A 922,746-nucleotide genomic window follows, 5' to 3' on the forward strand; every position below is an offset into this window, starting at 1 on the left:
GACCACCCGAAGCCCTACAGCGTCGTCGGAGAGGATGGGATTCCCCAGGCCAAGCACCAGTGTCCGTTTCATGGTGGGTGGCAGTTTTCAAAGGTGATGGAGGTCGGCAAGCCAGAGCCGAATTTCTGTGGCGTACTCGGAGGCCAGATCCCCCTTGACCAGTTGTCGCAGAAATTCTGAGGCTCCGTTCCTGTCCAGGTCGGCGGCCTCGGCGTTGTCAAAGCGTCTTGCCGGATCAGGCGCGATCAAAAGACGACAGAAATTGACCAGGGCCTCACTCTTCAGGCATTCCGGAGGCAGGATCGTATGCAATCGCTGCGGCAAGAGCCGTTTGGCCTCCAGCAATTCCGCCCGCTGCAGATTCGGTGGAAAAACCGGCTGACCGGACAGCATCTCGATGAGGACATAGCCCAAGCTGGCCAGGTCCGAACGAGGCGAAATATCCGCGCCGTCGCTGTCCAGGACCTCGGGTGCCGCGTAAAGGGGGGTGCAACTTCTTCGGGACGGGGGCATATCCAGATCGACGGCCGAGCCCACATCCACCAGCTTGGCCGTCCCTGTCTTCTTCAGCATGATGTTGGAGGGCTTGATGTCCCCGTGGACAATACGCCCTCTGTGGAGGGCGGCCAGTCCGGCGAGACAGTCCCGCACGATGGCCACCGCGACTCCTGGTTTCAGCCGCGGCTGAACCGGCCCGGCTGTCACCACAACCTCGTTCAGATACTGCCAGCGGATCGGCTTGACCCGTTGCTCCAGGAGTTGGTACATGCGGTTGGTCAGGAGCCGGGCCAGATCGTACCCGTCCACCCATTCCATCTCCATAATGCGGATACCGTCGCGCTCCAGCCAGTTGTGCACATCCAGGAGGTTGTCGTGCGCGATCTGGGCCACGCGGCTGGAAACCCAACCGATCCGCTGCATCGCCTCTTCATAGGCGGCTTCACTGGGATACGGATCAGGGGCGAAGAATTTGAGGGCCACCGGCAAGGTGAAGCCGTCGGCTCCCCGCCGCTGACTGAGGTACACAACACCCTGGCCCCCATGCCCCAGTTTGCGAATCAGTTGAAGATGCTCCGTCCAGTTGAGACGGCGTCTCTGTTCGATGAGGTCATGATAGGCCTCCACGAGAGCCTGGAGCCGCTCCCGATTTTGCAAACCGCCCCACGTTCGCGTCAGGCCGATATCGTCTATCGTGGTCGATGTTTCCATAGCCAAGCTGGTTCCTTTCCCCACAGCACCCCACATCCCTGTGACACCAATTCCCTAATCATAAGTTCATCGCGGGCCAAGAGCAAACGCATTTCTGCCCTGGCCTGGCGAGATTACCGGTGCGGTGTTTCATTGAAGCACTCTGAAGATGGGTACCCCTTCGGGCAGATGCGTGAAGAAATGGAGGAACCCAACGAACTCACACCCAGACCGAGAAACTTCCTTGGCATGAGGATCGCGACCCTTAATGCGTCCCTACGACGCGACCCGACTCCATTTTGTGGCAAGGGATGAGATGCCACGGGGGCCGTGTGTGGTAGGGGCAATTCATGAATTGCCCTTACCGGAATTGCGCCTATCGGTTCATGGTCAATCCACCCGAATAGTCGGAGCGCAAACGGTGAAATGGATTAGAACGTGCCGTCAGAAGGAGGCTCGTTGGGAAAATCCTTCAGAGGGGCACGCTCGTTGTGCCCAGTGAAAGGGATGGATGATCAAACCTACAACGGCGGACCTTACAAGCAGGTCCCTCCAAAAGCGGACCTGACAAGCAGGTCCCTCCGAATATGGACGTGACGAGCAGGTCTCGCCGGGCTGGGGCTTGCTCCCGCGCGAACCCGTGTGGACGTCTGCGTTCCTGTCGGCAGAGAAAAAGTGAGGATGTGTCCGCCCTCCAATTTGTGGACGCCCGTTGACTTGTGGACGCCCGTTAATTTTGGTGTTACAATAAGCCGGTGCGTAACACGATATCCCTTGCCCGGCCCGCTTGTGCCGCGTGAGGCAATGTTTTGTGCACCGCGTTTCAAGGCACTCAGCTCTATCGCTTGCTGCCATGATCAATGTTCGCCGCCCTCACCTTCTTCGCAGTTGGATGATCATCGCCTGCGCGATCGCGGGATTCTCGTGTAACTCGCGGGCTGATGCCCATTTTCTGGTTCTGATCCCCAACCACGATGTGGTGGAAGAACCTTCCCAGACGAAGCTGGTGTTCGATATCCAGTTCACCCATCCGATGGAGCAAGGGCCGATCATGCCCATGGCCGACCCGGTCCGGTTTTTCGTCGTTCACAACGGTCGGGGTGAGGATCTGAAATCCGCACTCCAACCGAGAACCCTGGAAGGTCAGCCGGCCTATACAGCGCAGTTTCAGTTGAAGCAACCCGGCGATCATGTTTTCGCGATTGAGCCAGCGCCTTACTGGGAGAAGTTGGAAAAGAAGTGGATTATTCATTACACCAAGGTGGTGGTGAATTTTCTGGGTGACGACGGGCAGTGGGAGCGTCCCATCGGATTGCCGGTGGAAATCCAGCCTCTGACGCGGCCGTACGGTCTCTGGGCGGGAAACACGTTCCGCGGGATCGTGCTGCACGACGGAAAGCCCGTGCCGTTTGCCCGGGTGGAAGTGGAATACTGGAACCAGGATCGCCGCGTTCAGCCGCCCAACGGAAGCCTGGTCACGCAGGTCGTCAAGACCGACGGCCAGGGCGTTTTCTGTTACACCGTGCCCTGGGCCGGGTGGTGGGGCTTCGCGGCACTGATTGAAGGAGAACAGCGCCCAGGCCCCGACGGGCAACCCGCCGAGGTGGAATTGGGAGGCCTCATTTGGGTGCGGGCTGAGGATCCGGTTTCGGTTAGCTCAGCCAAAAAGGCCCCCGCACCATAAGCGCGTGGTGCATCGGAAGCTCGACCGGTGGAAACACCTGGAGAACCCTGTTTTCCGTTTTCGGCATCCGTTTTGAAGGCGCCAAGCCATGCATATTCCGGACGGAATTCTGACCGCAACGACCGCGGGAACACTGGTGACGGCCGCGGGCTGGGTGGGGACTTTCGCGGGAATCGGTCTGGGGCTGGCCAGGCTGGAACCGGACGAGATTCCCCGAGCGGGACTACTCACCAGTCTGTTCTTTGTTGTGTCGCTCATCCAAATTCCCATGGGCCCGGTTGCTTTTCACCTGGTGCTTACAGGGCTTATGGGGCTCGTGCTGGGATGGACGGCCTTCGTCGCGGTCTTTGTGGCGACCGGGCTTCAATGGCTTTTTTTTGGGGCGGGCGGATTGACAACACTGGGCATCAACACGTCCAACATGGCGTTTCCCGGGGTGCTGTGCGGGTATCTGTTCCGGGGATTCGTTCGCTCCTCGAAACCCTTTCTGGTCACGGCGGGTGGATTTGCCGCGGGAGCAACGGCCGTGCTCCTCAGCGCGTTTCTGACCGCTTTGTGCGTGTCGCTGGCCGGACAACAGTTTCATGTCCTCTCCTGGATCGTGTTTGCCAGTGACGGCGTCCTCGCTTTGGGAGAAGGTTTCATCACCGCGGCGGCCACTTTTTTTCTTCGACGCGTCCAGCCCGAGGTGTTCGGTGCACCACTTCTGACGCCTGAATCAGGATGACTCGTAAAAAGAATTTCCCGCATCGACGACGGCACTCTTGTCCAGGAGGGTGATCGAAGTGTTGCGACAGTCCTTCACGGTGAAATGGGCATTGCTTCTCTCAATGGCCTGCTGGGCGCTCAGCCCAGGAAAAGCCACGGCCCATACGCTCTACCTGTTTGCCTCCGGCGAAGGGAAATCGATTAAGGGCCAGGTGTTTTTACCGGGCGGAACAGGCGTGCCGGACGCCGAAATCAGCTTGACCACCCCGGATGGGAAGATTGTCGCCAAAACGAAGTCCGATGCAGAGGGAAAGTTCACGCTGGACGCCCCTTTCCGCAGTGATTTCAAAGTCGTCGCCATAACCGCTGATGGCCACCAGGCTCAGTGGAACGTTTCCGCCGCGGAACTGGCCGAGTTGCCAGGTCCACCCAGTTCATTGAGTGGTAAGCCCGAGGGGAACTCCTCGGACGTTGCGGATCATTCTCCGCCTACCACCCCAGTTTCCTCCGGTAGTCACAGTCAGCAGGAATCGCCAGCGACGGGAATCGCCGCTCCTCTCGCCGATTTAAGGTCAGAAATGAACACGCTCAAAGCGCAACTTGTCAAACTCCGCGAAGAATGGCAGGAGTTTCGCGCGACCACCCAGTTGCGTGACGTGCTGGGCGGATTGGGCTATATCCTTGGCATCGCAGGGATTGCGTTCTATATTCTGGCGCGAAAGCGAGAGCGCTGGTGAATCTTCGAACAGGGTGTGCCATTTCGCATCAGATTGCCGACAAATCGGGCTGCTCTGATGAATCGCCAGTGGGATGAATTCGAACTAGCGGCGGCTCCCGGCCCGCGGATCATCGACGCGTTTGATCCGCGGCTGCGGGTGATCGCGCTCCTCCTTTTCGCCACGGCGACTGTTTTCGCCAGGCAGGCACTGACCCTTGCTGGACTCGGTGTGTTGAGTGGCATTCTTCTGGCTCTTGCCCGTTTTTCTATGCGCCGCACGTTGCGGCGGATTCTTCCCGTGGTGGGGTTTGGAGTGATTCTGGCCGGTGTTTTGCCCTGGACGGTTCCCGGCCAACCGCTGGGCCCCGGCTGGCTCGCCCACGCAAGCTGGGATGGTCTGTATCAGGCTCTGATGATCTGGGCCAAAGCCACCATCGTTCTGGGCGGTGCCGCCGGCTTGGTGGGCACGCTGGAAATTCCTGTACTGGGGCACGTGCTCGCCCATTTGCGTCTTCCCCGCAGGCTGGTGCAAATCGTCCTGCTGAGCATTCGCTATTTGAAAGTTCTGGAAGACGAATACCATCGCCTCCACACGGCGGCGAGAATGCGGGGGTTTCGTCCCCGGTGGAACCGGTGGACTTTTCACACCTACGGCCAGATGGTTGGCATGCTCATCGTCCGCAGTCTTGCTCGATCGGACCGCATTCTGGCAGCCATGAAGTGTCGCGGATTCAAGGGGTATTTCTATCTGTGGCGGCATTTCCATTTCAGTTGGCGCGATGTTTGGTTCGTGGCGGCCCTTTCTCTGGCAGGATTGGCCTATTTGCGACTGGAGCGTCTGCTGTGACGGTGCCAGGCAACTTGCATAAGACGCCCACTGAACCCGGGGATTCCCCGCTCACCGAGCCCCCCGAGAACTCCCTTCCCGCGCCGCCTGCCGTCGCCAATCACCCAGCCGTCCAAAGCAGCGCGCAACCCGATCCTGTCGGGTGCGAGCCCTCGTCGCCGCTCATCCGACTGGAAGACATTCATTTCCAGTATGAAGGGCAGCCCCCTCTGTTTCAGGGGCTTGCGTTTCAGCTCCGCGCCGGAGAGAAGCTCGGGATCATCGGGGCCAACGGAAGCGGTAAGACCACGTTTCTCCTCATGCTCATGGGCTTGGTGCAACCCCAGAGAGGAATGATCGAGATTTTCGGACGGGTTCGCAGCCGGCCCGGTGATTTCGACGATCTGCCGGGAAAAATCGGCCTGCTCTTCCAAGACAGTGATGATCAGCTCTTCTGTCCCACAGTGGCCGAGGATGTCGCGTTTGGGCCATTCAATCAGGGAAAGAGCGTTGTCGAAGTGCGCCAGATCGTTCGTCGCACACTGGCAGAACTGGGACTGGAGGGCTGGGAGAATCGCATCACGTACCGACTCTCGGGCGGAGAGAAAAGACTCGTCGCGCTGGCCACTGTCCTGGCGATGGATCCGCAAGTTCTTCTTCTGGACGAACCCACCGCGGGTCTGGATCCCACGGCGTCAGCCCGGGTGGAAAGCATTTTGGCGAGTCTGCCGCAGGCGATGATTATCGTCTCCCACGATCGGGATTTTCTGGAGCGGCTGTGCCATCGCATCCTCATTTTGCGGGAAGGGATTTTTTTCCCTTACCCGAAACAGGACGCGCGGAGCTGACGCTTTTCCTGGTCATCATGCTTCCCACGATTGCAACCCGGGCCATCCCCCTGCTTGATGCTGCTGCCACGCCCGCGCTCTCGCTGGTTATGCCCGCGGTTGACTCCGGCATTGTGACGCACCCAATTCACTGGTTGGGTACAAGTTCCCTTCCTGCCCGAGTTGCCAGGGCCCGCCAGACGGGCAGCTCAATGGTCTGTGCGTAGAACCGTGCGGAACCATCGACGTGGACGGCATTGACGCCGCCCGGGTGAAAACTGCGGGCGGTCACAATCGCGTAGGTGGGAGCCCCGTTGATTCCGTTCTTCCCTTCCTGCCACGAGTTGTAGTCGCAATCTTCCGTTCTTCCGCCGATGTCACATGGCACACGGGTATTGGGAGGCAAACACGCGGTGAAGCCGGTATGGTGGACACGCCCGTCCGGCCATTCGGTGTGCCCGGTGGTCTTCGCTTCTCCCGCCGATGCGACAACAGTCGAGGCCTCGGCTGCGGAAGCCGGAATGTTGGTGGACGGCGGCCCGCCGTTCCGCCGATACGGCTGCCAGGCTTTGACTTCCGACGCCAGCAGTGTGTGGCTCGTGCCATCGATGACCCCCGCCCAGGTCACCGCCGAGTTGGGAAAGGCGATGCCGTCGCCGCCTCTTCCGGTAACGGGGTCGTACACGAAGTACACACCGAGATTGAACCCGTAGGTTGTCGGATACAGACGTGGCTTTCCGGCCCCTGTATCCCGTATTTCCGAAGACTTGGGATCGCTGGGACAGGCAAACACGGGAATCCGGACGCCATCAATCACGAGTTGTGAATCCCAGGCTTCCACCAGGTTCACCTGCGAGCCGAGCGGCACCTGCTCTATAAAAGGCAAAATCCGCCCGTGCACTCCCCATGACACGTTATTGCCCGTCGCCTGGACGTTCCGGTCCACAATCGCGCTCGAGGGAAAACACCCCCAGTTGCTGGCGTAATTATGAACCGCCAGCCCGAGTTGCTTGAGGTTGTTGAGACATTGAGCTCGCCGAGCCGCTTCCCGTGCTGCCTGCACGGCCGGCAGCAAAAGCGCGACGAGCAGTCCGATAATCGCAATGACCACCAGAAGCTCAACGAGGGTGAATGCCGAACGCCCATCATCCATGGGTCGCAACGTCTTCATGTCACGTCACTCCGTAGTTCCCAGTTCTGTAAGAAAACCTTGCCAGCCAAATTCGCGGGATTGTCAGTGTCTCCATCGACCGCCCGACAGGACTGGCCCGCGACCGCGGCCCAATTCCCGACAACCCGCTCTTCCCGTCGGTGTGGAATCTCCCATTTCGGGAAAAGGACGCTGCGCGATCGCAAACGCCATTCCAACTTGCCTCATAGCAGAGGGAAAACGGGCAGGCACGTGAAAATCCTCCAAAAACGCATCGAAGCCCAGGACGAACGTCCTACGTGCCAGCCAAACAGCACCGTTCGGTGTCGCGCCGGTCGACACCGTGTCGCACGGATCGACACCCTTCCGGGAAACTTCCCAAAGGTTCACAATGAAAAATGTGGCAACAGCGCGTTTGTAAACTCCGTCCTCGGGCAAGTGATCGCTAATCCGGCCAGAAGGCCGTCGTCTTCCAGGAGCGAAACAGTGGTTCTCCACCAGACGGAACCGAATTACGTGAAACTCCACTCCAGTGGTGAACTAAAAAAGCGCGCGGAAACGGCCATTGCTCGGCTGGCAGAATGCACTCTGTGCCCCCGGCAATGTGGAGCCGATCGGTCACACGATGAGCCGCGGGGCTCGTTTTGCGGCATTGGTCGGTATGCCTGGGTCTCCAGTGCTTTCCCCCACCACGGCGAGGAACCCTGCCTTCGCGGTTGGAACGGTTCGGGGACGATCTTCTTCTCCGGGTGCAATCTCCGCTGTGTATTCTGTCAGAACAACGACATCAGTTGGTACCGCACGGGCTCCCCCTGCGATGCCCAGCGCTTGGCACGACTGATGATCCGTCTTCAGGAGTTGGGGTGCCATAACATCAATTTCGTTACGCCCAGCCATGTGGTCGCGCAAATACTGGAGGCCCTTCCCATCGCCGTGGAAGAGGGGCTGCGAATTCCCCTTGTTTACAACTCGGGCGGTTATGATTCGGTGGAAACACTGCACCTCCTCGACGGAGTGATCGATATTTATATGCCGGATATCAAGTTTACCGATCCCGCGGTTGCGGAACGCTTCGCGCATGCCCCCGACTACTGGGAAGTTTGTCAGGCCGCCATTCGCGAAATGCATCGGCAGGTCGGAGATCTCATCCTCGATGAGCGCGGCCTTGCCGTGAGAGGACTTCTCGTCCGCCACCTGGTGATGCCCAACGGCCTTGCTGGTACCGAAAAAGCCATGCGATTCCTTGCCGAGGAAATTTCACCGCACACCTATGTGAACATCATGGCACAGTATCGTCCGGAGGGCCGGGCGTGGGATTTTCCCGAAATTGCGCGGCGGTGCACTCCCCAGGAATATCAAGAAGCCGTGGCGATCGCACGGCGGTTGGGCATCTACCGGCTGTGCCGCGACTGATGGATGACAGTCGTTCCGCAGCAGAAAAATTCGGCCAATTGGTGAGCCTTTTTGGGGTGAGAATTTAGTAAACCTCTTCAACATTAGCGGTGGCGATCAGGAAGCATCTCGATGTCCAGAAGGAAACCGTTGGGACTTTTCATTACTGGGACCGACACAGGGGTGGGAAAAACCTACGTCGGGGCGCTCATTGCCCGAGAGCTCGTCCGAGCCGGGCTCCATGTGGGCGTTTACAAACCCGCGGCCAGCGGTTGTGTCCGGCAGAAAGGGGAGCTCATTTCGGAAGATGCGTTGACCCTGTGGGAAGCCGCTGGAAGACCGCTCTCGCTGGCGGAAGTGTGTCCTCAGCGTTTCGAGGCCCCGCTGGCCCCCCACCTTGCAGCGCGGCTGGAAGGAAAAGCCGTTGATCCCCGGCTTCTGCGTGAGGGCCTTCGCCCGTGGCAGCAGTGGGCGGACGTGGTACTCATCGAGGGTGCCGGCGGGCTGATGTCGCCCATCAGTGACGAAGATTATGTGGCCGATCTGGCTTATGAGTTTGGCTATCCTCTGCTGGTGGTGAGTAAGAATGTTCTGGGAACGATCAATCACACACTCCTGACACTCATCGCTGCCACCACATTTCGCGAGGGGCTGGAAATCGCGGGGATTGTTCTCAACGAACCCCATCCTCGCGATCCCCAGGACATCAGCGTCGAGAGCAACCTCGCCGAGCTCGCCGCCCGCTGCGTACCGCCCGTCCTCGCCCAGCTGAAACATGGGGAAAACCGATTTGAGCCTGCGGTGGAGTGGAGCGCGATCGTGCAAAAGGCCCGGCCGAAAAAGTTGCCGGATTGGTAAAATCGTACCCCGTGTGGCGGCGTTGACTGCTGATACGGTGTGAATACGGTGTCATCCGGCCAGGATGGTATAACTGCTCAGTGCGGGCACCGGTTTCTACTTACCTGTCCTGGTTCATCATGAAGACGATCCGTGAATTGCTACCGAAGTCGGGTCTGGCAAGCCTGGATGAGTTCCTCGGTGATTCGTCAATCGGCCTACCAAAACCTAATTCACGTGACCACGTAGGGGCAATTCATGAATTGCCCTTACCGGAGTCGATCGGTTGACCGGCGTTTTTCCTGGGCGTATGACCGAGGTTTTGTGCTTCCAAAACCCAGATTCTCGGCCAATGCCTCCCCTGAAAGTGAGTGAGCTTCGGCATCAACGGGCTTTTGTGAAGGTCCAGTCGGGGTGACTAAAATAAAAGAGTATGAGCACGGCAAGTACGATCACCCGGTATTACGGTCCGGCCTGGGAAGAAGATCCGCCGCTTCTCGAATGGGATGATTGGCCGGTTCGCGACCACCCTGCGACGGCGGTCCTGCTGTTACTGACGTTGGCCTGTGCATCGGCCGGGGTTTTTTTCGTGACCGGGAGACTTTTCTGGACGGTCTTCGCGGACCTGTTTCTGGTCGCGTCGTTCGCCAGGGCGCTCCTTAAGGCAACATACCGCCTGGGACCGTACGGCGTGGAACGGATCGTCTTCGGCAGGCTGCAGCGGATTCCCTGGCGGGCCATCCGCGCTGTTCGCATCGTCGATCAGGGGGTGTTTCTCTTCGACACGCGGGAACCAACTCCGGTGGATGTCCTCCGCGCGGTTTTCGTGCCGTTCGGTCCCCACCGGGAGGGAGTGCTGGCGCGGCTGGAGTTTTATCTCGCCTCCCGCCGCGCAGTATCCGAAGCCGTCAGTCGTCGGCAGACACTGGCCTGAAGAGAGCTTGTTGACTTGCCTCAGATCTGAGCCTGCGCACCTAGTTTGAATGGCAAGTTTCCCACTGCGAGGAGTGTTTCAACTTTCTCTTTCCGGTTACGCATCATGGGTGTAAACATAAGTCGAAGGGGCAAACAAAAACCGGCCTGGGCATCAACGCCTCAGACCGGTCAATTGATTCGATTACAGCCCTGACGGAACAATTCCGAGTTGGTTACCCACCCGAACTGGCCGGAAGGAGCAAGTGCTCCTCAGTTTATGATCGCCAGCGCATGCTGTTTTCGATCAGGGATCACAACAGGCGACCGCACGACGGGCCAGCAGTCGATGGTGCACATGGCATGGCCGAACCGGAACGTTGACCACGGTGGGCACCAGCTTGCACACCTTCACCGGGACTTCCTTTTCCACGACCTGCGGCACGAGCACCGTGCATTTCTTGACGACCGGTTCGCAGACTTTCTTCCAGGTCGTGACGCAGACCGGCTTCGTCACCGTGTGGGGAACGCACTCGTAATAGCAAACCTTTTTGGTGTACTCATAGCGTTCCCATTCGCACCATTTGCGGATCCCCTGCCGCTTTTGAGGCTCCCAGACACACTTGGTGATTTCGCAGGGTTCCTCAACAATTTGGGGCTTCCACACTTTGACTGTGATTTCCTTCACCACCGGATTGGGCACCCAAACTTTGCACACGCAGACGGGCTTGGGCGGGCAGCAGGCGCCGTCGCTGGGCGGATCAACGATCACCCGTCGATGGCAATGCCGGCAGATTCCGCGTACCGGCTCACACGGTCGCTCTTCCCAGTGGCCTTCATCCACGCAAATCTTCCGGGGTTCCTCAACCTGCACCCACTTGCAGACCTTGCGCGTCCCGGGCTCCTTTACGATTTTGGGTACGTAAACCGTGTATTCATACGGTTCACTCTTCCACACCGGGCGATAGCCCACGCACTTGATTTCCTTTACCCGGGGCTCGAGTTTCCACTCGGTGAAGGTCTTCTCAATGACCTGCGTTTCCTTCACCCAGTTCACCCGATAGGTCGTGTACTCGCGTTGCTGGGGGACATACTCGACACAGCGGACCTTGCGCATTTCCGTGACCCACTGCCGGGTGAGCACCGTCTTCTGAACGCAGGTCACCTCCGGTGCGCACGCCGGCTGACAGGCCGGCTGACAGGCCGACTCGCTGGCCGACTGGGCCCAAACCGCCAGTGGCACAAGGAGAAATCCCAGCGCCAACAACCCTCCAACGGCTTTCCTGACCATAACTCCCTCCTCCATTTCATAGAGACAGCGGGAACCATCCTCGACCGGTCGGGAACAACTCCCAGCGCGGACCGGTTATACCTTGCCATCACTTTCGGGACTTGTAGGTGCTGACCCCCCTCCCGGAAATCCCATGAGATTAAGAACCAAGATGCGGTCCTTTCGCGATCGACCGCTTACTATCCCCCACTCGCAGAACCCGCAAATTCGTTGCAGGCATTAAAGACTTCCTCGTTTTTCCAGCTTGATAGTACGACCTTGCCATTTGTCCGTCAAGTACCCACCCGATGATTTCCATGATTTTTCCATCATCATTGCTCAAAATACACCGGGGCGGTTCCATCACCCCAAAAAACCCCACGTGCCGTGCGCCTGCTGTAACCACGCTGATCAGAAGGAAACCGGTCCAACCGCTTCAGCTTTCCGATTAGAAAGGGCGTGCGGAGAATTCGCCGTGAACACCCGACGTACCTCGTGTCAATAACCCAAGTGGTGGGGTCACCCCATCCAGCATTTCCACTATAACCGGCACAATCCGGAAAATCGTTGACAAACGAACTCGGGGTGACTATAAATCTATCCAGCTTAGCCAATCGGGCAAATTTGGCGATTTTGACACGTGGCCAGCACAAGCAGGGAGCAAGCGCGTTCTGTTGTTTGAATCTCTTCCGTCATCGAACGAACCGCGCATTTGTGAGTGTGCCGAAACACCGCGGTTGAGTTTCGTGTCGGCCGTACCGGGTATTACAGAGGAGTGACAGCTATGCGACTTGGCAACATCTTCCGCAATCGAACAGTTCGTTCCGCTCGGAAACCCGGCCGTCCCGTTCGCGGCAAGGCACGTTCGGCCCGGCGGCAACTCGTTTTGGAATCTTTGGAGCAACGCCATCTTCTCAGCGTGGTCACCATCACCGCGGATGATCTCGGAGGCAACGGAAGCAACAACTCCCTGGCCGACGAGTTTCGGTTGCTCCGCAACGGCACCGACCTTGAAGTGTACATCAATGGAAACCTGTCCAGCACAACTCCCCTGGCAGGCCTCACCGGGATCAACGTGCTGGGCTCCTCCGACTCCGACACGTTGATCATCGATCTGGCCGGCGGAACGTTCGCCGTGCCCATCTATTTTGATGGAGAAGCCCTCGGCTCAAGCCTTGTGGATTTGGACCAGCTTGTGCTGGTAGGCAATCCCGGCAGCCCAATCGGTCGAATGAGTTACTTTGCCGGAGCCCTTTTCGGAGGCGGTGCTGATGATGGTCAGATCGTCATCGACCCGGACGACAATGCGGGCCCGGGTGCCGGTTATCCCGGCCACCCAGGAGCGTGGAACGGCGACGAGATGTTCATCACGTTCCAGAATCTGTCTCCTGTTATCGACACGGTTTCTGCGGCACAGCTCGATATCTTCGCCACCAATGCCTCGGAGATCATTTCGATTGTCGATGGTCCCGTCGTCGGCACCGATCAAACGATTACAGTCCGCTCGGATAGCGGCACGTTCGAGGCGTACAGCTTCGCCAATAAAACGCGGGTGACGGTTAACAGCCTCGACGGCAGCGACGTTTTCAACCTGAATTACCACGTGGCCGTGCCAGGGCTCCAGTTCCTCGACATGTATGGCAATGAATTCACGGGAGGTACCCTGGAATCGGACGACGCCAAGGGAGAGACGTTCAATATTCTGGCTACCGGTCCCGGCCCCCAGAGCAACCGAATGTACGGCCAGAATGGATCGGAACTTTACACGAACGCGGCCACCAAGTACCTGGACGCCATTCAGAGTAACGTGCAGATGCATGGGCAGGCCGGGCTGTCTGTGATTGATCTCTCCGACATCAACGACCCAACCGGCGACAATATTCAGTTCTTCGGTGATCGGATCATCGGAGCATCGCCGGGCACCATTGAGCTTTATTTTGCGACCATCGAAGACATCCGCTTCGAGGCCACTTCGGGCGACGACGTCATCACCATTCTGTCCACCTTCGCTCCGTTCCAGTATCGCATTTCGGGCGGTCCTGGCTCTGATGTATTTCGGGTGGGATCTTACGGTCCGCCAACGGCTCTCAACTGGGCACCGTTTGGAACGGGGGTGAATACCATCGGTCAAATCAAAGGTCCGCTCACGATCATTCCCGGCCCGGCGAGTGATACAGGGGTGGATTCGCTCTACGTGGATGATTCCGGAGGATTGCTGGGCTATACGACTGCTCAGATCAATGATGCGGCGGGCGGGAATGTCCTCTCGCGAACGACCACGCTGCTCAACTTTGATGCAGCCGCCCCCATCCGATATGAATACACTCCCGGCGGATCGACGCTGGAAAATCTGTACCTTCACACATCTCAATCCGCCGACACGCTCACCGTCAACGCCACGACGGCGGACCACACGGAGATCAATCTGGGGCCCGGCAACGACGCATCCACGCTGATCATTAATGGTGACAGCCTCGGCGGGGATAACGTCTTTCTGGGTGGCACGGGAACAGATCGATTCGTCCTCAATATTACTTCCGACCTTGGTAGCTCAGCGGTCATACCGCTGACCGGCCTGCGTATCGAAGGAAATGACCCGGCCGGAAACAGCTCGCTTCGCGATGTGCTGGAAATCGTCGATATCGGTGGAGGTGCGAGGAATATTGACTTCGCTTACCAGGCGGGTGGGGGCTTGCTTGTTTCCGGTTTCGCTGTTCCCGTCGATGTCAGAACCATGGAGACCGTCATCTATGCTGGTGACGGTTGGAGCGACGACTCCATCTCCGTGACGGGAACCAGCGGCGATGATGCCGTCACTGTGGCTCCCACTGGCTTGGATTCAGCGCTGGTCTTCTTTGGCGGCGACCCATGGGATGGCCCCAGTGAAGGTGATTTCTTCGATCAATTCCCGGGGTTGGCAGGAGGGGGAACCGGTCCTGACCTGGTGATCTCCGGTGCTGCAAATCTCACGGTGGAAACCGCTGGTGGCGGTGGAGACCGACTCTATGTCTATGCTCCCAGCGAGGATGATCTGGTTGATCCCGCCACAACCATTGACCCCTTCGGATTTGGAACCGGGGTGATCGTACCGGGACTCGGCAGCGGAAATGCTTACGATTGGATTTCTGTGTCGGACAGCGGGGTTACCATTTACAACAGCGCGACGGGCGCTCTCCTGCCCATCTCCATCGTTGGGGGATCGCTGATCCAAACCGATCCCAACGCTTTTGGTCTCATCGTCAACGCCGGTTTTGAAGCCATTCCTCAGCCGTGGGGAACGGCCGACGAGATCAGTGTTGATCCCTCCGCGAATTTTGCGATCCTCATTAACGGTGGCGATCCGATTCCAGCATTCGCTCCTGCTGGGGATTCGCTCAATCTGTTCTTCTCAGGTCCCATCGACATCTGGGCAGACAAGAGCACGCCAACCCAGGTCTGGATTGGCACATCTGGTTCCAAGGGCGTGGCGTTCAGTTCGATTGAGAATCTGATGCTTTCATCCGCTACCGGGATTCTCAATCTGTATGGCGATGCGAACGACCCGGCGATTGATCAGAACGATGTGTTCGACATCGTCGGCACCGGGTACCAGTCACTCACTGTTTCCATCAACGGCAGCGCGCCCATCCATCTCACCAATGTGACCCAGCTCAATGTCTTTGGGGATGACGCGTTGGGAACTCCCAGCGTTGGTCCCAACGACGTGGACACGCTCAACGTCACGCCCTACGCGGACAACACCCCACAGGGCTGGGGGGTGCAGATTTTCTTCGATGAAGGGAACCCTGATGGAGATGCGAGCCCCGCTCCTGATCCCATCGTCTACAACGCGCTTCCCGGTATTTCGGAAAACATCGCCATTGTCCCCACCGGCCCGGGCACCGGACAGCTCCGGGTAACGAACGCAGCCGACGGTTCGCTAATCAGTGTTATCAACTTTGTCGGTAACACCGGTTTCATTATTAACGGCAACGATGGTTCCGCGGGCGACACGGATTCTCTGACGCTGGCCGGTACGACCGGCGACGATACGTTCATTGTGGTGGACGACCAGAACGTTAACGTCGTCGGCCTCTATTCGGTGCAGTTCACCAATTTCGCGGTCATCCGATTGGAAGGTGGAGATGGTTACGACGAATTCCACGTCAATCCCTCCGCGCTCCAGGTGGTTGTCGACGGCGGCACTCCCGATGGAGCCATCCAGTCGGATGGGGATGTCATCTACGTCTGGCCGGGACTTGCGCCTTTCCATCTCATTTTGGGTCCAGACGGCGATAATGGGACCCTCCAGGTAACCGGAGCCGGGGCAATCACTTTCGATCGGATTGAAGGTCTCGGAATTCAGGGCGTCCTTTATACTTTGCCTGATCTCAAGGAGCCCAACGACTCGTTGGCAAATGCCACGATCTTGGGTTCCATTCCGCACCTGACGATTCAGGACCTCACCATCCACAGCGAACAGTTGGGTACGACCAATGATGACTATTTCCAGGTGACGGCCCGGGATAGCGGCGGCCTCATTGTGAATGTCGTCTTCAGCGGCGACAACATCATCGGCAACCAATTAGGAGGTCAGCTTTCTGCGGAACTGCTGGATGGTCTCGGAAATGTCATCGCGACGGGGACTATGACGCCGACAGGCGTGCGGATTGCCGCACCAGTTGTATCCCAGCAGCGTTACTACATCCGCGTTTTCAGCACGGATGGCGACCCCAACACCTACACTTTGGAGGTGGAGAATTTCGCTGCTCCCACGCCGACGGCGGTGGTCATGCATCCCGCCTACGATAGCGGTCGCAGCGGCTCCGATTCCATCACGAACATGGACAATCCTGTGGTGCTCATCCAGGCGTGGCTCTCCGATCTGGCAGCCAAGGGAATTCCCGTTCTTACGGCAGTTCAGGCCGCCGCGGGACTACCCGGTTTGGCCGTTGAAGTGTTCGTCAACGGCGTAAGCGCGGGCTACGCTGATCCGTTCGGTCCCAGCAATAATGTCTTCGCTTTCGCTCTGCCGAGTGGATTGTTGTCCGCAGGTTTGGCTGGGGGATATCCGGGAGATCCGACGGCGTTCGGGTGGCTGAACTTCATCAGTGCCGCCGTGCGCGTCATCGACGCCCAAACCCTCCCGGCGTCGGCAACGCGAGAACTGGGGACGCCTCTGGCACTCACCTACGATCCGAATACTCCGGGGCTGGGATCCGTGACCTTCGCGCTGGCGGCTTCCAGCGATAGTGGAGTCGTTGGCGATAACATCACCAATCTCAGCCAACTGACGTTCCAGGGAAAGGCCGAAATCAACGCCATCGTCCGCATCTATGCCAACGGCAGTGATCTTGTTGGCGTGGCGGTTACGGGATCTGATCAGAGCGATGGAATCCTTGGCAATGGTCTGGGTGTGTATTCTGTGACAACCGCGCCACTTGCTCCTGGCGTGTACACGATGTATCTGAGCCTGGAGGATGTGGCCGGTAACGTTACGGATGTACTGCAGGGACCGCAATTGGTTGTCACGATCGACAATGTGCCGCCGCAGCGGCCAACCATCGATCTGCAGGACGCGGACGACACCGGCTGGTCCGACCTGGATAACGTGACAATCGGCGATCCCACTCAGGGACCTGGCATCGTGGATGTCCGCATCACGGGAGAGCCGGGCACGTCAGCCGTTATCAAGGACGGTGAAGTCGTCATTGATTCCTTCACGCTGGTAGGGCCTGTTACCATTCGCACTCTTACTCTGGCTGAGGGACCCCATCCACTCACTGCGGAAGTGACGGATGTCGCGGGTAATCGCACGCAGTCTGAGCAACTCCTCGTGTTGATCGATTACACGGCCCCTGGGCCAACCAGTATCAGTCTGGCACCGTATAGTGATTCGGGAACACCCGGCGACGGGATCACCAATGTATCGGCCCCCGCGTTCACCGGCCTCGCCGAAGCCAATGCCAGGGTCAGACTGTACGTTGATGATGGCTCCGGCCCGGTCTTGGCTGGCTGGACGATCGTGCAATCCGACGAGAGTGACGGCGATCCCACGAACGGCCTGGGGATTTGGGAGATCACGGTGGAACCCCTCGCCGATGGCGAATACACCGTTTGGGCTGAAGTCGAAGATCAGGCTGGCAACATCAGCATCGCTTCAGATCCCGTCAGTTTCACGATTGACACGAGGGCACCGCAGCGGCCAACCATCGATCTGCAGGACGCGGACGACACCGGCTGGTCCGACCTGGATAATGTGACCATCGGCGATCCCACCCAGTTGCCCAGCATGGGCATCGTCGATGTCCGCGTGTCGGCAGACTTGGGTAACACCTTCGTCATCAAGGATGGGAACACCGTCATTGCCGGTCCGCTGGTATTTGACGCGACATTCGACCTGGGCAGCGACGGAATCCTGGATGGGTTCGGACTGGTTACGATCGACTTCAATTTTGTGGAATCGAACTTCGGCATCCTGGCCGAGGGTCCTCACCCATTGACCGTCGAGGCCATGGATGGGGCGGGCAATGTCGCGCAATCTGAAGAGTTGCTCATCACCCTGGACTATACACCACCGGCCGCCAGCACGCCGGTTCTGGCGAGCTATGCCGACACAGGCATACCGGGGGACAACGTGACGGCGATCTCTTCGCCCGCCTTCACCGGCCGTGCCGAAGCCAATGCCCGCGTGCGGCTCTACGTGGACAATGGCAGCGGTCCCGTTCTGGCAGGACAAACCTACGTCCACAGTGACGAGAGCGACGGGAACCCCAACGACGGGCTGGGTGTCTGGGAGATTACGGTCGAGCCCCTTGCCGACGGTACCTACACCGTGTGGACCGAGGTGGAAGACTTGGCAGGCAACGTGAGTGATGCTCAGGACAACCTGGCCCTGGCCACCGAAATCGTCGTCGATACGACACCGCCGCAGATTCCCACCATTGACCTTCAGGACAGTGATGACACCGGCTGGTCCGACAAGGACAACGTGACCATTGGCGATCCGCTGGCCGGTGCCGGCATCGTCGATGTTCGCATCTCCGCGGAATACAACACCACGGTACTCATCAAGGATGGTGAGGTCGTCATTGACAGTTTCGTGTTTGATGCCGCCTTCGACGCCACGGATGGAGTTCCCAACGACAACTTCGGTCTGCGGAGAATCGATTTCAATGCCAATCAACTTGTGTACTTCATTCCGGCGGAAGGACCGCACCCGTTGACGGTGGAAGCCATCGACGCGGCCGGTAACGTACGGCAGTCGGAGCAGCTTCTGGTGACCATTGACTTCACGTCCCCGGCGGCATCATCCCTGCCCGACATGCTGCCGGACAGTGATACCGGCGCATTCAGTGACGACAATGTGACGAGGATCAACAATCCTGCCTTCCGGGGAACGGCAGAAGCCAACTCTCTTGTGCGATTGTATGTGGTCAATGGGGCGGGCCAGACGCAGCTTGTGGGCCAGGTCGTTGCCGGCTCTGATGAAAGCGACGGGGATCCCACCGACGGCCGCGGGATCTGGGAAATCACCATCGAGCCGCTCGACGATGGTGTCTATACCATTTACGCCGTGGTGGAAGACCAGGCCGGCAACCTCAGTCTGGTTTCGCCTGTCGGTCAGTTCGAGATCGACACCTACGCGCCGAACACGCCGTATCTCGACCTGGTCACAGTGAGCGATTCCGGCCGCAGCAATGTAGATAACATCACCAACGATACAACCCCGGTATTCACCGCAGGCACAAGCGATCCCAACGCACTCCTGCATATCTTCCCAACCAATCTGCGGTACCGGATCTACGATCGAACGGAAGGCAGTGGGGATGTGCTCATCTACGACAGCGGCGCACTCCTGGCGACGGACTCGATCACCACGCCGCCGCTCGGTCCACTCGCCGAAGGCGTGCACAATCTCAAGTTGGAGGTGGAAGACCGTGCGGGAAATATCAGCGCCGACTTCCTGCTGACAGTCGTGGTGGATGTGACACCGCCGCCGGTCTTTTTCGGTGAATCGGCTTCCGCGACCGATGGCCTCGCTGCCGACAGTGATACCGGTCTGGCCGGGTTGCCCGCTCTGGCGGGTGACCGCATCACGAGCGACACAACGCCGACTTTGTGGGGCCGCGCTGAAGCCGACAGCATCATCCGGCTGTACGCTGATGTCAACGGAAACAACGTGATCGATGCCGCGGATGCCTTCCTGGGTCAAACGACGGCGGTGCCGCTCGACGGCAATCAGGCCGAGCCGAACGGTTACTGGGAAATCACTTCGGCAATCGACCTGAATGATCCGCTCCTGTTCCCGCGGGATGGGCGTCGAACCCTGCTCGTACAGGCAACGGATGTGCCCGGTAACCAGTCCACGGTGGAGCGGTTAAACATCTGGATAGATACGCAGGGTCCTCGGGTGGAAAGCGTGTACATCACTTCCGCACCGGCTTTCGATCTCTTCAATCCCAAGCCCACCAGCGGTCCCACCCCACTTGTGACGTCGCTCTCCATCGTGATTTCTGATCTTCCCGCGCGGGCAGCCGGTTGGCTGTACGAGGCGCTCGCCCGGGATGGGACGCAGCCGGAGTTTGCCCTGGATCCCGGTCATTTCAGCCTGGTCGGCGATGCTAACGGTGTCATCCCGATTGCCGGAGTCACCCTGGTTCCTGATCCGGTTGTGCCGGGCCAGCCCGCACGGGCTACCATTATTCTGAGCTTCGCCGAACCACTGCCCGATGACCGCTTCACGCTCACCATTTCCGATGAGCTGCGTGATCCCGCCGGAAACCAACTGGACGGCGAGTCGAATGCGGTCCAGCCGCTGGAAACCCCGCTGTTCCCAAGTGGTGATGGGACGCCGGGCGGCAGCTTCGTGGCACGGTTCACGGTAGACAGCCGTCCCGAGGTGGGTGTCTGGGGGGCAGGATCGGTCTGGGTCGATACCAACGGTAACGGTGTCTTCGATCCCGACAATCCCGACTACGTCAACCGCGACCTGGTCTACACGATCGGCTTCACCAGCGATGACGTTTTCGCCGGAAACTTTACCCGCAATCCGGGCGATGTGGCCGACGGCTTCGATAAACTGGCCGCTTACGGCCGCGTCAATGGCCAGTTCCGATGGATCATCGACGTGACCAATGACGGCGTGCCTGACATCAACCTCGTTGAACCGGCCGCTGTCAATGGCCTCCCCATCGCCGGTCGCTTCGATGACAACGACGCCAATGGCGATGAGGTGGGCGTCGTGACGGCCTTCCCGCCCAACGGCCAGCCCTCGTACTGGTACTTTGACACGAACCACGATTACCAGGTCGATTACACCCTCACCAGCCAGCTCCGCGGCTATCCGATCGTGGGTGATTTCGACGGCGATGGCTTCGACGACCTGGCAACTTTCATGGACGACGTTTTCTACGTCGATCTGGCGAACGGCGTCCGTCGTGGCTGGGACGGCGTGGCCGATTACAACTTCCGCTTCGGGTTCATTGGAATCCTCGAACGGCCAGCGGCCGCCGACATGGATCAGGACGGTTTTGATGACATCGGTCTCTGGGTTCCCACAGGCACCGGACAAACGCCCACGGAAGGTGGCGAGTGGTACTTCCTCATCTCGAACGGTCAGTCGGTTCTCAATCGAATCGTGACCGATCCGATCAAAGGCTATCAGAAGATCGACTTCAGCCCCAAACCACTCGGGCAGGACCTCTATCTGCGATTCGGTAACCAGTACGCCCTGCCAGTGGTCGGGAATTTCGACCCGCCGGTCGTGCCCAAGTCCGTCAGTGGGCCCACCATCCTGGGAACCGACGGCGATGACGTGCTGGAGATCTATGCCGGTGACACGGCCGCCAACTGGACGGTGAAACTCAACAATGTCGTTCAGTCTATTGATCCGTCCGTCACCGAACTGCTGGTCGATCTGGGAGCCGGCAACGATCAGGTGGTCTTTGTCGGCACCTCCGGAGATGATACGCTGGACCTCGCGCCGGGTTCCTTTGTGTTCTCCGGAACAGGTTACACGATCACGGTAGTTCAAGCTGAAACGGTTCAGGCCGATCTGGGCGACGGCAACGACGCGGCGACACTCACCGGAACCGCCGGTGATGACATCCTCACGGCATCGCCTGGTACGGCGCACCTTGTTAGTTCGGGCGTTGATGCCCTCGTTACCAGTGCCGAATCCATCACGGCTTCCGCGGGATCTGGTGGATCACTGGATGTCGCCATGATTTACGACTCCGCTGGGGATGACACTGCCGCAATCACGGCAGGCGGCGCGGTCCTCAGTGGCGCCGGTTACCGCATCGAGGTCAACGGCTTCGACTTCACCCATCTGATCGCCAAGAATGGAGGTCAGGATAGCGCGACGTTCACCGGAACCACCGGGCAGGATGCGTTTGTCGGCCGGCCGGATTACAGCACCATGACGCTCTCTGACGGCACGTTCTACCGTGCCAAGGGCTTCGATCAGGTGGAAGTCCTGGTACCGGCCGGTAACGAAAGCTGGATCAAATTCGTCGATGGTTCGGGTGACGACACGTTCGTCGCCAGGCCGACGGTGGCCACCCTGAGTGGTTCCGACTACCAGATCACCGCCCGCCGAGTCGCCTACGTCCACGCTTATGCCCGGTACGGCGGTGTGGATACAGCCAACCTGACCGGCTCGGAGTTCGACGACCGCGTGGTTATTGACGACACGTTCGTCAAGGTGTTCGGGGAAGGTTATTTCCTCCGCGCCAAGGGCTTCGAGGTCGCCACGGTGGACACGCTGACCGGGAACGATTCCATCAAGCTTCTGGACACCCCCGGCGACGACAATCTCGTGGCGGAGCCAGGCCAACTCACCTACCGCACGCGGAAGCAGGAATTCCGTGTGCAGAATGTGGCCACCATGGACATCCGCAGCACACGTGGCGGGACCGATACCGCAGCGCTGTACGATTCGCCCTACAATGACACGTTCACCGCGCGACCCAATCTGGCCACATTGACCGGAGAGGGTTACAGCATCTCGGTGACCGCGTTCGATTACGTCCTGGCCTATTCGCGGGGCGGTCGGGATACGGCTAATCTCACCGGAAGCCCGGGAGACGACCAACTTGTCGGAGATCCCACGAATGTGCGACTCCTTGGCAATGGCTTCGTGATCCGCGCGAAGAACTTTGCCAACGTGTTCGTGAGTACGGGCGGCGGTCGCGATCAGGCGAACGTGAAACTGTCCTCCGCGGTGGATTCCATCTTCGCCAACGGGGTGGACACCGTCATCCAGCAGGGTCTCGCCCAGCAGTGGACACTTCGCTCCTTTGCCCGGGTTCAAGCCCAGGGAGTGAACTCCAACGACGTGGCGGAGGTTTGGAACGGGCAATTGCTCCACCAGGAGCTCGACCTCAATGGTAACCCGCTCCCCGAACCGGATGCCACCGCCCTCCTGGTTCTGGACAACGTTAGCCAGATTCGTGTCCAAAGCGATGTCCCGCCACAGAATGACACCGTGGACGGCCTCGGCAAGGTGTTCAAGTTTTACTGGTGATCAGGCTGTGAGTTGCCCCCCGGTCAAACCCCTCCCCCGACCCTCACGGGGTGATGTGACATCTTTGGTCAACTATCCGAGACATTACGCCCTTCGCGCTGCTCCAGAGTTAAGGTGCGGCCCTGACAAGTAGGTCTCCGCAAAAATCCGGAAGGGCGCGCTTCACGTGCCCGGTGAAAGAAATGGTCTTTCTCGGGTTAAGCGGAAAACCTAACAAGCGTGTCTTACCAGTCTGTTTCTCACTCCCGCGTGTGCCCCTGCCAAGGCCCCGGGTCTTTTCTGGGAGAAAATGGGCGTGCGTCAGGTCGAAGGGCGCTGCTCCGTTTCGGATGAATGGGACCTTCCTCCGGAAGCTCTCTGGAGAGCTTCTTCAAAAGTTTGTTCCAGTTCGTACCGGGCGAAGCTTATCTCCATGCAGAGATCGGCCACAGACTCGCTCAAATCCAGGCATTGTTCGAACAGGCCCAGGAACAGATCTCGAGTTTGCTGGGCCAGTGACAAGAAGTAGGCGCGCTCAGGTTCAGGTAAACTGAGCAACTTCTGTTGAAGTGAATCGATATACCCTGTGTACTTTTCCAAGCTGGGTGGAAATCTTCCGGACGGCATTTCAACAAACCTCCCGAATCAAGGATGTCTCGCTGGTCGCTCGCCATCGTCCGATTTTACATTGCCTAAGCCAACCCTCGCCTCTCACTCAGGAAGCACAGGATGACTTAAGGAAACGACAACGGGCATCCGTGCCCGTCAAACGGGGGTTAGGTAAATAGGTTGGCATTGGGCCTGCTGAATCTCACGCCATGGGGGCTAACACGTCGCAACGGGTGGCCGTCTCCCTGTTGACCACCGCAGAGAGGTCTTCGTCCGAGAGTATTCGCGCCATATCGATGATCATGATGAGTTTACCGTTGAGTTCGGAAAGCCCGGTGAGAAACCGACAATCGATTTCCCGAAGTACTGGCGGGGGAGTAATTTCGTCGTGCGGAATGCGAAGGACTTCGCAAACCGCGTCCACCAAGACCCCCACCAGGAGGCTCCCCACCTGAACCACGAGGATTCTCGTGGAGTCGTCGATCTCAATCTCGGGCAGACCGAAGACCACGCGGAGATCGATCACCGGGATAACTTGTTTACGGAGATTGATCACTCCGCGGAGTTGCGGCGGCGAACGGGGAATCCGCGTGATGTTTCCCACCAAGATGATCTCGCGGACCTGAGTGATAGGAATCCCGTAGATCTCACCGGCCAGGCGAAAATTGACCACCTGGAGGACGCGTTCGTTGCCTTGTCGAAGTTGCTCGGTGAAGGCACTGCTGGTGGCTGCTGTCATGATTAATACTCCTCATTCCTTTCCATAGTCCATGCGGAAAACCCAGACCATGGTGCAGTGACGGTGCGACGATGCGTTCACTCAGTGCGGAAAGAACTGACCAATCCGCGGAGGGCGGCTGCCTGAGCACCGAGCTCCTCACTGCTGGAAGCCAGCTCTTCGCTGGCCGCCGCATTCTGCTCCGTAATGTGGGAGATCTGTTGAATCGCTCGTGACACTTCTTCGGCACTGCTGGCCTGCTGAGTCATAGCGGCGGCGATCTCAGCCACCCGGCTTGCACTCATTTCTACACCCTGGATGATCTTTCGCAGGGCTTCGGCAGTCCGTTCACTGAGAGCCACGCCCTGTTGGACGCGGTTGCTGGACTCGCGGATCAGAGCGGAAATCTCACGGGCCGCCTGGTTGGAACGTTCCGCCAGCTTGCGGACTTCATCGGCCACTACAGCAAAGCCCAACCCGTGTTCCCCTGCCCGAGCCGCCTCGATCGCAGCGTTAAGGGCCAACAAATTGGTCTGGCTGGCGATTTCCGAGATCACCTGGATGATCTCGCTGATTCGATCGGAGCTGGCCTTGATGAGCTCCATCCCTTCCAAGGATTCCCGAACTGCCTGAGCTCCTTCGTTAGCCAGTTCGTTGGTCTGCTTGGCGACCTGGTCGGCCTGCGCGGCTGCCTCCTTGACTGTTTGCACAGAACGGGCCAACTCTTCCACAGAGGCCGTCACCTCCTCCACGTTGGTGGCCTGGACCTGTGACCCCTGCGCCAGACTTTGGGAGCTCTCTGCGATGAGACGTGCGCCTTCCGCAAACTGATTGGCCGAGGCAATCAGTTCCTGCAATGCCTCCCGCATGTTGGTAACGACCAGGTTGACGTTCTCTTTGAGCACATTGAACTTGCCTACAAACTCCGCAGTCACCAGACGCGAGAAGTCCTTTCGGGCCATGGCATGCAGGACGGCGGCCGGTCCATTTTCATCCACGACCAGCCTGGTCATAACCATTACGAGTTGGTTAACAGCTCTTTTCAGCTCTTCGAAGTCTCCACTGTATTGCGTCTCAATCTGGGGTGGGATGTCCCCATCGGCCAGCTTCTTCATATATTCCTGGAACACCCGGAATGGCTCTGTGAAGGCATCCAGGATGGCGTTTGTTCGTTCCACCATGCCGGCGATATCTCCGCGGAATCGGCTGGCATCCCCGCGATGCGCAAGACGGCCGACCCGCACATTCTTTTCGACGTCGTAGAGAACCTCCATAACTCCCTGAAGCTGCTCACCCAGTGCGTTGCAGGATAGTACAAGCTTCTGGTAGTCGCCCGTATACTCGGCTGTGACCCGCGCGTGAAGATCTCCCGCCGCCAGTCGATCGAGTACTTTTCCCACATCGCGGAGTGGCGTGACCATGGCCTGTGCTGTGCGGTTGAGGCCGGCCACAATTTCCCGCCAGCTTCCGGAGTACTTCGTCTCATCGAGGCGGTGATCCAGGTTTCCCTCGGCAGCCGCCTTTGCCATTGTGGCCGCGCCACCAATGAGATCGTTCAGACGATCTATGAGTTCGTTGATTGCTTGTATGACCGTCTCCTCTTCAGCTGTCCCGCGAACCCGGAGCTTCTCCGGGATTTCTCCTTTGGCTATGTCGTGCAGACACTCGGCAACAATGGCCATGAGTTGCGAGTTGCTGAATTCAGTCTTCGGCTGGTCCAGTGTCGTGGTCGTCATGGTCGTTCCTCCACATCGACTTCTGTTTCCCTGAACGTTTCTCGTGCGATCCCGTGTCGCACGCCTCGTCAAAACTCTGGAATACGCGCCCTCGCTCCGCAAGGTGAAAAATTCACCTGCAGTGCGAATAAAACTCGCAAGTTGGGCGTTCCTGTTGAGGAAAACAACACGGTCCAGCCTTACCAGGTGCGACCGAGTACAGCCCCGCCAACTTTGGTTAGAAGAGGAGGCTCTGTCGGAACGCTCGATCAAAGCGAATGCTGCGGCGGGGGATAACCAGTCGCAGAGTTCTTCCCACTCTTGAGTACGACAAATTCGAGAGAGGAACTATCAGATCAATTGCGAGCGCAGAAGGGACTATCGTGCAGAGTTTTTCGGAAAGGCTTGGTCGTCCCAGTGCAGCATCTCGAGGACGTCATTCCAGCCCGCCTGGTGTGCCATTTGGACGAGTCTGACGACATTGGAAACCTGGAACTTTTCCAACAATTGCGCTCGATAACGGAGAACGCTCTTGGCAGTGATTCCCAACTGAGCGGCAATCCGCTTGGCCTCTTTGCCTGCCAGGACCTCCCGTAAGACCTGTTTTTCACGAAGATTCAGTCCCCGGATCACTTCCTGGAAGAATCCTTTCATTCGAATTCGCTCGGCCCAGGCCTGAGCCCGCCCAAGGGCCTCGTCAATCCGCTCCAATAGCTTGTGGGTGGTGAACGGCTTGACGAGGAGATCCACAGCGCCCTCCCGCATGGCCTCCACCGCTGTCTCTGTTTCTGGAAATCCAGTAATGAAAATGACGGGCAGCTCGTAACCCTGGGCCTTGAGCCGACGGTAAAGCGTAATCCCGCTGCAACCGGGCAGCCGAATATCTACCAGAAGGCAAGCAGGCTTTAAACGGCATTCGAATTCTGCTAAGAAACGTTCGACGCAGGAGTACGCTTGAACATCCAGTCCTGCACTCCTGAGTGCGAGGACCAGCGAGTCACACATCTGGGGGTCGTCATCGACGACGTACACGACAGCGTCGTTCCACTCCATCTTTCTGCTACCTTCAAAAGTCAATTGGGCAGTAACTCTTTCACAATGTCGAGCAGCGCATTAAGACGGAATGGCTTTCTCAGGAAGGCATCGACATCAGGATAACGCCCCTGAATGGGGCTGCCAAGCCAAAGGTACCCGCTTATGAGGACAATCCGCAGGCCCGGGGCGAACCGCTTCAACGCATCGAGCTCCGCGTGCCGAACAGGTTCGGGCCCCAACATGACATCCACGAAGGCAATCAGGGGAATACTGCCTTTGCTCTTTTCGATGGCCTCTTCCATCGTTCCCGCAACACAGGTTGCGTAACCCGCAGTTTCCAGGGCCAGAGACATCGCTTCCCGGAATCCCGGATCATCTTCCACGATCAAAATGGTCGGCCTCATACAGCGATCTCTCCCCGCTGCCCCAGCTCAGCGGAGTTCTGTTCCAACGGGAGAAAGACACGCACTGTGGTCCCTTCTCCTGGCGAGCTGTCCACCTCAACGTGCCCACCATGATCCTGAATGATGAGGAAGGCCAGACTGGCCCCCAGTCCCGTTCCGCCCTCACTGGACCGGCGGGTGAAAAACGGGTCGAACATACGGTTGGCCTCCTGGGATGTCATCCCTCTCCCGTTATCAACTATGTCCACCTCTGCTAAGTGACCTTTGGGGGCAGCCTTCACGCGAACTCGCACCCCACTCGGGCGTGATTCTATGGCATTGCGGAGGAGGTTGGTGAAAGCCAATTCCAGTTCGAGAACGCACGCCTGAATGGGCAATAATCCATTGGCAGGCGAAAAAGACAGGGTCGCCTGACGCTGTTCCAAGAATGGATGGACCATCTCACAACATCGACTGATGACCGCATTGAGGTCGCAACTCTCTCGAGTCCCCGGCTGGTGTCGCGAGAAACGCAGTATAGCCGTGACAATTCGCGAACAGCGATCGAGAGAAGCCACTATATTTTGCAGACATTTTTCCACGCTCTCCGGACTCATCGCCTGACGAAAGAGGGAAAGGGCCGTTTCCGCCGAGAGCATCGCAGCGCCTAAAGGGTTGTTGATCTCGTGAGCGATGCCCGCCGCCAGCGTCCCCAGAGCAGCAATACGCTCCACCTGTCTGGTCGCCTGTTCCGCCTGTTTCACAGCAGTAATGTCCATCATGACACCTAAAGCCTTGGTGACCTTACCCCGTCGCCACCCAAGCGCGACATCCTGTCGCACATAGCGGACTTCATCGTTTCGGAGCCGGAATTCGAGCTGAGGCGGCTTTTTGCCGCCGAGGATCTCCGCGAAAGCGCTGTCCACAGCCTGCCGATCGTCGGGATGAACCCATGCCAGAAAATCCTCGATGGAGCGAATGGCCTGAGGTTCGGTGCCTGACCTGCGAAGGAATTTGGCGAGCCCATGCCACTCCAACATGCCTTCAGGAATGTGCAAGATCCAAAACCCCAAATTCGCCAAATCCTGCGCCCGCTGCAGCCAGGTCTTCACATCTTGAAGCCGTTTTTCCAGCTTTCGCCGACGAAACACCTCTTTGAGGAGAAGGCGATTGCTACGGGTAAGCTGCCGGAGTCTACTACGTGCCGTGCGGCGGGCCATTTGCAGAGAGTTTTCGGCAGCCGCCAGCGATTCACGGAGACGGGTCTGTACTGATTGGCACTCGTTTTGCCAGCCTTGTAAGAGCGTTTCCAGTAGCTGTTTTATCTTTTCCTCGCGGCCGGGTTCAAGAAGGTCCGCTTCCGAAGCCCGAAGGAGGGCCACCGCCCTTTCATGAACCTTCAGAACGTCGGTCGAACTGGCTCCCGCTGAATACAGCTCGCGGCCTACTTCTTCAGCAACTTCAAGAAAAGAAGCACAGGGTTCGCGGAGCACAATTCGCAGGATCGCCGCGTACCGATGAGCAAAATCGTCGAAGATCATAATAGACGCCCCCCAACCGCAGAAATCGGTTGTTCGTTTAACCTCCAATTCGACACGCCCGTTATCAGTTTTAGCTTATCTCTCCAGCCTGTCACCTTACCAGAACCGTCTTCTCGCCGGTTGCCGTTGCGAGAGGGGGCTTCTACAATAAAGCCCGACTTCTGGAAGGAGTGGAATGAATTGTCGGGCAATGGGGAAACCAGCCAAGCCGCTCCGCGCTGGGTTTATAAAGGCTCCAGCACAAAGGGTGATACACATGGCCACTCGAGATTCGCAGCTTCAAAAATGCTCGTCCGGCGGTGAATGTGGTCCGTCCTGCGTGACCCGTCGTGATTTTCTGACGATCGCGGGTGCCGCGACAGTGGGCACCGTCATCCCTTGGAGAGTGCCCGTGGTTGCCGGACCGTTTGAGCCTTCCGACACAGCGGACCATTTCGTTCCTGCCGATAAGAAGCTCCGTCCCGAATGGATTGCCCAACTCTTCGCTCGGGGAGAGCAGACGTGGTATTCGGGCGAGGACCTGGACAAAATTGGCATGCCGGTAGGAGGCATCTGTGCAGGGCAGCTCTATCTGGGAGGAGATGGCCGCCTGTTCCATTGGGACATTTTCAATCGGCACAACTTCTCCGGCTATGGGGCGACGAACTATCAGAACATGCCCAAGCCGGACTATCCCGTGGAGCAGGGATTCGCGATGGCCGTGGAGGTCGATGGGCAGGTGCTGCGGCGGACGCTGGACCGCAACGGGTTTCCCAAGGTCCGATTTTGTGGGGAATACCCCATCGGTTTTGTTGACTATCATGACCCCGATTGGCCCTTGAAAATCCGCCTGGAAGCGTATTCCCCGTTTATTCCGCTGAATGAAGAGGATTCCGCCCTGCCCATCACGGTGCTCGATTTCTTTGTGGAGAATCCGGGCCCAACTCCCCGGACGGTCACCCTGGCCGGCTGGCTGCAAAATGCCGTGGCCTGCCACACGGGAAGCAGCTTTTGGGGAGAACGCCGCACCGATCTGCGGAAAACGGCGCGGTCGTTCGCCGTTGTCCACTCGGTTCGGTCTCTGCCACCTCCCGGCGAGCCCCGTCCGCCGAAGGTCCTCGCTGATTTCGAGGGTCAGGATTACGGTGACTGGAAAGTGGAAGGAGAGGCCTTCGGCAGCGGTCCAGCCCACGGAACGCTCCCCAACCAACAGGAGGTCAGCGGTTTCCAGGGAAAAGGTCTGGTCAACACCTACCTGGGAGGCGATCGCCCGCACGGCCGTCTTGTTTCCCCGCCGTTCGTCATCGATCGGCGTTACATCAGTTTTCTTATCGGGGGAGGTAATCACGCGGGCAAAACATGCATGAATCTCCTGGTGGACGGCCAGATCGTGAGAACGGCCACCGGCAACAATAACGAGCGCCTCCAGTGGCAGAACTGGGATGTCCAGGAATTTTTCGGCAAAACCGCGCAGATTGAGATCGTCGATGCTGAGTCGGGAGGCTGGGGTCACATCAATGTGGACCAGATCGAACTCCGGGATACCCCCCGTCCCAGTCCGGAAGGCCCGCTCGAAAAGCAGTACGACTTTGGCGAGATGTCGCTGCAGATATTCCTCCCCGAGCTGGACGACGCTTCTTCTCCCGGTGAAATCCTGGCCGCAACTGACTGGAAAGGCGCGATCGACGTGAGTCAGTTGTGGGAACACCTCAAACCGGTGGAGGGCGGAATCGCGTCCGGCCAGACGGCTCTTCACGAGCAACTTCGGGGTGCGCTGGGATATCGAACGACAATTGGCCCCGGCAAAACGATCCGCCTGTCCTTCGCCGTGCTCTGGCACTTTCCGAACCGTCCGGAACGCGGCAATTACTACGCTGTTCGATTCCCCACCCTCGGCGACCTGCTCTCTTATATTGAAGAGCATCTGCCCCGACTGCGGCAACAAACCCATCTGTGGCACGACACATGGTACGGTGCTACCCTGCCCCATTGGTTGTTGGACCGGCTCTTCTCCACGGTGGCCAATCTGGCTACGGGTACGTGCCAGTGGTGGGCCAATGGTCGATTCTGGGCATGGGAAGGCGTGGGCTGCTGCCACGGCACTTGTGCCCACGTGTGGAATTACGAGCACGCCCTGGCCCGTCTTTTCCCTCGATTAGAACGCTCCGTGCGCGAGATGCAGGATTTCAATCCCGAGGCTGGCTTCGACGAACAAACGGGCGCGATCCGGTTTCGCGGAGAAGGCTGGAAGCTGTGGGCGGGCGACTCCCAGGGCGGAACCATCCTCAAGGCCTACCGCGAGCACCAGTGCTCTGCCGACGATTCCTTCCTCCGCCGCAACTGGCCCCGCATCAAAAAGGCCCTGGAGTTCCTTTTCGTCCAGGATGGCGATCTCAATGGCCTGATTGAGGGAGAGCAACACAACACATACGACATTAACTTCTACGGGCCGAATACGATGGTCGGCTCACTCTATCTGGCGGCCTGTCGCGCTGGGGAAGAAATGGCCAAAGAACTGGGCGATGACGAATTCGCCGCCCGCTGCCGCAAGGTTTTTGAAGCGGGACGCGACGCCACCATGAAGGAACTGTTTAACGGCGAGTATTTTATTCAAAAAGTTGATCTCAAAGAACATCCAAAACACCAATATGCCGATGGCTGTTTGTCCGACCAACTCTTTGGTCAGGGTTGGGCGCACCAGGTCGGGCTGGGCTACATCTATCCTGTGGAGGCTGTTCGCTCGGCCCTGAAAGCCATTTGGGTGTATAATTGGGCGCCGGATGTGGGACCGCAAAACGCGGCCCATCCCCCGCAGCGGTGGTTTGCCCGACCGGGCCAGGCCGGTCTCTTCACCTGTACGTGGCCCAAATCCAAGCATCTCGGCCCCGACAGCGTGCTCTACCGCGACGAAGTCTGGACCGGCATTGAATATCAGGTGGCCGGCCATATGGTGTGGGAAGGCATGCTCCTGGAAGCCCTCGCCATCTGCCGCGGCGTCCACGAGCGCTACCATCCCCGCAGCCACAATCCCTGGAATGAAGTGGAGTGTGGCGACCATTACGCCCGGGCACTTGCCAGTTACGGCGTGTTCCTCGCGCTGTGCGGTTTTGAATACCACGGTCCTCGCGGCCATATCGGCTTCGCCCCACGCCTCAACGCCGATGATTTCGCCGCAGCATTCACCGGTGCCGAGGGCTGGGGCCGATTCACGCAGAAACGCCAGGGCGGCGGTCAGAAGAACACCCTCGAGCTCCTCTGGGGTCGGTTGCGGGTGCGGAGCATCGCCCTGGAAGTGCCTTCCGACGTCCCACAGCGTGCCCGCGCCGTCATCCAAACTGCTGAAGGCGAAAAGACTCTGGACATCGCTGCCGTGGAACAGAATGGCCGCCGCGTCATTGTCCAGATGAAAGAACCTCTCACTGTTGAGGCTGGCCAGACCCTTCAGGTCGAGCTACGAGGCTGACGGGTGAACGCCCGGTGATCCATGCCCCGTGCTGAAATCCAGTTTCGGGGCCCACAGAAGGCGGCCACAGGCGGCGTTGCTGCCCCATGATGGGTCATAAACGGTCGGTAATGCTGGAAATCGGTAATCGTCACAGTATGGAGTAAGCGATGTCGTTCTGCACCGTGATCAGTTGCATGGATGGCCGGATTCAGCTTCCCGTCATCACTTATCTGAAGGCGCGCTTTCAGGTGGATTATGTGGACAACGTCACAGAGCCGGGACCGGACGGGATCCTCGCCAGGGGAGATGACCACGTGCTCCTCGCATCGATTTTGCGACGTGTTCAAATCTCCCTTGAAAAACACCAGTCCCAGGGGCTTGCCGTGGCCGGACACGCCGACTGTGCCGGCCACCCTGTTTCCCGCGAGGATCACCTGCGCGACATCCGATCGGCGTGCAGGTGGTTGAAGGCGAGATTCCCTCACGTCCCGGTCATCGGCCTGTGGGTCAACGAACGGTGGGAAGTGGAAGAGGTCGCCCAAGAGTAACCGGCCCGTTCATGGCGCACGCATCCCATTGGTGGAGACCACAGTGCACCCAGAAACCCCGCAAGGTTCGTCCGTTTCGCGGGAAATGACGGGGTTTGTAACACGCGCTGTTGATTGTGGCTGTCGGGCTGCTTGAACAGGCCGCTGTCGCTGGAAGGGGTGTACAGGTCCATACTGCGGATTGTACACCCCACACCGGTCAAAGTTGGGACAAGTTGTCAGCTGGCGAGACGAGAAGCAACGCAGGACACTTACAGAATGAGGTCCTTGATCGCTTCCCACTCATTGTCCCAATAAGGTTCACGAAATTGATAAAGAGGATTGTCCTTGTAATTGGCCCCGTAGATCGACTCTGTCAACCATTGCTTCATCTTCTGTTCGTATTCCGCCTCGGCCTTCTTGTATTCCTCGGGAGGAAGGTCTTCAGGCGGCGGTTTTGGTTCCGTGAGTTTGGTCGGAATTTTTTTGAATCCGATCGCCTTTGCCATCTCAATGGCTTCTGCGCGGCTACGTGGACGACGTCGATTCGGCTCTTCTGTCATGGCGACGGCTCCTCGTAACCCTCTGGGTATTGCTCAGCATCGAACTCCCCATAATATCCACTTTCCACCCGTCGTCGAATCTCGTCCGGGTCTCGGGTATCTCCCACGTACCGCATGAAATAAATCGGCGGCCGGTCGTTTTTTTCGTAGTCCCAACTCCGGCGACATTAAGAAACGGTGGTCGTTGAACTACAGGATGATGGTCCCGTTGGCGGTTTTGTCCTCGTCGGAAGGTGGCGATTGACCGGAACTGGAAGACTGGGCCTTTTTCCGCTCTTCGAGGGCCTTGAGGGTGTAGGGACCAAGCATCCCTTCTTTGCGCCATTTCTCCTGTATTTCTCGGACTTTCTCCAGTTTTTTTCGTTTTTCCTCTTCCGACATGTGTTCCCACTCCCACTGGGAACGGGCATATTTGGCAAGGATCTTCATTTTGTCGGAAGCGGTGCGAAGGTATTCCTCATCCAGGAACCAGGGTTTCTTTTCCTCGGCCATCTTTTCCCTCCTCCCCGTTCGCCGGAGATACTCGTCGTACCGATCGCGAGAAACAGATTAAACCGGCCACGCTCCAAAGCATTTGACACAACAACTGGAGACAAGGCCCTGCTTATTTCTCGCACGTGCCGACCAATATTCGCGTCGTCCGTACAATGAAGGACTATCATCGGTCTGCACGTTCAACGATCGTCCTGAATACGATTCCATGGTCCTCCAGCACCCGGAGAACGGTCTCGGTAGGGGCATGAAATTGCCCAATCCAACGCGGCTCTAGTCCTCGAGGATCCACCACAAACGTCGCTACGGCCTCTTGATCATACTCCTTGCCCAAGCGGGCGGCAATTCGCTGAAAGAGCTTTTCTGGGATGGTGTTGCATTCCAGACCGTTCCCTGGAAATGGGCTGGAGTGGCGGGCGCCGCCCCCAGGCTCTCTTGCTCCAGGCTGCGGTAGGCCGGATTCTGGAGGAATTCCTCCTCCGGTCCGGGATCGGAGATGTCCAGGAGCTCGCGGAGCCCCCTCTCCAGTCGATGTAAAACTCACCGAGCGCTGCTCACAACGAAAAGAACAGTCTCCAAAGAGTGAGTCCGCCGGTTTGGTTGCACTTATTGTTTCACTTCTTGGGTACTCTATGTGCTTTTTTGTCTCTAACTGACATGTACGGTTTTTCTGCCAGAACATTGTGGCGCAAGCAAAAACCCCGTGAAATTCAGCAGTTACGCGGAAAATCACGGGGTTTTCTGGTTTACTGTGTCAGTGCCGGCGCAGGGACTCGAACCCCGGACACGCGGATTATGATTCCGCTGCCCGCTTACGCAAGTGACGTTAGACAAAGATTTTGCAACGAATCCTCGGCTTGGTTGCACTCATGGTTGCACTACTTTTTCCGCGGGGTGAATGTCGCCGACGGTGACTGTGGCGATAACTCCGGGAGTTTGTAGCCCCTTTGAAAAAGAGAGGCTGAGGGTCACAATCCGGTAGGACCGCTGGAAAACATCCCCAGTTGCCTCCAGAACGCGGGGGGGACTGTGGCCCACTGTGTAGAGATGCGTTGCGTCAAAAGGTGCGTAACGCCAACCCGCGTAATTCGACACTTTTCGACACCTAACGAGGGGTGTCGAAAAAAGGGAGAGTGACTTAAAGGGACGGAAGCGGTCCACTATATCTTGTAGGGACACGAACACCCCGTAAGATGAAGGTAAGGGCGGCTAGGGTTGACGTCCCCGAAAGCCCGCCGCCACACGGGTTGCCGCCCTTTTCTTTGTTGTGGTGTCTTTTCACGTGGGAGTGGTACACGTGTCTCACGATCTTTCCGAGCGTTTTCGAGATCTGGCTGAACAATACAGCGCCGTACTGGAACACTGGCGGGGCTTTTGGGAGTTGATCAACAGTAACATCCTTCGGCGATGGAAAGCCGCAGAGGCATGGGATGGCTTCGAACGAGCTTTTCTGACGGCTGCCAGCACGTTGGCCGAGTTAAGGGGCGATGTTCCGCCGGAAGTGGCCAACTTATGGATTGGCCCGACTGCATGGGTACCGGTGTACTCTGGTGCGCTCCGAGTGGGGGAGTCGCTTGACTTGCAAGTAAGGTTCTTCCAGGCCTGGTTGCCGCGGGTGAGTGGGGCAGTAGATTTCGGTTGGGTGTGGCGCGCGGACTTTTACCGGGACGTAGAGCAGCTGGAGTGGTACAAGCGTGAACTGGAGGAATGCGCCCGGGTGTGCGAAAGTTGGAACCGGAAACAGGAAGCGCAAAAGATCGTTAAGGCACTTCAACAACCCAACCCGTTGAAGAACTGTGACCAGGCCGAAGCGGTCACCACCAGACCGGAGAATCCCTCGGCAACACGAGAGGACACAGCCCAAACCGCGGTGGCAGGCGATGTGCCCGGCAACCAATCGAACCGCAAAGGAAGGAAGCGGGGGGATTGGGTGATAAAGGCACTGGAGCTACTGGAAGACAACCCACAATTAAGTGACAGGCAAATAGCTCAGATAATCGGGGTGAACCCCTCAACCCTTTGCAAAAACGAAAAGTATTCGCGGGGCGCTCAATGTATTCGGGGCGAGGGCCGCGTCTCACAGGGCTTCAAGACCCGTGAGGGTAAGACGGATGCTATCGCACCACCCGACGAAGACGACTGATTCTCACTATCTCTTCCCGCACTGATCTAACCCGGTTTCACGCCGGGTTTTTTGTTGCGCTCACCGGAAGGTGTTCTATCAATTCAGCGCGCAATTCAGCGCTGAAAAGGAAATAATTCCTTTTCCCAACATCACTTACGCAAAAGTGTTCAGCGCGGAATTCAGCGCGCCGGGGATAGGTAGAGACACTTGTTGCAATTCGGAGGTGAATCATGCAACGACAGATTTTGGAATTCCTTTCCCCGGCTGAGCTGGCGAAACGCTTGAACGTTTCCCGTCGCACAGTGTTTCGTTTTGTCAGCGCCGGCAAACTGCCCCAACCGCTCCGGCTGAGCAAGCGCACCGTCCGGTGGCGGTGGGCCGACGTCGAAGAGTTTCTTGCTAAACATGAGCGGCCCAAGCGGGGGGGAGGGCGGCGATGACAAGTGAACCGATTACAGCCGTTCTCAACGCCCTGGAACGCATCGGTGCCCGCGGGCTGATGACAAAGCCAAATGAGCGTTGGCAGTTTCACTGTCCAGCCCACGAAGATAGGCAGCCGTCTTTGACTGTCTCTCGCAAGCCGGATGGGACGGTTTTGCTTCACTGTCACGCGGGATGTAGCACCGAGGCTGTTCTAGCCGCCCTTGGGTTAACCGTGAAGGACTTGTTTCCTAACGTCCAGGAAATTCACCCTAGGGCACAGAAGAACACGTCAGGAAAAAAACCCACCCCCGGAAAAAACATCAGTGAACAGCAGAACGCCAACGGGAAGGTGTATCCGACGGCCCGGGATGCACTGAAAAGCTACGGCTTGGGAAAGCCCGCGAAGTGGTGGGCATACCGGAACGCCAACGGTGACGCGGTGATGGTGGTGGCCCGCTGGAATACGCCCGACGGGAAGGAAATCCGGCCGGTATACAAAACTCCATCCGGTTGGAAGCCGGGGGCCTTTCCCCCACCGAGGCTGTTGTATCGGTTGCCCGAACTACTTCAAGCCCACTCGGGGACGCCGATTATCGTGGTGGAAGGTGAAAAGTGCGTTGACGCAATGACAGAACTTGGCTTCGTAGCAACCACGTCCCCCAACGGTGCCAACGGTGCCAAACACGCGGACTGGACCCCGCTGGCAGGCCGGGAGGCGTGGATAATCCCCGATTTTGATGACGCGGGGGAAAAATATGCCCGGGACGTTACGGAGCTGGCTTACCAGGCCGGCGCGAAGGCGGTCAAGATTATCCCACTGGATGCGTTGTTTCCGCAATCAAAGGCGACGTTTCCGGAGGGGATTGATATTGCCGATGTTGTCCAGGGGTTCCGTGAAGACGCGAACGCGGAGAGCTTGCTTGCGGATTTGGGGGAACGTATTCGCAACGTTGCGGCGAACACCCCACCCGAACCCCGCCCCGGGGACGCACCGGCCGGGAAGATATTACGCGTGGAAGCCCCCCTTCAGGAAGCGACTGAACCAACCCCAGTCGATGATAGGGCGGAATTAGCAGAATTGCCGTCAAGCCGATGGATGCCGTTTCCTGTAGAAACGTTCCCCCCAACCGTGCAACGTGTTGTTCAGGAAATCGCTGGGGCCACCAACACCGATTCAGCCATAGCAGCGGCTTTCGCACTTGGTACGTTGGCCGGTGCGATTGGAAACAGCAGGGCCTTGCAACTCAACGAGAGCTGGTTGGTACCGTCCATTCTGTGGGTTGGTGTAATCGCAACATCGGGAAGCGGGAAAAGTCCAGTGTTAGATTTTCTGACGAAACCTATCGAAGAGGCCGAGGCACAGTTGGCCGAGCACAACAAACGCCGAAAGCAGGAATACGAAGAAGCTATGCTACGGTACGAAGCGGAGTTGCGTGAATGGCGAAATAACCGTAGTGGAAGCCCACCCGAAAAGCCGACTCCGCCCCCGCAACCCCGATTACTCACCATGGATACGACACTCGAGGCCGTCGGTGTATTGCTGAGTCAGTCGCCCCGTGGACTTCTGATGGCACGCGATGAATTAGCTGAGTGGTTGGACTGCACCCGCTACAAAAACAGTCACGCCGACGCGGCAGGCTGGAACCGGTGTTATGATGGGCTTCCGTTATTCGTTGACAGAATCAACCGCGAACGGTTGGCCATCCCGCGGGCGTCCGTTTCCGTGGTGGGGGGTATCCAGCCGGCTGTCTTACGACAATTCGTGGGCAACGTTTATGTGTCCGATGGTGGTACCCTTCCGCGGATGTTGCTTCTCGCCCCGCCGATGCGTCCACGCCGCTGGAACTCGGGCGTTAGCAAAAGCGTCCAGGCCAAGTGGGCAACCTTCGTTGAGAGTTTACTGGCATTGCAAATGCGTGAGGGCGAAAACGCCCCCTCCCCGGTTGTTCTTACCATGTCGGCGGAAGCGGAAAAGCTGTGGGCTGAGTGGTACAACACAATGGGCGACGCCATCGAAGCGGCTAATCTTACTCACGATTTCAAGCTTGCGTCTTTTTTGTCCAAGTTACAGGGCACCGCCGCAAGAATCGCCCTCGTACTACACTTGGCCCGATGGGTGGATGGCGTGGATGGCGATGCTTCCATCGTCAGTGCGGAGAGCATGAGGAACGCCCTCAAAATCGCATATTGGTGGCGTAACGAATTGTCTCGCGTACTTGAGTGGTTGCTGACGGACGAGATGCGTTCGGCCGAGTTGGCGGTGCTGGAGTGGGCACGCAAGCGTGGCGGATTGGTGACAGTACGTGAGCTGTACTCCCAAGGCCCCCGGCAATTCCGGGGCAAGCCCGAAGAGGCGGAAGCGGTTCTTTCAAAGCTGGCCAGACTTGGTTACGGAACGTTAGAAACAGAACTCGCTTCCCAAAAGGGGGGAAGGCCAAAACGCGTGTTTCGGCTGGCTGCATCGCTGGATGCGGAAGCGAAACCTCACGAAAAGGCCGTTTTACGAGGTTTTGCATCCGCTTCCAGTGCTTCCACCCACAAAACGGAAGAATTGTCAACAGCCAACCGCAACCATACACCCCCCGAAAGTGGCGGGACGGATTCCGGCCAACCTGGACAACCCCAACGTCCCGAAGTGGACCTTGACGAACTGAACCGACGGCTGATGGAAGTCGCGGAACAGGACGCCGATGCGTGGGTGGAATTCTCATAACCGGAGGGCGGCAATGGACGTGAGGGAAACGAACACCCTGGACACTGGCAAGCCCGAAACCAGGCCCGAAAGTGCCCCGTACTTCCTTCACTGGCTGAACCGGCCCGGTGTCAAGGTGGTATGGGAAAACGGCAAACTCCGGCTTGGCATGAAGACCAGGGCGTTGACGGCTGACGAAGTGGCCATCTTGCTTCAGCACAAAGAGGAAGTGGGCGGCTGGCTGTTACTCCACAAACTCTGGGAGGCGGGGTATTCCCTCCGGTTGCAACCGAGCGAATATGGCCCGGGATACGTCCTGATTCCCACGGGAAAGCCGGCGCGGCCCGTGGGTGATTTTCCAGCCCTCTTCGAGCTGTACGACACTTTCCATGACTCCGCGGTGGCCCTGCTACTGGATGCATGCCGGTTACTCAAGATCGATCCCGTGGACTGGCCCAAGACCGCGGAGCGGTTCGTTAGGGAAGCGATCCTGTATGCCCAAGAGAGGGAGTTGGCTTAAGCATCACGGAAAGGGTGTGACATGGCAAAATCCGACAAAACCCGACAGTTGCGGCTGGCACAGAGGAACGCGATTGAGCTTCTCTTGGCCGGTAAGACCGATCAGGAAGTGGCTGAGGCGGTGGGCGTTAGTCGCCAAACAATAAACTCGTGGCGAAACAAGGACGAACTCTTCCGGGCGGCCCTGGATGCCCGCCGACAAGAACTCTGGGGGGCCTACGTGGAGCGGTTACGACAATTGATAGGCCGCGCCCTTCAGGTGTTGGAGGCTGACTTGCTTCAAGATGACGACCGACGGCTACGGCAATCAGCGGCGGTGCATGTCCTCAAGTGCGTGGGACTTTACGGAGCGAACCTGGAACCCACGAATCCCACGGAGCGGTGGCTCTTTGACGACTGGACCGACGCGCGGTTGGAAAGGGCGTTGAAGCGCTTTTGGGATGATGGCTTTACAGAAAGTTGACACCATGAGAATATCCTCACAGAAAGACACTTCCCGGCTAACGTTCAAAGACTTCCAGGAAGCGGTGAGCTGGATACTCCGGGGCGGCTACCGGCTTCAGCTTCGCTCGGATGGCGTGGTGGAAGTGTGCCATTCACTTCCCGGGGGAAGGTTGGTCACCCAAGACATTCTGGACGCCCTAACTCCCTTCTACCGGGAATTCAAGCGCCGGCTGAAAAAGCCCCGTGGTTGGCCCCGTAACGTGGAGCTGCCCAAGTGGTGGTCAGACATAGCCCTCGGCTTCACGATCACGCGGGCAAGGGCGTCAGAGTGCCCGGAATGCGGCTTCCCCGTGGCCATCCTGGTGGACTTCGACATGTGGAATGAATGGCGCTGCCCACAATGTGGGGTGATTGCTGAACCTTGCTTGCCTAACATCAAAACGGTATCATGACGCCACAACACGGGCGGGATAGGGGACGCCCGACAAGCCGAACCCCCCGGCTTCCCGCCCGCATCTTTTTCTGGGGGTTAGCTTTATCACGGGGGAGTGTGATATGGCCTACATCTTCAAGAAGGTAACCACTCGGTGGCTTCACGAAGGGAAGCAAGTTTCCGCGGCCAAGGCTAAGCGACTCATCAAGCAAGGGAAGCCCGTCGAAAAGGTGAAAGAGCAATCCCGCAAGTGGTACATCCGGCTTCGACTTCCCAACGGCCAAGTGAAAGAGTTTCCCGGCTTCACGGACAAAAAGGCAACCCTAGCCTACGCGGCGGAGTTGGAGCGGGACGCGGAGCGGCTGGCTGCCGGGGTGATTCGCCCCGCGGATAGGTTTCTTCGTGAACCGGTGGAAAACCACCTGGCCGACTTCCAGCGTGACTTGCAGGCCCGGGGTAGAACCCCCAAGCATATCACGCTCACGCTCTCCCGCATCCGCAAGGTGTTTTCAGTGGCTAACGTCGAAACTCTCGGCGATATTCGCCCGCAAGCCATCCGGGACGCGATTCTTTCCCTGGACGTGAGCACCGAAACCCGCAACCATCATCTTGTTGCATGCAAGGCGTTGTCCCGGTGGTTATGGAAACACGGCAAGCTGCCCGATGATCCACTGGCTGGACTCTCCCGCTGGAACGCTGAAGTGGACCGCCGGGTGAAACGAAGAGCACTGACTGCTGATGAATTGCGCCGGCTGATCGAAGCGACAGAACGAAGCCCACGTGTTTTCCGAGGTCTAACGGGGCGGGATAGGGCGGCCCTCTATCTGTTGGCCAGTTACTCTGGCTTTCGGGCGTCGGAGCTGGCCAGTGCTCCGTCAAAGGATAATTTTGGGATAGACGGACTTCAGTTTGCAACGGGCATCGGCTGCGGTCATTTGCCAGGCGACGCCCCGCCACACACTGCCGGGTCAAATAGCCGAGCTCGCACTCCGCGTAACGCCCGTCCAAAAGCGCCGCCACCTTCGTCGTCCAGTCACTCTTCGTCCTAAAAATGCTGACGAAGCTTCTTCGCCGTCTCGCGCCGACGCCCGAACGCTTCGGCAATCCGTTGGTCCGTCCAAGCTGGACCATTCGCGTCCGCCTTCAGCAGAATCTGAACGCGACGGACCTTCTGGCTCGTCCCCTTCAGCTTGCGAATGACCTCCCGACACTTCTGACGTTCTTCCTGGGTCAGCCGGACAATATACTTCTTTCGCATGGCAACCCTCCTTGGCGAAACGGAACGGAAACAACCTGGATCCTATCCCATCCCACCCACCACAATCCCAATATGTTCCTTTGACGCAGCAGTAGACTGACGGGGCTTAATGGCAGCCTGCTGGCCGCAGAACCTCTCTCGCAAAGCCTGAGTAATGGGGCGTGGTCGCAGCTTGCCCAGAGTCCCTTCGCGAGGCGGGGCCATCGCCAAAAGGGTCGCAAACGAGGATTTCTTGTCACTTCTGCTGGAGACGACTCCGTGGCGGTATACGCCAGGGCGATTTTCAACAGCACAACTCCCTGCATGGTTCGCGGTTCGTGAGGTGGTCAAAAAATCGTGAAAAATTCAGCCTGACCAGATGAGACCCCTGGATTTTTCCGCACCTCCTGCAGGGAAAGCGTTTTTTAGCCTCCGCAAAAGTCCGCTAAATTCCGGGATGCGAGAGCAATGCAAGGGGCTCTTGACAAGGGAATGCCTTGAGGTAAACTGAACACGGCCTCGGTAGAAGCGGGGACGATCCACATTGGCGGCGTAGGGCCCTAGGGGAGCGGAGTGCCAGGAGGCAGGTCTATGGCTAATGTGGGGGAAGCCGGGTTGTGAGGGGGCTAGGCGGCCAGTGGGACTTAGCCTTTGCGGGTTGGGTATTGTCTTTTATCTACTCTTGAGGGCTGACGAATCGGTTGGGAGAGGGAGCCGGGATGCGCAAGCATTCTGCACGTTGGTGGGGATTCTTTCGGCGTTGGGGTCGTGGCCCAAAGGGGCGTAAGCCGGTGCGATTGAAGCCTCGAAGCTTGCGGATGGAGCCCTTGGCCCCTCGTGAGATGCTGGCCGGTGGCGTGTTGTTGACGCGGTTCTATGGGGATGGTGCCCACTTGGTTGTCAACTATGACGTGGTGGGCGAAGATGTGCAACCGTTTGAAGTGGGCATCTATTGCTCCGCCGGCACTGCGGCCAGCGAGACGTTGGTGGCCAGTGCGCGGGTAAGCAAGCCGGCAGAGCTTGCGGCCGGCACAGGCCATAGTCTTGCGATCAAGGCGACGTTCGACGATCTTGAAGACGACTACGTGCTGGTGGCCAAGATCGAGGCCGGCTCCAAACCAAGTCCCTCGGCAGGCGACGAGCCGAGCCAAGCGAAAGACTCGCGGGTGTTCGGTGGCGGGGTATTCGTGGCCCGCGATGGCACGTTGCACGTGCATGGGACGCCCGGGGACGACCAGGTGTCCGTCGCGGTGGCCGACAACGGCGGGGTGCGGGTTCGGCTGAATGATACCTGGTATTCGTACAAGCCTCACGAAGTCTCTAGCGTTCACATCCGCACCCACGCCGGGGACGACGTTGTGGCCACCAGCGCCCTGGTGAGCGTGCCTGTGTGGGTTTTCGGGGGCTCGGGCAGTGACTATGTGCTTGGAGGTAGCGGGGACGACCTTGTGGTGGGCGGGACTGGCGATAACCGTCTGTACGGCGGCCCGGGCAATGACATATTAGTCGGGGGTGAAGGGAACGATTATCTCCACGGGGGCGAGGGGGAGGACATCCTTCACGGCGGTGGGGGAGAGAATACGCTGGTGGCGGCACAGGGGGAGGACGTGGTTGGGAGTGGGGCTGGACAGCGGCTCTTGGACGCTCGCTCGGCAACGACTTTGGATGCCGTGGGGGATGCGGACGGTCTGGTTGAAGCGCTCCAGGTGGCCAGTGGCGACCATTCCGGATTCTGGTTGCCAAGCGAGACGTCCTCCGGGTCGCGCCGGTCCTCTGGCCGTTTGGTGTGGGTGGACGAGGCGCTTGCCGGGACGAGCGGTGTTGGGGTGGCGGTTGATCAACAGCAGGGTGGTCTGCCGCTGAAGCGTGAATTGCCGGTAAGCGGAGCGGCCGCGGCGGCTGCGGGCAGCCACGGAGTGGGTGTGGCTGGCGACCACATCGGCGGCGGTCCAGTGCTGAAGCGAGACACAACGGTTGAGGAAGAAGAATTCGCCCGGCTGCCGGCCACTCGGGGCGGAGTGGCACGCCCTGAGGGCGCGGCCGCAGGCAATCCGGTCGGCCGCCTGATCTCCCTCGGGTCGTTGACCGCTCCAGGAGCAGCGGTCGACCGTGACCCAGCTCGGCAGGGCAGGTCTGTGGGAACCAGCCGAAAAGAATGGGGCGGGAAGGAGTCCCGCAACTACGGGGCGGGCTTTGCCGCGGCTCAGCCGGGGTTGTCCGACCGTCACGGGTTTGGTCTCGTTACTCCGAGTGCATTTGAGCCCGCAGCAGCCGATCTACGAGCCCACACGCGGGCCGGGAGTGGCTTGATAACCCTGTCTTCTGGCACCGGGAGTGGCAGCGCGTCCGGGTCCGGCGGCAGTGGGTTCGCCTCGGGTTCGAGCTCAGCCTCGGGGGGCAGCGGTTCGGCTTCAGGCTCCGGTTCGGCCAGCGGCGGCGCCGGCTCGGCTTCCGGGGAGATCGCACAGCCGGTCTTCCAACCGCCGCGCCACGTGCTCCACACGGGCTATGTGGTCGATCCGGCCGTGCCGTTTATTCCGGCCGAAATCGGCAACTACAGCTCTACCACCGAGGAAACCACCACTACCGAGGAAACCTGGCAAGAGGGCGGTATCACCTACACGGCCACGATCGTCAAGGACTCTACGCTTTCCATCACGGCCACCTTCGGGGCGGGCAACGCTTGGACCTATGTCGAATCGCTCGTGTCCAGCTACACAGTGACCACCACTGGCAGCGACGGTTCCACCGCCTACGAGTCAGGCACCTACCAGTACACCTTCATCGCCTCGGGCACGACCGACAGTTCTGGCATCGTGGAAACCACGAGCTACACTTTCACCGCCAGCGGCTCAAGCAGTGCCAGCGGCTCAGTCACCCAGAGCTACAGTTCCGGCGCCTGGAGCGACACCACCACCTACCGCTGGAGGTGGTCGGGCGGCTTCCAGGATACCGTGAGCAACACGACAGACCTGGCCGCCGGCAGCGGTTCGGGCAGCGCCTCGGGCAGCGGCTGGGCCAGTTTCTCCTACTCGGCCAGCGGCTCCTATTTCTACACGTTTGATGGCGGCTCGGCCGGCGGCACCCTGATCGCTTCCGGGAGCGAGGGCATGTCGTATGGTTATGCGATCACGGCCGCCTCCTCCGACGGCCAATGGAGCAAGGCCGGCAATGCCACAGTCAACGAGAACGGCTCGGCCGACTACTCCCATACCGGTACCGGCTCCTATGCTGCCTCGGGCACCGGTGCGATGTCCTCGTCGGGCAGCGGCAGTGCCAGTGGCGTGCCCTTCGAGTTTGAGTGGAGTTACAACGGTTCATTGAGCGAGACGGCCATCCACACTTCTTCTTACCAAGGCACAACGCAGTTTTCCTTGGCGACCGGGGGCACCTGGCAAGCCACCGCCGGCAGCCTCACCGGGACCGGCTCGGTCACGTGGTCCTACTCGGCCGGCGGTTCCTACTCCTATCAATTCGACGGGGGCTCGGTCAGCGGGCTCTTTTCCGCCTCCGGCTCGGAGAGGTTTTCTTATCATTACTCCGTTAGTGCGAGCAACTTCAACGGCCAGTGGACCGAAAGCGGCACCGCCTCGCTCACCCAAACCGGGTCGGCAACTGCCACCTACAGCGGGTCGGGAAGCTTTGCCATGTCCGGCCAAGCCAGCGCCTCCGGTGGAGGTTCCGGCTATAGCTGGAGCTATAGCGGCACCATCTCCGAAAACGGCAGCGATCGCTCTTCGTATACCGCCACAACCCAATTGGTACTCGACGGCCAAGGCGCCTGGCAGCCCACCACGGGCAGCGCGTCGGGAAGCGGCACCAACCAATGGTCCTACACCTGGCAGGGCTCATATTCCTATGGCGGCGATGGCGTCTCCATAAGCGGCAGCTTCACTGACAGTGGCAACGACGCCTTCTCTTACGGATACAGCGTTACCGGTGACTACGCCGACGGCCAGTGGGACGAAACCGGCACGGCCACCGTCACCCTCAGCGGGCAGAACAGCTTCTCCTATTCGGAGACCGGCACCCTACCCTTGGCAGGCGAAGGCTGGAGCCTGACTGGCACCCTCTCTAGTAGCGGCAGTCAGGACAGCTCCTGGTCCTACGGACTGGACTTGGCCCTGGACACACAAGGCACTTGGCAAGCCACGAGTGGCTCCGGCGGCTCTTCGGGCCTGGGCGAGGTGCACCAGTCGTTCACCGGCAATGGCAACTACTCCTATGCTCTGGGCAACGGCACGATCAGCGGCGTTTTCAATCTCACGGTCAGCGAGCACGTGGCCCCCTATATGTTTTCCACTTCCGCCACCTATGCTGGTGGCCAGTGGAGCGAGACCGGCAATGCCACGGCCATCATCGCCGGCCAGGGCAATTCCAGCTACACCGGTACTGGCACCGTGGGCATGTCGGGAAACCAGTGGAACGCCTCGATAACCATCAGCGAAAACGGCAGCGACGGTTACCTATATCAGTACACCCTGGGCTACCTCTTGGATGACCAGGCCACCTGGACCCTTAATACCGCCAGCGGCGGCATTGATGGCAGTGGCCTGGCCAACCGGTTTTACTCGGCCGATGGCTCCTACTGGTACGATGTGGGCCTGAGCACCATTACCGGCGACTTCTCGGAGTACGCCGAAGACCACTTGGCCTACTCCTACACCACCACCGACACCGCCGCCGGCGGGGTGTGGGTCCACTCGGGCTTCGGCACCTGGAACGACCACGGCCGGGGCAACCGCTCTTTCTCGGCGAATAGTCCTTACGTCACGGCCGACGGCTACAGCGGTACCATCCACGAAAGCGGCTACGAGTCATTCAACTACAACTACATGGGGAATCCCGCGCTGGATACCGAAGGAAATTGGTATTGGGCGACTGGCAGCGGCCAGGCTAGCGGCAATGGCCACTGGACATTCAACCGCACCGGCAGCAAGCCCTACAGCCGCACCGACGGCGAAACCTATTCTGTAACCGGCACCAAGAGCGAAAACATTACCGACCAAATCTCCTATTCGTATAGCACGCTGGCGGCGGTCAACGGCCAAGGCTCCTGGGTTCTCAACGGCGGGGCCACTGCCCAGGCCGAGGGCCAAGCCACCTGGAGCTATTCGGCCAGCGGCTCATTCTCCTCCAGTTCCAGTGCCTCTGGCTACAGCACCAGCTACAATGCGACCACCAGCGAAAACGGCTCCACTGGATCGGGCTACAACTTCTCGCTCAATTTCGAGCTGGTCGATGTGAACTGGATGCCGACCACTGGGCAAGGCACGGTCACCGCCACCCGCGAAGAACATTTCTCCCACACTGGTACCCGGCAGACCGAGGAGCGGGTGAACTGGAGCAGCTTGGGTGGCGGCGGGAACCGGACCGAGTCCCGCACCCTCACGCAAGGCCAGACCAAGGACCTGACCTACCAACGGACCGACCACTACATTTGGGCCCCGGGCTCGGCGTCCGCAAGCGGTTCCGGATCGGCAAGCGGATCGGCTGCCAGCCCGTGGCGCCTGACCCAAATTGAAGAGTGGGGCAGTGGCATTGCCACACGCCAACTCGATTACGACTATAGCGGCAGCGGCAGTTCCTGGGCCCAGTGGGGCGATGCCAACGAGGGGGGCTCCGGCAGCGGCTCCTGGTACGCCGTGCGCTCCATCTACCAGGAGAGCCATTCCACCGAAAGTCTCAACCGCACGATCACCTTTAACGCCTCTGGGCAGGCCAGCAGTAGCGGCACGAACGTCCGCTCGGCCTCGGCCAGTGGGCAGGCGGACTCGTTCTACCACTCCGAGTGGGCGGATTACTGGTGGAGTGGGCCGGAGACCTGGGCCAACGGCGGGAGCTACCAGAACGCCACCTACGACGACTACACTTATCAGTACCAGTGGACGAAGACTTGGCAGGGCCAGGGGGATGGCACCGTGGCAAGTTCGGCCACCAACCACGTCACCGGCATGGAAAACGGCGCTGCTACCGGCTGGTCGTTCTGGTCTATCACTTGGGGCAGCGGCTCAGGGAGCGGTAGCGGCTCGGGTCCCGGCTCCGGGAGCGGCAGTGGCAGTGGTTCCGGAAGTGGTCCCGGCAGCGGCAGCGGTACTTCGTCCAGTACCAGTTGGAGCACAAGTTGGAACCACTCCTATGACCAGACGGTCACGTATCCCGGCTTTTATGAGTATCGCTATTACGGCCAGGACTACGGCGGCTGCGGCGAAGAGGACTACATCGCCTACATGGGCGACGCTTTCTACGATAATCCCGGCTCCGACACCGGCTTCTTCCCGTTTGCGTATAGCGAGCAGGAGTACCTGTTTGCCACACAACCGGATGGCGCGAGCTCGCAAGGCCTTAGCAGCCCACACCGCCCGCAGCGGTTGGGGTCCCCTGGGCGCACGCTCCACTCGGCTGGCCGGGCCAATGCAGTTCGCCAGGCTTTGCTGAAAGAATCTCCCCAACTGTCTTGTCGGGAAAGTAGTCAGTACTACGAGAATCAGCAGAACGCCCCATCGTTGTCCAGCGGCAGCGGGTCAGCTACGGTCCTCGGCCAAGGCACAGCCAATGGCGGGGAGGCGCGGGACTTTTGGGCTGCAGCGCGAGAGTTTTTCAGTCTTTACGGGTACTACTTCGGGAAGAAGCTTGACTATTACCAAGCGGGGCTGGATGTAGCTGGGTGCATCCCTGGCGTGGGTGAACCGTTCGACGCATTGAACGCGAGCATTTCTGCTGCTCGCGGGGACTGGACGGGGGCGGGGCTGTCCGCGGCATCGATGATTCCCGTATGGGGCGATGCCATCGGCAAGGGTGGCAAGCTTGGCCGGTACCTTGCAAAATACGGTGATGAGGCTGCGGCTGTTCTCAAAAGTCTGGACAAAGCTAACGATGCCCGCCGTGCGGCGGAGGCCGCTCGGGTCATCGAAAAGCATCACTTGCTCCCAAGGGAATTCGCGGATAGGTTTGCAAAAGCAGGGCTCAATATTGAAGACTACGTGATAGAGCTGGAGCGTGGCAAACACAGGCTAAAGCCGGACGGAATCCATACCGGACCTGACAACTGGAACAAACGCTGGCGCGAATTCTTTAGGAAATACCCGGAGGCGAAGAGAGAACAAATCCTCGAGTTTCTCCAGCATCTGCGGGCCGAGTTTGGAATTTGAGGGGATGTGACCATGCCCAAAAGCGACGTTAAGTTTTGGCACCTTGATGCGCCCGAGTCAACCAAACGGCTTGCGGAGTGGGCAGAGGACATGGGTTCCGAGTCCGCGGTGATCTGTCCGCTTCACGAAGGGCATCGCCGGGCAGGAAAACGGCAACCGAACCTGAAGATTGTTTTACCGGGCAAGACCGTTGACGACGTGGACGACTTTGTGTGGACTTGGTATTCGGAATGTCTTGTACAAGATCACGTATTGGAGTTGTTTAGACGAGCTGGTCTCACGGGCTACGAGGTGAAACCTGTCACAGCCAAGTTCAAACGGACTACGGAACCTCCGCCGAGGTTGTGGGAGTTGGTGGTGACCGGCTGGGCGGGTATGGCGCCGCCCGAGTCGGGAATCAGGCTTATTGAGAAATGCGAAGGATGTGGATACCTGGGATACTCTGGTTGCGACAATCCGGAGCGGCTCATTGATCCTTCGCAGTGGGACGGGAGCGATTTTTTCATTGTGTGGCCTCTGCCCAAGTTCATCTTCGTCACGGACCGCGTGGCCAAGCTCATTCGCGAGAACGGGTTAACCGGAGTGAGGCTGAAAGATCCAAGAAGGTTAGACTTGTCTGGAGGCTTTGGTCCGGGCCGGTTGTCGTATTGGATGCCGGAGGCTCGGGCCCGCGAGTTGGGGGGCCCTCTGGGTATCGACTGATTCCGAGTTGCCCGAGACCTGGGCCAACGGCGGGAGCTACCAGAACGCCACCTACGACGACTACACTTATCAGTACCAGTGGACGAAGACTTGGCAGGGCCAGGGGGATGGCACCGTGGCAAGTTCGGCCACCAACCACGTCACCGGCATGGAAAACGGCGCTGCTACCGGCTGGTCGTTCTGGTCTATCACTTGGGGCAGCGGCTCAGGGAGCGGTAGCGGCTCGGGTCCCGGCTCCGGGAGCGGCAGTGGCAGTGGTTCCGGAAGTGGTCCCGGCAGCGGCAGCGGTACTTCGTCCAGTACCAGTTGGAGCACAAGTTGGAACCACTCCTATGACCAGACGGTCACGTATCCCGGCTTTTATGAGTATCGCTATTACGGCCAGGACTACGGTGGCTCCGGCGAAGAGGACTATATCGCCTACATGGGCGACGCTTTCTACGATAATCCCGGCTCCGACACCGGCTTCTTCCCGTTTGCGTACAGCGACGAGGGGGGCACGTACAGTATGATGCTCCTGGCCAGTCAGCACACAGACGCCGGCGGGTCATTCGAGGAACGTTTGGCTGGGGCCGGCGGCTACGGCGTCTCCGTGGTCCCGCCCGCCGGCGCCGCCAATCGCCAGGTCCCTGTGGCGAACGACGGGGGTCTTGAGCCGTTGCAGGATGGCGTTGCCCAGTCTGTGGATGGCAGCCCTTCGGGGCCGTCGATCGAAATCGGCAAAGCGACCGTGGCCGCGGGGACAGAGGCGGAAGGGAGCCGACCGCTGAGCCTTCAGGAGCGAAGATTCCTCGAGTACCTGTTCACGCAGATAATGCCAAGGCTGAAACAGGACGAGCTGTACGCGAAACTCGTCGGTACGCTCAAGCGGATAAGATTGTACGATGCGGGCTTGCGCACCGAATGGTACTGGATTAAGAACATACTGGCGCAGGCTATTCTGGCTTCTGATCCACAGGTCGGCGCGGTCACGTTAGGCTCGGACCAGTTCTACCGCGATGGGGAGTACCCTTCGCAGCCCGGGCCTAGGAGTATAGCCTTGATTGCCCACGAGACATTTCACTCTCTACACGCGCAGGACCTGGGCACCGGGCTATTCCTGATGGCCTACGGCATCGACAGCCTGGCCGCGTGGTGGTACGAGGGGGACGCGTACCGGAAGAATCTCTCGGAGATTCTTGGTTACGCGGTTCAAGACACGGTTGAGGACATTTTGGGTAAATACCCAAATGCACTGGATTGGTTTGACCAGAACTCGCCTCGATATGGGCAGATTCCGGCTGGTTTTGGTGATTGGGTTAGGCAGCGGTTTCGAGAGAATCTCAACCGGCATCTCCAGAAAACGCCATAGGTGCCATCGTGTGCTGCTTAAATGATAGCGGATATCGTGTTGGGGTGAGTTGGGTCTCCTTAGCTGGTCTTCTTTTGATCGCAGGTTGCTTGTTTGTCCCACGTGACAGCTGGACCGCCGTGGAAGGCGTGGTCGTTGACGACGCCGGCGCCCCGGTGCCTGGAGCCACCGTGACGTTGCGACCTCAGCCGGGCCAAGAGAAGGTCGCGTTTCCCCGCTCGGTGAGCACGGATGAAAAGGGATGTTTTCGCGTCTCCCAGGGCCACGCGCCGGTTCGCTGCAATTTTATTGTCGAAGCGAAGAACGAGGGATATCGGCCAACGACCATCATTGTGGAGGGGTGTAGGGTTCACCGCGGAGTTCGCATTGTGCTGATGCCCGAGCGCGGTGAGCCAAGGGTGACGCCCGGCAGAACCAAACACTGAGTAATTGTGGAGCGCCACCTTGCCACTGACACACTGCGATGCCACCGGCAACCGAATCAATCCCCGCTACGTGACCGGAAAGTACAACCGGCTGTTGTCCGAGGCCACGTACAACTACGAGTATGACGCGGAGGGCAATCACCCCAAACGCACGGGGATCGCGACGCGAGCGGTGACCGAGTACGTCTGCGACCATCGCAAGCGGGTCGTGGCGGTGGTGGAGCGGGCAACCGAGGGTGGGGCGGCGATGCAGCCGGGGACGGGGCGAGCGCTTCCACGTGGCGCTGGTGGAACCCGTTCACATGGTTCGATTGGGGGATCGACTGGAGCGAGGCGGTCGATGAGGAGCTTGCGATTGTCCGCCAATTGAATCAGACTTTTGGCACCAGGCATACGCGCCTTGACCAGTTTACTGCCGAAGAGCGGGCGAGGATCGAGCAAGCCCTGGGTCAGAAGTTCAACTGGGAAGCCGCCAGTGCGATCCGGGCCTCGGACCAAGAACTGCGCGTCCGTGATAAGGTGCTGCTCGGCTCGCAGGTCTCTTTGGTAGCGGCTGGTGTGGCCGACGCCGCGGCGGGTGGCGTAGCTCTTTACGAAGCTGCGACCGGTACAACACTCCTAGTAGAAGGGGCATCCGTTGGCGGCCGCATAGGCAGCGGCGATATTTTCCAGATTCGCCCTGTGGGTAGGCCCCCTCTCATACGATTGGATTACCACGCTATCCGGCCCGGTGGTGCCAAGGTTCCGCTCATCGACTCGCCGCCACTCGGATGGCACCATTGGCCCTGGGAATGAACTTGACGGGAACCGGAAAATATGTGTCTGTACGACGAGATTATGGTGCAAATTGACACTGAGAGCGCGCTTTTCGTAGCCAAAGACTATCTATTGGACGCCCTCATCCCGTTAAATTCGGTCACATTCGATGAGTCGCAAGCCCACTGTGAGATACTACTGCTTTTGCCAGACAAAAGTATGTCGCGGTACAAAAGGATTTTGCCCTTTGTCTACTGGCGAACAGTGCCTTTTCGGCGATGGAAACTCGTTTTTCGCGAAGTAACGTCCGTTGAGTACAAGTACGACGCGGGGGCGATGCGAACGGGTTATTTTTCGGTTGGCGACATCAGCTTCAGCGCAGCGTCAGGCGTGTCTATCGTTACCCACGAGGGTTTGACTATCCACGTTGCAATGGCTCGCCTAGTGGGTCAATTGATACGCACGACAGAGGTTGAGAACTCACACACTCTACAAACGATAGTTCTTCGCCTGTGCAGGCCGCGCGGGCAAGCAGCTAGTTCGTGTTGTAGCTGGGCGAGTAACGGGTGTCTACTGGCGGGAGCTACCAGAACGCCACCTATGACGGCTACACTTATCAGTACCAGTGGACAGAGACTTGGCAGGGCCAGGGGGATGGCACCGTGGCAAGTTCGGCCACCAACCACGTCACCGGCATGGAAAACGGCGCTGCTACCGGCTGGTCGTTCTGGTCTATCACTTGGGGCATCGGCTCAGGGAGCGGTAGCGGCTCGGGTCCCGGCTCCGGGAGCGGCAGTGGCAGTGGTTCCGGAAGTGGTCCCGGCAGCGGCAGCGGTACTTCGTCCAGTACCAGTTGGAGCACAAGTTGGAACCACTCCTATGACCAGACGGTCACGTATCCCGGCTTTTATGAGTATCGCTATTACGGCCAGGACTACGGTGGCTCCGGCGAAGAGGACTATATCGCCTACATGGGCGACGCTTTCTACGATAATCCCGGCTCCGACACCGGCTTCTTCCCGTTTGCGTATAGCGACGAAGAAATCTTGTTTGGTCAGGGGCAAAGTGGCGCTCAGCAAGCGACAAGGGCAGAGGGGGCCGCAGTCGCTCGTAAACTTCTTTTTGCCGAGCTAGGCCATGCAGATAAAAATACCGGCGTTCTGTCGGCAGCATCCAGCACCACCGATGGAATCTCGGGGCAAACCGCACCTCTGCGTGCCGGACGAGCCTTGGCACCCGATTGTCGATTTAGCACACAGGGAACGCACCCGGCTTCCTATGCCACTGGCCGTGTTCGGGAACGAGTGGGACAGTCGGGTCAGGCTCAAGTCACGACAACGCCTGGGGACGAGGAGGAGCCGCCCAGCCTATGGGAAGGATTCAAGTGGTTTGCGAAGAACTTCTGGGGTGGGGCCTGGATATGGAAGGCCATTGGCGGCGCCCCAGGCGTAGCCCGGCAAATTGGCGAGGATTTGGGGAGCCTCTACGGCTCGGCCAAGAGTGCGGAACTCGACCGCCAAATCCTGGAGCGCAGACTGCGGGACCTCAAAAGCCCCGAGGATTACAAGCGGGTCTTCGGCGATCAATGGCGGGAGGCGATGGACCAGACCGCCAGGCTCGCCAGGATTGGAGTCCAGGCAAACGCGGCGATTCTGGGCGGGGCCTTTATTCGGCCAACCCAACCAGTTTACGAGGGCACGGTGGTGCCCCGTTCCTTTGAACTCCACACGAGTGCGGGCAAGGTTTGGGTGCATCCGAAGGCCACAAAGCACCTGGCTGAACGAGCGGCATCCGGGTTGCGAGCAGGCCGCTCACCAGACCTTGTGAACCTCGGCACGCAGATTCAAATGACGAGTCTGGCTGTTGCTGTAGAGAAGGCACTCGCACAAGGCATTCGATACGGAGAGAAGGTCGTTGTGGCGGGGTGGGAATTGGTGTTCGAGGCCCCGCGTCAGGCGGGGCAACTGCCTGTGCTCATCCACGCCCTTCCCAGGTAGAATTGGGCTTCAGAGCGCGAATGACGGTTGTGGCGGTGCAATGCGGCAACGATTCTTCGGAAGGAGGGCGGATATGCTCAGGATCAACGGAGCCTTGTTGGTTGATTATCCATGTGTTGTCGAGGTTGATCCCTATGTTCCCCTGGCATTTGAAGCATATAACGACGTACTCCCAGGGCCGCGGTTGTTTCTCATGGGAGACTCCAGGTCCTTATTGAAAATCAGAGTTGATGCTGACTCTTTTCTGCTCCGAGGGGTCGAGCTTGTGATTTTTGATCGGGTGCTATCACCCGAGGAGGTCGGAGTCGCAACATGGGAGGAGGAACGAGAGGGGCTTCCGTTGGTTGATCCTGCGTCGGTTCCGGGAGAAGTGACCGAGGAGCACGTCGACTTCGGGATCGCGCTGGTGGGCGAGACCCTGGTGATCGATTGGAGCGGTTGCACACGCTTCGACAAATTGATTCGATTCCATACAGTGGGCTTTTACACTGCCAAAGATGAGCTTCGACGAGTGGCGTTCTCCGGGCTGAGTACGTCACAGCAAACCATCTTGGCAGAGCATATTAGCCGGCACATGCCTCAGCACGGGCCTATGCGCCAACACGTGCAACACCGGCCGTTCAAAGGATAGTGAAGCTCCGCCCGGTTCCATAATCCCTGACCGTGTGTGCCTACCGCCAGCGGCGGGAGCTACCAGAACGCCACCTATGACGGCTACACTTATCAGTACCAGTGGACAGAGACTTGGCAGGGCCAGGGGGATGGGACCGTGGCAAGTTCGGCCACCAACCACGTCACCGGCATCGAGAACGGTTCCGAAAGCGGCTGGTCGACACACACCGTGTCGGAGGGCAACGGTTCAAGCTCTGGCAGCGGTTCGGGTTCTGGCTCCGGGAGCGGCAGTGGCAGTGTTTCCGGAAGTGGTCCCGGCAGCGGCAGCGGTACTTCGTCCAGCAGCAGTTGGAGCACAAGCTGGAACCACTCCTATGACGAAACGGTGACGTATCCCGGCTTTTACGACTATCGCTATTACGGCCGGGACTACGGCGGTGGCTCCGGCGAAGAGAACTACATCGCCTATGTGGGCGACGTTTTCTACGACAATCCCGGCTCCGACACCGGCTTCTTCCCGTTTGCGTACAGCGACGAAGAAATCTTGTTTGGTCAGGGGCAAAGTGGCCAGAAAGGGATGCTCCTTGGCGCGGACGCGAACTCGACCGTAGGGGTACAACACTCTCTACCGAACCCCTCGCGCATCTCGGTTGCGAATCCACGGGCTCTTGCCCTCCGCAACTCGGGGCGATTTGCAACCGAGCAGGCTCTTGCCGGAGACCCATCGCCCCGCAGGCTGGGGGCTGACGAGTCAGGGGAAACGGTTGCGACCGCCACAGTTGATGAGGGCGAGGAGGAAGCTAGCGGGTTTTGGCTTTTTGGTGAAGAGTGGGTTTGGCCGTGGACAGAGAATGCGGCGGGGTTCTGGGATAGCCTTGGCGCCTACGGTCGCGCGGCGAGCCGAGCAGCCGCCGGCACGGCATCGGGCGCGATCGCAGGGGCGGGTACAGGGGCGCTGGCGGGTGGGGCCACGGGACTTGTCGTGAGTGGCGGACCCGGGGTAGTACCGGGTGCGGCAGCCGGGGCGGCTGGCGGCGCGATATGGGGCGGTGTGAGCGGGCTGCTGCGTGCCGCCGTGGCCTCTGATGCCAAGGACGCCGCCATAGGGGGAGCCAAGGCTGGGGCCATAGGGGGCGCTTTGGGCGGCGCCGGTCGCGCCTACGGGACCGTGCGCGGCCTAAGATCAGCGGCGGGAGCTGTCAGAGCAACCGCCCACGGCTATCAGCGGCTCTTGGAACGGAGTTGGACGCTTGCCGAATACAACGCCGTAAAGGCAGGAGGCCGTATGCTAACGCAAGCTGACGGGGCTACAGTGTATATTTTGGAGGTTGCGCCCGGTAAGTTCAACGTTCTTATCGAAAACCCGGCTACGGGAAAAGTTATCAGCGCGTTTAAGCACATCAGCAAGAAATCACTAGATGGATTGGCAAGAAACTATGGCTGGCATTAAGGCGAAACAGGAGCACATTGGCTGCATGTGTGCATTTTGCGGTCAGGACATATCTTATATGGGGCCCGACCCCTGCCAATTGGTCTTTGTGACGAGCCTGCTTGGGCCACCTGAATCGGAGATCGAACAGGCGGTTTTCTGTCACCAGTCGTGCTTTGATCGGCTCGTTCATCCGAGCATTTCTCGTATCGCGACCCCCAAACAGTACTTCTGCGCTTTTTGTGGGAGGCCGATCGCCGCCGCGGGGTTTGACCCATGCGGCCTCAAGCTGATAACTAATTGGACCGCGCCCCGCGAAAATCAAAGACACCGGATGTTGTTCTGCCACGCGGAATGCTTTCGCGGCCGTATTCGGCCGGGGATACCACTAGGGTTCACTGCGCTGGAGCAAGGCTTCTCCGACCCCCCAGGGAATCCATCTCAGTAAGCGTGTCCTGGCCGGATTGGCGTTTGCCAAGCAAGGTGACCGATCCCCGTAAAAGTCGGCTGGACGCGAACAGGGCATACCACTCAGGGCGACCCGCTGAGTCCGGCGGGTGGCACGCGCAGACCGCAGCGATCAGCGTGGCGAGTCCGGCATAGTCCCCGCGACGCGTGCGGGCGTTGGGGGCTTCGAGTAAACTGGTTGCATCGGCCGAGGACCTGGCAAACCTCAACAAGATCGGTGACGTGTTCGGCCAAAGCAAGGACGTATTGTGGCAACTCGGCTCCAAGTATGGTTCCGAACGGGCCGCCTACAAGGCCTTGCAGGATGCGGTGGTAAGAGAGTTGAGCCGTCGGGGTATCACCTCAGGCATGTTCAAGGACCTTGAGATTGTGCTGCGCGGTCAGAGAATTCTTGTAAGGGGCTGGATTGACCCTTCGGGAGTAGTTCGAATTGGAACTGCGTTCACTCCGCGTGGCATGCCTTAAGATGCTCTGGATGAATAAGACCATGGGTATTACCGATTTAGAGCGAAGGGTAGTGGAGATGCTCCTCTCGGGCAACCACCCTACTCTGGAAACGCTTCGTGCACAGTTCGCCGTCAGTGAGGTCAGCCAACGCGAGTTCACCGGGGTGGGGTTTTTGCCCATTTCGCGATTCCTCCGGACGCACCCCGGGCTCCAGGAAAAAGGTCGTTCCAACTCGGGGATGTTCACGCGGACATCCCGGGGCTTCGGCTTGGAGCCGATTTCATATTGTTCATTACGGAGGGAGCCATTGATTTCCTTGAGGCGTTTACGCACGGGGACGACCAGTGGCCGGAGACGGTCGATACCTTCCGCTTAACGTACGTGCACGCGGTGGGTGCCGTCGTGCGGGATACGTCGCGTGAGCGCGACTGGGAAGCCCTGTGGGGCGTGCTTGGGCCATAGAGAGAGACGATTCAAGCCTACTATCTCAGTGGGATTGGGGGCCAGCCGAGCTGTAACTTTGAAGCGCCGCGTCGGTTGGAGGTAACGGATCCCTTTGGCAGGTTGGGGATTCTCAACCCGGAGGACCCCATTCGGCTTCCCTATATTCCTTCCCCGGACTGGAGCAGGGGCTTGATTACCCACGAGGCTGGTCAACCGGGCAGTTGGACAGACACCCACGGCTGGAGTAAATTCTTTGGGGCCACGGGGGTCGAATTTGCCGCAGGAGCCTGGGCCGCGAAAGCGGCAAAGGCGAAGCGTTTAACGCAAGCGAAGGAGGCCGCTGTGCGCTTCCTTCGAGAAAATTACCGCATGATTGTGAATGATGCGGGTGACCGTATTTTCTTGTGAGAGGACGGACTACGAAGGCTGCGATTTGACTTGCACAGGCCCTATCCCCATGAAAACCCGCACATTCACGTGGAAGAATGTATCGACGGAGTGTGGCGGGGTATGCGAATTTGGCCAAAAGATGTTCCGCCGAGGTGAAACAATGAGAATGCTAGATATGGCGACCCAGCAGCCATTGCGAAACGTCATAGTGTACCTGACACGCGAAGAAGCTATTCAGGTTCGCTCAGCCCTTGATCAACTGTTGGCGATCACCGATGACGCAGTTGCGGAACACATTCACATAAACGATTCCGAATACAGGCACGAGCTTACGTTGACGATCTACACCAAGGCCAACATTGACAAGTTTGACGCCAGATCGCGTCAGCTACTTCTCGAAGAGTCATGAGGTCGGCAAAATTTCAGCAAACAACGGGGCAAAATCCATGCTGCGTTATTACCACAGCGCAGGATTATGGGAGCGGTACAGCATCTTGCGGCCACATCACTCATGTCAACACAACATGTGGTGGGTGTCTTGTGGCGTCTAGGTAAATCTGCGCTGTAGTATTAGTTGCGGGACTGGCTCCGGAAGTGGGTCAGGCAGCGGCAGCCATTGTGGCTTTTTGAAAACTGCATTTTACTCATAGGGCCAACGCAGTCATGCAGCAAGCGATCGTCTTGGGCATAGGGAGTGGACGGTGCGGGACGTTATCGCTGGCCCAGTTGCTGAGCCGGCAGCCAGGCGTAATGGTTTCACATGAGGACCCGCCGCTCTTGCCCTGGGATCGGCAAGCGGGCGACCGTGTCATTCGAGAGCGGTTTGCCCGCTGGCGCCGCACGCGGCAGGCGACCATCGTGGGCGACGTAGCCTCGTTCTATCTGCCGTACGTGGAAGACGCCATTGCGCTGGAACCGGCGATCCGCGTCGTGTGTCTCAAGCGGCCGCGGGAAGAAGTGGTACGCAGCTTCTGCCAGTGGCTCGATCGGGTGCAGCCGCTGCCCACGAACCACTGGGCCGTGGAGCCAGCCGAGGGGTGGTATCACGATCCGATCTGGACCCGCATCTTTCCGCAGTATAACATCCAGGACCGCAAGGAGGGCATTCGTCGCTACTGGGAGGAGTATTACGCGAAGGTGGACGAACTGGTGCGGCGGTATCCGAAACACATGCGGGTGTTCGACACTGATTGGGCGCTCAACACGGCGGATGGTCTGCGGGAGCTGTTGACGTTTGTGGGCATTCCGCCCGAGCAACAGGTGGTAGCGGCCGGTCTGCGGGTGAACAAGGTGCCAAGTCGGCCCGGGCCGGGAGCGTTTGAACGGGCGTCGTGGGCTGCTTTAGACCCGCGTCGGTGCGTGATTCTGGTGCCCTTTGCCGGGCACATTCTCCCGCACTGCGAGCGCGCCTTGAAGGAGTTGGAGCGCCGGGGGTATGCGGTGTGGCGCGTGGGAGGCTATGCGGCTATCGACCAGGGACGAAACCAGATGGCCACTGACGCCCTGCGGGCCGGTTTCGAGGAGACGATGTGGATCGACGCCGACATTGATTTTCATCCCGATGCCGTGGAGCAATTACGGTCGCACCGGCTGCCGATCGTCTGCGGCATCTATCCGCAGAAGGGCAAGCGGGCGCTGGCCTGCCACATCCTTCCGGGCACGCGTGCGATAGTCTTCGGGGAAGGGGGCGGGCTGGTCGAACTGTTGTATGGGGCGACGGGGTTCATGCTGGTGCACCGACGGGTATACGAGCGGATGCAGCACAGGTTGCGGCTGCCGGTTTGCAACGAGCGATTCGGCTCTCCGATGGTACCTTTTTTCCAGCCGTTGGTCCATCCGTGGGAGGACGGGCACTGGTATCTGGCCGAGGATTATGCGTTTTGTCAGCGGGCGCGGCAATGCGGATTCCGCATCATGGCCGACACTACGGTGCGGCTGTGGCACATTGGCAGCTATGCTTTCGGCTGGGAGGATGCGGGGATGGAACGACCGCGGTTGGCAAGCTTCACGTTGCATTTTCCCGACCAGTAGTAAGGCAATCCGCTGTGAAGTTCCGGATTTGCGGCGAGCTTCGCACAGGGCTCGTGCGATCGTTACGTTCGCGGCAGAAGCAATGCCACAATGGAGAGCCCGTTGGCTACAAAGCCTGACCAGTGAGTCAAACCATGCATTATGAGGGACCTGTTGCAAGACAAAGCGGGAATCAGTTGAGTGAGTGGTTCAATAGGCTCCTCCCCCGCGCTTGGCTGTAGAACTTGCGCAAGCCGCAGGGCGGACTCGCTCACCGCGGTAATCGGAGGAACGTTTTTCGGAGGGACCCGCTTGTCGCGTCCGCTTTTCCCGCCGGGACCTGCTCGTTACGTCCTTTCCGCAAACCTGTGGGATCCATCCCGTTTCATCGAACTTTGGACTACTCACAGCGGCATTGAAACTTTGGTAGAATGACGGACTCGGGTGGGCTAGGGAAGCTAGCACCGAAATCCCGACGCCACACGAGTCGCGCGCCCGTTTTTTGCGTTGTGGTGCCCTTTCACGTGGGGAGTGGCACACGTGGCTAATCAATCATCTTGGCTCTCTCTGGCGGAAGATTCGAATAAATTAGGACCACCGCCAGAGCTGACAGTGACCATCACGCGCTTACAGTGACAATCCGTCACACTGAGGATGCTCTGAGCGTTGCTCATCATGAACGATTCGCAACGTTCCTCATGGATCTACCAGAACACCTCTTCGGTCTTGATCATCAAGAAGATATGCCCGCCGGCGTTCTAGTGACCGCCACGTTGGTGGAGGATTTTGAAATCCTAGCAAAGCTTGCTGGTGGCTTGGTTAAAGAGCACGCGGAGGGCACAGACACAACACTACCTAACTATGAGGCTTGGTTGGCCACGCTTGTACGGGCGGCACTACTATCCCATCACTTCTTAATTTGCAGGTAGAGATACTCCAGTTTGATGCGGGCGTCCGCGGTGGTAAATTGCCAGGCAATCCCGGTCTGGCTGGCGTTCCGCCGACTGGCCCAGGCAATGCAGCGAGCTTGCACGGCCTCCTGTGAATCGGCTGGCTCGGCAAACGCCTGGCGGGTAAGAACGCTCAGTTCCACTTCCGCCATGTTCACCAGCTCCCATGTTTCGGCGTGTGAACGATTTCCAGCTTCTCCGCCAGCCGCGCCGCTTCCTGAGGGTCAAATGCTTCGTACAACGAACCGATGTCGTGCGTGTTCAAGTTGTCGCGCACCAGGGTGATTCGCTCCACATCGGCATAACGCGGATCATCGACCAGGGCCCGAACCTGATGGGCCCAGTCGATAGCTGTCTTCTGCACACTGACACGGACATCACGCCAGCAGCCCAGCGGTTCGACAAACATCCACACCGTGCACGTCCCTCGACGCACATACTCGTAGTCGATCCGCTTGGCACGGCCACGGCTCATGGGTACCGGCTGCCGTGACCAACTGACCAACTGCACCGCCTGCTCGTCCATGCACACCACCGGCCGACGCGGATCGTAGGGGCGGCAATAAACCTGCAACACCCGCTCCATCCGCGCCACAAACTGCCCGTTCTGCTGTGGCGGAATGCACCACATCTTCTTCTGCCACGGCTTCAGTTCGTTTTTTTTAGCGTCCGCCGCACCGTTTCGTAGCTGATCGAGTCCACCACTTCCAGTTCCACCAGACGGGCTGCCAGCAGCCGCAACGTCCAGCGGGAATGGCCCTCCGGCGGTGCCGAACAAGCCAGTTGCACCAGCTTCGCTTCACCCTCTCCGTCGAGCTTCCGCGGAGTCGGTGGCCGGGACCGTTCCTTCCGCTGAAGCACCGATAGCGGTCCTTCCAGCACGGCCTGCTTCCGCCAGTTCTGGATCGAGCGCTCCGTCGCCTCCACAGCCGCCGCCACCCGATGGTCCGGCCATCCCGGCCCGTGCTCGCCCTGGTCGCATTTCAGCAGCGCCCTGGCCCGCTGGACCTTCCAGGCGGCGATCGACTGGCGGCCTCGAGTTCCCTTGGCAATCCCTTCCAGTTCGGCACGTTCTTCCCCAGTGAGTTTCAACACATACTTGTGAGCCATTTCCTCCTCCCTGAGCTGATCCTCCCACCCAACTGCCAATCAAACCACCACACGCCCCCTTTATACACGAAAACCAAGCGGTGATGGGATACTATGGCGATTCCGTGGAAAGCGAGTGGAAGCTGAAGAGGCACTCAATGATCTGGTCAAAGCCGGCCTAGGACACTGGGAAGAGTTACCCGCTGACAAAAGGGGGGTAGGCCAAAAACCATATTTCGACTCCACCGACACACCGACACACCGACAAAACTTCACAAAAGCCGTGTTTCAGAGGGTTTTGTCGGTGTCGGTATCGTCAGTGCGCCGAAAAACGGGATTGATCACCAGGACACCCCAAACCCCACACCCCCCGAAAGTGGCGGGACGGATTCCGGCCAACCTGGACAACCCCAACGTTCCGAAGTGGACCTTGACGAACTGAACTGACGGCTGGCGGAGGCCGCGGAACATGACGCCGATGCTTGGTTGGATTTCTCATGAACCGGAGGGCGGCAATGGACTTACGGCACACCCACACCTTGGACACTGGCACTGACCCCGAAACCAGGCCGGAAAGCGCCACGTACTTCCTTCACTGGCTCAATCGCCCTGGTGTCAAGGTGGTATGGGAAAACGGCAAACTTCGGCTTGGCGTGAAGCCCGGGGCGTTGACGGCTGACGAAGTGGCGGTGTTGCTTCAACACAAAGAGGAAGTGGGTGGCTGGCTGTTACTCCACACACTTTGGGAGGCGGGGTATTCCCTCCGGTTGCAACCGAGCGAATATGGCCCGGGGTATGTCCTGATGCCCACGGGAAAGCCGGCGCGGCCCGTGGGTGATTTTCCAGCCCTCTTCGAGCTGTACGACAATTTCCATGACTCGGCGGTGGCCCTGCTACTGGATGCATGCCGGTTGCTCAAGATTGATCCCGTGGACTGGCCCAAGACCGCGGAGCGGTGGGTGAGGGAAGCGGTTCGATACGCTCGTGACGGAGAGCTAACGCCATGAGAATATCCTCACAGAAAGACACTTCCCCGCTCACGTTCAAAGACTTCCAGGAAGCGGTGAGCTGGATACTCCGGGAGGGCTTTCGGCTTCGGCTTCGCTCGGATGGCGTGGTGGAAGTGTGCCATTCACTCCCGGGGGAAGGCCGGTCACCCAAGACATTCTGGACGCCCTTGTACCCTTCTACCGGGAGCTGAAGCGCCGGCTGAAAAAGCCCTGTGGTTGGCCCCGTAACGTGGAGCTGCCCAAGTGGTGGTCAGACATAGCCCTCGGCTTCACGATCACGCGGGCAAGGGCGTCGGAGTGCCCGGAATGCGGGTTTCCCGTGGTCATCCTGGTGGACTTGGACCTTTGGAATGAGTGGCGGTGCCCGCAATGTGGGGTGATTGCTGAACCTTGCTTGCCTAACGTCAAAACGGTATCATGACGCCACAACACGGGCGGGATAGGGGACGCCCGACAAGCCGAACCCCCCGGCTTCCCGCCCGCATCTTTTTCTGGGGGTTAGCTTTATCACGGGGGAGTGTGATATGGCCTACATCTTCAAGAAGGTAATTACCCGGTGGCTATACCAGGGGGAGCGGGTGACGGCGGCCAAGGCCAAGCGACTCATCAAGCAAGGAAAGCCCGTTGAAAAGGTCCAAGAGCAATCCCGCAAGTGGTACATCCGGCTTCGACTCCCCAACGGCCAAGTGAAGGAATACCCCGGCTACACGGACAAGAAGGCCACACTGGCCTATGCCGCGGAGCTGGAGCGGGACGCGGAGCGGCTGGCTGCCGGGGTGATTCGCCCCACGGATAGGTTTCTTCGTGAACCGGTGGAAAACCACCTGGCCGACTTCCAGCGTGACTTGCAGGCCCGGGGTAGAACCCCCAAGCATATCACGCTCACGCTCTCCCGCATCCGCAAGGTGTTTTCGGTGGCTAACGTCGAAACTCTCGGCGATATTCGCCCGCAAGCCATCCGGGACGCGATTCTTTCCCTGGACGTGAGCACCGAAACCCGCAACCATCATCTTGTTGCATGCAAGGCGTTGTCCCGGTGGTTATGGAAACACGGCAAGCTGCCCGATGATCCACTGGCTGGACTCTCCCGCTGGAACGCTGAAGTGGATAGGCGGGTGAAACGAAGAGCACTGACCGCTGATGAATTGCGACGGCTGATCGAAGCGACAGAACGAAGCCCACGTGTTTTCCGAGGTCTAACGGGGCGGGATAGGGCGGCCCTCTATCTGTTGGCCAGTTACTCTGGCTTTCGGGCGTCGGAGTTAGCCAGTTTGACGCGGGGGGCGTTAGCCCTGGATAGCAATCCGCCGACAGTTACCGTGGAAGCGGCTTACGCCAAGAACAAGCGACAGGATACCATCCCGCTTCCCGCTGACGTTGCGGGGTATCTTCGCCACTGGCTGAGCGCTCGGCCAACGATTCCTGCCCCGGCTACCAAGCTTTGGCCGGGAACGTGGAATGAGCGGGCAGCCAAGATGATTGCCCTGGACTTAGAGGAAGCGGGAATCCCCGTAGAAACCGAAAGCGGACGGCTGGACTTCCATTCGCTTCGTGGAACCTACGCCACACTGTTGGCCCGGGTGGGCGTCAATCTTCAAACAGCCCAAGCCCTCATGCGACACAGTGACCCGAAGTTGACGGCCAGAACCTACACCAAGTTGGGCATCACTGACCTTGGGGAAACGGTGCGCCGGCTGGATGTAGCCCTACCCGCCCGGAGCGGTGATGACCAGGCGAACATCACCCACCAAGAGGGATGACGTTGCTTTTCTGACCCCCACCCCGTGACCCCGTTACGTAGGGGCTGGTGATACTCCGCCGTGGTCATGACCAAAAGGACACTGTACGCTTGAGCAGTGTACAAAGGGGTAGTTCTGGTTGCACTTATGGTTGCACTTCTTGGGTACTCTACGTGGTTTTTTCTGTCTCTAACTGACATGTACGTTTTTTCTGCCGAAACATTGTGGCGCAATCAAAAACCCCGTGAAATCCATCACTTACGCGGGAAATCACGGGGTTTTTTGGCTTACTGTGTCAGTGCCGGCGCAGGGACTCGAACCCCGGACACGCGGATTATGATTCCGCTGCTCTAACCAACTGAGCTACGCCGGCTTATTGTGGCGGCTGCCGCATCCTTTATCTGAAAAATAGCGTCTCCCCCTACCACAGGCAAGGGGGCCGAGACTTGACTCATCCCCACGTTCTTTCTATTGGAGACGCGGATTTCCAAATGGGTTCGGGTGGGAGCGAGATCCAACCCGGAAAGACATGCTCGTCACGTCCGCTTTTCCACATAACGGATCGTCTATCGGCCCTCACTGCGCACGCCAGGCGTGCCCCTCCACATCGCGTTTTTTCTTAGACGGGCACGACAAGGATTCACCGGTAGGGACGATTCATGAATCGCCCCTACCGTCTGATGGCCAACTGTGCCGAGTCGTCAAAGCCCAGTCGGCAAGATGGGTGGTGCGCACGATGGAATGTGGATCTGATAAGCACGTTCCTCTGCGCTGAATCTTACTTTCCGTAAGCCCTTGCCAAGGTCCGCGCTTTTTTCCCGTCACAGGAAACAAAGGTGGATATGAGTCGGACGCGAGGGGGATAGCTCTCTCGCGGGTGGGGTTCCCCGCTCATTCGGAGGTCTCCGCTCGATTTCTCGCGGGGGCCCAACGAACAACAAATCGCACGTCTCCTTCAAACACGCCTTTGGTAGCATCGAACTTCAGCGGGCGTCCGCCGTCATCCTTAACATCGGGTCCAAGGCTGTAAAGGATAAGCTCATCCTTACTAGCCAATCGGGCTCGCAGGGGATGCCCATCCGCAGGATCCATCGGCACGAATGGCAGTTCATCCGGTACAAGTTCGTCCAATGTTTTTGGAAGTCGGTTGTGACGGAGGGCGTAACGATAGACGGCCAGCCCGGCCTCCGCCACATGCCGACGCGCTTCGGCCCTTGCAAGCGCGAGGTAGACACCGCGGTAGGAGGGCCAAGTGGCGCTGGTCAGGGGGGCTCTCCATCGGGCATTCTCAACCTTCTGGTCCAAAGATGCCACCGATTCCAGTCTTTGAGTCAGGGGGAAAAGCTGCAGGCTCGCGAAGGATTCAACGTGGCTCATGAGTTCTCGGAACAGTGTCAAATCATCCACAAGCCATGGAGAGCTAAAGGTTGAAAATTGACTCACCAGCGGCGGTTCGCCTCCCCGGCTCAGTGCGACCACCGTCGTTATCGGTAACTCGCCGGTGGCAACAGAGCAAAATGTTAAAAGACCCGTGGCTTCCTCCATTCGAACGGAACGGCTGAATACTTCCTGCAGGGAAGAGGTCCATTCGAGCCGGATCCGGGCCAGCATTTCCTGGCTGAGTTCCGCATGCATCAGGAGATTTTCGAGCTCTCTTACGGCTGAAGCCTCGAGGCTTATCGAGACCAGCATGCCGACAAGAAAAGGTTCCTTGGAATGGCGGGCGAGACCAAAAAGGGCGTTGATGTCGTCAATGGCTTGGGAAAAATGACCATGCGCCAGAGAATACCGGGCATCCAGGGCGAGGAGCCGACCCGCTGTGCGGAAGTCGGATAGTTGGGGCAGGAGCATGTTGAAGCTGGGGCGAAAATAATCCCGTTCAAAATGACACGCGGGCAGGGCTGCAGCCCGACGGAGCAGGGCCAGCTCGCCTGCTCGCTGACGGAGGAATTCCCCCAGCTCAGGGTTCCCGAAATCAAAAGCCTCGTGTTCGAAATTCTGGGAATCGGCTTGCGAGGTCGTCCCGTCTTCCATCTCCCGGGTTAAGGCCTCGCTGGCTTGCACGTACACTTCGGGCCAGTGCTTTTGGGTCACGTGCCAGTGGGAAAAGAGGAGATCATAGAGCATGGCGGCGTTTTCGCTTTCTGGCGGACGTTCAGGAGCCACCGAGGCTGCCAGCGTATAGGCTTCCACCCGTACCGCTGCCATGGTTTGGCGTACCGTCAAATCAATCATTATGAGCGTTAATAGCTCGAGCATGATCGCGGCGAGGAAAAGGGCGGTCAATCCCATCCGGGACCACGCTGCCGCCCGTGGCAAGAGCGTTTTGTCAGCCCTGTCGCGTTGCCAACCTTTGAGTAACAACAGCACTCCCAGGACGTAGGGGGCGATAATAGGAATGGCTAGCGCGAGCAATCGCAGAGGACTTTTGCCGACCCAGCTTCCAAACAGGGTGAACGAAAGCGAAAGGATCCACGCCGTCAGGGCCACGCCGATCCCAGCGATGATGATGAGAACTCCTCCTCGCACCAGCCGTGATGCGGAACTACTTAGCGCTACGAGGATAGCGACCAGGAGCAGGGAAACCACTAGACTTTCAAGAGCAATAAGAATCAGGTACGCCATAGCAAAGCTCCCAGCGAACCGCCGCCAAGTGCGGCGCCCTTGTGACTGTCCCCTAATACGGGTACGAAGGTCTCACAAACTCCTCATCCCGCACTGTGTCCGTGAACAGAGCGTCCATGCGTCCATTGGCCTGCAGGAACCGAAGTTGTTGTTGCCAGATTTGCATTTCGACTAAATCGCGGGGAGCGGGTGCTGGAACCAGCACCTTCAATCTCATGCCCTGGGTCCATGTGAGAAGGAGGCATGCCAGGAACATGCAGGCTGCAGCAATGCTCATCCAAAACATTTGACCACGCCGTTTTTCCTTCTCAAGGTATTCCCTGGCCTGCGTCAGGATCCTCTCGCGAAGCTCCCCACGGGGAGAGATGCGAGGCAGGATTGCGAGCATGTGCTCGATGGAACTCACATCTTCAGCTCTCAGATTGTCCGGCGAGGCCATGGTTACGCTCTTCTCCCTGAGAACACAGGTATTGACGAAGTTTTTGCAGAGCGTAGCGATAGCGACTGGCTGCCGTATTCGGGCTGATTCCCAGTACCGTCGCGATTTCGGCAAACGTCAGTTCGCCATCGATTTTCAGCAGAACGACCTCTTGCTGTTCCGATGGCAGGCGATGGATCGCCTGAAGCACCGTTTCCGACCAGATCGTTTCCCCGTGTTGCCCTTCCGGCGTGCAAGTCGCCGAGTTGTGGAAGCGATCACATTCCGCTTGTTGATCGCGGTGTCGAACGGCCTGGAGTCTTGCCACCGCCCTCCGTAGGCAACAAAACAGGTAGGCGGAGAGATCTTCCACCGTGCCCAGGCGATAACGCACCTTCAAAACCCCCAGAAAGACCTCCTGCACGGCGTCCTCGGCCAGGGCATGTTCCCCGAGCATCCTGAACGCTACGCGGTACAAACGCCCCGCAAAGCGATCGTACAACTCGGCCAGGGCTGTCGGATCGCCGTCGCGGAATCTTTCGAGGAGGTTGGCATACTCATCATGGGGCATCACGCCTCGTCGTCCTTATGGCTCCCTGATAGTAAGAGAAGTTTCAAACCCGGATTTGTCTAACCGATTTGTTAGAAAAGGGCAACTGTTCCGAAATCCACTCCATTTCCAGTTTTATTAACGCGGGGCCAGTTCTGCCTGTTGACACGACCGTGTCGCCTTGCTAGCATGATGGCGTTGGGCGTTGGTGTCCGGCCGGACGGCTTGTCTGGTCGGGTAACAGGGAATCCGGTGCAAATCCGGAACGGTCCCCGCCGCTGTGACCGGACGTTACCAGACCCGCCCAGTCTCCTTGGCCATTGTCGCGGCCTAAAGCCCTTGGCGGTCTTGATCGCCGAGGGCGATTGCGACGAGAAGGCCGGGTTGGGTCGAGTCCGGAAGTCAGAAGACCTACCAACGCAGGACTGTCGGTCCTCTGCGTGGGACGGAGGCCGCAGATAGCACGGCTTTTTCAGGGGTGTGCCTTATTCATGGAATATTGCACGATTCCGCAGCACGGCGCTTCCGGTGCGCGCCGGGCCGCCTTCACCCTGGTGGAATTGTTGGTTGTTATCGCCATTGTGGGGCTGCTGGTGGGGCTCCTTTTGCCGGCTGTGCAGGCAGCTCGCGAGGCCGCACGCCGCGCCTCCTGCACCAACAATCTCCGCCAAATGGGGCTGGGCCTGCACAATTACCATCAGGCGATGGGCTGCTTCCCGCCTGGAGGCATAGAACATCGCGCGATGATCAATCCCAAAACCGGCAGACCCTACGGTCCTGCCGGACGGCAGCTTGCATGGTCTGTTTTTCTCCTTCCGTATGTGGAGCAGAAACCTCTCTATGATCGCATCGACACGGGTAAACCGTTCGATGCACCGGAGAATGCCGAAGCGGCTGCCACTATCTTGCCGCTTTATATCTGCCCCAGCGCGACCAACCAGCGTGAATTGCGACAGGGACGTGGTCCATGCGATTACGGGGGTATCTACGGGGAACGCATCACCAGCCCCAACAATCCGCCCAAGGGGATGATGCTCTATGACTGCGCACTGACGGTGGCCGACTGCACGGACGGGACATCCTGCACGCTGATCATTTCGGAGGACTCGGGATTCCGCGACGGTCAGTGGATCAACGGTCTGAACGTGTTTGATCAGGCTTTCGCCATCAACAAAGCCCCGGCTTTCGAGAACGACATCCGGAGCAAACACCCGGGCGGTGCGAACGCACTTTTTACGGACGGATCGGTGCACTTTCTTAAGGAAACGATGGATCTGAAAGTCCTGGCGGCCCTTTGCACCCGCGCGGGTGGAGAGGTTGTCGGTGAATGGTGATCGGATATCGCGCTGGCGGTCAGCGCGGCGCTCGGAGGGGTTGGTGTGAGTTCCGAGGGGAAAAGACTTAACAGAAAGGAGCCATTGATGCGCAGACGTGTAAGCCTTTTCCTCCTGACCCCCGTCGTGCTGATGGCAGTTAAAGCAAAAGTTGATGCCGGCCCGTATGATCCCGCTGCGGGTCAACCGGGTTCCCTGGCGGTTCATATGTCCGATCCCGCATTTGTAGGATGGGCAAGCGGCTGGCGGGATTATCAGCCGGGAGCGAATGTTTCCATCACCTGGCAAACCCCAAACAAGGCCCTGGGACCGGCGGTGGGTAATTCGTTCGATGTTGTCAGTCTGGGAGAAGGGGGAAGCATCGTCCTGACATTCGATCGGCCAATTTTCGACGGACCCGGTTGGGACTTCGCCGTGTTTGAAAACAGCTTTAGCGATACCTTTCTGGAACTTGCGTACGTGGAAGTTTCCAGTGATGGAGTCAATTACTTCCGGTTTCCCAACGATTCCCTCACACCCGGCCCTGTGGGGCCATATGGCGCCGTGGACCCGACAAATATCACCGGTTTGGCTGGTAAATACCGGCAGGGTTGGGGAACCCCGTTCGACCTAGCCGTTTTGGTCGGAATATCGCCCCTATTAGATTTCAGCAACATTCAATTTGTTCGCATTTTGGACATCATTGGAGACGGGACCTATCGGGACACGTCGGGAGACCCGATTTACGACCCTTACCCGACCACGGGTTCCGCAGGATTTGACCTCGACGCCGTGGGAGTTCGGTATTTTGCTCCGGAAGCGCACATTGTTCCCGAGCCATCCGCGCTCGCCATCCTGTTAACGGCAATCCCGTTTATAGGAGTCAAGCTTGGCCGAAAATTTTGGAATGCAAAATCGGCCGGTGTGATTCAGAGGACTGAATCAGTTGGTGACCAGGTTACTCTTTCCTAAGTCGTCACATTTCTGCTGAGGAGGTGCATCCATGAGAAGCAAGCTGCGAAACGCTGTGTGGAAAACGACGCTCGCTGCGGTGGGCGTTTTGATCTGTCTCCCGGTACGGGCGGGGGTGGTTGATTTTGAGGACGTGGGGGCCACGCTGCCACCCAATTCCTACTGGAACGGTTCGCCGAATGACGGCCATAACACGTTCACTTCCAACGGGTTTGTGTTCCACAACAATTACACCCAGGCCTGGGATGTATGGGATGGATTTGCTTACTCGAATAAAACGGATACGACCACGCCCGGCTACACCAATCAGTATTCCGCGATTACCGGAAGCGGTGCCAGCGGTTCGCCCACGTATGGAGTCTCATTCGTCAATCTGTGGGGGGATCTCCCGAAGATCGACGTGCCCGCGGGGGTCGCTCTCCAATCGATGCAGGTGACGAATACGACCTACGCCTATCTCTCCATGCGCGATGGGGATGCTTTCGCCAAGAAGTTTGGCGGTTCATCGGGAAATGATCCCGACTGGTTTAAACTCATTATTTACGGGAAAGACCTGGCCAATCAGTTGCTGGGCACCGTGGAGTTCTATCTGGCTGATTTCCGCTTTGCGGACAACACGCTTGATTACATTGTTAACTGGTGGGCCACGGTGGATCTCACTCCGATCAGTTCCGCGCGGATTCTCGAATTTTCGCTGCATTCTTCTGACGTGGGACCGTGGGGCATGAACACTCCGGCCTATTTCGCGCTGGACAATATCGTTTTCCAAACGCTCGGCGGCGGGGCGGAAGTCGTCCCGGAACCGGCGAGCCTCGCCCTTCTGGCCAGCGGACTCGCCGCGGCAGGGGCTGGCGCATGGCTGCGGCGCCGCAGACGTGCTGGGACGGAGCATCATGCCGGCACCCGAAAACCAGCCATGGGAATCGCTGAAACAGCCGTGTGAAACTCGGCGATGACTTGATGTTCAGCCCGTGGACCGGGAAGCAAGGCACAAGCCCCGACTCCGCGGCACCATGGAAAAACCCCTCCGAGGACGTCGTCTCATCACGGCGTCTCAGGGCCCCGGGCTCCCCTCCCCGGGGCCTTCTCTTTTCTCCGGGAGCAAGGAACTGCCATCAATCGAGAGGCACGACGTCGGTGCCGCGGGAATCCACCGAAATGAACCGTTGCCCGTCCACAACAATTTGGTAGCGCGTGCCCGCCTGGGCGTGGATGACCGCCTGGTGTCCTTCCAGTTTAACAGGGAACGGCGAAACCACGCGGTGGGCCTCGTTGGCCGCGACTTCCAGTCGGTGCGGTTTCCCGTCCAGGGCCAGACGTAAATTCACGAGGGCGCACGGGTTGATGAAAGGCCCCTGGCGGCGTTGGAGTCGGATGTGGAAGGAGTCAGGCAGCAGTCCGGCGTAATCTCCTTCTTCGCGGGGAACCTGCATCTGTTCTCCTGCAATGAGGATTCCCTCCGCCAGGTGGTGCCAGTCGAGGGTATTGTCATAAGGGGCGAGCAGCGTCAGGGAATACGCATAAACCAGGCCGCACCACTGCACGGGCAACCCGATCCAGTTGGGTGCCCGCCAGTTGGTCGCCCCGTACACTGGAACGGTCGCATAGAGCATCACCGGGTATTCACCCCACAGATAAACAAAGGGGATGCCCGTGAGAGCCCAGCGGCGAGCCAGTTCCAGGTACTCCTTGTTGCCGGTGAGCTGGTAGCCTCGCACATAGGCGTGGACCAGATGGGCGGAAGCCAGAATGTCGGGAGTGTGCAAGGATAATTCCCAGGTCTGCGCCCCGCGGGGAGTACGAAACCGCTTCATGTATTCCAGGGTTTTGATACCTGCCTCCAGCGCCCGTCTGTTCCCTGTGAAGTAGGCGGCATCAAGGAGAAGCACCGCAAACCGCCCGCAATAGCCGCTGGCCGTGTCTTCAAAATGCCCCTTTTGGTAGGGCCCCTGATAACGAAATGAACCGTCCTCCCGCTGCTGCCGCAGAATGCTCTCCACCTGGTTTTGCGTCATCTGGAGCCACTGTTCCGCCCGACCAGTCAAGAACCAGGCGGCTTCATCCGGCAAATGCGCCCCACCAGGGACCAGTTCCGGAACCTCCGGCAACTTGCCGGAAAGTCGCCAGATTGTGGACACCATATCCACGTGAAATCTTCGCACCCAGTTGGGCTCCACGCAGTGTCCCCAACCGTTTTCATTGTGGATGGGTCCCTCTGTCAGGGCCCACAGGCACAGGTCCCTTTGGGCGTCCCGACCGCGAGGCGGTTCCGGAAGGTCGGGCAACCCCTTACGCGCAACAGCCCAAAGGATTTGCTCTTCCAGCCGGGCGTCTCCCACGCGCAGAACGGCATTGATGCGGTGGCCGCGCAATGCCATCCGGTGGTCCGTCGTGCCATCGAAAACGTTGGGAGTGGCGTAGACGGGCTGCAAATGCATGTCGTCCCACGAGAGGGCAACTCCCGTTCGATCTGTGACGAAGGCCATCAGGGGCATCGTCACTTTGATTGGATCCGGGGCAAAACGCACATGTTCTTCTGTCTCGATATCCAGCGTGGAAGAGCTCCGTTCCCCCTTGCCCAGATATTCCAGGCCAGCAAACAGTCCCTGCTGCAGAAGTCCCACGGGGCGCACCACGGGCCCCTCCACTTCATCCCCGGCCGATCCAGTTGCTTCCAAATTGAAGGCGATTTCGCCATTGTGGATGTGGATTTGGACGCGGACGCCCTCTCCCACCAGGGCGACATTATCTCCCTGATTGCTGATGGAAAGTTTGGGAACCCGAGTGATGAAGCCTGGGCCTTCCACAGCGGCGGGTGCGACGATCGGGGCTATCGCCACCACGGTTTCCTGCCCCCGACGAATGCGTGCCGCGTTATCCGGGGGTGATATCTCAAGCTGGTAGCCTCCAGGCAGGTCGCCCGGCACCGTGGTCCAGTCGGCTGAGAGCGAATCCTCGTAAATCCACACCACCCGCTGCAGGCTTTGCCCTGGCTCCGGCAACTGTATCTCAATTGCGACACCTTCGAGCACCCGGTCGCGCCGGCGGGGAACCTCGACAACTCTTTGATCCTTCGCGGGGATCTGAACCTTTCCATTTCCAGTGATCACCCAGACCAGTGTTGGTGTCTTGTTGATGAGATTGAAGCGGACGCTCTTCTCAGTAACAGTGATCTCTCCCACGGCGACGTCCAATATTTTCATCGTGGTGACACGAACACGACGAATCTCGTAAACACCGGGGGCCACCCCGGGATCGAGCCGTAATTGCTTCAGGCCACCCGGGGTGACAATTTCCACCCGATACTCGTGCCACAGTCCGTCCGCCTGGAGTGGAAAATGGCGGACCTTATCTTCACCCCATTGCGAAGATCGGCCGCAGGTCCAGTACACAGCCCCGCCTGTGGCCACCGTGGTCCGCAGCTCAACGATCACCTCGCAGGCGTCGGCGGGAATCGAAAGCGGCCGGGCCAGATACGGATCTTCCCCAAAACTCTCCACGACGAGAACGCCATCCCGGACGGACAAACGGCACTGGTTGATCGCTTGAAACCCGCCCGTGTCTGCGTCAAACGTGATGTCGATGGTCTCTCCGCGAATTCTTGGGACGGGAAGGCTGGGCCAGGTCGGGGGCGATGGCTCGCCGCAAACGCAGATCGGCAGACCCACCATCAGGAGCAGTGCGGCCAAAAAAGGACTCTTCATGAGAGGCTCCTTTCGCTGGAGGTTCAAGTGACTGCTCCGATTCAGCGTCCGATTGGGCAGGGGAATTTGTCAAGGTGTTTCAACGTCACAACATGACTTTTGGAGGCTCTTGGGCCGAGTGTTTCAAGCTTTGAACAAAGTTCTGCCCGGACAAAGTTCCGGAAAAGCCAATCATCCACAAACTGCCCCTGTTACCCCGCGAATTTTCGCGTGATGGACGGGATTTTTGACGGTTTGGCCACTTTTTCTTGGAATTTGGCATGGACCCTGCTTAAGTCTATCGGGCAAGACGTCATCCCATCGATGGGACACAGGATGAAAACTTGTCAGGTCGGTCTGCGGTGGACCGACAGCTTGTTGGTTCCTCTGGTCCTTAGTATAAGGAGCGACAGGGTGAAGCGCGTGTTGTCTCGTATCTGGCGGGAGGAAGAAGGCGTTTTGACCTTCGAATGGATCCTCCTCATCACGGTCCTCGTGATCGGTGTGGTCGGCGGTCTCAGTGCGGTCCGCGATGCCGTGATCACGGAATTGGGCGATGTGGTCGAGGCCGTCATTTCGCTCGACCAGTCCTATTACATCGCCCATCCGTGGGATGTGCAAGTGCCTGACTGTGTCGTCGATGGCGCGTCCGACTCGTCCTACACCGATTCCGCTGGTATGGATCAGGGTCGCCTGAGCACCGGTGACCTCACTCAGGATCAGCCCGCCATCGGTGATTGCGGCGACGACGTCGAAGATCCGAGCCTGTGATGCAGCCATGAGCTGAAGTCTTCGACAGCTTTGTCGGACTTCCCGTCGTCATCTGAACAACCGGCTCCGCGTGGTGTGATCGCCCCGGAGCCGGTTTTCATTTACGGCGTAGGCACGTTCCCTGACACATCCATTATCCCACCTTTGCCGCGGAACGAAATTTTTCGTCTGTCGTACCGACAATCGTGGAATGAAAATTGCGTAGGAAAGTTTGAGGGATTGAGACCGCGTACAGGTAGCTTATCTTGGGAGAACAAGTATGAAGGCGATTCGATTGATCTGGCGCCATGTGCGGCGAAGCGAGGGAGTTTTGACCTTCGAGTGGATACTGCTCATCACGCTCATTGTGATTGGGATCGTGGGCGGACTGTCAGCCACTCGGGATGCGGTCATCAGCGAACTGGGCGACGTTGTGGGCGCCCTGGTCCACATTGACCAGTCCTACACGGTATCGGCGGATGACACCGGTTGGGGCAACGCCTTCAGTTTCACAGACTCCTTGCCCGAATGTGCCGGCGAACAAAATCGCCCCACAACCGGCCGACCCGACCAGGGGCCTGTGGGCACGTGCTCCAACCCGTGACCAGCGGCCACCTGTTGCCCGGAATCAACACCCACCGGCCACACGTTTTTCTGAAGTAGCTCATGGAACCATAGTTTCGACACGTCTTTGGTTGATAACCGGAGGCTTTACGGCGATGGCCATCTCACAGCTCTGGCAACAGTCCTGGCGACGCCCTGTGGAAGTCGGTCGGTCCGCACGACCGAGGAAGCCGCGGCAATCCTTTCGAGATCGGGAGGCGCGGCGAGGTGTTCTCACTTTTGAATGGGTAATCCTCATCACACTCCTTGTGCTGGGAATTGTAGGGGCTTACACGGCGTTTCGGGACGGGGTGATCGACGAACTCGGCGATATCTGTGGCGCCGTCTTATCGGTGGACCAGTCGTTCGAAACCCACGCTCCGGACGACCTTCCCTGCGCGGGCAGTTGGGGGAGCTGGCAGGACGACGATGCCGGCCAGAACATTGAACGCGGCAGGAACTTATGACAAAAACCTTGGCCGCGGAAGACGCTACCAACGGCCCTGAAAACTTTTCCCTGGAACCAACGACTCATCCGAGTTTTGGGAGGTCTCTTCCTTGAGCATGCTGGATTCTCTCACTGTGGCGGTCGCAGTTCTCGTGATAACTCTGGGGGCGGCCATAACTGACCTGCGGGAACGGCGGATCCCCAACGTCCTGACGGTTCCCGCCATGGCGGCCGGATTGCTTTTTCACGGTCTTCTGCCATGGGGACAAGGGTGGCTGTTCGCTCTGACGGGCTTTGCGCTGGGGGCCGGACTCCTCCTGTTGCCGTACATTCTTGGCGGCGGAGGGATGGGCGACATCAAGCTGCTTGCGGCTTTGGGGACCTGGCTCGGCCCGCGGGGTCTGCTCATCGCCTTTGCTTGTGGTGTCATCGTGGGGGCAGCTTTCACCCTTGTCTGCCTGGTGACCGGAAAGTCGCTGGAAGAACTCGTCCGTCCCATGGCACGAGCCAGCCAACCTCACGACGCCGGCTCGGGTGTGGCCTCCCGAGCGAAGAGGTTCACAACGTCCAGCCGCAAGGCCCTGCCGTTTGCTGTGCCCCTGGCGGTGGGAACCTGGTTGATGGTTGCGATGGCGCTGGTGCGGGGCGGTTGGTACTGAGGCTTCCCGTCAGCAGCGAGGCGCACTTCATTTGTCATTCAATGTTTCGTTCAACTATCGGCACTGAAATTGCACAACGATTTTCACAACCGATGACAGAACCGCGAATAAGAGACCTGAGACAGGAAAGAGGACTTTTCTTCAGTCAGCAAGAGTTTGAACTTTTAGGAGGTTGTCCGTTCTCGTCTGATATCGCGTGCTGTTGTTGATTAAAAGAAACAGTCCCTGTGCTGTGTTGCTCATTTGTAACAAAGGAGACGTGGCTCAATGAAACGTATCAGTCCCGCGGGTGTGACATTTATCGTGGTGGCCATTATGGTGGGATTGGGGGCGGCCTACGCGGTTCGGCATCTCTCCCGACCTGCCGAGCAGCAGGCTAAAGCCGCCGGTCGCAAGATGGCCAAAATCGTGGTCGCCAAGTACAACCTCGGCCAGTACACACGGATTATCGACGACTACGTGGAAGAGGTGGCTGTGCCCGCCGACAAAGTCCCGGAAGGGGCGGTGACGCTGAAGTCTCGGGCACTCTACCGCCTGGCCAAGGTGACAATTCCTGCCGGCCAACCGATTCGGGAACAGGATCTTTACGAAGTGGGGGAAGTCCCCTTACTGTCCGAACGATTGCCGCCGGGTTATCGTGCCGTGACCCTGGCCGTGGATGCCAAGGCGGCGGTCAACGGCATGATTCAGCCGGAAAGCCTTGTGGACATCACGCTCACGGTGAAGAACGATCGCCCGGAATTTGGTGGGATGGCCACTCTGACACTTCTGCGGCGGGTTCGTGTGCTGGCGACCAGTCGGAACCGCTTCCCGGCCGCCGAAGACCGTCCCACTGATCTCCGTAACATCACCGTGGCGGTGACCCCCGAGCAGGCCAACAAGCTCATTTTAGCAGAAAAGTACGGTACGCTGAGCGTGGTTCTGTGCAGCCAGCAGGAGGACGGCGCGGTTCCCACAGACCATCCGGAAAACAGCGCGATTGCGGCGATTCCGACCGCCACCACCTCACCTCAGCCGGAAGCAGCGAATCAGCTCGCGGGTTCCAACCTGGTCAATATTTACACGCTCCTGGGGATCTCCCCGCTTCAGCCGCAACCCGAGACTCTCAAACCCGAGACCAAGACCGCCCAGATTTGGAGGGGAAGTGAAGTCCAGGAGGTGACGTTTGCCAGCTGGCAAATTCGGGAAGCGGAAAACGCGACCTTGGTCGCTCAGGGTCGGGAACCGCAACCGTTCACGCCGGGCGCACTGAACGGCAATGCCTCCGCGCCTAAGGCGAACAGCGAGGAGGACTGCCCGGAATGTGCTGCCAAGCGGGCGAAAGAGGCGGCCCGGGCTAGCGCCGGGAGTGCTTCGCCGACGCCGGCTCCGCATCCTGCCGTGCTCCCCGGACAGGCAAATACCGGAACGAGTGGCTACGGCCGGGTGGTGACTGTCCCGGTGGCTCGGACATCCGCCGCCAGGCCGTGATGGCGACGCAAGGTGATTTGCTTGTTGCTGACCTGCCAGACCGACGGACGCACGAAGGAACACACCAGGGCATGCTGAAGAGAGTGGAAACCGACCCATGATGAACCTGTTCTACCGACAGAGCGACACACCCGGGAATGGCCGAGGCCAGGTCTCCGCCACCTCCGACCCGCGCGAGAAATGGGAAGCCGAATTCCAGAAGCTGAAAACCCGGCTCCATCGCGAGGTGATCGAGTCGCTGGACCTTTCCCGGTTGGCCAAAATGGACGAAACACAACTCCGCCGTCATCTGCGGAACCTCACAGAGGCCGTCCTCCGCAGCCGACCGGAACTCCTCGGCAATATCGACGAGGAACGCCTGGTTGACGAGTTGATGGCGGAGTCGTTCGGCTTGGGACCACTTGAACCCTACATGCAGGATCCGGACGTCACGGACATCCTCGTCAATGGTCCCTACGAAGTGTATGTGGAGAGGTGCGGACGCCTCCAGGCAACGAACACTGTCTTTGCCGACGAGGAACACCTCCTCCAGATTATTCAGCGGATCGTTTCTCGCGTGGGACGCCGCATCGACGAGCAGAACCCGATGGTGGATGCCCGGCTGCCCGACGGTTCCCGCGTCAACGCCGTGATTCCTCCACTTTCCTTGCGTGGACCGGTCCTCTCCATCCGCCGCTTTGGGCACGAACGGCTCAAGATGGACGATCTGCTCCGTCTGGGTTCGATCTGTCCAGAAATGGTGACACTCCTTCAGGCGGCTGTGGAGGGACGGATCAACATTCTCATCAGCGGGGGAGCCGGCTCGGGAAAGACCACCCTTCTCAACAATCTCTCGGCGTTCATTCCAGAAGACGAACGTTTGGTGACGATTGAGGATTCGGCCGAGTTACGCCTCCAACGAAAACACGTGGTGAGTCTGGAAACACGCATCGCCAACGCGGAAGGCCGGGGCGAGGTGACACCCCGCGATCTGGTCCGCAACGCCCTGCGAATGCGGCCGGACAGAATTATCCTCGGCGAGGTCCGCGGCGCGGAAGCCCTCGATATGCTCCAGGCCATGAACACGGGGCACGAAGGATCCCTCACCACCATCCACGCCAACGATACCCGCGACGCTCTCTCACGCCTGGAAGTGATGGTGGGAATGGCGGGATTCGAGCTGCCAGTACCGATTGTGCGTCAGTACATCGCTTCCGCCATCACACTCGTTGTACATCTGGCGAGATTAAAAGGCGGTGTACGAAAGGTGATGCGGATCTCGGAAATTGTGGGCTTCACCAATGGGGATTATGAACTTCAGGAACTGTTTGGTTTCCGTCAGGAAGGTGTGGACGAAGAAGGGGTGGCCAAGGGACATTTCTACGCTACCGGCAACGTCCCCCGCTTTCTGACTCGCCTGGAAGAGCAGGGCATCTTCCTTCCCGAGTCGCTCTTCACAAAACGCCTCATCGAAACCACGAGCAATCGCTCTTGAAAAGGAGGTTTCCATCGATGCCATGGCATGAATGGCTGTATCCTGTTCTGACATTCACCACCGTCAGCGGACTTCTGCTTTTGATCGCACTACGCTTTCTGGGGAAACAGGCGTCCGGGCAGAAGGACCGGGAGGATTTCGATCCGGCGGACCTTGTGTATGTGTCGCCGGAAAAAGCTGCCCGAACTCGTCTGGACCGGTGGTTTTATGAACTTTTGGAAGCCGCGGGAAGCACCCTGGACCGCACCACGGCCAGCATGATCCCCGCAGCGACGGCGGTTCTGGGGGCTGCCGTGTGCCTGGTTCTCTTTGATGATTTCCTCCTGGCCATGCTCGGGACGTTGGTCGGGGCCGTGATTCCTCTGGCGTGGTGGAAGTTCCGAGCGTGGCGACGCATCACCGCGATGCGCAAGGAGCTACCCTCCACGCTGGAGCTGTTTGCTGATGCCGTGCGGAGTGGGCTGTCGCTGGAACGTGCCGCGGTCCTCGCCGCTGAAGAAAGCAAAGGCCCGCTTCAAAACGAATTCCGTTGGTGTGCCGCCCAGCTCGAACTGGGACATTCTCCCCAGCGCGTTATGGAACGCATGTCTTACCGGATTCCGCTGCCGGAATTTCGGATTTTTGCCACCGCAGTCCTGGTTCATCGCCGAACCGGAGGCGATCTCGCCAATCTCGCCAGTCGGCTCGCCCGATCGGCGCGGGAACGCTCGGAATTTCGTGGACATATGAAGGCGGTCACCGCGGGCAGTCGGCTTTCCGTCCTCGGATTGACTGTGGGGATTCTCATCGCGGTGGCGGTGCTGGGCTGGTCCCGGCCGGAATACATCCAGCAGTTCCTAACCCATCCCCGCGGGCCAACCTTACTTGGTATCGCAGGATGCCTGCAACTGGTGGGGCTGCTGTGGGTGTGGCGCATTCTCCAGGTGAAATACTGAACTCCAGGGCTTGTCATCCGAACAGCTTTTCGGCTTGTGGATTGTCGGATTAAGAAAACTCGTCGACTCATCATATTCGCTGAGGTATCCACTCTATGACGCCGATCGATCTGGGAGCCTTGAACGAGATTATCGCCTTCTGGAACGACTGGGGACTTTCCCTGTTGACCTTTCTGAGCGTCGTCGTCATCGCCCTGCTGGCGCGAAGAATCTGGCTGTGGGCACGGACGAAGAACCCCACGGATAGCGCCTCCATAAAGCCCCCAATTCTTGACCCCGAACTGGAAGATGAGGGCGCTTTCGGGGCTTTAACACCGGCATTGGCTGCCCAGATTCCGGAATCCGCCAAGGAAACAAGGGATTTTCAGCTTCTCTTAAAGCAGGCAGGATTTTACCATCCCGCAGCGCGCAACACGATCTACGCTTTTCGATTCCTGCTGCTGGTCACGCCGCTTATCATCGCCGGGGTGTGTGCCGTTCTGGCCGATCCCCAGTGGACCTGGCACATTCTCGGGGTGGGACTTTTCAGCGGCGTGGTGCTGTCGATTATTCCCAGGCTTTATGTGTACTTCCGGCGGAAGACGCGGTACGAGGAGATTCGCAGCGGCCTGGCCGACACGGTTGACATGCTCAGCATGTGTTTGACGGGCGGCCTCAATCTCCTGGATAGTCTGGAACATGTGGCTGGCCAGATGGGGGCCTACCCTGCACTTGCTGAGGAACTCAGGCTCGTCAAACGGCAGGCCGAGGTGAGCAGCCTCAAGCTGGCCCTCGAGGACCTCACCCGGCGGGTGGATCTGCCCGAGATGCGTCAGCTCGCCGCCGTACTTGCCCGGGGAACCCAATTGGGCAGCCAGCTCGCCAGCTCGCTTCACGATCACGCGGATCATCTCCGCGTCTCGTTGCGGCAAGCGGCACTTGCGCGAGCCAACAAGGCCCCGGTCAAGCTCGTGCTCCCGATTTTGTTCTGCCTGGCGCCGGCCGCTCTGATTATCCTCACAGCTCCGGCTATACTGGAGTTGCGGAATTTCTTTGTGGCGGATACCCAGACCAGTCCGGCTGCGCAGGGTGTAACGTTCGGAACCAATACCGTCATCGAAGCGATGAAACAGCTTGATCAAAAGGTGAATGTGGCTGTGCCTGTTGTTTCCGGGCAAGCGCCGTTGCCGGAGTGATGTCCGCTCTGGATGGGCAAATTCGCCAAATTCGACAAAACCGACAGAGAAGCACCGCCCCAGTATGTGGGGCGGTTTTGTTTTCTGGAGCCCCGAGTTTCCTCGCCACAAGCCTTCCATCCCTCACGAAGCCAATCCCCTGGCGGGTAAGCTGCCTTCCCAGCGGATCGTATCCGCCGGACCGTAAAACCGCCAAACCCCGCCCCTTTCACGCGACTCTCACTGCCAAATATAAGCTAAGTTTTTTTGTGGAAGGAAGAAATTCTTCTCGCCATCCGCAATTTTGACGCACCTCAGGTGGCGATCATTGGCTTCGGCCTCTGAGGTGAAGTTTTCGGCAAGGGCTTGTGTTGGTTCAGTGGGGTGGAATGCGGAATGCCACCCTGGGTATCTGAAAAAGTTGGCTTCAAGAGGTTGTAAGGAGTTAACCGGCGAATGGGTCAGCTTCCGACTATGCGACCGATGGCTCCAACGGCGAGGACGTCGGAAACGCGCCTCTCGTTTGATGAACTCAAGCAGCGAATCCACAGCAAGCTGGTGGATAAACTCGATCTTTCCAAAATCGGCCAGCTTGAAGGCGAGGTGCTCCGCCGGGAAATCCGCCTTCTGGTGGAGCATCTCTGCGACAGCGAAAACACAATGCTTAACCGCTCCGAGCGAGAGCGGCTGATCGACGAGGTGCTGGATGAAACCTTCGGCCTGGGACCGCTCGAATCGCTGCTCAAGGATCCCACGATCAGCGACATCCTCATTAACGGTCCCAAAAACGTGTATGTGGAACGTCGCGGAAAGCTGGAAAAAACGAACGTCACATTCCGCGACAACGAGCATCTCCTCCAGATCATTGACCGCATCATATCCAAAGTGGGCCGGCGTGTGGATGAGACCTGTCCCATGGTCGATGCCCGCATGCCGGACGGCTCTCGTTTCAACGCCATCATTCCGCCACTGGCGCTTGATGGACCGGCGGTGTCCATCCGTCGGTTTGGTCGGAATCCTCTCAAGCTGGAGGATTTGCTCAACCTGAAGGCCCTCACCCCGGAAATGGTGATGCTGCTGGAAGGCGCTATCAAAGCCCGGCTGAATATCATCATCGCCGGTGGTACAGGTTCCGGTAAAACGACGCTGCTCAATGTTCTCTCCAGTTTTATTCCCAATAACGAACGTATTGTGACGATCGAAGACGCCGCGGAATTGCAGCTCCAGCAGGAACACGTCGTACGGTTGGAGACGCGGCCTCCCAATATTGAAGGGAAGGGGGCGATTACGGCCACCGACCTGGTCCGCAACGCCCTGCGTATGCGGCCGGAGCGGATCATCATCGGTGAGTGCCGTGGTCCCGAAGCCCTCGACATGCTCCAGGCCATGAATACCGGTCACGAGGGTTCGATGACCACGCTCCACGCGAACTCGCCGCGGGATGCCCTCGCCCGGCTGGAAACCATGATCATGATGGCCGGTTTTGAACTGCCACTTAAGGCCATGCGGACACAGATTGCCAGCGCGGTGAATTTGCTCATTCAGGCCAACCGACTCCAGGGGGGTGTGCGGCGCGTCACGCACATCACGGAAGTGGTGGGTATGGAGCAGGATACGATCATCACCCAGGACATTTTCCGATTTGAGCAGGATGGCGTGGATGAAAAAGGTCGGGCCTATGGAAAATTCGTGGCCACCGGTGTGCGTCCGACCTTCATGCCGCGTCTGGAGGCGCGGGGAATTCGGCTGCCGCCCACCATCTTCCGGCAGCGAGTCATGATGGAGGCCTGACCGTCCTCGCACGACCTGCGGCAGTTGCAGGGACCCAAACAACAACTCAGCATGTTTTGCCAGAAATCCAAGGCCCAGGTGAGTTGAAATATGGTGCATCCAACCTTGCTGATCGGGATCGCCGTTTTTGTGGCGGTGTCGGCTCTCATTCTGGGAGCCGCTACGCTCTTTGGCCATCGCTCCGAGGATCGCCTGCAAACGCGTTTGGAGACGTTCACCCGCCGCCCCCAGCGCGGTCAGGAAGGCGCGGCTAGCCAGAAAATCCTCGCGGAAAGCATCCATCAAAAAGAGAATTTCTTGGATCAGCTTCTGGAACGCTTTCCCAGTGTTTACCGCCTCGTCGAACAGGCAGACGTGCCGATTTCTCCAGGCCGACTGCTCCTGGTCAGTCTCGCGTTGATGGCCGGCGCCGTGGTCGCCACGGTTGTCTTTCGACTACCCTGGACCGTGGGGGCGATCATGGTGCCCGGTCTGGGATGCCTGCCCCTTCTCTGGCTTTTGTGGCGGCGCAAGCGCCGCTTGAAGGCCTTTGCTGCCCAACTTCCGGAGGCACTCGATATGCTGGCCCGTTCCCTGCGGGCAGGGCAGAGCCTGGCATCTGGTTTCGGGCTTGTCGCGAAAGAAGTGCCAGCACCTCTGGGAAAAGAGTTCGGACGGGTTTTCGATGAACAAAACCTTGGTGTCCCCCTGGAGGAGTCGCTGCGTGATCTCGCTGACCGAATTCCCAACATGGACCTGAAATTCTTCGCCACGGCGGTGGTGCTCCAGCGGCAGACCGGCGGTGACCTCGCTGAAATCCTCGATCGAATCAGCAGCCTCATCCGCGAAAGGTTTAACATCTGGGGGCAGGTTCAGGCCCTGACCGGCGAAGGCCGGTTATCGGGAATCGTCCTCATGGCTTTGCCGGTGGTTATATTCCTGGCCGTTTATTATCTCAATCGCGACTATGTGATGATGTTATTCACCGATCCACTGGGCAAGAAAATGCTGGCCACGGCGATTGTCATGCAGGTTATTGGGGCGCTGGTGATTCGCAAGATTGTCAATATTAAAGTATGAGTATTTTGGATATACATTTTCGTTGCGATTGGTAGAGACATATGTGAAAAGTTTATGGATTTCATGCCATGACGGATAATCTGATAATCATTGCCCAGAGTCTGGATTTTGCCGTGCTGCTGCCCTACGCGGTCTTCGGGATGTTCGCTGCACTGGCGTTCTGGGTACTGGAGTTCCTCACCGGTCGCCAGCCGCGAAGGGTCGAAAGGATCCAGGAGCTAGCGCGGACACCCCGTCAGCGGATGACATCCGATGAACTGGCCCAGCGACCTGCGAGTAAACTGACCGAGGTTTTGGAAAAAGCGACGCCCGCGCTGGCAAAGCCGCTGGAACCTAAATCCGAAGTGGAACGTAGCCGCCTGAAACAGCGTCTCGCGGAAGCCGGATTCCGTGGCGACAAAGCTGTTCAAATCTTTCTGGGCCTCAAATTCGCAGCACTCCTGGGTGGATTTTTGCTGGGCGGTTCGGTGAGCCTGGGGTTGTGGGGTTTGTCGAGAAGCACGACCACGTCCGCCGTGATCATCGGAGGACTGGCCTTTTATGTGCCGGATCTCGTATTGTGGTTCATTGGAAAAAAACGCAAGGAGGCCATTTTTCTCGGGCTGCCGGATGCCCTTGACCTGCTCGTGGTTTGTGTGGAGGCGGGGCTGGGCCTGGATCAGGCCATGCGAAAGGTCACGGAAGAATTGGCCAGTTCACATCCGGTGATCGCCAAGGAATTCGCGCTGGCCAACCTCCAGTTGCAGATGGGGCGTCCCCGCGCGGAGGTCCTCCACGAGATGGGAGTCCGCACAGGCGTACAGGACATGCGCGCTCTGGCGGCCGTTATCATCCAGGCGGAAAAATTTGGCTCGAGTATCGCTCAGGCCCTTCGCGCTCAAAGTGAATCAATGCGGACACGCCGTCGCCAGATGGCGGAGGAGCGGGCTCAGAAAACCGCCGTCAAATTGATTTTCCCCCTTGTGCTGTTCATTTTCCCAGGGATCTTCGTGGTGCTTGTGGGACCGGCGGCCATCACGATGATCCGCGAACTCTTCCCGATGATGGCCGGTCGATGAGTGGCGCCTCGTCTCGGAGTTTGCCAGGCTCGACCCATCGGAAGTGGCGATAGGCGCACGATAGGTCACGACGGCGGCAACCTCCCAGCAACCCGGCGCTGCCTGAGAGCAAAACACAAAACCGCACTCGGCCGGCAACTCTCGATATGCTGTCGGGGCGTTTCATGAATTTCCTCGACCGCAATCGGATCGATTTGGCCATGCTGCCATGTATTGCCGGGGCGATTAATGAATCGCCCCTACCGGTGAATCCGCCTCGTGCCCGAGGCAAAACGCAGGATCTCGCCCGCGGACGTGACGAGCACGTCCCTCCGACGTTGTCGGGGCCATTCATGAATTGCCCCTACCAGTGCACAGCCTCTCGTGGCCGCAGCAAAACGCAGTGCCATTTGACGCGGTGGAACGCATCCCTGCAAAGGACGCCGTGGAAGGCGTCTCTTCAAGGGACGCGGTGGCGCGCGTCCCTCGAAAGATTGGGTTGCAGGGTCGGGTTCCACCTGAGCCCACCTGCCTGCTCACGGGACGGATTGGAGGGCGCGGTTTCACCCGGGTTATGGAAATCCTGCGGGGAAGGCCTTTTTCAATCGCTTGGTCGGTGCTACTGTCCGCGCGATCTGGGACCAGCCCAACGGGTGGTTTGCCACCGCATGGGTGGTGCCGTTCCAACTGGAAAGGTGTTATAATGGTCCGCGTGGAGGGACGCGATGTGGGGCACCGCACCCGGGAGGAAGTGCCCGTCTCGCACGATTGGGCTCTCGTTTTTGTGAAACAATCTGCTCGAAAGGAGCCGGACCATGGTCTCGCCCGAAATGTTGCGCCGCTATCCGTACTTCGCCAAAATCAGCGAAGAATCCCTCAAGGAAATCGCCATGATGGCCGAGGAGCGGTCTTATCCCGCCGGACTTCAACTTTTTAATGAGGGCGATCCGGCCGACTATCTCAACATCATTGTCGAGGGCGAGGTGCAGATTCAGTATCAGCTCGGCAATGGGGAGAAGCGGACGGTGGATACGCTGGTCCCCGGCGACATCCTGGTATGGTCGGCCCTTATCGAACCTTACCGGACGACCGCGATCGGAACGACTTCCAAACCGACGAAAGTCATCGCCATCAAGGCCAAGCCGTTACGGGAACTCTGCGATCGTGATCCAATGGTCGGTTACCAGTTGACACGCGAAATCGCCAAGCTCCTGGCCCATCGCCTGGAGAGCGCACGCGTTCAGTTGGCGGCCGCTTGAGAGGTTTGCAAACTGGAATGGGCGCATGCACGAAGTGGCCCTCGTCGAGTCCCTCCTTCAATCGGTTCAGGAGCACATTCACGACAGCGGTGTGACTGGGCAAGTTCGCCGGGTGGAGGTGGTCATTGGAAGGCTTTCCGGCGTGGTGCCCGAGGCGTTCCGTTTTGCCTTCGAGGTGCTCAGTCCGGATGTCCTGGGGCCCGGGTGCGAACTTGTTATCCGCGAGATACCGGCGGTCTGCCGGTGCCGTCAATGCGGAGCCGTCTCCGAATTGAGCGAAATGATCCTCTATTGTCCGCGGTGTCAAAGTGATGACGTTCTCATCGAAGGGGGACGCGATTTGTTGCTCCAGTCGATAGAATTGGACGAAGAGGCAGAGTCCGGAGATCCTCGGCCCGGGGAACCCGATTAAAGTGGCGGTTGTTCCGCCGGTGAGGGTTCGCGGTCGTCCATCGAGATTGGGACCAACCTCAGAAGGTGCGTCCCCGGCCGTGCGGACTTTCGATAACAGGCGGAGTTCCACGTCTCGATCGATGCCGTCACACCATGACGGCGGCAGGTTTGCCCGGACGTGCTCAAATGCTCATTGGGTCAGGCGCCGGGGGCCGGCCCCTGCCATTCCCTGCTGAAAACAACCCGGTTAGGATCGTGGCTCTATGAAAATCGTAGCGGCGAAGAAAATCTTAAAGGCGAACGATCAGTTGGCGGCCGCCAACCGAAGATTCTTCCACCAATCGGGAGTGTTTGTGGTCAACATTTTGGGTTCACCGGGTGGTGGGAAAACCTCGCTCATTGAAGCGCTCGCCGCCACGCTCAACGGCAAAGGACCCCTTGCGGTGATCGAGGGCGATCTGGCCGGGACGGTGGACGCAGAGCGGCTTTCCGCCCGAGGGTTGCCCGTCGTCCAGATCACCACAGAGGGAGCCTGCCATCTGGACGCCAATATGGTGGCAGCAGCGGTGGACGGCCTGCCACTGTCCCGGGGTGGTTGGTTGTTCATTGAGAACGTGGGCAACCTCGTCTGTCCCGCTGGGTTCGACCTGGGAGAGGATCTACGGATCGTGATCCTGAGCGTCCCGGAAGGCGACGACAAAGTCATCAAATATCCCACCATTTTTCAATCCACGCAGGCAGTGGTTATCAGCAAAATAGATCTGCTTCCTTATTTCGAGTTTCAGCCGCAGCGGGTCAGGGAGACGCTTTGCCGATTGAATCCTGACGCCGCCGTGTTTGAAGTCTCTGCAAAAACCGGACAGGGCATGGGGGAACTTGCGGAATGGCTGGTCGCGCGGCGGACGGCGGCCGAATCTAAAGCGGGCGGTTGATGTCTCATCCCCGAAAGATGATGGAGGGCTACAGGGAGATCGACAGTGGCGCGGAGTCAACCCAACTCCAAGTTGCGGATTCTTTTTCTTTGCACGGGCAATTCGTGTCGCAGTCAGATGGCCGAGGGCTGGGCAAGGCACCTGAAAGGTGACGTCATCGAAGCCCACTCGGCGGGCGTTCAACCTCATGGCCTGAACCCGTGGGCGGTCCGCGTCATGGCAGAAGCCGGGGTGGATATTTCCGGCCATCGCAGCAAACACCTGGACGAGGTTCTCCATATTCCCTTCGATTATGTGATTACCGTGTGCGACGACGCCGCGGAAAACTGCCCCGTTTTTCCCGGTACAACCACGCGCCTCCACGTGGGATTTCCCGATCCCCCGCGTCTTGCTCGCGGATTGACTGACGATGAAGCGATTCTGAGGATCTATCGCCAGGTGCGAGATGCCATCCGGCGGTTTGTGGAGACGCTGCCAGAATCCCTTCCCCCGCGGCAGGCATGATTCGGGCAAGCGCGGTTTAGAGTGAGGCAGCAGGGAAACCCACGCAGGCCAACGTAAGTTGTCTGCCGGCTTAACAGTCAGGACACGGCGTCGTGATCAGGCCGCGTCACTGGTGGTGGATTCTTTCCAGAAGAATCCGATTCGGCTGGGGCGGTAGGTGCGAACGTCCCATTGTTCGGGAAGGGGAAGCTGCGAGAAATCATAGCGGTCGTGGGCCTCGACCACGACAACACTGTCGGATGGCAATTCTCGCATCAATCCGGTGATCAGCTCCTTCATTGCGTCCCCGGCCTCAGTGTACAGTTCATACGGTGGGCAGCAGAAAGCGACATGGGGTTGCCTGGAGAACGAGGGGTGGTGCTTCCACCAAAGAAAAACGTCAGCCGGGATGATTTCGGCACGCTCGTTCACTCCCAGGTGAGTCACGTTCTTGCGGAGAAACTGGCAGGCGACAGGGTCTTTCTCAATGAAGTAAGCGAAGGAAGCCCCGCGGCTGAGGGCCTCCAGGCCCATGGCACCTGTCCCCGCGAAGATATCGAGCACCACGCTCCCGGGAATGGCCTCGCGGAGGATGTTGAAAACGGCCTCGCGAACCCTGTCGCGCATTGGCCGCACGGACCAATCCCCACTGTACTGGAGACGCCGCCCCTTGAATTCCCCCCCGATGATGCGCAATCCGAGGGGGCGGCGAAACCGCCGCTTTCCGGAGGGTGATACGTCCTCGCTGCGTCCACCCATCGTTTGTTCTCCTTCGGCGGCTGCTGTCTCCAGCGTGCGCTTTAGAGTGTCACTCCTCGTCCCCCGGTTGGCTGGTTTATCCTATTGAACCGAGTGAACCGGGCCACGCGATTTTTTCGCGGGAGACTTACAGTTTGAATGGCTCCGGTGTAAATCCCACGATGATGAAGGCCAGCACCAACCACCCCAGGATCGCGCGTCCCCAGCCCAGCGGTGCTTCGTCATTGGCAGTTGGTGGATGTTCTGGTCCCAGGAGCCCCAGCAGGAAGATCATCAAAAGCCATCCCCAGTAACCGAAGATGACCACCGCGGCAATCGCTGCCAGAAGCAGGAACATCCCCAGGGCATTCGCCCGCTTCCCCAATAAGGCATAGAGAATGTGGCCCCCGTCGAGTTGGCCAATGGGGATTAAATTGAGGGCCGTGATCAGCATGCCGACCCACCCGGCAAACGCCATCGGCCCAACGAGGAGGGTATAACCATCCGGGAGAGGACCTTTGATCCACTGCGTCAGATAGGTGAAAAGAAGAGGTTCTCCCAGTTCCATGAAGGCCGGTCCACGAACAACTGGAACTACCTGGGACTGCTGAATTCCCACAATGGTGAAAACGAGTGTGGGAATAAGCCCAGCCAGCGGTCCGGTGATGCCAATGTCAAACAGCGCCCGGCGATCGAGACGGCGGGTATCCATGGCAATGACCGCCCCGAATGTGCCGATCGGCGAGAACGGCATGGGCAAAAAGAACGGCAGTGTGGCCGGTGCGCCGTAGCGAAGCGCCTGGAGGAAATGCCCCATCTCGTGGGAAAGAAGCACGGCCATGATGCACACCGCGTATTTCAAACCTTCCAGCGGTCTCTGAAATCCCTGCGCCGCCGCGAACGTGCTCAGACAGGTGAGCAGGAAAAGAACGAGAGGGACGACCCATCTGGCCCGGGAAGGCTGTCGCGGCCGCGGGGCAAACTCGGCCCGAGTGACTTCCGGCGCGGGTGGGACCCCCGCCTCGCGGTAAACAGCATCGTCAGAGCGCGATAGATTGTCCCCCGGTTCGTCCTCAAACCAGGACGACCGCCGGTCCTCGGGATAACGCTCGTCGGGGTAGCGAGTCCAATAATCACTCATGGATGCAAAACTCACCAAAAGTTACTGTCGGGTAAAATTTGCCCGAGTAAAGCACCTGGGCAAAACGCCGGGCCGGTGGGCCTGATCAACTCACCATCCGGGGGCGAAACTCGACCGCACAACCCAGGTGGTCGGGCAAAATTGCCACGCCCCAGCTTTACCGTTAGTGTACCATTTCGATGGAGCAGGAAAACCAAGCGAACAATCTGGAACGGCCCGGATTCAGTTACCGACCATCCCGAGCCATGATTTGATTACCCCCTCTTTCAGTATCCCCACTGCGGAGGGATTGCCTCACCCGCGGCGGAAGGCCTCTTCCACGGCGGCCGCCTGCTCCGCTGCGGTTATCGAGGCCGAGACCTGGTAAGTCTGCTCCTCCACGCGGAGATTGGGCGGAACCACCGGGGCAGCTGATTGGCCGTTGTGAACAAACGTTCGATTACCTCCCGCCCGCTTGGCCTCCCTGAGCGTCTCCAACAACCGGAGGAACATGGCCGTGGGGGTGTCGTCGCTGCGTAATTCGGTCACTGCGGCAGACAGCGTGAGATGGACTGTATCCCCACCGATCGCAAATTGGGCCACTTCGAATTGTTGCCGGAAATGCTCCGCTTGTTGGACACCTTGCCGGACATCGGTTTCCCGCAACAGGAGGAGAAATTGATCGCCACCATAACGCACCCACGTGGCGTGGCGAAGGGAAGTCTGTTGGAAAACCTTCGCCACAGCGGCCAGAGTCTGGTCACCCAGGCGATGACCAAATCGTTGATTGATCCTGGCAAATTGGTCGAGATCGAACAGGACGGCCGTCAACCTCTCTCGGGCCAGCCTGCCGAGCGTGTGCGTTTGCAGAAACCGTTCTAGGCCAACCCGATTGAAAACACCAGTCAGCCGGTCGTAACAGAGCGGGGACGTCAACGCAGGCGGGGAATCGCTGTTGGCCGTCTCGTGGGCATAAACTGCTTCCAGCGCATCGCGGAATCCATGCGCAGATCCCATGAGATGGCTGCACTCTGCCTGTATCTCTTTTACTGTGGCATTGAAGTCTCCACGCAAATCGATGCTCGTGAGCCGGATTTCCGCCTGTTGCAGCGCGAGCACCTGTTGATGGAGGTGCGAGAGTATTTCTTCGGGAGGGGAGCTGGAGCTCGCACTGACAATGTTGGGAAGGACCTGATGGTACTGCCCGACCAACTCTTCGACCGTCGGTTCGACCCCGCTCAGCAGCGCTGCCAGCGCTTCGCGATCGGTGGGCGAATGACTGAAGAGTTGGTCGTGCAGTTGCCGCAGTTGATCGATCACCCTGTCGGTCTGTTGCAGAAGCTTAAGGACCGGGGACGAAGACGGTTCGCTTCCCGGCGGAATGTCGGTTTCCCGCTCGGAGCTTGCGACTCTCTCTGCACTAGGTGCAACCGATGACAGATCTGCCTCCTCTGTTTCCGTTGTGCCGTTTGGGGGGACACCGTCTTCGGTTTCTGGAGTGTCCGAAGTATCGGGCACATCGTTCGTGACGCTTCGTGAAGTGGCTTGTCTTGTGGGCGTTTCATCGTCTGCGACCGGCTCCTCTTCTGGAGAAGTTTCGGGAATCTCGCTGTCCTGAGTCTCCCGGTCGGTCTTGCCACGATTTGTGGCCGGGATGCCGCCGTCCTCAGGCTGGCCGGGGAAAGTTTCTGCGGCACTCTCGACAGGCGGTTTTTTCTCAGTCGCCGACGAGGGATCGCCAGGATCGGCCGGCTTTGGGGTGAGCCCGTCTCTGGTAGTTTGGGTCTCAGACGCGAGCCTGCCGTTATCGGAGTTTTTTGCGGCAGCTCGCACAACGTCAATGTAACGGCGGAAATAAATAGCCGTCGCCACGCCCAGGGCGAGGTTCAGTGCCGCCATGACGATGAAGCTCAGCCACAGGCTCATCATTTTGCTGCAACCCGGTCCTCGGATCGCCGGGAGTTCACGACGTCTCTTGCTTCTTCGAGCCACGCGTGGGAGGGGAATGCCGCCGCTTGATCATCACAATGGCCGCCACACCCTTACTGATAGTTGCCCGTTCTTCCAGGATATTCTGGGCCTTTTCGATGAGTGTTTTGACGGGCTGATGGAGGTGGCTGCTGATCATCGGCAGAAGCCGCGTTTCCCAAAGAGGACGCTGCTGGGCATCTTTCGCCTGACGCGCGGCGGCTGTCGCCACAACGAGAACGGAGTCCTCAGGCGCCGACCAGCGATGGGCCACATATTCGGATTCGGGATCCACCCCGAGCAGCGCACCGCTGGGGGGCACAATGCGATGACGCTTGGGAGTGATCAGAACGGCGTGGATTTCCCCGGCCGACGCCATGCGGAGATTGGAGCCGCAGGGATCTATCAGTCCGCAGAAAATCGCGGCAGCCTGGTCGCCGGCTGAGCCCGTCCAGAGTGTCAGGTTGAGTTGCTCCACAAGTTTCCCGGGGTCCTTTGCATACTGGCACAGCGATCGCCACGCGCTCCGCACGGATGTCATAACGAGGGTACTGCGGACGGAATCGTCAGGCATTTCGCCCATTGCGAAGTGGATTCGGCCGTCCCGGCCACAGCACCAGTCGTAAAAGGCGCCACCCAGTCGATCGGTTTCGAGCCAGCCGGCGAACTCCCATCCCTCAACAAGTGGTGAAATGACCGGCAACTGGCTGCGGAGAAGGCGCTGAGCTGTGTCGAGCTGCCGCCGCAAATCAGTGGCCTGGAGAGCCGTCTGGAGGGCCGCTTCCCGCTCCAGTTCCGCTGCCACCCGGCCGGCCGTCACTTCCAATAGATCGATGTCTCTTTCGGAGAAAGAGCGTTCCTCCTGGGCGAAGACCCACAGTGTTCCCAGAATCGTGGTCGGGGTCGAGATCGGCAGGCACACCGCGGAGGCACACGGTTCCGGGGGACGCCAGTGGGCGATCTGCGCGGCGGTTTCCAGGGCCACCGCGTGACCCAGCATGGCTTCCAGGTCGGCGAGGGACTCTTTGAGTATCCGGGGCGGAGCGAGGAGCCGGTTGAGGGGCAGTCCCCAGACTGCTCGAACTTTAAGGTAACTCGTGCTTTCGTCGAGGATGTACACCGCCGCCGCCTGCGCTCTCACCGCTGTGGCCGCCGCGCGGAGGACTTCTTCCAGCCGTCGGGCAAGGTGCTGGGCCTCTTCTGGATGAGGAATCAGGGGAATGCCCGCTGCCAGTTCGGCTTCGCGCTCCCACAGCGCAGTCCGGGTGGCGAGGATTTCTCCCAGCATGCCTGCCACACTGCGGGCAATTTCCACGGCAGGATGGGCGGGCGAGAGCTTTTCCCTCACACGATCGGTTGGATCAATTCGGAGGTGACCAAACGGACGACGGTTGCGGTCAGGCTGGCCGCCATCCGCTTGCGGCGCGACCACGGGAACATCCTGGGGGCTCGTGGGCTCAGCTCCAGGAATGAAACGAAGAAGACAGCCCGTCGCTTCCAGGTAGGAACGACAGAACTGCCGCCATCCGGCAACAGTGCTGACGTCAGCAGCAGGCGGGGGGGTGAACTCTTCTGCGATGATGCGCAAGGATCGGGGGGACATCTCTTCCACGGCCCTTGAAGTTGTGCGGATGTGATCCATGGCGGTCATCCCTGACAATGACTTCTCCATAACATGCATTTACTGTGAACTACGCTACATTCCTAGATTGCACACATGGCGTAGAATGACGTTGTCTTTTATTAACTCTAGATTGTGTTAAGTCGTTAGCTTTCCACAAATGTGCAGAATGCGCATTAGCTACAGATTCACATCGGAGACGAACAGGGAAAAGTCAAATGCCGCAAGCAAATGAATTGTCTGTAAAGGCTGGGAAAGATGTATAGGCGCTTAGCGAAAAGCTGTAGTTTATCGAAAGAGCCATCTACGTCGTTCTAGGAGGCTGATGGCATCCTGGTGAGATAGGTATTCTTGCTTACTCACAGCAATCTAATCAAAAAATGTGGAATGTGTAAAGAATAGGGAATATAGCGGATATAGCCGCAGTACTGACCGTGCCGGAAACATCGATTTTAGCGATTATTTCTGTTTTTCTGGCAGGCTTTGGCCGATGAGCAAAATGCAGTATCGGCTCTGAACAGCCAGCCGGGCTTGGTCTATCGGCGGCAAGAGGATTGACACGGAGGCGCACGCGTGAGACGAGTGCTTTGGCGAGCAGTCACGGGCGGGATGTTGTGGGCCCTGTGCCTGGTTTTGGGAATTCGCCTTGGACCAGCGGCCGAACCGCAAACCGGCAAAAGTCTGGCCTGGATGGCGGAAGAGGGAACGAACCAGAACGCCGACCAGGAATGGCCTCTCGGTACGTGGGACAGGGCGGCCTCGCAGGGTGAGCCGATCCCCACCCAAGGCACTGCTCCCTGCTGTGAAATCTGCGGCGCCGGCTACGACTGCCCTCATCTGTGGTCATGGTACAACGGCGCGAAGATTCTCAATCGCGGTCGGGCAAGACCCAAGCTTCTTTCTGTGGACGCCCTCGGCAACGGGAGGCTCAACACCAGCGACGCCAATTTCGATGTGGCCGGCGGATATGAAACCCGCGTCCTCTACTATCTGGGCAATGATCGCGAGAACCGCGACCAGTTCATCGAGTTCGTCTACTGGGGGCTCAACGAGTGGAAGGATACGCAGGCGGTTCGTGGCGAGCGCGTCACCTACAATTCCGACTTATTTGGTGGCACTCAGTTCACCGCGGGTGACCTGTTCTCTTTCTACGGTCTGCTGGATTTCAACTACGCGGACACACATCAGATTCGTTATGAGTCGGAAATCAACAATTTCGAGTTGAACTGGTGGTTCAAGCCAAGGCCGCGACCCGACCGACTCGCCCTGCTACCGAACGGCCGGTGGCAGCGGCAATGCCAGCCGGGCATGTATTTCAACTACGCCGTGGGTTTTCGCAGCCTCTCCTTCGACGAAGGTTTCACCTTTGACAGTCGGGGAATAGTGATCACCGACAGTGGACCCGAATCGCTTTATGCCCGGCAAACAATTTGGACCCAGAACGACACGTTTGGAATTCAACTGGCGGGCGAAATCATGTTCCGGCGACACCGCTTTGAATGGGGAGCCCGGGTCAAAGCGGCCCCCATGTTTAACTGGGCGGAACAATTCACGGACTTCGCCCTGGCCCATCCTCCCAATCACATCACCCGTTATGCAAAAGACGACGACGTGTCCTTTATGGGGGAGGTCAGTATTGTGGCCAATTATCGCCTTTGGGATCGCGTGCGCGTGTTCGGGGCTTATGACATGATGTGGCTGGACGGAGTGGCCCTGGCACCGGAACAGGTCGATTTCACCCTGCTCAGCCCTGGGCGGATTAACGACAACGGGACCGTGTTCTTCCAGGGCGTTTCTCTTGGATTCGATGTCGTCTGGTGACAGCGCGGCCACTTTGGGCAGAAACCGAGGGAAAGCCCCTGGTGATTGACCGGGGGCTGCTTTATTCTAATTTTTCATGATCACGCGCTGGCCGGATGGAATCTTTGCCGAACGTCGTTCGTCCGCTATGGGGCGGCTTCTCATTGCCTCCGCGCTGGCCGTCCTGGCCGGACGGCTGGCAGTGCTCCTTGTCCCGGGAGCTTTGACGACCGACCCTGACAGCTATCAGCACGTTGCCCGGCAGTTGGTCACGCGGGGAAGCTTCAGTCTCGACGGCCGTCCCACGGCCTATCGCCCGCCGCTTTACCCGCTAGTCCTGGCAGGGGTTCAAGCATTCTGGGGCGAGCGGTGGCGGATTGGCGTGGCGGGCCTGCACCTACTGATGGGTTGGGCGACCGCGCTGTGTACGGGGATTCTCGCGGGCCGAGTAGGTGGACTTCGCGCGGCCGCACTCGCAGTGTTGCTGGCCGGGTTCGATCCCCTTCTCTTGCATTCCAGCCGACTCGTGATGACGGAGACGCAAAGTGCATTTCTCGCGGTGCTCGTCGTGTGGTTGGCGAGCCGGGTAGCCAACCGCACGTCAGGACCGACTTGGTTGGCCCTGGGACTCCTTTTAGGCGCGTGCGCACTGACGAGACCCACCTTCCTCTTATGGCCTGTTGCTCCCGGATGCCTTGCGCTCCTATTCTCGGTGACGGGGAAAGGCCGCGAAACGCTTCACGAACGAATGGCCTCTTCATCACCGGAAGGACCGTTTCCGCAACAGAAGGCCACAGTTTCCCCGCGGAGATCGTGGCGCGCCTCTGTTGAGGACGCACTTCATCGGACGGGACGGCCAATCCTGTGGCTGGGGCTGGGATTGGTTTTGGCGCTTTCACCGTGGGGACTGCGGAATCTCTTGGTGTTTGGAAAAGTCATCATCGGGACCACTCACGGGGGATATACGTTCTATCTCGCGAATAATGAAGATTTTTATCAGTTTTTGCGCAACCCCGAGGACCGTCTGGTTTGGGATGCCACTGAGTTTAATCGCCGTTGGGAAACTACGGTGGCCACCCACGCTGGCGGGAACGAGCTGGTGGCCGATCAATTGGCGTATCGTCGGGCCTGGCAGACCATCCGCGGGCAGCCAGGAATGTTTCTTTACGCTTGTGCGTACCGGCTGCTTCAGTTATGGCGGCCGGTCCCCCATCAGCTTGACCCTCACGAGCCGATTTCGGTGCAACTGGCTCGGTGGGCAGTGGGGGTGTTCTACCTGGCGGAATATCTTTTCGGACTGCTCGGGCTATTGGTTGTGATCAGCGAGGCTCGACCGGCGAAGAATCCGTCTGCGTGGTCCCTCGCCGTGTGGGGATTGGGCCTCGCAATAACCCTCAGCTTGGCTCACATCTTTTACTGGACCAATATTCGCATGAGGGCACCGCTTGTTCCTGTCTTGGCAGTGTGGGCAGCCGTGGGAATTGAACGGTTCCTCCAACCAAGCGGTTGGGGAGAGGCAAAGCGGTTTCAGGGGATCTATCGCCGCTGATTTCCGCGGGGAAGATGTTTCACAAAAGACGCCCTGGCCACCTGCCAGAGACGGCAGCTGCAACGCCCAAGGGGGCATCGCGAACCCGGCCGGTTTCATGGTAACGATGTCATCGATCGGTCAGCCGATGAAGACCTGACGCATCTGTACTTTTGGTAATGATTTGTGATGACGTCAAAATCCCGAAGCGTTGTAGGGGCAATTCATGAATTGCCCTACATCTGCACTTGGGATTTGACTAAACAAGTGCAGCCCGGTCGGTGAGGCGGATCATCCAACATCGGAATGTGGACGTGACAGGCAGCTCCCTCCAGGCTGAATCTCACTCGCGTGCAGGGCCTTCTGAACGTTGCCTGCTGTCGCATCAGCGGAGGAAAGGCGGCGAGGGCTCAGTGTGAAGACATGTCTGAAAACGCCGTTTCTCCACTTTTTCCGATCTTAAGGTAGGGGAACTTTTGCCTGGGATGACGGCTCAGTGGCCTCATTCTTTCCGGCGGCCATTTGGGACTGCAGTCCTCGACGCGCCCGCTCGACGTACGGTTGGGCCCATTCCTTTTGACCGTAGAGTGTAATCACCGCCTCGCGGATGTTTCGTGCCAGTTCGGGCTGAATCTTTTCGATGCGGTCAGCCTCGTGCAGTCGCCACTCCAGGAAATCCCGCTGATTGCTGATGGCAGGCTCGAGTTCACGTTTCAGGCGTTCCAGGCGGCGCCGGACCAACTCCAGGCATTCTTCGGTGTGCCCCACAGGCCGGCGTGGGCTGTTCCCTGCGAGGTTGCGTTGATCGGGTCGTTCGCTGGAGCGATCGGAAGCCGTTTGATGACCATACAGGGCGAGAATGGCCTCCAGTTTTTCCATGGCAATGGTCGGATCAATTTGCAGATAGCGGAGCGCTTCCAGGTAATCCTGTTCGATGGGAATGGCGGTCCGTGCCGCGGCCCGTTGTCGGGCCTGCAGTTCGAATTTTCTTTCCATCCGCAGCAGGTCGATCTCCTGTTGATAATCGCGGATTTGCGCTGCCCGGGAATCGTCGGAATACCGCGACAGGAAGGCCTCGATATCCGCGGCGGCTGCGAGGAGGGCATCGGTGTCGGAGCCATCGCCGACACGGCGTGTGATGCGGCGATAGAGTTGGTCCGCGGAGGGTGGCTGAAGCAGGTACCAGATTGTGCCGGCCAGCAAAACGAGAGCTCCGAGCAACACAGCCGTCTGAAGGGAAAAAATCGGTTGTCGCGCACTGGGCGGTGGTTCGATGCGATCGAGGTCCTCCGGTCGAACCTGGACAAAGCGACCGGAGGTGGCCGCCCCGGCGGTGGCTTCGGTGTTCTCCGTTTTCGGGGAGGTAGCCGGCGGAGGCTCCGCCGCGGTTTTCGCGGCTATGTCCGGCGGTTCCCGCACCGCGGTGGCCTCCACGGTGGGTTGCCACTGGGAAGGGGTGCCGATCAGGTGCTCCCGATCCGGTGAGCCAAGGATCTCGTCTGGTTCGGCGGCACGGGTGGGAGCAAGCTGGGACGAATCCACACCGGAAGATGCGCCCGCTTCGTTGACTGGTGCGTCAGAGGCCTTTTGGGCGGGGAGCGTCACCGTGGGCGTCATCGAGGAGATCCCGGGCTTCTCCTCCGGGGTGCCGATACCGAAATCCACCGGCTGGGACTGGGGCAGGACGAGAGTGTTGGAAGGTGCGGGAGACGTGACGCCTTCGCGACCAAGGGCGTGGAGCATCGCCTGAAGTCGTCTCGCGGCTAACGAGGCATTCGTGATCCGCTTGTCGGGATCGCGTTGCAAAAGCTCCTGGATGATGCGGTCCAGCTCTTCGGGACAGTCCGGGACATACACCCGAACCGGATCCGGCCGCGAGGTCCGATGAAGTTGGAGAATCTGTGCAAATGATGTCACCTTGAATGGTGGCCGACCGACTAACAGGGCATAAAGGACGGCTCCCAAACTGTAGAGGTCCGCTTTGGGACCAATCGGCTGCGCTTCTGCCTGCTCGGGCGCCATGTACTCGATCGTTCCCAGTACACTGCCCACTCCTGTGTGACTGGGGGCTCCAAACAGTCGCGCGATCCCGAAATCGGAAAGCTTGATGGTTCCGTCCTCGGCACGGAGCAGATTGGCCGGTTTTAAATCCCGATGGATGATGCCCCGATCGTGGGCGTGCTTGAGCGCATGGCACACCTGGATGCCGATGTGAGCGACTTCGCGCCAGGTGAATTTGCGACCGGCCTTGAGTTCCTGATCCAGACTCGGACCGCGGACAAGCTCCATCACGTAAAAAAGAACCCCGTTTTCCTCTCCAAATCCCAGCAACCGCACGATGTTGGGATGGTTGAGCTTTCGGAGGGTTTCGATTTCCAATTCGAATCGGGCGCGGAAGTCGGGTTCCTCGAGGAGGGTCTCGGAAAGGGTTTTGATAGCCGCCGACTCGCCGGTTTCGACGTGCACCCCCTCATAAACCGCACCCATGCCCCCACGCCCAAGTCGCCTGATGATGCGATAAGGTCCCAACTGTTGGGGGTCCATTGCTGATCACTTTCCGTGGCAGGCTTGGAGCCACCTCGACCAGGGTGTCGCGAATAATGCCAACGATCGTGTGTCAATTTTTAGTGTACCAGGACCGCGCAAAAAGGCCAGCAATCAGCGTCAACCCAAAGGGCATCGAAGACAGTTGAAGAATCGTCGTTCACGAATCACGGGTCATGTCAATGCGGTCGCGGAGTGACCCGTCCACATTAAGAATCTATGAGAGAGATTGAATGCTCCATGTGTGGTAGGGGCAATTCATGAATTGCCCCTACGATTAACCGGGAGCTGATCCAACCAAAGAGAGCCTATCCGGTGAAACGGATTATTCAGAGTCGCAATGGGATCGTGACAACCGATTTCTTCAGTCTGAAACTTGATCTCGCATCCAGGTCTTATCAAGGTTCCCGTGCCTTTCGAGCGGCAGGGAAGAACTCTTAGATCGCAGATGGATCAACGCACCATGCGAAGCCCCCAACTGCTCACCATCCGCGCGAAGGTTCTTTCTGTTACGCCGACACATGGCGCGGAAGAAGCAAAATCCGAAATGCTGTAGGTGCTGGGGTCCCCTTGCGGCTACTCTCAGAGACTGAAAAACCCCGGGATGGCTACCTCCCGGGGTTTCATGGGGTAAATGGTGGACGCTGGGGTCCATGGACCTGCCAGACCGATGATTAGTTCTCCAAAACTTTGATCTTGATGTTGCGGAACCAGATGGGGGCGTCGCCATGCTTTCCCTGCAGGCCGATATGACCGGTAAGGGAAAGCTCAGCGACCGGTCGGCTCAGCCAGGGTGGAATCTCGCTGCCGTCGGGATTGGTCTTTGCGGAGGTCCATTTTCGCATATCCATCTGGGTGACGAGCTCGCCGTTGAGCACGACGTACACCATCGGGCCACGGCACGTGATGGTCATCCGGTTCCACTCGCCCGGCTTTTTGACCATTGACTTGGTCGGGGCCAAGTGCCCGAAGATGGCACCGCAGTGCCACGTTTTCGGCATTTTGGCCCATTTTTCGGCGAAGTCGTCGCAGATCTGGATTTCGATGGAATTGGGGATCCAGTTCTTGATATCGCTGCACCGCACGACAACCCCGCTGTTGGTGCCTTCCGCATTTTTAAATTCCAAATCGAGCACAAAGTTGGTATACTGGTCTTTGGTCCAAATACACTGATCTTCCGTGGCCGTGAGAACGCCATCCTGCCAGGACCAGACGCCTGCGGGAAAGATGGCATTGGAGAGGTCAGGGGTGAACAGATCCGCCCACTGGCTCGAGTCGGGATGTCCCTTGGGAGGCTCAGCGTTATCCTCGGCGGATACGTTTTTCAGCGACCACAACGTGAGGGCAGCGGCGAGCATTGCCCAGATACACAGTTTCGCAAGACGCAACATGGGGAAACCTCCGCACAGCAAAAAGCGTCAAAGTGAAAGATCCAACCATCCGGATCCTTCGTAACGACATTGGCGCTATCCTACAGCGAAAGACGGCCGGGAACAAGGGAAGCAGAATAAGCCAGTGAGATGGTCTTGAAGAATGATGCTTTCGTGTAACATGCGGCAAACTGGCAAGTGAAGTTCGGCAGAGGGCGTGTTGACGGCGTAAAACTCTTGGCAAAATAGCTCATCCGACAAAAAATAGTTATAAAGAGGGTCGAACAACTATAACGGTGTCGAGGGACGGGCCGGGCTACCGAGGAGGTACCATACCGTGGAGCATATTCTGGACTATTCCTGGCGACAGTTGAGGGATTGGTTCATCAGCAAGGGACAGCCGGGTTATCGCGTCGCCCAGGTTCTTCGCTGGGTTTATGATTCGCCCAAGGTTCCCTTCGACGAGATGACCGATGTCCCCAAAGTGGTGCGGAAGGACCTGCGGAAGGCCTTCAAAGTCTTCACAATGCAGGTCGTTTCGCATCGAAAAGCTTCCGATGGCACGGAGAAGCTTCTTCTGCGGACCCACGATGGCGAATATGTTGAGTGCGTCCTACTCCGCGATGATAAAGGCAATCGTACTGTGTGCATAAGCACGCAGGTTGGCTGCGGAATGGGATGCGTCTTTTGTGCCAGCGGTCTGGATGGTGTCGTCCGCAACCTCACCAGCGGGGAAATCCTTGAACAGATCCTCCATCTCAAGTGCCTGCTCGAGCCCGAGGAACGGCTCAGCCATATCGTCGTGATGGGGATGGGAGAGCCGCTGGCCAATCTGGGGCGATTGCTGGGGGCCCTGTATCGCGCCACCCACAAAGACGGCCTGGGCATCAGCGCCAGGCATGTCACCATTTCCACCGTGGGATTACCACACGCTATTCGTCGGCTGGCTGAGCTCGACCTCCAGTATCACCTGGCGGTGTCCCTGCACGCTCCAAACGATGAGTTGCGGAACAAGCTGGTGCCGGCCAACCGACGGATCGGTATTCAGGCGATCCTGTCCGCGGCCGACGAATACTTTGCCAAGACCGGCCGTCGTGTGACTTACGAGTACGTCCTCTTGAGGGAGATCAACGATCGGCCGCAACACGCCCAGGAACTCGCACAACTCCTGAAGGGCAGAAACGCCCTTGTCAATCTCATCCCTTACAACCCCATCCAGGGATTGCCCTACGAGCCGCCGGAGCGACGGGATGTTGCCCGGTTTGTGGATGTCCTCACTCGGGCGGGTATCCAGGTCACGGTCCGCTATCGAAAAGGGGCCGAGATTGAGGCGGCCTGCGGTCAGCTTCGGCGCCTCCATCCGGAAATTGCAAGCAAGTCCAAGAAAAAAAAGAAAAAGAAAAGCAAAGCTGCGGATGAAAATGCTGTCCAGACTGGGGAAACGGTCTCCGTGGTGAGCGGCGAGGGGGGCAACGGAAAGCCGGAAGCGGCGTTAACCGACTCGGTGGTGATGTCTGGCGATCCGACCGTGGTCGTCACCGATGTCGAAATCATGAATTTTGAAGAGATCGCGGAGCCGGAAACAAGCGAATCCAAACGGGATTCAGAATAAAAACCCCTGTTCTGGCTGAGGAGTACGCAACCCTGTCAGGCCCAGGTGCTCATACGCCTTGGGGGTGATCTTTCTGCCCCGCGGCGTTCGAATCAACAGCTCGCAACGCAGAAGAAAGGGTTCGACCTCGTCCACAAGGGTATCGGGTGACAGGTTAAGGGTGTGGGCGACGGCTTCCACGCCCACAGGGCCGCCGTTGAACACTCTCGCTATCGTCTCCAGGTATTTGCGGTCCTGGGGATCCAACCCGAGGGAATCAACTCCCTGCATCTCCAGGGCGTCCTCGGCAACGCTTCGTGTGATTCGGCCCCGGGCCTTGCTGGTGGCATAGTCCCTCACCCAGCGAAGGCGGTTGTTGGCGATCCGCGGTGTTCCGCGGCTGCGGCGTGCGATCTCTTCCGCCGCGTCATCTTCGATGGGCACATTCAGCTTGCGGGCGTTGCGGCGAACGATCTCGGCAAGCTCTTCGACGGTGTAAAAATCCAAGTGTTCCCGCATGTGAAAGCGGTCCCGAAGCGGGGCGGAAAGCAAACCGGAACGCGTGGTGGCACCGATCAGCGTGAATGGTTTGAGTCGAATGTTGAGCGTGCGAGCATTCACGCCTTCTCCCAGCGTGATGTCAATCCGGAAATCCTCCATGGCGGGATAAAGGAATTCCTCCACCGCTTTCTGCATCCGGTGGATTTCGTCGATGAAGAGAACCGAGCGTTCCTCCGCATTGGTGAGGTAAGGGATCAGGTCCTTGGGAGCTTTCAACGTGGCCCCGCTGGCGATTTGGACGCTGACCCCGAGGTGTCGGGGAATACACAGCGCAAAGGTAGTTTTGCCCAGTCCCGGTGGTCCGTCAAAAAGGATGTGCCCGAGCGGCTCATTGCGTTTAAGCGCCGCGTCGATGGCGATCTTGAGGCGTTCATAGACAGCGCGCTGGCCGACCATCTCCTCCATTCGCTGGGGACGGAGAAGGCGATCCTCATCGTCGCGGATCTTTGTCGGTCTAAGGACCGGTTCGCGTGCCATTCTCGGGGACTGCCGAAAAAGGGGTGATATATTCCAACCGTATTTCCCAGCCTGCCCAATTGATCGCAATATACCAGAGAATGTCACCGGGCGCAAAGATCAACCAAAAGTTGCCCATTTTTTGGAAAATGATGGGGCTCAAGTCGGGACGGTTATCACTGCAAAACCGCGGAGAGAAGGGCGACGATTCCCAGAATAACGGCGCCGACGATCAGGCAAGCCAGTGCGATCTTCCAGGGCGACAGCGGCAACTGGCCGAAAGGACAGCCGCTCTGACCGTTGATCACAAACCGGTACACTCGGCCTCTGTATCGATAAGCCAGAATCCACACGGGCAAGAGGACCGGCTCTCCCGCGAGTTTGCTAACCTTCACGTTGACGTGCACATTTCGGGCAGTTCCCGGGATGTAGCGCCGGATGCTTTCGGCGGTCTCCAGCTCCTCGATCATGCGCTGGGCAAGCGGGCGGGCGTATTTACGGGGGACACGAAATTGCTCCACTGTGACGTTTTCCAGGTCTACTGCGTTCGCCGGGACTGCGCGAGAGAAGTCATAGCCGCCCAGCCCGCGGGTTTCTTCATACGTTAGCACACTGCTGGCGGGGATGAGGATCGACTCATAGGAGTTGCGCAGTTCCCCGAAGAGCGGCCGCCAGTTCCCCCGGGCCGTGAGCGGTACCTGGTTGGTGTCCGCCGTCCAGTACGTGTGGGTTTCGGCAGAAAAGCACCAGAAAGGCACAAAGACCGGCACAATCTGGGTGATGGCGGCCTCCTGGGCAAGATCAGTTGGCAGAAAAAATCCGGATTTCATTTGCACCCGGAGGATCTGCAAGGCCTTTTCGCGATTGATGGCGAACGGAACGACCTTCGACGGCAGGACCGTTTGCCCGTCCGGCTGAGGCCGTAACTCCACGGAGCCACAAAACGGACACCGCAGAGCACGGGCCGAGGCATCGTAGCTCATGGCGGCTCCACAGCCGGCGCACGTGAAGCGATTCTTGAAGACGAGCGCCTGCGTCCTCGGCGCCCCCTGCTCCCCGGTAGAGACGGGCGCCTCTCGCCCACAGTTGGGGCAAAACAGGTCTTCCTCATCGAGGACACTGGCACATACGGGACAGCGCTTTGCGAGCATGGCGGAGAAAATTTCCGGAGCAACCTGATAAATCGTGTGATCGCTGCAATGTGTATCATACTGCATGAGCGTCGGGCGCCGTAACCTGCTTTGACGCAAGGACGAGCCACATCAGGTCCGACTGACGCGCTTTTCCACCGCGTGGACGTTGCGCACTGCGATGTCGAAGGTAAGGCTCATTCCTGGAAAACCCGTTCAAAACATCGTGCGTGACCGAAGTCCGCGGATGTCGGTAAGGGCAATTGATGAATTGCCCGGAGTTCGATTTCGTGCGGTTTATGAAGCCCTAGCACAACAATGAAGCAAGGCAAAAGTTCTCAACTCTCATAGAAGCAACTCATGAAGCGTCCCGTTCGCCTGATTCAGGCTGGTCCGATTCGCCCCTTGTCAACGAGCCTGCCAAGCGTGTTCTTTCCGGCAACCATTTTTCTGTGCTTGACCGGCAGTTAGAATAAACCAGGGTCCAGCATTGATGCCGAACTGCGTCGTGTAGCTTGGTGGCGGGCGACGCGACAGCGTAAAAATGTTGTCCGGCCCATTTTCCATGGGTGACGTGGTACGCTAAGGTGATTTAACCGCTTATGACAAGGTTGACGCGCGATCAGGTGGTGAATCAGTCGTTTCTGGAAATGCGATCCTACCTGTTGGAGATTGCGGCCACACTGGATCGGTATGATCGGGCCGAGACTCGCAACGGTGAGCAGGAGGATGTTCGCTGGACGAAGATTCGGCAGGCTCTCGACATACTGGCCAAGAAACGTGAGCAACCGGATCGCACAGAGGCGCTTCTTATGCTGTTCTCGGACCTCACACCGCTGGAGAAATAGGTACCAGATGTGGTTTTCGGGGAGTGGAATCAATGGCCCAATGGTCGAGACTTTGGTCCCAGAACTGGTCGCAGCATCTTTGGAAGCGAGCGATCCAGGCGGGCGGTCATGTGGGAAAATGATCCGGGGGCGTGACAGCGTTGGTCGGCAAGTTTTGTAAGGGTGTGCAAATTATGCTGATTATCCAACCGCATTACCATGCCATTGCGAGAACCACCCAGGATTACGAGCGGATGGCTGCGGCGGGGGTGGTGGCCGTGGCCGAACCGGCCTTTTGGGCGGGATTTGATCGTCGCTATCCCGAGACGTTTTTGGATTATTTCCGGCAAATCAGTGAGTTTGAACCCACCCGGGCAGCACAGTATGGCATTCGACACTTCTGCTGGGTGGCCGTGAATCCAAAGGAAGCCGAAAACCTGGAACTCAGCCGCGCCGTGCTTGCGCAGATGCCGGAGTTCTTCCGCAAGCCAACGGTGCTTGGGGTAGGTGAGACGGGCTTGCACAAATCCACCAAAAACGAGTGTGAAGTTTTTGAGGCGCAAATCGAACTGGCCCTCCGATACGATCAGTTGCTCCTGGTCCACACGCCTCACCTGGAAGACAAATACTATGGCACAAAAAGAATTCTGGAGATTTTGAGGGGCTTTTCCATTGATCCCGGTCGGGTCTGGATTGACCACGTGGAAGAGCACACGATCAAGATGGTGAAAGAGGCGGGCTACTGGGTGGGGTTCACGCTTTACCCGATCACCAAGTGCTCTCCCAAGCGAGCTGTGGATATGCTCGAGCGTTACGGTTGGGAACGAACGCTCATCAACTCCTCCGCGGACTGGGGGCCGAGCGATCCCGCCACACTCCACGAGTGCATCTTCGAGTTTCGCCGTCGCGGCTATGGCCTGGAAGAAGCACTTGAGGTGTTCTACAACAACCCGGTGCGGTACCTCTCCCAGAATCCCAAATTCGATTTGCCGCTCGTAAAAATGGAAATGCTCGCTCCCACCGGAGCGGTCTCCATGGCGTGACCGTCGTCGCCGCTTGTACCGAGCAATCTCCTCAGCGTGCCCAACGGGTGCGTGAGGCGCATTGATTGAGAGCGGGCGGAAGCATCAGAGGGCGGAGCGCATCAAAGTCCGCCCGTGGCCGGATGAATTAACACCGTCTCGCGTTGCGCCGGGCCGCGACGTGAACAGCCCCTGGATCACGGAGTTTTCGTTGTCGCAGCTCCCGACGGTGAAGCAGGAGCTGGTGGCTTAGGCTCAGCCGGTCCGAGAAGTTCCTCCAGCCTCTTGCCCAACTCTTCTCCGCGGACATCCATCGCGAGGACCGTTCCGTCTTTTCCAACCAGCATGGTGGTCGGCACGGCGACGATGCCGTAATACCGGGCGGGATCGGCGGGGCCCTTGGCGTTGGGGTCCTGAACATGAATGATGGTCCAGGGGATTTTTTCGCTTTCGATGTATTTGTCGAGGGCGGAGCGGTCATCGTCGATGCTCACCCCCACCACGTCGAAGCCCTTGTCGTGATAGCGTTCGTAATTCGCTTTAATGTTCGGCATTTCCGCTCGACAGGGACCACACCACGTGGCGAAGAAATCCACCAGCACAATTTTGCCCCGGTACTGGGCCCAGTTAAAATCTTTGCCGTCTGTCGTTTTACCCGCCAGTTCCATTTTCTTGCCGGGAAGCTCCAGTCGCCGACCAACGCCCTGAAGCTGCTCGCCGGCCTCGGCAATGGCGGGATTACCGTTTTTTGCCAGCAGTTCACCAAACTTCCGACAATACTCACCAGCCGGGACGTCGAGTTCGGCATACTCCAGCTGAGAAAGGATCTGCATCAGCACAGCGATGTCGGCTTCGTCGGGGCTGGCTTTCTGGGTGAGCGAGTTGAGCATCTCGTCGAGATACTTTTTGAGTTCACCGACAAGAGCGGCCTTCTCTTCCCCGGAATGCATCTGGAGCCTGACGGCCAGAACTCCGCCCCGCGCCCTCGTCGCCAACTCTTTGAAACCGAGCTGTTCAATTTTTTCGGGGATCTTCATGACGTCGGCCAAAAGTTCGGGACCGCCAAGTCGGGGCCCCATCAAGGCCCATTGGGCGGCCGCCTGCACATCCTCGGGCTTGACAGGCGGTTTGCTCTCGAGAACGCGGTTGGCCAGAGAGACAAGTTGCTTGCCCATCTCGGGGACCAGTTTTCGGGCGTCGGGATCCTGCATCCGCAAAAGTTGCAGGACGGCCTGGAATTTCCAGTGAAGGGCCGTGTCGATCGTGGGAACGTCGGTACCGGCCTGCGAGATGATTTTCTCAGCCGCGGTGATGATGGCCCGGGCCTGTTTCTGCCGAAACGCCATCAGCCCCTGCGTGTCCGGGGGACCCAGTTCCTTGCTCAGTTTCTCGATAAACTGGAACAGTTGCTCAGGCGTGCCTTCGGGGACGGTGATGTCCTGGGAAGCCTGCGGCGGGGAACTTTCGGTGGCAGGGGCTGCTGGACCGGACGAAGTGCCCGATTCCGCCCACACAGCGAAGGTTCCTATTCTCGCCAGAATTCCCGCCGCCAGGGAACATCCCACCAGCACACTCATTTTCAACCATTTGCACTTGCACATACCGGCCAGCCTTTCCACCGAATCGCACCATACCATGAACTGAACACGGAGCTAAACACACTCCCGCTTGACCCGGGCGACCAGATTCTGCCCAGGCTCCTATAACCGTATGAAGTTTTGGGACGAAAAGCAAGCAAGAGAGGCGCAAAGACGCCTGAACGCAGACGCAACGCGATCGTTTGCCAGGCCTCGGCGAGCGAGCCTCAATGGGCAATTCCGCCGCCGTTTTCCCAGTGAACAGGGACGGCGTGCAGGGCGGTGAGATGATGGAAGCGGCAGATCTTGTCCCAGGCCTCTTCGGCTGTCTCAGCAAACTCGAAAAGATTGAGGTCTTCGTCGTCAATTACGCCTTCATCGGCGAGAAATTGAAAATCGATCACACGTTCCCAGTACTCCCGCCCAAAGATGATGATGGGAATGGGTTGCATCCTGCCGGTCTGTCGAAGTGTGAGGGCGTCCGTCAGCTCATCCAGGGTTCCGAAACCGCCTGGGAATACGACGAGGGCCTTGGCTCGCAGAAGGAAATGGAATTTCCGCAGCGCAAAATAACGGAATTGGAAACAAAGCTCGGGCGTGATGTAGGGATTCGGGATTTGCTCGAGTGGCAGCCGGATATTGAGACCGATTGATTTCGCCCCCGCCTCGTAAGCCCCCCGATTGGCGGCCTCCATGATGCCGGGACCTCCCCCGGTGCAGATTACGTAGTCGCACTGTCCATCCTGTTTGCAGGATTGGGATACGAGATAGGCGAACTGTCGGGCAAGCTCGTAGTACCGACTCTTGGCAAGAAGCCGCTGCGCCCGGGAAACCGCCCGCTTGAGCTTGGGGTTTTCCGGATCGGCTCGGAGGGCCGCCTCGGCTTCTTCCAGCAATCGGCGGGCTTCCGGCTCATCGACGATCCGCGTGCTTCCAAAAACCACGACCGTCGAATTGATTTTCGCCCGCTCAAAGGCCAGCTCGGGCTTCAGCAACTCCAGCTCCATCCGGGTGGGGCGGAGCTTCGGGTCGGCAAGAAAGTCCAAATCCTGGTACGCCACCCGATAGCTGGGAGACTTCAGGATCCGTTCAATAGCGGCCTGCCGTTCCTGGGGGTCCATGTCGTGCCTCAGTCGTCAAGCGGGAAAATTGAGATGGTTTTGCGTATCTCCTGATACCCTCCCGACTCTTGCAGATTACCCAGAAGCTCGAATTTCTCCAAGGTCAATCCGTCCTGATCGCGGCCTATCTGAAAATGGGACACGCGGACTATTCCGATTGTTCGGAAAGCCCGATCCGGCGGACGCCTCATTTCTATACCAGGAAGAGAAGCCCCCAGTTGGCGATGCCCCAGAGAGCCAGAACGGCCCCGCGGTTCCGGTGCAAACGTTTCACGCCCGAAAAAGTATTTTTGCCGCTTGCTCGGAATTTTCCCAGGGACATTCCGCCCTGTAAAAGGAGGGCCAGAGTTCCCAGAATAATCCCCACCGGTGCCGGCCAGAGAAGGGCCCCAACCCCTGTCGCGGCAGTCCAATCCCAAGAATCCACCTCGACGCGCTTTGCACGATTGAGCCGCTGGAGGGCGTGGCGATTCAGCATGTCCGCCCCCCATCCGAGAGCCGTGCCCACGATCAAATCGACCCAAAATGCTACGCCGAGCGGACTTTCACTCAGGAGGGGAAGATCTCGCTCGGCACGCCAAAACGACATCAGCCCATACGCCAGAACCGTCATGCCGATGCAGGGCCCCCACACCGCAGTCGGAGCCGGTTCACCGTCCCAGTGGATGGCCGCAACCACAAAAACGGTCAGCAAGAACCCCGCAAAACAGGCCACCTGCAGGAGCATGGTTGTGGCGGCACGATCCATCCCGGCCATTGCCGCCAACCACTTGCTCCATTCGCCCGCACTGACCATCCACGCCGTGGAGCCCACAATCGCGCTGGAAATGGCTTCCACGAGCGGATAGCGCACTGAAATGGGAGCACTACAATCGCGGCATCGGCCCCGTAAAATCAGCCAACTGAGGACGGGGAGATTGTCAAACCAGCGGATGGAATGCCCGCAATAAGGGCAGTGTGAGCCTGGCCAGACCAGACTTTCGCCTCGCGGCAGCCGGTGGATGACGACGTTGAGAAAGCTTCCCACCACGGCGCCCAATACGAACCACCAAACTTGAATGACGGTATCGAGTGCGTTCAAGGTGGAGCCTCAAACCGGAGGGGACGGGACCAAAATCTCGCACGACTTACTTTGATCATAGGACACATGGCCGCGGCGTGATATAATGGCGGCGGCTGGTAATCGTTGATTGCTCGGAGGCTTAACTCCGCTTTGCCGGGCTTCTTGGGCAAGGGAGATACGACAAGGCGGCCTGAAGTGAAATGGCCGAATGCACCGCAAAACGAGGAGACCGCGTTATGAATTCCGATCGCACGCACTTGAGTCGTCGCGCGTTCATTCAGGAGAGCATTCTTGCTTCGCTGGCAGCGGGAGTACTTCCAGCGATGCCCCTTCGCGGAAGTGAGACTACGGCTCCTCAACCAGCAGCCAACCCGGGACCGAACGGAAAACTTCAGGTGGCGGTTTTAGGGGTGCGCGGTCGGGGGCAGGACCACGCCGCCGCGTACGCCTCGCGCTCTGACTGTCACGTTCTCTACCTCTGTGATGCCGATCGGGATGTGGGGCAGGCGTACCTCGAGCGGTTTGCCAGCCGATTTGGATATCGCCCGAAATTTGTCCAGGACCTCCGCGAGGTGATGGCCGATCCTGCCGTGGACATCGTTTCCATCGCCACGCCCAACCACTGGCACGCGCTGGCCTCAATTTGGGCAATTCAGGCGGGGAAGCATGTCTATGTGGAGAAACCCGTGAGCCACAATATCAGTGAGGGACGCCGCATCGTTCAGGCTGCCCGAAAATATCAGAAGCTTTGCCAGGGGGGAACCCAGCGGCGCTCCGAGGGACGCTACCGGGCGGCGGCCGAAGCCATCAAAGCCGGAAAAATCGGTAAAGTGACCCTCATCCGATGCGTCATGTACCGGCCGCGGAGTCCCATTGGGCCACCGGGTGATTACCCCATTCCGCCGGGGGTGGACTACAACCTCTGGGCCGGCCCGGCACCGATGGCCAAGGTCACACGCAAGTCTTTCCATTACGACTGGCACTGGTTCTGGGATTACGGCAATGGCGAAATCGGCAATAACTGCATCCATTGTGTGGACACGGCCCGGATTCTCGTGCCGTTCCGCACTCTTGGGCGGTGGGTTGTTAGTTACGGCGGGCGACTCGGCTTCCACGACGCTGGGGAAACCCCCAACACTCAGGTGGCGATCCACGACCTGGGGGATGGCGTGACGCTTGTCCAGGAAGTTCGCAATCACAAAACGGACAAGCCGTTTCTCAATGGCGCGGTGCTCATCGCGGGAGAGGAAGGATACATCGCGTGTGACCTGGGCGCCAACGTGGTCCTCTACGATCGAGCGGGAAATCCCAAGGAGAAACTTCCAAGTTCCGGCGGAGATCACTTCGCCAATTTTGTGGAGGCAGTCAAAGCTGGCCGTCAGGACATGCTCAACGCGGATGTCGAGGAGACGCATATTTCCACGGCTCTCACGCATCTGGCCAACATTTCGTATCTGCTCGGGCATCAGGCCGGTCATGACGAACTCGTCGCTGCGCTGAAGCCGCTCCAGGTCAACGAGGACTGCCTGGCCACTCTGAATGCCATTGAGGCCCATTTGAAAGAAAACGGCATCGACTTGCAAAAGGAACCGCTCACTTTGGGACCTCGGCTCGCGATTGATGCCGAGCACGAGAAGTTCATCGACAACCCGGATGCCGATCGGCTTCTCACGCGCGAGTACCGCGAGCCGTTCGTGGTGCCTCCGCCTGAAAAGCTGTGAACGGCAAATCTCCGTCCCAGCAATGCAATTGGCTCGCCCGAACAGCGGCTGCGAGTCGTCTTTGGCGGCCGATGAGCGAAATTTCTGACGGGTAGCGAAAAGCTGACCTTTTCCTAACCGTCGGTGCCGGCGTCACCGCCGCCACCACGTCTCGTGGCCACGGCTCCGCTTTGCCGACTCATTCGCATTTTTTACTGCGGACGGGGACCTTCATAGGTGTGCGTGTGGGAGCGAGATTCAATCCCGATGGCCTGCTGGTCAGCTCCGCTTTTGGAGCGACGTGCTTGTCACGTCCACGTTCCAACGTTTGGATCATTCAATTGACCCACCGTATTCCAACTTGGTTGAGTTGCTGGTTAAGCGGTAGGGGCAATTCATGAATTGTCGCTATGGCACGTTGTACTCGCGGCGTGTAGTAGGTTCTTGCAAAAGTGGGGATGGGTCAGCTCCGTTTTGAACGCCGCGTTAGTTGTGTCCGTGGCATTATGGCATCATGGCTAAAGCCAACGGTCGCACTTGTCTTGACGACAGCAATCTCGTAATTTAACGCCAATATCCTGGAGGACTCATCGGAGAACAGAAGTATGATGACGAAGCATGATCCGGCCTATTTCAATGAGCGGCGAGAGAAACTACGGCGCCGCATGAAACGCGAGCAACTGGTGGGCTTTCTGGTCAGCAAGCCCGAGAATGTCACCTATCTAACCGGCTTTAGCGGTGAGGACAGCTACCTGCTGGTCACGCTGGACCACGCCATTCTGATCAGCGACTCTCGATTCACGGAACAGATTCGCGAGGAGTGCCCGGGGCTGGAAGCCTATATCCGGCCGGGGGGCGTATCCCTTGTCCAGGCAGCCGCGCGACTGATCAAGAAAACCAAACTCAGCACAGTCGGAGTGGAGGCCGGCTCTCTTTCGGTGGCGTCGTTTGGCAAACTGCAGGATGCGGTTAACCGTGTGGAATTCGCTAAGACGGAAAACTGGATCGAAGAGCACCGGGCGATTAAGGACAAGGAAGAACTGCAAAGAATTCGCACGGCAGTGACGATTGCCCAACGGGCTTTCCAAGCCGTGAGGGCGACCCTTCGTCCCGATCAGTCGGAGAAGGAGGTGGCCGACTTGCTCGACCATCAGATGCGCTTGCTGGGGGCACGAAGGTCGGCGTTCCCCACGATTGTGGGGGTTGGTCCTCGGGCAGCGCTGCCGCATGTGATACCGACCTCAAAGAAAATTGGTGAAGATGTATTTGTTTTGGTAGATTGGGGGGCTGATGAAGGATGGTACAAGAGCGACTTGACCCGCGTCATCCCAACTGGTAGAATCGCCCCAAAGTTCGCGAAAGTCTATACCACCGTTCTCAAGGCCCAAAAAGCGGCGATTGATGCGATCCGGCCGGGGGTCACGGCGGAGGACGTGGATCGCGCCGCTCGGCAGGTCATTGAGGAAGCGGGGCTCGGCCGCCTCTTTGGGCACGGTCTGGGACACGGGGTGGGGCTCGAAATCCACGAACTCCCACGCCTGGGGCCCAAGGTGCAGACCGTTCTACGGCCGGGGATGGTGGTAACCGTCGAGCCGGGTATCTACATCCCAAACTGGGGTGGGGTCCGGCTCGAGGACGACGTTCTGGTCACCCGGGATGGACACGAGGTCCTTACCAGCCTTCCCAAAGAGTTGGACGAGGTGAGTACACTCTGACGACGCCTGACAGGTCTCTGAGGATAATCGAGGAAAGTTCACTTCCAGCTATAGAATGACTCGCCTATGGGTTCAAACGCTCCCGACGCTCAAAAGCAAGAACCGCCCCAGCCGGATGTGTTTGATGTGGCCCGTGTTCGGGAACTCATTGAGTTGATGCGGGCACACGACCTCAGCGAGATTGACCTGAGGTCCGGGGAGAAGCGAATTCGCCTCCGCCGCGGGCCGGAAGTCGTGCCCACTCCAGCGGGTGCCCCGATACCGATGTGGATGCCCTCGCTGCCTCCTGGAGTTGCCCCATCGGTCGCGGCACCGGCGGCACAGCCCCCGGCTCCTTCGGAGCCGCCGGTTCGGGAGACTGAGACGCCGCCTCCTCCCAAGGAAGAAAACATCGCCTACATCCGCAGTCCGATGGTGGGAACCTTTTATTCGGCCCCGGACCCCGATTCTCCCCCCTATGTGAAGGTGGGCGACCACGTCAATCCGGAAACCATTGTGGGTATTGTGGAGGCCATGAAGGTCTTCAACGAGTTGCCGGCAGAAATTTCTGGAAAAATTGTGGCCGTTCTGGTCGAAAATGGCGAGCCGGTGGAGTACGGGCAGCCCCTGTTCAAGGTGGATACGCAGGGCTGAGGGAGGGGCTCGCTAACCGCGTCGCTCGGCGTTCTCGGGAAGAAGTCTGCCACCGCCTCACACGCTCAATCGCTTATGTTCAAACGGATTCTGATTGCCAATCGAGGAGAAATCGCCCTTCGGGTGCTACGAGCCTGTCGCGAGATGGGCATCGAAACGGTAGCCGTCTTCAGCGAAGCGGATCGCGGGTCGGCTTATCTGGAGCTTGCGAACGAGGCGTACTGCATCGGACCGGCCAAGGCTTCTGAAAGTTATCTCCGTTACGATCGCGTGATCAGCGCCGCCGAGATCGGGAATGCTCAGGCGATTCATCCCGGGTACGGGTTTCTCTCCGAGAATGCTCACTTTGCGGAAGTCTGCCGTAGTTGCCAGATTGAGTTTATCGGTCCTCCGCACGAGGCGATGGCACTGTTAGGGGATAAAAACGCGGCGCGGGCCCTGGCCAAGAAGGTCGGGGTGCCGGTGGTACCGGGAAGCGAGGGCACAGTAGAGACGGAGGCAGAGGCCCTCCGGGTTGCCCGGGAGATCGGTTATCCGGTCCTCATCAAGGCGGCGGCCGGAGGCGGTGGCAAGGGAATGCGCATTGCCGTCAACGAACATTCTCTCAAGTCCGCTCTCCAGCAAGCGCAGCAGGAGGCTGAAGCCGCCTTTGGGAATGGTGCCGTTTATCTGGAAAAATACATCGAGCATCCCCGGCATGTGGAGGTCCAGGCCATCGGGGATCACTACGGCAATGTCGTCCATCTCTGGGAGCGGGACTGCACGATCCAACGCCGTCATCAAAAGTTGATTGAGGAAAGTCCCGCCCCCAATCTGCCTCGCGAAGTCCGCCAGGCGATTTGTGAGTCGGCTGTGAAACTCCTGAAAGCCGCGAATTATTACAACGCGGGGACTGTCGAGTTCCTGGTGGATCGGCAATTCAACTTCTATTTCATCGAGGTCAATGCCCGGATTCAGGTGGAACATCCCGTCACGGAGATGGTGACCGGGCTGGATCTCATCAAGCTCCAGATCAAGGTGGCAGCGGGAGAGCCGTTGCCATTCAAACAGGAAGACGTGGAGCACCGCGGGGTGGCCATCGAATGCCGGATCAACGCGGAAGATCCCGAGCGGGGATTTCGGCCGTCGCCGGGTCGAATCGAACGGATTTTTGTACCAGGAGGCCCCGGGGTTCGGTTCGATTCCCACGTGTATCCTGGATATGTGGTGTCGCCGCATTATGATTCAATGATTGGCAAGCTGATTGTGCACCGGCCCACAAGGGCCGAGGCGATCGCGGCGATGAAAAGCGCCCTGGAGGAGTTGCGGATCGAAGGGATCAAAACAACGGTTGAGCTGAGCAAGGCGATCCTCTCTCACCCGACGTTTGTCGACGCGCGGGCGGACACCACCTTCGTGGAGCGAACATTTCTCCCCAGCCAGCAGCAGGAGGAGAAAAAGTAACGCCACGTGCGGCGACAGGGGGACAGAAAAACCGGACATCGCGCCGGGCGTAATAAATAGAGAACGGGGCAGATTCTGGTCCACGTGGGGCTTTCCGTGAGGGACTGTCGTCATTCGGGGAATGAAGAGTCGTTCGGTTCTGTGACAAAGAGGTGAATTGGGTATGAGTCAGGCCTTGAAAAGTCCGGACAAGGTAGAATCGCCGATCAAGCGTGTGGCCATCTTGTTCTCCGGTGGGCCGGCGCCCGCCGCCAATGCGGTGATCGCCAGTGCCGCGATTGCGTTTTCTCGGATGGGGATTGAGGTGCTGGGCATTCGCCAGGGCTACACGCATCTGATGGAATATACGCCTGACAAGCCTCTCCAGGAGGGTAAGCACTTCATTCGTCTGCGCCACGAGGATCTGGAGTTGGTGCGAAGTCAGCAGGGGATTATTATCGGGACTGCCCGCGCGAACCCTGGAAAAGGGGTCCATACGTACGAAGACCTGGACGACCCCGCGAAGACCGCCCCGCTGAAAACGGTCCATGAGGCGCTGTCATCGCTGGGCGTAGATGCTCTCATTTCCATCGGTGGTGATGATACATTGACCACCGCGGCAAAGTTCAAACTCTTTCAGGATCGCCATCCCAACTTGGGACGCAGAATTGCCGTGGTGCATCTCCCCAAAACCATTGACAACGACTACGAGGGGATCGATTTCACATTCGGATATTTCACCGCGGTGGATATGCTCGCCACCCAGGTTCGCAATCTGCTCGCCGATGCCCGGGCGGCCGGGGCCTACTTCTTTGTTCAAGTCATGGGACGCAAGGCTGGTTGGCTGGCCTACGGAGCAGGAATCGCTGGGGAGGCGTCTCTTATCATCAGTTTGGAAGATATTCCGCCGGAATGGTGGACCACGGAAGAGACCATCAACCCGAAAACAGGGCAAAAGGTGATCGATCCCGAGACAGGAAAACCCCAAATACGGGAAATCATCAACCTTAAGGCCCTGGCCAACCGCGTCGTGGACACGATCATCGCGCGGGAGAAGGAGGGCAAGTCTTACGGCGTGGTGGTGTTTGCCGAAGGCATGGGCGAATACTTCCCGCTGGAGGAGCTCCGCAAGTGCGTTTCGGAAGAGGAGTTTGCCCAGCTCGAACCGGACCCGTTCGGACATTTCCCCGTTTCTCAAATCAAGTTCACGGGCCGTATCGCGCGGCTTGTCAACGATCTTTACGTGGAACGCACAGGCAAGAAGAAAAAACGGATCAACAGTTTGCAGTTCGGCTACGAAGTCCGTTGCCATCGCCCCACGGCGTTTGACATCATTCTCGGCAGCCAGCTCGGGGTAGGTGCGTATCGGGCTCTCATTGAACGGAAACTCGACGGCGTGATGGTTAGCGTCAGCGGTCAGTTGCAGTTGCTCTATCCGCGGTTTGAAGAACTCATGCAGACCGGCAAATTGCGGGCAAAGGAGCGTCTCATCCGTCCCGACGAGGATTTCCATCAACTGCCGCGGTACCTGGAGACCCGCGTCGACTGAGTGCCTCAGCCAGGGATCCGGCCCCCGGATGCGTCCAAATCCCAGGCCATCCCGACAGTCGCCCAATTAAGGCGGGATTGTGCCTGTTGATGGCTTGCTGTTGAGTCATCCTGGCGAAAGCGGACTGGATCTCTCAAAAGGCAGTCCGCTGGCTGATTGGTTGGACATTGCTTACTCCCCATGGCGGCGATTGGTCGCCGCTTTTTTGTTTGTAGCCGGGGCCGCAGGAACGGAGCCGGTCGGCCGATACCGCGGGAGCGGGTGCAACAGACGCAAAAATCGATGTTTTCGACCAGCAAGGTGCGACGCTATATTAAAAAATCGCCGTTGTTTTGATAGCAACCGTCTCCTATGGGAAAGGATTCCCTATGGCCACTTCAGGGGTTTCAAAACCGGAAGTCTTATCGTCTGTTTGTTGTAACGAGCAGGCAAGGAGGCCATGCCGCGAGGCCGACGAATCTTTGGAAAGTTTCCCTCGGAGGGCGACGGGAACACTCGCCGCCGTAAAGGGCGATTCCTCGGAGAAGGTGGCATTTCGGAAATTATCGGTCTTGATTCCCGTATACAACGAAAGGTGGACGCTTGCGGAAGTCGTTCGCCGGGTCCTGGCGGCTCCCGTATCTCTTGGCATGGAAATCGTCATCGTGGATGACGGCTCCACGGATGGATCGTACGAACTGGCTCTGCGATTGGCCGAACAGGATTCGCGGATCAAAGTGATTCGCCACCGCAGAAACATGGGGAAAGGGGCGGCCATTCGCACAGCTATTTCTCACCTTTCCGGAGACATTGCCGTCATTCAGGATGCCGATTTCGAGTATGATCCCCAGGATTTTCCGGCTCTTCTTGCGCCGATTCTCAAAGGGCAGGCCGACGCGGTTTTCGGTTCCCGGTTTATCGGTCACACCCGTCGGGTGCTCTTCTTCTGGCACACGCTGGTGAACAAGTTTCTCACGCTGGTTTCCAACATGGTCAACGATCTGAATCTGACCGACATGGAGACCGGCTACAAGGCCATTCGCACCGACGTACTTAAGCGCTTGCGTCTCAATGCCCGCACCTTCACGATCGAGCCTGAGCTTACCTGCCGCCTGGCACAGTGGGGGGCACGGATTTACGAAGTGCCGGTTTCCTATTTTGGCCGAACATACGCCGAAGGTAAGAAAATCAACGCTTGGGATGGCATCAAGGCGCTGGGCGCAATCCTTTACTACCGTTTTATCGACACACAATTTACCCACGACGAGGGATTTGCCACGCTGCGCTCGTGCCAGCGTGCGGCCGCCTATTCCAAGTGGATTGTGGACCAGGCACGACCGTACCTCGGGCGAAGAATTCTCGAAGCGGGAGCAGGAATTGGCAATATTTCGCCATTCTTCCTCCATGCCGAGCGCCTGGTCCTTGCCGACTGCAACCCCGCCTATTGCCGCATGTTGCGATATCGGTTTGAAGGCCGGGAAAACGTCCGCGTGGACGAAGCCGATCTGACCGCCCCCGACAGCTATCAACAGTGGCGAGAGGACAAGCTCGATACGGTGTTTTGCAGCAATGTGCTGGAACACCTCCCAAACGACGCGGATGTCTTGAAGCAATTCTATCAAATCCTGGAAGAAGGAGGGCACTGCATCATCATCGTTCCTGCGGAGCCTCGCCTGTTCGGCGAAATAGATCAGGCGGTCGGGCACTATCGGCGCTACACCGTGGCGGATCTGGTCGCCAAGATGGAGGCCGCTGGCTTTCAGGTAGTTTTCACCCGGCAGTTCAATCGCCTGGGCGCGGCAGGCTGGTTTGTAAGTTCAAAAGTTCTGCGTCGTCGCCAGCTCGACCCAAGAAGCATGCGGTGGTTTGGAAGGATCACCCCGTTGGCAAAATTGCTGGACTATTTCCTTCCCTGGCCGGGAATGTCACTGATCGTGGTGGGACGTAAACCTCAAAGACAGCTTTTGCGAGCGGCTGCTTGATGATGAGTGAAAACATCCCGCTGGGCACTTCAGGTGTTAAGAGCAGTGAGTCTCCCTCGGCTGGTGGGGGAAACCGAGAAAACGGCCGTTCGGCGGCACCACCGTGGAAAGGCTGGCTATTAACGTGTGTTTGCGGGCTTCTCGCACTCCTGGGAATGGGGGCCGCCGTTCAGGCAGCTTGTGTTATCCTGGGCATTTACCCGAGCGGGAAGCCGGTGCTGGTGAAACACGTCGGCTGGCCGCTCTTGGTTGCCCTTTTCGGTCTGGCGGGCGTGCTGGCGATGTGGCCGAGACCCGCGTGGAACTGGGTCCAGAGGTGGCAGGCCACGATGCGTTGGGCGATTGATTTTTGGTGGGCCCAGCCCTGGTGGGGACGCGTTTTGATCATCGCCGCAACAGGGCATGGGCTGATCTCGGTAGGATACTTCCTGAATTGTCCTGAGGATTTACTTCGACAGTACCAAGAAATAAAGCAATTTGCGTCTGCTCCTTCCAGGCTCTTCGCCGGCCAGCGGGTGGCGAATCTGGAATACCACATCCAGCAATACCGCCGGGCCATCCCTCCAGATGGTCAGATAGCCTACCGGGGTTCCTGGGAAGCCATGATCGTGGCCTATCAGCTTTATCCCCGCCGTCTGTTCTTGCTCCCAGAGGATGCGCAACGCCTGGCGCGGGCGTGGGGAGACCACCGCTGGCTGGAGATCAAGACCAAAGGGGCGTCCCGTGCTGATACCTGGACAGAAGAATACTGGGCTGCACGCCGTCCACCAGTCGAGATTCCCCCGCTTCATCAATTTCTCGCGGCTCGCGACATTCAATACATGATCATCTTTAGCGAGAATCATCCCGAGTTGTGCCGAGTTCTCCGCCTCAATCCTGACACCGGGTTAGCTCGCGGCCACATTTTCCAGGAGGACGCCCCTCGATGAGCGGTCCGTGTGGAATGATCGTCTTGACCTGGCTTTGGTTGGCTGGAGTGTGGTTGTCAGGCTGGGCCAGCATCTCGCTCTTGGCACGGTTTGGGACACGACACTCTCTTTCCACGAAGGAGAGGGGGAAGTTGGCCGGCGATCTTGCCACGGCCTTTCTCACCGGCGTGCTCGTGTGTGTGCTGCCCCTATACGTGATCCTCGCGGTTGTAGGACGGCTGAGTGCGGTCGCTTTTGTCACGGTCCTCTGCGTTCAACTCGGTTTGGCGTGTCTGGGAGCGCGTTCGCTCTTCCGAGAACTTCGCCATCATGCCGGTCGGCTCCAGGATTGGTGGGGTCTCGTGGGTTGGGCGTTGGTCGTTGGGCTGCTGGCTTCTGCCGCTGCGCTCTGGGGCTATGATGCGCAGGCCATTTACGGATTGAAGGCCAAGATCCTTGCCGACGGCCTCAGTATTTATGGGCCGGACTTCATGGATCCTTATCGGGTCCACTACTGGAACAACTATCCGCTTCTCGTTCCCCTGTTGGAAGCCCAAGTTTTTTTCTGGCGAAATCAGTGGGTTCTGCTGACGGGGGAGGAATTGTGGAACGACCTCGGTATGCCCGTGCTTCTCTGGGGTTTCATCATCGCCCTGGTGCTTCAGGTGGCGGCCGCCACAGAACGTCGCTGGGCAGGCTGCGGACCGTGGATGGGACTGCTCTTTGCGATAACGCCCATGCTGTGGCGATGGACCGAGGGAGCTGGCCTTTCTGGCTCGGTTGACGTTGTATTCGCAGGCTTTGTTCTCAGCGCCGTGCTTGAGCTTTGCCAGCTTGCAGAGAGGACGCAACTGCAGTGGGGACCGCTGATTCGGGGAGCACTCTTTCTCACCGGCGCATGCCTGACGAAACAGGAAGGCGCGATCGCGACGGGGGCAATTCTGGGGGCATTTGTGGCGACCACAGTTTGGAAACTCTGGCGGGGACGGGATTCTCTCGCGCCTTTGGCGGTTCGCCGTGTCATCCTCTCGGGTGCGCGCTGTCTGCTGCTCGTCGGCCTTCTTGTGCTGCCGACGTTCGTTTTTCTGCGTGTGGTCCACGGATGCATGCCCGCTCCACCCTACTCCCGCCCCTATCTGGCGGCTTTCAACTTCGACTGGCTGTCGCGGATAAGCGACCGGCCGTTGACCGTGGGGACCTTCGCCGTCAATGAATTTTTCAACAATCGGTGGGGACTCCTCTGGTTGCTGGGCGCTTTGAGTTTGTTCCTGCCGCGACGCCAACCGATCGACGTGGCCACGGTATTTTGTCGGGCCTTTCTTGTTCTGGTGTTGGCAGCGTACCTGGCAATCTTCGTTGTCACGCCCTATCCTTTGCACTTTCATCTCCACACGGCGTTCGCACGGCTGATGTTCCACATCTTTCCGGTTTTCGTGGTTGTAGCGATCGAACAGATCGCATCTCTCCCGTGGAAACGACCGGCGCTCCCAGCGGAACCGATCGCAGGATAGGAAGCGTCCAAGAAAGCGATTACGATAAATAAAGGGGGCCCACGTCTCCCCCGAGGCGGTATGGAATGGGGCGGACCAAGACCGGAACAGGAGAGGTGCGATGGGTGCGGGTTTCGACCCTTATTATCTCTGGCTGGGAATCCCACCCGAGGAGCAGCCACCCGATCATTACCGTTTGCTTGGTATCGGACGTTTCGAGGACGATCCGGAAGTCATCGAGCGCGCGGCCGATCGCCAGATTCAATTTCTGCGGCAGATGCTCAATACGCCGCATGGCGAGCTTGCGCGAAAGCTAATCTCCGAAATCAATGGCGCGCGAGTGGTCCTCCTGGATCCGGCAAAGAAGAGCGCGTATGACGCTCAACTTCGGGGAACATCTGTTACTGGAGGCGCGTTGGATGTCGGGTGGATGGGTGTTTCCTCCGAAGCAGCAGTCCGTGCCCGCCGTCGGAAAGGTGGCCGGAAACGCCTTCTGACGCCAATCCGCTTTTTATGGGATCATCCCGGAGTCACGGTCTTTCTGGCGTTGGTGTTGTTGTTGATTTCAGCGATGGTCAGTCGGTTTGTGCCGCCCGTGCCTCCGGGACCATCCGAACTGTCAGCGGCCGCGGCCCCTTCTTCGGCGGAGGAATCGTCGCACCCATCGACGTCATCAGCTTCAGCGACTGGACCGGCCATCTCGAAAACGCCTCCAGACATGACCGGCGGCCAGGCAGCACCACCGGCAGTTGCCGGCGGCGATTCGTTAGGTAAAACCCAGGGAGCTTCCGTTAACCCTGCCGCACAAGGGATGGTGCGGGAACCCTCAGCTCCTTCGTACCCGGCGCTGTCCATTGGGGCCCGTTCCACGCCTTCGTCCCCCGTGGATGCGCCGCTGCGCCCCGGTTTGCTGGGGCGTGTCACGGTCGGTGGGGAAGACCTTGGAGTGATTGTCCGCTATTTGCCGGGCGACGCCGTCGCGGAAGCTGATCTGGATCGTTTGGCGACCCAGTACGGGCTGCAACCTGGAGAGAAGACCGTTCGCCTGATCGGGGTGATTCGCGTGAAAACCGAGGCCACCTCCGGCGTGCCCGTGCATCTTCAGGTCACCTGGGAGGGCGCATCCTGGGAGGGTGTCACGGTCAGCGTGGATGGCCGGGCGATTCCTATCCCCAAAGAATCGCAGGAAACGGTGTGGAACACATCGCTTGTCCTCCCTCCCGGAGATCATTCTGTGGAGTGCTCCCTTACGGGGCAACCTTGGGCCAAATCGTTCAAGCTGGCGGTCAGTTCCCTGGCCGCACAACCGGCAGGCGGGAACGTGGCCCCTACCGAGGACACTTCCGGTTCCTTGGTCCAGGTGGGCTATACCGAAGCCATCCTGGCGCAGGTGAGTCAGCTTCCGACATTGGCCCGACATACACTCAACAGCGAACTGGCTTCTCTCTCTTCAGCGGAACTGGCGTTCGCTTCACCTGACGAGTCGCCAGGGCCTTCTGCAACGCCGTCGGCCGTGTCCGGAAGCACGCCCCCTGCTCAGCGAGTCCCCGTTCCATCCGCGCAGGATGAAAAGCTGGCCCGGGATCAGATACGCCAGGAATTTCGGAAAGACTATCAGGAGGCCACGGCACCAGCGGCCAAAGTTTTGCTCGCACGCATGCTCCTCAAACAGGGAAATCAGGAAACCGATCCCGTTCGGCGATTCGCCTTCTACCAGGAGGCCCGCGAGTTGGCTTTGAGTGGCGGGGATTTCGATTTGGCTATCCAGGCGGGCGAGGCGTTGGGGCTGAGCTTCGAACTGGACCCCTGGTCGCTCCATCTGGAGGCCGCTCAGACCCTCGTACGGAATGCGAGGTCCACCGAGCAGCGAGAGAAACTGCTTGCCCAACTGGAAACGCTGGCAGAATCCGCCGTTGAGGAAGACCGCTATCAGGAGGCTGAGGGTTTGCTTGAAACGGCCGCCACCCTAGCTGGTCAACTTCGCGACAACGTCCGGAAGGATCAGTTCCTGCGGCGGAAGGACGACGTTCGCCGGATTGCGGCAGCCTTTGAGTCGATCCGCGAACATCTGGCCACCCTGCAAACGGCGCCCGACGATCCCGCAGCCAATGAAGCCGTCGGCCGATTCTACTGTTTCGTCAAACAGGCGTGGCAGAAGGGACTGCCCTATTTGGCAAAAGGGGAGACCGCGCTCATTCGGACGGTGGCTCAGGCTGATCTGCAAAAACCGGTGCAACCGGCTGCCCAAGCGCAGCTCGGCGATGACTGGTGGGCGATTGCAGAGACACTTTCGGATCAGGAAAAGGCGGCTGTCAAACGACACGCTGGTTACTGGTATCTTCAGTGTGAAGCCAGGTTGACAGGTGAAGCGGCGCAGCGGGTGCGAACTCGATTGGCGGAATCCGGTCGATTGATTAATCTCCTGGGACTCGCGGCGGCACGTCGGATCACCCTCCAGGGAACCTGGCAGATTGGACCAAAGGCGATTATTTCTGCCCCGGAGCCGGTCACCCAGATCATCTTTCATGTGATCCCACCCCAGGAATACGATTTGGTGGTGGACATCCAGCCGCTTCCACTCCCACCGCCCCCGCGGGGTGCGGCCCAGGGACAGCGTCCCAACCCTTTGCTCGATGTCGGTCGAGGAGCCTTTGCCGCGGGTTTGGTTCAGGGACAGCATCAGTTTCTCGCCGTGGTCGATTGGACCGTGCCCAATCAGGGAGTTTATTGTTTCCTCGCCAATTGCAACGGTCGTGGGCCTGATCCAGCCAATCCCACTTTTCAGCAGGTTCAGGCCCTGCGAGGCCAAAGATTGAACACCCTGGTGTACAGTGTGCGGAAGACGGACGTCACGGTGACGGCCAACGGCGTCCCCATCATCCGTTACACGGGTGACTTTGCGTCGCTTACCCTGCCGCAGGGTTGGGGCACCATTACGGCCTCTCGCATCTTTTTCGCCACCCGCGGGGCGATGTATCAAATCACCCGGGCGGAACTCCGCGATCTGGGACCGTAAAGACGCCGGAGTGTCTACCAAAATTGAGCGTTTGATACATCCCCACTTTTCCTGTGGTGATAGCGTTGCGAACGTCCCACGCATTGGCATGAGGGCGAGATTCAGCCCGGGGACCTGCTTGTCAGCCCCACGTTTCAACGTTCGGGTAATCCACCTTGCCCACCAGGCTCCAACTGCTTGGTTGAACGGCGGGGCGATTCATGAATTTCCCCTGCTAACGCATTGCGCCGTGATCTCTTCAATAGGTTTTAACAAAAGCGGGGATGGGGCAGATGGGACGCGTGTTGACAAACATCGTACCCGCGGGTATAAGTGTACATTTGAACACTATCACGACCCAGCGCCGGCCTGTCTCTAAGAAGGGGAAGATCGCATGCTTCGGGAGTTCACGCCGCTTGCCGCTCAATTTCTCGATGAGTTTTGCCAGCAGCAACTGGAGGCCGCCGGCCTGGCTTTTCCGCCGGTGGATGCGTTCCGGCTTGCGGCTCTGCTCAGGTTCGAAGTTGTGTTCGACGCTGCGCATCCCCAGCGGGCAAGTTGCGTCACACTGCGACACGGGCCGGGCGGACAGCGACTCATTATCGTGCGACCCGAGGAGCGCGTAGAACGCCTCCACTGGGCTGTTGCCCATGAGGTGGGGGAATTCCTCGTGGCGGAAGTCATTCGAACCTGGGGAACTCCCGTGGACGACGTGGAACCGCCACACCGGGAATGGCTCGCCAATCAACTGGCCAGGCGTCTGCTTGTTCCCCACCGTCCGTTCTTCGCCGACCTGCAGCGATTGGATGGCGATTTGATCGCTCTCAAGAGTCGTTTCGGCACCGCCAGTTACGAAGTGCTCGCCAGACGGATGCTGGATGCCCCTGATCCATCCGTGATTACCGTCGTGGATCAGGGAAGAATCACGTTCCGTAGAAGTAACGTCCTCGAGCGAGTACCTGGGCTGACCGAGCTGGAAGAGGCGGTCTGGCTTCGCGCTCACCAAACGGGGCTACACCAGCGCGGGGAAAGCGGCAACCAGGACGTACAAGTTTGGGCCATCCATGAGCCGGGCTGGAAGAGGGAAATCCTGCGCACCAGAGCAGCTTGGATGAATTGGTAGTAGGCAGGCGAGGATTCTCTCGCCCCGCGTGGCATGACGCTATTTCTGGGAGTCTTCGTGAGGAACAGTCCCGATGACAAGTTCTCCTTTGTGAACGCCTTTCAGTCCGCGGAGCCGGGCCGCAATTTCGCGGAGTTGCCGCGCTGGTCCCCGCAGCAGGATGACCTCCAAGCACAGGTCATGCGTCAGGTGCGCATGCACCACCGAGATAATCAGATTATGATGGTCGTGCTGGAGCTTCATGAGCTGGTCGCGGAGTTGACTCCGATGATGATCATACACCAGCGTCAATGTCCCCGCGACATCTTCCGCATCTTCGATCCATGCCCGTCGGGCCAGCGAGTCGTGGATGAGCTGGCGAATCGCCTCGCTGCGGGTGGCAAAACGCTCTTCGCGGCAGTATCGCTGAAACCGCTTCAAAAGGTCTCGCTCCAGCGAAACGGAAAAGCGGACGATCTTTGACACACGATCCCCCTGTTTCGTCGCTCAGGTCAAAAAACTATCCCGGTTAGGACTGCCCAAGCTCCGCCATCACCTCATCGGGAATGTTGAAGTTTGCCGACACGTTTTGGACATCGTCGTGTTCGTCAAGCTCTTCCATGAGTTTCAACACTTTCCTCGCCGTGTCTGCATCCAGGTCCACGTAATCTTTGGGAATGCGGGTCACTTCCCGAGAATCACAGGGGATGCCGGCCCGGTCCAGCGCCTCACTTACATCCGAGAACTTGCTTGGATCACAGGTGACCTCGAACTTGTCTCCCACCTGTTTAATGTCTTCCGCCCCGGCCTCTAATGCCACCTCCATTAACCGCTCCTCAGAGACCTGGTTCGCAGGCACAAGGAACAGCCCCTTGGTCTCGAACATCCAGGCCACGCATCCGGTGCTTCCCAGCTTTCCATTGTGAAGCTCAAAGCACTTACGGATTTCCGCGGCGGTCCGATTGCGATTATCGGTGAGGACGTCGCACATGATTGCCACACCGCCGGGTCCATAACCTTCGTAGGTGACTTCTTCCAGAGCCGCGCCCTCGATTTCGCCCGTGCCGCGTTTAATCGCCCGCTGGATGTTATCCTTGGGCATGCCGACGGCCTTGGCGGCTTCAATAGCAGCCCGCAATCGAGGATTCATTTTCGGATCTCCACCCCCGATTCGGGCCGCAATAATGATCGCCTTGGACACCTTGCTCCAGATCTTTCCCCGCTTGGCGTCCACGGTAGCCTTTTTATGTTTGATGCTTGCCCAGTGCGAATGCCCGGCCATAAAAAGTCCTTCCTTTTGCTTCTTTCTACAAGTTTGCTCGCCGTGTCAAATACAGTGCGCTCAGCTTCCCGCTCCCCTTAACTCAGTATATCACCCGGCCATTTCCGGCCACAAGAACCGAGACGTTCTTCACAGCGACATGCCTGTCAAGTCCGCGGCCGGAGGGATCCGTTCCTGCCTGTTAGCATTTGATAATCCGAACTACTTACCAGGGCACCACCAGCGTGCTTCACTGAAAAGATTTCTTCGGAGAAAACTGCTTGTCCGATCACGTTCCCATCTTCGCAGAATCCATTTCACCGGTCGGTCTCTGGGCGCTCGGTTCAGTGCCTGGTTAGAACGGGAGGGACTATTCATGCATGGCCCCTCCAGCCAAATTTGCCCGTGGTGTGTCGGGGGCTTTTGCAAAATGGGCGATGGGGCGCCTTTTCAGGTTGTTGCGGTCCTCTGCACGATCGGTTACACTGACTAACAGGGATGGTCTGTGCAGACGGAGAAGTTCGGCACGGCATCAGGGAGAGACCGCCCGTGTGGGGTTGGTCAGGTAACGGCCGAACAAACAACCGTCCCGAGGACGCCCGTGGGGCTCCCTTAGGGGCGCAAATGTCTGCTTCTTTCGACCGCCCATGGTATAAGGTGCCGCTGTGGCTGCCGGTGTACTTCAACGGCCGACGCTCGTGCTCAATCGACATTGGCAACCGATCCACGTGGCGACGGTTGCGCGGGCCCTGGTTATGGTTTACCAGGGGACGGCCCTCATCGTCGATCCTGAGGACTTCAGCACGTACACGTGGTCGGACTGGACTCAATTGACCCCTGCTGAGGGTGAGAGTTTTATTCAGGGGGTTTCCTTTCGCCTCCGCGTGCCGGAAGTGATCACGTTGCGAGAATATGATGGCGTGCCGCATTCCGGCGTGCCGTTCAGTCGGCGGAACCTCTTCAAGCGAGACCACAACACCTGCCAGTACTGTGGCAAGCAGTGTCCACCGGATCAGCTCACGATCGATCACGTGATTCCCCGGGCGAGGGGTGGCGAATCCACCTGGGAGAACTGTGTTCTGGCCTGCGTGGACTGCAACCGAAAGAAGGGCAACCGAACCCCTGAAGAGGCGGGAATGAAACTCCGCCGCAAGCCCACCCGGCCGAAATGGCGCCCCATCTATGCCGCCCGTGAGATTCGCATCGAAAGCTGGAATCGCTTCATCAGCGAGGCCTACTGGAACGTCACTCTCGAACGGTAGCCGGAATCCCCTGGTCGTTTTCCGTCGCGCTTTTTTATGAAGTTGGACCGGTCTTGTCGCCGATATTAATGGAGACTATACTTGCACATGTGTGCAATTGTCAAACAAACCGAACCGGCCCCGCGTAGTACAAACAGGCATGCAGGAGTGTTTCCCGGCCATGACCAGTAAACTTGACCCCAAGGTGCGTGCTCGGTGCGAAAGCCGGGCACAGGTGATCAAAGCCCTGGCCCATCCCTCGCGGTTGGTGATCGTTGAGGAGCTGGGGAGGGCCGGCGAAAAGTGTGTGTGCGAGCTGGCGGACCTCCTGGGCCTGGACATGTCCACGACTTCCCGCCATCTGAGCCAGATGAAGGAGGCCGGTATCCTGCAGGATGAAAAAAGGGGACAGATGACGTTTTACCGGCTGAGGGCACCCTGCATCCTCCAGTTTCTCGACTGCATTGATGGGGTCATCCAGCAGGGGCTGGAGAGCAGGTTGAAGCTGCTCCGGTAGGTTTCCTGGGCCGTGACAAATCCGGTAGTCCGGGACGCCCTTTCCGAGGAGTCGCTCAGTTTTTTTAGGGAAGTAATATTGCACATTTTGCCAAATACGCATAAACATGTAGAAAAGGAGTCCGCTCACCATGACGCGAAAAGACTGGGGAATTCTGGCCGCTTTGGTGATCGTGTTCCTCCTGGCGTACTTTCTCAACTTCAGTTCGCCGAGGATTCAGAACGCGGTCATGGAAGCCTTTCTCATGTTGCAGTGGTATGCGAGAAACCACACCCTCGCGTGTGTGGTGCCAGCGATGTTCATCGCGGGGGGAATCGCCACGTTTCTATCCAAAGAAGGCGTTCTGCGGCACCTTGGACCGCAGGCCAACAAGATCGAGGCCTATGCGGTGGCATCGGTTGCGGGCACTGTCCTGGCCGTCTGCTCGTGCAGCGTGCTTCCCATGTTCGCGGGAATCTACCGGGTAGGCGCCGGACTGGGGCCCGCGGCGGCTTTTCTCTATTCCGGCCCGGCCATCAATGTGATGGCCATCTTCCTCACAGCTCGGGTACTGGGTTGGGACCTGGGAATTGCCCGGGTAGTAGGCGCGGTTGTTTTCGCCGTGGTCATCGGTCTACTCATGGCCTGGATCTTCCGCAAAGAAGAAACAGAGCGAGTCAAGGCATTCATGGCCCTTCCCCAATCCTCCCCACCGAAGCGGAAACTGTGGCAAAACGCGGCGTTTCTCGGCGCGATGATCCTTTTTCTGGTGTTTTCCGACTGGAGCGACCCGAGTCGTACCCGCGTGGAGTTCAATCCTGACACCCAGGTGACCCTTATGGACGGTTCCGTCCGCTCACTCAAGACAACAGGACCGATCAGTGTGGCGGTGCTTCAGGAAACCACGACAGCTTACCGCCTGCAGATGGAGGAAAGCATCCCCGAGCTTTCCAAGGGCATGAAGTTCAATGTGGACAAGAAGTACATCCGCAGCATGACTCAGGATACCCCATCGGGTTACGAATTCGCCGCCTGGGTGTATCGCAATCGCTGGTACTTTGCCGGCCTGTTCCTGTTGCTGACGGTGATCATGGCTTTCTCCTGGTTCGAAAAAGCGGAACTGGGAGCCTGGCTTGGTGAGACCTGGTCATTCGCCAAACAGATCATTCCGCTCTTGTTCCTCGGGGTGTTTGTGACAGGTTTCGTGGGGGCTCTGCTTCCTGAAAAGCTGGTGGGAGCCCTTGTGGGAGGAGACAGCTTTCGCGCGAACTTCGTGGCGTCGGTCATCGGCGCAGCATGGTATTTCGCCACACTCACCGAAATCCCGATTCTGGAAGCGTTGATCGGTTTGGGGATGGGGAAAGGACCGGCACTGGCACTGTTGCTGGCTGGGCCCGCTCTTTCCCTTCCCAGTATCGCGGTCATCTACAGTGTGTGGGGATTTAAGAAAACAGCCACCTTCGTGGTACTCGTGGTGATCATGAGTACTGTCGTGGGTATGATCTTTGGAGCGTTTTTCGTCTGATTTCGTTGACCTCGCTTATGGAAAGGAGGCGTTGCGATGAAACTCATTCAGGTTCTGGGTCCAGGATGTGCCAAGTGTCAGGCCCTTCTCAAAAATGCTGAGGAGGCCGTCAAGCAACTGGGAATGGATGCGCACATTGAGAAGGTATCCGACATTAACATGATCACAAGTTTTGGCGTGATGATGACACCGGCTCTCGTGGTGGACGGCGAATTAAAGCTGCAGGGCAAGGTCGCCACTGTTGACGAGATCAAGCGAATCCTGGCGAGCTGAAGGGCACTGAAGTAGCCGTCATTCGCTTGCCAACTCAACCTGCGCGGGGAATCGACAAAATGACCGAAGAGACCAGTGCACGGCCGTGTGCTTGTTGCGGCACGGAGGTCGCCGTTCTTGCCTGTTCGGGGGCCTCCAACCTGGGGCACCTGGCAGACCTTGCTGCCCGCGAACTGAGCCGCCGCGGCTCTGCCCGCATGGGCTGCCTGGCGGGAATTGGGGCAGGAGCCGCGGGCAGCATCAACGCCGTCCGCAACGCCCGCCGTGTGGTGGTCATCGACGGTTGCCCCACCCAATGCGGACGCCGTGCCCTGGAGCGGGCGGGCCTTACGGAGTTTGTTTCTGTCCGGGTGGACCAACTCGGTTTTAAACGCGGCCAGTCGCCTGTCACTCAGGAGAATGTGCAGCGGATTGCCGACGAGGTGTGCCGCATTCTATCGGAGGGGCCACCCTCAGCAGGCATGAAAGATTCCGCCTGTTGTGAATAATGGACATTTTGCGGGCGTGCATTGTCCGGTAAGCACGTTGCAAATTACTCGGAGCCAGTTTCGCGACATCGTTCGGGAGGGTTAAGTATGAATCAGGGAGCGCATTGGCGGAATGTCTTTACTGGCGTGATGTTGCTGTTAGCTGGCGCGGCCCTAGGGGCGGCGTTAGTGAAAATAGCGGGAAACGGAAACCCGCCCTCGCGGACGGTGGCGGCTTCCCCGACTGCGGCCACCAGTACTACCCAGGAGCCAGCACCGCAAACCATAAAGGACGGCGTACTCGTCTATTTATTCCACGGCAATGTGCGGTGTCCCACATGCCTGGCCATCGAAGCAAGCACCAAGGAAGTACTCGAGGCAAACTTCGCTCAGGAATTAAACTCGCGCAGGATCATCATCCGTGAGTTAAACTATGAAAAGCCGGAAAATAAACCTTATATCGAAAAATATAAACTGATTGCCCCGACAGTCGTGATGGTCCGTATTCACGACGGGGAAGAAAAAGAATTTGTCAACATCATGGAAGTTTGGCAGTGCGTGGGCGATAAAGATGCATTCACACGCCTGATTTCCGATAACATGCAAAAGATGCTCCAGGACACAACAGGTTGACTGGGTGCGGAGTGGTTCCGTCTGGCACACCTGATAGAAAGTCTTAAAAGCACAAGGAGGGGAACAATGTTAGCGAAAGGATGGTTGACCGGCGTTCTCGTTTTGGCAGTCACTTTTTCGCAATGGAGTGCTGCCGCCCCCGGCGCTGAACCATCAACACAGCCTGCTCTTCAGCCTGATCGGGTGGTGGCGATCTACTTTCACCGAACCCAGCGGTGTCCGACCTGCCGATTGGTGGAAAAAACGATCGGGGAAGTCCTGCAAAAGTACTTTGTGCAGGAACTGAGGTCGGGGCGTCTCCAGTGGGCTTCCATCGATTTCCAGGATCCGCGAAATGCCCAGTTTGCCCGCGCCTATCAGGTAACGATGCCGGAACTGGTACTCGTGCTGGTTCACGATAACAGGGTCGTGCAGTGGCAACCTTTCCCTCGCGTGTTCGGGCTTCTTGGCAAACCGCAAGATTTTGAGAACTACGTGCGCGAAGGCGTCGAGGAGTACCTCAGGCAACTTCTGAGTGTTCGGAAGTAAACAGTAAGAAAGTGTTAGTGAGTATACCGGAAAAAAAGCGGACTTTAGCCAATAACATTTAAAAGGACGAGCCGATATGGCCCTCGAGAGTTCTGCCCCACTGGTGGGGGTGACGCTCCTCGGTCTCGCGACTGCTGTGGCGCCGTGTCCGTTGGCCACGAATATCGCGGCGGTCACCTACATTGCGCGAAAGCTGACAGACCGGCGCTGGGTAGTGACAAGCGGAATCCTCTATACTCTGGGACGTTCCGTCACCTACGCCGCGCTCGCGGGCATTTTGAGCGCAGGCCTGACGAGTCTGCCGGGCCTTTCCACCAGCCTGCAAAAGTACGGACATTTATTTCTCGGGCCACTTCTCATTCTGGTTGGGATGCTGCTTCTGAACTTGATTTCGATTCCTCTACCGCAGGCGCAGGCCGGGCACGCACAGAAGATCGCCGATCGATTTGGCGTTTTGGGAGCGTTTCTCCTTGGCGTGCTTTTTGCGCTGGCTTTTTGCCCAACGTCGGCGGCGTATTTTGGAACTGTGGTCACGCTGCTCGCTACCCGCTCGGTGGGATCGCTGGGGCTCGCCTTCTTGTATGGCGTGGCCACAGGAGTGCCCGTTCTCGTGTTCGCTCTGCTCGTGGTCTTCGCCGCCAGTTGGGTTGGCCGGGCCTTCGCCGCTGTAACCGTTATTGACCGGGTGGTGCGAACTGTCACGGGGATTGTCTTTCTTCTTATTGGGATCTACTTTGTTCTTCTCTATAACTTCGATCTTCCCGTGAACATCTTTGATATTCTCTCGTAACGAATATTGCTCCGGGAAAAGAACCGGCCGATTAAGGGTTTTCGCCTTGCGGTGAGGCCTTTTTGAGCGGCGGCGGAGACAGGGGCCAAATAACCAGCACGTCAGATTCCGGGAACGCGGAATTCCAGGAGGTTCTTCTGGCTTGAGCGCGGCGATCGGCCTCCGTCGGCCAGCCATCGCGAGCTACTCCGAGAAGTCCTGGAATCGCCAGACAGGGGCCTGTCAGTTCCGGGTGCACACGCGCGGATGCCTCCGTATCAGCCGGGAAGTAAATAAACGCGTCCTGCGTGCCGGGAACGCTCGGTATTACGAGAAGATAATCGGGGACCAGATCGGCCAGTTGATCGGGCAAATGTCCGTGGTCTATCTCGTATGCCCGCAAGGCCATCCGCAGGAGCGTCGCGCGGACTGTCACATCGATCGTCCGCTGATTGAGAAATTCATAATAGATATACGATTTGACCCAGGCCGGACTATCGCTGAGAAATTGCCCGATCCACATAGCGAGACTGCTGTCAGAAATCTCGGGCTGGGTGCCGGGCAAAATATCGTCGGCTTCATATTGCCGAGCAAAAGTGAGCCACTCAGAAAAAATCCGATCGATGCGCTTCTGGTAGGCTGCTTTTTCTCCGGGAAGATAAACAGCCCACTTCGGCCAGTGGGGTAAGCAAAACTCGTCCTGTGAGGACCGTTCTCTGAAAATAAGATCGCGCCAATAGCGATACATGAAGAGTATTCGCTCATCAAAGGGGATCCGCTCATTTTTCCATGTATCGTAAATTTCCCGTAAAGTCTGCCGAATATCGTGGGACGTTTGCCCCGGGGCATGGCACCATGCCCACACGGCGTCGGCCCACGCTCTCCAATCCCTTTGGGTTGCGGGACTGTAGCCAGTGAAGTCTGCCGCAAAAATCAGGGGCCGCGTCCGATGTCCCCGCAGCCGCAGGCACAGATCGGCCGTGAAGAAAATCCGCGCATACTCCAGATGATGATGCTCGATTGCCTGGTAGATCAGGCGTTCGAAGAAGGCATTGTGGAAAAAGCGGGAAGAGACCAGCTTGTCGTCCGCACTGAGGAGATTCTGGGTCGCTGAATCCTCAAACAGACACGCGACAAACGGGTCTGAATAAGGCGTCTTTGTGAGGTCCGCAAGCTGTTGCATAAAAGCCGAATTGTGCGAGACACGTGTCCATAGCTGCCGACTGTAGTCATCATCGGGACGTATATGATCGACGAATAACGAAGGGTTATACTCGGCGTCAAGCCGCTCGATTGTTGCCAGCACGGACATTGTGTGGAGCACGCCGGCCATTTGCGTATCGGCCTTGGCTGCCGAAGGTGATCCCTGTATGACCGTCATCGAGACCCGCAGCGCCTCGAATTTCGAACTTTGGGGACCTTGAATCAAGTACACGCGAAGTGCAGGCAGGAGAAACCACATCACTACGAGGGTCCACAAGATAGGACTGCGCACAATCGCGAACCAGCGGTTGTCGAGATGCCGTCGAAGCCACGGACGAAGGGATACCGTCGTTTGCGCCAGAACTCCAGCCGAAAACACCAGGAAGCGGATCACGAACGCCAGCCCCGGCCAGAGTTCGTCCCGGCCAACCGGAAAGAACTCGCCGGGAAGATACAGTCCCAAAAACAGCAAAAACCAGGCCACCACAAAGGCCTGAATAATATTGGGAGATGCCATGCCCGCGAGTTGCCCGGCTGCGTACCAGCCAATCGCAGAGATGACGTACGCCAGCCAGTCTGGAGACGGCCGAATATCTCGCGCCAGGAAAATGGATTGCCGGAAGCCTGAAAAGACCAAGTCGCAGAGTATCCCGGCGACACACCAGGCAATCAGCCATGGAAACGCCCATCGCTGCCGTGACCACCAGATCACGCGTGGCGGAATTGGTAATGCTGCGAGGAAGTTACGAGTCGAACCACCGCGATCGAAAATAAAAGTAGAAATGCCTGTCACCGCAATGGCCATCGGGGGAACGAGGATCAGGGCATACAGCGCGTACTTTTCGCACCATTCCCTGAAGGCATCAGGTGATAGCCACTGGGTACTCAGGGCGCTGATACATGTCAGAAGGAGTATGTACAGAAAGAGGATCATTTTAAGAAAATGCGCCCATCCGCCCAGGTGTCGCTCATGAAGCCACACCAGGTATCTCATGGGCGCGGCACTTAAATTCGGTATTGCAGGAGTTGACAAACGGGAGACGATCTGGCGAACCCGCAGGGGTGCCGAAAACCCTCCCAATCGAAGGAACAGAAGGCGGCTTTTCAGCCAGCGAAGCGGTTCGTCGGAACTTTTCAGCCACTTTCCCACGAGAATCGCATCAATCGTTAAAACACTGGCCACGGCAAGAAGACGGACCGGCAGCAACTGGCCCGACGACTCCCAGGTAAAAGTGCCGAACTTGGGTATAAACTGATCGGGAAAGAATACTTGCTCCAAGTTGTAAAAACCGGTGACAATAAAGATGTCAAGAACGTAGGCCACCGCCGCCCCCATCACAGCGGACCAGATCACACGCTGTACAAAGATCGAAAAAAGGAGCCCCCATACGAAGAACTCTCCCGCCAACCCCACCCAGAAAAGCACACTCAGGGAAATATCCCACTGCCATCGCTGAAACAGCGAAGAGTCGTTAGTCAGCGTTCCTGCGGCAGTAAGAATCACAAAGCCCATTAACAAGCAGACGGTCACTCCCCATAGAGCGACGATACTCACGGCAAGCACAATGCGCGAAGTTTTCACAGGGAGGGCACGGAGTAACGTGTCCGTCTTTCGTTCGGTTTCGCCTGCAAAGGCCATGGCGCCGAACGCCAGCGCGAATAAGGCGGCGCCCACAAACGGCACGACAGTTAGCGATTGGGTGGGGCGAGTATTTGCGGCGAAGAAAACGGCCAGCACGGAGGGAATTATTCCCAGGGCCAGCATGAGAAGCTGCGTCTCACGCCAGTATTTCCATGCCAGGGCAAGAGTTTCAAAGAGGAACTCATGTTGAAAGGCACCGGTGCCTTGACCAGAAGGGGCCTTCATGACACTTCCTCCGTCTGCTGAGAACTGATCGGTTGCGTTTCTCGGTTCATGTAGGCTGTGAAGATCTCTTCCAGCGAGCATGGGAAAGCATCGATTGAGCGAAGGCCGGAAATGGCTACCTGACGGATGGGTTCCGAGTCGCCTGGACTCCGCGCGATGATATGACACTCCAGTCCTTCGCGTGTCTGTTGTATGATTTCTAACGGAAAAGAGGTAAGAGTATTCAGAAAAGCGTTTAAAGATTGAGGATTGTCAAATATCAGCACCCACCGTCGGATTTCACGCTTGAGTTTCTCCACCTCGTCCACGAGAATCAACCGACCCTCCTTGAGAAAGCCCACAATATCGGTGACGCGCTCCACCTCGTGGACCTGGTGGCTGGCGAGAAATACGGTTTTTCCAGTGGCCGCGCGATCCACCATACTTTCCAGAAACTGCCGTCGGACAATCACGTCCAGGCCGGAAGTGGGCTCGTCGAGGATGAGGAGATCGGGATCGTGGCTGATGGCCAGGGCCAGCAGGACCATTGCCCGCATGCCTTTGGAGAGCTCTTTTATTTTCTTTTGGGGATCCAGTCCAAATTTTTTGATATGCTCCAGATAGGCAGTAAAATATCCCGCCGGATAAAACGCAGCACAGAACTGGCCGATTTCGTCCACACGCATCCACTCGTACAGGCCGGGCTGTTCAGGAACATAACCGACACGGCGACGGATCTCGAGCGACTCACGCTGGCAATCATATCCCAGAACTTCCGCTTTGCCGTCATCCGGGTCGAGCAGCCCCAGCAGAATCTTGATGAGCGTGGTCTTCCCGGCACCGTTCCTCCCCAGGAGTGCCCACACCACGCCGCGAGGAATCTCCAGCGACACCCCGCGGAGGGCTTCCACTTTTCTGAATCTCTTGGAAATGTTTTCCACGCGAATGACGGGATTCATGGCGTGTTCTCCTGCTGTGGCAGCGAGCGGAGCAGATCGCGCAGCATCCGCTCAAGTTGCCGGGGGGTGATTTGGGCCCGCAACGCCTCATCCACGACCTGCTTGAGGCGCTCATACACCCATCGTTCCCTCTCCTTGCGACAGCGCTCTGGGGCATCCTTCGCGACCGTCAGCCCCACGCCCCGCTGGGCGGTCAGGATTCCTTCGTCCTGAAGTTCACGATAAGCACGGGCTACGGTGTTCGGGTTGACGGCGAGCTGGCGGGCCATCTCGCGGACGGAAGGCGTCAGCTCTCCCGGCTGAAGTGCGCCCGACGCCACGGCAAATTTGATCTGTCGGGCAATCTGTTCGTAAATCGGGGTGGCGTCAGCCGGGTCCACGCGGACGTACATGTGTTTGTCTCCTGTACTAGCTCACTAGTACAGTATATCGCTCGGCCGCGGCTTGTCAAGTGCTTTGCGGCCAAAAATGCGAGGCGAGTTTCGACGGTTCCCGCCGGCTGGTGGCTGACGATTCATTCGGTCACAATATCACCTGTGACTTTCGTCCCTGCCAGCAAATGGAGACGGTCTACCATGTTCAATCAGACACCGCGTCATTGTTGCGGCAGATCGCTCGGGTTAGTATTGCTTGCGGGAATTTTGACACTCACAAGCGGCACAGGCTGGACGCTTACACTGGCCGCTGAAGAGGAGTTTGTCGGGCCGTGCCCAAGTTGGCTGGATGTACGCCGGGACTTCGGAGCGGTGGGTGACGGAATCGCCGATGACACAGCGGCCATCCAGCAGGCGCTGGATGCGATCCGCAGCCACCAGCAGGCGTCCGTGCTGTATTTCCCCGCGGGGACTTACCGTTTGACTCGCCCCCTCAAAACTGTTCGCCAGGCCCACACGGATAATATGGTCTCCCTGGTCGGCGAGACTCCCGAGAAAACGGTTCTTTTGTGGGACGGGCCCGAAGGCGAGACGATGCTCCAATGGGACGCATGGTATTCAAAGATTTCGCGGATGACGTTCGATGGCCGTGGTCGGGCCGGCGTTTGTTTGTTTTACGGGCCTTCTTTCTCCACATATAACGAAACAAGCGACCTTATATTCCGCGATGCCCAAAATGGACTTGTATTTGGTGGCCCGCAAACCGCCGGCCAGGCCGAAAATGAAGTCCTCCGCTGCCGGTTTCTGCGATGTGAAACGGGTATTCAGGCAGTCAACTGGAATTCGATGGATATTTGGGTGTGGTACTGCTGGTTCGAAGATTGTGGGCGATCCATCCATAACGTGATGGGTAACTGGCATGCGTGGCACAATGTTTTTATTCGCTCTCGTGTATCGGACGTCAGTATCGCTAATCTCATGGTCTTTTCGGTAGTGAATAACGTAAGTGTAGGATCGCGTTGTTTTCTGGATTTTTCCAGTGGACACACCTGGGGGTCGCCTACCAGTATCACCGGCAACAGGATTGTCGATCCAACAGGTGACTGCGCCATGGTGTTGGACAACGCCGGACCGTATTTGGTGGTGGATAATCAATTTCGAATTCGGCCGAATACTCGCGCGATCAGAATGACCTGGGCTGACCAAACCTTGGTTGGAAACGCGTACACACAGGACGACGCCGTCGAGGAACGCGGACGCTTCCGGCGGATCGCCGAACGGGTTGTCTCGCCCGATCAGATTTCGGATGCTCTACCAGAACTTCCATCGGTCCCACCAAGGAAGACTCGCCGAATCATCGAAGTGCCGCCCAACGCCAGTGCGGAAGATATCCAAAAGGCCATTGATCAAGCGGCACAGATGGTCGGGGAACGGCCCGTGGTTCATATTCCCATGGGAGTTTATCAGATTGACCGCACCCTGGTTATTCCCCCTGGGGCCGACCTCCAGTTAGTCGGTGATGGTGCCAGTGAGGTTGCCACACGGTTGGTGTGGACTGGGTCGCCGGATGGTTGTCTTGTCCACATCGCGGGGCCCGGACAGGTGTCGCTGCAGGATCTTCACTTAAATGGTGGCCGGGCCTCAGCGCTGCTTGTAGAGTTGCCGGATGACGCCAATTCTCGCCTGCTGGCCGATCAGCTTAACGTGACCGGTTCATCGTCCATCCACGAGGACGATCTACCCGTGGCCCTGCGTGTGGAAGGGGTGGGCGAGGCCACAGTTCAGTTCCGCGCGTTCCAGGGCAGCGGTCAGGCGGGTCGGTGGGTTCAGGTGATTGGCAACAATCGGGAGCCACGTGTTCCGGTCGCCATTTTCACGGGTGCCACCGGGTCCGCAGTTGGACAGTACGAGGTCCGCAACGGAGGTGCGCTCGTTGTGCGAAGTATTTATCATGAGCGAAGTTCCGACGCCCTTTGTGGGCTCCATCTTTCCGAAAGCGGTAACCTCTCCATCGACGCCACCCGGTTTTCTTATGCGACGAGTCCAAGTGCACCGACCGTCCTGGCGGAAAATTTTCGCGGGCTGTGCACGCTGGCAACCTGTCTTTTCATGCCGGTTGCAACTGAAGACCCCTGTCGCATCGAGATCCGGGGCGACGGGAGCCACACGAGCGTGCTGGCATTGAATAATCAGTTTTGGGTGATCAAACCGCCGGCAACCAGCGAGACGATCTGGCTCAATCGCGCTCAGCCGCCGGCACAGGGCGGCCTGGTGGGATGCAATATCAATACCAACAACAAAACAGTGGCTGCCAAAGGCTTCGAATTTCTCCGGAATTTGCCGGACCATCCCGATCCTGCCCGCTCACCCCGCGGCGCATCTCCCCTCCAGGACCGTGGCGCTGTGAGTGACGAAACGATTGTGCGGCACCTTCGGTTGCTCCGCGAAACGGTCCCCGTTTATCCGGAAAAGGTGAGCGAGGGCACAGAGATCGTCATTCGCCGGGTGATCGCCACCAGTCAGGGAAAGCTGACGGTATGGATCCGCGGCAAAAAATAAATACTGACCGGCAGTGTATTCAAAAATCGAATAACGTCCCCGAAGTATTTCTATGCCATGTATCCGTTTGTCAATTTTTGTTGTTGGGGAAAGTAAAATAATGCGATATTCTGTGAAAAACCATCATCGGCGGCGCGAGGGGATTGCCGGGGTAAGCTGCCGGGATTCTTGCAGGTCCCTGATCCACTGCTCGACGAGCGACACGGCACGTTCATCCGTTCGGTTGGTAGCCAGCGGTGGCATTTGACGGGGGCCCCGCAGCCGGAGACGGTGCCACAGTTCGCTGGCCTCAGGGTTGCCCGGTCGAACGATTTTGCTTCCCTGCGGTCCCACCTGACCCTGTCCAGGATTCACACCAATCAGTTGCGCCTTTTCCAGCGGTGTGTGATAGCGGAAGTCAGGACGGTTGACGATACCGTCCGGGACGTGGCACATGGCGCAGTTAGCATCAAGGTACGCCCGAACAAGCTCCTGACGCTGTCCGGCTTTGGCCGTTGAAGCCGTGAACCAGTCCGGATAAGCATCCCACGACTCCGGCGCACCTTGTGGTGGGTTGGCAAAAACACCCAGCGCTCGCCACAGGGCGATCTGGTTGGGGCGTTCCCGACCTTCTACGAGCGCTTCCATCTTCCCATGATCGGCTTCATTGGACGATGAAACGCTCTCGCTCGTCGCCTTTACCGAAGAATAGGAATATGAACCCGGAATAACTGGCCGATTGAGCTGCCGGGTGTTTAGGCCCAGCACAAATCCCGCGGCGGGAGTATGACAGGCCATGCAATCCGAGCGACTTGGGAAATACCATGAGAATGTTTCCCGGCCAGTTGGCGTTGCCGCGGAAACCTCCACTGTTTTTGCACCGTCTAAAAGCTCGGCATCTGTTTGAGCATCGTTCCAAACATAGGTGTATCCCTGCCAGCCCTCGGGACTGCGGACCAACAGGCGGGTTTCCAGACGCCGCCACTGCCGGGGGTCAGCCAGCTCTGCCGCTGAGATCTCTCGCGGTGAGCGACTGGCGGCGGTAGCACTGGCGGGAAGAAAGAATGTCTTCACCAGCACTGTGCCCTCGGGAAATTGCCAGTGACCTTTTTCACTAAAAGTAACGCTTTGACCTCGCGGCAGCGCAAGAAAGCGCTGTTTCATCGCGCCGTCGGACCACAGCGGTACGTTGACATCGTACGGCAGCAGCCCTTCGGAGGGTACCAAACCTGCTGGGTCGGTGAACAGTCCCGTCTCTGACAGCTTTTTGGGAAAGGCCGCGGCGATGGCCGAGAGGTTGCCCGACCGCTTTCGGAATCGATACACATAGCCGTCAAACGCCGTAAAGTACAATTCCCCTTCCGCGTCCTCACCGAAAGAGCTGATATTGAGGCCCGTCCGTGCGACCTTGCGGTTTTCGATGACTCGCTTGTTTTCATCCAGCCGAAGAATCCAGACATTTCCTGTAACATAGTCCCCGTAAAAATATGCGCCGTAAAACTCCGGAAGACGCTGCCCACGATAGACACGGCCACCTGTTACCGACATCCCCTCGTGGCGGAAATACTCCACAAGCGGATCGATGAGAACATCGCCGGTTTGAGGAGCGTTCGGCTCAAACGGGTGGAACCCCTCGCGGATTTTCCACCCGTAGTTACCGCCACGCACGATGAGGTCCACCTCTTCATACCGGTTCTGTCCCACATCACCGGCAAAGAGGTCGCCGGTGACCCGGTCAAAGGCCAGCCGCCACACATTGCGTAAACCATAAGCCCAAATCTCTCCCCGGGTGCCATCGGTTCGTCCGGCAAACGGGTTGTCTTTAGGGATGGCGTAAGCCAGGCCGGGGTCGCGTCGGTCCACATCGATGCGGAGGATTTTCCCCAGCAAGGTTTTCAAATCCTGGCCGGCGCCAAGCGGATCATTCGCCGAGCCCCCGTCGCCCATTCCGATATACAGATATCCATCCGGTCCGAATTCAATGCTGCCCCCATTGTGGTTGCCGAAAGGTTGCGGAATGTGCATGAGAACTTCTTCAGAGGAACGGTCCGCTCGATTGGGATCATCTCGCGAGACACGGAAGCGGGACACAATCGAGGCCCGAGGACGCGTCGAGTAATAAACGAAGAATTCTCCATTCTCTTTGAATCGTGGATGGAAGGCCAACCCGAGGAGGCCCTCCTCGTTGTGGTCACGCGAAACCACATCTCGGATATCCAGAAAGACGGTGGTGTGATCCACATCGGGCCGATTGGGAAAAACGTGAATCAGACCGGCCTGTTCCACAACGAACAGGCGACCGGACCCATCCCCGGCATATGTCACCTGTACAGGGCGATCAAAGCGCAGGCGGGGAAACGCGCGTTCGGGCTCCAGGGGCAATGGATCCGGCGAGCCCATCAACCGGCTTGTATCGATGCCCTTGAAAACCACAGGCTGGACAGGCAAAGGATTAACCTCTGTAGAATTCACCGAACTGGAAAGACAGCCTCCGATCACAAGAGTAAGATAGAAATATCGCCTTGAGGCAATAGAAATCATCTGTACTATCCTAGGGAAAACCGTGCGACTGATCATTCCAACCTCCACGCCTTGTCTCGGGAAAACGAAGCAACTATTACGCGACCGGCCGTCGGCTTGGAGATCACTCCAAAATGCAGTGAACCCCAGCGCCGAGTACCGTCATTGTACAGAGGTAGGTCAAGCAGCAATTGCGCGGAATGTTTAGCGATACGTTCGAATCGCTCGATGGGGTGGGGCGTGGTCGCAGCGAAATTCGATTGGTCAAACGGTCACAAGGAAAAGAACGTTTCGGCTTCGCTCGTGGCGACGCCGCACAACGGCGAAGCGGGGACAATTTTTTAGTACCAACCCCCTACATCGAATGGTGGCCACGCCATATATCCTGGACCATCCTCGTCCGGGCGCCTGAGGTTTGCTGATTTTTAAGGAAGGCATAAGGCGGGCATTAGCGTTTTGTTCAAAGCCGGAAGGAAGTTCTCTCGAATTGCCGAATTGATCGTCCCATCTGCCCCGCTGGTTGAGCCTGCCTGGGGAGTAGCTCATAATGTGTCTCGCGAGGATTGTGTTGCGCGTGGGGGGCAGAGAGAAGGCGCTCCGGGTGTCCGACGTGCAACTTCTGGTTTGGATGCCGTTCAGTCCGATCGCGCCAGTGGGAAGTCGTCCAGGTTTTTCGGAGCAAGGAACCATCATGAAAAGACTGCGCTGGTGCCTCTTTTGGGGTGTCGTTTTCTCGGTTTTCGCGACAGTGCTTGCACAGTCGCGAACGCTTGAGGAGGGTTGGGAATCGCCGCCGCGCGAAGCCCGTCTGCGGGCTTACTGGTGGTGGCTCAACGGATGTGTCACCCGCGAGGCAATCACGCGCGATCTGGAGGAGATGAAGGCCAAGGGTTTCGGTGGGGCGCTCGTTTGCGATGCGGATGGCTCGAGTCAGGACGGCAACGAGCGAGCCCCCCACGGTCCCGACTTTTTCTCGCCCGAGTGGCGAGAATTATTCAGGCACACCTTACGGGAAGCCGATCGGCTGGGGCTGGAAATAAGCCTCAATATTCAGAGTGGCTGGAACCTTGGCGGACCCGTGGTGCCTGCCGAGGACGCAACCAAGAAACTCGTCTGGTCAGAGTTGCGTGTTTCCGGACCCGCAATTTTCCGGCAAAAACTCCCACAGCCGGCTTCGCGTGACGGCTACTATCGCGACGCCATCGTCGTTGCCTACCCTGTGAAACCCCCAGCCAACAATACGATCGACGTGCGGATCTCGGCGTCGTCAGCTCAACCAAGCCATCCGGTGGAAGATCTTGTCGATAATAACCCTGAGACGTTTTGGGTTTCTGCGGGTAACCAGCCTGGAAAGGGGCCGTCACCGGATCACCCGGAGTGGATTGAATTCAGATTCACCAGTCCGGTGAAGATCGAGAGGTTGCTTCTCCGACCGCGGCCGATGTATGGGCCCCATGCGTGTCGGCTGGATGTATCGCGAGATGGCCGTGAGTTTCGGCCTGTGGGCGAATTTACGCTCGAGAATCCGCGGGAGGATTTCACATGGTCCACTGAGCCGGTGGAGGGACTGGTTTTTCGGCTCGTCATTCTGGGAGCGTATGATCGGGGATCCCTCGAGAAACCGCGGAATGTGCAGATTTGTGAACTGCGGCTTTCGGGTGCAGGGCAGCAATGGCCGCAACAGTCAACCCGTCGCCCCATTCGCAATTGGGCCGAGAAGGCCGGTTACAGACCACTCCATTTTTCCGCCCCGGATACCACACCACTTTTGGAGGAGGACGAGCCCATCCCCGGGGAAGAAGATACAACGCCGGACCAAGTCCTCGACCTGACGGACAAGCTGGCCGAGGATGGCACCCTGACCTGGCAGGTTCCGGAGGGCACGTGGGAGATCCTGCGTTTTGGGTATACCATTGGAGATCGCGCCTATGTGTCCACGTGCAGTGAGGGATGGGAAGGTTATGCCTTGGATGTGCTGGATGCCGGGGCTTTTCAACGTTACTGGGATCGAGTTGTGGAGGTCCTGCTGGCCGACGCAGGTCCGTATAAAGGCAGAACGCTGAAGTATCTTCACACCGATAGCTGGGAGATTGAACCATTCAACTGGACGCCCACGCTGCCCGAAGAGTTTGAGCGACGACGGGGATATTCGATCACGCCCTGGATGCCCGTCCTGGCAGGTCGGATTGTGGGAGACCGTCGCGCCAGTCATCGTTTTCTCTATGATTTTCGCCGCACAGTGGGTGATCTGGTGATTGACCATCATTATCGGCCGTTCCGAGACAATGCCCATAAGCATGGCCTGGAAATCCATCCCGAATCCGGTGGCCCTCACGCCGTGCCCATCGATGCCCAGCAATGTTTGGGGTTCAACGACGTACCGATGTCCGAGTTCTGGGCATGGTCATGGCGTCACCGAATCGGGGATGCCAACCGTTTCTTCGTCAAACAACCGGCCTCGGCCGCGCACACCTACGGACGGCGTCTCGTGGCGGCCGAAGGATTCACGACCATCGGCCCACACTGGCAGGAGACGCTCTGGGATAATCTCAAACCCTCGTTTGACAAGGCCTGCTGCGAGGGATTCAACCTGCTCTTCTGGCATGCGTTTGTGTGTTCACCCCAGGAGCACGGATTGCCGGGACTTCAATATTTTGCCGGGACGCACCTCAACCCGAACGTCACCTGGTGGGCAAAGTCCAAACCCTTCTTCGACTACATCAATCGCTGCCAGTTCATGCTTCAGCAGGGGCTGTTTGTGGCAGATGTTTGTTACTATTACGGCGATCACGTGCCCAACTTTGCCCAGCACAAGCGATCAGATCCGGCCAGAATCTTGCCCGGGTATGATTACGATGTCATCACGGCAGAAGCGCTGCTGACACGGGCGAGAGTAGAGGCAGGCCGCATCGTCCTTCCTGACGGGATGAGCTATCGGCTGCTGGTTTTACCCTCACACGGTGTGATTTCTCTCCCTGTACTCCGCAAAGTGGCGGATTTGGCGCAGGCCGGTGCTGTGATCGTGGGACCCAGGCCGAAAGAATCTCCCAGTCTCAGCGATGATGAATCGGAGCACCGGCGGCTGGTGGCCGAACTCTGGGATAAAGGAAAAGTCATTTCCGACCGGACGGCACGCGAGGTTCTTCAGACCCTCGGCATACCCCCAGACTGTGAGTTTGTGGGGGGAGATCCGGAGTCGGATCTGGACTACATCCATCGCCGGGCCGGGGAAGTGGATATCTATTTCGTGGCGAACCGCAATCCGCGTCCGGAGCAGGTTACCGCCATATTCCGGGTGAGCGGAAAAGCCCCCGAATTGTGGAACGCGGTCACCGGGGAACGGCAATTCGCGCGAGTGTACACGGAGCATGAAGGCCGCACATCCGTTCCGCTAAATTTTGGACCCTGCGGCTCCTGGTTCGTCATCTTTCGCGAGCCGACTTCCCGCCATCCGGCGGAGAGAGGTCCGGCTTTTCCGCAGTGGAACGCACTCGCCAAGATCGCCGGGCCCTGGCGGGTGAGCTTCGATCCCAAATGGGGCGGTCCCGGCACGGTGATTTTTGAAAAGCTCGACAGTTGGACGGAGCACTCGGAACCGGGCATCCGTTATTACTCGGGCACGGCCATATATGAGAACGAGTTCGAGGTCCCGGAGTCCTGGATGACGACGGAGGCATGCCAGCTCTGGCTTGATCTGGGATCGGTCCGCGAGCTTGCGGAGGTTTTCGTCAATGGTCGCTCCTGTGGGGTTGTGTGGGCGCCGCCTTTCCGTGTGGATATTGGCGGGGCGATCCGGGCGGGAAAGAATCGCTTGCGCATCGAGGTTGTGAACTTCTGGCCGAACCGGATTATCGGAGATGCTTCCCTGCCCGCGGAAAAACGCCTGACTCGCACGAATATCCGAAAATTGACGGCGGACACCAAGTTGATGCCTTCGGGGCTTTTCGGCCCGGTGCAAATCGGACGGTTGCAGTAGCCGTGCGGCTTGAAGGCAATCCCCACATACCGATACAAATTCCCATCGCCGCCGTTAAAGCCGATCGGGTCTTCGCTCAGCCAGCGGCCGACCGAAGCATCGTACCAGCGGTTGAGGTTGTTCTGAAGTCGCGTGTCACTATCAAATGGTCTACCCGTGAATAAGAAGAGACTATCGATCGTCGGATTACTCTCCGACGTGACCCGGCCGAAGGCGTCGTAGATGAGGTGGTTGACCACGGTGGTCATGTCGCTGCCCGGATCATACTTGGCGATGTCCCGGACCGTGTTCAGGTGGTCCGTCAAAGTCCACTGTACGGTTTCGTCAGCCCCGTTGTCAACATTTTCCTCGGCTAAAATCTGATCCACCGCCGGGCCCCAGACGTAACGCTCGCGCAGCTGGCCTACCTGCATGTCGCCCGAGTTGGTACGCCAGAAATCCATGACGATCTGGTTGCCATCATAGATGAAGATCCGCCGCTGCTCGGCGTGGCCGTCACCGTCGTCGTCGAGCCGCTTGTAAACCCAGCGGTTGGCATAGTCGTAGGCGTACTCAATCACATGATCGACCGCCGCAGCGTAGCTGGATCGGTGCTCCACCTTGGTGAGCCGGTTGCGGTGGTCCCAGGTGTACTGGGTGATGTCGGTGTCACCCGCGTCGAGCTGGCCATTGGCGTCGGCGTCGATGAAGCGGTGCGTGCGGTTGCCTACGGCGAAAACACAATACTAGCACCATTCTGAACTAAAGGCGGCTCGCTGCGCACACGTCCAGTGGTCGAGTAACTCAACAATTGTCACTTCCTCGGCTACCGGCTTCTTATTCTACTGACTTGGAGCAACCATACCAAGAAATAGGGAGCGCCCGCAGTCAGTCCAGCAATGCCACCCACGGCAAGATGATACAGTAATGCATATGAACGGTCGAGCGGGTGAATGCCTATGAAGTTGAGCCAAAGCACGTACGACAGAGCACCAACAACGGGTCCAGCCAGGGAGGCCCCAAGTGCGATCCTAAGATACGCTCCAGTGTACGCTTTTCTCATATTGCCATGTGAGGCTGCTTCATTGTCAGCAATGCTCTTACCGTTCAACATACCACTTGGCCGGGCACACAGGACAATAACCCACACACCGCCCCCGCAAACTGCGCCGGAAAACGCTGCGAGAGGACCGGCTTTGACATTCAGTTTGGCTAAGTAACACCCAATAATCGCACTAATGACGCCACATCCAATGCATACTGCCCCAAGTAGTGCTCCTCTGGCACGCAGAACCGACGCCCAGATTGAAGTCACCAGCAGAGAGCAGATCACTGCCAAGCCGATGGCGATTAGTGCCGATGCTCCATACGATTGAACAAGGATGGCCACAACGGCGATCAAGGCCCCAGCCGCCAAAATTGTTGAAAGGGCGCGGGAACTTCCTGGGCTCATCCTGTTGACTCCTATTCGGGTTGTACACCGTCGGGAATGTCTTCGGGGAAGAATATGTGGTCATCACCTCCCCATGCACCGTTATCGGCGTAGATCACTGTCCCATCAGCAAGTTCGATCATGTAGGTGCAATGCCTCGAAGACAATATGCCGCCTTCTAGCCTAAAGGTTTGCAGCCTCGCGTTCTGGATGCACGGATTCGCCAGCCCAAAGTTATCGAGCCGGCGTTCCAAATCGAAGACCCACCGCTGACAAGTATCGGGCCCCAAAGGATACCCAAAGATATTCAGGAGCCAAACATCGTGAACAGCATTCAGAAATTTAGCCATTGTCTGTTCACAGCATCGAGCAGAACATTCTTTCGCCTTGGCCTGAATAGATGAGCAGATACTGCGGATCTTGGCCTGGTCAGACGAAACGCTGAGCACACGGTATAAACGACCCAATTTAATAGCACACGGATCGCCGCCCCTCCATGTGTCGGGAACGTGTATCCACTTGTCGAGACCAAGTGCTTTGTTGCCACAATGAACGAGCTTGAGTGCGTTTGGATCAGCGGCCTCAGTCGGCGCATTCCCCACGTAGCGGTAGAGGCTTGCGTCGCCGCCGCTAAAGCCGATCGGGTCCTCGCTCAGCCAGCGGCCGACACGAGCATCGTACCAGCGGTTGAGGTTGTTTTGAAGTTGCGTGTCACTATCGAAGGGTCGGGCCGTGAATAAAAAGAGACTATCCACCGCGGAGTTACTCTCCGACGTCACCTTGCCGAAGGCGTCGTGGATGAGATGGTTGACCACGGTGGTCGCCCCCGTTTGCGGGGGAACTCGGCAATATCCTAAAGCGTGTTCAAGTAAGCAGTCAACCCCTGATGGATATGTTCGTCCAACGGTTATAATCCAAATCCCTACCATCCGCTGAAGTGCATCCTTGTGGACGCACGTTACGGCGCATTCGATCTCGATCTCAATGTGTGACTAACGCGCTCGAGGTGAAGGTCTTTTAAGTAAACATCCGCTGCCTATAACTATTCCCAGGAAAAACACAAAGCCGAAGGCCAGCGCGAACAGGACCATGTTCGCAACCATCACCAGGATAACCATACCCAGGGGCGCTGAATAGCAGATCCACTCTCCCTGCTCAAGGGACCAGGCCCCTACCGGAAATGGAAATCCTATTACGCGCAGTTTGGCGAAAGGCTGATACTCCCACTGGGTAGTAATGTATCCAACCGCGAGTCCAGTTAGCGCGATGGCGTAGTAAGATACTAACAGAATACGTAAAGAAATCTTTCTCGCCATTCGAAAAAACAGGAAACAACCAAGCAGAACAACTGATACAAGGATAACCACTCCCATTTGCACCATTCTCCATTTGTGAAATCCTGGTTTGGGGTTACGCCTCAATTTGTAGACCGCAGCCATGGACTGCATCGTAGGCCCAAGCGCAGCAATTGTAGCCTATCGAGGAGTAAGGCTTTCGCATCGGGGTCTGAGCGATGCACGCCCGAATATCATCATCCGATACCGACAACGCCACCTTCCCGGCTGCGGGGCCATAAGAAAGGATTCCATTGGATTTCACTAACTTTTTGCACCCATCTGGCCGAAAGGCCATCTCTTTGGAAGGAAGTGTGCCCGGACCTCCCCCGGCAATCCCCCACCCTTGTGTACCGGGTAGCGGATGCCCAGCCTCGTCCACGCCGCCCGCCTGTATATAGCAATGGGCCGAGAATATCGCGTTGATGATGCCAATAAAGAAGTCGATACAGCAGTCGCCTGAGTTTTGGATCTTGCGCCAGCAAAGATAAAAATCGGGTTTCCTACCAGGAGGTTCAAATGGCTTTCCAAGGTTTGGATTGTAACCTTGCCCATTCTCTCCAATTGGGTCACGGCGTGAGACAGGGGAGTTCCCCACATACCGGTACAAATTCCCATCGCCGCCCGCGAAGCCGATGGGGTCCTCGCTCAGCCAGCGGCCGACAGAAGCTTCATACCAGCGGTTGAGATTGTTTTGAAGTTGGGTGTCACTATCGAAGGGTCGGGCTGTGAATAAAAAGAGACTATCAATCGCCGGATGACTCTCCGGCGTCACCTTACCGAAGGCGTCGTAGATGAGGTGATTGACCACGGTGGTCATGTCGCTGCCCGAATCGTACTTGGCAATGTCCCGAACCGTGTTCAAGTGGTCCGTCAAGGTCCACTGTACGGTTTCGTCAGCCCCGTTGTCAACATTTTCCTCAGCCAAAATCTGGTCCACCGCTGGACCCCAGAGATAACGCCATTCCAGATCACCTGTTTGAACCAGCCCGGAGCCCGTCCACCGAAAGTCCATCACCACCTGGTTGCCATCATAGGCCAGGTTCTGTTTCTGTTCGTAGTCGCCGTCCCCGTTGAGGTCGGCCAGCTTCCGGACCATACGGTTCTGGAAGTCGTACCAGTAACGCACCACCCAATCCACGGCCGCCCCATAGCTGGGCCGATGCGACACCTTCGTCAGCCGGTTGCGGTGGTCCCAGGTGTACTGGGTGATGTCGGTGTCGCCCGCATCGAGCTGCCCATTGGCGTTGGCGTCGATGAACCGGTGCGTGCGGTTCCCCTCGGCATCGTAGAGATAGCGGTAGGTGCCGTCGGAAAGAAGCCGGTTGTTGGTGCCGGTGGTGTAAGTGCTGCCATTGGCGGTGACGCGGTTGCCGTTGGCGTCGTACTGGTAGCTTTCGTCGCTCTGATAGTCGTAGTCGGCGGCGGTGAGCTGGCCTCGACGATGGGCAGCAAGGGCCGCCTCGAAGAGTTTTTCCGTGTCGGCCGACGGCCAGGGACTCCCCGCTGCGCCCTCGCCGCACCCCCATTCTGCCCTCAACCGCGTCCCTTTTTGCCCACCAACCATTGAACCCCGCTCCGATTTTAGAAAGGTGCCCGTTAGGGCCAGAAATTCGTCAGCAAGCTTAAATGTGTGTGTTGTCAAGCCCCTCCAAGGAGTTATGTCGGTGTTCCATCTGGGGGATCAGGTTGCCCTCAGCCAACGCTGAACAGAGTTGAGGCTGGAGAAAGTTTCTTTTAAGGTGCCCGGCCGGTCGGTCTGGAAATCCCTTGACAGTCTTGAGATGCCCCTCCGCGCTGGCCTGCCGGCTCATTCCACGCGATTGCCGAATAAATTACGGTCCTGCTAGGGCAGGGTTGGAAAGCGAACCTCGGCCCACGCAAAACCCTTGCCCCTGACCCTCTTCGCACGGCGATCGCCGGTATTGCATGTCGGGGGGCAAGTCATGGACAGCGCCCTGGGAGCAAAAAGCGTAAGTGCCATAAGTTGTTAAATCAGAGCGAGATACATCGCAATTTCCTTGCCTTCTTGGCAAATCCCGGCCACCCCAGTGACTGACAACGCAAGCGAAAGCATGAAGCGCTGTAAAACTGTCCCAAGCCTGGAGGGACCTGCCTGTCAGGTCCGCTTAACAACGTTCGATCATGAATTCCGTTTCAGCGGGGACTGAAGTCCCGCGCTGAAAGCGGTGCTAAAGCCCCGCACTCCATGGAGTGCGGCGATTCATCGCCGCTTTTCGGTGAAGGCTTTAGCCTTCACAAACTTGGCATTTGCCGTGTTTTCCCGCGACCACGAAATCTGCCCACCGGTAGGGGCAATTCACGAATTGCCCCTACGTGGCCCCTTTGGGCTCTCACAGCTTCAAACGAAAACTAAGGATAAGCCAGACGGATGGCCAGTTGCTTGGAGGTACCCTGGCAAGTCAAATGACGGTTGTCGCACTATGACGTAGCAAGGGAGCGTCCCATGGCAAGCGTGGCAAAAGACGGCAAAGGCTGGCGAATCCTGTTTGTGGCCCCTGATGGCAAGCGAAAAACTCTTCGCCTTGGCCGTGTGGACAAAAAGACGGCGGAGAGTATCCGCGTCGACGTGGAGTCGCTGCTGGCTTCGCGCATCACCGGCTTACCTGTCCAGCCAGCCACCGCCGCTTGGCTGAATGCCACCGGTGAGGCCTTCAAAGAGAAATTGGCCAAAGCGGTATGGAGTCCTGACCCCGGCTTTGGCATAACCTGCGGGCATCCTGCGAAAGCGACCTCGCCCAAGCGTTCCCGCTGGCCGTGGTCACCAAGTGGTTGGGCAATACCCCCTCCATTGCGTTACGCCACTACGTGGACCCGACGGATGCGGCATACCAGGTCGCCCTGCAGTGGAGGCCCAAAACCAAAGCGGACTCGAAGCGTGTTCAACCGGACACGACTGGTGTCCAAGCGAACACTGGCACAGATTCCGGCACACGGGTGGCACACAATGCGGCTCAGCAGATTTCCCGCAAGAGATGGCAAGATAAAGAACTTTTCGTCCCAAGTATCGATGAATAGCTATGTTTTGCAACGGGATGTGAAACGTAACTTATGGTTGTAAGATGACTTAGCGCGCCTCGCAGGACTCGAACCTGCAACCTTCGGTTCCGTAGACCGATGCTCTATCCAATTGAGCTAGAGGCGCCCAGAACAAGATAAACTGCCACATTTCCCGCTTGGCCGTCCATTCGCGAGATCGGCCGCTGGAACCACCGTCATTGGTATTTTAGCGCCGTGGCACGGCCAATCAAAGGGGGAGCCCTTCTCGAGGGGGTGACCCGGCTGCCCTATGACCGGTTTTTTCACATCTTTTGCCGCGATCCGATTGAGGCTTGCACTCAGGCTTGTGGCTCACAGCGGCACCGTGCTAGATGCAGCTATCGTGGGGCATTAGACCACCTACGAGATGCAGATTGCAGATCTGCCGATGTTCGGCCACCATGGTGACGGCAGAGTATCGCTTTGCTGTGGTGTCGAGCTTCGGCAACCTGTCCCGCGCTTACTACTGGCTCAATGAGGAGAGGAAAAATGGACCCATTCAAATCCGGAAATCTGGAACCGCGTCGCACAGTGTGCATTTTTGCATGCGGAGTCCTGTGGCTCGTCGCCGTGACGGTTGCCTCTGGAGAAACGCCCTGGCGGCAGGTTCCGTTGCAGGACGTTCAGATTAAGGGCGAAATGGGTCGGCGGATTGACGTGACCATTGAAAACAACATCCTTCAGATCGACATATCCCGGGACTTCCTCGCACCATTTCAAAGCCGCAACCAAAAAGGGGGCTACGTGGGACTGGGGAAGTTACTCGATAGTATTGTCCGACTGGCTGTTCATACCGGCGATCCACGTTTGCGCGAATTAAAAGACCAAATTATTCGCGAGATACTCGCCACGCAGGAGGAAGACGGATATATCGGGATAATGGAACCTTCGTCGCGAATGTGGAGTTTGTGGGACATTCACGAGATGTCGTATCTGGTCTATGCCCTCGCCACGGATCACCATTTTTTCGGCACGGAAGATTCCCTCCAGGCTGCGCGTCGGCTGGCGGATTACATCATCAGTAATTGGGAGGCTCATCCTGACAACCAGCCGGGCGGGGGTTCCATCACCGTCTATATGGCCGTGACGGGATTGGAAAACGCTTTTCTGCTGTTGTCCGAAGAAGCGAATGATTCCCGTTATAAAGACTTTGTCGTCAATTTCAGAAAACTTCCCGAATGGCAGGCCCGAATCGTTGTGGGACGGCACGGTCAGATTGAAGGTCACATTTATGCCTATCTCTGCCGCTCCATCGCGCAGCTTCGGCTGGATGATCAGCAATTTGATCCGCGGCTCTGGCAGGCGAGCCGACAGGCGTTGGATTTTCTGCTCCATCGCGAGGGTATGGTCATCACCGGCGAATGTGGCGATCATGAATGCTGGCACGACAGTCAGTCGGGGACGATCAATCTGGGTGAAACATGCGCTACGGCGTATCTCATCCGCTGGCTGGATGAGCTTTTACGCCGTGAAAAAAAGAGCCTCTATGGGGATATTATGGAGCGAGTTATTTATAACGGATTATTCGCTGCTCAGTCTCCCGATGGTCGGCGCATACGGTACTACCCACCCTTTGATGGGCCGCGATCGTATTTTTCAAGCGATACATATTGCTGTCCCAATAACTATCGTCGGATCGTTGCCGAGTTGGCGGGGATGGTTGGCTATCAAACGGAACAGGGGGTTGCGATCAATCTCTACACTGCGGGCCAGCTTAAGCTGCGGCTTCCAGGTGGCCAGGTTGCCACGATCACACAGCGAACTGACTATCCTCACGACGGGGTCATAACCCTCACGGTCAGTCTCGCGCAGCCAGAGGCGTTCGAACTTCGCCTGCGAATTCCTCGCTATTGCGAAGAAGCCTCGGTGAAACTCCCAGACCAAAGCGAGGCCGTGGTTGTCAAAGGCGGAGATTGGGCCATTTTCAGCAGGACCTGGAAAGATGGTGACGAAGTGGTGCTGACAATCCCGATGAAATTGCGACTCGTGCGGGGACGGCGGGCTCAATCTGGCCGGGTTGCCGTGATGTATGGACCACTGGTGTTCTGCTTGAGCCGCCAGGCGCATGCGGACCTGAAAGACGTCGATCTCCGCCTGATCACCCTCAATCCGGAAACGCTGGAAGGGCCATTCCGCGATGAAGCTGTTCACCCTGGGGGACTGGCCTGCCGCGTGAAAGCATGGGCCCCAGGAGCATGGTATCCTCACGCTCCGACCAATTACACGCTGAAGCTCACCGAGTTCGCCGATCCCACGGGGGAAGCAACCTACTTTCATGTGCCCAACCCGTACGATCCGGCGTTCGTGGAGGACGAGTTGATCGTACCCACAAAGGATGGATCACCCTGAGGGGCCGAGCAATCGTGGCGACCGTGGTGCGGGTTTGAGTTGCGCGATACAGGGCGGATGAACATTTATAACTATTAAGATGCGGGGTTACATTTTTACTCTTTGGCAAATTCCGCCCGGTAAATGGTGCCTCCCTGGAGGCGAACCCGTCGCTCAAAATGGGTGCGGTAGTCCATGTCATGCTGGGGAGTGTGCTCGGGGACAGGGAAGGGGCCAGTCAATCGTGTATTCGCTTTGAGCAATTCAAGTGTCGTTTGAAAATACTCTTCCACGTCAGTCCAAAAATGAAGGCGTCCGCCTGGCGTCAATACGCGCTCGACATCCCGCAGGAAGCTTTCCTTCATGACTCGCCGTTTTTTATGTCGTTTTTTCCACCAGGGATCGGGAAAATAAACGTGCACGGCCTCAACCGAACAATCCGGTAGCCACTCGGCGAAAAAACGCAGGGCGTCGCCGTGGATCACAATCGCATTCCGGACCCCCAACTTGGCCAGACCAGCGGCGGAAAACCGGGCGTATTTCTGCGACACTTCCAAACCGATGAAGTCACGCTCTGGATGAGCCACGGAGACCTGTCGAAGGAACAGGCCCTTTCCACTGCCCACTTCAACCTCCAGAGGTGCGACGCGCCCGAAAATCTGGTCACTCTGCCACGGCTTGGGTATCGCCTCTAGCTCGCGGTAGTGGAAGGAGAGATCCAGGTTGGGATCTATCTTGCGCAAAGCACGTCGTCCCATTGTCACTATTCCGTATTAACATCTCGAATACAGTATAAAAAGTACTCGTCTACCACGTGACAAATGAAAGCGTAAAACGCGCTACCAGTTGTTGAAAATACGGCCGTGTTTTTCCGACAACCAATTTGCGCTAGACTTTCACCTCTCGCGAGACACGACGCGAGTTCCGATGGGGTCCTCCCTCATCTTTGGGGGCAGCGCGTGCGTTCCGCCCGGACTTGACAGGTCAGAACGACAGGAAGTCCGCAAACGGTTGGATACCCCGATCTCGTGTTTCCGCGCCCTTTTTCCTTTATCATCTTATCCCGAAGCGGTACCGCCATCGAAGGGGTTACCCCGGTCGGCTGATGGGTGAAAACACAGACGGGATCATCTCCGTGGGCAACTTTCGTCCGGCGATGGGACAAGGCTAACCACAAGCCGGATTTGCCTGGGCCGAGTATCCGCCAAGACCGGATGGGAAACTCGAACCAAGGGAGGAATTCTGCACAGAACTGCCTGGCTTTTCCAGACTGCTTGATTTTCCAGTTTGAGATTGACTGCTGACGGCCTTTTCTGTAAATACCTCCTTCCCAGTATCGGGGTGGACCGGGTGGACAGGCTGAATCCCTGTCCGCGTGTGGATGGTTGTTCTATTACCTTGCTGGGACAGCCCAGAAAAGGCCCACTCGATATGCCGGAACCACAGGACCAGGTCCCGCAAGCCACTGTCGAAAAATCTCCGGAGAGAGCGGAACGCCGCATGCCCGAGGCCGTCCGCCAGAAGGGCATCCGTGCGCTCTTCGGTTCCAAATGGGGTTTGCTGGCACTGGTGATCGGTTCGGTCGTGGTGGTTGCCGGCCTGGGCGGTCTCGCATGGTGGTGGTTGACAGGCAAGCCAGAAGACGGTGCCACGGCACTTTTTGAGGCGGTCGATGCTCAGGATTGGCCCACTGTCCACGAAATGGCGGCAAAAGCTCTGGCAGATAAGCGGGCAGATCCAGAGTTACTTAGGGCGGCCTTGTTCGCGCAGCTTGTGGCCTATACTGCGGAAGCCGACCGTCAAACGGGCACGGAGCGCCACCGCATGCTCCTTCTGGCAGCTCAATTTGGAGATCAGGCAACGATTGTGGGACTTCCCCCCGGCCGTGAAGCTGATGGGCTGTTCACCCTGGGACGAACGCTTCACTATCTTTCCCGATTTGCCGAAAGCCGGAAATACCTCCGAGAAGCCGCCAAACTCGATTCCCAAAAGCAGCCGCGTGTGAACTGGCTGATGGCCGAGTCCCATCTTTTGGATCCAGAGGGAAACCGGCAGGAAGCGCTCCGCTTCAATCAGGCCTTCCTCTTGACGCCGGGACTTGACGCGCTTTCCCAAAATGCGGGATGGTTGCAGCAGGCACGAATTCATCTTGCCCTGGGCAGTCCTGATGCGGCCGAAGAGAGCCTGAAGCATCTCACTCCTAAAGGGGTCAACTCTTCGGAAGCGTATTTGGTTCGGGGACAGATTGCCCTCTTGCGCGCTCAGAAACTGGTCCAAAATAAAGAGTCAAATAGAAAAGAAGAATTCCTCAAATATATCAACGAGGCGCGAGCGTCCTTTGAGCGTGTGAAGTCGGATGCGCTTGGTGACGAGAGCGCGCGGGCCAAAGCGGCGTATTTACTCGGGGTGATCCTGAATCTGGGGGAAGACTATGACGGAGCCATGGCAGCTTGGGAACGCTGCTGTTCAGAGTTTCCGGATTATCCGGAGAGTTGGGCTGCCCGGTTCCAGATCGCCCGACTTAACCACCGCCTTGGTCGTCACGACCGCACCGTGGACGAGCTGGCCAATTGTATCCAGAAGATGGTTGACGCGGAGCGGTTTCTCAATCCCTGGATATCGAAGGAAGATATTCGTCAAACCGTTGACCAAGTATGGTTGGACTGCCTTGATAAAAAACTTTTCTCCTTGTGCCTGAAACTCGCCAACGGTATGGAGGGCGTTTTTACGCCGGAGCTTGTATACAGCCTTCGCGCAAAGACCTACATCGCCTGGGGGGAATATCTGGAAAGCTCAAAACCGGAAGATGGAACCACTGAAGATAACAAGGCCCTGGCACGACGTTATTTTCGACTGGCCGGGGATGACCTGACGCGACTGGCACGATTCCGAGCAGCAACGCGTTTCTACACCGAGGACCTTTGGCAAGCTGCAGATTATTACTATCGAGGTGGATCGTACACGCGGGCATCCCGTGTATTGCGCGAGTATCTGCGAAATGAAGCCCGCCGCAGAAATCCCCAGGCCCTTCTGCGATTGGGAGAATGTCTTCTCGCCATGGGCAAGCCAGACGACGCCCTGCGCGTGCTCTATGAGTGCATTGAATTCCACTCTAAAGACGCCGCGTCCTACAAAGCACGACTTTGGGCAGCGTATGCCCACATGGAAAAAGGGGAATACGACAAAGCAGAGGCTGTTCTGGTTGAAAATCTTGCCGGAGAGCTGGCTCCCACCAGCCTTGAATGGCGGGATTCGCTCTTCACTGTGGGGACGCTCTATTTTCGCCTCGGGCGGGATCGTGAAGCGTTGGAAAAGCTGGAAGAAGCCGTGCGACGTTATCCCCAGGACCGTCGCGTTCCGGAGGCTCGATATTTCCTGGCGGAACTTTATCTTCGCGCCGCGGTGGCGAAGGCCTCAAGTCAACCAAACATTCCCGCGATGCAGTCCGCTTTGACTCGCGATCTGCTTCAAAGCGCCCTCGAAGAACTTCAGGTTATTCAAAAGGAATTGGATTCCCAATGGGACAGGGGGGGCACAACTCCCGCGACGCAAAAACTCCTCCGCAACGTGTATTTCGCATTGGGTGACGTGCTTTATCGCCTTGGACGCTTCGGAGATGCCATCAACACCTACGTGACGCTCACCAATCGGTTGCAATCGGAACCAGAAGTCCTTGATGCGTATATGCAGATGGCCCGCTGCTATCGTGCCATGGGACGCACCAGAGAAGCGCAAACCACGCTCCAGCAGGCCAAAATCATGCTCAATCGACTTCCTCCGGATGTTGCGTTGGAAAAATCAACTCCTTTTTCCCGAGAGGAATGGCAGGCCCGTCTGGCATGGTTAGAACGCCATTTATAAATCGCGCCGATTCACGCCCGATTGTTGGTGTGTATCGCGATGGATGTAAATATCGCTCTATCTGGTATCACTGTAAGTGCACATAGTCGTATTCAACAATATGTAAAGATGCAGGACGAGATCACCAAGACGACTTGCATTGAGACTTTTATGGATAGGGTGTGATATGCCCGAGTTCATAACAGAATTGTGGTTAGAAAAACATGCGATTCTGACGGATATTTATGAATTAACGCAGCATCAATACACCTATGTGGAAAACAACCAGATAGACGGGGTGCTGGATATTCTGGCACAAAAACAACGTTTACTTGCAAGGCTCCAGCAGGTGGATAGCCGGCTGACGCGTTCAGGGGATCAAAAAGGCGGATCGGCGGAAGACACCCGGAACATTGCTTCGGGACTTCCGGAAGTTGTCAAAGCGTGCCGCGAACTCCTGGAAAAGATCGTGCAAGTGGAACAGGAGTGCCACGCACGTCTGGAAAAACGGCGGGATGCCATCGCCGCCGAATTGGGGCAGCTTCATGAAGTCTCACGGGCACGGGCGGCTTACATGGGAGGAAACGCCATTCCAGGCGGAGAACTCGATCTGACCCTGTGAATGCAGTTTCCTACCGATTAAGGCCTGCAAAGACCCGGTTTCAGGGAATAGTCCGACAGACGTTATGAACGAGCACGACCGAGCTGAACACACGGAAAACAGCACGCCACGGGTACCGAGCCAGGTGGGCCCAGCCACCGAAGGCACAGACCTGGCGGCCATTCTGGAGGCCTGGCACGCGGCGACGGTGCGCCTGGAACAGACTCACGAGGCCCTCCAGGCGGAAGTCAGGCGATTGACGGCAGAGCTTGAAAAGAAAAACCGCGAGCTTGCCCGTAAAGACCGTCTCGCTGACCTGGGTCGAATGGCTGCTCACATCGCCCATGAACTGCGAAACAGCCTTGTGCCGGTATCCCTCTATGTGAGTCTTTTGAAACGGCGAGTTACAAATGCAGAATCTCGCGAAATAATCGGAAAAATAGAGCAAGCCGTGCAGGCTGCGCAAAGCGTTTTAAACGACATCCTGCAATTCGCCGCTGATCGAGAACTTCAAGAAACCCTTTTTGAACTGAAACCATGGCTGATTGATATTACAAAGGAAATAGAATTGCAAGCGGTATCGCAGAAAGTGCATATAAAAGTGGAAGTGCCCGAGTTACTTTTGGCCTGGGCCGATCGCGATCTCTTGCGCCGTGTGATCATCAACCTCCTGCTCAATGCTCTCGATGCCATGCCTGGAGGAGGCGAGTTAACTGTCCGCGCGGCAGCCGCCGGTCGGGATCTTTTGATCTCGGTGGCGGATACCGGTCCTGGGCTCAGTGAGGAGGCCCTTCAGCACGCGTTTGAGCCGTTCTTCACGACCAAAGCGAATGGCACTGGGCTGGGACTGGCGATAGTCGAACACCTTATTCAACTACATGGCGGCACGATAACCGTGCAAAACGGAACGCACGGTGGCGCCGTATTTGATATTCATCTTCCCAATCGCTGTATCGTCCCCACGCAGATGGGCAAACGAGCCGCGTAAACGCGCCGTTTATAAGCGAATATAACGGAAATGGAGTCGCCACAATATGACTGATCTTAGAACTCCTAAAAGACAGGAAACAGCCCACACGCATCTTCGCAGGTCTGGCAGAATCCTTGTGGTGGACGACCATGCCGCGTCCCGCGAGGCGATGGCCGATATATTGCGTCGGGCAGGCCATGACGTGCAGGCCTGCGGAAGTGCAGCCGAGGCCATCGACTTACTTGCCCGGTCTTTCTGGGACGTAGTTGTCACCGACCTCAATATGCCGGGAATGTCGGGACTCGACCTCGTACGGCACATTGAGAAGCGACAGATCCCGACACGAGTGATCATGGTCACGGCGTACGCCACGGTTGCTTCGGCGGTCGAGGCGATGCGCCATGGCGCCTTCGACTATATCGAAAAGCCTTTTGATGCGGGGCAGCTCGAGCGCCTCGTGGCGGAGGCACTTCGGCACAATCAGGTCCTTCGCCCAGCAGAAACTGCTGCTCCGGCGGGAGCGGAACAGAACATGCCTGTTCTGGTGGGATCGAGCCGCCCCATGCAGGAGCTTCGCCGTCGCATCGAACAGGTGGCCGCCACCAGTGAGACAGTGCTCATTCTTGGAGAAAGTGGTACGGGAAAGGAGCTTGTCGCCAGGCTTATTCACTATCTTAGTCCTCGGGCTGCCGGACCCTTTATCAGCGTTAATTGCCCGGCGCTTTCGGCACATCTCATGGAAAGTGAACTATTTGGCCACGAGAAGGGGGCATTTACGGGAGCGGATTCAGACCGGGTGGGTCGTTTTGAACTGGCGCATAGAGGCTCCCTCCTGCTTGACGAAATCACGGAAATTGACACCGCGTTACAGGCCAAACTTCTACGTGTTCTGCAGGAGCGAGCATTTGAGCGGGTTGGGTCCAGCCGCACATTACATGTGGACGTTCGCGTTTTGGCCACAACAAACCGAGACCTGGAAAAAGAAATTGCCGGGGGCCGCTTCCGCCAGGACCTCTATTATCGTCTGGCAGTATTGCCCATTCATATTCCGCCCCTGCGAGAAAGAAAAGAAGATATTCCTGAATTAATTGCCCATTTTCAAAAGCGTTGTGCAGAACGGCTGGGACGGCCGGTGCCAGAGCTGGACGATTCGGCCGTAAACAGACTGATGGAGCACGATTGGCCAGGCAACGTTCGGGAGCTTGAAAACCTTGTCACGCGGGTATGTGTTTTGACGACGGAAGATCGCGTTACGGCAGAGCAGATCGGGCGGTGGCTTCCGGCATCCCCGGCAAACCCGCGTCCGATCGATATTCCGGTTGGCATCAGTCTTCAGGATATGGAGCGCTACCTGATTGAAGCCACATTGGAGAAATATGACGGACACCGGGAGAAAACGGCAAAGGCTCTGGGAATCGGGGTCCGCACGCTCACGGAGAAACTGCGCCAATATGGTTATCCTCCGCGAGCAAAGCGATTTTCACGGACAGGGTGATCGGCAAAATCTGCTGAATCGTTCCGGCAAAAGTTGCCATGATCACGGCGACGTGAGGAACCGGTGGGGATGAAAAGAGGCCAAAAGGCCCGGCAAAGTCCAGTAAATTTAATCGCCACTATTGGCATGACGGTTGCATCCATCCATATCAGATGTTGATCAGGAAAAACGTATGTGGAACGGAATCTTCACCGGCACCAGCATTCCTCTGTTGGCCAGTGTGGCCGATTTCACCGAGGTCAGGCATACCGTCCTGGCTGGTAACCTGGCCAATTTGGATACGCCTGGTTATCAGGCGATGGACTTGCCGGTGGAGGATTTCCGTGCCCATTTGCGAAAGGCCCTGGCGGAAAGGAACACGGTGCCCTTCAGCTCCCCGGGCGATCGAGCTTACTACCTGGGGGCGAGACCGCCCGATTGGTCGTCACACAAGCGACCGTTCGTCCGCCACGACGGTAACGATGTGTCCGTCGAGGAACAAGTCAGTGAAATGGTCAAAAACCAGATGCTTCACAATACGGCGCTGACCATCATGGCGAGCCAATTTCGGTTACTCTTGACCGCGATCAGCGAACGCGTGTAATAATACAGCCCGGCCTTTTGCAGAAGATGGGAGCCAGTTGCTAATTGGAGAAAATGAATAAAACGGAAGAAAATAGTAAGCAGGAAATTTTCGTGTGATTTATAACGAAAAGGATAGTGGCGATGTTTTCTGCTCTGGATATTAGTACCAGTGCACTGGTGGCCCAGCGAATTCGCATCACAGCAATTGCGGGAAACATTGCCAACATTTCCACAACTCACAATGAGCGGGGTGAGCCACATCCCTATCAGCCTCGCTACGTGACGTTTCAGGCCGATCCCGCCGTGGGGGCCTTTGGAGCAAAGGGGGTCCGTGTCTCGGGCGTCCGCGTCGAGGACCGTCCGCCGCGGTATAAGTACGAGCCCGGGCATCCTGATGCCATCCAGCAGGGTCCCATGCGTGGATATGTCGCCTATCCCAACATCAACCTGATGACGGAATTCACTGATGCTCTGGAAGCCGCCCGGGCCTACGAGGCCAATTTGGGAGCCATCGAGATCACGAAAGACATGACCCAGCAAACGTTGAGGATTCTGGCCTGATGGATGCGATTCGCGGGATCAATCCAGGTTCTTTGCCCATGGGCAGCCCACAGCAGGTGGGCTCCACGCAGCAAACCGATTTTCGTGATTTTCTCCTGCGCTCCATCCGCGAAGTGAATTCTATGCAGCAGGAGGCGGACCGGGCGGTGGAGCGACTTATGCTGGGGGAGGAGGTCACGCCGGCGGAAGTTCTCACGGCCGTCCAGAAAGCCGATATCGCCTTTAAATTGATGATGCAAATCAGAAATAAACTAATTCAGGCATACCAGGAAATCCAAAATATTCGTGTTTAGGGTTCTTTGGTCAGGTTAGTGGCACTTTGGAGAGGTCGCCGGTATTACGCACGAAGTAACTCGTGTGATTTTCTGATATCAGGTGTCCAGGGATGGACTTTCTGAACGCGACATGGCAGCAATTGCGGGATCTTTTCCTCGGCATGACGCCGAGTATGCGAATCACCACAGCGCTGCTTTTCGCTGCGGTGGTCGTCAGCCTGGGCTTTCTCGTGTCATATTCACACACGGGTGGCTCTGTATACTTGATGAATGGGGCTCACTTTTCGCCGAACGATTTGCCGGCAATGGAGGCTGCATTCGCCGCCAAGGGGCTCAATGACTATCGCATCGAAGGTACTCGCATCAGGGTTCCGCAGGGTAAACAGGATAAATATATGGCCGCCCTGGCGGAGGGCAATGCTCTGCCTTATAACTATCTGGATATTCTCGAAAAAACTATCAAGGAATCTTCCACCTTTGAGCCGCGTTACAAATTAGAAGAACGAACGAAAATCGCCCTGCAAAAGGAGCTTTCGCGCGTCATCAGCCAAATGGCCGGCGTCCAGGATGCCGTGGTGATGTTCTCTCGCACCAACCAAGGGGGCCTGCGTCGGGAGACGGTGACCACGGCCTCTGTCGCGATTAAGCCCATTGGGGGACAGGAGCTTTCCGATCAGGTTATTCGATCTATTCGATACTATGTGGCTAAAAGTATAGGCGGTCTGAAACCGGAAGACGTTGTTGTCACCAATATGGACACAGGGGCGAATTATTATGCCCTGGACGACCAACCTCTGCAGGCCGCAGAAGGAACTTATGCCCTGAAGCGATCCTGGGAACAGTACTTTGCGGAAAAGGTGAAAACGGCTCTGGGATATGTCCCGGGGGTTCTTGTGAGCTGCAACGTGGAACTTGATCCCACGAAATACCAGCGGCAAGAGCAGGTAAAACTCGATCCCAAGGCAGTTGCTCTCGACGTGACAGAGACCACAAAAACACGTCAGGCAACTTCGGACGCGGGAGGCCGCGTCGGTTACGTGGCGCAGGGCAACACGCCGCGATCGCTCAATTCGGCATCCACCGGACCAAGCGAGACAGAGGAAGAAACCCAACGAACCGAGCGAAACTCAGTTGGCCAGACAGTGATCCAGCAGGAGACCGCAGGACTGCTTCCGAAACGCGTGACAGTCTCAGTCGCAATTCCTGCCAGTTATTTTAGACGAATTTGGGAGCAGCAGCAAACCGGTTCTAATCCGAGCAATCAGCAAGGCCCGACAGCGCAGAACCTCGACAAAATTAGAACAGAAGAACTCAATAAAATTCGAACGCATATTGCGGCTCTTCTGCCGCCAGCGGAGGGGGTGAATGATCCGACACAGTTGGTTACCGTCACCGATTTTGTCGACATGCCCTCCAGCCCGCCACCGGAACCGTCAATCACCCAGCAGAGCCTCGAGTTTGTTCGCCAGTACTGGCCGACACTCGGGCTGATGGCTCTGGCCCTCGTCAGCCTGATTGTCTTGCGCTCCACCGTGCGGCAGACGGCGCAGCCTGTTACGGGCAGCCCGGTTGTCATTCCCGAAGCACCGACAAGCACGCCGGCAAACGAAGCCAGTGAAACCCAGACAGAGACTCGAACGAAACGTCGGGCGGCGACCGGCACGCGGTCACTCCGTGAAGAGGTCGCTGAACTTGTTGCGGAGGATCCTGAAACGGCTGCCAATATTCTCAAAGCATGGATTGGAAATCCAGTGTAGGTTAATATTTACAAATCCCATCCATGATTAACGCAAAAGGTATTCGTAAGGCCGCGATTTTCATTGACTGCCTGGAACCAGAGGCCGCCGACCGCCTCTTGGAACGCTTGCCTCCAGAATATGCCCAGCAGGTGCGTAATACCTGGATGGCGCTGGGAAGAATATCTGCGGAAGAAAGAGACCAGGTTATTCGAGAGTTTCTCAATCAGGCGGATGATTCACACTTGTCAATACAAAAATTAACGGAGCATAAGCCCCAAGAAATCGAAAAACCAGTTCTGGCCAATGTTGGCTCGGAGAACAGCCGGGCAGATACACCGTTTCGAATACTGCAAGATGCCGAAGCCGACAAATTGGCCAGTGTACTTGCCGGGGAGCGTGCTCCCACGATAGCCCTGGTCCTTGCTCATCTTGCGCCGGCGCAGGCCGGAGCCGTCCTTGTGCGGTTTCCGCGGGAAAGACAGGTGGAGATCATTCGCTGCCTCCTGGAGTTGGAAGAGACTGATCCGGATATTTTGCGAGAGATAGATAAGGCGCTTCAGGAAAAGCTGACGCAGATTAGTAATATATCGCGTCGCCGTGTTGCTGGATTAACGACCATCACCGGGATGGTTGAACACTGTGGAGAGGGAATTGCCGATCAGGTACTTCAGACGCTGTACACGGTAGCCCCGGAAGTGGCCGAACAACTCGCACCGCTACCGCCTGTCGATTTTAATCAGTTTATTCGTTTTGATGATGTATCTCTGGGAATAATATTTGAACAGGTATCTCCGGAGGTGGCGGTGCTGGCACTTTGGGGTGCGCCCCTTGGCTTACTGGAACGCGTTCTTAAGGAGATTTCTCCGTGGAAAGCAAGGGTGCTTCAATCGCAACTGGCCGAGTTAGGACCGGTGCGACTTCGCGATGTGGAGGAGGCTCGGAAGAGACTGGGGGAATTGGCCCGGAGACTCGCGATTGCTGGCAAAATCCGGCTGCCTGAAGAAATTGTGCAGTGGAAAAGAGAGTCCGGAACGTCACGCACAGGCGACGCTGTAGCCGACAGTTCGGGCCACTTTGTAAGAGTGGTCGGGTGATATTTCAACAGAGAATCGGGAATACATTTGTCATCGGGCAACAAAAATGCTGAGTATGTAGCATGAGCGCACGTGGTTCGACGGTGATTAAAATCGAGAATGCCAAGTTGGCCGCTCGGGCGACCCCGTTTAACTTTGAGGATATGGCCGAGCGTGCCAAACGTTACTTGGAGGAGGTACGTCGGCAGGCGACTCAGATTGTGATGGAGGCCAAGCGGGAGGCGGAGAGCATCAAAATAAAAGCCGAAGAAGAGGGAAAGAAAAAGGGGTTCCAGAATACAGAGCAGATTATTCGCCAGGAGTTGCAAAGAAATCTGGCCAGCCTGATGCCCGCACTGAAGGCGGCGGTGACTCAGATCAGCGAGGCACGCCACGAGTTGCTGCGTGAATGGGAACATAATCTGCTTGCCCTGGCGGCGGCGATTGCAGGACGAATGGCTCGTCAGACGATAGAGAAGACACCGCAGGTGATGCTGCCTCTGGTGAAAGAGGCCGTTCAGCTTGCAGCGGCATCGCCAACCTTGCGAATCCGATTGAATCCCAATGATTGGGAGGCATTAAAGCCGGAAATAGAGAGCCTTGTGCGGGAGCTGGTCCCCGTCGCGCACGCGGAGATAACGGCGGATGCCTCGATAACGCGGGGCGGATGCCGGGTTGAGACACAGTTTGGCGTGATTGATGAGCAGCTAGAAATTCAGGCAAAACGAATTATTGAGGAGCTGGCAGGTAACAAATGATCAATTGGTAACGTGAGCGGAAGCACTTTCTGCATGAAGAACATAGTCGCCTACTTAGACAGGATACTGCCCGCGGAAATACAGGGAACGGTGGTGCAAAGCGTAGGGGTCAGCATCACCGCGCAGGGGTTCCCGGTGCCCGTCGGATCGCTTGCAGAAATCGAGGTGGACCATGGCCGAAAGGTGATGGCAGAGGTCATCGGATTCAAGAACGATGCCACAATTTTATTTCCGCTGGGGCAAAAGGAGGGAATCCGGCGGGGAGCGGTGGTTCGCCTGTGCCGGACGGTGAGATGGTTACCGGTTGGTGAGGAATTACTCGGGCGAGTAGTCGATGCTCAGGGACACCCGATCGACGGCAAACCGAAGCCTCTTTTGAGGGATCGTGTCCTTTACGAGCAGGCACCTCCGCACCCATGCGAACGGCCCAGGATCAACGAAGTCCTCAGCACAGGCGTGAGAGCCATCGACGGGCTGTTGACGTGTGGAAAGGGGCAGCGTCTTGGGATTTTCTCGGCAGCAGGGGTGGGGAAAAGTGTGCTGCTCGGCATGATGGCTCGGTATACGGCGGCCGACGTGATTGTCGTCGGGCTTGTGGGCGAACGGGGGAGAGAAGTTAACGATTTTATTGAGCGCGATCTGGGTGTAGAAGGACTAAAAAAGAGTATCGTAGTCGTAGCAACCAGTGCTGAACCCGCTATTTTGAGAGTCCAGGCCGCGTACACGGCCTCAGCGATCGCCGAATATTTTCGCGACCAGGGTAAAGATGTCCTTCTTCTTATAGACTCACTGACACGTTTTGCTCTGGCCCAGCGCGAAATTGGACTGGCCGCCGGGGAACCTCCTACCACCCGTGGCTATCCCCCCAGCGTTTTTGCATTGTTGCCGAGACTCGTGGAGCGAGCAGGCCGAAGTGCTCGTGGGACGATCACGGCATTTTATACGGTTCTTGTAGAGGGCGATGATCTTGATGAACCCGTTGCCGATACTGTCCGCGGTTTACTGGATGGACATATTGTGCTTTCTCGGCGGCTTGCCGGTCGCGGGCATTTTCCGGCGATTGATATTCTCCAGAGCCTTAGTCGGCTCATGCCGGATATCGTGGATCCGGCTCACAATCGCGCGGCCATGCGCATACGGGAACTTTTGGGACTTTATCGCGACCATGAAGACGTGATCACCCTGGGCGTTTATCGGCGGGGCAGTCATCCGGGCGTGGACAGGGCCATTCAATTTCGCGATAACATCGACGCTTTCCTACGGCAGGATGTCAATCAGCGGGCGACTTATGAGGAAGCCCGGGGAGCGCTGCTGAGTTTGGCGGAACAGATTGAAAATTGGAAACCCGACCAGCAGACAGCCGGGACCCAGCGTCGGGACATGGAACGACCAGCCGTGGGAACCACACCACGACGTTCGTGAATATTTCGAGTATAGACTTCTATGGCCCAGTTTCGATTTGGTCTTGATAGTGTACTGAAACTTCGCGAGCAAGAGCGTGATAATCGACGCTTAGAATTGCTTCAGGCAATTTCGGCGGAGGAGATTCTCCTTGAACGCGCAAAGTTACTTGATATGCAGCAGATGCAACTTCAGGAGGATTTGCGCGCTGCGACGTGCCGGGGTGTTCTGGATGTCGATCAGGTCCTGGGATATCGTCGCTATGAATTGATCCTCGCAGCACAGCGGGAGGAACTCAATCGCCAGTTAGAAGCGGTACGAGAGGAAATTGAAAAACGACGTGCGGCGCTGCTGGAGGCAAATCGCGCACTGCGCGTGCTGGAACTGCTTCGGGACAAGCAACGTGAACGGTTTCTCAAAGGCACAATGAAAAAGGAGTTAAAGCAAATAGACGAGCTGGCCAGCCGACAGTCATCTGTCGAGGGTGATGCATGGGCAGAGTGTTAGAAGGACTATTGTCGGCAGCTCTGTATTTCTTCGCCGCGATGGCCATTGGTGCCCTGTGTATCGCCGGGCACCTCTGGTTCGCATGGGGATTGACCCCGGCGAAGGTTCGCCGCGGCCTGGCCGTCATGCGGGGTGAGCAGCAGACTGCCGAGAGTTCCAGCCTGAAAATCCAGGAGAAATCCGAGCCGCAGGAGGAGCCATCCTACGAGGCAATCCTCCAGCAGAGAACGTTGGAGTATCGCGATATTGAACTGAAAAACAAAATGTTGATGTCCTACAAGGATGAAATAGAAAATATCAGGCAACAGGTCGATTATAAAGAAAAGATCATCGCTGAAAAAGAGAAGAAACTGGAGACCCTGATTGCGCAGACAAGGCAGGAGGCCGAAGACGCCGGGCTCGAGACCGTTCGTCGGACCCTGGAGTCGTTGCGACCGGCGCAGGCAAAGGAGTTGATTAGTGAGATGTTGAACCGCAACGAACTGGACGATGTGGTTCGCTTGTTGCAGGGGATGAACGATTCCAAACGAGCTCGAATTATTGGTGAATTCCGCACGCCACAGGAGGCGGAACAAATAGCGGAAGTCCTTCGGCGATTACGGGAGGGGGGAGTGATCGGGGAAAGCATGGCCACGCCCAATCGGTTGCCGGCCGTCGCAGGCACAGCTCCAGCAGGGACACAGTAATAAATGACCGCGACATGTGCACGCGGATGCACAGTGCGGCTGTTGGTTTAGGCGCCAGCACGGCGCAGCAAGATTGTATTGTCCAATAACGTTTTGTTATAAGTTCGACGCCAACAATTGAAAGATAACAATGGCGACGGGAATCGACAACCCCGATATTTTGACTGCGCTGGGACGAACGGGAAGCCCCCGGGATTACGCGGGCTTGGACATAGGGTCAAAACCAGCAGGGAGCTCATTTCAGGATATACTCAATCGACAGACAGTAAAACAGTCGAGCGAAAATACGTCGAGCCAAGATGCGGAGGCGGCGGGCAGGAGAAAACCAATAGTGACGGCGAAAGCTTCGAGCGGTGAGCGAGGTTCCGCGGAACAGTCGGGGCAAGCAGAGTCGCCGTCGTCTGAGGTGAATCAAGGCGATTCCGGCTTCAAAAAAGACTTACTCTGCGGTCAGAGCAAAAAAATCCATAACACAAGTTTGAATCGAGTAAGCGCTTCTAAACGGAAGAGTAAAGATACGGCCGAAAAGAAAGAAAATGAACTAAGTGCGGCGACAGGCAAAGAACAGGTCGGGCAGAAAGCCGCTCCGCCACAATGTGCGGAATGTGCCATGCAAATCTCGAATGTGTTCCAGGAGGTAAGTGGTAACGCGCTCGACGTCGCAACAATCGAGGACGTGGAGGCGGGCAACGGGCAAGGGGACACGCCCTTATTGTCCGAGGTTGACGAGTCGCCAGGGACAACTCAGGCAAAGCCGATAATCGTTGGCAGCAACCAAAAATGGATCCACACGCTATCCACGAAACTGGAACAGAGAGACCCAGGAGCAGGTCCTCAGGGAGGAGAGCCGGAATCGACATCGAGTGTAAGTATCCATCACAAGTCTCTAGAAAATAACACAATACCAAAAGAGGTCAATACAGAGCGGGTAGCGACGATTAGCACGAAAAAGAAACTCCATTCAACTGCCGAGTTAAGTCAGAGACAAGATTCCGTGCAGACAAGGTCGGTCACCGAGGAAGCAGATTCGGTCGAAGGGAGAAAATTGCTGGTTGCCTCCCCATTTGAAGCAAAATCCATAGACCAGGAAAAAACGCACAAGATAGTCCAGAAAGAAAGTGAAGCAAAAGACGTGGTGGAAAAGCTAAGGGCGTTGGGGCGCGAAGCTGATGCACCACCAAGCGTGAGAAGCCGCCCTGCGTCATCGTCCATGTCCGGACGAATTTCATCAACTTCGGGGGAAGAGGCTCCCCACCTCTCCCAGCAGGACAAAGTAGAACTGGTTCAGCGAGTTTTTCATGCCGTGCGACTTGCCCGGCTTCGGGACGGCGAATTGCGGCTGCGGCTCCATCCACCGGAACTGGGAGCGCTTCGAGTGGAGCTCCGCGTGGAGGGCGGTGCACTCATGGCGCGACTGGAAGCGGAATCGCCTGCAGCCCGGGATTTGTTGATGGACAATTTGCCCGATCTGCGCCAGAGGTTGGCAGAGCACCGTCTGAAAATTGAACGCTTCGACGTGACACTGATGTCGCAATCGAACTCCGGAGGAGGGAGCCAGCAGCACACAGCGTCTTTCCACGCCCCGCGACCCTCTGGAATGCGGTGGAACGACCAGGGAAGTGTCATCACAGAAGAGCAGGATCATCCTGTGCTGGGTACACGATCCATCAGTAGTCTTTTTGATGTCATTGCATGAATATAACCGGCAATAACGCGAATGATAGTGTTTAAATATAGAAAACAAGGGTAGTACCGATGATAACAACACCGACTACGATTAAAGGTCAGGTGGGACCGCAGAACCCAAATGGGAAAGATGCGTTCAAAAATCTTGATCTAAGCGCGTTTCTGGCAATGATGATTGCTGAGCTTCAGAATCAGGACCCCATGAATCCCATGGATAATGCTCAGCTTTTGCAGCAGGTCAGTCAAATTCGGGAAATTGAATCCAACATGCGGCTGGTGAACACGCTGGAATCACTGGCAAAAGCCCAGAATATCACGGGGGGTGCGCTCCTGATAGGAAAGCAGATCAAAGGTCTGGACGCACAGGGAAACTCTGTATCGGGCAAAGTGGATAAGGTAGCCATGGAGGGGCAGGATCTGTTTCTCTATATTGGTGACAGTAAAATTCCCATAAAAAACATAACCGAAGTAAGTCAAGAAGGAAATACTACAGATATACACTGAGGGCTTCGTAACTGGTTGTGAGCACAAGCGTCCTAAAAATTTGAGAGTGTCCTTCCGATATGGGAAGCCAGAGGGAAGGCACTGAACGCGCTGACAGGAATCAGGCTTTATAAAGAAGGGTGATACGGCTATGGGTCTGGCGTCCGCTTTGACAACAGCATTAACCGGCCTCACGGCAGCCGAAACAACGATCGATGTGGTCGGCAACAACTTGGCCAATGCCAACACGGTCGGCTTCAAGGCCTCCTCTGCATCGTTCGCGACACAATTCCTTCAGACCCTCGCACTGGGTGCGATGCCAACGGCGGACTCCGGCGGCACGAATCCGCGGCAGATCGGCCTGGGGACAATGGTGGCCGATATTACCCCAAACTTCAATCAGGGAACCATCGAAGTCAGCTCCAATCCGACTGACATCGCAATCCAGGGAGATGGGTTTTTTATCGTAGAAGGTCCGCAAAACGAGCGGCTCTATACACGCAACGGTATATTCAAGCTTAACTCGCAGAATCAACTGATCACGATTACGGGCAATCGTGTTCTGGGATACGGAATCGATGAGAATTTCCAGGTTCAGGAAACCGATCTCCAACCGATCACAATTCCGATCGGTTCGGAGGCTGTGGCGAAAGCGACGGAGAATGTCTATTTGGAGGGAACGCTTTCGCCCACTGGGGATATTGCCACCACTGCATCGCGGATCCAAACGCCGATTCTGGGGGACGGAAGATACAGCCGACCGGAAGACCGCCTGACACCCGGTTATTCACCGGAACCGAATGTCAGCAGTGTGATTCCCAACAGTCAGAGTGTAGGAGGAGGACTGGTCGCTGGAACAACGTATGAATATCGCATTGTTTTTGCCCACGGCCAGTATATTCCGGGACCACCGCAGCAGCCGCCCGCCATGAGCGAGGGAATGTATTCGAGTATCATCTCAGCCACGGTAGGAGCGGGTAATGACGCGCTCGAGCTGACCAATCTGCCAACTGATCCGACGGGGAAATACGACTATATCCGGATCTACCGACGAACAGCCGGTGATACTGATTTTAAATACGTGGATGAGATTCCCATGGGGACCACCACGTATCTGGACACAAAGGCCGACGCAGCCCTCGGCCCGGCCATGAACACAACCCTTCTAAGTGGAAACTTTACTTACTATGTGGCCTTTGAAAAAGACGGACGAATCAGCCGACCAGGACCGATCAGTGACCCAATAAATGTTCTTAATGGCCGTGTCGTATTAAGTAACCTACCGACGGGCAATCCTGCCGAGTGGAACAATCGATATATCTATCGCTATTCACCAACAGATACTCAGTATCATCTTGTGGCGATTGTCAACGGTGTCACCGATCCGAACGTGGTGTTGACAGACTCCATGTCGGATGCGGAGCTGCTCACAAAGCCTGTTCTCGACATGGACGGGCCGAAGATTATACCCTCCACGAAGTTGGTGGACGTCCTGCGACGGGACGGCTCAACCTACGAACATGTATTTCAGGAGGGGGTTCTCGAATTTTCGGGCATTAAAGGTGGCCGGACCCTTGATAAAAAACAGTTGACGATTACCAACTCCACAACCGTGCAGGACCTCATTGATTTCATGGTCCAGGCGATGGGCATCCAGGTGCCCACCGATGACCCATCGAATCCCATTCCCAAGTCGCCTCCGCCGGATCCGCCGGCCGAGCCACAAACGAGCCCGGGCGGGCTGGTCAGCACGGATGGACGGATCATTCTTACCGGAAACAATGGAAAAGACAATGCCATTGATATCGGCATGTCGGGAATGCTGTTACGGTTTCCCGATGGTGTCACGACGACGGTCAGTCTTCCCTGGACAACCATCCAGCAGGCGGTGGGAGAAAGTGCGGTGACCGACTTTCTCGTCTATGATTCGCTGGGAATTCCCATTCGGGTTCGATTGACCGCGGTATTAGAGGCCCGGGATAGTACCAAAACCGTCTATCGCTGGTTTGCCGATTCTCCGGATAATGACCCGGTATCGGGTGCCGATATTTCCGTGGGAACCGGATTAATCTATTTTGACGGTGAGGGCAATTTTATTTCCGCAACCAACAATAAGATTTCTATCGAGCGGCGGCATGTGTCGGCACGCTCACCGCTGGAGTTTACGCTGGATTTCAGCAAAATCTCCGGTTTGGCTGCGAAAAACAGCACGTTGATGGTATCCCGCCAGGATGGGTCGGCGCCCGGCGTGCTGACGAGCTTCATCATCGGCGAGGACGGGCTGATCCGGGGTGTTTTCTCCAACGGTGTGACGCGAGATCTCGGTCAGATTCGCCTGGCACGGTTTGCAAACCCGGCTGGACTGGTTCAACGGGGTCAAAACCTGTATGCGGAAGGGGTGAATTCGGGGCTTCCCGTGCTGGGCAACCCCGGCGAGCAGGGCATCGGAACGCTGGTGGCGGGGGCTGTGGAGCTTTCCAACACGGACATCGGCGCAAGCCTGATCGACCTCATACTGGCCTCCAGCATGTATCGGGGAAACACCCGGGTGATCAGTACAGTTCAGCAAATGCTGGACGAGTTACTGTCGCTGCGACGTTGATTTTGGCAGGAGATGAGCTATGGTATGTCGAGCGGCTGGGGTCTCAATCGGGTGACCCCGGCCGTTCCTGGCATTTGCTAATCGCTTAAAAAGCTTTTAGGGCAGAGGGACCAAACTTCGGCTGTGCAAATTGGCTTTCAAGAAAACACTTCCGCTTGCCAGCAGGTGGACGGCAAGGAGTCAGGATGGCATGCGTCAAGGTGGAAATGCAGGAGCCAATGCGAACGGAAAGTCACTATGATTCGTTTAACCCGATTAAGTGGCGAGCCTTTTATTCTCAATGCAGACCTTATCTGCTATGTTGAGGAAAGGCCGGATACATATATCACTTTGACGACGGGCGAACGCGTGGTGGTACGGGAATCGATGGACGAGGTCCTGCGGCGCGCAGTCGCCTATCAGCAGGCCAAATATTGGCTCCCTCCGCACAGGCCCGCGCATGGCCATTCCGGTGACACCGCGAAGGAGGCTTCCTGAATATGGATATTGCGTCCGTCATCGGAATTCTGGGTGGTTTTCTGTTGATTGTGGTGTCGATCGCAATAGCACCCGGCGCCTCGGCCAAGGCGTTTATCGATTATCCTTCCATTGTGATGGTGCTGGGCGGTGCGATCGCAGCCTTACTCACTTCTATGCCGTTGCGGGATGTATTGAAAATCGGGGGAGTTATAAAAAAAGTTTTTTTCAATAAAAGTGATGATGTATCGGCACTCATCCAGCAGATAGTCTCTCTCGCAGAGACAGCGCGCCGCGATGGACTTCTAGCGCTGGAGAACCGTTTGCCGGAGATCTCTGACCCATTTATTGTGCTCGGGGTGCAGATGGCGGTGGATGGGACCAGGCCGGAAGTTATGGAGGATATTCTCCGCACTGAAATGGACGCCGTGGCGGCACGGCACCAGACTGGAAAGCTGATATTCGACCAGATCGGTAAGTTCTCGCCCGCTTTTGGAATGATCGGAACGCTAGTCGGGCTGATCATCATGCTGGGGAACATGAGCGACCCCAACGCGATCGGTCCGGGGATGGCGGTGGCCCTCCTCACAACGCTTTACGGGGCGATTGTGGCCAATGTGGTGGCTCTTCCTATGGCGGAGAAACTTGCACATCTTTCCCGTGAGGAACAAATACGCATGGAAATCGTCGTCCGCGGAATTATGGCGATCCAGGCCGGCGAGAATCCGCGGGTTATCGAGCAGAAGCTCCGGACATTCGTGCCGCCCAAGGCCAGGAAACAGCAGGAACAGAAAAAGGCGGCATGATCTGGCCGTGGCAGATCGGTTGAAACCTGAAGGTAGCCAGCATGGGACGATTGAAGCAGGAGTCCTCAGGTGGAGGCGGTGGGGCACCGGAGTGGGTGCTCACCTACGGTGATATGATGTCGCTCCTGCTGACGTTCTTCATCATGCTGGCGGCCTTGAGCGAGGTAAAAAAAGAGGATCAATTCGAGGCCCTCGCGGAAGCACTTCGGCGACGGTTCGGGAAATATGTGTCTCTCGATGAGCTGGCTCTCTACTACAAGCCGACGGTGGCCACTCCTCTTAAATCGGTGAGTGAAGGCCGGGAAAAGCTGGCCAAGACTTTGGAAGGGGCGAGTAAAGTGAAAGGACCTCGTGGCCGGGAGGCAAAGGTCCGGGCGATTCGGCCGGGGGATGAAGCGACGACGGGTGGGGTCGTGTTCTTTGAGGAAGGCACCGATCAGCCGCTTCCGGGATTCGACGAGGCGCTCAAAAAGATTGCCGAATCCCTGGCGGGAAAACCCCAAAAGATCGAGATACGCGGGCATACCTCGGCCAGGCCGCTGCCCCCGGGATCTCCTTTCCGCACGCATTGGGACCTTGCTTATGCCGAATGTCTTCGCGTGATGGAAAAACTCGTGGAACTGGGGATCGAACCGGAACGGATTCGGATTTCCGTTGCTGCGGCCAACGAACCGCTTTACACGGATCCAGATCCGGAAAAGCGGAAGCAAAATGCCCGGGCAGAAATAGCCCTCCTCAACGAGCTTACCACAAGTGGCAGCATTTTCCCATCGAAAGGGGGGTAGTTTAGCATAATCTGGTTCTTTCACCGAGTTGCCCATTCCTCTTGTCTTGCTAATTCATCTCGTCTCATCCAGGCTGTTCTTGTTCTATAGTTTCATTAAGGAGCGAGTCTTCTCCAGTGGATCTCAGTGGGATAGGTACGGTGTCTTGTCGAGCGCGTCTGATTTGATTCCCGGAGTTTTCAGCCGTTAAGGATGGGAGACTTTGCAATGGCAAGCGCTGCCGAGAATGCTGGAAAGAAAGAGCAAACCGATCAACAAACTGCTGGTCATTCCACGCATCATGGGGCGATTCGGCTCAAATTGGCCGGTTTCATCGTAGGCCTGGTGGCGGTGGAAGCCCTTGCCGCGTACTTCATCCTGCCCGGTTCCACAAACGCGGGGCCCCCATCTCAGGAAAGTGAGAAAGCAGCGGCGAGTGCTGACACCCCGCACCAAACGGCGGCACCGGTTTCTGTGCCGGAAACGCAGATCGATCCGACGCAGGGGTTGGGAACCCCTGGGTCGGGCACGGAAGTTGAAGTGGACCTTGGGGAGTTCAGTGTCACTTCTTACCAACCCACCACACAGACGACGCTGAGAATTGACTTCCACCTGTGGGGGACAGTGGACCAGTCGCTGGAGAAGGATTTTCAAGCGGCATGGGCCAAAGCAAACAATCGGGTGAGGGACCAGATTTTGGTGATTGTCCGCAGCGCCGAACTGTCAGAGTTGACCGACGCCGGATTGGGGTTGATCAAAAGAAAGATTTTAGAGAAAGTTAACCACGCACTGGGCAAGCCCTACCTGAAGAGCGTCGTCTTCAGCGAGTTTTCGTTCCTTGAGCAATAAGGTCGAGGCTCGATCGGTGGCTGCGGCTGCCGAAGTGCCCAGCCCTTTCGCGCCAGGTTGATCACGGAAGTCCCCGGACAAGGAAGGGATTCCCATGGCGGGCGACGAACAACTCAGCCAAGAAGAAATCGAAAAGCTGCTACAATCGGCGAAGCGGCAACCAGCAGGCAACTCTTCCGCTGCTTTGGACGGAACGGCCGCGAATGCGGCCGACGATGCCAACCGACCGCTTTCTCAGGATGAGATAGAAAAGCTTCTGCAACAGGCGGGACGATCGCCGGCAACACCACCCCCCGCGGCGAAACCGGCTCCCTCCGCCAGCACAACCTCGGAGGGTGCAGAGGCCCAAATTCATCCGGCCGATCTTGATTATCTATTTCGGCAGGCGGAGCAAGCACTGGCCTCGCTGGAGTCTGACCAAGCGGGAAATCTGCCGCCGGGGTTGGCCCCCTTCGAGTTCACGGAGTTTTCTGGTGCCCCTCCCTCAACCCAGGCGGCAACGCTCGACCTCCTGAAGGAAGTTGAACTGGACGTTCAGATCGAGCTTGGCCGCACGCGGTTGTACCTCGAGGATGTGCTTCGCCTCCGCAAGGGAGCGGTGGTCACCCTCGACAAACTCGCTGGCGATCCCGTCGATATCTATGTGAACGGACGGTTGATCGCGCGGGGAGAAGTGCTCGTTTTGAACGATAACTTTTGCATTCGAGTCGCGGAGCTCGTGGCGGGGCGGCAACCACAGGCGGATGCCGAAAATTAATCTGGGCGGCCGGACAATAATTTCATCGATAGAGGGATTGATTTTAGAGGAATGAATAAATAATCAGGGCAACGAATCAATTGGAAAGCGCGCCTGGAAAGGAGTCCCAGTGTGGCGCGAAGACTGTCTAATAAAGATGGCAATATTCGTCCTTTAGTCCTCGCGCTGTATTATAACGCGGGGGCGGTTGTGCCTTCACTTCTTTTTCCACCGGCGTACCATCTCAGCAGGCACCTTATTCCCTATCCATGCCAGGGGGTGCGAACCGGTTCGATTCTCGTTCTCTTACTCTGTCTTTGTCTGGTGCTTTCTCCACGGGTAGGACAGGGGCAGGCGAGTCAGGGTTTTCCGGATCAATGGCCGACCAATCCGGGCGGCGTTTCCCCCGGATTTGACGCCCCAGCGCATAGCAGTCAATTCTCGCCTAATGTGGTGGAACCTTCTCGCTTGGACAATGCCTGGGCTGTCGGTCCAAGTGCCGCTCCGGAAGTGCGGATGAAAACGCTAAACCCAGGTGAAAGCGCTGCGTCAGGCTTTTCTGCGGGACAGGGGACCTCCGTGGTCGCAGGACGCAACAGCGTGAGGGAAGCACCGCCGGGTGGCGGGGAAGGAATCCGCATTTCCCGGCGTGATCCCGAAAGGCGGGGGCCGACCTCGACACCGAGCCCTGTCCAGCGTTTCGCGCCGTGGGTTACCACGATCGGCGCGCTGGCGGTGGTCGTGGGTGCTTTCTTCGTATTCGTCTGGGCGCTCCGTCGCATCAACCCGCAGGGCCACCAGGTCCTACCTCGTGAGGTGGTCGAAGTGCTGGGCCACACGTCGCTTTCCGCGCGGCAGCGCCTCTGCCTGATTCGCCTGGGACGGAAGGTCATCCTTGTGGCGATGAGTACCGAAGCTGTCGAGCCGATTGCCGAGATCGATGATCCAGTTGAGGTGGACCGGCTTGTGGGTTTGTGCGCGTCACAACGGCCGCACAGCTCCACCCAGGCCTTTCGTCAGCTTTTCAACAACTATGTCAACGGACACGAAATTGTAGAAAGATAGTGCATTTTTGAATAACAGGGGAAATGACCGCTATATTCCGCCATGGCCGAAATAACTTTGACCGTGAGAGACCCTTCGGGCGATCCGCGATGCTATTTGCCCGTCTTCGGTCTGTCGTGCGGCGTTGCCCGATGGTGTGTGTCTGTACATTCCTTCTGGCAGCGGTAACGGCACTCTGTGGACCGCGGGCCCTTGCGGATATTCCGGCTTCCAATCGGCCGCTGTCGCTGGAATTTCCTTCCACCTCGACCAATTCGGGAAGTCTTTCGCTGCTCGATCCGCAGAACTGGACCAGTCCGGAGGGACTCTCCAGTGCCCTCAAAATCATGCTTCTTCTTACGGTGCTGAGCCTGGCGCCGGCAATTATTCTCATGACGACTTCTTTTATTCGCGTTATTGTTGTTCTAAGTCTTCTCCGCCAGGCCCTGGGTACTCAAAACCTGCCACCGAGTCAGGTGATTACCGGTCTATCCCTGTTCATTACCCTGTTTGTCATGGCCCCAGTATGGCAGGAGGTTTACCAGCAGGCAATTGTTCCCTACCAGCAGCGTCAGATCAGTCTGGAGGAGGCATGGGAACGCGGGCAAAAGCCAATTCGCCGGTTCATGTCGTTGCAGATTGAACGGTGCGACAACGCCGAGGACGTGTGGCTGTTTTTGCGGTACGCGCACCTCGAAAAAGAACCGGAAACCTACGACGATGTGCCCCTTCAGGTCCTGGTGCCCGCGTTCATGCTCAGTGAATTGAAAACTGCTTTTTTAATTGGTTTTCAGATATTCCTGCCGTTTTTGATTATCGACATGGTTGTTTCCACGGTGTTGGTGTCCATGGGCATGCTCATGATGCCGCCTGTGCTGGTATCGCTCCCGTTCAAGTTGCTCCTGTTTGTGCTGCTGGACGGCTGGCATCTGGTGGTGGGCATGCTGATGGAAAGCTTTCAGCCGATCACCTGAGCTTTGCTCCGGCGGGCTTCAAAGAGGAACTAATTCTTTCAAAAGGACAATTTTACGTTGAGTAAATCGCCAATCAAAGAGATTAAGGAGTTTGCCATGGATACACAGGCTGCGGTGGACTTATTCAGGACAGCGATTTGGGTGGGATTTCTCATAAGTGCTCCCGTTCTTCTAGCAGGAATGGCCGTCGGACTGGTCCTGGGGCTGCTCCAGGCGGTGACGCAGATTCAGGAGCAAAGCCTGGTGTTTGTTCCCAAGGTTGCCGTGATGGTTATTGTCTTTTTACTCACATTGCCGTGGATGCTGGTACAAATGATTGAATATTCGCAGGAGTTGCTGAAAAGCATGTCGGGTATTATTTATTAACAGGAATGGTCATTCGAGCCACCAAAATCTGGGGGATACTAAAAAAGTGACTGTTTATTTCGGGCTGGATACCCATCGGATACGGAAGTGCGCGAGGGAAACAGCGAAGGGATAAATGGTAATTTCAGCGTGGACGGTTGGCTATCCACGTCCAATGCGGTGGGAACGATGCACGAAGCGACGCGGTCGGAATTGCAAACGGTGAGATGGTCGCTTACTTGCTGAATCAGTTTATCGCGCTGATGCTCGTCTTTATCCGCATGACGGGCCTGGTTCTTTCCGCGCCGGTACTTTCCCATCGTCTTGTGCCGATGCAAATTCGCGTTCTCCTGGCACTGGGCCTGGCCGTGCTGATTTTACCCGTGGTGACCGTTCCCCTGCCGCAGGTGACTAATATTCTGGAATTTACTGTGATGGTAGCGTCGGAACTGGCCGTGGGGTTTGTCCTGGGGTTGGGGGTGATGTTGATGATCCAGGGGATGCAGTTGGCGGGGGAGATCGTCTCGCGAATGGCGGGGTTGGGAATCGGCGACATTTACGATCCAACAAGCGATAGCGAGCTATCCGGCTTCAGTCAGTTCCTCTTCATCGTGGGATTGATGGTATTCCTGGTGACGGGTGGAGAAAAGGCCCTGTTGAGCGGGATTCTGGAAAGCTACGCGGTTCTTAAACCCGGTGTCGTGCTTTCGGTTCATGATGCGGCCACACTTCTTCTGGATTGTGTGACGCTCAGTTTCGTTTTGGCGGTTCGGGTGGCCGCTCCCGCCATGGCGGCCCTGCTCACCGTGACGCTCGTTCTGGGGCTGATTAGTCGAACCCTGCCTCAGCTCAATCTTCTCATGCTGGGTTTTGGGCTGAATGGCATGGTGGCGCTGGGGACGCTCCTTCTTTCGATAGGATTCATTGTGATGATCTTTGAGCAGGACCTGGCCAACACGTTTCAGCGGGTGTTTCCCTGGACGGCCGGATCCTAACGGGAGTGATCGTCCCGACCGCAAGCCATGCCGGACGATGCTGGTGAAAGAACGATCGAGCCAACGCAGCACCGGCGACAGAAGGCCCGCGAGGAAGGGCATGTCGCGCGGAGCTCGGACCTCGTCTCGGCGCTGGTTTTACTGGCAGGAACAGGTGCGCTCTTGGTCAGCGGAAGGGCCCTTGTGGAAACGGTGGTCGGCTTGACGGAGCGTCATCTTGGTGGCGAAGCCTGGCTAACAACCGACGTGAACACGGCCAGCGCCATGTTCCTTGAGGTAACCCAGGAGATCGGACAGGCACTGGCGCCGCTTCTGTTGGCTGTGGTGATTGCCGCAGTGGTGGGACATTTTATTCAGTTCGGTTTCCTGTTTTTGCCCCAGAAGGCTGCCCCCGATTTGACACGGATTGATCCGCTCAAAGGCTTCGGGCGAATTTTTTCCCTGGCGAATATTGTGCGCCTATTATTCGGTATATTCAAGATTTTAGTCGTGGGAGCTGTGGCGGCTGTCTATCTGGCATCGAAAGTCGATTCGATATTTCTTCTGGGAGCATTGTTGCCCGGGGAGATTGCCAGTTTCCTCGCGGAGTTACTCGTCTGGACAACGCTCCGGCTGGGGATCGCGCTGTTGATTCTGGCGATTCTTGATTTTGGATTCCAGTACTGGAAGCGCGAGCAGGACTTGAAAATGACCCCTCAGGAATTACGCGAAGAGCTGAAAAACCTTGAGGGTGATCCCCAAATTGCGGCGAGACGCAAAGTCGTTCAGCGGCAACTGATGCTCAATCGGGTCAACCAGGCGGTGCCCAAGGCGGACGTTGTGGTGACCAACCCCACGGAGTTGGCGGTGGCGCTCAAGTATGATCCCGAGACGATGGCGGCCCCGGTGGTGGTAGCCAAAGGAGCGGGCCTTGTCGCACAGCGAATCCGCAAACTGGCCGAAGAGCATGGTGTGCCCATTATTGAGAAGAAACCCCTGGCCCAGGCGCTCTATCGCACTGTGGAGGTCAATCAGCCCATTCCGGAAGACCTTTACGCAGCCGTTGCCGAAGTGCTGGCGTATGTCTATCACCTGAAAGGCAAAAAGGTGCCGCCGCCGAGGGCTGCATGATCGATGCACGAATTTGCAGAAGGAGTATCCACGACTTTCCCCGCGTCAGAACATCATTTGTCGCGCATTCAGGCGGGACGGGATGACGAGGTTCGCGAGGGTGTGGGAGCGCTGGCCAGATCGTGAGACTCCGGAAGGGGGTACCCGTACTTTTCGAAGAAAAATCGCCACCGGTGGGCAATTTCTCGCTGAACGGCCGGATCCAGCTCAAATTTATTCCGCTTGTAGTTGGACCGTTCGGCGATGAATTCTCGGAGGCGTGGCCGGATTGTCTCGAAATCGCCAAGATCGAGCTCTCGGTAGAGCCTTTCCATTTCCCGCTCAGGATCGGCGACGAGAGCTTCATAACTGACCTCGGCCAGTTGGCCGGTCGGGACCAACGGCCGTGCCCGTTCAAAGGCCTCGTACATCCGGCAGAAAGTTGTCAATACCCGTTCTTCCAGCCCCTGATAGTGGGGAACTTGCAGGGCTTCGTCCTTGGAAAGCCGTTTCCAAAGGTTGATCGTCGAAGGATAAACGGCCAGCGGATCGCGGTAGATGTGAACGAATTTCGCTCGGGGAAACATCTCCAGAAGGACCTTGATCCGGCAGGTGTGCGGGGGTGATTTGAGGACAATCCGTTTTCCGCTCTGGATCGTCACCGCTTTCAGGAAGGTCAAGAACGCTTTTTTCCACCGCTCGAGTTCGCGCTGGGGCACATTTTCGAGGGTCAAATAGGCATCATAACGAGGCGGTTCGTTGGGGAAAATCAAACTCAAATAGGGCGAGGGCACGCCCATGTTGCACAGAGCGAACTCATCTTCCTGAGGGCGGTTCCAATCGAACGGCATGTTATCGATCGGCCGCATTTTGGGCATGAGCAGCCCCACCAGCGGAGCCAAAAACCAGCGAGACACAAGAAAGTGGTTGGGGGCGAAACACGCGTAGCTGTCAGGAAATCCAAATCGCGGGTCGAGGATGAACATCTCGTGAAGGAGCGTTGTTCCCGATCGCCAGTGCCCGATGATGAAGATCGGGTCATCGACCAGAGCTGTGCGTGCGATCTTCCTTCCGTAGACGAGTTTCTGGATGAGGGCCAAAAAGGAGTTAAAAAGTCCAATCAGCGTGATGAGGATGGCCATGCCGAGACGGCGTGGGGCGATCTTGAAGCGATGGTCGGCCATCACCTTAACCCAACCCCAGAATGTAATACCATCCCAAAATCGAGGGATCCAGGGCCGATCGCGATAGCCGCCGACTTCTTTTGCCTTGACGCCGTTTTTTGACATGCTTGCCTCGTGCGTGAAGTTGGACGGATGGTCAACACGGAAGATTCTGGAAAGGCGAGAAGCGGAGTGGCGGGGACGGACTTCTGACATATTCTTAGCAACCTATCCAGAATTCTCATTTTACCACATCCGTATCGGCGTGGCGACTGGCCTGCGTCTTTTGGTTTGGAAAACATTTCCCTCATCGGCATTGTGGCAAGTCAGAATCCAGCCCGGCCCCGGATTGGCTTTTGTCATGCGGGTGCGAAGCGAAAACAATCTGGACCTTTCAGGCCGTTTTCGTTATCGTTGGCCCCCTGCGTAGGACCCATCTGGGCGAACGCCGCAAAGGGTGTGGGAGTGGAATCTGGGAGACCGGAGTGGCTGGGAATCCAGGTGTTCTTCAAACCCGGTTGAGCATCGTCAAACCACAGGAACTTATTTTTCCTGTGGCGATCATTGCCAGCGTCATTGTACTTCTGATTCCGCTGCCGGTGTGGCTGCTCGACTTTCTCTTAGCCACCAACATCACCGTGGCCATTATCATGCTTCTGACGACCATCTATGTGGCCACACCTCTGGAGTTTAATATTTTTCCCTCACTTCTCCTGGCTACCACGTTGATGCGGCTGGTTCTCAATGTAGCGACGACCCGCCTGATCTTGACACGAGCCGGGGAGGCCGGTTTGGAAGCGGCAGGGAGCGTCATTCGATCGTTCGGGGAATTTGTGGCGGGCGACCAAATCGTTGTCGGTCTGATTATTTTCGTAATCATCGTCGTCATTCAGTTTGTTGTGATCACCAAGGGTGCCACCCGTATCAGCGAAGTGGCTGCCCGATTCACTCTCGACGGCATGCCCGGGCGACAAATGGCTATCGACGCCGATTTGAACGCCGGGATCATCGATGAGAAAGAGGCCCAGCGGCGGCGGGAGGAAATCACACGGCAAGCGGACTTCTTCGGGGCAATGGACGGTGCCAGCAAGTTTGTACGCGGCGACGCCATCGCCGGCATTATTATTACGTTAGTGAATATAATCGGTGGTTTATTTATTGGGATGGTTCAGTTGGGGATGCCGTTCTCTCAGGCGGCGGCCCTGTACACGAAATTGACCATCGGCGATGGTCTGGTGAGCCAGGTTCCGGCATTTCTGATCTCTCTCGCTGCCGGTTTGCTTGTGACGCGGAGCAGCAGTCAGGTCAATTTGCCGGTGGAATTTCTTCGGCAGATGTTCGGCCGTCCGCAGACCCTCGCCGTGGCAGGGGGCTTTCTGGGAATTCTGGTGTTTACGCAACTGCCGACGCTGCCTCTTCTGACGATCGGTGGGGCATGTGTGGCCTCGGCCATTTTGCTGTCTCAGAAGGCCAAGAAAAAGAAGCTTACTGAAGAGGCCAAAAAACAGGCAGAAACCGCCAAACCTCAGGAAGAGCGTATCGAGGATTATCTGCTGGTGGACCCGATGGAACTGGAGATCGGTGTCGGGCTGATTCGCCTGGCCGATCCTAAGCGCGGAGGCGATTTACTCGAGCGCATTCACCGCATCCGTAAGAACATTGCCGCGGACATCGGGATCATTCTACCGAAGGTTCGGATTCGCGATAACTTCCAACTCGATCAGCATCAATACCGAATCAAAATCGCCGGCGCACCGGTTGCCACGGGGACTGTTTATCCGCAGTTGCTCCTGGCGATGGACTCCGGGATGACGACGGGAAAGGTTCAGGGGATTGAAACCCGTGATCCAGCTTTTGGTGCACCCGCGTTATGGATTGAGCCCTCGCTCAAGGAGAAGGCAGAGATGTACGGCTATACGGTGGTGGAACCGGCGGCCGTGATCGCCACGCATCTTACAGAAACCATTCGGCGGCATGCGGACGAAATCCTTACCCGCGATGCTACCAAGCATCTCATCGAAGAGTTGAAAAAGACTTCACCCGCCGTTGTGGAGGATCTTATTCCCAACGTGATGCGTTTGGCGGAGGTGCAGCAAATTCTGCAGAATCTGCTGCGCGAAGGTGTGTCGATTCGGCAGCTTGGATTGATTCTGGAGACACTGGGCGACTACGCACCGCGGACGAAGGATCCCATTTTGTTGACCGAATTCGTCCGTGCCCGATTGGCCCGTGCGATTTCCACACGCTATCGCGATGCCGAGGGGCGGATGATGGTGGTCACGCTCGATCCTGTCCTGGAGGATCGGATTCGTGCCGGATTCGATCACACGGAGCGGGGCCTGTTTATCAGAATGTCACCCCAGAGCATCGAGGCCCTTTGCCGAGCGATCGGCAAGGAAATTTCCAAATTGACCACGCAGCACAGGCCACCCGTCCTGCTGGTCAGTCCGCAGATTCGGGCTGCCTTGAAGGAGATGACAGCCCCCTATTTACCCCAGCTTGTGGTGCTCAGCTATAACGAGATCACGCGGGACACGAAGATCGAGGCCGTTGGAATGGTGACGGACACCACGTGATGAAGAGTGTCAATGAACGTGCGGATGGAAAACACGCAATCTGACACGGGGCGCATAACGGGAAAAGCGAGGTTAGCGACAAGAGATCAGGCCAAGAAAGTAAACGTTGATCACACCGTCGGTGTTACGGGAAAGGAAAAGCACATAAAGGACATAGCGACAGGCAATTTTTCCATTGTCCAGTGGGGAGCTTTCGGTTGGGGAACTTGATTATGGACAACGTGGAAATTCGGACATTTCGGGCCAGCACAATGCATGAAGCGTTGGCGCTGGTGCGACGGGAGATGGGGCCCGACGCGGCCATTCTGCGAACGCGCGAAGTCCGCGCGCGTCGCTGGTTTGGGCTGTTGCCCGGACGACCGGAAATTGAAGTGGTCGCCTCATTTGGTGTGAATGTTCCGAGCCGTTTGCCTGCGGAGACGGGCACGTCTTCGCCATCCCGCCGCCCGCCCGCGGAAGGTGGTCTATCACTGGAACAGCCGGCGCCGGAAACCCGCGCGCTGATTCTCCGCGCAGCCCACGCGGGCATGGAGGTCCAGCAAAAGCTGGAAAACATGGAGCACATGCTGCGCAGCCTGTGCCGCCGAGCCGGCTCTTCCGGGCTGTACGATTGGCCGGAGCCCCTGTTTCGGGTGTATGCCGATCTTATCGACGCGGACCTCAGCGAGGAGGATGCGCGAGAACTGCTGGAACGCGTTCGAGGAGAATCCCTGCGAGACCGAATGGACGAGCCGATGCTCATTAAGGCTCGGCTGGCAAGAATTCTGGAAAGCGAGCTGGCGGCCACTCAGCCGATTAGGTTGACTCCCGGGCGATGTCGGGTGTGTGCCCTGGTTGGACCCACCGGCGTCGGAAAAACGACCACCATCGCGAAACTCGCCGCCAATTTTCGGCTGCGGGAGAACCGCCGGGTGGGGCTCATCACCATGGATACCTACCGCATCGCCGCCGTCGAGCAACTTCGCACCTATGCGGACATCATCGATCTGCCCATGCGCGTGGTATCAACGCCTCGCGAAATGCAGGAAGCCGTTAGGAGTTTTGAAACGCTGGACCTTGTCCTCATCGACACGGCAGGACGAAGTCCCAAAGATGACATCAAAATCCGTGAGCTGCGCACACTCCTCACGGAAGCTGCGGCGGACGAAATCCACCTGGTGCTGAGTAGCGTGGCGGGAACAAAGGCCCTCCTGCAGACCCTTGAGCGGTTCCGGACGGTACGGCCAACGGCGCTCATACTCACCAAGCTCGATGAATCGCCCTCTTTTGGCGGACTGCTACCGGTGTTACGGGCTGCCGGGCTGCCCCTCAGCTATCTCACAAACGGTCAAAATGTCCCCGATGACATCGAGACGGCTCAACCCGCCCGAGTAGCACGGCTGATTCTGGGGATGGAAGGTCTCGTGAAGGAGCCGCACGCGTAATCACTGCAAAACGTTCGGAAACACGAACAACAAATCGTGGCATCGAGCTTCGGCGCTTTGGGTCAACAGGGCCACGTGACCCGCAGGTAAAATCGTGAAACAACGGCATTCGGTCAGTGCATGAGAAGGAAGGAGGCTGAAGCGTAACCCGCAAGAAACAGGCTGTTGCACCCCAAAAAAGCGGCAGTGTCGTACTGCGAGTAAAGAATGGACGTTCGTTGCACACGACATACGTTGACCATGCAAGACCAGGCGTTTCGGCTGAGACAACTGGTTGTGGAAAGACGCCAGGGCAAGTTCCCATGGCCGAGCATTTTTCGCGTCGGTGTGTGGGGGGTGCAGGTGGGTGTGGGCGCGACGACGGTGGCTAAAGCTCTTCACGCATCTTTACGGCTACGGGGACTTAAGGCCCAGTACGTAGGTTCGCGAATCGGTAACACCCGCGTGCGTGAGGCGATGGAGTCGGACGGTTTCCTCCCCGCTTCGGAGGGACCGGATCTGAACACTGAGGCAATCCGAGCGGAGCATGGTCCGCTTGGCCATACCGGGCGAGAGTTACTGGCTGGCGACGGATTATTCACGCGGGAAGTTGATCTCTCCCAGGTGGCGACAACACCAATTTTTAAAGAGGAAGGGGGAATAAGTTCCATTTGCTGGATTGTGACGGATTGCGAATCGGGCGAAGGCGAAGCTCCCAATGCCGATTGGAGTTGTTTCGAGGCGGTCGTGCTTGTCACCACTGCGGAACCCCTCGCTGTGATGACGGCCTACAAGTGGCTCAAGCGTTTTCGCGATCACGGAGTTCCCCAGCGGAGTATCGTGGTGGTCAATCGCACGTGTGATCTGACCGTTGGCACGGAAATGGGGCATCGACTCCAGGTTGCCTGCGAGCGGTTCATGGCCGTCAGTCCCCCGATTGCCGTACTTCCGGAGGTGTCCAGCTTGCGAGAAACGACCGTAAGGTTGCGGTCCTCGGAAAACGGGGGGAACCATCACCAGGTGGTTGACAGCGCCGTGGCAGAGCACGCAGAAGGATGGCAATCCGAGAAGACGTGGTGGAAAGCGATCAATGGATTGACGGAGTGCCTCTTCCGGCTGGTTTTGCCCGGGAATCCGTTTGCGGTTGGCCTTGCCCACCGGACAGGGCAGGACGAAGGTAGGGATCTGGCAAACTATACCGAGGAAAATGTTTATACAGGCTCAGTGGAAGATTTCGGTGGAGGAAAACAGCCTAAAGATCAAGAAAACCTCTGAATGTTGAACGCCACTTTAGCCGATAAAAATGGAGCACTCGAAGAATGTCTGGAATAAACCACAAGGCCCCTGATTACCTATCTCGGCCAATAAAGCTACAAAACTTGGGCAAGATTCGGTTTTTCCGCCAGAAAGTGGATCACCACCGTGGGTCGGATTTGTGCCGGAATCTTGGGACCTTTGGCGATGGTCGGTGCCATCGTTCATGGTTTGATCCACGGCGCGGATGTCAATGAAATCCTCTGGCGAAGTTGGGTGTGCCTTGTGGTTTTTTCCATTGTGGGAGGCGTTCTGGGGATCATTGCGGAGTCGGTTATCAGGGAGTCCATTCAACAGCGGTTGAAAGAAGAGCTGGCAAGCCGGGCTCAATCCTCTCAAGCTGCAGGGACGACCTGAAGAATTCCCATGGGGGGTGAAATCTGCGGGCGGGAATCGGGGAACCTGAGGGAATCATTGCAATATCGGTAGTGGCATCACGATCCAGGCACGGGGGAGACGCAAGGATGAGTCGCCCGAGAGCCACAAAGGCAGCGGCATCATCGACCGCGGTTCGATCTCGGCAGAAAACAGTCACACAACAGAAAACGGCGGATTCAAAGAGTTCATCTGGAGAGCGCACCATCAGGGAGGATTCTATGCCCACCACTGTCGCTCCGGAGGATGTGGAGCAGCTTTGGATCGAGTTCAAGAAAAACCCTCAAAATCAGGAATTGCGCAATCGTCTTATTGAAATCTACCTGCCCCTGGTGAAATACAACGCCGAACGAATCTGGGCGAGACTGCCTGAAGGCGTCGAGCTGGACGATCTCATTTCGGCGGGTGTTTTCGGCTTGATGGACGCCATTGACGCCTTCGATCTTTCCCGGGGTGTCAAGTTTGAAACATATTGTGTTCCCCGGATTCGTGGGGCGATGCTGGACGAACTTCGCACCATGGACTGGGTTCCGCGGTTGGTGCGATCGAAGGCCAGCAAGCTCAACGAGGCGTGCAAAGCGCTGGAAGCCAAATTGGGGCGTCAGCCGAGTGACTCCGAATTGGCCGAAGAGCTGGGCATGACGATCGAAGAGCTGGAAAAGATGAAGATGGAGGCCAGTGCCGTCAACCTCATCAGCCTCAACAAGAAGTGGTACGAAACGGACAGCTACAAAGACGTCCGGGAAATCGACATCCTGGAGGATAAAAAGGGTGAAGACCCCACCCGCCGGATTGAAAAAAGCGATCTCATGCGCTTGATCACCAAGGGACTCAGTCGGAACGAGCGACTCATCCTCATCCTGTATTACTATGAAGAGCTGACAATGAAAGAAATTGGCGCGACGCTCGATCTCTCGGAAAGCCGCGTCAGCCAGATGCACAGCGCCATTGTCCAGAGGCTACAGCAGCAACTCACACGTCGCCGTGCCGAACTGGGCACGTAATTCAGCAGCGATTTCCCTGAGCTGTTCTCCCCGCAATTGTGCGTAGGCCCTACGATACGTCCCTTCGGGTGTCTCCTGATAGGGACGCATTTTTTCCCTCCTGCACCTCTGCCAAAATAGTTGGCGCACTGACCTACCCCACGTTGTTTCCGCACCAGGAAAGGCGTGTGAACCCCGGCAACGTCTTGAGAAACGTAAGATTTAGCCCGGAGGAACCAGCTTGTCGGGTCCGTTTTTCCCGGAGGGACGTGCTTGTCACGTCCACCGTCGAACGTTCGATCCTCCATTCCCTGTCACCGGGCACGACAAGCGTGCCCCTCCGAAAGATTCCTCGGAGGGACCTGCTCCTCGGAGGGACCTGCTTGTCAGGTCTGCCATTGAACGTTCGATTCTCCATTGCCTCTCACCGGGCACGACGAGCGTGCCCCTCCGAAGGACTCCTCGGAGGGACGCGCTTGTCAGGTCCATGTCCCGCCGGTTAAACGGTAGGGGCAATTCATGAGTTGCCCCTACAACACATTCAGGCTTTGACTGCTCCCAGGTCCCAACGAAAAGTGGGGATGAGTCCGAGTTGCTGGCTGCTTGCATCGCTGCCGCCAATTGTTATAACACCTGGTGGACCTTTGGACGCGATCTGGTGAATCTGTGGAGCTGTTTAGTCCTACAGGAGACGAGGGTGAATTCCATGAAGCGACCGACGCTCTTGGTGGCAACGATTGCTTTGCTAGCGGTGGCCGGGCGGACTGCCATCGCCGTTGATAACAAAGTGCTTCCCCCCGACTATCGTCTGGACGACGCACGCTTTGGAAAACTGAAGACGCTCGACGATTACTTTCCTTTTCATCCGCCTCAGGATTTGAAGACCTGGGAAGCACGGCGGGAGCGCGTGCAAAGACAGGTTCTCGTGGCTGCCGGGCTTTGGCCCATGCCAGAGCGACCACCCATCCATGCCGTGATCCACGGGCTTGTGGATCGCGGCGATTATACGGTCGAAAGGGTCTATTTCGAGAGTTATCCGGGCTTCTACGTGACCGGCAATCTGTACCGTCCTAAGAATGGGAAGAAGCCCTATCCCGCGGTGCTCAGCCCTCACGGTCACTGGCAAAATGGCCGTTTTTATGATGCCGGCCCGGAAAAGGTCCTCTGGGACATTGTGAATGGAGCCGAGCGTTTCGAACGCGGTGGACGCTATCCACTCCAAGCCCGGTGCGTTCAGCTTGCCCGGATGGGCTGCATAGTCTTTCACTACGACATGGTGGGCTATGCCGACAGCGTGCAACTTCCCCATCGGCCTGGTGTGCGGGCACACATGAACACACCCACGCGCTGGGGTTATTTCAGCCCTCAGGCCGAGCTTCATCTGCAGAACATGCTCGGTTTGCAGACGTTCAATTCCATCCGGGCACTGGATTTTTTGTGCAGCTTGCCGGACGTGGACACCAAACGGATTGGGGTCACCGGGGCGAGCGGTGGGGGAACCCAAACTTTTCTTCTATGTGCGGTCGATCCCCGTCCCGCGGTGTCGTTCCCCGCGGTGATGGTCTCCACGGCGATGCAGGGCGGATGCACCTGTGAGAATGCATGTTATTTGCGGATAGACACCGGAAATGTGGAGTTTGCCGCCCTGTTTGCCCCCAAACCGCTGGGGATGACGGCGGCGGACGACTGGACCAAGGAAATCGCCACCAAAGGTCTGCCCGAACTCAAGCAACTTTACAGCCTCTATGGCGTTCCCGACAACGTGATGGCCAAGCCGCTGCTCCAATTTCCCCATAATTACAACTATGTTTCCCGAGAGGTCATGTACCACTGGATGAACAAGCATCTCCACCTGGGTCTGAAGGAACCTGTGGTGGAGGAAGACTTCGAGCCGCTTTCACGGGAAGAGATGACGGTTTGGGATGACCAGCATCCGCGTCCCGAGGGCGGTGAAGAATGGGAGCGGCGGTTCCTGGAAAACCTGACCACGCTCACGCAAAAACAGCTCGAATCCCTCATTCCGCAGGACGCGTCGGGTTGGGCGGAATTCCGCCGGATTATCGGTGGTGCCTACGACGTGATGATTGGGCGGCCGGTCCCGTCAGCGGAGGAAGTCAAGGTCGAGACCCTTCGCTCCGAAAAGCGGGAAGATGGTGAATGGCGGGCGATCGTGATTCGTCAAACCGCACGTCAGGAGAGTGTCCCCGCGTGGCTCATTCTTCCTCCAGGTAATGTGAAGGCCACCGTCATCTGGGTGGCGGAGAATGGGAAACAGGATCTCCTGGGCGAAGAAGGTCAGCTCCACCCGGCCGCCGCCCGGTTGTTGCGTCAAGGGGCGGCGCTTCTCCTGCCGGATCTTCTGGGACAGGGGGAGGCCACCCCCGATGGAACACCGATCGTCAAAGCCCGCCTTGTCCGAGAGGATTACGCGGGTTACACGTTCGGCTATAATCCGCCAATGTTTGCCCAGCGAGTCCACGATATTCTGCTGGCTGTCCGCGCCGTGAAGACGCTCCCTCCGTTGGCGGAGCGGCGGCTCGTACTTATAGGCCTCAAAGGGGCGGGGCACTGGGTGGCCGGTGCTCGCTGCCAGGCCGGCGAACTCGTTGATCTTGCCATCATCGACACGGGCGGCTTCCGCTTCGCATCGGTCAATGCCTTTGACGACCCCCATTTCTTCCCTGGCGCTGCGAAATACTTTGATCTCCCGGGCCTCCTCGCCCTGTCGGCGCCGCATGCGTTGTGGTTGGCGGGGGAAAGTAGTGAAAAAGCAGGACTGGTGGGCCAGGTTTATCGCGCGGCCGGATCGGAAGAAAAACTCAGGGTTTTCCCGAGCTTTGCACTCCAGGTTGACGCCGAGTGGCTTAACGAATTGGCCAACTGGATGGAGAAGTGAGGAGGGTTAGGTAAAGCTGTGATAATTTAGCGAACATAAACCTGGGCCGCATTGGGTCAACTCACTCACCGTCACGGCAGCCGGCTTCGTCCGCGGAGCGTTGTTGCCATTGTCGGCGCTCGATCCGGAATCGGCGGGGAGACCCGTGTTCCGCGATCACCTTTTCCCAGTAGGCTTCCATTTCCTGCTGGAATCGACGAAAAGCCTCCAACGAAACCCGGATGGGAACGGGGGTGTTTTCGTGAGCGTGACGGCTCTTTCGGCTGCAATCGAACTGGGCGCCGTTCATAACCATCCCCCTGTTGCGTGACTGGGTCTGGGAGCCACCCGCCGATCTTCCCTTTTGACGTATCGGCCGGTGGAAGGTCCCTACTGAGCCCAGGTTTTGGTCACCGTCTCTTCGTTCTCTATTTTACCAACGCCGGTTGGCGTTGTCTTTCTATTTGCTTCGACGGTTTTGGAACGGTTTGGGTTCGCAGGGTGTTTCTGGTTTTTTGATTCGGGATTTCACCTGGCTAGTCGCGGCCATTCCCACCAACTTGAATCTCGGGTGCACCACATCGGGGTTTGAGGACACTTTCTCAACACAAGCCAAGCCAAGGCAAAGTGGTGCAAAAGCCGTGCCTTTCCTGCTTTCCTCTGTGGGAGATGCGGGGGGAGCCAACGTAACGGGAAACGGGCCAACTCGCTGCCCAGCGTGATGTCGAGACACTGGAAACAGAGAATGGTTGCTCCTTGTCAAGCTTGTCTGGGAAAATGTACAGAAAACGGGTCAAAAAAAGTGCCCGGCGGAGAAAGGAATCCCCACCGGGCAGTCACCACGGGCTGGTGGTGTTTCCTTACTTTTTAACGCCGGAAGAAAGCTAAAGTTCCGAGGAATAGCTGGAACCTCAAGGCCGGAGTGCACCGCGGAGCGCGGAACGGTGTGCTTCTCAATTTCCGCCATGAAGGTTGGAGCAGCAGTTCCTTGAGAACCGGCGTGACAAGCGAGCCTCCGACTTATCGGCGATTCCCCGCAGTGAGGTCCGTATTTTGCGGGCCGGGCCTGTCACATCGGTTCTTCAAAGGAAGGGTCATCCATTTCCGTTGATTGAGCCAGGCAAGTGTTGGCTCTGCGATTCTTGGGAGGCACCAGGTTCTCTGGCCCGCTTAGGAAGTTGACGGAAGTCAACCAGTGCACGGAAGGCCCGAGCCGGGCGGGGGATATGCTGGTCGCCGACAAGCCATTTCAATGGAGAGTGTAAGTCGGCGGGGACCATATGTTTGTGTTTGGCGTCGCTGGCGCTGTTGACGGTAGGCAACACGAAGGTGTTCCAATCGCTACGCGTGGAAAGAGATCGCCAGAGAGCCCTGGTTTACCCGGCGGGATCATGCGATACCACCGGCACGACGCAGCGCACAAGGGCTTTTCAAAGGACCGGGACGGGGTCTGTCCGAAACAACTAGTGTGGGGCGGCACGCAGGGCAGAAAGGGCGAAGGGCCTGCCACGGAACGGCTTTTCATTCAGGTTCGCAACGAGAACGGTCTCTCACCTCTCGCACACGGTTGAAAACAGATAGCGCAGGAAAACTGCGAAAACACGCTTGTGGTGCGGGATTCTATTTGCTATGGCACGGACCCTGGCGGTAGGATATACTTTGCCAGGGAGAGACCATAAGCACATTGCTAATGAGGATGTGGTCTGGCCGGGGAAGCCGGTCAGGTCTGAGGTGGCGGACTATCAAAGGGAAGAGTAAAATCAGGTTCGGCGGCTGTTTGACGAGAAGACCAGGGAACGACATCAGGGGAGTTGTGCAATGCAGATTCATGGACCCAGCCATATTCATGGAGCTCAAGCGTTGAGTGGTCCGCATTTAAACCGGGCCAATCAAGTTTCGAGCTTCCAGGCGAGCACGCCCATCCAAGACGAAGTGCAAATCTCGGAATTGGGCCAGTTGCTGGATAAAGTCCATGAGCTGCCCGACATTCGGGCCGATCTTGTCGCCCGAATTCGACAGGAGATCGCGGCAGGGACGTATGAAACCGAAGAAAAATTGAGCATTGCCCTGGATCGCCTGCTGGATGAAATCGGTTGAACGTGGCGGACTATCGCGTTTCTCCCATCGAACCGCCGGAGCCTCCTCTTGTTCGCTTTGAGCGATTCCTGCGTGCGCGGGGCAGGCGGATGACCTCTCAGCGGCGCATCATTGTCACGGAAGTCTTCAGCCATCACGATCATTTCGACGCCGAAGACTTAATGGAGCACCTGCGGGAACGGATGAACTCGCGGGAGGTGAGCCGGCCCACGGTCTACAGGACTCTCAGCGAACTCGTCGAAGCGGGGCTGCTGAAACGGATGGTCATCCGGGATCGATATGTCTACGAGCATGAGTACGGATATCCCGAGCACGACCATCTCTACTGTCAGGGATGCCACCAGCTTTTTGAATTTCGGAGCGAAGCCCTCCGGCATATTCGGGAAAGCGTGGCGCGGGAATATGACTTCGAGGCCGTCACGCACCGGATGATGATCATTGGCTGGTGTTCTCAATGCCGAGCCAAGCGCGACTCTGGACAAATGCCCGAGGCGGACAATCCGCCCCGGGCACAGATGTGACAGCCTCGGAGCGGAGAGAAATTACCTCCGGTTATTTTTTCGGAGCCAGGAATTCTGCCAGGATGTCAATCTCTTCTTTGGTCAGCAAATTCTTGCCTGGTGTCTCTGGGAAAGCGTGGTAAGACGGCATGCCGTCATTGGTTTTGGGATAGAACCGCTTGGACTTGGGATCGGCCACAAACGCGGCAATCCATTTCTTTGACCCATAACCTGTCAGATCAGGGCCGGATCCTCCACCCACGCTGTAGAACTTGTGGCAATCGGCGCACGTAAAGTCCTCGAAAAGGTGGAGGGTGTCCTCATCGGGTTCGGGTGGTTCCTCGCCGTCCGGCCAGTCTTTCTTGGCTTCCGCGGCGAGGGCATCGATGAGTTTGTCAAACTCTTCTTTTCCGATATCACTGATCAGTTCGCGAAGGTTCCCTTTGACAAACTCGACCATGTCGCCCTTGGCAAAGGCTGTCTTGCCAAAGTATTTGTCAGAATCCACTTGTTTCGGATCCAGAAGACCGGCAATCCACTCGCGGGTGGCGAAGCCCCCCAGGTCGGGCGCAGCGGTCGAGACGGCCGGAATCCCGTTTTCCGGCAGCGACAAACCGTGGCAGAGTGAGCACTGAGCGAATTCCCACAGCCACCGTGCTTCCGCCTGACGGTCACCTGTTGGTCGCGCGGGGAGATCTCGCTTGCGGGCCTCCCACTGGCCCAACACGAACGTCGCCGGCGGGGGAGCCCCTTCTTCTTTTTCCCCCTCCTGCCCGTCGAGCGATTTTTCCGGCCAGTCTCCCCGGAGGAAGTTGGCAAGAATGCTCACCTGGGTAGGTGAGAATCGATTTTTCTCTGGCCGTGCAGCATCTTCGATAAACTGCGGCATTCGGTCGTTGCGAAGACTATAAAAATGCACATGCTGCGGGGAGGCGATGATTCCAATGAGCCATTCGCGCGACCCATATCCTGTCAAATCGGGTGCCTGGCCCACGGGACCGGCATCGTAGAATCGGTGGCATCGCGCGCATTCCTGGCTGGCGATGATTTGACGTCCTCGGGCGATCAATGCCACATCGCGACGATCGATTTCCCGCTGCGAGGGCAAACGTGCCTCCGCGGACAGCGCAGCGATCACTGCTTCCTGATCCTCGGGCGGGAGCTTGGTGAAGCGTTCCTCGACATAGCGAACCATCACCCCCGCGGCAAAGCGCGTATTGCCGAAGTACTTCTCGCTGGCGATCTGCTTCGGATCGAAAAACCCTTTCAGCCACTCCCGAGTGGCAAAACCGTAAAGATCTGGTGCGCTGGGATTGTCGCCGATCATCTTCAAGGATTCAGGGCCCGAGTAGTTGTGACAGCTCAAGCATTGCTGCTCATACAGGCGGGGGCCCTCTACCTTGGGGTCCTCACGGAGCAAAGTCAGTGCTCCGGCCGGTGGAATTCCTCCTCGCAAGGCAATGAGTTCCACGGTCCGTTTGGCTTCTTCTTCTCCGGCTGCCCGAGCTTTCTGAAAATCGGCATCCAGCCAATCATGTCGATACGAGGCATACGTGAAATACGCCAGACCTCCCACGATGACCAGCGTCACAAGGATGTTCCAAATGTGGCCCAGTTGCCACCGTCCCAGAATGGGCATGAGGATCACGAGAATGGCGATCAAGCCGGGAATCACGAAGATCGGCAGGATTTTCAATTCACCAGGGAAAATGTTAGAGAAGCCATACAGTCCGCGGAACGACCATTCAGGGCGAGCTGCCGCATAGAAGTGGGCGGGATCGGTATCGGCGGGAGCGCCCAACGGTGCGCCCATGTGTTCTGCTGGAGATTGCCACGCGGCCAGCGAACCAAGACCGGGAAGTCCCTGCTGACATGTGAACAGGAAGACCACGATCAGCGTCACGAGGCACGCCACGCCTTGAATGACAACAGGAAACCGCGGGTCGGGCCGGGCCAGCGGATAATCCTGGGGACGCTCTTCCACGGCCCGCGCAGCTCGACGGGAAAGAGCAGCATGGGCTAGGGCCAAAAGCCAGATCCCGATGCCGAATATCGCCACATGCAAGGCAAAGAAGCGAGTGAGGGTGAGGTGCCCAAATTCAGCCCCGCCTACTGCCAGCCGATAGAGCGCTCCACCGATTTGGGGCAGAAGCATGAGGAAACTCACACGTGTTTGCGTCGCGGCATAGCCTTCCTGGTCCCATCGGAGGAGGTCGCCCGTCAAACACGCGCCGAGGGCAAACGCCAGAAGAAGCAGGCGGGTCCAGAACACCCACTCCCGGGGCGCTGTATAAAACCTCGTGAAGATGCGGATGAGAATCGTCAAACCCAGAAAACCTACCAGAACCTGGGCACCCCAGTAATGCAGGCCGCGCAGCAACCAGCCCAGCGGGATTTGGTATTGAATGAAGTACACGCTCTCCCAGGCGGTCTGCGAGGAGGGACTGTAGTGCGTCCAGAGGAAAAACCCTGTGATGGCCTGCTGGACAAGGAGGAAGAAAATGACGGATAGGCAAATGGGCCACCAACAGCGGCCGAAAGCGTCGCAGCCCCCACCGCAGCTTGCCCGCCAGATCGAACGCCAGCCAATCCGGTCATCCAACCAATCGACGAAACTCATCGATTCACCTTTATAAGCAGTCAAAGGGTTGAGGTTGCTGTTTCTTCCTGAAGACCCCGGTTATAGCGGAGCCTAAATCTTGACAGATGGAAGGCCCCCGTGATTCGCACGTGTGTTTTCTCGTCCTTTTTTCCCACCGGCCACGGCGGTTGAATAAGGGCTTATCTCAGGCCACGGGAATTTTTTGAGCGGTTCCGACTTGAAAGTTTTGGAATTCTACCCAAATCTCCTGCCCGTTGCGAATTTCCACCGAGAGTGTATCCATGTCACGCGGGCTGGGGGAGACGGCGTCCAGACGTTTGCCGTCAAGATCGAAGCGCGCCAGGTGACAGGGACAGAAAAACTCGCCGGCATTGCCCTGACCCTGCGCCGCGCGGTACTCGATAGCACAGCCGGCGTGGGGGCACACCACGTGGAGGGCCTGGACTGTGCCATCGGGGAGTAGCCGCAAATACACGGCTCCCACTGGCTCCCGAGAAAGGGTCCAGCCGTTACGTTTCTCCGCCACAATTGGGAACTTTCTCGGTGAGCCGTCTTTCGGCAGGTTGTCGAGAGTGGTCAGCCGAACGAGAAGTCCGCCTTTGCGACCACTCCGCAGCGGTGCCAGGAAAGCAGCCAGGCCAGTAACCAGCGATGGGGCCAGCGCAATCAGTCCCAGGATCCAGGCTATCAGGCTGCCCAGCACGCCGCGGCGGTTCGGGGCAGAAGAAGGCACATTTGCCGCGCCACAACAGGGGGGCAAAGAACCGGACTGCGAAGTTCCCCGAGATTGCCCCGGCATTTCATTCTGTTGCATGGCTCAGCTCCGGTAACGCGCCGATGAATTCTCCGGCTCCTTGAGCTTCAGGTTAACACCCGCCAGTTTATAGCAAGCACAATCAAGCGTTTCCTTTTACGATGCCGGTCCGGCATTGGTTTGACCGGCCATCCTGCCCCGTTCCGGTCTTGCCCTCGTCGCGTGGTCGTTCCAGATGCCTTATTCGCCCGCATGCGCCCTCAGGCGCAGCAGATGCGGCATCTTGTTGGTGGGTTGCCCGGGATTTGGGCATCCCGAAACGTTGGCCTGCCCATCCTGTGAATACTCCATCCCGGCTGCGGCAGGCATGATTATTGTTGCATGGCTCGACGGGCAGCGTCAAGCACGCGGGCACGGGCAACCTCAAGGGGGCCGGGGACGGTGGCACCGGCAGCCGATCTGTGGCCTCCGCCCCCAAACACCGCTGCCAGGCGGCTGCAATCGACGTGGCACCGGCTGCGAAAGCTCACCTTGAACTGTCCCGGCACGTGTTCGATGAACATGAGCGCCAGTTCCGTCCCTGCCACAGTGAGCGTTGTGTTGATGATGTCTTCAGTGTCGGAGGACAAGGCCCCGGTCTCGGCGAAATCGGTGTTCAAAATGTACGAGTGAATGATGCGCCCACCGAGCTCTGTCTCCGCCCGCGCCATCGCCCGTCCCATAAGGCGGAACCTTCCCAGACGTTCGTTTTCAAAGAGTTGGCGATACAGTTTGTCCGGAACCACACCGGCCCTGGTCAGTTCCCCCGCTAATTCAAATGTTTCTGCTCGGACAGAATTGAATCGGAACCATCCCGTATCGGTGGCGATGGCTGCAAACAGAAGTTTTCCCAATCGGGGAGTGAAGGAAAACCCTAAGCGTCGCACCAACTCGGCAATGATTCGGCCGGTGGCCTCGGCCTGGGTGTCCTTGAAAAGTTCCGCCCCCAAATCATCGCCGCTCACGTGATGGTCGATGACGATTTTCTTACGGGGAAATCCCTTGATGACGGGGCCCATATCTCCCAGTTGTGCCCAGGCCGTTGTGTCGAGGACAACGAGAATATCTGCCCGCTCGATTTCCTCTTTTGCCCGAAGATCGCGCAGTTCGATGAGTTCCTGGTTTTCGTCAAGAAACTGCAGGGCAGGGGGGACGCTAAAGGCGTTGACACAGGCCACCTGCCGCCCCATTTGACGCAGAACATCTGCCAGGGCAAGCTCGCTGCCTATCGCATCGCAGTCGGGTCGAATATGTGTGGTCAGCAGAAACCTCTGATGCTCTTGTAAAACCTCTAAAAGGCGGGGCCAATCGACAACCAGCGGCGTGGTTGCGATTTTGGGGGCTTGTTCACACGACACGAGGACTCTCCCTATTTCGTGTTCCAATCTTCTTTCGACGTAAATTGAGGTCGTTGCTGTTTCCGTACAACCGCACCGACGCAGGTTGCCGCCCCTCGAACCGCAATTCTTCCTTGTGGAACGCTTCAACCCAACGTGCTCTTAAATCCGCACTTGTGCGGCAGGATGCCGGTTTTTGCTTTAAAAATTGTAGCTCACGTAGACTACTGCCAAGGAGCGTCGTTTGACGCTGGGTTTGGGTGTCGCCAATCCTATTTTCAGCTCCGGCGGACTATCAACACGGATCACGCGGCGTGATCGCTCTTCGCTTGGGCTACATACCGCTCGAAGATTGTCCGCACCTGAGATACGTCGTCGTTCATCTGCGCAATGAGCGCATCGACCGATTCGTAACGGCGGATCTCCCTCAGGTACTCAATAAATTCCACCTCCAGGAGATGTCCATAAAGATTACCCGTAAAGTCAAGAATATACACTTCGAATTTGCGTTGGCACTCTTCGAAAGTGGGATTGCCTCCAAGGCTGATTGCCGCAGGATACAGTCGTCCCTGGAGCGGAACGATCCCCGCGTAGATACCCTCCCTGGGCAAGAGGGTGGGGACGTCGTTGAGGTTGGCCGTCGGGAATCCCAGGTGACTGCCGCGACCGGCCCCCCGTACCACCCTACCGACTGTGCGGAAAGGACGGCCCAGCATTGCCGTCGCGTCCCTGAGTTTACCATCCAGCAGGCACTGGCGAATCCGCGAACTGGACACCGGTTCTTCGTTGAACAGGACAGGCGGCACAACGTGGCAATCGATCCCCTGGCGAGAACACATCAACTTTAACAAGCTGATGTCCCCGGCGCGATCCTTGCCAAAACGGAAATCGGCCCCCTCCACAATTGCCCGAGCCTTCAACCGTGTCACCAGGATCTCCTGGAAAAACTGTTCTGGCGACATTTCCAGAAGCTGCTGATTGGTGGGATAGACCAGGGTTCGATCAACGCCGGCATGAGAGAGCAGCGTGAGTTTCCGATCAAGCCAGGTGAGCGGCGGCGGTGCGCGATCCGGACTAAGGAGAAACGCCGGGTGGGGGTGAAACGTCACCACCAGTGAGGGCACACCAAGTTTCTGAGCTGTTTGGCAAAGCACGTCAAGCAGACGGGCATGCCCTCGGTGAACGCCGTCGAAGTTGCCGACGCTTACCACGCAGCCTTTCAGGTCTTGGATCTCATCCAGTTCGCGGTAGATGATCACCGGTGCGGACCTTTCGGGAATGACGGCTCCCGATGGAGTGTCTTGGCCAAGTACGCAGGGACTCCAGCCGGAAGGGGCGAACTCGGAGAATTCCAAATTATAAACCGGAATGAGCGAAGAAAGGGAGGCGAACTATTCCAGGTTCAGGGAATCAAGTGTGTGGACACGACGAAAAACTCTGGCCAAATGGCGACGGAACTGCCGAATCGCCCCGGAGTAAAAGCACGGCCGTGACGAGGATTTGCTGAGGAAGCCGGAGGCCGACGCGTCGGAAGGTTCCATGGGACTCGGTTCCCGGCTGACACATCCCCACTTTTCCTATAGCGACAGGGGCCCGGACGTCCCCGCTGGTTCGCGTCAGTCCGACGGACGCCATCGAGAACGTGCCTCCAATAGGCAGGGATTCCACGCCGAGTGCGCGTCCCGCCAGCGTCCGAATCATGCGAGGGACGGGAGGGTCAGTTCCCACCGGGTCATGTAACTGTTTCCAGAATATAACGGCGGCTCAGACAGCCGGTTCGTGATCCTTGTGAAGGGGCTCCATCACCTTCGTGTTTCGTTCGACGGCCAAAACGACTGTCCGCTGCTCCGTTCCATCGGGACTCTGTCCTACGATGGGCAGCACGTGTCGTCGGTCGGGAAGCGGTAATCGGATGGAGAACGTGCCGTCGGCGCACACGGTAACGGGTTCTCCGCGGATGGAAACATGGTATCCCGGCTGAATCTGACCGAAGACGACGAGCTCTGCGTCCACAAAGAAGCGGAAGTTGCTCCGGGGTTCAGCCTGACCTTCCACGCCGGCCCCGAGCCGCTGGATGACCGACCCGCCAAGTGGTCGTCGCAGGCGATCCTCAAGGACCTCACGCAACTCGCTCGTGTCGGTGGTGTCGTCATACCCACCGCTAAGGGCATAGATCCGTTCGAATTCGTCCGCCAGAGCACTCCAGTCCAATTCGCTGCCGGTACTCGCAGCGTGGGGGGTGCTCACGATGTTGCTCCGCGCCAGACAGAAGAACTTTCGGTCGGGCGTGGCATATCCAATGTCCACCTCGAACGACCGTGGTGGGTTGTCCACATTGATATACCAGTTATTGACACGCCCGTGAATTTCGATATCCTTCACAAACACCCGCTCGGAATGGCTGATGCCATCCCGACGCACTTCCCAGAGCCTGAGGAGAGGTCTGGCAAGGTACCAGTTCTGGGAAAGCGCGACACGTGCCCGTTCCACGCTTTGCCGGGAGATTTCCCAGTAGGCCTGGAGCCAGTAGGGATCACGAACCATCAAAATAAGACGGTCTTTAGCGGGGGTTATGTCGCCATTTGAGGTGGCCGCCAGATCCTTGCTGTCGATGAGTTCATCCTTCCATTCGTGAAGGGTTTTCTGTAACTCTGGTGATGGCGGTGCCGTGGCCACCGTTTTTTTGACAACACTGGTTTTTTCAGAGGCTTTTGAAGATCCTTTGGAACGGTTGGAGGTGGAAGAGGATTCGGCTTTGACCGTTGTTTTGCGGCTGGAACTTTTTTGAGGCTTACCGTTGGACCCGGACGTTTTGGCGGAAGAACTCGTTTTGCTGGTGGATCGACGTTGATTGGAGGTGGTGGCCTTTTTTAAGCGATTTTTCTTTTGGCGGGCTTCCTTGCGAGCGGCTTCCACGAGGGCCTGGATGAGTTCCTGTTTCCGCATGGCATGCCAACGAGGGATGCCTTTTTTCCTGGCCATTTCAGCCAGGTCCTTGACCGTGTGAAGGCTGAGTTCCGCAACGGTGATCACTGTTCGACCTCCGGCAACCGAAGCACGCCCGGTCGGGCAGGGACTGCCACGAAATCTGATCCGCGCTGGTTGCCCTTCTGTGGGCAGCAGTGCAAGGCTTTTGGCTGACGCCCGAGATGCCTTCCGGGGCCGCGGGAACGTCACACTCATAGCGAGGTCGTCCATGCCCTCGTTCGCTCGCGACGGTGGTCCAGGGGATGGTTTTCCAGTTTGTTAGGGCCCCTCTTGAGCCACAGGAGTCGAGCGGCTCCCGTTGTCGAAATGTCAATCCCATTTGCCCATTGTACACTGAGTGTGTCGAAGTCGCAACCGTGGCATATCCAGCCTTGGTGGATGACCACAGTGCGTCCAGCGGGATAAGAATCGTGGCGCGATGCACAAACCCGGCTTGCGCGGGGGAGCAGCTATTATTGGGCGTTAGTTTTTGTCTTGTGGCCAGGACTAATGTATCCTCAATGTGGGTGCATCATGAATAATACCGATAGGGGGTTTATCGTCCCCAAATGCAGACCACGCACCTTTTTGCCAGCCGAGTGAAGGGCCGCAAGCCGGAGAAGCGAGATAGGAGGAAATCGCTTGGGTGAGCCGTCACGCAATCCTCGTGACGAGGGGGATACCAGGGCGTCCTGGGCGAGGGGATACGCCATTGGGATGCAGATCGTGGGAATTGCGATGGAGTTGGTGATCCCCAGCATTGCGGGTTTTTATCTCGACCGGCGGGTGGGGACGCTACCGCTCTTTACCCTTTTGGGCACAGCTTTGGGGATCGCAGTCGGGACGATGAGCTTTGTTCAGTTTTTCTACAAGAATCTGTCCCAATCGAGTAGAGATAATCGTCGAGAACTGGATCGATCAGACCGGCGTTAGTTGGGAGTGCCCACGCACGTTGGTTTGCGATAAAGGAAGCCCAATGAACGACGCTGCGAAAGCTAATGAGGGACCTATCCTCCCCACCCGGGCAGTCTTAGGCTCGCCGATCGTCCGGTGGGGGGTTCTGGCCGTTGCCCTCGGGGTGGGAGGACTTCTGCCTGTGGCGGCGATTGTCGGGGAATTTGGAAAAGAGGTCATTCGACTTTCGGTGGCAGGAGCCGCTTGCCTCGCGGGGGCGGTTCTGGCGGGGGTGTGGGCGGAGGTGGGCGGTCAGCCAGGTACTCAGGGATGGCTCGTGCTTATCGGCGGGAGCTTGCGGATTGTTGTGCCGCTGTTTCTGCTCACCGTCGGGGCAATTTGCGCGGGATGGCTGGTCAGCGTGAGCACTTTGCTGTATTCTGTAGTGATCTATACCCTAATAGTGGGCCTGCAAACCTGGGCTGTTGCGTCGCAACTGGGCAAGAAGGCCTCAGGATCAAAGCAGCCCGAGCGATGACCTCACCGAATGCGTACATGAAAATGTTGCCGCTCGGCGAATGAGAGTCGTCGCAATTGTCCCCGTCGAGAGTTCCGTCGCAATCCTCTTTTTGCGAGTGGTGATACGATGGGCATGGATATTGCGGTAGCCGGGGAACATGTAAAGGACGCCACGTCCTTTCACTTTCCTTTCGGCTATCATGTCGAATTGCCGCTGCTGGATTTTGGCACCCTGCGATTGGGTGCGCTTGATTTGCCGGTGCTGGGTCACATTCCGGCAGTGGAGATCCCCCTTCGGCTTCAGCTCACAAAGTTCATGGTGCTGGAGCTGATTGTGGCGGTGCTTATGGTCCTTATATTTGTTCCGCTCGCCTGGCGGTTGCGCGGGGGAAGACCACCGCGAGGCCGCTTTGTGACGTTTTTTGATGTCATTTTGTGCTACATTCGTGACCAGGTGGCCCGACCCGCCATCGGTAAGCACGAGGCGGACCGATACCTGCCATTTCTGTGGAATCTGTTCTTTTTCATTCTGTTTTGCAATTTGATGGGTTTGTTGCCTTGGGCGGGGTCACCGACCGGCACCCTCAGTGTCACAGGGGCCCTAGCGGTGCTGACTTTCGCGATGGTCGTTGGGGCGGGCATTCAGGAACACGGGCTGGCGGGATATGTGAAAAGCCTCGTGCCGCACATGGAGCTGAAAGGGGTTCTGGGGATTATCCTCAAGCTCATGCTCTGGGTGATTGAGTTTGCTGGTCTGTGTATCAAGCATGCTGTGTTGGCCGTGCGTCTCATGGCCAACATGTTCGCCGGTCATTTGGTGCTGGCGGTGATCCTGAGTTTCATTGCGGCGGTGGCCAACTTTTGGCTGATTCTTTGGTTCGGAGTGACGATTGCCAGCGTCGCTGGGCAGATTGCATTGATGATGCTGGAGCTGTTCGTGGCGTTCCTTCAGGCGTACATTTTTACCTTCCTGGCAGCCCTGTTTATTGGGATGTCGATACATGCCCATTGAGATGCAGTGAGGTGACCGAGTTCCAGTCAGGTGTTGTGACTGGGAAGGTTTGTGAAGAACTGTGGGAAAGCGCGGTTCAGGAAAGGGTACCGCGAACGAATTGGGTCCTCAGCAGAGAAAGGAGACTGGCTCCGTGAACAAGTGGCTGATTGCAATCGCATTGGGGTTAATGATGTGGTCCGGTGGGACGATGGCGATGGCGGAAGAGGCCGCCGCGCCGGCTCAGGAGCAGACAGCTCAGGCCCAGCAGGTTCAGGAAGCCAAAGGCGCGAACCGGTTTTCCATCTTCTTCGGGGGGGCCTTCGGTGCGGGATTGATTATCCTGGGAGCGGGTTTCGGCATTGGTAAGATTGGTGCCGCGGCAGTCGAATCGATGTCTCGTCAACCCGAAGTGGCGGGGAACATCCAGACCGCGATGATTGTTTCCGCGGCGCTCATTGAAGGTGTGACATTCTTTGCATTGATTGTGTGTTTGATTGCCCTGTTCTTCACAGGGTGAAGGACAAGGCCGCCGATTTTGCCAGCGAGCTTTCGACGGATTGCGCCGTCTTGGCGTGGCCGAGCCCGCTGGATCTTTCCGGAAGTCCTCGACGCAGAATGGAGCAAATGGAAAGCCCAGGGATGGGCGAGACCCTCCATTGGTTGGGAGTTTCCTATGGTCAAACAGATGAGCAAATGGGCCGCACTGGCGATGATTGCTCTCGCCCTGGGTTTGGGGATGAAGAGTGCCCCGATGGCCTGGGGGGCAGAGGCAGGCGGTCACGGCGGAGAGTCCTCGGTTGCGGAAGCCGTCAATCCGCTTGACTTTCGGCAGGATCTGGCGCTTTGGACGGCGGTGGTCTTTGTGGGGGTTCTGGTGGTGCTGCGGACATTCGCATGGAAGCCGATTGCCCGGGCCCTCGATCAGCGCGAAGACCACATCCGCCGGGAAATTGAGGATGCCGAACGGGCAAATGCCGAGGCGAAACGCTTGCTGAGCGAATACCAGGCCAAGCTGGGGCAGGCGGAAAACGAAATTCGCGCGATGATCGAGAAGGCCAAACAGGAAGCCCAGCAGGTTGGTCAGTCGCTCATCGATAAGGCCAGGCAGGAGGCGGAAGAAGAGTATCGGCGCAAGCTGGAGGAGATTGAGCGGGCGACGGAGCGTGCCTTGCAGGAATTGGCCCAGCGTGGGGCGGCGTTGGCCGTGGATTTGGCGGGGAAGCTGGTGGCCGCTCGGCTCGATCCCACCGCTCACGCTCGAATGATTGAGCAGGCCATGGAAGCCATCAGCCGTCAGCGGCCTCCGGGATTGAATTGAGCGGGGCAGCTTCGGTCAATGACCCACGCGATGAGTTGGGGTGGAATGGCCAAGCAATGAGCGAACCGCGTAACGGATAGAGCAATGGCACAGGACCTGGAAGCTCGAGATGCCCGTTTTGCCGCCGAATTCGCCGGCGACGTAACGGTGGAGAAAATCGCCGCCGTATACACCGAGGCTTTTCTTAATGCCGCGGAAAAAACCGGTCAGGTCGAGGAGTTGGTGGCGGAACTGCGGGCGGTCGAGGAGGAGGTGCTCAAGCCTTTTCCCCGGTTCGCGGAATTGCTTGGCTCAGCCATCATCAATCACGAGGAAAAGCTGGGGATTCTGAATCGCGTTTTTGAAGCCCGCGTGTCCCCTCTGGTCATGAATTTCCTGCGGGTTCTCAATCGCCGTGATCGGCTGGATATTTTAGGGCCCATCGTTCGGGCGGTCCAGGAAGAATGGGACCGACGCCGAGGTCTGGTCCATTTGAAGGTCATTACCGCGACCCCGCTCGAAAAAGACCTGAAAGAGCGGCTGGAAGGTCAGCTTCGGGAGTTGGTGGGCGGGGTCCCGGTGGTCCAGTGGCAGGTGGACCCGGGGGTTATCGGCGGAATTGTGGTTCAGGTCGGTGACAAGATTCTGGATGCTTCCGTAGAGACGCAGTTGCGGAAGATCAGACAGCAGATAATCGACAGGAGTGCCCATGAGATTCAAAGCCGACGAGATCGCTTCTGTGATCCAGCAGGAGATTGAGCGGTACGAAGCGCAAATTGACGTCCGTGAGGTCGGCCGCGTGCTGGAGGTGGGTGACGGTATCGCGCGTGTCTATGGGCTCTCTGGCGTGATGGCCGGCGAAATGGTGGAATTCCCCACCGGGGTTCGTGGATTGGCGTTTAACTTGGAAGAAAACTCGGTAGGGGTGATTATTCTCGGGGACTATCTGGGGATCAAAGAAGGCGACGAGGTTCGCAGCACGGGCCAGTTGCTCAGTGTCCCGGTGGGAGAGGCTTTATTAGGGAGAGTCGTCGACCCGCTGGGGAATCCGCTCGATGGGAAAGGGCCGATTGTGACGCAGGAGCGCCGGCCGGTGGAAAGCCCGGCCCCGGGCGTTGCCCACCGTCAGCCGGTGAAGGAGCCGCTGCAAACCGGTATTAAAGCGATCGACTCCATGACCCCGATTGGACGGGGGCAGCGCGAGCTGATTATTGGCGACCGCAAAACGGGGAAAACCGCCATCTGCATTGACACAATCATCAACCAGAAGGGGACGGGCGTCAAATGTTTTTACGTGGCCATCGGCCAGAAGGAATCGAGCGTTGCCCAGATCATCGATGTGCTCCATCGCTTCGGCGCAATGGAATACACCACTGTAGTGGTGGCGGGGGCCAGTGATCCCGCGCCTCTGCAGTATGTAGCGCCATATGCGGGATGCGCCATGGCGGAGTACTTCATGTACAAAGGGGAGCACGCCCTGGTGATCTACGACGACCTGACGCGACAGGCCCAGGCGTATCGACAGCTCTCCCTTCTCATGCGTCGGCCGCCCGGTCGTGAGGCCTATCCCGGGGATATTTTCTATTGCCACAGCCGTCTTCTGGAAAGGGCTGCCAAATTAAGCGATGAACGCGGAGGTGGTTCACTGACGGCCCTTCCCATCGTGGAAACCCTCGAGGGAGAGGTTTCGGCTTATATTCCGACCAATGTGATTTCCATTACGGACGGACAGATTTATCTCCAGCCGGATTTGTTCTTTGCGGGTCAGAGACCGGCGATGAATGTCGGTATTTCGGTTTCCCGGGTGGGTGGAAAGGCACAGATTCCAGCCATGAAAAAGGTGGCGGGTGGTTTGCGGCTGGACCTGGCGGCCTTCCGCGAGTTGGAAGCTTTCGCGCAACTGGGGACCGAGCTCGATCCCGCAACCCAGGCCCGGCTGGACCGCGGTTATCGTATGACCGAACTGCTGAAGCAGGGGCAGTACCAGCCGATGCATGTGACCGATCAGGTGCTGGTCATTTATGCGGGCACCAAGGGATATCTTGACCCCATTCCGGTCGCTGAGGTGCGGACATGGGAAAAGAAATTTCTGGAACACATCCACACCAACCATAAGGCTGTCTGGCAGCGAATCACGGACACGAAAGACCTGGACGCTGAGACGGAAGAAAAGCTGGTGGCAATCCTGGACGACTTTAACCGTCAGTATCTCCAGAAGAAGGAATCCGCCGTGGCCACGGCGGCCTGAGGGTTGAAATCAACTGCAGGGGTAGGGCGGTGGCGGGTTGAAGCCATACAAATCACGGTAGTAGGGTGTTGCGATGGTAAAAGCGAGGACACTTGAACGACGTCGCCGCTCCGTCCGCAATATTCGGAAGATCACGCGGACGATGGAGCTGATTTCAACGGCACGGTTCAAGCGGGCCATGGATCGCGCCCTCGCCGCGTCGGCGTACACCCGTCGGCTGACCACGGTGCTGGGGCATCTGGTGGCGGCCGGTGCCGAGATCACGCATTCCCTCATGCAGCCGCATAATGCGGTGAAAAAAGTTGTGCTCCTTGTTCTCACCAGCAATCGGGGGCTGTGTGGGGGGTTCAACTCGTCGATTCTTCGCCTGGCCGTGGGTCGCTTGCGGTACTGGCGCGACAAAGCCGAATCCGTGCGACTGGAAGTTTCCGGAAAAAGAGGAATATCGGGGCTGAAATATCGAGGGATTGAGGTACACGAGAAATACACGCACTTCGATGCCCGACCTCGATTTGAAGACGTCAACACACTGGCCGAGCGCTATGCCCGCGAGTTTCTGACCGGCCAGATTGACCAGGTGGAAGTGGTCTACACCAAGTTCGAGTCCGCCAGTCGGCAGTATCCCGTGGTGGAAACATTATTGCCGCTGAGCGACTTCGATATTGGAGATGAAAACGGGGTATTCCACCGGGTGGAATACGAGTTTTTGCCGTCGCCGGAGAGCGTTGTGGAGGAGATTGTCCCCACTGCGTACAAAATGCGGCTTTTCAAGTGTTTTCTGGATTCGGCAGCAGCAGAACAGATTGCACGTATGGTCGCGATGAAGACGGCCACTGAGAACGCCGACCAGATGCTGGCAAACCTGAGCGTGGCGTACAATCGGGCAAGACAGACCCAGATCACGTCGGAAATCCTCGAGGTGGTCAGCGGAGCAGAGGCCCTGGAAAAACAAGGTGGGTGATCCCGGCCGAGCCGTCCAGTATGACGGGCGAAGAAAAAACGTACAGCGGCATATTTAACTGACACCGAGATAGCAAGGTAGCTGAGAACTTCGCAAATAAGAAGGGAAATCGAGGCACGTCATGACCAGTCCTAGCGTTGAAACAAAGCCAACCCGAGTGGATGTTGTTCGGGAGCCCAACTATGGGCGGATCACGCAGGTGATCGGTTCCACTTTCGATGCGGAGTTTCCCGAACATCGACTGCCGGCTATTTACAACGCGGTGAAAGTCGAGGAGGAAGTCAAGGGAATCCGCATCAATCTGACTGGTGAAGTGCAGCAGCACCTTGGTGGAGGCCGTGTCCGCTGCGTGGCCCTGGGAACCACCGATGGTCTGGTACGGGGAATGAAGTGCCTGGATACCGGGGGACCGGTGAAGGTTCCCGTGGGAAAAGGGATTCTCGGTCGGGTTTTCAACCTACTGGGAGAGCCGATCGATGATCGCGGACCGGTCGAGGCCGAAGATTGGTGGCCCATTCATCGCGAAGCGCCGCCGGTCACCGAGCTGTCCACGAAGGTGGAGGTTTTCGAGACGGGAATCAAGGTGATCGACCTTTTGACCCCGTTCGTTCGGGGTGGGAAGGCGGGATTGTTCGGTGGGGCGGGACTGGGAAAAACCGTGATCCTCACCGAGCTTATCGCCCGAATCGCCACCTCGCACGGTGGTTATTCGGTGTTCGCCGGGGTGGGGGAGCGGACCCGTGAGGGAAATGACCTCTGGCTGGAGATGCAGGAAACGAAAATCGGTTCCACGGGGCGACGCGTCATCGAGCAAACGTGCATGGTGTTCGGCCAGATGAACGAGCCGCCTGGGGCTCGCTTGCGGGTGGCGCTTTCCGCCCTCACCATGGCGGAATATTTCCGCGACACCACCGGAGCGGACGTGCTCCTGTTCATTGACAACATATTCCGTTTCTCTCAGGCAGGAAGCGAGGTTTCCGCGCTACTTGGACGGATGCCGTCCGCGGTGGGTTACCAACCCACGCTGGCCACGGAGATGGGGGCCCTTCAGGAACGGATCACATCCACGTCCCGCGGGGCCATTACCTCGGTGCAGGCGGTATACGTGCCTGCCGACGACCCCACGGACCCTGCCCCGGCCACGGCATTTGGTCAGTTGGATGCGTTTATCTACCTGGAACGCTCGATCGCAGAGAAGGGGATCTATCCCGCTGTGGACCCGCTTGCCTCGTCCAGTCGGCTACTGGATCCCCAGTATGTGGGTGAGCGGCATTACAACATCGCCCGGCGGGTGCAGAGAATCCTCCAGCGTTACCGCGAGTTGCAGGACATCATCGCGATCCTGGGTGTGGAAGAATTGAGTGAAGAGGACAAGCTGATCGTTCACCGAGCACGGCGGATCGAGCGATTCCTGTCTCAGCCGTTCCTGGTAGCCGAGGCCTTCACCGGCAGGCCGGGCGAAATCACGCCGCTCTCCGAAACCATCCGTAGCTTCGAGGAACTGGTGGACGGAAAGTGGGATCATCTGCCTGAGCAGGCGTTCATGTACGTGGGATCCATCGAGCAGGCCGCCGAGCAGGCCGAGCGGATGAAATTTGAAGCCAAGAAGAAATAACCGGGGCTGGGCCTTTGACCCGGCAGTCCGTGGTCTTGAGGAAGTGAGTCTAAAGAATGGCTGGGCTCCGCTGCATCGTTGTCACGCCCGAGCGAAAAGTGCTGGAAGAAACAGCCGATGCCGTAACCGTCCCCCTGCCGGATGGAGAGCTGGGGATTTATCCCCTCCATGCGCCGCTTATTGGCCGGCTGGGCGCAGGCGAGCTGCGCGTGCGACAGGGGGAGAAACTCCGTCGGTTTTATGTGGAAGGCGGCTTCGTGGAAGTCCTGAATGATGTCGTGTCCGTTGTGACGACGAGGGCCCTCACCGTTCGGGAACTGGCCCCCGATGTACTCCATCAGCAATTGGAGCAGGTCATCCAGACCCGTGCTGCCGGTGATGAAGCCATCGCCGAGCGGAATGCCCAGGCGGCTCGGTTGCGGGCCATGCTCCGCATCGCGCGACGGGGAGAGTGAATTCGCGTCTCACCCTGCCGAGGATAACCCTTTCCTATTCCGCGGGCCGGTTGGTCAAGAAACGGGTAGGAGGATCTGGCCTGGGAAAAACGGGGAACTGGGAAGAGTGGTTCTTTCCCACGGAGTCCAGACGACCAGCGCGTGGGCACTTTGCGGAAAAGCCACACAAGCCGCGACGGCATCAGGCGGGGTAAAGTTGATGGGGCATTCGAAGAGCCTTGTCCACTCGGGGATATCGCCTGCTTGAATGAGCTCCACCCATCGGCAACGTGCGCGAAGGTTGGGTCTGGCCGCCTTGGGCATCCTGGGCTGGTTGAGCGTTTGGGTAACCTTCTTTCGAAAAAGCGTCTTTTCCGATTCACTTCCACTCTTTCGGGATGGGGCTAATCTCTACTATCCGCTTTGGCTTTTGATCCGGGATCAGGTTCACGCGGGTGGGTGGCCCTGGTGGAATCCTTACTTAGTTCTCGGCACTCCCCTGGCGGCCGAAGGCATTGCCGGACTCTTTTACCCTGGCATTGTGATTTTTTTGCTCCCTCTGCCCTACCGATGGTGCTATTTGCTTTTCCTGTTGGGACACATGGCTCTGGCCGGCTGGGGTGCGTTTAAGTTGGCCCGGCGGATCGGTGTTTCACCCCTGGCGGCCTGCTGGGCGGCGTTAGCTTACCCTTTTTCGGGCTATCTGCTGTTTCAAATCTATAATCCAATTTACCTGATCAGTGGGGCCTGGCTCCCCTTCGCATTGGCGGGCTTATTTGAGCTGTTGTTTGTACGTCAGCCAAATGTTCCTGACCCACGCGGAAGCGCCAGTCCACGGTCCGAGCTGTTGTGGTCGGCCGGGATGACAGCGCGTGATCTTCGCCGCGCCACGCGTCCGCTGCTCGAAAGTGCCGTGTCTCTGGCGATGATGTGTCTGGGAGGCGACCCACAAACCGCCTACCACTGTGGACTCGTGGCACTTGTTACTTGGCTGGTGCGGGGCGCGATCGACCTGAGGAACTTGCGGGCCCACGGCATGGAGATGAAAGTCGCCTGGATGGCTTGCATCTGCTCTGCAGGCGTGAAGCTCTTGCTGATGTCTGTGTTGGCTTTCCTGTTGGCTGCGGTACAGCTTGTACCCACGGCGCTCTATGCCAGCCGTAGTGATCGCGCTCTCCTGGCCGGTGGGACAAACCAGATCGAAGAGCCCACCATCGATCCTGTTGGTTGCCCGAATTTTGAACCCTCCTCGCAGGACACCCGCTGGTGGCAAAAGGTAGCAGAACGAGAAATGCACTCTTATTACCGATCGATTTACGATTTTTCAACGCCTTTATATCGCTGGATCGAGTATCTCTGGCCGAATTTTGGGGGGCGTCCTTTTCCATACCATACGCGGTGGATGACGGCCGTGGTTGAGGAAGGCCGGTGGTGGGTACCGACGCTCTATCAGGGAATCATGACGGCTTTTCTGGCGATACTGGCAGCCAAAATGTTTTTCCAGAGTAAAGCTGCGAACAGGCTCCGATCGCACCGCGCGACAGGCAACCAACTGCCGCCCAGCAGCTTCACCTGCTCCACACCGGACGAGCTTCCCTCCGTTACGGATTCTCCTCGTGCAATAGGGCGGGTGTGGCTGACGTGGATGGGCGGGCTAGCGGCGGTGGCGGCGCTGGGATGGTATGGACCGGCAGGCGTGCTCACGGAAGTGGTGCGGATGTCAACCGGCTGTGATTTAAGCCAAGCAGGACTCCTACCGCCTGCGGGAGGGGTGTATTGGTTGCTCGTTCACTGTTTGCCGCGTTATGCCCTCTTTCGGTATCCTTCCAAGTGGCTGGTGTTTTCCGCCCTGGCTTTGGCTATTCTGGCGGCCCTCGGGCTAGACGAGATTCAACGAGATCGCGGCCTTGCGAAGAGGCTTGTCCGCCACTTGCTCGTCGCCGGAGGAATTGTGACTTTGGCCGGTGTGGTGCTCGTGGCCGCATTCCACCAGGGACAGTGGTGGTCCGGCGCGGCCGATGACGTGCTTTTTGGACCATTTCAGAGAGAGCTCGCGGCACGCGAAACGGTTGCCACCGCTATTTCTCTGCTGGCGGTGATCGCGGCAGTGGCGGTTGCAGTCCGGTGGTTTCCCGCCTCTTTCTGGCCGATTGCGTTTCTGGCTGTGCTTGCGGTTGATTTGGTGCTTCACAATGGCTGGCTCGTGGTGGCGGTGCGTCCGCCGGAAGTCTCGCGTCTGCCGACATCGTCGAGGATTCCGCGACGCTTCTGGGAGCCGTGGTGCGTTTACCCTTCTCAGTGGAGTACCCATGCCTCGCCCAATCGGCTGCAGGAGATTTGCGATTGGGAATACGCGACGGGCGCCTTTCGCTGGGGGATGCTGCGCGGTGAAGCGCCGCTTGAAAACTACGGCACGTTCCTCCCCGCCGAGCAGGCGGTTCTCCTGTCGCTTCTTCGCGCGTGGCGATTTCAATCAGGCGAGGCGACCCCACCGCCATCGTGGCTTGCGCAATTAGGGGTGGGCCTGGGCGCGCCGACTTCGCCACACCATGACGGTTCACCCACCTCAAGCGGTTTCGCCGCGACTGCTGACGAGACCTCATGGGTGGAAGTCACGCACGACTGGGAGCCTTTCCCGGCCCAGCACGCGAGTCTTGCCGACACGTGGGAGCGGATCGCCACCATTCAATTTCCCGGCGGACAGCCAAGGGCACAAAACGATACCCACAGAGTGGAATGGCATGGGCTGGACACGAAAGAGATTCCTATCAATCGACCAAGACTCGGCCATCTTTCTCAGACGGAATCGAGTGAATTTGCCAACATCCTTCGCTATCAACCGGGAAAAATTGAAATGCGGGTGCGACTTCTCCATGCGGGGCTTGTCATTCTGCGCGAGGGCGCCGACCCGGGCTGGCGTGTGGCGGTCAGGTCTGGGGAGGGAAGGGATGCATTCGCCTGCCACCCGCTCCGAGTGGATGGCGTGTTCATGGGGCTGTTTTTATCACCGGGAGATTGGCTCCTTACCTGGACGTATCATCCCCCGGGACTTGCTTTCGGGGCGGCCCTCTCCGTGTGTGGGTGGAGCCTGGTGTGGGGAATGGCCTTGTTCAGTCCAATTGCCCGCGTTGTGTCACGCCGAACCAGAAAAAACCTTGCGCCCGGGACTGAATCCCCCGGGACGCTGAAAAGAGCGGGAGAGTGAAGGGCAACCTATTCAAGCGGCGTCCTGGGCGGCTTTGCCATTGGCCAGGCTATCCTCCGGCCGGAGTTCCTCGCACTTTTCGCGGATGCGAAGATTGGGGCGCTCGAGCAGGACCGTCGAATGCGGGGGAACGGAGCGGGTCAGCCAGACGCTGGAACCAATCACTGAGTCGTGCCCCACGACAGTTCGACCGCCCAGGACAGTGGCATTCGCGTAGATGACCACGCGATCCTCGATGGTGGGGTGACGTTTGGTCCCGCGGACGAGCCGACCTTCCGAGTCTGTGGGAAAACTGAGCGCTCCCAGTGTGACGCCCTGATACAGCTTGACGTGGTGGCCGATCTCGCACGTCTCCCCAATGACCACGCCCGTGCCGTGATCAATGAAAAAGTACGTGCCGATTTTGGCTCCGGGATGAATATCAATGCCCGTGCGGCTGTGGGCCCATTCTGTCATCATCCGTGGGATGAGAGGAACCTCGAGTTCGTGGAGGAGATGGGCAAGACGATACACCGTGACCGCCTCAAAACCGGGATAGCAGAGGATGACCTCGTCGAGGGACTTACACGCGGGATCACCCTCGTAGGCAGCCTGAACATCCAGCGCCAGGATCTTTCGCAATTCGGGCAGTTGCTCAAGAAAGGCCAGTGTCTTGGCCTGTCCCAGGGCCTCAAAGTCGGCCAGCCTCATCGGGTCGCACTCGGCGGCGTGATTGGCCTCGTGACGCAAAGCGCGAGCAATCTGCTGCGTCAAAAGGTCGTGCAATTTATCCACCAAGTCACCCACGTAGTAGACCACATTTCCCATGTGGAGGCCGTCGCGTCGGCGGTAACCGGGGAACAAGATTTCCTTCATCCACTCGGTGGCTTGAATGACGGCCTCGTAGTTGGGGAGCGGACAATGGCCGAGATGGCTTGTGCTACCATGGGTGCGGTACGTTTCCACCAGTCGGTTAGTGATTTCGGGCAACTTTTCCTTTAGGCGGAAATCTGAAGCCATGGCCTTGTCTCCGGTAATCGGGGCGATCTGATTGACTGCGGTGCGACTTTTCGATCAAAGGTATCAGAACGTGTTATCAATTCGTGGGCGCTAAACGGAAACGAATCGGGCTTTATCAGAAATTGACCCATCGGGGGGTGGACTGAGGGAAGAAGACCAAAACAACGACTTTTTCGGTAAAGATTGTGTCGCTTCTGTCCGGTTTACGCCGGACAGCGACACCCTTTCAGACATGAGCCCGCCACGATTTGGAGGATCACAGCCAGACCTTCCTCCCGTGTAGACCAAGAGTTCCCCTCTTGAATTATGGTAGCAAGGCCTGTCACAAAAACAAGGCTTGGCAAGTCGCCGACGAATAATATCGTTTTTCCTGATATTCGGCTCCTTTCAACAGCGGGAACCGACGGATGTTATACCATCGTTATACTTTTTCTATGCTGTTTAGATTTTCATAAGTCGCCAACCACCATCGTGGCCGTTTCTTCCCTCAGCCCGTAAACTAACCAGAACGGCAAAGATAACGCTTCAACCGAACCATTCGAAAATACACCATTTATGATCGAACTTGATCGCTTTACCAAAAAATACGGGAGTTTTTGCGCGGTCGACCGCGTGAGTTTTCAGGTGACGCCTGGTGAAGTCTTTGGTTTCATCGGCCGAAACGGGGCCGGTAAAACGACCACGATTCGCTTCCTGGCCACGTTGATTCGGGCGACGGCTGGCGACGGCATGATCGCCGGCTACAGTGTCACACGGCAGCCGCGCGAGGTTCGCCGCCACCTGGGTTATGTCCCAGATACTTTTGCCGAATTCCCCAGTTTTCGGGTAAAGGGCTTTCTCGATTTTTTTGCCCGTGCTTACGGAGTGCCCCGGCAAATCAGGCGACGTCGGGTGGAGGACCTGCTGGAGCGGCTCGGCCTGGCCGCCTACGCGAAAACCGATGTGCGAAAGCTTTCCCGCGGGTTGAAGCAGCGACTCTATCTGGCGCGGGCACTGGTCCATGATCCCCCTGTTCTCATTCTCGATGAACCGACGGCGGGACTCGATCCAGTTGCCCGAATGGAGTTCAAATCCCTTCTCAAGGAATGGGCTGCCGAGGGAAAGGCTATCCTTCTTTCCAGCCATAACCTGGCTGAGCTGGCGGACATGGTCACCCATGTGGGCATCATCGAGCGGGGGCGCATGGTTGTTTCGGGGACACTGCGAGAAGTTTTAACAAAAACAGATCGGCGGCCCCGCGTCCGTGTGCACTACCTGGGGGCGCCCGATCGATTGGAGACCACCCTGAGAAATTTACCCCAGGTCCGGTGGAGTAGAACTGAAAACGGGCAGGTGATTTTGGAACTTGTGGAATCGTCCCAGAAGGGAGAGGTGGTTTTTGCCCAGGTTCTGCGAACGCTCGTCATGGCCGGGATTGACGTTGTCGAGTATCAGCCGCTTTTGCCCACGCTGGAAGAATTGTTTATGCAGGCGACGGCCGGGAACGCCCTAGAGGAAAGTCAACGCGTGTGATGGCTCGAGTCCCTGTGCTTGTTGTCGGCTAAACCGCCCGTCATGTCCGCTCATCGGTGCCCGGCAGATTCCGCATTTCAAGCTCAGGGGAATCGGCAAACAATGTTCCCGCCCAGGGATTTAGCGCGGCGCAGGGCCTGATCGGCCTGCTGGATCATTTCTTCCGCTATTTTTGCGACGGGCTTGCCGGACGTTGACAAAGGATACGGGGAGATGACCGTCACTCCGGCGCTGGCTGTGAGGACCTTGTCGTCGAGATCGACAATCTTGATGGCGAGCTGTTCACGCACACGGTCCGCGATCGGTTCCGCCGGCACGTTGGGGTCGATGATGCAGACCAGCGCGATTTCGTCTCCGCCCCAGCGAAAAAGATAATCGCTTCGCCGGCATGCCTGCCGGGCGGCCAGTCCAACATTCCGCAAAAGTTCGTCCCCTCGGCGATGCCCCAGGATGTCATTGACTGATTTGAAGTTGTCCAGGTCAAACAGCGCCACCACCATTTGCTGATGTGTTCTTTTGGCCTGTTGCCATACGGAGCGAAACACCCTGGGCCAGGCCCTGCGGTTGAGCAGACCCGTTAAGGGGTCGCGGAAGGCCGCGCGTTTCAGCCTTCGCACCAGGTGTTGCCGCCGACCGAGCATGAATCGCAACCGTGCGAGCTTTGCGAGCAGTCGCAGGACCTCTCCCACGGCCTCGGGGGGAGTGTCTTCCGGAAGAGCAACATCCCCTGGCAAGTCACAGCCCAAGGAGACGATGTGCACGGGAACTGGTTTTCGCCGATCGCTGTCGCCGGAATGAAGCAGTTGGCCAAGCTCTTCCGCGGAGACCGCGCGATCCGTGAGCAAAATGACACCTGGCCGGGGAGTAAAGGGAGGTTTTTCGGGCTGGGAAACGCCGGGAGCGACATGCTCAGCGCTAAACTTGGACGGTTGGGAAACATTGGCCGATAGCACAAAGATGTCGCCCAGCTCACCGGGAATGAGATGGTCCACCGCCTCGCGGAGTCTGTTCCACTGCGTCGGTTCCAGAAGTACCACCAGTGAGGGGCGAAATAAGCGGGCCATGGACGGAATCTGTAGACACCTCGTCCGTTGAAATTGAAAGTCCATATCCGTGATGGGCTAGACGTCCTTGCGGGGCGAAAGTCCGCGCCTTAGAATCGGCCAAATGATGCATCGCCGGAAACAGCCGATTGCCCATACGCGCGTTCTATTGTGCGTGTTTGGCTTCGGGCTGAAAAGGTCACGAACTGGGAGGTTGATCAAACGGGCAGGTTTGGGGGATGGTGACCGTCGGGCGTAGGTGATTCGCTCAAAGAGAGTGCTCGTCAGATGGACGAATTTCAATCCCAGCTTCTGGAACTGCGTGCAGGTTGGTCCCGCCGCGACCTGCTTGGCCTGGAAGAACTCTCGGCGGAAGAGATTGTTTGCATCCTGGATACGGCGGAAGTATTTCGCCGGGCGTTTGACCAGGGGATCAAAAAGTGGTCGCTTTTAACGGGCAAGACGTGCGTCAATTTATTCTTCGAAAATTCCACGCGAACCCGCAACAGCTTTTCCCTGGCTGCGCGTCGATTGGGGGCTGATGTGGTGGATTTCTCCGCGGCCACAAGCAGCCTCTCCAAAGGCGAAACGGTGGTGGACACGGCGCGGAATCTCGAGGCCATGGGGATCGACGCGGTGGTCGTGCGGCACAGCACTCCTGGGACGCCCCATTTGCTGGCCAAATCACTGCGTTGCTCGGTCATTAACGCAGGAGACGGAGCCCACGAACATCCCACCCAGGGGCTTTTGGATATCCTGACCATTCGGCGGCGGCTGGGAAGAGTCGAGGGCCTTACCGTGGCGCTGGTCGGTGATATCGCCCACAGTCGGACAGCCCGGTCCAATATCTGGGGCCTGAAAAAGCTGGGCGCGCACGTCATTGTTTGTGGGCCATCGACCCTCGTCTCACGGGATTGGGAGAAGTTGGGGGTTGAGTACTCTTACAGCCTGGATGAGATTCTGCCCCGGGTGGACGTGCTGAATTTGTTGCGTATCCAGTTTGAGCGACAGACACGACGGCCATTCCCCTCTGTCCGCGAATATGCCCTGCTATACGCCATGAATGCGGAGCGCCTGGCCCGAACAAAGCCAGGTATCCTGATCATCGCCCCTGGGCCAATCAATCGCGGTGTGGAAGTTACCGCCGACGTGGCTGACGGCGAGCATTCGGCGATTCTGGATCAGGTGACAAACGGTGTGGCCGTCCGAATGGCCGTCCTCTGGTTGCTGACGAGCGCACCAGATCAGAAGCGATCACCAGTCAAAGCGTGCCTGTAGCACGGCGGCTTTAACGTGTGGTCGGCGGTGTCAGACGTGATGGTCGGGAAAGCACATCGCCGAAGGGAAAAAGTAGAAAACGTGGTCGTGCGGGAGTCGCCGTGCAGTAAATGGCGAGGAATGAAACATGGAGCGGATTCTGATTCGCGGTGGACGGGTCATCGATCCCAGTCAAGGACTGGATGATAACATTGACATCCTTATCGAGGACGGAAAGATTGCTGCGTACAATCCGACGGCGAGAGGTGACGAGCGGGTGATCGACGCCCGGGGAAAAATTGTCTCGCCGGGTTTGATCGATATGCACGTTCATCTCCGTGAGCCCGGCCATGAAGATGATGAGACGATTGCCACGGGAACCCGGGCGGCGGTCGCGGGAGGATTTACCTCCATCGCCTGCTGCCCCAACACCGATCCCCCCATTGACACTCCGGCGACTGTGGAATTTGTCCGTCAGAAAGCGGCACGCGACGGGCACTGCAATGTTTACGTGATCGCCTGCGTCAGCAAGGACCGCAAGGGAGAGGAACTTGCGGAAATCGGCCAACTCGTGGCGGTAGGAGCGGTTGCCTTCAGCGATGATGGGGCGCCGGTTTACGACCCGGAATTGATGCGGCGAGCGTTTGAGTACTGTCTGATGTTCGACAAGCCGGTGTGTAATCATTGTGAGATTCCCGAGCTTACTCGCAATGGGGTAATGCACGAGGGGCTGGTGTCATTAATCCTGGGTTTGCCGGGAATTCCCGCGGCGGCAGAGTCGGTCATGGTAGCCCGCGATATTGCCCTGGCGGAAGCCACGGGCGGACGCCTCCATGTGATGCACGTTTCCACTCTGGGGAGTGTGGAGGCCATTCGCCGGGCGAAAGCCCGCGGAGTCCGCGTGACCGCGGAGGTGACACCTCATCATTTCACGCTCACCGATGAGTCGCTCCGTGCGTTTGACTCGAACTTCAAAATGAATCCCCCTCTGCGTTCCGAAGAACACGTCAAGGCGTGCCTGGAAGGCCTGCGCGACGGCACAATCGACGTTATCGCCACCGATCACGCTCCTCACGCCAAGGAAAAGAAGATGCAGGAGCTGGACCGGGCACCGTTTGGTGTGGTGGGGCTGGAGACGGCCCTCCCTCTTGTCATCATGCGGCTCATCAAGCCCGGTATTCTCTCGTGGTCCGAGGCGCTCGCCAAACTGACCATCAATCCCGCCCGCATTCTTGGAATTCCCAAGGGAACCCTGCAAATTGGTGCGGACGCCGATGTCACGGTCATCGATCCCGATGTGAGGTGGATGGTCGAGCCGGAGCAGCTCCATTCCAAGTCGAAGAACACGCCGTTTGCCGGCTGGGCGTTGGAAGGTCGCGCGACAGTTGTCATTGTCGGCGGGGTGATAAAATACCAATTGGGTGAGCAGGCTTAACGGCGTGTCGGCCGCAAGGTGCGGGGCAGGCTCCTCTTAGATGTCGGCTGAGGATGGGAGACCCGGGTAGGTGATCCGATATTTGATCGATGGCTACAACTTTCTCAACTGCTCGGGGATCGAAGTGAAGGATTCCGGGGCGGCGGGTATCACCCCCCTGGGGTTGGCGCGTCAGGCGCTCCTGAATTTTCTCGTAGAACATCTCACTCCCGAAGAAGCCCGGGAAACCCTTGTGGTCTTCGATGCTCACAGCCCTCCGCGACCGCTCCCCACCGAGTTTGAATACTGCGGCATTTCGGTGAAGTTTGCCGTGCGGTATCCCGATGCCGATTCGCTCCTTGAGCGACTCATCAACGAGCATACTTCGCCGCGGAAGCTGACGGTCATCTCCAGCGATCACCGTATTCAGCGGGCGGCACGTCGCCGTCGGGCCAAATTCGTGGATAGCGAGAAGTGGTATCGCGAATTGCTCATTCGGGCGTCTTATCGCGGGCCGACGTCCCCTCGCTCGAGTGACGCTGCATCCAAGTTGCCCGATGTTTCCAACATGAATACCGAGGACTGGCTCCGACTGCTCGGAGTATCCGAAGACGCCACCAGCGAGGACCCGGAAGCCATTCCTCAAGCGCAATCCCGGCAGGATTCAGAGGCGAGAACTCCTGGCGAGGCTCAGCCGACCCCGGAAGTGCCCAAGCAGGGCGCGGCAGCCAGCAGCGAAGAACAGATTCAGGAATCGCTTCCCGAACTGTTGCCGGCAGTGGATTTCGGTTTCACTCCGGATGAGCTGGAGCAACCGATCGACGCGTTGGATGAACGGGATCTTGCGCGAATGCGGCGCCCTCGCCACCGTCGGCCACCCCGTCGCCAGGGTTAGTTTGCACGATTGCTGTTAGGAGGGTACGCGGTCAGGCGGCTAGACGTTCTGCTGGGTCAACCGGCGGATCGCTTTGTCGGCAATGTCTTTTCGGCACCACGCCCCCTGCCAGCGGATGCATTTGACGGCCGCGTAGGCCTGGTATTTCGCCCGGGCGATATTCTCGCCGAGGGCCGTCACCCCCAACACCCGGCCGCCCGCCGTCACAATTTCCCCGTCTTTCAGCGCTGTTCCTGCGTGGAAAACCTTGACATCCGGCAAGCGAGCGGCTTCGTCCAGACCGCGGATGGGAAAGCCTTTCTGATAGGAGCCGGGGTATCCCTCGCTGGCCATCACGACGCACACAGCGGGACGTGGATCCCACTCCAGCGATTCAAGCTGGTCGAGCTGCCCATCCACAGCCAGATTAAGGATTTCCAGCAGGTCTGACTTGAGCCGCATCATGAGAGGCTGGCACTCCGGATCGCCAAACCGCACGTTAAATTCCAGGACCCGCGGACCAAGCGGCGTCATCATCAAACCAGCGTAGAGCACCCCGGTGAAAGGCCGGCCGGCCTTCCGCATGGCGTGGACGGTGGGAACGAGAATATTGGCCTCGATCCAGTGTAGGGCCTCGTCGCTCACCACCGGAGCAGGGGAATAGGCCCCCATGCCGCCTGTATTGGGGCCCGTGTCCCCGTCGTATGCAGGCTTGTGGTCCTGGGCCGGCTGAAGCGTGACGATCGTTTTCCCGTCCGTGATCGCCAGGACGCTGGCCTCCTCTCCGTGGAGCCGCTCCTCGATGACCAGTCGGTCGCCTGCCGAGCCGAACGCTTTTTCCTCGGCGATCAGCCGAATGGCCTGAAGGGCCTGCTCGCGATTGTCGCAGACAATCACGCCTTTGCCGGCGGCGAGGCCGTCGGCCTTCACAACCAGCGGCATGTCCTCCTTTTCCATGAGGTACCGCCGGGCAGAGGCCGGGTCCGAAAAAATCTGGAAGTCGGCTGTTGGTACATCAGCCGAACGCAGGAGCTGCTTGCAAAAAACTTTACTGGCCTCTAGTTCCGCGGCGGCCTTGGTGGGGCCGAAAATCCGCAATTTCTCCGCACGGAAGGCATCCACGATCCCCTCGGCGAGCGGGGCTTCTGGTCCAACCACCGTGAGGCCGACCCGGTTGGCCTTGGCAAAGCGGATCAACCCCGCAAAGTCTTTTTCAGAAATGGGAACATTTTCGGCATCCTGGGCTGTACCGGCGTTGCCGGGAGCTACAAACACGCGGTCGGCGAGCGGGCTCTGTTTCAATTTCCAGGCCAGGGCGTGTTCCCGGCCGCCACTTCCAATCACCAAAACGTTCATTGCATCGGACCTTTTCCAAATCGCGTGGCACTTCACCAACTTGCTTTAGACCCTGATTTTAGGTCAGGAGGCGGAGCGTGAGAAGGATTGCCGTTCTTCTGGTTGTTTTCATTCGGTATGGGACCAGATCCAAGGAAGAGCAGTAAACTGCGGGATAGCCGGGATCGATAGAAATGCGAACCTGACAGGCGGGTCCCTCCGACGCGGAGGGGTGTGCTTGTCGTGCCCGGCGAGACCCGTTTTCGAGCAAACTTTTTTAGGTCCGAAGATACACCATACCTATGCGCCCTGTCGGGAGGGAACCGAACGGCCGTCGGTGTGCGTAAAGAGCAGGGGACGAAAAATCGGTCCGTAAATCACAGCCCGAGCTTGGGCGAGCAAGGTAGAAGCGTGAGTCCGCCGGGTGATCCAGGGCGCCTGTCCGTGCGTTCGACTCGCCCGGGGCGATAAGACACAATAGGAGAATTGGAAGGGGACGACTCGCCGATGAAGGTCCAAGCGAAATGTTTCCGGGAGGGCGCCGACTCCCCGCCATGAACGCCAAGGGCTTGTTCGAGTCGCCACCCGGCTTTCCTCGAAAAAAGAACGAGTTTTTTACAGCGGTTTTCGTTGCAGATGGACGCAAAATTTCCGACACATTCATCGCCCTCGAAAACTCTGCCAAGCGGCGATGAATTTCCGCCGTCTGTGCCACCGGCACGCCACGATCCGGAACTTCCGTCGCCGGCACGCCGCGAGTTCTTTGGAAGATTAGCTGGAACCATTGCCGCAGCGGGGGGGTGGAATCGTCTGCTCGTGCGGTTGCTCACGGGGCTCGGGAGTGTGCTTAGCGTTGCGGCAGGGTACGCGGGCGTGAGATTTCTTTGGCCGAGAAACCCACGGAGGCCGGGCGATTGGATCCCCATCGCACCCATCGGTCGAATTGTTCCGGATACCGTGCACACAGCGTGGTTGAATACCCTGGGCGTTTACGTAGTTCGGCAATCCGGCGAGCAGGGAGAACAGATCGTGGTGCTGAAAGCCTCGTGCACCCATCTGGGTTGCATGACGCAATGGGACGCAGGCTTGCGGCAGTTTGTCTGCCCATGTCACGGGAGTGCGTTTGACAAGGAGGGCCAGCGGCTCCGCGGTCCGGCACGGCGCGCTCTGGAACGGTGTGCTGTTAATCTGGCGGACGGAGTCCTCCTGGTGAACACAGGGCTTACTTTCCGCAAGGAAAACGGCGGCTGGGACGATCCAAGAAGTTTCGTGATGCTCGAACACGGTGTGGGTTGAGGGGATCAGGGATGGGTGTGTGGAGTCGAATAAGACAGTCGCGCTTTTACCGGAGTATTTTCCGGGTTCCGCTTCCCCGAACGACCCGGGAAAAAGTCCTCATGATTTTTAACACGTTTGTCCTGCACGTTCATCCGGTGGGGGTGCCCCGGTATGCCGTGCGGCTTCGCTACACATGGTGCATGGGCGGGCTGGCATTTTTTCTTTTTTTGGTGGAGATTGTCACGGGAGTGGCCTTGATGTTCTATTATCGGCCTGTCCCGGAGTATGCCTACGCCGATATTCTCGATCTCCGATATTCCGTCTATTTCGGCATTATGCGCGAGCTCCACCGGTGGGCAGGACACGCGATGGTGGTGGTCGTGATGCTCCACATGCTGCGAGTTTTTTTAACTGGGAGCTATCGCCCTCCACGCGAGTTTAACTGGGTGATAGGTGTCAGTCTTCTTATTCTTACACTTCTGCTTTCTTTTACCGGCTATCTCTTACCGTGGGACCAACTGGCCTACTGGGCGACCACGGTGGGGACGAATATGGTGGCCGCGGCACCGTTTGTCGGGTATGAAGGGCCGGGAAGCGAGCTTCTCACACTGCACGGCGAGCCGCTGATCACACCCACTTCCGACCTGCGTTATTTCTTGCTGGGCAGCGACAGGATCGGCCCCGCGGCTCTCAACAGGTTTTATATCTGGCATTGTGTGGCCCTCCCGCTGGCCATGACGTTTCTCTGCGGACTTCACTTCTGGCGCGTGCGAAAGGATGGTGGCATCAGTGGGCCACTTTGAGCGATTTATGTAGAGAGGATAGAAAAGCTGCAACCCTGATATGCGGCGGACATAAAAACATGGAATTATACACTGCATTACAATTATTACGAGTTGGATGAAAGATCAATCATTAGCCATTCTCTATTTTGGCTCAGTTTTAGTTATCGCTGCTTGGGCGGCCATTCGGCTGGTCGGCCGTGGCGCGCGGAAATCGCAGGCGATCGAGCCGACCGTGTACGCTTTGCTGTTCCTGGCGGGTGGCATTTTTGCGAGCATGGGGCGTGCCTGGGGGCTCCCCAACTGGGCCAAACAGGTGATTGATCACTTCGTTACTCCTCCCGTTTTGACGCTTCTGGTATTTACCGGAGCTTTTGTTTTTCTGAAGGGACTCCAATCGAGATGGACGCCGCGGCTGGCCGTCCACATGGTGATCGGCCTGTGGTTGTGGTTTTTGCTTTCGCTGGAAGACAGGAACTTTGCGGCTTTGGTACTTGCTCCCGATCATGTGGCGGTGCTGCTGTTTATTGCGGCCTCTCTGGCGGGCGTTGTTTACGGATTGGGACTGGCTGCGGAAAATGATCGCCGCAGGCAGCAGAACCAACCAGTGATGGAGGCCGAGCCTTACGAAAGGGAACGCATCTTCGTCTGGCCGGACCTGGTGTACATAGAACTTCTCGCCATGCTGGCAATGTTGGGAGTGTTGCTGGTGTGGTCGTTGCTCATGCCAGCGCCTTTGGAGTCGCCGGCCGATCCGACGTGGACGCCCAATCCCGCCAAGGCACCATGGTATTTTGTGGGGTTGCAGGAACTCCTTGTGTACTTTGATCCGTGGCTGGCGGGTGTCATGATTCCGGTGTTCATTATTCTTGGTCTGTGTTTAATTCCTTATGCGGACACCCGCCCGAAAGAAACGGGATTCTATGGATTCCGCCAGCGGCAGTTCGCGACGAGCGTCTTTCTAAGTGGCTATATCCTATGGACAATTCTGATCGTTATAGGCACGTTCTATCGGGGGCCGGACTGGCAGTTCTATGGTCTCTATGAATCCCGGTCCATTAAAAAACCGAGCGTCCTCGAAACACGTCCGCTTTCTCACGTCATATGGAATGTAAACGTTGGCGCACATGAGGCGAAGAGCATGAATCCGTGGAGGGTTCTCCGCCGGGAAAGCCCTGGCGTGGTCCTGCTGGGAATGCTGTTTGGTGGCGTGCCGCTGATTCTGCGGATGAAATCCATTCGGCAATATGTACCGCAGTGGTCAAGGCCCACGCACTGGACCATGAGTGTGTTGCTGGCGTTTATGATTTTAATTCCTGTGAAGATGTATCTTAATTGGCTCATGGATATCAATTACATACTATGGCTACCAGAGATTGGGATTAACTTATGACAGTGAGTGAGCGAGCCGTGTCTCCATAGTTAATTGATGGCAAGCCAATGGCAAATCCATTAAAGCACCATTATCCCTTGGTTTATTTGCACGTTCTCTGCGTGATCTTTTGCGGAGTATTGCTTGGGCTGGTGGTTTGGGTACTCTATCGAGAACACCATCGTGAGTGGCTGCGATACCAGCGGTTGGGACAAACTGTGGCTGAGGTCGTCCATTCGGAATCGCAGCGGCTCAACCAGCAAGAGGGGAAAAACGAGTGGCTGATCCTTCCGCCGCTATCGACAAGTGGCGAAAAGGAGAGCATCCCTGGGGGAACAGGGCGTTTCAGCCTGGAACTCCGCGAGATTGTCCTCCCGGGGCTGGAGGAGAAGTTCTCGGAAAGAGCAGTCGTACGTCGCGATCGCTGCACAACTTGCCACCTGTTTGTGGATTGGACAACTCAGGAAGGCCCAGCAATATCGGAGCTAAAGGAGGTTTCAAGAGCGGGCGGCTCGGGGAATGGTTTTCCGTGGGCCCAGCCGACCGAGTATCATGCCGCCACCCGTCCCGTGATGGAGAAAGAAAACACGATCACCCTCGCCTTGCCACTTATTCTCAAAGAAAGACATAGTGTGGATGAAATAAAACACAACGAAAAGAGATTCTCAACAATTGCGGAAAAGCTGGGGATCCAATGGATGTCTCTTGGGCTGCTTGGCAGCGCGGAGGCTCGAGTGGCAACGATCAAACGGGGCAGCCCCGCGGAAGTGGCTGGTCTTCGGCCAGGCGATCGAATCGTCGGAGTCGGATCACGGCATGTCGCGTCGCCTCAGGAAGTGGAAGCCGAAGTGGGACGCTGCTTGGAGCTGCTTTCGCGTGATGAAAAGGCATTTTCTAACTCAACAAAATATATTTACTATCCCTCAAACTTTGGCAGCGATAGTACAAAAGTCCCCGCTGTCAGTGTTACCATTCTCCGCGGCCTTGCGGAACCGTTTACCGGACATCCCCACCCGGATTTGTATGTCGCTGAAAACAGTTCGCATCCAGCTTCGCGATTTGGCTGCACGATTTGTCACGGAGGCGTTGGGCTGGCCACGGATGTGGTGGGGGCGGAGCATTTTCAACAGCCGGCTGAAGTTGAAAAAATCCCCGCGTCTTTCGTCGCGTCTATTGATCCCATGCTACCTACTGTGCTCGTCGAAAGCCGATGCTTGCGGTGTCATGAAAGGGTCTTCGACCTTATCGAAACACCTCGAGAGCAGGATTCGGTGGCTTCCCAACTGGTGACAGGCCGCCGACTTGTCGAACGCTACGGATGCTATGCCTGTCACCAGTTCGGCAGTGATGGGGTTGGGACGGAGCGATTGGGGGCCGATTTGCAGCCCCCCGGTCCGGCCACGGAAGTGGCTGAGGAAATCCTTGCCTGGGAGCCGCCGCAAAATGTGGCGACAGCCGCCCGCCAGGTCCTGCAATCGGCCAGTAATTCCACGGGTGTCGAGGCGTTAAAAAAAGAACTGGAGTCCTGGCTTTCCGAGCTGTCCCGGGTCCCGGTCCTATCTCTTGACGAGCGCATCCGCCAACTGGAAATTCGCCGGCTCGCGGGAGTGCTTCGCTCTTCCCAGGCAGGGCCAGGTGGCCTGGGGAAACCCGGCCCCAGTTTGCGGTCTGTGGGCGATCGTCTTGCACGGCAGCAGTTGGAAGCCATCATCGCGGATCCCCAGGGTGTTCTGCCATCGGCAAGGATGCCCCGTTTTTTCGGCGTCAATCCATCCTTCTCCAGTGGCGAGCCTGATCAGGATGGAGTTGCGGCTGCGGAAATAGCCGGCATCGCGGAATACCTTCTGACGCGGACTCGATCGAGTGGGACGCCGACACAGGCCGGTTCTGCCGCCACGACAGGCGCAGAGAACGGCACGCCGAACGATGCAGATTGGGGAAGGATTGTGTTCGAAACTCAGGGCTGCCTGGCCTGTCACACCCATCGAGAATTTCCCGCCGCTTCGGTGGGACCGACTCTCGGACCGGATTTGTCCGACTTAGGGAATCGCTGGACTGGGCCGCGGGCGAGGGAATGGCTGGAGCGCTGGCTGGAGGATCCGCGGTCGCTCAATCCCGATACGCGAATGCCTCGTCCCCAATGGCGTGAAGATTCCTGGCTGTCCATGCTAGTGCCTTCAGAATCGGGAACCGGTGAATCGCCTGGTAGCGAGGATGCGTCCGCGCGCGCCCGGCACTGGACACCCCGGTCTTTGATCCGGGCGCTGGCGAGCTTCCTGTTACAAAAAACAGAACGAGACGTTCACCCTGCCCCGCTGAATGTAGACGAAAAGCAGATCGACGCGGCAGTGACCGCTTATCTGGCGGAAGAATTCGGCCTCCCGCGGGCCCGGTTGTACAGTCAGCATGGTATTTCCGGAAAGGAATTCGAGCGGCTCAGTCCCGGATTGGCCGTGGAATTGGCTGATTTGGTGACGCCTCTATCGCGTGAGAAAAAGCTGCGTTATTTGGGACGTAAGGCCATTGCTCGATACGGCTGCTACGCGTGTCACAGTATTTCTGGGTTTGAGGGGCAATCGCCAATTGGTCCGGATCTCTCCACATTTGCCCGAAAGCCCTTGGCACTCCTGGACTTCGGTCATAGCGAGCAATTTCTGCGGCAGACGGCAGCCGGGAGCGCTCTCTATCGCGAGGCGAGCTTTCGGCCCGAACTGGCGGCACTGTTGGGGACCCGTCGCCGGGAAGGCTGGTTGTGGCTGAAACTGACGCAACCCCGGGTTTTCGATTACGGGCTGACCTTCCAAAGCCCGCTCCACCGTCTGCGGATGCCCCGGTTTCCCCTCACGCGTGACGAGCGCTGGGCCATTATGACATTCGTGCTCGGATTGGACGGATTTCAGACGCCCCCGGAGTATTCCCCCTATCAGGATCGGCGAAGGGCGGCCCTCGCCGTCGGCAGGATGGTCATCGAACGTCACGGTTGCGACCGGTGCCACATGCTGCATCCGGAAAGGTGGACTTTGCGCTATCTTACGGAAGAACCGCCTGAGCCGCCGATTGCTCCGCAGCCGGAATTGCAAGTTCAAGCACAAAACACCGTGGGCTTCAATCAAGCGGGACGAGAGCCAGTTTCATCGCCTGTCTCCGTGTTCAGTTTTGCCGTGGTCGTGGGGCGTGCGCAGCGTGATATGACAGGCCGGCTTCTGGAAGATATCGATGACTGCGATAATCCGCTCTACTTTTTTGAACCGTGGCGACCTGTGCGAATTGGGAATTACATTTGGCCTGTGGGCCAGGCCGCCCTCCCGATCGCAAAACCGCAAATCGTTGGCATCAGACCGCAGGAGGGAGGCGAATGGGCTGCCCAGCTCTATGGTCGGCTGGCGGAGTACGTGCAGCGACTGGTGCTCAACGTGGGGCCTTCCGAGTTATGGGGGGCCGTCCCGCCGCCGCTCTGTTATGAAGGGGTGGCCGTTCAGGAAGCGTGGCTACGGGAGTTCCTCCACACGCCGGTTTCCATTCGCCCGGCTGTCCCCCTGGCGATGCCCATGTACAACTTGAATCCCCAGGAGATCGACCGTCTGGTGGGGTATTTTCAGGCTTTGCACTCTGCGGCACCGGCAGCAGAGGACTGGGGAAGGGCACGCCAGCCGCAATCCTCGGCGCAGGACCAGGCGCGGTTCCATCAACTCGAATTGGCGGAGAAACTGGTCCACGACACGAAAACGTACTGTGGTAAGTGTCATCGCCTTGCTGCTGCGGACCCGGCAAAACTCGCCATGCCAAACGAAGCCCCCGCCCTCGATGAGGTGTATCGCCGATTCCAGGTAACTTACCTCAGCGAGTGGGTGAAGAATCCCCGGGCCATCCTCCCGTACACCGCTATGCCGATCAACTTTCCGCCTGGCGGAGAACCACTTGACCGAAGTGTCTTCGATGCGTCCGCCGACCAGCAGCGCCAGGCTGTGGTGGAGCTCCTTCAGAGCTACGATCGGTATTTGCGGCAAAAACGTATTGCTTCACCGGATGGTTCGGGCAAAGGGACCGTTGACTCGCCGCCGTGACGGGTGCTGGCCGAAGTCAGAAACAACCAGCATTTGGCCTGAAAGCCCCTGGGACCATAGAATGGGAAGATACCATCCGGCCTACGGCAGAACCGCAACGGGGGCAGCGACGTTGTTCCTCGATAATGGACCTCGACCAGCGGGTTTTACTGTTTGAAATTTCTCGGCGGGAGATTGTCAGAACCGAGGACCTGTGGATGGCACATGCTTCCGGACAGGCAGCGCGAAGGGTTCGGCGAAGGTCGCAGCGGAACGGTGAAAGGCGATGCCATGAGGAGTGAATCGCGGCGAACAGCGGCAAAACGTACCGTCGATGCGCGGAAGTTGATTTCCCGGTCGAGATATCGGCGAGAATTCCTGAAAAAGCTAGCGGCCCTGGGTACGCTCTTAAGCGTTCCACGACCCCTCGTTTCTTCCCTTGTGCTGAGCGAGGAAGGCGGGCAACTGGGGGAGTTGACCGGAAGATTCATCTACGTGGGAACACCCCCGGAACGAAAGAAACTCAAAGTCGATAAAGACGTGGACTGTTGCGGCAAGTACGACATCCGGGACGAATCGCTGTTGGTCGGGCCAGACGGTGAGCTGGCCAACGTTTATGTATATCTGCGCAGCCGTGGCGTTCCTGTGCCTCCCGGACTGGCAGAAAAGTTTCCCAAACGCGTCACTTTGGATAATCGGGACTGCATTTTCAAACCGCATTGTTTGGCAATTTGGTATACAGTTCAGGAATTCTATATTGTCAATTCCGATCCAATCGCGCAAAACGTAGCGTTCACCCCGTTGGGAGACCTGCCGGCGAACATCATTCTGGCCCCAGCCCCTGGCGAAAAGACCGACGCCACGTGGCGATTTCACCGCACCCAAACAGAGCCCGTCCACATCGTGTGCAATTATCATCCCTGGGAAAGTGCCTATATTCTTCCCCGCGACAACCCCTATTTTGCCATCAGCGGAAGCGACGGAACATTTCGCATTCCGTACCTTCCACCGGGCGAATGGGAATTTCAGCTTTGGCAGGAACGTGTCCGGCAGCTGGAATTACCCGGCTATCCGCGGGGGCGCTTCACGGTGACGGTCAAGCCCGGCCTGAACGACCTGGGAACAATTCGCGTCAGCCCCGCATCGCTCAAGGTAACCTGACCTGTCCTGCGTGGACTAACTAATTGCGTGAATTTGTTAACTTCTACGACATGAGATTGGCACGACATGTTCTAACCTTATTCAATATGATGTTCGTTGACCCCGCAGTACCTCAGACCATAGCACCGCATCGCACAGCGGCGATTGACCGGAAGCCCGGTGCCGTCGTGGTGTTACTTATAGTATTACTGAGCTTGGCGGGCTGTGGTAAGTCGCGACCCGTGGAGTTCCGCTTAAATACCGAGGGGCGTGATCCTGCCTCTATCTCACCCGCCCAGCGCGAGGCGATTGTCGGCATGCTCACGGATCTTTTCGGAACGCCTGATGATCCGCGTGTTCCACCGGGTGTCAATCTCGATTTGGAGCTTCTGCGGCGTGCTGCGGGACCAACCCGTCGCGATTTCAGTGGCGTGGAACGAGGACTCTATCGCAAGCATTGTGCCGTGTGTCACGGAATTTCTGGAGACGGAGCAGGGCCGATCGCGGCAATGCTCAATCCCTATCCCCGCGACTACCGCTATGGCGTTTTCAAGTACACATCCACTGTGCTGGGGGCCAAGCCTACTCGTCAGGACCTCGAGCGGACCATCCGCCGTGGAATTCCTGGGACGGGAATGCCATCGTTTGCTCCTCTTCCCGATGAAGATATTCAGGCACTTATTGAATATGTCCAGTATCTTTCTATCCGCGGAGAAACTGAGCTCTACCTGCTGCGATTGGTTGTGGATGAGAACGAATTGCTCCCGCTCAGCAAGCAAAGTGTCATCGATGAAGGGGTGCTCCCGGTGGCCGAAGCATGGGAAGCACCCGAAAAAGATCCTGAGCATTGGGTGGTCCGGCCACAACGGCCTCAGCTCGACGAGGCTCAGCTCAAGGCGGCTATTGAGCGCGGAAAGCTCGTTTATCAGGAGCCACGCTCCCAGTGCGTCAAGTGCCATGGCCCGGAGGGTCGCGGCGATGGTGAACAGACCGATCTGTACGACGATTGGAACAAACCGAAAAAGGGTGTCACCGAGGAGCAAACGCGGCAACTGTCACGCTGGTTTTCTCTGCCGTTGCAGCAACTGAAGCCTCGCAATTTTCAGGAGGGGATTTTCCACGGAGGTGGCCGTCCCGAGGATATCTATCTCAGAATCTATGTAGGAATCAAAGGCACGCCGATGCCTGCCATGGGGCCGTCCCCCGGACAGCCCGGCATTCTTACGCCCGAAGAAATCTGGGACCTTACCTTCTATGTTCTTTCTTTAGCGCGAAAGAATGACATTAAAAAATAGACCCCCATCGTGAAAATAAATTTGGATAGTTGTATGGAGCGTGGTGGTTCGGGTGACAGAGCGACTGAAAGAGGAACTCGCTGGGCCCACCGGCTGGCCTGGGTCTTGTGGGCTGTTACCTTTCCGCTGATCTGGATGGGCGGATTCGTCACCACATACGACGCCGGTATGGCGGTTCCCGACTGGCCAAATACCTACGGATATAACCTTTTCCTCTATCCCATAGAAAGCTGGCTGAAAACCTGGGATATCTTCCTGGAACACAGTCATCGTCTGATTGCCTCCGCGGCCGGGTTTGTGTCCATCGCGCTGATGGTTGCGCTGTGGAGGACGGGCTCCGCACGCTTCCGGCGACTGGGTGTCGTGGTCTTCATCCTGGTGTGCATGCAGGGAGTAATAGGGGGCCTCCGGGTGCTGGGACAGGAGCTTCTTCTGGCAAATCTGCACGGATGTATCGCGCCACTTTTTTTCGGCCTTGTCACGGGAGTGGTGGTCATCACGGGGCGTGCGATCGTAGGGTCAGATCAAGCGATACGGTACGCCCAACAGTCACTTTTTCGTAGTGTGGCAGGGTGGCGATTCGTCCTCGTGGCGACTATATATACCCAGATCGTCGTTGGTGCCCAACTCCGCCACCTTCCTCCCACTCTGTCGCCAGGTTGGGCATTTTTGTGGACGATTGTTCATTTAATCGTGGCCGGTCTTATTGGTGTGTTCCTTGGCATCGTATGGTGGCGCGAATGTCGTGAGCACCCCTCCCAGTTATTCTGGCTGAAGATTTTAAGTGGAATTTACGCAATACAGCTTACGCTTGGCTTATTCACATGGGTGGTCAATTATAATTTCCCCATCTGGTTTCTCGATTATTTTCTCGCTATTTCCTATACCGTCGTGAAAGGAGGAGCGGCACAGGCTCTCGTCACAACAGCACACACCGCGACGGGATCCCTGTTGCTGGCCGCCGGAGTGGCCAGCTGGCTGACAGCCGCCATGAATCCAGGCTCGCAGAACCTGCGAATGCATCAACCGGCGTGAGATCACAATCGAGGCAGACTTGGGTGACAATGAGTTTGTCGAATGTGAGAGATAATACAATGAGTAAAAAGAGCCAATCACACTTCATACAGGTAACACATCCACAATAAGTGGTGAGTAACATGAGTAATCCTGGAGAACGACTAGCAAATACCGTTGTCGCAATGGGGGACAAAAGCCGGGAGCTTGCCCGGCAGAACTCCGCTTCGGAAGTGAGCATCGTGGGGTGGCTGCGGGAATGGGGAGCTTTCCTGCGGGTCCGCATCCTTTTCAGCATCGTGGCCACCATGGTCACAGGAGCTGCGCTGGCCGCGGAGTCCGCTGCAGTTGATGGAACAATTGCGGCCAAGCTGGTGTTTTTGATTGGCATCATCGTTGGGGCCGTCATTTTAAACCAGGTCATCGAAAGCGAGTCAGACCGATTGATGCCCCGCACCTCCCGCCGACCTATTCCTGCGGGAAGAATGAGGCGAAGCTGGGCCGCGGTTGCGGGAGCCGTGCTGACGCTGGCGGGCACATTGGGGTTGTTGGCTTCAGGCGATATTATGCTGACTGTGCTTGGTCTGGCCGCCTGGGCACTCTATGTGGCTATTTACACGCCTCTCAAAAAGAAAACGAGCTGGCAAACACCGATTGGAGCGGTCGTGGGAGCGGCGCCGGTCGTTTTGGGGGCGGGCTTGGTGGATGGCTATCACGTCCCCCAGGTGTGGACACTCTTTACACTCATTTTTTTCTGGCAGTTTCCCCACGCGATGGCGATTGCCACACTGTATCGGGATCAATTCTCGCAGGCCGGTATTCAGGTCGCTCCGGTTGCCGATCCCAGTGGTCGCCTGATGCGTCTTTATACCCTCGCCGGCCTGGCAGGATTACAACTGTGCGTCATTGGATCGGTGATTTGGGGAGGAATCAACCCGCTGATGGCTGGCCTTCTGACTATCGGGACAGTCTATTTAACTTTGCCGACCCTGACGTTTCTCCGAGACCCAAACCAGTCCAGCGGTCGTCGGCTTATGCGGCACACGCTTGTCTACCTGTTCCTTTTAATCCTCGCTTTCGCCGTATTTCGGTGGTTCCATTAAATCGACCACTGGCACTGTCGCCACGATTGGCTTGAGGGTTCGTGTCAGGGGCGCGCAAGACGACGCCCGCGATTCTTTCCGATACCGGGACGTGGTACGATAAGTTACAGGGAAGACACGACACGTGCCCTGGGGGAGTCGGACCATGCGCGATGATCAATGGCAACAGTTACAACGCCTGATCGCCGGCGAGAGTACGGAGCCAGCGGTGGGGTTCATTATTGACTCGCCCTGGCTGCCAGGATGGTGCGGCATGACAATCCGCGAGTACCTGTGCAGTGAAAAGAAATGGTTGGAAGCGAACCTGCGGGCGGTCCAGACGTTCCCGGACGTCTGGTTCATCCCCGGGTTTTGGGCGGAATTTGGGATGTGCACGGAACCCTCCGCGTTCGGGGGCCGGTGCCGGTTCCCGATCAATGAGTTTCCCCATATCGAGCCGGTTTTGCGAAGCTGGAGCGACGTGGACGCATTGACCTTGCCGGACTGCGGACGCGATGGCCTGCTGCCATTCGTGCTGGAGCGCCTGCACCAGACGGAACCGCTGATCCGCGAGGCAGGACACCGTATCCGGTTTGCTGTCAGTCGCGGCCCCTTGAATATTGCGTCCTACCTGCTGGGGCAAACAGAATTTCTTTTGGGCCTTAAAACCGAGCCCGATCGGGCGCATCGGCTTATCGCGCTGATAACGACGTTCATCAAAAACTGGCTAAAGTGCCAAAAAACACATTTTCCTGATATCGATGGCATACTTATTTTGGACGATCTGATTGGTTTTATCGGCAAAAAAGATTTTGAAGAATTTGTTGTCCCCTATTTTCGGGATATATTCGCAACGTTGGATGTCAGCGTTAAGATGCTCCACAATGATGCCCACGGTCTGATCACGGCCCAGTATTTGCAGTCGATGGGTGTCAATGTTTTCAATTTTTCGCATGAACACGGTATGAAGGATGTAAGAAACTTGGCGGGCCCGGAGATTGTGCTGATGGGCAATATCGCTCCCCGTGACGTTCTGGCAGCGGGAACGCCGGAGGATTGTCGCCGAGAAGTTCAGCGGATCTGGGAATCGCTTGCGGATCGACGGCGCGTCCTCTGGTCGGCGGGAGGCGGTATGCCGCCCGGTGTCAGTTCAGAAAATATTCAGGCCATTGTATCAGAGATTAGAAAACTTGCGGCCGAGGCAGAAGAACCAAATGCTCCGACCAGCACCGTCCGCGCGGAGACCAATTGAGGGCTCTTAGCGTTTCCTTGGGACGTGGCTCGAAAAAGAGTGAACACTGAAACGGCTTGCCAAACCCAAACCGCTATGACACATCCAAATCAATAGCGCGAGTGATACCATTGCGACGAGCAGTAATCGTAAAGCTTTATCGTGATATGTGGACTATTGTACAGGTTGCTCACAGCAAATCGTTGAGATGCCGCCGGGGCAGTGAGATTCCTCCGCGACGGTGCTGTGACCGTTTTGTCTTTTTGTTGTCTACGATGGTTCTTGCGCTGATATGCACCGTCAGGCAGGCGGATGCACAAATTATCGGACTGTCGCTGACGCCGGAATATCAGCTTTCCAATGATATTCGGGTCAATGAGGCAGACGGAACCGTGCGGACACGGTTGGCTGAGATCGAAGAAGCGATCAGGGGGCAGCACTGGGACGAGGTGGTGGCGGGCATCAGGGAGGTTGTCACCAAAGCCGGGGATGATCTCGTTAATGTTACGGCCAGATTGAAGGGTGTCCCACCGCGCTATATTCCCGTTCGGGAGTATTGTCAGCTTCTATTGACTCATTTGCCTCAGGAGGGATTGGAAAAATATCGGCAATTGGTGGATCCCAATTGTCGAATATGGTTGGAAAAGGGGTTGCAAGCGGAAGACGAAGCGTTACTGCGCCGCATTTGTGAGAGTGAATTGGCAAGCCATTACGCCGACATAGCACTGTGGTACCTGGGGGAGTGGTCATTGCAGGCCGGTCTGCCCGATCAGGCCCAATTCTTTTGGCGACAGCTTTTGCCGGTTGATCGGCGGGCGGACGAACTGTTCACGTGGCGGTCGGTTGCGACATGTCGCTATTCGGCGGCGGCCGTCCGTGCCCGGTTGATTCTGGCCACCATTCTGGCAGGCAGACTTTCCCAGGCTAGTCGAGAACTCGCGGAATTTTCAACGGTTCATTCTGGTGAGCGCGGTCGAATGGCCGGGCGGGAGGCGGAGTTTACAGCGACTCTGACGAGCCTCCTGGCAGATGCTGAGCATTGGCCGCGGCGGCCGGGCGTTGGATATTGGACCACGTTCGCGCAAAACGAAGAGCGATTGCCTCAGATAGAAAAGGAGTTTGAGATTATCGGTCTGGCTTGGCGGGCAAAATTGCCCCCGTTGCCGCGAGCGGTCATCACCCAGTGGTCGGAGGTTCCTTCGGTCCGGCTGACGGCGGAAGATCAACACCCGCTGGCCTTTTTTCCCGTAATTGCCAGGGACGCTGTGTTTATCGCGGGATTAGATCGAATATATGCTTTCGCCCTGGAAAGCGGCCAGCCGTTGTGGGGGCTGAAAGCACCAGAGATATTCTCAATAAATTCTAACGATCGAGAACAACTTATTCCCGTCAATACCATTGGAGTAAGAAGAACGACAATCACCGTGGATCGAAATGAGCTATTCGCGCGGCTTGGCTCGCCGGTGACCGTTCAGCCCGCCCTCCTCTCGGAGGCGATACGACAAAAGAATGTGTTGGTGGCTGTTGACCTGGAGCAGGAGGGAAAACTGCTGTGGTCCCGGGAGCCGCCTGATGAGGGGTGGTCATTCGAAAGTGCACCGCTGGCCATCGGCGACAATGTCTATGTGGTCATGCGGCGGACAGACGTGCCCTCTCATATCTACCTCGCTTGCCTCAATCGGGAAACCGGTGATAGAAAATGGCTTCAATTTATTTGTGCGGCGGATACTCCGGGACGATCTATGCTTTATGAGATGACCCATCTATTGCCGACGGTCGCTCAGGACTCAGTTTTCCTGACAACGAATGCAGGCGCGGTTGCCGCGGTTTCGCGGGAGACCGGAAACATTCGTTGGATTACCTGCTATCCGCGCGTCCAGCGGGGAGACCTTTCCGTTTGGGAGCCTTTTCGCTTCCGCGAGCCGAATCCCGCTGTCTATTGTAACGGCGAACTTTATGTGGCGCCTACGGATACAACAAATGTATTGGGAATAGATGCATTTACTGGAGCAATCTTATGGAGTACAGGATCAGACGGGGAAAGGATCGAATATCTGCTGGGCATCGTCGATGACCATCTCATCGCCGCAGGGGATCGCCTGTATTGGATCGCGCTCCGCGGCAACCAGGCCGGAAGAATTGTGGCACGCTGGCCGATCGGAGCAGAATATCTCGGACACGGGCGAGGCCTGATCGCGGGAGGATCCGTCTATTGGCCGACGCGCGATGCCATTTATGTCGTCGATGGACGGACGGCTGAACCGAAGCGCGTTATTCCACTGAGCCCATGGCAGGTGGAAGGGGGAAATCTCGTTTACGCGGAGAATTATCTGCTGGTCGCTTCGTCACGGGAGATCGTCGCATTCCGGACTGCACCTACCGCGCAGTATGCGGTCGAGTCTAATTCATCAGCCAGAAGGGGTCAATAATGGGAGGGTGTTTGTGGAATATTTTCGCGATTATGAGTATTGCCGTTGCCTGTGCGGCAGCATGTGCTCAGGAACCTGTCACTGTTCTGCGCTGGGATTTTGAAGAGATTGTCGGTGAACAAAATGTCCAGGCGTTACCGGCTGAATGGATTGCGTCTTCAAAGGAGGGGATTGCGGTAGAACGAACTGAACAGGGCGGCAGGTGCCTGCACGTGTGGGTTGACGCGGCAACGGGGCCGGGAAGCCGCAATATTCGATATCGGTTGCCGGTTGACAAGCTCCGTGGCCAGCGTGTTCGGGTGAATGCACTTGTTCGCGCGAAAGGAGTTTCTCAACCGCCGAAGCCCTGGAACGGCATTAAGTGCATGTTGCGCATCGAATCGGGAGGGGAAATCCAGTGGCCGCAGCAGAATCTTCCGGGCGGAGATTTCGACTGGCGTCCCATACAATTTGTCGTCGCTGTGCCTGATGATTGCCAGCAGGTAGATCTCATCGTGGGCCTGGAGAATGTGACGGGCGACGCGTGGTTCGACAATATTGCCGTAGAGGTTATTCCAAAAAAGAAACTCAGTTCTAACCACAAGGAAGTATTTAAAGGGCACAATTTGCCTCGCTTGCGGGGCGCGATGATTGGTCCCCATGTGACCAACGCCGACCTGCTGGAATTCGGGAACGTTTGGAAGGCCAACCACATCCGCTGGCAGCTCATTTGGAATGGATTTCCGCATAGTCCAGCCGATAGTGCAACATTGGACGAATATCGCCAATGGCTCGATGGGGCGTTGAAGCGGCTTGAAGCCGCTTTGCCGGTTTGTCGCGAGGCCGGCATTCTTGTGACTGTGGACCTTCATACTCCTCCCGGCGGCAGAAATGAAGCGTCCGAGTGCCGTATATTCCACGACCGCGAGTTTCAAAAAGCATTCATCGATATCTGGGAAGATATCGCTCGGCGGTTCGCGGACAGCGACGTGGTCTGGGGGTATGATTTGGTCAACGAGCCGGTAGAAGGAATGGTCCCCGATGGATTGATGAATTGGCAGCGCCTCGCTGAGGAGACGGCACGCCGCGTCCGGGCAATTGACCAAAAGCACGCGATTATCATTGAGCCAGCCCCTTGGGGCAGTCCGTCGTCCATCGCGCTTCTTGACCCAATCGACGTACCGGGCGTGGTGTACAGCGTCCATATGTACGTGCCGCACGCATTCACACATCAGGGAGTCTATGATAATCCGGTCGGTATCGTCTATCCCGGGACTATCGACGGAAAATGGTACGATCGGAATACATTGCGCAAGGTGCTCGAACCTGTTCGGCGGTTCCAGGAAGAAAACGGGGTCCATATTTATATCGGTGAATTCAGTGCGATACGTTGGGCGCCGGCTGATAGCGCCTGCCAGTATCTTAAAGATTGTATTGAAATTTTCGAGGAATACGGCTGGGATTGGGCGTACCACGCTTTTCGGGAGTGGGATGGGTGGAGTGTCGAGCACGGTCCCGACCGCAATGACAGAAATCGAACAGCCACACCGACCGATCGCGCTTTACTCCTTCGATCGTGGTATGCCGAGAATGTCAAGCCGCAGTTTTCTGATAAGAAAAAGGACTGATGCCGACGTCACAGCGGCCAGCGCAATACGGTGGATTAAACGCGAATCATCGTCTAAATGGAAGGATAACTGCATGAGTGAACAAAAAGCTCTTGAACAGCTTACGGACGCATATATTAAGATCACAAACGAGCTCTCCAAGGTGATTGTCGGGCAGAAAGACGTTATTGAACAGCTCATTATCGGTCTGTTTTCTCGAGGTCACTGCCTTTTAGTGGGGGTTCCGGGGCTGGCAAAAACGTTGATGATTCGGACGCTAGCTTCGTGTTTGTCACTGAAATTCAGCAGAATTCAGTTTACACCCGACTTAATGCCCGCCGATATTACGGGAACCGAGGTGATTCAGGAAGATAAAGCGACCGGGCGACGTGAATTGCGATTTCTGCCCGGTCCTATCTTCGCGAATATTGTGCTGGCCGATGAGATCAATCGCACGCCCCCGAAAACGCAGGCCGCCTTGCTGGAAGCCATGCAGGAACAGCAGGTCACCGTGGGTGGACAGCGGCACGTTCTGGATCCGCCGTTTTACGTGCTGGCCACTCAAAATCCAATTGAACAGGAAGGGACGTATCCCCTTCCAGAAGCGCAATTGGATCGTTTTATGTTAGAAATACTTATTGATTATCCTGACGAAAACGAAGAGTTGGATATTGTATTGAGAACGACGAGTGACACAGAGACGCGTGTGGAGCCAGTACTCGATGCCCGACAGGTTTTAGAAATTCAGCGATTGGTGCGGCGGGTGGCGATTCCAGAGCACGTTGCTCGATATGCCGTGCGGCTGGCACGGTGGACGAGGCCGTCATTTGAGGAGGCCCCCGAGTTCATCAGAGATTACGTGACGTGGGGGGCCGGTCCGCGGGCGGCGCAGTGCCTTGTGATGGCCGGAAAGGCGCGTGCGGCACTGCACGGACGGGCCGCGGTATCGCTGGAGGATGTGGAGGCGGTGGCCCCTCCGGTTCTGCGACATCGGTTGGTGCTTAACTTTAATGCTGAGGCGGACGGGATTAAGTCTGACGACTTAATCAAGCGTCTGCTGCGTTCTGTTCCACGCCCTGAAGATGAATTGGTGAATCGTGGCATACTCCCCAAAGTTTCTTGACCCGCAGGTGCTGTCGAGTATAAGCGGATTGTCCCTGCGCGCCCGCGCGGTGGTGGAGGGAACGGTGACGGGCATGCATCGCAGTCCGTTTCATGGTTTTTCGGTGGAATTTGCAGAACATCGGGAATATAGCCCTGGGGACGACCTGCGTTATTTGGACTGGAAAGTATTTGGAAAGACAGACAGGTTTTACATCAAGCGCTTTGAACAGGAAACCAATTTATCCTGCATGATTTTAGTTGATGCGAGCGCAAGCATGGGTTTTAAGAGCCATGAGGCCCCGCTCAGCAAGTGGGAGTATGCCCAGTGCACTGCGGCAGCGCTAGCCTACGTCGTGCTTGCCCAGCAGGACCGCGTGGGTCTCGGGGTCTTTGCAGAGGAGTATCGAGTATTCGCACGGCCAGAGGCAGGTGGGGGACAATGGCAGCAGCTCGTTCAACTCTTGGAGAAAGAATCGCCGGCCGGTACGACGGCGATCGGAACAGTCCTTCATGAGGCGGCCGAACGCCTGACGCGACGGGGTGTCATTGTCATCGTGGGCGATTTTCTCGTGGATTTGAATCAGTTGGAACGGGGCTTGAAATATATCAGTTACGCGAATCACGAGGCTATTGTGTTCCATATCCTTGATGATCAGGAAATCTCCTTCGATCTGCAACATCCGGTGTTACTGCGCGGGTTGGAGATTTCTAAGAGTGTGGCGGTCGATCCGCGTCTCCTTCGTCACGCATACCGGCGGTGCCTGGAGCAATATTTGCGGAATATCCAAAGGATTTGCCATGGTCTAAAAGTGGACTATGTGAGGGCAACGACTCGGGAAAAACTTGATCATGTGCTACGAGAGTATCTGGCCTTCCGAAGGAAAATCAAGATCATTTAACGAACATGCGATTGTGTCGCGGGAATTGCAGCAATCACCGTGATGGATAAAGCGGAACTGTTCGTCCTCAGCCTTTCATTCCTGGATCCAGCAATTTTGCTGGGATTGCCCGCCGTCATTATTCCGATTGTCATCCATCTGTGGAATCGCCGAAAACATGTGGAGATGAACTGGGCGGCCATGGAATTCGTGCTGGCCGCTCTGGCTATCGAAAGACGGCGGATATTGTTGAGGGAGTATTTATTGCTTTTACTGCGGATGGTCGCCATTGCGCTGCTCATTGTGGCGGCTGCCCGGCCCATTGTGGAGTCTCCGGCTGTGGCCATGGGATATCGGGCGGCCACAGGCTGGATATTTGTCGTCGATGACTCGCTGTCTATGTGCCAGTCGAGTCAAGGGAAGTCGTGTTTCGACCGGGCCAAGGATGTGATCACCAGTATCGTTAAGAACGCCGGACCAGCGGATGCGTTCTGCTTGTTAAAGGCAGCCCAACCTCCGACATGGGAGGTGGAGCTGGCAATCAGTGACCGACAATCCTTCCTGCAAATTGTCGATCAACTAAAGTGCCGGCATACTCGCAATGATTGGCTGGCGTGTTTGGAAACGGTTCTCGTTCGAACGCAGCGTCTCCGCGAGGAATATCCGCAGCTTACGCGTTGCGTGGTTGTGATTATTACAGATGGTCAGCGAGAGCCCTGGGATGAGGCAATTGGGCGTCAGGGATCAGCGCTTTCCAGCACCGCCGAGGAACTGGTTCGGCAGGCGGAACTCGTTGTCTGTCGTGTTGCGGGGGATCAGGGAAGTAATGCGGCGATCACGCGGCTGGAGGCTTCACCGCTGGTATGCTCGCGGAATGAAGAGACGGTCATTGCAGGACAAGTCACTATTTTTGGGAGTATAAAGGAAATACCGGCAACAGTAGAATGGTTCATAGATGGTGTTAAAATTGGCGAATCACGGGTGGAATGGAACTCTCCCGATAATGGGATGTTTATTTGGTCCTACCGGGCGTCCAGACCCGGGGATCATGTGATTGAGGCAGTTATTCCTGACGATCAGCTTGCGATTGATAATCGTCGGGGCGTGGTTGTTTCGGTCCGCAATCAGGTGCGGGTGTTGTGTATTGATGGTCGATATTCCCCAATACCCTTCCAGGGAGCAAGTGATTATGTTCGGCTTGCACTGACCCCGGAATCATCGGCCCAAGAAACCGGGCCGATAGAAGTTCACGTAATTCCTGAATCGCGGCTTCTTGAGTCAGATATTACTCGTTTTGACATGGTCGTCCTGTGCGATGTAGCTCAGATAACACCGGGTGAGATCGAGCTCCTCGCGGATTTTCTCCGCCTCGGCGGTGGATTGGTGGTTTTTACCGGCCCGCGGGTTCAAACAGCCGCGTACAACCGGACGGGCGAATTAGAGCACACAAAAGAACCGTTCCTCCCGGGGCGATTGGAAGAAATAGTCAATAAGCCGAATATAACAACTGGTCCCATAGATGCTCGTCATGCCATCACGCGGATTTTCGCAGGATGGGAAGGGAGCGGACTGACACGGATTCCCGTGCGGAATTACTTGCGGTTTCAGCCGACCAATTCCATTCCATGCCAAATAGTAGCGCGATATTCCAGCGAGGATCCATTCATTATTGCGTGGGAATATGGCATGGGTCGGGGAGTTCTGATTACCACCTCAGCCGATACGAGCTGGACGTCGCTCCCACTCTGGCCGATCTGGGTACCTCTTATTCAAGAGATAAAAGCATGGACTTTATCGGGCGGACTTTCCGGAAGAACTTTGGTCTGCGGCCAACCGCTGAGCTTGTCCATGGCGATGCGGAGTGCACGCGAGGCGCCGCGCATCCGGCTCACTGACTCACAGGGAAAGACCTGGCGCGAGCCGGCTGAGCTTGTCGACGGGACCTGGCAATGGAAATACACACAGACCGACTGGTCGGGTGTCTATAAGGCCGAAATTGATAGTGGTAGCCAGGAGTCACGTGGGGTGGCTTTATTCTCTGTAAATAGCCCTTTGGAGGAGTCCGACCTCAGGTGGGAGGGTTGGGAGGAGGCGCTGAAGGACGGCCTTCGTGGGGCACATACGATCTCTGCGGAGCTTGTAAGTCAAATCCTCGAAAGCCCGAGTCAGGCCGGTGGTACGTCGGGTAACACGCTTTCCCGGTTGCTTTTGCTCTGCCTTCTTGCGCTTATACTGGTAGAAATAGTCATCGCTCATATAGGGAAACAGTAGTATGGCGAAGAAAATAATAGACGAATGTACAAATATCTGTATGTATCACACACATCGAGGCGAGATTGGTGGGGTTCACAATGCGACTGGGCTGCGAGTCAAGGCTGGTGGGGAGATGGGGCATGTGCCAAACGATAATTGAGACTCCAGCAACGACATGACGCACACAGGTCGCGGATATTATAGTCGTGAACGATGAGGCAACTAATCCAGTGGATGATCGGTGAAAAAGTTGTCCGTGACGACGGGTACGTGTACGAGATCGCCGGAGGGTGGCCGTGGCCGGTCTGGGTGACCGTAATTGTCGTGGTGTTATGTTTGGCCTTTTTCTGGGGATGGTACTATCGGCGTACTATCGATCTTGCGAAATATCAAAGAATTATTCTCGTTTTACTTCGCGCAGGCGTTACTCTTGCAATCATAGCAATGCTCGCGCAGTGGGTTGTTATTCCCCAGCGGACGAGTCGGCCGCTCATTGGGATCGTTCTCGATGATTCGATGAGCATGTCTGTGGAAGACGAAACGGTCGGGACAACCGCGGCTGCGGCGAAGTCGGCATCCGATAGAGAAAAAAGCACGCGATCCCGCTGGGCGGCTGCTATCGATGCCGTGACAAGCAGGGAACGCGGCCTTTTACACCGTCTGGCCGACCAATATCGTGTGCGAGTGTATTTCCTTAATGATGTACCAATTGATGGAAAGAGTGCTGATGAGGTGGCGAACCGATTAAAAGACGCGCGCCCGCAGCGACTTTCAACTCCCCTGGGCCGGAGTATTCTTCAGGTCTTGGATAGGCTACGGGGGGCGCCGCCCGCAGCGTTGGTTGTGTTTACAGACGGCGTGAATAACGAGGGGCCATCGCTAGCTGACGCTGCCGAAGAAGCAGCCCGGCAGTTTATTCCGGTCTTTTTCGTGGCTTTAGGGGCAGAGGGGCGACGGCCGGATGTGTTGATCGAAAATTGGCTGATGGAAGAACGGGTATTTGCTGGGGACAAGGTAGTATTGCGGGCGGACATTGTAACAAAACACGTGCGGGACAAGCAGGTGTATGTTCGCCTGGTGGATGAATCGAATAAAAATGTGTTTATGGAGAAAAAAGTGGATGTCACCGAAACCGGGCGCCAGGAGGTGACTATGGCATTTCAGCCACCAAGAGTGGGCGAAATCGTGTTGCGACTGGAATGTCAGCCGGTCAGTGGTGAGGTGGCACTGGAAAATAACTCTCAAACGAAGATACTGTGGGTGGAAAAACGTGCGATCAGAGTGTTACTCATTGGCAATACACCGGGATTTGAATATCGCTTTTTGCAGAATTGTCTGGGCCGGGAAAGCAGTATCACGCTGCGATCGGTTCTTCTCTCGGCCGATCCGGAGTTGGAGGAAGACTTGGACAATGGACTATGGCTTATTCGCGGGGCGCGGGAGGAAGTGTGGACCCAGGACGTGATCATTTTAGTGGACCTGCCCGCGGCAGTTTTTCCGCCGCGGGTTTGGGAGGATTTGGCGGGGTTTGTGGACCGGAATGAGAAACCGGGCGGGCTCGTGGTGATTGCCGGCCCGAATTGGCGATGGGAAGCATCGGCGTCGACGCCGCTCGCCCGAGTTCTGCCGATTAGCTCGGGAAGCTCGGTCGTGGACATTGTCGCGGATTCGGCAAGTCGCGTGATGCCTACGGATGATGGTTGGCGAGTCCCGTGGTTTCTTCTGGGGACGACACTGGAGGACTCGCGGCAGATATGGTCACGCTTGCCCGGGATTTATTGCTTTCACGACATTAAAGATATAAAACCAGGGGCGAGAATCCTCGCGACAGTGGAGAAAAACCAAAGGCAGTACCCTGTGTGTATTTTTTCGTATGTGGGTAGAGGACGAGTGCTTTTTCACGCAATGGATGAAACCTGGCGGTGGCGAAAAGTTAATAATTTGATGTGGTATCGCCAGTTCTGGATAGAATTAATACGGTGTATGGCACGATCGAAACTGGAGACAGGCGGAGGAGCAATTTTAAGCACGGATCGAAAAACGTACTCACCGGGTGATCCGGTGTGGATCACGTTACAAGGAGTAATCGGTCAGAGTGACCTTGGTGGAGAGGTCACGGTGTGGCTGGGACAGGATGGAAGATCGCGGCGCCAAATAACACTTCAACGCCGATCTCCGGAGGCAAATACGTTTCAAACGGTCCTGCATGATCTGACGCCCGGGCAGTATGTGGCGTGGTTGGCTGGGGAACGGGAGTCGGTGCGGACAAGCTTTACAGTGTTGCCCCCAAAAAAAGAGATGCAACAGACCGATGTCGCCTGGGAAGAAATGGCAGCCGCAGCCAAGCGGACCGGCGGCGCCGTGTATCGAGTCGGGCAGATCGATCGTCTGATACATAGTTTGCCTGCGGGCAAAGCCAGCCCCGTGGAGATTCTGCCGCCGATCACTTTATGGAATCAGCCGCTGATACTCGCTTTTATAGTCGGAATGCTCACGATAGAGTGGGCTTTACGCAAAATGTGGGGCCTGATGTAAATGTCATTTATAACATTCATGTTCGTTGGTCTTTCAAAGTGTTTGACAGAACGTGTCTCATAGGCAGGGTAAATCAGGAGGTGTGGTGAGGTCACAACACGATGGGGAATTTAATGGAAAGCATTGAAGGGCCTCGGCGTGCCGCTCGCGATTGCGAGATCCGTGCCGTGGAGAAAAAGCAGTTGAATTATGAAGTACGGATTTATTCAAGTTATTAACGATCTTGAAAATCGGTTGTACCGGCGGCTGTCACTGGCGGCTGTTGGCCGGGCAGGGCTCGTCGTCTGCGTAGCTGTCATAGTGTTATGCGGGATGGATTATGTTCTGCGAATAAATGATAAGGGGCTGCGTGTCATCATCACTGGGGTGACGGGGCTGGTCATAGTTGCTAGTTATTTTAGATTTATTCATCCTGTTTTCCGCCTGCGGATTAATGGTGTGATGGTCGCGCGTTGGCTGGAGCAGGTGGACGAGCGGTGGCGGGGGCGTCTGGCTGCGGCCTGGGAGTTCGCTCACCTCCCCGGTGATGATCCACGATGGGGTTCGCCAGAATTACGATCCCGCCTGATGAGTGAAGTAGAGACTTATTCCACGGAAATTAGCTCTCTCTGCCGTCGTTTAAAGGGGCCAGGTTTGGTCGCCTTCTATTTGTGGTTAGTGACATTAGGCGGGATTGGTTGTGGTCTGATCGTTCAGCCGGTGGTGTTTGCCACGGCACTTATTCGACTGTTCAATCCATTTTCTGATCTCACGTGGCCACAGAGAACATATCTCAAAGTCCTCAACTATCCGGAGGTCGTCTCCCGGGGAGGGCAGTTTGTGATAGAAGTGGCCACAGAACGTGGGCTGACGCCCGAAGATGTGTGGATTGCATTTCGCGACGCCGAAGGTACCGAGCGAGCGGCTGTCATCCGGTTCCCCATGGTGCGTCGAGGCAATCGCTTTTATTTTCAGCGCGACCAGGTGCGATCGGATTTTGAGTTTCGGATCTGGGGTGGGGATGATTCCTCGCACCCGTGGCGGCTTGTGCGAGTCGTTGAGCCACCGCGTTTGACTTCACTGGCGGTGGAGTTGGAACCGCCGGCCTACACCGGTTGGAAAGCGGAGGTGAGTGATGGGCCGATCCGAGCCGTGGCCGGTACGCGAGTCAGTCTGCGTGGCATGGCAGATCGGGCGTTGCGACGGGTGTGGATCGTGCAGGAGCCAGGCGGAAAGTTGGCTGCTGAACTTGCCGATGATCGTCGCACCTTCCGGTTTCCTCCTAGATCCAGCACGGCCCAATCTCAGATCATCGAGTGGAAGCTAGAAACTTCGGGCCGGTACAGCGTTCATCTCCAAGCCGAAGATGGCACGCTGTCGGTCGGTGACCCCGAATGGGAGATTCGCGTTATTCCTGACCTTCCCCCGGTCGTGGCAGTGCAACCACAGGTGCCTTTTCTGCTGGCGACACGGGCTGGCCGGTTGCCTTTGCGAATTTCTGCCAGAGATGACCTGGCGCTGAAACGGGTGACGATCGACCTCCGCAACGACTCGTGGCATCACAGCGTGGCGGTACTCGAAGGGCCGGAACCCTCTCCCAAGCCCCGAGGAAGAATGTCCGACGTGGAATCCTGGGGGGAGATCATCGATCGCGATTTGTGGCTGGATCTGGCACAAATGGAAGGAATATCAGAAGGGACGCTGACGGCCACGGCCGTTGCCGAGGATTATCATCAGCAAACATCCTCAAGTAGTCCGCTCACTATTGAGGTAGTTACTCAGGATATATTCAGGGATCGTATGCTCACGGAGTGTGAGAAACTCTATGATCGGATAAGCGATATCTACAATATTCAGTCTCGTATCAATCAAGAGTGGCGCGATTTATGGGCATCTGTTATCAAGAATAACGATATTCGTCAGAATTTTGGCGAACGCATCTATGCGCTTGACCTTCTGCAAACGCAGGTGTGCCAGGATATTGGCAATCAGCCGAATGGAGTGTTGCCGCGGTTACGGGGGATTATAATCCTGCTTCGTAGTAATTATTCCGATCTGGGCGAATGGTCAGGCCTTGTGGAAGCAGAAAACCGACTTCGTACAAGTTTTGAAAAAGAGGCAATTTCCCTGCAGGCCGACTGTGGGACTGTTGCCCGATGGGCGCAGCAAATGAGTGGTAAGCAGGATGCCGGTGCGAGTGTGGCGAATGACATAGAACGAATAAGAAACGTTGCAGAGAAAGTTAAGCAGGAGCAGATAGGCTGGCAAAACGCGCTGCAGGACGTTCTCGAACTATTGGCCAGGTTTAAAGGGCGAAATTCGTTGCGGAGACAGTTGGAAGTCATACTGCTGAGACAAAAAGCACTCAATGAGAATACTCAAAAAGTGGGTGGTGAGACCGTGGGCAAGTCGCTGCAGGAACTGCCGCTGGACGCGCGCCAACGGTTGGAAGAACTGGCTCGCGAGGAAAGTTTTGTCGCCGCGGATCTGGAGACGCTGCTGGCTCGGTTCAGTCGAAACAACGGCGCATCACTTCAAAAGACTGAGACCGGCGGGGAAGATAAGAGGGCAGATCAAAATGGAGCGGCGGGAGGGGAGGAGTTGACATCGGCCCATGAAATGGTGGTTACACCCGAAGACAGTGTGGTCGCGCGGGCGGTGGCTTTGGCGGTTCAGAGCGGACTCGTGGGATTGGTACGCGATTCGGCCGAGGCGATCGGGCAAAACCGGGTCAGCGAGGCGGTCGAATATCAAAAAAGGGTGATCACTATCTTAGAAGAGATGCTCAAGATTCTGCAGGGGAATAAAGATGAGCAGCACATAAATATTGAAAGGTGGCAGGAATTGGCTCAGGCAATTGAAGGATTGAAGGACGGTCAGCGCTTACTGGTTGAGGAATTCGAGCGGCGGTGGCAGGAGATTGCCCAGCCAGACGGAGAGGCGGAGTTTGCCGAGAGACAGGCAAAGGTTCTTTCTGCAATGGAAGAGCTCATCCAGCAAATTCCTTCGCCGGAGGGAGATTCTCTCCGCAATATGCTCGCGAAAGGAGCAAGAGAGATGAAAGCCGCACAGGAGGCGGCTTCGGCCAGGGATCGAAAAAGCTCCCTGGAGCACGGAAGGAATGCGCTGACGGAGTTGGACCGGGCGCTTCGAGAGTTAAGCGAACGGCGATTATCCGAGGCTGCCGAGGGAGCTTCCCGGCTGCTTGCCGAGCAGGCTCAGAAACTGGCTGAGGCGATTACGCGACAGGCGCAGCTTTTGGAAAAGACCAGAATTATGGACGAGGAAAAGACGCGAGCCACAACGCCCGAGCAACGTTCTGTGTGGCAGAAAGAAGTCAGTCGTCTAGCACGTGACCAGGAGGCATTACAATCGCAAATAAGAGAGTGGAAAGAAAAACTTCCCGGTTGGGCGGTGTGGGAATCAGTATTGGGAGAAGTGGAAGCGGCGATGGGGACAGCAAGTGAACGCCTTCAGGCCGGCGACACCGGCGAGTTGACCCAGGCCGTTCAGCGAGAGGCGATGGAGTCGCTCAACACACTGGCGGAAGGGATACGGTTTGAAGGCAGGACCATGGAAAATCAGGATGGAGGGCCCGGTTCCGGTGCGATGGCTCCCGATTCAGAGAATCCTGGCGGGTCGCTTTCCTGGGAGGTTGTTCTTCAATTACAAACACTGCGAGCGTTGCAGGATTCCATCCGCCAGCGAACCGACCGGATAGCGCAGGAAATTGAGCAACGTGGGAGTTCTGCCGCAGTCGGTTATATTCTAGATAAACTGAGTAATGAACAAGCCCGCGTCGTCCAACTGATGCAACGACTGAAAGAACAGATGACCGAGCAGATGTCCACGCCGGATGGGACGTTTGGTCAGCCAATTGGTCCTCAAGAGAATCGTCCCGTGCTGAAGCCGGAAAGTCCATCATCTCGGCCAGGCCAGCCGGGCACAGTCGACGATCTGTTAAAGCCATAATAAATTTTGCATGGTTATTGAAGCACTTTTGCGGATTTGAACTATGTTGAGAATACATAAAAGTCGATATAGTAATTGCACAGCGATTTGTATTATATCACTGGTTTTGCTGGCTGCGATTGATCAGACGGCGTATACTCAGGAGGTTTTGAAGCGAAACTCGTCGCCGAATCAAAGTCAGCTCGAGGGATTGCAGGAGGACAACCGCCGTGGTCTGGGGGCCCAGTGGATGAATGAAGCGGATGTGATGTCACACATTCTAGCCCTGGCGAGCGAAGCCGCGCAACGCCTGCAAAAGCGTGATGTAAGCCTATCAACGCGTGAACTGCAACGACAGATTGTGGCAGAGCTGGACAAGCTTCTGGCTTCTGCCGGGGCTGCGTCAGCGCAGCCGAATGCACAGCCCATGCCTGCTCCGGCGTCGCCCTCGCAGCAGGCAGCGACGGAGCGTCAGGAAACCGCCGCGGAGAAGCCAGGGACGGCCCGGGCCGGCGCACAGCGGCGTGACCGCTCTATCGGGGAGGGGACGACGGACGATTGGCGATCAAATTTGGAAGCTATTTGGGGACGTCTCCCACCTCGCGAGCGACCGCCGCTCACGCAGCAGACCTTTGAAACCTTTATCCCCAAGTATCGTGCCCTGATAGAATCGTATTACAGAGAACTATCTCGGGCACAGAAATCCACGGTTATTCCAGGCCAACCTCCGGGGACCAGCGATCGGATGGAGTGAACGAGTATGATATTGCATGAAGTCCGAAGCGATCAACTGTATCGTACAGAGCTAGCGTGCTGAGAATGGGAAATAATCGCTGGGATAAAAAGGATTCTACGTGGGATGATCCAACATGCAACGTTCTACCACGAGTATTGAGTGGAGCATCAGTGCCACTGGCGGTCCTGCAAAGCAGTCGAAAACGGCCGTGTGGGGGTTGCGGTTAAATATTGGATTGCTGTTCTGGGCGTTACTTGCGGGGAGCAACCTGAGAGGTTTTCCGAGTACGGCCTGGGGGGAGACCATAGGAAGGGTGGACTGGCTCACCCCGGATGCCGAGAAGAGTATTGAAAAAGGTCTGGCTTACCTCGCTGGTCATCAACATCCGGATGGTTCGTTCGGATCTGGGGCTTATCGGGGCAATGTGGCGGTGACTTCGCTTGCGGGAATGGCTTTTCTGGCGGAGGGAAGTCTGCCCGGCCGGGGACGGTTTGGCAAAGAACTCAGCCGAGCGCTGGATTATGTACTGGGGCAATGCCGAGAGAATGGTCTGATTCTCAATGTCGGAGCAGCCAGTCGCGGGCCGATGTACGAGCATGGGTTCGCCACGTTGTTTCTGGCGGAATGCTGGGGATCGGTCTCCCGCCCCGATCTTAAGGACAAGCTGACACGGGCTGTGCGGTTAATTGTGAACACGCAAAATGACGAAGGTGGGTGGCGGTATCAACCTCAGAAACTGGACGCGGATATTTCTGTAACGGTGTGTCAGATCATGGCCCTGCGAGCCGCCAGAAACGCAGGTATCTATGTTCCCAAGAATACCGTGGAGCGCTGCGTGGCTTATGTGCGACGGTGCCAGAATCCAGATGGTGGCTTCCGTTATATGAGCGTACCGGGAGAAAGCGCTTTCGCAAGGTCCGCTGCGGCGCTGGTCGCGTTATTCAGTGCTGGGATTTATGAGGGAGAAGAGATAGATCGTGGTATTAACTATCTGTTGCGCTTTGTTCCGGAACCCGGTGTTATCAGACAGGAACCGTACTACTATTATGGTCACTATTATTGTGTACAAGCTATGTGGCAGAAGGGAGGAGCCGCCTGGCACCGGTATTTCCCTGCGATTCGGGATGACCTCGTGGCGCGGCAGCAACCTGACGGTTCGTGGAGCGACCCGATCTCACCCGAGCTCGGAACCGCCATGGCCCTTCTGGTGCTGCAACTTCCCTACCAGTATTTACCTATTTTTGAGCGATGACTGGCAGCGAGGCTTCGGCATCCGAAGGGTTTACACAGGACGGCACGTGCAGTCAATAATATGTGTTCCATAGAAAAGGAAAACGGCTTACGATCCCTGCGAATGTGTCATCTGGAGCAATATGTATACAGAATTTAAACATGTGCTTTTTTTAAATAAAAACCATCGCCTTCTCCGAAGGTGGTCTCGATTGCTTTGCCCGCTTTTGTGGTGTGTTCTTTGGTGGCACGCGCTTCTGGCTACAGGTCTGTGTGAAGAAGGGAAGAGTTATCCGGTGGCGCGGCTGCTCAGCGGAGAAAACAGGCAAGGCGTGTTGGTCGGCTGGGAGCAAGGCCAATTACTCTTTCGTGCTGGAGATAGCCTGTGGAAGTGCCCAATTGAGGAACTGGTTTACTGGGGAGAACTCTCGGATGTCCAGGGCCCAAGCTGTCTCTTCTTGCAAGATGGGTCAGCGCTGGCCGGTCGGTTGACCGCCGTCACAACAGACGAGTTAGGCTGGGTCCATCCCGAACTGGGGGAACTTCGCCTTCCCCGAGTTGTATGCGCCGGGGTAGTTCTGAAGAATCCGCGGGACCCGACCTTGAAGGATCGATTGATGGGCACCCTGCTGGAAGAGGGGGAGGGCGTGCTTTTTCTAAATGGTGATCAACTGGCCGGAGAACTAAGGAACTGGGCGGGCGGCGAAACTCTGACAGTCAGCAGTGTTTTGGGGGAGCAATCCTTTCCGCTTGTCAATCTGAGAGCATTGCGGTTTCGTAAATCGGGAACAACCGCCGTTATTCCCGCGGCTCAGAGCGAGACACGCGTTTGGATTGGCCTGGAAGATGGCAGTCGGATTCTGATTCGCATTGACTCGCGGGGAGATGAAAAGCAGCATGATGCGGAAGCAGGCGGATCACGACCATCTCCGTATGGTGATCAGGTGCTGAGAGCAAGCTTGGCAGGAAAGATTGTGACTATTCCGTTAAAGGCCGTCTGTTTTGTACAGGTGCTCAATAAAAACATCGTCTATCTCTCGGATTTAGAACCGGATCGCTATTTGTTCGTCCCGTTTCTTGAGTATGTGAGGCCGTATTATCGGGATCGAAACAATCGAGGGGGGCTGTTGCGGGTGAATCGACGGGTGTACATCAAGGGTCTGGGAGTCTATAGTGCCAGTCGGCTCACTTATAGTTTGAAAAAGCAATTTGAGAGGTTTGAATCTGAGTTAGCGCTCGATGATCTATCACAGGGGGCAGGAAGTGTGGTCTTTCGCGTCCTTGTGGATGGACAGTCGCGAAGCGTCGTGGGGCCGGTTCGCGGCAACGAGAACCCCCGGCCGATCCAGGTGGATGTACGGGGAGCGGAACGAATCGATCTTGTAGTCGAATTTAGTGAGCGAGCTGACGAACTGGACTATGCGGATTGGCTGAACGCGCGACTCATCCGGTCGGTATCCAGCCAGCCGTAATTCACCCGCCGCAATTCAGGTGAGTGGTGGCATTCGGTCGAGTCACCTACCGGTGCCGGAATCTCAGGCGCCAAACTTGGCGAGTCGGCCTGCATGGGCGAGCGCGAGGGGCATGAGGTACATGGCCTCGAAGTGGCCCAGGCCCCCGTGGAGACACGCTCGTTCGCTGAATTCCGTGGCCCCATCCGGACGGCAGGTATCTGCCACCAGCAGCGTGGGCACAGGATGCCAACTATGGCTCTTCAACTTGGCCGGAGTGCTGTGATCGCCGGTGACGATGAGGACGTCGGGGCGAAGGGCCTCGACTCTGGGGATGACGGAGTCGAACTGCTCGATCATCTTGACTTTGGCGTCGAAATCACCATCTTCCCCCCGAGAATCCGTGTATTTGAAGTGAACGAAAAAGAAATCGTAGTCGGTTTCTTTCCAGGCCTTTTCTAGCACGTCTATCTCTTCATCGAGAGTGGAGGGCTGGCCCAGCAGATCCATTCCGACCAGGCTTGCCAGCCCCTTGTACATCGGATAGACGGCAATGGCGGCAGCTTTCAGGCCATAGGCTTCCCGATACGAGGGAAGGTCCGGGCGTTTGGAAAATCCGCGCATGGTCAGCCCATTGGCTTTGGGGTGCTGACCGATGATTTTTCGAGCCTCGGTGATGAACTGACGGGCGATTTGGGCGGTTCTCTGGCTGGGTTCGTCGTGGGCCTGAGGATCAAGCGGAGGGACGCCAACCTGTTGGGGATCGGTGTCGGCTACATTGGCTCCCAGACCCGGGGCCCGAAACACGACCACAAAACGGTGTTCTTTCACCGGTTCCACGAACACTTCCACCCCGGGGATACGGATGGCCTTGAGCTTTTGAACCAGGGCGGCGCTTTCTTCGGTAGGAATGCGGCCTGCCCGCCGATCGATAATCCGGCCTTCGCCGTCCAGGGTGCAGAAATTGCAACGGATAGCGATATCATCCGGGCCAACGGCAAAGCCGATGCCTGTGGCTTCCAGGACGCCACGACCGATCACGTATTTGAGTGGATCGTAACCGAAAAGCCCCAGATGTCCCGGGCCACTCCCAGGTGTGATTCCCGGCTTGATGGGCGTCATAAGTCCACAAACGCCCCGGCTCGCCAGGCGGTCGAGATTGGGTGTTTTGGCGGCTTCCAGCTCGGTTGGTCCGCCGGGCTGGAGGGGAAGACCGCCCAGTCCATCGGCCACCATGAGAATGATCCGGCCGCCTTTGTCCTCCTTAAGCTCCGCAACGACTTTTTGAATATCCATGTCGGCTACCTCGAATGTTCTTTTTGTCCAGTGAAATGGCAACGCCACAGGCCAGCACTTTGTCGCTTCCGAGATGAAACCTCTACAAACAGTTTTAACTACCACGTTTGACCGCCGTCCGCAAGGGGCTTGGCGTCTGGACCAGCCGCACTTTTGTGAAAACTACAAGATATCGCGGGCACAAGATGTGGTAGGGGCAATTCATGAATTGCCCCTACCGTTTAACCAGTAACGGGACCCGGCAGTGGGGGCGCGGCCGACGACATGGATCATCCAAACGTTGGGAATTGGCCCTGGCAAGGAGGTTCCTTTGAACCGAATTCCGCTCCCACACAAGCCCGTGTGGTGTTCGCGTTTCGATTGGCGGAGGAAAAGTGGCGATGTGTCTGGCTTGGCGGTTCTCCGCGAAGGGTTACAATCATGGGGGCAACTTGTGACATTGCCGAGCCGCTAACCGGCAAAATTTGTAAAGATGGCGTGAACTCGCAAATTGCAGACACTTGACGCCCTGCGAACAATTTTGAGTTCCTTTGGCAAGGCATGGCATAAAGGCCAGGTGGTGTGTTCATGTGCCATCTGTCCCGATCGGCCCGAGTGAATGAGGAGTGAATGTGATGAGACGTGCAAAGATCAGCATTATTGGAGCGGGGAATGTGGGAGCCACAACGGCTCACTGGTGTGCGGCGGCTGAGCTGGGCGACATCGTTCTGCTGGATATTCCCGAGGTGGGTGATATGCCGAAGGGAAAGGCCCTCGACCTGATGCAGGCCGGGCCAATTATGGGTTTCGATGCCAAGATCACGGGCACGAGCAATTACTGGGACACGGCGGACAGTGATGTGGTGGTGATTACTGCTGGCATTCCGCGAAAGCCGGGAATGAGCCGGGATGACTTGCTTGCCACCAATGCCAAAATTGTGGGGAGTGTGGCAGAGCAGGTCAAAAAGACAAGTCCAAACGCCATCGTGATTGTGGTCAGTAATCCACTCGACGCGATGGTTCAAAGAACGTGGCAGGTGACCGGGTTTCCGCCATATCGCGTGATGGGTCAGGCGGGTGTGCTCGACACGGCGCGGTTTCGCACTTTTGTGGCGATGGAGCTGGGTGTGAGCGTGGAGGACGTGTCCGCGATGCTCCTGGGCGGGCACGGGGATACAATGGTCCCGCTTGCCAGTTGCAGCTCGGTAAGCGGCATTCCGTTGACCCAGCTTCTGCCCAAAGAAAGGATCGATGCCATCGTGCAGCGGACGCGGGACGGCGGTGCTGAAATTGTGCAACTCCTTCAAAAAGGGAGTGCGTATTATGCCCCGGCGGCGGCCACGGCACAGATGATTGAGGCAATCATCAAGGATAAAAAGCGACTTTTGCCCTGTGCGGCCTATTGTGATCGTGAATACGGTGTAGGGGGCTACTACATCGGGGTGCCGGTGATTCTTGGCAAGGATGGAGTGGAGAAAATCATCGAACTTCAGCTCACGCCGGAAGAAAAGGCGGCCTTTGAAAAGAGTGTCCAGGCGGTCAAGAATCTGGTGGAGACGATGAACAGGCTCCTGCGGGGTTGATCGCAAGGGGTTGGGGGCCCTTTTGCGGCATCGTCGGGGTAATGCCGGCTCAAGAGGGAACGGCAATGCCCGTGGCGATCGAATTTTGTCTCTCCGTTGCTGACCGATGCCATGTTGGTGTTGTTAATAGCGCTACATTGGCGTCTCGGATAACGATGTGATGGGAAAGACGCGTTGACAGGGCGGCATCGCTGCGGTAAAACCCTTGTTTACTTACCGCGTGTGGGGATGCCGGGTCGGGCGAAAAACATCGTGGAGTACGTCACTTTGGGGGAGTTTTTGTTTTTCGCCAGACTCGGTGGGTTTGCCGTCGCGGGAGCACTGTCAGCCGGCAAAGCCAGCGGGGAAAGTTTTTCACGTCTTTGACGTTTTTGACGTTAGGGTAACTGCTGGCCCAATGGCTGATGGGGACTCTTTTTGGCACGCGAAACAGTGACTTCTTCAACCACCGGGAGTCTCGTGATGGAAGATCGCAACTCTTTCGCGGAGGGAATGTTTGCCGAAGGATCAACTCTGGCAGGCAGCGAACGCAAAGAGATCACCCGTCGACGTCACAGTTTACCTCGTGCGATTGTTGCGCCTCTTCATTACGAGCCCAACTATGAATATCCGCTCCTGGTGTGGCTTCACGGCACGACGGGAGATCACGAGAACGAACTCCTCCATGTCATGCCCCAAATCGATTTGCGGAATTATGTGGCCATTGCTCCACGAGGAGTTGAAGTGGGGGCAGATGATAAGGCGTGGGGCTGGCCGCAAACACCTGAAGGCATCGCTGAGGCGGAAGCAAGGGTGTTTGAGCTTATCGAGACGGCGGCCAAACGTTTTTGTATCGCCCGACGCAAGATTTTTCTGGTGGGACACAGCACGGGCGGGACGATGGCGCTGAGGCTCGCATGGCGTTGGCCGGAGGTTTTTGCGGGTGTGGTTTCCCTGGGTGGACCTGTACCGTGTGGGGAGAGACCACTAGCACGCTATCGCGAAGCGCGCCGCCTGCCGATTTTACTCGTTGTGGCGGGGGAAAGTCCGACGTATTCACCGGCATCTGCAGCGTGTGATCTTAAGCGGCTCCACATGGCGGGAATGAATGCGGTGTTGCGTCAGTATCCGGGATCGAGCGAACTGAGCCCGCTTGTTTTGGCGGATGTGAATCGTTGGCTCATGGAACTAGTCCTCACTTTGTAGCCTGCGCATGTTGGAGAGCTCGATGCCTGGCGCGTCGCGCCGGGTGCGAGCTTCGGTTCTCGCCTGGGCATTGAGCATCGCTTCTCACAGCCGCACGGTCGCAGACCCGCCCAATTGCACGGCTGACCAATTGGTCTAGACTCCATTCACGAAATTTGGTACAGCTTGGTGTCCCGGAGGTTGTGATGAATCGGTCGGAACAAGCAGGAGGATCTCCACTGCCGACGGAGGGGAGTTATGTCTCGACGTGAATGGAAGATGGCCGTAATCATCGGGCTGGTAGGATGTCTGGTTTCACTTGCGGGGATGGCATGGGCAGCGACTTCGGCACCTTCCAGCCAGCCGGCGAGTTCCTCTGGGCTGAGTCTCCCCAAGTTGCCCAACCCGTTTGCGGCAATCGGTCAGGGTTTGAAGAAGGTTGGTGACGGCTTGGCCTCGCTCGTTCCGCACAAATCGCCTCCGCCTCAGCGGTCACAGTTCTATCCTCCCGGAGCGGTCAAGAAGCAGGAAGAGAAAAAGTCGTTTTTCGACCGCCTTTTCAAACCGAAGGAACAGCCAAAGAAAATCGATTCGGTTTATGATTGGATGGGGCAGGAGCAGGTGTTGCCGTAGGGGACATTTTCGTCGTCGGATGGTTAGGGCCAGGAACCGGCCATGGATGGTATTTCCAAAGCAATGTGGCAAGTGATCCTTGTGCTTCTGGTTTGTCTGATAACGAGCTCATGGGGCGCTGGGTGTGCAGCCCTGCCGTCCGACGGAAAAGCCTTTACCGGGCGAACCGATACCCAATTTAAGCAGCGGGTGGCTTCCGATCCTTTTCCTACCGCCCAGCAGGCCGGGGTCCTCTAAGTGACAGTCCAGCCGGCGAACCGGTGGAGTGCCCATGCCTTTTTTACGCAATCGCACCATGAGAAAATTGGTGTGACGACTGGGTTTGTCCTGCCCGCCGTGGGAAAAGGGTGGGATTTTCGGGAAGCCCTTGCCCACGAGTGAGATTCACCGCGGAAGGACCTGCTTGTCAGCCCCGGATTCTGATATTTCACAGTGCCCTTCCCCAGTCGGGCTCCGTCTGCATGGTTCAATCTTGTTCAAATTGAGGGGCAATTCACAAGTTGTCCCCTACCGGGTATTGGGCCCTGGGCTTGTTGCAGATCCTACCGAAAAGCGGGACTGAGTCCAGGTGATGGCTTCCTGCGTCCCGTCTTTTCTGCCCGTTTTCCCGACCAACCGGCTCATTGGCCATGACCGTTTGCTGGTCGTCATCGTGTGTTCGCAAGCAGGCGGGCAAATTTATTGCTCTTTTCTGGCAGTGTAGCCAATAATAAAGGACAGAATTGGTAAAAAGCATGCCGTGCTGCCTACCGTTGCGGTTTCGATAAGCGATGCCTGACCGTCTGGTCCAAAAATTCGGTGGGTTTTTCATTCCGTTTGGAGTGTTGTTTCTCCTGCTTTGCGGGAATGCCCTGTATTTAGCGGGGATTTCCTGGACGGAGCGCGTGACGGGCTGGAGCCTTCAAAACTATGCTTATCAGTATGCTTTTCTACTCCACCTTGTGGGGGGATTTCTCTTTGTCGGGTTGTTTATCGCATTTGCGGTTAGCCACGTGCTCCCAAGGTGGCGGTGGCGCCGTAAGCGGGTGGGAATCTGGGGACTGGTCCTGCTTCTGGTGCTCACGGTCTTATGTTTGACCGGCGTTCTTCTCAGCCGAATCGGTCCGTTTGTCGTGAAAGCACCACTCCTGCGGAGTACCCTCTACTGGGCACATCTCGTCGCACCGCTGCTGGCCGTCGGGATTTACGTGGGCCACCGTTGGGCAGGCGGGGCTTTTTCCTGGCGAAGGCTCGTCCAAGGTGGGGTTGCCGCTCTGCTCATAGGGATGTTGTTCTTCGGATTTCACTGGTTTGATCCCCGCTTTTTGAGGACAAGGCGTCCTCAGGAAGGGACACGGTATTTTGAGCCGTCCCTAGCTCGGACGGCATCGGGAGGGTTCATCCCTGCCGGGGTACTGATGGACGAGCACTACTGCAAGGATTGCCATCCTGATGTCCACAAACAGTGGGCGGAGAGTGCGCACCGCTTCAGTTCCTTCAACAACCCCGTCTATCTGGCGTCGGTTCGGGAGACCCGGCAGTTTTCCTTGTCGCGGGAAGGAACAGTTCGGCGTGCCCGGTGGTGTGCCGGTTGTCACGATCCGGTGCCGTTTTTCTCTGGGGCATTTGACGATCCGAACTTCGACGACGTGCACGATCCGCTGGGGCAGGCCGGTCTGACCTGCACGAGCTGCCACGGCATCGTGGAAATCAACTCGGTGCGGGGAAACGCTGATTACGTGATCGAAGAGCCTCTCCATTACCCATTCGCGTTCAGTACCAATCCCGTTCTTCGGTGGATCAATCATCAGCTTATCCTGGCCAAGCCGGAATTTCACAAGCGGACGTTCCTCAAGCCGTTTCACCGCACAGCCGAGTTTTGCTCCGTGTGCCACAAGGTTCACATTCCAGAGGCCCTGAATGATTACAAGTTCTTGCGGGGCCAGAATCATTACGACTCATTTTTGCTCAGTGGGGTATCGGGTCATAGCGTGAGAAGTTTCTATTATCCCCCGGTGGCCAAAGAAAACTGTGCGGAATGTCATATGCCACCGGTGGCGTCGCAGGATTTCGGAGCGAAAACCTACGCGGGAGTAGCGGGATTGGCGGTTAAAAGTCATCTGTTTCCGGGGGCCAACACCGCGCTACCTTATTTGCGGGGACGGGACGATGTGGTGGCTGAACACCAGGCCTTTTTGAAAGACGTTCTGCGGATTGATCTGTTTGGCCTGCGTTGGGGAGCGACCGTGGACGGGCCGCAGGCCGCCCCCTTGCGACCTCGGGTGCCACTTCTTGTGCCGGGGCAACCGTATGTGCTGGAGGTTGTCGTGCGGAATCTGAAGACCGGCCACGCCTTCACCCAGGGGACAACGGATTCCAATGAAGTTTGGATCAATCTCCGGGTGGAAGTGAATGGCCAACTGATGGCGGAAAGCGGTGCACTGGACGCCAAAGGTGAGGTCGATCGGGACAGCTATTTCCTCAACGTGTTCATGCTCGATAGAAACGGAAATCGGATCGCACGGCGAAATCCCCAGGACATCTTCGTTCCGTTGTACGACCATCAGATTCCTCCCGGTGCCGCGGCCGTGGTGCACTATTTGTTGGATGTCCCCCGTGAGTGGGCGGGAAAGGAAATCCGTGTGGAGGCGAGGGTCCTTTACCGAAAATTCGACTGGGAGCTGATGCACTTCGTGGTGAGCCAGCGAAAACCGGATGAGCCGCCGATACGTGGCGAGACACCGCAGGGCTACATCAATACGTTACCCATCACAGAAATTTGCCGGGACGTGGTGACGTTGCCCGTTGCGGAGCAAGTCCCCGCGACGGAAGATGCCAAAAACAGCATCGCCTGGCAGGATTCCCGGGAACCGGCTCCGGCGGTGGCGGTTTGGGAACGCTGGAACGATTATGGAATCGGCCTGCTGTTAAAAGGCAAGTCTCAGTTGCGGCAGGCGCGGGAAGCCTTCGAAGAGGTGGAAAAGTTGGGGGTGGTTCATGGGCCGATCAACCTGGCCCGGGCCTATCAGGTAGAAGGGGAACTGGATGCGGCCACCGCGGCTTTACAACGGACAGCACGCTGGCCAGCGGACGAGGTACCGTGGTGGACCGTCAACTGGTTGAGCGCAGTCATTAACCGACAGCAAGGCCACATTAAAGAGGCGGCGGATACGTTGCGGCAGCTTGTCCTGCAGGAACCGCGGGGCGAACTTATCCGTCGCCGATTCGATTTTCGCTGGGATTACGAGGTGATTAACCTTCTCGGCGAAACGCTCTTCGACCTGGCGCGGCGCAATCGAAGTCCGGCGCAGCGTGAGCAAAGGGACGAGTTGCTGCGGGAGGCGGTGGGTGTATTCAAAAGGACCCTCGCGCTGGATCCTGAGAATGTCACCGCGCATTACAATCTGGCGCTCCTCTACCAGATGTTGGGCCAAAATGAGCTGGCCAGCGCTCATCGAGAGGCTCATCAACGTTACAAACCCGACGACAATGCACGCGATTTCGCGGTGGCCGCGGCCCGGGCCAGGTACCCCTGGGCAAATCGGGCGGCAGAGGCCGTGGCGGTTTATCGACTGAAATCGCCGCTGGAGCGAAAAACCAGCACCGCCGTGGCAGCCGCGATGAACGATTCTTCCCCCATGGAACGTGCCGGCGAAAAACAGCCGATTCCAGGAGGGAATCTGCCGTGAGGGTAGCCTTATTAGCCGGCCGGAAGATGCCGGTGTTTGCAACAGGTTGGGGAAGGCAAGGGGAGCATGGCGCTGATCCATCCCCACTTTTGCAAAGACCCCCTGAGACGGCATGGACGCAATTTGCTTCAGGGGCAATTCACGAATTGTCCCTACCGTCAGGTGCCGCCGGGTTGAATTCCACTCCCGCGCGAGCCCGCGTGAACGTCCACGTCCCCATCGGCGGAGAAAAGTGGGGATGCGTCAGGAGGATCGCGTGGCGGGATAAGTGGGTTGGTTTCCATCCCGACGATGGAGTGTGGTGCGTCAGGATTTATGGATCAAAAGCGACGAGCGCTGAAGAAACCACATAAGCAGCTAGCGGGTGAGCAATCTCCTGCAGAGCGATAGATGTTTGTTAAATATCTGTGGCTTATGGTCAATGATCAGGTAAATCGGAAACTATGGCGAAGTGTACCCTGGGTGAGCAGTGCGATGGCCGCTGGCGGCCTGGTGCTGGCCGTCGTGCTTTCTCTCTGGAACCCCTTCAGCAAGCCCCCGGAGACGAAACCGCTGGTGAGTATTCCTCAATTTCGTCCCGCGCCGCCCCGAGAACCACCGGTTGTCATCTTTCATGATGTGACGCAAAAGACCGGTGTGGATTACGTTCACGTAAGCGGGGCATACGGGGAAAAACTTCTACCGGAAACGATGGGTGGTGGATGTGCGGCCTTTGATTACGATAACGACGGACTTTGCGACATTTTATTCGTGAGTGGGATGCCTTGGCCCTGGAAACCGGTGCCATCGGCCTATCGGGGCAGCCTCCGCTTATATAAGAATCTGGGAAATTGGCGTTTTCGCGAGGCGACCGAGGAAGCAGGGTTAGGCGGTGTGCACATCTACGGAATGGGAGTGGCGGTTGGTGATGTGGACAATGATGGTTGGCCCGACCTTTTCATCAGTGCGGTGGGTTCAAACAGGTTCTACCGGAACAAAAAGGGACACTTCGTCGATGCGACCGAGGAAGCCGGTCTGGCGGGTACGGACGATGCCTGGAGCACAGCCGCCACTTTTTTCGACTACGATCGCGACGGCTATCTGGACCTGTTTGTGGGTAACTACGTCAAGTGGTCGCGGGAACTGGATCTCCAGCAGGGATTCCAACTGGTAGGACTAGGCCGGGCCTATGGTCCACCGCTCTCTTTCGGCGCGACTTTTCCCTATCTCTACCATAACCGGGGAGACGGAACCTTCGAGGATGTTTCCGCAAAGGCCGGGATGCACGTCAGGAATCCCGCAACGGGCGGCCCATTGGCGAAGACGCTCGGAGTGCGGGTCGTGGATGTTAATGACGACGGCTATCCTGACCTCGTGGTGGCCAACGATACGGTGCAGAACCTCCTTTTTCTGAATCAACGGGATGGGACTTTCGCCGAGATGGGGCTGGAAAAAGGGATTGCCTTCGATAGCGATGGTCGTGCGAGAGGGGCGATGGGGATCGACGCTGCCTTTTACCGCAATGATCCCTGTTTGGGAGTGGTCATCGGCAACTTTGCCAATGAGATGTCGGCCCTCTATGTGCTGGATCCTCAGGTGGCACTTTTCACTGACGAGGCCGTTGCGAGTGGAATCGGTCCGTTGACCCGACCCGATCTGACTTTTGCTACGTTCTTCTGGGATTACGACCTGGACGGGCGTCTCGACATCCTTTCGGTGAATGGGCACGTGGAGCCTGAGATTTCCCGCGTACAAAGCACGCAACATTTTGCCCAGCCGATGCGGCTCTTCTGGAATGCAGGGCCAGAGGCGGCAGAAGAGTTTATTCCGGTCACGGCCAGTCAGGTGGGCAAAGATTTTTTGGAACCCCTGGTGGGACGCGGCGCGGCGTACGCCGATTTCGATAACGACGGAGATCTCGACCTGGTGGTTACCCAAATTGACCGTCCCGCCAGGATTTTTGAAAACTCCCTGGCTTCCAAGCGTTTTTTGCGACTTCAGCTTGTTGGCACAAAGAGTAATCGTGAGGGCATCGGGGCGTGGGTGGAAGTGCATACGGAGAAAGCCGTTCTCCGCCGAGATGTCACTCGAACACGGGGGTATCTCTCGCAGGTGGAGCCGGTAGTTACGGTCGGCTTGAATGGATTGGGGAAGGTGGAGAAGATTTTGATCCTTTGGCCAAGCGGCGTCGTACAGACACTGTCCCACTGGCGCGAAAATGAACCTCTGACCGTTGAGGAACCTTCAGATTCCCAGTGAAGCACATCTCACAGATTGGTGAGACCGGTCCCCCCAAAGGGCTTGTTTGCCGGGTTCTGAAATCGTATAAATGACAGGTGGGGCAGCTTGGAATTCCGGCACGGACGAGAAGGGTGGGCCAGATTAGTCTGGCCTGATCCTGTTCTGCACAGTGTTGTTCCCGCCTCCCACTTCCATGGCTTGCCAAATTCCCTCCCTAATGGTCGCCCATTGTTACCTTCCCGCTTGTGGTCTCCGTTGCCTTAATATCAACCCCCGTTCTCGCGAGTTGTATGCCGTTAAACCCGGATTGCCGATGGTGAGTGGGTGGCTGCCGCTGATTCTCGTACTGGCCATAGTGTGGGGCGTGGTAACGGCGGCCGTGGCGGAGCAGCCCTCAGCCGCGCCACCTGTCCCGAATGTGCCCCGCCAGATTCATCCCTGGGGGAAGTTCGAAGTAGGGGCGTGGAAAGTGCTCCGCGCCACCACCGAGAGCATGGAGGATGGCGGACGAACGGTCAGCGTGACCGAGACCCGCTTCACCCTGACAGAAGTGACTGACACCTCGCTGGCCATTCGGGTGGAAGTGCTCGTGGAGATGGCGGGCAAACGTTTTCGGACGGAACCCCACGTGGTCCGCCAGGGATTTCATGGCGAACCCCTCGGCGGCGCATTGCAGGTCAGAGATCTGGGAAGTGCGGAACTCGCCATTGATGGACGCACGATTGAGTGCCGGGTCATGGAAGTCAATAACCTGGTTTCCACGGTGCGGACGGTCAGCAAAATCTGGTATTCCACAGTCGTCCCACCCTATGTGGTGAAAAAGGAAGCAACGGCTACGGATACCGCCACCGGCAGAATTCTTGAACAAGCCACCACAGAGATTACAGTGCTGGATGTTCCCTGTCGGGTAGGACGTCAATTGTTGAGCACTTCTCAGATGAAGACGGTGCAACGGTATGACCGCGGCACGGTGACGACATTGTCGCTGGTTTCGCCGGAAGTGCCGGGAGCAATCGTGTGTCAGACTTCGCGGGAGGTAGATCGTGAAGGCCGATTGGTACGCCGCACGACCGTGGAGCTTATTGACTATGGTTTGCAGCCGACCCTGCGGCATCCCGGCGGACTGCGCTGGCATTTCCTTCCCCGTCGAGTCTCTGAACTCCCTCCGGAATGGATCAGGCCGGGACTTCTCCCCGAGCTTCAGGGGCTGCAGTGGTCCACCACAGAAGACTCCTCTGACCGATGAATCGCCTTTTGGCTGATCCTTGCCATCCTGCTTCTCATCCCGGATACTAATACAATTCTCACCCTGAATGTCGTTTTGTGCTTTTCCGGAGAGCCTCGCGATGCAGAACCATCCCAAAGTAATCGGTCACGCCATCACTTTTGACGACGTCCTGTTGTTGCCAGCGTACAGTGATGTTGTGCCTGCTGAAGTGGATGTGAGCACCCGGCTGACAGCCCGCATCCGGTTGAGAATTCCGATTCTCAGCTCGCCGATGGACACCGTAACGGAAAGCGCGATGGCAATTGCCCTCGCCCAGGAAGGCGGTTTGGGCGTCATTCACAAGAATATGTCCATTGCCCGGCAAACAGCGGAAGTGGAAAAAGTTAAGCGGACGGCGAACGGAATTATCGATAATCCCGCCACGCTTCCCCCAACGGCTTCTGCCCGGCAAGCCCGGGAATTGATGGACCAGCTCAACGTTTCGGGAATTCCGATTGTTTTGCCTGACCGAAAACTCGTGGGCATCGTGACGCGACGAGACCTGCGGTTTCTGGGGAATCTCGATGTCTCCGTGGCTGAGGTGATGACGAAAGAGAATCTTGTAACGGCCACGGGGACTATAACGCTCAGCGAGGCTGAGAAGATTCTCATGGAAAAAAAGGTCGAGAAACTTTTGCTGGTTGACGAAGAATTTAGACTGACGGGGCTTATAACGATCAAGGATATCGATAACCAGCGGCGGTTCCCCAATGCCTGCAAGGACGAGTTGGGACGCCTTCGGGTGGGGGCAGCCATCGGCGTCCACGATTACGAGCGGGCGGAAAAGTTGATCGAAAAAGGAGTAGATGTCATCTGCGTGGACAGCGCGCACGGACATTCCGCCAACGTCATCGAAACGGTGCGAGAATTGAAACGCCAGTGGCGGAACCGCGACGTGGATATCATCGCGGGAAACGTGGCAACCTACGAAGGGGCGAAAGCTCTGATCGAGGCGGGGGCCGACGCAGTTAAAGTGGGGATTGGACCGGGATCAATTTGCACCACCCGCGTGGTCACCGGCGTGGGGGTGCCCCAGATTTCGGCGATCATGGCGGCCGTGGAAGCGGCCAAGGAAACCGGAACCCCCATCATCGCCGACGGAGGAATTCGGTATTCGGGCGACATTACAAAGGCCATCGCGGCGGGTGCGCACGCGGTGATGCTCGGTGGTTTGCTGGCCGGATTGGATGAAAGCCCCGGGCAACGCATCCTGTATCGCGGACGCGTGTACAAGGCATACCGGGGAATGGGGTCCCTCGGGGCGATGATTCAAGGTTCCAGCGAGCGCTACCGCCAAGGAGAGCAGCATCAGCCGGAAAAGCTGGTACCAGAAGGGGTGGAGGGGAGAGTGCCATATCGTGGGCCACTAGGGCCCTTTGTCTATCAGCTTGTGGGTGGACTGAAGGCCGGAATGGGGTACTGCGGGGCCCGAAACATCGAGGAGCTGCGGGAAAAAGCCCGTTTCATTCAGGTGACGGTGGCAGGGGTGAGGGAGAGCCATCCTCATGACATCACCATCACGCAGGAGTCACCCAATTACTCCGTGGACTACGAGAGTGAAGAATCCTGAGGTTTGCCGGGCATGGAGGCCTCCGATGACTGCCCGTTCTGCGTTACGTCTGCTGCTCGTCGTACCTGCATTTCTGGGAATTGCCGTTGCGGGCGTTTCGCCATCGGGTTGTTTTGCTGGTGAATGGCGGAACTCTCGGCCGGTTTATGTGAGCAACCCCACCCGTGGTGAGAACGAACCGGGGCAGAATGCAACGTCAACGGCAGTCTCGAAAGTGGTGGAGTTACGGTGGCTTCCCCCCGATCGGGGCATGCCCTCGTCGGGCCCTACCGATGACCGCGAAGTGAACAAGGCTTTTTCTCCAGAAGAGGGGCGAAGTCACCTCGCGAAGGACGCGACGGATTCCGGCACACAAACCGATCGGGCTCTGGCGGTTGCTCTGGAAGTTCCGGTGATCGGGGATGCTGAACCGACGGATGATCCGCTGGCAGACCCGTTTGGTGATCGGCAAGGCTCTCAATCGGCCAAAACTCCCGCCAACGTCGCCGGGCAGGTCGCACAGGTTCAACCGCCTCGACCGCTGCAAACTCCGGCGGAATTGATTCCCCCGCCGTTGCCGGCAGGAGGTAATCAGCCGGAATCGCGCTCCCAGAATCCGTCCCAGAGTAGTGGCGAAACGGGACGAACGCCCGCCCCTGCCGCGCCGCCGGGTCAGCTCTTGGAGACCCTGCCTCAGGGACCGACCGATCAGCGTCCGATGGAAGAACAGCTTGCGCAGGTGCCGGGCGTGGGCAAAGACGAATGTCCGCCGCCCGATCGGCTTCGGAAAATCACGGAGATCACCAACAATATTGCCCCTCAACCGGGAAAGTTCCCCGTCGAATGTCCACTTCAGGGCGGTGAGTTTGTGGAGAGAAACTGGCAGCCGATCGTCTTCACCTGGACGGCCTCTGCCCTGTGCCACAAACCCCTGTACTTTGAGCAGGTGGCCGTGGAACGCTACGGCCATAACCTGGGACCGATCGTCCAGCCCTTCGCGTCAGCGGCGCACTTCTTCCTGACGGTTCCCATGCTGCCGTATAAAATGGGGCTGAATCCCCCGAATGAGTGCATCTATCCACTCGGGTACTACCGGCCTGGGAGTTGTGCGCCGTGGATTCTCGATCCTTTCCCGCTCAGTGTGAGAGCGGCACTGGCTGAAGGTGGCTACTGGACAGCCCTTGCTTTCGCGATACCGTAGCAGCCTGTGTCGGGCGGAGATCGGGCTCAGCTACGTGGAAGCGGGCTAATTCTAACTAATTCTGATCAAAGAGGTTGCAATTTCCGCCGCAGCAGCCGGGCGGCGCGCCACACGGCGGAGTGCTTTCAGCGGAAGAGCCGCCCATGCTGATTGAGATGGCAGGTTTACTCAATTGCTTCAGCACATCCGTGGTGCCACACTGGGGACACCGTGGCTGTTCGTTGTTCCGAATGAGAAGTTCGAAGTGAGCGCCGCATTTCTCGCAGGTGTACTCGTAGATGGGCATCGCTTCTAAACCCTCCCAAAGACATCAGACTCTGTGAAATTGCCATCCATTTTGGAATTGCTGTCGTTCAGCCTTCGCCAGTAGTCAAAAGACACGCTCCTTCCAGCGGATTCAACGCCATTATAACGGCTGATGGCCCTATTTGGGTCCAACCGCAAGGCGGTAAACCGCCTTAGGAAAACGTGCAGGGCGGTGTTGGGGCGGCAGTCCCCTCGGGGGACGGCCGGAGTGCCCGGTTCCCTTACAGGGTAGCATTCTTGTTACGATGCGCCATGACTACGATAGGTGACACGGCTAATCCTGATCCGATCTATCAATCGACGTCTCCAAATACATCGTCTTCGCCGTCATCTAATTGATTCGCCGGGGTCTGATGACCCGCAGGCCGGGTCAAAATGAGGTGATTTCCTGAAACGTGGATTTCCACTCCCCCGGGGAAGTGCTGGCAACTGGTCGGACTCCCTTGACGAACCAGATCTGCCAGTTGAACGAGGTGCTGGCGAGTCAATTTGCGGAGTGGCCATCGTTGCTGTCGCCAGAGTTCGAGGACCATCTGTTGCACCAAAAACGGATGCCGGCAGGTGAGAGTATCCCTTCGGATAACAACTTCCGTGGGGGATTGTGATACCAAACAGGCGGAGATAGCATCATTGACGGCGGTTTCCAGAAAGGCCCAGGCCTCCTGCGCATTGAGCCCCACGCGGAGAACGCCCTTTACGGCGGCCGGGTGAACGCCGCGGACGGCTTCGGGAAGGATCACGTGGCGAATGCAGTTACGGGCAAAATCTGTGGATTCGTTGGTCCTGTCGGAGCGGTAATTCCAGTTGTGGTCGCGCAGATATTGAAGCAACTCTTCACGATGGATGCCGAGAAGAGGGCGGACAAGCGCGGCGGGACCAAACGGCCGGGAACGCGGAATACCGCACAGGCCGCGCAATCCGGTGCCCCGGAAGACGCGGTACAGAATTGTCTCCGCCTGATCGTTGGCAGTGTGGCCGGTTAGGACGTACCGGGCGCCAACATGTTCTGCCGCTTCTCGCAGGGCGTGATAACGCGAGCGACGGGCAGCCGCTTCCAAGCCCAGGCCGGGGGTGTCTTCTGCTTTGACGGGACATACAAAAAGGCGAAACGCCACCCCTGTCTCACGCGCGAGTTCCTCGCAAAAACGGGCATCTTCCTCTGATTCTGCACCTCGTAACTGATGATTGACATGGACCAGGACGAGGGGACCGGCTGTCGAGGGGTGTGTTCGACGGACAAGATGGAAAAGCGCAACACTATCCGAGCCGCCGGAGACCGCGATCACAATGGGCCAGCTCGCACGGCGCTCGGCGGGAAAGGCTTCCAGAAATTTTTTCTCAAGCGGATGAAGGGACATGGGAAATTCTGCGGTGATGATTGCGTTTACAGAAAATTGACAGCAGGTTGGAACTGGAGTTGCGGAGTGGCCGAACCTCGTATATGATATCAATGAGTTAAAAGAGCGGTCACAGCCCCGAAGAGGGGTGGGTGAATTGCTCCAGGAGTGGATGGTAAAAGCAGATCGTCGTAAACCTAGACGGGATGCGAAGGCCTTAGATTTCCTGAGGGTGAGCAAAGGCCGAGAAGACGCCATCCTCTGGGATTTCCCCTGGAGGAATCAGTTGAGTAACCTTTGACCGGAGTTCCGGTCGTGCAGCGACCGGGGCTTTTTGACGCACAGGTTATGGTCGGTATTCTCCTGCTGGTAGTCGTCGTCATTGCGTGGATCGCCTGGGAAGTCCAGGTGGGCGGTGCGGGAGTGTTGCCTGGCGGACGGGCCGCGCAACTCGGTGCTTGCCCAACTCGGATTCTACCGCACTGCGAAGTTCCCGGCTTGCTTCCCGTGAAGGAAGAACAGCGGGTCTCGGATTCGCAGCGCCAGGCACAATCTGCTCCCAGCGCCATCGATTCGGCTGTATGGCGAACGGGCGTACTTTATGACGAAGGCGAGTTGAGTCACAGATGGGCTGTTCCTCCGCTGGGGTCAGCCGGGAGTGGAGTGGCTCGTCTGCGAATTCAGACAGGACCGGCCGGGCAGTCTTCTCGCCTTTTCTCTGTGTGGTTCCTTCGGTGCAGGAAAGAGGGACCCGGCTGCATGCCTTGTGCAGGACTGGGGAAATTTCTCTTGAGTTTTGCTCTTCCTGCCCTCAAGTAAGGTTTCGCCACCTCGCTCGGAGTCTCAGGTGATCAAGGCCCTCGCCCCGAAAGAAAGTGAGGGCGTTGGCCGTGTTCGAACCAAACCAGCTTATCTTTCTGGCAGTCGTTTGTGTCCTTGTAGCGGGGTTGACGTTCACTGTCACCAAATTAATCGATTATCTGCGGCGCAAAGACGCTGAGTCTGAGGCCAAGCGGATTGTCGAGCAGGCCCAGCGAGAGGCGGAGGATCTCAAGCGGCGGACGGAGCTGGAACTCAAGGAGCGGGATCTTCAGGAGCGGGCGGCGCGGGAAGCGGAATTTCAGAAAATCCGCGAAGAACTCCATCAACGAGAGCGGGCCCTCGAGAAGCGGGAAGATGCCGTCGAGGAGCAGGCCGCCCAGCTTCGCCGTCAGGAACAAATCGTGGAGACCACGCAGCGCCGCCTCACAGAGCGGTTGGAGGAGGTCAACCGGCGCAAAGAGGAGCTTCAGAAGTTGCTTGATCTGCAAAGGCAGGTCCTCCATGAGGTGAGCGGCCTGAGCCGGGAAGAGGCCACCAAGCGACTCCTTGAGCTTCTCGAATCGCAACTCCAGCAAGAAGTGGGTGCGCTCGTTCTCAAATACGAGCAAAAGTTGCACGAGATGTGTCAACAGAAAAGCCGAGATATTCTTCTGACGGCCATCCAGCGCTACGCGGCGGCCCACACTGCGGAGACGACAACCAGCACGGTCGATATTCCCAACGATGAGATGAAGGGGCGGATTATCGGTCGGGAGGGCCGCAACATTCGTACATTCGAAAAGCTCACAGGCGTGGATGTCATCATCGATGACACCCCCGGTGTGGTGATTGTCAGCGCATTCGACGCTGTTCGGCGGGAAATTGCACGAATTGCCCTCAATAAACTGATTGCGGATGGACGGATTCATCCCTCCCGAATCGAGGAAGTGGTGGCAGAGACCCAGCAAGAGATGGACGAGTTCATTCGCCAGATGGGGCAGGCGGCGTGTCAGGAAGTCGATATTCGTGGGCTCCATGAGCGTCTTATTTACATGTTAGGAAGGCTCCACTTCCGCACGAGTTACAGCCAGAATGTGCTTCGCCACTCCATCGAGGTTGCTTTCCTCGCCGGGATGATTGCGGACGAGCTCGGTCTTGACGGAGCCCTGGCCCGGCGGTGCGGTTTGCTGCACGACATTGGCAAGGCCGCGGACCATGAGGCGGAAGGTGGACATCCGAAAATCGGTGCGGATCTTCTCCGCCGCTATGGCGAACCGCCGGAAGTCATCCATGCTGCAGCGGCCCACCATGAGGATTTGCGGGTGGAAAATCCTTACACCGTCATTGTGGCGGCGGCGGATGCCTGCAGCGCTTCCCGACCGGGAGCCCGTCGAGAAACGCTGGAACGCTACATCAAACGCATGGAAGAGCTGGAGAGCATCGCATCGAGCTTCCCGGGCGTGGAGCAGGCCTACGCCATTCAGGCTGGGCGAGAGCTCCGTGTCATGGTGAATGCGAAGGAAACCACGGACGAAATTGCGGCGAAAATCTGCCGGGACATTGCCCGGGCCTTCGAGGAAAGACTCAATTACCCCGGGGAGATCAAAGTCACGGTACTTCGGGAAACTCGCTGTACAGAAATCGCGCGTTGAGAATAGGGCCGCCAAAGGCGGGAGATTTGTGGGTCAGATCGGGAGAGTGGAGCAAGGGTTTGCCAGAGCCTCGTGATCGTCTGCAACGAAAGGCGCTTCCGTGCGATTGATGCTGATCGGTGACGTGGTGGGAAAACCGGGCCGGCGAATCACATGCCGGGCCCTGCCGCTCCTGCTGCGAATTTTTCGGCTCGATTTCATCGTCGTTAACGCCGAAAATGCCGCCGGCGGATCCGGATTGACCCCCGAACTTTTTTACGAACTGGTGGAAGCCGGAGCCCATTGCATCACGATGGGCGACCATATTTACGCACGGCGTCAACTGGAACCTGTTCTGCGGTCGGATTCCCGGATCGTCCGGCCTGCGAATTACCCAGCAGAAGCACCTGGTCGGGAATACACCATTCTATCAGCGGTTAACGGGGAGCCTGTGGCGGTCATCAGTCTTCTGGGGCGGGTGTTCATGCGCCCGGTGGACTGTTACCTGGCGGCTGCCGACCGGGTCCTCAGTCGCTTGTCCAGTTCGGTCAAGGTGATTTTGGTGGATTTTCACGCTGAGGCCACCAGCGACAAGCAGACGCTGGCCCGGTATCTGGATGGGCGGGTCTCCGCCGTGCTGGGAACCCACACCCATGTTCCCACGGCCGATGAACAGATCCTTCCCGGCGGGACGGCCTTTCAGTGCGATGTGGGCATGACGGGGCCTCACGAGAGTATCATTGGACGGCGGATTGACCGGGTGCTCCACACCACCCGAACGTTTGAGCCGACGCCGTTCGACGTGGCCACGGATGACGTCCGCCTCAATGGCGCTATCGTGGAAGTGGACCCGACCACCGGTAAGGCGCAGGCAATTTGGCGCGTTTGTTTGCGTGAGGACGATCTAAGGGAACCGACCTTGTCTCAAATCGCTTCTCGCGTTATGCTTCGCCCCAGCCAACAGTTGTCATGACCGAGTTACTGAAAACCGGTAACGGATGCAATCCGTCAACAGCAAAGTGTCGTAACCGTCGTGATGACCGGCGGCTGAGACCCCTGGAGCGGATAGCTCGTTTAACGTTTGGCTTTGTGGTGCTGGGAGTTTTGGGGACGGCCTGGCCCCTACAGCCCTCCCCCAGCGGCTTTGGAACGCATGAGCAACTGGGATTACCCCCGTGCGCGATGGTGCGGTGGTTCGGATTGCGGTGTCCGACTTGCGGGATGACCACGGCGTGGTCGCACTGCGTGCGGGGTCAGTGGCGACAGGCGCTGCGGGCCAGTGTCAGCGGCACGATGTTGGCGGTGGCGGCGGCTGTCGTGGGGCTGGCGGCTGTGGTTTCCGGCTTGACCGGCATCAGCGGACCGAAAATCTCAATGGCAGCTTTCAATCAAACCCTCCTCACTGTACTGGGGGTGATTGTGGGGGAATGGGTGATCCGGATGGTGTTCCGGTTGTGGTAACGTGGTGAGGGTACCAAGCGCAACCGCCGGCGGCAGGTTTGATCTTTCCTCGTTGTGCAAAGGATGGCCATGAACAGGTTGGGTTGGATTGGTAATCGGCAAGCCGCATGGATGACGGTTTGTCTTGTGGTGATACTGGCGAGTGGTGGTTGCAGTGCCCTGGCAACCGCACTTTGGGTCACAGGTCAATCCGATGTGAAGCCGGAGTTCGCAGGACTGAAGGACAAGAAAGTGGCCATCGTGGCCCGACCGGTGATCAGCCTCAGTTATCGGGACGCCCATGTGGATAAGGCGCTGGCCCGGCGGATCCACGCCATTCTGGTGCAGCGAGTCCCGAAGGCCCAGTGGATCGATCCACAGAAGGTCGAGCAGTGGATGGACGAACACGACTGGGAGAGCTATGTCGAGGTGGGACGCGGGGTCGGGGCGGATATGGTGATCGGAGTCGATATCGAGGCCTTCAGCCTGTACAAAGGACAGACGGTCTACCAGGGGACGGCAACCCTCCGGGTGACTGTCCACGATTGTGCCACCAATCAGCAGGTCTTTGAGAAGACACTTGACCAGATCAATTATCCCCCCAACAGCGTCATACCAACCTCTGAACTGCCGGAATCGGATTTTCGCAAAGAGTTTGTCTCTGTGCTGGCAACTGCTGTCGCGCGGCTGTTCCACTCTTACGATCCCCGCGAGTTCTGGGCACTGGACGCCAAGGCGATTCGTTAGATCTCTTGGGTCGCTTTGCCCAGAGAGGGCAGGTCTGAGTCATACCCGCTTTGGCTCGCCCGCCAGCCAGTAGCCCGAACCTCGCCGAAGCCTTCCGCGGGAGCGAAAATCGCCTCGGAGGGACCTGCTTGTTAGGTCCGTCGCTCGATGTCGGATCATCCATTCCTTTTCCCCGGGCACGACAAGCGTGCCCCTCCGAAAAGATTTTGGAGGGATGCGCCTGTTGGGTCGGCGATGTGAGGTTCGATGATGGATCGGTGTTTACCGGGGACTGAAGTCCCGCGATGAAAGCGGGGCTAAAGCCCCGCACTCCATGGAGTGCGGCGATTCATCGCCGCTTTTCGGTGAAGGCTTCAGCCTTCACCCACCTTGGCGATTTCAGATGTTTTGCCGGGAGCACGACAAGCGTGCGCCTGCGAACGATTTCTCGGAGGGACCCGCTTGTCAGGTCCGTCGCTCGATGTCGGATCATCCATTCCTTTTCCCCGGGCACGACAAGCGTGCCCCTCCGATTTCTTTTTTGCTGGAGGGATGCGCCTGTCGGGTCCGCCGTTCAGGCTTCGATCGTCCATTCCGCCTCCGGGGGCACGACAAGCGTGCCCCTCCGATCCGAAGGTAGGGGCAAATCATGAATTGCCCTTACGAGACGCGGCGCCCGTTTTATCGCATCGATTTTTTCGAAACTGGCGATGCTTCAAACAGTCGGCGCGTTGACGGTTTCCCCTCAAACTGGGTACGATTGGGGAAGGATCTAAGGGCTCTGGAACAAGGGAAATGCACGATTCGTCCAAGATAGGGCAGGGTACGTGGAATAGCCCGGCGTAAAGCCTGGCGTGCGAGCACGGGGAGATCGTCTGATGCGCCGAAAAAGAGTTGTCGCGGCAGTGGTTTGGGCGTCGGTGCTGGTTTGGTTGATGGGCACATGCGGACTGAATACATGTGCAATTGCGCAGGTTCGCCCTCAGGCACCTGCAGCGAACCAGGCTCCTCGCCAGGTGCAACCGCCTGCTCCGCCCTCACAACCGGCGCCGCAACGGCCGGTTCCACCGGCTGCGGCGCCTGCTCCCAAGCCGCCAGCTCCTCCCACCACATCGCAGCGACTTCCCGCTCCGGTGGAGGTGAGCGGGACGGACCTCTTGACCAAGGATGGGGTGCAGCTTCAGGCGACATATTACCCCAGCAATAAAGGAAAGGATGCCGCGGTTGTGATGCTCATCCACGGCTGGAAAGGGAGCCGGAGAGATTTCGATCGGCTGGCGCCGTTCCTCCAGCAGCAGGGTTATGCGGTGTTTGTGCCCGATTTGCGTGGTCACGGTGCTAGCACGCAGCGGCTTCTGCCCACGCCGACCACAATCACCGTGGACAAGATGCCGCCCACGGAAGTTGCCCGGATGGTGGATATGGACCTCGAGACGTGCAAGCGGTTTTTGCTCCAGAAGAATAATGCGGGGGAACTCAATATTGAAAAGCTTTGTCTTTTAGGACTGGACGTGGGCGCGACTGTGGCCTTGGATTGGGCTCGCCTGGATTGGAGCTGGCCGGTGTACCCCGGACTCAAACAGGGCCAGGATGTGAAGGCGCTGATTCTCGTTTCTCCGAAGTGGTCGGTGCCCGGTCTGAATGTCCAGGCCGCCATGTCACATCCAGGTGTAACCAAGGCCCTCTCGATCTTCCTGATTGTGGGAAAGGACTCGAGCAAAGATTTGGCTGACGCCCAGCGGATGTACAACATTTTTTCGCGATTTCATCCGACCCCAAAAGAGGAGAACCCGGAACTGCAGGATCTCTACTTTGCAAAGCTTCCAAGCACGGCGCAGGGGAAGGATCTCTTACTCCGCTTTGAACAGCCGCTCTTTCAATCGATTGCCTACTTCGTCGAGCACCGGGTAGCTAAGCAGCCATTCCCGTGGCAGGACCGGTCTAAGCGAAAAGACCAGTGATCAAGCCGTTGAGTCCATCGGCCATGATCGTTCTGCCATAGTGCTGACTCGTTTCCACTTTTCCTCTGCCGATAGAGAACGGGCGTCCACAGGGGGTTGCGACGGAGCGAGATCCAGCCCGGAGGGGCCTATTGTCACGTCCGTTTCCCAACGGCAGAGCAAACTTGCCTTGCGGTGGGCACGACAAGCGTGCCGCTGCGATTTGACGGTAGGGGCAATTCGTGAATTGCCCCTACATTGTCGGAGGGACCTGTTTGTCAGGTCCGTCGCTCGATGTTGGATCATCCATTTCTTTTCACCGGGCACGACAAGCGTGCCGCTCCGATCTGAAGGTGAGGGCAATTCGTGAATTGCCCCTACCCCTGTACACAGCGGCCCGGTTCCACCCGGGGCCCGTCGCTGAATCTGACTAATCTGTGCTCTGAGGTTGGAGGGCCGGTAGAACGATTTCCGTGCCGATGGGGAGCAGGTCCGGGTCTGGGATTATTGACCGGTTTGCTTCGAAGATGACCCGCCATCGGCCTGGGTCGCCGTAGAATCGCCGGGCAAGGTCCGGGAGGGTATCGCCGTCCTGAATGCGGTAGCGGAGGGTCTCTCGCCCGACCGTCTTGCGACTTTCAGACGTTTGCAGAGATTCTCGTGAACTCCCCAGCAACCGTGAATCGTTGGCAGAGGGAACCTGTTTTCCACTTCCATCATGGAGAGTATTCTCGGCGAGAGACTCGCGGCCGGTTCCGTTTCTCTCGTTGTGAGCCACGAATTGACCGGCAGGATACCGCTCGGGAATCGCCGGGGGCTTTTGATTGCTGAGTGACAACAGAAGGTGGGTTTCCGGAGCCGCTATGATCTCCGGTGGAATGGACGTATCGGCATCGGAAGAGGGGAGCGTTTGGCTGGTTGTGCTGAGCGGCGAATTCGGGGGGGAGGGGAACGGCGTCGATGTCAGGGAGGGGGGTGCGGAGCTGTTAAACGTTGCGGAAAAAGAGTGGGCCCGTGGTGGGCGGGAAAGCAATCCCCACACAGCACCCACCGAGAGCGCTGCAAGGAGGATAAAAACAACGAGTCCGCGGTCCACTCCCATGTTGCGTGAACGCCATGGCTACTCTGGACCTCCCTGTCTGGGGCGTGAACCTCCCTGGTGCGATTCAAAAAAGCGCCTCTCTTGCGCGAGGCAATCCTGTTAGCAAAGATCGGCCGGTGGGCGAGTGTTCTGTGAGCTGGGAAGTGAGAAGACGTTCTGTCGGTACAATGGGTGCAATCAGAAAAAAATGCCCAGGAGCGGACATCCGTTATCCCCCTGGGCATGGGTTTCTTAAACCTGATCGATTATCACAATCCTATGAAACGTACTGAAGAGATCGGACCTGCGAGGCAGGGCCGGTGGGACGCGGCGACAGCCACAAAAGTATCGGCGAGGCGATGAATATTGAGCTGTAGGTCCCGGTAATCACGCCTACCAAGAGCGTAAAGCTGAAGGCGTGAATTCCTGCCCCGCCCCCAATGTACAGGACGACGATGACGAAAAGCGTGGTGAGCGAAGTGATGAGCGTTCGGCTCAGCGTTTGGTTGACGCTTGTGTTGATGATTTGCGGGGTCAAGAAGGGTGTCTTTCCTTTCACCTCGCGAATCCGGTCAAAGATGATGATCGTGTCATTGACAGAATACCCGATGATCGTGAGCAAGGCCGCAAGCACGGCGAGACCGATCTTGAATTCGTCGATGAGGAGGAAACTCAGCAGGTTGGCCACGTAAGCACTGAGCGCAATCATGCCCACTGTGATGAGGACGTCGTGAACGAGGGCGATAGCGGCCGCCACGCCGAAGCTCACCCGGGTGAACCGTACCCAAAGGTAGATAATCATACCGGCCACCGAAAGTACTAGGGCATAAAGAGCGCGGATTCTGGTGCTTCCGGCGACCTTTCCTCCGATCGTGTTGGAAGACGGGAAGTAAACCGTCTTTTCCAGTTCGGCTTTGACCTGTTGGGCTACCTGCATTCCTTTTTCTGGCGGAAGTGTCAGCCGCAGTTCCCACTGGTTGTAGCCGGTGGTGTCGCCCCGGCGGTAATGTTCGTTGTACAGCTCGAAGTCCGCATCGCGATCAGGCTCTGGTAACTTTGCAAGAACATTCTTGACCAGTCCTTCAAGCGTTTCGTAATTGAGCTTGTGCTCGAATTTCAAAAGAACCCTGGTGGGGAAACGCTGGGCGCCTGTTTTCGCAGGCGTTGACGACTTTTCTCCGTGGTCAGCCGTTGTTCCAGGGGCACCGGTCGATTCACTGGGCTGGCTCGGTGCCGACGAAGTGGCTGGTGCGGACGGTGGAGCGGCAGTCTCCTGGGCAGAAGAAGCCGGTGCATTGCCAGTTTGGGGGGGAGCTTGCGAGGGTGCATTTTCACCCCAGAGGAGCCCCGCAATCGCCGATGGCCAGCCGGACAATGGACCAGCAGCCAGATGTGTGCCCGGAGTATCTCGCCAGAAGCTGGTTTGTGTGATCGGCTCGATGTCCACCCTGTAATGGACGAGCTCGTCGCCGAATACTTGCGTGATTTTCTGTTTGACCTGCTTGAGATATTCTTCCGCTTCCATGCCGGGCGGGCTCGACGTGTTGATCATATAGCGCCGTCCTGGCTCTTCGCCTTCGATGCGGACGTCACTCACCGCTAGGTCCCGGAGTTCGCTCAGTCGATTCCGCACTTCAGCGATATCCTTGGGTTTGTTGAACAGAACCTCCACCGCCACCCCGCCCGTGAAATCGATATCCAGCACGCCCTGGCCACGCATGCCCAGGGCCACAAGCCCCAGCAGAATGAGGGCGGCGCTGCCAGCGATGCAGTAGTTTTTAACGCCCATGAAGTCAAAGTTGGTAGCGCCAATGACCTGCATCATGGAAAGCTTCTTGATCCACCGGCGACGCTCGCCGATTTCAAAGATCACGCGGGCGATAAACACGGCCGTGTAGAGGTTCAAAACGAGCCCCAGAAACAGCGTCACCGCGAAACCCCGTACCTGGTCGGTTCCCACGAAGTAAAGGACGACGGCCGTAAGTATCGTGGTCAGGTTGGAGTCGATGATCGCGCTCATCGCCTTTTCGAAGCCGTTACGAATGGCCATCCGCAACGTCGCTTTGCGGGAGAGTTCCTCGCGGATACGCTCGTAGATGAGGACGTTGGCGTCCACGGCCATACCGACTGTCAACGTCAAACCTGCCAGGCCGGGCAGGGTGAACGCCGCCTTAAGTAAAATCATCAAAGCCACCAGCATGAGAAGGTTGAGGATCACAGCCAGGCAGGCCACCACACCGGCGAACCGATAATAGGCGATCATGAAAGCAAACACGATGATGGCCGCCAGAATCATGGCGATAACGCTCTGGCGGATTATATCTCGGCCAAGTTGGGGGCCGGTGACAAGTCGGCTGACGGGAGTGGGGCTGAGGACGGCGGGCAGGCTTCCCGCCTGCAGCACCTGAATGAGGGCCTGCACCTCTTCCCGCGAGGGTATTCCCGTGATCTGACCACGGTCGAAAATGGGGCTTCTGATCTGCGGGGCCGAATAGAGGTAACCATCAAGGATGATGCCCAGCCGGCGAGTGAAACCGGTGGTGGGATCCGGGCGATTGTCGCTCGTCAAAGCGCCGAACCGCTGCTGCGCACTCCCTGCCTTGAGAATGAATTCCACACAGGGTTGCATCTGTTCGTCCACCCCTTCCCGCACCCGGAATAGGTCGGCGCCGGTGACGTTGTAGCGATCCTTGACGACGAGAATCTCCAGCCAATCCTCGTTTCGATACCGGCCTTTCCGGACGGCGATTTCGCCGAAGTTACCGATGGCCTCTTCCTGGCCCTTGGCGACCGGAACCCACCATGCCAAGAGATTCCCACGGTCGTCGTAGAGTTCGTGTTCGTCGGGGGGAAGGGTCAGAGCCCGCTCGATGAGCCGCCGGTGGTCCCGCATATTGGCCAGGATGCGGAACTCCAGCGTACCGACGCTGCTGATGACGCGTTCCAGCTGGGCGACTTCTTCCTCGTCCACCTCGGGGACAATAATTTCGATCTGTTGCGGACCAAACCGGCGAATCGTCACTTCCTTTACACCGCTGGGGTTAACCCGGCGGTTGAGGGCTGCGATGAGCTGATCCATATCAATCTGATCGGTAGCCCCTTGTGCCCGTGCTCCCGGTTGCCGTACCGCACCTTCGATTTCGTACACCATGATGACACCGCCGCTGAGGTCGATTCCCAGCTTCGGCGGCCAGCGCGTCAAGAGAATGACAACCGCAAGCACGATGGTGAACAGAATAAAGGAAATTCGGCCAAAATATTCTCGCGCCCGCCACCATTCGCAAAGGAAGTAGGCAACAATGACCGGCACGCCAAAGATGATGAAGAGAAACACCAGATAAGTGACGATGTTGAGAACGCGGGAGAGGAATGTGGGGCTGGCCGCTTTGGGTTGTTGGGAAGGAGGCTGCCCAGGTTGAGATTCTTTCCCTTCAGCGGGGGCCTTTGTCGCCTGTTGAGGGCTCGCTGGAGCGGGGGGAGCCGTTTCGGCCTGACCGGTCGCCTGGGGTTGGGTGCCTGCACCCGCCGTAGCGGGCGGGGCGTTTGGCTGTTCCTGGTCCGGTTTGGCGACCGGAGCAGGGGCCTGTGACGTGGCCTTTTCTGATTGAGCCGGAGCTTCGGTCTTCGGCGGAGCTGCTTGTGCCACGGGCGACGGCTGGCTGGCCGAATCAGCGACTGCTTCCACGGCCATCGCCAGGGGCGTTATGGCGGTAAAACTCCCACCGCCCACCACTGCGGCAAAGACCAGAGCCGAGGCAATTCCGACTATCCAACCAAAACGGCAACGAGTAGAACGGCGTTCCATCGTTAAAGATCTCGCACCTGAGAATCCCTGAAGTGACTCGACTTGAGATTGATCTTTCAGGACCTGGCTCAACCTTCTTTTTGCTTTTCAGAGGGTGTTTCTTCACCCAGAACCTGAGCGATAGCGCTCAGCGTGCAGCGAATTCGCGTGTTGTTCGCGTCGTCGACACGAATGGTTACCTCGTTGGCTTCTCGGTGGACGTTTGTCACCACCCCGTAGATTCCGCCAATCGTAAGGACTCGGTCGTTTTTCTTCAAGGCGTTGAGCATGGCCTGGCGTCGGGCACGCTCCTTCCGCTCCGGACGGATGAGCAGGAAGTAAAACACGATGATCAGCGGGATCCAGAGCGTCAACATCATGATGAGACCGCCCGAGGAACCACCAGCGTTCCCGGCACCGGCTTCGGCCAAGAGAGGCATGAACGAGATCAACATGGAATGGACCTTTTTAATCTTCCGTAGTCCAGAAAACAACAATCGCATTTCGCGACGGCCCGCCGGATCCGCGATGAGTTGTCTCCACAACCGCGAATCCTTACGCGAGCAAGCCGCCTGGAAAGAAACGGCTGAAACCAGATGGGCTTCCGCTTTGCCACGGGCATTGATCACCAGCAACTCGCCCGGTATTCCTGCCAAGCCCATGCAGGATGTCTGAATTAAGCATCTTAAAGCGCCGTGCGGGTGGCTACAAGGGGCAAAACGGCGGGAAGCCGGTGAGATGGGCTTGCGATATCGCGTGCCTGAATCGGACAGGTCTCGCCTGGAGTGCTGTCTTCTCCTTGTGGAGGGCAGCGTGATTGTGATTGATTGTGCCGCAAAGCTCTATTTTGGGTAAAATAGAAAAGGAAGCGGGATAAAAAGCCTGCGTTGACAGCCACGGCGGCGCGGCAAGGTTGGGTGAGGCAACATCGGGCGGTGATTGAAAATGACCGCGGGAAAGTTCGACCTTATCCGATCGAAGCACCTGTTGAGGGAGGCCGAGGGTTACCTTGAGCTGGGGCTCGCCCAGCAAGCCTTGGAGACGCTGGAGCGGCTCCCGGATCCATATTGCGACAATCCAGTGGCGCTGCTACTCCGCGCGGAGGCCCTCCGCGAGCTGGAGCGATACGAGGAGGCGCTCGGTGTCTTCCAACGCTTGGAAGAGCTCGACCCGGATGATGTGCGTGTTTATCTTGCCAAGGGCTGGTGTCACAAGCGGGTGGGGCGCATTGATCTGGCGTGTGCCGATTTGGAGAAAGCCGCTGAGCTGGAACCCGACAATCCGCTCGTCTGTTACAACCTCGCGTGTTACTACAGTCTCGCCGGGAACAAGGATAAGGCCCTGTCTCTTCTCAAAAAGGCACTCACGTTGGAGCCAGACTACCGGAAGCTGGTTCCCGCCGAAACCGATTTTGATCCCATTCGTTCCGATCCCGAATTCAACCGCCTGCTTGAAGCCGCCGGGGAAACCGCGTAAACTCGCGGGCGGTTGATGGAGAATGGGAACCGGCCCATCCCGCGGGCGCTCGTTCCTCCCGGGCTGATACTGGACTCTGACGGTAGAGCGAGCCTTTTTCGAAATGCGGTCGGGACCAGATAGATCGACCGAATGGGGAGATTGTCGATTCGAGTGGTTCCATATCCCCCAAAGGTGCAATTTAGCGGTTCTTTGCAGTTCAGAAGTTTGATTTGACAGGAGCCTGGCATGTCTTCGACGATTTGTCCGCAGCGGGGTGGTCGATCTGCCCTTCGTGATAATTCGAAGGGGGCCCGGGTAAATCGGCGACAATTGCTTCTCGCCTTGGCGGGGACGATGGCCGTGCCCGCCGTCGTTCGAGCAGCACGCCTTTTTGGAAGTGAGACGCCCCGTTTCGAGGTTCAGGAAGTGAAAACGATCAGCCGGCTTCCCCACCGTTATCACGGTTGGCCTACAGTGACGCGACGAAAGAACGGCCAGCTTGTCCTGGTGTATTCGGGCGGGCGCGAGGCCCACGTGTGTCCATTTGGCCGGGTGGAAATGATGACCTCCAACAACGACGGCCACTGGTGGACTTACCCGCGGGTTTTGTGGGATAGTGCGATCGACGATCGTGATTCTGGCGTCCTTGAGACAGTGCGGGGGACTCTCCTTGTGACCACGTTCACCTCGCTGGCGTACGTTCCCCTGTTGACACGAGCCCTGGGGGCGGAAGGGAAAGGAAGTGATTGGCCTGCCGAAAAACTGGACCGCTGGCGGGCGGCCCACGAGCGCCTCTCCGAAGATGAGCGTCAAAAGCAGCTGGGCGTGTGGATGATGCGCTCGGAGGATGGGGGTGTCACCTGGTCAGCCCCGTACGATTGCCTGGTGAACAGTCCTCATGGTCCGATTCAGCTTCAGGATGGACGGCTGCTCTATGCCGGCAAGGACCTCTGGCGAACAAAGAGAGTCGGCGTGTGTGTTTCGCAGGATGACGGTCGAACCTGGGAGTGGCTGGCCACGCTGCCGGTCCGACAGGGCGATGATCCGAATCAATACCACGAACTGCATGCTGTGGAGACGACCGAGGGCCGATTGGTGCTACAGCTCCGGAATCACAATCCCCAGAATGCGGGAGAGACGTTGCAGTGCGAGTCCGATGATGGGGGAAAAACCTGGTCAACTCCACATTCCATCGGGGTGTGGGGATTGCCCTCTCATCTTATTCGACTGCGGGACGGACGGCTGCTGATGAGCTACGGCCATCGCCGTGAACCTTTTGGGTGTCAGGCCCGATTGAGCAGCGACGGTGGCCGAACGTGGTCCGAGCCGCTCGTGATCTATGGAGAGGGAGCGGGCGGCGATTTGGGTTATCCTTCCACTGTAGAACTGGCTGACGGCGGCCTGCTGACGATCTGGTACGAACTGCTCCGCGAGTCTCCCTACGCTGTGTTGCGGCAGGCCCGCTGGCGGCTCCTCTGATTTGTTCAGATCGTCTCTCTGTTGGCGGAAAAGCGACTACATGGTGGGGACGAGGAGCGTGTTTTGCCATCTTGAGGGGGATCCTCCCGGAAGATGGTGCCTGTCAGGTCCGTATCGGCGGAAGCCCATGCTTGCGAGAACCGCTTTTTGACCGCGGATGCACTTATGAAGGTCTATTTCCGATATGGGGACAGTATTTTCAAGAATTCGTCAAAAGAACTGTGCGCGGCGCAGCCGAACGAATAAAACTTGGTACGCGAGGAATTGTTGCTGTGAAAAATGGCACAAATAAGCAGACCTTACAACTACCCTTTTTAGACAAAGCTTTCTGTTAATACACATGTTGGATTTTTTGATAAAGAACTCGCTGGCAAGGTTCAAATGTTTTTGCTTTAGTTTTTCATGTATCGCAAGCCATTCAGGAAAAAACTCCGTCTGAACTGTGCGTTTTAGGTGAACTGAACTATACTAAGAGATAGAGAAGGGCCACGGGCCAATCAATCTGTTACCCGCCAGCTTAAAGACTGCCCGCAGAATACGATCCGTTTCAAACAGTCGCCATTCGTTATCGTTGAGGTTCTCGCAAGATCTCTTTGTGAGAGGGAGTTTGCTATGCACGTCTACTGCTCCGTCACAGGATAATTTTGGGATAAACAGACTTCAGTTTGCAGCGGGCATCTTCCGCGGTCATTTGCCAGTCGACACCCCGCTGCCGAGCGTTTAGGTCTCCCGACCACGCCGCAATTTCCTCCTGAAGAAGACGTAACTCTCCCACACGACGCCCCGCTAGACACTGCCGGGTCAAACAGCTCAACTCGCACTCCGCCACGTTCAGCCAACTGCCGTGTTTCGGCGTGTAAACAAACTCAATGCGACGAACGTACTGACGAGCCCGCTCCGCTGGGAACACCTCGTAAAACGCCCCTTTCGTGTGCGTGTTCAGGTTGTCGCAGATCAGCGTGATCCGCTCACAGTCCGCGTAACGCCCGTCCAAAAGCGCCGCCACCTCCGTGGCCCAGTCACTCTTCGTCCGACGTTCCCGCGCCGTTGCCTGACGCCAACCGACCAAGGGCTCGCAAAACAGGAAGATCGCCGCCGTCCCCGCTCGTTCATACTCGTAATCCACTCGCCGGGGATGCCCTCTCGTCGCCGGAATCGGACGCCGCACTTCCTTCACCAACTGCACCGGCTGCTCATCCATGCAAACGACCGGATGCAACGGATCATATGGCCGACAATACACCTCCAGCACCTCTTCCATCTGAGCGGCAAACTCCGCATCCGCCTCCGGCGGTATCACCCAGTACTGAATCTTCCGCGCCGTGATCTCGTTTTTTTTAGCGCCCGGCGTACTGTCTCGTGGCTGATCGATTCCACCACTTTCAGCTCCACCAACCGACGGGCCAGGAGGCGAAGCGTCCACTGACCGTAACCCGCAGGCGGCGGCCCCAAACGGGTGGCAATGATTTTCGCTTCCACCTCCCCATCCAGAATCTTGTTCGCTGGTGGCCCCGACCGGCTCTTCCCTTCCAGCGTCTCCTCAAAACCCCGTTCCACAAAACGCTGACGAATCTTCTCCACCGTCTGTCGCCGACACCCGAACGCTTCGGCAATCTGTTGGTCCGTCCAGGCCGGACCGTCCGCGTCCGCCTTCAGCAGAATCTGAGCGCGACGGACCTTCTGGCTGGTCCCCTTCAGCTTGCGAATGACCTCCTGGCATTTCTGACGTTCTTCCTCGGTCAGCCGGACAATATACTTCTTTCGCATGGCAACCCTCCTTGGCAAAAGGGAACGGAAACGACCACCCATCCTATCCCATCCCACCCACCCAAGACAATCCCAAAATTTTCCTGTGACGGAGCACTACGCCAGGTTCAATCGCAGTAGTATTAGAAGCCTTATTAGGGGTTTCACACTAGTGGAACTTCTTGTGGTCATTGCCATTATTGGGATCCTTATTGCTTTGTTGCTCCCCGCTGTACAGGCGGCGCGGGAAGCCGCTCGACGGAGCCAGTGCACCAACAACCTCAAGCAGCTTGCTCTGGCCATGCACAACTACCACGATGTGTATAACACACTTCCGCGGTCGGGGTATGGCGGGAACGATGCGGGGCGGCCATGGAACAACTGGGAGCGATTCGGGGTCAATGTGTGCCTCCTGCCATTCATTGAGCAGAAGGCCCTGGCGGACCAGTTCGTGTATGTGTCGGGAACTCCCTTCGGGACGTATTTCAATGGACCGATGCAGGTGAAGGTTCCGGCCTTCCTGTGCCCCTCTGCACGACCCTATCGCAATGCCAATAATACGGCGGGTTGGAATGGGCCGGGCTGCAATTATGCATGGTGTTCAGGGAGCACAACCTACACCGCATGGGGCGCCAACGTGAATTCGTTCAATGGCATGTTTCAGGTACGCATTGAAAAGCCTTTTGCGGCGGTGACGGACGGCCTTTCGCAGACCGCGATGGTGTCAGAAATCCTTTCCGGCGATGGGGATAGCTCGAAGGCCACGTACCCGTTTGACATTTTCTATCCGCAGGGCGGCGATAGCGTGTACAACAATATTGCCAACCAGGATTTCCCCACTCCCGCGGAGTTGCAAACGATTGGTGTGGCGTGCCAAAATCCAGCCGGTGAACGGAGCAACAATGGGACTCTCTGGGCGTGGTATCCGCACGCTCAGGTGCTGTTCAACACGGCGGCTCCCCCCAACTGGCAATACCCCAGTTGCGGTGGCAACTGCTGCCCGGGTGGCGCGCACGACTGGGGCCGGGGTATCATTCCCCCGCGAAGCCTTCATCCTGGTGGGGTGAACGTGGGACTGGGAGACGGTTCTGTCCGCTTTATCACGAGCACAATCGACACACTGACCTTCCAGCGGTTGGGACACGCTTCAGACGGCCAGCCAATCCCCGAGTTCTGATGTCGCTGGACCGGCGCTCGTAGCCACTTAGTGCGAACAACCGGGCTTTTTGGGTGATGGGGGCGGCCCAGAGTCGGTCTGAAGTTTTTGGTTCCCCGTGGAAGTCTAAAAAACTGGTGAGGGTTACGCCAATGAATATTCGAAAACTCCAACAGATGATTGCGTGCCTGATGGTGGCAGTAGCGGTTGTTGTGCTGGGAGGTTGTGGCAAGAGCGGTGTGCCTGCTCCCAAGACGTATCAGATACCGATGAAAGGACCGCTCGACGAGGCGAAATCCCTGCTTGAAAACTATGCGAGCGGTGCGCCCTTGGGAAGTGAGGCCTCTCGATTCCAGGACCTCGTCGATGCCGTCCGGAAGACGGACCCCGCCAAGGCCGACATTTTGGAAAAAGGTTTTGCCGAACTCCAGAAAACGCCTCCGCAAGGTTTGGCTGGGAAGGCCAAAGAGATTTTGAACGCTCTCAACAAGTAACCGCGATATTGGGAACACAGGGGCTTTGCCGGCTTTTGCCAGCCAGTCCTTGCTGACCTCCAGAGCGAGATTTTCGTCGGGCCTGCCAGACTGACAGGCCTTTTTTGTTGCGCGCGACAAGCGCAAGTTATTTTCTGTTAACAAGTTAGAATGTTATTTTGCTGGCGGGCATGATATTTGCAACCATTGGCGGGTGTGGTGGTTTTCCCGGCGTGTTCGACCCGCCGGGTGGGAGTTCGGATCGGTTGGCTGAACAGGCACAAGCAGAAAGGAGACAGGTCATGGCAGTCCCTCCCTTTGGTCCGCAATCTCTGGAACAACTCCGTCGTGAGATGGATCGGTTGTTTAACAGCTTTCTCGGTGAGTTGCCGGAAGCTCCCTGGCCGTTGCAAGGGCGAGAACGCCTGCCGGTGAACATGTGGGAAACGTCGGATGCCTTTTATGTGGAGGCGGAAGTTCCCGGCGTGACACAGGATCAAATTGACATCTCCGTGACCGGCAACGAGCTGACCATCAAGGTGCGGCGGCCGCAACCTGCCGAGGAAGGTGTCACCTACCATCGACGGGAGCGCGCGACAGGGGAAGCCACGCGGGTGATCCGGTTGCCCGGTGAGGTGGATCACGACCGAGTTCAGGCTGATCTCCAGCTCGGTGTGCTGACGATCACGCTGCCGAAGGCCGAAGCAACCCGGCCAAGGAAGATCCCCGTGAACGTGCGCACCGGCTGAGTCGAACGGTGGAACCTCTTTTCTGCAAGGCTTTGAGGGCAGCAAATCCAAGTGATCAGGATGACTCTTCGTAAATAGGAAAGGAGGGTGAACCATGAGACATCAACACGGTGGGAAACGCGCAGCCCAGGCGGCTCCGGAACATCTTCGAGGAGATCGGTTTTACAGCCCTGCCGTCGATATCGTGGAAAAGTCCGATGAGATTCTCCTTATCGCCGATGTGCCGGGGGCTAAACCAGAAGATATTGATGTTCAATTCGAGGATGGCACGCTGACGCTGCATGCCCGGGTAGCGCCGCGATATGGCGAGGGAGTGGAATTTCTGCGGCAAGAATACGGTGTGGGCGATTTTCTGCGGGTGTTCCATGTGAGTGAAGCCATTGACGCGGCCAAGATCTCGGCAGAATATGCCAATGGGGTTCTCACGCTTCATTTGCCGAAATCTGCGGGTCTGCGTCCGCGGAAGATCGAGGTTGCCGTCAAGAGTTGAGCGGAATCGCGCCATCCCGCCAATGGCAGACGCAACGGGCGTCGAGCCTCCGGTGTTTGGGCGGCTGCGACCGCCCATGATTCTTTATCGTGGCGGCAATTGAAATTCAGTCTGCAAGAATGAGTGTTTGGTAAGGGGCCAGCTCCAGGTTGAGCGCGTTGTTCTGCGGTGTCACCGTCTGTTTGTCGCCTGTGGCGGGATCGAGTTGCGTCCAGGCATGCCCGGCGACTCCCCGGAGGCTGCCGTGATAGGTCTCTTGGCCGACATTCACCAGCACCAGGATCGTGTGATCGTCGCGTGAAAAGCGGCCTAAAACGATGCGGTCGTTGGGCGGTTGGATCGACAAATCGGGCTGAATCCAGGCCACGGCATTATTGACGTTGAGGGTCTTTTCCGGACTGTCGTAGATCACGCGCCCTTTTTGATTGGCGAATTGCTCGACGACTTTCCGCGCTTCCGGGGGTAGCTCAACTCCCATTGGAAATACAAGTGTAGCGATTTCCGCGTTCCCTGCGCGAAGCGTGCCGTTGGGGGTGACCGCTGCCTGGGCGAGATGTTCGTGGTCGATCAGGATGAACGGGATCTGCCTGCGCTGGAGTGTCTGGCCGATCCGCACGAAGGAGGAAATGATCTGCTGGGCCCGCGGCGGGGCGGGCGATTGATGAAGCGGCCCGGCAACCGGACGATACTCGGCCCACAAATCGTAAATGGGATAATACAGGGCCACCTGCGGTCGGGGCATGGCAGGTTTGAGGAGCGTATTCAAACGTCCAACAAATTGCCCGTACTGCCAGTTTTCGTCGGGCGTTCTGTCTTCCGGGCTGTAATACAGTGTGAATTCCGTGACCCCCCAGGCGGCCTGCCAACCGGCGGTGGCCTGCATCTGCTGAAGGTTTACAGGCCCGGCGCCGGACATCTTCTGGGCAAAGTCGCTCACTTCTGTCATGACCCGGCGATGACCTTCCAAAAGAGCACCGGACAAAGGCATCGCTGCCGTCATCCAGCCCATGTGAATGACCGACTCCGGATTCGAAGTGAGCATGTCCAGGCCGGGAATATCCATCCGTGAAATAGCCTTCAACCCATTTCCGTACAGGGGAACATGATGGTAGATGGATTCTTCATGGAGATTGTGACCGGAAGAGGCCACCCCGTGCGCCTGGCACCATCGCTGAATCTGTCCGAAGTACCGATCGGCTACCAGATCAGCCACAGTGCTCCAGAATTGGCGTCGGATGCGGTGGTCTTCTGACGAATCGCCCTCGAAAAGGCTCTTCCACTGCGACTGGATGTCCTCGCCCCAGCGGCGCCGGTAAACCTCGGCGAAATCGTGGCACCACGGTAGGGTGGGAAGCGGTTTGACGTTCGGATCAACCGGGTCTTCGACGGGGACTTTGCTGCGGGCGGGTTCAGGGATCGGCCCTAAATCCACCGCCATCAGGGATGGTTCATCGGTGAAGAAAGCGACAATGGTTTTTCCAAAGTATTGGCCCACCCTCTGGTGGTAGGCTTCATGGGTTACCTCGATGAAGCGTGCGGTCGCACGTTCGTCCATGAGATTGATATATCGCCGCAGCGCATGATAGTTGTTTGAAGCATGTGTGTGCTCGTAAGCCCGACGGAAGAAGTATTCAGGATTCCCCTGCGGATCACGCGCCAGAACGAGGGCTTCCAATTCAGGATGCCCATGTAGAACAAGCCCGCCGGCGGTGCCGCTGGGATAACCTTTCTCGTCGTAAATCCACACGGGCATACCCAGTTGCGCACACATCTGGACGCCGACCACAAAGGATTTCCAGTGCTCTTCCGATTCCAGGTAGCGATCAAACATCACATTGCACACGATGCCACCACGGCCGCGTCGCAGATAATAGGCCAGGCCTTCGTCCGATTGGGGCTGGGCTGCAGGCTGCTGGAGGATCTGTGCCACGGCGTCGGCCACAAGCATTCGGGGCGAAAGTCCGTGAACAATCTGCAGAGGTCTGTCGGCGAGAGTTGGCGTTTGCCAGTGGACAAGCCATTCGGATGGCACTTCACCATGGATCCGCGCTGCTGTCGCGGCAAAAGCCAGAAGGACTGCGACACAGGTGAGAAGCAAAACTCGTAAGGCTTGCATCCTTCCCCAAGCGCGATGTAAGCGTTGGCACATGAGAACAACCCTTTGCTCATCAAGATTGTGTTTGATTGCTGAAGGTCCCCGTGAAGAAGCCCTGAACTGTTGGGAGGTTTTTCCGCTCCGCCCAAAGCTGTGCAGCGCGGTTGCCCTCCAAGGATACGGTGTTCGGGCGCAAAAATCGAGCGCCCCCAGCGGGGATGGGGGCGCTCATGAAAGGGGAGGGGAAGGGGGCGACTTCTCCAAATCAGGCACCCTGGGCTACATGCCAGGGCCTCCATCGTTTACAACTCGGCCTTCCGGCCGGAACTATTCCATCAATATTCCGGAGGCGAGTGGCTACCGCCTTTTTCCTCCTTGGGCTTTTCGGCCACCAGCGCGTCACTGGTGAGCATGAGGACGGCAACGCTGGCCGCATTCTGAAGGGCGGTCCGAACCACCTTGGTCGGGTCGATGACACCCGCCTTGACCAGGTCCTCAAATTGTCCGGTAAGGGCGTTGTAGCCCATGTTGCCCTTCATTTCGGCGACTTTTTCGCACACAATGCTGCCATCCTGGCCGGCGTTGGCCGCGATCTGAGTGATCGGTGCACGGCACGCCCGGAGGACGATCTCGTAACCAACCTTTTCGTCAGTGGAGAGACCCTCGGGCGAGCACTGCGCCGCTGCACGCAGGAGCGCCACTCCGCCACCGGGGAGGATCCCCTCTTCCACAGCCGCCCGAGTGGCATGGAGTGCGTCCTCCACGCGGGCCTTCTTCTCCTTCATCTCGGCCTCGGTCGCCGCACCGACGCTCAGTTTAGCCACACCACCGGCGAGCTTCGCCAGCCGCTCTTCCAGTTTTTCACGGTCGTAGTCACTGGTGGTCTTTTCGATTTCGCGCCGGATCTGTTCGATACGTCCTTTGATCTCCTCGGTCTTGCCAGCGCCCTCGATAATCGTCGTGTTGTCTTTGTCCACCACAACCTTCTTAGCGCGACCGAGCTCGGCAAGGGTGACGTGCTCGAGCTTCCGGCCGAGGCTTTCGAACAGTGCCACGCCACCGGTCAGAATGGCGATGTCTTCCAGCATGGCCTTGCGGCGATCGCCATAACCCGGCGCCTTGACCGCACAGCAGCGGAGGGTCCCGCGGATTCGGTTGACGACCAGGGTCGCCAGGGCGTCGCCATCCACATCCTCGGCGATGATGAGTAGCGGCTTGTTGGAGTTGACAACCGCTTCAAGGAGCGGCACAAGCTCCCGGGCGTTGGAAATCTTCTTTTCGTGAATGAGGATGTAACAATCCTCAAGCACGCATTCCATCTTTTGAGGATCGGTCACAAAGTACGGCGACAGATAACCACGGTCGAACTGCATTCCCTCCACAAATTCGACCTTGGTTTCCATGGTCTTGCTTTCTTCGACCGTGATCACGCCGTCTTTGCCGACCTTGTCCATCGCCTGAGCAAGGAGCTCACCGATCGCCATATCGTTGTTCGCGGCGATCGCGGCCACCTGGGCCATCTCCTTGGTGGTCTTGATGGGGATCGACATCTTGCGGAGTTTATCGACAATGTCTTCCACCGCCTTTTCGATCCCCTGCTTCAGGCCGATGGGATTAATTCCCGAGACGACGGCCTTGAGACCTTCCGTGAAGATCGCTTCCGCAAGGATGGTAGCGGTCGTGGTACCGTCGCCTGCCACGTCACTTGTCTTCGAGGCGACTTCCCGGACCATCCGGGCGCCCAAATTTTCGTAAACGTCTTCCAGGTCAATTTCCTTGGCCACCGTCACGCCATCTTTGGTCACGGTGGGAGAACCAAAGCTTTTCTGAATGATCACATTCCGACCACGAGGGCCCAGCGTGACTTTCACAGCCTGGGCCAGCTTGGAGACGCCACGTCGAAGGGCATCCCGGGCTTCCTGATCAAAGGCAATTAACTTTGCCATGGTTCGAACGCTCCTTTCCCTCTACGTGTTTCTTCAATTCCCTGCGGCGAGAATGTGGTGTCACTCGATAACCGCCAAAATGTCCTCTTCCCGCAACAGCACGTATTCCTGTTCTCCCATCCGAAATTCATCACCGGCATAGGAGCTGAACAGGACACGATCACCAACCTTCACCTGAAGGGGTGCCCGTGTCCCATCATCCAGCAAACGTCCTGGTCCCACGCTCACGACAACTCCCCGTGAGGGCTTCTTTTTGGCGGTGTCCGGCAACAGGATGCCACCGGGTGTCTTTTCCTCGGACTCCTCGCGCTCGACCACGACCCGATCTGCCAGTGGCTGCAACTGGAGCTTGCTGTCTCCCTGTTCGGTTTTCTTCTTGGCCATTTGTTCAATACCCTCCTCGAGTGAGTTGCAAAATCCACACGAAACGATCAACGGCACACCAAGACGCAGCTCAAAAGCGACCTGCCGCAGACGCCCGACCAGGTCACCGGAGAGCAAACAATAAATTGGGCTGGCATGCCAGAATGCAATTAGCGCGCCAAATTCCGGCTGACATCAGAAAGTAGTGGCGGCAACGTCACTTACAAATCGTTGGCGAATCCTCCTCGGACACGCGGCGGCCAGCACGTGTGCCAAAAGGTGATGTCCCACAAACCGGATCGCTGCCAATTTGGCAGAGTTATTTCCCGGATTTACCACCGGCAAACGATCCCTCTTATGTGGGGGGTCGCTCATGTTCACCGTTTGCCGCTGGCGCTGGGCTGGTCACAATAAAGACAAATCGCTGACCTGTGGACTCTCTGCCTGTGTCGATTGACGTCTCCACGGATCGCGGGTGGCCGCACGGATGACGTTCCTGCATTGAGCTCGAGGAATGAGGGATCTTTCCGATGTTGCCCTGTTCGCGTTTTTGGTCGTGCTGGCAACTCCTGGATGTTTCGCTGCGTGGGCGTGGAATGCGCCTTTGGGCGGTCTTCTTTGCCGTGTCATTCGTCGTTCTTTGCAACGAAATCCGTTATGGCCCCCTGGCCGCGGAGCAGGATCTCCGCGAGCAAATTGCCCGGCTCGTGGCAGCTCTGGATGCCCCTCAGCGCTCAGTCCGGGACTCGGCAGAAAAAGAGTTGGAGGCACTGGGGTGGCGGATTCTTCCGGAGTTGTCGGAGGTGGTTCCGAGCTCGCCGGAAGTTGCGCAGCGATTGGCACGGATTCGAGAGCGGCTCATTGCCCAGCGGGTTCATCAGGAAGCCATGGAATCCCGTGTCACGTTACAGGTTGAACAGACATCGCTGGAAGCAATCCTGAGTGCCATTCAGTCACAAACAGGCAACACCGTGACAGCGCGGGGCGAACTGGCGCGAGAGCGAATCTCGGTAAGTTATCACGACGCACCATTTTGGAAAGTCATTGACGGCCTTGCCGAGCAAACCCGCGCGGAAGTGACACTGGAAAGCGACGGAGGCGTGGAACTCCTCAGAAATGAGAATTCGGGTAAGTTTTTCACCCAGCGGCAGGTGACTTACGCGGGGCCCGTTCGTATAACCGTGGAAAAGGCGTCCAATGAGCAGCAGAACCAGACGCTGGCACCGCGCTCCGCGGAACGGATGGTGCTGAACGTCACTTTGGCGTGGGAGCCGCGACTGCGGCCTGCCGTGCTGTGGTGGGGCCCGGTAGAGCTTGTGACCGCGAGTGAAGTCCACCACGTGTTGCTGCCGTCCCGGCGAGAGATTCCCATCATGGGACCGCGCTGCGGGGTTGAAACGGCGGTGGTTGTGGACGGTGAGTTGGGCAAAGGACAGGGGGCGACGATCCGAGGGGCTTTCGAGCTGGTTCTTCCGGTTTGTTCGGAAACGTTCCGTTTTGCGAGGCCCGGTGAAAAATCGATTCCGGCGAGGAAGCGGGTCGGGGATGTGACCGTCACACTCACCTCGTGGAGTGAAAAACCTGGGATGGTAGCGGTGGGATTACGAGCTCAATATGGAGAGCCTCACGATGCCTTTGCTTCCCACCGGGGATGGTTCTACCGATGGCAGGCCGAAATCGAGGGCAACGGCTACCGGAAGACGTTCGATCGACTGGAAGCCTTGTGGCTGGGTGATGACGGTGTTGAGTTGGTGTATCGGTTCTCGGGCCTGCCAGGGCCCGCCACCGCCGTTCGGTGGACAGTGCCCCTGGCCATAGTGAAAATTCCCGCGGAATTTGATATTGCGCTGGAAAAACTTATCCAATGAAATTGCAGAGCGTGCCGGTGGAAACGGTAGCGGATGACATACTTCAGATATAACGAACACCGAAGGAACGTCTATGCCGAAAAAGTATCACGCTGACGAGAGCGGGAATGGTCCGGGCTCGGAAAGGCACCGGGCGGAGGATGGGCAGGCGGAGAATCGTTGTGAGAAAAGATTCCGTGGAAAAAAGCGGGGCAGTCAACGCACTCGCAATTTGAAATTACCTGGCCAGAGAATCAGTGTCCGCGAAATCTCGCCAGGGATCTTCGAATTGGTTTATCCTCCGCGAATTCGTCAGTTCAAAGAGGATATTGAGGAAGTCTACGACATCATCGCCCATGAGGAATGGGATCTGGCGGTTGACGAGCTCTTATGGCTCCTTCAGCAATGTCGAGATCTGCTGGAAGCCCATCAGCTTCTGGGCCGAATTGCCCTTTATCGCAATAAGCTCGAGCTTGCGCGTGGCCATTTGGGATACGCCTTTGAATTGGGATTGAAAGCGTTGGGAAAGAATTTTAAGGGGCGTTTGCCGCTCAATCGACCGACCAACCAACCGTTTCTTCAGGCGGGACGCGATCTGGTGGAATGCCTTGCTCGACTGGGAGAACGGGCCCTTGCTCAATCGGTGGCGGAGCAACTCCTCACATGGACGCCGGAGGATCCTCTGGGAGTGCGGAAGATCCTGGAGCGGTTGCAAGGTGAAGCGATTGAAGAAAAACAAATTGAAGAAAAGGAAATTGCTGACCGGGAATTGAACCAGGCGGCGGAATCTGACCTTGCGCGTGATGAGGAGTCCAGTGGATCGTCGTCGAATGCTTTATTACCCGGGTCTGCGCAGGAGAGTGAGAATCCGCCGGGAAATTGTGGCGGAAAGGATGGGAAGGCATGAGTCGGGAAGAATCGGCGTTTGAGATCTGGGATGTGCATGTGCACCTTGCCGGTATAGCAGGCCAGACACCGGCGGATCGTCTGGAGAAATTACTGGAGTATGCAGACCGCCTGGGAATCCGCCGCGTGTGCGTTTTTATGGGGACGACTTTTCAGTATGACCCCAGCCCAGAAGAGATGGCCCAGGCCAACCGGGAAGTGCGGCAAGCCATTGAGCGGTTTCCCGATCGTGCGTTCGGCTTTGTCTATTTGAATCCCAATCATCTTTCGGCCAGCCTGGACGAATTGAATCGCCACGTCGCCGACGGACCGATGGTGGGCGTGAAGCTTTGGGTGGCGAAGCGATGCGCCGACCCGGCTCTGGATCCTCTGGTGGAGCGCGCCACGGAGCTGAAAGCGGTAGTCCTTCAGCACACCTGGCTGAAAACGACGGGCAATCTTCCCGGGGAATCGACACCACAGGATCTCGCCGTTCTGGCCGGACGGCATCCTGAGACGACATTTATCGCAGCCCATAGCGGTGGCAATTGGGAGTACGGTCTTCGGGCAGTTCGCCCGTATGGGAATATCCTGGTGGATCTGTGTGGGTTTGATCCCACAGCGGGTGTAACGGAGATGGCGGTGCGGACGCTCGGCGCCGAACGCGTCCTTTTCGGCAGCGACGCACCCGGCAGAAGTTTCGCCACTCAACTGGGCAAAGTGCTGGGGGCCGATATTCCCGCGGACGCCAAACGTCTGATCCTCGGCGAGAATCTGCGGCGTATTCTTCGACCGATCTTGCAGCAGAAGGGTATCCGCCTATGACTGGCAGTGAGAACACATGGACACTGGATCGCCGGGCGTTTCTCATTTCAACCGGAATCATGGGTTTAGCCCAAGGTGGAATTGCTCTTGCGAATATGTGCCAGGAGCAGGAAACCTGTGTCGGAGGCCTTGAAGCAGGTGGTATTCAGTCCATCGTGGACACCAATGTTTATTTATTCAGATGGCCCTTTCGCCGGGTCTCCGACGACTCGACAGAAAAACTCGTGGCCAGGCTGAGGCGTTATGGAGTCGTCGAGGCCTGGGCGGGAAGTTTGGAGGGGGTGTTTCACGCGGATATGAGAGGTGTCAATCAGCGGCTGGTGGAGGAGTGTGCCCGCTGGTCTGACCTGTTGCGTCCCTGTGGTACGATCCATCCCGGGTTGCCCGATTGGGAGGAGGATTTTCGTCACTGCGTGGACGACTGCGGAATGAAGGTTCTGCGTTTGTTTCCCAATTATCACGGATATTCGCTGGACAGCCCGGAAGTGGAAGCCTTGCTGCTTATGGCGGCCAAGCGGGGAGTGCTCATCCAAATTGTGGTGGAGATGGAAGATTCGCGGACGCAGCCGTACTTGTTCCGCGTGCCACCGGTGGATCTGGCTCCTTTGGAACGACTTCTCAAGAGAATCCCAGATGTCACCATCATGCTGCTCAACGCTCACCGGACGTGCTCGCCGACACAACTGAGGCGATGGATGGAAAGCGGACGCGTGTTTGTGGACCTGAACATGCTGGAAGGTGTAGGTGGGATCGAACGGCTTGTGGAGACTGTTCCTGTCGAGCGGGTGTGTTTCGGGTCATTCATACCGTTGTTCTATTTCGCGGCAGCATGGCTGAAAATGAGGGAGTCGCGGCTGGCACCTGAGGTCCAACAGGCCATCGCCACTGATAACGCACGGCATTTGTTGGAAGGCGTGCTTACTGGCTGATCCTGGCTCGGGGAATCTCCCCTGCAGCCGGCTTTGGGGCATGGGTCTGGTTGTTGAAACACCCCAGGATCTGCAAGACTCTTTGACCAGCCGAAGGCTCGACTGATAGGAGGGGCAATTCAGGCGTTGTCCCTAAAGAAGATTACGCCCGTGGTATCTTTCTGGTCATTGCAAAAGTGGGGGTAGAACGGGTTTGAGGCTCCTCATGATCGTTCCTCAATTGTCATTCATTCAGTAGAGAAAACGGCTCGGTGGAATTAATGTTTGCGCACCTGCTCGGTAATGGATCGGCGGGCTGAAAGAATGTTACGGCTTTTCGTCAGGCTTTTCGTAAGAGTCTGCGGTGAATTGTAAATTCACGGTTGTGGCACTGTTATTAGGGGGCCACGGGTCGAAGGGAATCACGTGCGGTGGACCGGCCACGAAACTCAAGCAGAACTGATAACGAGCAAGGACAAACCGCCGATTCACCGGAAGAGCCAGCGGCCGCTCGCGCGTGAATTCCAATCAATTGCTCGCGTTGTTTCTTCACTCCAAAGTCGCATCCCTCAGGAGGGTGGCGCGCAAGTGAGTGCACCCGATCGGGTGGATCGTTTCCGTTTATCCGTTCTCGACGTAAACTGAAATTGTGGTGGAGAAAAGGAGGCCTAAGTTGGTTGTTTTTTTAAAAGAAGACAAGACATATACCTGCGCAGGCGTTGCCCGGCGGGCGCTGGCGCCATGCTCGGCTCTCGGGAAGCAGCGGGTCGGCTTGGCGGCCGTTGAATAGAGCCTTTGGAAACGGGGGTGGATATGGCAGGCACCATTGAGTTTTTGTGTCCCAACGGTCACCGCATCCGGTGTGGAGAAGATAGGGCAGGCAAGCCGGCCAAGTGTCCCAAGTGCAATGTGAAATTCCTCATCCCGACGCTGGAAGAAATTCGCGCTGCGCAGGGGGGCGAAAACAGCGGGGCAGCCACGTACTCACGGGACCGCACGCGGATTCAATTCCTTTGCCCCAACGGGCACCGCCTGTTTGGCTCGGCGGATTTGCAGGGTCGGCCGGGACAGTGTCCCGAATGCGGCGCCCGCTTCCGTATTCCAGTGGTGGAGGAACTTTCGGGGAACGAAGCGGAGGAAGCGATCCCGCTCAGTCTCGCGCCGGAGCCTTCACCGCATCTTGTGACGGGAACGGGATTGGGCGATTCCGCAGTTGTTCCCGACAGCGGTATTCATCTCGAGTTGTTTCCCAGTCGGTCGCCCGGGGACAGTCGATTGGAAATGCGGGGTGACTCTTCCCGTGGCGATCAACTTGCCGGGCAGAGTTTTGGCGAGCTATTTCAGAAGGTGTGGGCCAGTCGACCCATTGCCAGCACCGTGCAAATCAGGCTGGAAGATGGGCAGATCATGACGGTGCTGAAATTCCGGCCGTTCGGTCGCAATGGCGAGTATGCAGCCTTCATCGTGGAGGATTCAGCTCTTGGAGCAGGATTGGTTGTGATCCCCTGGCAGGCCGTGCGGATGATTCACATCAGCGGTCTGAAGGAGTTCCCCTCCCAAATCTTCGGCTGAGGCCAATCATATCGGGCAATTCCGTAATTTCTCAGAGGGAATTGGCCTGAAAAGCCGTGTTTCCTGCTTGGGACTTCCGCTATTTCCAGACGCGATGTGGGGAGCGCTGGAGAGATTGTTTTCCCTCGTCTGAAAGCGGCTTCCCATTTGGCCCGAACCTCTCCGCACATTTCCGCGCCGAACGCCGCTCAAAACGCTCATTCCCGCTACTTGGATCAGACCAGGCGAGCGTCTTGGGTGTCAACAAAAAAGAGGTTTTCGAGCTGACCGGGCCGTGCTCCACCCATCACCGCTTCTTGCAAGCACCTGTGAGAGTGCAAAAGCGCAATGTGGTGGAGGGGCAATTCATGAATTGCCCCTACGTGCAAAGGGGAGATGAACAAAGCAGGCAGAGCCCGGTCAATCAATTGGATTGCCGAATGTCGGGACGTGGATCCGACGCACAGGTCACTCCGGGCTGGATTGCCCTGCTGTGGAAGGGCTTGTCGAGGTTCTCGCCCCATTCCAGCATCGGACGAAAAGTGGCAATGAGTGGGGTCCACAGTTGTGGAATTTGCTGGTGCGCGAGGTCAAAATAAAAGGCTGGGCCTAAACGGTTTGCCGTTGTCGCGGGCTTGCCCGAGATATGAGGATGGGAAAGGCGACGGGTGGAGAAAAGGGAGTTTTCTGAACGTAATGAATGCGCAATTGGGAGGTCCAAAATCTTACGCGACTTGGTATGATGGGCCTGAGCATTTAATCCTTTGAGTGGCCAATATGTCCGATCTTGTGCGGGTACTGGGAACATCCCCTCCATCAACGCTCGCCTCGGGAAATTCCGTGGCGCCGACTCCCCTTCAACGGGAAACACTCCACGGGCCGCCGAAACCCTCGGACGTTCTGCACGCGGTGCGGCGGCGATGGTGGCTGATCCTGATTATGGGAGTGCTGGCGAGCGCGGGGGTCATGGTCTTCGCCTGGCGGACAATTCCCGTTGAATACACGGCCACGGCGTGGTTGCAGGTTTCCCTCGAGAGGCCGCGCGTCCTTTTTGACACGAAAGATGATGATCCGCTGCTTCGGAACCGTCAAACGCAGACAACGCTTGTCACGAGCAATCGGGTGCTCACGGCGGCACTGCAGAGGCCGGGCATCAGTCAGCTCCCCTATATTCGCAACCAGGTCGATCCCATCATGTGGTTGCGACGCAATCTGCGGGTACGATTTGCCGATCAGGCGGAGATTCTGGAAATTAGCATGACGGGCGGTGATCCGGAGCAAATCGCGGCGATCGTCAACGCCGTAAAAGACGCTTACATGAGCGAAGTGGGAGACGTCAGTCGTAACTATGCCTTGGAGCGGAAAAAATTGCTGGAGGCCAATTACGCACAGACTCTCGAACTCGTCAAAAAACGGGACCAGCGCTACCGCGAACTGGCCAATGCAGTGGGAAGCGCCGATTCGGAGGTTGCCCGCAAGAAAGCTCTCACCGCGCTGGAGACGCTGGCGGACCATCGTAAACATGTCAACGAATTACGGCAGCAAATCAGTGGTTTGGAACGGCGGATTGCCATTTTGCAGAGTCGGCTCCGTTATATGGAAGAACACCGGCCACAGACTTCGGAAGAAGAGCGGCGTCAGCGGGATGAGGCAGTCATTCAGCAGATCGTGGAAAACGCCCTGCGAGCGGATCCCTGGATAGCAGCGGCGCAGGCCCGTTTGAGTTATCTGGAGACACGCTGGTTTGAAGAGCGGCAAAGGGCGGCGCAGGGGGAAAAAGCCCCCAGTGCGCAGCGAATCCAGGAAGAAATGGAGACCCTGCGAAAAGGTCTCGAGCAGCGTCGGGCGGAATTGACGCCGCAACTCGTGGAATTTGCGCGAGAGCAACTGGCCAAAGGGCGGGCGGTGGCGCCGCCGACCGAAACGGAACAGATTCAGGCCGAGATTGCCCAGGCAGAATTGGAAAAAGCGGTCCTCGAAGACGAGCTGAAGGTGGCCCTGGAGCAGTTTGAAAAGGAAGCGGCGGAGGCCGAGCAACTCGGCAAGTACTCTGCCGATCTGGAGGCGGAACGGGCGGAAGTGGAGCGACTCAAAGCCATTGCTGCCCGCATGGGGGACGAGCTGGAGCGCTGGAATATCGAACTGGCGGCCCCTCCGCGGGTAAGGGTTTTGGAGGAAGCCAGCACGCCCCGGATCAGTAACATCAACGACAAGTATCGGTTGGTGTCATTCCTGGGACTGATGGCATTTCTCGGAACCGGGGCCGCCGTGGTGCTTCTCGATTTTTTCCTCAGACCGGTGAGCTCAGCCTATCAGATTTCCTACGGTTTGGGATTACCGGTGCTTGGAGACTTGCCGCTCATTGAACGGCCTATCATGCGGTGGATGAGCCGCAACGGGCACATGCCCGAGACGATGCGGTCTGTCCTGATTGAGTCAGTGGACCAGTTGCGGACGATTCTGCTCCATCGCGCGGAGCGTCAGGGGCTAAAGGTGGTGCTGGTGACAAGTGCGCTGGCGCGGGAGGGAAAGACGACGTTGGTCGCGCAGCTTGCGACGAGTCTGGCGCGGGCGGGACGCCGCGTGGTGGTGGTGGATGGGGATCTCCGCCGCCCACGGCTCCACCGACTGTTTCGCTGTCCGCTCTCGCCCGGCTTGAGTGAATTGGCGAAAAATCTGGCCCGGCCGGAGGAGATTGTTCGGAACGCAGAAATTGAAAATCTGTACGTTGTGACGGCCGGACACTGCGACGGTGAGGTCCTGGAAGCGGTGTCGCAGGGGAAGCTGGACCGCTTTTTGCAGTCGCTCCGCGATCAATGCGACCTCGTGCTGGTGGATTCCAGCCCGATTTTGACCACCGCTGACGCCCTCATTCTGGCCCATGTGGCGGACAGTGTGGTCCTCTCGGTTATTCAGGATAAGAGCCGGCTCCCGCGGGTATTCGAGGCCGTGCAGCGATTGCGCAGCGTCGATCTTCCCCTTTTGGGAATCGTTCTCCACGGGACGGCTCCCAGCAGATATCGCAGCTACTACCGTTCCTACACGATCGACGTAGAATCACGGGCGGCCGAGTGATCTCGCGGGCGGATTTTGGATACTGCGTTGTTCCGGCAGCGTTCGAATCAATGGGCGTTGAGCGAGATCGTTTGAAACACCAGCCGAAGTGATGGTCTCGGTCAGGAAAAAGAGAGAATCACTAGCGCGACGGTAGGGGAGGCGCCTTATGATGCGGAATTGGTCCATCCTGGTGGGATCGTTGCTCGCCCTGGTGTGCGGGGGGAATGCGTACCTGGCTAACGCAGGGGAGGATGCTCGCTGGAATGTCGTGCTCTTTGTGGTGGACGATCTGGGTTGGGCCGATTTGGGCTGTTACGGCAGCCAGTTTTACGAAACGCCTCACGTGGATCGACTGGCAGCGGAAGGCATGCGGTTTCTCGATGCCTACGCCGCGTGCCAGGTGTGCTCGCCGACCCGGGCGGCGATCATGACCGGCAAATGGCCGCAGCGCGTGGGAATCACGGATTACATCGGCGCTCCACAGCCGGAGGCCTGGAAACGGAACACGCGGCTTTTGCCCGCGCCCTACGAAACAGCGCTGGCCCTGGAAGAAGTGACATTTGCGGAGGTCCTTAAACAGCGAGGATATGCCACTTTTTTTGCAGGTAAGTGGCATCTTGGGCCGGAAGGTTACTGGCCGGAAAATCAGGGTTTCGACATCAACATGGGTGGCACGGGGCAGGGCGGGCCATATGGCGGAAACAAATACTTTTCCCCTTATGGCAATCCGCGGCTCCCCGATGGCCCACCGGGAGAGCATTTGCCGGATCGGCTGGCCACCGAAACGGCGAAGTTCATTGAGCAGCATAAAGAGGGGCCATTTCTGGCAGTCCTCTGCTTTTACTCGGTGCACACGCCGTTGATGGCGCGGGAGGACCTCCGCCAAAAGTATGAAGAGAAAAGAAAGCGGCTCGGGCTCGTGGAAAAATTCGGGCAGGAAGGCCCACGCGAAGTACGACTGGTCCAGGAACATCCTGTTTATGCCGCGATGGTGGAGGCCATGGACCAGGCGGTGGGGAAGGTCCTCCGGAAGCTCGACGAACTTGGGCTGGCGGAAAAGACGGTTGTTATGTTCACCAGCGATAACGGAGGGCTTTCCACCAGCGAGGGGTGGCCAACATCCAATCTTCCCTTGCGGGCAGGCAAAGGATGGATCTACGAAGGGGGGATTCGCGTTCCTTTCATTGTGCGGTGGCCAGGGGTGGTTCCCGCCGGCACGATTTGCACCACTCCCGTGTGCAGCGTGGATATTTTCCCGACGATTGTTGAGCTTTCCGGGGAAGATCCCGCCAGGTATAAGGTGGATGGTCTGAGCTTGGTGCCTCTTTTCCGCAATCGGACGTTTCCTGCGGACCGGCCGCTGTTCTGGCACTATCCCCATTATGGCAATCAGGGCGGAGCCCCCAGCGCGGCGGTGCGGAGGGGTCCCTGGAAGCTCATTCACTGGTATGAAGACGATTCCTGGGAACTGTATAACTTGGAAGACGATATCGGGGAGAATCGCAATCTGGCCGGTCAGTATCCAGAAAAAGTCGCAGAACTGAAAAAGCTCCTGCAAGACTGGCTGGTCGATGTGGGAGCGCGATATCCCACGGCCAATCCGAATTATGATCCCACAAAACCCGACGGGCGGGTGGCCCACCGTCGCTGATGGGAATCGCCGGATATGCCTCGACTGACCAAGTCTCAAGCTGATGAAAAAATGATGATGCCCGACTGGGGAATAACACGGGGATATAAGGTCCTTTCCATACTGCGTGGCCTGGGTGGTTTTTGGATTGCCGCCTTTATTGTGGTGGTAGGGGCCATTGTCGAGGGGTACTGGAGTTTTCGATGGCAATCCAGCGATGCCGAACTGGCCCTCAATCCCCTGGCCCAGGCTGTGGAACAGGTTCCCCTATCCATCGACGTCTGGAAGGCCAGCGAATTGGTTCCGCCAGACCCGCGGGTGGTCGAAATCAGCGGAGCCCGAGCGCTATTCAACACCACCTATCGCGATCAAACGCAGGGGGATTCCGTGACCGTCTATCTCCTTGCGGGGTGGTCTCGGGATATTGCGGTCCACACTCCGGACGCGTGTTATCCCGGCGCCGGGTTCGTAATGGAAACATCTCCCCAGCCATTCACGATCACCTATTCCGCGCAAGAGTCCGGGGGGGCAACTCACCAGGCTGAATTCATGACCGCGGTTTTCACCAAAAGCGAGCCCACCGGGGTGACGCGGTTGCGGGTGTTCTGGAGCTGGAATGATGGGCGTGGTTGGCGGGCGCCCCGTTTTCCGCGATGGACTTACGGCGGACGCCGTCCGCTCGTCAAGCTCTACCTGGTGGCGGAATCGCCACTGGGGCGATTACCCCATGAGAGTCCGGCCCTGCGATTTGGTGCGGTCCTGTTACCGGTTCTCGATGCCCGACTGCAGGCGGCCTTTTCCAGCGGGATGCTCGCGCACAACGTTGGCAACGCCAAACCACAATAATTGGCAGAGTTCCGCCGCGGGATCCCGTTGCTTGCGGACAGCTCAAAAGTCGAAGCGCTTTTTCTGACCTTGCCAGGTGAGTTCGATCCAGTCCACCTCGGCTTCTCGACAGCCCTCCGGCAGGTAGATTCGCACAATACCGATGAATTGTGTCCAGGGAACTTCCGCGACCACAGTTTGCGGTCCCGCGGAGGTCATCTCATATGGCACGGGAGCCGGCCGTTCTCCGGAGGGAGGAAGCCACTCCACTTTGCCCGCACTTTTATCCTGGTGGGTGCCGTCGGTTCGCAGGACTTTGAGGTGAAACGCGACCTGCAATGGGCCATGCTGCCGCCCGACCGAGAATCCCAGAAACGGTGAACCGGCCGTGGCAGACAAATGGAGCTTTCCATCACGGATTTCCGCCTGGCAGTTGCGGGCCTTCCAGCCGAGGAGCGGGTCCTGGGTGGGCACGTCTCCGCGATAGTCCGGGTTCTGGCGCGGAATAACCGCCTCGGTATCCGCCAGGTACTTTTCGAGTTTGACGCGGAGAGCGGCAACGCGTTCCGGATACTTGTCGGCCAGATTGTGACTTTCCCCAATATCGTCGGCCAGATTGTACAGCTCAAATCGATCGGTTCCGTCAGAATTTGCGGCAAAGAACCGAATGAGTTTCCAATCCCCCTCTCTCAGATAGGCGGATGGCAGAAAACCGGGGATGTTTCGGGCCTGATTTTCACTGCCATGGGGAAAGTGGCAAAAGACTTCCTTGCGCGGGGAGCCTTTACCCTCCAGAGCGGCAACCTGCGAGATTCCATCCACGCGGTAACCGGAGTGATCAATACCACACATTTCCAGGATGGTGGGGAAGAAATCGACGCTGCTGAAGAGACTGTCGGTGACGGTGCCGGGTTGGGTGTGGCCGGGCCAGATTACAATGAGTGGTACGCGGGTGCCGCCTTCATAAATGGAGGCTTTTCCGCTTCGCAGCGGCAGGTTGCTGGTTGCCGGGATATCAGCGTATCCCGGTGGTTGGGTTTCCACACCACGGTTGTTCTCCCGACGCGGAGGATAGGCGAAGCGGCCGTTATCGGAGAAGAATATGACGATCGTTTGGTCGGCCAGCCCGCATTCGTCAATGGCTGCCACAATCCGTCCCACTGCATCATCGAGACTCTTCACCATCGCCGCATACACCGGATTGCGCTGGGAAGAATTGGGATCGGCTTTCTGCCGAAAATATTCCACAAGTTCTGGTTTGGCGCTCCAGGGACTGTGGACGGAGAAACACCAGTAATTGAGGTAAAACGGGCGGTCTTTGTTGTTGCGGATGAATCGGGCGGCTTCTGTGGACATGCGATCCTCGATGTGTTCTCCAGGCGCGCCCTGAATAGTGGGGTCTTTGATGAATTTCCACGGGGCGAGATAACCACCACCCGGGCCGGGAACCTGCGGCGTATGCGGAAAATCAAATTGAAACCCCTGATCCTTGGGCTCGTATGGTCCGCTGTGGCCAAGATGCCATTTGCCAAAATGCGCCGTCACGTAGCCAGCGTCGCGAAGCACCTCTGCCAGGGTGGTGTACTCCGGCTTCAGCCGGGTGAGGCTGTTTGCCACCTGCACACGAACATGGGGTTGTGGTGCAGTGAGACCTTTCTCAAGAATCTCTTGGGGCAGGTGGCACACCGGTGCCGTGATCCCGATTCGGGCGGGGTAGAGACCGGTAAGAATGCTGGCGCGAGTGGGCGAACAGAGCGGGTTGGCAGCATACGCCTGGGTGAAACGCAGTCCCCGCGCAGCCAGACGGTCGACGTTCGGCGTTTCGTGGTAGGTGCTCCCATAAACCCCGAGATCACGCCAGCCCAGATCATCGGCGAGAATGAACACCACGTTGGGACGACGAGAACTGGGCGGTGGTGTTGGGCTTTCAGCACTTGCCGCCAGTAAGTGGCTAATGCTCAACAGGGTCACAGAAAAAATCAGTATGCGATTCATAATGGTGCCTCCCCAAGATGGACGTTGCCTTCCAATTGCCCTCGGCGAGAGGTCCTGTGCATCTCCCCCGGTAAAATACTTTAAACCGACGTGCGTTGCCAGCAGGCGTGACCGATTTCCACTTTCTGGATGGGCCTGTTAGAAGCCAAACGGTCGATGCGTGGTAGGGGCAATTCACGAATTGCCCCAAGGTTAAACGGGAATTGGACCGAGCAAACCAAGATCGGTCCGTGAATTGGACTACCCAACGTGGGAATGCGGACCTGACAGGCAGGTCGCTCCGAGCTGAATTTGACTTCCGCCGAAGGTCGCGGCGAGGTCCGAGGGCCTCACTCGCGGCAAAGCAAAAGCGGGGATGACTCAGCCGGGAGCGCGCTGTCGAATGGTTCTTCGCATTTCCATCAATGAGCAGAAGGGAACCCATGTTATCATCTTACGATGCCATTTTGCTCGTCTCTTTTGGCGGGCCGGAACGTGCTGAGGACGTGATGCCGTTTTTAAGAAACGTCGCCCAGGGAAGGAACATTCCCGAGGCCCGTTTGCAAGAGGTTGCCGAGCATTATTATCACTTTGGCGGCCGAAGTCCCATCAACGACCATTGTCGGGCCCTCAAGAAGGCCCTGGAGGACGAACTCAGTCGGCGGGGTTATCGGCTGCCGGTTTACTGGGGCAACCGGAACTGGCATCCGTTTTTGAAGGATGTGATCGATGAGATGGTAAGAAACGGCGTCCGGCGGGCCCTGGCGGTGGTTACCTCGGTATTTGGTTCATACTCCAGTTGTCGGCGATACCTGGAGGATCTGACTAAAGCGCGGGAAGCCTGTGGCGCTGCCACGCTAGAAATTGATCGCCTGCGGTTGCCGTTCAATCATCCTGGCTTTGTGGCGGCGATGACGGATCGAGTTCAGGAGGCACGCGAAGCGGCGAAAAACGCGGGATTTGCATCAGTCCGCCTCGTTTTTACTGCCCACAGTATCCCGATGGCGATGGCCGCCGGGGCCCCTTACGTCACGCAATTTGAGGAAGCGAGCCGTCTGGTGGCCGAGGCCGCCGGCTTCACCACTTGGCAGCTTGCGTACCAGAGTCGGAGTGGACCGCCGCACGTTCCCTGGTTGGAGCCTGATATCCTCGATGTGCTTCGTTCGATGGCTAAGACGGAGCGAGATGGCGCCGTCCTGGTGGCCCCCATCGGATTTCTTTCCGATCATGTGGAGGTGCTGTACGACCTCGATGTGGAGGCAGCCGCCCTGGCCAGGGAATTGGGGATCGGTTTTTTCCGTGCTGGAACGGTGGGAACCCATCCCGCTTTTGTGGCCGGTCTTTGCGAGATGATTGAAGAGCGTTTGAACGGACGGCCGGAAAGGCGGGCTATCGGGCGATTGCCTGCCTGTGCGGATGTGTGTCCGGTGGACTGTTGCCCTCCAAGTTGAAGCGTCAGGAACGCCATCACCCGTGCATGGGGCTGGGAATTATCGCTTGATGAGCTCAGGGTGTTCGCGGTAGAACGCCAGCACCTCTCTTCGCACATCGGCAAGATAGCGTGCATTCTTCTCCATGAGCGCGGCAATGAATTGTCGGAAAAGTTCAAAAACAGGGCTGGCGAACCAGGCGGCAAGATTGTCACTGGTAGTCGCCTGAGTTTCGGTGCCGTTTTCGGGCGAACGCACGAGGAACTTGTCTGCCAGGGGGTCCCACTCGAAACGGAAACTCTTCGGGACAAACGGAGCGCGACATTCAAGCCTGGCCACCCGGCGACGGACGCGGTAACCCCTGTGCGCGCTGAAATCCACGTGGATGAATGCCAGAAGTCCCACCCGATCGAGATCATCCCGGGCGACACCCAGCGGTGGGTGCAAGAGGATTTCTGTCAGTTCTTGAAGTGTATCCGCGTGAAGGCAGGAAGCGATTCTGCGCTGGCTGCCGATGAGCCGGAAATAATCGGCCACAGGTCGCCCCCAAAGATAGCCGTACCAATTTCCGTCGCCGATCTCGTGGACGAGAAAGCACTCGGGCGTTGCGGGAGAGACCTGGAGGGCCTGCCGAACGACGCTCGGGCTGTCAACGGTGATAATCTTTACCCCCGGGGGCAGAAGATTGAGAAAGGCGGCCAAGAGCGTGGTTTTCCCCGCACCGCCAGGTCGGGCTGCCGTCAGTAGCGAGGCCCCCTGTGCCAGCGCGTACATGACGGTGGCCGCCATATCCGCGGACAGCGTTTCCGCCTCAATCAAATCGACCACGGTGAGCATCCGCCCACCCCGCTGATTGAGGTCCTCAAGTTGCTGGACGTTCCGTTGTTCCAGGTCCGGGAGCATCGAATCGTGCGTTGGTGAGATCCTCCGTGCCAGTCGAGCCAGGGGCCCGGAATGCGGGCCGTGTGGTTTTACTTTCCATTATCGGCCGAAGGTAGCCTGCTGGTTCGATGGGGAGGTGGGGGTGGGTGCGCCCTGGGCCTTGTTGGTGTCTCTTTTCCCCTCTTCTTTTTTGAGAGCGGCAGCAACAAAATTGATCACCGCCTGTCGGGAAGGATACCCCACCATCCTCTGCCCCTGAAAGCCATTTTCCGTGGGATGGAACACAAAAAGCTGCGGAATGGGCCCGCCTTCAGTAAGTTTCTGCGCAAGCTCTGGCTCTTCGTCATAGTCAACAAGGGCCAGCACGGCCTTTTTGAAAATTCCCGCCTGCTGTAAACCGGGAACGCCCTCTTTTTCCAACCTCTGGCAGGCCGGGCACCACTTGGCTCCCACCACGACGACAAGAGGTCGGTTGGATTGCCGAGCCTCGTGGTACGCGGTGGCGTAGGCCTGCGGCTGGACGCTATTCTGAGTGGCTGGAGAAGTGGCGTCGGAAGCCAACACGGCAAGCGTCAGCAGGCAGAACAGGTAGGAAATCGCCATGGGTCACTCCTTCCCTAGCTGAAAAAACGGAAACGGTTGTCCTCGGGGCGACAAAGGCATGGCACAATGCGCCTTCACGCCCGCGTGCCGATAGAACCCCTCCCGGAGAATGGCCCCGAGGGGGCGGAAAGCCTCAGCACGGGAGAAATCCGTTTCGGAGGGAAATGGTCAGGTGGGCTCCTTGCCTTTCCGCGTGCCCGCGGCCTTGACCCGGGCAAAGATTGCGAAAGTCGTCAGTGTAATCGCTAAAGCTTGTGCAACAAGTAGACCCTTCGTGATTTAGCTAAATTTTTAAAATTTTTCCGCTCTCGAGCGGGGGTCAATGGTGATCAGAAGGGGAGACAGAGAAACGGCAAAAGGAGTGGCCCAAATCTTTTCCGGAGAGAGCCCAGGCGTTTGACAAAGCCGGGTAAGGCTGCCTCGTCGCGGGGTTGTGCACAGTGCTGTCAGGGAGGCCAGCGAAAGCAAGAGCGTGGTCGTGCCGACGCGGCGTAATCCTGGCTTGCGTGTTGTTTCGGTCTGGCTGCGTTCCGGGTAAAATAAAAGTGGGGTGAAAGAGTATCCGAAAGGAGGAATAGTTCCGGAGGATAGCCCCATGAACCGCGCTGCCCAGTTGCGAGAAAGACTTTTTATGCGCCGACTTCGGCGCGGGGCGGCTGCTACTTTGGACTATGTCCTTCTCATAGGGGTGATTTTGCCGGCGGCGGCATTTACAATGTGGGCAGGACCGCGGATCATTCGGCTGGCCTACGAAATGGTCTATGTCCTCCTTGTGTGGCCTTTCATGTGACTTGTCGATACGGGGATGGTAGCGCCTCACGGCGTTTTCGGTAACAGAGAAGAGTTGAGTAAGGGAGAGGTGACGAGATGAGCAAGGCGAGCCTGTGGCAACTGCTGAAACGGATCCACTCCGATGATCGCGGAGCGGTGAGCCTGGAGACCATCTTAATCATCGGCGCGATCGCTCTGCCGATCCTGATCTTCCTGATTCGAGTGGGTTGGCCGAGAATCAAGGGCTACTTCAATCAGGGACTTCAGGACCTTGAGGCGGAGCGGGCAAATGCGATCCAGTGAGGCGTTTGCCGGAGTTGCGAGGACTGCCTGCCGCGGGTGAGTGAGGGACGCTGAGAGTGGTGTATATCCTTTTACTGTTCCTCACGGCGGCGGTTGTCTCAGACGTCCGGACGAGAAGGATTTTCAACTGGATCACGTACCCCGGCATATTGGCAGGGTTGCTTTTGAACGGCCTGGGCGATCTGGCCGTGATGGCCGGTTGGGCGAGTTCGAGCTGGATGCAAACGTGGGGCGTGATCGGGCTGGGGCAGGCCGTGACAGGATTTTTGGCCTGTGGCCTGGTGATGGTGGCCTGCTACGTCTTCTTCCGAATCGGCGGGGGAGACGTCAAGCTGATAGCGATGATCGGGGCTTATTTGGGACCCGAGGACGGGATCATCGCCATGCTTTGGACGTTTGTGCTTGGTGCGTGTGTCGCGCTGAGTGTCCTGGTGTGGCGGGTCGGGCCCGTCCGATTTGTGATGCACCTGGGACGCAGGCTGATGGGATGGTTGCGGGTGGGGTATTGGGGGGCATTGACGCCGGAAGAGCAGAAGGCCTTAGAACCCACTCTGTTTTTGGCCCCAAACGCCTGGTTGGCCGTCGTCATCGTGCATTTCAGGGTGGTGGAGCGGCTGCTTGGCCAGCCATGACATAAAAGGACGAAACAAACGGCGGGCGGTCGCTTCTTCCCCCGTGGAACAGAGAGAGGCGCACCATGTGGCGTGCGGTTGTGCTTGCGTCCTGGCCGTGGGCGCTGACGCTGGTCGGAGCGATCTTGGCGGCGGTTGTGCTGCTCCGCTGGAGCGGATCCGGCAGGATCTCCTTTCGCTGGACCCGATTTGCTGACCTTGTCCGCGATGATGCGGGCGCCGTGCAGAGCCTCAGTTTTGTGCTCACTCTGCCGATTTTTGTTCTCCTCATGCTTTTTATCGTGCAGGTGAGCCAGATCATGATCGGGACCGTCGTCGTCCATTATGCGGCGTTTGCCGCGGCGCGGGCGGCGCAGGTCTGGATTCCAGCTCGGGTGGGCGATATCGAGTTGGAAAACTGCATTGGACCGGGCTATTACCCAGATCCCACGGCAGAACAGATTTTGCCTATTGTAGATCCTTCTGACCCCAACTATGGGCCGACGTCGGGAGGCATGACGTTCATCATCCCGTACGATCCTGACAGTCCCAAGTGGCAGAAGATCGTGACCGCCGCGGTCCTCGCATTAATGCCCATCTGCCCCTCCCGGGACCTTGGGCTCTCCGTGCCGCCCTCTACCGCTGCCGCGGCACAACTGGTGCGGCAGGCGTATTTGCAGAATGTTCCCAGCGCCAGCGGTATTCCCCGGGTTCCGCAACGGCTGGAAAACAAGCTCGCCTATGCGCTCATCGCCACTGAAATCGAGTTGCGATTCTTCCACTCCAATCAGGAACCGCCGCTCGTTCCCTATTTTTTGGAAGATGATATTTACCAGTTTCGGCCCAACGAACTGGGATTTCAGGATACAGTTACCGTGACGGTCACGCACCACATGGCACTGCTCCCTGGACCGGGCAAGTTTTTGGCCCGGGCGGTGCGGCGTTCCGACGGCTTGCCTGACAAAGTGGCTCAGGAGATCGAGGTGCGCAATGGCATTGCCACCTATCCGCTGCGGGCGTCAATCACCCTGGGACATGAAGGCGAAAAATCGGTCGTTCCTTACACATATTGGCTTTCGAGCATATTTTGAAAAGATTCTCCAGGCTGTTTGATGCTCCGATTGATTTGAGAGTACGAAACCCCGGGCAGGAGGACAGAAAAATCGGTGCTTGCGGACTGAGGAGGGAGTTTCGCGGCGGGGGCGTGAGTCGGGGGAGAGGCCAGCTATGCGAGTGATTGCGGAGAGATTGAGGCGAATTCCGAGTGACGACTCCGGCGCGATGAGCGTCGTGGCCGTCTTTGCGGTTCTTCTGTTGACCATTCTGCTGGGAATGGTCATGAACGTGGGGCGGGCAGTGGATCACAAGGTGCGGCTGCAAAATGCAGCGGATGCTGTGGCCTATGCGGGGGGAGTGGTTATTGCCCGGGGAATGAATGCGCTCGCCTTTAGTAATCATCTCCTGTGTGATGTGTTTGCCTTGACCGCATTCATGCGGGAGGCTCGCGATCGCAATGCGGAACAGTTTGTACCTGCCATTCTCGAGACGTGGAATCAGGAAGCCCCGGTTTTTGCTCAGTCGAATTTTCCCAAGTTCGTACCCCTGGCGACGGCCATCCCCGCGAAAACGCCATTGGAGCAGGCCCTTGTGACGGCCTACAGCGAATGGGCTGCCGCTGCCAGCCAGCAGATTCTGCCCACCCTGGAATTCATTCTCAGTCAGGAACTCATTCCGGAGTATGAGCGAGCCGTTGTGGCCGCGTTCCCAGATATCGCCCAGCAGGCCGCCATGGAGGTGGCGCGGCGCAACGGCCGGCCGGACTTTGGTCGGGGTGAAATGCTGGGTGTCCTCTGGCGGACAAATGTGACTCCCGTGGGCGGGGCGGGTGAGCTTTATGAGCGAACGCTACCGGTCGTGGATCCGGTCATGGACCAGTATCCCAACCAGGCTGATTACTTCAATACGGCGCGAAATCAGCGGCAGCGACTCGCTCGGCACTATCTGGACATGTGGAACGATCGAGCAATGCTGTTTTTCGACCGAGAAGCCAAGATGAGCCAGTTTAGTAGGCTCTGGCGCAACTTCACATGTGGGCAGTTGGAACGGCTGCTGGCCGAGTATCCTGCCAGCAATCTGCCGTTTGTGATTCGCACACCCGGTGATGAAATTGTGGATCCAAACGCCCATTTGGATCAGTACTTCACGTTCGTGGGGGTGGCCTACTGGCGCCCCATGCGTTCCCTCCTGCCGGGGCTGTTTGGTCATCCCCTGAGCAGCGACACGATCGCGTTTGCTCAGGTGCGGGTGTTTGTTCCCCGGCCGCGGTTGGTGTGGGAGTATTTCGTTCCGGGAAGGGACACCGATCCCCTGGGAGGTGTGCCGGGCGATTTTGCCGAATTGCCGGTGGAGGATACTCCCTCACCTGGGGAAGAGGGTAATGTTGCGGGAACCTGGCAGGTCGTCCGCGAGGATGTGCCCACCCACTGGGACCTTCTCAATCAACACTGGACGTGTACCTTGCAGCCGGCGACGGTGTGGAGTCTGCCGGCCATTTTGCAGACGCGCCCTCCTTTACCTGAATTTGCCGGCTGGAATGTGCGCCTGCCTTCGCTGCCGGGTTGGACCGCCGCTGATATCCAAAGGATTAGTCCGCACTGAGAAGTAGCCGCTGGTTCATGCTTTTTGCCCCTGGACAATACGGTACGCGTATGCGAGACGATTCAAGAAAGCCCCGAACACAAGCCGGGAACGGTTCTTGGCCCGATGCCTCGCTGATCTCGCGCCGTCTGTCAAGGATGAAGCGGTTTGGGTCAGACCGGCCTGGGCTGGCCCCGCTGGAGCTGGTGATCGCAGTTCCCCTTTTTCTCTTCATTATGGCTTTAATGATCAATTTTGGGACGGTGGCGGCATGGCGGGTACGGGCTTTGGCCGTGGCTCGGCATACCGTATGGGCGAGCCGTCATCCACGTAATCTCGCACTTGCGCCGCGGCCGGAGTACTGGCCCGCAAACGCCGGTCTGGGGAGTGGAGGGGACGCCGATGCTCCGATCCTGGACGATCCGCGTGTCGATCTTCCGGTGGCGCGGGGTCCCAGATTGGGCAGTTTCGTGGTGAATTCCGAGCTTCTCGACCCTGCACGGGGTTTTCGCCGGGGATCTTCCGAGTTAACACGGGATTTTCCGCTGCTTCCCACACTCGGGCCTTACGAGCTTCGGTCCAGGGCTCCGTTGCTGGACAATTGCTGGCAGTACCATCAGATGTCGCTTCCCCGGTACTGGCACGACCGCTGGGCCCACCGCGTGACGGCCCTCTATCAGTTGCCCACGGCAGGGGGAAACTATCTGGCGATGTACGTTCAGGCGGCCCTGGCGATTCTCAACATGCCGGAACGTCCCGCCCTATTGATTCTTGACCGAGATCCGGAATTTCCCGCTTATGCCCAGAGATTTGGTTGGCGGGGAGGTGGCTCGCCCGACTTCCACCCCAGTTTGACTTCTTTCTGTACCACTGATCTTTCCGTGGCCCACGATGAGGTGGAAAGGCTCCTGGATCGCATCGGAGGTGTCCGTCCCCAGCAGGGGCCACCTCGTGTCAACCATGTGCCTTCCCTGGCCGAGCGGATGGCCTCCGCATATATCAACCTTTACCAGAGTGTCATTCAGGAATTGAACAGCCAGCTCAATGCCGTTCCTCCGCCTCCCCCCGGTCAGATCGCGGCCATCCAGGCGGAGATAGCTCAATTGCAGCAGTGGGTCGGCATTCTCAGTAACTTTCGTCAGAGTTTGCAGAACCATGGCCGCCGATGATCCCCGGGCTGGACTTCCTGCTGAATCGACTGCCGGTCGGGATGCCGGGCAGGGGGAGCGAAAGCAAACTTCGTTTGGCGGGGGATCATCGAAGTCGCGTCGGATCAAAACATTTGGCGAGCTGGCGCGGCAGATCACCGATTGGACTTCGCGGCTCCTGGTGACTTTGCTAATCCTGGCTGCCGGGTTGAGTTTCGGTCTGCAAGTATTGCAATGGTGGAGGGAGTCGCCCTCACCGGCACCTTCCGCGACAACCGGTGACTTCGCAATAACGCCGGAGGCAATGTCTATCGGACAGGACGGCGAAGGCCTCCGGGTGAGCACGGAGCAGGGTCATCTGTCGGTCATCACCATTACGGGAAGCGAGCCGGAAGCCTGCCGAAAAGCGGAAGAGTTCTGTCTTGCCGCGGCGGAAAAGCTCGCGCTGCCCCAGACGTCGCTCAGTATCGAAGAACAGCGCCTTCTGGACCGGCTGGCCACTGCAGTGCCGGTGCGGTCGCTGCCCGACGGCACGCGCGTTTTCCGCTACCCGGGTGATTTTCCCATGTGGGCAATCATAAAGCCGGCAACTTCGCCGAAGCCAGGGCCGGTGGAGAATCATAAGGACACGCCGCGGGAGGCGCACCACGGGAATTCCACAGCGGGAATTAATTCCGTTTTCACGAGTGGCACAGGTCGTTCGCATGTGTCCCAGCGCGTGATCGGGTGGGCGGTGCTGATGCGGGCGGGTGGAAATCTCTGGTCGCTGTACGTTCTTACTCCAGAACAATCCAAGAAAATTTCGGACACTGCTAAAAGAACGTCTTCCGGAGAAGGCGTTGAGCGGGGACCTTTGAAAGAGCCTCCCTTGGGGGCCCGGTGGGTGGCCCGGTTTGCATTTTCTTCGGAAAACTGGGTGGGAATTTTCGAGGAGACGGTTTCCGGGAATGCAGCCGCCTGGCCCCTGTGGATTGATCAACAGTTATCGCGCGATGGGTGGAAAGCAGTCGGCGGTTGGAACAGCTCCAGCCATGAGAGTTGGAAGAGGTACGTGCGAAGCGGTGATGTTTCGGGAGGGGAACATTTAACGGTACGGCTTCGCACCATCCCTGGGGAAAAGCCTCGTGGAGTGGTGGTTTACCTGCGCCACATTGCTACACCACCGGACGGCGACTGAACAGATTTTTTGAGAACTCTCTAGTGAAAGATTCTTTGAAAAGAAAACCGGCGCAACGAACCTTTGTGGCTGGGCGTCATAGCGGGTGGAGCCGACATCAAACGGGGCATTACAATAAAGTGGCAGGGCCGTGTCCATCGTCAGGATTTGTGGTGCGAGGACTCCCGGAGAAAGACGCGCTTCCATGAAAGGTATCCAAGGACTCATTCTCGGTTTGGGTGTTGGGTTGGCTGCGGCTCTTTTCAACTGGGCGTATATGACCCGGGCAACGGGTGATATCGAGGCTGTCGCTTTTGTTGGAATTGCCCCCAACAAGGACCTGGATATTGGCCATGTCCTGGCCGAGGAGGACCTGGTACCGGTCGCGATTCCTCCTCTTCCCGCGCGACGGCTCAAGGATTTTGCTTATCTTTACGCGGACCGGGCAAGTATCATCGGGCTGCGTGTGACACGTCCCGTGCCCGGCGGGTCGCTTTTGCTTCAGGATGACCTTCGCCCTCCGCCACCCCGTCTTCGGTTCGGCGGTCAGCCCGCCGGGAACACCGAAGAGATTGCGATGTTCATTCCCATCGATACCCGGACAATTGTGCCGAGTTTGATCGAGCCGGGGGATACGGTGTCTTTCATCGTTTCGGCACCCACCCCTGTTCCTGGTGGGAATCCCCTTTCCGGTGAAAATCCCACAGCACCGGCGAGCGATGGAGCGGGCGGCCCGCAGGTCATTGGCAAATTCAAAGTGCTGGCAGTGGGTAATCGGCTGACGAGCGTGGAAGCCCATCGGGCCTATCAACTCCCGCAATCCCAGGAAAACATTTTGACCATCAGTGTTAAGCTCGAAAATGGGCGTCTTGAACCCAAGGCGGAGCGTCTGTGGAAAATGCTTGAGGCTACGAATTTTCGGCAGGTGGGGGTGATTCTCCATTCACGGGATACTTCCCAGAACTGAACGTTCGCTGAGGAAAATCACAGTGGGGGACACATGAAGATCTGGTACAACCGCATCAATGAAAGCCGACGGACCATGATCGAGGTCGATGCCACGGAAGTGTGGATCGGCCGGGACAGCTCCAACACGGTGGTGCTTCCCAGTCCCCTGGTGTCGCGACGGCATGCGGTGGTGCGGCTGCTGGAGGATGGGCGTTTGCAGTTGGAAAACCTCGGGCTCAACAGTTGCCTGGTGGGGGAGGAGGAGGTCCTGGGTGGGCAAACGGTCGTTTTCACGCCAGGGACGAAGGTGCGGATCTGGCCTTTCACCCTGACCTTTGAAGCCGAAAAGGCCGTTACCGTCTCGCGGCAGGAACTGGAGGCCCACCTCCGGTCGCTGATTGCCGATCTGGAATTGCGGATTCACCGCAAGCTGCTGGAACGGCTCGACCTTTACGAATTTGAAAACCGTCGGACGAATGATCCTCAGAGCATCCTCCTCCTGGAGAACAACATTGAGGATATTTGTCGTGATCTGCGGGTGTTTGAGCCAGAGAATGAGCCGGTTCTGGAAGAAATCACGGGGCTCGTGCTCCGTGATTACCTGGTCAATAGTTTGATCATGGAGTCGGGGAGCCAGTCGTTTTATGAAATGACGGGATTGAGTGCCAACGAGTTTGATATTCCCGCCACACTGGTGCCCGAGCGGGAAGCGGAACTCGCGGGGATTCTCAATTTCATCCGAGAACGGCTCCGGCTTTCGGAATGTCGGGACACCACCGAGCAGGTCCAGCGGATTGAGGAGCATTTCAGTGAAGCGTTCCAGCTTGTCCGTCCCCACCTTCACAGCGAGTTGCGGAAATACCTGATTCTGCGAACCCTCAAGAAGGATTTGAAGGACACGATCTTCGGATTTGGGCCGCTGCAGGATCTTCTCCGAGCGGATTCCATCACGGAAATCATGGTGGTGGGTAAGGATCAGATCTACGTGGAACGCAACGGGGTCATTGAAAAGTCGGGACGGCGTTTCATCTCGGACAAGGTCACGGAAGCGATCATCGAGCGAATCGTGGCCCAGGTGGGACGGCGGATCGACAAGAGTCAGCCGCTTGTCGATGCTCGCCTGCCCGACGGTTCCCGCGTCAATGCCATCATCCCGCCGCTCGCTGTGAAAGGCCCGTGCCTGACGATCCGGAAATTCCCGTTGCAGCGGATGACGATGGACGACCTCATTGAGCTGGGGTCGATCACCAAAGCTGCTGCGACGTTTCTCCGGGCGGCGGTCATCGATCGAAAGAACATCCTTGTCAGCGGGGGCACAGGGGCAGGAAAAACCACGCTGCTCAACGTCCTGAGCAGCTTCATCCCGTTCAAAGAACGGATCATCACCATCGAGGATACTGTTGAACTTCGCCTCCATCAGGAGCATGTCGTCACACTCGAAGCTAAGCCGCCCAACGTGGAAGGGCAGGGAGCCTACACCATCCGCGACCTGGTCCGGAACGCACTCCGGATGCGGCCAGACCGGATCATCGTGGGTGAATGCCGTGGGCCGGAAGCCCTGGACATGATTCAGGCAATGAATACCGGCCACGATGGGTCACTGACGACGCTCCACGCTAACACCGCGCGAGAGGTTATCGAACGGCTGGAGGTGCTCATCCTCATGGCGGCCGATTTGCCGATTTACTCCATTCACCGGCAAATTGCCTCGGCGATCGATCTGATCGTCCACATCTCGCGGCTGCCGGGCGGAAGGAGGGTGATCACGGAAATCACCGAGGTCGTGGGCGTCGATCCCGAAACGAAAAACGTGATCATGCACGACATCTTCAACTTCCGGAATGGCCAGTCCCTGGAGCCGACCGGCTATCTTCCCACCTTCATCGACTCACTGGTGGAAAAGGACCTGCTGGACCTCAACTTTCTTTATGGGGAAGGCTATCAATCCGTGCAGGCTGCTCCCGGGGGTACGGGCCCTCAGCACGAAGCCGTCGGGGAGGACCGGAGGGTTCGGGTATGACGGGAAACCAGGATTTACTCCTGCTGGGCTGTCTGTGCTCGGGAATCGCGGCTGCGATCCTGGTGTACAGCGGTCGTGATTGGCTTGCCCAGGCATTCGCCTGGATGGAAGCCGACGTCACCGACAAGCTGCGGCGTTTGCGAGTGAGGACCACACGGGTAAGGTTCTGGCTGGTTCTCTGGCTGGTCGGCATCGCCGTAGCTTTTTTTGGCTTCTGGCTGCTGGTGGACAGCCTCATCTTCGCGATTTTGGCGGCTGTGTTGCTCCTGGCAGCGCCGTGGTACCTTCTGCGACGGATGGCCGAGTTCTATCGGCGAAAAATCGAGGATCAACTCGCTGATGCGATGGTGACCCTTGCCAACGCGGTGAGAGCCGGTTTGTCACTGGCCCAGTCGCTGGAGATTCTGGCGGCCCAGTGCCCCCGGCCTATCAACGCGGAATTTCGCCAGATTGTGGCGGAATACAACCTCGGCAAGCCCCTCGATCGGACACTCATCGAGGCCAAACAGCGACTCAAAAGCGAAAATTTCGCGCTGTTTGCGGCGGCCTTGCTGGCCAGCCACGAACACGGTGGGCGACTGAACGAAACGGTGGAACGAATCGCGGGGTCCGTCCTGGAGCTTCAGCGGCTGGAGCGTAAAGTCCTTTCAGAAACGGCCCAGGCCCGCAAATCGGCGGTGTACATGGCCATTGCCCCGGTGATCTTTCTCATTGGCTTTTACATCATGGATCCCGCCAACACGATGCTTTTGTTCACACAGCCGTTGGGACACCTCCTGTTGGGGATGGCCGTCATGTTGGATGTGATCGCCTATCTCTGGGCCCGCGCTTTATTAAGACCTGACATCTAATACCGAAAAACCGAAAACGGGTGCGCACGCCGTGAGCGTCAGCAAAAAGAATCGCAAACCACCCCATCCTGAAAAGGGATGAGTTGCCTATGGAGACCTGGCAAGCTGGACAGCAACATGCATTTCTGCTGGTTGTTTCCTCGGCGCTGTGGGCAGCAGCCGGCTTTTTTGTGACCCAGTGGCTGTGGCAGATCGTTCATACGGAAGATCTACCCCAGGGTGCCGAGTGGCGCTATGACGTGAGTCGAATCAATGAACTGCGTCGGGCGGACCGCTTTTTCCGGCTGTTTCAGCCGCTTATTCAACTTTTAGCGCGATTCAATCGGGCGGCGTTTCGCGATGCACTTCCCGAGATCCAGCGGCACATTCACTGTGCTGGGTTGCCACGATTCTGGCTGGCGGAGGAATACCTGGCGAAGCTCGAACTCATCGCGGTGATGCTTTTCCCGCTGTATACCTATGTCGCGGTGCGGGCAGTGGGAGCCGCGGGAGTTCTCCTCGCTGTGATTTTCTCGGGGCTCACTGTATGGCTGTTGCGATTGCGGCTGGCTGACCGGGCAGCCCGACGGCTGCAGGCCATTAAACGTCGGCTCCCGTTTCTTCTGGACTTGCTGACCCTTTTGATGGAAGCGGGCTCCACGTTTCTTAACGCCCTGGCGCAGGCTGTGGAAGAGTATCGCGGGCATCCCATTGCCGAGGAATTTGGCCGGGTTCTCGCCGACATCCGAATGGGAAAAACACGGTATGAGGCCTTCCACGCCATGCGAGAACGCTTGGCCGATGACGAAATCACAAGCATCATCGGCTCCATCTTGCAGGGAGAAACCCTGGGAACACCGTTGGCCTCCATCTTCCGCACCCAGGCCGACGTGCTCCGCATCAAGCGATCCCAGCGAGCCGAGATGATCGCCGGAGAGGCGGGGGTCAACATGCTTTTGCCGGGAATCCTGGTCATGGCGGCAGCCGTGCTCATCCTGGTGGGGCCGTTTCTCATGAACTATCTTTACTTCGGTTTGTCGCTGTGAGGCAAAGAAGTTTTCAGAAAGCATGCACTTTAAAGAGCCAGAAGTGAATACCTGGCGGAAGAATCCCGGTCGAACAACCTGAAAGTCTGGGTTGGCAGAGAACGGATTGGTGGCATGCCCGTTAAGATTCAATGTCCATTGTGCGGCACGGAAATGACCGTGAGCGACGCAGCGATGCAGAGCAAGGTGGCCTGCCCCTGGTGCCGCCATCGCTTCCGCCCGGAGTCCGTTCTCGCACAGCAGCCGGAATCAAAAGCCAGTCCGGCGGAACCACCGGTGGCAAGTCCCCCCGTTGCTTCGGCCGCTTCCGACGTGGCGAGAGATGAGGCGAAAAAAGAAAGCAAAAAAGTCCCGGAAATCTCCCCAGCCAAAGCGGAGCGTCCAGGAGTGAAAGACACGGGGACGCCACCCGCAACTCATGAAAGACCGGGCCTCGAACAGGCCCGGCGGGAGGTGGCGCCCGAAAAGAACAGGCCACGCGGCGATGGCGCCGGGGCGGCTCGGGTTGAAAAAGCGGCTAAAGTCGATACGCCCGTCGGAACGGGGAAGGTCGCCACTGCCGCTGCAGGAAAAAAGGTGGCTCGACTGATCCTCACCCAGACAGCGGAGCCCGCGTGGAAACTGGCTCCAGACGGAAGTCTGCCCAGTCTGCACCTGGAAGAAGATTCCTCCGACGAGAAGAAACGCGAGGTCAAGCGGTCCAGCAATCCTGTTCTCCTTGCGGTTGTGTTGGCTGCCAGTCTTTTGACCTCGTTAGCGCTCCTTTTTGTGGAACCTGTTCCGACCACCCGGAGTAATCTGGAAGAGCTTGAACGCGCAAGGGAAGAACTGGCCGCTGAGTACTATTCCAATCTCAATCCGAACACCCCGTTGGCCGAGTATCAGAGACTGCTCCGCGAGGCTCACTGGGCCCACAGCCGCGGTGATCATCAGCGAGAGCGGCAACTCTACCGCCAGGTTCTCCTCTTGCTCTACGCAGAAAAAGGTCGAAACTCTTATACTGGATTGACGGGAAGTCGCTCGCGGGATGAGCGGCTGGAGGAGCTTTTGCGAATCCTCCTCAAAGAATAATCTTTCAACATGCACAGGATTTGAGAAGATAGGTCGGAAACAAACACGCAGGCCACGCCGTCGCGGTTCGGTGTGAGGTTGGGAATGGGCCAAGCATCCCGTTATGATATTGTGGGCACGATCGCTACCGGGGACTTTGCCACGGTCTATCGGGGTCGAGACCGCGAACTGGGCCGCGATGTGGCAATTAAGGAGATCCATCCTCATTTTCGACGGGATCCCAAGCAACTCGAGCGCTACTGGAAGGAAGCGCAGCTTCTAGCCACCCTCCAGCATCCCAACATCATCACCATCTACGATGTGGTGCGGCCCCGCGGGTGGCTGATTCTGGAGTTGATGCGAGGCAGCCTGCAGGCCAGTGCGCAAAAGGGGCCGATCGACCTGGATTTCCTCCGCGAAATTCTCATCGATTCTCTTCAGGCCCTGGATTTCCTCCACACCAACGGCATCATTCACGGCGATATTAAACCGAGTAATCTGCTGTTGGATTCCCGTGGACGGGTAAAGCTGGGAGACTTTGGTCTGGCACGCAGGGCCACGGATGAGCATGGAAGTCTTTTGAAGGGCACCACCAAGTACATGGCCCCAGAGCTCATCAGCGCGCAGTTTGGCCCCGTCGGACCCGCCAGCGATTTGTATTCCCTGGGGTTTACGGCCTACGAACTGATGTGTGGCCCGGATTTCGAGTTGCTCTTCCCGACGCTCAGCACATTTGGTCGGGATCGCCAGATCGCGTGGATGATGTGGCATGCGTCACCCGATCAAAAGTTGCCCCCCATCCATCGCGTCCTGGAGGGTGTGCCCGAGGACCTAGCCCAGGTGGTGGACCGTCTGGTCGTTAAGGATCAGCAGCAGCGCTTGGGTTCTGCTCGGGAGGCCCTTGCGCTCTTAAAAGCGCCGCAGGTGAGTGTGCCCGCAAGCATCTCGGGGGAGCGAGCGGAGCCCAGCGAAGAAGAGCTCAAGCAGCAGCGGCAAAAAAGGCTGATGCGGATCATAGCGGGTGTGGCCGTTGCGTGCTCACTTCTGGTGTCGATTCTCATGCTTCTTCCCGAACGGTCTCCACCTCCGGCGCCGCCCCCGGCGGTGGCCCCGGTCCAGGGACGCCTGGAGGCCGTTCTTTTGGATGCTCGGCGGTTGATCATCGACCACGATGGTCAGGGCAAAGAAGAGCGTGAAATCCGTTCATGGGATGAAGTCATCATCAATGACAAAAAGTCGTTGTTGCGCGACCTTCAACCGGGCGATCTCATCACGATTACAGTCTACCGAGATGAACAGGGCCGTCAGGTTCAGCGAATCGAGGCCATTCGCCCAGAGCGGCTGATCGGCCAGATAGAGGCCGTCTCTCCCGAGCAGGGGACGATCACCGTCGCCAGGGAACCGGAGGGGGAAAAAGTGGTTCTACGCGTGCCACGGGGAACCCCTGTGACGCTGAACGGCCAGCCCACTTTTCAGGGACAAAAGCTGGAGTACACGCAGCTCAGAAGTGGGGATCGGGTGGAATTGTATTATCAGCGCGAAGGGCCTGAGTTCGTTGTGAGGGAGGTGGCCGCCTTTCGGGTTGTCCAGATGAAAGGAATCGTGCGGGAAGTGGACGTCAAAAACGCCCGCTTAACTGTGGAATCGGACGCGGCGGGACAGGTGGTCACACTCCCCTGGTCGGAGAACTGTGTGGTTACGCTCAATGGTCAGGCCAATGTGGGGGGGCAGATTCTGCGGCCTGCTGACCTCCGGGTGAATGACCAGGTTGAAATTGAGCACGACACCCGCATCCGGCGGGTGGACGCCTATCGAGTTCTCGGCGTGGCTGGGGTAATCGAACGCGTTCATTTCGATGCGGGATCGATTGACGTGATCCTGAGTCAGGATCAGAAGTCCATGCAGTTCCTGGTGCCCCCGACTTGTGAAATCACGCTGGCCGGCGAACCCGCCCAGCTTGCGGATTTGCGGGCCGGCGACAAAGTGGACATCCAGCATGACACGCCCGATGGTCGCATCGCGCGGGCTCTTAAAATCACGGTCGTGCGGCCCGAGGATCGCAGGCGGTTTGCGCTTCTGGTGGCTGTCGGTGAGTTCGATGATGAATCGCTGCCCGACGTACCTGTTTTGTCCACGGGCATCCAGAAGTTTGCCGACGTGCTCATTCGACGAGGGGCTTTCCCACGCAACCAGACCCTGGTGCTGAGCAACCCCAGTCGGGTGCGATGGGAGCAGGCCCTAACGGCTTTTTTAAAGGATGTGCCCTCGGAGGGTGAGGTGGTCGTGTGCTATTCGGGCATAGCGATCCGAGATGCGAGCAAACGTGTGTATTTGCTCTGTCGCGACAGCAGCGTCAATCGGCTGGCGGAAACAGCGCTTCCGATTCAAACACTCGCCGATGCTCTGGAAAAATGCTCGGCTTCCAAAAAGCTGTTGATCCTGGATGTTTCTCCCGCGGGAGTTCAGATCTCTGGTGATGTGGTGTCTGCGGAGGAGGCGCTTCAGGCTGTTCAGGGGCCGCCCGGTCGAGCGGCATTCCGCACCGTCACGGCGGTTGCCGCAACTGCTTCCGGTCAGGGGGTTGTCACCAACCAGGAAGGGTCGGCCACGGTGGCGGCGCTTATGGAAGCCTATCGAGGAGCAGCCGACGAAAATCGGGATGGGCACATCGACGCAGGCGAACTTTACGCCTTTCTCACGCGCCAGTTACCTCAGATTGCCGGGACGTCGCAGTCGCCGCGGCTGCTTTTGCCGGATAATCGTCCTTCCCGTCTGACAGAAGAGGCCAAGAATGCCCTGCGGAGCCTCGGCGCGATGCTCCTGCAGGACAATCTGGATGCGAGAGTGGTGAATGACACTTATCGCACGGCCCTGAAACTGGCAGGCAAGGAGCCGGAACCTGCCCTTTTGTACGGGCTGTTGCAGATCAAAATGGCGCAATTCAGCGAAGCGGAGCGGGTATTCGAACCGCTGAAACTGGAACGTCCCGAAGAATTGGTGAGTTATCTGGCTCTCGCGTGGACGAAACTCTTCCGCCGCGACTACAACGGCGGGGTGGGAGAAATGCTGGCGCTTGCTTCGCACTGGGAAAGTTCCCAGGTGAAGCCGAAACCTGGCTTGATCGTCACGGTTCTGAATGGGCCGGAAGTATTCCATTTTCTGGGTCAGCTCCGCGAATATGCAGCCCGAGTGGGCGAGGGAAGTGAACGCCCGCCGGATTCTCTCTTTCAGAAACTGGACGACAAGGTCCAGGAATTGGGCGAACCTTTGACGTCGGCGTATCAACAGGGGCGAGAGCAGAGTCGCCAGATCCTGGATCGGTTCGACGAGCAGTTGGCCCGAGCACCGGACCCGGCGACTCAGGTTAAAATCCGTTACGAGAGAAGGCAACTGGGACGATACGCGTCATTTCCGTTCGAGTCACTCTCGCGGCAGATTCTCAGCGGTTTGGACCGGTAGCACGAAGATTGTGCCGAGGTTTCCGGTGCTGCAGAGAGGCCGCTGGGAAGACTGTCGCTGGTGAAGAGTCGCGCCGCTGGTAGAACGGGCTGGGTATAAAAAAAGTGGGCTTCCGGCGTGCCACCTCCGCAGTGGCGAAATCATGCGGTAGGGCAAGGTACCCGCATGACGACCGCTGCGCCGGAAACCCCACGGGCCAGCCTGATTTACTGAAAGGTGATTGAGCACAATTTGTGCCAATCAGTGGGGTAAACTCTATTTCTTAAGGTATGTTCGGAAAAAGACTTAGGAACGACGTTTCGGAATAGCCAAAATGTGCCCCAGGTTCCGGATAGGGTACGGTGCAGTGATTTGCAACACCCTGGTCAATCTAGCAACACGGGTCTCGTGAGTTAAAATCGCCGTCAAAATCACTGTTGCATTGTGCTACACTCCCGAGGTGGGTATCATCATACAAGTTGGACGGGGTTACGGTGGATATTGGGAAGGGGCTCTGTTAGGTATCATGGTGTTTTCGAGCGGTTCGCCGCAGTTTCCCCTGACCAATTGATACGGCCCGATATGACACCGCAGAGGAGCGACTGCAACTGTATTGTGATACTGCATAACCCAAAAGCGGGGAGATGGCCCTCCGATAAGAAAGTCGGTCGCCTCGTGAGCGCGCTCACTGACCAGGGTTACTCGGTACGGGTCAGTCAAAATCTGGGAGAAGCTGTGGAGTTGGCGAATGCGGCGTTCGAGACCGGGCGGCTGAAATGTTTGATCGGTGCGGGGGGAGATGGAACCGCCGGGGAGTTGATCAATCGCGTGGTGCCGGGCTTGCCGCTGTCTTTCTTTCCCACTGGAACATCCAACCTGGTGGCAAGTTATTTTGGATTTTCTCGCAAGCCGCGTAAAACAGTGGAAACACTGATGAACGGCGAGCCAGTCGCCATCGACGCGGGTATAGCCAACGGTAGGTTGTTCCTGGTGATGCTCAGTTGCGGGTTTGATGCTGCCGCCGTGGAGATGGTCCACCGGAAACGGATGGAAGGTCATCGGGGGGGCCGAGGTGGATTTGCCACTTTCATCGGCCCAATTTGCCATCTCATTGGGACTTATCCTTTTCCTCAAATGGCGGTGGAAGTTCTGGATGGAAACGGGGGTGCGGGCACCTCTTTGATGCGTCCACAGGAGGGCTCGGCGGCCACTCTCGCAGCCAAGTGGGTATTTGTATTCAATTTACCCCGATATGGGTGGGGGCTGCCGATCTCACCCGAGGCCAACGGTACGGACGGACTTCTTGATCTGTGCACATATCGAGGGGGTGGGTTCTGGAAGGGGCTGTGGTACACGCTCACAACCCAGCTCCAGCTCCATCGGCGTTTGCGGGATTTTCAGCATCTCCGCGGTCGGCGTTTTCGGATAACGGCCGACGCCCCAGTCCCTTATCAGCTTGACGGCGATCCGGCCGGATACCTTCCTGTGGAAGTCGAGGTCGCGCCACGGCGTGTTCACCTCGTCGTGCCCAAATGGGTAGCGCGACGGTTGGTATCGACTGCACCGGGAAGCTGAGTTCGATCAAACTGGGTAGGGAGAACGTGCAGTGGCTGAAGGAAAGGCCCAGGTTGCTGGTTATGCATGCGGACCAGGGGAGCCGCTCCTGTTTATTGCCGGTCCCTGCGTGATTGAAAACGAGTCAATCACACGGGAAATCGCGGAGTTTTTGGCGGAGTTCGCTCGCTCTCACCAAATTCGCCTTATTTTCAAGGCATCCTTTGACAAGGCTAACCGTACCAGCCTGCATTCATTTCGCGGACCCGGACTGGCCGAGGGCCTGCGGATTCTCAGCAGAATCAAAGAGAGCACGGGGCTGCCTGTCACGACGGATATTCACGAGCCAGCACAGGCCCTTCCGGTGGGGGAAGTGTGCGACCTCATTCAGATTCCAGCATTTTTGTGCCGGCAGACGGACCTACTGGTGGCTGCCGCTCAAACGGGGAAACCGGTCCATGTCAAAAAGGGCCAGTTTCTGGCTCCCTGGGATATGCGGTACGTGGTGGAGAAGCTCCGGTCCGCCGGATGTCAGAACGTTCTCGTGGGGGAACGTGGAACCTTCTTTGGATATGGGCGCCTGGTCAACGACATGCAGGCCATCCCCATCCTCCACGAAGTTGGTGTCCCGGTGATCTTTGACGCCACCCACAGCGTACAGCAACCGGGGGCCCAGGGAGGACGTTCCGGGGGCAACCGCCAGATGGTCGCGCCGCTTGCCCGGGCCGCCGTGGCGGCCGGCGCCGACGGGGTCTTCTTCGAAACTCACCCCCGACCTGACGAGGCCCTCAGTGATGGTCCCAACATGGTACCTCTGTCGGAATTGCCCGCTTTGATCCAAACCCTTGTGGAATTACGACAATGGGTTCTGTCACATCCCTGATTTCGAGTGGAAAAAGCAACACCTTACGATTCAATCTTACTACGCGCCCTTTTTTGGCCCGCCTCGGTGCGATGATATTAATTGTTTTCATATCGCTTTGCTTGACGGCGGTGGGATGCCGTCCAGGCATGCAGGCCGGCTCCGCAGGCAAGTCTCAGGCCTCCACTGACACCGCTGGTCAAACGGCTACCCTTCATCGCGATGAGCTATTCGAAATTGCCATCAGCAATCTCAATCGGCTTTATCAGTTCGAAGGCACCGAAATGGCTCTCCAAGTGGCCGATCGGCTTGACCAGTGGATCAAAACCCAGCCCCCGTTGACTGATTGGACACCTGATCCGCTCCTCCAGAAGCTACCGCCCGATCTCGCACAACTCAAGGCGGTGAAAGAACTTGGGGAACTCAGGTTCACTCGGGATGACGGGATCTTTCTGCAGACTGCCGTATGGCTTCGCGACATCGCTGGTTGGGCCCGTGGGGAACAACCCGATGAATTAAGCCGCGCCATCGAATTGTTCGATTGGGTGGTGATCAACGTTCAGTTGGATTCGCAGGAGCGGATGATCCGGCTTCCCTCCGGGCAGTTGCTCATCCACACTCCGTGGGAAACTCTGCTATTGGGGCACGGGACGGTCTTTGATCGGGCCTGGGTCTATCTCCTGCTGTGTCGGCAGGAAGGGTTGGATGCAGCGGTGGTGGCTGTCAATCGTGCGGCGGCAGGGGCTCCGCCGCTTTGGGAAGTCTTCGCTGTGGGGGTTCTCATCAACGGGGAGTTGTACCTGTTCGAGCCGGCACTGGGAGTTCCGATTCCCGCGAAGGACGGCCTGAAGGTGGAAAAAGGAAAAGGGCTCGTCATTCGACCGGCCACACTCAGGGAATTGGCAGCGGATGATTCCCTTCTCCGCCGATTGGATGCGGATCCCCGCAATCCTTATCGTGTCAAAGCGGAAGACCTTCGGGAAGTCATGCTGTACGTGGAAGGTTCTCCCCCGTATTTGTCTCGGCGCATGGAAATGGTGCAGAAGATGCTCGCCGGGACGGAGTCCCTCGTCATAACAACTCATCCCAGCGAAATTGCCGAGCGGCTTCGCCAGACGCGGCATGTAAAGGATGTGGAGCTTTGGGTGGTGCCCTACGAAGCGGAACAGCAGCGGGAGACATTCGGACAGCAGATTGGACAGCATATTTTGCGGGAAGTGATGCCCTATCTGGCGCCCGTTGGGGAAGTGGTGCCTTTATGGCGGGGGAGAGTTCTCCACTTTCGTGGGGATCTCGTCGGGGAGGAGAGCGCCGCATATTACTACCAACTCGCCAGACCACCGGAAAGGCTTCTGGCGTCGGGAAACCTGGCGCCCGATCAGGAGGCTATCCTCAACCGGGCCAAAATCAACGCCAGCTACTGGCTGGGAATTCTTGCTTTGTATCAGGGAAACCGCAAGAGCGCCGAAGACTACTTTATCAAGCGGACCGCCTTATCCGAACCCGATTCTCCGTGGGAGTCGGGGGTCCTCTATGCACTGGGCCGGCTCAACGAGAAGCTGGGGGACTACTCCCGGGCGATTACAGCATACCGCTCTGAGATGCACCTGCCGAACCGGTATGGCAATTTAGTTCGGGCAAAATGGCTGGAGGAGTTGACAGGCGCCAAGCCGCTCGAGATTAAGGAGAGGCCCCAAGAGTGATCGGTGGGACCTGGCGGAAAGGGCCGGGTAGCTTCGAGAATACCTCGTCCACCGCCCGGCAAGGCGGGAAGCATGCCGCAAAGCCCTCCAATTCGGTACCTGATCCATCGCGTCTTCTGGCAACTCCGCTGGGATGACGTTGCCGCAACGTGTTGTTGCGGCCATTCACGAATGGCCCCACGGTGCAGCCAAAAGACTGAACCCAGCAGTCAGGGCGCGGCTGATAGAATGCATCATGCAAACGCTGGAATGTCGAGCCGGCAAGGAGGTCTCTCCGTGTTGAATGGAGCCCCCCGCGAGCCAGTGTGGACCTCTGCGTCCAGGGATAGGGGGATGGGGAGTTGGCTCAGATTCTCGGTACCAATTGAGGGTTTCGGCATTCTGCAGTACACTGAAAAAGAGGGAACGGTTGGCCTCCGCATGTCCTGGGCGTTTCCCTTCTGTGGTGGGGTTTTTACGCGGCGACATGGAGTTTTGGACAAGCCTGGAATGCCGGCCAAATTGGCAGGTTTTCTCAGGCGATCCCTCATTTCGCAAGCCCGGGTCGATTACGTGGATATACCGAGAATGTATGCGAGGACTGGCTTATGAAAGAAGGTATTCACCCCAAGTATGTGGACTGTAAGGTCACCTGCGGGTGTGGTAACACATTCATGACCCGCAGCGTGAAGCCCGAGCTGAGAATCGACATTTGCAACATGTGTCACCCCTTTTTTACCGGTAAGCTCAAATACGTTGACACCACGGGACGGATCGAGAAGTTCCGCTCGAAGTTCTCTGGGGGTTACGCGGGCGGGAAGAATAAGAGCTGAGGACATTCTCTGGCCTCGCTCAGCCTTGTCGAGCGTTACAATAACTGGCGAGAAGTGACGAGGGATCGCGAACGCCGATAATGGGACACTCCGCCAGCCTGGGGAATCCTGTGGCGAAGCCGGTGGCGTATCTGTTTATGCGCAGAGAATATGCGCAAGGAACTGGACGAAAAACTCGCGCGGTTTGAAGAGCTGGAGCGGCAGCTTCATGATCCGGACGTGCTCGCCGATTCGGCACGTCTGGCGGCGGTCATGCGCGAGCATGGGGCGCTGGCCAAAGTTGCCGTCAAATACCGCAAATTCAAGGAAGTGAACCAGCAGATCCTGGAATTGCGGAATCTGCTGGAGGGTGATGATCCGGAATTACGCGAGCTGGCGGAAGAGGAACTGCCTCGGCTTCGTCGCGAGCGAGAAGCGCTTTGGGACGAGCTGCTGGATTTGACCATCGGGGGAGAGGACGCGAATCGCACCCGGTGTATCCTGGAGATTCGGGCGGGAACAGGGGGAGAAGAGGCCGCTCTTTTTGCCCGCGATCTTTTCGAAATGTATCGCCGGTATGCTGAATCCAAGGGTTGGAAAGTTGAAATCCTCGGGATGAACCCAACCGAATTGGGGGGCTTTAAGGAAATCAGCGTGGGGCTGGAAGGTGAAGAGGTTTACCGGCGGCTTCAGTACGAAAGCGGTGGTCATCGGGTGCAGCGGGTGCCGGAAACCGAGGCCAAAGGCCGGATTCATACCTCCCTGGCCACCGTGGCGGTGCTCCCTGAGCCTGAAGACGTCGAAATAGAGATCAAGCCGGAGGATTATCGCCGGGATACTTTTCACGCCAGTGGCCCTGGGGGACAGCACGTCAACAAGACTTCCTCGGCTGTTCGCCTGACCCACTACGCCACGGGGATCGTTGTCCAGTGCCAGGACGAAAAGAGTCAGCACAAGAATTTTGCCAAGGCCCTGCGGGTGCTCAAAACCCGGGTGTATGAATACTATCGGCGTGCGAAGGAGGCCGAACGGGCTCAGGAGCGTCGCAGCAAGATTGGTTCGGGAGATCGCAGCGAGCGAATTCGCACTTATAATTTTCCCGAAAATCGGGTGACGGATCACCGCATTAACTTGACGCTCTATCAGCTCGACAGCATTTTGGAAGGCAATCTCGATCCGATCATCGAGGCCCTTCTCGATTACGAACGGAATGAACTCCGCGCGACGTTTGGGGCACTCGATTGAGCGACGGGGCCTTGGTTGTTTTTGCAATGTCGGTGCATTCCACACGACCCGGGCGGGAAAAAAGGCGCGCAAAACGGCGTGGGAACCGCGTGATAAGAAGGATCGCTTCCCGATGACCCAGGCCGATGTCTGGACGGTAGGCCGACTTCTCAACTGGACCACGGAATATCTCCGCCGACACGGTTCGGACAGCCCGCGTTTAGACGCCGAGGTCCTGCTCGCCTCTGCGCGCGGCTGCCAGCGGATCGATCTGTACACTCGCTTTGACGACATCCCTTCGGAGGAGGAAAAGGCGCGGTTCCGCGAGATGATCAAGCGTCGGGCGGAAGGCGTGCCGGTGGCCTATCTGGTGGGAGAACGGGAGTTTTTCTCGCTCAAATTCCGTGTCACGCCCGATGTGCTGATCCCTCGCCCGGAGACCGAGTTTGTGATGGTCACTCTTTTGGAATGGGCCCGCAAACAGGGAGCGGATCGCCCCTGGCTGATCTGTGATGTCGGGACGGGCTCGGGGATCCTCGCCATTTGCGCAGCCAAACACCTGCCGCATGCCCGCGTGACGGCCGTGGACATCAGCTCCGCAGCCCTGGCAGTTGCCCGGGAGAATGCTGAGCGGCACGGCGTGGCGGACCGCATCCAATTCCTTGAAAGTGACCTTTTGCAAGGCGTGCCGAACGAGTTGCGATTCGATTTCATCGTGTCCAACCCTCCCTACGTGAGTGAGGCGGAGTACGAACAGCTTTCCCCGGACGTCAGGAAGTACGAACCCTACCAGGCGCTTGTGGCTGGGCCACGCGGGACGGAAATCATCGAGCGGCTCGTTCCGCAGGCTGCCGAAAGGCTTGTCCCAGGAGGAGGATTGATCTTTGAGATTTCGCCCATGATTCACGACGCCGCTCGCCAAATAGTGGCCGATGATCCACGCTTTGAATTGGGTCCCACCGTTCGCGATTTGGCGCGATTACCCCGTGTCATTCAGGCTCGTCGCAGGGAAACAGTTTGAGTCATCCGATTTTCTACCAGCCTTCATCTGCTTGGCGGAGAGCTGGACTGTGAGGAAGGTGGCAGGTGCCGGAAGAGCCGTTGCCGCAGGATGTTGCGGTCCGAAGTGAGCGACTCGTCCCCAGAATCGGTGAAGAGAATCTGGTAATAGATGTGGAACTTGGCATCCAAGTCGTCAGCATAGTGAACGATGAGGGCTTCCGGCGTCATGGGCGGTTTGGGAGATCCCCATTCAGGCAGTCGCTGATGGGCAATGATCAGGTGTTCCAGGCGAAGCTGAGTCTCCGGGCAAAGCGGAACACGGCTGGCGAATTCACGGACAATGTCCCGGCCGAGTAAGAGGTGTCCCAAAAGGGCCCCCTCCTCCGAATACTCTGTGGTAATGGTGGAGAAACGTAACTCGCGGAGTTTGCCAATGTCATGGAGGATTCCCCCCGCAATGACCAAATCGCGGTCGAGGGGGGGACGCAAATCGGGATAGAGCTGCCGGTATTTATCGGCGAGAAAGACGCACGTTCGCGCCACCGAGAGGGTGTGCTCCAGCCAACCGCCCACATAGGCGTGATGGTGGGTACGGGCGGCAGGTAAGGTCAGAAGCGATTCGCGAAACTCCTCAAGGATTGTCGTGACAAAAGTTCGCAGGCTTTCATTCGCGAGTTCTTTCCGCGTAAGCTCAAGCAATTCCCGATAAAGCTCTTCAGGAGGGTATCGCGATTGGGGAAGACACATGAGAGGGTCAAAGCCATCCTGGCGGTCTTGTTCGACAACCTCTCGAATCCGACGGATTTCAAGTTGCGGGCCAAAGCGTGTGTCGCGGCGGACTGCCCGCAGCTTGTAAAACACGCCCACCGCCCACTCGTCTCGGCATACGGCGGCCAGGGGAGAATCACACCAGATAGGAAATGTGAACTCCATGGTGGCATCCCGGAAGGTGACCATCCAATAAGGTTTGCCATCGCGGGTGGTGGATTCTTCTTTTCGGCTGAGGAGGGCGAAGGTGTCGCATTCCTGATCGCACGGTAATTCACTGAGAGCTCGCAAGGGAACCTTGGTGGCCATCGTTCGTATTGTCGATTGAAAGGCAATTGGCCCGACTGATTGGCAACGTGTTTAACGACGCTCAAGCTGCGATGGAATCAGCGCCCGGGTTGGGTTAAGACGACATCTCACGAATGAGTTGCAGCGAATTGTAACAGGGACCGCTGGGCTTTGCCAGTTGGACAAAAAACCCCCAGTGTGGCGAGCACTGGGGACGCAGCCAGTTATCTCCGCTGCCGGTTTGGGGAAAAAGGGGAAATCTACGGCTCGATCAGGTAGGCCTGGCCCTCGATATTCAGCAGGACAGGTTCGTCGAAGACGACATACGGGGCAATCTGGCGTCCGTATTTTCGCAGCAGTTCGAAATACTCGTCGCTTAACTGCTTGATGCGTCGTGGGGATTTTTGCTGTTCAGGGGTGAGGGTGCTGTCAATCCACTGGCCCTGACGGCGATAGAACACCCGATTGCCGACGTACCGTACTGTTTGGCCCGCGGTGGCCTGTGCGATTTCTCGATCGGCGTCGCGGAGCGGAGCCGGGGCCGCGGCTGCCAGGCCGGCCTGGCCTGGTGCTCCGGCAGCGCCGTAGCCACCGAACGAGCGGAGCTCTCTCGTTGCGGCCTCTGGGCTGGTGGCCGACTGGATCCGACCTTTAAAAGCCCGCTGGGCAAATCCTGCAATTCCCTCCGTAGCCTGGAGTGCATCCAGTCGGATGCTGGCCTGCCGCCGGGCCTCGGTGAGTTCGTGAAGAGGCACGTTTTCATCGGCGAAAAACGATGTGTATGGCGTGAGGATACCATGCTTGAGTGCAAGCTGGGTCAACTCGTCGATAAGCTCCTGATTCTTCCCGTGCAAGTCAATCTCATCCAGAATATCCCCGACTCGTCGCACCGCCCACAACTTTTCCACAAAGGCTTTTGATTCGTCACCTGCACGAGCGGTGAATTCCACTGGAAATTTGAAGGTCTTGGTCTGGTCGCCCATTTTTCCTCGCAGGACAAGCTGAGCCGCACCTGAGCGCCGATACCGGCCCACCATCGCGAGCTGTTCTCCCGCGAAAAGATCGAACGGGGGCTGTGGACTCAGCCGGTAAACGGGCGCAACACTCTCACTGTCATCGAAGTTGAACTCTACCTCCACGTCAGTGAGCACCGGCGCTTCGATGCGACGATAAAAGCGACTGATGCGATCTTCGAGGTTCTCATCCGGCCGGACATATTCGGTGTAACCGCGGCTGGATCGCGCCAGCTTGTCCAGCAGCCGGCTATTCACGTCGTAGCCCACGCCAAAACAGAAGATCCGGGCGCGGACCGTGTTGGCCTTGCGGGCATTCTCCACGATTTGCATTTCGCTGGTGACGCCTGTCGTGGGTAAGCCGTCGGTCATGAAGACGACGTAGTTGGGGCGACTTTCATCCTGTAGCTGGGCGAGAGCAGTTCTTAAAGCGGCGTCGATGTTGGTACTCCCTCCCGCCACCAGGCCTTCCACAAACGCCAGGGCCTGCTGGCGGGTTTTGTCATTGTAGCGCTGAAGTTCCGGGCGAAATGTTTCCACATCGCTATCGTAAGCGATGATGTTGAAAAGGTCACCTTCGCGGAGATTGTTGATGACAAACCGCATCGCTTCGCGGAGCTGTTCGATTTTCTTGCCGCTCATGCTGCCGGAGCGGTCCAGGACAAAAATGACCGTTTTGGGTAACGGTTTGGTGTGGTCCTCTGCGATTTGCGGGGTGGCCAAAAGCAGGAAAAATCCATCTTTCTCATCGAGAGATTTGTAACTGATGAGTTTGGCTGCCACAGGACCTGGAGCCACATCGTACATGAGGCGAAAATCACTCATCGGCACGATATCCCGCGCCGAGTAAGTAACTGTCACGGTGTTTTCATCGAGACGTTTGACTTCGACTTCCTGGGTGGGGGAGTAAACATTCTTGATGGGCTCATCTTCCCGAAGGTTGAGACGAATACTGAGCCGATCGAGCGGTTTCGACGTGTACTTGGCCGTGCTAAGCGGGAAAAGAAAATCCACCATCCCATCGGATTGCCGGCACAACTGGGTGTAGCGCAGCGACACGGTTCGCTTTTGTCCGGGCGGAATGGGAAAGACGCTTGTTTTGAACATGCCCGTTCCAACCCATTCCAGAAGCGCGGGATCACGATTCCGGCGGACGATCTCCTCGTAATGCCTCCGGGCCTCATCGGCCTTGAGAAGCCGCGCGGGAATCTCCTTGCCGTCCACAAGCAGCGTCATGCGGTCGATGGCTCCGTCGTAAGGGAGTGGAAACACAAACGAGGCCTCCAGAGTACGGCTCCCGGTGTTAACGAATGTCTGCGAGACTTCCACCTGGGCGACGCGATTGCTGATGCGACCATTCACTTCCAGTGAGTCGACCGCATAGCTGATAGCCGGAGGCGGGGGAACAGGACGAGGCGGAGGAACGGGAGGATGAGGTGGGATCGGTGGCCAAATGATGATCGGTGGCCTGGGCAATCGGAAGCCCTCGGTCTCAACAACAAGGATTCCCTGTGCCTGGGCCGCAGTTGTCGCAACAAGGCCCAAAACTGCAGCCATCACGACAACCAGGCTGTGTCGAAAGTGGGGGAATTGAGAATAGATCGCCATTTCTCGAACCTCCTGCTATCGTGACCCCACGACCCTGTCGAATCGGAGCTTAGCACAGCGTACCTCCCCTTCAACCAGACCGCTCTACGGAGAAGCAAACACCATGCTGGTTGGCGGTTTCATTAGGTCCGACGTGTTTTGCCGGGAAAAAGTTCCGCATCGGGATCATATTTCGGTCGAAACGTGAGGGTCCCGCCGCCCCATCTTTATGGTTGACTCGCCTGTTGGGGGAACGTATCCTTTTGTCAGGACCGCTCGGGAAGGCGACTCGCCTGAGTAGGTCCACGGGGGAGGAGGCACTGCTCGTCTCGCTGGAGGAAATGCGGTTCTGGCCACGTCTTACTTGCACGAAAGGGAGACGCTATGGAAACGGCCAAACAGGTCTCTGTCAAGCTCGTCAACAAGCCCGGTCGGCTTGCCCAGCTCCTGGATGCTTTAGCCAAGGCTAAAGTGCGGTGCCGGGCACTCGTGGTGATGGACTCGGGAGATCGGGGCACAGTACGGTTTGTGCCGACAGAGAGTGATCGGGCTGTCAAGGTGGTGGAACAATTGAATCTCCCCTATGAGGTAGCCGACGTCCTGCTCGTGGATGTACCCAAGCAGCCCGGGGGATTTCGCAAGATCTGCGAGCGGCTGGCTGAACATCATCTCAATATCGATTACGCTTATCACTCATTCGGTACGGAGTTAGGGGCCAAAGGTGGGGGCGTGGCCGTCGTCAAAGTCAACGATCTCAGCAAGGCGCAGCGGGTACTGTCCAACAATGAATCGGCGGGGAAACAACGGGCATCGGTGAGGCGTCCGGTGTACGCCCGGTAATCTTTCCCGTTAGGTTGGTCTTCCCACCACCTAAACCGGAAGCTGCAGTGAAGGCCACTGATCAGTACCGGGGAGGCTGGCCGATTTGGCTGCAGACGCGGTCTGCGCGCTGCGAAGTGCAAAATTTGGTCTTGCCTGAATAGCCTTCCCGTGCGACACTAATCCGCCTTCCAGCGGAGCCGGGGCTGCATTGGTTCGGGCGGGAGGTCGTTCTCAGGGAAGGAATCCTGCACGGGTGATTGACCAAAAGGTAACAACGACTGGAATTCTGGCTGGTCTGTTACTGATAGGGGGGTGCTTCCGGCCGTTTTTTTTGACACCCAGCCCGGTCCTGAACGTCTACTATCCGAATCCCATTTTCGTGGCGGCGAAGGATCCTCAGGTCCTCTGGGAGACGCTGGTTGACGTGGTGGATGATTACTTCGAGATTGAACGCGAAGAGCCCATTCGCCAGTTTGACACAGTTCTTACCTCTGGCCGAATCGATACCTTGCCCAAAATAGGGGCCACCATTCTGGAGCCGTGGCACAAAGATTCGGTGGATCGCTACGCGCGCTGGGAGGCCACCCTCCAAAGTATTCGGCGGCGAGCGGAAATTCGGGTGGATCCACGTGACGGCGGTTACTGGATTACCGTGCTCGTTTTCAAGGAGCTGGAGGATGTTGGCCAGCCCCTTGCCGCCACGACATCCTCGGCAACTTTCCGAAACGATAGTTCTCTCACGCGGGTCGTCTCGCCCATCGGAGAACAGCAAACCCACGCGGGTTGGATTCCCATGGGGCGGGACACCGCGCTCGAGCAGCGAATCATCGAGGCGATTGGGACTCGGTTCGGTCTGCTCCCTGTTCCTACCGCTTCGACACCACCCATGGAAAGTATCAACGTCCCTGGTGCGGGCGGCAATGGCACTCAGCAGAATCCCTTACCGCCATTGGAAACAATTTCCACGAGAGGCTCCTGAGTCGCCATAGCGCCCGGTCTTCGATGCGAACGCCGGCCAAAAAACGGGTTGGCGTCGCTTTTCACTGGCGTTTTGCTGATCAGGATCCGGAAGAGACGTTGTCCATCGGTCGCTCGTGGCTTGATGGAAGCTGTTCGAGTGCGAAGTCGCCGTTGGCAAGCTGGGCGAACGTGGGAGCCGCCGGCGCGGACTGCACGCGTGAAGTCCCCAAGGGTGTGGATTCACTGGAAGGAGATGATGTGGATGTCGCCGCGCAGGGCAACCGAACGGTGAAACAGGTCCCTTTGCCCACCGCACTTTCCACCCGAATGCGCCCTCGGTGCGCCTCGATAATCTCCTTGCAGGCAGAGAGTCCCAGTCCCGTTCCGCCCTTGCCAGTCGCATCCGGGCCCGTCTTGGTTGTAAAGAAGGGATCGAAGATTTTGGGCAGGATTTCTGGCGGAATACCTGTGCCGTAATCGCGAATTTGAAGATCCACGAACTCCGAGCCGGGGTCGTGGTGGAGTCGGATGACCAGGCGTCCACCCCGCGGCATGGCCTGTCGGGCATTGGTCAAGAGGTTGAGGAGCACCTGCTGGATCTGGCCCGGGTTGGCCATCACGGGAGGCACTTCTTCCATGGCCACCTCCACTCGAATGTGGTATTTGTTCATTTCCCGTTCCAGAAGCAGCAGTGTATCGGCAAGGAGTTGGCGGAGGTCGGTCGGCTCCATGGCATTGGAACGTCGCCGTGCCATTCCCAAAATCGTCTGCGTGATCCGCGATCCGCGCGTGGCAGCGGCGAGTATTGCGTCAAAGGCTTTGTCGCGCGTGGCATCATCGCGATGCCGCAGGCCGTGCCGTGCCCAGTTGATGATGGTGGTGAGGACGTTGTTGAACTCGTGGGTCGTGGTGCCCACAAGCTCGCCGAGGGCGGTGTAACGCTGGGTTTGCAGAAGTTGTTCTTTGAGAAACGCGATTTGTTGCTCGGGTGGAAGTGATTGCAGGGTGTTTTCGTCCACGGAAGTGCCCTTGCAACAAGAGTATCACGATGACTATAGACTGCCTTCAGGCCGTGTTTTTGCGGGTGTTCCTGGTGAGCAAGCACCCGATTCCACGCCAGTTCTCTGGAACTTCGCCGCGTGGGAACACGGCTTCCCCACCGAACGCATGAGACATTGCTATAGAGTTCATCGGCTGGACCATACCTGTTTCACAGGAACAGTTTGCAGCACGCAAACAGACCCGCCAGGTTTTGCAATTTTTCGGAAGCGGGGACGCGAAAGCATGGATGGAAGCGATATTCTGCATAGCTTGGATGAATTGAGGAGAAAATTAATCGGCAAAGGATGGGCAATAAGAGAAGAATGGCTTAATGGGGGAGGGTGCCATATGTGCGAAGTCCGCGGACAAAAGGTTGTCTTCGTCGATATCAGCCTCACCCCCCGAGAGCAATTGGCCCAACTCCAGGGGCTGTGCTCAGCCCTGGAATCACGCGTCAATTCGGCCGAGGAGTTCGCCACACCAGCTTGAATCAGCCTCAGCAGACCTGGCTTTGCTTTATGACCGGCCCGTTGGCGGGAGCGTCTTTGTATAGTCCGTGGTGCAGGATGTACATTTCCACGGCCTTGGGGACACGGAACCGAATGCTTTTACCGGACGCCACACGAGCACGGATCTCTGAAGCGGATAGCTCGATTTGTGGCATATCAACCTGAAGTCGGGAAAGCGTTTCGAAGCGGCTGGGCTCCATTATCGCGCGGAGGCTCTCCAGACACGGTGGTGGCGTTCCCGCCCGGCGGACCCCTACAGGGATGGCCAGGCGGCAGATTTCGGCGGCCTCGCGCCAGTTGGGAAGGTCATTGAGCATGTCCGCGCCAACCAGGAGGAAGAGTTCTGCCTGCGGGAACTGACCTTTCAAAAAGCGAAGCGTCTCAACCGTGTAACTGACTTCTCGCCGCTCGATTTCGTACCGGCAGATTTCGAAACCCGGCTCCCCCCCGATTGCCAGCTCCAGCATGGCCAGACGGTGTGCTGCTGGAGTGAGTTGCCGCTGGCGTTTGTGGGGCGGTTGCCCAGCCGGCACGAAGAGAACTTTCTCCAGGCAGAGCTGCTCCCGGCAGCTTTCTGCCATCAGGAGATGTCCGTAGTGCACCGGATCGAAACTACCGCCAAAGACTCCCAATCGCATCTGAACCCAGCGGCCCTTGGTAGACAAATGGACATTCATTCGTCCACGAACAACAAAAACACACCCCGTTCCCGGTGCAAGCGTTCGGGAAAGCGAGGATTCGCTTCATTCTATCGTGGTCAGCAAGGCAGCGTCAGGGCAGCGTCCAGAGGCTGAGAGATTCGGCGTCTTTGATGTAAATGCGTTTTCCGGCCACGACAGGGGTGGCATAAACTGGCGTTGAAGACACCTCGTAACGTGCGACGGGACGCAGACCCTCGCCGCTGGGTGGGAACACAACCAGACCCGCGCGCTCCGTCATGGCCAGGAGGACGGGACCCGCGTCGAGGAGAGCGCCAAATGCCGTATAGGAGTTGTCATCCATCCAAAGTGTCTTTCCAGTTTGGGCATCGAGGCAATAGAAGTTGCCCCGTTGCGAAAGCCCAAACAGTTTACCATCCTTGAGAATCGGCGAGTTGAATTGGGGAGCGACGTCGGGGTTGGTCCACAGATCGCGGATCACATACTCGGCGCCACTTTTTTCCACGCGAATGGCCCGGCTTCCACGACCCGCGCCGGCAAAGTAGATCGTCTGGCCATCCGCGATTGGCGTGGCAGCGTTGTAATTGCGACTGGAAGCCGGGAAGGAAACTTTCCAGAGGAGTTTCCCGTCTTTAGCCGACAGGCCGACCAAACTCTGCTCGGTGAATGTGACGATCTGTTTTTCATCACCGACCGTGACAAGGATGGGCGAGGCGTAGGATGGAGCTTCGCCCTCCCATTTCCAGCGGACCTCTCCAGTGGAGAGATCGAAGGCCACGGCCGTGCCCGAATCAGGCCCACCCAGTTGAAGGACAGCGAGGCCATCCACGATGATCGGTGACATGGCGGTGAAAAAGCGGGGAGTGCCTTTGAAATCCTTGTTCTGCCACAGCAGCTTGCCCGATGCTGCGTCCACGCACGAAACGATCCCTGCCACTCCCAGCGTGACCACTTTGCCCTCGGCCACCGCAGGAGAACTTCGTGGCCCTGGATGTCGGGATGCGGGGCCGGTAACAGGGGGACTGGGATACTTTGTCGCCCAGATTTGTTCTCCCGATTCTGCATCCAGACAGAGGATCACTTCCTCATCGCCCTGCCGGGTGTGCAGATAAAGGCGGCCTTCCACAAGCGCGGGAGTCGCGTCTCCCGCCCCGACAGCGACTTCCCATTTTTTGTTGAGGGAAGCGGGCCAACTTTCCGGGGCCTGAAAAACGGGAATTTTGCCGTCGCGGTTGGGGCCTCGCCATTGTGGCCAGTCTTCCCGCGCGAAATCACCGGCCAGCCCCAGCGGTCCGAAGAGTAATAGGGCGCTTGCGACAATCCAGCCAAGTCTGCGCATGATCGTGTCCCTCCCGTCGTGTTGTGCTGAGAACGCGCTCCAAACCCACAAGGAAATCTGCCACCGTCAGTGTATCGAGCGGAATTTCGCCGTCAATCGCCGGGCGTGGGGCAGAATTAGCGTAGATTTTCCCAAAGGGTTGCATCCGCGGGGGGATTGCTCGTACAATGCCAGTGGACGGTTGGTTGGGGAAAGTGGGGCCCTATCATGGCGGACGAGCTTTCGCTCATTCTGATTCCTCTCGCTGCGGCGGCGATCCTAGCGGCGCTATGGCGACCCCTCCGCAGGCTGCAAGATCGGGCCGTGTTTGAAAAGGCACGCCGCCAGTTCCATCGCCAGCGCGAAAGCCTGGAGGCAAGGCTTGTCCGCCAAATTGCCGTTCCCGTGGTGGCGGGCGAGCTCGAGTGGGTGGATTGCGAGTTTGATGATGAAGTTCTTTATCTGCGGGAACGTCACGGCCACCGGCTCGCTGCAGTTGTGCTGGTCACCCTGGGAACGGACTCCGATTGGCTGCCCGCCACAGAGGAGTCTCAGCGGTGTGGCGTGGCCATTTTCCGCTTCGACAAGGATCACTGGACCGTTGATCCCAAGGTGTATATGAATCTCACCCCGGAAGATGTCGTGCGCCAGTTTTCGGGCACGATGGAAGTACTGTATCGCGAATCAACACGCAGGCATTAGGACGCTCGATGTGGAATCAGGGCGTATCACTTCGCCGGGGTGCCTTCATGGCGATCTCCTTGACAAGCTCCTCGACTTCCCGTGGATTGAGGTAAAGATTGACCAGCCGGCGGGTTTCTTCGAACATTTTGTCGATCTGCTTTTGCCCCACCGGATCGGGACAAAGCAGTCGCTGTTGTTGCTGCGTCAACTCGCTGGAAAAGATTTCTCTGGATTTGAGCTGCAAAAGCTGGTCTCGCAATCGGATGGCCTGGTCCCAGTCTCCGTTGGCAATGCGGGCACGGAGGCGCGCGATGAGCACACTCCGCAAGGTGACGAGATCCACCAGTTGGTCCTGGACGCTCATGAGGTATCCCTCGGCCAGAAGCCGGGGATCATCGTCAGGAAGGGCGAGTTCAGTGAACTCATTTGATCCATCCACCAGGGGCACTTTGGCAAGGACCCGGCGGCCGTGTCTGACCCAGAGGAGTTTCCATCCTGGTGGGGCCTGGGCGGGTACTTCAACCTGGCCGGCAAAATCTGTGCGACCCAGGACTTGAGGCGAGCCCTCGCCGCCGGGCTGAGCCAGAACTTCGTAACCCACCAGCGGGTTTTGCGGTGCCTGACGATTCTTGAGCGAGATAGTCACTGGACGTACCTGGGGTGTCACCGCCCAGGCCAGAAGCTGCACCCTCCCGCGGCGGCGGGCGCTGAGGGGATTTTTCAGGCCGGAAATAACCTGGCAACTTACGCTTCCGTCTTCGGCAGGGGGACCTTCCGGCGATTGCAAGATGGTCCACGGGAGGGGAACCACCGCCCGAGCATTTCCGTCGCGATCTTCATACCGCGCGAGTGTAAGAAACAGCCGGCCGGGCAACGTGGGACGTTCCGCCATCAAAAGACTTCCCTGGAGATCCAGGCGGACAGCCTGTTGTTCCACCAGGCGGATCCGTGCCACCGGAACGAGAGCCTGGCGTACTGACTCTGCCGCGGCCTCCGGCACGTCGGACCAGGTTGGAACGGTTTTTTCCACAAGCGGGCCCAGGCGTTCGACCCTCACATCCCAATCCCGCGCCAGAATGTGCCAACCGAGCCCGCTTCTCCTCACCGCAACAACCGCCACTTTGTCGCGAAGGGCCAGCTTTCGCCAGGATGTCGGCGGATCAAAATTCAGATCTCGGCGGAGTGCGGCGCGGAGAATTGCCCGGTCTTGAAAAGAAGGTGGTGCCACCGAGACACGCCAAGCGGGACCCTGTTCGCTGGCGAGCCTCTCAGCAAGTTGGTCGCAGAACTCATGCTCCAGGTCATTGGAAGTATCGAACTCTGGAGGGAGCAGGCAGATCACCTCCAGCCGGCACGGTACCAGCGTGAAAAAGCTCTGGCCGGAAACCCTTTGAAAAGCACCCAGCCAAATAAGAACCGTTGCGCCAAGAAGTATTTCCCACGGCAGATGTGTTTTGCCGGTCGATCGCCGCCTCATCGTCCTTCGTGTCAGCATGGGAAGATGGAACTTCATTCTTCGCCGCATTGCAACCGATCTTGGCTTCGGCACATGTTTCTCCATCGCCCGCTGCCCAGTTACCAAACTGCTCCGGATTGCGCGAGACGTGATGGGCTTCTGTAAAAAAGCGTCGGTGCAAAGATATTGGCCAACCCGGCGGCAAATTGCCTGCCCATTGAGGGACCTCCTCACTCTCCGGGACACAACTTGTCTTGGTTGTGCGTCGGCCATCAAACTATTTTGCGGTGAACTGCCAGGTTTCGACATTCTGGTAAAGGGAGACGCACGGCTCGTCCAGTCCTCTGATTCCGGAACGGTATGCGTAAAAATCCACAAGTTGCCACAGCGGCAGGACCGTTAGATCGTCATACACCCAGCGATGAAGCTCGCGGAGCCGCTGTCCCAGTGTGGGCCAGTCTGCGGAACTACCGAGCCCTGCAAGGACGAGCTCCACCTGGGGTGAAAGAAACTGTCGCTCGGTGATCAGGTTGGCGATCAACCGGAGGAGATCGATTTCCGGCTCCCATATGGCGGCCTCCACATAGAGGAAATCGTAATCTGGCGGTGGGGGCCGATCGGGCGACACTTCCACCAATTTCACCGTCCATCCAATTAACCGCCACTGCTCCTGGATCTGTCGGCAGGCTTCCCGAGCGATTTCGTGGGGGGGATGGACGACTACCACTTCCCGAGATTCCAGCGGTGTTAGCCCCCGCTGTTTCGCCGCTTCCTGAGCCTGACGGAAGGCGATCTCGCTGAGGGCCAGGGCAAGGGACGGTTGATAGTCGCGGGGTTTGATCTGCGCGTCATAGGCATAGCCGAGCGGGTCGCCGAAAGACATGCCCGCCGGGAAAGGACCGCTGATGACCCGACTTCCCGGCTGAGTTTTGCCTCCCAGCAACGATTGCAGGATGCGTTCCCGATCGATGGCGTACAGCATGGCGCGGCGAAAATCACGGTTGCCGGGCAACGGTTTGGCGAGGTTCGGAACGAGCATGTGGACAAGCGGTGTCCGGTACGGCCGCACCGTGACGTCGCGGGCTTCGGCGAGCAGAGGTAATTCCCATGGATTGACGCGATCCACGATGTCGATTTCTCCGCCACGCAGGGCGTTCAAAGCGTCCCGGCATCGGGGAAAGGCAATCTCCTCAATCTCGGCTGGACCACCGGAAATCGAGTTGCCTTGGTTTGAAGCGGCCGCCCCGTCGGTCCTGCGAAGGAAAACCCACCGCGATGAGGAAGATTCTTCTGTGGAAAGTACAAACGGCCCGATGTCGGGCTTGTGATCATTGCCGGAAGCCAGAATAACCGCGGGCACCGGCACGCACTGTAAGAGTGACTCAGGTTTAAGCGGCGCAAATCGCAGGTTGACGGTCACCTCCTCGGGCGAGGAAACCCGGATACCCGCTGCGACTTCCGCCCACGGTGGGAAGTATGCCTCGTGATGCCGGTCTGCCCGATTGGCCAGTTGCTGGGCGAGATCGTATGCGGTGTAGGATCGGCCATTCGCAAATTGGGGGCGGTCCGGCCGAAGCCGAAGCCTCAGCGTCTGCTTTTCAGTATCGAGCTGCCATATCAGGAATGCGGATTGATACTCGCCGCCCTCCGGACCGGGGCCCGTGTATTCTACCAGGGCTTTGCGGATGAGTCGCCCACAGCGTCGGCTTCCCCAGTCGATTAAAGAAGTGGGATCAGCCTGGGCACCTGGTTGGGTGATCCCCACCTGGAATCGGGGATATGCCTTCCGAACCTCCGCGATCAATTGATCAAGGCCTGGTTGCTGGGGCCAAACCTGCCTGAGCTTGCGGACCAGGCGGTCTGCCTGGCGGGGATTGCCCGCGGAGAGCGCCTGGTTTACCTGTTTTTCCAGTTCGGCCGCCTCGGTTTGCCACTGCTGTCGCCACTTTTGAACGGCCGGGTGTTGAGGAAGAAGTTTCGATAACGTCTCCACCGCCCCCCGCGCCGCGGCATACTCCCCTTTTTGCCAGCGCTGTTGAACCAGCGCATCGACTGCCTGTCCGATCAAATTGGAGAGTTCCGGATGATTGGGGTTAATTTCGCTCAGACGGCAGAGATCGGCAAAAGCGCGTTCCGATTCTCCCTGAGCGAGGGCCGCCCGTGCTTCCTCAATCAAAAACAATTGCTCGACCTCAGCAAATCCACTGACGTTGGGATAATGGGTGGCCACGTAGTCCAGATAGTCGTAAGCCTCATCAAAACGTTTTTCCTGGATCAGTTTGCTCGCCTGCTCCAGCAAGAGCTGTTCGAACAGCTTGAGCTGCACGATTGCCTGCCACGGCACGCGATAACGTTCTCCTGGACGATCGAAAAGTTCTATCTCCAGATACCCACTTCGCGGCAGCGGTTGCGGAACTTTGCGATCTGGCAAGGGAACAGGCGACAGCTTGAGGACGGCATTATTGTTGGCCGCGTTGAGATACAGCAGGTCGAACGGCGGTTGCTCGTATAACGGGGTGGTCGTATCGATGCTGGGTTCCGATAGTTGTTTTGACACCTGCGGCGTGAGCGGAGATGGTTGCTGCGGCGTTTCGGCAAAGGCACCAATTCCCAAGACACAAATGGCCGCGAGGCAGGCGGCACCGCGTATCCAGCAGCCCCATGGAAGCCGCTGCGTTTCGTTGGTATGCCGCTTCCGCAGCTCGAATTGTTCTTTTCCAAGATGATCCATTTCCTGAGACGCCAAGTCCGTCACATTCTTAAGGAGTGGCGGAAAGGCTTGCGCTATCACTGGTTCGACTCAGCCGGAGCGAATCCAAAGAGACACGCAACCAGCAGCCCTCCAGCGTGCCCAACCAAAGCTCATTCCCCAGCAGTGTGCCACCTGCCGAAAGAGGGGTTTCCAGCCGCGCCGTGTCAGTGATCTTTTCGGTGGTCAGATCGATGGTAATAAGCTCTCCAGACGATGTGGCCACAAGTAACGATTGACCGCGGCGGATCGGGAGTCCTACCGGGCTGCGATTTCCCATCGGCACCTTCCTCACGCTGTTGGCATCGTTCAACCAGAAAAAGGTGCCGTCGGCTGTCATGAAACACACGAGGTTATCGCCGGTTACTGGCCCCCAGATGCACTCGCCGGGAAGAGGAATCGTTGCCGTGGACTGAAGGGTCTCCGCGTCGAAGAACACCAGATTGTTTTCGGCATCGCTGATTACGACAAGCTTATCGAGTTGCGCCAGTGGAGAGACGAATGGTACGCGATGGGATTGCTGGCGTTCTAAACGGAAGTGATCCGGGGGATTCCCCTCCAGCCGGAGCTTGACGAGATGCCCTCGGCTATCCGCTGCAATAAGGGTTTGGTCTTTCAAGGCGACGGCGCCTGAATAGTGGGTCGTCTCTCCCGGAACTGTAGGCCCCAGATAGGCAACCGGTTGCGGCGTTTCCTGTTCGCAGGAGAGCCAGACGAGGCTTCCATCCTCGAGTCCGACTGTGCACCCATTTGCCAATGGAACGAGCGGACCAGCCACCGCCCTTGCGAATCGCACAAGTTGCTGCTTAGGGGGATCGGATCGCGCATCAATCTTGAGCAAAGCAGTCGTTCCCGGGTAGGTCATCACCCACAGGCCGGGGACAGGAGAACAGGTGAGCGGCTCCACTTTCGGCGAAGGAACCGTCGGCATCTCAGTGGTTGCGAGGGCTTCCACCACCTGCGGGAATTGTTTTTCTCCGAGATTCCACCCAGCCACGTGTCCGCTCCAGGTCACTGCCACGAGCGACTGAAGAGAAGCGGATGGGGCCAGGCTGACTCCCGGATCACTGAGATGGACCTCCCAGTAACTTCGTCCATCGGCGGAATTGACGGCCGTGACAAAAATCCCGGGACGGTTTGGCCGACGATACGCATAGAAGACCGTGGAGTCCATAATCACTGGCGGCGCGATGGCCAGGGTGTTTTCGCAGGCCACCCACCGAGGGATGAGTCGTGCGGCCGATGCCTGAAGCTCAAATTGAGCCAGGGAGGTGTCGGCTGTGAACAGGGATTCGCCCGTCAGGACAACCCACGGTGCCACCCACTGATCCGATCGCGGGAGCCCTCCCGGCGACTTTCCTTCCGCAAGAAGGGCCAGGGGCTTCTGACGCTCCCGCGCCCGTAATTGATAGACCTGAACGTGGCCGCCGTGGGTGATCAAACTCAGTCGGGATTCCTGAACTTGCAGAGGTGTGAGGAGTTTTCCCGGCAGTTCGATGTCCTGAATCGATGCTTCGTCCGCCTGGCTGCCCGGAGATTCCGCGTTTTTCTGGGAAAGTGCCAGGACGCGGAGTTGCGCCGTTTGTCCGTTCTTCTGCATTGGCAGAACGAGATACTCGCCGACAATCACCGGCGGGACGCAGAGCTGGCCCGGTTCGTGTCCCAGATACCACACGTCCACACATGTTCCTTTATCAGGATCGATGACGAAGAGATTGGAATGCTCTCCGACGAGATACCATCGGGGCGGACTCTCCGTTAGCACCGGAAGGAACGCCGGCTTTTGGGGAAGAATCAGTTCTCGAAGAATTTTTTCCTCCTGGAAATCGACCAGATAGATACGCCTCGAGCTTCCCAAAATCGTTCCCACGTGCCCAGTTGCAAGGGCGCACTCGGCTGGGGGTTCGGGGAGCCGAATTTCCCGCAGGGAATTTCCTGTGCTCAACTCCAAACAGGCAACGCATCTGTTGATGCGGTCCGGAAGTGCGACGGCCGGATGATTATCAATCTCAACGATGCACGGCATTTGAAAGGACCCGGCGGCACCGACTGATTCACCGATGCGGCGCTGCCACAGGAGCTTTCCCGTACGCGCCTCGAGGGCGAAAGCCGATGACTGGTCGGAGACCACTACAACCCGATCTTCCGGCAATGGGGCTTCCCCCTTTTTGAGGAAAGCAAACACCGCCGTTTGCTCTACCTGAGGTCGGTTGGGCGGGTTTGGAGCAGGGGACGGCTCAACAAACTTCACCCGGTCCTTTTCCGCCTCCGCAACGCGCCGCATGACGCGAATGAGTTCGGCGTTGTTTTTGGCCTGGGGATAGTTCTGAAGAAATTTCCTTCTTACCTCATAAACCTGATCAAGATCCCCTTTTGCCAGCAACTCTTTCAGACGGCCGATTGTTTGAGCCAATTCTTCCGTTTCGGAAATGCGACGCCGTGCCAGCTCGAGCGTGGTGGCGATTTCGTCGAGTTTCGCCACCGGGCGTTTGTCCTGCGGGATGAATCGCCGACAGTAGGCAAGGGCCTCCTGAGCTTTCTCCACAAGGGCGGGATCTGCTTTTTGAAGGGCCGCCCGCGCTAGATTCTCAGCAAGCGGCGGTAGAATCGCCGTGAGTTCTGCGTCTGCCTCGGCGTGGAAATCGGGAAGGGGGCTGATTTGGTCGAGGACCTCCTTAATCGCAGAAAGTGCCGCCGCACTCTCCTGAGTTTGCACGGCTTGCCGGATTTGCGCTAGTCCCCGCCGCACTTTCACCGGTCCGGCCTGGGGATGTCGGGGAAAATTATCCAGAAACTGCGTGTACTTATGGATGGCTTGCGTGTACGAGCCGGCATGGTAGTCGGCATCTGCTTCGGCCAGCAAATCGTCCCCACTTCGCCTGTTGAGAGACCAGAGAAGCACCACCCCGGCGAACAGCAAAAGAAGGATTCCCCCACCACCAAACAGGATGAGCGGCGATTCCCATGGCGTTTTGCGACGGGGCGAAGTCCAGGTTGTTACCGGTGGGACAGTCGCGGGTGTTGGACTGGTGGGAGGCAAGAGTTCGCTCAGCAAATCCTCGGTAGGGCTGGATGGTGGCGGCTCGAAGTCGCGCGACGGGGCTGGCGAGGTCGTATCAGCAGATTCCAGGGGGACAGCCCGGGGAGGTGGCGAAGGCGCCGCCGGTGTTTTCCGCGGAGGTTCTTCTTCGAGCGGCAACAAATCCACGGGTTCGTCTGCCAGCCCAATGTTCTCTTCATCCGGGACGGGCGTGCCTTCCAGGGGACGAAGGACCAGCGGTTCGATTTTCTGTCGCGGATTCCTGGCCGCCCACTCCGCCTCAATCTGGGTCATCAGCCGCTGGGCCAGAAGCCTTGACAGATATCCCTGTTCCACAAGAATACGGGCGGCCATCGCCGCGTTGATGGGTTTGGCCGTCTTCAGCGAGCGTGCCACGTGCGCCCGAAGCTCCGCCAGGACTTCGGGCGGGACGAGATCTTTTTCTTCGAGGACTTTGAAAAGTGCTTCCGCGGGAATCATGATCGTTCAGTCCGGCGTCTTTCCTCCCGTGTGCTTTCATCGTTATTCATTAAGCCGCCATAAAACCATTTCCAGCACGCCCGGTTAGAGCTTCGTTTTTTAGGGTGTTTTTTAAAATGCTGTATCTTCTACAGTGGCCAGTCGAATGCGTTCCATCCCCACCGCGTTCCCCGCATCCAGTGCCTTGACAACCGTTTCATGACGGCATTGCGGGTCTGCCAAAACTAACAGGCCTGTACGCCCGGGAACACCCTGTCCCAGTTGGCCCAGCTTCGCCTCACGCAACTTGTTGAGGAGCTCTTGGTCGCTGGGGGCATCCTCTCCGTCCACCGTGATGTTATTATCGCGGTCGATTCGCACGATGACGAAATCGCTTTCGTTTTCCAATTCTTCCAGCGTTTGGGCCTGTGCCGTCTTTTCCTGATTGTCGGAAGGCGGCATTTCGAGAGCTTTTTGCAGACTGAATGCCGCCGTCATCATAAAGAATATCAGCAACTGAAACACGACGTCCACCATCGGCGTCATGTCCATGACCTCTTCGGGCATTTCCGGCCGGGTGAAGCTGATGGGTACGTTCTGCGCTTCTTCGACGGTCTCCACAGACATATCTGTTGAAGTTGAAGCATCAAACGCAACGACGTGTCCACATGCCGGGCAGGGACCGGATGTGCCGCGAAGATTGTCGGCCACTGTTATCACCGTTCCACAGTGTGGACAGCTTACCCGAAGCATGCCGACTCCTGAGTTTTTTGACTTCGCGCGCGATGATCGTTAGCGGTTCAGTATGAAGCGGCGCAAAGCATGCCCATTGCTTCAGTCTTTTTCCAGAACGCCAATATAAATGCGGACGCCTTGCACCTCACCGATATCTTCGAGAATTCTCGCCACGTCTTTATGCCTGAGCTTCCGTTCCGCCTTGACGATCACATCCCGCTTTCCGCTGAGCACTCCTTCGCGGACCGCTGCCACAATTTGTTCTCGTTGTTGCTGGGGGTCATCGGGCAAAGGTGTGCCAACCTTTCCGTCAGCGAGGTACACAGCCGGGGACGCATTATCACCCTGGTAGGCCACTGTGATGATGGTCGCCTGGGCGGGACTGGCGCCCTTGCCATGTCGGGCAGGGGGAAGTTCCAGCGCACGCCCCACATCCATGGATGACGCCACCAGAAAGAAAATCAGCAGCAGGAACGTCACGTCAATCATCGGTGTGATATCAAAATCCACCGATTCCTGGCGAGGCCGGCGGAAGACGATGGCTTCAGATTCCTCGCCCACGACACGTGTCCAGACGTCGGTGCTCATGGCCGTTTCCAGGCGTATTTGACTCAATCCGCAATTCTTTGACGTTCGACATATTTCCCGCTCGGCCTATTCAGTGCGGAAGGTTCGCTCAGCTGCGGTCCGACCTGCCGGAGCAGGCGCCGGAGGGGGCGTCGCGGCACTTTCGGTGCGGACTCCCGCGCTTTTAAGCACATCGAGGAGGCGATTGAGCCCCGAGCTAACGAAGTCTTCCAGCTTGCGAATCTGGATGCTCGCAGATGCCGCGCAAAGGACCAGCGGGATAGCGATCGCGAGCCCGATGGCGGTGGTGACGAGGGCCAGACTGATGTCGTCAGCGAGTTTGGTGGGGTCCACCTTTTCACCACCCGAAAGTTTGGCGAAGGCCCCCATCATTCCCAGCACGGTTCCAAACAGCCCCAGCATGGGAGCGCTCTTGATGACGGTGTAGATCCAGGAGAGACGGTATTCGAGATCGGCAAGGACGTCCCGCTGGAAGCGCTCCACGAGGAGTGTACGGAGCCGGGAAAGGCCGAGTCGTCGGTTGAGCAGGGCCAGCCGGACCAATTGCGGCAAAGCGCGACTGTCCTCCGAACACATGTCCACCGCGGCTGTGAAATCTCCCCGTGTGATGAGGTCTTCCACCCGGAGAAGGAATTCCTCCTGCTGCTGTTCCGTCACGAACCGAAAGCGCCGAATTCGGCGGACAAGCATCACCATGCAGAACGCACCCCAAAGAGCCACGAGGGCAAGGGCCGCGTAGTCCGCAGTTCCTAGGTAAGTCGTGATTGTGCTCAGATCAAATCTCATGGGGCTATAGTCTTCCTGGAAACTCACCAAGATGCAGGAACGCAACTCGCTTCCTCGGCGAACCGCGGAATCGTTTACCCGCGCGTTCTCTCGCCGAGTTCAGAGCCAATCCTCAATAATAACGGGCGACCACGTTTGTGCCGACGATCAGTATGCACAATTTTTATCGATATTGTTGGGAAATAACATAGAACGCAAAACCGTTTCCCTCACGTCGGATCCCAAATCGCGTGGAACTCACCCGATCGGCGCGGCTGCCAGCATGGGCGCGTTCCAGGGCGGCGAGCTGGGCTTCGACTTCTGGCGGCAGAAATTTGAGAATGATCCGGTTGTCCGCGTCGATTCCCGCCTTGGCCAGCAACTGTTTGTCAGCCTCCTGCAGATCGCCACGCTGCCAGGTCAGATAAAAGCGTTTTTCGGCGTCGGCCGGGCCGACCCTGACTTTGGGCTGGGGTTGCGAAAACCCCGATGCGTACTGAACTTTGTTTCCCGGAAGGAGCACACCCAGTTCAATTTTGAAGTAGTCGAGCTGACGAGCATACGTATCCAGGGTGTTGCCTTTGTCGAAGAAGATCTCCCACCGACGCGGGACACCGCTTCCACCAGTGCCGCCTGCGCCGCTGCGGAGGGGTGAGCCTTTCGGGCCGCCACGCTCCGTCGATTCCGGATCGGCAACGAGTGGGTTTTCCAGGTCAGCCAGTCGGGCCGCCACCACGTCCGCCACCGAGGCCAGGGCATCGCGAAGTTCCGGCTCTTCCAGCTCCTCTTCCTGACCAGGGGGTTCCGTGTTGATTTCCATCTCCGGTCCAAGGGGCAGTCCCCCCTCGCCGATCGGCTGGTAACTGACGGGAACCACCACCTGAGAAATGTGCGAGCGTCCTGTCAACCAGATGATGAAGAGCCCCAGCACGCAGATCCCCAGCAGAATCAGGCAGGAAATAATGGCGCTGACCGCGCGATCGTAAGCCGACACGCGGAGAGCATAATCGGGATCGTTGAAGACCGGTGCGGTGCGATCCGTCATTTTTCGTGTATCAGCAGCGCGTCCGCGTTCTGACTGTTGGGCGAAAAACTGTTCCACGCTCGGTCAAGAGAAACGGTTTCCCGGGAAAAGGGCTTGCTCTCCCTCGCGTTTCCCTTTGACGATATCGCATGTGCTTCCATCTGGCCATTCCAGCGTGACGCACAGCTTGGAGGCCCCCATCAGTCAAAACTGGCAGTTGGGTCGATTTGCCGGTACCAGGCTTTCCATTTTGCCACAGCCGCCTGCCGTTCTGTGTCGGTAAAATTGGGCCGGAGGCCGCCTTCGAACCGCCGACTCAGGCGCCGGAGGGCCCTATCGGCAGCCAGCACGACCTCCGGGTTGGGATCGTTGAGCGCGAAAATGAGGACAGGGGCGTTGCGGACATCTCCGCCTCGCCCCAGCGCTGTGAGGGCGGCGATTTTCGCTTCTGGACGATCGCTGGCGGCAAGCCGCCGCAGTTGCTCTTCCTGATCGGACACAAGCAGTCGGACCTGCTGAGGAGGCAAGGTCTCCAGCGTTTCAATGACGCCCAGAACCTGCGATTTCTCACCGGAGTTCAAGATGGCGATCAGGTCTTCCGGCGTGGTCCGCAGCGGCAGGGCCACCACCTGGCCGTTTCTGACAATAGCGTTGTCGGTTTCCTTGGGGAGTCCGCGGGCACCGACCAGGACGCCGGGTCCAAAGTCCCGCACCCGTTCGATGCTCTGTTTCGTGGATCGCACGAGAAAAAGGATGGCGAACGCCGTGTCGGGTACAGCGCCGCACTGGTGATTCCAGCTTCCGTCACTGTTTTGAGTCTTAAGAATGAAGTCGGCGCCGGCCTCGTACCAACCCGGGATGGTGCTTCCCGGCCCGTCAACAAGTTCACGAAAGGTGAAATACCGCTCCAGGGTGTAAAGGTAGTAGTAGTTGTACATTCCCGACGGAATTTTGAAGTTGTTGTGGATGTACGCATTGCCGCGCTGGAGACAGGCCCGAAGGGCTGACGGATCGATCGACAATCGGAGCTGGCCGCTGTCTCGGGCGTTGTCAATACGTTGCAGGGCAGGGGGGAGGTCGGTCTCGGGGAGGGAAGTTCGCTGTCTGTCGAGCAGCGATGCCAGCACGTACGCGCTCCCGACTCCGGCAACGGCCATACCGATGCGGACGCTGTTCTGAGGAATGAGTTGGGGACCCGGGGCCACCTGCCCCTGGTACCCGTAGCCGCCGCTGGGATCCTGGGTGCGCAGAAGCCACAGCGCGACGCGATTGAGCGGCTCGGAGGGGACGGAAAAACCGGCCTGGATGGCCTCCCATAAACCAAGCACAGCATACTGTGTTTGGGATGTATCCCCGGTAGCGGCATGCGTGTGTCCCGGGGGATAACCCCAACCGCCGTGCGGCTTCTGCCGATACAGAAGATAATTGATGATGGCCTGGATTTCTCGGCGGTAATTCTGTGGATCGTAGGTGCACAGGAAGATAATGGAGAGACCAGTACTATAGATGTCCCAGCTTCCAATGTCAAAATCCTGCGGCTGGCCGCTCTGCGGAATCCGCTGGCAGATTTCTCGCGCTGCTTCGAGGATCACGGGATGATTGGCCGGGCGATGGGCCTTGATCATGGCCAGGCCGTTGAGGGCCCAGGCCCCGATCTGCATTCCGCTGTAATGGGAATCAGGCTTTTCCAGAAAAGCCAGCCCGCGTTCCACAGCTTGCCGCACAACAGGGCTGTCCGGGGAAAGCTGCCCCATCGCCGGTTGCCCAGCAGTCAGGCACAGGACGACAAGAATCACGCTGACCGGCACAGAGCCCCCGGCCTGGACCGGGAACGGGAAATCCAGCGAGCGGCCGTCAGCCAGAACACCGTTCGTCGGCACGGGCGAAGGTCCTTATCGAGCACCGGGTTTATCAACAAGCCACGAAATTGGGCGCAGTTCGATCGCCACAATTTGAATGCTACCGGTCGCTGGAGACCGTGTCAACGAAAGGGCTGCATCTTGGGGGTTGGGCTTCGGCTTATTCACAGATGCCACTCACGGAGTGGCTTTGCGCTCGAGCAGGATGGTCCACGCCAAGGCCCCCTGCCGGTCACTGCTGGGTGTGTCGAAGCGTGTCGGCTCCAACCTGAGAATGTGGAAATCGCGGGAAAAATCTTCGCGGATTTCTTCTTCGCGAACCCGGGGCGGCCCGCCCGTCCCCGGTTCATTGGCGTTGCCCGCCAGAATAAGCACACGGCTGCCGGGCTTGGTCACACGGCGTAAAGTGGCGATATACTCGGCGGCGGCCGTGCGGCGGACGCCGTGGTAGCAGCCCCGATCATAGACATAATCAAACTTGGGCAGATACGAGGGAGGATTGAGCACGTCGCCCAGCAACCATCGGACGCTCACGCCGGCCTTTTTGGCTTTGTCGCGAGCGATGGCGAGAGCGGTGGGGGCCAGATCGATCGCCGTCACATCAAAACCCTGCTCCGCCAGATAGATCGCGTTTGTGCCCGTGCCGCATCCGAGTTCGAGGGCCCGGCCCGGCTGCAACCATTTTTCGGCGATCGCCTGACGCAGATCGCTAGAAGGCCGACCCGTATCCCACGCTGGTCTGTTCCCCGCGTGATACGCACGGTCCCAACGCTCGATGAGGGCAAGCCCCTCCGCGGTGAACGGCAAGACGCCCGCAGCCAACGGCCAGGGACGATCAGTGGAAATGATTGGGTCCCCCTCGTAGGCGATAGTGGCCTGAGTCCAGTCCGGGAGCGGTAGATCTAGCTGGACGGTGGCTCCCTCCGCCAGGCGGACGCTCAGTGAAATCATCTCCGCAGTGGCTGAAAGGATTTTGAGCCGGTCCTTCAGATGCGGGGGATGGTCCGCCTTCCCCACTGCCATGACCCAGAGGTTCCGCTGGACGGATTGGCTGGGTAAGGAAACGGTAACGCGGACGCTTCGCCGCTTCTGCTGCCCGGCCACCTCCTCACTGACGGCGATGGCTTCCGCGGGGAGAGACGGCGGCCAAATCCGCAGCATTTCCAGCGACGATCGGGCCCCAGCGTAACGGATCATGTCTCCATCAATCGCGGGAGCCTGGGGAAAGTGGAAAAGCACGGACACAGGGGTTGCAGGAGTTGGAGGAACCACATAGTCATCCAGGACCAGCACGTCAGGTTTGAGGAAGAGCAGCCGCCGGATGAATGTCGGTCGGGGGTCGATTCGCCGGCCTTTCTCGAAGCGACCATAAGCGTTCGAGGCATCGCCTACCACCATCGTGAAACGCGGGTTCTCCTGGAAGGCCAAAATGTCGCCGGTGTCGAACGGTCCTCCCGGCACCGTGGGACCGACAAACTGTCGCGGATCATTTCCCAGCACGCGCTGGCCACCACCGATCAAAAGCGTGTTGTGAAATTCTGCGGCCTTTGCCCCGTACTGCCCCGCGTCCACAAGCAGTTCCTCCCCGGCGGAGAGCACAAAACTGTTTTGATCGGCGTGCTGGTGGCCGGCGAAGCTATCACCACACACAAACACCCCCCAAATGGCTTCGGGGCCCCAGTCGCTGCGGAAGCTGGCCCAGCCGACACCCGGGAAAAGACAGCCCGTGGGAAGGCTCTCCCGCTGCACTTCGCGGATCGAGGCATCAAACCAGAGAATCTTGGGCCAGATGTGGAAGGGATACCGCAAGGGAGTATGGTTGGCCACCCATTGGGCAAAAGGATCCCGATACCGCTGGGCGAGCAGCCAGAGGTAGGCTGTTTCCTGGTGACCCCATCGGGCAGGGGTTTCGATGTCGGCGATCGGGGCGAAAGAATTGTCGAAAGGCCGAGTGCAGTACAGCAGCCATCGACCGGCGCCGCCCAGCCCGGGACACATTGCGAACAGATCTTCGCCGGTGGCTGTCCGCCAGGCCTCCATTTGATGGGCCAGTTCGTACGCGAAGAAACTGAAATAACTCATGCTTTCGTGCCAGCCACCCTCGCCTTTCTGACCGGGCTTGCCGCCGCCGAGTTGGTTTACAGTGGGAATGAAGTGCTGCTTGAGCATCTGGTCACATTCCGCCAACAGCTCGGTCGCCCATGGGGATGCCTCTTCGTGCGCCAGAGCTAGGGCTGCATAGACCAGTGGACCGTATTCCAGATACACGTGATTGTTGTAATCGGAATGGCGGTACTGCTTTTTCATTACCTCAACCACCTCCTGCATTCGCCGGATCAGGCGGTCTTTCTCCTTCGGGGACAGCAGCGGATGGAGCCAGTCGTAGGTTATTGCCAGAGCTTTGAGCATCCGAAGCCGCGTCCACGAGTCCCCCTCGGCGGTGCAAAGATAGTCGGTAAATCTGTCAATCCGTGGCCGAAGTGCGGGGTCCTGCTTTTCCATGAGAAACACCACGAGGGTGGCGATGGCCTGATCCGGCGTGACCCAAAGATTGGGGTTGAAACTTTGGGAATAGGCAAAACGTCGCAGGTCTTCGTATTCTTTGGCGGGAAAGCCGTCCTGTTCTCGGCGAAAAGGAAGTCGTCGCCAATCCTCGGGAGTCAGCCAGATTCGTGGGTGTTCGCGACGAACTTTTTCGGCAATCGGAGGAGCACTCTCCGAGGCCACAAGGGTGGGACGCCAAAGCAGCATCCCCGAAGCAGTAATCGCCAGAGTGATCAACAGAAAGACTTTTTGCCGCAGGGCGTTTTCGGTGAAAACAGCGGCTCGTGTCGATTCGCGTCTGCAGGTTTTCACGGGGGCATCCTCCCTCATCCGAGATTTGACATTTTCGTCCGGGAGTATTATACCGTGGGGGCTGCGCGCGGAAGTGGGCCGAGCGTCTTTGTGTGTCGCCCGATTTGGGAAAACGGCCGGGTGTGCGAGGCCGATCATCTGGGCTGACCTTGCCAATGGGGCAAAAACTCGGCTAACATGCGGAAAGTCGATGGTTTAAATCCTGCACCAGGGTAGATTGCCGGCTGGCTAGCGGCGGTAGACCTGCTGACACTGTTTTCACGCTCCAAAGGAGGTACGCATGCAGGTCCTTTTGGATGAGAACACACTTCGGGAAGGAGTTGACCGTCTTGCCCAGCAGATTGAGGAGCGCTATCGGGGGAAGAAACTTACCCTCGTGGGGGTCCTTCTGGGAAGTGTCGTGTTCCTTGCCGATTTGATGCGGCGGCTGACGATTCCGTACGGGGTGGCGATGATTTCGTCACGGCAAATGGCTACCGAGGACAATCGGCCGGGACATCTTGTCATCCACGCCGATTCCCTCATGCCGGAAGTAAAAGGGCGGCACGTGCTGATCATCGACGACATTTATGACACGGGTGAGACGTTGTGGGAACTGATTCCGCAATTTGATGAATTCAATGTCAGTTCTGTCCACTCCGCGGTCCTGTTAAGGAAGAAGGGGCGGCAGCGTGTGCCGGTGGCCCCCGATTTCGTGGGCTTTGAAATTCCCGATGTTTACGTGGTTGGTTACGGGATGGATTACCGCGGGTATTACCGGAATCTTCCGTATATCGCTTCTCTGAGCCCCGAGGAGATGGCCAACTTTCGGGAGAACGATAGGTGATCGCTGCTCGGCTGGTGTGTGTGACGCGGCGATTTTGGCCACTGGTTGGTGGGGCGGAGCGATTTATGGGAGAATTCGCGGTGGAAGCCCAACGGCAAGGGCGATCCACGAGGCTTCTCACAGCCCGGTGGGAACCTTCCTGGCCCAGCACACTCACCTATCGAGATGTGCCCGTGATTCGACTCCGCCAGTTGAAAGCGCGCTTCATCGGCACGCTTGTCTATATGGCAGCGCTGCGGCGCTGGCTTCGCCGGTATCAGTCGTCCTATGATTTGGTGTTTGTATCTCTTTTGAAGCATGACGCCGTGGCGGCTCACTGGGCTGTGAAAAGCCGCCGACCCCTGGTCCTCATCGCGGAGGGAAGTGGCAGCACAGGGGACTGCGCCTGGCAGGAGCAGGCCGTTTTGGGCAGGTGGATTCGCCGGATCTGCTACCGGGCGGACGCGGTAATCGCACCCAGTCGAGAAATTCAGGAAGAGCTTCTCCAGGCCGGTTACCCGCCGAAAAAAATCCATTATCTGCCTCATGGTGTAAAAATACCCCCAGAACGGACACCGGAGCGTCGCCACCAGGCGCGTCAGAGTCTTGCGGCGTTGCATCCACGGTTTCATCTTCAGCCGGACGAAGAGCTGGCCGTCTTCGTGGGGCGGCTTCATCCAGGGAAAGGACTGCGGGAACTGGTGGAAGCATGGAGGCTGGTTGTCCAACGACGCCCAACTGTGCGGCTGTGGCTGGTGGGGGAAGGGCCCATGGAAACCGAGCTCCACCGCCAAATCGACACCGCAGGACTGCATTCCCGAGTTGTGCTGGCCGGCAGTTTTGATGATGTGGGGGAAATCCTTCAGGCAGCAGATCTGTTTGTGTTCCCATCCCACCGGGAAGGCATGTCTCTGGCACTGCTGGAGGCGATGGCGGCGGGACTGCCGATTGTGGCGACCGATATCCCGGGCAATCGGGCCTTGGTGCAGAGTGGGGAATCAGCGCTGCTGGTTCCGGTTGAATCGCCACGGGACCTCGCTGAAGCCGTCATCCACATTGCAGAAAATCGAGAGTTGGCCCAGCGTTTGGCACAGCGCGCCCGCTCTGTGGCGGTCACGCAGTTCTCCCTCGAGGAGACAGTCCGCCGACATCTGGAGCTTTTTGATGATATCTACACTCAATTCATGAAAAATCGGCAGGTACGGTGATAAGAACCACTCGATCCGTTCTTTTGAGACGATGTATTAACAAGGCTTCGGCAGCAAGTCGCTTTGGAAATCGAGTGATCAACCAATCGGCTAGTTTGGGCATCCTTCGAGGAATTAAATCAAACGGATCGTCTGGAATCGCGTGTGAGGTTCTTTAGTCTGCAATGAACGCATTGGGCACAGATAGAATTGTGCATATCATTCCAACGCTGGATCAGGCGGGCGCGGAAAAACAGATGACGACGCTCGCTTGCCAACTCCGGCGTCGGGGCTGGGATGTTCGGGTGGCCGTTCTCACCCGGGATGGCCCTTATCGGGCCGAGCTGAAAGCTGCGGGCGTGCCTGTTTTTTATGTGAACAAACGGGGCAAGCTGGACCTCTCGGCGCTCGTTCGCCTGCGGCGCTGGCTGGAAGAAGTGAAACCGGCCATCGTCCAAACGTGGCTTTTTGCGGCCAACGTGTACGGACGGATCGCTGCCAAACAGGCAAAAGTTCCGCACATCCTGGCCTCTGAACGCTGCGTGGACTTGTGGAAAAGCTGGTGGCATTTCGTGTTCGATCGGTACCTCGCCCGGTGGACCGATCGCATCGTGGTGAACAGCTCGGGCGTGGCGTCTTTTTATGAGTCCAGGGGAATACCCCAAAACAAAATCGTGGTCATCCCTAATGGAATGGCGATTCCGGAGCGACCAGCCGGATCGCGACAATCCCTGCTCTTAGAACTGAAGTTACCACCCGATGCCCGGCTGGTGGGAGTGGTCGGACGGCTGTGGCCGCAAAAGAGTCTTCGGGATGCGATTTGGGCGGAGGACCTTCTGAAACGTCTTCGCGACGACGTTCATCTGCTCATTGTGGGAGACGGCCCCGAACGGCGGGCTCTGGAGCGCTACTGCGGACACCTAGAAATCACCGATCGCGTCCATTTTCTGGGCCATCGGCGCGACGCGGTGCGCATCATGGCGCATCTGGATGTCTTCTGGAACACGAGTCGATACGAAGGTCAGTCCAATTCTCTCATGGAAGCCATGGCGCTGGGGGTTCCGGTGGTGGCCTCGGATATTCCCGGCAATCGGGACCTCGTGGTTCATGGCGCGACGGGATACCTGGTGCCGCGGGGCTTTCAATTTCGGGCGGGGATAGCCAAATACACGCAGAAAATACTTGAGGATCCGGAACTGGCCGCCCGTTTAGGAATGGCAGGTCGGGAAAGGATTGCAACCCACTTTTCCGTGGAACGGATGGTGGATGCCTATGAGGCGCTCTATCGAACCTTAACGGGTGCCGGGACGATTTCCGCCGGTCAATTGGAGCCAAGCAAGGTACAGCAGTGACATGTGTGGAATAGCGGGAGCCGTTTGGTACGACGAACGAAAGGCCCTGAGTGAAGCTGATCTTGGGCGGATGACGCATGTTTTACGGCATCGCGGCCCGGATGATGAAGGTTTTTATGTCAAGCATTTGGCAGGCGGAAATCAGCCCGAGTGTGGCGTCGCCCTGGGGCATCGGCGGCTTTCGATTATTGACATCTCGGGCGGCCATCAGCCGATGTGCAATGAAGAGGAGACGCTGTGGATCGTCTTTAACGGGGAGATTTACAACTTTCGCAGCCTTCGCAGGAATCTTGAAGAGTCAGGGCATCGGTTCACCACTCGCTCGGATACGGAAGTCCTTCTGCACCTGTACGAAGAAAAAGGGCTGGATTTTCTTGCCGACGTCAACGGCATGTTCGCCCTGGCGCTGTGGGACGAGCCGCGCCGGCGGCTTGTGCTGGCACGGGATCGGTTGGGTGAAAAGCCGCTCGTCTATCGGTGTGAACCCGATCGTCTCCTTTTCGCCAGCGAACTGAAAGCCCTATTGGAGGTGCCCGGTATCGGCCGGGAAGTTGATCCCGAAGCCCTCGACGCGTACCTACTGTACCAGTACGTGCCGTATCCCTGGACGATTTATCGCGGGATCCGAAAACTACCGCCGGGGCACTTTGCCGTCTATGAGAACGGGCAGTTGAAGGTCCGACCTTACTGGGTACCGGATTTTTCCCACGAAGAGCGCCCCGATTGGGAAGACGCCGTCGAGCAGGTCCGAGAACTCCTGCGGCGATCGGTGGAATTGCGGCTGGAAGCGGAGGTTCCGCTGGGGGCGTTTCTCTCCGGCGGCATCGATTCCACGATCGTGGTGGGGCTCATGCAACAACTGGCCACGGAACGGGTGCGGACCTTCTCAATCGGCTTTCCCGTAGTCGAGTACGATGAAACCCGTTATGCCAGAATTGCAGCGGAAGCCTTCCACACTGATCATCGCGAATTCTGCGTGGAGCCGGACGCGATAAAGATTCTGCCGCGATTGGTCTGGCATTACGACGAACCCTTCGCAGACAGTTCTGCCATTCCCACGTGGTATGTGGCAGAAATGACCCGGCAACACGTGACGGTGGCCCTTACCGGAGATGGGGGCGATGAACTCTTCGGCGGTTATCCGCGGTATTGGGCTATTGCCCTGGCGGAAGGTATTCATGGGCTTCCGTTCTGGCTGCGGTGGGTCTTTCACGAGCGCTTGTGGCGCTGGGCCTCGCAGGCGCGGCAGAAGTCGTTCTGGGGCCGGGTTCGACGTTTTACGGAGGCTCTCCATCTGCCTGTGGGTGAACGGTATCTCGAATGGATCGCGATCTTCAATAGCTGCCGCCGCTGGGCACTTTACACGCCTGAATTTCAGGACTGCCTGGCGATGGCCCATCCCGAGAGATTCTTTCTGGACACCTACGCCCGGGTGGCCGGCCGGGATGTGATTTCAGCAATCAGTCTGGCCGACCTGTTCACATATTTGCCGTGCGATCTGCTGGTCAAGGTGGACATCGCGGCCATGGCCCACAGTTTGGAGACGCGGCCGCCGTTCCTTGATCACCACCTCGTGGAGTATGCAGGAAAACTGCCTGGGGCGTGGAAAGTTCGGGGTAGGCGGGGTAAACGCATCCTTCTGGCGGCGTTTAAGGACCTCATACCCCCGGCCATCCAAACGCGGGGAAAGATGGGATTTGGCGTACCGCTTGATCACTGGTTTCGCGGGCCACTGGCCGAACTGGCCCGTGGGCTTTTGCTCCATCCGCGGACAATTCGGCGCGGTTATTTTCGCCGAGAGGCTGTGGAAAAGCTACTCGCGGAGCACCAGCAAGGACGATGGAACCACAGCTACCGCATCTGGGCGCTGCTTTTCCTGGAATTGTGGATTCGCCGCTGGATCGACGGGGAGGAGTCCCCCGACCTGGAAGGCTTCCTGACCCCGGCGAGCCAGACTCTCTAACGCTGGCCCGCGGCAATGCGGCCATCGCCTGCCGAGTTGTGCGCTCCCCCGTTAAAATAGTGTCCAGGTGGCGACTCGCACCGATGGGTGCCAAGGTCGGGAATCGAGCCATTCACCCTGCTTCAGCGTACTCGACAAAGGTGTTGTCTGTGGGGATGGGTAAAATCGCGACCATTTGGAGGCGGTCGCCGAAAAAACGCGAGCCGTCAGTGAGGATCGAAAATTGGCACTACAGGCTGACATTTTTGGCAAAGAGGCTTTCAAAGAGAACACTCGCGCTGAGCAGCAGAACGGATTTCCGTTCACAGCCCGACGTGCCATCTGTCCGAGAATAGTGTTGGCACGCTGTTTTGCCTCAGAAGAAGACAGCATTTCTGAATCCCCGGATGACGATTCAGGGAGGGTAGACGATGGCTTACGTGAGAAACGACCAGATTGTCACGGTTATCCTGGCCGGGGGAAGAGGTTCGCGACTTGATCCGCTGACTCGTGATCGCGCTAAGCCCGCGGTGCCTTTTGGCGGGGCTTACCGCATCATCGATTTCACTATGTCGAACTGTCTCAACAGTGGGCTGAGAAAAATTCTGATTTTAACACAGTACAAGGCGATGAGTTTGGATCGCCATATCAATATGGGCTGGCAAAAGTATTTTTGCCGAGAACTTGGGGAGTTTGCCGATGTTGTGCCGCCCCAACAGCGGATCGACGAAAACTGGTACCAGGGTACCGCGGACGCCGTCTATCAGAATATTTACGCCATCGAGAAAGAACAGCCAGAATACGTCGTGATCCTGGCCGGTGACCATATTTACAAAATGGACTATCGCAAATTTGTGGACTATCACATCGAGCGGGGTGCCGACGTCACCATCGGCGTTCTTAAAGAACGTTGCGAGCTGGCTAGCCGCCGCTTCGGTGTGCTCCAGGTGGACCGAGACAACCGGGTGATCGGTTTCGAGGAGAAACCAGAGCATCCCAAGCCGATTCCGGGAGAACCCGAGTTCTGTTACGCTTCCATGGGAATCTACGTTTTTCCTGCGAGATTCCTGTTCGAAGTTCTGTGCCGGGACGCCACACGGCGGGGAAGCACCCACGATTTTGGACGGGACGTTATCCCTACGCTCATCGACGAGAACCGTGTGTATGCGTATCCGTTCATGGACGAAAACCGTAAAAAGAACGCCTACTGGCGGGATGTGGGGACCCTCGACAGCTATTACGAAGCCAACATGGATCTGGTGGCCGTCGAACCGGAACTGAATCTCTACGACGAGCTCTGGCCGATCCGCACATATCAGCCCAATTATCCACCACCCAAGTTTGTGTTTGCGGATCCCCAGCGCCGCGGTCAGGCGCTCGACAGCATTGTCTGTAATGGCACGATCGTTTCAGGTGGGACGGTGATTCGGTCCATTCTGGGGCATCGCGTCCGCATCAATAGTTACGCCTGGGTGGAGGACTCGATTCTTTTTGCGGGGGTCGAAATCGGCCGACACTGCCGCATCCGTCGGGCCATCATCGATAAGCGGGTGCGAATTCCCGAAGGGACCGAAATCGGTTACGACCCAGAGAAAGACCGTGCCCGCGGATTTGTGGTTACGGAAAACGGCGTGACGGTCATTGCTAAGGCGGAGACGTCGGGCGAACTTTGGGAGCAGGCCGCCTGGTAACCTACCAGCGCAAAGAAAAAGCCCCCGGAATGCAGCGTCCCAGGGGGGAGGACATAAGACTGTTCCGGGAGCAAGTGGGAGGTATTTCCTTGACCCGCCGTTACGCCGTCCCTGGCCAAGCGGTCAGGACCCGGATGCGAATTCTGCCTTCCGTGGCTTGCCTGTACCGGGGACTAGCCACCTAGTAGTCGCCTTTTATCTGTCGGTGGTCTAATTTCCCCTCCGACTTCTCTTCACACCAGGGAATGACACCTCCCAGCGAATGACCAACAGGCGTAGGTTACCAAGAAAAAGTTCCGGGGGTCAAGGGCAAATTTTCAAAGCAAGGACCCAGTGTGCAATGCTGGTGGACATGGTGCGGATCGTTACCGGGCTTATGTCAGCGGAAGCATGAGGCGTTCGCCACTCGGTTAAGGCACGGTCGCTCACTGCTGATAGTCACGGTCAATTGGGACACACGGTTTATTGGGGAGTTACTTGCCATGCCCAGGCGGACCGGGGAGGAATGGTCAGCGGAACTCGCACGCCGGCTGGGGAAGTTTCTGCGGTCACAGCGGGTGCTGGCCCCACCGGCTCAACACGGAGGGGTGTGTCGGACGAAAATGCAGGCGCGAGATCTGCGATCAACGTGGTTTCCACCGGTTGATCGCTCACATTGACGGCGATAACGACCGCCCGGGATTTGCCAGGTTGCCACCAGCAGCCGCTGAGGATCGCATTCGTGGTAACCCAGCGGGTACCACCCCATTGCCAATCCGCCTTCACCGTGGGGACTGGCCGATCAGATTGCGGTGGCCTGAGCATTCGGCCGGCATAGAAGTATTCCCGCAATTGCCATCTCAATTGCGCAAGTTGTTTGAGAAACTCTGCGTTTTCTTTTTCATTGACGACGGCAGGTGAAATCCAGCCCAATTGTTCACCGAATACGAGTTGCTGTGCGGCCCGCATGCGGAGTGCCAAATCGCGGGTGGGACCACCTCCGTAGGAACGCCCGAACATCTGAATAGCACCCCCGTAGACCGCAGGAAAGGCCGGAACCTGGCCGTCGTATTGCCAGTGCCAGGTAAGATAGCCGTCCATCCAGCGGATATACGGTTCGCCGTTGCATTCCGTGGTCAGCATGCAATCGGCGGGCTTTTCCTGACGAACTTTTTCGAGGAGATGCCAGTATCCTTCTGTCCACCAGTGGCCACCGCCGAGTGGATGGCCGTGCGTGGGGTCGCAACACAGCGTGGGAGCGGCTGCCGCGATCTGATCAATGTATACGGCGTCCACTTTGAATTCGCGGAATAGGCGGAGGACAATCTCCCGCACGGTGCTCTGCCACAGTTCGGTGGTGGGACACATCACGGCAAGGCGAACCGGTGAACCATCGCTTTCTTTGCTGCCATAGGTTTCGATGAAGGGCTCGTGCTTCTCGTTCTTGGTAGCTGCCGGAAGCGCCCGTTGGGTGAACTGCCAGTCTTCCAGGCCTTTATCGCGAGTATCCCACAGACGCCCATTGATGTAGGGCATGACATGAATTCCTGCCTTGCGAAGCGTTTCCACGCCAGGGGGAAACTCGGGCTTGGTGGGAAAGTAATGGGGATAGTCGTTATCAAATGGATTCATGTGCCAGTTGTACCAGTGAACTCCGCATGGGACCCCGAAATACTCGGCGAAGCGGATCGTTTGTTCAGCGCACTCATCCGTGGGTCCTCCATAGAGGGCCCACAGCGGCAGTTCCCGCATCCACAACGGGGTATCTTGGCGGCCGCCTTCACCAAGCTGCGGATACCACCGGGCCTCCCGGACGACCCATTCCCGATATATCTGGGAAGCATCGTACCAGTCCCCACGCAGAAGCCGCCAAACCGCCTGGCCCGAGAGCGTAAAATCGTTCTCCGGCTTTCCCATGTCGGGGGCGGGATGCTCGTAAGCCACTTGAAGAAGCCGCATTTCGGAGATCGTACGGATGGCCATTTCCTTGGTGCTGGCGAAGGGATCATGCAGCCCGACATAGAGGCCGGTCTTGAGGGTTGGTTCATACGCTGCAAGGAATTGCATGGTGGTCCAGCCGCTAGGATAGCGACCCTGATATTGGAAATTGTGGGACCACGGATCCGGCGTGACGATGCCACATCCCTGGGGGTAAAGAACACATCCTTGTGGGCCCAGGTCGGAGATCGCAAGCTGGGGAAAAGTCACCTGCCGTACGCTCCAGGGCGATGGAACGTTCCGGATCGAGACTGCCCAGGTAAGGGACGACGTTGCGGCATTGGGTTCGGCAGTGGCCTCCACTTCCAGCGGTGCTCCCGGCAGATCACGCGGTGACTTCCAAGCAAGCTTGATGGCATCCTTTTGCTCTGCGGTGACAATTTCCCAGCCCCTATCCGCGCGAAGATGCCGAGCAGGGCTTTCAGGATGGGCGGTGTCCTGGAGCGTGAGGTCGAACAGCGGCGACTCCTGCGAGGATGCCAGCAATCGCCCCTGTGGAATGTCGTATAGACCGAGTATCTCTACCCCTTCCCCTGTGCGCTCGAGAATGAGCCCCAACTCGCCGGCAGAGATAACCGACCACTGTGCGGGCATTTCACCGTTGAGGACCGCGATGGCTTGCTTCAGCTCTCCCCGCTTTTCGAGTTCCTCCGCGGCCAGTTGCCACCAGGTTTGCTGGCGTTCCTCCGCGGGCAGCTTGTGATATTTGGCCCGAAGCTCCGCCAGAAGACGGCTAAGCTCCAAAGTTGTGGCCACAACTTTTTCCCGGCGGGGCCAGGCTTGGGAGAGCGATGCCAGTTCTGAGGCGGCTTTTTCGGTGGGCCCCAACCAGATGACGGCCGATTTTTTAACCAATGGCGTGTCCCACGTTTGCCAGGCACGTTCTCCGCATGCCTGGATGTAGTTGCCGTCCTCAGCGGGTGCGTCATAAATCAACACGGTTCCGGCTGCCAGCATCGCCAGAGCGTGATCATCGTCGCTGATGAATCCCCACTGCGGACCGCGCTGGCTCTGTTGGGTGTTCGCAAAAGAGCCGTTTTCCATGGGGTCGGCCACAGTCCAGCGAGGCATTTCTTTCTGGTTGAATTGCAGCTCGAGAAAATGGTGCTCGTTCCAGGGGTGAATGGAAGTCTGGGAAGCGACGGCCTGCACAAGGATCAGGGGCCGGTCATGGAAATAGATCCAGTCATAGACGGCGCTGGGTTGACCCGGGGGCGGATTTTGCTGCGTCGCCCCGTACCGGGCGCGAATTCTGATGACGGTACACAGGGGACCTTCAGAAAGCTTCGTGACCTCCGGCTGAGGATCGTTTGTCAGCAGGAAGCTTCCAAGCTGACGATCGTGGACGCGGTCGGCCCAACGGGACACATGAAATGTCTTGGACGGCTCTGAATAGACGAATTCCACTGGGAATCCCGCCTGATGCTCGAGGTCACACCGGATGCGAACAGCACCGGTCTGGACAGTGCCATCCCAGGCGGTGGGTAACCGGGATGGAGTTTCAAAGCGAAGGCGAATGGACTGCACATCTGGGCGGGGCAAACTCACGATGAGCGTGCCGAGAAAGTTCGATTGTGCATCGAAATCCACGGCAGGGATGAACTGCAACGGCACGGCATCGCCCGTCTCAAGGTATCCCCGTAGGCCTCGCCAGTCCCCCGGCGTCATTCCGCATGCCTGGAATGTCGGCGTGAGATTGACCTCGGCAACGACCAGCCCATCTGGAGCGGGTCGGTTGATCCGCAAGACCGGCTCACTGGCCGTCAGCGTGTGTACCGGAAAACCGCCCAAAAGCAGCACCAGGACCGCGCCGCGGAACATCGTCCTGGCCTGGCTGGTTTGGGTGTGACATCTCAGGCTGGAGCAGTCCAAAAGCGTGTGAAACATCAGGCCGAGGTTTACCTGGCAGGGCATAATGTGCTCCTTAAATGGGGTGAAAGCAACGGGTAGCAGGGCCGTGCCATACACAACATCTCTTCCACGCTCCCCATGATAGCGTCTCGGCTGACACAAGGAAGCCAAGGCCTGGTTCGTTGAATAATCAAGAGAATGCTGTTACGGGATGAGTGCGGGAGAGATGAAAGGGACGGCCAGTCCGCGCGGGCGACCAGTCGGGTAGCCGCGATGATCCTTCGCTCGCATCTGTTTACCGGAAAATGATTTTTCGCGGCACGGTGCGTATAGGCCGTTCTCGCCGCGCAAAGGGACGATCAGTAAGCACCGGGTTTGCCGTAGTTGGGGAATCGATCCTGAACGGCCTCGACGTCGAATTCCGCATTTTCCTGCATGGCCTCCATGGCTTTTACAGCGGCCTCGGCGGCGGAGATTGTGGTGATGCAGGGAATTCCCTGAGCGATCGCCAGGGCGCGGATTTGGCCTTCGTCGGTGCGTGCACCTTTACCGCTTGGAGTATTGATGATGAGCTGGATGTCGCCGTTGAGAATGTAATCCACCACGTTGGGATGACCTTCCTTGATTTTTTTCAGCCGGATGACCTTGACGCCCGCCTGTTCCAGACGGTCCGCCGTGCCCTTGGTGGCGAGTAGTTCGTAACCCATACTCTGAAGACGCTGGGCGAGATGGACGATTTGATGCTTGTTGCGATCGGCCACACTGATAAAAATCCGCCCGCTGCGGGGAAGTGCCGTCCCTGCCGCAATCTGACTTTTGGCATACGCGATGGAAAAATACCGGCTGACCCCCATAACCTCCCCGGTGGACTTCATCTCGGGCCCGAGAACGATGTCCACGCCAAAGAACTTCACGAACGGGAGGACGGCTTCTTTGACCGATACCCGATTGGGAATCGGTGCTCGCGTCCAGCCCTGTTCCTTCAGTGAGACCCCCACCATCACCTTGGCGGCTGATTTGGCGAGCGGCCAGCCCACTGCCTTCGACACGAACGGCACGGTTCGGCTGGCCCGCGGATTCACTTCCAAAACGTAAACCACCGGCCGTCCGTCTTCCCGTTTGACGGCAAACTGGACGTTCATAAGGCCTTTGACCTGGAGATCTTTGGCCATGAGACAGGTTGCCTGTCGAATCTCCTCCACCACCGGACCAGGGAGACTATAGGGTGGAATGGCACATGCGGAGTCGCCCGAATGAACCCCGGCTTCTTCAATATGTTCCATAACCCCGGCCACTACGACCGTCTCTCCGTCCGCGATGGCATCCACGTCCACCTCGGTGGCGTCCTCCAGGAATCGGTCGATGAGGACGGGCTGGCCTTCCGCCGCTTCGAACGCCTCTTTGACGAAGCGTTCGAATTGTTCCATGTCGTAGCAGATTTCCATGGCCCGGCCGCCCAGTACGAAGCTCGGACGAACGAGCACCGGAAAACCGACTTTCTGGACCGCGAGCTGGGCCTCGGGCAGAGTTCTGGCGATTGCATTCGGCGGCTGCCGCAGGTTGAGTCGCCGGAGAACGTCGGCGAATTTTTCGCGGTCTTCGGCATCCTCGATGGTGTCCACACTCGTTCCGATGATCGGCAGGCCTGCCACCTGGAGGGCACGGGCAAGATTGAGCGGGGTCTGTCCACCGAACTGGACAATGACCCCATCAGCCTGCACGCGGTCCTGGATGTTGAGAATGTCTTCACAGGTGAGCGGTTCAAAGAAGAGCAGATCGCTGGTGTCGTAGTCCGTGCTCACCGTTTCCGGGTTGGAGTTGACCATCACGCTTTCGATGCCGAGCTCTCGCAGGGCGAAACTCGCGTGGCAGCAGCAGTAGTCGAATTCAATCCCCTGACCGATGCGATTGGGACCGCCCCCCAGGATCATGATCCGTTTTTTGCCGGGCTTTTTGGGCGGGGTCTCATCTTCCTCTTCGTAGGTGGAATAGTAGTAGGGGGTGTAGGCCTCGAATTCCGCGGCGCAGGTATCGACGGCCTTGAAGGTGGCGACAATCCCCCGGCGTTTCCGTTCTTCCCGGATTTCCATCTCGGTGCGGTTCCAGATGACCGCGAGTTGGCGGTCGGAAAACCCATACTGTTTGGCCTGCCGGAGCTTGGGCGTGCTCACCTCGCTGATGTCGCGGTAGCCGCGGAGCTCGTTTTCAAGATCGACAATCTCTTTGATGTTGTGCAAAAACCACGGATCGATGGAAGTGAGTTCGTTCACCTCCTCCACTGACATGCCCGCCTTAAAGGCGTAGCGGATGTACCAGATCCGCTGAGCATTGGGATGGGCCAGTTTATAGCGAATTTCATCGAGCGTGGGCTGCTGCGGAGTGCCCCAGAGGTCCTTCCCGTCGCAACCCAGACCGAACGCCCCCACTTCCAGACCGCGGAGCGCTTTCTGCAGCGATTCCTTGAAAGTGCGGCCAATCGCCATGGTTTCGCCCACGCTTTTCATCTGCGTGGTGAGTGTCGGATCCGCCTCCGGGAATTTCTCAAAAGCGAAGCGGGGAATTTTGGTCACCACGTAGTCGATGGTGGGCTCAAAGCAGGCCTTGGTGAGCCGCGTGATGTCGTTGGCCAGTTCGTGCAGACGGTATCCTACCGCCAGTTTCGCAGCGATCTTGGCGATCGGAAAGCCGGTGGCCTTGGATGCCAACGCACTGGAGCGGCTGACCCGCGGATTCATTTCGATGACCACCATCCGTCCGGTCTTGGGATTGACCGCAAACTGGATATTTGACCCTCCGGTATCCACCCCAATTTCCCGGATCACGGCGATCGCCGCGTCACGCATCCGCTGATATTCCTTGTCCGTCAGGGTTTGTACGGGCGCGACGGTGATGGAATCCCCGGTGTGGATTCCCATGGGATCGAGGTTTTCAATCGAGCAGATGATGACGACGTTGTCGTCCGCGTCCCGCATGACTTCCAGCTCGAACTCTTTCCAGCCAAGCACCGATTCCTCAAGCAGGACTTCATGGATGGGCGAGGCGGTCAGCCCGCGGGTGACGAGGTCCAGAAACTGCTCGCGATTGAACGCTACGCTCGAACCGGTTCCCCCGAGGGTGAAGCTGGGACGCACGACGCAGGGGAGACCAATCTCCTTGAGAACTTCCTGGGCTTCCTCAAGATTGTGAACGGTTCGGCCGCGGCAAACATCCAGACCGATTCGCTCCATTGCCAGTCGAAACCGGTCGCGTTCCTCGGCCTTGGCGATGGCCTCGGCATTGGCTCCGATCATTTCCACCTTGTACTGATCGAGAATCCCGTGGCGGTAGAGATCCATCGCGACGTTCAGACCAGTTTGACCGCCGAGCGTGGGGAGAAGAGCGTCCGGTCGTTCTTTCTCGATGACCTTGGCCACGAATTCCCATGTGATCGGCTCGATATAGGTGCGATGGGCCATTTCCGGATCGGTCATTATGGTGGCCGGGTTGGAGTTGATGAGCACGACCTCGTACCCCTCTTCGCGAAGGGCCTTGCACGCCTGCGATCCGGAATAGTCGAATTCACATGCCTGACCGATAACGATCGGACCAGAACCAATCAGCAGGATTTTGTGGATGTCGTTGCGTCGTGGCACGTCTGTAGTAACCCCCAGGATTGTCTCAGTGGTCTAGCGAACTTCAGAGAAATTTACCAGATAAAAACCGGGCGGCCAGCATGTTACCCACAAGCAATGCGGACAACCCGCCAGTATTTCCGCCATTGGTCCGCCGGTATCATGGGCGAGCTGCAAATTCACGACTGATCGAGAGCCTCCGGTCCGCACCTCCACGTTGCGGTGAGGCGGGGCGCAAATTACTTCATTTATGGACGATCGGCGCAGAATTTCAACCCACCCTTGGGCTGGAATTCAGCTACTTCTGAAATGGCCGAGGGATGAGAATCCTGGTGGGGGACCAAGAACGTTGCTGGTTTTGCTTCTGATGGGTGGGGTGATCCATGAACATTCCGGTAGGGGCAATTCACGAATTGCCCCTTCAACCCACTGCGCCAGAAATGTGTCAGAGGTTTCTACAAAAGTGGGGGTGGCTCAGCCGGGAGACTCGATTGACGGAAGCGGCCAACTCGTCTAGAAAAAATCCGTGCGCCGTCGTGATTGCAGTTTTTAGAGCCATTCCTCTGGAGGAGGGGCTGCACACACGGGGAGGAGCTTTCAGCTGCGCGCCTCCCCGTTGCGGTATGAACGCTGAAAAATTTTTTTGCGCACAGTCAACAAGGCACTGTTTGTTTAATGCATAAGTCCGTGGGGAGACAACTGCCGTGACGGAAAAGCCCTGGGGTGGAGTGTTCCGGGAAGCCACGGATCGTCGTGTGGAACGCTTCACGGAGAGTATCAGCTTCGATCGGCGACTCTATCAGCAGGATATCGCGGGCTCCATGGCCCACGCCAGGATGCTGGCCCAGGTGGGATTGCTTACCCCAGATGAGGCAAATCAGATCATCACAGCACTTCAGGAAATCCGGGAGGAGATTGCCACCGGTCGATTCCCATTCTCGGATGAATGGGAAGACATCCACATGCACATCGAAAAGTCGCTCATCGACCGCCTGGGGGACGTGGGACGAAAATTGCACACAGCCCGCAGCCGCAACGATCAGGTGGCCACAGATTTTCGCCTCTGGGTCCGCGACGCGATTGACGCACTCATTCCGCGCATCCGAGCTGTGCAGGCAGCCTTCGTCGATCGCTGTGAAACCGATTTCGATGTCATTCTTCCGGGTTATACCCATTTGCGACGGGCGCAACCTGTGCTTGCTCCCCACTACTGGTTGGCCTACTGCGAAAAGTTAGAACGCGACGTCGAAAGACTCATGGACTGCCGGAAGCGGGTGAATGTGTGTCCGCTGGGCTCGGCCGCAGTTGCGGGAACGAGCTTGCCCATCGATCGCGAGATGACAGCGAGGGAACTGGGGTTTGACGCACCCAGCCGGAACAGCATCGACGCCACGAGCGACCGCGATTTCGCCGTCGAATTTGTGTTTGCGCTCAGTCTTCTGGCGGTTCATCTCAGTCACTGGGCGGAGGAATGGATCCTCTGGTCCACCACCGAATATGGATTTTTAAAGTTGCCCGAGGGTTTTTGCACGGGCTCATCGATCATGCCTCAGAAGGTAAATCCGGATGTTCTTGAACTCATCCGCGGTAAGACCGCCCGGGTGATTGGGGATTTGCAGATACTGCTTGTGCTCCTCAAAGGTTTGCCGCTGGCCTACAACCGGGATCTTCAGGAAGACAAACCGCCGGTTTTCGACGCCTACGATACGGTGGCGAGTTGCCTGGAGGTGGCTGAACCCCTCATCCGGGGCGCGGAGCTTAATCGTGAGGCGATTGCCGCTCGACTGGAAGAGGGCCACCTGGATGCCACCACATTGATGGAGTACCTGGTATCGCGGGGAATTCCGCAGCGGACGGCCCACGCGATGGTGGGGCAGCTTGTCCGCGAGGCGATGGATCGCAACTGTCGGCTGGCCGACCTGCCACTCGACGTTTTTCGCGCGGTGGAGCCGAATTTGGATTCCCGCGTCTACGGTGTGCTCGGCGTGCGAAATGCCGTCCAGGCCATGCACAGTTATGGCTCGACATCCCCCGATGAGGTGAGGCGGCAGATCGACTGGTGGCGGGAAAAGCTTGCGCAGCGACCGTGAGATCGACGCCTCAAGGCTGCCCGTTGGAGCATCAGGCCTCAGCGGCGAGCAAATCAGCGGAGGTGGCCCGTCCCTCCGGCGGGTGTTTCACCCCGTGTTGCGGCGAATGGCCCTCGGGCTCACCCCACCCGTTGCAATCCTCCAGCCGACGGAAAAATTTCACACCGCGTGAGGGGCTAATTATCATGGAAAGCAGGGCAAAAGTATTTTTCCCTGACCGAGGAGGCCGGGCAAGCGCACTGGCTTGTCTTGAGTCCACGGGACCGCCCGGCAATCAATGGCGATCTGGATCAGATCGATGAGGGTTTTGCGAATGGGTGAGCACCGCCGGCTCCAACGGGTGGCTATTATCGTTGCCATGACGGCAGTCTGCCTGCTCGCTCTTCCCCTGCATGGAGCGAGGGCTGAAGCACCAGGCCGGCCGGTTGCAAACCCAAATCCGGCTCCCACCGACGAGCAGGTGGCTCCCCCGGAAGATCCTGCCGTGGCTGCCATTCTGGCGGCCAATCCATTGACTGCTCGCGAAAGAGTCCGGGCGGCCATTGTGCTTCTAAAACTGGGGCGAGTGGATCTCGCCAAGCAGATGCTCCAGAAAGTCGTGAGCAGTCCCCTCGATCCGGTTACACTCAACGCCCTCCATCAGGAATTTGGCTCGGCGCCTTTTTTTGAATTTGCTTCTCGCCCGGACCTGGCCCCCGAGGGAGGTCAACTGGCCCAGCTTGTATTTGACGCCGTGCGGCAATTTCGAACCGACCCATCGCGTCTGCAATCGCTCGTGGATCGACTTTGTCAGGAAACAGGAGAGGGGTGGGTCCAGGCGGTCCGAGAACTTATCGAGGCAGGAACCCCGGCCACGGTTCCTCTGATCACCGTTCTCCTGGATCCGGCCCGCCTTTCAGTCTGGCCGCGCGTGGAGACGGTGCTCGCCCGCCTCCGCCCGGAATCGGAGGAAGCCCTCATTTCCCTTTTGTTGTCGGTGCCGGAAGAGAAGAAAATGGGGCTCATCCATGCGGTGACGGCTCTTCAGATAAAGTCGGCTGTTCCATACTTACTGGCCACCGCCACCTGCCAAAAGTGTAGCCTCGAGGTCCGCGGCGCGGCCCGAGCGGCCGTGGAAGCCCTTGTGGGGGCGATACCCAGTGCCCGCGATTCGGTGCGGCTCATGATTCGCGAGGCAGAGGCGGTCGTCAAATCGCCGGTACCACTGGGACGTGAGGTGGTGTCGGTTCTTCAATGGGATGCAGCGACAGGGACAGTTGTTTTTCGCCAGATGACGTATGAGCTGTGGCGGAGGGAACGAGCTGCCTATCTGGCGGAGGCGGCCTACGCGCTTTCACAAGATGATCCACAACTCCGCGACCTGGCGGCGGTACTGAATCTGGAAAAACTTGGTTTTGGGCATCGGGAAGAGTGGACGCAAAAGACGGCGCAACCGGGGCAGGATGGTCACGCCCCAACTGAAAGCGCCAGGCCAGCCGACGATTTCGCCGCTGTACATCAGGAGGTGGACCGGGCATTGGCTGCCTTGAAGCCCACTCTCGACGATATGAACCGCTGGCTCGATCGATGCCTGGATCAGGGGTGGAATGCCGGAGCGTGGGCAGCCATCGCGTGGCTGGCGGAGGAGAAGAACCCGGCGGCATTGCAGTCCGGCGCAGTTCCTCCGCTTGTAAAGGCAGCGCGGGCGGCTGACCGGTCGCTTCGCTTCGCCGCTTTGCGGACGGTCCTCGAGCTGGCTCCGGGCGGGGCGTTTCGCGGCAGCAGTTACCTGTGGCAGGAGCTGTTGTTTTTCGCGCGGGGGACGGGGAGGCGCGAGGCTGTGGTGGCTACGCCGAGTCCGGCCGAGGGAGCGCAGTTGGCTGCCTACTTGAAGACCATCGGATTTAGCCGTGTGGTGGTTGTCGCGACAGGAGGCGATCTTCTGCGGGTGGCGCCTAAAATGCCCGACTGCGAAGTGATCCTCGCGTCGGCTGCGATTCAAAATCCCCCGGTGGATTTGACACTTCAGCGTTTGCGATCGGATCCGCATGCCGCGCAGATTCCCGTCCTGCTGTACGCCGAGAGCGAGTGGCTGCCGCGTGCAGACCACGTGGCCCAGACGATTCCCGTCAGTATCAGTGTGGCAACGCCGCAAAGCCCGGAAGATTTGGCGGGATTAATTGCTCGGGTGAGCGGTTTACCGGGTGCCGATCGGACGCCGGCCGCACAGCGCCTTGAACAGGCCCGGCAGGCGCTCAACTGGTTGCTCGTCCTGTGTGACAGTCCGCCTCAGGGCGTCTCAATCGTGGACCTGGAGCAGATTGCCACGGCCGCTCTGGACACGCCCGGCCAGGAAACACTGGCCATCGAGATTCTCGCCCGTTTGGCGACTCCGGCAGCGCAAACACAATTGGTGGAAGCGGCCAGTCGGGACAACTGGCCTCTGGAACTTCGCGTGAAGGCGCTCGGGGGTTTTCGAGAGGCCGTTGAGAAGCGTGGGGTGCAACTGACGACCCAGCAGATCCTTCGGCAGTACGAGCGATACAATCAAAGCGCGCACCGCGATCCGGCCGTGCAAAAGCTCCTGGGACTCATCCTCGATTGTATCGAAACTCCGGCACGGCTCCGCGAAACAAGGGCGGCACTGAACCCTTAGAGACTCCGTTCTGGCATACGTGAAGTCAGTACCGCACTGACTGTGAGTAATCCCCGTTGAGAACGGTTCCGCGTACAATAACACTCTGGATGAGAGAGTGCCTCGCCTGGTGAGGAAAGTAGCGGAGCAGATGCTGAATGAATTCCAGGATTCCCCCATTTTCCGGGGCCGACGATTCGCCACCCATACCCGAGATCATCGGCTCTTCCCCTGCCATGCGGGAAGTCTACCGGCTTGTTCGACGGGTGGCGAATTCTGATGCCTCCGTACTCATTTTGGGCGAGACGGGGACAGGAAAGGAACTCATCGCCAAGGCCATCCACCAACTCAGCCCTCGCCGTGGCGGGCCTTACATTCGGGTGAATTGCGGAGCCCTCCCGGAAGGGCTTCTGGAAAGCGAACTCTTCGGTCACGTGCGAGGGGCTTTTACGGGGGCTGTGGAGAACCGGACGGGAAGGTTCGAAGCCGCCCACACCGGCACGATCTTCCTGGATGAAATCGACTCGACCACTCCCAAGCTCCAGGTGAAGCTTTTGCGCGTACTGCAACAGCACGAATTTGAACGGGTCGGCGATACCCGGACCATTCAGGTCGATGTTCGTGTTATCGCCGCAAGCAACCGCGATCTTCTGGAAGAGGTTGAGGCAGGGAGGTTTCGCGAGGACCTTTACTATCGGCTCAACGTGGTGACGGTCTATCTTCCACCCCTGCGTGAAAGGCGGGAAGATATCCCGGAACTGGTGGGACATTTTCTGCGATTGTACAACGAAAAAAACCGGCGACATGTGCCCTTTGTTCATCCGGACGCGATGCGGGCACTCCAGGCGTATGATTGGCCGGGCAATGTCCGCGAACTTCAGAATTACATCGAACGCGCTGTGATTCTCGCACCGGGGGATGAGATCACCTGCGACCTTTTACCGGACGCCGTTGTCGGAAGGCAAGCCCCTCGGCTGGGATACCGTCGCCGGAATCTGGACCGTATGATCAGGGATTTGGTGTCCACCGCCCTGTCGCAGTTTTTCCCGGGCAAGGGAAACCTCTATGAAGAGATCGTAGGGCGGGTCGAGCGCGAGCTGATCTTCCAGGTCATGGATCGGTGTCATCATGTTCAGATCAAAGCGGCAGCACAACTCGGGCTGAATCGCAATACCCTGCGCAAGAAGCTAAAAGAGTGGGGGATGGAACTGGATTCCGGGGATCATGAGGAGGTGCCGGACACGCAAGAGAAATCGTCGGCGCCCGTCGGCGATGTTTGATAAACCTTAAAACTCCGGTTTCTCCCGCCAGTCTCCTGGGCGCAGGCGTCAACAGATTGAATCGGACAACCCTTCCTCCACAGCATCCTGTCGGGAAATCACACAAACCATGATGGAAGTTTTGCTCTTATGCATGGCGCTGGCCTACGCGGTGGTCATTGGGGCAGAGTGGCTCCGACTCCGCGGAGTGCGGATTCAACCGGGCCTGGCCATGGGACTTCTCGTGGCGGGGTTGCTGGTGCATACCGTCTGGCTGGCTTACCGGGGAGTGATGTTTTTCGAGCAATCACAATCGGGAGGCACGCCGCTGTCCGTACGGCAGGACTGGTATTACGGTATTGCGTGGGGATTGGCGGTGGTGTGCGTCATTTGGATGAAACTTCGTCCGAAAACGCCATTCGCCCTGTTCTTGCTTCCTCCGGCGTTGGTGCTGATCGTGGTGGGGTATTTCTGGGGTGATCCGCTGCCGTTTGCCCGCCATGCCGCTTCCCGGGTGTGGGGGTTCATTCACGGGGCGTCGCTGCTTCTGGCCATCCTTGCTGTTTCGGTGGCCTTTGTGGCCGGGTTGATGTACCTCGGCCAGGTGCGGCGGCTGAAGTCCCGGCCGTTGCGGACGAGTCGATGGACACTCCCCAGTTTGGAATGGTCTCAAAAAGCCAACACACATGCTTTGGGATTGGCGCTGGCGATGCTCGCCGTGGGGATTTTCTCGGGAGCTTTTCTCAACGCGATCGAAGGTAGCAGACCGCAGGAGCGCCTCCCCTGGAGTGATCCCGTCGTGGTGGCGACCTCGGTGTTGTTTTTATGGCTGGGGACCTCACTGGTGGTGGGGCTGGTCTATCCACCGCTGCGCGAGGGACGTCGGGTGGTGTTTTTGACCGTGGTGAGCTTCCTCTTCATGCTGGTGGTGCTCATCCTCGCCGTCATGGGGATGACGCAGCACGGACGCCCCCGCGGGACCGCGCTGCATGCGACCCCAGGTGGTGAAAGACCGGTCGAAGTACGAGGTGCAGCACAGCCGAACCAGACGAGCGACAACGATGAACCCCCACCTGAATAAACCTGGGGACCGAAATCAAAATCGGCAATTTTTGAGATAAGCATGCATATTCGGGTCGTTGGATGCAGTCATCACACAACCCCCCTGGTGGTCCGGGAGAAACTGGCTTTCGGACTCCAGGAGGTCCCGGACGTTTTGCGGGCATGGCGGCAGCAAATGGGGCCCACCGAAGCCGTTTTGCTGTCCACCTGCAATCGCGTGGAGCTTTATCTGGCCAGCGACACGTATCCACTGCCATCCGTTGGCGAAACGATCGATTTTATTCTCCGTTCTCGCGGGCAAAAGCAAGAAGAATGGGAGCGGTATTTTTACAGCTACGATCTGGAAGAGGCGGTGCGGCATCTCTTTCGGGTCGCTGCCGGACTGGACAGCATGGTGCTCGGGGAGCCGCAAATTCTAAACCAGGTCAAGCAGGCGTATCAAATGGCCGTCGATCACGAAATGGTGGGAGCCATTTTCCACCAGACTTTTCAGTACGCGCTCAAAGCGGCAAGACGGGTGGCCTCGGAAACTTTCATCCAGCAGCGGCGCGTGAGTATTCCCAGCATTGCCGTGGCCGAATTTGCTCGGGCGGTTTTTGAGCGTTTCGAGGACAAGCTCACCCTGGTGATTGGGGCAGGGGAAATGGCGGAGGAAACCCTTCGTTACCTGCGGGAGGAAGGGGCCCGGCGAATCATCGTCATCAATCGACATTTCGAACGGGCGCAAGAGCTGGCCGCTCGATGGGAAGGTGAGGCCCGGCCCTGGGATGAATTATGGAAGACGCTGCGGGAAGCAGATGTGGTCGTCAGCACTACGGGATCGTCAGAACCGATTGTGAAACGGGAGTCCGTGCTCCCGGTGATTGCCTCCCGACCGGAGCGTCCGCTGTTTGTTCTGGATCTCGCTCTGCCGCGAGATTTTGAACCCAGTATTGGCGACCTTCCCGGTGTTTATCTTTACTGCCTGGACGACCTTCAGGAGGTGTGCCAGAAGAATCGGGAAGCTCGGGATCGCGAGCTTCCACATGCCTACACCATTGTGGATCAGGAGGTGGCCGCACTGATGAGCACGCTGTATCGGCGGGCGGCCACACCTGTCATCCAGCGGTTGCGGGCAGAATGGGATGCTGTGAAGGAGGAAGAATTACGGCGTCTTTGGCAAAAGTATCCCAACCTTGATCCGCAATTGAAAGCCGAGATCGAAAAAAGCTTCGATCGACTTGTGGCCAAGTTGCTGCATCCGCCCCTGGCATCCATTCACGAACATTCGCACGCCAGTTCTCCCCACGAGCTTCTCGACGCGCTGCGAAAATTGTTCCGACTGTCATAATCGGACCAATCTGCGGCTTGGACAGTGCTGCTTGTAATCCAAATAACACCTTTGCGGATCAATTTTGTCAGAACTCCGCACTGGAAAATGCCATATTTTTGACGGTTACCCACTCACACGGTGTGACGTCCCCCAGTTTGATCCCCCCGCGTGTGCGATCAGTGGGCTCGTGATTTGTGACGACATCTGACGCACGTAACAGTGACCCACACAGGATAGCTGGCAATGATGAGTAAACGTCGTATCAGAGTTCTCGTGGTAGACGATTCGCTGGTCATGCGGCAGTTGATCAGCGATGTGCTCTCATCCGCGCCTGACATGGAGGTGGTTGGAACGGCTCCCGACGGGCGCAGTGGGCTGCGGTTGGCGGAGGAACTTCAGCCGGACGTCATCACGCTGGATATTCAGATGCCCGGCATGGATGGTCTCAGTGTTCTGGATGCCCTTGTGTCCCGACGTCCGGTCGCGGTGATCATGGTCAGTTCGTTGACGCAGGCGGGAGCCGCCATCACTTTGGATGCCCTGGAACGAGGCGCTGTCGATTACGTCACCAAACCGAGCAGTGCCGCGGCCGCTGGGAAATCTTTTGGGGTCGAACTGGTTCGCAAGGTGCGATTTGCCGCCGCGTGCGATGTGGCAAGAATCATCAGACTTCGGCGACAACGGTTACAAGCGACGGCCATAGTGCCTTCAGCCGCAAAACTTCCTGCCGCCAAGGACGATAGCGACTGCCCGCAGCTCCGCGACGCGTGTGTGGCCATTGGGATTTCGACAGGTGGGCCACCGGCGCTGACCGCCCTGTTTCGAGATCTCAAACCGCCCATGCCTCCCATTTTTGTCGTGCAGCACATGCCGCCGCAGTTCACCAAGCCTTTTGCGTGGCGGCTCAATTCCGTGAGTGCCCTGACGGTCAAAGAGGCGGAATCCGGCGAGGTGGTCCGTCCGAACCATGCCTATGTGGCGCCGGGGGGATATCACATGGCCGTCTCCGGACGTCCGCCCGCGGTGCGGATCCGCGTTTGCGACGGTGAGCCCGTCAGTGGACATAAACCATCGGTGGACGTCATGATGAACAGCGTGGCGGAAGTCTACCGCAAGCGGGTGCTGGGGGTCATCATGACGGGGATGGGCCGGGATGGTGCCAACGGCTGTCGTGCCATCCGCAGAGCGGGCGGATATGTCCTCGGACAGGATGAGGCTACTTCCGATGTCTACGGGATGAACAAAGTGGCCTTTGTGGAAGGCAATGTGGACCGACAGTTTTCCCTCCCCGACGGTGCCCGGCTGATCATGCAGTATGTGGAGGAGCATTTCCTCGCGCGAACCGCGGGAGTCCGTTGACACGGCGCAATTGGAACGCTTCACCTTGGTCAACCCGTCGTTCGCCACCTGTCACCCTGGGGCTTCTCTGAACCATCGCCACTTTATGTAGAAACCGTGAGATGCCATGGGCGCAAGGTCTGGTAGTGGCAATTCATGAATTGCCCCAACCGGTTAACCAGCAACTGACCGCACGCGTTGCGGCACGGCGGATGAAATGGATTGTTCAACGTGGGAATGCAGACCTGACAAGCCGGTTTCTCCGGGGTGAATTCCGCTTCCACAAAAGCCCGTGTGGACCTTCGCGTTCCTCTTCGCAGCGGAAAAGTGGGGATGTGCCAGGAAGCTTCTTGGGCGAGACACATTACCGGGTGTTCTCGATGGCCATGCTTTGGCTGGCGCGCCAGTACTCTGTGATGGGGAAGACCTTCACCACCCAAACACGGCCGACGAGAGGACACCAGGTCGCCTGCCCGGCGTATTTCACAAACGCTGGTTCGCCGTGATAGGCCAGCCATTTGTCGATGTCGTTCCAGGCGCTGGGGCGGTGCTGAATGACGTACCATCGGGCGTCAGCCGGGGAGGAAGCCGGTTCCGGCGCGAGCCAGCCCCACGCATGCTGAAGATCGAGATTGTCCGGCGATCCTGCGGAAAAATAGACTTTTTCACCGGGGACGCACTGAATACGAAGCCATAACAGGACGTCACGATCCAGCCCGTCCCAGTAGTACGTCGGTTCCATGCCCCGCTTGGTAGCGCCTGGCAAACCGCCGATCAACAGGTTGTAGTACGAGAGCCACTGCGGCGCAAAACAGAAGATGGGTATAACGCACAGTATTAGCGCGATCCAGCTCGCGACTTGCACCAGCCCGGCGAGCTGGCGGCGCTGGGAGCGGGCTGCCGGAAAGGCCCTCTCCTTTGCATCAGTATTCATCGCCACGTCAGCCGGACTGCGTGATCGGGGCCCTTGATCGGCGGATGTCGCCGTCAGCATTTTCGGTCCCATCGCGACACCCAGCCCGGCGAGTAGTGCTAGAAACGCAAACGCGGGAAGAAAGAGTCGAATTCCATCGTGGGGCGGCGCCCCGGGGATTGCCCGCACAATAATGAGAATACCCCAGTGCGCTGCCAAAAGAGCGACCGAATGGTGCATCCGTCGCCGGCCGATGGTCGCAAGGCCCAATACAAAGAAAAGTAAAATCGGCAGGGGAACCGCCACGGCAGTCCAGAATAGGGTGTTGTACCAGGGCAGGGGGTGATACAGATCGTACATCTTTCCCAGAAAGTATGTGGGAATGTTAAGTCCCGGGAGCTGGCCCCGATGGAGATTGAAACGGAAAAACATGAGCATCCCGACGATGGGACGCACCCACAGGGGAGGATTGCACAGGAAGAAGGTGACCAAGGCCGCGAGAAATCCCCAGCACAACAGCAGCCACGTGCGACGATTGCCTTGTAAAACGGGCCAGATCAGAAAGGGAAGCGGAGCCAACCAACCGGTGAATTTGCAGCTCATCGTTGCCCCCAGCAGGGCACCCCAGCGGATCGCTGGAAAGATGTCGTCTCTCAGTGTGGGCTTGGCGGCCCGGGTGAAAGCCTTTTCTGGAAAGGCGGCCCAGGAGAGGAGCCAGAATGCGGTGAGCGGTCCATCAAAGGACGCATAATGGGCGTGGGCGAACAAACGCGGCTGGAGGATCAACGCGGTCGCGGCGGCCCAGCCTGCCTGCGGTCCCCAGTGACGAGTCATCTTCGCGGCAGCAGAACCTACGGCCACAGCGAAGAGCAAAATTGGACCAAACCGGTAGCGTGTGAGAGGATCCAGCACGTTTGGCGATGCGGCTTCTCCGAGGGCAATGACGATTCCGTAGAGGGCCGGGTGGCCTTCCCGCTGCGTGGTGAACGGAAATCCCCACCAAAGTTTTCTTCGAGAGAAGGGATGACCCGCGGGTGTGTTACTCTCGCTGGAGGACGAGAAGAGGTGGGCAAACCAGGCCTGGATCCTTTCTGCCCGGCGGATGGCATCGCCCTCATCCCAGGTCATGGGCGTGACGGGAGACGTGAACAGCAGGCAGCAGAATGTGACGACACCACAGGCGCACCCAATCCACGCGGCGCTGCGGTGAACTGGGCCAGTCGTTTCAATGTTCGGGAGCATTGGCGTAGGTGACACCTCGACCATAATCGCTATTATCGTGGGGAGACCGATCGCATGCAGTGGCGGAGCAACTTTCCCGCACGGGTTACGCCCCCCGCTTCCATCGTGCAGAATCGACGACGGAGCGACCGAGCGCATCGGAGCTGGGACCGGGTCCAGACTCCTGCGAACATGTTGCGGAACGACTGGTGCCATGCGCCCGGTTGCTGGTGGCAGTGAGACCCAGGAGGAAGCGCGAGCCTTGGTGGTGTTGCGAAGTGCGTCGTGTGGAAGGAGAAACGCCGTTTTTTTGGATACGTCGGGAGGGGATTGCGAGAGGCGGGAAGCCAAACTTACGGGGCGTCACTGGGCGGGGATACCGCAAAGTTCTTCAAACACCGCTTCCACGTGATGGGCGTGCACCCGGGTTGATTTTTCGGCATAAGCAACCAGGAGAGCGAGGTCGCACAACCTGTTGATACGGCGAGGGATACCGCCGGAGAGGTCGGCGACCTGCTCAAGGGCCTCCGGAGTGAAGATCGCGCCCGTGGCACCCGCCTGACGGAGACAGTGTTCCACGTAATCGCGGGTTTCTTCAAGTGTCAGAGGACGCAGGAAAGACTTGATGGCCAGCAATTCCTCCACGTGCGGGAGTTGCTCCAGGATCGGCAGAACGAGGGGGTGTCCCAGAAGGATCACGGTCCAGGCAGGCTGCCCATCGAGAGCGATGGTCATGAGATTGCGGAGAACATCCCAGTTTTTGTGGTGCTGAAAAACGTGTACGTTGTCGATCACGAGAATTCCGTGGCGATTCGCGCTCCGGTTCTTGCTGAGCGTTTCTTCAAGATAGCGGAAAGCTGCGTATCCCGATCCACGCGGTGGAGATCCCAGCTCTTCAGCCAAGTCTATGAGAAACGCTTCTGCGTCGTCCAAAAGGGCCGTCTTGCGGACAATGGGCTGATAGGATTCAGGAAGCGACGCCGCGAGCAGTTCCACGATGAACGATTTACCGGTTCCAGCCGGACCAACTAGGAGAGCGCTGGCCTGACGTTGTTCCACGGCGTAGCGAAGTTTCAAAAGAGCCGCCTGATGGGACCCGCTCGGGAAATAAAACGACGGGCGGAACTCGTTCCGAAAGGGCTGTTCGCGAAGTTTCCAGAAGGCTGTGTACATATTCGCTCCACCGAACGGTGTGTTCACCGCACGGGCGTGTGCTCATGCCGCCTCACGTTCACAGAGAACACGGTTATCTTCCGCCGTGGGAGGAACGAATGTCTCAATCAGGCCGAGGACACGTCCCCGTTGCTGAATTTCACGCACGATCGAAGCCACGGAATCGATCCTCTGAACGACGACGAAATCCCGACATTCCGACAAAGGCACGGAAATTCGCGAGGGCAAGCTCCGAGTGTCCTGAGACTGGTCCCCCTGGGAAACCGGTCGACTGACAAAAGTGGAGCCATAATCCACGAGAATCCATTCGTACGTGGTTTGCCATTCTGGCAGCAGGCGAAGCCCTGACCCCGCGAAAGGGGAAAATGTCTGTGCGGGACGGGACGGAAGGATGTCGAAGCCATCCTCCACCGACCGGATTATCACTTCTCGCAGTGGCAGTTTGCTGGGAACAGCGTCTTGCCAGCCACGCTCGGCCATGACTCCCAGGGTCTCGGCCAGGCTGTGGTCGGGCGAGCCGTCGATAACGAGCACTTTTTCCCCACCACGTCCCAGCTTGTAAGCAATGGCCAGCACGGTCGTGGTGCAACCCTGATGCGGCTCACCGGAAACAAAACCCACCAGTCGCGGATTGTTGCGCACGCTTTGACGAATTCGCTGGAGACACCCTTCCAGGGTGCTGCCCGCATATTGGAGAAGATAAAGCAGGGTTGGTCGCGGCGCGAAACGGTCAACTTCCAAGGCCGGCCGAAAGTGAGGGAGGGACCCGGTCTGCGTGACGCCGAACGTCGGGGGTGAAGAGGATGTTTCGGCGGCTCTTGGGTCTTTTCCCTGGCCCTCAAGGTCCTCTTCCAGAGCTGAAGCAGCGTTGACCTGGCCCGAAGGCCCCAATCTCAGAAACGCTTCCTCCAGCCGGATTGTGGTTGACCGATCTTTCATATCACCGTCTCACTCACAAGCACACAAAATCGTCGCAGTGACCAAAGGAAGCTGCCGAAGGTTTACATTCATCGGGTCACGTTTCACCGGCTTACTGCCGAGCAACCGACCTGTCGTGTGGACAGCCAACCATCAGAAAAGATGCCGTTTTCATCGCAGTACCGACGTGGGATACAAGTTGTAACCGGTTTGGCCGGTTGTCGGGTAAAGCTGATCCGCCGAGGTGCCCGCCTGCTGCTGTTGAGGACGGCCTGTCGGAGCGGTTGGGCCCATCGGGCTCGGCGCGGAACCGTTCAAGTAATTACCCCATGAGGGGTTGGCATACGTGGCGGGCACCACCTGATTGTCCTGCGGCTGCTGAGTGCCGGGCTGCGATGTGGGGCCGTAATACCGATATGAATCGGTGCTGGGATAGACGGGGGCCTGCTGATTTTGGCCGGGCTGCACGGTCTGCCCTGGAACCATTGCACGGGAATCACCCCACAAACCGGCGCTCGGGCCATTGTACGCGGGATTTTGCTGCGGTGTCTGTAAGCCGACTGATCCCTGATAGGCAGGCTGGCTGCCGGGCACAGCGTTCGAGTAAGGTCCATAGTTCGACGGATTTCCGCCGATTGACTGAACCGGGCTGCCCGGAGACGAAAGTTGGCTCGTCGAATTGCCCCATGTGTTTTGCGGAGCTGCGCTGGAAACCGAAGACGCATGGCTGTACACGGAGCTTCCGGCTGTGGTGGAGGGCATATTCCATTGACTCGCCTGCGGATAGCCGGCGGCCGAAATGGAGTTCTGAACACGCGGAGACGTGGCGGGTTGCGCGAAGTCTGGGGCGTTCGGGCGGGATGCGATCACAGCACTGGGACCGACCGCTGCGCTGGGTGGTTGAAGCTCCACGGGAGTCGGCCAGGAGGCAGGAAGTGTGGCCGAGACTGGTTGGCCCCAAGAATTGTTGCTCGCGGTGAAGTCAGCGGCCGGTTGAGTTGGTGACGCGTTGGCACTTTGGGCGACCGGTTGGGAATTGAAATAGGGATTACGAACGATCTGGGCTGAACCGGCAGAAGACGCCGCGGCGGCTGCACTCGGAGCGATACTGCCATAGCCTTGCGACACGGGGCTCATCGGCGTGGCTGCGGGTGAGTTGGCGGCAAAACCAGCCGCGTTTGCCCAGGGAGTCGTGGAATTTCCCGAAGCATTCACGGGCGCAACGTCATACTGAGGAGTCATCTGCGTCTGAACGGGCGGCAGCGCTGGAGATGCCTGGGTGGCTTGCGGGTTTTCCCACGCCAGGATTGGCTGGCCCGCGGTCAGGGACGGTTGCGTGCTTGAAGTGTTCAGCGGGTTCTCCTGCGGACTTCCCCAACCATTGCCGGGTGGCAACTCAAATCCCAGCGGAGATCGCGTCACCAGATGAGAATCACCTGCCGCGCCAAACGGTTGGGCCTGAGTGGATTGAACGCTTTCGCTGGGCAGGCTGACAGAAGGCGGACTCCACGCAGGCGCTTCCGGGGCATCGGGACGCGGCACCGCCGTTTCCCATGCCTTGTTCGGGGCGTTGCTGGCGATCTCGGATTTCTTTCCGCGGCCAGCGATGAACCAGATCACGCCGAGCAGCAGAACCACGGCTACCCCCAATGCCAGACCGCGACGGATCGGGTCGGAAAAGAAGCTGACCGGGGTTGCACGAAACGGATAAGTGCTGTGCTCGGGAACCGACTCTTGTTCCCCACCAACATAGGGCAGCCGCGCCAGCACCCTCACAGTGCCTTGCGAAGGGGCGTCGTCCGTGTGGAGAGGCTTGTTCATGTGAATCCTCCAGGTTGTTGCCTGCCATCCGTCATTCCACCGGGACCGGTCGATGGACCGGCGCCAGTCAAGCAGACGGGAGATTGACTCTTGCTGCCGGTTACCATCGGTCGAAATTGGGCAAACCTTGAGGCTTTTTCTGAAAAAGCGGCTTTTTCGGGATGTGAGGGCGCTCAGCGGACAGTGGGCGCGGCCGGCTGCTTTGTCGGAATGGCTTTGGCACACGTTCGGAAAACATTCGCTCACTAATTTGCAGCAAAATTGCTGCAATGGATCCAAAAATGTGAAGTGATGCTGCCATATCTTGACGAGATTCTGGCGGCATAGTACGCTATATTTCAGCGAAACACGGTAGATTGGCATCACATCTTGCGCACAACTTCTCAGGACGAGACATGCCGGCAGGCCATCCAACCACCACGGTGCAGGAACGTCGGACGCAGCTTCTCGAGCTCATTCGGTCGCGTCGTTTTGCGACGCTCGACGAGCTTGCCGGCGCTCTGGGAGTATCCGAGTCCACAATCCGCCGGGATCTGGAATATCTGGAAAAGCAGGGTGATGCGAAACGGATTCATGGCGGGGCTTTGTACACGGGAAGTTCCCCCAAATTGCCCCATTTTGAAACCCGGCAGCCCATGCGGTGGGAACAGAAGCGGGCAATTGCACGAAAGGCCGTCGAGTTAATTTCGGCCGGGGATTCCGTCCTTCTTGATGGGGGAACCACAACCTACGAGGTTGCGCGGCTGTTACTGGGGATGCCGCTCCACGTGGTAACCAACTCTCTCCCCGTGGCAAATTTACTTGCTTCTGACCCCACCAGTGACCTAGTGTTTGTTGGTGGCAATGTGTGTCCCCGAACCGGGGTCACGCAGGGTCCGCAGGCCGATGCCATGATCGCCTCGCTCCGCGTCCGCAAGGCTATTTTGAGTGTGGCGTCGGCCGATGAGGAAGGGTTTTTCAACAACAACCTTTTGCTTGTGGAGACCGAGCGGGCGATGATGCGGGCGGCAGATGAGGTGATCATCGTCGCTGACAGCTCGAAGTTCGGATATCGCAGCCTTGCTCTTCTCTGCAAGCTGGAGGATGTCGATTACGTGGTGACGGATACGGAACTTCCCGAAGCATGGCGGGAAAGGCTGACATCTGCCGGGGTTCGGTTGATTCTTGCGTCGGTTGCTGAATCGGCAGAAGAGCCAGTGTTGCGCCCGGTTCTGGATGCTCCGACACAACTTTCTCCCGTTCCGACCAATAAGGTTTGAGAGCCATGGCACAGGCGCCTCCCATTGATCGCGCTCAGGTCGAAAAGATCGTCCGTGAGATTGTGGTGAAACTACTTGGCGGGCCGAAGGAAAGACCCGAAGTCGTGGTCACCATTTCTGCCCGGCACTGCCATCTCTCTCGGGAGCACATCGACATTCTTTTTGGCCCGGGTTACGAACTGAAGCCTTACAAATGGCTTTACCAGGAGGGTTTTTACGCGGCAGAGGAGACTGTGATGATTGTTGGTCCTCGGCGGCGGATGCTGCCGACGGTGCGGGTGCTCGGGCCTCCGCGTTCCAAGACCCAGGTGGAGCTCGCCTTTACGGACGCCATCTCGCTGGGGATTGATGCTCCGGTGCGATTGAGTGGCGATTTGAAAGGGACGCCGGGATGTGTGCTCGTGGGACCGGCGGGAAGTGTGGATCTCAAGGAGGGGGTCATTCGTGCGGCCCGACACGTGCACATGAATATCCGGGACGCTGAGTATTATGGCGTCAAGAACGGGGATGCCATGTGCCTGAGGATCGAATCTGGGCCGTGCACGACAGTGTTTGAAAACGTGATCGTGCGGGCTGATGAAACAAGTAAGCTTGAAGTCCACCTGGACACGGATGAGGGCAACGCGGCGGACATCGAGCACGCAACCCGGGTGGAGCTGTACAAACCCTGATACGGGCGGCAAGGCCAGGGAGGGTTGCCGGTCCATCGTGGCGATGTGTGTAGGGAATTCGGAAACGAAGGTGTGGTTTTTCAGTTTCGAGGTGGAGTGAACAGCAATGGCCAAACAAATGGAAGCTCTGGGAATGATTGAGACCAAGGGTTTTGTCACCCTGGTGGAAGCAACGGACGCCATGCTCAAGGCGGCGAACGTGCAGTTCTTGGGCTGGGACAAGGTCGGAAGCGGTCTGGTGAGCGTATTCGTCACCGGGGATGTCGCCGCGGTGAAGGCGGCCACCGATGCCGGTGCGGCTGCGGCAGCTCGGATCGGCGAGGTGGTCAGCGTCCAGGTCATCCCGCGACCGCACGATGACCTGTCGACGGTCCTTCCGGGAGGCGCCGGCAAGGGTGGTAAAACCGACTGATCGCGGCAAGTTGTGATGGCACGGAAACAACGGAAAGACACTCATTCGGCTAGCAACATAGGGGGATTAAGCGCCATGCAAGACGCAATTGGTCTGATTGAAACTCGTGGTTTGGTAGCGCTCGTTCAGGCTACAGACGCCATGGCGAAAGCGGCCAATGTGCAGATCGTCAAGCGTGTGCAGATTGGTGGTGGGTTGGTGACCACCATTGTGCGCGGCGATGTGGGCAGCGTGCGGGCTGCGGTGGAGGCCGGTGCCAACGCAGCGGCGCAGGTCGGGGAGTTGGTGGCCAGCCACATCATTCCTCGCCCGGCGGAAGGTGTGATCGCGGCCTATCTGACGTGAGCGAGGCAATCTGGCGGCCGGTCCCCGAGGCAGCGTGAGTGCCCGGCACTCCCGCCCGTTTGCCGTACGCGCCTCACACCCGGCATGGCCCCGCCAGCGCGAGACGTCCTGCAAACCGGGGAACGGAGAAGAGTGAGTTTGGCGGCGAGGGACACATTGGCACTGTGGCAGAACGGGAATTGTGAGGAGGTTGCAGGATGCATATCTTGGTGGCAAACATCGGAAGCACGAGCTTCAAGTACCGATTGTTCGACATGCAGACCGAGACCCAAATCGCTCGGGGCGGTGTCGAACGCATCGGAGCGCCGGAAAGTCGGTGTTTTGTGGAAATCAAGGGCCAGCGGTACGAATTGACGGCCCATGTTCCCGATCATGCCGCAGCGGTTCGCCAGTGCCTTGCCCAGCTCACCGATCCGCAGACCGGGTGTCTGAAAGACGCCCGTGAGGTAGCTGCCATCGGTTTCAAGGCTGTTCACGGAGGGCGGATCAGCGGGGTTCAACTGGTCACCGAAGAGGTGCTGGCCGCCATGGAGGAGATGGTGCCGGTCGCGCCGGCGCACAATCCTCCGTACATTCGGGCGATGCGGATTCTTCGGGAAAACCTTCCAGAGATTCCGCTGGTCGCGGCTTTTGAAACCGATTTTCACAGCACCATTCCGGATCACAACCGGTTCTACGCGGTACCCTACGAATGGGCGGAATGGGGCGTCAGGTGCTGGGGTTTTCACGGGGCCAGCCATCGCTACATCGCCACGCGGACGGCGGAAATTTTTGGACGGAACGATTTGCGGGTCATTTCCTGCCACCTCGGAGGTTCCAGTTCGGTCTGCGCCATCTCCGGTGGAAAAAGCGTCTTCACGAGTATGGGGATGAGTCCCCAGTCGGGGCTCCCCAACAATAACCGGGTCGGTGATTTCGACCCATTCGCGCTCCCCGTCATCATGAAACACACCGGGAAGTCCCTGGAGGAGATTCTCAACGTGCTGGCCACGCAGAGTGGTCTGCTGGGACTGAGCGGCGTGAGCACCGATCTGCGCGACATCATGGCGGCGGCTGCGGAAGGCAATCAACGTGCCCGACTGGCGGTGGACGTGTTCGTGGCGGCCATCCGCAAATATGTCGGTGCCTCTCTGGTGGAACTGGGCGGGGCCGACGTCCTGGTGTTCACGGGGGGCATCGGTGAAAACCAGCCGGAAATCCGCTCCGCAGTGTGCCGCAATCTGAGCGAATTGGGGATCGTGATCGACGAAGAAAAGAATTGCACGGCGCGCGGAGAATGCGAAATCAGTTCGCCGGCGGGTCGGGTCCGAATTTGGACCATCCCCACCAATGAAGAGTTGATCGTCGCCCGACAAGCAAAGGCCCTTTTAGAGTCACTGTAATGCTATGTTCTTAGCAAAGGTTACAGGGTCACTGGTTTCCACGCAGAAGGTGGACTCGATGGTGGGTCGCAAACTCCTTCTCGTGGAGCCGTATCGTGTGGATCCGCAAACGCGGAGCACGCTCGTGGCGACCGGCCGAACGTTCGTGGCGGTGGACACGGTGGGGGCGGGCGAGGGAGAAATGGTCCTCATTGTTCAGGGCTCCAGTGCCCGGCTCACGCCGGAGACCAAAAACCTTCCCGTGGACACCGTCATCATCGGGATCGTCGATCACGTCCATGTTGGGCAGCGCTGTATTTACAGCAAGCAACCGGAATCACCGGAATCCCAGGCGTAGGAAGACGGCCGGTTGATTCTGGGGAACGGACTCGCTGCGGATGGAGGCGACGGAGCGACGGGTTGATAGGTAAAAGGTATCAATTGTCGTTTTCGTTAGAGGTGTCAGCGGATTCGTGAAATAACTTGGGAGGCGTGAGGGGGATCACCCGCGCATGACCACCCCATGCCGGACTGTGGATAAGGAGTGAGATTATGCAGGTCAACGAAGCCCTGGTTCGTACGGTTGTCGAAGAGGTTCTCCAGCGTTTGAAGGGGAATGGAGTTCCCTCGGCACCGCCGCCGGTTGTCAAGCGGTATCAGGGCCGCTTCGGGCTGTTTACGGATGTGGACGATGCGGTCGCAGCGGCCGTCGAGGCGTTCGATATTCTCTCCCGCCGCACCCTTGAGGAGCGCAAACGACTCATCGACCATATTCGGCGCATTGCCATCGAGCAGTGCGTGGAGCTCGGCACGATGGAGATGGAAGAAACGAAGATCGGCCGGCTGGAACACAAAATTGAAAAACTCCGTGTTCTGGGAGAGAAGACGCCCGGCGTCGAGTTTCTTCGCAGTGAAGTGTTCAGCGGGGACCACGGTTTGACGGTCATCGAGCATGCACCCTTTGGGGTGATTGGCGCAGTGACTCCCGTGACGCACTCGCTGCCCACGCTGACGGGCAACGCCATCGCCATGATTGCGGCAGGCAACACGGTTGTCTTCAACCCGCATCCCAGTGGCAAGCGGGTCGCCGCCGAGGGGGTTCGCCGCTACAACCAGGCCATCTTCCGCGATTTGGGCATCGACAACGTGATGTGTGTCATTACCGAGCCCACAATCGAAACGGCCAACGCCATCTTCAAGCACCGGGATATCGCCCTCCTGTGTGTGACCGGTGGTCCGGGGGTGGCCCGGGCAGCGATGCAGCAGGCCAAACGGGCTATCGTGGCTGGTCCGGGGAATCCGCCGGTGGTGGTTGATGAGACCGCGGACCTGGATCGCGCAGCGCGGTGCATCATCAAGGGTGCTTCCTACGACAACAACCTCCTCTGCATCGCGGAGAAGGAAGTCTTCGCGGTGGAGAAGATTTTCGATCAGTTGATGACGGCCATGGAAAGGGCGGGAGCGGTTCGGCTCAACGCTGCCGAAATCGAGGCTCTCACGGCCAAAGCGATCACGTACGCGGGCGAAGGCGAACACCGGCATCCGGTCGGCGTGAAAGAATTCATCGGCCAGGATGCAGCCAAACTGGCGCGTGCCATTGGTAAGAAGATTCCCGATGACGTCGAACTTCTGTTCGGCGAAACGGACTTCTCCAATCCGTTTGTGCACGCCGAGCAGATGATGCCCTTTGTCCCGTTTGTGCGGTGCCGGGACGTCGACGAAGCCATTGAGCGGGCGCGGATTGCCGAGCACGGCTTCCGGCACACAGCGATCATCCATTCGCATGACGTGGTGAATATGACCAAAATGGGTCGAGCGCTGGACACCACAATTTTCGTGAAAAACGGACCGTGCATGGCCGGATTGGGCCTCGGTGGCGAAGGCTACATTTCGTACTCCATTGCTGGGCCGACGGGTGAAGGCATCACAACGCCCCTCACTTTCACCCGTGAACGCCGCTGCGCGATGATCGACAGTCTGCGAATCTTGGGCAAGTAAAAAGTCGCTACGGGTGAAACTTTGAGGTTGCATTCTGGGGATTGGGCCTTGCACCGATCAGAATTCAACACAAGCATTCGGAGCTGGGCCGTAACGGATTCGCCGGAAGGACGATACGGAATTCATGCTGGCAGGACGAGTGGTGGGTCATGCAACGTCGACGGTGAAGCATCCATCCATGAAAGGCTGGAAGCTGCTGCTGGTTCAGCCATTGGCAGCCGACGGTGTTTCGCCGGACGGCGACCCGGTTTTGGTGGTTGATCACCTGGGAGCAGGTCGAGGGGATCTGGTCATTGTCAGTTCCGATGGCAAACACACACAGACGATCATAGGAGATCCACATACTCCTGTGCGGTGGTCGGTGATTGGGATTGTGGACTGATGGCCAGCGGCGATTGGAATGCTCAACTGATCGAACAGGTCGTGCGTGAGGTCCTGGCCGCGCTTCAGCGGCGAATTGGGACGGAGCAGGGAGCGCGTGAGCAGACCCCTGCCGCACCATCCGGAGAAGTAGACTCGCAGCGCGACGCAGAACCGCGGTCTCAATCGGAAGCGAGCCAATTAGTCCGAAAAGAAAATCAACCGATGGAATCTGCCCGACCGCTGGCCAGGTTCGTTTCCACGCGGGATGGCGAGCTCGTTCTGTCGGACAGGGTGATCACCCTGGCCCAGGTGAGTGATCGGCTGGAGGGGATCCGGCGGGTGGTGGTTCCGATGGGAGCGGTGGTAACACCTGCCGTAAGAGATTTACTTCAGGACAAGGGGATTGCGGTGTTCCACGGGGGCGGCCAGAAGCCTGCCGAAAATGGCAATGTGTCACCTGCCGGGGCTCCCACAGTAGCAGTGTTATTAGTGACACAAAGGATCAATCCCCAGCAACTGGATAATCTATTACGCCCGGAGGGGATCACCGCGGAGTATGAAACATTGGATTGCCTCATCCGGGCGAGTGAAAGGGCAGCGGAGCTGTGCCGCAAACAGAGGCTGGTTGTCGTGATCACCCGACATGTGGCTGCCGAAGTGTGTCTGGCCAATCGGCAGCGGGGAGTGCGGGCGATTGCGGGACGGAATCCGCAGGAAGTGGCGGGCGATACGGCAGCGGTCGGTGCCAATGTTTTGGTGGCCGACCTGAACACAGGCTTGTTCAGCCTCAAGCGGATGATCCGTCAGTTTGTGGCATCGTCCCACGTTTGTCCGGAAATTTTCCGCGAAAAATTGGAACTCCAGTGAGGTGAGTTTTTTCGTCGGTGGGACAACCGCCGATCCGGTTAGAAAGGACACACGTCGTGAGAGTTGGAAAAGTGATTGGCACCGTCACTCTCAATCGCGCGCACCCGACCATGATCGGGGCGAGGTTCAAGCTCGTGGTGCCGCTGTCCCTGGAAATGCTACTGGGCGAACGTCCAGCCGACGCGGAAGAGCTGGTTCTGTATGACGAACTGGGTGCTCACGACGGATGTCTGGTGGCCTTCAGCGAGGGCCGCGAGGCAGCGCAGCCATTCGCAGAACCGAAGCCGGTAGACGCCTACCTGGCGGCAATCCTGGATCAGGTGGAGGTTTGTCCACTCCGGGAAGTGCTTCCGGTCTCGGCGGGTGAATGAAAGTCATCGGATGAGATCAGAATCCAGAAACGTAGTCAGCGCCTGATAAAAGCAGCCCGAAAATAAATTTGGCAGGTCGGAGGGTTGGAACGATGGCATCCCAGATGGATTCTCAGCAAAAGCCCAGGACAACCGCGCGTGGCGGCGGAACACCGCTGAACATTCAGCGACTGAAGCAGGAAATCTGCGAAATCGGCGACCGTCTATACAAGCGTGGTTTTGCTGCGGCAAACGATGGGAATATTTCGTACCGGATCAGCGAGAATCAGGTCCTGTGTACGCCCACGATGATTTGCAAGGGCTTCATGAAGCCTGAAGACCTCTGCATCGTGGACATGGAGGGCCGCCAGATTGCGGGCGTCCGAAAGGCCACGAGCGAAATTAAGCTCCATCTCGCTATCATGAAGGCTCGACCGGACATTCGAGCCGTGGTGCACTGCCATCCGCCGCACGCCACAGCCTTTGGCATCGCCCGGGAAGCGGTTCCGCTGTGCGTGCTTCCGGAAGTGGAAATCTTTCTGGGCGAAGTGCCGATCGCCAAATACGAGACGCCCGGCACGCAGGAATTCGCCAACACAATTCTCCCGTTTGTGGAGAAGTGCAACGTGATCATTCTGGCCAACCATGGCACCGTGAGCTTCGGCGACACGGTGGAAAAGGCCTACTGGTACACGGAGATCCTCGACGCGTACTGCCGGATGCTCATGCTGGCGAAGAGCCTGGGGCGAATCAACTATTTCACAGAACCCGAGGTCAAAGCCCTGCTGGATTTGAAACAGCGGTTGGGCTACAAAGATCCGCGTCTGGAGCTGGAAAACTGCGAACTCTGCGCCAATGACGTTTTTCGGGACAGCTGGCGGGAAAGCGGCGTCCGCCAGGAAGTGTTCCAGCCGCCTCGCTTTCGGTCAGGCCAAAGTGGCAGTTGCGGCGTCAATCCGCAGTTAAGTGAGGAAGAACGCGAGCAACTCGTCCAGCTCATTACCGATCGGGTGATGGAAATCCTCAAGTCGCAGTCCTAGGCTGAACGGCTTGGGTTTACCGTGGGGATCGGTTCTCCCATTGTTCCGAACATCCTGCGAAGACTGGGCCATCCTGAAATGGCCCTTTTTCTTTTCTACCGGTGAGCATTGCACCGACCGGTGTTGATTAGTTTGACCGTTTCCGGTTCGGCCGGTGGCCTGATTGGCGGAGTCGCACGAATTGGCAGGGATGATGGCGTCCGTGCGCTTGGACCGGGAAGTCGGGCTTCGGATCATAACGGATGAGTGACGGATCTCGGCTGTGTCTGTTATGAGACGTGAAGTCATAAAGAGAGAATTCGCGAACAGACGATGACGTTCTTGACTAGCAGGGCCGGGCAGGTATGCTAAGGGGGCAGTGATCGTTCCCTTGGAACAGGAGAGGCACGATGACCTGCCCCTCAGAAGTCGGCAAATGTTTTTCGAGACCCAGCTTACAAAACAGGTTTGCGGGAAGAGGCTTGGCAGGACTTGCGGGGGTGGGGCGGGTGGTTCTCGCTCTGGTTGCCGGGATGGCGATTCTCCTGCCAGCGCGTTTTGAGTTCCGGGCCTGCGCGGCCGAAACGGGCAATCCACCAAGTTATGAGCCGGCTCCTGTTCGCTGTCTCATCGTGACGGGCGAAGATTATCCCGGCCATAAATGGCAGGAGACAACACCTGTCCTGAAAAAGCTCCTGGAGGCACGCGGTGATATTGCCGTGGATGTGGCAGAGGAACTGAGCGTTCTGCGCACCGAGAAACCTTTTCAATATCAGGTGCTCGTTCTCCATTTCAAAAACTACGATCCTGACGTTCCGGGTCGGAAGGGGTTGAAGACGCTGGAGCGCTTTGTGCAGCAGGGTGGGGGATTGGTGCTCGTCCACTTTGCCTGCGGGGCATTCCAGGAATTCAAGGAAGATTTCGTTAAACTTGTCGGACGGGTTTGGGATCCCCAGCTTCGCGGACACGATCCCTACGGCACTTTCAGGGTGCGCATCGTGGATCGAGAACATCCCATCACTCGCGGGCTTCAGGATTTCGATACCGTCGATGAGCTCTACACGTGTTTGGCGGGAGACATCCCGATTCATGTTCTGGCCGTTGCCCGCTCTAAAGTGGATGGAAAAGATTATCCCATGGCTTTTGTGCTCCAGGTGGGCAAAGGGCGGGTTTTTCACTGTGTGCTGGGGCACGACGTGAAGGCATTCCAGAGTGAGGGCTTGCAAACGCTGTATCGGCAGGCGTGTCTGTGGTGTGGGGGACGGCTTGGCGAAACTTCGCGGGTGAATCCCCGGGAAGGGCGGTGAATCATCGTCGGCCAAGCCGTCACATTGCGGTCTTCGATGGATTGGTGGAGATTGTAACGGGCGAGGTGGTGTATGCAGATCAGCTTTCATACCGATGCGTTTAATTCAGCGTACTGGGATTTTGAGAAGTGTTTGGCCTGGGCAGAGGCCCATGATGTCCATTACATCGAATGTGGTGTGATCGATGGTGCCAGTTGGATCCACGGATTAGGGTATCAACCCCATGTGGCCCTGTACCAGGATCCGCTGCTTTTGCGGCGAAAAATGGAGAATTACGGCGTTCGGTTTTCCCAGATTGACGCTGCCTTTCCGCTTTCCGGCCGCGAGGGGCTTTTTTACGGTGTGGCCTACGTGCTGAAAAGTATCCCCTGGGCGAAACATGCTGGGTGTCCGCGGATTGCCACGACCGATGGTCTTCACCGGCCCCCGGATATGTCCGACGAAGAGGCCATGGCCCTCATGAAGCGCTGTTACGAACAAATCGTCGAGGTCGCCGAGGCCTACGAAATCACCGTGAATATTGAAGTCCACGGCTATTTCACGACCAATCCCGATCGCCTGGCGGAAATGCTTGCCTTTTGTGACAGTCCGTTCTTGCGTCTCAATTTGGATACAGGAAATTCGTTTATTGCAGGCCGGGACCCGGTGGAGTTCTGTCGTCGTTTCCTCGATAAGATCAATCACGTTCATGTCAAGGATGTCAGCCCGTCGTTGGCAGCAGCCGTGCGGGGGCAGGAAACGGGAATCGCGGTGAGCCATTGTGCGATTGGGGACGGCGTCAACGCCGAGAACATTCGCCAGGTGCTGACCATCCTGCGCGACAGCGGTTACAATGGGCCGCTGAGCATGGAGTGCGAAGGACAGGGAGGTCCCATGATCGAACGATCCCTCCGCTGGTTGCGGAGTACGCTTCAGCAGCTCGGAATTTCCGAGGAAAAATAGCCGGCGATAGGGAGGCTGTCCCGCGATGTGTTCTTGCGAGGGATAACACCGACGCGCGCGAGCAAGCGGAACCTCCAACATTCGATGGGCTGACGATGTACATCCTGCGGTGATGATGTCGGCGGGGCGAGCTCGGTTATGTGTTTGAGTGTTCTCTCCGTTTGAGTGTTCTCTCCGGCGGAGCGTGAATAGAGTTGCGGATCGGACCGCGCAGGTGATTCAACGAAGGAGGATCTTCATCATGACTCGCAATTCCAGGAGCGGGAATTCGGCATGGTCACGTCGGGAGTTTTTGGCCAGGACGGGAGCAACAGCAGCGGCTGTTCTTGGCGGGCTTGAGATGAGTCGCGCTGCCCACGCGGCAGGAAGCGACATTATTAAGGTGGGGATGATCGGCTGTGGGGGCCGATGTTCCGGGGCGGCAGCGCAGGCACTCAATACCGGGCCGGATGTGCGACTCGTGGCCATGTGTGACATCTTCGAAAGCAAAGTGAAAGCGGCCCGGGAAAATCTCAAAAAAATCCATCCTGATAAGGTGATCGTGGATGACGACCACTGTTTTGTGGGGCTGGACGGCTACAAAAAAGTCATCGAGGCTTCTGACGTCGTTCTCATCGCCTGCGCCTCCAAGTTCCATCCCATGTATTCGGAAGAGGCCATCAAGGCGGGAAAACACGTGTTCGTGGAAAAACCCCACGGTATCGATCCAGTCGGTGTCCGCCGGATGCAGGCGGCCTGCGATCTGGCCAAAGAGAAGGGGCTGAGTATCGTCTCCGGATTGCAGAGCCGATTCGATTTCGGCTGGCAGGAGTGCATGAAGCGAATCCACGATGGCATGATCGGTGACATCGTCGCCATTCAGGCCATGTTCCTGCGCGGTCCTTACCAGGTGATGAGCCGGAAACCTGAACACACGGAGTTGCAATTCCAGTTCTGGAACTGGTACCACTTCTGCTGGCTCTCGGGTGATGATGTGCCGCAATCGCTGGTTCACAACATGGATCGGGTGACCTGGGCACTTAAGGAAGAGATGCCGGAGTGGTGCTTCGGACTTGGCGGCCGGTCCGCCTCCTTTGGGGAAGGCCTGGGTGACATGTATGACCACGCCACGGTGGTCTATGAATACAAGAGCGGGGCACGGGTGTACGCCATGTGCCGCACGCAGAATGGCTGTTACGGCAACAGCAGCGATATCATCATGGGCACCAAGGGCACATGCTATCTGGGACAGAAAAGGATTGTCGGGGAGACAAACTGGCAATACCAAGGGCCCCCCAATGATCCTTATCAGACCGAACAGCAGGCCCTCTTCGATTCCATTCGCAAGGGCCAGCCGATCAACAGCGGCTACCATATGGCCCGTAGCACCATGGTCACCGTGCTGGGCCAATTGGCCGTGTATACAGGGCAGGCCATGCAATTTGAGGAAGTGGCCAAAATGGACTTCCAGTATCGGCCGGCTCCGGAAGAGACGCGGATGGATATGGAGCCTCCCACGCTGCCGGACAGCACGGGCAACTACCCGTTGCCGAAGCCGGGTATCAGCAGCCTGGAGTGGATCGCCGGGCCCCGCCGCCCGTGAAAACCGGACTGTGATCCTGCGGAAGTCACCCACCGTTCCCCACGATTGGAGAAAGCCGGCGGTGTTTGGGTTTGTCGATCACAAAAGAGGGTGCAATACAAGCCAAGATGGACGATAGAAACCCCCGCAAGGGTGACCGGTTGGCGGCTCCCTATGTACTTCGGTCGGGTCGGCCCTCGTAAGGTGGGACCCGCGGCCATTTCCTGTCGTTAAACAGACAAAGGCTCACGCGGCCCCTCCGATGCCGGCCCACCGCCGATCGGAGCTGTTTGCGTTGGAACTTCCTTTGGCGACTGAGCATCGGAAGGGACCTGCTTGTCAAGTCCGTTTTTTCCAACGACACCCGCTTGTCGGGGCCGATGAACACCGATTGATGATCCACGCTTCCTTATCGGGCATGACAAGCGTCCCCCGCCATTCCGGAGGGACCTGTTGCGCCGAAGGTCTTGTTTTTGTGCCCTCAACACGGCAGAATGGGACCACGTGCTGGGTTGAAGATTCAGGGGGCGGTGTTCATATGCTTGCGAAGCTGCAGACATTTACCCTTGTCGGAATTGATGCACTGCCGGTGGTGGTGGAGGTTGATGTTTCGCCCACCGGCCTGGCCAAGACCGTGATGGTGGGATTGCCCGAGGCAGCTGTCCGGGAAAGCACTCATCGCGTCGAACGGGCGATTGTGAATTCAGGATTTCAACGGGCCAACACGCGCACGGTCATCAATTTGGCTCCGGCGGATGTCCCCAAAGAGGCGGCTTCGTTTGACCTGCCGATCGCTCTGGGAATTCTGGCGGCCAGCGGTCAGATGGCCATGGAAAAGCTTACCGAGTACGCAGTGGTGGGAGAGCTGGCGCTGGATGGCACACTCCGCAGTGTCCGAGGGGCTCTCAGCATGGCCATGCGGCTGGCGAAAGATGGGCAGTGCCGCGGCCTTATCGTGCCTGCCCACAATGCTCCCGAGGCGGCGATCGTGGAGGAGATCGAAGTAATCCCGGTGTCCTCGTTAACACAGGCGGCGGCGTTTTTGTGCGGAGAAGTGGAAATCCCACCCCATCCTTCAAGATTGGAAGAGCTCTTCCAGAAGACAGCCACCTACGAGGAAGATCTGGCGGACGTCAAGGGACAGGAGATGGCCAAACGGGCTTTGGTGGTGGCCGCGGCAGGAGGGCACAATTTGCTCATGATCGGGCCGCCCGGTTCCGGCAAGACCATGCTGGCCAAGCGTTTGCCGACCATCCTGCCGGAGTTAACCCCGGCGGAATCCATCGAAACCACACGGATTTACAGCGCAATTGGCAAGGTGAATCCGCAGCAACCTCTTCTGGCGACGCGGCCGTTTCGCGCTCCACACCACACAATCAGCGATGCGGGCCTGGTGGGTGGCGGTTCCGTTCCGGGGCCTGGGGAAATTAGTCTGGCCCACAATGGCGTCCTGTTTTTGGATGAGTTACCGGAGTTCAATCGGCGAACCCTCGAAGTCCTGCGGCAGCCTTTGGAAGACCGCTCGGTGACGATCGCTCGAGCCAATGTCACCTCCACGTTTCCCGCCAATTTCATGCTGGTGGCGGCCCTCAATCCCTGTCCGTGCGGCTATCGGAATGATCCCCGTCGTCCCTGTCACTGTACTGTGCCGCAGATTGAACGGTACATGTCGAAGATCAGCGGCCCACTTCTCGACCGTATTGACATTCATTTGGAGGTGCCAGCCGTCCCGTTTCAGGAGTTGATGGTCCAACGCCAGGGGATGACCAGCGCCGAGGCTCGGCAGCTTGTGACCCAGGCCCGAGCGATCCAGACGAAGCGTTTTTCTGGCACTCGAACGCGGTGTAACGCGGAGATGACCCATCAGCAAATTCGCCGATTTTGTCGCCTCAATCAGGCGTCGCGGTCGCTTCTCCAGGCGGCGATGACGGAACTCGGGCTTTCCGCCCGGGCACACGACAAGATCCTCCGCGTCGCCCGGACCATCGCCGACCTGGATGGTGCCGACGAAATCAGTGAAATGCATATCAGCGAGGCGATTCAGTACCGGATGCTGGATCGACAGTTCTTCAAGTAGCCGGAGGATTTCGAGCGCGGCGTCCCGGAATCTTGAGCGGGAACTGTTCCTCAGGTGCTTTTCTTGAGGATCCACCTGCGTGTTTGACTTCAGCGGGCACGAAAAGCGTGTTCGTTGAAGTTTACGGAGAGACCTGCCCGCCAGGTCCGCATTCTAACCTTCGATCATCCATTTTCCTGACCGCGTTTCGTCTGCTTGGTTCGGTTCCCGGTTAAATGTAGGGGTAATTCGTGAGTTGCCTTCGGCCCAGGCAGCCTTCGCCTCTCTCTGATGTTAAAAGAGTGGCAATAAGGCGGGCTTGTGGCGGAGTAGTCCGCTTTTTGAAAAAAGACAACGGCTGGTATAATTGAAAAATCGCCAGGGGCGAACCGTTTCATTTCTTTTTGCCTCTATTGAATGGGGCTTTTTCTCAGGAAAGTGGGATCAGCACCGCGGCGGATCGGCTGCCATCGAGATGTGAAAACCACCCCCATGAACCAACCCGACACGGAGGAACCCTCCAACCAACGGACCAGCGTTTGGAGTTCTCGCCCGTACCGCATCTACGCCCCCAGTTGGTTCGCTATGGTTTTGGCGAACCAAATTGAAATGGTGACGCTGGGGATCTACCTCTACACAAGGACGCAGGATCCGATGTCGCTGGGTTGGCTGGGGCTTGCCCGCGCGCTGCCGGTCGTCCTGCTTGCGCCTGGCGGTGGCCATCTTGCGGATCGCTTCAACCGGCAGCGGCTATTTGCGTTGACGCTATTGGTGCAGGCACTATGCGGTGCGGTGCTGGCCTTAGCGGCCCTCCGTAACACTGCTTTAACATGGGTGTACGCGGTCATCGTGCTGGAAGCGGCCACCGGGGCAATGGGGACGCCGGCGCGGGCCGCGCTTCTTCCCCTTCTCGTCCCGGCCTCTCAGTTCAGCAAAGCGGTGGCCTGGAACAGCAGTATTTTCCAGTTGGGAACCATGATCGGGCCCGCCCTGGGAGGGGTCATTCTCGGCAAAACCAACAATTTTGCGCTGGTTCTGCTCCTGGTGGCGGCTGCCCGCGCCATCGCTCTGATAGGAATTCTGCTTTTACGTCCGCGACCTCAAATGCGGGAAAGTAGTGGGCGTTCCGCTCAGGAGGAAATCTGGGAGGGGCTCAAGTTCGTGTGGCGGCATAAGCCAATTTTTGGTGCCATCAGCCTGGATCTGTTCGCTGTCCTTTTGGGTGGTGTGACCTATATTTTGCCAATCTTTGCAGAGGATATCCTAAAAGTCGGGGCCACGGGTTTGGGATTCCTCCGCTCGGCGGAGGCGTTGGGGGCGATTACGATGGCCATGATTCTCGCCCATGCGCCCCCCATGCGTCATGCCGGCCGAAATATGCTACTGGCGGTGACCGGGTTCGGACTGGCGACGATCATTTTTGCGCTCTCGCGCAACTTCTGGCTGTCGTTCGCTATGATGTTTCTGATCGGGGCACTGGACAACATCAGCGTGGTGGTGCGGCACACACTCGTGCAGATGCTTACCCCCGACCACATGCGCGGACGCGTTTCCGCGGTCAACAGTGTGTTCATCGTGCTTTCCAATGATCTTGGAGGTCTGGAATCGGGTGTGACGGCGAAACTCTTCGGGGCGGTCGGATCGGCGATTCTTGGGGGTACCGGCGCCATTCTGGCGGTGCTCGTGGCACTCAAGTTGTGGCCGGAGCTGGCCCGAATTGGTCGCCTGGACGAAGTGCAGGCGTTAGATGAATTTCCGGGTCCTTCGGCAGTAGAGAGCCGCGTCAATGTGGCAACGGGCACGTCTTCCGCCCCCCTGGTTTCCGCGAATTCCCAGTGGTGCGCAATTGATGCGCACATGAAGGACAATCCGGAAGGTCCCATGGCGGCACCGCGGCCATAAATCCTCGTCACAGTCGTGTGCCAGGTGGGCGGGGAGGTGTTTTCGCTGGGGCGATGGAGCCATTCCTACCGTCAATTCTTGCCAATGGGCTAGTCGTACAGCGCTTTTCGTTGGGGCTGTGAGATTGGATCGACGGACATTCCGCCGAACCCTGGGGCGGAGAATGCTTGTCTAGATAAAAGACAGCCTAAATGGATAGAAAAAGCCGTTTTGCGGATGGGCTGTAAGGGTAAAAAACTGGCTCAACGGTCGTTTTGTCACGGTGGCGTTTACGCATGTGGGATTGTGGTATGGTATAATCACAGAGTTGGTCATGTTTCACGTCGTCCCCGCTCTGTCGCGTTGAGGACACATCCTTTAGATGGTCATACCTCCCTCGTTGAACGCCTTTCGGCGTTGGGACGTAGGACCGAAATGGCAATCGGGAAGCCCGATTCCGCGGGGCGATTGCAAGGGAGATGAGTAATGCGTATCGCGATCGGCAGTGACCATCGCGGCTCTACATTACGGCACCGATTGATTATCTTTCTGCAGCATCTTGGGCAGGAAGTGGTGGATGTCGGTGTCGACTCGAACAACGGCGTGGACTACCCCGAGGTTGGGGCGGAAGTGGCCCGCCGGGTAGCGTGCCACGAAGTGGATCGGGGCATCCTCATCTCTGCTACTGGTGTTGGGATGGCGATCGTGGCGAACAAGTTTCCCGGTGTCCGGGCAGCGCCATGCTTTGACGAATTGACCGCAGAGATAGGGCGAAGACATAACGACCTCAACGTCCTCTGCCTTCCCGCCGACTTCTTGACGGAATCGCTGGCCGACCGCCTTGTGGAAATTTGGCTCCGCACGGAATTCGAAGGAGGTCGGCATGCCCGGCGACTGAATAAGGTGGCGCGACTGGAGATGGCACGGCGCCATTGCTAACCACAGGATGGAGATTCATCGACGGGAGCCGTCGCCAGTACCACCTCTCCTCGGTACGAAAAACGTGGGTTCAGTGCGGGGCGCGGAAACGCCGGTGCGGATGGTGGGAATTACGCGGTCTCACGGTTGCGTCACTTCGGCGGAGGTACTTTCCCCAGCTCTCTCGTTACCTGCCGATAGACGGTTGAGCCAGGACTTCATCCAGTCAGGTGCGTGGTGATAGGTGTGGGGAATGCCCGGCAGGGGAATGTTGGCAAAGTCGTATTGTTTCCCACCGAAGAAGTTGAGGGCGTAGTAGGCGATCAACAATCCCCCGATTCCACCCAGCACAATGCCCACAATTTCGCCCAGCAGCGATTTCTGTGGCCTGCCTTTGCGAACCCGCTCGCGGTAGTCAAGCTGTTTTTCGTCGGTTTCCAGCTTTGGAAAAGCCACGGCCTCTGCGGATGGTTCGCTCTCCAGAGAGCCTGTGATCGCCTCAAAATCCGCGGCCTGGTCCTCTGAACGGAGGGATTTCAGGTACAGTCGGGTGATCCACCGAGCGGCTGCCAGTCCCAAGGGTTCCCCAGTTTGCTGGACGACCAATTCATTGAGCGGGACCCACTGGTCGGTGTCCGGCAACCTGACCAAAAGGACCTCGTCTTCTGTTTTCGCCTCGGCCTGTGCTTCCGCGGCGCTGCCTTCTTCGGTCGAAGGTGCCGCCGCTTCGGGCAATTCGCAGGTTGCCACAGTTTCCTCAGTAGTTTGATCCTCGGGTGGCAGAAGATCTTGTGGCCCTTCAGGACTGGAAGCGGTCTCCGGTGCGACGGTTGAGATGGTTTCCACTTCGGCGGTGCTATCATTCAACTCGTCGTCAGGCCGGCGGCTCTGTTCTTGCGGCTCGGACTCTGGCTCGTCGGTGGTGGAAACGAGCCGATAATCCTTGGAGGTCGGCAGATCGAGCAGCTCGTCCTCGGGCAATTCGAAAACTTCTTCCTCCACGGCCTCAGTGGTTTCTGCGGCTTCAGAAGATGGTTCTTCGATTTCCTGCGGGTTGGGAAACTCACCGGTTTTCGCCGTCTCGAAGGAAGAGACCATATCCGCCGGAGCAGGCGATCTCTCTGCTGCTTCTTGCTGTTTCAGGATCGAGGTGTCAGAACCTGTTTCGGTTCCGGCCTCGGTGAAGTCAAAAACCTCGCTCTCGCGATGGGTTTCATTTTGAGATGACTGCCTGTCCGGGAGAGATGGCGATTCACCTTCTCGCCGAGGAGTTGTCTGATCGGAACTGGCCATCCTCGCACCGCCTCCACGGGAAAAACGTTACCATGTTCCGCGTGACTGTCGTTCAGCACCGGCTCACAATTTGAGTATAACTTCCCCGACTCCTTTCTGGTAATCCGAAGGTGCGAAAGAAGGCAGCTATTTTTCCCGAGGGGAAGTCATTCGCCGCCGAAGCCACCATTGAGCGAAATCCAGCTTCGCTCACTTCGGTCTTGGGAAGCCAAGGGCATTTGCAGCGACGAGGCGAGCCTCGGGGTGAAACAGACCGAGAATGGTTGTACGAGGTTCCACACCGCGGACGCAAACTTTCCGTGCTTTGCATCCGGTCGGTTGTCGGAAGAGTCAGAGGATATGGGGTTTTTCGTCGCCAATTTGTCGGCTCTACGAAATGGTTGCCGAAAGCCCTGCCACCCGTATGACCGGGAAACCGTTCGTTGTATTCTAGGTGTACCGGTATTTCCCGGCATTCTTGCGCGAAGTATGTGGATTGATGTGGTGGAGGAGATCGGCCATGGCGGAAACGGCGTTTCCCCGCTTCGAAGATATCCTGGCACTGTGTAAGGAATCGGATTCGGAATTCGCGGTCCGAGTCGTGGACGAGCTCTTGAAATGGGCTGGGGAGCTTGACGCGAGCGATCTCCACCTCAATCCCCTGGAGGACGGACTGGAGGTCCGTGTCCGTGTCGACGGGGTTCTCCACCGGGCGGGGACACTGCCGGCCTTCGCGCAGCGGAAGGTCATCACGCGAATGAAAGTTTTGGCTGATCTGCTGACCTACCGGAGCGACATCCCGCAGGAAGGCCGAATACGCCGACCGGTGGGAGGGCCGGAAGTCCGTATCAGCACCTTTCCCTCTCTTTACGGCGAACGCGTTGTAGCCCGATTTTTCCCGGAGGAGACCCGATTCAAACTGCTCGACGACCTCGGATTTCCCCAGCGCATCACGGAGTTGTTGAAAAAGTTGTTGCGGGAAACCTCGGGAGCGATCTTCATGACCGGTCCCGCCGGTAGCGGCAAGACCACCACAATGTATGCCTGTTTACGGGAACTGGTGCAGGAGGAAATCCCGCGGAGCATCATCACGATCGAGGATCCCATTGAAGTGGCCATTCCTGGTGTCATCCAGAGCCAGGTGGAACCGCGTGTGGGGCTGGATCTCAGTGCGGCCCTGCGTTATCTGATGCGTCAGGACCCGGAGGTTGTGGCGGTCGGGGAGATACGTGATCGCGCCACGGCTGAGGCGGCGGTGGAGGCCTCTCTCACGGGGCATCTCATTTTGAGCACTTTTCATGCAGGCGGGGCTGCGGAGTCTGTGGGCCGACTTCTCGACATGGGTATTGAGCCCTACCTCATCCGCAGCGGCGTTCTGGCGGTCCTTTCTCAGCGGCTGCTCCGCCAGGTGTGTACGTGCAGCGAGTGGACGGACGACCCCCAGGCCGCATTGGGGTTGCCGGTCGACCGCGTGCGGGTTGCCCGGGGCTGTCCAGAATGCCGCAATACCGGTTACACGAACCGATTTTCCATCGCCGAGATCTTGCTCCTTCAAGACGAGAGAATAGCTCGGGCGGTACTTGAGTGCGTTGATGTTGTGACGCTGGAGAAATTGGCCCTGGAACAGGGGATGGTTTCGCTCTGGGACTCGGCTGTGCAGGCCGTTAAAGAAGGGCGGACGACGCCTGTGGAAGTGCGGCGTGTCCTTGGTTGGAGTGACTACTGGAGAATTCTGGAGTGACGCTCCCAGAGGATGTGAGCGAAAGCTGAACGGTGCGCTTGTGTGATAAGTCGTTTCCGAGTGTTCTGCCGGGCCATCCGCGAGTTGCCTATCCTGCCAGGAGTTGTCGGAGCCCCATCCAGGCGCCGGCGAGTCCGGCAATGAGAAGCGCTGCGGCGGAAATCCACAGGCAGATGTCCCACAGAATTCCCGGCCGCAGGGCCGGCGAGCATTCCCAATAGCGGTAATGGAGAGCTGTACCCGCCAGCATGGGCAGCATGATGGCCTGCATGAAACCGCTGGCCACGATCAGCCCCACGGGTTCCCGATAACAAAGACACGTGATGAGGGCAAACAGGGGGAATCCGATGGCGAAAGCCGTCACCCATCGTTGAGGTGGACCATGCTCGCCAGATTTTCCTGTGACAACAATGGCCACCGCGTCCGCCGCCACGCGGGAGTGCCCGGCCATCGCCGAGAAAAAGGTGGAATACAGAACTGCAAACGCGCCCGTCAGGAAGAAAAGTTTCGTCCAGTTTCCGAAGACAGGCACGTACATCTCGCTGAGATGGGCAATCATCTGAGCCCCGCTGGGAATCAAGTTTGCTCGATGGAGAATGGCGGCGCCGAGAATGTAGAAAGCAGCGGTAGCGAAAGTGTAAATGACCATGGACAGGAAGGCATCCGCTCGCATGACACGCATCCATCCCAGAGCTCGAGATACCCACGCGGAAGAACCATCGTAGCGTCCGGTATAGCGGGCATAGCCTTTCTCCAGGCACCAGTAGGGGTAGGTGATGAGTTCGTTGGTGCCCATTCCAATGATTCCAAAAGTTGCCAGAGCGGTGCCCAGGGCTGCCCAACGGTTAGCGCCCGGCGGTAACTGGAAGCTCAGCCCGCTGGCAAGGTCGCGCCATGTGATCGCCCAGCTCGGCTGGAATTGCAGAGCCACCACGCAAAAGATGGTCACGAGGGTGAAAACCGCCACCAGGATGGTGCAGACCCACTGGATCAGGCGATAACGCCCGTATGTCAACAGCGGAATCGACCCTAGACAGATGACCACCGCCCAGAGAAGATCGTCCGTGAGCCAGAAGGCCCCCACGCCATAATTGGGCCGCGGTCGTCCCAGCCGTTGCCGTACTTTCGTCTCGATTTCAGAACGTGCGGGAAGTTGACCGGTTTGGCGAAGTTCGGTCAGGATCTCCTCCCGCACCCGGGCGGCTTCAGTATCCCATTGCTCCTGGGCGGCGAGCAATCGCGTGAAGCTGCCGTTAATGGGGAACGCCAGCGCGAGCGCCTGGCCCACCCCGTGAGCGATTCCGCCGAGCTGAGCAAGGCTCACCACAAACATGACGACCCAGTACCACAGCATCCAGTGCACGCGAAGGCGAGGACCGGGAAGTCGGTTGATCGCCAGCAGGGTGGTCTGACCGGACTGGATGGCATAGCGCCCCAGCTCGACCTGCACAAAAACTTTGCTCACGCAGCCCAGAATGATCAGCCAGAGCAGAGTGAACCCCGCCTCCGCACCCGTGCGGGGGGTCAAAATCAGTTCTCCAGAACCCACGACAGCCGCCGCGATGATCATTCCCGGCCCCATGCGGAGAAGCATCTCCAGGAAATGCCGGGGCGGCGGTCGCATACCTTCGTCAGTTTGCTCGGGGGAAGACGCGACCGGCCCCGCAATCACCGGAGCTGCGCGAGAGTCGTCTGCATCGCGATCGGCCATTTTTCCCATGGTTGGGAATGGAAACCGGGAACAATCTTCAGGACATCTTTGCTGTTAAAGTCTGAACGCCTGTTTGCCGGGCTTCGAGCGTCCGTCATTGTAAAAAACAGCCGCCCGCACTGCCAGGCATGGACACGCTGACCGAGTCCGTTGCGTTGTCCCCATCTCGCGTGATTGACGGGACTTCCGAAAGGTCTGGAAAATGCCCTCCCCGCGGGAGATGCGGCAAACAGGGTGCTTTTTCCCCTCCTGGAGCAATTTTTCTCGATTTTTCGACCAAGCCAGCGAATAAGCGGGGAAAGCTTGTCACGCTCCACCTTTCCCAGATACGGACCTGACAAGCAGATCCCTCCGAAGCACGTCCCTCGGGGGTTTTGCGGAGGGGCACGCTTGTCGTGCCCGTTGCGTGTAGAGAAGCAGCGCCCGCAGTAAGACGCAGGATAGCTCCAACGGACCTGACAAGCAGGTCCCTCGGAGGTTTTGCGGAGGGGCCGGGATTCTTCCGGAGGGGCACGCTTGTCGTGCCCGGGGTCAGTTGGCATGTCGCGGCGTCAGCCTTGGTAGGGGCAATTCATGAATTGCGCCTACCGGTGAACGCTGAGAGTACCCATTCTGTGTGGAGAAGCAGACCCCTCCCGACTTCCAACATACGGACCTGACAAGCAGGTCCCTCCGAAGTACGTCCCTCGGAGGTTTTTGCGGAGGGGCACGCTTGTCGTGCCCGATCTGAGCTGTAAAGCCTTCGCGTGCGGAACGGTTCTCGCGGGAGGGCGTTCTGCAAAAGCTGCGTGTCCGGGGCGCGGCAAAACGCTAGATCACGTCGTTTTTCCCGTTCAAATACGATCTTCCCGCCCCTGGAACAGGGCTTTTTAGCTCCTTGCGTTAGGCAGTCCCATGATCCTTCTCCTGCGCGAACTCCCGATTTTATCCAGTCTCTCAATCTTTTGACCTCTCTCTCGCCAAGATAAGGCACAACGCAGATGGCTCCGATTGTCATCCGGCCCCACTGTCGTCGGGTCATGGATCAATAGGGTTCACCTGATATTTCGCAAAAAAGCCTCAAGTTTGCGGCCAGAGAATGGACTGAACTTTGCGAACATCGACCTGTCGCGGGGTGGAACCGCACTGAACAGCCACTGCGGCGGCAGTACCGGCGGCCGCTCCAATGGCCATGGCAATTTGCTGAACCCGGTACGAGGCGTGGGCATCGTGGCTGCCGCTGATGCATCGTCCTGCGAGAAGGAGATTGTCAATGGTTTTCGGAACGAGACAACGATAGGGGATGTCGTACGGCTTTACCCTTTGAGCGAAGCCCTCAGCCTGACCCGGCCCCGCTGGATTGTGAATATCGATCACAAAATTCGCGCTTTTGACCACGGCATCCGGGTGTTTTCGGCCGGCGAGAAGATCATCGCGGGTGAGGTAGTATTCGCCCAGGAATCGGCGCGTTTCACGCACGCCGATCACTGCCGGCATTGCAGCAATGGAGGCGTCCTTATAACCTGGGGCAAACTGGCGAAGGACTTCAAGAACCTGGAGGGCCTGGCGTCGGCCTTCGAGTTCAGCCTTTGTCAGATCCGCCACCTTCGTGCCATCCACCTGATTAACCTGTGTGGCATTGACAACGACACAGCCAGGGCGGTGCCCGCGATACGTGCGGATGACGCCCACATTGGCCGGCAGCATACCCGCCTTCTGGGCATTGTGGACGACCTGTTCCCATGTCAAATCGCCGATTTTGATTCGGGTTGCTTCTTCTTCACTCCCACAGAAGAGGGCGTTGTCCCAATCGACGCCAGCGACGGTGAACATGATGCTCATGGGTTGCAGAAGTCCGTCGCTAGCTCGGCCTTTTTCGAACTGAGCACCAGCCGCGCAAGCGACATCACCATCCCCCGTAGCGTCGATGATGACTTTAGCTTCGACGGTGAAGATTCCCTCCTTGCTCAGGAATCGCACACCGTGGACAGAGTTCCCCTCCTTCACAACATCAAAGACCCAAGAGTGGAGCAGAATCTCTCCCCCTGCTTCTTCCACAAGTGAAGCGTATTGCAAGTCCAAAAGTTCCGGGTTGCATCGCGGGCCGCCGATGCGTTTCAGGACCTCGCGGACAAAGGGGCTATCGGAAGAACCCATGAGAGGTCCCACCCGGGCATGCACGGCCATGCCACCAAGACGGCCATAGCGCTCAAGGAGAAGCGTTTTGACACCCTGCCGGGCAGCCATCACCGCCGCCGCCATCCCGGCCGGACCGCCACCACAAACAAGGACGTCTGTAGAGATCGCACCGATGGGAGCAACCTCGGCAGCCTGCAATTGATTGACCAGGGGCAAGGAAAGCCCAACGGCAGCGGTACTGGAGCCGAGGAAAAGCCGCCGGCTGAAGGTGGATCTTGGCATCACCAACACCCCCTTTTTTGACCTTGTTCGGTCGGGTTGAGAACCGTTCGGATGGTTCTGGCTTTATAGCCGCTGCTCAGGGCCCTTCATACGGTTGATTTGGCGTGGGGGGAGGAAGGACCCAGTCGTCGGGGATCACGAAGTTCTGTTCGCTGGGGCCGGTGGGCAGGTCAGCCGAGGTTTCGTAATCCGGGAATAAGAGCGTCCCCTGCGGGAAGAACTCGTCACCGGAGTCTTTCCCCGTTAAACCCGTAATGCGGACCTTATGCGGTCCGCCAATATGCCCAACGCCGCTGGTGCGGGAGTCGTATCGTCCGTTTTCGAATTGAATCGTGACAGCCGGTCCCGAATTCCCCTTGGATGCGTCAGGGATGAACGTGATCGAACCGGCTGGAACTGGCTGGCCTCGATAGGTAATGGTTCCTGAGATCCGATTCTTGCGTGGATCATTCTTTCCACACCCCTGGAAGAGAACCAAACAGCCAATGGCAGCACAGATCAACAAAGTTTGCGATTGCCGAAGCGGAGTCATCATCCCGGTTCCTTTCCTGTCCCAAGGCTGGTGTGTCTGTCGAGAAGGGTGCGAACACATACCCCTGTCATTGCGACTGGAGTGACTCTCCACCATCCTTGCTGCCCAGGGCAAGGTAAATGCCGAAATCGATTGTCTCGGAAACGAAGCGTGCCGACCCATCGGCATTGACGAATTGGCATCCTCCGGGATGGAAACTACCGAAAGCGATTCCATTCCAGATCGATTCGTTTTTCGAGTTGATCGGGAAGCGAAGATATTTGGACAGAAGGTAGAGGGTGCCACGACTATCCTGAAATTTGCCCCGCGTCCAGGCACGGTACTTGGTCATCTGCGACCAGGAAATCTCCCCAAGCAACAAAGTGTTTGAAGTCCCGTCGGTGATATCCGCCATACGGCTCGAATACTGCCACATGATTCCCTGATCACATTCGCCACCAAAAGCCTGGGTTGTGTTACGGCATTTGTAGGTCTGGTTGGTCGTGGGGTTAGTACCATACGGTCCGAGGATCCCGTAGTAATGAACTGTGTAAACCTTCTGGCCACCGGGGTTCGGCCAGATTTCCGAAGCATATTCCGTTCGGTCCTGAATTCCCGACGGGCAGATATAGACTGGGATGCGGTTGGCGGCGTGCTTGATCTTGCCCGGCATTGTATAACTGCCCGCCGTCCAGTCCATCTGGTCGTAAATCGGCTTTTGCTCGATGAAGGCCAGGATGGACGCCGTCCACCCCAATTCGTTGGCGATCATTCCGGGCAAGGGAAACTGACCCCATACGTCGTGGTAGTTCTGAAAGCCAAGGCCCAATTGGCGGAGATTGTTGACACACTGAGACCGCCGGGCGGCTTCGCGAGCCGCCTGCACCGCAGGCAACAAGAGCGCAATCAGAATGCCAATAATGGCGATGACGACCAATAATTCCACAAGTGTGAATGCCTTACGCTTCATCATGGGCCTCCTCATTCGACGGTGATCCCGGTAAAAAGATGTGAAACGATGAAACCGTTAAACCATGACCAACAGCATTCCCGCAAAGAGACCCTACCACTCAGTGAGAACCTCTCGCAGAGGTGAATGATATACCTGCTTGGTCGAGGCTACCCCTTTAACTTTGGGCCGGTCTCTTGCGGCTGGGTGCCTACGGGCGGGAACATGAAGTCTCTTTCCCTCGGCAAGGGTAATTTTTCCAATTCTTCAAGTGTAAAGGACCCTTCCTAACGAGTCAACAAACTGGCGTTTTGGCCGAGCCCCACTTTTTGTAAGGATGTGTGAGGGGCCAAAGGCTTAATCTGTCGTAGGGGCGATTCAGGAATGGCCCCTACCGGTGAACGCTGAGAGTGCTTTTTCTGTCGAGAGAAGCAGGCGCCTCCCCAGCCCCACTACACAGACCTGACAAGCAGGTCCCTCCGGCATTTTTGCGGAAGGGCCGGGATTCTTCCGGAGGGGCACGCTTGTCGTGCCCGGGGTCAGTTGGCATGTCGCGGCGTCAGCCTTGGTAGGGGCAATTCATGAATTGCCCTTACTGCTCCGTCACAGGATAATTTTGGGATAAACGGACTTGAGTTTGCCGCGGGCATCTTCCGCGGTGATTTGCCAGTCGACGCCGCGCTGCCGAGCGTTGAGGTCTCCCGACCACGTTGCAATTTCCTCCTGAAGAAGACGTAGCTCCCCCAGGCGACGCCCCGCCACACACTGCCGGGTCGAACAGCTCAATTCGCACTCCACCACGTTCAGCCAACTGCCGTGTTTCGGCGTGTAAACAAACTCAATGCGGCGAACGTACTGACGAGCCCGCTCCGCTGGGAACACCTCGTAAAACGCCCCCTTCGTGCGCGTGTTCAGGTTGTCACAGATCAGCGTGATCCGCTCACAGTCCGCGTAACGCCCGTCCAAAAGCGCCGACGCCTCCGTCGCTCAGTCGCTCTTGGTCCAAAAAATGCTGAAGCATCTTCTCCACCGTCTGCCGCCGACACCCGAACGCTTCGGCAATCCGTTGGTCCCTCCAAGCCGGATCGTCCGCGTCCGCCTTCAGCAGAATCTGAGCGCGACGGACCTTACGGCTCGTTGCCTTCAGCTTGCGAATGACCTCCTGACATTTCTGACGTTCCTCCTCGGTCAGCCGGACAATATACGTCTTTCGCGTGGCAATCGTCCTTGGTGCGGCGTAAAGGAAACGGCCACGAAGTTCATCCGATCCTACCCAACAGAATCCGCATCTTTTCCTGTGACGGGGCACTAGGTTCAGGTCCCTTCCCAACAGCAGAGAAAAAGTGGGGATGCCCTGGGTGGACACGATTTGGCCAACGGTAGAGAGGGTACCAACGCCCAGTCAATAAGGGCTGCAAACACGCGGAAAGAAGTGGGCACAAGTTGGAACCGGCGTCTGTTTCGCAATCCCGTCGACGTCTATTTCAGCGTGGTGCCGGTTCGGCTGCCCAGGCGAATCCAGCCGTCATGGTTTGGCTGGGAGCCCGAAGAGACGAGCGGTTTCGGCGCGGGATTGGCAGGTTCCCGTCGATCACGGGGAATACTCGACGCAACCTCGGACTCGGCACTGAGGGTGCTCTGAACCTCCGAAAGAGGCCGATCCTCGATCGAGATGATGTTTTCCGGCGGTATTCCCAGATCAATGAAGGGTTCCATCTCCTCGCGGGTGAGCGGCTTGCCCATGGTCTCGGGTATCCTTTCTGACGTGGCGGTTTGCACACCCACGCCGGTCACCTTTTTCGGATAGCTTTTCTGTGTATGCCCGAGACGGTTGGAGGGGGAAATGCCCGCCTTTACTGCCGGCGAAACCGACGGTTGCGTCTGGAGAATTGACCCAGCCCGATAGCGTGAGGAGGCGATCGGACGCCCGTGCTCATTGAGAACCGGGCCGGCTTCATCGTAGGGGCTGCAGCACATTCGACAACCGAGGAGGGTGACAAACCCCGCGGCAAGCAACCAGGCAGGAATGACCGAACCGTATCTCATGGGCGTTTCGACCTCTCAAAGCGGCAAGGAATTTCTCACGAAACTCCCTCACCGTAACTCAATCGGCCGAACAGCCCGCAAAATCCATAAAATTTGTCTGGCTTCCATCGACGGAGTCAGCAGCATAACGGTTTTCGAATTTCAGTAAGCTGGGGACATCCTGTGTGTCCCCAGCAAACGATACGGTACCCCCACGGCAGGTCACGCAACACCATGGCCGCAACGCTTGGCAGAACCTCAGTCTTTGGTTCCAAAATCTGATAAAAAGGCCTCCTGGATGAGGAGGTTCTCCTCGTGCTCGTGCCGGGCGATGGCTTTCTCGAATTCGAGGAAGGCCTCTTTGGCCGTTGCCCACCAAACCTGAGGATCAACTCCATCGGCGCATGTTTTATGACAATAGGACTGAAGCAGATCGAGGATGGACTGGTGCTCGCTTTCCAAAGCCTTGGCCCGTTCCACAAGGTGAGGGGCCACCAGGACGGCCTCGGAGAAGTAACCACCTTCTTCCTCGTACCGGAAGTGGTCCGCCAGCAGACGGCAGAGAAATTTTGTTTTTTCGGCGATCGCGCAACAATCCGTCGTATGGTTGAGGATTGCCTCCTTGATCTCGCCGATGATCTGCTCGATCTGGCGATGTTGCTCGAGAAGAGCCTGGACGCTGGCAGTTGTGGGGCGCGACGCAGTCATAGTGTCCCTCCCAAAGAGTTCAGGTTTTCCCGGACAGGCAAAGCCCACAGCGTGCTTTGCCGCACAGGCCGATCCTTCAGGCCGTGCCGATACATGTCCCATCCATTCCCGTTCCACCGTTAATTGTGACAGTTAGAATCGCTGTCGTCAAACGTTCCACTGGTATTTCCCTTCGCCATGGGACGGGGCCACCGATTGGAAAGCCGCCCAGCGCCTCCCCGTTCTTGCCATGTAACTTGGGCGCATTTGGAATCCCGTGTAGCTTTTTCGCGGGTAACCCGCGAATTGTCATGTGTCGTGACTTTTTTTCGCCGATAAGATGTCGATGAACCCCATCGGAGGTCTCCCGGTTGCGGACCGGACATATCGGATATACTGGAATTTTCTCCGGCACCCGTGATAGTTTGGATAAAATATCCATTTTGTTCGAGCGGTGACCGGATTCTCGCCACGCTTAGCGTTTTTTATTACAGGCGAATTACGAAAAAAGTTCGTGGCTATCTAACCGGGAGGGAACCGGCCCCAGTCTTTCGTGTCAATGACGCATGCTTTCCACGGATATCGTCATTAGCGGAATCGGAATCGTCAGCCCGATCGGTATCGGCCTGGACGCCTTTGCGGACTCTCTGCTGGCCGGGCGGTCGGGCGTGAAGCAGATTCAATTGTTCGATCCCTCGGGACTACCCGTCCGATCGGCCGCAGAGATTACGGATTTCGATCCGCGCCGATTCGTGCCCAATCGAAAAGCGCTCAAGGTGATGGCCAGGGATGCGCAGCTCGGGGTGGCCGCCGCGATGCTGGCCTGGAAAAACGCAGGCCTGGAAACGGCCGGTCTGGATCCCGACCGGGTCGGCGTGGTTTTGGGGGCGGATCGAATTTGCGGCGCTCTGGAGGACAGCGAGCCCACCTATCGCGCCTGTATGGTGGATGGTCGGTTTGACTTTGATCGCTGGGCACCGCAGGGAATGCCGGCGACCTTTCCCCTGGTCTTTCTCAAGGTTCTCCCCAACATGATCGCCTCTCATATTTCGATCGTTCTCGATGCGAGAGGCCCCAACAACACGATTCATCAGGGTGATCTGTCGGGGCTTCTGGCGGTGATCGAAGGGGCGAGCCTCCTCGAACGCAATCTCGCCGATGTCGTCCTGGTGGGCGGTGCCAGCTCCCAGATGAATCCCTTCGATTGGGCACGCTTCGGAGTCATTGGCCGACTTTCCAAATTGGCAGACGACGGGGTAGGAAGTCCGCGACCGTTTGATCGTGATCGGGACGGAGAAGTTCGGGGGGAGGCGGCCGTTCTATTCGTCCTGGAGCGGAAGGCCCATGCGCGAGCCCGGGGGGCAAGGATCTGGGCCCACCTTCGCGGCTGGGGCCGGTGCTGTGTGTACCAGAGACCGCACTTCGATAAGTGCTTGCCCGCTCTGGAAAGGGCAATCTCCCAGGCCCTGAAAGATGCGCGACTCCAGCCCCGGGAAATTGGTCACGTCAATGCGCAGGGGGTGGCCACACGGGTGGATGATATTCTGGAGAGCCGAGCCATTCAGGCTGCACTGGGTGATGTCCCTGTGACTGCGCCGCGGAGTTTCTTCGGGAACACCGGTGCCGCGGCGGGAGCACTAGAACTGGCTACCACGGTCGTGCTGGGGGCTCAGCAATTGCTGCCCCCAACTCTTCACTATGAGCATCCCGACCCCGAGTGCCCTGTGAACGTTGTCTGCCAACCGCAGAAGACGACCAGCAACCTCGGCGTGGCTGTGAATTGGACCGAGGTAGGCCAGGCCGCTGCTCTGGTTGTGGAGACTAATCCCTCACGGTAGAGGTTTTGCCCCCAAAAAGGCTCGCCCAGTGCAACTCGTAACCCACACCGAGCGCCGAGCTCACACCGAGCGGAAAACTTCCACCGCCGGTGGCCGACCCGCCATGACTGATTGCCTGGCTGACCGTGCGGACGTGTCCCACTGATAACGGCTTAGCTCAATAGCGAGCACGATCACCGCGATAATAATGGCCAGGAGAGATAGGCCAAGCATCACGGTAAAAATGTCAATTTGGCGAAGTCGCTCACGAAGGGTTGGCCTGGGGGGCTTCGCTGGTGCCAGTTCCTCTTCAGGTGCGGTGCTGACGGGCGGTATACCCAAGCCGTCAGAATCGGGCGGGGCCGCCCCGGGAGAAAGATCGGGCCCAGGGGCCATCATTTCATCCAGATTTTTGAAGGGATCGTCTGCCTGGGACACGTTCGCGGCTCCTTTGTGATGCAAAACAGACGAGAGCTTTTCCCCGCGCACGACCTTCCCAAATTAAAATTCCCGGCGGTGACGGCGTGGCGGTCGATGTTCCTTTTTAAAAGTATGATTAGGGAATCGGGTTCAGGCAACCTTGCGCCGTGCCCGGCCAGCCCCATTTTTTCCTGTCTCACCATGAGGTCATACCGAGTCTCACGGCGCCTTGCGCGGAAGTGAGCTCGAGTCCGCAGGTACCTACTAGCGGGATCAACATTGCAGGATAGTGCATTTCACCGACCGGACGTAGTCCGCTTGATGAGGCTCCTTTTTCAAGATAGGGGCAATGTGTGAATCGCTCCTACCGCACGTGAGATACAGCCTTTGGCCTCTCGCAAATTCTTATCGCGAGACGTTTCAGCGGTTCTCCGCCCGCATCGCAATCGAGAAGTAGCCGTAATACGTTTCATTACCCCGCAGGATGAAAAACTTGAGGGGCAGAAAACTCGCGAAATCCGGCCTGCGAATGATGTAGAGGACATTTTCCACCGAAATCGTTTCCCACAAATGCATTCCCACCAGAACATCGCCCTTACGCAGGCCCTGAGAGGCGGCGGGGCTTCCCGGCCGGACATCGGTGATTAATAGCCCACCGCGGTAATGGGTTTGGAATTGCTGACGAAATCTCTCCGGCGGAATGGGCTCCAAACGCAGTCCGATAAGCGACCAAATCTCATCCACAGGAGCGGCATTTTTTGGCTCCGCCAGGGTGAGGGCGAGCTGGTCTTCCGTTGTATGGTTCCGCAGAACGACGAGGTTCAGCGAAGTGCCAGGTGATTTGTCCAGCAGAATACGCTGGAAGTCGAGTGGGTTAGCGACCTTTTGGCCGTTTACTTCCGTGATCACGTCCCCGGGTAGCAGGCCGGCTTTGGCTGCCGGGCTGTCCGGTTCCACAGATGCCACCGTCAGTGGACCGGTGGGTGGCAACGACTGGAATGTGATGCCGTATCGAATGCGTTCGCTGTTAATCTCGGCGAGAAGCCGGGCTGCCGCTTCCACCACGCGATCGACCGGAATGGCAAAGCCAATCCCCTGGGCGCCGGCTCGCACGGCCACATTGACGCCGATCATTTCCCCGTTGATGTTGAGGAGCGGTCCTCCGGAATTGCCCGGGTTGATGCTGGCATCAGTTTGAATGAGATCATCGTAGTACTGGGCGTCGCTCACCTGCACCGCTCGATGGAGCGCACTGACGATGCCACGGGTCGCGGTATGCTCATAACCATACGCGTTGCCCAGCGCGATCACGGATTCGCCGGGCATGAGATCGGACGAAGTACCGATCTTGATGACCTGAAGCGGGCGGTCAGGATCAATCTTGATAATGGCCAGATCGGTTTCAGGATCGCGGGCAAGGAGTCTGGCGGTGTAGCGGGTCCCGTCGTACAGCGTGACCTCGATGTCGCGGACGCCGTCCACGACGTGATGATTCGTCACGATGTATCCCCGCTCGTCGATAATGACCCCGGTGCCCATCCCGTTGACGCGGCGAGCAGGTTCCGGTCGGCTTGACGTGCCCGCCGTGGTGATAAGGGTTTTTTCGCCCCGGATATTGACCACCGCCGGTCGGGCATTCCGAATGGCAATGACGATGGGCGTTTCTCGCGGATTATCTGCGGAAAGCGTGTATCCAGCAGCGAAAGTGGCATAGATCGCGAAAAGGGCACCAGCCCAGGCCGTCAAACGGAAAGATCGTGTTGCAAGCATGTTCTCGGCAGGCCGTTGGCTAGGAATTGCTGGGACCCATACACGACGTCAGCCCACCCGTTCTGCGCTGGGTCGGGCTAGAATGGATGAATCGGAAATGCTCATTGGCTGCTTGATGCGACTCCTTGGAACCTCACAAACTCATCGCATCTTTGCTAAATTGCCATTTCGGATGGGGGCAGTCGGTGAGAGTCGGATCGGGCTTCCCCTGGGTTCCATATTGAAAGCGATAAGGCGGCATCGGGCGGGGAGAAGCAGTTGATGAGCTTGGAATGGGATCAGCGGCCAAGAACACGCCGCAGGGCCGCAGGATTCGGCGGCGGTGAATCCGGCAGGACGACCTGCTGGCTTTGCGTGCGGATGGCCACACGCTGCTCGGCGGGAAGGGTAAATAACCAGGACTCCGAGGGCTCTATGCCGCGTCCAGATTCCTCAGCCCTCGGTGGCGAAATCTCTCGGAGGGGCGGCATCTGGGATTCTGGACCAGCGGCGGATTCGGAAGGGGGTGACGAATTGCCCCAGTCATTCGCCACTGGCGGTTGGGGGGCCAGTATCGGGGCAGAACTCTGTGGAAGAGGCGGCGGAGTGGGAATCGGCTCTGGCTCGACCGACGGGCGGGAGGAATCCGTGGGGCCCGAGTTTGGCACGCGTGGGACTTCGAGAATCGGCCGAGTGGGCAGGGCGTAGAACCTCCCTCCGGGACTTCGCAACGCGAGACGAAAACTTTGCGGAAAAACGTGTTCCGCCCAGGTGTCGCCGGCAATTTGTACTCCCGTCTGATCACTGAGGCCAATCACGGCCGGGCCGGCCGCGGTGCTTCGGCACTGGGCGGGAGAGGTGACGCGGCGGCAACTCTGATGGCAACAGGCAGTGCATCGGGCGGACGGAGATAACCAAGCCATCCGGCACCCGGCAAGAAAAACGCTGGCCAGTGCGGTCAGGACCGTGATCGTGACTGATCGCCGCAGTATCGATCTCACACCATGTGAACCTGTCCGACTTGGATTTGCGCGTTCACAGAAAATAACAGCCGCGCTGCTTGCTCAGAGTGCACCTAGGGTGGGCCCGGAGTTCGTGCCTGCCGCGAGTTTTTGCGGCAGGAAACCTCACACCGTTAGGGACCCTGTCAGCAGGTATTAGAGAGAATCGGCCGGTGAATTGGCCAGACTTTGACGATTAGTTAAACATTGCGGGCAGCGTCAGTCTAACTGCGTTACAGTGAGCAAATGGAAGTTACGGGACAAGTTGCCCTGGAGTCCTTTCCAAAATCCTACCGCTGCCAGAGGGGTGGGCTTACAGGGTCGTGGCGAACCCAGGAAATTTGGGCAGAAAGGGGTGAAATCCCGATCAGGCTGCCCGGCGCCATTCCCTGACCGCGCGTGGCCGCAACGGCTCGCCCATTCGGTGAAGCTCAAGCGACTGAATGACGGCCTCCGCGAGAGCCACGGCCTCCAGGCCGCTCTCGCCGGTCACCAGCGGGGGACGGCCCGTCCGCACGGCTTCCGCGAAGTCGCGAAGTTCTTCTTCCAGGGGGTCCTGGTTGCTGACGGTGAGCTCCCGATGATCAAAATACTGGGGTTCGAAAGCCTGCCTGAGCTCTTCCAGCTCCGTGCCCGACAACCGTGTGATATCCAGCTTGCCCTCGAGGAGTTTTCTTCCCAGGTGACACACGGTTGTTTTGCGCGCGGCAAAGTCGATGTCGATAATCGCGTCACGCGTCCAAACCCGCATCCATCGGGCTGGTTGCTTGTCGATTCGGGAGGTCTTTAATAGGGCAGTTGCCCCATTGGCAAAGCGAAGTTCCGCTTGTGCCGTGTCCTCATGGGGACCGAGGAGGGCGATACCCGTGGCATGGACCTCAGAGAGCGGCGCCGCGATCATCGCCCGTATCAGATCCAGGTCGTGGATCATCAGGTCGAGGACGCATCCGATATCTGTGGACCGGAAACTGAAGGGGCCCTGCCGGACCGTTTCCACGAGCCAGGGGTCATGCATGTGGGGAACAGCAGCCTGGAACGCAGGATTGAACCTCTCAATGTGACCCACCTGCAGGACAAGTCCCGATTGGCGTGCCAGATGGACGAGTGGTTCGCCCTCTGTTACGCTCAGGGCCAGGGGTTTTTCGACGAAAACATGCCGACCTTTCACGAGGCATTCCTCCACGATGCCGGCATGCGTGGAAGCGGGGGTGGCGACCACCACGGCATCACAGACGGCAAGGAGCGGTCGGTAATCTTCCCAGGCCGGGCAATCGCACTCCGCGGCAAGTGCGAGCCGCCGGGCCTCTACCGGGTCGGCGATGCCGGCGAGCGCCACGTTGGGAAGCCGTTTGATTTTTCGCGCGTGAAAAGTTCCCAGCCGACCAGCACCAATCACGCCAATACGCAAGGGTGTATGTGAATCGGGCATGGTGTGTCAAAAACCTAACACACGAAACGTGTCTCAAAGTTCTCCGTGGGATCGCCGCCGAAGCCACGCGGCGCATTTGCTGGGCAAGCTTTCGGTGTCAATCAAGCGGTCTTTCCCGGACCGTCGATTCGGCGCGGAGGCATCGGTTCCCCATTTAACTTTTGGTAGCCGGGTTTCATGCGCACGATCGCAGGGAATCTACGGCGGGAAACTGCCGGATGAGCTGCAAGCCCAGTTGGGCGTTCAGCCGGTGACCGCTGCGATAGGCGCAAAATCGGCCCACCAAATCACATCCACAAAGTGCCAGATCTCCCACCATGTCGAGCAACTTGTGCCGAACACACTCGTCGGGAAACCGCAGTTCGTTGTCAATGGGCCCGTGCTCATCGAACACGAGCAGATCCCGCGGCGTGGTGCGACGTCCCAAACCCTGGGAGAGAAGCCATTCCGCTTCCTCCTTGAGCATGAAGGTACGGCATGGGGCGAGTTCCCGGCGAAACGTCTCGGGGGTCAAGGTGAGACCGAAACTCTGCCGTCCGATCGGCCCCTCTGGCCCATAGTCCAGGAGATACCGCATGAAACATTCCTTGCCCAGCCCGGGACGTGCCTCGAACCAGCAGCCATTCTCCTCCACGCGCACAACGGCGCTCAGGACGCGCACCGGGCGTGGCATGGATTGCTTGATAATTCCCGCCGCCAGAAGGGCTTCCACGAAAGGCAGGGCGGAGCCATCGCAGCCCGGCATTTCGGGGGCGGTCACGGCGACCTCACAATTATCGATCTGCAGGCCGCCCAGCGCCGCCATGACGTGTTCCACCATTTCCACCCGAACGCCCCGGTATTCGAGACAACTCCGCCGCGGCATTTCGATACGATATTCCAGCCGGGCGGGAATTCGCGGGCGATGGCGGAGGTCTTCACGCACAAACACCACTCCTGTGTTGGGTGGTGCCGGCCGAAACTCCACGCGGCAGTCTTCACCCGACCAGTATCCGAAGCCCTCGACGGCCACCGGGCGAGCAATCGTTTGCTGTGATCTGAAGGAGAGCATCCAGGTCGTAAATCGTTATCCAAGGGTTGACAGTTCTGCCGACAGACCAATCACCGCTGTTGCCACTCTCACCGCAAGGTGCCCGGAGTGGTTGGCCGAGGATAACCGCCCTGGTTGGGAACCACCGGCAACGAATTCGTGGAGGCAGATGTCGTCGCCGACTGAGCCCGGGCGTTAAGCCGCTGGAGGACTATGGGAGTCAGGTCCAGCTCGGGCGCTTTGTAGACGATCAGCTGGTTGATGTAGCGGAGGACATCGTCGGGCGAATTCGGATCGACCTCCTGACCGTTGAACCGCAGGACCATCACGATTCCGTTGGCCGCGGCGAGATACTGGATCTCGTTGACGATTTCCTGATACGTAGCGTAATGGAGCTTGGCTTCCCGCAGCAGGAATTCCTTGCGTTTCTTGATGACTTCCGCCTCAAAATCCTTTTGCCGCTTAACGAGAGTGTCATCAATTTGATTGTAAGTGGAAGATCCCGGCTGATGGTCCTTGAGTTGTTCGGCGAGCGCCTTAAGGGACTCCTGTTCCCGCTGGGCCCATTGCTCCACGGCAGCGGCTTCGGACCTCAAAGCACTCATTTCTTGCTTGAAGCGAAGGTGGTTTTTAAAGATGTACTCGATATCCACCACTGCGATATTGCGGACGGCCGAAGGCCGCACTGGAGTTGCAGGAGGTGCCACCTGTTGCGCAGCCAGTTGATAGACGAGAGTTCCACTGACACAGAGGAGTCCCGCTCCCAGCCAAAGCCAGTGCCTTTTCAACATGATCTTCCTCCTTGAAGTACTGTTGACGGTCGCTCCTGACCAAAAATCACTTCCTAAGAGTACCGATTTGCTTGCGACGCGTCGAGACCAGTTCCGAATTCTCAAAAGGCGAAAGTAAAAGGCCGGGAGAAACGAGACAGCTCATTCGGGTTCGGGGCCTGGCAGACGGGAAGCCGACCGCTGAATCGCTTCCCGAACCTTCCCTTTACCCCCGTTGCCCTCAGTCGTTAGAATCCACATTTCTGACGCATTTCCAGCAGAATTAAATCTTGCGTATTTGCCCAACTGCACCCCGATCAGAGGGGGGTATTTGCCACCGATATCGGGGTTCGGCGCTGAATAAATCGGCCGGCGACAGACGCCAGCCCATAAGGACTAACTCTACTGGCTGAATGACGCGAGGGACTGCCCTATGCCACGTTATAACCCGTCGATCATCGAGCCCAAATGGCAACGTTACTGGGAGGAAAACAAGACGTTTGCCTGTCCGCGGCTTCCCACCGGACCGAAGTTCTACGTGCTGGACATGTTCCCCTATCCGAGTGGCGAAGGGCTCCACGTGGGGCATCCCGAAGGTTACACGGCCACGGATATCATGGCCCGTTACGCCCGAATGAAGGGCAAGTGCGTGCTCCATCCGATGGGCTGGGACGCCTTTGGACTTCCCGCGGAACAGCATGCAAAACGGACTGGAGAGCATCCCCGAATAGCAACCTACCGCAATATCGCGAACTTCCGTCGGCAGCTTAAGATGATCGGCTTCAGTTACGATTGGGATCGGGAGTTCGCCACAACGGATCCAGACTATTTTCGCTGGACGCAGTACATTTTCTTAATCCTGTACGACACCTGGTACGACACCGAACAGCAGCGCGGACGGCCGATCAGCGAACTGCCCATTCCGGAAGAAATTGCCGCTCAGGGAGAGGATGCTATCGAGCGTTACCGCGATGAACACCGTCTCGCCTACCAATTGGAAGCTCCGGTGAATTGGTGTCCGGCTCTCGGCACTGTGCTGGCCAACGAAGAGGTGGTGGGAGGTGTCAGCGAGCGTGGCGGTTACCCGGTCATCCGCATCCCGTTACGGCAGTGGATGCTGCGGATCACGGCATATGCCGATCGCCTGGAAAAAGACCTTGATCTCCTCGATTGGCCAGAGAGCATCAAAACGCTTCAGAGAAACTGGATCGGCCGAAGTGTCGGAGCGGAGGTGGATTTCTTCATCGGGACGTTCTGGCAGCAGCCTGGCATTCCATCCCGCCGAGAATATGAGGGTTGGTGCCGCGATCGGGAGCTGGCCGGTTTTCCCAAGAAACCTGATGAAGCCTGCCTGCGGATATTCACCACTCGGCCTGATACTCTGTTCGGTGCGACCTATATGGTGATTGCCCCCGAGCATCCTTTTGTGGACCGACTCACCCTCCCCGAATACCGCGAGGCCGTCGAGGCCTATCGCGAACAGGCCGCCCGAAAAAGCGATCTCGATCGCACGGAACTGTCCAAGGAAAAGACCGGGGTCTTTACGGGATCGTATGCAATCAACCCGGTCAATGGCGAACTGATTCCCATCTGGATTGCGGACTATGTGCTGGCCACCTATGGAACAGGGGCGATCATGGCGGTGCCCGCCCATGACACCCGCGACTTTGAATTCGCCAAGCAATACAACTTGCCCATTATTCCCGTGGTCGATCCTGGTGACCGGCCGGGTGTCTCGCGGGAAGATGTGCTGGCCGGAAAGGTCGCGTTTGTGGAAGATGGTGTGGCGATCAATTCCGGACCGTACAACGGCCTGCCCACGGCCGAGTTCAAGAAAAGAATCACCGAAGACCTGGCGCGTCGCGGCCTGGGACGCGAGGCGGTCAATTATCGGCTGCGGGACTGGATCTTCAGTCGTCAGCACTTCTGGGGAGAACCGTTCCCCATTCTTCACGAACTCGACGACCAGGGGCGACCGACGGGACGCGTGCGACCGCTCTCCCCGGAAGAATTGCCGCTCGATCTGCCTGCCGACATGCCGTTCGATGCCAAGCACGAAACGCCTGAACCTCCCCTGGAGAAGGCTCCACCAGAGTGGCTGTATGTGACACGGGACGGAAAACGCTACAAACGCGAAACGAACACCATGCCGCAATGGGCGGGATCGTGCTGGTACTACCTGCGGTTCATCGATCCCAAAAATGATCGTGCCCTGGTGGATCCCGAACTGGAAAAGGCCTGGATGCCAGTCGACCTTTACGTGGGCGGAGCAGAGCATGCGGTGCTCCATCTGCTCTACGCGCGATTCTGGCACAAGGTCCTCTACGATCGGGGCCTGGTGAGCACGCCCGAGCCCTTCCAGAAGCTCGTCAATCAGGGCATGATCCTCGGCGAGCTGGAATACACAGGTTACCAGGACGAATCCGGAGCCTGGGTTAGTGAGGACGACATCGAAGAAATCGGCGAGATGCGATTTGTGGTGAAAGCCACACGCAAACCCGTGCGGCCGATCAAACTCCGCGCGGACCAGGTGGAAAAGCGGGGAGACGTTTTCGTCCTCAAAGAGAATCCTGCCATTCGCGTCGATGCCCGGGCGTATAAGATGTCCAAGAGCCGGGGCAATGTGGTCAATCCTGATGATATTGTTCGCGAGTACGGAGCCGATTCCTTGCGGCTTTACGAAATGTTCATGGGACCGCTCGAGTCCACGAAGCCGTGGAGTATGGAGGGCGTTCACGGTGTGCGTGGCTTCCTCGACCGTGTGTGGCGGATGATTGTGGATGAGCGGGCGGAAGAGGCACGGCTCAACCAGGCTGTTCAGGATGTAGAGCCTACCGAAGAGCAAAACCGCGTGCTCCACCGCACGATCAAAGCGGTGACCGAGGACGTGGAGCGAATGGAGTTCAACACCGCCATCGCCCGCATGATGGAATTTGTCAACTTCTTTCTCAAGCAAGAAGTGCGGCCGAAAAAGGTGATGGAGACCTTCGTATTGCTGCTCTCCCCGTTTGCGCCGCACATTTGCGAAGAATTGTGGCAGCTTCTCGGTCACAATCAAACGCTGGCCTACGAACCCTGGCCGGAGTATGATCCGGAACTCGTGCGGGAACGGCAGATCGAAGTGCCGATTCAGATCAACGGCAAACTTCGCGGACGGATCGTTGTCCCCCCGGACACCGACCAGGAAACCCTTGCAAAGCTCGCCCGGGCGGAGCCGCGGATCGCCTCTTTGCTGGAGGGGAAGGAGATTGTGAAGACGATCGTTGTGCCCGGGCGACTGGTTAATTTCGTAATCAAATAGGCCGCGGGAAGGTTATCAATTGGGAAATAGATGCCACGGGGGAGACGGCGTCCCGCACATCACCTCAGTCCCCCAAACTGATCGTCCGCATCGTGTCGCGGTGCGTGAGATACCAATTGACGCATCGCGCGATGCCTTCTTCGATGGGTACCATTGGCGCCCAGCCCAGGAGTTCTTTTGCTTTGTGGATATCCGCCCAGGTGGCGCGGACATCGGCCGGATGCGGCGGACGCCGCTCGATTTTCGCCTGTTTTCCCAGTTTTTCCGAAATCAGGCGAATCACGTGGTTCAGCTCCACGGAGCGATCGCCGCCCAGGTTGATGATCTCGTAGCCCAACGGGCGAAGGGCGGCGATGGTGCCCGCGGCAATGTCGTCCACATAGGTGAAGTCCCGTTTCTGCGTGCCGTCTCCGTACACGATGATCGGCTCGTCTTCCGCGATTTGACGGATGAAACGGAAGATGCTCATGTCTGGCCGGCCCGCTGGACCGTAAACCGTGAAGTACCGCAGCACCGTGACGTCCAGTTTGTGCAGGTAGTGATAGGTAAACGCCAAAGTCTCGGCCGCCTTTTTCGAGGCCGCATAGGGCGACAGCGGACGGTTGGTGTCGGCATCTTCACGATAGGGAACGGGATTGTGGGCCCCATAGAGGCTGGAAGTGGAGGCGAGGATGAATTTGCTGATCCCATAACGGCGGCAGAACTCTAAGAGGACCAGAGTTCCCGTGCAGTTGGCTTTGTAATAGACGGCTGGATTGCGAACGCTTGCCCGTACCCCCGCCCGGGCTGCCAGATTGATGACGGCCGATAAGGCAGGCTTGCCCGCCCTGGCAAACGCGTTTTCCACCTGTGCTTCATCTGAGATGTCGACTTGCTCGAAGCGAAACTGGGGGAATCTTTTCAGGTTATTCAGACGCCACTCTTTCAACCGCGGATCATAGGCGTCGTTGATCTCATCCCAGCCGAGCACTTCGTGGCCCTGTGCGAGCAGCATCTCGCAAACGCGGGAGGCGATAAAACCAGCACAACCCGTCACCAGATAGCGTTCGCCCATCGTCGCCACCTTTTCTTGCATGCCGTTGGAAGGCTCCTGTTACAGATGGTCTCTGAACCCCGCCGGCGCTCCCGGCACGTTCCGCGTCGGACGCAGCGCTTGGCCCACTGTGTTAAGCCAAAGCACCCTCTGTTGGGTGACGTGAGACAGCCGTCGGAACCGCTGTGACGGCGGTCCGCGGTGGCCGAAGGCGAAAAGGCCAGCCGGGTGTCGCCGTCGAATAGAAACGATGCTATCATAAAAATCGGTTTTGTAAAAAGATCGCCTTCCCCAGGATTGAAGCGGTTTCTCAACGTTCTCACCTGTTTTGTTCCTCGCACAAGGAGCTTGCATCATGAAACGCCGTGAATTCCTCGCTGCGGCAGGCGCTGGCGCTTTAGTTTCGGCCTTGCCCTTCCGCTGGACCGAAGCCTCCTGGAGCAAACCTCGGAAAATCCTCTATTTCACCCGCTCGGCAGGCTTTGAACATTCGGTGGTGGCGCGAAAAGGAAAAGACCTCGCCCATTCCGAACGGCTGCTCACGGAGTGGTGCAAGGAGGTCAACGTGGAGGTGGTATGTAGCAAAGACGGCGGGGTGTTCGATGGCGATCTCGACCAATTCGATGCCATCGCCCTCTATGCGACCGGTGATTGGACCAGGCCGGTCGATCGGCCGAACGAGCCACCGGCTACCGAGACAGGCGTGAAGCGACTCCTCGACGCCATTGCCGCGGGAAAGGGGGTCATCGGTTTTCACGCGGCCAACGATGCATTCCACAGCCGTGGCAGCGAGGTTTCCCCGTTTGTGAAGATGATCGGTGGCGAGTTCCTGAGCCACGGCAGACAGCAGGAAGCCACGATCCGGGTCGCGTCGCCCAAGTTTCCCGGTTGCCAAAACCTCGGTGAGTCTTTCCGGATGCTGGAAGAATGGTACGCCATGAAGAATCTTGCGGATGACCTCCACGTCATCCTGATCCAGGATACCGAGGGCATGGTGGATGCATGCTACCAACGGCCGCCGTATCCCTCCACCTGGGCTCGGATGCACGGCAAGGGCCGGGTGTTTTACACTTCCCTGGGACATCGTGAAGATGTTTGGGAAAGCAAGATCATGAAGGACCTAACCCTTGGTGCGCTCGCCTGGGTGCTGGGAGAAGTGGCCTTCGACCCGGTTCCCAACATCAAGGAGGTGACGCCGGGAGCAAATCAACTCACGCGATAGATGGATTGCTGATTCTTCGGTGTCGCTTGGTAGCCAAAGCACATTTGGCTCGGCCACAACACGCTGGCTGTTATATGTGTCGGTTGACATGCCGATGCTGCCCCAGACCCGGCAGGGGCTTTTGCGAACAGTCCCTGCCGGGATTTGAGAACACGCTTTGATTTGGCAGCTCGCCGGGTGGTTTCGATCAGGAGTTGAAGAGGACCGTGCATCCTATGGAGACTTCATCGGGCACACTTTCCAGACGAGGTTTTCTCGGAGTTGTGGGGACAGCGCTGATCGCACCTCACGTGTCGCTGGCGGGTAGAGCGACACAGCCCGCGCGATCGGCCACGGGAGACGCCTCGCCCGGCTTCCGATTCTGCCTCAATACGGCGACCATTCGTTCCCATAAGCTGCCGCTACCCGACGAGATCGATCTGGCGGCGAGGGTGGGCTACGACGGCATCGAGCCCTGGACCCGGGAGATCGAAGAGTTCCTTCAGCAAGGCGGAAAGCTGGCGGATTTGCGCAAAAGGTTGCAAGATGCCAACGTGCGCGTGGAAAGCGCCATCGGTTTTCCGACGTGGATGGTGGATGACGACGCCCAGCGGGCCAGGGGATTCGATCAGATGAAGCGAGAAATGGAGTGGATCGCCGAATTGGGCGGCAATCGCATTGCCGCTCCTCCCGCTGGAGCCTACAATCCGCCGGTACTGGACCTGAAAAGGGTGGCCGAACGATACGCCCAACTCCTCGAAATCGGTCAGTCGATGGGTGTTACCCCGCAGTTAGAAATCTGGGGTGGTTCCGCCAATTTAAGTCGTCTCAGCGAGGCTGCATTCGTTCTGGTGGAGTGTGGACATCCCGATGCGTGCGCCCTTTTCGATGTATTTCATATCTATCGGGGAGGATCGCGACCGGAGGGGCTCCGCGTATTTAATGGCGCAGCCCTCCACGTTTTCCATATGAACGACTACCCAGGCGATCCACCGCGGGAGAAAATCCGCGATTCCGATCGCGTATTTCCTGGGGAAGGCGTGGCCCCCCTGACCCAGATTCTCCGTGTCTTACGGGATATCGGATTCCACGGGGCTTTGTCGCTGGAGTTATTCAATCCCCAGTACGCGAAAGTGGAGGTGGAAACAGTCGCCCGTCGGGGCCTGGAATCAGTGCGCGAAGCCGTGAAAAAAGCGCTGTCGGCCGAGATGGGCTGAAAAACGTCGGAAACTTCCACGTGGGTTTGGCCGACCGACAGCGCTTGCCGCAACGCGAGTCACAAAAACCCCTGCGGGATCAAGTCTTGAATCCGCTGACCAGTTGTCGCAAGGCATCCGCCTGCGCGCCGAGTTGCTCACTGCTGGAGGCCATTTCCTCGCTTCCGGCGGCTGACTGCTCGGCTACCTGGGCAATGCCCTGCACGGCGGTTTGAACTTCTTTGGCCACCATAATCTGCTCGTTCGTTTTCTGGGCAATCGCCGACACTTTCTCGGCGGTCACTTTAATGTTATTGAGGATTTCCTCGAGGGAGCTGCCCAGATTGTCGCTCATGCGGGCACCTTCTTCCACAAGGCGTGTCGATTCCCGAATGAGCTGGGCGATTTCCTGGGCCGCGTGGTTGGTCCGTTCGGCGAGTTTGCGAACCTCATCGGCCACCACGGCGAAGCCCATGCCGTGCTCACCGGCTCGAGCAGCTTCGATAGCCGCATTGAGCGCCAGAAGATTCGTTTGGCCGGCAAGTTCGGAAATCACCTGGATAATGTCGGCGATCCGCTTGGAGCTTTCGCGGATGGCCTGCATGGCCTCCACCGATTTGGCCACGGCTGCGCCGCCGTGCTCTGCGGATTGGCTGCTCTGGCGGGCCAAATTGTCGGCTTCGGCGGCCAACTCGCGGATCGCCGTGACTGATCGCGTCAACTCTTCGATGGAAGCCGTCATTTCTTCCACACTCGCAGACTGCGTCTGGGCACCCTGGGCGACCACCTGGGCGCTCTCGGCGACAATGCGGGCACCCTCTGTGAATTGATCCGCACTGACCACGACCTGGTGGATCATTTCCTGGAGACGTGCCACGAAGCGGTTGAACCACTGTGCCAGCTCTGCCACCTCGTCGTTCCCTTCTTCAGGCAAACGTTTGGTCAGATCGCCTTCGCCCTGAGCTATGTCTTTGAGGAGGCTAACGACCCGCTGCAGCCCCTGAACAGTCCGCCGGGTGCCAACGAAGGACACCCCCAAGCAAACCAGGGTCATTGTGGTGGCACCGGCCAGCGTCCACCAGAGCATGCTGTTGAGGGCCTGGTCGACCCGCCCCAGAGCGTCCTGGAAGTCGTCCTCGTAGGCCCCGGCACCGATCACCCAGTCCCAGGGTTCGAAGTAGGTGACGGCGGCAACTTTCCAGCGGGCTGTTTTGTCACCTGGGTTTTTCCAGGGATAGCGCTCAAAAGCGCATTCGCCCGGCTTGAGCTTGAGGGCCTTATCAATGATTGACTGGATGAAGTATCGGCCATCCGCGTCTTTAGCTTCCCAAATGCATTCTCCGTCACGTTTGCCGCCTTGTGAGATCACGTAGGTGCCGCGCTTTTCTCCCGTTCCCTGAAGCACATAAACGTAACCTGTTTTCCCTACCACGATGTTCATAATCCCCTGACGCAGCTCCGCGATGTCGTCACGCGGAACGCCCACGTAAAGGCAACCTATCACCTCTCGCTTGTCGTTAAAAATGGGAACATAGGTGGTGAGATACCATTTGTTCACGACAAATGCCTTCCCTGTGTATGTTTCGCCGCGAAGTACGGTGGAAACGACGGGATTGGGTGATCCATCCGGGTTGACTGCGGGAATAAACGTCCCCACGGCTCGGCGGTCCTGCTCCGTGCGAACCGTGGTCGTCACCCGCAACATATCTCCCTGCGAATTCATCCTCTGAAAGACGGTGCACGTCATGCCGGTAAGTTTGGTGATTTCATCCACAAACGGGGCCGGAGTGGAGAAATCGGTAACCTGCCCCAACCAGGTATTGCCGATATACATCCGGGGAAGCTGCACCGCCTGGCTCTGTTTGGTGAACTGGTTCACGGCCTGCCAGGTGACCGTTTCCTCGGGATGAATTGAAAATCCGCCCTGGTTACGGGCAATCTCTGAAGCAGTCTTGATAGCCCGATCCAGGCTGGCCAGCAACGAATGGTGGTAAACCTCCAGCATGTTGCGGACGCCCAGCGCTACCTGACGGCAGGTATCCTGGCCGAGGAGATCCACTTCCTTGCGCACCTGGGCGCCCAGTCGACCTTTGTTGATGAAGACCAAGGAGACTGTTACCGAGGCGGTCAACACAACGCCGACCGCACACAAGCCCATGATTTTGGTTTGCAGTTTCACGGGTTCATTCCTCCAAAAAATGTGAAGACTCACCACCTGGAAAGCAGAGGACAGTACCAAAGATCCGAAAAAACGGCTCGACAGAATATGAGCCAAAGCCCACTTGAGAAGTAATTTGGAGCAAAAATACTCTAAAACATCGCGACGTGAAGTTGCTTGCCTGGCCCGCAAGCTCCTCATCAATACTTAGCTCACAGGTGGTGATTGGAGTCATAACTGCCCGTTTTTTCTGGGCAAAATGGCAAGACAAGGTGTAAGAGAGGGCTGTTTGGAGAGAATATAACGGTTTTGCTGGGGTTACAAATTAACTATTCTTCCTAGAGTAACGTTGAGCCCTGTTCGCCCTCAGAAATTCTTTTGGGACAAGCCGATGACTTTTTGGGGTGTACACGTTCATTCCTGTGTCCCCACCAGCGTGCGACGATTGAAGGCGAGAAAAAGAACAGTGACGCTCCTTTGAGGTGAAGGGCGCAAAAGGGCCGCGTCCCCGGTAGCCAAAGGCCGAATGCGTTGAGTGCGCCACGGGGCAGGTTGGCCAGTGGGCTTGAGCCTGGCGAGGGAAATAATCATCCGTCATGGCCGGCGATATCCGAAAGGCAGCGATTCTTCTCATGAGCCTGCCCCGCGAGCAGGCCACACAGATTCTCACGCGCCTGGAACCCAAGCAGATTGAGGCGGTGACCATCGAAATCGCACGCCTGGGGCTGGTGACGGCGGAAGAGCAGGAACAGGCTCTCCGAGAATTCACGCAGGCTAGCCCGGCCGAATTGACTGGGGGAAAAGGCGGCCTGGAGGTGGCCAAGGAATTGATCGAGCAGGCCCTCGGAAAAGCCGCTAGCGCCACGCTGGAGGCTGTCAAACAGTCTATCGAGGCCCTGCCGTTTGCCTTCCTTCAAAAGGTCGATAGCCAGAACCTCCTCACGTTTTTGATTGATGAGCATCCGCAAACCATCGCCCTGATTCTGTCACATCTGTCCCCCAATCAGGCGGCGGAGATCATCCGGGGATTGCCACCAGAACGTCAGGTGGCCGTCATCAAACGGATCGCCACGATGGGGCAGACCAGCCCGGACATCATCCATGAGGTGGAAAAGGGCCTCGAGTCCCGCATGGCGAGCGTGATGAGCCAGCGGTTTGAAAACGCCGGGGGCGTTCCCACGGTGGCGGAGATCCTCAACGTGATCGACCGCGCCACGGAACGGCACATCCTCGATGCTCTCGCGCAGGAAGATCCGGAATTGGTGGACGAAATCCGCCGCCTCATGTTCGTGTTCGAAGACATCACCAAACTGAGCGACCGCGATATTCAAACGATTCTCAAGCACGTCGAAAACTCGCAGTGGGCCATGGCCCTCAAAGGAGCCAGCGACGAACTCAAGCAAAAGATTCTCAAGAACATGTCCAGTCGGGCGGCGGCTCTTCTGCAGGAGGAGATGGAGTATCTCGGGCCGGTCCGGGCTTCCAATGTGGAGCAGGTTCAGCAGCAAATTGTGGATATCATTCGCCGCCTGGAAGATGCCGGAGAAATCACCGTCAGCACGAACCAGGAAGAAGAGCGGCTAATTGTCTGATCGGCCCGCTGGCTTGGGGTGGTCCGCCCCTTCTCCGACGACCGTCCCTCGTCCTTCATGCGCCGCGTGGAAACCCTTTATGATGGTAGTAAAGGGTTTCCCGATTGCGACGACTTGGCCTGGAATCCTTGATCGTTCTGTTCGGACCTGCATCCGGCTTTTATGGAAGAACGAGTCACTCCCATGATGCGGCAGTACCTGGAGGCGAAACGGGCGTGCCCCGACGCGCTCCTTCTGTTCCGCATGGGAGACTTCTACGAACTGTTCTTCGATGACGCGAAAATCGCCGCCCAGACGCTCAATCTCACCCTGACGAGTCGGGATAAGGGGGAGGACGCCATCCCCATGGCGGGGTTTCCCCATCACCAGCTTGAGTCGTATCTGGCGAAACTTCTTGCGGCGGGTTTTCGCGTGGCCGTTTGTGACCAGGTGGAGGACCCCAAGCTGGCCAAGGGCCTGGTGCGGCGGGAAATCACCCGCATCGTCACGGCGGGAACGATCACCGATGAGGCGCTGCTTGATCCGCGCGAGCCGAATTTCCTCGCTGCCTTGGCCCTGGGCGATCCCTTGGGTCTGGCCTGGGTGGACCTGTCCACCGGTCGGTTTTATGCCGGTGTTTTTCCCCGCGGAAGTCTGCTCGACGAATTGGTGAGGATCCAGCCGTCGGAAGTCCTCTGGCCCGATGAGTCGTCCGAAACCCCACCGGAGCTGGACGGCGTGATGGTCACGCGGCGGCCGGCATGGGTGTTCTCGCCGGTTCATGTGGAACCCCTCTTGACGCGGCAATTTGGAGCCCGGGCGATTGAGGGGTTTGGCTTTTCCTGGGACGATTCTCAAGACGTACCGGCCCTGTGTGCGGCGGGGGCGATTCTCGATTATCTCGAGGAAACCCAGAAGACACGCCTGCCCCATATCGAGCGGTTGCTCCGCTATCAGGCCGGGAGATTCCTGGAGATCGACGAGGCCACCCGGCGAAGCCTGGAACTCGTGCGAACGATGCGCGAAGGCCAGCGCGAGGGAACCCTCCTGTGGGTCCTGGATCGGACTGTGACCGGCATGGGGGCGCGCCTGCTGGCCGAATGGCTGGCCGCCCCGTTGACCGATATCGGCGCCATTCGACAGCGTCAGGACGCTGTCGCCGAGTTACTCGAACGGCCCGATTTGTGCCAGCGGATTCGGGAGCATCTCCGGCGGGTGTTCGATCTGGAGCGGTTGATCACACGGATCACCACAGGTCGCTGCACACCTCGCGATCTGCTGAGCGTCGCGAAGAGCTTGCGTCAGATCCCGCCGCTTCAGGAGCTCCTGGCGACCTGTGAGAGTGATCGGCTCCGCGCGATCGGAGATGCCGTCGATGCCTGCCCGGAGTTGGAAAGCCGTCTCTCCGCAGCGCTTGTGGACCCGTGCCCTCTCGCCGCTACGGAGGGAGGCTTCATCCGGGACGGCTATCACGCCGAACTGGACGAACTCCGACAGTTGGCCCGTGGCGGCAAGGAGTGGATTGCCCGATATCAGGCTCAGGAAATTCAGCGAACGGGAATTCCTTCTCTGAAGGTAGGCTACAACAAGGTTTTCGGCTATTACATCGAGGTCACAAACACACACCGGGATAAGATTCCTCCCGAGTATTTCCGCAAACAGACGCTCAAAAACGCCGAGCGATTCATCACACCCGAATTGAAGGAGTACGAGGAAAAGGTCCTTTCGGCGGACGAGCGGGCCAAGGAGCTGGAATACCAGCTTTTTGTGGAACTTCGCGAGAGCGTGCTCGCCCATCGGGGAGTCCTCCAGGCCACGGCGGGAGCGCTGGCCGAACTTGACGTTTTGTCCGGCTGGGCTGAGTTGGCGAGAGAACGGAGCTACTGCCGTCCCCGACTGGTAGAAGAGCCTGTTCTGGAGATACTGGAGGGCCGCCATCCGGTTCTTGACCTCACGCAACCAGAAGGGACCTTTGTGCCCAACGATCTTCATTGTGGAGAAGGGGCGGCGCCCGTCATTCTCATCACAGGACCCAACATGGCGGGCAAGAGTACCTACATCCGGCAGGCTGCGCTGCTTGTCATTATGGCACAAATGGGGTCATTTATTCCGGCGAAAGAGGCCACCATCGGTGTAGCAGATCGGGTATTTGCCCGGGTCGGTGCGAGCGACGATCTTTCCCGTGGCCGCAGCACGTTCATGGTGGAGATGATCGAAACCGCCCGGATTCTCAACTCCGCCACGAAACGGAGCCTGGTCATTCTCGATGAAATCGGCCGGGGCACAAGCACGTATGACGGCATTTCGCTGGCCTGGGCGGTTGTGGAGTATCTGCACAACCGGATCGGTTGCCGGACTCTTTTTGCCACCCATTATCACGAGCTGACGGAACTGGCCGAACTCCTGCCGGGAGTCAAGAACTACAACGTGGCCGTCCGAGAATGGCAGGACCAGGTCGTCTTTTTGCACAAAATTGTTCCCGGCGCGGCAGACAAAAGTTACGGCATCCATGTGGCCCAGCTTGCGGGGGTGCCCCGTCCCGTCATCGAAAGGGCCAAGGAGATCCTGATGGGGCTGGAGTCGGCCCATTTGGAAAGCAGTAAGACACTGGCGGGACCATCCCGGGAGCTGACGACAGGTGACGGCCGGGCAATTCAACTTACTTTCTTCGAACCGCTGGAACATCCTCTTGTGGAAGAACTTCGGGAGCTCGACCTCAACCGCCTGACGCCGCTCGAGGCATTCGAAAAGATACGTAAGTGGCAGGAGCAATTTCGCGGTCGAACTCGGCGGGCAGGTCGCAAAGCGGCCCAATAGCCGAACTCAAGCTGCTGTTTTTGAGTTCTCTTCTTAATTTGTCTAATCTGTTCATTCTTTCCCGGCTTTCTCTGTTCTCGTCTTTCGTCGTCAAATCTTGTCTAACCGATAAAGTCTTTGTGAATGACTGGGAAAGTTTTGCCGATTATGAGGATGACACGGGCTTGGACGGTGGTGTCGATGGTCTCCTTGTTGACACGAGGTTGTTAGGCGTTCAAGACAGTCGAGGGCATTCCATGATTGCACGGCTCAACGGCCCAGTCGCTGCGTGGCTTGGCAAAGCGGGATTGGTCATCGTCCTGGCCGCGGGTCTCTGTCTGGTTGCTTCACGGGGTTTTGCCCAAAACGCTCCCTTCAGAGAATTTCAGCTCCGACATGCACCGCCGGAGCAAATCGAGCCGGTCATCCGCCAGCTTCTTTCGCCTTCCGCGCGGGTGACCGTTGATGCTCAGAATCAGCGGATATTGATCTCCGGTACGGAGCAAGACCTGCAAGTGGTGAGCAGCGTCATCAGGGCTTTGGACCAGCCGTCACCTGAGAGCTCGACCCAGCAGGTTCCTCGAAATCCTCCCATCGTGGTCAAGAATTACCCTCTCCCGCGGGCAAGTATTGAAACCATCGCTTCCCAGCTCCGCGCCCAATATGCAGGCAGGCAGGATGTCCGCATTAGGGTGGACAACCGCACGTCCCAGCTTCTCGTGGTGGCTCCGGAAGACGCTCAAATGGCTATTGCAGGGATGGTCATGAACCAACAACCGGGTCAGGCGAGTCTCTCCGGGAGGGGAGGCCCGGTGCGAGTTCTCCCCGTCGGCGCCGAGACGCCATCAGATGGACTGCTGCCACCGCTTCCCGGCCCAATCGGATCGGCTACACCGGCAAACGCGGGGAGTGCGGCAGGCCCGGCCACCGGTCAAACCAGCCCGCACTCAGCACCAGTTTCCAGCGGCCTGCAGATCACCGAGGACGCCCCTTTGTGGAACGCACAGGTGGCGCAGGTCGAAGCGTTTCTTAAGGAAACCCTTGGACCGGCCCTGGAGCCAGTGCTAGCGCCCGGGTCGACTCAGCCGTCTGGCTATCAAATCACGCTGCGGACCGGGGAAAAGCTCAGTCTGAGTTTCCACCGACAGACCAATCGCATCCAGGTGCGGGGACCTGCCTGGGCGATGCCTGCTGCCCGCCAGCTCATCCACGCGCTGGATGGACCTCCCAACACGGAAACAAGAACGGTGCGGCTTGTTCCGCTCAGTGCCACCAAGGCAGAAAGTGTGCACCAATTGACCCGGGCGGTTCGCGTGGCCAATACCACGGCCAGCGAAGCCGAAGCGGAGAATATCGGCACGAATCTGATTGCTCAAGTCGAGCAGCCCGAGAACCAGGAACAATCACAGCCGCCACAACCCAGTCAGACGCAGCCCTCCCAGCCGCCGCCCGCCGAAGGACAGCCGCAACCACCGGCCCCCGGTGCGGAGCAGGCCCCGGGTGCGGAGACGCCCGCCGGAGGAGGCGGTCTTGTTGGACCGGTCCAGATTGAATACCTCGAGGGACTGGACGTGCTGGTGATCCGGGGTAATCGGCGGGACGTGGAACGGGTGATGCAGATCATCCGGCAAATCGAAGAACTCAGTGTGGAGACCGAACCGGAAATCCGCGTGGTGCTCCTCCGCCACGTGGACTGCGAGGCCCTGTTGACGATCCTCAACCAGGTTTATCAGGCCGTGTATGCCGCTCGACGCGGCCCCATCACCATGATCGCCCTGGTCAAACCCAACGCCATTCTTCTGGTGGGGCGTCAGGAAGCCATTCGCACCGTCCTGGAGCTCATCGGGAAGCTGGATCGGCCTGTTTCACCCGAAACCGAATTCAAAGTGTTCCCGCTCAAGCACGCCTCGGCTACCACGGTGGAGCAACGGCTGACGACCTTTTATCAGAACCGAGGAGGTTTGGGAACAAGGATTCTCATCACGTCGGACTTCCGGTCCAACACGGTGATCGTCAAGGCATCTCCTCGGGATATGCTCGAAATCGAGCAAATGATCGCCAAGCTGGACGTGCCCACCACCGAGGCGGTCAATGAAATCCGCGTGTTCACGCTGAAAAACTCGCTGGCCAGTGAACTGGCCACGGTTCTGCAACAGGCCATATCAGCCACAGGCGCGGCAGGAGCGCTTCGACAGACGGCGACCGGTCAGGTGACCACAGCACAGGCGGCAGGGCAGCAGCAGCAGCAGGAAATCCGCTCCACCCGGCTGCGGTTCCTCACCGTCGATACCGAAGGCAAACAGTTGCTCGAATCGGGGATCGTGACGGATGTGCGGATTACCGCTGACGTGCGTGCCAATGCTCTGGTAGTGTCTGCTCCTTCCGACAGCATGCCCCTCATTGCCGCTCTTATCGCGGAACTCGATCGGCTCCCGTCGGCGGAAGCCCAGGTTAAAGTGTTCACGATCGTCAACGGAGATGCCCAGGCCCTGGCCGATATGTTGCAGACCCTGTTTGGGCAAACGCTCACAGTGACTGCGGGAGCCGCCGGCGCAGCCGCTCAGCCGGCTTACCGAACAGGGGCACAAGAGGGCGAAAGCTCCCTGATTCCCTTGCGATTTGCCGTGGACGTGCGGACCAATAGCATCATCGCCAGCGGATCAGCGGGTGATCTGGCCGTCGTGGAAGCCATTCTCCTCAGGCTTGACGAATCGGAAATTATCAAGCGAAAGACGGAGGTATTCCGCCTGAAAAATGCCCCGGCCAACGATGTGGCCAGCGCCATCAACACCTATCTGACGAATGAGCGGCAGGTCCGCCAGTTAAACGTCAATGCCTTCAGCACGTTTGAGTTCCTGAGCAAAGAAGTCGTCATCGTTCCGGAGCCGGTGAGCAACAGCCTCATCGTCAGCGCCACGCCGGAATACTACGACCAAATCGTGGAAATCATCACGCGGCTTGATGAGCGGCCGCCCATGGTCCTCATCCAGGTGCTCATTGCCGAAGTGCAACTGAGCAACACGGACGAGTTCGGCATTGAGCTGGGTATTCAGGACCCGATCCTCTTCAACCGCAGCGTTGCCGGGGTGCCGGGATTCCTCTTCAACAGCACAGGTCCGCTGGGTAACAACACCTCCGCGCCATCGCCGGATGTGGTCGGTGCCCAGGCGATCTCCAACTTCGGGGTCGGCCGTGGGAATTCCACGCTCGGTTTCGGCGGTATGGTGCTTTCTGCATCCAGCGAAGCGGTGAGCGTATTGATCCGCGCACTCCGTCAGCAACGCCGGTTGGACGTTCTCAGCCGGCCGCAGGTCATGGCCCTGGACAATCAGCCGGCCTTCGTCCAGGTTGGTCAGCAGGTTCCCACGATTACCGGAACTTCTGTGACGCAGAACGTGCAGGTGAACAGCGTGAGTTTCACCAACACCGGTCTGATCCTCCTGGTTCGCCCGCGGATCAGTCCCGATGGTCAGGTGGTGATGGAGATCAATGCGGAAAAATCCGATGTCGGTCCCGAGTCTGAAGGGATACCGATTTCGGTCTCTGCTGCCGGGCAGGTCATTCGCTCGCCGCGAATCAACACCACGCGTGCCCAGACTACGGTCAGCGCGGCCGATGGTCAGACAATCATCCTGGCCGGGCTGATTACCAAGAGCCGGTCGGTGACTAACCGGAGAATCCCTGGACTGAGTGATATTCCCATCCTGCGACATTTCTTCCGCTACGACATTGACGAATCCTCGCGGTCCGAGTTGCTAATTATTCTCACGCCACACGTGGTCCGATCCGAAGAGGACATCGAGCGTGTGAAACAGATCGAAGCCGCCCGGATGCACTGGTGTCTGGCGGATGTGGTGGCGCTTCACGACGGCATGGCCCCGCCCGCTACAGGCAGCGTCGAACAGGGGCCCATGCCCACACCGGCAACCCCCAGCACCGAACGGCAGGAGGTGATTCCCACGCCCGCACCTTCGGGAGCGCAACCCACGCAGCCGATGAACGATGCACAAAGCCAGTTTAGCCCGTCGCCCATCCTGGGAGCTCCCGTTCCAACGCCTGGCTATGGGACGCCGACCGAACAGGTGGGTGTCAGCCATATCTCCGATAGTGCCCCGGCCGATCCTTCCAATCCATTTCGGCAGGAAACTGGTGCGTCTGCCGGTGCTACAAGAACACGCCCAACGGGATCGCCATCGGGACGATAGGACGGCACATCCAAGGACGTCGGCATAACGGAAATCCGGGATACGGAGATCGACACATATGCGGTGGAATTGGCAAGGAAGCAAAACCCCAACCCCGGATGGAACCGTCAGCGAGAAGCCGGGGGCACAAACCGGGAATTTGCCGCTCTGGATTTGCACCCTCGCGGCCCTTCCGGCTTTGGCGGTTGGGTGCGCGCGGTTCGACCTGCGGCGGAATATTCCCTGGCAGGAGGCTTCCGATAAGCCAGTGCAGTCCGTCGTGGTGTTCTGGACAGAAGCGCTCATCGAACGCCGTTCCGGCCCCCCTTATCGGGGATTCGGCGGTCGCGTTTATTTTTACCCGGCCGACATGAGTCGCCCCATGAAAGTACGGGGAACCTTGGTCGTCTATGCCTTTGACGACAATTTACCACCGCCCGAGAACCTGAAGCCCGTGCGGAAATTTGTCTTCACCAATGAGCAACTGGAAAAGGTTTACTCGGACTCCAAACTGGGACCGTCCTACAACATCCTGATTCCCTGGGATGAATTTTCCCCCAAAGCCCAGCGAATCAGCCTCATCGCCCGGTTTATTCCGGAAAATGGTCCATCGGTGGTCAGCGAGCAGGCGAGGGTTTTCCTCCCCGGTTTGGATTCTTCCTTTCTAGCCGGGCAAACAAGCCAGAATGGGGCAGCAGCGCAACCCACGGCTCAACACAAGGTCGTTCAGGACCGTGCGGTCGTGCCGACTTCTACAACACAAAGCGGGACAAGTGGATCGGCCGGAGTCATCCCGGCCGCTGGGACGGCTGCCCGGGAAAGTAAGGCTTCGTCCACGTCGGACAATCCCGAAGCTGAACGGGGTCAGTCTGACAACGGTGCAACGGCGCGACGGCGGATGCAGACGTTAACTTTGAACCTTTCGCGTCACGGGCAGGTGGGTCCAACCGGTCCCACCATTTCGGAGAACGATGGATCTGTTACGTCGCCCCCGGGCCGGGCATCATCCACCCTCGAATCCGCGTCACCGGCCAATGTGCTCCCAGGATCGCAGAACAGTGACCAGGAGGCAAAAGCAAACGGGGAAAGAACCCCCCGACCTGGAGAGCGTCAATTTCACCGCTGGTCGCCACCGGGAAGCCCGCTCACGTACTCCCCGCCGGAAGCTCCCGTCAGTCCGGGGACGCTTATTGGCCGGTTGGGCCAGCAACCACCAGTTCGTTCTGAACTTTATCAATTCCCGGCTCCAGTAGGAGCAACCGTTCCAGCACAAGCCGATCAATCGCTGAGGGAACCGTCCCCTTGAGGATCGCCGTCCGGCCTTCGACGGCCACCTGAATATTGGGCGGAGTGCCGTTGGCCAATCGCTGGCTGGTGACCCGCGAAACCAGGGCCGTCAATTCCTGCGACACCGTTTGAGATGCCGGTTGCGGGGCGCTGAATCCCACCCGAAGTGCGGAGGGAATAATATCCCGTTGCGTGCGACCGCGTCCCGCAGTTCCAAATCGCGAGGAGGTACGAGAACCCAGCGTGGATCGGTTGGAACCCAAAAGGCTGCTGCCACCTAGAAGCGACGTGCCCAGGGTGCTCCGCCCCAACGTGGAAAGAGAGCCGCGACTTGTCAACCCGGAAGTCATGCCGGAACGGCTTGTCCCGGTGCCCTGCACACTCAGCGGATTAAACGCCTCGGAAGCCTCCGCCCCGACGAAGGTATCCGAGCTTCCAAAGAGTTGCTCCGCCATGTTGACGGACTGAATATTCATGAATTGGCCGCTGGTAATGGGAATGGAAGTTGAGGTGCCTAACCCCGTACTGGCCCGATTGCTCCCGGAAATCCGCGTGCTGGTGCCCGGCGTGAGACTGCTTCCCAGAGTTTGCGAGGTGCCAAAGAGGCTACTCCCCGTCGTCTGTGCGAAGGTGCTCGGTAATCCGGTCATAACGCCGAAAAGCATGACAAATCCCAGAACAGCCGTGGCAAAAAGTTTGGATCGCTTCATGACCATTACTCCCTAAGCCCACCAGGTGGGAGTCGCAAGTGATAGTTTATCCCCCCATTCATCCTATTGCGTACCGTCGGCGTGGTCGAATCCCTCGCCGGACGGCATTAGTTGGTCGTCTTGCGGCTTTTGGTGATCCCAGCGGCCATATTCCAGCCTGCTAAGATATCGTCGAGCAATGGCCAAGCCGTTGGAGGAACTCCCATAAGATTAAACAACCGGCACGTCCCACGAGACCGGCCCAGGACTGCGCGAGGATTTGGAGCCCGTGCTCGGCGTTGTCAGTTTGATCTCAACACTTGTTTGCTCCAGAGTAGTGATGCCAAATTGATATCATTTTCCCGGCCACCTGACGGTAATGTTCCCCCAAAGGCCTTAGAATGACGCGGCGGGTGGACGAATCCACGATGCTCAGCTCTACATCCAGCCGATCGGGGGGAAGCACGTCCGCCACCCTGTCCGCCCATTCCACAACGCAGATACCCGGCCTTTGGAGGTATTCCTCCACCCCCAATTCGAGAAATTCTTCGCTGTCTTTGAGGCGATAGACGTCAAAATGAAAAACGGGTATCTTACCGGGGTATTCATGAATGAGCACAAAGGTGGGACTGATGACGGCCGCCTCGGCCACTCCACACCCGCGGGCCAGCCCTTGCACAAATCTCGTCTTTCCCGACCCCAGCGGTCCAATCAGACCCACCAATGACGGGGGTGAGAGCAGCCCCGCCAGAAGCTCGCCGATTTTCCGAGTCGTTTCCTCACTGTTGGAAACGAAAATGTAGTCCGCTTTCGTGGCTGGATTGTCTGACATCTGCTTTAAACACAAAGTCATCAAATCACGCCGGAAAACTGTCCATCTTATCCGCGGTCCATCACGATTGTGCGCCCCCTCAGGTGAATTTGTGCTCATAGCCCTTGGGCGGAAGAGCTGTTCGTTTTTTCCCTTTTTCCAACCAGAGCCCTTTCTCCGCAACAAACTCGCCAATGTCCGTGAGTTTAACGGAAAGGGGCTGATCCCTGAGCATGCGTTCCGCCTCGGCAGGCGGGACGGCCAGGATCAGCTCGAAGTCCTCCCCGTCGTAGAGTGCACGATCAAGCGGTTTCTGCTTGCCTTTTTCCAGCTTGACTATTCGGCAGGCAGCTTCCGATATGGGCACGCTATCGGCGTGAACAACGGCCCCACACCCGCTTTCCTGGGTCACCCGCCACAGATCGAGGGCCAGACCATCACTGACGTCAATCCCCGCGTGGACCTCATATGAGCGATACAGGAAAATAGCTTCCCAGACTCGGGGGGTGAAGGTCAGATGTTTGCCCAGTATGGATCCCCCAAAATCGCCCGTGACGATGATGCGGTCTCCCGGCCGGGCCCCGCTCCGGGAGAGCACGCCGCCAGGCGGCGGTAGGCCCAGAGCCGTGACACTGATGACCAAGGGACCATCCCAACTGTTTGTGTCTCCCCCCGCCACTGCGATTTGAAAGTCGCGGGCGAGCGGGAGCAGGCCCTCATAAAGTCGCTTCGCCAGTTCCATTCCGCCCTTTTGCGGCAGAACGAGCCCCACCACGCAAGCCTTCGGAGAAGCCGCCATAGCGGCGAGATCACTGAGGTTGACGGCAAGGGCCTTCCGCCCGATTTGCTCCGGCGAGGTCTGACTGCTGATGAAATCCACCCCGTCCATGAGAACGTCCGTCGTGATGACGCATTGCTGGATGTCAAGGTCGATCACCGCGGCGTCATCCCCGATTCCGACGCGGACGCAGGGATATTTGGGTATCCGTTGACGGAAAAAGTTAATCAGCTCGAATTCCATAAACCGTCACTCAATCCGGAATGCAATCGCACAACGGGCCCGTCGATTTCGCGGATCCTGCGTTTCTACGGTGCGGCAAAAAGCTGCCCTCATCCGGGAGTATTTCGCGTTCGCCGGCCGCCGTCGCGCCTGTTCCATCCTACGGATGACCCATCTTTAGGGACATTCCCGAAACTCCCTTTAGCTTACCGCATGACGTTCCCCTAGCGAAATACCCGCACCGTTGGAGAGCCTGCAGGTCCACCGAAAAAGGACTGGGACAACGGATTCTTTCGCAGGGCCGACTTTCCATCGTTTTCTCGGCGGCCTTAGCGGTACCATTCCCCATTTTGGGTGAAATATCCTCACTTTTCCTCCGCCGATACGGACGCGAACGTCCACGCGGGCTCAGCGCGAACGAGATTAAGCCCGGAGGGACCTCCTTGTCAGGTTGTCGGGTCCACTTTTCAACATTTGGATTGTCTATTGGGTTTCAACGGGCACGACAAGCATGTCCCTCCGAAGCATTTCTCGGAGGGCCCCGCCTGTCAGGTCCGTTTGTCAACATTCGATATTCCATTGACTTCGGCAGGGACTGAAGTCCCGCGCCGAAAGCGGGGCTAAAGCCCCGCACTCCACATCTCGGAGGGACCTGCTTGTTCAGGTCCGCCGTCCGACGTTCGATCATCCGTTCCCGTTCGTCGGGCACGACAAGCGTGCCCCTCCACTCCGAAGGTAGGGGCAATTCATGAATTGCCCCTACAACACATCGCGCCCATGCCATCTCAGCGGTTTTAGCAGAGAGGGGGGATGCATCGGCGCGCCCGACTTGGCTCGGCCGGGCGAGTTGCATACGATTAGATGAACGTCTTCGCTCGGACACATGTTGGAATACGGGCCGAAGGCGTAAAGTATCCGAGTGCAAATTCCGATTTTGTCACTTTTGTGCGAATGCAGAAAACTCGTAGCGGAGGTTGAGATCTTTATGGCAGTGAGTCTGACCCCAGTAGCGGCATCAGAGATTAAACGCATCATTGAAGAGCAGAAACTCGATTCCAATACTGTTCTGCGGATGGCGATCGGCGGGGGCGGATGCTCTGGGTTGCAGTATTCCCTTGGTTTTGATACGGAATACGATCCCAAGCTGGATTTTCGTTACGAATCGAACGGCATTTCCCTGGTTACCCGCAAGAAATACGCTCTTCACCTGGACGGCACAATTATCGATTTTGTGGACAGCCCGATGGGCCGCGGCTTCGTGATCAACAACCCCAATTATCCCCGTGGCGGTGGTTGCCCGGGCTGCGGCGGTCACTGACCGATTTGGGCCCGATCATTTTCCCCACGTCTCCGCCCAAATCGCATGTCACGCCCGGTCAGCTTCGGGGTGGATGAGGCTTTGCTCGGGGAAGATCATTGCTTCGGCGAATTTCCATCGAAAATCGGGGTCCGCCGACAGATCGACATGCTGGACCATCCGGGCAAGCTCTTCGGCATGGCGCCGGGCCTCGGCGGACACGAGCGCAAGTTCGGCCCCAAACAGGGACGTATTGCCGCAGAATCGAATGCGAGCCGTGGGAATGGCTGAGGGAAGCAGGCCCACCCTTTGGGCGTGACGCCGACGAATGTAGTTGCCAAACCCGCCCGCCAAATAGACCGCCTGCACGTCCGAGGCAGACAGCCCTAATCGCCCCAGCAGTATTTCCGTTCCCGCCCGTATTGCCCCGATGGCGAGCTGGAGCTGACGCACGTCCTGCTGTGTGAGGAGAATCGGCTGCCCGGAGGACGTTTCTTCTCCTGGCACCACAAGAAAAGCCGGACGCCCCTCGTGCACAACGATCCGCTCACAAAGCGGTCCGCAACCAAGCGATCCCGCGATCTCAGGGCGGGCGTTGCATCCCGTCAGCCTTCCTTGCGGGTCGATGATGCCGGCGTCGAGAAGGATCGCGAGCAGGTCGAGCAGAGCCGATCCACACATGCCTGTGGGCCGCTGATTTCCAATCACCCGGTAACGCAACTCGCCCCCCTCATCGCGCCATACGTGTTCGATGGCGCCCTGGGTGGCACGCATGCCGGAACTGATCTTGGCCCCTTCAAAGGCTGGACCGGCCGCAGTGGCGGCGGCGTGGAGGTTCTGGCCATCGTAGACGACGATCTCGCCATTGGTCCCCAGATCGACAAGCAGTGCCGGTGTCTCCCCCTCCAGCAGTCCGCTGGTAAGAACGCCAGCCACCGTGTCACCACCCACAAAACCGCCGATGGCCGGAAACACATAGAGGTGACACTCCGGATGCAGCTCCAAGCCGATGTCCCTGGCCTGGCAGGAGACGGATCCCAGAGTAACCGGGGTGAACGGATACCGACCCAAACTGAAAGGATGGAATCCGCACAGAAGATGCTGCATCGTGGTGTTGCCTGCGCAGGCCGCCTGGTAGATTTCATTCCGGGAAATCCCCGCGTCCCGAATAACAGTTTGGGCAAGATCGTTTAAAGCCTGGCAAACCGCGTGCTGAAGTTGTTGCAGCCCGTCGGGTCTTTCACACGCGAACTGAATCCGGGAAATCACATCGTCGCCGAACTGAGTCTGGGGGTTAAGCCGCGCGGCCACCGCAATCGGCGTGGCAGCGTTAACATCCACAAGCGAAGCCACCAGGGTTGTGGTGCCCAAATCAAAGGCCAGACCGAAGTTTCTTTCTCGCGTATCGCCCGGTTCAAATCCCACGATGCTTTTTTCGGCAACCAAAGCGGTGAGCGTGTGTTCTGTGTGAGCGTACCGGGCGAGTTCGGCGATGGCGCTGAACGTGAGAGGCTGCGCGCCGGTCTGGCGATGTATCCTGTCCACAAGCGATCGCGCTTCGGAGGTGTCAAGTCGTGTGATGAGGTGTTTGTAAAATGGTGGCGTCCCCTTGCGCAGGCGGAGTTCTCCCCTCGAAGTGAGGATTTGATGGTGGCCGGTGGCCAGCGCCTCAGGCGGGATGATCACCACCAGCGGGGATGTGACGACAAGCTGACAGGCCAGCCGATGTCCTTCCGCGATCTCTTCCGGACTTAGGTGTCGCAGGTCGGCTTGAGTTGTGGGGGCGGTTCCGTGGACGACGCGAATCCGGCATTTGCCACAATGGCCCTCTCCGCCGCAGGGGAGGTTCAGCGGGACGCCAAGCTGCCGTGCGATTTCGAGAAATGGGGTCCCCGGCGTTACCGACGCGGTTTTATCGAGAGGCTGAATAGCCAGTTCAACGCGCTGTTCTGACATCTGAGATGAAACTCACTCACCTGGAGTCTATTGGATGTGCAAAACTATAGATTATCAGCCCAAAGAGCCACGTGCCAATGGAAGATTCCGCCGACTCAGCCGACCTTTTCCAAAAGACCATGAGATCCCACAGGGACAAAGTGTTGTAGGGGCAATTCATGAATTGCCCCTACCGATAAACCTGCGTCGTGTCCGCGAAATAGGAAACGTCGTTTGGAGGGGCATGCTTGTCGTACCCGTCGTAACGCAATACACGGTCACGCGTTGGAAAGAGGACTGCGTCGGAGGTTGTTCTTTACGCGAACCACGACCAGCTTTATGGCGACTTTTGCAACCTCAGGCATCTTTTCATCACGAATTTGCAGCGTGCCGGGCTTCCGCCAAAGATGGCCCAAACCCTTGCCGGCCGCAGCGAGGTACGACTGACGCTGGGCGTTTATATCCAAGTGAAATTGGCCGACCTACGCTAAGTAATCGCATCGGTGTCCCAACTGCCGGGTTTTGGTAGTGACGGTGGAGCGGACTAAGTCAAAACAGCCGCTTGAAATGGCCTTTATGGTACGCTTAGGCTGCTGGTCGGCTTATGGTTGCGCGAGCTCCCAACCACTGCGCGTCGTTGGCAACGATGCAGGCCAATAGTCAAAGGTAGTGGGTCTCATACCCGCTCCGCTTGCTTTCCCTGAAGAACCAGGCAAACAGTTCTGGACTCTTGCCCTCAAGTCGCTCCCATTCCTCTAGTAACTTCGCCTCCATTCGCTGGGGAAACACGAAGGCTACGCCAGAAGTCATTGTGACCGCTTCTACACGAATTGCTCGAAAGAAAAGCAGCAACCCTTCATATATCGTTTGGCTGAAGGCGATATCCGTCAGGATCTCCTTTTCCCCTGGCATGATTAGATTTTCAAGCATGATTTGGCCTTGCCTTTTCGAAATTCCGTCTACCCTGAATAGCCCCGTTCTTGCTCGGCACATTGCCGCCAACACTCGTCTTTCGCTGGGACTCACGCTGCTCACCTCTTCGGCATAGCGTTCGACGCACGTCTTACCGTCTGCCTGACGCACTTCGTAAATTGCACAATCGAGAAGCGCGTTGGCATCGTCATCGCCACCAAAACGATTTCACGGTTTCGCGTCAGCTTCAGAAGGCGTGCCGCTTTTTCCAAGGTTGCTTGATCGAGATATTCTGCGGTGATCAGACTGTGCAACTTCGTGTTCACCATCCTGTAATGGCGATATTCCCTCAGCATGGGAAAAGCTCCTTACAGACGAAAGGCAGAATTGACGTCAGCCTCCCTGAGACCGTGAAGCATGCGGCAACCCGCAGAGAACTATCGCTGACCGACAATTTCTTATGCCGCGCCATGTCCGATTTGTCCAGAAGGGTGACTCGTATCCCCTGTGTCCGACATCAATTGGAAAACGATGGGTTGGATCGTGGGAACGTGGATACGGCCCGCGCGAATTGGCGGAAAAGTCTGCCGTTTGTCCTCGTTTGTGAAGGGTTGGGTGGTTCCGTTGATCGTCGGTCCGATTTAGACTGCCGGTAAACGCACGCTCACAGCAAAAGATGCACATTGTTGTGCCGAGTGGTTGCGACGGGATGCCCGATAACGTACTGCTCCGCCTTTCGCCTATATCACGATTTGCTTGGGTTTCCACTCGGCATGAAGTGCTCCAAGAAAACATCCGGCCAGCACGGCCCAGGGAATTGAAGCGACTGACAAGGGTTGCACCACTGAAGCGAGTAGGCCGCAAACCAAAACGGCCTGCGGCGGAACGAATCCAAAGCGGTTTGCGCGGAAAGCGTCCCCGACAGGACTCGAACCTGTAACCTTCGGCTCCGGAGGCCGACGCTCTATCCGATTGAGCTACGGGGACTCAGTTTAAAGTCCTATGGCTATCGCCGCTTGTGTTCCACAGGTTGGGTCCGGAACCCAGCCTATTCCAGCCCGGAGAACTTAACTTTATTCTACAGCATCTTTTGCCCTCCGGCGATCCCGGCTGCCAGGCACCCAGCGCCCAATTCGGCAGGTCGGACATGCCATCACACGGGAAGGCCGGGCGAGACCCGGAACTCCACAAAGGCCACAGTCTTTAATCTACCAGGGAATTGTGTCGCTGAAAAGTAAAACGGCGCTGTCCACGGCCATAACATGGTGAGTCAGGCAGCATCGCTAACCGGTGGAAAGCTTTGCGATACCCCAAACGTCAATCAACACGGCACTTGTTCCCGTCCGCCACCTGTCATCTTGCCCCAGCTGTCCGTGCGTTGCTCGGCTTTCCTGCGTGGTTGAATAGGGATGGTGGAATGGCATCGGCCCGGCCGCGTCTGCGCACCACCCGGTGGTTTATAATGGGGGATTCCGCCCCGGCAAAAGGCTCCGGGGAGATTGTTTCGATCAGCTTGGTTGGCTTTTTTGACGGAGGGCACGCATGCTCAGGAAGCGTCTCGAATCCTTTCGAGAACAGCTTTTTTCCCGTCCGAACTACCCGACCGCTCCGATCCAAACCGAGGCGCTTCCGCCGGGTATTCCCTACATCATTGGGAATGAGGCCGCCGAGCGGTTCAGCTTTTACGGCATGCGGGCGATTCTCGTCGTGTTTATGACGCAGTACCTTCTGACAGCCGACGGCCATGCCGCCCCCATGACCGAGGCAGAGGCGAAATTCTACTTCCACCTTTTCAATATGGGCGTTTATTTTTTCCCGATTCTCGGTGCGGTGCTGGCCGACATGTTCTGGGGCAAGTACCCAACGATTATCGGGTTATCGCTGGTGTACTGCTTGGGGCATGTTGCGCTGGCATGGGATGAGACCCGGCTGGGCCTGTTCCTGGGACTCGCCCTGATCGCGCTGGGGTCCGGTGGAATCAAGTCCTGCGTTTCCGCTCATGTGGGCGACCAATTCTGCCGCGCAAATGCTCATCGGATGACCGAGGTGTTCGCGTGGTTCTACCTGGCGATCAACCTTGGGGCGGCCACGTCGTCGCTCCTTACGCCGTGGTTGCTCCGGATTTCCGGGCCCGGACTGGCCTTTGCTGTACCAGGGTTACTGATGGCCCTGGCAACGGCGGTGTTTTTTGCGGGACGATCGAAATTTGCCCATATTCCCCCGGCGGGACGAAAATTCTTGACGGATCTCGTCGACCCTGAAGGACGGCAGGCGCTGCTGCGGTTGGTGCCCCTCTTCGTGTTTGTCGCCATGTTCTGGTCTCTTTTTGATCAGTCGGGGTCAGCCTGGGTACTTCAGGCGGAAAAGATGAACCGACATTTCCTCGGGATTCACTGGGAATCTGCGCAAATTCAGGCGGTCAATCCTGTGTTGATTCTCGTGTTGGTTCCCCTGTTCACGCGGGTTCTCTATCCCCTGGTGGACCGCTTCTGGAAGTTCACTCCGCTACGCAGAATTTCGGTAGGCATGTTTGTGGCTGCTGGCTCTTTTTGGATCTCGGCGGTCATCGAGTCACTCATTCAGAGGGGATTGACCCCGACAATTGGCTGGCAAATCCTTGCTTATCTTGTGCTGACCTCGGCAGAGGTTTTGGTTTCCGTCACCTGCTTGGAGTTCGCTTACACCCAGGCCCCGAAACGCCTCAAGTCGCTTGTGATGGGCATGTATCTTCTTTCGGTTTCAATGGGGAATGCATTCACGGCGGCCGTGAATTACGTGGTCAAGCTGTATCATCTGGATGCACCCGGCGGCATCATGGCTGGGCCCGGTTATTTCTGGTTTTTTGTGATCACCATGCTGACCACGGCGGTACTTTTCAGCGTGGCGGCCACCTTTTACCGGGGGCGGGACGTGCTCCAGGACTGATTGCGCGGGCCAGCGTCTCGGCAAGCGACAAACGGTGTCGGCTGTGAACAGACGGGACGACGGAGCCCACAGCCCACGAATTTGCCTACAGGGGGACTTGGCACGGAAACGATCTTTGTGGTTTAATACGGGAACCCACTCTGAATTGGAGGCGGCATGAGGACGTGAGGGGGTCTTGATCGCGATTTTCCTTCCTGCCTCCCCGTTGAGAGAATCAAGCCCATCTGATATCATTTAAGTTTTTCGCCCTGAATCAGGGCGAAGAGGGATATTGTCCACAACCAGGGTGAAGCGATATGGCGGGCGTCCTGAATGAGATTATCCGCATCCGCATGGAATCCTACGACCACGCGGTGCTCGACCAGTGCGCAAAGGAAATTGTTGACACGGCCAAGCGCACGCATTCGAAAGTGCATGGGCCGATTCCGCTCCCAGTGAAGATTGAGCGGTACACCGTGCTTTCCAGTCCCCACGTGGATAAGAAGGCGCGGCAGCAGTTTGAGATTCGGACGCACAAGCGATTGATTGACATCCTAGAGGCGACTCCCAATACCATTGAGCAACTGAACAAGCTGACGGCTCCCGCGGGGGTCGATATCAAGATTAAGGTCATTTCCCGCACTCGAAAGTGAGGAAGTTGCTTTTTGGCTTTGCGGAAGAAATGGGGGTGGGCTGAGGGACGACGGTAGGCGGACTTGGCGGTTGTCGGTAGCTGCGTATGACGTGGAAGCTTCAGGGGTAACGGCGGAGATGTCCGACGCGTCCCCTGGGGCAAGGCAGGAAAAGGTGAGCAAACCATGGCACTTGGACTTTTGGGCCGAAAAGTCGGCATGACTCAGATATTCGACGAGGACGGCCGGGTCATTCCAGTGACAGTGATCCAGGCCGGCCCGTGCCACATTCTGCAGCTTCGAACGCTGGACCGGGACGGTTACGAAGCCATTCAAGTGGGGTATTTGGACAAACCTCGTCGGAAAGCAACTCGGGCAGAACGCGGGCACGTGGCCAAACTTGATAGCAAACGGCAGCGACTTTTAGCGGCAGCGGGGATACAAACTCTTCCGAAGGCTAACTGCGAACCCAAGCGGTTCATTCGAGAATTCCGGCATCCCGTGGATGGGTTTTCGGTGGGGCAGGTTCTGACGGTGGAGCTGTTCCAGGGTGTCAAGGCAGTGGATGTGACGGGCACCACGAAGGGACGGGGTTTTTCTGGTGTCATGAAACGCCATGGGTTTGCCGGTCAGGGGGCCAGCCATGGTGTCAAGAAAGTGCATCGCCATCCGGGTTCCACGGGCTGCAACACCTCGCCGGGGCGTGTTGTGCCGGGCCGTCGGATGGCGGGGCATTACGGCCACGAGCGATGCACCATTCGGAATTTGCAACTGGTGAAAATCGATCCTGAACGACACCTGTTGGTGGTGCGGGGTGCGGTGCCGGGTCCGGCGGGCGGGCTCGTGATCATTCGGCCGACCAACAAGGTTGGTTGATAGTTCTGGCTATGGGAGCTAAGGCCAGTGTGGTGAGGTAGTCGAAGTCACCGCCAAGGGCATTGCAGGAATCGTGGAATATGGTGAGCATTCCCGTATATAACCGGAACGGCGAGCAGGTCGACGTGTACGAGATCGACCCGGCGGAACTTGCGCCCAAGATCAACAAGCAGCTTCTGCACGACGCGGTCGTCATGTACCGAGCGAATTTGCGGCAGGGAACCGCCAAGTGCAAGAACCGATCGGAAACGGAGGGCTCCACCCGAAAGTTGTACCGGCAGAAGGGTACCGGTCGGGCGCGGGCCGGTATGCGTCGGACGCCGATTCGACGCGGTGGTGGTCGCGCACACCCGAAGCGCCCGCAGGACTGGTCTTATCGCCTGCCCAAAAAGGCGCTTCGGCTTGCCACCAGAATGGCGCTCGCGGCGCGAATTGCTGACAATGAGGTGGTGCTCATCGACGAACTGAAATTCGAACAGCCAAAAACCAAGGAAGCTGCCACCATTTTGAAGAACCTGGGCCTGCAGGACCAGCGGGTGTTGGTGACGCTCGAGAACTACGACGTCACGGCCTATAAGAGCCTCCGGAATATTGACAAAGTGGACACGCTGCCGGTGTCCGATTTGAACGCATACGTGATTCTTCGGCCGAAGAAGGTCCTGATGACGCGAGCGGCCCTCGACATGTTCCGCGCAAAGGCAGTGGGAACGGCCAGCTAGTGAGCGGAGTGCAAGCAGATGTTGAGGAATACACCCAAGCCAGAGTTCAGCGGCCTTGAGCCTCACCAGGTGATCTTCCGGCCGCTGATCACCGAGAAGAACCACCACAAGGCAGAGCGATACAATCAATACGCCTTCGAGGTCAATCCGCTGGCCACGAAGGCGGATATCAAACGTGCGGTGGAAGAATTGTTCAATGTGAAGGTTCTCTGGGTAAACGTGCAGAATCGCCGGGGAAAGCCGCGGCGGGTGCGCTGGCGGATTGGGTACACCAAAGCCTGGAAAAAGGCGATCGTGAAACTCCATCCAGAATACAGGATCAATCTGTACTGATAGAGCAAGGCGAGCCGTTCATATGGGAATTCGAGCCTACAAGCCGACATCGCCGGGCCGACGGGGCGCGACGGTCAGCGATTTCTCCGAGCTGACGCCGGGCGCCGAGCCGGAAAAGAGCCTTCTTGTTCCCCTGAAAAAGAAAGGTGGCCGGAACAACCAGGGAATCATCACCTGTCGCCATCGTGGCGGCGGGCACAAGCGGATGTACCGCCTCATTGATTTCAAGCGGAACAAGGATGGTATCCCAGCGAAGGTTGATTCCATCCAGTATGATCCAAACCGCAGCGCGCGAATCGCGTTGCTTGTTTACGCGGACGGGGAAAAACGCTATATCATCGCGCCTGATGGGCTTAAACCCGGCGACACGGTAATGAGCGGCCCGGGGGCGCCTCCAAACATTGGGAATTGCCTGCCGCTTTCGGAAATTCCCCTGGGCATGCAGGTGCACAACATCGAGCTGATTCCGGGGAAAGGCGGCGTGATGTGTCGGGCCGCGGGGTGTTCCGCGACGCTGGTGGCACGGGATGCAAACTGGGCACAACTCACGCTGCCCAGCGGCGAGATCCGTCGGGTGCCCGCGGCATGCCGGGCGACAATCGGCGCGGTGAGCAACCCCGACCATGAGGGCATCGTGCTGGGTAAAGCAGGCCGCAAGCGTTGGCTGGGCAGACGGCCCCACGTCCGCGGTACCGCGATGAACCCCATCGATCACCCCCATGGTGGTGGTGAGGGGCGATCGAAGGGTGGTCGTCACCCATGCAGCCCCACTGGAAAGCTGGCCAAGGGCGGTTACACGCGGAAACGAGGCAAGCCTTCCAACAAGGCAATTGTTCGGCGGCGGCGGTCCGTGCGATACGGGCAGTTGCCGATTCGCTGACGCAGGGTTAATCCATTGGACGAAAGACAAACCTCGACGTGACGGCAAAAGAATATGGGACGGTCACTTAAAAAAGGTCCATACGTCGATGCGAAGCTCGCCGCGAAGGTCGAAAAACTGAATGCGGCGGGCAAGAAGGAACCTATCAAGACCTGGGCAAGAGCCTGCACGATCATTCCCGAGTTCGTCGGCCATACGTTTCTGGTTCACAACGGCAAGACGCACGTCAAGGTGTTTGTGACCGAGGATATGGTGGGACATCGGCTGGGTGAGTTCGCCCCCACCCGAATCTTCCGCGGTCATGGTGGACGTGGCAAGAAATGATCGGGGTTGCGGGGAAGCCGTGCAAGGCTCACCGGGCTGTGAGGTGCGACAATGCAAATGCAAGCGAGATACATTCCGTCGGAATATCGGGCGCTTTATCGATATGCGCGGATCAGTCCCCGCAAGGCGCGGCTGGTGGTGGATGTGGTCCGCAATAAGCAAGTCGATGAGGCGCTGGCCATTTTAAGCACGATGCCGCACCGTGCGGCACGGATGGTGGAAAAGGTCATCGCAAGTGCTCTGGCGAACGCAATCGATCAGCAGGAGCCCGATCCGAAGAAACTCCACGTGGTGAAAATTTGGGTGGACGAAGGCCCGCGTTTGAAGCGGCTCCGTCCAATTTCACGGGGAATGGCGACGATCATTCAGCGGCGCATGTGTCACATCGGTGTGCACCTCGGTTATCCAGAGCGTGGCTGAACAAGTGGAAAAACGATAGCGGACTGCAAGGCCGGATGTTCGACTAAATGCACGACGAATAACCGGAGCGTTGGGGAAAAAAGTTTATGGGTCAAAAGGTAAACCCGATCGGCTTTCGAACAGGCATCTTCCTTGACTGGAAGAGCCGGTGGATCGCCCCCAAGCGAGAGTTTGCGGATCTTTTGCTGGAGGACTACAAGATCCGACAGTATATCCTCAACCGGCGGGAGCCCTCCCCCGAGCGCGGCGGTCGGGGCGAACGCCGGGCATACCCGATGATCTCTAAAATCGAGATCGAGCGAACGCGGGATGAGGTTCGGGTGATCATCTTCACGGCTCGGCCAGGGGTGCTGATTGGCGCGAAGGGCGGCCGGATCGAGCAACTCCAGCAGGAGCTTCAGGAGTTGACCGGGCGGCGGATCAACCTCACGATCGAGGAGATCACACGGCCGGAGTTGGTCGCACAACTGGTGGCTGAATCCATCGCCGAGGAGCTGGAACGTCGGGTGAGTTTCCGCAGGGCCATGAAAAAGGCGATGGACGCAGCCATGGCCCAGGGGGCGAAAGGAATCAAGGTGCAGCTTTCCGGACGCTTGGGCGGTGCTGAAATGTCCCGTCGGGAGAAGCAGATTATGGGTTCGGTGCCGCTCTCCACGCTCCGGGCAAATATCGACTACGGTTTCGCCGAGGCCACCATTCCGCAGGGCCAGATCGGCGTTCAGGTGTGGATATATTTGGGCATGTTTAGCGAGGACGACAGCCATGGCCTTGATGCCAAAACGGGTCAAACATCGAAAAAGTCAAAGAGGGCGTATAAGGGGTAAGGCCACTCGCGGAAACCGTGTGGTCTTCGGCGAGTACGGATTGCAGGCGGTTCAGGGTGGCTGGATTCCCGCGGCCACGATTGAGGCCGGACGTATTGCAGCCCAGCAGTATTTGCGGGCGGGGGGTCGGCTGTACATCCGCATCTTCCCCCACAAGCCCATCACGTCTATCCCGCTGGAAACCCGCATGGGAAAAGGGAAGGGGGAGCCGGAGTACTGGGCGGCCGTGGTGAAGCCCGGCACGATTTTGTTCGAGCTGGGCGGCGTCTCGGAAGACGCGGCACGTCTGTGCTTCGCGCGGTTGGCCCACAAAATGCCGGTGAAGGTGCGATTCGTCCGTCGGCAGATGATGTGATGGATCGATTGGGCGTGATCATCGAGGCCGCAGGTGGTTGGTGAAAAGCACGAAATAGGATGAAGACACCATGAAGGCGCGAGAGTTGCGCGAAATGAGTACCGAACAACTGGAGGCCCTCCTCCGAGAAACCTCGGAGGCGCTGTTCAGGCTCAGAATCCAAAAGCAGACCGAGCGCCTGGCGTCTCCGATGGAGCCCCGCATGAAACGCCGTCTCATTGCGAGGATCAAAACCATTCTCAATGAGCGAGCCCGGGCGGAGGCGCAGAAGCAGGGGGCTTGAAAAGGCAAGAGGACGTTGGTTTGTGCAAATGTGGGAGAGCAACTAAAACAGGCACTGCATTCGGAAACAGCATGGCGTAGACGAGAAGGTTGAAAGCAATATGCCGAGACGACGCGAGATCGGAATCGTTACAAAAGCCAATGTCCCGAAGATGAGGCGGGTGGAGATCATCCGTCTCGTCCAGCACCCACGTTACAAAAAGTATATCAAGCACCGCACGATTTGCTACGTACACGATGAGAACGACGAGTCTCGGGTGGGAGACCAGGTGGAAATTATGGAGTCCCGTCCGCTGTCCCGTCTGAAGCGGTGGCGGCTGGTGCGGGTGGTGGCTCGGGGGCGGGCGGAATTGATCGAAAAGCGGAAAGAGGTCGAGGTCGAGCTCCAGGCGGTGAGCAGGGGAGAGACAGGGGAAAACGAAGCTCAGGCCGGCGAAGCTTCCCAGCCGCCCAGCGGGTGACGTGGATATAGAAAAGAAGGTGAAGGTGGCTGGGAAACCGTCAGGGTCGAGTACGAAGAACAGAAACGTGCGACCTAGGGGGATTCAACTGGCAGGGAACGCGACGAGAGGTTCAGGCCATGATTCAGATGCAAACCCGGCTCGATGTAGCCGATAACACGGGCGTCAAGGAGTTAATGTGCATCAAAGTCCTGGGAGGAAGCCGGCGTCGCTATGCGACGTTAGGTGACATCGTGGTGTGCAGTGTGAAGGGGGTGATTCCCGGCAGCACGTTCCAGAAAGGGGCGGTGGTGCGGGCCGTGATTGTTCGCACCCGAAAGCCGAAACGCCGTCCCGACGGGAGCTATGTGCGGTTCGACAGCAATGCCGCGGTGATCGTCGATAATGAAGGAAATCCGAGGGGGACACGTATTTTCGGGGCGGTAGCAAGGGAACTGCGGGAAAAGAACTTCATGAAGATCGTGAGCCTCGCGGCCGAGGTGGTGTGATGCGAATCCGAGTCGATGACATCGTCGAAGTGATTTCCGGAGACGATAAGGGCGTTCGCGGTCGCGTCCTCCGCGTGGACCGCAAAGAGGGTCGCGTGGTGGTCGAAGGCGTGAACGTGGTCCTCAAGCACGTTCGCCCGTCGCGACAGGCCCGGCAGGGTGGTCGTCTTTCGAAGGAACGACCGATCCAGATGTCCAACGTGATGCTGGTATGCCCGTCGTGCGATCGGGCGACGCGGGTGGGGGCTCGATTTCTGCCGGATGGGTCCAAGGTCCGGTATTGCAAGAAGTGCAACGCGAACATTGGAGTTATCTCGCCCCCACGGAAGCGTGTGACGCAAAAGGCTTGAAACGAGAGATTGATGGACTATGGAACCGCGGTTGCTGGAAAAATATCGGAAAGAGGTCATACCGGCCCTCCAGAAAAAGCTGGGCCGGAAGAATATCCTCTCGCTTCCCCGCCTCGAAAAGATCGTGATCAACATGGGGGTGGGAGAAGCTAAGAAGGAAAAGAAGTACCTCGACGAGGCCGTGGATGCACTCACCCAGATTGCCGGTCAGAAGGCCGTCGTCACCCGTGCCAAAAAATCCGTGGCCGGCTTTCAGGTTCGCCAGGGAATGGCCATCGGGTGCAAGGTAACCCTGCGTGGGCGGAGGATGTATGAGTTCCTCGATCGGCTCATTTCTATCGCCCTACCGCGGGTTCGCGACTTTCGGGGGCTCAATCCACGCTCGTTTGACGGGCGGGGGAATTATACCCTTGGGTTGAGCGAGCAAATGGTTTTTCCGGAATTGAATCCGGATAAGTATTCCCGAACCCAGGGGATGGACATTTGCATCGTGACCACAGCGAAAAATGATGATGAAGCGCGAGAGTTGCTTCGCCTTCTGGGGATGCCGTTCAGAAGCGAGTAACTGGATTTGCCAGGCGTAACAGGACTTAACCGATGGCGAGTAAATCCAAAATTGCAAAATTCCACAAAAAGCCCAAATTCAGCACGCGGTTTCGGAACCGGTGCCGGATTTGCGGAAGACCTCGAGGCTTCTATCGCCGATTCGGCCTGTGCCGGATTTGTATCCGCAAGCTGGCTGATCAGGGGATGATTCCTGGTTTGATGAAGGCGAGCTGGTAAAGGGATAAACGTGCCTATGATGACCGACCCAATCGCCGATATGCTGACCCGGATTCGTAATGCGATCCGCGTGGAGCGGCCCCATGTCGATGTGCCGGCGTCCCGGCTTAAGCGCGGACTCGCTGACGTGTTGAAACGAGAAGGGTACATCTGGGACTGGGAAGAAATTCCGGGACAGCCTCGTGCCACGTTGCGGTTGTATCTGAAGTACGGTCCGAACGGCGAACAGGTCATTCGTCACATACGTCGGATCAGCAAACCTGGGCGGAGGATTTACAGCCGGGCGGCCGACCTGAAGCCCGTGCTCAACGGATTGGGAATTTTCATTCTCAGCACCAGTCGCGGGATCCTTAGCGACCGGGAAGCGCGGACGCGGAATGTCGGGGGCGAGATCCTGTGCGAAGTGTGGTGAGAGATACCACGGCCGACGGCCACGCGAATTCAAAGGCGAGGATGAGTGAGCTGCCATGTCGCGAATAGGAAAACGTCCGGTACCGATTCCTCAAGGCGTTAAAGTAACCGTGGAGGGACGGCTCATCACGGTGGAGGGGCCCAAGGGGCGACTCCAGTGGGAGCATCGTCCGGAAGTCCAGGTCACTGTGCAGCAACAGCCGCACCAGGTTGTGGTGCAGCGGGTGCAGGAGACACGGCTGGCCCGGGCATTGCATGGGCTGACTCGGGCCCTGATCAATAACATGATTGTTGGCGTAACCCAGGGCTACGAAAAGCGCCTGGAGATCGTAGGCGTCGGTTACCTCGCGGCGGTGCAGGGGCGGACGCTGCAGCTTCGCGTGGGATACGCAAACGAGCTGCAGGTGCCGATTCCCGACGGGCTCGAAGTGACCTGCCCCGATCAGCAGCACATCGTGATTCGGGGAATTGATAAACAGAAAGTCGGCAACTTCGCGGCATCAGTCCGTGCTTTGCGCAAGCCCGATCCTTACAAAGGCAAAGGCATTCGGTATCAGGGCGAGCACATCCGCATGAAGGAAGGAAAGGTGTCGGCGAAGTAGTGTTTGAACCGCGGCAGGTTGTCAGAGTCTGCTGGCACGATCAGTGTGATGAGCTTGTAGGAAGCAGGCGGTCCGAGAACAGAAAACACAGCATAAGAGAGAGTGAGCCGTGAGTCAGCTTAAACGTTTACAGCGGCGACGGTTGCGGCGAATGTATCGGGTGCGTAACAAACTCAAGAGGGTCTCCACGCGACCCCGATTGAGCGTGTTCCGCAGCCATAAACATATTTACGCCCAGATTATCGACGATACCCAGGGGCGGACCCTGGCGGCGGCCAGCACGGTGGAAAAGGACATCCGCGACATGGTGGGCGGATATGGTGGCAACATCCAGGCGGCCACCGTGGTGGGACGCATCATCGCTGAACGGGCCCTGGCCGCGGGTATTCGCCAGGTCGTGTTCGATCGCGGACCGTATAAGTATCATGGTCGGGTGGCGGCCCTGGCGGATGCTGCCCGCGATGCTGGGCTGGATATCGGGCCCAAGAAGGAGGTTCAGGCGGCTTCTGTACAGGAAGAAACTGACAAGAAAGGCCAGAAGACAAAAGGTGGCGGCAAGGCCGAAGCCACCAATAAAGGCAAAGGTGGGGAGAAAAACAAATCCTGATTGTGGATACAGAGAAGTAAGGGTCACTCATGGCAACAGACCTTGAACCGATCCGTGGCCAACTGATCGAAAAAGTCCTCAGCGTCCGCCGGTGCGCGGCCGTCGTTAAGGGGGGACGCCGGTTCAGCTTTACCGCGCTGGTGGTCGTTGGTGACGGCATGGGCAAAGTAGGCTGGGGGTACGGAAAAGCGAATGAGGTCCCACCGGCCGTTGCCAAGGCGATCAAAGACGGAATGCGGCGGATGAAGCCGGTTACCGTTATCGATGGCACGATTCCCCACAAGGTGTGGGGAGAATTCGGAGCCGCCAAGGTCGTGCTCATCCCGGCAGGACCGGGAACGGGCGTCATTGCGGGTGCGGCGGTGCGGGCGGTCTGCGAGGCGGCCGGGATCAAAAACATCCTGACCAAAAGCTACGGAAATACCAACCCCATCAACCTGGTGAAAGCCACGATGAACGCCCTCGAACAGTTGCGATCGAGGGCTGAGGTTGAACGATTGAGAGGGACATCACTGGCATGAATATTGATCAGGTCAACCGAGGTATCGTAAAACATAAAGCGCGAAAGAGAGTCGGCCGGGGACCCAGCTCGGGACACGGAAAGACCTGCGGTCGTGGGCATAAGGGTGCACGGTCCCGGAGCGGTTGGCGTCAGAAGGCCGGCTTTGAAGGCGGTCAGATGCCCCTTATCCGTCGCGTGCCTAAGCGGGGCTTCAATAACGCGCGATTCGCACCCCGGATTGCCGAGGTCAATGTGGAGGTCCTTGAGAAGCTGTTTGCCGATGGGAGCGAGGTGAACCCCGAGGTCCTCAAGGAGCGGGGGGTGATCAAAGGGGCGTTTGACGAGGTGAAGATTCTCGGCGATGGCGAGCTCACCAAGAAGCTCGTCGTTGCAGCCCATCGGTTCAGCCGCTCGGCGAAAGAAAAGATTGAAAAGGCCGGTGGTCAGGCGGTGGTTCTGCCGGGTAAAACACCCGTGGAGGAAAAAAAGAAACAGAAGAAGGCGGCCACGACCTGATGACGCGGTGAAAATGGATTAGCTGGCAGTGCCTGACACGGGACGGTCCGGTGTATGTGGGAAAAAATTCGCATTATCTTCACGATCCGTGAACTTCGTCAGAAGATCCTGCTAACGCTTCTCCTTCTGGCGATTTACCGTATCGGTGAGCAAATTCCCGTGCCGGGCGTCAATACCGAGCGGATGACAGCCATTTTCCGCAGCGAGGCCGCCGGTGGGTTCCGCGACCTCCTGGATCAGATCACCGTGTTCGCGGCCAGCCGCCTGGACCAGGCCACCATCTTCGGCCTGGGAATCATGCCCTATATCTCGGCATCGATCATCTTCCAGCTTCTCGCCAGTGTTTATCCGCCCCTCGAAAAGCTGAAGAAGGAGGGGCCGGCGGGCTATAAGAAGATCAACGAGTACACGCGCTACGCCACTGTGGGAATTTGCATCATCCAGAGCTGGATGTATGTGGCCTGGCTAAGCGCCCAGGGATTCGTGCGCCCGGAGTATACCTACGGCGAAGGACAGGGCGTTTACTTCTCCTGGTTCCTCATGGCCGTCATTACGATGACGGCGGGGACCACCTTCCTTATGTGGCTGGGGGAGCAGATCGATGAGTACGGCGTGGGTAATGGGATTAGCCTCCTTATCATGGCGGGAATTTTGGCCCGGATGATCCCGGCCTTGTATCAGGAGCTGCGGCCAGTTTTCGACGAGGGGCTTGAGCTAAGCAGCACTGGCGGCAAACTCGGGTTCGACACCCTGGCTGTGCTGTTTGTCCTCTTCGTCTCGGTTGTGGCGGGAGTCGTCTATATGACCCGCGCGCAGCGGCGGATCCTCACGCAGAGTGCGAAGCACGTGCGAGGTCGCCGTGTGTACGGGGGAGCTCGGGATTATCTGCCGCTCCTTGTCAATCAGGCGGGTGTGATGCCGATCATCTTTGCCAGCAGTCTCCTGCTGTTCCCGCTGACGTTTTTCCAGACGCTTGCCCATTGGTATCCCGGATCGGCGTGGATCGCCGCCCTCGCTAATGTCTTTCACCGTGGGGACGGTTTCTGGTACAACGCGATGTACATCGGGTTGATTTACTTCTTCTGCTACTTCTGGACTGCGATCACTTTCAACCCCAATGAGATTGCCGAGCAGCTCAAGGACAACGGAAGCATTATCATGGGCTATCGGCCGGGGCGTCGCACTGCGGAATATCTCGAAAAGGTGATGGTGCGAATCACCTATGTGGGGGCGGGCTTTCTCGCGGCGGTGGCGATTATCCCGACGATCGTCGCGGACTGGCTGGGAGTCAACTATCAGATCGCTCAGTTCTACGGCGGCACGAGCCTTCTCATCGCGGTGAGCGTCGCCTTCGATCTGGTGCAGAAAATCGATAGCCACATCGTGATGAGAAACTACAAGGGCTTGCTAGAGTAACGTGGGCTTCGTTCGGTACATTCCCCGGTGAGGTTAAAGGTGGGGCGGATGAGTCGTTTCGTTTTGGCTTCGGGCGAGGGTACAGAGGATGAGAATCGTATTCATTGGGCCTCCGGGAGCGGGAAAAGGGACCCAGGCGCAGAAAATTGTCGAACGGTACATGATCGCGCATTTGTCCACGGGTGACATGCTCCGTGCGGCCCGGGACGCTAAGACGCCCCTCGGGCTGAAGGCCGACGAATTTATGTCGCGGGGGGAATTGGTCCCCGACGACATCATCATTGACCTGATTCGGGAGCGTCTGCAATCACCGGACTGCCGCCGCGGTTATTTACTGGATGGGTTTCCCCGGACGATCGCGCAGGCGGAGGCGCTCGACGCGATGCTGGCTTCCCAGAATACCCCGCTCGATGTGGTGCTGGAATTGCAGGTTCCGGAGGATGAGTTATTCAGGCGTTTGGCCGGACGAGGTCGGGCGGACGATAAACCGGAAGTCATTCGCCAGCGACTCGTGGCATATCGAACGCAGACAGAGCCCCTGCTGGATTACTACCGCCGAAAAAACTTGCTCCGCAGCGTCGATGGGGTGGGGACGGTGGATGAGATTTTCGAGCGTATTCGTGCCATCCTCGACGAGTTTGCCGGGGCGTAATGAGCCGCAGGTCGGCGGGAGGGGCCTCCGAAGAGACCAGGGAGTCTACGAGGTGTGATCAATTTGCGCTCGCGAAGCGAAATCCTAAAAATGCGGAAGGCGGGGCTGGTCGTATGGAAGGCCCTCCAGCTTGTGAAGGCACTCGTGCGGCCCGGCGTGAAAACGAAAGACATTGACCAGGCCGTCGAAGAGTTTTACCGGAAGTGCAAAGCGGAGTCGCTGTTTAAAGGATACCCGGGCAAAGTACCGTTCCCCGCCGTGACGTGTATCTCGGTGAACGACGAGGTCGTTCATGGAATTCCTGGGGAGCGGGTCATCGCGGAGGGGGATATCGTCAGCGTTGATACGGGATGCCGGGTCGATGGTTGGTGTGGGGATGCCGCGGTGACAATTCCCGTTGGGAATGTGGCGCCGCAGGTGGCCAGACTGGTGGATGTGACCAAGCGGACCCTGGATCTGGCCATCGAACTGGCGGGGAAGAAGACCTACTGGAGCGAGGTGGCGGCCGCCATGCAGGACTACGTGCGAAGCCACGGCTTCAGCGTAGTCGAGGCCTTTGTCGGGCACGGAATCGGGCGGCAAATGCACGAAGAGCCCCAGGTGCCCAATTTTGTCAACGAATTTTTCCTCCGCCGGGGGGATTTTCGTCTCCAACCAGGGTTGGTGATCGCCATCGAGCCGATGGTCAATTTGGGCACCAAAAAGGTGAGACTGAGCCGTGATTACTGGACCCAACTAACGGCAGATGGAAAGCCGAGCGCCCATTTCGAGCATACCGTTGCAATCACCGAAGAAGGGCCATACGTCCTGACGGGGCCACTCGGTCCGATGGACGAGCAAATGGGGTTTGATCCTGAAAAGGAGGGGTGTCTGGCCCTTCTGGAAATCGAAAAACAATCTTCATGATGCCCTGCACCCGAGGGCCATTGTGGGGTGGGGACGCTTGAGCATTCTCACCTAAGAGCGTTATACTTGAATTTTTGCCTACTCCGAAGGACTGTTACGGGGGATAATCGGCAATGAAAGTGCGAGCAAGTGTCAAACGGCTGTGCGGTAACTGTAAGGTGGTCCGACGAAAGGGCCGCCTGTACATCATTTGCTCCAACCCACGGCACAAGCAGCGGCAGGGTTAGGAGGCAGGGACCGCGCAGGCACTTAAGGTGATAAAAAATAGCCGGAATATAACTAAGAGGACGGCGGAGTTCAGAAATGCCAAGAATTTTGGGTGTTGATATTCCCGGGAATAAGCCAATCGTCATCGCGCTGCGGTACATCTACGGCGTTGGTCCCGCCATTGCCAAGGAGTTGTGCTATAAGGCAGGGATCGACCCACACATCCGCGCGAATCAACTGCGGGAGGATGAACTGGCCCGGCTGGCGACGCTCCTGGATAAAGACTACGTCGTTGAGGGTCAGCTTCGGCGACAGATAGCCCAGAACATCAACCGGTTGAAGGAAATTAACTGCTATCGGGGGATTCGGCATCGTCGTGGTCTGCCGGTCCGGGGACAGCGGACGCGGACGAATGCCCGGACGCGGAAAGGTCCGCGTAAGACGGTCGCCGGAAAGAAAGGCGTCAAGGACCTGCGGTGATCAGCCAGGCGTGCCCTTTGTGGCATGCCAGGATGGTGAGTCAGGTATCATCGCGGCGATTTTGTACGCTGTTTGAGTAGTTTGAGTTTTCCCAGGGGTTTGTTGTTGGGCAGGTTGTTGGAGACAAGGTCAAGGTGTTCTAGAGCGTTAGAAGCTCTTTTGGAGGAGAGGTCAGGTCGTGCCGAAGGCAACGGGTAAACGGAAAAAGGTTCGACGTCACGTCACGCAGGCCATTGTGCACATCAAGACGACTTTCAACAACACAATGGTCACGGTGACGGATCTGAAGGGAGAAACGCTGTGCTGGGCAAGCGCGGGTACCTGCGGCTTCAAGGGAAGCCGTAAAAGCACTCCTTATGCTGGCCAAATGGCGGCGCAGCAGGCCGCCGAGAAGGCCATCAAAATGGGGGTCAAAGAAGTAGAGGTCAAAGTGAAGGGCCCCGGCGCTGGCCGCGAGAGCGCGATCACCGCTCTTCAGACGGCGGGGCTGATCATCAAGTCGATCGAGGATGTGACCCCGCTGCCGCACAACGGTTGTCGGCCGAAAAAGCGGCGTCGCGTTTGATGAGCAAAGGCGTGAAGATGGTTCGTTCGCATCGGCGTGGTCCGACGCAGTGAGTCGAAGTGGTTGAACTTTGAAAGTGTCAAGATAATTCTCGCAAGGCGATCCGACTGAAAGGCTGATTGGAAGGACGTGTAGCAAAATGGCTCGATATACGGGACCAGTGTGTCGCTTGTGCCGCCGCGAGGGCATGAAGTTGTTTCTGAAAGGAACGCGGTGCGACACCGACAAATGCGCTTTTGAACGGCACAAGGCTACTCCTGGTATGCAGGGGGTTTTGCGGAGTAAGCCTACCGACTACGCGCTGCACCTGCGGGAAAAACAGAAGCTCAAGAGGTACTACGGGGTCCTCGAGCGGCAGTTTCGCCGGTATTTCCAGATGGCCACCCGTTCGCCCACCAACACGGGTGAGGTGCTCCTGTCACTTCTGGAAAGACGGCTGGATAACATTGTTTACCGACTGGGCTTTGGACTGTCGCGGGCACAAGCCCGGCAAATCGTGCGTCACGGTCACATTCTCGTGAACGGCCGGAGGATCGATATTCCGAGTTATTTGGTGAATCCGGGCGACGTTATCACGGTCAAGAATCGGCCGCGGAGTCTCGAACTTGTCAAGCGCAATTTGGAGGAGCGGCAGCCGAACGTGCCGGATTTCCTGAACCTCATTCCCGGCCAAATCCCGGAAGGGCATGTGCTCCGTAACCCAACCCTGGAAGATGTTTCCATTCCGGTGCAGCCGCAGTTGGTGATCGAGTTCTGCTCTCGGTGAGGGGGAAACCGGTAAAGCGATATTGGGATCTCAAACTGGAGGCGTTGTATGCGTGTACGCTGGCGCGGGCTCGAGCTACCGAGTCAGGTCATCTGCGATAAGAGCACCCTTACGGATCGGTACGGAAAATTCATCGCCGAACCGTTCGAGAGGGGGTTTGGTACAACGATCGGCAACAGCCTGCGACGGATTCTGCTGTCCAGTCTGGAAGGGAGTGCCGTAACGCGCGTGAAGATTCAGGGCGCGCTCCACGAGATAACTTCGTTGCCGGGTGTGGTCGAGGATGTCACCGATATCATCCTGAACGTGAAGTCGTTGGTGGTTCGCAATCACAGCTCTCAGCCGCGGATTTTGCGAATCAACAGGCACACCCGAGGTGTCGTCACCGCAGCGGACATTGAGCCGGACGACCAGGTCACGATTGTGAATAAGGATCATGTGATTGCGACGCTCACCGACGACGTGCCGTTTGTGATGGAAATGACGGTGGAAAACGGCCGCGGCTATGTTCCGGCCAGCGAGCACACGCCACAGATTTCGGAGATTGGCGTGATCCCGGTGGATGCGATGTTCAGCCCGGTCGTGAAAGTTCGTTACGAAGTGGAAGAGACCCGCGTCGGCCAGAAAACAAACTACGACAAGCTGACGCTGGAAATCTGGACCGACGGGTCGATCACACCGGAGCTGGCGCTGGTGGAAGCGGCCAAGATTCTCCGCAAGCATCTCAACCCGTTTGTGCAGTATAACGAGCTCGGACCGAAGGTATTTACGGATGGGCGGAGTGTCGCCGGATTGGAACCCAGTCAGGATGCCAAGCTGGGGATGCCGATCACGGATCTCAAGCTGTCGTCGCGCACGCTGAATGCTCTGGAGCTTGCGAATATCCGAACGGTACGCGATCTGGTGTCTCACACGGAAGAGCAACTCCTGGATTTGCGGAATTTCGGTGAGACGGCTCTAGCGGAGGTCAAGGAGAAGCTGGCGGCTTTGGGATTGCGATTGGGCATGCGGTCGCCGGCGACCTCGGGAGGAGCAGTCTAAACGCAGCCATTGGCTAGAAATGAATGTAGGGAATACGGTTAGCTGCCATGCGACATAGAAAACGTGGTCGATATTTAGGACGTAGCCCGAGTCATCGACGTGCTTTGCTGCGCAACCTGGCATCGGCGTTGTTCCTCACGGAAGGCGAGTTCATCTTCGAGGAGGAAGAGCCGTACGTGAGAGGGCGAATCGTCACAACACTGGCGAAGGCGAAGGAGGTTCGCCCGCTCGTCGAAAAGTGCATTACGATAGCCAAGCGAGTGCTGCCGTTGCTCGAGGAAGCCAAGCGGCTGGAACCGACGGCGCCGCGGAACTCAGAGGCCTGGCGGGCGTGGCGGCAGAGCGAGGCCTGGTACGAATGGAATCGCAAAATGGCACCGGTCGTGGCCGCACGGCGGCGGGTGCTCCGCCTTCTCGGTAATAATAAGGAGGCGATGCGGATCGTGTTTGAACGTGTCGCGCCGCGGTTTATTGATCGGCCGGGCGGATATACGCGGATCGTGCGGCTGGCCAAGCGGCGCGTGGGCGACGCGGGAATTCGTGCGATTCTGGAGTTTGTGGGGCGAAACGATCGGGTGAAGCGCCGGCGAACGATCAAACCGGAATTTGAGTCCGAGCCGGTGCTTGAAACGCCACCCTCACCCCCGGCAACGCAGGCACTGGAAGCCTCGCAGGCATCCAGTCAACCGACCGAGCAATCCGCTGGGGAACAAACAAACACTTGAGGGCAAGGGTTTCGGACCTGGCACGATTGGGGCCTACATTAAGAAGGATCGGACGAAATTCGCGATCGAAATGGCGGCGGAGTCAGGAGGCAATTGGCTCCGCCGTTTTTATTGCGCGCTGCTCGGAAAAATAGGTAAAGCGAAAAAATCTGCGTTAATTGGGTTGTTTAATGGTGGGGATATTCTGGATGAATTGTCTCTAATGTCGCTCCCGACGTAACCAACGCGCGCTGGACTTAGGGGGATAGAGTTTTCTGCACCTTATCGAAAATGGTTGTCTTTTCTATTTTGTTGTGCAGGATCCGTGTTTTTCGTAAAAACCGCGGGTGCTTTCTCCGATGATTCAAAAAGGACGTTTAGGCGTGTGTTGACGGTCTACTGGTGCTCCCATCGGGGTGAACACACACTACCGAGACCGGCATCACCCTCTTGGGCAAACTGTGGTACCTAATCGTGGAGAGTCAAGGATGACTAAAAAATCCCTTTTTGGCAAACTGGCAGCCGCTTGCCTGTGTTTTGGACTGGGCGCAGGCAGCCTGCAGGCCCAAGTCTATCCAACGAGCTGGTCGGGACAGAATGGAGCGGCCGGCGTCCCGGGCTGCAACACGTGCAGCAGCTACGACGGTGGTGGATTTCTCTCCGATTTCTTCTACTGCGATCCGTGCCGGCCCACCGACCCGTGGAAACTGCCCACGCCCGGTTTTCTCGAACGGTGGGGTTTTGAGTTCGGAGGCTGGGTGGGCGCGGGCATCAGTGTCGTCGCCAATAATCCCGCCGACAATTACAACGGTGTGGTCACGTTCAACGACCGCGACCAGGAGTTCCAGATGAACCAGCTCAACCTTTATCTGGAACGGCGTATCAACAACGGCGGCTACGGCTGGGATTGGGGTGGCCGTGTGGATGTCCTCTATGGAACGGATGCTCGGTTCACCCAGGCGATTGATGGGTTGGAATCGGACTGGAACCAGACGGAACGTTTCTATCAGGTGGCTCTGCCCCAGTTCTATTTCGACGTGGCCTACAATAGCTGGACGCTGAGAGGCGGTCACTTCTATTCGCCGGTCGGCTATGAGGCGGTTCCTGTTACGCAAAACTTTTTCTATTCGCACAGTTATTCCCACCAGTACGGCCAGCCCTTCACGCATACGGGGCTTTTGCTCAGCCGGTCGTTCAATCGGCTGGTGGTCACGGCAGGGCTCCAGCGGGGTAATGATCAGTTCGACGATACCGATGGTCGGAACGCGATCGGGTTCTTAGGTGCAGTCCGCTGGACGAGCGAGGACGATCGCTTCGGGATCGGGTTTGGGATTTCCGCGGATGAACAGGGCATCGATCGGCCCATCACGATCTACAGCCTGGTCGGGACCTGGAATGTCACTTCACGACTCCAGTGGGTTATTGAGCATACCTTTGGTGAGTCCGAAGATCCGCAAACCGGGAAAAGCCAGTGGTACGGTATCACCAACTACCTGTACTACAAGTTCAATCCCTGCTGGCAGACGGGCCTGCGGGTGGAATGGTTCCGCGACGAGGACGGTGTCCGGGTAGCGGGCATTGGGGATGGAAATCGCGCGACCGGGCCGTTCCCGGGGGACTTCTATGAAATCAGCTACGGTTTCAACTGGTCGCCGCACCCCAATCTTCGCGTGCGTCCGGAAGTCCGCTGGGACTGGTTTGACGCCAACCGCCCAGTCTCTGTCCTCCCCTACGACGCAGGCGACCGCGACAACCAATTCCTGCTTGGTTGCGACTTTATCGTGACCTTCTGACAGGTGATCATTCAAACGAGTCAGCCCACCTGGACGCCGGCTCAATGAGCCGGCGTCTCTCCTTTATGGTCACTCACTTTTGTAGTGACATGAGACGTTCAATCGCGGCAGCGATTTGCGCACGCCGTTGATAGATGGGATCGGGAGTCCGCGTGAAGGTCGTCATGTCTCGGGTGATCTGTGGGGGGACTTCCAGCAATTGCGCGAAGTTATCTCGCTCCTCCGGGGATAATTGGTTGCCATATCTGGTAAGCAAATCTGCCAGCAGCCAGAGCATTTCGTAGTCTTCGATGCCTTCGCGGAGCATTTCCCAGCGAATACTGGAGGCCGGTGGCGAAAGCACCGGATGGTCCGTTTTCCCGGGCACCGAGGCTTCTGGAGGCGGATAGATGAAGCGGCCATCGCCATTTCCCCAATGCCGTTTCACCCCTTTAGGGGTCGAATAACCCGAGACATATGACATCGGATCGTCGTACGGATCCTGAAAGCCGTCCGGAAAGGCAGCGGAGGAAGTCCAGTAATTGGTGGCCCAAACGAGAATTCCAGAAATTCGCCGTTGCCAGGTTTGCCAAAGCCACACCCGCAGTTCGGTTGCGGGATGGTCAATGAACAGGGTGCAATACGGGGCTTTTGGGCCGGTGCATATGTACCACCAGAATCTCTCGCCCAATTGCCGACGTTCTTCAGCAACTTTGTGGTCGTAATTGGGGCTAATGGGGCACCAGATGTCCACATAACCATAAAGCGGCTCCACCGGTTCCTCGGTGAGCATCCTGGCCAGGCCGGGGGCGTATTTCTTCAATCGCGCCATTCCGGCTTTGACAAACTCGTAATCCTTGGGCTCTGGCTCATCGAACCAGTAAACATACGCCATGTGAAGCCACCCTTTCTCGCGGAGATGCTCTTCAATCTGCCGAACTTGGCTACTGAAGAGTGCCTGGTATTGCGGAGTGCTTTCCGCGAAACCGGCCAGGGAAGGTTCCACGCGGGAGTGGAACGTGCCTCCACCCATCCCCTGAATTTGGACCATGAAATTTGTGAAATGGTACCGCCGGATGGCTTCTTCCATAGCGTTGTCGAACCTGGAAAAATCGATCACAGCTCGCGGAGGTTCCGCTTTGGGGTCGAATGTCACGCGGTACGGATCGAGGGGAGTGGGATTGTAGGGGCTAATTCGGTGGTCTGCAAAGCTTTGGAAGTATAGGTCGAGCACACGCCGGCGATCTTCCTCGCTTTGCACATTGTGATACCGAAAGGCCTGCCAGCAGTCGAATCCGAACGCCGTTTCAAGGTGATTCCGCTCAGGCAGGGCGAAATTCCAGACCTTGAGCTGAAGCGGTACCACGGCCTGCCATCCCGTGCCGGTCAGCCGAATCTCCCCGTGGTATTCCCCCGCTTCGGCGTTTCGGGGTACGCGAATCGTGACCCACAATGGCTGGTTCATTCCGGCAGAAAGGGATAGCGGATACTGGATCGGGGGGAGAGCGTCCGGCCACCAATCGACGACTCCCGTTGGGTCCGTGGGCGTATGCACAAAATGGTAGAAGACGCGATGGACGGTGACGTTCCCCGCATCAATGGAATAACCTTTTGGCCCCTGAAGATTGCTGACCTCAACACGTTCCAGTGTGGTGCCATCCTCCGGACGAAGAACCAGTTGGACGGATTCATGATCGCCTTTGGCGGCCATCACGGTGATGCCCGACGAACCACCTGCGTCCTTGGGGGCCGGTCGCTTCCGAGCGATCTTCCAATCTGCCTCGCACCACCATAGGACGACAGGGCCGGCCTTCGCCAGGTAGTTTCCATAATCCGCGCGGTGATACTCGTGGACGGCCAGCGGGATCTCCAAGACTCCCAGCGCTCGGCCGTGCTGCTGAATTGTCAGGAAGGCTCTGTACACTCCGCAAGTTGTTACGGGGATGGCAAAGCCCAGCGTACGCGAGCCCCTCACCCGGCCAGGTTCGAGCACTTGGTCCTGGAGGATCGCCGTGCCGTCCGGAGCGTTCACCGATACGCGAAAATCATAGCTTGACTCGGAAGGCAAAGATATTTCAAACAGATGCTGGCCATTTTCCGAGAAGCCCAAGTAACTCAGGCCAAGAGATGACGCACCGGCCGGTAGCGAGCCCTCGGAAAGAATACCATAAATCGTTTGGCCGGTTACAGACGGTAGTTCTTTATCGAGCTCACCCTCGAATATGATACTGTCCACCTGCAGTGAGGTGTCCGAAGTGGCGCCCCGCAGCCTCAGCCACAGATCGGCGGCAGGCAAAAGTTCTCCCGGGAGAGAAACTTCCACGGCCCCCAATTTGTCTCCCCGCGCGATTTCGGTCCAGGCCTTTCCGTTCCTGCTTATGGCGACACTGAGGGCACCGCGGGTGTAATAGTTGATGTTGACCACGAGCCGTCCCCGGACGAACTGACAGCCGGGAAGATTGAAGTGATAGATGACCTCATTTTGGCCAGAAATAACCCATCGCGATGTGTTGAACCCCGCCGTTGCCCGCTCCAACACTCGATGATCGTTACTGCCGTACTGGTTGAATAACGCGTTGAAAAGATAGTGCCGGTTCTCGATTCTTTCCCCGCGGCCAAGGGTAATCGCCCCGTGTTTGCTGTAGATGGGCAGGGCCGGTCGGAGTTGTACAGCGTCGTATTGAATGGTGCCCCGCACCTCCCATTGACCGAGGCGAAACTGTGTGGTGGTCACCTGATCCGGCACACGGAAGGCCGCCTGGAATTCGCCCCATTCGGTATCAGGGAACGTCCAGTCGTGATTGACTTCCGCCGGACCGATGATCGCACAACCACCCGAAGCGCCGAGCCGACGCCCCTTCACAGTCATGACATATCGCGCGCCGGGTTGGAGGACCACCTGTGCCATCCACGCATTACTCCCCCGGCCATCCCCGGTGACTTCGAGGATGTCCTTTTCTACCCACCGTCCGCTCCCACCAGACAGACGCCATCCTACTGGTTCGGCTTCGCCCGCTCGGAAATCTCCGTTGGGAGGCAGGGAAAGCCCCACGGCTTCGTTACCAGCGGCCGGCACTGGGAAGAACATCGCCAGAAGAATGACGGCGACCCAACTCCCGTGGCGGAATGGGGTTAGAGCTTCCTTCACCCGAAGTTCAGGGCCAAGAGACTGTGAACCAAAAACGTTATCGGCACGCAGAAACTGAGGGGCCATGGCGAACTCCACTCAACAACGAGCCGGTAATCCAGGATGAAAAACGCCCTTCCATCATCTAAATCAGAGGGGAACAAAACAAGAGGTGCCAATACCTGACTTTTCCTCCGCCGACAGGGCCGCGGTTGTCCATTTGGCTTGCGTCGGAGCGGATACAACCGGAGGGACCTGCTCGTCAGGTCCGCTTTCCGACGTGGGGGCAAGCCTTGCGTTTCGGCGGGCACGACAAGCGTGTCCCTCCATTGTGTGGAATGGAGGGTCGGGTTCTACCGCGACCGGTGCCCCCGGCTCCATCCGGATCAACGCCAAGGTAGTGAAGGCTAAAGCCTTCACCGAAAAGCGGCGATGAATCGCCGCACTCCATGGAGTGCGGGGCTTTAGCCCCGCTTTCCGCGCGGGACTTCAGTCCCCGATGAAAGGCCATGGATGATCGAACGTTGAGCGGCGGACGTGACAAGCAGGTCCCTCCAAAAGGTCGGAGGGGCACGCTTGTCGTGCCCGGGAAAAGGGAATGGATGATCCAATGTCAAACGGCGGACCCGACAAGCGGGTCCCTCCGACACTGTAGGGGCAATTCGTGAATGGCCCCTACAATTAGATTGTCCCCATGCCGTCTCAGTGGTTTTCGCGAAGATGGGGATGGATCAGGCGTCAATGCGGTTTTGTGATGCACGGCCCGAATTGACGAGAGTAGCCCGGGCGGGAGGTGGCTCTGATCGAGAGTGTGCTTTTGCCACAGTATGTCTTAAACGAAGAAACTGTGCCCAGATCGAGCCTGCCCACTTGTCAAAAAGCTTCGGAAAAGTCTATACTTAAGGGCGCGATGTGTCGGCCGCTCTCCGATGCCACAGTATAACAGCACTTCTGAGAGTGAAGCAGCGAGAGTGCCTTGGAGACGGAACTGATGCTGCACGTTGCAAGTGGTGGAACGGGGCACCCAAAAGATGTTTTCGGTTTCAGGGTCTCCCATCCGCAAATCGCTTGATTGAGGAGTGCTTGAGATGATCGTCACGACCACTGAACTTTTTAAGCATGCGTACGGCAAATACGCCATTGGTGCCTACAACATCAACAACCTGGAACAGGCGGTGGGACTGTTCCGCGGCAATTTGGGCAAGGTCAAAAAGAACGACGAGCCCGTCAACGAAAACCTTGCCGCCCCGTTCATTCTCCAGATTTCCCGCGGCGCGCGATCTTACACCGACAAACGCTTCCTGGAAGCGATCATCCGAGCGGCTGAGGAGGTTTTCCCGGAAGCCATCTTTGCCGTTCACCTGGATCACGGAACGGAAGAAGTCTGCTACGACGCCATCGACAGCGGTTTCTATAGCTCGGTGATGATCGACGCTTCCCACGAGCCTTTTGAGAAGAACGTCGAGATCACCAAGCGCGTGGTGGACTATGCCCACAAGAAAGGCGTCGTTGTGGAGGCCGAATTGGGCCAACTCGGCGGCGTGGAAGAAGATGTGGCGGGGAGCGTCTGCCTCACTGATCCTGCCCAGGCGGCTGAGTTTGTCCGCTTGACCGGCTGCGACTCTCTGGCGGTGGCGATTGGAACTTCCCACGGCGCTTATAAATTCACCGGCAAACAGGGAGTGCGTTTGGATCGCCTCGCGGAAATCCAGAAGGCCCTGCCGCCGGGATATCCCCTCGTGATGCATGGGGCCAGCAGTGTGCCTAAGGAATGGGTGGACCGCATCAATGCGGCTGGCGGGAAGCTTGCCCAGACCAGCGGCGTCAATGAGGCTGACTATTTGAAGGCGGCCAAGCTGGGAGTGTGCAAGATCAACATCGATACAGACGGCCGACTCGTCTGGTGTGCGATCTATCGCGAGTCCTTCCGCGATAAGCCGGAAGACTTCGATCCGCGGACGCCCGGTAAGGTATTCATGGCCGCCTATGCCGAGTACATCATCCACAAGAATCAGGTTCTCGGGTCAGCGGGTCAATTGAAAGAGGTGCGGTCTCTGTTGACGGCTCGGGTGTGAGAGACGGCACCGCAGCCCGAATCGATCTAGCGGAGCGGGGCGGTCGCGACGGTGTTCCCCTGGAAACTGGGATTGTTCTGCACCTGTGAGAGGCGGATGGCGATGAGCTTCTGCTCTCGTTTTCCGGAGGACGCCGCGGTGAAAAAGCGGCCGCCCAGGCTGCCGGGTTGATCAGGAACGCACGTTAAAAGAAGCATGTCACCCGGCGCGAGGTCCATCTTGATCGTGAGGTCATTCAGGACAATGCGGTCTCTCCGCATTTCCCACCGAACGAGTCCTTCCGTGGCAACGGGCTGAACACGGGGCTCCCCGTAATGGACTTCCGGTACGAGTTGAATACAGACCGTTGCGTCCGGCTTGGGAGCGAGCGTCATCGCGAAGACTCCTTGAGCGCGATAGACGGTCTGTCCGACGATTTGGCCGTTGCTGTCGCGCCGCAACAGCGGTAGTTCGTCATAGACCGAGGAAGCAAGCAGTTCTGCCCGTTGATGAGGCTTGGTCTGGAGGTGGCGCCGCACGGGGGCCGACTCATCAGCATTACCGGGATCTTCTATTGTTTCCAGAGTATCTTGAGTGACCGGGGCGTCAGTTAGACGGAGTAGATCGGCAAGTTCCGGCGGCAGGGGACCGGCGATCCGTCCCACTCGGAATCCGTTGCGGTAAAGCTCTTTACGGGTCTCCGCGGGAATCGCCTGCTCGTCAACACTCTTCCAGAGCTTTTCCACGATGGGATTGCCGTAAGGGACGCGTACAAAAAAGATATCCACTGCAGCGCTGTCTGTATTCATAATGGGTGGATTCAGGGGTGATTTGTGGCCCACCTGAAGCTGCGTGCATCCAGCCGCAGCCAGAAGGAGCACACCCCTCAGCACGTGCAGCGTCAGCTCGTGAATTGTTGCGCCTCTCCAGGTGCGCATGCGGAAACCAGCGTCCGTGCGGCAAACAGATAACTGAGTTAACTATGCAAATAGCCGACCTGTCCCATACGTCTTCCCACCCATAGGGGGACTTAGAGTAACGATCTTCGATGCCCACGTCAACGGCAATAGGGTCTTTATGGCGGCACGCGGCAGGGCAGCACGCGGAACTGGGTGCCTGAGCAGGACTTAGCGTGCGAGATGAGGTCCACGTGGCCAAGGCAGCGACCCGCTCGGACCGTAAGAAAACAGCGACCGGGGCAAAGGGCCCCGGCCGCCGAGAAAGGAGGAAATGGATGACGCCTTTTGTTGGTGATTGCTTCGCGGCGTCTTCCCTCAGGAATGTTCACATCGGTGGAAGTGGGGCCAGATTCACCGCCTGGATCTCGGAGACGGTGGCCGGTTTCAGACTGGCCGAATCATCCGGCTTCGGGGCAGCCTCCGGCTTCTGATCGGCAGGGCTTGGACTCGGGGCAGGTGATCCCTCACCTGAAGGAGCACAAACCCCACAGGCCTGAGCCGCCAGGCACTCCGCACACACGTACTGGACCACAGTTTTGTACACAGGCACCTCTACTTCGTATTCTTTCTTGACGAGTTTTTTGATGGATCGGGTGCGGCCGACCTGAGGTGGAACCGGGCAGGGCCGTTGGTGACCGAGGTCGTAAATCCAGCCCGACAGAATTCCGGAAGGCCGCGCGCGGGAATCGCAGGACTGGCATCCCAGGTCGCAGCCGTCGGCAGCGCCGCAGGCATCGCAGCCGGGATCGCAGGATCGCCCGGGATGGCTGGGCAACATCGTGCACACATCCGCGGCTTCCACGCACCAGCAGTATTTTTTGATCTTTTCAACGCCGCACTCGATGCGGCAGACCTTCTGTTGGCACGGTCCCGGCCGGCCACAGACAGCGCATCGCCCGGGTGAGCCACGCACCTCTGTCGGGTCACCCCCGAAAACAGGGTTCAGGGCACCCACGACGAGCAATAGTCCCGTCCACCAGTATTTTGGACTCATCGACCTATCCTCCTCGGTTGGTTGGCCTTCCTGGTATTTCGCACGAAAATCCCGACGTGTTTGTTGACTTTATGTCGGAGAGTTCTTCATCTGAGGCTCGCTTAGCAGAGCCTGTCAGAAGTCCACTTGGGCACGCATTTCGAAGACGTTGATGTCAGAGTTAGGCGCGTTGTTAGCCGGGCTCACCTGAGCATGGACGTAGTTGAACATCAACCGCATGTAAGGATTCCAGTACCAGTTGATGCCGAAGGTGTGGTCGGCAGTGGTTCCCCCGAGCACACCCGCATCGTCCAGGTCGAGCCAGGAGTACCGGTATGCCAGCTCCCAGGCACCCCAGCCGGTTTCCACGTCACCGTCACAGGTTCGCACGCGGAAGAAGTTCTCGATAGGTTTCACGCGATCAAACGCTCCTTTTTCGCGGTTGTAGGAGCGGCTCTCTCCCGTGAGGAAGTAGCTCATCTGGACATACGCCCCGTGGAAAGTGGGATCGGCGCCCGCGCTGCGATTGTAGAAGGCCACGAGATACTCCGACTGGATCGAGAACGGCCCATAGACGAAAGCGATTTCCGGATCCAGCAGGTGGTAATCTTCCACGTTGGTGATGATGCCGGTATCCACGACGCGGGGACCGACGGCAACTTCGGGACGAACCCGAATGCGCTGGTTGGGATCATCCACATCGCGATAGCTGTAACCCAAACCCAGGTGCAACAGTCCGCGGCCACTGGTCGCTTCGTCGTACCAGGGCAAATAGGTTGCCCGCATGGTAAACGCATAGCCGCCGTTATCGTTGGCTGCGTAAGGTGGGGTGTCCTTAATCGAGCGGAACCCACCGAAGGCAAAGGTCATCCGTTCGTTTTCGGAGACATGGTACGAGGCGACGCCCACATTTCGAGCGGGCACAAAGGCACTGTTGAGGGTGCTCCGTTCCATGAAGGTGATGTATCGACTCGAGGTAAGCTCTTCCAGAGAGAAGGGTTCCTTGAAATGTCCGATCTGCACGTAGTTCAACCATGGTAGGTCTTTCACGCCGATGTAAACGTCCTTGAAAGAGGTATGCTGATCGTCGGTTGAATCTCGGGCTGCGAAGTCGACTTCGATTTTGTAATTGAAGACATCAAACCCTTCTCCAAACGCCCCCAGGCGTGCCGTGCGGAACTGCACGGTATCCTGGGCGTCGCCGAATGTCGCCATACTACCGGCCCCCTGGCCGAAGGACACGGCATCGACATAGACGCGTCCGTCGACATTGACCGACATTTTTCCCGCATTTTTTTTGGCCGCCGCCGCTTCTTTCGCCTTGATGTCGGCCAGGGCCTTTTCCAACTGGGACACTCGCTGGGCCAGCTCGTCTTGTGATCCGCTGGCAGACGGCCCGGCTTGCGAGCCCACAATGTAGGCCGGATCGAGGTACTGATAGGCATTCGAAGAGTTCTGGGCCCACAGGGAGCTCGCCCAAAGAGCCGCCCATGTGGTGCCGGCGACGAGACTCAGTTTCCACCAGCATCTTCGTTGTGTGAGCATGGGAGTGATCCTCCATCCGTGGGTTTTGTCAGCTTCCTTGAAATTGGCGAGCAGGAAACAAGCGCACAGCATGACATTCCGTCGCGGGCATTTTGCTGAATCGATTCCTCATTGGCACTTGCTTTATTACACACAGCTTCCGACGCACGGCTTGCGCTTCAGGAATATTTGCTCTGAATGCCGCAGATTACCTGCACTTCCACGTTTGTGCTTTTGCGCGAAAGAGTTGCTTATCTTACCGCGTCGGTGGCCGCGGTGGTTGCGCCATCAAACCGGGGAACAATCCTGGCGAACGGCCTGTTTACATGGGATTCCGTTCAGTGCCCTCATTTTGGGGGAGCTTCTGCAAGACGGTTTTTCAACGATAATTGCCCCCGTTGTGTGAAACGGCTTTCTGCCAGGGGAATCATCGCCTAAAATGACAGGACAATCCGCATCCTCAAAAAGCATGACGGTGAGTGTCTCAGAAGGGTAATCGTCAGACCCACTGTCACTGGAATGCCAATCCCTGTACGAGATCGGTGAAATGAGCGTCCACTTGCATCGTGAACTCGACAGGCTCCGCGGACGGCTTCTCAGCTTGGCCGGGGAGGTGGAGCAACAACTTCAGAAAGCGATAACGGCGGTCCTCAATCGGGATCCGCAGTTGGCCGACGAGGTGGAAGCGGGCGACCGCAAGATTGACCAGTTCGAAGTCGAGCTCGAGGAAGAATGCCTGAAAGTCCTCGCACTCTATCAGCCCGTCGCCGCTGACCTTCGATTCCTAATTACTGTTCTCAAGATCAACAATGATTTGGAACGGGTTGGGGATCTGGCGGTCAATATCGCCCGCAAAGCCCGAACACTATCCCAGATGCCGCCCGTGCGGATGCCGTTCGATCTGGACGGCATGTGGCGAAAGGTCCAGGAAATGTTGCGGCAAAGTGTGGACAGCCTGGTTAACGGGGATGCCGATGCGGCCGAGGACGTGTGCAAGCGGGACGAAGCTGTCAATGCCCAGAAAAAGGCGATTCGCCAGCAGGTCGAGCAACTGATCGAGCAACATCCCGATCAGGTCAAAACATGGCTCCAGGTGCTGGCCGTTTCCCGCAACCTGGAACGCGTCGCCGACCATGCCACGAATATTGCCGAGGACGTCATTTATCTCGTTCGGGGCCATATTGTCAGGCATCCCGCCCGGTTCCGCGACCGAGACCAGGATTGAAACGATAAGCCTTTCGAAAACAGTGCCGCGGCGTTAGCGAACGATGACATCGCACCCTGCTCGACCGGGTCTACTCAGATCGCCCGTTGGTTCTTCGGGACATGGGCGTCCACAACGAGGCAGACGTCCCAGGCCACCGGCACTGAGCTTGGAGGCAATGAGCCGTTGACTTTCAGGTCTTGGTCCGCGAGGGATGATAGTGGTACGGTGCCGGGATATATTCCACGGTGGGCTGGCCCCGTCGGGGCTGCGGATACAACTGGAGAAGTTGCACGAATTCGGTTGGCATATCCGTGCTCACCGGCAATCCCAATTGCTGGGCCATCTCGGCGGTAAGCGGGAAATCGTGCGTCCATGTGCCTTCCGAAAGCAGTCTGGCCACTTCATCGGCCTTCTCTTCGGGCATCTTGTCGCTGAGAAGTTCTTTGACGCACATTCTGACCTGGCTGATGGCCTTTTCGGCAATGTCTGCCAGAATGAGAGTTTGGTCGTCGATCTCGTCAGGCTTTTTCCTTTGCAACACCTTCAGAACCGAGGCGGCTGGCTGCTGATTAATCTGGGGGTCCACCGGTCCCAAGACGGCATGCTTGCACATGACAATCTCGTCGGCTGCGAGAGCAATGAGAGTCCCGCCTGACATCGCATAGTGGGGGACAAATACCGTGACTTTGCCCGGCCGGTGGTGGACTGCCCGAGCTATCTGGAGTGCGGCCAGCACCAGCCCTCCCGGTGTGTGCAGGACCAGATCGATAGGGATCTGTGGGTCGGTCAGTTGGATGGCACGGATGACTTCCTCGGAGTCATTGATATCGATATAGCGAAAGATCGGAAACCCCAGAAGGCTCATCGTTTCCTGACGATGGATGAGCACGATCACCCGGGATTGGCGTTTCCGCTCGATGCGAGCGATCATCCGCTGCCGGGCCGCCTCGATCATTTTCTGGCGGAGCACCGGCTGAAGAGCAGAAAGCATGAGAAAAATCCAGAAGATGTCCATCACGTTCATCGCTGGCAATCTCCCTGAAAAGTGTTTGTTACAGCCTTAAAACGGCAGAACCTTTGCGCTCGTTCTCTCACCACTGAAGCCAGCCCAACTCGGTCTTGTATTCGTCGGGGTAACAATGGCGGCAGGGGCCACGTGATCGGAGGAAAAATGGACACAGGAGGATTCCCGCCGCAAACCCCCCAATGTGCGCCCACCAGGCAATACCGCCCACTTGATCTGAGGGCAAGAGACTTCCCACTCCATTAAAAAACTGGATCAGAAACCAGATGCCGAGGTACACAACCGCCGGGAAGGCAACGAACAACGGATAGAAGAAAACGGGAACCAGGGTGATAACGCGGGCATAAGGGTAGAGCACAAAATAGGCACCCATAACGCCGGAAATGGCCCCAGAAGCCCCGATGGTGGGAACGGTGGAGTTCGGATTGGTAAGGACATGCACGATGCCCGCGATCACGCCGCAGCAGAGATAAAACAAAGTGAACCGCAGTGGGCCCATGCGATCCTCCACATTATCGCCGAAGATCCACAGAGTCCACATGTTCCCAACGATGTGGAGCCAGCCGCCGTGGAGAAACATGCTCGTCAAGAACGGCCAGTAGTCCAGCCGCATTCCCAAGAAGTAGGCCAGTTCCGGATGGGTGTAGCGATACGGGACGATGCCGAAGTGGTGGAAAAACTGTTCCAGGACGGGTGGAGGAAGTTCAAGCTGGAGAAGAAATACCAGAGCGTTGGCTAGTATCAGTATGTACATCGCCACGGGGGTGTTGCGGCTGGGAATGGTGTCATAAAGTGGGATCATTGTCTCGCACCCAGCATATGTCTTTGTTGTCTTCCCGAGCAAACCAAACCTCGCATTTCAAATGACTGTCTCTCTCATTTTCAAAAACTCGAGCTTATGGTCAAGAATGTGGGCGGCTCAATCGTTCCCACTTTTTTCTCTTGCGAGAAAGAAACGTACGCCTTGGGCAGGAGCGAGATTCGCTCGCTAGGGTCGTAATACCGTCCGCATTCTGACATTGCACAGAGCGTTCCAATAACTGGGCTCGGTCTGGTTGGTTCGGTGCCTGTTTAGAAGTAGGGGCAATTCATCAATTGCCCCGACAAGACGTTGAACCTCTAGACGCTCGCAAGTCCTTACAAAAAGGTCGCGGGATCAGCGTGAGTCCTCCAGTTCAGAGAGCGTCGGCACAATGGTGAGGAAAAGGCAACCACACTACTACAGATGCCTGGGAGAAGTTGCAACACAGCACGGTATGCGGTTTCTCACGCCGTGTTGTTTGTCATATTGCAAAGGGCGTGGTTCGCCGAGCGTTCTGTTCGGTGTGTCCGAAAAAGCCACGATTTTGCCGTGATTGGAACCGACCTGGCGTCCCGGCAGTCAATCGGCGTTGCCATCGTTTGTCGGGACGTTGGAAGAGCCTGGATCTGAGGACGAGCATTCAGTTTGGGAAGATTCTGAGAATAACCGTTGGCGGATTTCTCGTTCGCGTTTTTTATCCTGACGATTGAACCACCAGACGATGATTCCAATCAGCACCACCACGACCACCACAACACTGGTGAGAATCGTCGTCACCGTGCCCACCCGGCGGGCTGATGCCTCGGTGGCCAGACGCACTGCTTCACGCCCTATGAGAAGGGGTGCCAGTTGCCACGCATTGCGCGGGGTGTTCGGTGATAGCGCTGCCTGGGGTCGAAATGCCCAGGTCTTCATAAAGAAACCTGCCACCGCGAGATTCACCGCGTATCCCGGCCCTTCGCCGGGCAGGACCCCATGGGGAAGGTAGCGCACGCAGAAGACAATCGGGTAATTCTGGGAATCGTCAGTGAAAAGATAAATTGTGTAATAGTGGTCGATCCCAAAACGTTTTCGGATATCGGCATCTTCGACGGACACTTTCTCGATGCGTCTGGCCGTCCCGTAAAGCGCAAACAGCTTGCCCTGCTGGTGGGCAGGGTCATTGAACAGAGGTACCACTGAAAACGTCGATTGACCGAGTCGGGCCAGTTCCGCCTGGGCCTCTTGCAGTAACTGGCCAGGTTCAGCACGGTCCACTGCAGCCAGAAGCTGATAGAAGCATTCTCGGTCTTTTCCCGTCAGACGATACTTTTCCAGGGGATCTGAGAGCGGTTCCTCTCCACTTTCGGAAGGTGCTTGGGGGGCAACAAAACGTTGTGGGGAGGTCTCCAAAGCAACGTCGTCAAACAGACTGCAATCCATTCCTAAACGGCCCAGCAGATTATTGGGAAACCAACCCGGGCGAGCGGTGACAAGCGTGGGCACCGGCCTGGGGTGCGTCTCCGCGAGTTTGAGAAACAGCCCCCGGATCACGGTTTTTTCGCGGAGCTGCCTCATCGTTTTCCACGCCCGCGGGATATCACGCGCATACACGAGATACTCAGCGTCCTGGTCTGTCACAACGCGGCAGGAGTAATAGTGTTCCAGACCCAACCGCTCGGTGAGTTCTTGTGGCACCGGAACCTGCATCCATTTCGTTGCCGTCCCCTCAATTTCCAGGAGTTTTCCCCGACAGGCCCGGGAATCGGGCGACACCGCATTCCAATCCGGAGGCGGTTGTTTCCATTCTTCGAGCTCTGTCGGCTGGAACATTCGGATATGAAACAGAAGCCGCAGAAGTAGTTCGCCCTCCTGGGGTTGCAAGGGTCGGCCGTCTTCCAGTCCCTCCCACATGCTGTCGCTGATTCCCAAACGTTGGAGGAACGCACGCGGCCCAGTTAGTGACGATGGCTCAGGGGTACCGTGTTCCCTGCCGGAGTGGGCAGATGTTTTGAGAGGTTGCGGAGATGTTTTCTCGCCTGACGGTTGAGGCGAGCCGCTCTCTTCGGCAGCGATGAGGGTAAAACCAGCCCAGGCCGTCAAAAGAAACGTCGCTATTCGCGCCACCGTTTTCGCGGACACAGCAGATTCCTTTATTTGGCGAGAAATTCCGTGGACTTGGCAGTTGCGTTTTCGTTGCGGTCCTGATTGTCGTCGGCATTCGCCTGTCTCAGAACTGATTGATGGTCTGAACTCCCCGACGTTTTGGGGAAAAGCCTCTTTTCACGGACTCGCAACACGTACCAAAGAAAGAGAACGGTCAGAACAGCCGCGACGACGACGGCTACCAACGGGTTGGGGGGTGACTCTGCGGGCAGCGGGGATTGTGTGATGATCGGTTCCCAGCGAATGGACGGGGCCAGCACCACCGGTGCGAATCGCAGGCCATCCTTGGCCTGGTAAGCCCACCGCTTGAAAAAGACTCCTCTGATGGCCGCCGGTTCTGAAATGCGTTCGCCGCGGGGGAAATGCTCGGGCAAGCGCAGGCAATAAACCACGATGGGGTCATTTTCTTCTTCAGGACAAACCCATAACTGGTAATATTGAGAGATCCCCACGTCATTCGGAGGTGCGTGCAGGGGAAAGACGCCCATGACTCGACCGCGAAACTCGACGAGCTTGCCCCGGTAATCTCCTGGACGTCGGTACAGTTGGGCGAACGTGACACGTTGCGCGGGGGCTCGCCACAGCTCCGCGGCGGACACGTCCTGAAGGATCTGCAAAGTTCCAAACCAGGGGCCTTTCTCTTTGCTGCGGAAAGGGGCATCGTCACTGACCGATGAAAAATCTAACCTGGCAAGGCGCTCCTCGAGCGGCAGGGTCTGCCCACGCTTATCCTGTGAACTTCCCGAGCCAGCCTCTTGGACTTGGGTGCCATTGTTCTCCCGCAGAGAGACGGAGATGCCGTCAGCCACGACGCTCTCCTGCATAACGTGATTTGAATGCACAGGAGAGCTAGATCGCCGGGCCAGGAACCACTGCGGAACAATTGCTACCATGCCCAGCAGAAGTACCCATAACAGCAGTTGCCACTGCTGTTTCGGGGAGGGCAGGGGGGGTGACCGACGGTATCCGTCAAAACGAACCATGGGAATCACCAAGGGAGAATCATGGACTCCCAGGAGAGCAACCGCCTGCCTTTGCCTTCGCCCGGGATGCCATTGACACCGATCGATGTTGTATATCTCCGACCCGGGTTTCGCCGTTTCACATCCACACCCATTTGCCGCCGGCATGACGGCTCTGCGATCCCCGGTCGTGGCGATTGTTGTTTTTCACTGGTGCCTTAACGCGATTCCTGAACCTCCTGGCGGATAATGCGGAACGGCTCGAACAATCCATAGGCAATTGTATCATACGCCGTTCCCGGCGGCGGTCCCTCGGCCGGGCCCTGGGCAAAAGCATGGGGCCAGGCGGATCCCCGAATGGTGCCCGCATGATGAGGTCCCAGCGTGTTCTTGAGCGTGCCCGTCACGACGACGGCTATTTCATTTTCACCGTCCTTGAGGAGCGGCGTGATCTCGCACCCATACGGTGGCCGATAGATCACCCCCGCTGGCGTGTCATTCACAAGCACCTGGGCGACGGAACCGTTCCACGCTCCCAGTCGAACAAGCCAGCGTCCGTCGGCCCGAGACTTTTGCACTGTCGTGCGGTAAGCTACCCGGCCTGGATAAAGTGGGCAACCCTGAGCATTCCAAGCCTCTCCAACATGCAAATCTTGAGGCGAGGTAATGACAAAACCTTTTTCGGCCGGGGTGACTGAAAAGTCGCCCAGCACATAGGCCGCGGCGGCCTCGTGAAACATCGTCATGGGAGAGGCGGTCGCCGTGACCAAATTCTCGCCCACCTTCACCAGCCCGGTGATGTCGATTTTGCCGAAGCTCTTGTCCAGCCACCAGCCGCTTGGCGGGGGAACCGGCTTGCCATTGCAGGTCACGGTGTAAAGGTCAGGCCTTTCCAACACGAGCCAAATCTGATTCGGAATTTTTTCTTTGATTTCAAAGCGATAGGTTAGTTGGAATCCGCTATCGGGCGGGAACTGCCTGCGGATGATTTCGTCCCGAAATTGCACGGCCCGATCCCACGGATTGCCTGGCAACCCGTGTTTCTGAAAGATCCAATTGCAGGCCGGCGCGAAATACATGCCCTGACGCACTTCATCCTGGATTTTGACGTCGAAATAGTCGAGCGTGAGCAGATTGGGGTCGAGCCGTTCTGCATGGATTGGCCCCAGGGCAATCTCTTCTTCCGTGGTTGGTGCCTCAGGTGCGGGCGTATTGGCCCGATGGCTGAGAAAGAGCACAAGGGAACCAATCGGCGGAAGGTCGAAGGCAATTTCTATTGCTTCACCTTTCAGGACGAATGATGCAGGGCGAACCTCGCCCGTCTCCAGGTCCCAAACTTCGGCACCCAGATACCGGGCATGGATGGTCCCGGCAGCATGTTCGGAGTCGCTCGTATTGACGAGGAAAAGAATCTCCCCGTCCTTGAGCCGTCTTCTCTGATGGAGCAGCAAACCTCGCCGGCCTTCCTGTTGCGCAATCCGCACCGCCTGATCCTGCCGTTGGTCCAGCAGCTCCGGCAACTCGTTCTCATCCACCTTTTTCCAGCCGGGAAGATCCCTGCACTCTTTCAGGGCCTCCGAGGGACGGCCATCAACGAGTGTCGGGCCGTCCCCACAAACCAGAACCGTGCCGCCGGCCAAAAGGAATTGCCTGAGAAGGTCAAGGGTTGTTTTTTCGAGGTTTTTACAGGTTTGAGGCAGCACAACGGTGTGATACTTCCGTTTTCCCACCACCAGGTACCCGTCCTGGACCTTGCCCAGATTGGCCATGATGTGTTCACATCCAAGGTCATACTCGATCTGGCCGAATTCCAGGCTTTTGACCAGGTTGAAGAAGTTTTCGCCGAGCTGTTCCAGGTGGGAGGACGTTGCCCGGTCCACCTGATAGAGCCACGCCGTGCTGGTGGGTTCCAGGATCAGGATTTCGTTAACGCGCTCACCGCTGGAAAGCACGAGCGAGAGCCGGGTGAGATAGTCGGCAATGACATGATACAAGGACCACCAGGGCTCGTGGTAGGAAAAGGACTGTGGATGATCCATCTTGCGGGCGCCGCGGATGGTGACGTAAGAGAGGTGCTCATCAAAGGTGTTGACGCCCAGCACTCCCAGCCAGTCCGCGATCCGCTTCATGTCCTGAAAGCGGAGGTCCCATCCACCGGCCCCATACAGTTCGCACAGAGTGCGGGTTCGCCCACACTGGTCGGCCGCACTGGAGAGCTCCCGCACCGCCCGAATGTTGCCGAATTGTGCGTGTGTGTGTTCCGCATATTGATTCATCAGGCAATCGATGGCAGGTCGCTGATGCCAGGCATACATGGCCATGTTGTCAGGGACGAACCGGCAGAGCGGCCATTCGTGTTCCCAGTAATGTCCGGTGAATTCCAGTTGATGTTTTTCGCACCACTCAAAATACGGGCGGGCCCATCGTTCGACGAACAGATCCAGGAGTAGCCGATAGTAATCATGGCGAACTTTTTTCCAGTCGCCCACCGAGTGCACCAGAGCGGGCAGGTGATCGACAAGGTTGTATCCGAATCGTTTTTCAAATTCCTCGGCGAGGTCCTCGGTCCAGGTGAGCTGGCCCGCGGAAAGCAGCCGTGGCTCGTCGGTGAATGATCCCGGTATTCTCTTGCCAAACGCTTCTCCGACTTCCCGCCGGTAGGCTTCCAGCGTGACTTGCAGAAACTTTTCCGTCACTCCGGGAAAAAGAAGATCCACGTAGGCCCGACCGCCGTGCCATGGGGAAGGTTCGGCTCGCACCAGTGAAAACACCAGGTACTGGCCATCAGGAAGGGGCTTTTTCTCCTTAATGATGGGCGTTACATTTTCGTAACGATCGGTTTCCAGACGGAACACGGCGACGGCGTGGGGATCAATGTCCTGAACGCGTTTGACCTGTTTGACACTGAGGCCGCGTCCCACCGACTCCGGCATCAACTCGGGAACCCAGCCCCCGGCGAATCCCGAGGGATAAGAGTTCTCGTCGTAAATCCATACGTTCATGTCCAGTTTTTCCGCGGTGTTTAGCGCCAGCTTCCATAGACGAAACCATTCCTCGGAAAGGTAGGGAGTCATCAGTCCCGGACGCGGATGGACGAACACCTGCCTGACATGCTGGGAGGCAAGGTCCTCCATTGTGCCCACGATCTGCTCGTCCGTCAGCATGTCATTCCATACCCATAAAGGGGCGGAAGAATACTCCCGGGGCGGCTCGGACAGAAGTTGCTTCACCTCTTGCGAATTTTGCGGCACAGCCAACACAGCAGACTGGAACGACACCACTGTGAATGCCGCCGCGATAACTGCTTGCACCCTTTTCCGCTGGCTCTGGTCCCTCCACATGGTTGAAGTCCTTTGAGCACGAGGAATTGCTCCCGGAAGCATCGTTTTGAAAAAACGCGAATTTCGGCGATGCCTTTCTGATGGTTGCATTTGCCCCCCCGCTACGGCCGTAATAGCTCGATTTTAACGTAGAACGCCCCGCACAGGTCGTTTCCTTCGCTATCCTGGAACCATGCCTGGAGCTGGGTATCTCCCTCGGGTAATTCCATTTCAAAGGGTACGCCGATTGCATCGGGAGAGGTTTTGGCTCGCATCTCGTGTGTTCCAATACGAAGAACAGCGCCGTGGATTGGAAGGGCCTTTCGGTTTGTGATGACGTTTACCAATGAGCGCCCGGCAACCGTCTGTTTGGGACCCGGCGAACCGAGCGGTTCCTCCGTGTGGAAAGGCCAGCGGCGCAGTTCAATCCGGTAGAGGCCGCCCCGCGTTATGCGTATATGGAACGGTCCCCCCCGCGGACCGCCCTCGGCCGCCGAAACGCGGTGGTGATTATCCACATCGACGCCTGCCCAGTAATTCGATGAAAGGATGACCGGGTTTTCCTGTTCTGTTCCCACAAGGATGGGCTGGTATTCGTACACCCTCTTTTCCACGCCCGACCACCAATCTTCATAGAACGCGCGCATCCTGGCCACAATGTCCGGGCGCTGGGTGCTGAGGTCCCTTGTCTGGGCACGGTCCTCTGCTACGTTGTACAATTCCTTGCCATGGACGAGTCGCCACGGGCCCCAAACCACGCAGGCGTCGTACTTGACAGCGCGAACCCTGCCGCCGTATTGAACGACAAACATGCGGTCCGGCAGCGTGGCATCTGGATTTCTCAGCACGCTCGCCAGACTGAGACCGTCGAAACGGACACCCTCGGGAGTAGAAAGGCCGCACAATTCGAGCAATGTCGGCAGAATGTCCTGAATCTGCGTCGGCTGGTTGACCTCCCGGCCACCCTGGATACCTCCCGCTGGCCAGCGGATGAAACAGGGGACACGGTGTCCACCGTCGTAGTAACTGCCCTTGCCTTCTCGGAGACCGCCGTTGTACACCTGCCTGCCCGCCGTCCCGCCGTTGTCGGTCATAAAGATGACGATCGTGTTGTCGCGAAGCCCCGTCTCCTGGAGCCAGTTTTCCAGGCGTCCCATGTTCTCATCGATGTTGGCAATCATGCCGAAGAAATTAGCGACATTTGGTCGCACCAAACTCTGGTACGGTGCAGCATCTTTTTCCTGGGCCCACAGGGGACCGTGCGGTGCGTTCGTCGCGATGTAGCACAGAAACGTCTCTTTCTGTCGGGCGCATTCAGACATCCACTCCAGCGCCTTGTCGAACCAGAAGTCGGTACAGTAGCGGTTCGCCTGCGCGACACGGTTTTCCTCTCGATAGCGAATGTTGACACAGTCGTTGTCAAACTCCACGTCCGAGGCTACTCCCCACCCGCCGAACCAGATGGCCTTGTCAAAGCCACGGTCGAATGGCCGGTCAGGGTAATGGTCTCCCAGGTGCCATTTGCCGAACTGCCCGGTGCGGTAACCGTTTTTTCGGAAGAGTTCGGCCATCGTGGGGATTTCGCGCCAGATCATATTGGTAGCTGCGGGTACGCTCCGTGCACCGTTACGGAGGGCGTCCAGGCCAGTCATGAGCTGGCCGCGGGTCGGAGTGCAGACCGGGGACACGTGAAAATCCCTCAGGCGGACACCTTCGCGGGCAAGGCGATCGATGTTGGGAGTGAACAGGATGGGATTTCCATGACAGGAAAGATCGCCAAAGCCCTGGTCATCCGTCAGCACGATGATGACGTTGGGACGCGAAAGAGGTGCCGTCACGGATTGAGCCCGGGGCCCACCCACTGGCTGCTGTTTCGGGAGAGAGAGTTTCCGGGGATCCAGGACTACGTGGCGGATCCTTTCCCGCTTCCAGGTGTAAGTAATATGGACCAGACCGTCGCGGGTTTGAATAACCGCAGGGTAGCTGAACTCTTCCGGTTCATCTTCCAGCGTCAGGACTTCCTTCCAGTCCACGCCGTCTTGGGAAAGTGCGACGCTCAAGGGTGAACGACCCCGAGTGGTTGGGTTATAGACCAGCAGTTGACGTCCGTCGGCCAGGGTCACGGCGTCGATGCCTGAGTTCGGGTTTGGGACAACAGTGCGCTGGACCGGTGTCCACGTATTTCCTCCGTCGTAAGACGCCGTCCAGAAAATACGCCCCTGCCGTGTTCTGCCAATGGCGACCAGTCTGTTGGGTGCAACCTGCAGGATGCTAGGCTGAATCGCGTCGAGAATTTCAGCACCATCAGGCGGGCTCACCTTGGTCCAGGTTTGGCCATGATCTTTGGTGATTTCAAAATGAATGCGCCATCGGCTGGGTCGTTCCGGTGTTTCCGTGCTGGAGGGGCAAATCCAGGTACCGTCTTCCAGCTCCAGCGGCTTGTTCTTGATCGGCCCAAGAAACCCGTCGGGCAACCGGACGGCAGGTTGCCATGTTTTGCCGTTGTCGGGGCTCTCTTTGACCATGCCCCACCAGCGACTTGGGCTGGGACCCACTTTGTAGAACAGGTAGATTTTGCCGTCTCGAGGGCGGAAGAGAACAGGGTTCCAGCAGGGATAGCGGCGACCATCCGCCTGCTCGCCCGTGGCCACCTGGACCGGCGCCGTCCATCGGCCGGCTTCGGATCGGCTCAACCAGATGCCCACATTTTCGGCGCCTTCCCGATCGCCTCCAAACCATGCCGCCAAAAGACCGTCTTCCGTCTCCACGATTGTCGATGCGTGACAGCTCCGAAATGGGGCGGTCTCGAAAATGAACTCCTTTTGCACGATCGCACCATCGGGAGATGCCTCGGCTGCGCTGGCAGGCTGACTGCCCGCCACCGCGGCACACACCAGCCCCATTGCCAGAGGAAACAGCCAGGACGGTTGTAATGCTGTGCTCATGCAAGCAACTCCCAGAAAAAATCGATTCCTTCAAAGCGCAAGGCGCCTGAGACAGGAGGCACACATTCCTGTGACGAAAGCGTGGTCCCAGCGGCTCCACCACCCCAATCCATCTCCGCCCGTATTGAATCGCTGTCCCCGGACATACTACTTGCTTGTGTGACGGCTCGCAACCGTGCCGTGCCTCTGGGACCTGGAAGGGCAGACTTGTCGTAGCCAATGGCATGGGACGGTCGGTCCCAAGTTGACGAGGTGGACCTGACAAGCAGGTCCCTCCGAGGGACGGAGGGACCTGCCCGCCGTGCCGGACGATACGCGCACAAGCGGGTGCCTGGCTCCGCCTCCTTTTTTCCAGCGACTGGAAAAAATCGCGCCCCTTTAACTTGCCTGTGAAACATTTGTTTAATACAATCGTTTGAAGGATAGTGGAAATGGAGGGGTTCCAGATTAAGGGAATCGCCTCGTCCGGGATGGCTGAGAGGAGGGCGTCCGACAAAGGACTCATCCGCTGAGTATGTCGCATTTCCCTGAAGATACGAAAAGCCGCCTGTTGACCGCCGCCGGTGAGTTGTTTGCCGAACTCGGATACGAGGGGGCCACGGCCCGGCAGATTTGCGAACGAGCGGGTGTCAATATCGCTGCTATCAACTACCATTTCAAGTCCAAAGAGCATCTCTATGTGGAGGCCGTAAAGGCGGCGGCGCCGCTGTTTCGTCCGGAGGAAGCCGATCTTGAGCGACGTCTGGAGGAACTGAAGCAATCAGGGGACCGGCATCAGGCTGCGCAACTGCTCGCTGATTACATCCGGCTGATGACGCGCCACATGATCGCCGAAGTCGTGCCGGAGTGGAAAGTCAAACTCATGATGCGGGAAATGCTCGAGCCGCACGAAAGCTGTTGCGAGTTTTTCCGGCAGCACATCCAGCGCAACTTTACAATTCTGCTGGGAATACTGGAGATACTATTTCGTGAGGAAATGCCACCCGAGCGCAGAATTCAAACCGGCCTCAGCATCGTCGCGCAGTGCCTGCACTATCGCATGGCCCACGATGTGCTGGAATTTCTGGTGCCACCGGAGCTGAGGGGCAAATTCACGGCCGAAGATGTTGCCCGACACATCATTGAGTTCACATTTTCGGCCCTCGGTTTGACGTTGCCGTTTGTCACCCAGTGGACGCAGGAAGCTGCTTCCTCCGCGAATGCTGGCAACTGAGAGGGCAAATCGGGTAGTTGTCTTTTACCAAGTATGCCGCGGATGTGTAGACATAAACAAATGAGCTGAAATGAGAAAATGGGGCTTTGTCGCAGATTAAATTGGGGATCGCGGGGCACGTGTTATCCAAGCACTATGAGCTTCGGCGTTAATCCAGTTTCTGTCAGAGGAATCGGTTCATGTTAGGGCGAGCTCGGGCGTCGCATTCAATAACGGTCCTGGAAAGGATCATCAATATTGTGGTACCGCCCCTCGTTGTGGCGCTTGGGGTGGTGGGGTTTTTGGTCTTGAAGGCACTCAGTAAACCCGTTCCCCGAGAGGTTCCCGAGCAGCCTCTGCCAGTGGTCCAGACGGCACGGGTGGTGAGGCATTCTGGCGGGCTGGAATTGGCCACGGATGGGCTTGTCGTTCCCTATCGGGAAATCCAACTGGCGGTCGAGGTGGACGGACGCATCGTAGAGAAAACACCCCAGTGCGAAGCGGGAACGTTCGTCACCAAGGGGACCCTTCTTCTGCGCATTGACAAGACAGACTACGAAATCGAGGTGAATCGCCTCCGCGAACAGTTGCGGCAGGCAGAAGCCGCGCTGGCAGAATGGGCGGTTGATGTTCAAAACACGCAAAAGCTTCTGGAAATCGCCCAGCAACAATTGGAAATAGCGAAACGTGATTATCAGCGGGCAGAGCGCCTTTTCGGAAGCAACGCCATCCCGCAGGCAGAATTTGATAACGCGAGGAAATCACTTCTTCTGGCCGAGCAGGAAGTGGTCAATCTCGAAAACCAGCTTCGCACGAAACAGGCTTCCAAGGATCGACTGGAGGCTGTGCGGGATCAGGCGGCCGTGCAACTTCAGAAGGCCGAAATTGACCTGGCCCGCACAGAAATTCGCGCACCTTCTGATGGAGTGGTGGTGAGCGACCTGGTGGAAGAAAACACCTATGTGCGGAAGGGGACGACCGTTCTCACTTTCGAGGACACATCCTGTGCACAGGTCAATTGCCAGTTGACGATGCGACAGGTGGCCTGGCTGTGGGCCATGCTGGAGGGATCTTCGGTGGATGCAAAGTTGGCCACAGGTGAAGCCTACAAAGTCCCCAAGCTTCCCGTGACGGTGGAGTACGAATTGGACGGGCGGGTCTTCTATTGGGAGGGCACACTGGACGGCTACGAAGGTTTGGGCGTGGACGATCGGACACGCATGGTCCCCTGCCGGATTCTGGTACCGAATCCGACAGCGGTGAAATCGAAGGTCGTCGCCGATACTGTCCCTGAGGCTGCCGGGCCCGCCAGGCAGCCCCCAGCACTGGTTCGCGGGATGTACGTGGCCGTGCGGATCCATGTCAATCCGAAGATGACGGTCCTTCGCGTTCCCGAACAAGCGCTCCAGCCGGGCAACGTGGTGGGACGGGTGCGGGATGGAAAGCTCCGCATGGTGCCGGTCGAGTTTGCCCAGGTGGTCCCGGAAGGAGCTCTGATCATCGCGCCTCCGGAATTACTCCGGGAAGGTGATAGCGTCGTGGTATCTCCCACCCCCTTCGTGGAGAACAATCCCTTGGCCTTCTCTGACGAGGGACTTCCTGTCGAGGTGCAGTCGGTCCTATGAAATCCATTCTCCGCTGGTCGATTCGAAACTCCCCCGCGATGAACACGCTGCTCATCGGCATCGTGGTCGTGGGGTTGCTGAGTCTATTCCGGATGCGTCGGGAGGTCTTTCCCGAATTCAACCTCGACATGATCCTCATCACGGTACCCTATCCCGGTGCCAGCCCCACCGAAGTGGAGGAGGGGATCTGTCAAAAAATCGAGGAAGCTGTGCGCTCCGTGGCCGGGGTAAAAAAAACCTACGGAGTGGCACGCGAAGGGGCCGGATCAGTGATTTTGGAATTGCGAAGTGACGTCGCGGATCCGCAACGGGTCCTCGACGAAGTTCGCTCGGAAGTGGACCGCATTCCCAGTTTTCCGGAACTCGCCGAAAAACCCGAGGTTCGGCTCATCACTTTTCGCCGGGCTGCGATCACCGTGGGAGTGATCGGGCCCGATTCGGATGATCCCCGCGCTGAACGGGCGCTCCGCGAGCTGGCGGAAAAAGTCCGGGACGAACTGGTCGCGCTTCCCAACGTCAATCAGGCAGACCTGATGGGGGTTCGCCCGTACGAGATTTCTATCGAAATACCCGAACATGTCCTCCGCAAATACGGGCTGACGTTGCAACAGGTGGCCCAGATCATCCGCCGGGAAAATATTGAGGTCCCCGGCGGGACGCTTCGATCGCATGCTCAGGAAGTTCTTCTCCGTGGAAAAAACAAGGGGCTGACGGGCAAGGAGATCGCTGAAATCCCCCTCATCACATCGCCGGATGGGACGATCCTGCGGCTCGGTGATGTGGCCACAGTTCGCGATGCCTTTGCGGATACGACGGCCTTCAGCCGGATCAACGGTCATCCGGGGATGGCCATCGTTGTTAGCAGTACGTCTGACGAGGACATCATCAAGACCACGCATGATGTTCATGAATATGTTGCCAGGAAAAAGTTGCCGCCGGGATATCAACTGGTGACCTGGGGCGATTTCTCGACCTACGTGCGGGATCGCCTCAATTTGCTGGCCCGCAATGGCCTGCAGGGGCTGATCATCGTCTTTGTACTCCTTGCCATCTTCCTGGAGATTCATCTGGCGTTCTGGGTGGCCCTGGGCATCCCCATCGCGATGCTGGGAACGGCGATCATCATGCAATGGAGCGACCAGACGCTCAACATGATGTCGATGTTCGCGTTTCTGATGGCCTTGGGTATGCTCGTCGATGATGCCATCGTGATCGGTGAAAACGTTTATGTACACCGACAGATGGGCAAGAACTACATACAGGCGGCGGTGGACGGCACGGCCGAGGTGATTCCGTCCGTCACCACCTCAGTCATGACGACTGTGATTGCTTTTGCGCCGCTGTTCTTTGTGCCCGGAATTATGGGGAAATTCGTTTGGCTTTTGCCCTTTGGTGTGATCACGATGCTCCTGGTCTCCTTGGCAGAGGCGATTTTCGTCCTGCCCTGCCACCTTGCCCACGACCCGCGTCATCGCCGGGAGCGTGAACGCCGCCTGATGGAGCTGGAAGATTCCGCAGATGAGCAGGCTGCCGGAGGTGATGTTCCGGTCATACGAGGTCGGCGGCGTCGCTGGCTGGTGCTCCTCTGGCGAATGGCCAGTGTCGTTTTGATGGCGGCCGTTTTGATGTTTCTCGCCAGTGGTACCGTGCCGGGTGAGATTGCCTGGATTGTCTGGACGGCCATCGTGCTGGCCGTCGGAATTCCCCTCCTCGGGCTGTATTTACCAGCGATTGAGAAATTCACTAATGCGGTTAACTTCTATGCGGATTCGGTACTGCAGAGATTTATTGACCGGGTTTACACGCCGGTTTTGAAGTTGGCTCTTCGTTTCGCTCCGGTTAGTTTCAGTGTCGCTCTGGCTGCGTTGATCACGGCCTTGGGCCTTGTGGCATCGGGACTCGTTCCCTTCATTCCCTTTCCCAAATTGGATTCGGAATCCCTGGAAGCCAATGTTTACTATCCCGCAGGCACGCCTGAGGAGGTTACCAAGCGGGCGACTGCTGCGATGGAAGAGGCGATCTGGGAGATCGACCGGGAGTGGCGTGACAAAGGGATTCCGCTTGTCAAAACAGTTTATCGGGTAGTCGGAGAGACGTCGGCGGGGGCACTTCGGATAGGGAACGAACTTCCCACGGGCAGCCATTCGGGAAAGCTGGAAGTGGAACTCGTCAACGCCGAACAGAGACCCGTCACGAGTGAAGTGATCGTGAAGCTGTGGAGAGAAAGGGCGATGAAGCTGGGGCGGAATTTCCCCGGGGCGGAAAGCGTGACATTTCAAAGCCAGTCGCGGGGGCCCGGGGGAGCGCCCATCGAGTTCCGGCTCCTTGCACCCGTCCACAAAATGCAGGAACTGGAAGAGGTCGTGGAAAAATGCAAGGCGTATCTCGCTCAGGTTCCCGGCGTGTTTGACATCCAGGACGACGCGCGGGCAGGAAAGTGGGAATTCCAGATAAAAACCAACGATAAAGCCAAGGCACTGGGGGTAACCCTGGCCGATCTGGCAGGTACCATCCGCGCTGCTTATTACGGTGAAGAGGCCATGCGACTCCAGCGCGGCCGCCACGAAGTCAAAGTGATGGTAAGGTATCCGGAAGATGAACGCCGATCCCTGGCGCACTTTGAGGACATCCGCATTCGCGCGGGAAATGTGGAACGCCCCATTACAGAACTGGCTCAAATCAATATTCAGCGCGGTTATTCGCAGATCAACCGCATGGACCAGCTGCGCGCCATCGCCATTACGGCTGACGTCGATGAGGCCGTGGTCAACTCGCAGAAAATCGTGGAGGAGCTGAAATCAAAAGTGATCCCGCAATTGCTCGCCGATCCCCGCTATTCGGAGATCCAGGTGCGCTGGGAGGGAGCACAGGAGCAGACCAATGAATCCATCCAGGCGATGATTTGGGGATTACTCGTTGCGCTGGTCGCCATGTTCGCGCTGCTCACACTGGAATTCCGTTCCTACTTCCAGCCGATCATCATTCTACTCATCATTCCGTTCGGGCTGGTCGGGGCGATCGTGGGACACGTGGTCATGGGAATGCCGTTGACTTTGATGAGTATCTTTGGAATGGTCGCTTTGACGGGCGTGGTGGTCAATGACTCGATCGTGCTGGTGGATTTCATCAACATGCGCGTTGAAAACGGCATGTCGGTGAAAGAAGCCATTGTCGATGCGGGAAGGCGGCGTCTTCGGCCGATCATGCTCACATCGGTCACCACGATTGGTGGGCTTGCACCATTGGTCTTCGAGCGATCCGCGCAGGCCCAGTTCCTCATCCCCATGGCTGTGACAATTTGTTTCGGCCTGGCGTTCACCACCGTCCTTTGTTTGCTGCTGGTTCCCGTGGTGTATCTGCTCTATAGCTGGATCATGCCGGTGAGGGTGATCGAAGAACTGCCGGAAGAGGCTGTTCCCCGCGGTGCGGAGAGTGAGAGAATCCTGCAGCGAGAGCCAGAAAGTGAACGTGCGGCGATTGTCGAGTCGGCGTTTTCGATGGAAGAACCGGCAGAAACATCCGAGCCGCTCAACGCACCGCGAAGTTTCTGACGGTCTCGCCACTATTTTTGAAATAAAGCTTTGTAAGCCCCATCATAAATAGAGCAGCGCGCGAATGTCTGGTCCTTTTTCGGTGCTGGCGGCCGACTGGTAAGGCGGAAAAAGCGGGTGTGCTGAACTCTGCCCGATACCTGTTCCACCCGGGAAGCCGGTTCCCTCTCACCTGTTTATCCGATTTGGTAGAATGACGCGAACGGTGGAGGGACAGGATCTTTGCAAGCCAACAACCAGCAGCAGGAGAGTTTGTGATGAATCTGCGAGAGGAACGCTACGCCCGATTTGCTCTGGTTCGCGAGATGATGGAAACACCGGAGATTCTCGCCCGATTCGATCCTGCCGTGGCCGACGAAGCCTGCCGGATTGTGGAACAGACGAAACGGCTGTTCCTCACGGGCGAGGGTTCCAGCAGAATTTTCCCGGCCAAGAATTTGATCTACGAGAATTTGCGACGCGGCGGGATATGGACAATCGCCACCGACGGTGCCCGGCAGGCCCACGAATACCGCCTTCAGGACTTTACGGTCTTCGCGGCCAGTAACAGCGGCAAAACCAAAGAGGTCATTTCCCTGTTCATGAAGCTGGCCGAAGAAAACCATCCGCGTCGGTTGGGGTTGACGGCCAACAAAGGTGTCAAACTCGAAGAGGTAAGCACCCAGTGCTACCACCTCACATGTGGTCCGGAAAACGCCGTGGCGGCCACGAAAAGCGTGGTTGAACAGGCGCTGTTCTATCGGGCACTTCTGGCCCAGGCAGAGGGTGACGACCTGCTTCGCGTTTCGCGCACTGAAGCGGCGGAAGCAGCCCGCCACGTTCTGGAAATGTCGATTGATCCTGGTCTGATTGAAAAGCTGGTGGCGGCACCGCTCATTTATTTTGCCGGGCGAAATAACGGTGTGGCGGAAGAGCTAACTCTCAAGACCAATGAAATCACACGGAAAAAGAGTGATTTTCTGGAAGGCACCTACGCTGTCCACGGCATCGAAGAGGTGATGGATGCCAATGAAGTGATGGTGGTCATCGATCTTTTCCCGGCCGAAATGGAAAAATTCCAGCAGGTGCTGGCGGAAAAAGTGGGTTTGACGATCATTGCCATTGCGGCCGAACCGACGATTTTCCCCACCATTCAGATTCCCACGGTGCCCGGCTATGAAACGGTCCTCCAGCTTTTGGCAGGCTGGAATCTGCTTGTAGAGGTGGGAGTTGCCATGGGAATCGACCTCGATAAACCGGTGCGGGCCCGTAAAATTGGCAACGAATTTCAACCCGGCTGACGTCATTTCTCAGGAGGAAAGAACGGAAAGCGTCAGCCTGGCGTTTCTTCACAGCACTGCGGGCGGGGTGTCGGCGTAGCAGAATATGGGGCCGATTCCTGGGAAATTCGCGTGGGCTTCAAAGACGCTCCGCGAGGATAACATAGTGAGATAGTCTGGAAATATTGAATCGTACAGTTTTGGACTATAGCGGTTCATAGAACGAAGGATTATCGCGTATCATGGCACAGGGGATAGTCTATAAACGGCGGCTGGGTGATCGAAAAATCGTCTCCTCCGATGCTCGCGAGATTTTCGACGATTGGCAGGACCAGCAGGAGAGATGGATGTTCGTTTCGCCACACGATGATGATGTCGTGATTGGCGCGGGGCTGACCGTTCAGGCGGGACTTGCCGAAGGGGTCGAGGTTCACGTGGTTATCACCACCGATGGTCGGATGGGATACTGCCGCCTGCCGCAGCGGAGGACGATTGTACGCATTCGGGCGGATGAAGCGCAGGAGGCCTATCGTACGCTGGGCCTCCCTCCGGAAAGAGTACGCGCACTGGGATTTCCAGACTGTAATCTCAATGCTTACCGTGGACGGCATTTCACGACGATCGGCGATCCTACGGAAATAGAGGGGGCCAGCGGCCTTCAGAATGCGTTCCCTTATGTTCTGCGGCAAATACGGCCCACGCGCGTGTTTCTGCCCACCCCCACCGATCTGCATCCGGATCATAAAATCGTCTATGAGGAAATGCTGATCAGTCTGTTCCACGCGCAGGGAAGTATTTGGCCGGAACTCGGACCCCCGATTCAAAAGGTTCCTGTTGTCTATGAGTACGCCACTTACTGCGATTTTCCTGAACCGCCGCAGATTCAACTTGTAGTGCCCAGTGAATTTCACGAGCGGAAAATCAACGCCATCCGCTGCTTTGCCAGTCAGGAGCAAATCGAGGTGCTTGTCGAAACCCAGCGCCGTATCGGCCCTATTGAATATATTCGCCAGGTTGTCTTTAATTTGTATTCTCCAGAAAAATATTCACAGATCTTTGAATAATGAAGAGATAGTTCCCCACTGACAGAAGTCAGTCGGTCTGCTCTGTAACCAAAAGCCCCCTTGGGTGATAACCAAGGGGGCCGAATATAGCGCTTCAAGAAGGTTCCCATCCAAGTTACGCCTTGCGGATTTTTTCGCGTCCGCATTTGACGTTTTTCGTCGCGTTCCGGGTATCGACGATTAAAGGAGCATGCTGAACGATAAAGTCGTAGTCGTAGACCGAATGGTCCGTAGCAATCAGTACGCAATCCTGGGAGGCCAGAAACTCCGCCGTCAGTTCAGAACTGGTCATTTCCGGTACGCGGAAGTGCCGCATCTTAGGTAATTTAGGAATATACGGATCGTTGTAGGTCACAATCGCACCGCCGTCCAGCAGCATTTCCATGAGCGCGAAGGACGGGCTTTCCCGGGGATCATCCACATCTTTTTTGTAGGCCATGCCCAGGATGCACACCTTGCTTCCTTTCAGCGGCTTCCCGTGTTCATTCAGCGCTTTAATGACCTGGTGGATGACATACTCGGGCATGGAAGTATTGATCTCGCCGGCCAGTTCGATGAAACGGGTTGTCATGCCGTGCCGCCGTGCCAGCCAACTGAGGTAGAAGGGATCGATTGGAATGCAATGTCCACCAAGACCCGGACCAGGATAAAATGCCTGAAAGCCGAACGGCTTTGTTTTGGCTGCCTCAATCACTTCCCAAATATCAATTCCCAGTCGCTGGAAAAGGACTTTTAATTCATTGACCATCGCAATATTCACCGCCCGATAGGTGTTCTCCAGGATTTTGCAGGCTTCCGCTACTTCGGCGGAGGATACCGGAATCACCTGTACCACGGCGTGACTGTAGAGGGCGGTTGCCAGTTGCGTGCTCTTCGGTTCAATTCCACCGACCACTTTGGGAATCCGCTCGGCTGAATAGTTGGGATTGCCGGGGTCTTCACGCTCGGGGCTGAAAGCCAGATAAAAGTCCTGGCCTACTTTCAACCCGGTGGCTTCGAGAACTGGTAACATCACCTGCCGTGTTGTTCCCGGATAGGTGGTGCTTTCGAGAACCACGAGCTGATCTCGCCGCAACACCTTGGCGATGGCCTCGGTTGTGCCCTCGATGTACTGAAGATCAGGGTCCCGGCTCTCATTGAGCGGGGTGGGCACACAGATGAGAATGGCGTCCGGCTCGTTAAGCCGCGACATATCGGCGGTCGCTTCAAATCGCCCCGTGTTGATCCATTCCTGGATCCATTGGGACGGTATATGCCCGATGTAACTTTGACCGGCGTTCAGCTTCTGGACCTTTGCCTCATCAATATCAAACCCAATTGCCGAAAACCCCGCCCGAATGAACGCGCGAAGCAAAGGCAATCCCACATACCCCAGGCCGATAACGCCGACTTTGGCCTTTTTGTCGTTAATTCTCTGCAGGACCTCTTCGTACGTCATAACCGTGTGTCTCCTTGTGTGTCTAACTGAAAGCCCGTTGAGCTACCGAAATTTGGCGTGAGGCACCGCCAGGGTCATTGGCTGTAATCCCGCGAACGGGGGGTGCGCTGGCCAGGAAAAGCTTCCTGATAAGCTAATGTAGCATATTCCCTCGGCGGCGTACTGCGATGGTTAAGCCGAACTTCCTCACGCGAACCTGGGGACGCTGGTCACAAACGCATCGATGGATCCCGGCTACGCGTTTTTTTTATCACGGAGGGGCGGGAACAACTCCATCCACGACGACTGTGCGGACGCTCCGGCCGTCGTTTTTGCCGCGGGAGATAAGGATTTTTCCTTTTGTGCGCAGATCGCCCGACTGCAAGGACTGCGCCTCGTCTTTGGGAAGAAGCAGCGTGGCCGTTTCGCCGGGCCAGTTCAGAACGAGCACATACCCGCCTTCTTGCGGCTTCCATGTGACCTGGGCTGACCGGTCGTTGCCCATGCGGTGGGGATGATAAAGAGCCAGGAATTCAATCTGTGATGATTTTTCCGGAGTTTCGGCCGTCAGATGCCATTCCCTCACCGTGATCCTGGGCCGGGGATTGGGATCATATTCGTTCGTTTGTGTGAAGCTCAGCCTTTCCGGCGTCAGGAATTGGACGGGGCATTCCACCTGACCCACTCGGGCAACAACGCGGTTGCCATCGACCTCCATTTTCTCCGGGCTGTGGAGCCAGTACTGATATTGCACCGGACGCGTGGCGACCAACCGATCGTAAATGACGATCCATTCCGGCTTGAGAAAGATGATCGTGCGGGTGAATCTTCTCAGGAGAGGTTGTCCCTTGCCCTGGGGATCGCCGGGGTCTCGGTAGCAGGGGCCTGCCTCGCCTTCCACAACGTCGATCTCCGGGGACGTGTAAAAGGCCGTAATTTGCCCACGTGTCTCGGCCGAGTGGGGAACCTGGCCAATCCCATCGACCGTAATGCTGTTCACCGATCGCGTGCTCCACATCCAGCGAACGTGGTGAGCGCTCCCGTAGAGATCTCGCCGTCCGCTGGAGACAAAAAGGCGCGCATTGTACGCCGTGAGAAGGAAAGAGTTGTTGGCGTCGTAACCGTGCGATTGGGTGCCGAAGGGACTCGATTTGAAGAGGATCTGGATGTTGTCGCGGGCATCGAGGAGGGTTGTATTCAGGGCGGCCTGGCCCGTTCCGCGAAATACCCGCGAAGTCGGCAGGTCATCCGGCGGTTGGGAGACAACTTTTGGAAGTGTTCCGCGGACGAATTCCCAGAATTCCCTGGGTTGCGGCGGTCCACCCATGCTTTCCACATACCACATCCAGTGCGGATTACGGGCCTGAACAGCGAAAATGGACATGAGCGGCACGTTACTGCGGGCCTCGCGGGTGCAGGCCAAATCGCCGAAACCGCCCGTCACGGCGTGGGGAGGCATTAAATACAACGCGTAGTAGCCCGCCTTTGAAAAATACGGCTTTTGGAAGGCGTTGATTCTGAACGTGGCGCGCATGATGTCGGCCCACCAGGTAAAACGTTCCATGTAACTCGCCCAGTAGCTGGATCCTTCGTGCCATCCGCCATCGTCGTCGCACCAGACCGGGTAGGTGTTGAAAAACACGTTGAGGGCGAACCACGTCCAGTCATCCGCCTCGGGGATTTCGCCGTGAAAAGTGATCCCAACTTCGCCGAGAAAATGCCACGCCCGATTTGCATGACTGTTATACGGTCGCCAGAAATGCCGCGGACACAACGTGCGGTACATTTCCGTTCCCCGAATCCGCATGACTTCTCGGCATTTCTGACGCTCTTCTTCGGTCAGGAGGTCATAAACAAACGTATAGGTGCGTGAGAAATAGTAGGCGTAGGGCATTCCCGCTTCGTCGTTGTAGCGAAAACCAGTCGAGCCCACGGGGTCCCATTTCGCACAGTCCAGGAGGATCCTTTTGGCAAGCTCTCCGTAGGGCCTGTGGCCGCCTACCCGATAAACAAACCCCAAAAGAGCCGATGTACCGAGGGCTCGAATGGTGTATTCTCGGTTTCCCCACCAGATTTTCGCCCATTCATCGCTCTTTGTTTCGATATTGGGTGGATACTTGGGTGGTTCCTCGGTGGGCGGGGGATTGCGGAGGGCATTTTCGCACCGTGCGACCAGCCGCTCCCAGAGATCTTTCAACTCGCCTTTCGCGGCTGCCCGTAGTCGGGGAAGGTCCTCCGGTCGAATGAATAGACGCGGATGATCGGCCGGGATCCTCGCCAGCAATTCATCCCGGGATGGCATCGGCATGGACACAGCGTGTGGAGGGATGGTGAATTGCCGCACACGGCTCCAATGGGTTACGACTGCCTGGTTACGCCCACGGTACCGCCAGAAATACCGGCCTGCCCCAAAGGTTTTTGGCGGACAATGGACATTCCAGATGATTCCGCGGGCCTCGTAGACCATGTCGCGAAAATCGGAGTCCCGCGCGACTTGGATTTCCCAATCTTGGATATTGTTTTGCGGACGCCAGCTGAATGCCGGTGGATCCGTGGCGGAAATCGACTGATCCTCCGGGCGGTAACCCCACTCTCCCGGCTGGGCCGGTGATTCATCAAGTGCCAGACGACTTTCTTGACCTGAAGCCCGTACTCCAGTCCATAGCACAGATGAAAGGGCAAAGAGCAAGCTGAAAGCCGTATGAAGTCCGATCGACCGGTTCATGGAAGGGCCTCCCCGATTAACACCGATTGGGCGATTCTAAACAGTGGAGAGCGTGTAACTGGGACCACTGAAACAACGCGGGCAGCCCTATTGTGGTATGCGATCCTTCGAGCCGCAAGTCACCAGGGGGTGCCTGTTGGGGCCTTTGCCAGGTGGGAGGGAATTCCGATTCCGCAGCTCAAGGCATTTGCTGAGGGTCCCAAGTATGGACAAAGTCGACCAGGGCCAGCACATTGTCGACGGGCGTCGATGGGAGGACTCCATGCCCGAGATTGAAAATATGTCCCGGACGCCCGCGAGTTCTCTCCAGAATGCGGCGGGCTTCTTCGAGAACGAACTCCCGCGAAGCACAAAGAACCGCGGGGTCCAGATTTCCCTGGATCGCGTGGTCTTCGCCAATGGCTGCCCACGCGTCGGCGAGGTCCACCCGCCAGTCCACGCCGACGACCTGTCCACCCACTTCAGCCTGAAGGGGAATCAGGGCCGGATTTCCGGTCAGGAAGTAAATGACGGGAACATTCCGAGGTAATTGGCTTACCACGGCTTGGGTGTACGGCAGCACGAACTGCCGGTAGTGGTCCGGAGCCAGACATCCTGCCCAGCTATCGAAGAGTTGGATGGCCTGCACTCCTGCGTCGATTTGGGCGTTCAGATACCGTGCCACGGACGCCACCAGACGTTCCATGAGTTCCCGCCAGGCCTGAGGGTAGGCAAACACAAAGCGTTTTGTGCGTTCGAAGGAGCGGGACGTACGGCCCTCAATGGCGTAAGCGGCGAGTGTGAAAGGGGCACCTGCAAAGCCGATCAACGGAATTTCCGCTGGAAGATTGGCTCTGGCCAGGCGGACTGCCCGGAACACATAGTCCAGCGCGCCGAGATCTTTCTCTTGTATTTCGCGGACGGATTCCACATCGTCAGGGAGTCGCAACGGATTGCGAATGACCGGCCCTTCGTCGGGACCAAAACGAAGGTCGAACCCCATCGGCTCCAGAATCGGTAAAAGATCAGCAAACAGGATCGCCGCATCCACACCAAGCCGGGCCACCGCATTCACCGTGATTTCCGCAGCCAACTCCGGAGATCGACACAGCTCAAGAAAGGAAACTTTCTCACGAAGTTGGCGGTACTCTGGCAAATAGCGGCCGGCCTGCCTCATCAACCAGATGGGGACGCGCTCGACGGGCTGGCGGCGGGCCGCCTTCATGAAATTACTCTCTTCCCACGGAAATGCTGCCATACCCCTCGTTCTCGTTACAGCTTGCTGTGTGGTTAACGGTTCCCTCGTGAAATCGCATTCATCGTAACCGGCTGTGATGAGATTTTCTACCTTGCCTGAGCTTTCCCAATCACGGAAGAAAGTGGTCTGATGATAGCCGAGCTGTTAACAAAAAAGAATCGCCCGAAGACTTGGGCGTCCTCGGGCGATTCGTGACTCACGTGGTGACGGTCACTTGCAACAGGACCGGCCTAATTGATTCAGGCGTTCGGAGCCTGGGGCAGCGGGGCCGGAGCGGTCGGCTTCTCGGCTTTCTTGGGAGCAGGCTGTTCAGCCGGAGCGGCCTCAACGCCGCAGCCACACTCACTCACCACGCAGGCGCGTTTCTCGCAGCCAAGCAGATTGCGGAGGAAGTTGAGGACCGGCCGTTCGCAGCGAGGCTGGCAGCCGGGTTCGCAGGCCGCCTCGCAAGCGGGCTCGCAGGCCTTCTCGCAAGCCGGCTTCTCGCAGGCGACCTCGCACTCACGGCAGTGGAGCCGGTGATGGAGACGGCACAGGGGGCCGCACACCGGTTCCTTGCAGGCCGGCTCGCAAGCCTTCTCGCAAGCCGGTTCGCAGGCCTGGGCTTGCTCGCAGGCATTGCAGTCGGGTTGGCCGCAGGTTGGGCAGGCCGGGCCAAACACCCTGCGGACGAGGTTTCGCACAGGCTGCGGACGGCAGGTGACGCACTCCGGAGCGCAGGCCGGTTCAGGCACGGCGCACTTGGCCGGTTCACATGCCTCGCAGGCCGTTACGTGCCGGTGGGACGCAAACAGATCCCGCAAGCCGGCAAACAGATCACAACGTTTCGCCCGTTCACAGGGCTCACATGCCGGGGCTGGCTGGGCACAAGCCTGACAGCCCTCGTCGAGGCTGACCATGCGGCCGAACATGTCGGCTCCCCAGCTTCGGCCGCACAGCATCGCGCTGATCACAAGCGCTCCCAGTAGCAGTGTCTTTCTCATTGAACGTGCACTCCTCTACACGACCTGAGAGAGCGTGGCCTTCCAACCTGTCGGCCCCAACCCGAGCACCGCACACGGCCGCTGCGCGACGCGCTCAATCTCGGTCAGTGGGTTCTCCCATGGGTTAGAACCGACTGGGTGGATTAGGGTCGCAGCGCGGGAAGGATCGCACGCGTCCCTCAAAACCCAACTGATTCGCGTCAGGTCCGTCGAACCCTTCCGTGGTTCGATTGTTCCCCGTCGGTTGCCTGACACGCCTCCTTCTGGCTGCTTCATAACCTCGCGTTGGCGAGGTTCAGTTCTCGTAATCGGCATTCGAGTTGAGCACCCTTGAGCGTACGCAAGTGTATTTCTGAGAATGGGTTACTATTCAGAAAAGGGGGCTTTTGTCTGTTGCGGGAAATAGAAAGGCGGGGCAACATTTAACGGCAAAATACGGCTCCAATCGGCCGTTAAACTTTTCCTATGTTTTCTGCCCGCGTTGAGCAGCAGATCCGCTCACGCCGCCATCATGAGACAACGCGGCCTCTCTTGAATTGCCCTGGCCCCGCCCGCACAATAGCCCTCATGAGTGACAAACGCTATCGACTGGCCGACTTCAACCAAATACCCGGCGTGGCTTGCCCTTGCGGCACGGCTTTCCGGGCTTTCGCCGACGTGCCGGAGTTCCCCGGGACGATTCACCGGACCGAAATCCACACCGCGGCTCGGCCGCACTTCCATCGAAAGTTGACGGAAACCTACTACATTTTGGAGGCGGATCCGGGTGCTTTTCTGGAATTGGATGGCGACGTCATACCCGTTCACCCTGGACTTTGTGTGATTATCCCTCCCGGTGTTGTTCATCGCGCGGTGGGGCGGATGGTGATCCTCAACATCGTGGTTCCTAAATTTGACCCCAGCGACGAAGTCCTGGTGGACGAGTCAAAAGACCTTCACTCGGAATAGCATTTCTGACAATCAGGCTGTAAATACATGCAACGTTCACCAGAAGCCGCGTAGACACCGAGAAAAGCGAGGGAAGACTTGATCAGCGATCGGATAGGCTTTCCAACATTCCCTCGTCAACCACATGGGAACAAGCAACCTTGAGAGCGCTTCCCAGCGGAAGGGGACGGAGGGACACGATGACAGGTATTCGGCCGCGCCTTGTTCGGAATGCTCAGGGGTCTGTGTTACTGGTCGCCGTGGTTGTTTTGGTTCTGTCTGGGGTGAATGCCGATCAATGCACCCAGGCAGGCGACTGGCCGCAGCTCGGGGGTTCATCGACCCGCAATAACGTTTCCCCGGCCGCGGGTTTGCCGGTGAGTTGGTCGTTGGGTGAGGTTGATCGTGCCACGGTACGGTGGATTGGCGGCACAACCGCCCGGAATATCCGCTGGGTCACACCGCTGGGAACGGAATCGTACGGCAGCCCTGTGGTTGCGGGGAACAAGATATTTTGTGGAACGAACAACGGCCAGGGATATGTGCCGCGGTATCCACCGAAGGTGGATTTGGGATGTCTCCTTTGCCTGAGCAGAGACACGGGAGCCTTTCTTTGGCAGTATTCAGCCCCGGTGCTTTCTGACTCCGGGATGAACTGGCCCGAGCAGGGGTTGTGCTCCACGCCTCTCGTTGAGGGGGACCGGCTCTGGGTGGTCACGAACCGGGGCTGTGTGGTCTGCCTCGACACGGAGGGTTTTTATGACGGCGAGAACGACGGCCCCTTCACACGGGAGGAATCCACGGACCTCCGTGAGGCGGACGTCGTGTGGGAGTTCAACATGATCGAAAGATTGGGAGTTCATCCCCGGTATATGACATCGTCCTCACCCACCGCTTGGGGCGATCTGCTTTTTGTTGTTACATCGCACGGCACGGGAGAAAAAGGCGAGATTGCTCGGCCGGATGCACCCAGTTTTCTCGCATTAGACAAGAAGACGGGGGAAATAGTCTGGGCCGACAACTCGCCCGGCGATCGCATCCTGGAAGGGCAGTGGTCCAGTCCCGCCTGTGGAGTCCTGGGGGGTGTGCCGCAGGTGATCTTTGGAGGAGGCGACGGCTGGGTGTATTCATTTCTGGCAGAACGCACGACGAACGGGAAGCCCACACTCCTATGGAAATTCGACGCCAATCCAAAGAAAACGCGTTTTGAGGAAGGGGGACTGGGCGATCGGAATTACCTGGTGGCTGCTCCCGTCATCGCGGGCGGCAAAGTGTACGTGGTGACCGGTCAAGATCCTCAATGGGGTGAAGGCCCCGGCGATCTCTGGTGTATTGACCCTACCAAACGGGGAGATATCAGTGCCGAGTTGGTTGTTGATTCGGCCGGAAATCCGGTACCACCGCGGCGAACGTTCGCCGTAGACGAAAGCCGCGGCGAACGGGTGGTCACCAACCCTAACTCGGGTGTCATCTGGCATTATCGCGGCCAGGACCTCAACGGTAATGGAAAACTGGATTTTGAAGAAACATTACACCGGACGCTGGGAATGCCTGCGGTGGCGGGGGGGATTCTCGTGGTGGGCGACGGCTCCGGAATCGTCCACTGCTTGGATGCGGAAACAGGGCAACTCCTGTGGACCCACGACATGATGGCCTCGGTCTGGGGATCACCATTAATCGCCGACGGGAAGGTTTATCTGGGGGATGAGGACGGTGATGTGGCGGTTTTTGAGCTGGCTCGTGAAATGAAGCTGCTGGCCGAGAATCCCATGGCAAGTTCCGTGTATACTACCCCCATTGCGGTGGACGGCGTGCTTTACATCGTCACCCGGCGCCACTGTGTCGCAATCGGTTCACATTCTGCGAATTCAACGGCCAATACGCCGTGACAATGAGAGCGAAAACTGGCAAGAGGTGAGAAAATTCGCGGGAGGTGCGGCGACGATGCAACCGACAAATAAACGCACAGCGTGGGTTTGCACGCTCGTGGCAATTGGCGTGCTCGGCGGGCTGGGGGTGGAGAGAGTTCCGGCACGCGACTGGTATGTGGCCGTGGATGGCCGCCCGCAAAATTCGGGAACTCGCGAATCGCCGTGGGATCTGGAGTCGGCACTCGGCGGCCGGCAAAAGATTGAGCCGGGCGACACGCTCTGGATATCGGGTGGTACCTACCGCTTTCCCGATCGTTCGCTCAACAGTCCGGGATTCACCGTTCGGTTGACTGGTGAACCGAATAGACCGATTCACGTCCGTGCGGTGCGGGGGGAACGCGTCACGATCGACGGCGGCTTAAGCGTGGTTAGCCCCAGCGATTATGTGTGGATTTGGGATCTGGAAATCCTGGTCTCGGAAAACTTCACGATGAGCCGGGAACTGGATGAACCGGGTTCGCATCCGCAAAGCTACGGCCGACCATGGGGTGGGCTTAATATTCATGCGGGAAAAGGCTGCAAGTATATCAACCTCGTCATTCATGACAATGCCCAGGGAGTCAGTTTCTGGCGCGGAGCCACCGATAGCGAGTTGCACGGCTGCATCATCTTCGACAACGGATGGAAAGCGCCGGATCGGGGTCATGGGCACGCAATTTACACCCAGAATGAAAACGGCGTCAAAATCATTTCCGATTGCATCATGACCGGCGGGTTTGGATACACGATGCATGCTTACGGTTCGGAGCGGGCGTTCGTGGACCACTACCTGGTGCAGGGAAATATCGCCTACAATGGCGGGACCTTCCTCATCGGTGGCGGTCGGCCCAGCCGCGATATTCGAGTACTGGAGAATTTCTTTTACAACGTCAATCTGCAGCTGGGCTATTCTGCCCCATTTAACGAAGATTGTGAGGTTCGCAATAATATCCTCGTTAACGGCAGCCTGGCAATCAATCGTTTTCGCCAAGTCATTCAGGAAGGCAATCTCATCATTCCACCTGGGGCACCGCGACCCAACGAACCAGCCCGCGTCGTCCTTCGCCGAAATCGGTATGATCCCACACGGGCCCACGTCCTCGTGTTCAACTGGAAGAAAAACCCCACCGTGGATGTATCACTGGACGGTTTTGCAACCCCAGGAATGATCTATCGTTTTATGGAACCGCGAGATGTGTATGGGCGTCCCGTTTTGGAAGGCCGGTACACAGGTCAACCGGTACAGGTACCGATGCAGGGAGAATTCGGCGTCTGGGTGGTCTTTGTACAACAACCCTGAGTTGTGGCGGTTGCACACTGGAGCAACAGTTCCGCGATGGCACCCCTGACCGTTATTCCAGCTGTGCCAGCTCTTCGAGTTTTTTCATATTGATGATTTCCAATTCGTTGCGGGAGAGGTGTTTGATCGCTCCCACCAACTCCAGCCGACGGAGGACCCGGGAAAAGGTTTCACTTGTGAGGTCAAGCTGGGCAGCGAGGTGCCGTTTGAGCGTCGGTAACCGAACTTTCTGATGATCGCGGTGTGATTTTTCGAGGAGCAGCCTCGCAACCCGGCCTGCCGCGTCGCGGAGTGTCAGGTCTTCCACGAGATCCACCAGGCGCCTCACCCAAAGGCAAAGGCTGAGAAGTAATTGCCGGCAGAGTTCGTGGTCTTCCGCGATCAGCTTTTGCAGGGGTTCGAGTGGAAGAAGTACGCAGGTGGTGGGCGATACAGCTTCAGCACAGGCAGGACACGGAAAATTGCCGATGGCGGCCACCTCCGCAAACGTTTCTCCAGGGCCAACCAGGTGTAACACCCGCTCTCGCCCCTGGGGTGTGCGCTTGAAGATCCGCACCAGGCCGGTGCCCACCACGTACATCCCTGGGCAAAGCTCGTTCTGCCGAAAGATGGTTTGTCCGCTGCGAAATTTCACTACACGGGAAATGGCAAACAGCCGTCGAAAGGCCGTTTCGTTGACATCCGCGAAAAACGGGCAATTTTCCAGAATCTCTACCGCTGAAGGTGACATGATGCCTTGCCGGGCTAGGTGGCTGGTTGAACTCTCAAATAATTTTTGGCCGGACTTGATCTGCGTCAAAATCTCAAAACATCCTGGCCCGTATTATAGCGTTGGATGGCCAATCAACGGGATTGGCCTGCGAATGAAAAAGCGAGCGCAAAGGAAGTTTCTGAGCTTTTGGACGCTGCATAAGGAGGAGTTGTCTATGTTCTGCAACCAATGTGAACAGACCTCGAATTGCACCGGATGTGTTATCAGCCCGGGTGTTTGTGGCAAGAACGAGGATGTGCAATCCCTTCAGGAAACACTCCTTTATGGTGTGAAAGGGATGGCTGCGTACGCCCATCATGCCCGGCGATTGGGCATGGTCGACGAAGAGGTGGACGCCTTCATCGAGAATGCCCTCTTTGCCACGATGACCAACGTAAACTTCGATTTAGACAGCCTGTTTGAGCTGGTTCTCGAATGTGGCCGCCACAATCTCCGCGTTATGGAGATGCTCGACGAGGGCCACGTTCGTCGCTACGGTCAGCCCAGTCCCACGACAGTCAAAGAGGGAACGCAGGCGGGACCAGGCATCCTCGTGACGGGACATGACCTCCGCGATTTGGAAGAGCTTCTCAAGCAGTGCGAGGGCACTCCCATTAAGGTGTACACGCACGGGGAAATGCTCCCCGCCCACATGTATCCCAAACTTCGTGAACATCCCAATCTGGCCGGGCATTATGGGGGCGCCTGGCAGAAGCAACGTCGAGAATTCGAGGAATTCTCTGGGCCTATTGTCGCCACCACCAATTGCATCCTTATCCCGAAAGACAGTTACAAGGACCGGGTGTTCACCACTCGGGTGACAGCCGTTCCTGGCGGTACCCGCCTGAAAGACGGCGATTTTTCCCCGGTGATCAAAAAAGCCCTGGAATGCCCGCCCTTGCCGGAGAATATCCACCGTGAAAGCACCGTTGGGTTCCATCACAGCGTGATCCTGTCGCTGGCCGACCAGATCGTCCAGGCCGTCAAGGAAGGCAAAGTCCGTCACTTCTTCGTCATCGGTGGTTGCGACGGCGCGGAAATCGGGCGGAACTACTTCAGCGATTACGCGCGGGCGACACCGCCCGATTCCTTCATCCTGACGTTGGGGTGTGGGAAGTACCGGATTCGAGATTATGATTACGGCACCCTGCTTGGTTTGCCCAGGCTTCTGGATATGGGCCAGTGCAACAACGCCTATGGGGCCATCAAGGTCGCTTTGGGACTGGCAGAGGCCCTGGGATGCTCTGTCAACGATCTGCCGCTCACTCTGGTGGTATCGTGGTTCGAACAGAAAGCTGTCGCGGTGCTGCTGACACTTCTGTACCTGGGGGTAAAGGGGATTACCATCGGTCCCAAACCGCCAGCTTTCATCACACCAAACGTGTTTAAGATCCTCCAGGAGAAATACGACCTGCGGCTGATCGGGCAGACGGCGGAAGACGATCTGCGGCGCGTCCTGGCGGTACGGGGCTCTGACGCCGCAGACACCCCCTCGGTCTCGCCCAAGGCCAACATCGCTGGCTGATCACTGCCCGTGAATGAAGAGTGGACGGCCATGTGGAACGCAAAGGCGGTAGGGAACCTGCAAGTTCCCTACCGCGTCTTGCGTGTCGATTGATTCCCTGATGATTCGGGTGTCGTACATTAGGAAAGTTTTTGAAAGGTGTTGCAACCAAGCGACCGATTCGGGGATTTGCGAAACCATTCTTGCAAGTACCTTGCACGTGATGGAGTTATCCGTGTTATAATTTGGCGAATGCAGTTCTGAGATGTTATTTTAGCTATGTATAATTCATCTACTCGGTAAAGATGAAAGACTCATCTGACATGGGCCCCGGTATGCTTAAAGCCGGCACACAAAAGCGGCTGTGGGATTTTCTATCACTTGGTTGGCTTCCCACTTCCGTGCGTTTGCTCGTGTTTGGAAGTTGGGGGATCTGCCTGGGGTTGGCCGCGCTGGTGGCCCATATTTCGCGTGCTCCCTCCTATTTGAGCGATGATCCCGAGGTGTGCGTCAACTGTCATGTGATGCGTCCTGAATACGTGAGCTGGCGTCACAGCAGTCACGCGGAGGTGGCCCACTGTAATGATTGCCATGTTCCTCAGGATTCATTTTGGCGGCACTGGTTGTTCAAGGCGCGAGATGGTCTCTGGCATGCCACCGTGTTCACCATGCGCTGGGAGCCACAGGTGATCAAGTTGTCCAAGAGAGCAGAGCCGGTTGTGGAGCAGAACTGTCGGCGCTGTCATGAAGCGCTGATCAGTTTCACGTCGCTTCGCGAGCATGCCCCGGGTGATCTCCGCTGCTGGGATTGTCACACAGAGGTGCCCCACGGTTCAGTACGGGGTCTGGCGACCACACCCGGTTACCTTGATCCCAGCCTGCCGCCGGTGGGGCCCAACACAGTGGGACCCCGAATCGGCGGGCGCGAGCCCCGGGCTTCTGGCGAGGGCGCCGGTCGGTAATACGCCTGGGTCAATTGTCACGCTCTTTTGGGGAATGCGCACTTTGAAGATTCTTTGAAGATTTGGAAAAGAGGTGGAAACAATGGATCAATCGCACAACACTTCACAGGGAAAGCAATGGGCTTGGGTAGGATGGGTGCTTTTTGGAGTCGCGTTGATCGTTACATTTGGCCTCGGGCTGTTAGCGTCCTCGATCCTCACCCGACGTCGGGAAGCCCTGCCGCCCCAACCCGTGCATCCCATTGCCAGATGGGAGTCAGACAGCAGCAAGTGGGCGGCCAATTTCCCCCGGGAATATGACCGCTACCGTCGGATGATGGACGATACCACCCGAACGAAATACGGCGGAGCATTTCCTCGTGATTATTTGGAAGAAACACCAGCCAACGTGATTCTCTTCGCGGGGTACGCTTTTGCCAAGGACTACCGGCAGGCACGGGGCCATGTGTATGCCGTGGAGGATGTGACGCACACCAAACGGGTCAACGAAAAAACACCAGCCACCTGCTGGACCTGCAAGAGTACGGATGTCCCTCGGCTGCTGGCCCAGATGTCACCCGCCGACTTCTACAAGCAGCCTTTTGCGGCATTCAAGAGTGAGATCACCCACCCCATCGGCTGCCTGGACTGTCATGATCCCACGGACATGCGGTTGGTGATCACGAGGCCGGCACTTCGTGAAGCCCTGCAAAGACAGGGCCGTGATCCCGACAAGCTTTCGCACCAGGAAATGCGGACGATGGTGTGTGCCCAATGCCATGTGGAGTACTACTTCAAAGGCGATGGAAAGTACCTCACATTTCCGTGGGATAAGGGCACGTCCATTGAGCAGATTGAAAGCTACTACGAGGAGGCTGATTTCAGTGATTGGACGCATGCCGTCAGTCACGCTCCCATGGTGAAAATGCAGCATCCGGATTTCGAAATATATTCCACGGGAATCCATGCCTACCGCAACGTCTCCTGTGCCGACTGTCACATGCCGTACATGAGTGAGGGAGGCGTCAAATTCACGGACCATCACGTGCAGAGTCCGCTGCTCAATATCGCGAACTCGTGCGCTGTTTGTCACCGATGGAGCGAAGAGGAAATCCGCAATCGTGTGGAAAGCATCCAGGATAAAATTCACGAAGTCCGGGGACGGGTAGAACAGGCCCTCGTGGCGGCGCATTTCGATGTGGCGGCCGCCATGCAGGCAGAGGCCACCGACGAGGAACTGCAAACTCCGCGTCAGCTCATCCGTCGAGCGCAGCTCCGATGGGATTTTGTGGCGGCCAACAACGGCATGGGATTTCACTCACCGGCGGAGTGCCTGCGGATCCTGGCTGCGGCCCTCGATCTCGCTGGGCAAGCCCGTTCCGAAGCTAGCCGAATTCTGGCCAAACACGGTATCACCGACCCCATCATCTATCCCGATGTGAGCACCAAGGAAAAAGCCCAGGCCGTGGAGCAACTGTTCGTCAAAGGAACTCCCCCCAATCTCTTGCCAAACAAGGTAGGCGGCGACCGCGCTTCCGCTGCCCTCACAGCCGGGCCGTGATGCCATTAAAAACGGGTGGCAAACCGCCGATGGCCAGTCATGCCGTTTTGCGTGATTAGCGCCGCCGGGTACGCCTGATTCGTCGCGGCTTTGGGCGATGCGAACAGCGGGTACGGCCTTCTTCCAGAGGGTCGCGATCTTCTTCCGCCGAGAAAACTGGGGGAGGCAACCTGGCGGCTAATGCCGTGGCATCCTCGTCGGTCAAATCCTGCCGCGCATACCCGTAACCGCGGAAGATCGGCAGACCTTTCAACCGCGCGTAGATTTCCCTCCGTGTACGCCCCTCCGGCATGTCGGGCCAGGGACCCTCTTGGTCCTGGAAATGGAAGAAGTGGTCAACGAGTGGTCGAACGTATCGCCAGTAGGCGGGATTGTCCGTTTGAAGCACAAACAGCCCGCCGGGAACCAGTGCGCGGTGGACCAACGCCAGAAAAGCCGGTGTCAGCAACCGTCGGTGCTGCTTTTCCGGATCTTTATACGGTTGGGGATGATAAACGTGAATTTCTGTGACGCTGTGGGGAGCCACGTAATTTTCCAGAAATTCATGGCCCCCACACACGAGAAAACGCACATTGGAGAGTCCCCGCTGATTGGCACGACGGGTCGCATAGCGGATCACCACCGGCAGGATGTCCAGTCCCACATGGTTGAATTCGGGACGCCGTAAAGCACTGGCCAGGGTGAAACGTCCATTGCCACACCCAATGTCCAAAACAAGCGGTGCCTCCCGACCGAACACCGCTGACCAATCAATGGGGCCGGGCGGGGGAAGTCTCTTGATCGCTGTTTTGACCCACTGCTCCGGAGGAAGAATTCGACCGGGAATGGGAACACCGAACTCGTATTCGACGTCGCCTTCCCGGTAGTCTTTGGCACGTTTCATAGGATTCTCATGTATTGCGGCGGGCTTGGGCGGAACATAATGGAAGGAATAATCTCACTGCCTTCGAAGAAGTTACACGGGCGGGAACGCCTCTAATATTGTACACCGGCTCCAAATCCAAAGAGGTGGTTCAGCCATTTCCCGATCGTTCAGGTGCAAAAATGCTCTTATGGCAATTGGCGGAAATTCTCTGGGTGTTCGCGCAGATCGGGTTGGTGAGTTTTGGCGGCCCGGCTGCCTCGATCGCCATCATGCAGCAAGCGATCGTGCAGCGGCGTCGCTGGTTGAGTGATGAGGAATTCATGGACTACGTGGGAGCGAGCTATCTCATTCCCGGCCCCATCGCCGTGCAACTATCCCTCCATCTGGGTTACCGTAGGGCGGGGCTCCCCGGCGCGCTGGCGGCGGTCTTGGGATTCGTCGTTCCTGCAGCGATGATCACCTGGGTTTGTGCAATCGTCTATGTGCGCAACCAGGGATTGCCCGCCCTGGAGGCCTGCCTCTCGGCCGTCCGACCGGTGATTCTCGCGATTATTCTCGTCTCCATCACGCAAATTGCGCAGGGAAGATTGCGACGACCGGCCAATCTCGCGATCCTGGCCGCCGTGGTCGTGGCTTACCTGCTGGGAGCCAATCCGTTTGCGATTCTCGTGGTGGGCGCATTTTTTGGTATGCTTCTCTTTCGCTTGATTCGACCGAAAAACGAAACTTCGCCACCCGGCAACCGGCCTTCTGAGGAACGCCCTCCCCACCGTAGTTTGCCTCTTCTGGGGCTTATGACGGCCGCCAGCGCATCCGGGCCAACAGCGCAGATGTCTGCATTCCAGCTCTTTCTGGTGTTTGCCAAGATAGGAGTTTTCCTTTACGGTGGTGGCAATGTCCTGGCGGCTTACCTGGCCTCTGAGTTCGTCAAAACAGGTATCCTGTCGCATCAACAATTACTGGATGCGTTGGCCGTCGGCCAGAGCACGCCCGGTCCGATTCTCACAGTTGCCACATTTCTGGGCTACGTGCTGGGAGGTCATATTGGAGCTGTAGCGGCCACAGCGGGTATCATTACTCCGTGCGTGATGTTGGCCTCCGTTCTCCATCCCTACGTGCGGAAAGCCCGTTCGTACCGCTGGTCGGCCGATTTTCTGGATGCCTTGATCCTGGCAGTCATCGGTTTGATCCTGGGAGTGTGCGTGGACCTGGGACGCCAGGTTTTTACGCAGCCCACCGCAATCGCGCTGGGGTTGTTCGCCCTCTGGGCGGCGGCTGTTTGGAAGATTTCGCCGGTGCTACTGGTCTTCGCGGCTGCCCTCCTGGGGTTAATTTTGGGGGCATGAAACTGAGTTTTCACCACAAGTAACCAACCGTCTTGACCGTTCCGGGAGTCGCTCTCTGGAGTCGCCTCTCTCCCTACCTAATGAACTGCTGAAGGTTTTGAAGTTCGCCCAGCGTGGGCGCGGAAGGAGCAGACGACAGATCGACGCCATTCATCACTTGCTCCGACCGGCATGTGTTTCGACATGGGTCACGTGTTGTAGGAGCGATACATGAACTGCCTTTGCCGGGACGTGATCGGCTGGCTCTCGCTTTCGACAGGGCAACGATCAACTCTTTCCGCACCCGAGACCCGAATTTTCACTCACTACGACCCTGAAACAGGGAGAATCTAAGGCTTGGCGTTGGCTTCCCGGAAGCAAAGCCCTGTGCCATAATGGTACGCGCATGAACGAAGTAAACAGCGAAGCCATTTTGCGACTCTTTGAGACAAATACCCGTAGGACCGAGTTGAGGAGGCGTCCACCATGCAAAGGTGTACGAGTCATTTTGTGAAGCTGATCGGCACGACGAGCATCGTTCTCAGTATTGTTGCAATCTGCGGTGGAAGAGCGATTTTCGCCGAGAGTTCCGCCGAGTCGGGGGCTTCGCAAACGCCGGCAGCCGAGAAGGCCGCTTCGTCGACCCAAACCAAGGAAAAAAAGCCTTCCCGCTACGAGTGGCGTGACCTATTCGACGGTAAGACACTCACCGGTTGGAAAGTGCCCAAGTTTGGGGGTGAGGGACAGGTCAAAGTGGAAGACGGCTGCATTGTTATGGAACGCGGGGACCCTATGACCGGAATTGCCTGGGCCGGTGATTTCCCAAAAACTAATTACGAAATTGAGTACGTCGCCAAGCGAATAGACGGCATCGACTTTTTCGCCACGGTGACTTTCCCGGTGGGGGACAGTTTCTGCAGCTTCGTGACCGGCGGCTGGGGCGGCTCGGTGATCGGTCTTTCCTCGATCAATTTCAACGATGCTTCAGATAACGAAACCACCCAGTTCATGGTCTTTAAGGACCACCAGTGGTACAAATTTCGCGTTCGGGTTACCAAGGCCAAGATTGAAGTTTGGGTGGATGAGAAAAAAGTGGTGGACTTCATCATCGGGAATAACAAGATTTCCACCCGTTACGAGGTGGACCTGTGCAAGCCGTTCGGCTTTGCCAGTTGGTGCTCGACCGGGGTGATCAAGAGTATCCGCGTGCGGGAATTGACGCCGGAAGAGGTCAAGGCCATCGAGGAAGAAGCCGAAAAGACCCGGCTTTAATGCGGTTCCTCTTTTGCCCCGCGGCGGGAAGATTGGTAATCAATCAGATTTACCCGGCGGAAAGACAGCATAGCTTGGTCCGCCTTTTCAAGCCGCGTGCGGTCTTCGGGGGCGAGTTCGCCCGATATGGTGTGAACACCTCGCAACTCCGCGCGTCGACCGGGCAACCATTCGAGAAAGTTTCGCGCAGCGGGTACGAGAACAACTTCCCGAGGAAGTAGTTTTTTGTCCCTCAGCGTCTCATTGACCGCCAGTCTGGCAAAAGGGGGCCGGGAACCGGGCACCAGCAACGTGTTGACCCGAGTGATCCAATCTGAGACCTTCCAGAACCTCTCGCAGGTGGACTGGTCGAAGCCCTGCTGCGTCCTCACCCGGTAGGTCATCCAGGAGCTGGAAAACACCCAGACGTCTGGGCCGTCCTGACGAATCTCGAAACTGGGTTGCGCGGCAAATCTGAAGCCTGGGTCCGGATGCTCCCCCGCACGTGCTCGCAGCCGATCAAGAAACAGAAGAATCGTTTCAAAACTCACCTGGGCTTGTTCCCTTCGCTGGAAATCAAGAAAGGTGATGCGTTTTCTGGCAAAATCGATGATCGTGCCTTCGGAGGGGGCATCCAGGAAGTCGTAGGCCCGGTCCGTCAGAATAATCGTCAGGCTCTGACTGATAAGCTCATCATGTCCGCGGTAAACTCGATTTTCGACGCGCAATACTTCCTGCGATGAAGGATTCTCGGCCAAAGATGGCAAACTCACGCCGCCCAACAGGGTGACGATGGCCACAGTGCCGATCCCCCACCCTAATGCTCGGAGAAATTCCAGCACGGATTGCAAACCGCCAGATTCTCTCATCATCCCGGACGTCGAATTTTGTGCCTTTCCTTTCGATGACGCTCTGTCAAAACGCAAAGGATAGCGAAAAAGAGAGTTCCCACCAAGATCATTGCGGCCTGACACATCTCCACTTTTGCTCTGGCGGTGGGAAAGCGGATGTCCACGCCGGTTCGCCTCAGCCCGGAGGGGCCTGCTTGTCAGGTCCGCTTTCGCACGTTCGATTATCCATTTCATCTCACCAAGCACGAGAATCGCTCGCCGGTAGGGGCAAATCATGAATTGCCCCTACCACGATGGGGATGCCACGCGCGTAGGGACATCGGGCACGACGAGCGTGTCCCTCCGCAACATCTCTCCGAGGGACCTGCTTGTCAGGTCCACATTCCAACGTTCGGATAATCCACTCCACCGGCCGGGCTCCAAGTCCTCGGTTCCGTTGTTAATCAACCAGTAGGGGCAGCTCATGAATTGCCCCTACAACAGGTTGTGCTCATGGCCCCTCATACGTTTTTGCAACAGTGGGGATGACTCAGCATTGCGGCCGGTGGATTAGCCCGAGACGAACCCTCATTCGCTATCGCGAGTGCACAGCCCCAACCCGTACAGCCTGCTTCCAAAAACTTCGCGCAAAATGATTGCAATGGAGGCAAATGATTGCTAAAATTCCGGTCGCGTAACTGGACGAGATCCCAGACGAAAGCTTGTAGCATGAGTTGGTGCGATCTCCGGTGGATCGGGACGATCGGGGAAAATTGGCCAGAGGTGCTTCGGTGGAGGGACGAAGCGTTAATCTTTCGGCGTAAACGTTAGTGGCTGTTGTTGGGTCTGTTTTCACAACCTTTTCGAAGGAGGTCGCTCATGAAACGGCTTAGACTCTCGCAGCGGACAGGCAGCGGTTTTACGCTCGTCGAACTTCTTGTCGTGATTGCCATCATCGGGATTCTCATCGCTTTGCTTCTGCCGGCAGTCCAAGCTGCCCGCGAAGCCGCCCGGCGATCACAGTGCACCAACAACATGAAGCAGGTGGGCCTGGGGTTGCAGAACTATCACGACACCTACAAGAGTTTTCCGCCCGGCGTGGTCTGGGGACAGGGATGCATGGGTGCACCGGCAGGAGATACTTCTGCCCAGGACTATTGCCAGAACAATCAGGTTCCTCTCGCCTATCACCACACATGGAATGCCATGATCCTGCCTTTCATTGAGCAGAAGACGGTGTACGACACGATCAATTGGAAGGCTCCCGCCTGGATTGGCCCCGACCTTCAGGGAAGAAGTCCGCAGGGGGTGGTGAGTACGGCTATCCCGACGCTCCGCTGTCCCTCGGATGGCAATTTCCTGAAGCCCAACCAGTCTAACAATATCGCCATCACCAATTACCCGGGCAGCGAGGGGTACCACTGGCACCCCAATCCTTGCTGCGTGGGCAATTGGGATCCCTGGAACGCTGTGCCGGACCCCATCACCCAGACCTGCACCATTCACGGTGTTTTCACGCAGACGCGGACGACCAACATCTCTCAAATCACGGATGGCACCAGCAACACGATCATCTGCTGTGAAAAAGACTCGGTGGGCCACTATGGTGGGCCCATTCGCACTAGTGGATCAGGCAAGCGCCGGGCCATCAGCGACGCCATCGCCTGCAGCGCTTTTCTGGGGACGGCCGTCGGTGGTTGGGGTGCTAACGAAACCGGCCAGCACGTGCAGAATGTCGATGGGGGTTCGAAGTCGGCGTGGTCCTGGTTCCGGTGGAATCCCGGCACCTACATGCCGACGTATATCGCCGCCTGGGGCCCGAACGCCGAATGGCCGAGCCCTTCAAGCTATCACCCTGGTGGCGTGAATGCCCTCATGGTGGACGGCAGTGTTCAGTTCATTCGCGACAACATCGCCTGGGGGACGTGGTTCCGACTCAATTCGATTGCCGATGGCCTTGTGCTGCAGTCGGCATTTTAAAGCGATGTCGAATCTCGTCCCAGTTGGGTGTGAGTGTGTAGTTTCCGCAACAGTGGGACTTCTGAGGAAGGAGCTGTCTATGCTGAGAGTGTTTGCGCTGGTTGTCATGGCAGGGTTGGCATTGACCACCCTCGGAGGGTGCGGAGGCAAGAAGCCCGAAGCCAACCCGCAGTTCAATCCCGAGACGGCCAAGCAGCCCGAGAAAATTGCCAACCCGATGGAAGGCATCCAACCCGGCGGACCTCCCGGTGGGCCGCCGGCGGGGATGCCGGGAGGGCCTCCCGGGCCAGTCCGAACGGCTCCGTGATCTGCAAGTATTGACAGAGATTCAGCGCCAGAGCGTGTCCGATTGTCGCTGAGAGGCGCGGCATCCGTTTCGAGGTGTCGCGCCTTTATTTATGCTCTGGACGCGCTGCCACTGAGGATTCTCGCGGTGCCGGAGAAACCCGGCAAGTGGTCGCATCTTCCTTCCGCCCAGAATACAATAAATGGCAATCGTTCGTGGAACGAAGCAAGTTGGTCAAGCGGCATTTGTGGAGGACGAACATGAAAACGCAACTGACACGACGTGCGATGATGGGGACACTGGCGGGAACCGCTGTGGCGACGACCATGGGACGCTACGCACGGGCTGAGGCAGAACCTTCGGCCCCGCTGAAAGGGAACATCAATCACTCGGTATGCCGCTGGTGTTACGGGCGGGTCTCGCTGGAAGAACTGTGCGCATTCTGCAAGAAAATTGGAATCAAGTCGGTGGAGTTGCTTGGTCCGAACGATTTTGAAACCATCAAAAAGTACGGACTGACGTGCGCGATGGTCTCGTCTGGGGCGAGTATCCCCAAGGGGTTTAACAAGCTGGAAAACCACGATGAGTTGGTCGAGCGGTACGAAAAGATGATCCCCATCGTGGCAGAGGCGGGTTTTACGAACCTCATTTGCTTCTCCGGAAATCGCGAGCCGGGTCTGGATGACGAACAGGGGCTCAAAAACTGCGTCGTGGGGATCAAACGAATTCTGGGCCTTGCCGAAAAGCACAAAGTTGTTCTGGTGATGGAACTGCTCAACAGCAAGGTCAATCACAAGGATTACATGTGCGATCACACGGCGTGGGGCGTGGAGCTGTGCAAGCGGATCGGCTCCGAAAATTTCAAACTGCTCTACGACATCTACCACATGCAGATCATGGAGGGGGATCTCATCCGCACGATCCAGGAAAACATTCAGTACATTGCCCACTTCCACACGGGAGGAAACCCGGGTCGGCATGAGATTGATGAGACGCAGGAGATTTACTATCCGGCCGTGATGAAGGCAATTGTGGCGACAGGATACAAGGGCTTTGTTGGCCAGGAGTTTGTGCCCCGCAATCCCGAACCGGCAGCGGCACTTGCGTCCCTCGAACGCTGCGTAAGGATTTGTGATGTGTGAGAAGAAACTATAGAAAAACCTACCAAAAGAATCGGGCACTCACGATAAATGAGTGCCCTGCTTATTTTGTTACTACGCCGTCATTTTGTGCTGCAAACGGTAGCCACATTAAATATCCGGCTGGGGTTTTTGTGGGCCACCCGCCGAGCGGGTTTGATTTGAAGCGTGGATATTGAAATTTTCTTGGTGGTTGTTCTCTTTTGGCAAATCGACATGCGTCACATACTCAGGGGCAAGGGGCGTACCCTCGGGAAGTTCTTCCGCAGGAACGCCGTCCAGCGCGATGATCCGCACAACGTGGGGCCCCCCGACGGTTCCTCGACCGTTCTGGCGCGTGTCATATTTGCCATCCTTTATTTTCGCGAACCCGGCGGGGCCTGTGTTGCCTTTCGATTGGTCGGGTTCAAACAGAATGGAACCGGCAGGCACAGGCTTTCCGTCCAGGGTCACAGTTCCAGAGACGTGGTAAGTTTTCGGTCCACCCCCGCCAGAACCTGATAAAAGAAGCGCGGGAATGGAGAGAATGACCGAAAGCCCAAAAAGCAAACAACCTTTACCCATGTGGCTTCCCCTAGCCAAGATATCTCCTTTTGTGTTACCCAGCTCAAGCTACTGACGCCAAGTCGGCGATGTTAGGGCATGGTAACCGCCTCATCGCCGTTGCGGCTGGCCAAAGCCATGTAGACATTCTGCTCGATATACTGAGTGACGAACCGAACGGAGCCGTCGACGAGCGCGAAATGCACTCCTCCGGGATGGAGACTCCCGAAAGAAGTGTTGTTCCAGGTTGTGGTATTTCTGGAGTTAATGGGATACTGGACGTTCTTCGTAAAAAGTAATAACGTCCCCCGGTTATCGGTGAAATATCCACGAGTGTACGCCCGGTAATACGGCATGTCGGGCCACGCAATCTCGCCCACGAAAAGCGTGTTTGAGGAACCGTCCCGCACCGACGCTATGTCTACTCCAGACGGATAGAAGAAGGCACCCTGAGAGCAGTACCCGCCAAATGTTTCAGTGAGCCCATTGCATTTGTAGGCTGCGGGGGGATTCAGATAGTTATTAGTGCCATTGGGCCCCAAAACACCAAAGTAGTGCGCTGTGTACACACGTGTGGAACTTCCCGGAGGATAAACCTCTGATGCGTACCCCGACCGTCGATCTGTCTCCTCGGTACTGCTGGGACAAAAGTAGATGGGGATCGCTGTGGCTGCCACGCGAATCTTGTCGGCGTCGAGGTAGTTGCCCTGTTTGAAATTGAACTGGTCGAACAGAGGCTTTTGTTCAATAAATGGAAGGAGGACTACTAGCCAGGAAGCCTGATTACTGCTGAAACCGGGAGGGGGGAACCTGTTATGCGTCTGATGGTAGTTTAACAGACCAAGGGCAATTTGCTTCAGATTATTTGTGCACTGGGAACGTCGTGCGGCTTCCCGGGCTGCCTGCACGGCTGGCAGGAGGAGCGCTATCAGGATACCTATGATAGCGATGACCACCAGGAGTTCAACGAGCGTAAACGCTTTGCGATGAGACGCCATTGTCGTTTCTCCTTCCTCTTAGCGTTTGGAAAAGGCCTACCTTACCCCATGCGAAAACCACTTTACCGCTCCCAGGGCCAAATGTCAACCAATTTGTGCACTCTGAATTAACCCTTAACCCCAGTTTTGGCTTGGAGGGGGAGACGCCCGACGCTCGACTTTTTCAGGGCAATTCGTGGATTGCCCCTACGGCTGATCCGACTGGCTATAGGTGGGCACACGGCCACCGGCCGGGCGCCAGCCATCACCCCAAATTTTGCCCTTGCCTCACGAGCTAGGACTCCGCTAAACTTGTCCGCTCGACGAAGTCTCCGGCGGCTTATGGCAATCTGGGAAGATTTGGTAGGACCCAGTGGTTTGCACCATCATCCGACGGCACCTTCGCCTGTCACGAGAATGTTTGGGGCGTACAATAGAGTCTGAACGCGGCAGGAGGCCATCTCCGAACGTCCAGGTCCGATGAGCACCTGGAAAAAGGGATCACGGCGAATGGAAGGTCTCGCCATACTTCTCCCACCAGGCACGGAGGTCACCGCTTGGCACACGTGGGAGCGAATCTCCACCATGCCGCTCAGTCCCTATTCGGACGTCAAAGAACAAATTCGCCAGGCGATTGATATCGTCGATCTAGTGGAGCGCTATATCCCTCTCCGCCGTCAGGGGCGGGGATTTGTGGGGCTCTGCCCGTGGCATGACGACCACCATCCCAGCCTGCAGGTCAATCCGGAACGCCAGTGCTTTCGCTGCTTCGTCTGTGACATCGGCGGAGACATTTTTAGCTTCGTCATGCGGATAGAAAACGTCGAGTTCCCCGAAGCCCTGGCCATGCTGGCCGAGATGGCGGGAATTCCCCTTCCACGAACCGGAGGCAAACCGAGTGCAACAGACCGCAAGCAGGAGCTGTTCCGTGTCATGGCCTGGGCGGAGCAGCAGTACCATGCCTGCCTGCTTGAATCTTCCGAAGCAGCGACCGCACGCCAGTACCTTCGGGAAAGGGGCATCTCGGAAGAGAGCATCCGAAAATTCCGACTCGGATTTTCCCCACTTCAGCCGGATTGGATTCTCCGTCGGGCACGGCGGGACCAAATCGACCCCAAACTGCTGGTGACGGTCGGCATCCTTACGTCGGCACAAACTCGCGATTGGATCGATCGCTTCCGCGGTCGGGTCCTCTTTTCTATCCGCGATGTCCAGGGCAGAGCGGTGGGTTTCGGGGGGCGGGTGCTCCCCCAGATGGCTGATACGACGCCCGCCAAGTACGTGAACTCGCCAGAGACCCCGCTTTTTGCCAAAAGTCGGCTCCTTTATGGGCTTGATCTTGCGCGGGAAGCCTTCCGTCGCACCCGAACAGCGCTGGTTATGGAGGGCTACACCGACGTCATCATGGCGCATCAGCACGGCTTTTCTAACGCCGTGGCGGTGCTCGGCACGGCGCTGGCCGACTCTCATTTGCGGCTGCTCCAACGATATGTGGATCGGGTCGTGCTGGTGCTGGATGGCGACGAGGCGGGTCGGCGGCGTGCAGCGCAGGTGCTGGAGTTGTTTGTCGCCCGGCAGATCGACCTTCAGGTCCTCACGCTGCCCGACGATCTTGATCCCTGCGATTATCTGCTTCGGTATGGTGCCGCCGGTTTTCAGGAAGCCCTTGACGAGCGAACCGTTGATGCCCTGGACCATGCGTTTGCCGCTGCCACGTACGGTGTCGATCTGGAGAACGATGTGGCGGGTGTGAGTCGGGCAACCGATCAGTTGCTGAGTGTGATTGCCAAAGCGCCGGCCAGGCTGGGCGAACACTCTGCTCAGCAGCAGGCCCGGGAATGGAAGATCCTCTCGCGACTGGCGTTGCTCACGCGTATCGATGAGGGGGTTCTCCGCCGGCGATTGGAAGAACTGCGGCGTGGGCAAACGCGACCGCGTGTTGTTCCCGCGGTTCCCTCGCGTCCGACCCTGGATGGTTGGCATCGCACTTTTCTGGAGTTTCTGGTGGCGGTTCCCGAGGGAATCCGACGATTACGGGAACATTTTTCAGTGAATGATTTGACCTCCCCATTCGCCCGGCAGATCTATCAGGCCGCCCTGGATCTGTTGGAAATGGGGCAGCCGGTTGATTTCGAACATTTGATGTTGGCGCTCGACGACGCTGCGCTGCATAATGTCCTGGTGGATGTGGAGCAGACGGCTCGGGAAAAGAAGGTTTCCGAGCAGAATCCGGATGAATTGCTAGATGGGCTTCTGCGAAGCCATACCGCACGCATTGCTCAGTTGCAGGCTTCCCAGTTGGCCCATGCTTTGCGTAAAGGAGGACTGGCACCGGAAGAAGAGCTCGACTTGTTGAAACGGATCATGGATCAGCAGAAAAACCGCCAGAAGTGGTCCGAGCCCACGGAAGGGTGAGGTTTCTGGCGTCGGGAAATCGGCGATTCCCGCGCATCATTTAATCGCGGTTTCCCGTTATCTGGCTGGCTTTCGGCACGGAAGCACGAAAGGAGGCGACCCGTGAAACAGGCCGACAAGGAGTTGCAACGGCTTCTTGCTCAAGGACGAGCCCAGGGTTATCTGACGTACGACCAGGTCATCAGTTATCTTCCCGATCAGGAAACACGGCCGCAACGGTTGGATCGGCTCATCACGGCCCTGGAAGAAGCGGGGATTGAGCTGGTCAACCGGCCGCCGGTGGGATCCAACGGGGAGGCCGCAAGCAAGGACGTCGCTTCTCCCGCCGAAGATCCCCTCCTCAAAGACCCACTCCTCCGCGATTTGCTGCCTGGTCAAAAAGCCAAATGGAATAGCGATCCCATCCGGCTGTATCTCAGCCAGATGGCCAACATTCCCTTGCTGACGCGGCAGCAGGAGATCGCCCTCGCTAAGAAAATTGAGGTCACCCGCAAGCGATTCCGGCGCACGGTGATGGGGTGCCATCTGGTACTCAAACAGGCAGTTCAAACGCTGGAGGCGGTCCAGCGCGGGGAACTGGCGTTCGATCGCACCCTCAAGATGTCGCTCACCGATCAATTGACGAAGAGCCAGATTCTGGGCCGGATGCCGCACAACCTGCGGACTCTGCGCGGCTTGATGGCTGCCAATGAGCGGGACTTCAAGCGACTGATCAACCGGCGAACTCCTCCGGAAATCAAGGCCAAGGCACGGCGTCGCTTTTTGGCTCGTCGCGCAAGGATGCTGATCCTCGTGGAAGAACTGGGATTGCGGACGCGGCGCGTTCAGGCCATGATGCAGCAGATGCGGGATGTTCTCAAGCGGATGGAAGAGATTCGCGCCCGACTCCGTGAGCTGAAAACACAGCCGGGGGAATTGGGAGAACGCGATCGACTGCGGCGGGAACTGTGCGATCTGATGCTAGCGACTCAGGAAAGCCCGCGGAGTTTGCGGAGCCGGTGTGAAAAGATGGAGGCCCATTTCCGGGACTACACCGAGGCGAAACGCGAGCTTTCCAACAGTAATCTTCGGTTGGTTGTTTCTGTGGCCAAGCGATACCGGAACCGGGGGTTGAGCTTCCTGGATCTCATTCAGGAAGGCAACACGGGATTGATGAGGGCGGTGGATAAGTTCGAGTATCGGCGGGGATTCAAATTCTCCACTTATGCCACGTGGTGGATTCGGCAGGCCATCACCCGGGCGCTGGCAGAACACTCGCGGACGATCCGTATCCCTGTTCACATCATTGATCAGATCGGTAAACTGAAAAATGTATCTCGCCGGCTGATGCACGAACTGGGACGTGAGCCGACGCCGGAGGAGATGGCCCGGGCGGCCCAGGTGCCCGTTGACGAGGCCAACCGGCTGCTGGAAATGGGGCGTCAACCCAGCAGTTTGGATCGGCCGGTGGGAGAAGACGAGGACGGCGCGTTCAGCGAGTTGATTGCCGACCGCAACCTCGACAGACCGGAGTATGTCGCCCATCGAGAGTTGCTCAGAGAAAAAATCGAAAGCTTGCTTAAAACGCTCACCTACCGCGAACGGGAGATTATCCGCTTGCGGTACGGATTGCGGGATGGCTATGCATACACGTTGGAGGACGTGGGACGGATCTTCAAGGTCACCCGCGAGCGCGTCCGTCAAATTGAAGCCGACGCGATGGAAAAGCTTCAACATCCCGTGCGAGCGAAACAACTGGAAGCTTTCGCGAATGAACTGGTGGCGTAGTACCGCCGCCGTTTTGAGGGCCCGAGGCGGGCTGTCCGTACAGGACAGCCCTTTTTTTATTCCTCTGAGGAGGTAGCTCTATGACATCCCAGGCGCAAACAGTTCCGGAGATACTTCGGCGTATCCACAGCCTTTACCTGCAACTGGATGAACTGCGGGGCCGCCTGATGAAAGGCCCCCGGTTGGCGCAGGCACATCAGGAACAAATTCGTCAGGCCGAGAAGAACCTGGAACTGACCAAGAAAGCTCACACCGAAGCCCGCATGGCCAGTCACGCCAAACAACTGGAGTACGAACAGAAGCTAGCCGACATTCAGAGGCGAAAAGGCCGACTTCTCGAATGTGATGACAACCGTGAATATCAACTGCTGAAGGACCAAATTGCCGCTGACGAGATGGCTGCTAGCGTGCTTGCCGACGAGGCCATCGAACTGATGGCCCGAGTGGAAGAGATGGCAGTCAAGGTTCAAGAGGCGGAGGCCGCGGTGGCCGCGGCAAAGGAAACGGCGGCCAGGTGGCAGGAGGAATTTGCCCGTCAGGAACCAATTATCCGCAGCGACATGGCGGAGGTTGAAAAGGAGCTCAAGCATCTGATCACTCAGCTCGACGCAATGCTGCCCTACGAGATTAAGGACCTCTATCAGCGGACCCTGCGCAGTAAAGGGAGTGACGCCCTGGCACCACTCCGGGGTGAATTCTGCGGAGGATGCAACCAGCATGTGCCCATCAACATGCGGAGCGAACTGATCTGCGGCAAGCCGATCTGGTGCCGGTCCTGCGGCCGACTCCTGTATATCGCGGACGAGGGAAGATGACCAGCTTCACGCCTCCCGTTTGGAACGAGAGTTTTCGAATAATGGTCCGGCCTCCGCGATGCTCTCTTCCACCACGCGGCATGGCGGCAGGGACCGCAGGAATATCCTGCCATAGCTTTTCTGACATACCCGAGAGTCGAGAATCACCACGATTCCCTTATCCTGTTTGGTGCGGATGAGTCGGCCGAAGCCCTGGCGAAGTTTGATCACCGCTTCTGGAATCTGATAATCGTAGAACGGATTGCGGCCGGCCGCACGGAGGGCTTCAAGCCGGGCTTCGATGAGGGGGCGATCGGGAACCGCGAAGGGCAGTCGCGTGATGATCACGTTTTGGAGTGCTTCCCCGGGCACGTCCACTCCCTGCCAGAAACTATCGGTTCCGAAAAGGACGGCCCGCGGCGTCACTTTAAAACGCTCCAGCATTTGTGTTCGCGGTGTGCCCTCCGCCTGGGAAAAAAGCGTGTACTTATGCTCCGAAAACCACGGCTGAAGGGCGCTGGATACCTTTCGCATCAGGTCGTAACTTGTGAAAAGCACAAACGCGCGACCCTCTGTTCGGGCAATGTACCGCTTCAGCATGGCTACCAGCGCCCGCTCGTAGGCCTGGGGGTCCACGCCGGGATCCGGCATATCACGCACGAGGATTAGTTCTGCTTGCTCGCTGTAGTTGAAGGGACTGCCCACCTGAAGAGTTTCCACATGAGTGAGGCCGACACGTGACTTAAAGTATTCAAATCCCTGGTCGGCAACGGTCAGCGTGGCACTGGTCATGATGACCCGGGGGATAACCTGGAAAAGATGTTCTCGTAAGAGGCTTCCCACTTCGATGGGGGCGGAACCCAGCGTAACCCGTGGTATCGCACGGTTCTCGCTGACTTCCACCCAGTACACATGATCCGGCTCGCGCTGCTTGTTCCAGTGGTCGATCGCGGTGGCGAGCGACTGAAGCCGGTCCCGCGCGGCGATGAGATCCTGCCGTTCCTCCTCGGGATGGACGTCGGCCGCCCGACGGTGGACAATCTGGGCAAGTTTTTCCAGCCCTTCGCTCAGTGTGTTACGAAAAAGATTGGGTGCTCGGACCCGACCGTTGCTCGATTTCTCCTTTTCGTACCAGTCGAGCACCTGGGCAAAAAACTCGTCGGACCGATAAAGACAGTCCAGAACTGCCTGCTGGCCCTCCGCGCTTTTATAGTGAACGAGCAGCCCCCGCTGCGTTCTCTCGTTGTACAACCGCCGCAGATTGTACGCGATCTGAGTGTTACTGATCTCCAGCCCAAATTGTTCGGAAGCTACGCTCTCCAGCGTATGGGCCTCGTCGATGATGAGCAGGTCGTACTCCGGCAACAGAGAGGCGCCCTGCATCCTGAGCGCGAGGTCGCTGAGCAGAAGGGCGTGATTGACGATGAGAATCTGGGCCCGCTGGATTCGGCGACGCGCCGCAAAGTAGAAACAGTTGTCATAATGGGGGCAGCGGTTGCCCAGGCAGTTGTCCTTATCGCTGGCAACTTCGTCCCAAACGGTGGCCAGCGGCCGAAACGGCAAATCAGAAAGGGAGCCGTCGGTCGTCTGAGCGACCCACGCGGCCAGGGTCTGGAGTTGCTGCCATTCTTCATCTGCAAAGAGAGTTCGGGAACGGGTGAGTGCATTTCCCAGACGGCGACGGCTGATATAGTTTGCCCGACCCTTCACCAGGACTGCCGTAAATTCATACGGCATGACGCTTCTCAGAAAAGGAATATCTTTCAGGAGCAACTGTTCCTGCAAGCTGATGGTGTGGGTGGAAATGACGGCGCGCTGGACGTCCCGCACGGGCAGCTCTCCCGCCACCGCCAGGATGGTGGGAACCAGATAGGCGAAGCTTTTCCCCACCCCGGTTCCAGCTTCCACGACCAGATGCCGCTCCTCCACGATGGCCTTTTCCACGGCCTCCGCCATCTGGAGTTGCTGCGGGCGGTGCTCGTAGCCAGAAAGGCGGACCGCAATACGTCCCTGAGGGCCAAGAATTTCCGAAGATCGACTTGCCATAAAATCTGCCTGAAGACGATCACCACCGCGGAATGTCTATGTGACGACAAAGGTCTCGGGTGGTGGACGTCGCTTGTTCCTTGGTTCTCTTTAGGTTATCTTAAATCGCCGTTTGTCACCAGGATTGCTCGCGCGATCAACCCGGCGCACTTTGACGCCACCCCGTTTCATTTACGGTTTGTCCTGGAGAGAATAAACAGGCAAAAGTCAATCACGAGGTTTCAGAGAGAGCGTCATGCCAATTGAGTTTCTGTGCCCACAATGCGGAAGTCACTTGCGGGTACCGTTTTCTGCGGCGGGGAAGAAGGCACAGTGCCCTCAATGTGGGGCGATCACTCCCGTGCCCGCTCGTTCCGAGGTTGGTGCTCCGCCTCGCGTTCCTCCCCAAGAACCGCGCTCGGAAGAGCCCGTCGCTCCGCCGGCCGGGGAGAATGTGAGGCCTGAGGACAACCTGGGTAAGGGGGCCTTTTCTGGGGGAGAGAATCTCGGTTCGGACCAGCAGGTCTTTCCGGAGGCTGCGCCCTCTGCAATTCCCATCACACCGGCGATGCAGAGCCCTTACCCAGGTTATCCTCCACCCGGTTACCACCCGCCATCCACGGTACCTCCACGTATGGAAGACACGGGGATGTCCGTCGCCGCGCTTGTGCTGGGGTTGTTCGGCCTGATTGCGTGGTGTTGCCCGGTTATAGGCTTTCCCGTGGGATTGCTCGCCCTGATATTCGGGATTATCGGAGCAGGCCGGGGGGGCCGGGGAATGGCTGCAGCCGGAATCGTACTGGGTGTCATTGTCCTGGTGCTCAGCGGCATCAATGCCTTTCTGGGCATCATGTTCGAGATGGCTCAGCAGATACCGATGTGATTAATTCTGGTTGCTACTCGGTGCTCGAAGGTCCCATGCATTGAGCCACTTGGTTTTCACCGGCACCAACCCGAGTTCCAGCAATCGCTCGTGGAAATGGTACATGTGTCCGGCGCCGTAAAAGATGGCAATCCGGCGATGCCCCAGGCCGATCTGATCGCGAAGTACTTGCAGCACCTTTTCGTTGCGGCCGGAGATCAGAGTGGATCCCTGGGGACCCTCGAGGGCACGGATCTGTCCCTCCACGTCTTCCGCGAGTTGCTCGGCAAACAGCCGTTTCATTTCCAGTTGCCGGTCTTTACTGAACAGGGCTTTGAAAAAGTCCAGATCATTTCCCCCGGATTGTCTGGCCTGACTCTTCGCGAATTCGTATCCGAATGCCCGAAAGAACATTGTCCAAAAGTTTTCACCTTTTTCTTCCATGGAGCGGGTGAATTCCTCGGGTGACATGTCCGCGTGAACAAAGTTGGGACGGTGGTAATCGATGGCGTCCAGCTGAAAGACCAGCCCGAGAAAGTCTGTCATCGACCTCTGGATCACGGACACGGGATGAGCGGAGCGGGTGCCCGGCGTGACACGCGTCCCCTCCGGGGCTACGAGTTCATAAAGGACCACGTCATACCGGCGCAACTGCTTGTTGAGCTCCTCGTAATAGCCTTGTTCCGCGATGTGTATCACGCCAACGAGGTCCACACGAAGGTCCGGCGGAAGCTTTTTTTCGGCCGCCGCATTCTGCCTCGAATTGCCGGTGACGGATTTCTCAGCGGAGTCCTCGGCACGTGGTTGATACGAGACGATTGCCGTCTGAAGAAACTGCGGTTCCCCTTTCTTTTTCTGCAAGCGGATAAATTGGGGGGGCGATTGCTCCTTTGCCTTTGGGGTGTTGCCCGCGGAGTCCTCCGTCGTTTTGGCCTGGTCGGACTTCTCCGCGGCCGACTTTCGCTGAATCGCCTCGCTTTGACGTTTCAATCTCTTCCGGCTGGTGGACTTTTCCTGTGCCGGGACAGGGACAGAATGCTCCTGCTCAGTACTGACGAGTACTCCATTTGCAGGATCTACCGCCGAAAAAGCGAGAATTATTTCTCCCGAGTGAGTCTGAGAAGCTAAGCCCAGTTCACCGGGCAGAGCTGCCGCTACCAGCAGGGTAACGCTTCCCAGGCCTACAGCGAAGGCTAGCATCCGTCCGCTGTGCCTTCTTACGCTTGAATGAAGCGGAACAAAAAAACCGCTGAGCCCACGGAGAGACAGCACGGAGGTTTGACGAGTCATTGTCGCACCTGAAATAAACTCGAATCCAAGCCAGTAGAAGTCGTGTTCCCTTTTACGTTTCCTGACGCTTCTTGAGCTTTTCGGCGGAGTCCGCCACGCATTTGTTGCGAGTCACCACGTGACCCGGACATCAGCACCCTGGGGACATGTCGGCCCGCGCGTCTCCCCGCGGTTCGCTCCGCAACGGGGGATTGCAGTCCGGGTCCAATGCATTGTACCGCCGAGCGAAGAAGCCGTGTTCCCACGGGGGAGGATGGCGATCATGGGCACGTCACCACGACACATTAGAGCATACCGCACAAATCCTGCCGAGGAAACTGTGATCCCCTTCTTGTGGGGGGAACGCGTATCGTCGTGGCGGGACAGATGAGAGGGTAACCGATGTAGCGCGACAGCGCCTCTTCAAAACCTCTTCAAAGGTAAGCCGATCCAGTTGGTTTCGGCTCGTTAAATCCGGAACTTTACAGAAAATTGGAACTTTCGTTGCGGCGGCGCGATCAAAAGATTGAGGGTGGGCCAGCCTGGGACGGTCAGAAAACGCGCTGCGCGCGGTTAAAACGGCGTGGAAGATGGCAATCGATTCAGCAACCAGAAGTCATCTGGCGATCGTATTCCAGGTTGCCGCTTGGCCGCTCACTCCGACTGGTTGGTTTCTTACCACCAGATCCGTCTCCGGTACCGGGGCAGGTTGCCACTTTGATCGGTTGGACGGCTCTTCATGGCCAAGACTTGACGCCTATCCCCCCCGTAATCATGATAAAACAGCGGAGATGGATACTCTGGAGAAAGTATCTCGGAGGCGGAGAAGCGCAGTCCCTTTCAAAGCATCTATTAATCCGGCTTCTCCCGGAGGAGGGGCACGCCAAGCGGGGCCGACCTTCCGCGAGTGGGGGGACGCGACTTTTTGGGGCGGTGTTAAACACGGGGTTTGAAGTAGGGGGACGAACAGCCCTAGGCAAAGGATCTAGGAAATAACCGATCAGTATCGACTTAGGTTGAGGTCGATCATGTTGACACAGCGGGTTGCTCATCATCAGAGGAAAGGTTCCATGCTCGCCAACTTGCTGGCTTCCTTGCGTCGTCCGCGAAAGAAATCTCATCCTGCTCGGCAGCATCGACGTCTGCGGGTGGATGCGCTTGAAGAACGGACGCTTCTAAGCGTCACGCCGGTGGACATCCTCGATAAGCTTGCCAATCAATCCATCCAGCCTGTCATTCCATCTGGAAACACCAATCCGGGACAATCGTTGGCGGTGGATGCCGACGGCGATTTCGTCATTGTGTGGACCCGCTACGATACGATCATCGATCCCAACACGGGATTGCCTGTGATCGATCCGGTCACCGGTCAGCCGAAGACCGAAGCCAACATTTATGCCCGCTATTTCACGGACGAGGTTCAGCGGATCACTTTGCCGTCGGGTGTATTGAACGACAATGTTCCTTCACAGTATGGGCAGTTCTCGCTGATCTACGGCGGCACGACGCTGGTGCAGAAGCTGACGATCTCGGCCACGTATGAGCCGTTCGCCGCGGTGCAGCAGAATATCGTGGGAACGTTTGTGCTTCAGGCGGACGCCAATGGAGACGGGATCATCTCCCCGACGGAGCGTGCCACCATCGTCTATGACGAAACGAACAGCATCAGTAATCTAGCAACGTCGATTCAGACCGCCCTCCAAGGCATCGGGGGACCGCTGCAAAACGCCAAGGTGACCCCGATCAATGCGAAAGAGTTCTTGATTGAATATGGCAGCGCCGCGCTGGGGGTCAATCAGCCCAAGCTCTCTGTCGGTACCGTGAACTTTTCCAGCGGTTTTTATCCGGCCGTGCAGGTCTCCACGGTCCGGGAGCCGATTCTCATCTCGAATATTCCCGTTTCGCCGACCAATCCGCAACTGACGGCCCAGGCCCTGGAGCAGGCCTTCAATACCCGCCTCAAGGCCTACGCGATGGGGCCCATCGATTTCCCGCCGCCGGATCGCGTGCCCAGTTCAATGGAAGGTCCCTACACGGACCCGATTACGGTGGCTGCTGCTGTTCCCCAGGTGCAGGTCACAGCCGTCAATGCGACGACGTTTGACATCCGGTTTGTGGGCGATTCGAGCAAGCTCGATCATCCGGAGTTCATCATTGCATCTGTGACCGACGAGCTGGGCAACAACCTCCTGCCGTCGCCGGAGGCTTCGGTCGTCACCATCAAGCAGTCGAGTCCAGAGTTCCGGGTGAACCCCGAAGAGCCGGATGATCCGTTCACCCCCGGGCCCGATAAATACGATCAGACCAACCCGGCGGTGGCCATGGATGCCGATGGGGACTTCATCATTGTGTGGGAAAGCAAAGTTCCCGACAGCTACGCCTATGGCAGTGTCAGCGACATCTTCGCGCGTCGCTTCCGGCCGGTAGGAAATGCCGTCCTGGGTGTCTCTCAATTCGTGGTGGATATGAATGCCGACGGCACGCCGGAGACCCCGATCGACGGCGTCATTCCGCTGGTGTCGCCGCTCAACACGGTGGTTCAAACGCTGACGGTGGACAGCCTCGTCCCCGGAGCCCTGGCTGGCCGATTCCGGCTGAGCGTGGCCGGTAAGACCACCGATGACATCGTCTTTGACAGCACGAATCTGGCCACCACGGCGGCCAACATTCAGGGCGCTTTGGTGGTGGCGGGATTCCAGGATGTCAGCGTGACCGTGGCCTCCTCCACCGATCCCTATCAGTTCCGCATCAGCTTCCGCCAGACGTTCTCCGGGCCCAACGGGTTGGCGGACGCGATCGTTCGGTACGTGGATCCGGTAGAGGGCACGCCCCTGGGTGCGCTGGCTACTGTCTCGTCCCAGCTCGTGCCAGGTCAGGATCTCTTCACATTCCGTGTGAACACAGAGACTCTGCGGGCACAGTTTGCTCCAGCCGTGGCCATGGACTTGGCGGGGAATTTCGTGATCGCCTGGGCCAACAGCGCGCAGGACTTCAGCTTTTATAACGGGATTCGGGCCCAGATTTTCAGCCGGGATGGCAACAGGATTGGAAACGAATTTCTCGTGAACACGGAGGACACGGCGGTTTACCTCAATCCGGCCGTGGGGATGTCGCGGACGGGTGAGTTTGTCATCGCGTGGGAGCGGACCACGGACGTCAACTATTTGACAGGCGCCCCGTATGTGACGACCGTTCTGGCCAAAGGTTACGATCTTACCGGCCAGGTCATTCTTCCGCAATTTGGCGTCGGGGGTGGGGGCAACCCCACGGTTGCGTTTGATTCGGCCAATCATTTCCTGGTCACCTGGAGCGCCGTCGCAGATGCGGATAGCACCGGGCAGACGAGTATTGGTGTCCGCGCGATCGTTTATGATTTGAACGGCAACGTCATTCGCGACACGTTCCGACCCAATAGTGCGTCTTTCAGTCCAGGATCCACCCCGTTATGGCCGTTAGCGCAGTTTGGAGGTGGCGGTGGACTGGATGCCGACGGGGATTTGATTGTCGCCTACGATGGGTATGGGCCGGATGTCTCGGAAAACGCGCGCGGCGTTACTCAGGCAGTGCGGCAGCTTCTGCTGGCTCAGATCAACTCTCAGACAAACGCTGATCTCCTTAATTACTTTGATCCGCAGACGGAAACCCTGTTTTCTGCGGGGAGCCCAAGTAATGGCGATGTGGACGGCGTCATAGACGCGATTCTTGTCCGCGCGCTCAACCGCGGTGCTACGCCACAACAGGTGGGACGCTTGCGGGCGATTTTGGAGGGGGTGGCCGGTCTCCTTCGCGGCGAGGCGAACGGTGTCATGTTCAGCCGGTTCGACGCCGATCCCACGATGTCCTACGGGACGCTCTTCAGTGACAGTGTGGCCAACACGCTCCGGGATGGCCACAACACCCGATACCTGATCCTGATGGACAACAACCTGAACTGGGAATCGTTCGTCATTCGGATCTGGCGAACAGGCATCGGCGGTTTTGAGGACGTAACGGTTAACAACATTCAGACCAACCAGGTGTGGGACCGGACGCTCACCCGAGATCGAATCGATCAGGTTCTGGAAGGAGCCGCCCGGACTGGGACCGCCTGGGCTGAGCCGACTTACGAAGGGCCCATCGATGTGCGAATCATCAGCCCCTTTGAAGTTGCCAATCGAATTGGAACACCCTGGGAAATTCCGGTGGCCAATCCCAATCAGTACACCATCTATGAAGTGACATTCCAGGGTGCGAGCCACGATTGGCCGTTTACCATTACGGGTGTCTACCCCGGTCGTGCGGGTGGACAAGATGTGGCACCGCCTCTCATGATTGCCCAAAGCTACGGCGATCCGGGAACGGAACAAGGCTGGGCTTCGATTGGTGTGACGCCGGAAGGTTCCTTCGTTGTCGCGTACACCCAAATGGAGCAAAACACAGATGGAAGTTTGACCAACGCGACGATTCGCTACCGGCAATTTCGCGAAACCGTGGACACCGCTGGGCCGTTCGTCACCGACATCATTGCGCCGACTGGAACGAGTCTGTGGGGCGGCGCGAATGTCCAAGGTTCCATTTCGCAGGTTGTTATCACGTTTAACGAAGAATTACTCGGTGGGGACCCACGGACCGTCCTGGATAGTGTGCTCAACCCCGACAACTTTGTGCTCCTCCGCAACGGCGTGGAGATTCCGCGCGGCGTGGTGAAAGTCGAATTCGGTATGAACGCCGCGTCGCTGCTCAACGGTAAGCCATACGATATCGATGGAGACGGAAATCCCGATGGAGTTTATCAACTCTATGCGCTCCCCACGAACAAGTGGGAGGCTGTCCTCACCTTGGATGGTAATGGAGCACTGGAGCCCGGCACGCCGGGACTTCCTGACGGTGACTATCAAATTGTCATTCGTGCCCCTTCCGGGGCGAACTCAGGAATTCGAGACAAGGCGGGAAACCCCTTGAATTCCACCGGTTTTGTGCCGGCTGGTGCCAACACCACGCTCTCCTTCCACGTCACAGTACCCGCCCAGGATACACCGGTTCTGCCGGTCAATGCTCGGACGCAGCCGGAGAGTCCGAATGCGGTGGCGCGGGATGCGGATGGGGACTATGTGGTGGTGTGGACGCAGACGGATGCGAGCGGCCGGAATCGGGTGTATTTCCGGCTGTTTGATCGGGACGGGACGCCGGCGGATCTGGATTTGAACGGGAACGGGGTGATTGATGTTACAGAGATTGATAACGCGCCGGCGATGGCGGTGACGACGAGTTCGGTGTTTGCCAACGATGACCAGCAATTTGGGTCGGTGGCGATGACACCGGACGGGGACTTTGTGATCACGTGGACGAACACGCGGAATGGGAATGCCGACATTTATGCGCGGCGGTTTGGTTCCAACGGCCAACCGTTGGGGGATGCCTTCCGTGTGAACACGTTCACGTCCAACGACCAGAAGTGGTCGGATGTGGCGATGGACGCGGAGGGGAATTTTGTGGTGGTGTGGTCGAGCTGGGGCCAGGAGCCTGGTGGGTCGGCGTCGGGCTGGGGGATTTTCGCCCGTCGGTTTGATCAGCAGGGGCAGGCGCTGGATGCCACGGAATTCCAGGTGAACACGACGGTGGTGGGTGACCAGACGTTGCCCAGCGTGTCGATGGACTATCGTGGGAATTTCGCGGTCGCGTGGCAGACGGCGGGTGGGATTGCGCTGCGGACCTTCACGGCTGGTGGGGTGGCGCAACAGGCGGCGGAGATTCCGGTGGGCACCACGGTAATCGGCCAGAAGGCCTATCCGGATGTGGCGATGGCAGGTTCGGGGCAGACAGTGGTGGTGAGCTGGATGGGTCCGGACGGGAACGGCAACGGCGTGTTTGTGGACCTGTTCCAGTGGGACGCTGTGACGCAGAGCTGGGTGGCGGTGCAGACTGGGCAGCGGGTGAACGTGAGTGTCACCGGCGAACAGGGCTATGCGTCGGTGGCGATGGCGGTGAACGGGGCATTTGTGGTGAGCTGGAGTGGGATTGGGAACCAGCCGGGGCAGGAGGATCAACTGGAATCAGGAGTCTTTTACCGGCTGTTTAATGCGGCGGGGAATCCGGTTGGTGGGGAGCGTCGGGTGAACCAGGTAGTGGCGGGTCGGCAGTGGGCGCCATCGGTGGGGGCGGATGCGGATGGGAACTTTATTGTGGTGTTCACTGGACCGAGTTCTGCCAATCCGGCATTGAGCACGGTGTATCGGTTTGACAGCCGGGTGTACCTGAACCAGGGGGATGTGTCCGGGCCGATTGTGACGAAGGTGCTGACCGGGACAGGTGGATTGGTGCTGGAGGGAGGCCGGGTGACGCCTGGTCCGCAGCAGTTGGTGGTGGTGTTCAGCGAGGACATGTCGCAACGGCTGGCGGACATTAATGGGGATGGGCTGATTGACGACCGGGATGGTCCGGGGACGGATAGCGTCCTCAATTTGCGGAACTGGAAGCTGTTCCGGAATGGTCAGGAGGTGGTGGGGGCGATTAAGGATGTGCAGTTCGGGTACAACCCGGTGATGCGGCGGTACGAGGCGGTGCTGACTTTGGACAGCGATCCGAACACGTCGGGGAACGAGGCGTTGGTGCCTGGGGACTATCAGTTGTTGGTGATGGACGTGATGACGGACGCTTATCCGTATTTCCGGGTGAGCGATCCGGTGACGGGGTTGCAATTGGATGGAGACCGGGATGGAGTGCCGGGCACGGGTGGAGGGCAGCTTGGATTTGTCCGGAATTTCCGTGTAGTGGGGGGCGTGCCTGGTCAGGACACGGGGGTGATCCCTGGGGTGTTGACGCAGAATGCGCGGACGCAGCCGGAGAGTCCGAATGCGGTGGCGCGGGATGCGGACGGGGACTATGTGGTGGTGTGGACGCAGACGGATGCGAGTGGCCGGAATCGGGTGTATTTCCGGCTGTTTGATCGGGATGGGACGCCGGCGGATCTGGATTTGAACGGGAACGGGGTGATTGATGTTACGGAGGTTGATAATGCGCCGGCGATGGCGGTGACGACGAGTTCGGTGTTTGCCAACGATGACCAGCAGTTTGGGTCGGTGGCGATGACACCGGACGGGGACTTTGTGATCACGTGGACGAACACGCGGAATGGGAATGCCGACATTTACGCGCGGCGGTTTGCGGCGAACGGTCAGCCACTGGGGGACGCGTTCCTGGTGAACACGATCACGACGAACGATCAGAAGTGGTCGGATGTGGCGATGGACGCAGAGGGGCGGTTTGTGGTGGTTTGGGCGAGTCTGGCTCAGGAGGCCGGTTCGACAGTGCCGAGTTGGGGCATTTTTGCCCGGCGGTATGATGAGAACGGCCAGGCGGTGGGGGCGGAATTCCAGGTGAACACGACGGTGGTGGGTGACCAGACGTTGCCCAGCGTGTCGATGGACTATCGTGGGAATTTTGCGGTGGCGTGGCAGACGGTGGTGGGGGCGTTGGACACCGACATCGCGGTGGCGATGTATAGCTGGTCGGGGGCGGTGATATTGCCAGAGACGATTGTGAATGTGGGGCGGGCGGGTCAGCAGACGAACCCGGACATCGTCTTGGCACCGGGTGGGAGTGTATTTGCGGTGACCTGGACGGGTTTGGACACTCAGGGGACGGGGGTGTTTGCGCAGGTGTATGCGCCGGATCCGACGACGGGGGCGTGGGTGGGATTACCGGCGGACATTTTGGTGAACACGACGATCCAGGGGGACCAGCGGTTTTCTTCGCTTGCCATGGATGGGGTTGGCAATTTTGTGGTGACATGGAGTGGATACGGCACTCAGCGGGACGAGGAGGACCTGGCGGACTCGGGAGTGTTCTATCAGCGGTTTGACAGTGCGGGGAACCGTCTGGGTGGTGAGCGTCGAGTGAACCAGGTGGTAGCAGGTCGGCAGTGGATACCGTCGGTGGCATCGGACGCGGACGGGAACTTCATTGTGGTGTTTACGGGTCCGAGTGCGACGAATCCGTCGCTGACGACGGTGTATCGGTTTGACAGCCGGAACCATCTGACGCTGGATGACATTGCGGCGCCGATTGTGACGAAGGTGTGGACGGAGGACCGGCAGTTGATCACGGAGGGGAGCCGTGTGGTGGTGGGACCGAGCCAACTGATTGTGCAGTTGAGCGAGGAGATGTCGCGGCGGTTGTCGGATGCGAACAACAACGGGATTTACGATGCGGGAGATATTCCTGGTCCCGACAGCATTCTCAATGTTCAGAACTGGCGCCTGTTCCGGAATGGCCAGGAGGTGGTGGGGGCGGTGAAGTCGGTGAGCTTCAGCCTGAATCCTGTGACCCGCAAATGGGAAGCGGTGCTGACGCTGGATGGAAACCCCGACAGTCCGATCAATGACCCGCTGCCTTCCGGCGATTACCAGCTTCTCGTGGGTGACTTGATGACGGACGCTTATCCGTATTTCCGGGTCACCGATCCCGTGATCGGATTCCAACTGGATGGAGATCGCGACGGAGTTCCGGGCACGGCGGCCGGGCTCGGTTTCGTGCGGACCTTCATTGTGGGGCAGGGCAGTGGGATTGGTCCTGGAACACCCGGCACTCCCGGAGATACCGATATCAACCCCGTGGTGAACACCACGCTGGCCGGCGATCAATCCCTGCCCGCTGTGGCCATGAACGCAAACGGGGACTATGTCGTCGTGTGGGTGAGCGTTGGACAGGGTGCCGACGCGAACACGACGAATACGAACATCATCGCGCAGCGCTACAATCGTCGGGGCGAACCGCAGGGGACGGAATTCATCGTCAATACTTACGAAACAGGCAACCAGACCCAGCCTGCTGTCGCGATGGACAGCGCGGGGAACTTCATTGTGGTTTGGGCGGGACAAGGCGCGGACGATGTGGACGGCGTCTGGGCGCGGATGTTCGACCGATTCGGAAATCCGCTGGGCGATCAGTTCCGCGTCAATCAATATCGCAACAACGCCCAATACAACCCGCGTGTGGCTGTGAGTGCCTCGGGCAAGTTCGTGGTTACCTGGAGCAGCTATGGCCAGGACGGCGATAAGGACGGTGTCTATGCCCGATTGTACAACGCTTATGGCCAGGCCCTTTCCAATGAATTCCGCGTCAACACAACCACGGCGAATTATCAGCGGAATTCCGACGTGGCCATGGACGACGCCGGCAACTTTGTGGTCGCCTGGATGAGCTATGGTCAGGACGGCAGCGGTTATGCAGTGATTGGGCGGGTGTTCAATGCCGACGGTACGGCCCGAACCGGCGAAATCCGGCTCAACCAGTACACCACCAATGACCAGATCGACCCACGGGTTGCCATGGAGCCCAACGGGAATTTCGTGGCCACCTGGGCGAGCTTCGGTCAGGACGGTAGCGGTTATGGCGTCTACGCCCGGCTGTTCAACGCCAACGGCACGGCCAGGACCAACGAATTCCGGGTCAATCAAACGACCCTCCACTGGCAGGTGCAACCGGATGTCGCCATGGATCGCTCGGGCAACTTCACCATTGTCTGGATGACCTCCGGCCAGGACAATGACCTCCAGAACGATTGGGGAATTTATGCCCGGATGTTCACCTCTAGCGGCACAGACTTCTATCTGCCGCCGAAGGGATTCCTCGGCGAGTTCCGGGTGAATGCGGCCGTGGCGGGGAATCAGACTGATCCGGCCGTGGCGATGGATGCGGTGGGCAACTTTGTGGTGGTGTGGACCGGCCCATCCACCGATCCGGATCCTCTAGTCGCCGCTCAAAATGGCACCGACATCTTCGCACGGCTGATCGATCCGCCGAGTGAGTTGACACTCCAGGGGACCTCCGGAAACGATACGCTTGAATTCATTGCGGGCAGCAGCCTGGCCACGTCCACAATCAAACTGAACGGCCAGGTTATCACGCCTTCCACGTCGATAGCCCGGCTCATTTTCGAGGCCGGAGACGGCCAGGACACGGTCATTGTGACCGGAACGAACGGCCAGGAAATTGTGACCTTGTGGCCGACCGGTGGACAGTTCAAATTCCCCGGTGGATTCACGGTGGAAGTTCGGTCTGCTGAAAGAATCACAGTGGACGCCAAAGGTGGTACCAACGACCAGCTAACAGTGTATGACTCGGCCGGTGATGACTCCATGACCGCGTCGCCCACCCAGGTCACGGCCACCAATTCGGCGAACGCCTACTCGCATCTGGCGAGGAATTTTGAACAGGTGACGCTCGTTTCCAGCGCCGGTGGCGAGGATACGGCGTCCCTTTACGACTCGCCGGGTGACGACATCTTCACCGGGACGCCGACCTATGGGGAAATGGCGGGGACCGGCTACAAACTGCGGGCAGAAGGTTTCCGCTACCTCCACGGCTATGCTTTGGCCGGTGGGGCCGATACGGCGATGCTCTACGACTCGCCCGGTGATGACGAGTACGTCGGAACGCCCGACTATAACATCATGCGTAACAGTAACTTCTTCGTGCGGGCAAAGTACTTTGACTATGTCCACGCCTATGCCACGGCTGGGGGCTACGACCGGGCGACTCTCAAGGGGACCTCGGGAGCTGATAAGTTTGTGCTGGAACCCAACCTCGCGCGACTGAATTCCGGATCGTATGTCCATCGGGCGAAATTTTTCGAGGAGATCACCATCCGGGGCGGCGGTGGGCAGGACGTTGCTTATGTGGATAGAGGCACCGTTCTGCCAGGTGTCGTAGCGCGCGGAACCCCGCCCGTTCCTGTAGATGCGGCGCAGATTGCCTATCTCCAGCAGCTTTACAAGATTCAGGTCACCAATGAGGGTGGCACGGGTTCCAATAGGACGATCCGTCCGGCGGCCGACGCTGTGTTCAGCGCCTACTGGCCGTGATTTGAAAACGGGTTGAAAGCCCTCCTGAAAGTTCTAGACTGAAACCCTGGCTGCCTCCCTCACCTGTAAAAATGAGCAGGTGAGGGATTTTTTGTTGCCCTGCCAACGCATTCGAATATCTTTTGCTTATCTTGCTCATCTTTTCGGGGGATTTGGCAGTCTTCTAAAGTCTGCGTGAGATAAGTGAATTGGCTAAAGGATGATCGCATTGTTGCGGGGAGTATTCAAGGTCGGCAGCCATCCCGGCCGAAAGCAATGACAAGTCGGCGTTCATGGAGTCTACGGCATGTTCGTTAAGTTTTGCCATTCTTTCTCAACTCGTAAGGCTGGTTTTTCCGATATTAACGTCGCAACCCCATATTGCCGGTTCTCCAGAGCGAGAGATCCACAGGGGAGAACGGGACATTAGCAGACATTGAGGTGGACCAGGACTATGCGATTCCAACACACCCGAACGCGGTTGATTGTTTGGGCTGCCTGTCTGGCAATGGCAACCCCCGCCGTAGCCCAGGTCAAGGACATGCAGTATTTCGCGCCTGCACAGATCGACACATTCGGAGGAGGCCGGCGCGCCAACGAGGGGTTCTTCATCAGCGGCGAATACCTCCGCTGGAGCATCTCCAAACCGGATGTAACGACGGTCGGTTATCCCGGCCTCACGCGGGAAGTCTTCTACGACACAGGCATTTCGCGGATTCAAAGCAACACGCTGGACACCAGTTTCATCGGTTCCAAATTCACCGATGGAAGTCGGGTGGACCTGGGATACATTGAAGGTCATCAGGGATGGCTCTTCAGTTATTACTACCTCTCCACACTCGGGCGAACTCATGGTGTGGCCAGTGCCGATATTGTGTTCGACGATCCACCCTTCGGCCCGCCGCCAACTTTCCGCTTGCTTCAGGGGTATGTGGATGCAGCTTTGACAGATATTCAGAATCTGCCCGTCACATTCAACGCCCCCTATATCGAAGACCTTGACCCCGATGAAGGTGGCGACCCCGATACGCTGCCAGAACCTTCCTGGGGTGTCATGATGGAGAATCTCGTAAAGAACTGGAGCACGGAACTGAATTACATTTACCGATTCCATCCCACTCGACGCGGTACAACCTGGGAGCTTTTCCTGGGGGTGCGGTACTTCGAGTTGAACGAAGATTTCAACGTCTGGGCGCCTTACTCCTATGCACCCTACGATCCGACACTGGATCAAAACGATCCGAACGGGGTAGGCTTTCCGACCGCCGTGGGAATTCTTGCCGACAGCTACTGGTTCACCAAGGCAGAAAACCACGTGGTGGGACCGCAAATCGGTGGGCGATTCTTCCGCAGCTACAACCGCTGGACTTTCGACGTGCAAGCCCGATTCTTTGCAGGATTCAACTTCCAGAACATCAAGCAGCAGGGCGTGCTGGGCAGCCGTTTGACCCCTGGCCTGGGTGCCATCGAAGATGTGCCCCTCTTCATGCGGACGACCGGCTTCAGCCACAGCGCGACGGAAGAGGAATGGGCGCCCTGTGCCGAGTTGCGGGCCACCATCAAGTACCAGGTCACGTCCAAGATCAACCTGAGCGTGGGCTGGACGGGTCTGTGGATGGATGGCATCGCACGGGCTTCGAACATGATCCTCTATCGTGTGCCGGACATGGGAATAACCATGGAGCATAACACGCAGGATCTGTTCATCAACGGTGTGACCGCCGGTGTGGAATTCAATCGATAAAGGGCAATTGGCGTCAAGCGAGAACCCTCAACCCTCTGGCGGCTAAACGAACGGTTCGACAAGGATGTTTGAACCGTTCGTCTCGGGTAGCGCAAGAGGGTCCTGATCGACCGGGAAGGATGCCCGGTCGATTGTTTTTTCTTGATGGCTGCTAGCGTGACAAAACGAATTTGTCAAGATAAACGAGTGCTCCCAGGCGCCGTGAAATGGAGACGCAGAAAGCTCAGAAAACTCCCTTTGTTGCCTCCGCGAAGACCGCTTATAATATCCCATGACACGTTCACGAGGGACTGAATGGGAAGCCCGTGTGAACGTCATGGCGAAAGAACGATGGGATTAATAAGCCGGCACGTTCGTGTGTTGGGCATAGAAGAGGGGATAAAGCTGTGCTGACTGTTCGTCCTCGGGTTACGGAATTGGCATTCAGCCTTTACGGCAGGCCGCTTCACCCCGAATTGTTTGAAATTCGCACCACTCGGCAGGTCAGTCGCGGGGGCTATGAGGTACGGCTGGCGATCACCAACACCGGCCACGTCATCACTTGGAATTACGAAGGACTTACCTGGACGGAGGTGGCTACCTCGGCCCTCCATCCATTACCAACCAAGAGACGTTTGATGTTTCACAATATCAAAGGAGAGCACAAAGATCAGTTGGTGGGCCGGGGTGGAATTTCCTACGAATGGGAAGTGCAACTGGAACATGTCTCGCCAGAGCTTTTCTGGATGTTTCAACATGAGCTGAACCGCGAGGCTCCCCAGCAAGGGCTGTTCTTTCGGTTTGATCCAAGTGGGCGAATGCCCCTGGGTGCAATGAGCTTTCTCTACTATGAGACACGGGCAAAAAGCTTTCTGGTGCAGGCGTTTCACACTTTTCCGGATGACTACGCCCTGGTGAAAAGTCGCACGGTGATTCGATTACCCTAGTCTGAAGGCCAACAAGTCCAGCGGGGCTACTTTTCAGACCGGGGCCTGCGCAACGGCTGAGGACTGTTAACCGCGTCGTGATAGCCGGTTTTTCACGTCCACATCGGGATCTCACGAGGATCGGCGGTTCGCTGAGACTAATCGACTCGTCGCTGAAATCGCGCGGATAAAATCCCGACAGGTTCTTTACTCAGTATGTACCTTTCTCAGCCATTCCCGGATCGCTTGCGTTACCCGCTCGGGCTGTTCCATTGGCGGGAGATGGCCGGCGTCAGGGATTACCACGAACTGCGATTGCGGGATTGTCCGCGCCATTGCCTCCATTTCCTCAGGTGGCGATATTGCGTCAAATTGTCCCACCAGCACAAGAGTTGGACACGAGAGAGCAGGTAGAAGGTCCGTAGAATCCGGACGTTCAGCCATTCCGAGTGCTGCCGCCGCCACACCCTCCGGTGGCGCCGAGAGGATCATCTGGCGGATTTTTTCGATCACTTCCGGATGATTGCGAAACGTGCTTTCGCAGCACAGGCGGGGAATCATCTCCTCCGCGATGAACCCCGGACCTTCCCGGCGAACGCGTTCGGCAACACGCCGTCGGTTCTCCTTCGCTTCGGGAGAATCGGGCCTTGCGCGCGTATCGCACAGGATGAGACCAGCCAGGCGGTCACGATACTTTCGGGCAAAGGCAAAAGCCACGTACCCACCCATCGAGAGGCCGCCCAGCACGATCTTGCCGGTCAACCCGAGGTGGTTGCAGAGGCCTGCCAGGTCATCCGCCATCGCCTCCATCGTGGCGACTCCGGGGATCACCTGGCTTTCTCCAAATCCTCGTAGATCGGGAACGATCACCCGAAACTCATCGCACAACTCTTCCCGTTGAGCTTTCCACATGGTCCGATCAAGGGGAAAGCCGTGGACCAGAAGAACAGGCAGGCCAGTCCCCGTGTCTTCGAAAGCCAGTTCAATTTCACCCGGGGTAGCTGTGGTGGTGATTTTCACACGCTGTGCCATGGGACATCTCGGATGCAAAATGAGTATCTTTTCTTTTTGCAAAAACGGAAAATACGCTGCCGGGTTGATCCCGGCGCGGGCAACTCGAATCGATCTATTTTATTTAGAAGCAGGCAATGGTGCGCGTGGACGCGACCTCCGCGGGACGATTTCAGCCGCCTCCACCCGACACCTACTTTTCAGAACACATCCGGGGCGACGTAGCACACGAGCGTTCGCCCAGGTAGCGTCAGGGACCAGTCAACAGGGGGTGGGGGACCGTCCAAATTGGGATAGATATCATTGGGCGACATGCGGCTGGTATCGATAAACAGCCGCCAGGCAAGTCCCCGGGCTGCTGCCGGGATGACGAAGCGTGCCGGTTCCGGAGCCGCATGAAACATCATGAGAATATGATGATTAGGACGGTTAGGATCTTCTCGCTCAGGAAACGCAGCCAGGAGGCACACGAGGCTGCGACCGGCGTTGGCCCAATCCACGGGGCCACCCATCGGATTAAACCAGCTCACATCAGGCAACCCGCCCGGCCGCACCGGAAGACCGGTCAGGAAATCCTTGCGTCGGACCGTTGGTTCCTGCTTGCGGAAGGCAATCAAGGCCTGGACAAATCGCCAGAGCTCGCGATAGCGATGGACAAGTTTCCAATTGAACCACGAAATTGAATTATCCTGACAATACGCATTGTTATTTCCCCGCTGTGTTCTGCGGCACTCGTCACCGAAGAGCATCATCGGCACACCCTGGCTGAGAAAAAGGGTGGCCAGCATATTCTTAATCTGTCTCATCCGAATAAGGTCGATACCCTTATGCCATGTCGGGCCTTCGACTCCATAATTGTAGCTGTAATTATTGTTTTCGCCGTCGCGATTGTCTTCACCATTCGCCTCATTATGTTTGTGGTTATAACTAACGAGGTCGTTGAGAGTGAATCCGTCGTGGGACGTAATGAAGTTAATACTGTGATACGGATATCGCCCGCCAGGCTGATAGAGATCGCTCGAACCAGCCAGCCGTGTGGCAAACGCAGGAACCATGCCGGGATCACCCCGCCAGAATCGCCGGACATCATCGCGATAGCGGCCATTCCATTCTGCCCAACGGCAGTGGTCGAACGTGTCGGGCCAGCAGAGGGTCGCGAATGTGCCAACCTGGTAGGCCCCCGCCGCATCCCAGGCTTCCGCAATGATCTTTGTGTCGGCAAGGAGAGGATCCTCCGCAATCGCCTCGACCACGGGGGGATTGGGTACCAGATTACCCGCCCGATCCCGACTGAGGATCGACGCTAAATCGAAGCGGAAGCCATCAATGTGGTAATTATGGACCCAATATCGCAGACAGTGGAAAATCATTTCGCGAACAATTGGGTGATTGCCGTTGAGCGTATTGCCGCAGCCCGTGTAGTTCTTATAACGGCTACCGCCGTTGTCCAGCATGTAATACACGCGATTTTCCAGTCCCTTGAAACTCAGAATGGGACCGTTTTCGTTGCCTTCGGCGGTGTGATTGAAGACCACGTCGAGGATGACTTCGATTCCGGCCTTATGGAGTTCGCGAACCATTTCCTTAAACTCACGAACCTGGGCCCCGGGCTCTTTACTCACCGCATAGCCGCGGTGTGGGGCGAAGAACGCCAGAGGATCATAGCCCCAGTAATTCGGACGAGCGGGTTTCTGGCCGTAGATGTCCAGGATTGGAAATTCATGGACAGGCATCAGTTCCACGGCCGTCACACCCAGTGACTTGAGATAGGGGATTTTTTCAATGACTCCCAGATACGTGCCCGGGAATTGCACGCCGCTGGTCCGCGACCGCGTGAATCCCTTGACGTGCATCTCGTAGATGATCGTTTCGGAAAGCTCGCGCCGTATAGGGCGGGTACCTTGCCAGTCAAACTCATCATCGATCACGACGCACTTGGGAGGTCTGATGATACCGTCGGTGGGAGGCAGGAAATCCCCGGCCAGTGCTTTGGCGTAGGGGTCAATCAACCGGGCTTTCGAATCGAAGCGGTGACCGATTTCCGGTGCCCAGGGGCCGTCCGCCTGGATGTGATAAAGCTGTCCGGCCTTGAGGCCGGGCACGAATATCGTCCACACATCGCCCCATCGGTGATCGTGAGGATTCAGTGAAATGATTTCATACGGATCAGGGTCTTCGACATTCCGGTAAAGAAGGATGCGCATTCCCGTTGCCGAGCGGCTGAAAATAACGAACTGGACGCCATCCTCGCGGAGAATGGCCCCGTACGGCAGAGTATGCGCAAGGTGCAGTGTAGTCGGTCGCGCAAGCATGGAAAAAGGCTGGGTAGGGCGTCCTACCACGACATCCACGTTACCAGTAAACCATTGTTGCAGATCTGTTGCCATGGTCCACCCGTCATTTTAGGAAAAAAACATAGCTTACGACAAAAGTCGTGCCAACCTGCGCGTCCGACCTCCATGACCCCTTCGCTCTGTGGAAGGGCAACGAGCCGGGTCCGTGAGCCACCGCTCGCGGGAGAACGCGACCTGATCACCGCGACTCAAAGCTTGCAAGGGAGGTCAATAACCCTCCCGCCGCGGCAGAGTCGGCCGCCATACCTGGCTCAAGGCGGGTCCGTCCTGTTATCCACAATCGGCTGGTGGAAAAACGAAGCCGCAGCCCCTTGGAACGGCTGGTTCCAATCCGGGAATTCTGAACAGTTTGCCCCACGCGCACCGCAACCAGGAACTTGGGAAAGACATACCGATTAAGTCGATGACGAATGGCAGGCCAGAGAAATGATGGAAGAGAATGCGTTCGTCGCGATTTTTTGGATGTTTCCAATAGATCAAACCACAGCGGATACTCGAGCGGGTACCTCTTGAACATGGCCGCTCAACTACCGCGTGGTGCATCCGCCAGCGCCCTGGCACTGGGACGGAGAGGCGGGCCATCCGAGGCCAGTCGCACGATTTCCATTTGGCTGGAGCGGTGCCATTTACAGGCAGCGGCACGCGCTTGTCACGCTCGATGAACCGAGTTGGACGCCTCAGCCTCGACGAGCAGGCCTCACGAGCGACTTCCTCCAGGAGGATTGCGGATAGACGCGACTGTCGTGCCCGATTGAAAGCACTCCCGCCTGATGAAACGAAACCGATGATTCAGGGTTCAAAAGCAGACGTGCCACTGGTCGCTCCTGGAAACGTTTGTGATTCTTTTGGGCTCGTTCTCGCCTTAGATAATCCCCGGCCCTTCTTTTGTGCCACTGCTTGACGTGTTCGGCTACTCCATTTTTTCCTTGCGCTTTCCTCCAAAAAGGTTCCGGCGTCGATAACTACGCCGCCCGAGAGAAGCCTTCCACGAAACCGTTATTCTAAGCCATCCTCACCTTAGCAGAAAACTGTAACATGCTACGAGCAGAGCATGTTGTAGGGGCGCTTCCTGAACCGCCCCTAGTGCCCCTTCCGGTTCGGGAGTTTCGCGTTTTTGGTAGGGGCAAGAATTGGTCTTGGAGAATTCGGGGAGTTTAGACAAAAAGGGTCTCCACGTCGCGTGGTTCAAAAAGACTCTCAATGACGTGGAGACCGGAAAATGGACAAGGTTCATGTTCGCCCGATCACCTGCTACGAGCGACAAGAGCTCCATAGAATGAAACGACAATTGTCTAATCATGTCAATAGCCGTCATGCGCGGATTGTGCTGCTCTCCGCCGGCGGGGTTCGCAACCGCGAAATTGCCCAGCGGGTCGACTGCACGCCGCAGTGGGTGCGACGGATCATTCACCGCTTTAACCAAGGCGGGCTGGAGGCGATCAGTTGGCATCCGTACTACCAGGCTGGTGGCAGCCCACGCAAATTCCTCGCCGAGGTGGTCGAGCAGATCGTCGAGGTGGCCCTTTCCTCGCCGAAGGCCTTGATCGGGATGACACAATGGTCGCTGAGCAAGTTGCGGGAGTATCTGGTGAGCCAGAAGATCGTTGCGTACATCAGCTTGGAGTGGCTGCGCACGTTGCTGAAGCGTTGTGGCATTCGCTGGCGGCGGACCAAGACGTGGAAGGAGTCAACGGACCCGGAGTTTTGGCCTAAATACCGGCGAATTCGCCGACTTTACCAGCGTCGGCCGGCGGTGGGTCGGCGGATTTGCGTCGATGAGTTTGGCCCCCTGAATCTCCAGCCACGCCATGGCCGTTGCCTGGCCAAAGCGGGGACCAAGCGGGTCGAGCATTTGCGAGCCACCTACCGCCGCACCAGTGGAGTTCGCCATTTCCTGGCGGCCTACGACCTGGAAACGGGCACGTTGTTGGGCCGGTTCTACAGCCGGAAAACCTGGATCGAGTTCTTGCGATTTCTCCGGTGGCTCCGGCGGCGTTACCCGCAGAGCGAAACGTTACACATCGTGATGGACAACTACAGTCCCCATCTGAAGGAAGAGGTCTGGGCATGGGCCCGGGCGAACAATGTGAAGTTTTACCTTACCCCGTCCAATGCGTCATGGCTGAATCGGATCGAGTGCCAGTTCACGGGACTGAAGAAGTTTGCCCTGGACAATAGCGACTATCGGAGTCATGAAGAACAGGAGCAAGCTATCCGGAGGTATTTGGCTTGGCGCAACGGCCGCCGTGCGATAGCCGTCGAGCCTTGGCGATCCTCCCTCCGAAGAAACGCCCCATCCACCTGCCGCGCAGCAGCCTAACACGCGCGAAACTGTTCGACCGGAAAGGGCACTAGCGTTTAGCCAACGATGTAACCGAGCAGTCGGAGCCTGGCCGGTGAAGTGGATTATCCAAAGGTTCAAATGTGCGCGTGACAAGCAGCTCCCTCCGAGAGATTCATCGGAGGCGCATGCTTGTCCCGCCCGCTGATGCGAAATGGAGCATCCAAGTTTAAAGGCCGACCCGGCAAGCAGGTTCCTCCGGGCCGTCGAACGGACGCGAACCAGTGGGGATGTCCGCAATCCCATTGCCAGAGGAAAAGTGGAGATGTGTCAGGACCGTTGTCTACCGCATGGGCCGCTTTCGAGGAAATTATGCTTTTCGGAGTTGAATAACATCGTATAAGATCGACGTGTTAAACGGCCAGGCTGGCGAGTTCTCTTTGTCGGACAACCTGCTTCGCTACGGGGCGGTAGAAGTTTGCGGCCTGGATTTTGGGAATTTCAAAGCCGCCCACGGCCTTGAATTTTTTTGAAGAATAGGTATCTTGCATTTTTGTAATTCTCGGTATAAGTTTATGGTGTATGGATTTGAAAAACAGCGTGCCGGTATTCCGATAGTGCTAAACACATTGCTGTTCTTCTCGGTTAGTGCAAACATTGCGTGTTGTTCCAGTAGTGTATTGTGTTCGTTTTAGTAGTTCGAAAGGAGATGACGTATCATGCCCAGAAAAGCAGAGAAGCTCGGTCGGGGACGGAAACGTTGTCCAGGGTGTGGGGCTATCAATGCAGCCCGCGCTGTGGAGTGCAAGAGTTGCGGGTATCAGTTTGTCAAGGGTGGAAAACCGCGAGCATCAGGGAAGGTTGGGGCAACCGCCACGGCTGACGATGCTGCCATCCAAGAGGTGGTCAACTTTATCCGGCAGTACGGGAGCGTGGAATCCGCGCGAAAGGTCGTGGAAGACGTGCGTCAACTGCTTGATAAGGTCGGATCGATGGAAACGATTTTCAAGTGCTTCGATCTCGTCAGCCTTATTCGAGAAAACATTTAAGTACACTGCGTGCCTTATTGGCCCGTGATCGCGCCCGTTTGATGATCCGAATTTCCGGATAGCTTAGCACTCGCTCTGGGCGGCTAAGAAAAACGGCGTTAGGGGCAGAAAACATCTGCCCCTAACGCGTTCTAATCGGCTGTTCTTGGCATTATTTAGACCGTGTGCATGGCAGCCTCGCCATGGCTGTCCGGAAGCTTTCTAACGCATCGTGGTGGCCGCCCCAGTGGTCGTATCCGCTCCGAGTTTGGCCAGAATACTGCGTTTCAGTTTGAAGAGATTTTCGCCCAATCGACCATGTTCCCGACGGATCTCGGGATTGAAGCTTTCCACCACAGATTTTACAGGCTCCGATTTTGTTCCGAGATCGTTGAGGGCATTAAGTGCCAGCATCGAAAGGTACGGACCCTTCCCTTCGTAGTCGACAAAAACTTTTAAAACATCGAGCGCTCGCTGCAGCTCTTCGGGCGAACCATATCGCCCGATAGTCCAGGCCGCCACAATTTGAACGCTGGGTGCCGGGTCGTCCAATGCATGGAGGACCGGTTCGCGGGCGGCGTCGTAGGCCTTTTGACCTCGGGCAAGGATGCCGGTGACTGCCCAGTATCGCACGGCACTGTCACTGTCCTGCAGACCGTGAAGAAGTTTATCAATTTGCTCTGACTTCAGATCTGATGCCAATTCTGCCATTTCGAGAATTCGCTCTAATGGATAGTCCTTGCTTTGACCATAGCGGTAGGGCGATCCATTGCCGGCGCGGGCGTGGATTTCATCCTCCGGGAGAAAGCCGAGATCGCGAGTCTGCAGGATATGCTCACGGAGGACCGCACGCAGTTCTTTTAACTTTCCCTGGTAGGCGGGATCCGCGGCGAGATTGTGAACTTCGTCGGGATCCGTGGCCAGGTCGTAGAGTTCCTCGGTCGCCTTGGGAACCTGCCAGAAGTAGGCCTGTTCCGGAGTGAGTTTTCCCTCATCAAATAACTGCTTCCATACTCGTGTTGTGGGGGTTTCGAACATATATTCCACATGCTGGCCCCAGGGAAGATGTGGCATGAAATTCCGAATGTAAACAAATCGCCCGTCGGTAACGCTGCGAATCAGGTCGTAGCGTTCATCCATCCGACCGCGCAAACCGAACAGATACGCGGGTGGTTCCGCAGCATAAACGCCGAGAAATGGCCGCCCCTGCATGTAGGCGGGCGGTTTGATTCCCACCAAGCTGAGAACTGTGGGGCCGAGATCGACAAACGACACGAGCCGAGACGACCGCCCACCCGGCTTGTAGTCCGGCGGAGCCAGATGTTGAAATTTAGGAGGGATGTAAACAATAAGCGGTACCTGAAGCCCCGAATTGTAAGGACATCGTTTGCAGCGTGGCATTCCCGGCCCGTGATCCCCGTAGAAAAACACGATCGTGTCGTCCGCCAAACCTGCCTCTTCTAATTCCTTCAGTTTTTCGCCGGCCATCCGATCCATAGTGGTGATATTGTCGTAATACTGGGCCCAATCCTGTCGGACTTCGATCGTATCGGGATGATACGCGGGCACACGCACCCTGGCAGGGTCATGAATCCATCGGTGGGGCCGTCGCCGCACCTGGCTCTCGTGAGTTACGGTGAAGTTGAAAATAGCAAAAAATGGCTGACCGGGTCGTCGATTCTTCCAGTGAGCCTTAGTTGATGACTCGTCCCACACCTGACCAGGTTTTTCAAGGTTGTAATCTTCTTTGCTGTTATTCGTGCAATAATAACCGGCTTCTCGCAGAAATTGGGGATAGAACTTGACGCCCTCCGGAGGCGTGATCAGGCTCCGCATGTGTTCCGAGCCTGTACTGCTGGGATACATTCCCGAGATAATGGCTGTTCGGGCAGGGGCGCAGACAGGTGCCGTAGACCACGCCCGGATGTAAATCGTGCCCTTGGCCGCGAGTCGGTCCAGATTCGGGGTATCCGCGTACGGGTCGCCATAGCAGCCGAGGTGGGGACCGATGTCCTCGCAGGTGATCCACAGGATGTTGGGCCGGGTCTGCTCAGCCGCTGCTTGGCCGACAGCATCGGGCACCATTCCAGTTGTCCACCACAATACTCCGAGAGCGATCGCCCAGGTTTTCCAAGATCCGTACCGCCTCATGATCAAAACCTCCCCAAATTCGGGCCGTTAAACAGAACCTTTACGTTGTCTCAGAATTTTCCTCGTCAAAAGAGTGTTTGAGCCGCGCGTACGTTGCTCTTAACTCGTTCGTCAGGAACGATCACTCCTATGTATCCCGTGACCGAGTATTTTAAAACGTCGCTTCATCAGCGGTGCTGACCGGTTGCATGTTCGGCTTTTCGCTCCTTAAAGCTTTCTATAGTGTGCGTTGGGATGCGACCGATTGCAACTGGATGGGCGACCGGCATATCTCGACGTCTCCTCCGGCGATGAAAACGTGGAGGTCCACGCGGGTTCGCGTCAGCCCGGAGGCACCGGTTAGTCAGGTCCAGCTCTGAGCGTTGGATGCTCCGTTTCGCGTCGGCGGGCACGAGATGCGTGCCTCTCCGTGTTCGACGGACGCCGAGGAACGTGTCCCCCCAAATGGGCCCGAATTCCATGCCGAGCAAGCGTCCCGGTTGCATCCAAACACGCGAGTGAGCGGAGGCCCGGTTTCACCCGGGCCACACGACTGGTAAGGGCAATTCATGAACTGCCCCTAGAGCATATCGCGCTCGTACCAGCTCGTAAGTTTTTGCAAAAGCGGGAAAGGCTCGGGACGTGCGCACTTTCAGGTCCCGCATACTGGCCCAGCCAATGGTGGTGAGCTGAACCGGGATTTGTTATTATGGCAAGGCACGCCAATGGTTTTTTCCAGGATCGTGGTAAGAGCATAAGTGGAGAGTTTCCATGATGGCATGGCTTCGGCTGCTGGGGGTATTTGGTGTACTCACTCTGGTTGAATGGACCGGTGCTTCGGCGGAACAAACTTATCAATACGACATTGTCGTCTATGGGGGTACTTCCGCGGGAGTGATGGCTGCTGTTGAAGCCCGCATGCTGGGCCGGAGCGTGGCTATTGTCTGTCCTGAGAAACATCTCGGTGGGATGTCCAGCAGCGGTCTGGGCTGGACTGACACCGGCAATAAAGCGGTGATTGGTGGGCTCGCTCGGGAGTTTTACCACCGTATTTGGAAACATTATCAAAAGCCGGAAGCCTGGAAATGGCAGAAACGGGAAGAGTACGGTAATCGGGGGCAGGGGACCCCGGCGATCGACGGTGAACGCCGCACGATGTGGGTTTTCGAACCTCACGTCGCGGAAGCGGTTTTCGAAGATTTTATCCGCGAGTATTCAATCCCCACTTTTCGGGATGAGTGGCTGGATCGGGAAAAGGGCGTCGTCAAACAAGAGGGGCGAATTCGCACCATCCGGATGCTGAGCGGAAAGGTTTTCACTGCAAAAGTATTCATCGACGCCACTTACGAGGGAGACCTCATGGCCGCGGCTGGATGTCGGTATCGCGTGGGGCGGGAGTCCCAGAGCGAATATGGTGAGAAATGGGCCGGGGTGCAAATCGGCGTTCTCCATCATCGTCATCATTTTGGCGTCCTGAAGAAACCCATCAGTGCCTACTGGATTCCGGGCGATCCCAGCAGCGGTGTTCTCCCGCGGATCAGCACTGAGCCACCGGGTGAATATGGTCAGGGTGATCATCGGGTTCAGGCGTATTGTTTTCGATTGTGCTTGACAGACGTGCCAGAAAATCGTGTGCCTTTTCCCAAGCCGGAGGGGTACGACCCCAAGCAATACGAGCTTTTGGTGCGGATTTTTGAGGCCGGTTGGCGGGAGACTTTTGAAAAATTTGATCCCATTCCCAATCGGAAGACGGATACCAACAATCATGGTCCGATGAGCACGGATAACATCGGCTACAACTACGATTATCCCGAGGCGAGCTACGAACGCCGCCGGGAAATCATCAAGGAACATGAAACATATCAAAAAGGGTGGTTTTATTTCATCGCCAATGATCCCCGGGTTCCGGAGGATGTCCAGAAAGAGATGCGCCGGTGGGGGCTTGCCAAGGACGAATTCGTGGACAACGGCCACTGGCCCTACCAGCTCTACATTCGTGAAGCCCGACGGATGGTGGGCACCTACGTGATGACCGAACACGACTTGCTGGGCAAGAAAGAGACGCCCGAGTCTGTAGGGATGGGTTCATACACGATTGATAGTCACAATGTTCAGCGTTACATCACACCGGAAGGTTATGTGCAGAACGAAGGCGACATCGGTGTGCCGACACCCCGCCCCTATGCCATCGCCTACGGATCACTGGTACCCAGGCGGGAAGATTGCCAGAATCTGCTGGTTCCCGTGTGTGTTTCGGCAACCCATGTGGCGTACGGTTCCATTCGCATGGAACCAGTGTTCATGATACTGGGCCAGTCTGCCGCGGCGGCAGCCGATCTCGCTATTTCCCTGCAGGTCGCCGTGCAGGATGTCCCGTACGAGCAACTCCGCGAGCGGTTGCTGAGCGAGGGACAGGTCTTGGAGTACACTAAAAAATGAAGTGGCCGTGGCGATGACAAAGCGCAGGGATGAGTCGCCGAGGGGCGGCTCTGCCTTACAACGGTGCCACTGCGCGAAAGAACAAAGAACCTCTCTGCGATGAAAAAGGAGGTTTTGCGATGCGGCAAGTGATTTTGGGAATGGTTACCTGCGGACTCATCCTGGGGGCGTTGGGAACGCTCAGGGCCGCTCGGGCTGCGGAATCCGTGAGTCCGCGCCGATTGACGATCGTCCCTTTCACGGCCGTCCATGTGGAGGACGAATTCTGGGCACCCCGAATCCGGACCAATCGGGAACGATCCATCCCACACAATTTGAAATGGTGTGAGGAGACAGGGCGGATTTCTAATTTCGCCAAGGCTGCCGGACTCATGGAGGGAAAATTTGAGGGCATCTATTTCAATGACTCGGACGTTTATAAGGTCCTGGAGGGGGCTTCCTATGCCCTGGCCCAGCAACCGGATCCGCAGTTGGAAAAAGAGGTGGACCGGATCATCGGGCTGATCGCAGCGGCCCAACGGCCGGATGGCTACCTCAATACTTATTACACGCTGACCGGCCTTGACAAACGATGGACCAATCTGCCGGTTATGCACGAGCTGTACTGTGCGGGTCATCTATTTGAGGCTGCTGTCGCCCATTATCGCGCCACCGGAAAGCGAACGTTTCTGGACGTGGCGATCAAGCTGGCAGACCACATTGACAGCATTTTTGGTCCGGGAAAGAAGTACGGTGTTCCCGGCCATGAGGAAATCGAGCTGGCACTTGTCAAACTCTATGAGGTGACCGGCGAAAAGCGATATTTAGACCTGGCGAAATTTTTCATCGACGAACGTGGGAATACCACGCATCGGCAATCCTACGGCCCATATTGTCAGGATCATCTGCCTGTTCGGCAGCAGAGCGAGATTGTTGGGCACGCCGTTCGCGCGATGTACCTTTACTCGGGGGTGGCGGACGTCGCTGCATACACCGGGGATCCCGAACTTATGGCGGCAATGGACCGCATTTGGAAGGACGTCACTCTCCGCAAGATGTACATTACCGGAGGAATTGGGGCACGTCATGAGGGCGAAGCGTTCGGCGAGGCCTATGAACTGCCCAATGAGTCCGCTTATTGCGAGACCTGTGCCGCTATCGGGCTTGTATTGTGGGCGTATCGACTGGGGCTGATGCACGGCGACGCTCAATATGCTGACGTTTTGGAGAGAACGCTGTACAACGGTGTGCTCTCCGGGGTGGCGCTGGATGGCGAACATTTCTTCTATGTCAATCCGCTGGCATCGGCTGGCGACCATCACCGGCAGCCGTTCTTCGGTTGTGCTTGCTGTCCCACCAATGTGGTTCGCCTCATTCCCTCGGTGCCGGGCTATGTCTATGCGGTTCGGCCTGCCCAGGGTGATCACCCCGCAGAATTATTCGTCAACTTGTACATTGGCGGCGAGGCAAAAATTGACCTGGGACTCCCGCAACCGGTCAACATTCGGCAGAAAACGCGCTACCCCTGGGACGGCCGCGTTGAACTAACAATCTCCCCGCCATCGGAGGCGGAATGGACGCTTCGGTTGCGGATTCCCTCCTGGTGCCGAGAAGCCACGGTGGCGGTCAATGATGAGCCAGCAGCCCCGGTAGTCTTGAGCCAGCTCGACCGGGGTTATTATCTGGTTCGCAGGAAGTGGAAGGACGGCGATAAGATCACGCTCAATTTGGCGATGCCGGTCGAACGCATCGAGGCCCATCCTAAAGTGCTGGCCGATCGAGGACGCGTGGCGGTTCAGCGAGGACCGATCGTCTACTGCTTGGAAGCTGTGGACAACGGCTTCGATGTCCGGTCGGCAGTACTGGCCAGGGATCCGCAGTTTGAGATCGAATTTCGCCCGGACCTTCTGGGCGGAATTGTGGTGATCAAAGGCACCGCAGCGGATGGTCGCCGACTGACCTTCGTGCCCTATCACCTGTGGGATCACCGCGATCCAGGCCCCATGGTGGTGTGGGTACGGCAGGCGGGCAAACCTCGTCATCCCGACCCCAACGACCCGAGTTGGGAAGGCCGGTTGTACCGGCCGCTGGATCCAGCCAGTCTGACCGGAGACGAGACGCTGACCGCCACCGAGGCCGCTCGGCCTTCCGCTTCCCATTGCTGGAGAAATGATTCGGTGGAGGCCCTCAACGATGGGATTGAACCCAAAGATTCCAACGATCATTCAATCCCGCGGTTTACCTGGTGGGATCACCGGGGGACCCAGGAGTGGGTCCAGTATGATTGGGATAAGCCGGTAGCTGTGAAAGGCGTACGGGTGTACTGGTTTGACGATGAACCCCGTGGCGGACACTGCCGCCTGCCCGCCAGTTGGCGAATCCTCTACCGAAAGGGCGAGACTTGGGTCCCGGTGAATGTTCCAGGGTCTCTTCCGGTGGTCAAAAACGGCTGGAGTGAGGTTCAATTTGAACCGGTGGAGACGACCGGCCTGCGGCTGGAGGTCCAATTGCAGCCCACCTGGTCTGGTGGGATTCTCGAATGGCAGGTCATCGAGGCGCGGTGAATTGACCTGATGCCGTCGCCCGCAAAGACGGAGCGGTCCGACAGCCACCCGGAAAGATTGGTTCGGTAATGACTAATTGCTTTCCGGTGTGGCCTCGGACGCCGGTCGCAGCTTGCCCGACATCAAGTCGTACATCAAACCGAGAAGAGTGTCTGCGGGAATGATGTACGTCTCCGTCCGGCCCGCCCGTGCGATGTTGATACCGATAACCCGGCCGTCGATATCGACCACAGGGCCGCCGCAGAACTGAGGCGGGACCACGCCGTCATGCTGGATAACGCGGGGAAAACCGTCCGCTCGGCGGCTCAGGCCGACGTCAGAGCGGTTTTGCATCTCCCGCCGCCGCTGGCTTGGCGTGTCCAACGGCTTGAGGGTGACGGTGATCTCCAGCGTTTGCTCGCCGCGTCGTAGTTTGAGCTTCACGGTGTCGCCAGGACGATGGCGACGAATCGCCTCGATGACGTCCGTCGTTTTGGGGGTGGGTGTGCCGTCCACTTCCAGCACGATATCGCCTTCTTCAATTCCTGCCGCGGCAGCCGCCGACTGTTCCATCACTCGCGTGATCCGAGGGCCTCCCTCGGTGTCTTCCAGTGTGACGCCCAGGATCCCGGGTTGAGGTGGAATCCGCCGCGCGGGAGCTCCCACGATCCCGAGGGCCAGTGGAACGTCCTGGCGGAAACCAACGGAGATCATCCAGTAGCCCGGCTGGCAATCCACGGAGGGGGCCCACGGGATGGCGGGCAAATGGCGAGCGTCTACTTTGAGCATGGCCAGGTCGTGCTCTTCGTGAATCCCCACAATTTCAGCGGGGAGTTCTCGATCGTCGGAGAGCTTACAGGTAATGGGGGGTTTCAGTTCGCTGGCTTTCGTGAGGATCCACCCATCGGGGCCTACCACAGTCCCCAAGACTGTGTCACGACCATTGCACCGTACCATCACGACACACGCCCGGACCTCCGGCGAAATGACACCCGCCACAACGCGTTTGACTTCTTCGCTGTCCCGCCCGGGGATGACATCCTGCCACACTTCTCCCTTAGCCAGGCGGTCCCAGTTGGACCGGAAGACATCTACCGGAACGTGATAATTCATCGTGGTGGGACCGGCAATTCTGCTGTGAATACCCACCACCTTGCCCGTTAAATCCACCAGGGGCCCACCCGAATCGCCACCTACCAGGGGACAATCCGTACGAATAAAGGTGTCTCGATTGCGAAGGACTCGGCCGAGTCGGGCGACGGGCGGCCTCCCCGAAATGTAACCCAATGGATGGCCCAGCGCTGCCACCCACGCTCCTTCGGGCAGTTCTCTGCTCACCCCCATTTCAGCGTGGGGCCACGGACCGGCCTCCGTAATTTTGATCAGTCCCGCGTCAGCATCCTGGTATCGCCCAAGGGTTTCTCCCTTGACACGCTTTCCATCAGCAAAAATGAGTTCACAGCTCTGATGTGGTTCGCCAACCACATGCCCGGCGGTGAGGGCATATCCGTCCTCGGTCACGATCACCCCACTCCCCTGGGTGTTGCCGATCCGAACCGCGACGATGCACGGTTTGAGCTTTTCAATCAATTCCGCCACTTGCCTTTGCAGGTCCCGCAACTGGCCGACATCTTTGGGGGCCTCGGCCACCGGCACGGCAGATTCAGCCCGAACAAAAACGGCGACCTGCACCGGTGGAGATACAGTCATCGCACACAGTGCGATTGCAAGCCACACCCGTGGGAGTATGCTCGAATAGCGGCGGAGGAGAACGAAAAGTTGAGATCCCGTCATAACACTGTCACTCCTGTCCCGATGAATGGACGCCTTCCAAGCCCTACTTTTCCCCTATTGTTGGCAGGCCATTGTCCCGAAGCAACACGGAAACCACCTGGCCCATCCCACCGGTGGAAACGCGAACATCCACAGGAATTCGCTTGGAAGCGAGATTCGATCCGGAGGGACGTGCTTGTCACGCCCGCTTTCCAACGCTGGATCACGCATTGTCTTTCGCCGGGCACGACAAGCGTGCCCCTCCGTGTTCGACGGACGGCGCGCAAGGCGTCTCTCCAGCCCTCGAAGGCGTCGCTTAAATAGCCCCGGGACCCACGCCGAGCGTCCCGGATGCATCCAAATCATGCGAGAGCCTGGTGGACCCAGTTTACCCGGGCCACGCCACTGGTAGGGGCAATCCATGAATGGCCCTTAAACACATTGTGCTTGTGGCGTGGCGTTAGATTTTGATAAACGTGGGAATGAGTCAGGGAAACTGCAGTCCATGAGGCGATCGTGGGGAGCCTTTGGGCCAAAGAATCGAGAGTGCGCCTGGGTTATGGCTGGCCTTTGACAAGCCGTATTGACGGCCGTTTTGGTGGCTCCATGCCCTCTCCCAGGTAAAACCCCGGATGAGCCGGTTGATTGTAACCCACGTTTTGCCAGGCAACGGCAAGCCGATAGACAGGATCGTGCATGAGCGTCACAAACCGATACTTGGTGGGTTCGGGGGTTGTGAAGAGATATAAAGCGCGACCGTCCCGCGTTCGCCACAGAATTTCCTCCCGCCAATCGCCAAGGATATCTGCACAGAGACAGGGATTGGCCTTTGTCCCATTGTTGGAGGCGCATCCATATTGAGACGCGTCGAGAAGCGTCACCGTGCTTTCGGTTTCAGGGACCCACTTTTCAATGCGGGTGCCGCTGAGGAGTTCTCGGAGCAGATCGCCATCCCACCACACACCCATGTTGCACGATCGCGGAGCGCGCTGCGCGATGCTTTCGCCACGACAGTTGTACAATCCCTGGAGTCCCTGACCGATGGCCCAGCATTCCAAACCACGGTAGCGCGGGTCGATGTCCAGTGCCAGCCCGCGGGCTACATCAGGCGAAGCCAATCCCCACAAGATCTTGCCCGTCGCAGCGTGGCGCAGATTCGCACCATAGGGGTGGGAGGGGCGTTCGTGGATTTCGAAGACCTCGAGACCCGGCCTGTCGGGATCAATGTCCGTAACATGCAGGGCGTCACCGTGCCCGAGCCCCGTGGAATAAAGTCCCTGGCCGTTATGATCGATGGCGCAGGCACCGTAGATGATTTCGTCACAGCCGTCCCCGTCCACATCCGCAACAGCCAGATTGTGATTGCCCTGACCCCGATAAGCGCGGTTGGACTCCGGGCCCACGTCACTGTCGAAGACCCACAACAGTTGAAGGCGGTTATGACGATAGTTCCAGGCTGCCAGGACTGTTCGCGTGTAGTATCCCCGACACATGACCACACTGGGATGCTCGCCGTCAAGATAAGCGACACAAGCGAGAAACCGGTCGGAGCGATTCCCGTAATCATCGCCCCAGTCCTGCACGCGACCGCGTGGTGGAACATAGGGGACGGTCGTCACGGCTCGCCCGGTTTGGCCTTCAAAGACGGTCAAATACTCCGGCCCGGTGAGGATCAGCCCCTGGCTGTCGCGGTACCGAGCGCTCGGGGATCCAATCACATGTCCCACCCCATCCACGGTGCCGTCCGCGGTTCGGCAAACGACTTCCGCGCGTCCGTCACCGTCCAGGTCATAAACGATGAAGGGGGTATAGTGCGCCCCTTCGCGGATGTTGGGACCGAGATTGATTCGCCAGAGGAATTTACCATCCAGGGTATAGGCCTCTAATTTTGTCTCTCCGGTTGGTCCACGCTGTGAATTGTCCCGCGGGCGCATTTCCTGCTTCACGACGATTTCGTATCTGCCGTCGCCGTCGAGGTCCCCGACGGATGCGTCATTCGGAGTGTGGCCCGGTAAAGTTTGAAGCGGGATGACCAGGTACTTTTGCCCCAATTCGACCTTGACAATAGTTGGCGGCTCAAGCTCGCGGCCGTCGGCCACGGCCGTCACCCGATAGGTTCGGGGAAACGGCGCCGTGCGGTCGCCGTCAATCCAATGGGTCGTCGTTCGCAAGGGAGAGGACGTGAGTCTGTGCCAAACGCCCGTGGACTCCTGCCGATCAACATGAAATCCGATGTCCTCGGGATCATTCGCCAGCAACCGCCAGCTAATCATGACGGTCTGGTCACCGCGGTCGATCGCAACACATCCCCGGTCGAGGAGTTCCATCTGGCGCTCGGCCCCGAAACCCTCTAAGCCCAAGAAGATAAACCAACCCACGAGAAGACCCAGTAGCAGACCTTTCGTCGGGCAAATTGTTGGATGCAACATGGCGGGATTTCGATGACTGAATGAAACAGAATACAAGATTCTGTCTGACTCTTCCCAATTTTAATAGCGTTTTTGTCAAATGTGCGACGAGTTCATCCTGAAATACTTCGTCTCCATCGCGGGCATCAGTTACCAATTCTTGTTGGTAATAAATAACAGGCGACGAGCGAGTTGTTCGCAGCACACAGCGATTACCCGGTGGTCATCAAAGTTAGACAAACACGTCGATGAACACGGCATCGGTCGTCGTGGCTTAGGTTTCGCGGCGTGCTCAAATTCCGCTAGATCTTGTTTGCTGATCGACAAGACCAGGGATCGATCATCATCGTCTGCTGGCTGATATAATACGGCAAAGCTGTAGATACTTGAGTTGAACCGACTGATGCAAATATGACGAGTTAGGGGAGGTGTCTGTATGGTGAGTTTCAAGTCGTCTTGCATATTACCGGCAGCGGCTGCCATGGTCGTTTGCGCCGCTGGTTTGTCAGCACAGTCACAGGAAAAGCCGGAACATCAGCAACTGAGTCGTGGTGACCTCGCGACGACCCTCGCGATCTTCAACCTGTGGGGCGAGCAGCCTCGCGAAAAACAGGAGGTGGTCAGGTTCGCTTATGAATTCCTCCAGCAACGTCCGCGGGGCACGGTGGCCGAGCTTGTGGACCAGCCGGAGTTTCAACGTCTTTGCCGCGAGGCGGGCTTGACCCATCTCGGTGGCCCCATGTTGGGTTGCGTGGCTCGCGATGGCGTCCGGGTATGGCTCCGCACTCTGGGGCCCGCTGAGGTCGTTGTGGAAATGGAAGTGGACGGCCAGCTTCGACGGTTCGGGCCGGTGGCAGCGACGCGGGAAACGGAATTCACTGCGGTGGTGCCAGTGACGGGCTTGCCACCAGGGCGGGTTCTGCCCTACCGCGTGCTCATTAATGGCAAACCCGCAAAAATTCCCGAAACAGCGGTCATCCGAACCCTTTCGGAGGATGCCAAACGCCTGCGGATTGCCTTCGGTAGTTGCATGCACCGGTGGGGGCTGGGCAATCCCCAGTTGAGTGCCCAAATTCGGAGTCGAGAGCCGGCGGCCCTCCTGCTGATTGGTGATACGGCGGCTCAGGATCGGGATAATCACCTTGGTCTGCATCGGGTGGATTACCTGGTTCGTGATCTGACGCCAGCGTGGCAGCAGTTGGTTGCGGAGGTCCCGGTTTACGTGACCTGGGATGATCACGACTACTTCAACAACGATAAATGGGGCGTGCCGAAAGGCTTTTCCGACGCGGATCGGCAGGGCGTTTGGGAGGTGTTCCGTCAGTGCTGGAACAATCCCGCCTATGGCCTGGGCCGGGGAGGGGTCTTCCTGAGCACGCGGATTGGGCCGTGCGACATCATCATGACCGATAACCGCTTCTTTCGAGAAAAGGGCAATTTTCTTGGGAAGGAGCAGATGGCCTGGCTTAAAGAACAGTTGCATGCCGCCAAAGGCCCGTTCGTAATTCTCTCCTGCGGAACGATGTGGAGCGATTATGTCTCAAATGGAAAGGATTCCTGGGGAGTTTTTGATCCAGAAGGACGGGAAGAGATTTTCCGCTTTGTCGAAGAGAATCGCATCGGTGGCGTTCTCTTGATTTCCGGCGATCGACACGGAGCACGCGGATTCACGATCCCGCGACCCAACGGGTTCCAATTTTACGAATTTGAAGGTGCCAGCCTGGGGGGCCGAAGTGGCCCACCTGCCCGTCAGCCAAATTGGTCGACGCAGCTATACGGAATTTCAGGGGTATACGCGTTCAGCGAGTTCGATTTCGATGCCACCAAGGCTGATCCGGAAGTGACGTTCCGTTTGTTCAGCGAAACGGGAAAGCTTCTTTACGAACTGACCCTGCCCCGTAGCCAACTGACACCACCGGCCAGGTAAATTCGGACGCCCATGTTCAATGAGATTGCCGACTTTCTTTATCGATTCGCCCTCTGTTTTGTCCCCCTGTTTGCCGCTGTGGACGCGGTGGGGTTGCTCCCCCTGTTTCTGAGTTTGACAGAGGGTTTAACGCCCACCGTCAAACAGCGCGTGCTGTGGCAGATGGTTCTCACGGCAAGCTCTGTCGTGATTGTGTTTGTCGTGGTAGGACAAGTTGTTCTCCAATTCCTGGGCATTACCATAGCCGATTTCATGGTGGCGGGCGGGACCATGCTTTTCATCGTGGCCATGAACGACCTTTTCGCCACAGATAAAGGGCGACCCCATCTGGATGCAGAATCCCTGGGGGCTGTTCCGCTGGGGGTTCCTCTCACGGTGGGACCGGCTGTACTGACGACCGTACTTCTGCTCGCCAACCAGTATGGGAAGCTACCGGCCCTCTCTGCCGCGCTGGCTAATGTGGTTTTGGCTGCGGCGCTGTTCTCGGTGGCCGCCAGGATTGAGAGATTTCTCGGTCGGGACGGCGTGCGAACAATGTCAAAAATCGCTTCCCTGCTGATGGCCTCGATTGCCGTGATGATGATCCGTAAGGGAATCCTCGGAATTTTGCACGACGCGCACGTTCTTTAGAGAAAAATGCACCCCCGATGCATCCAGGCGGGTGTGCATTCTGAGCATTTGACGAGCGTGAAAGTGCCGTCTGCTGCTTGCAGGTCCGCCAACTCACGCAGCCGACACATTGCCACTTTTCCTTGGCCGCGGGATTCAACCCGGAGTGACCTGACAGTAGGGACAATTCACGAATTGCCCCTACAAAGAATTGCGACCATGCCATCTCAGCGGTATTTGCAAAAGCGGGGATAGATCATCTCACGCAGAGCTTGCCACAGGTTCGGAAACCAGACTGCGAATCCGCTCGATCAACCGCCCGATCATATCCTTCTTTTGCTTGAGGAGTTCTCGTACGTCGTAGAACCGGGCATGGCGGATTTCGCAGTGGAGATCGGCCTCTTCACGCTCCAGCAATTCAAGAATGAGTTCCCACTCTTCGCGCGACAAGAGTTCTGCATTCATGGCCGCACCTCCGCTCTGAAAGGTTTCTGGTTTCTTCCAGACCCGCAGTTATGGTAGCGCGGGGACAGCCAGCAGACAAGCTGATAGACGCGTCAACCGGCCGCCTTGCCAGGTGGCAGAAGTGCGGCGGCACGCTGGGTTCGCAGGCTCAGCCGTTGTAACCTTTCGTGTGGGGATGCCACGACGGAAAGATGTGCTCCCTCCGCCCAAATAGAATCCTGGGTGATGTCGGGTGCCCGCCGCAATTCGACATGGGCACTGACCGGAACCACGACGCGATGTTCGCCCTGGGCGTCGCGCCATGTGAATTTCCGCTGCCCGCCCTCTTCTTTTTCTTCCACGTGCGTGCCGTGCGGAATTGCGGCCAGGATAGTACTTTTCTCCTCGGGCTGGTCACCGTTGGTTTTCTGAACCACCTCAACGAGATAATCCCACACGGGTCGAACAACGACCACCCGCAACGCCGTCTTATCCGGGGCACCGCCCGCGCGCAGGGTGCTGCCGTAGGTGAAAATACCGTTTTGGTCCGTGATCAGCCTTTCATCGAGATGATCGTCCTCGGCATCGAGGAAGATTTCCAGTCCCACGGCCGGTTGCCCATCCACTTCAAGCTGACCGCGGATGGGATAATATGCGTGCGGGCTCGTGAATGCCCAGTAGAGTCCGACCATGGTCGCGAATAATAGAGCCGCAAAAACCCGGTAATCGAGAAGACCTCGCCAGGCATTCTCACCTCGCAGGGCATGCCAGGGTTTTTCCCACACGAGGGCCAGACTTTCCGGCGTGTGCTTGTGAGGAAGTAAAAGGGACAGAATGACAATGAGAACAGATTCGATGCAGAACAAAATGAACGCCATAAACAAACTGTTGATTTTGAGAATTCCCATCCAGGTGAGAATGAACACACCAACCCCCAGGAGTGAACCTCCCACCAGGATGATAAAAGCGGCCCAGGCCGACGTCCTTCGCCAAAAAACCCCCCAGAGAAAGACCACCGCGGTGGGTGGTGCCACGACCGGGAATACGTCGACCATCGCTTGAAAGATCGTCGTGTCCCGCCGACCAAGGGCCATGGTCCACGCCACGGCAATGCACATGGCGACAAAGGTGGCGATTCGCCCGACCCATACCAAATGCCGGTCCGATACTTCTCCCCGCCAGCGTTTGTAGATGTCGTAGCTGAAAAGCGTGGCAATGGAATTGAGAGCACCCGACACCGTGCTCATCAACGCTGCCAGGAGGGCAGCGATGACGATTCCGCGATAGCCGGGGGCCAGCAGGAGATTGATCATGTGGGTGTATGTTTTTTGCGTATCGGGTGATCCGTCGATGGTGGTTGGCAGCGGGGGTAACTTGCCCGTGTTAACAAGTCCCAGACAAATCACGCCCGGCAGCACGAACAAAAACACCGGCAAAATCTTGAGGAAGCCGGCAAATAGAGGCCCGATACGGGCATGGTTTTCATCGCGGGCGCCCAAAACGCGCTGCACGATCGTCTGGTCCGTGCACCAGTACCATACCCCCAGCACCGGATAGCCCAGGAAGACAGCGTACCATGTGACGCCCGTGGGATCAGCGCTGGAGCGGAGAATGCTCAGATTGACGGGGTGCACCGCTTCTTTCAGACCGTGCCATCCACCGATCATATTCATACCAATCCAGGTGATGCACGCCGCACCAGTCAAGAGCACTATTGTCTGAATGGTTTCCGTCCAAACCACAGCCAGCAAACCGCCGACAATGGTGTAAATCGCCGTCGCGCCGCACATTCCCAAGACGGTCCAGAACCGATATTGTTCGGGATTCCCGTTAACAAAGGCGGGAAGGATCGTTCCTTCGAGCACGATCGCGCCCGTAAGAAGCGAGAAACCAATGTGGACCACGACGGCGGAGAATATGGAAAGGATCGCAAGATAATCGCGGCACGCCCGGTTGTAGCGACGTTCCAAAAAATCAGGCAGCGTTGCGACATTGGCCCGTAAGTAAAACGGAGCAAAGAAAAGGGAAAGAATGATCAAGGTGAAAGCGGCCATCCACTCATAATTGCCGTAAGTCAGGCCGGATGTAAAACCATTTTGAGCAAAACTGACCAGGTGGATCGTGGAGATATTCGTCGCGAAGAGGGCCATCCCAATCATCGGCCAGGGGAGTGACCTGCTTGCCAGAAAATAATCTGTTCCTCGCACGCCCTGGCGTCTCAATCCAGCCAGACACCCCAGCAAAATGATGCCAATCAGGTATCCAAAAATGATCGTCAAATCCAACCAGGAAAGGGTAACGCGGCTAAACTGACTGATCGTTCCGCCAGGCTCTGCCGCAAGAGCGTGGGGACCGAAAAACACGCTCGTACCGACAGCCAGGAGGGCAGCAGCGGTTTGTGTGCTACGTTGGCCGGCCTGCGGCATGCACAGGTTCGATAGGAATTGGCGCCAACTCATCCGAATCATAGTCGTCTCTTCCGTGTTTGAGCGGGTTGGATACAAGTTCCCCGATCGATTACACAATTTCCAGAAATAACCAAGACGTGACGGCGACAGCCGCTAATCGTCGATCCCCTGCCGAGATTGAAAGCCACGTCGGCTCACACCGGGTCTCGGTTCCCCAGTGTCCGCACGGTGTCGTTGTCCTTGGGGCGAGTCACCGATCAAAAACGCCAATTTAGTCACGGGCTGGGCGTGCTGCAAGGTTGACGGCCTCCGAAGTTCACTCACCGTCAACTGATAACCGCGAGGGGAAAATGAAAAAGGTGAGGATCCTGGCGGCAGTATGGAAAAAATGGCAAGGCATTCGCTGCGATCTGCTTCGTGCCCACGATGGCCAATCCCAACGGTACGGGCAATTCATGCACTGCCCCCACCGAAGTCCGACTGGTTCATTGCCCTCGGCAGGGGAAGGACTGCCTTTCTGCATATCCGACCCAACTTCGCGCTCAACGCCTACTGCGAGAGTAGTTGAGCCCGAGTCACTGCCCGTTTGCGTTTCAAGAGCAGGGGAAACTCGCCGAATACGGGTCAGCACGCTATGATGGACGGCGTTTCAACGTTGCAGTCACTTCGTTTGTGTTGAAAGGAGGTGCTTCATGTGCTTGCGCAACAGCTTCAGCCGACTGGGCGGGTGGATATTTCGGGTCGTGGGGATTCTTTTGCTGCTGCTTTGTACCGAGCGCATGGTATGGGGAGAATTGCCGCCGATTGAAAAGGTGGAGACTGGTCCCGACCGAGCCCTGCATGTCAACGGCAAGCCGTTCCTGCCGATCATGGCGTGGCTGCAAAACCCCTCGAATTTTTCTCTGGTCAAGAAATGCGGCATGAACACGGTGGCTGGATACTGGCCCCGAGCTGGGGGGACACAAAATGTGGCCGAGTATCTCGAGCTGGTTAAGGCGGCGGGACTGTATGGGGTGATGCCCTACGATCCAGCGATTAAAGGCCATCCTGCCTTGCTTGGCTACATTCACGACGACGAACCTGACCTGCCCCACCAGGAGAGTTCTGCCGACGTTCAGCCGGGCCCCGGTTTGCGGCTGAATGCGAAAACTCCGCTGTGGCGAATGGTTGACGGAGACGAATCATCCTGGTCGGTTCTCGATCCACTTGAAAACGCGGAATGGACGATTCGGCTGGAATCACCGGCAACTGTCGGCCGGGTGGCTTTCTGGCTTACGGTATCGCCCGGATTGAGCGTCGCCACAGAGATTGCACTTTTGGACGGGGATCGCGAAGTCGGTCGTTTCAAATTGGAGGCCAAACGCGGCAAACAGGAGTTCACCTTGCCGCAGCCGCTGACAGCGAGGGAGTTTCGGTTTCGCGTCGTCCGCGTTCAGACAGGACAAAACGAATGGGGTTCCATCAGCGAAGTGGCAGGATATGACGCAACGGGCCGAAACGTCTTTCTCTCTCCGCCCAGACTGGTCCCCCGACAATGGCCAGAAAGGACGAAGGAAGTTTACCAAAAGATCAAATCAGCCGATCCGTCCCGGCCGGTGTTCATGACCTTCACCGGTTATTTCCATCCCCATTTCAGCAAATGGAGCGAGCAGGAACGCCGGTCCCTGTATCCCGCGTACATCGAGGCAACTGATGTGGTGGGCTTCGATATTTACCCCATTTATGGATGGAATAAGCCGGAATGGATCCATCTTGTTTACGAGGCCACAGCCCAGCTTACTGGGATGGCGGGAGAGCGTCCTGTCTATGCCTGGATCGAAACAAGTAAAGGAGGGCAATACACCGGTCCATTAGAAAATCAGAAGGAAGTGACAGGTCGCCATATCCGCGCCGAAGTTTGGATGGCGCTCTGCGGGGGCGCGACCGCCATCGGGTATTTCACCCATGTCTGGAAGCCAGCCTACAGTCAGTTTGGAGTCCCCGAGGAAAACCAGCAGGCTCTCAAGGAGATCAACGATCAACTTACTCGATTGGCACCGGCCATTCTCGCCACGCGAGAGACTGAGAAGCTCCGTGTGGAAGTGCCTAAGAAAGCGCGATTGGCTGCCTTCCTCACCACACATGAGGGATTCGCGTATATCTTCGCGGTAAACTACGATCCCGAGGAGAATCCGGTCACGGCGAAATTCATTCTTTCAGGTCTTGCTGACTCGATGTCTGGACCTGTGGAAGTGGTGGACGAAGACAGGTCGCTACCCCTGAGCGATCGGCAGTTCGTCGATAACTTTGGCCCCCTGGGGGTCCATATTTACCGAATTCGCCTAAAGTAAGTTCAGTTAAGGCCTTGCACACCCCGAGATAATCGGCGAGAAACCGACGTGCCGAACTTGGGAATCTCGCCGTGTTCGCAGCGCGAATTTTCGGCTGCCGGCGCGAAATGCGCCGAGCAATTCCATTGAAGGTCTCGGGTGGTGACATCCCGGTGCGAAACGGTGCTTATTCCCCGCGTGCCTCCGCGTGCCCGTTGATTGCCAACGGGTAAACCAACCGTTATGATAGGGGCCAGCGTGTTTCGGGTGGGGAGTCAACCCCCAACAGAAGAGTTCGTGTCAGCCCGTGGCTCCGGGAGGAGTATTCACGGCCGGCCAGCTCTCAGTGGCTTGTTTTTTGTTAGGAAAGAACACGTTTGCCGATCTTTTCCAACCAGTGCAAAACGTTAGGAGGTGACTTATGCGGAAGCTTCTCGGTTCCAGCGCGATCCACGTTCTTTCTCGGCGAACTGGTTATGGGATGTATTTCCTGATTCTCGCTTTGGGTGTAGCGACGCAGGTCGTGTTCGGAGCAGAGCCGTCCCAAAACCCATCCGAAAAGGTTGCTTGGATCGAACGCGCGGATCCCGGGCTGGACGATCTGATTGCTCCGGATGCCCAGGTAGAAGTCCTCGCCGAGGGGTTCGAGTGGTCCGAGGGACCGGTTTGGATTCCCGAGGGTGGATATCTTCTGTTTTCGGATGTCCCGAAGAACACGATCTACCGATGGAAAGAAGGGCAGGGGATTGACATATTTTTGAAACCCTCGGGCTATACGGGTTTTAGAGAGAGGGGCGGTGAGTCCGGATCCAACGGTTTGGCACTGGATCGTCAGGGACGCCTGCTCCTCTGCCAGCATGGGGATCGCCGTGTCGCCCGGTGGGAAAAAGGATGCTTCATCACGTTGGCCGACCAGTACGAGGGCAAGCCCCTCAACAGTCCGAACGATCTGGTCGTCAAATCGAACGGAGACATTTATTTCACCGACCCTCCCTACGGAATGACGCCGGAGGCCCAGCGAGATCCCAACGCGCTGGGGTTCTGCGGGGTTTACCGCATTTCAGCAGATGGCAAACTGACGCTCCTGGTCCGGGATATGACCCGACCAAATGGGATTGCCTTTTCACCGGATGAGAAGACTCTCTATGTCGCGCAGTCGGATCCCCAGCGACCCTTGTGGATGGCGTTTCCGGTGCGTGAAGATGGAACGCTGGGCGAGGGTAAAGTGTTCTTCGACGCAAAACCGTGGCAACAATCCGGGTTGCCAGGATTGCCTGACGGGATGAAAGTTGATCAGAAAGGCAATCTCTTTGCGACCGGACCAGGGGGGGTTAACATTTTTCGTCCGGATGGTACGTTTCTCGGTCGCATCCGCGTGAAGGTTCCCACGGCGAATTGCGCTTTTGGCGATGATGGGTCTACTCTCTACATCACAGCCGACATGTACTTGTTGCGCGTCAAAACGAAAACGAAGGGGTTGGGTTTCTGAACTTGTCATCATGAACTGGCCAAGAAAGGCGAAGGAGGCTGTCGCGGGTGACAGCTTGGACCCCTAAAAACCGTTTTGAGAGGAGTGAGGACGCCATGCACCGGAAGGAGATCCTGGCAAAACTTGCGGCGGGCGAGATCACGTTGGAAGAGGCGGATCGGCTGCTGGCTGAACTGGGACCGGAGTTGCCCCCACTGACGTGCAAAGTCAGTCCCAAGGGAGCCGTGAGTGTTTATGGGTTGCAAAGGATGCCGGTGACTTTGTATGCCGACCAGTGGTTCCGCCTATTGGAATTCGGCGATGAGATCCGAGCATTTATCGAACGGCATCGCGCCGAACTTCGCTGGCGCGAAAAAGGTGAAATGGCGGACAAGTTAGCGTCGCCCGACCCCGATGCCGACACCCCGGCGGCAAGCAGTGCTGCCAGCGATCCGCATGAGACATCCGACGGCGCATGAGCCGAAGCGGGAAATCACACGCAACCGGAGGCTCTGGCGACGCGAAGGAAAACTCCCTTTCAGTTTACAGGTGTGGGGTCTCGGCAGCGCTGGCGGCCTCAAGAAAAGCCGGGAAATGACCGGTTACTGCTGGAGCGAATACAGGAGGATATTGATTCCAAGCCGGGCGGCATCTTCGGGGATGTAGCCCCGACATCCCACGGTCTGCTGACGCTCGAGAGCACAACTGAGATCATAAGGCGAAAAGATCACCGCCCAGCGGTCGTCAAGGCGGATGCCCTCCAATTCCGGTGGAACGCGTCGCATCGCCTCTGCGGCGGGACTGTCCGGACCAACGGGTTGAGGGTCCCGACGCGAAACAAACCGCACGTCAAACCCGCCGTATGCCGTGGTGTAAATGGGATCGTCGGGAGGGATGGGCTGAAGGGGATGCTCAGGTATCAGTGTGCCGAATTCCCGGCGAAATGACTCCGCAAACGCCCGATTGGCACACACGGCATCGGCGAGGATCATGCCGCCGCGTTCCAGATAAAGCCGAAGTTGCTGCCGCTCATCTTCAGTCAGCCGAAAGGCGTTTCTTCCGTGCATGAACGCGAGGTGGAAGTTGAACAGGGCCGGGTCAGTGATGTTGATTTCGTACTTTGCTAGATCGACACGCAGACGCAGTTGTTGGGCGGCCGCTTCCAGCAGGTTGTTGAGGGCTCGGGGAGCCACATGGCATCCCCCGGGATGAAGTAACTGGGCCACGGCGATTCTGTCCCGGGCGACTGTATCCTGGGCAGCCACCAGGGATGGACGTTCGAAGAATTCGTACTTGTATTTAAGCTGTCGGTTGGTTGCGTAAGCCAGAATATTGACCCCCAAATTGACGCCCGCTTTGACTTCTTCGGCCACAGCGGGGGCGAGCGTTACTCCCCGACCCAACCGATGGAGTTCCCAGAGGCAGGAAAGAGACGGCAGAAAACGTCCGTCTTTTCCCGCCACGGCAGGTGCATAAACGACGCTCGTTCGGCAGCCGAACTCGATTCCCAGAAGCGGTCGGAGAAACTGTGGAGGGATAGCCTCTTCGGCCCGCCAAATGGGGTGCTCCGGGGGAAGCATTTGCAAAGCATACTCCGGCTCAGGAAATGCCATCGCCATCAGCTGGCGAAAACCTTTATCGAAGGTTCCCTGAGGGCAGGTAGCCTCCGCCAAAAGAAATCCCCCGCGATCGACGTAGTCCCTGATCTTCTGGGCCAGTTGTTTCTGGGCGGCGGGGTCACTCGGAAGGGGACTATCCACGCCCCCGAGATAGAGAACCGGGGATTGGAGCAGATCTTCCACACTTGCGGCGGCAATGTCCACGATCTGCCATCCGAGGTCCATCTTCCATCGACTCTCCGTGTATGTCGTCAGGTTGTACACGTCGTTAGGATGGCTGTTCCAGCTTCCCTCTGGTCCCAGGCGAACCTTGCTGAGCAGGATCGGCCGCCGTCCTTTGGCAAGGAACAGTAGGGCGAACGAGGTTGCCAGGAGCGGATCGCTCTCCATATTGGGCCCCACCCAGTAATCGGTGGGAACGCCCCCGGCTGCGACGGTAGCCTTTAGCTCCAGAAGAAACGCAGAACCTTCCCGGTACCAATCATGCTGGCCGATGAACCGCAACGCGCTGAGCCGTCCCACCCGCTCTAAACCGTAGAGATAATAAAAAACCCAGATGTTTCCGCCCTGAGGATTCTGACGGACCGTGAAGTGCCGGGCCAGCCAGTTCAAGCCCCGCTGAATGCGATCGATTCCTCCGGGAGCGGGCTGACAGCAGTTGATGCGGTTCTGGTCGTCTACCTGAGCGGCCGGTTGACGCACAACGTCATAGATGATGATGAGCGACGTGATGCCAGCGCAGGTCATGCTGCCGGTTCCGGGTTGGCCTTGACGGTAACCCCAGGAACCGTCTGGATTCTGGCCGCTCTCCCAGTATTGTCGAGCTGCGGTCCAAACGGCATCAGGGATGCGAGCGCCTGCCCTCTCGGCTTCGTACAGCGCCAGTACCGCAAACTGACTGTTGGAATTGTCGGCATTGGAGCCGGGATAGGACCATCCGCCCCGATCCGCACCTCCCTGAATCTGGGTTTTTGCCAGCCATTGCACATTTTCCTGAATCTGTGGCAGATATCGGCTGGGATCGGCCCGGCAGTAAACCATCGTTTGCAGCGCGATGGGATATGTCTTGTTGATGTCTTCGGGCGAGTGCTCCAGAAGGTATCGAAGCGCCCTCGCCACGGCCGGATCGTCCGAGGGAACACCGGCACTGAGAAGGGCCAGGGTGCACAGCGACGTCATTCCGCACGGCATATTGACGGGGTCGGGCCAGGAGCCGTCGGCTTGCTGGGAACGCTTGAGAAACTCGATCGCCCGATTGATCGATTCTTCCAGGGCTGCCGCTAACTTTTCTCCGGGCACCTGAGCTTCGACCATCGGGCAAAACGTTCCCAGCAGCAAACAGCCCAGGATGGAGGCGATTAACTTGAGGAGGTTCGCATTCGCGGTCAAGCGACGTGGCCTAGCCGGACAGGCCGATTCCCACGTTTGCCAGGTGTTACCCATCATCCGTCCATGCCCTCATGCTCTTCAGCCGTGCTCTGAACTCTCCCTGATTGCCAGCAGGTGCACTGGATCTCTCTTGTCATGTGAAAAATAGAGAAAGTTTGACGGTTCGTGCCGCGAGTTGTCTCCTGGCCCAACTCGGATGGCTCCCCGTTGCGTCATATAATCAAAGAAGGCGACTGTCATTTCCGGAAGCCCGAACGGCAACTCGCTTTAGGCACAGTGAATTGCAAGCGCTTTCCACGGAAATGGTTGCCCATTGATCGTTAGGTTTAGCTTTCATGATACCAGTCGATCGCGGCCTGGGATACCAGCACGGCTGGGAATAATCCGTCGGTGGGGTGAGACGAAAACGCGATGGGGCATCGGGAATACGAACAAGGAATGAAGTCTCTTTGCGGCTGATGGAGCGGTGTCGGAATCCGGCGAAGTTTGATGACCTTTGAGGCATCGCAGCGCGGGTGGGAAGTTGGCCCAGGCAAGGGGTCTTTCACAAGGAACTTTTGTATCGATGAGGTGATACGTTGTCCACCGGAAAACCTCGCACCTTGGGAGATGTGCTGCAGGAGTTCAGTTCCTACCGCCGTTTGATGGTGGAGGAACTCCAGAAAGTCATCGTGGGGCAGACGGAGGTTATTGAGCAGCTTTTGGCCGCCGTCTTCACCCGGGGACATTGTCTTCTTGTCGGCGTGCCGGGGTTGGCTAAGACGCTGATGGTCAACACGCTGGCGCGCATTCTCGACGTTCAATTCAAACGGATTCAATTCACTCCCGACCTGATGCCCTCCGACATCACGGGGACGAACGTTCTGGAGGAGGACGAACACGGAAAACGCTATTTCCGGTTTGTGGAGGGACCCATTTTCACAAATATTTTGCTGGCGGATGAAATCAACCGCACCCCTCCGAAGACGCAGGCCGCTTTGCTCCAGGCGATGCAAGAACGGGAAGTGACGGTCGGCCAGCAGACGTATCCGCTCCCTGAGCCGTTCTTAACGATTGCTACTCAGAACCCCATCGAGCAGGAGGGAACCTATCCTCTTCCCGAGGCGCAGCTTGACCGCTTCATGTTCAACATCAAGGTGGATTACCCGTCGCTGGAGGAAGAGGAACGGATCCTCGCCATGACAACGCGGAACGAGAAAGTCGAAGTCCGCAAGATACTTTCCGGCAAAGCTATTTTGAATTTACAAAGATTGGTGAATTCGGTGGCAGTCAGTCCTTACATCGTCCAGTATGTGGCTCGACTTGTCCGCGCCACTCGCCCCCGAGACCCCTCGGCACCGCAGTTTATCCGCGATTTCATCGATTGGGGGGCCGGACCGCGTGCCGGGCAGTTTTTGATTCAGGGAGGAAAGGCCCTGGCTGCGATGGACGGCCGATTCGCTGTCTCCATCGAAGATGTGCGAAAACTCGCCATTCCTGTGTTGCGGCATCGGATCAGCGTCAATTTTCAGGCTCAGGCGGAGGGACTCACCACCGATGACATTATCGAGCGGCTGGTAAAAGAGGTGCCCGCCCCGGCAATTCCGAAGTTCGAGCAGCCGGCGCCGCAGGTCAGCCCGGATGTGCTGCGTCCGCTTTCCTGATATTTCCAGGCTTTAAAAGCCGCGGCGGCATTTTCCAGACCGGGAAAGAGGCGAGACGTTTACAGTAAATTATGGCGAATATTCAAAAGTATTTGAAACCTGAAGTCGCTCGGCAGATCAAACGGCTCGACCTCCGCGCTCAGTTTATTGTCAAAGGATTTTTGCACGGTTTGCACGCCAGTCCTTTCCACGGCTTTTCCGTGGAGTTCAGTGAACACCGGCGTTACGTCCCGGGCGACGATCCCATGGACATCGACTGGCTGGTCTATGCCAAAACCGACCGCTATTACGTGAAGAAGTTTGAGGCCGAGACGAACATTACCGGCTACCTTGTGGTGGATGCCAGTCGCTCCATGGGCTACACGTACCGCCAGGAAATGACCAAATTTGATTACGCCATTTGTCTGGCCGCCGCTTTGTGCTATTTGATGATCCATCAGCAGGACCCGGTGGGATTGTGGGTGTTTGATGAAAAAATCCGCCATTCGTTACCACCAAAATCGAGACGCAATCATTTAGGCACGGTTCTTTCGATCCTTGCGAAATTGCAGCCGTCGGGCGAGACCAACATCGCGCAGTGCCTTGCCCAGATCGCGGCCTTTCTTCGTCGGGCAAGCCTGATCATGATTTTTTCCGACCTGCTCGCCGATCCCGAGCCCGTCATTCACGGTCTGCATCGGCTCAAGCATCGCGGGCATGACATCATCGTCTTCCATATTCTCGATGAAGCGGAAGTGTATTTTCCTTTTAAAGGACTGGTGGAGCTGGAAGAACCAGAATCGGGCCAGAAACTGGAAGTTGACGCAGCGGCTTATCGCGCCGACTATCTGGAGGCCCTCAATAAATTCAGGGAGAAATATCGGCAGGAATGCTTTCGGGCAGGAATCGACTATTTACCGCTGGACACCAGCATGGCCTTTGATAAGGCCTTGTTTGAATACCTGATGCGACGCAAAGCTCGGTTTTGAATTCGCTTCCGCGGGATACGCTTCGCGTTGTGGAAAGCTGCTGACTGAAGAATCGTATGGGATTTGTCACCCCGTTGTTTTTCTGGGTCGGTTTGGGATTGATCGGAATTCCGGTCATCCTCCATCTCATTTTCCGGCAGCGGGGTAAAACTGTCGTCTTTCCGGCCCTTCGGCTTCTCCAACAGCGGTACGAGGTTCGCAAGCGACGACTGCGTCTTCAGCATCTTCTTCTGCTTCTGTTGCGGGCACTGGTGCTGTTCCTCTTGGGGATGGCGCTAGCCCGGCCCACCATCAACTTTGGCGAGGGACTCCCCAGTGAGGAAGCTCCGGTGGCTGCGGTGCTTATTTTCGATACATCGCCGCGGATGGCGTACCGATTCCAGAACCAGACGCGGTTGCAGGCCGCCCAGTCGCTGGGGTTGTGGCTGCTGCGAGAGCTTCCTCGGGACAGCGATATTGCGGTCCTCGAGACGCGACCGATGCCACCCCGTTTCGCCGTGGACCGGGGAGCCGCCAAGACTCAAATTGAACGACTCCAATTTTCCGCCCTGACGGAATCCATTCCAAAGGCGCTCGAGAAAGCAATCAACCTGTTGGAGACAAGCGATAAAACCCATCGCGAGGTCTATTTTTTCACCGATCTCACCACCTCTGCCTGGCCGGAAGAAAGCCTTGGAGCACTCCGGGAGCGGCTGAAGGCTGCCCGCGGGATCTCCTACTACATCTTTGACGTGGGAATCCAGAATCCGGCGGATAGTGGCATCGTGCATGCACAACTTGCCAGCGAAGTGATGGTGGACGCGATGCCGGCCAGTTTTGAAATTCAATGCCGCCGCTGGGGACCGGCCGAGACACGAGCGCTTGTTGGATATCTTTCGGGTCCACTGGGAAAGGCCGAGTCCAATGCGCAAACAGAGCCGGTAAAACGAGTGCAGGAAACCGTGGAGTTTGCCCAGAATGGCACAGCGACTCTTAATGTGCGGATTGGGGGGCTCACCCAGGGCGTGTATCAGGGGTATTTCCAATTGGAAGGGGATTCACCTCTGGGAGTGAATGATCGCTGGTATTTCACCATCCAGGTGCGCCCCGCTTTCCGCGTTCTCATTGCGGCTCCCCAGCCTGCGGGACAGCACGCGGTGTATCTTTCTCAGGCACTCGCCCCGGAAACGCTTCGGCGTGCCGGCATTTCGCGTTATCAGTGCGACGTGGTCTCCTACGAAGAATTGCAAAAACAAGATCTGTCACCGTATGCAGCGTACTTTCTGCTGGATCCGCCGCCTTTGCCGGACTCGTTCTGGACGAAGCTTCGCGACCTGGTCCGTACGGGAAAAGGAGTGGCCTTGTTTCTCGGGCGTTCTCTGGGGTCAATTGAGAAATGGAATGCGGGGCCTGTTCAGGACCTTCTGGCCGGTCAAATTCTCGTCCAGGCCCGCGATCCGGGTGGAGAGCTCCACCTTCGACCGTCCCTTTATGACCACTACCTTTTAACGCCGTTCCGCTCCGTGGCCGGATCGGTTCCGTGGGACATGTTTCCCGTCTATCGATACTGGGTGCTTGACCCACTGGCAAGCGACGCGTACGTGATCGTTCCATTAAGCAACGGGCATCCCGCTATTGTGGAAAGGTCGGTTCAAAAAGGTCGGGCGATTACTGTGGCCACCGCAATTTCCGACCTCCCGGAGGAATCGCCGTGGAGTATGCTGACGATGGGGCAGGCTTGGCCGTTTGTGATTTTGGCCAATCAGATGGCCCTGTATCTTGCCGGGGCTGGAGATTTGCGGAGTAACTACTTCGTGGGTGAGCCTGTGCGATTGGAGCTGGACCCCGAGTTGCGACTCACGTCGGTCCTCCTGGAACCGCCTCCAGATGTGCTCAATTCGGATACAAAGGAAGCCACACTGCCGGTGCGCGTCAACGTGGATCCTGAAAGCCACGAGATTTTGATCAGTGCCACGGACCAGATCGGCAACTTCCGTGTGGTGGCTCGGGAAGCTGGTGTTGATTTTCACTCGGGATTCAGCGTCAATTGCCCGAGCCACATCATGAATCTCGACCGCGTTTCCGCGGGGCTGTTGGAACAAACGTTTGCGGATGTGCCAATGCAAATCGCCCGCGATAAGGAGCATTTGCTCCGCCAGGTGACGGCGGGAAGAACCGGGCTTGAAATCACACCGTATTTGCTTGGTTTGCTGGCCCTGATCATGGCCCTGGAACAGGTCCTGGCCAATCGGTTTTATCGATCATCACCGGCAGCGCCTTCCACACAGAGTAAAACCGCGCCGGCGTAGCGCAGCGGACAGGGGCCGGACAAACCGTGAATTTGCTGACGAACGTAGCGGGTCAAAGGTGGAAATTTCCCGAGAAATTGCAGGATATTGATTTCCTTGCAGGACATTGACTCCCTCGATTAACTTTCAGCCCATTGCCGACAGCTACTACCTGGTGGCAGGAGTTCTCCTGCTGCTCCTGCTGCTATGGCGTCTCGCACCCATCAGCAGCGAATTGTCGCCTTCACGCCGAAGAAGCCTCTTGATCGTCAGGATTTTGATCTTCCTTGTCCTTGGTTTCATTCTCCTGCGACCGACGCTCGTTTTTTTCAGCCGTCTCAAGCAGGCGGGGACGGTTGTCCTTCTTATCGATCAATCACGGAGTATGGCGGTGCCGGACGAGATTCGCGGTGTCAGTCGCTTCGAGGCCCTTCGGCAAACCCTCCAGAAGAATCAAAATGCACTGGGGAAACTGGCCAGGGATGTGGATCTCAAAGTCTACGCGTTCGATGCTCAATTGCATCCGCTCGCTATAAAGGACGGCCGGATCGAGCTCCCCTCGGAACCCGCGGGAGATCAAACGGCCATTGGTGCCGCATTGGAAGACATTCTGAGGGAAACCAGCGGTGAGCGGTTGCTGGCCGTGATCCTCTTGAGTGATGGTGCCCAACGGGCTCTCTACCCCCGGGATTTACCGCCTCAGCCGGTGGCCCAGCGGATGCGTTCTCTGGATCAACCTCTCTTCGCAGTGCGCTTTGGCAAATCCCGAACGGCTGCCGAATCGCGCGATTTGGCCCTTGAGGACCTGATCGTTCCCGATCGGATATTTGTTAAAAACGAGCTCAAAATTACCTCCCATCTTCACGCCATGGGATACACCAATCAGAAGATCAGGGTGGAGCTGTGGTTCGAGACCAAGCCCAATCAGTTAGAAGTCGTCAGCGCTCAAGAGATTACCATCGAAACGGCTGATGAGCGGATCCCGGTTCGCTTCAGTTACATTCCGGAGGTGACGGGCGAGCGGAAGGTGAGCGTCGTCGTGGAGCCGATTCCCGGTGAAGCCCTCACCACAAATAACGAGCAAAACGGCCTTGTACGCGTGATTGCTGGTGGTATCCGGGTTTTGTATCTGGAGGGTGCCCTCCGGGTCGAGCAGCGGTTTTTGCGCCGGTCCCTCGATGCCGCTACCGATATCCACGTGGACTACGTTCGCATCGATCCCAATCGACCCGAGTCACGTCCGGCCGATCTTGAAAAACGTCTGAGTCCAGAAAGTTACGACGTCTTCATTCTGGGAGATATTGACTCGTCGTTTTTCCGCCCTGGTGAACTGAAACGCCTTGCTGACACGGTGGCCGACGGTGCAGGCCTGCTCATGATTGGCGGGCTGCAGAGCTTCGGAGCAGGTGGTTACGCGGAAACGCCCCTGGCGGATGTCCTGCCCATTCGTATGGACCGCTTGGAACGGCAACCCTTGGGAGAGGCAATTCGGCCTGACCTGCATTATCCGGGACCGTTACGGATGGTGCCCACCTCAATCGGCCTGTCGCACTTTGCCATGGCCCTTGCCCCGTCGCCACAGGAAAACCAGCGGATTTGGGAATCTCTGCCGCCTCTCGATGGAGCCAATCGGTGGTCGGGCTTAAAGCCGGGGGCGATCGTGCTTGCCGAAGACGCCCAGGGCCATCCCCTCTTGGTTGTGCAATTTTACGGGGTCGGTCGGGTGGCTGCCTTCGCAGGTGATTCCACATGGCGCTGGTGTCTTCATGGATATGAAAATGCCCACAAAAAATTCTGGCGGCAGCTTGTCCTGTGGTTGGCCAAAAAGGAAGAGACCCAGCAAAACCCTGTGTGGGTGAAATTGGCACAGCGTCGTGTGCCCATGGGAGAGAAACTCCAGTTCGAGGTAGGTGCCGGGGATCCGCTGGGAGAACCCATACCCGGGGTCACGTGGAAGGTCACCGTCGTGACGCCCAGCAAGAGCCGGATTCCGGTCAGTGTTCAGCCGCGTCAGCAAAACTGGGTGGGGGAATTCCAGCAAACGCTGGAAGCTGGTGATTACCAGGTAGAAGTGGAAGCCTTCCAGGGGAGCCACCTGATCGGTCGGGAGACTGCCCGCTTTCTGGTGATGAAGCGTGATCTCGAGATGGATCAGCCCGCCGCCGATATCGCTCTCCTTTCGGCACTCGCCAGGACATCCGGTGGCGAATGTGTCACTGCGGAAGATTTTCCGCGGATTATCAAAGAAATTGAAAAAAGGACCCAATCGCTCGAAGTACCCGTGGCCACCCGTCGCAGTTTGTGGGATACCTGGCCTACACTTCTGCTTTTTGCTTTCCTCAATACACTGGAATGGTATCTGAGAAAGCGGTGGGGCCTTGTGTGAAGCGGTCTGACCGCGATCATCCCCATGGTTTTTGACACCTCATGATACCTGGGTGTGTGCTCCATCTATTTGAGAATTTCGACAAACCGGGCAGGGTAGCATGCTTTGGGAAGGGCCATCAATTCAGCAGGTGAGGAGATTGCATGACAGGCATCGATCAGCCGGATTCGCCGTTGGCCGGGATCAAAATCCTGTTGCTGGGAAGTCCGGCAGCGATGAATTCCTGGGAGTTCCGGCGAGAGGTGACGGCAAGAGGATTGAAGCTGGCATCCTCTGATGAGCCGGCGGATTGGATCGTCATTGGTGAGCAGTCGCTGTTTTCGGTCGAGGAGAGCGAACTGCAGAAGCTCGCGGAGGAACTTGCTCAAAATCAAAGAGGATCGCACGCCGAGATTCTGTGGGAGTCGGAGTTCTGGCGAAGGCTGGGACTGGTGGAACAGACGCCGGGTGTCCGCAGTCTGTACACCCCTGGTTTGATAGCCCGGCTGGTCAATGTGCCCGTGTCAACCATTCGGCAGTGGCAACGGTTCGGGCTACTGGTGCCTTCCCAAATCGTTCGCCGCCTGGCCTATTTTGATTACCAGGCCGTGATCCGGGCGAAAAACCTGGCCGAACTTACCAAAGCCGGTGTCTCAGTTCGACGGATTCTCGGACGATGGCGGAATTTGGCGCAGCGATCACCTTTTCTGCGAGAGGCGCTGGAACGCTGGCCCCTCGTCGTCCGGTGGCAGCAGGCGTTTTTCCGGTACGGCGACAAACTTGTTGACCCAACCGGCCAGTTCCATTTTGACTTTTCCGAGGCCAGCACGGGGGATTGTTTTTCCGAAACGGCCATCATTTCCTTGGAGAAATCGCTCGCACACGGCTTTGCAGCAGACAGTTGCAGCAGGGAGGAGTTGCTATCGATCGCGGAAGTGTGTGAAGAGACCAACCGGCTAGCCGATGCCATTGAGGCTTACCGGCTCATTCTGGCCAAAGGCGGACCGCAGGCCGAGGTCTGCTTTCGCCTGGCTGACTTGCTCTATCGGGCAGGTGATCTTTCCGGTGCCAGGGAGCGATACTTCATGACGATTGAGCTGGATCCGGAATATCTGGAAGCTTATCTGAATCTCGGTTCGGTCCTTGTGGAACTGGGTGACCGAGAACTGGCGATGGCAGCATTTGAAGGTGCGCTCCAGCTTCATCCAAACTTTCCCGACGCGCATTTCCTCCTGGCCCAACTCCTGGAAGAAATAGGACAACATCAGGAAGCGGCAAAGCATTGGCAGAGGTTTCTCGAGTTGGTGCCTGATGGCCCGTGGTGCGAACTCGCCCGAAGCCATCTTCCATTGGAAAAAGAGAATTAACAGGATTAAACGGCCATGTAACCAATACTTCAAATTCCGGTACGCAAGTTGTGCTGGTCCAATGGGTGCAAAATGACCACCGGATTGTGTCGCGGATTAGTAAGACACCATCGCATTTGTACAAAAGTCGTCCCAGGCGTGATCACCGCTTCAGTATTTCGATTCCGTCGTTTAATCTGTGCTTCTCTAATGTCTCTGAGCAAGCTTGTTCGGTGTGAAATGTGAAGAAAAGGCCGACCGTGGTCCGAAGTTTGTTCAGTTAGTCGGACACTTGTGATGGCGGGCTCAGATTGTGACACGCTGATGGATGGAGGACATCCCGCATCCATTCAACGGTGGCACGCAGACTGGATGTCTGATGATTCTGGAGCTTCTCCACCAAGGAAGAAAGCACCGGTAAAAGGTAGTGAACAGCAAGATCGTCGCGAAGATGGATGAAAGACAAAAACTCGTTCTGTCGCTGGTTTGCCACCATGTAAGCCGCCCGAAGTGATAAAAAAGCATAGAAATCCGCTAGCACGGCAAGGTGATCAGGAGGTTCTTCCGTGCTATTCCGATAGCCCATGCGATCGTAGAGCTCCTCGAGCGTGGCAAGCATTTCCCCCGGCGAAACGAGCGGTAAATAGCTGACCGCGCGGAGGGAGACCTGGCCACCGGGATAAACGATTCGAAAATACTCCTCCGTCGTCGGATCGCTGCACCAATTTTCAGCGATTCTAAATAGAGCGGGATCCTGAATCTCCCGAAGGAGACTCTGAATTTCGCACTTTCTGCTGGCGGACGGCGGCAGAAGGAGGAGGGCGGCCAGGTGCCATTGCGCCGCGTCACGAATCAATTCAAAAAACGACTGCTCAGACATTTGTTGCATGTCCATGTTCATTGGTTGGAAACGACTCGCAGAGGAATCCATGCTGACCGCATCTTTCGTGAACCGATTTCCTGGTGGGCGCCGTCCCAGATGGCGAAAGCCACATGGGTTCCGCTATCGGGAGAGAATCCCTCGGGCGGATCCCGGACAATCACCACGGCCCAACCCCGGGGAGTGCGGACAGCCTGCGCCTGCGAATTTTTTTGGACAGGGGTGATGGTGCCGGGGCCTTCCGCCACGATATCCTGAGCGCCTTTTTCAGGAACTGACGCCACATCATTGCCCAACCGTCGTGCAGGGGCGTACCGGAGAGCCATTTCTTCCTGTGCGGTGGATCCGGGAACCAGTGACGCTGCCTGAAAGGGATAGTGGCCGACCGCCGCATTCGGATACACGGCTTGAATGCCTTTCTCAAAGAGTGGCCCTTTTTTCCAGACCGCTTTCCAGAGAGTGATTTGCACCGGATGGCCTTTCTCGCCCATCTGCGGAGCTGGCAAGACGGCCTCCACTTTTTGCGGAAGCTGCACGGCGCAGGCGTCGGAGAAGGCCGCTATGCCGGGATCCGCATTTTCGGTGGCGTCTTCCCATTCCAGACGAAATGCCAGCCGGTGCCCGTCGTACAGCGCGCGGACCGCGACGTAAGGCGTGGAAGGCTGCAGTAATCGCGGCTCGACAAGATCCTGTAGAAGAAGCGGAATATGCAATTCCTGAGTCTGGCCCCAGATAGAATCGGTGGGATCGGTGGGCAGTTCCTTCACCATCAGAACCTGGATCTCCTGTGGCGGAGGCGCCACAGCCTGTCGCCGGCATCCCCCTGCCACGATCGCCGCACCGACCAACACGGTCAAAGGTAGCCGTAATTTCCACATGGTTAGATGCTCCGTCAGGGACAGTTGTGCCGAGCCACCTGAAAACGTTCGTCGAACAAAGGTCGCTCGAAAACGGGTTCCCGCAGTGGGACACGGACAATTTCTGCGCCGTCTTCTTCCATTCCGATGATCCAATCGTTTTGCCGCTTCCATCGGGGGACAATTTTCTCTGCACAGCCAAAGAGTTGGATCAATCCCGCCAGATCAGGATCATCCTTGGCGTTCAGGTATGTTTGGACTGCCGTCTGGACATGGGGACCAAAAAGCTGTTCCAGGAATCGCACCGGCACATGTACCGGCGGAATGTAGTAAACGTTGGGCTCAAGGCCTAATTGAGGTAAAAGGGGCAGGGCCACCTTGCGCACGTGAACGAGGTAGTCGATGGGATTGTCCGGGTTCGCAGATTCCGGGACAGAAATGTAGCCCGCCAGGCGGATTTTCCCGATGCAGTTGACAAAACACTGCGGTTGCAACCCCTGTTCGCGTTTGGGGAAGCAGAAGATACACTTTTCGGAGGTTCCCGTGAGAGGATTGAAAAACACTTTCTTGTACGGGCAGGCTTTCACGCACTCCCGGTAGCCCCGACAGCGTCCCTGATCCAGCAGCACGATCCCATCTTCCGGACGTTTATAGATGGAGCCTCGTGGGCACGCTGCCAGGCATGCCGGATAGGTACAGTGATTGCAGATCCGGGGAAGATAAAAGAACCACACGGCGTGCGGCAGGTTCAAAGCCAACCCGCGCTCTACTTGGCCGGCGCAATCATCTTCCCCTGTGTTGGGGAATGCGTAATCATAATCATCCGGCCGCCATCCCAGCACGCGTTCTCCAGCGGGAGCAGCTTCAAAGATCGTGCGCCCCAGATATTTTCCGTCCTTCCATGTTTGTGGGCCGAGCATTTCAAGTAGTTTGCTATCCCATGCGAGGGGATAACTGCCGTACGGTTTGCTTTCCACGTTATTCCACAGCATGTATTCCTGGCCTTTTCCTGAGGTCCAGGTCGTTTTACAGGCCAGTGTGCAGCTCTGGCAGGCAATGCACTTATTAAGATCGAACACCGCGGCGTACTGTCGCTGAGGGCGGTGTTCCGGATACCAGTAGGACATGGTGCGTCCCAGTTGCCAGTTGTAAACGATTGCCATGGTTCCGCATCCTTCTCATGAAGAACGATTAGGGGTTTCAATCCGCACAAACTCGCCGGCAAGGTAGCGTTGGAGGGCCGGTGACTCATAGGTCGGACGGAGCCCCAGTTGCGCCACACGCCACAACCCCTGGCCATTCAAGCCGCCCGGTTCCGCCCAGGTGATTTTCACGATGGCTTCTCGCGGAGCACCTGTGGGACAATGCACGTCGGGAGCAAAACCGGTCGAGATAGCTTGCCCGAAGATCTCCTTACGCACCAGTGAGTCTGTCATCCAGGTCGGCTTGAGCCAGCCTCGGGTAGCCGATTGATGCGACCCGGAGCGGAACATGGCCTGGTAGTTGGTACGGGGATTTTTGGCGAGGCCATCCGCCCTGGTGCGCTGCCCTTCCTGGGATCCTGGTGTGGCTCCGTACATGTTAAACCACATGCGGGTTACCCCCCGCGGGGTTCCCGGATAATACCGGGCACGGCAAAGAAGGCGTGCGAATTGATAGTCGCGAGAATTGTGCTGCCAGCCCCGGAAGGGACGATCTTCGGGGTCCCCGTCTATCCACACATAGTCTCCATCCTCGATTCCCAGTTCTTTGGCATCAGCCGGATTGATGTCCACGTATCCCTCGGCCACGAATGGTGCCCGCCTGTCATGACGATAAATATCGCCGAACGGGCCAAAGAGGATGGCGATCATGTCAGTATCGATCGGGGTGGTATGGGCGCCATGCCGATATTTGGGCGTGTGGAAGATGAAGCGATATCCCTTGGCGAGCAGGGGATGCTGATGTTTTTCAGCCACTTCCCAAGGAAGGACGACGTTGCGCCCGCACCGCAAATCACAAGACAAGTCTGTGCTTTCGACTCCGTAGTCCTCCGGCCCTGCGGGCCGAATGGCCTCATGTGAAGCCGCCACGATGATGTTCGGCTCGTAGAAGGTGGAGTCCACCGGCTCGCGGTGGACCGGAAGATTCTCTCCCGCCTCAATGAACTCGGGCTCTTCTCGGTAAAATTCCAAACGTCCGGTTTTCGTGTACCACGGTCGCGAATCAGTGATCTGTTCATAGCCCACTACCTTGGGCGTGGTACGACTTTGAAGAATGACCGGAATACCCTGGCGGGCTTTCTCTTCTATTTCTGTAAATCGATATCCCTTTGTATTGGAGCTCGCATCAAGAATTCTTTGGAGATAGACGTCCGTGCGTCCTTCCCGCACGAATTTCCAGTAATCTTCAAAGCGTGTGTCACCGGTCAATTTTGCCAATTTGGAGGCCACAAGCGCGAAAACCTCAATGTCACCGAGAGTAAGGAAGATTCTCTTGAGCGGAGTCCGCGGAAAGACGGACAGGAAGGGATTCGTGACGGAGGCCGTCATGTCGGGATGTTTCAATTCCGCCCAGGAATCCACGCCAAAGACGACATCCGCCCATTCGCAGGAGCCGGACCACCACCACTCATTGACGCAGATCATCTCGATCTTGGGCAGCACATTCACCACGGTGTTATAGTGCCATTTCACGTTTCCCAGGATCGAGTTGGCGTTGGCGAACCAGAGGGATTTGGTGGGGGTGGGAATATGCGTTTTCCCGGTCAGCAGACGCTTGCCCACGCGCAGGGGGCGGTCCTCATGATTGTAATAGTGGGCGGATTCCGGCTTCCAGTATTGGCGAACCACGGCGGGTTTGTCCTGATCCAGTTGTATATTGAAGGGATCCTCACTGATGTACTGCGGAGAACCGTTAAACAGTGCCACGCGATAGTTTCCGGCGTACGACCCGACGTTGCCGCCAATCCGACCTACATTTCCGGTCAGTGCAGCGACCAGGAATACTGTGCGGTCTTTGTTGTCATTGTTGAAGAACTGATTGGGGCCCATGCCCAGGGCAAAAAGCGTTGTTCCCGGCTCCGCCGCGATGTGCCGCGCCAGGGTTTCTACCGCTTCGGCCGGTGCCCACGTGATTTTCTCTACAGTTTTGGGATCAAAATGGAGCAGATATTCGCGGATGAGATCGAAGATCGGCCGGCACGTGACGACCGTTCCATCGCGAAGCTTGACCTGCACGGAGCCTTCCAGAAGGGCGTTATTGATGTTGTTGAATTTCCCCACCTGGTCGCGAGTAGTGAGGCGGGGAGCTCCCTTTTCAGCATCCCACCAGACACTGTCGCCCCACTCCTCTCGGAGTTTTTCGGGAATCAGCATCTCGACCTGCTGTCCCGGGGGCGGGGCTTTTTCGCCGGAGGCAAGCACCCTGGTCGCATTCGATAATTGGGAAGGGGGATCCCCGAAAACATCACGCGCCCGGAGACGTTGAAGAGTATCCATCCGGACCAGGAGGGGGAGATCGGTCCATTGTTTGATATAGTCAGTGTCATAGAGCTTGTTCTTGACGATGACATGGGCGAGTCCCAGAGCGAGTGCCGGTGTCGTGCCGGGGCGAACCACAATAACATTGTCGCCCTTGGAAGCCGTCGCTGAATATTCGCAGGCGATCACTACCACCCGCACGCCCTTGAGTCGCGCCTCGGTTAGCCAGTGCGCGTCAGGCATCTTGGTGGTGATCCAATTCATGCCCCACACGATGAGCGTCTTGCAGTGTTCAACGGCAGAGAGATCAAATTCAACCGTTTGCTGCCCAGTGACCATGGGATGACCGGGCGGCAAATCGGTGTGCCAACTGTAGTTGTCGAAACCGCGACCACCGAGGGCCTTTTCCGGTGGCACTTTACGGATGGCCGCATCAAGCAGCGCAAGAGAGTTAGCAAACCGATACATTCCAAAGACGCGGGTGATGCCCAGCAAGGGCATGCCGCCTCGAAATTTGAGCACCTGGGTTCCCGCCCCCTGGGTGGCCTCGACGGTGACCGGATCGTAGCCCTGGGCTGTCAGCAGCTTCTGACCCTTTTCGCCGGAATAGGTCTCCGCTATGTTCTGCAGCGCTGCCGCCACAATGGTGGCCGCCTCCTCGTGCGACATACGGATCCAGTTGTCACGGCCGCGCTGAAAATATTCCGCCGGGGGACGTCCATCTTCCCCGCGTGGAAATCCAGCCTCGTACCAGCGCTTGAATCCCTCCCGCACCATGCATTGAGTGATTCGGCGATCACCATAAAAGCGTCGGGGCAGCGCCAATCCCTTCTGGCAGATCCGCGGATCCCAGCGATGAGTTGTCCGGCGGCCGTCGAGATCTTCGGCTTCGCCGTATCGCATGGTCGGACCAATTCGCACAATTACCCCGGACCGAACAAACGCCCGGAGGAGACAATTATGCGTATCATTCGGCGCGCAGGTAAAAGTAAATGATTCGTCAAACCGCCAGAGATCGCGATAAGCATCCTCCCATTTTCTGTTCGGATAATTCGCCAGCGGATTATCCAGTGCTTCCAGTTGCCACGCCCGGCTGATGGAGTGGGCAAAAGCGGCAAATCCGGCTCCAGAAAGAATAGAAAGGAAATCACGACGCGATAATTCTCGACTATTCATTTCGCGGTCTCCCATGTGCGAATATAGGCGACAATCGCTTCGATCTCCTGATCAGGAAGTACAGGGTGGTTGAGGGACGGCAAAGCAAAACCTTCCATATTTGTGCCGCGTCTGCCTCGGCGGATCGTTTCTACGAGAAAGTCGTCACTTGCCGTCTTCAGTAGATTGGGATGATTGAGTGCTGGGGCCTCCGGGCCGCTCCCGTCCTTGCCGTGACAGCCGGCACACCACCGTTCGAAAAGTGCCTGTCCGCGGGTGGGGTCTGCCAAAACCCAGCGCCGCTCCGAATGCAGGGGCTGGGGCGGGGCAACGCCACTTCGTCTTCGCAAGTATTCCACAACAGAATTGATTTCCTCGGGATGCAGTCCAACCTCGGCATCGGAGAAGGCCGGCATCCGCCGTCCCGGGCGTCCCTCTCGAATCGTGGCCAGTAAAAAGGCGTTGTCGGCTACAGCGAGGAAGTCGGGATTGCCCAAGGCTGGCGCGGGCGGCTGGCCGGGAAATCGCCGTCCTTCTCCCTGAGGACCGTGACAACTCGAACAAAACGCGGCAAAGAGCGTTTCGCCATCGGTTGCAAATTCCCGGCGCTGCATGCGTTCAACAAGTGTCCGGTCGATAGGCTCCGCCCGCTTGTTGGAAGGATCTCTTCGCAGAGAGAGCAAATAGTACGTCAGCGATTCCACCTGCTCGTCGGAAAGGAAGAATTTCGGCATTTTCGAACCCGGCACGATCCTGGCAGGATCCCGCGTATGGGCGGAGAGCCAACTGGCGAGCGTGTGGGGGCCTGGAACGTTGGTAAAGTCCAGCCGGGCGGGATCTCGAAGGCCGATCGAGGTCAGATCGGGGCCCTCGGTCCCTCCGACGCCGGAAACTTTGTGACACCCCCGACAGCCCAGCGAATGAAAGAGCGCCTGACCCGCCACCACGCTCGGCGTTCCCACGCGGGTTTGCAAATATTCTTCAAGGAGCTGGCGTTCGTCGGGCGACAGGTCGGGAATGCAATCGCGCCAAACCGGGTCCTTGTTCTCCCGTGCCCGTTGCCGATGGACTTCGTACCAGTCCGAGGCGAACCCTCGTCGTCCAACGACAGACAAGTCGGGGCCCTCCATGCCGCCGATACCCGCCGGCCGGATTGTTCCGCCGCGTCCGTCCAGACGGTGACAGCTCAAACAATCAGAACGTTCCAGAACTGCCTGACCCTGAGCCAGACGTTCCAGTGTCGGGACGCCCACTTGCGTATGACAGGTTCCGCAGCCAGCTTCGACAAATCGGAGTGGGATCATGGGTTCCGGCCAGAATGGCACGTCGCCATGGGCGTCAGCACTCTCCGTGGCTCGTCCCTGTCCACCGTGGCAGACGGTGCATCCAAACTCTCCAAGATCGTGGGGAACGGGTGGATGGGGACGCGCCAGCCGATGCAGACCCGTCAGACGTTCGGCGGGATCCATCCCTACGTGACAGGTGGTACAGCGGTCGATGGTAGCGGTGGTGGTTCCCACGATCTGCCGAATCCCGGTTGAAAAAGGTCCATCCGAGGCCGCCACTTCCGCCTGAAGGCGTCGCCACTGGCGCAGCACATTTTCCTCCAGGGCAGCTGCCAGTAGGACCACCACGACCCCCAGACTGGACCACAACAGCAGGTGTTTATTCTTTGTCTCCATAGGCGATCAATGCTTCGGCCAGTCCGCCGGGGACCAGTAAAATCCCCAGTTTGGTCCACGAAAATGAACACCAATGATCGTCAGCACGACAAATCCACAGAGAAAGCAAGTGAAAAGTGCCACCGCACCGGCTCGGGCAGAACGATAGCGATGGACTATTCCCAGCGAGAATATGGCATAAACAACGACCAACAGCGTGCCCGGATTGACGAACGTGATAATCAATTGGGGAATATCCGGGAACCACTGCCGCAGCCAGCCAAACTGAATGGCGAAGGCTTCAATAGCGATGACAGAAAGCAATCCGAAGACCGCGGACACGAGAACGAGACGCTGGCCGCCTGGGCCACCGAACCATCTTCCCGTTCCCTCGGTTTCGCGGTCCAGGAATGGAATCAGTCCCAGACCGATGATGACGATCAGGGGAATTCCAGCACCTCCCATGAATGCGGAATGAGATACGAGCTCCTGTACCCCCAGAAAATACCAGGGGGCCTTTGCCGGATTCTCCGGGACCGCCGGGTTGGCGATTTCTTTGAGCGGAGCGTTCCAGAAGATGGCAGCCAGGACGGTAAGGAAAACCGTCAACATGAAGACGGCACATTCGGCATAGAACAGATGAGGCATGGAAGGAATTGTATTCTCCGGCCCTCTGTTCACTGCGGGTGAGCGACCTCGAACGATCGCGGCCAGGTGATACGTTTTGGTGGGAACGTCCGTGAAAACCGGGTAAAGGTCGCGGGGAGGTCCCAGCAGCGCATCGGCATCTTCAGGCCGTGCCAGCCCTCCGTCTTTGCGAATTCGCCAGAAATGAACGCCCATCAAAATGACCAACGCCAGCGGGAGAACAGCCACGTGCAGCACGTAAAAACGGATCAGCGATTCATCTCCCACCTCGGGCCCGCCCAGCAGGAGCGTTTTCATCCAGCCGCCTGGATCGAAGTAGGGCGTGATCCCGAGGGCATCTGTCAGTTCCCGCGGCGACTGAGCGATATTCGCACCGATGGTGATCGCCCAATAGGCCAGTTGATCCCAGGGCAGCAAGTAACCTGTGAAAGATAGTCCGAGTGTCAGCACAAGAAGTCCCAGTCCCACCAGCCAGTTGAACTCCCGCGGGTAACGATAAGCACCGGTGTAAAAGACGCGTGCCATGTGGAGGAATACGGTGACCACCATTAGGTTGGCTGCCCAGCGGTGGATATTGCGAATAAATCGTCCCGTAGGGACGACATAGTGAATATCTTTAATCGATTGATAGGCGACATCCGGATAGGGCTTGTAATAAAGCATCAATAACACGCCCGTGATGAGCGTCAGCAGAAACGCCGCAGTCACGGCCACTCCAAGTCCCCAGGTTGTGCGCCACCGGAGACTCCAGCGGTGCACACGAACAGGATGAATATGAAGAAACAGATTGTTGAAAACGAATTCTGAACGCGCCCGATCGGTCACAGGCGGTCCGGAACGGAAGGCGGATTCCTTGAACCGCCGGGGCGCTTCCCGCAAATGGGACCACAATTCCTTGAGGGGGGCTTGTCTGGGCTCCATACGCATCAACCTCGTGCCTTAGTCCCGGGTTGAACGGTCACATTGCCATCCACCCACACTTCGTTACCCTCAAGCGAAACTGCCAGCCAGGGAAGAGGCTTGGGAGCAGGCCCTCCGATCACATGCCCGTCGGGCGCAAAGCGCGAGCCGTGACAGGGACACTCGAAACCATTCGGGCTGGGTTTCACGATGCATCCCAGATGGGTGCATACCAGCGAGATGGCATACACACCTTCGGAATCGCGGAACAAAACAACATTGCGACCGGGAGGCACGAAGGGCTCACCTGGCTGGAGTGACTCGGGTAACTGCACGCGAAATTTGCGCGATGGGGACGCCGATACGACAACCCGGGGCAATCGGATGATACCCAAAAATGCCAGAAACAGCGCGGTGACAAAGGCTCCCAGGGCCGACAAACCAAGAAAATCCCTGCGTGGTACCGGCTCAGGAGCAAGCCGCGCGAGCACCGTCGTGTGATCGTCTTTCATAGCGTCTTCCACTCCACGTGATGACAGACCCTTTCCATCGTGATCGCGTCAGCCGGACACCGGGCCGCGCACAGCCCGCAACGGATGCAGCGGTCCTCATCTTTGAGGATCGCGCTTTGCTGGGTCCAATCGATTCCTTCACCGAGCAGTGCCGCCACAAGTTTTTCCAGTTCTTCGTTGCGCTCCATGGCCTGAAGAGGGACCAGTTTGAGACACCGGGTGGGACATACGTCCGCACAACCACCGCAGAGGATGCAGCGTGATCCGTCGAAAACCGGGGAAACGGCACAATCCAGACAGCGTGATGCTTCCCGCCTGGCGAGAGTGGCGTCGTATCCTGTTTCCACCAGCACGTCCCACCCCTTCAGCCTTTCTGTAACCGGAGTGGTGGGGATCGGCTGTCGTCGCACTCCCTCGTAGCCGCGTTCTCGCCGATAGCGTTTCTCCTCCAAGAACACGGTTGTCGCTTCGGGGACCAGGCGACGGCCGGTCAGATACTCGTACACCGACCGGGCAGCACGTTTCCCCGAGGCAACTGCATCAATGAGAAGTTTTGTCCCATGCGCAAGGTCGCCCGCCACAAAAACCCCCGGTGCGGTTGTGGCGAGGGTCTCCGGATCCACAACCGGCCAGCCTGGGCGATGCTGCTTGATGTCTTCCCCACCTTCTGCAAGAAAGTCGAGGCTGGTCGTCTGGCCCACCGCAAGAAGAACTGTATCGCACGGGATGCGTATCCGATCGTTATCGTCAAAAAGAGGTGCAAAGCGACGGTTTTCATCGTAAACTCGCAAACATCGCCGAAAGACGACCGCGGTGACTTCGCCGTTGGCGCCGCGCTCGATCTCAAAAGGACCCCATCCCCCCAAACGTTCGATCCCTTCCTCGTCGCCCTCCAGGATTTCCTGCGTATCCGCCGGCATTTCTTCGAGAGTTTCCAGCGACACCAGCTTGACTCCGGTGCCGGGTTCCATCCGTGCGGCTGTTCGTGCGGTATCCCAGGCAACCTGTCTCAGGACAGTTCTCGCCACATCGTAAGCCACATTGCCACCCCCAATGACCACGACGTGGCGACCGATCTGAAAGGGTTCTCCCAGTGCCACCGCGCGCAACAGATCAACGCCGCCATACACGCCAGGACCGTTTTCGCCGGGGATTCCCAATCGTCGGGCGCGCTTGGCTCCCACGGCCAGGATAACAGCCGCGTACTCGCGCCGCAGGTGAGCGAAGGAAACATGCTCCCCGACGCTCTGCCCGCATCGCAGCTCTGCACCCAGGGCTTCAATCACCGAAATTTCCCAGCGGATGAGTTCCCGCGGCAAACGATAGGCGGGCACTCCCAGTGCCAGCATGCCCCCCGGAATGCGTTCGGCTTCGAAGATGACCGGCCGAAAACCCATCAACGCCAGATCGTGAGCGGCAGCCAGTCCGGCAGGGCCGCCGCCGACGATGGCCACGGGTTGACCGGCGGCCTTCTCGACCCGGCCCGCCGCCTCCGCTTTGATCCACGCGGCCAGTTCCTCGGCATCCATCGCAATCGGTGGGGCTGCCTGACGAAGATTCTTCCAGTAATCCACTGGATCTCGCTTTTCCCAACCGCCCGACTCACAGGCAAATCGTTTGAGCGCACGAATTGCAAGGGGGCGGTCCTCGGCCACAAAATGACCATCGGCGTCTACTCGCGGAACACGTCCGCGTCGACAGGCCGCCTCGCACGGCGCCCCGCAGATCCGCCCGCAAATCGAAGCGAGCGGATTCGGACCTCGAGCGATGAGATATGCCTCTTCATAACGTCCCTCGGCAATGGCGCGGACATATCCCCGGGCATCGGTATGGACCGGGCAGGCCACCTGACACGCGATGAGTTGCCGGTGGTAGTCGGTACCCGGTACGGAAACGGCGAGTGTTGGCTGCAAGGCTACACCTCCTGTCCCCGCGCTTCTCCAGCCTTCGTCATCCGACCGGGACGAGATCGCGAAGGCGTCGACGGCCACTCTTTCTTTTCCGGTGGCACGAGCTCCACTATCTCGATGCCAGGCCATAACCAGCATTTCTCCCTCTCGGGGAGCGACGGGTCGGGGCAGGGCCGTTTGATCATGTCGGCCAGCGTCCACCGCGAAAGAACGCCCACAATGGCCCGGTGAAGTTCGGCGGCCGCTTGATGAAACGCGCATGTACGCGAGAGGTCGTCGGTTTCCCGGCAAAAGTCGCCAAGAATCACGCCCTGACAGGCCTCAACGATGCTGAGAAGCGAGATCTGTTCTGGCGAACGATTCAAGGAAACTCCCCCGGCCACTCCTCGTTGGGCCTTGAGTATCCCCGCTTTGACCAACTGGCGGAGCACCTTCGCCAAATAGGTGGGAGACTCTCCGAACGCCTGGGCGATCACCCGCGGAGAGACTGGTTGGTGATCTGGGTGGAGTCCCAGAAACACCAGTGCTTTCAAGCCGGAGATGGTGGTTTTTGTCAACATACCCAAATCCCGGATAAATCGGATAAGCGATATCCACAATATCCGTAATTCGCTCCCCTGTCAAGACGCGGACGGACCTTATTGCTTACGTATCTGCTGAGCTATTTGGTCCGCCAATCTTCCGGACTCCGTCGAACACGGAGGGGCACGCTTGTCGTGCCCGCCAGGACGAAGACGAAATCGATAATCCAGCTTGGGAGAAACGGACCTGACAAGCAGGTCCCTCCAAAAGGCGGACCTGACAAGCAGGTCCCTCCATATGCGGTAGGGGCGATTCATGAATCGCCCCCAAAGCGCATCCACCAGGGCTAAACAACGTGTCGGTAGGGGCCATTCATGAATGGCCCCTACCGATGGTTCGCTTTTCAACCGTCCTGCACCTCCTGCGGGGAATGCCTTTTCCAGAGCCTTCCTGAGTCCAGTGACTTACGCTAGATGGCAACAACGCAAAGGGCGGGCTCGGCAGGGGTTCAGGGGAGATGCTGTGCATCTGGGCGCGCTTTGTTCAGGAACGGTGAGCACCCGGATGAGGTGAGGGCGGAGGAATTCGCCTTCCGCCCAGGTGCGAACCGCTCTTGGCCCGCATAGAATGGGGGGGCAATCCTGAAACACGTCCTCGATGATGAAAGCTCTGCATTTGTCCCCGGCAGCGTTTTCGCCTGAAACGCTTCACAAGGAGCCAGTCCATGGGTGCATCTCAGAATCGCTTTACGGGCGTCTTTCTTGTAATAACGTGGATCCTCGCAGGATGGGCTCAGGCGGACGTCTTCAACGTGAAGGACTACCAGGCCAAGGGTGATGGGCAGACACTCGATACGTCGGCCATTCAGCGGGCCATTGATGCCTGCGCTCAGGCTGGGGGCGGAACGGTACTTGTTCCGCGCGGCGAATACCTGTGCGGTACCCTTCACCTTGCAAGCCATGTGACGTTGCACCTCGACACGGGGGCCGTGATTCGGCAAAGCCGGCGTCCCGAGGATCATCCCAGGGCGCGGTATTTGATCATTGCCCAGGATGCTGAACAGGTGGCCATCACGGGCGAAGGCACACTTCGCGGGATCGGTGACGGTGATTTGGGACGCCGGGCCGACCGCAGCGATGCCAAAATGCCCGAATTCCGCGCGGGCCTTGTCCTCTTTCAGAACTGTCGGGACGTGACCGTCCGACAGATTAGTTGTGTTCTGAGCGACACATGGACACTGACGTTCCGCTTCTGTGAGAACGTCACGGTTGAAGATGTCACAATTCGCAATCACTATTTTCATACCAATTCCGATGGCATTGACCCCGTCTCCTGCAAGCATGTGCGAATTGCCCGGTGTCGCATCTCAGCGGGCGACGATTGCATTGTCTGCAAAACGGCTGATGGTAAGCCGTGCGAAGATGTGAAGGTCCGCGATTGCGAGCTGGAGTCCATCGCCACGGCTATCAAATTGGGGACGGAGTCGTCGGGCGATTTCCGGGATATGGAGTTCACAGATTGTATTGTGCGCAACAGTACTGTAGGGATCGGGATTTATGTCAAAGATGGTGCGACTGTCGAACATATCCGGTTTGCCAATATCTCGCTGGAAAACTACAAACCGACAGGCGCGAGCAATGTCGAAGGGGCGATGTTTCCGATTTTCATGGACATTGAAAAACGCCATGCCGATTCGCCGCTCGGTCATATTCGCGATATCACGCTGGAAAACATCACCGTTACAAGCGGATTTGGTGCCCTCGTGCAGGGGACACCCGAGAATCCCATCGAACGATTGACGGTCAAGAACCTTGTGTTCCATGTCCGCGATCCGGAGGATTGGAGCAATCGCCGAAAGCACATTGGGGGGCGTCGCACGGTCTCCGGACAGCGCGATACGGAGTTTGCCCGTCTGCCCGGTTGGTTTGTGGCCGCCCATGTTCGCGGGTTCACGCTGGACGGTTTCACACTGGTCCTTCCCCCGGGTGTGAAAGAAGACCCTGGCAAGGAACCGGTAATCCTGCGCGATGCCTTAGACAGCGTTATCCGCGATCTGGTTGTCAAGAAATCGGAGAACTCCCCGTGACGAGAAGGTGTGGAATCTTTTGGGAATTGGTGTGATAAGGACCGCACCAAAAAGATTCCTTGGCCGCACAAGAATGCCCTCCGCTCAGGTTTCTTGCCAGTGTTTCAAAGCCAAGGAGGAATGTCATGCGATCGGGTTTTTGTGTCTGGTGTTGTCTCGCAGGTCTGACCTGTCTGTTTTGTTTTGGTGAATGTTTCGCCATCGCAGAGTCGACGGTGACGGTCTTGCCCGAGGAAGAGGTTACCTGGGCCGTCGGCGGGGCTGGGGGGGCGTATTTCTTTGCCACCGAGGGGACATTGACCATCGAAGTTTACAAACGTGACCTCCACCGTTACAACCGCGTAACGGAGCTTCGGGCGATTCTGGTGAGTCCCGATCGTCGGGTACTGGACGAGGCACGAATTCCGGACGACGGTTTACCGACGGGAAAGGGTTTGGGCCCTTTTCAAATGGTGCGGTTAGAAACAAAGGTGGACCGTCCTGGTGTCTATGGCCTGAATATCACAATTTCTCAGGATCGTTATGGGGAGGAGATTGCCTGGGGTTTCCGCACGAATTGCCCGCACTATGTGGTTGAAACAGCGCGGGGTCATCGGGATGAAGCCCACCGCGAGCCGATTGTCCTGCTTCATCCCGAAAAACCGGGCGACGTGGTCTTTTTGCCGCGCCCTGGGGAGTTCGGCCTTGAGGCCACCGGTTTGGCTCGTGATACGAAGGCCTTGCAGGTGTTCGACGGACGGGGGCAGCTTCTGGCTGAAATTCCAGTGACCGCCGAGGGCACAGCCAGCCACCGTTTCCCGGCGAAGGTTTCTCGGGATGCCGTGCCCTGGCGTATTCATTTCCCCAGGCAACAGGGCATTCTGCACATTGATGGTGTGACTCAATGGGAATCGGGTGATCGTTATCGCGATCTGACGGTCTGGACACCTCAACCGAGCGCATGGTTCGATTGGCTTCCCAATCGTTGGCTGATCACTCCCTATCGCCGTGTTGTGTATGGTGGACCAGGTGAGAACGGGACGATGGTTTTCCGGGTCCACAACAATGCACCAAAGGCACGGGCTTTTCTGGTGAGTCTGGAGTTTCCGCAGGAATCCTGGCCGGCAAGCCTCGAAGGCCCGGATTCCCTTGAGTTGAAGCCTGGCGAGGCGAGGAGCATTTCGGTCCGCTATCAGGTTGGTCCTGCGGGCCAAAACCGTACCTGTTTCATCCGGGTTCGTCCGAAAGATGAGTCGGGCATCACAACTTACGCGAGTTTCACGGTTGTAGCAGGTGAAGCGCCTGCCGCAAAGCCTTTGGCGCTGCCGTTGATCCTCCGTCCTTACGAACACGAAAACGAGCAGTTGGGGTATTTGCCGGATTACCCGGTGGAAAACCAGGTCTATTTCGACATGGAAAACCGGCCTTATGTTTGTTCCGGCGGGAGACTGTATGTTTGGGACGGTCAGCGATGGGACGCGCGTGATCTGTCGGCCATTGTCCGGTGGGCCGCTGGCGGAACGACTGTTCGTTCCGTGAGTGCCCTCACGCCCAAAATCGCCTTTGATCGAAACAACAGGGTGTATCTTGTGGCCCAGGTGGATGGACAACCGTCTCTGCTCGTTTCCCACGACGGGGCACGGACATTCTCAGCGCATGAACTACCTTCAGGCCAGGGGGACGGTCGCACATTTGATATGGAGGTTTTCACCGGGCATAACGTCCTGGATGGGCCGCCACCGATCCTGCGATACACGTTCTTGCAGGCAGACCCCAAGCTCTTTTGGCGACGCCTTTACCGGTTGGAGCTGATCCTGCCGGAGTTGCGTGGGGAAGAGATCACGTTTGCGCCGCCAATCGTGATTTCAGAGAATGTGCTGGGACATTCTGCACATTCAGGAAGCCCTTCGTGCGTCGTTTCTCGGGAAGGTCGCGTGCACGTGATCTGGTCCGAGGCGACTGATCCGGCAGAAAAGGTGCCCGGCGCACCGACCTATGTCGTGACGTATGATCGCGCAAAAGGTGAACTTGGTCCGCGGGCATTCGTTGGATATGGTCCGCCTGCCAACGACATCCATAACACCCCCAGCATCACTATGGATAGTCGGGGATATTTGCACACCCTTGGGGGGACGCACGGGGCACCATTTCCGTACGCTCGATCGCTGGTCCCCAATGACGCAGGCGGTGGTTGGACCGAACCAGCGATCCTGGGTGAGGGGTTACGGCAGACCTATATTGGGTTAGTCTGCGGACCGGATGACACCCTTCATACGGTGTTTCGTCTCTGGAAGTCTCAAGAGCCTCCGCATCCCTTGAGTATTTTCGCCACGCTTTCGCATCAACAAAAACCATCCGGGCAAAACTGGCAGTCCCCGCAGGTCCTTATCATTCCGCCGTTTTCGGAATACAGCGTTTTTTACCACCGACTAACCATTGACCGGCTGGGGCGGCTGTTCCTGTCGTACGATTGCTGGTCCACCTACTGGTTCTATCGCAACGATTACCCGGGCACGCGGCGGGCTTTGCTCGTGTCGCCCGATGGCGGGCGGACGTGGAAACTCGCCTCTCAGGCTGATTTAACCCAGCTTGTGCCTCTCAACTCGCGCGGAAATTGAAAAGTCCGAAGGGTCGTTATGCCGAATCTCAATATTCCCCCACGCACTCACCTCTCGGTGAAGTTGACGAGATTGCAAATAAATACTACTAAATACTACAGCCCAATATTGATCTTTTATAAATCGGTGAATTTAAAGAATCTATTTGGAAATCTACGTTCCATTGCCGCTGTTAAGGAGGCCAGGGCATGGATGCGGATCAGGTTCGCCGGTTGTGGCCGCAGTTTCGGAGGGACCTGCTCGTCAGGTCCGCCGTGCAACGTTCGATGATCCATCCCTACCGTCGGGTGCGACAAGCGTGCCCCTCCGTGCGCGACGGATGCCGTGGAAGGCGTCCCTCCAATAGACGCCACTTCCACTCCGACCGATCGCGCTGGCAACGTCCGAATCCTGAGAAGCGCTCGAATGTCCATAACCACTGGCGGGCCCGGTTCTACCCGTGCCACGCGCTAGCGCTCCTTCCAGTTGAAGAGTTTCGCGCGTGTTAGGCTGCTGCACGGCGGGTGGATGGGGCGTTTCTCCGGAGGGACGAACGCCAGGGCTCGACGGCTATCGCGCGGCGGCCGTTGCGCCAAGCCAAATACCTGCGGATGGCTTGCTCCTGTTCTTCATGACTCCGATAGTCGCTATTGTCCTGGGCAAACTTCTTCAGCCCCGTGAACTGGCACTCGATCCGATTCAGCCATGACGCATTGGACGGGGTAAGGTAAAACTTCACATTGTTCGCCCGGACCCACGCCCAGACCTCTTCCTTCAGATGGGGACTGTAGTTGTCCATCACGATGTGTAACGTTTCGCTCTGCGGGTAACGCCGCCGGAGCCACCGGAGAAATCGCAAGAACTCGATCCAGGTTTTCCGGCTGTAGAACTGACCCAACAACGTGCCCGTTTCCAGGTCGTAGGCCGCCAGGAAATGGCGAACTCCACCAGTGCGGCGGTAGGTGGCTCGCAGGGGCTCGACCCGCTTGGGCAATTTCGCGGTTGCGAACCCCGCCGGCGGAAAGCAGCTCAGTCCGTGCGTGACGGCTATTGACATGATTGAACAATTGTCGTTTCACTCTATGGAGCTCTTGTCGGTCGCAGCAGGTGATCGGGCGAACATCAAGCTTGTCCATTTTTCGGTCTCCACGTCATTGAGAGTCCTCTTGAGCAACGTGACGTGGAGACTCTTTTTGTCTAAACTCCCGAAATTCTCCAAGACCAATTCTTGCCCCTACCAAAAACGCGAAACTCCCGAACTGGAAGGGGCATTAGCAGGTCCCTCCGAGAAGTCGTTCGGAGGGGCACGCTTGTCGTGCCCGATGAGGAGGCATGGGCGATCAATTGGTGGTCATCGGACCCGATCAGCGGGTCCCTCCGACGTTGTAGGGGCCGTTCATGAATTGCCCCTACCGGCGAGCGCTTACCGTGGTTGCGGCAAATGACCGCAAACGGCAAGGTTGTGAAGGCTAAAGCCTTCACCAAAAAAGCGGCGATGAATCGCCGCACTCCATATGGAGTGCGGGGCTTTAGCCCCGCTTTCGACGAGGGACTTCAGTCCCCGGCGAAAGGCAATGGATGATCGAACGTTGAATGACGGACGTGACAAGCACGTCCCTCCGAATTTTGACCTGGCAAGTAGGTCCCTCCGAGACTTTTCGGAGCCGAATGGGCCTTGCGAGAGGACGCTCCGCGCGGAGATAACGTTATAAGCCCACAAAACGCTCAACCGAGTCGTTTTTTCCTTCCATCTTCCTACCCCTGAAACGCCACCTTTTCCCGCCTCCCTGCCTTACGCGATCACTTGGCCCTTCCGCTGTGAGTCTTCGTGAGTTATCCAGTTTCAATCTCTTGACCCACTCACTACCCAACAGAGTTTGCAACGCAAACGGCTCTGCGTCACTCGGGGATTTGAAAACGACTCTTTAAGCGGTTGACTGTGTAAACCCATCTCTTGCTCCGTGGTTTCGCAGCAGAGTTCTGGTTGGCGAAGAACCCTCTCTCCCAAATTGCTTGGTCGACTGGGACAGTTTTGATCCACTCCACTCGCACAAGATACTCCTCTGTTCCCGGTGGATCGTCTGCCGGTCGCGTCAAATTCCCCTTCAAAGGAGCCTGCGTGATCGGGACTTCCTGTCCGGCTTCGTTGCGAACAAGAAACTCATTGGCGAGAACGGGCCCATTGATAACCTTTCCGACGCCGACATAACCTCGGCCGGGGATGTACACCCAAATCCGGCCGCCTGGTTCAAGCAGCTTAAGCGTGCGAACATACCAGTCGCCCCCGCCAGCCGAAACGAACCCGTACTTCCGTGCGTCCTCCCAGTGGCGGCTGCTCCCATTATCCTTGTGCCCGAAGGAAACGTAGTACTCGTTGTTCCACGGAAGCTTCGTTCGTTTCTCTTCAACCTTGATGTCCACGTCCCCAGGGTCAATCAGCCACGCACGGCTCAGGTACTCGCGTTCTCCATCACGAAAATACCGAAAGAACACGGCGTTGATGGCCACGCCATATTCGTCCGCCAAATAAGTGATGATTCGCTCGGTGCTCGCGTCCAGTTCACTGGCAACCAACATGAGTTCGTGCGATTCATTGATGCCTTCCGGCATCTCCTCCACATGGAAGCGCTCGCAGAACGCTGATTCCAGGGATGTGTTAGCATTTTGCGGATAGTACTTCGTCAGGAAGTCGCTGAAGATCCCGGCAACATCATCCACATTCAGTGTCCGCACCCAGGAGCCGTAGTCCAACAACTGGGCGACGACTTCCCGTGGCGTACGATCGCGTTTCAGCTCAATGACCACAAGATTGCCATCGGAATCGATTGCCAGAAGGTCAATGAAATGACCATAGGGCGTGGGAACCTGCCGCCCGATGAGCAGCAAGTTCGGATCCAGGATTGAGATATTGTCAGCAAGAAGCTGTTCCAGACGGCTTTCGCTGTCGATTGACAAGAAGCCGACTGGGCTGGGTTTCTCGTCCAGCCGCCAAATCGCGACTTCCACTGGCATGGATCCCTCTCCTCCAAAGCGTGTTGAGTCCCTGCTTTGAAGCCACGTCTTTTGCGCCATAATAACACTTTACTTTTGTCGGCGACCGGACGCAATTTCTTCGGGACTCATGGGAGCCGTTTGCGTTGTTCCCATATGGCGGCAGTGATGGGACTTAAAAATGGGCTGAAAAGACCGTTCCCCGCCACGACGTGCGGGAGAGCAAAAAGGGAACAGCTTTATTTTCGGGACCTCCGGGTAGGGGCAATTCATGAATAGCCCCTACCAAGGCCTGTCACTTCACTTGGCCGAGTAACATCGGGCACGACAAGCGTGCCCCTCCATGTTTCGGAGGGACCCGCTTGTCGGGTCCGTTTATCAACGTTCGATGTTCGATCATGAATTCCATTTCAGCGGGGACTGAAGTCCCGCGCTGAAAGCGGGGCTAAAGCCCCGCACTCCATGGAGTGCAGCGATTCATCGCCGCTTTTCGGTGAAGGCTTTAGCCTTTACAAACTTGCCGTCCCCCCTGGCACGACCATGACCAGCCGGGCTGGAACCCGACCCTCCATCCGTCCCTGGAGGGACGCCTTCCACGGCAGCCGGTGGCTCTGATCATCGGAACCCACCTCTCTGATCTGCGCAATGGGCCCATAAACGAACGTTTGTTCGAGCAAAAGAGCAACATGGCGCTGCTGTCGAACGACGGACAAAACCGTTGTAAAAGCGGCGGATATGTACTCTTGCGGCTCATACTCTCCGGCAAAAAGAGGGCATTTTGTTCTACACAAAGGATACATATTCGCGCGTTAGTCGCAGACTACAAATATCCCCCATACTGGTTATTGACACGGATAGTCGTGCCATTAAATTTATGGGTGAAAATTGTTCTTTGGGCCAGTAAAGAATCGCCGGCCGTAATAAACCTGGCCTCCGGCAGGCCGTACTCGCACGGGAGGGACGGCGATGAGCGGGGAAATGGCAGCGGGCTCATCTTCTCGGATTGCCGAGTTTTACGGCATGCTCTTCTCGCCCCCGGAGGGCTCCACGGTTTGGGCGTGCATGCAATGTGGTCTGTGCGCGAGTTCGTGCCCCCTGGGGGACGCCATGGAGTATACGCCCCGGCGGATCATCGCCGAGGCCTGGAGCGGTACGCTCGAGCGGGTCATTCGGAGCCCCTCGATTTGGATGTGCGTGGGGTGTTATACGTGCTCTCTCCGCTGCCCCCGCCAGATCGATCTCACAGACACCGTGTGGCCGGCGATGCGGGATTACGCCCTCCAGGAGGGTATTCAGCCGCCCTCTGAGCTGCGGACGGCCTTCCAAAACCTCTACCTTTACGGGAACGTGTTTGGACATTCGCCCCGAAAGCGGCTCGAATGGACGCGGGGGCTGGAAGTAACAGTGCGGGACCTTTCTAAATCCCCGGAGCCGGTCGAGGTCCTTTGGCTGGTCGGGTGTTATCCTTCTTACCATCCTCGGAACCAGGTGGTCGCGCGGGAGATGGCCCGCATCCTCACCGCCTTGGGGATCCGCTGGGGGATCTTGGGCAAGGAGGAACGGGCGCTGGGGGATTGCGACCGCTTGTTCGGCGAGGAAGGCCTTTTTGAAATGCTGGTGGAAAGCAACCGGCGTCTGTTTGAACGATTCCAGTTCGAAAAGATCGTCCTTCTCGATCCCCATGCCTTTCGAGCATTGGAGAAGTTTTATCCCCGTTTTGGGGCGGTGTTTCCGGCCGAGCATTACACGACTTTTCTAGCCTCCCGGTTGGAACAGCTTCGCCCCTGGCTGGTCAAACGGATCAACGCTCGGGTCACCTACCACGACAATTGCTGTGTTGGCCGGCGGTGCCGATGTTTCGATGCTCCGCGGAAGCTTTTGACCGCTATTCCGGGCATCGAACTGGTGGAGATGGAGAGGAACCGGGAGCACGCCCTCTGTTGTGGTGGGGGTGGTGGCGGGATGTGGCTGGATGCCTTCATCACACAGCATGGGGGGCGGCGGCTTTCCGACGTGCGGGTCCAGCATGCGCTCAAGACAGGCGCGGAGATTCTGGCGGTTTCTTGTCCCTTCGAATTGTCCCGCTTCGAGGACGCGGTGAAAGTGGCTGGGGCAGAAGACAGGCTCAGGGTGCGCGACATCCTTGAGCTGCTGGCGGAATCCATGGGACTGAGTGAAGGAGGTGGTCCATGAACGTGCTGGTTACGGTGCGGCTCGTGCCGGACCTGGTGGAACCCCTGGTCGTCACCCCGCAGGAGGACAACCTTGACTGGGAAGAGACCTCGCTGGTCCTCAATGAGAGTGATGACCACGCTTTGGAGGAGGCCCTCCTGCTGAAGGAGAAGCATCGGGCCCGGATCATGGTAACAGCCTTCGATTTTGGTGAGATCGACCAGGTCCTTTACATGGCGGCAGCCAAGGGGGTTGATCGGATCATCAAGATTTCGTGGCCTCATCGAGAGCCACCCAACAGCTTGGAGATCGTAGAGACCCTTGCCCGCCTCGTACCGGCGTTGGGGATTGATCTGGTACTCATGGGATGTCAGTCTCCAACGGAGTTCTTGGGGATGGCAGCGCCGCAGCTTGCGGCTACACTCGGCTGGAGTTATGTGGGCGTGGTGCGGGGGGTCGAGGGCTCTGGTCGTTCTGAGGCATGGAGGGCCTTCAAGGAATATCCAGGAGCCATCCTGGCGGAAATGGAAGTCCGGTTGCCAGCGGTCGTGGGGATCCTCACGGCCAGTCAACCCCCGCGGTATGTGCCGGTAAGCCGGATCCGCGCAGCGGCCCAGCAGGTGCAGTTCGAGACTATAGAGGGGCCCGATGAACTGAAGGAACCACCGGCTGCGATCCGACGGGTGTATCTTACCCCAGTCACAGCCCATGCCACTATGCTTCGAGGTTCGGAAGAAGAAGTCGCCCGTCAACTGGTCGAACTCTTGCTGGAGAAAGGAATTCTGAAATGAGCCGCCGCATTGCTGTCCCGGTGGAAGCTTACCAGGGAAAGATCACCGATTTGACGCGGGAGTGTCTGATTGCTGCACGCCTCCTGGCTGGTGACCAGGACGAGGTGGTGGCCTACATGTTTGGTGAAATCCCGGCCGAGGGGAATTCAGTGCTCCAGCTTGCGGATCGAATTATTACATTCGAGGATGGCCAGGTCGGCCAGCCGGTCGCTTTGGCCCAGGCCAAGCTTCTTTGCTCGAAGCTGGATCGGGCGGAAGTCGAGCTGGTCCTCGTGGGTAGCAGTTCGTGGGGGCTGGATTTGGGCCCCTTGATGGCGGCTTACTGGGGTGTGCCACTTGTCGCCAATTGCCAGTGGTTGGAACGGCGGGAAAACTCGTTATGGGCCACCTGTCGGATCTGCGCTGGGAAACTCATGGTGGATGTGGAGGTCGAGGCCCGGCCGGCTGTGGTCCTGCTGTTGCCGGGCAGCTTTCTCCGCAAAGAAGTGGCCCCCCGGAACAAGCAGCCTGTGATCGAAAGAGAGACGGTCGCGCCGGAGGAATGGGACGATCGGGTCCGTTTCCAGCGGTGGATTGAGCCGCAGCGAGAAGATGTGGACATCACCCAGGCGGAGATTCTGGTGGCCGTAGGCCGGGGAATTGAGCGGCGAGAAAACCTGGAGGTCGCGGAGGAGTTGGCAGAGGTCCTGGGAGGCGTCGTGTGCGGTTCCCGGCCGGTGGTCGATCAGGGCTGGCTACCACCTACGCGACAAGTGGGTAAATCGGGGATGATCGTCAAACCGAAACTTTACCTGGCGCTGGGGATCAGTGGGGCCCCAGAACACGTGGAGGGAATGAAAGACGCCGATCTGATTGTGGCGATCAATCGCGACGAACAGGCGCCCATCTTTCATGTGGCTGATTACGGAATCGCTGCGGATTTGTTCGATGTGGTTCCTGCCTTGAAAGAGGCTCTTATTGCGCGACGTCAGGAGACCTGAATGGTACCGGTCCGCCCCACATTCTGGAACATTCCGGAATGGAGCGAAGCACTCCAATATGTTCTCGGATTGGCGGTGATGCTCGTTCTTGTGTGGGGCATTGTGAGCCACGTTCGGTCGTGGCGGCGCGGGGCTTCCGAACACGGCGTCCCATGGACCTGGCAAACTTGGAGATCGACGGTTGACCGATTGCTCCGTTACGTCGTTCTTCCGGAACGGCTTCACAGCGACCCGTTCGCGCTCATCACGCACAGCCTCCTGCTTTGGGGCATGGTCATGTTGGCGATCGGGACTGCTTTGGCCACGATCGATTGGGATGTATTTCACCTCATTTGGGGATGGCGACTTCTTTCGGGAGTGACCTATCAGATATTTGAACTGGTCCTCGATCTGGCAGGGGTCGCCCTGGTGATAGGAGCCGGATTGGCGCTTTATCGGCGATACATCTTGCGGCCGCCTCGACTGTCCAGGCCGCGTTCTTCCCGGGACGCTTGGCAATCTCCCGTTTTGGTGGGGCTCCTTCTGTTTATTGGAATTACCGGATTTGCTCTGGAGGGACTCCGGATCGAAGGCGGCCGACTCCTCAGCCCAACGTTTGCAAATGACAGCGAGGTACGAGCAACGGCCTCCAGTGAACACCCGAGGGATCAGACAGCCGTGGCCGCCGCGACCATCGCTCGATGGTCGCCCATTGGCAATGGCTTTGCGGCTTTGTTCGGAGGCCTGTCCCTCTCTGCAATTCGAGGCACGCACCTGATCGTCTGGTGGCTCCACGCTCTGGCGGCCTTCGCGTTCCTCATCTTAATTCCCTTCACCAAAGCGATCCATCTTGTCGCTGGGTTGGCCCATGTGGTCTTGCCCCGCTCTGATGAATGGCCGGTGGCCTCGGAAAACGGACCGACTTCGTCCCCAGGGATTTCCCTCCCGGCTCTGACCTGGCGGCAAAGGATGGAGATTACCGCCTGTACGGCGTGCGGAAAGTGTCAGGAACTTTGCCCGGCCTATGTCCTGGGTCAGCCGTTGACTCCTAAAGGACTCGTGTGGGCAGCCCAGGGGCAGCTTTTGGCAGAACTCCGCTGGCTGCCACTTGTTCCGCGTATTCCTTCGGAAGAACGCGAATGGCTACGTCAGGAGGCCATTTGGTCCTGCTACACGTGCCGCTTGTGTGAAGAGGTGTGTCCAGTCCTGATTCGACATACCGGGCTGGTCGGCGCTTACCGCAGAGCCCTCGTGGATTCCGGGAGACTGGGGAGCGGACTCGAGGAAGTCTTCATCAATCTCCAGCGGTACGGAAATTCCTTCGGGCAATCCCCGCGCAAACGGGGAGATTGGACCAAAGGGCTTGGCTTTCCTGTCAAAAACGCTTGCAAGGAACCGGTTGAATACCTGTGGTTTGTGGGGGATTACGCATCCTACGATCCGCGGGTTCAAAGCGCTACCCAGGCCGCTGCACGGCTTCTCCATCTCGCTGGGGTTGATTTCGGGATCCTCTTTGACAAGGAGAAGAACAGCGGCAATGACGCTCGCCGAGCAGGTGAGGAAGGGCTTTTCGAATATCTTCGGGAAGAAAACATTGCCAGCTTCCGGCAAGCCAGTTTCCGCGCCATCATCACAGGAGACCCGCATAGTTACCACGCCCTGCGGAACGAGTACGGCCTTGAGCAAGCGGGATTGGCACGGCAAAAAGGCCCGAGTTCGGCGAGGGAATGGCAGCCTGTGGAATCATCCAGCACGAAGGGCGCATCAGGACCAGCCTTATCGAGGAAGTCCCACTCGAGCAGTTCTGGCACAATCAATTCAAGCGCTCCTGGCCTGGTACGCCCATTGGTGGAGCTTTTTTGGGAACTCCTCCAGGAAGGTCGTCTTAAGGTGGTGAGAAGAATAAAGCGGCGGGTAACCTACCACGACCCGTGTTACCTGGGACGGTACAACGGGATTTACGATGCCCCAAGAGCGATCCTCGAAGCAATCGGATGCACTCTTGTGGAGATGCCTCGGCATGGCCGGCACAGTTTCTGTTGCGGGGCTGGCGGAGGCCGGATCTGGATGAAAGATCGTCCTGATACCCGGGAGCGTCCCGCGGAGAACCGAATTCGAGAGGCCATCAATCTCGTCGGCGTGCAAGACCTGGTGGTGGCGTGTCCAAAAGACCTCGTCATGTTCCAGGACGCTGTTAAATCTCTTGGCTACGAGCAAAAACTCCGCGTCGTGGATATCACCGTGCTTTTGGGAGAGGCGGTCTTGGGAAAGTCCCCTTCTGATCCGGACGAGCCAACCGTTTTCGAAGCGTAAACATCACAAAAATACCTGGCGGCGGAGGTGGGACGATGGTGCAGGCCACGGGCGAAATCCGAGTAGGTGTGTACGTGTGCCACTGCGGCACCAATATCGCCGCAACCCTCGATGTGGCCGAGCTGGCCCAGTACGCCAGCACTCTGGCCCACGTGCAGGTGGCCCGGGACTACAAATATATGTGCTCCGAACCCGGTCAGGATCTCATCAAAGAGGATGTGGCGAGGTATGGTCTCAACCGTGTGGTGGTGGCGGCCTGCTCTCCCCATCTCCATGAAAGCACGTTCCGCCGCGTCCTCCGGGAGGCTGGGGTTAACCCCTATCTTCTTGCCATAGCCAATATTCGCGAACACGTCGCGTGGACGGCTCCAGCGGGACCGGTTGCGCAGACCCGGGCTCGCGCTCAGATCGCTGCGGCGGTGGCCCGAGTGGCGGTGCAAAAGCCGCTCACTCCGCGGTCGTATCCCGTCGTGCCCCGAGTGTTGGTTATCGGCGGCGGGATTGCTGGGATCCAGGCGGCGCTCACCCTGGCCGACGCCGGCAAGGAAGTCATCCTCGTGGAAAGGGAACCCACCATCGGCGGACACATGGCGAAATTTGACAAGACCTTCCCCACCCTAGACTGTGCTGCCTGCATTCTGACCCCCAAGATGTCGGCCGTTAAAGACCATCCTAATATCAAATTGCTCACTTTTTCAGAAATTCAGGAAGTGACGGGCTCGGTGGGCCGCTTCCTGGTGAGGGTTCTTCGGAAACCCCGTTACATCCGCGAGGATCTGTGCGTCGGGTGCCTCCAGTGCATCGAGGCCTGCCTCTTTAAGGCCCTCAAGATTCCCAACGAATTCGATCTGGGCCTGTCCAAGCGAAAACCCATTTATCTGCCCTTTCCCCAGGCTGTGCCGCGCCTCCCCGTTATCGACCCCCAAACGTGCCTGCGACTGCGAACCGGAAAATGCAAGCAAACCTGCCTGGAAGCCTGCACGGATCGCAAGGCTATCGACTTCGAACAACAGGAGTGGGTGGAAGAATACGAGGTTGGAGCGATCATCGTAGCCACGGGTTTTCGCACGTTTGATCCCACGCCCCTTGCATACTACGGCTACGGCCGGTTTCCCGAGGTGTACACGGCACTGGAAGTGGAACGACTTCTTAACGCAGCTGGCCCCACCGGGGGCGAGGTCTTGCTTCGGGACGGTGCGAAGCCCCAGGCGGTGGGTATCGTCCACTGTGTGGGCAGCCGCGACCGCAACGCTCATCCGTATTGCTCCCGTGTGTGCTGCATGTACGCCATTAAACTGGCGCACCTCATTCGGGAACGGACAGGAGCAGACGTCTTTAACTTCTACATTGACATTCGTGCTCCCGGCAAAGGATTCGAAGAGTTCTACGAGAGGGTACAGAAGGAAGGTGTTCACTTTGTGCGGGGAAAAGTGGGCGAAGTGGAACGTCTGGCGGACAACGGCGATAGGCGGCGGCTGCTCGTGACGGTCGAGGACACTCTGGTGGGACGCGTTCGCAAGATTCCCGTGGATATGCTCATTCTGGCAGTAGCCCTGGAACCGGCGGAAGGGGCCGAGGAGCTCAGGAAGCTCTTGCATCTGTCCTGTTCTTCGGAAGGCTTTTTCCTGGAAAAGCACCCCAAACTTGCCCCGGTCAATACGGCCAGCGATGGGATTTTTGTGGCCGGCGCCTGCCAGGGGCCCAAGGACATTCCTGATACGGTGGCGCAGGCCGACGCTGCCGCCGCGCAGGCTCTCGCCCTCATCGACCACGGAGTGGTGGAAACGGAGCCCAACATCGCCTGGGTTAACGAAGGAGTGTGTTCCGGATGCCGCGTTTGCGTTTCCCTGTGCCCGTTTGGGGCAATCACTCCCGATGAGGAAAAACAGGTGGCGGTCATCGATCCCGCCCTCTGCAAAGGATGCGGGACGTGTGTGGCCGCTTGCCCGTCCGGAGCAGCCCAGCAGGACCTGTTCTCCACCGCGGAGATCCTGGCGGAAATCGAAGGGATTCTTTCTGTGTAAAAGCATATCCATAGCCATCGTCCACAACGGCGTTCCATTGGTTGTGCCTGACCTTCGACCGGGCAATGGGACGCGGTCCGTGGCCTTCGTTGCCTCTCACGCGCGGCCAAAAGTTTACCTATTTTCGCCGGGGCGCGCGATGGCGGCTTATTTCGTTAAAATAAGCAAGCTCGTACTTGCCACGTCGCCCCGAGCTGCGAGTATTTCCGACCGGAGACCGCTCGCGATCAAAAAAAACAGTGGCTCGGCATTCCGCCGGGCCGATTCGTGTTGGGATATGTGGGGCGACTTTCTCCAGAAAAGAATCTCTCGATGTTACTCGATGCGGCGCGGGAACTCCCTGGGCAAGGGCACGCTGTGCACGTCCTGCTGGTGGGAGATGGGCCGGCATGCCAGGCTCTTCGTACCCATGCCGAGCGGCTCGGCACTGCGGATCACGTCACATTGGCAGGTTACGCCGCCGATCCTTGCCCCTGTTACTCCGCGATGGATGCCTTTGTCCTGCTGAGTCGCAGCGAAGGGCTGCCCAATGTCCTTTTTAAGGCCATGGCCATGGAGGTCCCGGCCATTTGCACGCCGGTCGGTGGCATTCCGGCGGTCATTGAGCCAGAACACAATGGGCTGCTCGTACCCCTGCATAATGTCCAGGCGACTGTGCCGGCTGTCCGGCGTCTGATCGATGATCGCGCGTTGGCGTCACCTCTGGGTCAGGCCGGGCGCGAACACGTCGAGCGCCATCACAGCTTCGACCGCCGCACGGAACGTTTATGTGAGACCTACAGGCGACTCATGGGCCCGGAAATCGCCCGACCGTCTCGTTGAGAAAGGCCACATCTTCTGGGTATGATGCCTTGGTTGCGGCATCACCGTGGATCCTGGTCCTGCACAATCGCGGACCTTTCTCGATGAAAGAGAAAGAGAATGGGTAGCTCGGCTGCGCTTCTGGCAATGTTTCCGTTGTTTCTGGTGTTCGTGCTTCTGGTGGGCTGGCAATGGCCTGCGCGACGCACCATGCCGCTGTGTTACCTTGCCACCCTGCTGATCGGACTGTTTTACTGGCAGATGACCTGGTCGCGGATCCTTGCGGCGACAGTCGAGGGCCTGATCATCGCGGCGATGCTGTTGTACATTGTGTTTGGAGCATTGCTTCTGCTGGCGATGTTGAAGCATTCCGGGGCAGTTTCGGCGATTCGTGATGGTTTCCGCAAGATTTCACCGGATCCTCGCATTCAGGCCGTGATCGTCGGTTGGGCCTTTGGCAGCTTCATCGAGGGTGCCGCGGGATTTGGGACTCCGGCGGCTGTGGCCGGTCCGCTCCTGGTGATCTTGGGATTTCCTCCGCTTGCGGCAGCGACCGCCTCTGTGACGATCCAGAGCACTCCCGTTTCTTTCGGCGCAGTGGGGACACCTATCCTGGTCGGCGTCAATAAGGGCCTTCAGGACCAACCAGCGGTCCTCGACTATCTTGCGGATCACGCCATGACAGGTGGCTTGACGGGATCGGTGGCCTATGAACAGTTGCTCTTCGAGATCGGACGGCGCGTCGCGCTGCTTCATGGGGTGATCGGCCTGCTCATCCCGTTTTTTGTCGTTTGCCTGTTGACTCGCTTTTTCGGCGCCCGACGATCATGGCGGGAAGGCCTGGCGGTGTGGCAGTTCTGCCTGTTTTCCGGACTCGCCTTCTGTATCCCTTATGCGATCTTTGCCTGGACGCTGGGGCCGAAGTTCCCCTCGCTTCTCGGCGGTCCCGTGGCTCTGGTTTTGAGCACGTTGGCCGCCCGCGCCGGCTGGTTCCAACCGAAGGTCCCCTGGAATTTTGCCGAGTCAGCTTCGCCCAATTCGGGACAGACCAGAGCAGAGGAAACACCAATGCCCTCTTGGAGCCTGGGGGTTCGCATGGCCTGGCTTCCTTATGCCGTTGTTGCAGGACTGCTGGTCCTGGAACAATGGGGTCCCCTCAAGAATCTCCTGGCGCGGGCAAACTGGGAATGGACCATCACCTCTGCGGACGTGGCCAGTCTGGCAATTGTGGCACGCTGGAATGTCCTCACATCACCGGGGACGGCTTTTCTCCTGGCCGTCCTCTTTACCGTGGTGGTGTTCGCGGTTCCACGCCAGGGGGTTCTGAACGCATTTTCTGAAGCAGGGCAAAAGACACTGGCGGCGGCACTAGCCCTTATCTTTGCCGTCCCGGCAGTGCGGATTTTCATTCATTCCAATGTCAACGGGGCCGGCCTGGCCGGAATGCCGCAGGAGCTTGCCCTGGCCGTCTCGCAGTGGGTTGGACAGATCTGGCCGGCCTTCGCTGCGGGAATTGGTGCCCTGGAGGCCTTCATTGCCGGTAGCAATACAATCAGCAACATGACGTTTGCCCTCTTTCAATTTGAAGTTGCCCTGAAGACGGCCCTGGACCCGCTCTGGATCGTTGCCCTTCAGGCTGTCGGTGGCGCGGCAGGAAATATGGTGTGTGTCCACAACGTCGTGGCTGCCGCGGCAACGGTGGGCCTCGTCGGCCAGGAAGGAAAGATCATCCGCCAGACAATCATCCCAACGGTCTATTACCTCCTTGCCGCGGGCCTGCTGGGCCTCGCTTTTTGCCACCGAAGAGGTTAACCGTTCAACGTGATCACACTTCCCCGGAAAACCCCAAGGCGACCATTTGGCAGGTGGCCTCCAGAGTACGCTGAAGTTCACCCAGAATGGCGGCAAATGATAGCGCGGGAAATCGCAAAAAGGCCAGTCCTCCGAGTAGGGACAGTTCATGAACTGCCCCTGCGAAATCCGATCCATTTGGCCATGATCGCCGTATAGTAGGGGCGATTCACCAATCGCCCGTACCAATGCTTATGACCCTCACATGTCTAAGTGTATTCGGACTCGGGTGGGACCTGCTTCGGAGGAACCTGCTTGTCAGGTCCGCATATTCGGAGGGACCCGCTCATCGGGTCCGCTCTCGCACGTTCGCTTATCGATCTCATCCCACCGGGCACGACAGGCGTGCCCCTCCGACTCGTTTTTTCGGAGGGACCCGCTTGTCGGGTCCGTTTATCAACGTTCGATCATGAATTCTGTTTCACCGGGGACTGAAGTCCCGCGCTATCCACGTGGAGGCGTTGCTGGCTTCACGGATCAGCGGCTTACCGATACAGCCAGGCACCGGCACTTGGCTGAATACCATCGGCGAGGCCCTCAAAGAGAAACTTGCCAAGGTGGGGCTGGAGTCCTGGCCCAGGTTGAGGCACAACCTGCGGGCAAGCTGCGAAAGCGACCTGGCCCAGGCCTTCCCGCTGGCCGTGGTTACCAACTGGTTGGAGAAGACTCCCTCCATCGCGCTACGGCATTATGTGGATCCCACAGATTTGGCATACAAGGTTGCCCTCCAGTGGATTCCCAAGGCCACACAAGACTCGAAAAGTGTGCATTCGAACACTGCTGGTGTTCAAACGTACAGTGTCACAGAACCCGGTGCACGGGTGGCACAAAATGCGGCAAAGAAGGTTCCCACACCAAGTGGCAAGCCAGACAAGTTTGAATCGCAAGGGGTATTCAATCACGCCGTTGTGCGGCGCGGCAGACGTCGTAACTTGCGTATAAAAAGTAATTTATTGGGCGATGGCCGACTCGAAGGTGGTTCTGTAACCTGTGATCAGGAAAGGAGTTGTGGCATGGCGCCATACTCTGGTGGCTCCGTATGCGGCGCTCCGGATTATTGCGTACTTGCACCCCGAGTTTCTCCATCGAACGCTCTAGATTGTGACCCTGGACCAAGTGGCGACCACGGGCGTGGTGCTTTGGATTGTCCCGACACTGTACTTGCTGACTCTGCGGGGAGTGGCCTGGATGATCCCGACACTGTAGTTGCTGACTCTGCCGGTAATGCTTTGGATTGTGGCGGGACTACGTCTAGGGGCTCTGGATGCCGTCCCTCGGATTGCGGTGAGGCTCTGCTGGACTGCTGTCCATGCGTCGGCTTGGGACGCAGCATTGCCATGCCCGAAGGGCTGCCGCCCGAGCTCGTCGCGATTTGGCAGACACTCACTGATGTACAACGCCAAGCCGTTTTGCGGGCCCTCGAAAGCTTGGGATGGCGGTCAGGGTGAAAGGCCTTCTGGGTTGTGGTGCAGCAGCCGCCTGCCAGGTCCTCGCAAAATGGCGGCCGGCGGGAAAACTATTTTCAAGCATAGACTGGAAACTGTTGTAGGACATCTTGCACGCCCCTGAAGACGGTTCCAATCATTTCTATGGACATAAATTGGCTGAATTTAAATATGGCTACTGGGTAAGAATCATTGCTGCGTAGAAAGTTTGACCCCGAGGACCTTCAGATATGGCATGCGATTAGAGGGAGCGGTGCTTGTCAGTTTTGCTTTTCCTGCGGTCGGTTTTGGCGAAAGTGGCGGGTTATGATAAGGAGAACGACTTTGAGCGGCGGACTGCGCGGGGGAAGTCCGCTCCGGGCGGCCGAGTTCGGCGTGTGGTGAATAGCGAAGGCCGACGGTTGAAGGATGGCCGAGATGATGGGCGGCTCAGAACCAAGGTGAACGCTATGCCAAAATCTGACAAAACCCGACAATTGCGAATTGCGCAGCGGAACGCCATTGAACTGCTGCTGGCCGGTAAGACAGACCAGGAGGTGGCAGAGGCGGTGGGCGTGAGTCGGCAAACCGTGACGGTGTGGCGGAACCGGGACGCCCTTTTTCAGACGGCGCTGGAAGTCCGGCGGAAGGAAATCTGGGGTGCCCATGTGGAGCGGCTGCGGCAGATTGCCGGTCGGGCAGTGGAGGTGCTGGAGGCTGATCTGCTGCAAGAGGAGGATCGCCGGTTGCGGCAGTCAGCGGCGGTCCACGTGCTGAAGTGTGTGGGGCTCTATGGGGCCAATTTGGATCCCAAGACAGAGACGCCTGGTTATCCGTTTTCACGGTGGTCGGACGAGCAGGTGGAAAAGGCTTTGCGGCGGTATTGGGGAGAGAGGGGGAATCAGCAGGCTGGGGGGTGAAGCGACGGAGGAGTTGCCCCAATCTGGCCGTTGGTCCTGGTTGAATGGGGATCCGTTGAGGACACGGTCAGGCGGCGGCGGGGAGGACTGCACGAGCGCCGGGGTGGGTGGCCGGCACTGGTACAATTCGGCTCGTAAAAGGGATGAGACCTCGATAGAGGTCAGTTGTCTTTTCCTGATGCTTTTCTGCTGCCCTGTGCGTAGCTTTGCGGCGAGAGGCGGGTTATAATTCGCCAGCGAAGCGCGTTGGCTTGTTCTTGTGGACGGCAAGAGCGGGTCGGCGGTCGGAGTTTTTCTCTTTGTGCTCATCCAGTGGCGTCGCGATGGTCCACGCCGAGAGGCGTAAGGGAGCAAGATTAAGGCGAGCGGCGAAAATGGTGAATCGCGAGGAAATCAGCAAGGGGCCAGAGGCTTTTCTGAGAGCTTTGGAACGTCTCCTGGAGCGGGGGCAGGGGGTCTCTGAGGCGTGGCGGGGCTTTTGGGAAATGGAGCTGCGGAGGCGGATATTGCCTGGAGGGTATTTGCTACCGCAATGGAAGCAGTATTATGAGGCGTTTGCGAAAGCCGTGGATGCTTTTTCTGAGACGCTTCTGGAAGTGGAGAAGGCCTGGCCTGAAGAAAGAGAGTTTCCGCCTTTTGCCCCTTGGGATCCCATGCTGCATCTTCCTAACGCGCTGCCTTATTTACGACGGCGGACGGCCGAGTTGCTGGGTATCTTGGGAACTGTTGATAGGAATGCGTGGTTTTTTGCGGATTTGGCGTGCGAGATGATCGGCCCGGATTGGGGAACCAGGGGTGAGGATCCGTCTCCCCGGCGCTGGGATGACGACATGGCGGTTCTGGCCTTTGGCTGGGAGAAATATCGGCAGTGGTGGGGGCAGGAAACTCGTAAGCGATTACGTGCGGCACTTTTGGGAAAAGCGGGCGGCGACAAGATCGAGTCCAACGCTTCCCATGATGGACGGCCCACGAAGCTTGCCAAAAGGCGTGGACGGCAAGCCTTGAGCGAGTCGCAGCAGGAGTTGTACCAGAAGATTTACGAGGCCTGGGAATATTATAGGCGGCACACCAACAACTCTCGCAAAGATTTTGTAGAGGAGACCAGAGGGCGGTTTGGCGAACTGTACGAAACACACTTTGCGCCGCGGAAGTGGAGTGCGCGAGCTGTGACACGGGCACTGAGTTGGATACGGCGTAGGAGGGCTTTGGAGGAGGGCCGCGAGAAGGATGCATGATCAATCAGCCGCTGGGGAGAAGATGACCGTGGGGCTCGGGGATTTCCACCTACTGGAATAGTTCCGGGTTAGATTGGGAAGCGGCCGGCTTGCCGCTGCAATCAGAACAATACTCGAGCGTCTGCGGCTGGAAGTGGTCGATTGCCTTCGGGGGAAACGGCGACCGCAGGTGCTGTCCGTGTCCCGCCTGTCTGTCCTTCTTCCGCTTCTTGTCGCCCTTGGGCAACGAGTTCTTGGGGGTGACGATGCCACTTGAGAGCGACCCCCAGGCCGGGGTGGCCTTGTGTATTGGAGCCAACTGTTGCTCGAAGTGTTCGTTTCGTTCGCACAGTTGCGGGTTTTCTTCGCGCGGGCGTGCTTTCTTGTCCTCCAACGTAGGGATGAGTTCTATCGCCGCGACCAAGTTTTCCACCAATGCGGCGACATACGTCCCAAACCCGCGGTTCGAAATCGCGGCTGGTTTCTCGCGCCTTCCCGTGGTCGGAAAATTGTGCATAACAAGCTTCTCAGACTAGATCAGCTAACCGGTCTTTGCTCGAGGACTCTGCAGAATTCTTGGGAGGGCTCTTGACAATTCAAGTCCCCGCTTTAATCTAACCACCGTCGGCCGGTTGCCTGGCTGTCGCGCTGGGTAAAATAGAAATGATGACGCCGTGAAAAATCACGAAGCTCTGACGCGTGACTTGTCCCCGGATTGCAATATCGGCTCGTAATCAAAGTCTTTAAGGAAGGATATCGGCCAGCATCTAAAAAAGATCGGAGGTGGGCGCAATGATCGCAAGAGTGCTTCCTGTACCGATCGTATTGGCAACACTGACGGCCCTGGCCCTGATCAGAAATTATGCATGGTGTGATGTAAAGGGAAATGAGAATGGTCCCTTGGATACTATTGGTTGAGATTCTCTGACCGGACTTTCCGAATCTGGACCGATCACCGAAACATCCGGCGTTAGAGACTTGGCCCAGGCCACGGATCATGTACACTCTCAGCCGCCGAAAAAGAACGCGGACTACTTGAGGCTGGTGAGCGACGGTTATCTCGACCAAATTAGTCCCTCCACGGTCGAAAAAGTGCGTGCGGCTTATCCCATTTTGTCCTCCGAGGCAGCTCGCTTTGAAATAGCACGAATGTGCATTCTTTTGAGGGCTGGAAATATCTATAGCAGTATCCTCCGAGATTGCTCACCGCCAGCAAAAGAGATCATCCTCAATTCGGGAACAACGCTCGAAGACCTTTCACAGAAGCATCTTCAGCTCTGTGCAAAGGTAGTCCGGTCTTATCTCGGATCATGTGGAGGATCCGTTATCAGGGCTGTCCATGAGCGCCTCGTCGGCCGTTATGTTGCTCTTAATGGCGCCACAGGCGTTGTTTCGCCGGCTTCTTTGGTTTACGATGACCTTATGAATGGGCGACCTTTGCGCATCGATTCCCCATCGCAACTCATCAACATCTTGTCCGGATCAGGACTCTCTAGCGATGTCGCAGCGATCCTGTGCACACAGCGGGAAACCAACGAGCGTTACCTGGTACCGTCCGCGATTATTTCCCTAAGGTGTACACAATACTTTGTGGACTGGGCACCGAGGACGGGTGCTATTTCGCGAGCCTGGGATCCTATCCTGAGGGAAGGGTTTATTGATAGCATGGCAGCTCAAGCGGGTTATAAAGATTCTCGGGAGCTAATGGCTCTTCATTCCCCTGCGGTTACTTCTGAGTTGGTCAGATTGTGGCAGCAGGCAGGAGCGCAAGTTCAAAATTCTAACGACTTGCAGAATATCTCTTGCGACCGGAATGTCCTTGCACTCGCAGTCTACTATCTGCTGGCTATGAAAGGTTTACGTTAATCTTTCAGGAGAATTTGTTTTTGTTTAGGATAAGGTCGACTAGCTCCGATGTGGCTCTCCATCTTCTGGAAGGCGAGGTGGGATGAGTTCGAATGGAGCCTTGAAGCAGCAACGCATGTTTGCACAGATCCTCGGCCCAAAACGCGACTGCTTACATGCCTTCCCTCCCAATGACTGGACAGCCAAGACACGAGTCTTGAAAGTGAACCCTGGGAATGGAGAAAAACCTCTGAAAGTGCCGCTCTGGTGCTGCGACAGCGCTGAGTAGTGCGCATCTACGCAAGCGAGGGCGAAGACACTCCGATCGACGGTGACACACGCGCTGCACTTCTAAGATCAAGTTTTATGAAATCTCCAAGAGGGATATCAGCATGAAAATGAAAACGACTGGCCCTCTTTCTTCCACAAGATCGTCGAAGACCGTGCCGACGCGCCTTCATGGGGCGCTTTAGACGACGATCAGCGTGCGGCGTGGTTAGCTCATCAACTCTTCCTTAAACTCCCCTCCCCGGGCCGGGTCTATCGCTTCTGGCGGGAGGCGGAGGAGTTCTTTCGGGATCTCCTGCGAGAGTTCCGCCAAATTGCCGCCCGCTACGACAATCCCTGGCGGGTGCGGCGGCGCGTGCTGGTGCCCAAGGACCATAACGGCTGGAAAGATATGGCCCTTTATGATGGCCGCTGGCACGGACGACAGATCAGCCTGGTCTATGTGCGCAGCCTGGGCGGCTTCGTAACCGCGTCTAATCTGGCGCGTTTGCTCAGACCGGAGGAATCACACGATGCTTTTAAGAATGAGCAGATTACGTTGGAAGAGGAAGACTCTTTTGGCCAGCAGGGGACCGTCACTGTAAACCAAGTTCGGGAATTGCAACAACCTTACGCGCATTTGGCCGTCTACCACCCGGTGATCCCAGTGGAAATCTCCCCCTTGCGCTTCCGGGTGTTGGCGCCACTGGAGGCGGCTTCCGAGTGCGTGGATCTCTCCGTGGCCTGGTGGCGGGATCACTTCGCCCGGCTCTGGGATCGCTTTCCCCTGCACGTGGGTGTAGTCTCCTTCCCGCGATTAGTCCCTTACCAGGCGGTCGTGGAAGCGGTCAGAAATGTGGAAGATGCCCTGATAGGTAAGGAAGAAACCTGGCAAGTGCAGGAAGTGGAACGGCGGGCGGGTGTAGTGGCCCTGCGCCTGCGTCGTCGCGATGGCCGCGAAACCATCCGGGTGGTGCCGCTCACCCTACCTGACGGCCGGGAGGATGTCTTCTACCCCTACGTGGCCGTGGAGGATCGGGAGGTGCGCTTCCCCCGCGACTTTCAGCATCCCCAAGGTCAGGTTTACCGCCATGTGGCGAACCTGCGCCCCGGCGATGGGATTAGAGTGTCTCCTGCTCGGGTGAAGACCCTTTTTTTGGACAGCACCGCGGCCCGCTTTGATGCAAAGCGTTCACGTTACCTCGAGGATTGGGCACAGATGCGTGAGGTCTGGAGGCTTCTGCAACGGGTGGCGCCGAGCCAGACTGCTCTTCGGCGTCTGCGCAGCGAGCTGGCGCGGTTAGAAATGGATTGGCAATCGCCGGCTGGAGGCCCGGCGGCTCCACCTGACCTCTGGCGGGACACCCTGTGCGGTGTCCTGGCGAATCATCTGGAAGTGCAACGTGTAGCGTTGGAGACGCTTACCGAGGCCGCCGTGCAAAGCACTCTCCAATGGGCGCTAGATTGGCACATGACTGCGTTGAAAGAAAGTGTGTAAAGGAGCCAAAGCCATGGCGAGTTATGAAAGGTTTGTCCAGATCGGCATTGCCCTGGACCCCATCCACGTGGGCACCGGGGTTGCTCGCATTGGTCGGGTGGACCTGCCCATCGTTCGCGACCCGGTCACCCAAGTGCCCAAAATTCCCGGTTCCAGCCTGGCTGGGGTATACCGCACTTATGTAGCGATGCACTGTGAAGAAGAGAGGCAGCGCAAGCAGGGAGCGTCTTCCTCCGGTCAACAATCTCAGGGGCGCCGGAAACCCTACTACCCTGACTGCGCCGGATTGGGGTTGGATAAGAACCGTGGCCACTGCCGTCAGCCCGATTGCCCCATCTGCACCGTCTTCGGCTTCGCCCGTGGGGCCGGCCAGGAGGGCGGTTTTGCCGGCTTGGCCGCCTTCACCGACGCCCACGTGCTCCTCTTCCCGGTGCCCACTCGCCAGGGACCGATGTGGGTGAGCTGTCCCATGGCGCTTGACATGATCGGTTTTCCGGTGAAGGGCGTATGCGACGACGCTGTCTATGTGGAAAATCCGGGAAATTGCCTCAACCTGGGCTGGCTCTTGCTGGAAACGCGAAGTTGCGCCCAGATGCACGATATCAAGACGACCTTCCAAAATCTCAAAATCCTCGACTTTATTCAGAACCGCCTGGCTCTCGTGCCCGACCGCCTTTTCGCCCACGTCGTCAACAGCAACCTGGAGGTGCGCACTTCGGTCTCTATCAATCCGGCTACCGGTGCGGCAGAAGAGCGGGCACTTTTCTCGTATGAGGCTTTACCGCGTGGCACCGTGCTGGTGTGGGAGATCATCGCCAAGAATCCAGCGCACTTCAGCATAAATGGACAATCCATTACAGCCGTGTCCAGGCTGAATGATGTATACCAGAAGGCGGCACAGGCCCACGATTATCTCAAGCACCTGGGCATTGGTGGTATGGGCTCACGAGGTATGGGGCGTGTAGATGTGGTGTATGAGAGTCAACCCGTATCGCCTCGGACTGCCAACTGCAATTCACCTGCGAACCAGGGAGGAGGCCAGCCATGAGTAGCACTCAGATGACGAACCTGGACATCCGATGCGCCGAACTGGGGCGTGAGTTGGCGAATATTCCCAACATGGAAGAGAAAATCCTCAATGCGGCGCTCACAGTCCTGGAAGGACAGGGGCCGTATGCCATGTTCCTCTACCTAAAGGCCAAGCACAGCGCAGTAGCGGACCCAATCAGCGGGAAATCGCTCTCTTTCCTGAAAGATGTTTTCCATAACCGGCTCGACGGTGCAAATGACATCCTAGACGCCATAAAACGTTTGGCGGAGAACTTGGCCGATCTGCTTTTTGCCCGAGACCTCCTGCGCATGGCCCTTTCCTACGCGCGGTATCACCTGAAAGCGAGGGGAGATGGCTCATCATGAGTTGGACGATGTATCGCTGGATTTGGCAATTGAGGTCGCCTCTGCACCTTGGATGGCTTCCGGCCGGCGTCCTCAACCGGACGCGACTGTATATCCCCGCCCGTGCTCTTTGGGGCGCCTTGACCGCGGAACTGGCACACAGGCAAACTTCTGACCCCCCGGATTACAAGACGGTTGGGGAAAAACTCCAGCAAGACGCCCGCTTCAGCTATCTGTTCCCCGCCGAGTTGGTGGACGGTGAATGGAAAGTGTGGCTTCCCCAATACCGGCAAGGGAAAGGGCTCGTGTGGCATCGGGAAGACGGAGAAGCTGAATTAGAAGATCGGCGCCTCCGGACGCTCCTTTTGAGCACTCGTCCGGGTACGGCCATTGCGCCCGAATCCGACACCGCGGAGGAAGGCACTTTGCGGGGATTTGAGCTGATCAGTCCTTACTGGCAGGATGGAGATGGACAGTTGAAACCGGTGGCCATGGTGGGCTACCTCTTTTGCAAGGACACACCTTTATTTGAGCAGGTCAAGGACATTGACGAAATCTTCGTCGGAGGGGATATCCGCTATGGCTTGGGCCACCTCCAGCGGGTATTCTGGGAGGAAGCAGTGGATCTTTTCGGCTCCACGGTGGATCTGAGCGACGATTCACCAAAAGTGCGCAGCACCAAGCGCGTACTGGCTCATACGTTACCCCGAAACGATTTAATACTGTTGGGAAGCATGGAATGCATCGCTGGCTGGGATACGGCGCAAGGTGGGCTCAAGAAGGGCGATTTGACCTGGGCGCCCGGGTCCTGCGCGGCCTGCTGCTCAAGAGAATACACCATCCGAAAGGATGGCTTATGGGAAGCCGAAAGAAGCCAATCCGCCGCCTCATCGAAACCGATGAGATGCCCGTCGGGGTAATTTCTCAGCACGCCCGCAAAGACGACAAGGTACGCAAGGGCCACCTGCATACCCTCCACGTCTGGTTAGCCACGGGACCGCTGGCCACCTGGCGAGGCGCCCTGCGACTGCCCCAGCCGGCATAATTCCCCTACGGCCTTCCGCCAGCAGACGGGCGAAGTCCCGGATGCCTTAACTGCTTTCTTTATAAAGTGGGCAAGAAATCATGAAAAAAGAGGTAAGTCCCGCTCAAAAACCGGAGCAGCACCTCCCTCTCTGGCTGCAGCACATCATTCACCACCTCGCGCACAGTGGCGCCGCTCGTTCAAGACCACATGTTCCTTCGCACGATTTCGCCCTCGTACTTGTATAACGGCATGTCTACAAGAAGAATATTGACTTAATGGAACACACGAGATTTTTCCCTACAGCCCCACAAAGTGAGGTGGTAGGTTAGATCATGCCCCAGATCTTCGACAACATCGAGAAGGATCTCCTTTCTGCTCTCACCCAGGCGATGGGCCTTTCGGAACGCGCGGACTTCTGCGTCGGATACTTCAACCTTCGCGGGTGGAAACAGGTGTCGTCCCTGGTTGACAGATGGCCGGGCGGCGACGGTCACTGCTGTCGGATCCTGGTGGGGATGCAGCAGATGCCGCACGATCAGCTCAAGCAGGCATTGAATCCCGTCAGGGGCGAGCAGGAAACCGATCAGGCCACCGCCAATATGATGAAGCGCAAGCTAGCCCAGGAATTCCGCGACCAGTTAACTTTGGGCATTCCGACCAACGAGGACGAAGCGGCACTTCGCCATCTGGCGTCTCAGATCGAGGCCAAGAAGGTGGTGGTCAAGGTGTTCCTCCGCCACCCGCTCCACGCCAAACTCTACCTCCTCTTTCGGCAAGACCCGCTCAACCCCAAGATCGGCTACCTCGGCAGCAGCAACCTGACCCTGGCGGGGCTTTCCAAGCAGGGAGAGCTCAACGTGGACATCCTTGACCACGATGCCTGCGATAAGCTCGCCAAGTGGTTCGAGGATCGTTGGAATGACCGGTTTTGCTGGGACATTTCCGAGGAACTCGTGAAGATCATCAACGAGAGTTGGGCACGGCCGGCGCCGATCCCTCCTTACCACATTTATCTCAAGATTGCCTACCATCTTTCCCAGGAGGCCAGGGCGGGGCTGAGCGAGTTCCGGATCCCGGCCGATTTTGGCAACAAGCTCCTCGAGTTCCAGAAGGCGGCCGTGAAGATCGCTGCACATCATCTCAATAAGCGCGGTGGCGTGATCCTCGGCGACGTCGTAGGGTTGGGCAAGACCCTCATGGCCACGGCATTGGCGCGTATCTTCGAGGACGACTACGGGCTGGAGACACTCATCATCTGCCCCAAGAACCTGGTGTCAATGTGGGAGGATTACCGGCAGCGGTATCGACTCCGGGCCAAGGTGCTGTCGATCACGCGGGTTCTCCAGGAACTTCCCAACCTGCGTCGTTTCCGCCTGGTCATTATCGACGAAAGTCATAACCTGCGCAATCGCGAGGGCAAGCGCTATCGTGCCATCGCGGAGTACATCGCTTCGAACGATAGCCGTGTCATCCTTTTGTCAGCCACGCCCTACAACAAGACCTATCTCGACCTTTCGAACCAGCTCCGGCTCTTCGTTGACGAGAATGAGGACATCGGCATCCGACCGGAAAGACTTCTCCGGGAACTAGGGGAGACTGAATTCATCCGCCGACACCAATGCCCTGTCCGCTCGCTAGCAGCATTCGAGAAGAGCGAGTACGCCGACGACTGGCGTGAACTCATGCGCCTGTACCTGGTCCGCCGTACCCGGAGTTTCATCCAAGAGAACTATGCCAAGTACGATCCTGTTAACAACTCCAAATACCTCGAGTTTGAGGATGGCCAGCGAGTGTACTTCCCTGTGCGCGTGCCGAAGACGATTAAGTTCAAGATCAATCAGGGGGACCCCAAAGACCAGTACGCGCGGCTCTTCGCCGATGACGTTGTACAGACGGTGAACGACCTTAAGCTACCCCGCTACGCCCTGGGCAACTACCTGAAGCCGTCGCCCCGTAAGCCGCCCACGCCCGAAGAAGCAAAGGTTCTGGCCGACCTCTCACGCGCCGGAACACGTCTCAAGGGCTTTTGCCGGACGAACCTCTTCAAGCGTCTTGAAAGCAGTGGGCACTCGTTCATCCTATCGATCCAGCGTCACATCCTCCGCAATTACATTTATCTTTACGCCATTGAAAATGGGCTGCCGCTCCCCATCGGGACGCAGGATGTGGGACTACTCGATACGTGGGCGAACGATCAGGACAACGACCTTTGGGAGGCGACGGCCGGGGACGATAATGAGGACGCGCCCGAGGACTTGGACAAGCCGACTTACGGCCCTCTTACTGAGGCTGAGGCCCGCAGCCGAGCGGCCGCTGTGTATGAAAGCTATGCTTCCCGATTCCGAGGCCGCTTCAAGTGGCTGAGGCCGGACCTTTTCGATCAGGCACTGGCCGAGGACCTGCGCAGGGACGCCAAGGCATTGATGGAGGTTCTGGATCGTGCCGGGACATGGGATCCCCAGCGGGATGCCAAATTGGACGCACTCGTAACCCTTCTCACGAAGGAGCATCCGAAGGACAAGGTCCTTGTCTTCTCCCAGTTCGCCGATACGGTCGAGTACCTCCAACAACAGCTGAAGGCACGGGGTCTGGCAGCCGTCGCAGCGGTCACAGGGGCAACCGATGATCCGACATCTATCGCCTACCGTTTCAGCCCCGTGAGCAATGAACGGCGCGACTGTATCGCGCCAGAGGACGAACTGCGGGTTCTGCTGACCACGGACGTTCTGAGCGAAGGGCAGAACCTCCAGGATTGCAGCATCATCGTGAATTATGACCTGCCCTGGGCCATCATCCGGCTCATCCAACGCGCTGGCCGCGTGGACCGCATTGGCCAGAAGTCGGACAAGATTGTCTGCTACTCGTTCCTTCCTGCGGACGGCGTGGAGCGAATCATCCGCCTCCGCGAGCGCGTGAGGGCGCGGCTGCGTGAGAACGCGGAGGTCGTGGGGGCGGACGAAGCGTTTTTTGAAGGCGAGAAGGACGACTTGCCACTCATTAACCTGTACAACGAGAAAGCGGGCATCCTTGACGAGGAGGAAGACACGGAAGTTGACCTGGCGTCCTACGCTTATCAGATTTGGAAGAATGCCGTGGACCGGGACCCTTCCCTTGAAAAAATCATTTCCGCTATGCCCAATGTGGTGTACTCAACAAAGCCCCATCAACCGACAGCCGACAGGCCGGAAGGCGTGTTGGTCTACCTTCGGACGGCCGATGGGAACGACGCGCTGGCTTGGATCGACAGGCAAGGGAACAGTGTCACCGAGTCGCAATTTGCCATTCTCAAGGCGGCCGAGTGCGATCCCGACACACCCGCCTTGCCGCGTGCCGGGGATCATCACGAGCTGGTCGCCAAGGGGGTCAGGCTGATTGTGGAAACTGAGAAGTCGGTCGGCGGGCAATTAGGCCGCCCATCGGGCGCGCGGTTTCGCACGTATGAGCGGCTCAAGAGGTATGCAGAGCAGGTCAAAGGAACGCTCTTTGAATCTTCCGAACTGCTGAAGGCCATCGAAGACATCTACAAATACCCCCTGCTCCAATCCGCCACCGATACACTCAACCGCCAGCTCAAAAGCGGCATCTCGGACCAAGACCTGGCGGCCCTCGTCATCGGATTGCGGCAAGACGGCCGCCTGTGCCGCGTGGAAGAGAAGGGCGAGTCAGGCGAACCCCAGGTCATTTGCTCGCTCGGACTCCGCAGACCGGAAAGCGACGCCGGAAAACCAGGAAACAAAGGAGAAGTGTGAACACATGAAATTCGACGTTGCCGCCGTCAGGCAGTGCCTCAAGTCCTTCGACTTCAAGACCCTTTTTCGGGAACACCTGGGATGGGACAACCATCACGCGACGCTGGATGTCTCCGTCGAAGGAAACGTGTACAGACTTACAGCAGTTGCTCAGAAACGGGGATTCGTCGCGTTCTTGTGCCCCACAATCCCCGACCGAGCCACTCGCCTCAAGATCGACCAACGGGTGACCAAATCCGTCCGCGAGCACTTTGTTATCTATACGGACGAGAAGGCCGGCGAGCAGGTCTGGCACTGGGTACGTCGCGAACCAGGGAAGCCTCTCGCCAGCCGGGACCATCGATTTCACATCCAGCAAACAGGTGACCCTCTCATTCAGAGGCTCAACCAAATTGCCGTGAGCCTCGAGGAAGAGGAGCAAATCACCGTCGTGGATATAGCCGGCCGTGCCCGGGCCGCATTCGACGTGGACAAGGTCACCAAGCGGTTCTACGACCGCTTCAAGGCCGAACACGCAGCCTTCCAAAAACTCATCACAGGGATCCCCTCGGACGACGACCGCCGGTGGTACACGTCGCTCATGCTCAACCGACTGATGTTCGTGTACTTCATTCAAAAAAAGGGCTTTCTGGACGGCGACACGGACTACCTGCGCCATCGCCTCTCGATGGTACAGAAGATCCGAGGCAAGGACGAGTTCCACTCCTTCTACCGCTACTTCCTGCTGCGCCTGTTCCATGAAGGACTTGGTAAGTCCCCCGAGGAACGAAAGCTCGATCCCGAGTTTGAAAAACTGCTTGGCAGGGTGCCGTTTCTGAACGGCAGTTTCTTCGAGGTCCACGAATTGGAAGAACGCTGGCGCAACATCGACATCCCCGACCGTGCCTTTGAAAAACTCTTCGACTTCTTTGACCAGTATGCCTGGCACCTCGACGAGCGTCCCCTCCGCGCCGACAACGAGATCAACCCGGACGTGGTCGGCTACATCTTCGAAAAGTACGTCAACCAGAAGCAGATGGGGGCCTACTACACTAAGGAGGACATCACGGAGTACATTAGCAAGAACACGGTCATTCCCTTCCTGTTCGAGGCCGCGAAGGCAAAGTGCGCTATCGCCTTCCAGCCCGATTCCGCCCTCTGGCGCCTCCTGCGCGACGACCCGGACCGGTATATCTATCCGGCCGTCCGCCATGGCGTCATTCGGGACGACGGCTCCGTCGTGCCGGAATCGGACCTGCCGGATTTCGTCCAGAAAGGAATGCACGACCCCCGGGCCCGGATGTTTGACAAACGCTACAACCTGGAGCAAGCCCCGGCGGGCGACCCAATCCGGCTTGTCACCGAGACCTGGCGCGAGTACGTCTATCGGCGCAACCGCTGTCTGGAAATCCGTGAAAAACTTCAGCGTGGCGGGGTGCACGAGATCAACGACCTGATCACGCTGAATCTGGATATCTGGCAATTCGCACGGGATGCCATCATCAACTGCGAAGGGCCAGAACTTTTGCGTGCTTTTTGGAACGCAATTCAGCACGTGAGCGTGCTCGACCCCACCTGCGGTTCCGGCGCCTTCCTCTTCGCGGCCCTCCGCATTCTGGAGACCCTTTACAGCGACTGCCTCGAGCGGATGGAACGATTCGTCGAGGACCTCGAGGGAAAGAAACATCACCCGGAACAGTTCAGCGACTTCAAGAAGGTTCTTCAGCAGATCGCCAAGCACCCCAACGAACGCTACTTCATTCTCAAGTCCATCATCATCAACAACCTCTTCGGCGTGGATATCATGGAGGAGGCGGTCGAGATCTGCAAACTGCGTCTCTTCCTGAAACTCGTTGCCCAGGTCGAGACGATCGACCAAATCGAACCATTGCCGGACATCGACTTCAACATCCGCGCCGGGAACACGCTTGTCGGGTTTGCGACGCTCGACGATGTGCGAAAGGCGATGCAGGGACGATTCGACTTCGACAAGGCCGTCAAGCGTATTGAGGAGGAGGCCGAGTTGGTCGAGCGGGCGTTCAACCAGTTCCGCGCCCAGCAGACCACTCACGGTGGTTGGGTCACCGTCCAAGACAAGCAGGAGCTCCGGGAACGGCTGCGAAAACTAACCGACCAACTCGACCGCTTTCTGGCAGCCGAGTATGACATCTCAGAGAGTAAATACCGATCGCAAACGGCTTACGAGGAGGCATTCTCCAAGTGGAAGGCCAGCCACCAGCCCTTCCACTGGTTCGCCGAGTTCTATGGCATTATGCAGGCGGGTGGATTCGATGTGGTGATTGGGAATCCACCGTATGTGGAGTATAGCAAAGTCAAGAAACAATACACCGTTCTAGGATACGCAACGGAACAGTGTGGGAATCTCTATGCGTTCGTGATGGAGCGAAACGCGATTCTTGCGCACGCAAGCGGTAGAAGCGGCATGATTGTGCCACACTCCTCCATTTGCACGGACCGCATGGCCCCGGTACAATCGCTGTTAAAAGACATGCCCAATGCGACTTGGATCTCAACATATTGCATTCGGCCGGCCAAGTTGTTCGTCGGGGTCGACCAGCGACTAGCAATCTACCTTACACTGCACAAGGCCGCGTCTCCTGCATTGGCCGCTTCGCGTTATCATCGCTGGCATGAGGACTTTCGGCCCTACTTATTTTCTTTGGTGCAATACGTCGATGTCGCGCTGGCGCGCTTCCCGAACTCTATACCGAAAGTTCACAGCGGAATCGAAATTGTGCTGTGGTCAAAATTAGTTGACTTCCTTGCCCTGGGCAACGTAATCGTGCCCCGTAACGGTGCACTAGTGTATTTTCATAATGCCCCCAGATATTGGATCCGCGCCATGGACTTCCGCCCCTACTTCTGGAACGAGCGCGACGGCGAACAGATTTCAACGCAGGTCAAGACTCTCCGATTGCCGAACGGAACCGACGCCGCTGTCGTCGTGGCTGTTCTGAATAGTTCGCTTTTCTACTGGTGGTTCGTGATCCTTTCCGACTGCCGACATCTGAACATGCGCGAAATCGAGAACTTTCCACTTGGCCTGGACCGGATGTCGGAAGCGGTCAAAGCTGCGTTGGCGAAGCTGACCCGCGACCTCATGACCGACTTCAAGCGACACAAGAAGCGCAAGGAGTGCCAGTATCAGTCCACCGGCAAGGTGGTGTACGACGAGTTCTACCCAAAACACTCTAAGCCCATCATCGATAAGATCGACTGCGTCTTGGCCAAGCACTACGGCTTCACGGATGAAGAACTCGACTTCATCATCAACTATGACATCAAGTACCGCATGGGAGGCGACGCCGTGGGGGACGAAGACTGATGAACCGCTCGCGTCCGGCCAGAGACATCCGTCGCCCCATCCGCGTGGAGCGGAATGACGACGCCTATCCCGCTTCGGTCAAGGCGTTCTTCGGCGAACGCGCCCCGGAGTGCATTTTCCTTCAGGGGAACCCTGAGCTCCTCCAGAGGGATTCGCTGGGGCTGTTCTGCTCGATCAAGTGCCCGGGCAGTATCATTCTCAAAACCTACGATGTGGCGAAGGCGTTGCGGGACTCAGGTATTCCCGTCATCGGGGGGTTCCATACGCCGATGGAAAAAGAGTGTCTCGCTCTTCTCCTGCGTGGGACCCAGCCCATCGTAATCTGCCCGGCGCGCGGCTTGGAGAGAATCCGACTGGCGCGGGAAGTCAAGGAGGGCGTTCAATCCGGTCGCGTCCTGCTTGTCTCCATGTTCGGGACCGCGCATCGTCGGGCCAGGGCTGAGCTGGCGGACCAGCGGAACCGTTTCGTGGCGGCTCTGGCAGCCAGGATTTTCGTGTCCCACGCCGCGCCGGGCGGAAAAACCGAGGCTCTCTGCCGCGAGATCATCACGCTGGGCAAGCCCCTTTTCACCATCGACGCCCCGGAGAACACCAATCTTCTTGCTTTGGGCGCGAAGGCGCTGACGCTCGAGGAAGTCTTTGTGCTTGGGGAGGAGGACTCGCGACAACGTGAGCGACACGGGTGAGGTGAAGTGTGGGCAGCTCCGTCGTTCTACGCTGGGAAGAGGCCAACCGACATGACGCTCCATCCCTCCGTGCTCACGGACAGCTTGCACGACGACCTGCACAAGGATTTCAAGGCCGACTATAATCTCGCCAATCCGCTCTTCAATATGAGCGAGTGGGGCGGCCAACGGCTCACCGACCATCCCCGCCGGAAGTACAGCGAGTCCATGTGTGGACGGACGGTGACATACCAGTTAACGCCCGTTTCATGGGCCTCGGAGCATACTTGTCGGGAGTGCAAAGAGATGCCGTCGGGTCAAAAGGATTTGATCATTCTTGGGTGCTCGGCCACGAAGCGTCCTGTTTCAGGGAAGGTGCCGGCGATCTACCTTTACGACGGCCCTGCCTTCCGCGTCCTGCGTAGCTATTTGAGGAAGTACCGGTGGCCGGAGAGGCTGTCCCTGGCGATCCTATCCGCAAAGTACGGCCTGATTGGTGGCTTGTCCCCGATTGCCAATTACAATCAGAGGATGTCTGCGCAGCGTGCCGACGAACTTTCTCCCCAGGTAACGACAATATTGACGCGGTGGGCAAGTCAGCACGGTAGGATCTTTTTGCTTTTGGGGAAGGATTACGCGCGTGCCATCGACGGTGTATTGAATAATCGCCCCGGTGTTACTCTTCCAGAGGGTGGCATTGGGAGAAAGCTTGCCGCGTTAAAGCATACGCTGGAGAAACTGGGACGCGTCGAACACCCGGGGGTGCGCAAACCGGAGCGCATCGATCGGCCTTTATATTTTTTACCAGACTGGGACGACTTTATTGATTCCGAATTCGATTTCCAAACGGAGTGTTTCTCAGCAAATCGGCGTTCTGATCGACGCGAATTGCATGTAAGCCAGCTCGTTCATCCGCTAAAACTGTGCGACGGTATCCTCGTCAGCCTGGCACAGCATATGACCAGCAAGGGGCTTTTGAAGAAGTTTGCCCCTGACGATGATCAGGCACTTGCTCCGTCGCTTGTTCGAGAACACTTCAAGCTGCGTCCAGACCAATGGGCCTTCGGTGACTGTGGCGCTTTTTCCTATGTAGGCGAAGAGACGCCGCCCATCTCGGTAGAACATGCAGTGGCACTGTACGACCTTTACGGCTTTGACTTGGGCGCAAGCGTTGATCACATTCCAGTCAGTGAACTGCGAACTGCCAGCGGGAAGCGCCGGCTGACACGAACTGAGCAGCTTGCACGTATCCGCCTGACACGCCAAAACGCTGAGCAGTTCCTCCGGCTTCACCAGGAGTGGGAGGCACAATTCATCCCTGTTGGTGTGATCCAAGGAGTCACGCCAGACGACTATGCCAAGCAAGTACCCGATTACGTGGACATGGGGTACTCCTACTTGGCGATCGGTGGTCTGGTGCCACGTCCTGACGCGGAGGTGCTGGAGATAGTCAAGGCGGTTGCGCATGCTGCGAGCCGGTTGCGCAAGAGGCCTTGGATACACCTATTGGGCATTTTTCGCCCGAAGCTCCAAGCGTTGTTTCGGGAGTACGGGATCGCCAGTTTCGACAGTGCAACATATTTTCGAAAGGCCTGGTTGCGGTCTGACCAAAACTACTTAGGGGCGGACGGAAGATGGTACGCGGCAATTCGCGTTCCGCCCCTTGATGACCCACGGACCCGCAGGCGGCTTCAAACCTGCGGACAGAGCGAGGATCGGTTACGGAAACTAGAAAAAGCAGCGTTACGATCGTTGGACGCTTACGAGCGCCGAGAGATGAGCGTTGAGCGCGTGCTTCAGGCCGTGCTTGCCTACGATCGATTGCTTCTCCGAACGCATTCTGACACCACCGAGTTGGCTGAAAAATACCGGGAGACTTTAACCTCGCGGATTTGGGAACGTTGTTCCTGCCGAATCTGCAAGGAGTTGGGGATAAACGTCGTGGTGTTCCGCGGTGTGAATCGTAATAAGCGGCGCGGGGCCCACAACACCTTGATGCTTTACCAAATGGTTTGCTGTGGCAAATAGGTGGCAACGATGTGCCAATACAGTTATCGACAGTTCGTCCAACTGGTTCGGGCAGCAATACCGCACCGCTTCGGCAATCAGTGGCTCAACCAACAGCAGGAACAGGCCGTAAGCACGCCGCTAACGCCCCCAACCTTCATTGTTGCGGGTCCTGGCACAGGCAAGACTACCGTCCTCGTACTTCGACTACTGAAGCATATATTCGTTGACGGTGTGCGGCCAGAGCAGATCATCGCGACGACATTTACCCGCAAGGCTGCTGGCGAACTGCGGTCTCGAATTTTATCTTGGGGCTATGCCGTCCTCGACTACGCTATCCAGCATGCCCCGAATCAGAGTTGCCAGCGGTGGCTTAGCGGGCTTGACATGACCCAGGTCTATACGGGCACGCTGGACTCGTTGGCCGAAGAGTTTCTCATCAGGGAGAGACAGCCAGGGCAAATCGTACCTGCTACCGCGGGGGAATACCTGGCAACCAGCCTTATGCTTCGGCAAGGCCTTTTTCCCCAGAACCGGCATCGGGACCAAGACTTGGAACAACTTTTGAAGAACTTAGGCTTGCTGCCCGCGTACGCTCCAAGTATTGGCTCGAAGGTTTCAGCGCTTATGAGCTTCGCAGATCGCGTACGACACGATGATGTGGATTTGCAGACATATCGGCAACGAACTGCAGGACACAGAGTGCTTTGCGACGCGATAAGTGATTACCTAGCCTACTTGCAAAGCAACCATCTGGCGGATTTCGCACGCCTAGAGGAGTTGCTCCTCCAACGCTTGCAGGCTGGCAATCTGGGGCAGATGTTAGGTAACATACGAGTCTTACTCGTTGACGAGTTTCAGGACACGAATTACCTGCAGGAGCAAATCTATTATGAAATTTGTCGCCAGACTGGAGCGAGTCTCACCGTTGTTGGAGATGATGACCAGTCCGTCTACCGTTTCCGTGGAGCCACGGTCGAAATATTCTCTAACTTCCCGAACCGCATTGCTTCGGCGTTGGGCCCGAACTGGCAGCCCAGAATTGTGTATTTACACGAAAACTATCGTTCTACCAGACGAATTGTCGAGTTTTGTCAACGCTTCGCGGAGTGTGATCCAGTTTACCAAGCTGTCCGCGTAAGGGGAAAACCTTCATTAGTCGCTTCTGCTCCTCACGCTACGCTGCCGGGGAGCAACGTCCCCGTGCTTGGCATGTTCCGGGATGATATAGAAACGCTTGCTACGGATCTGGCGCAGTTTCTCTGGGACACTTTCCGCGGAGGTGGCCGGGTCATCGGCTATCATGGAGGCTCTTACCACATTCAGCCTGCCCAGGGCGGCGACTTCGGTGACGCCGTTTTACTCGCGCACTCTGTACGGGAACAGCGGCCACCATCACAGCCACAGCAGCCACCTCAAAAGCGATTGCCGCTGCTCTTGCGGCAGGAGTTAGAAAACCGCAAAGTGCCCGTTTTCAACCCGCGAGGACGGAGGCTCGATGAAATCCCGGACATTCGTAGGCTCCTTGGCCTTGCCTTGCTTTGTATTGATCCTGGATTAAGGATTATGAACGGAATTCAGACGATGACCCAAAACGCTCGGAATGCCATAAACCAGTGGGTCCAGGACGCGCAGAGCTTCATGCGAGGAAATCCACCACCCGGCGGTCTTGAGACATTTATCCGAGACTGGCAGAACCGGCAGCCAAGCGCCGCGTCAAGAATGACCAAATGGCCCAGCGAATGGCCACTTTTGGAGTTGCTGTTTACCCTGACCACATGGTTTCCATTTCTTCAGACGGATCCGGAAGGGCAGGTTTACCTAGAGGCAGTAGCGCGCACGGTAGCGGAAGCTTCCCAGTTCGCGGGCTATGGCTCCCATATCGTTTTCAAGCCTCCGCATGAGCAACGGTCAGTACAAGAGGCGATTCGCACCGTGTTTGAACCGATTGCGCAAGGTGCCATTGACGTTAACGAGGAGATCATGCCCCATGTCCCGAGAAACTACTTTCAGATCATGACCATTCATCAAGCCAAAGGGTTGGAATTCCCTCTGGTGATCGTGGACGTCGGCAGCGATTTTCGGATGAATCATCATGCCCAACGGCGTCTACGGGCGCCTGACGGGCCCGACTCGGTACACGAGGTGGAAGATGACGTTGCCCCGTGTTCGCCGGTGGGCAGTCTCCGCACGGCTCGCTCAGGCATAGACCGAGCATGGGACGACCTGAGGCGTCTCTACTTCGTGGCTTTTAGCCGAGCGCAGAATGTTCTCCTGCTTGTGGGGTTGACCAGTGTAATCCGAGAGCCAAATCCCGTGCCCGCGATTGGGTGTGGGGCACTCAGCGGTGGGGGAAGCTATATGCAATTCGTACCTGCGTCAAGATGGGATCCGTCGATGGGACCGGACGTCGTGGCACTTATTTGAAAGGAGTTACATCATGGCTCTTGGGCGAAGGGAACTGCCTTTCGAGGTACCACGCTACAGCTTAACAGGCGACATTCTGTCTTTTCAGCGCTGTCCGTTGCAGTATCGTTACTACAACGGAACTTCGCTGCCACCTTCCAGACCGGTCCAACTCTGGACCGGTGAGTTCATACACGGGGTCTTGGAGGAGGCGTACCGCCACTGGCAGCAGCATCGTCCCCCATTTCCTTGGCCATGCACTCTCACACCATGGCCGCCTCAGCCACTGCCTAGCCAAAGGGCACCAAATGACATCGGAGTGATCGGCGATGCTGTGGAAGCCAGGCTGGCCGCCGATGGAAAGCGACCTCGCAATACCAAAGCCCGTGACATTGCGTACCAACGTGCCACAGAAGCCATTAACCTCCTGGGTCCCGATCTATTTCCCCTCATTACCGATGCCGAGCGACGCATCTCAGGGACACGTCCTATGCCCCAGTTGCCTCAGCAGCACCCCGCCCGGGGTGATCGGTACGAGTTGACAGGAGTGGTTGACGTCATATCACATGTCAGCATGACCGCAAACCCCCAAAATAGACTGGTCCGGACGCTGCAAACACGGTGTCCGGGCCTCAACCCGCCGTTTGAGATCATCATTGACTACAAAGCAGAGCGGCGTCCTCCGATCAACGATCCTCGGCGCCGGCACCACGAATGGCAGGTCCAGACGTACGCTTGGCTTCTCACGAGGCTGCCCCAGTCAACGCCGGTGGGTGCGGCGATGATCGTCTACGTAAACGAACTTGTTCCCTCGCAGGAAGACTTTCAGACTCTTCAGCAAGAGGTGAGAAACGGCACAACGGATGTGATTCCTTCGCGTGGGAGCGCTGACTACTACGCCATCACCCGGTGGCAACCTGGTGCCGCCATTCCCAGCCTTTCCAACGACTACCGGATCGAGCGAGCTATTTGGATCGTTGCCGTATCCCAGGCCAGTTTGACAAACGCGGTTGCGCAAATTGACACCGTAGTTGCGCAAATCGAGACATCCGCCTGTAACGAACATAATTCAGGGAACATCCTGTCAAACTGGGCGGCAACTGGCTTGGATCGAGATTGCGTCGCCTGCGACTTTAAACACTTTTGCCCAAATCCCGCACCGCGCAGTTCAAGTGGTAGCAGGCGTCTCACCGCACCGCCTGCTCCCGGCTAAGTCAGGGCAGGGCAACGGTGTGATCCTCACACACCACCCGGAATTCTCGCCTGAGAAACAGGCCGACAGGCACGTCTGCTTGTTCAAACGGCGTTACACCCGCGCTTCGCCGATAAAGCTTACCGCAGCCAGTACGACTTCATCGACGGCTTCGCCCGCCGCCTCCGCCACACGCGCCCTACGCCTATTGCAAAACGCCTTCTCCTGCCTGCTTCGGCTGGCGTGCTGGCACGCAGCGGCGCACAAAATCTGTCAAGGGCGGCATGAATTTGTGCGCCATTTTCTTGTGTGAGTCGTAACCTCTTGTCTGTAATCGACTTGCGCAGAATTTCTGCGGCGCACAAAATCGGCCCGGTAACACCAGGAATTTGTGCGCGCGAATCTTCCGGTAGACTCCAAGAGAAAGACGATGCAGGCCACTCTTTCAACACGTATGGAGAGGTATTCGCATGACTGAACGCCTTCTGACCGCCCATGAATGTGCCCAATTCCTTCGTGTCAGCCGTCGCCATTTGGATCGGCTCAAGGCCGTTGAGGGTCTGCCGTTCGTTCGCCTGGGTCGGCGGGTTCTCTTTCCTGAATTTGCTGTTCGACAGTGGCTGCAAAGCCGCACCGAATCCATCCACCCAGGGGCCCAAGCAAATTACGGCTCGACACCGGAAAACGGCAGGGACTGAAGTACTCCATGTGGAGTGCGGTGATTTATCGCCGCTTTTTGGCGAAGGCTTTAGCCTTCGCAGTGCGACGGAGGCCTTGGGTATGACTTACGCACGGAACAATGGCTCTCCATCACCGCCATTTGGTATTGGCTACCTGCCACGCGGCCGTGGCGGCTCCCGCTCCCCGTTGGGGTTTTCCATTGGTGTTTGCCCACCGCCATTCGCCGCTCGCTATTCGCCCTTGCGGCGGAGACCGAGGTTCCATGTGGAAAGCGGGGCTAAAGCCTCGCACTCCAAACTTCAACGTTCTATGGAGGAGATTTTTCATGAGCGCCGTCGATCCTGAGACCAGTGTGGATCTAAAGCGATATCTTGCCCTCGGCTATCGTGTGCATCCGATCTGCCCGGGGCAAAAAACTCCCCTTTTACCCGGCTGGCCCGACAAGGCAACCAACGACACGGCCACGCTCCGTGAATGGGCTCGTCAATACCCGGGTTGCAATTGGGCGATTGTGACGGGCGAGGGCTTTTCCGTGCTGGATATCGATCCCGCCGCCCTGAAGGCTGGCTGGCCGGGTGAGGAACGTCGACGAGAGCTGAAAGCCACTGGTTGCCCACTGGTGCAAACGCCCCGCGGGGGCTTTCACTTGTACTTTCGGGCCGGCTGGCCGAACAGCACAGGGAGAGTGGCTTCCGGCGTCGACACCAAGGGCTCACGGGGCTATGTCCTCGTGCCGCCTTCGTCGGTCCATGCTCAGCCGTACGTGTGGATCCGGCCCTTGGTGACGATCGACGAACTCCCAGCCCCGCCAGTCTGGCTGGAAGCCGAAGTCGTCGAACTGAACGCCCAAGCCCCGGGTCGGCTTCGCTCCCCAGAGTCCGCCCAAAGTAATGTTAGCGAGGACTTGGAAGCGTTGTTGGAGGGCACGCGGAATATCGGACTAACCCGACTGGCTGGCCGCCTGCGAAGGCTTGGGCTTAGTCAGGCTGAACTGGAGTCCGCCCTCCTAGCCGCGAACTCATTCCGCTGCCGGCCACCGCTGCCAGAACGCGAAGTCCTGGCCATTGCCCGCAGTGTGTCACGGTATCCACCGGCCATCGCATGCGCCACCTTTTCCCGAAGTGTCGCTATGCAACGGGCATGGCGAGCTTCCCTGAGAGTTCATTCCAAACCGAGAAAGGAAGGCAAAACATGAGTTGGTCCCACAGCAGCATGGAAATCTTGGTCGCTCCCGCCGGTCGGGGATCAACCCGGCTGGTCGAAGTTTACCACGGTCCCCACACGATTCGGGAGCGTGTCGATACCGATTCGATGAGCGCCGTCCGCAAGTTCGCAAAATACATCGCGGACTATCTCAACTTGATCAAAGACGATGCCAACTTTGACGACTTCTTTCGCTGGTTTTACAGCACCCTCACCCAGGCCGCTGAGGCCGCCGATGAAAAGGCCCTACAGGCGGCTGCACGCCATCTCGCCGCAACCGCCACGGAATTGCCCAGCAACATCATCCCGGGTCAGGGACGCCCCGTGGAGCTTCGGGAGTTGGAACCGTGGCCCGACCCGGTAGATCTCAAGGAAACTCTCCACCAGTGCGCTCGGTACATCCAAAAATATGTGTTTTGTCAGCCGGAAGAGGCCGACACGGTTGCCCTCTACCTGGCCTGGACCTACTGCTTCAAACATTTCGAGGTGGCTCCCATCCTCGTCGTCACCAGTCCCACCAAACGGTGCGGGAAGACGACCCTTCTCCGCTTGATTCTCCACGTGGCCAATCGGCCGATCCCTGCCGTGAATATTAGCCCGGCCGGCATTTATCGGGTCGTGGATGCATTTCTGCCCACGCTCCTTATCGACGAGGCCGACACCTTCCTCGGCCGTAATCCGGAGTTGACGGGCATCGTCAACTCGGGGTGGATGCGAGACAACGCCTACACCCTTCGCTGCGACCCCGAAACTGGCGAGCCACGGATGTTTTGCACCTTCTGCCCCAAGGTGATTGCCGCCATCGGAAGACTCTCCGACACCATCGAGGATCGCTCCATCGTCATCACGATGGAGCGCCGGCCAAAGAACGTCCATCTCGCTCGGGTCAGAAAGGCCGCCAAAATGGAAGGAGAAACTCTTGCCCGACAATTTCTCGCCTGGGTGCTCGAGCACCAACCAGAAATCAAAGAAGCCGCCGAACGCGAACCCCACTTGCCCGATGAATTGGACGACCGTGCTTATGAGAACTGGCGACCCTTGGTCATACTCGCGGAACTGGCCGAAGGAGATTGGCCCGAGCGGGCTCGCCAGGCGGCCTTGCAGGTGTTCGCTGGAAAGACGGAATCACCACCGCAAGATTTAGCGACCCGCCTGCTGGCCGACGTGCGGGAGGTGTTTGGCGAGGCAGACGCTTTGACATCAAGTGAACTAATTCAGCGGCTAACAAACCTGGAAGAAGCTCCCTGGTCAACCTTCTCCCATGGCCGACCTATAAGCCCCCATAAAGTGGCGTCTATCTTGGGACGATTTGGTGTCAAACCGGTTAAGCGGAAAAATGCAAATCACTACCTCCGCGACGACCTGCAAAGAGTCTTCACACTCTACCTTCCACCTCAAAGTTCCACAAGTTCCACCGTCGTCCTAAGTCATGAATTACACAACAACTTAGGTGGTGGAACTTTGCCTGGTTCACCTTCTTCTTCAAATACAAAGTTCCACCCCTTAAGTGATTTTGACAGAATACGTTACGACTACGATGGAACTTCTGGAACTTCGCCCAGTGAAAACAGGGATCTGTACGAGGAATATGAGTTATGAGCGATGCTATTCTGACGACACTATTGGCCAAAGGCCTGGAATTTCTTCTCAGGGCTGGAGAACTCAGAATCCGCGAAAAAAAGGGGTTGTATCCCAGCAGGAGATGGAATGGATAGCCACCAACCGCGGGATGATGATCGACTGTCTAAGAGCACAAAAGATGCATAAATTAAGGGCAGCGGCCCTCGCCGGCTGCTGGAGTCCCTTTGGGCAGCAGGTTTTCGCGTGGAACTCGTGCCGTCCTTCATTAACCCTAGCGGCTACACCTGACGCCCCGAGGGGAGGGAAAATAGAGCGGGGGTTGGCGAACCCCTACGAGCGCTACCACGACGCAGCAGTGGCTTTGCTGCTTCAGATTCAGATACTGCCCACAGATCCCCACCACCCCGGCGTGCAGTGGTGTGGAATACTTGCGGGCGGAGACAGGCCTCCGCTTCTCAGTCGTTGCCAATGAGCTCCCAAGGACTTTACACTGGAAGACGAAAGGAGACACACCCGTGGCAAGTCTTTCTCGCGATGGCAAAGGTTGGCGAATCCTTTTCTGGGATACTGCCGGGAAGCGAAAGACGATCCGGCTGCCTCGCGGACTGGACAAAAAAGGGGCCCAAGCCGTCAAACTCAGGGTGGAAACCATTATCGCAGCCAAATTGGCCGGCACTCCCCTCCCTCCGGATCTCGCTCTTTGGCTGCGCGAAATCAGTGACGAACTGTACGACCGCCTCGTCCGCGCTGCTCTTGTTCCGCCCAGAGAAAACCGGCTCACAGTCAAAGATTTAGTGAATTTCTGGCTCTGTGAGGCCCAAAAATCCCAGGCTAAGCCCTCCACGTTGGCAGCCATGCGAGTGGGGGCGGCCAAACTCCTGGAATTGTTCGGCGATCGACCGGCCGCCACGATTACCATGGAAGACGCCCTCCGGTATCGAGATGAGCTTCTCGCCTCGGGTCTGCGTCCAGCAACGGTGTCCCGCCGGATTCAACATGCTCGCCATGTCTTTCGCGAGGCTCAACGACGAGGGCTAATTACCAACAATCCATTCGAGGCTGTCAGACCCCCCAGCCATAACCCGGCTGATCGCCGTAGATACGTGACCCTCGAGGAGACACAACAACTGATCGAGGCAGCCCCCGATTACTTGTGGCGGCTCCTCATTGCCCTCGCTCGTTACGCCGGACTAAGAGTCCCTTCCGAAGCCCTTTCTCTCCGCTGGCAAGACGTGCTTTGGGATAGCAACCGTCTGGTCATTCGCAGTCCAAAGACGGAACGCACTGGCAAGCCCTATCGCGTCATCCCCATGTTCCCCCTTTTAAAGCCTTACCTCGAAGAAGCCTTCGAACGAGCCCAGGACGGAGACGCCTTCTTATTCCCTCAACTATGGCGGCAACGAGCTCAGGGGGCAACCGGTTGGGTGAACTGTAACTTCCGAACACAGTTCAAACGCATTATTCACAACGCAGGGCTGGAACCTTGGCCACGATTGTGGCACAACCTGCGGGCATCCTGTGAATCCGACCTAGCTCAATCCTTTCCGTTGGCAGTAGTGGCCAAGTGGTTGGGAAATACTCCCAGCATTGCCCTGCGGCACTACGTTGACCCAACCGACGCCGCTTTTCAGCAAGCCCTCTGTTGGCATCCAGGACAACCAACGGCAACACCTCACGCAGAATCTTCCTTAGAGAAGAAACCCACTCAGGCTGAACTCGCCATGCGTGGAAAATGGGCAGAAGCAGGCCGTCACATCCGTGAAGAAATCGCAGAGGTGACGCCGACTGCTCAGAACGAAACTTCGCTCCCTGCGCACCGTGCCCTTCTAAAAGCCGCAGCCACCCACCGGATGCCTGCCACTGAAAAGACAATTTCTTTGGAAACCGCGGGCCTGTGCACGACCGGCCAGGAAAGAGGAGTTAAACCACAGGAAACGACCGCGAGCGAGCAAACCCTGGACCTGAACCTTGTCTCACAAGCCGCAGGGGAGTTCGCCATGGAAAGGGCAACACCCCCGGACAGCCCAACCACTCTCAATAGAGACGAGAGAGCAAAAGCGGCGAATATGAACGCTTCCTTTTCGCAGTCTGACGCGGAGCTTGCCATGGAAAGGGCAATCCCCACAGACAACCCGGCCTTGTACGATAGACTCGCCGAGAAACGTTCCCGAGCGCAGACGCCTAGAAAAAGTGGTGGCTCCAAATCCGGCTCCACGGTGGCTCCAAGTCCGGCTCCGCAACCGACCGCAATAGAGCGCAATGAAGCGAAGACAGCGCCGCAACTGCTGGAAAATAGGCAACTTATGCCTCCACTTGCGCCGCACGACTTCTCTTGGCCCACTTCCCCATTGGGCGATGGCCGACTCGAACGGCCGACTTCCACCTTGTAAGGGTGGCGCTCTAACCAACTGAGCTAATCGCCCTAAATATTCTTCTCAATTTGTTCGCCCTCAATCGCTCGCTTGCAGGGAGCGACCGCCGCGATGAATCTTGCCTAACCCGTGTGTTTACCAATTAGCCGTGCGCCAAGCACTCACGGCGAGAACAGGTCATCGCGACAATCCATCCGTCGAGGCGCCCAGAAATCCGGAGCGGGTCTCGTGAACTACACCCTGCCCGCGTGGACGCAAGTCGTCCACCGGTCCTACCCCAGGCATTCCACCAAGGGTCTAAAATTAATTTTGGCCGTCGATTTCTCCGGGGTCAACCGAGGCCGCGACTGATCCGTCGCCACTCTTATGCAAGCGATGAGATGCCGGGGAGCCCATGGGCTGTAGGGGCAATTCATGAATTGCTCCTGCGGTTAAATGGAAATCCAAATAAGCAAGCGGACCCTGTCAATGAAGTGGAACATCCATGGCTGGGATATGAACTTGACAAACCGCTCCTTTCGGAAAGCCCTTCGGAGGGGCACGCTTGCCATGCCCGTGAGAGCAAAATGGTTCATCCAATGCTAAAATCGGACGTGGCGAGCACGTCCCTCCGAAAGCGGACATAACAAGCGGATTCCTCCGGTCTGCGTCTTGCTCCTGCGTAAACCCGTGTGGACGTCCGCGTCCCGGACAGTAGATGAAACGCGAGAATGTGTCGGAGGTCGCGGGTCCGACATTTTCGAGAGCAGTATGTCCAATGGACAAGACCATTGGGAAAAACGTGCGGCCACCTGATAGCTACAACCGGGGGAGATGGTGACCGGTGCGGTTCGTCATGGTGCGAAAATAGACGCCGGAGCTATGCCCAAACAGTTTCTTTTTTACTACGATCGAGCCCTCAAACTCCTTCCGGTTGATCTGGCGGTTGATGCCCGATTTCGTCAGGCCCGCGCCTTTGTCTCGCACGCGCATGCTGATCATGTTGCCCGACACGAGTATGTCCTCTGCACGGAAGAGACGGCCGCTCTTTTAAACCATCGTCTCGGTCCGCGGACCGTTCGCACTCTGCGATATGGCGAGTCCATCAACTGGGCGGGAGTGCGGTTGACGGTTTATCCCGCGGGTCATTGCCTGGGCTCGGCAATGCTCCTGGTGGAATATGCCGGAGAGCGACTTCTCTACACCGGCGATTTCAAGTTACGACGGTCATTCACGGTCCCACCGGCAGAGCCCGTCGCTGCCGATATCCTGATTATGGAAAGTACATACGGCCACCCGATGTACCGCTTCCCACCGGAGGATGTGGTTTTTCGTGATCTGGTGGATACGATTTTCAGGCTTTTCGAGGAGGGGAAAACACCCGTTATTGTTGCTTATGCGCTGGGCAAGGCGCAGGAGGTAACTCGGCGCCTCAGCGATGCGGGGTTAACTTTAGCCGTTCATCGACATGTGGCCGACATCAGTCGTATCTACGAGTCATTTGGCGTCAATGTGGGCCGATACCGAGTGTTCGATGGAACAATGCGTCCGGGCGAAGTGCTGGTTGTATCGCCTGGTACGAAGCTGGACCTCGTCAACGACCACATATGCCGCATCGCGGTGACAGGATGGGCTATGGACCCCTCGGCACGCTACCGGCTGGGGGTGGATCTGGCGTTTCCGTTCTCGGATCACGCAGATTACGACGGATTACTGGAACTCATCGAGTTGGTTCGCCCACGTGTCATCTACACCACCCATGGGCCGGAATGTTTTGTGCGGGACCTTCAAGTGCGGGGATGGGAGGCGTACCTGCTCGACCGTCCGACGCAGAAGACGTTATTCTGACGCCCGCGCCGGTCCGCTGGCCTGGTGTGAAACTTTGTGGTACACGATCACGATGGCGCTGGGAGCTTCCTTGGCGAACAGTGAAAAGCCCTTTTCCATCAACGTGCGGCCTGTTTCCGTGAGATTCCAGTCCGAATCATACGCCTTTAGATTGTAGCTGGCATCAGATTGGAGGCCGCCAAGTCGGAATAGCGGCGACCGCTCCGGGGCTTCGTCGCGGCGAAACGCCTGGATCATGCCGCGGCCTTCTTCTGGGAGGTCGAACTGCCAGGCGATCCACACGTTTTTCTCCAGACTATAAGGAGTAAGTGGGTAATAATCTCCGTAGTAACAGGGAGATATTTCGCGGAACTGTCGATAGAGTCGGCGGAGCGTCTCGTAGTCCAATTCTTTAACGCGGATGTCGATGCCGCATCCTAAGCTGGGAGCCGCGTTACTCCAAAAGGCATAGGGCTGAACTGGGGTTGGCCCGGAACCATAATACGGGGCGCCGGTGTAGGCCACGGTGCCAGTGCCGTGATAAGGAAGCCAGAAGCTCAGCGCGTAAGTCATGCCCTGGTGGCCGATGGGTTCATAGGCATAGTCGCTTCTCCACAGGGGGACTGCCCGTCGCATCGTTTCCAGGTCATTTCGGCGGCCGCCACTGGCACACGAGTCAATGAGCATAGTGGGATGGCGACGCCGTAATTCGTCCCAGTAGGCAAGATGCCCGGTGATGTGGTGATTCTCCGTGATGCCTCGGCGGTCGGGTGTGTCGGCGGCTCGCCAGAAGGGAAGGGGATCGATATTGAAATCCTCTCGATAGAGATCGATTCCCTGTTCGGTGATCAGCCGATCGATATGGTTCGTCAACCATTCCCGGGCTTCAGGGTTCCCCAGGTCAAGCAGGCGTGGACCTTCGTGTTCGGGTTGAGCCGGCAGGTCATAGAGTTTGAAGGTCGTCGGATCAGGTCGAGCACCCGCCGCCATCCATCCGTAGGACCACACGCCCGTTGGGTTCTTCTCAGGGCTAAAGTCCTTGGCTGCGTGGAACACACGCCCATCCGGTCCGCCGACGAGAACTTCCAGACCGGTAGAATCGCAGATGTAGCTGCCGTTACCGAAGCCCACCACGAAGTCGAGCGTCTCTCCCGACTGGAGCGTGACGGTGCCCTGGTAGGAGGCTTCAGGCCCGGCACCATCCAAACGGATTTTGCCCTCAAAGAGGGATTCGTTGTTCCGGATGATATGAACCGAAGTTGTGGTTTGCTGGTCGATAGCCAGGAAGCGGGCGTTGATACGGTATTCGCCCGGAGAGGGGGCGGTGAATCGGACGACGCTGAATTCCCCTTTCGGGCCGGGATGAAACGAAAGGCGTCCCGGCGTCCACTCGATCCCAGCGACGCGGCATACTTGATCTCCGAGGTTGCAACTTACGTTGGGGTCGGGAGTTGTGAAAGATCGGCTGCGCCATGCCCGCATCCCAGCCAGGGCGTGATTTCGGCCGCTCGGCGAAAGCAGCCATTCGGGGTGGTTCTGGTACAACCAGGTCCCGGGCATCACACGCTCGGGCTCGAACCAAACGAGGATTTTTACGCCATGGGCATGAGCGAAATCGCTGATGGGCTTAAAACCACGAGGAAAACGGCGTGGGTCCACCTCCCACGTGCCGACCTGTGGCCAGCCCTGCTCTTGGATGTACCAGCCTGCATCCATCCACCAGTAGTCGGGTTTAAGGCCTTCTTCCAGATACCTGCGGATATGCATGATCTGGTTTTCCTCGTTGGCGTGGATCATCTCTTCGTATGCCCGGGAGGAAGAGGCCACAAATTGAGGCGGCGGGAGCTGACCGCCTGGTTTGGGCATGCTGTGCTTCATCATCCACCGTCGCCACAGATTGTGTGCCCGAATGCGGTCTCCCTGCCAGAACTGGATGACGATACGGGGCGTGCGAATAGATTCGCCAGCCAAAAGCCGCAAATGGCAGTCTTCCTGTCCGATCTGGAGATGCAGCTGGCGTTCGCCTTCACGGGTGAAGTTCGCCAGCCACTGTCCCGGCCAGCCCACGGCGATGGTTCGCCCCCCATCGTCGTAGGCGATGTCGAAGTACGGCCAGTCGGTGTTGCTCGGCCGGCCGCCGGCTCCGCTCAATCGCTTGGCTTCACCGGAGGAAAGAACAGTTACGAGAGGTTCATAGTCCCTTTGTGAAGCCTGAGAGCCACGATGATGATAGAGCACAAACTCGGCCTGGCCCTGTCGCGCCCACGACTCGTCCATCGCCAGAACATTTTCTAAGATCGGACTGGCGTCCGAACCGTCGTTCTTGAACTCCAGGACCCATTCGATGACGGGAAAATCGTGATACACGGTGAGCTCGTAGCGGACAACCAGACCCGTCAGGGGATCACGCCAGGTGTAAACGTGTTGTTCGCGTCCCTCCTCCGCAGGCTTGGCCTCCTCCTGAAGGTTCCATCGCGGCAATAGGTCGTCGGAAGGTTGCCCGCCATAACGGAACGAGAAGGGCAAGCGAGAGCCTTTGCCGGGACGATGCTCTGCCAGCCATCGTTCGCGGGCTGCGAATTCATCCGGTGCAGGTGTGGGTTGGCCAAGGGCGAGCGGTCCCAAAAACACCAGGGCTCCCATCAGGGTTGACGCAGTGAGCGTATGAGGTGTGCGCACAGACAACCTCCTCTGCCGTGCGAGCCGCATGGAATGATCAACTTCAGTGTCATAGCGAAACGATGCTCGGCGATGTGCGATCGTCCCGCTAATGTACTTGCCGTGATTATTCCTCAGGTTCCAGGATTTTAATGTCTTTGAACATCACGAGCATGTCGTTGCCGCCATGGAGCTGGAGGGCAAAATGACCCTCGCGCCGGCCGGGATCGTTTTTGACCTCGGCGGTTTTCACCCCATTCACCCAAACAGTGATGTCCCCACCTTTGGCCGCCACGATCATCTCGTTCCATTCGTTGGGCTTGAACGCCTTTTTAACGACTTCCGGTGAAGGCTGGACCACCCATGCCCGACCATTCGTCTCATAAAGTCCGCCGGTGTTGGCGTCGGGTGCGATTTCCGCCTGGAAGCCAGAAACACCGCTGTAGCCTTTTTCTTCCACGCGGAAATAGAATCCGCTGTTTCCCTGGAGGACCTTGAATTTAAGTCGGACCACGAAATCCTTGAACACATCGTCGCTGACGAGATGTCCAAACTCTTTTTCTTCCGCTTTCTTACGGCCGACGATCGCGCCATCTTCGATAGTCCACGTGCCGACGCCGATTGTATGCCACCCTTTAAAGGTTTTGCCGTCCCAGAGGGGTTTCCATTTTCCACGGAATTCCTCGGCCCCAACGCAGGTGCCATAAAGCAAATTAAGGGAAACAGCCAGCACAAACATTTCAGTCACTGCGACGAGTAGCTTCTTCATGGGGCATCCTCCGTCTGCTGCTTTCTCTGGGACAACTACATGTTCAAGAAATCTACATTCGCCGGCCATCGTGATCATTTGGCCAATAACACAGTAATCCCCGAGTGGCGGGGCGTCAACCGCTCGGTGGTGACGAAAAGCCCGCTGCGTTTTTTTATCCGGGGTTGGTCATAAGGGAAGAATCGCGAAAGTGTCGCCCCGACGTACTGGGAGGTCAATGCTTTTCCCAGTGGATTTTGCGTGCAACACTTTAAGCCGAGGATGCCACCGGGGGAGCATGTCTCATGCCTGACGGAATCGGCCGGAAATTTCTGCCGTGCGATGGCACTCTATCGCGCTATTGATATTGGGGCAACCAGGATTGCAATGTTGTCTTTGACAGGCCGACGGACAAAACACGAATTGTGAGGCAGTCGCCGATTCGGCCATTGGGTAAACTTTCTCGCAGGAGTGTCGCCATGAAGAACTTTTTGAGGGCTGCTGGCCCCCTGCTGGCAGTATTGACCTTGGCGCTGGCGGGGGTGCGCCATGGTGGAGAGGGAACCTTCGCTTCGGAGACGGCAAACAAGCCGTCCGGCAAGTATAACGTCTTGATGATCGCGGTGGACGATCTGCGGCCGGAAGCGGGATGTTACGGGGTGCCCATCATTAAGACGCCCCACATCGACGCGCTGGCGTCCCAGGGATTGCTTTTCAATCGAGCTTATTGCCAGCAGGCGGTTTGCAGCCCTTCGCGCACTTCGCTGCTGCTGGGGCGCCGACCGGACACGACTCGGGTGTATGACCTGCAAACACATTTCCGGAAAACGCTACCAGACGTGATCACGTTACCCCAGCACTTCAAAAATCATGGGTACCACACACAGGGCCTGAGCAAGATCTATCACGGTGGGCTGGACGACCCAGCAAGCTGGAGCGTTCCTCACTGGTCCCCGAGCAAGCCGATGTATGGCAAACCTGAGACGCTGGCGGATTTGGATCGGCGTCGGGAAGAGATGCGAAAGAAGGCGGGACCGGCTACCAGGGTCTTAGAGAAGGATCCCAAAACCGGCATCCCGTTGCGGTTGTCGGCACCCCAGTATCGGGTGTATGGTCCGGCGTGGGAAGACCCTGATGTCCCCGATGACGCCCTGCCAGACGGCGAGACCACCAACCGCGCCATCGAACTATTGCAGGAGCTTAAAGATCGCCGGTTCTTTCTGGCGGTAGGATATTTAAAGCCGCACCTTCCTTTTGTGGCGCCCAAAAAATACTACGACCTCTATCGAAAAGAGGACATTCCTCTGGCGGCGAATCCGTTTCCGCCCAAGGATTGTCCCCCCATCGCCCTGACGAACTGGGGCGAACTCCGCGCCTACCAGGGGATTCCTGCCGCGGGCCCTCTGCCGGACTCGATGGCCCGGGATCTGGTACACGGGTATTATGCGGCGACCAGCTATGTCGATGCCCAGATTGGCCGTCTGCTGGCCGAGGTGGATCGCCTTGGGCTGCGCGATTCAACCATCGTGGTCCTGTGGGGCGATCATGGCTGGCACCTCGGCGATCATGGTCTGTGGTGTAAACACACGAATTTCGAAACTGCCACGCGGAGTCTCCTCATTTTCCGGGTGCCCGGCCAGCCACATCCCGGGGCCAAGACGGATGCGCTCGTCGAATTCGTGGATATTTATCCAACGTTGTGCGAACTCTGCGGCCTGCCGATTCCAGAGGGGCTGGAAGGAACCAGCCTCGTTCCACTCTTCGAGAATCCCCAACGCCCCTGGCAGAAGGCCGCCTTCAGCCAGTATCCGCGGGGGAAGGTGATGGGCTATTCCATGCGGACGGACCGTTATCGCTACACCGAGTGGCGACCGTCGGGCGGAGGCGAGCCTGTGGCGGTCGAACTGTACGACCACACCACAGACCCGCTCGAAAATGTCAACCTGGCTGGGCGACCGGAATACAAAGATCTTGTTGCCCAGCTTCATCAGCAGCTCGAAGCCGGCTGGAAGGCAGCAAAACCGGACAGTGAAGCGGCGTCCTTTCCCAAGATTTCCAAATAGTCATGTGTGAGCCGGACGCTCCCTCCGAGAAGATTTGCCTGGCGGTTGCGCGAACTCGGTGGCTTTACGGCACCTGAACCGGGTTCCCATCTCGGATATCACCCAGCCGGGCGTAGAGGGTGGTGTTGATGGTCTCGGAGATGAATTTCACGGACCCGTCCCCGAAGAGGAAGTTCGCTCCCCCGGGATGCTTGCTTCCGAAGCTGTAATCGGAAGGGCTCAGGCTGTTGATGATGTTATTCACCTCCTTGTTGTTTAAATAGGCGAAAGGACCGACGAGTCGGGCCCAGGAAGAAATTCTCCACTGTCCCTGCCAGTTGTTGTTTCCACCGGCCCAAAGCGGGAACACCCGATCGATCATCGTCCGTGTGACATTGGCAGTTTCCGAGACTTCTCCCACTGCGATGACATTACTTGAGCCGTCGGTGATATCGGCGAACGTCATGACGTAGTGGAAATTGTTGGTCTGGGCCAGCCGAAACATGCCGTTTTGCTCAGTGGCGCCCGACGGCCGACTCCAACTGGTCGCACCGTTGGCGATGAAGTAACTCGACCAGGGCTCGTCGCTTCCCAGGCAGCAGCAATAATTGGACTTCCCGTAACCGTCGTTATCTTCCTTGGGAAGAACATCACTGGGGCAGAGAAAGGCGGGAAGAATGGTCTTGGCTGCCACACCCCGCTGATTGTTTGGATTGCCATGGTTGTTTCTGACCTGGCACCACCAGTTGTAGGAGTCCGTGTTTTGAACGGGGTGACCGGTGGGCAGGGCCGGGGAGACCCCGGGAATTTCTCGAATCGCCCCGTGAACGAGGCGATTATCTCCGCCCGGAATATAGACCAGGGCGGCTCCCCCGCTGACCAGCGTGTCGTACATTTGCTTCTGTTCGATGAAGGGGAGGATATAAGCCCCCCAGGCGTAGTTGTCGTTGTCGTCGTCGGGTTGCCCGACGGGGAAAACCTTGTTCACATCATGGAAGTTGTGGATGGCTAGGCCGATCTGTTTCAGATTGTTTGAACACTGGCTTCGCCGGGCGGCCTCTCGCGCGGCCTGAACGGCAGGTAACAGAAGAGCGATCAAAATCCCAATAATCGCAATGACGACAAGCAACTCCACCAACGTAAACGCCTGCCGATGAGAACAACCACCAATCCGCATGAGTCACCTCCAGCTAGAGTAGAACCAATACCGCAGCCAAAGCCGTAACACCCTCAGCCAATTGCCTGGTCCCGTGTAGAATAGCTTATCCGGGGAGAAGTGACATGTCAATGACTTTGCTAGTGCAATTGTGCGATATTTTTACTCAGTGTGCGATAGGGTGGTGATCAATTTGTCTCTGCGTAAATGTTCTGGTTTGGTAATCCACGCGGATTTTTTGGCTGTCGGTTTCGTGCCGTGAGCGAAAAGGAGTCTTTTAAGGAGTCTTTTTCGGGGCGGCTTCGTGTCCCCTAAAAGATTTGCCGGCAAAGGTCGTAGCCTATCGCAAAGATAGCGGCATCAATGCAGGCATGACTGATCCATGGGGCGTAGAGCGTCCTCCAGCGGTGGAACATGACACACCAGACGATACCACCAATGGCTACGCCGGCTGAGAAAAGAATCTGATAGACCGAGCCCCAGCCGAAGTATTTGCCGAGAATGATGACATGATGCCCGGTGAACGCCACCGACGAGAGGAGACCGCTCATTTCGGCTGACAGAAAAAGCCGTAATTTTTCAAAAACAAATCCTCTCCAGTAGTACTCTTCCAGGAAAGAATGTGCCACCGAAATGACTGCCGCAAAGGCTAAAAATCGGCTCGGCGTGTCTATTCCGAAACCGATAATTTTGTTTTTAATGGCTGCGGTGGCCTCGCTGAACACGCCCATGGGCCTGAAAAGAAAGACATAAAGCAGCCCCATACCCGCTGCCACCGCAATCCCAAACCCCAAGCCGGCGAAAACTTCGATACGTCTTGGACCAGGGACCCGGAGAGAAATCCGATCCACGCACACAAGCCACGCAGCGGGAAGGAGCATCACCAGCTTCGCTGCGGCGTAAAGGGCTTGCTGAATCCAAGAGGGCAGTTCCTCGGCCAAAACAAAATACCCCACGGCGGATACCGTGGGGGTTACCATCAGGAACAACAGCACCAGGGCGAGTGCCCACCGTTTGACACCGCTTTCAGCAGCGGCTTCCATGGATCAGCCCTGAAGCACGGGCACCGGCAAAGGCTGAGTGGCCCGAGTCGGGGTGATCAACGGGTACTTGGGGCCCGGGGGTGCGTCGTGATATTCCAGCGGACCCACTGCCAATTGGTAGAGCCAGTGTCGGGCATTCCACACCGATTTCACGACGCCAATCATGCCGTGGATCTGCGTGAACACTCTCTCGGCCCACAGGGGATCGAACCGCGGCAGGGCCCGCAGCAGATTGAGAGGATTATAGAACGCGATATATCCCGCAAGCATGTTGAGTTGCCTTTGCAGGGGGCTGGAATGCGCCGTCGCAATGGCACGATTGCCGTCGTAGTGATAGTCCTCCACGGGTTGTCCCGCCACTCGCTTCAGGACGATGCCATCCTGATAGGGCTTTTCATATCCTTTGCTTCCCACGGAAGGAGTCAGGAGAGTGATTTGGCACGTGATCGCGCCCACTTTCCGCAGGAAGCCGACCTGATTGATCAGCCCACGGAGACTCCGCCAGGTCCACAGCGGTTGATTATCGTGATGCATCATCATGGGCATAGGGGCGATCCCATGCTTGATGAGCTCACGGAAGACCGTGATGGTCTTTTCCGGCGACTGTCCTTTCTTGACAAGATCGGCGGTGAGGTCTTCGATTCCAAACCAGATGCTCCGCAGGCCTGCCTTTCGGGCGAGGGGAATGAGATCCAGGTTCTTGTGCACGTCGAATTCCGTGGCTTCTGTGGCGAAAATGATCGAGTCACCCAGCGGCTTACGATCAATTTCGGCCTTGGCCATCACGGAGAAAATTTCCTCCACCGTTTGCCGATTGTTAAAGAAATTGTCGTCGGTGCCGAAGAAGAACCGGATTCCCGAGCGTTTGTAAATTCCTGTGAATTCTTCAACTAACCGTTCCGGGCTGCGGAACCGGAACGTGTCCTGGTTGTACGCCGGAATGGGACAATATGGGCAATGGAATTTGCACCCGTGGGTTGTGACTACCGCCAGGACCTTTGCGTATTTCCCAAGCTTCTCCGCGGGGAGTGGCTCAGGCGAGAGGGTCGTCTTTTTGTGCGGTGGCTCAAACAGTCCCAGGGCATCGAACGGTAGGGGAAGTTCGTCCAGATTCTGCACCAGGCGCTGCACACCCGTGTCGATGAGGTACTCTGGATGGCCACGTGGCGGATCTGGCCGGAAAACCAATCCGTGGATGTCATTGAGCAGGCCCTCCTCTCGCACCCGCTCAAATGCGGACCGGATGTGCTCGCCGGGCAGCTTGTTTTCAAGGATTCGGTCGAGCAGCTCGAGGAGGACGTACTCCTCACCGGTGCATACCACGTCGGCACCTACCGTTCCATCGTTGGAAAGGCCGAAGAAATCCCATGGTTCGTAGATCGCCTTGGCACCACCGGCGATGATCAGCGGGCGCTGGTCGCCCAGCGTCCAGGCATCTCGAATCAGATCGTACGCCCGGGCGCTATGGATCTGCATGCTGGAAACCAAAAGCAATTGAGGGACTTCGCCATCGATTCGGGCTTGGCTGGGACGAATATTCGGATTCCACTGCTGCATCACCACGCGGATCTTGCGGAATCCAGCCGCATACATGGCCGAGGCCAGCGCCCGGGGCGCGCCCGGAATCATGATGTCCTGGACCATCACGAATGGTCCGATACTTGTTCTGCGGTCAAAAGCATAAACGATCAGCGTGGGGATGTCTTCTTTAACAGCCCGTTCCCGCACGCTGCGTTCGAGCTCGCGGTACTTTCCGGGCAGGGTAAAACGGTCGTTCTTGGCACGTTTGGGTAATTCCACTGGAAAACCTCCATAAACACCACTAGTCACACACCTGAAAACCCACCTCCGCCGAGACCAGACCGACCTTCACGATCGCCCGGCTGGAAAAGGCTTGAGGAAATTATACGCGTCTTCCGGCCAATTACCAGTAAGCCATTCCCTATCTGTTGAGTCACCTATCGAATGCCGGCTCCTGTGAAACCATCAAATACCCGGCATCCCGCAGTTCCGGTCAGTTTGGTCACGTCTTCAGTCCTCTTAGCCTCCCGAAAATACGTGCAATCGTCTTTGGCCAAGGCCATCCTGCCAATTTAGATTGTCATTATGAGCCGAAGGCGAAACGCCATGCAACTCCGGTTTGGCTTGCCCCATCCCGACTTTTCCACTGCCGTCACGCGCAAATCGCACCTCGCCGAGACCTTCCGCGGGAGTGAAAACCAGCTCGGAGGGCCTGCCTGTCAGGTCCACATTGCGACGTTGGGCAATCCAAATGCGGGATTTATCTGCCAAGTTCAATTGCCGTAAAAATGTGGCGGCAATTTATGAATTGTCCCTACAACATATTGAACCTTTGGTGTCTGACACATCCCAGCGAAAAATGGATATGGATCAGCGGTTTATTCCTCGCCAACGTCAAAGTCTCGCTTCTCCACGTAAGTGTTATAAGTATCGTATGCCATTCGAATTGCCACAGAATCTGGGATCTGGAATCCCGCGGCACCCACCGGTTCCGAATCGACAAGTGACATCCAAGTCGGCTGCCCGTCCAGAGCAGCCGGCGGGCCACTTCATGGAACATCGCCGCCGCGCTCGCCAAACTCCAGCGCTGGTTGTGGATCGCCGACTATTTCCACCTGGGGAATCCCTGCAGGGGTATTGAGAAGGAAGATACCGGCGACATTCCCTCGTTGTTGACAGAAGCGTCTGGCGTCATTCGGACCGAGGATGAAAAACGCTGTAGCCAGGGCGTCCGCCTCGGCCGCCGTGGGGGCGAGTACCGTCACACTGAGCACCTCGTCGGCAGGATATCCGGTGCGGGGATCCAAAATGTGGCCGAACCGTTTTCCTTTGTGCCAGAAAAACTGAAGGGCTGTACCGGAGGTACCTAATCCCTGAGCTTTCAGCCAGACACGTCCGACCCGCCGCCCTGGGTGAAGGGGATCGCTCAAGCCGATCGGCCATCCCTGTGGGCCTTCCGTGCCCTCGGCTGGTGAAAGTTCCCAGGAGTCCCCCACGGCAAAGACACTGCTCAACCCTCCGTGGAGGGCAAAGTCCCCAATGCCTGCCTCAATAATCACCTTCGCTAGGCGATCTAGGGCGTATCCCTTGCCCACACTTCCTAGATTGAGCGCCACCCCTGGCTTGTGGAAGCGGATGGTTTGCCGCCGAGCGTCGAGTTCCACCCATCGCCACCCGCAGAGTTCCCGCGCTTCCCTGATTTCACTGTCACTTGGAAGTCGTCCTTCCCGCCGGGCGAAGCCCCACACCTGCCAAAGAGGAGCTGCCGTAATGTCGAATGCCCCGTCTGTTGCCTCCCATAGCTGGCGGCAATAAACCAGCAGTTCCCACAGTTCGGCCGACACCTCCACCTCCCGTTGAAAAGCCTCGGCATTGATCCGCCCAAGTTCTCCCTGAGGTCGAAAGAAGGACATCATGTCCTCCAGTGGTTCCAGCAGATCCAGAGCAGTTAGCCCGACTTCAACGGCGTTTTCATACTGGCCCAGGTTAAAAATGACCTGAAATTCGCTGGCCATAGCCCGCCGGCCTAACTGCAACTTGTAGGTCCCGCGTCGCGGAACGGTAGGTCGAGCGCCGGCCGTCTGCGGATTCGGCGTCTCTGCGTCGGCGGGGGCTGCTGTGGGCTCGACGGCATCGCTGAGTTGTCCGCGAGTCAGCCGTCGCAAAAAGTCGCGGCGATTGCTTTCTATTGTCATTGATACGAAAGACGCATCGGTTGCGAAATTGGTCGAAAGTCGGTACGGGACAGGTAACGACCATTGGTTCGGGCATGGCGTGAAGAACCTGCCCACGGATCATTCCGCGGCGATTCACCGGGCGTGTCTATCCTTTGATTTTACAAAACTTCTGCTTTGGCATGCGCAGTTTCAATATGGGCTGGTCAAAGCAGACACCTGGCGTGGGCAAAGAGAGTTAAGCCCGACTGATCAAGTTTCGCAGCTTCCCTTTCCGAATGTGCAGCAAGACGTGCCTTACTCCTGTGATTTTTCCTGGCCGGCAGATTTTCGCGTTTTGCGGAGACTGAGGATCAGTTGCACTTCGCCTACGGGCAGACCGGTTCGATGGGCGATCTCGTCAGGATCGTATCCGTAATCTGCCAGAGTGTAAATTTCTTCAGCCGGTCTGGCTTCGCGTGACGACCCTGCCACAACTTTTGCGTCGTGTTCCCCCGACTGCTCAGCGTCCGCTGGAGCATTGTCTGACTCGCTGGCAGGCCGAGCCGTAACCTCAGGCGGCACGGGGCCCGGCTCTCCACTGGCGGAACCCTGTGGGACATGCGGGGGCTCTGGCGACAAAACTCCAGCCGCCTGCGTTTGTCGAAGCTGCTCGCTCGCCCGGAGGGCAGCTTCAAGGCGTGCGGCCGCCCGATCGGCTTCGCGGACCAGGTTTTCCAGAAGTCCCAGCTTGCTGGTGATCCTTCCTTCGATGTCCCGGGCGAGTTCGTGCATTCGGACTTCCCAATCGGTGACAGTGGAAGGATGGGGCATGTGGCCAGGCTCATGCATTTGGCCGGTGAGATCACTCCGCTGTGTTTCATCGCGAAGAGAGGGAGGGACTTGACGACCGCCGCGACGCTGCATCCGGATGAGGGAAAACCAGATGAAGACGATCGCCAATGCCAACACGATCCACGACAGGGTGCTGTTGTCCAGGGCAATGGGTATTTGAAGCAAAGGCCCCATAATTCCCCTCCCATCAACCACCTTTGCAGGAATGCTCGTCTGCCATCTGTTGTGCACCCTGGTGGCGGAATGCTTCTTCTGCGGCCTCGTAAACTTCCCTCAGGGGGACCTGATGCCGTCGTGCGATCTCGCGGCAGGCTTCAAACTCCGGCGAGAACTCCTGAACGCCATCCGGCAAGACGCGGACCTTACCTCGGATCTCCCCCCAACGTGTCTGCACGCTTGCCACCTGCCGTGGGAGCACGTGGCGTTCGACCGGCCAGAACCGTACCCCCAGCGTGGTCGTTTCCCGGAATAAAAGCGATTCCACGGCGGGCACAAGTTCCTCATTGCAGAGAACGGTGAGTTGCACTCCCGGACGGTTCTTCTTCATCTGGATCGGGGTAGTGAAAAGATCGAGAACTCCAAGCTCCCATAGCTTCTCCAGAGTGTAACCGAGGACCTCTGCGGAAAGATCATCGTAGTTTGTTTGCACGACCCAGATGCGGTCCCGCAGAACTGACGGCGAAGTTGCCTTCGCACAGGCGAGTTCCCCCACAAAAAGGCGGAGGACATTCGGGCGGTGAGGAATGTCGCGAGATCCGGCCCCATACCCGATGCACTGGATTTCCATGGCGGGCAAGGGCCCGAACTCCCGTGCAAACGTCGTAATCAGGGCCGCGCCGGTGGGAGTCGTCATTTCCATTTGCACGTCGCAGGGAAGAAGCGGAACACCTCGCAACAATTCCGCCGTCGCCGGAGCAGGTACGCTCACCTCGCCATGGGCGATGCGGACTGTCCCGCCCCCGGTAGGAATGGCCGATGCGTAAACGGCCTCAATTCCCAAATAGCTGAGCCCGAACACGCTGCCCACAATATCGACAATCGAGTCAGCGGCGCCTACTTCGTGAAAATGCACTTTTTCCAGCGGCACTCCATGAACGCGGGCCTCCGCTTCGCCCAATCGGGTGAAAACCTTGACGGCTTGTTCCTTCACCGTGTCAGAGAGTGAGGATCGCTCAATCATTTCCACAATGTGGTGGAGGTGCCGATGATGGTGCTCGTGCGGAGTGTGGACGACAACCTGGGTCGCCCGAAAACCATTCTTTCGTACTTCCCTAGTTTCTAGACGGCAGTTGGTCAGCCCCAGCGAATCGACGACCTGCTGGATGGCGTCGATGGGCACACCCGCGTCCACCAGCGCACCAAGGACCATGTCGCCACTAATCCCACTGAAGCAGTCGAAGTAAGCAGTTTTCATCGGAGTGCACATCGAAAATGAGTCTACCCGCTGCTGATCGGCAGCGCACAAGAGGTGGACAACTCGTTTTCCTGGAGAATGGTTGACCGTTGGAACCGGTTGTAATCTTCTGCTGATTCTAAACGACCCCTGGGGCGAAACAAGCCCAAGCGTAGTTGACTCATCCCCACTCGTTCCCAATTTGCCATGGCATGCCATGGGTACAGTCCGCCTTCCGGTTTTTTCGCAGGGACGTGCCTGTCACGTCCGATGAACACCGATTGACGCCCCATTCTTTTGTCCCGGGCACGACAAGCGTGCCCCTCCGAGGGATTTCTCGGAGAAGCCTGCTTGGCAGGTCCGATCAACGGCGGTCGATGAGTCATAGGATTTTGCCAAAATGGGGATGACCTGGCCCTGGCACGTGTTGAGGACGGTGAGTTCGCGGCTTGATCGGCCTGGCAGCGGCGTCAATAATGAGGCAAATGGCTGTTGTGGAGCGGTTAATTACTGTGCTGGCGCAACAGGGATTGCGGCACGCGGTTGCTAGGATGCGGTCCGTTTTCACTCATTGAAGCGTCTCTGGGGAATGCCTACGACGGAGGCCCCGACATGAGTCTCTCCCGCAGGATTCTTCCGATCTTGATGCCGGTTGTCGTTCTGGCTTTTGTGGGTTGCCAGGCTTCGAGGAATGAGAACCCGGCGAAAGGCGAGGCCCAGCAATCGTCCGCGGAAGTGAAGCAAACGGCCGTGAAACTGCCCGACCTGGTGGTCGAGGTGGGCGACGAAAAGGATCTCGACGCGATTCTCAAGGAAAACAAAGGAAAAGTCGTGCTGGTCGATTTCTGGGGGACGTGGTGCATGCCGTGCATGGAACTGTTGCCCCATACCCTGGAGCTTGCCGAAAAATATGGCTCCCAGGGACTGGTGGTGGTGACTGTGGCGATCGAGGATATCAATGATCCGCGGAAGGTCGATGAAGTTAGAGGCGTGCTCATCAAACACGGGGCAACGGGCCAGGTACGGGCATTGGTCAGCCGATACGGAATTGGCGAAGAAGCATTCACGAAATTTAACATCGCCAGTGGCGCTCTCCCTCATCTGAAATTGTTCGGCCGGGATGGCACGCTGGCAGTGACCTTCGGATTGGAGGCTGAAAAGCCGGATCCCGAACGGATCGAAGCAGAAGTTCAACGGCTTCTCAAAGAGACGGCGGTTTCCCAGAGCCAGAGCACGGATGGGCCAGAGCTGGTCATCCCAGAAGCCAACTCTTGAGGGGTGTCCCGAGTGCGGAGTCCTTCCCGAGATAGTTTCGGCAAGCTGTAGCGCGTTCCTGGTTTAAGGAAAGTTGCCCGCGACGATGAACGTCGATACCGGTCCTTTAACCGTTCCGAAGTTCTCCGCTCTGAAGCGCGCCGGCCGAAAAATCGCCATGGTAACGGCGTACGATTTTCCGTCGGCTGCGCTGGCCGACCTGGCCGGTGTGGATGGGATTCTCGTGGGCGACAGTGTGGGGATGGTGGTCCAGGGGAAAAGCACTACTTTGCCCGTCACACTTGACCAGATGATTTACCATGCGGAGATGGTATGCCGGGCGGTGCGCCGTGCGCTGGTGGTGGTGGACATGCCGTTTATGAGCTATCAGACGGGAGTGCGGGACGCTCTTATCAACGCAGGGCGGATTCTCAAGGAAACCGGCGCGCAGGCGGTGAAACTGGAAGGGGGGCGGGAACAGGCAGAGTTAATTGCGGCACTGGTTCAGGCGGGGATCCCGGTACTGGCCCATTTGGGGCTTCGGCCGCAGGCCGTTCGGGCTGTGGGCGGATACCGCGTGGAAAGGGATCGAGAACGTTTGCTCGCCGACGCGGAGGCTGTCGAACGGGCGGGAGCTTTTGCGGTCATCCTCGAATGTATCCCGGTAGATATCGCCGCTGAAATCACCGCCAGTGTCGAGATTCCCACGATCGGTATCGGTGCGGGACCCCGGTGTGACGGTCAAATTCTCGTCTTCCATGACCTGCTGGGCTACGCCGCAGGCGGACGCAAGCCCAAGCACGCTAAACAGTATGCCAATTTGGGGGAGATCATCAACCAAGCGCTTCGGCAGTACATTCAAGAGGTCCAGGAAGGTAAGTTTCCCGGACCGGAGCACAGTTTCTCGTGAAATCGAGCGGGGCCGTATCGCACGATTCGTCGCTATTCAGATCTGCAACGATGCGATTCAGGCAGCAGGGCGCCGCTGGGCCAAATACGGGTTGTAGGCCGGATCATTGTACATCTTGAATTGGCGATAGATCTTCATCACGCGTTTGCCGGAGAAGAGGTCGGCTAGCAGATCCGCCAGTGCCGTGCTGAGGTCTTCGTGCTGCTGGTGCAGGATGCTCAACTTGGCCCTGGCCCGTTCCCGATGCTCCTCGTCCACGTCGGTTCGCTGCGTTTGCTCCTCCATATGATAGATGCGAAGCGCAAGAATCGATAACCGATCAATGGCCGCACCCGGCGTCTCCGTGTTCAATTTGGCCCGAGGAAGAGGACGCACTCCCCAAGCGGCAAGGTTGTTGAGAATGTATTCGTCAAGACGCTCAATCCAGTCGTTGCGTTCCTGGTTCAGCCGATCGATTCGTCGCTTCACGGCGGCAATTTCGTGATCGCTGGCGGTGGGATCGCGGGCTTTGTCCTCCTCGTGCCACAAAAGAAAATTCCTCTGGTGCTGTTCGCAAACCAGATTGAGGAAGCCCCGGTAGGGGTTGTCAATCGGAGCGTGGTGCCATCTTTCGGTGCACTCTCGATGCAGATCGGTGATTGCGAACACATCGATCATGGCGGTCTTTCTCGCTCGCCGAATGGAATCTGGTCCAGGTTTTTGCTGGGGTTGACTTGTTTCGAAATCGACCAGATAACCGCCCGACGGCTGCTTTGCAGAAACCACTGGCAACCTCCCTTTTAAGAGTGGCACTCGGAAGCACCTTGTCGAGCTCAACAGGCTCGTGGTCGAGTGCCCACTTTCATATGCTCCGTCTCATCCTGTGCAAACTCTACACCGAAGTGACTCGGTGCTCACAAGACGTGAAGGGGAGTTTAGCAGTATGCGGAGGCTGTGCTCAAGGGCAAAAACAATCCCCCACCGAGTAACGCGCTGCGCCACGGACACGCGCCACGCGTCGAGAGCCGAAAAACTGAAAACTGCTCTTGGCCGATGATTACCATTTTCGTATCATGGGCACGCTTGGGAGTCTCGGCACCTCTTCGGTACATCCGGCTGGAAAACTGGCGGGACAACGAAGGCACAGGACATTTATCGCGGGTCGGGGTTCAGGGAGCGAACCATCGCCACATGTCACGGAGGACCGTCAATGGAAACGATCAAAACCATCGGCGTCCTGGTCGTTCTGCTCGTCGTTGGGTATCTCGGTTACAAAGCCGTAACGACTCCCCCGCCAACGCCTCCCCGTGACGATGACGCCCATCCGCCACCTGCCACGAGTAATCTCAATGTACCCATCCCGGAATTGCCCGCGGAACTGGCACAGCACTCGGGAAATGCCCCCGCCGCAGGCAGTCAACCAATGAGCGGGGCCGCTTCCGATGCAAATCAGGTAGCGGCCGGCAGACAGCCACCCCCGGCGTTTATGGGAGGAACAGTTCCTTCCTCGAGCGACCCATCTCCAGCTTCCTCCCCGAATGTTGCTGGAGATGGAAGTCGGAATAAAGACGGCCAGATGGCTTCCCTGACCCCGCAAGCAGCCGTTGCCAGCGCGATGAGCCGGCCACCCGCAGACGTCCTGAGCCCGGCGGGAGCAATCGGGATGCCCGACGTTTCTAATACCGCAGGGAATGCGAATCCCAGGACCGGGGAACAGCAACCGCCGGATTCTTCGGGTTCTCCATCAGCGGGTGACATTGGGCAAAGCGGGATCCGCAAAGAATTTGCTGAATTCCTGGAAGCCGCTTACCGGAAACTGGATCGGGGAGAATTCTCTCAGGTCCATACGGTGCTCACGGCCTGGTACGCTGATCCCCGGTTGACTCCCCAGGAAGACGCGCAACTGACGGATTTACTTGACCAGGTGGCGGGCACCGTCGTTTTTTCCCGCCAGCATTTGTTGGAAAAGCCGTATATCGTTCAGCCGGGGGATACCCTCCAGTCGATTGCCGAACGCTACAACGTCACGCCCGAACTGCTCGCCAAAATCAACGGCATCGCCAAGCCAGAAGACCTCGTTCCCGGGATGACGCTGAAAGTTCTTCGCGGACCGTTTGATGCCGTCATTTATCTCCACCGACGGGAACTCGTTCTCATGTTGCAGGGCAAATATGCTGGTCGATTCCGCATCGGAATCGGAACCGATGCCCGTCAGTGTGAAGGGAGCTATCAGGTCCGCGAGAAGACTCGGTTTCCCCGGTATTTCAGCGACTCTGGTGTTTATGAGGCGGGAGACCCGCGGAACCCGCTGGGGCCGAAGTGGATCGGCCTGGAAGGACGCCTGGGAATTCACAGCACAGACGATCCCGCCCAATTTGATAACCCCCAGGCCCCTGGTTCGATCTTTGTTTCCGCCAAGGACATGGAGGACCTTTTTGACATTCTGACGATCGGATCGCGAGTGACCGTGCTGCCGTAATGTGATGCTGTATGGCGAGCCTGCAACTTCGGCGCCAGTCAGCGCTGCCCCAGGCCGCACGATTGTCCGAGTCTGTCCGGTGCCCTTGGTTTTCCGAACGAAGGACCTCACAATCAGGAAGGACCAGTGAACATGCGGGAGAGAGACCAAGCATCCGGTTGATCGAAAGGGAAGGCTCGACGAATGTACGATCGAGAACAATTGCACCGTTTGATTCGTGAAAAGGCACTCCGCTTCGGCCAATTCACGCTGGCATCGGGCAAAACATCAACATTTTATCTGGACTGCAAGCAGGTCACGCTTGACCCCGAAGGGGCCCGGCTCATTGGGGAAGGTTTTCTGGACCTGCTTTCCGAGTCTCGGCCGGACGCCATCGGAGGCCTGGCTATCGGGGCCGATCCGATCACCGCCGCGGTGGTCACGATGTCGGCGGTTCGCAAAACACCCATTCGCGGATTTATGGTGCGGAAAGAACCGAAAGGTCATGGCACCCAACAGTTCATCGAAGGACCAGTTTTTCCGGGCGATCGAGTGGCTATCGTTGAGGATGTCATCACCACGGGAGGTTCCGCGCTCAAGGCGGTTGAGCGGGCGGAAGCGTACGGTTTGAAAGTCGTCCAGGTGCTGGGGATCATCGACAGGTTGGAGGGAGGATCGGAGGAGTTCCGGCGACGGGGACTACCGTTTGCCAGTCTTTTTACGATCCGTGATTTCGGCATTGAACCAGCATAGACCATCATAAAATCGTGCGTACGGACGGCAGACAGGCAGCCGCGGCGGAGCTTCTCAACGAGGAGTGTGCCTGCTCGCCATATCTGAACGGATTGCCGATCGAAGCGCTCGGGTTTTGACAGGTAGGTGTTCTGTTCGTCAGTGAAATGTTTGGGCTCGGGACACGGAGGGTCGTTCCATGGAACATTCACTGCATGCGGACTTGAAGCGTTTTTATGCAGGTCCAGCGCCGTCTGTGGAGGTTGTTGTTGACGGCTACCGCATCGACGCCACCAGCCATGGATGGTTGATTGAGATTCAGCAGGGGCCACTCTGGGCGATTCGAAGAAAAACCCAGGCGCTTTTGGACAAACACCGCGTGCTGGTCGTCAAGCCGATCGTGATGACCAGAACGATTGCCCGGCTGGAAGGAGAGGGAGGCCAGGTGATCTCTTACCGCAAGAGTCCAAAAGAGGGACACCGGTGGGATGTGTTTGAGGATCTTGTCCATTTTGCCAAGGTGTTTCCCCATCCCAGGCTGCGTATCGACGTGGCTTTCGTGGATGTGGTGGAATACCGTTATCCGCGGCAGCGCCGCTCGTGGCGCCGTCCCCCGTATCAGCTCGCCGACCGCCAGCTCGTGCAGGTGCGCGAGACGGTGACCCTTATGACACCGGATGATATGCGTCTGCTCCTGCCGGAGCTTCCTGAGGTGTTCGACAGTGCCGACCTTGCCGCGGTACTCGCAGTTCCCCGGTGGCGGGCGCAGCAGGTAGCGTATTGCCTGCGGGAAACGGGAGCCGTGCAGGTCCTGGGACGTACTCGTCGCGGCTGGCGATATTCGTGGCGGCCGACGCAACCCGCTCCCGTCGACCGCCTTTCCCTCCTGGTTGCTTAATGGCGCCGCGTTGCCCAATATCTGGGCACAAAAGTCCCTATCTTAGGCAGTGATTTTCCGGACCTTGTCTGTTTCGCGCGCGAAAACAACATGACATTGACGTTCTGCTGTCGCCATGCATGCTTAGACCATGCTTCGGCGTTTGTCGAATTTTTTGGCATAGAACCTGCAATTCCATCAACATCCTGGCTGCGGCTGGGGTAGTTGGAAGGTACAGTTTGGTTTTCAGCGTTTACCGATCGGGTACTTCTGTTGTCCAAGAGCAAAGCGAGGAGAAGGTATGACCCCTAAGGAAGTCATCGCATTCTGCCGGGAGAAAGGCGTCAAGTCAGTTGACCTGCGGTTTATGGATTTTCCGGGCGTGTGGCAGCATTTCACAATCCCGGTGACCGCACTTACCGAGGATGTTTTCGAAGATGGGCTTGGATTCGATGGCTCGAGCATCCGGGGATGGCAGCGGATTAACGAGAGCGACATGCTGGTCCTGCCTCAGCCCGACACGGCCGCTCTGGACCCATTCGCGGAGATTCCCACGCTCATGATGATCTGCAACATTCAGGACCCCGTGACCCGCGAGGACTATTCCCGGGATCCACGGAATGTTGCCCGCAAGGCGGTCAACTACCTCAAAAGCCTTGGCATTGCGGATACCTGTTACGTTGGTCCGGAGGTGGAATTCTTCATTTTCGACGACATTCGCTACGATCAGACCTCGCACTGTGGATATTACTTTGTGGACAGTGTGGAAGGTGAATGGAACCGCGGGCGAGACGAGAAGCCCAATTTAGGCTATAAGCTGCGACATAAGGAAGGCTATTTCCCGGTGCCGCCCGCCGACCAGATGTTTAATATCCGCAATGAAATGATGCAACTGATGATTGAATGCGGGGTTCCCGTGGAAGCCCAGCACCATGAAGTGGCCACGGCTGGTCAATCTGAAATCGATTTGCGTTTCGACGAGCTCGTGACCATGGCCGACCGCGTGATGGTTTACAAGTACATCGTCAAGAACGTGGCGCGGCGGCATAACAAGGTGGCTGTCTTCATGCCCAAGCCGATCTTCGGGGACAACGGCTCCGGGATGCACACCCACCTCTCCCTGTGGAAGAAAGGGCAGCCGCTTTTCGCGGGAAGCGGTTACGCTGGGCTGTCCGATATCGCACTTTACGCGATTGGTGGCCTGTTGAAACACGCGCCGGCACTTTGCGCCTTCACAAATCCAACCACCAACAGCTACAAGCGGCTTGTACCGGGATATGAAGCTCCGGTCAATCTCGCCTACTCCCAGAGGAATCGTTCGGCGGCCATCCGCATTCCCATGTACAGTGCCAATCCCAAGGCCAAACGGATCGAGTTCCGATGTCCCGATCCATCGTGCAACCCCTATCTGGCCTTTGCTGCCATGCTGATGGCCATGATCGACGGGATTCAGAACAAGATCCATCCCGGGGATCCGCTCGATAAGGACATCTACGATCTTCCGCCGGAGGAACTTCAGAACATTCCCAAGACGCCAGGGTCGCTGGAAGAAGCACTCAACGCCCTGCGGAATGATCACGAATTTCTATTGCGGGGTGATGTATTCACACCGGACGTGATCGACACCTGGATCTGGTACAAGATGACGAACGAAGTGGACGCTATTCGCTTGCGTCCGCACCCCTATGAATTCTGCCTCTACGCGGATATTTGATTTTCAATGGGCGACGCCCCTGCCAAACTGTTGCCCCAATAACCATTGAAGTTTCGCCGGTCCCGGGTGAATGTCGCGGCAGCTTACCCGGGACCGACGTTTTGTATGTCTGATGATTGGTTAACAGCCAGGCGCTGAATGGGGCCAGGTTTTCTAAAAGAAAAGACGGCGTGAACCGATAGCTGGGGTTCACGCCGTCCGGAAAGTCTTTCAGTGAGACAATGCTTTTGCCGCCGAGTTATTTCTGCATAGGCACCAATTCGATTGTGATTTCATTTTGACCGGGCTTAACTTCCACCACCTTTTCCTTGGGGACCAGACCGGCGTACGGCGAGGGCTCCGGTTTGTCCTCGTAGGTCTCAGCCCCTTTGGAGACGGGAATATAGGAGACCTCGTGTTTGCCTACCACGGCACCGTCACCGTCGGCATACGTGCTGAGGACAAACGTCCCGTCGCTTTTGACTTCTCCTGTGGCCGGTTTGCCGAGTGAGCCTTCTTTGGCGCCGGGAACCTCGATCGGACGGAAGCGGATGCCGCCACTTGTCACCGGCTGGCCATTGTAAATCACCTTACCACGGACAGGCGCCACCTTGTACTCGGCTCCAGATTTTCGTCCACAACCGGCCAAAATCAGAAGGCCAGTCGCCACGGACAGCACACATACAACTGCCAGTGATCGCACTTTCATCTCAGACACTCCTCCCTACTGGGGCGATGGTGAGACCTTGACCTGATCAGCCTCTTTCGAAATTCAACTCGATTGAATATCTACCTTGGCGGTAAAGCTACCACACCAGGGCGGGTTTGGCAACACGCCCTTTAAGGGAATGAGAAAGGCGGATGCAGGAGTGCACCCGCCCGTAACTGTCCGATCGATCAGTTCGACTGCGCGATTGACCGTCTGGCGGAAATAATGCCAGGTCTCCGTTTGCTTTGCGAGTTGTTTCTAACCGTTACGGAACCTGAACCGGGTTACCGTCGTTGATGGCGGCCAGCCGCTCGTAGAGGACCGTGTCGATTGTCTCGGAGAGGAAATGCACGGAACCGTCACCAAACAGGAAATTAGCACCACCCGGATGCTTGCTGCCAAACGCGAAGTCCGAGAGGGTAATGTTTACGACGGGGGTGGTATCTTTGCTGTTGATCGGGGTGTACTGACCCGCGACACGAGCCCAGGAGGAGATCCGCCATTGACCCGCCCAGTCGTTGTTACCACCTGCCCACAGCGGGAAAACGCGGTCGATCATCGTCCGGGTAACGTTCCCTGATTCCGATACTTCTCCGATCGCGATGACATTGCTGGAACCGTCCGTAATGTCTGCGAAGGTTGTCACGTAATGGTAGTCGTTCGTCTGTGCCAGCCGGAACATGCCGTTCTGACCAGAAGCCCCGCTGGGCTGCGACCAGCTTGGACCACCACCCGTGGTCAATTGAACATACCAGGGGGTATCGCCACCCAGGCAGCAGCAGTAGTTGGATTTCCCGTAGCCGTTGTTGTCCTGCTTAGGCAGAACGTCGCTCGGGCAGATGTACACGCTGATGATGGTTTTAGCACCCTGATTGTTGGCACCGGTCGGATTACCGTGGTTGTTACGAACCTGCGTCCACCAGTTGTAGGTGTCCGTGCTACGCACCGGGTGGCCAGTGGGTAATGCCGGGGAAACTCCCGGAATCTCCCGAATGGCCCCGTGTACTTTGAGGTTGTCACCCCCGGGGATGTACACCAGGGCCGCACCGCCACTCACCAGCGTGTCGTACATCTGTTTCTGCTCCACGTAGGGGAGGATGTACGCACCCCACGCGTAGTTGTCGTTGTCGTCGTCCGGCTGACCGATCGGAAATACGTTGTTCACATCGTGGAAATTGTGAATGGCCAGACCCAGTTGCTTGAGATTGTTGGTGCACTGGCTCCGGCGCGCCGCTTCGCGTGCTGCCTGGACCGCCGGCAGCAGGAGGGCGATCAAGATCCCAATGATGGCGATCACCACAAGGAGCTCGACGAGCGTAAACCCTTTGCGTAATAAGAGTTGCGGAGACTTCGTCATGAAACTACCTCCATACCTCATGAGACAACCTGTACAAATACAAAGACGGCATGTCACCTGCGCGCAACGGGCCCACGAGGGCTTCCGGAGTGAGCTGCTCACGAGAAAGACGATGGCTTCCGGAGTGAGCTGCTCACGAGAAAGACGATCGTTCTTTCTGTTCCGTTTTGGGGGACTCGTTAGGCGTGAGCGAGCGGGTTTAACTGCTTCTAACGCTATTCTAGTTTATACTCTCCATGATGTAAACGGTTTGGCTCGCACAAAGTTCCGCGGGCCGAAGTAAAAAAGAATCGTCATAATACGTGCACTGTGCAATCATATAAGAAACATAGAATATTTCTCCTGATAACTTGACATGAAGCGCGTTTTTGCGCATGACGCCATGTGATGAGTCAGTGGGCTCGTCTTGCTGCCGGAAGGTCAGTCCCAAGCAATTGGGCAGGTGAAGATCAGTAGCTCACCACGGATTTGCACCAAACCTTACCAGCCTGGCTGGTTCGGTCTGCACTTCGGTGGCACATCCGACACACCGACTTGTCGATGCTCAGTATGCATGTTTATTGAAAAAGCGTCTTCTTAATATGGCTCTGGCAATAAAACCGGGGCGCATTAACGCGCCAATTATCTTTCAATTTGTTTTACGGCGGCTAACGACACCACACCCGAGTGTAAGTAGCCCCGGCAGGCGATTATTGAGCGTCGGCCGACAGGTCTGCACACACCAGTTCCTCGTCATTCCGGTTGAACACGTGTCGGCCTGCGAAAGCCGGATGAGACCAGGTGACTCCCTCTCCCCGGGGAAGTTGTCCCCTGGTGGGACGCAGGAGCCGGGCACGCGAGATGATATCGATACCCTGGGGGGACAAGCGTGCAATGATGAGTTCTCCCTGATCGTTGAACATCCACACGCGATCCGCCTGCTGGACCATGTGGAGCGTGCCCCACCGCAACTGAGAGGTTAATGTGGTGTTTTCCCAAATTCGGTCTCCATTTTTGGCGTCCAGACAGCGAAATTGCCCGTAGCTGTCCACTCCGTAAATCCAGTTCAATTCCAGAATCGGGCTGGACATCAGGCAGTGGAGGGCGTCAGTCTCAATTTCGTTCTTCCCCTTCCGCGCCCAAAGTTTCTTTACGGTCAAACGTTCTGGGTCGAGCTGAAGCATCAGCGACCCATCATCGAAACAACTGATGAACAGGCGACCGCTGGCAGGATCAAACACAGGCGAAATGATGGCGTCAATCCAACGACGATGGGTGAAAGGGACCTCCCACAGGATTCGACCGGTGTGAGCTTCCAATCCGGCCAGGCGCTCGCCAGTCCACACGACAACCACATCGTGCTCTCCCTGGCGTATGGCAATGGGGGCGGAGTAGGACGCGTCGTCTTCCAGCGCGGTCCAGCGGACTTCTCCTGTCTTTCGATCCAGCGCGACAACACAACCCTCGCGAGCCCCGATCTGCACGATGAGCAAGTCACCCACCACCAATGGAGCGGCGGCCACGCCCCAGGTAGGCACACGGACCTCCCAGTCGACGCCTGGTATTTTCTTCCAAACCACTTTTCCCGTAGCCGCCTCCAAACATAGGAGATGGCCCATGGTCCCCAGCGCGTAGGCCAGACCCTCGTGAATTGTGACAGACGCGCGGGGGCCGGTCCGGTAGGTGACGTTTTTATAAGGGCATGGATAGGAAAATACCCAAAGAGGTCTTCCCGTGCGGACATCGAACGCCAATACGCGCTCCTGTTCTTCGGGTTCTGTGAGACGATCTGTCACAAAGACCCGGCCATCGGCCACCGTGGGTCCTGAATATCCACCGGATATTTTGGCCCGCCAGCGTAACTTGATTTCCGGGCCATCGAAACGATCGATAATCCCCGTTTCCCGCCAGACGCCATCCCGATTGGGACCCCGCCATTGAGGCCAGTCGTCTGCGTACACGCTTTTCATCACGGCTGAAGGCAGTGCAGAAAGGCCAAGTCCGATCAGCGCCGTAAGAATAATGAAAAACCTCTGGGACATCATGCTATCGGTCCTTGCTCGGTGGCTCGTTTTCGCGAACCGTGCAACAGCGACAAGAACGAATTATGATAGATTACCGAGTGGTGAGAAGTCCCCAGGGGAGTTTGCCAGCCTTCGAGAGTTTCCGGGAAAGTGCGTTTCTCGCCTTGAAATCTGGCTTCCTGTCCTTTAGCGGTGGTGCAGCGGCTTCGGAACTAACCTGGCACAGGAAACGTGTTGGCCGGTGAGGATGGTCCTCCCGGCGTTCCGAGTGGTTCGTCCGATTTTACCAAAAGGAGGAGGACCGATGACGCGCAAAGTTGTGTGGGGAGCGGTGGGCGCCGTGCTGGTCATGGCGCTGACCGCCGAGGTGGCGAGTGCCGGGCTGTTTCGCCCGGGTCCAGGGCTTTTGGCCAGGCTGCGTTGTCGCCGGGTGAATCCCGCCGTCCTGGCACTGCAGGAGGAGCGAGCCAAAGCCGAACAAGCGAAGAAAGAGGCAGAAGAGGCTAAGGCCGCCGCGGAAGCCGCGAAGCGAGAGGCTGAGGCCGTGAAAGCCGCCGTGGAAAAGGCTCTCGCGTCGGTTCGTGAGGAAGCCGCCAAGGCCCTTGAAAAGATTCGGCAGGAGACGGAAGCTGCTCTGAAGGCGAAAGCGGAGGCGGAGACTGCGTCTGCCAAAGCTAAGGCCGACGTTGCAGCAGCCGATCAGGCCAAAGCCGAAGCCGAAAAGATGAAGGCAGAGGCTGCCAAGATGATGGCAGAGGCCAAGGCCCTCATGGATCAGGCTAGGGCCGAGATGGCAAAAGTGGAAGCCGCCAAGGCCGACCTAGCCAAAGCTCAGCAGGCGCTGCAAGCAGAGCAGCAGAAGCTCGAAACGGCCCAGGCCGATTTGGCCAAGGAAAAGGCGGCGGTGGAGAAGGCGCGTCAGGAGGCCGAGGCCCTGAAGGCCGAAGCCGAAAAGGCCAAAGCGGAGGCTGAAAAGAAGTCGGAGTCAGCCGCTCCCAGCCAGGCCGCCCCATCTGCCAATGAATCGGGGAGCCCAGCTCAGCCCGCTCAGTCGGCCGAAAACGTCTCCGGCGCCGAAGCTGGCTCTGCGGGGGCTTCGGCGCAGGATTCGCCCGCCCCTTCAGCGGCCAGCAGCCCGTGAGTCCAGCACCTGTGTAAAAGCCGCCTGAAGGCGGGAGTTTCCCGCAGGCCCGGTGGAGCCGCGAACTCCACCGGGTTTTTTGTTGCGCCGATACGTACTCCCCAAAAGGCGGCCGGGAAAAGAAAGCGGTTTTCAAAAGAGGCTGGATATTTCATCCTGGCCTGATATATTCAAACGAATCACTCCAGTCTCGAAGATTGTGATGAAGAAAGAGAACACTGCGGATTATCGAAGGGTTTTGCCATGCGGTTAGTTTCCTACGTCTCACCCGAGGGGCCTCGGGCAGCGATTGTCCGTGATGGCGAGATTGTGGATCTCCATCAAAATGAACCGGCTCTGCCCACGGATCTTGGCGCGGTTCTTGCCATGGGAGAAGATGCCTGGTCGTTTCTCAGAAGGGTGGAGGACCAGGGAAAGGCTCTTGGCGAAACCGTGCGGCTAACAGCCCCCATTCCCAAACCCCGAAAAGTTATCTGTGTGGGTCTCAACTACGCGGACCACGCTGCCGAGACGGGCGCCACACCGCCGCCCGAGCCCGTCATCTTCAATAAGTTTCCCACCACCATCATCGGGCCAGAGGAAGCCATCCATCTGCCCAGCGACTCCCGCGAGGTCGACTATGAGGCAGAACTGGTCGTCGTTATCGGGCGGAGTGGCCGTCGGATTCCAGAACAGGAGGCCATGAATTATGTGGCGGGGTACATGTGTGGCAATGACGTGTCGGCACGGGACTGGCAACTCAAAAAGCCGGGGGGCCAGTGGCTGCTCGGCAAATCCTTTGACACGTTCGCTCCCACCGGACCGCACCTGGTGACCAAGGACGAAATCGAGAATCCGCACGACCTGGGCATTCGGCTCATTCTCAATGGAAACGTCATGCAGGACTCGCGGACGAGCCAGTTCATTTTTTCGATTCCGCGGCTTATCGCGTACGTGTCCCGTGTCTGCACTCTGGAGCCCGGCGACCTCATCTTCACGGGGACCCCCGGCGGTGTTGGCTTTACGAGAAATCCCCCCGTCTTTTTAAGGGCGGGCGATGTTGTGGAGGTGGAGATCGAAGGGATCGGCAAGCTGAGCAACCCGGTGGTGGCAAGTCGACTGGCAGACGCGTGATGGCCGCAGCCGCCGCTGATACTCCGATCTCCGTTTACCCAATTCGCGAAGCCCTCGGAGCTCGGGTTTTGCGTTCTGCCCAATCTCGCCGACGAATTCCACGTGGGGTTGTGACAGGAGCGGCTCGATGCATTCTCGGAAATACTGCAAATCGGCCTTGTCCACCTTGGCGGCGATCTTGATTTTCATGCCTGCGCGCCGGGCGATCTCAATCGCGCGATCTGGTCGTTTCTCCGGAGAAATTCGCCCCAGAAAGGCCACATAGTCCCCCTTCGGATTCGGATTGAAGAGGCACACGTCTGCAGGCAGACCATGGTAAACCGTGCCTACCCAATTCGCGAACGGTATTGGCCGCCGCTGATCGTTCGAGATGGAAACCACCGGCATGTGCTGAAATTCCCAGAAAAACGGTTTCAAATCGGAAAGATCCAGGCGGCCGTGAAGCGTGGTCACGGTCTTGTGGGCGATATCGCGGAACAGGGGGAAGTGGATTAAATCGACATGAAAATGCAGGATGTCGAACTCGCTGGCTCGCTGCCGCACACGCTCCAGTTGCATGAGCATGTACGGAAGAGGTTCCTTGACTCGTGGATTCAAGCGAATGGCACGATCAATGCAGGGGACGAGTTCTGCCGATGTGACGGAGTCGCCGCTGGCGAAGAGCGTCACTTCGTGACCCTGCCGGACGAGTTCTTCTGTCAGATGTCACAACGCCCTCTGGGGGGCCGCCATAGAGTCGCAATGAGGCATTTGAAAACCTGGGTGGAATGCCACGGATCACGCACACAAATTTCCCTGCTATCGCGTTAGCACGCACGAGGTGAAGAATCTATGGACGTTACACATCTCCTTCCCGTTTGTGAGAAAATCGAAAAAAAGCGGGCACTGCCATTTTCGCAGTCCCCAGTGCCAAAATGACCACCTCATGGGCTCCCGATGTCGCCGTTACGCCGGGAGCTGGAAACACCCTTAGAGGGAGGACCCTCATTCCCGGACCGGTTTGTCCTGGGCGGACGGCCCATTATTCTTCGCCGGCCCGCAGTCGGGCGAGGACGCTGTAATCTTCCAGCGTGCTGGTGTCGCCCACGGTCTCGCGACCCGCGGCGATGTCCCGCAGCAGGCGGCGCATGATCTTGCCGCTTCGCGTCTTGGGGAGAGCCGTTGTGAAGCGGATATCGTCGGGAACGGCCAGCGCCCCGATTTGCTGCCGCACGTGATTCTTCAATTCCTGACGCAGGGCGTCGGAGGGCTCATACCCTTCAGCAAGGGTTACGAACGCACAGATGGCCTCGCCTTTGATTTCGTGCGGACGGCCGACGGCTGCTGCCTCGGCTACGGCAGGATGGCTGACGAGAGCACTTTCGACTTCGATCGTGCTCAAACGGTGCCCGGAGACGTTGAGTACATCGTCGATCCGGCCCATGATCCAGATGTAGCCGTCCTCGTCGATCCGTGCGTTATCCCCGGCGAGATACTTGTGGGGCACATCGGACCAGTATTGCCGCTTGTAGCGTTCGTCGTCACCCCAAATACCGCGGAGCATTCCCGGCCAGGGTTGCGTGATGACAAGCCAGCCGCCGACACCCACAGGTACCGGCTTGCCGTCCTCACCGACGACCTCCGGCACCACACCCGGTAATGGGAATGTCGCGCTGCCCGGCTTCAGAGGAGTGCAACCCGGCAGCGGAGAGATCATGATCCCGCCGGTCTCGGTCTGCCACCAGGTATCGACGATCGGACAACGACCACCGCCGATCTTTTCGTAGTACCACATCCAGGCTTCCGGATTGATACCTTCACCGACGCTTCCCAGCAGCCGCAGGCTGGACAGGTCGTGCTTTTCCACATGCTCATCGCCCCATTTGATGAAGGTGCGGATCGCGGTGGGTGCCGTGTAGAGAATGTTGACTTTGTACCGTTCGATGATGTCCCACCAGCGATCGTAGCCTGGCCAGTCTGGAGCACCTTCATACATGACGATGGTAGCCCCGGCGGAGAGAGGACCATAGACGATGTACGTGTGTCCTGTGATCCACCCAATATCCGCCGTGCACCAGTAGACATCCTCATCGCGGATATCGAAGACCCACTCCATGGTCTTCTTGGCATACAAATTGTAACCCGCCGTGGTATGCTTGACACCTTTCGGTTTTCCCGTGGAACCGCTCGTGTAGAGAAGGAAGAGCGGGGCTTCGCTATCCATCGGTTCGGCCGGACAATTCGCGGAGGCATCCTTCATGAGTTCGTGCCACCAGAGGTCACGGCCGTCCACCATGTTGATTTCTTGACCCGTCCGCTTGAGAACGATGCACTTCTGGATCGTGGGAGACTTTTCCATCGCCCGATCGGCATTCTCTTTCAGCGGCACGATCTTGCCGCGCCGCCAGCCACCGTCGGCTGTAATGAGAAGCTTCGCCTGGGCGTCGTTGTTCCGTTCCGCCAGTGCCTCTGCAGCAAATCCGCCGAACACGACCGAGTGGATGGCCCCAATCCTCGCACATGCCAGCATGGCGATGGGTAATTCAGGGACCATCGGCATGTAAATGGAAACGCGGTCCCCTTTCTGGATACCCAGACTCTTGAGGACACTGGCAAACTTGCACACCTCGCGATGGAGCATTTCATAGGTGAGGACGCGGACGTCGCCGGGTTCACCCTCCCAGATGTAGGCGACCTTGTTGCGCCGCCACGTATTGAGATGCACATCGAGACAGTTGTAGGAGACGTTTGTTTGGCCGTTCTTGAACCAGGTGGCAAAGGGTTCGTTCCATTCCAGAACTTTTTCGTAGGGCTTGAACCAATGGAGCTCTTTGGCGTACTCGCCCCAGAAGCCCTCTGGATCATCCTTGGCCCGTTGCCACATTTCACGATATTGTTCCATCGACTTGATGCGGGCCTTGGCTGAAAACTCGGGCGGGGGCGGAAATACCCGGGTTTCCTTCATCACGTTAACAATCCCGGCCTGCGACATGAGCAACACCTCCCTTCCGCGTTGGTTCGGAAGATAGAACGAGAATTGGACACCACCACGCTAATCAATTCCGCTTGATTCTAGAAGTGGAGAAAACGGCTGTCAATAATGGTGCCCACTGAGACATTTCCCCTTTTCCTTTCGCGTTCACAGTATCCCACGTAGTTTTTTCAAAAATGGCAGTGGTTTGGTGGTATCCGCTTCAAGAGGGGATTGCCATAGGTATTTCGGTTTAGCACAATAGCACCATCCGTGGTTCGTGGGCCGGCCTTTTCCCGGTTACGGGGTAAAAGCGACTCGGCGATCTGTTATGGCCCATCAGCATGCTGACAAAGTTAACAAAGGAGTCGAGGAACTGACCATGGCAACGGGCGTGCATCCCCAGGTGATTCTTTCCGGGTTTGCCGATGAGGCGGCGATCAACAAGACTGCCATCGAGCAATTTGTCGCGTTCGCAGCTCTCGGGTTGTCTTATTACAGCATTCGTTTCATCGATGTGGGGCAGGGCGTGAAGAACGTCATGAAGCTGACGCCCGATGAGGTTAAGCTGGTGTGTCAACTGCAAAAGGATTACGGGCTGCAGGTGTCCTCGCTCGGCTCTCCCATCGGCAAGATCAAGCTGAAGGATGTGGAGGATGGAACGAAAAACGTCTACATCCCGTTTGACAAGTATCTGCAGGAAGATGTCCGCCGGGCATGCGAACTGGCCCAAACCTTCGGGACAAAGCTCATCCGCGGCTTTTCTTTCTACCATCCCAAAGGCGAGGATCCCAGACCCTACCTCAGTGAAGTCATCGATCGATTGGGCCGGATTGCCGACGTGTGTCGCGACGCCGGGCTGATTTTTGGCCTGGAGGTCGAGGCCAATCTGGTCGGCCAAAATGGGTATCTGCTTGCGGAAATCTATCAGAAGTTGCAGCACCCCTCGCTGGTTCTCGTTTTTGATGGGGCCAATCTTGTGGTGCAGGGATACACGGCCGCGGAGATCTACGATCAGTACCTGGCCATGAAGCCGGGTCTCGGATGGATGCACATCAAGGACTATCGGCGTCCCCAACGCGACGCCAAAGGGGGACACGTGGACGAGGACATGCTCAAAAACTTCGTTCCCGTTCACCTGGGCGATAGCGGTCATGAGGTCATTCTGCGAGATTTCGCTTCCTACATCCCCGAGCTGGAGACGCGGCTTCGCGCGTTCGGTGTTCCGGGGGTCTTCCTGGATTTGGAGCCGCACGTGAAAGGGGGCGGCCAGTTCGGTGGATTCAGTGGACCAGATGGCATGGGCGTCGCCTTGCGAAGTCTCTGCCGACTTCTCGACTATGTAGGAATCGGCTACCACCTCCGCGATTTCGAGGACATTCGGGCCGCAAGAGGATTCTGACGGTCTCCGCGGACGAGGACTCAGAAGGCCCGCGCAAAAGTCCGGAGGAAAGACTTTTTCAACCCGCAATTTGGGTGGCCAGGTTATTTATGATGGCCGGGCAGCAAAGTCTGTTGACGTTGCGGGTGCTTGACCGACTCCTCAAAGGGCGGTTGGACGGCGGATGGAAAAAATAGAGAAGGCGTCAAACGGGGGAACCGCTTGACGCCTTGTGTTATTTCCTCGACTTTGGAGAGCCGTGCCTGTCGGCAAGGTTCAGGTGGCGAATGGATTTTCGTTGGCAGGAGGTTGTGCCGGCTGCTGAGGAGCCGGTTGAGGCGCTGGCTGGGGTTGCGGCGGTGCGGCCGGAGCGGGCTCCGTGCTGAAGGGATTCTCCTGCGCCGGGGCCGGTGGTGCAGGCGGCTGCTGAGGAGCGGGCGCAGGCGGCGTCGCCGCGGGAGGCTGGGCCGGCGGTTGAGCAGGAGCCGTGGCTGGCGGTTGAGCGGGGGCTTCAGCGGGTGTGCTCGGGGCCGGTGAGGTCACTTCGGGGATTCCCACCGGAGGAGTTGATCGGTCAAGCACCCGGGCCTCTTCCCGTCGCAGCTCTTCGTAGCGGGCCCGTCGCTGCTTTTCCAGCTCGACCATCACCGCCAATCGGGCCTGTGTCCGGTATTCCTCGATGAGGAGTCGCTGGCGTCCCTGAATCCGTTCCAAAGCCCGACTGACATTGAAGAACTTTGTGGCGGATTTCATCTCCAGCTCGGCCCCTTTTTTGAAATCCTCCTTCGCCTCATCCTCTCGACCCAACTGGAGATAGGTCAGGCCCCGAAAATAATAACAGCGGGGGTCGTCACTGCCATTTTCGATAGCGGCATTGAAATCTTCGAACGCGCCGGAGTAGTCTCTGGCAAAAAACTTATGAACGCCTTGACCATAGAACTGACTGAGAATGCTGTCCTGTGCCATCAATGAGGCAGCACCGACAGCAACCCCTGCCGCGAGGACGCAAAGGATTGTCCGCAACATTGAGCTTACTCCCGAGGCAGAATGTTTCCCACAATTGACCGGTGCTAAAAGCCGACGTCCCGTGCCAACAAGTTTCCCCTCACTTTCTTCCCAAGCCAACCAACTGCGCCCGCTCGGGTGATGTCAAAGCATTCCATCCACCCGTTGTCATCGGGGAAAAGGCCCAACCTGCGCCGCCGGTCTAATGGCCATCGTAATTAGGAAAATAGGGCCTTTCAAGTGTCTCCCGATGTCTGCACAGTCTTGGAAGAAAGGACAACGCGGATAGGATAATCCTATCGAAGCAAGATTGCAAGCACCGGCAGCCTGCGATCTTGGTTCTGTGTGAAAATGGATTCAAGCAACCCGCATCGGGCAACGTCTGCGTGCCAAGGGAGATTCTGTTACCATAAGACAAAACGGAGGACCGACGCGGCCTAAATCTGTCATGTCGAAGAACATCGAGGAAGAATATATTTTTGATTGCGCGCTATTTGGTAATACTTGAAACGTTGTCCCGGCGAGAACTGCGGATGGCAACGGAGGCGTTCAAGATATTATGACACCACCAACAGGCGTTTTGGGCACCGGCAATGCGCATAAGGTCAGAGAGCTTCAGGAACTACTTGCCGACACTCCCGTACTGTGGCGCTCCCTGGCCGAGTTTCCGGGAATTCCCGAAGTGCCAGAAACCGGACAGACTTTCGCCGAAAACGCCCGGCTTAAAGCGGTCGGGTATGCTCGGGCGATCGGACAGTGGGTGCTGGCGGAAGATGCCGGTCTGATGGTGGATGCCCTTGGGGGAGAACCAGGAGTCCTGTCCGCCCGATACGCTGGTGAACCGCGGGACGATCGCAGAAATATTGAACTTTTGCTCCAGCGACTCAAAGATGTTCCCCCGGAACGCCGGACCGCCCAGTTCGTCTGCCATATGGTACTGGCCGACCCTGCCGGTCAGATTGTCGCCGAAACCACGGGTTTATGCCGAGGACGGATCACCGACGCACCACGTGGTGATCATGGATTCGGTTACGATCCAGTGTTCGAGATTCCCGAATATCACCGCACGTTTGCGGAGCTTGGGCTTGCGGTGAAAGGGTGTCTCAGCCATCGTGCCCGCGCTGCCCAGGCGATGGTGAACCACATCAGACGGCTGGTGACGTCCGGCCGCTGGCGCGGCGAATGAGGAGCATGAGAAGGCCATTCGGACAACAATTTCCTATCACAGAGGGATTGTGTCACGATAAGCCGCCGGCTGGCCCATGCACCAAATTTGGCAGAGCGCATCCAAGCGTCCCTTTGGAATGGGCTTTGAGGAAGCTCAAGGAACACATAAACCCGCGGCAAAGCATGACAGGTCGATTCATCGCTGCCTATGGTGTGATCGCCCTTGGGTTGGTGGGTTTGGTTTGGGCATTCTGGAGGCCCAAAGAGCCCGCGGCAGACTTTTCTTTTTGCAATGGCACGGAAATCAAAACCGTGGACCCAGCGCTTGTGACCGGGCAGCCGGAGGGCAGGGTGGTTTGGGCGATTTTTGAAGGGCTGACCACCTACGACCCAAAAACGCTTGCGCCACGTCCCGGAGTGGCCGAAAGCTGGGAGGTTTCCAAAGACAAGAGAGTTTACACGTTTCACCTTCGCAAAAACGCTTACTGGTCGGATGGCACGCCTTTGACGGCCGAGGATTTTCACTGGTCTTTCCGCCGCCTCCTCCATCCGGAAACAGCCTCGGAATATGCCTATGAGCTGTGGTACGTGGTCAACGCGGAAAAATACACCTCCGGGCAGGTCGAGGTGGGGGATCCCGTCGAGATCGAGTTGAACGAAAAACCGCCGGGAGCTCGTCCTTATGCATCTGGTGTGATTCTGCGAGGCAGGCTTGTCGCCATTGAAGCTGGGCCAACCGGAAGGATGGAGAATCAAGCTGAGGCATCGCCGGTTTACGTGGTGGAGATCGACGGTCGCAAGGAATATTTCCAGAAACCCGAGCGGGAGGGCCAGCCGCCACGCGATCCACGGGCCCGCCCTTATCGGTGGTTACTTTTCGACTTTGAGCATGTGGGGATCAAGGTGCTCGATCGATTCACGCTTCAGATGACACTCAACCATCCGGTACCGTACTTTCTTCAGATCATTGGCTTTTTCCCGATGATGCCGGTGCCCCGGCACTGTCTTGAGAAATATGGTTATCCCGCCTGGACCAAGCCCGAAAACATCGTCTCGAATGGGCCATTCGTGCTGCAGTACCGCCGGATTCGCGACCGGATTCGGCTGGTCAAGAATCCATGGTATTGGGATCGCGAGAATGTTCGGCTGAATACGGTGGATGTCCTGGCGGCGGAATCGGCCATTACGGGACTCAATCTGTACATGACCGGTGCCGCGGACTGGATTCCCGTGGTTCCCAACGAAGTTGTGGGAGAACTCCTCCGGCAGAAGCGGAAGGACTTTCAGCCCGCTCCCTATCTGGCAGTGGAGTACTACATCGTCAACACGCGTCGGCCACCGCTGGATGATCCCCGCGTGCGCCGGGCGCTAGCCCTGGCCATCGACAAACGTGAAATCATCAACCGGATTCTTCAGACCGGCCAGGAACCTGCAATGAGCTTTGTTCCCCCATCAATTGCGAATTACATTCCCTATCAACCACCGCAGATGCCGGAGTACGACCCCGCAACCGCCCGCCGGTTGCTTGCCGAGGCCGGATATCCTGGCGGGAGGGGCTTTCCCAAGATCGAAATCCTGTACAACACGCACGAATCGCACCAGGCTATTGCCGAACTTGTTCAGGCCCAGTGGAAAAGAAATTTGGGAATCAACGTGCGGCTGCAGAATCAAGATTGGGCCCGGTATCTGGCCAGCCGACGACAGGGCGAGTTCTGGGTGGCCCGCGCTGGATGGATTGCTGATTATCTTGATCCGAACACGTTTTTGGAAATGATGACCACGGGCAATCCCAACAATCATGGGGGCTGGAGCAACGCCGAGTATGATCGGTTGATCTCCCGGGCGCAGGTGGAGGTGGACGAGCAGCGTCGATTGGCGTTGTTTAAGGAGGCGGAAACCCTCCTCCTGGAAGAAATGCCAATCCTGCCGCTCTATTTTCCGGTTACCCGAGCCATGGTTCGCCCATATGTGCGCGGATATTACGGCAACGTCTTGGACATCCATCCCCTAAAGGATATTTGGGTGGATGTTTCCAAAAAGAGCGGGAAAACAGCCGACCAGTGACTTTGTCAGACGGGTTTGACGAATCGTGCCGTCATCTGCCTTGTCAATTCGAGGTATTTCCGTCCGTCTTCCACGGATGGCTCGATCTCGCTTCCTTCGTGCCACTCGTTCCAGGAAGTGATGAGAACCCAATCGGGGTCGGCAGCGATGGCGGCCTCCCATTGCACGGTGTAGCTCTGCCCGTCGTAACGTTCCACTTTCAGGCCGGGCTTGCGGATCTTGGTGTCGTCGTATCCCGGGATGACTGTGAGGGAACTGATTCGGCCGGCGTCCCGGGCGAGCTTGACCCACCGTGGAAACGTTTCTTCGCACCAGGCTTTCACCTGCTCGAGAGATTTGCCGCGAAGGTGTCCCGCCGTGCTGTAGGTATGGAGTCCATCGAACACCTCAGCCGCCTTGGGAGAGAACTGATCGCCCTGGAAAATTGCTCCTCGGCTGAAGGATTTATTGACCATCTGGATGACCTCTGCCCAGGCCGCCACGCCGATTTCACCGACCGCTCGACCGTAAATGAAGACGACCGGTTTTCCTTTGACCTGCAGCCAGGCCGGATGAGCCGCATATTTCTCCAGGAGCCGCACAATATCCTTGGCCGCATTTTCCGGGGTTTTTGGCTGGCCGGGAATCGTTTCGTAGTAGATGGTTACCGCCAGGCCGTGTTCAGCGGAAATATCCAGGATCCGCGGCACGGCCTGATCCTCGAAGGAGCGATGCCCCCACCAACTGGCAATCCAACCCGTTAACCCTGCTTCCTTCGCCCATTGGCAGTGCTGGCGGATGATTTTTGGGTCGTGGGAATCGTATGGGCCAAGCTCCGGGTAATGGGTGCTCGAGCCGATCGTTTTAACGTTCTCGTCAACATCTCGCCAGTGACTCCATCGTCCACTTCCGCCGGTGGCCGCTGGATTACCATACCACGGGTAGTAGAAGGCCAGGACGTGTCTGGGAATCTCACGGCTTGAAACCGCGGGAGCTTCTGCCCCGTAAAGGGACGCAAGACTCTTCCCACCCAGTGCTAACGTGCCCAAAGTTCCCATCTGGCGGAGGAAATCGCGTCGCGTGCTCATGGTTTTTTCTCCTCACGGTCAAGGGACATACGGAAATCGGGGAAAACCTGCAGGGTGCGCAGCGGGAACGCTCCATCCTGCGGACAGAAGCCAAACAGGATTGGCTGTCCGCCTCACGGTCAAAATGCCATGTACAATAAGGCGGGTTGTTTCATTGGATTTCGATTTCGTACCACAGCGTCCTGAATTGGGGCCCTATTTCGACAACGGCCTGATCGCCACCAGAAACCGTCACCGCGTCCCTGCGGCGTCCCGCCTCGTCGAGGGCATAGACTTTCACGCGGCTGGACGAAACCGGCAGCACGATGCGAGCCGGCACTCCTTCGCAGAGGATCGGCTCGTCGCCCCAGCGGCGTCCCACGGTCACCCGATCGCCCTCTTTACGGAAGTCCCAGCCTGTATTTTGGGCCTTTCCCGTAGCAGCGAGGAGGATTCGGCCAGGCCGATCAAATCCGTCCCCTTTGATAACGGTGAGCGAAACGGTCGCCCAACCCAGCTCCGTTTCTCCAATCTGAATCTGGATTCCATTCAGATTGAAAGTTCTTCCGGCGGGGAAACCGGTCACGAGTTTCGTTTTCGGCGAGTTGACCAGGAACACCCCGGCGCCGGGCTGAGAGACATCCCAGCAGATTTGTTGCGTATCGGACAGGAAAACCTTCTGCTCCGCGGACAGCGTGGGTGGTGGCACACTATCGCTGGGTTCTTTCAGTGCCATGGCCACCCGATGGAGCAAGCTCAGGTTGGCGGGAATACCCAAACGGTCGGCGGTCAGCGCCCAGGGATTGAGTGTTTCTCGGAGGATGGATTGTTCCTTTTCACGGGTCATGCCCACGACCACAGCCTGGGTGGCGGGTTGCACATCACCCCGGTAGAACATGGCGACGCAGGCGGGCATGTGAACGAGTTTGGTCACCTCGCTTTTGATGTCGAAGAAACCCGTGATTTTTCGCGGCTCGTAATCTCGACTGTGGCTGTAAGTGAAGCTGAAGATTCCATCCCAATCCTGAAAAGCCCCAAAAGCCGCGATCATCGGAAATCCTTCGGCGGCGTATTCGTTGGGAGCCGGGTGGTTGTATTCGCTCACGGTGAACGGCAAACCTTCGACACGCCGACTGGCGAGTCCGGAAAGTGTGCCTCCCGGCTGATTCACGAGGGCCAGACTACGCACATACCAGTTTTCCGGATCCCATGGCCTGCCGGGGAAAACGGGATGCTGCCAGTAGGCATGCGAGTCGATGTAGTCCAGCCCAGCTTGAATGTGAACTGGACTGTAGGAGAGTTGCGTTCCCGCGACCAGCGGCTTCAGCTTGAGTTCCTCCTTCAGAAATCGGTACATTCCCCACCAGTAGTCGCGTTCGAGCTCCCACAAAAAATCTGCGAAGTCGGCCCGGGCGGCGGCCGTCATTTGCGGTCCGCGAGCAGGAACAATGGGAACCGTCTGATCGGCGAGGGATTGGCCCTCTTCCAGGCCGATGACCCCACCCGGCCGGAGTGACACGTCTGCCAGTTCGTACGTCCCGGGACGGAGTTGGCTGAACGTGATCCTGGCATTTGGATCATCGCGATCCGCCACAAAGCTGAGGCGATATTCCTTCCACTCGGCCGAGGTTTGAACATCCGCGGAAAGGCCGAGACGCTGCCAGGGATCGTGGTTCATCATGCAGTTCACGTCGATCCGGCCCGGTTTGTCCGCTTTCAGCCAGAATCGGAGAGTGTACACCTGACCTTTCTGAACTGAAAAACCGCCCTGGCTTAACTGGGGGATCCAGGTTTCTTGTCCGTTGCGGATGACGCGCAAACGCAAGGCGGGTTTGCCCTGAAAGCCATTCGGAATGACCTCGGCGACGACCTCCGAGAGATTGTCACGCTGGAGGTTCCACACCTTTTCCCACTGGCCGGAAAAGTCACGATTTTTCAGGATTTCCTCGCCCAGGGGTTGACGCTGGGCATTCCACGCTTTGCGAAGCGCGTCGTCACTGCCGTATTTCTTTTTCAGCCAGGCATTCCACAGCTTGCGGAGTTGGCTGGCGTACGGCTCGGGCAAATGATCAAACGCTCCCTTGCGGTACTCGTCAAACGCTGCATTTTCGTTATTGATTTCGACCATCGCAATGGCCGGTTCGTTGATGTACGCCGTGCCGGTGTAGGGATTGACGTGCGTGAGCAAATCGCGGGCATATTTTTTCTGGTACTCGATCATCCGGGGTTCAAAGTTGTCGATCCCTTTATCGTAGTTGGGGAGGCCCTCCACCGCGGGAAAGCCTTCGGCCGGGCCAAACTCCCGGGACACATGCAGATTGAGGTTGGTATAGATCCCGTGCAATTTCAATTGATAAATCAGGTAATCCAGCTTATCCAGCATTTCGGGATCAATCGTCAGCTTATTGGGGCTTTTACCCCAGATGTGCCGATTGTCCATGTGATGCATTCGCACACAATTGATCCCCAGGCTGGCGAGACGCCTGGCAAGGCGTTCTGCCTCTTCCTTGGTTGGGAAGCAGGCTTCAAAACAGAGGTTAGTGGCCCACAGCCGGATCCGCCCGGCATCTGTCACAAAGTGCCCATTTTCCGCCCGAATAAACCCGTGCTTCCCAGCGGGACGGTCAAGCCATTCTGAGATGTTTGTGATGCTGTCCGTTGGTTCGTAGCTCAGGACAAACGGAAAGAGCTTGCCTGGAGTTGCCGTTTCTTCTCCCCGAGAGGGTGTTGCTCCGAAGCACAGTAGCCCAAGTAGCAGGATCAGAATGCAATCGAACGCAACGTTTCGCCTCATGGTGGGACCTCTCTTGGGTGCAGGATCTTATTTGACGGTTTGCTGATCCGACACAACATTCTCACGGCGGACGCACGGTGTGCTGCCGCAGGCAAGAGGTGGCATGCGAGAGTTGATTATAGGCTACAAACTCCAGCCATTGCGATAGGGTGGATTCAGGAGGGCATTAGCTTCGTCGGAGTTGGTGAACCGCAGTTTTTCCGCATCCCAGAAAAGTTTTTTCTGGGTGCGAATGGCAATATTTCCCATAAGTACAACGGCTGCGAGATGGGCTGCATGATCGACGAAATTACTTCCCGGCGCTGGGCCACCTTTACAGGCCTGGATCCATTCCTCGTAGTGGCCGGGCGAACGGGGAAGCATCTTGGGTGGGTCCCCCACTTCTTTGGCCCGCGATTCCGGCAGGAGGCGATCGCCCCACAACATCCCCTCGTCACCGACGATCAGGGTGCCGTCCCCGTCGAAAATGTTTTGATCCCCCAGCGCCTTGGGAATCGGTGGCATCATTCCTCCGTCGTACCACCGCAGGACGATTTCCGGGCGATCTCCCTCTGGAGGGAACACGTAGGTGACGATCGAGGCGATGGGGGCTGTTTCACGAGTGATTTCCGGCGGAGCGCTCCAGTGCGTGGAACAGGCCTCCACGGAGACCGGCCACTTGAGCTTCAAGGCTTTAAATGCGGCGGAAAGATTGTGACATCCAATATCCCCCAGAACACCGGTGCCGAAGTCCCACCAGCCCCGCCAGGCGAAGGGATGATAGCACGGGTGGTAAGGACGCTCCGGTGCCGGTCCCAGCCACAGGTCCCAGTTCAGGTAATCGGGCACAGGAGGAGTTTCTTTGGGCCGGGGAATGCCTCGTGGCGAAATATCGGGACGACGATTGGACCAGGAATGGATTTCACGGACCTTGCCGATCGCTCCCGACCAGATGTACTCGCAAATGCGGCGTGCTCCCTCCGAGGCCTGACCCTGGTTCCCCATCTGCGTGGCTGTTTTGGCCTGAGCGGCCAGCTCTTTGATGGCGAGGGCCTCACCCACGCTGTGGGTTAACGGTTTCTGGCAAAACACGTGCTTGCCCAGCTTGAGTGCCATGGCGGTCACCACGGCATGATTGTGGTCGGGAGTCGCCACCATAACGGCGTCGATGTCCTTTTGTTCTTCCAGCATCTTCCGGAAGTCGGCATAGATTTTGGCGCCAGGATACTGAGCGGCGACCTGCTCGGCAAAGCGGCTATCCACATCACAGATGGCCACCACGTTTTCCGTTTTGGCAGCCTGTGCGATGTCGTGTCGTCCCATTCCCCCGACACCGACCGCTGCCACATTGAGCCTGTTATTTGCGGAGGGTTGACCCGGCTCGAGTCCCAGTGTTTTCGCTGAAACGTACATCGCGACGGCTGCGCCAGAACCTGCCGCCAAAAAACTGCGGCGGGACATCGCGGAGGGATGCGTGTGGGCCATGGTATCGTCTCCCATCAACAAAGTGTGGTGCACGTGTTGGTTCAGTACGCGACGGCATTGTAATGGAGACGATGGCCGAAAGAAAGTCACCGGGCCCAGGGACCCCTTTGCCAAATGGATTAGCAAGAGGTTATCATGATGGGGCGTTTGGACTTGTTATCCACAAGATGACACTTCTGGGATCAATCGCGAGGAGGAGACAGCTATGGATCTGACACGTCGCGAATGTCTTAAGCTGGGGGCCGCAGCCGCCCTAACCGTGGCGGTGAAGAAAACGTCCTTTGCGGGACTGGAGCGCAAAAAGATTCCGGTCGGGGTTCAGCTCTATTCCGTACGCCAGGATGCGGCCAAGGATTTGCCGGGAGTGCTCAAGGCCATCAAAGAGATGGGCTACGAGGGCGTGGAATTTGCGGGTTACTATGGACACGACGCGAAGACCATTCGCAAATGGCTGGATGACAACGGCCTGAAATGTTGCGGAACGCACACGGGCTGGGACACACTTCAGCCCGATAAGCTGGAAGCCACCGTTGAATTCAATCAAACGCTCGGAAACAAATATCTCATTTGCCCGTGGCTGAACCCGGCTGAGTTTGCTTCCAGCAAAGAAAAAACGATTGAGTTTGCCAAACGTTTCAATGAACTGGCAGAGAAGGTGAAGGAAAAAGGAATGCTCGTGGGCTATCACGCACACGGGGGGGACTTCAAGAAGTTGAATGGTGAAACGGCGTGGGAGATCTTCTTCAGCCATACTGTCCCCGAGGTCGTCATGCAAATGGACATTGGTAACTGCCTGGGCGGTGGCGGGGATCCCTACGCGATTCTTGAAAAGTTTCCAGGCCGGGCCAAGACGATTCACCTCAAGGAACACGGTGGACCGCAGGGAGCAGTCATTGGAGAAGGCGAGGTCAAATGGGAGTGGGTTCTCCATTTCTGCGAGACGAAAGGCGGGACCGAGTGGTACATCGTGGAACAGGAAAGCTACGCCGTGCCGCCGCTGGAGGCAATCCGGAAGTGCCGCGAAAACCTGCGGAAGATGGGTGTCTGAACCTCCTTGTTTGATCGTGTGATTGTTTTCGAGAAAGAAAAAGCCCAGGGACTGTTAAGGGTCCCTGGGCTTATCTTTCCGGTTGTTCGATTAGTTTTGACTTGCAGAAAGAGGTTTTTCACGCGGGCCGTGTCGTTTTTCGCCGTCTGAGAATGGCCAGGGCGGCTGCACCACCCGCCAGAGCAACCAGTGCCGAGGGTTCCGGGATGGGCTCAATGCTGTATCCCAACCGGCGAATGAGGATGTCCTGATCGATGGCCTTTTTCACATAGACACCCCCCGCCACGACTTTTTTGATCTGTGGGTTGGGGAGAGAAATCTCCACAGTTTTCCAATCCACGAACTCTTCCAGATAGACCCATTCATTCCAGATGAGGTTGTTGGCAGCATCGAAGGCCAGAATGAAGCCGATCTCATCTGGATTCGCCCCGCCGTAAAAATCGTTCCGGTAAAAGTCCATGGCGACGTAGGAGACGGGACTGTCAAAAACGGCTTGGAGGTTGGCCCACTTGCCCCGCCAGGAAACCTGATCGGTGTTCACTGGTGGTATAACGTGCCAACCAAAGAAGTGAATCGTGCTGGGGTAGTGGCCTTTATCGTCCACGAGAGCGAGGACCCGGCCATCGGGGGGATTCTGGTTTGTGTTGCCCAGCACTGCGGTGAGAGTCACAAACGGGGGCGTAATTTGTGAGCCCACCGCGTAATCATCAGGGTTCACCCACACGATTCCTGCGTGGGCGTCCTGGCTGCCCCAGAATGACAGACCAGAAAGGACGACAAACAAACCCAGGACTCGAAACGTTCTCATGACTCTTCTCCAAATGCCTCTCGAGCTCTGTTCCGGAAAACGTTCTGCCCATCTAACTGATTTTACGTGCGACATTCATCTCCACTAACTCATCCATATTAACCAAACCTTCTCGTGTGAATCAAGAGAGAATGAGAAATTGGGATTGAATGCAGAAAATGCGAAGATCGTTTACTTCTAATGGGGGGTTATCTCGGTTTTGACAAGTCAATGCGAGACAGCCTCGTTGAATTTTGACGGCTGCACCCGTGGAAAAGTTCCCCCCGTGTGAGTGAAAGCGTTTCTTTATGTTTCTTACACCATGCAAATTGTGCAATATGCCAGGTTGGTCTCAAAGTCATTTAGACGATTGATCCCATCGAGAATTCCGGCCTGCGCCATTTCCCGCAGAAACTGCGTTGGTCAGGCCCATTCTCTCGGCTCGGGGCGTTGTATATTTAGAGGTGGTCCGTCAAAAACCGGAAAACCAAGTCGGGGGTCTGATGTAATGACAAGTAAAATGATCAGAAAAAGGTTTATCTGGGCTATTGTCAGCTTTGCGTTTGTGCTCAGTGGGGGGGTTTACGCGGTTGAGGCTGAAGAGGCGGGTCGAGTCAGAACGATCACCATAGCGGTCGATCGCTACGGTCCGATGGATCAGCAGGCCCGAGCCGCGCTACAGCAGCAGTTAGCCGACGCGGTCAAAGTGCTCCAGGCGCAGGCGAACGCCACCCGACTCATTGCCAAGCTCGTCGGCCCAGCCGTGGTGCATATCGAGGCAGAGGTTCTTGGCCGACGTGCCCTTCAGCATGGGGCTGCCCGGCCGGTGGAAGAGGCCGGCTCCGGCATCCTTGTCAAACTGGCCGGAAAGACGTGCGTTTTCACCAATCGCCACGTCATCGCGGGGGCGTCTCCGGAAAAGGTGCGGATTTCGCTCGCCGATGGACGGATCATTCAACCGCTAAGAATTTGGTCGGATCCAGAAACGGATGTGGCTGCGATGGAAGTCGGGGTGGAGGATGTCGTTACGGCACCGTTGGGTAATAGCGATGAGGTGGAAATCGGCGATTTCGTCCTGGCGTTTGGAAGTCCCTTTGGGCTGAGTCATTCCGTCACGTTCGGCATCATTAGCGGTAAGGGTAGGCGGGACCTGGACCTCGGTGACTCCAACGTCCGGCTCCAGGACTTTCTCCAGACCGACGCGGCCATTAATCCGGGAAACAGCGGAGGACCGCTGGTCAACCTCAACGGCGAGGTGATCGGTATCAACACGGCCATCGCGAGTAGTTCCGGCGGAAATGAAGGTGTGGGTTTCGCGATCCCTATCAACACATTTCTGTTTACGGCCAAGCAACTCGTCGAGAAGGGAACCGTGACGCGGGCCTTTTTAGGGGTCACGCTTGATGCCCGGTTCGACTATCAGGCCGCGCAGCAGGCGGGTTTACAACAACTTGTAGGGACGCGAGTTGTGACGGTCACACCGGACTCCCCGGCCGCCAAGGCGGGGCTTCAGCCTGGCGATATCATTTTACGGATGGACGGGAAACTCATCGAAAACGATGCCCACCTCATCACGCTTGTCAACATGAGTGAGGTGGGCAAGGAAATAACGCTCCAAGTTCTCAGAAACGGCCAGATGCTCGATGTGAAGGCGGTTCTGGTAGCCCGTCCGCAGAATCCTGCCCAGGGATGAACGCCCTATGCATTGCGTCCGACGGGTTTTACCGTGGTGGTCTTGCGGGGGACGAGCTTCGGGCAAGGCGGTTCATCGATGGCCACACCGCACTTGCGTAAAGAGCACGCAATGGCCGTTTTGTGTTCACCCTGCGCCTGGGCGAATCCGGCCTTGAGGACGCCAATCGCATTGGGGCCGGCGACGCGCTGGAGAGCCATCCGCACGTCTTCACCGAGATCGGCATCGAGGAGCAAGGGCAAAGCCGACGCCTGATCGATCTCCTCATCCTTAATGATTTCCGAGAGCATCCACACGATATCGCGGCGGAGTTGCAGAGGGAGCCGGGTATCGCCCAGCATTTCTCCGAGGGTTTCCACCACCGGACGCCGAAGTTCTTCTCTACCGGGTGCTCCCACGTAGCGAACAATCTGCCACATCCCTCGGTTCGCTGCTCGAGAGATTTCCAGCTCTCCTTCGGCGGCAAGATCGGCCAGGGGACGCAGGGCGGCGGCACCAAGAGGCCCCGCAGCCAGCCAGGCGTCACGTCGAACAAACGGATCCGGCGATTTGAGCAATTCAACCAGTTTTTGCACGGTCAATTCTTCCATTGTTGGCTTCCCTTTATTGCTAAACTGTTCATTTTCGGCTCGAAAACGAACGGCGCTTCTTGATCACCTGTTCCGATCAGAGATGGTAAGGGTGCCGCTGGGGACGCACCATCAGGCGGCGGGCTTGCTCGTCACCAATAATCTCCTGTTTGACGGGATCCCAGTGCAGCTTTCGCCCGAGCATGTAGGAGAGGTTGCCAAGGATGCAGAGGAAGGCGACTCCCACGCCAGCTTCGACATCCATGATCGTTTTCTTGCCGGTGCGAATTCCCTCAAACCAGTCCTCAAAATGGCCAGGGCTTTTGTAGACATCCTTGGCCCCCGGGGGCGGGACCCATTCACGGACCTTTCTTTCCACCCAGGTACCACCGTCGCCACCCCAATGGACCATGGTGCCTTTCTCGCCGCGATAGACGGCGCCATAGCCGGGCCGTGTAATCTTGCCACCCGGCTCTTTTCCCGTCCGTTCCTCCGGCGGGACCGGTTCTCCGGGCTGGTTCCAGGTGAGTATCCAGTCGGGATTCTTGAAGACATACGTCACCTTCATTTCCACGCAGGAATCCCACAGACCTTCTTCGGGTGGAGTTCCGGTGGCTTCCACTTCCACAGGACCTGTGCCGTCCGCTCCGAGCCACCACATCGCGCAGCTCATAACGTGGGCGCCGCGGTCCCGAATCTGTCCGCCACCTGATTCCAACAGCCAGCGAAACACCCCATGCAAATACCGCTTGTTATAGGGTCGCCAGCGCAGCGGGCCGAGCCACAAATCCCAGTCCAGCTCCGGTGGTGGATCGGAATCGGGCGTGTGACTTTTATCGACTGGGCTTGGATAATGCCAACAATCGACCCGATAAACCCGCCCGATGTTGCCGTTGACGAGATACCGGTGTGCCAGGTACGCTTCGGGCTGCGAACGGCCCTGGGAGCCGATCTGGCTGGCGATCTTGTTTCGCCGGGCCGCTTCGATCATGGCCTTTCCTTCTTCGATGGTGCAACAGGCGGGTTTCTCACAATAGATGTGTTTGCCACATTCAGCAGCATGGACGAATTGCACGCCGTGCCAGTGATCGGGTGTCGCGATCACCACGGCGTCCACGTCCTTGCGTTCCAGGATGTAGCGATAGTCACGGTACACGTCGGCCTGGGGACCCACGAGTTTGGAAGCCTGTTCGAGTCGCGTATCATCGACATCACAAATGGCCACGTGTTCGCACAGGCCGGCGTCTCGCAGCCCTCTCATTTCGCCGTATAACCCTCGTCCTCTCCCACCCATACCGATATGCGCGACGCGGATTCGCTCATTGGCGCCGGGCTTCCCATTGGACGCGAGGGCGCCGGGGGAGATCAGTTCTGGAATGGCCACACTTCCGGCTGCCACTCCTAGTCCGGCCGTCTTCAGAAACTCGCGGCGTTTGACTCTTTTTCCATTACCGGGCATCACAAATCCTCCATTGCTAAAGAACACGGCCAGCGGGCTGGGGGAGGCCTTTGGCGCTGGTGCGATCGACGGCATTACTTTATCCGCTCAAGCAGCGCGTAGCAACAACCGGGAAGGAGGGTGCGTGACAAAATCCCCCCCTTTTGGTGGGCAACTCTGCGCCGTTGGCCACAGGCGGCGGTCACGGAATTCCGTGGGTCAACCGCCGGTCAGAAGCTCCTTACGGAATCTCGGAGCCTGATGAAGCGGGCCGGCTGTGACTCGCCAGGCTTGTCGTAACTCATTGTCGAAGAATAACTTGCAGCTTTGCCCGGGACTCTGTGGGGAATGCGGTGGCACAGTTGGCGCTCAATTTGCTTAAACCAAAGCAGCCCTCCCACCAACGACCCGCCTGAAACGAACTTAGCGCTTGTGGTCAGGAGTGTGTACAATGATCTGTGTCCGAAAATTTCGCAAGCGAGCTCGTTCGGTTGGCCGCCGTCGCGGTTTGTTGCCGAACGTGCTTTCTCGAAAAGCCGTACTGAAAATGGACGCGCTTGCTGGACACCAAGATTGGCAAGGTCAGGGGCCGCCCCGACCGGAATGGTCCGATGAGGACCTCATTCGCGAGTACCAGATGACTGGTTCTCCGCAGGCGTTTGAGGAACTGGTCCGTCGGTACGAACGCGAATTGTTCAATTATTTGTGCCAGTACCTGCGCGACCCGGAAATGGCCGAGGACGCTTTCCAGGCCACTTTTCTTCAGGTCCACCGCAAGTGTCATCAATTTGACGCAGGACGACGGTTCCGCCCGTGGTTGTACGCAGTCGCCACCAACCAGGCCATTGATGCCCAGCGACGGAGCCGCCGTCATCGCTTGGTGAGTCTGGATCAGCGAACCTTCGGCCAGCTGACCGAGAATGAGACAGGCGCGTTGGTGGACATCGTGGAAGGGGCGGAGCTCGACCCCGAAGAACGACTTGAACTCAGTGAGCGTAAAGAGGATGTGCAGCAGGCCCTGGAACACTTACCGCCCGCTCTGCGGGAGGTGATCCTTCTGGTGTACTATCAGGGGCTTAAATATCGGGAGGCTGCAGAAATTCTCAATATTCCGGTGGGGACTGTCAAAAGTCGCCTGCACTCCGCGATTCGCAAACTTGAACATCATTTAAAGCTGCCTCAGTCGCCAAGCCATGCCTGACCATCTGGAAGCCCAGTTAATCGGCTACCTCCTCAATGCACTGGATGAAGAGGAGCGCGAGCAACTGGAAGCGGAGTTGGCTCAACGGCCAGGATTACGGCGGCGCCTGCGACAGTTAAAGGAGTTTTTTGAGGTTCTCGACAAAACCCGGGAGGAGTGGATACCACCGGAGGGCCTGGTTACTCGGACCTGTGCCCTTGTGGCTCGGGATCGGGTGCGGTGCGGTCAGCCGAATGGGCGGAGCGGTCCGGTAGCGGCCCGTGCCGTAGCCGGAAACGCCTCGGGAGCCACTTACCGCTCAGGCAAGGTCGGTTTCCGGTGGGCACCTTTGGGCGACCACTGGGCTGGGGAACGGTCTTCGTGGTCGCTTCTCGATCTTCTCGCCAGTTGCGTCGTCATCTTTTTGCTGGCAACCCTCCTTCTGCCGGCTCTGGTGGAGACACGATTCCACCACCAGGTGGTTGCCTGCCAGGAGAACCTTCACCGGCTGTACACCGCGCTCGGTCATTACCACACACTTCACCCGGAAGTTCGTTTGGCCGCCTTGAATGGACAAGATGTCCCGTTTGTCGCCCTCGGTGCTCCTTCCCTGGTACATTTCGGTTACGAGCCGCAGGGTTGTCCGGGTTGGTCCGTAAAACAGGTGGGTCGGGAAATTCCGGGAGAAACCGAGCTGGCCAGCCTGGGAAGTCCCATGGGGTACGCCTGTGCTCCCTGGAGCTTGAGTCCTTCCTCCCCACAGATCGACGGAGAAATGGTGAGTCTTCCCAGCACGGTCATCTGCCGCGATGCACGCGTTGCCAGCGTGTGCGGGAGTCGATCCTGGAATCACATGGGCAGGGGTGAGAACTGGTTATTCGCCGACGGTCACGTCCAGTTCGTGCCCCAGCCAGCCGTGGTGGCCTGGGAGCGTCCGACTTTTCAGACCATGGTCGAGCAAGTCTCCATCAAGTGACTTCCGGACGTCTCGATTCCTCATCGTTTTGCTTCACAGCGTTCTCTGAAGTCGTTGCCCCATTGATTGTGGACGGCTCTTCCGGAGGACCGAAGCGGTCCCCAGGTCGAAGTCGGTAACCTCGCAGGAACTCATCGGCGGACATCATTCGTTTTCCTGCTGGTTGGAGCTGCGTGATCACGACGCCCCCCTGACCGGCAGCCACCACGATTCCTGACTTATCGGCCTTCACAACGGTTCCCGGTGGGGCGTCAGGCGGGATTTCACTGGTCGTCGAGACGGGGCCAAGAATGATTTGGAGTGGCGGCTTGCCCGGCCGATGCCAGTAGGTGAAGGTTTTCGGCCAGGGTTCCATCGCCCGTACCTGATTGCGAATGGCCTCCGCAGGCCGACTCCAATCCACCAGCCCATCGGATTTTTTCAGCCGGGGTGCCCGGGAAGCCAGACGAGGATCCTGGGGCAGGGCTTCGAGGAGTCCCGCTTCCAGGTTGTCCAGGGCGCGGCGAACAAACCACGCGCCCAGCTTGGCCAGCCGCTGTTCGAGTTGGGGAGCTGTTTCATCGGGAAGGATTTCGATCTCCCCTTGAGCAATGATCGGGCCAGCATCCACCTGGGGCGTCATGTGGATGACGCTCACGCCGGTTGTCTTTTCGCCGTGATAGATGGCCCAGTTGATTGGCGCGGCGCCGCGATACTTGGGAAGCAAGGAAGCATGGAGGTTGATCCCCCCTAACCGTGCCGTGGCCAGTGTCTCGGGCGCTAGAATCTGCCCATAATCGCAGACGACAAGCAGGTCGGCGTCCTGACTGGCGAGAAATTCTCGGGAGGACGGGGTGTTGATGTCCTCGGGGTCAAAAATCGGCGTGCCATGAGCGAGGGCAATTTCCCGCAGCGGGCTGGGAGGAACAGGCTTTCCCCGGCGAATAAGAGGGGCCGTTACCAGGCACACCACTGAATGATGAGTGCGGTAAAGCTCCTCAAATGTGGGAACGCCGAATGGACCTGTACCAATCATGATCAGCCGCATTAGACCGCGCCATCCTCGTTTGCAGAGTTATCTGGCCAATGTGAGCAAGAAATCCTTATTCTTTCGCGGGATACCGCAAGGTGTCCAGTCGCCAGCCTCAAGGGGGAGATGTTCGGCTGGTTCCCCGCGGCGGGGAGCAGTTCTGGTGCCCAGTGAATAGACGTGGTTTCCCCAATGTTGGAAGGCGGACTCCGCAAAGCATCTGTCGCCAAGCATCCTCCGGAAGTGCATCCATGCGATGTTGACTCCGGAGTTGATCGAGTTCTTCCATTTTTTTCGCCGTGCATTCCGGCAGAACGAGCTTCCCATGCAAACGGCATTTGAAGGTAAGTGAAGATATGAATCTTTTTTGGGCGTGGGGCCAATCAACGGTGAAATCAGCGGCGCTTGCTTGCTTTGCCTATGTTGCCCAATTATTATCGAGTATGATCGCAGGTGATGGCCACTGGCTGCGAATAGGTTGGGGGGCTGGAACCAAAATGGGCTCCCCTGTTTCTAAACCGTTTGGGAGGCCGGGTCCTGATCGTTCACCGAAGTCGATTCAACTTGTTGGTGCGTTTGCACTGGTGATGGAGAAGAGTCTCATGTATCAGTCAGCTTTTCGTGCAGGCCTGGGGTTGAGCGTTGTCCTGCTCCTTTGGTGGGGTGGGCTCGTCGGGAGGAGTTTTGCCCAGCAGGATCAGAACGCCGGCATGGCAGGCGTGGTTGTCAGCCCTGACGGCGTCCTCCGCACACAGGTGGTTTCCGATCCCACCGGCCAGATCATGCGGGACAGGATTGCCGCCGCCCGAAGCACGCTCCCTGCCGACATCGCCAGGTTCAGCAAGCTGCGGAAAGTTTCGCTGCCACGGTTGGAGCGAGCAATCATCCGTCAGCAGGGAGTCGTGACGGAAGACATGAAATATCTGGCCGGGTTGCTGCGGATTCGCTATGTGTTCCTTTATCCGGAAAGTGGCGATATTGTGCTGGCCGGGCCGGCCGAAGGTTGGGTCGAGGATCCAACTGGGCACGTGGTCGGACTGACGACGGGTCGGCCTGTGATCCAGCTTCAGGATTTGGTCACGGCCCTGCGGGCGTATCCGCCGGATGGTGAAGGCCCGGCCGTTATCGGTTGCTCCATCGATCCGACTCAGGAGGGACTTGCCCGAATGCAGGAGTTCCTGCGGAGCATGGGAAGTTTCTTTCCGCCGGGAAGAGAGCAGGAAGTCGCTGCGAAGATGCTGGCGGGAGTCAAGCAGAGTTTGGGAATGCATCAGATCACGATCACGGGAGTCCCGCCAGACACGCATTTTGCCCACGTGCTGGTGGAGGCGGACTATCGGATGAAATTGATCGGGATCGGCTTGGAACGCCCTCCCGTGCGGATGGTGAGTTTCGTGGATCGCGCCCTCTCCTCCTCCGTTTCCCCCAATCAGCTCTTCCGCTGGTACTTTGTGCCCGATTATCAGTGTTTGCGTGTTAGCGACGACGGATCGGCGCTGGAGTTGGTGGGCGAGGGGGTCAAGTTGGTGGGCGAAGACGAACTCGTAACGGCAAGTGGGGAACGCAAGACGGCGTCGGCAGCGAGCCTCGCCAGCAAGGCATTCACCACAAGTTTCACCAAGAACTATCCGCAATTGGCGGCTCGCGTGCCGGTGTATGCCGAATTGCGAAACCTCATCGACATGGCGGTTGTCGCGGCGTACATGCAAAAGCAGGACTATTACGGACGGGCGCAGTGGAAAATGGAATTCTTCCGTGATGAGAAGAAGTTTCCCGTTCGCGTGTATCCTGCCCCGAAAATGGCCGAGTCGGCTGTGACCGCCGTCATTCGGCCCGGCCGGGTTAGCACGCCGGTGGGTGGCGGGGTTCAGATCGAACCGGAAGAAGCCCTCCAGTCCGAAAACCTGCTCCCCGATGAGAAAGGCGAGGTCCAGAAAACTAAGCAGAGCATTCGGATTGATGTGCCCGAGGATGCCTGGTGGTGGGATTGATTTTAAAGACGATCGAATAAACCGGGACCCTCGGATGAGCTGCCAGGTGCGGTGCCGTATTTTTGGAGATAAGCCTTAACTCGGAGTTTCCGCATGGCACTGGCGGTACTCATGTAACGAACTGTGCCGAAGATGGGCCTTTCGGGACCCCACGGGCGATCGTAGCGGCCAAGGATCCAGCAGATACCGGTGTAGGAGTTGGGATCACAGCCGTCCAGGGCGTATCGGTCGTTCAACTCGATCATCGTTTCGAGTGCCGATTCTGGAGTGGGTGACCACTCCAGAATTTTTTTGCCCCAGAGCATTCTCAAATAGTTATGCATCCGCCCGTGCTCGCGAAGTTCGGTCTGGGCTGCGTTCCAGAGGATGTCGTCTGTGGCGGAGCAGGCCAATTGGGTCTCGGTGTAGATTTTTGGACGGGGGTCGCGGCGGTGAGCGGTGAGCGTCCGCCTCGCCCATTCCGGAAGCGAGTTCCACGATTTATAGTCCCGCTGGAAGACACAAAAATTGAAACCAATTTCTCGCCAGACCAGAAGTTGGTCCAAAAATTCCGCGAAGCCGGAGGGGAGTCCCCACCAATTCGTCGGAATAGGCTTTTGGGCAGCCGGCAAAGGGCTGTTTGTTCTCTCTGGCCAACCTGACTCATTTGCCCTGCGGAAGATGTCGCGAACCAACTCGAAGGGAGAAATCATGCCAAAGTGAAGATACCCGGACAAACCGCTGGTCGCTTCGGCGTCGGGATGATTGCGCTGGCTGTCATAGTGTTCAATTTTGTGGGTCAGGAAATGCCTCCAGCGGGCATGCGCTGCCTTGGAACCACCCCGTTCCCTAACAGGCGGCACGGTGTGATCTACCCATGCAGGATCACAGCTCGGTGAATCTGTTGAGAGATCCGGCATCTCCTCCGGAGTAAACGGCGGCCACCAGTCAGCGCTCGCGACGTGGTGTGCTCGCTGCCATCGATCGCCGACAGGTCTTGGATCAGGGAGGTGCTGAAGCCAGTATGGAAGGAGTTCCTGAACGACGCGGCGGAAACCTCGCGCCGTGGGAAAGCATCTCGGATGAACCGCCAGGGGCAGGAGACCACAGGAATCCACCGCCTCCACCCGGCACTGGGCTTTGTTACCGAGTCGGTCGAGGAGTTCCCGGTATTCGTGGTAGGGAAAGTCATCCACGATGAGGGCGCCGCAATGCGACGCAGCCTGAAGAAGCCGCTCCAAAAAAACTTCCCAACGGTGGGGGCAGCCAGCCACAAAATCTCGACCCCATGCTGATAGGTCGCTCGAATGCTCGCGGACAGCATCCCACCAGAATTTAAAGTGTCGGGCCGTCAACCGCTGAAACGGAGCCGGTGTTTCTACAACCAGCAGATGAGATGCCTGGCACAGTTGGGCGATCTCGACCGCCCGATCCAGGGCAAAATTCCAGCTCAGACGATGCTGGACACCCATCCAGTAGATGATCGGTCGGGAGAGTGGAATCGGGGCATCCCGCAATAGGCGAATTCGTTCGCGGGGTACAGCAATGGCGTGGCCCGGCCGGGGAAATTCGTGGCTTTTCACGGCCTCTCTGGCACGCGGATGTTCCGTTTTCATGAATGCCTTTTCCTATTCGTTGGATAATTGGGAGAAATTGGATGGCTGGGGAAATTCTCGCACAGGCGCAAAGTTACGCGCTTATGATGTTGGCGTAAGGAGCTGGAGCCGAGAACCTGACACCAGGGTGCCAAGTGCCAAGGGTGTCAAGATGGCGAGACGGCTGATGTTGAACCTGGTCGCGAATTTCGGTACCCTTGCACCCCTTCGTGGGGCGAGGGTTTAGCCGCCGTTTCCATGGCATCCAGGCGACGGTGGTCTCGGTCCCCCAATTATAGGGCGGTAAGCGAGCGCCAACCTCAAGGTTGGGAAACTCGCCAGGCTATCCGATGGCTCTCCGAAATCGCGGCCAGGCTTAATGGCAGGCGAACACGCGTTGGAGAGGTCGTATGATCGACTTCGAAATACAGCGTTGTACCCGACACTGTGCGGTCACCGGTCGGGAGTTCAAACCCGGCGAGATTTTTTACTCCGTGTTACTGCCCGATGGCAATTCCTGGAAACGCCTTGATTACTCCGCCGAGTCCTGGCACGGTCCGCCCGACGGTTGCATCGCCTGGTGGCGGACCCAGATGCCCGCGCCGGAGCAGAAACGGCGGTGGGCGCCCAGCGAAGTCATGATCCGATGCCTGGAAGAGCTGGCGGAGCGGCCCGATCAGGCGGACTTCCGGTATGTGCTGGCACTCCTCATGATCAGACGCCGGATCCTACGGCTGGAAGAAACGCGAAGAGAAAAAGGGATGGAAATTCTGCGGGTCTATTGCCCACTCACGGATGCCGCATACGAGATTCCGGCGGTGGTGCCGCCTGAGGAACGGTTGCAGGAGATAGAGGGGGAACTCCTCAACCTTTTGGAAGGCGATGAACAGGAATTGACTATTGACCCAGATTCAGCACATGCATCAAACCAGTGTCCGGCGAGGTAGGCGGACGGCAGTTCGGAAAAGGACAGAGACGTCGGTCAAGGAAGGTCAGGGACGACCTGTATGCTGTACCAGCGCGGAAAATGTGCACAGAACGCCTGCGATGACTGTCGCTCAAGGCAACCGGTGTGGGGGCGGTTCATGTTACTTGGTTTGACTACTTTGATGCTGGGCTGTCGGGTCTTCCCGGCACCCCCGGAACCTTACACCGGGCCGCAATTGCCGCCCAATCCGAGCCTGGAGCAGATTGCGGCTTTCGTCAATGGGAACAGCTCCAAGATTCAAACGATCATCGCCGACCAGGGGTCGCTGTCCGCACCGGGGATGCCCACCCTTCGGACGGAAATCCTTTTCGAACGGCCGTGGCGTCTCAGGATGCGGGGGGAAACCAGTTTGAGCGGGCTGGAAATGGACGTGGGAAGCAACGACGAGCTTTTCTGGTTTTGGGTGAAGCGAAATGAGCCGCCCGCTTTCTATTTCTGTCGATATGCCGATTATGACCAACCGGCAAGTATCGCCAGGCGTGTCGTGCCAATCGATCCACGCTGGCTGGTGGAGGCGTTGGGGGTCACGGAGATCGATCTGAATGTGCCCACCCAAGGCCCTGTCGCTTTGGCGGGGCAGCGGTGGGAAATTCGACAACAGCGGCAGAGCGTGGATGGTCCCATGACAAAGGTGGTCGTCGTGGATGGTCAGTACGGCTTCGTCCTGGCCCAGTACCTCTACGACGCCCAGGGGCGGCTTCTGGTGAGCGCCCTCAGCTACGATCACCGCAGGGAACCTGTCAGCGGCCTTGTGTTGCCGCGGTCCGTGGAAGTGAGTGTGCCCGCCTCGGGAATGGCTTTCCGACTGTACCTCGGTAACGCCCGCATTAATCAACCCATTCCCAGCCCTTCTGTGGCCTGGAATATGCCGGTTTACCAGGGCTACCCACTCGTCAATTTGGCTGATCCGCGGAATTTTGCGGGCATGGTCACCGTTGCGGGGGCTGCTTCCGGCTGCCCGGTGCCCGCGGGCACAATCTCCTCGTCCCCAGGACTAACCTGGATTCCCGTGACGCAGTAACATAGTGTTTTCCGCGCGAACCTCATGCGGCTGAGACGGTCTGCGCCTCCAGTGTAAGTCCACGGGGGAAATCGGGCGGCAATTGCGGAAAAGCGGTAGACATCAGATGATTCCAAAATGTGGCCCTGAAAGGACCGGTAAGCTGCCAGCGATAAAAAAACGATAAAAAAACGTATTGGGTGCCAGCGATGAAAAATTGAGTGCCAGGGAGCAAACGAATGCCTGCGGAGATCATCGACGGTAAAAAAATCGCCCAGGAGCTGCGCGAGGAAATCCGTGCTGCTGTGGAGGAACTGAAGAGTCGGTACAACGTTGTCCCCGGGTTGGCGACGGTATTGGTGGGAGACAACCCAGCGTCGGTGTCTTACGTGTCAGCCAAAAACAGGGCTTGCGCAGAACTGGGAATGCGATCGTTCCAGCACACACTTCCCGAAAGTACCAGCGAGGACGAATTACTGTCGCTGATTGCGGGACTGAATGCAGATCCCCTGGTCCACGGCATCCTGGTGCAGTTGCCACTGCCTCGAGGCTTATCCGAAGATCGCGTCCTTCGCGCTATCGATCCCAAAAAAGATGTGGATGGTTTCCATCCGTACAACGTGGGGCTTCTCGCCTTGGGAGACCCGGTCTTTCCCCCATGCACCCCCGCAGGAATCCTGGAACTCCTCATTCGATCCGGTACGCAGGTTGAAGGGGCGGAGGTTGTTGTGGTCGGGCGAAGTAACATCGTTGGCAAACCCGTCGCCCTGATGCTCATGCAAAAACGAAAGGGCGCTAATGCCACGGTAACCGTCTGCCACACCCAGACGAGAGACCTCGCGTTCCATACCCGGCGGGCGGATATTCTCATCGTCGCCGCGGGGAAACCGCAAGCGGTTACAGGGGACATGATCCGTCCGGGGGCCACCGTCATTGATGTGGGGGTCAATCGAATCGGATACACGGAGGCCGGTAAAGCCAAACTGGTCGGCGATGTGGACTTCGAATCGGCGGTTCAAATTGCGGGCAAGATAACCCCTGTTCCAGGGGGGGTTGGCCCCATGACGATCACGATGCTCATGCGCAACACTCTCCGTGCGGCTCGGCTAAGTTTGGGCCTCAACTTGGATGACTGACCTGCCTCACCGCAAGATCAGTTCCAGGTGCACGAAAGCGGCGCAGGCTCTCCCAAGGTGGCACCGCCGAGTGTCGCGACGGATCCTCGGCCGAGTTGGAAATCACGCCGGGTTATTCGTAAAATAAGGCAGGGAGAGGATGGCAATGTTTTGGGCTGAGGGGGCGGAGCTTGTCCATTAGCGGTCGCACGCCGGTGCGACTCTCACCAATACCTGCGGCGGGGCCAGGATTGTGGCCTGATTCTCAGCCGCGGGATCTGCATCGGTAACTGGCTTAGCAGTTTCGGCCAAGCAGGGAGGAAGTGACGACAGGCAAGGCCAGGGATTCCATCAAATTCGATGAGCAACTGACTGGCCGAATCGCCTGGCGACTGGTGGTTGCCCCATCGGTTTCTTCCAAGGCTTGGACCGGAACTGCAACAGCGGTAGGATAAAGTGTCAACGTGCGTTGATTAACGGTTGGCTTGTGTTTGGGTTTCCTTTGCCAGGAACTGGGTGTTGTCTATGGTTCTGGAAAAAGATGGAAGGTGACTATGGCGAAAGAAAAGGAAAAAGGTATTGAAGTTCAAGGTGTGGTGACAGAAGCACTCGCGAACACGAACTTCCGGGTACAGCTCGAGACCGGCCACACGGTGTTGGCCTATGTGGCCGGGAAGATGCGGAAGAACTTCATTCGGATCGTGCCCGGAGACAAAGTCCGCGTCGAGCTTTCTCCCTACGATCCTACCAAGGGGCGGATCACTTATCGCGAGCGATAGTTTCTGTTCACCCCGCCTTTCTGCCACCAGCCTTGAGCTCGCCTGGCACCGTTTGCGTTTGAATTGGATGGGCAACGGCACCGAGGATCGTTGTGCGCGCGGTGCTCAAACGGTTTCTATGTCTTTTTCTGTGGTTGACCCACTGACCCAAGTACTGGTGCCGGTGGGCTGGAAAAGTCCGGGCCATGGTCGATAGGATAAGACGGCTTCGGGAGTGTTTTGTGCTTTTTCTCCTGCAATAAAAGCCCGGACTGAAATCAGCAGGACTGAAGCCCATGTCAGGAGATATCCCGGCCAAATCAGTCGTGGTGATTCATCCGTACGTGGATTTGGACGCCTGCGCTTGTGTGGCTTTTGCAGGCGCGGACGTGGAACACGTGAAATTTCTTCCCAGCCATATCACCGAACGACCGCCCGAACTGGCGAGTGCTCGCTTTCTCGACCATCCGCTGGGTATTAAGGGGGCGCGAGAAGACGGTGGCCTGGTCCATGCAGCGTGCCTGTTGATGCCGGAAGTGGCGGATCTGGTTAATTCTCCGTTGTTGAGAGAGATTGATTATCAGGACACCTATGGGTGGTCATTTCCCCGCTACAATCTGGCGACACTCATCACCGCTCTGCGCGCCGAATTCAAAGCCCAGGGTTTGGAAGGTGAGGGGCTGGATCGGGCCATTCTGCGGTGTATGGTGCCGATCATTCGTGGGTTGGCTCGGTTAGAACGGCAGCGCCGAACAAAGCAGGTGACGCTCATCAAAATCGGAGCGTGGCCTTTTGCCCTGCGGGTGGACTCGGAGAACCTCGACCCGCATTTGTCGCTTCAGGTGATTTCTGATCAGGAGGGCGAGGAATCACGGCCGGTGGGCGTGCTCTACCAGGAGGGCTACAATCTGGGAATCGCGCGGTTTGCCCCGTTCACCGAGCCTGATTTCCGACCGCTGGCTGCCCATCTGCCCGGCTGGTTCATTCATTCTTCCGGCTTTCTCGCGTGCTGGGGCTCGAATAAAGCTCCGCGGTCAGAGCCGCCGCCGGCAGGCACGCCGCAGAACTGGGTGGAACTGTTGCAACTGGTCCAGAAAGTGCTGAGCAACCCCGTGACGAGCTCGGAAAGCGATCCCTCCCGCACTTGATTCTTCGTGAAAGGTTGGTCACACTAAAAGCCCGGAAGGTCGGTCGGAAATCTTGAGGGCCGACGCTCGATTCGTGGTTTCATCGCTTCCGGGAGTTTAGGAATGGTCCAACACGCCTGGCGTAGCCCATCGCAGGGGTTCGGCGGCGGTTTGACGGTACGTTTTTCGCCGCGGCCACGACTGCTCTGGAGCCTTGTCGGAGCCGTCTTTCTCAGCACATGCTGGGCGACAGGGGCAAGGGCGGAGCAGGTCCAAGCTTCTCCCGGCACCTGGAAGCCAGGGCCATTACTTCAAAAGATGCTGGCCGGGCCGCTCTCCAACGTGGAAGAGATTGTCTTCGCCGTGCGCGTTCCTGGTCGCGACCACTGGTATGTAACCTTCGGCAATTATTCGGACGATTCCCAGTATCCCCGGGCGCTGGGATTCAAATTCGAAGACGGCGTGTACTGGGGCTATGGGGAGGGAGGACGGCTTTGCGCGCTGAACCTGCGGACCGGTGCGGTCCGAGTATTGCTAGATGACCCACGCGGTGGCGTCCGTGATCCCCAGGTGCATTATGATGGCCAAAAAATCCTTTTCTCGTACCGCAAAGGTGGTACTCATCCCTTTCATCTTTATGAAATCAACGTTGACGGGACGGGGCTCCGGCAATTGACGGACGGGCCAGATGACGACATCGAGCCCACGTACTGCCCGGACGGAAGCATCATCTTCTGCTCTTCGCGGTGCAGGCGGTTCGTTAATTGCTGGTACACCCGGGTGGCCGTCCTGTACCGGTGCGACGCGGACGGAAAAAACATCCGTCCGCTTTCCAGCAACAACGATCATGACAACACGCCCTGGATGCTTCCGGATGGTCGCGTCCTCTACATGCGATGGGAGTATGTCGATCGCAGCCAGGTGCACTTCCATCATTTGTGGACGATGAACCCCGATGGAACATTTCAGACGGTGTTCTTTGGCAATATGTACGGCGGGGTCGCCATGCTGGATGCCAAGCCGATTCCCAATACGAATAAGGTTGTCGTTTCCTGGTCTCCTGGACACGGTCGGCCGGAGCACCTCGGTCCCGTGGCCATCGTGGATCCCAGTCTTGGTCCGGATAACCAGGCAGCGGTGAAAATTTTGGGAAAGGGGCGCGATTGGAAAGATCCTTATCCGATCAGCGAAGACTGCTTTTTGGTGGCCCATCCGCGTGGGCTTTTCATCATGGATGGGGAGGGCAACAGTGAGTTGATTTATGAGCTTCCCCCGGAAGAGCGCACGAAGTTTCAGTGCCATGAGCCGCGGCCGATTGTTTCCCGGCCTCGAGAGCGAGTGCTTGCCTCGCGTGTGGATCTTTCCAAGCCGACCGGCACACTCATCCTGGAGGATATCTACACGGGGCGCAATATGGCGGGAGTTCCCCGCGGTACTATCAAGAAACTTCTGGTTCTCAAACAACTGCCGAAGCCGGTTAATTTCTCCGGTGGCATGGAGCCTTTGACGATTGGCGGGTCATTCACGCTGGCGGAAGTGGTGGGGGAAGTTCCGGTGGAGCCGGACGGCTCGGCGCATTTCGAGGTGCCCGCGCTCCAATCACTGTTTTTTGTTGCACTCGATGAGAACGACATTTCTGTGAAGCGGATGCACAGTTTCGTCACGCTCCAACCGGGAGAAGTAACCAGTTGCGTTGGGTGTCACGAAGTGCGGACCCATTCCCCCCACGTTGTTCGGACCGATCTTATGGCCCTGCGACGTCCCGCAGACAAGATCCAGCCTATTTTGGATGTGCCCAAAGTACTGGACTTCCCACGGGACATTCAGCCTATTCTGGATCGGCACTGCGTGGCCTGCCACAACCCGGACAGGCGAGAAGGAAAAATCGACCTCACCGGTGATCACACCGCTCGTTACTCCATCAGCTACTGGACGATTCGGGTGCACAACCTCGTTTCAGATGGGCGAAATGAGCCCCGCGGAAACCGACCGCCTTACAGTTACGGGAGTGCTGCCAGCCGTCTCATGAAGCTCGTGGATGGAAGTCATTACGGGGTCAAACTGAGCCCGTTCGAACTGAAGACGCTTCGCCTGTGGATCGACACGAGTGCGTGTTATCCGGGAACATACGCCGCGCTCGGTTGCGGTTATTATCCGGTCAACCTCCCCTGGGGCGATCTGGGACAGCGCTGCGGCAGTTGCCATATCAAAGAGGTGACCACGCCGGAGGGACCAACGAAAACGCCTGTATTTAACGGAGGTTTTCCTGGCGCCCTGGAGCCCCTTTGCAATCTGGACAGACCGGAAAAGTCCTTTATATTGCGGGCTCCGCTGGCCAAATCGGCAGGAGGTTTGGAAGCCTGTGGCCAGGCAGTGTTTGCCGACACCAACGATCCCGTTTATCAGAAGACACTGGCGGCCATCGTTGACGCCCAGCGCCGCCTGCAGGAAGGAAAGCGGTTTGATATGCCGGGATTTCGGCCCAATCGCCATTACATCCGAGAAATGCAGCGATTCGGCTTTCTCCCCAAAGATCTAGGGCCGAATGATCCCATCGACTATTACAAAGTGGACCGCGAGTACTGGGACTCATTCCTCTACCAGCCGTTGAACACGGCGGGGCTCGCCACCAAAGAGTGAAAGAGTCACCCGCAGTGGAGATTTCTGGCCTCGCGCAATGTGGCCGTGGTCTGGCGAGGGGGCCTTCTCAGTCGCTCTCCTTTTCATCGTCCAGCTCCACTTCCACAAGCGGCGAGATGGTCCCATCCAGTTTGAACCTGCCGAGGAGTGACTCGCTGATCAGATTCTTTCCAAGTACGGCCCGATTTGCCGGGGGAGTCAACGAGCGATAGAGAACCCATTGGCGATCGCCAATCTGGATGCGATATCCAACTGCCTCCTCGTTGGTGACCTTCCGTAGGCATTCACTGACCGTAAGATGCCGCCAGGTAAACTCCGGGAGGCCGTCCGGTTGATTTTCCCCGTCCTCCGCAGTGGCGAGTTTGTGTTCCACCCGCCAGAGCGCCAGAAAAACAGGGAAGAAAAACCGCCGCCCCGTGATCCGGTAACCCATTCGGATTTCGTTGTCGATGATCGTGATGCTGCCTTGGTTGAATCCTTGTTTCCATTCGGGGAAGGCAAGGGGCAGGATGAGCCCTTTCACGCCAGCCCCGCTGACAAGAATCTCGTGGGTCTCCCGGGCGGTCCGTAATTCGACGTCTTCCGAAACTGAAAAACGGAGGTTGTACACCCAGTCTCGTTGTTTTGGACTCAAGAAAGTTTCCGCGAAGAGGACAAACCCGTCGATGGGGCAAACGGTGATTTGTCTTTGCTGACGAATTCCTGGGGCCAATTTCCGTTCATATTCGCGGTGATGGGCTTCACGATCGGCAAATTGGCATACTTCCTTCCACGGACTGGTTGGTTCCGGAATTTCCCCATCAACTTCGACGGACGAATGCCAGTTTCCCACAATGACAGATTCTCCAGCGAGGGTGACCGTGCAGGCCATCTCATGCTCAGTGACGGCCAGGTCCACACGGAGGCTTTCCCGAGTCCTCCTCGACCCAAGGCGGACACGGGCAAATCCGCTTGATTTTTTTTGGCGGGGAAGCGATGGTTGCCCTGACTGCTCCATTGTCTGAGGTGCTTGCTGGTCCATGTTTGCGTTTTTTCCATGAAGGGGAAAGTGCCCATGCGTGGGGCTATTCGCTGCCTTTTCCCACTCGATCTCATCGATTATCGTAGTGAGGGGAGAGCAAGTTCAACCGCCAGTGGCGCTCGGATTGATGGGACTCCGGGAGAGAACCCTGGAGATCGCGGCTGATGGAGAGACTTGGCCTTAGCTTTTAAGGTTGCACCCTTTAAGCGTACGCTTCTTTTGGAAAAGAGATGGCGATGAGACCGCAGACACGGGTAGGTTTTCTGGTTATTGTGTTGAGTGTTATCTCCTTTCAGACCGGATGTCGCAAGGAGAGACCGGGGTCCGCTGTTTCTCAATCGCATACTCATTCCCATGAAATGGCGGTTGTTCGGGCGGATGAGGGGAAACGTGCCCAACCCGCCAGTCCGTCTGTGGCAAAAGCACCGGAGGCGGATACCGGACAGGCAGCGCAGTCTGCGGTGAATTTGATGGACATCCTGGACATTGAGCTCAAGGCTGCCACAGAATGGCAGGCTGGGAATGAGGTCACTTTTCATGTGGAGGTGCGGAACCATGGAGAGGTTCCCGTTGATCAAATTGAGATTCAGGGCACGATCCAGTTCGGGCTTCAGGATACGATCAGCGAAGCACGATGGACATTTCCCGTGGGGCGGCTCTCGGCTGGAGAAACCGTCTCGCCGGTGCTCAGCTATGTTTCTACAAAGCCAGGCATCTGGTATGTCGCGGCGGCCATCTACCAAAAAGGTGAATTGATCAAGGCGACGACAAGGACGCTCTATATTCGGGAAACGGAACCCCCGAAACCATCCGAAAAACCTGAGAAGGAGGCCGTGTCGCTCGGTCCGCCGCTCGTTGACCATCCGGAACGTTTGCAGCGGCTGCACCCCGAGTCTCCCATCTGGTTGGATGCAGAAGGTCGTGCAGTGGTAATGATCGGCCAGGTGTGTCAGCGTCAGGCCCCCCTGGAATTATTCGCATGTTTGAAGAACTCCAAGGAACACGAATCAGTGGTGTCCATTGATACCCGCGCCTACATCGTCCATGCTGGGCTTCTGGCGCTGGGAGTGGAACCCGGACGCCCTGTGCAGTTCTATCCCGAATACCGCCCGGCAGAGGGACCGGAAATCGATGTGATTGTGGCCTGGAAGGATCCTGAAGGTAAGGTCCACACCGCACCGGCACAACAGTGGGTAAGGGACGTCCGGACGAAACAGGCGATGAGCTACCCATGGATCTTCACGGGCAGCCAGCTCCTCACCGATGAGGAGACCGGGAAGCAGTATTATTATGCCGACACCACAGGAGAGCTTATCTGCGTCTCGAATTTTCCGTCAGCGGTGCTCGACCTGCCCATTCGCAGCAGCGACAGTAACGATGCGCTCCTGTTCGAGGCGTTTACCGAGAATATTCCGCCGCTGGGAACCGCTGTGACCGTGATTCTGAAACCAAAAGGGACGAACGTATCGCAAAAGCCCTCGGAACAGCGAGCCACGGCAACGTCGCCGACACCTGCCGAATCGGCAGGCGAGAAAGGGCCTGCCCATCCACCGGCCGACAAGTCCGGTGTGCCGGAACAAAAGCCTGCGGTTGATCGTTCCGGGAGTTCACCGATGGAGTGATAGGCAGCCGGAACTCGCCAATGCGTTTGGGTGGAATGTTACGTTTGTAACTGAAGAGGAGGTTCAGATCACGTCCATGGACCAGACCAATTTCTTGAAGGCCAAGCTACTGGAATGTCTGGGCGGGCCGTGGCCGTCACCCTGCCATCTCGAACCCGAGTGGGGACAGCCAATCCAGCGAGATGGTTACACCATTACGCGTGTGACCTACCAGGTAGAACCGAATGACCGGGTCCCGGCGCTCCTCCTGGTTCCTGACGGAGTGGACGAGAAGAATCCTGCACCGGGTGTTTTGGTTTGGCATCAGCACAATGGGGAATGGCATCTCGGCAAGAGCGAGCCAGCGGGTCTGGCCGGCAATCCGATGCACCACACAGGAGTGGCACTGGTTAAGGAAGGCTACGTCGTCCTCTGCCCCGATGCCCTGTGCTTCGAGGATCGCCAGTCACCACATTTGAAGGGTGGGGATTACGAACGATTTGTCTTTCTAAAGTATGTGGTGGAAGGGAAATGCCTCGCCTGGAAAAACATTCTCGATATGCGGCGGGCAGTGGACTTTATGAGCTCGTTGCCTTTTGTGGATGGTTCCCGATTGGGATGCTATGGCCATTCTATGGGATCAACATTCACCTGGCTTGTGGGGCCGTGGGAGGAGCGGCTGGTGTGCCTGGTGGGAAACTGCTGCTTGCCCACGTACAAGGCCATTCACCGCAAACATCTTCTCCACTGCTTTCCCAACTTCATTCCAGGTTGGCTGCGCTACGGAGATACGCCCCACATCGCCGGGTTGATTGCACCCCGGCCGCTTCTTCTCAATTTCGGCGAGCTCGACGAAGGCAGCCCGATTGAAGAAGTTCGCGAGGGAGTTGAAATCATCCGTGCTTTCTATGAGAGGGCAGGGGCCCGGGACAATTTCAGCGTGTTCATCCAACCGGGCGTGGGGCACGTCCTCTCAGAAGAAATGTGGGAGCGCACAAAGGCCTGGTTTGCGCGACACCTCAAACGTTTGTGATTTCGAAAATCCCGGCCCACTCACGAACTCGTTTCATCGCCAAGTGTGGATTTTCGGCGGAGGATATGGTGGTAATGCTGGGCAAAGCGGTGGGCCTCGTCCCGCACGTACTGTAGCAGTCGCAGCGCGAAGGAATGCCGGCTGAGGCGAAGAGGTTCATCTTTCCCTGGCACAAATACTTCTTCTTCTCGCTTGGCCAGCGAGATAAAAACGGGGCGAGGACCGTCCCATTGCTCGAGAGCAGAAAGGGCTGCGTGGAGTTGGCCTTTGCCACCATCAATGAGAAAGATGTCCGGTGGAGATTCATCCTCCTCACGCAGTCTGCGGAACCTCCGATGGACGACTTCCCTGATGGCCGCGTAATCGTCGATCCCTTCCACTGTTTGAATCCGATACCGCTTGTAACCGGGCTTAAACGGGAGACCGTCGATGAAGCGGACCAGGCTGGCGACCATCTCGCACCCGGAAAGGTGGGCGATATCCACGCCTTCAATCGTCCTCGGCGGCTGGGCCAGCTTGAGAACGCGCTGGAGTCCTGCCAGTCCTTTCTTGGGATCCACATGAAAAACCTCGGGCTGGACATGGATGTCGATCTTGCCCCGCTCGTCCAGCTTCTCGAGGTACTCGATTTCATCCCGCAAGCGGGCGGCCTCTTCGAACCGCAGCGCTTCCGCCGCTTCTTTCATCTCTCGCCGTAAATCTTTGAGAAGCTCCTGTTTGTCGCCTTCCAAGAACCGCTGAAGTCGTCGGATATCTTTGCGGTATTCCTCCTTGGAAATGCGCAGGTTACAGGGGGCCGAGCACTGGTTGATTGCTGCCAGCAGACACGGGCGGAAATGCCGCCAGCGCGGGTCGTCTTCTCGTATGTCAAGCTGGCACGTGCGGAATTTGAAAATCTTTTGCAGGACCTGAATTGCGCCCCGCAGGACACGGGGGCTTGTGAACGGCCCGTAAAGCTTGGTGCCCCGCTCTTGAGGTTCCCGCGTGAACACCACCCGCGGGAAATCCTCACGGATATAAATTTCCAGGTAAGGAAATGTTTTGTCGTCTTTGAGCTCGCGATTGTATTTGGGCTGAATGTCCTTAATCAGCCGTGCCTCCATGAGCACGGCATCCACTTCACTTTCCGCCTCGATATAATCGATGTCCCGGATTTCCTGGACAAGTTTTGCCGTGCGCGGGTCCTCGGCAGCAGCCTTGAGAAAGTAACTGCTTGCGCGATTGCGGAGGTCTTTGGCCTTCCCGATGTAAATAACCCGGCCTGCCTCATCTTTCATGAGGTATACGCCGGGCTTGTGCGGAAAGCTTTTGACCTTCAACGCGGCGGGAGAACGTGTGTGATCCGCTTCCATGGACGCCATCTTCAGACACCTCCAGCGATCCCTGTTTTGATTATACCGGCTGAGACTTGGAGAGGGCTGAATCTGGTACTCACGATTGCAGCGAAACTACGATCCCGAAAGAAACCAATCAGGAGCAAGCAAACAACTTTCGTTTGGCTTTGGAGGATACGGCTAACGTGAACAAACGCACACACCGGCGCGATTCATACTCAAAGCTGGTGGTCCCAGAACAGCATCCGGTAAGAGTCACTAGTTGGTGTGACATGGAAGCCTTCACCCGCGCTTGGCCGTGATTGGAGAAGCTCGCCCCGCGGTCCCTGGTAACTGACTTCCGTAGTTTTCATTTCGCAGGTTTATATCCACCCCCTAAATAAGGGGGAGGATGCCGACGCCTACAGGCAGTTCCGAAGAGCAGCGCTGTCGCTGGTCAAATGAATCGTGAACGATTATCATAAAAATTAGTGCGAATTGCCGGGATCTGCCGCCAGCGGCAGCCCCTCACAAGTCGGATCTGTCGTTTTCTAACAGGTGACCGCAATGGCTCGGAAGATCTTGGACCGGAAAGCCCTCCGTCAGCAGGCGGAGGCGGCAGAGGCGGCTTCCCAGGAGGCGAATTCAAAAGCGAAGTCTTCTCGGAAAAGTCGTCCAAAAGTCAAAAAGGTCGTCAAGCGTATTGCCTTGTGGGGAGTATTCAGCCAGGCCCTCGTCGAAGTGCAAACATTCGATTATGCTCATCGGGAAGACGCCGAACGTGTGGCAAGGGAGCTCTCCGAAAGCAAGAAAATCCCCCACTTTGTTCAGCTCGTCAAACGGGAAGTTGAAGTAGAGATGCCGGTGGAGGACGAGGCGTGACTGGCGGCGGGTGACTCCGTCCTTAAAATGTTGTCCGGGCCGGAGCCTTCCAGTCGGCTGGCATTTCAGTGAGGCCGTACCGGCAGACTTCTCGGCATGGTTGTTTGGTACCGAGAGGGCGAAAGGATGGCATTGCATAATTCCAACCTGCGCCGGGTGCGAATAGGTGTGTCCTTTGTGGTGATCGGGGCACTTGTCCTATCGGAGGGATGTGGAAAATCAGGGGCCCCCAGTGACGGAGGATCGCCATCCGTGGCCCGACTGGACGCCGGCGAGCTTCCCAGTCTCGGTGATCCACTTCCGCCGCTTGATGAAGGCCGCCTGGAGATCAGTCCTCCGCGGGATTGGGTGGTGTCACCGCGGTCTAGCCGGTACATCGTCCGATTCCAGGCAGGGGAAGGGAATCCTTACCCCACCGTGATCGTAACAGCCCAGGATTGCCCGCAGTTCAAAAACATCGATGCCGGCAATGTGGGTGCGTTTGCCAAATTCGTGGCTTCGGAGCTTGCTTCCGCGGGTGTCAAGACCACCGTGAAGACGGGGCAAATTGGTCAGCTTATCGGAGTCATGTACACCCGGCGGGCAAAGGTAAAAGACGCCCTCGGCGGGATCGTGGATCGGGTCTTCTTTGATACGGTGGTGGCGGGCCGTCGATACCAGTTTGAGCTTCGCTCTCCGCCGGAAACCGTGGGATTGGCCGAGCCTTATCTATTGGCCATTGTGCGGGGGACGAAAATAACTGGGGTGGGAGAACTGGAGGAAACGCTCGCCTCCGAGGAAAATGCTTCCAAGCCGGAAGCGAAAACGGCTCCCGCGCCCGCCTCGAAAGCACCGCAGAAACCGGAAAAAGAAACCGCTGCGTCTCAAAAGCCGGAAAAACCGGCTCCACAGGCGAAAACGCCAGAGCAAAAGCCAGAACAACCTGCCACGGCGGAAAAGTCCAGCCCAGCAAGCCGCCCAGAGGAGACCACGGCACAGCAGACTAAACCGGCTTCCCCGGCTCAACCGGAGCAGTCTCAGCCCGAGGACGGCGGAAAGAAAAAGGGCAAGTCGGCAGAGGACCTGCTCAAAGAAGTGGACAAGCTGCTTCAGTGAGGCCGATCTGGGATGCCGGATGAGTCACATGGAGCGAACGGTCTCACCCATTCCCACTTCTTTGAAGGATTTGTCGGAGCCTGAAGGCATGGGGTGCGGCAGGGGCAATTCATGAATTGTCCCTTCGTTTTGCGGGAATTGAACCTGGCAGATACAAATCGGTCCGTGAGTTGGGTTGTGCAAGGTCGCAATGTGGACCTAACACGTAGGTCCCTCCGAGGTGATTTTGACTGCCGCCGAAAGTCTCCACCAGGTTCAGGTTCCTTCCCGACGGCAGAGGAAAAGTGGGGATAACTCAGGCGAACGGGATATCGACAGACGCCTCTGGTTGAATCACAATGATAGACAAGCCGCGCTGGGGTCCAAATTGGTAGAACAGCACGGCGGGAGGTGCCCGGCATTCGGAGGACGGTACCTTGGGTTTGGGGGCATGGAGTGCCGAAGGTGCATAGTCACGTTACAGGTGTCTCCTCAATTGTGTTTGGTGGGAAAGGCCAGCGATGCATTTCGAACCTGGGCATACGGTCGGCATTGATTTGGGAACAACGTTCTCCGCAATCGCTATTCTGGATGACGAAGGACGCCCGCGAGTCATTCCCAACGATGACGGAGAAATCGAAACGGCCAGCGTCATTCTGCTGGCAGAGAGTGGCCACGTGATCGTCGGGCCCAACAGAATGCGGGCGGCTATGGAAGATCCGCAAAACGTCATTGAGCGGATCAAGCGATACATGGGCATGCCCGACTATCGCCGTACCTTCGACGGGCGCGAAATCTCTCCCGAATTTATTTCAGCCCTGATTCTCAAAAAGTTACGGCAGGACGCAGAAAAGCAGATCGGAAAGATCGGCAACGCGGTTATCACCGTACCGTATTACTTCAACGATGCGCGGCGCAAAGCCACCCAGGACGCGGGGCGGATCGCCGGGCTCAATGTGATCGACATTATGAATGAGCCGACTGCCGCCACGCTGACATACGCCTATAAAGAAGGTATTCTCGGGAACCCGGAAGTTCGGGTTGACAAACCCCGGAAGGTTCTCGTGTACGACCTGGGTGGTGGGACGTTCGACGTGACCGTCGTGGAATACACCCCCACCCAGTTCCGGGTCCTGGCGACCGACGGTGATGTGCAGCTCGGTGGCGTGGACTGGAATGACCGTCTCCTCGACTATGTGGCGGACACGTTCAAGCAGCGGCACGGCATCGATCCGCGGGAATCACCCCAAATGATTCAGATCCTGCGGAACGACTGCGACCTGGCCAAGATTGAGCTCTCGGAAAAGACTGAGACGGTGATCCATTGCCGGTATGAAGGTCGTGCCATCGACGTGCCAATCACCCGCGAATTGTTCGATCAGCTAACGGCTGACCTGCTGCAAAGAACAGCTGACACAACGCTCCTCGTCCTAGAGGAAGCCCGCGTACGGCCTGAGGAGCTGGAAGCGATTGTGCTGGTGGGTGGCTCCACATTGATGCCGCAGGTGCCCGCCATGATCCGCCGGATTCTCAATCGCGAACCGTATCGCGGCATCTCGCCGCACACGGCGGTAGCCGAGGGCGCAGCGATCCACGCGGCAATTCTCGAAGCCAAATACCGCGGGGAGCAGAGCGTGCTTGCGGAAAGAATCCGTCGACGGCTGCAACTGGTGCAGCAGGAGAACGTCAACTCGCATGGGCTGGGGATTGTGGCCCTCGACCCGAAGACGGGGAAAACGATCAACCATGTGATGATCCCTCGTAACAGCCGGATTCCGATCGAAGTCCGCAGAATCTTCAAAACCACCAAAGATAACCAGGAACGGATCACGGTGCAGGTTTTGGAGGGAGACGCACCGGATCCCTTCGCGTGTTCGCTCCTCGGAAAGTGCCGCATTACCGACCTGCCCCCCAATTTGCCGAAGGGCTCGCCGGTCGAGGTGACCTATGCGTTCAGTGCTCAGGGACGCGTCATCGTGACGGCACGCGACAAGACCAGCGGGCGTGAAGCACGCATTGAGATTGAACGGCGGGGAGTGCTCGCTGAAGAGGAAGTTGACGCCCTCAAGCGTCTGGCTGACGAATACAAAGTCGATTAGGAAGTCCGGGTATGGCAAAGAAGCCGATCGACGTTTATCGCGACTGGTTGGGGATTGAGGAAACCCAGCGCCCGCTCAATTACTATCAGCTTCTCAAACTTCCCCTCTTTGAAGACGACGTCAACAAGATCCGGGAGCAGTACCGGAAACTGAACGCATATGTCCGCAAGTATGCGACGGGCGACTATGCTTTTGAGTCCCAGCAGCTTCTCAATGAACTGGCAAAGGCCATGCTGTGCCTCACCGACGCCCAGCGAAAGCGCGAATACGACGCGATGCTGGGGCGAAAGGATTTTGGTGAGGGCGTGCGGCGCACCGTTGAGGAGATTCTCCTCGCCAACAAGGCGATCACACCCGAGGCTCTGGAGCGGGCGAGGCGCTTTGCCCAGGCGGTAGGGCTGCCCATCCATGACGCCATCATCCAGCAAAAGCTGGTGCCGCCGGATGTGGTGATGCAGGCCTACGCCGAATCACAGGGTTTACCCTTTGTTGATCTTCAGGAAACGGCGATCGACATGGCCCTTCTGGACAAGATGCCTGCCGCGCTCGCCCGCCAGTATTCTTGCCTGCCCGTCATGGTGGACGACAATCAGTTGCTGGTGGCGTCACCTTTTCCGCTCAATCCCGATGTGGAGGAGACACTTCGTCACCTGTACGGTTTGCCTGTGCGGAGCGTGATCACCACGCCAATCGGCATCAACGCGGCGATCACACGGTACATGTCTGGCAGGGGTGACGGGCGGGGCCAAAAGGCTGCCGCCGCTCCACAAAAAGCAGCCGCCACACAAAAAACTTTCGCCCCGCGTTCCCCGGAACGTTTTCGTCAGGACCTCCAGTATGCCATTGTGGCATTTAACCTGACAGTCATTATCCTTATGCTCGCACAGTTCATGCTAAGGACTGTCTATGACTGGTCCACTCTCTTTGGGATGATCATTTTGGCGGTGATCGGAGGACTCATCGTGGGAGCAGGGACGTTCGTGTATCTTTCCCGGCGGCCATAGCCAATTGCTCTGTCATTAATGAAACTCCGCTTCCCAGCGAGCATTTTTCCGGGAGGTCCTCATTTAGGCCAAAGCCTGCCGATTATCACTGGCCAGGTGGAAAAAAGGCTGCTGCGGGTATTCATGCCCAGTTAGAAGACCGTGCACTGACCATCTGCTACTTACTGATCGGCCTTAGCGCGTCGCGCCGTCTCGCTGGGCGAGGATCTGTTGGGCAGCCTGAAGGCCAGCCTCGAGAATTGGATCTCGCGAGGTTGACAGCAATGCCGGCGAGCCTGCGTCCCCAGAAACCGAGAACGGATTGCCATCTGTGTTTGATCCTGAATCCGAGGGCGACCGGGCGACAAGAGGTCGTGCTGCGACCTGGACCCGAATATCCGGGATGACGCCGCGTCCCGCGTAGGGTTGGCCTCGCGGGGAGAAGAATCGCGCGGTCGTCAGCCGCAGGCCAGCGCCGGTGATGGCCAGTGGAAAGATCCCCTGGATCGATCCCTTTCCGTAACTGGGGGTGCCCACAATCGTGCCCCGGCCCTGGTCCTGGAGGGCACCAGCAAAGATCTCCGCAGCGCTTGCACTTTCATGATCGATGAGAACCACCAGGGGCAGGGCACATTTACGAGCTTCTTGCGCGGTGTAAACGAGGTTTTCCTGAGAGTTTCGACCCTGTGTCGAGACGATGGTTCCGCCGGTCAAAAACAGATCCGCCGTTTCCACAGCCGCTCCCAAAAGCCCCCCGGGATTGCCCCGCAGGTCGATGATGAGCGAACGCACGCCCTGAGCTTCCAGAAGACTGAGGGCCGTTTCCACATCGTGGGCTGTGGTTCGCTGAAAGCTGAGCAGTCGAAAATATCCGATTTTTGCCCGCTCATCCAGAATCCGCACGTCGGCCACGCTAGGGACTTCAACCCGCGTGCGGACTACAGAAAGCGTTCTTAGCTGGCCTGCGCGGTCCGCGATTTCCAGCGACACACTTGTTCCTTCCGGTCCTTTCAGCAGCTCTGCCGCGCGATCTGGAGATATATCTCGCACGTTCTGTCCGTCCACGGCCATAATTCGGTCCCCGGGTCGGATCCCCGACTTCTCTGCGGGACTTCCCGCAATGACCCGCAGAACGATGAGGGCATCTTCCTGAGGACGCAACTCAACCCCGAGACCTACAAAATTACCCTCGATCTGGGAGTAAAGGTCGGACAGTTGGGCGGGAGTCAAAAAGGCAGAATAAGGATCCAGGGAGTTCACCGCTCCGCATATCATCTCCATAACGGCCGCACTGGCCGGCAGCCCAACCTTTTCGTGCAGCCACTGTGCCAAACGGTTAACAGCGTCCAGAGCCGTCGTCCGAGACTGCACGCGAATTTGCGGAACGACAAACTCCAGATCGCGCCCGGCGCTGGCTGCCGCCTCTGAAGACAAGCTGATTTGATAGGCGGCGAGAAACTTGGGCTCGTTTAACGCGAGAGCCAAACCATGGACACCCTGACTGTAAAGTTCATTCCAATGGGGTGAGTCCACATAATGGGCCTGGATTTTAACGAGCACCTCGTCATACAGTTGGAGTGCATCTCGGGCCGAAAGATTGCGAACGGTTGTGAGAAACGTGCTATCGGCATACCGACGGATGAGGTCATAATGGAGTCGCGCTTCGTGGAAGCGTGTTTGCAGCTCCGGATGGCCCGGGAAGCGACGGATGGCTTCTTCATAAAGGCTCAGCGCCTCGCCCCAGCGGGATTGCCGCTCGAGGGACTGCCCCTGCTCCAAAACCGCTTTCAGTTCTTCCAATTCGTTTGCTGAGAGCGAAAGTTGGTCAGAAGACGGAGCATTGTTGAGCTTGCCGCCATCTGGAGCGGCCAGTCCGAAACTCATCGAAAGGAGCGAGATGCCAATGACGACTATGCAGACGGCAACTCTCAACAGCGCGATTCGCCACCGATTCGGGCAACGATGACGAACCGTGCCGGAGATCGTATGGATGGATTCGACGGATGAGTCCGGGCCTGCGTGCTCCATGCGTCCTGTCCTCACAGTGCTCCCTCGCCGAGTTCCTGCGGACGCCCACCTGCCAAAAGCAGGCAAAAGCAATTGTTGTGAATTCTTTACGTGGCGATCTTCCCAGAGCAATTCCTGCCTGGCAGCGTCAAATGACGCGCCGCCAAGCCCACATTACTCTGTTCGGATGAGTATAGCTCAGGCATCGACTCCGGGCAAAAACCCCAGCGGTGTTTTTCCCCGATTTGTCCGTTAAAACCGGCAACCTCACGAGACGGACACGCCGAACCTGATCATGGCAGAAAAGTTGACGATAAAACATGCCATGCCACAGGAAGCGGCAGCGCCAGATTGGTAAAATTTCGCTGCATCCCCAGGGAAGATGGGGAATTTGATAAGGCAAGACCGCTATTACTCGACGGACCAGTCGCTCAAACTTTAACGGCACGCCGCCGCTTGACAGATTCAATCTCCCGGTGGGCCAGGACAAGGGCATCCCGCGCCAGACGGCCATCGAGGAACGTGGAAGTTTCTCCGCTTTTGATGCAGCGGATCACTTCGGTGAGTTCCGCGGCGAAGTCATCGACAGGATCGCGGGCAGGAAGTTTCGGCCGCTTCACTTTTCCATCTTCGGTGAGGATTGTCACCGGCATATTCATCCACGAGTCGAAAACGAGCGTTGCTTTTTCCAGATGGATCTCGTAGCCGTTGGTGAACGGCCGACCCTGCTGCATGATCACCCCACTGGTTGCCGTGACCACGAGACGGGGGTCATCATAGAGGAACTGTGTACTGAAATACTCGGGGACTTCTCCCCGCATGCGTCCCACGCTTTGCACGGCCTTCGGCATGCCGAACAAAAGTCGGATGAAATGAGCGTCATGGATGTGAAGATCAATGGCAGGGCCACCACAAACGTTCGGATCGTAGAAGTCTTTCAGCCACAGGGGATCGGAGATAACCCGGTTGAAGTGGCCCCCCAGGCACGCTCCGTACTTTCCGCTAGTGACAGCCTCGTAGGCGAAGCGATAAGCTGCGAAGAAAGGGAGCACATGGCCGATCAGGAGCAATTTGCCCCGTTTTTCCGCCGTTTTGACCATCTTGTCGGCCGCTGGAACCGTAAGCGCAATAGGCTTTTCACAGAACACGTGTTTACCGGCTTCCAGCGCTGCGATGGTCGCCTCGGGATGGAGGGCCGGTGGCAGGCAGATATCCACCACATCCACATTCGGATCTTTAAGAAGCTCCGAGATTTCGGAATACTTGGCGACGCCTCTCAGGTCCATCTTCCGGCCGGGCGGTCCGAAATTCCCTTTGATGGATCGCCAGTCTCCAGCCAGTCGTTCCGGTATCTTCTCACAGATCGCCGTGACTTTGGCACCCTTGATCTTCTGATAAGCCAGATAGTGGATCATTCCCATGAAGCCGATGCCCACGATCCCAACGCGAACCATCTCGTCCTCCTTCGTCAATGAGTGTTCTTCTACAACTCACCAGAACAGGTTTGCGTGTACGCCAGGGCTATTGCAGCCAGGTTTTGCCGATGCCGATATGTTTAGGTGGTGTTCCGCGAACCTGCCGATTCACTCGCCTGGGCCAAGTCCGGGTTTGTGCGCAGCCATTGTAAAAACATCCGGTCTGCGCCGCTGCCGGGGACCATTATCCGAATCGTGAATGAATCACACATCTGCCTCCAGGATCTGGAGGAACCGCGGAAATGCCTCATCCCATGCTGCCGTGTTTTGGGGTGAATACTCATCCAGCGGAAAGCTTTGCCGGATGATTTCGCGGGCTTCGGAAATGCTGCCCACCTCTCCGGCAGCCACGGCCTGCATCATGATGTTTCCCAGCGCGGTCGCTTCCACTGGACCCGCCAGGACCGGGCGACCGCAGGCATCCGCTGCAGCCTGACACAACAGGCGATTCTTGGTTCCCCCGCCGACAATGTGAATGACCTCGATCCGTCGGCCAATGAGTTCTTCACACATTCCCAACACATGCCGGAATTTCATGGCGATGCTATCGAGAGCACATCGCAACACGGCCCCCTCTGTTGACGGCACCGACTGGCCTGTGCGACGTGTGAACTCACGAATGGCTTCTGGCATGTCGGTGGGGGCCAAAAACATGGGATGATCGGGATTAATGAAACTGACCAACCCCGGCGACTCGGCCGTCAACCGATTGAGATCTTCCCAATCCCAACTCCGGCCTCCCTGATTCCAGATCCGCCGACATTCCTGAACCAACCACAGGCCGGTGATGTTCTTGAGAAGCCGGATCGTGCCTCCCACGCCGCCCTCGTTGGTGAAATTGAGGGCCAACGACTTTTCCGTGATGACGGGCTGCTTGACCTCGACTCCCATCAGGGCCCACGTCCCCAGGCTGATGTAACACCAGTTTGGCCAATCCTCGCAAGGCTCTCGTGCTGGTACGGCCATGACGGCACTCGCGGTGTCGTGCGTGCCCGGCAACACCACCTGCGTCTGGGTGAGACCCGTCTCGGCCGCCACACTTGGCCGGAGCGGGCCCAGGACTGTTCCCGGCTGCACGATCGGACCCAGGATGTGCGTGGGCAGTCCGAATCGCTCAAGCAACTCGGTCGCCCATCGGCGCTCCACGGGATTGAAAAATTGGGTGGTGGTGGCGTCGGTAAACTCGTTGCATTTTTCGCCGGTTAACATCCAGTGAAAGAGGTCCGGCATCATGAGAAGCCGGTCCGCGATTTCGAGGAGCGGGGAACCAGCGAATTTCATGGCCAGCAGTTGATAGAGCGTGTTCAACTGCATGAATTGGAGCCCCGTTTGCCGGAAGATTTCCTCTCGCGGCACGATTTGAAAGGCCTTTTCCATCATGCCGTCGGTGCGGTGGTCTCGATAGTGGTAAGGGTTGCCCAGCAGTTCGTCGTTGCGGTCAAGCAGCCCGAAATCAACCCCCCACGTGTCCACTCCCACGCTTGCCACAGTCGTATTGACGCGGGACCCGGCCGCATAGAGTCCATTGCGGATATGCGTCCACTGGCCCAGCACATCCCAGTAGAGCCGATTTCCCACTTCCACCGGCCCATTTTGGAATCTGTAAACTTCCTCCAGCTTTACCCGACGGCCATCAAAAAGGCCCACCACATGGCGCCCGCTGGATGCCCCCATGTCAATGGCGAGAAAGGCTTTGTCGGACATGGTCGATCACCTGTCTCTGGGGAGTTCTCTCCGAAACCTCGTCCGTCCCTTGCGGGGTCATTGAATTGCCTGATGACGTGAAACACAAGCCGTTCTAACCGGCCAAGGATTCTCGTCATGTCCGCACAAAATGGCCACCGGTGCTCGTACTTTGTGACCGGTGGTCCTCCCCACCTCCCCAAACTCGGTCCGTAGGGTCGCAGAACGGTACTTCCACGCGTCTCGGTGCCGTTAACTTGGACACCGACATACAGCCCCGCGTGGAGTATTGATGCGTTATCTTGCACCCTGTCAACGGGAAATAGTGGCCGGAAATTCATGTCACGTCAAGCCCCTGCAAGATGAGAAATCTTCTCCAGCTCTGTTTTCTGCGTCTGGATGAGTGTCCTGTGGGGCACGATCGCAATGTTTTCTGTTCGACCGGGTAGAATGAAACTCGATAGAAGCGCGACGCGCTCTGGACGGGGTTGGTCGGAACAAATCCTGGCAGCTCTCAGAACTCGTGCTCTCGACAAATACCAATCCGAAACACCGTACACCACCGGCCAGCCGCTCGGCGGCTTTGTCCAGACGTTGGCCGGAGCAGAGCGGTCCCGCTGTACCCACCACGTGTGGATTTCTGAAGGCCACACTGACGGTAATCGCACGGATCATTGAGCGGCTCAGGCCTCGAAAGCTGTGAATTTTGTTTCTATGAAAACAAAAAATCATCGCTCGGCACATCCCGAAAAGATGGCGGATTCGCCGGTGGATCAGCAGCTCGTAACGCTGGCGCGTGAGGAACTCCTTCGCTGGTTCCGTGGCCACGCCCGGGACTTTCCCTGGCGACGAACCCGAGATCCCTATGCGATCTGGGTAAGCGAGATCATGCTTCAGCAAACCACAACCCAGGTAGTGGAACCGTATTTCCGGCGCTTTCTGGAGCGATTTCCCACGCTGGAAAGTCTGGCGTCAGCCGACGAAAGCGATGTGCTCAAAATCTGGGAAGGCCTGGGATACTACCGCCGCGCTCAAAATCTCCATAAAACAGCCCGCATCCTCCGAACAGAGTTTGGCGGGCAATTTCCTCGAGATCCTGCGGTCCTAATGCGGTTGCCAGGGATTGGCCGGTACACGGCGGGAGCCATCCTTTCTCTCGCGTTCAACCAGTGCGTTCCGATCCTGGAAGCCAACACGCGGAGACTCTTTCGCCGGTGGCTGGGCGGATTCAACGATGGAACGCCGCTTTCGGATCGAGTTCTCTGGCAGGTGGCCGAAATGTTCCTCGCCCCCCGCCGGGCGCGCAGGATTAACCTGGCGCTCATGGATGTAGGAAGCGTTATCTGCCTCCCGAAAGCACCGCTGTGTGAGCAGTGCCCACTCCAGTCAACCTGCCAAACTTTTCAGAATCGCCTACCGGTAGAGCAAAGCTCCCAAAAGAGGCAGTCGTACACGCTTCGCCATGAAGTGGCATTTGTTGTGGTTTGGAAGCAGCGACTTCTCGTACAGCGGCGCTCGGAAGGACGCTGGGCGGGATTGTGGGAGTTTCCCAGGATTCTATTGCAGGAGGGCGGTTGTGACGTACCAACACCTGAGCAGATCGCCCTGCCAGAACTCGTGCGGCAGACCGGGCTCTTCGCAGGCCTTGAGCCGCTCAGCGGTCATCACTTTGCACGGCTCCGCCACCAGGTGACGCGCTTTCGTATTGTCTTGGACGGCTTTCTTATTCGGGTTTCTGGAAAGGCTAAACCGCACCACTCGGATGGACAGTCGGAGCTAGCCTGGATGACGCTCGACGCCCTCGAGGGACTACCCATGCCCGCACCCATCCGCCGAATGCTTCGCCCTCTAAGGAGTGCGCTCGGTAGTAACTGTTTCGATTGAGTCATGGGTTTATTCGGAAAAGGATGAACCCGACCGCGATCGATCGCCGGACCGGGGACAACCCACATTGTGCTGCAACAAAAATGGCGCAGGTCAACTTTGAGGCGACCCGCGCCAAATTGGGCCCATTTCCGATCAAGTTATTGGTCGGAATTCAAGCTTTGGGAGCGTCCGCTTTCGCGAGGTGAGGACTGTCCGCTCACGAGATGGAGAACGAGGTCCCGCAACCGCAGGTGCGGACCGCCAGGGGATTGTGGAACACAAATCCCCGCTGAAGTATGCCGTTTTGATAATCGATGGTTGTCCCGGCTAGGAACTGAAGGCTTTTCTTGTCCACCACGACTTTGACGCCGTGAGACTCACAAATCACGTCGTTCGCCGCATCCGGATTGGTCTCAAAATCCAATCTGTACTCAAACCCGCTACAGCCCCCACCGACCACGGAAACGCGGAGGGCTGTATCAGCCGCAAGTTGATTTTCCGCCAAAAGCCGCTTGACCTCTTGAGCAGCCGATTCAGTTAGGAACACTTGACTCATTTCTCACTCCTCTTTGGAACCACACACTTCATCCAGACCTTATCGCCAGTTTATCAATCCAAGTCAGCGATCATTTGTGACCGATTGATAAAGCCCACTATCAAGCCGGGTACTGGGTGGGAGCACAACCCAGCTCGGCGGGCACTTTTTACGGCCTGAAAGATGGCTCAGTGAATCTTCGTCATTGACAATCCTAGACCCCGACCAAAAAATGTCAATTGCCACATATCAAAATGTGTTAATCGTCCGGTTCCCACGGCGACATACACCTTATGTGGGGGATGGTAAAACTCTGTAGTGGTGCTTCTCGTGGTGAGGATAGACGATCGGGTACCGGTGCGCGTTTTGGTGTTAAGAGACCCGCGATGACCAGCGACGATTTCAGGCAACATGTGGAGACAATTATTCGGGCTATTCGGGATCTGCCTGCATGTCTGGCTGTTGAACACTGGCACCAGGCGGAGGTTGTCGTTTCCGGGCCCGACGCCGACGATTTTCTCCACCGGGTATCCACGGCGCCGCTCCGCGGGCTGACGACGGGAGTCGGCCGACGCATGCTCTTCCTGGATGCCAAAGGACATGTGAAGGCCGCCGCAACAGGATGGAAGCGTGCGGAAGGATGGGCCTTGGAGACCGAGCTCGGCCAGGCGGAAAACCTTGTTGAGCATCTTGAATGGTTTCACATCCGGGAACGCCTGGAAATCCGAAATACCTCGCAAAATTCGCGGAAAATTCTCTTATTGGGCAAGGAGGCCGAAAGCACAGTTCGTGGCATCACAAAGTCACAGCCGGAATTTGCTGTGAATTCTGCTGGACTTGCGGAAACACGGATCGATCTGGATTTCTTGACCGAACAGGATCAACAAACAAATTCAACGCTCGGAACCCGGGAGCTACAGAACCACGCCGCGGCCTGGGCGAGGCGTTTTGACCATCCTTTACTGCCCACTTTGGAACTTGTCTGTCCGGCGTCGCAGGAAAAGCATGTGTGGTCTCGGCTGCGAACTACCGCCCAGGTTGTGTCCCAGGATGCATGCGAGTGGTTGCGGGTTCTCTTCGGCATGTGGAGTTATGGTCGAGATGTGACCGAGGAACGCTTGGGCCCTGAAGTGACCGATGATGAGCGTGTCATTGGGCTTAGCAAGGGTTGTTATCCAGGACAGGAAGTGGTGGCCCGAATTGTTTCCCGGGGGCATGTCAACTGGCGACTTCGGGGCCTGAGCCTTCCCGCGGGCCCTAAGCTGGCACCTGGTTCGGAAATTCTTGTGGACGGCAAGAGGGCGGGATGGTTGACTTCCGTGGCCAATGTACCAGGGACTCACTTGGCCGTGGGATTGGGGTATATTCGCCGGGAATTCGATATCCTGGGCAAAATGTTGCTTACCGACGCTGGACCCGTTGGAGTGCATCCTCTCCCTTTTCGGCTGGAAAGCCCAGGATGATCCATCAGTTGCTGGTTTTTACCACGGGAATGTTGTCGCGGTCGGTTTTACGTCGTTCTCGGTGAGCCGGCCCAGATTGTCCGAAACAACAAAAATCAGCAGGCGTCTTGTTCAACGCTTTTACCAGAGGGGCGCCCTTGTTTGGGGCGCGAGCAGTTAGGCGTCTGCGGCGGCCTTCTCTTCGCTGACTTTGCCCTGGTAAACTTCGAGCAGAGATCGGCCGGGGATTGTGATGCGCAAAAGCGGGGCAATTTCAGCGTAGGCCTGGTCCACTGTTGCCAGAACCTCTTCGGGTTCTGGAAAGCCCTGTCGGAAGAGTTTGCGATACCCGGCTTCGAAGAGCGGTTTCTCGTGCCACACTGCGTCACTGACTGGGGGCAGGGCTGCCGACAGCGCCACGATGGCGCAACCCAGGTCGGTCTCGTTGGGGCGGAAAGTCATCACATCCATGAGATGGTTCTCGATCAATTCGACGAAACGCTCGGGAAGATTCCATCGCCGTCCGACCCACCCTGCCGCCTGAGCGTGATTCCATCCGCAGCAGGCCATCTCAACCGTGGAAAGCCGTCTCTGACCCTGCTTGCGAGCGGTCAACAGACGCGTATAAAGGTCGGGATCCTCTTTGGCCAGCAACGGCACCGCCATATCCTGGAGAAGTGCCGCCGCGAAGAGTTCCTCAGCGTCCTTAAGCTGACAGAGGTTGCCCATTTGTCGAGCAAACAGGGCACGGCGGAGAGAATCCTGCCACAGCGTTCGCAGATCGAAAGGCCCGCACTTGGGACTGGGCATCAGGCTGAAGACAGCCGACCAGAGTACGAAGTTCTTGATCGTCTTGACGCCGACCAGCGTGATCGCTAGCCGAACGCTGGAAATCTCGCGGGAGAAACCGAAGTAGGACGAATTGACAAACCGCAGCACCTGACCGGTCAGGCCGGGATCAGTCTCGATCGGAATGGCGTATTCCACCGGGCCAGCATCCGGGTCCTGAGAAACCTGCAACATATGGATGGCACTCTGGGGAAGAGCCGGTAAATTGGCATTGGCAAGAATTTTTTCAAAAGATTTTGCGGTTGCCAGCGTCATTCTAGCCTCCTACTGCCGCACTTCCGACGGGATGGTGCGCGTGCGACCATTGCGCGAGTTGTCAACCTCGCGCTGGCGAATCTCCCATTCCTCTAAGAAAAGTTAGGCCATAAACACGACAGAAGCAAAACGAATTTCGGATTCTTCGGCCGCCGGAAACCACGGCAAAAACGCACTCCGTACTACGGCTCGAACATTTCTGGCAGGGCACCGTCGGCACGGTGGGCCAGTTGCCGCCATACCCGCGGATCCACATTCAGCCCGATGGGTTTGACGCTTTGCATCCCCATGAGGACTTGGATGACCGCGGGGTGCATCGTCGAGAATCCGCCCACAAAAAGGGGAGAGGGCTTTTCCGTGGAGGGGACAGCATTGTTCGCCGCCTTTTCCGCCGCTTGTTGAGGACGTTCCGCCTCCGCGCCCGGTTTTTTCTCCGGAGGACTGGAGACTGTCGATCTTGCGCCCCAGACACTTGGCGGACTACCGGTGTTCCGAAGCGTTGCCCGCGTACCGGAGGCCCATCCCAGATCGTCCGGATCAACTCCTTTTTCCGACACAAACAGTGTGTAGGTCACTCCGTCGGGAAAATCGTCTTCTTTCAGCCAGCGATTGAGTACGAGAGCTCCCTGCGTGTTGGAATCGATGGGGGCCTCCTCATGATGGTAACACCCCGCATAGTTGGACGGCGCCCATTTGGCTGCGGCGGCCTGTGTCCGGGGAAAAGATGGACAAACGACCGGACTCAACGTGGTGGTTCGGACGGCGTCGTTCCTGGGATCGTGAACGCTCTTCGATAGGTCCAGCTTTCGATAGTAGACCTCTGCATCGAGGTAGGGGAGCAGCGGACAGACCCAACCGATATGCCGGCCCACGGGTTCGTTGCGAATCGGCGAGGTGTCGTTGACAACACCAGCGGGAAAACATTCGTAGCCGGCGTAGTAGCGGGACAATGCCAATCCGATTTGAGACAGATTCTGCGAGCACTGGGCTCGGCGAGCCGTTTCTCGGGAGGCCTGGATGGCGGGCAGGCCGAGTGCGACGAGTATCCCAATGATGGCAATCACCACGAGAAGTTCGATAAGTGTGAACCCACGACCATTTTTTCGCTGCATGATCTGTCTCCTGTATTTTCTCGGTCGCCCTCACATCCCAATCTGTTCGTCGGGCATGTCGGTCATTTAACGCAGCGCATCGTCGGTGCCTTCGCCGTCGCTGCGATGCGCCAGACTCCTAAGAACTTTTTGCTCGATGTCAAATCGCAATTTTCTTGCGGATAAATCTCCGAACAGGAAATTGACGCCGCCAGGGTGTGCAGACCCGAAGCCCCCGATAATTGGGCCGCCTTCGGGAAGGGAACCCAGGATTTCCAGGAGTGCCTGTTTGACTGCGGGGGTGGTCGCCGGTCCCTCAGGGATGCGGGCCAAAACGTCTGGAGGCACCCCCCAAACGCCCCGATCATCCCGACACGAGGTCCAGAACCGGTGTACGTCTTCCCGTTCCGGGTTCTGGATGATTCGAATGATCTCTTCTGTACTGACAGCGTGAGAGTCGTGAGGGGGAGGAGTGCCATGAGAAAACTTCTCCAGGGGCAGTCCCGCATTGCGAAGTGTCGCTCGGGTTCCGCTCAGCCAACCCCATTCAAGCCCGAAGGGCAGTTTTTCGCCGAGAAAGATCGTATGACTCAATCCGTCAGTGATCTCATCGGGTGGTAAAAACCGATTGCGGATAAAAACCCCATGATCGTTCTCGTCGATGGGTTTGTCTTCCTCGCCGTGACATCCTGCGTAGCTGGGACTGGCGCCGCTTGTGTAGCGCAATGATGGACAGCGAAGTATCCAATCGCAATGTTCCTCAGTAGCCAGCATTTCGAGATTGGGAGGGTCGTAAACACTCAGATCGGCCCGTATCAGTCGGGCAGGAACAGGGTCAATCCAGGGCACCACGGCGATCAGCCAATTATGGTGATAACCGATCGGCACATTGCGAACAGGACCACCCGGTTCCACCACCCCAGCGGGAAACCGGCCGTGAAAGGTTTCGTAATTTCGGATCGCCAGTCCCAGCTGAAGCAAATGGTGCTGACACCGGGTGTTGAGGGCGATTTCCCGACAGGCCTGGATCGCTGGCAAGAGCAGACTGATGAGAGTGCCGATGATCAGAACCACACACCACAGCTCGATTTGGGTTATACCCCGCTGCTCGTGAGGGCTAGCACGATCTATCCATCTCGCCGCACGTGCTTCGGCTGTCAGCTCGAAGGTGTCAAGAGCTTCACCGGAAACCCCGCAGAACCGTGCTCTGCCGTCATATTCGCCATCCCTGCGCGGGGAATCTCTCGCCACGTCATCTTCAGGGAACAAGAACGTTTTCCCTGCCGAACAAGACGAGCCGCTCGCAGTATTCAAATTAGTCCGCATCATTTCAATCTCGTCCCAGGACAATCGGGGAAATTTACATAACCAATTTACATGACCACAGGATGCTCCACTGGGATTCGAAATCAGCCGATCTTCTGTCAGGGAAGCGTCAACCGCCGAGTTTCGCTCACCACGAGTTTCTGGTTGAGAAACAGCTTGACCTTCAGTACAAGAGATCGCGATTTGCCTCCGTCGTGCTTCACGGTCGTGCGGACCACTCCCCGGAGCCCGCCAGGCAGCTCATTCTCGGGTATCTCCCAAGTTTCACCCTGGTAGGCAGCATTTTCGCGGATGGTGGAAACAGCACGGTCGATCGCCGATGCTACCAACCAGTCGGCCTGGATGAGAAATCGCTCTTGCTGTGCATCGCGTACCCGCAACCACAACTGGTGGGCGAGGGTTGCCGCAAGCGTCGAAACGACGACCAGACACACAAGGATTCCCAGTGCCGCGATCCCCCGACCCCAGCGTGTCTGGCGAGACGTCTCCGCCGTTTGACGGTAATCCGGATATTGGCGAAAAATGCCGGAAGGTACTGAAACGAACGTGTTCATTGCTGTCCTTCCCCTTTCTGGGTTGTTGGTGCGGGCTCGGTGGAATCATGAAACACGGTTGCTGGGTTGAGCTGGTCCCGACCGACATACGCCAGGATCTGCCAGGTGCGGCGGGATCCACGCTCCTGGCCGGTGACCGGATCGGCTGCGCCGAGCTCTAACGTGAGGACAGCACGTGTGTGGGTGCCGTCACTCTCCTGACGGAGACCCACCCGGTAGCGTGGATCGAGAGGAAATCCCTCTCTGGTCACCACGCCGCCATCTCTGACCCGCTCCCGCAAAATTCCCCCGTGAACCCGGTAGCGCACAATTTCCTGGCGAGGGAGACGCAGCTCACAGATCAGTTCGTCCTTATCCGCGAGTGAGACCGTCTTTTCTGGTTTTGGGATGATCACACCTTCGGCCTGATGTACGTCTTTGCGAAAAACGAGGCTCAGTCGCCCCAGCGTCCGTTCACCTTCGACTTGACGGGAAGTCACGGACGAGAGTCCCATGACGACACCCGTCAGGGCGACAGCCATCGCCAAGAGCACGATCGAAATGACAGACACGAGCGTCATCTCGAGTAAAGTAAAACCTCGGCGCGTTTTCATCATTCACCTCTATCGTTGGCCACCCGTTGAACGTTTGTATCTTGGACAAGTTGCCTTGTGGGGCCACTGGGGCGTGAAGATTGTGATGCCGGTGGAGCGCCGACGGTGGGAAACCGGTATGCCACCAGCGAGACACTTCCTGGCAATTTTCCCTCACCATTAGGCCATTCGACAGTCACAACCAGGCGTCGCCCCTTGCCCGCAGCGAAAACCTCCTGCCGCACCACTGCCGATTCCAGAACCGATTGGCCGGCGGGAGAACACGGGCGGACTTCTTTTTTGCCCACAGACAACTCGTCCCACGGCTTTGCGAAAAGCGTTTCCATGACATTGGCAGCCTCCTGAAGGGCCCATGCTCGCTTTCGTTCTTCCCTCCGCAATCGCACGGTGGAAACGATCAGTTCGCCGCAAATACCGGTCAGGACGGCCAGCAGGGTTACGGCGACGACAAGCTCGACGGCCGTCGTGCCAGAGCGTCTTCTCTTACCCGGTGAACGGACGATACGCTGCGGCTCAGTCTGTTGCATGATCGAAAAATCCCGAAGCATGCGAGCTATTTCTGGCACGGTTGTCACATTTCACAGGAGGTTGTAGGCAATTTGAACCAGGAAAACAAAGCATCCCAAGTAAACTGCGCCGACCAAGAGCGCCATGATGGCCACAATTATGAGATAGCCATAAATGCCCCACCACCGCAGTCGAGCTGCCGCTCGGTCGCGATACCACGCCGCGAGGGTTTCCAGAGCCTCCGGGAGATTGCCCATCGACTCGGCGGCTCTGATCACTTCCGCGTCCGTAAGGCTGATGAGCCGCCAGCGGAGCAGGGCCTCGGCGAGATCGTCGCCTCGTCGGATCGCGTTGTGAACTCCCCGCAACCGCCAGCAAATACCCAGCGGCACCCTCGCCGTGATCCCTTCCCAGAATCGTGGCGCAAATGCATGGATCAATGCTTCCAGAATCGCGGGGCAGGTTTTTTGGGCACGTGTTCCGAGAGCCAGCCCTTGCAGGATCAGACTCCGGACCCGCGAAGAACACCCGGTCAACGGGAAAAAGTCGCGCAGAATGTTAAGTCCCCCCGTCCAGTACAGTCCGATCAAAATGATGACAAGAAGCGGCAAACCCAAGGGGAACAACAGGGAGTTTGGCACCGTCTTGGCCACGAACGCCATAATCGACAAAACGGGATGGGTCGTAATCAACTCCCCAAGGCCGAAGTCCTCGGCGATGAACACAAACATCCTCATAACTCGCCCCAGGATGAAGAGAGCACCAAACAGCGCAACAGTCGCCACGAGGACCAGCCCAAATCGTCCATAGAAAAGTTCTTCTGCGTCGCTGAGCTCCAGTTCGTTCTCATCGGCAGTGTCAATCGCATTGTTCCAGGCACCGGTGAGGGCTCCCAGATGCACCGCAATACGATCCCTCAGTTTCAGGCGGAGTGTGCGAATCGCTTTTTCCACTGGCTGCCCAGCTGCCAGGGATCGCAGCAAACTTGGGTGTGGATCGAGTGCTCCCCGGTCTTTTAGATATGCAGACAAGGTGGGAAGCAAAGGAAGATTATTTCTGACAGCCGACGAAAAAGTAAGCCAGAATGATCGGGAGGTGCCGGTGTACATGAGACTGATAGCGACAAAAAGGACGACTATTCCCAACGGCCCAAACAGAACCAGACCTGCCGCGGCGAGCACAATCACTGCAGCCAGCCGAACCGCCAGGATCCAGGGTGCAGTATCCCGGAAAAAGTCCTTCCCTTTGGGACGGGTCCACCAGAGGCACAAAAGCGCGATCAAGATCCCCGCCAGTCCACCGACAAGTGGCAGGAGGACGTTCTCAATAACCCGCAGATACACCTCAGGTATCATTGGCGGCCCTTGCTTTGTATCTTGCGCTTACCAGGTAAATGTGGCCAAGCAGGATTGCACCGCAACAAACCAGGCAAAAAGGGGCATCAGTGCCGGAATAAGTCCCAATAGCATGATGCCTGTGAGATTTCTTTCTAAAACTGCCCGCAGGGAACTGACCTGGCGATCAAACAGCGAGCAGAGAGCGCGAAAGCGTTCCTCCAGCGGGATAGTCTGGGAAGAATCCGCGAGAAACGCCAGGAACGTGGCCGACATCCACGGGCACTTCGCCATCGCTTCGCCGAGTGGAATCCCCTCTTCTGTACGGCGGCTCGCTTCCTCCAGGGCCTTCTTCAACTTGGGCCATCGCGAAACCCTGGCGGCTGCGGATAAAGCGGCAGGCATCCGCACTCCCTGATCAAGCAACGCTGCCATCACTCCGGCAAGATAGCTCAGCGCTGCCGTCCTGTAGTACGTGCCTACCAAGGGCATCCTGTAGATCCAACTGGCGGAGGAAAGCCTGGTAGGCCCCAGTGCAATGATCAGCAAGACGGCCGTGGCTAACACTAAGATGACCAGAAAAAGAAGTGACGCCAGCCACCAGACCGATACCTGAACGACAATTTCAGCGGAAGAGGTAGAGGAACAATCCGGCGCTGAAACCGACCAGATATCAGGATAATTTGCCAAATTAATGAGTGAAAACCCCGACGTCAACCACTGAGAGAGCAAAATGGGTAACCCCGCCATGATCACGAGGCCACACAGGATCGGATATCCCAGCACCGCGCGAAGATCAAAAAGTGATTCCTGATAATGACTTCTTAGCTTAAGCAGTCTTGACAGCGCTTCGCCTGGTTGGGGACAGAGTGTGCCGGCCTCGAGAATGGCCCGCAATTCGCGGGACTGTGCGTTCGAAATGCGCCGCAGGCCATCTTGCAGCGACATGCCCCGGGAAATGAGTCTGGCGAGCTGGCGGAAGGCTGACTTTGTGGCTCGATCGGGGCAGTCCTCAGCCAGGGCCTCCAGAGCATTGGGCAGGGGAAGACCGGACCGTACACTCTGAGAGATGACGTCTGCCAGTCTTTCCCAATCTACCGGACTGCCGTCAAAGCGTGCTCCAGGACACATGTTCTCTCCCATAACCGTCTCTGTTCGTCCGTTGCGAGCTTTTAAACGGTGCGCGCGGTTGTTGTCCCGATCAGTCTTCCTGACTGTCCATTGAGCCGGGGCCAGAGAAATCGGCCCATTCCTCACTCCCCCGTGCCATGCGGTTCCAGGGCGAATCAGGGGCCTCCAAAATGCCCAAAATCTTCTCCCGACCGCATTCCTCGCAATACTCTGCCGCTAATGCCCTCTGCTGTTCACTGAGGCAATACGCCGGCTTGGTCCACCAGTCCTCTTCGATCACGTCCTTACAGGAACGACAGCGTCGCGCGGGGCTCATACGGCAACTCCTGAATTTTGGCCAAATCCGTGTGTCTTACTGTTGACGGACCTCTCTACCACTCTACCGACCAAGATGCTTCAGCAAGTACCTGCTCGGTCTGGCCGTGAGGGGAGCCGCCATGTTACGGCCGGAATTCCGCCATTTTGAGAAGCAATGACCACCACGGCCAGCCGAAAATGAAAATGATCCCAAGAACAATGATCACGCTCGGAATAATGATGGCCAAAGGGACTGTGACCGTGCGAAACACCTGCATGCGGCGCTGACAACGATTACCCCATTGCTCAGCCAGACTTTTCAGAGAGTCCGCCAGCCGTGGGGATGTGATCCCGTGCACAATTGTCAATCGCACGCCAGCAGGAATTCTGCTGTAGTCCTTGGCCAGTGCCGCCGACCAATTCTGAGCACCAATCGCGTCCGCCAGCCGGTTTGCCTCTTCTCGCCAGGTCCGATCACCCAGGATGGTGCCCGCCAGTCGGACGGCTTCATCTACCGGCACACCATGCTGTATTCCCAGAGACAGGAGATCCGTGAACACCGCGACCTGCTCGCTCCGGACGATCCCCCGGACCCCCGGGAACCATCCCAGCCGCCAGACAAAGTAATCCGGCATCAAAATGCGGGTCCGATGAATCAAGAGTGTCCAAAAAAGAAACAGCGCGAGGGGAACAAGTGCCCCCGCCAGGACCCAGTAAGGCAGGCCGGCACGCAGCGCCTCGAGCAAGCGGAGCAGGCCTGACCCATCAGCCCCCCAGTCACGCATGCTCTCCAAAAGGACGGGGAAGATGAATGCGAGGAATCCCGCAAGCAGTCCTAGAGCCGCGAGAAAAACAACGAGCGGGTAGACCAGGGAGGCAACCAATTGATTGCGGATGGCGATTGCCCGCTCTCCAAATCGGCCAATGTCCGCCAGAATCGCCCCGGTCTGGGCAGACCTGTTTCCCAACCGAAGCACCGCGCCGTAAACCGGTGCCAAATCTTTTTCGACCCGCTGAAGGGCTTCCTCCAGGGGGATGCCTTGGCGGAGGGCCTCACTGATTTGCTGGACGGTTTTTCGCCAGCGGCGGCTGCCACCCACATTCCAACGTGCCAGAAAACCTTCCAGGGGCAGCCCCAGCTTCACCAGGGACGCAATCTGCCTGTGCAGAGTGAGAAACTCAGTGGCTGAAAGCGAACTTCCGCGCGAAGAGGATGAATGCGGCTGCGACACGGACAAGGCTCCTTCGTGGCAAGAGAAAGCTCAAAGCCACTCGGAGTATAGCCCCACTCCCTCTGCGATGTCAATCAGCCGCCAGTTTTGAAATCATCGGCCTGGGAATCTGACGTCCTGTCAGTGTTGCACGATGCCACACTGGCCAAGTAAGGCCAATTGATTAGAAGAGCACCACTTTGTGCTCCGAGATAGCGAGTTGGTACTCGACTGCAAGGGAGTCGCGGTCTGGCACTTTCCAGACGCTACCCCGCGACTTTGTTTCTTGGGTAAAGTTTTTCTCTTTCCTGAAGGTACTCGGCAAGAGCGTCTTTCCAGTGTGGTAACGGTGGTGCGTCAACGAATCGTTGATATTTCGAGGTGTCCAGCACGCTGAAGCGAGGACGGGGCGCTTTTGCGCCATATTCCTCAGTGGTTATTGGCGAGATTTCGACATCCCAGTTGAGTAGCCGAAAAATCTCGCACGCAAAGCGATACCAGGTGGTGAAACCATCGTTGACAATGTGAAACGTTCCAAACATGGATGTCCCGAGCAAGTAGCGAATCGCCCGCGCCACATGCACCACGTAGCTGGGAGTACAGAACTGATCATCAACCACCCGCAGAGACTTGCCCGAGCGGCCCAGGCGAATCATGGTCTCTACAAAATTGCCTGGGGAATTGGCCCCCAAACGACCGTACAGGCCGCACGTCCGCACGATGTAGTGCTTCTCCCAGGCGAGGACTTTCAACTCCCCCTCGTATTTGCTTGTTGCATAGACTCCCTGCGGGGAAGCGGGATCCTCTTCGCGGAACGGTTCCGTCCGAAATGGCTCTCCACCAAACACGTAGTCGGTGCTGACGTAGAGCAGCGGACAGTTCAGCTCCCTGGCCAGTTCAGCCAGCACGCCGGTGGCGGTGGCGTTGATCGCGAAGCATCTGTCGGGCTCCTCTTCGGCCTTGTCCACGGCGGTGTAGGCAGCCGCATGGACAATGGCGTGGGGACGGAGTTCTCGGAGAGTTCTTCTCACCCCGTCGAAGTCAAGGAGATCGAATTCTGGCAGGTCCAGTCCGACGGCCTCCGACCCCCACTGGCGACAGAGTTCTCCCCCCAACTGGCCTTTGGCACCGGTTACGGCAATCACGGCGCTCCTCCAACCCGGGTCAAATAAAAGGTCAAATCTCTCTCGTCCGGCTTTTGATAAGCTAGTATAAACTAGGTTATAGAAGAAATGGGGAAACTTCTGGACCCCAACCCATAAAATCGGTTCTGCCTTTCTACCGGAACCGGTTTTCAGCAAAACGTTGAGACCAGTACCAAGTCAACCTGTGTGAAGACCCTGGACAGAGAATAGCCAGAGAAAAGGAGCCAGCCGTGCCAATCTACGAGTTTTACTGCGCCGATTGCCACACGGTGTACAGCTTCTTTTCACGCAGAATCAATACTGAAAAACGGCCCGATTGCCCGCGCTGTGGCCGACCTCAGCTAGAGCGCCGGGTTTCCCGATTTGCGATTGGTCGCGGAGGAAAATCTGAGTCGCAGAAAGGAGAAGGCGAGCAGGAGGACGACGACCTGTTGCCGCCGGGGTTCGATGAAGAGAAGTTCGAACGGGCGATGATGGAATTGGCCTCTGAGGCGGAGAATCTGGACGAGGAGGATCCCCGCCAGATGGCGCGTCTCATGCGGAAGCTTTCCCAGTCCACAGGCCTGGAATTCGGCGGGGCGATGGAGGAGGCCATCCGACGCCTGGAGGCAGGAGAGGATCCTGAAAGCATCGAAGAGGATTTGGGCGACCTTCTGGAGGAAGAGGAACCGATCTTTCAGCAGTCAGGGCGGTCGCTCAAGACAATCGTTCAGCATCTTTTGCCCCCCAAGCGGGAAGAAACTCTTTACGATCTCGATGCCGCACCTTCAACAGAGCCTGCACCATCTGCGGCTCACAAAGAGAGTGCGGCAGCCGTCAAGAAGCCCGCGAAAAAAGCCTCCAAAAAGGCGTCAGCGAAGAAGTCCACCCAATCGGCTACTTCGAAACGAAAGAAAAAGGGCTAAACCCACTTTCTTTCCAACCGATTTTTCCGACCGGTTCCCAGTGTGCGATCTCAGCGAAATATCATCACTGGCCAATGGAGAACCGGCCGGGCTTGAACTTGAGCAAGTATCTCTCCGCTTGGGGGCTCCGCGAAAAGAATTCCCGTTTTGAATCCTGGCCGCTTATCTTCCGGGAAAAATGCCCCCGCGGCGAGCGGGAATCTCTTGCGCCAGCTCCTGCTATCAAGCGGACGGCATTATATTGTGTGATGTCGCGTTGAGGTTGATTCAAAATTGGTCTTCCACTCGAGAGACGGGGACAAAATCGTGCGAACCATAGCCATCCTGCTGGTGACAGCCACCTTGCTTGCGACGAGCTTTGTTCCAATCCTGAAACCAGCTTGCGGACAATCCATTCATAGGGAGGGCGATGTCTGGCGAATAGCGTCCGAGCATTACACGCTTCAGATCAGCGCTCGGGATGGAAGTCTTTTGGAAATTCGTCAGGGCGACAACACGTCTGTTATTGCGCGGAGCGGTGAAGATGGGCTGTGGCGGATTCGCTGGCGGGACAATACGGAGCTGACCGCCCGACAAACGACTGTACAGTCAGAGTTGGTGGGAAAGTCTCAGCTCCGGCTCGTCTTTTCCCATCCGGAGGTCAAAGTAAACGTTGTAGTGGCAGCAAATGCGGATGCCGTCGATTTGCACGCCACGATCAGCCCGGAGAAGAAAGAGGTCCTGGACTTTGCCCTGCCGGCACGTTTGCGGTTTGAGCCTCAAGCGGTGAGCCGCCTTATTTTCCCGATGGGCGGCAACACGGCGGTGGGGATTGCCTTTCTCCGCGGGTTCTTTGAAGCCCAACCACCGGACCGTCCGGCGGGATGGGAGCGGCAGAGTGTCGGGGCAAGGGCGTTCGTGCGTTTGTTTGGGGCACCGCTGGAAATTCGTCCCATGGATGAACCGGCCGTGGCTTTGCGTGCGACAGACGCGGGCAAGAAGTGGTTGAGTCCAGAGGCCTTGCGGTTGGTGACGCAACGGCAGGTCATCGTCAATCGACCCCCGCGGCCTGTTGCCGGCATGGAAGTCCTTGTGGAGTCTGTCGACGGGCGACCGTTTTACGTGGGGAAAAAGGTGGGGCAGGGCACCCTCTGGCTGATGGGAGGGCAGATCGGTCGCGGCGATCTCGCGGCACTCCAGGTGGCACTCGTGAAAAGCACGCTCGACCGGCTGGCACTTCAGGGAAAGCCGATCGGCCTGATCAACCTGCCCAACGAAACGGCTCAGGGAGGATGGACCGCCACATCTGTGAACCAGTGGCGGGATGCTTTGTCCACGCTGGGGACCGTTGTGGAGCTGCGAAATGGACGCGAGTTACAAACTGCGCTGACCGACGGATCGGTGGCCGCCGTCGTTAACCCTTATGCCGAACGATTTCCTGTCGACCGGAAGGAAGACTTTGATCAGGCCATCGGCGTTCTCGAACGCTATCTCGAACGGGGTGGTCACTGGTTTGAAGTGGGCGGTTATCCTTTTCACTATGCCTTGACGCCAAGTCTTTATTACCGCCGCGTGTTCTGGAATTATCCGCCTGCATTTGCCGACTTTCTCCATCTGGATACAACGGCTGGTTCGGTCTCCGTGTACCGGATTCAGCCGCGGAACTGGCAACCGTGGGAGGGACGGACCCGCAAAACGGCTCTCTTTGTTCCCGGTGGAGTGAGCTGTGGTGCCGATGAACACGGCGGGTATCTCGAACGCCAATTCGGGACTTTTGTAACAGCCCGGGAATGCTGGGAAGCACCGATAGTTCGTCTTCAGGTCGGCAGCGCACCCGAGGTGGCCCTTCGCCAGTATGCCGCACTCAATGGGCTTCAGCGTCGGCTGGAGGAGAAACTTCCGGCCGATGTGTTCGCGAAGTTCAAAAGCGCTGTTCTGGTTCGGCTGACGGCGAGCGGCCAGCGGCAGGTGGAGCAGCACAGGGCCGCCCTGCCGTATTTGCCGGTACCCAGCATCGTCCATTGCACGGAGCATTTGCCGTTGGGGTTCGACCGTTCGTATCCCATCCACTTCCCGCCGCCGGAATGGTACGGCACGGCCGAAGAGTTGGCCAAATTCATGCGTGAAGCACGCGAGCTTGGACATCTGGTCATGCCCTACACCAATCCCACGTGGTTTCCCGATCAATCGCCAATCTGGAAGAGGGAGCAGGACGCCAAATCCGCCCTGGCACTGGACCTTCAGGGGCAACCGTACCGTGAAAGCTACGGCGGCGGCCATGCGACGGGATACGGAATTTGCCTCTGGCATCCCCTTGTTCAGCAGTACAATCGAGAAACGGTCCGCCTGTTCACGCAACAACTTCCGGTGGATATCCTCTTCCAAGATCAATGCGCTGCCCGGAGTTGGCGATATGACACCAATCCGGCGTCACCATCACCGATTGCGTACACGGAGGGGATCCTTTCCATGGTTGCGGAAGATTCCCGGCGTGTGCCGCTTTCCACGGAAGGGGGATGGGATTGGGTGGCGGAGTATCAGGTACAGCTCTGCGGAATGAGCTTTGGTATCGTTCCCACCGAGCCTCGCCCGGCCTGGGACCGCCTTCTCCGCGAGGTGTATCCGCCGAACCTCTGGCGGGTGTATCCGGTGGCGGAGATCCTTGTTCATGAGAAAGTCTCCATGGTCATGCACGATTTGGGGGCCAGCGTCAATGACTTCGAGGACCTGGCCTGGGTATTGGGACTGGGATTCGCGCTGCAATACCGGGTGAACGCTGTCACTCTCACCAAAGACCAAGCCGCCCAGGAATGGCTTAAGTGGCTGGCGGTTCTTCAGAAAACGGTCGTTGCACAGTATCTCGGCGAACCGATGAATAGTTTCACCCACGAAAGGCATGATGCCGAAAGCGGAGATCGCGACGGGGGGATCATTCGGGCACAGTATGGTGCACTACACATCTTGGCGAATCTCAACACGCGACCGCATTCCGAAGGCTCTTTGGTGCTGGCGCCGTTTGGATTTCTGGCCACTGCACCAAATGCGATGGCGGGCTCGCTGCAACAGGTGGGTGGGCGTGATTTTGGAGAAGATCCCGTCTGCTTTGCCCTCGCGTCAAACGGGAAGGAAAGGGAACTGTGGATATACTGCCGGCCCGGATTGGTAGTGGCGGTCCCCGCTGGACAATTCGGTGGGAAGCCTGTCCAACTCCAATGGGATGATGGAACGATGAGTGAGGCGGAACTGCGCGACGGCTCACTCCATTTCCGTGCGCCAGGTGATCCCGGGCCAACCGTTCGGAAGGTCTGGCATGCAACTCTCAGATGAGACAGCGGGCTGAACGGGCACTGGTCAAAGCCGACGCATTCGCCGGGACGGCTTCGGAATGAGGCAGGCTCTCTTGAGGGGGTAGAGGGCTGCCGTGACGCGGCGAAAACGGTCCATTTGGTCGATCACGGAGACCGGCCGCCCAAAGGCGCCGAAGGCGCAAGAGAAGCTTCCCAGAGGACGATGCCCCAGGGAGGCAACGACACACGCCAGGGGGCGTCGGGAAGAAGTGTGAGAGGTTCGGGAGTCACCCGTTGGGCATAGCGAATTCGAAGAGTAATCAGCCCGCTCATCTCGCGAGGGAGTTCCCAAACCTCGCGCGGTTGGAGAACAATTTCGCGTGGCTCTGGTGCAGGGTTCCGCAAAATAAGGGTGCCCTTGCCGTCTCCCCATGCTGCGTACCCGTAAATTTCGCCTTCCATGGGATTGCCACCGACCCAGTGCACATCAGCCAGGGTGGATTGGTTGGCTCGGGCCCAACGAATGCATTCGGCCAGATGATCCCAGGAGTTCGGCGTGAGAAGCTCAGGCGTGACATAAAGTTCCGCCAATTGGGTACCGCTGGCAAACCCCATCCACATTTCGTCTCGAAGGTCCGCCTCGTCTGGGGCGCTGAGGCCATCGACTCCCAACCGCGCGACCAGTCCTCGGCGTGCGAAGCATACCGGAATGGTCATCAAGGAATTCAGCGGATAAAGAGGTGCCCGATCAACGATCATCCGCTTGACCGTGCCATCCCGATAGGTCATCCACCGCTGCCGGGGCGTTCCCCAACCTGCGATCCCGCAATCATCGCCATTTCTCCATACAGAATCCCCAAACCATAACCAGTAAGGCGAGGGCCAGGTGCCGGTGGTGATGCTGAGATAAATGTCGGGTTTGATTCCGCGGAGGTCTTCACACAATCGCAACAGAGCTTCGACATCCGCGGCAAATTTTTCTCCGGCGCCACTGGCATTGTTTCCGGCGATGCCGTCGAACTTGAAATAGTTGACGTCGTACCGTTCGATCATTTCACGGCAGATTTCCCTGAATCTGGCAAAATATTTTTCGCCAGCGAGAGAAAAACCGTAATCAGCTACCTCATAACCCTGTTCTCGCCCGTAGGCCAGGCGTTTCTTCTTGGCCTCTCCATAACCACCGAAGGGCGAGAGCCACGTCCCGACCGCCGACTGATACTCCCTCGCTTTAGCCGTCAAAGGGGCAAATCCATTGGGAAAACCCTCATGAAATGCCCATAGCGTTCGAGGATCGTCCCAACCGTCATCGAATACGAAGGAGTCCATTCGCACACCGCGACGCCGGGTAAGCTCTTCCCCAAAACGCTCGATCACGTTGAGGCACTCGGGCTCGGTCATCTGTTTGCCGCCATCGGCAATGTCCCACCAGGAGTTGTAATTGACAAACAGCCCATAAGGCCGAGCCCGACGCCGTTCCACATACCGCTGAAAATCCCGTCGCAACTGCCCGGGCGCAGTCTTTCCGAGCGCGAATGTGTACACGAAATGATCTCGGCCGGGAACCTTCCTCGCATCCACCGCCGCGAGTACCGTTTCTTCCGTGACTTCGTTGCTGGCCATCGGATGTTCGCAACCAAGGAACCATTCTCCGCAGACAATGGGCGAGCCACTGACGGCACCGGCTGGCCGCGCCGCCGCCAATTCCTCCCGAAAGAAAATCACCCGTGTTGGCCGATCCATGTGCAAAGCAGGCCAGCGAACCCCCATGACCAAATAGTGTGCGCCCTCACGCAATTCCGCCCACCACGTCACAGTGGCCCCTGAGGGCTGCACAGCGAACTCCTGCTCCACGCGCCATCCTGGAAAGCGGTCCTCGATGCGAACAGCGCCGGATTCCGCAGGGATTGTTGTCTCCCGCGGAGCACCGCGTTTGGACAGTGCCAAAGGCTGCCAGGTCGAACCGTCATGGCTTTCGACCGACAAGAGGGGAATATTTTTCGCCGGTAACACGCTCCCGTCCTTGAGGCTCGTCACCTGTACGAGAAGGGGAAATGGGCCTTCCAGGTTGAGCGTGGCCGAGAGGGCGCCGTTTTCCAGCTCCCATCGGCCGTCTTTCCGGTGAATGGTCACCTCTTCACTCGCGGTTTTTGCCCCTTCCACCGCAAATGAAACGCCTGCTGTCCAGGCGAGCACGGCAAAAACGCAACTGTAGGGACGCATGGCGACACCCCCTCGAATTCAGCAGGGTAAAGATTGCGCACACGGCCAGTCCGCCGTCACTCATCGGCGTGTTCAGGCCTTTCGACTACTCGTCGAGGGAATTATCGCACGGGGGCAATAGTCCCTTCCATAGGGCTACTGGCGGTGGCGTAAAGCTTTTTAGGAATCCGTCCGGCCAAATACGCGAGTCGGCCCGCCTCCGCGGCGTGTCTCATGGCCACCGCCATGCGTAACGGATCCCGAGCGTGGGCAATGCCTGTGTTGAGGAGAACTCCGTCGACGCCAAGTTCGAACGCCACCGTCACATCGCTCGCCGTTCCCACCCCAGCGTCGACAATGACGGGATAGTCCGGATCGTTTTCCTTCAGGTACTCGAGACAGATTCGGATATTGTTTGGGTTGAGGATACCCTGTCCGGAGCCGATCGGGCTGCCGGCGGGCATCACGCTGGTGGCCCCGGCATCCTTTAAACGCTTCGCCACAATCGGGTCATCCGTGGTGTAAACCAGAACCTGAAAGCCCTCTTTGACCAGAATTTCCGTGGCCTGAACGGTGGCAATGGGATCCGGAAGCAGCGTCTTCTTGTCACCCAAAACCTCCAGCTTCACCCAGTCTGCCCCGGGATTACCAAGCTGCGAAAGGATTTCCCGTCCCAGTCGGGCTACACGGACGGCATCCTCGGCCGTGAAACACCCCGCCGTGTTGGGAAGAATCGTGTATCGCTTGGTGTCAATAAAATCCAGAATATTTCGCCCCTGCTGATCGAAAAGGCGCTCGCGACGAACTGCCACCGTTATGCATTGGGTGCCCGATAGCTCGAGCGCCTGCTGCATGACCTCGAAAGAACTGTACTTCCCTGTTCCCACGATGAGTCGGCTGGTGAAGACGTGGGAACCGATACGCAGAGGGGTGTCGAGCGGAGTATCAATCTGTGCGGAAACCATGATGATGACGATCAACCTCCACCTACGAGGGTTACAATTTCCAGGCGGTCACCCTCTGAAAGGGTGGTTTGCTCATGACGTGCGCGGGGAACAACTTGCAGGTTGCGTTCCACCGCCACTGGCTTTTCGGCGAGGCCCCATTGACGGAGAAGTTCCCCAATTGTGGTCCCGGCAGGAACTGTGTGCCACTCCCCGTTGATCAAAACGCGGATTTGAGAAGTGTTCTGGGGAGAACTCATAGGATTACGTGGGTAATCTCAAAGGGAGAATCAAAAACTTTCCGATAGGGCCCCAAAAGAACCGCCAAAACGCTCAGTTTTGGCCGTGTAAGGTTAATCTTTTTCGGTCAATTCCGGCCCCGCGCGGCGATTAACCCTCTCCGGAGCCCATCGCCTTTGCCCGCGGGCGGTATCACGTTCAGTATATCGGGGAGAAGGGACAACGACCATTCGCAGCCCACGCGGTCGTCGCCCTTGCGGCTGGATGGGCAGTTTCACTCGGTTCTCAGCACGACCGAGCTGAACTGTTCCGCCGCCCATAATTGTAGAGGTGTGGCGAACGGCTGATTGGCAGAATGCCGTTCCGGGGACCAGGGCACCATGTACACAAGTACAATTCCCGTGTTGGTCTCAGCGACGTAGAGCATCGTCTGGCCTGGCCGAACCCCCACGCTTGGTCCCCGCCGGATATCAGCGACGCCGGTGACCATCAAATAGTTGGGCGACTGGGGGATTTGGATTTCCGGGCGAGGCGGTGCACCGGTTCGCCGCAACTGGGCGTTGGCCTGGGCGATCTCAGCATTTTTTGCCTGGATGACCGTTGTCAGGTCTGCGAAAACGTTGGCCTCGTACACCGTCTGAAAATTCCGCGTCTGATTGGAAAGGACCGCCCCCTTCAACTGACCAGTGAGAAAATCAAGGAAGAAAAAGGCTTCCACACCGGCATCCACGGGACCGGTGCAGATCGCAAAATTTTGCCCCCGATCGGTGGCCACCGCATGGGCCGGCGTCTGGGGCCAGAATCGTGCGGCCACTATTCCCACCACCACTCCCACTCCGAACACCAGCGTCCAGGTTCGAACATGTTCCAGGACCATCGTGCGTTCTCCCGGCGACATCGCAGCCACCCCTAAAAACGAGCTCCTTGCAAGGCCTTTTCCAACAGGCGCCATCGCCATGTCGATCCCGTCATCCTAGCAAATTAAAGGGCTCGATACCAGCCAAAATCTGCGGCCGGAGACGGGAAATTGCCCTGTCCTTCCCGCAAAGTTTTTCCGGAACGTTCAGTTTTTCTATCCTTCTCAGAGACTACCGGTAGGAGCGAACGGACTGTTCGTGAATGGAGCGACGACCGCATGATTACCGGATCACTGGCCCACCAATCTTTGGACCAACCAGTTTTCGTAAAGTTCCATGTTTTTCCAGCGAACTGCTGCCCTGACAGGTCGCCCTGACGCATCAATGCGGGTAAACCCGTCGTCGGTGACCACCAGGGAGAGAGTTTCCATCTCCACGAGCTGCTCTTCCACGGCGAGATAGACTGCGACCGTGTCGTACAGGGTACTGCTGCGGTCCGGTGGAGGCAGTTTCTTTTTCTCGCCCTCTTCACGCCAGATTTGATAGTTTTCCATCAACGCCTGTACCGATTTATCCGTGCACTCATAAACGCGGCGGAATTTTTCGCCAGTAAGATGTACCAGCCCACAGGTGTCGAGGGGAGTAATAGTGACTTCCCAGTCTGCCGCGAATACAGCCTGGAGGGCTTTGGGGTCCACTCTGACGTTGTATTCAGCCGAAATTTCAGTGCTGCCTCCGTAACCCTTGTAGATACTTCCGTGCATTCCCACAAAACGGGCATTTTGAGTAATTCCTGGATCGCGCTTGAGAGCTTCCGCGATGTTCTGGACAGGCCCGATGCAGATTAGCGTTACAGGAAACTCGCTTTTCCTGATTGTCTCGATGATGGCCGCCACACCATCTTCGTAAACGGTGCCGGGATATTTTTTGAGGTCGTAGTCCGCGACCCACCGTGATTGCCTCCCGGGCCGTTCATCCAATCCCACGCCAAGACCAACAGGTATGTCGGTGCGTCCCGCCACCTCGAGCAACTTTGCGATAAGTTTTCCGCGGTAGATCGCGTTTCTATTGTCACCCACGACCAGGCGGACATCCAATTCCGGGCATTTCAAAAGAAGTGTTAAAGCCCAGGTGTCGTCAATGTCGTCCCCGATGTCGGTATCAAGAATGACGGGGATTTTCCTGCCGGAGCGGATGGCGGAAAACGCCGCCTCTGCACCAAACCGCGGCTTGTTTTCAGCTCGGCCCAGGCAATTCCAGGCCAGGCTTCCGGCAAATCCGCCCATAAGCAATCCCGAAACAAAATCCCGGCGTTTCCAGTTCCGCGGCATGAGTGGGTCTCCTCACCGAAGCATGTTTTCACTGCTTGGCCGTTTCGGCCTGACGGCCGATAGATCGCCTGGTCGAGACGCATCGACGCCCCATTATCGTAACTTGGTCCCCGCCCGGCAAGCCGCGTGCGGTGGGTAAGCTGAGGACGGCAGCCGGGTTGCCCGCATGGAGAAGTTCACCCACCCCTGGGGACTGACAGCGCGACGGATAAAATGGGACGCGACTTTCCAGTTTATCGGCGAACTGGCCCGTGCGGGGAAAGAATCATCCTCGGGTTCTCGCGAGCGGTATGTACTTTCTGATAGCAGAGGCCGACGCCTCGGGGGCTCTTCTGATGTGGGCTGGTGTGGGCTGATTTCGACGCCAGCCCCGCCACTAAACAAAAAATGGCCTTTTTGCACGCTTCGGGGCATCACATTCAGGATTAGCAGGCGGGCGGCCCCACCTAGCAAAACGCCGAGAAGAGACGCATCAGTCACGTGGTGAATTACCTCGCCCCGAGAGATATGCGGGCCGTTTTCCTACACATATAATCCCAGCGCGGACAACGAGGCGCGACTTGGGGCGGGCTCGTAGGCCAAATCGACCGGAAGTGATCTGTGTTTCTGGGGAAATAGGGGACGTTGAGCAAGATCCGGCCAACCCGGAAAACCGATCGAATCGGTCGGGCGTAGAAAAATGGGACAGTCTCCCCGAAGTTTAGAGGCATGGGGCGGCGTGGACGGCGATGAAAACCGCGGACGGTCCGCGAACCTGCAAATTTGAGGGATCCCCCGGCCAGTAGGTAGCAGATTAGAAAAAACCGAATTAAAATGGCAGAAAGGTTAGGAGCGGGATAGACTTTCCGAAAGGGATTTCCTCGCCTCGCCAAATAGTCCTACCCTGTTGTAAATCATCATCGGGCGTCATCGAGGTCTGGACCGGCGAGTGGTCGGTCGCATACGGGAAGGAGGTTAGCCCTGAACCGGTCAAGCTTCACCATCGGTTTGGGAGCAGTAGTGCTCCTGGTGCTTTTGCGGATCACGATTGGTTGGCACTTTCTCTATGAGGGTGTCTGGAAGATTGCCAATCGGGATAAGTTTTCTGCGGAGCCCTTCCTGACTCAGGCCAAGGGTCCGTTCGCTTCCTTTTTTTACGCCATGGTTCCCGATATAGACGGGAAGATTCGGTTCCAGATTGTTAAGACTAAGGAAGGGGAACTCGTTGTCGTCTCTCCCGCTTATGAGGAAGCTTGGAAAAAGGCGTGCGATGAGTACGTCCGCTACTATCGCATGGACGAGAAGCAGAAACGGGAGGCGGAAGCAACCCGGGATCGTTTCGTTCAAGCCCTGAACAATTACCTGGCGCAAAAGCGGGACGATATTCTTGCGTACTTTGACAGTCTCGAGCGATTCGAGAAAGAGGAAAAGGCTTCGCGCAACCTTGGGGCTTACTTTCAAAGGGAACGCCTCTGGGAACGGCAGCAAAAGCTGCGGGGCGAGGTGGCCGTTTGGTTCGCAGAGATCGACAACATGGGTCGGGCATATCTTCGTACCTTGTGGGGGATTCTCACCCCGGAGCAAAAGTCGCGGGGTATGATTAAAGTCCCCCTCTGTGAAACGCAGCGGCTGCCTGTTCGGTTGCCGTTTGCCGCGACCAGGACAGAACTGCTCAACGTGGTGGTCACTTATTCGCTGACGGCCATCGGTCTGTGTTTGATGGTTGGGGCGTTCACACGTCTGGCCGCCCTGGGAGGAGCAGCGTTTCTCGCTTTCGTGGTGATGACGCAATGGCCGTGGCCCACCGTGGTGCCGAAAACGCCCGAGATTGTGGGGCACGCCCTGCTGGTGGATAAAAACTTTGTGGAGATGATGGCGCTGCTTGCACTGGCCGCCATGCCGGTGGGGCGCTGGGCAGGTCTGGATTATTTCCTGTATCACTATGTTTGCCTGCCCGTTCGTGAATGTCTGAGCAAATGCTGTTGCTGTTGTGCGTCGAAGAGCGAAACAACGCCCGATGCGGCATCGAAAGGAAATTGATCATCGCAAGACGAGCCGGACGCTCGTCAGTTGAAATGTCGGAAAGAAACGTCAGGATCCACACCGGTCATTGTCGCAAAGGTTATCGATAAAAGGAAACGGCACGATGAATCTGACACCAGAAGAACGCGAAATCGGTAAGGCTAATTTCCATCGCGCGCTGGGCAACAATCTGGAGGTCACTCGCCGCGACTTTCTCCAGGCGGGGTTGCTGACGGCCATGGCGGCCGGCGGCAGTGTGGGCGCGTTCTACTTCGGCTACGAAAGCACTATCGAAAAGCCCCTTCGTGTGGCCGTGCTGGGAACCGGCGATGAGGGTCAGGTCCTCATCGGGGCGTGCAACCCGGAATTCATTGAAATTGTGGCGATCGCCGATATCCGGCCGTACAACATCCATCGGGCGTTCCACGGCGACTGGTCAAGCGAGGCGGCCATGGAAGCTCGACCGGGTCTGATGAAGGTGTACGGTTGGAAAAGCGAGGACGAGGCCCGCAAGCACGTTAAGGTTTATGGCCATTATGAGGATCTCCTGAAGGCGGAGAAAGATAATATCGAAGCGGTGATCATCGCCCTGCCGCTTCACCTGCATGCCCCCGCCGCTATCGCTGCTATGAAACTCGGCAAGCATGTGCTCACGGAGAAATTGATGGGCCATTCCGTACACGAATGCAAGGAAATGGCACGCATGGCCAAACAGGCCTCAGTTCACCTTGCCGTGGGACATCAACGTCACTACAACATTCTTTACGAAGATGCAACGGACATGATTCGGCGGGGGTTGCTGGGGGATTTGCACTACATCCGAGCGCAGTGGCACCGTGGTAATCTTCCCGGTCGGGACAGTTGGGCCATGCCCTTGCCACCCGGTGCCAAGCCGGACGACAAAAGCCACCTCACCCTGCTTGCCCAGCAGCGGCAGTTGAAACAGGCGTTAGAAGAGGCCAAGAAATCAGCGCGTCCGGTGACTGCCGAGATTGAGCGTCTGGAAAAGATGCTGGCCCAGGTGGAGGCCCAGATTCGTGACCAGGAAATTATCGACAAGGTGAAGGAGTACGGTTACCAGGACAAAACCCTGGTGGCGGGAAATCAGAAATACTTCCGGCCTGCCATTGAAGAGCTCATTCGCTGGCGGCTGTGGGAGCGAACGGGTGGCGGCCTCATGGCGGAACTGGGAAGCCATCAGCTTGATGCGGCGTCAATCTTTATTGCCGCCATGCACGGAGGACAAAAGCAACTGCCGCTCAATGTGGCAGCGGCGGGGAACCGCCCGATCTTCCCGTTCGACCGGGAGATCGAAGATCATGTTTACTGCATTATCGAATTTCCCGCACCGGGTTATGATCCAAAAGATCCGGTAGGGAAGATGAAGAAGATTGCTGTGCAGTATGCTTCGATCAATGGCAATGGTTTCGGCGGTTACGGTGAAATCGTTTTCGGTACCAAAGGAACACTCATTCTGGAACGCGAGCAAGAGGCCATGCTCTATGCCGGTTCCGACACGACAGCGTCGGTCGGTGTGAGCCAGGGTGCGGGCGGGGCTGTGCTCGACACCCAGGCCAGTGGCCCCGCGCAAAAACGGGCGGAGGGACTTGGGCAGATGGCGACGGCCAAGGTGAGCCGGGGCTACCGAGAGGAAATCGAGCACTGGGCCTGGTGCATCCGCCGAAATCCCAATGCTGCCGATCCGGAGATCCACCCACGATGCTATCCAAAGGTGGCTCTGGCGGACGCCGTCCTTGCGTTGACGACCAACATAGCGGCTCGCGAGGGACGCCGCATCGAATTCAAGCCGGAATGGTTTGATATCGATAGTGATGAAACTCCAGAAGGTGTTAAGCCCGATTTGAGCCGCTATGCATGAGGATTGATTCGGCCGGGGCGATTCGGAACCGGTTCGGCCTCGACACAAAAGGCAATGAACGGAGCACGGCGTGGAGATTTCCGCCGTGCTTTCTTTTTAGAAGGATCATTTGGCCAACGCTTCTGTGTTCCGCCCCTCGCCTGAGTGCGTGACTTTCAAGCAGCGTCCCCTGTATAATCATCGATTCTCTGCGTTAGAAAAAGCATCGCTGTCTAAGCAGGGCGCATCGGCCGAGTGATCGCCCGATCTCGATCGACAGGCTTACGCCGGAGGAACTTTCATGCAGTTGGGGGCGATGAACCATCCCGCCAAGGACGTGGTGGAGGAGATCCGCTGGATTGCGGAACACGATTTCGATTACATCGACCTCACGCTGGAACCACCGGCCGCCGATCCGCGAACCTTGGAGCTTTCTCGGGTAGCCACCGCTCTCGAGAAGTATGAATTGCCGGTGGTGGCCCATACGGCCTACTATCTCCCCTATGCCACACCTTTTGCCACGATTCGCAGGGCCTGCCTGGAAGAATTGAGTGTGGCTGTAAAGGTGGCTGGGAAACTGGGAGCGAGACTGGTCACCGTGCACTTTTGCCGACCGCCCAAATTTTTTTCTGAAGAGGACGTTTTTGCATGGCACCGCGAGATTCTGGCCCCTCTGTGCGATCTGGCCGAACAAACCGGCACAGTGGTCGCGGTGGAGCAGAGTCCATTTCCGCAATGCCGGCAGATCGACATCCTGGAGCGCCTGTTGACGGAGTTGCCCGGGTTGCGGTTTCATCTGGATGCGGGCCACGCGCGACTTGAGCCGCAGGGCGACCTTTGGAACGAATACCTTGCTCGCCTGGGGCGTTATTTGGTGCACGTTCATCTTTCTGAGAACGACGGCTCGTGCGACCAGCATCTGCCGCTAGGAGCAGTGCCCGGTCACTTCTGGCAGTGGTCGCAGCGGATAGCTCAGCTCAAATCACTGCCCTATGACGGAACGATCACTCTGGAGGTTTTCGCTCCAGAACCGGATTACCTCCTTCTCAGCCGGGACCTGGTTCGCCGCTGGTGGAACGAGGCGGGCAATGAAAACTCGGCGGCATAAGAGATCGGCGAAGGCAACGGGAAGTAGTGGCCCCGCATCACAGGTATGCCGCCAGATCTCTCTCCGTTTGCAGACGTTCTCCTCGCATTTGGCGACGGAATTGATGGGGCGTCAATCCCCATTTTTTCTGGAAAACACGGGAGAAGTAGTTGCCCGATTGGTAGCCTGAAGCCTCGGCCACATAGGGAATCGGAAAATCGCTTTCCAGGAGAAGACGTTCCGCCCGTTGCAGTCTCAACCGCTCGAGTTCTTCGTGAATAGTCCGCCCGAGGCGACGTCGAAAGCGAAGTTCCAGGCTGCGCCGCGACATGTGGACGGCTGCCACCACGTCGTTGACGGTGATGGGGTCGGCTGCCCGATCGTGGAGAAACCGGAGGGCTGCGGCAAGATCGGGATCTTCGACGGCCACCACGTCGCTTGACCGTCGGGTCACGACGTAGAGCGCTTCGGCAACGATTTCCTGCGGAGGAATTTTTTCTCCTTTCATCAGTCGGTCGAGCAGGGCGGCTGCTCGGTACCCGGCGGACTCGGCGTTGAGCGCCACACTGGAAAGGGGTGGATCGCTCAACTCGCAAAAGAGGTCGTCGTTATCCACGCCAACCACGGCGAGTTCCTCGGGGACCTGAATCCCAGCCGTGAGACACGCTTCCAGGACCTGGCGGCCACGGTCGTCATTGCAGGCCATGAGTCCGGTAGGTCGGGGAAGCTTGGCGAGCCAGCGCGCGAGTCGGCGGTGTTCTTTTTCCCAACTGGTTTCCACCTGCGGATGTTCAGGGAGGGGATAAATCTCCACGGAAAACCCTGCTTCGGCTATTCGCTGGCAAAAGCCTTCCTGGCGTCGCTGCGACCATAAGTAACCCGGCAGACCAACATAGGCGAAATGCCGAAATCCCCGCTCGAGAAGATGTTCCGCTGCGAGTCTGCCCGCACCGATTGAATCCGAATGCACCTGACTGAACTTGCGAAGAGAGGGATTGTGGCAAACCCGCGCTGCAGAAAGTCCCACCAAAATGGCAGGCAGTTTCGTGGCGAGAATCGCCCGCGCAACCTGGGGAGTTTCCACCCGAGCAATAATCCCGGTTCCGCCCCAGCGCCGCATGCGAGGGAGGGCCTGTTCCAGATCCCCGGGCGTGATGTAAAACCCCCAAGGTCCATGAAGCCGTCCGTACCGAATGACGCCCCGCAGGAACTGTCGGCCGTAACCGCGCGATGTTTCGATGAGCAAGGCCACGCGGGGAACCGAATCCCGTCTTAATATTCTCTTCACGGCGCACGGACTCCCGCTGAGGAAGTGTCACCACGGGAACGATTTCCATCACAATCCATGCCACCCACACCTCTGCGCAATTTTACAACCAATTTGCGCACCTGTCGCTTGCAGAGCCCCCGGGGAGCAGTTATCTTGACAAACTATATCGAAAGCTCTGGTCGGCCCTGTTCCGGAGTCGTCTGGAACCATGCAGGCGGCCGGGATAGCGGGCACAGACGCGGGGCCCCTTGCCCGATTTGCTGACCCGGAAAATTGAGGACCTCTATGTTCGACGAGTTGAAAGCACAGGTGGCCGAGGCTAACCGCCGCTTACCGGCCCTGGGACTGGTGACACTGACCTGGGGAAACGTCAGCGGAATAAGTGACGACCGCCAGGCCGTTGCCATCAAGCCCAGCGGTGTCTCCTACGAGAGCCTTCGGCCGGAGGATATCGTGGTGGTGGATCTGAGCGGTCGGATTCTTGAAGGAGAGTTGCGCCCGTCCACCGACACACCGACCCATCTGGCGCTTTACCGCAGCTTTCCGGAAATTGGCGGGGTCTGTCACACTCACAGCCGTTTTGCTACAGTATTTTCTCAATTGCGGCGGGAAATCCCGTGCTTTGGCACGACGCACGCTGATCACTTTTGCGGCCCTGTTCCGCTGACGAGAGTCTTATCTCCCACTGAAGTGGAAGAAGGTTACGAGGTCAACACCGGACGAATCATCGTGGAGCGGTTTCGCGTCGGTGGATTGAACCCTCTCGTCACGCCGGGGGTGCTGGTTGCGGGACATGGGCCGTTTACCTGGGGACGTTCCGCCCAGGAAGCCGTGGAAAACGCCGTGGCTCTCGAGGAGGTGGCTGCCATCGCGTGGCATATGCTGGTGTTGGAATCCGATCCCATGACACTCGAGGGCTATATCCTTCAGAAGCATCATGAGAGGAAACACGGTCCGGCGGCCTACTATGGACAGCAGCGGCGCGCAGCGTTCGGCGGAAAAAACGAATGTCATTCGTGAAAAGCGATGAGCAACTATGGAAGCGATGAAACCCTATCCTGATAAAGAAGTCTGGTTCGTAGCAGGAAGTCAGCATCTCTATGGGCCGGAAGCCATCCAAAAAGTGGCCCGGAATATGCAAGTTATCGCATCCGGTCTGGATGCTGATCCCCAAATCCCCTGCCGGATACTCGCCAAATCGGTGGTGACAACGCCGGAGGCGATCCGGCGGGTTTGCCTGGATGCCAACAATAGTCCCGCTTGCGTGGGGCTCATCTTCTGGATGCACACGTTTTCCCCGGCCAAGATGTGGATCGCTGGATTGCGCGATCTCATCAAGCCGTTTCTTCATCTCCACACGCAGTTCAATCGCGATCTTCCCTGGGATTCGATCGACATGGACTTTATGAATCTCCATCAGTCGGCCCACGGCGATCGCGAGTTTGGCTTTATCTGTGCCCGGATGCGGCTTCGGCGTAAGGTCGTCGTGGGCCATTGGGAGGACCCTGAAGTCCGACGGCAGATTGGTGTGTGGGCGCGGGCTGCGGTGGCCTGGGACGATGCTCAGGATCTGCGCATTGCCCGATTCGGAGACAACATGCGGGAGGTGGCCGTAACCGAGGGCGATAAGGTCGAAGCGCAGATCCGCCTCCGCTATTCGGTGAACGGCTACGGGCTGGGGGATTTGGTGAAGAAGGTCCAGGATGTGAGTGATCTGGAGGTGGAACGCCTGATCCGTGAATATGAGGAACAGTACGACGTGGTTCCGGAGCTTCGGCCGGGCGGAAGCCGTCACGAGGATCTTCGAGAGGCCGCTCGGATTGAATTGGGGCTGCGCGCATTTCTCGAGGAAGGCGGTTTCAAGGCGTTTACCGATACGTTCGAAAACCTGCACGGTTTGCGGCAGTTACCTGGTCTGGCGGTTCAGCGTTTGATGGCGGAGGGCTACGGCTTCGGGGCGGAGGGTGATTGGAAAACGGCAGCCCTGGTGCGAGCGGTGAAAGTGATGGGAAAAGGGCTGCCCGGCGGAGCCTCCTTCATGGAAGATTACACCTACCATCTTGATCCGGCAGGCATGAAGGTCCTGGGGGCCCACATGCTGGAGGTGTGTCCCACGATTGCTGCTGGTCGGCCGTCTCTGGAAATCCATCCCCTGTCCATCGGCGGCAAGGAAGATCCTCCGCGGCTTGTCTTTGACGCGGCGGCCGGACCCGCCCTCAATGTGGCGCTCCTCGATCTGGGAAACAGATTTCGAATGCTTATCAACGAAGTGGAGGTGGTTCCACCGGACCGCGATCTGCCGCGGCTTCCTGTCGCCCGGGCGGTATGGCGGCCGCTTCCTGACCTAAAGACAGCGGCCGCTGCCTGGATCTTGGCAGGGGGGCCCCATCATACAGCCTTCACTCAGGCCCTCTCGCCAGAGTATCTGGAAGATTTCGCTGAGATGGCGGGGATCGAGTTTCTGCACATCGGTCCGCACACCGATTTGCACCAGTTCAAAAAAGAACTCAGGTGGAACGAAGCAGCTTTCGGGAGTTGATAGTCTCCATGCCGTATTGGATGATCTTCGGAACCAGTTGAAGGGTGAGCAACATGACGGGATTGGACTGGTTGATCATCGGAGCCTATTTTGCAGTTCTCTACGGATTGGCTTGGTGGGTCATTCTGCGAGGTAAAGACACGGCGGACGACTACTTCCTGGCCGGTCGAAATCTCGGTTGGTTCATCGTGGGGGCTTCCATATTTGCCTCCAACATCGGATCGGAACACCTGGTGGGACTGGCCGGATCCGGGTGCACGGACGGCGTGGCAATGGCCCATTACGAACTCCACGCCTGGTGTCTGCTCATTTTGGCCTGGGTATTCGTGCCGTTTTATCTTCGGTCCAAAGTTTTTACCATGCCGGAGTTCCTGGAAAAGCGGTTCAGCCCCGGTGCACGCTGGTTACTATCCCTTATTTCTTTGGTGGCTTATGTTCTGACCAAAATTGCGGTGGGTATTTTTGCGGGGGGAGTTGTGTTTCAAACGTTGCTCCCGGAAGTCCATCTGACCATTGGGTCCTTTGAACTCAACAGCTTTTGGGTGGGGTCGGTGCTCGTCATCGTGCTGACCGGGCTTTACACCGTGCTGGGGGGCATGAGAGCCGTCGCCTACACCGAGGCGCTGCAAACCTTCATTCTGGTGGCCGGATCCGCTCTGGTGACGATCTATGGACTCATGGCCCTGGGAGGCTGGGGACAGCTTCGTCAAATCTGTGGTTCGGAGATGTTCAACCTTTGGAAGCCGCTCGCTCCCGAGGGATGGACCGGAACATGGAAACCGGTCCTCGATGAAAAGGCTAAGGTGATGGCCTGGTATTTCAATAGCAACTATCCCTGGTTGGGGATGCTGATCTGTGCTCCGATCAGCGGGCTGTGGTACTGGTGCACGGATCAGTACATCGTTCAGAGGTGCCTGGGCGCTCCCAGCGAGAAGGAGGCCAGACGGGGAGCGATCTGGGCCGCCGTTCTGAAACTGCTTCCCGTCTTCATTTTTATCATCCCAGGTATGATCTGCCTGGCCCTCTCTGTCAGTGGCCGATCCGAAGCCCTGCGGAACGAATTCTTCCAGGCCGATCTGGAAAAGGTGTTAAGCAGTGAGGGTGCTTCCCAAGCGGAAGTAAAGCGAATCGCCATCGGACGGGTGGTCGTTCCCAACGGTGAGCAGAAAATCATTGCCGGGCAGTCCGTCGTGACAAACGGCAAAATTGCTGTTGTGGGAGGGACGGTGGAACCTGTGGAGGGCGGCCTGGCTGTCACCAGGGGTGTGGTGTATGTCAACTCCCAGGCCACGCAGGCTGCCTTTCCGCTCATTGTGCGGCATGTGCTGCCCCCTGGGTTCCGCGGGATTGTGGTGGCCGGACTGCTCGCCGCCCTGATGAGTTCGCTGTCCGGCGTGTTCAATGCTTCCTCCACCCTCTTCACAATGGACTTTTACAGCAAACTTCGGCCGAGCGCTTCTCAGCACGAACTGGTGTGGACAGGCCGGGTGGCCACCACCACGATGGTACTTATCGGATTGGCATGGATCCCGGTCATCCAGGGGGCGAGGGGACTGTACGACTACCTGCAGAGTGTTCAGGGCTACCTCGCTCCGCCCATTTTCACGGTGTTCTTCCTGGGAGTCTTCTGGAAACGTCTCAACGCCAAAGGCTGCTTGTGGGCCCTGGCTGTGGGGTTTGCACTCGGCGTATTCCGGCTTGCTGTGGATACTCCCGTGAAGCTGTTTGGCGTGCAGTATCCGGAAGGCTCCTTCCTGTGGATTGTGAATAACATCTTCTTCCAGTACTTCGCGGTGCTTATTTTCGTGGTCAGTGTGACCGTGATGATTGTCGCCAGTTACCTGTCAGCGCCGCCGGATGAATCCAAAATCCAGGGATTGACGTTCGGCACAATCACCGAAGAACAACGCCGTCAATCGCGGGCGACATGGAACTGGCGGGATGTCGCGGCATCGGCCTTTGTGTTGGCCTGCATTATCGCGGCTTACCTGTACTTCCGTGGCTGATGGAATTCCCAAACGTCGCAGTCTGCTCAACAACGAGTGGGCACATTTGTTGGTGCTGTTCGGAGCGGCACGTAATAGGACGGCCGTGCGCATGGCATCGAACGCGCAAGGCAATGGTCAAAGGTTTTGCGGTTATGAGGCGGGGTTGTGCTGTTTGGCGATGGTTTAACGCAGGTGTTGGAGGTGCCTCTATGAATCGACACGCGCGAAAGGGTGTTTCGCCGCGGAGTTGTGCAGTTGTTCTGGTATTTTTGGGAGCATTTGGCTGTCATTGGGCAAGCGTGGGTTTTGCCCAGGAGAAGGCTGTCACCATCGTTGTGCACCCGGACAGGGTGGTCAATCAAATTGACGTCAAAGTGTATGGGCATTTTTTGGAACACATTTATCACTCCGTGAATGGTGGACTGTGGGGCGAACTCGTATGGAACCGCAGCTTTGAACATAATGATGCCGGACAGTGGCGTGTGGAAGGCGATACCCTCGTGCAAAGGAGTCGCGATGTCAATCGCCGCTGGGTGTTTGGCGATCCAGGCTGGCAGGACTACGAGTTCACTCTCGAGGCACAAAAAATCGACGGGGAGGAGGGATTTCTGATCCTGTTCCGGGTGCGGGACAATGACAATTTTTACTGGTGCAACCTCGGCGGTTGGGGCAATCGCTGGCATCAACTGGAACGCGGCAGATCCGGGGAAGGGCGGTGGTATCCGGTCGGCCCTCGTGTCAGTGGGCAGATCGAACGTAACCGGTGGTATAAAATTCGCGTTCGTTGCGAGGGACCTCACATCCAGGTCTGGCTGGACGAACAGAAAATTATCGATTTTACCGATCGCGAAGGCCATCTGGCGGGTGCCGTCGGCATTGGAACCTGGGCCACCCGTGCCCGCTTCCGCAATCTTCGCGTGACCGATTTGGAAGGGAAAGTCCTTTTCAGCGGCATTCCTGACTCTTCACCCGTCAGCGGTTTGGCCCGGCATTGGGAAGCGTTTGGACAGGGGCGTGTTTCACTGGACGATGAGTCGGCCGCCAACAGTCAGTTCTCGGTCAAAATCGAAGGGGCACCAGGAGAGACCGGGATCCAGCAAACGCCGTTCGCTCTGAAGGCCAATGAGTGGTACGTGGGCTCTTTGTGGATTCGCGGTACCACGGAGCAAGCACCGGTTGTCCGACTCATGGACGGTGTGCAGCCCCTAGCCATGCAGAGCCTCCCCTGGCCGAGCGAAAAGTGGCAGGAAGTTCCCCTCCGTCTCCGTGCAATTCGCAACGCCGATAACGCCACACTCCAAATCGCCCTGCGTGGGCCCGGTACCCTGTGGGTCGATCAGGTGAGCTTGATGCCGGAATCCTGGAAACAAAACGGCGGTTTTCGGCCGGATTTGCTGCAGGCAGTGGCCGAGCTCAAACCGCCACTCATTCGGTGGCCGGGCGGTTGTTTTGCCTCGGCGTATCGCTGGAAGTCCGGCATCGGTCCGCAATCAAATCGGGTTTCTTATCCCCGCGAGATTTGGGATGATGTGGATGTCAACTCGTTCGGTACCGACGAGTTCATACAACTCTGCCGCCGTGTCGGAGCAGAACCGTGCCTCGTTGTGAATATCGGTACCCCGCAGTGGAATCCCGATCCTGATCCCGAGGAATTCCTTCAGGATATCCTGGACTGGATTGAATATTGTAACGGTCCGGCCGATTCCAAATGGGGTCGGGTGAGGGCTGCCAATGGCCACCCGGAACCGTACCACGTCAAGTACTGGGAAATCGACAATGAGACGTGGGGCTTGGGTGCTGAAAACTATGCAGCGGCGGTACGCAAGATTGCTCCGCTCATGCGGGCGAAAGACCCCTCCATCAAGCTCATCGCCTGTGGTAGCGGTGGAATGGGAGAAAGTGCCCATCGCTGGAATCGGGTGATCATCGAACAGTGTGCGGATCTTATCGATTACCTGAGTCTCCACCACTACGAGAATCCGGATCAATTTGCCCGGGGACCGTATCGGTACGAAGCGTTCTTCGAGGAAACCGCCAAGGTGATCGCCCAATCGCGAAATCCGCATTTGAAGCTGTTCGTCTCAGAATGGAATGCCCAGAGCACGGATTGGCGAACGGGGCTCTACTGTGGTGGGATTCTCAACGCCTTCGAACGGACTGGTGGCGTGGTCGAAATCGCATCGCCGGCGCTGTTTTTGCGGCATATCTCGGCTACGGCGTGGGACAACGCCTTTATCAACTTCGATCATCGGCGATGGTTCCCGGCCCCCAATTATGTGGTTATGAAACTCTGGCGGGATAATTTCGCACCGGAACGTATTGCGGTGGAGGGCGTGCCCGAGGACCTCAACCTTGTCGCGACCCGGGATCCGCAGCAGGGCGTGGTCATTGTGAAGGTTGTCAATCCCGGCCGAGAATCGCGGAAGGTTTCCATCCAAGTGGCGGGCCAGGCTATTCAATCAGCGACAGCGCAGAAAGTGGCGCCGGGAGATCTCCGCGCGCGAAACACCCTTGACCGTCCCGATGCCGTTCGCCCGGAAAAAGCGGACGTCGCACTTGCCGAAGGCGCGGCAACAGTGGAGTTGCCAGCTTTGTCGTGCGTGGTGGTTCGCCTGAGCGTGAAGTAAACGCAGCCAGCCCTCTGCCTGAAAAAAAACCGACACCCGGTGATCTCCGTTCAGATCACCGGGTGATTCTTTATTCGGGACGCCGTCATTTCAAAGACAGCCTGAACAGCCCATTTCCGGCATGCTGTCCGCGGACGTGCACCGTAGCGGTCAGGCCTGGAAGAGATCACTCATCCTCTTCGTCTTCGTCGTAATCATCCTCCCAGTCTTCGTCCTCTTCATCTTCCCAATCTTCATCCTCTTCGTCTTCCCAATCCTCGTCTTCGTCGTAATCTTCTTCTTCTTCGTCTTCTTCTAAATCTTCATCGTCCCAATCTTCTTCGTCCTCCCATTCGTCTTCATCCTCGTCCCAATCGTCTTCGTCTTCGTCCCAGTCTTCGTCTTCATCCTCCCAATCTTCGTCCTCTTCGTCATCCCAGTCCTCATCATCTTCGTCCTGGGCGAGGACATAAGCACGACGGCCCAATTTGCCAGGGCCGGCCTCTGCCGTACGGGTCGGCAGTTCGGAGAACGCGTGGGTCGCGCTCAGGCGAGCCACAATGTCTTCGAAAGCAAGTTTCACGGTGAACACCCCTGATTTAAAAAGGACCGATCTTAAGATATTTCCCCTCGCGATGGAGTGAGAGCCCTCACCGCACCGCGAACCATTGACTTTCCGTCACTCCCGGCTGGGCGAGAACTCTAACCATTCTCGCCGCCCGACAGTTTGGAAAAACGTTTAATATATCAGATGCGTCCCTCGCCGGTAAGTGGTGCATTCTCCGATGTCCCAGGGCTCGAGGCCCGACGGACTGCGGAGTTACGATACTCAGCATGAGGAAGTTCGTCCAGTCCCCGCAGCCCAAAAACTTCCAGAAACGTCTCTGTCGTTCCGTAAAGATACGGTCGTCCCAGCTCTTCCGATCGACCTACAATTTTGACCAACCCACGGTCCATCAACTGCCGGAGAATCTCACCACACTGGACACCTCTGATGGATTCTATTTCGGCACGGAGCACAGGTTGCCTGTACGCAATGATGGCCAGCGTTTCCATCGCTGGTGGCGACAGGCGAATTTGCCTTTCATCGCGTGCCAGTCGCGCCACCCAGGGGTAGAACTCAGGCCGGGTGCGAAGCTGGAAACCGCCGGCAACTTCCACCAGGCAAAAAGCGGCTCCAACCTCATCATACAGCTTTCCGAGTCGTCGGAGGTAGCCTCTGACCTCGGCGGCACTTTCAAATCCGCAAATTTGCGCAATTTTCCTTGGCGTTAATGGCTGACGGGCGAGAAAGAGCGCTGCCTCCACGCGTCGCACGCCCTCCCCCCAAATGGGACCTTCCTGGAGTTGGTGGGATGCGGGGTGCGAAGAAGTCGAGCGAAATGGCCCCAGAAACAGCCGCCAATCGGGACGACGGCGTTGCGGCTGAGCAATGTTGTGGCGTAACCTCTTTCGCCAAAAATATTGCATGTCCGTGGTTCAAGCGTGCCAACGTTGCGGGCTATCTCCAGCAAACGCACAAAACAAGGATACGGCTCCCTGCGGCCTACGTGCAAGGGGCGTTTTCACCTTGGGTCATTGAGCACGCGAACGAATCGATCAGCCGTCATACGGGTTCTGGCTGGCGAGGCCACGATTAGTTGCCGAAAGCTTGGAAAGCTTGAGACAGTCCCCCCGTTGGGCGTCAATCTACGGATTCTGATCTTTGCCCAGACGCACGAGACACTCGCTCGACGCTTGGCTAGAAATCCTGGGACGAATTGGGAAGGACATCAGAGGAGTTGGCAGAAATCTGAGCCAGAACCCTTTTCATGGCGTCCTCCGGGCTGGGAGCAATAGCTTCCCAGAGGCGCGTCATGTGGGGGACTCCGCGAACCGGCATTTCGCAGGTGAATCGAAAGAGCTGGCCATCGGCCCCCCACCGTTCCAAACGATAGCGCACGGCGCCAAGGGCGCGAAACTGAAGCGCAAGCTGTTTCAGGTGTTCAATTCCCTCCACCGAGGGCAGCTCTTCCTGGGGCGGTGTTCCGATTGGAGCTGGAACGGTGGGCGAAATAGCTGCCATTTCCCGAACGGGCGGCGTAGCAGTGGCCGGTTTTTCCCAAGGCGCAACCTCCCCACCCACCAGCCCAGAATTCGCCGACTGCCAGGGCGGGCGGCGATCTCCTAAAGCGTCTGTGGAAATATTGACCGCGGTGCCGGGGCCGCCGCTACTCGTTCTTGAAATAAAAGCACCACTTAAGTCCTGGTCGAGAGTCGAATTTGCCGTGAGCGAGCTTCCTCCTTGAGCGGGTTCGCCTGGAGCAGGAAGGAAGCCCGCGGATGATGCCGCACCAGGGGATGGCACCGGAGTTGCCTGGACAACTTGGGCGGGATGGTCCCGAAAGGCCTCCCCGGCGAAGCGATGTTGGCCATCAGGTTCTTTTGCAAGGGGCAAAGTCTCAAAACTGCCTTTTTTGACGGAAAGGTTCCCTGATTTGGTTTCTTGCTCTTCATTTTCTTTTTCGACCGGGGAGAAAAACACAGAAACGAGTACGGGAAGCCGCGTCGGTGGGACAAGAGCCAGGCCGATGGTTCCCGCAAAAATCGTAAACAGGGCCACAGCCCGCCAAATGTCTGACCGGCTGCGTTCCCGCGCATCAAGCGGTTCGAGAGTGGAATCGACCCATTCTGGTAAGAGGTTTTGAGCGGCGTCCGTGTCCATGGAGGTCCCTCGTGCAGGTGGCGAGCAGGCGTGTCCACGCAATAATATCGGGCCGAAGGCGATCAACGCAACACAACTTGTGGGCAGCGTATTAAAGTTGGTTGGAAAGTGGCCCAGCAGGGGCGTGTAAGTCGGGCGTCTGGTCTTCCACAATTGATCTCTGGTGGGCTCCAAATCCGGCTCCGGAGGGCGTCGAACCAGGGGGTGCGAATGGATCGCCAAAAGTCCTCAAACGTTCCGCCGCGTATCTGCCGCCCTGATGACCTGTGGAAAAGTTAACCAGTCCGTGGCGGCGTGATGGTGAGCACCTCACGGCAAGACTGCACACTCAGTTAGGAAATCCCCCGAGAGCTTATTTGCAGGGAGATAAACATACTCCGCGAGACGTTTTTGAGAAACCGCCGTGCTTGGATTTCAGCGGAGGTCTAGGATGAGCCTTCGTGGATATCCAGCGACCCCGACGGGATTTGAACCCGTGCTACAGGCTTGAAAGGCCTGTGTCCTAACCTGGCTAGACGACGGGGCCGTCGTGAAACTTAATTATTAGGCCTTTTCTGGCGTCGCGTCAACCGCCCGGGACCCTAACGTATCCCCACTTTTCTAACGCTCGAGGAGAATTGGCATGTCCACACGGGCTCGGGTGGGAGCGAGATCAACCCCGGAGGGACCTGCTCCTCAAGTCCATGGTCTAATGTCGGACGATCCATTTCACCGGCCGGACGACATTTCCTCACTTGGGCGGCTGGTTAAACGTTAGGGGCAATTCATGGATTGCCTCTACGACACATTGCGTCTATACCGTCTCAGCGGTTTTTGGGAAAATGGGAATGAATCGACCCGCGGCCGATCTTCGCACTCCCGGCCGGCTTTTATTTTCGTTTTTTGAAGGCCTGTCTTGGCATGCGTGTTTCTAATCCCAGATTATCGAAAACCTTTCGCCGGGGCCCAGCCGAGATTTCCTTGCCTTTGAGTTTGTAGTTTCTGGGCTTTCCCGGGACTCATGTGGGGGTTGGTGAAGCGCGAACTCCAACCCCACTGGGCCGGGCCAATCATCACGGGGGAACACCCGAGAAAACAGAAAAGAGTTCTCAAGGTGGGATCAACACACGGCGGGAAAGAGGTGATTCACTTAACAGGGGTTTGTTCGCTGGGTGCGGAGTCCGACGCGGTTTCCGGGGCCGTCGTCTCTTGCGCCCGCTTCTTATCCGCCTGAATCATCTCGTACACTTCCCGCCGATGCACCGTGACGTGCTTGGGGGCTTCGATGCCGAGGCGAACGCGATCGCCCCGGATATCGACGACCATGATAACAATCTGGTCATCGATAATGATACTTTCGTTCTTTTTCCGCGAGAGAACCAGCATCCTCCATTCCTTCCTTTGCTGCTGGGGGCCCGGGCTCCATCGGCCCGGAGCACCGAATACGTCGCGCACACCTTCCCTTTATCTTACTGTAACTTGCCTTTGGGCAAAAATCAAGCAAATCGAGTGCCCAACCGAAGATTCTAATTCGAAGAGAAACCTTTCGCCGGATTCCTAATCCAATCTCCGGGGCGATTTTGCATCAAATAGACATGTTTATTATGTCATCGACGGGAAAACATCCTTCAATGTGCTGTGCAAGTTTTCTCTATCATAACCACACTGAGATCCAAGGAAACATCAAGGTGATCCCAAGTTGCGTTTTTGCAACGGATCAGGGGCGACATCGGACTCGTTGCCGGGCACCGACGAGCGGCTCTATAATTCGGTCAGCAGGATTGCGTTGCGAGGTTTTCACGCGGTTTTTGCTAAACAGGCAAATCAGGTTGCCTGAAGGAAATCGTTAAAATATGTCAATCACGCAGGCAGCTACCGGTTTTGTTGGTTGGTGGGCAAATATCGCACGTGCCGTTTGGACGACCGTCAAAGCCCTTCGGGTTACCCTGGGCACGTGGTTCGGTACTTATAACCCTCGCCGACGTACCTTTACCCATCTCTATGAGTATCCCGAAAAACCTGCTGTTATCGCTCCTCGATTCAGGGGATTCCACAGATACGATTTAACAACGTGCATTGGGTGCGATCGGTGTGCCAGGGATTGTCCGGTCGATTGCATCTACATCAGTAAAGAGCGTGTGCCGGGCCGAAAAGGCTTCCGCGTGACTTCCTTCGTTATTGACTACACGAAGTGCATGTTCTGCGCTTTTTGTACGGAGAACTGTCCCGTGGACTGCATCTTTATGGGGTCCACGTACGATTTGAGTTGCTATTTGCGTGACGGGTGCCTCGTCGATTTTGCCAAGTTGCCCCTGGAAGTCGCGTGGGGGCAGGCGACGCTTAATCCGACCGCCGTGGCCCTTTCCAAGTATGTCACCGAGCCGGTCGATGAAGGCCCCGGGGCAACCCAATGATGCACTTCTGACGTGACCCTTGTGGTTTCAAGTCTGTGATAAAGAACGCCTATGAGCGAGAAAAACGAAAATCGAGGCTCAATTTCGGAAGGAGAGGGGAAAATCTATCTGTCGCTTGATGAGGCCAATGCTTTGATTCCCCGAATCGAGCCGCTGGTCCGGCGAATGGTCGACCTGGCCAGGGATCTCCAGGCCCGATATGAACGGTTGGCGGCGCTCCCGGCTGCCAGAAGGGAGCGGCACCCCCTGTACAAGGACGAAGTGGCAGACATCGAGGCCGGTATTCAGCGGGATTTCTCGAAACTTAAAGACTGGGTGGAAGAGCTTGCCTCATTGGGAGCGATTACCAAAAGCCCCGTTGAAGGGATCATCGATTTCTATGCCCAGCACGATGGGCGTGAGATCTTCCTCTGCTGGCGTTTAGGGGAGCCGCAAATCGAGTTCTGGCACGAAGTTGATGCTGGTTTTGCGGGCCGACGACCGGTTTGCGAATTGCTCGAATCGTCCACTACCTGAAGCGAAGAATTGAGGTGACTCGCGCTAGTCGAACAGCGGTCGAATGGATCACAGTTCGGCCCGTTTCCGGCTCCGCCGTTCGGTTTTGCATTCGGTTGCCCGTGTTGGCGATAATCTTCGCCGTGAAAGCGCTACCGATGGAGGATTGCGGGGGATTGGCGTCTATCAACAGTGTGCGCGGGATCCGCAAGACCTCCACCCGGTACGGTTGGACGCCGCTCAAGAGGGAATTTGCTCTTCGTTCGTTGCCAGTATTCCGCCGGCACGCGGAAGAGCCCCAGATCGCCTGCCCCAAGATTCGCTTGCGGTGCCGAAAATGCGTTGTCAGAACAATCTTTCGCGGGGCCGCCGTGGCAGGCAGCAGGCTTCCTCAGACCGATTGATTGCATGCCCCATGGAACACATTACAATGGAATTTTTCATACAGCAGTTGGACTAAATTCATCACCTACGTGCTGCAATTGGACAATGCCCTCAGCATTCCTTGTTGGGTACTTGCTGCTTTTTATGGGAGCAGCCGTGGCCGTTGTTTTCGGCGGTCTGCTCCTCGGGAAGCTATTGCGTCCCCATCGTCCCACAGCGGAAAAGCTGCAAACCTATGAATGCGGTGAGCCCGCCGTTGGACCAGCCGACGTCCAGTTTGATTTGCGGTTTTATGTGGTGGCGCTGGTGTTTCTCATTTTCGATGTGGAAGTGGCTGTCTTTTTCCCCTGGGCGGTGGTCTTCGGTAAGGCCAGCCACCTGCGAAGCGCAAGTGCGTCGGATCAGGCTCTTGAAGCGAGGCTAGCGGAGTTGGGGTTTGGGCACGCTGCGGGGCAAACGCCGTCAGACCGTTCCCGAGTGGAAGAGGGAAAATCGACTTCCGTCCCGCGCAGCGAGAGCATTCCTTCATCGCGGGGGGAAGATCGCAAGGCCATACGAAAATTTGGCAACCGCCTGATGTGGATGGCATTGGTCGATGTGTTGATATTCTTTGGTATCCTCTTGGTTGGATTCGCGTATCTGTGGCATCGAGGGGATCTGGAGTGGGTTCGCGCCCTTCCGGAAGGAACTGCTTCCCCTCCGGAGGACCGCCCACAGAAGGCAGAGAGTCTTTCCGTCTTGGTGGGCGAGACGTGAACACGGCGCGTATAAGAAAGGGGGATCCCAGCAATTAGGCCCAATCGGGGCGTGGCAGACCAATGGACATCGAAGCGATATTTCGACGACTTGAGGAACGTTTTGGGGGAGCTGTACGCCTGGGCAACCTTCAGGCGATCGATCCCTGGATTGAGGTCGCACGAGAAAAGCTTTCGGAGGTATGCCGCTTCCTCCGCGACGATCCAGAGCTTCGGTTCGAGATGCTTCACTGCATAACGGCTGTGGATTACCTGGAGACGGACCCCAAGAAAGCCGCCAAAGCTCCATTTCAACCACATCTGGAGTTGGTGTACCACCTGTCGTCGCTGAGCAAGAGACATCGTCTGGTTCTTAAGGTGATGCTGCCCCGTTGGGAAGACGACGTGGAAGGGCGGTTGCCGCGGGTCCCGACGGTAAGCAACATCTGGAGCGCGGCCGAGTGGCATGAGCGTGAGGTGTACGACCTCTCGGGCGTGGAGTTTGTGGGACATCCCGATTTGCGACGGATTCTTTGCCCGGAGGACTGGGTGGGGCATCCCCTCCGCAAGGACTATCAAATGCCCAAGGAGTATCACGGAATAAGAGTCAGATGATGGGGACATCAGAGAGCTCCAGGGCAGTGGAGAACAAAAACCGGGCAAAGTCTTTGATGGCTGTAAGCTTTCGTGTTAATCGGTGAGGCAGAAAAATTTAAATGCCGGATTCCCAAGTGGTGAACTCCGGGTGACCTTCATTCCCGCGAAATTGTGAATATCCATGGCGGAAGCCGATCTTCAACGTCAGCAACAGGAGTCCGATGGGGAGCTACGAACGGAAGAGCTCCTCATCAACATGGGGCCCCAGCATCCCAGCACTCATGGGGTGTTACGGGTGGTGCTGCGGACCGACGGGGAGCTCGTTCTCGAGGCGACGCCATACATCGGTTATCTTCACCGGTGCGCGGAGAAAATTGGAGAGAACGTCACCCCGCGGCAGTGGATTCCCTATACCGACAGAATGGACTATCTGGCGGGGATGAATATGAACCTGGGCTGGGCCCTGACGGTGGAAAAACTGTTGGGGCTTCAGGTCACCGAAAAGGCCCGGCACCTTCGGGTACTCATCGTGGAGCTGGGGCGAATCGCCAGCCACCTTGTGGCAGCGGGGACGTATGGGCTGGATCTGGGGAGTTTCACCCCGTTCATGTATTGCTTCCGAGAACGCGAGAAAATACTCAATCTTTTTGAAGCGGTTTGCGGTGCCCGCCTGACGTACAGCTACATTACTGTGGGTGGTCTGATGGCGGATCTGCCGCCAGGCTGGCTTGAAGAGTGCGAAAAGTTTTTAGATCAGTTCGAACCAGTCATCGACGACCTCCATGAACTTCTTTCGGTGAACCATATCTTCATCAAACGAACGGCGGGGGTGGGAGTCTTGCCACCCGAAATGGCCATCGATCACGGATGCACGGGGCCAGTCCTGCGCGGCAGTGGAGTGGATTGGGATCTGCGCCGGGATGGTGATCCTTTTTACACTCGCATGTATGACGGCTATCAGTTCGATGTAGCCGTATGCAAGGACGGCCGATATCCAGGTCCCTGTCCGGACGTTCCGCGGGAAACCGTTCTCGGCGATTGCTGGCACCGGTTCTTTGTTCGGATGGTGGAGGTTGTCCAGTCGGTGAAATTGGTTCGGCAGGCCATCGAAAAATACCGAGCCGCCGAAGGCGACATCGGCAAGCCAATCAAACTCAACCAGAAATTGCCAGCCGGCGAAGTGTATCTCGAAACAGAGTGCCCCAAGGGGCAGATGGGATTCATGATCGTGAGTTTGGGCGAGGCCATCCCCTGGCGGGTTCGCGCCCGCAGCAGCAGCTTTTGCAATCTCTCGGTACTTCCCAAGTTGTGTCGGGGCTGCCTGGTGGCGGACGTGCCGGCAATCATCGGCTCGCTTGATATTGTCTTGGGGGAGGTCGACCGATAGCACTTGACGGTTAGAACGAAGCAGGACTGATTAGTAATAAGAATGTTAAAATCTCGAACGCAGTATTCCCAGCCTGATGGAATTTCCTGACAGAATCTGGAAATAGTCGAATATGTTATCGGGGGATCTATGAACGAAGTCGTCGGTCAATGGCTCCAGGCAGGTGCGACTGAGGGGTGGCTCATCATCATTGGTGTAGCACTCCTCCAGGTAACGGTGCTCCTGGCCGTGGTCATGACGCTGGTGGCAGCTGCCACCTGGGCGGAACGCAAGGTGGCAGGGCGAATACAGGATCGATTGGGGCCCACGCGGGTGGGAGGGCGATTCGGCTGGCTCCAGCCGCTGGCCGACGGCCTGAAGCTGCTCACCAAGGAGGACATTATCCCGCTCAATGCCGATCGCATTCTGTTCAGGCTAGCGCCCTATCTCGCTTTTGCTCCTGCTTTTGCCGTCTTTATGGCGATGCCGTTTTCAGATGGCTGGGTGGCCCAACGTCTCAATACCGCCGCTTTTTTCATCCTCGCGGTCCTCGGCCTGGAAGTTTTTGGAATCATTCTGGCGGGTTATGCTTCCGGTTCCAAATGGTCATTCCTGGGCGGAATGCGCGAAGCCGCTCAGGTGGTCAGTTACGAAGTCCCCCTGACTTTTGCAGCCCTCATCCCGATTCTTCTGGCCGGGACGATGGATCTGGTGGCTATCGGCGAAGCACAACGTGGCTGGTTCTGGAATTGGTTTGTTTTTCATGATCCGTTCACCTTCGCGGCGTTCTGGATCTTTGTCACGTGTGCCGTCGCCGGGACCAATCGGGCACCATTTGACCTGGCTGAAGCGGAAAGCGAACTGGTCGCCGGGTTTCATACGGAGTACTCGGGATTTCGTTGGAGCGTCTTCTATATGGGCGAATATGCGGCCATGGCCGCGGTGAGTGGCTTGGGGGCTGTGCTGTTTTTAGGCGGATGGAATGGGCCAATCCCGGTGGCGTCCATCCTGGGCCTGACGGAAACAACCGGTCCCTGGGCAGGCTTCCTTGGCCATTTTCTCGGGGCGATTAACTTTCTCGTAAAATGTGTGATCGGAATTCTGTTCATGATGGCTCTTCGTTGGACTCTTCCCAGGCTGAGAATCGACCAAATATTGAGTATGTGCTGGAAATATTGCTTTCCACTGACGGCACTGTGCTTAATTGGGGTAACAGTTTGGATGCTCGCATTTCCGGATGGTCTGCTGGGTGTTGGGCATCCCAAGACGGAGAGTGCCGACTTTGTTGTGTACGTTGTAAAAGGCATGGCAGAACATTAATCATACGATGGTCATGGACGCAAACGCTATTTTCTTCTGGCTTTTAGCTGCCCTGGCTGTGGCAGGCGCTCTGGTGGTTGTGATAACGCCGCACATCGTGCATGCGGCCGTCGGGCTCATTTTAACTCTGAGTGCCGTCGCCGGACTGTTTTTTCTGGCCGGTGCGGAGTTCCTTGGCGCCATGCAGATCATGATCTATGTGGGCGGCACGGTCGTTTTGCTGGCGTTTGGTGTGATGCTTACAGCTCGGCTGGCTTTTGTGCGCATGCGCACAACCGCCGACCAGTGGGTCATCGCCATTCTTCTTGCGGCTCCGCTCACCATCATCCTGCTCCAGTCTGCGTGGGCCTATGGCCATTTGAAAACGGCCCAGTTGTCATCCGAGACAACACGTGCGGAAGCGGAGGCTGTCTCAGCGACAGATCTCGGCCTTGCCTTGGTTGGGGTCCGTCCACAGGCAGGTGGAGCAAATCAATTAGACGACCGGGGGGCGTCAAATCTTGCGAATATGGAGGGCTATATTCTGCCCTTCGAGTTGGTATCCCTCCACCTGCTTGTGGTAATGATTGGAGCAGCCTACCTCGCCAGACGGCGAATCGAATAAATAGTGGGTTAAAGAGGGACAGCATACTAGAGGATCGAGAAAGAATACGAACAGCCACGCCACAGTATCACGTGAGATATTTACCAGTCACGGAACAATAAACGCAATTACTGAGACATGGTGGACACAATGTTGCTTGCTGATATATTGAGCCCGATTACAGTAACGCATTATTTAGTGGTGGGCGTTATACTGTTTGTCTGCGGAATTGTATGTCTTGTTGTTAAGCGGAATATCATCGCGATGTTAATTGGAGTGGAGCTCATATTGAACGGAGCCAATATCAATCTGGTGGCGTTCTCCAGTCCGTCACTGTTTCCATCAGGGAGGGCGCCCCTGGTCCTGGATGGTCAGGTGTTTGCCCTGTTTGTGATGATTCTAGCAGCCGCGGAGGCTGCTGTGGCTCTGGCTATTGCCCTCCAGTTTTATTCGCGGTTTGGAACAGTTGATGTTGACCAGGGTGGTCAGTTAAGCGGCTGAAAGAACTTTGATTGGCGGAGTGCTGAGCACCTTATGGAAGCGATTCTACCGCAGCTATTGCTGGCTGCCTGGCTTCTACCGTTGCTGTCGTTCGTTCTCATTCTGCTGGCAGGAACGAGGATGGGAAAAGGCGGACGCGGTGCCGGTTATCTGGCGACCGCGGCAATCGGAGTTTCCTGTCTTCTCTCGATCATTGCGCTGGTGGGGTGGCTTGTGCACCATCCGCTTGGTGGACATGGCGGGCACTCAGAAATTCTGACGGGAGAGTGGTACACGCTCGCCCAGTTCGAATTGCTCCGTTTCAGTGTTGGCTATTACGTGGATTCGCTGACACTGGGCATGTTCGTCATGGTCACATTTATAGCCTTCTGGATCCATATTTATTCTTTCGGATACATGCATGAAGAACTGCATGATGTTCGGGACCCATTGGTTACGGCGGCCGACGGGGGGAATCTCATCAGGCCCGGACGGTTCCATCGTTTTTATCAGTATTTATCTCTATTTTGTTTCAGTATGCTTGGCCTGGTGGTCGCCAACAATCTGTTCATGGTCTTCGCCTTCTGGGAATTAGTCGGGATTTGCTCGTATTTCCTCATCGGGTTTTACGTGGAGCGGCCCTCCGCAACACTGGCCGGAAATAAAGCCTTCATCGTGAATCGGGTGGGCGACTTCGGAATGATTGTTGGCCTGGCCACGTTCCTGTTTGCCTGTGGAACACTCCATTACGCGACGCCTCAGACTGCCTCGCAACACCATCAGGGGCTTTTCGCGATCGTGAAAGAGGCGACCAGCGAATATCAGGGCAAAAGTAATGGCGCACCATCTCATGAGGGCTCAAGTACCATTCCCGGTCGCGGGAAGGTTGGCGATAATTCAGGGTCAGCAATAACGAATAAAAGCCAAAAAAACGACAAGCTGACGCCCGTTCTGTTGACTCTGGCGGGGCTTGCGCTTTTTTGTGGTTGCATCGGAAAAAGCGCCCAGTTCCCCCTCCATGTGTGGTTGCCTGACGCGATGGAGGGCCCCACTCCGGTCAGCGCGCTCATCCACGCAGCGACCATGGTGGCAGCCGGCGTGTATCTTGTTGCCCGCATTTATCCGCTTTTGACTGCGGAGGCGCTGCTGGTCGTCGCGCTGGTGGGGACGGTGACCCTGTTTTTGGCGGCGACGATGGCGGTGGCGGCGACGGACATTAAGCGCGTCCTGGCGTATTCGACAATCAGCCAATTGGGGTATATGATGTTGGGCCTGGGAGTCGGCGGCTGGGTGGCGGGACTTTTTCACCTTTTCACCCACGCATTCTTCAAGGCCCTTCTGTTCCTGGGTGCGGGATCAGTGATCCATGCCTGTGGCACAAATGAGATGCCGTCGATGGGGGGCCTGGGGCGGAAAATGCCGTGGACGGCCGCCACAATGCTGGTCGGGTGTTTGGCCATTTCAGGGGCGGGAATTCCCTTACTTATTGGACTGAGCGGCTATTATTCGAAGGATGCCATCCTGGCGCAGACTTTTCTATTCCATCGAACAAATCCACTGTTCGGGTGGATGTTCTATGTAGCCCTAGGTGTTGCGGGTATCACGGCGTTTTACATGTTCCGGCTATGGTTTCTCGTTTTTTGGGGGGAGCCGCGTGATGAGCAGGTGGCCCACCATGTCCATGAGTCACCCAGAACCATGGTGGCGGCTTTGGTGGTGTTAGCTGTGCTCTCCGTGATATCGGGGTGGTCTGTCCCGGGAACCAGTTGGGGCATCACTTCTCTTCTGGAACAGTCTCGCGTGACGCCAGCCACGGAAATGGGGACTTTACAAACTGTGACCGCGCTGCGAATACCAGAGGAACACGCGTCGCATGAACCGACCATCCACGCCTGGGTCTCCGGACTGGCGTTCCTCGCCGCTCTGCTGGGTTTCGCAATTGCCACGCTGTTTTATGCAATCCGCTGGCTGGATCCGGAAGATGTCCGCCAGCAATTCAAGGGCATTTGGGAATTACTCGTTCATCGATGGTACTTTGACCAGATTTATGAAGCGGTATTTGTCCGCAACGTGCTTCGTCTGGCCGCCATCGCCGCGTGGATCGATCGAAATATTATCGACTGGCTCGCGGATCATGCGGCCCTTGCGGTGAGAGGCCTTTCGCAATGGGATGATTGGATCGACCGCACCTTTGTAGATGGGGCGGTCAATGCCCTGGCGGCGGGCATTTATGATATCGGAATTCGCCTCAGACGGTGGCAGGTCGGAAGAATCCGTGTTTATATCATGTGGATAGTCATCGGAATTGTAGCACTCTTTATCATAGGAACGATTTATTTGGGAATTGGCGCGAACATTTCCCGAGGATGATCCTGTGTGTTGCCACGAATATGGTCATTGATGGATGAAATTCAGGAGTTCCATATTGGTTTGATCGTGAATCCACAGAGGGTTACTCATGGCGGGTTTGATCTTTCTGAGCATGATTGTGTTTCTGCCGGCACTTGGGGCATTGATCCTGCTGTTCTTCCCGGCTTCCGCAGAGACTGCCATCCGGCGGATCACGTTGGGCGTTACGCTGGTGGTTTTTCTGATGACGCTGCGGCTGGTCTTTCCGGGGGACGGCCCAGCGGGGGAGACGCTCCTGGAGAGGAGCATCCACGATGTGCGGTTCGTGGCGGGTGAATCTGGCTACCAGCATGCCGTGGCGGTGCCGTGGATTCGATCTTTCAATATTGAGTATTTTCTCGGAATTGATGGCATCAGCCTGCCGCTGGTACTGCTGACATCGTTCCTGTCCCTTCTCGCCGCCGCAGCGAGCTGGTCTGTCACAAAGCACGTCAAGGCGTACAGCGTGCTGTTTCTTCTTTTGGAGACGGGAATGCTCGGCGTTTTCCTGGCGCTGGATTTCTTTCTTTTCTATGTGTTTTGGGAAGTCATGCTGTTGCCGATGTACTTTCTGATTGGTATATGGGGCGGACCACGGAAGGAATATGCCGCGATTAAGTTCTTTCTCTTCACGCTGGTGGGAAGTGTTCTCATGCTCATCGCGTTGCTGATGCTCTACTTTGCCAGCGATGTGCGAAAACTGCCCGAAGACGCCCGACGGGAAAGCCTTCTCTCCTCGGAGATGATGGTGAAGTCGCTGGCTCCCGGCGAAAAGCCGCTTCACACCTTCAACTTGGTTGCGCTGGCAAAGCTGGGACAATTGCCGGATTCCCCATTTAATGAACCGGCATGGTTGGGAAAATCGATCGCCTGGTGGGCGTTTTTACTGCTGCTGGTGGGATTTCTCATCAAGGTGCCGTCGGTGCCGGTTCACACCTGGCTTCCGGATGCGCACGTGGAAGCGCCCACGCCGATCTCGATGATTCTGGCCGGGGTGCTTCTGAAAATGGGAGGCTATGGTATTATCCGCATCTGTTATCCGATTTGTCCCCAGGGCGCTTATGAGTTGGCCTGGTTTGTCTGCGGACTGGGGGTGGTCAGTATGGTGTACGGGGCCCTGGCGGCCATGGCGCAGCAGGATTTCAAACGGCTGGTGGCCTACAGTTCCGTCAGCCACATGGGTTACGTGGTGCTTGGCCTCGGTGCGTGGAGCCTCGTCCCGGGGGTGTGGGATACACAATACTGGAAGATGGGAATGAACGGGGCCATGTTCCAGATGATTGCACACGGGATTTCGTCGGCCGGCATGTTCTTCATGGTCGGCGTGTTGTACGACCGCGTTCATCATCGCGATCTCGATAAATTTGGAGGTATTTTCGGCAAAATGCCCGCATACACGGCGCTGGCGATCGTGATTTTCTTTGCGGCGCTTGGACTGCCCGGCCTTTGCGGCTTTATCGGAGAAGTTTTGGTTATATTTGCGGCATTTAGTTATAGTCGTGTGCTGGCCATTATTGGGGCTTCTGTTGTCATTCTTACGGCGGGATATATTCTGTGGACTGTGCGACGTGTCTATCTCGGTGCGGAGTATCGGGGACCGCACGCCGACGCCCTCACACCATTGTCGGTGCGGGAGTTCGCGGTTGGCGCGACTCTGGCTGTAGCTGCTGTGGTCTTCGGAGTATTCCCGCAAACGGTGTTTCGTTATATGGCGCCCAGTGTGAATCGCACCGTTGATGAGATGGCCCAGTGGATGAAAGCCGTCTCGGTGAATGTGGTGCAATCGGCGAAAGAAGAAACTCTCGAAAAAACCGGACGTGAATCGACAGTGACTTCTGACAATCTGACGGGCGAATTTGTGGAGGTCGGTTCGCAGCGGTGAATATAAATGGTATTAACGGAAAGATAGTCACTGAATAAGATGAATGAGCTTCTTGAAATAATCACCCAGATCGAGCAGAACCTTGCCGTTTCGTTGCGGCTATGGCTCCCCGAGATATGTCTGGGGCTGACGGCGATCGCTCTTTTGCTGCAGAGGATGGTGTTTCCTGCCTGGCGGCGTGGGGCATCTTTCATCATGTTCGTGGGATCCGTCGCCGCCTTTGCGATACTCATCTGGCAGGCGGCATCGCCATCGGTTCATGCGAGTACCGTTGGAGCGTTTCTGGACCTGTTGCGATTGGACCAATTGGCAGCCTTTTTTCGAGGATTGATCCTTCTTTTTGCTGTCTTATTCAGCGTTCTCACCTGGTTGACTCGCTGGCCCCGCGTGGAAGACAGGGGCGAGTTCTATGTATTGTTCTTAGGTTCGGTCATCGGCATGTCCACCATGGTTGCCGCCGAGAATCTCCTGTTGGTGTTTCTCGGCATGGAAATGGCCAGTTTGCCATCGTATATCTTGGCCGGGTTTGAAAAGCGAGAACGCCGTGCCGGTGAAGCGGCGATGAAGTTCGCCGTGTTCGGGGCTGCCATGGCCGGAGTGATGCTTTATGGGCTGGGGCTTCTAGGGGGAGCGCTGGGCTCGCTCGATCTGCCAACGATGGGTGCGAACTTGATCGCCATGGCAAGCAGTCGGGACTTTCATGGACATGGTTTGAGCCTTATTCTCGGGACACTGATGGTCCTGGCCGGCATTGGATTCAAACTTTCGGCGGTGCCGTTCCACTTCTGGTTGCCGGACGTATTTGAAGGGGCCGCTGCGGAAGTTGGCGCTTTCCTCTCGGTGATCTCAAAGGCCGCCGCTTTGGGGCTGCTCACGCGGTTATGTCTGACACTCTTGGGGGCCGACCAGGCAGCCGCCGCGGGGTTGCCCGGGCCGCTCGTTCCGTTTGTTGTGGGAACACTCTCACTTCTGGCCGCCGTTACCTGTACCTATGGGAATTTGGCGGCTTATGGTCAGACCAATTTCAAACGTCTTCTGGGTTATTCCACCATCGCGCATGCAGGTTATCTGATGATGCCGGTGGCGGCTGCGGTGGCGGTGTTGCCCCTCAGCCGGGAAATGGCCCGATGGGCTGTCGCCTCCATGTTGTTTTATTTGGTGGTGTACATGTTCATGAACATTGTTGCGTTCGCAGGGGCGGCATTCCTGTCACGCGGAGCCCCGGGAGAGAAAATCGAGAATTATTCCGGCTTGGTCCGGGCAGCGCCGGGGTTTGTTGTTTGTCTCACGCTGACGTTGTTTAGTCTGGTGGGACTGCCACCACTGGGTGGATTCGCGGGAAAGTTTGCCATCTTTGCCAGTTTGGCGTCCGCACAGCTCTGGGCACTACTGGTGGTTGCCGCGCTAAATACCGTTTTCAGCCTCTTTTATTACGTGCGTGTGGTGAAAGTCATGGTCCTGGATCCAGCCTCAGAATCCCTGAGTTTTTCCCTGCCGTTGTCGTCTCCCCAGGGGATGTTCCTGGTACTGGCAACGGTGCCAGTTGTGCTCCTGGGGATTTTGTGGCAACCGGCCTTCGAGTTGGTATGTTGGGCGGCCGGGTGTCAGTAGAACGGAATGATAGAAATTTCTGTATTCTAAGTGATTGATTATACGCATCATGGTTAAAAATTGAATAATCTTCCCGCAGGTCAAAAACGCGATCCTCAAAAGCTTCCGGACATACGAATGGCGAGGGTTGGCAACTTTAAATCGGACACATTCTTGGCAATGACCGACGGCGCGACCAACAACAAACCGCCTCTCACGCACGTTGTGACGAACCTGATACGACGATTGGGACGGTCGCTGGCGGTCTACGCGATGCAGGCCCGGCCGTGGGTCCCGTACCGACGGGAAGAGCTCTGGGAACTGTTGGAGGAAATTGCATCGCAGCACCGCGAATGGGCCGAGCGGCTGGGGGAGGAAATAACCGCGGCGGGGCAGATGATCGAACTGGGGCCTTTCCCCTCTAGTTACACACGTTTTCATGATGTCAGTGTCGACTTTCTGGCCATCCGTATTCTCGATGATTTGCGAGAACTGCGATCGCTGGCTGAAGAGGCAGAACGTCTTCCCGGGATCAAGCCGGAGCTGGCGGCTGTCCTGACACGCATTCGCAGCGGCCTGAGCGACCAGGCGAGCAACCTGGAAAAGGCGCTCATGCAGGCCAAGATCCTGACCCCTCGCACGTCGGATTCGGGTTGACACTCACACCGAAAAGCGACTTCTCCATGGGACTCGGGAGCGCTCCCATGTGGTTCGACACCCACACGCATCTGTTCTTGCTCGAAAGCGATCACGCTTCGGAAGCTAATTCCCCAGCCTTGCTTGCAGAGATCATCCAGGCGGCTTTCGATCATGGTGTCACGCGGATCCTTTGTGTGGGGATCGATGTCGAAACAAGCCGCCGGAGCGTCAATCTCGCGCATCAGTTTCCCGATCGGCTATGGGCTGCCGTGGGAATCCATCCAAATTCAGCAAACGGGGCGTCCTCAGCAGACTGGCATGAGATCGCGGAACTGGCACGGGATGATTCCGTCGTCGCCATCGGTGAGACAGGTCTCGATTGGTATCGTGACTTTACACCGCCTCCCGTGCAGGTCGAATGGTTTGAAAAGCACTGGACGCTCGCGCAGGAGGTGGGAAAACCGCTCGTGGTCCATTGTCGTGACGCGGAAAAGGATATGACGGAGATCCTTTCCCGCTGGACACGTGAAGGGACCGTCCGGGCAGTCATGCACGCGTGCGCTGCACCCTGGGAAATTGTCAGCCGATGGCTCGACTGGGAAGGAATCGTTGTCAGTTTTGCTGGATCAGTAACGTACAAAAACATGAAATTCGCGCCCATTCGAGAAACAGCGCAGCGCGTGCCCTTAGACAGGATCCTGGTGGAGACTGATTGTCCCTATCTTGTTCCGGAGCCGCATCGTGGCCGGGTTAAAACCTCCGTTCCCTCGCACGTAAAAGACACCGGTCACTTTTTGGCAAAACTGCGAGATGTGTCGCCCGAGGAGCTGGCCGCTCAGACGACGCACAACGCACTGAGGACGTTTGGCATTCCCCCTCAGCAGAAGGGTTATTGATTGACTGGGAGAAACCGGTCCGTAATAATCACAAAGGCGATTGATTGTGATGTTGGAGTTTAATAGGCAGTGTGTTCGCCTGGTGCCTTGGCTCCGGGGTCTGGAGAGGAAGTCGCTGGTGAGACGGCCGCTGGCGAATAACGGCAGGTGGCTCTGTCCGCCGAAAGAGGCTCCTGCAGCGCTGCCACTTGGAGGAATCCCCTGAACGAACGCAACCCCAGATTTAAACCCCACATTATTTTGTCTATGTTTTTTTGTTTATGTCAGGCTAATTCTGGCGGGTGCCGCAATTTCTGGAAAAGTCCTTGAAAACGTTTGCTGTCCTTTAGAGCTGTGACTTGTCGGGATGGACGACCATCGTTTAGAGTCTTTTGCCGAAGATACGGCCCCCACTTGGGTGAAGCGGTTGCCATTTCAGGTGGACGTGGCGGGGATCATCCGCCTGATGGGCCGCTCGCTTTACAGCCGGCCCGATGCAGCGATTCGAGAACTCATTCAGAATGCCCATGACGGCGTCATGCGGCGGCGCGCGCAGGACCTGCAGTACCAGGGGCGGATTGACTTTTACCAGTATCCCCGGGAAGGCGTGGTGGAGGTGGCAGATGACGGCGTCGGCTTAACACGGGAAGAAGCCGAAAAATATCTGGGAACGCTCGGCAGCGGGTTGAGTGGGTTACTCAGAGGACAGGGGGAAGGAACTGGCGAAAGCGTCGGCCATTTGATCGGCGAATTCGGAATTGGGCTGTTCAGCGCATTTCTGCTGGCGGATCGGGTGGAAATCTGTACGCGCCACTGCGTGACGGGAGAAGTCACCCGGTGGGAAGCAGGCCCCGAGGCCGATATCATCGTCACGCCGGGAAAACGCGAGACACCGGGCACAACCGTACGGTTGTATCTCAAACCAGAGCACAGAGCTTTTGCCGAAGATGAAGAACTCCTGGAAAGGGCTATCAGGGAATACGCAGAGTTTTTACCCCTGCCCATTCACATCAACGGCAAACAGCACCGTGTCAACGTGGGGACAGCGACATGGCTCGAACCAACTCCAGACATGGGAGCTCTGGAACTCGAACTGGAGAGCTATTTCGGGGAAACACCCCTGGACGTGTTTGCCATCCGTCAGGAAAAGCCCGTTGTCATCCGTGGTGCTCTCTACGTGACGCCTCAACGTACGCCCGGGTTTACCGACGCTCCGGCACTGACCGTGACCGTCAGGCGGATGATTATTTCTCGCAAGTTGCACGGACTGTTACCGGATTGGGCAAGCTTTGTGCGAGGGGTGTTGGAGCTCTCGGAGTGTTCGCCCACAACAAGTCGCGAGGACCTGGTACGGGACACGACGTTTTACTTGGTACGGGATTTTCTGGACCGATTCATTCTGGAACACTTTCAGAATCTTGCCACCGAAGCCCCCGCCCGGTGGCAATCGCTCATTGCCTGGCATCGATACCTGCTAGCCGGGGCCGCTCTCGAGGTGGTTCCCCTCCGATATCTGCTTCGAGATACGTATCGGTTTATCACATCTCGGGGTGAGATGACATTTCCTGAGATTATGAAGGCGAGCACCTGCGACGGGTTTTCGGAGGACGTGTACGAGACGGTCATCTGGTATAATCCCAGTCGCCATCTGGAAGCGTGGCTGAACGAAGTGTTTGCCGAGCATCCGGCACCCTGTGTGCATACTTTGCGGAGTTTTGAAGAGGCGCTGCTGGCACTCATGGTGGCGGATGCGGTTTCCGATGGCAAATGGGTGGATTTTCGAGTCGCCGGGCCCGGCAGCCCGGGGTTTGCCAGCAGTATCCTGGGGATGAGGGAACTGACGGACGCGCCACCGGAATGGCAGGATTTCCTGGGGACCGATCGGATCCATGTGAGCGTCGGGGAATACAGCAAGAGTATCCCCGTTCTGGCCTTCCTGAGTGAACGATCAGAACTGCACCGCACGTTCGAAGTGTTGCAGAAACAGGGGGCCATGCCTGTCGGTTTCCAACGACTTATCAGTGCCCATTTTCAGCAGGATACTCCCCAGCCGCATGAGGTCATCCTCAACCGGCGGCATCCGATCGTGGACCGAGCACTCAGCCAGTCCGTTCGATCACCTCTAGCAAGCGTGTTGCGTTTATTGGTCAATAAGGCCCTGCAAACGGCCGGGCTGGTCCTGGATGCCACCCTCCGAGAGCGTGAGCAAGACGATCTGTCCTGGATAGAGGAAGCTCTCTGGGGGCAATCCTGAATATATTCAAAGCGCAGAATAAAAGTTGCAGGAATAAAAAGTTCCAAAAATAAGCAGAGTATAAGGCGACAATTTAGTGAATATTTCTTCTCATTCCTTAGCTTTCGGGGAGCGTGATCATGAACGGGAAAGATGCAGCGCAAGACCTCTTTGAGCCCCTTTTCGAGAGGCTTTTTCAGTTGAATGACAAAGGATACAAACGCTCGGCCTTTCGACTGGCTGAAGAAATCAGGCGGCGGGCTAGGGAAGAAAAGAATATCATTCCCTATCTTTATGCTAATTTTCATAGCATGAACTGTGCGCAGGCGCTTTTTGATCATCGTACTGGGCGCGATCGCGCCGTGGAAACCATTGCGCTGCTGGAAAGCGAAGAAAAGGCACGGGAAATTCAACCCGATCTACCCATCGATGAATATGAAGGTGTCATCCACTGGTTGACCGCCTGCGCCTACGACAATCTCGCCAAACACCACGCCATCTGCGAGGGCTACGGCCGGGAAGAACTGCAGGGTTTGATTCAGGAAGGTTATGATGTGTGCCGCCGGACCGGTAAGCTGCAGTGCCTCACTTGCTTTCGAGAATACGCCGTGAACGTTTATGAAGCCGCCGGTGATCTTGACCTGGCGATGCATTTTGCACGGTCTGTTTATCGGGAGCTGCCGCTGGTCGAGGAAAACGATCGACGAAGTGTGGGGGCCCTCCAGTATTCTCGGCATTTGACCATGTTGGGACGTCTGGAAGAAGCCCGAGAGATGGCGGAGGCTGCCGTCGGGCTGGCTAAGTATTATCACACACCGCTCGAGCAGCGAGTATTCGCTCAATGTCAGTTGGGAGAGATCCTAACTCTGCTGGGGCGGAGACAAGAACTGGAGGAACGGTGCGCAGTGGTCGGGGAACCGGTGGATTGGACACTGCTGCCGCCGCGAGAGGAAAATCCTGAATTGTGGCTCCGTCGCGATCTATTTGAGGCCACGGAGTTGGCGTGTGCCGGCCGATTGGCAGACGCTCTGGAGATCCTTCGCCGCTGGGATGAGTGGCTGATGTCCCGAGAGGTGTGGAGTGAGTGGTTTGAAGTACGTCTCCGGCGGGTCGCTCTGACGATGCTGGCAAAGGACGCGGCTTCGGCGGAATCGTTGGCGCGTCCTCTCCGGCAGGAAGCCCGGCGTCGCAAGGCTTGGTTGTATCTTACGCGATTAGCCGCGATGGAACGAGGCGATGTCCCGCTTTCGCCTGTGGCGTTTCTCAAGCCGCCGGAAAGTGGGCCTCTCAGCCGGGCAGCGTCGAAAGCAACCCAAGGTGAAAAGACACCACCGGCGAGCGAGGAGCACGGTATCTCTGTGGAAGAATCAGTTCGGCAAGCCGCCCATGAGGCGGACAATGCTGTCGTTGGGGAGTCCCAGCCAGAAACGCCGGCTGACGAAGCCAAGACGGCACTGGGCAAGCAGCTCGACGAGTGGTTGGAGCGACTGCTGCAAGAGGGCCTGGAGCCGGATGATGTAGCCCAGGTGTTCGAAAAAATGCTGGCCGTCGATCCAGCAAGTGTGGAAGATCCTGACGATGGAGCGCGGCTCATTTATTTGGCGGGGCAGCTTTCGGAAATGCTGGACCGTCAATTGGAGGTGTGGGACTGGGCCCAGCGTCTGCTGACGCGATTCCCCGAAAACGGGGATGTGCTGAACTTGGTGGCAACGGCGGCTCTGGCAGCCTGGTCAGCAGTCCGCGAAGCCGGTGAGGAAGAGTCCTCGGAGTCCTCTCCGCGCGAGGCGGGCAGAAACGTTTCTCTTCCAAAATTGGAGCAGATCGGCGCCTGGTTCCGAAAATCGCTGGATTTGTCGCCGGAATATCCCCGGCATTACACCCGGGCGGCTCAGTTCTTTCGGATGACGGGTGACATCGGAATGGCCGAATGGTGCCTTGCCCGGTCTTTTACCTTGAACCGAAATAATCCACAGGCTGTGCTGGGACTGGCGCAAATTTACTCTGATGCGGATCGCGAACAGGATGCGCTGGCGGTTCTTGATCTGTGTCTGCGGGACGGTAAGTGCGAGGATGCAGAGGTGGCGTGGGAGGCGGGATTGGTGGCATTCCGCCTGGGACGCTATCCTGAAGCCCTGACATATTTGAATCAAAGTGAGCAGTGGGGATGGAACAGCCCCTGGCTTTATTTTTACCGGGCGTGGACGCACTTGAATCTTAAGCAAGTAGAGGATGCCCAGAAAGACATTGATCGTTTCATGGCGACACGAGATGCCCCGGGGTTGGCAGGTCACGTGCTGTACGCCTGGGTCGCCCAGCTGCTGGAGTTACCCGATCAAGTTCGTGACCATATCAAGGCCGTCCTTCAGATGCGAATTCAGGACATTAATGATTTGTCAGAGACCGGCATCGAAAAGAATTTGCAGCAATTGTATGAAGTTGCGCGACAGGCCCTGCCGCCTGAGGACGAAGTGCTCATTGGCCTACAGGATCGGCTGTTCCAAGCAGGTATTGTGCCAGACCATGTTTTTGAGGCGGATCGCAGGAATCGTCCCAAGGTAAGCGACCTCAATTACTACGTTTGCGTGTGCCGCCAGCCTTTGGAGGAAACCTGGTCGAAGCATCCCGCTTGCTGGCCGCATCAGGCCTCGTGGCCGGCGTACTTCGCCTTTTGGGGTGTGCTTGCGCGGAATAGCGAGGAAGCTGAGCACTACGTGCTGCAGGCCCAATCGCGATGCTATCCTGATCTTTCTGCCGAACTTGTCAGCACGACGGTGGAAGAAGGTGGGTTTTTCGATCATCCGGGAGTCGTGTGGCAGGGGGCTCGCCGTTACGACGAGGACCTCGAAGCGATCTACTCGCTTGGCCTGGACGCAGATGAAACTGATGAAAGCATGGACTTGGACGAAGATTTTGACGACGATTTTGATGAGGATGATGAGGGTTTCGATCCGAACATTCCGCCCGAGGATAGATGAACCGCTCCTGCACCGCCTGTTACATCCCCGCTTTTTGTAACGATCCGTAAAGGGCTAAGGATGCAACATGATGTAAGGGCAATTTCTGCATTGCCCCTACGTTTAAACGGGAATGGAACTGAGCAGACGGCCCCCGGGTTGCTAAAAGGATTATCCAAATCTCCGAATTCGGACGTGAGGAGCGGCTCCCGCGTGCTGAATCTTACTTCTGTGGAGGGTTCGGTCACAGTCCGCATCCTCTCCATGCGATAGCGGAAAAGTGGGGATGAACCAGTTGGCTGGGCTTTTTCCCGCTTGCCATCTTGCGACGTAGCCGATCACGGGGTTCACCGCAGTGGTCAGCAGGGAACGTCGTTCCCCACGGGCGGTGAATTGACCTCTCTGCAAACGCATGTGAAAAACGTTGCGATTTCAATCAGCCTCACACTCTCACGTCGGCTTCCATGGAGGTACACGCTGGGTAGCGTCGGCGGATTGGTTCAACAATTTCTGAAAGGAATTCGTCGACTTGTTCCCGAGACCGCCCTACGTAGCGGAGTGGATCGGTCACTTCCGCAAAATTAACCTTGGCGAAGGCAGGATCAGCGCGGAGTCTCTCGATGAGGTCGTTCTCTCCTCCTTGTTCCTTGATGACTCTTGCCACGGCCTGGCTGTGCTGGCGGATGCGTTCATGAAGGTCTTGACGGTCTCCGCCGGCCTGGACGGCCGCCATGAGAATCTCTTCAGTGGCCATAAACGGTAGTTCCGCGCGGAGATTCTTGGTGATTACCTGAGGATACACGACCAAACCTTCAAAAACATTGCAGCAGAGGATGAGGATGGCGTCCACGGCCAGGAAGGCTTGCGGAATTACGAGCCGTCGATTGGCGCTGTCGTCCAGGGTGCGTTCGAACCACTGAACGGCATGCGTCATGTGGGCATTGGCCTCGAGGGACATCACGAATCGAGCCAGTCCGCAGATGCGCTCGCACCGCATCGGGTTGCGCTTGTAGGGCATGGCCGAGGAACCCACCTGATCCTTTTCAAAGGGTTCCTCTATTTCCTTGCGATGGGCCAACAGTCGGATATCGGTCGCCACCTTGTGAGCGGTGTCCGCGATCTGTGAGAGGAGAGCGAGGATCTGCGCGTCAATTTTTCGGGAATATGTCTGGCCCGTGATGGCGTAGCTGCCGGGAAACCCCATCTTTTGGCAGACCAGTTTGTTGAGGCGTTTGACCTTTTCATGATCTCCCTGAAAGAGGGCGAGAAAGCTGGCCTGCGTGCCCGTGGTGCCCTGAACGCCCCTTGCCCGAAGTTGTGACAATCGATATTCAAGCTCCTGCAGGTCGAGAACAAAATCGTAAGCCCAAAGACATGCCCGGCGGCCCACGGTTGTCGGCTGGGCGGGCTGGAAGTGGGTGAAACTCAGGCAGGGCAGGTCGCGGTACTGCTGTGCGAAACGTCCCAAACGATCAATGACCGCGGCGAGTCGCGGGGCCAGGATTTGCAGCCCCTCCCGCATGAGGAGAAGATCCGTATTATCGGTGACGTAGCAGCTCGTGGCGCCCAGGTGAATGATCGGTCGGGCCTTGGGACAGGCGTCACCGAAGGTATGCACGTGTGCCATCACGTCGTGGCGGAGACGGCGCTCATATTCCGCTGCCTTAGCCCAATCGATATCGTCCACATGGGCTCGCATTTCCTCGATTTGTTCCTGGGAAATGGGGAGGCCCAGTTCAGCTTCCGCTTCCGCGAGAATGATCCACAGCCGTCGCCAGGTGGAAATACGTCGCTGCGGACTGAACAGCTCTGCCATTTCTCGCGAAGCGTACCGGGTGATCAGAGGGTTGTCGCAAATACTGTAGTCGCTCTGTGTGGTCATAGGCAATTTCTCGATCAGCAGGCAATGAATGCTAGCTTACTCCCGATATTCGAAGCAGCACCAAAAGCTTACATGTTCGTGACATCATCCACGGCGTCACCATTGAGCAGGGCATCCATGGCCGCCGCAATCTCATTAGCATGTTGCGTATCAAGGGCATAGACCCGGCAGATCCGATAGCTGAAAGGAATCTGGCGGTACAGTTCCCGTGCATCCAGCGTGCGGACGGACTTTGTGGCAGGATCGTAAAGATAGTTCTGGCCCGCGGCGGGGGCACGGGTGCCCGGGCGATGGACATGGCGGGGCGGATCGCAGCGAAGCGGGATTTCTCGCAAACCGGGAGGCAGTCGACGGCGAATGGCCTCCTCAAAGAGTTTCTCGTCGCTAAAAACGCTCATTTCCTCCGACTTTCCCGGGCCGAAAAACACTGTTCTTTCACATACCATCTTCCACAGGATCTTCCGTCCCAGCCATTCCCGCCAGCGGACACCCAGAGTGGCCAGCCGTTCGTCTGGAGAGTCCGCCCAGCGTTCCACGTCCACAAGCAGCGACCAGTCCGTGAAGCGGCGATATTGATCCAGATGGTCAAGAGGGTTTCCCGGAAAGAGATAATCAGCGCTATCGCGGAAAAGGTCCTGCAGCGAAAGGTCGATGGAACGCACGGTGCGATGGAAATAAATCGATCGGAACAGTTCCGCCCTTACCGTGATGAACCGCACCAGGGCAGGCAGGCCACGTTCATGGATTGTCAAACCCTGGGGCGTGAAAAAACTGTAATGAATGAGCCGGTCCAGGTCGAAGGCCCGTTGACTGTAACCCGACATGTAGGCATCGCGAAGGACAAAGTCCATGTTGTCCACGGTATAGATCCCACTGAAGAGGGATCGCAGGAGTCGCAACCAGAGCGGGGAAGTTGGCTCCTCCGAGGTTTTGGGGCGGGTGATCAGAAAACAGATTTGTTCGGGGTCGATCTCTTCGTCCGGCCGGAGTTCCCCCAGCGGATTTCGGCGCACTCGGCGGAGCAGGGGGGCAAGTTCCCGCCGAATGATCTCACTTCCCAATCGCTCATGATTGAGCCCATAGCGGGCAAGATAGAATTGGTCGAAGAAATGCCCAAACGGACCGTGCCCCACGTCATGAAGGAGCCCGGCAAGCCTCATGAGCGTTGTCACGTAGCCGAAACTGGGCGTGTCTGGATCGCTGGCCTGGAGGCTCGGGTACAGGTGCTGCGTGACACGCCCCGCAAGGTGCATCACGCCCAAAACATGCTGGAAGCGCGTATGTGTTGCAGACGGAAAGACCCACCAGGCCGTCTGAAGCTGGTGAATCTGGCGTAATCGTTGAACCCACGGATGGTCAATAATATCCTGCTCGGAAATTTCCCCCGGGGCGGCTCCGCGGCGCGACACAAAAGGGATATAGCCGTGGATGGGATCGTGGCTGAGACTCTCCCAGTCGTAGTTCGGCTGCATCACGGACACTCCCAAAAGCGGTCCTTTGCGCTTTCTGCCGGGTTTATAATGATACGACGCGCCAGTCGCAGGATTGCTGCTTCCCTGTATTTTCTGAAGATATCGTTTTAGGGCAAAGGGGCGCCGTGGCGGGATAAGGAGGGGACCGGAGGGCCAAAGGGAAGAGGTAGCGACTGAGGGATAGTGTGTTTGGTGTGGTCCTTTTTGACGAGGAGGAGGATTCGGTATGCTGCGCTCGAGCGTGCTTGTGTTGGCTGCTTGCGGAATGTTGGTTTTTGCCGATAGCGTCTGTCGTGCCCAACCGCCGGGAGGCCCGCGGCAGAGAGGCAATCCTCGCGCGGTCTTTGAGGTGAAAACTCTACCGAAGGACGACGTGGAAAAACGGATTCTGGAAGTCATTGAAGAGGTAGGTCGAAATCAGCGGGCAGGGAATATGATTGTTCCCGAGGAAGACGGACGTCTCCTCCGTGCATGGGCCGAGGCCGTGGGGGCCAAGCACGTGGTGGAACTCGGTACCTCGGTGGGGTATTCCGGACTGTGGTTCTGCCTGGTGCTAAAAAAGACGGGAGGAAAGTTGACCACCTTTGAAATCAACGAGAAGCGTGCTGCCATGGCCCGGGAGAATTTCGAAAAAGCAGGGGTCAGCGACATTGTGACGATTGTGCTTGGGGATGCCCACGAAACCGTCAAACAGGTCAAGGAACCGATCGATGTTCTTTTCCTCGACGCAGACAAGACCGGGTATCTTGACTATTTTGAGAAGCTTTCACCCCTGGTTCGTCCCGGGGGAGTTGTTATCGCCCATAACATGATCCCGAGCATGGCCGACCCGCGATTCGTGAAGGCAATCACGACAAATCCAGACTACGAGACGGTGTTCCTGCACATGGACGCCTCGGGGGTATCGGTGTCGGTGAAAAAACATTGACCGGACATTTCCTCCTGGCGTGGGGAACTTCTGCCCGCAGCCAGGGTGAAAGTCCCTAGCGAAAACCCAGCAACAAAAAACCGGCAGGGGTTGGCCCCATCACCTCTGCCGGTTTGTTCTCATCTTTTGAGCGAAGAATCAACAATCAATGGCATGGGAAAGAATCTGCGGGCGGTTGCCGCGACGAATGGCAAACAGTCAGATCGCCTCCCCGCCGCGCTCGCCGGTTCGGATTCGGATGCAATCCTCCAGGGGCAACACGAAAATTTTGCCATCCCCAATCTGCCCGTGCGGTCCGGTCCGTGCCCCTTTGATGATGGCGTCAATGGTCGGTTCCAGAAAGTTGTCATTGACGGCGATCATGAGCTGGACCTTGCGGGTGAGATTCACGGAATACTCATGGCCCCTAAAGGCCTCGGCATGACCCTTTTCCCGCCCAAATCCCTGCACGTCCATGACCGTGAGGCGGAAGACCTCCACCTCCGCAAGGGCCTGTTTGACGGCTTCCAGTCGATGGGGCTGAATGATGGCGATGATCAGCTTCATTGGGCCACCCTACGACGAAAAACATAACTCACCAGCGGTAGGTATCACACTATCATATCTGGATACGTGCGGCAAGACACGCCCTGAGGACAATTGACCACAGTTCGTTGTGCCACCAGATCGTGGCGTTCAGACAAGAAAACACCATTGGCGGAATAAGGCAATCAAAACCGATTGGGGGCGACCAGTTGGCCGCCCCCGCGTGTCCATCAGATCGCTCTCCCGCGTTGCCACAATCTCAGGTGGCGAAGTCTTGAGGCTTGCGGATCACACGTCACACCAAAGCCGGCAGTTCGTAGCCCTTCCGCCGCGGGCGCTCCATATAGGAAGACTTGTTGGCTCCGTCGTGGTTGGTGAATTGCTCCGTCGTCGGGTCCCAGCGAAGTTTGAATCCCACCTCGCCCACTTCGCGCACAATGTTGACGAGATAGCACAGTGTTGTGGAGCGTTGTCCGTATTCGATGTCGGCATTGCACCGCTTGCGTGTCTTAATGCACTCAATCCAGTTGGCGATGTGGTATTCCGTCTCCGGCCGTGTGATCGGGCCTGGATAATCCGGTGATTGCATGAGTTCCTTGGGATTGGTTGCAATCTTGTTGCGATTGATTTCCACTTTCCCCTTTTCACCGATGAAGATCGCACCCAACCCAGGGCCCCAATCGCCATTCAAGTGGAGACGCAGTTCTGTCCCATTGGCATACCACATCCGCACTTTGGCCCGCGGCCCAACCACCGGACGAGCCAGACGGTTGAGGTACTCCAGATAAGTGGGATCATCTTCGGGGATGGTCTCAAACTTGCCGCACGGTTCTACCCGGACAGGTTCCTCGAGCATGATCTCCACCGGACCTGTTTCGTCGGTGCCGAGAGCACGCTGGATTTGATCGTAGGAATGGGTTCCCCAACCAGTGACGCCGTAGCACAATCCCCCACCATCATAGTCCCACCAGCGCTCCCAACCGTGATGCAGTTCGGGGTGGTACGGCCGTAATTCTGCCTGATTCGTCCACACGTCCCACCAGTTCGCGCTTCCCCCTTCGGGCATCGGCATCGGCGGCTTCCCCGGCCAGCGCTCCGGACCCACGAAGTTAGGGGCAATTACCGTGAGGACTTTGCCAATGGCACCGTTTTTCACCAAATCGCTGGCCCAGTTATTGATGGGCATGGAACGCTGCTGGGTTCCCACTTGTGTCACCCGATTGTACTTCCGCGCCGCCTGCACCATGTACCGGCCTTCGCGGATTGTCAGGCACATGGGTTTTTCGATGTAGGCATCCATCCCCATTTGCATGGCGATCACGGTGATCCAAGCCCGGGCATGAGTGGTGGTTTCCACCATCACACCATCGGGCTTTTCCTTTTCAATCATGGTGCGGAAGTCTTCGTAAGTGCCCCATTTTTGGTCTTGTCCCACATCTTTGACGAAACGATCGATGGCGGGCTTGAAACAATCGCACACCGCCACAATTTGCATGTCTTTGATTTCCCGGGACTCATTGACGATCGATCGCGCTCGGCCGCCCAGGCCGACGATGGCCACTTTGACCCGTTCGGATGCCGGGGCCTGACCCGCCAATCCCAGGGCTCGGCTGCTGACAAACGTCGGGATGCCCAGGACGGCACCCAGCTTCAATACAGAGCGACGGGAAATCTGGTGCTCTCGCATGGCAAACTCCTTTCACGAGTTGGAAGGCGTCAAAATCGACTGGTGCGGCGGCAATCGCTTGTATAGGAGGATGCGCCACTGGCCGAAAAACATGATTTCACTGGCAATAGAATACACCCATCCAGCCCGTTTGCCAATGCTCTCGATTTTTGGGTTCGCCAACTTCGGGAATGACTGCGGGGACGAGATTTTCGTTGGTGGGTTCTCGGTGTTTTCATTCAACGGGAGCGCCCCTTGTGTCTGGATGAGCTCAAACTCGCCAAGTTATGACAGCGGTGGGAACGGACTGCCACGTTCGAAGAGATCCCGTCTAATGGAGCCCCACCCGAACCGGAAAAAAAGGAGTTTTCTCGCTACACGGGCGGAACTCAGCTTTCAGCAAACATTGCATCCACGAAGCTATCGGCATCGAAGGGCAGGAGGTCTTCAGGTTTTTCCCCCACGCCGACAAATTTCACGGGCAGTCCCATCTGCTGTCGAATCGCCACCACAACCCCGCCTTTGGCTGTGCCGTCCAGTTTTGCGAGAACAAGCCCGGTACACTTGACGGCCTCGCTGAAATGCTTGGCCTGACTGATCCCATTCTGACCAGTGGTGGCGTCGAGGACGAGAAGGACCTCGTGGGGGGCCTCGGGAATCTGTTTTCCCAACACCCGGTGGATTTTGGAGAGTTCCCGCATCAGATTCTGATGTGTTTGCAGACGTCCCGCGGTATCGACGATACAGACGTCGGCCTGGGTTTCAATCGCCCGGGCGACCGCTCGATGACCCACAGCCGCGGGATCACTTCCCTGCGGGCCGGTCACAATCTCCACCCCCAAACGCTGAGCCCAGATACTCAATTGCTCCACGGCCGCAGCGCGGAAGGTATCCGCCGCTCCGAGGAGGACTTTCTTCCCCTGCGACTGGAACATGTACGCCAATTTGGCGATTGTCGTGGTTTTCCCGCACCCGTTGACCCCGCAAACCATGATGACCGTTGGGCCCTGGCTGGCGAAGCGGATGGGGGACTCCGGTTGCCGCAGGAGATCTTTAAGGCCCTTCTTTATTTCCTCAATCGCCTCTGACCATTCGATGACGCGATTGCGGTACTTCTGGGCGATCTGATCGACGAGCTGCTGGGCCGCTTGAACCCCCATGTCGGTGCGAACCAGAACTTCGAAGAGCTCATCCAGGAAAGCCTGATCGACCAGCCTTCCCCGCGTCTTGAACAGATCGCGGATGTCTGTTTGTAAAATTTGGGCGGTCTTTTTCAGACCTTGTTTGATACGATCAAGCAGTCCCATGGTCGCGACTCACCGGATTCTCTCTTGCCTGCGCTGAAACACCCTCTTTTTTGTCTCGCAAGGGCCGGATATCTAATCGGTTTGGCTTCCCGAACACCGGCCCAACAGCTCCAAATTTTGCCAGCGGTTATTTGCACGGTCAAACTGGCGCCATCGCCATGGATGCACCGCCCGATGGACGACCAACTGTCACGACTTTTCCGGCGTCCGCGCGCAGCCCAGAACGATATCCCGGTACAGTCGGTCCAGGATCCCGTTCACAAATGGCCCCGATTGTTGCGTCCCGAATGTTTTGGCCAACTCCACGGCCTCATCGATTGCCACCTGGGGGGGTACATCGGTGTAAAGCAACTCGTAGGCCCCAATCCTCAGGGCATTCCGATCGGTGACGGCCATTCGGCTCAGGGACCAGTTCTCGGTGACCGCCCCAATCTTGGCGTCCAGTTCCTGTCGGAATTTTCGCACTCCGTTGAGCAACTCGCTTGCAAAACGAACCAACTCCGGATGACGGAGGCGCTGCCGCAATGTCTGTTCATCGTCGGCCGGGTTATGCTGGGGATTGAGATCATCCTGATAAAGAATTTGAAGGACCACGGCCCGGGCCTTCCTGCGACCGCTCATATGCTCCATCGCGTCACCCACTGTAGGCCCCTCCCGATGGTGCTTTTTCAGCGGTTGTCACCTCGTTCCGGCGTATTTGCAGATGTTGCTCCATTTGCTCCATGAGACGGACCATTTCGAGAGCTGCCTGGGCGGCTTCCGCCCCTTTATTGCTGACCGCTCGCCCCGACCGATCTTTACTCCGGATGACGTCACTCCCCGCGGACCGTGCCATGGCTTGCTCAAGCGTGTCGCATGTGATCACCCCGAATAAAACTGGAACCCCTGTTTTTACACCAATTTCGGCAATTTGCAGGCTCACCGCGCGATTAATGTGCTGGTCGTGGGAAGTCTCCCCTTTGATGACCGCACCCAGACAGATGACCGCCAAATACTTCCGCGAGCTGGCCAGCCACTGGGCAACGGTGGGAATCTCAAACGCGCCGGGAACCCAGAAGACGTCAATGGCTTCGTTGGAAACACCGGCCGAGGTGAGTGTTTCCAGGGCCCCCTGAAGCAACCCATTTGTGATTGTCTCATTAAAACGGGAAACGACCACAGCAAACCGTCCCGGGGGTAACTCGCAAGTTCCCTCGAAGACGCGAATGCCGGGAAAGCGTTCGCGAAGATTCATGGCAGCGTGTGGATTGGTCATGGAATTGGCTGTCTATCGTCCACGCCCGGGTAGTAACTGCATCTGAGCCCGCGCCAACCATCAGGGCGGTTTGTGATTGAACGGGGCTCCTTGTCGCGGAAGCGTGGTTGCCCGCTCGTGCATCAAGACGGAAAACAGGTCAGCCGTTTGCCGTCCCCCTGAACATGCTCAAATCAACGGACGTTGAGACTCATCAAGAACTCGGCGTTGGTCTTGGTTTTGGCCAGACGGCTCACCAGGAATTCCATGGCATCCGGCGGATTCATCTCGTTCAGAACACGGCGGAGAATGCAAATCCGGCGATGTTCTTCTGGGTCAAGAAGCATTTCTTCACGACGTGTTCCTGAACGGTTGATGTCGATGGCCGGCCAGATGCGCTTGTCCACCAGCCGACGGTCGAGCACAATTTCCATGTTTCCGGTGCCCTTGAACTCCTCGAAAATGACCTCGTCCATCTTACTGCCGGTGTCGATCAGAGCCGTGGCGATGATGGTGAGAGAACCGCCTTCGTCGATCTTCCGCGCGGACCCGAAGAATTTCTTCGGTCGCTGCAGGGCGTTGGCGTCCACGCCTCCTGTAAGGATCTTTCCAGAGGCGGGGCACTCGGCATTCCATGCCCGGGCCAGTCGGGTGATGGAATCGAGGAAGATGATGACGTCTTTGCCGTATTCCACCATCCGTTTGGCCTTCTCGATCACCATTTCCGACACCTGGATGTGTCGGGCTGGAGCCTCATCAAATGTCGAGCTGATCACCTCACAGTTACAGCCTTTGATCTGACGCTCCATGTCCGTCACCTCTTCCGGACGCTCGTCGATGAGCAGCATAAACACGTAGCAGTCCGGATAATTCTTGAGAACGGCTTTGGCCATCTTCTGGAGGAGGATCGTCTTCCCCGCCCGGGGTGGGCTTACGATTAGGCCCCGCTGTCCGAATCCGACGGGTGCGATGAGGTCCACCACCCGGCATTCAATTTCTTCCGGAGTCGTTTCGAGGATGATTCGTTTGTCGGGATGGCAAGGGGTGAGGTCGTCAAACCAGATTTTCTTGGCTGCCAGATTGGGATCTTCGTAATTAACGGCCTCCACCCGCAGAAGGGCGAAATACCGCTCGTTTTCCTTGGGCGGCCGGATCTGGCCCGAGACTGTCATTCCCGTTCGCAGGCCAAAACGGCGGATTTGACTGGGGGAAACGTAGATGTCATCCGGGCAGGCGAGATAATGGTAATCGGGACTCCGTAAAAAGCCGAAGCCATCCGGAAGAATTTCGAGAGTCCCTTCTCCGTACATCAGACCGCTCATCTTCACCCGCTCTTTCAGGATGCGGAAGATGAGATCCTGCCGTTTCATGCCGGCGATTTCAGTATCGGAGAGGTTTTCCTTGCGGGCTTCCTCGATGAGTTCCGCCATCGACATCCGCTGAAGTTCGGCGATGTGCGTGTCGCCCGACCGCTTCGCCTGTTCGAACTGCTGAGCCTCTTCGTCGTTTTCCTCCTCTTCAAAGCGGCCGTCCATGAGCTGTTCCGCAATGGAAAGCGGTTCGTCACGGTCGTGACGGCGGCGACGAAAGGTCTGCCGACCACGCTGTGCGGGCACACCTTTCCCGTTGGATTCTTCCTCACCGAATCTTCGGGAATCGGAAAAAGATCGGATATCTTTCGACTGGGACATGGCGTCAGTCTCCTGTGACAAGGTCAGGACTTTCCGGCGGCACGCGAACGGTGCCAAAAGGTGGGACTCAACATTTTAAAACGGATGGAGTAGCCGTTACTGCACCCAACCAATTTTTATGGGATGAATCACTCCCGTTTCAAGTGGCTAAGTCTCGAGATGCGAAAGATTTTTCCAAAATCAAAACGAAACACAACGAACATACTATCGACTTCGCAGCGTGCTGGTGCCTATCTTCCCGACTCTGTCATTCACGCAGCACAGCGCGAAATCTTTGGCTCCTTCGTCATTGTGCAAAAGCTTCGTACACGACTCGTCTTTTTTTATCCCGCTTCAGTGTTTTATGCTGCACCAGCTCGTAGCTGAGAGGACGATCCCATCGAGTCGTCGAATCAAAAACTTCAACACTCTTCCGCAACCAGGATTGGCCGGGCAGTGGTCGTGTTCATCAATTCCAGTTGCGGTTCGCCGCATTCCAAGGCGCGGACGTCGGACAACGCATAATCTGTATCGCCACCCCTTCGAGACCGGCAAGCATAGCGCGATTGTCAGGGGTTAATGGGAAGCTAAATCGGCGATGAGGCTCCGCCAGACGTCCGTGACCTGTTGTCGGATGTCGTTGATGCTCCCGGAGTTGTCGATCACAAAGTCCGCCCGGACTTTTTTGACGTTCCGCGAGATCAACCACCTTTCCCGGCGATCCAGCTCTTCGGGCTTCCAGCCTCGAGTGCCCGCCCGATGGTAACGTATATCGGTTGGCGTGTCAATATAAAGTAATCTTTGACATAGTTTACTCCACCCGGCCTCCAAGAGCAACGGGGCGTCGATGACAAAAACCGGCCGCTGGTTCTGCCGGTGCTTTTCCTGCTCGGACAGGCAATCCGCCAACACGGCCTCGTGGATGACCCGCTCCAGGATCCGCCGCCGCTCTCTCGATAGCTCGTTGTCCTCGAAGACCAACTCTGCAATTCGTTTTCGATCGATTTCCCCCATTAAGGGGAAAACGGGCGATCCGAAAACCTGCCCAAGATAGGCACGAATAGCTGGCTGGTCAAGCACCCGGTGCGCTGCTTCGTCGGCATCAAAAACTTCCGCCCCCAGCCGGGCAAATTCCGTGGCAACTAGCGACTTTCCCGTTGCTGGAGGTCCCAACAACCCCACCGTGATCATGCTTGACATGCTTTCCTGAAGTGTTTCGTTAATGGCGACTGAGTGTGAGTGAGTCCTTTTCCGTGAAAACAATACGTGGCAGGCGGGCTGTGTCAGATTTGATACAGGGGCCTGGTTTATACTGGTTCCATATCATTCCAGTTCGGCCCGGCACCCACATCTACCTTGAGCGGGACATTCAGTTTCATGACCGATTCCATTTCCTGGCGGACAAGACGGGCTGTGGCGGACACCTCGTCCGCTGGGCATTCGAACACAAGTTCGTCGTGGACCTGAAGGATCATCCTTGCGGCCAAGCCCGCCTCCCGCAGGGCATTCCGAACTCTGATCATGGCCAGCTTGATAAGGTCGGCTGCCGAACCCTGCACGACCGTGTTGATAGCCGTCCGTTCTGGGAGATTGCGCTGGCGGGTGGGGTGCTCCCGCACTCCGGAGATCCTCCGCTTCCTTCCCAGGATTGTGCGAACAAATCCCTGGCGGCGACATTCCTGGAGCACGCCCAGCAGAAAACGATCAATCCCGGGATAGCGGGCAAAATAGGCATCAATAAACGCTGCGGCCTCTTCTTTCGAGATTCTCAATTGTTTGGCCAGGCCAAACGGCGTCTGTCCGTAGATCACTCCAAAATTGACGGCCTTGGCTTTCCGCCGCATCTCGGGGGTCACTTGGGTGGGAGGGACGCCAAACACCTCCGCGGCAACTGCCGTGTGAATATCTTCGTCACGGTGGAATGCCTCGCACAGCCGCTCGTCCTGAGAGAAGTGCGCCAGCATGCGGAGCTCGATCTGGGAATAATCGGCTGAAATCAGGCGCCAACCCTCCTCGGCGACAAAAGCAGATCGAATTTCGCGACCTTCCTCCGTCCGCACCGGGATGTTTTGGAGATTCGGATCACTGCAACTGAGCCGTCCGGTGGCGGTTACGGCCTGGTGAAATGATGCGTGGACCCTGCCCGTTCGCGGACACACCATTGTGGCCAGGCCCTCCACGTAGGTGTTCTTCAGTTTGGCGTACTGGCGATAGTCGATTATCTTGGCAGGGAGCGGGTGAATGGCCGCGAGCTCTTCCAGGACCTCGGAGTCTGTGCTGATCCCGGTTTTCGTTTTCTTCGAGCTGGGGAATTGAAGTTTGTCGAAAAGGATCTCCTGAAGCTGCTTCGGAGAGCCGATGTTGAATCTTTGCCCGGCAAGCTGGTAAATCTCCTCTTCCAAGATCTGCATGCGTCGTTCAAACTCTTCGCCGAGTTTTCTCAGGCGTTCGGTATCCACACGGATACCGTAATACTCCATTTCCGCCAGGATTTCCACCAGGGGCATTTCCACATCGGCGAACAGTTTCGCCAATTCTTCCCGCTCGAGTTGCGGCTCCAGTTTTTGCTTCAGGTGCCAGGGGAGAATGGCGTCCTGGACGGCATAACGCGCGATATCTTCAATCGCCACCTCATTCATTTGCTTCTGTTTGCGGCCGGTGCCGATAAGCTCGGATATCTTGATTGTCTCGTGGCCTAGCAGGCGGGCGGCCTGCTCATCCAAACTGTGGGATCGCGAACCGGGATCCAGAAGATAGTCGGCGAGCATGCAATCGAATCCAAGCCCCTGCACATCGAATCCGCAGGAGCGCAGAACAACGAGATCGTATTTCAAATTCTGCCCAATCTTTGCAATTTGCTTGTTACCGAGAATTGGTCCCAGATGGATAAGCACATCCTGCAGGGAGAGGGCTGGACTTCCTTCTGGTGTGAGGATGGGGATGTAGTATCCTTCCTGCGGCTCCGCTGCCAGCGAGATCCCCACCAGATCGGCCCAGCGAGGACGAATGTCCGTGGTTTCTGTATCCAGACTCATCGCGTTGGCCTGGGCGAGCCGGCCCGCCAGGTCCTTCAGCTCTCGAGTTGTTTGGACAACGTGGTAACGATAGGAGATAGCCTGGGGGGGAGTAGGTGGGGATTCCTGTTGCGGTGCAAGCTTTTGGAGATCTGCGATGAGTCGGCGAAAGCCGAGCTGGCGGCACAGTTCGATGGCCCGGTCTATTTGAACAGGCTTCAACGTGAGTTCCTGGGGCTGGAGGTCCAGCGGGACGTCTCGTCTGAGGCGGACCAGCTCTCGAGAGAGAAAGGCCTGTTCGCGATAAGTTTCGAGGTTGTCACGTTTTTTGCCGGGGGGTAGCTCCGCGAGATGCTCGTAAAGAGCCTCGAGCGTTCCATAACGCTGAAGGAGTTCCTGGGCCGCCTTGGGACCAATTAGGGGGACGCCCGGCACATTGTCACTGCTGTCTCCCACGAGGGCCTGAAAATCAACGACCTGCTCAGGAGTGACGCCCCATTCGCGGAGGAGAGCCTCGCGGTCGATATATGTTTCCTTGCGCAGATTCAGGAGTTTTACACGATCGGTGATGAGCTGGCGACAGTCTTTGTCGTTGGTGACGAGAACGCACTCACCGCCCTGCGCTTCGACAATCGACGCCAGTGTTGCCATGATGTCGTCGGCTTCGAACCCCGGCCGACGTAGCACGGGTATGCCGAGGGCTTCCAGAAACTGCTCGATGAGTTCGATTTGCGGGATAATGTCGGCATCGAGTTCCGGCCGATGGGCTTTGTATTCCGCGTAAATCTCCTTCCGGAAGCTTGGTTCTTTTGCATCGAAGGCGCAAATGAGAAAATCTGGCTTGTATCTGGTCAACAGATGGATCATATCCCGGACGAATCCGAACACGGCATTGACCGGGCGTCCATCAGGGGCGGTCATCTCCGGCAAAGCATGAAACAACTGGTGGATGAGCGAGTGGGCATCCACCACGAACACCCGTTTGCCCCGAAAGAGTTCGTCTGATTCATGGGTTGTGGCTGGCGACGGAGTTGATGTGGCCGTCAGGACATCCTCCGTCTGCGCGGGGGTTAAGCCCTCCTGAGATGCCTGTTGGAACAGGTCAGGAGTTAGCTCCTGAGTGGGTGTCATCACGGTACGGCGGAAACGGGTCGCTCGTTTAGGACTCATCGATGGGCCTATCTGTTCTTTTTACACCCTCGATCGAGATCTGTGCCGGTTATCAGGGCTTCGCGGGAGGTTGAGAAAAGGTAAGCGGGCCGATCAGCCCCTCCGCCACGCTGCTTGTGTGGTCGGAATCGCACCAGATCCCGATGGCCACCACATGGGGATGCGAGCCTTTAAAATACTTGTCGTGGTCTTCCACGACGTTGCGGGTTTCTGTCAACCAGTCTTCAGCAGTACCCCGCCGTAGGACGAGGGTATAAAGTTCTACACGACCGAAAATGAGCGAATTGTAGGTGCGGTGGATGACGTCCTTATCCCCTTCCCGGGCGGGGTTATCCCACACGTAGCCGATGACGTCATATCCGTCGGAGCGGCGGAAAGCGAGATATACCTGAAGGACCTGATCGTTCGTGGAGTCGTAGTTGGCATTTCCGCCCCGCGGGAGAGTCAGGGCCTTCCAGCCCCAGGAAAGCTGAGGATAGCGGTCGGCAGCAAACGGACGGGAACGGAGGTCCTGGTAGAGGACGAACGAAGCGCGAACCGCTCGCAGGCGCAATACGCGTTGGTGCGGGTTTTGAGGATCGGCCTCTACTGTGATGCGAACATCGCCACCGAGCCCGGCCTTTTGATACTCCCATGGGCTTGGCCAGCTCACGTTTGTCAGCCAGCGCGAGACGAGTGGTCCATGGAAGCCAAAAACTTTCTGGCTCTCTTCGCCCGCTGCGATTGATGCGACGCTGACCAGGGCCATCAGCACCCAAACGAGGAAAACCCTGTGGAACAGGCGGGGCGGCCTCGTGCGAGGGACTTGCTGGTGACAAGTCCGAAGATGGCGGGAGAACATAGGACGTCCCTTTCGCTGAACGTACCGACAGTGGAAACTTCCCGTTTGCGGGAGCCGCGGCAAGGTCACGGGATGCAGAAAGAATCCTCAGCCCGATCTGGTGATTCTCAACTTATTCTATGCCTGATCAGATGGGCTCACAACTCAGCGAAATTCTGACTCATCCCCACTTTTCCTCTGCCGACGGAGACGCGGACGTCCAGAGTGGTTCGCGCGGAAGCGACATTCGATCCGGAGGGACCTGCTGGTCAGGTCCGGTTCCCCACGGTGGATCATGCGTTGCGTTTCGGCCGGCACGACAAGCATGCCCATGCGAAGGACTTCTCGGTGGGTGAGGTCCGCATTTGGAGCATCCATTTCACCGAGCGGGCCCCAACTGGTTGGTTGCGTGGTTCGTTAAACGGCAGGGGCAATTCAAGAATTGCCCCTACTACACGTTGTGCCCTCGGTATGTCATAGGTTTTTGCAAAAATGGGGTTGGGTATAAACAGACTTGCCTGGCCGGGGCAGTGAAAATCCGACAACATTCAACACGGGGAAATGTTTTTCTGACGCTGGTGATGGTGACTGAGCACCACGGTGGCCTGCACCGGCAGATAAAAACGAAAGATTTATAATAGGAAAAACATGCAAAATCTTTAGGATGGTTGCTGTATGACGAGCTACGCGAAGGCGATCTTTTCCAACCCAGCGCTATTGACCGATCTTTATCAATTGACAATGGCCCAGGGTTACTGGCGCCAGGGTTGGGCCGACCGCCGCGCTGTTTTCCATCTGTTTTTTCGCCGGGCACCGTTTGGTGGCCGATTCGCTATCGCTTGCGGGATGGAAGCGGTGGTGGAATTTCTCAAGCGATGGCGATTCACCGAGGAAGACCTCGGCTATCTGGCGACACTCAAGGCCCCTGATGGTCGGCCTCTTTTTTGTCCAGAATTTCTCGATTATCTGGCTGGCCTGCGTTTTGAGGGGGAACTCCTGGCCGTGCGGGAGGGGACCATCATTTTTGCTCACGAGCCTTTTTTGCGGGTTCAGGCGGGTCTGTTGGTCTCGCAGTTGCTGGAGACACCGCTCCTCAATCTGGTGGGATTTCCCACGCTGGTGGCCACCAAGGCGGCACGGGTGGCGCGAGCTGCCCATCCCGATCCGGTCATTGAATTTGGCTTGCGACGAGCACAGGGGTTTGAGGCAGCGCTCATTGCAGCGCGGGCGACATACATCGGCGGATGCGTGGGCACTTCTCATGTCCTGGCCGGAAAACTGTGGGATATCCCCGTTCGGGGCACTCAGGCTCACAGTTGGATTCTCGCGTTTGGTGACGAGCGCCGGGCTTTCGAGGCTTACGCCGAGAGTTATCCTTCCAGTTGTGTGCTTTTGGTGGATACGTTCGATACAATCCAGGGAGTCAAACACGCGATCGAGGTAGCACAGAAGCTTAAGGAAAAAGGACATCGATTGCTTGGGATTCGTCTGGACTCCGGCGACTTGGTGACGCTGAGCCAGAAGGCCCGACAGATGCTCGATGAGGCGGGCCTCAACGATGTGGTTATTCTTGCGTCCGGAGATCTTGATGAGTATCGGATTAGCCGTCTCAAAGCGGCTGGGGCTCAAATCAATGCGTGGGGAGTGGGTACGCGGCTGACCACGGCCTTCGATGAGCCGGCGCTTTCCGTGGTCTACAAACTGGCGGCCATCCAGGATGGAAATGGAGCCTGGCACGACCGAATGAAGATCTCGGCGGAGACGGCCAAACAAACACTGCCGGGAATTTTGCGGGTTCGCCGGTATTATGCCGCAGGCCAGTCCCAGATGGATGTCATTTACGACGAACGCGATCCCCAGGATCTTCAGCTTCCCGCGAAGCGAGGGAAGGAGTTCACGTTTGACGAAGCCGTGGAGTTACTTCAACCCCTGTGGGTAGGGGGCGAACCGGTTCAAGAGGTCAGGAGTCTCAAAGAGATCCGGGAATACGTTCAGCGCCAGCTCGGCGCCTTTGCCTCGGAGTACCTCTCGCTGCGACGGGCAAAAGCGTTTCCGGTAAAGATGGCTCGCGGTGTTGCCATCCGCCGCCGACAACTGCGATATCATCATGAGGAGCCTTCAGCATGAGTCGGGTTCGCGTGGCAGGGGCGACCGTCAATCAGACGCCCCTCGATTGGTCCAACAACTTGGCCAATATCGTTCGTGCCATCGAAATTGCCCGGAACGAAGGGGCCACGATCCTTTGTCTGCCGGAATTGTGCATCACGGGCTATGGGTGCGAGGACGCTTTTCTTTCCCCAGGCGTTCACAAGACAGCGCTGGAAGTGCTCATGGAGTGTCTGCCCCATACCAAAGGGATGATTGTCTCTCTGGGACTTCCGGTGTTTCACCGATGCGCCGTCTTCAATTCGGCCTGCCTGGTCGCAGACGGGCAAATCCTCGGTTTTGTCCCCAAGAGGTTTTTGGCATCGGAGGGCCTCCATTACGAACCTCGGTGGTTCAAGCCCTGGCCGGCGGGTGTGTGCGATCAAATTGAAATTGCCGGTCGCAACTACCCGATTGGCGATTACGTGTTCAGCGTGGGTGGGATTCGAGTCGGTTTTGAAATCTGCGAGGACGCCTGGGTGGCTCAGCGACCGGGGAGTGAGCTGGCCTCACGGGGAGTCGATCTGATTCTCAATCCAAGTGCCAGCCACTTTTCGTTCGGGAAGTACGAGATCCGCAAGCGGTTCGTGGTGGAAGGTTCCCGAGCCTTCCATGTGGGATACATTTACACCAACCTGATGGGCAATGAAGCCGGGCGTGTCATTTACGACGGGGGAGTTTTGATTGCATCGCAGGGACGGATTATCGCTGCAGGCCCACGATTCAGCTTTCGGCCGGTCACGGTGACTACGGGTGTGGTGGATGTGGAGCTCAACCGCGTGAACAGGGCCCGTTCGGCTGGCTTTGATCCTCATTTAGCTTTTCGCAATGACGGGGTGGTCAATTTTCCCTGGAATTTTCCGGACATCGAACCTTCCGTGGAAATGGCGCGGTGGCCGGCGTGGGAAACGGGACCATATCTTAAAGAGGAGGAATTCGCGCGGGCCGTGATGCTCGGGCTGTTCGATTACCTGCGCAAAAGCAAAGCTCGGGGGTTTGTTGTCAGCGTGAGCGGGGGAGCCGATTCCTCAGCGGTGGCCTGCCTCGCGGCTCTCATGGTCGAAGCGGCCCATCAGGAACTGGGTCACGAAGCCTTTTGCCAGGCCCTCAGCCACATTCCCGAGCTGAAAACGACTCAAACTCATCAGGAGCGCATTGCAAAACTCCTTCACTGTATTTACCAGGCTACGCGGAACAATAGTCCCGCTACCCGGGAGGCGGCCACGGCCGTGGTGACCTCCCTCGGCGCGACCATGTCCTGCATTTCCGTGGACGAAATCGTCGCGCTCTATGTGAAGCGTATCGAAGAGGTTCTCGGGCACCCTCTGACCTGGGACAAGCATGACATCGCTTTGCAGAACATCCAGGCCCGCGCTCGTGGCCCAAGTGCCTGGCTGCTGGCGAACGTCAAGGGTGCCTTACTTTTGACCACCAGTAACCGATCTGAAGCGGCCGTCGGGTATGCCACCATGGACGGCGATACCTGTGGGAGCATCAGCCCGATTGCTGGTATCAATAAGACCTACCTGCGGCAGTGGTTGAAGTGGCTGGAGCAGGTGGGCCCCGAGGGATTGCATCCTGTGCCGGCCCTCGCCAAGGTCAACGCCCTCACACCGACCGCAGAATTGCGTCCCAGCGAACAACAGCAGACAGACGAAGCCGATTTGATGCCTTATCCCATTCTCGATTTTATTGAAAAGGCGGCTATTCGCGACAAACTATCGCCGAAGGAGATCTATCGTCTCATGCGGCACGAGTTCCCCGATTATGGGCCTGAGCAACTGGTCACGTGGGTCGAGCGGTTCTTCCGTTTATGGTGCCGCAACCAGTGGAAGCGCGAGCGGTATGCTCCGGCTTTTCACGTGGATGACGAAGACCTTGACCCACGCAGTTGGTGCCGATTCCCGATTCTTTCGGGAGGATTCGAACGGGAGTTGGCGGAACTTCGCCAGGCAGTAGAAAACGGCAGTTTGTAACACCAGGGGTTCCCTACATCACGGAGTAATTTTTTCGATGGGCTACACGTACGAATACCCGCGCCCTGCAGTGTGCGTGGACTGTGTTGTTTTTGGGCTTCCCGAAACGGATACCAGCCGCCCTCCTGCGTCACCAGACGTTCTCCTCATCCAGCGTGGCCGACCGCCGTTTGCAGGGATGTGGGCGTTACCCGGCGGGTTTGTGGACATTGACGAGCCTCTCGAAGCAGCGGCGGCACGTGAACTGGAAGAGGAAACAGGAATTCGGGGGGCAGCGCTGGAGGTTGCTGGTGTTTACGGCGCACCGGGCCGGGACCCGCGGGGCCGTACGATCTCGATCGTGTACCGCGCCCTCGTCTGGAAGTCGGCCCATTCACCGCAGGGTGGTGATGACGCCGCAAAAGCTCAATGGTTCAGCCTTTCTGCCCTGCCACCGATGGCATTTGATCATAATCAGATCGTAAAAGAAATCACCGAGAATCTCCGCCGTGACATCCGCACGCGACCGTTTGGGCGGGAATTACTTCCGGACAGTTTTACCATCAGCGAACTTCGGCGGGTTTATGAGATCATGCTGGGCTGCCCGGTTTCGGCGAGAAAACTTCAAAGTTTTCTGCTCAAAGTGGGAGTGATTGAGCCGGCCGAGCAGGCCCATTCGGCCCCCGTCGAAACACCCACGTTAGGTCGTCGCAGAAAACTGTTTCGGTTCTGTTCAGCAGTTTACGAAGAGTTGGCCCGCAGCGGATTTACACCCGAAGCATTTGCCGGAATGTAAGCAATTTTTGGCATCAGTTTGCCGGATGGGAGTTACCGTTCAAAATTCCATCGTCGTTTTAAAGCAAAGATGGTAGTCCAAACGGTGCGAATGCGTAGTCTGGAAGTTTGCAGGGCAGGTTCTTTACTGGCTTCGATAATAAAAATGGGGTAGCACGGGGGCTTGGAGAGGAGATTTCCGCCTATGGACGCACTGATCGTGGTGGATGTTCAGAACGACTTTTGTCCAGGCGGTGCGCTACCGGTACCGCGGGGGGACGAGGTGGTCCCTGTGATCAATCGGCTCATGCCACTTTTTCCACTGGTGGTGGCCACCCAGGATTGGCATCCGCCCGACCATTGCAGCTTCGCGACCAATCACCCCGGCAAGCAGCCAGGAGAGGTTGTGGAACTCAACGGAGTGCCACAAATCCTGTGGCCTGTGCATTGTGTTCAGGGGACTCCGGGAGCTGAGTTTCATCCTGGGCTTAATACGCAGTTGTTCCAGGTTGTGTTTCGCAAGGGCATAGATCCGGCTGTTGACAGTTACAGTGGTTTCTACGACAACGCCCGACGGCGTGCCACGGGGCTCCATGAATACCTCCAGGAAAACAACGTCACACGCATTTTTGTGTGTGGGTTGGCGACCGATTACTGCGTGAAGTGGACCTGTTTGGATGGGGCCGAGTTGGGCTATCAGACTTTTCTCCTTGAAGATGCGTGCCGGGGCGTGGAATTGATGCCGGGCGACGTGGAGAGATCTTTGAGGCAGCTTCGCGAGGCTGGTGTAACGATCGTTTCCAGCGCCGATCTCAGCTCGATTTTGGAGCACCGCCCCTGAATTTTGCAGCAGGACGGGGGCGTGCCGCTGGCGGTAAATGAAGGGTAAAGTCGCCGGGGCAAGAAAATCGGACCCTGAATCTTCACGGTGCGGGCGAAAATTTCGTCCGGCCGTCAAATGAGAGCTGGACCGTCAGGAAGTTCACCCGCCCAGAGGAACAGTTGGCGAGCGGCTAATCTCCAGGGATTTGGCATCGTCCACTTTGACCGTTTTGGTGGAATACCAGAAGTAGATTCGCCGCGCTGTCGTCTTCTGAATTGGGCCACCGAGAAATTCCTGCCGGTACAGCTCTGCTGGAACATCCCCGTCACCTTCCAGAACCAGGAGCGTTTTCGATTCATCCAGAGACAGACGCCTTGCCCGGGCCGCGTGGAATTGGGCTTCTACAGTGACGTTTCCCAGAGCCACGAGCTCGAGATGGGGTCTTTGCTCTCCCGGTCCGAAAATCTGAAACGCGGTGAGCTCCTGGCAGTTAAGCACCATGCCATCCGGACCCAGCAGCGCGGGATCGTCAGGCAAACTCTGGGCAGACCACGTGGTCACTCCGCCATACCGAGCTTTGACTCGGCCATAACAACCCACCTGCCGCTGTTGGATGTTTCCCTCCAATCGCTGGTGGAAACTGATGTCCAGCATGACGAGGCGTTGATTCGGTGGATTGGCTTGGGGAGAGCCAGTGTCCTGATCGGGGTTTGTCTTAGGTGAGGGGTTTTCCTGTGAGTTATCTTCCCGTCCTTGATCAGGCTGACCCTGTGTTACGGGGCGTGTTACTCCATCAGCCGAAAAAATCCCGGTGAGACTGGACGCCTGGCGGACAGTTCCGAACCGGCCTGGTCCGGGTGCGGAGACCCGGCCGCTCAAGAAATCCACACTGATTTCGCTGACCCGCAACATATCCCGGGCAACGAGATTGCCGGATGGATCAAGCTCGAGATTCTCCACGTATACATTTCCGATTGCTCGGGCTAACCGCACCTGATGTCCTTTGAAACTGGAAAGACTGGAAAGGATGACGGGCTCTTCGAGTTCAATTCCCAGCGCATCGGCCTGCAGACGCCTCGGACCGGAGGTAAGTTGAACGCCTCCGTGGAAGGAAATCGTTCGCCCGGCGAAGTCCATGCCCTGGTTCCATTGAATGGCAACTCGGTCCTCCGCGGAGACGGGAATCATCTGCTCAGCAGATTTTTCTATGTCGAGGCGTCCCACGCCGGCAACGGAGAGAAGGTTCCGACCGCGGTCGAGGAAGATCTGATAACCCGTCAGGGCCAGCCCGCGGCCAGCCACGTAGGCGGGATTACCAGTGAGTGAGAATATCGTGGAAGGCCGCGTGGGGTGGGTCACCTCGAGGTGATCGCCGCGGAGTTGCAGCGGGTGAAGGTCTGCCTGCTGGGGCCGTTCGTCGGCAACGACGCTGCCGTCCGCGGAAAGGGCTGTTAATTCTGCCGCTTGGCCTGGATAAGCCGCGAACTCCATTCGCAGCAGGTTGGCCCGCAAGGCTATCTGACCGGTATTCGTCATTAAAGCTGAACTGTCATCCTTTCCGGCGGACTGTTCAACCGCCTGGGGACGAATCCCATGCGATGCTCGAGAAGTTTGTGTTGGTAGGGCATTGTCCCACTTGATCCAGGCTTCCAGGCGATCAGATTGAGCGGCGAACTGAGAAGAGGTAAGTTCTACAGCCGATTGGGCCACGAAGCGGCGAAGCCGAAGCGAGGCAAAATCTGTCGCGCGTAAACCGGCGTCTGCCCAGCACCAGATCTCCTGGGCATTGAGAGTCCCCAGGTCGCCAGCCTCAATTTGAACGCCTCCCTGCAGCGCGGCGACGCGTTCGTTGGACCCGGTGGTAAATGTCAGGCTGCGTCCCCAGGTCAGTATCCATTCCTGAGAAGAGTTGGTGGGCGTGAACTGGGCCTTGCCGGGCCCCACAGCCGCCAGCATCTCAATGTCTCCCGCCGAGGTTAGTTGGCATTGCACCGCCAGTGCGGAAAACTGATCTTTTCCCCTTTTTCCCTGCACGCCGTTGGAACCACCCAGAGACATGGCCCCGGAAGCGGCGTCGTAGCGAAGGTCCTCGCCCTGCAATTCGCCATTCCAGGTGGGAAACACGATTCGGACGGGACGGCCGATGGCCCGGACGAGGTGGATAGACCATCTCGATGACCCAGGAATCGGCTTCTTCACACTCGACGGATCAGGCGACGCTGGGGTTTCCGCGGGCGGCGCACTTGTGCTGTTTGACGGTCCTGCCTCCTGAAAAGTGACCACAAGCTGCTGGCATCGAAGCTGTAACACGCTTTGGCTGTTCTGGGTCCGTGAAATTTCTACCCGGTCTTCCAGGGTCAGTGTTTTCTGTGCCGGAACGAAGAGCAGGGGCCCCTGGCACGAAATATCGAGCGCCTCATCTCGCGAAGGCGGGGATGGGGAATCCATGGCCCCCTTCGCTTGCGGTTTGTCGGAGCTCCTGACGGTCTCAAGATCGATGTGGAGGCGATCCACATGGCGGAGCAAAAACCGATCGATATTGAGCGGTTCCTGCTCGAATCCTCCACGCGAGAACGGCGTCCTCCCCCGGAAAACAATTTCCATTCCCGCTCCCCGGGCACGATGTTTTCCCCAGGAAAGTTCCAGAGGATGATTCGTCCAGACGCGGTGCTCCGTGACTGTGATGTCGCGAGTCGTGAGTCGGAAATCCGGATGATCCTGGGTGGGATTTTCACCTCGCACGACGACATTGCCCAGCAATTGGCCAGCGATGAAACGTCCGATTCGGGCTGTCCTCAGGTCAAGGGGCCGATCAAACTGGAAAATCGCGCCATCGAGCGCTTCGAGGATAAGTATTTCCGGTAGATTCGACGGCCATTTTGGGGACGCTGACGTGCGGGAATCAAAGACCAAAAGGCACGGCCGAACCAGCACACGCCCTTCACCGAGATTCCAGTAGTCCTGGAAAAGCAGCGTCGTCTGGTCAATTTCCAGCATTTTGGCATTTTTGATGAGCTGACTGCGACCGGGAAAGAAAGCCGAAAGTGCCTGCAGTCGCTGTTGAAGCCGCTGGTCAGCGGGAAAATCCACACTTCGCTGGGAACTTCCGTGAAGGTCTGGTTGAGGCTCGATAAGAGGCACTGCCAACACGGCATACAGGTGGTAGGCCGCGGCCGTCACCAAAAGGCTCACAATGATCTGTGCCCAGCGGTGCCTCAGCATTTTTAAAAGATGTGTGAAGCGGTAATGACGGCACAGTTCTTCCGATCCGATCCCGCGTTTCCCCGTTCTTCGGCGAGATAGCTATCCAGAAGCGTGGACCAGAGACGCTGAGTTCGAAGAACCAATTCGATCACCTCGCGGAGTGCCCCCCAGCCGCCTGGTGCGGTCGTCACATAATGGGCCGCCGTGCGCACGTCCCAAGCGGCATCAGCCACGGCCACGCCGAGTCCCACCTGTTGCAGCACGGAAATGTCGGGCAAATCATCTCCTACGTAGCAGAGCTCGTAACGGGACAACCCCCACATGTTAAGGACGCTTTCTACCGCCGGCCATTTCGGCCCAACGCCTTGAATCACCTGGTCGACGCCCATCTCTCTGGCGCGCTGTTCCACAACAACGGACCGTCGTTTGCTGAGCAGTCCCAACCGGTAGCCCGCTTTTTTCCAGAGCAGGCACCCCATTCCGTCTCGCACGTGAAATGCCTTCAGTTCGTAACCGCGTTCACTGAGCCAGAGTTGGCCGTTCGTCAAAACCCCGTCCACATCGGAAATGATCGCGCGAATTGCCAGACAGCGTTGGCGGAGATCATCGGGCAGGTCCGGGGCGGTATCCATTGAGTGAAGGGGCGGCATCATCGACCTCGTTACGATTTCACGTACGTGCTGCATGCAAGTTTCGTTGGTTTTATTGAAAACGAGAAAGCCCGAAAATTTTCAGTCCGTTTGATTAGAGCCACTCCGTTTAGCGTGGTCGAGGGGAATGATTGTCGGTGGTAAATCCCTCGTCCTGTCGATGGATTGTGCGGACACATTGCCCCGTTGCGGATGCCGGACGCATTCGTCATCCGCCGCAAACTCGGCTTCGATGGCACTGGAAGCCTCGGGAAACAAGCCGATCACATCGGTAATATCGAGCAGACCACACGGGTGGTTATCCTTATCGACAACGGGAAGTTCGCTGATTTTTTTCCGGGCAAGAAGGGCCACGGCTTCCCGAAGAGGAGTCCCCAGCAAGACGGTGATCGGAGATCGAGTCATATACTCGGAGACAGGTTCGTCGAGAACGGATTCGCGACGGCTCTCCAACAATTTTGCCAGGTCACTATCTGTGAAAATGCCGGTCAATCGCCCCTCATCGTCGAGAAGCATAATCGCTCCCGTGCGACGGCCGGGGAGTCGGGTCTCCACGATGATCTGGCGGATGGTATGTCGCTCGGAAGCCAAACGACACTGGGAAAGAGGACGCATCTGGTCCTCGACCCGGCCGAGTTTACGACCGAGACTCCCACCTGGATGGAACCGGGCGAAATCCTCCGGCCGAAATCCGCGGAGGTACGAGAGCGTCAGAGCGATCGCGTCTCCCACGGCGAGCATGACGGCCGTCGTGGTGGTGGGTGCGAGTTGTAAATGCCCAGCTTCGCCCACACTACCCAGTGCGATCACCGTGGCCGCTGCGCGACCGAGCCGGCTCTCTTCGCGGCTGGTAATCGCGATAATGGGGACATCCATTTCGCGGAAAAAGGGAAGTAACCGAACAACTTCTTCGGTTTCTCCACTCCACGAGAGCACAATGGCCACGTCTCCGCGGCGGATTCTTCCCAGGTCTCCATGCACAGCCTCGGCCGGATGAAGAAAATGACTCGGCGTGCCGGTGGACGCCAGTGTGGCGGAGATTTTCTGCCCAATGAGGCCCGCCTTTCCGATTCCTGTGACAATGACATTCCCGGAACAGGAATGGATGATGGCAACGGCCTTGCAAAAGGAAGGACCGAGACAACCGGCCGCCTGAACGACCGCCCGGCCGATGGTACTGACGACATCCCGAGCAAAGCGGAGTTGTTCAAACTCTGAGTGTTTGCTGAGAGCTGCATCCGTGCCCATATTGGGGATCCTTCCATATTGGCGGCGTGGACCAGGCTTGGAGGCCGCGACGACCTGATTGCGAATTTCATGGAACCGGTCCACCGAATCTCCCGCCAGGCTCCGCAATTCTACCCAGCTTTCCAGGAAGCCGCAACGCGAGAATGAGAGAGGCGTGGATTTTGGAGTTACCCGCAGGAAAACTACAAAATGCACCAGGATATGGAAAGTTGCTTGGACGTTGTCTTTGTCTCAGATTTCTCAGATTGTGTAGACTACCGCAGTATGTGACTTTACAATTTGCGTGTTCTTTTCCTAAACACTGTCAGTTCTTTAGTATGTTCAAATTAGCTATTCTAACACCGGGCACACATTGAACCACCGGCGTCCCTGTCGCTGCATCCATTCTTCTGAGTAGGGCGGCCCCCATCCGCCTGCTTCGTACAGCTCCAGTTGGGGAGGCCCACCGGCGTCCCATACCTGCTGAATGGGGTCGATGATGCCCCAGGCAAGTTCGACCTCATCTGCGCGGGCAAAGAGGCTGGGATCGCCAATCATCACATCGAGGAGTAACCGCTCGTACGCTTCCGGCATTTCGCCGGCAAACTTTTCTCGGAAGTTAAAATCCAGGTCTGTCAGACGCATTTTCATGCCCGCATCGGGCACCTTGGTCTGAAAATGGATCTGAATCCCCTCTGCGGGTTGAATCTGGAGAACCAGCCGATTGGCTTCGTGAATGTGTTTGGGGCCTCCCTCAAACATCATGTGGGGAGGTTCACGAAACTGAATAACAATCTGGGTGGTGCGGCAGGACATCGCTTTTCCCGAGCGGAGATAGAACGGCACGCCCTGCCATCGCCAGTTGTCCACGTACAATTTGACCACCCCAAAGGTCGCTGTCTGACTGTTGGGCGGAACGTTCGGCTCATCCCGATATTTGCGATACTGACCGCGGACTGTATTCGCCGCAACATCGGCCGGAGTGAAGGGACGCACCGCCCGCAGCACTTTGACCTTTTCATCGCGGATGTCGTCCGCATTGACTCGGCTGGGCGGCTCCATCGCGGTCAGCGTGAGAAGCTGAAGAAGATGGTTCTGAAACATGTCGCGGAGAATCCCTGCGGACTCGTAAAAGCTTGCCCGCCGACCGATGGGCAAGTCTTCCGCAGCGGTGATCTGAATATGATCGACATAATTTCGGTTCCAAATGGGTTCAAAAATGGTATTGGCAAAACGCAGGACGAGAACGTTCGCGACAGTCTCTTTTCCCAAATAGTGGTCGATGCGGTAAATCTGATGTTCGGCGAATACTTCGTGGATCTTGGCATTCAGTTGCCGCGCCGATTCGCGATCGCGTCCAAACGGCTTTTCCACCACGATTCGCCGCGGTCCCGAAGACTCGACGGCCATTCCAGCGGCTCCTAGATGGGCCACCGTGCACTCATAAAACTCTGGGGCAAGTGCCAGGTAATAAATCCGCGTTGAGGGCTGGTGGTTTTCCAGTTCCGAAACGAATTGATCAAGTTCTGGAAAACACTCAGCGCGACTGACGTCTCCCGGGTGGTAATAGATGTTTCTCGCGAACTCCTCCCACAAGGTCGGGTCGAAATGTTTTCCCACCTGCGCCATACACGCTTCCTTGAGGATCTCCCTCCACTGATCGTGGGAATACTCCGTTCGTGCCATGCCCACGATGAGGAGCGCGCCTGGCAGGCGTTTTTTTCGATGGAGTTCGTACAGCGCAGGGATGAGTTTTCGCCGGGTCAGATCGCCTGAGGCCCCAAAAATGACAATCGTATAGATCATCGCTGGCAGTCTCCGTGTCTGATTCTGTGCTGAACGAGGCCGTTAAACTTTCGCGCGGACGGTTTTGCAGCAAGGTGGCTTGCATCACGCCGGGCTCGAGCGTTGATAGTGCCATTTTACTGGCTCGGGGCGGCCGGTTGCGACGGCGCTGCAGCCGGGGGGGCAGGGGAAGTACTCGAGATCAATCGAAGCGCACCGGACGAATAGAGCGGCAGATGGCGATAGTACACCTCCAGGCAGTAGATGGAAAGACAGGTCACATACAGACGCCCACCTTCATTAGCCCAGGCATCACGAGAAGGTTTGAGGGGGTCCCAACTGCCGGCCTCACGTCCGGTTTTCACCTGGTTTTCCGGGAGAAGCTGCCGCATAACGGAATTCCATTTCTTCCAGTAATCGCCCTCCATGTGGTGACAAACCTGGGTAGCGTAGTACCAGTAGTAGACGTCCCGGTCTCTTTCAAAATTGATGAGATTGGCGGGTTCCGTGATCCAAGTCACGCCCTTTATGAGGCGGTCATCGTCACGTGACCAACCCAGAAACTGACGCATGAGAAGGGCCTCCGCCGTCATAGCCAAAGTGGCCTCGCGTCCTTTTTGATACGGATATTTGCTTCCGCCTTCGAGCGCGATCCGATCGAGAAACCGCGTCACCTTGCGGAAGACGTCGGCGGGGACTTCCAAGCCAGCCATTCTGGCGCTTTGGAGAGCCATCACGATCCAACCCGTCACGGAAACGTCACTGTCCGCGTTGGGACTGTATCGCCAGCCGCCTTCCGAGCTCTGCGAGCGGATGAGGTAATCGACCGCACGGAGCGCAGGCTCCCGGAATCGGTCGTCCCGCGTCATCCCGTAGATCTCGCAGAGGGCGATGGTGCACTGTCCCTGGGTATAAAAGCGGTGATTGAACGCTCCTTCGTGGAAAAAGTTTCCGTCGGCGTCCTGCTGTTGCAGGAGCCAATCCCAGCCTCGAGCGACATTCTCCCGGAACTTGCCGCGTTTGTGTGTGATGCCGGCGCCCTGAAACGCGAGGAGAGCCATCGCCGTGGCGGCTTCCGGATTCTCGTCCTGGGCTCCATTGGGGTAAGGCCCCACAAGGCTCCAGGAACCGTCCTTGCGCTGCTGTCTTGCCAGCCAGGCCAGTCCGAGCGCCACCGCGGCTTCCGTCGTCGCTGTGCCGCCGTACGCCGCCAACAGGGCTTCCTTGGCCCCCTCATCTCTCCCTTTCAAGGCATAACCGATGACGGTCGCTTGGAGATCGCTTGTGGACGTGACACCTTCCGGAATGATCTCGGCCGGAGGTGGCGCCGCGAAGGGGTTCTCCACACGGTTGAGGTCGGGCGGGGTGAGAAGTGGTTCCTCCACTTTCTCCGGGTCGTTCCCGGCAAATGGGGAATCGAATTCCAGCTGATCGCCGAGTTTCTCAGCGTAAATCTCCGCCGTGAGATCCACTTCCCGATGGAAAAATTGCGGAATGACGATGAGCGCCAGAATGATCAAAAGAATCATGTGAACAATGGCACTGATCAGCCAGGGCTGGGCGTAATACAGCAGAGTGTCGCCCAGATCCTCGGTCTGGTCATTCTCTTGGTCCGGCGGTTGGCCTCCTCTTCCTGGCGCGACCGAACGCTTGACACCAGTTCGGGGAAAAGCGACGTGAGCGGGAGTTCCGGTCTGGGGCGTAACCACACCAGGGTGAGTTATCGAAGTACCCGGAGGAGTCACCGGAATCGGCACAGGTCGCGCCGGAGATCCGATCCCAGGATTGACGTTCGAAGCGAGCGGTGCAGCTCCCGGGGAAGTTTGCGGGGCAATACGGGAAGTTTGGTCGGGTGATGCACCCGATGGCGGGACCGGAGAGTTCCGAAGCTGTTCCTGGCCCTCAGGTCCTCCAGGCGATCGCGGATTCTGGAAAGGCTGGGGAGCAGACGGCGTCATTACACTCTTATCCCCGGAGTCGCTGGCTCCCAATTATTCATGCTGCTACTCGGCGAAGACGATTTGACGATGCCGAAAAGACAAATTTCCCGTTTCTATAATCGGCTCCAGCCGTGGTTCAGCGCCATCCGTTGTCGGCTGACCTCTGCGGTCTAATGTAGCACCCCAAGGAAATCCTGACAATTCTGCAAGGTGCCCAGCGGCATCCTCTGACGCATTACCTGAACAGGGCTCCGGCATAGCCGACCACGCGATCCTGACGCCCCGACACCTCGCCACTTGTCGTGTAGCCAACGACCTCGCATTCATTGAGGCGACCCATCTGACGCAGAGTCTCCAGAACAAACACCGCAGGGACGAGGCCACACATGCTGATCCGATTCTCCCGGACAGTTTTCCAGAGTCGGAGAGGATCACACGCCTGGAGGGCGTCGAGGGCCAGCCGGTCAAGCCGCCGTGTTGTCCTCTCGTCCGCGTAATGGTTCATGTCGCTGGAAATCACCAGCAGAGGAGTTGGCTCGAGTGCGGAGAGGAATTTCGCGAAGTCAGTGGCGGCTTTTTGCAGAACATCATAATCCCCTCCGTGCATGACCACGCCCACCACTCGGCTCGCGGAGGCCACCCGGGCGACCATGGGCAACTGCACTTCGATGGAATGTTCCATGGCGTGGGCGGCGGCATCGAGTTCCATTAACGGAACGGCCTTCACCAAAGCCTCCGCCAATTCCGGGTCAGCATGAAGACTGAGTCCCGGCAACGCCCATGTCCGATGGGGGGTAACAGCCCAATCACAGCCGATCGCGTGGTGTTTGGGACCGAAAATGATCACCTGCTGGGGCACTCGCAGCCGCGCCCAAACTTCTGCCGCGAGTTTTCCCGAGTATTTCCAGCCGGCGTGCGGAACCAAGGCGGCGGCCCATTCCTCGCGCCCCACATTCTGAGGGAATATCTGATTGAGAAACTCGTCCACACCGTTTGCCGTGCCGGGATAAAACTGACCGGCCACGGCGGGAGGGCGAACCGATGGACCCGCGACAGGGCGGCTCACATTAGACGCCTCGACGCTGTCCTCCGTGGAAAGTGCTGTCAGGCGATACACCTGGGTCTGAGAAGGACGCGATGACTTGAGGCGTTTCATGACCGCTTCGAATAGCTCGGTGGAGTTCTGCGACGGGTCATACCGCACAGCCCAGCGATCATCCTGAACGAGGCACAACGCGTGAAAGCGCGGATGGACCCCATCCAGGGCGCAGTCCACGGCGGTTCCGATATGATGTGGCTCCACAAAGACTGTTAGACCGGTCCGCAAGGAACTGACGAATCGCGGATCGAGCTGCTGGCCTCGAAACCCCGCCACGATTGTTTGCAGAAGATCCATCAGTGTTGCCTGGAGTGGAAGCTCCCCCCGCGGAAAGACCCGGCTCGCTTCCATCACCCGCTCCGTCGCAGTTCCGTCGTTTAGTTTGTTGATGGTGAGCACCACTCCTTGAACTGGCCCATCGAAGGCGGCCGAAGTGTAGTAGTTGGGCGTTGCCCCTTGGAACATCGCTAGAAGATTGTGATGAGCCAGCGCGGCGAGGCGAACAACGTCTCCCATCGCCAGCCTTCCGGTGGCCAGTTCCCGCAGCTCCGGCGGCAAGAGGGACGCCATGGGGGCTTCCAGCGAGTAACCCTCAAAGGTAAACAACTGCGTGGCGGAGTCCAACCACGCGTTCGGCGGCAAGCCCGCCTTGCGGCAGACGTGCTCCAGGAATTGGCGTGCGTCCAGGTGATGTTCCACTGCCACCCCGGGGAGCAGCAAACCCCGGTGTTTTCCACGGATAACCTGAAGACCGTGGCGACCGACTTCCACCGCCCCGACGCGAGATTCTCCCTCCGCCACGATCGGCTGACAGTTCCATAAAATCCAGACCTCCAGCGTGAGTTCTGCTAGCTCCCCTCGCTGAATGGCGGGAAAGCGAAGGTCCCACCGCGCGGTTCGGTCCGCTGCCGCGTCGAGCGCGCTACTGAGGCGCGACGCGTCTCCCACCTGCCCACAGCAGGCGCGCAGCGTGCCACCGGCTCCCTTCAACGTCACAAATGCTCCCCACACCGGGACTTCACCTGCCTCGCCCAGGTGCGCTTTCAGCCCGGATTGCGGACCGCCGATCACAGCTTCCGCGACTCGTCGGGCGACAGCTTTCAGGACGCGATCCCTCTGCTCCTCGGAAAGCTCCGGCTTTTCAGGGACCGAGACACCGGTGGCGTGTACTCCCGGGTTTTCCGTCTCAGGTTGTTGCGACGATACGTCGTCTTGCCGATGGGTTTCCATGGACTTTCTCCGATTTCCTTTACGTCAGCGCCAGGCATGCCGCCCGTCGAGCAGTTCGCAATTGGCTTGCCCGAACGGTCCCCGCTGCCCCAGTAGTGTTTCCGTCATTTAGTTCCGATCGAAGATCTGTACTGCCAATCACGCGAAGTTGGCAATGCGGACGGGCTGACGCCTGGCACCCCATTGTTCGCGTAGACCCTGGGGATCAAACCGGCCTGCGATGGGGGCACCGCAGTAACCGCAGTTTGACCCTTTAAGAGCATACCTTCCAATCCAGTAGCCCTGGCGCTCTATAACCACATTGCCGCATTTTGGGCAATAGGTGCTTTGCCGGGCAATGTCAAGGACATTCCCTGTATAAACATAGTGCAAGCCAACCTCGCGCGCGATGTCGTAGGCGCGGATAAGCGTATCCACGGGCGTGGGCGGGTGATCCATCAGGCGAAAATCGGGATGAAACGCCGTGAAATGCAACGGGACATCCGGCCCCAATTCCTTGAGGATCCATTCACACATGGCCCGAATTTCGCCAGGGTCGTCATTTTCCGAAGGAATGATAAGATTGGTGATTTCCACCCAAACCTGCGTCCTGTGAACCAGGTACTTGAGTGTGTCCAGTACCGGTTGCAGATGTCCGGCGCAAAGACGGTGGTAAAAGTCCTCTGAAAATCCTTTCAGGTCAACATTGGCAGCGTCCATGTGTTCAAAAAAGTAATCCCGGGCTGCCTCCGAGATGTAGCCTGCCGTGACAGCGACATTCTTGATCCCCAGTTCGTGGCAGGCCTTGGCTGTGTCAACGGCGTATTCGGCAAAAATGACGGGATCGTTGTAGGTGTACGCAACACTCTTGCAACCGAGCGCTTTCGCCGCCCTGGCGATTGCCTGAGGGGATGCCGTTTCGCTCAGCCGTTCGATCTCTCGTGATTTGGAAATCGACCAGTTTTGACAGAACTTGCAGCCGAGATTGCACCCGGCTGTTCCGAACGACAACACGGCCGTGCCCGGATAAAAATGATTGAGAGGCTTTTTCTCGATCGGATCAATGCAAAATCCCGTGCTTCGGCCATAGCTGGTGAGCACCATCTGCCCACCGAGATTCTGGCGTATAAAACAGAAACCCCGCTGTCCTTCGCCCAGGCGGCATGATCGAGGACACAAGTCACAGACGAGTTTCCCGTCCTCTTCGTGCCACCACCCGGCTGGTACGATTCCCGAAGCCGTGGGAGAAGCAGGGGGAGGTATGTCAACTCGGCGGCTCATACGGCCCTCCTCTTCTTGAGGTTCACAAGTGGATGTGACTGGCGCGACGGCGAGCCAGGAGAATCTTTTTCCCGGTGAAAGCAAAGACCCCTCTGAAGGCCAAAGACAGGATCAAGGTTATCTCGGCGTTTCGAACATGCACGAGCAGACGTTTTGTGCCGCCTCCAGGGGATTCAGAGCCTTCGCCATTAATTTTACGGCCAGAACACAATGAGGATCAGTCCTGTGATCAGTCCGGGTAGGAAAGCAAGGGCCACCCGAATCCCCAGTCGTGGATTGCCCATCACTCCTGCCAACACAGTCTTTGTGCCCATGTTGGCCAGCGCTCCGGCCGTTATATACCGCCATCCATGTTGTGCCAGTTCTTGGTCGCCGGTCGCCATCCGGCTGACAGAAATGGTGATCGCATCCATGTCGTGAAGTCCCGAAAGGATGGCCAGCGGATACAATCCGGACTCTCCCACGTTGTTCTTAAGCCAGGCGATGAGGTACAAAACGAGGGCGTACAGCACGGCGAAATAGATGGCCGAGCGAAGTTGCGTCGGGTTTTGATGCTCGGCAATCAGGGTAGTTCCGTCGCGATCCTGCGGTAAACGCAGGAAACGTGCCGGCAGATATGTCGCAACAGCCAAAATGGTCAGAGGTATCAGCGACGTCTCCAACATTGCGGGATTGACCACGGCTATTTCCACAAAAATCCGGCCAATCATGACCGTGGACGCAAGAAGAATGACCACTGCCGCGGCGTTCTGTTGGGTGGTGTCACTGCGGGCCTGCCTGGCCGCGCTGATCGTGGTGGCCGTACTGGAGACGGCTCCTCCCAAAATGCCCGCCAGATAAATCCCTGCCCGTGCCCCGAAGAACTTGTACGCGATGTACCCACCCAAACTGATGCCCACGATCAGAACCACCATCAACCACACGTTGAAGAGGCTCACCACATTGAGGGGGTCAATGGGCTGGGTAGGTAGAACGGGAAGGATGATACAGGTAATCAAAACGAACTGCATGATTGCCCGCAGATCCTCGTCCCCCAGCCGTTCGGCAAAATGGTGGATCTCCGGTTTGAACTGGAGCAGCACCGCCACGGCACCTCCGAGGACGACGCCAATTTCGATGCGGGTGAGGACCAGAAGAGCACCCACGCCGTACATCAGGATGACGGCCACACTGGTCGTCAGGCCGGGGTCGGGATCGGCTCGGCGAATCCTCAACCAATGGGGAAAGAAAAGCAGACCAACCAGGCACAATAAGGCCGCGGCGGGCAGCCAGCCGCCAAAGGAGAGCCCCAGCAGGGCAAAGACGCTTCCACACAATGTGATGAGGGGAAAGGTCCGCAGGCCAGGCATGCCCCCCTCAGTGTGTTCCCGTTGCATGCCCACCAAAAAACCCAAAAGGGCAGCCATCCCCAACCGGCCAAAGAGCGCGGTCACGTCTGCTTCCTTGCCGGCCAGGAACAAAGGCGTCAACCATTCCGGGGATGTTTCTGGAGGAACCATGGAGCCATTTGCGCTCGGGGAAAGACAAAAAGACGATGAACCTTTGCCTCGATGCCGTCTCTTAATTATGGCTCATGGATCTCCAGAATGGGTGAGATGATGAAGGCTGGAACGAAAATACCGCAGGCAACGGCGTTGCGCTGCCTCTTTCTGCTCCTGCGACGCCTCCATGCGCGACTGAAGATCTGCCAAGTTGGCCAAACAGTAGCGGCAGCCGACCCGCTCCAGGTGGACGCGTACAAATCGCGCTTCCTCCGTCGGCAAGGTATCAAGCAGGTACGCCCCCAGCGTCTCGCGGGTGGGGCAACTCAAGCGGTGGCGACGCCAAACTTCGGCGATTGAGACTGCCCCGGAGTCCCGCCGCTGAATGATCAAACGCAGTTGTTCAGCGAGATTCCTGTCCTGGCGAATTGCCTCTTCGATTTCCCGCATGCGAGTGGCGGGCAGCGCTTCGTCGAGAAATGCCTCGAGTTCTTCCAAGCGAATTTCTGCTTTTTGGCTGCCCATGGCGCACTCCGGTCAACTGTGCTCAACGAGGTTTCGTGATGAACGTTGATAGCTGAAAACCTTCAACAATTCATGTAATACCTCGCGAATGGACATCCTCAGAACGTCACTCCGTCTTCTCTCGCCGCTTCGAGGTGTCGCTTGAGCCGGGATTGAAAATCGTGTTTCCAGTTGGCCACCTGTTGTTCCGAGATGCCCAGGATTTCAGCCGCCTCTTTGTTGCGAAATCCTCCCACAAACAGAAGTTCCAAACACGCAAGCCTTTTCCACTCGTTATCTTTGCGAAGTCGCTCCAGTTCTTCGGACAGCATGCTGACCAGAAGGGCTTCCCTCTTGGTGCGGCGTTCCCGGCTGTCCAGGATGGTACTGGGTCCGCGAGCTCTGGCCGCTACAGGGATCTGTGAAAATTCGTATCCTTCATTGCCGGCCTCGATCGATTGGACGCGCCGGTCCCGTCGCAGATGGTCTCTGAGTTTGTTCGCCGCAATGGCGAACAACCATTTCTCCAGGGAGCGTGAATCATCAAAGTGGGGCAGACTCCTGAGAAACCCGGTGAATGTCTCTTGGACCAAATCTTCGGCTGTCGCGCGGTCTTCCACGCGAGGCTCGAGAAATGCCAGCAGTCGCCCCTCATATATGGTGATGAGTTGTTCCCACGCTGCCGGGTCTTTTGCCCGGATGCGCTCGATAAAGACCTGTTCGCTCTGTTCGGGACGATTGACCACGGCTGGTGACTGGTAATTTCTGCGGTGGCGCTGACAACATGATCGAACGGTTAGTTCGGCGATATCACGGAGTTTTCCCGGGTAAAAGACTTGCCGGGTCGCGCCGCCGTCGCACAGCAAATCTCTTGCCCTCTCGGAGGAGCCGCCTTGCCACCGTCACTGCTTGCCGGTTTGTTCCAGCGTCTGGAGCTTACGTGCGGCTTCTTCCCGAAGCGTTCCCGAGGCATGCTCGACGGCAAGCCTCAAATATGTCTTGGCAACCTCGACCTTCCCGCTTTGCAGGGCCGTTTCGGCCCGGCTGAGGTACGACCGGGCAATCTCGTTTTCGCGGGCCAGTTCCTGCTCACGCCGCCAGCGGGCCTCATCCACCCCGTACACGACCCGTTCTGCGAACGTGGAAACCACCCCGCGAGAAGCCTCAGCGCTTGCGTGTCCTGGGGCATTTCCGGACAGAACCAGCGCGTTCTTATCTTGTAGGGGGGATGTTTCGTTCGGCAAGCCCGGTTGGGTAGGTGCCTCGTCTTGATCCCGGTTTGGGTTTTGCAGGAATTTGGCCATCGCTGCGTTTTTTTCAGAGGTTCTGACCGGCTTGGCGAACATTCCGGGAGTTGCCAGGGGAAGAGATGGATCGGCCAGAATCGGTAATCCCGGGCTTAGCGCGGGGCATCGTGAACAATCACCGACCACGGGAACGAAACCGATCACGAACGGGGTATAAGCCTGATCTCCCACAGTCCCCCAGGAACCGTTCGGCAGCGTGATCTGCATGGACTGGGCCACGAAAGATCGTCGATATCCTTGGCTCCATTGCCCGAAAAACTGCCCGTGGACACCCCCGCCTCTAAATCCCATGCCGAGCCCGGCACCTGGATCGCCGAAGGAAACAAGTGGACTGACAACAGGCGAGGGCGATCCGAAGCGAACGAAACCTCTTGGGCCGATAAGGGTCCAGCTTGTGCCGGAATACTCGAAAAATCCTTCCGACATGCGGGATCCCTGCACAGAGAGGGTCGTTTGGGCCTGTGAGGATGCGACGTTCTGGGCGAAACCTCTGGAGGCTAGAAGCGCCCAGGAAGCGGCGAATAGCCGAAGCCAAACCGCTTGCAAGCGGGCAAGATCCAACAAACGATCAGTCCTGGAGCAGCGGAACGGCATGGTGTTGGCCTCCAGCCTGGTGTTGCCAGTTTTTCGGGGTTGGGGGCTCCCTTGACTGATTCGGGCTGACACCCCATATTCTATGATGCGCATGGAACCCCTAGGAGCTCCCAAAAAGGTGCGGGGTGAAAAATTTTGGGAGCCGGGTGACGTGGGGGCTTGCCAGACAAAGCGGTGTCGGATAAGAATAACAAATGCCCTGACCAAAACAGAGCGACACCGCCAAAGGGTTGGGGCCGAACCCCCCTTGATCAGGTCACGAGTAAGGGTTAAGATTGAATAGAACGATCGAGGGGGCGAGGAGAAATGAAAGATCAACACCCCGGTTGACGATAGATTGTCGAGGGGTAAAATGAAAGATGCCCGACGCGAGAATGCGGAGGGCGAAGCAAACGCGATCTTTGACAATTCGGTAGCGTGAGGTTCACAGCCCCTGAAAGCGACGGTTCAGCCGAAAGCTTTCAGAGCTGCTCTGGGCGACCTGGAGCAGCAAGTGATCAAGCCTTTCCTTATTGCTAGCCATGTCCGAACGCGGTCAACGCGGGAGGACTAAGCGAACAATCAAGTGAAGGGTTTGATCCTGGCTCAGAGTGAACGTTGGCGGCGTGGATTAGGCATGCAAGTCGTGCGACGAGGCCCGCAAGGGTGCTCGAGCGGCGAAAGGGAGAGTAATGCATGGGTAACCTGCCCTCGGGACTGGGATAGCCGCGGGAAACTGCGGGTAATACCAGATAACGTCGCAAGCCTTCGGGTTTGCGACCAAAGGTGCGAGTCCGCCCGAGGAGGGGCCCATGTCCTATCAGCTAGTTGGTGGGGTAACGGCTCACCAAGGCTACGACGGGTACGGGGTGTGAGAGCATGTCCCCGCTCACTGGGACTGAGACACTGCCCAGACACCTACGGGTGGCTGCAGTCGAGAATCTTCGGCAATGGGCGCAAGCCTGACCGAGCGACGCCGCGTGCGGGACGAAGGCCGTTTGGTTGTAAACCGCTGTCAGGGGGGAGGAAATGTCGGTCCTCAGGGCCGGCTTGACCTATCCCCAGAGGAAGGACGGGCTAAGTCCGTGCCAGCAGCCGCGGTAAGACGGACCGTCCGAACGTTACTCGGAATTACTGGGCTTAAAGGGTGCGTAGGCGGCCTTGCAAGTCGGGTGTGAAATCCCTCGGCTCAACCGAGGAATTGCGCTCGATACTGCGGGGCTCGAGGGAGATAGAGGTGAGCGGAACTTGCGGTGGAGCGGTGAAATGCGTTGATATCGCAAGGAACACCGGAGGCGAAAGCGGCTCACTGGGTCTCTCCTGACGCTGAGGCACGAAAGCTAGGGGAGCGAACGGGATTAGATACCCCGGTAGTCCTAGCCCTAAACGATGAGCACTAGACCGAGGAACTCTCCATGGTTTCTTGGTCGTAGGGAAACCGTTAAGTGCTCCGCCTGGGGAGTATGGTCGCAAGGCTGAAACTCAAAGGAATTGACGGGGGCTCACACAAGCGGTGGAGGATGTGGCTTAATTCGAGGCTACGCGAAAAACCTTATCCCGGTCTTGACATGCACGGATTAACCCCGTGAAAGCGGGGCCACGCCTCTCTGAGGTGGAACGTGCACAGGTGCTGCATGGCTGTCGTCAGCTCGTGTCGTGAGATGTCGGGTTAAGTCCCTTAACGAGCGAAACCCCTGTCGCTAGTTGCCAGCGGGTCATGCCGGGCACTCTAGCGAGACTGCCGGTGTTAAACCGGAGGAAGGTGGGGATGACGTCAAGTCCTCATGGCCCTTATGACCGGGGCTGCACACGTCCTACAATGGCGCGTACAAAGGGAAGCAAACCCGCGAGGGGGAGCAAATCCCAAAAAGCGCGCCCCAGTTCAGATTGCAGGCTGCAACCCGCCTGCATGAAGCCGGAATCGCTAGTAATCGCGGATCAGCATGCCGCGGTGAATGTGTTCCTGAGCCTTGTACACACCGCCCGTCAAGCCACGAAAGTGGGGGACATCCGAAGTCGCCGGGCTAACCCGAAAGGGAGGCAGGCGCCGAAGATGGACTCCGCGATTGGGACTAAGTCGTAACAAGGTAGCCGTAGGGGAACCTGCGGCTGGATCACCTCCTTTCTAAGGATTTCAGCCACCTCGAGCTCTGCTCGGGGGACATGGAGCGGTTGACCGTCGCCCAAAGGGCTGTGAACCTCACGCTACCAAATTTTTTTTGCGCTTTTCTGGTGTTGTTTCCCTACGTTTCGTTGATCTCTCAAGACGCTCCCGGCACCGTGTAGAATCCGTGCACTGCCTTGACTCGCAACATCCTGATGCGGTTTCTTTCCAGACTGTTAGAGCAGGGGACTGAGCAACTTTGCCAAATGAATCGCGAGATTCCGCGCCCAATTAGGCGGCACTGACTCTCCCGGCGGGGATTGTGTCGATCTCTCGACATACCGTTTTTGCAGCTCACGAAGCTCCTCGACCGCTTGGGGTGTGTAAATGAGTAGGTTCACCTCGAAATTGAGGTGGAACGACCGGATATCGTAATTGGCCGATCCGAACAGGGCGACTTGGTTGTCGATGGTAAGCGTTTTTGCATGCAGAAGGCCGTCCGGAAAGAAATAGACTTGTACTCCATATTCGCGGAGCCGCCGCCAGTGAAATTCGCCCGCTGCATCGACGATGGGGTGATCCGATCGCCGGGGTAGTACGAGCTGCACGTTTACGCCCCGCAAAGCCGCCAGGCGGAGGGCGAGTGAAAGAGGTTCATCCGGTACAAAGTAGGGTGAAGTCAGAATGATTTCTCGCTCAGCGAGAAAGATCGCCTTCACGAGAAGGTCCTGAAAGCGTTCCGTGGGAAGGTCTGGACCGCTGGGAAGTATCTGCAGAATTGTGTTTCCTCCGCCGCTGATCGGTGGAAAAAAGCGGGGCTCGTCCAGCCACTCACCAGACTCGTAGAACCAGTCTTCCAGAAACAAAAGTTGCAGATGGTGGACAGCGGGGCCAACAATTCGCGCGGTCACATCGTACCATGGCCCTGCTTTTCGGTGGCCGTAGCGCGGTTCCACAATGTTTTGCGAGCCCACATACGCCACCCGCCCGTCCACGATGGCAATCTTCCGGTGGTTGCGAAGATCAATGCGAGAAAAGGGTATGCGATAGATCCGCACGGGAAGTGCTGCCCGCACATCGATGCCAACGCGTCGCATGGCAGGGGCCAGTGTTCGTAACATATGCCGGGAGCCCACCGCGTCCACCAGAACACGGCAGGCCACGCCACGCTGTCGTGCCCGGGTCAGCGCCTCCACCACGCGCCGGCCCACCACATCATCCCGAAAGATGTAGTAAAGGAGGTGGACGTGATCTGTCGCCGAATCGATCTCCGCGACCAGCCTGTCGATTGTCAGAAGTGAGTCGGAAAGGTACGAAATCTCGTGATCGGGGGTGGGAGGAAAACCCGTGAGCTGGGCGGCAAGATTGGCCAAAGATCGGAGCGGCCCGGGGAGTAACTCCTCCCCCCGCCGGCTGAGTCGCTGATGAAAAACAGCTTGAGAATCCTCCGCTTCGGCAAACTCTCCTTGCGCGTCCTCATCTTCGTCAGGGGGCTCCACAGAAAGTAATGAGGAATTTTCTGGGCCGACAAGCCTTGACCCCACGCGGGGGGCGTTGAGACTCTCCAGGCTCTGCCACTGGCTTTTCCGCAATCGCAACCGTTTCCGGCCTAATCGCGTTTCTCCCAAGACCAGATAAAGAATCACTCCCAACCATGGGGCGAAGAACACGAGAGTTAACCACGCCAGGCAGGTGGAAGGGCGCTCTTTCCGCAGAACGATGACCGGGAGCATCACAAGGCGGATCGCCCATTCCGACAGCACCCAGTATGTTGTCCAATTTCCCCAGTCCATTTGGCTGCACGTGACCGCGCACAACCCGTTCAGTCATCAATAAGGATCGGCAACGACGTGCCTTCCCCGCAAACGATCACTTTTGGCCGAACTGTCGCAGCAATTCCCCGTATTTTTCAGCAACGGGGGGCATAGCCCCCGGAAGCGAGGCGACAAGTGCCCCAACTCTGTTGGCGAAGTCGGCCTGCTTCGTCACATTCCATCCCGCAAGCCGCGACGCGATCCATGCCGCCGTGAATGCATCTCCGGCGCCGACGGTGTCCGCCACCGAAACCTGGATGCCAGGTGCTTCGGCCCAGCCTGTTTGATCTACGATCAAGCATCCCCGGGCACCCCGCGTCACGCACACTCCCTCCAGGCTGTAATGCTCCAAAAGATAATGGCACCACGCCAGTTCTGTCGCTCCAGAAAGTCCCAGTAATTGGTGGAGGACGCGGGCTTCTTCGTCATTGAACTTGACGAGGTTGGCCAGTCGAAGGGACTCCTCAACGATTTCCCGACTATAAAAACTCTGGCGCAAATTAATGTCATAAACGACGAGCCGCTTTGATTTTTCTCCCGCAAGAAGTGTCTGGACGGTTTCTCGGGAGCGAGGGCTCCGCTGCGCGAGCGTCCCGAAGCAGACAGCAACCGCCGACTGTACGGCACCTCGCCATTGGGGAGTTACTTCCATAAAATCCCAGGCGACGTTTTGGTGGATGATAAATTGGGGATGGTCGGGCTGGGACACATCGACAGTCACCGTGCCTGTGGGATGGTCGGGATCGCGCTGAATCCAATCCGTTCTCACGCCTTTCTGAGTGAGCCAGTGGATCAGTTTTGTACCGCGTTCGTCCGCCCCAACGCGGGAAAGAACGCCTCCCTGGTAACCCAGTTGTGCGGCGTGGTAAGCGAAATTGGCGGGAGCGCCACCGGGGCGCTCCTCATCGGGAAAGCAATCCCACAGAAGTTCCCCCAGTCCCAGAATTAGGGATTGGCCCATCGCTTTGGCCCTTCCATCCGACTCAATTCTTCGCTCTCGATCCGCGCTCGGTGGCGGGCTATTCCTTGTGCTACGAACGGTCCAGCAGTCCGCGGACTTTCAGCCAGGCCTTAAGACACTCCGGCCAAAGTTCAGTCCCAGGAACGCCCGCGGCCAGGCCGAGGCCGTGCCGACCTTTCTCGAAAATATGCAACTCTGCCGGGACGCCTGCCTTTCGCAGTGCGAGGTAAAACATGACGCTGTTTTCCGGAGGAACCCCCGTGTCCTCGTTGGTGTGGAAAAGGAAAGTCGGCGGCGTCTGCGGGGTGACCTGTTTTTCGTTGGAAAGGCTTTTTACCAGTTCGGGGTCGGGATTATCGCCCAGGAGATTCCGCATTGACCCCCGATGGGTAAACGGTTCATCAAAAGCGATCACGGCGTAACACAGAATCGCGAAATCCGGTCGACAACTCACTCGGTCGATGGGATCAGGGGCATCCGGCTGACCCGCGTCGAAATGAGTGGCCGCCGTGGATGCCAAGTGTCCGCCCGCAGAAAATCCCATGACGCCGATCCGGTCAGTTTTGACCCCAAATTCCTCGGCCCGTGCCCGGACCAGCCGGATTGCCCGCTGGACATCCAGCATCGGCGCTGGGTGCATGTATCCTTTGTTGCGGTGGCGATAGTCGAGTATAAAGGCGGCCACGCCAAAGCTGTTGAACCACTGGGCGATTTGATCGCCTTCGTGGTCCATCGCCAGCGCCCCGTACCCCCCACCTGGACATACGACCACGCCGGTCCCCACGGCCTTTTCGGCAGGGGGAAGATAAACGATCAGTCCCGGTTTGTCTTCCGGTCGGTCGCCTTTCGCCAGGGGAGCGCCTTCCGGCCAAAGAAGGATTTTTTGAGGTCCTTCAGCTTTGGCGCATCGGGCGATCACAGCAAAAAAACAGATTGCTATGAGTGCGGTGAGAGTCGAAAATCGCGACCGTTTTGTCATAAATGCACTCCTCCTCAATGGGGCCCAGAAAGATTGGCACTCACAGACCTATCAAGCTTATAGCGTAGCATCGCCCGCCATCCGTGGCTATATGGTTCGAGCCTGACGCATCCCCAGTTTATCTCCGCGTGGGGAAAGGCGTGTGAATCTCGGCAACGTTTTGAGAAGGGTGCGATTCAGTCCGGCGGGACCTCTTACGGCGGGACTCGCTTGTCGGGTCCATTTTTTATCGGAGGGACGTGCTTGTCGCGTCCGCCGTTTAAGATTCGATCATCCATTGCCTTTCACCGGGGACTGAAGTCCCGCGCAGAAAGCGGGGCTAAAGCCCCGCACTCCATATGGAGTGCGGCGATTTATCGCCGCTTTTCGGTGAAGGCTTTAGCCTTCACTACTTGGCGCTGCCGGTGTTTGCCGCAACGACGAAAACGGTTCCCTGTGAGGGGCCATTCATGAATTGCCCCTGCGACACCTTACGCCGCGGCATCTCATAATTTCCACGAACGTGAAGATGGTTCGGCACTGAGTTGAATTGACTCTCCCCCTGTGGGTGGGTAACAATGAAAAGGGAAGGGAGAGGCCTGAGAAAATACGTCGGGTGAACAGAGGAGAGGTGCGGCCATGATGTCTCCGGCTGCGGAAGGTGTAATTCGGCGGCTCGACGCCACGCGACAGCGATGGTGGTTTTACACGCTTCTCACCAGTTGCGTGATGGGGGCGTCGCTCTCGTTGAGTGTCTTCCTCTTGTTCATGCTCGCGGACGCTCTTTTCCAGTTTTCCCGGGTTGTTTTGGCGGGAGCGTTTCTTATTTGGCTTGCCTTCACCCTTTCAATTCTGGTTTGGATCGTGCGGCGGGTGATCCGCGGCCAGCGGAGCCTGGAAGCCACTGCCCGTCGCATCGAGGCCGAGTTCCCTGAGTTGCAGAGTGCTCTGATCAATCTCCTGCAACTGCTCAACGATCCCCGGCAGGCCAATCCGGCGTTCTGCCTGGCGGCCGTGAACCACGCGGCGGCCCAGGCGGCGCGGATTCGCTTTGAGGAGGCCGCTGAAAAACAGTCGCGTTGGGAGCGCTTCCGGTTTGCAATGCACACGTCTCGAGATTTGCTGGAATGGAGCGGCATCCTTGTTACGCTCATCTTGATAAGCGTTTTGTTCGGAATGCTCCTGCCCAATTGGAGTTCTGCAGCCTCTCGCTTGATGCAGCCTTGGCAGTTCGTCCCCAGTGTGGGCAGGGTCAAAATCCTGTCGGTGGAGCCCGGCAACACGGAGGTGCTCATAGGCTCGAGTGTGACCATAACAGCCCGAGTGGAATTGCCGGAGAAAAAAACGTACGACGCGTACTTATTTGTGGCTGAGGAGGGAAAGCCCGAGGAACGCTTTCCGATGACGCCCAGCAAGGACCTCTCGGAGTACACGTTCACGGTGCCGACGGTGCTCAAACCGGTAAAGTATCGGGTGGAGATAGGGGACAGCCAGTCCGCGATTTACCGGTTGGGCGTCACGCAAATTCCGGCGATCACGGAGGTGGAGGTCACGCTGGATTATCCTGCTTACCTGGGCCGCCCCAGCGAAACGTTCAGGCAACGGGTGCCTGACTTGCGGGGCCCGCAGTACAGCGAGGCCACTTTGAAGATTTTCGCGTCTGCGCCTATCTCCGCTGGGGAAGTTGTGCTCGATGGAAAGCCGATCGTCGGCAATGTGGCATCCGATGGACGCACTTTCACCGTAAAAATTCCACTAATTCGAGATGGGCAGTTTGTGGTGCGCCTCAAGAACCAGGCCGGCCAGGTCGATCCGAACCCACGCGTCAACCGGGTGACGGTCATTCCGGATCAACCTCCCACGGTGGAAATTGTCAAGCCAGGGCGACAGTCTACCGCGGCTTTGGGAGATCGCATCCCCGTGAAAATTCGAATTGCCGATGATTATGGTGTTGGTCGGGCTCGTCTGGAAATGAAAATTGTCCAGGAGAATACCCCGGTCGGGGATTCGGCGAGCGATACGGAAGCGAATCGGGAACAGAATGGTTATTCCGGCGCGGGTGGTTCTGCCGACAACCCAGAGCAGACTGCGGTACGACTTCACGAGTGGGAGAGTCCCAGCAGCCCATTTTTGGACTACGAGCTGGTTCTCGATCCTGCGCGGTTTTCCCCAGGGCAGAAGGTGGCCCTTCGCGCCATCGCATGGGACAAGCGTAACTTCGCGAAATACGGGCTTGACCTGCGTCCGCAGCAGGCGACATCCGCGTGGCATTTTGTTGAGATCATTTCCCCCGATGCAAAGGTCGCTGCAGAAACGAAAGAACTGGAAAACCTCCGCGCCGCGATCTTCCGCATTTTGGAAGAGCAGATTCGAGCAAAAACCGAGCTTGTCACGTTGCGCGACGCGGCAAAACAGAACCCCGCGGTGCTCGAAACGGGCTTGCGAAACGTTCGCGGCCGCCAGGTTCACATTCAGGGAGCGACAAACGATGTCGTGGCGGGAATAAAAGACACGGATAGTGAGGATCGGCGGACAATCAAGCGGATTCTCAACAGCCTTGCGGTCAACGAGATGCTCCAGGCGGTGCAGCAATGCGACCGACTGGCCCGACTTGCGGACAAAGCGACCTTTGGCGAGGAAAGTCAAGAACTGCTGCAAATTCAGGATCGAATCATCGAGACCTTGCGAAAAATTCTCGATGTGGCCAGAAGGGCCCAAACGGAGCTTTTGGCAGAAGCTCAGAAGCGGCCGGGCGGAGACCTGCCCGACGATGTCAAGAAGAAGCTCGAAGAAATCCAGAGCAAATTACAGGAATTCCTTGAACAGCAAAAGAAGATCATTGAAGCCTCGGAAGAACTGGCCAAGACACCCGTTGAGGATTTTACAGAAAAGGAAGAACAAAAGCTCAAAGAGCTGGCTGCCTTGGAGGACGACTGGTCGCGCTTTATGAAGGAAGCGCACAGCGACCTGAGCAAACTCCCGGAACAGGATTTTGCCAATTCTTCACTCTGCCAGGAACTGAACGAGATCCAGACCGAGCTGAAAATGGCGGAAGATGCTCTTCTCAAGCGCTCGGTGGATATCGCTGTGCCACTTGAGCAACTGGGGTACGAAATGGCCAAGGAGCTGACGAGTAATCTGGAAAAATGGTTGCCGGACACTCCCGACCGCGAACGGTGGAGCCAAGAAGAATCGCTCAGCGACAAAGACAAGGAAGCCCCGATGGCGGACCTGCCGGGTCAACTGGAAGACCTCATTGGTGAACTCATGGAGCAGGAAGAGGACCTGTTCGACGAAATGGAAGATGTCTCGTCCAGTGCGGCGGATTCGCTGGACAAGGGAGCAGGGTGGGATGCTGCCGACGGCCCAATCTCCAATATGAGCGCCAAGGGCGTGACAGGAAATCGCCTGCCCAATGCGAGCGAGATTGGTGGGCGGTCGGGCGAAGGTCGCAGTGGAAAATCCAGCGGCGAGTTTGTGAGCGACGAGGCGGTGGGCAAGGGAGGACGAAAAACGCCCAGTCGGCTCACACCCGATCCCTACATGAAAGGACAAATTAAGGACTTCAGTAAAGATCCCACCGGTGGGGCCACAGGTGGTGGGAAAGAGAGCGGCCAGGGCGGGCAGGGACTGGAGGGGCCAACACCGCCACCTCATGGGCCGCGCGAACTCCAGCGTCTGGCGGGCAAGCAGGCCGAACTCCGCAATAAAGCAGAGTCCATCAGCGCGCAGATGCAGATCCTTAATTATCATCATACTGATATGGAACAGTTGATCGAGCTGATGCGGGAGATCGAACGCGATCTTCAGGCAGGACGCTATCAAAACGCCCTGCGAAAGCGTGAAGTGGTTCTGCAAGGACTCCAGCGGCAGAAGGAATACGTGGGCGGGGAATTTAAAGTCAAGGAGGATACGACGGTGAATATCCCCAAGGATATCCAGAAAGAGATCCTCGGCAGTGTTCAGGAACCGGCGCCTCCGGGCTGGGAAGATATTGTCCGTGGGTATTACCGGCAGCTGATCAGCGGTGGCAAATCCAATCCTTGAAATCGAGCGCGCAGTGATTGCCATGAAGAGAAAACATCAATTTTGGCCGCTACTAGGTCTCTTAGCCACCTGTGGGGGGATTTTGCTCGCTGGGCCGAGCTTTGGCCAGAGCGGTCAGAAAGTTGTTATTCCTTTTGACTTCGAATCGCGATTTGACAATGGTCGTTATGGTCAAATGGTCGGCGAGATGATTTGGCAGAAGCTTCACCGGGAAGGGGGCTTTCTGATTCCGGATTCGATGGCTGACGTCCGCGATTTTTGCGAGATGAACGGTATCAAGGTCGGTCCCGAGACACCCCTGGAGAAGGTGCGGGATATTGTGAAAAGTGGCTTCGATGCCGACATCGCCATATGGGGAAGCGTGGAGCGGGTTCCCGGGCACAGCACCGATGTTTACGATCTTGTGATCAAGTGCGTTGATTTTTCGACGCCAACTCCCATTGTCATCTATGAAAAGTCCGCTCGCACGAATTCCGTGAGCGAGATTCCCCATCTCTATGTCCAGCAACTGCTTGATGCGCTCTACGGCCGGCAACCAGGCAGTCCGCCCCCGCCCGATCCCATTGCAGAAGAAAACTGGAAGAAAAACCCGAACCTGATTGTCGGAGGCGATTTTGAACGGGCGGTGAACGGTGTTCCGGTGGGGTGGGAAGATCGTGCGGGTCAGGATCGTGAACCGCTGGGACGGCTTGTTGCCTGGGTTCCCGAACCCGGAAATCCGCGCAACCACGTTATTCGTTTCAGCTTTGATCGAAGTGTGGGGGACACCACCGGGGTGATGTACTACAGCCTGCCGTTCCAGGTGCAGGAAGGAGCGACATATCGTTTTCAATGTCGCTGGCGAAGCAACGGACCGGCGGTCAAAGTCTTCATCAAATGTTACGCAGAGATGCCCAGTGAGTATCGGACAGAATCGCCTGGAACTGGAAGCCGCAACAGAGCGGCAGGACCAGGTGCTTCCTCCGCAACCAGCAGAGCAAATTCCAGAACGGAGACGCGAACTACTTATCCAGATTGGAGCCAGATGCGGGAATGCTACCGCAGTCAGCAAAACCTGAAAGGGCCGCTCAATACCTGGAACATCCATACGGAAGATTTCACCCCAAGACACACCCAGTACACGCCAACCTGGGGGCGTGTCATGCTGTATGCCTATCTGGGCGAAGGGACGGTGGAATTCGACGACATCGTGATCAAACAGATCATTCCACCTTCTCCGGGAGAGAGCAAGAAAGATCCCCGACGTTCTCTCGCAAGCGGGGTAACACTTAAGGAAATGGAAGAACGCGAAAGGGCCTCCCGCGGTGATGCCGGCCAGGAGCAGGCTCCGCCCGGGCCTCAGCGCTCCGGTAAGGGAACTCGGTAATACCGGATATTCTAAGGTGGGCTGGTGGACGGGCTTTCGAGGGAGTGGAGTTTCACCCGTCGGTGAATTCTCTTTTGCTTAGCTCACTGCTATGGGGCAGATTCCGGTTTTCCACATGAAGTAAAACGAGCAGTGCGGCTAAACACGCAATGATGAGCTGCCCAAACAGGTACAGGAGATAGCTCACTGCTGGCCAGAGGGATGCAGCCACTACCATCACCAGGCCGCTTTGCCCCAATCCCCAGCCTGCAACGGCCGGTCCTGCGGAGATGGCAGCAAGCTCGTGAGGAATGAGATCGCTTCCCGGGTTATTCAGTTCCCCGGTGGGACTTCCGGTCACGGTAAAGAGTAATCCTAAAGCGAGATGGAGATTGCCCAGGAGCACCAGCACTCCAAAAATGACCGGGCAGAGACGAGCCACCATTTTACCGGCCAGATAGAGCAGCCCAATCAGTTCCTCCATCGGCGAGAGATCAGGATTGATCGCAATTTGAAGGTCGTCCAGATCAAGAAATTGAATCGATGTGAACAGACCCCAAATAGAAAGTGCCACCGCATAAAAAATGAGATCGACAAATCCAGTTGACAGAGCGTACACGGTCCCCATAACAATACTCACCACAGCGATGAGCATACTCAAAAGCGACATGCCGTCGGGGACCACGGACGAGGCCAGTTGAGCTCGGGTTCGCAGTTCCCAGCGATCCAGAACGAAAATCACTCGGGCGGACAGATAGTGGCCCACGAAAAGAAAGAAACAGATGCTCAGGGTCCAAAGGAGACCGCTCGCATTTCTCACTTGTGAAACAAACAGATTGTCGGTGAGGATAAGGGCCACGGCAGTAAGGAGTCCATACCGCCCACAGAGCAGAAAAAGTTGCTGGCTGGCCTGAAGGAATTCGCTGCCAAATCGTGTTCGGAGAAAAGCCAGCCAGCGATCCAGGACGTGGCGGCCCAGGGTCTCCCGAGATCGCGCGAAAGTGGTGGGCGAGCCTTCAAAGGTTGGACGCCGTCGAGAGGGTCGGCCCAAGCGAAGCCGCGGTCCGACGCGTCCAGATTCCCAGCCCGAGCCCGCGCCTGTGTTCTCAAGGTGGACTTCCGACTGGTCAGGCGGGGGAGTGCCCTGGGTGGCGAGTTCCTGAGCTCCTGAAGGGACGGCAACTTGCTCGGGATTGCTTTGATCGTCCGACAGGACCAATTCACCGGTATTACCGGAGGTGTTCTCAAAAAGGCCGCTAATTCTCCCGGCAGGAACCCAGCGATCAAGTTCCTCGTTCCAGACAAGGTCCTCAGGGCTGAGTTCACCCCGGTGAGCCAGGTTTTTCAGCTCACGTGGGCTGAACGGGCCGTCTTTCACACCGCTACGGCGCTGGATGAACCACTGTTGCGCCATGGCCAACCGCTCTTTTTCCGCTTCCCAATAATACGGGGCAACCGGCCTTGCTGGAGCTAGAGCAAGGACCGAGGGGCTATCTTCCTCTCAATGATGCTCAGCCCGGATCATCCGCGGAGGGGCCGTACATCCCAGGTACAGGGACGTCGAGTAATCTCAGGTACACGCACAGATGTCCGCGATGGTGAATCGTGTGGTTGATGACAAATGTCCGCACCACCTGCCATCGCGGCATCGTGAATAGGACTGTTCCACCACGGAGAAGCGACCACGGCTTCCAAAACTCGTCTGCCTTGACACTACTCAGAATGCCCCGTGCTGTCTCCACATTCTGATCGAAAATACGCAGCATTGCCGCGACTGACTCTGCCTCCGGGTTCTTGTACGGTTCACCACCGACCGGAGCCACGTCCAGACTGTCCGTACGGAAAGCGAGATCCACCCACTGGGGAATACTCGCCAGATGGCTCCCCACCCACCGCAGTGTGTTTGATTTTGGGTGGACTTTCCAGTCAAGTTTGTCCTCAGGAATTCGGGCGAGAACGGTTCGGGTGTTTGCCATCTCTTGATCAAATTCCTGAACGAGTGCCTGGTAAGGATCCATATGTTGTCTCCTATGGATGTTCCACCATTCCGCGAGCGGATGCTCGGCTTCACGCTATCGCAACGTGCTCAGAACAATCGCTGCCAGTGCCAGGGCAATTCCTACTGCCACCTGGAGATTGAAAAGCTCACTAAACACAATCCAGCCGGCTATTGTGGCCATCACCGCCTGAGAGGATGTGAGCAAATTGGCCTGGGCAACCGGTGTTCGCTGCAGACCTTTGGTGAGCGCCCAGAACGCCACCAGGTTAAGTATGCCAGAAACAATCATCCACAACCATTGCTCCGCGGAACAACTTTGGATGACCTCTAGCCCGTGGACATAAAAGGTATACGGCCCCAGCGTGATCGTCGCCGCACCCGTCACCAGGACAAGGACGAACCAGCCCGAAGTTCCCCCCGTTGTGACGTTCCGAATGACCACCGTAAGCAGACCATAAATGAAGCCCGCCACACAGCTCATTAAGACAGCAGCCAGAGCGATTGAAGAAGAACTGCTGGCCACGCCCTCCAATGTGTCGGCTCCTCCGTGAAGGAGAATAATTCCCACAATGAGTAGCACCATGGCTGCAAACAGCCTCGGCGACACGGCTTCCCCGAGCCAGAACTTACCCATCCAGGCTGCCGTGATAAGGCTCATCGCTAGTGACAGCGGTACCGCAATAGCAATCCCCACAATGCCGAAAGCCCATAAAAGACCAAGATTGGCAATTGTCTGAGTGAGGACGCCTGCTCCTACCACTTGCCAGAAATGAGCGGGGCGGGGCAGGGTGATCCTTCCACGAAGAACCTGCGCAAAAAGCCACGGACCGACGCAAAGGACGGTCATCGTCTCCTTCACAAACAGGACGAAAGTATAGTTGGCTGCCTGGCCAGGTTCCGCTAGCCGCCGGAGGGCCATGTTGGTCCCCGTGTAGAGCATCGCTGCCAGAAGACACAGCGCTGGTCCCCAAAACTGACCAGCGGACGGTTGTGTGTGTCGCGCGGGCGCTGTTTCGAGAGTGGGTAATTCGGAGGTCGCCGTCATATTCGTCAACAATGGAAACAAGTTTCGTCAGTCATCGCCGATTGCCCAGTCATGAGATCACACTGGAAAAACACGAATCGTGTGACTGGCCGACATCGTGAAATTATCGCATTTTGACCCCCGCGACCAGGGAGACCAAGAGCAGCACGCAACGTGGCTTGCCGCTTCTCACGACTTTTGCTGGCAATGAGCCAATTCACGGGCGACGGTAGGAAGGGCCGAGTTTTGACCACAGTTCCAGGTAACCCGCCAGAATGGCTGACTGGAGGTCGTTGATTCTTCGCAACTCGGGTATGGGAGTTCCCCAGTAGAAGCTGATCCAACCCTGAGCGAATTTACGGGAACCTTCGAGAAATTTCTGGAACTCTTCGGTTCCACAGTGCAGAGGGAAGGTTTCCTCGATCACCACCGGTCGGCCGACCGCAAAATGGGACAGTATTTGAATCGCCTCGTCCACTTTTTTCGCTTCGGGATAGATATGGACACAGATGAAGTCCAGCATGGGGATAAGGTCTTTCGGGCGAAAACCGGACCAGGTATCGGCTCGGTCTGGTGTACCGGGCAGGAGGCCGACGGTGATCAGGGTCTCTTTGTCTACTTCCCGGATGGCCGAGTGGAGATGCTTCACCCATGCCGCGGCGATTTCCGCTCGGGATCGCTCTTTCTGCTCCAGTGTAATCCGCTGGACGAAATATTTTCCCCCTAAAGGCTCTCCGACCAGCCAACCTTGCTCTTGGGCGGATCCCACGGGTACAACCGGCTCGTTCATCAGGTCGTAGCAAAACACGGCCGGAGAATGGCCCACCCTCCGTGCAATGGTTTGCCAAAAGAAGGCCTGGGCGTTCCATCGCTCTGATTCTTCGAGAGAATCGTACCACTCCGGCACGTCCTGCTTGTGGTAACATCCCAAACCTGTGATGTCCAAATAGAGGCCTGTCTCCTCGGCCAGCTTGACGAGCGCCTCAAGTTTTTTCAGATTTGCTTCGTTGGCTTTATTGGGCGAAATCAGGAATTTTCCCACCTGAAGATGGATCCGCACCACATTCGCGCCCAACGCTTTCATTTCCTGGAAGTCGCCCACCACCCGGTCCCATTCCTTGTCCCAGTAGTCTTCCAGAAGCAGTCCTTTTGAATCGTGATCGTAATTAAAGCCCCACGGCACAAAGAGACTTCCTGATTGTGCCAGGACCAAGTGCTGGCCATCCGCCGACAATTTGATCCGTTCCAAACTCTGCACGCCCGGCTCTTCGGCAGGGGTGAAATTCCCGGGCACCAGGACACCACCACACACGAGGACAAAAAATCCCCATTGACAATACCGATTCTTCAGAGGCATGCGTAACTTCATGGCGAACGTTTCCCTCTTGCTTAGGCACCAATTGCCAGGCTCATCACTCTTTGCCACTCAGCCCCGCCAGATGCCGCAACCGGGATGCACTCAGCATGAGTGCCCGCCCGTTATGATAGGCGGCCTTCCAAATGTGCCCGAGATCTTTTTCGACAGGCTTTCCATCGGGCAGCACAGTGTCAAACCATTCACCCGCCTGTGGGTGGACCTGATACTTTCGGATGAATTGCCACTGCTTTAAGAATGCCGTCCAGTAACGGGAATCCTGCTGGCCGAACAGCTCATGCATGAGAAGAAGGGCGTTGAGGCCTTCCGCCTGGGTCCACCATATTTTTTCCAGGCCATATGGAGGCCCAAAAGCCGCGCCTTTGTCGTAGAAACCACCGAACTTCGAGTCCCAGCCGTACTCCAGCGCGTGATCAACCAGGCTCTTCGCCACGCGTCGTGTGGTGCGGTCATCGGGGATGCCGAGAACCTCAGCAGCTTCGAGGAGCAGAAACGCGGTCTCCACATCATGCCCGAACGAATCATGATCAGGGACCGCCCGCCAGTCTGGTGTGAAATACAGGTTCAGACACCCAGGCTCAACCGCGATTTTGTCCCGTACCACAAGAAAAATGGAAAGAAGCCGGTCTTTGACCTGTGGATCCGGCCACGCGCGGTAGAGTTCTGTGAGGGCTTCCAGAATGTGAATATGACTGTTCATGGACTTGAACCCATAGGGCGTGCCGAGCAAGTCCCGGGTAGGTCGAGCCCGACCGTTGGCGCCGTCCGGGGGGACGCTGAGGATTGGCGTCCCGTCACGGTGGTATGCCTCAAAGTAACCGCCATGCTGCTTGTCATAGGCGTGTTCCTCGAGCCAGCGGAACGTTTTTTGGGCAAGTGCCAGCGCATCGTGGCTGCCGGTTAGTCGGTAGACGTTCGACGCCGCATAGAGCCCGAATGCAATTCCGTATAGGTGTTTTTCCGTGCCATAGGAGGGCAGAGGATTTCCGTTTTCGTCGAGTCCCCAGAAAAATCCACCCTTTTCAGAATCCCACAGGACGTCGCGGAGAAACTTCAGACCGTGCTCCGCGTAGGCCTGGAATTCTGCTTTTCGATCGGGATAGCGGCGTGCCACCTCGGCCGCTACCCAGGTCATTCGGGCCTGAAACACAATCGTTTTCTCGTTCCGGGGACCGGGATTGCCATCGCTCCGAAAGTGGGGATGAAAACCGCCGTGTTGCTCGTCGATACATCGCGGGAACCAGAACGGCAGGACCTGCCCCAGAAAGTGGGACTCAATCTGTTCCGCAAGCCGGACATAATCGCTCTGTTGCGGTGCTGAATTCTCTGCCGCTGGATCGACCGCACGCGCCGTCGGCAAATTGACGAAGGCAAATGCGATTGCAATCAGAAAGATTCTCCAGCTCCCATCAATCCGCGGTTTATGACCCAAGAGATCAAAAAGACTCACCGTGCGATGTCTCATCGTTAACTTCTCCTGGTTCCCAAATGCCTTTTGGGAAGATTTCTGCCAAGAAAACGTCCAAGTATCGGCTGGGGGCAGCCGGGTTTTTCTGCCAAATTTCGAGAAGGAAGACAATTCGAACAAGTGAGGGTGCACCATTTCTCGCTCATGCCTGTGTCTCTTCATTGAACAGTTCGGGCGGCACGAGATTGAAGCCGTGGGTGAGCAAAATCTCTACCGCCCGGGGGACTGGCTCAGCTTCCAGCAGGACCAGGGCACGTTTCTTATTCGGAAGAAGCACGGTGTGTGTTGCGCGAACCAAAACATTCCCCTGCGCCAGCGGCAATAGAATGCGAAGCAGGGGCTGGACTCCGTCGGGCAAAACCACGCCAACGAGCCTGTAATCGGTGAACGGCAGACCCGCCCTCTCCAAAATGATCCGGCCATCGTTCGGATAGGTCACAACAATTTTGAGCAGTGCCGCGGGATTGCCAGGTACCGTTTCCAGAGCGAGAACTTCGCAGCGGGTGGTTTCGAATCGCCGCAACACTCCTCCGATCTGGCGTAGCCCCGATTCGAGAAACACCTGAAATCCGGTCAGTACGGAAAGCCCATTTTCGCCGGGCGGGTCGTTATTTGGTGTTACCGAGTTATTTTCAGTGGACATTTTCAAACCTGTCAAAAGATGAATATGCCTTCGGCTCCAGTGGAGCCGCCGATACCCAACCGATGGGGACAACGGCACACAGTCTATTATTGTACTCGCGGCAAACTGTGTCGCACCGCCGCCGAGGATCCGCAGCAGCGCGGGCAAACCGTGTGACGCTCAAGTGAAGCAAAGCTCAGGCCGACGTTGCACCGTCCTTTTTCTCGTTGCCTGTCTTTCTCTTAACCAAGCAACTGTGTAGAACGAGAGAAGGGATGGTGTCGGGAGGTTTGAAGAATCGAAAGTCTCAGGAGAAATTGTAAACTCACGGCGAGGCCTATTCGTTCAACTTGTTTTTTTACGGACATTCTCAAGAAAATGTCGGAAATGGAAGGCACTCACCAAGACTCTGAGCAAGTGGTTCGCTCAAGGCCGGCTTGTCCGATCCGGAAGCACGGCGTGGTCGCTGTGGTTGCCCGACGAAGTCGGCTATTGCTCATCCGCCGTTCGGATCAGGTGTCAGCACCCGGAAAATTTTGTTTCCCCGGCGGGGCCATTGAGGAAGGGGAAACGGAGGAAGAAGCGGTCGTGCGGGAACTTCGGGAGGAACTCGGTGTCCGCGTTCAACCCGTGCGGCGTGTATGGGAGAGTTGCACAGAATGGGGTGTTCACCTAAGCTGGTGGCAGTCACGTCTCGCAGATGATGCCCCAATCGTTCCTAACGCGGCCGAGGTAAGCCACATCGGTTGGTACACGATTCCCGAAATTCTTGGCCTATCCGATTTACTGTCGAGCAATCGCCAGTTCTTGCAAAAGGTTCTTGCCGGAGATATCCAGCTCGATTTGGAACCCTGAGGCCTCTCCGCGGACGTGACAGCACAAAGCTACCCCAAAGAAGTAGAACCCATCGCTGCTTAAGAGCGCCCGCAGTCAACGAAGAGTGGCAGAAGGAGCGTTTCTCTCTTGCTCACTGTTTCCTGACGGATCGCCGAATGTGAATTGAACATCAACGGGCGGACTGTCGATCTGGCGGAGGAACTGCCCGACCGGGAATCTCAAAACACTCGACGAATTGCCCGGAGGTGGGTCAGAGTTCTGGCCTGATTGGAGAGGCCGGCTGCCCTTTGTGGACATCGCTCCCCCGGCCACTACAACGGAATTGGGGCGAGCATTCAAATCCTGCACGAAAGTGGCGGGTTGCACCTCGTTATCGCGAAGGGGCAGAACATCGTCCAAATTGATGCCGGCAGCCGGTTCGCCGTTGAGTGCCGTGCTGGCCGGTGACTCTCCAGGACGCAATTCCTCCGGTGACGGAGGTGTCCGCTGCTGCGTTACGCGATAAACCCAGTCCACTAGGTCCCGGTATTGCTTCATGTCTGTTCCTGAGAAGACCGGTCCCGGCATCCCCCCGTGAGGTTGGAGAGGCTTTGTGAGAATTGGGCTGGCGCCTGGCTGATTGAAGTCAATCCAGCCCAGTACCGTCCGCAGGTTCTGGGCGGTTTGGCCCCGCAGAGCGAAACGATCGGGTGACAACCTGAACAAGCGTGCTTCAGGTGGTACGCTGGGGCCACCGTGACATGTGGCGGCCGCACAATTGTGGCTCAGGATGGGTTGAATCACTCTGACGAAGTCCTCCCGTGCATCTTCCGGCAGCCCGCGGAGAAGCACACCCAAGTCAGGGACGGGGGAAACCGTGTTCCGGGGCGAAATGGCGGCTTTTGTGCCGGTGTTGGGGACGTTGGGCGCAATTTGAGAAATTGGTCCGGTACCAATACTGTGCGCTGAGGATTGGACTGTCGACGAGGTGCTTTCCCGCTGACGGAGCAGTGCCATTTCCACACGGCGTGCGGCAAGTGGTAGTCCCGGATGATTCGGTGCCAGTCTGCGTGCTTCTGCCAGTTCGGCCCGCGCCTCTTCGGACAGACCATGTTCAGCACACCAGATGGCCAGTTCGAGATGAGGTTCCGGATCCTGACCAAAGAGCCGTGACCGCTGCTGATAGTAAAGCTCACGCATGGTGGTCGCAACGGCCACGACATCCCGTCGAGAAATATAAATCTCGCCGTGGGGTACCTTCACATGATAGCTGTCATCGGTGGCGATAAGCGTTCCCTCGATCACGTGCCCGTTACGCAGAAGCAAAACAACATGGTCGAGCTGGGGTGCGCGAGGTGAAGAATACACAGCGTTGCGGGACGGATCACCGGCGTTGGAACCCTCTTGATTCCCAGCGCAAAGAGCACCACTCGACATGAGCGTCGATGAAAAGACCAGGAGCAGTATCGCGGCGGAGATAGATCGTCGCATCATGCCGAAGTTACTCTGGAAATCGTATCAGGATTCCACAGGATTTATCGGGGATTTTTATGAAAACTTGGGCGGACTTTCACACTCGCCTAGCGCACCTGAGCGCTCGTACCTGCGGCCAAGGCTGGGTTATTTCGTCCTCCACTCTGCGCCAATCCGATTTCGTTCCGGAGCGCGGCAACTCGTAGGGCGAGTTCCGGCTGTTGCCGGTTCAGTTGCAATGACTGCTCGTAGTTGGCCAGCGCCAACTGCTTTTGTCCCTCAATTTCGCGGAGATGTCCTAACGCATTGAGGGCCCGCACGTTGTTCGGATCAAGGGCCAGGGCCTCCAAAAGCTGTTTCTGGGCGGCCGAACGGTCTCCCAGTTCCTCGTAGAGCCGTGCAAGCTCAATTTTTGGTTCTGCCCAATTGGGCGCGGAGTTAGCCCAGTTCTGGAGCATGGCCACAGCCTCGGTTGATCGTCCCTGGGATACAAGTAAAACCGCCAAACCTCTCCGCGCGGGAACGTGGTGTGGATTCTTGGATAGCGCCAATTGGTAATAAGATTCCGCGCGACCGTAGTCATCCGGCCGATGATAAAGGTCGCCCAACCGATGATACACGGCCGCGATGTTGTAATAGGCCGCTGCGTCATTGGGGTCATAGATGAGCGCCTGGCCAAATCGCTGGAGTGCTTCCTCGTATCGCGCCTGCTGGTAGAGACGAACCCCCTCGGCATTGAGCGATTGGGCCGTCATGCTCGCGCATCCAGGTGCCAACACAAGGCCCACCACCAGTATGCCCGCAAGTTTTCCAATTAATGTTGTTTCTCGGTTTGTGATGGGTGCGCCATACACGTTCGCAGTCCTCTCAGATTGGGCAGAGGACATAATTGCAGCTCGGGGGGACAGGTTCCGCCAGTTCAAAACAGCGGGGAGAGAATAGCGGGATTCTTTTTCCCTGACAAGGTCTTTTCAGATCAGTAGGAAAAATAGGAAAGATTCGCAGGGTGAATAAATAGCGAGGACCGGCCTGCGTCTCCTCGTACCTCTTCGCCAGGCCCTCCGGGATATGCCCAAGGACGTCCGGAACCGATTTTTTGTCCCCTTGCCTTACCAAGGAAGCACGTGGCCAAGAGGGGGAACTACCAGCGGAGGATTCCGGTGGCCCAGGACAGGCCTCCACCAAACCCGCTCAGCAAAATGAGGTCCCCCTTTCGGATTCTTCCCTCCCGCACGGCTTCATCCAAGCAAATGGGAATGCTTGCCGAGGACGTGTTCCCGTAACGGTCCAGGTTGTTGTAGAGTTTTTCACTGGGAATGCCAATCGTCTCCGCCGCAGCCTGGATAATCCGCATATTTGCCTGATGAAAGATCACCAGGCTGATGTCAGCCAGGGTGAGATCTGCCATCTCCAGCACGTCGTGCACTGTTTGATTGAGCATGCGGATGGCCCATTTGAAAACCGGCCGACCTTCCATCACCACGTATTGCTCCCCGTTGAGTGTTCCCTGCTGATTGGTGGGGCAGCGAGATCCGCCCATGGGCCGGTAGAGAAGATCGAACCCGGCACCGTCTGAGCCATAAGAGAACGCGATGAATCCCTGGGAACGATCGCCGGGACCGAGGAGCACGGCTCCCGCACCATCTCCGAAAATGGGATAAGTTTTAACATCCGCCGGATTACACACCCGTGAATTGCAGTCTGCTCCAATGACCAGTGGTCGTTTCGCGCATCCCGAGGCCACAAATTGCATCCCCGTCAGAAGGGCGAACATGAAGCTAGTGCATGCGGCCTGGATATCCATGGCCGGAGCACACAGCTTCAATTTTTCCTGCACCAGACTGGCAGCGGCCGGCATCGTCATATCGGGGGTGTACGTGCCCAGCAGCACAAGATCGACCTCTCCGGGGTCAACTCCGGCATCTGCCAAACATCGCCGTGCCGCTTCGACGGCCAAGTCGCTCGTGGCCATCTCCGGCGGTGCATGCCGGCGTTCCAGGATTCCTGTGCGCTGCACGATCCACTCCGCGTCGTATCCCAGCGATGCGAGATCTTCATTCCGCACGCGGATATCGGGAACGTAGCTCCCTACTCCCAGAATCTGGACTCCCGTAATGGTTCCTTTGCGGGAACGCTGGGCAAGGTAGGGAATTTCTCGTGCGCTTGTTTTCTGATTCATAGACGGGGCGGACCTTAACCGGAAAACCAATTGTCGTGAAAATGTCGACCGCTCGTGATTTCACCCAGAGGCCATTCTCTCTTAAAGAAAAAACGACATCCCCTTAAACCTAAGACTTTTTACCTCTGGCGGCAAGTGGTTCTTTTTCTGACGAGGTTTACCCACTTTGGGGGCAGAAGGCAGTGCAAGAAATAACGCAAATGTTGCCTTTAATTCGGGGCAGTTCAGGAAAAGTCGGCGGCCGTTTGCTGCTGGCCACGTCTGGTCCCGTCGCATTATCCCGGCCAGTCCTGCCCGTAGGGGCGATTCATGGATTGCTCCCACCGGGCTACGGCTCGGTCATGCCCGATGGGCTGGACAAGCAATTGCTGAATCGCCCGTATGAAAATCCAATGGATGCGTCCGTACTCCCCATGGCAAAGCGCCGAACATTTCTTGACGGCGAAACCAATTTTTTCATTCATCCGGCACTTCGAGAGCTGCGGAACTCCCGGGTCCCTGTGATGCAGCAACTGCACTCGGCAACGAGCGCCGAAGGCCCTTTTCGAGAAACTGGCGAAGAGACCATTAGCGCGGCCGACGGGGCAATTGATTCCGGTCGGGCCGCCGTGAAGCAGAGCCGTGCCGCGGACTGACTTTTCCAGCACCGGCGCCCCTTTCCGTGGGTAGCCCCAAAAACTCCAAGGCTTCCGATCCTGCACCGACTCCCACCAACTCTTCGGCAGGTTCCTCTCCTCGATCCGCCACAAGGTGGGGATGCAAATCGGGAGCGTGATGAACCTCGCCCCGGCTGCGCTTTCGAGCGGCGATTCTCTCGCCACTCTTCCAGAAAAAGTTGGCAAGCGGACTGGCCAGCAACGCCGGCAAAAGCACGAGGTTACCAAACGATGATGCCGTCAGCATTGCAAACATCAGATACCCAAAACGCTGGGTTGGCGTGAAAGAGCTCAAAGCAAAAGCGGAAAGTCCCAGACCAATCACACCCCAGCTTTGATAAATGGCCTGAGCGCAGTCGCTGTAGGCAAATCGAATAGAATCCGCGCGGGAGAGCCCCCGCTCCTGTCCATGCCGACACCACAGCATGAAATGAATCGCATCATCCACAGTTACCCCCAGTGCTACCGCCGGGGTCATAACGGTGCCCACATCCACCACAATGCCCAGAAGTCCCATGACGCCAAAGACAATAGCGATGGGAAAGACGCTGGCGAAGCCAAGCAGTAAGCCTGCCGACCAGTCTCTCATCACGAACATCAGGGCAATCGCAATGATGACGAGATCACCGGCGAAACCGGTCAGCAATCCGTTCAGCAGCGAGTGCTGCGCCTTATAAACCAGGGGGACAAGGCCGGTGTAAACGGCCGATATCCCATCTACGCCCTGGCTGCGATATTTCGCCAGGATCGGTTCGACCTGCCGCCGTATGTCTTCCACAAAGTTCCCATAATCGAGGTCGGTGAGGGCCTTCACGCGTGCACTGACTCTCCACAGTTCCGTATTCCCTTCTTCCGACCAGTAATCCCGCAGGTCCTCGCGATGGCGACGGAGTTGAACGATCCACGTGCGTTTCTCTATCAGTCCGGCTTGTGACGGCAATGGGCGAGCAAACGTCGGGGCCGCGATCACACTTCCCACATCCGGCAATTGCTTGATGGCCCTTTGCACCTCTGAAACCAACTTCATTTGATCCAGCAGATCGAGTTTTGCCTTGTCCCGATCCACCTTGATCACCACTTCCATGGGCACGAGTGGCCCCAACTTCTCCTCCAGCCAAGCGTAATCACGGATGATTGTGGCCTCAGGCGAGAAGAGTCGCATCAATTTCACGGAGGTCTGGATGCGGGTGGCTCCAATCGCCCCAATTAGCATGAGCACAACACACCCAGCGACTACCCAATTTGGCCTGCCGATGATGAAATCACCAACCTTTTTCCATCCAGCCCATCGACCGGGGTCAAATTTGAAGGTTTGCCGCGATCGCGCGATCTCGGGGATCGGCCATTCCTGGAGCATGGATGGCACGTAGAGACACAAAAACAGGAAACTGACTAGGATGCCCGCTGCAGAATAGATCCCAAACGTTTGGATCGGCACAAGTTCGCTTACCGCCAATGATGCCAGGCCAAAGGCCGTGGTAAACGTCGCCAAAAACAGGGGCAGAAAGGCACTCCGCAGGGCTTTGCCTGGGGCACCCACGGTCGGGTCGGGGAGTCCCCACGACATATGGGTTCTGACGGTGTCTCGATAATAGTTGGCCAGGTGGATGGCACCGGATACCGCCGCCACATAGACCAGGGCCGGCATGGTCAGAAGAATCGCGTTCATGTCCGTGCCCGTCAGCCAGACGAGAATCATGCTCAGGCCCGCGCTGTAAACCCCTGTGGAGAAAACGACGAGCGTCAGAATCCAGCTCCGCAGGCACCACCATGCCATGACGGCACCCACGACGCCACAAACGATGGCCAAGCGGACGAGCGACCGCTGGCCTTCCACGTCGATGGCGACGTTGTCCACGGGGGGGCCACCCAGGTGAAGCTGCTCCGGTTTAATATCGCAGATTTCCTTCGCCGCGGTGTAAACGCTTTCCACAACGGCGTGCAAGAACTTTTTGCGGGGATTGCCATGGAAGTGACTCTCCCACCGCTCTTCCGCTTTCGGATCGATGATCAGCACGAGGCAGGTTTGCTGCCCATCCTGCCCAACAAGAAATCCCCGCAGGCGCTCGATCGCCTGTTCGCGAGTTAGTCCCTGGGAGGTTACCAGTTGATCGACAACCTGTTTTCCTGTAATTACGCTTTTGAAAAATCGGTAGGGGTCGTCCTCCGGTCGCTGCAACTCTAACGCTAAGCGTCGCGATAGGAGCTCCAGCTTGGGGCTGTCAAGGGTGCATCCTTCCCAGCTTGCCAGAATGAACATGTCGCTCTCAAAGTGCTTCCGATACCACTCAAACGTGGCGGTTTCCTGGTAGGTGTCCGGTAGCCACGACTTCACATCATTCTTGTTGCTCAGAAGTGCGCGGTCGGCTCCCAGCCACATGAAGGGAATCAGGAAGCACACGCAGCAAAGAATAGCCAAGTTATAGCGTGAGAAAAAACCCCCATTTCGTGAAGCGGGAGAATGACCTACGGACCGTTGATTTTCTTTCATCAGTACATCCATGGATTTATTCACAAACCTCGGGGCAATTTCGTGCTCAGATCTGATGGCGGAAGTGTCACATGGCTGGAGAGTTGAATCCTCCCTGCGGCAAGAAACACTCCGTAATTGCTGGTCACTAGGGACATTCCGTGTGGGGCTGATCTGTTAGGTCGCGGCACGGACAAGACTCAGAGATATTGAATCCCCACCTGAAAATTGTTTCGGCGAAAGGATGGACCAAGGGACGGTGCTCACAGGGTGGGCGGAATTCTCACTACGAACGGAGGGTCGAGCATAACCGGCTTCAACTTTCCATCCCTCATACTCGAACCGAAAAAGCCTGCTTGGGCAAACCTCTCACTACTTGGATTTCGCAGTGACCTTTTTCGGTACTGGTCGGACAACGGTTTAATTCTACACTTAGCTGCGACGCCAGAGCAACCAACGCGATCTCCGCTATCAGGGGGGTGACCTTCCCAGGGCCTTCACAAAGCCTAAATTCAGAATATCTCTCGGTCTGTCCGCCCTTGCAGGACATGCGGATGCGGAATCTGGCTCGCGTGTTAATTGACGATCGCCGCGGGGTATATAATAAAGAAGAGCCATGGGGGCGAACTGGACTCGACCGGACAGGTTGAGGTGCCAGTGGCGTGCCGTGGTTGATCGGTGGCCCACGTTAAAAGCCGATCAAACAATAAGTGCCAACCACAGCTTGGCTCTGGCTGCCTAATCGCAAACGGCAGTCCCGACTGAGGGCTCTCGTCGGAGGGGCCTGAAAGTCGGCCGACCCTATCCGACTCGTCCCGGGTCACGCCGAGTACGCCCGGGATCAGAACCTGTCCTCGGCTGGCCGCTGGAGATCCTGTCGGTCGGAAGTTCCGGCGGCGAGATTGCAAAGACCGACTACGCACGTAGAAGCTGGTGCCGAAATGTCACGGGACGCGGGTTCGATTCCCGCCGCCTCCATCCGGTGTATTTTCACCAAATTGACATACGACGTAAGTTGACGACAGGAAGCGACTTAGGCAATGGTTAGTATTCTGATATGTCATGTCCTGACACCCTCTGGCGTGCATAGACTGCACACCCCCGTGCACACCTTATTTCCAGGCCTCATGGGCATCTAGCCCGCTCGTTGGAGTCGCCCATGCTCTCTCCGCTGCATCACGCAAACTGTTCTCCGTTACGTCGATGTAATGGCGATAGGCGATGATGCTGGAATTACCCAGCCACTTGGCCACATGGGGCAGCGGAAACTGGTGAACCAAGTCGGTTTCGCAGCTCTTGCGGAGTGCGTGGAAAATGTCCGGCCATGGCTCAATCCCGGCCCGCTTCAGAATCTTCGTGAATGGGACCCGCAAGTTGGCGTTCCTGAATCCCCGGGGAGTCATGGCCCGCTTTCTCCAGGACTCCGGGAAGATGTAACTATCACCGGGCAGCTCCCCATCCGCCGTCACCTGGTCCCACACTTCCTGCAGAGCCTTCCTCACCGGGGCGAAAAGCGGGCACCGACGCACGCCCGTCTTCGGTGCCTCGATGACGAAATAACCTTCGTCAAAGTGAATGTGTGACCACCGGAGGGCGAAGTGCTCACTCGGGCACCGCAGGCCCGCGTACCGGCACAACACCACAAGCAGCCGCCAATAGGCGTTGGGGCATACCGCGAGAACGCGATCAATCTCTTCGGCCGATACGTACCGCCATTTACGCTTCGTCTCGGAGATCCGGTGCGTTACCCACCGGAATGGATTCTCCGCAATCAGTTTCAGCCGCACCGCGTGCGTGAAAAACCGCTTCACGTGCCCTAACCGCTTGGCAATTGTCGAATCGCTCAGCCGTCGCACATCACGCAACCACTGGCGATAATGCTCTGCCTCCGCGGGGGTGATGTCCGCAATCCGTTTTTCCGCTCCGAAGAAAGCCAGCAGGTCGGCAATACTCCGACTCCAGGCATCCCTGGTACCAGTCGGGTAATGCTCATGAATTTTCAGCCAGTCCTCTAGATACTGCTTAAGACTGGCCCGCTGCTTAGCCTCCGCAAGCCCGCAACTGGCAAGGCGATTGAGCAAGTCGGCATCTAGGCTATCCAGCCAACGTTGAGTTTCCGGATCGAGCGTTAGCCCAAGGCGACGGGCCTCCAATAGCCGCTCAAAGTACGTGAGAAACCGCTCCGCACTCCGCTTGGATATCTTCCCCAGTGAGAGCGAGCGGCGTTTATCACCGTCAACCCAGAATATGCGGTAGCCTTTCTTAGACGCGGACAAACTCGCCATCGCTCACACCTTGGCTTGTTCCTCAGCCGCATCGGAAGAATCGCACTCCACCACCTCAAGCCGGAAGTGCCGCATCAGCTTCTCAATGTTCGTCAGACGCAAGTCACGCCCCGCGATGAAGCGACTCACGGCCGCCCGCGAAACACCGGTCAGATCCGCCACCGCCTGCCAAGTCAATCCGCTCAACACCAGTTTTTCCATCAGAGCACGTCGAAGCGACTTCCAGCGACGCATTCTTTTGACTCCCTTGCAAGGATTCGTGGCTCCAGATCACGCCGACAGTATACCGCGATCGCAAGCGATCGTGCAATAACCCGTCCGGGGGATAAGGAAAAATTTTTGACGCGAGAGCATAGACCCGCCAGCTTCCGTAGGCCACTACGGGTGGTAGTGATGAGCCGGAGAGCAACAAGATATTGGGCTGCCACTAAGCACCTAGCCCCGCGTTGACGATCGGGGCGTCAAACGGGCGTTGGCCAGTCCTACCGGAATTCCAACTGACTAGGCGTTGTCGCCGTCACCGCATGATAGACGGCGTCAGCAAGCGTCACGGGATGCTTGACGCGACACACGGCGGGGATACACTCATGAGCGTCCACTCCCGTCGCACATCTGAGCCAATGGTGGAAATGTGCAAATAATATGAGCGGTGTACAATAATGATGTGGGCGGGAGTGGATGAGCCAAAACCCCCTGACGTGCAAGATACCCCAAGCGTTTCTAGCCAACCCCAGGGTGACATTGAGGGGGACGCAAGCGGCGGTTCAGCGTAACAGTTGAGCCGCCGCTCTCTTTTTTGCCAAGCCGGTCTCGGGTGGGATGCTCTGCGATCGTACTGAAGCTCTCCATGTTCCGCTAACCTGTTGACCTATTCTGCATAACCACAAGCCAACGTGTAGGCCTTCTGGACAAAGCCAGTCGTCGTCACGCCATCCACCAACTGGCAATCGAAATGGTGAGGCGTTGCTGGCCTAGGGCAAAAACACCAGGCACCTTGTAAGTTGTACGCAAAAAGCTAACGCCCCGTATGTGCCCCGCTCATCCTTCCATCGCAACACATCGGGGCTGGTTGACTACCGAAAACCAGCTCTTGCGGTCAGCCTGGTGGAAATCGGGTTGCTATGCCACCTAGAGTGTTTGCCCTATGCCGGCTTGAGTAACGGGGGGTAGGGGGTGGAAAATCTAGGGGCTTCCCCCCAAACCGCAGCGGCACCGGCCCGCACGCAAAGGCAACTTCCGCCCGGGGGTCCCCATGGCCTTTCTCCTCCCTCAACCGTCGGTTAGACGCCGTCTAGGGGCGGATAAACGGCCGTAACTGGCCGATAGCCGCTCCGTTTCGGAAGCTCCGAGAGCAGGCCCGCGGGCGATCGCGAGCTCCCCCGGGTGCGAGCCGTGTTCTGGCCTTGGCACCCGTGGCGGATGGCCTTTTCGGCCACGTAGGGGTGGCTCATCGGCCCTTCCCGGCCGTTTTTCCTCCCTCGATCTGTCGCCGCCGTGCGTCTTCTTTGATTTTCTCCACCTCAGCCGCATAATCGCGACAGAAAGGGCGCGCGCGGTGCGGGTCTCCCGTTCCGCTCGATTCTGAGATTTCCCGGTGATAGGTTCCGGAAACAATTCCGGAACCTTTCGCGGTCGGCAGTCGCCCCGCGGGGGCAGTGCCGCCGAGCTGCCCGCGGCAGGGAGCCATAGCCGACGCTCCGTCGGGTTGTCTTTGTGCAAGCCAGAAAGCTGACGACTCGGCTCATTAGGTTCCTGGACGCTCAAGCGTGAGATTAGCCTCGGCAATCCATTCGACCAACTCCGGCCACCGCTCGCGGGGTAGCTTGTACGCGGCGGCAAGATGCTTGGCCTTGTCCGAGAAAATGCGTACTTCAGTACGCATTTTTTGCAGTAGCACAGCACCTCCGCTGCGTCTCGCAGTTGCCTGATATATGCCTCTGATTTGCCAATCCTCCGAGCGTATTCCCGCAGTCCTCCCGTGATCCCGCGGCCGCCCCCCGGCAGCCTGTACACCTCGGCGAGGTGCTGGGCCTTATCAGAAAAAGTTCGTGGTCGACCACGAAGTTTTTCACAGCAAAGCAGTACCTCGGCGGCGCTTCGCAGCCGCTCATGGACGGCGGCGAAAACGCTCGGCTTTACCGGAAAAAGGTTTGGTCAACCGAACATTTTCTCCGACGCCCCCGCGGGTTTTTCCTTTACGCAAGCCCGCGTAAACTTAATGGCAGAAGCTGAATCGCTTGGCAACACACACCGCACGTGCACGAAAGGGGGCAGTGATGATCAACGCAATCTTTTCCCTTGGCCGCAGGAACCGCACACAGAGCTGGCTTTGGAGCGGACGGATACCGCTTGGCGGGATTGTGTATCTGATCGGCGAGAGCGGAGCTGGTAAGAGCATTCTGACGCTGGATTTTGCAACACGAGTAACCACGGGGCGGCGATGGCCGGACGGGGCACGCTGTCCGATGGGCAACGTCCTATTGCTGACAAGAAAAGATGACGCTGCCAGTGTTATCCGCCCGCGTCTTGAGGCGATGGCGGCGAATGTGCAAAACGTCGCCTTGATTCAGCACGTTGTTTCTCGCACCGCTAACGCGGGGCGGGCTATCACGCTGGCCGATGTGGACGCAATCGAGCGGGCGGTGCGAACAGTCGGAAACGTCCGGCTGGTGATTGTGGATCCGATCTACGACTTTTTGCCGCCTGGTGTCGATGTGTACACCGCTCAGGATCTCGGCGACATACTGAAGCCAATCGAATCGCTCGCGAAGCGTCACCAGTTCACGGTGCTGATTACGGCTTACGGAGCGTATTTCTCCATGGCTGGTTGGAGTCTCGCTGAGTGCTACCTTGTCAGGTTAGGCCACCGGGGGCAGTGTTTCTGGGGCGTCAACGCTCAGCGGCGGATTATGTTCACGAGCGACTACCGCCACCTGAATGTTGACGAGTCACCGCTGTTCTTCAGCATTGTTGGTAATCCAGCCCGCGTGCAGTGGGCGGATAGACCGGGAAGCCGGATCGTTCCGATGGATGATCGGGGCGACTGGATGATGAGAGGCGGCGACTGGATGATGAGAGGGGACGGCTGGATGATGAAACTGCCCTAACGGGCGAGAAAACAAGAGAAGTGCGGCTGGGGCAATGAACCGCGGGCAGCCCACGCACGCCTTCAAAGTGCGTCTAAGGGCTGCCCACTCTATCTTGCTAGAGCACGTCAGCCGCCCCGCGGTTGGCATCCTTCCGCACAGAGAGCGGCGTTATTCATCCCAGAGGCGGAACTCCACCGAGATCATGGCCGGAGAGCCGCACTCCAGGGCACTCGGACGCACCGCCTAGATGAGCGTAAAGCCAAAGAAGCGTTGCCCTCCCGGGGCGGCAACCCCCAAGCTATTGGCCACCCCGGGGCTTTGTCAGCCGTCGCTTGAAAGCCCGGTTGAAGAGCGTCAGAGCGTCCGGAATTTCCTCCGTTAGCCGTTTGCCCACCCGGGGGTGATGCCGCATCTCCATAACCCGATGCTGACGGAGCTGGTAGCCGCCCCGGGGCAGCCAACCCGTGACTTCCTCGAATTGCCGCTAAATGCAGACCGTGTTCTTATCCAGCAAGCGTTTCTTAATAGCCTGCAATTGAGCGTCAATTGCCTTGATACGGGCTTCAATTTCCTGAAGCCGCTGCTCCCCCTGCTTTATTTCCGCCCGGTTGCGGTCGATGTGCTCTTGCAAAACATCCTCACGGGTATTGAGGATCCCGGCCCGGAATTCACGCACCTTGGCCTCGTTCCATTGTTTCAGCGACTCAAGCCGCTGAGTGAGCACGCACCGCTCGCTAACCAGTGCACCACGTTCGCCGTCGAGTGCCTGCTACTGCTGGTTTAACTCGGGGAACAACGCCAGAAGCTCCTGGAGAGCCTGGCGGCTCTCGGTGAGCGAATACGAAACGCGTCGCAACCGGCGGTTTGTCTCAAGGATCCGCCGCTCGTATTCCTCTTTCTTGTTCCGGTACGCTTCCCGGAGCTGTTCCAGCTCGGAGTGCAACTTAGCCGCTTCCTTAGACAGCGATGCTTCGGTGAGCACTTTCTCAATCAATTCCAGCCGCCGTTTTTCCTTGGCAACGTCGGCTTCCAGCTCCGCGGGCGTCCTACCGGCCGCCACCAGCAAGGCCTCCACCTTCTCGCGATCGACGGTTTTGCCCCGGACAATGTCACAAACTACGCGGCGGTACTGTTCAGCCAGTGACGCTTCTAACTGCTTAGTCAATGCTTCGCTCATAACAACCCCCTTTCTTTTCTGGAAAACCCATCACTTCGTTACACCAACCGAGTTTTTGCATTCTCGCACGCAGATCCCCCGCGGGCTGTTTCCGTCCGCGGTTGCTCATCCTTAGCATCTAGGCCCACGAACCGGAAGATTTTCGGCAACCCCGGCTCATCCATCACGCACGCAAATAATGCGTCGAACGATATGAGCTCGACGTCCTCGTCGCGCGGTGGATACTTCACCCGGACTGTTTTGCTTCGCCCGCACTCCCTACAGGTGCGTCGCACCACAAACTTGCCAACCGGTGTTTCGTGAAATTTGCGTGAGCCGCACGTGCACGGCCGTCCGCGAATGATACTGGAGAGTGATTGACGGGTGATTCTCATCCTGCCCTCCTTTCGTAAATCAAACTGCCCCGAGACTTCGGAAAACATCCGATGCTTAACGCTCTGTCAAAGCTCTCTGTTATGTTCCACGAGCCGCCTATGGCTGGTGATCCGCCCCGGCTGGCCATGCGAATCTTGCTGGTGAGGCTCCGGGGCAGCTCCTGGCGACTTGTTGGCAGCTTTTTCTGCCGCTGCACGCTCAGCGGCCAAGATTTTTCTAGAGCGAGCGGCTACCTGTGCCGCCCAACTAGCCCACTCCTCTGGCGGGATCCCGGCGAAGCGGCACGTGTCAACCAATAGAGCCACTGCCTGATCGTGAAATGCATCGTAAAGTTGCATCAATTCTTCACTGGGCGAAATTGCCCCAACTGGAAGTATGACGTAGCCCGTAGGGTTGAACTCACTTGCCACCAATTGGAGGGAATAGCCAGCGTCCCAAAGAGCGTAGAGCAGCCGTCGGCCACCATCGCTGTCAGCGTCGTTACCGGGAGCGGCACTGGCTGAATTATGCACCTTTTGTGATCTAAGCCACTCAATAATTTCTGATTTATGCCGCCTCAGCCAGTCAGTCTCTTGGGGGGTTAGAGTGCCCCTTTTATAGTGCACTTTCAGTTGTCCGTCGACCAGACTGAAAGATACCCCTTTAGCGGCAAGTGTCGTCAAAGTGATGTCACTCATAGCGTCAAAATTTCGTAATCGTCATCCCCCTCCCGTTTCAAATCGTCACAATCGTCACACTTGTCATAAGTGCTGTCTAGAGCGTGATTTACGGCGTGACGGTTTGAATTTTCGTGGAAGTAGTCGTCAGACAAATCGTCACGCCGTAAGTCCTTGAATTGACAATGACTTACGTCATGTGTGACGGTTGTGACGGTTTGGGTGGGTAGATACCGCTCGAAAAGTTTTGCGAGCTGGTCAGCGGTGAAAACTCGGGCGTTTCTCCGCCGGATCGACTTGACACCAAATGCCTTAAGAATCTCCACCATTCGATGCACGGAGAGCGGCCGCCCGTGGGCGATCGTCCCCCAGGGCGACTCCTCCAAAGAAATGAGCTTTTCGTGCAACTCGGAGACGGCGATTTCGGACGCCCCGCCGAGCACGTTCCTAATATCAGCCAACATGCGGATTGACAGATCTGCACAGTCGGTCTCGTCCCCACCGGCCGATATTACGACGGCGGCATGACGTGCACGCTCGGGCCAGTCACCTCCCGCTAAGTCGGCTAGGATGACAAGTGGTCGCCAATTCTCAAATGCCCGATCGTGCAGCACATCCGGCAGATCTGGCTCCGACTCCGCGGCTTGTATTAACATGGGTTGGCTGTCCATAGCCCATGCTAAAAATTTACTTGCGATAGCCCGACCCGCCGCTCTTCCGGATTTACTGTAACGGGCGATTGAACATTCCCGCGGGCGACGTTCAAGCTGGATTATCAGCGAGCGGTCCTCAACGGTGTCCCTTAAACGCCCGATGGCGGCAATAACTTTCGGGCCAAACGTCGAGAACGTTCGTGGCTCTCCCGTTTCCGGATCGCAGCGAATCACATAGGCCATATCCCTACTCCACCCCGAGTTAAGGACTCCGGCTATCTCCGGATTGCTTCTTATGAAAGTGTCAGCTTCATCGATGAGCAGCGTCGGTGCGACGGCATCGACCACATGATAGATGGCCGCTGGCGTTATATTGACAGCCGGAATTGGCCGGCAGACTAGATCGAGGAGGACGCGCAAAAAGGTGGTCTTCCCGCATCTTTTTGTGGGACTCGTAATTATGAGATACGGAACAATGTCGAAATACCGAAAGGTGAACGTAAACACAGAATACAATGCGGCTGCTTGGGCTTGCTCAGTCGTGCAGTGCACAAACCGCCGAATGTGTTCCACGGCTTCGTCAAGGGCCACTCTTAAGTCCACCGGCTCCGGCCATGGGTCCAAAACCGGTAACTGTAATGGGCGTCCAGTCCCCGACAATCCGTCAGCGGCGGAAAAATCCGCCGCTTCCGCGGCCATTGCCAGAGCTTGTTGATTATCTTGCTCTTTATCGCGACTATCTGCCTCCTCGGCGAGCTCAGTCACACGCGTGTACAGCCATTTACCGAACTCATGATGCAACTCCGACGGGATGTTCAAATACTCACCGGCAGCAGAAGCAAACTCTAACACCTTCCTGTAGCTGTCGCAGTTAACCCGGTCGCGAATCTGTTTTCCGCCGTAGTACACCTCCACAATTCGGACGCCACTACGTTCGGCTGGCCCTACGGCGACACGCGTCTCACGAAATAAATCAATCATCGAGACCGCCTCCTAAGCCTTTGTCGCACGACTCTTTGCATCGCTCGTCTCATTGCGTAGCTAACGGGTTCAGCATCGTTAAAAGACTCACTCCGCGGGTCGGGATCGCCCCCGGAAGCAGCGTCACAATCAACAGCAGCCGTCTCATCCGGCGGGCGGGTTGTCCCTGATGGGCGAAAAGCTGTAAAAACAGCCCTAATGACTTCAACATCGGCACGTGCGCGGGCCCAGTCGGACGGCCGGAGAGGCATGAGTGTTTCCTCGGCGATCACAGCTTGTGGCAACATAAAGTCGCGGAGCGACGGGGGGAGCTGACCTTCAACAAATTCCTCCCCAAGTAGTTCGGCCCTCGGATCGTCAAGCTCAGCGATTGGCGGGTTGATTATCCGAACAACAACACGATCTCGTGGCCCACGGACCTGCAAAGTCCATGGGCCGCCAGGGCGGGCTGGTGGCCAAGCGATGATGAGAAGGTTGATCCTCCCCGGATTTTGACTGGGTTGGGCGGCGGCCATAATCGCGCGGGCTCCGATTGCTTTTGCCGCCGCCGCGGAGTAAACTCTTTGTGGGTGCATTTTCGCGGCAGCGGCTCATGGTTAACTTGGTTTAACTGTGAGCCAGCTCGGGGGGTGCCGGGCAGTCCGGCACCTCTCTCTTTTTGTTCCCGGTTGTCTGTTCAGCCACCCACCGCTCAATGGCGTGGATGGAGTAACCAATTCTGCGATCTCCGAGTCGCACAAAGGGAATCTTTCCATTCTTTCTCAGCCTTTGCAGATGGCGGATTGAGATTCGGAGGGCGTGTGCCGCCTCTCTTTCGGACAGAATTAATGGCTCCACGTCCATCTCACACCTCCTCAACCAAAGAACCCAGCTTTAAGTCCTCTACTTAATTCCGCCTTGTCAACCTTCTGTGTCAACTTGTCCACACGTCACATGACGCAACATGTCATCATATCTCCATTTAAGGCGACGTCGTTGTTTTGGAGTTGTCAATATTACGCCATTTCGTGTCACCTCTCTGTTCGAGGCATGTCATACCGCGAAGCCTGATCGCGGTATTTGTCCTTCCGGGCTTCTCGTCGCGGGATCGCATACGTCCGGTACCAGTTGCTCCGACGGATAGCCTCATGCGAACAACGGAGAAGCCTCGCAAGCTCGCGGAGATTGGCGTTGCTGAGCCGCTCGGCGAAGATATCATTTAGATCACACAACGCGTGCAATTTTTCGTCGACGGTGCCAGGTCCTTCGAGAATTTTGAGCACCGGCTGGATGATATCCGACCCGGGGGCGAAGAACTGGACAAGCCGCATGAGCGAGTCATCATTTGCCGCCGGTGTCCCGCTCGGTTGCGTGTTCTGAAGCCCCGCGACCTTTGCAAGTACCTCGTCATAGACGCGGCGATACAACGCCGCAATGTCCTCCGGAGAAAGCCGGGCTGGCTCCGAACCAATAAACGCCATCGCTGCCCGCTTCGTGTCTTCAGATAAATGTGGCAAGGCCCACGTAATGGCACGAAATGCGTTGGTGATTTTATCGTAATTCCGTCGCGTGCTAACCTCGAGCGTTGCCAATTGCAGTTTATCTGCCTCCGTCGGTTGCCGCTGTCTCTCTAGAATCTCAATAATCGATGTCAGTGACTTACTAGCGACGCGAAGCAGATTAAGGTAGTCCGTCCAGTATTCCGGATCCCCCGCCAGAGCAAGGCAAAGAAGATAATCGTAACTCTCAGGAGCGTTCAGCATGTGCCAACCCCACCCACCCAGAGGAATCCTGATTACCATCAATGCCTCCACGCTTAACCCATTGACGCACGCATATAGTTAGTATCCGGCGACAATTTGTTTTCTAGGCCGCCAGCCGAGGCTAGCGGCCACCAAAGGGGGCAGAATACCACTCAGGAACTGGCAATTCTCAGCGTGAAACTCAATCGCTCCTCATTTGTCACCGCGATCTTCACATCACCGCGGCAGGTGACCCGCAGATTCGCGAACTCGCCCGACGCGGCTGCGGCTTCTTCACCAAGTAACACTTCCGGATCGGAGAGCGTATAAAGGAGCCGATCGCGGGCCACTACCGCCGCCACAAAGTCGCCGTCATCCGCCAGCGACGGCAGCTCGGCGAGTAAAATTCGCAAGCCCATAAACCGGCCATTAGCCAGCTCAATGGCCGCGGCACTGCCCGCGGAAACTGACTCACGTAGAGTGTGATAACGACTCGGACTTACCACGAATAACGCCCGCGGCTGGCCGTCCGTCAACGTCGTAAATACCCCGGCTCTCGATTCCTGTGCCAGTGCGTTTGCCACGGCCGCATAGGTGAACTCTGCGATCTGGGCTTGCGGTAGTGACTGAAGCTCGGAATCAAAGAGTAAGTCATAAGCTCGGGCTAAAGCACTGCCCAACAGTGCCGCCACAAAGCTTTGGGAAGCCTCTGACTCCGGCGGCCAGAACGCGTGCGATACGAGGAGCGGCCCAGCCATGATGCGGCGTGGGCTGATCTCTAGGCGTGCTAGTGCCCAGTGAGTCACGCCTGCCTGTTGTTCCTGCAGCGTAACCGTGTGAAGCGGCCCACTTGTCGGATCCGTGGCCGTAATCCGGCACAGGTCAGCAGGCCCAGTCAGGATAGCCTGCATGCCCATGCCCGGCTCGAGTTGAACCTCACGGCCAAAGCGAAAAGGAATAGATAATCTCACGCCGTCATAAAACGCTTCGTACACCGCACTTACTCGGCCGCCTTCAAAATCGGGCTGGAGCTTATTAAGGAGTGGAATTTGGACCCGCCGCAGAGCAAATGGGTTGCCGTCGGCAATAGTGAGAGCGATACCGAGGCGTGCGGCTACCCTTCTCAATTTCTCCGGCGACAATTCCGCTTCGCCATTGAGGAAGCGAGATAAATGGGATACATGGATACCACAGTCCTCAGCGAGTTGACTGAGCTTCAGTCCGCGTTTCTCAATCGATTGCTTAATCTGACCGCGAATGTTTGTCATTTGCGCCCTCCTTTCTATTTATTGAGCCGTCTCGCTCGCGCTCGTTTAACGGATTCTGACTCCACTCGCTTCTGGAACAAAACCAACTCGGGATCTACTGGTAGTGTGGCCGCTGCCTTTTCAAGCTCTTCTTCCGCATCCTGTGCGGCCACAATCTTCTCCAATTGGATGATGGCCTTATTCAATGTCGCTAACGCAGAAATTAGTGGATGCAACCGCTTAACAGGCCCCGAGTTTCGCTGCACGGTGAGTAACAAACCTGACTGTCTGATTTCCTCAAGAGCATCACCCCAAAGGTGGCGTAACTGCCGGAGTCGGCTCTTGGCATCAGCCACTGATGAGTTGGAATTCTTCTCATCGCACACTTCAGCACTCATGAGCACCTCCATTTTTTCTGCGGTGCGTTTCCAAGCCGGGCGGACTAGAACAGAACATGAGCGGATGCTTGCGGAAGAGCGTGGTTTTAGACCGCCCCATTGTGTCAGTCGCCTTACAGTTCGAATGCCCCTAATCATCTCGCTTCTAATTGTACCACGCCATGCAACCAATACAAGCGGTAGAGGCAAGATTTTTTCCCCCGGTGCAATACATCCCCACCGGGTGGTGGGTTCTATCTGTGCTCTAATCTGGAGAACGCGAATTTTGGCCCTATTTTGGCCCCTCTTGGCTTCATGACTCGGAAGCCTTGCAGGCAGCCAATCGGCCCTTATAGGCCAAATGTCGCGATGTTTTTTTCGCCAACTCGCGTTGCAAAATATGCTCATCGGACGCAGCACCCGAAAAACAGGACTTGGTAGAGCATCGCAGCTTAGCAGCGTGCACATTTCCGCCCCACTTGGCTGCTAACGTCCGGAGGCGGGGATCCGTCCCCGCACACCGGCCGCCGTGATCCGTCACGCGATCAGTTCCATCGCGATCTTCTTCACATCAGCGGGCAGCTCCTCTAGCTCATAGCCTTCCGCAAGAAGCCAACCCGCTGCCTGTTCGGCGTCAATGAGCTTGCCGCACGCGGGGCGGCCGGGAGAGAGAATCTCCAGCCAGTAATTGCCCTTCCTGCTCTTGTGAAGCCGCTCCGTCCCATCCTTAGAGTTCCAACTGGCGACGCTCTGGCTCGCATCAAGAGCCGCATAACTGTGCACGTCGAAATACATGAGCAAGCCTCCTCTAACTGGAACACCACTCACCCATCACCCCCGCGATGCCGCGGGCCACGGGGGGAGTACGTCACGCACCAATAACTTGGCTCCAGCCCAATATCGCCGGATCGCGTGATAACAGCCCATCAGGTTGGGTTGCGGCTCAACCGCGGTATCCTTCATCCCGTAGGGCGTCGTCGCCATGACGTGCCAGCCATCGGGCTGGCGAACCGCCCCGAGTACAACAACATGGCCGTCGATTACCAGATAGGCTAAGGAGAGAAAGGCCGGATCACTTCCGGAGTCTCTCGGTGTGCTTTGCTGGAGTCCGCTTTCCATGTTTACCCTCCCACTTCCTGAAGCTCGCACGCATCCGCAACCTTTTCATGCTCATCCCCGGGCCTTCCATCATCACACCTTAGCCGCAGCCGGTGCTGTTCGGCTCTGCCGCTTGTCCAGGCTCGTGGCGGGAGCGGCTTCCTGTTCCGCGGTCTCAACGTAATCGAGGGAGTATTGAACCCGTGCACAGTGGAGCCTGACTGTCCGTCCGCGGCGTTCAAACAGGGCACACCAGCTCCCGCAACTAATCTCGTCACTGGAGAACGGGCAAACCTTCTGGAGCCACTCGCCTTGCGGGTGCTCACCGTCGCTGCCCCACAGGCAGCCGAAGCGATCTAGCTTAAAACGCATAACTGGGCCTCCTTTGCATCAGCCAAACAAACGTGCACGTGGCCCGTCGGCGTCCGCTCGCCGACACAGTACTTTGGCCAAGTGCACACCCCTGTGCACACCCAGAGGATATGGTGCAGTCGCAAGTTATTTCCTAGAAATAACTTATGACAAGTGTTTCGAATTCCGCCGCCTCCACTGGATTGTTCCGCGAACAGAAGTTAGCACTGGAATAGGACTGCCCAATTTCGCTTGCGGGAAGCAGTTCTGACGCACTTCTCTCTGCCTTGTCTGTCTTTCGGGTCTTGTCAAAATTGCCAGGCCGATTTTTACGCCATTAATTGCTGAATTCTTCGACATTATTTGCTTGATGGCGCGGGAGGATCTTCCGTGGGTGACTAGCAGTCGATTGCCTCGGTGGGGGTTTCATAAACCTTTAGTGGGGTGCAAATAATCTTTGAGCGCCACTCGTGTGGCCTAAGTGTTCCAGTGCCCCAGTACCTCGGCAGGTATTCGCTTCTCATGGGCCCTCGCGAAAAGCAGGGATGCAGTCAAACATCGAGGAATAGTTTGTCCGTTTTCGCCATGGTGAAATCAACTTGCAATAACGTGTCAAGAAGGGTATTTGGAAATATTCAGAAAATTCTTTCCAAGATTTGGGTCGGTCATTCGTCAATTAGGATAGGCGGAGGACGAACGAAGGGTCAGCAAGGATGGCGAAGAGGGTTCTGGCGATGTCGAATTGTTTTGTAAGAAGAAGAGGAGTGTGAGCCATGTTGCAGCTCAAAACACCGTGGTGGATTGTTGCGGGAGTGGGAATTCTGGTGGTGGGAAGTTTGGGCGTTGCCACAACGTGGAGTTATATCAAGACTGGGTGGCGGAAAGTGGGGCAAAGCATCCGGGACGCCACTCCTATTGCGTTTGACCTCGAACGCCTGAACGGCGAATTGAAGGACCTCGAACCCGAGATCCGGCGAAACATGCAGGTGGTGGCCCAACTGGAAGTGGAGACTGAAAATCTTGAGCAAGACATTGCACGGATGGAACAGGAACAGGCTCAGGCCTTTGCCGAGATGAAAAAGTTGCGAGAGGCGCTGGGCCAGGGAAAATCCGAATACCAGTTCGCCGGACAGGTGTATAAACGGAGCGAGGTGGAGGCAGACCTTGCCCGGCGTATGGACAACTATCAGATACGCCAGGCTGATTTGGAGGCGAAAAAACAACTTCTGGCGGAGCGACAGCGTCACCTGGAGAATGCCAAGAAAAAGGTGGACGCCTATCGTCAGCAATACGACCAGCTCAAGCTCAAAGCCGAATCGCTGGCAGGCCAGTTGAAGGCGCTGGAGGCGACCCAGGCCGTGGGAACTGTGGCCATCGATCAATCCCGGCTGGGACGGGCGAAGGAACTCGCGAAGGAGATCGAGACGCGGATTCGGGTGGCCCAGCGGATGCTTGAGCACGAACAGAATCCGCAGGGTGAGATCCCTGTGGAAGTGGATGACCGGCCGGTCACCGAGCGGTTCGACGCGATGTTTGGAGATCAAGCCGACAAGCCCGCGGATGTCAACCAGGGCACGTGAAACCTCACGTGCGACGCTCCAGAGGGCGGCAGGGATCGACAGGGGCGGTCCCTGTCGCCCGATTTTCCGGAATAAAACAACTTTGGGAGAAACGCCATGGCCAGCGGCAAGGTTGTTTTGTTCGTCCTCTGTTTGTGTTGGCCGATTGTTTTGGCCGGAGTTTTGATCGGTGGTGAGATTTCGGTCGAAGTACCGGACAAGGACGAGCAAAGTGTATCGCGTTCTGCGCAGGAGGAAGAGTCTTCCCAGGTGGAGGGGCGACGGCTGGTGATCGTCACCGGACGGTGTCCGGGGGTGACGCAGGCAGACGCCGAAAGTGAAGCAGAGCGGGTAGCAACCGAGAAGCGCATCGAAATCGTCCGTCAAATGGCGCGGGAGCTTGCGGGGGCCGATCTGTCCTCCTCTGCAGTCGTGACGGAGTGGGCCTGGCTCACATCTCAGCCGGGCGTGACTCAAAAGGTCAAGAAGACTTCCGACGTCAGGGACTATGGCTGGATTGCGGAGCAGGAAATCACAGTGACGATCCCCTATTCCGTGCTCAGCGAATGGTCGGTCCGATTGAAGGCTTATCGAGCGTGGTACTGGCAAAAGCGCGTGGCGGCGTCAGTTGCAACGATTGCCAGCGCGGTTCTCGCGGTGGTTGCCATGGTGGGGCTGGACCGGATGACGCGGGGCTATTATCGCGGATTGGTTGTCACGGTGGTCTTACTGGTCCTGGCTTGTGTGGTCTCGGCGATCTGGATTAGCGCTCTTTGGCTTTTTGGTTGATGGGGTGAATGGCGATGGGCTGGCTCGATCCACTGGAATGCAAGGCTGCCCGCGACTGCCTGCGGCAGGGCCAACTGGAAGAGGCCGCGCGTGTGCTGCTGACATCAAAAAACCGGGAGCATCGCGCGGTTCGGCGGTTGTTGGTGGAAGTGGGAAGAAATCTTGTGGCTCGGGCTACTCGAGAGGCTGAGGCAGACCAGTGGGAGCTTGTCGCGAAAACGCTTGAAATCGCCAGCCAGTGCATCACCTTGGAGGGCGAAGCCTTGGCATTGCAGAACCGCGCTCTCCGGGCATTGGCCGAAAAAAAACGCCAGGAGGAACGGCAGCTTGAGGAACAAGTGAAAATCCGCGAGCAGGTGAGTGAGGCCAGACGGCTCGCGTCCAGTGGAGAGTTCACCTTGGCATTGGAGCTACTCGCCAGATGGGAGACGCAGGGTGGGCGAGAAGTAACGGCAGCGATTGAGGAAATCCGGCTTAGCGAACGGCGGTTCGGGACGGCGGTCCGGGCTTGCGAGGAGGCCATCGAGCGGGGGGACGAAGGGTTGGCCCGGCATCACTGGAACACGCTTCGTCAGATCGCGCCTGAGGCACCCCAGGTCAAGCGACTTGCCGGGGAACTCGCCCGTTTGGCCGCTCGAGGGAGTCGCTCGGCAGGGGACCGGGGCAGGCCAGTACGGGGTCGCTCGGAGAAGTTGCTGATGGAAGGAGTGGGCATAATTCTGCTGGGCGAGGAAGTCGTCCTCGGTTCGGCTCGGGAGGAAGTTCATTTGCCCATTTTGGGACGCATTCATCGGCGTCATGCGGTGCTGCTGCGGGACCGGCAGGGCTGGCAACTCGTGGCATGTCGTGATAAATACGGGGAACCTTGTCTTGTCAAAGTTGATGGTCACCAAGTGAGCGACGTGTGCCGGCTGGCGGATGGCAACGTGGTGCAACTGGGAGAAGACAAGTGTCGCTGGCGGTTTCGGTTGCCCGTCAGCGGTTCGCTGACTGCCCTGTGGGAAGCACTGCCCGATTCCACAGGGAGCGTAGTGGTTCCGAGCACCGGTGAAACCCTGAAGCGAGCCGTTTTTTTAGTGGACGAACTTTCGGTTCGCCCCTCTGCACCGGCCCATATTGTGCGTGAGGACCTTCCCTGTCGGGGACTCATCTTGCGATGGGAAAAGGAAGGCTTACACTGGGATGTCGAGGGTGGCTCGGCCTGGGCCGAGATCCCAGGGGTGACGTGGACCTCCAGCGATCGGTACGTTTATTTGCCCAGCCGATTGATTATCGAGGCCCAGTGGGATGAGGCGGAGCGATTGGGACGGATGATAGCCGAACCGCGACAAACTGAGCATGTGACGTTGGTCTTTCGCCAATGTTAATTGCGACGACGAGCAAGAGCTGTTCTTTGGGGAGGTGATGGGTGACTGACGGGGCTGAAGTCCTCAACGTATTCATGCGCTGTCGACCAGGGCTGGAGCGATTCGCCAGGACAGCCTTTCCCCGCCTGGCGCACGACGTGGATGACCTGCTTCAGGAGATTTGGCTGGAGCTCCAGACAAAGGTCGTGTCGTCGGATTTTCAGGCGCCGAGAAACTGCGAGACTTGGTTGAGAATGCTTGTCCGCAGTCGAGCCATTGATCGACTGCGGTCCATGGAACGGCAGGTTTTTCTCAGTCTGACGAACACGAGGGGGGATGCTTCCAAGAGCCGTGAGAGAGTGGAACTGGAGGACAACGGACCGTCACCAGCCACCCATGCCGTGGAACAGGAACGGCGTCGCCGGCAGGGGCTTCTCCTCAGTGATGTGCTGGTGGAGTTCTGTCGCTGGTGTGAAGAGAGACCCCAGCGCTTGGCGATCAAGGAGGCGTACGAACGGTCCTTGCATGGTCAAAGTCCTGCCCAGATTGCCGCGGCCATGGGAGTGCCACCGGCGAGTGTTCATCAGTGGCTTCACCAGGCCCGGGAATGGGTACGGCAGCGAGTCGCGGAACGAGATGTTGAACGCTCCGTTTTTCTCACCTTGTATGCAGGGCAGTAGGTTTTGGGTGAAAAGTCGGCCATGCAAAGAAGCGAAAGTAAAACGCCAGAATTAAAGACCCTGGGCGACGTGGTACGGTGGGTTGTTGCAGAGCTGGGCGCGATGTGTCCCGGCCCGGAACGGCTGGCGGCCTACTTTGCCAATCCGGATGACGCCAATTTGCGCGACGTCCGCTACCACGTGGAAGAGGTTCGCTGTCCAATTTGCCGGACGGAACGAGAGGCAATCCAACGCGCGACTTCTGATTGATGGCTCTGCTGCACGTGTCCGCCCGGCATTGATCTGATGCTTGAGAAATGATGTGGCCGCTGCCCGCAGATGCCGCGTTGACCAGCGCGATTCCCCGCTGGTTGCAGGAGCATACCCCGGAGCAACGGTAGCCGAGGAAATCGCGGCGGTCATCTTGGATAAGCCGATTGTCACGGCCAAGCAACCACTGAAGATCTTTGTTGATGGGGGTGTCCGGAGCTATCCGGAACCCGTCGTCTGTCAATGTAAGGGCGAAGCTGTTTTGACAGGGTGCTCCATGCGTTGGAGTGGCGAATGTTTGCATTCGGCCTTGGGAGGTGTCGCGCGAAAAAACTTCTAACTAATGACGAATCTGATCAAGTTAACGGAACGGTATCGAGAGTTGAAATATTCGTGAGGGTGAAAGGGCGTTTCTATTCGTGGCTAATACAGGGCATGGGTAGTTCTCCACCCAGGCGCTGCAATTATGAGACCGCATGAGCTACCAGCGGATACGTCCCAAAAGAATACTGCCGTCTGCACCCTTGGGGTGCGGTTTTGTCTCGGCAGGCAAGGGCCAGGGGTATTCTCCAACGGTAACCCATGATTCTTCCGCGTTGATACTCGCCGCACCGAAGTTTCCAAGCATGGCCCCACGCTCTGGAAGGACAACCTGTTCCGTTTGCCTCATGACGCACAGTGCCACCCGATTCACCTCCGCAATGAACAGTGGCGCACGGTGTCGCGGAATATGATCGTTCATCGCTCCACGACGGGTGTAGACGAGATAGAGCCTGTCGCCGTGCGTCAGCCAGTGCTGTTGGGTGTTGTAGCTGCCAAGCTCGGTTCCGTCATCAAACATCCAGGGACGAATGGGCTCCCAATGCAGTCCATCTTTACTGCGGGTCACATAACCACGGGAATCACTCCGGAGCGTCAGGTAATACTCACCTTCGCACTTGACGAGGGACGGCTCCGCCAGGCCTCGTTCTTCATTGAGATGTAGCTCGTCGCCATGCTCGATGTAAGAAAGCTTCTGCCCATCAAATTGGCATCGCAACACTGTGACCGCAAACGGGACATCAACACTTGGGGCAAAATAAATGGGCAACAAGAGCCGACCGTTGTCTTCCACCAGCCACTGCGAACAAGCGTTTCGCGCCAAGTTGAATTTTCCATCCTCCGGCAGTTCGAGAAACTGCCATCCCGACCAGGTGTCTTTCACCGGGTCGTAGACAGCATACGCCGTTTGCGAGAACTTAGGACGATCGTGAAGTTGCTCTCCTGCCTTGCTGTAATAAACATAACAACCAATGGCCAACACTTTACCTGTCTGAGGATGATAGCCGGGTGTCACATCAGCCACGGCTAGCATGCTCCCGTCCGGTTGAGGGATCCAATCCAGCTCCGGTATCTGTGTCGGACCGCGCCATGTTTCCCCAAGATCTTCCGAGACCATATAGTACAGGCCTGAATAGTAATCGGAGACCCGGAGGTGCTTTTGCAGGGTGAGAACAACCTTTGGTTTGCCATCGTGGCCCAGCCCGGGAATGGCCACCGGCCGGGGATGAAACCAGAGATAATCGGGCGTCAACTCCTGATGGATAACCTCCTGCCTAATTTTCAGTCGTTTGTGAGGACTATCCGTTTTTTCAGATTCGCGCTGGCTTTGCCCGGCCATTGCAGAATCGTCGCCGACAGCTAAGACCTGCGACAACACATCGCGGAATAGTTCGTCAGTCATCGGAGCGACCCAGCAGTAATCATCGCGATAGCCTTCCTTCCAGCACTCGTCCGTGGGGATGTAGCCCGGCGCCCCATCTCCAAAGCCCGCCATGACAACAAAGGACCCCGGCCGCAACGCTTGTGCCATCAATTGATAGCCGACAAAGCTCTCCGCGGGCAGAACTCCGAAAAACGCCTGTCCGTTGTTGAAATCGAGACATGGTACCTCGATCGGTCGACCAGCCGCCACGCGCTCCCGCCAGCTTAGCCCCAGAGCGGCCGAAATCCGTCGCCACCGGGTTTCTTTACTGTCTGCCAGGATGGCTCGCATACGATCGAGGGCAAAATCTCCTTCGTCTCGTGGGGGCAGAAAAAGCGGGGCGTATCGACAAACCACAGACTCCAGCGGGTAACGTTGGGTATCGTTCCATGCCCGCACCATTGCCTGATATAATCGGTCTGCGAGTATGGGCCGATTGGCGGGGTCACCTGTGTTGTACTTCCCTGCCGTGACGTCCCCCGCACACCCCGTGAAATAGATCTGCATTACCCGCGGATCGTCTTTTTGCCGCCGTGCCCGCGCGATCCCCGGAAAGTCTGCCGATACCTGCCCCTTGCCGTAATAACTCATCGGATGGACGGCGTAACAACTCCACGCCACAATCGGCTCGTCGCCATCCCAGAGACTCAGTGTCTTTAACCAGGGGTCGATCTCTCCTTCCGGATAGTCTCCATAAGTCGCGCCGCTTGCGCTACTTCGGCCCCAGTGAATTCGGCCATCGGGCATCACGATTTTTCGATTAGAAGCGATCCTCTCGACCTGGGCTTGACCGATCCCCAGATGTGTCACTCGTCGCGCTTTCTTGAGTGACTCTTTCAAAGCCGCCGTCACCCGGTTGACTGCCTCTTCAAAAAACTTTGGGTCGCAATGCCATCCCTTTAGTCCATACTGGTCCAGTAACTCCTGTGCGCGGAGATCAAAAATCGGCGCATCGTGTTGATGCACACAGGCCAGCAGTACGCGTTGACGGGTTGTCCCGGCGGCCGAGGCCAGGGCTTCTCGAAAGCGAATATCCGCCTCGTTATTGCACTGGCACCAATCCAGAGCAACCACCACAATGGGAAAGGTCTCTCTTTTCCCCGCAGGAATCGGCTCCAATCGATCGGTTCCCGGAACAATCACCCCAACTGGCCGCAAAACAAAACCTTTGGCGTACAAAGGATCGAGGATTTCCTTCGCATCTGAAACCCCGCCACCCATGCAAGCATGACCGACAGGAATCGTGATGTCGGCCTCAAAGCAACTGACCTCCCAGGCGAGGGGCAGGGCTTGAGCGAGGCCCGTTGCCGAGGATATCCCAAGAACGAATGTTGCGATGACAATGATCCAAAGACTTTTCTGGCTATTCATAACCCGCTCGCCCTACGTTCCATTGACCAAGTGCAATGCCTCCACAACGGCAAAAAACACGACAGGACCGACAGAATATCGCATCATCCTACAAGAAAAGCAAACGCCTCTTGTTGTGAACTTTGCCCCACATTTTACTTCTTGTGAACCAGCGGCTTAAGAGGCGTCGTCAGGATGCCCATCGAGCGGGTGGACATGGGCCATCGCACGTGTTGGATGACTCGATACCACAATGGCACCGCCATTTGCCACAGGTTCCAGGACCAATGCGAACGCGTTTCCCGCGGGTGGGGGACAACTCACGACTGGCTCCCATAATCCTGGGATGAGGGATAATCCGATTTCCTCGCGAGACCATTTAACGTTGGATCGGCTCCAATGTCGTCTCAAGGGACGGCAGATTGCAAATTGGAAGTCTTCGTAACTCGGCAAGCCAGTGATCAAACGGGATCCGGAGCAAGTCACTATCAGGCTCCTCCCAGGCCAGGACTGCTGCCTGGGCCACGGATGGCAAGCTCACGTCCAGCGAATCCCATGTGGTCGCCAATACACCCAGCAAATCCAGCTCTTTCGCCTGATTGACCAGACTGATGGTGTTTCTGCGACTCTTCCAGGGACACACAACGACACGAAATCCCTTCTTTTGGAAATACCGTGGGATTGGCCAGTCACCAACGACATCATAGTTCCAGGCGGCGATAATGACGTCGCGAGGTAGCTTCTCCAGCGCAAGGTGCGTGTTGTATGGAGGAATGCTTCCTGCCGGACCAGCACCTCCTACCTCGGGATCTCCCCTACGGACGAGCATATCATGCCACATAAGGACCTGGATCTTCCGATCCGCGAAGTATTGGTGAAGCTTCAACAGATGCTCGGCGGCCAACTCGTGAGGTTGTTTCTCCGGCGGTAAATCCAGCTTTACAGCACCCAGATGCCCCCAGGCTTCATCCATTCCAATATGAAAATACCGCACGTCCCCAAAAAGTTCCAGCAGTTCTTCGTAACGATCGAACAAATGGGAGTAGACCTCAGGATTGGCCAGCCGAAATGACCAGCCGTCAGCTTCAAACAAAGAGCGATATTGTGGAAAACGATCCAACACCACGTGTTCGCCGGACCGGCTCCGCATCCCACTGGCATGACCCCAGGAATTGAGCATCGGAACCATGTCCAAATGGAGGGCTTGCCCCAAGCGAATCAGTGGCCGTATCTGTTCCGGGGAATAGGCATGCGTATAGGCTATTTCGGGGTGGCGACTCGACTTCAGTGACGCCCAGGGTTCTATCACGACCGTATTGCATTTGAATCGGGCTGCCCACAAGATTGCCTGGCGAATGGCAGCAAGCTCCGTGTTGGGAAAAATACACAGGTGAACCCCACGAAAACGGAGCTGTGGCCAATCACAGATGCATACTCCGGGAAGCCACATTCCCGCTGAAGACCCCATCTTGCCCCCCAGTCCCTCATTGTTTCCCTGGCAATTCGCCTCCGAATTCGTCGAGGTCTCGATGTGTTCCCCAGCAGTTGACTCTTTCTCCTTGGACACCGCCTGCATCAATTGCAGAAGGGTTAAGCACCCATACCAACAACCCTGCGGTGTGGCTGCCAACACTGTGGCTTTCTCCCGAGAGACCGTGAGAATGTATCCTTCCTCAGGATTGCGCGGGGGTGGCCATTTCACCCACGGCGAAAGCTCCCTAACCTGCTGTGTCCCCTCTGCCGAATCACTCATTACCAACTCGATCACACCATCTTCAAGCTCGTCGTGCTTGGATGGAACTTCAAGTTCCTCACATTCCGTCTCGCCATTCTTCGGCGTAACCTTGGCCTCAGCGGATTGGGCTGTCACGACAACAATGTTAGGCCGCAGACCATAAAGTCGCCTCATTTCCTCGCACAGGACTCGACCAACCTGGGCTAACTCAGCCGAAGTGACCCGAATCGTGGGAAAAGGTCCTATTTGCAGCTTATCGTCGGTCCATCGAATCTGTTTTGGTGCTGGTGTGAGGAGAACCCCTCCAGGGGGCATTGTTCCGTCTTCTGCCCGAGATGATGGTGCCACAATCAGGCACACAAGAAGAATCATCCACCGCGCGTTCGCCATCATGAGCCCTTCCTGATTAAAAGGAATCATACGATTGGCATCATTCGTAGGGGTGTACAACTCGACACGTCATCCCTTGAGCCACCCTTCGTCCCACAGAGTGACCAGACGTCCTTGCCAAGGCCCATTGTTCTTGTGCCACAGCGGCCTTCGGTGACACGGACCTGATCAAAAGCATTATTCTCACAAAAAAAAGACAGCGCGGACAACCCAAAGAGCCTATCGGAAGCGATCTGTCTCTTTTTCCGAAACGAATAAACCACAAACGGATGATCGGACTCGAATCAAATTCCGTAAGTGACGCTACAGATAATACTTCCGACAGGTCCGGCCACTCTGGTGGCACACAATCCGGCACACTTGGCAGGCAATCACGATGCAACAGCCCGCGGGAGAGTACCGACTCGGTCGCATCCTCGGGTAAAAATGAAGGTTATGAAAGTGGACCCTTATATCCCGTCACGTCTCAGTTTTCGGGTAGAGATACTCCAGTTTGATGCGAGCATCCGCGGTGGTGAATTGCCAGGCAATCCCGGTTTGGCTGGCGTTCCGCCGACTGGCCCAGGCAATGCAGCGCGCTTGCACGGCCTCCTGTGAATCGGCCGGGCTCGGTAAACCCCTGGCGGGTAAGAACGCTCAGCTCCACTTCCGCCACGTTCAGCCAACTGCCGTGTTTCGGCGTGTAAACAAACTCAAGGCGGCGAACGTACTGACGAGCCCGCTCCGCTGGGAACACCTCGTAAAACACCCCATTCGTGTGCGTGTTCAGGTTGTCACAGATCAGCGTGATCCGCTCACAGTCCGCGTAACGCCCGGCCAAAAGCGCCGACGCCTCCCACGCTTAGTCGCTCTTGGTCCTAAAAACTGACGAACCTTTTCCACCGTCTGCGGCCGGCAGCCGAACGCTTCGGCAATGCGTTAGTCTGTCCAAGCCGGACCGTTCGCGTCCGCCTTCAGCAGAATCTGAGCGCGACGGACCTTACGGCTCGTTGCCTGCAGCTTGCGAATGACTTCCTGACATTTCTGACGTTCCTCCTCGGTCAGCCGGACAATATACTTCTTTCGCACGGCAACCCTCCTTGGCGAAACGGAACGGAAACGACCACCGATCCTATCCCATCCCACCCACCCAACAGACTCCCAGAATTTTCCTGTGACGGAAGACTAGTGACGCCACGTGGCCAAGCGACACCGGGCACGACAAGCGTGCCCCTCCGAATCATTTTTCGGAAGGACCCGCTTGTCGGGTCCGTTTATCAACGTTCGATGATGAATTGCCTTTCAGCGGGGACTGAAGTCCCGCGCTGAAAGCGGGGCTGAAACCTCGCACTCCATGGAGTGCGGCGATTCATCGCCGCTTTTCGGTGAAGGCTTTAGCCTTCACCACCGTGCCCTCGGCCTGGATGGAACCAGGGTGACCGGCCGGGCGGCACCCGATCCTGTAATCCACACAATGGAGGGACCCGCTCGTCGGGTCCGCTCTTGCAGGTTCGATTATCCATTTCATCTCACCGGGCACGACAGGCGTGCCCCTCCGATCCTTTTTCGGACGGACCTGCTTGTCAGGTCCCTTTTTTCGAGATGGATGGTCTGTTCCATTTCATCGTGCACGGCAAGGGTTCACGGGTAGGTTCAATTCATGCTCATCAATTGAACGTCGCATTCGGTAGGGACAATTCATGAATCGCCCCTAGCAGCGTTACACACATTGCGAAAACACATTGGCCCGGGCAATTCATGAATTGTTCCCTACGACACGTTGGGCCTTTTCGCCCTCACAGCTCCAAACGAAAACTAAGGATCAGTCAGACGGATGCCGGCTGCTTGGAGATACCTTGGCAAGTGAAGTGACGGCTGTCGCACTGTGGCGTAGAAAGGGAGCATCCTATGGCAAGTGTAGCAAAAGACGGCAAGGGCTGGCGTATCCAATTTGTGGCGCCGGATGACAATCGAAAAACGCTCTGCCTTGGCCGTGTGGCCAAAAAGACGGCGGAGAGTATCCGCGTCCACGTGGGGGCGTTGTGGCGGCCTGCATCAGCGGCTTACGGTACAGACAGCCACTGCCACTTCGCTGAATACCATCGGTCTGGCCCTCCAGAAGAAACTTGCCAAGGTGGTGCTGGAGTCCTGGCCCAGGTTGTGGCACAACCTGCGGGCAAGCTGCGAAAGCGACCTGGCCCAGGCCTTCCCGCTGGCCGTAATCACCAAGTGGCTGGGAAACTCCCCCTCCATCGCGTTACGGCGTTATTTGGACCCCGCGGATGCAGCATATGCCCAGGCTCTCAACTGGATGCCGCCCCATGAAAGTGGGCAAATGAACACCGGAAGTGTTCAAACGAACAGTCGCACGGAATCCGGTGCGCGGGTGGCAGAAAAAGCAGTGCAGAACATTCCCGCACTGGTTGACAAGATAGTGAAAAGCGAATCACAAAACCTGTTCAATCGCCACGTTATGCAACTCGGTGCGCGTCGTAATTTATTGCTGCAAACTAACTTAATGGAGATGATCGGACTCGAACCGACGACCTCCTGCTTGCAAAGCAGGCGCTCTCCCAACTGAGCTACATCCCCACGCTACCCCAACATGAAATGAGCCAACAAGGACCACGTGTAAGCCCCTGTCAGCTTTTTGACGCTCGGCTGATTTTTTTAGTTAGTCAATTGAACACCACAAGAGATTTCGAAGCGGCACGCCACACACAGCGCCGCAGTGCGCGCACCTGGACTCGAACCAGGGACCTCGTCCTTATCAGGGACGCGCTCTAACCAACTGAGCTATGCGCGCGTTTTTCTTCACAATAATTAACTAACGAAGCACCTACTCCAAAAACCAAGCTACCCCCGGGCAATCACGCCAATTCTGAGTTTTCCGGACAGGTTCGTCAACATTATCCCAGCCTATCAAATTGGGGTTGGCAACCCTTCGGAAAAAGTTTTCTCCGTCTTCGCTGCTCGGTTGAGTCTTTCACCGCTTATCATCAGAGGCGTCCGGCGGCCTCTGATCCCGGATGCGTGATCCACATCCTCTCCTTCGCGTTTCGCGAGCCTCAAACACGTCGGTCGCGTGCATTTCATTTTCCTATTGTAGCCTTGGCCGGGAGTGTGTAAAGTCCGGGATAGGCCTTGCCAGTCCGGCCCCCCGGCATGGCCGAGATGCTTGGGAAACTTGGATCAAACGCGGGGTTGAGCGGTTCCCTAGAACACGACCGATCTACAAGCCAGAGGTTCCCGTAAACATACGGCTTGGGTGAGAGATACCGATCCGCAAGGAGGTACACAATGACTCTGCGGCAGCGTCCGTTGATGCTTTCGAGTCTCACTCTCGCTTTGATGGGAGTTTTGTCCGGGTCTGCCCGGCTCGAGTCGGCCCCTCCCACCGTGGAACAGACACTGCAACTTAAACCGATACAGCCAGGAGTGGAGATCGATACCCCCACGAAAGAGGAAATGGCGCAATGTACCGTCGCTGCGGAGAAGATTGGGAAAGATGTGGGCTGGGTTGTCAAAGACGGTCGTGGCTATGTTCTCCGGCGGTTCCTGGACACAAATGGTGATAATCGGGTGGATACCTGGTGCTATTTCCACAACGGGCTGGAGGTGTATCGGGATATCGACTCCAACGGGGATGGCAAAGTCGATCAGCATCGGTGGCTGACCACGGCGGGAACCCGTTGGGCGATTGATAGCAACCAGGACGGGGTCATCGATCGTTGGCAACAGTTATCCCCGGAAGAGCTTGCGGAGGAAGCTGTTCGGTCTCTGGTCACCAACAACCCGGGAAGGTTTCAATCTCTGTTGCTGACCTCGAGCGAACTTGCTGGACTCGGTCTGAGTGCGGAAACCGAATCCGAGATCAAGAAGCTGCTTGCCCAGGCGGGGGCTCAGTTCGCGGCAGCGGCCACGAAGGCGTCTTCGCTGGGGGCCGTTAAGTGGGTTCAATTCAGCGGACATCGGCCGGGTGTCGTACCGGCCAGTGCCGATGGACCGAAGACCGATCTGGTCGTTTATGAAAATGCCCTCGCTTTTGCCGAGACGGACAAGGGCACGGTGCAATTTCTGTTAGGGACGGTGATTCAGGTAGGGTCCACCTGGAAACTGGTCACCGCTCCGCAGCTCATTGAGGATCAGGCGGTGCTGGCTTCTGCCGCCAATCTCTTTTTCCGTCCGCCTGCCGTGGTGCCTTCCCAGTCCGAGGCGACCGCTGGGGTTACTGAAGAGATGCAGAAACTGCTCGATGAGCTGGAAAAACTGGAGGCCGCCGCAAAAGAAGCACAAACCCTGGAACAGCAGGCGGCCCTCAACGCCAAGCGTGCTGATATTCTGGAGGCGTTGGAAGCACAGAGCGAGCGTCCCGAGGACAAGGCGATGTGGATTCGTCAGTTGGCTGACTTTGTGTCGGCGTCTGTCCAAGCGGGGACGTATCCACAGGGGGCGGAGCGCCTGGCCGCTCTTTATGCCCGGCTCAGTAAGGATCTCGCCAGGCGGGAGCTTGCCGCTTACGTGCGGTTCCGCCAATTGACAGCCGAGTACTCGCTGGCTCTTCAGGCCCCCGGGGCGAGCTACGACGCTCTGCAGAAGAAATGGGCGGAGAACCTTCAAGAATTCTTGAAACAATATCCTGATGCGCCTGACGCAGCGAGTGCTCTGATGCAGTTGGCCATCGGAAGAGAGTATCTGGATGACGTGGAAGGGGCGAAATCGCTGTATCAAGAAGTTGTGAAGCGGTTTCCCAACGCGCCGGAGGCACCAAAGGCTCAGGGGGCGCTGCGGCGCCTGAGCTCGGAAGGTCAGGTCCTCGAATTCCGAGGGAAAGACCCGCAAGGTGGTACTGTCGATCTGGCTGCGTATCGTGGAAAGGTGGTGTTGCTCCACTACTGGGCAAGCTGGTGTGAGCCGTGCAAGACCGACATGGCCATTCTGAAGGACCTGATCACACGCTACGGTGGCAAATTGGCAATTGTGGGGGTCAACGTGGATACCCGACTGGAAGACATGCAGGCCTACCTGGCGGAAGCCCGATTGAGTTGGCCGCAGATTTACGAACCGGGGGGATTGGAAAGCCGTCCGGCTGTCGAGCTTGGAGTCGTCACATTGCCGCTCATGATCCTCTTGGATGATCAGGGACGGGTCGTCAATCGGAATGTCACCGCGGCCGAGCTGGAACGGGAACTCAAGCGGGTCATTAAGTAGTGTTTCCGCGCGTTGGTCGCCGATCGACAAGCACGCACGTCCGCGCTGGCCGAAACTGCCGAGCAGGATAAAATGCGGTAAGTCAGAGAAAACGCAGCGGACGAACATGTGATCTTCTGCCTGGAGAATAGAGAATGCGACGGGATCCGTATTGGGCGGCCGTTGGTCTTTGCGTACTGTGCAGCATATTTTGGAACGACCTGACGCCGAATAGGGCAGGGGAGCGAGGGACCACGCCGCCGGTGGTTCAACTCGTTTCTGGCAATGGCCCAGCCACATTTTCGGCTGTCGGAGCTGAGGCACCCGAGCCATCGGATCTGGCCGAAGCTGGGTCGTTTCCAGGCGCGAGACGTGCCGGGCCGGAGAGTCTTCGCGAGCGTCTGTGGGCTCGGCGTGAGGCACTTCGCGAGTGGAGAGATCGTTCGCGGGAAACAATGCGGAACGATTCTCAGAGGTCGTCTGCGCCGGTGGGAGAGCGTGGGGCGGAGTTGCGAAAGCGGCTGGAAGACATTGTTCAGCAATTGCGGCAGCGAATCGCAGGGAGTTCCCCTGCACCTCGTGCAGAGGGCCTGGGAATGCCGGAAGAACGTTTTCCGCCGACTTTCCAAGCTGCACCTGGTGCCGGAAAGTCAGACGCCCCGCAGACTGCGAAGCCAGACCCGTCAAATCAATCCGCCCCCATGGGACCGGAATTGGTGATACCGGGCACCGCACCGGTCATTCAGTCGGCGCGTTTGGCCGATGGCTCTGGTCCATCGAAACCAGAACAGTCGGCGGCTGGTTCACAAATCCCCGACAAACCGGTTGCTGCTCAACCGACGGGGCAAGTCAAACAGTCGGAACCGGCTGCGATGGCCAATTCGGAAGAGAAAGCCGAGTCCAGGTCAGCTCCGCAAAGTGGCTTAGGGGGTTGGTTTACCGGGATGTCGCAACTCTTTGGTAAGCCCACCCTATCTTCGACCGGCAATGGTAAAGTCAACCCGGGATCATCGGACCAAAAGCGACAGGCAGAGCGAGAGAATCGGCGAGAGTCGTCTGCGGCCAGACCCCTGGAAAAAAGAAGTCTTGCTGACATCAGGCGGCAGATTCTCACACAGCAGCAGGGCGGTCGGGAGAAATAATTCTCCAGGAGCAGCGGGTTGTGTATCTGGCGTGTTCTCTCCTCAAGACTCAGAAGCAGGCTCCTTTTGGCTCAACTCAGGAGGCGCCCGCCCTCAACAGGAAGTGAAATGCCTGTGACGTAATCGTTATCGATGAGGAACAATACTGCTGCGGCCACGTGTTCTGGGCGACCCTCACGTTTCAAAAGCGTGCTCTTAATCGCCTCAATCCGTTCGTGCTCAGCGAGATTTTCCGGCATCATCACCGGACCTGGCAGGATGCAATTGACGCGAACGGCAGGATTTCGGTGAGCCAGCTCCACGGCGAGGGTTCTGGTCAGGGTGGGAATGCAGCCTTTGGATAGGAAATAAGCGGCATAATTGAGGTAAGGGCGCTTAACGGCCCAGTCACCGATTGTGATAATCACGCCTCCCTCTCGCTGGTTGATCATGGCCAGTCCGGCCCGGTAACAGCACCAGAACGTCCCCATCGCGTTGACCTGGAAGTGTCGTATCACGTCGTCGGCTTTGAGGGATTCAAGAGGAGTGGGAATCCAAATGGCGGCCGCCGTCACGAGGACATCGATTCGTCCAAAGCGGTCCAGTATTTGATCAAACATCCTGTCCACGGAAGAAGTATCCGCGAGGTCCGCCTGGAATAATTCCGTGGTGATCCCCGCGGCTGCGCATTCGTCGCGGAATGCCTCCGCGTCCCGGCGGGACTCCCGGTAGTGGAGCGCCAGCGCATAACCGCGCTCGGCCAGCGCCCGGGCTACCACCTGGCCCACGCGTTTTTTACCGGCCCCAGTCACCACTGCGACGCGGGAATTGCGGGGAAAACTTTCCATGGACTGGCCTCCTTCGTTTGTTGGCTTCTCCTGCACTTGGCCCGGATCCTGTGCGCAACCTCTCAGGCTGAAAGATTTTCAAATCCACCGGATCGGGTCACATTCAGCCTGTGATGCCCATATCTCGACTTGCGGAAAGCGCTCTTGGAGGAGATGGGCCAGGTGTTCCACGCCCAGCCTTTCACTTTGATAATGACCGATCATGCACAACCCAATTTGAAGGAATTCGGCCTCCACACAAGTATGAAAACGGGTTTCACCCAGTACAAAGGCCTGACAGCCGGCCTGGTGCGCATCCCTGAGGAGTTCACCAGCCGCTCCGCAACCGATGGCCACCCGTTCTACGGGAAGGCGTGGCGTGCCCGCTACGGAAATGTGCTTCAAACCGAAGACGGTCTTCACATACTGGGCAAATTCCAAAAATGGTCGCGGTTCGGGAAGAATTCCTAGACGCCCTGTCCCCAGGGAAGGCTCCGCGGGCAACGGTCGAAGAGGCCGAATGTCTGTGAGCTTCAACCGCTCCGCCAAAAGTTGATTTATGCCCTGTGCGGCAGAATCGAACGAGGTATGAGGTGAAAATACCGCAATCTTTTGAGCGGCCAGTTGCCACAGTATCCAGCCTGACAATGTTTCTGTGGTGATAGCCTTCAAAGGTGTGAAAGGCACCGGGTGGTGACTAATCACCAGGTCAGCCCCTTTCTCGATTGCTTCAGCCACCGTTCTTGGCGAAAGCGTGAGGCACGTCATGAGCCGACCGACGGCTCGCGCGGGGTCGCCCAGCAGCAGGCCGGTGTTGTCCCAGCTTTCTGCAAGGTCGGGCGGACAGATCTCCCGGCAGGCACTGCAGAGGTCTGCGACGGTCGGTTGAGGGGTCATAAGGCGGCTCCGTCAGGAAAACCGTAATGCACATGCGGTATTTTTCGTTTAATAAGAGATACGATTTTCGTCCTATTATGTTCCCTCCGGAAGTATGGGGGCAGATGGACCTAAGGCTGATTCCTGCGTCGCCGCGTGGAAGAATTATCGTCCATTCAGCGGGTAGGCGGGAAGGCTGGGATGGCTATCGGCGCGCCAGACGGCTCGGTCGCACCAGCTAGATTTCCATTATTGGTCCGATTTTTGTGCGATGAGCCTGGCAGGTGGTCCAGGGGGCATATTGATTTGTGGAAGCTGCCGCTGTCTGGGGGCGAACGAGGGGGCAAAACCCTGTCCTCGCCGTGTTTTCGCCAATAAGGGACGCCGATCGCGGCAAGGTTTGGAGGTGGAGGACATTCAGTCCGGAGGCACGCTGCTGTCTCGTGTTTAGCCCGCCGTGGGGGCGATTCATGGATTGCCCCGGCAAGACGTTGGACCTGTTACTTTTCCCGGATGTTAACGAAAAATCGGGGCAAGTCCGTTGGAAAAACGTGTTGACGCCCAGCCGTGTTGGTGCTAAGTTGCGAATTCGTGTGAAGTTGTGATGCAAAGTGCCGTTTTTCGGACACGGTTGGCAGATCATCTTCACAACAGGGCGTGACGAAAAGCCTACAATAAAAGTAGGATTTGGCGGATTTTTATCTTAGGGAGCTTTTTGGCGCGGCTTTTGCATCAGCCTGCCAGACTGCGCGAAATCTCTGCCTTGTGATACAATCGGGGCGCGGACCGTGCCTGTTGGTCAGAGGACGCGTAGCCGGCGCAGGTTCGTCTGGAAAGCCTGACCCGGAACGAGTACTTCAAGCAAGCAACCAAAGAAAGAATTTCCGTATAAAGCCATGGAACTTCTCGAACGACTGTGGGATTTTGCGACGGATACGTTTGTGGTGATTGGCCAGGCCGTGGACAGGACGCTCACGTCCCTGTTCGGCTCGGCCAATGCCCGCTATTTGCGGAAACTCCAACCCAAGGTTCAGGCCATCAATGACCTGGAACCTCGTTATCAGAAAATGACCGATGCGGAACTCCGCGAGCAGACGGACAAGTTCCGCAAACGTCTGGAAGCCGGCGAGACTCTGGACGACCTTCTCATCGAGGCCTTCGCGGTCTGTCGGGAGGCATCGCGACGGGTTTTGGGGATGCGGCATTTTGATGTGCAATTGATGGGAGGGATGGTCCTTCACGCCGGGGCCATTGCAGAGATGGTGACTGGTGAAGGGAAGACCCTTGTGGCAACGCTCCCGGCCTATCTCAATGCACTGGAAGGGAAGGGGGTCCATGTCGTCACCGTCAATGACTACCTCGCTCGCCGCGACATGGAATGGATGGGCCCACTGTACATGTTCCTCGGGTTGACTGTCGGCGCCATCCAGCACGACATGGGAGCGGTGGAGCGTCAGAAAGCGTACAGTTGCGACATCACGTATGGAACCAACAACGAGTTCGGTTTCGACTACCTCCGCGATAACATGCGGCTGGCCGCTAAAGGCGACCCTCGCTATCCGCCGGAGTATCAGCAGGTTCAAAGGCGGCTCCACTACGCCATTATCGACGAGGTGGATAATATCCTCATCGACGAAGCGCGAACCCCGCTCATTATCTCGGGTCCTGCCCACGATGATATTTCGCGATACAAGCGGGCGGATCAGATTGCCCGGCAGCTCATTCGAGATGTGCACTTTGTGGTCAATGAAAAGGATCATACCTGCCACCTGACGGAGGAAGGCATCCGCAAGGCGGAGGAACTGGCGGGGGTTGAAAGCTTTTACACGGCCGGCAATCTGGAATGGCCTCACCTCATCGATAACGCTCTGAAAGCCCACCATCTCTACAAGCGCGACGTCCACTACGTCGTGGAAAACAACCAGGTCATCATTGTCGATGAGTTCACCGGTCGCTTGATGTATGGGCGGCAGTGGAGCGACGGTCTGCATCAGGCGGTGGAGGCCAAGGAAGGTGTTCCCATCAAGGAAGAAACCCAAACGCTGGCCACCATCACCATCCAGAATTTCTTCCGCCTGTATGACAAAATCTGCGGAATGACGGGAACGGCCATGACGGAGGCCAACGAATTCTGGAAGATCTACAAGCTGGAAGTGGTGGCCATTCCCACGAACAAGCCGCTCCGCCGCATCAATTACCCGGACGTCATCTACCGCACCGCCCGGGAAAAATACAAAGCGATTGTCGACGAAATCGAACGCATGCACAAATGGGATACGGTTTGGTATTCCCGCTACGAATACGAAGTGGGACAGATTTTAGAGGAGGGCGAGGAGGAAATTGTCTTCCGCACCAAAGAAGGCGAGCGGAAGGTCATCCCTCGTTCCAAGATTCATAACATCGAAAAGAAGGGGCGGCCCATTTTGGTGGGGACGGTCTCGGTCGAGAAGAGCGAAATGCTCTCGGAGATGCTCACAAGGCGGGGAATTCCGCACCAGGTCCTCAACGCCAAACACCACGCGCGGGAAGCGGAAATCATTGCCCAGGCCGGACGAAAAGGAGCGGTCACGATCGCCACCAACATGGCTGGTCGTGGAACCGACATCATATTGGGTGGCAATCCCGAGGCCAAAGCCTGGTCCATTCTTCAGCACAAGTACCGCAGTCGTTTGGACGTGCCGCGCGAAGAGTGGGAAGCGCTTGTTAAGGAAATCGAAGAAAAGGAGCAAATGAAGGCCGAGGGGCGAGAGGTAGCTCGGCTGGGCGGCCTTCATGTGATCGGTACCGAGCGGCACGAGTCGCGGCGGATTGACAATCAGCTTCGCGGACGTGCGGGCCGTCAGGGAGATCCAGGGAGCAGCCGATTCTTCCTGTCCCTGGAAGACGATCTGATGCGCATTTTCGCGGGCGATTGGGTGAAAAACATTCTCACCCGACTTGGCATGGAAGAGGGGCAGGCCATCGAAAGCCCAATGGTGACGCGCCGTATCGAAGCCGCCCAGAAAAAAGTGGAGGAACGGAATTTTGAAATCCGCAAGAACCTGCTCGAATACGATCAGGTGATGGACGAGCAGCGGAAACGAGTGTACGGCTATCGACAGAAGATCCTGGAAGGGGCGGATTGCCGGTTGCTCATCCGCGAAATGATTCGGGAGCAGATCGAAAAAAATCTGAACACCTTCCTGGACAAGAATTACGGGGCAGAGACGTTCGCCCAATGGATCAGCAAACAACTTTCAGTGGAATTCCGGGCACGGGAGTTCCGGGGGATGGATTTTCCCACCGCAGAAGCCTATGCCCGAGACCACGCCGAGCGAATGGCCGAAAGCCAGATTTTCGACCTGATCGAGGAAAACCTGCCTGAGGAAGCCGAGGAAAGCGACTGGAACTGGGAAGCCTTGACCAAATCGGTGAACACCCGGTGGCGTCTCAATCTTAAAGAGCGGGATTTGCGGCGGATTCCCCGCGACCAGCTTTCCGAATTCCTCATCGAAAAGGCCCAGGAGTCGATTCGCACCGTTGATTTAAGCGAGGGAGCCAAATTCCTCGATCCTGACTTCGGACTCAAGTCGGCGATTAACTGGGTCCGCAGCAAGTTTGGGATCGAGCTTACCCTCGAGGACCTCCGCGATCGGGAACCGGCGGCCGTCAAGGATTATGTCTATGAAGCGGCCCTCAAAGCCTATCGTCAGAAGGAAATCGAACTGCCGCTAAGGGTGGGGCTGAGCCGATTCGTGACACAAGACGCCCTGGGACGAAGAACGTACGATCGGGAAACGCTGGCGCGATGGGCGAAGGCACGCTTTGGTCTGGAATTGACCGAGGAAGACCTGCGGCAGCGATCGTGGGAAGAAATTTCCGCCCTTTTGTGGGAAGCCAGTGAGCGTGACTATGAAAGGACGGAGACCCTTCGCGCCGAAGGCGAATCCTTGCTTGCGAGTCTGTTCGAAGGGAGTGGCGAGGATGCAAGGGCGAAATGCCCGCGCAACCATCCCCGGCTTGTGGAATTCTGCCGCTGGGTTCATGAACACCTGGGGATGGAACTGACTCCTGACGAAGTCAGCCGCATGGAACGTCGCGATCTGGAATGGAAATTCCGCGACGCCTTCAACGATCGCTATTCTCCCGAAATGCGGCAATTGGAGCGATTCCTCGTGCTTTACACGCTGGATAGCGCCTGGAAGGACCACCTGTTGGTCATGGATCACCTGCGGAGTGCTGTGAGCCTGCGGGGCTACGCTCAGGTGGATCCCAAGGTGGAATACAAGCGCGAGGGAATGCGGCAATTTGAACTGATGTGGGAGTCGGTGGCCCGTCGCGTGACGGACCTCATCTACCGCATGGAACAACTGGATGACCGGTTCGTGCGCTCGCTGTGGCGGGAGACGCGGGCGGTTCACGACAGCACCACATCGAGTTCAGCCATCCAGGAAACGATGAAGGAGCAGCAGGAAACCATTGATTCCACACAACAGACGGGAGGCAAACGCCAGCCCATCCGCAAAACAGGCCCGGATGTGGGTCGAAATGATCCTTGCCCATGTGGTAGTGGCAAGAAATATAAACACTGCTGCATGCGGAACCGCGGCGCTGCCTGAGAATATGCCCACGTGCGGTGATGATCGGGGCACCAGTCGCGGCTTCTCGATCAGACTAAAATGGAATCGAAATTGAGCGGGGTATTTTGATGTGACCACGGTTTGCGGGGAAAGGAGGCCCCGATGATCTCATTCATGGATCTTGCCTACCTTGCCGGGTTAGGCCTGCTGTCGCCGATCTGGGTTTGGCGACTGTTGAGGCATCCCCAGAAGTATCGGCAGGGATGGCGGGCCAAGCTGTGGGGCGACGTGCCTCCGCGAGAAAATGCTCAACCATGCCTGTGGTTCCATGCGGTGAGCGTCGGGGAAGTCAATCTCCTGAGACCACTCCTGGTCGAGGTCCAGCGCCGACTCCCGCATGTGGATATTCGACTCAGCACCACAACCCGCAGCGGCTTCGAAGTCGCAAACAAAAAGTACGCGGAATTGGCCCCCTTTTTTACACCTTTCGATTGGAGCTGGGCTGTTCGCCGCGCCGTGGAGCGTATTCACCCATCGGTGCTCGTTTTGACTGAGCTCGAGATCTGGCCCCAGCTCATCGCGGAGGCCAAAAACGCCGGCGCCCGGGTTGCCGTGGTTAATGGTCGCCTGAGTGACCGGAGCTTTCGCGGTTATCGAGCGGCCATGCCGTTTCTGAGATCAACCTTTCAGAAACTTGATACGGTCGCCGCCCAGGATCAGCGTACAGCCAAGCGATTCATCGCCTTGGGTGTGCCCCCTGACCGGGTGTTTGTCACGGGATCGTTGAAATTCGACGGCGCCGAGTGTGATCGCGGCAATCCCCACACTCAGTCGCTACGGGAACTGGCGCGGATAGCTCGCGACGAAACGGTGTTTCTGGCAGGGAGTACCCAGGAGGGCGAGGAGGCCGCCGCACTGGAGGTGTTTCGGCGATTAGCGCCGACTTTTCCGCACCTGCGACTCATCCTCGTGCCACGCCATCCAGAGCGGTTCGACAGTGTCGCCGAGTTGCTTCGCGCAAGTGGTCTGCCGTGGCTGCGACGTTCCGAGCTTGCTCCGGACCGTTCTCTGCCGGTGCATTGGCCCCATGGACAGCAAACAGAAGCCGAACCGGCGTTCGACCGTCGAAGTCACCTTCACATATCATCTGGGTCGCCGCGGAGTTGTTCGTTGCGGCCTATCATCCTGGTGGATACCGTGGGAGAATTGAGTGCCTGGTGGGGCCTGGCGGATATCGCGTTTGTGGGAGGAAGCTTCGGGAACCGAGGGGGCCAGAACATGCTGGAACCGGCTGGCTACGGGGCCGCGGTCAGCTTTGGTCCCAACACGTGGAATTTTCGGGACATTGTGAAATCGCTGCTGGAGGCGGAGGCCGCCGTCGTCGTGCACGATGCCCGGGAGCTCGAAGCTTTTGTCCGGCGGTGCCTGGAAGATCCCACTTACGCCAATGAACTCGGCCAGCGGGCACAAAATCTGGTTCTTTCGCACCGGGGGGCCACCACAAAAACCTTCGAAATCCTGCGACGCTTGCTGTTTGCGGAAGAAAAGGAAGCCGGTTTCACACTTCGGCGTTCGGCGTGAAGAAAGGGCAGCAGGGTTGCGGTAGCAAAAACATTTGCGGTCAATCAGCCCACCTTTGACTCGCTCGCTTCGAATTCCTTGCGGACCTCCTCCGGCACCGGTTGCACCTGTCCAGAACGATCGACAATCGCCAGCGTCACATTCCCGCGGCAAAGAAGGTCTCCATCACGGTACAGCAGGTATTCATGTTCAATTTTGTACGCCGTGACGCGTTTGACGATGGTTCGTAATCGCAGGAGGTCGTCGTACCGAGCCGGCTGGTAATAGCGGCATTCTGCGTGCACCACGACCACGTACAGCCCCCGTTCTTCCCACTGGCGGTAGTTTCCTCCGGAGGCGCGGAGCAACTCGGTCCGTCCCATCTCGAAATAAATGAAAACCCGGCTATGGTGCAAAAACCCCATCGGATCGCACTCGGGATACCGCACCCGGATTTCAATTTCATGTTCCCGAAGCATGAGCGTTCCTTTTCGTCCCATCAACAGAGGTGCAATCGTCGCAGCGTACCGAGAGGCGGCTGTCTCGCAAATGGCAGTGGAAGATTACCGCATATCGACGGTAGCCGAAATCGCCCGGCCAGATTGATCTTCAAGTCGGCACCGGAAAGGCCCATCCTCCGGTCGCCATCCGGGGATCACGAGCATCAGGTTGCCGCGGGCATCGAGTTTGACAGCAACACGGTACTGCTTTCCGTTGCTTCCTTCGATCAACCAGAAAAACGAGCCACCTCCCGGTGCTGTTCCCCCGCGGAATTGGTAATCCACGCTGAAGCCCATCATTGTTCCTTCCGGGCCCGTCATCGGCAGGGCCACGGCAGCGGAGAGCTGGACAGGGAGATCGGTCGGGTTGACGGGGCTGATCGGGGAGGCCCTCGAGGTTTGGCCACCAGAGGGCGGAGAGCCAGACAAAGGCTGGGGTAATGCCGCTGGGGAATTCGCGGCCGCCAGGTCCCCTGCTGGACCAGCAGGTGTCACCGCGGATTGTGGGGGTGGCGGAGCAATTTGCGGGGTTGTTTCACCTGTCACGCCCGATGTGTGACTGGCGATCGCCGGCGGCGGGGACGGCTTTTGCGGTGTCACGCGAAAGGCCGAGTCGTCCGCACCCTTCATGCATCCGTCTGCAAGCCCCAGCAGGCTGACAGCAAGGTAAAGCCAGTTCTTCTTTACTGACATGGTCAGCACCATTCGCGCTTGTGCCAGAGTAAAGGAACGGCCGACAGCCACTTTTATCAAAGGTTGGCGTAACATTCCGGCCACGATTTCAGTGTACGTCGATTCGGACGCCATTGGTATTCGGATGATACGCGATGCTGGAGATCAAACAGCTTGGGTGCGACTGGGGCTGGAAAGTCTCGCACGGCAGCGAAAGAAAACCGCCTGAAATTTTGAACAATGTGCCAGGCGAAAGCAAAAGGCGATCGAAATTGCCGAACCACTTTCCTGGCAATGAGTTGCGTCTTTTTCCGGGCAGACCGGCCGTGGGGACTCGAAAAACGTGTCGCACGCAGGTCACCATTTGATCGGCACTTACAACGACCAGGTTCGGGGCTTGACATCGGCCAGGATCGCGGTAAACTCTTACGCTATGTTGTGCATGCATTGACCATTGAATACAATAGATAGTGGCGAGATTACTTTGGCTTCGGCTATTACCCGCGGATGTTTGCTTTCCCCCCACAGGATGGGGTGATGCAACGAAGCTGATTGACCCAGGGGAGGCTGCGGCGTTTTGGATGAATTGGAACTGGATAGGATGGGTGGGCTCCGGATATGTGAGCGATCTTTTCAAACTGCGTAAGAATTGACACCGGAGCCGCATCGGTTGACTGGCAGGGCTTTTTGGCTGAAAGGTGCTCTCATCCGTGAAAGCAGTTTTCGGTGACCAATCGGTGGGGTTGAAGAGGCCGAGGGGACAGTGTACATTAGTACACTTGCATGCACGGACTCAACATACAAGTGTGTGGTTGTGCGGCGGCTGGCCGGAATCGCTCGGTGCGACCGCGAGGTATCAGGAAAACCCAAGCATCAGGAGGTGACTGCGATGGCACAGGAAAATCACGCTGCCCTTTCGCATAACTCGGTCGTCGAAAACAATGCACCAGTTCGGCCGGGGATTCGCGGGATCAGGATTGATCCTGTCTTTTGCCCTCCCGACGTTTCATCGCCGTTCGATACCGTCAAATGGACGCGTCGGACCGCTGTCATCAAAAGTGACACGGGAGGGGTCCATTTTGAACAGCCGGATTGTGAAGTGCCAGAGACGTGGAGCCAGCTGGCCACGAACATTGTCGCCAGCAAGTATTTTTACGGAGAGCTCGGCACGCCGCAGCGGGAATCCAGCGTACGGCAACTGATCCACCGTGTGTGCCGCACGATTGCCGATTGGGGAATCGCGGACGGGTATTTCGCCTCAGCGGAAGATGGAGAGCGGTTCTATCGCGAACTGGTCTGGTTGTGCCTGCATCAGTACGCGGCTTTTAACTCCCCGGTCTGGTTCAACGTGGGACTGTACCATCAGTACGGAATTAAGGGGGCCACATGCAACTGGCGATGGGATGCCAAAGAGGGCAGGGCTGTGCAGCCGGAAAACCCCTACGAGTATCCTCAGTCTTCCGCCTGCTTTATCCAAAGTGTGCAGGACAATATGGAAGACATCATGGAGCTGGCCCGAAGCGAAGCCATGCTTTTTAAGTTCGGCTCCGGAACGGGGACCGACCTCTCCACCCTCCGATCGTGTCGGGAAAAGCTCTCAGGCGGTGGCAAGCCCTCGGGGCCGCTTTCCTTCATGCGGGTGTACGATCAAATCGCCGCTGTGGTGAAAAGCGGAGGAAAAACCCGGCGAGCGGCGAAGATGCAGTCCCTCAAGGTGACGCATCCGGACATCCTGGAATTCATCGAGTGCAAGGCCAAGGAGGAGAAGAAGGCACGCATCCTCATTCAGAACGGCTATACACCCGAGGAGGCCTACAGCTCGGTGCTTTTCCAGAATGCCAATTTGTCGGTCCGCGTCACTGATGAATTTATGGAAGCGGTGGAGGCAGACCGGGAATGGGTCACCCATTGGGTGACCGATCCGACTCGCGAAGGTCCTCGCTACCGGGCGCGGGAGTTGATGCAAAAGATGGCCGAATCTGCCTGGAGCTGTGGTGACCCCGGCGTCCAGTACGACACCACTATCAATCGCTGGAACACCTGCCCGAATTCGGGCCGAATCAATGCCTCGAATCCCTGTTCCGAGTACATGTTCCTCGACGATACGGCGTGCAATCTGGCCAGCATCAACCTCATGAAGTTCCGGCGCGAGGATGGCACGTTTGACGCCGATCGTTTCGTCGCAGCCTGCCGGGTTATCTTCATCGCCCAGGAAATTCTCGTTGATCACTCGAGCTATCCAACGGCGAAGATCGCCAGGAACAGCCATCTGTTCCGACCGATCGGTTTGGGTTATTCCAACCTGGGCAGTCTGATTATGGCATCTGGCCTGCCCTATGATTCGGACGAAGCCCGCGGGCTGTGCGGTGCCATCACGGCCCTCATGCACGGGGCAGCCTGTCGGACGAGCACAGAATTGGCGGCGGCCGTGGGGCCGTTTGCGGAATTCGAGAAAAACCGGGAGCCGATGCTGCGGGTGATGGAACGCCACTGGGAAAAGGTGGAGGAGCTGGAACACGCTCCGGAATACCTCAAGAACGCCGCCCGAAAACTGTGGGATGAGGTTCTTGCCAACGGCAGGCGGTATGGATTCCGCAACGCGCAAATGACGGTGCTTGCGCCCACAGGCACGATCAGCTTCATGATGGATTGCGACACAACCGGTATCGAGCCGGATTTCGCGCTGGTTAAATACAAGCAACTGGCTGGTGGTGGCACATTGAAGATCGTCAATCAGACCGTTCCCCTGGCTCTGAAGACTCTGGGCTACTCAGAAGAACAGATCCGCGAGATCGTGGCGTTTATCGATAAGCACGACACCATCGAAGGGGCCCCTCATTTGAAGGCCGAACACCTGCCCGTTTTCGACTGTGCCACTCCACCACCAGGTGGGAAGCGGTACATCCACTGGAAGGCGCACATTCTGATGATGGCGGCCGCCCAGCCGTTCCTTTCGGGAGCAATCTCCAAGACCGTCAACATGCCCCGCGATGTGAAGCCCGAGGACATCGCCAACGCGTACATGGAAGGTTGGCGGTTGGGACTGAAAGCTCTGGCGGTCTATCGAGACGGCTCCAAGGAAGTGCAGCCGCTGGTCTCGAAGGCGTCTACCGAAAAAACCACGCAAGCGGTGCCGGCACCTCGGCGCGAACGGCTGCCCGACACACGACGATCCATCACCCACAAATTCTCGGTCAACGGACATGAGGGCTACATTACGGTGGGGCTTTATCCGGATGGTCGTCCGGGCGAGCTCTTCATCACCATGGCCAAAGAAGGGAGCACCATCGGTGGGTTGATGGATTGCTTCGGGACGGCGGTATCGATGAGCCTCCAGTATGGTGTGCCGCTGGAAGTGTACGTCAACAAGTTTTCCTACACCCGGTTTGAGCCGATGGGCTTCACAACGAATCCGGAAATCCGGACTGCGACGAGTATCGTCGATTACATCTTTCGCTGGCTGGGCATGACATTTCTTCCCGGCTATAGAGAAAAGCTCAAAAGTTCCCAGCACGTTTTGGAACGGCTGACACCTGCTCCGGAACCCGCGACGGGTGGGAGTAACGGGGCTTCTAAGGCGGAAGCACCATCAACGTCCGGGGGTGGAGAACGGCGGAGTGACCCCTGGGAGTCGCTGGGCGGACCACTTCCCGAGCGGCTGGCCTCCCTCGCGGCGACGCTGACACAGCCTTCGTCCGCCGGCAACGGGCAGCTTCATGGCGCCAAGCCGGCTGTGCAACCTGCGGCAACGGCGACGCTGGAGAGCTATCTTCCGTTCCAGGACGACGGGCCTCCGTGCGATCTGTGCGGTGCCATCACCCGCCGGGCCGGCTCTTGCCACGTTTGTCCAAACTGTGGGCACAGCTTGGGCTGCTCGTGACAAGGTTCGTGTGAGAAGGTTCCTGGTGTGTGCCTCGACCGCATGGTGAGGTCACCCGGGCCTGATAATCCGGCCAGGTGACTGTTGCTGTTCCCAAAATCGGCCCTGGCAGGTAGTCCGCCGGATTTTACCTGCCAGGGTTTTCACATGGATCATCGACATCTGCACGAGGCGATGGTCGATGACGCGGCTTCAGAAAAGCCCGGTCACACGGCCTGTCTTTACATCCACGTCGATCCGCCGGAACGCCGGGTCCGAGCCTGTTCCTGGCATGAGCGAGATTTCACCGGCCATCGGGCAGAGAAACCGGGCGCCCCCGTAGACAAGAATGTCCTTAATGGGAAGGGTCCAGCCCTTGGGAGCTCCTTTGATGGTCGGATCGTGCGTGAGGCTGAGGTGCGTCTTGACCATCATCGTGGCAAAATCCCGGTATTTGGGGTTATTTTCGAATTCCTTAAGTTTGGCTTCTGCCTCGCGGGAGTACTCCACACCATCGGCGCCGTACACCTCGCGGGCGATTTTCTCAATCCGTTCACTCAGGGGTGTGTCATCCTCATACAGATAGCGGAAAGAGACGGGCTGTTCACAGGCATCCAGGACGGCGTCAGCCAGTTCCAGCGCTCCTTCTCCACCGTACCGCCAGTGATTGGACACGGCGACCCTCGCACCACTTTGTTCGGCAATTCGACGCAGCAGCCGGATTTCCGCGGGGGTATCGGTTGGGAAAACGTTGATGGCCACCACCGGGTGAACGCCCGACTTCTTCACGATATTGATATGGTGGAGGAGATTGGCGGCTCCCGCTTCGAGCCACGCTAAGTTCTCTTCGAAATATTCCTTGGGGATCGGTCGGCCGGGAGGGCAGGGCGGGGCTCCTGCTGTCACTCCATGGTGTTTCAATCCCCGTATTGTCGCTGTGATGACCGAGACATGGGGGACTTTGCCTAGGTATCGGCACTTGACATTCCAGAATTTTTCGAAGCCGATGTCCGCTCCAAATCCCGATTCGGTGATGTGATAGTCCGCCAGTTTCAGGCAGATTTGATCGCCGATCACACTGGACTGCCCGATCGCGATATTGGCAAACGGACCAGCGTGTACAAAACAGGGCTGGCCCTCGATGGTTTGAATGAGGTTTGGATTAATAGCGCTGCGCAACCAGGCGGTCATGGCCCCGGCCACCTCCAGGTCTTCGCACGTGATGGGACGATCCTTTTTATCGTAGGCCACGATGATCTGCCCGATACGCTGGCGAAGATCCTCGAGGCTTCGGGCCACGGCAAGGATAGCCATGACCTCGGAAGAGCTTGCGATCTGAAAGCGGCTCTGCATCATGTAGCCGTCCATCCGGCCGCCGATGCCGATGATGATATTGCGGAGCGCCTGGGCGCAGAAATCGATGACCCATCCCATTTCCACGCGGGTGGGATCGATGTTCAAGCGTCTCAGTCCCACTTTAGCCAGTCGCTCGTCGTCGTAATTGCGCTCGTGCTGGAGTCGCGCCGTAAGGGCCACCATCGCCAGATTGTGGGCATTCATGACCGCGTTGATATCCCCGGTCAATCCCAAAGAAAACTCCGCGAGGGGGATGACCTGGGAGAGTCCCCCTCCGGCAGCCGAACCTTTAATGTTCATTGTGGGCCCTCCCGAAGGTTGGCGGATGCACGCGGTGACCCGCTTTTTCCGTCGGCCCAGTCCCTGGAGCAGCCCGATGGTGGTAGTGGATTTGCCTTCCCCGAGCGGTGTGGGGGTGATGCCTGTCACCTCGATGAACTTTCCGTCGGGGGCATCACGCAGTCGCTCCATGACTTTAAGGTAATCCACTTTGGCAATGTAATGGCCATAGGGTAGAAGCTCTTCCTTCGTCAGGCCCAGCTCTTCGCCGAGCTGGTAACACGTTTTCATCCGCGATTCGGCCTCCAGAGCGATTTCCCAATCGGGATGTTCAGTCGGATCAAGCGGCATAGACACCCTCCCAGTTGAGCTCCCGAGATACAAATTGGAGTTGCATTTTCGGTGAAAGCAGAAAAAAGGCAGGGCGATCACAATTCGAAATCCACATCCTTGGGAGGCAGAATCTTCACCTTGCGGCCCTCCACCTGCACCCGGCCTTCGGCAATCAGCGTGATTGCCTCCGGATAGGCCTTGCATTCTTCCTGGAATACCCGAGCCGCCAGAGTTTCGGGCGTATCGTCGTCGAGCACAGGTACCACTCTTTGCAAAATGATGGGGCCGTGATCGTAGAGGTTGTCCGCAAAGTGGACGGTACACCCGGTGATTTTCGCCCCGTAGTCCAGCACCGCCTGATGGACACGCAGGCCATAGAATCCCTGACCGCAAAACGCCGGGATGAGAGCGGGGTGAATGTTAACCACCCGGTTTTCAAAGTCGGGAGGGATGACGAGTCTTTTCAGGAATCCGCCCATCACAACAAGTTTCACGTTTTGTCGTCGGCAATGATCAAAAATCTCCTCACTGAACGGCTGAGGGTCGCGGTACTTGTTCCAATCCACCACGATCGCGGGGATCTGTGCAGCCGCTGCGTGTTGCAGACCGCCCGCCTGGGGATTGCTGGATATGACAAGCCTGAAGTCCACGGGAAGCTTTCCCTCTTTCTTTTTTTCGATGAGATTCTTGAGAGTTGTACCCGCTCCCGAAATAAGCACCGCGATAGGAAGTAGCTTTTCGGATTTAGACGTTCCTTTGACTGGCATTCTGTTGCCTCCTCGGAAGGGTCCGTAAACGGTTGTTTCCAAATAAAAATTACTCTAAAGGAGTTGCAGGCAAACGTAAAGCATTGATCGAGAAGACTAGCGGTCATTCCGGTTTACACGGATCCGGGCGACGGTGTCGCACCTGTCGCTTGATGTCCGTCGATAACAGAGCCTGTCAGTTAGTATGGATCTCACCTAATATCGCAGCAGTCGTCGGGTGAATATTCGTGGTTGGGGTGAAAAAAGTCGGTCGTTCTGCCCCCTGAGGGCACCAGCGACTCCGGTAGGGGAATTCATGAATTGCCCCTACGACACATGGAACATAAAGAGTAACGTTCGACCGTGCCCCCGGCGTTGGCCGGGGCGGCCGCGACATGTGTCAAAACTGACCCTTCGCTTCTTTTCGCGTGATATCCCGAAAGGAGTCTCCGCTGTCTGTGCTCTCTGTCCCGCCTCCCGGTCTCGAATTGGGTAGATTCTGCTCTATTGGTAAGTGGACAACCTGCTAAACGAGGGTATACTGAATGCGGCTTTGCGACCATCATTGCTCTGTTGGTGGGGTTGTGAATTTTGTGCAGACTTCGGCAGCAGGGAGAAACCACGCGATGGTGCAGTCGATCGTTCCGCGTTTGGTCCTGGTTCTATGTTGCTGTCTCGGATTCTTGGAACCAGGGTGGGGAAGGGGAGAGGAGATCCCGCACACCAGCGAATGGAGGTTGGCCACGTTTCGGTGCGACGTGACTCCACCCATTAATGGTCGTCACCCACTCATCTGGCTGGTGCCCGTCAAAGAAGTGGAAACACCGTTGGAAGCGCGCGGGGTCGTTCTGGATGATGGTCATTCCCGCTACGTGCTATGTGCCGTGGACTGGTGCGGCCTGTGCAATTCGAGCTACCGACAGTTTCAGGAGAAGATCGCCAGTGCTTTGGGCGTCCCTCCTTCCCATGTGGCTGTGCAGACCGTTCATCAGCATACTGCTCCATACACAAATGGGGACGCCCAAAAGATTCTCGACCAAGCCGGGGCTACACTTCCCTACGTGGACTTTGCTTTTATGGAAGCAGTAACGGACAAGCTGGCCGCGGAAGTCAAAGCTGCGATCCAGCGACTCGAACCGTTCAACGAGGTAGGATTCGGCTCGGCGATCGTGGAGCAGGTGGCCTCCAATCGGCGGGCATGGACCCCCGAGGGGAAGCTTGTGGTCCGGTACAGCGCCTGTAAGGATCCACAAATTCGGGCGCTTCCCGAAGGGTTAATCGATCCATATGTGCGGACGGTCACTTTCGCTCGGGATGGGAAACCGCTTGTCCGGCTGCATTATTACGCCACACATCCGCAAAGCTTTTACGGAGATCCCCGAGCCAGCGCCGATGTCCCCGGCTTTGCCCGCAGCCGACTTGAGCAGGAAGAGAATGTGATGCAGATCTACTTCACCGGGTGTGCCGGAAATATCACGATGGGGAAGTACAATGACGGCACGCGGGAGGCCCGTGAACAGCTCGTTGAACGCCTTTACCGAGCGATGAGCGAGGCTTCCAAGAACACCCGGTATGAGCGTGTCCACCGGCTCAACTGGCGAGTTGAGCCGTTTTGCCCGATTCCACGGTCTGACTCAGGCTACACGGAAGCCGATCTGCGAGCCCGCGTCAGTCAGAAAGATTTAGACCCTGTGCAGAGAATTCGCGCTGCAGGAGGACTGGCGTTTCTCGCCCGGGCAAAGCAACCTTTCTTCGCTCAGCTTCTGGAAATCAACGACGGCGCGATCTTGAATTTGCCCGGGGAATGTTTCGTCGAGTATCAGCTCTACGCTCAGTCGTTACGACCGAATCGCTTCGTCGCGGTGGCAGCCTATGGCGATCTTGCGCCCGGATACATCTGTACAGCCAAGGCGTACGAAGAAGGTGGATATGAGCCCACCGCGACGTTCCTCGACCCGAAAAGCGAAGAAGTGTTGAAAAACGTAATCGCTAAGCTGCTGCAGAACTAGAAAGGAGTGGCTCTCATGAGGCTGGCGTGTGTACTCGTGCTGAGTGTCTGTCTGGACCTGTGTGCGGGGATGCTCCCCGCCCAGGAGTTTGCCGTGGGTGTTGCGCGAGTGAAGATCACTCCAGAGAAACCCATCCGGATGTCGGGATATGCATCCCGGAACAAGCCCTCAGTGGGCGTTCTTCAGGATCTCTGGGCGAAATGCCTGGCCATCCGCGATGCAGAAGGCCACCGAATCGTCATCCTGACCACCGACCTGATCGGCTATAACAACGAATTTTCGACGGAGCTTTTTACCCGGGCCAAGGAGAAATATGGGTTAAATCGCGAAGAAATCCTGTTAACGTGCTCCCACACCCATAGTGGTCCGGTTGTGGGTAAAAATCTCCGTGTGATGTATCAATTTTCGCCGGAAGAAGCGGAAACCATCCGTGAATACACGACTCAATTGCTGGACAAGCTGGTGATGGTCATTGGGCAGGCCCTGGAAAACCTTCAGCCGGCCCAGTTGAGTGTGGGGCACGGGAAGGTGGGATTCGCCGTTAATCGTCGGGAAAAGCGCGGCGACACGGTCGTTCTGGGGGTCAATCCGGAAGGGCCTGTGGATCACGATGTGCCGGTGATCAAAGTCACCGCCCCAGACGGCGCGTTGCGTGCGGTGCTGTTCGGATATGCTTGTCACTGCACGACAATTGGTGGCAATACAGGCGAGGATTTTTACAAAATTCATGGTGATTATGCGGGAGTTGCCCAGGCAAAGATTGAAGAGGCACATCCCGGCGTGACGGCCATGTTCACGATCCTCTGCGGAGGTGATCAAAATCCAAATCCCCGCGGGGAGATCGCGTATGTGCGGCAGCACGGAGAGGCTCTGGCGGGCGAGGTTGAACGGGTGCTGGCTGGGCCCATGAAGGCTGTTCGCGGACCGCTCCAGTCGGTCGTTGATGTGGCTGAGTTGGAACTCCGTCCCCACACCCGGGAGCAATTCGAGCAGGAGCTGGAAAAGGCGCTTGCAGCCAAGGATGTGTATCGCGAGCGGAGAGCTCGCCGGATGCTTGAGCTTTATGATGCCGGCACGCCCATCCGTACGGTGGCTGTTCCGATTCAAGCCGTTCGCTTTGATCAAACCCTCACGCTCGTGGCGATCGGCGGTGAGGTGTGCGTGGAGTATGCCCTGCGGCTGAAAAAAGAGTTTCCTCAGGAAGATTTGGTGGTTATTGGCTATGCCAACGACGTCATGTGCTATATTCCGTCGAAAAACGTGTTATTGGGTGGTGGATACGAGCCTGAGTATAGTATGATCTACTATGGAATGCCGGGACCATTTGCGGAAAATGTGGAAGAGACGCTCATAGCGGCTCTCCACCGGTTGCTGGGGAGACTGGGACTCCAGCCTGCCACCCATCAGGCCCGAGCGGAGTAACCTCGCCCAGCCAACCGGCGGGCCCCACGCAGCGGACGGGAAAATCGCGAGAGGGCTCGCCTATTGTAATATTTCGGGCGATTTCCTTTTACCCGGGTTTCCAACCACGGAACTTTGCACAAAGAATTGTCCACCACGGCAGACTTTGGGACGATTCCCATGCCGCTGGATCGAGTCTTAGATTCATCCGGCCGGTTTTAAGTCCCCACGTCGTTTCGTCGTCACAATTGTGGTCCATGCGGGCACTGTCATCGTACCCTCTCCTGTTTGCTGTTTTAGCACTTGTGGCCACGGCCCCCACTGCTTGGGCAGGCGTGGTCGTACTCGTGAATAAACTGGAGTCGGAAGCCCAGGTGGAAATCTGGCACGGGACCTCCGATCCACGCACGTTTCGGATACCCAGCGGGGGCCTGGTCCCGGTCTTTGCCACGACGTCTCCCGTTGTCAAAGTCAGGGCGGGTTCTTCTGCCCTGGAAGAGCGTGTGGAACTGAACACGATTTATGAACTGGCGTTACGCGGTGAGTCGATCGTCCTGCGGCAGGTGCATGTGGGGAATCTTCGCCCCGGAGTATGGATTGCGCCTTCCCAAAAGATCGATCAGCGGAGGGTAACAATCCCCGTGGCCCTGTTTGTAGATGAGGAACAACCAGCCGTCCGGGAGGTGTGGGAGCCTCGACTTCGCAGACAGGTGGAGGAGGCCTCGAGGTTTGTCGAATGGTTTTGCGGGGTTCGTTTTGAGATTGTTACGGTGGGGACGTGGACGTCGGATAATACCGTTCAGTCGGTGGAATCGCTGCTGGACGATTTTCGCCGCAAGGTGAGGCCAGACGGCGTCCTTCTCGTCCTTGGGGTGAGCAGCCAGCTTCGCGTGGCCGGTAACGGTGAGTTTCATTATCCGCTTGCGCTCTTCGAGCCCCATTTGGTGATACCGGACGTGCAACAGACATACACGGCACAGATGCAGTTGATGACGTTGATTCACAGTTTCGGACATTTCTTGGGGGCCGTGGACGTCACCGATGTCCCCAGCGTGATGAATCCCGCCCAGAAAACTCTGCACGCGGAAAAAGATAAACCCGACTATTTTGATCCCCTGAACACGCTGGTGATGAATCTTGTTGCCGATGAGCTGGCGTTTCGAAATGTTCGCCAAATTAGGGAGTTGTCTTCTTCCACGCGGAATTACCTTCTGGCTATATACCGCTACCTTGGGTACCGCAGTCGGCGACCGGATGCGCAGCGTCTCCTGGCACGTTTTGAAGAAACTCCGGTTCAGTATGAGCGCTTTGTCGCGGAGTGGACTGATGGTTCTTTGCTTACGGGGCCTGAAATTCTGGGTTGGGGCGACCCCAGCGATGTGCCGGAATTGGCAGGCCGAAAACTGTTCGCAGATGACATCCGCGTCCGCTGGATTGTGGACACCCAAGCTGGCCCGGAGACGGTGCCCGCCGAGGGCTTTGTCGAGTTTGTAGGTGGCGATCGGTTGCCGGGGAAAGTGGTGAGTGCCCGACCCGCCGAGATCAAAGACAACCGGACTTGGCCGGCTCGGCTCAGTGTTTATCCCTATTCGCGTGTTTACTGGCCTGATGGACAGTTCCAGGATCATGTGGACGTGTTCGCGACGGCGGTAAAACGAGTGGTTTGGAAATCCGTGGAGAAGGAGTATCAACCCGGCTGGGCCTTTCTGGCAGACGGACGCCGGATTCGCTATCGGGCGGTTCAATGGACGGAAAAAGGCGTTCGTCTCCTCACTGACGAGGGAATCCAGCAATTGGCCTTCGATGAATTGGCCGAACTCCATCTGCCTGGCCTGGATCCTTGGGAGAGCGTCATCCGTGCCCGGGTGGGGCTGATCACCGAACCCGATGATATTCTGATGGAGATCGACTGCGCGGACGGGATGCGGGTGACGACGTCGCTCAAGCGATTTGTGCCGCGGGCACGGGGCGACAAGAGTGTTCCCGATAATTGGTACCACATGGTGCAACCACCGTGGAGCGTGCAACCTTTGTGGATTCCATATCGAGCGGTTGTATGGCGAAGATTCTACGGCCCCGGCGAAGTGCCTTTAACGCGTCTGCAGGAGCTGAGTTATCAAGAGGCAAGTACGTTGGGTGGACGATGGGGCTATCATCTGGATGCGAACCTCCTGGGTCGCCCTCTTCACAGCGCTGGACGGCTCTATGGGTGGGGACTCGGAGTGACTTCGGGGACTCAGATTGCTTATCCCCTCCATCCGTGGGTGAGTAGTGTCCGCGTTCAATTGGGGATTGATTCTGAAGCGGGCGATGGTGGGTGCATTCGGGGAGAGGTGGCACTCACCGGTGCCACCACGGAAACTCTCGCTCGTTCTCCTGTGCTGGTTGGCTCCCGCCAAGTCTTCGAGCCGGGCGAGATTTCTCTTGCCGGAAAGAATCTACAAAACGCGCAGCTCGTCCTGAAAGTGGACGAAGCAGAAGACGGTCGGCCCCCCGCTGCGGATCCATGGAATATTCGAGACCTGGCTAACTGGCTTGAGCCAACTCTGGTGGTTGATACGGAAAAACTTCTTCCCGAAGTCCGTCGGCGGCAAATGTCGCTTTTTCCTTGCTGGGAAGGATGGCGGATTGTCGCACCGGAAACAGATGCCCTCCAGGGCCCGCAGGTTGTGAGCTATCTCGATCAATCGGGAAACCCTGCGGAATTTCGCTGGTTGCACGTTTTTCGCGGTCAATTCGCTATCGAGCGAACGATCTTGTTGGCAGCCGATGGACAAACCCTGGAAGTCTTGGTCTGCCGACCTCCAGGAACCTCTGCAGTGCGGCTGGAAGCTCTCGCGGACGGCCAATCGCTAGGTGACATCACTGTTCCCGAGCGGGGTGGGGGTGCACTCCCGGAGCCTTTCCGGGTGGATATTTCCCAATTCAAAGGCCGGAAAGTGACGATTCAGATTTCCCTTCGAACCGAATCACCTGCTCAAGAAGCGCGATGCGAGTGGTATCTCCTCCGCGTGATTCGCGCCATCTCTGGAAACACTGTTCAGCGATGAGAACCCGCTTGGGGATTTTCGCCTGATTCAAGAAGTGGCAAGCGGCATTCGAGACACCCTCATACATGATTCCGCAGAGCCAATTCCTTCGGGTGTGGCGAGAGATAGACCTGATTGAGAAGATACTCAATCTGAAGCCGTCTGGCGTAATGGGCGATCAGCGTGATCGGAACGATGAGCGGAACAATCCCGTGACGATATTCGTCAATGGCCTCCAAGATCTCTTTCCGGACATCTTCGGGAAGGTCCTTTTTGAAAAAGCCGAGCATGTGTTGGAGAACATTGCAGTTCTTGGCGGGGGTGGCCAGCCGCTTTAAAGCGGTCATGAATTCCGCCTCATACTGAAACCTCAATTCCGTGCGGGAGAACTCTTTTGCCCGGGCAACGAGTTGACCCAGGGACTTGTAATGCTGAGGCGAATGGGCCAGAAGAAGGTACTTGTGAGCGGTGTGAAAATCCACGAGGTCCTGGAGTGTCCAGCGCGACGCCCAAAGTGTTTTGAGGCGGTGAAAAGCAAAAATCCGCGTGATCCAGTTTTCTCGAAGTCGAGGGTCATGGAGCCGGCCCTCCTCTTCTACGGGCAGGTAGGGCATTTTCTCGAGGAGGACATCGGCGAAGATTCCGCGAGAGGTTCCCGCCGGCTGGCCTTCCGGCTTGTAAACCTTGACGCGTTCCATTCCGCAACTGGGGGAATTCTTTTTCAGCACGTATCCGCAGATATCCGCGTCGATCAGATCCTTGATACGCCGAGCCGCAAATCGCCGCATGACGTTCGTCAGATCTCGATCCTCGCTCGGCATGATCAGGGCGACCTCTTTTCCCCGCCACTCTAAACGCAAAGTGGGGCGGGGAACACCGAGGCCAATCTCGACCTCCGGACATACCGGAACCCATTCAACGTACCGCCCCAGCGTCTGGGTGAGAAAAGGATCATGCTTGTGGGTACCGTCGTACCGCACGAGTTGTCCCAGGAGGCAGGCAGAAATGCCGACCCGAATAGGAGCATCTGTTTCCCAGGGACGGGAGCCAGTGTGTTTCATGCCGATTGTCCTTCTCATTTCGATGGCAAAAGCAGGTACCCAAGCTGGCGAAATTTTTAGTTGCTGGCCATTTTATTCTTCGGTCGCAATCTGGCCAGGCCCTGACTGGTTGCCAATTTTCCTTTACCGCTGGGAAGACACGCGGACCTCGGCAAGGCCTTATGCTGAGGCGGCATTTAACCCGGGCGGGCCGGCTTGCAAGTTCCACCTTCCCACGTCGGATAGTCGACTTTCCCGAACGAGCTACGTCCGCTTGTTTCGGTTCGTTGTTGTTGGAGATAGGGGCAATTCACGAATTGCCCCTCCGACACATTGAGCCATTAGCCTTTCACGAGTCGTTACAAGAAAGTGGGGATGGCTCAGGGCCAGACCAGACAAGATTTGCCGAGGGACAGCCTCGCAACCTGTGGCGATCGAATACGCGGAGTCAGTGGGCGCACGGAGGGCGATTAGTAGATTTCGATGCTTTTAACGACGCCCCCACCACAGGCGCCAGATCCAAAAAGACACCGCTGCGCAGCGACCAGAAGATCTTCAGGTGGAAAATTGGGCGCGGGGGTTGCCACATAGGAGACACCCACGCGAAGCCGGACCGGTACGTTCCAGGACGCCGCAAAGACCGAGCGGAGCTGTCGCATCACTTCGTGGGCGTAGGTCACGGCCAGTTCACGTTCGCAGTCAGGCAAGATCCACGCACAGCCGGCATCTCCATACGGCCACGTGACACTGCCCGGGTGTTCCAACGCCTGGCAGGCCTTGGATAACACGTTTTGCAGGGTATCGAGCACTCCCGGGCCGAGGTGCACGACCAAATCACTCAGTTCAAGATAATCAACCAGCACCAGGCTCAGGCCACAACGGTTCGTGCGGCACCAGGTCACGGCATTCCTCAAGGTACCCAGCAAACCGGGGTCGCTGCCAGGCGATATGACGTCGTGTTTTTCGAGACCTTCCTGGCTTTCCAGCCGGAAACCCCGGTGAGTTTCGGAAAGTTTACGGTGGTCCGGGCCGCTGGTCCAACGTTTCTCGGGGGTTGCAATTGTCGAGTTTTTTTCGGAGACACATGCTGCGTTCTCCGGAGCCCGCTCAATGTAGAGATTCAGTGTCCGTTCGAGCTCGTCGTCTTCCATGGAGCGAGTCCTCGGTTCGGCGGCAGATGTCCCCACAGGGCGAAGCAGGACCCCAGCCACCGCTTCGGCTTCGCGGGCTAGAGCGTTGTGGGCACGGGCAAGGATTTTTTCCACACTTTCGCCCGCCGGCAGGCGGAGGGAAAGAACTTCGCCCAGTTGCAACACCTTCATATGGATTTGTCTGAGCAGGTCGTCCGGCTTGACAACCGTTTGACCGTCGCCCAGCGACTCCACACCCAGTTGCCAGGTGGGCCAGACATCGCTCCGACCCTCCGCCAGCAGCATCGCTGCGGACTCCGCGACTTCCAAAATGGTCCGCCGGGTCCGAATTTCGGCCATCACCGGGGAAGTTGACGCGGCTTGCGAAATCAGGGCGTCGGCTATGCTGGTGGGCATTCCCCAATGTCGGAGAAGGGCCGCGGAGACATCACGGTGGTCGAACCCGAAGACATCGCGCTCCCGTCGATAAAGGTCCTCTCGCTGTTCGAGCACCTTCTCTACAAATCGCTGAAAAGGCGAACCCAGCGCCTGGATGAAGACCAGCAGGCCAAGGTCCTGTAATAGGCCGGCCAGAAAGCATTCATCGCTGGATCGATGTCGGAGATGTTCGCTGAGTTCCCGGGCGGCCACGGCCTTCGTCAGACTCCGGCGCCAGTAGTAGGCAAGAACCCTAGCCTCCAGACCGTGAAACAGTTTTGGCGGAAGACTGAACCCCAGCACGAGCAGCTTGAGGGGTTTTGCGCCCAAAAAGGCGAGGGCCTGCCCTAAATCACCAATCGGTTGAGCCGGGCCATAAAGCGAGCTGTTGACCACCTTCAGAATTTTCGTCGCCAGCGCGGGGTCCTTCTCGATACACTCTCGGAGAATAGCGGCGTCCACGTCGGGACGCTCCACCAATTCGAGGACCTTGAGAGCGACCGCGGGCAGGGTGTAGAGATTGCCTGCGATCGCTGCGAGCTTCTGGGCTGTTTTCGAGCCTGCCACATCAAGCTGTGACATACTGCGGTTCCTTCCCTGTGTCATCCGCGCGCCCCAAAAGTTTGGTCCTGTGCTGAAAAATTCCCCGCTGGTTTTTGATTCATCCACCAAGAAAGCCGTCACGTGGCGATGGACCGTCCTCGCCCGCATGAAACCCCCAATTGTTAAAAGCGTCAAAGTTCAATCGGTCGGATCTCTCGGAACGTGATACCATTTCCAAAAAGAATAATTCGCCTCCGAGTGGGAATCCGCTCGACAGGGATGGTGAAATGACCCCCCATTGAAAAGTGTAGCTTGAGGTATTGCATGAGTCGGTTGAGAATGGGGTTACTTTTGTCCGTCTTGGGGGAATACTTCTTTAGCGTTTGGCCGCAACTTCAGGTTGAGAGCCCCCGGCTTTTGCAAGCAGCGAAAAAGGCTATGAAACTTGGTGTCTTCATGAAGATTTTCGTCCGCCCGCGGTGGCAGGATTCTCTCGACGTCATTGCCGAGCTCAGAATCGGCTGGATTCATTTCACTCTCCAGCCGATTTTGGGAGAGGCCCTGCCCCAGGAGGTGGACGCCCGGACGATTGATCAGATTCACCGGGAACTGAGCGCGCGAGATCTGAGAATTGCAACGTTTTCGGGGACGTTTAATATGGCTCATCCCGATGAAGGTTATCGGGGCGAGTATCTCAGGCGATTGGCGACGGTGTGTTCCGTGTGCCGAGATCTGGGTGGAACAGCCGTGGCCCTGTGCTCCGGAACCCGCGATCGTCACGACATGTGGAAAGCTCATCCGGATAACCAGACGCCCCAAGCATGGGACGACATGTCACGAACAATGGAGCAGGCCCTTTCGCTGGCCGACCGGTACCAGGTGATCCTGGCCTTTGAGCCGGAAACAAATAATGTGGTGGATTCTCCTCAAAAGGCACAACGGCTGTTGGAACAATTCCAGCATCCGAGGTTGCGGGTGATTTTGGATCCCGTCAATATTCTGCCCGAAGCTGGCCCCATCGATCGAAACCACTTCCTGGAGGAGGCCATTAAGTTGTTAGCGCCCTCCGTTGTGGCGGCCCATGCAAAGGACGTTGTCCGGACCGGGATGGCCACGGGACCCGGGAAACCGCTCGTGAACTATTCCCGTTATTTAAGATTACTGCATGATCACGGATTCGATGGGCCACTTCTGATCCATAGCGTGGCGGAGGACGATGTCCCCCGAGTGATCGCCTTTCTTCGAGGAACGGCCGCGGAGCAGAAGATCAACCTCGAATGAGTTCCGGACGAATTGCGAGGTGGAAAAGCAAACCCCACCTAATTGAATAGTGGGTGAGCCCATTATCTCGGCGCTGGCATTTTTTCGGATTTGTGTGAACTTGTGAACCGAGGGTGAGAGGCTCAGCCGGTGTCGGGATCTTCATCGCCTTGCTGCTCGCCACGAGGAACACGAATCCCTAGTTGGCGCATCTTTCGATAGAGGTTGGCCCGATGGAGTCCCAGTTGGCGTGCCGCCAGCGTGACGTTGTTTTGTGTAGATTCGATGGTCCGACGAATGTAAGCGATTTGAAATTGCTTGGTGGCCTCGCGGAGCTTCAGCCCGGGAGCGATTCCCTGCAACGGCATGACCTCACGGCGGAGTTCACCCGTCAAGCCGAGATCTGCGACTTCGATTTGGGAATGCGGGCAAAGATAGGCAATTCGCTCCATGGCATTTCGCAGTTCTCGAACATTTCCAGGCCAGGAGTACTGGAGGAGAAACTGTTTCGCTTCCGGCGAGAGTTCGGGCACGGGTCGCCGCGCTTTGGCGGAGAATTCCCGGAGGAAGTGCTCGGCCAGAAGGATGATATCTTCGCCGCGATCGCGGAGGGCAGGAATCTGTAAGGTCACCGTGTTGAGCCGGTAAAACAGATCCTCGCGAAAACGTCCTTCCTTCACCCATTGGTGAAGGTCACGATTGGTGGCAGCGATGACCCGGGCATGCACCGGGATCAGGCGGGTTCCTCCCACCCGGGTCACCATTTTTTCTTCCAGAACGCGCAACAACTTGGCCTGCGCCGCCGGACTGAGTTCGGCGACTTCGTCCAGAAAAATCGTCCCATTATGGGCAAGCTCGAATTTGCCGGGACGGCTTTCATGGGCATCGGTAAACGCTCCTTTCTCATGGCCGAAAAGTTCGCTTTCCGCGAGGCTTTCCGGAATGGCCGCACAATTGACGGCAATAAAGGGATGCTCACGGCGTTCGCCCAGATAGTGAATCAGTTGGGCGACAACTTCTTTTCCGGTACCATTTTCTCCCAAGATCAACACGGGAAGGTCCGTCTCGGCCAGTCGGTCGATTTCCCGCCGCAGACGCAGGATCCCGGGAGAGCGCCCCACCAATTGGATTCGACCGGCCATTTCGTCCACGATCTGCCGCCGCGTCAGCAAAACCTGCTCGTAATCGCGGACGCTTTCCAGGGCAGCCGCCGCCTGCTCCGCGAGGTCTAAAAGAGACTCTTCGTCTTCTTCTGTGAACTCACCGTTTTTCTTGTTCATGACCTCAAACACGCCCAGGATTCTTCCTGCCCGTGTTTTCAAAGGTACACACAGGAGGTTTTCCGTGTGGTAACCGAGCTGGCTGTCCACACGCCGATCGATGGCTCGCTGCTCGGGTGACTCCCGTGCCACACGCATTGGTCTGCCCGTATTGAGAACCCGTCCCGCGATGCCCGCGTCGTCCGGTATTCGCAATTCATCCTCCACGCCGAGAGCGGGCCGACCGATGAGAAGTCGAGCTTGACGGTCCCAAAGGAAAATGGTGGCGCGATCTGCGTGGAGGAACTCGGCCGCCGTTTGGGCAATTTCCGTGAGCAGCGGCCGGAGTTGTCGCACCTGTGACCATCGCTGGGTGATACGCAGGAGCGTTTCCTGCTTCTTCAACTCTTCCGCGATGCGCTCGCGCTGGCTGACAAACCCGACGGCAGCGGCGAGGGTCTCGGCGACTTCCCGCATTGTGTCCAGAACGGCTGTTGTGGGGAGTGGCTGCGGAAACCTGGCCACCAGCCAAACGACTGCCGGGCGATCGACTGGGATAGGAAGAGCGCACCAGGATCCATTGATCCAGGGCTCGCTACGGTCGGCAAGACTGGCCCATCGGTGCTGATGTTTATCATCGGCGTGTCCGGATTCCGAGATCCAGCCGCAGGTGTGACGTTTTGGATCGATGCTCAGAAGCCCCACGAAATCAGCTCCGAGCGCCACCCGGAGAGTGGGGGTTTGGGCCTGGAGATAGGTGCGGGTCTCGTTTGCATCGCATGCCGCGATTAAGATCTCGCGCAGCAATCGCTCACTTGTCGAAGTCAACGAAAAATCAGTCTGTTGGACATTCACCGGAATCACTCCTTTTACCGCGCCGCATCCTTCACGAGATTCTCCGTTCGATACGAGAAAGGAACGGGGACTAGCGGGTAATCCTCCACGGCTAGCCTATTGTATCGCGCTGGGCAGGTTGTTCCTAGAACCGCATTGTCCGCAGTTCATTACTCGACAACGTGGACAGAACTTCAATTGCACCTCACGATGACGTACGACACATTGTGGGATGTTCCAAACGTGTCAGCCAAAGACCGGTTCAGCCAGCCAAGTCGGACCACTGTGTCGGCGACCTTCTACGTTAGCGACGGTCCATGGTAATTTATCTTACAGGAGTGTCTCAGAAACAAGCTGGTGCGTGCGGAATGAAAAGTGACAATAACTCGCCGATTCGTTTCGTAACGAGCATGTTCTTGGAATCGGGAGAGGTTCTTCATGACGGCCAAATATGAAATTGGGAATTGTGTGCTGGAGTTAGTGGAAGGAGATATCACCGAACAGCGTGTGGATGCGATCGTCAATGCCGCCAACAGTCGATTGGCAGGTGGAGGCGGAGTCGACGGGGCCATCCATCGCAAAGGGGGGCCCGAAATCATGGCCGAAACCCGGGCGAAGTACCCGCACGGTTGTCCGACGGGGTCAGCGGTTATTTCAGGTGCCGGCCGGCTCCCCGCGAAATTTGTCATCCATGCGGTGGGACCCATTTATCGCGATGGTCAGCACGGGGAGCCAGAACTGCTCGCCAGCGCCTACCGTCGGTCACTGGAGCTCGCCGTGGAGCATGATTGTCGCTCCGTGGCGTTTCCCGCCCTCAGTGCTGGTGCCTACGGTTATCCGTTGGCAGAAGCTGCCCGTGTGGCACTCAGTACGGTAATCGACTTTCTCAAAAACCATGGGAAACCCGCCCTGGTGCGTTTCGTGCTCTTCGGAACACCGGCTTACGAGGCCTTTGTGAAAGTGCTTCAAGAACTGGTCGGTGCGGACCGGGTGGTTGTCGAATCCGGATGAGCAGGCGATATCGGCGGACTGGTTATCACGGTAACTTTCAAGTCACTGGGGGATGGCGCTGTAAATTTGCCCCACGTAAAACATGGCCAGCCGGAAAATCATGAAAATGATAATTGCCGCGATCAGAAGGGTGACCATTACAGCACCAACCACACTGAGGACCTTCATAGCCCGACTCGCGCGCTCCATGCCGAGGCGGCTGAGCCTTTCCAGGACCTCGTCCAGTTTACCGCTCTCCTCCCCCACGCGGAATGCATCAAGCCAGTCCACCGGGAACAACCCGGTGCTTTCGAAGATTCGAGACAGGGAATGTCCGGCCTGGATTGACGCCCATACAGGACGCCGGAGCGCGGTGAACGCGGGATGCTCCGCGGCCTGAAGGGCTAAATCCACCGCAACTCTCACGTCCAGCGATGATCGCGAAGTGATGGAAAGTGCCCAGGTGAACCGTGCCAGGGCCAGTGTGCGGGCAATATCCCCCAGGATGGGCAACAAATCCACGAGCATCTGGATCGGCCTGGTCCAGAGCAGGCCGCGTCGGGAAGCCCAGATGAGGACCGCGATCCCCGCCGCGCAACTTCCCACAATCGTCAGGTAGATGAGGAGACCCCTCTCGCCGACCAACCCAAAGCCGAGCGGATCCAGCACCATGTCGCCCCTCTTGCCGATTTCGCCCATGATCCAGATGAGAAACCCGATCACAATGATGGCAAAGGTGAGTTCAAAGAGGGGCCAAACGAGGAGCGACCAGAACCTGCGCCGTCTGGCAATTTCTTCCTCGTAATATTTTGCGAGAAGGCGAAAAGCCTCGGGCAATTTGCCGGTCTCTTCCCCAATCCGCACTATTTGCAGAAAAAGTCGGGGAAAAAAATCTTCGGTGAGGACCAGTGCGTCGGCCAAGGCGTAACCCTTATTGACTGCTTCCGCGATCAGTCGCATCGCGCGGCGGTAGGCGCCGCGACTAGCGCGTTCCGCTTCCCGCCGACAAATGGTTCGGAGGTCCACCCCGGCTTCAATCTGGGTTGCGAAGCGATGGCAAAGCTGTACGAGCTGACGTTTGGTGATTCGGCTACTGAGGAGCATGGATTGCCTGTGAAAGTTGCCTGCTGAGCGCTATCTTCCCGACAGACCTAAGGTATCTGGCGGCGGCCGGTAGACTTGATCGGTGACTGGGAACGCCATACAAAGGCGACATCAACACTCCCCGTCGCGCTCTTCCAAAGACTTGTCTCCGCGTTCGTGCCGAGCGTTTTGAGACACTCAATCAAGGACGCTTATTGCGTCATCTTACGCCTGATTGGCCGTTTCTGCAAACGTCCGTTGGCCGGGCGTATCCGCTTGTTTTTGTTAGGACCTGCGATAGGTCGAAGTCTCAATGTGTTGTGGGGCCAATTCATGAATTGCGTCTCCTGGTGCATTCCGCGTTCCATGTGGCATCCTGCGACGCGAGATCGATTTATCGCCCCTGCCAGCATCCCAGTTACTTTGTGCCAATCAAAAGGAGCGAGGACGTCGTCAATCAAGGGCCGAAGTCGGGTGTCCTTCCGATACCCGGGGTGGAAGTGGGGAGAACCCCGTTTCCGCCGGTCCTTGACGGCCCAAACCGGGTGCCGTAAAAGTGAAAGGTTACGGTTCGGTGAGCCCGAAATTGTACACTAACGCGCTGATCATTAACATTCGAGGACCCACCCATGGTTAAAGTTGTCGTGCTCGATCCGATTTCCCCCGAGGGTCTTAAGCTCCTGGAATCGGCAGGAATGATCGAATACGAAGTCCGCACGGGTCTAAAGGGTGAAGACCTTCGCAAGACCCTCGCCGAATTCGATGGCGCGATCTGCCGCAGTGGGGTCAAGATCACCGCCGACGCGCTGGAGGGCAACAAGCGATTAAAGGTGATCGTTCGGGCAGGGGTGGGGACTGACAATATCGATACAGCAGCGGCAACACGCCAGGGTATCATCGTGATGAACACTCCGGGTGGCAACACAATCGCCACTGCGGAACACACCATGGCGCTGATGCTTGCCCTCTCCCGCAATATCTTCCCCGCGTACAAAAGCCTGCTGGAGGGAAAATGGGAACGCCATCAATTCATGGGAACCGAGTTGTGTGGCAAGACCCTGGGCATCATCGGGCTGGGCCGCGTCGGTCAGGCTGTGGCTGAACGGGCTCTCGCTTTCAAAATGAAGGTCCTGGGGTATGATCCGTTTCTGCCGGAGCACCGGGCGCGGGAATTGGGCATTCGTACCTGTCGAACTCTGGAAGACCTGTTCCCGGAGGTGGACTACCTCACGGTGCACACGCCGCTTAATGAACAGACACGCAACATGATTGATCGGCCGCAAATTCAGATGATGAAAAAGGGGGTGCGGATCATCAACTGTGCGCGCGGAGGCATCATCAACGAAGACGCATTGCTGGAAGGGCTGGAGAGCGGTCATATCGGCGGTGTCGCTCTCGACGTCTTTACGAAGGAACCTTGCACCAATAGTCCGCTCTTCGGAAAACCGAATGTGCTGTGCACACCCCATCTGGGAGCCAGCACCGAGGAAGCCCAAACGAACGTGGCTATCGAGGCGTGCGAGTTGCTCGTTGATTTCTTCACCACGGGCGCCGTGCGGAATTCCGTCAACATGGCCCCCCTCGATCCGAAGACCCTGGAAGGGCTGCGAGGGTATTTGGACCTTGTGTACCGTTTAGGTCTTCTGATGGCGCAGATTGACCGCGAGCCACCAACCCGCTGCAAGATCCGCTATCAGGGGGAAGTGGCCAATCGCGACACTCGCCTGCTTTCGGCGGCGTTTGCTGCGGGACTTCTGCAGCATGCCCTGGAACAGTCAGTCAATCTGGTCAACGCTCCCGTCCTGCTCCAGCAACGCGGAATTGAGCTTGCCGAAGAGCGGACCACGGACATCGGCGATTTCGCGTCTCAAGTGACGGTGGAAGTCTTTCGGAATGACAAGTCCGCCCTGGCGGCCGGCGCGCTGTTCGGCAAATCGCTGCCTCGCCTTGTTCAGAAAGGCGCGTTCAGGCTGGAAAGCCCCCTCGAGGGGACGATGCTCATCATGTATCACCGGGATGTCCCGGGAGTGATCGGGCGGGTCGGAGAAATCTTCGGTCGCCATAACGTCAATATCGCATTCCTCTCGCTGGGCCGGGCCGAAAACAAACCGGGCGGTGAGGCAATTGGCGTTCTGGCCCTCGACAGCTATCCCCCGGCGGAGGCTATCGCCGAGATTCTCAAGTTGGAACCGATCCATCGGGCAACAGTGGTCGTTTTGCCTCCGCGTGGGGAGCTTCCCCCCTGGTTGGGCGTTGGCATGCCCAAATGACGGTCCATTTGGGGCCCGCAAGCGGCAATACGGGACGGAGTTTGCATCTCTCTACAGGTGAGCTATTCTACTAATGCCGGTCATACCGGACCGGCTTTTAAACTTTTGGTCCGAGGGGAATTGCTGTCGATTCTTAGGGATGAGCTGATTTTCAATGCGAGGACCCGCCATGAATCCCGATGCCATTTCCCCAGACAGCGCAATTTCCCAACCTTCCGAGGAAGGGCCGGTCCAGGTGTTCGTGGACAGACGCAAAAATCCGCACGGAGCGCCTCCCGATGGTAGGGAAAGGCGCCAGTTTGGCAATTCATACGCTGACCTCTCTCCGGAAGCCCGCGAGCTGGGGCAAGCCATCGACGCCTACAAGTTGCGGCATCACCGCCGATTTATCAACTACGAAGAGCTCTTGGCAGTGATCAAGTCGCTGGGCTACCACAAATAGCCCTGCTTGGCCCTCTTGTGGCGCCCGGATACCATCTTGTCACTCTGCCACTGCTGTCTCGGAATCTTCCACCGTATTGTGGTGATTTACGCCTACCCGCTGGGCTATCTCGCCGGGGGTTTCTTCTCTTCTTGTCCGGGACTACGTTAAAGCTGGTGTCAGCTTTAGGACGCGCGATTCCATTGCCTCAGGCGTCGGCCTGGAATTCCTAAACTTCTCAAAAAAGCTATAGTTTGGGGAAGGGCCATCAAAGGCTGCGAGGCCTTTTCGCGCGACACTGTCGAAATGCCAGCGAAGCGGTTCGTTTCAGGAGAGTTCGAGAACAATGTCAAATGCAACTGTTGATCTTGCTGTTGTGCCCGTAGCAGGACGGGGCACCCGGCTGCTCCCACTCACCAAGAGTCAGCCCAAAGAGATGTTGCCTGTCGGCCGCAAGCCGGTCGTGCAGTATGTGGTGGAGGAACTTGTTCGGTGTGGAATCAAACGGTTTTTGTTCATCACGGGGCCGGGCAAAACCGCTATTGAAAACCACTTCGACCTTAACCCGGAACTGATCCAGATGCTCCGGGAAACCGGGAAGGAAGAACTCCTCAAGGAGTTGTCGTTCGAGCGGGCGGAGGTGGATTATTTCTACACCAGGCAAAGGCGACAACTGGGGTTGGGCCATGCCGTATTATGTTCCGCACCCATGGTCAAGGACCAGCCGTTTGTCGTGGCCCTCGGAGATTCGATCATAGGTCTCCAGGCCCAATCGGATGTGGTGCGGCGAATGATCACGCTTTTCGAGGCGGAATCGGCGGACGCGGTCATCGCGTTTGAAACGGTCCCCCGCGAGGACGTGGTCCATTATGGAATTGCGCAGCCCGTGGGGAATGATTTGGAAAATGGAAAGGAATACTTTCGGCTGGCGGGGATTATCGAAAAGCCGACCCCGGAGGATGCACCAAGCTGTTTGGCGGTGGCGGCACGGTACGTCTTTCGACCAGCAATTTTCGACCATCTTCGCCGAACGCCCCCCGGCAAGGGTGAAGAAATCCAACTTACGGATGCCATCCAGCGAATGATTGAAGCGGGAGGGAAAGTTCTTGGCATTCGTCTCCCGCCGCAGGAACGGCGGTTCGACATCGGCAATTTCGATAGTTATTTCCGGGCGTTTTTGGAGTTCGCTTTGGCCGACGAGGAATGCGGACCAGGATTGCGACAATTCCTGAAACGATTACTCGAAGGTCAAGAATAAACCGGGGCGGGGCAGGGGAGTGAGTGACTTTACGGGGACGGTGTTGGAGATGATCATTATCAAACGTCGCGCTTACGCTCGGGCGGGTCTGCTGGGAAATCCCTCAGACGGTTATTACGGAAAGACCATCTCCGTGATTGTGCGGAATTTTTACGCCGAGGCCGTGCTATATGAGTGGGACCAGGTGGAGCTGGTTCTCAGCCAGGAAGACCGCAGTCGGTTTGACAGTGTCTATGATCTGGCGCGAGACGTCCGCCTCCACGGGTACTATGGTGGGATCCGCCTGGTGAAGGCCACGATCAAGAAGTTCGTCGAGTACTGCCAGGCACAAGGGATCAAACTCCATGAAAGGAATTTCTCCATCCGTTACCACAGCACGATACCGCGACAGGTGGGGCTTGCGGGATCCAGCGCCATCATCGTGGCCGTGCTGAGGTGTTTGATGGATTTCTACGGTGTGCAGATCCCGCAGCGGGTGCAACCATCGCTGGCCCTCGCCGTGGAAACCGAGGAGCTCGGCATTGCTGGGGGACTACAGGACCGCGTCATTCAGGTTTATGAAGGGCTCGTATTCATGGATTTCAGCCGTGACAAAATGGAGAACATTCACGGCTACACCTGCGGCGTCTACGAACCGCTGGATCTCGACTACCTCCCGCCGCTCTATCTGGCCTACAACACGGCCATCGCCGAGCCCACGGAGGTCATTCATAACGATCTTCGCGGTCGTTACCTCCGCGGAGAGCCTGCCGTGGTGGAGGCCATGCAGAAATTCGCGGACCTCGCACAGCAGGGACGCCAGGCCCTGCTGGAAAGGGATTGGCTGACCTTCGGAAAGCTGATGGATGCCAATTTCGATCTCCGTCGTTCGATATTGCGCTTGGCACCCGAGCACATCGAGATGGTCGAACGCGCTCGCAGTGTAGGAGTTCCGGCCAAATTTGCCGGTTCAGGTGGCGCCATTGTCGGACTCTGTCCTGATGATGCCACGTTCCAGAAACTCAAGACGGAGATGGCAGCCATCCACTGCGAGGTCATCCGACCACACGTCAGACCGTGACGGAGTTACTCGTTCTTCCCGTTGTTGGTGGCTGATTGCGGACCGGGGTTTTATACCACACGAAGGAGCAGGGCTGACCCATCCCCGTATTTGTAAAAAACTACGACATGCCACGGGCACCATGGGTTTTGGGGCCGATTCATGAATCGCGTCGGCCCAGCGTATTTTGCGCGGCTGCCGTAACCGGGCGAGAGTTTCAATCCATTTCAATCCATCGGCGTGAATTGTCGCGATAACACATCGAGATTGCGGCATCTTCCGCAACTCTCTCACAAAATGGGGGGATAGGGCCGGAGCAATGACATTGCCGACGGTGCGCGTCCTGCGGGCAGCAACGGGTTCTCGTAACACTCCCGGGTTTTTGCGACGATAACGAGGAGGACGAGCGGCGGTCGGAATGCCGTGCGCGAATTGTGGTACGCTGTGCGGAAAGAACACGGGGACTGCGAAGATGCGTTTCCTGCAGAGTTTCATTTTTTTAGTGGGTTTTGCAGTTCTCACGGCTACGCCGACGTGGGCGCAATCCGCTGCCAAACATCTGGGCGCTCCTGCGTGCTGTGCACCCTCCTATGGCATGCTCGCTTACCAGCAGGGGTGCTGCGAATTTACCCCAAGCTGCTGTAGCCAGGTTTGGGCAGGCTACTGCGAGTTGAAAACACTCCGGGCATGTCACCGGTGGGGAGTGGCAAGGCCCATTGGCGGTTGGGAATGCGTTGGTCCGTGTGGCTGTGGTCCGGTTTCCGTTAACCAGTATGGGGGAAAGGCAAGCGAGGCACAGGGGACTTATGTCGAATTCCACCAGGGGGGTGTGACTGGTGGAAGGATCGCGCCTGTTCAGGTGAGCGAATGATGCAGCAGAACCTAAAAACTTTTTTCGCTGGAGAGAGATACGGCAGTAGCCGATACAGATAATAACCTGCCGGGAGGCGGGATGCCTGCCGATGTCCCCGATTTCAGGATGAAGATCATGGCAGATCGATGGACCGGTCTGCCATGATCTTTTTTCTTGAGGTTTACCAACGGTTTTCTGTGCCTCCTCTAAACAACGCGAATGACCTCTCCCAGTTGCGTGAATACCAAACGTGCTGAGACGCGTTCTTCCGGCACGTGCAACCAGCGAGCGGCCGCTTCCCGATACAGAATGAGCTGCGGCCGATAAAACTCGACTCGTGCCTCTCGCTGGTCCGTTGTGATATCGTCGGTCTTGAAGTCGATCACATCAGCCGCGATGGGTTGATCACCATCGAAAAGAACGACAATCCGGTCGAATTGACCGCGGCAGAAAGTTCCGGACACATCGACGACGAAAGGCTGTTCCAAAAAAACCTCCCATCGTGGATGGGTCAACTCGCCGGCACCCTGCGTAGGCAGGTTGTTTGCCGACGGGTTGTTCGCTGGCAATGGCACTGCCTGGTATTCGGCAAGACTGAGTGCCAGCTTGACCTGCGGCCTGGAGAGCATTTCCAGGAACTCGCTGTAGAGCGTCTCAAAGGTTTGGGACAGCTCCGGATACGGGGCCAGTGTTTTTCGCAATTCCTCTGGCGGGGGCACTCCTTGTTGATCCAGCCAGCGAATCCGGGAAAACCACATGTGCCAAACACTTCCCCTTGCCAGGGATTGGACCGGTTGAAATCGCAGCACGACGTCCGCGGAAAGCCCTGTTCCTTCCAGTTCGTGGGGCGTCCTCCACGGGGTCGAGCGGCGAAGACGCCCGAGCCGGGTTCTCATGTGCGAAAGAACAGGACTTGTCTCCTGCTCCGCCGGTGGAGGGGATACGCTGCTCGGGCACCGTTTGAACCAGTCACGCTGGCCGTGCTCGAACAGAATATCGCCCGGTGTTTGGGGAGGATCCGTGCGCAGCCCATTCCACACGATGCTGGCCAGTGTTTTCGGAGGCCCCGAGCGGCCCGAGCCCGGAGGCGACACGAAGATGTACAGACCGTGAATTGCCCGTGTCATGGCCACGTACAGCAGTGAAAAATCCTCCTCCACACATCGCTGTTGGAATGCATAGTAGCGCTCAACCAGGTCGGATTCAAAAACCTTGGCCTTAATGAGCTCCTGGTTGAGACCCCGGAAGACCCAATCGATAGGCTTACCAGGAGCTGGTCGAGTGTAGACAAGCTGACCCGTGCGGCGGCCGACTGGCTCATCCAGGTCGGGAAGGAAGACGGCGTCAAATTGCAGGCCCTTGGCGCCGTGAACTGTCATCACGCGGATGCGGGTGAGTTGCGGGTCGGCCACCTGTTGATGTTCCAGCCATCTGATAAAATCATCCGCCCTGAGCGTCCTTTGCTCGTCATACGCATGCGCCAGCTCTACGAGTTTTTCCAGCCACAAATGTTCTTCGCGGGGGGTGTGTTCGCTGATGGCATCGGCGAACTCGCGGATCACCTTCCCGTACCCTTCGTCCAGCAGCCGTTCCCGCAGTCGACGAGACGTTTCGACCGACCTTTCAAGCCGGGTCGGTATATCCCACCGGGGAAACTCGTCCCAGCCCAGTAGGGAGGCCAAAGGTGAATGGCCCAGCCGGAAGGCGGCCGCGGTATCGCCGGGATGATCGGCAATCCGCAAAACATTCAGAACCAACTGGACCGAAACGGCAGTCGTGACGGGATTGCGTCCCTCCTGACTGACCTCAAACCCAGCCCCCCGCAGGGCCGCAACGATCGGATCGATTGCGGCGTTCTTGCGAACGAGGACTCCAATGGTGGGCTTGCTGGAGGCCTGATAGACCTCTTCAATCCATTTCACCAGAATGGGATCTTCAAGAGTTACGTCCTCGTCATTGGTTTGATCTTCCTCCGACTGACCGGCTTTTTGACGCACCACGACGCAGCAGTAACCGGGGTACTCCACACGCGTGGTGTGGTGCGTACTGAACCGGGAGACCCAGGTTTCCGCAGCTCGCCGCCAGAAAGGAAGGTTATCCCCGCGAGTAATCACGGGGTTCTCCGTAAGTGTGGAAAAGACATCGTTAACAACGTCCACAATAACCGGGCTCGACCGCCAGGTGATGTCCAGATTTTGGACATCTACCTCGGGTAACTCGGATTCAATCCGTGCGAAGATTTCCGGTTCACTTCCCCGCCAGCCATAAATGGATTGCTTCACGTCCCCAACGCAGAAAAACGAGCCGTCTTGCGACCGGCAAATCTCCTCCGCAAACGGCGCTAAAACGGCCCACTGGACAGTGGACGTGTCCTGGAATTCGTCCAGAAGCAGATGGCGGATTCGCCAGCCGAGCCTCCGCTGCCAGAGGGAAAGCCCAGCGGAGCCGGTGGTCTGCACGTAGTCCCGCAGCAGCCGTGCTACGTCGCTGAAACGAAGTGTCCCCCGCTCGCGGATGGCCGCCGTATAGTGTTGGTGGAATTCGTGGAGGAGTTCGTAAGTGGCGAGTGTCTGCTCCACAAGCCTGTTGAGGATGACCGCCTTCGCATGATCGACCAGAGGCTGATAGGCTATTTTTAGCTCGGGGGGAATTTCTACCCGTTTGTACCGGTTTTCTCCGACAGCAACCTTTGCAGCGATCCCGCGTTTCAGGAACTCTTCCCAGTTTTCGCTGGAAGCCCGCTCAAGATCTGCCTTCAGGGCGTCGAGCAGTGACGTGCTATAATCGCGGCCAGAGACTTTTCTAAGCTGGGCCAACACGTTCGTGAGCTCACTGGAAGAGAGTGTCGGCCGTTTGGGAACGGCCTGCCAGGCCGTCGGTTCCGCTTCCAGAAACACGTTTTCGTAGTAGGCCGCGATGATATCACGAAGCTGGGTAGTGATTGTGCGGACCGCTTGCCCTTTGAAGAGGAACTGCATCCACTGACGCACTCGGTCCCGCTGGTGAAGGATTTCTGCGAGGATGATCCGATTGGTGCGTTCCGTTTCGGCTCCTTCGTCGATCTGCCAATCTGGCCAGAGACCTAGCTCAAAATTCAGCGCTTGTGCCGCGCGAACGAAAAAACTGTCCAGCGTGCGAATTTGGACGTGGTGAAAGTACTTGATGATTTTTCGGAGCATGGCAAGGCATTCCTGCGGAGTAACACTCACGCCGGTTGCCTTGCTCAATTCCTCGCACTGTTGGCTATCCTGAGCGGCTTTTGCCAGCCGCGACATCAGCCGATCGAGGATCTCCCCAGCCGCTTTTCTGCTGAACGTGGTGGCAAGGATGCTTTCTATCGGAGTTCCGGCGAACAGAATCGCAAGCAAGCGATTGGTAAGTTGATAGGTTTTTCCGGACCCGGCGCTCGCCCGAATGATCACATTCTTCGGAGCCGTCGCCAGTCCACCGCCGCCTTTTTTTGCCATAGGTTCACTGCCCGTGTGAGTGTCGAAGCAGAAAAAAGGTCTCAAAGGCCTTCTCGAACAAGATAGACCGGTTCGTCGTCCAGCGTCAATTCCGACAGGGCAAGGTGATTGCCCATCAAGTCGAAGACCTCGTAGCGTGCTGGCACGTGCCACTTTAGAGGCTTTTTAGCCCACAGAATGACAACCTCTCGCCCTCGGCTGCGGAAACGATACACCTGGAGGGAGGGGTGCCACGATTCTTTTCCCTGGAATACCAAATCGGGGCCGAGGAACTGCGCCAGGGAGGCCTGAGCGGCATACATTTTCCGCGCACATCCGCCGTACTCGAAAAAGATATTTCCGGCGGTATTCTCGTTGAGCGGACCGCAGGTTCCCGCGTGATAGAAGATCTTCGTCACTCCTGCAGATCCCATCACGGCAGCGAATTTGACCAGATCGATGGAGGCCCGCCACTCGCTGGGGCGCAGGCTCCGGTTCATGGCCTCGTCCCCCACCCGAAATGGAAGGGACGGTGGATCATCATCCGCGTAGCAGCCGATCTCGGTGACCCAGATTGGTTTGCTTGCAAAACCTGCCTGACGCATCATGTCCCGGCAGCGAAGAAAGGCTTCTTCGTAAGCGTCCGGCGATCCGCGGTGCGGATAAAGATGGAGATTCATCACGTCGCACCAGGCAAGGCCACCGGCTTCAATGAAATCGCGAACCCAGCGGGATTCGGGCGGGGCAGCGATCCCACCCACGACCAAACAATTCGGATGGACCTCTTTTATTGCCTGGTACGCTGATCGCAGTAAATCGATGTAGTCGGAAACATGCCACCCGTAGGAATTGGGCAGGGCGTAACTTGTGAACAGCGGTTCGTTGAGGATTTCAATACAGCGCACACGGTCTCGGTAGTGCGTCACGGCGGCGCGGACATAAGCCCCAAAGGCTGAGATGTCTTTGGGCTTCTGAGCGACCACGAGACGTTCCTTGAGGTAGGAATTCGACTGGGCTTCTTGTGCGATGCGCTCCAAATCGGCGGCCGCAGCCCACGGAGTGGCAGGGAAGGGGAGGAGCATGAGGACCTCTCCGTTAAGTGCCAGCACACGGTGGATTTGCTGGTCCGGAATGGAAAAATCAAACGGAGCGGCAGAGTCAGGTTGGACAAGCCGCCACTGACAGGACCAATCCCGCCACCACCTCAAGCCGGCCTGATGGGCCAGCGGAATTAGGAAATCCACGGGGAAGGCGTGATTCATTCCGAAGACGCTATCCTGTTCGCGATATGGTTCGATAAGTGCCGCCCGCAACACCTGACTGGGTGCCCCTTC

The 922,746-nt window shown here is 57.5% G+C and carries 687 protein-coding genes, 7 tRNA genes, 1 rRNA gene, 1 other RNA gene, 2 pseudogenes and 1 riboswitch (2 of these 699 cut by a window edge); of the genes and pseudogenes, 424 read left to right on the top strand and 274 right to left on the bottom strand.

Features of this window, described 5'->3' with window-relative positions:
• Both THTE_RS03345 and THTE_RS03350 read right to left on the bottom strand, forming a co-directional pair.
• Nucleotides 1-72 carry the start of a hydrogenase maturation protease gene (locus tag THTE_RS03345; protein WP_095414105.1) on the bottom strand. 420 nt of this gene lie to the left of the window's left edge, so 72 of the gene's 492 nt are visible here — the first part of the coding sequence; its start codon is at nucleotides 70-72; the stop codon falls past the left edge of the window.
• A 15-nt stretch (nucleotides 73-87) separates the two neighbouring features.
• Nucleotides 88-1,209 carry a serine/threonine-protein kinase gene (locus THTE_RS03350; RefSeq protein WP_095414106.1) on the bottom strand — a complete coding sequence of 374 codons (1,122 nt, stop codon included), beginning with the start codon at nucleotides 1,207-1,209 and terminating at the stop codon, nucleotides 88-90.
• A 790-nt stretch (nucleotides 1,210-1,999) separates the two neighbouring features.
• Between THTE_RS03350 and THTE_RS03355 the strand changes: the two genes are divergently transcribed.
• From THTE_RS03355 to THTE_RS03375, 5 genes are all read left to right on the top strand, one after another.
• Nucleotides 2,000-2,872, top strand: coding sequence for a DUF4198 domain-containing protein (locus THTE_RS03355; protein ID WP_207651769.1), 873 nt, complete (start codon nucleotides 2,000-2,002; stop codon nucleotides 2,870-2,872).
• Between the two features lie 88 nt (nucleotides 2,873-2,960).
• Nucleotides 2,961-3,599 (top strand): cobalt transporter CbiM, encoded by a 639-nt coding sequence (cbiM, locus tag THTE_RS03360; RefSeq protein ID WP_095414108.1) that lies wholly within the window; start codon nucleotides 2,961-2,963, stop codon nucleotides 3,597-3,599.
• 58 nt (nucleotides 3,600-3,657) lie between these two features.
• Nucleotides 3,658-4,317 carry a carboxypeptidase-like regulatory domain-containing protein gene (locus THTE_RS03365; protein WP_157731668.1) on the top strand — a complete coding sequence of 220 codons (660 nt, stop codon included), beginning with the start codon at nucleotides 3,658-3,660 and terminating at the stop codon, nucleotides 4,315-4,317.
• A 57-nt stretch (nucleotides 4,318-4,374) separates the two neighbouring features.
• A complete protein-coding gene (gene cbiQ / locus THTE_RS03370; RefSeq protein WP_157731670.1) occupies nucleotides 4,375-5,145 on the top strand; it encodes a cobalt ECF transporter T component CbiQ in 771 nt (256 codons plus the stop codon).
• Nucleotides 5,142-5,972 (top strand): energy-coupling factor ABC transporter ATP-binding protein, encoded by an 831-nt coding sequence (locus THTE_RS03375; protein WP_207651770.1) that lies wholly within the window; start codon nucleotides 5,142-5,144, stop codon nucleotides 5,970-5,972. Before cbiQ ends, THTE_RS03375 begins: the two co-directional genes overlap by 4 nt.
• Nucleotides 5,973-6,099: 127 nt before the next feature.
• On the opposite strand, the gene THTE_RS03380 is transcribed toward THTE_RS03375, so the two are convergent.
• Nucleotides 6,100-7,122: a DUF1559 domain-containing protein gene (locus THTE_RS03380; protein WP_237260193.1), complete on the bottom strand. Its 1,023-nt coding sequence runs from the start codon at nucleotides 7,120-7,122 to the stop codon at nucleotides 6,100-6,102.
• Nucleotides 7,123-7,587: 465 nt separating this feature from the next.
• Here THTE_RS03380 and THTE_RS03390 point away from each other — a divergent pair, with 465 nt between their 5' ends.
• The 3 genes from THTE_RS03390 to THTE_RS03400 all read left to right on the top strand — a co-directional run bounded on the left by THTE_RS03390 (nucleotide 7,588) and on the right by THTE_RS03400 (nucleotide 10,264).
• Entirely contained in the window at nucleotides 7,588-8,514 is a 927-nt protein-coding gene (locus THTE_RS03390; protein ID WP_157731672.1) for a radical SAM protein, read from the top strand.
• 111 nt (nucleotides 8,515-8,625) lie between these two features.
• Nucleotides 8,626-9,351 (top strand): dethiobiotin synthase, encoded by a 726-nt coding sequence (gene bioD, locus THTE_RS03395; protein ID WP_095414112.1) that lies wholly within the window; start codon nucleotides 8,626-8,628, stop codon nucleotides 9,349-9,351.
• Between the two features lie 412 nt (nucleotides 9,352-9,763).
• Nucleotides 9,764-10,264 (top strand): hypothetical protein, encoded by a 501-nt coding sequence (locus THTE_RS03400; RefSeq protein ID WP_095414113.1) that lies wholly within the window; start codon nucleotides 9,764-9,766, stop codon nucleotides 10,262-10,264.
• Nucleotides 10,265-10,549: 285 nt separating this feature from the next.
• On the opposite strand, the gene THTE_RS03405 is transcribed toward THTE_RS03400, so the two are convergent.
• Nucleotides 10,550-11,533, bottom strand: coding sequence for a hypothetical protein (locus tag THTE_RS03405; protein WP_095414114.1), 984 nt, complete (start codon nucleotides 11,531-11,533; stop codon nucleotides 10,550-10,552).
• A 763-nt stretch (nucleotides 11,534-12,296) separates the two neighbouring features.
• Here THTE_RS03405 and THTE_RS03410 point away from each other — a divergent pair.
• Nucleotides 12,297-23,021, top strand: coding sequence for an Ig-like domain-containing protein (locus THTE_RS03410; protein WP_095414115.1), 10,725 nt, complete (start codon nucleotides 12,297-12,299; stop codon nucleotides 23,019-23,021).
• A gap of 300 nt (nucleotides 23,022-23,321) precedes the next feature.
• Here THTE_RS03410 and THTE_RS03415 read toward each other — a convergent pair whose 3' ends face one another.
• The 6 genes from THTE_RS03415 to THTE_RS03440 form a co-directional block, all read right to left on the bottom strand.
• Complete coding sequence (locus THTE_RS03415; protein ID WP_095414116.1) at nucleotides 23,322-23,627, bottom strand: hypothetical protein; 306 nt, start codon at nucleotides 23,625-23,627, stop codon at nucleotides 23,322-23,324.
• Nucleotides 23,628-23,811: 184 nt separating this feature from the next.
• Entirely contained in the window at nucleotides 23,812-24,348 is a 537-nt protein-coding gene (locus THTE_RS03420) for a chemotaxis protein CheW (RefSeq protein ID WP_095414117.1), read from the bottom strand.
• A 77-nt stretch (nucleotides 24,349-24,425) separates the two neighbouring features.
• The gene (locus tag THTE_RS03425) at nucleotides 24,426-26,063 is read right to left on the bottom strand and encodes a methyl-accepting chemotaxis protein (protein WP_095414118.1); all 1,638 of its coding nucleotides are present in this window, start codon (nucleotides 26,061-26,063) and stop codon (nucleotides 24,426-24,428) included.
• 357 nt (nucleotides 26,064-26,420) lie between these two features.
• Nucleotides 26,421-27,095 carry a response regulator transcription factor gene (locus THTE_RS03430; RefSeq protein ID WP_095414119.1) on the bottom strand — a complete coding sequence of 225 codons (675 nt, stop codon included), beginning with the start codon at nucleotides 27,093-27,095 and terminating at the stop codon, nucleotides 26,421-26,423.
• A gap of 20 nt (nucleotides 27,096-27,115) precedes the next feature.
• Nucleotides 27,116-27,481: a response regulator gene (locus THTE_RS03435; RefSeq protein WP_095414120.1), complete on the bottom strand. Its 366-nt coding sequence runs from the start codon at nucleotides 27,479-27,481 to the stop codon at nucleotides 27,116-27,118.
• Nucleotides 27,478-29,001, bottom strand: a complete 1,524-nt coding sequence (locus THTE_RS03440; RefSeq protein WP_095414121.1) for a sensor histidine kinase — start codon at nucleotides 28,999-29,001, stop codon at nucleotides 27,478-27,480. The genes THTE_RS03435 and THTE_RS03440 overlap by 4 nt, the downstream gene beginning before the upstream one ends.
• Before the next feature lie 256 nt (nucleotides 29,002-29,257).
• Here THTE_RS03440 and THTE_RS03445 point away from each other — a divergent pair, with 256 nt between their 5' ends.
• Together THTE_RS03445 and THTE_RS03450 are read left to right on the top strand one after the other, a co-directional pair.
• Nucleotides 29,258-32,443 carry a GH116 family glycosyl hydrolase gene (locus THTE_RS03445; RefSeq protein WP_168175777.1) on the top strand — a complete coding sequence of 1,062 codons (3,186 nt, stop codon included), beginning with the start codon at nucleotides 29,258-29,260 and terminating at the stop codon, nucleotides 32,441-32,443.
• 149 nt (nucleotides 32,444-32,592) lie between these two features.
• Entirely contained in the window at nucleotides 32,593-32,973 is a 381-nt protein-coding gene (locus THTE_RS03450; RefSeq protein WP_095414123.1) for a carbonic anhydrase, read from the top strand.
• Nucleotides 32,974-33,224: 251 nt separating this feature from the next.
• Here THTE_RS03450 and THTE_RS03455 read toward each other — a convergent pair whose 3' ends face one another.
• From THTE_RS03455 to THTE_RS17840, 3 genes are all read right to left on the bottom strand, one after another.
• The gene (locus tag THTE_RS03455; RefSeq protein WP_095414124.1) at nucleotides 33,225-33,515 is read right to left on the bottom strand and encodes a hypothetical protein; all 291 of its coding nucleotides are present in this window, start codon (nucleotides 33,513-33,515) and stop codon (nucleotides 33,225-33,227) included.
• A gap of 189 nt (nucleotides 33,516-33,704) precedes the next feature.
• Nucleotides 33,705-34,007 carry a hypothetical protein gene (locus tag THTE_RS03460; protein WP_095414125.1) on the bottom strand — a complete coding sequence of 101 codons (303 nt, stop codon included), beginning with the start codon at nucleotides 34,005-34,007 and terminating at the stop codon, nucleotides 33,705-33,707.
• An 867-nt stretch (nucleotides 34,008-34,874) separates the two neighbouring features.
• Nucleotides 34,875-35,102 carry a hypothetical protein gene (locus tag THTE_RS17840; protein WP_157731674.1) on the bottom strand — a complete coding sequence of 76 codons (228 nt, stop codon included), beginning with the start codon at nucleotides 35,100-35,102 and terminating at the stop codon, nucleotides 34,875-34,877.
• A 202-nt stretch (nucleotides 35,103-35,304) separates the two neighbouring features.
• Here THTE_RS17840 and THTE_RS18165 point away from each other — a divergent pair, with 202 nt between their 5' ends.
• The 7 genes from THTE_RS18165 to THTE_RS03495 all read left to right on the top strand — a co-directional run bounded on the left by THTE_RS18165 (nucleotide 35,305) and on the right by THTE_RS03495 (nucleotide 41,692).
• Nucleotides 35,305-36,150: a hypothetical protein gene (locus THTE_RS18165; RefSeq protein ID WP_095414126.1), complete on the top strand. Its 846-nt coding sequence runs from the start codon at nucleotides 35,305-35,307 to the stop codon at nucleotides 36,148-36,150.
• A gap of 212 nt (nucleotides 36,151-36,362) precedes the next feature.
• A complete protein-coding gene (locus THTE_RS03470) occupies nucleotides 36,363-36,572 on the top strand; it encodes a helix-turn-helix transcriptional regulator (protein ID WP_095414127.1) in 210 nt (69 codons plus the stop codon).
• Complete coding sequence (locus tag THTE_RS03475; RefSeq protein WP_095414128.1) at nucleotides 36,569-39,268, top strand: DUF3987 domain-containing protein; 2,700 nt, start codon at nucleotides 36,569-36,571, stop codon at nucleotides 39,266-39,268. Before THTE_RS03470 ends, THTE_RS03475 begins: the two co-directional genes overlap by 4 nt.
• A gap of 13 nt (nucleotides 39,269-39,281) precedes the next feature.
• On the top strand, nucleotides 39,282-39,767 hold the full coding sequence (locus tag THTE_RS03480) for a hypothetical protein (protein WP_095414129.1): 486 nt from the start codon (nucleotides 39,282-39,284) through the stop codon (nucleotides 39,765-39,767).
• A gap of 21 nt (nucleotides 39,768-39,788) precedes the next feature.
• Nucleotides 39,789-40,229 carry a helix-turn-helix domain-containing protein gene (locus THTE_RS03485; RefSeq protein ID WP_095414130.1) on the top strand — a complete coding sequence of 147 codons (441 nt, stop codon included), beginning with the start codon at nucleotides 39,789-39,791 and terminating at the stop codon, nucleotides 40,227-40,229.
• 4 nt (nucleotides 40,230-40,233) lie between these two features.
• Nucleotides 40,234-40,662, top strand: a complete 429-nt coding sequence (locus THTE_RS03490; protein ID WP_157731676.1) for a hypothetical protein — start codon at nucleotides 40,234-40,236, stop codon at nucleotides 40,660-40,662.
• 103 nt (nucleotides 40,663-40,765) lie between these two features.
• The gene (locus THTE_RS03495; RefSeq protein WP_095414132.1) at nucleotides 40,766-41,692 is read left to right on the top strand and encodes a hypothetical protein; all 927 of its coding nucleotides are present in this window, start codon (nucleotides 40,766-40,768) and stop codon (nucleotides 41,690-41,692) included.
• Here the strand turns inward: THTE_RS03495 and THTE_RS03500 are convergent.
• A complete protein-coding gene (locus THTE_RS03500; RefSeq protein WP_095414133.1) occupies nucleotides 41,689-41,901 on the bottom strand; it encodes a hypothetical protein in 213 nt (70 codons plus the stop codon). The genes THTE_RS03495 and THTE_RS03500 overlap by 4 nt on opposite strands.
• 806 nt (nucleotides 41,902-42,707) lie before the next feature.
• Here THTE_RS03500 and THTE_RS03505 point away from each other — a divergent pair.
• The 13 genes from THTE_RS03505 to THTE_RS18180 all read left to right on the top strand — a co-directional run bounded on the left by THTE_RS03505 (nucleotide 42,708) and on the right by THTE_RS18180 (nucleotide 60,083).
• Nucleotides 42,708-49,031: a DUF2380 domain-containing protein gene (locus THTE_RS03505; RefSeq protein WP_168175778.1), complete on the top strand. Its 6,324-nt coding sequence runs from the start codon at nucleotides 42,708-42,710 to the stop codon at nucleotides 49,029-49,031.
• 12 nt (nucleotides 49,032-49,043) lie between these two features.
• The gene (locus THTE_RS03510) at nucleotides 49,044-49,733 is read left to right on the top strand and encodes a double-CXXCG motif protein (RefSeq protein ID WP_095414135.1); all 690 of its coding nucleotides are present in this window, start codon (nucleotides 49,044-49,046) and stop codon (nucleotides 49,731-49,733) included.
• 7 nt (nucleotides 49,734-49,740) lie between these two features.
• Nucleotides 49,741-51,084: a hypothetical protein gene (locus tag THTE_RS18260; protein WP_207651771.1), complete on the top strand. Its 1,344-nt coding sequence runs from the start codon at nucleotides 49,741-49,743 to the stop codon at nucleotides 51,082-51,084.
• Nucleotides 51,085-51,203: 119 nt separating this feature from the next.
• A complete protein-coding gene (locus THTE_RS03520; RefSeq protein ID WP_157731678.1) occupies nucleotides 51,204-51,509 on the top strand; it encodes a carboxypeptidase-like regulatory domain-containing protein in 306 nt (101 codons plus the stop codon).
• A 19-nt stretch (nucleotides 51,510-51,528) separates the two neighbouring features.
• Nucleotides 51,529-51,879, top strand: a complete 351-nt coding sequence (locus THTE_RS03525; RefSeq protein WP_095414137.1) for a hypothetical protein — start codon at nucleotides 51,529-51,531, stop codon at nucleotides 51,877-51,879.
• Entirely contained in the window at nucleotides 51,876-52,304 is a 429-nt protein-coding gene (locus THTE_RS03530) for a hypothetical protein (protein WP_095414138.1), read from the top strand. The genes THTE_RS03525 and THTE_RS03530 overlap by 4 nt, the downstream gene beginning before the upstream one ends.
• A gap of 527 nt (nucleotides 52,305-52,831) precedes the next feature.
• Nucleotides 52,832-54,262, top strand: coding sequence for a hypothetical protein (locus tag THTE_RS18265; RefSeq protein WP_207651772.1), 1,431 nt, complete (start codon nucleotides 52,832-52,834; stop codon nucleotides 54,260-54,262).
• A 73-nt stretch (nucleotides 54,263-54,335) separates the two neighbouring features.
• Complete coding sequence (locus tag THTE_RS03540) at nucleotides 54,336-54,893, top strand: hypothetical protein (protein WP_095414139.1); 558 nt, start codon at nucleotides 54,336-54,338, stop codon at nucleotides 54,891-54,893.
• Between the two features lie 36 nt (nucleotides 54,894-54,929).
• Nucleotides 54,930-56,324 (top strand): hypothetical protein, encoded by a 1,395-nt coding sequence (locus THTE_RS18170; protein WP_168175779.1) that lies wholly within the window; start codon nucleotides 54,930-54,932, stop codon nucleotides 56,322-56,324.
• Nucleotides 56,325-56,927: 603 nt separating this feature from the next.
• Nucleotides 56,928-57,236, top strand: coding sequence for a hypothetical protein (locus THTE_RS18175; protein WP_168175780.1), 309 nt, complete (start codon nucleotides 56,928-56,930; stop codon nucleotides 57,234-57,236).
• A 267-nt stretch (nucleotides 57,237-57,503) separates the two neighbouring features.
• Entirely contained in the window at nucleotides 57,504-57,680 is a 177-nt protein-coding gene (locus tag THTE_RS17850) for a hypothetical protein (RefSeq protein WP_157731680.1), read from the top strand.
• Nucleotides 57,681-58,227: 547 nt separating this feature from the next.
• Nucleotides 58,228-58,461: a hypothetical protein gene (locus THTE_RS03565; protein WP_157731682.1), complete on the top strand. Its 234-nt coding sequence runs from the start codon at nucleotides 58,228-58,230 to the stop codon at nucleotides 58,459-58,461.
• A gap of 254 nt (nucleotides 58,462-58,715) precedes the next feature.
• Complete coding sequence (locus THTE_RS18180; protein ID WP_168175781.1) at nucleotides 58,716-60,083, top strand: sulfotransferase; 1,368 nt, start codon at nucleotides 58,716-58,718, stop codon at nucleotides 60,081-60,083.
• An 886-nt stretch (nucleotides 60,084-60,969) separates the two neighbouring features.
• Here THTE_RS18180 and THTE_RS17855 read toward each other — a convergent pair.
• From THTE_RS17855 to THTE_RS03585, 3 genes are read right to left on the bottom strand one after another with little or no spacing between them, the layout of a single operon-like run.
• On the bottom strand, nucleotides 60,970-61,164 hold the full coding sequence (locus THTE_RS17855) for a hypothetical protein (protein WP_157731684.1): 195 nt from the start codon (nucleotides 61,162-61,164) through the stop codon (nucleotides 60,970-60,972).
• Nucleotides 61,165-61,166: 2 nt separating this feature from the next.
• Complete coding sequence (locus tag THTE_RS17860; RefSeq protein ID WP_157731686.1) at nucleotides 61,167-61,643, bottom strand: transposase; 477 nt, start codon at nucleotides 61,641-61,643, stop codon at nucleotides 61,167-61,169.
• Nucleotides 61,644-61,660: 17 nt separating this feature from the next.
• The gene (locus tag THTE_RS03585) at nucleotides 61,661-62,122 is read right to left on the bottom strand and encodes a helix-turn-helix domain-containing protein (RefSeq protein WP_095414145.1); all 462 of its coding nucleotides are present in this window, start codon (nucleotides 62,120-62,122) and stop codon (nucleotides 61,661-61,663) included.
• A 494-nt stretch (nucleotides 62,123-62,616) separates the two neighbouring features.
• Between THTE_RS03585 and THTE_RS03595 the strand changes: the two genes are divergently transcribed.
• From THTE_RS03595 to THTE_RS03605, 3 genes are all read left to right on the top strand, one after another.
• Nucleotides 62,617-63,108: a hypothetical protein gene (locus THTE_RS03595; protein WP_095414147.1), complete on the top strand. Its 492-nt coding sequence runs from the start codon at nucleotides 62,617-62,619 to the stop codon at nucleotides 63,106-63,108.
• Nucleotides 63,105-63,302 carry a hypothetical protein gene (locus THTE_RS03600; RefSeq protein ID WP_095414148.1) on the top strand — a complete coding sequence of 66 codons (198 nt, stop codon included), beginning with the start codon at nucleotides 63,105-63,107 and terminating at the stop codon, nucleotides 63,300-63,302. The genes THTE_RS03595 and THTE_RS03600 overlap by 4 nt, the downstream gene beginning before the upstream one ends.
• A gap of 333 nt (nucleotides 63,303-63,635) precedes the next feature.
• On the top strand, nucleotides 63,636-64,871 hold the full coding sequence (locus THTE_RS03605; RefSeq protein ID WP_095414149.1) for a tyrosine-type recombinase/integrase: 1,236 nt from the start codon (nucleotides 63,636-63,638) through the stop codon (nucleotides 64,869-64,871).
• A 278-nt stretch (nucleotides 64,872-65,149) separates the two neighbouring features.
• On the opposite strand, the gene THTE_RS03610 is transcribed toward THTE_RS03605, so the two are convergent.
• From THTE_RS03610 to THTE_RS03625, 4 genes are all read right to left on the bottom strand, one after another.
• A tRNA-Met gene (locus tag THTE_RS03610) sits at nucleotides 65,150-65,223 on the bottom strand.
• 518 nt (nucleotides 65,224-65,741) lie between these two features.
• A complete protein-coding gene (locus THTE_RS03615) occupies nucleotides 65,742-67,475 on the bottom strand; it encodes a hypothetical protein (protein WP_095414150.1) in 1,734 nt (577 codons plus the stop codon).
• Between the two features lie 52 nt (nucleotides 67,476-67,527).
• Nucleotides 67,528-67,914, bottom strand: a complete 387-nt coding sequence (locus THTE_RS03620; protein ID WP_095414151.1) for a hypothetical protein — start codon at nucleotides 67,912-67,914, stop codon at nucleotides 67,528-67,530.
• Nucleotides 67,886-68,464, bottom strand: coding sequence for an RNA polymerase sigma factor (locus THTE_RS03625; RefSeq protein ID WP_095414152.1), 579 nt, complete (start codon nucleotides 68,462-68,464; stop codon nucleotides 67,886-67,888). Before THTE_RS03625 ends, THTE_RS03620 begins: the two co-directional genes overlap by 29 nt.
• Nucleotides 68,465-68,632: 168 nt before the next feature.
• Nucleotides 68,633-68,876, top strand: a riboswitch (cobalamin riboswitch).
• 58 nt (nucleotides 68,877-68,934) lie between these two features.
• Between THTE_RS03625 and THTE_RS03630 the strand changes: the two genes are divergently transcribed.
• The 3 genes from THTE_RS03630 to THTE_RS03640 all read left to right on the top strand — a co-directional run bounded on the left by THTE_RS03630 (nucleotide 68,935) and on the right by THTE_RS03640 (nucleotide 71,671).
• A complete protein-coding gene (locus THTE_RS03630; RefSeq protein WP_095414153.1) occupies nucleotides 68,935-69,777 on the top strand; it encodes a DUF1559 domain-containing protein in 843 nt (280 codons plus the stop codon).
• Between the two features lie 87 nt (nucleotides 69,778-69,864).
• Nucleotides 69,865-70,728, top strand: a complete 864-nt coding sequence (locus THTE_RS03635) for a hypothetical protein (RefSeq protein WP_207651773.1) — start codon at nucleotides 69,865-69,867, stop codon at nucleotides 70,726-70,728.
• Between the two features lie 31 nt (nucleotides 70,729-70,759).
• Nucleotides 70,760-71,671, top strand: coding sequence for a DUF4465 domain-containing protein (locus tag THTE_RS03640; protein ID WP_095414154.1), 912 nt, complete (start codon nucleotides 70,760-70,762; stop codon nucleotides 71,669-71,671).
• 172 nt (nucleotides 71,672-71,843) lie between these two features.
• Here THTE_RS03640 and THTE_RS03645 read toward each other — a convergent pair whose 3' ends face one another.
• Complete coding sequence (locus tag THTE_RS03645) at nucleotides 71,844-74,432, bottom strand: glycoside hydrolase family protein (protein ID WP_095414155.1); 2,589 nt, start codon at nucleotides 74,430-74,432, stop codon at nucleotides 71,844-71,846.
• 393 nt (nucleotides 74,433-74,825) lie between these two features.
• Between THTE_RS03645 and THTE_RS03650 the strand changes: the two genes are divergently transcribed.
• From THTE_RS03650 to THTE_RS03720, 15 genes are all read left to right on the top strand, one after another.
• Nucleotides 74,826-75,182, top strand: coding sequence for a Flp family type IVb pilin (locus THTE_RS03650; protein ID WP_095414156.1), 357 nt, complete (start codon nucleotides 74,826-74,828; stop codon nucleotides 75,180-75,182).
• A 259-nt stretch (nucleotides 75,183-75,441) separates the two neighbouring features.
• Entirely contained in the window at nucleotides 75,442-75,765 is a 324-nt protein-coding gene (locus tag THTE_RS03655; RefSeq protein WP_095414157.1) for a hypothetical protein, read from the top strand.
• 115 nt (nucleotides 75,766-75,880) lie between these two features.
• A complete protein-coding gene (locus THTE_RS03660; protein WP_095414158.1) occupies nucleotides 75,881-76,231 on the top strand; it encodes a hypothetical protein in 351 nt (116 codons plus the stop codon).
• A gap of 97 nt (nucleotides 76,232-76,328) precedes the next feature.
• Entirely contained in the window at nucleotides 76,329-76,871 is a 543-nt protein-coding gene (locus THTE_RS03665) for an A24 family peptidase (protein ID WP_095414159.1), read from the top strand.
• A 267-nt stretch (nucleotides 76,872-77,138) separates the two neighbouring features.
• Nucleotides 77,139-78,341, top strand: coding sequence for a Flp pilus assembly protein CpaB (gene cpaB / locus THTE_RS03670; protein ID WP_095414160.1), 1,203 nt, complete (start codon nucleotides 77,139-77,141; stop codon nucleotides 78,339-78,341).
• A 97-nt stretch (nucleotides 78,342-78,438) separates the two neighbouring features.
• On the top strand, nucleotides 78,439-79,815 hold the full coding sequence (locus THTE_RS03675) for a TadA family conjugal transfer-associated ATPase (protein ID WP_237260194.1): 1,377 nt from the start codon (nucleotides 78,439-78,441) through the stop codon (nucleotides 79,813-79,815).
• Between the two features lie 17 nt (nucleotides 79,816-79,832).
• Complete coding sequence (locus THTE_RS03680) at nucleotides 79,833-80,750, top strand: type II secretion system F family protein (protein ID WP_095414161.1); 918 nt, start codon at nucleotides 79,833-79,835, stop codon at nucleotides 80,748-80,750.
• Between the two features lie 95 nt (nucleotides 80,751-80,845).
• Nucleotides 80,846-81,925 (top strand): type II secretion system F family protein, encoded by a 1,080-nt coding sequence (locus THTE_RS03685; protein ID WP_095414162.1) that lies wholly within the window; start codon nucleotides 80,846-80,848, stop codon nucleotides 81,923-81,925.
• 453 nt (nucleotides 81,926-82,378) lie between these two features.
• A complete protein-coding gene (locus tag THTE_RS03690) occupies nucleotides 82,379-83,695 on the top strand; it encodes an ATPase, T2SS/T4P/T4SS family (RefSeq protein ID WP_095416756.1) in 1,317 nt (438 codons plus the stop codon).
• A gap of 90 nt (nucleotides 83,696-83,785) precedes the next feature.
• The gene (locus THTE_RS03695; RefSeq protein ID WP_095414163.1) at nucleotides 83,786-84,754 is read left to right on the top strand and encodes a type II secretion system F family protein; all 969 of its coding nucleotides are present in this window, start codon (nucleotides 83,786-83,788) and stop codon (nucleotides 84,752-84,754) included.
• A 68-nt stretch (nucleotides 84,755-84,822) separates the two neighbouring features.
• A complete protein-coding gene (locus THTE_RS03700) occupies nucleotides 84,823-85,812 on the top strand; it encodes a type II secretion system F family protein (protein ID WP_095414164.1) in 990 nt (329 codons plus the stop codon).
• Between the two features lie 794 nt (nucleotides 85,813-86,606).
• Nucleotides 86,607-87,050 (top strand): Crp/Fnr family transcriptional regulator, encoded by a 444-nt coding sequence (locus THTE_RS03705; protein WP_095414165.1) that lies wholly within the window; start codon nucleotides 86,607-86,609, stop codon nucleotides 87,048-87,050.
• A 25-nt stretch (nucleotides 87,051-87,075) separates the two neighbouring features.
• Entirely contained in the window at nucleotides 87,076-87,462 is a 387-nt protein-coding gene (gene hypA, locus THTE_RS03710) for a hydrogenase maturation nickel metallochaperone HypA (RefSeq protein ID WP_095414166.1), read from the top strand.
• 244 nt (nucleotides 87,463-87,706) lie between these two features.
• Nucleotides 87,707-88,375: a hydrogenase nickel incorporation protein HypB gene (hypB, locus tag THTE_RS03715; protein WP_095414167.1), complete on the top strand. Its 669-nt coding sequence runs from the start codon at nucleotides 87,707-87,709 to the stop codon at nucleotides 88,373-88,375.
• Nucleotides 88,376-88,420: 45 nt separating this feature from the next.
• Nucleotides 88,421-88,879, top strand: coding sequence for an arsenate reductase ArsC (locus THTE_RS03720; protein WP_095414168.1), 459 nt, complete (start codon nucleotides 88,421-88,423; stop codon nucleotides 88,877-88,879).
• A gap of 96 nt (nucleotides 88,880-88,975) precedes the next feature.
• Here THTE_RS03720 and THTE_RS03725 read toward each other — a convergent pair whose 3' ends face one another.
• The 4 genes from THTE_RS03725 to THTE_RS03740 all read right to left on the bottom strand — a co-directional run bounded on the left by THTE_RS03725 (nucleotide 88,976) and on the right by THTE_RS03740 (nucleotide 94,326).
• Nucleotides 88,976-89,617, bottom strand: coding sequence for an RsmD family RNA methyltransferase (locus THTE_RS03725; protein ID WP_095414169.1), 642 nt, complete (start codon nucleotides 89,615-89,617; stop codon nucleotides 88,976-88,978).
• A 127-nt stretch (nucleotides 89,618-89,744) separates the two neighbouring features.
• Nucleotides 89,745-90,737, bottom strand: coding sequence for a site-2 protease family protein (locus tag THTE_RS03730; protein WP_095414170.1), 993 nt, complete (start codon nucleotides 90,735-90,737; stop codon nucleotides 89,745-89,747).
• A gap of 294 nt (nucleotides 90,738-91,031) precedes the next feature.
• Nucleotides 91,032-92,645 (bottom strand): GGDEF domain-containing protein, encoded by a 1,614-nt coding sequence (locus THTE_RS03735; protein ID WP_095414171.1) that lies wholly within the window; start codon nucleotides 92,643-92,645, stop codon nucleotides 91,032-91,034.
• Nucleotides 92,646-92,679: 34 nt separating this feature from the next.
• Nucleotides 92,680-94,326: a PP2C family protein-serine/threonine phosphatase gene (locus THTE_RS03740; RefSeq protein WP_168175782.1), complete on the bottom strand. Its 1,647-nt coding sequence runs from the start codon at nucleotides 94,324-94,326 to the stop codon at nucleotides 92,680-92,682.
• 552 nt (nucleotides 94,327-94,878) lie between these two features.
• Here THTE_RS03740 and THTE_RS03745 point away from each other — a divergent pair.
• Both THTE_RS03745 and THTE_RS03750 read left to right on the top strand, forming a co-directional pair.
• Nucleotides 94,879-96,126 (top strand): hypothetical protein, encoded by a 1,248-nt coding sequence (locus THTE_RS03745; protein WP_157731692.1) that lies wholly within the window; start codon nucleotides 94,879-94,881, stop codon nucleotides 96,124-96,126.
• 76 nt (nucleotides 96,127-96,202) lie between these two features.
• Nucleotides 96,203-97,654, top strand: a complete 1,452-nt coding sequence (locus tag THTE_RS03750; RefSeq protein ID WP_095414174.1) for a glycosyltransferase family 39 protein — start codon at nucleotides 96,203-96,205, stop codon at nucleotides 97,652-97,654.
• A 438-nt stretch (nucleotides 97,655-98,092) separates the two neighbouring features.
• On the opposite strand, the gene THTE_RS03755 is transcribed toward THTE_RS03750, so the two are convergent.
• Together THTE_RS03755 and THTE_RS03760 are read right to left on the bottom strand one after the other, a co-directional pair.
• Nucleotides 98,093-100,177 carry a serine/threonine protein kinase gene (locus THTE_RS03755; RefSeq protein ID WP_095414175.1) on the bottom strand — a complete coding sequence of 695 codons (2,085 nt, stop codon included), beginning with the start codon at nucleotides 100,175-100,177 and terminating at the stop codon, nucleotides 98,093-98,095.
• Nucleotides 100,178-100,851: 674 nt separating this feature from the next.
• On the bottom strand, nucleotides 100,852-101,568 hold the full coding sequence (locus THTE_RS03760) for a 3-keto-disaccharide hydrolase (RefSeq protein ID WP_207651774.1): 717 nt from the start codon (nucleotides 101,566-101,568) through the stop codon (nucleotides 100,852-100,854).
• 316 nt (nucleotides 101,569-101,884) lie between these two features.
• Between THTE_RS03760 and rlmN the strand changes: the two genes are divergently transcribed.
• The gene (gene rlmN, locus THTE_RS03765) at nucleotides 101,885-103,159 is read left to right on the top strand and encodes a dual-specificity RNA methyltransferase RlmN (protein WP_095414176.1); all 1,275 of its coding nucleotides are present in this window, start codon (nucleotides 101,885-101,887) and stop codon (nucleotides 103,157-103,159) included.
• On the opposite strand, the gene ruvB is transcribed toward rlmN, so the two are convergent.
• Both ruvB and THTE_RS03775 read right to left on the bottom strand, forming a co-directional pair.
• Nucleotides 103,151-104,176 carry a Holliday junction branch migration DNA helicase RuvB gene (ruvB, locus tag THTE_RS03770; protein ID WP_095414177.1) on the bottom strand — a complete coding sequence of 342 codons (1,026 nt, stop codon included), beginning with the start codon at nucleotides 104,174-104,176 and terminating at the stop codon, nucleotides 103,151-103,153. The two genes, rlmN and ruvB, sit on opposite strands and share 9 nt — an antisense overlap.
• A gap of 155 nt (nucleotides 104,177-104,331) precedes the next feature.
• Nucleotides 104,332-105,372 (bottom strand): hypothetical protein, encoded by a 1,041-nt coding sequence (locus tag THTE_RS03775; RefSeq protein WP_095414178.1) that lies wholly within the window; start codon nucleotides 105,370-105,372, stop codon nucleotides 104,332-104,334.
• Nucleotides 105,373-105,887: 515 nt separating this feature from the next.
• Between THTE_RS03775 and THTE_RS03780 the strand changes: the two genes are divergently transcribed.
• Nucleotides 105,888-106,133, top strand: coding sequence for a hypothetical protein (locus tag THTE_RS03780; protein ID WP_095414179.1), 246 nt, complete (start codon nucleotides 105,888-105,890; stop codon nucleotides 106,131-106,133).
• A 173-nt stretch (nucleotides 106,134-106,306) separates the two neighbouring features.
• On the top strand, nucleotides 106,307-107,155 hold the full coding sequence (locus THTE_RS03785; RefSeq protein ID WP_207651775.1) for a TatD family hydrolase: 849 nt from the start codon (nucleotides 106,307-106,309) through the stop codon (nucleotides 107,153-107,155).
• A 176-nt stretch (nucleotides 107,156-107,331) separates the two neighbouring features.
• Here the strand turns inward: THTE_RS03785 and THTE_RS03790 are convergent, their stop codons facing one another.
• From THTE_RS03790 to THTE_RS18510, 3 genes are all read right to left on the bottom strand, one after another.
• Nucleotides 107,332-108,735, bottom strand: coding sequence for a peroxiredoxin family protein (locus THTE_RS03790; RefSeq protein WP_157731696.1), 1,404 nt, complete (start codon nucleotides 108,733-108,735; stop codon nucleotides 107,332-107,334).
• 203 nt (nucleotides 108,736-108,938) lie between these two features.
• Nucleotides 108,939-109,832 (bottom strand): LOG family protein, encoded by an 894-nt coding sequence (locus tag THTE_RS03795; protein ID WP_095414181.1) that lies wholly within the window; start codon nucleotides 109,830-109,832, stop codon nucleotides 108,939-108,941.
• A gap of 193 nt (nucleotides 109,833-110,025) precedes the next feature.
• Nucleotides 110,026-110,913, bottom strand: a complete 888-nt coding sequence (locus tag THTE_RS18510; RefSeq protein ID WP_168175783.1) for a prepilin peptidase — start codon at nucleotides 110,911-110,913, stop codon at nucleotides 110,026-110,028.
• A 218-nt stretch (nucleotides 110,914-111,131) separates the two neighbouring features.
• On the opposite strand from THTE_RS18510, the gene THTE_RS03810 reads away from it, so the two are divergent.
• The 10 genes from THTE_RS03810 to THTE_RS03855 all read left to right on the top strand — a co-directional run bounded on the left by THTE_RS03810 (nucleotide 111,132) and on the right by THTE_RS03855 (nucleotide 126,391).
• A complete protein-coding gene (locus THTE_RS03810; RefSeq protein ID WP_157731698.1) occupies nucleotides 111,132-112,616 on the top strand; it encodes a Gfo/Idh/MocA family protein in 1,485 nt (494 codons plus the stop codon).
• 584 nt (nucleotides 112,617-113,200) lie between these two features.
• Nucleotides 113,201-114,310, top strand: coding sequence for a M24 family metallopeptidase (locus THTE_RS03815; protein WP_237260196.1), 1,110 nt, complete (start codon nucleotides 113,201-113,203; stop codon nucleotides 114,308-114,310).
• A 66-nt stretch (nucleotides 114,311-114,376) separates the two neighbouring features.
• Nucleotides 114,377-114,943, top strand: coding sequence for an acetyl-CoA carboxylase biotin carboxyl carrier protein (gene accB, locus THTE_RS03820; RefSeq protein WP_095414184.1), 567 nt, complete (start codon nucleotides 114,377-114,379; stop codon nucleotides 114,941-114,943).
• A gap of 75 nt (nucleotides 114,944-115,018) precedes the next feature.
• Nucleotides 115,019-116,386, top strand: a complete 1,368-nt coding sequence (gene accC / locus THTE_RS03825) for an acetyl-CoA carboxylase biotin carboxylase subunit (protein WP_095414185.1) — start codon at nucleotides 115,019-115,021, stop codon at nucleotides 116,384-116,386.
• Between the two features lie 163 nt (nucleotides 116,387-116,549).
• A complete protein-coding gene (locus THTE_RS03830; RefSeq protein ID WP_095414186.1) occupies nucleotides 116,550-117,914 on the top strand; it encodes a 6-phosphofructokinase in 1,365 nt (454 codons plus the stop codon).
• Nucleotides 117,915-118,465: 551 nt separating this feature from the next.
• Entirely contained in the window at nucleotides 118,466-119,875 is a 1,410-nt protein-coding gene (locus THTE_RS17865; RefSeq protein ID WP_207651776.1) for a bifunctional glycosyltransferase/class I SAM-dependent methyltransferase, read from the top strand.
• Nucleotides 119,875-120,804 (top strand): hypothetical protein, encoded by a 930-nt coding sequence (locus THTE_RS03840; RefSeq protein WP_095414187.1) that lies wholly within the window; start codon nucleotides 119,875-119,877, stop codon nucleotides 120,802-120,804. The genes THTE_RS17865 and THTE_RS03840 overlap by 1 nt, the downstream gene beginning before the upstream one ends.
• Nucleotides 120,801-122,294 (top strand): hypothetical protein, encoded by a 1,494-nt coding sequence (locus tag THTE_RS03845; RefSeq protein ID WP_095414188.1) that lies wholly within the window; start codon nucleotides 120,801-120,803, stop codon nucleotides 122,292-122,294. The genes THTE_RS03840 and THTE_RS03845 overlap by 4 nt, the downstream gene beginning before the upstream one ends.
• A gap of 100 nt (nucleotides 122,295-122,394) precedes the next feature.
• Nucleotides 122,395-125,289, top strand: coding sequence for a J domain-containing protein (locus THTE_RS03850; RefSeq protein WP_095414189.1), 2,895 nt, complete (start codon nucleotides 122,395-122,397; stop codon nucleotides 125,287-125,289).
• 373 nt (nucleotides 125,290-125,662) lie between these two features.
• Nucleotides 125,663-126,391 carry an ImmA/IrrE family metallo-endopeptidase gene (locus THTE_RS03855; protein ID WP_095414190.1) on the top strand — a complete coding sequence of 243 codons (729 nt, stop codon included), beginning with the start codon at nucleotides 125,663-125,665 and terminating at the stop codon, nucleotides 126,389-126,391.
• A 39-nt stretch (nucleotides 126,392-126,430) separates the two neighbouring features.
• Here THTE_RS03855 and nikR read toward each other — a convergent pair whose 3' ends face one another.
• Nucleotides 126,431-126,856, bottom strand: coding sequence for a nickel-responsive transcriptional regulator NikR (gene nikR, locus THTE_RS03860; RefSeq protein ID WP_095414191.1), 426 nt, complete (start codon nucleotides 126,854-126,856; stop codon nucleotides 126,431-126,433).
• Between the two features lie 43 nt (nucleotides 126,857-126,899).
• A complete protein-coding gene (locus THTE_RS03865; protein ID WP_095414192.1) occupies nucleotides 126,900-127,652 on the bottom strand; it encodes a YebC/PmpR family DNA-binding transcriptional regulator in 753 nt (250 codons plus the stop codon).
• A gap of 644 nt (nucleotides 127,653-128,296) precedes the next feature.
• Here THTE_RS03865 and THTE_RS03870 point away from each other — a divergent pair.
• From THTE_RS03870 to THTE_RS03905, 8 genes are all read left to right on the top strand, one after another.
• Nucleotides 128,297-128,893: an HNH endonuclease gene (locus THTE_RS03870; protein ID WP_095414193.1), complete on the top strand. Its 597-nt coding sequence runs from the start codon at nucleotides 128,297-128,299 to the stop codon at nucleotides 128,891-128,893.
• Nucleotides 128,894-129,053: 160 nt separating this feature from the next.
• Entirely contained in the window at nucleotides 129,054-129,389 is a 336-nt protein-coding gene (locus THTE_RS03875; protein WP_095414194.1) for an ArsR/SmtB family transcription factor, read from the top strand.
• Nucleotides 129,390-129,519: 130 nt separating this feature from the next.
• On the top strand, nucleotides 129,520-130,893 hold the full coding sequence (locus THTE_RS03880; protein WP_095414195.1) for a permease: 1,374 nt from the start codon (nucleotides 129,520-129,522) through the stop codon (nucleotides 130,891-130,893).
• 36 nt (nucleotides 130,894-130,929) lie between these two features.
• Entirely contained in the window at nucleotides 130,930-131,166 is a 237-nt protein-coding gene (locus THTE_RS03885) for a thioredoxin family protein (protein WP_095414196.1), read from the top strand.
• Between the two features lie 59 nt (nucleotides 131,167-131,225).
• Complete coding sequence (locus THTE_RS03890; RefSeq protein ID WP_095414197.1) at nucleotides 131,226-131,654, top strand: putative zinc-binding protein; 429 nt, start codon at nucleotides 131,226-131,228, stop codon at nucleotides 131,652-131,654.
• A gap of 87 nt (nucleotides 131,655-131,741) precedes the next feature.
• On the top strand, nucleotides 131,742-132,266 hold the full coding sequence (locus THTE_RS03895) for a nitrophenyl compound nitroreductase subunit ArsF family protein (protein ID WP_095414198.1): 525 nt from the start codon (nucleotides 131,742-131,744) through the stop codon (nucleotides 132,264-132,266).
• Between the two features lie 66 nt (nucleotides 132,267-132,332).
• Nucleotides 132,333-132,794: a nitrophenyl compound nitroreductase subunit ArsF family protein gene (locus THTE_RS03900; protein ID WP_095414199.1), complete on the top strand. Its 462-nt coding sequence runs from the start codon at nucleotides 132,333-132,335 to the stop codon at nucleotides 132,792-132,794.
• 76 nt (nucleotides 132,795-132,870) lie between these two features.
• Nucleotides 132,871-133,584, top strand: a complete 714-nt coding sequence (locus THTE_RS03905; RefSeq protein WP_095414200.1) for an aromatic aminobenezylarsenical efflux permease ArsG family transporter — start codon at nucleotides 132,871-132,873, stop codon at nucleotides 133,582-133,584.
• A 31-nt stretch (nucleotides 133,585-133,615) separates the two neighbouring features.
• On the opposite strand, the gene THTE_RS03910 is transcribed toward THTE_RS03905, so the two are convergent.
• From THTE_RS03910 to THTE_RS03920, 3 genes are read right to left on the bottom strand one after another with little or no spacing between them, the layout of a single operon-like run.
• Nucleotides 133,616-136,633: a hypothetical protein gene (locus THTE_RS03910; protein WP_095414201.1), complete on the bottom strand. Its 3,018-nt coding sequence runs from the start codon at nucleotides 136,631-136,633 to the stop codon at nucleotides 133,616-133,618.
• Complete coding sequence (locus tag THTE_RS03915; RefSeq protein ID WP_095414202.1) at nucleotides 136,630-137,571, bottom strand: ABC transporter ATP-binding protein; 942 nt, start codon at nucleotides 137,569-137,571, stop codon at nucleotides 136,630-136,632. Before THTE_RS03915 ends, THTE_RS03910 begins: the two co-directional genes overlap by 4 nt.
• Nucleotides 137,568-137,963, bottom strand: coding sequence for a GntR family transcriptional regulator (locus tag THTE_RS03920; RefSeq protein WP_095414203.1), 396 nt, complete (start codon nucleotides 137,961-137,963; stop codon nucleotides 137,568-137,570). The genes THTE_RS03915 and THTE_RS03920 overlap by 4 nt, the downstream gene beginning before the upstream one ends.
• A gap of 183 nt (nucleotides 137,964-138,146) precedes the next feature.
• Between THTE_RS03920 and THTE_RS03925 the strand changes: the two genes are divergently transcribed.
• Nucleotides 138,147-140,504, top strand: coding sequence for a glycosyl hydrolase family 28-related protein (locus tag THTE_RS03925; RefSeq protein ID WP_095414204.1), 2,358 nt, complete (start codon nucleotides 138,147-138,149; stop codon nucleotides 140,502-140,504).
• Nucleotides 140,505-140,627: 123 nt separating this feature from the next.
• Here THTE_RS03925 and THTE_RS03930 read toward each other — a convergent pair whose 3' ends face one another.
• Nucleotides 140,628-143,024: a PQQ-dependent sugar dehydrogenase gene (locus THTE_RS03930; protein ID WP_157731702.1), complete on the bottom strand. Its 2,397-nt coding sequence runs from the start codon at nucleotides 143,022-143,024 to the stop codon at nucleotides 140,628-140,630.
• 526 nt (nucleotides 143,025-143,550) lie between these two features.
• Between THTE_RS03930 and THTE_RS03935 the strand changes: the two genes are divergently transcribed.
• The gene (locus THTE_RS03935; RefSeq protein ID WP_095414206.1) at nucleotides 143,551-146,979 is read left to right on the top strand and encodes a glycosyl hydrolase; all 3,429 of its coding nucleotides are present in this window, start codon (nucleotides 143,551-143,553) and stop codon (nucleotides 146,977-146,979) included.
• 32 nt (nucleotides 146,980-147,011) lie between these two features.
• Here the strand turns inward: THTE_RS03935 and THTE_RS18615 are convergent.
• Nucleotides 147,012-147,422 (bottom strand): annotated as a pseudogene (locus THTE_RS18615) (RHS repeat-associated core domain-containing protein); the annotation flags it as partial.
• Between the two features lie 117 nt (nucleotides 147,423-147,539).
• On the opposite strand from THTE_RS18615, the gene THTE_RS18185 reads away from it, so the two are divergent.
• Nucleotides 147,540-147,719, top strand: coding sequence for a hypothetical protein (locus THTE_RS18185; RefSeq protein ID WP_095414208.1), 180 nt, complete (start codon nucleotides 147,540-147,542; stop codon nucleotides 147,717-147,719).
• A 703-nt stretch (nucleotides 147,720-148,422) separates the two neighbouring features.
• Here the strand turns inward: THTE_RS18185 and THTE_RS03955 are convergent.
• On the bottom strand, nucleotides 148,423-149,205 hold the full coding sequence (locus THTE_RS03955) for an RHS repeat domain-containing protein (RefSeq protein WP_157731706.1): 783 nt from the start codon (nucleotides 149,203-149,205) through the stop codon (nucleotides 148,423-148,425).
• A 595-nt stretch (nucleotides 149,206-149,800) separates the two neighbouring features.
• A complete protein-coding gene (locus THTE_RS03965; protein WP_095414212.1) occupies nucleotides 149,801-151,291 on the bottom strand; it encodes an RHS repeat domain-containing protein in 1,491 nt (496 codons plus the stop codon).
• Between the two features lie 900 nt (nucleotides 151,292-152,191).
• Between THTE_RS03965 and THTE_RS03975 the strand changes: the two genes are divergently transcribed.
• The gene (locus THTE_RS03975) at nucleotides 152,192-152,806 is read left to right on the top strand and encodes a hypothetical protein (protein WP_095414214.1); all 615 of its coding nucleotides are present in this window, start codon (nucleotides 152,192-152,194) and stop codon (nucleotides 152,804-152,806) included.
• 10 nt (nucleotides 152,807-152,816) lie between these two features.
• On the opposite strand, the gene THTE_RS03980 is transcribed toward THTE_RS03975, so the two are convergent.
• Nucleotides 152,817-152,890 (bottom strand) — tRNA-Arg (locus THTE_RS03980).
• A gap of 383 nt (nucleotides 152,891-153,273) precedes the next feature.
• On the opposite strand from THTE_RS03980, the gene THTE_RS03985 reads away from it, so the two are divergent.
• On the top strand, nucleotides 153,274-155,133 hold the full coding sequence (locus THTE_RS03985) for a beta-L-arabinofuranosidase domain-containing protein (protein WP_157731708.1): 1,860 nt from the start codon (nucleotides 153,274-153,276) through the stop codon (nucleotides 155,131-155,133).
• Between the two features lie 95 nt (nucleotides 155,134-155,228).
• On the opposite strand, the gene trmB (THTE_RS03990) is transcribed toward THTE_RS03985, so the two are convergent.
• Nucleotides 155,229-155,870, bottom strand: a complete 642-nt coding sequence (gene trmB, locus THTE_RS03990; RefSeq protein ID WP_095414216.1) for a tRNA (guanosine(46)-N7)-methyltransferase TrmB — start codon at nucleotides 155,868-155,870, stop codon at nucleotides 155,229-155,231.
• Between the two features lie 592 nt (nucleotides 155,871-156,462).
• Between trmB (THTE_RS03990) and THTE_RS03995 the strand changes: the two genes are divergently transcribed.
• From THTE_RS03995 to flhB, 26 genes are all read left to right on the top strand, one after another.
• Entirely contained in the window at nucleotides 156,463-158,973 is a 2,511-nt protein-coding gene (locus THTE_RS03995; RefSeq protein ID WP_157731710.1) for a tetratricopeptide repeat protein, read from the top strand.
• 166 nt (nucleotides 158,974-159,139) lie between these two features.
• Complete coding sequence (flgN, locus tag THTE_RS04000) at nucleotides 159,140-159,574, top strand: flagellar export chaperone FlgN (protein ID WP_095414218.1); 435 nt, start codon at nucleotides 159,140-159,142, stop codon at nucleotides 159,572-159,574.
• Nucleotides 159,575-159,638: 64 nt separating this feature from the next.
• Nucleotides 159,639-160,541: a sensor histidine kinase gene (locus THTE_RS04005; RefSeq protein WP_095414219.1), complete on the top strand. Its 903-nt coding sequence runs from the start codon at nucleotides 159,639-159,641 to the stop codon at nucleotides 160,539-160,541.
• 46 nt (nucleotides 160,542-160,587) lie between these two features.
• Nucleotides 160,588-162,018, top strand: coding sequence for a sigma-54-dependent transcriptional regulator (locus THTE_RS04010; RefSeq protein ID WP_095414220.1), 1,431 nt, complete (start codon nucleotides 160,588-160,590; stop codon nucleotides 162,016-162,018).
• 172 nt (nucleotides 162,019-162,190) lie between these two features.
• Nucleotides 162,191-162,601, top strand: coding sequence for a flagellar basal body rod protein FlgB (locus THTE_RS04015; protein WP_095414221.1), 411 nt, complete (start codon nucleotides 162,191-162,193; stop codon nucleotides 162,599-162,601).
• A 122-nt stretch (nucleotides 162,602-162,723) separates the two neighbouring features.
• Nucleotides 162,724-163,143, top strand: coding sequence for a flagellar basal body rod protein FlgC (gene flgC / locus THTE_RS04020; protein ID WP_095414222.1), 420 nt, complete (start codon nucleotides 162,724-162,726; stop codon nucleotides 163,141-163,143).
• Nucleotides 163,143-163,436 (top strand): flagellar hook-basal body complex protein FliE, encoded by a 294-nt coding sequence (gene fliE, locus THTE_RS04025; protein ID WP_095414223.1) that lies wholly within the window; start codon nucleotides 163,143-163,145, stop codon nucleotides 163,434-163,436. The genes flgC and fliE overlap by 1 nt, the downstream gene beginning before the upstream one ends.
• Nucleotides 163,437-163,528: 92 nt before the next feature.
• On the top strand, nucleotides 163,529-165,175 hold the full coding sequence (locus THTE_RS04030; RefSeq protein WP_095414224.1) for a flagellar M-ring protein FliF C-terminal domain-containing protein: 1,647 nt from the start codon (nucleotides 163,529-163,531) through the stop codon (nucleotides 165,173-165,175).
• Between the two features lie 23 nt (nucleotides 165,176-165,198).
• Nucleotides 165,199-166,251 (top strand): FliG C-terminal domain-containing protein, encoded by a 1,053-nt coding sequence (locus THTE_RS04035; protein WP_095414225.1) that lies wholly within the window; start codon nucleotides 165,199-165,201, stop codon nucleotides 166,249-166,251.
• 62 nt (nucleotides 166,252-166,313) lie between these two features.
• Nucleotides 166,314-166,988 (top strand): FliH/SctL family protein, encoded by a 675-nt coding sequence (locus THTE_RS04040; RefSeq protein WP_095414226.1) that lies wholly within the window; start codon nucleotides 166,314-166,316, stop codon nucleotides 166,986-166,988.
• Between the two features lie 33 nt (nucleotides 166,989-167,021).
• Nucleotides 167,022-168,410, top strand: a complete 1,389-nt coding sequence (locus THTE_RS04045; RefSeq protein ID WP_095414227.1) for a FliI/YscN family ATPase — start codon at nucleotides 167,022-167,024, stop codon at nucleotides 168,408-168,410.
• A gap of 21 nt (nucleotides 168,411-168,431) precedes the next feature.
• Complete coding sequence (gene fliJ, locus THTE_RS04050; RefSeq protein WP_095414228.1) at nucleotides 168,432-168,896, top strand: flagellar export protein FliJ; 465 nt, start codon at nucleotides 168,432-168,434, stop codon at nucleotides 168,894-168,896.
• Nucleotides 168,881-169,582 (top strand): hypothetical protein, encoded by a 702-nt coding sequence (locus tag THTE_RS04055; RefSeq protein WP_157731712.1) that lies wholly within the window; start codon nucleotides 168,881-168,883, stop codon nucleotides 169,580-169,582. The genes fliJ and THTE_RS04055 overlap by 16 nt, the downstream gene beginning before the upstream one ends.
• 610 nt (nucleotides 169,583-170,192) lie before the next feature.
• Nucleotides 170,193-171,278 (top strand): flagellar hook-length control protein FliK, encoded by a 1,086-nt coding sequence (locus tag THTE_RS04060; RefSeq protein ID WP_157731714.1) that lies wholly within the window; start codon nucleotides 170,193-170,195, stop codon nucleotides 171,276-171,278.
• 59 nt (nucleotides 171,279-171,337) lie between these two features.
• Nucleotides 171,338-171,772 carry a flagellar hook assembly protein FlgD gene (locus tag THTE_RS04065; RefSeq protein WP_095414231.1) on the top strand — a complete coding sequence of 145 codons (435 nt, stop codon included), beginning with the start codon at nucleotides 171,338-171,340 and terminating at the stop codon, nucleotides 171,770-171,772.
• A 130-nt stretch (nucleotides 171,773-171,902) separates the two neighbouring features.
• Nucleotides 171,903-174,353, top strand: a complete 2,451-nt coding sequence (locus THTE_RS04070; RefSeq protein ID WP_095414232.1) for a flagellar hook-basal body complex protein — start codon at nucleotides 171,903-171,905, stop codon at nucleotides 174,351-174,353.
• Nucleotides 174,354-174,590: 237 nt separating this feature from the next.
• A complete protein-coding gene (locus THTE_RS04075; RefSeq protein ID WP_095414233.1) occupies nucleotides 174,591-174,830 on the top strand; it encodes a flagellar FlbD family protein in 240 nt (79 codons plus the stop codon).
• Nucleotides 174,831-174,832: 2 nt separating this feature from the next.
• Nucleotides 174,833-175,615, top strand: a complete 783-nt coding sequence (locus THTE_RS04080) for a motility protein A (RefSeq protein ID WP_095414234.1) — start codon at nucleotides 174,833-174,835, stop codon at nucleotides 175,613-175,615.
• Between the two features lie 41 nt (nucleotides 175,616-175,656).
• A complete protein-coding gene (locus tag THTE_RS04085) occupies nucleotides 175,657-176,400 on the top strand; it encodes an OmpA/MotB family protein (RefSeq protein WP_095414235.1) in 744 nt (247 codons plus the stop codon).
• Between the two features lie 207 nt (nucleotides 176,401-176,607).
• Nucleotides 176,608-177,228 (top strand): flagellar basal body-associated FliL family protein, encoded by a 621-nt coding sequence (locus THTE_RS04090; protein ID WP_095414236.1) that lies wholly within the window; start codon nucleotides 176,608-176,610, stop codon nucleotides 177,226-177,228.
• A gap of 94 nt (nucleotides 177,229-177,322) precedes the next feature.
• Entirely contained in the window at nucleotides 177,323-177,985 is a 663-nt protein-coding gene (fliN, locus tag THTE_RS04095) for a flagellar motor switch protein FliN (RefSeq protein ID WP_095414237.1), read from the top strand.
• A gap of 111 nt (nucleotides 177,986-178,096) precedes the next feature.
• A complete protein-coding gene (locus THTE_RS04100; protein WP_095414238.1) occupies nucleotides 178,097-179,029 on the top strand; it encodes a flagellar biosynthetic protein FliO in 933 nt (310 codons plus the stop codon).
• Nucleotides 179,030-179,160: 131 nt separating this feature from the next.
• Nucleotides 179,161-179,982: a flagellar type III secretion system pore protein FliP gene (gene fliP, locus THTE_RS04105; protein ID WP_237260197.1), complete on the top strand. Its 822-nt coding sequence runs from the start codon at nucleotides 179,161-179,163 to the stop codon at nucleotides 179,980-179,982.
• Between the two features lie 96 nt (nucleotides 179,983-180,078).
• A complete protein-coding gene (gene fliQ / locus THTE_RS04110) occupies nucleotides 180,079-180,348 on the top strand; it encodes a flagellar biosynthesis protein FliQ (RefSeq protein ID WP_095414240.1) in 270 nt (89 codons plus the stop codon).
• Between the two features lie 206 nt (nucleotides 180,349-180,554).
• Entirely contained in the window at nucleotides 180,555-181,322 is a 768-nt protein-coding gene (locus THTE_RS04115; RefSeq protein ID WP_095414241.1) for a flagellar biosynthetic protein FliR, read from the top strand.
• A gap of 27 nt (nucleotides 181,323-181,349) precedes the next feature.
• Nucleotides 181,350-182,432: a flagellar biosynthesis protein FlhB gene (gene flhB, locus THTE_RS04120; RefSeq protein ID WP_095414242.1), complete on the top strand. Its 1,083-nt coding sequence runs from the start codon at nucleotides 181,350-181,352 to the stop codon at nucleotides 182,430-182,432.
• Between the two features lie 68 nt (nucleotides 182,433-182,500).
• On the opposite strand, the gene THTE_RS04125 is transcribed toward flhB, so the two are convergent.
• Nucleotides 182,501-183,700, bottom strand: a complete 1,200-nt coding sequence (locus tag THTE_RS04125) for a sulfotransferase family protein (protein WP_157731716.1) — start codon at nucleotides 183,698-183,700, stop codon at nucleotides 182,501-182,503.
• Between the two features lie 359 nt (nucleotides 183,701-184,059).
• Here THTE_RS04125 and flhA point away from each other — a divergent pair, with 359 nt between their 5' ends.
• The 6 genes from flhA to THTE_RS04160 all read left to right on the top strand — a co-directional run bounded on the left by flhA (nucleotide 184,060) and on the right by THTE_RS04160 (nucleotide 193,121).
• Complete coding sequence (gene flhA / locus THTE_RS04130; protein ID WP_237260198.1) at nucleotides 184,060-186,150, top strand: flagellar biosynthesis protein FlhA; 2,091 nt, start codon at nucleotides 184,060-184,062, stop codon at nucleotides 186,148-186,150.
• 212 nt (nucleotides 186,151-186,362) lie between these two features.
• Nucleotides 186,363-187,574, top strand: a complete 1,212-nt coding sequence (gene flhF, locus THTE_RS04140) for a flagellar biosynthesis GTPase FlhF (RefSeq protein WP_207651778.1) — start codon at nucleotides 186,363-186,365, stop codon at nucleotides 187,572-187,574.
• Nucleotides 187,575-187,781: 207 nt separating this feature from the next.
• A complete protein-coding gene (locus THTE_RS04145; protein ID WP_157731718.1) occupies nucleotides 187,782-188,828 on the top strand; it encodes a MinD/ParA family ATP-binding protein in 1,047 nt (348 codons plus the stop codon).
• A gap of 186 nt (nucleotides 188,829-189,014) precedes the next feature.
• The gene (locus tag THTE_RS04150; protein WP_157731720.1) at nucleotides 189,015-189,224 is read left to right on the top strand and encodes a hypothetical protein; all 210 of its coding nucleotides are present in this window, start codon (nucleotides 189,015-189,017) and stop codon (nucleotides 189,222-189,224) included.
• A 239-nt stretch (nucleotides 189,225-189,463) separates the two neighbouring features.
• Entirely contained in the window at nucleotides 189,464-190,246 is a 783-nt protein-coding gene (locus tag THTE_RS04155; RefSeq protein WP_095414247.1) for a FliA/WhiG family RNA polymerase sigma factor, read from the top strand.
• A gap of 685 nt (nucleotides 190,247-190,931) precedes the next feature.
• Nucleotides 190,932-193,121, top strand: a complete 2,190-nt coding sequence (locus THTE_RS04160) for an acetylxylan esterase family protein (RefSeq protein ID WP_095414248.1) — start codon at nucleotides 190,932-190,934, stop codon at nucleotides 193,119-193,121.
• 61 nt (nucleotides 193,122-193,182) lie between these two features.
• On the opposite strand, the gene THTE_RS04165 is transcribed toward THTE_RS04160, so the two are convergent.
• A complete protein-coding gene (locus tag THTE_RS04165; protein WP_095414249.1) occupies nucleotides 193,183-193,410 on the bottom strand; it encodes a hypothetical protein in 228 nt (75 codons plus the stop codon).
• A 1,319-nt stretch (nucleotides 193,411-194,729) separates the two neighbouring features.
• Between THTE_RS04165 and THTE_RS18515 the strand changes: the two genes are divergently transcribed.
• Genes THTE_RS18515 through THTE_RS04180 form a run of 3 tightly spaced genes read left to right on the top strand, consistent with a single transcriptional unit; the run spans nucleotide 194,730 to nucleotide 195,718 of the window.
• Nucleotides 194,730-194,858 carry a hypothetical protein gene (locus tag THTE_RS18515; protein WP_257789938.1) on the top strand — a complete coding sequence of 43 codons (129 nt, stop codon included), beginning with the start codon at nucleotides 194,730-194,732 and terminating at the stop codon, nucleotides 194,856-194,858.
• Nucleotides 194,859-194,918: 60 nt separating this feature from the next.
• Nucleotides 194,919-195,197 carry a flagellar biosynthesis anti-sigma factor FlgM gene (locus THTE_RS04175; RefSeq protein WP_095414251.1) on the top strand — a complete coding sequence of 93 codons (279 nt, stop codon included), beginning with the start codon at nucleotides 194,919-194,921 and terminating at the stop codon, nucleotides 195,195-195,197.
• Between the two features lie 2 nt (nucleotides 195,198-195,199).
• Nucleotides 195,200-195,718: a Fur family transcriptional regulator gene (locus THTE_RS04180; RefSeq protein ID WP_237260248.1), complete on the top strand. Its 519-nt coding sequence runs from the start codon at nucleotides 195,200-195,202 to the stop codon at nucleotides 195,716-195,718.
• 31 nt (nucleotides 195,719-195,749) lie between these two features.
• Here the strand turns inward: THTE_RS04180 and THTE_RS04185 are convergent, their stop codons facing one another.
• The 5 genes from THTE_RS04185 to THTE_RS04210 form a co-directional block, all read right to left on the bottom strand.
• Nucleotides 195,750-198,317: a cytochrome b N-terminal domain-containing protein gene (locus THTE_RS04185; RefSeq protein ID WP_095414252.1), complete on the bottom strand. Its 2,568-nt coding sequence runs from the start codon at nucleotides 198,315-198,317 to the stop codon at nucleotides 195,750-195,752.
• Nucleotides 198,318-198,483: 166 nt separating this feature from the next.
• Nucleotides 198,484-199,113, bottom strand: coding sequence for a QcrA and Rieske domain-containing protein (locus THTE_RS04190; protein WP_095414253.1), 630 nt, complete (start codon nucleotides 199,111-199,113; stop codon nucleotides 198,484-198,486).
• Nucleotides 199,114-199,424: 311 nt separating this feature from the next.
• Nucleotides 199,425-200,450 carry a DHH family phosphoesterase gene (locus tag THTE_RS04195; protein WP_237260199.1) on the bottom strand — a complete coding sequence of 342 codons (1,026 nt, stop codon included), beginning with the start codon at nucleotides 200,448-200,450 and terminating at the stop codon, nucleotides 199,425-199,427.
• A 284-nt stretch (nucleotides 200,451-200,734) separates the two neighbouring features.
• Nucleotides 200,735-201,688 carry a bifunctional riboflavin kinase/FAD synthetase gene (locus tag THTE_RS04200; RefSeq protein ID WP_157731722.1) on the bottom strand — a complete coding sequence of 318 codons (954 nt, stop codon included), beginning with the start codon at nucleotides 201,686-201,688 and terminating at the stop codon, nucleotides 200,735-200,737.
• Between the two features lie 505 nt (nucleotides 201,689-202,193).
• Nucleotides 202,194-203,462: a DUF4912 domain-containing protein gene (locus THTE_RS04210; RefSeq protein ID WP_168175784.1), complete on the bottom strand. Its 1,269-nt coding sequence runs from the start codon at nucleotides 203,460-203,462 to the stop codon at nucleotides 202,194-202,196.
• A 576-nt stretch (nucleotides 203,463-204,038) separates the two neighbouring features.
• Here THTE_RS04210 and THTE_RS04215 point away from each other — a divergent pair.
• The 11 genes from THTE_RS04215 to THTE_RS04265 all read left to right on the top strand — a co-directional run bounded on the left by THTE_RS04215 (nucleotide 204,039) and on the right by THTE_RS04265 (nucleotide 215,563).
• Nucleotides 204,039-204,329: an AtpZ/AtpI family protein gene (locus THTE_RS04215; RefSeq protein ID WP_207651779.1), complete on the top strand. Its 291-nt coding sequence runs from the start codon at nucleotides 204,039-204,041 to the stop codon at nucleotides 204,327-204,329.
• A gap of 43 nt (nucleotides 204,330-204,372) precedes the next feature.
• Nucleotides 204,373-204,828: a hypothetical protein gene (locus THTE_RS04220; RefSeq protein WP_095414258.1), complete on the top strand. Its 456-nt coding sequence runs from the start codon at nucleotides 204,373-204,375 to the stop codon at nucleotides 204,826-204,828.
• A 108-nt stretch (nucleotides 204,829-204,936) separates the two neighbouring features.
• Nucleotides 204,937-205,821 carry a F0F1 ATP synthase subunit A gene (atpB, locus tag THTE_RS04225; protein ID WP_095414259.1) on the top strand — a complete coding sequence of 295 codons (885 nt, stop codon included), beginning with the start codon at nucleotides 204,937-204,939 and terminating at the stop codon, nucleotides 205,819-205,821.
• Nucleotides 205,822-205,954: 133 nt separating this feature from the next.
• On the top strand, nucleotides 205,955-206,320 hold the full coding sequence (atpE, locus tag THTE_RS18495; RefSeq protein WP_249776157.1) for an ATP synthase F0 subunit C: 366 nt from the start codon (nucleotides 205,955-205,957) through the stop codon (nucleotides 206,318-206,320).
• A gap of 156 nt (nucleotides 206,321-206,476) precedes the next feature.
• Nucleotides 206,477-207,121 carry a F0F1 ATP synthase subunit B gene (atpF, locus tag THTE_RS04235; protein ID WP_095414260.1) on the top strand — a complete coding sequence of 215 codons (645 nt, stop codon included), beginning with the start codon at nucleotides 206,477-206,479 and terminating at the stop codon, nucleotides 207,119-207,121.
• A gap of 84 nt (nucleotides 207,122-207,205) precedes the next feature.
• Nucleotides 207,206-207,859 (top strand): ATP synthase F1 subunit delta, encoded by a 654-nt coding sequence (atpH, locus tag THTE_RS04240; protein ID WP_095414261.1) that lies wholly within the window; start codon nucleotides 207,206-207,208, stop codon nucleotides 207,857-207,859.
• On the top strand, nucleotides 207,810-209,348 hold the full coding sequence (gene atpA, locus THTE_RS04245; RefSeq protein ID WP_095414262.1) for a F0F1 ATP synthase subunit alpha: 1,539 nt from the start codon (nucleotides 207,810-207,812) through the stop codon (nucleotides 209,346-209,348). Before atpH ends, atpA begins: the two co-directional genes overlap by 50 nt.
• Nucleotides 209,349-209,421: 73 nt before the next feature.
• Nucleotides 209,422-210,309, top strand: coding sequence for an ATP synthase F1 subunit gamma (gene atpG, locus THTE_RS04250; protein WP_095414263.1), 888 nt, complete (start codon nucleotides 209,422-209,424; stop codon nucleotides 210,307-210,309).
• Nucleotides 210,310-210,430: 121 nt separating this feature from the next.
• On the top strand, nucleotides 210,431-211,924 hold the full coding sequence (gene atpD, locus THTE_RS04255; protein WP_095414264.1) for a F0F1 ATP synthase subunit beta: 1,494 nt from the start codon (nucleotides 210,431-210,433) through the stop codon (nucleotides 211,922-211,924).
• 56 nt (nucleotides 211,925-211,980) lie between these two features.
• On the top strand, nucleotides 211,981-212,379 hold the full coding sequence (gene atpC, locus THTE_RS04260) for an ATP synthase F1 subunit epsilon (RefSeq protein ID WP_095414265.1): 399 nt from the start codon (nucleotides 211,981-211,983) through the stop codon (nucleotides 212,377-212,379).
• A 247-nt stretch (nucleotides 212,380-212,626) separates the two neighbouring features.
• A complete protein-coding gene (locus tag THTE_RS04265) occupies nucleotides 212,627-215,563 on the top strand; it encodes a glycosyltransferase family protein (protein WP_095414266.1) in 2,937 nt (978 codons plus the stop codon).
• A gap of 12 nt (nucleotides 215,564-215,575) precedes the next feature.
• On the opposite strand, the gene epsC is transcribed toward THTE_RS04265, so the two are convergent.
• Nucleotides 215,576-216,562, bottom strand: coding sequence for a serine O-acetyltransferase EpsC (epsC, locus tag THTE_RS04270; protein ID WP_095414267.1), 987 nt, complete (start codon nucleotides 216,560-216,562; stop codon nucleotides 215,576-215,578).
• A gap of 555 nt (nucleotides 216,563-217,117) precedes the next feature.
• On the opposite strand from epsC, the gene THTE_RS04275 reads away from it, so the two are divergent.
• Nucleotides 217,118-218,074, top strand: coding sequence for an ABC transporter ATP-binding protein (locus THTE_RS04275; protein ID WP_095414268.1), 957 nt, complete (start codon nucleotides 217,118-217,120; stop codon nucleotides 218,072-218,074).
• A gap of 83 nt (nucleotides 218,075-218,157) precedes the next feature.
• Here THTE_RS04275 and THTE_RS04280 read toward each other — a convergent pair whose 3' ends face one another.
• Complete coding sequence (locus THTE_RS04280; RefSeq protein ID WP_157731724.1) at nucleotides 218,158-219,138, bottom strand: GGDEF domain-containing protein; 981 nt, start codon at nucleotides 219,136-219,138, stop codon at nucleotides 218,158-218,160.
• Nucleotides 219,139-219,405: 267 nt separating this feature from the next.
• Here THTE_RS04280 and THTE_RS04285 point away from each other — a divergent pair, with 267 nt between their 5' ends.
• The 3 genes from THTE_RS04285 (at nucleotide 219,406) to THTE_RS04295 (ending at nucleotide 222,683) form a co-directional block, all read left to right on the top strand.
• Complete coding sequence (locus THTE_RS04285; RefSeq protein WP_095414270.1) at nucleotides 219,406-220,395, top strand: aspartate carbamoyltransferase catalytic subunit; 990 nt, start codon at nucleotides 219,406-219,408, stop codon at nucleotides 220,393-220,395.
• Nucleotides 220,396-220,522: 127 nt separating this feature from the next.
• Complete coding sequence (locus THTE_RS04290) at nucleotides 220,523-221,809, top strand: dihydroorotase (protein WP_095414271.1); 1,287 nt, start codon at nucleotides 220,523-220,525, stop codon at nucleotides 221,807-221,809.
• Between the two features lie 70 nt (nucleotides 221,810-221,879).
• Complete coding sequence (locus tag THTE_RS04295; RefSeq protein WP_095414272.1) at nucleotides 221,880-222,683, top strand: NYN domain-containing protein; 804 nt, start codon at nucleotides 221,880-221,882, stop codon at nucleotides 222,681-222,683.
• A gap of 39 nt (nucleotides 222,684-222,722) precedes the next feature.
• On the opposite strand, the gene purD is transcribed toward THTE_RS04295, so the two are convergent.
• Complete coding sequence (gene purD / locus THTE_RS04300; protein WP_095414273.1) at nucleotides 222,723-224,018, bottom strand: phosphoribosylamine--glycine ligase; 1,296 nt, start codon at nucleotides 224,016-224,018, stop codon at nucleotides 222,723-222,725.
• 615 nt (nucleotides 224,019-224,633) lie between these two features.
• Between purD and THTE_RS04305 the strand changes: the two genes are divergently transcribed.
• From THTE_RS04305 to THTE_RS04395, 19 genes are all read left to right on the top strand, one after another.
• Nucleotides 224,634-225,293 carry a QcrA and Rieske domain-containing protein gene (locus tag THTE_RS04305; RefSeq protein ID WP_095414274.1) on the top strand — a complete coding sequence of 220 codons (660 nt, stop codon included), beginning with the start codon at nucleotides 224,634-224,636 and terminating at the stop codon, nucleotides 225,291-225,293.
• An 11-nt stretch (nucleotides 225,294-225,304) separates the two neighbouring features.
• Nucleotides 225,305-226,078 carry a cytochrome b N-terminal domain-containing protein gene (locus THTE_RS04310; RefSeq protein WP_095414275.1) on the top strand — a complete coding sequence of 258 codons (774 nt, stop codon included), beginning with the start codon at nucleotides 225,305-225,307 and terminating at the stop codon, nucleotides 226,076-226,078.
• Between the two features lie 97 nt (nucleotides 226,079-226,175).
• Complete coding sequence (locus THTE_RS04315) at nucleotides 226,176-227,450, top strand: cytochrome b family protein (RefSeq protein WP_095414276.1); 1,275 nt, start codon at nucleotides 226,176-226,178, stop codon at nucleotides 227,448-227,450.
• 47 nt (nucleotides 227,451-227,497) lie between these two features.
• Complete coding sequence (locus tag THTE_RS04320; protein ID WP_095414277.1) at nucleotides 227,498-231,493, top strand: PDZ domain-containing protein; 3,996 nt, start codon at nucleotides 227,498-227,500, stop codon at nucleotides 231,491-231,493.
• Between the two features lie 204 nt (nucleotides 231,494-231,697).
• A complete protein-coding gene (locus THTE_RS04325) occupies nucleotides 231,698-232,633 on the top strand; it encodes a hypothetical protein (RefSeq protein ID WP_095414278.1) in 936 nt (311 codons plus the stop codon).
• Nucleotides 232,634-232,803: 170 nt separating this feature from the next.
• A complete protein-coding gene (locus THTE_RS04330) occupies nucleotides 232,804-233,907 on the top strand; it encodes a c-type cytochrome (RefSeq protein WP_168175785.1) in 1,104 nt (367 codons plus the stop codon).
• Nucleotides 233,908-233,940: 33 nt separating this feature from the next.
• On the top strand, nucleotides 233,941-234,942 hold the full coding sequence (locus THTE_RS04335) for a COX15/CtaA family protein (protein WP_095414280.1): 1,002 nt from the start codon (nucleotides 233,941-233,943) through the stop codon (nucleotides 234,940-234,942).
• A 122-nt stretch (nucleotides 234,943-235,064) separates the two neighbouring features.
• The gene (locus THTE_RS04340; RefSeq protein ID WP_095414281.1) at nucleotides 235,065-236,024 is read left to right on the top strand and encodes a protoheme IX farnesyltransferase; all 960 of its coding nucleotides are present in this window, start codon (nucleotides 235,065-235,067) and stop codon (nucleotides 236,022-236,024) included.
• A gap of 145 nt (nucleotides 236,025-236,169) precedes the next feature.
• Nucleotides 236,170-237,255: a uroporphyrinogen decarboxylase family protein gene (locus THTE_RS04345; RefSeq protein ID WP_095414282.1), complete on the top strand. Its 1,086-nt coding sequence runs from the start codon at nucleotides 236,170-236,172 to the stop codon at nucleotides 237,253-237,255.
• A gap of 254 nt (nucleotides 237,256-237,509) precedes the next feature.
• Nucleotides 237,510-239,663 carry an outer membrane protein assembly factor BamB gene (locus tag THTE_RS04350; RefSeq protein WP_157731728.1) on the top strand — a complete coding sequence of 718 codons (2,154 nt, stop codon included), beginning with the start codon at nucleotides 237,510-237,512 and terminating at the stop codon, nucleotides 239,661-239,663.
• On the top strand, nucleotides 239,663-241,270 hold the full coding sequence (locus tag THTE_RS04355; RefSeq protein WP_095414284.1) for a glycoside hydrolase family 5 protein: 1,608 nt from the start codon (nucleotides 239,663-239,665) through the stop codon (nucleotides 241,268-241,270). The genes THTE_RS04350 and THTE_RS04355 overlap by 1 nt, the downstream gene beginning before the upstream one ends.
• A 73-nt stretch (nucleotides 241,271-241,343) precedes the next feature.
• Complete coding sequence (locus THTE_RS04360) at nucleotides 241,344-242,372, top strand: AAA family ATPase (protein ID WP_095414285.1); 1,029 nt, start codon at nucleotides 241,344-241,346, stop codon at nucleotides 242,370-242,372.
• Nucleotides 242,347-243,252 (top strand): DUF58 domain-containing protein, encoded by a 906-nt coding sequence (locus THTE_RS04365; RefSeq protein WP_168175786.1) that lies wholly within the window; start codon nucleotides 242,347-242,349, stop codon nucleotides 243,250-243,252. Before THTE_RS04360 ends, THTE_RS04365 begins: the two co-directional genes overlap by 26 nt.
• Before the next feature lie 42 nt (nucleotides 243,253-243,294).
• A complete protein-coding gene (locus THTE_RS04370; RefSeq protein WP_095414287.1) occupies nucleotides 243,295-245,502 on the top strand; it encodes a BatA domain-containing protein in 2,208 nt (735 codons plus the stop codon).
• A 195-nt stretch (nucleotides 245,503-245,697) separates the two neighbouring features.
• Entirely contained in the window at nucleotides 245,698-248,019 is a 2,322-nt protein-coding gene (locus tag THTE_RS04375) for a vWA domain-containing protein (protein WP_157731732.1), read from the top strand.
• A 189-nt stretch (nucleotides 248,020-248,208) separates the two neighbouring features.
• A complete protein-coding gene (locus tag THTE_RS04380) occupies nucleotides 248,209-251,970 on the top strand; it encodes a DUF4175 family protein (protein WP_095414289.1) in 3,762 nt (1,253 codons plus the stop codon).
• A 148-nt stretch (nucleotides 251,971-252,118) separates the two neighbouring features.
• Complete coding sequence (locus tag THTE_RS04385; protein ID WP_157731734.1) at nucleotides 252,119-252,703, top strand: hypothetical protein; 585 nt, start codon at nucleotides 252,119-252,121, stop codon at nucleotides 252,701-252,703.
• A gap of 115 nt (nucleotides 252,704-252,818) precedes the next feature.
• Entirely contained in the window at nucleotides 252,819-253,937 is a 1,119-nt protein-coding gene (locus THTE_RS04390) for a prenyltransferase/squalene oxidase repeat-containing protein (RefSeq protein ID WP_095414291.1), read from the top strand.
• A gap of 274 nt (nucleotides 253,938-254,211) precedes the next feature.
• Nucleotides 254,212-255,387: an NPCBM/NEW2 domain-containing protein gene (locus THTE_RS04395; RefSeq protein WP_157731736.1), complete on the top strand. Its 1,176-nt coding sequence runs from the start codon at nucleotides 254,212-254,214 to the stop codon at nucleotides 255,385-255,387.
• 63 nt (nucleotides 255,388-255,450) lie between these two features.
• On the opposite strand, the gene THTE_RS04400 is transcribed toward THTE_RS04395, so the two are convergent.
• The gene (locus THTE_RS04400; protein WP_095414293.1) at nucleotides 255,451-256,662 is read right to left on the bottom strand and encodes a 2,3-bisphosphoglycerate-independent phosphoglycerate mutase; all 1,212 of its coding nucleotides are present in this window, start codon (nucleotides 256,660-256,662) and stop codon (nucleotides 255,451-255,453) included.
• 614 nt (nucleotides 256,663-257,276) lie between these two features.
• Between THTE_RS04400 and mdh the strand changes: the two genes are divergently transcribed.
• The 8 genes from mdh to THTE_RS04445 all read left to right on the top strand — a co-directional run bounded on the left by mdh (nucleotide 257,277) and on the right by THTE_RS04445 (nucleotide 269,926).
• The gene (gene mdh, locus THTE_RS04405) at nucleotides 257,277-258,224 is read left to right on the top strand and encodes a malate dehydrogenase (RefSeq protein ID WP_207651780.1); all 948 of its coding nucleotides are present in this window, start codon (nucleotides 257,277-257,279) and stop codon (nucleotides 258,222-258,224) included.
• A gap of 462 nt (nucleotides 258,225-258,686) precedes the next feature.
• The gene (locus THTE_RS04410; RefSeq protein ID WP_095414295.1) at nucleotides 258,687-259,409 is read left to right on the top strand and encodes an alpha/beta hydrolase; all 723 of its coding nucleotides are present in this window, start codon (nucleotides 258,687-258,689) and stop codon (nucleotides 259,407-259,409) included.
• A 237-nt stretch (nucleotides 259,410-259,646) separates the two neighbouring features.
• Nucleotides 259,647-260,021, top strand: a complete 375-nt coding sequence (locus THTE_RS04415; RefSeq protein ID WP_095414296.1) for a hypothetical protein — start codon at nucleotides 259,647-259,649, stop codon at nucleotides 260,019-260,021.
• 770 nt (nucleotides 260,022-260,791) lie between these two features.
• Entirely contained in the window at nucleotides 260,792-263,689 is a 2,898-nt protein-coding gene (locus tag THTE_RS04425; RefSeq protein WP_095414298.1) for a multiheme c-type cytochrome, read from the top strand.
• Between the two features lie 390 nt (nucleotides 263,690-264,079).
• Nucleotides 264,080-265,927 (top strand): CRTAC1 family protein, encoded by a 1,848-nt coding sequence (locus THTE_RS04430; RefSeq protein ID WP_095414299.1) that lies wholly within the window; start codon nucleotides 264,080-264,082, stop codon nucleotides 265,925-265,927.
• 295 nt (nucleotides 265,928-266,222) lie between these two features.
• Nucleotides 266,223-267,155: a hypothetical protein gene (locus tag THTE_RS04435; RefSeq protein ID WP_095414300.1), complete on the top strand. Its 933-nt coding sequence runs from the start codon at nucleotides 266,223-266,225 to the stop codon at nucleotides 267,153-267,155.
• Between the two features lie 100 nt (nucleotides 267,156-267,255).
• On the top strand, nucleotides 267,256-268,746 hold the full coding sequence (guaB, locus tag THTE_RS04440) for an IMP dehydrogenase (RefSeq protein WP_095414301.1): 1,491 nt from the start codon (nucleotides 267,256-267,258) through the stop codon (nucleotides 268,744-268,746).
• A gap of 25 nt (nucleotides 268,747-268,771) precedes the next feature.
• Complete coding sequence (locus tag THTE_RS04445) at nucleotides 268,772-269,926, top strand: hypothetical protein (RefSeq protein WP_095414302.1); 1,155 nt, start codon at nucleotides 268,772-268,774, stop codon at nucleotides 269,924-269,926.
• Nucleotides 269,927-269,981: 55 nt separating this feature from the next.
• On the opposite strand, the gene THTE_RS04450 is transcribed toward THTE_RS04445, so the two are convergent.
• Both THTE_RS04450 and tilS read right to left on the bottom strand, forming a co-directional pair.
• On the bottom strand, nucleotides 269,982-270,212 hold the full coding sequence (locus tag THTE_RS04450; RefSeq protein ID WP_095414303.1) for an FmdB family zinc ribbon protein: 231 nt from the start codon (nucleotides 270,210-270,212) through the stop codon (nucleotides 269,982-269,984).
• Nucleotides 270,213-270,525: 313 nt separating this feature from the next.
• Entirely contained in the window at nucleotides 270,526-271,590 is a 1,065-nt protein-coding gene (gene tilS, locus THTE_RS04455) for a tRNA lysidine(34) synthetase TilS (RefSeq protein ID WP_157731739.1), read from the bottom strand.
• A 294-nt stretch (nucleotides 271,591-271,884) separates the two neighbouring features.
• On the opposite strand from tilS, the gene THTE_RS04460 reads away from it, so the two are divergent.
• The 6 genes from THTE_RS04460 (at nucleotide 271,885) to THTE_RS04485 (ending at nucleotide 278,128) form a co-directional block, all read left to right on the top strand.
• Nucleotides 271,885-272,388, top strand: coding sequence for a hypothetical protein (locus THTE_RS04460; protein WP_095414305.1), 504 nt, complete (start codon nucleotides 271,885-271,887; stop codon nucleotides 272,386-272,388).
• Between the two features lie 65 nt (nucleotides 272,389-272,453).
• Nucleotides 272,454-274,022, top strand: a complete 1,569-nt coding sequence (rny, locus tag THTE_RS04465; RefSeq protein ID WP_420823854.1) for a ribonuclease Y — start codon at nucleotides 272,454-272,456, stop codon at nucleotides 274,020-274,022.
• Between the two features lie 109 nt (nucleotides 274,023-274,131).
• Nucleotides 274,132-274,974: a YmdB family metallophosphoesterase gene (locus THTE_RS04470; protein WP_095414306.1), complete on the top strand. Its 843-nt coding sequence runs from the start codon at nucleotides 274,132-274,134 to the stop codon at nucleotides 274,972-274,974.
• A complete protein-coding gene (locus THTE_RS04475; protein WP_095414307.1) occupies nucleotides 274,971-275,462 on the top strand; it encodes a DUF2752 domain-containing protein in 492 nt (163 codons plus the stop codon). The genes THTE_RS04470 and THTE_RS04475 overlap by 4 nt, the downstream gene beginning before the upstream one ends.
• 69 nt (nucleotides 275,463-275,531) lie before the next feature.
• A complete protein-coding gene (locus THTE_RS04480; protein ID WP_095414308.1) occupies nucleotides 275,532-276,188 on the top strand; it encodes a hypothetical protein in 657 nt (218 codons plus the stop codon).
• Nucleotides 276,189-277,045: 857 nt separating this feature from the next.
• On the top strand, nucleotides 277,046-278,128 hold the full coding sequence (locus THTE_RS04485) for an alpha/beta hydrolase (protein WP_157731741.1): 1,083 nt from the start codon (nucleotides 277,046-277,048) through the stop codon (nucleotides 278,126-278,128).
• Between the two features lie 409 nt (nucleotides 278,129-278,537).
• Here the strand turns inward: THTE_RS04485 and THTE_RS04490 are convergent, their stop codons facing one another.
• The 3 genes from THTE_RS04490 to yajC all read right to left on the bottom strand — a co-directional run bounded on the left by THTE_RS04490 (nucleotide 278,538) and on the right by yajC (nucleotide 283,634).
• Nucleotides 278,538-279,209, bottom strand: a complete 672-nt coding sequence (locus THTE_RS04490; RefSeq protein ID WP_095414309.1) for a tail protein X — start codon at nucleotides 279,207-279,209, stop codon at nucleotides 278,538-278,540.
• Between the two features lie 256 nt (nucleotides 279,210-279,465).
• On the bottom strand, nucleotides 279,466-282,993 hold the full coding sequence (gene secD / locus THTE_RS04495; RefSeq protein WP_095414310.1) for a protein translocase subunit SecD: 3,528 nt from the start codon (nucleotides 282,991-282,993) through the stop codon (nucleotides 279,466-279,468).
• Between the two features lie 68 nt (nucleotides 282,994-283,061).
• Complete coding sequence (yajC, locus tag THTE_RS04500) at nucleotides 283,062-283,634, bottom strand: preprotein translocase subunit YajC (protein WP_095414311.1); 573 nt, start codon at nucleotides 283,632-283,634, stop codon at nucleotides 283,062-283,064.
• A gap of 283 nt (nucleotides 283,635-283,917) precedes the next feature.
• Here yajC and THTE_RS04505 point away from each other — a divergent pair, with 283 nt between their 5' ends.
• Together THTE_RS04505 and THTE_RS04510 are read left to right on the top strand one after the other, a co-directional pair.
• A complete protein-coding gene (locus THTE_RS04505; protein WP_095414312.1) occupies nucleotides 283,918-284,448 on the top strand; it encodes a TPR end-of-group domain-containing protein in 531 nt (176 codons plus the stop codon).
• Nucleotides 284,449-284,676: 228 nt separating this feature from the next.
• Entirely contained in the window at nucleotides 284,677-285,909 is a 1,233-nt protein-coding gene (locus tag THTE_RS04510) for a sialidase family protein (protein ID WP_237260200.1), read from the top strand.
• 631 nt (nucleotides 285,910-286,540) lie between these two features.
• Here the strand turns inward: THTE_RS04510 and THTE_RS04515 are convergent.
• Together THTE_RS04515 and THTE_RS04520 are read right to left on the bottom strand one after the other, a co-directional pair.
• Complete coding sequence (locus tag THTE_RS04515; protein ID WP_157731743.1) at nucleotides 286,541-287,209, bottom strand: IS630 family transposase; 669 nt, start codon at nucleotides 287,207-287,209, stop codon at nucleotides 286,541-286,543.
• Nucleotides 287,206-287,676, bottom strand: a complete 471-nt coding sequence (locus THTE_RS04520) for a helix-turn-helix domain-containing protein (protein ID WP_157731745.1) — start codon at nucleotides 287,674-287,676, stop codon at nucleotides 287,206-287,208. Before THTE_RS04520 ends, THTE_RS04515 begins: the two co-directional genes overlap by 4 nt.
• A gap of 85 nt (nucleotides 287,677-287,761) precedes the next feature.
• Between THTE_RS04520 and THTE_RS04525 the strand changes: the two genes are divergently transcribed.
• From THTE_RS04525 to THTE_RS04540, 4 genes are all read left to right on the top strand, one after another.
• Nucleotides 287,762-288,832 carry a DUF1559 domain-containing protein gene (locus THTE_RS04525; protein ID WP_269467018.1) on the top strand — a complete coding sequence of 357 codons (1,071 nt, stop codon included), beginning with the start codon at nucleotides 287,762-287,764 and terminating at the stop codon, nucleotides 288,830-288,832.
• 131 nt (nucleotides 288,833-288,963) lie between these two features.
• On the top strand, nucleotides 288,964-289,305 hold the full coding sequence (locus THTE_RS04530; protein WP_095414314.1) for a hypothetical protein: 342 nt from the start codon (nucleotides 288,964-288,966) through the stop codon (nucleotides 289,303-289,305).
• A 281-nt stretch (nucleotides 289,306-289,586) separates the two neighbouring features.
• Nucleotides 289,587-290,033: an Hsp20/alpha crystallin family protein gene (locus THTE_RS04535; protein ID WP_157731747.1), complete on the top strand. Its 447-nt coding sequence runs from the start codon at nucleotides 289,587-289,589 to the stop codon at nucleotides 290,031-290,033.
• A gap of 94 nt (nucleotides 290,034-290,127) precedes the next feature.
• Nucleotides 290,128-290,523, top strand: coding sequence for an Hsp20/alpha crystallin family protein (locus THTE_RS04540; RefSeq protein ID WP_095414316.1), 396 nt, complete (start codon nucleotides 290,128-290,130; stop codon nucleotides 290,521-290,523).
• Nucleotides 290,524-290,629: 106 nt separating this feature from the next.
• On the opposite strand, the gene THTE_RS04545 is transcribed toward THTE_RS04540, so the two are convergent.
• From THTE_RS04545 to groES, 3 genes are all read right to left on the bottom strand, one after another.
• The gene (locus tag THTE_RS04545; protein WP_095414317.1) at nucleotides 290,630-292,639 is read right to left on the bottom strand and encodes a hypothetical protein; all 2,010 of its coding nucleotides are present in this window, start codon (nucleotides 292,637-292,639) and stop codon (nucleotides 290,630-290,632) included.
• Between the two features lie 314 nt (nucleotides 292,640-292,953).
• Entirely contained in the window at nucleotides 292,954-294,564 is a 1,611-nt protein-coding gene (gene groL / locus THTE_RS04550; RefSeq protein WP_095414318.1) for a chaperonin GroEL, read from the bottom strand.
• 60 nt (nucleotides 294,565-294,624) lie between these two features.
• On the bottom strand, nucleotides 294,625-294,948 hold the full coding sequence (groES, locus tag THTE_RS04555) for a co-chaperone GroES (RefSeq protein WP_095414319.1): 324 nt from the start codon (nucleotides 294,946-294,948) through the stop codon (nucleotides 294,625-294,627).
• 509 nt (nucleotides 294,949-295,457) lie between these two features.
• Here groES and THTE_RS04560 point away from each other — a divergent pair.
• The 8 genes from THTE_RS04560 (at nucleotide 295,458) to THTE_RS04600 (ending at nucleotide 306,476) form a co-directional block, all read left to right on the top strand.
• Nucleotides 295,458-296,795: a hypothetical protein gene (locus THTE_RS04560; RefSeq protein WP_095414320.1), complete on the top strand. Its 1,338-nt coding sequence runs from the start codon at nucleotides 295,458-295,460 to the stop codon at nucleotides 296,793-296,795.
• A 73-nt stretch (nucleotides 296,796-296,868) separates the two neighbouring features.
• Entirely contained in the window at nucleotides 296,869-297,681 is an 813-nt protein-coding gene (locus THTE_RS04565; protein WP_095414321.1) for a hypothetical protein, read from the top strand.
• Nucleotides 297,678-298,484: an amidohydrolase family protein gene (locus THTE_RS04570; protein WP_095414322.1), complete on the top strand. Its 807-nt coding sequence runs from the start codon at nucleotides 297,678-297,680 to the stop codon at nucleotides 298,482-298,484. The genes THTE_RS04565 and THTE_RS04570 overlap by 4 nt, the downstream gene beginning before the upstream one ends.
• Nucleotides 298,481-299,413, top strand: a complete 933-nt coding sequence (locus THTE_RS04575) for an amidohydrolase family protein (protein WP_095414323.1) — start codon at nucleotides 298,481-298,483, stop codon at nucleotides 299,411-299,413. The genes THTE_RS04570 and THTE_RS04575 overlap by 4 nt, the downstream gene beginning before the upstream one ends.
• A gap of 792 nt (nucleotides 299,414-300,205) precedes the next feature.
• Nucleotides 300,206-300,964, top strand: a complete 759-nt coding sequence (locus THTE_RS04585; protein ID WP_095414325.1) for a hypothetical protein — start codon at nucleotides 300,206-300,208, stop codon at nucleotides 300,962-300,964.
• Nucleotides 300,965-301,720: 756 nt separating this feature from the next.
• Nucleotides 301,721-304,018, top strand: a complete 2,298-nt coding sequence (locus THTE_RS04590; protein ID WP_095414326.1) for a polysaccharide biosynthesis tyrosine autokinase — start codon at nucleotides 301,721-301,723, stop codon at nucleotides 304,016-304,018.
• A 148-nt stretch (nucleotides 304,019-304,166) separates the two neighbouring features.
• On the top strand, nucleotides 304,167-305,651 hold the full coding sequence (locus tag THTE_RS04595; RefSeq protein WP_338064585.1) for a sulfatase: 1,485 nt from the start codon (nucleotides 304,167-304,169) through the stop codon (nucleotides 305,649-305,651).
• Between the two features lie 15 nt (nucleotides 305,652-305,666).
• Complete coding sequence (locus THTE_RS04600) at nucleotides 305,667-306,476, top strand: exosortase-associated EpsI family protein (RefSeq protein WP_095414327.1); 810 nt, start codon at nucleotides 305,667-305,669, stop codon at nucleotides 306,474-306,476.
• 42 nt (nucleotides 306,477-306,518) lie between these two features.
• On the opposite strand, the gene THTE_RS04605 is transcribed toward THTE_RS04600, so the two are convergent.
• Complete coding sequence (locus tag THTE_RS04605) at nucleotides 306,519-308,450, bottom strand: sulfatase (RefSeq protein ID WP_095414328.1); 1,932 nt, start codon at nucleotides 308,448-308,450, stop codon at nucleotides 306,519-306,521.
• Between the two features lie 422 nt (nucleotides 308,451-308,872).
• Between THTE_RS04605 and THTE_RS04610 the strand changes: the two genes are divergently transcribed.
• Entirely contained in the window at nucleotides 308,873-309,880 is a 1,008-nt protein-coding gene (locus tag THTE_RS04610; RefSeq protein WP_095414329.1) for a ferrochelatase, read from the top strand.
• A gap of 39 nt (nucleotides 309,881-309,919) precedes the next feature.
• On the opposite strand, the gene THTE_RS04615 is transcribed toward THTE_RS04610, so the two are convergent.
• Together THTE_RS04615 and THTE_RS04620 are read right to left on the bottom strand one after the other, a co-directional pair.
• Nucleotides 309,920-310,762 carry a hypothetical protein gene (locus THTE_RS04615; protein WP_095414330.1) on the bottom strand — a complete coding sequence of 281 codons (843 nt, stop codon included), beginning with the start codon at nucleotides 310,760-310,762 and terminating at the stop codon, nucleotides 309,920-309,922.
• Between the two features lie 78 nt (nucleotides 310,763-310,840).
• Nucleotides 310,841-311,344 carry a thioredoxin family protein gene (locus THTE_RS04620; protein ID WP_095414331.1) on the bottom strand — a complete coding sequence of 168 codons (504 nt, stop codon included), beginning with the start codon at nucleotides 311,342-311,344 and terminating at the stop codon, nucleotides 310,841-310,843.
• Between the two features lie 595 nt (nucleotides 311,345-311,939).
• On the opposite strand from THTE_RS04620, the gene THTE_RS04630 reads away from it, so the two are divergent.
• The 19 genes from THTE_RS04630 to prmC all read left to right on the top strand — a co-directional run bounded on the left by THTE_RS04630 (nucleotide 311,940) and on the right by prmC (nucleotide 334,457).
• Complete coding sequence (locus tag THTE_RS04630; RefSeq protein ID WP_095414333.1) at nucleotides 311,940-312,134, top strand: hypothetical protein; 195 nt, start codon at nucleotides 311,940-311,942, stop codon at nucleotides 312,132-312,134.
• 77 nt (nucleotides 312,135-312,211) lie between these two features.
• On the top strand, nucleotides 312,212-312,418 hold the full coding sequence (locus THTE_RS04635) for a TadE/TadG family type IV pilus assembly protein (RefSeq protein WP_095414334.1): 207 nt from the start codon (nucleotides 312,212-312,214) through the stop codon (nucleotides 312,416-312,418).
• 56 nt (nucleotides 312,419-312,474) lie between these two features.
• The gene (locus THTE_RS04640) at nucleotides 312,475-313,050 is read left to right on the top strand and encodes an A24 family peptidase (protein ID WP_157731749.1); all 576 of its coding nucleotides are present in this window, start codon (nucleotides 312,475-312,477) and stop codon (nucleotides 313,048-313,050) included.
• A gap of 65 nt (nucleotides 313,051-313,115) precedes the next feature.
• On the top strand, nucleotides 313,116-314,120 hold the full coding sequence (locus tag THTE_RS04645; RefSeq protein WP_095414336.1) for a TadE/TadG family type IV pilus assembly protein: 1,005 nt from the start codon (nucleotides 313,116-313,118) through the stop codon (nucleotides 314,118-314,120).
• A gap of 136 nt (nucleotides 314,121-314,256) precedes the next feature.
• Complete coding sequence (locus THTE_RS04650; protein WP_095414337.1) at nucleotides 314,257-315,687, top strand: Tad domain-containing protein; 1,431 nt, start codon at nucleotides 314,257-314,259, stop codon at nucleotides 315,685-315,687.
• A gap of 137 nt (nucleotides 315,688-315,824) precedes the next feature.
• A complete protein-coding gene (locus THTE_RS04655; protein WP_157731751.1) occupies nucleotides 315,825-316,835 on the top strand; it encodes a TadE/TadG family type IV pilus assembly protein in 1,011 nt (336 codons plus the stop codon).
• Entirely contained in the window at nucleotides 316,822-317,991 is a 1,170-nt protein-coding gene (locus THTE_RS04660; protein ID WP_095414339.1) for a hypothetical protein, read from the top strand. The genes THTE_RS04655 and THTE_RS04660 overlap by 14 nt, the downstream gene beginning before the upstream one ends.
• 184 nt (nucleotides 317,992-318,175) lie before the next feature.
• The gene (locus THTE_RS04665) at nucleotides 318,176-318,937 is read left to right on the top strand and encodes a CpaB family protein (RefSeq protein ID WP_095414340.1); all 762 of its coding nucleotides are present in this window, start codon (nucleotides 318,176-318,178) and stop codon (nucleotides 318,935-318,937) included.
• A gap of 33 nt (nucleotides 318,938-318,970) precedes the next feature.
• Entirely contained in the window at nucleotides 318,971-320,938 is a 1,968-nt protein-coding gene (locus THTE_RS04670) for a TadA family conjugal transfer-associated ATPase (RefSeq protein WP_095414341.1), read from the top strand.
• Nucleotides 320,935-321,789 carry a type II secretion system F family protein gene (locus THTE_RS04675; RefSeq protein WP_095414342.1) on the top strand — a complete coding sequence of 285 codons (855 nt, stop codon included), beginning with the start codon at nucleotides 320,935-320,937 and terminating at the stop codon, nucleotides 321,787-321,789. The genes THTE_RS04670 and THTE_RS04675 overlap by 4 nt, the downstream gene beginning before the upstream one ends.
• A gap of 89 nt (nucleotides 321,790-321,878) precedes the next feature.
• Nucleotides 321,879-322,814: a type II secretion system F family protein gene (locus tag THTE_RS04680; RefSeq protein ID WP_095414343.1), complete on the top strand. Its 936-nt coding sequence runs from the start codon at nucleotides 321,879-321,881 to the stop codon at nucleotides 322,812-322,814.
• Nucleotides 322,815-322,973: 159 nt separating this feature from the next.
• Nucleotides 322,974-323,885 carry a DUF2339 domain-containing protein gene (locus THTE_RS04685; RefSeq protein WP_157731753.1) on the top strand — a complete coding sequence of 304 codons (912 nt, stop codon included), beginning with the start codon at nucleotides 322,974-322,976 and terminating at the stop codon, nucleotides 323,883-323,885.
• Between the two features lie 84 nt (nucleotides 323,886-323,969).
• Nucleotides 323,970-327,323 carry a serine/threonine-protein kinase gene (locus tag THTE_RS04690; protein WP_095414345.1) on the top strand — a complete coding sequence of 1,118 codons (3,354 nt, stop codon included), beginning with the start codon at nucleotides 323,970-323,972 and terminating at the stop codon, nucleotides 327,321-327,323.
• A 561-nt stretch (nucleotides 327,324-327,884) separates the two neighbouring features.
• Complete coding sequence (locus THTE_RS04695; protein WP_095414346.1) at nucleotides 327,885-328,877, top strand: diacylglycerol/lipid kinase family protein; 993 nt, start codon at nucleotides 327,885-327,887, stop codon at nucleotides 328,875-328,877.
• A gap of 31 nt (nucleotides 328,878-328,908) precedes the next feature.
• A complete protein-coding gene (gene kdsA / locus THTE_RS04700; protein WP_095414347.1) occupies nucleotides 328,909-329,739 on the top strand; it encodes a 3-deoxy-8-phosphooctulonate synthase in 831 nt (276 codons plus the stop codon).
• A 128-nt stretch (nucleotides 329,740-329,867) separates the two neighbouring features.
• A complete protein-coding gene (locus THTE_RS04705) occupies nucleotides 329,868-331,421 on the top strand; it encodes a tetratricopeptide repeat protein (protein WP_157731755.1) in 1,554 nt (517 codons plus the stop codon).
• Nucleotides 331,422-332,008: 587 nt separating this feature from the next.
• Nucleotides 332,009-332,233, top strand: a complete 225-nt coding sequence (gene rpmE / locus THTE_RS04715; protein WP_095414350.1) for a 50S ribosomal protein L31 — start codon at nucleotides 332,009-332,011, stop codon at nucleotides 332,231-332,233.
• A gap of 150 nt (nucleotides 332,234-332,383) precedes the next feature.
• Entirely contained in the window at nucleotides 332,384-333,457 is a 1,074-nt protein-coding gene (gene prfA / locus THTE_RS04720; RefSeq protein WP_095414351.1) for a peptide chain release factor 1, read from the top strand.
• A gap of 112 nt (nucleotides 333,458-333,569) precedes the next feature.
• A complete protein-coding gene (gene prmC, locus THTE_RS04725) occupies nucleotides 333,570-334,457 on the top strand; it encodes a peptide chain release factor N(5)-glutamine methyltransferase (protein WP_095414352.1) in 888 nt (295 codons plus the stop codon).
• A gap of 23 nt (nucleotides 334,458-334,480) precedes the next feature.
• Here prmC and THTE_RS04730 read toward each other — a convergent pair whose 3' ends face one another.
• Both THTE_RS04730 and THTE_RS04735 read right to left on the bottom strand, forming a co-directional pair.
• Complete coding sequence (locus tag THTE_RS04730; RefSeq protein WP_095414353.1) at nucleotides 334,481-335,515, bottom strand: 3'-5' exoribonuclease YhaM family protein; 1,035 nt, start codon at nucleotides 335,513-335,515, stop codon at nucleotides 334,481-334,483.
• A 239-nt stretch (nucleotides 335,516-335,754) separates the two neighbouring features.
• Nucleotides 335,755-338,115: a VIT domain-containing protein gene (locus THTE_RS04735; protein WP_095414354.1), complete on the bottom strand. Its 2,361-nt coding sequence runs from the start codon at nucleotides 338,113-338,115 to the stop codon at nucleotides 335,755-335,757.
• A 363-nt stretch (nucleotides 338,116-338,478) separates the two neighbouring features.
• Here THTE_RS04735 and THTE_RS04740 point away from each other — a divergent pair, with 363 nt between their 5' ends.
• Entirely contained in the window at nucleotides 338,479-338,934 is a 456-nt protein-coding gene (locus THTE_RS04740; RefSeq protein WP_095414355.1) for a hypothetical protein, read from the top strand.
• A gap of 235 nt (nucleotides 338,935-339,169) precedes the next feature.
• Nucleotides 339,170-339,895: a hypothetical protein gene (locus THTE_RS04745; RefSeq protein WP_207651783.1), complete on the top strand. Its 726-nt coding sequence runs from the start codon at nucleotides 339,170-339,172 to the stop codon at nucleotides 339,893-339,895.
• 79 nt (nucleotides 339,896-339,974) lie between these two features.
• Here the strand turns inward: THTE_RS04745 and THTE_RS04750 are convergent, their stop codons facing one another.
• Nucleotides 339,975-340,895 carry a sensor histidine kinase gene (locus tag THTE_RS04750; protein ID WP_168175787.1) on the bottom strand — a complete coding sequence of 307 codons (921 nt, stop codon included), beginning with the start codon at nucleotides 340,893-340,895 and terminating at the stop codon, nucleotides 339,975-339,977.
• 370 nt (nucleotides 340,896-341,265) lie between these two features.
• Here THTE_RS04750 and THTE_RS17870 point away from each other — a divergent pair, with 370 nt between their 5' ends.
• Entirely contained in the window at nucleotides 341,266-341,406 is a 141-nt protein-coding gene (locus tag THTE_RS17870) for a hypothetical protein (RefSeq protein ID WP_157731757.1), read from the top strand.
• A 7-nt stretch (nucleotides 341,407-341,413) separates the two neighbouring features.
• Here THTE_RS17870 and nadD read toward each other — a convergent pair whose 3' ends face one another.
• Both nadD and THTE_RS04760 read right to left on the bottom strand, forming a co-directional pair.
• Entirely contained in the window at nucleotides 341,414-342,103 is a 690-nt protein-coding gene (gene nadD, locus THTE_RS04755) for a nicotinate-nucleotide adenylyltransferase (protein ID WP_237260202.1), read from the bottom strand.
• A 94-nt stretch (nucleotides 342,104-342,197) separates the two neighbouring features.
• Nucleotides 342,198-343,424, bottom strand: coding sequence for an outer membrane protein assembly factor BamB family protein (locus THTE_RS04760; RefSeq protein WP_095414356.1), 1,227 nt, complete (start codon nucleotides 343,422-343,424; stop codon nucleotides 342,198-342,200).
• 207 nt (nucleotides 343,425-343,631) lie between these two features.
• Here THTE_RS04760 and THTE_RS04765 point away from each other — a divergent pair, with 207 nt between their 5' ends.
• Entirely contained in the window at nucleotides 343,632-344,105 is a 474-nt protein-coding gene (locus tag THTE_RS04765; RefSeq protein WP_095414357.1) for a hypothetical protein, read from the top strand.
• A gap of 16 nt (nucleotides 344,106-344,121) precedes the next feature.
• Here THTE_RS04765 and THTE_RS04770 read toward each other — a convergent pair whose 3' ends face one another.
• From THTE_RS04770 to THTE_RS04810, 9 genes are all read right to left on the bottom strand, one after another.
• On the bottom strand, nucleotides 344,122-345,564 hold the full coding sequence (locus THTE_RS04770) for a hypothetical protein (RefSeq protein ID WP_157731759.1): 1,443 nt from the start codon (nucleotides 345,562-345,564) through the stop codon (nucleotides 344,122-344,124).
• Nucleotides 345,565-345,820: 256 nt separating this feature from the next.
• On the bottom strand, nucleotides 345,821-348,334 hold the full coding sequence (locus THTE_RS04775; RefSeq protein WP_157731761.1) for an ABC transporter substrate-binding protein: 2,514 nt from the start codon (nucleotides 348,332-348,334) through the stop codon (nucleotides 345,821-345,823).
• Entirely contained in the window at nucleotides 348,303-351,812 is a 3,510-nt protein-coding gene (locus THTE_RS04780) for a tetratricopeptide repeat protein (protein ID WP_095414360.1), read from the bottom strand. Before THTE_RS04780 ends, THTE_RS04775 begins: the two co-directional genes overlap by 32 nt.
• A gap of 111 nt (nucleotides 351,813-351,923) precedes the next feature.
• Nucleotides 351,924-352,544 carry a biopolymer transporter ExbD gene (locus tag THTE_RS04785; RefSeq protein ID WP_095414361.1) on the bottom strand — a complete coding sequence of 207 codons (621 nt, stop codon included), beginning with the start codon at nucleotides 352,542-352,544 and terminating at the stop codon, nucleotides 351,924-351,926.
• 81 nt (nucleotides 352,545-352,625) lie between these two features.
• Nucleotides 352,626-353,114 carry an ExbD/TolR family protein gene (locus THTE_RS04790; RefSeq protein ID WP_095414362.1) on the bottom strand — a complete coding sequence of 163 codons (489 nt, stop codon included), beginning with the start codon at nucleotides 353,112-353,114 and terminating at the stop codon, nucleotides 352,626-352,628.
• Between the two features lie 66 nt (nucleotides 353,115-353,180).
• A complete protein-coding gene (locus THTE_RS04795) occupies nucleotides 353,181-353,900 on the bottom strand; it encodes a MotA/TolQ/ExbB proton channel family protein (RefSeq protein WP_095414363.1) in 720 nt (239 codons plus the stop codon).
• 163 nt (nucleotides 353,901-354,063) lie between these two features.
• Nucleotides 354,064-354,924, bottom strand: coding sequence for a hypothetical protein (locus THTE_RS04800; RefSeq protein WP_157731763.1), 861 nt, complete (start codon nucleotides 354,922-354,924; stop codon nucleotides 354,064-354,066).
• A 179-nt stretch (nucleotides 354,925-355,103) separates the two neighbouring features.
• Complete coding sequence (locus THTE_RS04805; protein WP_095414365.1) at nucleotides 355,104-356,783, bottom strand: prenyltransferase/squalene oxidase repeat-containing protein; 1,680 nt, start codon at nucleotides 356,781-356,783, stop codon at nucleotides 355,104-355,106.
• 156 nt (nucleotides 356,784-356,939) lie between these two features.
• Nucleotides 356,940-359,618 (bottom strand): methyltransferase domain-containing protein, encoded by a 2,679-nt coding sequence (locus THTE_RS04810; RefSeq protein ID WP_168175788.1) that lies wholly within the window; start codon nucleotides 359,616-359,618, stop codon nucleotides 356,940-356,942.
• Nucleotides 359,619-359,898: 280 nt separating this feature from the next.
• Between THTE_RS04810 and THTE_RS04815 the strand changes: the two genes are divergently transcribed.
• From THTE_RS04815 to glgC, 5 genes are all read left to right on the top strand, one after another.
• Nucleotides 359,899-360,444, top strand: coding sequence for a phosphoribosyltransferase (locus THTE_RS04815; protein WP_095414367.1), 546 nt, complete (start codon nucleotides 359,899-359,901; stop codon nucleotides 360,442-360,444).
• A complete protein-coding gene (locus tag THTE_RS04820; protein WP_095414368.1) occupies nucleotides 360,441-361,631 on the top strand; it encodes a glycosyltransferase family 4 protein in 1,191 nt (396 codons plus the stop codon). The genes THTE_RS04815 and THTE_RS04820 overlap by 4 nt, the downstream gene beginning before the upstream one ends.
• Before the next feature lie 164 nt (nucleotides 361,632-361,795).
• Nucleotides 361,796-362,962, top strand: coding sequence for a glycosyltransferase (locus THTE_RS04825; protein ID WP_095414369.1), 1,167 nt, complete (start codon nucleotides 361,796-361,798; stop codon nucleotides 362,960-362,962).
• Between the two features lies 1 nt (nucleotide 362,963).
• The gene (asnB, locus tag THTE_RS04830) at nucleotides 362,964-364,925 is read left to right on the top strand and encodes an asparagine synthase (glutamine-hydrolyzing) (protein WP_095414370.1); all 1,962 of its coding nucleotides are present in this window, start codon (nucleotides 362,964-362,966) and stop codon (nucleotides 364,923-364,925) included.
• Between the two features lie 410 nt (nucleotides 364,926-365,335).
• A complete protein-coding gene (glgC, locus tag THTE_RS04835) occupies nucleotides 365,336-366,595 on the top strand; it encodes a glucose-1-phosphate adenylyltransferase (protein ID WP_095414371.1) in 1,260 nt (419 codons plus the stop codon).
• A gap of 462 nt (nucleotides 366,596-367,057) precedes the next feature.
• Here the strand turns inward: glgC and THTE_RS04840 are convergent, their stop codons facing one another.
• Nucleotides 367,058-370,486, bottom strand: a complete 3,429-nt coding sequence (locus THTE_RS04840; protein WP_095414372.1) for a DUF6259 domain-containing protein — start codon at nucleotides 370,484-370,486, stop codon at nucleotides 367,058-367,060.
• 296 nt (nucleotides 370,487-370,782) lie between these two features.
• A complete protein-coding gene (carB, locus tag THTE_RS04845; RefSeq protein WP_095414373.1) occupies nucleotides 370,783-374,055 on the bottom strand; it encodes a carbamoyl-phosphate synthase large subunit in 3,273 nt (1,090 codons plus the stop codon).
• A 683-nt stretch (nucleotides 374,056-374,738) separates the two neighbouring features.
• Here carB and argH point away from each other — a divergent pair.
• The 6 genes from argH (at nucleotide 374,739) to THTE_RS04875 (ending at nucleotide 383,730) form a co-directional block, all read left to right on the top strand.
• A complete protein-coding gene (gene argH / locus THTE_RS04850) occupies nucleotides 374,739-376,124 on the top strand; it encodes an argininosuccinate lyase (RefSeq protein WP_095414374.1) in 1,386 nt (461 codons plus the stop codon).
• 313 nt (nucleotides 376,125-376,437) lie between these two features.
• Complete coding sequence (locus THTE_RS04855; protein ID WP_095414375.1) at nucleotides 376,438-378,759, top strand: hypothetical protein; 2,322 nt, start codon at nucleotides 376,438-376,440, stop codon at nucleotides 378,757-378,759.
• 215 nt (nucleotides 378,760-378,974) lie between these two features.
• Nucleotides 378,975-380,018, top strand: coding sequence for a sigma-54 interaction domain-containing protein (locus tag THTE_RS04860; protein WP_237260252.1), 1,044 nt, complete (start codon nucleotides 378,975-378,977; stop codon nucleotides 380,016-380,018).
• A gap of 109 nt (nucleotides 380,019-380,127) precedes the next feature.
• Nucleotides 380,128-381,078, top strand: coding sequence for a hypothetical protein (locus THTE_RS04865; RefSeq protein WP_095414377.1), 951 nt, complete (start codon nucleotides 380,128-380,130; stop codon nucleotides 381,076-381,078).
• Nucleotides 381,079-381,120: 42 nt separating this feature from the next.
• Nucleotides 381,121-382,389, top strand: coding sequence for a glutamyl-tRNA reductase (gene hemA / locus THTE_RS04870; protein WP_095414378.1), 1,269 nt, complete (start codon nucleotides 381,121-381,123; stop codon nucleotides 382,387-382,389).
• Between the two features lie 225 nt (nucleotides 382,390-382,614).
• Entirely contained in the window at nucleotides 382,615-383,730 is a 1,116-nt protein-coding gene (locus tag THTE_RS04875; RefSeq protein ID WP_095414379.1) for a protein-glutamate methylesterase/protein-glutamine glutaminase, read from the top strand.
• Nucleotides 383,731-384,073: 343 nt separating this feature from the next.
• On the opposite strand, the gene THTE_RS04885 is transcribed toward THTE_RS04875, so the two are convergent.
• From THTE_RS04885 to THTE_RS04900, 4 genes are all read right to left on the bottom strand, one after another.
• A complete protein-coding gene (locus THTE_RS04885; protein WP_095414381.1) occupies nucleotides 384,074-385,864 on the bottom strand; it encodes an ArnT family glycosyltransferase in 1,791 nt (596 codons plus the stop codon).
• A 342-nt stretch (nucleotides 385,865-386,206) separates the two neighbouring features.
• A complete protein-coding gene (locus tag THTE_RS04890) occupies nucleotides 386,207-387,016 on the bottom strand; it encodes an ExeA family protein (protein WP_095414382.1) in 810 nt (269 codons plus the stop codon).
• Nucleotides 387,017-387,058: 42 nt separating this feature from the next.
• Nucleotides 387,059-387,955 carry a P-loop NTPase family protein gene (locus THTE_RS04895; RefSeq protein WP_095414383.1) on the bottom strand — a complete coding sequence of 299 codons (897 nt, stop codon included), beginning with the start codon at nucleotides 387,953-387,955 and terminating at the stop codon, nucleotides 387,059-387,061.
• 150 nt (nucleotides 387,956-388,105) lie between these two features.
• Complete coding sequence (locus THTE_RS04900) at nucleotides 388,106-389,755, bottom strand: polyadenylate binding domain-containing protein (protein WP_095414384.1); 1,650 nt, start codon at nucleotides 389,753-389,755, stop codon at nucleotides 388,106-388,108.
• 395 nt (nucleotides 389,756-390,150) lie between these two features.
• On the opposite strand from THTE_RS04900, the gene THTE_RS04905 reads away from it, so the two are divergent.
• From THTE_RS04905 to rpiB, 17 genes are all read left to right on the top strand, one after another.
• Complete coding sequence (locus THTE_RS04905; RefSeq protein ID WP_095414385.1) at nucleotides 390,151-391,014, top strand: DeoR/GlpR family DNA-binding transcription regulator; 864 nt, start codon at nucleotides 390,151-390,153, stop codon at nucleotides 391,012-391,014.
• Between the two features lie 5 nt (nucleotides 391,015-391,019).
• Nucleotides 391,020-391,685, top strand: a complete 666-nt coding sequence (gene pduL / locus THTE_RS04910) for a phosphate propanoyltransferase (protein ID WP_095414386.1) — start codon at nucleotides 391,020-391,022, stop codon at nucleotides 391,683-391,685.
• A 106-nt stretch (nucleotides 391,686-391,791) separates the two neighbouring features.
• On the top strand, nucleotides 391,792-392,097 hold the full coding sequence (locus THTE_RS04915; protein WP_095414387.1) for a BMC domain-containing protein: 306 nt from the start codon (nucleotides 391,792-391,794) through the stop codon (nucleotides 392,095-392,097).
• Between the two features lie 75 nt (nucleotides 392,098-392,172).
• Complete coding sequence (locus THTE_RS04920) at nucleotides 392,173-392,442, top strand: BMC domain-containing protein (RefSeq protein WP_095414388.1); 270 nt, start codon at nucleotides 392,173-392,175, stop codon at nucleotides 392,440-392,442.
• A 197-nt stretch (nucleotides 392,443-392,639) separates the two neighbouring features.
• Entirely contained in the window at nucleotides 392,640-393,824 is a 1,185-nt protein-coding gene (locus THTE_RS04925) for an acetate/propionate family kinase (protein ID WP_095414389.1), read from the top strand.
• Between the two features lie 4 nt (nucleotides 393,825-393,828).
• Nucleotides 393,829-394,161, top strand: a complete 333-nt coding sequence (locus tag THTE_RS04930; protein ID WP_095414390.1) for a EutN/CcmL family microcompartment protein — start codon at nucleotides 393,829-393,831, stop codon at nucleotides 394,159-394,161.
• 194 nt (nucleotides 394,162-394,355) lie between these two features.
• A complete protein-coding gene (locus THTE_RS04935; protein ID WP_095414391.1) occupies nucleotides 394,356-395,801 on the top strand; it encodes an aldehyde dehydrogenase family protein in 1,446 nt (481 codons plus the stop codon).
• 124 nt (nucleotides 395,802-395,925) lie between these two features.
• The gene (locus tag THTE_RS04940; protein ID WP_095414392.1) at nucleotides 395,926-396,183 is read left to right on the top strand and encodes a EutN/CcmL family microcompartment protein; all 258 of its coding nucleotides are present in this window, start codon (nucleotides 395,926-395,928) and stop codon (nucleotides 396,181-396,183) included.
• Complete coding sequence (locus THTE_RS04945) at nucleotides 396,183-397,031, top strand: hypothetical protein (RefSeq protein ID WP_095414393.1); 849 nt, start codon at nucleotides 396,183-396,185, stop codon at nucleotides 397,029-397,031. Before THTE_RS04940 ends, THTE_RS04945 begins: the two co-directional genes overlap by 1 nt.
• A gap of 56 nt (nucleotides 397,032-397,087) precedes the next feature.
• Entirely contained in the window at nucleotides 397,088-397,402 is a 315-nt protein-coding gene (locus THTE_RS04950; protein WP_095414394.1) for a EutN/CcmL family microcompartment protein, read from the top strand.
• 104 nt (nucleotides 397,403-397,506) lie between these two features.
• Complete coding sequence (locus tag THTE_RS04955) at nucleotides 397,507-398,421, top strand: class II aldolase/adducin family protein (RefSeq protein WP_095416773.1); 915 nt, start codon at nucleotides 397,507-397,509, stop codon at nucleotides 398,419-398,421.
• A 461-nt stretch (nucleotides 398,422-398,882) separates the two neighbouring features.
• The gene (locus tag THTE_RS04960; protein ID WP_157731765.1) at nucleotides 398,883-399,707 is read left to right on the top strand and encodes a ThuA domain-containing protein; all 825 of its coding nucleotides are present in this window, start codon (nucleotides 398,883-398,885) and stop codon (nucleotides 399,705-399,707) included.
• A 72-nt stretch (nucleotides 399,708-399,779) separates the two neighbouring features.
• On the top strand, nucleotides 399,780-400,649 hold the full coding sequence (locus THTE_RS04965) for a sugar phosphate isomerase/epimerase family protein (RefSeq protein ID WP_095414396.1): 870 nt from the start codon (nucleotides 399,780-399,782) through the stop codon (nucleotides 400,647-400,649).
• A gap of 241 nt (nucleotides 400,650-400,890) precedes the next feature.
• Nucleotides 400,891-402,231: a Gfo/Idh/MocA family oxidoreductase gene (locus THTE_RS04970; protein ID WP_095414397.1), complete on the top strand. Its 1,341-nt coding sequence runs from the start codon at nucleotides 400,891-400,893 to the stop codon at nucleotides 402,229-402,231.
• A 517-nt stretch (nucleotides 402,232-402,748) separates the two neighbouring features.
• Nucleotides 402,749-404,287, top strand: coding sequence for a YifB family Mg chelatase-like AAA ATPase (locus THTE_RS04975; protein WP_095414398.1), 1,539 nt, complete (start codon nucleotides 402,749-402,751; stop codon nucleotides 404,285-404,287).
• A gap of 471 nt (nucleotides 404,288-404,758) precedes the next feature.
• Nucleotides 404,759-406,168, top strand: coding sequence for an MFS transporter (locus THTE_RS04980; RefSeq protein WP_157731767.1), 1,410 nt, complete (start codon nucleotides 404,759-404,761; stop codon nucleotides 406,166-406,168).
• A gap of 465 nt (nucleotides 406,169-406,633) precedes the next feature.
• Nucleotides 406,634-407,086, top strand: coding sequence for a ribose 5-phosphate isomerase B (rpiB, locus tag THTE_RS04985; protein WP_095414400.1), 453 nt, complete (start codon nucleotides 406,634-406,636; stop codon nucleotides 407,084-407,086).
• Between the two features lie 120 nt (nucleotides 407,087-407,206).
• On the opposite strand, the gene THTE_RS04990 is transcribed toward rpiB, so the two are convergent.
• Nucleotides 407,207-408,358 (bottom strand): hypothetical protein, encoded by a 1,152-nt coding sequence (locus THTE_RS04990; RefSeq protein ID WP_095414401.1) that lies wholly within the window; start codon nucleotides 408,356-408,358, stop codon nucleotides 407,207-407,209.
• 499 nt (nucleotides 408,359-408,857) lie between these two features.
• Here THTE_RS04990 and THTE_RS04995 point away from each other — a divergent pair, with 499 nt between their 5' ends.
• Nucleotides 408,858-410,078 carry a GspE/PulE family protein gene (locus THTE_RS04995; protein ID WP_157731769.1) on the top strand — a complete coding sequence of 407 codons (1,221 nt, stop codon included), beginning with the start codon at nucleotides 408,858-408,860 and terminating at the stop codon, nucleotides 410,076-410,078.
• An 88-nt stretch (nucleotides 410,079-410,166) separates the two neighbouring features.
• Here the strand turns inward: THTE_RS04995 and THTE_RS05000 are convergent, their stop codons facing one another.
• The 8 genes from THTE_RS05000 to THTE_RS05040 form a co-directional block, all read right to left on the bottom strand.
• A complete protein-coding gene (locus THTE_RS05000; protein WP_237260204.1) occupies nucleotides 410,167-411,789 on the bottom strand; it encodes an Nramp family divalent metal transporter in 1,623 nt (540 codons plus the stop codon).
• A gap of 1,059 nt (nucleotides 411,790-412,848) precedes the next feature.
• On the bottom strand, nucleotides 412,849-414,189 hold the full coding sequence (locus THTE_RS05010) for an FAD-dependent oxidoreductase (protein ID WP_095414404.1): 1,341 nt from the start codon (nucleotides 414,187-414,189) through the stop codon (nucleotides 412,849-412,851).
• Nucleotides 414,190-414,265: 76 nt separating this feature from the next.
• Complete coding sequence (locus THTE_RS05015) at nucleotides 414,266-414,724, bottom strand: hypothetical protein (RefSeq protein ID WP_157731771.1); 459 nt, start codon at nucleotides 414,722-414,724, stop codon at nucleotides 414,266-414,268.
• A 64-nt stretch (nucleotides 414,725-414,788) separates the two neighbouring features.
• The gene (locus THTE_RS05020; RefSeq protein WP_207651784.1) at nucleotides 414,789-415,673 is read right to left on the bottom strand and encodes a DUF1559 domain-containing protein; all 885 of its coding nucleotides are present in this window, start codon (nucleotides 415,671-415,673) and stop codon (nucleotides 414,789-414,791) included.
• A 579-nt stretch (nucleotides 415,674-416,252) separates the two neighbouring features.
• Nucleotides 416,253-416,615, bottom strand: coding sequence for a transposase (locus tag THTE_RS05025; RefSeq protein WP_095414407.1), 363 nt, complete (start codon nucleotides 416,613-416,615; stop codon nucleotides 416,253-416,255).
• Entirely contained in the window at nucleotides 416,590-416,958 is a 369-nt protein-coding gene (locus tag THTE_RS17875) for a helix-turn-helix domain-containing protein (protein ID WP_157731773.1), read from the bottom strand. Before THTE_RS17875 ends, THTE_RS05025 begins: the two co-directional genes overlap by 26 nt.
• 170 nt (nucleotides 416,959-417,128) lie before the next feature.
• Entirely contained in the window at nucleotides 417,129-417,695 is a 567-nt protein-coding gene (locus tag THTE_RS05035) for a hypothetical protein (RefSeq protein ID WP_095414408.1), read from the bottom strand.
• A gap of 237 nt (nucleotides 417,696-417,932) precedes the next feature.
• Nucleotides 417,933-418,382: a hemerythrin domain-containing protein gene (locus THTE_RS05040; protein ID WP_157731775.1), complete on the bottom strand. Its 450-nt coding sequence runs from the start codon at nucleotides 418,380-418,382 to the stop codon at nucleotides 417,933-417,935.
• A 545-nt stretch (nucleotides 418,383-418,927) separates the two neighbouring features.
• Between THTE_RS05040 and THTE_RS05045 the strand changes: the two genes are divergently transcribed.
• Nucleotides 418,928-420,199 (top strand): beta-ketoacyl-[acyl-carrier-protein] synthase family protein, encoded by a 1,272-nt coding sequence (locus THTE_RS05045; protein WP_095414410.1) that lies wholly within the window; start codon nucleotides 418,928-418,930, stop codon nucleotides 420,197-420,199.
• Nucleotides 420,200-420,259: 60 nt separating this feature from the next.
• Here THTE_RS05045 and THTE_RS05050 read toward each other — a convergent pair whose 3' ends face one another.
• The 6 genes from THTE_RS05050 to THTE_RS05075 all read right to left on the bottom strand — a co-directional run bounded on the left by THTE_RS05050 (nucleotide 420,260) and on the right by THTE_RS05075 (nucleotide 426,598).
• On the bottom strand, nucleotides 420,260-420,616 hold the full coding sequence (locus THTE_RS05050; RefSeq protein ID WP_095414411.1) for a hypothetical protein: 357 nt from the start codon (nucleotides 420,614-420,616) through the stop codon (nucleotides 420,260-420,262).
• 402 nt (nucleotides 420,617-421,018) lie between these two features.
• Nucleotides 421,019-422,368 (bottom strand): trypsin-like peptidase domain-containing protein, encoded by a 1,350-nt coding sequence (locus THTE_RS05055; RefSeq protein WP_095414412.1) that lies wholly within the window; start codon nucleotides 422,366-422,368, stop codon nucleotides 421,019-421,021.
• A gap of 278 nt (nucleotides 422,369-422,646) precedes the next feature.
• On the bottom strand, nucleotides 422,647-423,348 hold the full coding sequence (locus tag THTE_RS05060; RefSeq protein ID WP_095414413.1) for a hypothetical protein: 702 nt from the start codon (nucleotides 423,346-423,348) through the stop codon (nucleotides 422,647-422,649).
• 367 nt (nucleotides 423,349-423,715) lie between these two features.
• Nucleotides 423,716-424,777, bottom strand: coding sequence for a Gfo/Idh/MocA family protein (locus THTE_RS05065; RefSeq protein WP_095414414.1), 1,062 nt, complete (start codon nucleotides 424,775-424,777; stop codon nucleotides 423,716-423,718).
• 175 nt (nucleotides 424,778-424,952) lie between these two features.
• The gene (gene lpxC, locus THTE_RS05070; RefSeq protein ID WP_095414415.1) at nucleotides 424,953-425,828 is read right to left on the bottom strand and encodes a UDP-3-O-acyl-N-acetylglucosamine deacetylase; all 876 of its coding nucleotides are present in this window, start codon (nucleotides 425,826-425,828) and stop codon (nucleotides 424,953-424,955) included.
• Nucleotides 425,829-425,896: 68 nt separating this feature from the next.
• Nucleotides 425,897-426,598, bottom strand: coding sequence for an OmpH/Skp family outer membrane protein (locus THTE_RS05075; protein WP_095414416.1), 702 nt, complete (start codon nucleotides 426,596-426,598; stop codon nucleotides 425,897-425,899).
• Nucleotides 426,599-427,010: 412 nt separating this feature from the next.
• On the opposite strand from THTE_RS05075, the gene leuS reads away from it, so the two are divergent.
• Nucleotides 427,011-429,878 carry a leucine--tRNA ligase gene (gene leuS, locus THTE_RS05080; protein WP_095414417.1) on the top strand — a complete coding sequence of 956 codons (2,868 nt, stop codon included), beginning with the start codon at nucleotides 427,011-427,013 and terminating at the stop codon, nucleotides 429,876-429,878.
• A 64-nt stretch (nucleotides 429,879-429,942) separates the two neighbouring features.
• Here leuS and THTE_RS05085 read toward each other — a convergent pair whose 3' ends face one another.
• Nucleotides 429,943-430,953, bottom strand: coding sequence for an NAD-dependent epimerase/dehydratase family protein (locus THTE_RS05085; protein WP_237260205.1), 1,011 nt, complete (start codon nucleotides 430,951-430,953; stop codon nucleotides 429,943-429,945).
• A gap of 313 nt (nucleotides 430,954-431,266) precedes the next feature.
• On the opposite strand from THTE_RS05085, the gene THTE_RS05095 reads away from it, so the two are divergent.
• A complete protein-coding gene (locus THTE_RS05095; RefSeq protein ID WP_095414419.1) occupies nucleotides 431,267-432,133 on the top strand; it encodes a ThuA domain-containing protein in 867 nt (288 codons plus the stop codon).
• 215 nt (nucleotides 432,134-432,348) lie between these two features.
• Nucleotides 432,349-433,329: a sugar phosphate isomerase/epimerase family protein gene (locus THTE_RS05100; protein WP_095414420.1), complete on the top strand. Its 981-nt coding sequence runs from the start codon at nucleotides 432,349-432,351 to the stop codon at nucleotides 433,327-433,329.
• Nucleotides 433,330-433,408: 79 nt separating this feature from the next.
• On the opposite strand, the gene THTE_RS05105 is transcribed toward THTE_RS05100, so the two are convergent.
• Nucleotides 433,409-435,487: a methyl-accepting chemotaxis protein gene (locus tag THTE_RS05105; RefSeq protein WP_168175789.1), complete on the bottom strand. Its 2,079-nt coding sequence runs from the start codon at nucleotides 435,485-435,487 to the stop codon at nucleotides 433,409-433,411.
• A 575-nt stretch (nucleotides 435,488-436,062) separates the two neighbouring features.
• On the opposite strand from THTE_RS05105, the gene fliG reads away from it, so the two are divergent.
• The 4 genes from fliG to THTE_RS05125 all read left to right on the top strand — a co-directional run bounded on the left by fliG (nucleotide 436,063) and on the right by THTE_RS05125 (nucleotide 445,323).
• Nucleotides 436,063-437,058: a flagellar motor switch protein FliG gene (gene fliG / locus THTE_RS05110; protein ID WP_095414422.1), complete on the top strand. Its 996-nt coding sequence runs from the start codon at nucleotides 436,063-436,065 to the stop codon at nucleotides 437,056-437,058.
• A gap of 183 nt (nucleotides 437,059-437,241) precedes the next feature.
• Nucleotides 437,242-439,854, top strand: coding sequence for a DNA mismatch repair protein MutS (gene mutS / locus THTE_RS05115; protein ID WP_095414423.1), 2,613 nt, complete (start codon nucleotides 437,242-437,244; stop codon nucleotides 439,852-439,854).
• 236 nt (nucleotides 439,855-440,090) lie between these two features.
• On the top strand, nucleotides 440,091-444,038 hold the full coding sequence (locus THTE_RS05120; protein ID WP_157731777.1) for a secretin N-terminal domain-containing protein: 3,948 nt from the start codon (nucleotides 440,091-440,093) through the stop codon (nucleotides 444,036-444,038).
• A gap of 58 nt (nucleotides 444,039-444,096) precedes the next feature.
• Nucleotides 444,097-445,323, top strand: coding sequence for a hypothetical protein (locus THTE_RS05125; protein ID WP_095414425.1), 1,227 nt, complete (start codon nucleotides 444,097-444,099; stop codon nucleotides 445,321-445,323).
• Here the strand turns inward: THTE_RS05125 and THTE_RS17880 are convergent.
• The 3 genes from THTE_RS17880 to thiL all read right to left on the bottom strand — a co-directional run bounded on the left by THTE_RS17880 (nucleotide 445,205) and on the right by thiL (nucleotide 447,825).
• Nucleotides 445,205-446,014, bottom strand: a complete 810-nt coding sequence (locus tag THTE_RS17880) for a BON domain-containing protein (RefSeq protein WP_157731779.1) — start codon at nucleotides 446,012-446,014, stop codon at nucleotides 445,205-445,207. The genes THTE_RS05125 and THTE_RS17880 overlap by 119 nt on opposite strands.
• 292 nt (nucleotides 446,015-446,306) lie before the next feature.
• Nucleotides 446,307-446,825, bottom strand: a complete 519-nt coding sequence (gene tsaE / locus THTE_RS05135) for a tRNA (adenosine(37)-N6)-threonylcarbamoyltransferase complex ATPase subunit type 1 TsaE (protein ID WP_095416776.1) — start codon at nucleotides 446,823-446,825, stop codon at nucleotides 446,307-446,309.
• Between the two features lie 79 nt (nucleotides 446,826-446,904).
• Nucleotides 446,905-447,825, bottom strand: coding sequence for a thiamine-phosphate kinase (gene thiL / locus THTE_RS05140; protein WP_095414427.1), 921 nt, complete (start codon nucleotides 447,823-447,825; stop codon nucleotides 446,905-446,907).
• 964 nt (nucleotides 447,826-448,789) lie between these two features.
• Here thiL and THTE_RS05145 point away from each other — a divergent pair.
• The gene (locus tag THTE_RS05145; RefSeq protein ID WP_095414428.1) at nucleotides 448,790-449,122 is read left to right on the top strand and encodes a HesB/IscA family protein; all 333 of its coding nucleotides are present in this window, start codon (nucleotides 448,790-448,792) and stop codon (nucleotides 449,120-449,122) included.
• Nucleotides 449,123-449,170: 48 nt separating this feature from the next.
• Here the strand turns inward: THTE_RS05145 and THTE_RS05150 are convergent, their stop codons facing one another.
• The 4 genes from THTE_RS05150 to THTE_RS05165 form a co-directional block, all read right to left on the bottom strand.
• Nucleotides 449,171-451,057, bottom strand: a complete 1,887-nt coding sequence (locus THTE_RS05150; RefSeq protein WP_095414429.1) for an ASKHA domain-containing protein — start codon at nucleotides 451,055-451,057, stop codon at nucleotides 449,171-449,173.
• A gap of 639 nt (nucleotides 451,058-451,696) precedes the next feature.
• Nucleotides 451,697-452,119 (bottom strand): DUF7986 domain-containing protein, encoded by a 423-nt coding sequence (locus THTE_RS18760; protein ID WP_476718187.1) that lies wholly within the window; start codon nucleotides 452,117-452,119, stop codon nucleotides 451,697-451,699.
• Nucleotides 452,068-452,304: a DUF7986 domain-containing protein gene (locus tag THTE_RS05160; protein WP_095414431.1), complete on the bottom strand. Its 237-nt coding sequence runs from the start codon at nucleotides 452,302-452,304 to the stop codon at nucleotides 452,068-452,070. Before THTE_RS05160 ends, THTE_RS18760 begins: the two co-directional genes overlap by 52 nt.
• Nucleotides 452,305-452,861: 557 nt before the next feature.
• Nucleotides 452,862-452,935: transfer RNA gene (locus THTE_RS05165), tRNA-Arg, on the bottom strand.
• Nucleotides 452,936-453,490: 555 nt separating this feature from the next.
• Here THTE_RS05165 and THTE_RS05170 point away from each other — a divergent pair.
• The 31 genes from THTE_RS05170 (at nucleotide 453,491) to THTE_RS05320 (ending at nucleotide 473,747) form a co-directional block, all read left to right on the top strand.
• Nucleotides 453,491-454,873 carry a POT family MFS transporter gene (locus THTE_RS05170; protein WP_095414432.1) on the top strand — a complete coding sequence of 461 codons (1,383 nt, stop codon included), beginning with the start codon at nucleotides 453,491-453,493 and terminating at the stop codon, nucleotides 454,871-454,873.
• 296 nt (nucleotides 454,874-455,169) lie between these two features.
• A complete protein-coding gene (gene rpsJ / locus THTE_RS05175) occupies nucleotides 455,170-455,505 on the top strand; it encodes a 30S ribosomal protein S10 (RefSeq protein ID WP_095414433.1) in 336 nt (111 codons plus the stop codon).
• Between the two features lie 165 nt (nucleotides 455,506-455,670).
• Nucleotides 455,671-456,360, top strand: a complete 690-nt coding sequence (gene rplC, locus THTE_RS05180) for a 50S ribosomal protein L3 (RefSeq protein ID WP_207651785.1) — start codon at nucleotides 455,671-455,673, stop codon at nucleotides 456,358-456,360.
• An 80-nt stretch (nucleotides 456,361-456,440) separates the two neighbouring features.
• Complete coding sequence (gene rplD, locus THTE_RS05185) at nucleotides 456,441-457,079, top strand: 50S ribosomal protein L4 (protein ID WP_095414434.1); 639 nt, start codon at nucleotides 456,441-456,443, stop codon at nucleotides 457,077-457,079.
• Nucleotides 457,080-457,097: 18 nt separating this feature from the next.
• The gene (gene rplW, locus THTE_RS05190) at nucleotides 457,098-457,412 is read left to right on the top strand and encodes a 50S ribosomal protein L23 (protein ID WP_095414435.1); all 315 of its coding nucleotides are present in this window, start codon (nucleotides 457,098-457,100) and stop codon (nucleotides 457,410-457,412) included.
• 22 nt (nucleotides 457,413-457,434) lie between these two features.
• The gene (gene rplB, locus THTE_RS05195) at nucleotides 457,435-458,292 is read left to right on the top strand and encodes a 50S ribosomal protein L2 (RefSeq protein ID WP_095414436.1); all 858 of its coding nucleotides are present in this window, start codon (nucleotides 457,435-457,437) and stop codon (nucleotides 458,290-458,292) included.
• A gap of 54 nt (nucleotides 458,293-458,346) precedes the next feature.
• Nucleotides 458,347-458,616, top strand: a complete 270-nt coding sequence (rpsS, locus tag THTE_RS05200) for a 30S ribosomal protein S19 (protein WP_095414437.1) — start codon at nucleotides 458,347-458,349, stop codon at nucleotides 458,614-458,616.
• Between the two features lie 57 nt (nucleotides 458,617-458,673).
• Entirely contained in the window at nucleotides 458,674-459,036 is a 363-nt protein-coding gene (gene rplV, locus THTE_RS05205; RefSeq protein WP_095414438.1) for a 50S ribosomal protein L22, read from the top strand.
• A gap of 86 nt (nucleotides 459,037-459,122) precedes the next feature.
• Complete coding sequence (rpsC, locus tag THTE_RS05210) at nucleotides 459,123-459,860, top strand: 30S ribosomal protein S3 (protein WP_095414439.1); 738 nt, start codon at nucleotides 459,123-459,125, stop codon at nucleotides 459,858-459,860.
• Entirely contained in the window at nucleotides 459,808-460,215 is a 408-nt protein-coding gene (gene rplP / locus THTE_RS05215; protein WP_476718188.1) for a 50S ribosomal protein L16, read from the top strand. The genes rpsC and rplP overlap by 53 nt, the downstream gene beginning before the upstream one ends.
• Before the next feature lie 70 nt (nucleotides 460,216-460,285).
• Nucleotides 460,286-460,498 (top strand): 50S ribosomal protein L29, encoded by a 213-nt coding sequence (gene rpmC, locus THTE_RS05220; RefSeq protein WP_095414441.1) that lies wholly within the window; start codon nucleotides 460,286-460,288, stop codon nucleotides 460,496-460,498.
• Between the two features lie 100 nt (nucleotides 460,499-460,598).
• Nucleotides 460,599-460,958, top strand: coding sequence for a 30S ribosomal protein S17 (rpsQ, locus tag THTE_RS18585; RefSeq protein WP_095414442.1), 360 nt, complete (start codon nucleotides 460,599-460,601; stop codon nucleotides 460,956-460,958).
• 119 nt (nucleotides 460,959-461,077) lie between these two features.
• Entirely contained in the window at nucleotides 461,078-461,446 is a 369-nt protein-coding gene (gene rplN / locus THTE_RS05230) for a 50S ribosomal protein L14 (RefSeq protein ID WP_095414443.1), read from the top strand.
• A complete protein-coding gene (gene rplX, locus THTE_RS05235) occupies nucleotides 461,446-461,796 on the top strand; it encodes a 50S ribosomal protein L24 (protein ID WP_095414444.1) in 351 nt (116 codons plus the stop codon). Before rplN ends, rplX begins: the two co-directional genes overlap by 1 nt.
• 19 nt (nucleotides 461,797-461,815) lie before the next feature.
• Nucleotides 461,816-462,361 (top strand): 50S ribosomal protein L5, encoded by a 546-nt coding sequence (gene rplE, locus THTE_RS05240; RefSeq protein WP_095414445.1) that lies wholly within the window; start codon nucleotides 461,816-461,818, stop codon nucleotides 462,359-462,361.
• A gap of 32 nt (nucleotides 462,362-462,393) precedes the next feature.
• Complete coding sequence (locus THTE_RS05245; RefSeq protein WP_095414446.1) at nucleotides 462,394-462,579, top strand: type Z 30S ribosomal protein S14; 186 nt, start codon at nucleotides 462,394-462,396, stop codon at nucleotides 462,577-462,579.
• Between the two features lie 16 nt (nucleotides 462,580-462,595).
• Nucleotides 462,596-462,991: a 30S ribosomal protein S8 gene (gene rpsH, locus THTE_RS05250; RefSeq protein ID WP_095414447.1), complete on the top strand. Its 396-nt coding sequence runs from the start codon at nucleotides 462,596-462,598 to the stop codon at nucleotides 462,989-462,991.
• Nucleotides 462,992-463,046: 55 nt separating this feature from the next.
• A complete protein-coding gene (rplF, locus tag THTE_RS05255; protein WP_095414448.1) occupies nucleotides 463,047-463,592 on the top strand; it encodes a 50S ribosomal protein L6 in 546 nt (181 codons plus the stop codon).
• 109 nt (nucleotides 463,593-463,701) lie between these two features.
• The gene (rplR, locus tag THTE_RS18365; RefSeq protein WP_095414449.1) at nucleotides 463,702-464,199 is read left to right on the top strand and encodes a 50S ribosomal protein L18; all 498 of its coding nucleotides are present in this window, start codon (nucleotides 463,702-463,704) and stop codon (nucleotides 464,197-464,199) included.
• Nucleotides 464,200-464,228: 29 nt separating this feature from the next.
• Nucleotides 464,229-464,720 (top strand): 30S ribosomal protein S5, encoded by a 492-nt coding sequence (rpsE, locus tag THTE_RS05265; RefSeq protein ID WP_095414450.1) that lies wholly within the window; start codon nucleotides 464,229-464,231, stop codon nucleotides 464,718-464,720.
• Nucleotides 464,717-465,217, top strand: coding sequence for a 50S ribosomal protein L15 (gene rplO, locus THTE_RS05270; protein ID WP_095414451.1), 501 nt, complete (start codon nucleotides 464,717-464,719; stop codon nucleotides 465,215-465,217). Before rpsE ends, rplO begins: the two co-directional genes overlap by 4 nt.
• 54 nt (nucleotides 465,218-465,271) lie before the next feature.
• Nucleotides 465,272-466,633: a preprotein translocase subunit SecY gene (gene secY, locus THTE_RS05275; protein ID WP_095414452.1), complete on the top strand. Its 1,362-nt coding sequence runs from the start codon at nucleotides 465,272-465,274 to the stop codon at nucleotides 466,631-466,633.
• Between the two features lie 88 nt (nucleotides 466,634-466,721).
• Nucleotides 466,722-467,285, top strand: a complete 564-nt coding sequence (locus THTE_RS05280) for an adenylate kinase (RefSeq protein ID WP_095414453.1) — start codon at nucleotides 466,722-466,724, stop codon at nucleotides 467,283-467,285.
• A gap of 54 nt (nucleotides 467,286-467,339) precedes the next feature.
• A complete protein-coding gene (gene map / locus THTE_RS05285) occupies nucleotides 467,340-468,191 on the top strand; it encodes a type I methionyl aminopeptidase (protein WP_095414454.1) in 852 nt (283 codons plus the stop codon).
• 113 nt (nucleotides 468,192-468,304) lie between these two features.
• On the top strand, nucleotides 468,305-468,418 hold the full coding sequence (rpmJ, locus tag THTE_RS05290) for a 50S ribosomal protein L36 (RefSeq protein ID WP_095414455.1): 114 nt from the start codon (nucleotides 468,305-468,307) through the stop codon (nucleotides 468,416-468,418).
• A 76-nt stretch (nucleotides 468,419-468,494) separates the two neighbouring features.
• The gene (gene rpsM, locus THTE_RS05295) at nucleotides 468,495-468,878 is read left to right on the top strand and encodes a 30S ribosomal protein S13 (RefSeq protein WP_095414456.1); all 384 of its coding nucleotides are present in this window, start codon (nucleotides 468,495-468,497) and stop codon (nucleotides 468,876-468,878) included.
• Nucleotides 468,879-469,056: 178 nt separating this feature from the next.
• Nucleotides 469,057-469,443 carry a 30S ribosomal protein S11 gene (gene rpsK / locus THTE_RS05300; RefSeq protein WP_095414457.1) on the top strand — a complete coding sequence of 129 codons (387 nt, stop codon included), beginning with the start codon at nucleotides 469,057-469,059 and terminating at the stop codon, nucleotides 469,441-469,443.
• A gap of 139 nt (nucleotides 469,444-469,582) precedes the next feature.
• Nucleotides 469,583-470,209 (top strand): 30S ribosomal protein S4, encoded by a 627-nt coding sequence (gene rpsD, locus THTE_RS05305; RefSeq protein ID WP_095414458.1) that lies wholly within the window; start codon nucleotides 469,583-469,585, stop codon nucleotides 470,207-470,209.
• Nucleotides 470,210-470,257: 48 nt separating this feature from the next.
• Nucleotides 470,258-471,250, top strand: a complete 993-nt coding sequence (locus tag THTE_RS05310; protein WP_095414459.1) for a DNA-directed RNA polymerase subunit alpha — start codon at nucleotides 470,258-470,260, stop codon at nucleotides 471,248-471,250.
• Between the two features lie 47 nt (nucleotides 471,251-471,297).
• Nucleotides 471,298-471,975: a bL17 family ribosomal protein gene (locus tag THTE_RS05315; protein ID WP_095414460.1), complete on the top strand. Its 678-nt coding sequence runs from the start codon at nucleotides 471,298-471,300 to the stop codon at nucleotides 471,973-471,975.
• Between the two features lie 467 nt (nucleotides 471,976-472,442).
• A complete protein-coding gene (locus THTE_RS05320) occupies nucleotides 472,443-473,747 on the top strand; it encodes an outer membrane beta-barrel protein (protein ID WP_095414461.1) in 1,305 nt (434 codons plus the stop codon).
• A 73-nt stretch (nucleotides 473,748-473,820) separates the two neighbouring features.
• Here the strand turns inward: THTE_RS05320 and THTE_RS05325 are convergent, their stop codons facing one another.
• A complete protein-coding gene (locus tag THTE_RS05325) occupies nucleotides 473,821-476,940 on the bottom strand; it encodes a DUF4091 domain-containing protein (protein WP_095414462.1) in 3,120 nt (1,039 codons plus the stop codon).
• 1,001 nt (nucleotides 476,941-477,941) lie between these two features.
• On the opposite strand from THTE_RS05325, the gene THTE_RS05330 reads away from it, so the two are divergent.
• Nucleotides 477,942-478,928 (top strand): class II fructose-bisphosphate aldolase, encoded by a 987-nt coding sequence (locus THTE_RS05330; protein ID WP_095414463.1) that lies wholly within the window; start codon nucleotides 477,942-477,944, stop codon nucleotides 478,926-478,928.
• A gap of 26 nt (nucleotides 478,929-478,954) precedes the next feature.
• On the opposite strand, the gene THTE_RS05335 is transcribed toward THTE_RS05330, so the two are convergent.
• The 3 genes from THTE_RS05335 to THTE_RS05345 all read right to left on the bottom strand — a co-directional run bounded on the left by THTE_RS05335 (nucleotide 478,955) and on the right by THTE_RS05345 (nucleotide 482,384).
• Entirely contained in the window at nucleotides 478,955-479,845 is an 891-nt protein-coding gene (locus THTE_RS05335) for a hypothetical protein (RefSeq protein ID WP_095414464.1), read from the bottom strand.
• A 346-nt stretch (nucleotides 479,846-480,191) separates the two neighbouring features.
• Nucleotides 480,192-480,860: a hypothetical protein gene (locus THTE_RS05340; protein WP_095414465.1), complete on the bottom strand. Its 669-nt coding sequence runs from the start codon at nucleotides 480,858-480,860 to the stop codon at nucleotides 480,192-480,194.
• 114 nt (nucleotides 480,861-480,974) lie between these two features.
• Nucleotides 480,975-482,384: an OprO/OprP family phosphate-selective porin gene (locus THTE_RS05345; protein WP_157731783.1), complete on the bottom strand. Its 1,410-nt coding sequence runs from the start codon at nucleotides 482,382-482,384 to the stop codon at nucleotides 480,975-480,977.
• A 526-nt stretch (nucleotides 482,385-482,910) separates the two neighbouring features.
• On the opposite strand from THTE_RS05345, the gene phoU reads away from it, so the two are divergent.
• The gene (gene phoU / locus THTE_RS05355; RefSeq protein WP_095414468.1) at nucleotides 482,911-483,588 is read left to right on the top strand and encodes a phosphate signaling complex protein PhoU; all 678 of its coding nucleotides are present in this window, start codon (nucleotides 482,911-482,913) and stop codon (nucleotides 483,586-483,588) included.
• Nucleotides 483,589-483,760: 172 nt separating this feature from the next.
• Here phoU and THTE_RS05360 read toward each other — a convergent pair whose 3' ends face one another.
• The 6 genes from THTE_RS05360 to THTE_RS05385 form a co-directional block, all read right to left on the bottom strand.
• On the bottom strand, nucleotides 483,761-484,594 hold the full coding sequence (locus tag THTE_RS05360) for an SDH family Clp fold serine proteinase (RefSeq protein ID WP_095414469.1): 834 nt from the start codon (nucleotides 484,592-484,594) through the stop codon (nucleotides 483,761-483,763).
• A 67-nt stretch (nucleotides 484,595-484,661) separates the two neighbouring features.
• Nucleotides 484,662-485,396 (bottom strand): rhomboid family intramembrane serine protease, encoded by a 735-nt coding sequence (locus THTE_RS05365; protein ID WP_095414470.1) that lies wholly within the window; start codon nucleotides 485,394-485,396, stop codon nucleotides 484,662-484,664.
• A gap of 579 nt (nucleotides 485,397-485,975) precedes the next feature.
• Nucleotides 485,976-487,517: a hypothetical protein gene (locus THTE_RS05370; protein ID WP_157731785.1), complete on the bottom strand. Its 1,542-nt coding sequence runs from the start codon at nucleotides 487,515-487,517 to the stop codon at nucleotides 485,976-485,978.
• Nucleotides 487,518-487,528: 11 nt separating this feature from the next.
• Nucleotides 487,529-488,524, bottom strand: a complete 996-nt coding sequence (locus THTE_RS05375; RefSeq protein ID WP_157731787.1) for a hypothetical protein — start codon at nucleotides 488,522-488,524, stop codon at nucleotides 487,529-487,531.
• Between the two features lie 197 nt (nucleotides 488,525-488,721).
• The gene (locus THTE_RS05380; RefSeq protein ID WP_157731789.1) at nucleotides 488,722-491,844 is read right to left on the bottom strand and encodes a glycosyl hydrolase; all 3,123 of its coding nucleotides are present in this window, start codon (nucleotides 491,842-491,844) and stop codon (nucleotides 488,722-488,724) included.
• 101 nt (nucleotides 491,845-491,945) lie between these two features.
• On the bottom strand, nucleotides 491,946-494,768 hold the full coding sequence (locus THTE_RS05385) for an exo-alpha-sialidase (RefSeq protein ID WP_095414474.1): 2,823 nt from the start codon (nucleotides 494,766-494,768) through the stop codon (nucleotides 491,946-491,948).
• 514 nt (nucleotides 494,769-495,282) lie between these two features.
• Here THTE_RS05385 and THTE_RS05390 point away from each other — a divergent pair.
• The 5 genes from THTE_RS05390 to THTE_RS05410 all read left to right on the top strand — a co-directional run bounded on the left by THTE_RS05390 (nucleotide 495,283) and on the right by THTE_RS05410 (nucleotide 503,459).
• Nucleotides 495,283-495,981, top strand: a complete 699-nt coding sequence (locus THTE_RS05390) for a TetR/AcrR family transcriptional regulator (RefSeq protein ID WP_095414475.1) — start codon at nucleotides 495,283-495,285, stop codon at nucleotides 495,979-495,981.
• Nucleotides 495,982-496,160: 179 nt separating this feature from the next.
• A complete protein-coding gene (locus tag THTE_RS05395; protein ID WP_095414476.1) occupies nucleotides 496,161-497,585 on the top strand; it encodes an efflux RND transporter periplasmic adaptor subunit in 1,425 nt (474 codons plus the stop codon).
• On the top strand, nucleotides 497,582-501,136 hold the full coding sequence (locus THTE_RS05400; protein ID WP_095414477.1) for an efflux RND transporter permease subunit: 3,555 nt from the start codon (nucleotides 497,582-497,584) through the stop codon (nucleotides 501,134-501,136). The genes THTE_RS05395 and THTE_RS05400 overlap by 4 nt, the downstream gene beginning before the upstream one ends.
• A 257-nt stretch (nucleotides 501,137-501,393) precedes the next feature.
• On the top strand, nucleotides 501,394-502,416 hold the full coding sequence (locus THTE_RS05405; RefSeq protein WP_095414478.1) for an SIS domain-containing protein: 1,023 nt from the start codon (nucleotides 501,394-501,396) through the stop codon (nucleotides 502,414-502,416).
• A gap of 221 nt (nucleotides 502,417-502,637) precedes the next feature.
• Entirely contained in the window at nucleotides 502,638-503,459 is an 822-nt protein-coding gene (locus THTE_RS05410) for a PIG-L deacetylase family protein (RefSeq protein ID WP_095414479.1), read from the top strand.
• 115 nt (nucleotides 503,460-503,574) lie between these two features.
• Here THTE_RS05410 and THTE_RS05415 read toward each other — a convergent pair whose 3' ends face one another.
• The 4 genes from THTE_RS05415 to THTE_RS05430 form a co-directional block, all read right to left on the bottom strand.
• The gene (locus THTE_RS05415; protein WP_095414480.1) at nucleotides 503,575-504,897 is read right to left on the bottom strand and encodes a nucleotide sugar dehydrogenase; all 1,323 of its coding nucleotides are present in this window, start codon (nucleotides 504,895-504,897) and stop codon (nucleotides 503,575-503,577) included.
• 250 nt (nucleotides 504,898-505,147) lie between these two features.
• Nucleotides 505,148-507,601: a DUF4962 domain-containing protein gene (locus THTE_RS05420; RefSeq protein ID WP_095414481.1), complete on the bottom strand. Its 2,454-nt coding sequence runs from the start codon at nucleotides 507,599-507,601 to the stop codon at nucleotides 505,148-505,150.
• Between the two features lie 178 nt (nucleotides 507,602-507,779).
• Entirely contained in the window at nucleotides 507,780-508,838 is a 1,059-nt protein-coding gene (hemE, locus tag THTE_RS05425; protein ID WP_095414482.1) for a uroporphyrinogen decarboxylase, read from the bottom strand.
• A 239-nt stretch (nucleotides 508,839-509,077) separates the two neighbouring features.
• Nucleotides 509,078-509,821 (bottom strand): hypothetical protein, encoded by a 744-nt coding sequence (locus THTE_RS05430; protein ID WP_095414483.1) that lies wholly within the window; start codon nucleotides 509,819-509,821, stop codon nucleotides 509,078-509,080.
• A 567-nt stretch (nucleotides 509,822-510,388) separates the two neighbouring features.
• Between THTE_RS05430 and THTE_RS05435 the strand changes: the two genes are divergently transcribed.
• The 3 genes from THTE_RS05435 to THTE_RS05445 all read left to right on the top strand — a co-directional run bounded on the left by THTE_RS05435 (nucleotide 510,389) and on the right by THTE_RS05445 (nucleotide 513,958).
• A complete protein-coding gene (locus THTE_RS05435; protein ID WP_095414484.1) occupies nucleotides 510,389-510,769 on the top strand; it encodes a cupin domain-containing protein in 381 nt (126 codons plus the stop codon).
• A gap of 179 nt (nucleotides 510,770-510,948) precedes the next feature.
• On the top strand, nucleotides 510,949-512,637 hold the full coding sequence (locus tag THTE_RS05440; protein WP_095414485.1) for an outer membrane protein assembly factor BamB family protein: 1,689 nt from the start codon (nucleotides 510,949-510,951) through the stop codon (nucleotides 512,635-512,637).
• A 55-nt stretch (nucleotides 512,638-512,692) separates the two neighbouring features.
• On the top strand, nucleotides 512,693-513,958 hold the full coding sequence (locus THTE_RS05445) for a right-handed parallel beta-helix repeat-containing protein (RefSeq protein WP_095414486.1): 1,266 nt from the start codon (nucleotides 512,693-512,695) through the stop codon (nucleotides 513,956-513,958).
• 52 nt (nucleotides 513,959-514,010) lie between these two features.
• On the opposite strand, the gene THTE_RS05450 is transcribed toward THTE_RS05445, so the two are convergent.
• Nucleotides 514,011-514,688: a Crp/Fnr family transcriptional regulator gene (locus tag THTE_RS05450; RefSeq protein WP_157731791.1), complete on the bottom strand. Its 678-nt coding sequence runs from the start codon at nucleotides 514,686-514,688 to the stop codon at nucleotides 514,011-514,013.
• Between the two features lie 196 nt (nucleotides 514,689-514,884).
• Here THTE_RS05450 and hcp point away from each other — a divergent pair, with 196 nt between their 5' ends.
• The 3 genes from hcp (at nucleotide 514,885) to THTE_RS05470 (ending at nucleotide 518,715) form a co-directional block, all read left to right on the top strand.
• Nucleotides 514,885-516,234, top strand: a complete 1,350-nt coding sequence (hcp, locus tag THTE_RS05455) for a hydroxylamine reductase (protein ID WP_095414488.1) — start codon at nucleotides 514,885-514,887, stop codon at nucleotides 516,232-516,234.
• A 302-nt stretch (nucleotides 516,235-516,536) separates the two neighbouring features.
• The gene (gene nrfH, locus THTE_RS05465; protein WP_157731793.1) at nucleotides 516,537-517,175 is read left to right on the top strand and encodes a cytochrome c nitrite reductase small subunit; all 639 of its coding nucleotides are present in this window, start codon (nucleotides 516,537-516,539) and stop codon (nucleotides 517,173-517,175) included.
• A gap of 82 nt (nucleotides 517,176-517,257) precedes the next feature.
• On the top strand, nucleotides 517,258-518,715 hold the full coding sequence (locus THTE_RS05470; RefSeq protein ID WP_095414491.1) for an ammonia-forming cytochrome c nitrite reductase subunit c552: 1,458 nt from the start codon (nucleotides 517,258-517,260) through the stop codon (nucleotides 518,713-518,715).
• A 55-nt stretch (nucleotides 518,716-518,770) separates the two neighbouring features.
• On the opposite strand, the gene trmB (THTE_RS05475) is transcribed toward THTE_RS05470, so the two are convergent.
• Entirely contained in the window at nucleotides 518,771-519,598 is an 828-nt protein-coding gene (trmB, locus tag THTE_RS05475) for a tRNA (guanine(46)-N(7))-methyltransferase TrmB (protein WP_095414492.1), read from the bottom strand.
• Between the two features lie 161 nt (nucleotides 519,599-519,759).
• Between trmB (THTE_RS05475) and chrA the strand changes: the two genes are divergently transcribed.
• Together chrA and THTE_RS05485 are read left to right on the top strand one after the other, a co-directional pair.
• Nucleotides 519,760-520,926 (top strand): chromate efflux transporter, encoded by a 1,167-nt coding sequence (gene chrA, locus THTE_RS05480; RefSeq protein WP_157731795.1) that lies wholly within the window; start codon nucleotides 519,760-519,762, stop codon nucleotides 520,924-520,926.
• A gap of 465 nt (nucleotides 520,927-521,391) precedes the next feature.
• The gene (locus tag THTE_RS05485; RefSeq protein ID WP_095414494.1) at nucleotides 521,392-522,177 is read left to right on the top strand and encodes a 3-keto-disaccharide hydrolase; all 786 of its coding nucleotides are present in this window, start codon (nucleotides 521,392-521,394) and stop codon (nucleotides 522,175-522,177) included.
• On the opposite strand, the gene THTE_RS05490 is transcribed toward THTE_RS05485, so the two are convergent.
• Nucleotides 522,174-523,028: a hypothetical protein gene (locus THTE_RS05490; RefSeq protein WP_157731797.1), complete on the bottom strand. Its 855-nt coding sequence runs from the start codon at nucleotides 523,026-523,028 to the stop codon at nucleotides 522,174-522,176. The two genes, THTE_RS05485 and THTE_RS05490, sit on opposite strands and share 4 nt — an antisense overlap.
• Nucleotides 523,029-523,865: 837 nt before the next feature.
• On the opposite strand from THTE_RS05490, the gene THTE_RS05495 reads away from it, so the two are divergent.
• The 3 genes from THTE_RS05495 (at nucleotide 523,866) to THTE_RS05505 (ending at nucleotide 526,394) form a co-directional block, all read left to right on the top strand.
• Complete coding sequence (locus THTE_RS05495; protein WP_095416778.1) at nucleotides 523,866-524,966, top strand: DUF1559 family PulG-like putative transporter; 1,101 nt, start codon at nucleotides 523,866-523,868, stop codon at nucleotides 524,964-524,966.
• Nucleotides 524,967-525,045: 79 nt separating this feature from the next.
• On the top strand, nucleotides 525,046-525,273 hold the full coding sequence (locus tag THTE_RS05500) for a hypothetical protein (protein WP_095414496.1): 228 nt from the start codon (nucleotides 525,046-525,048) through the stop codon (nucleotides 525,271-525,273).
• A gap of 239 nt (nucleotides 525,274-525,512) precedes the next feature.
• Nucleotides 525,513-526,394, top strand: coding sequence for a hydroxypyruvate isomerase family protein (locus THTE_RS05505; RefSeq protein ID WP_095414497.1), 882 nt, complete (start codon nucleotides 525,513-525,515; stop codon nucleotides 526,392-526,394).
• Nucleotides 526,395-526,502: 108 nt separating this feature from the next.
• On the opposite strand, the gene THTE_RS05510 is transcribed toward THTE_RS05505, so the two are convergent.
• Together THTE_RS05510 and THTE_RS05515 are read right to left on the bottom strand one after the other, a co-directional pair.
• Complete coding sequence (locus tag THTE_RS05510) at nucleotides 526,503-526,955, bottom strand: hypothetical protein (RefSeq protein ID WP_207651786.1); 453 nt, start codon at nucleotides 526,953-526,955, stop codon at nucleotides 526,503-526,505.
• Between the two features lie 71 nt (nucleotides 526,956-527,026).
• Nucleotides 527,027-527,932: a DUF1559 domain-containing protein gene (locus tag THTE_RS05515; protein WP_095414498.1), complete on the bottom strand. Its 906-nt coding sequence runs from the start codon at nucleotides 527,930-527,932 to the stop codon at nucleotides 527,027-527,029.
• A 489-nt stretch (nucleotides 527,933-528,421) separates the two neighbouring features.
• Here THTE_RS05515 and dnaG point away from each other — a divergent pair, with 489 nt between their 5' ends.
• From dnaG to THTE_RS05530, 3 genes are all read left to right on the top strand, one after another.
• Nucleotides 528,422-530,326 (top strand): DNA primase, encoded by a 1,905-nt coding sequence (gene dnaG, locus THTE_RS05520; RefSeq protein ID WP_157731799.1) that lies wholly within the window; start codon nucleotides 528,422-528,424, stop codon nucleotides 530,324-530,326.
• A 102-nt stretch (nucleotides 530,327-530,428) separates the two neighbouring features.
• Nucleotides 530,429-532,093, top strand: coding sequence for a sigma-70 family RNA polymerase sigma factor (locus THTE_RS05525; protein ID WP_095414500.1), 1,665 nt, complete (start codon nucleotides 530,429-530,431; stop codon nucleotides 532,091-532,093).
• Nucleotides 532,094-532,173: 80 nt separating this feature from the next.
• On the top strand, nucleotides 532,174-532,908 hold the full coding sequence (locus THTE_RS05530; protein ID WP_095414501.1) for a zinc ribbon domain-containing protein: 735 nt from the start codon (nucleotides 532,174-532,176) through the stop codon (nucleotides 532,906-532,908).
• A 6-nt stretch (nucleotides 532,909-532,914) separates the two neighbouring features.
• On the opposite strand, the gene THTE_RS05535 is transcribed toward THTE_RS05530, so the two are convergent.
• The gene (locus THTE_RS05535; RefSeq protein ID WP_237260206.1) at nucleotides 532,915-534,933 is read right to left on the bottom strand and encodes an ATP-dependent DNA helicase; all 2,019 of its coding nucleotides are present in this window, start codon (nucleotides 534,931-534,933) and stop codon (nucleotides 532,915-532,917) included.
• 235 nt (nucleotides 534,934-535,168) lie between these two features.
• Between THTE_RS05535 and THTE_RS05540 the strand changes: the two genes are divergently transcribed.
• Nucleotides 535,169-535,795, top strand: a complete 627-nt coding sequence (locus tag THTE_RS05540; protein WP_095414502.1) for an FmdB family zinc ribbon protein — start codon at nucleotides 535,169-535,171, stop codon at nucleotides 535,793-535,795.
• Here the strand turns inward: THTE_RS05540 and THTE_RS05545 are convergent, their stop codons facing one another.
• The gene (locus THTE_RS05545) at nucleotides 535,796-536,974 is read right to left on the bottom strand and encodes a hypothetical protein (protein WP_095414503.1); all 1,179 of its coding nucleotides are present in this window, start codon (nucleotides 536,972-536,974) and stop codon (nucleotides 535,796-535,798) included.
• Between the two features lie 1,139 nt (nucleotides 536,975-538,113).
• Between THTE_RS05545 and THTE_RS05550 the strand changes: the two genes are divergently transcribed.
• The 3 genes from THTE_RS05550 (at nucleotide 538,114) to THTE_RS05560 (ending at nucleotide 550,536) form a co-directional block, all read left to right on the top strand.
• Nucleotides 538,114-547,887, top strand: coding sequence for a hypothetical protein (locus tag THTE_RS05550; RefSeq protein WP_095414504.1), 9,774 nt, complete (start codon nucleotides 538,114-538,116; stop codon nucleotides 547,885-547,887).
• Between the two features lie 433 nt (nucleotides 547,888-548,320).
• The gene (locus THTE_RS05555) at nucleotides 548,321-549,610 is read left to right on the top strand and encodes a BBP7 family outer membrane beta-barrel protein (RefSeq protein WP_095414505.1); all 1,290 of its coding nucleotides are present in this window, start codon (nucleotides 548,321-548,323) and stop codon (nucleotides 549,608-549,610) included.
• 386 nt (nucleotides 549,611-549,996) lie between these two features.
• Entirely contained in the window at nucleotides 549,997-550,536 is a 540-nt protein-coding gene (locus THTE_RS05560) for a DUF2617 family protein (RefSeq protein ID WP_095414506.1), read from the top strand.
• A 186-nt stretch (nucleotides 550,537-550,722) separates the two neighbouring features.
• On the opposite strand, the gene THTE_RS05565 is transcribed toward THTE_RS05560, so the two are convergent.
• The 3 genes from THTE_RS05565 to THTE_RS05575 all read right to left on the bottom strand — a co-directional run bounded on the left by THTE_RS05565 (nucleotide 550,723) and on the right by THTE_RS05575 (nucleotide 554,397).
• Nucleotides 550,723-551,547, bottom strand: a complete 825-nt coding sequence (locus THTE_RS05565; protein ID WP_095414507.1) for an alpha/beta fold hydrolase — start codon at nucleotides 551,545-551,547, stop codon at nucleotides 550,723-550,725.
• 179 nt (nucleotides 551,548-551,726) lie between these two features.
• Nucleotides 551,727-553,838 (bottom strand): glycogen debranching protein GlgX, encoded by a 2,112-nt coding sequence (gene glgX / locus THTE_RS05570; RefSeq protein ID WP_237260255.1) that lies wholly within the window; start codon nucleotides 553,836-553,838, stop codon nucleotides 551,727-551,729.
• 220 nt (nucleotides 553,839-554,058) lie between these two features.
• Complete coding sequence (locus THTE_RS05575; protein ID WP_095414509.1) at nucleotides 554,059-554,397, bottom strand: hypothetical protein; 339 nt, start codon at nucleotides 554,395-554,397, stop codon at nucleotides 554,059-554,061.
• A 702-nt stretch (nucleotides 554,398-555,099) separates the two neighbouring features.
• Between THTE_RS05575 and THTE_RS05580 the strand changes: the two genes are divergently transcribed.
• Complete coding sequence (locus tag THTE_RS05580; protein ID WP_095414510.1) at nucleotides 555,100-556,200, top strand: IS630 family transposase; 1,101 nt, start codon at nucleotides 555,100-555,102, stop codon at nucleotides 556,198-556,200.
• Nucleotides 556,201-556,880: 680 nt separating this feature from the next.
• Nucleotides 556,881-557,210 carry a hypothetical protein gene (locus tag THTE_RS05585; protein WP_095414511.1) on the top strand — a complete coding sequence of 110 codons (330 nt, stop codon included), beginning with the start codon at nucleotides 556,881-556,883 and terminating at the stop codon, nucleotides 557,208-557,210.
• Nucleotides 557,211-557,411: 201 nt separating this feature from the next.
• On the opposite strand, the gene THTE_RS05590 is transcribed toward THTE_RS05585, so the two are convergent.
• Nucleotides 557,412-559,340: a sulfatase-like hydrolase/transferase gene (locus THTE_RS05590; protein ID WP_207651787.1), complete on the bottom strand. Its 1,929-nt coding sequence runs from the start codon at nucleotides 559,338-559,340 to the stop codon at nucleotides 557,412-557,414.
• A 750-nt stretch (nucleotides 559,341-560,090) separates the two neighbouring features.
• On the opposite strand from THTE_RS05590, the gene THTE_RS05595 reads away from it, so the two are divergent.
• Both THTE_RS05595 and THTE_RS05600 read left to right on the top strand, forming a co-directional pair.
• Nucleotides 560,091-561,758: an FAD-dependent oxidoreductase gene (locus THTE_RS05595; protein WP_207651788.1), complete on the top strand. Its 1,668-nt coding sequence runs from the start codon at nucleotides 560,091-560,093 to the stop codon at nucleotides 561,756-561,758.
• A gap of 119 nt (nucleotides 561,759-561,877) precedes the next feature.
• Nucleotides 561,878-564,301, top strand: a complete 2,424-nt coding sequence (locus THTE_RS05600; RefSeq protein ID WP_207651789.1) for a glycoside hydrolase family 127 protein — start codon at nucleotides 561,878-561,880, stop codon at nucleotides 564,299-564,301.
• Between the two features lie 72 nt (nucleotides 564,302-564,373).
• Here THTE_RS05600 and THTE_RS05605 read toward each other — a convergent pair whose 3' ends face one another.
• Complete coding sequence (locus THTE_RS05605; protein WP_095414512.1) at nucleotides 564,374-566,074, bottom strand: serine protease; 1,701 nt, start codon at nucleotides 566,072-566,074, stop codon at nucleotides 564,374-564,376.
• Between the two features lie 536 nt (nucleotides 566,075-566,610).
• Nucleotides 566,611-568,482 (bottom strand): rhamnogalacturonan lyase, encoded by a 1,872-nt coding sequence (locus THTE_RS05610; protein WP_095414513.1) that lies wholly within the window; start codon nucleotides 568,480-568,482, stop codon nucleotides 566,611-566,613.
• A 415-nt stretch (nucleotides 568,483-568,897) separates the two neighbouring features.
• Between THTE_RS05610 and THTE_RS05615 the strand changes: the two genes are divergently transcribed.
• Both THTE_RS05615 and THTE_RS05620 read left to right on the top strand, forming a co-directional pair.
• Nucleotides 568,898-570,388: an alkaline phosphatase D family protein gene (locus THTE_RS05615; RefSeq protein ID WP_095414514.1), complete on the top strand. Its 1,491-nt coding sequence runs from the start codon at nucleotides 568,898-568,900 to the stop codon at nucleotides 570,386-570,388.
• Between the two features lie 12 nt (nucleotides 570,389-570,400).
• Nucleotides 570,401-571,018 (top strand): MarC family protein, encoded by a 618-nt coding sequence (locus tag THTE_RS05620; protein WP_095414515.1) that lies wholly within the window; start codon nucleotides 570,401-570,403, stop codon nucleotides 571,016-571,018.
• 240 nt (nucleotides 571,019-571,258) lie between these two features.
• On the opposite strand, the gene THTE_RS05625 is transcribed toward THTE_RS05620, so the two are convergent.
• Both THTE_RS05625 and THTE_RS05630 read right to left on the bottom strand, forming a co-directional pair.
• Nucleotides 571,259-571,462 (bottom strand): hypothetical protein, encoded by a 204-nt coding sequence (locus THTE_RS05625; RefSeq protein WP_095414516.1) that lies wholly within the window; start codon nucleotides 571,460-571,462, stop codon nucleotides 571,259-571,261.
• Between the two features lie 92 nt (nucleotides 571,463-571,554).
• A complete protein-coding gene (locus THTE_RS05630; protein WP_237260207.1) occupies nucleotides 571,555-573,909 on the bottom strand; it encodes an SLC5 family protein in 2,355 nt (784 codons plus the stop codon).
• A gap of 632 nt (nucleotides 573,910-574,541) precedes the next feature.
• Here THTE_RS05630 and THTE_RS05635 point away from each other — a divergent pair.
• From THTE_RS05635 to THTE_RS05645, 3 genes are all read left to right on the top strand, one after another.
• The gene (locus THTE_RS05635; protein ID WP_095414517.1) at nucleotides 574,542-576,179 is read left to right on the top strand and encodes a hypothetical protein; all 1,638 of its coding nucleotides are present in this window, start codon (nucleotides 574,542-574,544) and stop codon (nucleotides 576,177-576,179) included.
• Between the two features lie 400 nt (nucleotides 576,180-576,579).
• Nucleotides 576,580-577,647: an SMP-30/gluconolactonase/LRE family protein gene (locus THTE_RS05640; protein WP_095414518.1), complete on the top strand. Its 1,068-nt coding sequence runs from the start codon at nucleotides 576,580-576,582 to the stop codon at nucleotides 577,645-577,647.
• A gap of 95 nt (nucleotides 577,648-577,742) precedes the next feature.
• A complete protein-coding gene (locus tag THTE_RS05645) occupies nucleotides 577,743-578,105 on the top strand; it encodes a hypothetical protein (protein ID WP_095414519.1) in 363 nt (120 codons plus the stop codon).
• 123 nt (nucleotides 578,106-578,228) lie between these two features.
• Here THTE_RS05645 and THTE_RS05650 read toward each other — a convergent pair whose 3' ends face one another.
• Nucleotides 578,229-580,691, bottom strand: a complete 2,463-nt coding sequence (locus tag THTE_RS05650; RefSeq protein ID WP_095414520.1) for a DUF4159 domain-containing protein — start codon at nucleotides 580,689-580,691, stop codon at nucleotides 578,229-578,231.
• A 554-nt stretch (nucleotides 580,692-581,245) separates the two neighbouring features.
• Between THTE_RS05650 and THTE_RS05655 the strand changes: the two genes are divergently transcribed.
• The 5 genes from THTE_RS05655 to THTE_RS05675 all read left to right on the top strand — a co-directional run bounded on the left by THTE_RS05655 (nucleotide 581,246) and on the right by THTE_RS05675 (nucleotide 589,244).
• A complete protein-coding gene (locus THTE_RS05655) occupies nucleotides 581,246-582,277 on the top strand; it encodes an AAA family ATPase (protein ID WP_207651831.1) in 1,032 nt (343 codons plus the stop codon).
• Between the two features lie 71 nt (nucleotides 582,278-582,348).
• Nucleotides 582,349-583,245, top strand: a complete 897-nt coding sequence (locus THTE_RS05660) for a DUF58 domain-containing protein (RefSeq protein ID WP_237260208.1) — start codon at nucleotides 582,349-582,351, stop codon at nucleotides 583,243-583,245.
• A gap of 56 nt (nucleotides 583,246-583,301) precedes the next feature.
• On the top strand, nucleotides 583,302-585,533 hold the full coding sequence (locus THTE_RS05665) for a vWA domain-containing protein (protein ID WP_095414522.1): 2,232 nt from the start codon (nucleotides 583,302-583,304) through the stop codon (nucleotides 585,531-585,533).
• 106 nt (nucleotides 585,534-585,639) lie between these two features.
• Nucleotides 585,640-587,898 carry a hypothetical protein gene (locus tag THTE_RS05670; RefSeq protein ID WP_095414523.1) on the top strand — a complete coding sequence of 753 codons (2,259 nt, stop codon included), beginning with the start codon at nucleotides 585,640-585,642 and terminating at the stop codon, nucleotides 587,896-587,898.
• Between the two features lie 143 nt (nucleotides 587,899-588,041).
• Nucleotides 588,042-589,244, top strand: a complete 1,203-nt coding sequence (locus tag THTE_RS05675) for a helix-turn-helix domain-containing protein (RefSeq protein ID WP_095414524.1) — start codon at nucleotides 588,042-588,044, stop codon at nucleotides 589,242-589,244.
• A 259-nt stretch (nucleotides 589,245-589,503) separates the two neighbouring features.
• On the opposite strand, the gene THTE_RS05680 is transcribed toward THTE_RS05675, so the two are convergent.
• The 9 genes from THTE_RS05680 to THTE_RS05720 are packed head-to-tail and all read right to left on the bottom strand — an operon-like array spanning nucleotide 589,504 to nucleotide 601,767.
• Nucleotides 589,504-590,103 carry a molecular chaperone TorD family protein gene (locus tag THTE_RS05680; protein WP_157731801.1) on the bottom strand — a complete coding sequence of 200 codons (600 nt, stop codon included), beginning with the start codon at nucleotides 590,101-590,103 and terminating at the stop codon, nucleotides 589,504-589,506.
• 17 nt (nucleotides 590,104-590,120) lie between these two features.
• Entirely contained in the window at nucleotides 590,121-590,981 is an 861-nt protein-coding gene (locus THTE_RS05685; protein WP_157731803.1) for an ethylbenzene dehydrogenase-related protein, read from the bottom strand.
• 14 nt (nucleotides 590,982-590,995) lie between these two features.
• Nucleotides 590,996-592,123, bottom strand: a complete 1,128-nt coding sequence (locus THTE_RS05690) for a 4Fe-4S dicluster domain-containing protein (protein ID WP_095414527.1) — start codon at nucleotides 592,121-592,123, stop codon at nucleotides 590,996-590,998.
• Nucleotides 592,124-592,138: 15 nt separating this feature from the next.
• Nucleotides 592,139-595,597: a molybdopterin-dependent oxidoreductase gene (locus tag THTE_RS05695; RefSeq protein WP_207651790.1), complete on the bottom strand. Its 3,459-nt coding sequence runs from the start codon at nucleotides 595,595-595,597 to the stop codon at nucleotides 592,139-592,141.
• Nucleotides 595,594-597,258, bottom strand: coding sequence for a c-type cytochrome (locus tag THTE_RS05700; RefSeq protein WP_095414529.1), 1,665 nt, complete (start codon nucleotides 597,256-597,258; stop codon nucleotides 595,594-595,596). Before THTE_RS05700 ends, THTE_RS05695 begins: the two co-directional genes overlap by 4 nt.
• Before the next feature lie 6 nt (nucleotides 597,259-597,264).
• Nucleotides 597,265-598,806, bottom strand: a complete 1,542-nt coding sequence (locus THTE_RS05705) for a cytochrome b N-terminal domain-containing protein (RefSeq protein WP_157731805.1) — start codon at nucleotides 598,804-598,806, stop codon at nucleotides 597,265-597,267.
• 5 nt (nucleotides 598,807-598,811) lie between these two features.
• Complete coding sequence (locus tag THTE_RS05710) at nucleotides 598,812-599,297, bottom strand: QcrA and Rieske domain-containing protein (protein WP_095414531.1); 486 nt, start codon at nucleotides 599,295-599,297, stop codon at nucleotides 598,812-598,814.
• A complete protein-coding gene (locus tag THTE_RS05715) occupies nucleotides 599,294-601,210 on the bottom strand; it encodes an FAD-dependent oxidoreductase (protein WP_168175791.1) in 1,917 nt (638 codons plus the stop codon). The genes THTE_RS05710 and THTE_RS05715 overlap by 4 nt, the downstream gene beginning before the upstream one ends.
• 2 nt (nucleotides 601,211-601,212) lie before the next feature.
• Nucleotides 601,213-601,767, bottom strand: a complete 555-nt coding sequence (locus THTE_RS05720; RefSeq protein WP_157731807.1) for an RrF2 family transcriptional regulator — start codon at nucleotides 601,765-601,767, stop codon at nucleotides 601,213-601,215.
• A 686-nt stretch (nucleotides 601,768-602,453) separates the two neighbouring features.
• Here THTE_RS05720 and THTE_RS05725 point away from each other — a divergent pair.
• Both THTE_RS05725 and THTE_RS05730 read left to right on the top strand, forming a co-directional pair.
• Complete coding sequence (locus THTE_RS05725) at nucleotides 602,454-603,815, top strand: glycoside hydrolase family 28 protein (protein ID WP_095414534.1); 1,362 nt, start codon at nucleotides 602,454-602,456, stop codon at nucleotides 603,813-603,815.
• Between the two features lie 125 nt (nucleotides 603,816-603,940).
• Nucleotides 603,941-606,412: a BNR-4 repeat-containing protein gene (locus THTE_RS05730; protein WP_095414535.1), complete on the top strand. Its 2,472-nt coding sequence runs from the start codon at nucleotides 603,941-603,943 to the stop codon at nucleotides 606,410-606,412.
• A 484-nt stretch (nucleotides 606,413-606,896) separates the two neighbouring features.
• Here THTE_RS05730 and THTE_RS05735 read toward each other — a convergent pair whose 3' ends face one another.
• Both THTE_RS05735 and THTE_RS05740 read right to left on the bottom strand, forming a co-directional pair.
• Nucleotides 606,897-607,448 (bottom strand): transposase, encoded by a 552-nt coding sequence (locus THTE_RS05735; RefSeq protein WP_207651791.1) that lies wholly within the window; start codon nucleotides 607,446-607,448, stop codon nucleotides 606,897-606,899.
• An 842-nt stretch (nucleotides 607,449-608,290) separates the two neighbouring features.
• Nucleotides 608,291-609,403 (bottom strand): endonuclease NucS domain-containing protein, encoded by a 1,113-nt coding sequence (locus THTE_RS05740; protein ID WP_095414536.1) that lies wholly within the window; start codon nucleotides 609,401-609,403, stop codon nucleotides 608,291-608,293.
• Between the two features lie 945 nt (nucleotides 609,404-610,348).
• On the opposite strand from THTE_RS05740, the gene THTE_RS05750 reads away from it, so the two are divergent.
• From THTE_RS05750 to THTE_RS05795, 9 genes and pseudogenes are all read left to right on the top strand, one after another.
• Nucleotides 610,349-611,575: a (Fe-S)-binding protein gene (locus THTE_RS05750; RefSeq protein WP_095414538.1), complete on the top strand. Its 1,227-nt coding sequence runs from the start codon at nucleotides 610,349-610,351 to the stop codon at nucleotides 611,573-611,575.
• The gene (locus tag THTE_RS05755) at nucleotides 611,572-612,345 is read left to right on the top strand and encodes an electron transfer flavoprotein subunit beta/FixA family protein (RefSeq protein WP_095414539.1); all 774 of its coding nucleotides are present in this window, start codon (nucleotides 611,572-611,574) and stop codon (nucleotides 612,343-612,345) included. Before THTE_RS05750 ends, THTE_RS05755 begins: the two co-directional genes overlap by 4 nt.
• Nucleotides 612,342-613,325: an electron transfer flavoprotein subunit alpha/FixB family protein gene (locus THTE_RS18270; protein WP_095414540.1), complete on the top strand. Its 984-nt coding sequence runs from the start codon at nucleotides 612,342-612,344 to the stop codon at nucleotides 613,323-613,325. Before THTE_RS05755 ends, THTE_RS18270 begins: the two co-directional genes overlap by 4 nt.
• Nucleotides 613,326-615,617, top strand: a complete 2,292-nt coding sequence (locus THTE_RS05765; protein WP_095414541.1) for a (Fe-S)-binding protein — start codon at nucleotides 613,326-613,328, stop codon at nucleotides 615,615-615,617.
• 35 nt (nucleotides 615,618-615,652) lie between these two features.
• Nucleotides 615,653-617,641 (top strand): CoB--CoM heterodisulfide reductase iron-sulfur subunit A family protein, encoded by a 1,989-nt coding sequence (locus tag THTE_RS05770; protein ID WP_095414542.1) that lies wholly within the window; start codon nucleotides 615,653-615,655, stop codon nucleotides 617,639-617,641.
• Between the two features lie 234 nt (nucleotides 617,642-617,875).
• A pseudogene (locus THTE_RS05775) lies at nucleotides 617,876-618,463 on the top strand (glycosyltransferase); the annotation flags it as partial.
• A gap of 99 nt (nucleotides 618,464-618,562) precedes the next feature.
• On the top strand, nucleotides 618,563-620,254 hold the full coding sequence (locus tag THTE_RS05780; RefSeq protein WP_095414544.1) for an L-lactate permease: 1,692 nt from the start codon (nucleotides 618,563-618,565) through the stop codon (nucleotides 620,252-620,254).
• A 1,741-nt stretch (nucleotides 620,255-621,995) separates the two neighbouring features.
• Complete coding sequence (locus tag THTE_RS05790) at nucleotides 621,996-622,637, top strand: helix-turn-helix domain-containing protein (protein ID WP_095414546.1); 642 nt, start codon at nucleotides 621,996-621,998, stop codon at nucleotides 622,635-622,637.
• A gap of 374 nt (nucleotides 622,638-623,011) precedes the next feature.
• The gene (locus tag THTE_RS05795; protein ID WP_095414547.1) at nucleotides 623,012-623,872 is read left to right on the top strand and encodes a hypothetical protein; all 861 of its coding nucleotides are present in this window, start codon (nucleotides 623,012-623,014) and stop codon (nucleotides 623,870-623,872) included.
• Nucleotides 623,873-623,921: 49 nt separating this feature from the next.
• Here the strand turns inward: THTE_RS05795 and THTE_RS05800 are convergent, their stop codons facing one another.
• Entirely contained in the window at nucleotides 623,922-624,368 is a 447-nt protein-coding gene (locus tag THTE_RS05800) for a hypothetical protein (RefSeq protein ID WP_095414548.1), read from the bottom strand.
• Nucleotides 624,369-626,327: 1,959 nt separating this feature from the next.
• On the opposite strand from THTE_RS05800, the gene THTE_RS05810 reads away from it, so the two are divergent.
• The 15 genes from THTE_RS05810 (at nucleotide 626,328) to THTE_RS18625 (ending at nucleotide 649,082) form a co-directional block, all read left to right on the top strand.
• Nucleotides 626,328-627,461 (top strand): hypothetical protein, encoded by a 1,134-nt coding sequence (locus THTE_RS05810; protein WP_207651792.1) that lies wholly within the window; start codon nucleotides 626,328-626,330, stop codon nucleotides 627,459-627,461.
• Between the two features lie 13 nt (nucleotides 627,462-627,474).
• Complete coding sequence (locus THTE_RS05815) at nucleotides 627,475-628,509, top strand: RAMP superfamily CRISPR-associated protein (RefSeq protein ID WP_095414550.1); 1,035 nt, start codon at nucleotides 627,475-627,477, stop codon at nucleotides 628,507-628,509.
• Nucleotides 628,506-628,877, top strand: a complete 372-nt coding sequence (locus tag THTE_RS05820; protein ID WP_095414551.1) for a hypothetical protein — start codon at nucleotides 628,506-628,508, stop codon at nucleotides 628,875-628,877. Before THTE_RS05815 ends, THTE_RS05820 begins: the two co-directional genes overlap by 4 nt.
• On the top strand, nucleotides 628,874-629,776 hold the full coding sequence (locus THTE_RS17885; RefSeq protein ID WP_157731809.1) for a hypothetical protein: 903 nt from the start codon (nucleotides 628,874-628,876) through the stop codon (nucleotides 629,774-629,776). The genes THTE_RS05820 and THTE_RS17885 overlap by 4 nt, the downstream gene beginning before the upstream one ends.
• Entirely contained in the window at nucleotides 629,761-629,901 is a 141-nt protein-coding gene (locus tag THTE_RS18620) for a DUF1156 domain-containing protein (RefSeq protein ID WP_157731811.1), read from the top strand. Before THTE_RS17885 ends, THTE_RS18620 begins: the two co-directional genes overlap by 16 nt.
• Before the next feature lie 314 nt (nucleotides 629,902-630,215).
• Nucleotides 630,216-633,632, top strand: a complete 3,417-nt coding sequence (locus THTE_RS05830) for a helicase-related protein (RefSeq protein ID WP_095414553.1) — start codon at nucleotides 630,216-630,218, stop codon at nucleotides 633,630-633,632.
• Nucleotides 633,633-633,636: 4 nt separating this feature from the next.
• Complete coding sequence (locus THTE_RS05835) at nucleotides 633,637-636,957, top strand: Eco57I restriction-modification methylase domain-containing protein (protein ID WP_095414554.1); 3,321 nt, start codon at nucleotides 633,637-633,639, stop codon at nucleotides 636,955-636,957.
• Entirely contained in the window at nucleotides 636,957-637,643 is a 687-nt protein-coding gene (locus tag THTE_RS05840; RefSeq protein WP_095414555.1) for a DNA-processing protein DprA, read from the top strand. Before THTE_RS05835 ends, THTE_RS05840 begins: the two co-directional genes overlap by 1 nt.
• A gap of 51 nt (nucleotides 637,644-637,694) precedes the next feature.
• Nucleotides 637,695-639,650 carry a tRNA-guanine transglycosylase DpdA gene (gene dpdA, locus THTE_RS05845; protein ID WP_095414556.1) on the top strand — a complete coding sequence of 652 codons (1,956 nt, stop codon included), beginning with the start codon at nucleotides 637,695-637,697 and terminating at the stop codon, nucleotides 639,648-639,650.
• 9 nt (nucleotides 639,651-639,659) lie between these two features.
• Nucleotides 639,660-642,056 (top strand): UvrD-helicase domain-containing protein, encoded by a 2,397-nt coding sequence (locus THTE_RS05850; protein ID WP_095414557.1) that lies wholly within the window; start codon nucleotides 639,660-639,662, stop codon nucleotides 642,054-642,056.
• Nucleotides 642,057-642,069: 13 nt separating this feature from the next.
• Entirely contained in the window at nucleotides 642,070-643,248 is a 1,179-nt protein-coding gene (locus THTE_RS05855) for a PD-(D/E)XK nuclease family protein (RefSeq protein WP_095414558.1), read from the top strand.
• A 449-nt stretch (nucleotides 643,249-643,697) separates the two neighbouring features.
• Entirely contained in the window at nucleotides 643,698-643,925 is a 228-nt protein-coding gene (locus tag THTE_RS05860; protein WP_095414559.1) for a helix-turn-helix transcriptional regulator, read from the top strand.
• A gap of 308 nt (nucleotides 643,926-644,233) precedes the next feature.
• Nucleotides 644,234-645,103 (top strand): bifunctional DNA primase/polymerase, encoded by an 870-nt coding sequence (locus THTE_RS17895; protein ID WP_168175792.1) that lies wholly within the window; start codon nucleotides 644,234-644,236, stop codon nucleotides 645,101-645,103.
• Nucleotides 645,100-646,710: a DUF3631 domain-containing protein gene (locus THTE_RS05870; protein ID WP_157731815.1), complete on the top strand. Its 1,611-nt coding sequence runs from the start codon at nucleotides 645,100-645,102 to the stop codon at nucleotides 646,708-646,710. The genes THTE_RS17895 and THTE_RS05870 overlap by 4 nt, the downstream gene beginning before the upstream one ends.
• An 899-nt stretch (nucleotides 646,711-647,609) precedes the next feature.
• The gene (locus tag THTE_RS18625; protein ID WP_420823856.1) at nucleotides 647,610-649,082 is read left to right on the top strand and encodes a tyrosine-type recombinase/integrase; all 1,473 of its coding nucleotides are present in this window, start codon (nucleotides 647,610-647,612) and stop codon (nucleotides 649,080-649,082) included.
• Here the strand turns inward: THTE_RS18625 and THTE_RS05885 are convergent.
• Nucleotides 649,042-649,115, bottom strand: a tRNA-Val gene (locus tag THTE_RS05885). The genes THTE_RS18625 and THTE_RS05885 overlap by 41 nt on opposite strands.
• 810 nt (nucleotides 649,116-649,925) lie before the next feature.
• Between THTE_RS05885 and THTE_RS05890 the strand changes: the two genes are divergently transcribed.
• The gene (locus THTE_RS05890; RefSeq protein ID WP_157731817.1) at nucleotides 649,926-650,891 is read left to right on the top strand and encodes an MBL fold metallo-hydrolase RNA specificity domain-containing protein; all 966 of its coding nucleotides are present in this window, start codon (nucleotides 649,926-649,928) and stop codon (nucleotides 650,889-650,891) included.
• Here the strand turns inward: THTE_RS05890 and THTE_RS05895 are convergent.
• Both THTE_RS05895 and THTE_RS05900 read right to left on the bottom strand, forming a co-directional pair.
• Nucleotides 650,883-653,549 carry an alpha-galactosidase gene (locus tag THTE_RS05895; RefSeq protein ID WP_168175793.1) on the bottom strand — a complete coding sequence of 889 codons (2,667 nt, stop codon included), beginning with the start codon at nucleotides 653,547-653,549 and terminating at the stop codon, nucleotides 650,883-650,885. The two genes, THTE_RS05890 and THTE_RS05895, sit on opposite strands and share 9 nt — an antisense overlap.
• A 106-nt stretch (nucleotides 653,550-653,655) precedes the next feature.
• Nucleotides 653,656-654,297: a 3-keto-disaccharide hydrolase gene (locus tag THTE_RS05900; protein ID WP_157731819.1), complete on the bottom strand. Its 642-nt coding sequence runs from the start codon at nucleotides 654,295-654,297 to the stop codon at nucleotides 653,656-653,658.
• Nucleotides 654,298-654,755: 458 nt separating this feature from the next.
• Between THTE_RS05900 and THTE_RS05905 the strand changes: the two genes are divergently transcribed.
• Nucleotides 654,756-656,339, top strand: coding sequence for a sulfatase (locus THTE_RS05905; protein WP_095414565.1), 1,584 nt, complete (start codon nucleotides 654,756-654,758; stop codon nucleotides 656,337-656,339).
• 64 nt (nucleotides 656,340-656,403) lie between these two features.
• Here the strand turns inward: THTE_RS05905 and THTE_RS05910 are convergent, their stop codons facing one another.
• The 6 genes from THTE_RS05910 to larC all read right to left on the bottom strand — a co-directional run bounded on the left by THTE_RS05910 (nucleotide 656,404) and on the right by larC (nucleotide 664,472).
• Nucleotides 656,404-657,495 (bottom strand): DUF1559 domain-containing protein, encoded by a 1,092-nt coding sequence (locus THTE_RS05910; RefSeq protein WP_095414566.1) that lies wholly within the window; start codon nucleotides 657,493-657,495, stop codon nucleotides 656,404-656,406.
• Nucleotides 657,496-657,785: 290 nt separating this feature from the next.
• The gene (locus tag THTE_RS05915; protein WP_095414567.1) at nucleotides 657,786-658,517 is read right to left on the bottom strand and encodes a CPBP family intramembrane glutamic endopeptidase; all 732 of its coding nucleotides are present in this window, start codon (nucleotides 658,515-658,517) and stop codon (nucleotides 657,786-657,788) included.
• Between the two features lie 3 nt (nucleotides 658,518-658,520).
• On the bottom strand, nucleotides 658,521-660,317 hold the full coding sequence (locus tag THTE_RS05920) for a B12-binding domain-containing radical SAM protein (protein ID WP_095414568.1): 1,797 nt from the start codon (nucleotides 660,315-660,317) through the stop codon (nucleotides 658,521-658,523).
• A 770-nt stretch (nucleotides 660,318-661,087) separates the two neighbouring features.
• Nucleotides 661,088-662,233 (bottom strand): FAD:protein FMN transferase, encoded by a 1,146-nt coding sequence (locus THTE_RS05930; protein ID WP_095414570.1) that lies wholly within the window; start codon nucleotides 662,231-662,233, stop codon nucleotides 661,088-661,090.
• Between the two features lie 276 nt (nucleotides 662,234-662,509).
• Entirely contained in the window at nucleotides 662,510-663,220 is a 711-nt protein-coding gene (locus THTE_RS05935) for a hypothetical protein (RefSeq protein WP_095414571.1), read from the bottom strand.
• A gap of 13 nt (nucleotides 663,221-663,233) precedes the next feature.
• Nucleotides 663,234-664,472 (bottom strand): nickel pincer cofactor biosynthesis protein LarC, encoded by a 1,239-nt coding sequence (larC, locus tag THTE_RS05940; protein ID WP_338064586.1) that lies wholly within the window; start codon nucleotides 664,470-664,472, stop codon nucleotides 663,234-663,236.
• Nucleotides 664,473-665,051: 579 nt separating this feature from the next.
• On the opposite strand from larC, the gene THTE_RS05945 reads away from it, so the two are divergent.
• Nucleotides 665,052-665,714 carry a TlpA family protein disulfide reductase gene (locus THTE_RS05945; protein ID WP_168175794.1) on the top strand — a complete coding sequence of 221 codons (663 nt, stop codon included), beginning with the start codon at nucleotides 665,052-665,054 and terminating at the stop codon, nucleotides 665,712-665,714.
• Nucleotides 665,715-665,799: 85 nt separating this feature from the next.
• Nucleotides 665,800-666,603: a 3-methyl-2-oxobutanoate hydroxymethyltransferase gene (panB, locus tag THTE_RS05950; protein WP_095414573.1), complete on the top strand. Its 804-nt coding sequence runs from the start codon at nucleotides 665,800-665,802 to the stop codon at nucleotides 666,601-666,603.
• 57 nt (nucleotides 666,604-666,660) lie between these two features.
• On the opposite strand, the gene THTE_RS05955 is transcribed toward panB, so the two are convergent.
• Nucleotides 666,661-667,368, bottom strand: coding sequence for a DUF4254 domain-containing protein (locus THTE_RS05955; RefSeq protein WP_237260211.1), 708 nt, complete (start codon nucleotides 667,366-667,368; stop codon nucleotides 666,661-666,663).
• Between the two features lie 424 nt (nucleotides 667,369-667,792).
• Between THTE_RS05955 and THTE_RS05960 the strand changes: the two genes are divergently transcribed.
• From THTE_RS05960 to glnA, 4 genes are all read left to right on the top strand, one after another.
• The gene (locus tag THTE_RS05960) at nucleotides 667,793-669,061 is read left to right on the top strand and encodes a L,D-transpeptidase family protein (protein WP_095414574.1); all 1,269 of its coding nucleotides are present in this window, start codon (nucleotides 667,793-667,795) and stop codon (nucleotides 669,059-669,061) included.
• Between the two features lie 183 nt (nucleotides 669,062-669,244).
• Nucleotides 669,245-669,793, top strand: coding sequence for an orotate phosphoribosyltransferase (pyrE, locus tag THTE_RS05965; RefSeq protein ID WP_095414575.1), 549 nt, complete (start codon nucleotides 669,245-669,247; stop codon nucleotides 669,791-669,793).
• A 178-nt stretch (nucleotides 669,794-669,971) separates the two neighbouring features.
• On the top strand, nucleotides 669,972-670,670 hold the full coding sequence (locus tag THTE_RS05970) for a DUF8091 domain-containing protein (RefSeq protein WP_095414576.1): 699 nt from the start codon (nucleotides 669,972-669,974) through the stop codon (nucleotides 670,668-670,670).
• Between the two features lie 280 nt (nucleotides 670,671-670,950).
• Nucleotides 670,951-672,363, top strand: a complete 1,413-nt coding sequence (gene glnA / locus THTE_RS05975; RefSeq protein WP_095414577.1) for a type I glutamate--ammonia ligase — start codon at nucleotides 670,951-670,953, stop codon at nucleotides 672,361-672,363.
• Nucleotides 672,364-672,601: 238 nt separating this feature from the next.
• Here the strand turns inward: glnA and THTE_RS05980 are convergent, their stop codons facing one another.
• The 3 genes from THTE_RS05980 to THTE_RS05990 form a co-directional block, all read right to left on the bottom strand.
• Complete coding sequence (locus THTE_RS05980) at nucleotides 672,602-673,051, bottom strand: hypothetical protein (protein WP_095414578.1); 450 nt, start codon at nucleotides 673,049-673,051, stop codon at nucleotides 672,602-672,604.
• Between the two features lie 265 nt (nucleotides 673,052-673,316).
• Entirely contained in the window at nucleotides 673,317-674,408 is a 1,092-nt protein-coding gene (locus THTE_RS05985; RefSeq protein ID WP_095414579.1) for a DUF1559 domain-containing protein, read from the bottom strand.
• A gap of 689 nt (nucleotides 674,409-675,097) precedes the next feature.
• Complete coding sequence (locus tag THTE_RS05990) at nucleotides 675,098-676,432, bottom strand: outer membrane protein assembly factor BamB family protein (RefSeq protein WP_237260212.1); 1,335 nt, start codon at nucleotides 676,430-676,432, stop codon at nucleotides 675,098-675,100.
• A gap of 283 nt (nucleotides 676,433-676,715) precedes the next feature.
• Here THTE_RS05990 and THTE_RS05995 point away from each other — a divergent pair, with 283 nt between their 5' ends.
• Both THTE_RS05995 and THTE_RS06000 read left to right on the top strand, forming a co-directional pair.
• Nucleotides 676,716-677,552, top strand: a complete 837-nt coding sequence (locus THTE_RS05995) for a hypothetical protein (protein WP_095414580.1) — start codon at nucleotides 676,716-676,718, stop codon at nucleotides 677,550-677,552.
• 243 nt (nucleotides 677,553-677,795) lie between these two features.
• Nucleotides 677,796-678,665, top strand: coding sequence for a fumarylacetoacetate hydrolase family protein (locus tag THTE_RS06000; protein WP_095414581.1), 870 nt, complete (start codon nucleotides 677,796-677,798; stop codon nucleotides 678,663-678,665).
• On the opposite strand, the gene THTE_RS06005 is transcribed toward THTE_RS06000, so the two are convergent.
• Nucleotides 678,576-679,367 (bottom strand): glycosyltransferase, encoded by a 792-nt coding sequence (locus THTE_RS06005; protein ID WP_157732228.1) that lies wholly within the window; start codon nucleotides 679,365-679,367, stop codon nucleotides 678,576-678,578. The two genes, THTE_RS06000 and THTE_RS06005, sit on opposite strands and share 90 nt — an antisense overlap.
• Nucleotides 679,368-679,686: 319 nt before the next feature.
• Nucleotides 679,687-681,636, bottom strand: coding sequence for an acetate--CoA ligase (gene acs, locus THTE_RS06010; RefSeq protein WP_095414582.1), 1,950 nt, complete (start codon nucleotides 681,634-681,636; stop codon nucleotides 679,687-679,689).
• 361 nt (nucleotides 681,637-681,997) lie between these two features.
• Here acs and THTE_RS06015 point away from each other — a divergent pair, with 361 nt between their 5' ends.
• Nucleotides 681,998-683,017, top strand: a complete 1,020-nt coding sequence (locus THTE_RS06015) for a sugar phosphate isomerase/epimerase family protein (protein ID WP_095416789.1) — start codon at nucleotides 681,998-682,000, stop codon at nucleotides 683,015-683,017.
• A gap of 255 nt (nucleotides 683,018-683,272) precedes the next feature.
• On the opposite strand, the gene THTE_RS06020 is transcribed toward THTE_RS06015, so the two are convergent.
• Complete coding sequence (locus THTE_RS06020; protein ID WP_095414583.1) at nucleotides 683,273-684,022, bottom strand: tetratricopeptide repeat protein; 750 nt, start codon at nucleotides 684,020-684,022, stop codon at nucleotides 683,273-683,275.
• 538 nt (nucleotides 684,023-684,560) lie between these two features.
• Between THTE_RS06020 and rdgB the strand changes: the two genes are divergently transcribed.
• A complete protein-coding gene (gene rdgB, locus THTE_RS06025) occupies nucleotides 684,561-685,187 on the top strand; it encodes an RdgB/HAM1 family non-canonical purine NTP pyrophosphatase (RefSeq protein WP_095414584.1) in 627 nt (208 codons plus the stop codon).
• A 164-nt stretch (nucleotides 685,188-685,351) separates the two neighbouring features.
• Nucleotides 685,352-687,232, top strand: a complete 1,881-nt coding sequence (locus THTE_RS06030; RefSeq protein WP_157731821.1) for a peptide ABC transporter substrate-binding protein — start codon at nucleotides 685,352-685,354, stop codon at nucleotides 687,230-687,232.
• A 5-nt stretch (nucleotides 687,233-687,237) separates the two neighbouring features.
• Here the strand turns inward: THTE_RS06030 and THTE_RS06035 are convergent, their stop codons facing one another.
• The 3 genes from THTE_RS06035 to THTE_RS06045 form a co-directional block, all read right to left on the bottom strand.
• Complete coding sequence (locus tag THTE_RS06035) at nucleotides 687,238-688,299, bottom strand: glycoside hydrolase family 99-like domain-containing protein (RefSeq protein WP_095414586.1); 1,062 nt, start codon at nucleotides 688,297-688,299, stop codon at nucleotides 687,238-687,240.
• Nucleotides 688,300-688,450: 151 nt separating this feature from the next.
• Nucleotides 688,451-691,072: a carbohydrate binding domain-containing protein gene (locus tag THTE_RS06040; RefSeq protein WP_095414587.1), complete on the bottom strand. Its 2,622-nt coding sequence runs from the start codon at nucleotides 691,070-691,072 to the stop codon at nucleotides 688,451-688,453.
• 123 nt (nucleotides 691,073-691,195) lie between these two features.
• Complete coding sequence (locus THTE_RS06045; RefSeq protein WP_157731823.1) at nucleotides 691,196-692,536, bottom strand: Gfo/Idh/MocA family protein; 1,341 nt, start codon at nucleotides 692,534-692,536, stop codon at nucleotides 691,196-691,198.
• Between the two features lie 205 nt (nucleotides 692,537-692,741).
• Between THTE_RS06045 and THTE_RS06050 the strand changes: the two genes are divergently transcribed.
• A complete protein-coding gene (locus tag THTE_RS06050; protein WP_095414589.1) occupies nucleotides 692,742-693,584 on the top strand; it encodes a sugar phosphate isomerase/epimerase family protein in 843 nt (280 codons plus the stop codon).
• Between the two features lie 118 nt (nucleotides 693,585-693,702).
• Here the strand turns inward: THTE_RS06050 and THTE_RS06055 are convergent, their stop codons facing one another.
• Complete coding sequence (locus THTE_RS06055; RefSeq protein ID WP_157731825.1) at nucleotides 693,703-694,392, bottom strand: PEP-CTERM sorting domain-containing protein; 690 nt, start codon at nucleotides 694,390-694,392, stop codon at nucleotides 693,703-693,705.
• 499 nt (nucleotides 694,393-694,891) lie between these two features.
• On the opposite strand from THTE_RS06055, the gene THTE_RS06060 reads away from it, so the two are divergent.
• Nucleotides 694,892-696,064, top strand: a complete 1,173-nt coding sequence (locus THTE_RS06060; RefSeq protein WP_237260213.1) for a S1C family serine protease — start codon at nucleotides 694,892-694,894, stop codon at nucleotides 696,062-696,064.
• A 5-nt stretch (nucleotides 696,065-696,069) separates the two neighbouring features.
• Here THTE_RS06060 and THTE_RS06065 read toward each other — a convergent pair whose 3' ends face one another.
• Entirely contained in the window at nucleotides 696,070-696,654 is a 585-nt protein-coding gene (locus THTE_RS06065; RefSeq protein ID WP_095414591.1) for a hypothetical protein, read from the bottom strand.
• 76 nt (nucleotides 696,655-696,730) lie between these two features.
• Nucleotides 696,731-698,092 (bottom strand): Gfo/Idh/MocA family protein, encoded by a 1,362-nt coding sequence (locus THTE_RS06070; RefSeq protein ID WP_168175795.1) that lies wholly within the window; start codon nucleotides 698,090-698,092, stop codon nucleotides 696,731-696,733.
• 430 nt (nucleotides 698,093-698,522) lie between these two features.
• Between THTE_RS06070 and THTE_RS06075 the strand changes: the two genes are divergently transcribed.
• A complete protein-coding gene (locus THTE_RS06075) occupies nucleotides 698,523-699,272 on the top strand; it encodes an RNA polymerase sigma factor (protein WP_237260214.1) in 750 nt (249 codons plus the stop codon).
• On the top strand, nucleotides 699,265-700,227 hold the full coding sequence (locus tag THTE_RS06080) for a hypothetical protein (RefSeq protein WP_095414593.1): 963 nt from the start codon (nucleotides 699,265-699,267) through the stop codon (nucleotides 700,225-700,227). Before THTE_RS06075 ends, THTE_RS06080 begins: the two co-directional genes overlap by 8 nt.
• Here the strand turns inward: THTE_RS06080 and fmt are convergent.
• Nucleotides 700,220-701,242 carry a methionyl-tRNA formyltransferase gene (fmt, locus tag THTE_RS06085; RefSeq protein ID WP_237260215.1) on the bottom strand — a complete coding sequence of 341 codons (1,023 nt, stop codon included), beginning with the start codon at nucleotides 701,240-701,242 and terminating at the stop codon, nucleotides 700,220-700,222. The genes THTE_RS06080 and fmt overlap by 8 nt on opposite strands.
• A 596-nt stretch (nucleotides 701,243-701,838) precedes the next feature.
• Here fmt and THTE_RS06090 point away from each other — a divergent pair.
• A complete protein-coding gene (locus THTE_RS06090; protein ID WP_157731827.1) occupies nucleotides 701,839-703,227 on the top strand; it encodes a DUF1598 domain-containing protein in 1,389 nt (462 codons plus the stop codon).
• 2 nt (nucleotides 703,228-703,229) lie between these two features.
• Here the strand turns inward: THTE_RS06090 and THTE_RS06095 are convergent, their stop codons facing one another.
• Nucleotides 703,230-704,822 carry a cryptochrome/DNA photolyase family protein gene (locus THTE_RS06095; protein WP_095414596.1) on the bottom strand — a complete coding sequence of 531 codons (1,593 nt, stop codon included), beginning with the start codon at nucleotides 704,820-704,822 and terminating at the stop codon, nucleotides 703,230-703,232.
• Nucleotides 704,823-705,211: 389 nt separating this feature from the next.
• Between THTE_RS06095 and THTE_RS06100 the strand changes: the two genes are divergently transcribed.
• The 6 genes from THTE_RS06100 to THTE_RS06125 all read left to right on the top strand — a co-directional run bounded on the left by THTE_RS06100 (nucleotide 705,212) and on the right by THTE_RS06125 (nucleotide 712,429).
• Nucleotides 705,212-705,748, top strand: a complete 537-nt coding sequence (locus THTE_RS06100; protein WP_095414597.1) for a hypothetical protein — start codon at nucleotides 705,212-705,214, stop codon at nucleotides 705,746-705,748.
• 138 nt (nucleotides 705,749-705,886) lie between these two features.
• The gene (locus tag THTE_RS06105; RefSeq protein ID WP_168175796.1) at nucleotides 705,887-706,810 is read left to right on the top strand and encodes a hypothetical protein; all 924 of its coding nucleotides are present in this window, start codon (nucleotides 705,887-705,889) and stop codon (nucleotides 706,808-706,810) included.
• Nucleotides 706,811-707,028: 218 nt separating this feature from the next.
• Nucleotides 707,029-707,925 carry a bifunctional methylenetetrahydrofolate dehydrogenase/methenyltetrahydrofolate cyclohydrolase FolD gene (gene folD, locus THTE_RS06110; protein ID WP_095414599.1) on the top strand — a complete coding sequence of 299 codons (897 nt, stop codon included), beginning with the start codon at nucleotides 707,029-707,031 and terminating at the stop codon, nucleotides 707,923-707,925.
• Nucleotides 707,926-708,458: 533 nt separating this feature from the next.
• Complete coding sequence (infA, locus tag THTE_RS06115; protein WP_095414600.1) at nucleotides 708,459-708,683, top strand: translation initiation factor IF-1; 225 nt, start codon at nucleotides 708,459-708,461, stop codon at nucleotides 708,681-708,683.
• Nucleotides 708,684-708,958: 275 nt separating this feature from the next.
• Complete coding sequence (locus THTE_RS06120) at nucleotides 708,959-709,810, top strand: hypothetical protein (RefSeq protein WP_095414601.1); 852 nt, start codon at nucleotides 708,959-708,961, stop codon at nucleotides 709,808-709,810.
• A gap of 102 nt (nucleotides 709,811-709,912) precedes the next feature.
• Nucleotides 709,913-712,429 (top strand): HzsA-related protein, encoded by a 2,517-nt coding sequence (locus THTE_RS06125; RefSeq protein WP_095414602.1) that lies wholly within the window; start codon nucleotides 709,913-709,915, stop codon nucleotides 712,427-712,429.
• A 67-nt stretch (nucleotides 712,430-712,496) separates the two neighbouring features.
• Here the strand turns inward: THTE_RS06125 and THTE_RS06130 are convergent, their stop codons facing one another.
• Complete coding sequence (locus tag THTE_RS06130) at nucleotides 712,497-713,450, bottom strand: hypothetical protein (protein WP_095414603.1); 954 nt, start codon at nucleotides 713,448-713,450, stop codon at nucleotides 712,497-712,499.
• Between the two features lie 236 nt (nucleotides 713,451-713,686).
• On the opposite strand from THTE_RS06130, the gene THTE_RS06135 reads away from it, so the two are divergent.
• Nucleotides 713,687-715,072, top strand: a complete 1,386-nt coding sequence (locus THTE_RS06135) for a YdjY domain-containing protein (RefSeq protein WP_095414604.1) — start codon at nucleotides 713,687-713,689, stop codon at nucleotides 715,070-715,072.
• A 76-nt stretch (nucleotides 715,073-715,148) separates the two neighbouring features.
• Complete coding sequence (locus THTE_RS06140) at nucleotides 715,149-716,084, top strand: dienelactone hydrolase family protein (protein ID WP_095414605.1); 936 nt, start codon at nucleotides 715,149-715,151, stop codon at nucleotides 716,082-716,084.
• A gap of 20 nt (nucleotides 716,085-716,104) precedes the next feature.
• On the opposite strand, the gene THTE_RS06145 is transcribed toward THTE_RS06140, so the two are convergent.
• Entirely contained in the window at nucleotides 716,105-717,445 is a 1,341-nt protein-coding gene (locus THTE_RS06145) for an excinuclease ABC subunit UvrC (protein ID WP_207651794.1), read from the bottom strand.
• Nucleotides 717,446-717,964: 519 nt separating this feature from the next.
• Between THTE_RS06145 and THTE_RS06150 the strand changes: the two genes are divergently transcribed.
• From THTE_RS06150 to THTE_RS06165, 4 genes are all read left to right on the top strand, one after another.
• Entirely contained in the window at nucleotides 717,965-718,279 is a 315-nt protein-coding gene (locus tag THTE_RS06150; protein WP_095414606.1) for a hypothetical protein, read from the top strand.
• Nucleotides 718,280-718,405: 126 nt separating this feature from the next.
• Nucleotides 718,406-719,374: a hypothetical protein gene (locus tag THTE_RS06155; protein WP_157731829.1), complete on the top strand. Its 969-nt coding sequence runs from the start codon at nucleotides 718,406-718,408 to the stop codon at nucleotides 719,372-719,374.
• A 500-nt stretch (nucleotides 719,375-719,874) separates the two neighbouring features.
• Complete coding sequence (locus THTE_RS06160; RefSeq protein ID WP_095414608.1) at nucleotides 719,875-721,452, top strand: Hsp70 family protein; 1,578 nt, start codon at nucleotides 719,875-719,877, stop codon at nucleotides 721,450-721,452.
• 11 nt (nucleotides 721,453-721,463) lie between these two features.
• The gene (locus THTE_RS06165; RefSeq protein WP_095414609.1) at nucleotides 721,464-722,456 is read left to right on the top strand and encodes a GspE/PulE/PilB domain-containing protein; all 993 of its coding nucleotides are present in this window, start codon (nucleotides 721,464-721,466) and stop codon (nucleotides 722,454-722,456) included.
• A gap of 174 nt (nucleotides 722,457-722,630) precedes the next feature.
• On the opposite strand, the gene THTE_RS06170 is transcribed toward THTE_RS06165, so the two are convergent.
• The 3 genes from THTE_RS06170 to THTE_RS06180 form a co-directional block, all read right to left on the bottom strand.
• Nucleotides 722,631-724,463 (bottom strand): S41 family peptidase, encoded by a 1,833-nt coding sequence (locus tag THTE_RS06170; protein ID WP_095414610.1) that lies wholly within the window; start codon nucleotides 724,461-724,463, stop codon nucleotides 722,631-722,633.
• Between the two features lie 410 nt (nucleotides 724,464-724,873).
• On the bottom strand, nucleotides 724,874-725,896 hold the full coding sequence (locus THTE_RS06175; RefSeq protein ID WP_095414611.1) for a Gfo/Idh/MocA family protein: 1,023 nt from the start codon (nucleotides 725,894-725,896) through the stop codon (nucleotides 724,874-724,876).
• Nucleotides 725,897-726,121: 225 nt separating this feature from the next.
• Nucleotides 726,122-727,621: a rhamnulokinase gene (locus THTE_RS06180; protein WP_095414612.1), complete on the bottom strand. Its 1,500-nt coding sequence runs from the start codon at nucleotides 727,619-727,621 to the stop codon at nucleotides 726,122-726,124.
• A gap of 693 nt (nucleotides 727,622-728,314) precedes the next feature.
• On the opposite strand from THTE_RS06180, the gene THTE_RS06185 reads away from it, so the two are divergent.
• On the top strand, nucleotides 728,315-729,484 hold the full coding sequence (locus THTE_RS06185; protein ID WP_095414613.1) for an A/G-specific adenine glycosylase: 1,170 nt from the start codon (nucleotides 728,315-728,317) through the stop codon (nucleotides 729,482-729,484).
• Between the two features lie 199 nt (nucleotides 729,485-729,683).
• Here the strand turns inward: THTE_RS06185 and THTE_RS06195 are convergent, their stop codons facing one another.
• A complete protein-coding gene (locus THTE_RS06195; RefSeq protein WP_095414615.1) occupies nucleotides 729,684-730,022 on the bottom strand; it encodes a HesB/IscA family protein in 339 nt (112 codons plus the stop codon).
• A gap of 365 nt (nucleotides 730,023-730,387) precedes the next feature.
• Here THTE_RS06195 and ygfZ point away from each other — a divergent pair, with 365 nt between their 5' ends.
• Nucleotides 730,388-731,464 carry a CAF17-like 4Fe-4S cluster assembly/insertion protein YgfZ gene (ygfZ, locus tag THTE_RS06200; protein WP_157731831.1) on the top strand — a complete coding sequence of 359 codons (1,077 nt, stop codon included), beginning with the start codon at nucleotides 730,388-730,390 and terminating at the stop codon, nucleotides 731,462-731,464.
• Nucleotides 731,465-731,620: 156 nt separating this feature from the next.
• Here ygfZ and THTE_RS06205 read toward each other — a convergent pair whose 3' ends face one another.
• The 11 genes from THTE_RS06205 to rfbD form a co-directional block, all read right to left on the bottom strand.
• Entirely contained in the window at nucleotides 731,621-732,547 is a 927-nt protein-coding gene (locus tag THTE_RS06205; protein WP_095414617.1) for an HDOD domain-containing protein, read from the bottom strand.
• 182 nt (nucleotides 732,548-732,729) lie between these two features.
• Nucleotides 732,730-733,659, bottom strand: coding sequence for a DUF1559 family PulG-like putative transporter (locus THTE_RS06210; RefSeq protein ID WP_095414618.1), 930 nt, complete (start codon nucleotides 733,657-733,659; stop codon nucleotides 732,730-732,732).
• Between the two features lie 66 nt (nucleotides 733,660-733,725).
• A complete protein-coding gene (locus tag THTE_RS06215) occupies nucleotides 733,726-734,907 on the bottom strand; it encodes a DUF1559 family PulG-like putative transporter (RefSeq protein WP_157731833.1) in 1,182 nt (393 codons plus the stop codon).
• A 155-nt stretch (nucleotides 734,908-735,062) separates the two neighbouring features.
• Entirely contained in the window at nucleotides 735,063-735,518 is a 456-nt protein-coding gene (locus THTE_RS06220) for a hypothetical protein (protein WP_095414620.1), read from the bottom strand.
• Complete coding sequence (locus tag THTE_RS06225; RefSeq protein WP_095414621.1) at nucleotides 735,515-736,114, bottom strand: PulJ/GspJ family protein; 600 nt, start codon at nucleotides 736,112-736,114, stop codon at nucleotides 735,515-735,517. Before THTE_RS06225 ends, THTE_RS06220 begins: the two co-directional genes overlap by 4 nt.
• Entirely contained in the window at nucleotides 736,111-736,638 is a 528-nt protein-coding gene (locus tag THTE_RS06230; RefSeq protein WP_157731835.1) for a hypothetical protein, read from the bottom strand. The genes THTE_RS06225 and THTE_RS06230 overlap by 4 nt, the downstream gene beginning before the upstream one ends.
• A gap of 51 nt (nucleotides 736,639-736,689) precedes the next feature.
• Nucleotides 736,690-737,973 carry a type II secretion system F family protein gene (locus tag THTE_RS06235; protein ID WP_095414623.1) on the bottom strand — a complete coding sequence of 428 codons (1,284 nt, stop codon included), beginning with the start codon at nucleotides 737,971-737,973 and terminating at the stop codon, nucleotides 736,690-736,692.
• A 27-nt stretch (nucleotides 737,974-738,000) separates the two neighbouring features.
• The gene (locus tag THTE_RS06240; RefSeq protein WP_168175797.1) at nucleotides 738,001-739,083 is read right to left on the bottom strand and encodes a type II secretion system F family protein; all 1,083 of its coding nucleotides are present in this window, start codon (nucleotides 739,081-739,083) and stop codon (nucleotides 738,001-738,003) included.
• Nucleotides 739,084-739,153: 70 nt separating this feature from the next.
• Complete coding sequence (locus tag THTE_RS06245; protein ID WP_095414625.1) at nucleotides 739,154-739,399, bottom strand: hypothetical protein; 246 nt, start codon at nucleotides 739,397-739,399, stop codon at nucleotides 739,154-739,156.
• Nucleotides 739,400-739,523: 124 nt separating this feature from the next.
• Nucleotides 739,524-740,612, bottom strand: a complete 1,089-nt coding sequence (locus THTE_RS06250; RefSeq protein WP_168175798.1) for a type II secretion system F family protein — start codon at nucleotides 740,610-740,612, stop codon at nucleotides 739,524-739,526.
• 245 nt (nucleotides 740,613-740,857) lie between these two features.
• Nucleotides 740,858-741,736 (bottom strand): dTDP-4-dehydrorhamnose reductase, encoded by an 879-nt coding sequence (gene rfbD / locus THTE_RS06255; protein ID WP_157731837.1) that lies wholly within the window; start codon nucleotides 741,734-741,736, stop codon nucleotides 740,858-740,860.
• Nucleotides 741,737-741,966: 230 nt separating this feature from the next.
• Between rfbD and THTE_RS06260 the strand changes: the two genes are divergently transcribed.
• Together THTE_RS06260 and THTE_RS06265 are read left to right on the top strand one after the other, a co-directional pair.
• Nucleotides 741,967-742,641 carry an FmdB family zinc ribbon protein gene (locus tag THTE_RS06260; protein ID WP_095414628.1) on the top strand — a complete coding sequence of 225 codons (675 nt, stop codon included), beginning with the start codon at nucleotides 741,967-741,969 and terminating at the stop codon, nucleotides 742,639-742,641.
• Between the two features lie 306 nt (nucleotides 742,642-742,947).
• The gene (locus THTE_RS06265) at nucleotides 742,948-745,947 is read left to right on the top strand and encodes a DUF6259 domain-containing protein (protein ID WP_095414629.1); all 3,000 of its coding nucleotides are present in this window, start codon (nucleotides 742,948-742,950) and stop codon (nucleotides 745,945-745,947) included.
• Between the two features lie 125 nt (nucleotides 745,948-746,072).
• Here the strand turns inward: THTE_RS06265 and THTE_RS06270 are convergent, their stop codons facing one another.
• The 5 genes from THTE_RS06270 to THTE_RS06290 all read right to left on the bottom strand — a co-directional run bounded on the left by THTE_RS06270 (nucleotide 746,073) and on the right by THTE_RS06290 (nucleotide 751,478).
• Nucleotides 746,073-748,127, bottom strand: a complete 2,055-nt coding sequence (locus THTE_RS06270) for an enterotoxin (protein ID WP_095414630.1) — start codon at nucleotides 748,125-748,127, stop codon at nucleotides 746,073-746,075.
• 101 nt (nucleotides 748,128-748,228) lie between these two features.
• Nucleotides 748,229-749,071 (bottom strand): thiazole synthase, encoded by an 843-nt coding sequence (locus THTE_RS06275; protein ID WP_095416793.1) that lies wholly within the window; start codon nucleotides 749,069-749,071, stop codon nucleotides 748,229-748,231.
• An 11-nt stretch (nucleotides 749,072-749,082) separates the two neighbouring features.
• Nucleotides 749,083-749,310, bottom strand: coding sequence for a sulfur carrier protein ThiS (gene thiS, locus THTE_RS06280; protein WP_095414631.1), 228 nt, complete (start codon nucleotides 749,308-749,310; stop codon nucleotides 749,083-749,085).
• Nucleotides 749,311-749,564: 254 nt separating this feature from the next.
• Nucleotides 749,565-750,167 (bottom strand): hypothetical protein, encoded by a 603-nt coding sequence (locus THTE_RS06285; protein WP_157731839.1) that lies wholly within the window; start codon nucleotides 750,165-750,167, stop codon nucleotides 749,565-749,567.
• A gap of 270 nt (nucleotides 750,168-750,437) precedes the next feature.
• A complete protein-coding gene (locus tag THTE_RS06290) occupies nucleotides 750,438-751,478 on the bottom strand; it encodes a nucleoside hydrolase (protein WP_095414633.1) in 1,041 nt (346 codons plus the stop codon).
• A 999-nt stretch (nucleotides 751,479-752,477) separates the two neighbouring features.
• On the opposite strand from THTE_RS06290, the gene THTE_RS06295 reads away from it, so the two are divergent.
• The 3 genes from THTE_RS06295 (at nucleotide 752,478) to THTE_RS06305 (ending at nucleotide 756,445) form a co-directional block, all read left to right on the top strand.
• Entirely contained in the window at nucleotides 752,478-753,497 is a 1,020-nt protein-coding gene (locus tag THTE_RS06295; RefSeq protein ID WP_095414634.1) for a DoxX family membrane protein, read from the top strand.
• Between the two features lie 106 nt (nucleotides 753,498-753,603).
• The gene (locus THTE_RS06300) at nucleotides 753,604-755,358 is read left to right on the top strand and encodes a Gfo/Idh/MocA family protein (RefSeq protein WP_095414635.1); all 1,755 of its coding nucleotides are present in this window, start codon (nucleotides 753,604-753,606) and stop codon (nucleotides 755,356-755,358) included.
• Nucleotides 755,359-755,638: 280 nt separating this feature from the next.
• Nucleotides 755,639-756,445 (top strand): sugar phosphate isomerase/epimerase family protein, encoded by an 807-nt coding sequence (locus THTE_RS06305; RefSeq protein WP_095414636.1) that lies wholly within the window; start codon nucleotides 755,639-755,641, stop codon nucleotides 756,443-756,445.
• Nucleotides 756,446-756,482: 37 nt separating this feature from the next.
• On the opposite strand, the gene THTE_RS06310 is transcribed toward THTE_RS06305, so the two are convergent.
• The gene (locus THTE_RS06310; RefSeq protein ID WP_237260216.1) at nucleotides 756,483-757,712 is read right to left on the bottom strand and encodes an AraC family transcriptional regulator; all 1,230 of its coding nucleotides are present in this window, start codon (nucleotides 757,710-757,712) and stop codon (nucleotides 756,483-756,485) included.
• Nucleotides 757,713-757,979: 267 nt separating this feature from the next.
• Between THTE_RS06310 and araD the strand changes: the two genes are divergently transcribed.
• The 4 genes from araD (at nucleotide 757,980) to THTE_RS06330 (ending at nucleotide 764,848) form a co-directional block, all read left to right on the top strand.
• The gene (araD, locus tag THTE_RS06315) at nucleotides 757,980-758,714 is read left to right on the top strand and encodes an L-ribulose-5-phosphate 4-epimerase AraD (RefSeq protein ID WP_095414637.1); all 735 of its coding nucleotides are present in this window, start codon (nucleotides 757,980-757,982) and stop codon (nucleotides 758,712-758,714) included.
• Nucleotides 758,715-758,730: 16 nt separating this feature from the next.
• A complete protein-coding gene (gene araA, locus THTE_RS06320) occupies nucleotides 758,731-760,233 on the top strand; it encodes an L-arabinose isomerase (RefSeq protein WP_095414638.1) in 1,503 nt (500 codons plus the stop codon).
• Nucleotides 760,234-760,286: 53 nt separating this feature from the next.
• The gene (locus tag THTE_RS18375; RefSeq protein ID WP_237260217.1) at nucleotides 760,287-762,239 is read left to right on the top strand and encodes a sodium:solute symporter; all 1,953 of its coding nucleotides are present in this window, start codon (nucleotides 760,287-760,289) and stop codon (nucleotides 762,237-762,239) included.
• 191 nt (nucleotides 762,240-762,430) lie between these two features.
• On the top strand, nucleotides 762,431-764,848 hold the full coding sequence (locus THTE_RS06330) for an alpha-L-arabinofuranosidase C-terminal domain-containing protein (RefSeq protein WP_168175799.1): 2,418 nt from the start codon (nucleotides 762,431-762,433) through the stop codon (nucleotides 764,846-764,848).
• 166 nt (nucleotides 764,849-765,014) lie between these two features.
• On the opposite strand, the gene THTE_RS17900 is transcribed toward THTE_RS06330, so the two are convergent.
• From THTE_RS17900 to csrA, 5 genes are all read right to left on the bottom strand, one after another.
• Entirely contained in the window at nucleotides 765,015-765,410 is a 396-nt protein-coding gene (locus tag THTE_RS17900; protein ID WP_157731840.1) for a hypothetical protein, read from the bottom strand.
• Nucleotides 765,411-765,574: 164 nt separating this feature from the next.
• On the bottom strand, nucleotides 765,575-766,297 hold the full coding sequence (gene scpB / locus THTE_RS06340) for an SMC-Scp complex subunit ScpB (protein WP_237260218.1): 723 nt from the start codon (nucleotides 766,295-766,297) through the stop codon (nucleotides 765,575-765,577).
• A gap of 271 nt (nucleotides 766,298-766,568) precedes the next feature.
• Nucleotides 766,569-767,531: a hypothetical protein gene (locus tag THTE_RS06350; RefSeq protein ID WP_095414642.1), complete on the bottom strand. Its 963-nt coding sequence runs from the start codon at nucleotides 767,529-767,531 to the stop codon at nucleotides 766,569-766,571.
• 452 nt (nucleotides 767,532-767,983) lie between these two features.
• Nucleotides 767,984-768,057 (bottom strand) — tRNA-Glu (locus THTE_RS06355).
• 599 nt (nucleotides 768,058-768,656) lie between these two features.
• A complete protein-coding gene (csrA, locus tag THTE_RS06360) occupies nucleotides 768,657-768,896 on the bottom strand; it encodes a carbon storage regulator CsrA (protein WP_095414643.1) in 240 nt (79 codons plus the stop codon).
• Nucleotides 768,897-769,363: 467 nt separating this feature from the next.
• On the opposite strand from csrA, the gene THTE_RS06365 reads away from it, so the two are divergent.
• From THTE_RS06365 to THTE_RS06440, 16 genes are all read left to right on the top strand, one after another.
• Nucleotides 769,364-769,924: a 4Fe-4S binding protein gene (locus THTE_RS06365; protein ID WP_095414644.1), complete on the top strand. Its 561-nt coding sequence runs from the start codon at nucleotides 769,364-769,366 to the stop codon at nucleotides 769,922-769,924.
• 51 nt (nucleotides 769,925-769,975) lie between these two features.
• Nucleotides 769,976-770,440, top strand: coding sequence for a DUF2203 domain-containing protein (locus THTE_RS06370; RefSeq protein WP_095414645.1), 465 nt, complete (start codon nucleotides 769,976-769,978; stop codon nucleotides 770,438-770,440).
• 14 nt (nucleotides 770,441-770,454) lie between these two features.
• The gene (locus tag THTE_RS06375; RefSeq protein WP_157731842.1) at nucleotides 770,455-770,823 is read left to right on the top strand and encodes a hypothetical protein; all 369 of its coding nucleotides are present in this window, start codon (nucleotides 770,455-770,457) and stop codon (nucleotides 770,821-770,823) included.
• 85 nt (nucleotides 770,824-770,908) lie between these two features.
• The gene (locus THTE_RS06380) at nucleotides 770,909-771,559 is read left to right on the top strand and encodes an NADH-quinone oxidoreductase subunit A (protein ID WP_095414647.1); all 651 of its coding nucleotides are present in this window, start codon (nucleotides 770,909-770,911) and stop codon (nucleotides 771,557-771,559) included.
• Between the two features lie 62 nt (nucleotides 771,560-771,621).
• Nucleotides 771,622-772,152, top strand: a complete 531-nt coding sequence (locus tag THTE_RS06385; RefSeq protein ID WP_095414648.1) for an NADH-quinone oxidoreductase subunit C — start codon at nucleotides 771,622-771,624, stop codon at nucleotides 772,150-772,152.
• Nucleotides 772,153-772,315: 163 nt separating this feature from the next.
• On the top strand, nucleotides 772,316-773,521 hold the full coding sequence (locus tag THTE_RS06390; RefSeq protein WP_207651795.1) for an NADH-quinone oxidoreductase subunit D: 1,206 nt from the start codon (nucleotides 772,316-772,318) through the stop codon (nucleotides 773,519-773,521).
• A gap of 129 nt (nucleotides 773,522-773,650) precedes the next feature.
• Complete coding sequence (gene nuoH, locus THTE_RS06395) at nucleotides 773,651-774,820, top strand: NADH-quinone oxidoreductase subunit NuoH (RefSeq protein ID WP_095414649.1); 1,170 nt, start codon at nucleotides 773,651-773,653, stop codon at nucleotides 774,818-774,820.
• A 13-nt stretch (nucleotides 774,821-774,833) separates the two neighbouring features.
• Nucleotides 774,834-775,424 carry an NADH-quinone oxidoreductase subunit J family protein gene (locus tag THTE_RS06400; protein WP_157731844.1) on the top strand — a complete coding sequence of 197 codons (591 nt, stop codon included), beginning with the start codon at nucleotides 774,834-774,836 and terminating at the stop codon, nucleotides 775,422-775,424.
• Nucleotides 775,425-775,553: 129 nt separating this feature from the next.
• Nucleotides 775,554-775,904 (top strand): NADH-quinone oxidoreductase subunit NuoK, encoded by a 351-nt coding sequence (nuoK, locus tag THTE_RS06405; RefSeq protein WP_095416797.1) that lies wholly within the window; start codon nucleotides 775,554-775,556, stop codon nucleotides 775,902-775,904.
• Nucleotides 775,905-775,937: 33 nt separating this feature from the next.
• Nucleotides 775,938-778,253, top strand: coding sequence for an NADH-quinone oxidoreductase subunit L (gene nuoL / locus THTE_RS06410; RefSeq protein ID WP_095414651.1), 2,316 nt, complete (start codon nucleotides 775,938-775,940; stop codon nucleotides 778,251-778,253).
• A gap of 88 nt (nucleotides 778,254-778,341) precedes the next feature.
• On the top strand, nucleotides 778,342-780,153 hold the full coding sequence (locus THTE_RS06415) for a complex I subunit 4 family protein (RefSeq protein ID WP_095414652.1): 1,812 nt from the start codon (nucleotides 778,342-778,344) through the stop codon (nucleotides 780,151-780,153).
• 39 nt (nucleotides 780,154-780,192) lie between these two features.
• Nucleotides 780,193-781,764 carry an NADH-quinone oxidoreductase subunit N gene (locus THTE_RS06420; protein ID WP_095414653.1) on the top strand — a complete coding sequence of 524 codons (1,572 nt, stop codon included), beginning with the start codon at nucleotides 780,193-780,195 and terminating at the stop codon, nucleotides 781,762-781,764.
• Nucleotides 781,765-781,923: 159 nt separating this feature from the next.
• Nucleotides 781,924-782,400, top strand: coding sequence for a hypothetical protein (locus tag THTE_RS06425; RefSeq protein WP_095414654.1), 477 nt, complete (start codon nucleotides 781,924-781,926; stop codon nucleotides 782,398-782,400).
• Nucleotides 782,401-782,447: 47 nt separating this feature from the next.
• Nucleotides 782,448-783,278: a TatD family hydrolase gene (locus tag THTE_RS06430; RefSeq protein ID WP_157731846.1), complete on the top strand. Its 831-nt coding sequence runs from the start codon at nucleotides 782,448-782,450 to the stop codon at nucleotides 783,276-783,278.
• Nucleotides 783,279-783,624: 346 nt separating this feature from the next.
• Entirely contained in the window at nucleotides 783,625-785,511 is a 1,887-nt protein-coding gene (locus THTE_RS06435) for an HSP90 family protein (RefSeq protein WP_095414656.1), read from the top strand.
• A gap of 119 nt (nucleotides 785,512-785,630) precedes the next feature.
• The gene (locus tag THTE_RS06440) at nucleotides 785,631-788,465 is read left to right on the top strand and encodes a tetratricopeptide repeat protein (RefSeq protein ID WP_095414657.1); all 2,835 of its coding nucleotides are present in this window, start codon (nucleotides 785,631-785,633) and stop codon (nucleotides 788,463-788,465) included.
• 421 nt (nucleotides 788,466-788,886) lie between these two features.
• On the opposite strand, the gene purB is transcribed toward THTE_RS06440, so the two are convergent.
• Together purB and THTE_RS06450 are read right to left on the bottom strand one after the other, a co-directional pair.
• Nucleotides 788,887-790,326 (bottom strand): adenylosuccinate lyase, encoded by a 1,440-nt coding sequence (gene purB / locus THTE_RS06445; RefSeq protein WP_095414658.1) that lies wholly within the window; start codon nucleotides 790,324-790,326, stop codon nucleotides 788,887-788,889.
• Between the two features lie 68 nt (nucleotides 790,327-790,394).
• The gene (locus tag THTE_RS06450) at nucleotides 790,395-791,798 is read right to left on the bottom strand and encodes an HD domain-containing protein (protein WP_095414659.1); all 1,404 of its coding nucleotides are present in this window, start codon (nucleotides 791,796-791,798) and stop codon (nucleotides 790,395-790,397) included.
• Nucleotides 791,799-792,024: 226 nt separating this feature from the next.
• Here THTE_RS06450 and THTE_RS06455 point away from each other — a divergent pair, with 226 nt between their 5' ends.
• Complete coding sequence (locus tag THTE_RS06455) at nucleotides 792,025-792,726, top strand: O-methyltransferase (RefSeq protein WP_095414660.1); 702 nt, start codon at nucleotides 792,025-792,027, stop codon at nucleotides 792,724-792,726.
• Nucleotides 792,727-792,924: 198 nt separating this feature from the next.
• Here THTE_RS06455 and THTE_RS06460 read toward each other — a convergent pair whose 3' ends face one another.
• The 9 genes from THTE_RS06460 to THTE_RS06500 all read right to left on the bottom strand — a co-directional run bounded on the left by THTE_RS06460 (nucleotide 792,925) and on the right by THTE_RS06500 (nucleotide 804,060).
• Nucleotides 792,925-793,272, bottom strand: coding sequence for a P-II family nitrogen regulator (locus tag THTE_RS06460; protein WP_095414661.1), 348 nt, complete (start codon nucleotides 793,270-793,272; stop codon nucleotides 792,925-792,927).
• A 274-nt stretch (nucleotides 793,273-793,546) separates the two neighbouring features.
• Nucleotides 793,547-794,938, bottom strand: a complete 1,392-nt coding sequence (locus THTE_RS06465) for a Gfo/Idh/MocA family protein (RefSeq protein ID WP_095414662.1) — start codon at nucleotides 794,936-794,938, stop codon at nucleotides 793,547-793,549.
• Nucleotides 794,939-795,306: 368 nt separating this feature from the next.
• A complete protein-coding gene (gene ftsY / locus THTE_RS06470) occupies nucleotides 795,307-796,224 on the bottom strand; it encodes a signal recognition particle-docking protein FtsY (RefSeq protein WP_095414663.1) in 918 nt (305 codons plus the stop codon).
• 189 nt (nucleotides 796,225-796,413) lie between these two features.
• The gene (gene nusB, locus THTE_RS06475) at nucleotides 796,414-796,845 is read right to left on the bottom strand and encodes a transcription antitermination factor NusB (protein WP_095416798.1); all 432 of its coding nucleotides are present in this window, start codon (nucleotides 796,843-796,845) and stop codon (nucleotides 796,414-796,416) included.
• 13 nt (nucleotides 796,846-796,858) lie between these two features.
• A complete protein-coding gene (ribH, locus tag THTE_RS06480; RefSeq protein WP_237260220.1) occupies nucleotides 796,859-797,479 on the bottom strand; it encodes a 6,7-dimethyl-8-ribityllumazine synthase in 621 nt (206 codons plus the stop codon).
• 173 nt (nucleotides 797,480-797,652) lie between these two features.
• Nucleotides 797,653-799,149 (bottom strand): transcription termination factor Rho, encoded by a 1,497-nt coding sequence (rho, locus tag THTE_RS06485; RefSeq protein ID WP_095414664.1) that lies wholly within the window; start codon nucleotides 799,147-799,149, stop codon nucleotides 797,653-797,655.
• 555 nt (nucleotides 799,150-799,704) lie between these two features.
• Nucleotides 799,705-800,328 carry a dephospho-CoA kinase gene (gene coaE / locus THTE_RS06490; protein WP_095414665.1) on the bottom strand — a complete coding sequence of 208 codons (624 nt, stop codon included), beginning with the start codon at nucleotides 800,326-800,328 and terminating at the stop codon, nucleotides 799,705-799,707.
• 107 nt (nucleotides 800,329-800,435) lie between these two features.
• Nucleotides 800,436-803,312, bottom strand: a complete 2,877-nt coding sequence (gene polA, locus THTE_RS06495) for a DNA polymerase I (RefSeq protein WP_237260221.1) — start codon at nucleotides 803,310-803,312, stop codon at nucleotides 800,436-800,438.
• Between the two features lie 52 nt (nucleotides 803,313-803,364).
• Nucleotides 803,365-804,060: a DUF3047 domain-containing protein gene (locus tag THTE_RS06500; protein ID WP_157731848.1), complete on the bottom strand. Its 696-nt coding sequence runs from the start codon at nucleotides 804,058-804,060 to the stop codon at nucleotides 803,365-803,367.
• A 747-nt stretch (nucleotides 804,061-804,807) separates the two neighbouring features.
• Here THTE_RS06500 and pncB point away from each other — a divergent pair.
• The 4 genes from pncB to pncA all read left to right on the top strand — a co-directional run bounded on the left by pncB (nucleotide 804,808) and on the right by pncA (nucleotide 809,847).
• Complete coding sequence (gene pncB, locus THTE_RS06505; RefSeq protein ID WP_095414668.1) at nucleotides 804,808-806,259, top strand: nicotinate phosphoribosyltransferase; 1,452 nt, start codon at nucleotides 804,808-804,810, stop codon at nucleotides 806,257-806,259.
• The gene (gene nadE, locus THTE_RS06510; protein WP_095414669.1) at nucleotides 806,256-808,253 is read left to right on the top strand and encodes an NAD(+) synthase; all 1,998 of its coding nucleotides are present in this window, start codon (nucleotides 806,256-806,258) and stop codon (nucleotides 808,251-808,253) included. Before pncB ends, nadE begins: the two co-directional genes overlap by 4 nt.
• Before the next feature lie 37 nt (nucleotides 808,254-808,290).
• Nucleotides 808,291-809,028: an NUDIX hydrolase gene (locus tag THTE_RS06515; RefSeq protein WP_095414670.1), complete on the top strand. Its 738-nt coding sequence runs from the start codon at nucleotides 808,291-808,293 to the stop codon at nucleotides 809,026-809,028.
• A gap of 183 nt (nucleotides 809,029-809,211) precedes the next feature.
• Entirely contained in the window at nucleotides 809,212-809,847 is a 636-nt protein-coding gene (gene pncA / locus THTE_RS06520) for a bifunctional nicotinamidase/pyrazinamidase (protein ID WP_095414671.1), read from the top strand.
• 141 nt (nucleotides 809,848-809,988) lie between these two features.
• Here pncA and THTE_RS06525 read toward each other — a convergent pair whose 3' ends face one another.
• From THTE_RS06525 to THTE_RS06575, 11 genes are all read right to left on the bottom strand, one after another.
• Entirely contained in the window at nucleotides 809,989-813,051 is a 3,063-nt protein-coding gene (locus tag THTE_RS06525; RefSeq protein ID WP_095414672.1) for a hypothetical protein, read from the bottom strand.
• A 2-nt stretch (nucleotides 813,052-813,053) separates the two neighbouring features.
• Nucleotides 813,054-813,719 (bottom strand): KdsC family phosphatase, encoded by a 666-nt coding sequence (locus tag THTE_RS06530; protein WP_207651797.1) that lies wholly within the window; start codon nucleotides 813,717-813,719, stop codon nucleotides 813,054-813,056.
• A 45-nt stretch (nucleotides 813,720-813,764) separates the two neighbouring features.
• Nucleotides 813,765-815,015 (bottom strand): KpsF/GutQ family sugar-phosphate isomerase, encoded by a 1,251-nt coding sequence (locus THTE_RS06535; protein WP_207651798.1) that lies wholly within the window; start codon nucleotides 815,013-815,015, stop codon nucleotides 813,765-813,767.
• Nucleotides 815,016-815,261: 246 nt separating this feature from the next.
• Nucleotides 815,262-816,716 (bottom strand): glucose-6-phosphate dehydrogenase, encoded by a 1,455-nt coding sequence (gene zwf / locus THTE_RS06540; protein WP_095414673.1) that lies wholly within the window; start codon nucleotides 816,714-816,716, stop codon nucleotides 815,262-815,264.
• A 116-nt stretch (nucleotides 816,717-816,832) separates the two neighbouring features.
• The gene (locus THTE_RS06545) at nucleotides 816,833-818,653 is read right to left on the bottom strand and encodes a prenyltransferase/squalene oxidase repeat-containing protein (RefSeq protein ID WP_095414674.1); all 1,821 of its coding nucleotides are present in this window, start codon (nucleotides 818,651-818,653) and stop codon (nucleotides 816,833-816,835) included.
• 217 nt (nucleotides 818,654-818,870) lie between these two features.
• Nucleotides 818,871-820,964, bottom strand: coding sequence for an AmmeMemoRadiSam system protein B (gene amrB / locus THTE_RS06550; protein WP_095414675.1), 2,094 nt, complete (start codon nucleotides 820,962-820,964; stop codon nucleotides 818,871-818,873).
• A 138-nt stretch (nucleotides 820,965-821,102) separates the two neighbouring features.
• The gene (gene amrS / locus THTE_RS06555) at nucleotides 821,103-822,224 is read right to left on the bottom strand and encodes an AmmeMemoRadiSam system radical SAM enzyme (RefSeq protein WP_095414676.1); all 1,122 of its coding nucleotides are present in this window, start codon (nucleotides 822,222-822,224) and stop codon (nucleotides 821,103-821,105) included.
• A gap of 194 nt (nucleotides 822,225-822,418) precedes the next feature.
• Nucleotides 822,419-823,723, bottom strand: a complete 1,305-nt coding sequence (locus THTE_RS06560; protein WP_095414677.1) for an MgtC/SapB family protein — start codon at nucleotides 823,721-823,723, stop codon at nucleotides 822,419-822,421.
• A gap of 72 nt (nucleotides 823,724-823,795) precedes the next feature.
• Nucleotides 823,796-824,230 (bottom strand): hypothetical protein, encoded by a 435-nt coding sequence (locus THTE_RS06565; protein ID WP_095414678.1) that lies wholly within the window; start codon nucleotides 824,228-824,230, stop codon nucleotides 823,796-823,798.
• A gap of 98 nt (nucleotides 824,231-824,328) precedes the next feature.
• Complete coding sequence (locus tag THTE_RS06570; RefSeq protein WP_095414679.1) at nucleotides 824,329-825,075, bottom strand: RNA polymerase sigma factor; 747 nt, start codon at nucleotides 825,073-825,075, stop codon at nucleotides 824,329-824,331.
• Nucleotides 825,076-825,111: 36 nt separating this feature from the next.
• Nucleotides 825,112-825,942, bottom strand: coding sequence for a hypothetical protein (locus THTE_RS06575; protein ID WP_157731850.1), 831 nt, complete (start codon nucleotides 825,940-825,942; stop codon nucleotides 825,112-825,114).
• 730 nt (nucleotides 825,943-826,672) lie between these two features.
• On the opposite strand from THTE_RS06575, the gene THTE_RS06580 reads away from it, so the two are divergent.
• Nucleotides 826,673-828,214: ribosomal RNA gene (locus THTE_RS06580) — 16S ribosomal RNA — on the top strand.
• 215 nt (nucleotides 828,215-828,429) lie between these two features.
• Here THTE_RS06580 and cls read toward each other — a convergent pair.
• From cls to THTE_RS06595, 3 genes are all read right to left on the bottom strand, one after another.
• Nucleotides 828,430-829,986, bottom strand: a complete 1,557-nt coding sequence (gene cls, locus THTE_RS06585; RefSeq protein WP_095414681.1) for a cardiolipin synthase — start codon at nucleotides 829,984-829,986, stop codon at nucleotides 828,430-828,432.
• Between the two features lie 76 nt (nucleotides 829,987-830,062).
• Nucleotides 830,063-830,968, bottom strand: a complete 906-nt coding sequence (locus tag THTE_RS06590; protein ID WP_095414682.1) for a carbohydrate kinase family protein — start codon at nucleotides 830,966-830,968, stop codon at nucleotides 830,063-830,065.
• Nucleotides 830,969-831,038: 70 nt separating this feature from the next.
• Nucleotides 831,039-831,947 (bottom strand): alpha/beta hydrolase, encoded by a 909-nt coding sequence (locus THTE_RS06595; RefSeq protein WP_095414683.1) that lies wholly within the window; start codon nucleotides 831,945-831,947, stop codon nucleotides 831,039-831,041.
• A gap of 618 nt (nucleotides 831,948-832,565) precedes the next feature.
• Between THTE_RS06595 and THTE_RS06600 the strand changes: the two genes are divergently transcribed.
• Together THTE_RS06600 and THTE_RS06605 are read left to right on the top strand one after the other, a co-directional pair.
• Nucleotides 832,566-835,973, top strand: a complete 3,408-nt coding sequence (locus THTE_RS06600) for a DUF4175 family protein (protein WP_095414684.1) — start codon at nucleotides 832,566-832,568, stop codon at nucleotides 835,971-835,973.
• Between the two features lie 22 nt (nucleotides 835,974-835,995).
• Complete coding sequence (locus tag THTE_RS06605) at nucleotides 835,996-837,339, top strand: hypothetical protein (RefSeq protein ID WP_157731852.1); 1,344 nt, start codon at nucleotides 835,996-835,998, stop codon at nucleotides 837,337-837,339.
• A 52-nt stretch (nucleotides 837,340-837,391) separates the two neighbouring features.
• Here THTE_RS06605 and THTE_RS06610 read toward each other — a convergent pair whose 3' ends face one another.
• The 6 genes from THTE_RS06610 to THTE_RS06635 form a co-directional block, all read right to left on the bottom strand.
• On the bottom strand, nucleotides 837,392-838,732 hold the full coding sequence (locus THTE_RS06610; protein ID WP_095414686.1) for a DUF4339 domain-containing protein: 1,341 nt from the start codon (nucleotides 838,730-838,732) through the stop codon (nucleotides 837,392-837,394).
• A 97-nt stretch (nucleotides 838,733-838,829) separates the two neighbouring features.
• Nucleotides 838,830-839,336 (bottom strand): DinB family protein, encoded by a 507-nt coding sequence (locus THTE_RS06615; RefSeq protein ID WP_095414687.1) that lies wholly within the window; start codon nucleotides 839,334-839,336, stop codon nucleotides 838,830-838,832.
• 54 nt (nucleotides 839,337-839,390) lie between these two features.
• On the bottom strand, nucleotides 839,391-840,362 hold the full coding sequence (locus THTE_RS06620) for a DMT family transporter (RefSeq protein ID WP_095414688.1): 972 nt from the start codon (nucleotides 840,360-840,362) through the stop codon (nucleotides 839,391-839,393).
• 196 nt (nucleotides 840,363-840,558) lie between these two features.
• A complete protein-coding gene (locus THTE_RS06625) occupies nucleotides 840,559-841,710 on the bottom strand; it encodes a cellulase family glycosylhydrolase (protein ID WP_095414689.1) in 1,152 nt (383 codons plus the stop codon).
• Between the two features lie 43 nt (nucleotides 841,711-841,753).
• Nucleotides 841,754-843,181, bottom strand: coding sequence for an AGE family epimerase/isomerase (locus THTE_RS06630; RefSeq protein ID WP_157731854.1), 1,428 nt, complete (start codon nucleotides 843,179-843,181; stop codon nucleotides 841,754-841,756).
• Nucleotides 843,182-843,326: 145 nt separating this feature from the next.
• On the bottom strand, nucleotides 843,327-843,827 hold the full coding sequence (locus THTE_RS06635) for a hypothetical protein (protein ID WP_095414691.1): 501 nt from the start codon (nucleotides 843,825-843,827) through the stop codon (nucleotides 843,327-843,329).
• Between the two features lie 438 nt (nucleotides 843,828-844,265).
• Between THTE_RS06635 and THTE_RS06640 the strand changes: the two genes are divergently transcribed.
• Nucleotides 844,266-844,661, top strand: a complete 396-nt coding sequence (locus tag THTE_RS06640) for an NUDIX domain-containing protein (protein ID WP_095416802.1) — start codon at nucleotides 844,266-844,268, stop codon at nucleotides 844,659-844,661.
• 75 nt (nucleotides 844,662-844,736) lie between these two features.
• Here THTE_RS06640 and THTE_RS06645 read toward each other — a convergent pair whose 3' ends face one another.
• From THTE_RS06645 to THTE_RS06665, 5 genes are all read right to left on the bottom strand, one after another.
• Entirely contained in the window at nucleotides 844,737-846,116 is a 1,380-nt protein-coding gene (locus THTE_RS06645; protein ID WP_157731856.1) for a hypothetical protein, read from the bottom strand.
• A gap of 86 nt (nucleotides 846,117-846,202) precedes the next feature.
• A complete protein-coding gene (locus THTE_RS06650) occupies nucleotides 846,203-846,850 on the bottom strand; it encodes a tetratricopeptide repeat protein (protein ID WP_168175801.1) in 648 nt (215 codons plus the stop codon).
• A gap of 386 nt (nucleotides 846,851-847,236) precedes the next feature.
• A complete protein-coding gene (locus THTE_RS06655) occupies nucleotides 847,237-848,274 on the bottom strand; it encodes a 3-oxoacyl-ACP synthase III family protein (RefSeq protein WP_095414694.1) in 1,038 nt (345 codons plus the stop codon).
• Nucleotides 848,275-848,549: 275 nt separating this feature from the next.
• The gene (locus tag THTE_RS17905; protein WP_157731858.1) at nucleotides 848,550-848,738 is read right to left on the bottom strand and encodes a hypothetical protein; all 189 of its coding nucleotides are present in this window, start codon (nucleotides 848,736-848,738) and stop codon (nucleotides 848,550-848,552) included.
• Between the two features lie 103 nt (nucleotides 848,739-848,841).
• On the bottom strand, nucleotides 848,842-851,310 hold the full coding sequence (locus THTE_RS06665) for an efflux RND transporter permease subunit (protein WP_168175802.1): 2,469 nt from the start codon (nucleotides 851,308-851,310) through the stop codon (nucleotides 848,842-848,844).
• Between the two features lie 708 nt (nucleotides 851,311-852,018).
• Here THTE_RS06665 and ssrA point away from each other — a divergent pair.
• Nucleotides 852,019-852,381: a transfer-messenger RNA gene (ssrA, locus tag THTE_RS06670) on the top strand.
• Nucleotides 852,382-852,512: 131 nt separating this feature from the next.
• Here ssrA and THTE_RS06675 read toward each other — a convergent pair.
• The 4 genes from THTE_RS06675 to THTE_RS17910 all read right to left on the bottom strand — a co-directional run bounded on the left by THTE_RS06675 (nucleotide 852,513) and on the right by THTE_RS17910 (nucleotide 855,582).
• Nucleotides 852,513-853,685 carry a tyrosine-type recombinase/integrase gene (locus THTE_RS06675; protein WP_095414697.1) on the bottom strand — a complete coding sequence of 391 codons (1,173 nt, stop codon included), beginning with the start codon at nucleotides 853,683-853,685 and terminating at the stop codon, nucleotides 852,513-852,515.
• A gap of 3 nt (nucleotides 853,686-853,688) precedes the next feature.
• Complete coding sequence (locus tag THTE_RS06680; protein ID WP_095414698.1) at nucleotides 853,689-853,919, bottom strand: helix-turn-helix domain-containing protein; 231 nt, start codon at nucleotides 853,917-853,919, stop codon at nucleotides 853,689-853,691.
• 1,213 nt (nucleotides 853,920-855,132) lie between these two features.
• Entirely contained in the window at nucleotides 855,133-855,372 is a 240-nt protein-coding gene (locus THTE_RS06685; RefSeq protein WP_095414699.1) for a hypothetical protein, read from the bottom strand.
• Nucleotides 855,373-855,429: 57 nt separating this feature from the next.
• Nucleotides 855,430-855,582, bottom strand: coding sequence for a hypothetical protein (locus tag THTE_RS17910; RefSeq protein WP_157731860.1), 153 nt, complete (start codon nucleotides 855,580-855,582; stop codon nucleotides 855,430-855,432).
• Nucleotides 855,583-855,961: 379 nt separating this feature from the next.
• Here THTE_RS17910 and THTE_RS06690 point away from each other — a divergent pair, with 379 nt between their 5' ends.
• Both THTE_RS06690 and THTE_RS17915 read left to right on the top strand, forming a co-directional pair.
• Nucleotides 855,962-856,792 (top strand): AAA family ATPase, encoded by an 831-nt coding sequence (locus tag THTE_RS06690; RefSeq protein WP_095414700.1) that lies wholly within the window; start codon nucleotides 855,962-855,964, stop codon nucleotides 856,790-856,792.
• Nucleotides 856,793-857,177: 385 nt separating this feature from the next.
• The gene (locus THTE_RS17915; protein WP_157731862.1) at nucleotides 857,178-857,558 is read left to right on the top strand and encodes a hypothetical protein; all 381 of its coding nucleotides are present in this window, start codon (nucleotides 857,178-857,180) and stop codon (nucleotides 857,556-857,558) included.
• Here the strand turns inward: THTE_RS17915 and THTE_RS06700 are convergent.
• From THTE_RS06700 to THTE_RS06755, 10 genes are all read right to left on the bottom strand, one after another.
• A complete protein-coding gene (locus THTE_RS06700) occupies nucleotides 857,544-857,951 on the bottom strand; it encodes a hypothetical protein (RefSeq protein ID WP_095414702.1) in 408 nt (135 codons plus the stop codon). The two genes, THTE_RS17915 and THTE_RS06700, sit on opposite strands and share 15 nt — an antisense overlap.
• Nucleotides 857,952-858,391: 440 nt before the next feature.
• Nucleotides 858,392-859,003 carry a TubC N-terminal docking domain-related protein gene (locus tag THTE_RS06710; protein ID WP_095414704.1) on the bottom strand — a complete coding sequence of 204 codons (612 nt, stop codon included), beginning with the start codon at nucleotides 859,001-859,003 and terminating at the stop codon, nucleotides 858,392-858,394.
• Complete coding sequence (locus tag THTE_RS06715; RefSeq protein ID WP_095414705.1) at nucleotides 859,000-860,616, bottom strand: DUF3631 domain-containing protein; 1,617 nt, start codon at nucleotides 860,614-860,616, stop codon at nucleotides 859,000-859,002. The genes THTE_RS06710 and THTE_RS06715 overlap by 4 nt, the downstream gene beginning before the upstream one ends.
• 606 nt (nucleotides 860,617-861,222) lie before the next feature.
• The gene (locus THTE_RS06725) at nucleotides 861,223-861,459 is read right to left on the bottom strand and encodes a helix-turn-helix transcriptional regulator (RefSeq protein ID WP_095414707.1); all 237 of its coding nucleotides are present in this window, start codon (nucleotides 861,457-861,459) and stop codon (nucleotides 861,223-861,225) included.
• A gap of 167 nt (nucleotides 861,460-861,626) precedes the next feature.
• On the bottom strand, nucleotides 861,627-862,358 hold the full coding sequence (locus THTE_RS06730) for a hypothetical protein (RefSeq protein WP_157731863.1): 732 nt from the start codon (nucleotides 862,356-862,358) through the stop codon (nucleotides 861,627-861,629).
• Nucleotides 862,359-862,510: 152 nt separating this feature from the next.
• Nucleotides 862,511-863,605 (bottom strand): helix-turn-helix domain-containing protein, encoded by a 1,095-nt coding sequence (locus THTE_RS06735; RefSeq protein WP_095414709.1) that lies wholly within the window; start codon nucleotides 863,603-863,605, stop codon nucleotides 862,511-862,513.
• 14 nt (nucleotides 863,606-863,619) lie between these two features.
• Nucleotides 863,620-863,982 carry a hypothetical protein gene (locus tag THTE_RS06740; protein WP_095414710.1) on the bottom strand — a complete coding sequence of 121 codons (363 nt, stop codon included), beginning with the start codon at nucleotides 863,980-863,982 and terminating at the stop codon, nucleotides 863,620-863,622.
• Nucleotides 863,983-864,498: 516 nt separating this feature from the next.
• Nucleotides 864,499-864,756 carry a hypothetical protein gene (locus THTE_RS06745; RefSeq protein WP_095414711.1) on the bottom strand — a complete coding sequence of 86 codons (258 nt, stop codon included), beginning with the start codon at nucleotides 864,754-864,756 and terminating at the stop codon, nucleotides 864,499-864,501.
• 36 nt (nucleotides 864,757-864,792) lie between these two features.
• Nucleotides 864,793-865,080, bottom strand: a complete 288-nt coding sequence (locus THTE_RS06750; RefSeq protein ID WP_095414712.1) for a hypothetical protein — start codon at nucleotides 865,078-865,080, stop codon at nucleotides 864,793-864,795.
• Nucleotides 865,081-865,152: 72 nt separating this feature from the next.
• Nucleotides 865,153-865,431, bottom strand: coding sequence for a hypothetical protein (locus THTE_RS06755; RefSeq protein WP_095414713.1), 279 nt, complete (start codon nucleotides 865,429-865,431; stop codon nucleotides 865,153-865,155).
• A 752-nt stretch (nucleotides 865,432-866,183) separates the two neighbouring features.
• On the opposite strand from THTE_RS06755, the gene THTE_RS06760 reads away from it, so the two are divergent.
• The 5 genes from THTE_RS06760 to THTE_RS06780 all read left to right on the top strand — a co-directional run bounded on the left by THTE_RS06760 (nucleotide 866,184) and on the right by THTE_RS06780 (nucleotide 870,033).
• Nucleotides 866,184-866,990, top strand: a complete 807-nt coding sequence (locus tag THTE_RS06760; protein WP_095414714.1) for a hypothetical protein — start codon at nucleotides 866,184-866,186, stop codon at nucleotides 866,988-866,990.
• A gap of 96 nt (nucleotides 866,991-867,086) precedes the next feature.
• Complete coding sequence (locus THTE_RS06765; RefSeq protein WP_095414715.1) at nucleotides 867,087-867,758, top strand: hypothetical protein; 672 nt, start codon at nucleotides 867,087-867,089, stop codon at nucleotides 867,756-867,758.
• Between the two features lie 14 nt (nucleotides 867,759-867,772).
• Nucleotides 867,773-869,125, top strand: coding sequence for an FHA domain-containing protein (locus tag THTE_RS06770; RefSeq protein WP_095414716.1), 1,353 nt, complete (start codon nucleotides 867,773-867,775; stop codon nucleotides 869,123-869,125).
• Nucleotides 869,126-869,166: 41 nt separating this feature from the next.
• Nucleotides 869,167-869,784 carry a sigma-70 family RNA polymerase sigma factor gene (locus THTE_RS06775; RefSeq protein WP_095414717.1) on the top strand — a complete coding sequence of 206 codons (618 nt, stop codon included), beginning with the start codon at nucleotides 869,167-869,169 and terminating at the stop codon, nucleotides 869,782-869,784.
• Between the two features lie 21 nt (nucleotides 869,785-869,805).
• Nucleotides 869,806-870,033: a hypothetical protein gene (locus THTE_RS06780; protein WP_095414718.1), complete on the top strand. Its 228-nt coding sequence runs from the start codon at nucleotides 869,806-869,808 to the stop codon at nucleotides 870,031-870,033.
• 481 nt (nucleotides 870,034-870,514) lie between these two features.
• Here THTE_RS06780 and THTE_RS06790 read toward each other — a convergent pair whose 3' ends face one another.
• From THTE_RS06790 to THTE_RS18195, 4 genes are all read right to left on the bottom strand, one after another.
• On the bottom strand, nucleotides 870,515-873,148 hold the full coding sequence (locus THTE_RS06790) for a glycoside hydrolase family protein (RefSeq protein WP_095414720.1): 2,634 nt from the start codon (nucleotides 873,146-873,148) through the stop codon (nucleotides 870,515-870,517).
• Between the two features lie 358 nt (nucleotides 873,149-873,506).
• A complete protein-coding gene (locus THTE_RS06795; protein WP_168175803.1) occupies nucleotides 873,507-875,255 on the bottom strand; it encodes a glycoside hydrolase family 20 zincin-like fold domain-containing protein in 1,749 nt (582 codons plus the stop codon).
• A gap of 463 nt (nucleotides 875,256-875,718) precedes the next feature.
• Nucleotides 875,719-876,072 (bottom strand): transposase, encoded by a 354-nt coding sequence (locus THTE_RS06800; protein WP_095414722.1) that lies wholly within the window; start codon nucleotides 876,070-876,072, stop codon nucleotides 875,719-875,721.
• A gap of 98 nt (nucleotides 876,073-876,170) precedes the next feature.
• Complete coding sequence (locus THTE_RS18195; RefSeq protein ID WP_168175804.1) at nucleotides 876,171-876,320, bottom strand: hypothetical protein; 150 nt, start codon at nucleotides 876,318-876,320, stop codon at nucleotides 876,171-876,173.
• An 819-nt stretch (nucleotides 876,321-877,139) separates the two neighbouring features.
• Between THTE_RS18195 and THTE_RS06805 the strand changes: the two genes are divergently transcribed.
• Complete coding sequence (locus tag THTE_RS06805; RefSeq protein WP_095414723.1) at nucleotides 877,140-877,556, top strand: hypothetical protein; 417 nt, start codon at nucleotides 877,140-877,142, stop codon at nucleotides 877,554-877,556.
• 194 nt (nucleotides 877,557-877,750) lie between these two features.
• Here THTE_RS06805 and THTE_RS06810 read toward each other — a convergent pair.
• Nucleotides 877,751-877,823: transfer RNA gene (locus THTE_RS06810), tRNA-Ala, on the bottom strand.
• A 140-nt stretch (nucleotides 877,824-877,963) separates the two neighbouring features.
• Nucleotides 877,964-878,037, bottom strand: a tRNA-Ile gene (locus THTE_RS06815).
• A gap of 494 nt (nucleotides 878,038-878,531) precedes the next feature.
• On the opposite strand from THTE_RS06815, the gene THTE_RS06820 reads away from it, so the two are divergent.
• The gene (locus THTE_RS06820) at nucleotides 878,532-880,442 is read left to right on the top strand and encodes a redoxin domain-containing protein (protein WP_095414724.1); all 1,911 of its coding nucleotides are present in this window, start codon (nucleotides 878,532-878,534) and stop codon (nucleotides 880,440-880,442) included.
• Nucleotides 880,443-880,576: 134 nt separating this feature from the next.
• Entirely contained in the window at nucleotides 880,577-881,563 is a 987-nt protein-coding gene (locus tag THTE_RS06825; RefSeq protein WP_095414725.1) for a hypothetical protein, read from the top strand.
• A 71-nt stretch (nucleotides 881,564-881,634) separates the two neighbouring features.
• Here the strand turns inward: THTE_RS06825 and THTE_RS06830 are convergent, their stop codons facing one another.
• Both THTE_RS06830 and THTE_RS06835 read right to left on the bottom strand, forming a co-directional pair.
• Nucleotides 881,635-882,390 carry an SDR family NAD(P)-dependent oxidoreductase gene (locus tag THTE_RS06830; RefSeq protein WP_095414726.1) on the bottom strand — a complete coding sequence of 252 codons (756 nt, stop codon included), beginning with the start codon at nucleotides 882,388-882,390 and terminating at the stop codon, nucleotides 881,635-881,637.
• A gap of 78 nt (nucleotides 882,391-882,468) precedes the next feature.
• Nucleotides 882,469-883,266 (bottom strand): Nif3-like dinuclear metal center hexameric protein, encoded by a 798-nt coding sequence (locus tag THTE_RS06835; protein ID WP_095414727.1) that lies wholly within the window; start codon nucleotides 883,264-883,266, stop codon nucleotides 882,469-882,471.
• A gap of 875 nt (nucleotides 883,267-884,141) precedes the next feature.
• Here THTE_RS06835 and secA point away from each other — a divergent pair.
• Nucleotides 884,142-887,843, top strand: coding sequence for a preprotein translocase subunit SecA (gene secA / locus THTE_RS06840; RefSeq protein WP_095414728.1), 3,702 nt, complete (start codon nucleotides 884,142-884,144; stop codon nucleotides 887,841-887,843).
• A gap of 123 nt (nucleotides 887,844-887,966) precedes the next feature.
• The gene (locus tag THTE_RS06845) at nucleotides 887,967-889,385 is read left to right on the top strand and encodes a 3-deoxy-D-manno-octulosonic acid transferase (protein ID WP_095414729.1); all 1,419 of its coding nucleotides are present in this window, start codon (nucleotides 887,967-887,969) and stop codon (nucleotides 889,383-889,385) included.
• Between the two features lie 44 nt (nucleotides 889,386-889,429).
• Here THTE_RS06845 and THTE_RS06850 read toward each other — a convergent pair whose 3' ends face one another.
• Together THTE_RS06850 and THTE_RS06855 are read right to left on the bottom strand one after the other, a co-directional pair.
• Nucleotides 889,430-889,843: an acyl-CoA thioesterase gene (locus THTE_RS06850; protein WP_095414730.1), complete on the bottom strand. Its 414-nt coding sequence runs from the start codon at nucleotides 889,841-889,843 to the stop codon at nucleotides 889,430-889,432.
• A gap of 84 nt (nucleotides 889,844-889,927) precedes the next feature.
• Entirely contained in the window at nucleotides 889,928-890,557 is a 630-nt protein-coding gene (locus THTE_RS06855) for a RodZ family helix-turn-helix domain-containing protein (RefSeq protein ID WP_157731865.1), read from the bottom strand.
• Between the two features lie 868 nt (nucleotides 890,558-891,425).
• Between THTE_RS06855 and THTE_RS06865 the strand changes: the two genes are divergently transcribed.
• On the top strand, nucleotides 891,426-894,416 hold the full coding sequence (locus THTE_RS06865; protein WP_095414733.1) for a vitamin B12-dependent ribonucleotide reductase: 2,991 nt from the start codon (nucleotides 891,426-891,428) through the stop codon (nucleotides 894,414-894,416).
• A gap of 192 nt (nucleotides 894,417-894,608) precedes the next feature.
• Here the strand turns inward: THTE_RS06865 and THTE_RS06870 are convergent, their stop codons facing one another.
• Nucleotides 894,609-896,381 carry a formate--tetrahydrofolate ligase gene (locus THTE_RS06870; protein WP_095414734.1) on the bottom strand — a complete coding sequence of 591 codons (1,773 nt, stop codon included), beginning with the start codon at nucleotides 896,379-896,381 and terminating at the stop codon, nucleotides 894,609-894,611.
• Nucleotides 896,382-896,458: 77 nt separating this feature from the next.
• Nucleotides 896,459-897,130: a phosphoribosylglycinamide formyltransferase gene (purN, locus tag THTE_RS06875; RefSeq protein WP_095414735.1), complete on the bottom strand. Its 672-nt coding sequence runs from the start codon at nucleotides 897,128-897,130 to the stop codon at nucleotides 896,459-896,461.
• Nucleotides 897,131-897,735: 605 nt separating this feature from the next.
• Between purN and THTE_RS06880 the strand changes: the two genes are divergently transcribed.
• From THTE_RS06880 to THTE_RS06890, 3 genes are all read left to right on the top strand, one after another.
• On the top strand, nucleotides 897,736-899,118 hold the full coding sequence (locus THTE_RS06880) for a hypothetical protein (RefSeq protein WP_095414736.1): 1,383 nt from the start codon (nucleotides 897,736-897,738) through the stop codon (nucleotides 899,116-899,118).
• Nucleotides 899,119-899,133: 15 nt separating this feature from the next.
• Entirely contained in the window at nucleotides 899,134-900,540 is a 1,407-nt protein-coding gene (locus THTE_RS06885; protein ID WP_095414737.1) for a neutral/alkaline non-lysosomal ceramidase N-terminal domain-containing protein, read from the top strand.
• Between the two features lie 236 nt (nucleotides 900,541-900,776).
• Nucleotides 900,777-903,569: an NPCBM/NEW2 domain-containing protein gene (locus tag THTE_RS06890; RefSeq protein WP_095414738.1), complete on the top strand. Its 2,793-nt coding sequence runs from the start codon at nucleotides 900,777-900,779 to the stop codon at nucleotides 903,567-903,569.
• A gap of 59 nt (nucleotides 903,570-903,628) precedes the next feature.
• Here the strand turns inward: THTE_RS06890 and THTE_RS06895 are convergent, their stop codons facing one another.
• Nucleotides 903,629-904,609, bottom strand: a complete 981-nt coding sequence (locus tag THTE_RS06895; protein WP_095414739.1) for a YbgA family protein — start codon at nucleotides 904,607-904,609, stop codon at nucleotides 903,629-903,631.
• Nucleotides 904,610-905,058: 449 nt separating this feature from the next.
• The gene (locus tag THTE_RS06905) at nucleotides 905,059-906,738 is read right to left on the bottom strand and encodes an HDOD domain-containing protein (RefSeq protein WP_157731866.1); all 1,680 of its coding nucleotides are present in this window, start codon (nucleotides 906,736-906,738) and stop codon (nucleotides 905,059-905,061) included.
• 285 nt (nucleotides 906,739-907,023) lie between these two features.
• Here THTE_RS06905 and THTE_RS06910 point away from each other — a divergent pair, with 285 nt between their 5' ends.
• Nucleotides 907,024-907,980, top strand: coding sequence for a sugar phosphate isomerase/epimerase family protein (locus THTE_RS06910; protein ID WP_095414742.1), 957 nt, complete (start codon nucleotides 907,024-907,026; stop codon nucleotides 907,978-907,980).
• A gap of 122 nt (nucleotides 907,981-908,102) precedes the next feature.
• Here THTE_RS06910 and THTE_RS06915 read toward each other — a convergent pair whose 3' ends face one another.
• The gene (locus THTE_RS06915; RefSeq protein WP_095414743.1) at nucleotides 908,103-910,073 is read right to left on the bottom strand and encodes a sigma-54 interaction domain-containing protein; all 1,971 of its coding nucleotides are present in this window, start codon (nucleotides 910,071-910,073) and stop codon (nucleotides 908,103-908,105) included.
• Between the two features lie 417 nt (nucleotides 910,074-910,490).
• On the opposite strand from THTE_RS06915, the gene THTE_RS06920 reads away from it, so the two are divergent.
• Nucleotides 910,491-911,063, top strand: a complete 573-nt coding sequence (locus THTE_RS06920) for an O-acetyl-ADP-ribose deacetylase (RefSeq protein WP_095414744.1) — start codon at nucleotides 910,491-910,493, stop codon at nucleotides 911,061-911,063.
• A 42-nt stretch (nucleotides 911,064-911,105) separates the two neighbouring features.
• Here THTE_RS06920 and THTE_RS06925 read toward each other — a convergent pair whose 3' ends face one another.
• Nucleotides 911,106-912,146: a type II secretion system F family protein gene (locus THTE_RS06925; RefSeq protein WP_095414745.1), complete on the bottom strand. Its 1,041-nt coding sequence runs from the start codon at nucleotides 912,144-912,146 to the stop codon at nucleotides 911,106-911,108.
• A 608-nt stretch (nucleotides 912,147-912,754) separates the two neighbouring features.
• On the opposite strand from THTE_RS06925, the gene serA reads away from it, so the two are divergent.
• From serA to THTE_RS06945, 4 genes are all read left to right on the top strand, one after another.
• Complete coding sequence (gene serA, locus THTE_RS06930; RefSeq protein WP_095414746.1) at nucleotides 912,755-914,395, top strand: phosphoglycerate dehydrogenase; 1,641 nt, start codon at nucleotides 912,755-912,757, stop codon at nucleotides 914,393-914,395.
• A gap of 169 nt (nucleotides 914,396-914,564) precedes the next feature.
• Nucleotides 914,565-914,837, top strand: coding sequence for a hypothetical protein (locus THTE_RS06935; RefSeq protein ID WP_237260222.1), 273 nt, complete (start codon nucleotides 914,565-914,567; stop codon nucleotides 914,835-914,837).
• Between the two features lie 325 nt (nucleotides 914,838-915,162).
• Complete coding sequence (locus THTE_RS06940) at nucleotides 915,163-916,074, top strand: UTP--glucose-1-phosphate uridylyltransferase (RefSeq protein ID WP_095414747.1); 912 nt, start codon at nucleotides 915,163-915,165, stop codon at nucleotides 916,072-916,074.
• Between the two features lie 49 nt (nucleotides 916,075-916,123).
• Complete coding sequence (locus THTE_RS06945) at nucleotides 916,124-917,134, top strand: mevalonate kinase family protein (protein WP_207651799.1); 1,011 nt, start codon at nucleotides 916,124-916,126, stop codon at nucleotides 917,132-917,134.
• 1,038 nt (nucleotides 917,135-918,172) lie between these two features.
• Here THTE_RS06945 and THTE_RS06950 read toward each other — a convergent pair.
• On the bottom strand, nucleotides 918,173-921,433 hold the full coding sequence (locus THTE_RS06950) for a UvrD-helicase domain-containing protein (protein WP_095414748.1): 3,261 nt from the start codon (nucleotides 921,431-921,433) through the stop codon (nucleotides 918,173-918,175).
• Nucleotides 921,434-921,474: 41 nt separating this feature from the next.
• Nucleotides 921,475-922,746, bottom strand: partial view of a glycosyl hydrolase gene (locus THTE_RS06955; RefSeq protein WP_095414749.1) — the 3' end only. It continues 1,437 nt past the right edge of the window; the window shows 1,272 of its 2,709 coding nt (coding positions 1,438-2,709); its start codon lies beyond the right edge, outside the window; its stop codon occupies nucleotides 921,475-921,477.

It is taken from the genome of Thermogutta terrifontis, from assembly GCF_002277955.1.
Lineage (GTDB): Bacteria > Planctomycetota > Planctomycetia > Pirellulales > Thermoguttaceae > Thermogutta > Thermogutta terrifontis.

Bases quoted from the DNA above. Each gene is read 5' to 3' on its own strand.
- THTE_RS03350 (WP_095414106.1), bottom strand. From the start codon at position 1,209: ATGGAAACATCGACCACGATAGACGATATCGGCCTGACGCGAACGTGG.
- cbiM (WP_095414108.1), top strand. From the start codon at position 2,961: ATGCATATTCCGGACGGAATTCTGACCGCAACGACCGCGGGAACACTG.
- cbiQ (WP_157731670.1), top strand. From the start codon at position 4,375: ATGAATCGCCAGTGGGATGAATTCGAACTAGCGGCGGCTCCCGGCCCG.
- THTE_RS03380 (WP_237260193.1), bottom strand. From the start codon at position 7,122: ATGAAGACGTTGCGACCCATGGATGATGGGCGTTCGGCATTCACCCTC.
- bioD (WP_095414112.1), top strand. From the start codon at position 8,626: ATGTCCAGAAGGAAACCGTTGGGACTTTTCATTACTGGGACCGACACA.
- THTE_RS03400 (WP_095414113.1), top strand. From the start codon at position 9,764: ATGAGCACGGCAAGTACGATCACCCGGTATTACGGTCCGGCCTGGGAA.
- THTE_RS03405 (WP_095414114.1), bottom strand. From the start codon at position 11,533: ATGGTCAGGAAAGCCGTTGGAGGGTTGTTGGCGCTGGGATTTCTCCTT.
- THTE_RS03410 (WP_095414115.1), top strand. From the start codon at position 12,297: ATGCGACTTGGCAACATCTTCCGCAATCGAACAGTTCGTTCCGCTCGG.
- THTE_RS03415 (WP_095414116.1), bottom strand. From the start codon at position 23,627: ATGCCGTCCGGAAGATTTCCACCCAGCTTGGAAAAGTACACAGGGTAT.
- THTE_RS03420 (WP_095414117.1), bottom strand. From the start codon at position 24,348: ATGACAGCAGCCACCAGCAGTGCCTTCACCGAGCAACTTCGACAAGGC.
- THTE_RS03425 (WP_095414118.1), bottom strand. From the start codon at position 26,063: ATGACGACCACGACACTGGACCAGCCGAAGACTGAATTCAGCAACTCG.
- THTE_RS03430 (WP_095414119.1), bottom strand. From the start codon at position 27,095: ATGGAGTGGAACGACGCTGTCGTGTACGTCGTCGATGACGACCCCCAG.
- THTE_RS03435 (WP_095414120.1), bottom strand. From the start codon at position 27,481: ATGAGGCCGACCATTTTGATCGTGGAAGATGATCCGGGATTCCGGGAA.
- THTE_RS03440 (WP_095414121.1), bottom strand. From the start codon at position 29,001: ATGATCTTCGACGATTTTGCTCATCGGTACGCGGCGATCCTGCGAATT.
- THTE_RS03445 (WP_168175777.1), top strand. From the start codon at position 29,258: ATGGCCACTCGAGATTCGCAGCTTCAAAAATGCTCGTCCGGCGGTGAA.
- THTE_RS03450 (WP_095414123.1), top strand. From the start codon at position 32,593: ATGTCGTTCTGCACCGTGATCAGTTGCATGGATGGCCGGATTCAGCTT.
- THTE_RS03455 (WP_095414124.1), bottom strand. From the start codon at position 33,515: ATGACAGAAGAGCCGAATCGACGTCGTCCACGTAGCCGCGCAGAAGCC.
- THTE_RS03460 (WP_095414125.1), bottom strand. From the start codon at position 34,007: ATGGCCGAGGAAAAGAAACCCTGGTTCCTGGATGAGGAATACCTTCGC.
- THTE_RS03470 (WP_095414127.1), top strand. From the start codon at position 36,363: ATGCAACGACAGATTTTGGAATTCCTTTCCCCGGCTGAGCTGGCGAAA.
- THTE_RS03475 (WP_095414128.1), top strand. From the start codon at position 36,569: ATGACAAGTGAACCGATTACAGCCGTTCTCAACGCCCTGGAACGCATC.
- THTE_RS03480 (WP_095414129.1), top strand. From the start codon at position 39,282: ATGGACGTGAGGGAAACGAACACCCTGGACACTGGCAAGCCCGAAACC.
- THTE_RS03485 (WP_095414130.1), top strand. From the start codon at position 39,789: ATGGCAAAATCCGACAAAACCCGACAGTTGCGGCTGGCACAGAGGAAC.
- THTE_RS03490 (WP_157731676.1), top strand. From the start codon at position 40,234: ATGAGAATATCCTCACAGAAAGACACTTCCCGGCTAACGTTCAAAGAC.
- THTE_RS03495 (WP_095414132.1), top strand. From the start codon at position 40,766: ATGGCCTACATCTTCAAGAAGGTAACCACTCGGTGGCTTCACGAAGGG.
- THTE_RS03500 (WP_095414133.1), bottom strand. From the start codon at position 41,901: ATGCGAAAGAAGTATATTGTCCGGCTGACCCAGGAAGAACGTCAGAAG.
- THTE_RS03510 (WP_095414135.1), top strand. From the start codon at position 49,044: ATGCCCAAAAGCGACGTTAAGTTTTGGCACCTTGATGCGCCCGAGTCA.
- THTE_RS03540 (WP_095414139.1), top strand. From the start codon at position 54,336: ATGCTCAGGATCAACGGAGCCTTGTTGGTTGATTATCCATGTGTTGTC.
- THTE_RS03565 (WP_157731682.1), top strand. From the start codon at position 58,228: ATGGCGACCCAGCAGCCATTGCGAAACGTCATAGTGTACCTGACACGC.
- THTE_RS18180 (WP_168175781.1), top strand. From the start codon at position 58,716: ATGCAGCAAGCGATCGTCTTGGGCATAGGGAGTGGACGGTGCGGGACG.
- THTE_RS17855 (WP_157731684.1), bottom strand. From the start codon at position 61,164: ATGGCGGAAGTGGAACTGAGCGTTCTTACCCGCCAGGCGTTTGCCGAG.
- THTE_RS17860 (WP_157731686.1), bottom strand. From the start codon at position 61,643: ATGTGGTGCATTCCGCCACAGCAGAACGGGCAGTTTGTGGCGCGGATG.
- THTE_RS03585 (WP_095414145.1), bottom strand. From the start codon at position 62,122: ATGGCTCACAAGTATGTGTTGAAACTCACTGGGGAAGAACGTGCCGAA.
- THTE_RS03595 (WP_095414147.1), top strand. From the start codon at position 62,617: ATGGACTTACGGCACACCCACACCTTGGACACTGGCACTGACCCCGAA.
- THTE_RS03600 (WP_095414148.1), top strand. From the start codon at position 63,105: ATGAGAATATCCTCACAGAAAGACACTTCCCCGCTCACGTTCAAAGAC.
- THTE_RS03605 (WP_095414149.1), top strand. From the start codon at position 63,636: ATGGCCTACATCTTCAAGAAGGTAATTACCCGGTGGCTATACCAGGGG.
- THTE_RS03615 (WP_095414150.1), bottom strand. From the start codon at position 67,475: ATGGCGTACCTGATTCTTATTGCTCTTGAAAGTCTAGTGGTTTCCCTG.
- THTE_RS03620 (WP_095414151.1), bottom strand. From the start codon at position 67,914: ATGGCCTCGCCGGACAATCTGAGAGCTGAAGATGTGAGTTCCATCGAG.
- THTE_RS03625 (WP_095414152.1), bottom strand. From the start codon at position 68,464: ATGCCCCATGATGAGTATGCCAACCTCCTCGAAAGATTCCGCGACGGC.
- THTE_RS03630 (WP_095414153.1), top strand. From the start codon at position 68,935: ATGGAATATTGCACGATTCCGCAGCACGGCGCTTCCGGTGCGCGCCGG.
- THTE_RS03635 (WP_207651773.1), top strand. From the start codon at position 69,865: ATGCGCAGACGTGTAAGCCTTTTCCTCCTGACCCCCGTCGTGCTGATG.
- THTE_RS03640 (WP_095414154.1), top strand. From the start codon at position 70,760: ATGAGAAGCAAGCTGCGAAACGCTGTGTGGAAAACGACGCTCGCTGCG.
- THTE_RS03645 (WP_095414155.1), bottom strand. From the start codon at position 74,432: ATGAAGAGTCCTTTTTTGGCCGCACTGCTCCTGATGGTGGGTCTGCCG.
- THTE_RS03655 (WP_095414157.1), top strand. From the start codon at position 75,442: ATGAAGGCGATTCGATTGATCTGGCGCCATGTGCGGCGAAGCGAGGGA.
- THTE_RS03660 (WP_095414158.1), top strand. From the start codon at position 75,881: ATGGCCATCTCACAGCTCTGGCAACAGTCCTGGCGACGCCCTGTGGAA.
- THTE_RS03665 (WP_095414159.1), top strand. From the start codon at position 76,329: ATGCTGGATTCTCTCACTGTGGCGGTCGCAGTTCTCGTGATAACTCTG.
- cpaB (WP_095414160.1), top strand. From the start codon at position 77,139: ATGAAACGTATCAGTCCCGCGGGTGTGACATTTATCGTGGTGGCCATT.
- THTE_RS03675 (WP_237260194.1), top strand. From the start codon at position 78,439: ATGATGAACCTGTTCTACCGACAGAGCGACACACCCGGGAATGGCCGA.
- THTE_RS03680 (WP_095414161.1), top strand. From the start codon at position 79,833: ATGCCATGGCATGAATGGCTGTATCCTGTTCTGACATTCACCACCGTC.
- THTE_RS03685 (WP_095414162.1), top strand. From the start codon at position 80,846: ATGACGCCGATCGATCTGGGAGCCTTGAACGAGATTATCGCCTTCTGG.
- THTE_RS03690 (WP_095416756.1), top strand. From the start codon at position 82,379: ATGCGACCGATGGCTCCAACGGCGAGGACGTCGGAAACGCGCCTCTCG.
- THTE_RS03695 (WP_095414163.1), top strand. From the start codon at position 83,786: ATGGTGCATCCAACCTTGCTGATCGGGATCGCCGTTTTTGTGGCGGTG.
- THTE_RS03700 (WP_095414164.1), top strand. From the start codon at position 84,823: ATGACGGATAATCTGATAATCATTGCCCAGAGTCTGGATTTTGCCGTG.
- THTE_RS03705 (WP_095414165.1), top strand. From the start codon at position 86,607: ATGGTCTCGCCCGAAATGTTGCGCCGCTATCCGTACTTCGCCAAAATC.
- hypA (WP_095414166.1), top strand. From the start codon at position 87,076: ATGCACGAAGTGGCCCTCGTCGAGTCCCTCCTTCAATCGGTTCAGGAG.
- hypB (WP_095414167.1), top strand. From the start codon at position 87,707: ATGAAAATCGTAGCGGCGAAGAAAATCTTAAAGGCGAACGATCAGTTG.
- THTE_RS03725 (WP_095414169.1), bottom strand. From the start codon at position 89,617: ATGGGTGGACGCAGCGAGGACGTATCACCCTCCGGAAAGCGGCGGTTT.
- THTE_RS03730 (WP_095414170.1), bottom strand. From the start codon at position 90,737: ATGAGTGATTATTGGACTCGCTACCCCGACGAGCGTTATCCCGAGGAC.
- THTE_RS03735 (WP_095414171.1), bottom strand. From the start codon at position 92,645: ATGATGAGCCTGTGGCTGAGCTTCATCGTCATGGCGGCACTGAACCTC.
- THTE_RS03740 (WP_168175782.1), bottom strand. From the start codon at position 94,326: ATGGATCACATCCGCACAACTTCAAGGGCCGTGGAAGAGATGTCCCCC.
- THTE_RS03750 (WP_095414174.1), top strand. From the start codon at position 96,203: ATGATCACGCGCTGGCCGGATGGAATCTTTGCCGAACGTCGTTCGTCC.
- THTE_RS03755 (WP_095414175.1), bottom strand. From the start codon at position 100,177: ATGGACCCCCAACAGTTGGGACCTTATCGCATCATCAGGCGACTTGGG.
- THTE_RS03760 (WP_207651774.1), bottom strand. From the start codon at position 101,568: ATGTTGCGTCTTGCGAAACTGTGTATCTGGGCAATGCTCGCCGCTGCC.
- ruvB (WP_095414177.1), bottom strand. From the start codon at position 104,176: ATGGCACGCGAACCGGTCCTTAGACCGACAAAGATCCGCGACGATGAG.
- THTE_RS03775 (WP_095414178.1), bottom strand. From the start codon at position 105,372: ATGCAGTATGATACACATTGCAGCGATCACACGATTTATCAGGTTGCT.
- THTE_RS03780 (WP_095414179.1), top strand. From the start codon at position 105,888: ATGACAAGGTTGACGCGCGATCAGGTGGTGAATCAGTCGTTTCTGGAA.
- THTE_RS03785 (WP_207651775.1), top strand. From the start codon at position 106,307: ATGCTGATTATCCAACCGCATTACCATGCCATTGCGAGAACCACCCAG.
- THTE_RS03790 (WP_157731696.1), bottom strand. From the start codon at position 108,735: ATGTGCAAGTGCAAATGGTTGAAAATGAGTGTGCTGGTGGGATGTTCC.
- THTE_RS03795 (WP_095414181.1), bottom strand. From the start codon at position 109,832: ATGGACCCCCAGGAACGGCAGGCCGCTATTGAACGGATCCTGAAGTCT.
- THTE_RS03810 (WP_157731698.1), top strand. From the start codon at position 111,132: ATGAATTCCGATCGCACGCACTTGAGTCGTCGCGCGTTCATTCAGGAG.
- THTE_RS03815 (WP_237260196.1), top strand. From the start codon at position 113,201: ATGATGACGAAGCATGATCCGGCCTATTTCAATGAGCGGCGAGAGAAA.
- accB (WP_095414184.1), top strand. From the start codon at position 114,377: ATGGGTTCAAACGCTCCCGACGCTCAAAAGCAAGAACCGCCCCAGCCG.
- accC (WP_095414185.1), top strand. From the start codon at position 115,019: ATGTTCAAACGGATTCTGATTGCCAATCGAGGAGAAATCGCCCTTCGG.
- THTE_RS03830 (WP_095414186.1), top strand. From the start codon at position 116,550: ATGAGTCAGGCCTTGAAAAGTCCGGACAAGGTAGAATCGCCGATCAAG.
- THTE_RS03840 (WP_095414187.1), top strand. From the start codon at position 119,875: ATGATGAGTGAAAACATCCCGCTGGGCACTTCAGGTGTTAAGAGCAGT.
- THTE_RS03845 (WP_095414188.1), top strand. From the start codon at position 120,801: ATGAGCGGTCCGTGTGGAATGATCGTCTTGACCTGGCTTTGGTTGGCT.
- THTE_RS03850 (WP_095414189.1), top strand. From the start codon at position 122,395: ATGGGTGCGGGTTTCGACCCTTATTATCTCTGGCTGGGAATCCCACCC.
- THTE_RS03855 (WP_095414190.1), top strand. From the start codon at position 125,663: ATGCTTCGGGAGTTCACGCCGCTTGCCGCTCAATTTCTCGATGAGTTT.
- THTE_RS03865 (WP_095414192.1), bottom strand. From the start codon at position 127,652: ATGGCCGGGCATTCGCACTGGGCAAGCATCAAACATAAAAAGGCTACC.
- THTE_RS03875 (WP_095414194.1), top strand. From the start codon at position 129,054: ATGACCAGTAAACTTGACCCCAAGGTGCGTGCTCGGTGCGAAAGCCGG.
- THTE_RS03880 (WP_095414195.1), top strand. From the start codon at position 129,520: ATGACGCGAAAAGACTGGGGAATTCTGGCCGCTTTGGTGATCGTGTTC.
- THTE_RS03885 (WP_095414196.1), top strand. From the start codon at position 130,930: ATGAAACTCATTCAGGTTCTGGGTCCAGGATGTGCCAAGTGTCAGGCC.
- THTE_RS03890 (WP_095414197.1), top strand. From the start codon at position 131,226: ATGACCGAAGAGACCAGTGCACGGCCGTGTGCTTGTTGCGGCACGGAG.
- THTE_RS03895 (WP_095414198.1), top strand. From the start codon at position 131,742: ATGAATCAGGGAGCGCATTGGCGGAATGTCTTTACTGGCGTGATGTTG.
- THTE_RS03900 (WP_095414199.1), top strand. From the start codon at position 132,333: ATGTTAGCGAAAGGATGGTTGACCGGCGTTCTCGTTTTGGCAGTCACT.
- THTE_RS03905 (WP_095414200.1), top strand. From the start codon at position 132,871: ATGGCCCTCGAGAGTTCTGCCCCACTGGTGGGGGTGACGCTCCTCGGT.
- THTE_RS03910 (WP_095414201.1), bottom strand. From the start codon at position 136,633: ATGAAGGCCCCTTCTGGTCAAGGCACCGGTGCCTTTCAACATGAGTTC.
- THTE_RS03915 (WP_095414202.1), bottom strand. From the start codon at position 137,571: ATGAATCCCGTCATTCGCGTGGAAAACATTTCCAAGAGATTCAGAAAA.
- THTE_RS03920 (WP_095414203.1), bottom strand. From the start codon at position 137,963: ATGTACGTCCGCGTGGACCCGGCTGACGCCACCCCGATTTACGAACAG.
- THTE_RS03925 (WP_095414204.1), top strand. From the start codon at position 138,147: ATGTTCAATCAGACACCGCGTCATTGTTGCGGCAGATCGCTCGGGTTA.
- THTE_RS03930 (WP_157731702.1), bottom strand. From the start codon at position 143,024: ATGATTTCTATTGCCTCAAGGCGATATTTCTATCTTACTCTTGTGATC.
- THTE_RS03935 (WP_095414206.1), top strand. From the start codon at position 143,551: ATGTGTCTCGCGAGGATTGTGTTGCGCGTGGGGGGCAGAGAGAAGGCG.
- THTE_RS18185 (WP_095414208.1), top strand. From the start codon at position 147,540: ATGATCGACCGCCGCAGCGTAGCTGGATCGGTGCTCCACCTTGGTGAG.
- THTE_RS03965 (WP_095414212.1), bottom strand. From the start codon at position 151,291: ATGGTTGGTGGGCAAAAAGGGACGCGGTTGAGGGCAGAATGGGGGTGC.
- THTE_RS03975 (WP_095414214.1), top strand. From the start codon at position 152,192: ATGGCAAGCGTGGCAAAAGACGGCAAAGGCTGGCGAATCCTGTTTGTG.
- THTE_RS03985 (WP_157731708.1), top strand. From the start codon at position 153,274: ATGGACCCATTCAAATCCGGAAATCTGGAACCGCGTCGCACAGTGTGC.
- trmB (WP_095414216.1), bottom strand. From the start codon at position 155,870: ATGGGACGACGTGCTTTGCGCAAGATAGATCCCAACCTGGATCTCTCC.
- flgN (WP_095414218.1), top strand. From the start codon at position 159,140: ATGCCCGAGTTCATAACAGAATTGTGGTTAGAAAAACATGCGATTCTG.
- THTE_RS04005 (WP_095414219.1), top strand. From the start codon at position 159,639: ATGAACGAGCACGACCGAGCTGAACACACGGAAAACAGCACGCCACGG.
- THTE_RS04010 (WP_095414220.1), top strand. From the start codon at position 160,588: ATGACTGATCTTAGAACTCCTAAAAGACAGGAAACAGCCCACACGCAT.
- THTE_RS04015 (WP_095414221.1), top strand. From the start codon at position 162,191: ATGTGGAACGGAATCTTCACCGGCACCAGCATTCCTCTGTTGGCCAGT.
- flgC (WP_095414222.1), top strand. From the start codon at position 162,724: ATGTTTTCTGCTCTGGATATTAGTACCAGTGCACTGGTGGCCCAGCGA.
- fliE (WP_095414223.1), top strand. From the start codon at position 163,143: ATGGATGCGATTCGCGGGATCAATCCAGGTTCTTTGCCCATGGGCAGC.
- THTE_RS04030 (WP_095414224.1), top strand. From the start codon at position 163,529: ATGGACTTTCTGAACGCGACATGGCAGCAATTGCGGGATCTTTTCCTC.
- THTE_RS04035 (WP_095414225.1), top strand. From the start codon at position 165,199: ATGATTAACGCAAAAGGTATTCGTAAGGCCGCGATTTTCATTGACTGC.
- THTE_RS04040 (WP_095414226.1), top strand. From the start codon at position 166,314: ATGAGCGCACGTGGTTCGACGGTGATTAAAATCGAGAATGCCAAGTTG.
- THTE_RS04045 (WP_095414227.1), top strand. From the start codon at position 167,022: ATGAAGAACATAGTCGCCTACTTAGACAGGATACTGCCCGCGGAAATA.
- fliJ (WP_095414228.1), top strand. From the start codon at position 168,432: ATGGCCCAGTTTCGATTTGGTCTTGATAGTGTACTGAAACTTCGCGAG.
- THTE_RS04055 (WP_157731712.1), top strand. From the start codon at position 168,881: ATGGGCAGAGTGTTAGAAGGACTATTGTCGGCAGCTCTGTATTTCTTC.
- THTE_RS04060 (WP_157731714.1), top strand. From the start codon at position 170,193: ATGCAAATCTCGAATGTGTTCCAGGAGGTAAGTGGTAACGCGCTCGAC.
- THTE_RS04065 (WP_095414231.1), top strand. From the start codon at position 171,338: ATGATAACAACACCGACTACGATTAAAGGTCAGGTGGGACCGCAGAAC.
- THTE_RS04070 (WP_095414232.1), top strand. From the start codon at position 171,903: ATGGGTCTGGCGTCCGCTTTGACAACAGCATTAACCGGCCTCACGGCA.
- THTE_RS04075 (WP_095414233.1), top strand. From the start codon at position 174,591: ATGATTCGTTTAACCCGATTAAGTGGCGAGCCTTTTATTCTCAATGCA.
- THTE_RS04080 (WP_095414234.1), top strand. From the start codon at position 174,833: ATGGATATTGCGTCCGTCATCGGAATTCTGGGTGGTTTTCTGTTGATT.
- THTE_RS04085 (WP_095414235.1), top strand. From the start codon at position 175,657: ATGGGACGATTGAAGCAGGAGTCCTCAGGTGGAGGCGGTGGGGCACCG.
- THTE_RS04090 (WP_095414236.1), top strand. From the start codon at position 176,608: ATGGCAAGCGCTGCCGAGAATGCTGGAAAGAAAGAGCAAACCGATCAA.
- fliN (WP_095414237.1), top strand. From the start codon at position 177,323: ATGGCGGGCGACGAACAACTCAGCCAAGAAGAAATCGAAAAGCTGCTA.
- fliP (WP_237260197.1), top strand. From the start codon at position 179,161: ATGGTGTGTGTCTGTACATTCCTTCTGGCAGCGGTAACGGCACTCTGT.
- fliQ (WP_095414240.1), top strand. From the start codon at position 180,079: ATGGATACACAGGCTGCGGTGGACTTATTCAGGACAGCGATTTGGGTG.
- THTE_RS04115 (WP_095414241.1), top strand. From the start codon at position 180,555: ATGGTCGCTTACTTGCTGAATCAGTTTATCGCGCTGATGCTCGTCTTT.
- flhB (WP_095414242.1), top strand. From the start codon at position 181,350: ATGCCGGACGATGCTGGTGAAAGAACGATCGAGCCAACGCAGCACCGG.
- THTE_RS04125 (WP_157731716.1), bottom strand. From the start codon at position 183,700: ATGTCAAAAAACGGCGTCAAGGCAAAAGAAGTCGGCGGCTATCGCGAT.
- flhF (WP_207651778.1), top strand. From the start codon at position 186,363: ATGGACAACGTGGAAATTCGGACATTTCGGGCCAGCACAATGCATGAA.
- THTE_RS04145 (WP_157731718.1), top strand. From the start codon at position 187,782: ATGGACGTTCGTTGCACACGACATACGTTGACCATGCAAGACCAGGCG.
- THTE_RS04150 (WP_157731720.1), top strand. From the start codon at position 189,015: ATGGTCGGTGCCATCGTTCATGGTTTGATCCACGGCGCGGATGTCAAT.
- THTE_RS04155 (WP_095414247.1), top strand. From the start codon at position 189,464: ATGCCCACCACTGTCGCTCCGGAGGATGTGGAGCAGCTTTGGATCGAG.
- THTE_RS04160 (WP_095414248.1), top strand. From the start codon at position 190,932: ATGAAGCGACCGACGCTCTTGGTGGCAACGATTGCTTTGCTAGCGGTG.
- THTE_RS04165 (WP_095414249.1), bottom strand. From the start codon at position 193,410: ATGAACGGCGCCCAGTTCGATTGCAGCCGAAAGAGCCGTCACGCTCAC.
- THTE_RS18515 (WP_257789938.1), top strand. From the start codon at position 194,730: ATGGCACGGACCCTGGCGGTAGGATATACTTTGCCAGGGAGAGACCAT.
- THTE_RS04175 (WP_095414251.1), top strand. From the start codon at position 194,919: ATGCAGATTCATGGACCCAGCCATATTCATGGAGCTCAAGCGTTGAGT.
- THTE_RS04185 (WP_095414252.1), bottom strand. From the start codon at position 198,317: ATGAGTTTCGTCGATTGGTTGGATGACCGGATTGGCTGGCGTTCGATC.
- THTE_RS04190 (WP_095414253.1), bottom strand. From the start codon at position 199,113: ATGCAACAGAATGAAATGCCGGGGCAATCTCGGGGAACTTCGCAGTCC.
- THTE_RS04220 (WP_095414258.1), top strand. From the start codon at position 204,373: ATGAACGACGCTGCGAAAGCTAATGAGGGACCTATCCTCCCCACCCGG.
- atpB (WP_095414259.1), top strand. From the start codon at position 204,937: ATGGGCATGGATATTGCGGTAGCCGGGGAACATGTAAAGGACGCCACG.
- atpF (WP_095414260.1), top strand. From the start codon at position 206,477: ATGGTCAAACAGATGAGCAAATGGGCCGCACTGGCGATGATTGCTCTC.
- atpH (WP_095414261.1), top strand. From the start codon at position 207,206: ATGGCACAGGACCTGGAAGCTCGAGATGCCCGTTTTGCCGCCGAATTC.
- atpA (WP_095414262.1), top strand. From the start codon at position 207,810: ATGAGATTCAAAGCCGACGAGATCGCTTCTGTGATCCAGCAGGAGATT.
- atpG (WP_095414263.1), top strand. From the start codon at position 209,422: ATGGTAAAAGCGAGGACACTTGAACGACGTCGCCGCTCCGTCCGCAAT.
- atpD (WP_095414264.1), top strand. From the start codon at position 210,431: ATGACCAGTCCTAGCGTTGAAACAAAGCCAACCCGAGTGGATGTTGTT.
- atpC (WP_095414265.1), top strand. From the start codon at position 211,981: ATGGCTGGGCTCCGCTGCATCGTTGTCACGCCCGAGCGAAAAGTGCTG.
- THTE_RS04265 (WP_095414266.1), top strand. From the start codon at position 212,627: ATGAGCTCCACCCATCGGCAACGTGCGCGAAGGTTGGGTCTGGCCGCC.
- epsC (WP_095414267.1), bottom strand. From the start codon at position 216,562: ATGGCTTCAGATTTCCGCCTAAAGGAAAAGTTGCCCGAAATCACTAAC.
- THTE_RS04275 (WP_095414268.1), top strand. From the start codon at position 217,118: ATGATCGAACTTGATCGCTTTACCAAAAAATACGGGAGTTTTTGCGCG.
- THTE_RS04280 (WP_157731724.1), bottom strand. From the start codon at position 219,138: ATGGCCCGCTTATTTCGCCCCTCACTGGTGGTACTTCTGGAACCGACG.
- THTE_RS04285 (WP_095414270.1), top strand. From the start codon at position 219,406: ATGGACGAATTTCAATCCCAGCTTCTGGAACTGCGTGCAGGTTGGTCC.
- THTE_RS04290 (WP_095414271.1), top strand. From the start codon at position 220,523: ATGGAGCGGATTCTGATTCGCGGTGGACGGGTCATCGATCCCAGTCAA.
- purD (WP_095414273.1), bottom strand. From the start codon at position 224,018: ATGAACGTTTTGGTGATTGGAAGTGGCGGCCGGGAACACGCCCTGGCC.
- THTE_RS04305 (WP_095414274.1), top strand. From the start codon at position 224,634: ATGGACGCAAAATTTCCGACACATTCATCGCCCTCGAAAACTCTGCCA.
- THTE_RS04310 (WP_095414275.1), top strand. From the start codon at position 225,305: ATGGGTGTGTGGAGTCGAATAAGACAGTCGCGCTTTTACCGGAGTATT.
- THTE_RS04315 (WP_095414276.1), top strand. From the start codon at position 226,176: ATGAAAGATCAATCATTAGCCATTCTCTATTTTGGCTCAGTTTTAGTT.
- THTE_RS04320 (WP_095414277.1), top strand. From the start codon at position 227,498: ATGGCAAATCCATTAAAGCACCATTATCCCTTGGTTTATTTGCACGTT.
- THTE_RS04325 (WP_095414278.1), top strand. From the start codon at position 231,698: ATGCTTCCGGACAGGCAGCGCGAAGGGTTCGGCGAAGGTCGCAGCGGA.
- THTE_RS04335 (WP_095414280.1), top strand. From the start codon at position 233,941: ATGGAGCGTGGTGGTTCGGGTGACAGAGCGACTGAAAGAGGAACTCGC.
- THTE_RS04340 (WP_095414281.1), top strand. From the start codon at position 235,065: ATGAGTAATCCTGGAGAACGACTAGCAAATACCGTTGTCGCAATGGGG.
- THTE_RS04345 (WP_095414282.1), top strand. From the start codon at position 236,170: ATGCGCGATGATCAATGGCAACAGTTACAACGCCTGATCGCCGGCGAG.
- THTE_RS04350 (WP_157731728.1), top strand. From the start codon at position 237,510: ATGGTTCTTGCGCTGATATGCACCGTCAGGCAGGCGGATGCACAAATT.
- THTE_RS04355 (WP_095414284.1), top strand. From the start codon at position 239,663: ATGGGAGGGTGTTTGTGGAATATTTTCGCGATTATGAGTATTGCCGTT.
- THTE_RS04360 (WP_095414285.1), top strand. From the start codon at position 241,344: ATGAGTGAACAAAAAGCTCTTGAACAGCTTACGGACGCATATATTAAG.
- THTE_RS04370 (WP_095414287.1), top strand. From the start codon at position 243,295: ATGGATAAAGCGGAACTGTTCGTCCTCAGCCTTTCATTCCTGGATCCA.
- THTE_RS04375 (WP_157731732.1), top strand. From the start codon at position 245,698: ATGAGGCAACTAATCCAGTGGATGATCGGTGAAAAAGTTGTCCGTGAC.
- THTE_RS04380 (WP_095414289.1), top strand. From the start codon at position 248,209: ATGAAGTACGGATTTATTCAAGTTATTAACGATCTTGAAAATCGGTTG.
- THTE_RS04390 (WP_095414291.1), top strand. From the start codon at position 252,819: ATGCAACGTTCTACCACGAGTATTGAGTGGAGCATCAGTGCCACTGGC.
- THTE_RS04400 (WP_095414293.1), bottom strand. From the start codon at position 256,662: ATGGATATTCAAAAAGTCGTTGCGGAGCTTAAGGAGGACAAAGGCGGC.
- mdh (WP_207651780.1), top strand. From the start codon at position 257,277: ATGAGACGTGCAAAGATCAGCATTATTGGAGCGGGGAATGTGGGAGCC.
- THTE_RS04410 (WP_095414295.1), top strand. From the start codon at position 258,687: ATGGAAGATCGCAACTCTTTCGCGGAGGGAATGTTTGCCGAAGGATCA.
- THTE_RS04415 (WP_095414296.1), top strand. From the start codon at position 259,647: ATGTCTCGACGTGAATGGAAGATGGCCGTAATCATCGGGCTGGTAGGA.
- THTE_RS04425 (WP_095414298.1), top strand. From the start codon at position 260,792: ATGCCTGACCGTCTGGTCCAAAAATTCGGTGGGTTTTTCATTCCGTTT.
- THTE_RS04430 (WP_095414299.1), top strand. From the start codon at position 264,080: ATGTTTGTTAAATATCTGTGGCTTATGGTCAATGATCAGGTAAATCGG.
- THTE_RS04435 (WP_095414300.1), top strand. From the start codon at position 266,223: ATGGTGAGTGGGTGGCTGCCGCTGATTCTCGTACTGGCCATAGTGTGG.
- guaB (WP_095414301.1), top strand. From the start codon at position 267,256: ATGCAGAACCATCCCAAAGTAATCGGTCACGCCATCACTTTTGACGAC.
- THTE_RS04445 (WP_095414302.1), top strand. From the start codon at position 268,772: ATGACTGCCCGTTCTGCGTTACGTCTGCTGCTCGTCGTACCTGCATTT.
- THTE_RS04450 (WP_095414303.1), bottom strand. From the start codon at position 270,212: ATGCCCATCTACGAGTACACCTGCGAGAAATGCGGCGCTCACTTCGAA.
- tilS (WP_157731739.1), bottom strand. From the start codon at position 271,590: ATGTCCCTTCATCCGCTTGAGAAAAAATTTCTGGAAGCCTTTCCCGCC.
- THTE_RS04470 (WP_095414306.1), top strand. From the start codon at position 274,132: ATGCTGATCGGTGACGTGGTGGGAAAACCGGGCCGGCGAATCACATGC.
- THTE_RS04475 (WP_095414307.1), top strand. From the start codon at position 274,971: ATGACCGAGTTACTGAAAACCGGTAACGGATGCAATCCGTCAACAGCA.
- THTE_RS04480 (WP_095414308.1), top strand. From the start codon at position 275,532: ATGAACAGGTTGGGTTGGATTGGTAATCGGCAAGCCGCATGGATGACG.
- THTE_RS04485 (WP_157731741.1), top strand. From the start codon at position 277,046: ATGCGCCGAAAAAGAGTTGTCGCGGCAGTGGTTTGGGCGTCGGTGCTG.
- THTE_RS04490 (WP_095414309.1), bottom strand. From the start codon at position 279,209: ATGGGAGTGGACCGCGGACTCGTTGTTTTTATCCTCCTTGCAGCGCTC.
- secD (WP_095414310.1), bottom strand. From the start codon at position 282,993: ATGGAACGCCGTTCTACTCGTTGCCGTTTTGGTTGGATAGTCGGAATT.
- yajC (WP_095414311.1), bottom strand. From the start codon at position 283,634: ATGGGCTTGGCAGGAATACCGGGCGAGTTGCTGGTGATCAATGCCCGT.
- THTE_RS04505 (WP_095414312.1), top strand. From the start codon at position 283,918: ATGACCGCGGGAAAGTTCGACCTTATCCGATCGAAGCACCTGTTGAGG.
- THTE_RS04510 (WP_237260200.1), top strand. From the start codon at position 284,677: ATGTCTTCGACGATTTGTCCGCAGCGGGGTGGTCGATCTGCCCTTCGT.
- THTE_RS04520 (WP_157731745.1), bottom strand. From the start codon at position 287,676: ATGCGAAAGAAGTATATTGTCCGGCTGACCGAGGAAGAACGTCAGAAA.
- THTE_RS04530 (WP_095414314.1), top strand. From the start codon at position 288,964: ATGAATATTCGAAAACTCCAACAGATGATTGCGTGCCTGATGGTGGCA.
- THTE_RS04535 (WP_157731747.1), top strand. From the start codon at position 289,587: ATGGCAGTCCCTCCCTTTGGTCCGCAATCTCTGGAACAACTCCGTCGT.
- THTE_RS04540 (WP_095414316.1), top strand. From the start codon at position 290,128: ATGAGACATCAACACGGTGGGAAACGCGCAGCCCAGGCGGCTCCGGAA.
- THTE_RS04545 (WP_095414317.1), bottom strand. From the start codon at position 292,639: ATGCAAGCCTTACGAGTTTTGCTTCTCACCTGTGTCGCAGTCCTTCTG.
- groL (WP_095414318.1), bottom strand. From the start codon at position 294,564: ATGGCAAAGTTAATTGCCTTTGATCAGGAAGCCCGGGATGCCCTTCGA.
- groES (WP_095414319.1), bottom strand. From the start codon at position 294,948: ATGGCCAAGAAGAAAACCGAACAGGGAGACAGCAAGCTCCAGTTGCAG.
- THTE_RS04560 (WP_095414320.1), top strand. From the start codon at position 295,458: ATGTTGCCCTGTTCGCGTTTTTGGTCGTGCTGGCAACTCCTGGATGTT.
- THTE_RS04565 (WP_095414321.1), top strand. From the start codon at position 296,869: ATGCCGAAAAAGTATCACGCTGACGAGAGCGGGAATGGTCCGGGCTCG.
- THTE_RS04570 (WP_095414322.1), top strand. From the start codon at position 297,678: ATGAGTCGGGAAGAATCGGCGTTTGAGATCTGGGATGTGCATGTGCAC.
- THTE_RS04575 (WP_095414323.1), top strand. From the start codon at position 298,481: ATGACTGGCAGTGAGAACACATGGACACTGGATCGCCGGGCGTTTCTC.
- THTE_RS04585 (WP_095414325.1), top strand. From the start codon at position 300,206: ATGGCAGGCACCATTGAGTTTTTGTGTCCCAACGGTCACCGCATCCGG.
- THTE_RS04590 (WP_095414326.1), top strand. From the start codon at position 301,721: ATGTCCGATCTTGTGCGGGTACTGGGAACATCCCCTCCATCAACGCTC.
- THTE_RS04595 (WP_338064585.1), top strand. From the start codon at position 304,167: ATGATGCGGAATTGGTCCATCCTGGTGGGATCGTTGCTCGCCCTGGTG.
- THTE_RS04600 (WP_095414327.1), top strand. From the start codon at position 305,667: ATGCCTCGACTGACCAAGTCTCAAGCTGATGAAAAAATGATGATGCCC.
- THTE_RS04605 (WP_095414328.1), bottom strand. From the start codon at position 308,450: ATGAATCGCATACTGATTTTTTCTGTGACCCTGTTGAGCATTAGCCAC.
- THTE_RS04610 (WP_095414329.1), top strand. From the start codon at position 308,873: ATGTTATCATCTTACGATGCCATTTTGCTCGTCTCTTTTGGCGGGCCG.
- THTE_RS04615 (WP_095414330.1), bottom strand. From the start codon at position 310,762: ATGCTCCCGGACCTGGAACAACGGAACGTCCAGCAACTTGAGGACCTC.
- THTE_RS04620 (WP_095414331.1), bottom strand. From the start codon at position 311,344: ATGGCGATTTCCTACCTGTTCTGCCTGCTGACGCTTGCCGTGTTGGCT.
- THTE_RS04630 (WP_095414333.1), top strand. From the start codon at position 311,940: ATGAACCGCGCTGCCCAGTTGCGAGAAAGACTTTTTATGCGCCGACTT.
- THTE_RS04635 (WP_095414334.1), top strand. From the start codon at position 312,212: ATGAGCAAGGCGAGCCTGTGGCAACTGCTGAAACGGATCCACTCCGAT.
- THTE_RS04645 (WP_095414336.1), top strand. From the start codon at position 313,116: ATGTGGCGTGCGGTTGTGCTTGCGTCCTGGCCGTGGGCGCTGACGCTG.
- THTE_RS04650 (WP_095414337.1), top strand. From the start codon at position 314,257: ATGCGAGTGATTGCGGAGAGATTGAGGCGAATTCCGAGTGACGACTCC.
- THTE_RS04655 (WP_157731751.1), top strand. From the start codon at position 315,825: ATGAAGCGGTTTGGGTCAGACCGGCCTGGGCTGGCCCCGCTGGAGCTG.
- THTE_RS04660 (WP_095414339.1), top strand. From the start codon at position 316,822: ATGGCCGCCGATGATCCCCGGGCTGGACTTCCTGCTGAATCGACTGCC.
- THTE_RS04665 (WP_095414340.1), top strand. From the start codon at position 318,176: ATGAAAGGTATCCAAGGACTCATTCTCGGTTTGGGTGTTGGGTTGGCT.
- THTE_RS04670 (WP_095414341.1), top strand. From the start codon at position 318,971: ATGAAGATCTGGTACAACCGCATCAATGAAAGCCGACGGACCATGATC.
- THTE_RS04675 (WP_095414342.1), top strand. From the start codon at position 320,935: ATGACGGGAAACCAGGATTTACTCCTGCTGGGCTGTCTGTGCTCGGGA.
- THTE_RS04680 (WP_095414343.1), top strand. From the start codon at position 321,879: ATGGAGACCTGGCAAGCTGGACAGCAACATGCATTTCTGCTGGTTGTT.
- THTE_RS04690 (WP_095414345.1), top strand. From the start codon at position 323,970: ATGGGCCAAGCATCCCGTTATGATATTGTGGGCACGATCGCTACCGGG.
- THTE_RS04695 (WP_095414346.1), top strand. From the start codon at position 327,885: ATGACACCGCAGAGGAGCGACTGCAACTGTATTGTGATACTGCATAAC.
- THTE_RS04705 (WP_157731755.1), top strand. From the start codon at position 329,868: ATGCAGGCCGGCTCCGCAGGCAAGTCTCAGGCCTCCACTGACACCGCT.
- rpmE (WP_095414350.1), top strand. From the start codon at position 332,009: ATGAAAGAAGGTATTCACCCCAAGTATGTGGACTGTAAGGTCACCTGC.
- prfA (WP_095414351.1), top strand. From the start codon at position 332,384: ATGCGCAAGGAACTGGACGAAAAACTCGCGCGGTTTGAAGAGCTGGAG.
- prmC (WP_095414352.1), top strand. From the start codon at position 333,570: ATGACCCAGGCCGATGTCTGGACGGTAGGCCGACTTCTCAACTGGACC.
- THTE_RS04730 (WP_095414353.1), bottom strand. From the start codon at position 335,515: ATGGCCACCAAGGTTCCCTTGCGAGCTCTCAGTGAATTACCGTGCGAT.
- THTE_RS04735 (WP_095414354.1), bottom strand. From the start codon at position 338,115: ATGGCGATCTATTCTCAATTCCCCCACTTTCGACACAGCCTGGTTGTC.
- THTE_RS04740 (WP_095414355.1), top strand. From the start codon at position 338,479: ATGGAAACGGCCAAACAGGTCTCTGTCAAGCTCGTCAACAAGCCCGGT.
- THTE_RS17870 (WP_157731757.1), top strand. From the start codon at position 341,266: ATGTGCGAAGTCCGCGGACAAAAGGTTGTCTTCGTCGATATCAGCCTC.
- nadD (WP_237260202.1), bottom strand. From the start codon at position 342,103: ATGAATGTCCATTTGTCTACCAAGGGCCGCTGGGTTCAGATGCGATTG.
- THTE_RS04760 (WP_095414356.1), bottom strand. From the start codon at position 343,424: ATGCGCAGACTTGGCTGGATTGTCGCAAGCGCCCTATTACTCTTCGGA.
- THTE_RS04765 (WP_095414357.1), top strand. From the start codon at position 343,632: ATGGCGGACGAGCTTTCGCTCATTCTGATTCCTCTCGCTGCGGCGGCG.
- THTE_RS04770 (WP_157731759.1), bottom strand. From the start codon at position 345,564: ATGAGGCGGCGATCGACCGGCAAAACACATCTGCCGTGGGAAATACTT.
- THTE_RS04780 (WP_095414360.1), bottom strand. From the start codon at position 351,812: ATGATTCCCGCGGAAGCACTTTTCAAAGTCCTCGAAGAAAAAGATCTC.
- THTE_RS04785 (WP_095414361.1), bottom strand. From the start codon at position 352,544: ATGCTTCGGGTAAGCTGTCCACACTGTGGAACGGTGATAACAGTGGCC.
- THTE_RS04790 (WP_095414362.1), bottom strand. From the start codon at position 353,114: ATGAGCACCGACGTCTGGACACGTGTCGTGGGCGAGGAATCTGAAGCC.
- THTE_RS04795 (WP_095414363.1), bottom strand. From the start codon at position 353,900: ATGAGATTTGATCTGAGCACAATCACGACTTACCTAGGAACTGCGGAC.
- THTE_RS04800 (WP_157731763.1), bottom strand. From the start codon at position 354,924: ATGACGGATCGCACCGCACCGGTCTTCAACGATCCCGATTATGCTCTC.
- THTE_RS04815 (WP_095414367.1), top strand. From the start codon at position 359,899: ATGCAGGTCCTTTTGGATGAGAACACACTTCGGGAAGGAGTTGACCGT.
- THTE_RS04825 (WP_095414369.1), top strand. From the start codon at position 361,796: ATGAACGCATTGGGCACAGATAGAATTGTGCATATCATTCCAACGCTG.
- asnB (WP_095414370.1), top strand. From the start codon at position 362,964: ATGTGTGGAATAGCGGGAGCCGTTTGGTACGACGAACGAAAGGCCCTG.
- glgC (WP_095414371.1), top strand. From the start codon at position 365,336: ATGGCTTACGTGAGAAACGACCAGATTGTCACGGTTATCCTGGCCGGG.
- THTE_RS04840 (WP_095414372.1), bottom strand. From the start codon at position 370,486: ATGCCCTGCCAGGTAAACCTCGGCCTGATGTTTCACACGCTTTTGGAC.
- THTE_RS04855 (WP_095414375.1), top strand. From the start codon at position 376,438: ATGGGTGAGCACCGCCGGCTCCAACGGGTGGCTATTATCGTTGCCATG.
- THTE_RS04860 (WP_237260252.1), top strand. From the start codon at position 378,975: ATGCGGGAAGTCTACCGGCTTGTTCGACGGGTGGCGAATTCTGATGCC.
- THTE_RS04865 (WP_095414377.1), top strand. From the start codon at position 380,128: ATGATGGAAGTTTTGCTCTTATGCATGGCGCTGGCCTACGCGGTGGTC.
- hemA (WP_095414378.1), top strand. From the start codon at position 381,121: ATGCATATTCGGGTCGTTGGATGCAGTCATCACACAACCCCCCTGGTG.
- THTE_RS04875 (WP_095414379.1), top strand. From the start codon at position 382,615: ATGATGAGTAAACGTCGTATCAGAGTTCTCGTGGTAGACGATTCGCTG.
- THTE_RS04885 (WP_095414381.1), bottom strand. From the start codon at position 385,864: ATGCTCCCGAACATTGAAACGACTGGCCCAGTTCACCGCAGCGCCGCG.
- THTE_RS04890 (WP_095414382.1), bottom strand. From the start codon at position 387,016: ATGTACACAGCCTTCTGGAAACTTCGCGAACAGCCCTTTCGGAACGAG.
- THTE_RS04895 (WP_095414383.1), bottom strand. From the start codon at position 387,955: ATGAAAGATCGGTCAACCACAATCCGGCTGGAGGAAGCGTTTCTGAGA.
- THTE_RS04900 (WP_095414384.1), bottom strand. From the start codon at position 389,755: ATGAACAAGCCTCTCCACACGGACGACGCCCCTTCGCAAGGCACTGTG.
- THTE_RS04905 (WP_095414385.1), top strand. From the start codon at position 390,151: ATGCCGGCAGGCCATCCAACCACCACGGTGCAGGAACGTCGGACGCAG.
- pduL (WP_095414386.1), top strand. From the start codon at position 391,020: ATGGCACAGGCGCCTCCCATTGATCGCGCTCAGGTCGAAAAGATCGTC.
- THTE_RS04915 (WP_095414387.1), top strand. From the start codon at position 391,792: ATGGCCAAACAAATGGAAGCTCTGGGAATGATTGAGACCAAGGGTTTT.
- THTE_RS04920 (WP_095414388.1), top strand. From the start codon at position 392,173: ATGCAAGACGCAATTGGTCTGATTGAAACTCGTGGTTTGGTAGCGCTC.
- THTE_RS04925 (WP_095414389.1), top strand. From the start codon at position 392,640: ATGCATATCTTGGTGGCAAACATCGGAAGCACGAGCTTCAAGTACCGA.
- THTE_RS04930 (WP_095414390.1), top strand. From the start codon at position 393,829: ATGTTCTTAGCAAAGGTTACAGGGTCACTGGTTTCCACGCAGAAGGTG.
- THTE_RS04935 (WP_095414391.1), top strand. From the start codon at position 394,356: ATGCAGGTCAACGAAGCCCTGGTTCGTACGGTTGTCGAAGAGGTTCTC.
- THTE_RS04940 (WP_095414392.1), top strand. From the start codon at position 395,926: ATGCTGGCAGGACGAGTGGTGGGTCATGCAACGTCGACGGTGAAGCAT.
- THTE_RS04945 (WP_095414393.1), top strand. From the start codon at position 396,183: ATGGCCAGCGGCGATTGGAATGCTCAACTGATCGAACAGGTCGTGCGT.
- THTE_RS04955 (WP_095416773.1), top strand. From the start codon at position 397,507: ATGGATTCTCAGCAAAAGCCCAGGACAACCGCGCGTGGCGGCGGAACA.
- THTE_RS04965 (WP_095414396.1), top strand. From the start codon at position 399,780: ATGCAGATCAGCTTTCATACCGATGCGTTTAATTCAGCGTACTGGGAT.
- THTE_RS04970 (WP_095414397.1), top strand. From the start codon at position 400,891: ATGACTCGCAATTCCAGGAGCGGGAATTCGGCATGGTCACGTCGGGAG.
- THTE_RS04975 (WP_095414398.1), top strand. From the start codon at position 402,749: ATGCTTGCGAAGCTGCAGACATTTACCCTTGTCGGAATTGATGCACTG.
- THTE_RS04980 (WP_157731767.1), top strand. From the start codon at position 404,759: ATGAACCAACCCGACACGGAGGAACCCTCCAACCAACGGACCAGCGTT.
- rpiB (WP_095414400.1), top strand. From the start codon at position 406,634: ATGCGTATCGCGATCGGCAGTGACCATCGCGGCTCTACATTACGGCAC.
- THTE_RS04990 (WP_095414401.1), bottom strand. From the start codon at position 408,358: ATGGCCAGTTCCGATCAGACAACTCCTCGGCGAGAAGGTGAATCGCCA.
- THTE_RS04995 (WP_157731769.1), top strand. From the start codon at position 408,858: ATGGCGGAAACGGCGTTTCCCCGCTTCGAAGATATCCTGGCACTGTGT.
- THTE_RS05000 (WP_237260204.1), bottom strand. From the start codon at position 411,789: ATGGCCGATCGCGATGCAGACGACTCTCGCGCAGCTCCGGTGATTGCG.
- THTE_RS05010 (WP_095414404.1), bottom strand. From the start codon at position 414,189: ATGCCAAGATCCACCTTCAGCCGGCGGCTTTTCCTCGGCTCCAGTACC.
- THTE_RS05015 (WP_157731771.1), bottom strand. From the start codon at position 414,724: ATGATGACTCCGCTTCGGCAATCGCAAACTTTGTTGATCTGTGCTGCC.
- THTE_RS05020 (WP_207651784.1), bottom strand. From the start codon at position 415,673: ATGATGAAGCGTAAGGCATTCACACTTGTGGAATTATTGGTCGTCATC.
- THTE_RS05035 (WP_095414408.1), bottom strand. From the start codon at position 417,695: ATGAGATACGGTTCGGTCATTCCTGCCTGGTTGCTTGCCGCGGGGTTT.
- THTE_RS05040 (WP_157731775.1), bottom strand. From the start codon at position 418,382: ATGACTGCGTCGCGCCCCACAACTGCCAGCGTCCAGGCTCTTCTCGAG.
- THTE_RS05045 (WP_095414410.1), top strand. From the start codon at position 418,928: ATGCTTTCCACGGATATCGTCATTAGCGGAATCGGAATCGTCAGCCCG.
- THTE_RS05055 (WP_095414412.1), bottom strand. From the start codon at position 422,368: ATGCTTGCAACACGATCTTTCCGTTTGACGGCCTGGGCTGGTGCCCTT.
- THTE_RS05065 (WP_095414414.1), bottom strand. From the start codon at position 424,777: ATGCCCGATTCACATACACCCTTGCGTATTGGCGTGATTGGTGCTGGT.
- lpxC (WP_095414415.1), bottom strand. From the start codon at position 425,828: ATGCTCTCCTTCAGATCACAGCAAACGATTGCTCGCCCGGTGGCCGTC.
- THTE_RS05075 (WP_095414416.1), bottom strand. From the start codon at position 426,598: ATGTTGAAAAGGCACTGGCTTTGGCTGGGAGCGGGACTCCTCTGTGTC.
- leuS (WP_095414417.1), top strand. From the start codon at position 427,011: ATGCCACGTTATAACCCGTCGATCATCGAGCCCAAATGGCAACGTTAC.
- THTE_RS05085 (WP_237260205.1), bottom strand. From the start codon at position 430,953: ATGCAAGAAAAGGTGGCGACGATGGGCGAACGCTATCTGGTGACGGGT.
- THTE_RS05095 (WP_095414419.1), top strand. From the start codon at position 431,267: ATGAAACGCCGTGAATTCCTCGCTGCGGCAGGCGCTGGCGCTTTAGTT.
- THTE_RS05100 (WP_095414420.1), top strand. From the start codon at position 432,349: ATGGAGACTTCATCGGGCACACTTTCCAGACGAGGTTTTCTCGGAGTT.
- fliG (WP_095414422.1), top strand. From the start codon at position 436,063: ATGGCCGGCGATATCCGAAAGGCAGCGATTCTTCTCATGAGCCTGCCC.
- mutS (WP_095414423.1), top strand. From the start codon at position 437,242: ATGATGCGGCAGTACCTGGAGGCGAAACGGGCGTGCCCCGACGCGCTC.
- THTE_RS05120 (WP_157731777.1), top strand. From the start codon at position 440,091: ATGATTGCACGGCTCAACGGCCCAGTCGCTGCGTGGCTTGGCAAAGCG.
- THTE_RS05125 (WP_095414425.1), top strand. From the start codon at position 444,097: ATGCGGTGGAATTGGCAAGGAAGCAAAACCCCAACCCCGGATGGAACC.
- THTE_RS17880 (WP_157731779.1), bottom strand. From the start codon at position 446,014: ATGAAGCGATCCAAACTTTTTGCCACGGCTGTTCTGGGATTTGTCATG.
- tsaE (WP_095416776.1), bottom strand. From the start codon at position 446,825: ATGTCAGACAATCCAGCCACGAAAGCGGACTACATTTTCGTTTCCAAC.
- thiL (WP_095414427.1), bottom strand. From the start codon at position 447,825: ATGGAATTCGAGCTGATTAACTTTTTCCGTCAACGGATACCCAAATAT.
- THTE_RS05145 (WP_095414428.1), top strand. From the start codon at position 448,790: ATGGCAGTGAGTCTGACCCCAGTAGCGGCATCAGAGATTAAACGCATC.
- THTE_RS05150 (WP_095414429.1), bottom strand. From the start codon at position 451,057: ATGTCAGAACAGCGCGTTGAACTGGCTATTCAGCCTCTCGATAAAACC.
- THTE_RS05160 (WP_095414431.1), bottom strand. From the start codon at position 452,304: ATGCTGAGGGAATATCGCCATTACAGGATGGTGAACACGAAGTTGCAC.
- THTE_RS05170 (WP_095414432.1), top strand. From the start codon at position 453,491: ATGCTCAGGAAGCGTCTCGAATCCTTTCGAGAACAGCTTTTTTCCCGT.
- rpsJ (WP_095414433.1), top strand. From the start codon at position 455,170: ATGGCGGGCGTCCTGAATGAGATTATCCGCATCCGCATGGAATCCTAC.
- rplC (WP_207651785.1), top strand. From the start codon at position 455,671: ATGGCACTTGGACTTTTGGGCCGAAAAGTCGGCATGACTCAGATATTC.
- rplD (WP_095414434.1), top strand. From the start codon at position 456,441: ATGGTGAGCATTCCCGTATATAACCGGAACGGCGAGCAGGTCGACGTG.
- rplW (WP_095414435.1), top strand. From the start codon at position 457,098: ATGTTGAGGAATACACCCAAGCCAGAGTTCAGCGGCCTTGAGCCTCAC.
- rplB (WP_095414436.1), top strand. From the start codon at position 457,435: ATGGGAATTCGAGCCTACAAGCCGACATCGCCGGGCCGACGGGGCGCG.
- rpsS (WP_095414437.1), top strand. From the start codon at position 458,347: ATGGGACGGTCACTTAAAAAAGGTCCATACGTCGATGCGAAGCTCGCC.
- rplV (WP_095414438.1), top strand. From the start codon at position 458,674: ATGCAAGCGAGATACATTCCGTCGGAATATCGGGCGCTTTATCGATAT.
- rpsC (WP_095414439.1), top strand. From the start codon at position 459,123: ATGGGTCAAAAGGTAAACCCGATCGGCTTTCGAACAGGCATCTTCCTT.
- rplP (WP_476718188.1), top strand. From the start codon at position 459,808: ATGCCAAAACGGGTCAAACATCGAAAAAGTCAAAGAGGGCGTATAAGG.
- rpmC (WP_095414441.1), top strand. From the start codon at position 460,286: ATGAAGGCGCGAGAGTTGCGCGAAATGAGTACCGAACAACTGGAGGCC.
- rpsQ (WP_095414442.1), top strand. From the start codon at position 460,599: ATGCCGAGACGACGCGAGATCGGAATCGTTACAAAAGCCAATGTCCCG.
- rplN (WP_095414443.1), top strand. From the start codon at position 461,078: ATGATTCAGATGCAAACCCGGCTCGATGTAGCCGATAACACGGGCGTC.
- rplX (WP_095414444.1), top strand. From the start codon at position 461,446: ATGCGAATCCGAGTCGATGACATCGTCGAAGTGATTTCCGGAGACGAT.
- rplE (WP_095414445.1), top strand. From the start codon at position 461,816: ATGGAACCGCGGTTGCTGGAAAAATATCGGAAAGAGGTCATACCGGCC.
- THTE_RS05245 (WP_095414446.1), top strand. From the start codon at position 462,394: ATGGCGAGTAAATCCAAAATTGCAAAATTCCACAAAAAGCCCAAATTC.
- rpsH (WP_095414447.1), top strand. From the start codon at position 462,596: ATGATGACCGACCCAATCGCCGATATGCTGACCCGGATTCGTAATGCG.
- rplF (WP_095414448.1), top strand. From the start codon at position 463,047: ATGTCGCGAATAGGAAAACGTCCGGTACCGATTCCTCAAGGCGTTAAA.
- rpsE (WP_095414450.1), top strand. From the start codon at position 464,229: ATGGCAACAGACCTTGAACCGATCCGTGGCCAACTGATCGAAAAAGTC.
- rplO (WP_095414451.1), top strand. From the start codon at position 464,717: ATGAATATTGATCAGGTCAACCGAGGTATCGTAAAACATAAAGCGCGA.
- secY (WP_095414452.1), top strand. From the start codon at position 465,272: ATGTGGGAAAAAATTCGCATTATCTTCACGATCCGTGAACTTCGTCAG.
- THTE_RS05280 (WP_095414453.1), top strand. From the start codon at position 466,722: ATGAGAATCGTATTCATTGGGCCTCCGGGAGCGGGAAAAGGGACCCAG.
- rpmJ (WP_095414455.1), top strand. From the start codon at position 468,305: ATGAAAGTGCGAGCAAGTGTCAAACGGCTGTGCGGTAACTGTAAGGTG.
- rpsM (WP_095414456.1), top strand. From the start codon at position 468,495: ATGCCAAGAATTTTGGGTGTTGATATTCCCGGGAATAAGCCAATCGTC.
- rpsD (WP_095414458.1), top strand. From the start codon at position 469,583: ATGGCTCGATATACGGGACCAGTGTGTCGCTTGTGCCGCCGCGAGGGC.
- THTE_RS05310 (WP_095414459.1), top strand. From the start codon at position 470,258: ATGCGTGTACGCTGGCGCGGGCTCGAGCTACCGAGTCAGGTCATCTGC.
- THTE_RS05315 (WP_095414460.1), top strand. From the start codon at position 471,298: ATGCGACATAGAAAACGTGGTCGATATTTAGGACGTAGCCCGAGTCAT.
- THTE_RS05320 (WP_095414461.1), top strand. From the start codon at position 472,443: ATGACTAAAAAATCCCTTTTTGGCAAACTGGCAGCCGCTTGCCTGTGT.
- THTE_RS05325 (WP_095414462.1), bottom strand. From the start codon at position 476,940: ATGGCCCCTCAGTTTCTGCGTGCCGATAACGTTTTTGGTTCACAGTCT.
- THTE_RS05330 (WP_095414463.1), top strand. From the start codon at position 477,942: ATGATCGTCACGACCACTGAACTTTTTAAGCATGCGTACGGCAAATAC.
- THTE_RS05335 (WP_095414464.1), bottom strand. From the start codon at position 479,845: ATGCGCACCTGGAGAGGCGCAACAATTCACGAGCTGACGCTGCACGTG.
- THTE_RS05340 (WP_095414465.1), bottom strand. From the start codon at position 480,860: ATGAGTCCAAAATACTGGTGGACGGGACTATTGCTCGTCGTGGGTGCC.
- THTE_RS05345 (WP_157731783.1), bottom strand. From the start codon at position 482,384: ATGCTCACACAACGAAGATGCTGGTGGAAACTGAGTCTCGTCGCCGGC.
- phoU (WP_095414468.1), top strand. From the start codon at position 482,911: ATGAGCGTCCACTTGCATCGTGAACTCGACAGGCTCCGCGGACGGCTT.
- THTE_RS05360 (WP_095414469.1), bottom strand. From the start codon at position 484,594: ATGAACGTGATGGACATCTTCTGGATTTTTCTCATGCTTTCTGCTCTT.
- THTE_RS05365 (WP_095414470.1), bottom strand. From the start codon at position 485,396: ATGATCCCACTTTATGACACCATTCCCAGCCGCAACACCCCCGTGGCG.
- THTE_RS05375 (WP_157731787.1), bottom strand. From the start codon at position 488,524: ATGGTTCGTTTTGACGGATACCGTCGGTCACCCCCCCTGCCCTCCCCG.
- THTE_RS05380 (WP_157731789.1), bottom strand. From the start codon at position 491,844: ATGTGGAGGGACCAGAGCCAGCGGAAAAGGGTGCAAGCAGTTATCGCG.
- THTE_RS05385 (WP_095414474.1), bottom strand. From the start codon at position 494,768: ATGAGCACAGCATTACAACCGTCCTGGCTGTTTCCTCTGGCAATGGGG.
- THTE_RS05390 (WP_095414475.1), top strand. From the start codon at position 495,283: ATGTCGCATTTCCCTGAAGATACGAAAAGCCGCCTGTTGACCGCCGCC.
- THTE_RS05395 (WP_095414476.1), top strand. From the start codon at position 496,161: ATGTTAGGGCGAGCTCGGGCGTCGCATTCAATAACGGTCCTGGAAAGG.
- THTE_RS05400 (WP_095414477.1), top strand. From the start codon at position 497,582: ATGAAATCCATTCTCCGCTGGTCGATTCGAAACTCCCCCGCGATGAAC.
- THTE_RS05405 (WP_095414478.1), top strand. From the start codon at position 501,394: ATGAATCTGCGAGAGGAACGCTACGCCCGATTTGCTCTGGTTCGCGAG.
- THTE_RS05410 (WP_095414479.1), top strand. From the start codon at position 502,638: ATGGCACAGGGGATAGTCTATAAACGGCGGCTGGGTGATCGAAAAATC.
- THTE_RS05415 (WP_095414480.1), bottom strand. From the start codon at position 504,897: ATGACGTACGAAGAGGTCCTGCAGAGAATTAACGACAAAAAGGCCAAA.
- THTE_RS05420 (WP_095414481.1), bottom strand. From the start codon at position 507,601: ATGAACCGGTCGATCGGACTTCATACGGCTTTCAGCTTGCTCTTTGCC.
- hemE (WP_095414482.1), bottom strand. From the start codon at position 508,838: ATGGCAGCATTTCCGTGGGAAGAGAGTAATTTCATGAAGGCGGCCCGC.
- THTE_RS05430 (WP_095414483.1), bottom strand. From the start codon at position 509,821: ATGAGAAAGACACTGCTACTGGGAGCGCTTGTGATCAGCGCGATGCTG.
- THTE_RS05435 (WP_095414484.1), top strand. From the start codon at position 510,389: ATGAGTGACAAACGCTATCGACTGGCCGACTTCAACCAAATACCCGGC.
- THTE_RS05440 (WP_095414485.1), top strand. From the start codon at position 510,949: ATGACAGGTATTCGGCCGCGCCTTGTTCGGAATGCTCAGGGGTCTGTG.
- THTE_RS05445 (WP_095414486.1), top strand. From the start codon at position 512,693: ATGCAACCGACAAATAAACGCACAGCGTGGGTTTGCACGCTCGTGGCA.
- THTE_RS05450 (WP_157731791.1), bottom strand. From the start codon at position 514,688: ATGTCACCTTCAGCGGTAGAGATTCTGGAAAATTGCCCGTTTTTCGCG.
- hcp (WP_095414488.1), top strand. From the start codon at position 514,885: ATGTTCTGCAACCAATGTGAACAGACCTCGAATTGCACCGGATGTGTT.
- nrfH (WP_157731793.1), top strand. From the start codon at position 516,537: ATGGGCCCCGGTATGCTTAAAGCCGGCACACAAAAGCGGCTGTGGGAT.
- THTE_RS05470 (WP_095414491.1), top strand. From the start codon at position 517,258: ATGGATCAATCGCACAACACTTCACAGGGAAAGCAATGGGCTTGGGTA.
- trmB (WP_095414492.1), bottom strand. From the start codon at position 519,598: ATGAAACGTGCCAAAGACTACCGGGAAGGCGACGTCGAATACGAGTTC.
- chrA (WP_157731795.1), top strand. From the start codon at position 519,760: ATGCTCTTATGGCAATTGGCGGAAATTCTCTGGGTGTTCGCGCAGATC.
- THTE_RS05485 (WP_095414494.1), top strand. From the start codon at position 521,392: ATGCAAAGGTGTACGAGTCATTTTGTGAAGCTGATCGGCACGACGAGC.
- THTE_RS05490 (WP_157731797.1), bottom strand. From the start codon at position 523,028: ATGATGAGAGAATCTGGCGGTTTGCAATCCGTGCTGGAATTTCTCCGA.
- THTE_RS05495 (WP_095416778.1), top strand. From the start codon at position 523,866: ATGAAACGGCTTAGACTCTCGCAGCGGACAGGCAGCGGTTTTACGCTC.
- THTE_RS05500 (WP_095414496.1), top strand. From the start codon at position 525,046: ATGCTGAGAGTGTTTGCGCTGGTTGTCATGGCAGGGTTGGCATTGACC.
- THTE_RS05505 (WP_095414497.1), top strand. From the start codon at position 525,513: ATGAAAACGCAACTGACACGACGTGCGATGATGGGGACACTGGCGGGA.
- THTE_RS05510 (WP_207651786.1), bottom strand. From the start codon at position 526,955: ATGGGTAAAGGTTGTTTGCTTTTTGGGCTTTCGGTCATTCTCTCCATT.
- THTE_RS05515 (WP_095414498.1), bottom strand. From the start codon at position 527,932: ATGGCGTCTCATCGCAAAGCGTTTACGCTCGTTGAACTCCTGGTGGTC.
- dnaG (WP_157731799.1), top strand. From the start codon at position 528,422: ATGGAAGGTCTCGCCATACTTCTCCCACCAGGCACGGAGGTCACCGCT.
- THTE_RS05530 (WP_095414501.1), top strand. From the start codon at position 532,174: ATGACATCCCAGGCGCAAACAGTTCCGGAGATACTTCGGCGTATCCAC.
- THTE_RS05535 (WP_237260206.1), bottom strand. From the start codon at position 534,933: ATGGCAAGTCGATCTTCGGAAATTCTTGGCCCTCAGGGACGTATTGCG.
- THTE_RS05540 (WP_095414502.1), top strand. From the start codon at position 535,169: ATGCCAATTGAGTTTCTGTGCCCACAATGCGGAAGTCACTTGCGGGTA.
- THTE_RS05545 (WP_095414503.1), bottom strand. From the start codon at position 536,974: ATGCTAGCCTTCGCTGTAGGCCTGGGAAGCGTTACCCTGCTGGTAGCG.
- THTE_RS05550 (WP_095414504.1), top strand. From the start codon at position 538,114: ATGCTCGCCAACTTGCTGGCTTCCTTGCGTCGTCCGCGAAAGAAATCT.
- THTE_RS05555 (WP_095414505.1), top strand. From the start codon at position 548,321: ATGCGATTCCAACACACCCGAACGCGGTTGATTGTTTGGGCTGCCTGT.
- THTE_RS05565 (WP_095414507.1), bottom strand. From the start codon at position 551,547: ATGGCACAGCGTGTGAAAATCACCACCACAGCTACCCCGGGTGAAATT.
- glgX (WP_237260255.1), bottom strand. From the start codon at position 553,838: ATGCTTGCGCGACCGACTACACTGCACCTTGCGCATACTCTGCCGTAC.
- THTE_RS05575 (WP_095414509.1), bottom strand. From the start codon at position 554,397: ATGTTCAAGAGGTACCCGCTCGAGTATCCGCTGTGGTTTGATCTATTG.
- THTE_RS05580 (WP_095414510.1), top strand. From the start codon at position 555,100: ATGGACAAGGTTCATGTTCGCCCGATCACCTGCTACGAGCGACAAGAG.
- THTE_RS05585 (WP_095414511.1), top strand. From the start codon at position 556,881: ATGCCCAGAAAAGCAGAGAAGCTCGGTCGGGGACGGAAACGTTGTCCA.
- THTE_RS05590 (WP_207651787.1), bottom strand. From the start codon at position 559,340: ATGAGGCGGTACGGATCTTGGAAAACCTGGGCGATCGCTCTCGGAGTA.
- THTE_RS05595 (WP_207651788.1), top strand. From the start codon at position 560,091: ATGATGGCATGGCTTCGGCTGCTGGGGGTATTTGGTGTACTCACTCTG.
- THTE_RS05600 (WP_207651789.1), top strand. From the start codon at position 561,878: ATGCGGCAAGTGATTTTGGGAATGGTTACCTGCGGACTCATCCTGGGG.
- THTE_RS05605 (WP_095414512.1), bottom strand. From the start codon at position 566,074: ATGACGGGATCTCAACTTTTCGTTCTCCTCCGCCGCTATTCGAGCATA.
- THTE_RS05610 (WP_095414513.1), bottom strand. From the start codon at position 568,482: ATGTTGCATCCAACAATTTGCCCGACGAAAGGTCTGCTACTGGGTCTT.
- THTE_RS05615 (WP_095414514.1), top strand. From the start codon at position 568,898: ATGGTGAGTTTCAAGTCGTCTTGCATATTACCGGCAGCGGCTGCCATG.
- THTE_RS05620 (WP_095414515.1), top strand. From the start codon at position 570,401: ATGTTCAATGAGATTGCCGACTTTCTTTATCGATTCGCCCTCTGTTTT.
- THTE_RS05625 (WP_095414516.1), bottom strand. From the start codon at position 571,462: ATGAATGCAGAACTCTTGTCGCGCGAAGAGTGGGAACTCATTCTTGAA.
- THTE_RS05630 (WP_237260207.1), bottom strand. From the start codon at position 573,909: ATGATTCGGATGAGTTGGCGCCAATTCCTATCGAACCTGTGCATGCCG.
- THTE_RS05635 (WP_095414517.1), top strand. From the start codon at position 574,542: ATGTGCTTGCGCAACAGCTTCAGCCGACTGGGCGGGTGGATATTTCGG.
- THTE_RS05640 (WP_095414518.1), top strand. From the start codon at position 576,580: ATGCGGAAGCTTCTCGGTTCCAGCGCGATCCACGTTCTTTCTCGGCGA.
- THTE_RS05645 (WP_095414519.1), top strand. From the start codon at position 577,743: ATGCACCGGAAGGAGATCCTGGCAAAACTTGCGGCGGGCGAGATCACG.
- THTE_RS05650 (WP_095414520.1), bottom strand. From the start codon at position 580,691: ATGATGGGTAACACCTGGCAAACGTGGGAATCGGCCTGTCCGGCTAGG.
- THTE_RS05660 (WP_237260208.1), top strand. From the start codon at position 582,349: ATGGCGAATATTCAAAAGTATTTGAAACCTGAAGTCGCTCGGCAGATC.
- THTE_RS05665 (WP_095414522.1), top strand. From the start codon at position 583,302: ATGGGATTTGTCACCCCGTTGTTTTTCTGGGTCGGTTTGGGATTGATC.
- THTE_RS05675 (WP_095414524.1), top strand. From the start codon at position 588,042: ATGACAGGCATCGATCAGCCGGATTCGCCGTTGGCCGGGATCAAAATC.
- THTE_RS05680 (WP_157731801.1), bottom strand. From the start codon at position 590,103: ATGTCTGAGCAGTCGTTTTTTGAATTGATTCGTGACGCGGCGCAATGG.
- THTE_RS05685 (WP_157731803.1), bottom strand. From the start codon at position 590,981: ATGTGGAAATTACGGCTACCTTTGACCGTGTTGGTCGGTGCGGCGATC.
- THTE_RS05690 (WP_095414527.1), bottom strand. From the start codon at position 592,123: ATGGCAATCGTTTACAACTGGCAACTGGGACGCACCATGTCCTACTGG.
- THTE_RS05695 (WP_207651790.1), bottom strand. From the start codon at position 595,597: ATGAATAGTCGAGAATTATCGCGTCGTGATTTCCTTTCTATTCTTTCT.
- THTE_RS05700 (WP_095414529.1), bottom strand. From the start codon at position 597,258: ATGGAGACAAAGAATAAACACCTGCTGTTGTGGTCCAGTCTGGGGGTC.
- THTE_RS05705 (WP_157731805.1), bottom strand. From the start codon at position 598,806: ATGGAGCCCAGACAAGCCCCCCTCAAGGAATTGTGGTCCCATTTGCGG.
- THTE_RS05710 (WP_095414531.1), bottom strand. From the start codon at position 599,297: ATGAAAGACGATCACACGACGGTGCTCGCGCGGCTTGCTCCTGAGCCG.
- THTE_RS05720 (WP_157731807.1), bottom strand. From the start codon at position 601,767: ATGTTGACAAAAACCACCATCTCCGGCTTGAAAGCACTGGTGTTTCTG.
- THTE_RS05725 (WP_095414534.1), top strand. From the start codon at position 602,454: ATGGGTGCATCTCAGAATCGCTTTACGGGCGTCTTTCTTGTAATAACG.
- THTE_RS05730 (WP_095414535.1), top strand. From the start codon at position 603,941: ATGCGATCGGGTTTTTGTGTCTGGTGTTGTCTCGCAGGTCTGACCTGT.
- THTE_RS05735 (WP_207651791.1), bottom strand. From the start codon at position 607,448: ATGTCAATAGCCGTCACGCACGGACTGAGCTGCTTTCCGCCGGCGGGG.
- THTE_RS05740 (WP_095414536.1), bottom strand. From the start codon at position 609,403: ATGCCAGTGGAAGTCGCGATTTGGCGGCTGGACGAGAAACCCAGCCCA.
- THTE_RS05750 (WP_095414538.1), top strand. From the start codon at position 610,349: ATGAGCGGGGAAATGGCAGCGGGCTCATCTTCTCGGATTGCCGAGTTT.
- THTE_RS05755 (WP_095414539.1), top strand. From the start codon at position 611,572: ATGAACGTGCTGGTTACGGTGCGGCTCGTGCCGGACCTGGTGGAACCC.
- THTE_RS18270 (WP_095414540.1), top strand. From the start codon at position 612,342: ATGAGCCGCCGCATTGCTGTCCCGGTGGAAGCTTACCAGGGAAAGATC.
- THTE_RS05765 (WP_095414541.1), top strand. From the start codon at position 613,326: ATGGTACCGGTCCGCCCCACATTCTGGAACATTCCGGAATGGAGCGAA.
- THTE_RS05770 (WP_095414542.1), top strand. From the start codon at position 615,653: ATGGTGCAGGCCACGGGCGAAATCCGAGTAGGTGTGTACGTGTGCCAC.
- THTE_RS05780 (WP_095414544.1), top strand. From the start codon at position 618,563: ATGGGTAGCTCGGCTGCGCTTCTGGCAATGTTTCCGTTGTTTCTGGTG.
- THTE_RS05795 (WP_095414547.1), top strand. From the start codon at position 623,012: ATGGTGAATCGCGAGGAAATCAGCAAGGGGCCAGAGGCTTTTCTGAGA.
- THTE_RS05800 (WP_095414548.1), bottom strand. From the start codon at position 624,368: ATGCACAATTTTCCGACCACGGGAAGGCGCGAGAAACCAGCCGCGATT.
- THTE_RS05815 (WP_095414550.1), top strand. From the start codon at position 627,475: ATGGCGAGTTATGAAAGGTTTGTCCAGATCGGCATTGCCCTGGACCCC.
- THTE_RS05820 (WP_095414551.1), top strand. From the start codon at position 628,506: ATGAGTAGCACTCAGATGACGAACCTGGACATCCGATGCGCCGAACTG.
- THTE_RS17885 (WP_157731809.1), top strand. From the start codon at position 628,874: ATGAGTTGGACGATGTATCGCTGGATTTGGCAATTGAGGTCGCCTCTG.
- THTE_RS18620 (WP_157731811.1), top strand. From the start codon at position 629,761: ATGCCCGTCGGGGTAATTTCTCAGCACGCCCGCAAAGACGACAAGGTA.
- THTE_RS05830 (WP_095414553.1), top strand. From the start codon at position 630,216: ATGCCCCAGATCTTCGACAACATCGAGAAGGATCTCCTTTCTGCTCTC.
- THTE_RS05835 (WP_095414554.1), top strand. From the start codon at position 633,637: ATGAAATTCGACGTTGCCGCCGTCAGGCAGTGCCTCAAGTCCTTCGAC.
- THTE_RS05840 (WP_095414555.1), top strand. From the start codon at position 636,957: ATGAACCGCTCGCGTCCGGCCAGAGACATCCGTCGCCCCATCCGCGTG.
- dpdA (WP_095414556.1), top strand. From the start codon at position 637,695: ATGACGCTCCATCCCTCCGTGCTCACGGACAGCTTGCACGACGACCTG.
- THTE_RS05850 (WP_095414557.1), top strand. From the start codon at position 639,660: ATGTGCCAATACAGTTATCGACAGTTCGTCCAACTGGTTCGGGCAGCA.
- THTE_RS05855 (WP_095414558.1), top strand. From the start codon at position 642,070: ATGGCTCTTGGGCGAAGGGAACTGCCTTTCGAGGTACCACGCTACAGC.
- THTE_RS05860 (WP_095414559.1), top strand. From the start codon at position 643,698: ATGACTGAACGCCTTCTGACCGCCCATGAATGTGCCCAATTCCTTCGT.
- THTE_RS17895 (WP_168175792.1), top strand. From the start codon at position 644,234: ATGAGCGCCGTCGATCCTGAGACCAGTGTGGATCTAAAGCGATATCTT.
- THTE_RS05870 (WP_157731815.1), top strand. From the start codon at position 645,100: ATGAGTTGGTCCCACAGCAGCATGGAAATCTTGGTCGCTCCCGCCGGT.
- THTE_RS18625 (WP_420823856.1), top strand. From the start codon at position 647,610: ATGGAAGACGCCCTCCGGTATCGAGATGAGCTTCTCGCCTCGGGTCTG.
- THTE_RS05890 (WP_157731817.1), top strand. From the start codon at position 649,926: ATGCCCAAACAGTTTCTTTTTTACTACGATCGAGCCCTCAAACTCCTT.
- THTE_RS05900 (WP_157731819.1), bottom strand. From the start codon at position 654,297: ATGAAGAAGCTACTCGTCGCAGTGACTGAAATGTTTGTGCTGGCTGTT.
- THTE_RS05905 (WP_095414565.1), top strand. From the start codon at position 654,756: ATGAAGAACTTTTTGAGGGCTGCTGGCCCCCTGCTGGCAGTATTGACC.
- THTE_RS05910 (WP_095414566.1), bottom strand. From the start codon at position 657,495: ATGCGGATTGGTGGTTGTTCTCATCGGCAGGCGTTTACGTTGGTGGAG.
- THTE_RS05915 (WP_095414567.1), bottom strand. From the start codon at position 658,517: ATGGAAGCCGCTGCTGAAAGCGGTGTCAAACGGTGGGCACTCGCCCTG.
- THTE_RS05930 (WP_095414570.1), bottom strand. From the start codon at position 662,233: ATGACAATAGAAAGCAATCGCCGCGACTTTTTGCGACGGCTGACTCGC.
- THTE_RS05935 (WP_095414571.1), bottom strand. From the start codon at position 663,220: ATGGGGCCTTTGCTTCAAATACCCATTGCCCTGGACAACAGCACCCTG.
- larC (WP_338064586.1), bottom strand. From the start codon at position 664,472: ATGTGCACTCCGATGAAAACTGCTTACTTCGACTGCTTCAGTGGGATT.
- THTE_RS05945 (WP_168175794.1), top strand. From the start codon at position 665,052: ATGAGTCTCTCCCGCAGGATTCTTCCGATCTTGATGCCGGTTGTCGTT.
- panB (WP_095414573.1), top strand. From the start codon at position 665,800: ATGAACGTCGATACCGGTCCTTTAACCGTTCCGAAGTTCTCCGCTCTG.
- THTE_RS05960 (WP_095414574.1), top strand. From the start codon at position 667,793: ATGGAAACGATCAAAACCATCGGCGTCCTGGTCGTTCTGCTCGTCGTT.
- pyrE (WP_095414575.1), top strand. From the start codon at position 669,245: ATGTACGATCGAGAACAATTGCACCGTTTGATTCGTGAAAAGGCACTC.
- THTE_RS05970 (WP_095414576.1), top strand. From the start codon at position 669,972: ATGGAACATTCACTGCATGCGGACTTGAAGCGTTTTTATGCAGGTCCA.
- glnA (WP_095414577.1), top strand. From the start codon at position 670,951: ATGACCCCTAAGGAAGTCATCGCATTCTGCCGGGAGAAAGGCGTCAAG.
- THTE_RS05980 (WP_095414578.1), bottom strand. From the start codon at position 673,051: ATGAAAGTGCGATCACTGGCAGTTGTATGTGTGCTGTCCGTGGCGACT.
- THTE_RS05985 (WP_095414579.1), bottom strand. From the start codon at position 674,408: ATGACGAAGTCTCCGCAACTCTTATTACGCAAAGGGTTTACGCTCGTC.
- THTE_RS05990 (WP_237260212.1), bottom strand. From the start codon at position 676,432: ATGATGTCCCAGAGGTTTTTCATTATTCTTACGGCGCTGATCGGACTT.
- THTE_RS05995 (WP_095414580.1), top strand. From the start codon at position 676,716: ATGACGCGCAAAGTTGTGTGGGGAGCGGTGGGCGCCGTGCTGGTCATG.
- THTE_RS06000 (WP_095414581.1), top strand. From the start codon at position 677,796: ATGCGGTTAGTTTCCTACGTCTCACCCGAGGGGCCTCGGGCAGCGATT.
- acs (WP_095414582.1), bottom strand. From the start codon at position 681,636: ATGTCGCAGGCCGGGATTGTTAACGTGATGAAGGAAACCCGGGTATTT.
- THTE_RS06015 (WP_095416789.1), top strand. From the start codon at position 681,998: ATGGCAACGGGCGTGCATCCCCAGGTGATTCTTTCCGGGTTTGCCGAT.
- THTE_RS06020 (WP_095414583.1), bottom strand. From the start codon at position 684,022: ATGTTGCGGACAATCCTTTGCGTCCTCGCGGCAGGGGTTGCTGTCGGT.
- rdgB (WP_095414584.1), top strand. From the start codon at position 684,561: ATGACACCACCAACAGGCGTTTTGGGCACCGGCAATGCGCATAAGGTC.
- THTE_RS06030 (WP_157731821.1), top strand. From the start codon at position 685,352: ATGACAGGTCGATTCATCGCTGCCTATGGTGTGATCGCCCTTGGGTTG.
- THTE_RS06035 (WP_095414586.1), bottom strand. From the start codon at position 688,299: ATGAGCACGCGACGCGATTTCCTCCGCCAGATGGGAACTTTGGGCACG.
- THTE_RS06040 (WP_095414587.1), bottom strand. From the start codon at position 691,072: ATGAGGCGAAACGTTGCGTTCGATTGCATTCTGATCCTGCTACTTGGG.
- THTE_RS06045 (WP_157731823.1), bottom strand. From the start codon at position 692,536: ATGGCCCACACGCATCCCTCCGCGATGTCCCGCCGCAGTTTTTTGGCG.
- THTE_RS06050 (WP_095414589.1), top strand. From the start codon at position 692,742: ATGGATCTGACACGTCGCGAATGTCTTAAGCTGGGGGCCGCAGCCGCC.
- THTE_RS06055 (WP_157731825.1), bottom strand. From the start codon at position 694,392: ATGAGAACGTTTCGAGTCCTGGGTTTGTTTGTCGTCCTTTCTGGTCTG.
- THTE_RS06060 (WP_237260213.1), top strand. From the start codon at position 694,892: ATGATCAGAAAAAGGTTTATCTGGGCTATTGTCAGCTTTGCGTTTGTG.
- THTE_RS06065 (WP_095414591.1), bottom strand. From the start codon at position 696,654: ATGGAAGAATTGACCGTGCAAAAACTGGTTGAATTGCTCAAATCGCCG.
- THTE_RS06070 (WP_168175795.1), bottom strand. From the start codon at position 698,092: ATGCCCGGTAATGGAAAAAGAGTCAAACGCCGCGAGTTTCTGAAGACG.
- THTE_RS06075 (WP_237260214.1), top strand. From the start codon at position 698,523: ATGATCTGTGTCCGAAAATTTCGCAAGCGAGCTCGTTCGGTTGGCCGC.
- THTE_RS06080 (WP_095414593.1), top strand. From the start codon at position 699,265: ATGCCTGACCATCTGGAAGCCCAGTTAATCGGCTACCTCCTCAATGCA.
- fmt (WP_237260215.1), bottom strand. From the start codon at position 701,242: ATGATTGGTACAGGTCCATTCGGCGTTCCCACATTTGAGGAGCTTTAC.
- THTE_RS06090 (WP_157731827.1), top strand. From the start codon at position 701,839: ATGTATCAGTCAGCTTTTCGTGCAGGCCTGGGGTTGAGCGTTGTCCTG.
- THTE_RS06095 (WP_095414596.1), bottom strand. From the start codon at position 704,822: ATGAAAACGGAACATCCGCGTGCCAGAGAGGCCGTGAAAAGCCACGAA.
- THTE_RS06100 (WP_095414597.1), top strand. From the start codon at position 705,212: ATGATCGACTTCGAAATACAGCGTTGTACCCGACACTGTGCGGTCACC.
- THTE_RS06105 (WP_168175796.1), top strand. From the start codon at position 705,887: ATGTTACTTGGTTTGACTACTTTGATGCTGGGCTGTCGGGTCTTCCCG.
- folD (WP_095414599.1), top strand. From the start codon at position 707,029: ATGCCTGCGGAGATCATCGACGGTAAAAAAATCGCCCAGGAGCTGCGC.
- infA (WP_095414600.1), top strand. From the start codon at position 708,459: ATGGCGAAAGAAAAGGAAAAAGGTATTGAAGTTCAAGGTGTGGTGACA.
- THTE_RS06120 (WP_095414601.1), top strand. From the start codon at position 708,959: ATGTCAGGAGATATCCCGGCCAAATCAGTCGTGGTGATTCATCCGTAC.
- THTE_RS06125 (WP_095414602.1), top strand. From the start codon at position 709,913: ATGGTCCAACACGCCTGGCGTAGCCCATCGCAGGGGTTCGGCGGCGGT.
- THTE_RS06130 (WP_095414603.1), bottom strand. From the start codon at position 713,450: ATGGACCAGCAAGCACCTCAGACAATGGAGCAGTCAGGGCAACCATCG.
- THTE_RS06135 (WP_095414604.1), top strand. From the start codon at position 713,687: ATGAGACCGCAGACACGGGTAGGTTTTCTGGTTATTGTGTTGAGTGTT.
- THTE_RS06140 (WP_095414605.1), top strand. From the start codon at position 715,149: ATGGACCAGACCAATTTCTTGAAGGCCAAGCTACTGGAATGTCTGGGC.
- THTE_RS06145 (WP_207651794.1), bottom strand. From the start codon at position 717,445: ATGGCGTCCATGGAAGCGGATCACACACGTTCTCCCGCCGCGTTGAAG.
- THTE_RS06150 (WP_095414606.1), top strand. From the start codon at position 717,965: ATGGCTCGGAAGATCTTGGACCGGAAAGCCCTCCGTCAGCAGGCGGAG.
- THTE_RS06155 (WP_157731829.1), top strand. From the start codon at position 718,406: ATGGCATTGCATAATTCCAACCTGCGCCGGGTGCGAATAGGTGTGTCC.
- THTE_RS06160 (WP_095414608.1), top strand. From the start codon at position 719,875: ATGCATTTCGAACCTGGGCATACGGTCGGCATTGATTTGGGAACAACG.
- THTE_RS06165 (WP_095414609.1), top strand. From the start codon at position 721,464: ATGGCAAAGAAGCCGATCGACGTTTATCGCGACTGGTTGGGGATTGAG.
- THTE_RS06170 (WP_095414610.1), bottom strand. From the start codon at position 724,463: ATGGAGCACGCAGGCCCGGACTCATCCGTCGAATCCATCCATACGATC.
- THTE_RS06175 (WP_095414611.1), bottom strand. From the start codon at position 725,896: ATGGTTCGCGTTGGGATCGTGGGCATCGGCTTCATGGGAATGATCCAC.
- THTE_RS06180 (WP_095414612.1), bottom strand. From the start codon at position 727,621: ATGTCCGACAAAGCCTTTCTCGCCATTGACATGGGGGCATCCAGCGGG.
- THTE_RS06185 (WP_095414613.1), top strand. From the start codon at position 728,315: ATGAAAACAAAAAATCATCGCTCGGCACATCCCGAAAAGATGGCGGAT.
- THTE_RS06195 (WP_095414615.1), bottom strand. From the start codon at position 730,022: ATGAGTCAAGTGTTCCTAACTGAATCGGCTGCTCAAGAGGTCAAGCGG.
- ygfZ (WP_157731831.1), top strand. From the start codon at position 730,388: ATGACCAGCGACGATTTCAGGCAACATGTGGAGACAATTATTCGGGCT.
- THTE_RS06205 (WP_095414617.1), bottom strand. From the start codon at position 732,547: ATGACGCTGGCAACCGCAAAATCTTTTGAAAAAATTCTTGCCAATGCC.
- THTE_RS06210 (WP_095414618.1), bottom strand. From the start codon at position 733,659: ATGCAGCGAAAAAATGGTCGTGGGTTCACACTTATCGAACTTCTCGTG.
- THTE_RS06220 (WP_095414620.1), bottom strand. From the start codon at position 735,518: ATGAACACGTTCGTTTCAGTACCTTCCGGCATTTTTCGCCAATATCCG.
- THTE_RS06225 (WP_095414621.1), bottom strand. From the start codon at position 736,114: ATGATGAAAACGCGCCGAGGTTTTACTTTACTCGAGATGACGCTCGTG.
- THTE_RS06230 (WP_157731835.1), bottom strand. From the start codon at position 736,638: ATGCAACAGACTGAGCCGCAGCGTATCGTCCGTTCACCGGGTAAGAGA.
- THTE_RS06235 (WP_095414623.1), bottom strand. From the start codon at position 737,973: ATGATACCTGAGGTGTATCTGCGGGTTATTGAGAACGTCCTCCTGCCA.
- THTE_RS06240 (WP_168175797.1), bottom strand. From the start codon at position 739,083: ATGTGTCCTGGAGCACGCTTTGACGGCAGTCCGGTAGATTGGGAAAGA.
- THTE_RS06245 (WP_095414625.1), bottom strand. From the start codon at position 739,399: ATGAGCCCCGCGCGACGCTGTCGTTCCTGTAAGGACGTGATCGAAGAG.
- THTE_RS06270 (WP_095414630.1), bottom strand. From the start codon at position 748,127: ATGCGTCCCTACAGTTGCGTTTTTGCCGTGCTCGCCTGGACAGCAGGC.
- THTE_RS06275 (WP_095416793.1), bottom strand. From the start codon at position 749,071: ATGGTTTCCGCACAGATTGATACTCCGCTCGACACCCCTCTGCGTATC.
- thiS (WP_095414631.1), bottom strand. From the start codon at position 749,310: ATGAGTTCTCCCCAGAACACTTCTCAAATCCGCGTTTTGATCAACGGG.
- THTE_RS06285 (WP_157731839.1), bottom strand. From the start codon at position 750,167: ATGGTCCTGGAACATGTTCGAACCTGGACGCTGGTGTTCGGAGTGGGA.
- THTE_RS06290 (WP_095414633.1), bottom strand. From the start codon at position 751,478: ATGCCGCGGAACTGGAAACGCCGGGATTTTGTTTCGGGATTGCTTATG.
- THTE_RS06300 (WP_095414635.1), top strand. From the start codon at position 753,604: ATGAATCTGACACCAGAAGAACGCGAAATCGGTAAGGCTAATTTCCAT.
- THTE_RS06305 (WP_095414636.1), top strand. From the start codon at position 755,639: ATGCAGTTGGGGGCGATGAACCATCCCGCCAAGGACGTGGTGGAGGAG.
- araD (WP_095414637.1), top strand. From the start codon at position 757,980: ATGTTCGACGAGTTGAAAGCACAGGTGGCCGAGGCTAACCGCCGCTTA.
- araA (WP_095414638.1), top strand. From the start codon at position 758,731: ATGGAAGCGATGAAACCCTATCCTGATAAAGAAGTCTGGTTCGTAGCA.
- THTE_RS18375 (WP_237260217.1), top strand. From the start codon at position 760,287: ATGACGGGATTGGACTGGTTGATCATCGGAGCCTATTTTGCAGTTCTC.
- THTE_RS06330 (WP_168175799.1), top strand. From the start codon at position 762,431: ATGAATCGACACGCGCGAAAGGGTGTTTCGCCGCGGAGTTGTGCAGTT.
- scpB (WP_237260218.1), bottom strand. From the start codon at position 766,297: ATGCAATATTTTTGGCGAAAGAGGTTACGCCACAACATTGCTCAGCCG.
- THTE_RS06350 (WP_095414642.1), bottom strand. From the start codon at position 767,531: ATGGACACGGACGCCGCTCAAAACCTCTTACCAGAATGGGTCGATTCC.
- csrA (WP_095414643.1), bottom strand. From the start codon at position 768,896: ATGCTGGTTCTCTCGCGGAAAAAGAACGAAAGTATCATTATCGATGAC.
- THTE_RS06365 (WP_095414644.1), top strand. From the start codon at position 769,364: ATGTCAATCACGCAGGCAGCTACCGGTTTTGTTGGTTGGTGGGCAAAT.
- THTE_RS06370 (WP_095414645.1), top strand. From the start codon at position 769,976: ATGAGCGAGAAAAACGAAAATCGAGGCTCAATTTCGGAAGGAGAGGGG.
- THTE_RS06380 (WP_095414647.1), top strand. From the start codon at position 770,909: ATGCCCTCAGCATTCCTTGTTGGGTACTTGCTGCTTTTTATGGGAGCA.
- THTE_RS06385 (WP_095414648.1), top strand. From the start codon at position 771,622: ATGGACATCGAAGCGATATTTCGACGACTTGAGGAACGTTTTGGGGGA.
- THTE_RS06390 (WP_207651795.1), top strand. From the start codon at position 772,316: ATGGCGGAAGCCGATCTTCAACGTCAGCAACAGGAGTCCGATGGGGAG.
- nuoH (WP_095414649.1), top strand. From the start codon at position 773,651: ATGAACGAAGTCGTCGGTCAATGGCTCCAGGCAGGTGCGACTGAGGGG.
- THTE_RS06400 (WP_157731844.1), top strand. From the start codon at position 774,834: ATGGACGCAAACGCTATTTTCTTCTGGCTTTTAGCTGCCCTGGCTGTG.
- nuoK (WP_095416797.1), top strand. From the start codon at position 775,554: ATGTTGCTTGCTGATATATTGAGCCCGATTACAGTAACGCATTATTTA.
- nuoL (WP_095414651.1), top strand. From the start codon at position 775,938: ATGGAAGCGATTCTACCGCAGCTATTGCTGGCTGCCTGGCTTCTACCG.
- THTE_RS06415 (WP_095414652.1), top strand. From the start codon at position 778,342: ATGGCGGGTTTGATCTTTCTGAGCATGATTGTGTTTCTGCCGGCACTT.
- THTE_RS06420 (WP_095414653.1), top strand. From the start codon at position 780,193: ATGAATGAGCTTCTTGAAATAATCACCCAGATCGAGCAGAACCTTGCC.
- THTE_RS06425 (WP_095414654.1), top strand. From the start codon at position 781,924: ATGACCGACGGCGCGACCAACAACAAACCGCCTCTCACGCACGTTGTG.
- THTE_RS06430 (WP_157731846.1), top strand. From the start codon at position 782,448: ATGTGGTTCGACACCCACACGCATCTGTTCTTGCTCGAAAGCGATCAC.
- THTE_RS06435 (WP_095414656.1), top strand. From the start codon at position 783,625: ATGGACGACCATCGTTTAGAGTCTTTTGCCGAAGATACGGCCCCCACT.
- THTE_RS06440 (WP_095414657.1), top strand. From the start codon at position 785,631: ATGAACGGGAAAGATGCAGCGCAAGACCTCTTTGAGCCCCTTTTCGAG.
- purB (WP_095414658.1), bottom strand. From the start codon at position 790,326: ATGACCACACAGAGCGACTACAGTATTTGCGACAACCCTCTGATCACC.
- THTE_RS06450 (WP_095414659.1), bottom strand. From the start codon at position 791,798: ATGCAGCCGAACTACGACTGGGAGAGTCTCAGCCACGATCCCATCCAC.
- THTE_RS06455 (WP_095414660.1), top strand. From the start codon at position 792,025: ATGCTGCGCTCGAGCGTGCTTGTGTTGGCTGCTTGCGGAATGTTGGTT.
- THTE_RS06460 (WP_095414661.1), bottom strand. From the start codon at position 793,272: ATGAAGCTGATCATCGCCATCATTCAGCCCCATCGACTGGAAGCCGTC.
- THTE_RS06465 (WP_095414662.1), bottom strand. From the start codon at position 794,938: ATGCGAGAGCACCAGATTTCCCGTCGCTCTGTATTGAAGCTGGGTGCC.
- ftsY (WP_095414663.1), bottom strand. From the start codon at position 796,224: ATGGGACTGCTTGATCGTATCAAACAAGGTCTGAAAAAGACCGCCCAA.
- nusB (WP_095416798.1), bottom strand. From the start codon at position 796,845: ATGAGCGGTCGCAGGAAGGCCCGGGCCGTGGTCCTTCAAATTCTTTAT.
- ribH (WP_237260220.1), bottom strand. From the start codon at position 797,479: ATGACCAATCCACACGCTGCCATGAATCTTCGCGAACGCTTTCCCGGC.
- rho (WP_095414664.1), bottom strand. From the start codon at position 799,149: ATGTCCCAGTCGAAAGATATCCGATCTTTTTCCGATTCCCGAAGATTC.
- coaE (WP_095414665.1), bottom strand. From the start codon at position 800,328: ATGTCAAGCATGATCACGGTGGGGTTGTTGGGACCTCCAGCAACGGGA.
- polA (WP_237260221.1), bottom strand. From the start codon at position 803,312: ATGAGTCCTAAACGAGCGACCCGTTTCCGCCGTACCGTGATGACACCC.
- THTE_RS06500 (WP_157731848.1), bottom strand. From the start codon at position 804,060: ATGGCCCTGGTCAGCGTCGCATCAATCGCAGCGGGCGAAGAGAGCCAG.
- pncB (WP_095414668.1), top strand. From the start codon at position 804,808: ATGACGAGCTACGCGAAGGCGATCTTTTCCAACCCAGCGCTATTGACC.
- nadE (WP_095414669.1), top strand. From the start codon at position 806,256: ATGAGTCGGGTTCGCGTGGCAGGGGCGACCGTCAATCAGACGCCCCTC.
- THTE_RS06515 (WP_095414670.1), top strand. From the start codon at position 808,291: ATGGGCTACACGTACGAATACCCGCGCCCTGCAGTGTGCGTGGACTGT.
- pncA (WP_095414671.1), top strand. From the start codon at position 809,212: ATGGACGCACTGATCGTGGTGGATGTTCAGAACGACTTTTGTCCAGGC.
- THTE_RS06525 (WP_095414672.1), bottom strand. From the start codon at position 813,051: ATGCTGAGGCACCGCTGGGCACAGATCATTGTGAGCCTTTTGGTGACG.
- THTE_RS06530 (WP_207651797.1), bottom strand. From the start codon at position 813,719: ATGCAGCACGTACGTGAAATCGTAACGAGGTCGATGATGCCGCCCCTT.
- zwf (WP_095414673.1), bottom strand. From the start codon at position 816,716: ATGATCTATACGATTGTCATTTTTGGGGCCTCAGGCGATCTGACCCGG.
- THTE_RS06545 (WP_095414674.1), bottom strand. From the start codon at position 818,653: ATGACGCCGTCTGCTCCCCAGCCTTTCCAGAATCCGCGATCGCCTGGA.
- amrB (WP_095414675.1), bottom strand. From the start codon at position 820,964: ATGGAAACCCATCGGCAAGACGACGTATCGTCGCAACAACCTGAGACG.
- amrS (WP_095414676.1), bottom strand. From the start codon at position 822,224: ATGAGCCGCCGAGTTGACATACCTCCCCCTGCTTCTCCCACGGCTTCG.
- THTE_RS06560 (WP_095414677.1), bottom strand. From the start codon at position 823,723: ATGGTTCCTCCAGAAACATCCCCGGAATGGTTGACGCCTTTGTTCCTG.
- THTE_RS06565 (WP_095414678.1), bottom strand. From the start codon at position 824,230: ATGGGCAGCCAAAAAGCAGAAATTCGCTTGGAAGAACTCGAGGCATTT.
- THTE_RS06575 (WP_157731850.1), bottom strand. From the start codon at position 825,942: ATGTCGGAAGGATTTTTCGAGTATTCCGGCACAAGCTGGACCCTTATC.
- cls (WP_095414681.1), bottom strand. From the start codon at position 829,986: ATGGACTGGGGAAATTGGACAACATACTGGGTGCTGTCGGAATGGGCG.
- THTE_RS06590 (WP_095414682.1), bottom strand. From the start codon at position 830,968: ATGGGCCAATCCCTAATTCTGGGACTGGGGGAACTTCTGTGGGATTGC.
- THTE_RS06595 (WP_095414683.1), bottom strand. From the start codon at position 831,947: ATGACAAAACGGTCGCGATTTTCGACTCTCACCGCACTCATAGCAATC.
- THTE_RS06600 (WP_095414684.1), top strand. From the start codon at position 832,566: ATGATGTCTCCGGCTGCGGAAGGTGTAATTCGGCGGCTCGACGCCACG.
- THTE_RS06605 (WP_157731852.1), top strand. From the start codon at position 835,996: ATGAAGAGAAAACATCAATTTTGGCCGCTACTAGGTCTCTTAGCCACC.
- THTE_RS06610 (WP_095414686.1), bottom strand. From the start codon at position 838,732: ATGGCGCAACAGTGGTTCATCCAGCGCCGTAGCGGTGTGAAAGACGGC.
- THTE_RS06615 (WP_095414687.1), bottom strand. From the start codon at position 839,336: ATGGATCCTTACCAGGCACTCGTTCAGGAATTTGATCAAGAGATGGCA.
- THTE_RS06620 (WP_095414688.1), bottom strand. From the start codon at position 840,362: ATGACGGCGACCTCCGAATTACCCACTCTCGAAACAGCGCCCGCGCGA.
- THTE_RS06625 (WP_095414689.1), bottom strand. From the start codon at position 841,710: ATGAAGTTACGCATGCCTCTGAAGAATCGGTATTGTCAATGGGGATTT.
- THTE_RS06630 (WP_157731854.1), bottom strand. From the start codon at position 843,181: ATGAGACATCGCACGGTGAGTCTTTTTGATCTCTTGGGTCATAAACCG.
- THTE_RS06635 (WP_095414691.1), bottom strand. From the start codon at position 843,827: ATGTCCACTGAAAATAACTCGGTAACACCAAATAACGACCCGCCCGGC.
- THTE_RS06645 (WP_157731856.1), bottom strand. From the start codon at position 846,116: ATGATGCGACGATCTATCTCCGCCGCGATACTGCTCCTGGTCTTTTCA.
- THTE_RS06650 (WP_168175801.1), bottom strand. From the start codon at position 846,850: ATGACGGCCCAATCGCTCAATGCCGAGGGGGTTCGTCTCTACCAGCAG.
- THTE_RS06655 (WP_095414694.1), bottom strand. From the start codon at position 848,274: ATGAATCAGAAAACAAGCGCACGAGAAATTCCCTACCTTGCCCAGCGT.
- THTE_RS17905 (WP_157731858.1), bottom strand. From the start codon at position 848,738: ATGAATGAAAAAATTGGTTTCGCCGTCAAGAAATGTTCGGCGCTTTGC.
- THTE_RS06665 (WP_168175802.1), bottom strand. From the start codon at position 851,310: ATGTGGCTGGGAGCCGACCGCGCACTTCTGAGCAACAAGAATGATGTG.
- THTE_RS06675 (WP_095414697.1), bottom strand. From the start codon at position 853,685: ATGGCGAGTTTGTCCGCGTCTAAGAAAGGCTACCGCATATTCTGGGTT.
- THTE_RS06680 (WP_095414698.1), bottom strand. From the start codon at position 853,919: ATGCGTCGCTGGAAGTCGCTTCGACGTGCTCTGATGGAAAAACTGGTG.
- THTE_RS06685 (WP_095414699.1), bottom strand. From the start codon at position 855,372: ATGGCTCCCTGCCGCGGGCAGCTCGGCGGCACTGCCCCCGCGGGGCGA.
- THTE_RS06690 (WP_095414700.1), top strand. From the start codon at position 855,962: ATGATCAACGCAATCTTTTCCCTTGGCCGCAGGAACCGCACACAGAGC.
- THTE_RS17915 (WP_157731862.1), top strand. From the start codon at position 857,178: ATGCCGCATCTCCATAACCCGATGCTGACGGAGCTGGTAGCCGCCCCG.
- THTE_RS06700 (WP_095414702.1), bottom strand. From the start codon at position 857,951: ATGAGCGAAGCATTGACTAAGCAGTTAGAAGCGTCACTGGCTGAACAG.
- THTE_RS06710 (WP_095414704.1), bottom strand. From the start codon at position 859,003: ATGAGTGACATCACTTTGACGACACTTGCCGCTAAAGGGGTATCTTTC.
- THTE_RS06715 (WP_095414705.1), bottom strand. From the start codon at position 860,616: ATGATTGATTTATTTCGTGAGACGCGTGTCGCCGTAGGGCCAGCCGAA.
- THTE_RS06725 (WP_095414707.1), bottom strand. From the start codon at position 861,459: ATGGACGTGGAGCCATTAATTCTGTCCGAAAGAGAGGCGGCACACGCC.
- THTE_RS06730 (WP_157731863.1), bottom strand. From the start codon at position 862,358: ATGCTGAACGCTCCTGAGAGTTACGATTATCTTCTTTGCCTTGCTCTG.
- THTE_RS06735 (WP_095414709.1), bottom strand. From the start codon at position 863,605: ATGACAAACATTCGCGGTCAGATTAAGCAATCGATTGAGAAACGCGGA.
- THTE_RS06740 (WP_095414710.1), bottom strand. From the start codon at position 863,982: ATGAGTGCTGAAGTGTGCGATGAGAAGAATTCCAACTCATCAGTGGCT.
- THTE_RS06745 (WP_095414711.1), bottom strand. From the start codon at position 864,756: ATGTATTTCGACGTGCACAGTTATGCGGCTCTTGATGCGAGCCAGAGC.
- THTE_RS06750 (WP_095414712.1), bottom strand. From the start codon at position 865,080: ATGGAAAGCGGACTCCAGCAAAGCACACCGAGAGACTCCGGAAGTGAT.
- THTE_RS06755 (WP_095414713.1), bottom strand. From the start codon at position 865,431: ATGCGTTTTAAGCTAGATCGCTTCGGCTGCCTGTGGGGCAGCGACGGT.
- THTE_RS06760 (WP_095414714.1), top strand. From the start codon at position 866,184: ATGTTGCAGCTCAAAACACCGTGGTGGATTGTTGCGGGAGTGGGAATT.
- THTE_RS06765 (WP_095414715.1), top strand. From the start codon at position 867,087: ATGGCCAGCGGCAAGGTTGTTTTGTTCGTCCTCTGTTTGTGTTGGCCG.
- THTE_RS06770 (WP_095414716.1), top strand. From the start codon at position 867,773: ATGGGCTGGCTCGATCCACTGGAATGCAAGGCTGCCCGCGACTGCCTG.
- THTE_RS06780 (WP_095414718.1), top strand. From the start codon at position 869,806: ATGCAAAGAAGCGAAAGTAAAACGCCAGAATTAAAGACCCTGGGCGAC.
- THTE_RS06790 (WP_095414720.1), bottom strand. From the start codon at position 873,148: ATGAATAGCCAGAAAAGTCTTTGGATCATTGTCATCGCAACATTCGTT.
- THTE_RS06795 (WP_168175803.1), bottom strand. From the start codon at position 875,255: ATGATGGCGAACGCGCGGTGGATGATTCTTCTTGTGTGCCTGATTGTG.
- THTE_RS06805 (WP_095414723.1), top strand. From the start codon at position 877,140: ATGGCAAGTGTAGCAAAAGACGGCAAGGGCTGGCGTATCCAATTTGTG.
- THTE_RS06820 (WP_095414724.1), top strand. From the start codon at position 878,532: ATGACTCTGCGGCAGCGTCCGTTGATGCTTTCGAGTCTCACTCTCGCT.
- THTE_RS06825 (WP_095414725.1), top strand. From the start codon at position 880,577: ATGCGACGGGATCCGTATTGGGCGGCCGTTGGTCTTTGCGTACTGTGC.
- THTE_RS06830 (WP_095414726.1), bottom strand. From the start codon at position 882,390: ATGGAAAGTTTTCCCCGCAATTCCCGCGTCGCAGTGGTGACTGGGGCC.
- THTE_RS06835 (WP_095414727.1), bottom strand. From the start codon at position 883,266: ATGACCCCTCAACCGACCGTCGCAGACCTCTGCAGTGCCTGCCGGGAG.
- secA (WP_095414728.1), top strand. From the start codon at position 884,142: ATGGAACTTCTCGAACGACTGTGGGATTTTGCGACGGATACGTTTGTG.
- THTE_RS06845 (WP_095414729.1), top strand. From the start codon at position 887,967: ATGATCTCATTCATGGATCTTGCCTACCTTGCCGGGTTAGGCCTGCTG.
- THTE_RS06850 (WP_095414730.1), bottom strand. From the start codon at position 889,843: ATGCTTCGGGAACATGAAATTGAAATCCGGGTGCGGTATCCCGAGTGC.
- THTE_RS06855 (WP_157731865.1), bottom strand. From the start codon at position 890,557: ATGTCAGTAAAGAAGAACTGGCTTTACCTTGCTGTCAGCCTGCTGGGG.
- THTE_RS06865 (WP_095414733.1), top strand. From the start codon at position 891,426: ATGGCACAGGAAAATCACGCTGCCCTTTCGCATAACTCGGTCGTCGAA.
- THTE_RS06870 (WP_095414734.1), bottom strand. From the start codon at position 896,381: ATGCCGCTTGATCCGACTGAACATCCCGATTGGGAAATCGCTCTGGAG.
- purN (WP_095414735.1), bottom strand. From the start codon at position 897,130: ATGCCAGTCAAAGGAACGTCTAAATCCGAAAAGCTACTTCCTATCGCG.
- THTE_RS06880 (WP_095414736.1), top strand. From the start codon at position 897,736: ATGGTGCAGTCGATCGTTCCGCGTTTGGTCCTGGTTCTATGTTGCTGT.
- THTE_RS06885 (WP_095414737.1), top strand. From the start codon at position 899,134: ATGAGGCTGGCGTGTGTACTCGTGCTGAGTGTCTGTCTGGACCTGTGT.
- THTE_RS06890 (WP_095414738.1), top strand. From the start codon at position 900,777: ATGCGGGCACTGTCATCGTACCCTCTCCTGTTTGCTGTTTTAGCACTT.
- THTE_RS06895 (WP_095414739.1), bottom strand. From the start codon at position 904,609: ATGAAACACACTGGCTCCCGTCCCTGGGAAACAGATGCTCCTATTCGG.
- THTE_RS06905 (WP_157731866.1), bottom strand. From the start codon at position 906,738: ATGTCACAGCTTGATGTGGCAGGCTCGAAAACAGCCCAGAAGCTCGCA.
- THTE_RS06910 (WP_095414742.1), top strand. From the start codon at position 907,024: ATGAGTCGGTTGAGAATGGGGTTACTTTTGTCCGTCTTGGGGGAATAC.
- THTE_RS06920 (WP_095414744.1), top strand. From the start codon at position 910,491: ATGACGGCCAAATATGAAATTGGGAATTGTGTGCTGGAGTTAGTGGAA.
- THTE_RS06925 (WP_095414745.1), bottom strand. From the start codon at position 912,146: ATGCTCCTCAGTAGCCGAATCACCAAACGTCAGCTCGTACAGCTTTGC.
- serA (WP_095414746.1), top strand. From the start codon at position 912,755: ATGGTTAAAGTTGTCGTGCTCGATCCGATTTCCCCCGAGGGTCTTAAG.
- THTE_RS06935 (WP_237260222.1), top strand. From the start codon at position 914,565: ATGAATCCCGATGCCATTTCCCCAGACAGCGCAATTTCCCAACCTTCC.
- THTE_RS06940 (WP_095414747.1), top strand. From the start codon at position 915,163: ATGTCAAATGCAACTGTTGATCTTGCTGTTGTGCCCGTAGCAGGACGG.
- THTE_RS06945 (WP_207651799.1), top strand. From the start codon at position 916,124: ATGATCATTATCAAACGTCGCGCTTACGCTCGGGCGGGTCTGCTGGGA.
- THTE_RS06950 (WP_095414748.1), bottom strand. From the start codon at position 921,433: ATGGCAAAAAAAGGCGGCGGTGGACTGGCGACGGCTCCGAAGAATGTG.